The organism is Stutzerimonas stutzeri (assembly GCF_018138085.1).
In the GTDB taxonomy this organism is placed as follows: Bacteria; Pseudomonadota; Gammaproteobacteria; order Pseudomonadales; family Pseudomonadaceae; genus Stutzerimonas; species Stutzerimonas stutzeri_AI.
In genome coordinates, this window is the sequence record NZ_CP073105.1 from 2613178 (window position 1) to 3527682 (window position 914505).

General features: G+C 61.9%; 826 protein-coding genes, 19 tRNA genes, 3 rRNA genes, 4 pseudogenes and 2 riboswitches (2 of these 854 cut by a window edge). Of the genes and pseudogenes, 365 read left to right on the top strand and 487 right to left on the bottom strand.

The window, feature by feature from the left end; translation table 11 throughout:
• On the top strand, positions 1-266 hold the 3' portion of the coding sequence (locus tag KCX70_RS11995) for a MerR family transcriptional regulator (RefSeq protein WP_021209293.1). 130 nt of this gene lie to the left of the window's left edge; the window shows 266 of its 396 coding nt (coding positions 131-396); its start codon lies off the left edge, out of view; it ends in the stop codon at positions 264-266.
• 271 nt (positions 267-537) lie between these two features.
• On the opposite strand, the gene KCX70_RS12000 is transcribed toward KCX70_RS11995, so the two are convergent.
• Positions 538-1611 (bottom strand): M20/M25/M40 family metallo-hydrolase, encoded by a 1074-nt coding sequence (locus KCX70_RS12000; protein WP_212617684.1) that lies wholly within the window; start codon positions 1609-1611, stop codon positions 538-540.
• A gap of 404 nt (positions 1612-2015) precedes the next feature.
• On the opposite strand from KCX70_RS12000, the gene KCX70_RS12005 reads away from it, so the two are divergent.
• From KCX70_RS12005 to KCX70_RS12020, 4 genes are all read left to right on the top strand, one after another.
• The gene (locus KCX70_RS12005) at positions 2016-3101 is read left to right on the top strand and encodes a TRAP transporter substrate-binding protein (RefSeq protein ID WP_212617685.1); all 1086 of its coding nucleotides are present in this window, start codon (positions 2016-2018) and stop codon (positions 3099-3101) included.
• Positions 3102-3281: 180 nt separating this feature from the next.
• Entirely contained in the window at positions 3282-3896 is a 615-nt protein-coding gene (locus KCX70_RS12010; protein WP_249121635.1) for a TRAP transporter small permease subunit, read from the top strand.
• Between the two features lie 16 nt (positions 3897-3912).
• Positions 3913-5280 carry a TRAP transporter large permease gene (locus tag KCX70_RS12015; RefSeq protein ID WP_021209289.1) on the top strand — a complete coding sequence of 456 codons (1368 nt, stop codon included), beginning with the start codon at positions 3913-3915 and terminating at the stop codon, positions 5278-5280.
• A gap of 110 nt (positions 5281-5390) precedes the next feature.
• Positions 5391-6881 carry a sigma-54 interaction domain-containing protein gene (locus tag KCX70_RS12020; protein WP_021209288.1) on the top strand — a complete coding sequence of 497 codons (1491 nt, stop codon included), beginning with the start codon at positions 5391-5393 and terminating at the stop codon, positions 6879-6881.
• 145 nt (positions 6882-7026) lie between these two features.
• Here the strand turns inward: KCX70_RS12020 and KCX70_RS12025 are convergent, their stop codons facing one another.
• Entirely contained in the window at positions 7027-7797 is a 771-nt protein-coding gene (locus tag KCX70_RS12025; protein ID WP_212617686.1) for a 3-hydroxybutyrate dehydrogenase, read from the bottom strand.
• Positions 7798-8478: 681 nt separating this feature from the next.
• Between KCX70_RS12025 and KCX70_RS12030 the strand changes: the two genes are divergently transcribed.
• Both KCX70_RS12030 and KCX70_RS12035 read left to right on the top strand, forming a co-directional pair.
• Positions 8479-8823, top strand: coding sequence for a general stress protein (locus tag KCX70_RS12030; protein WP_102850484.1), 345 nt, complete (start codon positions 8479-8481; stop codon positions 8821-8823).
• A gap of 65 nt (positions 8824-8888) precedes the next feature.
• A complete protein-coding gene (locus tag KCX70_RS12035; RefSeq protein ID WP_212617687.1) occupies positions 8889-9098 on the top strand; it encodes a DUF2795 domain-containing protein in 210 nt (69 codons plus the stop codon).
• 229 nt (positions 9099-9327) lie between these two features.
• Here the strand turns inward: KCX70_RS12035 and pgm are convergent, their stop codons facing one another.
• The 4 genes from pgm to KCX70_RS12055 form a co-directional block, all read right to left on the bottom strand.
• Entirely contained in the window at positions 9328-10992 is a 1665-nt protein-coding gene (gene pgm, locus KCX70_RS12040) for a phosphoglucomutase (alpha-D-glucose-1,6-bisphosphate-dependent) (RefSeq protein WP_212617688.1), read from the bottom strand.
• 409 nt (positions 10993-11401) lie between these two features.
• Positions 11402-12187: an alpha/beta fold hydrolase gene (locus KCX70_RS12045; RefSeq protein ID WP_212620412.1), complete on the bottom strand. Its 786-nt coding sequence runs from the start codon at positions 12185-12187 to the stop codon at positions 11402-11404.
• A 121-nt stretch (positions 12188-12308) separates the two neighbouring features.
• Positions 12309-13937, bottom strand: coding sequence for an AMP-binding protein (locus tag KCX70_RS12050; protein ID WP_212617689.1), 1629 nt, complete (start codon positions 13935-13937; stop codon positions 12309-12311).
• A 233-nt stretch (positions 13938-14170) separates the two neighbouring features.
• Positions 14171-14575, bottom strand: coding sequence for a RidA family protein (locus KCX70_RS12055; protein ID WP_212617690.1), 405 nt, complete (start codon positions 14573-14575; stop codon positions 14171-14173).
• A gap of 143 nt (positions 14576-14718) precedes the next feature.
• Between KCX70_RS12055 and KCX70_RS12060 the strand changes: the two genes are divergently transcribed.
• Complete coding sequence (locus tag KCX70_RS12060) at positions 14719-15645, top strand: LysR family transcriptional regulator (protein WP_212617691.1); 927 nt, start codon at positions 14719-14721, stop codon at positions 15643-15645.
• A 52-nt stretch (positions 15646-15697) separates the two neighbouring features.
• On the opposite strand, the gene KCX70_RS12065 is transcribed toward KCX70_RS12060, so the two are convergent.
• The 3 genes from KCX70_RS12065 to KCX70_RS12075 form a co-directional block, all read right to left on the bottom strand.
• Positions 15698-16297 (bottom strand): LysE family translocator, encoded by a 600-nt coding sequence (locus tag KCX70_RS12065; protein ID WP_212617692.1) that lies wholly within the window; start codon positions 16295-16297, stop codon positions 15698-15700.
• A gap of 103 nt (positions 16298-16400) precedes the next feature.
• The gene (locus tag KCX70_RS12070; RefSeq protein WP_212617693.1) at positions 16401-17246 is read right to left on the bottom strand and encodes an AraC family transcriptional regulator; all 846 of its coding nucleotides are present in this window, start codon (positions 17244-17246) and stop codon (positions 16401-16403) included.
• A 21-nt stretch (positions 17247-17267) separates the two neighbouring features.
• Entirely contained in the window at positions 17268-18212 is a 945-nt protein-coding gene (locus KCX70_RS12075; RefSeq protein WP_212617694.1) for a LysR family transcriptional regulator, read from the bottom strand.
• Between the two features lie 117 nt (positions 18213-18329).
• Between KCX70_RS12075 and KCX70_RS12080 the strand changes: the two genes are divergently transcribed.
• Positions 18330-18755 (top strand): VOC family protein, encoded by a 426-nt coding sequence (locus KCX70_RS12080; RefSeq protein WP_021209276.1) that lies wholly within the window; start codon positions 18330-18332, stop codon positions 18753-18755.
• A gap of 96 nt (positions 18756-18851) precedes the next feature.
• Positions 18852-19766: a DMT family transporter gene (locus tag KCX70_RS12085; protein ID WP_212617695.1), complete on the top strand. Its 915-nt coding sequence runs from the start codon at positions 18852-18854 to the stop codon at positions 19764-19766.
• A gap of 109 nt (positions 19767-19875) precedes the next feature.
• Here the strand turns inward: KCX70_RS12085 and KCX70_RS12090 are convergent, their stop codons facing one another.
• Complete coding sequence (locus KCX70_RS12090; RefSeq protein WP_021209274.1) at positions 19876-20700, bottom strand: AraC family transcriptional regulator; 825 nt, start codon at positions 20698-20700, stop codon at positions 19876-19878.
• Between the two features lie 191 nt (positions 20701-20891).
• Here KCX70_RS12090 and KCX70_RS12095 point away from each other — a divergent pair, with 191 nt between their 5' ends.
• Complete coding sequence (locus KCX70_RS12095) at positions 20892-21686, top strand: alpha/beta fold hydrolase (protein ID WP_021209273.1); 795 nt, start codon at positions 20892-20894, stop codon at positions 21684-21686.
• A 105-nt stretch (positions 21687-21791) separates the two neighbouring features.
• Here KCX70_RS12095 and KCX70_RS12100 read toward each other — a convergent pair whose 3' ends face one another.
• Entirely contained in the window at positions 21792-22685 is an 894-nt protein-coding gene (locus KCX70_RS12100) for a LysR family transcriptional regulator (protein WP_102846219.1), read from the bottom strand.
• 86 nt (positions 22686-22771) lie between these two features.
• Here KCX70_RS12100 and KCX70_RS12105 point away from each other — a divergent pair, with 86 nt between their 5' ends.
• Entirely contained in the window at positions 22772-23554 is a 783-nt protein-coding gene (locus tag KCX70_RS12105) for an NAD(P)H-dependent oxidoreductase (RefSeq protein WP_212617696.1), read from the top strand.
• A gap of 270 nt (positions 23555-23824) precedes the next feature.
• Positions 23825-24241, top strand: coding sequence for a hypothetical protein (locus KCX70_RS12110; protein WP_021209270.1), 417 nt, complete (start codon positions 23825-23827; stop codon positions 24239-24241).
• Here the strand turns inward: KCX70_RS12110 and KCX70_RS12115 are convergent.
• Complete coding sequence (locus KCX70_RS12115; RefSeq protein ID WP_212617697.1) at positions 24238-25878, bottom strand: Na+/H+ antiporter; 1641 nt, start codon at positions 25876-25878, stop codon at positions 24238-24240. The two genes, KCX70_RS12110 and KCX70_RS12115, sit on opposite strands and share 4 nt — an antisense overlap.
• A gap of 521 nt (positions 25879-26399) precedes the next feature.
• On the opposite strand from KCX70_RS12115, the gene KCX70_RS12120 reads away from it, so the two are divergent.
• Both KCX70_RS12120 and KCX70_RS12125 read left to right on the top strand, forming a co-directional pair.
• Complete coding sequence (locus KCX70_RS12120) at positions 26400-28118, top strand: tannase/feruloyl esterase family alpha/beta hydrolase (RefSeq protein WP_212617698.1); 1719 nt, start codon at positions 26400-26402, stop codon at positions 28116-28118.
• A gap of 299 nt (positions 28119-28417) precedes the next feature.
• Positions 28418-29677, top strand: coding sequence for an OprD family porin (locus KCX70_RS12125; RefSeq protein ID WP_212617699.1), 1260 nt, complete (start codon positions 28418-28420; stop codon positions 29675-29677).
• A gap of 66 nt (positions 29678-29743) precedes the next feature.
• Here KCX70_RS12125 and pcaD read toward each other — a convergent pair whose 3' ends face one another.
• The 7 genes from pcaD to KCX70_RS12160 form a co-directional block, all read right to left on the bottom strand.
• The gene (pcaD, locus tag KCX70_RS12130; protein WP_212617700.1) at positions 29744-30556 is read right to left on the bottom strand and encodes a 3-oxoadipate enol-lactonase; all 813 of its coding nucleotides are present in this window, start codon (positions 30554-30556) and stop codon (positions 29744-29746) included.
• A 389-nt stretch (positions 30557-30945) separates the two neighbouring features.
• On the bottom strand, positions 30946-32151 hold the full coding sequence (gene pcaF / locus KCX70_RS12135) for a 3-oxoadipyl-CoA thiolase (RefSeq protein WP_212617701.1): 1206 nt from the start codon (positions 32149-32151) through the stop codon (positions 30946-30948).
• Entirely contained in the window at positions 32148-32942 is a 795-nt protein-coding gene (locus KCX70_RS12140) for a CoA-transferase subunit beta (protein ID WP_212617702.1), read from the bottom strand. The genes pcaF and KCX70_RS12140 overlap by 4 nt, the downstream gene beginning before the upstream one ends.
• Entirely contained in the window at positions 32942-33799 is an 858-nt protein-coding gene (locus KCX70_RS12145) for a CoA transferase subunit A (protein ID WP_212617703.1), read from the bottom strand. The genes KCX70_RS12140 and KCX70_RS12145 overlap by 1 nt, the downstream gene beginning before the upstream one ends.
• 169 nt (positions 33800-33968) lie before the next feature.
• On the bottom strand, positions 33969-34811 hold the full coding sequence (locus KCX70_RS12150; RefSeq protein ID WP_212617704.1) for an IclR family transcriptional regulator domain-containing protein: 843 nt from the start codon (positions 34809-34811) through the stop codon (positions 33969-33971).
• A 294-nt stretch (positions 34812-35105) separates the two neighbouring features.
• Positions 35106-37007, bottom strand: coding sequence for a hybrid sensor histidine kinase/response regulator (locus KCX70_RS12155; RefSeq protein WP_249121636.1), 1902 nt, complete (start codon positions 37005-37007; stop codon positions 35106-35108).
• A gap of 363 nt (positions 37008-37370) precedes the next feature.
• A complete protein-coding gene (locus KCX70_RS12160; RefSeq protein ID WP_212617706.1) occupies positions 37371-38270 on the bottom strand; it encodes a LysR family transcriptional regulator in 900 nt (299 codons plus the stop codon).
• Positions 38271-38419: 149 nt separating this feature from the next.
• On the opposite strand from KCX70_RS12160, the gene KCX70_RS12165 reads away from it, so the two are divergent.
• The 8 genes from KCX70_RS12165 (at position 38420) to KCX70_RS12200 (ending at position 47911) form a co-directional block, all read left to right on the top strand.
• The gene (locus tag KCX70_RS12165; protein ID WP_212617707.1) at positions 38420-39118 is read left to right on the top strand and encodes a CoA transferase subunit A; all 699 of its coding nucleotides are present in this window, start codon (positions 38420-38422) and stop codon (positions 39116-39118) included.
• Positions 39119-39145: 27 nt separating this feature from the next.
• Positions 39146-39805: a CoA transferase subunit B gene (locus tag KCX70_RS12170; protein ID WP_021208854.1), complete on the top strand. Its 660-nt coding sequence runs from the start codon at positions 39146-39148 to the stop codon at positions 39803-39805.
• A gap of 77 nt (positions 39806-39882) precedes the next feature.
• Positions 39883-41064, top strand: a complete 1182-nt coding sequence (locus KCX70_RS12175) for an acetyl-CoA C-acetyltransferase (RefSeq protein ID WP_212617708.1) — start codon at positions 39883-39885, stop codon at positions 41062-41064.
• A gap of 256 nt (positions 41065-41320) precedes the next feature.
• The gene (locus tag KCX70_RS12180) at positions 41321-42661 is read left to right on the top strand and encodes a short-chain fatty acid transporter (protein ID WP_212617709.1); all 1341 of its coding nucleotides are present in this window, start codon (positions 41321-41323) and stop codon (positions 42659-42661) included.
• A 461-nt stretch (positions 42662-43122) separates the two neighbouring features.
• Entirely contained in the window at positions 43123-44661 is a 1539-nt protein-coding gene (locus KCX70_RS12185) for an MBOAT family O-acyltransferase (RefSeq protein ID WP_212617710.1), read from the top strand.
• A gap of 21 nt (positions 44662-44682) precedes the next feature.
• Positions 44683-46602, top strand: coding sequence for an HAD-IIIC family phosphatase (locus KCX70_RS12190; RefSeq protein WP_212617711.1), 1920 nt, complete (start codon positions 44683-44685; stop codon positions 46600-46602).
• Positions 46599-46847 (top strand): acyl carrier protein, encoded by a 249-nt coding sequence (locus KCX70_RS12195; RefSeq protein WP_212617712.1) that lies wholly within the window; start codon positions 46599-46601, stop codon positions 46845-46847. The genes KCX70_RS12190 and KCX70_RS12195 overlap by 4 nt, the downstream gene beginning before the upstream one ends.
• Before the next feature lie 2 nt (positions 46848-46849).
• A complete protein-coding gene (locus KCX70_RS12200; protein WP_249121637.1) occupies positions 46850-47911 on the top strand; it encodes a hypothetical protein in 1062 nt (353 codons plus the stop codon).
• 119 nt (positions 47912-48030) lie between these two features.
• Here the strand turns inward: KCX70_RS12200 and fahA are convergent, their stop codons facing one another.
• Both fahA and hmgA read right to left on the bottom strand, forming a co-directional pair.
• Positions 48031-49338, bottom strand: coding sequence for a fumarylacetoacetase (fahA, locus tag KCX70_RS12205; protein ID WP_212617713.1), 1308 nt, complete (start codon positions 49336-49338; stop codon positions 48031-48033).
• A gap of 1 nt (position 49339) precedes the next feature.
• A complete protein-coding gene (gene hmgA, locus KCX70_RS12210) occupies positions 49340-50644 on the bottom strand; it encodes a homogentisate 1,2-dioxygenase (RefSeq protein WP_212617714.1) in 1305 nt (434 codons plus the stop codon).
• 103 nt (positions 50645-50747) lie between these two features.
• On the opposite strand from hmgA, the gene KCX70_RS12215 reads away from it, so the two are divergent.
• On the top strand, positions 50748-51527 hold the full coding sequence (locus tag KCX70_RS12215) for an IclR family transcriptional regulator (protein ID WP_212617715.1): 780 nt from the start codon (positions 50748-50750) through the stop codon (positions 51525-51527).
• Positions 51528-51907: 380 nt separating this feature from the next.
• Positions 51908-53056, top strand: coding sequence for an HDOD domain-containing protein (locus tag KCX70_RS12220; protein WP_249121638.1), 1149 nt, complete (start codon positions 51908-51910; stop codon positions 53054-53056).
• 40 nt (positions 53057-53096) lie between these two features.
• Here the strand turns inward: KCX70_RS12220 and KCX70_RS12225 are convergent, their stop codons facing one another.
• Positions 53097-55091, bottom strand: a complete 1995-nt coding sequence (locus tag KCX70_RS12225) for a sensor domain-containing diguanylate cyclase (RefSeq protein ID WP_212617717.1) — start codon at positions 55089-55091, stop codon at positions 53097-53099.
• 262 nt (positions 55092-55353) lie between these two features.
• A complete protein-coding gene (locus KCX70_RS12230) occupies positions 55354-57291 on the bottom strand; it encodes a sigma-54-dependent Fis family transcriptional regulator (protein ID WP_212617718.1) in 1938 nt (645 codons plus the stop codon).
• Positions 57292-57685: 394 nt separating this feature from the next.
• Between KCX70_RS12230 and KCX70_RS12235 the strand changes: the two genes are divergently transcribed.
• From KCX70_RS12235 to KCX70_RS12305, 15 genes are all read left to right on the top strand, one after another.
• Positions 57686-58189, top strand: a complete 504-nt coding sequence (locus KCX70_RS12235) for a transcriptional initiation protein Tat (protein WP_212617719.1) — start codon at positions 57686-57688, stop codon at positions 58187-58189.
• A 57-nt stretch (positions 58190-58246) separates the two neighbouring features.
• On the top strand, positions 58247-59824 hold the full coding sequence (locus KCX70_RS12240; RefSeq protein WP_212617720.1) for a GMC family oxidoreductase: 1578 nt from the start codon (positions 58247-58249) through the stop codon (positions 59822-59824).
• A 23-nt stretch (positions 59825-59847) separates the two neighbouring features.
• Positions 59848-60837 (top strand): thiamine pyrophosphate-dependent dehydrogenase E1 component subunit alpha, encoded by a 990-nt coding sequence (locus KCX70_RS12245; RefSeq protein WP_212617721.1) that lies wholly within the window; start codon positions 59848-59850, stop codon positions 60835-60837.
• 456 nt (positions 60838-61293) lie between these two features.
• Positions 61294-62364, top strand: a complete 1071-nt coding sequence (locus KCX70_RS12250; protein ID WP_102851449.1) for a 2,3-butanediol dehydrogenase — start codon at positions 61294-61296, stop codon at positions 62362-62364.
• Positions 62365-62377: 13 nt separating this feature from the next.
• Positions 62378-63400 (top strand): alpha-ketoacid dehydrogenase subunit beta, encoded by a 1023-nt coding sequence (locus KCX70_RS12255; RefSeq protein ID WP_212617722.1) that lies wholly within the window; start codon positions 62378-62380, stop codon positions 63398-63400.
• A gap of 5 nt (positions 63401-63405) precedes the next feature.
• Complete coding sequence (locus KCX70_RS12260; protein WP_212617723.1) at positions 63406-63639, top strand: lipoyl domain-containing protein; 234 nt, start codon at positions 63406-63408, stop codon at positions 63637-63639.
• A 2-nt stretch (positions 63640-63641) separates the two neighbouring features.
• Positions 63642-64343, top strand: coding sequence for a 2-oxo acid dehydrogenase subunit E2 (locus KCX70_RS12265; RefSeq protein WP_212617724.1), 702 nt, complete (start codon positions 63642-63644; stop codon positions 64341-64343).
• Entirely contained in the window at positions 64340-65104 is a 765-nt protein-coding gene (locus KCX70_RS12270) for a lipoate--protein ligase family protein (RefSeq protein ID WP_212617725.1), read from the top strand. Before KCX70_RS12265 ends, KCX70_RS12270 begins: the two co-directional genes overlap by 4 nt.
• A gap of 53 nt (positions 65105-65157) precedes the next feature.
• Positions 65158-65715 carry a VOC family protein gene (locus KCX70_RS12275; protein ID WP_102850442.1) on the top strand — a complete coding sequence of 186 codons (558 nt, stop codon included), beginning with the start codon at positions 65158-65160 and terminating at the stop codon, positions 65713-65715.
• 324 nt (positions 65716-66039) lie between these two features.
• A complete protein-coding gene (locus tag KCX70_RS12280; protein ID WP_212617726.1) occupies positions 66040-68172 on the top strand; it encodes a PQQ-dependent dehydrogenase, methanol/ethanol family in 2133 nt (710 codons plus the stop codon).
• Positions 68173-68453: 281 nt separating this feature from the next.
• Entirely contained in the window at positions 68454-69722 is a 1269-nt protein-coding gene (locus tag KCX70_RS12285) for a carbohydrate porin (protein WP_212617727.1), read from the top strand.
• 876 nt (positions 69723-70598) lie between these two features.
• Positions 70599-71144: a DUF4256 domain-containing protein gene (locus KCX70_RS12290; protein ID WP_212617728.1), complete on the top strand. Its 546-nt coding sequence runs from the start codon at positions 70599-70601 to the stop codon at positions 71142-71144.
• A gap of 224 nt (positions 71145-71368) precedes the next feature.
• On the top strand, positions 71369-72208 hold the full coding sequence (locus KCX70_RS12295; RefSeq protein ID WP_021208876.1) for a bifunctional allantoicase/(S)-ureidoglycine aminohydrolase: 840 nt from the start codon (positions 71369-71371) through the stop codon (positions 72206-72208).
• Between the two features lie 190 nt (positions 72209-72398).
• Positions 72399-74393 carry a methyl-accepting chemotaxis protein gene (locus KCX70_RS12300; protein WP_212617729.1) on the top strand — a complete coding sequence of 665 codons (1995 nt, stop codon included), beginning with the start codon at positions 72399-72401 and terminating at the stop codon, positions 74391-74393.
• A gap of 212 nt (positions 74394-74605) precedes the next feature.
• Entirely contained in the window at positions 74606-75232 is a 627-nt protein-coding gene (locus tag KCX70_RS12305; RefSeq protein WP_212617730.1) for a glutathione S-transferase family protein, read from the top strand.
• Between the two features lie 66 nt (positions 75233-75298).
• Here the strand turns inward: KCX70_RS12305 and fabF (KCX70_RS12310) are convergent, their stop codons facing one another.
• The 3 genes from fabF (KCX70_RS12310) to KCX70_RS12320 all read right to left on the bottom strand — a co-directional run bounded on the left by fabF (KCX70_RS12310) (position 75299) and on the right by KCX70_RS12320 (position 78270).
• Entirely contained in the window at positions 75299-76597 is a 1299-nt protein-coding gene (fabF, locus tag KCX70_RS12310) for a beta-ketoacyl-ACP synthase II (RefSeq protein WP_212617731.1), read from the bottom strand.
• A gap of 132 nt (positions 76598-76729) precedes the next feature.
• Positions 76730-77269, bottom strand: a complete 540-nt coding sequence (locus KCX70_RS12315) for a PaaI family thioesterase (protein WP_102845758.1) — start codon at positions 77267-77269, stop codon at positions 76730-76732.
• A 440-nt stretch (positions 77270-77709) separates the two neighbouring features.
• Positions 77710-78270 (bottom strand): TetR/AcrR family transcriptional regulator, encoded by a 561-nt coding sequence (locus KCX70_RS12320; protein ID WP_212617732.1) that lies wholly within the window; start codon positions 78268-78270, stop codon positions 77710-77712.
• A 235-nt stretch (positions 78271-78505) separates the two neighbouring features.
• Between KCX70_RS12320 and KCX70_RS12325 the strand changes: the two genes are divergently transcribed.
• On the top strand, positions 78506-80374 hold the full coding sequence (locus tag KCX70_RS12325) for a di-heme-cytochrome C peroxidase (RefSeq protein WP_212617733.1): 1869 nt from the start codon (positions 78506-78508) through the stop codon (positions 80372-80374).
• 19 nt (positions 80375-80393) lie between these two features.
• On the top strand, positions 80394-81530 hold the full coding sequence (locus KCX70_RS12330; protein WP_212617734.1) for a catalase family protein: 1137 nt from the start codon (positions 80394-80396) through the stop codon (positions 81528-81530).
• A gap of 70 nt (positions 81531-81600) precedes the next feature.
• Here KCX70_RS12330 and KCX70_RS12335 read toward each other — a convergent pair whose 3' ends face one another.
• From KCX70_RS12335 to KCX70_RS12360, 6 genes are all read right to left on the bottom strand, one after another.
• Complete coding sequence (locus KCX70_RS12335; protein ID WP_212617735.1) at positions 81601-82344, bottom strand: Crp/Fnr family transcriptional regulator; 744 nt, start codon at positions 82342-82344, stop codon at positions 81601-81603.
• A gap of 125 nt (positions 82345-82469) precedes the next feature.
• Entirely contained in the window at positions 82470-82913 is a 444-nt protein-coding gene (locus KCX70_RS12340; RefSeq protein ID WP_212617736.1) for a DUF6306 domain-containing protein, read from the bottom strand.
• 578 nt (positions 82914-83491) lie between these two features.
• The gene (locus KCX70_RS12345; RefSeq protein ID WP_212617737.1) at positions 83492-84532 is read right to left on the bottom strand and encodes a GlxA family transcriptional regulator; all 1041 of its coding nucleotides are present in this window, start codon (positions 84530-84532) and stop codon (positions 83492-83494) included.
• A 699-nt stretch (positions 84533-85231) separates the two neighbouring features.
• Positions 85232-85316: transfer RNA gene (locus tag KCX70_RS12350), tRNA-Leu, on the bottom strand.
• 47 nt (positions 85317-85363) lie between these two features.
• A tRNA-His gene (locus KCX70_RS12355) sits at positions 85364-85439 on the bottom strand.
• A 31-nt stretch (positions 85440-85470) separates the two neighbouring features.
• Positions 85471-85547 (bottom strand) — tRNA-Arg (locus KCX70_RS12360).
• A 271-nt stretch (positions 85548-85818) separates the two neighbouring features.
• On the opposite strand from KCX70_RS12360, the gene folD reads away from it, so the two are divergent.
• Positions 85819-86673, top strand: coding sequence for a bifunctional methylenetetrahydrofolate dehydrogenase/methenyltetrahydrofolate cyclohydrolase FolD (gene folD / locus KCX70_RS12365; protein WP_212617738.1), 855 nt, complete (start codon positions 85819-85821; stop codon positions 86671-86673).
• A 91-nt stretch (positions 86674-86764) separates the two neighbouring features.
• On the opposite strand, the gene KCX70_RS12370 is transcribed toward folD, so the two are convergent.
• The 6 genes from KCX70_RS12370 to KCX70_RS12395 are packed head-to-tail and all read right to left on the bottom strand — an operon-like array spanning position 86765 to position 92694.
• Positions 86765-88504 carry an extracellular solute-binding protein gene (locus tag KCX70_RS12370; protein ID WP_212617739.1) on the bottom strand — a complete coding sequence of 580 codons (1740 nt, stop codon included), beginning with the start codon at positions 88502-88504 and terminating at the stop codon, positions 86765-86767.
• Positions 88505-88547: 43 nt separating this feature from the next.
• A complete protein-coding gene (locus KCX70_RS12375; protein WP_021208890.1) occupies positions 88548-88820 on the bottom strand; it encodes a DUF2160 domain-containing protein in 273 nt (90 codons plus the stop codon).
• A gap of 9 nt (positions 88821-88829) precedes the next feature.
• On the bottom strand, positions 88830-89630 hold the full coding sequence (locus tag KCX70_RS12380) for a carbohydrate ABC transporter permease (protein ID WP_212617740.1): 801 nt from the start codon (positions 89628-89630) through the stop codon (positions 88830-88832).
• Between the two features lie 13 nt (positions 89631-89643).
• Complete coding sequence (locus tag KCX70_RS12385; RefSeq protein ID WP_212617741.1) at positions 89644-90507, bottom strand: carbohydrate ABC transporter permease; 864 nt, start codon at positions 90505-90507, stop codon at positions 89644-89646.
• Positions 90504-91601: an ABC transporter ATP-binding protein gene (locus tag KCX70_RS12390; protein ID WP_021208893.1), complete on the bottom strand. Its 1098-nt coding sequence runs from the start codon at positions 91599-91601 to the stop codon at positions 90504-90506. The genes KCX70_RS12385 and KCX70_RS12390 overlap by 4 nt, the downstream gene beginning before the upstream one ends.
• 10 nt (positions 91602-91611) lie before the next feature.
• The gene (locus KCX70_RS12395) at positions 91612-92694 is read right to left on the bottom strand and encodes an ABC transporter ATP-binding protein (RefSeq protein ID WP_212617742.1); all 1083 of its coding nucleotides are present in this window, start codon (positions 92692-92694) and stop codon (positions 91612-91614) included.
• A gap of 221 nt (positions 92695-92915) precedes the next feature.
• On the opposite strand from KCX70_RS12395, the gene KCX70_RS12400 reads away from it, so the two are divergent.
• The gene (locus tag KCX70_RS12400) at positions 92916-94748 is read left to right on the top strand and encodes a sigma-54-dependent Fis family transcriptional regulator (protein WP_212617743.1); all 1833 of its coding nucleotides are present in this window, start codon (positions 92916-92918) and stop codon (positions 94746-94748) included.
• A 95-nt stretch (positions 94749-94843) separates the two neighbouring features.
• On the opposite strand, the gene cysS is transcribed toward KCX70_RS12400, so the two are convergent.
• Entirely contained in the window at positions 94844-96229 is a 1386-nt protein-coding gene (gene cysS / locus KCX70_RS12405; protein ID WP_102850421.1) for a cysteine--tRNA ligase, read from the bottom strand.
• Positions 96229-97899 carry a glutamine--tRNA ligase/YqeY domain fusion protein gene (locus KCX70_RS12410; RefSeq protein ID WP_212617744.1) on the bottom strand — a complete coding sequence of 557 codons (1671 nt, stop codon included), beginning with the start codon at positions 97897-97899 and terminating at the stop codon, positions 96229-96231. The genes cysS and KCX70_RS12410 overlap by 1 nt, the downstream gene beginning before the upstream one ends.
• A gap of 323 nt (positions 97900-98222) precedes the next feature.
• Here KCX70_RS12410 and KCX70_RS12415 point away from each other — a divergent pair, with 323 nt between their 5' ends.
• Entirely contained in the window at positions 98223-98717 is a 495-nt protein-coding gene (locus KCX70_RS12415; RefSeq protein WP_212617745.1) for a peptidylprolyl isomerase, read from the top strand.
• 5 nt (positions 98718-98722) lie between these two features.
• Entirely contained in the window at positions 98723-99445 is a 723-nt protein-coding gene (gene lpxH, locus KCX70_RS12420; protein ID WP_212617746.1) for a UDP-2,3-diacylglucosamine diphosphatase, read from the top strand.
• A gap of 5 nt (positions 99446-99450) precedes the next feature.
• Here lpxH and KCX70_RS12425 read toward each other — a convergent pair whose 3' ends face one another.
• Entirely contained in the window at positions 99451-100056 is a 606-nt protein-coding gene (locus KCX70_RS12425) for a tRNA-(ms[2]io[6]A)-hydroxylase (RefSeq protein ID WP_212617747.1), read from the bottom strand.
• A gap of 173 nt (positions 100057-100229) precedes the next feature.
• On the opposite strand from KCX70_RS12425, the gene KCX70_RS12430 reads away from it, so the two are divergent.
• Positions 100230-101093 carry a universal stress protein gene (locus KCX70_RS12430; protein WP_212617748.1) on the top strand — a complete coding sequence of 288 codons (864 nt, stop codon included), beginning with the start codon at positions 100230-100232 and terminating at the stop codon, positions 101091-101093.
• A gap of 45 nt (positions 101094-101138) precedes the next feature.
• On the opposite strand, the gene KCX70_RS12435 is transcribed toward KCX70_RS12430, so the two are convergent.
• Complete coding sequence (locus KCX70_RS12435; RefSeq protein WP_031311127.1) at positions 101139-101606, bottom strand: DUF1289 domain-containing protein; 468 nt, start codon at positions 101604-101606, stop codon at positions 101139-101141.
• Between the two features lie 404 nt (positions 101607-102010).
• On the opposite strand from KCX70_RS12435, the gene acnB reads away from it, so the two are divergent.
• Entirely contained in the window at positions 102011-104620 is a 2610-nt protein-coding gene (acnB, locus tag KCX70_RS12440) for a bifunctional aconitate hydratase 2/2-methylisocitrate dehydratase (RefSeq protein ID WP_212617749.1), read from the top strand.
• Positions 104621-104913: 293 nt separating this feature from the next.
• Here the strand turns inward: acnB and KCX70_RS23300 are convergent, their stop codons facing one another.
• The gene (locus KCX70_RS23300; RefSeq protein WP_249121639.1) at positions 104914-105252 is read right to left on the bottom strand and encodes a hypothetical protein; all 339 of its coding nucleotides are present in this window, start codon (positions 105250-105252) and stop codon (positions 104914-104916) included.
• Between the two features lie 569 nt (positions 105253-105821).
• Complete coding sequence (locus KCX70_RS12445) at positions 105822-107030, bottom strand: MFS transporter (RefSeq protein WP_212617750.1); 1209 nt, start codon at positions 107028-107030, stop codon at positions 105822-105824.
• Between the two features lie 96 nt (positions 107031-107126).
• Between KCX70_RS12445 and KCX70_RS12450 the strand changes: the two genes are divergently transcribed.
• Both KCX70_RS12450 and KCX70_RS12455 read left to right on the top strand, forming a co-directional pair.
• Positions 107127-108083, top strand: coding sequence for a LysR family transcriptional regulator (locus tag KCX70_RS12450; RefSeq protein WP_212617751.1), 957 nt, complete (start codon positions 107127-107129; stop codon positions 108081-108083).
• A gap of 458 nt (positions 108084-108541) precedes the next feature.
• A complete protein-coding gene (locus KCX70_RS12455; protein WP_102845748.1) occupies positions 108542-110128 on the top strand; it encodes an ABC-F family ATPase in 1587 nt (528 codons plus the stop codon).
• A gap of 72 nt (positions 110129-110200) precedes the next feature.
• On the opposite strand, the gene KCX70_RS12460 is transcribed toward KCX70_RS12455, so the two are convergent.
• From KCX70_RS12460 to KCX70_RS12470, 3 genes are all read right to left on the bottom strand, one after another.
• On the bottom strand, positions 110201-110854 hold the full coding sequence (locus tag KCX70_RS12460) for a DUF1294 domain-containing protein (RefSeq protein ID WP_249121740.1): 654 nt from the start codon (positions 110852-110854) through the stop codon (positions 110201-110203).
• 115 nt (positions 110855-110969) lie between these two features.
• The gene (locus KCX70_RS12465) at positions 110970-111944 is read right to left on the bottom strand and encodes an alpha/beta fold hydrolase (RefSeq protein ID WP_212617752.1); all 975 of its coding nucleotides are present in this window, start codon (positions 111942-111944) and stop codon (positions 110970-110972) included.
• A 31-nt stretch (positions 111945-111975) separates the two neighbouring features.
• Positions 111976-112806: an undecaprenyl-diphosphate phosphatase gene (locus KCX70_RS12470; protein ID WP_031311128.1), complete on the bottom strand. Its 831-nt coding sequence runs from the start codon at positions 112804-112806 to the stop codon at positions 111976-111978.
• 275 nt (positions 112807-113081) lie between these two features.
• Between KCX70_RS12470 and KCX70_RS12475 the strand changes: the two genes are divergently transcribed.
• From KCX70_RS12475 to KCX70_RS12505, 7 genes are all read left to right on the top strand, one after another.
• Positions 113082-114716: a methyl-accepting chemotaxis protein gene (locus tag KCX70_RS12475; RefSeq protein WP_102845745.1), complete on the top strand. Its 1635-nt coding sequence runs from the start codon at positions 113082-113084 to the stop codon at positions 114714-114716.
• A gap of 368 nt (positions 114717-115084) precedes the next feature.
• The gene (locus KCX70_RS12480; RefSeq protein ID WP_021208911.1) at positions 115085-115354 is read left to right on the top strand and encodes a hypothetical protein; all 270 of its coding nucleotides are present in this window, start codon (positions 115085-115087) and stop codon (positions 115352-115354) included.
• A gap of 144 nt (positions 115355-115498) precedes the next feature.
• Entirely contained in the window at positions 115499-115780 is a 282-nt protein-coding gene (locus tag KCX70_RS12485) for a hypothetical protein (protein WP_021208912.1), read from the top strand.
• Positions 115777-116049 carry a hypothetical protein gene (locus tag KCX70_RS12490; RefSeq protein WP_249121640.1) on the top strand — a complete coding sequence of 91 codons (273 nt, stop codon included), beginning with the start codon at positions 115777-115779 and terminating at the stop codon, positions 116047-116049. Before KCX70_RS12485 ends, KCX70_RS12490 begins: the two co-directional genes overlap by 4 nt.
• A 65-nt stretch (positions 116050-116114) precedes the next feature.
• Positions 116115-116807, top strand: coding sequence for a DUF421 domain-containing protein (locus KCX70_RS12495; RefSeq protein ID WP_212617753.1), 693 nt, complete (start codon positions 116115-116117; stop codon positions 116805-116807).
• Positions 116808-116913: 106 nt separating this feature from the next.
• Positions 116914-117078, top strand: coding sequence for a hypothetical protein (locus KCX70_RS12500; RefSeq protein WP_021208915.1), 165 nt, complete (start codon positions 116914-116916; stop codon positions 117076-117078).
• Positions 117079-117216: 138 nt separating this feature from the next.
• A complete protein-coding gene (locus KCX70_RS12505) occupies positions 117217-118320 on the top strand; it encodes a DNA topoisomerase IB (protein WP_212617754.1) in 1104 nt (367 codons plus the stop codon).
• Between the two features lie 7 nt (positions 118321-118327).
• On the opposite strand, the gene KCX70_RS12510 is transcribed toward KCX70_RS12505, so the two are convergent.
• The 4 genes from KCX70_RS12510 to KCX70_RS12525 all read right to left on the bottom strand — a co-directional run bounded on the left by KCX70_RS12510 (position 118328) and on the right by KCX70_RS12525 (position 123353).
• Positions 118328-119281, bottom strand: a complete 954-nt coding sequence (locus KCX70_RS12510; protein WP_212617755.1) for a sensor domain-containing diguanylate cyclase — start codon at positions 119279-119281, stop codon at positions 118328-118330.
• A gap of 3 nt (positions 119282-119284) precedes the next feature.
• Positions 119285-120268: a response regulator gene (locus KCX70_RS12515; protein WP_212617756.1), complete on the bottom strand. Its 984-nt coding sequence runs from the start codon at positions 120266-120268 to the stop codon at positions 119285-119287.
• Between the two features lie 139 nt (positions 120269-120407).
• Positions 120408-120992 (bottom strand): Fe-S biogenesis protein NfuA, encoded by a 585-nt coding sequence (gene nfuA / locus KCX70_RS12520; RefSeq protein ID WP_021208919.1) that lies wholly within the window; start codon positions 120990-120992, stop codon positions 120408-120410.
• 84 nt (positions 120993-121076) lie between these two features.
• Positions 121077-123353, bottom strand: coding sequence for a fatty acid cis/trans isomerase (locus tag KCX70_RS12525; RefSeq protein WP_212617757.1), 2277 nt, complete (start codon positions 123351-123353; stop codon positions 121077-121079).
• A gap of 190 nt (positions 123354-123543) precedes the next feature.
• Between KCX70_RS12525 and metH the strand changes: the two genes are divergently transcribed.
• Both metH and KCX70_RS12535 read left to right on the top strand, forming a co-directional pair.
• Positions 123544-127236, top strand: coding sequence for a methionine synthase (gene metH / locus KCX70_RS12530; protein ID WP_212617758.1), 3693 nt, complete (start codon positions 123544-123546; stop codon positions 127234-127236).
• Positions 127237-127306: 70 nt separating this feature from the next.
• Positions 127307-127639, top strand: coding sequence for a DUF5629 family protein (locus KCX70_RS12535; protein ID WP_212617759.1), 333 nt, complete (start codon positions 127307-127309; stop codon positions 127637-127639).
• A gap of 116 nt (positions 127640-127755) precedes the next feature.
• Here the strand turns inward: KCX70_RS12535 and KCX70_RS12540 are convergent, their stop codons facing one another.
• The 3 genes from KCX70_RS12540 to KCX70_RS12550 all read right to left on the bottom strand — a co-directional run bounded on the left by KCX70_RS12540 (position 127756) and on the right by KCX70_RS12550 (position 129630).
• A complete protein-coding gene (locus tag KCX70_RS12540) occupies positions 127756-128667 on the bottom strand; it encodes a DMT family transporter (RefSeq protein ID WP_249121641.1) in 912 nt (303 codons plus the stop codon).
• Complete coding sequence (locus KCX70_RS12545) at positions 128660-129175, bottom strand: MarR family winged helix-turn-helix transcriptional regulator (RefSeq protein ID WP_212617760.1); 516 nt, start codon at positions 129173-129175, stop codon at positions 128660-128662. Before KCX70_RS12545 ends, KCX70_RS12540 begins: the two co-directional genes overlap by 8 nt.
• A gap of 152 nt (positions 129176-129327) precedes the next feature.
• Complete coding sequence (locus KCX70_RS12550) at positions 129328-129630, bottom strand: DUF1883 domain-containing protein (RefSeq protein WP_021208925.1); 303 nt, start codon at positions 129628-129630, stop codon at positions 129328-129330.
• Between the two features lie 158 nt (positions 129631-129788).
• Between KCX70_RS12550 and KCX70_RS12555 the strand changes: the two genes are divergently transcribed.
• From KCX70_RS12555 to KCX70_RS12570, 4 genes are all read left to right on the top strand, one after another.
• A complete protein-coding gene (locus KCX70_RS12555) occupies positions 129789-130937 on the top strand; it encodes an MFS transporter (RefSeq protein ID WP_212617761.1) in 1149 nt (382 codons plus the stop codon).
• Positions 130938-131014: 77 nt separating this feature from the next.
• Entirely contained in the window at positions 131015-132061 is a 1047-nt protein-coding gene (locus KCX70_RS12560; RefSeq protein WP_212617762.1) for an RNA methyltransferase, read from the top strand.
• 121 nt (positions 132062-132182) lie between these two features.
• Positions 132183-133526 (top strand): leucine-rich repeat-containing protein kinase family protein, encoded by a 1344-nt coding sequence (locus KCX70_RS12565; RefSeq protein WP_212617763.1) that lies wholly within the window; start codon positions 132183-132185, stop codon positions 133524-133526.
• Positions 133527-133572: 46 nt separating this feature from the next.
• Positions 133573-134022: a hypothetical protein gene (locus KCX70_RS12570; RefSeq protein WP_021208929.1), complete on the top strand. Its 450-nt coding sequence runs from the start codon at positions 133573-133575 to the stop codon at positions 134020-134022.
• A 6-nt stretch (positions 134023-134028) separates the two neighbouring features.
• On the opposite strand, the gene KCX70_RS12575 is transcribed toward KCX70_RS12570, so the two are convergent.
• The 3 genes from KCX70_RS12575 to KCX70_RS12585 are packed head-to-tail and all read right to left on the bottom strand — an operon-like array spanning position 134029 to position 139049.
• Positions 134029-134328 carry a DUF2149 domain-containing protein gene (locus KCX70_RS12575; RefSeq protein ID WP_102850396.1) on the bottom strand — a complete coding sequence of 100 codons (300 nt, stop codon included), beginning with the start codon at positions 134326-134328 and terminating at the stop codon, positions 134029-134031.
• Positions 134306-134773, bottom strand: coding sequence for a MotA/TolQ/ExbB proton channel family protein (locus tag KCX70_RS12580; RefSeq protein ID WP_102850395.1), 468 nt, complete (start codon positions 134771-134773; stop codon positions 134306-134308). The genes KCX70_RS12575 and KCX70_RS12580 overlap by 23 nt, the downstream gene beginning before the upstream one ends.
• On the bottom strand, positions 134766-139049 hold the full coding sequence (locus KCX70_RS12585) for a cobaltochelatase subunit CobN (RefSeq protein WP_249121642.1): 4284 nt from the start codon (positions 139047-139049) through the stop codon (positions 134766-134768). The genes KCX70_RS12580 and KCX70_RS12585 overlap by 8 nt, the downstream gene beginning before the upstream one ends.
• Positions 139050-139140: 91 nt before the next feature.
• Positions 139141-139275, bottom strand: a riboswitch (cobalamin riboswitch).
• A gap of 149 nt (positions 139276-139424) precedes the next feature.
• Here KCX70_RS12585 and KCX70_RS12590 point away from each other — a divergent pair.
• From KCX70_RS12590 to KCX70_RS12600, 3 genes are all read left to right on the top strand, one after another.
• Complete coding sequence (locus KCX70_RS12590; protein ID WP_102850394.1) at positions 139425-139643, top strand: DUF2970 domain-containing protein; 219 nt, start codon at positions 139425-139427, stop codon at positions 139641-139643.
• 379 nt (positions 139644-140022) lie between these two features.
• A complete protein-coding gene (locus KCX70_RS12595) occupies positions 140023-141681 on the top strand; it encodes a nitrite/sulfite reductase (protein WP_102850393.1) in 1659 nt (552 codons plus the stop codon).
• A complete protein-coding gene (locus KCX70_RS12600) occupies positions 141665-142165 on the top strand; it encodes a DUF934 domain-containing protein (RefSeq protein WP_212617764.1) in 501 nt (166 codons plus the stop codon). The genes KCX70_RS12595 and KCX70_RS12600 overlap by 17 nt, the downstream gene beginning before the upstream one ends.
• Positions 142166-142420: 255 nt before the next feature.
• Here the strand turns inward: KCX70_RS12600 and KCX70_RS12605 are convergent, their stop codons facing one another.
• Both KCX70_RS12605 and sohB read right to left on the bottom strand, forming a co-directional pair.
• Positions 142421-143413 carry a YhdH/YhfP family quinone oxidoreductase gene (locus KCX70_RS12605; RefSeq protein WP_212617765.1) on the bottom strand — a complete coding sequence of 331 codons (993 nt, stop codon included), beginning with the start codon at positions 143411-143413 and terminating at the stop codon, positions 142421-142423.
• An 11-nt stretch (positions 143414-143424) separates the two neighbouring features.
• Positions 143425-144450: a protease SohB gene (gene sohB / locus KCX70_RS12610; RefSeq protein ID WP_102850390.1), complete on the bottom strand. Its 1026-nt coding sequence runs from the start codon at positions 144448-144450 to the stop codon at positions 143425-143427.
• Between the two features lie 177 nt (positions 144451-144627).
• On the opposite strand from sohB, the gene KCX70_RS12615 reads away from it, so the two are divergent.
• The 4 genes from KCX70_RS12615 (at position 144628) to KCX70_RS12630 (ending at position 147820) form a co-directional block, all read left to right on the top strand.
• The gene (locus KCX70_RS12615; RefSeq protein WP_102850389.1) at positions 144628-145341 is read left to right on the top strand and encodes a histidine phosphatase family protein; all 714 of its coding nucleotides are present in this window, start codon (positions 144628-144630) and stop codon (positions 145339-145341) included.
• A gap of 60 nt (positions 145342-145401) precedes the next feature.
• The gene (locus KCX70_RS12620) at positions 145402-145716 is read left to right on the top strand and encodes an SCP2 sterol-binding domain-containing protein (RefSeq protein WP_212617766.1); all 315 of its coding nucleotides are present in this window, start codon (positions 145402-145404) and stop codon (positions 145714-145716) included.
• Between the two features lie 242 nt (positions 145717-145958).
• Entirely contained in the window at positions 145959-147026 is a 1068-nt protein-coding gene (locus tag KCX70_RS12625; RefSeq protein WP_102850387.1) for a phosphotransferase family protein, read from the top strand.
• Between the two features lie 26 nt (positions 147027-147052).
• A complete protein-coding gene (locus tag KCX70_RS12630) occupies positions 147053-147820 on the top strand; it encodes an SDR family oxidoreductase (RefSeq protein ID WP_212617767.1) in 768 nt (255 codons plus the stop codon).
• Positions 147821-147891: 71 nt separating this feature from the next.
• Here KCX70_RS12630 and KCX70_RS12635 read toward each other — a convergent pair whose 3' ends face one another.
• Complete coding sequence (locus tag KCX70_RS12635; RefSeq protein ID WP_212617768.1) at positions 147892-148539, bottom strand: hypothetical protein; 648 nt, start codon at positions 148537-148539, stop codon at positions 147892-147894.
• Positions 148540-148737: 198 nt separating this feature from the next.
• Here KCX70_RS12635 and KCX70_RS12640 point away from each other — a divergent pair, with 198 nt between their 5' ends.
• Positions 148738-149520: a TSUP family transporter gene (locus KCX70_RS12640; protein ID WP_102851444.1), complete on the top strand. Its 783-nt coding sequence runs from the start codon at positions 148738-148740 to the stop codon at positions 149518-149520.
• Here the strand turns inward: KCX70_RS12640 and nudC are convergent.
• From nudC to dnaQ, 5 genes are all read right to left on the bottom strand, one after another.
• Complete coding sequence (nudC, locus tag KCX70_RS12645; RefSeq protein WP_102850385.1) at positions 149488-150321, bottom strand: NAD(+) diphosphatase; 834 nt, start codon at positions 150319-150321, stop codon at positions 149488-149490. The two genes, KCX70_RS12640 and nudC, sit on opposite strands and share 33 nt — an antisense overlap.
• A complete protein-coding gene (locus KCX70_RS12650) occupies positions 150321-152003 on the bottom strand; it encodes a ferrous iron transporter B (RefSeq protein ID WP_102850384.1) in 1683 nt (560 codons plus the stop codon). Before KCX70_RS12650 ends, nudC begins: the two co-directional genes overlap by 1 nt.
• Before the next feature lie 40 nt (positions 152004-152043).
• Complete coding sequence (locus KCX70_RS12655) at positions 152044-152856, bottom strand: crotonase/enoyl-CoA hydratase family protein (RefSeq protein WP_212617769.1); 813 nt, start codon at positions 152854-152856, stop codon at positions 152044-152046.
• Between the two features lie 163 nt (positions 152857-153019).
• Positions 153020-155272 (bottom strand): Orn/Lys/Arg decarboxylase N-terminal domain-containing protein, encoded by a 2253-nt coding sequence (locus KCX70_RS12660; protein ID WP_212617770.1) that lies wholly within the window; start codon positions 155270-155272, stop codon positions 153020-153022.
• 98 nt (positions 155273-155370) lie between these two features.
• Positions 155371-156156 (bottom strand): DNA polymerase III subunit epsilon, encoded by a 786-nt coding sequence (dnaQ, locus tag KCX70_RS12665; RefSeq protein WP_212617771.1) that lies wholly within the window; start codon positions 156154-156156, stop codon positions 155371-155373.
• Between the two features lie 119 nt (positions 156157-156275).
• Between dnaQ and KCX70_RS12670 the strand changes: the two genes are divergently transcribed.
• The 14 genes from KCX70_RS12670 to KCX70_RS12735 all read left to right on the top strand — a co-directional run bounded on the left by KCX70_RS12670 (position 156276) and on the right by KCX70_RS12735 (position 173681).
• Positions 156276-157484 (top strand): site-specific integrase, encoded by a 1209-nt coding sequence (locus KCX70_RS12670; protein WP_003300466.1) that lies wholly within the window; start codon positions 156276-156278, stop codon positions 157482-157484.
• Entirely contained in the window at positions 157481-159154 is a 1674-nt protein-coding gene (locus KCX70_RS12675) for a site-specific integrase (RefSeq protein ID WP_141396778.1), read from the top strand. The genes KCX70_RS12670 and KCX70_RS12675 overlap by 4 nt, the downstream gene beginning before the upstream one ends.
• Positions 159151-161214, top strand: a complete 2064-nt coding sequence (locus tag KCX70_RS12680; RefSeq protein ID WP_036998704.1) for an integrase — start codon at positions 159151-159153, stop codon at positions 161212-161214. Before KCX70_RS12675 ends, KCX70_RS12680 begins: the two co-directional genes overlap by 4 nt.
• Positions 161207-161647: a hypothetical protein gene (locus tag KCX70_RS12685; RefSeq protein ID WP_082041292.1), complete on the top strand. Its 441-nt coding sequence runs from the start codon at positions 161207-161209 to the stop codon at positions 161645-161647. Before KCX70_RS12680 ends, KCX70_RS12685 begins: the two co-directional genes overlap by 8 nt.
• Before the next feature lie 284 nt (positions 161648-161931).
• A complete protein-coding gene (locus KCX70_RS12690) occupies positions 161932-162696 on the top strand; it encodes a hypothetical protein (RefSeq protein ID WP_212617772.1) in 765 nt (254 codons plus the stop codon).
• Between the two features lie 23 nt (positions 162697-162719).
• A protein-coding gene (locus tag KCX70_RS12695; protein WP_392602239.1) for an IS3 family transposase occupies positions 162720-163939 on the top strand; the annotation gives its coding sequence in 2 pieces (ribosomal slippage) (positions 162720-163065 and positions 163065-163939; 1221 coding nt in all).
• 200 nt (positions 163940-164139) lie between these two features.
• Positions 164140-165216 (top strand): ABC-three component system protein, encoded by a 1077-nt coding sequence (locus tag KCX70_RS12700; protein ID WP_212617774.1) that lies wholly within the window; start codon positions 164140-164142, stop codon positions 165214-165216.
• A gap of 2 nt (positions 165217-165218) precedes the next feature.
• On the top strand, positions 165219-165812 hold the full coding sequence (locus tag KCX70_RS12705) for an ABC-three component system middle component 1 (protein ID WP_003298911.1): 594 nt from the start codon (positions 165219-165221) through the stop codon (positions 165810-165812).
• Positions 165809-168802: an AAA family ATPase gene (locus KCX70_RS12710; RefSeq protein WP_003298909.1), complete on the top strand. Its 2994-nt coding sequence runs from the start codon at positions 165809-165811 to the stop codon at positions 168800-168802. Before KCX70_RS12705 ends, KCX70_RS12710 begins: the two co-directional genes overlap by 4 nt.
• 428 nt (positions 168803-169230) lie before the next feature.
• Complete coding sequence (phnC, locus tag KCX70_RS12715) at positions 169231-170058, top strand: phosphonate ABC transporter ATP-binding protein (protein ID WP_003117867.1); 828 nt, start codon at positions 169231-169233, stop codon at positions 170056-170058.
• The gene (gene phnD, locus KCX70_RS12720) at positions 170055-170918 is read left to right on the top strand and encodes a phosphate/phosphite/phosphonate ABC transporter substrate-binding protein (RefSeq protein WP_003117866.1); all 864 of its coding nucleotides are present in this window, start codon (positions 170055-170057) and stop codon (positions 170916-170918) included. Before phnC ends, phnD begins: the two co-directional genes overlap by 4 nt.
• An 8-nt stretch (positions 170919-170926) precedes the next feature.
• On the top strand, positions 170927-171754 hold the full coding sequence (gene phnE / locus KCX70_RS12725; RefSeq protein ID WP_003298907.1) for a phosphonate ABC transporter, permease protein PhnE: 828 nt from the start codon (positions 170927-170929) through the stop codon (positions 171752-171754).
• An 8-nt stretch (positions 171755-171762) separates the two neighbouring features.
• Positions 171763-172773 carry a phosphonate dehydrogenase PtxD gene (ptxD, locus tag KCX70_RS12730; protein WP_003152798.1) on the top strand — a complete coding sequence of 337 codons (1011 nt, stop codon included), beginning with the start codon at positions 171763-171765 and terminating at the stop codon, positions 172771-172773.
• A complete protein-coding gene (locus KCX70_RS12735; RefSeq protein WP_003298906.1) occupies positions 172767-173681 on the top strand; it encodes a LysR family transcriptional regulator in 915 nt (304 codons plus the stop codon). Before ptxD ends, KCX70_RS12735 begins: the two co-directional genes overlap by 7 nt.
• On the opposite strand, the gene KCX70_RS12740 is transcribed toward KCX70_RS12735, so the two are convergent.
• Complete coding sequence (locus KCX70_RS12740) at positions 173678-174499, bottom strand: inositol monophosphatase family protein (protein ID WP_312486381.1); 822 nt, start codon at positions 174497-174499, stop codon at positions 173678-173680. The genes KCX70_RS12735 and KCX70_RS12740 overlap by 4 nt on opposite strands.
• A gap of 553 nt (positions 174500-175052) precedes the next feature.
• On the opposite strand from KCX70_RS12740, the gene KCX70_RS12745 reads away from it, so the two are divergent.
• Positions 175053-175343 carry a helix-turn-helix domain-containing protein gene (locus KCX70_RS12745; protein ID WP_036998697.1) on the top strand — a complete coding sequence of 97 codons (291 nt, stop codon included), beginning with the start codon at positions 175053-175055 and terminating at the stop codon, positions 175341-175343.
• A gap of 414 nt (positions 175344-175757) precedes the next feature.
• Here the strand turns inward: KCX70_RS12745 and rnhA are convergent, their stop codons facing one another.
• Both rnhA and KCX70_RS12755 read right to left on the bottom strand, forming a co-directional pair.
• Positions 175758-176210 (bottom strand): ribonuclease HI, encoded by a 453-nt coding sequence (gene rnhA, locus KCX70_RS12750; RefSeq protein WP_021208951.1) that lies wholly within the window; start codon positions 176208-176210, stop codon positions 175758-175760.
• A 17-nt stretch (positions 176211-176227) separates the two neighbouring features.
• Positions 176228-176983, bottom strand: a complete 756-nt coding sequence (locus KCX70_RS12755) for a class I SAM-dependent methyltransferase (RefSeq protein ID WP_212617775.1) — start codon at positions 176981-176983, stop codon at positions 176228-176230.
• Between the two features lie 113 nt (positions 176984-177096).
• Between KCX70_RS12755 and gloB the strand changes: the two genes are divergently transcribed.
• Both gloB and KCX70_RS12765 read left to right on the top strand, forming a co-directional pair.
• Positions 177097-177876, top strand: a complete 780-nt coding sequence (gloB, locus tag KCX70_RS12760; protein WP_212617776.1) for a hydroxyacylglutathione hydrolase — start codon at positions 177097-177099, stop codon at positions 177874-177876.
• A gap of 100 nt (positions 177877-177976) precedes the next feature.
• Positions 177977-179524: a LysM peptidoglycan-binding domain-containing protein gene (locus KCX70_RS12765; protein WP_080656864.1), complete on the top strand. Its 1548-nt coding sequence runs from the start codon at positions 177977-177979 to the stop codon at positions 179522-179524.
• Positions 179525-179534: 10 nt separating this feature from the next.
• On the opposite strand, the gene KCX70_RS12770 is transcribed toward KCX70_RS12765, so the two are convergent.
• Positions 179535-180986 (bottom strand): HDOD domain-containing protein, encoded by a 1452-nt coding sequence (locus KCX70_RS12770; protein ID WP_249121643.1) that lies wholly within the window; start codon positions 180984-180986, stop codon positions 179535-179537.
• A 121-nt stretch (positions 180987-181107) separates the two neighbouring features.
• On the opposite strand from KCX70_RS12770, the gene KCX70_RS12775 reads away from it, so the two are divergent.
• The 6 genes from KCX70_RS12775 to fabI are packed head-to-tail and all read left to right on the top strand — an operon-like array spanning position 181108 to position 189358.
• Positions 181108-182958, top strand: a complete 1851-nt coding sequence (locus KCX70_RS12775; RefSeq protein ID WP_392602247.1) for an extracellular solute-binding protein — start codon at positions 181108-181110, stop codon at positions 182956-182958.
• Positions 182955-184835 (top strand): extracellular solute-binding protein, encoded by a 1881-nt coding sequence (locus KCX70_RS12780; RefSeq protein WP_212617777.1) that lies wholly within the window; start codon positions 182955-182957, stop codon positions 184833-184835. Before KCX70_RS12775 ends, KCX70_RS12780 begins: the two co-directional genes overlap by 4 nt.
• Before the next feature lie 2 nt (positions 184836-184837).
• On the top strand, positions 184838-185914 hold the full coding sequence (locus KCX70_RS12785) for a microcin C ABC transporter permease YejB (protein WP_021208958.1): 1077 nt from the start codon (positions 184838-184840) through the stop codon (positions 185912-185914).
• Position 185915: 1 nt separating this feature from the next.
• Positions 185916-186932, top strand: coding sequence for an ABC transporter permease (locus KCX70_RS12790; RefSeq protein ID WP_021208959.1), 1017 nt, complete (start codon positions 185916-185918; stop codon positions 186930-186932).
• 1 nt (position 186933) lies between these two features.
• On the top strand, positions 186934-188583 hold the full coding sequence (locus KCX70_RS12795) for an ABC transporter ATP-binding protein (protein WP_212617778.1): 1650 nt from the start codon (positions 186934-186936) through the stop codon (positions 188581-188583).
• Positions 188564-189358 carry an enoyl-ACP reductase FabI gene (gene fabI / locus KCX70_RS12800; RefSeq protein WP_212617779.1) on the top strand — a complete coding sequence of 265 codons (795 nt, stop codon included), beginning with the start codon at positions 188564-188566 and terminating at the stop codon, positions 189356-189358. The genes KCX70_RS12795 and fabI overlap by 20 nt, the downstream gene beginning before the upstream one ends.
• 61 nt (positions 189359-189419) lie before the next feature.
• Here fabI and KCX70_RS12805 read toward each other — a convergent pair whose 3' ends face one another.
• The 6 genes from KCX70_RS12805 to tig form a co-directional block, all read right to left on the bottom strand.
• On the bottom strand, positions 189420-191264 hold the full coding sequence (locus KCX70_RS12805) for a SurA N-terminal domain-containing protein (RefSeq protein ID WP_212617780.1): 1845 nt from the start codon (positions 191262-191264) through the stop codon (positions 189420-189422).
• Between the two features lie 208 nt (positions 191265-191472).
• Positions 191473-191745, bottom strand: coding sequence for a nucleoid-associated protein HU-beta (hupB, locus tag KCX70_RS12810; protein WP_003282502.1), 273 nt, complete (start codon positions 191743-191745; stop codon positions 191473-191475).
• A 132-nt stretch (positions 191746-191877) separates the two neighbouring features.
• Entirely contained in the window at positions 191878-194274 is a 2397-nt protein-coding gene (lon, locus tag KCX70_RS12815) for an endopeptidase La (RefSeq protein ID WP_021208963.1), read from the bottom strand.
• A gap of 127 nt (positions 194275-194401) precedes the next feature.
• On the bottom strand, positions 194402-195682 hold the full coding sequence (clpX, locus tag KCX70_RS12820) for an ATP-dependent Clp protease ATP-binding subunit ClpX (RefSeq protein WP_021208964.1): 1281 nt from the start codon (positions 195680-195682) through the stop codon (positions 194402-194404).
• A gap of 117 nt (positions 195683-195799) precedes the next feature.
• On the bottom strand, positions 195800-196438 hold the full coding sequence (clpP, locus tag KCX70_RS12825) for an ATP-dependent Clp endopeptidase proteolytic subunit ClpP (protein ID WP_212617781.1): 639 nt from the start codon (positions 196436-196438) through the stop codon (positions 195800-195802).
• An 87-nt stretch (positions 196439-196525) separates the two neighbouring features.
• Complete coding sequence (gene tig / locus KCX70_RS12830; protein WP_102850374.1) at positions 196526-197836, bottom strand: trigger factor; 1311 nt, start codon at positions 197834-197836, stop codon at positions 196526-196528.
• A gap of 269 nt (positions 197837-198105) precedes the next feature.
• Between tig and KCX70_RS12835 the strand changes: the two genes are divergently transcribed.
• Together KCX70_RS12835 and KCX70_RS12840 are read left to right on the top strand one after the other, a co-directional pair.
• Positions 198106-198504: a DoxX family protein gene (locus KCX70_RS12835; protein WP_102850373.1), complete on the top strand. Its 399-nt coding sequence runs from the start codon at positions 198106-198108 to the stop codon at positions 198502-198504.
• 109 nt (positions 198505-198613) lie between these two features.
• Positions 198614-199015 carry a hypothetical protein gene (locus tag KCX70_RS12840; protein ID WP_102850372.1) on the top strand — a complete coding sequence of 134 codons (402 nt, stop codon included), beginning with the start codon at positions 198614-198616 and terminating at the stop codon, positions 199013-199015.
• Between the two features lie 363 nt (positions 199016-199378).
• On the opposite strand, the gene KCX70_RS12845 is transcribed toward KCX70_RS12840, so the two are convergent.
• Entirely contained in the window at positions 199379-201526 is a 2148-nt protein-coding gene (locus tag KCX70_RS12845; protein ID WP_212617782.1) for an FAD-dependent oxidoreductase, read from the bottom strand.
• A 448-nt stretch (positions 201527-201974) separates the two neighbouring features.
• On the opposite strand from KCX70_RS12845, the gene KCX70_RS12850 reads away from it, so the two are divergent.
• Genes KCX70_RS12850 through KCX70_RS12860 form a run of 3 tightly spaced genes read left to right on the top strand, consistent with a single transcriptional unit; the run spans position 201975 to position 204779 of the window.
• Positions 201975-202973, top strand: coding sequence for a DctP family TRAP transporter solute-binding subunit (locus tag KCX70_RS12850; protein WP_212617783.1), 999 nt, complete (start codon positions 201975-201977; stop codon positions 202971-202973).
• Between the two features lie 44 nt (positions 202974-203017).
• Positions 203018-203494 carry a TRAP transporter small permease gene (locus KCX70_RS12855; RefSeq protein WP_021208972.1) on the top strand — a complete coding sequence of 159 codons (477 nt, stop codon included), beginning with the start codon at positions 203018-203020 and terminating at the stop codon, positions 203492-203494.
• A complete protein-coding gene (locus tag KCX70_RS12860; RefSeq protein WP_102845732.1) occupies positions 203484-204779 on the top strand; it encodes a TRAP transporter large permease in 1296 nt (431 codons plus the stop codon). The genes KCX70_RS12855 and KCX70_RS12860 overlap by 11 nt, the downstream gene beginning before the upstream one ends.
• A gap of 386 nt (positions 204780-205165) precedes the next feature.
• Here KCX70_RS12860 and KCX70_RS12865 read toward each other — a convergent pair whose 3' ends face one another.
• The 6 genes from KCX70_RS12865 to KCX70_RS12890 form a co-directional block, all read right to left on the bottom strand.
• On the bottom strand, positions 205166-206344 hold the full coding sequence (locus tag KCX70_RS12865) for an NAD(P)-dependent oxidoreductase (RefSeq protein WP_102846216.1): 1179 nt from the start codon (positions 206342-206344) through the stop codon (positions 205166-205168).
• A gap of 317 nt (positions 206345-206661) precedes the next feature.
• A complete protein-coding gene (tpx, locus tag KCX70_RS12870) occupies positions 206662-207165 on the bottom strand; it encodes a thiol peroxidase (RefSeq protein WP_102845731.1) in 504 nt (167 codons plus the stop codon).
• A 49-nt stretch (positions 207166-207214) separates the two neighbouring features.
• Entirely contained in the window at positions 207215-208567 is a 1353-nt protein-coding gene (locus KCX70_RS12875) for an alanine/glycine:cation symporter family protein (RefSeq protein WP_102845730.1), read from the bottom strand.
• A gap of 384 nt (positions 208568-208951) precedes the next feature.
• Positions 208952-212599, bottom strand: coding sequence for a translocation/assembly module TamB domain-containing protein (locus KCX70_RS12880; RefSeq protein WP_212620340.1), 3648 nt, complete (start codon positions 212597-212599; stop codon positions 208952-208954).
• Between the two features lie 41 nt (positions 212600-212640).
• Positions 212641-214368, bottom strand: a complete 1728-nt coding sequence (locus KCX70_RS12885; RefSeq protein WP_212617784.1) for an autotransporter assembly complex protein TamA — start codon at positions 214366-214368, stop codon at positions 212641-212643.
• Between the two features lie 145 nt (positions 214369-214513).
• Positions 214514-215152, bottom strand: a complete 639-nt coding sequence (locus tag KCX70_RS12890) for a GNAT family N-acetyltransferase (protein WP_102845727.1) — start codon at positions 215150-215152, stop codon at positions 214514-214516.
• 162 nt (positions 215153-215314) lie between these two features.
• On the opposite strand from KCX70_RS12890, the gene xthA reads away from it, so the two are divergent.
• The 10 genes from xthA to xylB all read left to right on the top strand — a co-directional run bounded on the left by xthA (position 215315) and on the right by xylB (position 227338).
• Complete coding sequence (gene xthA, locus KCX70_RS12895) at positions 215315-216127, top strand: exodeoxyribonuclease III (protein ID WP_212617785.1); 813 nt, start codon at positions 215315-215317, stop codon at positions 216125-216127.
• A 106-nt stretch (positions 216128-216233) separates the two neighbouring features.
• Complete coding sequence (locus tag KCX70_RS12900; RefSeq protein ID WP_212617786.1) at positions 216234-217610, top strand: substrate-binding domain-containing protein; 1377 nt, start codon at positions 216234-216236, stop codon at positions 217608-217610.
• A 96-nt stretch (positions 217611-217706) separates the two neighbouring features.
• Positions 217707-218642 (top strand): carbohydrate kinase family protein, encoded by a 936-nt coding sequence (locus KCX70_RS12905; protein WP_212617787.1) that lies wholly within the window; start codon positions 217707-217709, stop codon positions 218640-218642.
• A gap of 69 nt (positions 218643-218711) precedes the next feature.
• Complete coding sequence (locus KCX70_RS12910) at positions 218712-219617, top strand: AraC family transcriptional regulator (RefSeq protein ID WP_021208984.1); 906 nt, start codon at positions 218712-218714, stop codon at positions 219615-219617.
• A 299-nt stretch (positions 219618-219916) separates the two neighbouring features.
• Positions 219917-221224 carry an ABC transporter substrate-binding protein gene (locus KCX70_RS12915; protein WP_212617788.1) on the top strand — a complete coding sequence of 436 codons (1308 nt, stop codon included), beginning with the start codon at positions 219917-219919 and terminating at the stop codon, positions 221222-221224.
• A gap of 72 nt (positions 221225-221296) precedes the next feature.
• The gene (locus KCX70_RS12920; RefSeq protein WP_021208986.1) at positions 221297-222241 is read left to right on the top strand and encodes a carbohydrate ABC transporter permease; all 945 of its coding nucleotides are present in this window, start codon (positions 221297-221299) and stop codon (positions 222239-222241) included.
• 9 nt (positions 222242-222250) lie between these two features.
• The gene (locus KCX70_RS12925) at positions 222251-223084 is read left to right on the top strand and encodes a carbohydrate ABC transporter permease (protein WP_025242016.1); all 834 of its coding nucleotides are present in this window, start codon (positions 222251-222253) and stop codon (positions 223082-223084) included.
• A gap of 34 nt (positions 223085-223118) precedes the next feature.
• Positions 223119-224222 carry an ABC transporter ATP-binding protein gene (locus tag KCX70_RS12930; protein ID WP_212617789.1) on the top strand — a complete coding sequence of 368 codons (1104 nt, stop codon included), beginning with the start codon at positions 223119-223121 and terminating at the stop codon, positions 224220-224222.
• A gap of 103 nt (positions 224223-224325) precedes the next feature.
• Entirely contained in the window at positions 224326-225804 is a 1479-nt protein-coding gene (locus KCX70_RS12935) for a mannitol dehydrogenase family protein (protein WP_212617790.1), read from the top strand.
• A gap of 10 nt (positions 225805-225814) precedes the next feature.
• Complete coding sequence (gene xylB / locus KCX70_RS12940) at positions 225815-227338, top strand: xylulokinase (RefSeq protein WP_212617791.1); 1524 nt, start codon at positions 225815-225817, stop codon at positions 227336-227338.
• 231 nt (positions 227339-227569) lie between these two features.
• On the opposite strand, the gene KCX70_RS12945 is transcribed toward xylB, so the two are convergent.
• Positions 227570-228796 carry an acyl-CoA dehydrogenase gene (locus KCX70_RS12945; RefSeq protein ID WP_212617792.1) on the bottom strand — a complete coding sequence of 409 codons (1227 nt, stop codon included), beginning with the start codon at positions 228794-228796 and terminating at the stop codon, positions 227570-227572.
• Between the two features lie 145 nt (positions 228797-228941).
• Between KCX70_RS12945 and KCX70_RS12950 the strand changes: the two genes are divergently transcribed.
• Entirely contained in the window at positions 228942-229853 is a 912-nt protein-coding gene (locus tag KCX70_RS12950) for a LysR family transcriptional regulator (RefSeq protein WP_021208992.1), read from the top strand.
• A 49-nt stretch (positions 229854-229902) separates the two neighbouring features.
• Here the strand turns inward: KCX70_RS12950 and KCX70_RS12955 are convergent, their stop codons facing one another.
• From KCX70_RS12955 to KCX70_RS12970, 4 genes are all read right to left on the bottom strand, one after another.
• The gene (locus tag KCX70_RS12955) at positions 229903-230922 is read right to left on the bottom strand and encodes a LacI family DNA-binding transcriptional regulator (RefSeq protein WP_102850335.1); all 1020 of its coding nucleotides are present in this window, start codon (positions 230920-230922) and stop codon (positions 229903-229905) included.
• A 67-nt stretch (positions 230923-230989) separates the two neighbouring features.
• On the bottom strand, positions 230990-232006 hold the full coding sequence (locus KCX70_RS12960) for a TRAP transporter substrate-binding protein (RefSeq protein WP_212617793.1): 1017 nt from the start codon (positions 232004-232006) through the stop codon (positions 230990-230992).
• Positions 232007-232064: 58 nt separating this feature from the next.
• A complete protein-coding gene (locus KCX70_RS12965; protein ID WP_212617794.1) occupies positions 232065-233342 on the bottom strand; it encodes a TRAP transporter large permease in 1278 nt (425 codons plus the stop codon).
• Positions 233343-233386: 44 nt separating this feature from the next.
• Positions 233387-234475 carry a gluconokinase, GntK/IdnK-type gene (locus tag KCX70_RS12970; RefSeq protein ID WP_212620341.1) on the bottom strand — a complete coding sequence of 363 codons (1089 nt, stop codon included), beginning with the start codon at positions 234473-234475 and terminating at the stop codon, positions 233387-233389.
• Positions 234476-234728: 253 nt separating this feature from the next.
• Between KCX70_RS12970 and KCX70_RS12975 the strand changes: the two genes are divergently transcribed.
• Positions 234729-235007 (top strand): peptidylprolyl isomerase, encoded by a 279-nt coding sequence (locus KCX70_RS12975; protein WP_021208997.1) that lies wholly within the window; start codon positions 234729-234731, stop codon positions 235005-235007.
• 6 nt (positions 235008-235013) lie between these two features.
• Here KCX70_RS12975 and zapE read toward each other — a convergent pair whose 3' ends face one another.
• Positions 235014-236138, bottom strand: coding sequence for a cell division protein ZapE (gene zapE / locus KCX70_RS12980; RefSeq protein ID WP_212617795.1), 1125 nt, complete (start codon positions 236136-236138; stop codon positions 235014-235016).
• A 72-nt stretch (positions 236139-236210) separates the two neighbouring features.
• A complete protein-coding gene (locus KCX70_RS12985) occupies positions 236211-237122 on the bottom strand; it encodes a LysR family transcriptional regulator (protein WP_212617796.1) in 912 nt (303 codons plus the stop codon).
• A gap of 124 nt (positions 237123-237246) precedes the next feature.
• On the opposite strand from KCX70_RS12985, the gene KCX70_RS12990 reads away from it, so the two are divergent.
• The 4 genes and pseudogenes from KCX70_RS12990 to KCX70_RS13005 all read left to right on the top strand — a co-directional run bounded on the left by KCX70_RS12990 (position 237247) and on the right by KCX70_RS13005 (position 242114).
• Positions 237247-238491 (top strand): D-amino acid dehydrogenase, encoded by a 1245-nt coding sequence (locus KCX70_RS12990; protein ID WP_212617797.1) that lies wholly within the window; start codon positions 237247-237249, stop codon positions 238489-238491.
• A 26-nt stretch (positions 238492-238517) separates the two neighbouring features.
• Positions 238518-238884: pseudogene (locus KCX70_RS12995) on the top strand (RidA family protein).
• A gap of 80 nt (positions 238885-238964) precedes the next feature.
• Complete coding sequence (locus tag KCX70_RS13000; RefSeq protein WP_212620342.1) at positions 238965-239936, top strand: TAXI family TRAP transporter solute-binding subunit; 972 nt, start codon at positions 238965-238967, stop codon at positions 239934-239936.
• A 213-nt stretch (positions 239937-240149) separates the two neighbouring features.
• The gene (locus KCX70_RS13005) at positions 240150-242114 is read left to right on the top strand and encodes a PhoX family protein (protein ID WP_212617798.1); all 1965 of its coding nucleotides are present in this window, start codon (positions 240150-240152) and stop codon (positions 242112-242114) included.
• A gap of 32 nt (positions 242115-242146) precedes the next feature.
• Here KCX70_RS13005 and KCX70_RS13010 read toward each other — a convergent pair whose 3' ends face one another.
• Both KCX70_RS13010 and KCX70_RS13015 read right to left on the bottom strand, forming a co-directional pair.
• Entirely contained in the window at positions 242147-243205 is a 1059-nt protein-coding gene (locus KCX70_RS13010) for an AI-2E family transporter (protein ID WP_212620343.1), read from the bottom strand.
• Between the two features lie 136 nt (positions 243206-243341).
• Positions 243342-244658 carry a Na+/H+ antiporter family protein gene (locus KCX70_RS13015; RefSeq protein ID WP_212617799.1) on the bottom strand — a complete coding sequence of 439 codons (1317 nt, stop codon included), beginning with the start codon at positions 244656-244658 and terminating at the stop codon, positions 243342-243344.
• A 186-nt stretch (positions 244659-244844) separates the two neighbouring features.
• On the opposite strand from KCX70_RS13015, the gene queD reads away from it, so the two are divergent.
• Complete coding sequence (queD, locus tag KCX70_RS13020; RefSeq protein WP_212617800.1) at positions 244845-245201, top strand: 6-carboxytetrahydropterin synthase QueD; 357 nt, start codon at positions 244845-244847, stop codon at positions 245199-245201.
• Between the two features lie 737 nt (positions 245202-245938).
• Here the strand turns inward: queD and rrf are convergent.
• The 5 genes from rrf to KCX70_RS13045 form a co-directional block, all read right to left on the bottom strand.
• Positions 245939-246054 (bottom strand): 5S ribosomal RNA (gene rrf, locus KCX70_RS13025).
• Between the two features lie 161 nt (positions 246055-246215).
• Positions 246216-249106: ribosomal RNA gene (locus KCX70_RS13030) — 23S ribosomal RNA — on the bottom strand.
• A gap of 250 nt (positions 249107-249356) precedes the next feature.
• A tRNA-Ala gene (locus tag KCX70_RS13035) sits at positions 249357-249432 on the bottom strand.
• Between the two features lie 30 nt (positions 249433-249462).
• Positions 249463-249539, bottom strand: a tRNA-Ile gene (locus KCX70_RS13040).
• Between the two features lie 91 nt (positions 249540-249630).
• Positions 249631-251167 (bottom strand): 16S ribosomal RNA (locus tag KCX70_RS13045).
• Together the 16S, 23S and 5S rRNA genes with 2 tRNA genes alongside form the textbook arrangement of a ribosomal RNA operon.
• A 723-nt stretch (positions 251168-251890) precedes the next feature.
• Here KCX70_RS13045 and KCX70_RS13050 point away from each other — a divergent pair.
• From KCX70_RS13050 to KCX70_RS13070, 5 genes are all read left to right on the top strand, one after another.
• Positions 251891-253219, top strand: a complete 1329-nt coding sequence (locus KCX70_RS13050; protein WP_212617801.1) for a TRZ/ATZ family hydrolase — start codon at positions 251891-251893, stop codon at positions 253217-253219.
• A gap of 153 nt (positions 253220-253372) precedes the next feature.
• Positions 253373-254071, top strand: coding sequence for a bifunctional 2-polyprenyl-6-hydroxyphenol methylase/3-demethylubiquinol 3-O-methyltransferase UbiG (gene ubiG / locus KCX70_RS13055; protein ID WP_212617802.1), 699 nt, complete (start codon positions 253373-253375; stop codon positions 254069-254071).
• Positions 254071-254733 (top strand): N-acetylmuramic acid 6-phosphate phosphatase MupP, encoded by a 663-nt coding sequence (gene mupP / locus KCX70_RS13060; RefSeq protein ID WP_102851993.1) that lies wholly within the window; start codon positions 254071-254073, stop codon positions 254731-254733. The genes ubiG and mupP overlap by 1 nt, the downstream gene beginning before the upstream one ends.
• A gap of 83 nt (positions 254734-254816) precedes the next feature.
• Complete coding sequence (locus KCX70_RS13065; RefSeq protein WP_102851994.1) at positions 254817-255557, top strand: YciK family oxidoreductase; 741 nt, start codon at positions 254817-254819, stop codon at positions 255555-255557.
• Positions 255558-255764: 207 nt separating this feature from the next.
• Positions 255765-256697, top strand: coding sequence for a GGDEF domain-containing protein (locus tag KCX70_RS13070; protein WP_212617803.1), 933 nt, complete (start codon positions 255765-255767; stop codon positions 256695-256697).
• Between the two features lie 76 nt (positions 256698-256773).
• On the opposite strand, the gene rluB is transcribed toward KCX70_RS13070, so the two are convergent.
• The 4 genes from rluB to zwf all read right to left on the bottom strand — a co-directional run bounded on the left by rluB (position 256774) and on the right by zwf (position 260888).
• Positions 256774-257898 carry a 23S rRNA pseudouridine(2605) synthase RluB gene (gene rluB / locus KCX70_RS13075; protein ID WP_212617804.1) on the bottom strand — a complete coding sequence of 375 codons (1125 nt, stop codon included), beginning with the start codon at positions 257896-257898 and terminating at the stop codon, positions 256774-256776.
• A gap of 151 nt (positions 257899-258049) precedes the next feature.
• Positions 258050-258700 carry a bifunctional 4-hydroxy-2-oxoglutarate aldolase/2-dehydro-3-deoxy-phosphogluconate aldolase gene (locus KCX70_RS13080; RefSeq protein ID WP_102851997.1) on the bottom strand — a complete coding sequence of 217 codons (651 nt, stop codon included), beginning with the start codon at positions 258698-258700 and terminating at the stop codon, positions 258050-258052.
• Positions 258701-258718: 18 nt separating this feature from the next.
• Positions 258719-259432, bottom strand: coding sequence for a 6-phosphogluconolactonase (gene pgl / locus KCX70_RS13085; protein WP_212617805.1), 714 nt, complete (start codon positions 259430-259432; stop codon positions 258719-258721).
• A complete protein-coding gene (zwf, locus tag KCX70_RS13090; RefSeq protein WP_212617806.1) occupies positions 259419-260888 on the bottom strand; it encodes a glucose-6-phosphate dehydrogenase in 1470 nt (489 codons plus the stop codon). The genes pgl and zwf overlap by 14 nt, the downstream gene beginning before the upstream one ends.
• Positions 260889-261041: 153 nt before the next feature.
• Here zwf and KCX70_RS13095 point away from each other — a divergent pair, with 153 nt between their 5' ends.
• The gene (locus KCX70_RS13095; RefSeq protein WP_021208669.1) at positions 261042-261905 is read left to right on the top strand and encodes a MurR/RpiR family transcriptional regulator; all 864 of its coding nucleotides are present in this window, start codon (positions 261042-261044) and stop codon (positions 261903-261905) included.
• On the opposite strand, the gene KCX70_RS13100 is transcribed toward KCX70_RS13095, so the two are convergent.
• The 11 genes from KCX70_RS13100 to edd all read right to left on the bottom strand — a co-directional run bounded on the left by KCX70_RS13100 (position 261906) and on the right by edd (position 274491).
• Entirely contained in the window at positions 261906-262097 is a 192-nt protein-coding gene (locus tag KCX70_RS13100) for a DUF1289 domain-containing protein (RefSeq protein ID WP_102852000.1), read from the bottom strand.
• A 95-nt stretch (positions 262098-262192) separates the two neighbouring features.
• Positions 262193-263416 (bottom strand): maltoporin, encoded by a 1224-nt coding sequence (locus tag KCX70_RS13105; protein WP_102852001.1) that lies wholly within the window; start codon positions 263414-263416, stop codon positions 262193-262195.
• Between the two features lie 225 nt (positions 263417-263641).
• Positions 263642-264799 carry an ABC transporter ATP-binding protein gene (locus KCX70_RS13110; protein ID WP_212617807.1) on the bottom strand — a complete coding sequence of 386 codons (1158 nt, stop codon included), beginning with the start codon at positions 264797-264799 and terminating at the stop codon, positions 263642-263644.
• A 9-nt stretch (positions 264800-264808) separates the two neighbouring features.
• Positions 264809-265639 carry a carbohydrate ABC transporter permease gene (locus tag KCX70_RS13115; protein WP_021208665.1) on the bottom strand — a complete coding sequence of 277 codons (831 nt, stop codon included), beginning with the start codon at positions 265637-265639 and terminating at the stop codon, positions 264809-264811.
• Positions 265632-266534, bottom strand: coding sequence for a carbohydrate ABC transporter permease (locus KCX70_RS13120; protein ID WP_392602273.1), 903 nt, complete (start codon positions 266532-266534; stop codon positions 265632-265634). The genes KCX70_RS13115 and KCX70_RS13120 overlap by 8 nt, the downstream gene beginning before the upstream one ends.
• 129 nt (positions 266535-266663) lie before the next feature.
• Positions 266664-267932 carry an ABC transporter substrate-binding protein gene (locus tag KCX70_RS13125; protein WP_102852004.1) on the bottom strand — a complete coding sequence of 423 codons (1269 nt, stop codon included), beginning with the start codon at positions 267930-267932 and terminating at the stop codon, positions 266664-266666.
• Between the two features lie 116 nt (positions 267933-268048).
• Positions 268049-269281, bottom strand: coding sequence for an AGE family epimerase/isomerase (locus tag KCX70_RS13130; protein ID WP_212617809.1), 1233 nt, complete (start codon positions 269279-269281; stop codon positions 268049-268051).
• Between the two features lie 203 nt (positions 269282-269484).
• The gene (locus tag KCX70_RS13135; RefSeq protein ID WP_212617810.1) at positions 269485-270942 is read right to left on the bottom strand and encodes an ATP-binding protein; all 1458 of its coding nucleotides are present in this window, start codon (positions 270940-270942) and stop codon (positions 269485-269487) included.
• Positions 270929-271663, bottom strand: a complete 735-nt coding sequence (locus tag KCX70_RS13140; RefSeq protein ID WP_212617811.1) for a response regulator — start codon at positions 271661-271663, stop codon at positions 270929-270931. Before KCX70_RS13140 ends, KCX70_RS13135 begins: the two co-directional genes overlap by 14 nt.
• Before the next feature lie 30 nt (positions 271664-271693).
• Positions 271694-272665: a glucokinase gene (locus tag KCX70_RS13145; RefSeq protein WP_212617812.1), complete on the bottom strand. Its 972-nt coding sequence runs from the start codon at positions 272663-272665 to the stop codon at positions 271694-271696.
• On the bottom strand, positions 272662-274491 hold the full coding sequence (gene edd, locus KCX70_RS13150; protein WP_212617813.1) for a phosphogluconate dehydratase: 1830 nt from the start codon (positions 274489-274491) through the stop codon (positions 272662-272664). The genes KCX70_RS13145 and edd overlap by 4 nt, the downstream gene beginning before the upstream one ends.
• 123 nt (positions 274492-274614) lie before the next feature.
• On the opposite strand from edd, the gene gap reads away from it, so the two are divergent.
• Together gap and KCX70_RS13160 are read left to right on the top strand one after the other, a co-directional pair.
• A complete protein-coding gene (gene gap, locus KCX70_RS13155) occupies positions 274615-275616 on the top strand; it encodes a type I glyceraldehyde-3-phosphate dehydrogenase (protein ID WP_212617814.1) in 1002 nt (333 codons plus the stop codon).
• A gap of 36 nt (positions 275617-275652) precedes the next feature.
• On the top strand, positions 275653-276129 hold the full coding sequence (locus KCX70_RS13160; protein WP_021208656.1) for a methylglyoxal synthase: 477 nt from the start codon (positions 275653-275655) through the stop codon (positions 276127-276129).
• Here the strand turns inward: KCX70_RS13160 and scpB are convergent.
• The 5 genes from scpB to KCX70_RS13185 form a co-directional block, all read right to left on the bottom strand.
• Positions 276123-276890 carry an SMC-Scp complex subunit ScpB gene (scpB, locus tag KCX70_RS13165; protein WP_212617815.1) on the bottom strand — a complete coding sequence of 256 codons (768 nt, stop codon included), beginning with the start codon at positions 276888-276890 and terminating at the stop codon, positions 276123-276125. The two genes, KCX70_RS13160 and scpB, sit on opposite strands and share 7 nt — an antisense overlap.
• Before the next feature lie 16 nt (positions 276891-276906).
• Positions 276907-277737 (bottom strand): segregation and condensation protein A, encoded by an 831-nt coding sequence (locus tag KCX70_RS13170; protein WP_256437894.1) that lies wholly within the window; start codon positions 277735-277737, stop codon positions 276907-276909.
• Between the two features lie 57 nt (positions 277738-277794).
• Complete coding sequence (locus KCX70_RS13175; protein WP_031311079.1) at positions 277795-278970, bottom strand: tryptophan--tRNA ligase; 1176 nt, start codon at positions 278968-278970, stop codon at positions 277795-277797.
• A gap of 78 nt (positions 278971-279048) precedes the next feature.
• Positions 279049-279672 carry an L-threonylcarbamoyladenylate synthase gene (locus KCX70_RS13180; protein WP_212617816.1) on the bottom strand — a complete coding sequence of 208 codons (624 nt, stop codon included), beginning with the start codon at positions 279670-279672 and terminating at the stop codon, positions 279049-279051.
• A gap of 13 nt (positions 279673-279685) precedes the next feature.
• Positions 279686-280552 carry a PHP domain-containing protein gene (locus tag KCX70_RS13185; protein WP_212617817.1) on the bottom strand — a complete coding sequence of 289 codons (867 nt, stop codon included), beginning with the start codon at positions 280550-280552 and terminating at the stop codon, positions 279686-279688.
• Between the two features lie 178 nt (positions 280553-280730).
• Here KCX70_RS13185 and ispZ point away from each other — a divergent pair, with 178 nt between their 5' ends.
• The 6 genes from ispZ to KCX70_RS13215 all read left to right on the top strand — a co-directional run bounded on the left by ispZ (position 280731) and on the right by KCX70_RS13215 (position 284740).
• Positions 280731-281312 (top strand): septation protein IspZ, encoded by a 582-nt coding sequence (ispZ, locus tag KCX70_RS13190; protein WP_212617818.1) that lies wholly within the window; start codon positions 280731-280733, stop codon positions 281310-281312.
• A gap of 8 nt (positions 281313-281320) precedes the next feature.
• On the top strand, positions 281321-281620 hold the full coding sequence (locus KCX70_RS13195) for a YciI family protein (RefSeq protein ID WP_212617819.1): 300 nt from the start codon (positions 281321-281323) through the stop codon (positions 281618-281620).
• Positions 281621-281686: 66 nt separating this feature from the next.
• On the top strand, positions 281687-282070 hold the full coding sequence (locus KCX70_RS13200) for a hypothetical protein (protein WP_212617820.1): 384 nt from the start codon (positions 281687-281689) through the stop codon (positions 282068-282070).
• 19 nt (positions 282071-282089) lie between these two features.
• A complete protein-coding gene (locus KCX70_RS13205) occupies positions 282090-282767 on the top strand; it encodes a response regulator transcription factor (RefSeq protein WP_102852020.1) in 678 nt (225 codons plus the stop codon).
• A 135-nt stretch (positions 282768-282902) separates the two neighbouring features.
• Positions 282903-283304 (top strand): Spy/CpxP family protein refolding chaperone, encoded by a 402-nt coding sequence (locus tag KCX70_RS13210; protein WP_212620345.1) that lies wholly within the window; start codon positions 282903-282905, stop codon positions 283302-283304.
• A gap of 86 nt (positions 283305-283390) precedes the next feature.
• Positions 283391-284740 (top strand): sensor histidine kinase, encoded by a 1350-nt coding sequence (locus tag KCX70_RS13215; protein ID WP_212617821.1) that lies wholly within the window; start codon positions 283391-283393, stop codon positions 284738-284740.
• A 2-nt stretch (positions 284741-284742) separates the two neighbouring features.
• Here the strand turns inward: KCX70_RS13215 and KCX70_RS13220 are convergent, their stop codons facing one another.
• Together KCX70_RS13220 and KCX70_RS13225 are read right to left on the bottom strand one after the other, a co-directional pair.
• A complete protein-coding gene (locus KCX70_RS13220) occupies positions 284743-285309 on the bottom strand; it encodes a nitroreductase family protein (protein WP_212617822.1) in 567 nt (188 codons plus the stop codon).
• 87 nt (positions 285310-285396) lie between these two features.
• Positions 285397-285768, bottom strand: coding sequence for a YkgJ family cysteine cluster protein (locus KCX70_RS13225; protein WP_021208643.1), 372 nt, complete (start codon positions 285766-285768; stop codon positions 285397-285399).
• A gap of 190 nt (positions 285769-285958) precedes the next feature.
• Here KCX70_RS13225 and KCX70_RS13230 point away from each other — a divergent pair, with 190 nt between their 5' ends.
• Entirely contained in the window at positions 285959-287410 is a 1452-nt protein-coding gene (locus KCX70_RS13230; RefSeq protein WP_212617823.1) for a TrkH family potassium uptake protein, read from the top strand.
• A gap of 6 nt (positions 287411-287416) precedes the next feature.
• Here KCX70_RS13230 and KCX70_RS13235 read toward each other — a convergent pair whose 3' ends face one another.
• Both KCX70_RS13235 and KCX70_RS13240 read right to left on the bottom strand, forming a co-directional pair.
• Positions 287417-287857 (bottom strand): nucleoside deaminase, encoded by a 441-nt coding sequence (locus KCX70_RS13235; protein ID WP_102852025.1) that lies wholly within the window; start codon positions 287855-287857, stop codon positions 287417-287419.
• A gap of 66 nt (positions 287858-287923) precedes the next feature.
• Positions 287924-288844, bottom strand: a complete 921-nt coding sequence (locus tag KCX70_RS13240; RefSeq protein WP_212617824.1) for a DUF808 domain-containing protein — start codon at positions 288842-288844, stop codon at positions 287924-287926.
• A 226-nt stretch (positions 288845-289070) separates the two neighbouring features.
• Here KCX70_RS13240 and KCX70_RS13245 point away from each other — a divergent pair, with 226 nt between their 5' ends.
• The 4 genes from KCX70_RS13245 to KCX70_RS13260 all read left to right on the top strand — a co-directional run bounded on the left by KCX70_RS13245 (position 289071) and on the right by KCX70_RS13260 (position 292841).
• Complete coding sequence (locus KCX70_RS13245; protein WP_031311077.1) at positions 289071-289388, top strand: Mpo1-like protein; 318 nt, start codon at positions 289071-289073, stop codon at positions 289386-289388.
• A 171-nt stretch (positions 289389-289559) separates the two neighbouring features.
• A complete protein-coding gene (locus KCX70_RS13250) occupies positions 289560-290948 on the top strand; it encodes an adenylate/guanylate cyclase domain-containing protein (RefSeq protein ID WP_212617825.1) in 1389 nt (462 codons plus the stop codon).
• A 68-nt stretch (positions 290949-291016) separates the two neighbouring features.
• Positions 291017-291784 (top strand): helix-turn-helix domain-containing protein, encoded by a 768-nt coding sequence (locus KCX70_RS13255; RefSeq protein WP_212617826.1) that lies wholly within the window; start codon positions 291017-291019, stop codon positions 291782-291784.
• Between the two features lie 151 nt (positions 291785-291935).
• Entirely contained in the window at positions 291936-292841 is a 906-nt protein-coding gene (locus tag KCX70_RS13260) for a DMT family transporter (protein ID WP_212617827.1), read from the top strand.
• Positions 292842-292888: 47 nt separating this feature from the next.
• On the opposite strand, the gene KCX70_RS13265 is transcribed toward KCX70_RS13260, so the two are convergent.
• From KCX70_RS13265 to dctP, 4 genes are all read right to left on the bottom strand, one after another.
• Positions 292889-294625 (bottom strand): IlvD/Edd family dehydratase, encoded by a 1737-nt coding sequence (locus tag KCX70_RS13265; RefSeq protein ID WP_212617828.1) that lies wholly within the window; start codon positions 294623-294625, stop codon positions 292889-292891.
• Positions 294626-294688: 63 nt separating this feature from the next.
• Positions 294689-295990 carry a TRAP transporter large permease gene (locus tag KCX70_RS13270; protein ID WP_212617829.1) on the bottom strand — a complete coding sequence of 434 codons (1302 nt, stop codon included), beginning with the start codon at positions 295988-295990 and terminating at the stop codon, positions 294689-294691.
• Positions 295987-296556 (bottom strand): TRAP transporter small permease subunit, encoded by a 570-nt coding sequence (locus KCX70_RS13275; protein WP_249121644.1) that lies wholly within the window; start codon positions 296554-296556, stop codon positions 295987-295989. Before KCX70_RS13275 ends, KCX70_RS13270 begins: the two co-directional genes overlap by 4 nt.
• A gap of 76 nt (positions 296557-296632) precedes the next feature.
• Positions 296633-297652 (bottom strand): TRAP transporter substrate-binding protein DctP, encoded by a 1020-nt coding sequence (gene dctP / locus KCX70_RS13280; RefSeq protein WP_102852031.1) that lies wholly within the window; start codon positions 297650-297652, stop codon positions 296633-296635.
• 151 nt (positions 297653-297803) lie between these two features.
• Here dctP and KCX70_RS13285 point away from each other — a divergent pair, with 151 nt between their 5' ends.
• Positions 297804-298760 (top strand): LysR family transcriptional regulator, encoded by a 957-nt coding sequence (locus KCX70_RS13285; protein WP_212617830.1) that lies wholly within the window; start codon positions 297804-297806, stop codon positions 298758-298760.
• Between the two features lie 134 nt (positions 298761-298894).
• Here KCX70_RS13285 and KCX70_RS13290 read toward each other — a convergent pair whose 3' ends face one another.
• Both KCX70_RS13290 and araD1 read right to left on the bottom strand, forming a co-directional pair.
• Entirely contained in the window at positions 298895-300475 is a 1581-nt protein-coding gene (locus tag KCX70_RS13290; RefSeq protein WP_212617831.1) for an aldehyde dehydrogenase (NADP(+)), read from the bottom strand.
• 140 nt (positions 300476-300615) lie between these two features.
• Positions 300616-301611: an AraD1 family protein gene (araD1, locus tag KCX70_RS13295; RefSeq protein WP_212617832.1), complete on the bottom strand. Its 996-nt coding sequence runs from the start codon at positions 301609-301611 to the stop codon at positions 300616-300618.
• A gap of 120 nt (positions 301612-301731) precedes the next feature.
• On the opposite strand from araD1, the gene KCX70_RS13300 reads away from it, so the two are divergent.
• Positions 301732-302688, top strand: coding sequence for a LysR family transcriptional regulator (locus KCX70_RS13300; protein WP_212617833.1), 957 nt, complete (start codon positions 301732-301734; stop codon positions 302686-302688).
• 48 nt (positions 302689-302736) lie between these two features.
• Here KCX70_RS13300 and KCX70_RS13305 read toward each other — a convergent pair whose 3' ends face one another.
• Positions 302737-303021 (bottom strand): SelT/SelW/SelH family protein, encoded by a 285-nt coding sequence (locus tag KCX70_RS13305; RefSeq protein WP_021208627.1) that lies wholly within the window; start codon positions 303019-303021, stop codon positions 302737-302739.
• 72 nt (positions 303022-303093) lie between these two features.
• On the opposite strand from KCX70_RS13305, the gene KCX70_RS13310 reads away from it, so the two are divergent.
• On the top strand, positions 303094-305274 hold the full coding sequence (locus KCX70_RS13310; RefSeq protein WP_212617834.1) for a patatin-like phospholipase family protein: 2181 nt from the start codon (positions 303094-303096) through the stop codon (positions 305272-305274).
• Between the two features lie 33 nt (positions 305275-305307).
• Here the strand turns inward: KCX70_RS13310 and KCX70_RS13315 are convergent, their stop codons facing one another.
• The 3 genes from KCX70_RS13315 to recQ form a co-directional block, all read right to left on the bottom strand.
• Positions 305308-307254 carry a FimV/HubP family polar landmark protein gene (locus KCX70_RS13315; RefSeq protein WP_212617835.1) on the bottom strand — a complete coding sequence of 649 codons (1947 nt, stop codon included), beginning with the start codon at positions 307252-307254 and terminating at the stop codon, positions 305308-305310.
• A 281-nt stretch (positions 307255-307535) separates the two neighbouring features.
• Entirely contained in the window at positions 307536-307973 is a 438-nt protein-coding gene (locus tag KCX70_RS13320; protein ID WP_021208624.1) for a MarR family transcriptional regulator, read from the bottom strand.
• Between the two features lie 159 nt (positions 307974-308132).
• Positions 308133-310256, bottom strand: a complete 2124-nt coding sequence (gene recQ, locus KCX70_RS13325) for a DNA helicase RecQ (protein WP_212617836.1) — start codon at positions 310254-310256, stop codon at positions 308133-308135.
• A 229-nt stretch (positions 310257-310485) separates the two neighbouring features.
• On the opposite strand from recQ, the gene KCX70_RS13330 reads away from it, so the two are divergent.
• Positions 310486-311073, top strand: coding sequence for a YecA family protein (locus KCX70_RS13330; protein WP_021208622.1), 588 nt, complete (start codon positions 310486-310488; stop codon positions 311071-311073).
• A 15-nt stretch (positions 311074-311088) separates the two neighbouring features.
• Positions 311089-311490 (top strand): YbaN family protein, encoded by a 402-nt coding sequence (locus KCX70_RS13335; RefSeq protein ID WP_021208621.1) that lies wholly within the window; start codon positions 311089-311091, stop codon positions 311488-311490.
• A gap of 14 nt (positions 311491-311504) precedes the next feature.
• Here KCX70_RS13335 and KCX70_RS13340 read toward each other — a convergent pair whose 3' ends face one another.
• Positions 311505-312095 (bottom strand): tRNA-uridine aminocarboxypropyltransferase, encoded by a 591-nt coding sequence (locus tag KCX70_RS13340; RefSeq protein ID WP_212617837.1) that lies wholly within the window; start codon positions 312093-312095, stop codon positions 311505-311507.
• A gap of 97 nt (positions 312096-312192) precedes the next feature.
• Here KCX70_RS13340 and KCX70_RS13345 point away from each other — a divergent pair, with 97 nt between their 5' ends.
• On the top strand, positions 312193-312864 hold the full coding sequence (locus KCX70_RS13345) for a glutathione S-transferase (protein ID WP_212617838.1): 672 nt from the start codon (positions 312193-312195) through the stop codon (positions 312862-312864).
• 20 nt (positions 312865-312884) lie between these two features.
• Here KCX70_RS13345 and KCX70_RS23470 read toward each other — a convergent pair whose 3' ends face one another.
• Positions 312885-313067 carry a PA1414 family protein gene (locus KCX70_RS23470; protein ID WP_392602290.1) on the bottom strand — a complete coding sequence of 61 codons (183 nt, stop codon included), beginning with the start codon at positions 313065-313067 and terminating at the stop codon, positions 312885-312887.
• A gap of 103 nt (positions 313068-313170) precedes the next feature.
• The gene (aceK, locus tag KCX70_RS13350) at positions 313171-314895 is read right to left on the bottom strand and encodes a bifunctional isocitrate dehydrogenase kinase/phosphatase (protein ID WP_212617839.1); all 1725 of its coding nucleotides are present in this window, start codon (positions 314893-314895) and stop codon (positions 313171-313173) included.
• Between the two features lie 157 nt (positions 314896-315052).
• On the opposite strand from aceK, the gene KCX70_RS13355 reads away from it, so the two are divergent.
• Entirely contained in the window at positions 315053-316036 is a 984-nt protein-coding gene (locus KCX70_RS13355; protein ID WP_212617840.1) for a DMT family transporter, read from the top strand.
• Here KCX70_RS13355 and KCX70_RS13360 read toward each other — a convergent pair.
• Positions 315963-316838: a DMT family transporter gene (locus KCX70_RS13360; protein WP_212617841.1), complete on the bottom strand. Its 876-nt coding sequence runs from the start codon at positions 316836-316838 to the stop codon at positions 315963-315965. The two genes, KCX70_RS13355 and KCX70_RS13360, sit on opposite strands and share 74 nt — an antisense overlap.
• Positions 316839-317158: 320 nt before the next feature.
• Complete coding sequence (cysK, locus tag KCX70_RS13365) at positions 317159-318133, bottom strand: cysteine synthase A (RefSeq protein WP_021208615.1); 975 nt, start codon at positions 318131-318133, stop codon at positions 317159-317161.
• A gap of 140 nt (positions 318134-318273) precedes the next feature.
• On the opposite strand from cysK, the gene KCX70_RS13370 reads away from it, so the two are divergent.
• The 4 genes from KCX70_RS13370 to KCX70_RS13385 all read left to right on the top strand — a co-directional run bounded on the left by KCX70_RS13370 (position 318274) and on the right by KCX70_RS13385 (position 322009).
• Entirely contained in the window at positions 318274-319347 is a 1074-nt protein-coding gene (locus KCX70_RS13370) for a DUF748 domain-containing protein (protein WP_021208614.1), read from the top strand.
• Positions 319348-319484: 137 nt separating this feature from the next.
• Positions 319485-320330 (top strand): AAA family ATPase, encoded by an 846-nt coding sequence (locus KCX70_RS13375; RefSeq protein WP_021208613.1) that lies wholly within the window; start codon positions 319485-319487, stop codon positions 320328-320330.
• Between the two features lie 52 nt (positions 320331-320382).
• Positions 320383-320781, top strand: coding sequence for a GFA family protein (locus KCX70_RS13380; protein ID WP_102852046.1), 399 nt, complete (start codon positions 320383-320385; stop codon positions 320779-320781).
• A gap of 49 nt (positions 320782-320830) precedes the next feature.
• Complete coding sequence (locus tag KCX70_RS13385; protein ID WP_021208611.1) at positions 320831-322009, top strand: vWA domain-containing protein; 1179 nt, start codon at positions 320831-320833, stop codon at positions 322007-322009.
• 44 nt (positions 322010-322053) lie between these two features.
• On the opposite strand, the gene KCX70_RS13390 is transcribed toward KCX70_RS13385, so the two are convergent.
• The 3 genes from KCX70_RS13390 to KCX70_RS13400 are packed head-to-tail and all read right to left on the bottom strand — an operon-like array spanning position 322054 to position 323898.
• Positions 322054-322599, bottom strand: coding sequence for a DUF2937 family protein (locus tag KCX70_RS13390; protein WP_212620346.1), 546 nt, complete (start codon positions 322597-322599; stop codon positions 322054-322056).
• The gene (locus KCX70_RS13395; protein WP_212617842.1) at positions 322599-323375 is read right to left on the bottom strand and encodes a class II glutamine amidotransferase; all 777 of its coding nucleotides are present in this window, start codon (positions 323373-323375) and stop codon (positions 322599-322601) included. Before KCX70_RS13395 ends, KCX70_RS13390 begins: the two co-directional genes overlap by 1 nt.
• Before the next feature lie 55 nt (positions 323376-323430).
• A complete protein-coding gene (locus tag KCX70_RS13400) occupies positions 323431-323898 on the bottom strand; it encodes an MFS transporter (RefSeq protein ID WP_212617843.1) in 468 nt (155 codons plus the stop codon).
• Positions 323899-324112: 214 nt separating this feature from the next.
• Here KCX70_RS13400 and KCX70_RS13405 point away from each other — a divergent pair, with 214 nt between their 5' ends.
• A complete protein-coding gene (locus tag KCX70_RS13405) occupies positions 324113-324553 on the top strand; it encodes a universal stress protein (RefSeq protein ID WP_021208607.1) in 441 nt (146 codons plus the stop codon).
• A gap of 30 nt (positions 324554-324583) precedes the next feature.
• On the opposite strand, the gene KCX70_RS13410 is transcribed toward KCX70_RS13405, so the two are convergent.
• Positions 324584-325276, bottom strand: coding sequence for a DUF6901 family protein (locus KCX70_RS13410; protein WP_021208606.1), 693 nt, complete (start codon positions 325274-325276; stop codon positions 324584-324586).
• A gap of 110 nt (positions 325277-325386) precedes the next feature.
• Complete coding sequence (locus tag KCX70_RS13415; protein ID WP_212617844.1) at positions 325387-327288, bottom strand: ATP-binding cassette domain-containing protein; 1902 nt, start codon at positions 327286-327288, stop codon at positions 325387-325389.
• Positions 327289-327549: 261 nt separating this feature from the next.
• Between KCX70_RS13415 and KCX70_RS13420 the strand changes: the two genes are divergently transcribed.
• Positions 327550-329478 (top strand): transglycosylase SLT domain-containing protein, encoded by a 1929-nt coding sequence (locus tag KCX70_RS13420; RefSeq protein ID WP_212617845.1) that lies wholly within the window; start codon positions 327550-327552, stop codon positions 329476-329478.
• Positions 329479-329593: 115 nt separating this feature from the next.
• Here the strand turns inward: KCX70_RS13420 and KCX70_RS13425 are convergent, their stop codons facing one another.
• The 3 genes from KCX70_RS13425 to yegS all read right to left on the bottom strand — a co-directional run bounded on the left by KCX70_RS13425 (position 329594) and on the right by yegS (position 332406).
• The gene (locus KCX70_RS13425) at positions 329594-330397 is read right to left on the bottom strand and encodes an MOSC domain-containing protein (protein WP_212617846.1); all 804 of its coding nucleotides are present in this window, start codon (positions 330395-330397) and stop codon (positions 329594-329596) included.
• A gap of 26 nt (positions 330398-330423) precedes the next feature.
• Positions 330424-331356 (bottom strand): chemotaxis protein CheV, encoded by a 933-nt coding sequence (locus KCX70_RS13430; protein WP_212617847.1) that lies wholly within the window; start codon positions 331354-331356, stop codon positions 330424-330426.
• Between the two features lie 120 nt (positions 331357-331476).
• Positions 331477-332406 (bottom strand): lipid kinase YegS, encoded by a 930-nt coding sequence (gene yegS / locus KCX70_RS13435; protein WP_212617848.1) that lies wholly within the window; start codon positions 332404-332406, stop codon positions 331477-331479.
• A 371-nt stretch (positions 332407-332777) separates the two neighbouring features.
• On the opposite strand from yegS, the gene KCX70_RS13440 reads away from it, so the two are divergent.
• The 10 genes from KCX70_RS13440 (at position 332778) to KCX70_RS13485 (ending at position 345529) form a co-directional block, all read left to right on the top strand.
• Complete coding sequence (locus KCX70_RS13440) at positions 332778-334214, top strand: undecaprenyl-phosphate glucose phosphotransferase (RefSeq protein WP_102852054.1); 1437 nt, start codon at positions 332778-332780, stop codon at positions 334212-334214.
• Positions 334215-334372: 158 nt separating this feature from the next.
• A complete protein-coding gene (locus KCX70_RS13445; RefSeq protein WP_102852055.1) occupies positions 334373-334810 on the top strand; it encodes a low molecular weight protein-tyrosine-phosphatase in 438 nt (145 codons plus the stop codon).
• A 15-nt stretch (positions 334811-334825) separates the two neighbouring features.
• The gene (locus KCX70_RS13450; protein WP_212617849.1) at positions 334826-337036 is read left to right on the top strand and encodes a polysaccharide biosynthesis tyrosine autokinase; all 2211 of its coding nucleotides are present in this window, start codon (positions 334826-334828) and stop codon (positions 337034-337036) included.
• Between the two features lie 180 nt (positions 337037-337216).
• Positions 337217-338290 (top strand): glycoside hydrolase family 5 protein, encoded by a 1074-nt coding sequence (locus KCX70_RS13455; RefSeq protein WP_212617850.1) that lies wholly within the window; start codon positions 337217-337219, stop codon positions 338288-338290.
• Positions 338291-338631: 341 nt separating this feature from the next.
• Complete coding sequence (locus tag KCX70_RS13460) at positions 338632-339888, top strand: hypothetical protein (RefSeq protein WP_212617851.1); 1257 nt, start codon at positions 338632-338634, stop codon at positions 339886-339888.
• Positions 339848-340732 (top strand): glycosyltransferase family 2 protein, encoded by an 885-nt coding sequence (locus tag KCX70_RS13465; protein WP_021208595.1) that lies wholly within the window; start codon positions 339848-339850, stop codon positions 340730-340732. Before KCX70_RS13460 ends, KCX70_RS13465 begins: the two co-directional genes overlap by 41 nt.
• Complete coding sequence (locus tag KCX70_RS13470) at positions 340722-341483, top strand: WecB/TagA/CpsF family glycosyltransferase (RefSeq protein WP_102852060.1); 762 nt, start codon at positions 340722-340724, stop codon at positions 341481-341483. The genes KCX70_RS13465 and KCX70_RS13470 overlap by 11 nt, the downstream gene beginning before the upstream one ends.
• Positions 341484-341636: 153 nt before the next feature.
• Positions 341637-342668: a GDP-mannose 4,6-dehydratase gene (gene gmd, locus KCX70_RS13475; RefSeq protein WP_212617852.1), complete on the top strand. Its 1032-nt coding sequence runs from the start codon at positions 341637-341639 to the stop codon at positions 342666-342668.
• Between the two features lie 278 nt (positions 342669-342946).
• The gene (locus KCX70_RS13480) at positions 342947-343870 is read left to right on the top strand and encodes a GDP-mannose 4,6-dehydratase (protein WP_102847334.1); all 924 of its coding nucleotides are present in this window, start codon (positions 342947-342949) and stop codon (positions 343868-343870) included.
• 570 nt (positions 343871-344440) lie between these two features.
• Entirely contained in the window at positions 344441-345529 is a 1089-nt protein-coding gene (locus KCX70_RS13485; protein WP_021208590.1) for a polysaccharide biosynthesis/export family protein, read from the top strand.
• A 213-nt stretch (positions 345530-345742) separates the two neighbouring features.
• On the opposite strand, the gene KCX70_RS13490 is transcribed toward KCX70_RS13485, so the two are convergent.
• On the bottom strand, positions 345743-345931 hold the full coding sequence (locus KCX70_RS13490) for a hypothetical protein (protein ID WP_212617853.1): 189 nt from the start codon (positions 345929-345931) through the stop codon (positions 345743-345745).
• 269 nt (positions 345932-346200) lie between these two features.
• Here KCX70_RS13490 and KCX70_RS13495 point away from each other — a divergent pair, with 269 nt between their 5' ends.
• The gene (locus KCX70_RS13495) at positions 346201-347244 is read left to right on the top strand and encodes a hypothetical protein (RefSeq protein ID WP_212617854.1); all 1044 of its coding nucleotides are present in this window, start codon (positions 346201-346203) and stop codon (positions 347242-347244) included.
• A 75-nt stretch (positions 347245-347319) separates the two neighbouring features.
• On the opposite strand, the gene KCX70_RS13500 is transcribed toward KCX70_RS13495, so the two are convergent.
• A complete protein-coding gene (locus KCX70_RS13500) occupies positions 347320-347946 on the bottom strand; it encodes a DUF5074 domain-containing protein (RefSeq protein ID WP_212617855.1) in 627 nt (208 codons plus the stop codon).
• 34 nt (positions 347947-347980) lie between these two features.
• Positions 347981-349198 (bottom strand): helix-turn-helix domain-containing protein, encoded by a 1218-nt coding sequence (locus KCX70_RS13505; RefSeq protein ID WP_212617856.1) that lies wholly within the window; start codon positions 349196-349198, stop codon positions 347981-347983.
• A gap of 425 nt (positions 349199-349623) precedes the next feature.
• Between KCX70_RS13505 and dusA the strand changes: the two genes are divergently transcribed.
• On the top strand, positions 349624-350628 hold the full coding sequence (gene dusA / locus KCX70_RS13510; protein WP_102847329.1) for a tRNA dihydrouridine(20/20a) synthase DusA: 1005 nt from the start codon (positions 349624-349626) through the stop codon (positions 350626-350628).
• A 123-nt stretch (positions 350629-350751) separates the two neighbouring features.
• The gene (tal, locus tag KCX70_RS13515) at positions 350752-351672 is read left to right on the top strand and encodes a transaldolase (RefSeq protein ID WP_212617857.1); all 921 of its coding nucleotides are present in this window, start codon (positions 350752-350754) and stop codon (positions 351670-351672) included.
• Between the two features lie 123 nt (positions 351673-351795).
• Here tal and rssC read toward each other — a convergent pair whose 3' ends face one another.
• On the bottom strand, positions 351796-352278 hold the full coding sequence (gene rssC / locus KCX70_RS13520) for an anti-sigma factor antagonist RssC (protein WP_021208583.1): 483 nt from the start codon (positions 352276-352278) through the stop codon (positions 351796-351798).
• On the bottom strand, positions 352275-353459 hold the full coding sequence (gene rssB / locus KCX70_RS13525) for a two-component system response regulator RssB (protein ID WP_021208582.1): 1185 nt from the start codon (positions 353457-353459) through the stop codon (positions 352275-352277). Before rssB ends, rssC begins: the two co-directional genes overlap by 4 nt.
• 203 nt (positions 353460-353662) lie before the next feature.
• Between rssB and KCX70_RS13530 the strand changes: the two genes are divergently transcribed.
• Positions 353663-353962 carry a PilZ domain-containing protein gene (locus KCX70_RS13530; protein WP_102852070.1) on the top strand — a complete coding sequence of 100 codons (300 nt, stop codon included), beginning with the start codon at positions 353663-353665 and terminating at the stop codon, positions 353960-353962.
• Positions 353963-354041: 79 nt separating this feature from the next.
• Here the strand turns inward: KCX70_RS13530 and KCX70_RS13535 are convergent, their stop codons facing one another.
• Positions 354042-354740, bottom strand: a complete 699-nt coding sequence (locus KCX70_RS13535; protein ID WP_021208580.1) for an MlaA family lipoprotein — start codon at positions 354738-354740, stop codon at positions 354042-354044.
• 216 nt (positions 354741-354956) lie between these two features.
• Here KCX70_RS13535 and KCX70_RS13540 point away from each other — a divergent pair, with 216 nt between their 5' ends.
• Complete coding sequence (locus tag KCX70_RS13540; RefSeq protein WP_021208579.1) at positions 354957-355223, top strand: DUF4404 family protein; 267 nt, start codon at positions 354957-354959, stop codon at positions 355221-355223.
• Positions 355224-355307: 84 nt separating this feature from the next.
• On the opposite strand, the gene queF is transcribed toward KCX70_RS13540, so the two are convergent.
• The 3 genes from queF to KCX70_RS13555 all read right to left on the bottom strand — a co-directional run bounded on the left by queF (position 355308) and on the right by KCX70_RS13555 (position 357928).
• Entirely contained in the window at positions 355308-356138 is an 831-nt protein-coding gene (gene queF / locus KCX70_RS13545) for an NADPH-dependent 7-cyano-7-deazaguanine reductase QueF (RefSeq protein WP_212617858.1), read from the bottom strand.
• 81 nt (positions 356139-356219) lie between these two features.
• Complete coding sequence (locus KCX70_RS13550; RefSeq protein WP_021208577.1) at positions 356220-356999, bottom strand: ABC transporter permease; 780 nt, start codon at positions 356997-356999, stop codon at positions 356220-356222.
• Positions 356996-357928: an ABC transporter ATP-binding protein gene (locus KCX70_RS13555; protein WP_212617859.1), complete on the bottom strand. Its 933-nt coding sequence runs from the start codon at positions 357926-357928 to the stop codon at positions 356996-356998. The genes KCX70_RS13550 and KCX70_RS13555 overlap by 4 nt, the downstream gene beginning before the upstream one ends.
• Before the next feature lie 254 nt (positions 357929-358182).
• On the opposite strand from KCX70_RS13555, the gene KCX70_RS13560 reads away from it, so the two are divergent.
• Together KCX70_RS13560 and KCX70_RS13565 are read left to right on the top strand one after the other, a co-directional pair.
• Positions 358183-360630 carry an acyl-CoA dehydrogenase gene (locus tag KCX70_RS13560; protein ID WP_212617860.1) on the top strand — a complete coding sequence of 816 codons (2448 nt, stop codon included), beginning with the start codon at positions 358183-358185 and terminating at the stop codon, positions 360628-360630.
• 348 nt (positions 360631-360978) lie between these two features.
• Positions 360979-361386 carry a PA2817 family protein gene (locus KCX70_RS13565; protein ID WP_021208574.1) on the top strand — a complete coding sequence of 136 codons (408 nt, stop codon included), beginning with the start codon at positions 360979-360981 and terminating at the stop codon, positions 361384-361386.
• A 144-nt stretch (positions 361387-361530) separates the two neighbouring features.
• On the opposite strand, the gene KCX70_RS13570 is transcribed toward KCX70_RS13565, so the two are convergent.
• The 7 genes from KCX70_RS13570 to KCX70_RS13600 form a co-directional block, all read right to left on the bottom strand.
• On the bottom strand, positions 361531-362520 hold the full coding sequence (locus KCX70_RS13570) for a TRAP transporter substrate-binding protein (RefSeq protein WP_212617861.1): 990 nt from the start codon (positions 362518-362520) through the stop codon (positions 361531-361533).
• Positions 362521-362575: 55 nt separating this feature from the next.
• Entirely contained in the window at positions 362576-363403 is an 828-nt protein-coding gene (locus KCX70_RS13575) for an HpcH/HpaI aldolase/citrate lyase family protein (protein WP_212620347.1), read from the bottom strand.
• A gap of 124 nt (positions 363404-363527) precedes the next feature.
• Entirely contained in the window at positions 363528-364733 is a 1206-nt protein-coding gene (locus tag KCX70_RS13580; protein WP_102852076.1) for a CaiB/BaiF CoA transferase family protein, read from the bottom strand.
• A gap of 229 nt (positions 364734-364962) precedes the next feature.
• Entirely contained in the window at positions 364963-366315 is a 1353-nt protein-coding gene (locus tag KCX70_RS13585; protein WP_212617862.1) for an MmgE/PrpD family protein, read from the bottom strand.
• Positions 366312-366704, bottom strand: coding sequence for a VOC family protein (locus KCX70_RS13590; RefSeq protein WP_102852078.1), 393 nt, complete (start codon positions 366702-366704; stop codon positions 366312-366314). The genes KCX70_RS13585 and KCX70_RS13590 overlap by 4 nt, the downstream gene beginning before the upstream one ends.
• Positions 366705-366835: 131 nt before the next feature.
• Positions 366836-367999 carry an acyl-CoA dehydrogenase family protein gene (locus KCX70_RS13595; protein WP_212617863.1) on the bottom strand — a complete coding sequence of 388 codons (1164 nt, stop codon included), beginning with the start codon at positions 367997-367999 and terminating at the stop codon, positions 366836-366838.
• 502 nt (positions 368000-368501) lie between these two features.
• Entirely contained in the window at positions 368502-369326 is an 825-nt protein-coding gene (locus KCX70_RS13600) for an FAS1-like dehydratase domain-containing protein (protein ID WP_212617864.1), read from the bottom strand.
• Between the two features lie 115 nt (positions 369327-369441).
• Here KCX70_RS13600 and KCX70_RS13605 point away from each other — a divergent pair, with 115 nt between their 5' ends.
• Both KCX70_RS13605 and KCX70_RS13610 read left to right on the top strand, forming a co-directional pair.
• Positions 369442-370335 carry a LysR family transcriptional regulator gene (locus KCX70_RS13605; protein WP_102847315.1) on the top strand — a complete coding sequence of 298 codons (894 nt, stop codon included), beginning with the start codon at positions 369442-369444 and terminating at the stop codon, positions 370333-370335.
• A 287-nt stretch (positions 370336-370622) separates the two neighbouring features.
• A complete protein-coding gene (locus KCX70_RS13610; protein WP_212617865.1) occupies positions 370623-371927 on the top strand; it encodes an MFS transporter in 1305 nt (434 codons plus the stop codon).
• 52 nt (positions 371928-371979) lie between these two features.
• On the opposite strand, the gene arfB is transcribed toward KCX70_RS13610, so the two are convergent.
• Entirely contained in the window at positions 371980-372393 is a 414-nt protein-coding gene (arfB, locus tag KCX70_RS13615) for an alternative ribosome rescue aminoacyl-tRNA hydrolase ArfB (RefSeq protein WP_212617866.1), read from the bottom strand.
• A 142-nt stretch (positions 372394-372535) separates the two neighbouring features.
• Between arfB and KCX70_RS13620 the strand changes: the two genes are divergently transcribed.
• The gene (locus KCX70_RS13620; RefSeq protein ID WP_212617867.1) at positions 372536-373576 is read left to right on the top strand and encodes a metal-dependent hydrolase; all 1041 of its coding nucleotides are present in this window, start codon (positions 372536-372538) and stop codon (positions 373574-373576) included.
• On the opposite strand, the gene KCX70_RS13625 is transcribed toward KCX70_RS13620, so the two are convergent.
• The 7 genes from KCX70_RS13625 to KCX70_RS13655 form a co-directional block, all read right to left on the bottom strand.
• Positions 373573-374886 carry an APC family permease gene (locus tag KCX70_RS13625; protein ID WP_102847312.1) on the bottom strand — a complete coding sequence of 438 codons (1314 nt, stop codon included), beginning with the start codon at positions 374884-374886 and terminating at the stop codon, positions 373573-373575. The two genes, KCX70_RS13620 and KCX70_RS13625, sit on opposite strands and share 4 nt — an antisense overlap.
• A 184-nt stretch (positions 374887-375070) precedes the next feature.
• Entirely contained in the window at positions 375071-377017 is a 1947-nt protein-coding gene (locus tag KCX70_RS13630; RefSeq protein ID WP_102847311.1) for a methyl-accepting chemotaxis protein, read from the bottom strand.
• A gap of 132 nt (positions 377018-377149) precedes the next feature.
• Positions 377150-378931, bottom strand: a complete 1782-nt coding sequence (locus KCX70_RS13635; protein WP_212617868.1) for an ABC transporter ATP-binding protein — start codon at positions 378929-378931, stop codon at positions 377150-377152.
• Positions 378924-379556, bottom strand: coding sequence for a DsbA family protein (locus tag KCX70_RS13640; RefSeq protein WP_102852087.1), 633 nt, complete (start codon positions 379554-379556; stop codon positions 378924-378926). Before KCX70_RS13640 ends, KCX70_RS13635 begins: the two co-directional genes overlap by 8 nt.
• Positions 379557-379621: 65 nt before the next feature.
• Positions 379622-380557, bottom strand: coding sequence for a rhodanese-related sulfurtransferase (locus KCX70_RS13645; RefSeq protein ID WP_102852088.1), 936 nt, complete (start codon positions 380555-380557; stop codon positions 379622-379624).
• Positions 380558-380841: 284 nt separating this feature from the next.
• Positions 380842-381141: a BolA family protein gene (locus KCX70_RS13650; protein ID WP_102852089.1), complete on the bottom strand. Its 300-nt coding sequence runs from the start codon at positions 381139-381141 to the stop codon at positions 380842-380844.
• 15 nt (positions 381142-381156) lie between these two features.
• Positions 381157-381624, bottom strand: a complete 468-nt coding sequence (locus tag KCX70_RS13655; RefSeq protein ID WP_238559755.1) for a DUF2059 domain-containing protein — start codon at positions 381622-381624, stop codon at positions 381157-381159.
• A gap of 191 nt (positions 381625-381815) precedes the next feature.
• Here KCX70_RS13655 and KCX70_RS13660 point away from each other — a divergent pair, with 191 nt between their 5' ends.
• Positions 381816-383207: a class II fumarate hydratase gene (locus KCX70_RS13660; RefSeq protein WP_212617869.1), complete on the top strand. Its 1392-nt coding sequence runs from the start codon at positions 381816-381818 to the stop codon at positions 383205-383207.
• A gap of 796 nt (positions 383208-384003) precedes the next feature.
• Here KCX70_RS13660 and KCX70_RS13665 read toward each other — a convergent pair.
• Both KCX70_RS13665 and pap read right to left on the bottom strand, forming a co-directional pair.
• Positions 384004-385188: a thiolase family protein gene (locus tag KCX70_RS13665; protein ID WP_212617870.1), complete on the bottom strand. Its 1185-nt coding sequence runs from the start codon at positions 385186-385188 to the stop codon at positions 384004-384006.
• 145 nt (positions 385189-385333) lie between these two features.
• Positions 385334-386815 carry a polyphosphate:AMP phosphotransferase gene (gene pap, locus KCX70_RS13670; protein ID WP_212617871.1) on the bottom strand — a complete coding sequence of 494 codons (1482 nt, stop codon included), beginning with the start codon at positions 386813-386815 and terminating at the stop codon, positions 385334-385336.
• 185 nt (positions 386816-387000) lie between these two features.
• Here pap and mnmC point away from each other — a divergent pair, with 185 nt between their 5' ends.
• Positions 387001-388974, top strand: coding sequence for a bifunctional tRNA (5-methylaminomethyl-2-thiouridine)(34)-methyltransferase MnmD/FAD-dependent 5-carboxymethylaminomethyl-2-thiouridine(34) oxidoreductase MnmC (gene mnmC / locus KCX70_RS13675; protein WP_212617872.1), 1974 nt, complete (start codon positions 387001-387003; stop codon positions 388972-388974).
• Between the two features lie 46 nt (positions 388975-389020).
• Here the strand turns inward: mnmC and KCX70_RS13680 are convergent, their stop codons facing one another.
• Positions 389021-389260, bottom strand: a complete 240-nt coding sequence (locus tag KCX70_RS13680; protein WP_212617873.1) for a DUF1127 domain-containing protein — start codon at positions 389258-389260, stop codon at positions 389021-389023.
• Positions 389261-389354: 94 nt separating this feature from the next.
• Between KCX70_RS13680 and KCX70_RS13685 the strand changes: the two genes are divergently transcribed.
• Positions 389355-390209, top strand: coding sequence for a LysR substrate-binding domain-containing protein (locus KCX70_RS13685; RefSeq protein ID WP_212617874.1), 855 nt, complete (start codon positions 389355-389357; stop codon positions 390207-390209).
• Between the two features lie 32 nt (positions 390210-390241).
• On the opposite strand, the gene KCX70_RS13690 is transcribed toward KCX70_RS13685, so the two are convergent.
• Positions 390242-390715, bottom strand: coding sequence for a MarR family winged helix-turn-helix transcriptional regulator (locus KCX70_RS13690; RefSeq protein WP_212617875.1), 474 nt, complete (start codon positions 390713-390715; stop codon positions 390242-390244).
• A gap of 219 nt (positions 390716-390934) precedes the next feature.
• Between KCX70_RS13690 and KCX70_RS13695 the strand changes: the two genes are divergently transcribed.
• The 5 genes from KCX70_RS13695 to KCX70_RS13715 all read left to right on the top strand — a co-directional run bounded on the left by KCX70_RS13695 (position 390935) and on the right by KCX70_RS13715 (position 399075).
• The gene (locus KCX70_RS13695) at positions 390935-392707 is read left to right on the top strand and encodes an N-acetylglutaminylglutamine amidotransferase (protein ID WP_212617876.1); all 1773 of its coding nucleotides are present in this window, start codon (positions 390935-390937) and stop codon (positions 392705-392707) included.
• A gap of 90 nt (positions 392708-392797) precedes the next feature.
• Positions 392798-394540 carry an N-acetylglutaminylglutamine synthetase gene (gene ngg / locus KCX70_RS13700; protein WP_212617877.1) on the top strand — a complete coding sequence of 581 codons (1743 nt, stop codon included), beginning with the start codon at positions 392798-392800 and terminating at the stop codon, positions 394538-394540.
• A gap of 112 nt (positions 394541-394652) precedes the next feature.
• A complete protein-coding gene (locus KCX70_RS13705; protein WP_212617878.1) occupies positions 394653-395852 on the top strand; it encodes an osmoprotectant NAGGN system M42 family peptidase in 1200 nt (399 codons plus the stop codon).
• Positions 395853-396072: 220 nt separating this feature from the next.
• Positions 396073-398835: a hybrid sensor histidine kinase/response regulator gene (locus KCX70_RS13710; protein ID WP_212617879.1), complete on the top strand. Its 2763-nt coding sequence runs from the start codon at positions 396073-396075 to the stop codon at positions 398833-398835.
• A gap of 9 nt (positions 398836-398844) precedes the next feature.
• Positions 398845-399075, top strand: a complete 231-nt coding sequence (locus KCX70_RS13715; protein ID WP_212617880.1) for a YheU family protein — start codon at positions 398845-398847, stop codon at positions 399073-399075.
• Positions 399076-399078: 3 nt separating this feature from the next.
• Here the strand turns inward: KCX70_RS13715 and KCX70_RS13720 are convergent, their stop codons facing one another.
• From KCX70_RS13720 to KCX70_RS13740, 5 genes are all read right to left on the bottom strand, one after another.
• Positions 399079-399501: a hypothetical protein gene (locus tag KCX70_RS13720; protein ID WP_212617881.1), complete on the bottom strand. Its 423-nt coding sequence runs from the start codon at positions 399499-399501 to the stop codon at positions 399079-399081.
• 119 nt (positions 399502-399620) lie between these two features.
• Positions 399621-400766 (bottom strand): CynX/NimT family MFS transporter, encoded by a 1146-nt coding sequence (locus KCX70_RS13725; RefSeq protein WP_102852102.1) that lies wholly within the window; start codon positions 400764-400766, stop codon positions 399621-399623.
• 109 nt (positions 400767-400875) lie between these two features.
• A complete protein-coding gene (locus tag KCX70_RS13730) occupies positions 400876-401682 on the bottom strand; it encodes an SDR family oxidoreductase (RefSeq protein ID WP_102852103.1) in 807 nt (268 codons plus the stop codon).
• 186 nt (positions 401683-401868) lie between these two features.
• Positions 401869-403524, bottom strand: a complete 1656-nt coding sequence (locus KCX70_RS13735; RefSeq protein WP_102852104.1) for a cation acetate symporter — start codon at positions 403522-403524, stop codon at positions 401869-401871.
• Positions 403524-403841 (bottom strand): DUF485 domain-containing protein, encoded by a 318-nt coding sequence (locus KCX70_RS13740; protein WP_021208538.1) that lies wholly within the window; start codon positions 403839-403841, stop codon positions 403524-403526. The genes KCX70_RS13735 and KCX70_RS13740 overlap by 1 nt, the downstream gene beginning before the upstream one ends.
• Before the next feature lie 249 nt (positions 403842-404090).
• On the opposite strand from KCX70_RS13740, the gene KCX70_RS13745 reads away from it, so the two are divergent.
• The 4 genes from KCX70_RS13745 to KCX70_RS13760 all read left to right on the top strand — a co-directional run bounded on the left by KCX70_RS13745 (position 404091) and on the right by KCX70_RS13760 (position 407787).
• Positions 404091-404315, top strand: coding sequence for a DUF2061 domain-containing protein (locus KCX70_RS13745; protein ID WP_212617882.1), 225 nt, complete (start codon positions 404091-404093; stop codon positions 404313-404315).
• Positions 404316-404792: 477 nt separating this feature from the next.
• Positions 404793-406085 (top strand): serine/threonine protein kinase, encoded by a 1293-nt coding sequence (locus tag KCX70_RS13750; protein ID WP_212617883.1) that lies wholly within the window; start codon positions 404793-404795, stop codon positions 406083-406085.
• A 7-nt stretch (positions 406086-406092) separates the two neighbouring features.
• Positions 406093-406848 (top strand): MlaA family lipoprotein, encoded by a 756-nt coding sequence (locus KCX70_RS13755; RefSeq protein ID WP_031311069.1) that lies wholly within the window; start codon positions 406093-406095, stop codon positions 406846-406848.
• Between the two features lie 93 nt (positions 406849-406941).
• Entirely contained in the window at positions 406942-407787 is an 846-nt protein-coding gene (locus KCX70_RS13760; RefSeq protein WP_212617884.1) for a pirin family protein, read from the top strand.
• Here the strand turns inward: KCX70_RS13760 and KCX70_RS13765 are convergent.
• On the bottom strand, positions 407777-408727 hold the full coding sequence (locus KCX70_RS13765; protein WP_212617885.1) for a lipid A biosynthesis lauroyl acyltransferase: 951 nt from the start codon (positions 408725-408727) through the stop codon (positions 407777-407779). The genes KCX70_RS13760 and KCX70_RS13765 overlap by 11 nt on opposite strands.
• 160 nt (positions 408728-408887) lie before the next feature.
• Here KCX70_RS13765 and minC point away from each other — a divergent pair, with 160 nt between their 5' ends.
• The 7 genes from minC (at position 408888) to KCX70_RS13800 (ending at position 417395) form a co-directional block, all read left to right on the top strand.
• The gene (minC, locus tag KCX70_RS13770; RefSeq protein ID WP_212617886.1) at positions 408888-409619 is read left to right on the top strand and encodes a septum site-determining protein MinC; all 732 of its coding nucleotides are present in this window, start codon (positions 408888-408890) and stop codon (positions 409617-409619) included.
• Positions 409620-409711: 92 nt separating this feature from the next.
• Positions 409712-410527 (top strand): septum site-determining protein MinD, encoded by an 816-nt coding sequence (gene minD / locus KCX70_RS13775; protein WP_021208531.1) that lies wholly within the window; start codon positions 409712-409714, stop codon positions 410525-410527.
• Positions 410524-410781, top strand: a complete 258-nt coding sequence (gene minE, locus KCX70_RS13780; protein ID WP_019341568.1) for a cell division topological specificity factor MinE — start codon at positions 410524-410526, stop codon at positions 410779-410781. The genes minD and minE overlap by 4 nt, the downstream gene beginning before the upstream one ends.
• 82 nt (positions 410782-410863) lie before the next feature.
• Entirely contained in the window at positions 410864-411499 is a 636-nt protein-coding gene (locus KCX70_RS13785) for an RluA family pseudouridine synthase (RefSeq protein ID WP_212617887.1), read from the top strand.
• 104 nt (positions 411500-411603) lie between these two features.
• On the top strand, positions 411604-412893 hold the full coding sequence (locus tag KCX70_RS13790; RefSeq protein WP_212617888.1) for a M18 family aminopeptidase: 1290 nt from the start codon (positions 411604-411606) through the stop codon (positions 412891-412893).
• A 508-nt stretch (positions 412894-413401) separates the two neighbouring features.
• Positions 413402-415498 (top strand): carboxy terminal-processing peptidase, encoded by a 2097-nt coding sequence (locus KCX70_RS13795; RefSeq protein WP_102852381.1) that lies wholly within the window; start codon positions 413402-413404, stop codon positions 415496-415498.
• Between the two features lie 100 nt (positions 415499-415598).
• Positions 415599-417395: a bifunctional diguanylate cyclase/phosphodiesterase gene (locus tag KCX70_RS13800; protein ID WP_212617889.1), complete on the top strand. Its 1797-nt coding sequence runs from the start codon at positions 415599-415601 to the stop codon at positions 417393-417395.
• Here KCX70_RS13800 and KCX70_RS13805 read toward each other — a convergent pair.
• The 18 genes from KCX70_RS13805 to KCX70_RS13890 all read right to left on the bottom strand — a co-directional run bounded on the left by KCX70_RS13805 (position 417362) and on the right by KCX70_RS13890 (position 433065).
• Complete coding sequence (locus KCX70_RS13805; RefSeq protein ID WP_102852113.1) at positions 417362-417829, bottom strand: tetratricopeptide repeat protein; 468 nt, start codon at positions 417827-417829, stop codon at positions 417362-417364. The genes KCX70_RS13800 and KCX70_RS13805 overlap by 34 nt on opposite strands.
• Positions 417829-418224, bottom strand: a complete 396-nt coding sequence (locus KCX70_RS13810) for a hypothetical protein (protein WP_212617890.1) — start codon at positions 418222-418224, stop codon at positions 417829-417831. The genes KCX70_RS13805 and KCX70_RS13810 overlap by 1 nt, the downstream gene beginning before the upstream one ends.
• Positions 418206-418529: a helix-turn-helix domain-containing protein gene (locus KCX70_RS13815; RefSeq protein WP_021208524.1), complete on the bottom strand. Its 324-nt coding sequence runs from the start codon at positions 418527-418529 to the stop codon at positions 418206-418208. Before KCX70_RS13815 ends, KCX70_RS13810 begins: the two co-directional genes overlap by 19 nt.
• 136 nt (positions 418530-418665) lie before the next feature.
• On the bottom strand, positions 418666-419133 hold the full coding sequence (locus KCX70_RS13820; protein WP_212617891.1) for a YkvA family protein: 468 nt from the start codon (positions 419131-419133) through the stop codon (positions 418666-418668).
• 456 nt (positions 419134-419589) lie between these two features.
• On the bottom strand, positions 419590-419907 hold the full coding sequence (locus tag KCX70_RS13825) for a ComEA family DNA-binding protein (RefSeq protein WP_212617892.1): 318 nt from the start codon (positions 419905-419907) through the stop codon (positions 419590-419592).
• A gap of 131 nt (positions 419908-420038) precedes the next feature.
• Positions 420039-421313 (bottom strand): flagellar hook-associated protein FlgL, encoded by a 1275-nt coding sequence (gene flgL / locus KCX70_RS13830; RefSeq protein WP_102847297.1) that lies wholly within the window; start codon positions 421311-421313, stop codon positions 420039-420041.
• Positions 421314-421324: 11 nt separating this feature from the next.
• Complete coding sequence (gene flgK / locus KCX70_RS13835; RefSeq protein ID WP_212617893.1) at positions 421325-423397, bottom strand: flagellar hook-associated protein FlgK; 2073 nt, start codon at positions 423395-423397, stop codon at positions 421325-421327.
• A gap of 2 nt (positions 423398-423399) precedes the next feature.
• Positions 423400-424581, bottom strand: a complete 1182-nt coding sequence (flgJ, locus tag KCX70_RS13840; RefSeq protein ID WP_212617894.1) for a flagellar assembly peptidoglycan hydrolase FlgJ — start codon at positions 424579-424581, stop codon at positions 423400-423402.
• Between the two features lie 10 nt (positions 424582-424591).
• Positions 424592-425695: a flagellar basal body P-ring protein FlgI gene (locus KCX70_RS13845; protein ID WP_212617895.1), complete on the bottom strand. Its 1104-nt coding sequence runs from the start codon at positions 425693-425695 to the stop codon at positions 424592-424594.
• Positions 425696-425708: 13 nt separating this feature from the next.
• Positions 425709-426404: a flagellar basal body L-ring protein FlgH gene (gene flgH, locus KCX70_RS13850; RefSeq protein WP_021208517.1), complete on the bottom strand. Its 696-nt coding sequence runs from the start codon at positions 426402-426404 to the stop codon at positions 425709-425711.
• Between the two features lie 29 nt (positions 426405-426433).
• Positions 426434-427219, bottom strand: coding sequence for a flagellar basal-body rod protein FlgG (flgG, locus tag KCX70_RS13855; RefSeq protein ID WP_021208516.1), 786 nt, complete (start codon positions 427217-427219; stop codon positions 426434-426436).
• A gap of 46 nt (positions 427220-427265) precedes the next feature.
• Complete coding sequence (gene flgF / locus KCX70_RS13860) at positions 427266-428006, bottom strand: flagellar basal-body rod protein FlgF (protein ID WP_021208515.1); 741 nt, start codon at positions 428004-428006, stop codon at positions 427266-427268.
• A 190-nt stretch (positions 428007-428196) separates the two neighbouring features.
• Positions 428197-429477 carry a flagellar hook protein FlgE gene (gene flgE / locus KCX70_RS13865; protein ID WP_212617896.1) on the bottom strand — a complete coding sequence of 427 codons (1281 nt, stop codon included), beginning with the start codon at positions 429475-429477 and terminating at the stop codon, positions 428197-428199.
• A gap of 32 nt (positions 429478-429509) precedes the next feature.
• A complete protein-coding gene (flgD, locus tag KCX70_RS13870; RefSeq protein ID WP_021208513.1) occupies positions 429510-430190 on the bottom strand; it encodes a flagellar hook assembly protein FlgD in 681 nt (226 codons plus the stop codon).
• Positions 430191-430208: 18 nt separating this feature from the next.
• On the bottom strand, positions 430209-430652 hold the full coding sequence (gene flgC, locus KCX70_RS13875) for a flagellar basal body rod protein FlgC (protein ID WP_021208512.1): 444 nt from the start codon (positions 430650-430652) through the stop codon (positions 430209-430211).
• A gap of 14 nt (positions 430653-430666) precedes the next feature.
• On the bottom strand, positions 430667-431071 hold the full coding sequence (flgB, locus tag KCX70_RS13880; RefSeq protein WP_031311064.1) for a flagellar basal body rod protein FlgB: 405 nt from the start codon (positions 431069-431071) through the stop codon (positions 430667-430669).
• A gap of 199 nt (positions 431072-431270) precedes the next feature.
• A complete protein-coding gene (locus KCX70_RS13885; RefSeq protein WP_031311063.1) occupies positions 431271-432095 on the bottom strand; it encodes a CheR family methyltransferase in 825 nt (274 codons plus the stop codon).
• Positions 432096-432132: 37 nt separating this feature from the next.
• Positions 432133-433065 carry a chemotaxis protein CheV gene (locus KCX70_RS13890; protein ID WP_212617897.1) on the bottom strand — a complete coding sequence of 311 codons (933 nt, stop codon included), beginning with the start codon at positions 433063-433065 and terminating at the stop codon, positions 432133-432135.
• A 78-nt stretch (positions 433066-433143) separates the two neighbouring features.
• Here KCX70_RS13890 and flgA point away from each other — a divergent pair, with 78 nt between their 5' ends.
• From flgA to KCX70_RS13915, 5 genes are all read left to right on the top strand, one after another.
• Complete coding sequence (gene flgA / locus KCX70_RS13895; protein WP_212617898.1) at positions 433144-433896, top strand: flagellar basal body P-ring formation chaperone FlgA; 753 nt, start codon at positions 433144-433146, stop codon at positions 433894-433896.
• A 105-nt stretch (positions 433897-434001) separates the two neighbouring features.
• Complete coding sequence (gene flgM / locus KCX70_RS13900) at positions 434002-434331, top strand: flagellar biosynthesis anti-sigma factor FlgM (protein ID WP_212617899.1); 330 nt, start codon at positions 434002-434004, stop codon at positions 434329-434331.
• A 49-nt stretch (positions 434332-434380) separates the two neighbouring features.
• The gene (locus KCX70_RS13905) at positions 434381-434851 is read left to right on the top strand and encodes a flagella synthesis protein FlgN (RefSeq protein ID WP_212617900.1); all 471 of its coding nucleotides are present in this window, start codon (positions 434381-434383) and stop codon (positions 434849-434851) included.
• A 72-nt stretch (positions 434852-434923) separates the two neighbouring features.
• Complete coding sequence (locus KCX70_RS13910; RefSeq protein ID WP_021208505.1) at positions 434924-435673, top strand: flagellar brake protein; 750 nt, start codon at positions 434924-434926, stop codon at positions 435671-435673.
• A gap of 319 nt (positions 435674-435992) precedes the next feature.
• Entirely contained in the window at positions 435993-437204 is a 1212-nt protein-coding gene (locus KCX70_RS13915) for a site-specific integrase (protein ID WP_212617901.1), read from the top strand.
• Here KCX70_RS13915 and KCX70_RS13920 read toward each other — a convergent pair.
• The gene (locus tag KCX70_RS13920) at positions 437201-437674 is read right to left on the bottom strand and encodes a hypothetical protein (protein ID WP_212617902.1); all 474 of its coding nucleotides are present in this window, start codon (positions 437672-437674) and stop codon (positions 437201-437203) included. The genes KCX70_RS13915 and KCX70_RS13920 overlap by 4 nt on opposite strands.
• A gap of 170 nt (positions 437675-437844) precedes the next feature.
• Between KCX70_RS13920 and KCX70_RS13925 the strand changes: the two genes are divergently transcribed.
• From KCX70_RS13925 to KCX70_RS13990, 14 genes are all read left to right on the top strand, one after another.
• A complete protein-coding gene (locus KCX70_RS13925) occupies positions 437845-438045 on the top strand; it encodes a helix-turn-helix domain-containing protein (protein ID WP_212617903.1) in 201 nt (66 codons plus the stop codon).
• A 148-nt stretch (positions 438046-438193) separates the two neighbouring features.
• Positions 438194-438433, top strand: coding sequence for a hypothetical protein (locus KCX70_RS13930; protein WP_212617904.1), 240 nt, complete (start codon positions 438194-438196; stop codon positions 438431-438433).
• Complete coding sequence (locus KCX70_RS13935; protein ID WP_212617905.1) at positions 438430-438675, top strand: hypothetical protein; 246 nt, start codon at positions 438430-438432, stop codon at positions 438673-438675. Before KCX70_RS13930 ends, KCX70_RS13935 begins: the two co-directional genes overlap by 4 nt.
• An 86-nt stretch (positions 438676-438761) precedes the next feature.
• Positions 438762-439001 (top strand): helix-turn-helix domain-containing protein, encoded by a 240-nt coding sequence (locus KCX70_RS13940; RefSeq protein ID WP_090519064.1) that lies wholly within the window; start codon positions 438762-438764, stop codon positions 438999-439001.
• 54 nt (positions 439002-439055) lie between these two features.
• Positions 439056-439454 carry a MarR family transcriptional regulator gene (locus KCX70_RS13945; protein ID WP_090519065.1) on the top strand — a complete coding sequence of 133 codons (399 nt, stop codon included), beginning with the start codon at positions 439056-439058 and terminating at the stop codon, positions 439452-439454.
• 218 nt (positions 439455-439672) lie between these two features.
• A complete protein-coding gene (locus tag KCX70_RS13950; protein ID WP_212617906.1) occupies positions 439673-439879 on the top strand; it encodes a hypothetical protein in 207 nt (68 codons plus the stop codon).
• Positions 439876-440088: a hypothetical protein gene (locus KCX70_RS13955; protein ID WP_212617907.1), complete on the top strand. Its 213-nt coding sequence runs from the start codon at positions 439876-439878 to the stop codon at positions 440086-440088. The genes KCX70_RS13950 and KCX70_RS13955 overlap by 4 nt, the downstream gene beginning before the upstream one ends.
• Before the next feature lie 875 nt (positions 440089-440963).
• Entirely contained in the window at positions 440964-441143 is a 180-nt protein-coding gene (locus KCX70_RS13960) for a hypothetical protein (RefSeq protein ID WP_212617908.1), read from the top strand.
• Between the two features lie 192 nt (positions 441144-441335).
• The gene (locus KCX70_RS13965) at positions 441336-441566 is read left to right on the top strand and encodes a hypothetical protein (RefSeq protein ID WP_212617909.1); all 231 of its coding nucleotides are present in this window, start codon (positions 441336-441338) and stop codon (positions 441564-441566) included.
• Positions 441563-443290, top strand: a complete 1728-nt coding sequence (locus tag KCX70_RS13970) for a hypothetical protein (RefSeq protein ID WP_212617910.1) — start codon at positions 441563-441565, stop codon at positions 443288-443290. The genes KCX70_RS13965 and KCX70_RS13970 overlap by 4 nt, the downstream gene beginning before the upstream one ends.
• Positions 443290-445839 carry a hypothetical protein gene (locus KCX70_RS13975; protein WP_212617911.1) on the top strand — a complete coding sequence of 850 codons (2550 nt, stop codon included), beginning with the start codon at positions 443290-443292 and terminating at the stop codon, positions 445837-445839. Before KCX70_RS13970 ends, KCX70_RS13975 begins: the two co-directional genes overlap by 1 nt.
• Positions 445840-445850: 11 nt before the next feature.
• Positions 445851-446471, top strand: a complete 621-nt coding sequence (locus KCX70_RS13980; protein ID WP_212617912.1) for a hypothetical protein — start codon at positions 445851-445853, stop codon at positions 446469-446471.
• A 123-nt stretch (positions 446472-446594) separates the two neighbouring features.
• The gene (locus tag KCX70_RS13985; protein WP_212617913.1) at positions 446595-446993 is read left to right on the top strand and encodes a hypothetical protein; all 399 of its coding nucleotides are present in this window, start codon (positions 446595-446597) and stop codon (positions 446991-446993) included.
• Entirely contained in the window at positions 446990-447391 is a 402-nt protein-coding gene (locus KCX70_RS13990; RefSeq protein WP_212617914.1) for a terminase small subunit, read from the top strand. The genes KCX70_RS13985 and KCX70_RS13990 overlap by 4 nt, the downstream gene beginning before the upstream one ends.
• Before the next feature lie 379 nt (positions 447392-447770).
• Here KCX70_RS13990 and KCX70_RS14000 read toward each other — a convergent pair whose 3' ends face one another.
• Positions 447771-448013, bottom strand: a complete 243-nt coding sequence (locus KCX70_RS14000; RefSeq protein ID WP_212617916.1) for a hypothetical protein — start codon at positions 448011-448013, stop codon at positions 447771-447773.
• A 157-nt stretch (positions 448014-448170) separates the two neighbouring features.
• On the opposite strand from KCX70_RS14000, the gene KCX70_RS14005 reads away from it, so the two are divergent.
• A complete protein-coding gene (locus KCX70_RS14005) occupies positions 448171-448788 on the top strand; it encodes a recombinase family protein (protein WP_212617917.1) in 618 nt (205 codons plus the stop codon).
• Between the two features lie 180 nt (positions 448789-448968).
• Here KCX70_RS14005 and KCX70_RS14010 read toward each other — a convergent pair whose 3' ends face one another.
• Both KCX70_RS14010 and KCX70_RS14015 read right to left on the bottom strand, forming a co-directional pair.
• Entirely contained in the window at positions 448969-449214 is a 246-nt protein-coding gene (locus KCX70_RS14010) for a hypothetical protein (RefSeq protein ID WP_212617918.1), read from the bottom strand.
• A 164-nt stretch (positions 449215-449378) separates the two neighbouring features.
• Positions 449379-449455 (bottom strand) — tRNA-Arg (locus KCX70_RS14015).
• Between the two features lie 524 nt (positions 449456-449979).
• Here KCX70_RS14015 and KCX70_RS23475 point away from each other — a divergent pair.
• Positions 449980-450135, top strand: a complete 156-nt coding sequence (locus KCX70_RS23475) for a PA3371 family protein (RefSeq protein WP_336512534.1) — start codon at positions 449980-449982, stop codon at positions 450133-450135.
• Between the two features lie 216 nt (positions 450136-450351).
• Positions 450352-450678, top strand: coding sequence for an Arc family DNA-binding protein (locus tag KCX70_RS14020; RefSeq protein ID WP_021208476.1), 327 nt, complete (start codon positions 450352-450354; stop codon positions 450676-450678).
• A gap of 196 nt (positions 450679-450874) precedes the next feature.
• On the opposite strand, the gene KCX70_RS14025 is transcribed toward KCX70_RS14020, so the two are convergent.
• The 4 genes from KCX70_RS14025 to mgtE form a co-directional block, all read right to left on the bottom strand.
• A complete protein-coding gene (locus tag KCX70_RS14025) occupies positions 450875-452011 on the bottom strand; it encodes a sodium ion-translocating decarboxylase subunit beta (protein WP_212617919.1) in 1137 nt (378 codons plus the stop codon).
• A 10-nt stretch (positions 452012-452021) separates the two neighbouring features.
• Positions 452022-453791: a sodium-extruding oxaloacetate decarboxylase subunit alpha gene (gene oadA / locus KCX70_RS14030; RefSeq protein ID WP_212617920.1), complete on the bottom strand. Its 1770-nt coding sequence runs from the start codon at positions 453789-453791 to the stop codon at positions 452022-452024.
• A gap of 21 nt (positions 453792-453812) precedes the next feature.
• Positions 453813-454064 (bottom strand): OadG family protein, encoded by a 252-nt coding sequence (locus tag KCX70_RS14035; protein ID WP_212617921.1) that lies wholly within the window; start codon positions 454062-454064, stop codon positions 453813-453815.
• 137 nt (positions 454065-454201) lie between these two features.
• The gene (gene mgtE, locus KCX70_RS14040) at positions 454202-455650 is read right to left on the bottom strand and encodes a magnesium transporter (protein WP_021208472.1); all 1449 of its coding nucleotides are present in this window, start codon (positions 455648-455650) and stop codon (positions 454202-454204) included.
• Between the two features lie 313 nt (positions 455651-455963).
• On the opposite strand from mgtE, the gene KCX70_RS14045 reads away from it, so the two are divergent.
• On the top strand, positions 455964-456449 hold the full coding sequence (locus KCX70_RS14045; RefSeq protein ID WP_212617922.1) for a DUF4124 domain-containing protein: 486 nt from the start codon (positions 455964-455966) through the stop codon (positions 456447-456449).
• A 48-nt stretch (positions 456450-456497) separates the two neighbouring features.
• On the opposite strand, the gene KCX70_RS14050 is transcribed toward KCX70_RS14045, so the two are convergent.
• From KCX70_RS14050 to rnd, 11 genes are all read right to left on the bottom strand, one after another.
• Positions 456498-456574 (bottom strand) — tRNA-Arg (locus KCX70_RS14050).
• 70 nt (positions 456575-456644) lie between these two features.
• Positions 456645-456721: transfer RNA gene (locus KCX70_RS14055), tRNA-Arg, on the bottom strand.
• Between the two features lie 108 nt (positions 456722-456829).
• A tRNA-Ser gene (locus KCX70_RS14060) sits at positions 456830-456920 on the bottom strand.
• Positions 456921-456982: 62 nt separating this feature from the next.
• Entirely contained in the window at positions 456983-457168 is a 186-nt protein-coding gene (gene csrA, locus KCX70_RS14065; protein ID WP_003283978.1) for a carbon storage regulator CsrA, read from the bottom strand.
• A 183-nt stretch (positions 457169-457351) separates the two neighbouring features.
• Complete coding sequence (locus KCX70_RS14070; RefSeq protein ID WP_021208470.1) at positions 457352-458587, bottom strand: aspartate kinase; 1236 nt, start codon at positions 458585-458587, stop codon at positions 457352-457354.
• A 150-nt stretch (positions 458588-458737) separates the two neighbouring features.
• Positions 458738-461362, bottom strand: coding sequence for an alanine--tRNA ligase (alaS, locus tag KCX70_RS14075; RefSeq protein WP_212617923.1), 2625 nt, complete (start codon positions 461360-461362; stop codon positions 458738-458740).
• Positions 461363-461541: 179 nt separating this feature from the next.
• Complete coding sequence (ltaE, locus tag KCX70_RS14080; protein ID WP_212617924.1) at positions 461542-462546, bottom strand: low-specificity L-threonine aldolase; 1005 nt, start codon at positions 462544-462546, stop codon at positions 461542-461544.
• A 56-nt stretch (positions 462547-462602) separates the two neighbouring features.
• Positions 462603-463829: a hypothetical protein gene (locus KCX70_RS14085; protein ID WP_212617925.1), complete on the bottom strand. Its 1227-nt coding sequence runs from the start codon at positions 463827-463829 to the stop codon at positions 462603-462605.
• A 52-nt stretch (positions 463830-463881) separates the two neighbouring features.
• A complete protein-coding gene (locus tag KCX70_RS14090) occupies positions 463882-464331 on the bottom strand; it encodes a YcgN family cysteine cluster protein (RefSeq protein WP_102852136.1) in 450 nt (149 codons plus the stop codon).
• A gap of 110 nt (positions 464332-464441) precedes the next feature.
• On the bottom strand, positions 464442-464735 hold the full coding sequence (locus KCX70_RS14095; protein WP_021208465.1) for a YcgL domain-containing protein: 294 nt from the start codon (positions 464733-464735) through the stop codon (positions 464442-464444).
• Complete coding sequence (rnd, locus tag KCX70_RS14100; protein WP_212617926.1) at positions 464732-465856, bottom strand: ribonuclease D; 1125 nt, start codon at positions 465854-465856, stop codon at positions 464732-464734. The genes KCX70_RS14095 and rnd overlap by 4 nt, the downstream gene beginning before the upstream one ends.
• A gap of 149 nt (positions 465857-466005) precedes the next feature.
• Between rnd and KCX70_RS14105 the strand changes: the two genes are divergently transcribed.
• Both KCX70_RS14105 and KCX70_RS14110 read left to right on the top strand, forming a co-directional pair.
• On the top strand, positions 466006-466854 hold the full coding sequence (locus tag KCX70_RS14105) for a sulfurtransferase (RefSeq protein WP_212617927.1): 849 nt from the start codon (positions 466006-466008) through the stop codon (positions 466852-466854).
• 176 nt (positions 466855-467030) lie between these two features.
• The gene (locus KCX70_RS14110; protein ID WP_212617928.1) at positions 467031-468284 is read left to right on the top strand and encodes an OmpP1/FadL family transporter; all 1254 of its coding nucleotides are present in this window, start codon (positions 467031-467033) and stop codon (positions 468282-468284) included.
• Positions 468285-468322: 38 nt separating this feature from the next.
• Here the strand turns inward: KCX70_RS14110 and KCX70_RS14115 are convergent, their stop codons facing one another.
• Positions 468323-468871: a glutathione peroxidase gene (locus KCX70_RS14115; protein ID WP_212617929.1), complete on the bottom strand. Its 549-nt coding sequence runs from the start codon at positions 468869-468871 to the stop codon at positions 468323-468325.
• 240 nt (positions 468872-469111) lie between these two features.
• Here KCX70_RS14115 and KCX70_RS14120 point away from each other — a divergent pair, with 240 nt between their 5' ends.
• From KCX70_RS14120 to modC, 4 genes are read left to right on the top strand one after another with little or no spacing between them, the layout of a single operon-like run.
• Positions 469112-469924, top strand: a complete 813-nt coding sequence (locus KCX70_RS14120; RefSeq protein ID WP_212617930.1) for a TOBE domain-containing protein — start codon at positions 469112-469114, stop codon at positions 469922-469924.
• A gap of 8 nt (positions 469925-469932) precedes the next feature.
• Positions 469933-470685 carry a molybdate ABC transporter substrate-binding protein gene (gene modA, locus KCX70_RS14125; RefSeq protein ID WP_102852141.1) on the top strand — a complete coding sequence of 251 codons (753 nt, stop codon included), beginning with the start codon at positions 469933-469935 and terminating at the stop codon, positions 470683-470685.
• Positions 470685-471365, top strand: coding sequence for a molybdate ABC transporter permease subunit (gene modB, locus KCX70_RS14130; protein ID WP_212620348.1), 681 nt, complete (start codon positions 470685-470687; stop codon positions 471363-471365). The genes modA and modB overlap by 1 nt, the downstream gene beginning before the upstream one ends.
• On the top strand, positions 471362-472453 hold the full coding sequence (gene modC / locus KCX70_RS14135; RefSeq protein ID WP_212617931.1) for a molybdenum ABC transporter ATP-binding protein: 1092 nt from the start codon (positions 471362-471364) through the stop codon (positions 472451-472453). The genes modB and modC overlap by 4 nt, the downstream gene beginning before the upstream one ends.
• Positions 472454-472459: 6 nt before the next feature.
• On the opposite strand, the gene KCX70_RS14140 is transcribed toward modC, so the two are convergent.
• The 12 genes from KCX70_RS14140 to btuB form a co-directional block, all read right to left on the bottom strand.
• Positions 472460-473191 carry an adenosylcobinamide-GDP ribazoletransferase gene (locus tag KCX70_RS14140; RefSeq protein WP_212617932.1) on the bottom strand — a complete coding sequence of 244 codons (732 nt, stop codon included), beginning with the start codon at positions 473189-473191 and terminating at the stop codon, positions 472460-472462.
• Positions 473176-473769 (bottom strand): alpha-ribazole phosphatase family protein, encoded by a 594-nt coding sequence (gene cobC / locus KCX70_RS14145; RefSeq protein WP_212617933.1) that lies wholly within the window; start codon positions 473767-473769, stop codon positions 473176-473178. The genes KCX70_RS14140 and cobC overlap by 16 nt, the downstream gene beginning before the upstream one ends.
• Positions 473753-474817 carry a nicotinate-nucleotide--dimethylbenzimidazole phosphoribosyltransferase gene (gene cobT / locus KCX70_RS14150; protein WP_212617934.1) on the bottom strand — a complete coding sequence of 355 codons (1065 nt, stop codon included), beginning with the start codon at positions 474815-474817 and terminating at the stop codon, positions 473753-473755. Before cobT ends, cobC begins: the two co-directional genes overlap by 17 nt.
• Positions 474814-475335: a bifunctional adenosylcobinamide kinase/adenosylcobinamide-phosphate guanylyltransferase gene (gene cobU, locus KCX70_RS14155; protein WP_212617935.1), complete on the bottom strand. Its 522-nt coding sequence runs from the start codon at positions 475333-475335 to the stop codon at positions 474814-474816. The genes cobT and cobU overlap by 4 nt, the downstream gene beginning before the upstream one ends.
• Positions 475336-475342: 7 nt before the next feature.
• A complete protein-coding gene (locus KCX70_RS14160) occupies positions 475343-476803 on the bottom strand; it encodes a cobyric acid synthase (RefSeq protein ID WP_212617936.1) in 1461 nt (486 codons plus the stop codon).
• Positions 476800-477792, bottom strand: coding sequence for a threonine-phosphate decarboxylase CobD (gene cobD, locus KCX70_RS14165; RefSeq protein ID WP_212617937.1), 993 nt, complete (start codon positions 477790-477792; stop codon positions 476800-476802). Before cobD ends, KCX70_RS14160 begins: the two co-directional genes overlap by 4 nt.
• Positions 477785-478696 (bottom strand): adenosylcobinamide-phosphate synthase CbiB, encoded by a 912-nt coding sequence (gene cbiB, locus KCX70_RS14170; protein WP_212617938.1) that lies wholly within the window; start codon positions 478694-478696, stop codon positions 477785-477787. The genes cobD and cbiB overlap by 8 nt, the downstream gene beginning before the upstream one ends.
• The gene (bluB, locus tag KCX70_RS14175; protein WP_212617939.1) at positions 478693-479343 is read right to left on the bottom strand and encodes a 5,6-dimethylbenzimidazole synthase; all 651 of its coding nucleotides are present in this window, start codon (positions 479341-479343) and stop codon (positions 478693-478695) included. Before bluB ends, cbiB begins: the two co-directional genes overlap by 4 nt.
• Complete coding sequence (locus KCX70_RS14180; protein ID WP_102852151.1) at positions 479340-480635, bottom strand: cobyrinate a,c-diamide synthase; 1296 nt, start codon at positions 480633-480635, stop codon at positions 479340-479342. Before KCX70_RS14180 ends, bluB begins: the two co-directional genes overlap by 4 nt.
• A gap of 142 nt (positions 480636-480777) precedes the next feature.
• Positions 480778-481389 (bottom strand): cob(I)yrinic acid a,c-diamide adenosyltransferase, encoded by a 612-nt coding sequence (gene cobO, locus KCX70_RS14185; protein ID WP_212617940.1) that lies wholly within the window; start codon positions 481387-481389, stop codon positions 480778-480780.
• On the bottom strand, positions 481386-481958 hold the full coding sequence (locus KCX70_RS14190) for a hypothetical protein (protein WP_212617941.1): 573 nt from the start codon (positions 481956-481958) through the stop codon (positions 481386-481388). The genes cobO and KCX70_RS14190 overlap by 4 nt, the downstream gene beginning before the upstream one ends.
• 47 nt (positions 481959-482005) lie before the next feature.
• A complete protein-coding gene (gene btuB / locus KCX70_RS14195; protein WP_102852154.1) occupies positions 482006-483859 on the bottom strand; it encodes a TonB-dependent vitamin B12 receptor in 1854 nt (617 codons plus the stop codon).
• Between the two features lie 111 nt (positions 483860-483970).
• A riboswitch (cobalamin riboswitch) is annotated at positions 483971-484189 on the bottom strand.
• A 164-nt stretch (positions 484190-484353) separates the two neighbouring features.
• On the opposite strand from btuB, the gene KCX70_RS14200 reads away from it, so the two are divergent.
• Complete coding sequence (locus KCX70_RS14200) at positions 484354-485157, top strand: metallophosphoesterase family protein (protein ID WP_102852155.1); 804 nt, start codon at positions 484354-484356, stop codon at positions 485155-485157.
• A gap of 52 nt (positions 485158-485209) precedes the next feature.
• Here the strand turns inward: KCX70_RS14200 and nhaD are convergent, their stop codons facing one another.
• From nhaD to ttcA, 8 genes are all read right to left on the bottom strand, one after another.
• Entirely contained in the window at positions 485210-486475 is a 1266-nt protein-coding gene (gene nhaD, locus KCX70_RS14205) for a sodium:proton antiporter NhaD (protein ID WP_102852156.1), read from the bottom strand.
• Positions 486476-486617: 142 nt separating this feature from the next.
• The gene (locus tag KCX70_RS14210; protein ID WP_021208442.1) at positions 486618-486938 is read right to left on the bottom strand and encodes a hypothetical protein; all 321 of its coding nucleotides are present in this window, start codon (positions 486936-486938) and stop codon (positions 486618-486620) included.
• Between the two features lie 110 nt (positions 486939-487048).
• On the bottom strand, positions 487049-487576 hold the full coding sequence (locus tag KCX70_RS14215; protein ID WP_212617942.1) for a C40 family peptidase: 528 nt from the start codon (positions 487574-487576) through the stop codon (positions 487049-487051).
• 83 nt (positions 487577-487659) lie between these two features.
• A complete protein-coding gene (locus tag KCX70_RS14220) occupies positions 487660-488283 on the bottom strand; it encodes a C40 family peptidase (protein ID WP_392602353.1) in 624 nt (207 codons plus the stop codon).
• Between the two features lie 87 nt (positions 488284-488370).
• Positions 488371-489138, bottom strand: a complete 768-nt coding sequence (locus tag KCX70_RS14225; protein ID WP_212617944.1) for an NAD-dependent protein deacylase — start codon at positions 489136-489138, stop codon at positions 488371-488373.
• A 103-nt stretch (positions 489139-489241) separates the two neighbouring features.
• Positions 489242-489913 (bottom strand): DNA-3-methyladenine glycosylase I, encoded by a 672-nt coding sequence (locus KCX70_RS14230; protein WP_212617945.1) that lies wholly within the window; start codon positions 489911-489913, stop codon positions 489242-489244.
• A gap of 308 nt (positions 489914-490221) precedes the next feature.
• Positions 490222-491301 (bottom strand): 3-deoxy-7-phosphoheptulonate synthase, encoded by a 1080-nt coding sequence (locus KCX70_RS14235; protein ID WP_212617946.1) that lies wholly within the window; start codon positions 491299-491301, stop codon positions 490222-490224.
• A 645-nt stretch (positions 491302-491946) separates the two neighbouring features.
• Positions 491947-492771: a tRNA 2-thiocytidine(32) synthetase TtcA gene (gene ttcA / locus KCX70_RS14240; RefSeq protein WP_021208435.1), complete on the bottom strand. Its 825-nt coding sequence runs from the start codon at positions 492769-492771 to the stop codon at positions 491947-491949.
• 113 nt (positions 492772-492884) lie between these two features.
• Between ttcA and KCX70_RS14245 the strand changes: the two genes are divergently transcribed.
• The 4 genes from KCX70_RS14245 (at position 492885) to KCX70_RS14260 (ending at position 495685) form a co-directional block, all read left to right on the top strand.
• Entirely contained in the window at positions 492885-493511 is a 627-nt protein-coding gene (locus tag KCX70_RS14245) for a DNA-J related domain-containing protein (protein WP_212617947.1), read from the top strand.
• A 138-nt stretch (positions 493512-493649) separates the two neighbouring features.
• Positions 493650-494249 (top strand): Yip1 family protein, encoded by a 600-nt coding sequence (locus KCX70_RS14250; protein WP_021208433.1) that lies wholly within the window; start codon positions 493650-493652, stop codon positions 494247-494249.
• 221 nt (positions 494250-494470) lie between these two features.
• Positions 494471-495136: a Yip1 family protein gene (locus KCX70_RS14255; protein WP_102852162.1), complete on the top strand. Its 666-nt coding sequence runs from the start codon at positions 494471-494473 to the stop codon at positions 495134-495136.
• Between the two features lie 54 nt (positions 495137-495190).
• Positions 495191-495685 (top strand): SprT family zinc-dependent metalloprotease, encoded by a 495-nt coding sequence (locus tag KCX70_RS14260; RefSeq protein WP_021208431.1) that lies wholly within the window; start codon positions 495191-495193, stop codon positions 495683-495685.
• A 10-nt stretch (positions 495686-495695) separates the two neighbouring features.
• Here KCX70_RS14260 and KCX70_RS14265 read toward each other — a convergent pair whose 3' ends face one another.
• Positions 495696-496883: an MFS transporter gene (locus tag KCX70_RS14265; RefSeq protein WP_021208430.1), complete on the bottom strand. Its 1188-nt coding sequence runs from the start codon at positions 496881-496883 to the stop codon at positions 495696-495698.
• Between the two features lie 327 nt (positions 496884-497210).
• On the opposite strand from KCX70_RS14265, the gene KCX70_RS14270 reads away from it, so the two are divergent.
• The 6 genes from KCX70_RS14270 to KCX70_RS14295 all read left to right on the top strand — a co-directional run bounded on the left by KCX70_RS14270 (position 497211) and on the right by KCX70_RS14295 (position 502347).
• Positions 497211-497360: a periplasmic nitrate reductase, NapE protein gene (locus KCX70_RS14270; protein WP_031311054.1), complete on the top strand. Its 150-nt coding sequence runs from the start codon at positions 497211-497213 to the stop codon at positions 497358-497360.
• 75 nt (positions 497361-497435) lie between these two features.
• Positions 497436-497699 carry a chaperone NapD gene (locus KCX70_RS14275; protein WP_021208428.1) on the top strand — a complete coding sequence of 88 codons (264 nt, stop codon included), beginning with the start codon at positions 497436-497438 and terminating at the stop codon, positions 497697-497699.
• On the top strand, positions 497696-500200 hold the full coding sequence (gene napA / locus KCX70_RS14280) for a nitrate reductase catalytic subunit NapA (RefSeq protein ID WP_021208427.1): 2505 nt from the start codon (positions 497696-497698) through the stop codon (positions 500198-500200). The genes KCX70_RS14275 and napA overlap by 4 nt, the downstream gene beginning before the upstream one ends.
• Before the next feature lie 11 nt (positions 500201-500211).
• On the top strand, positions 500212-500694 hold the full coding sequence (locus tag KCX70_RS14285; protein WP_212617948.1) for a nitrate reductase cytochrome c-type subunit: 483 nt from the start codon (positions 500212-500214) through the stop codon (positions 500692-500694).
• A 10-nt stretch (positions 500695-500704) separates the two neighbouring features.
• Positions 500705-501301 carry a cytochrome c3 family protein gene (locus tag KCX70_RS14290; protein WP_212617949.1) on the top strand — a complete coding sequence of 199 codons (597 nt, stop codon included), beginning with the start codon at positions 500705-500707 and terminating at the stop codon, positions 501299-501301.
• A 254-nt stretch (positions 501302-501555) separates the two neighbouring features.
• Complete coding sequence (locus KCX70_RS14295) at positions 501556-502347, top strand: dienelactone hydrolase family protein (RefSeq protein ID WP_102852165.1); 792 nt, start codon at positions 501556-501558, stop codon at positions 502345-502347.
• 82 nt (positions 502348-502429) lie between these two features.
• On the opposite strand, the gene KCX70_RS14300 is transcribed toward KCX70_RS14295, so the two are convergent.
• Positions 502430-502831 (bottom strand): hypothetical protein, encoded by a 402-nt coding sequence (locus KCX70_RS14300; protein ID WP_212617950.1) that lies wholly within the window; start codon positions 502829-502831, stop codon positions 502430-502432.
• A gap of 30 nt (positions 502832-502861) precedes the next feature.
• Between KCX70_RS14300 and KCX70_RS14305 the strand changes: the two genes are divergently transcribed.
• Both KCX70_RS14305 and KCX70_RS14310 read left to right on the top strand, forming a co-directional pair.
• Positions 502862-503299 (top strand): hypothetical protein, encoded by a 438-nt coding sequence (locus KCX70_RS14305; RefSeq protein WP_212617951.1) that lies wholly within the window; start codon positions 502862-502864, stop codon positions 503297-503299.
• Entirely contained in the window at positions 503296-503697 is a 402-nt protein-coding gene (locus KCX70_RS14310) for an META domain-containing protein (protein ID WP_212617952.1), read from the top strand. Before KCX70_RS14305 ends, KCX70_RS14310 begins: the two co-directional genes overlap by 4 nt.
• Positions 503698-504052: 355 nt before the next feature.
• Here the strand turns inward: KCX70_RS14310 and KCX70_RS14315 are convergent, their stop codons facing one another.
• The 17 genes from KCX70_RS14315 to dinB all read right to left on the bottom strand — a co-directional run bounded on the left by KCX70_RS14315 (position 504053) and on the right by dinB (position 522404).
• Positions 504053-507775, bottom strand: a complete 3723-nt coding sequence (locus KCX70_RS14315; protein WP_249121645.1) for a DUF6701 domain-containing protein — start codon at positions 507773-507775, stop codon at positions 504053-504055.
• A gap of 343 nt (positions 507776-508118) precedes the next feature.
• Positions 508119-508535, bottom strand: coding sequence for a hypothetical protein (locus tag KCX70_RS14320; protein WP_212617953.1), 417 nt, complete (start codon positions 508533-508535; stop codon positions 508119-508121).
• Complete coding sequence (locus tag KCX70_RS14325) at positions 508525-509403, bottom strand: PulJ/GspJ family protein (RefSeq protein WP_021208418.1); 879 nt, start codon at positions 509401-509403, stop codon at positions 508525-508527. Before KCX70_RS14325 ends, KCX70_RS14320 begins: the two co-directional genes overlap by 11 nt.
• The gene (locus tag KCX70_RS14330; protein ID WP_021208417.1) at positions 509400-509897 is read right to left on the bottom strand and encodes a prepilin-type N-terminal cleavage/methylation domain-containing protein; all 498 of its coding nucleotides are present in this window, start codon (positions 509895-509897) and stop codon (positions 509400-509402) included. The genes KCX70_RS14325 and KCX70_RS14330 overlap by 4 nt, the downstream gene beginning before the upstream one ends.
• A complete protein-coding gene (locus tag KCX70_RS14335) occupies positions 509894-510340 on the bottom strand; it encodes a pilus assembly FimT family protein (RefSeq protein WP_212617954.1) in 447 nt (148 codons plus the stop codon). Before KCX70_RS14335 ends, KCX70_RS14330 begins: the two co-directional genes overlap by 4 nt.
• 92 nt (positions 510341-510432) lie before the next feature.
• Positions 510433-510912 (bottom strand): pilin, encoded by a 480-nt coding sequence (locus tag KCX70_RS23440; protein ID WP_021208415.1) that lies wholly within the window; start codon positions 510910-510912, stop codon positions 510433-510435.
• Positions 510913-510933: 21 nt separating this feature from the next.
• The gene (locus KCX70_RS14345; protein WP_272876410.1) at positions 510934-511434 is read right to left on the bottom strand and encodes a type II secretion system protein; all 501 of its coding nucleotides are present in this window, start codon (positions 511432-511434) and stop codon (positions 510934-510936) included.
• Positions 511435-511560: 126 nt separating this feature from the next.
• A complete protein-coding gene (locus KCX70_RS14350) occupies positions 511561-512802 on the bottom strand; it encodes a type II secretion system F family protein (protein ID WP_212617956.1) in 1242 nt (413 codons plus the stop codon).
• Positions 512803-512902: 100 nt separating this feature from the next.
• Positions 512903-514627: a GspE/PulE family protein gene (locus KCX70_RS14355; protein WP_212617957.1), complete on the bottom strand. Its 1725-nt coding sequence runs from the start codon at positions 514625-514627 to the stop codon at positions 512903-512905.
• Positions 514624-516021: a tetratricopeptide repeat protein gene (locus KCX70_RS14360; RefSeq protein WP_212617958.1), complete on the bottom strand. Its 1398-nt coding sequence runs from the start codon at positions 516019-516021 to the stop codon at positions 514624-514626. The genes KCX70_RS14355 and KCX70_RS14360 overlap by 4 nt, the downstream gene beginning before the upstream one ends.
• Positions 516018-516944 carry an ExeA family protein gene (locus tag KCX70_RS14365; RefSeq protein WP_212617959.1) on the bottom strand — a complete coding sequence of 309 codons (927 nt, stop codon included), beginning with the start codon at positions 516942-516944 and terminating at the stop codon, positions 516018-516020. Before KCX70_RS14365 ends, KCX70_RS14360 begins: the two co-directional genes overlap by 4 nt.
• A 9-nt stretch (positions 516945-516953) precedes the next feature.
• A complete protein-coding gene (mshL, locus tag KCX70_RS14370) occupies positions 516954-518555 on the bottom strand; it encodes a pilus (MSHA type) biogenesis protein MshL (RefSeq protein WP_212617960.1) in 1602 nt (533 codons plus the stop codon).
• Positions 518552-518884 carry a Type II secretory pathway component gene (locus KCX70_RS14375; protein ID WP_249121646.1) on the bottom strand — a complete coding sequence of 111 codons (333 nt, stop codon included), beginning with the start codon at positions 518882-518884 and terminating at the stop codon, positions 518552-518554. The genes mshL and KCX70_RS14375 overlap by 4 nt, the downstream gene beginning before the upstream one ends.
• Positions 518877-519542, bottom strand: coding sequence for a type II secretion system protein GspM (gene gspM / locus KCX70_RS14380; protein WP_212617961.1), 666 nt, complete (start codon positions 519540-519542; stop codon positions 518877-518879). Before gspM ends, KCX70_RS14375 begins: the two co-directional genes overlap by 8 nt.
• Positions 519535-520140 (bottom strand): PilN domain-containing protein, encoded by a 606-nt coding sequence (locus tag KCX70_RS14385; protein WP_212617962.1) that lies wholly within the window; start codon positions 520138-520140, stop codon positions 519535-519537. The genes gspM and KCX70_RS14385 overlap by 8 nt, the downstream gene beginning before the upstream one ends.
• Entirely contained in the window at positions 520140-521057 is a 918-nt protein-coding gene (gene pilM / locus KCX70_RS14390) for a type IV pilus biogenesis protein PilM (RefSeq protein WP_021208405.1), read from the bottom strand. The genes KCX70_RS14385 and pilM overlap by 1 nt, the downstream gene beginning before the upstream one ends.
• 348 nt (positions 521058-521405) lie before the next feature.
• Positions 521406-522404, bottom strand: a complete 999-nt coding sequence (gene dinB / locus KCX70_RS14395) for a DNA polymerase IV (protein WP_249121647.1) — start codon at positions 522402-522404, stop codon at positions 521406-521408.
• A 394-nt stretch (positions 522405-522798) separates the two neighbouring features.
• Here dinB and KCX70_RS14400 point away from each other — a divergent pair, with 394 nt between their 5' ends.
• Positions 522799-523074, top strand: a complete 276-nt coding sequence (locus KCX70_RS14400; protein WP_102852184.1) for a hypothetical protein — start codon at positions 522799-522801, stop codon at positions 523072-523074.
• A 9-nt stretch (positions 523075-523083) separates the two neighbouring features.
• On the opposite strand, the gene KCX70_RS14405 is transcribed toward KCX70_RS14400, so the two are convergent.
• The 7 genes from KCX70_RS14405 to KCX70_RS14435 all read right to left on the bottom strand — a co-directional run bounded on the left by KCX70_RS14405 (position 523084) and on the right by KCX70_RS14435 (position 526854).
• Positions 523084-523533, bottom strand: a complete 450-nt coding sequence (locus KCX70_RS14405; RefSeq protein WP_102852185.1) for an acyl-CoA thioesterase — start codon at positions 523531-523533, stop codon at positions 523084-523086.
• 228 nt (positions 523534-523761) lie between these two features.
• A tRNA-Glu gene (locus KCX70_RS14410) sits at positions 523762-523837 on the bottom strand.
• A gap of 48 nt (positions 523838-523885) precedes the next feature.
• Positions 523886-523961, bottom strand: a tRNA-Ala gene (locus KCX70_RS14415).
• 50 nt (positions 523962-524011) lie between these two features.
• Positions 524012-524087: transfer RNA gene (locus KCX70_RS14420), tRNA-Glu, on the bottom strand.
• 49 nt (positions 524088-524136) lie between these two features.
• Positions 524137-524212 (bottom strand) — tRNA-Ala (locus KCX70_RS14425).
• Between the two features lie 166 nt (positions 524213-524378).
• On the bottom strand, positions 524379-525860 hold the full coding sequence (gltX, locus tag KCX70_RS14430) for a glutamate--tRNA ligase (protein ID WP_212617964.1): 1482 nt from the start codon (positions 525858-525860) through the stop codon (positions 524379-524381).
• 64 nt (positions 525861-525924) lie between these two features.
• Positions 525925-526854, bottom strand: coding sequence for a LysR family transcriptional regulator (locus KCX70_RS14435; RefSeq protein WP_102852187.1), 930 nt, complete (start codon positions 526852-526854; stop codon positions 525925-525927).
• Between the two features lie 104 nt (positions 526855-526958).
• On the opposite strand from KCX70_RS14435, the gene KCX70_RS14440 reads away from it, so the two are divergent.
• On the top strand, positions 526959-527993 hold the full coding sequence (locus tag KCX70_RS14440; RefSeq protein WP_212617965.1) for an HlyD family secretion protein: 1035 nt from the start codon (positions 526959-526961) through the stop codon (positions 527991-527993).
• Positions 527983-529536 (top strand): MDR family MFS transporter, encoded by a 1554-nt coding sequence (locus KCX70_RS14445; RefSeq protein ID WP_256437903.1) that lies wholly within the window; start codon positions 527983-527985, stop codon positions 529534-529536. Before KCX70_RS14440 ends, KCX70_RS14445 begins: the two co-directional genes overlap by 11 nt.
• A gap of 172 nt (positions 529537-529708) precedes the next feature.
• On the opposite strand, the gene uvrB is transcribed toward KCX70_RS14445, so the two are convergent.
• Positions 529709-531724 (bottom strand): excinuclease ABC subunit UvrB, encoded by a 2016-nt coding sequence (gene uvrB, locus KCX70_RS14450; RefSeq protein WP_021209962.1) that lies wholly within the window; start codon positions 531722-531724, stop codon positions 529709-529711.
• A 307-nt stretch (positions 531725-532031) separates the two neighbouring features.
• Between uvrB and KCX70_RS14455 the strand changes: the two genes are divergently transcribed.
• Together KCX70_RS14455 and KCX70_RS14460 are read left to right on the top strand one after the other, a co-directional pair.
• Positions 532032-533228: an amino acid aminotransferase gene (locus tag KCX70_RS14455; protein ID WP_212617966.1), complete on the top strand. Its 1197-nt coding sequence runs from the start codon at positions 532032-532034 to the stop codon at positions 533226-533228.
• A 51-nt stretch (positions 533229-533279) separates the two neighbouring features.
• Positions 533280-533355, top strand: a tRNA-Asn gene (locus KCX70_RS14460).
• 546 nt (positions 533356-533901) lie between these two features.
• On the opposite strand, the gene KCX70_RS14465 is transcribed toward KCX70_RS14460, so the two are convergent.
• On the bottom strand, positions 533902-534825 hold the full coding sequence (locus KCX70_RS14465; protein ID WP_212617967.1) for a LysR family transcriptional regulator: 924 nt from the start codon (positions 534823-534825) through the stop codon (positions 533902-533904).
• Positions 534826-534890: 65 nt separating this feature from the next.
• Between KCX70_RS14465 and KCX70_RS23315 the strand changes: the two are divergent.
• Positions 534891-535054 (top strand): annotated as a pseudogene (locus KCX70_RS23315) (LysE family translocator); the annotation flags it as partial.
• Positions 535055-535264: 210 nt separating this feature from the next.
• Here the strand turns inward: KCX70_RS23315 and KCX70_RS14475 are convergent.
• The 3 genes from KCX70_RS14475 to KCX70_RS14485 form a co-directional block, all read right to left on the bottom strand.
• Positions 535265-536020 (bottom strand): FKBP-type peptidyl-prolyl cis-trans isomerase, encoded by a 756-nt coding sequence (locus KCX70_RS14475; protein WP_021209264.1) that lies wholly within the window; start codon positions 536018-536020, stop codon positions 535265-535267.
• A 237-nt stretch (positions 536021-536257) separates the two neighbouring features.
• Positions 536258-536334, bottom strand: a tRNA-Asp gene (locus tag KCX70_RS14480).
• 13 nt (positions 536335-536347) lie between these two features.
• Positions 536348-536423 (bottom strand) — tRNA-Val (locus KCX70_RS14485).
• Between the two features lie 214 nt (positions 536424-536637).
• Between KCX70_RS14485 and rdgC the strand changes: the two genes are divergently transcribed.
• The 3 genes from rdgC to sugE all read left to right on the top strand — a co-directional run bounded on the left by rdgC (position 536638) and on the right by sugE (position 539011).
• Entirely contained in the window at positions 536638-537558 is a 921-nt protein-coding gene (gene rdgC / locus KCX70_RS14490; protein ID WP_212617968.1) for a recombination-associated protein RdgC, read from the top strand.
• Positions 537559-537620: 62 nt separating this feature from the next.
• Entirely contained in the window at positions 537621-538565 is a 945-nt protein-coding gene (locus KCX70_RS14495; RefSeq protein ID WP_102852194.1) for a bile acid:sodium symporter family protein, read from the top strand.
• Positions 538566-538696: 131 nt separating this feature from the next.
• Positions 538697-539011 (top strand): quaternary ammonium compound efflux SMR transporter SugE, encoded by a 315-nt coding sequence (gene sugE / locus KCX70_RS14500; RefSeq protein ID WP_212617969.1) that lies wholly within the window; start codon positions 538697-538699, stop codon positions 539009-539011.
• 56 nt (positions 539012-539067) lie between these two features.
• On the opposite strand, the gene malK is transcribed toward sugE, so the two are convergent.
• Both malK and KCX70_RS14510 read right to left on the bottom strand, forming a co-directional pair.
• Positions 539068-540183 carry a maltose/maltodextrin ABC transporter ATP-binding protein MalK gene (gene malK, locus KCX70_RS14505; protein ID WP_212617970.1) on the bottom strand — a complete coding sequence of 372 codons (1116 nt, stop codon included), beginning with the start codon at positions 540181-540183 and terminating at the stop codon, positions 539068-539070.
• Between the two features lie 108 nt (positions 540184-540291).
• A complete protein-coding gene (locus KCX70_RS14510) occupies positions 540292-541911 on the bottom strand; it encodes an alpha-glucosidase family protein (RefSeq protein WP_212617971.1) in 1620 nt (539 codons plus the stop codon).
• Positions 541912-542271: 360 nt separating this feature from the next.
• Here KCX70_RS14510 and KCX70_RS14515 point away from each other — a divergent pair, with 360 nt between their 5' ends.
• A complete protein-coding gene (locus KCX70_RS14515; protein WP_212617972.1) occupies positions 542272-543552 on the top strand; it encodes a hypothetical protein in 1281 nt (426 codons plus the stop codon).
• Positions 543553-543593: 41 nt separating this feature from the next.
• Here KCX70_RS14515 and KCX70_RS14520 read toward each other — a convergent pair whose 3' ends face one another.
• The 5 genes from KCX70_RS14520 to malE (KCX70_RS14540) all read right to left on the bottom strand — a co-directional run bounded on the left by KCX70_RS14520 (position 543594) and on the right by malE (KCX70_RS14540) (position 550751).
• Complete coding sequence (locus tag KCX70_RS14520) at positions 543594-544142, bottom strand: sugar O-acetyltransferase (RefSeq protein WP_212617973.1); 549 nt, start codon at positions 544140-544142, stop codon at positions 543594-543596.
• A gap of 73 nt (positions 544143-544215) precedes the next feature.
• A complete protein-coding gene (gene malT / locus KCX70_RS14525; RefSeq protein WP_212617974.1) occupies positions 544216-546960 on the bottom strand; it encodes an HTH-type transcriptional regulator MalT in 2745 nt (914 codons plus the stop codon).
• A 66-nt stretch (positions 546961-547026) separates the two neighbouring features.
• On the bottom strand, positions 547027-547917 hold the full coding sequence (gene malG / locus KCX70_RS14530; protein WP_102852198.1) for a maltose ABC transporter permease MalG: 891 nt from the start codon (positions 547915-547917) through the stop codon (positions 547027-547029).
• 12 nt (positions 547918-547929) lie between these two features.
• Positions 547930-549492 (bottom strand): maltose ABC transporter permease MalF, encoded by a 1563-nt coding sequence (gene malF / locus KCX70_RS14535; RefSeq protein ID WP_212617975.1) that lies wholly within the window; start codon positions 549490-549492, stop codon positions 547930-547932.
• A 71-nt stretch (positions 549493-549563) separates the two neighbouring features.
• Entirely contained in the window at positions 549564-550751 is a 1188-nt protein-coding gene (gene malE / locus KCX70_RS14540; RefSeq protein WP_212617976.1) for a maltose/maltodextrin ABC transporter substrate-binding protein MalE, read from the bottom strand.
• 250 nt (positions 550752-551001) lie between these two features.
• On the opposite strand from malE (KCX70_RS14540), the gene KCX70_RS14545 reads away from it, so the two are divergent.
• Together KCX70_RS14545 and KCX70_RS14550 are read left to right on the top strand one after the other, a co-directional pair.
• Complete coding sequence (locus KCX70_RS14545) at positions 551002-553086, top strand: alpha-amylase (RefSeq protein WP_212617977.1); 2085 nt, start codon at positions 551002-551004, stop codon at positions 553084-553086.
• A 122-nt stretch (positions 553087-553208) separates the two neighbouring features.
• The gene (locus tag KCX70_RS14550; RefSeq protein ID WP_212617978.1) at positions 553209-554312 is read left to right on the top strand and encodes a hypothetical protein; all 1104 of its coding nucleotides are present in this window, start codon (positions 553209-553211) and stop codon (positions 554310-554312) included.
• 134 nt (positions 554313-554446) lie between these two features.
• Here the strand turns inward: KCX70_RS14550 and KCX70_RS14555 are convergent, their stop codons facing one another.
• Together KCX70_RS14555 and KCX70_RS14560 are read right to left on the bottom strand one after the other, a co-directional pair.
• Positions 554447-556477 (bottom strand): methyl-accepting chemotaxis protein, encoded by a 2031-nt coding sequence (locus KCX70_RS14555; RefSeq protein WP_212617979.1) that lies wholly within the window; start codon positions 556475-556477, stop codon positions 554447-554449.
• A 217-nt stretch (positions 556478-556694) separates the two neighbouring features.
• The gene (locus tag KCX70_RS14560) at positions 556695-558371 is read right to left on the bottom strand and encodes a glucan 1,4-alpha-maltotetraohydrolase domain-containing protein (protein WP_212617980.1); all 1677 of its coding nucleotides are present in this window, start codon (positions 558369-558371) and stop codon (positions 556695-556697) included.
• A 391-nt stretch (positions 558372-558762) separates the two neighbouring features.
• Between KCX70_RS14560 and KCX70_RS14565 the strand changes: the two genes are divergently transcribed.
• The 3 genes from KCX70_RS14565 (at position 558763) to malE (KCX70_RS14575) (ending at position 562452) form a co-directional block, all read left to right on the top strand.
• On the top strand, positions 558763-560052 hold the full coding sequence (locus KCX70_RS14565; RefSeq protein ID WP_212617981.1) for a maltoporin: 1290 nt from the start codon (positions 558763-558765) through the stop codon (positions 560050-560052).
• A 157-nt stretch (positions 560053-560209) separates the two neighbouring features.
• Positions 560210-561133, top strand: a complete 924-nt coding sequence (locus KCX70_RS14570) for a MalM family protein (protein ID WP_102852206.1) — start codon at positions 560210-560212, stop codon at positions 561131-561133.
• 74 nt (positions 561134-561207) lie between these two features.
• The gene (gene malE, locus KCX70_RS14575; RefSeq protein WP_212617982.1) at positions 561208-562452 is read left to right on the top strand and encodes a maltose/maltodextrin ABC transporter substrate-binding protein MalE; all 1245 of its coding nucleotides are present in this window, start codon (positions 561208-561210) and stop codon (positions 562450-562452) included.
• A gap of 35 nt (positions 562453-562487) precedes the next feature.
• On the opposite strand, the gene KCX70_RS14580 is transcribed toward malE (KCX70_RS14575), so the two are convergent.
• The 4 genes from KCX70_RS14580 to KCX70_RS14595 form a co-directional block, all read right to left on the bottom strand.
• Positions 562488-563822 carry an MFS transporter gene (locus KCX70_RS14580; protein WP_212617983.1) on the bottom strand — a complete coding sequence of 445 codons (1335 nt, stop codon included), beginning with the start codon at positions 563820-563822 and terminating at the stop codon, positions 562488-562490.
• Positions 563823-563868: 46 nt separating this feature from the next.
• Entirely contained in the window at positions 563869-564195 is a 327-nt protein-coding gene (locus tag KCX70_RS14585; protein ID WP_021209244.1) for an AzlD domain-containing protein, read from the bottom strand.
• A complete protein-coding gene (locus tag KCX70_RS14590) occupies positions 564195-564908 on the bottom strand; it encodes an AzlC family ABC transporter permease (protein ID WP_212617984.1) in 714 nt (237 codons plus the stop codon). The genes KCX70_RS14585 and KCX70_RS14590 overlap by 1 nt, the downstream gene beginning before the upstream one ends.
• A gap of 308 nt (positions 564909-565216) precedes the next feature.
• Positions 565217-565789 (bottom strand): GNAT family N-acetyltransferase, encoded by a 573-nt coding sequence (locus KCX70_RS14595; protein WP_212617985.1) that lies wholly within the window; start codon positions 565787-565789, stop codon positions 565217-565219.
• Between the two features lie 471 nt (positions 565790-566260).
• On the opposite strand from KCX70_RS14595, the gene KCX70_RS14600 reads away from it, so the two are divergent.
• Positions 566261-569731, top strand: coding sequence for a hybrid sensor histidine kinase/response regulator (locus KCX70_RS14600; protein ID WP_212617986.1), 3471 nt, complete (start codon positions 566261-566263; stop codon positions 569729-569731).
• Between the two features lie 82 nt (positions 569732-569813).
• Entirely contained in the window at positions 569814-571064 is a 1251-nt protein-coding gene (locus KCX70_RS14605; RefSeq protein ID WP_212617987.1) for an MgtC/SapB family protein, read from the top strand.
• Between the two features lie 12 nt (positions 571065-571076).
• Here the strand turns inward: KCX70_RS14605 and rmuC are convergent, their stop codons facing one another.
• Both rmuC and KCX70_RS14615 read right to left on the bottom strand, forming a co-directional pair.
• A complete protein-coding gene (rmuC, locus tag KCX70_RS14610; protein WP_212617988.1) occupies positions 571077-572552 on the bottom strand; it encodes a DNA recombination protein RmuC in 1476 nt (491 codons plus the stop codon).
• 89 nt (positions 572553-572641) lie between these two features.
• The gene (locus KCX70_RS14615; RefSeq protein WP_021209238.1) at positions 572642-573013 is read right to left on the bottom strand and encodes a tetratricopeptide repeat protein; all 372 of its coding nucleotides are present in this window, start codon (positions 573011-573013) and stop codon (positions 572642-572644) included.
• Positions 573014-573568: 555 nt separating this feature from the next.
• Here KCX70_RS14615 and KCX70_RS14620 point away from each other — a divergent pair.
• The 3 genes from KCX70_RS14620 to KCX70_RS14630 are packed head-to-tail and all read left to right on the top strand — an operon-like array spanning position 573569 to position 576718.
• Positions 573569-576157 carry a YdbH domain-containing protein gene (locus KCX70_RS14620; protein WP_212617989.1) on the top strand — a complete coding sequence of 863 codons (2589 nt, stop codon included), beginning with the start codon at positions 573569-573571 and terminating at the stop codon, positions 576155-576157.
• A gap of 16 nt (positions 576158-576173) precedes the next feature.
• Entirely contained in the window at positions 576174-576365 is a 192-nt protein-coding gene (locus tag KCX70_RS14625; protein ID WP_021209236.1) for a YnbE family lipoprotein, read from the top strand.
• Positions 576366-576373: 8 nt separating this feature from the next.
• Positions 576374-576718 carry a YdbL family protein gene (locus tag KCX70_RS14630; protein ID WP_021209235.1) on the top strand — a complete coding sequence of 115 codons (345 nt, stop codon included), beginning with the start codon at positions 576374-576376 and terminating at the stop codon, positions 576716-576718.
• A gap of 42 nt (positions 576719-576760) precedes the next feature.
• On the opposite strand, the gene KCX70_RS14635 is transcribed toward KCX70_RS14630, so the two are convergent.
• The 10 genes from KCX70_RS14635 to KCX70_RS14680 form a co-directional block, all read right to left on the bottom strand.
• Entirely contained in the window at positions 576761-577987 is a 1227-nt protein-coding gene (locus tag KCX70_RS14635) for a c-type cytochrome (RefSeq protein ID WP_212617990.1), read from the bottom strand.
• Positions 577984-579750, bottom strand: a complete 1767-nt coding sequence (locus tag KCX70_RS14640; protein WP_212617991.1) for a GMC family oxidoreductase — start codon at positions 579748-579750, stop codon at positions 577984-577986. The genes KCX70_RS14635 and KCX70_RS14640 overlap by 4 nt, the downstream gene beginning before the upstream one ends.
• Positions 579747-580502: a gluconate 2-dehydrogenase subunit 3 family protein gene (locus tag KCX70_RS14645; protein WP_212617992.1), complete on the bottom strand. Its 756-nt coding sequence runs from the start codon at positions 580500-580502 to the stop codon at positions 579747-579749. Before KCX70_RS14645 ends, KCX70_RS14640 begins: the two co-directional genes overlap by 4 nt.
• Before the next feature lie 193 nt (positions 580503-580695).
• Entirely contained in the window at positions 580696-581682 is a 987-nt protein-coding gene (locus KCX70_RS14650) for a lipid A deacylase LpxR family protein (protein ID WP_207765157.1), read from the bottom strand.
• A 155-nt stretch (positions 581683-581837) separates the two neighbouring features.
• Complete coding sequence (locus tag KCX70_RS14655; protein ID WP_212617993.1) at positions 581838-583799, bottom strand: PhoX family protein; 1962 nt, start codon at positions 583797-583799, stop codon at positions 581838-581840.
• A gap of 34 nt (positions 583800-583833) precedes the next feature.
• Entirely contained in the window at positions 583834-584676 is an 843-nt protein-coding gene (locus KCX70_RS14660) for an energy transducer TonB (RefSeq protein ID WP_212617994.1), read from the bottom strand.
• Positions 584673-585134: a protein TolR gene (tolR, locus tag KCX70_RS14665; RefSeq protein WP_021209228.1), complete on the bottom strand. Its 462-nt coding sequence runs from the start codon at positions 585132-585134 to the stop codon at positions 584673-584675. Before tolR (KCX70_RS14665) ends, KCX70_RS14660 begins: the two co-directional genes overlap by 4 nt.
• A 13-nt stretch (positions 585135-585147) precedes the next feature.
• Positions 585148-585855 carry a protein TolQ gene (gene tolQ / locus KCX70_RS14670; protein ID WP_021209227.1) on the bottom strand — a complete coding sequence of 236 codons (708 nt, stop codon included), beginning with the start codon at positions 585853-585855 and terminating at the stop codon, positions 585148-585150.
• A gap of 100 nt (positions 585856-585955) precedes the next feature.
• Positions 585956-587887, bottom strand: a complete 1932-nt coding sequence (locus KCX70_RS14675) for a phytase (RefSeq protein ID WP_212617995.1) — start codon at positions 587885-587887, stop codon at positions 585956-585958.
• 97 nt (positions 587888-587984) lie between these two features.
• Positions 587985-590465 carry a TonB-dependent receptor gene (locus KCX70_RS14680; RefSeq protein ID WP_212617996.1) on the bottom strand — a complete coding sequence of 827 codons (2481 nt, stop codon included), beginning with the start codon at positions 590463-590465 and terminating at the stop codon, positions 587985-587987.
• Between the two features lie 1025 nt (positions 590466-591490).
• Here KCX70_RS14680 and KCX70_RS14685 point away from each other — a divergent pair.
• Both KCX70_RS14685 and KCX70_RS14690 read left to right on the top strand, forming a co-directional pair.
• Positions 591491-592405 (top strand): GGDEF domain-containing protein, encoded by a 915-nt coding sequence (locus KCX70_RS14685; protein ID WP_212617997.1) that lies wholly within the window; start codon positions 591491-591493, stop codon positions 592403-592405.
• Positions 592406-592414: 9 nt separating this feature from the next.
• Positions 592415-593440 carry an AraC family transcriptional regulator gene (locus KCX70_RS14690; RefSeq protein ID WP_212617998.1) on the top strand — a complete coding sequence of 342 codons (1026 nt, stop codon included), beginning with the start codon at positions 592415-592417 and terminating at the stop codon, positions 593438-593440.
• Between the two features lie 32 nt (positions 593441-593472).
• On the opposite strand, the gene KCX70_RS14695 is transcribed toward KCX70_RS14690, so the two are convergent.
• On the bottom strand, positions 593473-593622 hold the full coding sequence (locus KCX70_RS14695; protein ID WP_180984055.1) for a hypothetical protein: 150 nt from the start codon (positions 593620-593622) through the stop codon (positions 593473-593475).
• A 184-nt stretch (positions 593623-593806) separates the two neighbouring features.
• On the opposite strand from KCX70_RS14695, the gene KCX70_RS14700 reads away from it, so the two are divergent.
• Positions 593807-593971: a hypothetical protein gene (locus KCX70_RS14700; protein WP_021209220.1), complete on the top strand. Its 165-nt coding sequence runs from the start codon at positions 593807-593809 to the stop codon at positions 593969-593971.
• Positions 593972-594070: 99 nt separating this feature from the next.
• Here the strand turns inward: KCX70_RS14700 and KCX70_RS14705 are convergent, their stop codons facing one another.
• Both KCX70_RS14705 and KCX70_RS14710 read right to left on the bottom strand, forming a co-directional pair.
• Positions 594071-595072: a 2-hydroxyacid dehydrogenase gene (locus KCX70_RS14705; RefSeq protein ID WP_212617999.1), complete on the bottom strand. Its 1002-nt coding sequence runs from the start codon at positions 595070-595072 to the stop codon at positions 594071-594073.
• Positions 595073-595283: 211 nt separating this feature from the next.
• A complete protein-coding gene (locus KCX70_RS14710; protein WP_021209218.1) occupies positions 595284-595934 on the bottom strand; it encodes a hypothetical protein in 651 nt (216 codons plus the stop codon).
• 166 nt (positions 595935-596100) lie between these two features.
• Here KCX70_RS14710 and KCX70_RS14715 point away from each other — a divergent pair, with 166 nt between their 5' ends.
• A complete protein-coding gene (locus tag KCX70_RS14715; RefSeq protein WP_212618000.1) occupies positions 596101-596373 on the top strand; it encodes a hypothetical protein in 273 nt (90 codons plus the stop codon).
• A gap of 92 nt (positions 596374-596465) precedes the next feature.
• Here KCX70_RS14715 and ggt read toward each other — a convergent pair whose 3' ends face one another.
• Both ggt and KCX70_RS14725 read right to left on the bottom strand, forming a co-directional pair.
• Positions 596466-598133, bottom strand: a complete 1668-nt coding sequence (gene ggt, locus KCX70_RS14720) for a gamma-glutamyltransferase (RefSeq protein WP_212618001.1) — start codon at positions 598131-598133, stop codon at positions 596466-596468.
• A 240-nt stretch (positions 598134-598373) separates the two neighbouring features.
• Positions 598374-599270: an alpha/beta hydrolase family protein gene (locus KCX70_RS14725; protein ID WP_212618002.1), complete on the bottom strand. Its 897-nt coding sequence runs from the start codon at positions 599268-599270 to the stop codon at positions 598374-598376.
• 543 nt (positions 599271-599813) lie between these two features.
• Here KCX70_RS14725 and KCX70_RS14730 point away from each other — a divergent pair.
• Positions 599814-600647, top strand: a complete 834-nt coding sequence (locus KCX70_RS14730) for a helix-turn-helix domain-containing protein (protein ID WP_212618003.1) — start codon at positions 599814-599816, stop codon at positions 600645-600647.
• A 478-nt stretch (positions 600648-601125) separates the two neighbouring features.
• On the opposite strand, the gene KCX70_RS14735 is transcribed toward KCX70_RS14730, so the two are convergent.
• The 4 genes from KCX70_RS14735 to dapA all read right to left on the bottom strand — a co-directional run bounded on the left by KCX70_RS14735 (position 601126) and on the right by dapA (position 604362).
• Positions 601126-601215, bottom strand: a tRNA-Ser gene (locus KCX70_RS14735).
• A 132-nt stretch (positions 601216-601347) separates the two neighbouring features.
• On the bottom strand, positions 601348-602217 hold the full coding sequence (locus tag KCX70_RS14740; RefSeq protein WP_102847226.1) for a phosphoribosylaminoimidazolesuccinocarboxamide synthase: 870 nt from the start codon (positions 602215-602217) through the stop codon (positions 601348-601350).
• Positions 602218-602343: 126 nt separating this feature from the next.
• Positions 602344-603444, bottom strand: a complete 1101-nt coding sequence (gene bamC, locus KCX70_RS14745) for an outer membrane protein assembly factor BamC (protein ID WP_021209212.1) — start codon at positions 603442-603444, stop codon at positions 602344-602346.
• Positions 603445-603483: 39 nt separating this feature from the next.
• Complete coding sequence (gene dapA, locus KCX70_RS14750; RefSeq protein ID WP_021209211.1) at positions 603484-604362, bottom strand: 4-hydroxy-tetrahydrodipicolinate synthase; 879 nt, start codon at positions 604360-604362, stop codon at positions 603484-603486.
• A gap of 219 nt (positions 604363-604581) precedes the next feature.
• Between dapA and KCX70_RS14755 the strand changes: the two genes are divergently transcribed.
• Together KCX70_RS14755 and KCX70_RS14760 are read left to right on the top strand one after the other, a co-directional pair.
• Complete coding sequence (locus KCX70_RS14755; RefSeq protein ID WP_021209210.1) at positions 604582-605142, top strand: glycine cleavage system protein R; 561 nt, start codon at positions 604582-604584, stop codon at positions 605140-605142.
• 14 nt (positions 605143-605156) lie between these two features.
• Positions 605157-605630, top strand: a complete 474-nt coding sequence (locus tag KCX70_RS14760) for a peroxiredoxin (RefSeq protein ID WP_102852239.1) — start codon at positions 605157-605159, stop codon at positions 605628-605630.
• A gap of 33 nt (positions 605631-605663) precedes the next feature.
• On the opposite strand, the gene KCX70_RS14765 is transcribed toward KCX70_RS14760, so the two are convergent.
• A complete protein-coding gene (locus tag KCX70_RS14765; protein WP_021209208.1) occupies positions 605664-606740 on the bottom strand; it encodes an AI-2E family transporter in 1077 nt (358 codons plus the stop codon).
• A gap of 19 nt (positions 606741-606759) precedes the next feature.
• The gene (locus KCX70_RS14770) at positions 606760-607011 is read right to left on the bottom strand and encodes a sulfurtransferase TusA family protein (RefSeq protein WP_212618004.1); all 252 of its coding nucleotides are present in this window, start codon (positions 607009-607011) and stop codon (positions 606760-606762) included.
• 107 nt (positions 607012-607118) lie between these two features.
• Here KCX70_RS14770 and KCX70_RS14775 point away from each other — a divergent pair, with 107 nt between their 5' ends.
• Positions 607119-608549 carry a M48 family metalloprotease gene (locus KCX70_RS14775; protein WP_102852240.1) on the top strand — a complete coding sequence of 477 codons (1431 nt, stop codon included), beginning with the start codon at positions 607119-607121 and terminating at the stop codon, positions 608547-608549.
• A gap of 49 nt (positions 608550-608598) precedes the next feature.
• Here the strand turns inward: KCX70_RS14775 and nadA are convergent, their stop codons facing one another.
• The 17 genes from nadA to aspS all read right to left on the bottom strand — a co-directional run bounded on the left by nadA (position 608599) and on the right by aspS (position 623646).
• On the bottom strand, positions 608599-609657 hold the full coding sequence (gene nadA, locus KCX70_RS14780) for a quinolinate synthase NadA (RefSeq protein WP_212618005.1): 1059 nt from the start codon (positions 609655-609657) through the stop codon (positions 608599-608601).
• 244 nt (positions 609658-609901) lie between these two features.
• The gene (locus KCX70_RS14785) at positions 609902-611401 is read right to left on the bottom strand and encodes an acetyl-CoA hydrolase/transferase family protein (protein ID WP_021209204.1); all 1500 of its coding nucleotides are present in this window, start codon (positions 611399-611401) and stop codon (positions 609902-609904) included.
• Positions 611402-611599: 198 nt separating this feature from the next.
• A tRNA-Lys gene (locus KCX70_RS14790) sits at positions 611600-611675 on the bottom strand.
• Positions 611676-611733: 58 nt separating this feature from the next.
• Positions 611734-612408, bottom strand: coding sequence for a 7-cyano-7-deazaguanine synthase QueC (gene queC / locus KCX70_RS14795; RefSeq protein WP_102852242.1), 675 nt, complete (start codon positions 612406-612408; stop codon positions 611734-611736).
• Between the two features lie 50 nt (positions 612409-612458).
• On the bottom strand, positions 612459-613106 hold the full coding sequence (gene queE / locus KCX70_RS14800; protein ID WP_102847257.1) for a 7-carboxy-7-deazaguanine synthase QueE: 648 nt from the start codon (positions 613104-613106) through the stop codon (positions 612459-612461).
• A 120-nt stretch (positions 613107-613226) separates the two neighbouring features.
• On the bottom strand, positions 613227-614054 hold the full coding sequence (gene ybgF / locus KCX70_RS14805) for a tol-pal system protein YbgF (protein WP_102852243.1): 828 nt from the start codon (positions 614052-614054) through the stop codon (positions 613227-613229).
• A gap of 6 nt (positions 614055-614060) precedes the next feature.
• The gene (gene pal / locus KCX70_RS14810) at positions 614061-614567 is read right to left on the bottom strand and encodes a peptidoglycan-associated lipoprotein Pal (RefSeq protein ID WP_021209200.1); all 507 of its coding nucleotides are present in this window, start codon (positions 614565-614567) and stop codon (positions 614061-614063) included.
• Between the two features lie 48 nt (positions 614568-614615).
• Positions 614616-615917, bottom strand: coding sequence for a Tol-Pal system beta propeller repeat protein TolB (tolB, locus tag KCX70_RS14815; protein ID WP_102852244.1), 1302 nt, complete (start codon positions 615915-615917; stop codon positions 614616-614618).
• Positions 615914-616969 carry a cell envelope integrity protein TolA gene (gene tolA, locus KCX70_RS14820; protein WP_212618006.1) on the bottom strand — a complete coding sequence of 352 codons (1056 nt, stop codon included), beginning with the start codon at positions 616967-616969 and terminating at the stop codon, positions 615914-615916. Before tolA ends, tolB begins: the two co-directional genes overlap by 4 nt.
• The gene (tolR, locus tag KCX70_RS14825) at positions 616969-617421 is read right to left on the bottom strand and encodes a protein TolR (RefSeq protein ID WP_021209197.1); all 453 of its coding nucleotides are present in this window, start codon (positions 617419-617421) and stop codon (positions 616969-616971) included. Before tolR (KCX70_RS14825) ends, tolA begins: the two co-directional genes overlap by 1 nt.
• Before the next feature lie 11 nt (positions 617422-617432).
• Complete coding sequence (tolQ, locus tag KCX70_RS14830; RefSeq protein WP_021209196.1) at positions 617433-618125, bottom strand: protein TolQ; 693 nt, start codon at positions 618123-618125, stop codon at positions 617433-617435.
• 2 nt (positions 618126-618127) lie between these two features.
• Positions 618128-618571 carry a tol-pal system-associated acyl-CoA thioesterase gene (ybgC, locus tag KCX70_RS14835; protein WP_021209195.1) on the bottom strand — a complete coding sequence of 148 codons (444 nt, stop codon included), beginning with the start codon at positions 618569-618571 and terminating at the stop codon, positions 618128-618130.
• A 50-nt stretch (positions 618572-618621) separates the two neighbouring features.
• A complete protein-coding gene (ruvB, locus tag KCX70_RS14840) occupies positions 618622-619674 on the bottom strand; it encodes a Holliday junction branch migration DNA helicase RuvB (RefSeq protein ID WP_021209194.1) in 1053 nt (350 codons plus the stop codon).
• On the bottom strand, positions 619674-620279 hold the full coding sequence (gene ruvA / locus KCX70_RS14845; protein ID WP_102852248.1) for a Holliday junction branch migration protein RuvA: 606 nt from the start codon (positions 620277-620279) through the stop codon (positions 619674-619676). Before ruvA ends, ruvB begins: the two co-directional genes overlap by 1 nt.
• An 86-nt stretch (positions 620280-620365) precedes the next feature.
• Positions 620366-620890 (bottom strand): crossover junction endodeoxyribonuclease RuvC, encoded by a 525-nt coding sequence (gene ruvC / locus KCX70_RS14850; protein WP_102852249.1) that lies wholly within the window; start codon positions 620888-620890, stop codon positions 620366-620368.
• 154 nt (positions 620891-621044) lie between these two features.
• The gene (locus tag KCX70_RS14855; RefSeq protein WP_212618007.1) at positions 621045-621791 is read right to left on the bottom strand and encodes a YebC/PmpR family DNA-binding transcriptional regulator; all 747 of its coding nucleotides are present in this window, start codon (positions 621789-621791) and stop codon (positions 621045-621047) included.
• Between the two features lie 79 nt (positions 621792-621870).
• Positions 621871-623646: an aspartate--tRNA ligase gene (aspS, locus tag KCX70_RS14860; RefSeq protein WP_102852391.1), complete on the bottom strand. Its 1776-nt coding sequence runs from the start codon at positions 623644-623646 to the stop codon at positions 621871-621873.
• A 370-nt stretch (positions 623647-624016) separates the two neighbouring features.
• On the opposite strand from aspS, the gene KCX70_RS14865 reads away from it, so the two are divergent.
• Entirely contained in the window at positions 624017-624487 is a 471-nt protein-coding gene (locus KCX70_RS14865; protein WP_102847221.1) for a Dps family protein, read from the top strand.
• A 280-nt stretch (positions 624488-624767) separates the two neighbouring features.
• Positions 624768-625406, top strand: a complete 639-nt coding sequence (locus tag KCX70_RS23445) for a cold-shock protein (RefSeq protein WP_212618008.1) — start codon at positions 624768-624770, stop codon at positions 625404-625406.
• A 46-nt stretch (positions 625407-625452) separates the two neighbouring features.
• Here the strand turns inward: KCX70_RS23445 and KCX70_RS14875 are convergent, their stop codons facing one another.
• Both KCX70_RS14875 and KCX70_RS14880 read right to left on the bottom strand, forming a co-directional pair.
• On the bottom strand, positions 625453-625659 hold the full coding sequence (locus tag KCX70_RS14875; RefSeq protein ID WP_021209187.1) for a SlyX family protein: 207 nt from the start codon (positions 625657-625659) through the stop codon (positions 625453-625455).
• Between the two features lie 4 nt (positions 625660-625663).
• The gene (locus tag KCX70_RS14880) at positions 625664-626086 is read right to left on the bottom strand and encodes an HIT family protein (RefSeq protein ID WP_021209186.1); all 423 of its coding nucleotides are present in this window, start codon (positions 626084-626086) and stop codon (positions 625664-625666) included.
• Between the two features lie 457 nt (positions 626087-626543).
• On the opposite strand from KCX70_RS14880, the gene KCX70_RS14885 reads away from it, so the two are divergent.
• The 4 genes from KCX70_RS14885 to KCX70_RS14900 all read left to right on the top strand — a co-directional run bounded on the left by KCX70_RS14885 (position 626544) and on the right by KCX70_RS14900 (position 631211).
• Positions 626544-627800, top strand: coding sequence for an OprD family porin (locus tag KCX70_RS14885; RefSeq protein ID WP_212618009.1), 1257 nt, complete (start codon positions 626544-626546; stop codon positions 627798-627800).
• Positions 627801-627960: 160 nt separating this feature from the next.
• Entirely contained in the window at positions 627961-629676 is a 1716-nt protein-coding gene (locus KCX70_RS14890) for a proline--tRNA ligase (protein ID WP_212618010.1), read from the top strand.
• A gap of 8 nt (positions 629677-629684) precedes the next feature.
• Positions 629685-630629: a hypothetical protein gene (locus tag KCX70_RS14895; RefSeq protein WP_021209183.1), complete on the top strand. Its 945-nt coding sequence runs from the start codon at positions 629685-629687 to the stop codon at positions 630627-630629.
• A 36-nt stretch (positions 630630-630665) separates the two neighbouring features.
• Complete coding sequence (locus tag KCX70_RS14900; RefSeq protein WP_212620352.1) at positions 630666-631211, top strand: lytic transglycosylase domain-containing protein; 546 nt, start codon at positions 630666-630668, stop codon at positions 631209-631211.
• A 20-nt stretch (positions 631212-631231) separates the two neighbouring features.
• On the opposite strand, the gene KCX70_RS14905 is transcribed toward KCX70_RS14900, so the two are convergent.
• On the bottom strand, positions 631232-631693 hold the full coding sequence (locus tag KCX70_RS14905) for a TlpA family protein disulfide reductase (RefSeq protein WP_212618011.1): 462 nt from the start codon (positions 631691-631693) through the stop codon (positions 631232-631234).
• A gap of 32 nt (positions 631694-631725) precedes the next feature.
• Positions 631726-632946: a virulence factor BrkB family protein gene (locus tag KCX70_RS14910; protein WP_212618012.1), complete on the bottom strand. Its 1221-nt coding sequence runs from the start codon at positions 632944-632946 to the stop codon at positions 631726-631728.
• Between the two features lie 160 nt (positions 632947-633106).
• Here KCX70_RS14910 and arsC point away from each other — a divergent pair, with 160 nt between their 5' ends.
• From arsC to KCX70_RS14925, 3 genes are read left to right on the top strand one after another with little or no spacing between them, the layout of a single operon-like run.
• Positions 633107-633460, top strand: coding sequence for an arsenate reductase (glutaredoxin) (arsC, locus tag KCX70_RS14915; protein WP_212618013.1), 354 nt, complete (start codon positions 633107-633109; stop codon positions 633458-633460).
• The gene (gene wrbA / locus KCX70_RS14920; protein WP_212618014.1) at positions 633457-634062 is read left to right on the top strand and encodes an NAD(P)H:quinone oxidoreductase; all 606 of its coding nucleotides are present in this window, start codon (positions 633457-633459) and stop codon (positions 634060-634062) included. Before arsC ends, wrbA (KCX70_RS14920) begins: the two co-directional genes overlap by 4 nt.
• Positions 634055-634465 carry a DUF2069 domain-containing protein gene (locus KCX70_RS14925; RefSeq protein ID WP_021209177.1) on the top strand — a complete coding sequence of 137 codons (411 nt, stop codon included), beginning with the start codon at positions 634055-634057 and terminating at the stop codon, positions 634463-634465. The genes wrbA (KCX70_RS14920) and KCX70_RS14925 overlap by 8 nt, the downstream gene beginning before the upstream one ends.
• A gap of 133 nt (positions 634466-634598) precedes the next feature.
• Here KCX70_RS14925 and hda read toward each other — a convergent pair whose 3' ends face one another.
• The 3 genes from hda to KCX70_RS14940 all read right to left on the bottom strand — a co-directional run bounded on the left by hda (position 634599) and on the right by KCX70_RS14940 (position 637618).
• On the bottom strand, positions 634599-635303 hold the full coding sequence (hda, locus tag KCX70_RS14930) for a DnaA regulatory inactivator Hda (RefSeq protein WP_212618015.1): 705 nt from the start codon (positions 635301-635303) through the stop codon (positions 634599-634601).
• Positions 635300-636388 carry an AI-2E family transporter gene (locus KCX70_RS14935; RefSeq protein ID WP_212618016.1) on the bottom strand — a complete coding sequence of 363 codons (1089 nt, stop codon included), beginning with the start codon at positions 636386-636388 and terminating at the stop codon, positions 635300-635302. Before KCX70_RS14935 ends, hda begins: the two co-directional genes overlap by 4 nt.
• Before the next feature lie 120 nt (positions 636389-636508).
• Entirely contained in the window at positions 636509-637618 is a 1110-nt protein-coding gene (locus tag KCX70_RS14940; protein ID WP_212618017.1) for a DUF2066 domain-containing protein, read from the bottom strand.
• 316 nt (positions 637619-637934) lie between these two features.
• On the opposite strand from KCX70_RS14940, the gene purM reads away from it, so the two are divergent.
• The 5 genes from purM to dapC are packed head-to-tail and all read left to right on the top strand — an operon-like array spanning position 637935 to position 642331.
• The gene (gene purM, locus KCX70_RS14945; RefSeq protein ID WP_102852263.1) at positions 637935-638993 is read left to right on the top strand and encodes a phosphoribosylformylglycinamidine cyclo-ligase; all 1059 of its coding nucleotides are present in this window, start codon (positions 637935-637937) and stop codon (positions 638991-638993) included.
• Positions 638993-639640 (top strand): phosphoribosylglycinamide formyltransferase, encoded by a 648-nt coding sequence (gene purN, locus KCX70_RS14950; protein WP_212618018.1) that lies wholly within the window; start codon positions 638993-638995, stop codon positions 639638-639640. Before purM ends, purN begins: the two co-directional genes overlap by 1 nt.
• Before the next feature lie 8 nt (positions 639641-639648).
• Positions 639649-640359, top strand: a complete 711-nt coding sequence (locus KCX70_RS14955; protein WP_021209171.1) for a DUF3108 domain-containing protein — start codon at positions 639649-639651, stop codon at positions 640357-640359.
• Positions 640360-640416: 57 nt separating this feature from the next.
• Entirely contained in the window at positions 640417-641082 is a 666-nt protein-coding gene (locus KCX70_RS14960) for a COG3650 family protein (protein WP_212618019.1), read from the top strand.
• Between the two features lie 52 nt (positions 641083-641134).
• Positions 641135-642331 carry a succinyldiaminopimelate transaminase gene (dapC, locus tag KCX70_RS14965; protein WP_212618020.1) on the top strand — a complete coding sequence of 399 codons (1197 nt, stop codon included), beginning with the start codon at positions 641135-641137 and terminating at the stop codon, positions 642329-642331.
• A 36-nt stretch (positions 642332-642367) separates the two neighbouring features.
• On the opposite strand, the gene KCX70_RS14970 is transcribed toward dapC, so the two are convergent.
• Both KCX70_RS14970 and KCX70_RS14975 read right to left on the bottom strand, forming a co-directional pair.
• Positions 642368-642511 (bottom strand): hypothetical protein, encoded by a 144-nt coding sequence (locus KCX70_RS14970; RefSeq protein WP_021209168.1) that lies wholly within the window; start codon positions 642509-642511, stop codon positions 642368-642370.
• 11 nt (positions 642512-642522) lie between these two features.
• On the bottom strand, positions 642523-642768 hold the full coding sequence (locus KCX70_RS14975) for a hypothetical protein (protein WP_021209167.1): 246 nt from the start codon (positions 642766-642768) through the stop codon (positions 642523-642525).
• Between the two features lie 130 nt (positions 642769-642898).
• Here KCX70_RS14975 and KCX70_RS14980 point away from each other — a divergent pair, with 130 nt between their 5' ends.
• The 5 genes from KCX70_RS14980 (at position 642899) to KCX70_RS15000 (ending at position 646504) form a co-directional block, all read left to right on the top strand.
• The gene (locus KCX70_RS14980; RefSeq protein ID WP_102852268.1) at positions 642899-643234 is read left to right on the top strand and encodes a thioredoxin family protein; all 336 of its coding nucleotides are present in this window, start codon (positions 642899-642901) and stop codon (positions 643232-643234) included.
• Positions 643235-643331: 97 nt separating this feature from the next.
• Positions 643332-643703 carry an ArsC family reductase gene (locus KCX70_RS14985; RefSeq protein ID WP_021209165.1) on the top strand — a complete coding sequence of 124 codons (372 nt, stop codon included), beginning with the start codon at positions 643332-643334 and terminating at the stop codon, positions 643701-643703.
• Between the two features lie 41 nt (positions 643704-643744).
• On the top strand, positions 643745-644779 hold the full coding sequence (gene dapD / locus KCX70_RS14990) for a 2,3,4,5-tetrahydropyridine-2,6-dicarboxylate N-succinyltransferase (protein WP_102852269.1): 1035 nt from the start codon (positions 643745-643747) through the stop codon (positions 644777-644779).
• A 109-nt stretch (positions 644780-644888) separates the two neighbouring features.
• Positions 644889-646094: an aminotransferase class V-fold PLP-dependent enzyme gene (locus KCX70_RS14995; protein WP_212618021.1), complete on the top strand. Its 1206-nt coding sequence runs from the start codon at positions 644889-644891 to the stop codon at positions 646092-646094.
• Positions 646091-646504 carry a SufE family protein gene (locus tag KCX70_RS15000; RefSeq protein WP_212618022.1) on the top strand — a complete coding sequence of 138 codons (414 nt, stop codon included), beginning with the start codon at positions 646091-646093 and terminating at the stop codon, positions 646502-646504. The genes KCX70_RS14995 and KCX70_RS15000 overlap by 4 nt, the downstream gene beginning before the upstream one ends.
• 10 nt (positions 646505-646514) lie before the next feature.
• Here KCX70_RS15000 and tcdA read toward each other — a convergent pair whose 3' ends face one another.
• The gene (gene tcdA / locus KCX70_RS15005) at positions 646515-647333 is read right to left on the bottom strand and encodes a tRNA cyclic N6-threonylcarbamoyladenosine(37) synthase TcdA (RefSeq protein ID WP_212618023.1); all 819 of its coding nucleotides are present in this window, start codon (positions 647331-647333) and stop codon (positions 646515-646517) included.
• Between the two features lie 186 nt (positions 647334-647519).
• Here tcdA and dapE point away from each other — a divergent pair, with 186 nt between their 5' ends.
• The 3 genes from dapE to KCX70_RS15020 all read left to right on the top strand — a co-directional run bounded on the left by dapE (position 647520) and on the right by KCX70_RS15020 (position 649932).
• Entirely contained in the window at positions 647520-648668 is a 1149-nt protein-coding gene (dapE, locus tag KCX70_RS15010) for a succinyl-diaminopimelate desuccinylase (RefSeq protein WP_212618024.1), read from the top strand.
• Positions 648662-649468 carry a putative RNA methyltransferase gene (locus KCX70_RS15015; protein ID WP_212618025.1) on the top strand — a complete coding sequence of 269 codons (807 nt, stop codon included), beginning with the start codon at positions 648662-648664 and terminating at the stop codon, positions 649466-649468. The genes dapE and KCX70_RS15015 overlap by 7 nt, the downstream gene beginning before the upstream one ends.
• A 92-nt stretch (positions 649469-649560) precedes the next feature.
• On the top strand, positions 649561-649932 hold the full coding sequence (locus KCX70_RS15020) for a hypothetical protein (protein ID WP_021209158.1): 372 nt from the start codon (positions 649561-649563) through the stop codon (positions 649930-649932).
• A 136-nt stretch (positions 649933-650068) separates the two neighbouring features.
• Here KCX70_RS15020 and KCX70_RS15025 read toward each other — a convergent pair whose 3' ends face one another.
• From KCX70_RS15025 to KCX70_RS15035, 3 genes are all read right to left on the bottom strand, one after another.
• Positions 650069-650635: a DUF1285 domain-containing protein gene (locus KCX70_RS15025; protein WP_212618026.1), complete on the bottom strand. Its 567-nt coding sequence runs from the start codon at positions 650633-650635 to the stop codon at positions 650069-650071.
• A gap of 9 nt (positions 650636-650644) precedes the next feature.
• A complete protein-coding gene (locus KCX70_RS15030; protein ID WP_212618027.1) occupies positions 650645-651247 on the bottom strand; it encodes a DUF4823 domain-containing protein in 603 nt (200 codons plus the stop codon).
• Positions 651248-651563: 316 nt separating this feature from the next.
• Positions 651564-652184 (bottom strand): TetR/AcrR family transcriptional regulator, encoded by a 621-nt coding sequence (locus tag KCX70_RS15035; RefSeq protein ID WP_021209155.1) that lies wholly within the window; start codon positions 652182-652184, stop codon positions 651564-651566.
• 72 nt (positions 652185-652256) lie between these two features.
• Here KCX70_RS15035 and KCX70_RS15040 point away from each other — a divergent pair, with 72 nt between their 5' ends.
• On the top strand, positions 652257-653390 hold the full coding sequence (locus tag KCX70_RS15040; protein WP_212618028.1) for an aminotransferase class V-fold PLP-dependent enzyme: 1134 nt from the start codon (positions 652257-652259) through the stop codon (positions 653388-653390).
• 222 nt (positions 653391-653612) lie between these two features.
• On the opposite strand, the gene KCX70_RS15045 is transcribed toward KCX70_RS15040, so the two are convergent.
• From KCX70_RS15045 to KCX70_RS15110, 14 genes are all read right to left on the bottom strand, one after another.
• Positions 653613-655010, bottom strand: coding sequence for an amino acid permease (locus KCX70_RS15045; protein ID WP_212618029.1), 1398 nt, complete (start codon positions 655008-655010; stop codon positions 653613-653615).
• A gap of 179 nt (positions 655011-655189) precedes the next feature.
• Entirely contained in the window at positions 655190-655975 is a 786-nt protein-coding gene (locus KCX70_RS15050) for a TatD family hydrolase (RefSeq protein ID WP_212618030.1), read from the bottom strand.
• 102 nt (positions 655976-656077) lie between these two features.
• A complete protein-coding gene (locus KCX70_RS15055; RefSeq protein ID WP_019342489.1) occupies positions 656078-656434 on the bottom strand; it encodes a PilZ domain-containing protein in 357 nt (118 codons plus the stop codon).
• A 31-nt stretch (positions 656435-656465) separates the two neighbouring features.
• Positions 656466-657455, bottom strand: a complete 990-nt coding sequence (locus KCX70_RS15060; RefSeq protein WP_249121648.1) for a DNA polymerase III subunit delta' — start codon at positions 657453-657455, stop codon at positions 656466-656468.
• Positions 657448-658080, bottom strand: coding sequence for a dTMP kinase (gene tmk / locus KCX70_RS15065; protein WP_212618032.1), 633 nt, complete (start codon positions 658078-658080; stop codon positions 657448-657450). Before tmk ends, KCX70_RS15060 begins: the two co-directional genes overlap by 8 nt.
• Positions 658077-659144 carry an endolytic transglycosylase MltG gene (gene mltG, locus KCX70_RS15070; RefSeq protein WP_212618033.1) on the bottom strand — a complete coding sequence of 356 codons (1068 nt, stop codon included), beginning with the start codon at positions 659142-659144 and terminating at the stop codon, positions 658077-658079. The genes tmk and mltG overlap by 4 nt, the downstream gene beginning before the upstream one ends.
• Complete coding sequence (pabC, locus tag KCX70_RS15075) at positions 659141-659956, bottom strand: aminodeoxychorismate lyase (RefSeq protein ID WP_212620353.1); 816 nt, start codon at positions 659954-659956, stop codon at positions 659141-659143. The genes mltG and pabC overlap by 4 nt, the downstream gene beginning before the upstream one ends.
• A gap of 2 nt (positions 659957-659958) precedes the next feature.
• Complete coding sequence (fabF, locus tag KCX70_RS15080) at positions 659959-661203, bottom strand: beta-ketoacyl-ACP synthase II (RefSeq protein ID WP_212618034.1); 1245 nt, start codon at positions 661201-661203, stop codon at positions 659959-659961.
• Positions 661204-661380: 177 nt separating this feature from the next.
• A complete protein-coding gene (acpP, locus tag KCX70_RS15085; protein WP_003283670.1) occupies positions 661381-661617 on the bottom strand; it encodes an acyl carrier protein in 237 nt (78 codons plus the stop codon).
• A gap of 192 nt (positions 661618-661809) precedes the next feature.
• Positions 661810-662553 carry a 3-oxoacyl-ACP reductase FabG gene (gene fabG, locus KCX70_RS15090; RefSeq protein ID WP_102834806.1) on the bottom strand — a complete coding sequence of 248 codons (744 nt, stop codon included), beginning with the start codon at positions 662551-662553 and terminating at the stop codon, positions 661810-661812.
• 14 nt (positions 662554-662567) lie between these two features.
• A complete protein-coding gene (fabD, locus tag KCX70_RS15095; RefSeq protein ID WP_212618035.1) occupies positions 662568-663506 on the bottom strand; it encodes an ACP S-malonyltransferase in 939 nt (312 codons plus the stop codon).
• Positions 663507-663565: 59 nt separating this feature from the next.
• A complete protein-coding gene (gene plsX / locus KCX70_RS15100; RefSeq protein ID WP_212618036.1) occupies positions 663566-664636 on the bottom strand; it encodes a phosphate acyltransferase PlsX in 1071 nt (356 codons plus the stop codon).
• 3 nt (positions 664637-664639) lie between these two features.
• A complete protein-coding gene (gene rpmF, locus KCX70_RS15105) occupies positions 664640-664822 on the bottom strand; it encodes a 50S ribosomal protein L32 (protein ID WP_019342480.1) in 183 nt (60 codons plus the stop codon).
• Between the two features lie 12 nt (positions 664823-664834).
• The gene (locus KCX70_RS15110) at positions 664835-665362 is read right to left on the bottom strand and encodes a YceD family protein (RefSeq protein ID WP_021206487.1); all 528 of its coding nucleotides are present in this window, start codon (positions 665360-665362) and stop codon (positions 664835-664837) included.
• 104 nt (positions 665363-665466) lie between these two features.
• On the opposite strand from KCX70_RS15110, the gene KCX70_RS15115 reads away from it, so the two are divergent.
• A complete protein-coding gene (locus KCX70_RS15115) occupies positions 665467-666045 on the top strand; it encodes a Maf family protein (protein ID WP_212618037.1) in 579 nt (192 codons plus the stop codon).
• A gap of 13 nt (positions 666046-666058) precedes the next feature.
• Here KCX70_RS15115 and sppA read toward each other — a convergent pair whose 3' ends face one another.
• Genes sppA through rluC form a run of 3 tightly spaced genes read right to left on the bottom strand, consistent with a single transcriptional unit; the run spans position 666059 to position 668664 of the window.
• A complete protein-coding gene (gene sppA, locus KCX70_RS15120; protein WP_212618038.1) occupies positions 666059-667042 on the bottom strand; it encodes a signal peptide peptidase SppA in 984 nt (327 codons plus the stop codon).
• Positions 667032-667718, bottom strand: a complete 687-nt coding sequence (locus KCX70_RS15125) for an HAD-IA family hydrolase (RefSeq protein WP_212618039.1) — start codon at positions 667716-667718, stop codon at positions 667032-667034. The genes sppA and KCX70_RS15125 overlap by 11 nt, the downstream gene beginning before the upstream one ends.
• Complete coding sequence (rluC, locus tag KCX70_RS15130; RefSeq protein WP_021206491.1) at positions 667711-668664, bottom strand: 23S rRNA pseudouridine(955/2504/2580) synthase RluC; 954 nt, start codon at positions 668662-668664, stop codon at positions 667711-667713. The genes KCX70_RS15125 and rluC overlap by 8 nt, the downstream gene beginning before the upstream one ends.
• Positions 668665-669214: 550 nt before the next feature.
• On the opposite strand from rluC, the gene rne reads away from it, so the two are divergent.
• Complete coding sequence (gene rne / locus KCX70_RS15135) at positions 669215-672358, top strand: ribonuclease E (RefSeq protein ID WP_212618040.1); 3144 nt, start codon at positions 669215-669217, stop codon at positions 672356-672358.
• A 501-nt stretch (positions 672359-672859) separates the two neighbouring features.
• On the opposite strand, the gene murB is transcribed toward rne, so the two are convergent.
• The 8 genes from murB to KCX70_RS15175 form a co-directional block, all read right to left on the bottom strand.
• Positions 672860-673879 carry a UDP-N-acetylmuramate dehydrogenase gene (gene murB / locus KCX70_RS15140; protein ID WP_212618041.1) on the bottom strand — a complete coding sequence of 340 codons (1020 nt, stop codon included), beginning with the start codon at positions 673877-673879 and terminating at the stop codon, positions 672860-672862.
• Positions 673876-674340 carry a low molecular weight protein-tyrosine-phosphatase gene (locus KCX70_RS15145; RefSeq protein ID WP_212618042.1) on the bottom strand — a complete coding sequence of 155 codons (465 nt, stop codon included), beginning with the start codon at positions 674338-674340 and terminating at the stop codon, positions 673876-673878. Before KCX70_RS15145 ends, murB begins: the two co-directional genes overlap by 4 nt.
• Positions 674341-674342: 2 nt before the next feature.
• The gene (kdsB, locus tag KCX70_RS15150; protein ID WP_212618043.1) at positions 674343-675107 is read right to left on the bottom strand and encodes a 3-deoxy-manno-octulosonate cytidylyltransferase; all 765 of its coding nucleotides are present in this window, start codon (positions 675105-675107) and stop codon (positions 674343-674345) included.
• Positions 675104-675289 (bottom strand): Trm112 family protein, encoded by a 186-nt coding sequence (locus tag KCX70_RS15155; protein WP_019342470.1) that lies wholly within the window; start codon positions 675287-675289, stop codon positions 675104-675106. Before KCX70_RS15155 ends, kdsB begins: the two co-directional genes overlap by 4 nt.
• Positions 675290-675335: 46 nt before the next feature.
• Positions 675336-676340 carry a tetraacyldisaccharide 4'-kinase gene (gene lpxK, locus KCX70_RS15160; RefSeq protein WP_212618044.1) on the bottom strand — a complete coding sequence of 335 codons (1005 nt, stop codon included), beginning with the start codon at positions 676338-676340 and terminating at the stop codon, positions 675336-675338.
• Positions 676340-676768, bottom strand: coding sequence for an ExbD/TolR family protein (locus KCX70_RS15165; protein WP_021206498.1), 429 nt, complete (start codon positions 676766-676768; stop codon positions 676340-676342). Before KCX70_RS15165 ends, lpxK begins: the two co-directional genes overlap by 1 nt.
• Positions 676765-677397, bottom strand: coding sequence for a MotA/TolQ/ExbB proton channel family protein (locus KCX70_RS15170; protein WP_021206499.1), 633 nt, complete (start codon positions 677395-677397; stop codon positions 676765-676767). Before KCX70_RS15170 ends, KCX70_RS15165 begins: the two co-directional genes overlap by 4 nt.
• Positions 677398-677468: 71 nt before the next feature.
• Positions 677469-679694, bottom strand: a complete 2226-nt coding sequence (locus KCX70_RS15175) for a DNA internalization-related competence protein ComEC/Rec2 (RefSeq protein WP_212618045.1) — start codon at positions 679692-679694, stop codon at positions 677469-677471.
• Positions 679695-679878: 184 nt separating this feature from the next.
• Between KCX70_RS15175 and KCX70_RS15180 the strand changes: the two genes are divergently transcribed.
• The gene (locus KCX70_RS15180; RefSeq protein WP_021206501.1) at positions 679879-680394 is read left to right on the top strand and encodes a DUF2062 domain-containing protein; all 516 of its coding nucleotides are present in this window, start codon (positions 679879-679881) and stop codon (positions 680392-680394) included.
• A gap of 7 nt (positions 680395-680401) precedes the next feature.
• On the opposite strand, the gene KCX70_RS15185 is transcribed toward KCX70_RS15180, so the two are convergent.
• From KCX70_RS15185 to KCX70_RS15195, 3 genes are read right to left on the bottom strand one after another with little or no spacing between them, the layout of a single operon-like run.
• Positions 680402-681649: a lipoprotein-releasing ABC transporter permease subunit gene (locus tag KCX70_RS15185; RefSeq protein WP_212618046.1), complete on the bottom strand. Its 1248-nt coding sequence runs from the start codon at positions 681647-681649 to the stop codon at positions 680402-680404.
• The gene (gene lolD, locus KCX70_RS15190) at positions 681649-682362 is read right to left on the bottom strand and encodes a lipoprotein-releasing ABC transporter ATP-binding protein LolD (RefSeq protein ID WP_392602419.1); all 714 of its coding nucleotides are present in this window, start codon (positions 682360-682362) and stop codon (positions 681649-681651) included. Before lolD ends, KCX70_RS15185 begins: the two co-directional genes overlap by 1 nt.
• Positions 682355-683602 carry a lipoprotein-releasing ABC transporter permease subunit gene (locus tag KCX70_RS15195; protein WP_212618047.1) on the bottom strand — a complete coding sequence of 416 codons (1248 nt, stop codon included), beginning with the start codon at positions 683600-683602 and terminating at the stop codon, positions 682355-682357. Before KCX70_RS15195 ends, lolD begins: the two co-directional genes overlap by 8 nt.
• 100 nt (positions 683603-683702) lie before the next feature.
• Between KCX70_RS15195 and KCX70_RS15200 the strand changes: the two genes are divergently transcribed.
• The 3 genes from KCX70_RS15200 to KCX70_RS15210 are packed head-to-tail and all read left to right on the top strand — an operon-like array spanning position 683703 to position 685301.
• The gene (locus KCX70_RS15200) at positions 683703-684275 is read left to right on the top strand and encodes a PilZ domain-containing protein (RefSeq protein ID WP_031310695.1); all 573 of its coding nucleotides are present in this window, start codon (positions 683703-683705) and stop codon (positions 684273-684275) included.
• A 1-nt stretch (position 684276) separates the two neighbouring features.
• Positions 684277-684582: a hypothetical protein gene (locus KCX70_RS15205; RefSeq protein WP_021206506.1), complete on the top strand. Its 306-nt coding sequence runs from the start codon at positions 684277-684279 to the stop codon at positions 684580-684582.
• Complete coding sequence (locus KCX70_RS15210) at positions 684579-685301, top strand: glycerophosphodiester phosphodiesterase (protein ID WP_021206507.1); 723 nt, start codon at positions 684579-684581, stop codon at positions 685299-685301. The genes KCX70_RS15205 and KCX70_RS15210 overlap by 4 nt, the downstream gene beginning before the upstream one ends.
• A gap of 180 nt (positions 685302-685481) precedes the next feature.
• On the opposite strand, the gene sthA is transcribed toward KCX70_RS15210, so the two are convergent.
• The 10 genes from sthA to KCX70_RS15260 form a co-directional block, all read right to left on the bottom strand.
• Entirely contained in the window at positions 685482-686876 is a 1395-nt protein-coding gene (gene sthA, locus KCX70_RS15215; protein ID WP_021206508.1) for a Si-specific NAD(P)(+) transhydrogenase, read from the bottom strand.
• 180 nt (positions 686877-687056) lie between these two features.
• Positions 687057-687287 carry a (Na+)-NQR maturation NqrM gene (nqrM, locus tag KCX70_RS15220; protein ID WP_021206509.1) on the bottom strand — a complete coding sequence of 77 codons (231 nt, stop codon included), beginning with the start codon at positions 687285-687287 and terminating at the stop codon, positions 687057-687059.
• A complete protein-coding gene (locus KCX70_RS15225; protein WP_212620355.1) occupies positions 687284-688207 on the bottom strand; it encodes an FAD:protein FMN transferase in 924 nt (307 codons plus the stop codon). Before KCX70_RS15225 ends, nqrM begins: the two co-directional genes overlap by 4 nt.
• 103 nt (positions 688208-688310) lie before the next feature.
• On the bottom strand, positions 688311-689537 hold the full coding sequence (gene nqrF, locus KCX70_RS15230; RefSeq protein ID WP_180984057.1) for an NADH:ubiquinone reductase (Na(+)-transporting) subunit F: 1227 nt from the start codon (positions 689535-689537) through the stop codon (positions 688311-688313).
• A gap of 12 nt (positions 689538-689549) precedes the next feature.
• The gene (gene nqrE, locus KCX70_RS15235) at positions 689550-690158 is read right to left on the bottom strand and encodes an NADH:ubiquinone reductase (Na(+)-transporting) subunit E (RefSeq protein ID WP_021206512.1); all 609 of its coding nucleotides are present in this window, start codon (positions 690156-690158) and stop codon (positions 689550-689552) included.
• Positions 690158-690832, bottom strand: a complete 675-nt coding sequence (locus KCX70_RS15240; protein WP_180984051.1) for an NADH:ubiquinone reductase (Na(+)-transporting) subunit D — start codon at positions 690830-690832, stop codon at positions 690158-690160. The genes nqrE and KCX70_RS15240 overlap by 1 nt, the downstream gene beginning before the upstream one ends.
• On the bottom strand, positions 690829-691617 hold the full coding sequence (locus tag KCX70_RS15245) for a Na(+)-translocating NADH-quinone reductase subunit C (protein WP_021206514.1): 789 nt from the start codon (positions 691615-691617) through the stop codon (positions 690829-690831). The genes KCX70_RS15240 and KCX70_RS15245 overlap by 4 nt, the downstream gene beginning before the upstream one ends.
• Complete coding sequence (locus KCX70_RS15250) at positions 691610-692821, bottom strand: NADH:ubiquinone reductase (Na(+)-transporting) subunit B (RefSeq protein WP_212618048.1); 1212 nt, start codon at positions 692819-692821, stop codon at positions 691610-691612. The genes KCX70_RS15245 and KCX70_RS15250 overlap by 8 nt, the downstream gene beginning before the upstream one ends.
• 3 nt (positions 692822-692824) lie before the next feature.
• Positions 692825-694162: a Na(+)-translocating NADH-quinone reductase subunit A gene (locus KCX70_RS15255; RefSeq protein ID WP_212618049.1), complete on the bottom strand. Its 1338-nt coding sequence runs from the start codon at positions 694160-694162 to the stop codon at positions 692825-692827.
• A 313-nt stretch (positions 694163-694475) separates the two neighbouring features.
• Positions 694476-695927 (bottom strand): glyceraldehyde-3-phosphate dehydrogenase, encoded by a 1452-nt coding sequence (locus KCX70_RS15260; protein ID WP_021206517.1) that lies wholly within the window; start codon positions 695925-695927, stop codon positions 694476-694478.
• Between the two features lie 158 nt (positions 695928-696085).
• Here KCX70_RS15260 and mfd point away from each other — a divergent pair, with 158 nt between their 5' ends.
• Genes mfd through KCX70_RS15275 form a run of 3 tightly spaced genes read left to right on the top strand, consistent with a single transcriptional unit; the run spans position 696086 to position 703354 of the window.
• Positions 696086-699526, top strand: a complete 3441-nt coding sequence (gene mfd / locus KCX70_RS15265; protein ID WP_212618050.1) for a transcription-repair coupling factor — start codon at positions 696086-696088, stop codon at positions 699524-699526.
• A 45-nt stretch (positions 699527-699571) separates the two neighbouring features.
• Positions 699572-702856 (top strand): DEAD/DEAH box helicase, encoded by a 3285-nt coding sequence (locus KCX70_RS15270; protein ID WP_212618051.1) that lies wholly within the window; start codon positions 699572-699574, stop codon positions 702854-702856.
• A gap of 12 nt (positions 702857-702868) precedes the next feature.
• The gene (locus KCX70_RS15275) at positions 702869-703354 is read left to right on the top strand and encodes a GNAT family N-acetyltransferase (protein ID WP_212618052.1); all 486 of its coding nucleotides are present in this window, start codon (positions 702869-702871) and stop codon (positions 703352-703354) included.
• Positions 703355-703405: 51 nt separating this feature from the next.
• On the opposite strand, the gene wrbA (KCX70_RS15280) is transcribed toward KCX70_RS15275, so the two are convergent.
• The 5 genes from wrbA (KCX70_RS15280) to KCX70_RS15300 form a co-directional block, all read right to left on the bottom strand.
• Entirely contained in the window at positions 703406-704005 is a 600-nt protein-coding gene (gene wrbA, locus KCX70_RS15280) for an NAD(P)H:quinone oxidoreductase (protein ID WP_212618053.1), read from the bottom strand.
• 52 nt (positions 704006-704057) lie between these two features.
• Positions 704058-704756 carry a pirin family protein gene (locus KCX70_RS15285; RefSeq protein WP_212618054.1) on the bottom strand — a complete coding sequence of 233 codons (699 nt, stop codon included), beginning with the start codon at positions 704754-704756 and terminating at the stop codon, positions 704058-704060.
• Positions 704757-704920: 164 nt separating this feature from the next.
• Positions 704921-705796 (bottom strand): alpha/beta fold hydrolase, encoded by an 876-nt coding sequence (locus KCX70_RS15290; RefSeq protein WP_212618055.1) that lies wholly within the window; start codon positions 705794-705796, stop codon positions 704921-704923.
• Between the two features lie 69 nt (positions 705797-705865).
• Positions 705866-706576 carry an LrgB family protein gene (locus KCX70_RS15295; RefSeq protein WP_021206524.1) on the bottom strand — a complete coding sequence of 237 codons (711 nt, stop codon included), beginning with the start codon at positions 706574-706576 and terminating at the stop codon, positions 705866-705868.
• Positions 706573-706938 carry a CidA/LrgA family protein gene (locus tag KCX70_RS15300; RefSeq protein ID WP_021206525.1) on the bottom strand — a complete coding sequence of 122 codons (366 nt, stop codon included), beginning with the start codon at positions 706936-706938 and terminating at the stop codon, positions 706573-706575. The genes KCX70_RS15295 and KCX70_RS15300 overlap by 4 nt, the downstream gene beginning before the upstream one ends.
• A 384-nt stretch (positions 706939-707322) precedes the next feature.
• Here KCX70_RS15300 and ccoG point away from each other — a divergent pair, with 384 nt between their 5' ends.
• From ccoG to nhaA, 3 genes are all read left to right on the top strand, one after another.
• The gene (gene ccoG, locus KCX70_RS15305) at positions 707323-708738 is read left to right on the top strand and encodes a cytochrome c oxidase accessory protein CcoG (protein WP_212618056.1); all 1416 of its coding nucleotides are present in this window, start codon (positions 707323-707325) and stop codon (positions 708736-708738) included.
• Between the two features lie 60 nt (positions 708739-708798).
• Positions 708799-710208: a GntR family transcriptional regulator MpaR gene (gene mapR / locus KCX70_RS15310; protein WP_212618057.1), complete on the top strand. Its 1410-nt coding sequence runs from the start codon at positions 708799-708801 to the stop codon at positions 710206-710208.
• Positions 710209-710274: 66 nt separating this feature from the next.
• Positions 710275-712302, top strand: coding sequence for a Na+/H+ antiporter NhaA (nhaA, locus tag KCX70_RS15315; RefSeq protein WP_212618058.1), 2028 nt, complete (start codon positions 710275-710277; stop codon positions 712300-712302).
• Positions 712303-712326: 24 nt separating this feature from the next.
• Here the strand turns inward: nhaA and KCX70_RS15320 are convergent, their stop codons facing one another.
• The 5 genes from KCX70_RS15320 to KCX70_RS15340 form a co-directional block, all read right to left on the bottom strand.
• Positions 712327-713106 (bottom strand): PhzF family phenazine biosynthesis protein, encoded by a 780-nt coding sequence (locus KCX70_RS15320; protein WP_212620356.1) that lies wholly within the window; start codon positions 713104-713106, stop codon positions 712327-712329.
• A gap of 121 nt (positions 713107-713227) precedes the next feature.
• A complete protein-coding gene (locus tag KCX70_RS15325; protein ID WP_212618059.1) occupies positions 713228-716353 on the bottom strand; it encodes a transglycosylase domain-containing protein in 3126 nt (1041 codons plus the stop codon).
• Positions 716354-716494: 141 nt separating this feature from the next.
• Complete coding sequence (locus KCX70_RS15330) at positions 716495-717232, bottom strand: Zn-dependent hydrolase (protein WP_212620357.1); 738 nt, start codon at positions 717230-717232, stop codon at positions 716495-716497.
• Between the two features lie 12 nt (positions 717233-717244).
• The gene (locus KCX70_RS15335; RefSeq protein WP_212618060.1) at positions 717245-717592 is read right to left on the bottom strand and encodes a hypothetical protein; all 348 of its coding nucleotides are present in this window, start codon (positions 717590-717592) and stop codon (positions 717245-717247) included.
• 10 nt (positions 717593-717602) lie between these two features.
• Positions 717603-718202 carry a glutathione S-transferase family protein gene (locus KCX70_RS15340; RefSeq protein ID WP_102852314.1) on the bottom strand — a complete coding sequence of 200 codons (600 nt, stop codon included), beginning with the start codon at positions 718200-718202 and terminating at the stop codon, positions 717603-717605.
• A 149-nt stretch (positions 718203-718351) separates the two neighbouring features.
• On the opposite strand from KCX70_RS15340, the gene KCX70_RS15345 reads away from it, so the two are divergent.
• Positions 718352-718912, top strand: a complete 561-nt coding sequence (locus tag KCX70_RS15345; protein WP_212618061.1) for a TetR/AcrR family transcriptional regulator — start codon at positions 718352-718354, stop codon at positions 718910-718912.
• Positions 718913-718931: 19 nt separating this feature from the next.
• Here KCX70_RS15345 and KCX70_RS15350 read toward each other — a convergent pair whose 3' ends face one another.
• Positions 718932-722000, bottom strand: a complete 3069-nt coding sequence (locus tag KCX70_RS15350) for an efflux RND transporter permease subunit (RefSeq protein WP_212618062.1) — start codon at positions 721998-722000, stop codon at positions 718932-718934.
• Between the two features lie 5 nt (positions 722001-722005).
• Complete coding sequence (locus tag KCX70_RS15355; protein ID WP_249121649.1) at positions 722006-723103, bottom strand: efflux RND transporter periplasmic adaptor subunit; 1098 nt, start codon at positions 723101-723103, stop codon at positions 722006-722008.
• A gap of 94 nt (positions 723104-723197) precedes the next feature.
• Between KCX70_RS15355 and KCX70_RS15360 the strand changes: the two genes are divergently transcribed.
• Positions 723198-723851 (top strand): TetR/AcrR family transcriptional regulator, encoded by a 654-nt coding sequence (locus KCX70_RS15360; protein ID WP_212620359.1) that lies wholly within the window; start codon positions 723198-723200, stop codon positions 723849-723851.
• A gap of 55 nt (positions 723852-723906) precedes the next feature.
• Here the strand turns inward: KCX70_RS15360 and KCX70_RS15365 are convergent, their stop codons facing one another.
• Positions 723907-725115: an ammonium transporter gene (locus KCX70_RS15365; RefSeq protein WP_212618063.1), complete on the bottom strand. Its 1209-nt coding sequence runs from the start codon at positions 725113-725115 to the stop codon at positions 723907-723909.
• A 364-nt stretch (positions 725116-725479) separates the two neighbouring features.
• Complete coding sequence (dgt, locus tag KCX70_RS15370) at positions 725480-726976, bottom strand: dGTPase (protein WP_212618064.1); 1497 nt, start codon at positions 726974-726976, stop codon at positions 725480-725482.
• Positions 726977-727098: 122 nt separating this feature from the next.
• On the opposite strand from dgt, the gene KCX70_RS15375 reads away from it, so the two are divergent.
• The 3 genes from KCX70_RS15375 (at position 727099) to KCX70_RS23415 (ending at position 728567) form a co-directional block, all read left to right on the top strand.
• Positions 727099-727287: a hypothetical protein gene (locus KCX70_RS15375; RefSeq protein ID WP_021206540.1), complete on the top strand. Its 189-nt coding sequence runs from the start codon at positions 727099-727101 to the stop codon at positions 727285-727287.
• An 86-nt stretch (positions 727288-727373) separates the two neighbouring features.
• Positions 727374-728066, top strand: coding sequence for an MOSC domain-containing protein (locus KCX70_RS15380; RefSeq protein ID WP_212618065.1), 693 nt, complete (start codon positions 727374-727376; stop codon positions 728064-728066).
• Positions 728067-728435: 369 nt separating this feature from the next.
• Complete coding sequence (locus tag KCX70_RS23415; RefSeq protein ID WP_256066495.1) at positions 728436-728567, top strand: hypothetical protein; 132 nt, start codon at positions 728436-728438, stop codon at positions 728565-728567.
• Between the two features lie 49 nt (positions 728568-728616).
• On the opposite strand, the gene KCX70_RS15385 is transcribed toward KCX70_RS23415, so the two are convergent.
• Positions 728617-729513: an EamA family transporter gene (locus KCX70_RS15385; RefSeq protein WP_212618066.1), complete on the bottom strand. Its 897-nt coding sequence runs from the start codon at positions 729511-729513 to the stop codon at positions 728617-728619.
• 187 nt (positions 729514-729700) lie between these two features.
• Here KCX70_RS15385 and KCX70_RS15390 point away from each other — a divergent pair, with 187 nt between their 5' ends.
• Together KCX70_RS15390 and KCX70_RS15395 are read left to right on the top strand one after the other, a co-directional pair.
• On the top strand, positions 729701-730405 hold the full coding sequence (locus KCX70_RS15390) for a YebC/PmpR family DNA-binding transcriptional regulator (protein ID WP_212618067.1): 705 nt from the start codon (positions 729701-729703) through the stop codon (positions 730403-730405).
• Between the two features lie 42 nt (positions 730406-730447).
• On the top strand, positions 730448-730789 hold the full coding sequence (locus tag KCX70_RS15395; RefSeq protein WP_212618068.1) for a YajD family HNH nuclease: 342 nt from the start codon (positions 730448-730450) through the stop codon (positions 730787-730789).
• Between the two features lie 24 nt (positions 730790-730813).
• Here KCX70_RS15395 and KCX70_RS15400 read toward each other — a convergent pair whose 3' ends face one another.
• A complete protein-coding gene (locus tag KCX70_RS15400; RefSeq protein WP_102852326.1) occupies positions 730814-731245 on the bottom strand; it encodes a universal stress protein in 432 nt (143 codons plus the stop codon).
• A gap of 129 nt (positions 731246-731374) precedes the next feature.
• On the opposite strand from KCX70_RS15400, the gene KCX70_RS15405 reads away from it, so the two are divergent.
• From KCX70_RS15405 to KCX70_RS15415, 3 genes are all read left to right on the top strand, one after another.
• Positions 731375-731809, top strand: a complete 435-nt coding sequence (locus KCX70_RS15405; RefSeq protein ID WP_212618069.1) for a group II truncated hemoglobin — start codon at positions 731375-731377, stop codon at positions 731807-731809.
• 127 nt (positions 731810-731936) lie between these two features.
• Positions 731937-732485, top strand: a complete 549-nt coding sequence (locus tag KCX70_RS15410) for a non-canonical purine NTP pyrophosphatase (RefSeq protein WP_021206548.1) — start codon at positions 731937-731939, stop codon at positions 732483-732485.
• A 12-nt stretch (positions 732486-732497) separates the two neighbouring features.
• Positions 732498-733289 (top strand): SIR2 family protein, encoded by a 792-nt coding sequence (locus KCX70_RS15415; protein WP_102852328.1) that lies wholly within the window; start codon positions 732498-732500, stop codon positions 733287-733289.
• A gap of 111 nt (positions 733290-733400) precedes the next feature.
• Here the strand turns inward: KCX70_RS15415 and KCX70_RS15420 are convergent, their stop codons facing one another.
• Together KCX70_RS15420 and KCX70_RS15425 are read right to left on the bottom strand one after the other, a co-directional pair.
• A complete protein-coding gene (locus KCX70_RS15420; protein ID WP_021206550.1) occupies positions 733401-733916 on the bottom strand; it encodes a hypothetical protein in 516 nt (171 codons plus the stop codon).
• A gap of 235 nt (positions 733917-734151) precedes the next feature.
• Complete coding sequence (locus KCX70_RS15425) at positions 734152-736092, bottom strand: sodium:solute symporter family protein (RefSeq protein ID WP_212618070.1); 1941 nt, start codon at positions 736090-736092, stop codon at positions 734152-734154.
• Positions 736093-736258: 166 nt separating this feature from the next.
• On the opposite strand from KCX70_RS15425, the gene KCX70_RS15430 reads away from it, so the two are divergent.
• A complete protein-coding gene (locus KCX70_RS15430; protein WP_212618071.1) occupies positions 736259-737122 on the top strand; it encodes a GNAT family N-acetyltransferase in 864 nt (287 codons plus the stop codon).
• On the opposite strand, the gene KCX70_RS15435 is transcribed toward KCX70_RS15430, so the two are convergent.
• The 8 genes from KCX70_RS15435 to ispF form a co-directional block, all read right to left on the bottom strand.
• Positions 737119-737265, bottom strand: a complete 147-nt coding sequence (locus tag KCX70_RS15435) for a hypothetical protein (RefSeq protein ID WP_021206553.1) — start codon at positions 737263-737265, stop codon at positions 737119-737121. The two genes, KCX70_RS15430 and KCX70_RS15435, sit on opposite strands and share 4 nt — an antisense overlap.
• A gap of 530 nt (positions 737266-737795) precedes the next feature.
• On the bottom strand, positions 737796-738788 hold the full coding sequence (rpoS, locus tag KCX70_RS15440) for an RNA polymerase sigma factor RpoS (RefSeq protein ID WP_021206554.1): 993 nt from the start codon (positions 738786-738788) through the stop codon (positions 737796-737798).
• Positions 738789-738884: 96 nt separating this feature from the next.
• A complete protein-coding gene (locus KCX70_RS15445; protein ID WP_212620360.1) occupies positions 738885-739712 on the bottom strand; it encodes a peptidoglycan DD-metalloendopeptidase family protein in 828 nt (275 codons plus the stop codon).
• Between the two features lie 47 nt (positions 739713-739759).
• A complete protein-coding gene (locus tag KCX70_RS15450; protein ID WP_102852330.1) occupies positions 739760-740695 on the bottom strand; it encodes a DUF368 domain-containing protein in 936 nt (311 codons plus the stop codon).
• Positions 740696-740712: 17 nt separating this feature from the next.
• Positions 740713-741348 (bottom strand): protein-L-isoaspartate(D-aspartate) O-methyltransferase, encoded by a 636-nt coding sequence (locus KCX70_RS15455; protein WP_031310702.1) that lies wholly within the window; start codon positions 741346-741348, stop codon positions 740713-740715.
• 41 nt (positions 741349-741389) lie between these two features.
• Positions 741390-742139, bottom strand: a complete 750-nt coding sequence (gene surE / locus KCX70_RS15460) for a 5'/3'-nucleotidase SurE (protein WP_212618072.1) — start codon at positions 742137-742139, stop codon at positions 741390-741392.
• Positions 742139-743179 (bottom strand): tRNA pseudouridine(13) synthase TruD, encoded by a 1041-nt coding sequence (gene truD, locus KCX70_RS15465; RefSeq protein WP_212618073.1) that lies wholly within the window; start codon positions 743177-743179, stop codon positions 742139-742141. Before truD ends, surE begins: the two co-directional genes overlap by 1 nt.
• On the bottom strand, positions 743176-743649 hold the full coding sequence (gene ispF / locus KCX70_RS15470) for a 2-C-methyl-D-erythritol 2,4-cyclodiphosphate synthase (protein WP_021206560.1): 474 nt from the start codon (positions 743647-743649) through the stop codon (positions 743176-743178). Before ispF ends, truD begins: the two co-directional genes overlap by 4 nt.
• Before the next feature lie 178 nt (positions 743650-743827).
• On the opposite strand from ispF, the gene KCX70_RS15475 reads away from it, so the two are divergent.
• On the top strand, positions 743828-744130 hold the full coding sequence (locus KCX70_RS15475) for an ArsR/SmtB family transcription factor (RefSeq protein WP_021206562.1): 303 nt from the start codon (positions 743828-743830) through the stop codon (positions 744128-744130).
• A 41-nt stretch (positions 744131-744171) separates the two neighbouring features.
• The gene (locus KCX70_RS15480) at positions 744172-745221 is read left to right on the top strand and encodes an alkene reductase (RefSeq protein WP_212618074.1); all 1050 of its coding nucleotides are present in this window, start codon (positions 744172-744174) and stop codon (positions 745219-745221) included.
• A gap of 102 nt (positions 745222-745323) precedes the next feature.
• On the opposite strand, the gene fghA is transcribed toward KCX70_RS15480, so the two are convergent.
• Entirely contained in the window at positions 745324-746163 is an 840-nt protein-coding gene (gene fghA, locus KCX70_RS15485; protein WP_212618075.1) for an S-formylglutathione hydrolase, read from the bottom strand.
• Between the two features lie 96 nt (positions 746164-746259).
• Entirely contained in the window at positions 746260-747375 is a 1116-nt protein-coding gene (locus tag KCX70_RS15490; protein ID WP_212618076.1) for an S-(hydroxymethyl)glutathione dehydrogenase/class III alcohol dehydrogenase, read from the bottom strand.
• A 138-nt stretch (positions 747376-747513) separates the two neighbouring features.
• Here KCX70_RS15490 and KCX70_RS15495 point away from each other — a divergent pair, with 138 nt between their 5' ends.
• From KCX70_RS15495 to KCX70_RS15505, 3 genes and pseudogenes are all read left to right on the top strand, one after another.
• Positions 747514-748413, top strand: coding sequence for a LysR family transcriptional regulator (locus KCX70_RS15495; RefSeq protein WP_031310703.1), 900 nt, complete (start codon positions 747514-747516; stop codon positions 748411-748413).
• A 132-nt stretch (positions 748414-748545) separates the two neighbouring features.
• A pseudogene (gene hpf, locus KCX70_RS15500) lies at positions 748546-748848 on the top strand (ribosome hibernation-promoting factor, HPF/YfiA family); the annotation flags it as partial.
• Between the two features lie 75 nt (positions 748849-748923).
• Complete coding sequence (locus tag KCX70_RS15505) at positions 748924-750090, top strand: hypothetical protein (RefSeq protein WP_212618077.1); 1167 nt, start codon at positions 748924-748926, stop codon at positions 750088-750090.
• 69 nt (positions 750091-750159) lie between these two features.
• Here the strand turns inward: KCX70_RS15505 and ispD are convergent, their stop codons facing one another.
• The 23 genes from ispD to rpsB all read right to left on the bottom strand — a co-directional run bounded on the left by ispD (position 750160) and on the right by rpsB (position 776230).
• On the bottom strand, positions 750160-750852 hold the full coding sequence (gene ispD, locus KCX70_RS15510) for a 2-C-methyl-D-erythritol 4-phosphate cytidylyltransferase (protein ID WP_212618078.1): 693 nt from the start codon (positions 750850-750852) through the stop codon (positions 750160-750162).
• A 7-nt stretch (positions 750853-750859) separates the two neighbouring features.
• A complete protein-coding gene (gene ftsB, locus KCX70_RS15515; protein WP_031310704.1) occupies positions 750860-751138 on the bottom strand; it encodes a cell division protein FtsB in 279 nt (92 codons plus the stop codon).
• A 171-nt stretch (positions 751139-751309) separates the two neighbouring features.
• A complete protein-coding gene (gene eno, locus KCX70_RS15520; RefSeq protein ID WP_021206571.1) occupies positions 751310-752599 on the bottom strand; it encodes a phosphopyruvate hydratase in 1290 nt (429 codons plus the stop codon).
• Between the two features lie 34 nt (positions 752600-752633).
• Positions 752634-753479, bottom strand: coding sequence for a 3-deoxy-8-phosphooctulonate synthase (kdsA, locus tag KCX70_RS15525; RefSeq protein WP_212618079.1), 846 nt, complete (start codon positions 753477-753479; stop codon positions 752634-752636).
• Positions 753476-755107 (bottom strand): CTP synthase, encoded by a 1632-nt coding sequence (locus KCX70_RS15530; RefSeq protein ID WP_212618080.1) that lies wholly within the window; start codon positions 755105-755107, stop codon positions 753476-753478. The genes kdsA and KCX70_RS15530 overlap by 4 nt, the downstream gene beginning before the upstream one ends.
• 140 nt (positions 755108-755247) lie before the next feature.
• Positions 755248-756567 carry a tRNA lysidine(34) synthetase TilS gene (gene tilS, locus KCX70_RS15535; protein WP_212618081.1) on the bottom strand — a complete coding sequence of 440 codons (1320 nt, stop codon included), beginning with the start codon at positions 756565-756567 and terminating at the stop codon, positions 755248-755250.
• A 181-nt stretch (positions 756568-756748) separates the two neighbouring features.
• Positions 756749-757699 (bottom strand): acetyl-CoA carboxylase carboxyltransferase subunit alpha, encoded by a 951-nt coding sequence (locus tag KCX70_RS15540; protein WP_021206575.1) that lies wholly within the window; start codon positions 757697-757699, stop codon positions 756749-756751.
• 186 nt (positions 757700-757885) lie between these two features.
• Complete coding sequence (dnaE, locus tag KCX70_RS15545) at positions 757886-761407, bottom strand: DNA polymerase III subunit alpha (RefSeq protein WP_212618082.1); 3522 nt, start codon at positions 761405-761407, stop codon at positions 757886-757888.
• Positions 761408-761510: 103 nt separating this feature from the next.
• The gene (gene rnhB / locus KCX70_RS15550) at positions 761511-762152 is read right to left on the bottom strand and encodes a ribonuclease HII (RefSeq protein ID WP_021206577.1); all 642 of its coding nucleotides are present in this window, start codon (positions 762150-762152) and stop codon (positions 761511-761513) included.
• Positions 762152-763285 (bottom strand): lipid-A-disaccharide synthase, encoded by a 1134-nt coding sequence (gene lpxB / locus KCX70_RS15555; RefSeq protein WP_212618083.1) that lies wholly within the window; start codon positions 763283-763285, stop codon positions 762152-762154. Before lpxB ends, rnhB begins: the two co-directional genes overlap by 1 nt.
• Positions 763286-763287: 2 nt before the next feature.
• Positions 763288-764064 carry an acyl-ACP--UDP-N-acetylglucosamine O-acyltransferase gene (gene lpxA / locus KCX70_RS15560; protein ID WP_212618084.1) on the bottom strand — a complete coding sequence of 259 codons (777 nt, stop codon included), beginning with the start codon at positions 764062-764064 and terminating at the stop codon, positions 763288-763290.
• Positions 764061-764501: a 3-hydroxyacyl-ACP dehydratase FabZ gene (fabZ, locus tag KCX70_RS15565; protein WP_021206580.1), complete on the bottom strand. Its 441-nt coding sequence runs from the start codon at positions 764499-764501 to the stop codon at positions 764061-764063. Before fabZ ends, lpxA begins: the two co-directional genes overlap by 4 nt.
• Before the next feature lie 98 nt (positions 764502-764599).
• The gene (gene lpxD / locus KCX70_RS15570) at positions 764600-765661 is read right to left on the bottom strand and encodes a UDP-3-O-(3-hydroxymyristoyl)glucosamine N-acyltransferase (RefSeq protein WP_212618085.1); all 1062 of its coding nucleotides are present in this window, start codon (positions 765659-765661) and stop codon (positions 764600-764602) included.
• A complete protein-coding gene (locus KCX70_RS15575; protein ID WP_031310707.1) occupies positions 765658-766161 on the bottom strand; it encodes an OmpH family outer membrane protein in 504 nt (167 codons plus the stop codon). Before KCX70_RS15575 ends, lpxD begins: the two co-directional genes overlap by 4 nt.
• 47 nt (positions 766162-766208) lie before the next feature.
• A complete protein-coding gene (gene bamA / locus KCX70_RS15580; RefSeq protein ID WP_102847182.1) occupies positions 766209-768572 on the bottom strand; it encodes an outer membrane protein assembly factor BamA in 2364 nt (787 codons plus the stop codon).
• 69 nt (positions 768573-768641) lie between these two features.
• Entirely contained in the window at positions 768642-769994 is a 1353-nt protein-coding gene (rseP, locus tag KCX70_RS15585; protein WP_212618086.1) for an RIP metalloprotease RseP, read from the bottom strand.
• An 88-nt stretch (positions 769995-770082) separates the two neighbouring features.
• Positions 770083-771273: a 1-deoxy-D-xylulose-5-phosphate reductoisomerase gene (ispC, locus tag KCX70_RS15590; RefSeq protein ID WP_021206585.1), complete on the bottom strand. Its 1191-nt coding sequence runs from the start codon at positions 771271-771273 to the stop codon at positions 770083-770085.
• A complete protein-coding gene (locus tag KCX70_RS15595; RefSeq protein WP_021206586.1) occupies positions 771270-772085 on the bottom strand; it encodes a phosphatidate cytidylyltransferase in 816 nt (271 codons plus the stop codon). The genes ispC and KCX70_RS15595 overlap by 4 nt, the downstream gene beginning before the upstream one ends.
• Positions 772079-772840 (bottom strand): polyprenyl diphosphate synthase, encoded by a 762-nt coding sequence (gene uppS, locus KCX70_RS15600; protein WP_021206587.1) that lies wholly within the window; start codon positions 772838-772840, stop codon positions 772079-772081. Before uppS ends, KCX70_RS15595 begins: the two co-directional genes overlap by 7 nt.
• Before the next feature lie 158 nt (positions 772841-772998).
• Entirely contained in the window at positions 772999-773556 is a 558-nt protein-coding gene (frr, locus tag KCX70_RS15605) for a ribosome recycling factor (protein WP_102852347.1), read from the bottom strand.
• Positions 773553-774296, bottom strand: a complete 744-nt coding sequence (pyrH, locus tag KCX70_RS15610; RefSeq protein WP_021206589.1) for a UMP kinase — start codon at positions 774294-774296, stop codon at positions 773553-773555. The genes frr and pyrH overlap by 4 nt, the downstream gene beginning before the upstream one ends.
• A gap of 197 nt (positions 774297-774493) precedes the next feature.
• Positions 774494-775363 carry a translation elongation factor Ts gene (gene tsf, locus KCX70_RS15615; RefSeq protein WP_021206590.1) on the bottom strand — a complete coding sequence of 290 codons (870 nt, stop codon included), beginning with the start codon at positions 775361-775363 and terminating at the stop codon, positions 774494-774496.
• A gap of 126 nt (positions 775364-775489) precedes the next feature.
• Positions 775490-776230: a 30S ribosomal protein S2 gene (rpsB, locus tag KCX70_RS15620; protein ID WP_021206591.1), complete on the bottom strand. Its 741-nt coding sequence runs from the start codon at positions 776228-776230 to the stop codon at positions 775490-775492.
• Between the two features lie 299 nt (positions 776231-776529).
• Here rpsB and map point away from each other — a divergent pair, with 299 nt between their 5' ends.
• Both map and KCX70_RS15630 read left to right on the top strand, forming a co-directional pair.
• The gene (gene map, locus KCX70_RS15625; RefSeq protein WP_021206592.1) at positions 776530-777312 is read left to right on the top strand and encodes a type I methionyl aminopeptidase; all 783 of its coding nucleotides are present in this window, start codon (positions 776530-776532) and stop codon (positions 777310-777312) included.
• A 41-nt stretch (positions 777313-777353) separates the two neighbouring features.
• Positions 777354-780056 (top strand): [protein-PII] uridylyltransferase, encoded by a 2703-nt coding sequence (locus KCX70_RS15630; RefSeq protein WP_212618087.1) that lies wholly within the window; start codon positions 777354-777356, stop codon positions 780054-780056.
• Positions 780057-780073: 17 nt separating this feature from the next.
• Here KCX70_RS15630 and KCX70_RS15635 read toward each other — a convergent pair whose 3' ends face one another.
• From KCX70_RS15635 to KCX70_RS15665, 7 genes are all read right to left on the bottom strand, one after another.
• Positions 780074-780403, bottom strand: coding sequence for a Na+/H+ antiporter subunit G (locus KCX70_RS15635; RefSeq protein WP_021206594.1), 330 nt, complete (start codon positions 780401-780403; stop codon positions 780074-780076).
• Between the two features lie 9 nt (positions 780404-780412).
• Positions 780413-780682 (bottom strand): K+/H+ antiporter subunit F, encoded by a 270-nt coding sequence (locus tag KCX70_RS15640; protein WP_021206595.1) that lies wholly within the window; start codon positions 780680-780682, stop codon positions 780413-780415.
• Entirely contained in the window at positions 780667-781167 is a 501-nt protein-coding gene (locus KCX70_RS15645) for a Na+/H+ antiporter subunit E (RefSeq protein ID WP_021206596.1), read from the bottom strand. Before KCX70_RS15645 ends, KCX70_RS15640 begins: the two co-directional genes overlap by 16 nt.
• Positions 781164-782666, bottom strand: coding sequence for a monovalent cation/H+ antiporter subunit D (locus KCX70_RS15650; RefSeq protein ID WP_212618088.1), 1503 nt, complete (start codon positions 782664-782666; stop codon positions 781164-781166). The genes KCX70_RS15645 and KCX70_RS15650 overlap by 4 nt, the downstream gene beginning before the upstream one ends.
• On the bottom strand, positions 782663-782992 hold the full coding sequence (locus tag KCX70_RS15655) for a Na+/H+ antiporter subunit C (protein WP_021206598.1): 330 nt from the start codon (positions 782990-782992) through the stop codon (positions 782663-782665). Before KCX70_RS15655 ends, KCX70_RS15650 begins: the two co-directional genes overlap by 4 nt.
• Entirely contained in the window at positions 782992-785784 is a 2793-nt protein-coding gene (locus tag KCX70_RS15660) for a monovalent cation/H+ antiporter subunit A (protein ID WP_212618089.1), read from the bottom strand. Before KCX70_RS15660 ends, KCX70_RS15655 begins: the two co-directional genes overlap by 1 nt.
• A 287-nt stretch (positions 785785-786071) precedes the next feature.
• Positions 786072-786533 carry a glycine zipper domain-containing protein gene (locus tag KCX70_RS15665; protein ID WP_021206600.1) on the bottom strand — a complete coding sequence of 154 codons (462 nt, stop codon included), beginning with the start codon at positions 786531-786533 and terminating at the stop codon, positions 786072-786074.
• Between the two features lie 181 nt (positions 786534-786714).
• Between KCX70_RS15665 and KCX70_RS15670 the strand changes: the two genes are divergently transcribed.
• Positions 786715-786951 (top strand): hypothetical protein, encoded by a 237-nt coding sequence (locus KCX70_RS15670; RefSeq protein WP_212618090.1) that lies wholly within the window; start codon positions 786715-786717, stop codon positions 786949-786951.
• Between the two features lie 200 nt (positions 786952-787151).
• On the opposite strand, the gene pdxH is transcribed toward KCX70_RS15670, so the two are convergent.
• The 4 genes from pdxH to dinG all read right to left on the bottom strand — a co-directional run bounded on the left by pdxH (position 787152) and on the right by dinG (position 792103).
• The gene (pdxH, locus tag KCX70_RS15675; RefSeq protein WP_212618091.1) at positions 787152-787799 is read right to left on the bottom strand and encodes a pyridoxamine 5'-phosphate oxidase; all 648 of its coding nucleotides are present in this window, start codon (positions 787797-787799) and stop codon (positions 787152-787154) included.
• Between the two features lie 104 nt (positions 787800-787903).
• Entirely contained in the window at positions 787904-788533 is a 630-nt protein-coding gene (locus tag KCX70_RS15680; RefSeq protein ID WP_021206603.1) for an OmpA family protein, read from the bottom strand.
• Between the two features lie 138 nt (positions 788534-788671).
• Positions 788672-789820, bottom strand: coding sequence for a serine hydrolase domain-containing protein (locus KCX70_RS15685; RefSeq protein ID WP_212618092.1), 1149 nt, complete (start codon positions 789818-789820; stop codon positions 788672-788674).
• Between the two features lie 138 nt (positions 789821-789958).
• The gene (gene dinG, locus KCX70_RS15690; RefSeq protein WP_212618093.1) at positions 789959-792103 is read right to left on the bottom strand and encodes an ATP-dependent DNA helicase DinG; all 2145 of its coding nucleotides are present in this window, start codon (positions 792101-792103) and stop codon (positions 789959-789961) included.
• A gap of 87 nt (positions 792104-792190) precedes the next feature.
• Here dinG and KCX70_RS15695 point away from each other — a divergent pair, with 87 nt between their 5' ends.
• The gene (locus tag KCX70_RS15695; RefSeq protein ID WP_212618094.1) at positions 792191-792655 is read left to right on the top strand and encodes a CopD family protein; all 465 of its coding nucleotides are present in this window, start codon (positions 792191-792193) and stop codon (positions 792653-792655) included.
• Between the two features lie 79 nt (positions 792656-792734).
• Here the strand turns inward: KCX70_RS15695 and KCX70_RS23420 are convergent, their stop codons facing one another.
• Positions 792735-793337 (bottom strand): OmpA family protein, encoded by a 603-nt coding sequence (locus KCX70_RS23420; protein WP_021206607.1) that lies wholly within the window; start codon positions 793335-793337, stop codon positions 792735-792737.
• 205 nt (positions 793338-793542) lie between these two features.
• Between KCX70_RS23420 and KCX70_RS15705 the strand changes: the two genes are divergently transcribed.
• Complete coding sequence (locus tag KCX70_RS15705) at positions 793543-794040, top strand: DUF6231 family protein (RefSeq protein ID WP_021206608.1); 498 nt, start codon at positions 793543-793545, stop codon at positions 794038-794040.
• A gap of 4 nt (positions 794041-794044) precedes the next feature.
• Positions 794045-794533: a YchJ family protein gene (locus KCX70_RS15710; RefSeq protein ID WP_212618095.1), complete on the top strand. Its 489-nt coding sequence runs from the start codon at positions 794045-794047 to the stop codon at positions 794531-794533.
• Between the two features lie 69 nt (positions 794534-794602).
• On the opposite strand, the gene fpr is transcribed toward KCX70_RS15710, so the two are convergent.
• Positions 794603-795379, bottom strand: a complete 777-nt coding sequence (gene fpr / locus KCX70_RS15715) for a ferredoxin-NADP reductase (RefSeq protein WP_021206610.1) — start codon at positions 795377-795379, stop codon at positions 794603-794605.
• A gap of 113 nt (positions 795380-795492) precedes the next feature.
• Here fpr and KCX70_RS15720 point away from each other — a divergent pair, with 113 nt between their 5' ends.
• Positions 795493-796419: a LysR family transcriptional regulator gene (locus KCX70_RS15720; RefSeq protein ID WP_021206611.1), complete on the top strand. Its 927-nt coding sequence runs from the start codon at positions 795493-795495 to the stop codon at positions 796417-796419.
• A 93-nt stretch (positions 796420-796512) separates the two neighbouring features.
• On the opposite strand, the gene erdR is transcribed toward KCX70_RS15720, so the two are convergent.
• A complete protein-coding gene (gene erdR, locus KCX70_RS15725; protein WP_021206612.1) occupies positions 796513-797163 on the bottom strand; it encodes a response regulator transcription factor ErdR in 651 nt (216 codons plus the stop codon).
• Positions 797164-797402: 239 nt separating this feature from the next.
• Here erdR and KCX70_RS15730 point away from each other — a divergent pair, with 239 nt between their 5' ends.
• Positions 797403-798326 (top strand): DMT family transporter, encoded by a 924-nt coding sequence (locus KCX70_RS15730; protein ID WP_021206614.1) that lies wholly within the window; start codon positions 797403-797405, stop codon positions 798324-798326.
• 9 nt (positions 798327-798335) lie between these two features.
• On the opposite strand, the gene KCX70_RS15735 is transcribed toward KCX70_RS15730, so the two are convergent.
• Entirely contained in the window at positions 798336-799055 is a 720-nt protein-coding gene (locus tag KCX70_RS15735; protein WP_021206615.1) for a tRNA-uridine aminocarboxypropyltransferase, read from the bottom strand.
• 117 nt (positions 799056-799172) lie between these two features.
• Between KCX70_RS15735 and KCX70_RS15740 the strand changes: the two genes are divergently transcribed.
• Positions 799173-799565 carry a PA3611 family quorum-sensing-regulated virulence factor gene (locus KCX70_RS15740; protein WP_021206616.1) on the top strand — a complete coding sequence of 131 codons (393 nt, stop codon included), beginning with the start codon at positions 799173-799175 and terminating at the stop codon, positions 799563-799565.
• Between the two features lie 45 nt (positions 799566-799610).
• On the opposite strand, the gene KCX70_RS15745 is transcribed toward KCX70_RS15740, so the two are convergent.
• Positions 799611-802016 (bottom strand): xylulose 5-phosphate 3-epimerase, encoded by a 2406-nt coding sequence (locus tag KCX70_RS15745; RefSeq protein ID WP_212618096.1) that lies wholly within the window; start codon positions 802014-802016, stop codon positions 799611-799613.
• A 128-nt stretch (positions 802017-802144) separates the two neighbouring features.
• Between KCX70_RS15745 and KCX70_RS15750 the strand changes: the two genes are divergently transcribed.
• Together KCX70_RS15750 and KCX70_RS15755 are read left to right on the top strand one after the other, a co-directional pair.
• A complete protein-coding gene (locus KCX70_RS15750; RefSeq protein WP_212618097.1) occupies positions 802145-803545 on the top strand; it encodes an MBL fold metallo-hydrolase RNA specificity domain-containing protein in 1401 nt (466 codons plus the stop codon).
• 233 nt (positions 803546-803778) lie between these two features.
• Positions 803779-804852: an LOG family protein gene (locus KCX70_RS15755; RefSeq protein ID WP_212618098.1), complete on the top strand. Its 1074-nt coding sequence runs from the start codon at positions 803779-803781 to the stop codon at positions 804850-804852.
• 75 nt (positions 804853-804927) lie between these two features.
• On the opposite strand, the gene recX is transcribed toward KCX70_RS15755, so the two are convergent.
• The 4 genes from recX to KCX70_RS15775 form a co-directional block, all read right to left on the bottom strand.
• Complete coding sequence (gene recX / locus KCX70_RS15760; protein WP_212618099.1) at positions 804928-805392, bottom strand: recombination regulator RecX; 465 nt, start codon at positions 805390-805392, stop codon at positions 804928-804930.
• 5 nt (positions 805393-805397) lie between these two features.
• A complete protein-coding gene (recA, locus tag KCX70_RS15765) occupies positions 805398-806441 on the bottom strand; it encodes a recombinase RecA (protein WP_212618100.1) in 1044 nt (347 codons plus the stop codon).
• Between the two features lie 84 nt (positions 806442-806525).
• A complete protein-coding gene (locus KCX70_RS15770; protein WP_212618101.1) occupies positions 806526-807026 on the bottom strand; it encodes a CinA family protein in 501 nt (166 codons plus the stop codon).
• 85 nt (positions 807027-807111) lie between these two features.
• Positions 807112-807537: a potassium channel family protein gene (locus KCX70_RS15775; RefSeq protein WP_212620361.1), complete on the bottom strand. Its 426-nt coding sequence runs from the start codon at positions 807535-807537 to the stop codon at positions 807112-807114.
• Between the two features lie 1422 nt (positions 807538-808959).
• Here KCX70_RS15775 and KCX70_RS15780 point away from each other — a divergent pair.
• Positions 808960-810215 (top strand): annotated as a pseudogene (locus KCX70_RS15780) (YfjI family protein).
• Positions 810216-810454: 239 nt separating this feature from the next.
• Here the strand turns inward: KCX70_RS15780 and KCX70_RS15785 are convergent.
• Positions 810455-811674, bottom strand: a protein-coding gene (locus KCX70_RS15785) for an IS3 family transposase (protein WP_392602239.1) whose coding sequence is annotated in 2 segments (ribosomal slippage) — positions 810455-811329 and positions 811329-811674 — 1221 coding nt in all. Because the reading frame shifts where the segments join, the coding sequence is not laid out codon by codon here.
• 287 nt (positions 811675-811961) lie between these two features.
• Here KCX70_RS15785 and KCX70_RS15790 point away from each other — a divergent pair.
• From KCX70_RS15790 to fdxA, 8 genes are all read left to right on the top strand, one after another.
• Positions 811962-812468 (top strand): RNA 2'-phosphotransferase, encoded by a 507-nt coding sequence (locus KCX70_RS15790; RefSeq protein WP_212618102.1) that lies wholly within the window; start codon positions 811962-811964, stop codon positions 812466-812468.
• A gap of 410 nt (positions 812469-812878) precedes the next feature.
• Positions 812879-813343, top strand: a complete 465-nt coding sequence (locus tag KCX70_RS15795) for a hypothetical protein (RefSeq protein ID WP_008566817.1) — start codon at positions 812879-812881, stop codon at positions 813341-813343.
• Positions 813344-813377: 34 nt separating this feature from the next.
• Positions 813378-813782, top strand: a complete 405-nt coding sequence (locus KCX70_RS15800; protein WP_208217807.1) for a hypothetical protein — start codon at positions 813378-813380, stop codon at positions 813780-813782.
• A gap of 59 nt (positions 813783-813841) precedes the next feature.
• A complete protein-coding gene (locus tag KCX70_RS15805) occupies positions 813842-814027 on the top strand; it encodes a hypothetical protein (protein WP_014819863.1) in 186 nt (61 codons plus the stop codon).
• 563 nt (positions 814028-814590) lie between these two features.
• Positions 814591-814788 carry a hypothetical protein gene (locus tag KCX70_RS15810; RefSeq protein WP_014819862.1) on the top strand — a complete coding sequence of 66 codons (198 nt, stop codon included), beginning with the start codon at positions 814591-814593 and terminating at the stop codon, positions 814786-814788.
• Complete coding sequence (locus KCX70_RS15815) at positions 814755-815996, top strand: site-specific integrase (protein ID WP_212618103.1); 1242 nt, start codon at positions 814755-814757, stop codon at positions 815994-815996. Before KCX70_RS15810 ends, KCX70_RS15815 begins: the two co-directional genes overlap by 34 nt.
• Positions 815997-816046: 50 nt before the next feature.
• On the top strand, positions 816047-818626 hold the full coding sequence (gene mutS, locus KCX70_RS15820; RefSeq protein ID WP_256437904.1) for a DNA mismatch repair protein MutS: 2580 nt from the start codon (positions 816047-816049) through the stop codon (positions 818624-818626).
• Positions 818627-818756: 130 nt separating this feature from the next.
• Positions 818757-819080 (top strand): ferredoxin FdxA, encoded by a 324-nt coding sequence (gene fdxA / locus KCX70_RS15825; RefSeq protein WP_021206625.1) that lies wholly within the window; start codon positions 818757-818759, stop codon positions 819078-819080.
• 59 nt (positions 819081-819139) lie between these two features.
• Here the strand turns inward: fdxA and KCX70_RS15830 are convergent, their stop codons facing one another.
• From KCX70_RS15830 to KCX70_RS15850, 5 genes are all read right to left on the bottom strand, one after another.
• Complete coding sequence (locus tag KCX70_RS15830) at positions 819140-819331, bottom strand: CsbD family protein (RefSeq protein ID WP_102853420.1); 192 nt, start codon at positions 819329-819331, stop codon at positions 819140-819142.
• Positions 819332-819436: 105 nt separating this feature from the next.
• Positions 819437-820429: a lysylphosphatidylglycerol synthase transmembrane domain-containing protein gene (locus tag KCX70_RS15835; RefSeq protein ID WP_212618104.1), complete on the bottom strand. Its 993-nt coding sequence runs from the start codon at positions 820427-820429 to the stop codon at positions 819437-819439.
• Positions 820426-821190: a DUF2334 domain-containing protein gene (locus KCX70_RS15840; RefSeq protein WP_212618105.1), complete on the bottom strand. Its 765-nt coding sequence runs from the start codon at positions 821188-821190 to the stop codon at positions 820426-820428. Before KCX70_RS15840 ends, KCX70_RS15835 begins: the two co-directional genes overlap by 4 nt.
• Positions 821183-822298, bottom strand: coding sequence for a glycosyltransferase family 4 protein (locus KCX70_RS15845; RefSeq protein WP_102853423.1), 1116 nt, complete (start codon positions 822296-822298; stop codon positions 821183-821185). The genes KCX70_RS15840 and KCX70_RS15845 overlap by 8 nt, the downstream gene beginning before the upstream one ends.
• A 183-nt stretch (positions 822299-822481) precedes the next feature.
• The gene (locus tag KCX70_RS15850) at positions 822482-823357 is read right to left on the bottom strand and encodes a YihY/virulence factor BrkB family protein (protein WP_102853424.1); all 876 of its coding nucleotides are present in this window, start codon (positions 823355-823357) and stop codon (positions 822482-822484) included.
• A gap of 364 nt (positions 823358-823721) precedes the next feature.
• Between KCX70_RS15850 and KCX70_RS15855 the strand changes: the two genes are divergently transcribed.
• The 3 genes from KCX70_RS15855 (at position 823722) to KCX70_RS15865 (ending at position 827075) form a co-directional block, all read left to right on the top strand.
• A complete protein-coding gene (locus KCX70_RS15855; RefSeq protein ID WP_102847176.1) occupies positions 823722-824993 on the top strand; it encodes a polysaccharide biosynthesis C-terminal domain-containing protein in 1272 nt (423 codons plus the stop codon).
• A complete protein-coding gene (locus tag KCX70_RS15860) occupies positions 824990-826231 on the top strand; it encodes a polysaccharide pyruvyl transferase family protein (protein ID WP_212618106.1) in 1242 nt (413 codons plus the stop codon). The genes KCX70_RS15855 and KCX70_RS15860 overlap by 4 nt, the downstream gene beginning before the upstream one ends.
• 364 nt (positions 826232-826595) lie before the next feature.
• Positions 826596-827075 (top strand): VOC family protein, encoded by a 480-nt coding sequence (locus tag KCX70_RS15865; RefSeq protein WP_212618107.1) that lies wholly within the window; start codon positions 826596-826598, stop codon positions 827073-827075.
• 138 nt (positions 827076-827213) lie between these two features.
• Here KCX70_RS15865 and KCX70_RS15870 read toward each other — a convergent pair whose 3' ends face one another.
• Positions 827214-827606, bottom strand: a complete 393-nt coding sequence (locus KCX70_RS15870; protein ID WP_021206634.1) for a GFA family protein — start codon at positions 827604-827606, stop codon at positions 827214-827216.
• Positions 827607-827877: 271 nt separating this feature from the next.
• Between KCX70_RS15870 and KCX70_RS15875 the strand changes: the two genes are divergently transcribed.
• A complete protein-coding gene (locus KCX70_RS15875) occupies positions 827878-828048 on the top strand; it encodes a YhfG family protein (protein ID WP_102853428.1) in 171 nt (56 codons plus the stop codon).
• A complete protein-coding gene (locus KCX70_RS15880) occupies positions 828048-828644 on the top strand; it encodes a putative adenosine monophosphate-protein transferase Fic (RefSeq protein WP_212618108.1) in 597 nt (198 codons plus the stop codon). The genes KCX70_RS15875 and KCX70_RS15880 overlap by 1 nt, the downstream gene beginning before the upstream one ends.
• A 77-nt stretch (positions 828645-828721) precedes the next feature.
• On the opposite strand, the gene KCX70_RS15885 is transcribed toward KCX70_RS15880, so the two are convergent.
• From KCX70_RS15885 to KCX70_RS15905, 5 genes are all read right to left on the bottom strand, one after another.
• Positions 828722-828797: transfer RNA gene (locus KCX70_RS15885), tRNA-Thr, on the bottom strand.
• Between the two features lie 79 nt (positions 828798-828876).
• Entirely contained in the window at positions 828877-829683 is an 807-nt protein-coding gene (locus tag KCX70_RS15890; RefSeq protein WP_102853436.1) for a DUF3618 domain-containing protein, read from the bottom strand.
• Positions 829680-830132 carry a phage holin family protein gene (locus tag KCX70_RS15895; protein ID WP_021206637.1) on the bottom strand — a complete coding sequence of 151 codons (453 nt, stop codon included), beginning with the start codon at positions 830130-830132 and terminating at the stop codon, positions 829680-829682. Before KCX70_RS15895 ends, KCX70_RS15890 begins: the two co-directional genes overlap by 4 nt.
• Entirely contained in the window at positions 830129-830998 is an 870-nt protein-coding gene (locus KCX70_RS15900; protein ID WP_212618109.1) for a hypothetical protein, read from the bottom strand. The genes KCX70_RS15895 and KCX70_RS15900 overlap by 4 nt, the downstream gene beginning before the upstream one ends.
• Before the next feature lie 449 nt (positions 830999-831447).
• A complete protein-coding gene (locus KCX70_RS15905) occupies positions 831448-833592 on the bottom strand; it encodes a glycoside hydrolase family 5 protein (protein ID WP_212618110.1) in 2145 nt (714 codons plus the stop codon).
• Positions 833593-834111: 519 nt separating this feature from the next.
• Between KCX70_RS15905 and KCX70_RS15910 the strand changes: the two genes are divergently transcribed.
• The 3 genes from KCX70_RS15910 (at position 834112) to KCX70_RS15920 (ending at position 836403) form a co-directional block, all read left to right on the top strand.
• A complete protein-coding gene (locus tag KCX70_RS15910) occupies positions 834112-834327 on the top strand; it encodes a DUF2945 domain-containing protein (protein WP_102853680.1) in 216 nt (71 codons plus the stop codon).
• On the top strand, positions 834324-834890 hold the full coding sequence (locus KCX70_RS15915; RefSeq protein WP_212618111.1) for a DUF488 family protein: 567 nt from the start codon (positions 834324-834326) through the stop codon (positions 834888-834890). The genes KCX70_RS15910 and KCX70_RS15915 overlap by 4 nt, the downstream gene beginning before the upstream one ends.
• 205 nt (positions 834891-835095) lie before the next feature.
• The gene (locus tag KCX70_RS15920; RefSeq protein WP_212618112.1) at positions 835096-836403 is read left to right on the top strand and encodes a lipopolysaccharide biosynthesis protein; all 1308 of its coding nucleotides are present in this window, start codon (positions 835096-835098) and stop codon (positions 836401-836403) included.
• 63 nt (positions 836404-836466) lie between these two features.
• On the opposite strand, the gene KCX70_RS15925 is transcribed toward KCX70_RS15920, so the two are convergent.
• Entirely contained in the window at positions 836467-837261 is a 795-nt protein-coding gene (locus KCX70_RS15925) for a WecB/TagA/CpsF family glycosyltransferase (protein ID WP_238559711.1), read from the bottom strand.
• Positions 837262-837502: 241 nt separating this feature from the next.
• Here KCX70_RS15925 and KCX70_RS15930 point away from each other — a divergent pair, with 241 nt between their 5' ends.
• Positions 837503-838489 (top strand): glycoside hydrolase family 5 protein, encoded by a 987-nt coding sequence (locus KCX70_RS15930; protein ID WP_249121651.1) that lies wholly within the window; start codon positions 837503-837505, stop codon positions 838487-838489.
• A gap of 27 nt (positions 838490-838516) precedes the next feature.
• On the opposite strand, the gene KCX70_RS15935 is transcribed toward KCX70_RS15930, so the two are convergent.
• The 15 genes from KCX70_RS15935 to KCX70_RS16005 all read right to left on the bottom strand — a co-directional run bounded on the left by KCX70_RS15935 (position 838517) and on the right by KCX70_RS16005 (position 857922).
• Positions 838517-839497 (bottom strand): phosphoribosyltransferase family protein, encoded by a 981-nt coding sequence (locus tag KCX70_RS15935; protein WP_212618114.1) that lies wholly within the window; start codon positions 839495-839497, stop codon positions 838517-838519.
• 59 nt (positions 839498-839556) lie between these two features.
• Entirely contained in the window at positions 839557-840321 is a 765-nt protein-coding gene (locus tag KCX70_RS15940) for a glycosyltransferase (RefSeq protein ID WP_212618115.1), read from the bottom strand.
• Positions 840284-841567, bottom strand: a complete 1284-nt coding sequence (locus KCX70_RS15945; protein ID WP_031310711.1) for a hypothetical protein — start codon at positions 841565-841567, stop codon at positions 840284-840286. The genes KCX70_RS15940 and KCX70_RS15945 overlap by 38 nt, the downstream gene beginning before the upstream one ends.
• 251 nt (positions 841568-841818) lie before the next feature.
• Positions 841819-842787, bottom strand: coding sequence for a GDP-L-fucose synthase (fcl, locus tag KCX70_RS15950; protein ID WP_021206648.1), 969 nt, complete (start codon positions 842785-842787; stop codon positions 841819-841821).
• A 2-nt stretch (positions 842788-842789) separates the two neighbouring features.
• Complete coding sequence (gmd, locus tag KCX70_RS15955) at positions 842790-843914, bottom strand: GDP-mannose 4,6-dehydratase (RefSeq protein WP_212618116.1); 1125 nt, start codon at positions 843912-843914, stop codon at positions 842790-842792.
• Positions 843915-844079: 165 nt separating this feature from the next.
• Positions 844080-845309, bottom strand: a complete 1230-nt coding sequence (locus tag KCX70_RS15960; RefSeq protein ID WP_212618117.1) for a glycosyltransferase family 4 protein — start codon at positions 845307-845309, stop codon at positions 844080-844082.
• Between the two features lies 1 nt (position 845310).
• Positions 845311-846702 (bottom strand): lipopolysaccharide biosynthesis protein, encoded by a 1392-nt coding sequence (locus KCX70_RS15965; protein WP_212618118.1) that lies wholly within the window; start codon positions 846700-846702, stop codon positions 845311-845313.
• Between the two features lie 14 nt (positions 846703-846716).
• Positions 846717-848063: a UDP-glucose dehydrogenase family protein gene (locus tag KCX70_RS15970; protein ID WP_021206652.1), complete on the bottom strand. Its 1347-nt coding sequence runs from the start codon at positions 848061-848063 to the stop codon at positions 846717-846719.
• Positions 848064-848212: 149 nt separating this feature from the next.
• The gene (locus tag KCX70_RS15975; protein WP_212618119.1) at positions 848213-850414 is read right to left on the bottom strand and encodes a GumC family protein; all 2202 of its coding nucleotides are present in this window, start codon (positions 850412-850414) and stop codon (positions 848213-848215) included.
• Positions 850414-850947: a polysaccharide biosynthesis/export family protein gene (locus tag KCX70_RS15980; RefSeq protein ID WP_102847161.1), complete on the bottom strand. Its 534-nt coding sequence runs from the start codon at positions 850945-850947 to the stop codon at positions 850414-850416. Before KCX70_RS15980 ends, KCX70_RS15975 begins: the two co-directional genes overlap by 1 nt.
• Positions 850948-850990: 43 nt before the next feature.
• Positions 850991-852148 carry an outer membrane beta-barrel protein gene (locus KCX70_RS15985; RefSeq protein WP_212618120.1) on the bottom strand — a complete coding sequence of 386 codons (1158 nt, stop codon included), beginning with the start codon at positions 852146-852148 and terminating at the stop codon, positions 850991-850993.
• 298 nt (positions 852149-852446) lie between these two features.
• Positions 852447-852980, bottom strand: a complete 534-nt coding sequence (gene rfaH, locus KCX70_RS15990; RefSeq protein WP_243391860.1) for a transcription/translation regulatory transformer protein RfaH — start codon at positions 852978-852980, stop codon at positions 852447-852449.
• A gap of 308 nt (positions 852981-853288) precedes the next feature.
• Complete coding sequence (locus tag KCX70_RS15995; protein WP_212618121.1) at positions 853289-854125, bottom strand: CvfB family protein; 837 nt, start codon at positions 854123-854125, stop codon at positions 853289-853291.
• Between the two features lie 150 nt (positions 854126-854275).
• Entirely contained in the window at positions 854276-856618 is a 2343-nt protein-coding gene (locus KCX70_RS16000; RefSeq protein ID WP_212618122.1) for a glucose/quinate/shikimate family membrane-bound PQQ-dependent dehydrogenase, read from the bottom strand.
• Between the two features lie 155 nt (positions 856619-856773).
• Complete coding sequence (locus KCX70_RS16005; protein ID WP_212618123.1) at positions 856774-857922, bottom strand: PQQ-dependent sugar dehydrogenase; 1149 nt, start codon at positions 857920-857922, stop codon at positions 856774-856776.
• Positions 857923-858074: 152 nt separating this feature from the next.
• Here KCX70_RS16005 and KCX70_RS16010 point away from each other — a divergent pair, with 152 nt between their 5' ends.
• The 5 genes from KCX70_RS16010 to KCX70_RS16030 all read left to right on the top strand — a co-directional run bounded on the left by KCX70_RS16010 (position 858075) and on the right by KCX70_RS16030 (position 861783).
• Positions 858075-858254, top strand: a complete 180-nt coding sequence (locus KCX70_RS16010) for a hypothetical protein (RefSeq protein WP_025240851.1) — start codon at positions 858075-858077, stop codon at positions 858252-858254.
• A 94-nt stretch (positions 858255-858348) separates the two neighbouring features.
• Entirely contained in the window at positions 858349-859071 is a 723-nt protein-coding gene (locus tag KCX70_RS16015; RefSeq protein WP_212618124.1) for an RNA pseudouridine synthase, read from the top strand.
• Between the two features lie 150 nt (positions 859072-859221).
• Positions 859222-859980, top strand: coding sequence for a substrate-binding periplasmic protein (locus tag KCX70_RS16020; protein WP_212618125.1), 759 nt, complete (start codon positions 859222-859224; stop codon positions 859978-859980).
• A 78-nt stretch (positions 859981-860058) separates the two neighbouring features.
• Positions 860059-860598: a hypothetical protein gene (locus KCX70_RS16025; protein ID WP_212618126.1), complete on the top strand. Its 540-nt coding sequence runs from the start codon at positions 860059-860061 to the stop codon at positions 860596-860598.
• 309 nt (positions 860599-860907) lie between these two features.
• Positions 860908-861783, top strand: a complete 876-nt coding sequence (locus tag KCX70_RS16030) for a DUF6279 family lipoprotein (RefSeq protein ID WP_102847156.1) — start codon at positions 860908-860910, stop codon at positions 861781-861783.
• A gap of 43 nt (positions 861784-861826) precedes the next feature.
• On the opposite strand, the gene KCX70_RS16035 is transcribed toward KCX70_RS16030, so the two are convergent.
• From KCX70_RS16035 to KCX70_RS16050, 4 genes are all read right to left on the bottom strand, one after another.
• Positions 861827-862810 (bottom strand): SDR family oxidoreductase, encoded by a 984-nt coding sequence (locus KCX70_RS16035; RefSeq protein ID WP_212618127.1) that lies wholly within the window; start codon positions 862808-862810, stop codon positions 861827-861829.
• A 98-nt stretch (positions 862811-862908) separates the two neighbouring features.
• Positions 862909-863733, bottom strand: a complete 825-nt coding sequence (locus tag KCX70_RS16040; protein ID WP_212618128.1) for an aldo/keto reductase — start codon at positions 863731-863733, stop codon at positions 862909-862911.
• Complete coding sequence (locus KCX70_RS16045) at positions 863733-864197, bottom strand: VOC family protein (protein WP_021206667.1); 465 nt, start codon at positions 864195-864197, stop codon at positions 863733-863735. Before KCX70_RS16045 ends, KCX70_RS16040 begins: the two co-directional genes overlap by 1 nt.
• A gap of 83 nt (positions 864198-864280) precedes the next feature.
• Positions 864281-864913, bottom strand: a complete 633-nt coding sequence (locus tag KCX70_RS16050; protein ID WP_212620363.1) for a LysE family translocator — start codon at positions 864911-864913, stop codon at positions 864281-864283.
• Between the two features lie 237 nt (positions 864914-865150).
• Here KCX70_RS16050 and KCX70_RS16055 point away from each other — a divergent pair, with 237 nt between their 5' ends.
• The 7 genes from KCX70_RS16055 to KCX70_RS16085 all read left to right on the top strand — a co-directional run bounded on the left by KCX70_RS16055 (position 865151) and on the right by KCX70_RS16085 (position 870503).
• Positions 865151-865801 (top strand): helix-turn-helix transcriptional regulator, encoded by a 651-nt coding sequence (locus tag KCX70_RS16055; protein WP_212618129.1) that lies wholly within the window; start codon positions 865151-865153, stop codon positions 865799-865801.
• Complete coding sequence (gene csgE / locus KCX70_RS16060) at positions 865798-866184, top strand: curli production assembly/transport protein CsgE (RefSeq protein ID WP_021206670.1); 387 nt, start codon at positions 865798-865800, stop codon at positions 866182-866184. Before KCX70_RS16055 ends, csgE begins: the two co-directional genes overlap by 4 nt.
• A complete protein-coding gene (locus KCX70_RS16065) occupies positions 866181-866603 on the top strand; it encodes a curli assembly protein CsgF (protein ID WP_021206671.1) in 423 nt (140 codons plus the stop codon). Before csgE ends, KCX70_RS16065 begins: the two co-directional genes overlap by 4 nt.
• 20 nt (positions 866604-866623) lie before the next feature.
• Positions 866624-867460: a CsgG/HfaB family protein gene (locus KCX70_RS16070; protein WP_102847152.1), complete on the top strand. Its 837-nt coding sequence runs from the start codon at positions 866624-866626 to the stop codon at positions 867458-867460.
• 120 nt (positions 867461-867580) lie between these two features.
• A complete protein-coding gene (locus KCX70_RS16075) occupies positions 867581-868054 on the top strand; it encodes a curli production assembly protein CsgB (RefSeq protein WP_102853461.1) in 474 nt (157 codons plus the stop codon).
• A 52-nt stretch (positions 868055-868106) separates the two neighbouring features.
• Positions 868107-869381 (top strand): hypothetical protein, encoded by a 1275-nt coding sequence (locus KCX70_RS16080; RefSeq protein WP_212618130.1) that lies wholly within the window; start codon positions 868107-868109, stop codon positions 869379-869381.
• 315 nt (positions 869382-869696) lie between these two features.
• A complete protein-coding gene (locus KCX70_RS16085) occupies positions 869697-870503 on the top strand; it encodes an outer membrane protein OmpK (RefSeq protein WP_102853463.1) in 807 nt (268 codons plus the stop codon).
• A 25-nt stretch (positions 870504-870528) separates the two neighbouring features.
• Here KCX70_RS16085 and KCX70_RS16090 read toward each other — a convergent pair whose 3' ends face one another.
• The 3 genes from KCX70_RS16090 to KCX70_RS16100 all read right to left on the bottom strand — a co-directional run bounded on the left by KCX70_RS16090 (position 870529) and on the right by KCX70_RS16100 (position 875966).
• Positions 870529-871476, bottom strand: coding sequence for a class I SAM-dependent methyltransferase (locus tag KCX70_RS16090; RefSeq protein WP_212618131.1), 948 nt, complete (start codon positions 871474-871476; stop codon positions 870529-870531).
• Between the two features lie 235 nt (positions 871477-871711).
• On the bottom strand, positions 871712-873658 hold the full coding sequence (locus tag KCX70_RS16095) for a DNA topoisomerase III (protein ID WP_212620364.1): 1947 nt from the start codon (positions 873656-873658) through the stop codon (positions 871712-871714).
• A 304-nt stretch (positions 873659-873962) separates the two neighbouring features.
• Positions 873963-875966 carry a TonB-dependent receptor family protein gene (locus KCX70_RS16100; protein WP_212618132.1) on the bottom strand — a complete coding sequence of 668 codons (2004 nt, stop codon included), beginning with the start codon at positions 875964-875966 and terminating at the stop codon, positions 873963-873965.
• A gap of 541 nt (positions 875967-876507) precedes the next feature.
• Between KCX70_RS16100 and KCX70_RS16105 the strand changes: the two genes are divergently transcribed.
• Together KCX70_RS16105 and aldA are read left to right on the top strand one after the other, a co-directional pair.
• The gene (locus KCX70_RS16105; RefSeq protein WP_212618133.1) at positions 876508-878664 is read left to right on the top strand and encodes a PQQ-dependent dehydrogenase, methanol/ethanol family; all 2157 of its coding nucleotides are present in this window, start codon (positions 876508-876510) and stop codon (positions 878662-878664) included.
• A gap of 16 nt (positions 878665-878680) precedes the next feature.
• The gene (gene aldA, locus KCX70_RS16110; protein ID WP_212618134.1) at positions 878681-880117 is read left to right on the top strand and encodes an aldehyde dehydrogenase; all 1437 of its coding nucleotides are present in this window, start codon (positions 878681-878683) and stop codon (positions 880115-880117) included.
• Positions 880118-880216: 99 nt separating this feature from the next.
• Here aldA and KCX70_RS16115 read toward each other — a convergent pair whose 3' ends face one another.
• Together KCX70_RS16115 and KCX70_RS16120 are read right to left on the bottom strand one after the other, a co-directional pair.
• Positions 880217-882130: a sigma-54-dependent Fis family transcriptional regulator gene (locus tag KCX70_RS16115; protein WP_212618135.1), complete on the bottom strand. Its 1914-nt coding sequence runs from the start codon at positions 882128-882130 to the stop codon at positions 880217-880219.
• Positions 882131-882902: 772 nt separating this feature from the next.
• Positions 882903-884756 (bottom strand): NACHT domain-containing protein, encoded by a 1854-nt coding sequence (locus KCX70_RS16120; protein ID WP_212618136.1) that lies wholly within the window; start codon positions 884754-884756, stop codon positions 882903-882905.
• A 587-nt stretch (positions 884757-885343) separates the two neighbouring features.
• Between KCX70_RS16120 and KCX70_RS16125 the strand changes: the two genes are divergently transcribed.
• From KCX70_RS16125 to KCX70_RS16135, 3 genes are all read left to right on the top strand, one after another.
• Complete coding sequence (locus tag KCX70_RS16125; RefSeq protein ID WP_212620365.1) at positions 885344-885841, top strand: hypothetical protein; 498 nt, start codon at positions 885344-885346, stop codon at positions 885839-885841.
• Between the two features lie 330 nt (positions 885842-886171).
• Positions 886172-887632 carry an MBL fold metallo-hydrolase RNA specificity domain-containing protein gene (locus KCX70_RS16130; protein ID WP_212618137.1) on the top strand — a complete coding sequence of 487 codons (1461 nt, stop codon included), beginning with the start codon at positions 886172-886174 and terminating at the stop codon, positions 887630-887632.
• A gap of 162 nt (positions 887633-887794) precedes the next feature.
• Complete coding sequence (locus KCX70_RS16135; RefSeq protein ID WP_021207406.1) at positions 887795-888187, top strand: VOC family protein; 393 nt, start codon at positions 887795-887797, stop codon at positions 888185-888187.
• A 157-nt stretch (positions 888188-888344) separates the two neighbouring features.
• Here the strand turns inward: KCX70_RS16135 and KCX70_RS16140 are convergent, their stop codons facing one another.
• A complete protein-coding gene (locus KCX70_RS16140; protein WP_212618138.1) occupies positions 888345-889247 on the bottom strand; it encodes a LysR family transcriptional regulator in 903 nt (300 codons plus the stop codon).
• 226 nt (positions 889248-889473) lie between these two features.
• Between KCX70_RS16140 and KCX70_RS16145 the strand changes: the two genes are divergently transcribed.
• The 3 genes from KCX70_RS16145 to KCX70_RS16155 all read left to right on the top strand — a co-directional run bounded on the left by KCX70_RS16145 (position 889474) and on the right by KCX70_RS16155 (position 892321).
• Positions 889474-890682: an MFS transporter gene (locus KCX70_RS16145; RefSeq protein ID WP_392602481.1), complete on the top strand. Its 1209-nt coding sequence runs from the start codon at positions 889474-889476 to the stop codon at positions 890680-890682.
• 61 nt (positions 890683-890743) lie between these two features.
• Entirely contained in the window at positions 890744-891781 is a 1038-nt protein-coding gene (locus KCX70_RS16150) for an alpha/beta hydrolase (protein ID WP_102847653.1), read from the top strand.
• A 57-nt stretch (positions 891782-891838) separates the two neighbouring features.
• Positions 891839-892321, top strand: coding sequence for a (R)-mandelonitrile lyase (locus KCX70_RS16155; RefSeq protein WP_212618139.1), 483 nt, complete (start codon positions 891839-891841; stop codon positions 892319-892321).
• 51 nt (positions 892322-892372) lie between these two features.
• Here KCX70_RS16155 and KCX70_RS16160 read toward each other — a convergent pair whose 3' ends face one another.
• Positions 892373-893002, bottom strand: a complete 630-nt coding sequence (locus KCX70_RS16160) for a LysE family translocator (RefSeq protein ID WP_212618140.1) — start codon at positions 893000-893002, stop codon at positions 892373-892375.
• An 86-nt stretch (positions 893003-893088) separates the two neighbouring features.
• Entirely contained in the window at positions 893089-896595 is a 3507-nt protein-coding gene (locus KCX70_RS16165) for an AAA domain-containing protein (protein ID WP_212618141.1), read from the bottom strand.
• 273 nt (positions 896596-896868) lie between these two features.
• Here KCX70_RS16165 and KCX70_RS16170 point away from each other — a divergent pair, with 273 nt between their 5' ends.
• Positions 896869-897708 (top strand): isocitrate lyase/PEP mutase family protein, encoded by an 840-nt coding sequence (locus KCX70_RS16170; RefSeq protein ID WP_212618142.1) that lies wholly within the window; start codon positions 896869-896871, stop codon positions 897706-897708.
• Between the two features lie 89 nt (positions 897709-897797).
• Here the strand turns inward: KCX70_RS16170 and KCX70_RS16175 are convergent, their stop codons facing one another.
• The gene (locus KCX70_RS16175) at positions 897798-899105 is read right to left on the bottom strand and encodes an ABC1 kinase family protein (RefSeq protein ID WP_212618143.1); all 1308 of its coding nucleotides are present in this window, start codon (positions 899103-899105) and stop codon (positions 897798-897800) included.
• 383 nt (positions 899106-899488) lie between these two features.
• On the opposite strand from KCX70_RS16175, the gene KCX70_RS16180 reads away from it, so the two are divergent.
• The 3 genes from KCX70_RS16180 (at position 899489) to KCX70_RS16190 (ending at position 904334) form a co-directional block, all read left to right on the top strand.
• On the top strand, positions 899489-901012 hold the full coding sequence (locus KCX70_RS16180) for an ATPase domain-containing protein (RefSeq protein ID WP_249121652.1): 1524 nt from the start codon (positions 899489-899491) through the stop codon (positions 901010-901012).
• Positions 900999-902702, top strand: a complete 1704-nt coding sequence (locus KCX70_RS16185; RefSeq protein WP_212618144.1) for a response regulator — start codon at positions 900999-901001, stop codon at positions 902700-902702. The genes KCX70_RS16180 and KCX70_RS16185 overlap by 14 nt, the downstream gene beginning before the upstream one ends.
• Before the next feature lie 102 nt (positions 902703-902804).
• A complete protein-coding gene (locus tag KCX70_RS16190; RefSeq protein ID WP_392602486.1) occupies positions 902805-904334 on the top strand; it encodes a phosphate ABC transporter substrate-binding protein in 1530 nt (509 codons plus the stop codon).
• 18 nt (positions 904335-904352) lie between these two features.
• On the opposite strand, the gene KCX70_RS16195 is transcribed toward KCX70_RS16190, so the two are convergent.
• Both KCX70_RS16195 and KCX70_RS16200 read right to left on the bottom strand, forming a co-directional pair.
• Positions 904353-905270: an AraC family transcriptional regulator gene (locus KCX70_RS16195; protein WP_212618145.1), complete on the bottom strand. Its 918-nt coding sequence runs from the start codon at positions 905268-905270 to the stop codon at positions 904353-904355.
• Between the two features lie 234 nt (positions 905271-905504).
• Positions 905505-905957, bottom strand: a complete 453-nt coding sequence (locus KCX70_RS16200; RefSeq protein WP_212618146.1) for a PA2169 family four-helix-bundle protein — start codon at positions 905955-905957, stop codon at positions 905505-905507.
• A 215-nt stretch (positions 905958-906172) separates the two neighbouring features.
• On the opposite strand from KCX70_RS16200, the gene KCX70_RS16205 reads away from it, so the two are divergent.
• Genes KCX70_RS16205 through KCX70_RS16220 form a run of 4 tightly spaced genes read left to right on the top strand, consistent with a single transcriptional unit; the run spans position 906173 to position 910582 of the window.
• Positions 906173-906934, top strand: coding sequence for a siderophore ferric iron reductase (locus KCX70_RS16205; protein ID WP_212618147.1), 762 nt, complete (start codon positions 906173-906175; stop codon positions 906932-906934).
• Positions 906928-907695, top strand: coding sequence for an ABC transporter ATP-binding protein (locus tag KCX70_RS16210; protein ID WP_212618148.1), 768 nt, complete (start codon positions 906928-906930; stop codon positions 907693-907695). Before KCX70_RS16205 ends, KCX70_RS16210 begins: the two co-directional genes overlap by 7 nt.
• Positions 907696-907706: 11 nt before the next feature.
• Positions 907707-909698 (top strand): Fe(3+)-hydroxamate ABC transporter permease FhuB, encoded by a 1992-nt coding sequence (gene fhuB / locus KCX70_RS16215; protein WP_249121653.1) that lies wholly within the window; start codon positions 907707-907709, stop codon positions 909696-909698.
• Entirely contained in the window at positions 909695-910582 is an 888-nt protein-coding gene (locus KCX70_RS16220; protein ID WP_212618149.1) for an iron-siderophore ABC transporter substrate-binding protein, read from the top strand. Before fhuB ends, KCX70_RS16220 begins: the two co-directional genes overlap by 4 nt.
• Positions 910583-910683: 101 nt before the next feature.
• Here the strand turns inward: KCX70_RS16220 and KCX70_RS16225 are convergent, their stop codons facing one another.
• From KCX70_RS16225 to KCX70_RS16235, 3 genes are all read right to left on the bottom strand, one after another.
• On the bottom strand, positions 910684-912864 hold the full coding sequence (locus KCX70_RS16225) for a TonB-dependent siderophore receptor (protein ID WP_212618150.1): 2181 nt from the start codon (positions 912862-912864) through the stop codon (positions 910684-910686).
• A 95-nt stretch (positions 912865-912959) separates the two neighbouring features.
• Complete coding sequence (locus tag KCX70_RS16230; RefSeq protein ID WP_212618151.1) at positions 912960-914129, bottom strand: aromatic ring-hydroxylating oxygenase subunit alpha; 1170 nt, start codon at positions 914127-914129, stop codon at positions 912960-912962.
• 128 nt (positions 914130-914257) lie between these two features.
• Positions 914258-914505 carry the end of an IucA/IucC family protein gene (locus KCX70_RS16235; protein WP_212618152.1) on the bottom strand. Its footprint extends 1615 nt past the window's final position, so only the last 248 of its 1863 coding nucleotides appear in the window; its start codon lies off the right edge, out of view; its stop codon occupies positions 914258-914260.

A 914505-nucleotide genomic window follows, 5' to 3' on the forward strand; every position in this document is an offset into this window, starting at 1 on the left:
CCAAGGATCGCGTTGCGCTAAAGCTGATCCTGCGCGGCAAGCGCATCGGCTTTTCCCTCGCCGAGTGCAAAACGCTGATCGAACTCTATGACCCCAAGGCCGGCAACCAGAAGCAGCTGAACATCATGCTCGGCATGATCGCCGAGCGTCGTCAGCAGCTCGAACAGCAACTGCTCGACATCCAGCAGATGCAGTTGGAGCTGGACACCGCCGAGGAACGCTGCCTGACCGCGCTGAAAGCGACCGTGGACAAGGCGGCCAGCTGAAGCCCCGAGCGGCAGCGGCGCAATCCGTCTGCTTTCCGCGGATCGTAAACGCTGGTGGGCTGAAGCGGCACGCCGCCCGGCCCACACAACGAGACGTTTCGGCAGCGCGCACGCGGGACGATCCAGGCCCCAACGGATGTTGGCTGCAAGCACCTTCCGTAGGGCAGGCGTAGCCCACTGCCGGGCCTCTACCAATCCACACAGTCACTGAAGCGAAACGCCGCGTCCCATTCGCTCGCCATGCAGCGGCTAACGATGCCGGTGCTTTCCGTCAGGGCGCACCGATATCCAGCAGGTAGGCCACCAGCGTACGCGTACAGGCCTGCATTGCATCCCGGGTGATCAGCTCGTAGCCATGGGTGTTTTCGGTCGGCATCGCCAGGCATCCGGCACGCGGCGATGCCCCGGAGCCGAGCACTGCGCTTGCATCGGAGGCGAATCCAGGCATGAGCGCGGGTTGCGGTGTATAGCCACAGCGAATGGCAGCCGCCAGCAAATCGTCCGAAATCGCCTTGGTGTACAACCCTTTCTCGTCGCCGGTGAGGATGATCGGATCGGCGCACAGCCGAGTCCCGTACTCCTCGGCGATGGGCCCCACTTCCAACGCGATGCAAACGTCACCCGGCAGGGTTCTCGCCGCGTACTGGGCGCCCGAGTTGGTCTCTTCCTCATTGGTGGTCAGGACGATATACACATCCTGCTTGAGATCGCTTTTGCGCTGAGCGAGCTGTTCGGCCGCGCGCAATGCAGCGACTACCGGCGCACGGTCGTCGAGAAAATGCGCAGCGATGGCATCGTTCACCCGAAACGGCCGTCGCCAGTGCTGGCTCAGCACCACACGCGAGCCGGGCCGAACGCCCATCTCGACCAGCTCAGCCTGGGTGCGACGGGTAATCACATGGACATCGGCCCACTGCACGTTGCCACCGAGAATATGCGCCGACTGGGGCGATTCCGAGGTGCCGTGCATCGTGCCGAACGACAAAACGCCGGGCAGTACATCCGTCTCGCCCATCACATCGACCGGGCACATGCCGAAGTTGACCGGGAATGCCCCACCCAACGCGACCACATGCAGGCGGCCGTCCTCAGCGATGCGCTTCACGACCATGGCGATCTCGTCCTGATGCGCCATGACACGAATGGCACGCGACTGGGCGGTTTCGCGTGACACGCCGGCAGCCCGGATCACCCCCACCAGATTGTCAGCAGCATCCATCCATACCTCATCGCAGCTCGCTTCGAGCTCGCGGCGACACACCGCCCGCACCTCTTCCTCCTGACCGCCTGGCCCACGGGCCAGCAATAGAGATTCGAGCAACGCAAAGTCCGCCTCGATCGACATGCATCCTCCTATTCGGATTGGTATCCCCAGTTCTGACCGCAGCATGAACGGAGCGTGCCACCACCGGCGAAACCACTAAGCAGAGGTGCTCTGGAAAACGATGCCCAGGCTTCGCCCCGCGACGAAGCTGCCCGTATGTCTGGAAATAAGGACACATTTCCATATTTCTGGACGATCACAACCTCGCTCCCTTCATATGTCCATTTTTCTGGATAACCGATCACCTTTCTGCGGCCAAAAAGCCTCTAGAACGGGGCATACAGCAGCTTCACGAACCCAGGCACAAAAACTGCTAGGTAATATCCGCAACGCGCCAGATCACCGGAACGAGAACGCTGCGGCGGCTCGTTCCGCGTCCCGGCTAGACCGGGCTGCATACCAAAACAACAAAAAAGGAATCTGTAATGTCGATCACCAAGAAGCTTTCCCGCCTCGCCTGCGCCATCGGCACCACCGCACTGCTCAGCGCGACACTGGTGAGCGCCAATGCCACCGCCGCCGAAAAGATCCGCTGGCAGGTTCCGCTGGCCTTCCCGTCGCACCTGATCGGCCTGACCACTCCCATCAAGCATCTGTCCGAATCGCTCAAGGCCATTTCCGGCGGCGACATCCAGCTGCGCTACTACGAACCCGGTGAGCTGGTGCCGCCGTTCGAAATCATGGATGCGGTCAGCAACGGCAAGTATCCGGCCGGCTACACCTGGATCGGCTACGACCAGGGCACCATCCCGGCGTTGCCGCTGTACTCGGGCGCACCCTTCAACATGGAGCCGCCGGCGTACCTCGCCTGGTACTACGAGGGCGACGGCAAGAAGCTGCTCGAGGAAATCTACGCCGAACGCAACATCCACCCGATGCTGTGCAGCATCATCGGCCCGGAAGGCGCCGGCTGGTTCGCCAAACCGGTCGAGAAGCTGGAAGACTTCGACGGCCTGCGCATCCGCTTTGCCGGCATTGGCGGCAAGGTGCTGGAAAAGCTCGGCGCTTCGGTCACCATGATTCCGGGCGGCGAGATCTACCAGGCGCTGGAGCGCAAGACCATCGACGCCACCGAGTTCTCCCAGCCGGCGATCGACAAGATGCTGGGCCTGGACCAGATCATCAAGAACTACATCATGCCGGGCTGGCATCAGACGCTGACCACCTCGCACCTGCTGGTCAACAAGGGCGTCTGGGACAAGCTGGAGCCGCAAAGCCGCGCGCTAATCGAGATGGGTTGCGAATCGGCGACGCTCAAAAGCTTCGCCGAAAGCGAGTGGGCGCAGCCGACCGCCTTGCGTGACTACGAGAAGCAGGGCGTGAAGGCGCAGGTTTTGCCGGAGCCGGTGCTGCGTGAACTGGAGCGCGTGACCAACGAAGTGCTGGACGAAATCGCCGCCAAGGATGAGATGTTCAACCGCGTCCTGACCAGCCAGCGCGACTTCATGAAGCATCATTCCATCTGGCACAGCAAAGGCTACCTGCCGCGCGATTTCTACAAGTACGACTGACCGCAGCGTCAAGCCGGTGCCCCTGGGCGGGTCTCCCCCAGGTTCGAATGATCGGACAGGATGCGCAGCGGCGGTTTCGCTGCGCTTGCCCGCCCACACGAGCCCGCCCCGCCTTCCGGAGCACTGGCCGCCCGATCAGGCCGTGCATGTATTTTCCAATTTCGGATCTCCGAGGTGGCCGTGTCCGCTCATCCCGTTTCCCCTAACGAAGCAGTGCCCGCCGCCCAAGCGGATGCACTGCCGCACAATCGATTGTCCTACTGGCTGGACAAGGCCCTGGTCGCGATCGGCGAAGCCAGCGCCTGGATATGGCTGCTGGTACTGGCTGTGGTGTTGACCAACGTGTTCAGCCGCTTCGTGCTGTCGCGCGGCTCCATCGCCCTGGAAGAACTGTCCTGGCACCTGTTCGGCGCCGCCCTGATGCTCGCCCTGGCCTACGCGGTAGTGCGCGACGATCACGTACGCGTCGATGTGCTGCGAGAGAAGTTCAGCCTGCGCAGCCAGGCCGTCATCGAGCTCCTGGCAATCGTCTTCCTGGCCTTGCCAGTGGTGGTGATGATGGTCGATGCGCTGGTGCCCTTCGCCTACCAGGCCTTCATATACGACGAGCGCTCCCAGGCACCCAGTGGCCTGCCGCACCGCTTCATCTTCAAGAGTGTGTTGCCGCTCGGCCTGACGCTGTTGGCGCTGGCCCTGCTCTCACGCGCCAGTCGTTGCAGCACGCTGTTGTTCAATTTTCCGCGGGTCTTCACGGCCCCGACGCATGACCGCGACCGCGGCCATTCGCAGCCCTGATGGAGTAGCCGTAATCATGGGTCTGGAACAAATTCTCGTCATCAGCATGTTCGCCACCTTCATGGGCCTGTTGCTGCTCGGCTTCCCGGTGGCCTGGTCGCTGGCTGGCATCGGACTGCTGTTCGCCGTGTTCGGCCATGTACTGGTCGAATATTTCGACGCCGATCTCTGGTTCACCTGGGACGGCACCATCGGCGTGCTGGATGCGCGCATCTACGGCATCGTCGCCAACGAACTGATGGTCGCGCTGCCGCTGTTCATTTTCATGGGCATCATGCTCGACCGCTCCGGCATCGCCGAGCGGCTGATGCACAGCCTGGTGCGGGTACTTGGTCCGCTGCGCGGCGGCTACGCAGTGACCGTGGTGCTGGTGGGCATCCTGCTCGCGGCTTCCACCGGCATCGTCGGCGCTTCGGTGGCGCTGCTCGGCATGCTCTCCATCGGCCCGATGCTGCAAGCCAAGTACAACAAGAGCCTGGCCGTCGGCACTGCCTGTTCGGTCGGCACCCTGGGCATCCTGATTCCGCCGAGCATCATGCTGGTGTTGATGGCCGACCGCCTGGGTACGTCCGAGGCCTCGGTGGGCAAGCTGTTCATGGGCGCGTTGATCCCCGGCATGTTGCTGGCATTGATGTACATCCTCTACATCGTCGTGGTGTCCTGGCTGAAGAAGGACTTCGCCCCCGCGCCGGCCAACCGCTCGAAGCTCGACGGACGTGCGCTGCTCGATGTGTTCTGGGCCGTGGTGCCGCCCTTCGTACTGATCCTCGCGGTGCTTGGCTCGATCTTCTTCGGCATCGCCACTACTACCGAAGCCTCGGCGGTCGGCGCCGTTGGCGCGGTGATCATGGCCGCCTGCAGCCGCAAGCTGAACCTCGCGGTTCTCAAGGAAGCGCTGTACCAGACCAGCCGCACCTCGGCGTTTATCTTCGGCATCTTCATCGGCGCCACGGTATTCGCCGCCGTGCTGCGCGGCCTGGGTGGTGATGACGTGATCCGTTCGGCGCTGACCGGCCTGCCCTTTGGCCAGACCGGCGTGCTGCTGACCGTGCTGTTCATTACCTTTCTGCTGGGGTTCTTCCTGGACTGGGTGGAGATCACGCTGATCATCCTGCCGCTGGTCGCGCCGGTGCTGTTCTCCATGGGCGTCGATCCGCTGTGGTTCGCGATTCTCTTCGCGCTCTGCCTGCAGACCTCCTTCCTGACCCCGCCGGTGGGCTTCGCGCTGTTCTACATCAAGGGCGTCTGCCCGCCGGAAGTGACCACGCGCGACGTTTACCTGGGCGTGTTGCCCTACATCCTGATTCAACTGCTGGGGCTGGCGCTGGTGTTCTTCTTCGCGCCGCTGGCGACCTGGCTGCCGAATGAGGTGTATGCCCAGTAAAGGCCAGCTTTACAGGCCTATTTCAGCCTTTGCGCGGCGTACCGGCTGCCTTGCTCCGAGCAGCCGGCGCCTCCCATAATCTGGCGATCTCAACATGACTGAGCTTTTCCATGGCAATTGCACGCAACGACCTAGACCATGATGGCTTGGTGATCGGCGTCTCGCCCGAACGTTTTCGCGCCGTGGCGATGCCGCTGCTGTTCGACCATCTCAACGCGCAGTGCGAAGGCACCATCGCGGTCAATCGACAGGCGCGCATCGTCTGGATCAACGACAAGTACGCCGAGAAGATCGGCATCAGCGACCCCCGCGGCGTACTCGGCAAGGAGGTCGAGGAAGTGCTGCCGGCCAGCCGCCTGCGCGAAGTGGTCGACAGCGGCCTGCCGAGCATGCTCGACCTCATGGCGTTCGGCGACGAGCACTTCGTGGTAACGCGTATTCCACTGCGTGACGAAGACGGCACCCTCGTCGGTGCCCTGGGCTTCGTGCTGTTCGACCGTGCGCAGCACCTCAAGCCACTGATGTCCAAGTTCAACATCCTGCAGACCCAGCTGGTCGCCACCCAGAACGAGCTGGCCAAGGCCCGCCGGGCGCGCTACACCATCGCCGGCTTCATCGGCACCAGCCCGGCCGCCAGCGAAGTGAAGCGCCAGGCCCGGCGCGCCGCGCAGCTGGATGCCACGGTGCTGATCCGCGGCGAAACCGGCACCGGCAAGGAGCTGCTGGCCCAGGGCATCCACAACCTGTCACCGCGCGCCAATGGCCCCTTCGTGGCAGTCAACGTGGCGGCGATACCGGAAACCCTGGTCGAAGCCGAGCTCTTCGGCACAGCCCCAGGCGCCTTTACCGGCGCCGATCGCAAGGCGCGCATCGGCAAGTTCGAAGTGGCCAATGGCGGCACCCTGTTCCTCGACGAGATCGGCGACCTACCCCTGGCCTTGCAGGCCAAGCTGTTGCGGGTGTTGCAGGAGCAGGAAATCGAGCCGCTGGGCTCCAACCAGGTCAAACCGCTCAATGTACGGGTCATCGCCGCCACGCATATCGACCTGGAAGCCAAGGTCGCTGCCGGCGAGTTTCGCGACGACCTCTACTACCGGCTCAACGTGCTGGCATTGCAGGTCCCGCCGCTGCGCGAGCGCGCCGCCGACATTCCGGCCGTGATCGAGCACCTGCTCGACGACATCGCCAACCGGTCCGGCCAGGCGCCGATGGAGCTGGCGCCAAGCGCGATTGCATTGCTCTGCAGCCAGCCGTGGCGGGGCAATGTTCGCGAGCTGGGCAACCTGCTTGAACGAGCACAGCTGAGCGCAGATGGAACGCCATTGGAGGCGCGGCATTTCCTGCCACTGCTGGGTACGCAGAACGTCGCCCCACCACAGGCCGCCATCGTGCAACCTGAACCGACCTTCGCGGAGCCCGCAGCGCAAGCCGACGCGCCGTTGCAGCGCTTGGCCGAGAGCATCGCCCAGGCCGAGCGCCGCGCCTTGCAAACCGCCCTGCTCGCTTGCAAAGGCAACCGCCGCCGTGCTGCAACCGAGCTGGGCATCTCCCGCGCCAGTTTGTATTCCAAGCTGCAACTGCACGGGCTGAGCGAGCGATAACGCGCCCGCTGCGAAAGGTCTTGTGGCTCGCGCAGCCGGTGGCAGCGCTCGAGCCTCTCCGTCCGCCTTATCGCTGGCAATTTCAACGCTGCGCCCCGGAGCGAGCCGAAGCGTAACCCCGCTTCGCCCACCCCGCGCTCCGTCGCTACTGCGCCAGCCAGCCGCCGTCGACGTTCCAGGCAACGCCACGGACCTGACGCGCGGCATCGCTGCACAGGAACACCGCCAGTTCGCCCAGCTGTTCCGGCGTGACGAAATCCAGCGACGGTTGCTTTTCCATCAGCAGTTCACGGGTCGCGCGGATCGGGTCGCCGTGAGTCTGGGCCTTGCTGTCGATCTGCTGCTGCACCAGCGGCGTCAGCACCCAGCCGGGACAGAGCGCATTGCAGGTCACACCCGTGGTGGCGGTTTCCAGCGCAACGGTCTTGGTCAGGCCCACCAGGCCATGCTTGGCCGCCACATAGGCGGCTTTCTGCGCCGAGGCCACCAAGCCATGGACCGAGGCGACATTGATGATTCGCCCCCAGTTGCGCTCACGCATCCCGGGCAGGGCCAGGCGCATGGTGTGGAACGCAGAGGAAAGATTGATCGCGATGATGCTGTCCCAGCGCTCGACCGGAAAGGTCTCGATCGGCGCCACGTGCTGGATGCCGGCGTTGTTGACCAACACATCGACCGCGCCGAACTCGCGCTCGGTCTGGCCGACCAGATCGGCGATCTGATCCGCATCGGACACGTCTGCCGGGTGATGCATCACCCGCGTGCCGTGTGCCGAGACGCGCTCGAGCGCGGCGTCCACATCGCCGAATCCATTGAGCATCACATTGGCGCCGGCCTCGGCCAGCTTGCAGGCGATACCCAGGCCGATGCCACTGGTCGAGCCGGTGATCAATGCGGTCTTGCCTTTGAGAATCATGACGGGCTCCGATGGCTACGAAGGGCTACCAGGCCAGCGCTACGAACGGTGCCGGGTTGACCATCAGCATAGCGGCTCGCAGGACCGGTGCCGCGCGGAGCCGCGGCCGGGCTCGACGACGCGAGTATTGGCGTCACGCCATTGGAAGGTGAGTCATTCATGGATATTCCTTATTGTTCTGATCGCGGCACGCACCGCTAGCCCGCTTCGATCCGCGACGGCCAGCAAGCGAGACACTGACAAGCACAGCGAAAGCCGTGCCAGACTGGATCGGGCATTGGTAAATACGCTCTCGCCTGCACAGGGCGCGCCCCGTGTCGCTGCCAGGACAGCATTGGCCAGAGCAATACGCTCTTCGCCATGTCCGCACCTCTGGACATGCTCACCACGCGACACACCTTCACGAACAGCCATGTCCTGCGTGCTGGACAGCGCTGTGCCCCCCTCGGCTTCGGCGACGGGCATCCAAGTATGTTGGGCCAGGGCTTTTTCGTTATCGGCGCCACGGTTAGCGCCGTCCGGTTAGTTGTCGGATCTGAACTACCGCTCATCGTCGATCGATAAGTGGCTAGAACTCTGATGGGCTCTTATTTTCTGAGTAATTAGGCGACGGGCAATGCAGCGGATCGCATTATTTGTCGTCTCGTTAATATCGACTTTCAAGACAGAAGGAGTATCTCCATGGCTGACAAGAAAGAAGGCATGAGCGTTAACGAAGCGGGACGCAAAGGTGGTGAAGCAACCTCTGCAACGCATGACAAAGAGTTCTACCAAGAGATCGGCAGTAAAGGTGGACAGAACAGTGGCGGCAACTTTGCCAACGACCCGGAACGCGCTTCCGAGGCCGGTCGCAAAGGCGGCCAAAATAGCGGCGGCAACTTCGCCAATGACCGCGAACGCGCTTCCGAAGCCGGCCAAAAAGGCGGCCAGAGCAGCGGCGGCAACTTCGCCAACGACCGAGAAAAAGCGTCTGAAGCCGGCCGTAAAGGCGGTGAGCACAGCCACGGCGGTGGCCGTAACAGCTGATCGAGTCTGGTGCAGCAACCAGGGCGAAGGCTGAGCTTTCGCCCTCTCTTTTAGAGGAGGCTCCTATGACACGAGGTGTTGGCGGTGAGTCATCCGCAAACGTCACGACGTTTCTCAAAGGGATCGACTATCCCGCGCGGAAAGAGCAACTGGTCAAGCACGCACAGCAAAATGGCGCCGAATCGTCGGTAATCGATGTGCTGCAAAAAATGACGGATCAGGAATACGACAACATGGCCGATGTTATGAAAGGTTATGGCGAAACACGAAACTAGCCGATTGTGAAGACGCTTCGTTAAATGAAAGCGAGCATGAGTTAATTAGTGTTCGTTTATAAATGCCAAGCCGGAATAACCAGCTTGGCATTTTATCTTTGGCGACTGCTTTAAACGTCCAGCGACCGGTTTTAATCACCACTTACACGGGTTACGCATCTATGTAACCCGTGCGATCAAGAGCGGGCGCCCTTCGCGGTTCGCCCTTGCGCGGCGAACCATGTCGGTACTAGCCGGCGAGTACAGCATCGACCAGCGCTTTGGCCTCGTCCTGAATACGCTGGAGGTGCGCCTCGCCTTCGAAGCTCTCGGCGTAAATCTTGTAGACATCCTCGGTACCGGACGGCCGCGCGGCGAACCAGCCGTTGTCGGTGACCACCTTGAGCCCGCCGATGGCGGCGCCGTTGCCCGGAGCCTCGGTGAGGATCTGAGTGATCCGCTGGCCGGCCAGTTCGCCTGCGGTGACCTGCGAGGCCGAAAGCTTGCCCAGCTTGGCCTTCTGCTCCCGGTTGGCCGGCGCGTCGATGCGCTGATACACCGGAGCGCCGAAGCGGTCGGTCAGCGCCTGATAGCGCTCGCCCGGGTCCTTGCCGGTCACCGCGGTGATCTCAGCGGCGAGCAGGCCGAGGATCAGGCCATCCTTGTCGGTGGACCAGGCGTCGCCCTGCTTGCGCAGGAAAGACGCGCCCGCGGATTCCTCACCGCCAAAGCCCAGGCTGCCGTCCATCAGGCCGTCGACGAACCACTTGAAGCCCACCGGCACCTCCACCACCTTGCGATCGATGCCCTTGGCGACGCGGTCGATCATCGACGAGGACACCAACGTCTTGCCGATGCCCGCCGTGGCGCTCCACTCAGGGCGATGGGTGAACAGGTATTCGATGGCGACGGCCAGGTAATGATTGGGGTTCAGCAGCCCCACCGAACGCGCGACGATGCCGTGCCGGTCATGGTCGGTGTCGCAGGCAAAGGAGACGTCGAAGCGGTCCTTGTTTTCGATCAGGCCGGCCATGGCATGGGGAGAGCTGCAATCCATGCGAATCTTGCCATCCCAGTCCAGGCGCATGAAGCGGAACGTCGGGTCGACGCGGGTGGAGAGGACTTCCAGCGGCAGACGATAGCGCTCAGCGATACGCGTCCAGTAGTGCACGCCAGCGCCGCCCAGTGGATCGACGCCGAACTTCAGCCCGCTGTTGCGGATCGCTTCCAGATCGATCACCTGCTCCAGGCCGCCCACGTAGCTTTCGATGAAATCGAAGCGCTGCGTCGTCGGTGCTTTGAGCGCCTGCGCGTAATCCACCCGTTGCACGCCGATCAGCCCGGCAATTAACAGCGCGTTGGCGCGATCCTGGATCCACTTGGTCACACCGGTATCGGCCGGGCCGCCATTGGTGGGGTTGTATTTAAAGCCGCCGTCGGCGGGCGGGTTGTGCGACGGGGTGATGACGATGCCGTCAGCCAGGCCGCTGCTGCGACCGGCGTTGTACTCGAGGATGGCATTGGAGATGGCCGGCGTCGGCGTGTAGCCGGGCTCGCCATTGGTTTCGCTGCAGCCGGCGTCGATGCGTGTCTCGACGCCGTTGGCCGCCAGTACCTCCAGGGCGGAAACGAACGCCGGTTCGGATAACGCATGGGTGTCCATGCCAACGAAGATCGGACCGTCGATGCTCTGCTCGCGGCGGTAGTCGCAGATCGCCTGCGTGGTCGCCAGGATATGCCACTCGTTGAAGCTGTTTTTCAGCGACGAGCCGCGGTGGCCGGAAGTGCCGAACGCCACTTGCTGCGCCGGATCGGATGGATCGGGGCGTTCGCTGTAATAGCGCGAGATCAACCGCGGAATGTTGGTCAGGGTGTGTTCGTCCGGAAGGCGTCCTGCATGGGAATCGAGACTCATCTGTCGTTCCTTTAAAGGTGAAAACGTGGGTTCTGGCTTAACCGTGGTCGCAGGCAAACGCCGAAGCGGTCGGTCGGCGCCGCGCGTCTAGGCGCTAAGACCACCCATCCTTGGGCTTTGGTTCCCGTGCAAGGCGAATATCGGGGCACAGCGGCGGCGCATCATAGATGCCGCGCCCCAGCCCAGCAAAGCGTCAGGTTGACTCGCGCTTCGAGCAGCTCTGCTGCATCGCGCCGACCACAGGCGTACCGCCGCGGCCGCCCGATTGGCACAGCGTGCACCGACCCGCTTTTTCGCGAGAGGCGCGACCCGCGGCGAAAGCGGGCTTGCGGTCGGCTCGAAAGCAACAGCTCCGCCCCGAGAGCGGGCTTATACAAAAAGCGCAACCCGAGTGGCGCCAGCTGCGGTTTCAGCGATGCACAGCCTGAAGGAAGGTGGCAACAACGTCGATAACGGCATCGGGCTGCTCGCGATGCGGGAGATGGCGGCAGCCGTCGAACAGCACCATCTGCGCGCTGCCTGCGCTAAGTTCGACGATACGCTGCGGGTGCGCGGCGGTGCCGTACTCGTCTTCCCGACCGTGGATGGCCAGCAGCGGGCATTGGATGAGCGGCGCGCTGTCGGCCAGCGTCCAATGCGCATGGGCGTCGGACAGCCAGGTGTCGACCCAGGCCGCGAGCACCCACTCGGCCTTGTCGCCATGGTACGGACGCAACCTGTCCATCTGCCCCGGTTCGGCGAACAGCGCCCGGGCTTCGCGAATGCCCTGCAGCGTGCGGTCTTCGACGAAAGCCATGGCCGACTCGGTGACCAATGCCCGACAACGACCCGGGTAATGCGCCGCCACGCTGGCAGCCATGGCCCCGCCCACGCTGTGGCCGAAGACGATGAAGTCTTCGACGCCCAGGCCCCGGCACACCAGCGGGAAGTATCTTGCGGCTTCATCGCCGATGAACCGCGTCGACCAACCTCCCGGATGCACCGCAGAACGGCCGAAGCCCAGCCGGTCATACGCGATGACGTCGCGCCGGGTGGCAGCCGCGAGCCGCTCGGGGAAGTCGCGCCACAATTCGACGCAGCCGAGCGAGTCATGCAACAGGATGATGGGGACCTGCTCCGCGTTCGCCCGCCAGCGACGCGTGAATACCTCACCGTATTCGGTGGCCAGATAGCGATCTTCGGTTTCGATGTTCACCGGTTGATTCCTTGCTCGGACGCCTGTTGCCAGTCGTCCCGATGCCTGCGTCGACGCGTGATGCACGGGAGTGCGGTGCTCAGGGTCCGACTGCCTGAGTCTGCGCGACCCGAGTCCGATATCAGCCGGGCACCGCCGTTGGCTGGGCGGTCTTTTCCCGGTCGCGCAGCAGGAAGCGCTGGATCTTGCCGCTCGGGGTCTTGGGCAGCTCCGTGACGAATTCGATCTCGCGGGGATAGGCATGCGCCGACAGTCGTTGGCGAACGTGCTGCTGCAACTGCTCGGCCAGCGCCGCGTTAGCAGGGTGACTGGCATGCAGCACCACGAACGCCTTCACCAGCTCGGTGCGCTCCGGGTCCGGTTTGCCGATCACCGCCGCCTCGATCACCGCGGGATGCTCGACCAAGGCACTCTCGACGTCGAAAGGGCCGACACGGTAGCCGGAGGTGGTTATCACGTCGTCGGCGCGGCCGACGAAGCTGATGCTGCCATCGGGATTCAACTCAACGGTATCGCCGCTGAGGTAGTAGTCACCCACGAACGCCTTGGCTTTCGCGCCTACATAGCCGGCGAACCAGAGCAGCGGCGAGCGCTTGCGATCCAGCGCCAGCATGCCGGGCGTGCCGGGCTCCAACTCCCGCTGCTGCTCGTCCAGCACCACGACCCGGTGCCCTGGCATGGCATAGCCGGCAGTGCCGATATTCACCGCATGGCTCAGGGCGTGGTGATTGCACAGCACCATCCCCAGCTCGGTCTGGCCATAGTGATCATGGATGGTGCAGCCAAGGCCGCTCCTGAACCAGCGAATCACTTCCGGCGTGAGAGGCTCACCGGCGCTGCTGACGGCACGCAACTGCCCCTTGAGCTTGCCTTCTACCTCGGCTCGGGCGGCAAGCAGCATGCGGAATGCGGTCGGCGAGCCGGCCATATTGTTGATGCCGTATTCGCTTATCACGCGACAGGTGCTTTCGACCGTGAAGCCGCCTTCGTAGAATAACGTACTGTGGCCCATCGCCAGCGGCCCGGTGACGGCGTAGTACAAGCCATACGCCCAGCCCGGGTCGGCGATGTTCCAGAACTGATCCTCCGGCCGCAGATCGACCGCATCGCGCATATACATGACGAAGGCAACGATGGCCTTGAGCGGTACGTGCAACTGCTTTGCAGGGCCGGTGGTGCCGGAGGTGAACATGGCCAGGAAAGGCGCCTCGCCATCGAGCAGAACCGGCTCGAAATCGGCGGACTGACGATTGAGCTGGGTCCAGAAGTCATCCGTTCCAGCGCCCACGACGAGCCGTCGCGGCGCCGCCTCGATGGCGTCCAGCTTGCTGTCGTTCGCCTCGTCCGTCACGACCATCTTCGCGCCGGACTCCTTGATCCGGTGCTCGACTGCTTTCGGGCCGAATGCAGTGAACAGCGGCTGGTAGATCGCGCCAAGGCGCCAGGTGCCCAGGATGGTGATGAGCAACTCAGGTGTGCGCGGCAGCAGTCCGGCGACGGTATCGCCCGGTTTGATGCCATAGCTGTCGAGAAGATTGGCAAAGCGCGCGGCAGCGGCCTTGAGCTGTGCAAAGGTCCAGTCGGCCCGCTGCCCGTCGCGACCTTCCCAGCGGAGCGCGACCTTATCCGAGGCGGCATGCCGGTCGCAGCACTCGACGCAGGCATTCATCGCCGACAAGTCGCCCGAAAGAATGGCCGACACCGTCTGGTCGTAGTCGAACTCGCTGGCCGCAGTGACGTAATCGCGCATGGCTGGCTCCTGGATTTATTGTTATGAGGTGCCCCGATAGTGGCGTCGCGTGTCATCGGCAACAATGGCAAAAGCCATCAAGCTGGCTGAATGTTTTGGACAACCGGGCGAGCGTGACGGGCGCCAGCGCCGGGCCATATCAGGGCCCGGGCAGCGCCGCCACCAGCCGACGGCCTCGCGCCTTGCTGCAAGGCGTCCGTGTCGGCAGCGCCTGCAGACGGCGCGAGATGGGTTCAGACCTCGGCCTTCTCCGGCAGCTTCGCGATCACCTTGATCTCGAACTGGAAGCCATACAGCCAGGTGACACCGACGGCGGTCAGCGTCGGGTGCGGTGCCTGCCCCCAGTACTCGGGGACGACCTTCCAGACGGTTTCGAACGTCGCCTGCGCATCGACCATGAAGATGCTGACATCCAGCACGTCATCGAAGGTGCAGTCAGCCGCCCGCAAGATGGCGTTCAGGTTGTCGAACGCGCGTCGCACCTGAGCTTCGAGATCGGGCTCAGGCGAACCATCCTCGCGGCTGCCGACCTGCCCCGAAACGAACAGAAGGCCGTTGGAACGGATCGCCGGCGAATAGCGATTGCGCTCGTAGAGCGCCTGGCGGCCAGCTGGAAAAACAACGTCGCGTGGGGTCATTGGATAGCTCCTCTGCTACAGGTCGTCGCCGACCGGTGATTGATGATGAGCCCAATCTAGGTGCGCGGGCCTTGGCGATAAACTGGCGCTTCTACCCATCACTGTTTGTAAAATCCAAACAATCTTTGGGAGAGAGAGCAGAGATGGATCGTTTCGATGCGATGAGGGCGTTCGCCCGGGTGGTCGAGACCGGCAGCTTCACCAAGGCAGCCGAGACGTTGCATATGAGCAAGACCACGGTGACGCAACTGGTGCAGCAACTCGAGGCCCGGTTGCGCGTCAGGTTGCTCAATCGCACCACGCGCAAGGTCAAGGTCACGGCCGACGGCACCGCTTACTACGAACGCGTGCTACGCCTGCTGGCCGATCTGGATGATGCCGAGACCAGCCTGTCCAGCGCGGCGGCATCGCCCAGGGGCCGGCTGCGAGTGGATGTGCCCAGCCCGCTTGCGCGGCTCATTCTGGTGCCAGCGCTGCCGGAGTTCCATGCGCGTTATCCGGACATCCAGCTGGACATGGGCGTGAGCGATCGCACGGTCGACCTGATCGGCGAAAACGTGGATTGTGTCGTACGCGGTGGCGAACTCACCGACCTATCGCTGATGGCCCGGCATGTCGGCGACTTGCGGCTCGGCGTCTACGCCGCGCCGAGCTACCTGGAACGTGCTGGCACCCCTGCCCACCCACGTGACCTGCAGGACACGCATCACCGCATCGTCGGCTTTCTGTGGGAACGTACCGGCAAGACCGTTCCCTATGCCATGCATCGCGAAGACGAGACCCTCAAGGTGATGGGTCGCTACATCCTGTCGGTAGACGACGGCAACGCCTATCTCGCCGCGGGGCTGGCCGGAATGGGCATCCTCTGGCTGCCTGACTACATGGCCAAGGGGCCCCAGGAGCGCGGAGAGCTGCGCCCATTGTTCGAAGACTGGCAACTCGATCCGATGCCGATGTATATCGCGTTTCCTCCAAACCGGCATGTCAGCGCCAAGCTGCGTGTGTTCATCGACTGGATCGCAGAACTGATGGCGCAGCATGCACCCATGGCACAGCGACGCCGCGCCTAGCTTGTCCAGGCGGTTCCAGGGCTGCCTGGCGCCAGGGCAAAAAACGCCAACGTCACGGCAGCAGCGAGGCCACGGCAGACAGCAACAGCAGCGCCGCCAGGCTCCGATTGAAAATCACCCGGCGTGCTCTGGGTGCCAGGAATGCCGCCGCACCTCGCCCGAGCAAAGCCCATGCCGCCAGGCACGGCAGGGAAATGCAAAAGAACACCAGCGATAGTTGCACTACGTCATGCCAGCGCTCGGCGCCGGGACGGGCGAACACGCTGATCACCGCAACGGCCATCATCCAGGCCTTGGGATTGATCAGCTGCAAGCCTGCCGAAGCCAGAAAGCCGAGGCGTGGCCCGATCGGTTGGTCCTGCCGGTGCTCGAGTTCAGGCGTCGAATAGATCTGCCAGGCCAGGTAACTCAGCCACAGGATGCCGCCTCCTTTCATCAGCGTCTGTAGCAGGCTGTGCGTGGCCATGGCATCGCCTACGCCGAGCCCTACCGTCAGCACCATCAGGGCGGCACCGGCACAGCCGCCGAGCACGATCGGCAAGGCGCCGAGCAGCCCGAAGCGCACGCTGTGGCTGAGTACCAGCACGTTGGTCGGCCCCGGCGTGATGGACGCCACGAAGGCGAACAGGGCAAAGGGCAACAGCTCGATCATGTCAGGCACCTCCCTGCGGCTGAAGGGCGCAACGGTGCATCGGAATATGGATCATGGCTCAGGCTCCCGAATCGCTTGAGGAGCCAGTTTGAGGACCGCCCGGTCAGGCGTCTGGAAGATTCGAGCAGCGCGTGCGGTAGTGGGCCGGCGTTAGTCCGTAGGCACGCCGAAACCAGCGGCCGAGGTGGCTTTGGTCGGCAAAGCCAAGTATCGAGGCGACTTCGGCGGGCGCTTGCCCCCGGGCCAGCAGATAGCGCGCCTTGGCCAGGCGCAGTTGGATGAGGTAGGCATGTGGCGCGAGACCGAACGCCGCCTTGAACGCCCGCGACAAGCGAAAGCGACTGACGCCAGATAGCGCGGCAAGCTCGTCCAGCCCGAGGTCCTGATCGAAGTGCGCGTGCAGGTAGTCGCGCGCGCGGATGGCCACGCGTGGCAGGCGTGGATCGTCGTGCCGTTCCTGCCGCCAGCGTAGATGGCCGCTGAGGTTAAGCAGCAGCGTATCCAGCGCGGTCTCGCGCACGATGCGCAGGTCGCGCTGTTCCAGGGCCTGGAAGGCGCCGGCGACAGCGGCCAGCAACTGCGGGCGCTGCGTAAGCGTGGTGGCGAATCCGGGCTCACCGCGGACCAGAGGCGTGTCGTCCAACGTGCGCAGCTCCCGCTCGAACCAGGTGGGCTCCAGATACAGCATCGAATAGGTGAACCCGCCTTGGGCTGGCGCGTCACCGTCGTGGATTTCGCCGGGCTCGAGCAGGAATACCCGCCCCGGCGTGCTCTGGTGCAGCACACCCCGGCAGTTGAACTGCTGGACACCCTGCTCGGTGAAGCCGATCAGGTAGCTGTCATGCCAGTGTGGATCGTACGCATGACCCTCGAAGTGCGCGCGAATGGTCTCGATGCCGGTATCGGCATCCTGGCGAAGGGAAATCCAGCTGCGATCATCGGTGTGCATCGAATGCTCGGGCGTGACGTATCAAGGTGCTAATGGTGAGCCTAGAACGGCTCCCTGCCCGATGTCTGGAACATTCGTGCAGGCGTCGGCCTGCTGTTGCTCGCACAACTCGGTTCTCAGGCACCGTCGGAACACCTGATGCAGCGGTAGTTGCTGCGCACTGTGCCGGCTGACGAGCATCAGCTCGCGGTGAAAGGTCGCCTCGCCGAGCGACAGCACGCGTACCGTCGGCTCGCGCTCCAGCCACAGCCCGGCACGGGGTACCAGCGCCACGCCGAGGCCGCTCTCGACCATTTTGACGATGGCATCGAGCTCGTCGAGCTCCAGCCCCGGACGCGTCTCCAAACGGTGCTTGCGCAGGAAATGGCTGACCTGCCTGCCACCGAACGAGCCGCGGTCGTAACGCACCAGAGGGTGTTCGGCGAGCAACTGGAACGGGTCGTCGCCTTCGACATCGAGGGGCGTGATCAGCACAAAAGGCTCCAGCCGGACCCGCTCGGCGTGCAGCTCCTTGGGCAGCGCGAAGGGTGGGCGAATCATCACCGCGAGATCGATATCGCCGGCATCAACCTGGGACAGCAGGTTCAACGAAACGCCGGGCACCAGCTTGGGTGCGACGCCCGGCGCCTCATGGCGCAACCGCAACAGCACTGGCGGTAGCAGCCCGGTTTGTACGGTGGCGATGGCACCAATGCGCAGTTCGCCGCTGAATTCCGATAGCGACTCTGGCTGTCCCATCAGTGCGAAGGTCTCGAGGATCTGCTCGGCGAGCGGCACGGCACGTATGCCCGCGGCATTGAGATGGGCCGAGCGCCCTGTCCGATCGAACAGGCGCAGGCCCAGCGCTTCCTCCAGGTTCCTGACCTGGGCGCTCACCGCCGACTGCGTCAGTCCGATCTGGTTACCCGCCCCCGCGAAGCTGCCGCAGCGGGCAATGGCCAGAAAGGTTTTGATCTCTCGAATCATGGGTAGCGCTCGTCTGATCGATTTTTTTGAGGCTCGAAACGAAACATATCCGGTGTCGTCCGGTGCGACAACTCGTCCAGAATGGCTGGCTCTGTTCCACTAAAAGAAGGAAGCCCGATGAGTCTCTCCCCTTTCCACCTTGCGATTCCCGTTTACGACTTGCCTGCCGCCCGCCATTTCTATGGCGAGGTATTCGGTCTCGCCGAAGGGCGCTCATCCGAGCATTGGGTCGATTTCGACTTCTACGGTCACCAACTGGTCATTCATGAGCACCCCAAGACGCCGTCGCAAGCGGCCGCGCACACCAATGCGGTGGATGGCCACGACGTTCCGGTCCCCCACTTCGGTATCATCCTGAGCTGGCCGGAATGGGAAGCCTTGGCCGAGCGCCTGCGTTCACTTGGCACGCAGTTCGTCATCGAACCGTACGTGCGTTTCAAGGGCCAGGTCGGCGAGCAGGCCACCATGTTCCTCTTCGATCCCTGCGGTAATGCGCTTGAGTTCAAGGCATTCAAGGACATGGGCCAGCTGTTCGCCAAATGACCACGGAGGTTACCGCGACGATCCTCCGACCGGCACGGCGACGCCGATCCATGGGCGATCGCCAGCCGGTGTCGGCCCCTTGAGCGAGACGATCTGATGGATTCCCGTAAACCCCTGGACGGGATGGCCGTCGGCCTGATGCTGATGCTCTGCCTGATCTGGAGCTTGCAGCAGATCGTCTTGAAAGCGACCGCCACGGATTGCTCGCCCGTGCTGCAGATCGCCCTGCGCTCCGGTATTGCCGCACTGCTCGTCGCGATCCTGATGCTCTGGCGTCACGAGCGGCTCACCGTGGCGCACGGCATGTGGAAGCTGGGATGCCTGGCCGGCCTCTGTTTTGCGCTGGAGTTCCTGCTGGTGGGCGAAGCGGTACGGCACACCTCGGCCGGACATGTCGTGGTGTTCGTCTACACCGCGCCGGTGTTCGCCGCGCTCGGGCTGCACTGGAAGTTGCCGAACGAGCGCCTGGCCCCGCTGCAGTGGATTGGCATAGGCCTGGCGTTTGCTGGCATCGCGGTGGCCTTTCTGCGCGGCGCCGATACCGAAGCCGGGCTATCCGGCGTGCTATGGGGCGATTTCCTCGCCCTGCTTGCCGGCGCGGCGTGGGGCGCGACCACAGTACTGATCCGCGCCACGCGGTTGTCCGCCCTGCCCGCCACCCAGACGCTGCTGTATCAGCTGATGATGGGGTTCGTCTTGCTGCTGCCGATCGCCCTGCTGATAGGCCACACCACCTTCAATCCGACCCCGCTGGTCTGGCTGAGCCTGGGCTTCCAGTCGCTGGTCGTCTCGTTCGCCAGCTTCCTGCTCTGGTTCGCCCTGCTGCGTCGTTACCTCGCCTCGCGCCTGGGTGTGCTGTCGTTTCTCACGCCATTGTTCGCCGTCGCGCTCGGGGCCTGGCTGTTGGCCGAGCCCGTGGAACCGGGCTTTATCGCCGGCGCCATCCTGGCACTGAGCGGCATCGTGCTGGTCAGTGGCTACGGCTGGCTTGCATCGATCATGCGGCGCTAGCCGCAGATCACATGCTCGGTGCACGCACATTGCCCACCGCCGCCGCTGGCAAGCCGCACGCTTGTCGGCGTGCTGGGATAGGCGGCACATGGACGTTACCGGTCGTATATCACGCCGTCAGCGCAGCCTGCCATTCGCGGGGGCTGGCCCCGGTCTTGCGACGGAAGGCACGGGCCAGCGCCGACGGACTCTCGTAGCCGACCTCATCGGCGATTAGCGCAATCGGTCGGCCTTCACGCAAGCGCTTCTGCGCCAGACTGATCCGCCAGCTGGTGAGGTAATCGGCGGGAGTCTGCCCCACCACCGCCCGGAAGCTGGCGGCAAAGCTGGCCCGTGACATGTTCGACTCGGCCGCCAGCTCGGCCACCGACCAGGCGCGCTCGGGTTCGGCATGCATCAGGGTAATCGCTCGCGCCAGGCGCAGATCCGCCAACCCGGCCATCATGCCCGAGCTCATCGTCTGGCTGGCCATCAGGTGGCGCAGCATCTGCACCATCAGCAACTCGAACAGACGGCCCATGACCGCTTCGCGGCCACAGTAGCTGGCGACCGCCTCATCGAAGAGCCAAGTCAGCGCCCCATCGAGGATCGGGGCTTCGGCGACTGGCAGCAACAGCACATCCGGTAACGCTGCGGCCAACGGATTGTTGGTGCCACCGTCGAAACGCAAGGTTGCGCAGACCAGCCGCGCGCCTTCCGCTTCATCGGCAAGCATCCGGTGACGATATGGTCGCGGAAACACCATCACCGTCGGTTCGGTCAGCCGAACCTCGCTGTTGTCCTCCAGCCGCAAGGTCATGCTGCCCTGACGCAATACGTGGATGTAGCCCACCTGGTCGGCGGTCTCGAACGCCGCGACGCCGCAAAGCGCCCCGCTGTGATACAGGCCCGCATGCATGCCGAAGTGACACAGCAGGCTGGATAGACGATCCATGGTTACGCCTCGTTTAGACGATCGGTTGCATATTCTCGACTATTTGGATCCTTAACGATACGTCGACTGCGCATTATGTCCCTGCACCTGATGCACAGCGCTACGAAGCCTGAGCCGATCAGAGAGGTGCCCGGTTCGCCGGTAGCGCCAGCGTCCCCTAATCCGAGCCAACTCACGAAAGGTACAACGTCATGACCACCACCAAAACCCGCAACACTATCGCCGCCACCCTCCTCGCTGTTTCCACACTGGGCAGCGCGACGAGCTTCGCAGCCGAGAAACCGACGGTCATCCTGGTCCACGGCGCCTTTGCCGAATCGGCGAGCTGGAACGGCGTAGCCTCACGGCTGATCGACCAGGGCTACCCGGTGGTCGCCGCCGCAAACCCGCTGCGCGGGGTGGCCAACGATGCCGGATATGTCTCCGACATCATCGAGCACACCGCCGGTCCCATCGTGCTGGTCGGCCACTCCTACGGTGGCAGCGTCATCACCAACGCGGTCAAGGGCAGCAGCAAGGTCAAGGCGCTGGTCTATGTGGCCGCCTTCGCACCCGCGATTGGCGAGAGCGCCGCGGCACTGGCCGGCCAGTTTCCCGGCAGTACGCTCGGCCCGACCCTGGCTGAACCGGTGCAGCTCGGCGACGGCAACCAGGACCTGTATATCCAGCAGGACAAGTTCGCCGAGCAGTTCGCGGCCGATGTCGCGCCGGCCGAAGCGGCGCTCATGGCTGCGACCCAGCGCCCGGTCACGGCGGCCGCGCTGAACGAAGGCAGCCAGCAGAGCGCCTGGGATTATGTGCCTTCCTGGTTCGTCTACGGCACCGCGGACAAGAACATCCCGGAAGCTGCGCTGAAGTTCATGGCCGAGCGCGCGGGTTCGCGCAAGACGCTGACCATCCCCGGCGCTTCCCACGTGGTGATGACCTCGCACCCCGACGAAGTCGCCGCACTGATCGGCGAAGCTGCCGAAGCCACCAATCAATAACCCGCAGGCATCCCGCGCCGGTCGACGAGCTCACCTCGCCGGCCGGCGTTGCCGTGTTACCGGCAAATGAGCCTGCATGGGCGCCTTCACCAAGACCGACCGAACTCACAACGAGCCCGCGATGTGCTCCCTCAGCCATCGATGCGCCGGGTCGCGATGACAGCGTTCATGCCACAGCATTGCCATTTCGTAGCCCGGCACCTCGACCGGCGGCTCGACCATCCGAAGCGCGGCATTGCCCCGTACCAGGCGCCACGGCAACATCGCGACCAGATCAGTGCTTGCCAGAGCAGCCATCACGAACAGGAAATGCGGCACCGACAGCGCCACCCGACGCGACAGCCCGGCGGCCCGCAGCACGCCGTCGGTCACGCCGCTGAAACCACCGCCATCCGGCGACACCACGACATGCGCAAGCTCGCAAAAGCGTGCGATCGACGGCGCCGTTTTCAAGTCCGGATGCCCCGCTCGTCCGGCCAGTACGTAGCGTTCGGCGAACAGCACGCGGCGATGCAATCCCAGTGGTGCGTCATCGCTGGTATGGAAGGCCAAGTCGATGTCGCCCTGCTCCGCCTGCTTGGCAATGCGGGTCGGTGCCATCTCGACGACCGCCAATCGCGCGCCGGGCGCCTGGAGACGAAGGTCCGCCAGTGCCGGCAGCACGATGGTCGACTCGGCGTAATCGGTCGCGGCGACACGCCAGGTATGGGTAGCGTCAGCGGGATCGAAGGCTGCCGAAGGCGACACCACCTGGCGCAGCGCCTCGAGCACCTGACGTAGCGGTTCGCGCAATTCCTGCGCTTTCGCCGTTGGCCGCATGCCGCGCGGACCGGGGAGCAGCAGCGGATCCGCGAAGAAGTCGCGCAGCTTGGCCAGCTGCACGCTTACCGATGGCTGAGCCAGATTCAGGCGCTGCGCGGCACGCGTCACGTTCTGCTCGTCCAGTAGCACATCGAGCGTCAGCAAAAGATTGAGGTCGAGTTTGCGGAGATTGCTCATGACAATACCAGGCATTTCGAGTATTCATTTTTAACATAGCTGAGCAGGTTTCATCCTCTTCCCTCCAACCCAAGGGAGCTCAGCTCATGAACATTCTTATCGTCTATGCCCATCCGGAACCCCGCTCGTTGAACGGCTCGCTGAAGGATTTCTCGGTCCAGCGACTCGAAGCGGCGGGCCATCAGGTTCGGGTATCGGATCTGTACGCAATGCAATGGAAGGCCTCGGTCGATGCCGAGGACGACCTCGACCACCCACCAGGCGCACGCTTCGAACCGTCGCTCAGCTCCAGGCAGGCATTCGAACGCGGCAGGCAGCGAGCGGACATCGCCGACGAGCAGGAGAAATTGCGCTGGGCCGACGCCGTGATTCTGCAATTCCCGCTGTGGTGGTTCTCGATGCCCGCCATTCTTAAAGGCTGGATCGATCGGGTGTACGCGTATGGCTTCGCCTATGGCGTCGGCGAACATTCCGATACGCACTGGGGCGACCGTTACGGTGAAGGCATGCTCGCCGGGAAACGCGCCATGCTGGTCGTAACCACGGGTGGCTGGGACTCGCACTACAGCCCTCGCGGCGTCAACGGACCGATCGAGGACCTGCTGTTCCCGATACAGCACGGCATCCTCTATTACCCGGGCTTCGATGTCCTGCCGCCGTTCGTCATCTATCGAACCAGCCGGATGGACGAGGACCGCTACGCAACCGTCTGCCACCACCTCGGTGAGCGTCTCGATACGCTGTTCAGCACGGCCCCGATCGCCTTCCGCCCGCAGAACGCCGGTGCCTATGCCATTCCTGCGCTCACCCTGCGCGATGAGTTCGCGCCCGGCGAAGCGGGTTTCCAGATACATGTCGCCCGGGAATAGCAGGTCTGGCCGCGCTCCGTCAGGCGACCGCCGGTGCTCATCGACGGCTCGGTCGCCGCATCGCCAAGGGCGCATCGGTCTCAGCGCGTAACGCTGGAACCGTCTCGGACGGGCTAAACAAAAGCGATGCCCTACCGATAACCCGGTATGCCAGGCGAGACTCACGTTGCGGTGCGTCGCGCGGGTATCTGTCAACCGGCTCCCACACCGCCTCGTTCAACGCGGCGGGTGCTGAGGTCGGTATCGCCCACCCGTAAACGGAGCTGCACCGTGCAACTGATCGATAACCGAGCGCTGATCAACGATGCCCTGCGCCAATCTGCCGAGCTAACCGGCGGGCGTTTCGATCATCGCTATTGGTTGAGCAAGGTGACGGACGTGAAGCTGCTGATCATCTCCAAGCCGGAGGTGCTGTTCGACCTGTCGGTCAAGGTCTACATCCCGTTGCCGGCTGGGCAGAAAGCGCCGCTCACCTACGGCGACGGCTGGTTCAACTGGCACTTCCTGGGCAGCAAGAGCGCCGTGGTCACCATCGCCCGGGAAATCCTCACCATCGCCCTGCGCAACCGCAAGGCCAACTCGGCGGTGCTGCAGGCCTGGCTCACGGAGCTGGTGTCGTTCAAGCACAGCGAACACACCATCGCCGTGCTCGAGCCTGAGCCGCAGCAGGACCTGGCCGGCCGCTAGGCCGGCTCGCCCGAACCGAGGGCCGCCTCCTCGTAATCCAGCTCCTGCAGCAGCGTTTGCAACATCTGCTCGTCGATCACGTAGCGTTTGCGCATGCGGTATAGCTCCTTGCGCTGCACCGCGATGGCCTGCATACGAATATCGCGTTCCAGCGCCATCGTTTGACGCGCCTGGTTGGTGCGTTCGTGGTGGTCCATCAACGCCTCGATGTCCTTGCGGTAGGACTCGGTGACCCGCGCGGTCACCTCGCTGCGCAGCAGCATCTGGTCGGGATCTTCGACCGGGTTGGCCTGTTTCCAGTTTTCCAGCCAGCTGACGGCAGCCTGCGCCGCAGTTCGGCGAGCTTTCTTCAGTTCCTCGCGGTGCTGTTCCACGTCGTTGTTGGGCAGCTTCTTGAGGAAATAGGGAATGCCCAGGGCACCGACCAGCAGCGACAGGATGATCACCGCGGCGGCAAGAAAGATCATCAGGTCGCGGCCCGGGAAGGGGGTATCGCCGATCATCAGCGGAATCGACAACACGCCAGCCAGGGTGATGGCCCCACGCACGCCGGCCACCGCGCTCAACGCCGAGAACAGTGGAAGCGGCTTGGGCTGCACCGTCTTGCCGAGCAGACGGAGTACCCGCGCCTCGCTCCAGTGATAAGCGAAGACGAACAGGAAGCGAATCACCAGCAGCAGCGCCATGATGGCCAGCGCACTGAACACCAGCATCGGCATGCTGTAGGTTTCGTGGCCTGCCGCCGCCCAGACGCGCTCGACGATGCGCGGGAACTGCAGCCCGAGCAGCAGGAACACCAGGCCATTGAAGCTGAAATCGAGCATCTCCCAGATGCTGCGATTGAGGATGCGTGTGCTGGTCTTGACCGGCAACATGTCGATCCGGCTCTGGATCATGCCCGCGGCCACCGCCGACAGGATGCCGGACATCCCGGCATGCTCGGCCAGAAAAAACGCCGCGAAAGGCAGCAGCAGAATCATCACGACGTAGGTCGACGGATCGAACAGGTTGCGCGCCGTCATCCATTGCTTGGCCTTGCCGACCGCCCAGCTCAGGCCAGCGCCGATGGCCAGCCCGCCGAGGGCGATGACGAAGAATTCGCCGGTCACGCTGGCCATCGAGAAAGAGCCGGTGATCGCTGCCGCCAATGCGAACTTGAAGGACACCAGGCCAGTGGCGTCATTCATCATCGCCTCGCCTTCCAGCTGATGCGCCATGTGCCGCGGCAACCGGCCCTGGGCGATGGCGATCACCGCCAGGGCGTCAGTGGGCGACAGGATCGCCGCCAGCGCGAAACTCGCCCCGAGCGGAATGGCGGGCAACAGCCAGTGGATGAAGTAACCAACCACCACGAGGATGACCAGCACCAGCAGCAGCGACATCGCGCTCATCTCGGCGCCGTGCTCGGTGAATTCGCGCTTGGGGATTTTCCAGCCGTCGTAGAACAGCAACGGCGGAATGAACAGCAGCATGAAGATTTCAGGTCGCAGCTCGACCCCCATGCCGAACGGCGGAAGCGCCAGCACACTGCCCATGATGATCTGCAAAATGGGTAACGGGAGAGGTACGACGTTGGCCAGAACACGGCTTGCTCCCACTGCGAGTAACAGCAGGAAGATCAGGTAAAGCGTTTCCATGAGGCGGAGGGCTCTTGCTAGATGTGAAGACGGCGCATAGGACCGGAACGCGTGTGACAAAAGTATAGTCAGGCGTTTGGGTATAGCCGGCTCGTTCGTCAGATCCGTTGGAACTAACGCCACGAGGCCGGTTGTCACTGCATGTAGCGTCAGACGTAGCGCGTCCAGCCACCGTCACGCGCTGGCGCTGGTTTTCTGTCGCTTATCGCCGCCGTTTATCGGATGTCCACCCGTGCGGACAATCTGTCCAGTCAGGCAGGCATTTCGGCAGTTCCTGTCAAGTTGCCAGGACATCGTTCTGCCCAGTCAGTTTGCACCGGCACACGGCTCGGAGCGGCTGCCATGCGGTATCGCCGGGGTAGCGCGACCGTTCATCCGGCGTTCGGCTGCCGCCGGGGTGGCTGGCATGGGTTTGGCTGTGGGCCTTCTGGCATCAAGCCCGGCGCTGGGGTTCCCTGCCCGGGTGCGCTCGCCTCGCGGTGTTGGCCGCAGGCAGAACAACAACAAGAAGGAAGCCCTCCATGAATGCACCTCGCATTGCCCGCGCCAAAGGCTCACGGCTGCTGCTGGCCGCCCCGGTCCTGCTTACGGCTGGCCTGGCCGAACCCATTTTCGCCGCCGGTTGCAACGAACTGTCCAGCATCCAAGTGCCAGCGTCCGCTATCGCCTTGCCGAGTACCGGCGCGCGCGTGACCTCGGCCACGCCGGTGCCGGCCGGAGGCACTCCACCGCAGGCCTTCGGCCCCTATTGCGACGTGACCGCAGAGATTACCCCGGTCGATCCGAGCGCGCCGACGATCAGGATGCGCCTTGTATTGCCCGAACGCTGGAACAGCAAAGCGATGATGTACGGCGGCGGTGGCTACAACGGCACCGTGCCCAATGTGGCCGGTAACGTTCCGGCAGGCCCGGTCGACCAGCCCACGCCACTGGGCCGCGGCTACGCGGTATTCGCCAGCGACTCGGGCCATGTCGCCAATCCGCTCAGCCCCGGTGATTTTGCCTGGAACGAGGAGGCGCTCACCAACTACGCGCACGATGCGCTGAAGAAAACCCGTGATACGGCGATCTACCTGATCCAACAGCGCTACGGCCAAGCGCCGTCGCGCAGCTACTTTGCCGGCGGCTCGACCGGCGGACGCGAAGCCCTCGCGGTGGTGCAACAGTGGCCGACGGATTTTCAGGGTGCGATCGCCCTCTATCCTGCCTGGAACGCGGCAGCCCTGGACCTGCAGTTCGGCCGCATCACCCGCGCGCTGGCCGCACCCGGCGCCTTCCCCAGCCTTGAAAAACGCGCGGCATTGTTGGAAGCCGCGATGCAGGCCTGTGACGGGCTCGATGGGGTCCGCGATCGGGTGATCAGCAACCAGGCAGCCTGCAATGCGTGGTTCGATCCAGCGAAAGCCAAGCTCAATGGCCGTCCGCTGCGCTGCCCGGCAGGTGCCGATACCGGCGATTCCTGCCTGTCGGACGCACAGATCCACGCCTTGAAGGTGTTCGATACGCCGATCCGGTTCAGCCAGCCGCTGGCCAGTGGAGAACGCGGTTATCCGGGCTTCAACACCTGGGGCACCGATCTGGGCCGACCCGGCGAGGGGTTGCAACTGATCGTCAACCGGCTGGGCCTCAACACCTTGCAGCCCGACTATCCGATGCCCGTACACGGCACCGGTTTCGCCGAGGGTGCCCCCTACCACTCAGGCTTCTGGGATGAGTGGGTGCGTCACTTCGTGACGCGCAACCTGGCGTTCAACTCACTGACGCTGGGCCCGACCAACCTGGGCCCGTGGCAGGCGCGGGTCGATGCGCTGTCGCTGCGCCAGGACGTCAATCAGACGGATCTTTCGTCATTCGTGGCCAACGGCGGCAAATTGCTGGTCGCCCACGGCACCTCGGATCAGCTGGTGAGTACCCGTGCCAGTGCCGATTACTATCGGCGAGTGCAGCACGACATGGGCAAAGGGCAGACTCGCCAGTTCATGCGCTACTACGAGATTCCCGGCTACGCACATGCCGCCAGTACCGTCTTCAATGCCGCCTGGGATTCGTTGACCGCCCTGGAGAACTGGGTCGAGCGCGGCATTGCGCCCAAGCGGCAAACGGTTACCGACGCCGTCGCGGTACCCGGCCGTACCCGGCCGCTCTGCGAGTACCCGGCCTGGCCGAAATACAAGGGCCACGGCGATGTGAACGCGGCGGCCAGCTTCGTCTGCGTGAAGAGCCAGAAAGGCCGGCACTAGCACCGCCTCGTCGCCGCGTCACGGCCAGCATCAGATGGCGCGGCGGCGGAAGCGGCAACCAAGGGTCCAGCAGGCTGGACAGTCTCCAGCCTGCCTGACCGAGCATGTCCGGCCAGGCAGACAACCCTCCCCTCCACATACGCCGTAAGCGTCCTGCGCTCGCTGCGGCGCAAGCTCTAGCTTGCGGTCTCCCACCCAACGCCAGCCAAAGACGATGCACCGTCCAGCCTGGCACGGCATTCGCTAAATGCTGTTGGGAACCTGGCAACCCCCCTCCAATAACAACAAAAGGAAGCACCATGAAAGACCACCGCAACTTCGTCCGCAGCCTGCTCGGCATCAGTATCGCGTTGAGCATCGCCGGTCCGGCCAGCGCCGCGTTCCTCGACGACAGCAAGGCCAGCGTCGAGCTACGCAACTTCTATATGAACCGTGACTTCCGCGAGAGCGGTGCGAGCCAGTCCAAGGCCGATGAATGGGCCCAGGGCTTCATCATGAAGATCGAGTCGGGCTACACCGACGGCCCGGTCGGTTTCGGCCTCGATGCGGTCGGCCTGTTGGGCGTCAAGCTCGACTCCAGCCCGGACCGTTCCGGCACCGGCATCCTGCAGCGCGACCTGGAAACCAAGCGGGCCCAGGACGACTATGGCTCGGCCGGCCTGACAGCCAAGGCCAAGGTATCCAACACCACGCTGCATATCGGCACGCTGCAACCGATCCTGCCGGTGGTGATGCGCAACGACAGCCGCCTGCTGCCGAACACCTACCGGGGTGCCTGGTTGCAAAGCAAGGAGATTGAAGGGCTAACGCTCGATGCCGGTAAGCTCACCGACATCAGCTACCGGGACTCCTCGGACAGCGAGGAGATGACCGTCTTCACTGGCGGTGCGCGCAACATCGTGCTTGGCAGCACCAAGACCAGCGATGAATTCCTGTTCGCCGGCGGCAAATACCAGTTCAGCCCCGAGCTGACCGCCAGCTACTACTACGGTGGCCTGGACGGCATCTACAAGCAGCACAACACGCAACTGGTGCACGTGCTGCCGCTGGGTGACAACCAGAGCTTCAAGACCGACCTGCGCTATGTGCGCTCCACCGACGATGGCGGCAGCAACGTCGACAACAACGCCTTCGGCGCGCTGTTCACCTACAAGATCGGTGGCCACGGCTTCACCGGCGGCTACCAGAAGATGAGCGGCGACACCGGCTTCGCGTATGTCAGCGGTGGCGACAACATGCTGATCAACCTTTTGCAGATCAATGACTTCGGTAACGAAGATGAGAAGTCATGGCAGGTTCGCTACGACTATGATTTCGCAGCGGTAGGCATTCCCGGGCTGACCCTGATGACCCGCTACGTGTCCGGTGACAACGTCAACCTGGCCGCCGGTGGTGAAGGTGAGGAGTGGGAGCGCGACACCGACATCGCCTATGTCGTGCAGAACGGTCCGCTGAAGAACTTCGGCATGAAGGTGCGCAACGCCACGGTGCGCAGCAACTTCGGCAGCGACCTCAACGAAACCCGCCTGATCCTCAGCTACACCCTGGCGCTCTGGTAAACCCAGGCGCCTGTTTACCGCAACACCTCCTCGTTGATCCTTTTACCGGGCCTGTGGCCCGGTTCTTTATTGGATCGGCGCAGCAGCCGCATCTGCACAGAGAAAATCCAGCACCGGTCGGGTGAAGGCCTCACCCGCCTCGACATTCGACAGATGAGCGGTTTCAAGCTCGATCAGCTGTGCCTCGGTGACCCGCGCCTCGATGAAGCGCCCATGTTCGACCGTCGTGACCGGGTCCCTGCTGCCACAGACGATCAGCGTCGGTACCTTGATCGCCCCCAGCTGATCACGGTAGTCGGCGTCGCGCACGGCCGCGCAGTTGGCGGCGTATCCGGCGGGCGACGTACTGGCGATCATCTGGGTGATGCGATCGACCTCCACCGGATGCTGTCCTGCGAAGCCGGGCGTGAACCAGCGTGCAACAGAGCCGTCACGCATGTCGCGCATGGCCTGTTCACCGCCGCGCAGCACTCCATCGATACGCTCGTTCCAGACATCGTCGGTGCCGATCTTCGCGCCGGTGTTGCAGATCACCAGCCGCGTCAGCCGCTCGCCAGCATTGATGCCCAGCCACTGGCCGACCAAACCGCCCATGGACAGGCCACAGAAGGCGAAACGATCGATCGTCAAGGCATCGACCAGATCGAGCACGTCCCGCCCGAGCTGCTCGATGCTGTACGGGCCGGGCGTGACGGACGAACCGCCGTGCCCGCGGGTGTCATAGCGCAGGACGCGGAAATGCTCGCTGAAGGCCGGCACCTGCGCGTCCCACATATCGAGCGTGGTGCCCAGCGAGTTGGACAGCACCAGAACCGGCGCATCGACCGCGCCATCGAGACGGTAATGCAGTTCGCCATCGGCGAGTGTGACGCTGGGCATTGGAACCTCCTGAATAAAATCGAATGACAGATGCAGATGAGCTGACCAGCTGGTGGGCTGAAGTTCATCCTGCAACGCTGACTGGTCGGTGGGCTGAAGCCCGCCCTTCAGGGCTGGTCGATAAGGGTGGGCTTGAGCCCACCAATGGCGAGCGTTCTCCCCGTTATGCTGGGCTGAAGCGGAGCGCAGCCCGGCCCAATCCTACTGAGTGGCCTGACCCGGCTTCTCTGAAAAGATCGCAGTCAAGACCGCTCCCACACACGAGCGCGCATAGCCTTAAGCGCAGTCACCAACCCCGTGGGAGCGGTCCTGACCGCGAATGGCAGCGGATGGGCTTTTAGCCCACCAGCCCCTGGCGGCGTTCTGCCTCAGCCCACCAAGGCTAGACGTCAGACCCGCTCGACGGCCAACGCCAGCCCCTGCCCCACGCCGACGCACATAGTGGCGAGGCCGAGCTTGCCGCCGGTTTTCTCCAGCGCGTGCACGGTGGTCAGCACCAGCCGCGCACCGCTCATGCCCAGCGGATGGCCGAGCGCAATAGCGCCGCCCTGCGGGTTGACCTTCGGGCTGTCGTCTTCCAAGCCCAGATCACGGGTCACCGCCAGTGCCTGTGCGGCAAAGGCCTCGTTGAGTTCGATCACGTCGAAATCGCTGACGGCCAAATTCAGCCGCTCGCACAACTTGCGCACCGCCGGCACCGGGCCGTAGCCCATCACGCGCGGCGCCACACCGGCGCTGGCCATGCCAAGCACCTTGGCGCGTGCTGTGAGGCCATATTTCTGCACCGCTTCGGCGCTGGCAAGAATCAGCGCAGCCGCACCGTCATTGACGCCCGAGGCATTGCCTGCGGTAACCGTCTTGTCCGGTCCGTTGACCGGCTTGAGTTTGGCCAGCGCTTCGGCGGTGGTATCCGGGCGCGGGTGTTCATCCGTATCGACTACGGTGTCGCCCTTGCGGCCCTTGATCACCACCGGGACGATTTCCTCGGCGAAGAATCCGACGGCCTGGGCCTTGCCCGTGCGTTGCTGGCTACGCAGGGCGAAAGCGTCCTGATCTTCACGGCTGATCTTGTGTTCTTCGGCCACGTTGTCGGCGGTCTGCGGCATGGCATCGACGCCGTACATATCCTTCATTTTCGGGTTGATGAAGCGCCAGCCGATGGTGGTGTCTTCGATCTTCTGCGTGCGACCGAAGGCGGTATCGGCCTTGCCCATTACATAGGGCGCGCGAGTCATCGACTCGACGCCGCCAGCGATGGCCAGCTCCATTTCACCGCAGGCAATGGCACGGAAGGCGCTGCCCACCGCATCCATGCCCGAGGCGCAGAGGCGGTTGAGCGTCACGCCCGGCACGGTTTCCGGCAGCCCGGCCAGTAGCGCGGCCATGCGCGCCACGTTGCGGTTGTCCTCGCCGGCCTGGTTGGCACTGCCCATGAAGACTTCTTCTATGGCCGCCGGATCGAGCCCGGGATTGCGCTCCAGCAGGGCCTTGATCGGCGTGGCTGCCAGGTCATCGGCGCGCACGGCAGCCAGGGCGCCACCGAAGCGGCCGATGGGCGTACGTACGGCGTCGCAGATAAAGACTTCGCGTGTCACTCGTCACCTCCAGATTGTCCGTGGGCGGCGGCGGTGCGGGCCTCGAGGGCGCGCAGAGCCTCCAGTTCGGTCTCGGTGGGCGGTGAGGTTTCGCCGACGTTGTCAGCAAAGCGGATCGCCCAGCCCGTGTTCTCGCTCACTTGCTCGCGGGTCACGCCCGGGTGCAGCGACGTCACCACGAATTCATTGGACCCGGCTTCCGGCTCCATGATGCACAGGTCGGTGATGATGCCCACCGGCCCCTGCCCCGGCAGCCCGAGCTGCTTGCGGTGGTCACCGCCCTTGCCATGGCCGACCGAGGTGATGAACGCCAGCTTGTCGACGAAGGTGCGGTGCGACTGCTTGAGAATGATCAGCACCTCTTTCGCCGACCCGGCAATTTCCGGCGCGCCGCCCGCCCCTGGCAAGCGGACTTTCGGTTGGTGATAGTCGCCGATCACCGTGGTGTTGATGTTGCCGTATTTGTCGACCTGCGCCGCACCGAGAAAGCCGACGTCTATGCGCCCGCCCTGCAACCAGTAGCGGAAGATCTCGGCGGTGGGCACCACGGTGTCGGCAGTTTCGGCCAGCTCGCCATCGCCGATGGACAGCGGCAGTACCGAGGGCTTGGCACCGATGGGGCCGGACTCGTAAATCAGCACCACTTCCGGTGCATGGGTCAGGCGTGCCAGGTTTGCGGCCTTGGACGGCAGGCCGATGCCGACGAAGCAGACGCTGCCATCGCCCAGGCGGCGAGAGGCGGCGACGGTCATCATTTCGCTGGTGCTGTAGTTATTGGCGTGAACACTCATCACTTGGCCTCCTGCTGCGCGGCCAGCTTGGCCTGGAACGCGGAAAAGTCTTCGGTGCCGCGGATGAATTCATCGACCCATGCGTTGAAGGCGTCGCGATCCCGGGCAATCGGATCCCAGCGCTGATAGAAGCGGTTGTCACGCTCGTAATAGCCATGGGCGTAGGATGGATGGGCGCCGCCCGGCACCAGGCAAATCGCGCTCAGCGCCCAGGTCGGCAGCACACAGGCGTTCATCGGTGCCTGCAGGTCATCGACGATCTCTTCGACGGTGACGATGCAGCGCTTGGCGGCCAGTGCGGCCTCCTTCTGCACACCGAGAATCCCGGCGATCAGCACGTTGCCCTTGCGGTCGGCCTTCTGCGCGTGGATCACCGTCACATCGGGGCGCACGCTGGGCACGGCGGCCAACTGCTCACCGTTGAAGGGGCATTCGATGAACTTGATCATCGGGTTGACTTTCGGCAGGTCAGAGCCGAGGTAAGCCCGCAACACGGCGAACGGCAGGCCGGAGGCACCGGCAACGTAGGCGTTGGCCAGGTCGGCGTGGCTGTGTTCCTGGACTTCGAGTGGGTGCGGCCACTGCTTCTCCACCGCGTCGCGCAGACGATGCAGCGAGCCAACGCCCGGATTTCCGCCCCAGGAAAACACCAGCTTCTTCGCGCAACCGGCGCCGATCAGCAAGTCATAGACCAGGTCGGGCGTCATGCGCACCAGGGTCAGGTCCTTCTTGTTCTGACGGATGAGTTCGTGAGCGGCAGCGGTGGGAATCAGGTGGGTAAAGCCTTCAAGGGCGACGGTATCCCCGTCGCTGACGAAGCGATCGATTGCTTCGTTCAGGGGTAGCAGCTGGGCCATGGGTCATGTCTCGTATTGATGTCCTAATCACGAACGAATCCGCGTCTGGGACGAACACTAAACATCGAGTCCGCATGGAACAATCCGATAATCGCATCATCGTGCGGTTATCGAACAACATCTTATGCTCAGGGGCTTCATCGCTGCCGCAGACTTCGCCAGGGGTCGATCAATGGAACAAGCGCGTGCTCAGTTCCTTGCTCGCTTCCAGCAAAACCGGGAGGAAGCGCGTCTCCAGCTCCTGCTTGGACACCCGGCTCGCGTGGGTGCCAACATTGAGTGCCGCGAGCACCTGGCCGGCAGAGTCCTTCAGCGGCACGGCCAGCGAACGCAGGCCGACTTCCAGTTCCTGATCGATGATCACCCAGCCCTGCTGCCGAATGTCCTCGATGGATGCTCGTATGGCCTCCGGCGTGTGCAGCGTGCGGCTGGTCTTGATTTGCAGATTGGCGTGTTCCAGATAGTCCGCCAGCGCCGCATCGTCCAGCGCAGCCAGCAGAATCCGCCCCATGGACGTGCAATAGGCCGGCAGCCGGCTGCCCACGCTGAGATCGACGGAAATCAAGCGCTGCGGCGTGGCCGAACGTGCCACGTAAAGCACTTCGTCGCCCTCCAGGGTCGCCATGGAGCATGCTTCGTGGAGTTGGTCGCTGAGGCGGTCGAGAATCGGCTGTGCAGTGACCGCCAGTGGCGTCGAGGAGAGGTAGGCGTGGCCGAGCGTGAGCACCTTGGGCAGCAGCGAATAGGTGCGGCCGTCGGTGGTGGCGTAGCCGAGTTTGATCAGCGTGTGCAGACAACGGCGCACCGCCGCGCGGGGGATTTCCGTGCGATGGCTGATCTGCGCGATGGTCAGGTGGCGCTTGCGCTCCTGGAACGCATGAATCACCGCCAAGCCTCTCGCCAACGAGGTCATGAAGTTCGGGTCACCGGTCAGCGCTTCGATTCGCTTGGCCGGCGACGCAATGATGGCCGGCGCCATCGGGACACTACGAGAGCGAGATTCGTCGTTCATGGGCGGACTGCCTGGTCGGTAAACGGTGTTCGATTATCGTCCAGCTGACCGGTAATCGCAAAAAGGCGCCTAAGCCGGCCCGTCTGCGCATAAACAGCCGAGTTACAGCAATTGCGGCTGAACAAAGCTGTGCCGATCCGTTTGTTGCAGCACAGCGACACGGCGGCCCGGTGAGTACCGAGCGCCACGACAACCCGCAGGGAGAGGCGGAATCAGCGCACCTGTAGCACTCGCCTTGCACGGGCATGCGGAGCAACCGAGCCGGGCTGATCGGCGCCGGTCGCGAGCTGACGCTCAGGGGTGGTTCACCACGCTGGTGATGCGCTGGGCCAGGGTAGCCTGATCGAACGGCTTGCCGAGCCGGGGAAGCCGTCCGGCCGCGCCGCTCAGCTTGTCGGCGTAGCCGGTGGCCAGGATTACCGGTAACGCCGGATAGCGATGCCGGATGACCTCTGCCAGCTGAGAACCGGTCATATGGGGCATGGCCTGATCGGTCAGCACCAGCTGGACCTTCTGCTGCGCCAGCACGTCCAGCGCCTGCTCCGCCGAGCTGGCCTCGACCACATCGCAGCCGAGGTCCTCGAGCATCGCGGCGATCGTCATCAGCACCAGCGGGTCGTCATCGACCGCCAGCACCTTGAGTGCGACCGGCGCCTGCGGCTCGGGCGCGGGCAGCGGTACAGGTTCGACGGGCTCTGCGGCTTGCGCCGCGATCGGTAGCCATAGCTCGGCGGTCGTCCCCTGCCCCTTCGCGCTCTTGAGCACCAGCCGGCCACCCGACTGCGCGGCGAGGCCATGGATCATCGAGAGCCCCAATCCGGTGCCCTTGCCAACACCCTTGGTGGTGAAGAATGGCTCCATCGCCTGCTCGAGCGTCGCCTCGTCCATGCCTTGGCCATCATCCGTCAGGGCCAGGCGAAGGTAGTCGCCGGGTTCCAAGGGGCCTTCCCTCGACTCGAGCCGGTGTTCACGTGCGGAGATGATGACGCTACCACCGTCCGGCATGGCGTCCCTGGCATTCACCGCCAGATTGAGCAGCGCCATCTCGACCTGGTTGACGTCTGCCAGCACGGGTCTGAGCGACAGCGGGAAGTGGGTCTCGATCTGAATATGGGGCCCGAGCGACTGACGCAGCAAGTCGGCCATCCCGCGCACCAAGGCGGGCACGTCGACCAGTTCGAGATGGAGCTGCTGGCGCCGCGCAAACGCCAGCATGCGCTGGGACAGGGAGATACCGCGTTGCGCGCCGCGGATGGCGTTGTCCAGCAACGGGACGACGGTCGGATCATCCGCAACCCGTCGGCGTACGATCTCCAGCGCACCCAGAACCGCCATGAGCAGGTTGTTGTAATCGTGGGCGATACCGCCGGTAAGCCGGCCGAGGGATTCCATCTTCTGCGATTGGAACAGCGCCTCTCGCGCCTTTTCCAAGGCGCGCTGTGCCTCGACGCTCTCGGTGATATCGCGGGTAACCTTGGCGAAGCCGATCAGCGTGCCCGTATCGCTGCGGATAGGGTCCACCACCACGCTCGCCCAGAAGCGCGAACCGTCCTTGCGCACCCGCCAGCCCTGGCTCTCGAACCGCCCTTCGCGCAGTGCCGTGTCGAGCCCGCGCTGGGGCGCGCCGTCTCGCCGGTCCTCGTCAGTGAAGAAAACCGAATAGTGACGGCCGATGATTTCGTCCGGTAGATAGCCCTTGATGCGCTGCGCGCCCATGTTCCAGTTGGTCACCAAGCCGGTCGGGTCGAGCATGTAGATCGCATAATCGGTGACGCCCTGCACCAGCAAACGAAACTGCTGCTCGCTCTGCTTCAGCGACTCCTCCGCCAGCTTGCGCTCGGTCAGGTCGCGGGTAATCTTGGCGAAGCCGAGCAAGCTGCCATCCGGCGTCCAGATCGGGTCGACCACCACGTGGCACCAGAACCGCGTGCCGTCGTTGCGTACACGCCAGCCCTCCCCCTCGAAGCGCCCTTCGGTGATCGCCGTATCCAGGGTCTTCTGCGGCATCCCTGCAGCACGGTCTTCGTCGGTATAAAAGCGGGAGAAGTGCTGACCCAGGATGTCGGCTTCGGCGTATCCCTTGAAGCGTTTGGCACCGGCATTCCAGCTAGCGACGCGGCCGTCGGCATCAAGCATGTAGATTGCGTAATCGGTGATTGCATCGATCAGCAGGCGATATCGATCTTGCTCGCGCATCGGTGCATCCATAGACGCGGCCTGTTGCATGAATATATCCAGCCGAGTGATTTAGTCGGGATTATGACCAGCAAGGCGCAGAAAAGAAAATCACCGCAGCGCCGTATGTCACAGACCGTTCGATCAATCGGAACGTGCCCTACGAGTTGGCACAAGCCGTCTAGCCCTGTGGCCCGAGAAACCCCAGCAGGGGCTGATTCCGCCGTTGGGGATCGATGAGGAACCCGCTCGGTGTCGGTCGCCGGAGAGCGCCACACGAAGTCCATCATGGCCTTGATCCAAGGCACATATCGGCGACGAGCGGTTGCGACGCGTTGGATCGCGCCCGTGCAAATCGATGACTGAACGAGATCGGTCCGGTCGCTATGTAGCCCTAACCGGATAGCCCGTGGACGCACGCAACGTGTCAGCGATGGCCTGCGCGGCCACCGAAAGTTCGTGTCCGGGTTTGGTAAGAATGCCTACCGGTTTCTCGATCACCGGATCGCCAAGCGCGACACAGCTGGCGCCGAGCTCGAGCATCTGCTCGCGGCACAGCGCCGGCACGGCGCTGACACCCAGGCCGCTGGCGACCATCCGCCCTACCGTCGCCAGCTGATGGCTCTCGAACTGAACCGGCAGTTGGCGGCCGCGCGGTCGCAAGTGGTCCTCGAGCATGACGCGCACGGTCGAGGGGCGCTGGAGGGTGATGAAGGGATGCTCGAGCAAGGCGCTCCAGCTGACCTCAGCCTGGCTCGCCAGGGCCGAACCGGCTGGCACCACCGCGACGAACCGATCGATGTACAGCGGCGTGAAGCTCAGCGGCATGCTGGGTTCGGGCTCGAAGGCGATGCCGATTTCCACCTGCCGGTCACGAACCATTTCCATCACCTGCTCGTTGATCACGTCGTGCACGGTGACGCTGATCGAGGGGTAGCGGTCGCGAAACGTGCGCAGCACGGCCGGCAGCAGGTTACCGGCGAAGGATGGCATCGAGGCCAACGCCACCCGGCCCTGGCGCAAGGTGAAGCGCTGGCGCAGCTCGTCCTCGGCGTTATCCCAATCGGCCAGCAGCCGGCGCGCCAGCGGCAACAGCGCCTCGCCTTCGGGCGTCAGGCTGACGGCCCGCGTTGTGCGGCTGAACAGGCGACCACCCAGCCCGTCCTCCAACGCCTTGATGGTAAGGCTCAGCGCCGATTGGGAGAGGTGCAGCCGTTCGCACGCCTGGGCGAAGCTCAGCGTCTGCGACACTGCGAGAAAGGCGCGAAGTTGTTTGACGGTCATCGGATCGGCTCCGCAAGGGATCGGCGAGGCGCTGCGGCGCTCTTTGTTTCGATTTATCAATCAATATCGCTTAAAAATCAACTTAACAAATCCACGCCACAGAGGAAGACTCGGAATCACTGGTCTCAAACAACAAGAAGGAAGGCTTTATGGCTGGTTTCGACAAGCGCGTGAATTCCTACGCCGAGGCGCTCGACGGGCTGGAGAACGGCATGACCGTCCTGGCCGGCGGCTTCGGGCTGTGCGGCATCCCTGAGAATCTGATCGCCGAGATCAAGCGCAAGGGCACTGGCGATCTCACCGTGGTTTCCAACAACTGCGGCGTCGACGGCTTTGGCCTCGGCGTGCTGCTGGAGGACCGGCAGATCCGCAAGATGATCGCCTCTTACGTGGGCGAAAACGCGCTGTTCGAAAAGCAGCTGCTAGACGGCGAACTGGAAGTCGAGCTGACGCCCCAGGGCACGCTGGCCGAGAAGATGCGCGCCGGCGGTGCCGGGATCCCGGCCTTCTATACCGCCACCGGCTACGGCACGCCGATCGCCGAAGGCAAGGACGTCCGTGAATTCAACGGCCGGCCGCACATCCTCGAGCACGCCATCACCGGCGACTTCGCCATCGTCAAAGGCTGGAAGGCCGACCGCTACGGCAACGTCATCTACCGCCATACCGCGCAGAACTTCAATCCGCTGGCCGCCGCCGCCGCAAAGATCACCGTGGTCGAGGTCGAGGAAATCGTCGAACCCGGCGAGATCGACCCCACCCAGATCCACACACCCGGCATCTACGTTGACCGCATCATCTGCGGCACCTTCGAGAAGCGCATCGAGAAGCGCACCGTCCGCGGCTAATCAAAAAGAATAAGAGAGGAATAGACCATGGCACTTTCTCGCGAACAAATGGCCCAGCGCGTCGCCCGTGAACTGCAGGACGGCTACTACGTGAACCTCGGCATTGGCATCCCGACCCTGGTCGCCAACTACGTGCCCGAGGGCATGGAAGTGATGCTGCAGTCGGAAAACGGCCTGCTCGGCATGGGCGCCTTCCCCACCGAAGAAGAACTCGATGCCGACATGATCAATGCCGGCAAGCAGACCGTCACCGCGCGTGTCGGCGCATCCATTTTCAACTCGGCCGAATCCTTCGCCATGATCCGCGGCGGCCACATCGACCTCACCGTGCTCGGCGCGTTCGAGGTCGACGTACAAGGCAACATCGCCTCCTGGATGATCCCCGGCAAACTGGTCAAAGGCATGGGCGGCGCGATGGACCTGGTCGCCGGCGCGGAGAACATCATCGTGCTGATGACTCACGCATCGAAGGACGGCGAGTCCAAGTTGCTGTCCAAATGCACGCTGCCGCTCACCGGCGCGGGCTGCATCAAGCGCGTACTGACCGACCTGGCCTATCTGGAAATCGAGAACGGCGCCTTCGTTCTCAAGGAGCGCGCACCGGGTGTGAGCGTCGAGGAAATCATCGCCAAGACCGCCGGTGAGCTGGTGGTCCCGGATCACGTACCGGAAATGCAGTTCGCCTAACCTGCGCTGTTCGACGGCCTCGTGATGCGCATGGGCGCACGCGAGGCTTTTCCCGTTTCGGATTGGAGAAATTTGTCATGCAAGACGTCGCCATCGTCGCCGCCACTCGCACGGCCATCGGTGCCTTTCAGGGCAGCCTGGCCAACATCGCCGCGCCGGATCTGGGCGCCGCCGTCATCAAGCGCCTACTCGAGCAGACGGGACTGAACCCTGCCGAAGTGGACGAAGTCATCCTTGGCCAGGTGCTGACCGCCGGCTCCGGACAAAACCCCGCGCGTCAGGCCTCGATCAAGGCCGGCCTGCCGCACGCGGTGCCGTCATTCACGCTGAACAAGGTCTGCGGTTCGGGTCTCAAGGCGCTGCATCTGGCCACCCAGGCGATCCGCTGCGGCGACGCCGAGGTGATCATCGCAGGCGGCCAGGAGAACATGAGCCTGGCGCCCTACGTCCTACCCAAGGCCCGCACCGGCTTGCGCATGGGCCATGCCGAGTTGATCGACTCGATGATCAGCGATGGTCTCTGGGACGCTTTCAATGACTTCCACATGGGCATCACCGCCGAGAACCTGGTCGACAAGTACGGGATCAGCCGCGAAGCGCAGGATGCCTTCGCCGCCTCGTCGCAGCAAAAGGCCGTCGCCGCCATCGAGGCCGGGCGCTTCAAGGACGAGATCACGCCTATCGAGATTCCCCAGCGCAAGGGCGAGCCCCTGCGCTTCGATACCGATGAGCAGCCACGCGCCGGCACTACCGCCGAGGCCTTGGCGAAGCTCAAGCCGGCTTTCAAGAAGGACGGCTCGGTCACCGCCGGCAACGCCTCCAGCCTCAACGATGGCGCGGCGGCGGTGCTGCTGATGAGCACCGACAAGGCCAAGGCCCTCGGCTTGCCGGTGCTAGCAACCATCAAGGCCTACGCCAATGCTGGCGTCGACCCGGCGATCATGGGTATTGCGCCGGTATCGGCGACCCGTCGCTGCCTGGACAAGGCCGGTTGGTCACTGGATGAGCTGGACCTGATCGAAGCCAACGAAGCCTTCGCCGCCCAGGCGTTGTCGGTCGGGCAGGAACTGGGCTGGGATGCAAGCAAGGTCAACGTCAACGGCGGCGCCATCGCATGGGGTCATCCCATCGGCGCATCCGGCTGCCGCGTGCTGGTCACACTGCTACACGAGATGATCCGCCGCGACGCGAAGAAAGGCCTCGCCACGCTGTGCATCGGCGGCGGCCAAGGCGTTGCACTGGCCATCGAACGCGCCTGACACAGGCTTATTCGTCGGCGCAGCAGTTTTATGTAAGAGCAGGTTCTACCTGCGAAAAGGGCCGCAGCACCGGCTGACTACGGGCCGCAGGCAGAGCCTGCTCCTACAGCACAACAGCTTTACGTAGGAGCAGGTTCCACCTGCGAAAAGGGCCACGACCCCGGCTGGCACCAAGGGTCGCAGGCAGAGCCTGCTCCTACAGAAGCCTTTAACAGCGACAACCACTACAAGCAGTAATAAAAACAAGGACCAATCCATGCTCAATGCCATCACTTCAGCGAGTGTGAAGCTCGTACAGCGATACCTGCCCTCACCTTTCGTTTTCGCGATACTGCTCAGCCTTATCGTGCTCGCCGCCAGCATGTTGGTCACCGGCCAGGGTCTACCGGCCATGGCCAAGCACTGGGGTACGGGTTTCTGGAACCTGTTGACCTTCGCCATGCAGATGGCGCTGATTTTGGTGACCGGCCACGCCCTGGCCAGCGCACCGGCCATTCACCGTCTGCTCGCCGGCCTGGCACGGACAGCGCGCACGCCAGGCCGTGCGGTAGTGTTCGTCACGCTGGTCGCTCTTGCCGGGTCCTGGATCAACTGGGGCTTCGGCCTGGTGATCGGCGCGGTATTCGCCCGCGCCCTGGCCCGTGAGGTCAAGGGTGTCGACTATCCACTGCTGGTCGCCGCAGCCTATTCGGGCTTTCTGATATGGCACGGCGGGCTGTCCGGATCGATCCCGTTGTCGTTGGCCACCGGCGGCGCGGATCTGGAGCGCATGACCGGCGGTGTGGTCACCGGCGCCATCGGTGTCGGCGACACCCTGTTCACCCCCATGAACCTGACCATCATCGCCCTGCTGGTCATCGGCCTGCCGATCCTCAACTGGGCGATGCACCCGAAGGATCCCAAGGTCGCCGACCCAACGCTGCTCACCGACCCGGCACATGAGCCGCTGCCTCGCAACACGCTGGCCCAGCGGATGGACGACAGCCGTATTCTCAATCTGATCATCGTCGCGCTCGGCGTGGTGTACTTCGGCTATTACTTCTCCGAGAACGGCTTCGCCCTGACCCTGAACATCGTGATCGGCCTGTTCCTGTTCGTCGGTCTGGCGTTGCACGGCTCGCCCGAACGCTACATGCGCGCGGTGCAGGACGGCATCGGCGGCATCAGCGGTATCGTCATCCAGTTCCCGTTCTATGCCGGGATCATGGGCATGATGGTCGGGGCCAACGCCGACGGTCTGTCGCTCGGCAAGCAGATCACCGACACCTTCATCGCCTGGTCCTCGGCCGATACCTTCCCGGTGCTGGCGTTTCTCAGCGCCGGATTGGTCAACGTCTTCGTGCCGTCCGGCGGCGGTCAGTGGGCAGTGCAAGGCCCGATCATGCTGCCCGCCGGCCAGGCGCTGGGCGTGGCGCCGGCCGTCACGGCCATGGCCATCGCCTGGGGCGACGCCTGGACCAACATGATCCAACCATTCTGGGCGCTGCCCATTCTCGGCATCGTCGGCCTCGGTGCGCGCGACATCATGGGCTACTGCCTGCTGATGCTGGTCTATTCAGGCGTGGTGATTTCCGGCTGCCTGTATTTCTTCGGCTGACCCAAAACGGGCTGGCGCCGCAATGGCCCAGCCCTGGCGCCGCGGTTATCCCCTTCTCCCGGCTAAACGATCCCGCGCCGGAGGTCCTTTTCGGCGTCGGGTCCGTTGCCGAACATGCGGCAAGCCGTCGCGCTGTCGTTCTGCTGGGTCCTTTCGCCGCTCTAGCATGGCGTTTCGCTCGATTTACCCCGCCCCCTATCCGTCCGTCCGGGCGTGTCACGGCCAGATGAGCGGTGCAACCTTTCCTTACAAATCTGCGTCATAGTTCACAGACAGAGCCAAGCATCCGTGCAGTGAAAAGGAATTAGGTCTGCCGCAGCGCCGCGCAACGCGGGCTGCAATTGGAGTGTTTCAGCGAGCGCACCGACAGATCGTCGTCGTCGGGCCGAGTGATTCATCCGTGCAATCGCCGTTCTGTTCCGAAGAGCGGCCGTGGATGTTCAGGGATAAGGGAAAGGACGATGCTCTTCAATTCCGCGGTGTTCATCGCCGGATTCCTTCCGGTGGTTCTTCTGGGTTTCATTCTTCTTGCAGGTACTGGCAGGCAACGTTACGCAGCCATCTGGCTGACCCTGGCGTCGCTGGTGTTCTACGGCTGGTGGAACCCTGCCTACGTACCGCTGCTGGTCGGCAGCATGGTGGTCAACTACCTGATCGGTGGCTACCTGATGCGACGCCCTTCGCGGGCGGCGCTGGTGCTCGGCGTCGCCGCCAACGTGGCCTTACTCGGCTACTACAAATACACCGGTTTTTTGTTAGGCAGCCTCGATGCAGCCTTTGGCCTGGGCTGGTCAGTGGGCGAGATCGTCCTGCCGCTGGCGATTTCGTTCTTCACCTTCCAGCAGATCGCCTATCTTGTGGATGCCCATGACGGTGAGGTAACCGAGCACGACTTCGTCAACTACTGCCTGTTCATCAGCTTCTTCCCGCAACTGATCGCAGGGCCGATCACCCACCACGGCGAGATGCTCAAGCAGTTCAATGACTCGAGCACCTTCCGCCCGCGCATCGACAATATCTCGCTGGGGCTCACGGTATTCCTGCTCGGCCTGTTCAAGAAGGTCATCATCGCCGACCCCTTGGGCGCGAAAACCGCGCCGATCTTCAGCATCGCCAGCGACGGTATCGTTCCGGCGTTCTACGACGCCTGGTTTGGTGCCCTCACCTATACCTTGCAGATCTACTTCGACTTTTCCGGCTACAGCGACATGGCCATCGGCCTCGGCCTGTTGTTCGGCCTGCGGCTGCCGGTCAACTTCAACAGCCCGTTCAAGGCGCACAACCTGATCGACTACTGGTCACGTTGGCACATGACCCTGACGCGCTTTCTCACCGCCTACATCTACAACCCCATCGTCATGCGCATCACGCGCTCGCGCATGGCCGCCGGCAAACCGCTGCCGCGGCGCGGCAAGATGAGCCTGAGCACCTTCGTCGTGCTGGTCGCCTATCCCACGGTGCTGACCATGTTCATCTCCGGCGTCTGGCACGGTGCCGGCTGGCAGTTCGTGGTGTTCGGCCTGCTGCATGGCTTCTATCTGGTGGTGGCCCACGGTTTCCGCGCGTTCAAGGCACGCAAGGGCCTGCCAATGGACAGTGACAAGCCCCTGTATCGCGCCGCCGCCGTCTTGCTGACCTTCCTTTGCGTAGTCGTCGCGATGGTGTTCTTCCGCGCCGACAGCGTTCCGACCGCCCTGGCGATGCTGGCGGGCATGGCCGGCCTGAGCGAGCTGAGCACTGACTTCGACAAGTCAGACTACGTCCCGATAGTGCTGCTTATGGCATTCGTCTGGCTGATGCCCAACGTGCAGCAATGGATGGCGCGGTTTCGCACCTCGCTGGATGCCCAACCGCGCGAGCACTGGCTGCTGCGTTGGTTCCCGTTCGCGATGTGGGCCCCGGCGCCCGCCGTGGGGCTGGCCATCGGCGTGCTGGGCTTCTTTGCATTGGCCGTGGCGTTTTCCGTGGCCCCAACCGAGTTCCTCTACTTCCAGTTTTGATATTCAAGGAGTGCAAGCCTGATGGATCAGCTTCTCTGGCTACCGCAACACTCGGACCTCAGTGCCGCCATCGGCGAGGCCAAGCGCGAAACCGACCCGATCGCACGGCTGGCCCAAGCCACACGACTGGCCGGCTACCGTCGCGACTTCACTCAGACCACACGCCTGGATCGGCTGGCCAGCGAAGGCTTGCAGGCGCTGACCAAGAGCGAGACGCCGACACCGGGGCTGCGTTCGCTGCGCATCGCACTGCTGGCCTCGCACACCGTGGATCACTTGGTGCCGGCCATTCGGGTCGCCGGTTTGCAGCGCCGCCTTGCCATCTCGGTGCATGTTGCGCCGTACGGGATGTATCGTCAGGCACTGCTCATGGAAGACGCCGAGCTGACCCGCTTCGCCCCGCAGTTGATCGTGCTGGCGCTCGACGCTCGCGATGCGCCACTACAGCTTCCCCTCGAAGCCTCGCAGGCGGAGGTCGACGCCGCGGTGACCGGCCGTGTCGACGAGTTACGCCTGCTCTGGCGCCGTGCGCGCGAGCGCTACGCCGCGCAAGTGCTGCAACAAACCATAGTGCCGGCCGATCCGCCGCTCTTCGGCTCGTTCGACGCATTGGTACCGGCCTCGCCCTGTGCCGTGATCGAACGCTTGAACGCCGCGATCCGCACAGCGGCCCGCGAAGACGGCGTACTGCTGATGGATCTGGCGTGGGAGGCGGCACGCGGGAGCTACGGCGATGGTCTCGCCGAACCGGTGCGCTGGCATCAGGCCAAGCAACTGGTCAGTCCCAACCTCGCGCCGCTGTATGGCGACCAGCTGGCTCGCATCGCCGCGGCGAGCGTCGGCCTGTCGCGCAAATGCCTGGTACTGGATCTGGATAACACCCTGTGGGGTGGCGTGATTGGTGACGACGGTGTCGACGGCATTCACCTTGGCCAGGGCTCGCCCAGCGGCGAAGCCTTCCTGGCCTTCCAACGTTACGCTGCCCTGCTTGCACGGCGCGGCATCATCCTGGCGGTGTGCAGCAAGAACGACCTGAGCGTCGCCGAAGCCGCGTTCAACCATCCGGAAATGGCGCTCAAGCGAGGCGACATCGCCGCTTTCGTCGCCAACTGGGCAGACAAGGCCGGAAACCTGCGGCGCATCGCTTCGATGCTGGATATCGGCCTCGACAGCCTGGTGTTCGTCGACGATAACCCGGCCGAGCGCGACATCGTGCGCCGTGAGCTGCCCGAGGTGGCAGTGCCCGAACTGCCAGACGACGTTGCCGACTATCCCGCACGGGTGGCTGCGGCCGGCTACTTCGAAGCCATTTCCTTCACCTCGGACGACGCCACCCGCGGGCGCAACTATGCGTTGAATGCCGAGCGCAAGGCCGCCATGAGCCAGGCGACCGATATGGAAGGCTACCTGCGCGGATTGGAAATGGTGATGACGGCGACCCGGATCGGCGCCGCCGAGCTCACCCGCAGCACCCAGCTGATCAACAAGACCAACCAGTTCAACCTCACCACGCGCCGCTACAGCGAGGCGGAAGTGGAACGTATCGCCAACGACCCCGGCGCGGTGGCGCTGGCCATCCGGCTGGCCGACAAGTTCGGCGACAACGGCTTGATCAGCGTGGTGCTGGCGCGCCCCGACAGCCGTATCGGCGCGGATGAATTGCTGATCGACAGCTGGCTGATGAGCTGCCGGGTGCTCGGCCGGCAAGTCGAAGACGCCGTGCTCGAGGTGCTTGCCAGCGCCGCAGCCGCAGCCGGTTACCGCGCGTTGATCGGCGAGTACCGCCCCACTGAGCGCAACGGCATGGTCGCCGAGCACTATCCGCGGCTCGGGTTCGCCCAGCACCCGCCACTGGCCGATGCGACAAGCGACGCCACCTTCTGGCGCTACGCGCTCGACTGCACCCGCCCCCCCCATCATTTCATCGAGGTATCAGCATGACCGAAGCAGAAGTTCTCAAGACCTTGACCCCGGTTTTTCACGACGTGTTCGATGACGACAGCATCGTCCTGTCACCGGAAATGACCGCCAATGACATCGACGGCTGGGACAGCCAGACCCACGTGATGCTCACCGTAGCGGCGGAACAGCGCTTCGGCATCAAGTTCCGCACGGCCGAGCTGGAGTCGCTGCGCAACGTCGGTCATTTCGCTCAGGTCATCAGCGCCAAACTCGAAGGAAAATAGCCATGGCCCATACCGCTGACTACCCCAAGGACGGCAGCACCCTCGAAAATGGAAAGGCACGCACGGCCAGCGCGCCGGGCCAGGTGCGTCCGCGGTATTTGCTGTCATTGTTTTCCGGCCTGTTCGGGGCCCTGGTGGTGTTCTGCCTGACACTCTTGGTGCTGGACCGAACCGGCAACCTGCCGCCACCAGCGTTCTCGAACATCTCTTGCGCCGACGAGAAGCTCAGCTTCATGCGTGGCAACCCGATCCAATCGCCGAACCTGCTGATAATCGGTTCGTCCGTCGCCTGGCGCCACGTCGACGGCAATGTACTGATGCAGGCCATGCCCGACGTGCGCCCGATGAACGGCGCGTTCTGCGGCCTTTTCGCCAACCAGTCGACCTACGTCGGGCACTGGCTGCTCGATCGCGAGCCCAGCATCCGCAGCGTCGTGATGATTGCCGATCCGCAGGATTTCGCCGGTTGCTGGCGAGTCCCCACCGCCGTGTTCAACCGTGAGCACGTCGATCCGTACGTTTATGAAAACGCATCGCCCTGGGGTCACTACCTGCGCTATTTCTCGCCGAAGTCCTTGCTGCGAAACGCGCTAACGATCAAAGCGCAGCGGGCCGGAGAGATCGAATGGGATCCGCTGGTCTTCAACCGGTTCGGCGACGGCCCGCTGGTTACCGCCAACACCCGCGAACTCCTGTACGGTCGCCCGGAGCCGCTCGATCGCAGCTGCTTCCAGGCGCTGCGGGACATGGGCACACGCCTGCAGAAAGAGGGACGACAGCTGATGGTGGTCTCCACCCCACTGCACCCTAAGTGGAAAGAAAAGTACGACCCGGACGGCACCTTCCTGGCTGACTTCGACCAACGCATTCTGGACGCACTGAGCACCAGCGGCGGCAGCTACTGGAACGCCGACAAGGACTGGAGCACGCCGGAGGCCTCGTTCGTCGACGCGGTTCACATGCGCTGGTCGGCGGCCCAGGAATTTACTGCCGCGCTCGCCAAGCAGATGAGGAGCGCGGCAACCGGTCCTGCGGAGTCGCTGGAAACCGCTGGGGTACCTTGATCGCGAATGCAAAAATCGTTTACGGCTCGACTGGAAGGGGCACTTTTTCGCGGTCAAGACCGCTCCCACAGACGGTGTGCGGCTGCCACCGCGACAGCCGGGCCGTGTCGTCGTCAACCTCAGCGTGAAGCGGGCAACACCCTGCCGCGACACTCGCCAAAGCCGATCGATGCGTAGCCCTCACGCTGACAGCGCGCCTTGAAGATGATCTCGTCGCCGTCTTCGAGGAAGGTCCGGGTTTCGCCACTCGCCAGTTCCAGCGCCTGCTTGCCGCCCGCGGTTATCTCCAGCAGGCTGCCGCAGCTATCGGTGGTCACGCCGGACAGCGTGCCCGAGCCGAACAGGTCGCCCGGTTGCAGACTGCAGCCATTGACGCTGTGGTGAGCGACCATCTGGGCCACGGTCCAATACATGTTGCGCGTGCTGCTCAAGGTAATGCGTTGCGCTGGCAACCCCTTGTCGCGCATCGCCTGGGTCTGTAGCAGCACCTCCAGTTCGATATCCAGCGCGCCCTGCTGCTGATCTCGTTCGTCGAATAGATAAGGCAGCGGTTGCGGGTCGCCTTCGGGACGCGTGGGCTGCGCGCTGCGGAAGGGTTCCAGGGCTTCGGGCGTCACCACCCAGGGCGAAACGCTGGTGGCGAAACTCTTGGAAAGAAACGGTCCCAACGGCTGATATTCCCAGGCCTGCAGATCGCGCGCAGACCAGTCGTTGAGCAGACAGAAACCGGCGACGTGCACGCCCGCCTCGCTGATCGGAATGGCCTCGCCACGGGCATTGCCTTCACCGATCCAGATGCCCAGCTCCAGCTCATGGTCCAGACGCTTGCTCGGACCGAAGCTCGGCTCGGTGGCACCGGGCGGCAGGGTCTGGCCATTGGGTCGTTTGACCGTCGCGCCGGAGACATCGATCGTCGATGCGCGACCGTGGTAGCCGATGGGTACGTACTTGTAGTTCGGCAGCAAGGGATTGTCCGGACGGAACAGTTTGCCGACGTTGTTGGCGTGGTGAATGCCCACATAGAAATCGGTGTAGTCGCCGACTTTGGCCGGCAGGTGCATCCGGCACTGGCTCATCGGCTGCAACAGGGTCTCGCCCATGCCTTGCAGGCGCTCGCGCTGCTCGCTGCTCTCGATGAGCAAGCCTTGCAGGGCCTCGCGCAACGCCTTGCGTGCCGATGCGCCCAGCGCAAAGAACGCGTTGAGGCTGCTGGCACTGGCGGCCTTTGCGGCTTCGGCCGCGCGCCCTTCGAACAGACCGGCCTCGCAGGCCACGCTCAGGTCGAAAATGTAGTCACCGATCGCAACGCCGCCGCGTGGCTGCTCGCCGTCCCGGCTGAAGACCCCCAGCGGCAGGTTGGCAAGGGAGAAATCCGAATGCCCGTTGGCCGATTCGACCCAGCTGCATGGTTGTGTCTGTGCGCTCATGTCAGTTCCCATTCTTGTCGAAAGTCTTGGTCAGGCCCGCCCAGCAGCTGTCGTAGTCATCCTGCAACAGCGGGCTTTCCAGCGCCTGACGTGTTGGCCGAAGCACCTGGCCGGTTTCGAACATGAAAGCCATGGTGTTCTCGATCTTGTGCGGTTTGAGTTCGGCATTGATCGCCTGTTCAGTGGACACGTGATCCGGCCCGTGAGCGCTCATGCAGTTATGCAGCGAGGCGCCACCCGGCGAGAATCCATCGGCCTTGGCGTCGTAGGCGCCGGCGATCAGCCCCATGAATTCGTTCATCAGGTTGCGATGGAACCACGGCGGCCGGAAGGTGTTTTCCGCCACCATCCAGCGCGGCGGGAAGATGACGAAATCGATGTTGGCCATCCCGTGGATGGCACTGGGCGAAGTCAGCACCGTGAAGATGGATGGGTCCGGGTGGTCGAAGCTGACCGTGCCGATGGTGTTGAAACGGCGCAGGTCATATTTGTAGGGCACGTTGTTGCCATGCCAGGCGACCACGTCCAGCGGCGAGTGATCGAGCTCGGTAGCCCAGAGTTCACCGAGAAATTTCTGTACCAGCTGCACCGGTTCGTCGCGTTCCTCGAACTGCGCGACGGGCGCGAGGAAATCCCGCGGATTGGCCAGCCCGTTGCTGCCAATCGGCCCCAGATCCGGCAGCCGCAAGGCGCAACCGTGGTTCTCACAGACGTAGCCACTGGCACTGGCTTCCAGCAGCTCGACGCGGAACTTCATGCCGCGCGGGACTACCGCGATCTCCAGCGGCGCCACGTCCAGCACGCCCAGTTCGGTGACCAGCCTCAGCGTGCCCTGCTGCGGGACGATCAGCAGCTCGCCATCGGCATTGAAGAACACCCGCTCCATCGACTGGTTGGCCGCATAGCGGTAAATGCTCGCGCCCGTCGGCTGGTTCGGTTCGCCGTTTGCGGCGACGCACATAAGGCCGTCGATGAAGTCGGTCGCGCCATCGGGCAGCGGCGCAGGATTCCAACGCAGGCGGTTAGGCGTGACCGCGCCCAGAGCCGCATTCAGCTGGCGTTCCAGTCGCTGGTATTTACCGTGATTGGCCGAAGGACGGATGCGGTACAGCCATGTCCGCCGCGCCTCGCTACGCGGAACGGTAAAAGCGGTACCCGAAAGCAGCTCGGTGTAGAGCCCGTACGGCACCTTCTGTGGCGAGTTCTGCCCTACCGGCAACGCGCCGGGCAACGCCTCGCTGCTGAACTCGTTACCGAAACCGGACTGGTATCGATGAGCCTGTGGGTCTTGTTCTTGGATAGGCATGGCGATCTCTCGATTTGCGTAATCGGTTTACGCAAAAAGTAATTTGAAGTCCTCCCATCGTCAAGCTATAAACAGCGCCTTTATCAGGCAGGCAGTCGAGCTCATGGCAGATAGCAACGCGCAACCAGCGCCACGGCGGCAGAAAGTGCAGGCTGCCGAAGTGGGAACGGACATCCTCACGGCGTTGGCCGAACTGGCGCCGGCGACTTCGCTGTCGCGTCTGGCCGAGCACGTCGGCATGCCGGCCAGCAAGGTTCATCGGTATCTGCAAGCCTTGATGGCGAGCGGTTTTGCCGAACAGGATCCACTGACCAATCATTACGGGCTGGGCCGCGCCGCGTTGTTCGTCGGGCTGGCAGCGCTCGGTCGGCTGGACGTGGTCAAACTGGCCACCCCTCATCTGGTACAACTGCGCGACGAACTCAACGAGACCTGCTTTCTCGCGGTGTGGGGTAACCGGGGCCCAGCGGTGGTGCATGTCGAACAAGCGGTGCGCGCGGTCACCCTCATCACCCAGGTGGGCTCGGTGCTGCCATTGCTCGGGTCGTCCACGGGCCTGGTATTCAACGCCTTCATGCCGAACGCCGAAACCGCCGAGCTGCGCGAAGCGGAAATGAAGCTGCCCTCCGCCCCCTCCTCCGAGGCGCTGCTCGCGACGATGAACGAGCTGCGGCGCACGCATGTCCAGCACGTGCACGGCCTGCTGATGGCCGGCGTCAACGCGCTGTCCGCGCCGCTGTTCAGCCATGGCCAGCGGCTGGCAGGCGTCATCACCGTCGTCGGCGCGGAGCCCGGTTTCGTGGTCGAGCCAGGCGGTCGCGAAGCGCAGCGACTGCTGCAGGTCGCCGGGGAAATCAGCGCTCGGATGGGCGCTGATGTTTAGACGGATCTGGCACAGCGTGATCAAGCAACAGCGTGACGAGCGCGGCGTGTGGCAAGCCTGATTGCCATGGCTGCGCCCGGAGCTGGCCGCCTGCGCCTATGGACTCTGTAGCCGCCTTTTTCCGAACGGCCCGTTGGCGGCTATTTCTTCCCTGGCCTTTTCTCAGCGGTCCTTCATTGATCCGTGCAGGTGCGACAATCTGACCTGACAGTCACATATCGATTGCGTTGCAAAATTGCGGCTGGAATTTTGGAACCCATCGAATGGCCAAGCGCTCGGTCTCGCCACAACAGCCTCACCCTATCAATGGCGGGGATCTCAGACCGGGCTCTGTTTCCTATGTTCTGGTCGCCTACAGCGAACCCTGGCGAGCGGACCAGATGGCCCAGCTGATCGAAAACCTGGCGCCCAGAACCCGGGTCATCCAGGTGCATGACGGCCATTCGGCGCTGACCGCCTGCCGACGGCAAACGCCCGGCCTGTTGATCGCCGACGGCGAACTGGACGAGCTGGATGGGTTCTCGCTACTGGCCCAACTACGCCAAGCCACCTCTACCCGCCTGCTGCCGTGCATATTGATCAGCCAACGGCTGGATGCCCATAGCGTAAGGGCCGCCCGCCCGCTACGGCCCCACGCCTATCTGGGCAAGCCCTGCAACCTCGACGAACTGCAGCGGCGCCTGCTGACACTGTTGCCGCGAGCGACGCGAGGCCTGCATACACAGGCGGATACACCGGGTCCCGACCTGGACGCGTTCCTCGAGCGCATGCGCAACAACAACCGCGGCGCCCCAATGCTCGAAGCGGTCCAGATCGCGATTCAGGAATGCCTGAGTGCCGACGACAGGGATCTGGGCGTTATCGAGGCGCAGCTCTCGAAAGATCAACAGGTCACCGCGCGGCTGATTCAACTCGCTAACAGCGCCGCGCAGCATCAGGCCAGCATCTGCCAGTCGCTGTCCCAGGCATTGCCGAGGCTCGGCCTCAAGCGTGCACTCAATCTGGTCCTGGCCATGGCACTGCAGCACAGCGCCATCCTTGGCGACGAACGTCTGTCGCGCCGGGCCGCCACCATCTGCGCGGAGGCCCAACGCGCGGCGCAGTTAGCCGAGTGGCTCGCGCGCAAGGCCAGGCTCGACGTCGAGCTCTGCTATACCGCAGGGCTGCTGCACAACATTGGAGAGCTTGCGCTGCTACGAACGTTGCAGGATTGGCTCGACAGCGGTGAAGCGCTCGACGAAGAGCGGATCGAGTCGGTGCCCAGCGGGTATGCCGCCGGTTTCGGATCGGCCTTGCGCTCGCGGTGGGCGCTCCCGCTTCAGTTGCGCCAGGCGACCAGCGCCTTCTACGGGCTAGGCGCCGATGTATTCAGCCGCGAAGCGCTGGTGCTGAACCTGGCCGGAACCTTGATGCGCCTGCCGCCGGATCGCACCCCGGATAGCCTGCGTGACGAACGTACCGTGAGGCTGCTTCGGCTGGATGCAGCGATCCTCGACGAAGTCGCTAACGCGGTGCCAGCGGCAGGTTGATACCTCGCGCCAGTCGCGTTGCGCCCAATGCCATGCGTGGTCAGGTACGCGCCTCGACCTGTCCGGCCTGGATGTCGCTTGCAGCGACCACACGATTCCTTCCACGCTGCTTGGCTGCGTACAGCGCCTTGTCGGCCTTGTTGTAAAAGGCAGCAAAGTCTTCGCCGGCTGCAAGCTGCGCGACGCCCAGGCTCGCGGTGATGGTCACCGTGAGCTCTCCCGACGAGACAGCGCCTTGCGCAATGGAATGCCTAAGCCGCTCGGCAATCTCCATCGCGTCCGCTTCGGTTGCGCGTGGCATCAATACCGCGAACTCCTCGCCGCCCAGGCGGGCCAACACGTCGCCGGCACGAAGTGCGCGCTGGCAGGATCGAGCCACCATCCGCAGCGTCTCATCACCCATCGGATGGCCGTAGTGGTCGTTGATGCGCTTGAAGTAATCCAGGTCGATCAGCGCCAGCGACAACGGCTGACCATGGCGAGCCAAGTTGCTGATCTCGACACCAACCGCCTCGGTGAAGAATCCCCGGCTTTTGGCGCCAGTGAGGAAATCGGAGGTGGCCAGCCGCTCGAGCTCGCGTCGCGTCAGGTCTTCGCCGATCATGCTGCCGATCAGCCGTGCCACCAGCCTTATGAGCTCGCCATCCCTGCGGCTCGTGTCGTCCCATGCGGGCGTGTTGAAGACGAAGCCAACCGCACCATGGCGCGACCCGCCGATCACCACCGGAACGGCTGAAACGGCATAGTCCGTGTCATGCATGTACAACTGCGAAATCGACACGAACGAGCGCAACTCCACGGCGGTCGCATCGTGCTGGGCTTCGTGCAGGGCCGCAGCGAACAGCTCGCTCAGTTGGCTCCGGTCCAGCCTGGCGCCTGTGGTCGGCGATGCGCTGCAATGGCTCACGCTCCAGCCGTCGGCCTCCAGGCCGGCATACAGCGCATAGTCAGCCGCCAGATACTCCCGGCTCAAGGTCAAAGCAGCGTCGATTCGCTCGTTGAGCGAAGCCGGTTTCACTGCGATGTCGTTCAGCGTGCGCAGCCCTTGAATAAGCGCCAACAAGCGATTGCGGAAATCGAACTGCAAGGAAATCGATCGAGCCAGCAACCCGGCGCCGAGCATGACCAGGAGCGAGATGCCAGCAGACCATCCCTTATACCGCTCCCAGCGCTGGTGGTGCTCGGCGAAGACATCCTCGACATCGAGGGCGACTACGACTGATTGTGACAGCGCCGCCAGGCGCCGGTAGACGTAGATCTTGGGCCGGCCGTCTATCGGGCTGAGCGCCTGGAAGCTGCCGTTGGGGCGCGAGCCTGGCTGCACGAACGGCAAGCTGGCCGGAAGGGTGACGCCGATCGCGTCCGATTCTGCCACTTGCCCGCTTCCGCGCGCTCTCAGGACGCCATCCGTTCCGACCAGCATGATGGCGCTGTGCTCGCCCAAGTGCACGCCATCGAAAAATCGCGAAAAATAGGCCGGGGCCAGCGATATGACCAGTACCCCGACCAACGTCTGGCCGTCCCTGATAGGTCGCGTGACCTGAATGGTATGCCGCCCGGATACGCGACCGGTCACCGGTTTGCTGATATGCAAGGTGTCCTGTGTCGACGCGCGGTGCACTTTGAAGTGTTCGCGGTCGGACAGATCGATCGCCTCGGTCGTCGGCCCCAGGCTGGAGTATCGCAACAGGCCGTCCGCGCCGATCACAGCGACCTGCATGAGCAGGTCGTTGTAGAACGCACTCTGCAGCGCTCGTACGCGTTCGTCGAAGTGCACTGGGCCCCGCTGCCATTCGGGGCGCAACAGCTTCAACGCCGTATCGGCGTCATGAAATGTACTGGCGGCGTTTTCCTGGAATGCCAGCGCTAGATTCGCCGCTTCGTCCACTGCCTTCTGTTCGATGAAGTCTCGGTTGCGCTGTTGCTCGATCAGAAGAACGGACCAGATCAAAGCCATCAGCACGAACGCGATTCCTGGAATCGTTGCCGGATGGGAAATGATCTTTCCGAGCGAGGGATTCGCAGACAGCGGCATGCTTTCACCGGTTTAGTAGCCTAGTGCCACTAGCATAACGTAGCTGGACAGCCTTCCGAAGCACGATCCTCCATCGCATTAGCGGGTATCACAGCCAAAACGCTATAAGCGCCACGGCCACCGTGCCTCAGGCTGGTATCGCCGCAACACTGGGCACACTTCCGGCTGCTCGCAGAACGGGAGCACCCGGGCGCTCGGGCAGACCAGCGCTACCCTGCGGCAACGCCTTAACAGTTCGGCCGACGCCCGCCGACAACGATGGTCATCTAGGAGGCTCGATACCCAGCACCCGCATGCGGCGATACACCGTGGGGCGGGACACACCGAGTTCCCGTGCAACGGCGCTGACGTTCCAGTGTTCACGACGCAGCAGCTCGCGCAGCGCCAAAGCAGGCTCGGGCTCGGGCACCGCGTCGCCGGCGTCGTCACGGCAGCGCGCCAGAATTCGTGGCAGGCACTCGTCCGGCAGGTCCTGGACGGTGATCTCGTCTTCTTCGCAGGTCGCTAGCGCGTACTGCAGCACATTGCGCAGTTCGCGGATGTTGCCCGGCCAGGGGTAGGCCAGCAGCGCACTCATCGCATCACCGCGCAGATGAGGGTTGCCCGGGCGCCCTTCGGCCAGCTCGGCGAACACGCGATCGATCAGGAATGCCTTGTCCGCCCGCTCACGCAACGGCGGCAGCTTCAGCGACGCGCCGTTCAGGCGGTAGAACAGGTCCTCGCGAAACGCCCCGCTCTCGACCATCTGCCGCAGGTCGCGGTGGCTGGCGGCGACCACTCGGATATCCACTTTCACCGGCTTTTCAGCACCGAGCGGCATCACTTCCTGCTCGGCCAGCACGCGCAGCAATCGGGTCTGCAAATGCAGCGGCATGTCGCCGATTTCGTCGAGGAACAGCGTGCCGCCGTCGGCCTGCTGGATCAGCCCGCGCATGCCCTTGCTGCGCGCCCCGGTAAAGGTGCCGGGGGCGTAGCCGAACAGCTCGCTTTCGATCAGCGATTCGGGCATCGCGCCACAGTTGATCGCGACGAAGGGCTTGCTGCGTCGGCAGCCGCTTTCATGCAGCGCCTTGGCCAGGCGTTCCTTGCCGGTGCCGGTTTCGCCATTGAGCAGCACGTTCAGCGGTTCGCTGCACAGGCGTTTGGCGCGGGCAAGCATCTTGCGCATGACCGGGTCGTCGTCGGCCAGGGCATCGAGCGCGGAATGCCCGCCGGGCATGCTGCGCTCGGTCGGCTCTGAAATCTGGCGACGCGGCTCCATCAAGGCAGCGAAGAACAGCTGGTGGCGGTGGGTACGGAAGGCACGGACCTGGTCATGGCTGGCGTAGGGAATGCTCAGCACATCGTTCAGCTCGCAGTCGAACAGCTGATCGATCCGCGCCTGCGCCAGCGTGCCGAAGGGCCCCTGCGTCATCAGCCCGTGCTCGGCCAGCAGGCCGCGCGCGGCGGTGTTGCCGGCCAGCAGCTCGCCGTTGTCGCCCAACGCCAGCAGGTAACGGCGGTTGATCAGGACGAACTCGCGCGAACCGTCGAAGCCAAGAATCGGCCGGTCGCGGTAAACGCGCATGAAGTAGGCATCCTCGATCATCCGTGCGTACTGCTTGACCAGTTGCAGGGCGAAGGTCTGCGAGTCCTTCGTCGGCGGCGAATGCAGCGCTGAAATGTCGAGCACGGCCAGCAATTGCCCCTGCGGGTTGAACATGGGGACTGCGGTGCAGGTGAGATTGGTGTGCCAGACGCTGAAATGATCGTGCTGGTGACAGGTCAGCGCCTGCTGTTCCTTGATGCAGGTGCCCACCGCGCAGGTGCCGGCATGGTCTTCGCCCCAGTCCGAGCCGAGGAACAGGCCGGTCTTGCGATGGGCCTTTTCATCCGCCGGGTCGCCGAGAAACTGTACGGCGATGCCGCGGTTGTCGGTCAGCAGGATCACGTAGCCCAGCTCGGCGATCTGCCGGTAGAGCTGCTCGACGCCGGCACGGGCGACGTTGATCAGCTCGTCGGCCTGATCCTGATGCTCGCGCAGCACTTGCCGCGGAACGAAGCGCGCCTCGGCGGGACGCGCCGGGTCCAGTCCATAGTCATGTACACAGCGGCGCCACGAGCGGGCGATGATCGGGTCGCGATCACCCGGCAAGTGCGGCGCATTGGCCAAGGAAAGCACCGCGTCGATATGACTTACGGGACCGGACAGCATGTTCATGCACTCTCCTCGAAGCACTGGCATCGGCTCGATGCCAGTGCTTCCGGCATAACGTTTTATTGTTGTTCAACGATGTTCAGGATAAACCATTGAGAGGGTCTGGCCAGCCTAAACTTTGGATGCATGGCTTGGCGCTATTCGTAGCTTATTCAGGGTGTAAAGAGCTTTACAACGCTTTACAGGTGTAACGCCGAAACAGCGTTACAGGATGGTTACAGCAGGGTGATTCTTAAATCAGATTTTCTTTTGAATCATTAAGTTAGGCATATAAAACGGAACATTAAAAAGTTGGCATGACAACTGCTCGATTTGTTTTGCGGAACAACTCTCGCATAACAAGATCACCGCAGCCTGATTGACCTCAGAACTGCTGGTAATAATCAGGAGTCATGTCATGCATAATTCCCTGGGCAAGCGCGACACGCTTAACAGGCGGCGCTTTCTTTCCCTCTCTGGCCAGTCCCTGGCCGTCATGGGCCTGGCTCAGCTCATCCCGGTAAACCTGCTTGCCGAGGAAAAGCTGCCGGACCTTCCCGAAGGCCTGTTGCGCATGGGCCGGGACATCTTCCCGCACGACTTCATCAGCGACCGTCACTACATAGAACCGCTGCTCGGACTGGTGGACGAACAACCAGACCTGGTCGCCAGCGGCCTGAGCCAACTGCAAACGCGTGCAAGTCAGGCGCACGAGGCGCGCTTCGAGCAGCTTGCCGAGGCCGATCGGGTCGTTCTGCTGACCGAAATCGAAACCACCCCCTTCTTCAAGGCCGTGCGCAGCAGCCTGATGTTCGGCCTGTACGACAACAAGACCCTGTTCCCGCTGTTCGGCTACGAGGGCTCGTCCTGGGAGAAAGGTGGCTACGTCAATCGCGGCTTCGACGATATCGACTGGCTCTGAACGACACCCCCTTCCCGCCGAGCGGGACCACAACAAAAACAAGATGAGGAATACCCCATGGCAACTTTCGCTCAGGACGACGATGGCGTCGTGGTGATCATCGGCTCCGGCGCAGGCGGCGGCACGATGGCCAACGCCCTGGCCAAACAGAAGATACGCAGCGTCGTGCTCGAAGCCGGCAAGCGCTTCAGCCTGGAAGATATCGAGAACGACGAGTGGGCGATGTTCAAGAAGATCTCCTGGCTCGACAAACGCATCGCCGCAGGCGGCTGGCACCTGGCCGAGAACAACCCCAACCTGCCCGCCTGGATCGTCAAGGCGGTCGGCGGCAGCACGGTGCACTGGGCCGGCATCGCCCTGCGCTTCCGTGACTTCGAATTCAAGATGCAGAGCATCAATGGCGACATCGCCGGCGCCAACCTGCTCGACTGGCCGGTGACGCTGGAAGAGATGGCGCCCTGGTACGAGAAGGCCGAGAAACACATGGGCGTGACCGGGCCGAGCACCGGCATGGCCTACCACCCGTGGCACAACTCCTTCAAGGTGCTGGCCACCGGCGCCGAGCGCGTCGGCTACAAGGAGATTCTCTCCGGGCCGATGGCGATCAACACCGAGCCCTACGACGACCGCGCCGCCTGCCAGCAGATCGGCTTCTGCATGCAGGGCTGCAAGATGGGCGCGAAGTGGTCGACGCTCTACACCGACATCCCACGCGCCGAGGCCAGTGGCTATTGCGAGGTGCGCCCGCAGTCGATGGTGCTGCGCATCGAGCACGACGCCAAGGGCAAGGTGAACGCCGTGGTATACGCCGACGCCGACGGCAACATCCAGCGGCAGAAGGCCCGGGTGGTCTGCGTGGCAGGCAACTCCATCGAATCGCCGCGGCTGTTGCTCAACTCCGCATCCTCCATGTTCCCCGACGGGCTGGCCAATTCCTCCGGCCAGGTCGGGCGCAACTACATGACCCACACCACCGCCGGCATCTTCGCGGTTATGCCCAAGCCGGTGCACATGTACCGCGGCACCACCTGTGCCGGGGTGATCTCCGACGAGTCCTACAACGACCCTTCGCGTGGCTTCGTCGGCGGTTATCGCCTGGAGATTCTCGCCCTCGGCCTGCCGTTCCTCTCGGCCTTCCTCGACCCGACGCCCAAGGGCTGGGGCAAGCAGTTCGCCTCGCGAATGGAGAACTACGACCGCATGTCCGGCGTCTGGCTGTGCGGCGAGGATCTGCCGCTGGAGAGCAACCGCATCACGCTGCACGGCAGTGAAAAGGACCAGTACGGCCTGCCGATTCCGGTGGTGACCAAGAGCGATCACCCGATGGATGCCGCCATGCGCAAGCACGGCGTCGCCGCCACCGCGAAGTGCTACGAGGCCGCCGGTGCCACCGATGTCATCGAGCTGCCGCCCTACCCGGCCAGCCACAACATGGGCACCAACCGCATGAGCGCCAAGGCCCGTGACGGGGTGGTGAACAAGTGGGGCCAGAGCCATGACATCCCCAACCTGTTCATCTCCGACGGCAGCCAGTTCACCACCAGCGGCGGCCAGAACCCCACCCTCACCATCGTCGCGTTGGCCCTGCGCCAGGCCGAGCAGATCGGCCGTCTGCTCAACGAACGCGCGATCTGACCACTACTTCAAGGGAGTCGACCATGACCCAGCCCAACCAGTCGCAGCGCCTGTGGATGTACGAGCAGATGCTGACCAGCCGCTACATGGAGGAATCCATCGAGCGCATCTACATGGAAGGCAAGACGCCGGTGTTCAACATGGCCAAGGGGCCGATCCCCGGCGAAATGCACCTTTCCAACGGCCAGGAGCCCTGTGCCGTGGGTGTCTGTGCGCACCTGAACGCCGAGGACATCGTCACCGCCACCCACCGCCCGCACCACATCGCCGTGGCCAAGGGCGTGGACCTCAACGAGATGATGGCCGAGATCTTCGGCAAGGCCAGCGGCCTGTCCGGCGGACGTGGCGGGCACATGCACCTGTTCGACGGCCGGGTGAATTTCTCCTGCTCGGGAATCATCGCCGAGGGCATGGGCCCGGCGGTCGGCGCAGCGCTGTCGCGGCAGATGCAGGGCAAGCCCGGCGTGGCCGTCTCCTTTATTGGCGAGGGCGCAGCCAACCAGGGCGCCTTCCACGAAACGCTGAACCTCGCGGCACTGTGGAAGCTGCCGGTGGTGTTCGTCATCGAGGACAACGCCTGGGGCATCTCGGTGGCCAAGGCCAGCGCCACCTGCATCAAGCAGCACCATGTTCGCGCGGCGGCCTACGGCATGCCCGGTGTATTCGTCGAGAACAACGACCCGGACGGCGTGTTCCGAGCCGCCGCCGAAGCCATCGAGCGCGCCCGTGCAGGCGGCGGCCCGACCCTGATCGAAATCGAGACTTACCGCCTGGCCGGCCACTTCATGGGCGACGGCGAAACCTACCGCCCCGAGGGCGAGAAGGACGGCCTGATGAAAAAGGACCCGATCCCCGGCTACCGCCAGCGCCTGATCGACGAAGGGGTGATGAGCGAGGCGCAGGCCGAAGACATCGCCGCCCGCGCGCGCGGGCGCATCGACGAGGCCATCGCCTTCGCCCGGGAAAGTCCCTATCCGCGCCCCGAAGAGGCGATGGAAAAGGTGTTCGTGTAAGGCCCATGAACCGTAGGAGTGGGCGTGCTCGCCAGGCACCGGAGCAACCGTTTCGCGATCGAGATCGCTCCCACAAAAAGCGGCACGCGGCAAACCGAGACACGTAGGAGCGGGGTTGCTCACGAACGGGCATCGGAGCCACCGCTTCGCGATCGAGATCGCTCCCACAAAAAGCGGCACGCGGCAAGCCGAAACCTGTAGGAGCGGGCTTGTTCGCGAACGGGCATCGGAGCCACCGCTTCGCGATCGAGATCGCTCCCACAAAAAGCGGCACGCGGCAAACCGAGACACGTAGGAGCGGGCTTGCTCGCGAATGGACACCCGAGCCACCGATTCGCGGCCAGGGTCGCTCCTACAAAGGCGGCACGCGGCAAACCGAAACCTGTAGGCGCGAGCTCGCTCGCGAACAAAGTCAGCCAGAACAACAAGAGGAACGCCATGAATAGCCAAGCCACCATGACCGCCGCCGTCTGGCACGGTCGCAAGGACATCCGCCTGGAGCAAGTCGCGCTACCGGGTTCGCCGCAACCGGGCTGGGTGCAGATCCGCGTGCACTGGTGCGGCATCTGCGGTTCCGACCTGCACGAATACCTCGCAGGCCCGGTGTTCATCCCGGTGGACGCGCCGCACCCGCTCACCGGCATCAAGGGTCAATGCATCCTCGGCCACGAGTTCTGCGGCGAGATCGTCGCCACCGGTGAAGGCGTCGAGGGCTACGCGCCGGGCGACAAAGTCGCCGCCGATGCCTGCCAGCATTGCGGCCAGTGCCGCTTCTGCAAGACCGGCCAGTACAACCTCTGCGAACAGCTGGCCTTCACCGGGTTGATGAACAACGGCGCCTTCGCCGAATTCGTCAACGTGCCGGCCGAATTGCTCTATCGCCTGCCCGAAGGTTTTCCGCTGGAAGCCGGCGCGTTGATCGAGCCATTGGCGGTCGGCATGCATGCGGTGAAGAAGGCCGGCAGCCTGCTCGGCGAAACCGTGGTGGTGGTCGGCGCCGGCACCATCGGCCTGTGCACCATCATGTGCGCCAAGGCCGCGGGCGCCGGTCAGGTCATCGCCCTGGAAATGTCCGCCGCGCGCAAGGCCAAGGCGCTGGAAGTCGGTGCAAACCGGGTCATCGACCCCAGCGAGTGCGACGCCATCGCCGAGATCAAGGCGCTCACGGGCGGCTACGGAGCCGGCGTCTCCTTCGAATGCATCGGCCACAAATCCACCGCGAAACTGGCCATCGACGTGATCCGCAAGGCCGGTCGCTGCGTGATGGTCGGCATCTTCGAGGAACCCTCGGAATTCAACTTCTTCGAGATCGTCGCCACCGAGAAACAGGTGATCGGCTCGCTCGCCTACGCCGGCGAATTCGCCGATGTCATCGCCCTGATCACCGACGGCCGCATGGACGTCACCCCGCTGATCACCGGGCGCATCGGCCTGGACAACATCCTCGAACAGGGCTTCGAGGAGCTGGCCAACCACAAGGACCGCAACGTCAAGATCATCGTCAGCCCCAGCGCGCTGGCCGGCTGAAAAGGAGAACCTCATGACCACTGCCACAACTGAGAAAAAACTCACCGTCGCCCGCGCCATGGCCGCTGCCGTGGCGCAGGAGATGCGCCTGGACCCGAAGGTGTTCGTGATGGGCGAGGACATCGGCCAGCTCGGCGGCGTGTTCGGCAATACACGCGGGCTGTACGAGGAGTTCGGCAAGGAACGCATTCGCGACACGCCGATCTCCGAGACCGCTTTCATCGGCGCCGCCGTAGGCGCTGCCTCGGACGGCATGCGGCCGATCGTCGAGCTGATGTTCGTCGACTTCTTCGGCGTCTGCATGGACGCCATCTACAACCTGATGGCGAAGAACACCTACTTCTCCGGCGGCAAGGTGCCGGTGCCGATGGTGTTGATGGCCTCCACCGGCGCCGGCTACTCGGACGCTGGGCAACACTCGCAATGCCTCTACGGCACCTTCGCCCACCTGCCGGGCATGAAGGTGGTGGTGCCGAGCAACGCCTACGACGCCAAGGGTCTGATGACCGCGGCGATTCGCGACGACAACCCGGTGGTCTACCTCTTCCACAAGGCGCTGCAGGGCATGGGCTGGTTGGGCACCGAGAAAGGCGCCACGGTGCCGGTGCCCGACGAGCCCTACATCGTCGAGATCGGCAAGGCCAAGACCGTCCGCGAAGGCCGCGACGTCAGCCTGGTCAGCCTTGGTGCCGGGGTGCATCACGCCCTGCGCGCGGCTGCTCAGCTGGAGAAGGACGGTGTCAGCGCCGAGGTCATAGATCTGCGCAGCCTGGTGCCGCTGGACCGCGGGCACGTCATCGCCTCGGTGAAAAAAACCGGCCGGTTGATCGTCATCGACGAGGACTATCACAGCTTCGGCGTCAGCGGCGAGATCATCGCCAGCGTCGTCGAGCACGATATCGGCATGCTCAAGGCACGCCCGCAGCGGGTGGCCTTCCCCGACATCCCCATCCCCTTCACCCCGGTCATGGAGCAATGGGCCCTGCCCAACGCCGACAAGATCGTGGCCGCTTATCACGCCATGCATAAGGAATGACATTTATGAGTACCCCCATCGTGATTGCAGACGACCTCTGGGAAGGCGACGCCGAAGCGGTGATCACCTCCTGGCTGGTCAGCGACGGTGCCGAAGTGGCCGCTGGTGACCTGGTCGCCGAGGTCATGTCGGAAAAGGCCCAGTTCGAGATCGAAGCGCCGACCGCCGGCGTGCTGAAGATCCTCGAGGAAGAAGACGCGGTGATCGCCAAGGGTGCGGTCATCGGCCAGGTGGAATAGCCATGACTCAACTGGAGAATCTGCCCGAGCGCGCCCCCGAACGGGTGCCGCTCAAGGGCATGCGCAAGATGATCGCGGCGAAGATGCACGAAAGCCTGCAGACCACCGCGCAGCTGACCCACCACAGCGAATGCCGGCTGGATGCGCTGAAAACCCGTCGGACCGAACTGAAAGCCGAGGGCAGCGCGGTCTCCGTGCAGGACCTGTTGCTGCTCAAGGTGATCGAAACCCTGCAGGCCTATCCCGGCCTCAATGCCACGCTGGAAGACGAGGTGATCCACCAGCATGCAGCGGTGCATCTGGGCCTGGCCATTCCGCTGCCGGGCGATCTGCTGGTCGCTCCGGCGCTGTTCAACGCCGAGCAGCTGGATGGCGAAGCCCTGTGTCAGGCGCGCAAGGCGCTGGTGGACAAGGCGCAGGCCGGCAAGCTGTCGGTCAAGGAGCTGACCGGCGCCACCTTTACCGTCTCCAATCTGGGGTTGTCGCGGGTGCATCACTTCACGCCGATCCTCAACCCGCCACAGGTGGCGATTCTGGGCGTTGGCGGCATTCAGCGGAGGCTGGAGCTCGGGCCGAGCGGCGAGCTGGTGGAAGTCGAGTGGATGGGCCTGTCACTGACCTTCGATCACCGCGCGGTCAACGGATCGCCGGCAGCTGAGTTTCTCGATGATCTCTGCCGGCGCATCGAGGAGCACGCCGCATGAACGGCATCGCCCGGTTCAGCGTGGGCGCCGGACTGAATGCCGAGCGGGCCTTGCTGCAGCGCGTCTGCGATGGCCTGTTCGACTGCCAGCTGCTGCTCTGGCGGCCGACCGGCCAGGCATTGGTGATGCCCGGCAGCTTCGAACGCCGGCCCGGTTTCGCCCTGGCCAGCCAACGCTGCGCGGCGCAGGGCTGGCCGATCCTGTTGCGCGACACCGGCGGCGAGCCGGTGCCGCAATCATCGGCGGTGCTCAACGTTGCACTGGCCTATGCCCTGCCGGCCGGTGACGAAGCCGGCAAGCGCATCGACGTCGCCTATGAGCGGCTGCTCGAACCGCTGGCGCTTTGGCTGGCGGAGAACGGTCTCAAGGCCGGAGTGGGCGCGGTGCCCGGCGCGTTCTGCGACGGTCGCTTCAACCTCACCCTGGAATCTCGCAAGCTGGCCGGTACCGCCCAGCGCTGGCGACGCAGCCGTGATGGCCGCTCGGTGGTGCTGGCTCACGCGGCGCTGCTGGTCGAGGACTGGCGCGAAGCCATGGCCGATGTGGTGAACCGCTTCTACCACGCCTGCGCCAGCGACCTGCGCTGCCAGGCCGAAAGTCACTTGGCGCTTGGCGAGCGGCTGGCCGATCCCTGGGCAACCGCGGCATCGCTGCCCGAGAGCTACCAGCGCGTCCTCGCCTGGCAGGGCCTGGAACTCGGCGCCCGCACCACCTATCCGCCCGAAGGCCTCGCCGCCGGACGGCACTCCCCCTTGCTTTGAATAACAACAACACAGCAGGCCATCCGGCCCCGCCATGCATCGGAGGAAACACCATGAACCATCCCACCCCCACTGCGCCCAAAGGCAGCCTGCCCGGCCAGCGCGGCATCCAACACTTCGGCCTGACCGTGCCGAACCTCGAGGAAGCGGTGAGCTTCTTCTGCGAGGTGCTGGGCTGCGAGCCGTTCTTCGAGCTCGGCACCTTCGCCTTCGACGACGACTGGATGCACGAGCACCTCAACGTCCATCCGCGTGCAGTGATCAGGAATTTCCAGATGCTGCGCTGCGGCAACGGCACCAACCTGGAGGTTTTCGAGTATTCGGCGCCCGACCAGGCCGGCTCACCACCGAAAAACAGCGACATCGGCGGCCATCACTTGGCGTTCTACGTCGACGACATGGAGGCGGCGGTGGCCTTCCTGCGCGAACGCGGCATCCGTGTGCTCGGCGAGCCCTCGACGTTTACCGAAGGGCCGGGCAAGGGCCTGACCTGGGTCTATTTCCTCGCGCCCTGGGGGCTGCAACTGGAGCTGGTCAGCTTCCCCGAGGGAATGGCCTACGAACAAGGCCGCGAACGCCTGCTCTGGGACCCGCGCTCCCCGGCACGCTGAACCGAGCGCATACAGCCCTGGTACGCACGGGCGTTGGCGCCGAGCGTCACTGCAGCAGGGTCGCAACGCCACCAAAGCCACCAAAGCCACCAAAGCCACCAAAACCGGCAACAAAAGCGCAACGAAGCCGGACCTGTAGTTATAAACGTTTAAATAACAATCCTGAAAAGCAGTGATATACGCGCACATCATGTTGCTCGCTACTAAAGGGCGCAACAGCGAAAGTCGTTTACAAATAAAAAAATATCAGAAGAGCTTTACCAGTGAATGCTCGCTTGAGGCATGCCTGAAGCGAGAACAAACCCTAAACAGGAAATAATAAAAATGAACTTAAAACAGTCAAACCTAAGGGTTCAAATGATCATGGCGGCCTCGCTTTTTGCGATTACGCCACTGCACGCATCAGACAGAGCCATTACGGATAAGGAATTGTCTGATGAATCCAATACTGCTGATTGGCTGGCTTACGGGCGAACACATTCCGAACAGCGATTCAGCCCTCTCAAAGACATCAATGTAGACAACGTCAGCGGGCTGAAGCCTGAATGGTACGCGCCGCTGCCGGACCGATCCGATATCGTCGGAACGCCTTTGGTGGTCGATGGCGTCATGTACTACGTCGGTGAAATGAACAGGACACGTGCGTTCGATGCACGCACTGGCAAGATGCTTTGGGAATACGATCCGCAAGTTTCCAAAGAGATCATCGACAACAACATGAAGAAAGTGTTCTGGAAGCATAACCGCGGCCTTTCGACCTATGGTGACAAGCTATTCATCGCCACCTGGGACGGCCGTCTGATTGCGATTACCAGGAAAGACGGCAAGGAAGTCTGGCAAACCCGAACCTTTGACCATGACCAGCCGTTGAACATTACCGGCCATCCCAAGGCCTTCGATGGCAAGGTATTTGTCGGTAATGGTGGAACAGAACTTGGCCCGATGCGCGGTTATGTGACCGCTTATGATGCCGAAACGGGCAAACAGATTTGGCGTTTCTATATCGTTCCTGGCAATCCTGCCGATGGATTCGAGGATGCAGCTCAGGAAATGGCTGCTAAAACCTGGAGCGGCCGGTGGTGGGAGAACGGCGGTGGCGGTAACGCCTGGCATGGCTGGACTTACGACGAGAAATACAACCAGCTCATTTTTGGTACAGGCAATGGTGGGCCGTGGAATATCAAGGTTCGTAGCCCGGGGGGCGGCGATAACTTGTTCCTGTGCTCTCTCGTAGCGGTAGATGCGGATACAGGCGAATACAAATGGCACGTCCAAACTGCGCCCGGTGACACATGGGACTACAACTCGAACATGGACATCGTGTTGGCCGATCTGAAAATCGATGGCAAGGATGTCGATGCTCTATTGCATGCGCCAAAAAACGGCTTCTTCTATACGATCGACCGCTCGAACGGCAAGGTACTGTCTGCTGAGAAATTCGCCGATGCCAACTGGTCACCCAGGTACGACCTGAAAGAGCAACGCCATATTGTCGCTAAGGACGCCAGATATCCTGATGGCGAGAAGAATATCTACCCTTCGGCATTCGGCGCTCACTCGTGGCACGCGATGTCTTATAACCCCGAGCTGAATCTTGCCTTTATCCCCACCAACCATCTGGGCAATACCTTCAAGGACGATGGCAAGAACACGAAGCCTGGCCACAAGATGGCGAGCCACAAACTCTATCTGGGCCTGACCGGTTGGGAGCTGACCAAAGACCCGCATGAATCTCGCGGTTCTTTGCAGGCCTGGGACCCGGTCAAGAACAAGCGTGTGTGGCAAGTGAACCAGAAGAGCCCATGGGGTGGCGGAACCCTGACCACAGCCGGCAACCTGGTTTTCCAGGGCCAGCCTGACGGCCTGTTCAAAGCCTACGATGCGCGCACCGGCGACGAACTTTGGTCTTATGACGTAGGCCTTGGCATCTCCGCGCCACCGATTACCTACAAACTGGATGGCAAGCAGATGGTTTCCCTTCTGGTGGGACCTGGTGGTGCATTGGCCTCCAACTTTGGCGGCTCCGGTGAACTGGGTTTTGAAAGCCATGGCTGGAAATATGGCGTGCATGAGCGCCGCATCATGACGTTTTCGCTAGATGGAAAAGCGGTTGTTCCAGAACAACCTGCGCCGCAGCTTGCCAGGCCAATTATCGATGCGAAGTTCGAGGTCGATGCCAAAAAAGCAGAGGCCGGCGCAGGTGTTTTCGCAGAGAACCTCTGCGTTGGCTGTCATGGCGCCGGAGCTGTTGCGGGTATGAAAGCACCCGATCTGCGGGAGTCGCCGATACCGCTCAAAGGCAACGAAAAAGCGTTCGAGAGTGTTGTGCGCGGTGGCGCGTTGCTTGCCAATGGCATGCCGAAATTCCCGGATTTGACAGATGCAGAGCTGGAAAACATTCGTCATTTCATTCGTAGGCAAGCACACGATGGTGTGAAGTCTGGCGGAGGACACTAGCCATCATTTAAACGCCAAACCAATCGCTTGATCCGGTAACACCGACAAGAGTTTGAGTTTGGATAGAAGCCTGGATCCAAGTGATAGAACGAGCATGCAACCGCCACTTCAATCGCGAAGATTCGGGCTTTGATCTGGACACACCGATATCGCAGTGCCCCTTACCTAGCCACAGGTAATGAGTAACGAGCACAAGCGCACGCGGATACCGTTTATGCCATAGGCCTTCCAACTAACGATATTCGCTGCACCCGCACCGTCACATTCGAAGGATCAGAACAATGACAACAAGCCTGCGCTTCGGCAGCGGCGTTCTCGCCGCCTGCCTGTTCACTTCTGCCCACGCGGCCGAGTATTCACCCGATCAGTTCCTCTTCGGCGACTGGAACGGCAGCCGCACCCGCCTGCACGAGTCCGGCGTCGATCTGCAGATCACCTACGTCAACGAACTGGCCTGGAATACCCAGGGCGGCGATGACCACACCGGCACCTACGCCGATCAACTGATGTTCGACGCCGCACTGGACCTGGACAAACTGCTGGGCTGGTCCGGCGCCGGTTTCCGCTTCAGCGTGGTCAACCGCAACGGCGAGAACCTCAACGCCGAGGCGGACCTCGGCGTGCTGCTGCAGCCGCAGGAAATCTACGGCTATGGCAGTACCACCCGGCTGGTGCAGTTCTATTACGAGCAGGCGCTGCTCGATGACCGCCTGCTGCTCAAGCTCGGTCGCCTGCCCATGAGCGGCGAGATCTATCCCTTCGACTGTCCGTTCCAGAACCTCGGCTTCTGCGGCACGGTGCCCGGCTACATCACGCCGAACTGGTACACCTGGCCGATCAGCCAATGGGGCGCCACCGCGCGTTACCAGCTGGACGAAGAGTGGTCGCTGCAGACTGCGCTTTATCAGGTCAACCCACGTTTCACCCAGCGCGAGCAGGGCCTGAATTTTGGCAGCCCGTCGGGCACCACCGGCTACCACGCGGTAGCCGAACTGGGCTGGACGCCAACCTTCTCCGGCCAACCTGGCGCCTATCGCCTGGGCCTCTGGCGCAACACCGGCGATTTCGAAGACGTCTACCGTGACGCGGCCGGTCGGCCGATGGCGCTTTCCGGCGCGCCAGCCGCCGAACATGACAAGGCTACTGGCGGCTACCTGATGGCCGAGCAGCAAATCTGGCAGAGCGCTGCGCTGCCGGCGCGGCGGCTGAAACTGTTCGCCAACCTGATCCAGTCCGACCCGGACGTGACCTATATCGAGCGCATCTGGCAGGTTGGCGGCATCCTCTCCGCCCCATTCGCCTCGCGCCCGAATGACGAGATCGGGCTTGGTCTAGGCCGCCTGGAAATCAACGACGACGCCCGCAAGCATCTGCGCGAACAGGGCGAGCCGGTGCCGGATGTGGAATACCCAGCCGAACTCTACTACCGCGTCGCCTTGGCTCCAGCCGTCTCGCTGACGCCGAACCTCCAGTATTTCCGTCGGCCAGGCGGTTTCGACGGTGCACAGGACGTGGTGGCCATAGGGCTGAAGACGGTGATCAGCTTCTGACAGTGCTGCTGCCGTTATCCAAACAGAGGGTGTAACAGAGGGGTAGGTATTGCTGATTCACGTGGGGGCCGCTGATCGTGGACAACGCTTGGGCGGCTCCCGGTGCCCTGCCAGGAAGTGACCGCAAAGTTCTAGTTGGCAGGGCCGGAATATCGGCGTCCCAACGGCCTCCCCCGCCCTAGCCCAGATCGCTGGACAGCGCTCCCTTTGCTTTGGGCCCGCCCACCTGCGAACAAGGCCGCGAGCGCCTGCTCTAGGACCCTAGCTCCCCGGCACGCTGAGCCGCGCGTATGCAGCCCTGGGGCTGCAGCCGGAAGCGGCGCAACAGAGCCGGCCGACGCCATTACTGTTGCGCATACGAGCTGAAACGACAGGAAAAGCCGGGGCCGGCTGAGCGATTTTCGAGCAGTCTGAACGCAGCCCCGATGCTAGCGACGTTGAGCGAACCTTCTACGGCGATATCCACTTGGTTATCCACAGTTTCTGTGGATTAAGCCTCGCCGTTCTAGATCCGACGGAGCCAAACCGAACGCCAACCTGAACGGAGCGAAGCGCGCCCCGGCAGTATTGCCGCAGTAGAGCGGCGCGCTGTCCCGATCCGGCAACGCATCGCTGCAGCGCCGCAACAGAAGCCGGATCTCGGCCTTCAAGAATTAATCCCCCACTTAGCCGCAACGGCGCGGCGATCTTCTTCCGTCCTGCCTGCACCATCGAGCACTAACACGGCGGGCAACCTTCACGGTCTGCATCCATCCGGATCAGCAGCTACGCTAACGGTCGTTCGCCGCAACGCTGGACGACACGTCAGGCTGTCGGCAGCACCTATCCGCGCCGAACCACACATGGCCCAGCAACCCTCGACAACGGCTGCGAATCATGAAGAAAACCGAACGAGAAGCCCTGCTTCGCCTATTGAAGGATCGCTTCGAGCAAAACGCTCATCGCCACGAAGGTATCGAATGGGGCGATGTCCTTGCGAGGCTGGAAAGCAACGCCAATGCCCTGCGCTCCCTGCTGGCAATGGAAAACAGCGGAGGCGAACCCGACGTGATAGCGCACGACAAGCAGACGGGGCAGTTCACCTTCTGCGATTGCTCCAGCGAGAGCCCGTCTGGTCGCCGAAGCCTCTGCTATGACGACCCGGCCCTGAACGCCAGAAAGGAGAACAAGCCACTGGCCAGTGCAATTGAACGAGCCCATGAGATGGGTATCGAGCTGTTGACCGAACAGCAGTACCGGGCGCTGCAGACACTCGGCGAATTCGATAGCAAAACGTCCAGCTGGGTCAGCACGCCGTCCGATGTCCGTTCGCTGGGTGGGGCACTGTTCTGCGATCGGCGCTACGGCAAGGTGTTCCTGTATCACAACGGTGCGCAGTCCTACTACGCCGCCAGAGGGTTTCGCGGGTTGCTCTACGTATGAACATCGACCCGCTCGGCCTTGGAAATAGCCCGTAAGGATCAGGAAAGCTCGCGAAAATTTGCGCGGTCGAAAGCGTTCGACGCCAGGCTTAGCGCGGGTTTGGAGTGAAAGCAGATTTATTGTATACAGTTTCGATAAAAACATGTTCAATATGTATACAAAATCTGCTCCTTCCCCAGCCTGCGGCCTCGCCAGCAGGTTCCAACAACCATGACGGGAGTTTTATGGCAAACACCAAATACTATGCCCCCACTGGCGGGCACCCAGCGCAGACCGAACTGCTGACCGATCGCGCGATGTTCACCGAGGCTTACGCGATCATTCCGAAGGGCGTGATGCGTGACATCGTCACGAGCCATCTGCCGTTCTGGGACAACATGCGCATGTGGGTGCTTTCCCGTCCTCTGTCCGGCTTTGCCGAGACCTTCTCCCAGTACATCGTCGAACTGGCGGAAGGCGGTGGCAGCGACCGCCCTGAGCAGGACCCGAATGCCGAAGGCGTGCTGTTCGTGGTCGATGGCGAATTCACGCTGACACTCGAAGGCACCACGCATGCGATGCGTCCTGGCAGCTATGCGTACATTCCGCCGGCAGCCACCTGGACACTGCGCAACTCCAACGCCGCTCCGGCACGCTTCCACTGGGTGCGCAAGTACTACCAGGCGGTCGATGGCCTGGCGCGTCCCGAAGCCTTCGTCACCAACGAGCAAGACATCGAGCCGATACCGATGCCGGGTACGGACGGCAAGTGGGTCACGACCCGTTTCGTCGACATGAGCGACATGCGTCACGACATGCATGTGAATATCGTGACCTTCGAGCCCGGTGCGGTCATCCCCTTCGCCGAAACCCACGTCATGGAGCACGGCCTGTATGTCCTCGAGGGCAAGGCGGTCTACCGTCTGAACCAGGACTGGGTCGAGGTGGAAGCCGGCGACTACATGTGGCTGCGCGCGTTCTGCCCACAGGCCTGCTACTCGGGCGGCCCGGGCAAGTTCCGCTACCTGCTGTACAAGGATGTGAACCGTCATATGGATCTGGGCAAGTACAACCACCGCGGCTGACCGTTAGCCCAGCGCTGTCCAAACGCCCTCCTCGCCCATGGCCAGGAGGGCGTTTTCGTTTCCCTTGCCCTGCCAGTAGCGGCGCAGCGTTCAAACCGTTAGTCAGCCGGGCCTCAAGCTGGCCGGCAAGTAGCCGATAGACCGCCGTTCGCCAAGCCCGTTGGGCCGGCTGTTTACAGGTTCAGGACAGATGTCAGCATTCAGCACCATCAAGGCCCGTTACACCCTCACCTTCATCTGCTTCGTTCTGCTGGTGATGCTCCTCACCATGCTTGGGATAAAGCGATTCATCACCCCGCAGCTCATTGCCGCCGGTGAAACCATCGTCTTGTCCGAGGTCGCCGAGATTGGTGAACACATCGGCGTAGAGCTTGCGCGGGTCGAAGCCCAGGCACGGAGCATTACCCAGACCGTACCCATGCTGGAAAGCGACGAGATCGATCGGGTTCTGCCCGGTCTGGTCGATCAGTACGGCGACGCGAAAGTCTTTGGCGGCGGAATCTGGCCGCTGCCCAATTTGCGTACCCCGGGGCGTGCCAAACACAGCACCTTCTACCACCGGGATTCGGCAGGAAAGCTGATCGTCAACACTCACTGGAACTCGGCTGAATCGAAGAATTATTTCGAGGAACCCTGGCATCGCGGCGGCATGCAGGCGCCTCGTGGCAAGTGCGTCTGGGCCGCGGCGTACAAGGACGACGCCAGCGCCGAGCCGCGCACCAACTGCGCCATGACCATCTACAAGGACGGCTCGGCCTGGGGTGTCTCGACGATCGATCTGACCCTTGGCTTCTTCAACCGTCTGGTCGCCGATAAGCAGAAGGAGATCAACGGCGAAGTGATGATCGTCGAAGCGGATGGCAAGATCCTCAGCAACCAGCCACAACTGAGCGCAGACATGGTACTGCGTAACGTGTCGGAGCTGGCCAGCCAGTCGCCTTTCATCGCCACCGTGCAGAAGGCCCTGGCCGATATGCCGCAGCAACTGCATCGCGCGTCCTACAGCAGGGACGGCGAAGACTTCAGCTTCTTTCTGACCCCCATCGAAGGAACCCCCTGGTGGCTCGCCGCGGCGCTGCCGACCGCCCAGCTCGAGGCCCGCAGCGATGCCATGCTCAAGACGCTCGCCTCGCTGCAGATCCCCATGGTCATGATCCTGCTGGCGTTGATGATCGTCGCCCTTAACCAGCTGATGAAACGGCTTGGGGTGCTGCGATCGAATATCGATGCCCTGTCGGCGGGTGACGCCGATCTGACCAAGCGAATCGACATCAAGGGCGAAGACGAGGTCGATCAGGTTGGTCGCTCGGTGAACGGATTCATCGGCTATCTGCAGGCGATGATGATCGATGTAAGCGATGCCACTACCCAGATCCATGCCGAAATCGGTCAGCTCAAGCAGCTCTCGCGCACGACCAACGAGGCCCTGGCCAGGCACGCATCGGAAACGGATCAGGCGGTCACCGCGATCAACGAGATGAGTTCGACCGCAGAGTCCGTTGCGCAGAGTGCCAGCGATACCGCGTCCTTCACGCAAACCGCCAACCACAACGCCGTCTCCTCGAAGCGGGTCGTTGACGATGCCTCCAACAGCGTGCGCGCCCTGGTCAGCGAAGTTGAAAGCGCGACCGCCAAGGTGCAGGCAATGGAAGCCGATGCCCAACGGATCAACGACGTGCTCGGCGTCATTGGTGATATCGCCGGCCAAACCAACCTGCTGGCGCTGAACGCCGCCATCGAAGCCGCTCGCGCCGGTGAGCAAGGACGCGGCTTTGCGGTGGTCGCCGACGAAGTCAGGGCGCTCGCGGCTCGTACGCAGCAGAGCACGTCCGAGATCAACGAGACGCTGCAGCGCCTGCAGCAGGCCGTCGGTTCGGCGGTCCAGGCCATGGAGCAAACCAAGGTCAGCTGCCAGACTACCGCAGACAAGACCGCCCAGGTCACCGTCGGCCTGGATGAAATGGCGGGCTCGGTCGTTCACATCAATGACCTGAGCACCCAGATCGCCACCGCAGCGGAAGAACAAAGCGCCGTCGCCGAGGAGATCAACCGCAACATGGTCGCTGTCCGACATGTCGTCGACGAGCTGGTTGAAAGCGGTGTAAGCGTGGACCGCAGCACCGAGTCGCTGCTCGACAGCAACAGGCGCCTGTCGGCTGTCGTCAGCCGCTTCAAGGTTCGCTGATATCGGCAGATGTTGCTGGAAAACCCACGCCAGGCGGCGTTGAAAACAGCGAGCGAACGGCAACAGACGAAAACAGGCTCGGATGCGGAACGGTCTCGCATCCGAGCCTGTTTTTAACGCTCTTTTTATATTTATAGGGTGTCGATTCGGCACGCTCCCGCTCGACTAATTAGGCATCCAAGCGAAATTGCCTGAAATCACGGGAGCCGAAAATGTTGAAACTGTACGGAACGCCGCCAACCCGCGCTCTGCGCGTCATCTGGTTGCTCAACGAACTGGGGCTGGAATACGAGATGGTTCCGGTGGACCTTCTGAGAGGCGAGCAACGGAAACTCGACTTTCTCACCCTCAACCCCGCCGCCAAGGTGCCGGTTCTGGTCGATGGCGACCTCGTCATAACCGAATCGGCCGCCATTCAGCTCTACCTCGCGGAGAAAAACCCCGAGGCGGGCTACATTCCGGCGACGGTGGAAGACCGATCCCAGATGTATCGCTGGATCTTCTTTCTGGTCACCGAGATTGAGCAGCCGCTCTGGCGCATAGCGCGGCATACGTTCATCTATCCGGAAAATCAGCGACTACCGCAGGATATCGATCTGGCGCGCCAGGAAGGCATCGAGATGGTGGCAGTGCTGGAACGACACATGAAGGACCGTGAGTTCCTGGTGGGCGACCGGCTCAGCGTGGCCGACTTCACTGCGGCGTATACGCTGGACTGGGCAAACGAAGAGCAGATGCTCGAAAACGCGCCGAGGTTGAAAGCCTACCTGGAGTCGCTATACGCCCGCCCCAAGGCTCCTCCAACCATTGCCCGGGTGCTTGCAACAACCGACAACTAGCCGTGGTCGGCCGTCGACGTGAGCGGAGCCTGCTCTACAGGCCCCGCCGCAACGTACAGCCGGCGCTCAGACGGTGCGCAAGCTTGGCTGCCAGCGACGGAACAGCACGCTGGCATTGACGCCGCCGAATCCGAACCCATTGGACAGCGCATACTCGATCGGCATCTTCCTTGCGTTCAAGCCAACCAGATCGAGTCCGTCGGCCGCCTCGTCGGGATCGGTCAGGTTCAACGTGGGCGGGACGATCTGATCACGAAGCGCGAGCACGGTGAAGATGGCTTCGATGCCACCGGCGGCGCCCAGCAGATGCCCGGTGCTGGACTTGGTCGAAGTGATCGCCACGCCCGACCCCGTTCCGAAGGCGGCTCGAATGGCGGCCAACTCGCCTCGGTCACCGACCTGGGTGGACGTCGCATGCGCGTTGATGTGATCAACCTGGCCCGGCGCCACCCCGGCCTGTTGCAACGCCAGTTCCATCGCCCGACGCGCTCCGCTGCCATCGGCCGGACCGGCCGTCAGGTGGTAGGCGTCTGCACTGGTGCCGTAGCCGACCAGCTCGGCCAGAGGCTGGGCGCCGCGCGCCAGGGCATGCTCCAGAGATTCGATCACCAGCAGACCGGCACCTTCGGCCATGACAAAGCCTTCGCGGTTGCGATCGAAGGGCCGAGATGCTTCCTGCGGACGGTCATTGAATCCGGTCGACAAGGCCCGCGCCGCCGCGAAACTGCCGAGGGTGACGCGATGGATCGCGGCCTCGGTCCCGCCGCAAACGGCAATATCCGCCTCGCCGCTGCGGATCAGACGCGCGGCGTCCCCGATCGCTTGCACACCGGCGGCGCAGGCGGTGACCGGCGCGCCGAGCGGCCCTCTGAAGCCGTGCTGGATCGAGACATGCCCGGCCGCCATGTTGGCCAGGAAGGACGGCACGGTGAATGGCGACAGCCGACGTGGCCCGCGGTGGTCGGTGGTGCGCACGGCCTCGGTGATCGCATCGAACCCACCGACGCCCGAGGCAATCAGGGTGGCGGTTCGCTGCCGGGCGGTTTCGTCGGTGGGTTGCCAGCTCGCCTGGGTAAGAGCTTCCCTGGCGGCGATGAGCGCGAATTCGATGAAGCGATCCATCTTCTTGCGATCCTTGGCCGGGATATACCGATCGGGGTCGTAGCCGGCCTCGCGGTCCTCGGCAACGCTCGGCACGCGCCCCGCTATGGCGCAACCGGTCCCCTCCGCCACGTCCTCAGGCAACGTGCGAATGCCCGATTGCCCCGCCAGCAGCCGCGACCAGACGATCTCTGCGCCACAGCCCAGAGGCCCGACGATCCCAACGCCCGTTACGACGATACGAACTGCATTTTGCTTGGTCATGTCATTCCTTACTTCAAAGGCCGGCGGCGCACGACAGCGTCGATTGCTATCCGACATAGCCGTGGCGATTGGCGTCGATCGCTTGCGATGTCAATGGAATCGATCACTGCCGACAGCGACGCGGGGGTGGCCTCACGCGCTCGGCGTGAGGATCAGGCAACTGGTCGAGCCGATGGCATAGAGGCGGTCTTCCACATCGTAAAGACGCCCTTCGGCCACAGCGGTGGAGCGACCGACATGTATCACCCGGCCCTCGGCACGTACCGGTCCGACGCCGGCGCGCAGTGCACGTACGTAGGTGATGCGCAGATCCGTCGTCGTGTATCCCTGCCCTGTCTCCAGCCGGGTGTGCACGGCGCAGCCCATGCAGGAGTCCAGCAAGGTGGCCGCGTAGCCACCGTGCACAGTTCCCAGCGGGTTGTAGTGGCGCTCGCTCGGCGTGCCCTGGAAGACGAAATAGCCTGGTGCCCAGTCCACCGGCACGAAGCCCATCAGCTCTCCGATTGGCGGACGAGGCAACTCGCCCCGGCCAATCGCATCGAAGAATTCTTGCGGAGACATGGCCGTAGCCGTGGCGAGCGGCACGCTACCGACCGGCCCCAGCCGGGCTCGCATGGCTTCTTCGGCATTCAGCCATTCGGCCAAACGGCTTTCTCGTTCTGCATGGTTCATGGGCCTTCCTCGGCGATTCGACGTTTGCACGCGCATTGAATGATGCACAACATATAAACCATATGACGGCCATCATGTAAAGCGTGAACAGGCTGCCAGGCGTTGCGCCACATGCTGACGGTGTCGCTCAGGCGGTCGTCGCTTGTTGACCAACGACCGCACAGGACGAGGCGGCTACCTTGGCCGTTTGGTCGCGACTGGGGCATTCCGGATCGAGCAGCCAGTTCCAACGTTGCGGGGCGAGGTCTGCGGTGCGCGGGTTTCGCTGGTCAGCTTGCGCCGGCATTTTTCAACGTCGCCGATGGACATCCCATGTAGGGGTTTAGCCTGTCAGGCGCACAGCCGGGACCTGCGTTGCGCGATTGATTCGCATGGGGTTGGTGTGGATCCACTCCCCATTCGTGCACGCGACGACCAGCGTCGCCTTGCATGGCCAGGAATCAGGCGGTTTCGCCCTTTGCACGCCGTAGCAAGCTGGCGCGGGTTTCATCGAGCAGCCGATCGGCCAGATGCGGATCCGTCACGCTACGCGAAAGCATCAACGCGCCAACCATCGCGCTGAGCGCCATTGCCGCGTCCTGGCTGTCGTCCAGATGCGCGCCCAGCTGGGCCAGCCGTTTGCATACCAGGTCGTCGGTGACTGCGCTGGCTTGGCCGCGCTGACCCAGTTCGGCGGACACGGTGGGCAACGGGCAACCCTTTGCCGGATCGGCACGATGACTCTTGGACAGATACAGCGCAATGAACGAGGCCAAGGGATGGTCCCCTGACAGGCTGTCGGCCGTGACCTCATCGAGCTCGCTCAAGCAGTGACGCAGCGCCTCCTCGACCAGTTCGTCCTTGGATTTGAAATGCGCATAAAACCCACCGTGCGTCAGGTCCAGCGCGTTCATCAATGCCTGCAGTCCGGTCGCGCTGACGCCATCGCGGCGAAAACGCCGTGCGGCCTCTTCGACGATGCGTTGGCGAGTCTTGGCCTTGTGATCTTCGGAATACCGCATGGACGCCTCCACCATTCATATGCTGCCCGTCATGCTACGCAATTAGCGACCGCATCAGGGGAAACTTTCTGCATATCACGGTAACTGGACGCGGCGTTGCACGTTCGAGGCGCTGGCAGAAAGACGTTTCAGGCATGTGGCGGGTGTGGCGGGTGACAGACGTCACAACATCATATTGCCATTAGCCACGGAGCCTGCCATAAAGCAGCACTTCAAACGTTACAAGGACGTACCGATGCGATTGCTGCGACGTGCTCTGTTCGGGCTGTTGTCGATAGCCGTGCTTGTTGCCGGCGTAGGGCTGTATTTCGTGGCCTATCCGAACCTGCCGGATTACGAGCCTCCCTCAGAGCTGGTCTATCTTGATCAGTGGAGCGAGGCCGATCGCCAGACGTTCTATTTCACGCCACAGGGCACTCAGGTCAAGGGGCTCGAGTACGACTGGTTCAGGGCGCTGGAGCTGCCATTCAGCCGCGACAAGTTCGCGGCCCCGGAATACCTCGCACGCTTTGGTTTCCTGGTCGATCCGAAGCAACGACCCACACCCGCGAACCCCGCCAACCTGCCCGTCGGCTTTGCCCGCCACGAAGATGACGAGACCGGGCGCGCCTACCTGGACGTGACGTGCGCCGCCTGCCATACCGGCGAGCTGCGCTACGAAGGGCGCGCCATCCGCATCGATGGGGGCGCCGCGATGCATTCGCTGGCCTCCACCGTGCCAACGTTCCGCGGCGGCGCCTTCGGGCAGGCGCTCGGCATGAGCATGGCATTTACCTACTACAACCCGATCAAGTTCCGGCGCTTCGCAAACGAGGTGGTGGGTGACGACGAACGCAACCGTCATCAGCTGCGCCGCGATTTCAAACAGGTGCTCGATCGGCTGCTCGGCACGGCGCTCAATGATTGGCACCGCGACCTCTACCCCACCGAGGAGGGTTTCGGTCGAACCGACGCCTTCGGGCGTATCGCCAACACCGCGTTCGGCGATGCCATCGACCCGTCCAACTACCGCATCGCCAACGCGCCGGTGAGCTATCCGCAGCTGTGGGACATCTGGAAGTTCGACTGGGTACAGTGGAACGGCTCGGCTATGCAGCCGATGGCCCGCAACATCGGCGAGGCGCTGGGCGTCGGGGCGCGGCTGCAGCTCCTTCGCGAGAACGGCCAACCAGTTCCAGAAGCTGAGCGCTATGCATCCGGCGTTCGCGTCCGCGACCTTCACACCCTGGAGACCACCCTCACGCGCCTCGCCCCGCCGCGTTGGCCGGAGGAGATACTGGGCAAGATCGATCTGCAGCAGGCCAGCCTGGGGCGCGCGCTCTACCGGCAGAATTGCGCATCGTGCCATGACGCCAGGCCCAAGCCGGTCGACCAGCGCTTCGCGCCAGATCGCGACCCGGAATGGCGCATGCGGGTGATCCCCACCGCGATCGTCGGAACGGACCCAACCGCGGCCGACAACATTGCCGATCACCGTTTCGATCTCGCACGGCTCGGCTGGACGCAAGACGAGCTGGAGCGGCTGGATGTCCGTCTCTACGGCGAGCCGACCGGCACGCTGGATCTCGGTAGCATCTCCAGTGCAAAGGGCCTGGCGTACATCACCGCTTATGTCGAACGTCGGGCTTACCAGGATGCGGGCATAACGCCTCAGGACCGGGCTGAGTTCGACGGCTATGCGCTGCCGATCGGTGTGCAGGAGTTACGCGGATACAAGGCACGGCCACTCGACGGCATCTGGGCAACGCCACCCTTCTTGCATAACGGCTCGGTACCGACGCTTTTCCAGCTGTTGTCGCCGTTGGCGGAACGCCAGAAGCGCTTCTGGGTGGGCAATCGTGAATACGATCCACGGCAGGTCGGCATCCGCACCGAGCGGTTCGATGGCGGTTTCCTGCTCGATACGACGATCACCGGCAACGCCAACCGCGGACATGAGTTCCGCGCCGGTTGCCGGGGCGGCGGTGTCATCGGCCGAGCGCTGTCACCCGAAGAGCGTTGGGCACTGGTGGAATACTTGAAGGTGCTTGGCGACCCGCGGTTCGAGCCCCGCTTGACGGACACTGCGCTCCGCCCCCGCCTCGCCCCGCCAACCTGCAACTGACGCTGCAAAGGATATGCGTATGCTCACAAAACTCTGGCTGTTGTTGGGACGTCTGCTCGGCCGCCTGCTCCTTGTTCTGGCCACGCTCGGCCTGGCGAGTTGGGCAATCAGCGCGCTGGTGTATCACTTCAAGCACCGCGGACCGGTTTCGGCCGAAGAGCTGATCGCCCCGACCGAGGCCGCCGACACCCAGGCAATCATTGACAATGCGATCGCGGTCGTCGCGCAGCACAGCGAGAACACACGCGTGCTGCGCGATGCCCACGCCAAGGCGCATGGCTGCGTCAGGGCGCAAGTCAGGGTCCGAGACGACCTGGACGTCGCGCTTCGACAGGGCGTATTCGCCGAGGCCGGTCGAACCTGGCAAGCCTGGATACGCCTTTCGAATGGCAATGCCTATCCCCAGTTCGACCGCATCAAGGATGCGCGAGGCATGGCCATCAAACTCCTCGACGTACCCGGTGACAATCTCACGCTCGACCCACGTCATGCCCACGAGCAGGACTTCGTGATGTTCAACCATCCGGTTTTCTTCGTTCGTGACGTGGCCGAGTACCGCACCAATTTCGCCGCCCAAGCCGAAGGCAAGCGGCTACTGGCCTTCTTCCCGAGCCTCGATCCGCGCAGCTGGGAAGTGCGCCACCTGTTCATTGCCCTGCAGACGCTCGCCCCGGCCCCTGAAAGCCCGGTGGCAACGACCTACAGTTCGGTGGCGCCATATAAATTCGGCCCGCACAACGTGAAGTACCGAGTGGTACCTGCGCCCAGCCAGTGTCCGGACTACCAGTTGCCCGAGCAGAACCGCGAACTGCCCAACTTCCTGCGCAGCGCGCTCTATCGGCAGTTGTCGCTGGACCGCGCGCCGGCCTGCTTTCAGCTTCAGGTCCAAAGGCAGAACACGGCGCACTACATGCCCATCGAAGACACCAGCATCGAGTGGGACGAAGCCATCGCGCCATTCGAAGCGGTTGCGGATATCCGTGTGCCAGCCCAGGACTTCGATAGCCCCGAACAGAACCTCGCATGCGACAACCTGTCGTTCAACCCGTGGCACGCCGTGCCGGACCATCGCCCGATCGGCGGAATAAATCGCCTGCGCCGGGCCGTCTACGAGGCCATCAGCGCCTATCGGCATGAGCGCAACGAAGCACACTGACGGCCGCCAGTGTCGCCAAAAGACGGTTACCGACTACCCGTCCGCGAAGACGGGTAGCCGGTACACCAGGTCAGCCGTTCGCGGCGATCCGACAGCTTCCGGCTCCGGAATCTCCCAAGCATGACACTTCAGACAACGCCCGCCCGGCAAGGGGCTCGCCATCATCGAGCGTCCGCTTGAAAAGGCTTTCTTCAGCAATGAGGTACAGTCGCTCCGGCGCGTGAACGATCATTTCCCGCCCGCGCACCTCGAGAATCCCTTCAGACCGAAAGCCCGAGAAGACTCGCGAGACGGACTCGATCGCCAAACCCAGGTGATTGGCCAGCTCCCACCGAGCCATGGGCAACCGTATGCGCGTCGCGGAGAGGCTTCGGCCAGCCAGCTGCGCCATGTGATGGACGATGAACCGGGCAACGCGAATCCGAGAGCGAGGGGCCGCCAACCGCAGCCGCGCTTGCCGGTTATAGCGCAGCTCCTTGCTGAGGAGCTGCAACAGAAAGCGGTTCAGCGCCGGGCTGCTGGCACTCACTTGCTTCAACGCATCGACGGAAATATCGCAGACGACCGTCGTCTGCATGGCCGTCAGGGTGTTGCTGTAGGTGTCGTCGCATAGGGCTGCCACCCCGGCGAAATCGCCTGCCAGCGCGAAGCCGACGATGCGCTCATCACCCTCATCATCCGTTCGGGAACTCCGAACCGAGCCGGTCCGGATCATGTAAAGCGAGCTGGCTGCCTGACCGGCCCTGAACAGGACATCGCCCTTGTTCAAAACGGGACCCTGCGTTATCAGCCGACCCAGGGTCATGAGGTCCATACGACTCAGTACGGCAGGCAAGCACTGGTTGGCTTTTACGCAGTGCAGGCATTGAGGAACCGCCTGGGATTTAATCAACGTTTGTCATTCCAAACTTCTTCCAGTCAGTGCGGGTGGCGATCCGTTCACTCGCTAGCGCAACGACTCGCGTTTGCGGCGTAATCGTCGCTGTTGATTTCGTGGGTACTCAGGACCGCCTCCAACTGCTGGCGAATCTCGGGGTGGCTGACCGATGCGAGTAACGCTTCGAGCTTTCGAATCACCCAACGTTGTCCGCGGTCGATCAATGCGAGACGGTCGTCGAGGTTCGCTATCGCCATGCATTTCTCATAGAACGCGCCTCGCTCCTGTCCCGGCTGGACACCGAGTAGAGTCAGGCATTCGCGCAACCGCTTGCAGCTATCGGCCTCACCCTGGCGAACCTTTTCCAGCATGCTGCGCTGCAGGTCCGTTTGCGCCTCGGCGAGGCTGGCCGTAGCGACCTGGACCCCTGCCCGCTCCGCGCTGAGCAGCTCGCCCAGCGCCTCGATCAGTTCACGACGCTCTGTTGTCACGCACTCCTCAGCCATCGCAGTCTCCTCCTCTGGTCGGAATCACTGTCGTTCGCACACACGAGCGCCACTGGAAGGCGCGGCATTGCGTGCCGGCATCCTATGGCGTCGTTGCGCTTACCGAAAATGAAATCTGATGGTTATTGAGTGCAGTTTTTTTGCACTGAGCCGGGGCCGAGGAGGAAGCCGTGAATGTAACGGCTTTGAGTAGCGCGGAGCAGAGACACACCGATAGCCTGACAAAGCACCCAGACACCCAAAAAGCTCGCGGTCAAGACCGCTCCTACCATGCACCACGCAACCGTGGGAGCAGCCTCGACCGCGAAGGCTTCCCGACAGCTAGGTCATCCGACCTAGATGCTGCCTGGTTTCTCTGTGGGAGCCCCGACCCGGGGCGAAGCTTTTAGCCCGTAGGCAAGGCAGCCCTGCGGGCTGCATTCGCCGCGGGACGAGCCTCCCACAAGAGCGGACCACTTTGTTATCACCTAGAAGACCTGAGAGGCACGCAGACACCAAAAAGCTCGCGGTCAAGACCGCTCCTACCGTACATCACGCAACCGTGGGAGCGGTCTCGACCGCGAAGGCTTTCAGCTTCTTTACCGCGAGGCCCCCTGCGCACCAGCTCGGAAGCGCCCTGGAGCCACATCGAAGAACTCGCGAAAGCAGCGACGGAAATGCGAGCTGCTGACGAAGCCGCTGGCGACGGCGATGTCGGTGAGAGACTTGTTTGTCTGCTGCAATAGCTGGCGCGCCCGGGTCAGGCGCAGCTCCAGGTAATAGCGCGAGGGCGTGGCATTGACGTGGCGGAAGAACAGGCGCTCGAGCTGGCGCCGGGAGATTTTTACGCAGGCGGCAATCTCGTTCACGGTCAGTGGCTCTTCAATATTGTTGTGCATCAACTCCAACGCTAGCTTGAGATGCTGTGGCAGGGTCGGGTTGTAGTCCACCGCAACCACCGATACGTCCATTACCTCCTTCATCTTGTCGCAGCTGAGCACCTCGTCGACCGCATTGACCAGGCTCTCGCCACAGTCGCGCTTGAGCACCTCGAGCATCATTCCCAGAGAACTGTTGGCGCCAGCACAGCCGATCCGCTCGCGATCCAGTACATAAGCGCGGTTGGACAGTCGCACCTTGGGAAACAGCTCGGCCATCATTGCCCGACCGTCCGGGTGGAAAGCGCAGTCGTAACCGTTCAACAAACCCGCTTCGGCGAGGAAATAAGCGCCGTTCCAGAGGCCACCGAGATTGGCTCCAGCCGCATCGGCCGAACGCAGCTTGCTCCTGAGCAGCGGATCGGCCTGCAGGCGTACGCGAAAACCGCCACAGACCACGATCAGTTGCTGCTCCTTCTCCTTCAGCTCTGCGAGACGGCAGTCGGCCGAAATTGCGATGCCCAGGTCGCTGACGACCACATCTTCGGCGCCACCGACGACCAAGACGTCATACAGCGGCTCCGCACTCATCAGATTGGCCGTAATCAGAGCATCCACAGCGCCCGTAAAGGCCATCATCGAGAAGTTCTCGCGCAGCACGAAAGCGACCCGACGCAGCGGCGTCATGCCCCCGCCACGTGACACCCTGTCGAGGTGCGCAAGGTTTTTGTTTTTCAGCACACTTTCGAACGAAGATCTCATCTGACGACTCTCAAGCGGCAAGCGTATGTCGACTGTCTGAACGCCACGGCAGCCTCTCCCCGTAGCGACGGAAGCCACCTGGCGGTCCAGCAGCACGTCACAGCCGAGCCCGACGGCCCCGAAGCGGCCCCGACCAGCTGCAACCTTAACCGTGTCCAACAGACGGACCTGTCTTATCAGCGACATCCAGTTAACAGCTGGGTCCGTAGTTGATCGAGCAGACGCGACGCCGAGGCTTGTCAGTCCGCCATCTCGGATAGCCCGCGAAACCTCGAACTATCCGCTCAGGGAGTCATGCCGCCCTCAGACACGGACCATCGATGCCCGCCGCTTCAGCAGAGCTTCGAAACCGTCCAGTGCAGCAGCCGATGGGATGTTCACATGAGCCTTGTCGTCAATCGAAAGGCAGCTCGTAATGCTGGCACGCCGTTACGTGATGGGACCGGCAAACATACTGAAGCGTGTCTCCGGCCTGCGAAGGATCGACGGCGACGGGATAGGTAGCCGTTCGCCGCAAACATTACGGTACAGCCCGGGGCGGACCGGTACGGCAGCGGCTGGATCAGCAACTAATCGCCAGACACAAAAAAGCCCCTGTTACGGGGCATCCATGGGAACGCACTGGGAACAAACACGCGCTCTTTTGCGCTGCCTCAGATACGCGAAAGCCCCGAATTACGGGGCTTTCAGCGCTTTAGATGGTGCGGACGGAGAGACTCGAACTCTCACACCTTGCGGCGCCAGAACCTAAATCTGGTGTGTCTACCAATTTCACCACGTCCGCAAAACTTCTAAACGAAAACGCCAGGCAGCGCCTGGCGTTTCGGAATATGGGGTGGACGATGGGGTTCGAACCCACGACCGCAGGAGCCACAATCCTGTGCTCTACCAACTGAGCTACGCCCACCATATTGCCTTGCTTGTGCCAGAGCCCGAAATGGCGCACCCGGCAGGACTCGAACCTGCGACCATCCGCTTAGAAGGCGGATGCTCTATCCAGCTGAGCTACGGGCGCTTTTAGCTGCATTCCCATCTGAGCGCAGACTTCAAGCTTCAGCTAATGAGGATCTAACCCCTCAAAAGCCGTCTTACCCAGCAGCAAGCTGTGCTCGACAAGCGGGGCGAATCTTAATGGTCTGCCTACACCTCGTCAACAGCAAAATCGAAAAAAAATCAGTCTGGTAAAGGGGTTACGGGAACCGATCTCCGCTTCGCCTTTGCCGGAAGTTATCGTCGTGCGAGAATGCGCGTCCTTTTTCAGTCCTTCTCGATGGTTATCACGCGTCATGACCGCACAACTGATCGATGGTAAACAGATCGCTGCTTCTATCCGCCAGCAGATTGCCGGCCGAGTAGCCGAGCGGCGTCAGCAAGGTCTCCGGGTACCGGGGCTGGCAGTGATCCTGGTGGGCACCGATCCAGCCTCCCAGGTGTATGTCGCTCACAAGCGCAAGGACTGCGAAGAAGTGGGCTTCAAGTCCACGGCCCATGATCTGCCGGCCACGACCAGCCAGGAAGACCTGCTGGCCCTCATCGATCAGCTCAACGAAGACCCACTCATCGACGGCATCCTCGTGCAGCTACCGCTGCCCAAGCACCTGGATGCGTCCCAGTTGCTCGAGCGCATCCGGCCGGACAAGGACGTGGATGGTTTCCACCCGTACAACATCGGCCGCCTCGCGCAGCGCATGCCGCTGCTGCGCCCCTGCACGCCGAAGGGCATCATGGCCCTCCTGGAAAGCACCGGGATCGATCTGCACGGCCTCAATGCCGTGGTGGTCGGGGCGTCCAATATCGTAGGCCGCCCCATGGCACTGGAGTTGCTGCTGGCCGGCTGCACGACCACCGTGACCCACCGCTTCACCCATGATCTGGCTGACCATGTGAAGCGCGCCGACCTGATCGTGGTCGCTACGGGCATCACCGGTCTCGTCAAAGGCGACTGGATCAAGGAAGGCGCGATCGTGATCGACGTGGGCATCAACCGTCAGGCCGATGGCAAGCTGGCCGGAGACGTGGAGTTCGATATCGCCGTGCGGCGCGCCGGCTGGATTACCCCTGTTCCGGGTGGCGTCGGCCCGATGACGCGCGCCTGCCTGCTGGAGAACACCCTGCACGCTGCCGAACATCTGCACGGCTAAGGGCAAGCGTCCGCCTGCAAAAACACCTGGAAGTAAAACGGCACCCTTGGGGTGCCGTTTTGTTTCCAGCGTATGACCGTTCTGCGCTGGCCTAGCGGGCCTGCTCCCACGATTTGATCAGCTCGTCGTAACTGACGGTCTGGCCCTGCGGTTTTTCGTTCTCCAGTTTGGGTTTCGGTGAGCCCGGCTGGTCCAGCCAGTACTGCGGATCACGCGGCTCGTTCATCTTGGGTCCGCACTTGGATTGCACCTTGGCCCGCTCCAGCCGCGCCATCATGGTGTCCTGGGCTTCGGCAAGGCCGTCGAGGGCTTCCTGGGGCGTCTTGTCACCGCTCGCCGCTTCGGCGATGTACTGCCACCAGAGCTGCGCCAGGCGTGGATAGTCCGGCACGTTGGTGCCGGTGGGCGTCCACTGCACCCGCGCAGGGCTGCGATAGAACTCGACCAGGCCACCGAGCTTCGGCGCCGCATCGGTCATGGCCTGCGAGTTGATGTCGGACTCGCGAATCGGGGTCAGACCGACCAGGGTCTTCTTCAGCGACACGGTTTTCGACACGGTGAACTGCGCATACAGCCAGGCGGCCAGCCGGCGCTTTTCCGGTGTCGAGTTGAGGAAGGTCCAGGAACCGGTGTCCTGATAGCCGAGCTTCATGCCCTCCTCCCAGTACGGCCCCTTGGGCGACGGTGCCATCCGCCACTTCGGTGTGCCGTCCTCGTTGACCACTGGCAAGCCCGGCTTGGTCATGTCGGCGGTGAAGGCGGTGTACCAGAAGATCTGCTGGGCGATATTGCCCTGCGCCGGAACCGGACCGGCCTCGGAGAAGGTCATGCCTTGGGCTTCTGGCGGTGCGTACTGACGCATCCAGTCGACGTACTTCTGCGTGGCGTAGACCGCGGCCGGACCGTTCGTAGCCCCGCCACGCGCCACGCTCGAGCCCACCGGATGGCAATCTTCGACGCGGATACCCCACTCGTCGACCGGCAACCCGTTGGGCAGCCCCTTGTCACCCGCGCCCGCCATGGAGAACCAGGCATCAGTGAAGCGCCAGCCCAGGGAAGGGTCCTTCTTGCCGTAGTCCATGTGGCCATACACACGCTGCCCGTCGATCTCCTTCACATACTTGGTAAAGAATTCGGCGATGTCCTCATAGGCGGACCAGTTCACCGGTACCCCGAGCTCATAGCCATAGCGTTCCTTGAACTGCTTTTTCAGGTCGGGACGCTCGAACCAGTCGGCACGGAACCAGTACAGGTTGGCGAACTGCTGGTCGGGTAGTTGGTAAAGCTTGCCGTCCGGGCCGGTGGTAAAGGAAATACCGATGAAATCGTCCAGGTCGAGCGTCGGCAAGGTGACGTCCTTGCCCTCGTTCTTGATCATGTCGCTGATGGCCACGGCTTTGCCATAACGGAAGTGCGTGCCGATCAGGTCGGAGTCGTTGATGTAGCCGTCGTAGATGTTCTTGCCCGACTGCATCTGGGTCTGCAGCTTCTCGACGACGTCGCCCTCCTGCATCAGATCGTGGCGCAGTTTGATACCGGTGATCTCACTGAAGGCGCGCGCCAGGGTCTTGGATTCGTATTCGTGCGTGGTGATGGTTTCCGAGGCGACGTTGATTTCCATGCCGCGGAAGGGCTCGGCCGCCTTGATGAACCAGCGCAACTCCTCCATCTGTTGTTCGGGCGTAAGCGTGGACGGGTTGAACTCCGACTCGACCCATTTCTTCGCTGCGTCCTCGTAGGCGTCTGCCCACGCCGTTCCTGCCATGCCAGACAACGTCAGCAGGGCCGTAAGCGCCATGCCATGTCGGGTGTTGTTTTTATTGTTGAACATACACACCTCCTTCGGATTTTTCGGAGAGAAGAACCGCACCGGCTCAACCCCAGCGCATCACTGCAAACAACCAGACGACAGATAGCACCGTCGCTATCCAGATGCTCCAGTCGGTCAGCCCTATTAGCAAAAGATGCCAATAGGCGCTGCCCAGAAGTCCAATGAACAATCGGTCGCCGCGCGTGGTGACGATGGGCAGAAAGCCCTTGCGTGGCACGCAGGGGCGCCGCAGCTCCCAGGCGCTCATCAGCGCCAGCATCGCGCCAATGCCGGAGAAGAACACCGCGGTAAAGGTGGTCCAGGCCATCCAGCTCATGTGCTGCTCCTATACCCGGCCGAGGGCAAAGCCCTTGGCGACGTGATTGCGGACGAACCAGATCACCAGCATGCCCGGCAGGATGGTCAGGACGCCGGCGGCGGCCAGCACGCCCCAGTCGATGCCCGACGCCGATACCGTCCGCGTCATCACCGAAACGATGGGTTTGGCATCCACCGAGGTCAGGGTGCGCGCCAGCAGCAACTCGACCCAAGAAAACATGAAGCAGAAGAAAGCCGTGACCCCAATGCCCGAGCGGATCAATGGAATGAAGATCTTCACGAAGAATTTCGGAAAGCTGTAACCATCGATGTAGGCGGTTTCGTCGATCTCTTTCGGCACCCCCGACATGAAGCCTTCGAGAATCCACACCGCCAGCGGCACGTTGAACAGGCAGTGCGCCAGCGCCACGGCGATGTGCGTATCGAACAGCCCGATCGAGGAATAGAGCTGGAAGAAGGGCAACAGAAACACCGCCGGAGGCGCCATGCGGTTGGTCAGCAACCAGAAGAACAGATGCTTGTCGCCGAGAAAGCGAAAGCGGGAAAAGGCATAGGCCGCCGGCAACGCTACCGTCAGCGAAATGATCGTGTTCAGGCAGACGTAATACAGCGAATTGATGTAGCCGCTGTACCAGCTGCGGTCGGTGAAGATCAGCCGGTAGTTATCCAGCGTCAGGTCCCGTGGCCAAAGGGTCAGCCCGCCGAGGATCTCGGTATTGCTCTTGAACGACATGTTGACGAGCCAGTAGATCGGCACCATCAAGAAAGAGATGTAGAGGATCAGAACGAGACGTTTGCGCAGGTTCATCGACGAGCCCTCCTCATTTCTGGTCGCCGTGAGTCATGGCGGTGTAGAACAGCCAGGACACCAGCAGAATGATCAGGAAATAGATCAGCGAGAACGCCGCCGCCGGACCGAGATCGAACTGCCCGACGGCCATTTTCGTCAGCGTCTGGCTGAGAAAGGTGGTGGCATTGCCGGGGCCGCCACCGGTCAGTACGAACGGCTCGGTGTAAATCATGAAGCTGTCCATGAAGCGCAGCATCACGGCGATCAGCAGCACACTCTTGAGCTTTGGCAGCTGGATGTAGCGGAACACCGCCCAGGTCGAAGCCCGGTCGATTCGAGCTGCCTGGTAGTAAGCGTCCGGGATGGCCCGTAGCCCCGAATAGCAGAGCAGCGCGACCAGCGAGGTCCAATGCCAGACGTCCATCACCAGCACCGTCACCCAGGCGTCACGGGTATTGGAGGCATAGTTGTAGTCGATGCCCAGCTCACGGAGGCTGTACCCCAGCAGACCGATGTCGGCGCGACCGAAAATCTGCCAGATCGTCCCGACCACGTTCCACGGGATCAACAGGGGGATCGCCATCACGATCAGGCACAGCGATGCCCAGCGCCCGCGGGTCGGCATGGTCAGCGCCACGGCGATGCCCAGCGGAATCTCGATCAGCAGCACGCAGCCGGAGAAGATGAATTGCCGCAACAAGGAGTCGTGCAGGCGTGGATCGTGGAGGATCTGGCGATACCAGTCCGCACCGACGAAGAACCGGGTCGAGGAGTCGAAGATATCATGAACCGAATAGTTCACCACGGTCATCATCGGCAGAATGGCGCTGAAGGCGACCAGCAGAAACACCGGCAACACCAGCCACCAGGCACGGTTGTCCTGAACCTTGGTCATGCGTCGCCCTCCACCAGCCGGTCGTCTGCATAGAGCATCAACCACTGCGCCGGAAAGCCCACCCACGCCTGCCCCCTTGGCACCGCCTGGTCTTCCGGCAGGCGGGCCTTGATCACATGCCCCTCCAGGCGCAGCGTCAGTATCTTGTAGGTGCCCAGGTCTTCCATTCGCACCACCTCCGCGGGCATGCCACCGGCAGCCGATTCGGCACTGATCTGAACGAACTCGGGACGGATGCCGATCTGCAGGCGGCTGCCTTCCAGCGCGGGCAGCTGGGCGACCAGCGTGTCCGCAAGCGGCAGATGGAGATCACCAAATCCGACCCCGCCCGCCTCGGCACGTACGTCGATCAGGTTCATGCCCGGACTGCCGACGAAAAAGCCGACGAAGGTGTGCTGCGGCCGCTCGAACAGCTCGCGCGGTGTGCCGAACTGGACGATCTGCCCGCCATGCATCACGGCGATCTTGTCGGCGAAGGTCGAGGCTTCCAGCTGGTCATGGGTCACGTAGATCATCGTGATGTTGAACTGCTCATGAATCTGCTTGAGCTTGCGTCGCAGCTTCCATTTCAGGTGCGGGTCGATCACCGTCAGCGGCTCATCGAAAAGGATCGCCGATACGTCGTCCCGGACCAGGCCGCGGCCCATCGATACCTTCTGCTTTTCATCGGCGGTCAGGTTGCGCGCCTTGCGCGAAAGCAGCGGGTGCAGATCGAGCACCTCGGCGATCTCGTGCACCTTGCTGGTGACCCGCGCCTCGGCAACACCCTGATTGCGCAACGGAAAGGCCAGGTTGTCGAATACGGTCATGGTGTCGTAGACGACCGGAAACTGGAAAACCTGGGCGATGTTGCGCTGTTCGGGTGTCATCCGGTTCACCTCGCGCGCATCGAACAGTACCTTCCCTTCTGACGGGCTGAGCAGCCCGGAAATGATATTGAGCAGGGTCGACTTGCCGCAGCCGGAAGGGCCCAACAGCGCATAGGCGCCGCCCTGCTCCCAGACATGATCCATTTCCCGGATGGCATAGTCCGCGGCGCCGCGCGGCTGCGCGCTGTAGCTGTGGGCAAGGTTCTGCAAACGGATTTCCGCCATGACACTCTCCTCAGGCACGCCGGGCCGGTGCCTGGGCCAACTGGCCGGAGGCGTCGAAAACGAACAATTTGTGCGTCGGGATGTACACCCGGATCGGTGAGTCCACCGGGTAGTCGTGTACGCCTTGAAGGTGCAACACGAGGCTGAAATGCTCGTTGCGCACGTGGAGGAACGTCTCCGAACCGCTGATCTCGGCGATCTCGACCAAACCGGACACTTCCAGATCATCATCGTTGGAGGGCACCAGCCCGATATGGCTGGGCCGCACGCCGAATCGGTATTCACCCTCGTTCAGCGTGCGCAGGTCAGCGTTGAGCGGAAAGTGCATGCAGTCCTGAAAGCTGACCTCGTTAGCAGCAATCCGACCCGGCAGCAGATTGATCGGCGGCTCGGAAAACAGCTCGGCACTTAGCATCTGGCTTGGGCGGTGATAAACCTCGGATGTCGGCCCGCTCTGTATCACGCGGCCTTCATGCAGCACTGTCGCCGTTCCGCCGAGCGCCAGCGCCTCGTTGGGCTCGGTGGTGGCGTAGACGGCGATGCTGCGGCGAGTCCTGAATAGCTCGCGCATTTCCTGCCGGAGCTCTTCACGCAGCTTGTAATCGAGGTTGACCAGCGGCTCGTCGAACAACACCAGGTCCGCGTCTTTGACCAGCGCCCGCGCCATCGCCGTTCGTTGCTGTTGGCCACCGGATAACTCCAGCGGGTAACGCTTGAGAAACCCTTCGATGTGCAGCATTTCGGCAGTCTCGCCGACCTTGCGCTCGATCTCGGCCTTGCTCATGCCGGCCTGACGCAACGGCGAGGCAATGTTCTCGAACACGCTCAGCGTGGGGTAGTTGATGAACTGCTGGTAGACCATCGAGACGTTGCGCTTTCGCACCGGGACGCCCGTCACGTCGGCACCGTTCATCAGCACGCGCCCTGCGCTGGGCTTGTCGAGCCCCGCCATGAGCCGCATCAGCGACGTCTTGCCCGAGAGGGTGCGCCCGATCAGCACGTTGAACGAGCCCGGCTCGAACACCAGGCTGGCGTTATCGATATGCCGTTGGCCATCGACCGTCTTGGTGACCTGTTCCAGGATCAGGGACATGCCGCCTTCCTCTATTTGTTATGGAGGTAAGCAGAGCGATATCCGTGCCAGCCCTGCGCGAGCGCTCTGGCGTGCGGCCTGAGCGGCAGACCGATGTTGCCAAGTGTTCAAAATGAACAATTCTGAACATTGACAGTGAACAAAAATGAACAAGACTGTTCATGGCGCCGTACGTGACAGCGATCCATAACAACAAGAAGATGCAGCGACAGAGAGGCAACATGGCCGACCCAGCTCCGTCCACCTCACATCAGGCCTTGGTAGAGGATTCCTGGAGCCGATGCGAACGCTACGGGCTAAATCCGCACTGCGTTCCGAGTTTCGGCGAACCCACCGAGCAGGAGATCAACGCCCTGCTCGATCGTCAGCGCAGCCTGGTGCAGACCACCCAGCGCGAAGTGCTGCCGCATTACGAAAATATCCTTTCGAATTCGAGCTGCTTGATCCTGCTGGCCGACAACACCGGTCAGCTGCTCGAGTCGTGGGGCGATAGGCGTTTCGTCGAGCCCACGCATAAACGAGGGTTTCTGCCCGGCGCCAGCTGGATGGAGCGCGACACCGGCACCAATGCGATCGGCACCGCGCTGGCCAGTGGGCAGGCGGTGCACATACAGCGTGACGAGCACTTTCTGATGGCCAATCGTTACCTGTCTGGCGCGGCTTCGCCGATCTTCGACGCACAACGCCAGCTGATAGCCGTACTCGACGTATCCAGCGACAGTTACCTTCCGCCTTCGCACACGCTCGGCATGGTCAAGATGATGAGCCAGTCGGTGGAAAACCGGCTCATCCTCAACCTCTTCCATGACGACTATTTCCAGCTCACCTTCAATACCGGCCAGGACAACCTCGACAGTCAATGGGCCGGCCTGTTGGTGTTCGACGAGTCGGGCCTGATCGTATCGGCCAACCGGCGTGCCGACAGCCTGCTGGGTATGTCCATGACGCGCTCACGCATCGACAGCCTGTTCGACGTGCCGTTGCTGCAATTGCTCAACCAGCCGGAAGACCAGCCCATGCGCCTGCTGGCCCTGGGGCGCCATCGTTTCCACGGCAACATCCGGCGCCCGCAGAAGCCGCGCATCCAGCCGCGGGATTTTCGCCCCCCTAAAGAGCAGCCTGTTGGCCTGGCCGGTATCGAGCAAGGCGATCCAAAGGTGCGCAAAGTGTTCCGCCAAGCCCAACTCATGCTCGAGAAAGACATCCCGATTCTGGTCCACGGTGAGACCGGCGTCGGCAAGGAGGTGATGGTCAAGGCACTGCACGCGGCCAGCTCGCGCGGCAAGGCGCCGTTGATCGCCGTAAACTGCGCGGCGATCCCCAGCGAACTGATCGAATCCGAACTGTTCGGTTACGAGAAAGGCGCTTTCACTGGCGCCCATCAGAAAGGCAGCCTGGGGCTGATCCGCAAGGCGGACGGCGGCGTGCTGTTTCTCGACGAGATCGGCGATATGCCACTTAGTCTGCAGGCACGCCTGTTGCGTGTGCTGCAGGACCGTAGCGTCCAGCCGCTCGGTGGCGGCGAGCCGTTTCCAGTCGATTTCCGACTGATCTGCGCGACGAACCGATCGCTCCGCCAGGAAGTCGAGAACGGGCGTTTCCGCCAGGATCTGTTCTACCGCGTCAGCGGGCTCAACGTCGAGCTGCCGCCGCTACGGGCCCGCCACGATAAACAAGCGCTGTTTGCGCGAATCTGGGAGCAATATAGAGAACCCCAGCAACGGGCCGGATTGAGTGCCGAAGTGCAGCGCCTGTTCGATCGCCACCCTTGGCCTGGAAATATTCGCCAGTTGAGCAGTGTCATTCAGGTCGCGTTGGCCCTGGCCGGTGATCAGCCGATCCACCCCGAGCACTTGCCTGACGATTTCTTCGAAGATCTGGAACGCGCTCCGGCCTCATCGCCGCGCTTAGTGCAAACCGGCCCCTCACCGAGCGACGATCTGGCCAGCCATTACCACGCCTGCCGCGGAAACATTTCGCACCTGGCCCGCAACCTGGGGATGAGCCGCAACACCCTGTACAAGCGGCTACGCGAGCAAGGACTGAAGGTATAACGACTGAGCCGAGCTCTCTTAGCCATACAGCGCTTGTTCAGTTGCCGACAAACGAAAAAGGCCGCACGCAGCGGCCTTCGTTTTCACGACAGCTGTCAGTCAGCCAGCCGCCAGGTAGTCCCACCCTTGCCATCTTCCAGGACAACGCCCAACGCGGTGAGTTGATCGCGGATACGGTCGGACTCGGCCCAGTTCTTCTCGACCCGAGCCTGCAGACGAGCCGCGATCAGCGCTTCCACCTGAGCCGCATCTACCTTGCCTTCGGCACCGGCCTGCAGGAAGTCGTCCGGTTCAAGTTGCAGCACGCCCAGCGGTTCGGCCAGCGCCTTGAGACGCGCAGCCAGGCCAGCCGCAGCTTGCGGATCGGAGGCGCGCAGCCGGTTGACCTCGCGGGCCAATTCAAAGAGCACAGCGCAGGCTTCCGGGGTATTGAAGTCGTCGTCCATCGCCGCCGAGAAACGCTCGATGAAGGCCTCACCGCCCGCCGGCGTCGCGTCGGGCATACCGCGCAAGGACTGGTAGAAGCGCTCGAGCGCGCCTTTGGCTTCTTTCAGGCTGTCTTCGGAATAGTTGATCGGACTGCGGTAGTGGCTCGACACCAACAGGTAGCGCACCACTTCCGGCTGGTATTTCTCCAGCACCTCGCGAATGGTGAAGAAGTTGCCCAGCGACTTGGACATTTTCTCGCCATCGACACGGACCGCTCCGGCGTGCATCCAGGCATTGGCGTATTGCTTGCCGGTCGCCGCTTCACTCTGCGCGATCTCGTTTTCATGGTGCGGGAACACCAGATCGGGGCCGCCGCCGTGGATATCGAAGGTCTCGCCCAGGCAGCAGGTGGACATGACCGAGCACTCGATGTGCCAACCCGGACGCCCCGCTCCCCACGGCGACTCCCAGCTCGGCTCGCCCGGCTTGGCGGCTTTCCAGAGCACGAAATCTAGCGGATCTTCCTTGGCCTCGTCGACTTCGATGCGAGCGCCGATTTTCAGATCCTCAATCTTGCGTCGCGACAGCTTGCCGTAGCCGACGAACTTGCCGACCCGGTAATAGACATCGCCGTTACCCGGCGCGTAGGCGAAGCCCTTGTCGATCAAGGTCTGGATCATGCTGTGCATGCCGGCGATATGGTCGGTCGCCCGCGGTTCGAGATCCGGGCGGAGCACATTCAGCCGCGCTTCGTCTTCATGCATCGCAGCGATCATCCGCCCAGTCAACGCCTCGAAGCTCTCGCCGTTTTCCTGGGCACGGCGAATGATCTTGTCGTCGATATCAGTGATGTTGCGCACGTAGGTCAGCTCGTAACCACGTTGGCGCAACCAGCGCGAAACCACGTCGAACGCCACCATGACGCGCGCGTGACCGATATGGCAGAAGTCATAGACGGTCATGCCGCACACGTACATGCGCACCTGGTTGTCGATCAGCGGCTTGAGGGGCTCCTTGGCCTTGGTCAGGGTGTTGTAGATCGACAGCGCCATCACTGGCCTCCCCAGGAATCACGCAGGGTGACGGTGCGGTTGAATACCAATGCGTCCGCGCGACTGTCCTTGCGATCCACGCAGAAGTAGCCCTCGCGCTCGAACTGGAAGCGATCTTCCGCTTCGGCCGAGGCCAGCGACGGCTCGGCGCGGCAGCCCTTGAGCACCACCAGCGACTCGGGGTTGATGTTGTCGAGGAAGCTGCCGCCGTCTTCATCTTTCTCGGGATTGGCCGAGCGGAACAGACGATCGTACAGACGCACTTCGCATTCGACGCTCTCGGCCGCCGGTACCCAGTGAATCACGCCCTTGACCTTGCGGCCTTCCGGGTTCTTGCCCAGCGTGTTTTCGTCGTAGGAGCAACGCAGCTCGACGATATTGCCCTGCGCGTCCTTTACCGCTTCGTCGGCGCGGATCACGTAGCTGCCGCGCAGGCGCACTTCACCGCCTGGGATCAGGCGCTTGAAACCGGCTGGAGGGACTTCTTCGAAATCGCTGGCGTCGATGTAGAGCTCGCGCGAGAACGGCAATTGGCGCACACCCATGTCCTGCTTGGGGTGGCAAGGCAGCTCGAGGTTCTCGACTTGGCCTTCGGGATAATTGGTGATGACGACTTTCAGCGGCTTGAGCACGCACATGGCCCGCGGCGCGTTGGCGTCCAGGTCTTCGCGAATCGCGAATTCGAGCATGCCGATATCGACCACGCCGCCCGCGCGGTTCACGCCGATCATGTCGCAGAAGGTACGGATCGACGCCGGGGTATAACCGCGTCGGCGATAGCCGCTGAGGGTCGACATGCGCGGGTCGTCCCAACCGCTTACGTGCTTTTCGTCGACCAGCTGCTTGAGCTTGCGCTTGCTGGTGATGGTGTAGTTCAGGTTGAGGCGGGCGAACTCGTACTGGCGCGGGCGCGCCGGAACCGGCAGGTTTTCCAGGAACCAGTCGTAGAGCGGACGGTGATCCTCGAATTCCAGCGTGCAGATCGAATGCGTGATGCCTTCGATGGCATCCGACTGACCGTGAGTGAAGTCATAACTCGGGTAGATGCACCAGTCATTGCCGGTCTGGTGATGATGCGCATGGCGGATCCGGTAAAGGATCGGGTCACGCATGTTCATGTTTGGCGAGGCCATGTCGATCTTCGCGCGCAGTGCCTTGGCCCCATCCGGGAACTCACCGGCCTTCATCCGCGCGAACAGATCCAGGTTCTCCTCCACCGAGCGATCACGGAACGGGCTGTTCTTGCCCGGCTCGGTCAGGCTGCCACGGTACTCCCGCGCTTGGTCGGGCGTCAGGTCGCAGACGTAGGCCTTGCCTGCCTTGATCAGCTCGATGGCCCATGCGTGCAGCTGGGCGAAATAGTTGGACGCGTAACGCTCCTCGCCCGCCCACTGGAAGCCGAGCCACAGCACGTCGCTCTTGATCGCGTCGATGTACTCCTGATCCTCCTTGGCCGGATTGGTGTCATCGAAACGCAGGTTGCACTCGCCGCCGAACTCCTTGGCCAGGCCGAAATTCAGGCAGATCGACTTGGCGTGGCCAATGTGCAGGTAGCCGTTGGGCTCGGGCGGAAAGCGCGTGACGATCTTGGCATGCTTGCCCGACTCCAGGTCGGCCTGGACGATGGGACGGAGAAAATTAGTGGCTGCGGTAGTCTCAGGCTTGCTCATGATGTCCTTAACGATCTGCGAGTGTGCGGCTCAGCGCTTGAAAGTAACGGGCGATGCCAGACAGGGCGAGATCAGCCGAACGCGGGATGTACGAGATGTACAAGGGCATTGAGGGCCGATTTCATTGCGGCATGGCCGAGCGTACTCGTTTGTAAACACCCTTTCAGGGTAGGCCGACCAAATCAAAGCGCCTATCATAGCGGACCCGTCAACCCCCTGACAGAGCAAAGCGCGCAGCCGCGCGACAGCGACAACACGCTCGCCAGGCGCCGGTCGTACCGTCGCGGCACGAATTCTCCCGCTGCTAATTAAGGAAGGCTCCCATGATCAAGCTACACACCAACCACGGCGTCATTACCGTCAAGCTGTTCGAGGACAAGGCCCCGGAAACCACCGCGAACTTTAAGGAATACGTGAAGAGCGGCCACTATGACGGCACCATTTTCCACCGTGTGATCAGCAACTTCATGATCCAGGGCGGCGGCTTCGAGCCGGGCATGAAGCAGAAAAGCACCCGCACCCCCATCAAGAACGAGGCCAACAACGGCCTTTCGAACAAGACCGGCACCCTTGCGATGGCGCGCACCATGGAGCCGCACTCGGCGTCCGCGCAGTTCTTCATCAACGTCAAGGACAACGATTTCCTCGACCACACCGCGCCAACCGTGCAGGGCTGGGGCTATGCCGTGTTCGGCGAAGTAGTCGAGGGCATGGACGTGGTCGAAAAGATCAAGGGCGTGCCGACCACCATGAAGTCGGGACACCAGGACGTGCCGGTGGAAGACGTGGTGATCGAGAAGGCCGAGATCGTCGAGTAAGCGCATTGATCCTGCTGATATCGGACTTGCACCTCGAAGAACGACGCCCGGACCTTACCCGGGCGTTTCTTCATTTCCTCGAGACCCGCGCCGCCAAGGCCGAAGCGCTTTACATCCTCGGTGACTTCTTCGAAGTCTGGGTTGGCGATGACGGCATGACGCCCTTTCAGCACGAAATCGCCCACGCCCTGAAAGCGCTGAGCCTGAGCGGAACCCGGCTTTACCTGATGCACGGCAACCGTGATTTCATGATCGGCAAGGCGTTCTGTCGCGAGGCGGGGTGCACCCTACTGGATGATCCATATGTCGCCCAGCTCGGCGGTGAGCGGGTGTTGCTCACCCATGGCGACAGCCTGTGTACCCGTGACGAGGGCTACATGCGTCTACGCCGCTGGCTGCGTAACCCAGTCAGCCTGTTCATCCTGCATCACCTTCCGCTTGCCAAACGCCAGCAGCTAGCTCAGAAGTTGCGATCGAGCAGCAAGCAGCAAACCCGCATGAAAGCCAGCGACATCGTCGACGTAACGCCCGACGAAGTGGTCCGGATCATGCGACGCCACAACGTACGCACGCTGATTCACGGCCACACCCACCGCCCCGCCATACACACGCTGGACGTGGACGGGCAGCCGGCCAGGCGCATCGTCCTCGGCGACTGGGATCGCCAGGGCTGGGCTTTGCAGGTCGATGAATCAGGCTTCGACCAGGCGCCCTTCGAGCTGAGCTGAGCAGGTCAGGCGGCGCTGGGCACACCGCTGTGGAAGCGAAACTCATCGTCAGGGCTTTCGATCAGCTCGCGCTCGCGCTCGCGCACCCTCACGATGGTCGCGTCGATATCGGCCGCCTCACCATAGAGATACGCCAGCTTCAGATAATCCTGAAAATGCCGCGCCTCGGATTTCAGCAAGCCGTGATAGAACTTGCCCAGCTCTTCATCCAGATGCGGCACCAGCATCGCGAAGCGCTCGCAGGATCGCGCCTCGATAAAGGCCCCGATGACCAGGGTATCGGTGAGCCGATAGGGTTCATGGTTGCGGACCAGCTCCCGCAACCCGGCAGCGTAGCGGGATGAGCCGATGTTACGCAGCGCGATGTCGCGCTTACGGATAATCGACAGCACCTGTTCGAAATGGCGGAGCTCTTCCCGGGCCAGCCGCGACATCTTGTTCTGCAGGTCGGGTTTGTCGACATAGCGGAACATCAGCTGAAAGGCCGCACCGGCCGCCTTCTTTTCGCAGTTGCCATGGTCGATGAGCATCACGTCCTGATTGCGCAGCGCGACGTCGACCCAGCTGGACGGTGTGGCGCAGCCGAGGAATTCATTCAATTCGGGGAGCATGAGTACGGGTATTCATAAGGGAAATGGACACGACAGCCAGCGCAATGGCGACCGCACGCCGCGCATTATACGAGTCCGGCAGCGTACGGCCAGCGGAGGTTGATATGGATCACTGGCCGCGGCGACGGCCTTGTCTATAGTGAACTCAACCGATACTGGAACCGGAGCCGATCATGCAAGCCTTACGCTGTATTCTCGTGGTAATCGACCCGAACCTGCCGGAAAACCTGGCACTGAAACGTGCACGATTGATATCCAGCGTCAGCCAGTCCCGGCTCCATCTGCTGGTCTGTGACACGCGGCAGGATCACAGCCACTACCTGGATCGCTTACGCTCGGAACTCGAAGAGCAAGGCCACGTCGTCACGACCCGCCAGGACTGGCACGAGAACCTGCACCAGACCATCATCGCCGCCCAACAAGCCGAAGGCTGCGGCCTGGTGATCAAGCAGCATGTCGCCGACAACCCGCTCAAGCGAGCCCTGCTGACACCGGATGACTGGAAGCTGTTGCGCTACTGTCCGTGCCCGGTGTTGATGGTCAAGACCGAGGCGCCGTGGACGGGCGGAAAGATCCTGGCCGCGGTCGACGTAGGGAATGCCGACATGGAGCACCGGACGCTTCACTCGAGCATCATCAACCATGGCCATGAGATTGCATCGCTCGCTGAAGGCACCCTGCATGTCATCAGCGCCCACCCTTCGGCGATGCTCTCGGCGGCAGACCCTGCATTTCAACTCAAGGACACCATCGAGCAACGCTATCGGAACGCCTGCAAGCAGTTTCAGGTCGAGTACGACATCCCCGACGGGCAGCTGCATATCGAAGAAGGTCCGGCTGATGCCCTGATACCGCGGGTCTGCCATCAATTGCAGGCTGTCGTAACGGTGATCGGTACGGTCGCCCGCACCGGTTTTTCCGGCGCACTGATGGGCAACACCGCCGAGGTGGTTCTGGACGCGCTGGAAAGCGATGTCCTGGTGCTCAAGCCTGACGACGTCATCGACCACCTGGAGGATCTCGTCGCGCGCCGCTAGTCAGGATCAGGAACGGACGATCCGCCTCACCGGGAGAGGCGGATCCTACCCCGCCGTGTCGTCGAGGAACTGCGGCGCGATATAGCGGTGATAATGCGCCTCGGACAGGATGAAGAATTCCCGATCGATCGCATCACGGAGCTCGGGTAAAGACCATTCGCGAAATTCCGGCAACAGGGCGACACCGTACGCCTCGAGTTGCTGGATCACTCGCGCGCCTCGCGCGATCAGCTGATAGGCCCAGCAATACGGCGATTGCTCGGCAACGAAGCGGATCTGCCGGCTTTCCAGCTGTCGGCGAAGCAATGGCGCATCGAATACTTCCAGCTTCGCCGCCATCACCTGCGCGAGCAGCACTTCCAGGCGATGCCAGACCGAGCGCTTGCCCTCCTCGCTGTAACCGTTCCAGTTCACCACTTCGTGATGAAACCGTTTGCAGCCGCGGCAAACCACATCGCCGTAGACGGTCGAACAAAGGCCTACGCAGGGAGTTTTGATTCGCTGATTTGACATGACGGGAGATGAATCGAAGAACAGCGCAGCATCTTAGACTTTTGTCCAAGCCGGGTCACGGATCAATCCGGATCGAACCGCCCGAAGGGCCGCAAACGCCCATACTCAGCGGGATCCTGCCGCCCGAGCGCGCAGGGGTTTGTAGAGGTCGCTTTCGGACTGCCGTGGCGCTTCACTTAACTTTACGGGTCCGTTCCAGTAGAATCGGCCCGCCGTTTTAGGCGCCACAATCCGCAAGAAGCTGTTTTCAAAGCGTCACGAGCACAGTTAACCGGCTACCTACCGGGTGCGCAGATCCCTCTAACCTGCGCACCCGGCACCTCAACCCGGCGTAAAACTTTGAAAACAGCTTCCGGATGCGCGTCCCGAGACACCCAAGGGACCAATGATGAGGGTATAAAACTGTGCTTGAAGCCTATCGCAAACACGTAGAAGAGCGTGCCGCCCAGGGCGTCGTGCCCCAGCCGCTGAACGCCGAGCAGACCGCGGGCCTGGTCGAACTTCTGAAGAATCCGCCAGTTGGCGAAGAACAATTTCTCCTCGATCTGATCACTAACCGCGTTCCGGCGGGCGTGGACGAAGCTGCCTATGTCAAGGCTGGCTTCCTCGCTGCCGTCGCCAAGGGTGAAACCTCCTCCCCGCTGATCAGCAAGCAGCACGCCGTTGAGCTGCTGGGCACCATGCAGGGCGGTTACAACATCGTCACGCTGGTCGAGCTGCTGGACGACCCGGAACTGTCCGATACCACGGCGCAGCAACTGAAGCACACCCTGCTGATGTTCGACGCCTTCCACGACGTCGCGGAAAAAGCCAAGGCTGGCAATGCCAACGCCAAGGCCGTCCTGCAATCCTGGGCCGAAGGCGAGTGGTTCAAGAATCGCGCCCCGGTCGCCGAAAAAATCACCCTGACCGTCTTCAAGGTCACCGGTGAAACCAACACCGACGACCTGTCCCCGGCACCTGACGCCTGGTCGCGCCCGGACATCCCGCTGCATGCCCTGGCCATGCTGAAAATGGCCCGTGACGGCATCAACCCCGACGTTCCCGGTTCGGTTGGTCCGCTCAAGCAGATGGAAGAGCTGAAGACCAAGGGCTTCCCGGTCGCCTACGTCGGTGACGTGGTCGGTACCGGTTCTTCGCGCAAGTCCGCCACCAACTCGGTGCTGTGGTTCTTTGGCGACGACATCCCGAACGTACCGAACAAGCGCGCCGGCGGTTTCTGCTTCGGCACCAAAATCGCGCCGATCTTCTACAACACCATGGAAGACGCTGGCGCTCTGCCGATCGAATTCGACTGCTCGGATCTGGCCATGGGCGACGTCATCGACGTCTACCCCTACAAGGGTGAAGTCCGCCGCCACGGCAGCGACGAGCTGGTTACCACCTTCCAGCTGAAAACCGACGTCCTGCTCGACGAAGTTCGCGCTGGCGGCCGTATTCCGCTGATCATCGGCCGCGGCCTGACCGAAAAGGCGCGTGCCGAGCTGGGCATGGGCCCGTCCGATCTGTTCAAGAAGCCGGAAGCGCCGGCCGAGAGCAACAAGGGCTACACCCTTGCGCAGAAGATGGTCGGTCGCGCCTGCGGGCTGCCGGAAGGCAAAGGCGTCCGTCCGGGCACCTATTGCGAGCCGAAGATGACCACCGTCGGTTCTCAGGACACCACTGGCCCGATGACCCGCGACGAGCTGAAGGACCTGGCTTGCCTGGGCTTCTCCGCCGATCTGGTCATGCAGTCGTTCTGCCACACCGCGGCCTATCCGAAGCCGATCGACGTCACCACGCACCACACGCTGCCAGACTTCATCATGACCCGCGGCGGTGTTTCGCTGCGTCCGGGTGACGGCATCATCCACAGCTGGCTGAACCGCATGCTGCTGCCGGACACGGTCGGTACCGGCGGTGACTCGCACACCCGCTTCCCGATGGGCATCTCCTTCCCGGCCGGCTCGGGTCTGGTCGCCTTCGCCGCAGCCACCGGCGTCATGCCGCTGGATATGCCGGAGTCGGTCCTGGTTCGCTTCAAGGGCAAGATGCAGCCTGGCATCACCCTGCGCGACCTGGTGCATGCGATCCCCTACTACGCGATCCAGAAAGGCCTGCTCACCGTCGAGAAGAAGGGCAAGAAGAACATCTTCTCCGGCCGCATTCTCGAGATCGAAGGCCTGAACGAGCTGACCGTCGAGCAGGCTTTCGAGCTGTCCGATGCTTCTGCCGAGCGTTCCGCTGCCGGTTGCACCATCAAGCTGCCGGAAGCGGCCATCGCCGAATACCTGCAGTCGAACATCACCCTGCTGCGCTGGATGATCAGCGAAGGCTACGGCGATGCGCGCACCCTCGAGCGCCGCGCTCAAGCGATGGAAGCCTGGCTGGCCGATCCGAAGCTGCTGGCTGCCGATGCCGACGCCGAGTACGCCGAAGTCATCGAGATCGACCTGTCCGAAGTCACCGAGCCGGTACTCTGCGCGCCGAACGATCCGGACGACGCTCGCCTGCTGTCCAGTGTCCAGGGGGAGAAGATCGACGAGGTCTTCATCGGCTCGTGCATGACCAACATTGGCCACTTCCGCGCCGCCGGCAAGCTGTTGGACAAGGTCGAAGGCTCGCTGCCGACCCGCCTGTGGCTGTCGCCGCCGACCAAGATGGACCAGCATCAGCTGACCGAGGAAGGCTACTACGGCATCTACGGCCGCGCCGGTGCACGCCTGGAAATGCCGGGTTGCTCGCTGTGCATGGGTAACCAGGCACGCGTTGAAACCGGCTCGACAGTGGTCTCCACTTCGACCCGTAACTTCCCCAACCGCCTGGGCGATGCGACCAACGTGTACCTGGCCTCTGCCGAACTGGCAGCGGTTGCCTCGATTCTCGGCCGCCTGCCGACCGTCGAGGAGTACATGGTCTACGCCGCTCAGATCGACACCATGGCGGCGGACGTCTACCGCTACCTGAGCTTCGATCAGATCGCCGAGTTCCGCGAGTCTGCGGCCAAGGCGAAGATCGATGTGGTTGCGGTCTGATGTACTGAGCCTGCACACCCGCCTCACAGACGGCTAACCCCGTCTGATGGGTGAAGCAAGTGAAAAAACGCCCCGACTGGTTCGGGGCGTTTTCTTTTCTGCTTCAGGTGGTGTGAATAGACTCACTGCCGAGGCCACCAGGGCCAGCGGAGGCCATCCGCTTGCTTTCCGGCCTGAACGTCAGTTGCTTACGCCACTGCGTCAAAGCCTTCCTGGGGGACGCTTGGCATTGGCCGGTACGACGAACGCGTCACCATGGGGCGCGTTCGCCGCGGCGCGGCCCCATGGGCGGGCTAGATGAATGCCTGCCGAGCACATCCTCGCGGAAGCCGGTTCCGCCCCGGCAACTGTTCCAGGCGCTGCCGCCATTCCAATCGAGCTGACCCTCTACTGGATGGTTCGGCGGTTTGCGCGGGGGCTACCACCCCACTCTTCGCTAACTTTGCAGCCGCTGCAGCCGCTCTCAGCTCCGCAAGGGTCGGTGTCTTGCGTACCGGCTCCTCGACCTTCCTCTCAACGGAGCGGAGGCAGAGCTTGCACGATACCTGGGCAGCATCTTCGGAGCTGTTCAGACTCGAGCCTACGCGCCCACACGCGATATTCCCTTGGGCCACGGAGTAATGAATGACCAACGTGTTGTCTCCTCAAATTTCGGGGCGCGGGATTCTACATGGTTGGAGGTATGGATGGTGCAGGCGAGCTCATCAGGTAGCGAAGGCCGGAGACGCGAGACTTCAGTGAATCCCAAAGCACTCCGCCCAACCGCAAGGGAGGCGTGACATACCACAAATCACAAGGAAGGTAGCGGCAAATATGCCTTAAGAAATGGTTGACAAGACATTCTTATGCACATTGCTTCGCGCCAGACGTCAGCTTTCTTCGGCCCCTTTTAGCTCCATCAGCGCATAAGGCTAATACATTGATTGATAAGGGATTTTCGAACTGGGCAAAAACTCGACGATCTGTTGCAGAGGCCCGTCTGGTAAGCGCTCGGAGCGATCATCCAGATTATGTACACATGTTTATCCACAGCTTTTGTGGATAACGGACGGGCCACCGCGACGGCATTTATGCTCAAAGCCGGAATCACCAATGCCGGCGGCTTAGCAGGGAAGCCCACAAACTCGTATGGAGAAAAAGACATAAGGCGGAGCGATCACGCTCCGCCTCGATAGCTAGGCGTCAACCCTCATGACGGCGATCATGACCTCGCAGGCATCATTCGAACCCCCAGCGCACCGATAGACGCCACGGTTGCCAGCACGACTACTCCACTCCAGCCCCATTGGCCAAGCGCCAAGCTTCCTAACCCTGCCCCAGTCGCCATGCCGATAAACACACCGGTAAACAGAAGCGCGTTCAGGCGGCTGCGGGCCGGTGGGTCGATGCCATAGACAATCGCCTGGTGCGCAACCAGTGTTGCCTGGATGCCGAAGTCGAACCCGATCGCGGCAACCGCAATCAGCCCCAACTGCACTTCGAGCGGCACCAGGCCAACCAGGCCCAGCGCGGCAAAGGATGCGGCGGCCAATGACGCGCCCAGGCAGGTGACCCGCTCCGGACCGCTGCGATCAGCCAGTCGACCAGCCATAGGCGCCGCCAGTGCTCCCGCGGCCCCTGCGAGCCCAAACGCACCGGCCGCCGCACTGCCCAGTCCGAATTGGGTGTGCAGCATTACGGCAAGCGTCGACCAAAAGGCACTGAACGCGACAGATAGAAGCCCCTGCGAAACTGCAGCGCGACGCAACGCCGGATACTGCGCCCAGAGCTTCACCATCGACCCGATCAACTCGCGATACCCCAAGGATGTCGTGGGTGAAAACCGTGGCAGTCCGCGCCAGACGCTAGCGCCGACCAGCGCAACCGATATGGCGGCCGTGCCATAGACGACGCGCCAACCGAACTGCTCGGCGATCAGCCCGCTCAAGACCCGGGACAAAAGAATGCCAAGCAGAAGGCCGGTCATGACTGTCCCCACAGCCGTCCCACGTTGCGTCTCCGGCGCCAGTGTCGCAGCAGCCGGTACGATGTCCTGAGCCATCGTGGCCGCGACACCGATCGCAAGGCTGGCGGCGAGCAAGGTGCCAATGCCGGGAGCGATACTGCTGAGCAACAGAGCGAGCGTGAGCACGAGCGCCTTCGCCAAGATGATCCGCCGGCGATCGTAGCGGTCCCCAAGCGGGGCCAGTAGCAGAATTCCCAAGGCGTAGCCGAGCTGGGTCAGCATGGGGATCATGCCAACCGTTCGTTCATCGGCATGAACATCTTGCGCCAGCACACCCAGAATCGGCTGGCCGTAATACAGGGTCGCAACGCTGAGCCCAGCAGCCGTGGCCAACAACAGCACGAGGCCGCTCGAAAGTGCGACCTCGCCCCTTTCGAATGCCGATGTTTTTTGTGCGCAGGTCATAGCAATGGCTCCAGTCGGTTACGGTGGAGTCATTCTGTCCTTGCATAGCAGCGGCTTGTAGTGGGCTTAAACGTAGATTCGTAATACGCTTAACGCATGAACGAACTCATAGCCCCCGGGCTCGATCGCATCGAATTACTGCGAACCTTCGTGCGCATCATCGATGCCGGCAGCCTTTCGGCCGCCGCCGTACAGCTGAATACGAGCCAACCGACGGTCAGTCGCCGGCTGAAGGCACTGGAGCGCTCGCTAGGGCTGCAGTTACTCAACCGCTCGACGCATCGAATGCAGCTCACCGGTGACGGCGAGCGCTGCTACGCCTACGCCAGGGACGTATTGCACAGCTGGGCGGAAATGGAAGCCGAACTACTGGGCGCTCGTGATGACCCGCGCGGCAAGCTATGCGTCCAGGTGCCGCATGCCTTTGGCCAGCACCAGCTGATTTCGCCACTTGGCGAATACCTGCGGCAATATCCGAATGTGAGTGTCGAGTGGGTGCTGCATGACCGCAGGCCCGATTTCACCGCCGAGGGCATCGACTGTGCGATCCAGGTCGGTGTCGTCGAGGATCCTTCGGTAGTCGCCATCCGCCTCGGCGAGATACCCAGGATTGTCGTCGCGGCGCCAGAGCTGCTAGGCAGTGGAGCTGCGCCCGCATCGACCGAGGACCTGCAGCGCCTGCCCTGGCTGGCGCTACGGACCTACTACACCGACGAAGTCGTGCTGACCTGCCTGGCCGATCGGCGCAATCATCGCTTCTCGATTCGGCCACGTATGAGTACCGATAGCCTATATGCCCTGCGTAGCGCAGCATTGGCCGGACTTGGGGCTTGCGTCAGCTCGGCCTGGGTGATTGCACGGGACATCGCCGAAGGTCGCTTGATCCAGCTGATGCCGCAATGGCAGGCAGCACCGCTCCCCGTCTACCTGATCTATCCGCACGCACGCAGCTATCCGGCCAAGCTACGCCTGTTTTCCGAGCTGATCCGCAAGCGCATGCCGAACCTTGTCGGCCTGACCAACGGAGAGTCTGGGGGCGAGGACCGCAGATGAAGCCATACAAGAGCCCAACCAGGCTCACCCAGCCGACGACTCAAGAAACGCACGAGGCCATTTGGCTCTCGCGCACGGAAGGCCACGGCACCCTGACGGCAGTGTGCAATAGCCGGCGCTGGCAGATCGCATCAGCGCTGTATCGCCAGACTGAACGAGGCCGGCCATCTTCACTCGGCAAACCGGCGATCAAGACCATCGGTAGCGTCCATCGATTAAGTCACTAGGGATTCGCCACCATCCTCCGTACAATGCGCGCCTCACATACGCAACCACATGCCTGATAGAGGCATACCTCGCGTTTATCGCCAAACAGCTCGGCTGTCGTAACGACTTCTCCCGTCCCGGTATGCACGCCATCCTGACGGCGGAGGCGATCGAGGTGAGAACGCTACGTATGGGCCCCTGACGGGACCAAACGCACAATCCCCACTCTGAAACCCGCGAGAATACTGGCTTTGATTTCCACCGCTAACATCACCATGCAGTTCGGCGCCAAGCCGCTGTTCGAAAACGTTTCCGTCAAATTCGGCAACGGCAATCGCTACGGCCTGATCGGTGCCAACGGCTGTGGCAAGTCGACCTTCATGAAAATTCTCGGCGGTGATCTGGAACCGTCGGCCGGTCAGGTCATGCTCGAGCCCAACGTGCGCCTGGGCAAGCTGCGTCAGGATCAGTTCGCCTACGAAGACTTCAACGTCATCGACACGGTGATCATGGGCCACGAAGAGCTGTGGAAGGTCAAGGCCGAGCGTGAGCGCATCTACTCATTGCCGGAAATGAGCGAAGAAGACGGCATGGCCGTGGCGGAGCTGGAAACCGAATTCGCCGAGATGGACGGCTACACCGCGGAATCCCGTGCCGGTGAGCTGCTGCTCGGTTTGGGCATTCCGCTGGACCAGCATTTCGGACCGATGAGCGAAGTGGCACCGGGCTGGAAGCTGCGCGTGCTATTGGCACAGGCACTGTTTTCCGATCCGGAAGTGCTCTTGCTCGACGAGCCGACCAACCACCTGGATATCAACACCATCCGCTGGCTGGAAAATATCCTCACGGCGCGCAACAGCACCATGATCATCATCTCCCACGACCGGCACTTCCTGAACAGCGTCTGCACGCATATGGCAGACCTGGATTATGGCGAGCTACGCCTGTTCCCCGGCAACTACGACGAATACATGACCGCGGCGACGCAGTCCCGCGAGCAGCTGCTGGCCGACAACGCCAAGAAGAAGGCGCAGATCGCCGAGCTGCAGACCTTCGTCAGCCGCTTTTCGGCCAACGCCTCGAAGGCCAAGCAGGCGACCTCCCGCGCCAAGCAGATCGACAAGATTCAGCTGGCCGAGGTCAAGCCATCCAGCCGCGTCAGCCCGTTCATCCGCTTCGAGCAGACCAAGAAGCTGCACCGTCAGGCGGTAACAGTGGAGAACGTCGCCAAAGGCTTCGACGGCAAGACCCTGTTCAAGAACTTCAGCTTTACCGTAGAGGCCGGCGAGCGCGTCGCCATCATCGGGCCCAACGGCATCGGTAAAACCACCCTGCTGCGCACCCTGGTCGGCGAGATGCAGCCCGACGCCGGCTCGGTGAAATGGACCGAGAGTGCCGAGCTCGGCTACTACGCTCAGGACCATGCCGACGACTTCGAAGACGACGTCACCCTGTTCGACTGGATGAGCCAGTGGACCCAGGGAGGCGAGCAGATCGTACGCGGCACGCTCGGCCGCATGCTGTTTTCCAACGACGAGATCCTGAAGTCGGTCCGCGTGATTTCCGGTGGCGAGCAAGGCCGCATGCTGTTCGGCAAGCTGATCCTGAAAAAGCCCAACGTGCTGGTGATGGATGAACCGACCAACCACCTGGACATGGAGTCGATCGAAGCGCTGAATCTGGCGCTGGAGAACTATCCGGGCACGCTGATCTTCGTCAGCCATGACCGCGAGTTCGTCGGCTCGCTGGCGACCCGCATCATCGAGCTGTCCGACTCGGGTGTCACCGACTTCAGCGGCACCTATGACGACTACCTGCGCAGCCTGGGCGTGATCTGACCCTGTCGGCAAAAAAAACGCCCCGCTCGATCGGGGCGTTTTGGTATCTGGCGTTAGCGGTTTTCGTTTGGCTCAAAGTTGCAGCAGCAACTGCCGCAGGCGCTGGAAGTACAGATAATCCAGCCAGACCACCTGATGCAGCATGACGATCAGCCAGAACACAAGCTGAAACGACAGCTTGCGCGTCTTGTGCCGCAATAGCTGCTGGGCGATCAAGGCGCCGGGCCAGCCGCCGAGCAGCTCGAGCAGATGCAGGCGTGCCTCCGGCGTGCGCCAGCCATTGCGTAGCGCGCGGCGCTTGTCATGCAGGTACGCAGCGAAGGCCAGCACGCTGGCCAGCAGGTAAGCGAGCAGCAGCCAGTGGCTCCCCTGCTCGGCCAGGCGCGCCAAGCCCGCCGCCGGCAGCAGGCAGAGCAGGAAGAACCCCAGGGCCTTCGCCGACAGCCGTCGCGTCGGCCTGTTCGGCCGGGACCGCTTGCGCGCGTGAACCTTGGCAACTGGCGCGGGTTTGGCCGCAGCCGTTTGTGTTCCAGCTTTGGGCTTGCGTCGTATCGCGGGCTCGTCGAGCGACAAACCTTCAGCCAGACGGATGTGTGTAGCACGCAAGCGCCCTTTCTCGTCTGGCTCGCTGAGATACATCACCTGATCGCCCGCTACCGGTCGGCGCGCTCCGCGCATCGCCGAGATATGCGCGAAGACGTCACCGCCGCCGCGCTCCGGCCGGATGAAGCCGAAGCCCTTCTAATCATCCCAGCTGTTCAGCTGCCCGCTTAGTTCCATGTGACTGGTCCGGGGAAATCCGGCGATTCTAATGGCTAATTTCGCTGCGACGAAGCCTGGCTCAATGGCACGGCCTGTAGCGTCTCTCAAGAAAATGCAGCAGATGTCCGCTGACCTGCTCCGAATGCTCTCCCTGCAGCCAATGGCCGCAGTCAGCGATCAGATGTTGCTCGAGGTCTGGTACCCATGCGGGCATCTTCTGCAGGGTATGCGCTTCGAGCGTGCCGACTGGATCCTTGTCACCCAGCAGGAAAAGTGCCGGTTGCTCGACCTTGCGCTCGGCCAGCGGTTCGGTGCGCGCCCAGTTGCGTTCGAAGTTACGGTACCAGTTCAGCGCACCGCGAAAGCCGCGTCCTTCGAATGTCTCGACATAGACTGCAAACGCTTGCGGGCCGCACCAGGACGGCGGCGCGCCGGGATCCTGCATGCCCTCGTAAAGCGTGCTGCCGGCCGGCTTGTCCTGAAGAAAGAAGTCCTTGGGTACAGCGGCCGAGCTGTTGTGCATCATCATCCGCAAGGTTCGCGCGATATCCTGATCCAGCTCCGCCTCGGCGACGCCAGGTTGCTGGAAATAGAGGATGTAATTGAAGCGATCGGCGAACTGGCTGCGAATGATCTCGCTGGCAGGTCGCTTGGGCCGCCCGCCGTAGGGAACGGCCATGGCAACCACCGCTTTGACGCGATCTGGTTCGAGCAGCGCCAGGTGCCAGGCAACGGGAGCGCCCCAGTCGTGCCCCACCACGGCAACCGAGCGCTGGCCCAGACTGTCCATCGCGCCCTGGATATCACCGCAGAGGGTTATCAGGTCGTAGCTGGCCACATCCTCCGGAGCGCTACTCCGGCCGTAACCACGCATCTCCGGGATCATCACCCGATACCCGGCTTGCGCCAACGCCTGGATCTGATGGCGCCAGGAATACCAGCACTCTGGGAAGCCATGCAGCAACCAGACAACCGGCCCGTATGCAGGACCGGCGCAGTAGAGACTGAGGGTGATGCCGTTGACCGCTAACAGTTGATGCTCGACTGGGTGCACGTGGCCTCCTCGGCTGGCTGCGCTCGGCAGGTCAGCCCGCCGCCGTGCTCCAGTCGATCAGGCTGAACTGCCAGGTAGCCAGGATGATGATGCCGAAGATGATCCGGTACCAGGCAAATGCCGCATAGCTATGGTTGCCTATAAATTTCAGCAAGGCTCGCACGGCCAACATGGCGAAGATGAACGAGGTAACGAAACCGATCGCGAACACCGGGAGATCAGCTGGCTGGAAAAGATCCCGATACTTGTAGCCCGAATACACAGCCGCTCCGACCATGGTCGGCATGGCCAGGAAGAAGGAAAACTCCGTCGCGGCCTTGCGCGATAGGCCGAACAACAAGCCGCCGATGATGGTCGCCCCCGAGCGCGAGGTGCCCGGAATCAATGCCAGGCATTGCGCGCAGCCGACCTTCAGAGCCTGGCTCCAGTGCATGTCGTCGACCGTCTCGGCTTGGACCCGGTGCTGGCGCTTCTCCGCCCAGAGCATAACCACGCCACCAATCACCAGCGCCGTTGCCACCGTGATGGGATTGAACAGGTACTCATGGATGAGATCGGCAAAAGCGACCCCCAGGATCACGGCCGGAAAGAATGCGACGAGCAGATTGCCGGTGAACTTCTGCGCTGGTTTCTTTGTTGGCAGCCCCACCACGACATCGATGATTTTGCTCCGGTATTCCCACACCACCGCGAGTATCGCGCCGAGCTGAATGATGATGTTGAAGGCCTGTGCCCGGTCCCCGCCGAACCCGATCAGGTCTGCCACGATGATCTGGTGTCCGGTGCTGGAAATCGGCAAAAACTCGGTGATGCCCTCTACCACGCCGAGAAGCAACGCCTGAAAGGCAATCCAAAGATCCATCTTGTCCCCAATGGCGGTGGCTTCACCGCAGCTGATGTACAACGAAGGTATATGTCAGATAGCCATCTGAGCGCTGTTCTGACTCGATTGTGCCAAGTAAATTCACTGAGCCGATGCGCTCGCGCCTCATCTTTTCCAGACTCGTGCCGACACGCTAACCAATGGGCATGACAAACGATCCCGCCACAGCCTCCTCCCGGCAGACCGTATCGCCGCGCTCCAACCGACATTCGAATAATAAAGAAGAATCCGCCTTAACAGGAGCTTACAAGCCAATGACTCTGCTAAGAAACCTCCCGATCAGCAAGCGCCTCTGGCTCATACCGCTAGTGGCTGTCGCGATGCTGTTCATCCTTGGCTTGTTGATGATCCAGCAGGTACGGACCGACCTGTACAAGAGCAAGCAGGTCATGACGCGCAACATCGTCGAGACGGCCAACGGCATTCTCGATTATTACCAGCAGCGCGAAGCAAGCGGCGCCCTGACCACCGCCGAGGCACAAAAGGCCGCGATGGATCAGATCCGTCTGCTGCGCTACGGACAGAACGACTACTTCTGGATCAACGACATGACCCCGGTCATGCTCATGCACCCGATGAAGCCCGAGCTCGAGGGCAAGAATCTCTCGGCCGTGAAGGACCCCAACGGGAAGGAACTGTTCAACGAGATGGTCAAGGTCGCTCGGGCACAAGGGGCCGGCCTCGTCGATTACCAGTGGGCGAAGCCCGGTGCAGAGGATCCGGTCCCTAAGATCTCCTATATCGAACTGTTCAAGCCGTGGGGCTGGATCATCGGCTCCGGCATCTACGTCGACGATGTGGAAGCGGAGTTCCAGCGCTACGTGGTGCGCTTCTCGATCATCGGGCTGGCCATCGCCACGCTGATGGCATTGCTGGTCGCGATCTTGATCCGCAGCATTACCCAACCACTGCAACACTCGATGCAGGCAATGGCCAATATTGCCAGTGGCGAAGCCGATCTGACGCACAGCCTCGACGTATCCGGTAACGATGAACTGACGACCCTGAGCCGCGACTTCAACACCTTCACCCACAAGTTGCGCACGGTCATCGCCCAGCTGTTCGACACGTCCAGCTCCCTGGCCCAGTCGTCCAACGCGCTCGGCGGTCTGGCTGGCGAGGCGCATCAGCACAGCCAGCAGCAATCGCAACAGATGGAGCAGGTGGCAACTGCAGTGAACGAAGTGACCTATGCCGTTCAAGAGGTAGCCAAAAACGCCGAACAGGCGTCGAATGAGGTCATGGACGCCGAGAAGCAGGCGGGACAAGGGCAACGTAATATTGAGGCCAGCCTGCAACAGATCGACCGGCTGTCGGCCACCATCAATGAGGCCGTTGGAGTCATCCAGTCGCTCGCCGGCGAAACCACGCAAATCGGCTCGGTGCTGGAAGTCATCGGGTCGATAGCCGATCAGACCAACCTCCTCGCGCTGAACGCAGCGATCGAGGCAGCGCGAGCCGGCGAACAAGGCCGCGGCTTCGCCGTCGTCGCCGACGAGGTGCGCCTGCTGGCGCAGCGGACCCAGACGTCGACCGCGGAAATCCATACGATGATCGACCGTCTGCAGAAGAACTCGGGCGACGCCGTAAGCGTCATCACTCGCAGCAGCCAGGCCTCCCAGGCTACGGTGGAACAGGCAAGCCAGGCCGGTGAAAGCCTGGGCCAGATCGCCCAGGCACTGCGTAACCTGTCCGGGCTCAACGCCTCGATAGCCAGCGCCACGCTGCAACAGACTCACGTCGTCGAAGACATCAATCAGAACGTCACGCAAGCGGCAGGCCTGGCCCACCAGAGCACCATGGCGGCAGAGCAATCGAGTGCCGCCGGGCGCCAACTCGGTGACCTGGCCGAGCAGTTGAACCGGCTGCTCAAACAATTCAAGGTCTGAAACCGGCGGTCGTTTGTATACATAGAGGCCAGGCTCGGAACGGAGCCTGGCCGCCCCGCTGGGATATACAGTTGCGGCTTTTCGCCACATCCTTAGCTAGCCGGGAAGGCAGCCCGGCGTTGCCCGGCGAAGTCTGTCCCGCCACAGAAACGCCCTATTACGCGGCTTGTGGCCGTTTCCTAAGGCCTCTCGAGCCATCCAAGCGCCGTCATACTTTCGGCTAATTGCAAAAAAGTCGACCAATCGCGAAACAACGGTGTGACTTATCAGTCCTCTGTGTACATCAATGGATATGTAAGGCCAACGCCGGCAGCCTGGCGGCAGGCTCAAATCCGATTTTTGGTTTACCACACAGAGAGACATGCCCGATGAACAGCCCGCTTCGTTTCAACGACGCCCTTCTTATCACTGACCGTGCGTTCAAGCCGTTCCAGTGCGTCGCTTGGACGCTGCTGGAAGGCAACGGCGATCTCAGCATTACAGTCGTTGACAGCAGCGAATCCCGCCCTGTCGGCCATTGCAAACTATCCAGCAGCGTTTACACCGACCCGGTCAAACTCGGTGAAACGCTGGAACAGGCACGCGCCGACCTGAGCCGCCAGGGTGCTCACCTCGCCCCTTGGCATATGCCCGAATAACAGTCGTCTCCAACAAAAAGCCCGGCTGCGCAAGCGCCGGGCTTTTTGCTGCCCCACATCTTTGCACCTCCCGGTCGCACCGGCTGACTGATCCATTCGCTTGTTTCACGGTCTGAGCAATAAGTGAAACAAGAGGAGCAAGCCATGAAAGGTGCACAGGCCTATGTCAATGATCAATGGCACAGCAGCGGCTTGGCCGACCTGCCGGAGGGTCCGGAAGGCCATTGCGTCACACTGAAATTCATCGTTCCCCGCGACGCCCAAACCACCGGGCTGATCGTGCATATCCGCGACGTAGCGCAACAGCGCCTGTGCGAGTTTTACGGCAGCCGCCAGGTAACGCCCAGGCCAGTGGAAGGCTCGGTCGTCGGCGACGGCAGCGGTGACGGCATCAACCTGACATTCGACGTAGCACCCGCTGAATGAGCGACCCAGCCGGAGCGAAGAGCATGTGTGCGCAACGTATTGAAATCGATGAAGCCATGCGCATCAGTGAAATGGCCTTTCTGCCCTGCCACGCGACCACCAGCGCGGACAGCAATGACGCCAGCTTCTCGCTTCGGGTGTTCGATGACGCTGGTGAGGAGCGCCTGTCGATCCCCCATATCGCCCGCACGCAATACAGCGATCCCCCCACCTCGCCGGCCTGCTCGAAGGCGCACGGCTGCAGCTCAGCAAGGACGGAGTGGCGCTGAGCGCTTGGTCACTGCCCCTACAACCTGGCATCGACACCTGACCGGACGCAACTGCTGGAGAACGAATGACGCCTCTGGATTGGCAGCGAATGCTGCTCGACAAGTTCCCTCCCCTGTTCATCGTCGAAGTGGGGCTACGTGCCCTCTTCGCCTATGTCGCGGTGTTCATGTTTCTGAAGATCAGCGGGCGCCGGGGGATTCGGCAGTTGTCCCTGTTCGAGCTGGTCGTGATCCTCACGCTCGGCTCGGCTGCCGGGGACGTGTCGTTCTACGAAGATGTGCCCCTGATCCCGATCGCCACCGTTTTCGCCACGTTACTGTTGCTCTACAGATTCACGGTGTGGCTGATGACGAAAAGCGAGCGGTTTTCCCGCTGGATGGAAGGCGTGCCGGTAACGATCATCAAGGACGGCCTGTATGAGCTGCACAGCCTGCAGCGGCTGAACATCTCGTCCGAGGAGTTCTTCATGGAGCTGCGGCAACAAGGCGTCGAACATCTTGGCCAAGTCCGACTGGGCATTCTCGAGACCGACGGCAACGTCAGCCTGTTCTTCCACGATGCCGCGTCGGTGCGGCCGGGGCTGCCGGTGCTACCTGAAGCCTACAGGCCGAACTACTGCCAGATACCGTCCAGCGGGCTCTACGCCTGCACGCGCTGCGGATTTCCCGAGGTCATCGAGACGCAGCAAACAGCCGTTTGCCCTCGTTGCGAGAATGCGCAATGGACGCTCGCGCTGACCAACCCACGTGGGCAGTGAACTCAGGTCGCGAACCCCCTTCGCTTGCGCCGGTCACTTATAGGGACGGGCCCGCGCTGCAAGTCTGCGTGGTCACCCATACCTACCGCGACCTAGGAGCGTTCACATGATAGGCGACTATTCCTCGATAAATGATCATCTGGAAACTGCACGCAAGCTGGCGGACAGCGCCGAGACGAAGGCGGATCCGGCCATTTACCGCGAAGCGATCGACGAGCTGGTCGCCGCGATACGGTTGCTGATGCGCAACAGCCAGGAGAGCGAAGACTGACGGCGACCTGTTAACCGCACCAGCACACTGCTGTGCGTGACGAGACAATGCCCGGCAGCGCGGTCGCGCACTGATCGCTCCGCCGGGATCCTGAGTGAAGAAGCCCGAACCTTGACCTCGGCGCACGAGGAGTTTGCCATGCTAGTCGATCAAGACGGTGCAGCTCCGCTGCCGTTGGCCGAAGGGACTCGTCCGGTCCCAGCGGACGAGCAACCCGACACGGGTACGGCCCTCTGCCCGCAGCTTCCAACCGACCTGCATTACGTCGATGATCGCAGCCCGGGTATTACGCGCCGCGTAGAAAACGGCAAGTTCGTCTACTTTTTGCCGTCCGGAAAGCGCATCCGGGACGCCGCTGAGATTTCGCGCATCAACAAGCTGGCCATACCGCCAGCCTACACCGAAGTATGGATATGCCCTGACCCTCGGGGCCATATGCAAGCCACCGGACGGGACGCACGTGGCCGAAAGCAATATCGTTACCACCCACGCTGGCGGGAGATCCGCGACAGCGACAAGTACGAGCGCATCCTGGCCTTCGGCGCCGCCTTGCCGCGCCTGCGCGAACGGCTGGAACAGCATCTCGCCCTGCGCGGAATGCCTCGGGAAAAGGTCATGGCCCTGGTGGTGCAACTGCTCGAAACCACTCTGATCCGCGTCGGTAATTCGCGTTACGCCCGCGAGAACCGCTCCTACGGACTGACCACGTTACGAACTCGCCATGTGGCGGTGCGCGGAGCTGCCATTCGCTTCCAGTTCCGTGGCAAAAGCGGCGTGGAGCATCAGGTCACGCTGAGAAATCAACGCCTGGCGCGCATTCTGCGTCGTTGCATGGAGTTGCCTGGACAGCACCTGTTCCAGTACCTGGACGAAGCAGGAGAACGCCACCCGGTAAGCTCCAGCGACGTCAATCAGTTCATCCAGCAGATGACTGGCGGGGATTTCACCGCCAAGGACTATCGCACCTGGGCAGGCAGCGCGTTGGCGTTGGATTCGCTGCGCAAACGCGAATGGCAACCTGAAGCGGTCGCTCGCCGCCATCTTGTCGAGACGGTCAAGGAGGTCTCCCGACAGCTAGGCAATACGCCGGCCGTATGTCGCCAGTGCTACATCCATCCGGACGTGCTGGAGGCCTTTGCCGGTGGCGAGCTGGCACGCTTGCCCAGGGCGAGAAAGCGCAAATGGCTCAGCAGTGAAGAAGTTACGCTGTTGAAATTCCTCACCGAGCGCCAGCCAAGCTGAGCCAACGCTATCGATAGAGCGAGACCTGGTTGCGACCACCCGCCTTCGAGCTGTACAGCGCGCTGTCGGCGCGTTCGATCAGCTGTGCATAGCCGCTGGTGGGCTGGCTAAGGTCGGCGATACCCAGGCTGACGGTGAAGTGAATGCGGTGATTTTCGTAAACGACCTCGTGCGCCTCGACGGCCTGGCGAAACCGTTCGGCAAATGTCAGCGCGCCGTCGCTATCCGTATCGGGCAGAAGGACTACGAATTCCTCGCCACCGTAGCGACCCGCGATGTCGGCATCGCGCATGCATTGGCGAACGAGTTCGGCAGTCTGCTGTATTACGGCGTCGCCCGCCTGATGGCCGTAGCTGTCGTTGATCTTCTTGAAGTGATCTATATCGAACATGACCAGTGCGGCATTGCGGTCGTATCGCCGATGCCTGGCATACTCCTGGCGCAGCATCTCTTCCCAGTGGCCACGATTGAACAGGCCGGTCAAACGGTCGGTGCTGGACAGCCGTTGCAGTTCCCGATTCGCCGCCTGTAGCTGGCGACGGTTGGTGGCCACATCGGTTACGTCATAAATGATCAAGCAAATCTGCTCGATGCGCCCGCTGAGCCCCTTCAGCGGCATCAGGGTGGTGTTCTGGTACATGAAGTCTTCCAGCCCGGTGATCGGCTGGTAGTTCTTGAATCGCAGCAGATAGGGCCTCTGCTCCCAGATAGTGAACGAAGGGGTGCCGAGCGTCGCAACGTTCTCCACCTTGCGCCTGAACCACGACTCGTCCACCTCGGGGAACAGCTGGAAGAACGATTGGCCTCGCACGTCGCCGGGCGGCTGGCCTGAGCGGTTCTCCATGAAGGTGTTCCAGACCTCGATGCGGTACTGACGATCCAGCACCACGACCCCGACGTCGATGCTCTGGACGATGGTCAGCAACCAATGAAGCTCGCTCAGATTGACAGATTCGGACATGGCTCAGCTCATCAGGTGGGCGAGTTTGCGAGTCAGCAGTTCAACCGAGTCTTCGGTGAACAACAGCAGAAGGTCGAAGTGAACATCATGCCCTTCCAGGCTGTAGCTGATTTCAACCGCCAGGGTATTTTTCCAGCGCTGGCTGTTGAGGCGGATCAGCTCGTCGATCGAGGCGTGCTGGCCAAGAACCTGCGGGTGCCCTTGTGAAAACACCACATCGATCTGATCGGCGATGCCGCTGAGACAGGCACTGATCAGCAGGCTCGACAGATCGAGCAGCATCTCCAGCTCCAGGTAGTCGTCGGCGCGCATCAGACGCGCCATGTCGGCCACTTCCGAGTCATGAAAGATGAGCAATGCCTCACCGGCGATGCCTCCGCCGATGTAACCCTGGCAAACCGCGGTCAGCTTGTCTCCCTGGGCCGCATCTGCGAGCGCCATGTGCAGCTCGCCGACCTCCAGGATATTCACGTTGGGTATGGGCAGTTGCACGAATACCCCGAGCACCCTTGCGAGCAGCGCTGCGGCGCGCCCCATCGCAACGTTGACTACCTCGCGAAACGCATCGCGAAAGACGATCGGACCAGCCTTCCGTTCGCCTAGAACCGGCAACCCATCGCCTACCAGCCCGGCGCCGGCCAGGGTCTGCTGCAGGTGCGCCGGATCGGCGGGCTTGCGAATGAATGCCAGCGCACCCAGATCCAATACGCGCCGAACGGCCTCCTCCTGAATGTCGGCCGATATCACGATGACCTTGCAATCAAGATGCTCGTCGCGCAGGGCGGCCAGCACCTGATAACCGTCCAGGTCGGGCATGGTCAGGTCGAGCAACAGCACGTCGATGCCGCCTTCGCGAATGCGGTCGAGCGCCTCCGCGCCGCTCGACGCCTGGCTGATGTCCAGCGGCCAGGCAGCCGGCAGGGCGCGCAGCAACTGCTTGCGCGCCAGGCTCGAATCATCACAGATCAACAGAGATACGGCAGACATGCGGCGCTCGCTCACTTAGTCAGGCCTCGGAAACCCGGGCAGCTTATCTCAGCGAACGGGCGCCGTAATGGGGCGCTGGAACAATAGTGGCACTTTGCCCCTGAAGATGGCGTAAACAGCACACGCCGATAGCGATGACCTAGTAGTAGGCGTTGTCCCGGTTGGTGTGGTCGGTGACGTCCCGCACGCCCTTGAGCTCGGGGATTCGCTCCAGCAAGGTCTTCTCGATGCCTTCCTTGAGCGTAACGTCGGCCTGACCGCAGCCCTGGCAGCCGCCGCCGAACTGCAGAACCGCAACGCCTTCGTCGACTACGTCGATCAGGGTGACCTGGCCGCCATGACTGGCCAGACCCGGATTGATCTCGGTCTGCAGGTAATAGTTGATGCGCTCGTTCAGCGGGCTGTCTTCGTTGACCATGGGCACCTTGGCGTTGGGTGCCTTGATGGTCAGTTGGCCGCCCATGCGATCGGTCGCATAGTCCACCAGCGCATCTTCGAGGAAGGGTTCGCTAACGCCGTCGATCCAGGCGGTGAAGCGCTTCAGCGCAACAGGCACATCGTCGGGCTTTTCCTCACCAGGCTTGCAATAGGCGATACAGGTTTCTGCGTAGGGTGTACCAGGCTGAGTGATGAAGACCCGAATGCCGATGCCCGTCGTATTCTGCTTTTCGAGCAGATCGGCAAGGTAATCATGTGCAGCTTCAGTAATGGTAATGGCGCTCATGGGAACTCCTCTCAGATATGCTCGAAGTGTACGCCAAGGAATGCTCCGGATAAAGTCCTAGCGTTTTAGTAGGAATTGATCGATTCAAAGGTTCTGGTATCGGTTCATGTCCAGCACGCCCGCCTCGACAGGATCGGTTTCGTGGAGATAGCGAGCCAGATCGTTGAAGTACTGCCAGAACGCAGGATGGCTACGCCGGATCCCCCAGCGATCGACTATATGCTCAAACGCCTGCTGATCCTTTGCTTGCTCCAGCGCCGCGACGAACTCCGGAACCTGTGAGGCCTGTAGGTTGAAGAGGAAGTTCGGGTAGCTGCTCAGGATGCCGGGATAGACGGTCAGGGTGTCGAGCCGGGGCTGGTAGCGATGCTCCTCGCCGAACATGAACGCCACGTTGCTGTGCGCGCGGTTTCGCAGAAGGCTGTACAGCTCCCGCTGCCCTTGACCGAACTCGATGCGTAGCAGCGTCGCCTCGGGCAACTGATCGATGACCGGCAGGCCGGCGGCAATGCGGTTGGAGAGCCGGCTCAAGGCTTGCTCGGCGGCCTGTAACGGAGCGGGCGCCTTGCTGCGGTAGCAATGGCCCGAGGTGCATCGATTCATCGGATCGGCCGCTGCATCGATGGCCGCGTGACGCTCCAGGAGCTGTGCCACGAAGCGCTCCTTGGGCTTGGGCGTCTCCAGCGCCAGCGCTGACGGCGTCTCGTTGTCGATATTCGTATAAGCCAACCAGAGCTTGAGCTTGCCGCTGTTCTCGTACCAGTCGTCGAGTATCGTTTGCCGCGATCCGGCCGGTAGCAGGCGAAGGAAGTTGAGCTCCGCGCCGTTGCGGATCAAGTCGAAGTACAGGCGGGTCTGCCCCTGATGCGAGACGTTGCCGAACACGTCGAAATTCACCACCAGCTGGTAATAGGTTCGCTCGAGCAGCGGATAGTCCATCCACCAGAGGGTTTGCGGCACCTCACCAATGAGCCCTTTGCGAACCGAAGCACTGTCGTGCTGGCGAAAGACCGTCAGCAGTGCGTTGTCGTTGCCACTCCAGATGTCCTCCCACTGCGCAGGGCTTCGCGCATAGGCGTCGCCCCGCAGTTTTTCATACTGGTTGCGCTTGCTTTGGTAGCGGTGCCAGAACCCCAGCAACTCACCGATATCATCGGCTTGCCCTGGCATCGCCAGCAGAGGTGTCGCACGCTGGCGATAACGGGCGTCGGTCAGGTAGCGATCGTGCCGAGGATCCTGGAAGAGCACCCAGAAGTTGTCGCGGATGACGTCGGTGGCGATCTGCCCACGGCACACTGGCCCACGGATGAAGGTGCGTACGAAGTATTCGGCATTGTCCAGCATAAAGCGGTAGCGCGCCTCGGCCGGTATCGCCTGGAACGTCTCGAACGGATTGGCACGATGCTGGACGCCATATCCGGGCAGCTTGTCGAGCGACCAGTCGCCGGCGAGCAACAACTGATGAACCCGCGCCAGCTTCGCTGGATTCAGCGGATAGGTGATGTGCGTCTTGTGCACGATGACGCCCTTGATGGGCATCAGGCGATAGTAGAAAGCCGTCCCCGGATCCTGATTCGGTGAACGGGTGGCGATGACATCGACCGGCAGACCACTGGGTGTACGCGACCTTACCAGCTGGAAGAAATGGCCCGTCTTGCCAGCGTCGAAATACAGATGCGCGATGAACAGATGCTCGTAAAGCCAACGGCTGACCAATGCCTGCCGCTTGCCCTCCGCATTGAGCATTCGCTCCCAGCTGGCTACCTGCGCGGCCTCGCTGGACGATGGCACGTAGGCGCGCTCATCGACCGGTGCACCTTGCGCCAACCACCGCTGCAGCTTGTCATATTCGCCATCCGTCAAGCCGCTGACCGCGAAAGGCATGCCGGCGTGGCCATGATTGCCGGCATAAGCGGAAAACTCACCAGGCAGCGGGCAGCTGTTGTCGCGGCCGATACCGATGTCCAGGTCCGCCGGCAGCTTGGCATTGGCCGGCAACGGCTGGCTGCGGCCAAGCTCCAGCATGCGTGCCATCAGCGCCGCCTGGCCCGCCTGCGGCTCGAGCACCGAATAGAATCCGCGACGACGCCAGTCCGCCTCGGCATGCGCATCGAGATAAAGCCGGCTTGGCGGCTGCGCCTTGGTCCGGGTGCCATCGTAGACCGGCAGCTTGCTTGCGCCACGCGACGCGCCCTCGCCGCTGCCCAGATTGAGCTGGCACGGCGAATCGTAGCAGGCATGGCAGGCGACGCACTTGGCGGTGAAGATCGGCTGGATATCGTTCTGGTAGCTGAGCGATTGCGCCCAGCCGGGGCCAACCAGCGCGAACGCAAGCGCTGCAAGCAGTGCACGACAGGCCATGGTCCCGCTCCTGAAAAATGAGCCGGACATAGTAGCCAAGCTGCCGATCTAGAGCGAACCCGATGGTACGGTCCGGGCCTGCGTTCGGCTTGCACAACATGAGCGCTGTTCATGAAAAGCTGCCAGTGATCAAAATGCGTGCAGCTTTGATATCATTGCCGGTCCTCGCAACCAGCTTCAGGTAGTCCCCATGCTCGACCGCAACGCCCGTCTCCAGGCACTCCAGCAGGCGCTCAAGGAGCGCATCCTGATACTCGACGGCGGCATGGGTACGATGATCCAGAGCTACAAGCTGGAAGAGTCCGACTACCGCGGCGAGCGCTTCGCCGACTGGCCGCAGGATCTCAAGGGCAACAACGATCTGTTGATCCTTACCCGACCGGACGCCATCAGCGCTATCGAAAAGGCCTATTTCGACGCGGGCGCCGACATCGTCGAGACCAATACCTTCAATGCCACCCGCGTGTCCCAGGCCGACTACGGCATGGAAGAGCTGGTCTACGAGCTGAACGTCGAAGGCGCCCGCCTCGCCCGCCAGGCGGCGGATGCCAAGACCGCCGAGACACCCGATCGCCCGCGCTTCGTTGCCGGCGTGCTCGGCCCAACCAGCCGGACCTGCTCGCTGTCACCGAACGTGAACAACCCCGGCTACCGCAACGTCACCTTCGACGAGCTGGTGGAAAACTACACCGAAGCCACCCGCGGCCTGATCGAAGGCGGCTCGGATCTGATCCTGATCGAGACCATCTTCGACACGCTCAATGCCAAAGCGGCGATCTTCGCCGTGCAGCAGGTGTTCGAGGAGATCGGCTTCGAATTGCCGATCATGATCTCTGGCACCATCACCGATGCCTCCGGCCGTACCTTGTCCGGCCAGACCACCGAAGCCTTCTGGAACTCCGTACGCCACGCCAAGCCCATCTCCGTCGGCCTCAACTGCGCCCTGGGCGCGAAAGAGCTGCGGCCCTATCTGGAAGAACTGTCGAACAAGGCCGAAACCCATGTCTCGGCGCACCCCAACGCCGGCCTGCCCAACGCCTTCGGTGAATACGACGAGAGCCCGGCCGAGATGGCCCGGGTGGTTGAGGAGTTCGCCGCCAGTGGCTTCCTCAACATCGTCGGCGGCTGCTGCGGTACGACGCCTGCGCATATCGAAGCGATCGCCAATGCCGTTGCGAAGTACGCCCCACGCGTCATTCCGGACATTCCCAAGGCGTGCCGTCTGTCGGGCCTCGAACCATTCACCATTGATCGCAGCTCGCTGTTCGTCAACGTCGGTGAGCGGACCAACATCACCGGCTCGGCGAAATTCGCCCGTCTGATCCGCGAAGAGAATTACACCGAGGCCCTGGAAGTCGCTCTGCAACAGGTGGAAGCCGGCGCGCAGGTGATCGACATCAACATGGACGAGGGCATGTTGGATTCGAAGAAGGCCATGGTGACCTTCCTCAATCTGATCGCCGGCGAACCGGACATCTCTCGCGTGCCGATCATGATCGACTCCTCCAAGTGGGAGGTGATCGAAGCGGGCCTCAAGTGCATCCAGGGCAAGGGCATCGTCAACTCGATTTCCATGAAGGAAGGCGTCGAGGCCTTCAAGCATCATGCGCGTCTGTGCAAGCGCTACGGCGCCGCCGTGGTGGTCATGGCCTTCGACGAGGCCGGCCAGGCGGATACTGCCGAGCGCAAGCGCGAAATCTGCCAGCGCTCCTATGACATCCTGGTCGATGAGGTGGGCTTCCCGCCGGAAGACATCATCTTCGACCCGAACATTTTCGCGATCGCGACCGGCATTGAAGAGCACAACAACTATGCCGTGGACTTCATCGAAGCCGGCGCCTACATCCGCGACAACCTGCCCTACGCCCTGACCTCGGGCGGCGTGTCCAACGTGTCGTTCTCGTTCCGCGGCAACAACCCGGTACGCGAGGCGATCCACTCGGTCTTCCTCTACTACGCCATCCAGAACGGCCTGACCATGGGCATCGTCAACGCCGGCCAGCTGGAGATCTACGACGAGATCCCGAAGAAGCTGCGCGACGCGGTCGAGGACGTGGTACTCAACCGCACGCCCAACGGCACCGAGGCGCTGCTGGCCATCGCCGACGAGTACAAGGGCGACGGCAGCGTCAAGGAAGCGGAAACCGAGGAATGGCGCGGTTATACCGTCGAGAAGCGGCTGGAACACGCGCTGGTCAAAGGCATCACCACACACATCGTTCAGGACACCGAAGAGTTCCGCCTGCAATGCACGCGCCCCATCGAGGTCATCGAAGGCCCGCTGATGGCCGGCATGAACGTGGTCGGCGACCTGTTCGGCTCGGGCAAGATGTTCTTGCCGCAAGTGGTCAAGTCGGCACGTGTGATGAAGCAGGCCGTGGCGCACCTGATCCCTTTCATCGAAGCCGAGAAAGGCGACAAGCCGGAAGCCAAGGGCAAGATCCTCATGGCTACGGTCAAGGGCGACGTGCATGACATCGGCAAGAACATCGTCGGCGTGGTGCTCGGTTGTAACGGCTACGACGTGGTGGACATGGGCGTCATGGTGCCGGCTGAAAAGATCCTGCAGACCGCGATCGCCGAGAAATGCGACATCATCGGCCTCTCCGGCCTGATCACGCCGTCACTCGACGAGATGGTGCATGTCGCCCGCGAGATGCAACGCCAGGACTTCCACCTGCCGCTGATGATCGGCGGCGCGACCACCTCCAAGGCGCACACGGCGGTGAAGATCGACCCGCATTACAAGAACGATGCGGTGGTCTATGTGACCGACGCCTCGCGCGCAGTCGGCGTGGCCACGACCCTGCTGTCCAAGGAACTCAAGCCGGTTTTTGCTCAGAAGACCCGCGAAGAGTACGCGATGATCCGCGAGCGCACGGCTAACCGCAGCGCCCGCACCGAGCGTCTCACCTACGAAGAAGCCATCGCCGTCAAACCCAAATTCGACTGGTCCGAGTATTCGCCGGTCAAACCGACCTTTACCGGCCGCAAGGTGCTGGAAGACATCGACCTGCGCACGCTGGTCGACTACATCGACTGGACACCGTTTTTCATCGCCTGGGATCTGGCCGGCAAGTACCCGCGCATTCTCGAGGATGAGGTCGTTGGCGAAGCCGCTACCGCGCTGTTCAAAGATGCCCAGGCGATGCTCACCAAGCTGGTCGACGAAAAGCTGATCAAGGCCCGGGCGGTCTTCGGCTTCTGGCCCGCCAACCAGGTGGACGAAGACGATCTGGAAGTTTACGGCGATGACGGCAGGCCGCTGGCCAAGCTTCATCACCTGCGCCAGCAGACGGTGAAGACCGACGGCAAGCCGAACTTCTCCCTGGCCGACTTCGTCGCACCGAAAAGCACTGGCGTCACCGACTATGTAGGCGGCTTCATCACCACGGCCGGTATCGGCGCCGAAGAAGTGGCCAAGGCTTATCAGGACGCTGGTGACGACTACAACTCGATCATGGTCAAGGCTCTCGCCGACCGCCTGGCCGAGGCCTGCGCCGAGTGGCTGCACCAGCAGGTGCGCAAGCAATGGTGGGGCTATGACCCGGAAGAACAACTGAGCAACGAGGAGCTGATCAAGGAGCAGTACAAGGGCATCCGCCCTGCTCCAGGCTATCCGGCCTGCCCGGATCACACCGAGAAAGCCACGCTGTTCGAACTGCTCGATGCCGACGGTGCCAGCCAGGTCACCCTGACCGAACACTTCGCCATGTTGCCCACCGCTGCCGTCAGCGGCTGGTACTTCGCCCATCCGAAGGCGCAGTACTTCGCGGTCGGCAAAATCGACAAGGACCAGGCCGAGAGCTACAGCAAACGCAAGGGGCAGGATCTTGCCGTGACCGAGCGCTGGCTGATGCCCAACCTCGGTTACGACAACTGAGCAAGCTGGCCGGGCAGCAGCTGCTGCCCGGTCAACTTCGCTCCAACCCAATCACTACACGAAGCCTGCGATGCCTACCGAAACCCGCTATCTGCTCGATGAACTGCAAACCGCCGATATGCTCGAGGTCGACGGTCTGCATGCCTGGCAATTCAACCTCAACGACGAGCTGCTCGACCGCGCCGAGGCCGCCGCGATCGCTGGCGAACCCTTCGCCAGCGACGACATCGTGGTCCGCATCGAGTCGATCGATGGCCGCGAGCGACGGCAGTGGGCGTTCAGCTACAACCATGTGATGGAGGCCAACTGGTGCGAAGACGATCAGTACTGGCTCATTGGCGATGCAGCGCAGACGCATGTGCGATGCCTCGGTGCCATCACTGCCAGCGCTGACGACGAATAGATCACCGCAACTGAAGTCGAGTGGGCACCCTTACAGACTCGATATCAGGTTGCCAGAGCGAATAGCGGCGACAAGGCACGTGCGCCAGCCTGGCCGGCGCAGCGCAACCGCCCGCATCACTCATGGTTCGCGCCACGCCGTAGCAGCAGTGCGATGGCCAGCACTACCAACAAGCTACCCGGCAACCAATGCCAGCCGATCCGTTGGGGTTGGCTGATGAACAGCAGCAGCATCGATACGAACGGAACCAGATAGCTGTACGCGGTCACCGCCCCCGGGGTCAGGACCGCCGTGGCCCGCTGCTGCAGGAAGAAGGTCATGCCGCTGGAGAACACCCCCAGATAGATCACCAACGCGATATCACGCAGGTCCATCCGCGCCAGTGCCGTCGGTTGTTCCCAGACGAGCCCGAGCGCGCCGATCAGCATGGCCCCCATCAGCAGGCTCCAGAACGTGCGCAAGCCGGCCTGTGGCGCCAGTACGCCGCGCTGCAGGCCCCACTTGCTCAGCACCGGGTATATCGCCGAGGCGATACAGCCGAAGAAGAATGCCAGCTCGCCAAAACCGAATTTCAGCTGCGCAAGGTCGCCATTGCTTTCGGCCACCGCCAGCCCCAGCGCACCCAACGCCCCCAGCGCCAGAATCGCCAGCAGCCGGCCCGCAGGTTGTTCGACACCCAGGCCGCGGCCGATGCAGTAAGCCAGCAGCGGCACACTGACGAACAGGGTGGCCATCGACAGGGCGCTGACACGGTGCGCGGCCCAGAACATGGTGCCGAAGAAGCCGGCCAGGCTCAGGCCCATCAGCGCGTAGAGGAGCAGCCCCGGCAGGCTTGGCCAACGTTCGTCCTGGCGCAGCAGCAGAGGCAACAATGCCAGGGCTGCAATGCTGAAACGGATGGAGGTCAGCAGCAACGGCGGCAAGCCTTCGCTCATCAGCCCCACCGCGGGAAAGGAAAGGCCAACGAACAGCGCCCAGAGCAGCATGCCCAGGTGCGCACGGGTGGTGCCACGCTTCGCTTCAGTCATCGCCCTGCTCCTCCAGTGCCCGCAGCAGGATGCGCAGCCCGCTTACCAAGACCTGCCGCTGCTCCTTATCGAGCGGTGCCTGAATGTCATGCAACGTCGCCAAGTACTCATCGAGACAGCCGAGCAATACGGTTTGCCCTTGATCGGTAAGGCGTATCAACAGGCTGCGGCGATCTTCCGGATTGGGAACGCGCTGGATCAGTCCGGCCATCTCCAGTCGATCGAGCCGATTGGTCATGGCTCCTGAACTGAGCACGGCGGCGTGTCGTAAAGCGTTCGGTGTAAGCCCTTGAGGTTGACCGCTGCGATAGAGCGTCGCGAGCAGATCGAACTCGCCGTCATGCAGCCCGTGCTTGCGAAATACATCAGCGATGCGTCGGTTAAGGTATTTGGACAACCGATACACGCGCGTAAAGATCGCCATCGGCGATGCGTCGCCTTCAGGACGGACGTTTTGCCACTGAGCGAGCACGCCATCGACGTGATCGCCACCTTTGGGCTTACGCATAGATATCTCCACAAAAAGAATCTTTACGTGAAGCTAATTAAACGGAGAACCAAAGGCAAGCGATAACCTTGCAGGCGGTGAATCGAGCGACGAGTGACGTTCGGCCGCCTAAACCGGGCGGCAGCCGAGGCTGCGCAGCCGGATCGGCAGGGTTACTTCAGCTCGGACGGCGAATTGCGGACGATCTTGATCGAATGCGTGAGCGTCGGCTTACGAGTGACGCTGATAGCCTTGCGCGTCACCGTGTCGATGGTGATGTTCCAGAAACCGGTGTTGGGCACCTTGATCTTCGCGGGAAACTTGTCGAAGGCGCCGCCGTGATAGGTATGCCGGCCGCCGTTCTTGAAGCTGCGGAAGTTCTTGTCGTTCATCAAGCGGATATTGCAGGGCTGCGAACAGTCGATGATCACGAAGTCGTCTTCGTTGAGATGTTCGCGCTGGTGAATGAACTTCATGTACCGCTCCGGACCGCGTTTCTGGCAAAGCCGAAGATTACCATGCGCGTGGTCGCCTCTGCGCAAGCCGAGCCCGCTGTAATTTGACACAATGGCGCCGCCTGACCGGCTCTGGCGCTGGTGCCGGCCTCACTTATGCTGATCAAGGATTCCCGCGAATGTCGGCGGCGCCCCTTAGCGTTGATGCCACATCGCCCGCTGCGCGCCGCGCCGCTCGGGTCGGTTTCTTCATGGCCGGTTTCGGCCTGTCCGTCTGGGCGCCACTGGTGCCCTATGTGCGCGAGCGCATCGAGATGAGCGATGCCCTGTTCGGCACGCTGCTTTTGTTCATCGGTATCGGCTCGCTGACCTGGATGCCGTTGTCCGGGTTGTTGGTGAGCCGCCGAGGCATCCGCCCAGTGGTGCTGTCGAGCGTGGCGCTACTGCTTTTCGCGCTGGCCGCAATGGCGCTGACCGAATCGATCTGGTTCCTTGCCTTCGCGCTGTTCTGCTTCGGCGGCAGCCTCGGAGTTATCGACGTGGTGCTCAATATTCAGGGCGTGCTGATCGAGCGCGGCACCGGCAAGCGGCACATGTCCAACTTTCACGGCATGTTCAGCCTGGGATCGATCTGCGGTGCGCTGGCGCTCACCGGCGCGTTGACCCTGGGACTCGCACCGGCAACCGGCACGCTGTTGATGATCGCCGCAATCGCGCTGGCCAACCTCGCCGTGGCATCTGGATTTCTACGGGACAGGGCACCGGGCGGCGGGGTCGCCCTCGTCCGCCCCACGGGCATGGTGTTGCTGGTGGGCGCCCTGTGCTTCGTCGTCTATCTGGCCGAGGGCGCAGTGTTGGACTGGAGTGCCCTGTACCTCACCGAGCACAAGGCATTGGAAACCGCCAAGGGCGGACTGGGTTACGCAAGCTTCGCACTGATGGTAACCATCGGCCGCTTCGCCGGCGCGCCGGTGGTAAGCAGCTTGGGAACCGCGCGGGTTATCGGCTTCGGCGGCCTGCTGGCAGGGGTCGGTATCGGCCTGACCATCCTGACCGAGCATTGGGGGTTCGCCCTCCTCGGCTACGGCTTGTGCGGCCTGGGCTGCGCTAACGTCTCGCCGGTATTGATTTCGTCCTTGAGCCGGCAGCATGACATGCCGGTGCATCAGGCCATCACCGCGGCGACCACCATCGGTTTTGCCGGTGTGCTTGCCGGCCCGGCCGTGATTGGCGTGATCGCTCACTATGGTTCGCTGACGCTCGCTTTTGGCCTACTCGCATTGCTGTTGTTCGGGCTCGTCCTGGGCAGCCGCCGCTTCAAGGAATGAATATCACCGAGGCGGCGCCTGGCAATCTTCACCTCGCTACAGACCAGGCCTCGGCCTTTGGCTAGAATGCGCGCCCTATGCGTATCCAAGACCTTCATCAGCAGCTCACCGAGATCGGCGCCAAGCCCATTCATATCGGCCGGGTGACGCGCGCCTGGCTCAAGGGCCAGGCGCTGGATGCCGGAACACGCCATCAGAAAACCGAAGACTTCCTGCCGCTGTCGGTGCGCAACGGCCTGCCCGCGGTCAGCGACGCCCTGGATGGACTGGTCCGGCTTCGCTCGGAACATCCGGGCGCCGATGGCTCAGCCCGCTTGCTGGTGGAGCTGGCGGACGGGCAGATGGTCGAGAGCGTGCTGCTGCCACGCGATGGGCTGTGCGTGTCGAGCCAGGTGGGCTGTGCAGTGGGCTGCGTATTCTGCATGACCGGCAAGAGTGGTTTGCTGCGCCAGCTCGGCAGCGCCGAGATCGTCGCCCAGGTTGCCCTGGCCCGGCGCTTCCGTCCGGTGAAAAAGGTGGTGTTCATGGGCATGGGCGAGCCCGCGCACAACCTGGACAACGTGCTCGACGCAATCAATCTGCTGGGCACTGACGGCGGCATAGGCCACAAGAACCTGGTGTTCTCCACCGTTGGCGATCCACGCGTGTTCGAGCGTTTGCCGCGGCAGAAAATCAGACCCGCACTGGCGCTGTCGCTGCACACGACCGATGCAGCGCTGCGGCGCGAACTGCTGCCGCGGGCACCGGTGCTCGACCCCGCCGAGCTGGTCGAGTTGGGCGAAGCCTATGCGCGGCTGGTCGACTATCCGATCCAGTATCAGTGGACGTTGCTCAAAGGCATCAACGACAGCCAGGACGAGATGGACGGCATCATTCGCCTGCTCAAGGGCAAGTTCGCGATCATGAACGTCATTCCCTACAACAGCCTCGACGATGACGAATTCCAGCGCCCCGAGGCCGAGCGGATTCGCCAGATCATGCGGTACCTGCACGACAACGGCGTGCTGACCAAAGTGCGCAATTCTGCCGGACAGGACATCGACGGCGGTTGTGGGCAATTGCGTGCCCGCGCCGAACGCATCGTGCGCGACCACCGCCAACCCGCGCAGACCTCCAGCCCATAGCCGTTGCGCTGAACAAGTAGCGCATGCCGTTGTCCTAGCGCGACTGAGTCGAACCTGCCCTCCCCCCCCCCCCGACGACGGCGATCGCGCAATCACGCCCGCATCGGGCTACGAGAACAGCATGCACACACTGGAACAATTAAAGCGCGGCGAGCTGACCGGCATCACCCGTCTCGACCTGTCCGAAGGACTCGAGACATTCCCAGCGGAAATCTTCGAACTGGCCGATAGCCTGGAAGTGCTGAATCTGTCCGGCAACAGACTGACCAGCCTTCCAGAGGACCTTCCGCGCCTGCATAAACTGCGCATCCTGTTCTGCTCCGACAACGCCTTCACCTCGGTGCCCGCCGTGATCGGCCGCTGCGCCCAGCTGGAAATGGTCGGTTTCAAGGCGAACCGCATCCGCACCCTGCCGGCCGAAGCGCTCCCACCCCTGCTGCGCTGGTTGATCCTCACCGACAACCAGCTCGAAGCGCTGCCCTCCCAGATCGGCCGCTGCCACCGTTTGCAGAAACTGATGCTGGCCGGTAACCGGCTGCGTGAACTCCCCGCATCGCTTGCCGACTGCCAGCACCTGGAATTGCTGCGAATCGCCGCCAACCAACTCTCCGCCCTTCCCGCCTGGTTGCTCCAGATGCCCCGACTGAGCTGGCTGGCGTTCGCCGGCAATCCGTTCAGCGACAGAATGGAGGCCGAGATTCTGGCCCAGCATCCGTTGCCGCCCATCGACCGGGCGCAGGTCGCTTTCGAAGGTGTGCTTGGGCAGGGTGCGTCCGGAATAATCCATCGTGCCGAATGGCAGCGGCCGGGCAGCAGCGGACAAGTCATGGCGGCGAAGCTGTTCAAAGGCAAGCTGACCAGCGACGGCCTGCCCCATAGCGAGATGGCCGCGAGCATCGCAGCCGGCACGCACGCCAATCTGATCCCGGTTGCCGGGCCACTGGCCGAGCAGACCGGAGCCCTTCCCGGGCTGCTGATGGCGTTGATCGACCCGTCCTTCCAGGTCCTCGCCGGTCCGCCATCGCTGTCTAGTTGTACCCGCGATTGCTATCCGGAGAATTGCCGGTTCAGCCCTGCGCAGGTGCTCCGTATCGCAGCTAGCGTCGGCGCTGTGGTCGCCCACCTGCATGCGCGAGGCATCCTCCACGGCGATCTCTACGCACACAATCTGCTGGTCGATCCGCACGGCCAGACCCTGCTCAGTGATTTCGGCGCGGCATCGTTCTTCGACCCGCACGGCGCGCAGGCGCCCGCCTTGCAGAGGCTCGAAGCACGTGCGTTCGGGTGTCTGCTCGAAGAGCTGTTGGCGCACTGTGCAAGCGCCGGTGAAGATCCGACGCTGCTGCGCCTCGGCGAGCTGAAGCGTCGCTGCCTTCTCGACGCTGTGCATAAAAGGCCGGATTTCGCTCAGCTGAGCGGGGCGCTCGAAACAATTTGCGCCGGACGGACCGATCCGGCCGATTAGTTGCATGAGGGAGTCGTCCTTTCCCGTTCTGACGGCTTCCTGACGCATGTCTCACTTCGAACCACGCGATACCGACACACACGCCCAGTCGTCCGCCGCCAACGCTGCGCTGGAGCACGACCCTTTCATCGTCGGCCTCAAGCAACGATTGCCCGAACACCTGCGTGAAAGCTTTACCGAACAGCAGTTGGAAGGTTTGCGCAGCGCCTTCGCCACGCGCTCCTGGGGCCGCCACAAGCTCGACTGGCGCGGCACCTTCAGCCTGTGGAGCAACCAGTACTATTTCGTGCTGGTTGGCGGGCGCAACAAACGCAACCTGTCACGCGCGCAACGCAACCTGTCCCTGGCCGCAAAAGCGGGCGCAATCACCTTGTTCCTGTTCTTCTCCGTGCTGGTCGGTCTGGTGGTGCTCTATCTGATCAAGTCGGCGCTCGGGATCAACCTGTTGCCGAATTATTCGCTGGGGTTGTGGGACTGGTTCAGGGGCGCACGCTGATCGGCGTCAGTCGCCGATCAGGATGAGTTTGCCGGTCGCTGGATCGCGGTAGACCTGTCCGACACTTTCCAGGCCTTTGCCGGAGTTGCCCTCCAGGCTATCCGGCAGCCGCGGCAGCTCGCGCCCGCGCTCGACCGTCACGGGTTGCCTGGCGGCATCGAGCCGTTCGAGGAGATCGGTCTGGGCGACCAACGCAGCGATGAGGCCACAGGCGAATACCAGCACCACATCGACCATGTTGGCCAGAGGCCCCAGCGGATCGTCGTCGCCGGCCGCAAATCGGCTAGATCGCCACCGTCGACTCATTGTCGCGCTCCTCCGCTTCGACCTCATCCAGTAACTCGTCGTACCAACGCCGCCGCAAACGGCCGAGCGCAAAGCCGCCCACGCCGATCAGCAGCCCGAGCACGGTGGTATCGAAGGCGACCCGCATCGCCACGCTGAGTATCTGCACATTGCCGTCACCCAGCGCAGCCAGGCCCGGACCGAGGGGAATCAACGTGCCCATCAGCCCGAGCATCGGCCCGACGCGGGCAACCAGATCGGCGCGATCAAGGCGCCGCCTGGCACGTCGCTCGATTTCGCCCGCCGCCAACGTGCGCCAGCGCCGAAGCCCACCCAGTCGCTCTCCAGCCGCGACGCCTACGTCGCAGATCACCACGGCCATGAGCCCGAACAGCGCCCAGGTCACCGGTTGCAACAGCCAACCAACCAGCAGATGCAGCCAGCCGAACAATCGATCGTCAAGCATGTTCACCTCCGTTCCCGATCGGCGCCCCGCGACCGCGCCAGACGCCGATGCCGAGCAGCGCCAGAAGCATCAGCGCGGCCAGCCAGAGATACTGGCTGGCACTTGCGTCCCCCTCCGTGGACGCTTCTGCCTGGTCGACGGCCTGCTCGGCTACTTCGGGCTGAATTTCACTGATCGCGCTCGGCGCCGTCGTGTGTTGTTGCGGTTCGCGCCGGGCCGCCTCCAGGCGTGCCTGCAACGCTTCGCGAGCAGTGGGGGTCAGCTGTGGCAACAGCCACTCGATCATCGGATGATCCGGTCGGGTATGGCCACTGCCGGGCAGCCCGTTCGCGGCCACCAGCGTGGCGAACGCTTCACCGAGCTCCCGTCGAGTCTGCTCGTCGGCCTGCCAGAAACCTTTGTGGATGGCGACCAGCATGATCGCCAGCATATTGGTCTTCACATGCACATTGGCGCCCTGTTCGAGAAACGAATCGATCCCCAGTTCGTAGCGATCGTCGAGGTAGACCGCCTTGACCTCCTCCCATGCGCCGTCCTGGATGATGTCGGGGTTGGTCACCTGCCAGCCCCATAGGTACTCCAGAAACTCGCTGCCCATCGTGCGTGCACCAGCGTAATCGTGCTGCATCAAGGCTTTGATCCACGCGGGATTGAGGAAACGCCCGCGTAGCTCGGCCAGTAACGCCTGCTGCAGCGGCTCCAGGCGCACCTGGGTCGGATCGTTGTGCCAGCTGACGAAATTCGCCGGTGCCTGGCCGGACAGATGCTCGACCGCCATGCTCAGACCGCCGAGGTAATCGAACGCATCGTTATTGTCCATCAGCCCGTAGAGGTTGCTGGAACGACCGAGATAGGTGCGACTGACCCGCTTCAGGCCGTCCTCGAACACCGCCTGAACTGGCTCACCGTTGTGCTGCGTACCGTAGGCATGGCCCATCCGGTTTATGTAGCTGCGCGCCAGCTCGCCACGATCCTGCCAACTGCCGGAGCGCTCAACCAATGTGTTGATGCCAGCGCCGTACGCGCCCGGTGCCACGCCAAACAGGCGCAGTGCCGACAGGCTTCCGGCTTGCGCATCCGCGACGCCACCATCCAGTCGCCGCGCCGTATCCTTCACCCAACTGGCGGCGACCCGATTCTGCGAGAGCGGCTCGTCGCCACCGGTCGCCAGCGCACCGATCGGCTGCAGCGCAGCATCCAGGGCGAGACGCAGGGCGGGAAAATCCCTGCGAATGGTGTTGCTGGCGCCATCGAGCGCCAGCAGCACACCACGCTCGAGCAGTGCGAGCTGATCGGCATACAAATCCCGAAACAGGCCGGAGGTGGTGAACATCAGGTCGCGCCGCTCGCCGCCCTTCGCGATCGGTACCCGCTTCAGCCCTTCGACGATTCCGCGACTATTCCACACCGGCTCGACGCCGAGCAGATCGAGGCCGAACGCGACCATGGCGCCTTCGTCCCGTACGGTGTCCGAGGCCCAGAGGATGACCGCTTCGCGACCGCCCTCCGGCATGGGTCGCTGACGAGCGCGGTCGGCCAGTTCGCGGCCTATGCCCCAACCGATGCGACTCGGCAACAGGCTGCTGTCCAGCGCATGAAAGTTGCGACCTGTCGGCAACGCCTCGGGCGTACGGATCGGATCGTTGCCCTTGCCCGGCGCGACGAAGCCTCCATCGAGCGCGTGTACCAGCGCCTGCATTTCCGCAGCCGGAGAATCGACCAGTGCCTGGCGATACTCGGCCTGCCCTGCGCCCATCGACGCCATCAAGGTATCGACCGCCTCGTCGGACCAAGGCTTGCCGAACACATGCAGCCCGAGCGGCATGAAGCGCTCCTGAATGTTGGTCAGGTAATGGCCAACTTCGTGAACCAGCAGGTCATCGTCGACCTGCTCGAAATCGATGCCGCGGGCAGCAAGCGGCTCGGCCATGGAATCGCGCAGCTCGGGCTCCAGCCCGGACTGGCTCACCAGCCGCTTGATCTCGGCGATGGTGGCGCGCCGGGCCGGCCCTTCGGCGCTGCCGGTCCCAGTCTCGAAACTCTCGATCAGCTGACGCAGCTTGAGCAGATCGTCGTACAGCGGCGTCGCTACCAGGGGCGGGGTCAGGTGGTCGATCATCACCGCGAGCCCCCGGCGCTTGGCCTGGATACCCTCGCCCACCCCATCGACGATATAGGGATAGATGCTCGGCAAATCGGCGACGATCTGCATCGGATAGTCTTCGGTACTCAGCCCGGCACGACGCCGCGGCAGGAATTCGTAGGTGGAATGCCGCCCCAGATGCACCAGCGCATCGGCCTTGAAGCCATCCCGCAGCCAGTGATAGAAGCCCAGGTACTGGTGCGGTGGCGGGAAGACCAGATTCGCGTGGAGCAATTCCTCGTCGACCTCCCAGCCACGCGGCGGCTGCGGACCGATAAAGACATTGCCCAGGCGCAGGCCGGGAAAGATCATCCGTTCCCCTTGCACCATTACCTGGCCCGGCCCCTCACCCCAACCTCGCAGCCCCTCGATGCCAGTGGCCGCCAGCGCCTCGATCAGCTCATCCGCTTCGCCCCAGGAGACTAACCCGGGCTGCTCCAGCGCTCGACCATAGATGCCTTCGAGTTGCTCGAGCAGCCCCAAAGCGCGCTCCCTCGCCGGATGCTGGACACCATCGAGCAGGTGATGCAATTCACTGGCGCCATCTTGCAGGGTCTGCCGAGCGATCTTCAGCTGGGAGGCCTGCAAAGCCCGGCGCATCTGGGCATTCCAGTAGCCGAGCGGGCCGTGCACCATTTCGGCCTGCAAGGCTGGCGGCAAGGTACGAAACCAGCGCAGGTAGTCGTACCGGTCGAGCCCGGGCACCTTGGCCGCCATTTCGGCCAGGGCATCTCCCTGTTCGGGGAGGTTCACACCCTGCTCTTGCAGCCTGTTCAGCAGCGCCTCGGAAGATGCCGGTAGCTCACCTGTTTCGTAGCCTTCCGCCTTGAGACGCCGCAGGATGGCGAGCAGCGACTGCGGCACGTCCAGATTGTCGGCACCTATGTTGTGCCGCCCGGGCGGGTGGTTGTAATAGATGATGGCGACCCGCTTGTTCTGGTTGCCCTTGCGCTGCAACCGATGCCAGCGATGGATTCGCGTGGCGATCGCCTCGACACGGGACGGTAACGGCCGGCTGAAGCCGAAACGAATACCGGAGTTGGGGTCGAGCTGAGCCGATTCCCAGGCAGCCAGGACCATCGGCTGGCTGCTGCCCTGCAACTCCGGCATGGCGAGCTGGTAGTGGACCTTGTCACGCCCAATGCCGTCACTGGAAAGCTGCCAGGCGTTCTCGTCACGGTCATCCAGGCGCAAGGCCTTGATCACCGGCACATCGAGGCGCTCGAGTATCTCGGTTGCCTGTTGCCGCCCTTCACCACCACCGAGCACGAAATCCTGCAACACGACCACAGCCGTCAGGGGCGGATGCGCTCCGCTTTCAAGCCAGCTGAGCGCTTGCAAGGTGCCATCGCCCCACCCAGCGAGCAGGCTGACGCAGGCGATGTCCCGCTGCTGCAGCGTCTGGCACAGCGCGTTGTTGAGATCGGCGTCGCCGCGGCGATCGGCGCGGCCATGATCGATCACCGCGACCATGCTGTCGCCGCGCCAGACGAGCTCGGACGCATCGAGCGTGCGTCCGTCCTGGAAGAAGCGCAGCGCCGGACGCGGCTCGGCAGGCATGATCCGCCTTGAACCGTCGCTATCAGACAACCAGCTCAGCAGGCGCGCAATGTTTTCGCTCCCACCTGCAATCCAGTAACTGCGCGCCTCGATCCACCCGGCCTGATCCGGATTGGCATCGCCAAGCTCGCGGACCCAGCCGGCCAGATCCTCGCCGGGCTTCTCTGCGCCGAGATGCACTGCCTGGTCCCGATCGCGGAACACCCGCTTGCCATCGATACGGCTCATCGCAACCAGCGCCTGATCGCTGTGCATGATGTAGCGATCGCCGGAGCTGTGCTTCTCGATCAGTGGTCGCAGCCGCTCCACCTCCGGTCCGAAGACACCGACAGCCAGCAACGTGACTCCACCCTGTAGCCAATCGGCCACGCGGGCGTCGTCCATCTCGCTCAACTGTTCCGGGGTGCGCGCATCGATGATGTCGTCCGGTTGGCGCTGTTTGAACAGGACCACCGCCGAGGCGAATTCAGCCGCGCTGTATTGGGAGATGATCGCCTTGACCTGCCCGGCCAGGGCGCAGGGCGCGAGCAGCAGCGAAAGCGCCAAGCCAGCCCAGCGGAAAACGATAGACATGCCCACTCCGTCTCGAGACGCGCGGGCGGCAGAACGACCGCACGACCCGAGACGGGCGCAAGGCATTCTGAGGATGTCGCCCACCGCGACAATTCCTGGGGAGTACGGGCTGGTATCGGGCTTGGTCGAAGGTTCGACCCTACCGTTGCGGGGGCAGCATCAGCTTGGCACTGATTTCCCATTTAACCCGAACCTTGATCCGGGCACCGCGCACTCCATGAGATCAGCCGCTTGGCGACCGAAGGCGCGAACCTTACGCGGCGCACCCGGCAAGATCAAGCGACGAACCACGGCCCCGGGCACTTCCGGGTTTCGATGCGACGGGGTACGTGAAGATGGCTAGACTTCGGGTGAGTCAGCCATACCGGGGCAACCATGAACGACGAAAAGCAACCCAAACCACTTACGTTTCGGCAAATGCTGCAAAGCGTCCTGGCCGGCGCGCTCGGGGTGCAGAGCGGGAAGAACCGAGAACGGGATTTCAGTCAGGGCAAACCCAGCCATTTCATTGTGTTGGGTGTCGGCTTCACTGCGGCGTTCGTGCTGGTCATTCTCGGCGTGGTCAAGTTGGTGCTGTATCTGGCCGGGCTGTGACAACCCGGCATCGATCGGTCGCCGCTATTGGTGACTGACCCAGAACACGGCGGTGGCAACCGCCAGCAGAATCAGGACAAAGATGGCGGCGGCATCCGCCCTGCTGTCATTTCCACCGCGATGGGAATGCTCGGACATGGCTGCTCTCCTTGTTTATAGAAGTAATCGACGCTCAGGTTGCTTGCAGTTAAGACCATGCCGGCGAGGCGCTCAAGAACAAGGCTTTCAAATGCCCAAAACGCAGCGTTTCGTTCTAAACATATTCCCAAACATCACTTTTACGCATAAACGCTAACTGGTATCGTGCCGGCCTTCCCTAAAACGGGTGCGCGGCCGTGCGCGCGGAAAGCTGTAGACAGCCTGAATAACAGGACACCTCATGTACGTATACGACCAGTACGACCAGCACATCATCGAGGATCGCGTGCGTCAGTTCCGTGATCAGATTCGCCGCTACCTGGCTGGTGAGCTGACCGACGCGGAACTGCTGCCCCTTCGCCTGCAGAATGGCCTGTACATCCAGCGCTACGCGCCGATGCTGCGCATCGCCGTGCCTTACGGGCTTTTGTCGTCTACTCAGATTCGCAAGCTGGCGGAAATCACTCGCAAGTACGACAAGGGCTATGCCCACATCAGTACTCGGACCAACGTGCAACTCAACTGGCCCGAACTGGAGGACGTTCCTGACATCCTCGCCGAGCTGGCGACCGTACAGATGCACGCCATCCAGACAAGCGGCAACTGCATTCGCAACACCACCACCGACCAGTTCGCCGGTGTGGCCAAGGATGAACTGATCGACCCTCGGCCCTGGTGCGAGATCATTCGTCAATGGTCGACCTTCCATCCCGAGTTCGCCTTCCTGCCACGCAAGTTCAAGATTGCGGTAAACGGCGCCGCGAGCGACCGGGCCGCCATCGAAGTGCACGACATCGGCCTCGAGGCGGTGAAGAACGACGCAGGCGAGCTGGGCTTTCGCGTGTCGGTGGGCGGCGGCCTGGGGCGCACGCCCATCGTCGGCAGCTTCATCAATGAATTCCTGCCCTGGCAGCACCTGCTGACCTACCTCGACGCCATCCTGCGTGTTTACAACCGCTATGGCCGTCGCGACAACAAGTTCAAGGCCCGGATCAAGATCCTGGTCAAAGCGCTTACGCCGGAAGTGTTCGCCGAGCGCGTCGAAGCCGAGTGGGCGCACCTGAAGGATGGCCCGAACACCCTGACCGAAGCCGAAGTCGAGCGCATCGGCAAGTTTTTCATCGACCCCGACTACAGGACCCTGGAAGACCAGACCGAGGCGCTCGCCGCGCTCGACGCGGAGCACCCCGGCTTCGCCCGGTGGCGCGAGCGCAACGTGGTGGCGCACAAAAAACCGGGTTATGCCGCCGTAACGCTGTCATTGAAAAGCACCGGCGTGGCTCCAGGCGATGTCACCGACAAGCAGCTCGACACCATCGCCGATCTGGCGGATCGCTACAGCTTTGGCGAAGTGCGCAATTCCCACGAGCAGAACATGATTCTTGCGGATGTCGAACAGTCACGTCTGTTCGAGCTATGGAACGAGCTTCGCGAGCTCGGCGTTGCAACCCCGAACATCGGTCTTCTGACCGACATCATCTGCTGCCCCGGTGGCGACTTCTGCTCGCTGGCCAATGCCAAGTCGATCCCGATCGCCGAAGCCATTCAGCGCCGCTTCGATGACATGGACTATCTGTTCGACATTGGCGACATCGACCTGAACATCTCCGGCTGCATGAATGCGTGCGGCCATCACCATGTGGGCCACATCGGCATCCTCGGCGTGGACAAGAAAGGCGCCGAGTTCTACCAGGTGTCGCTCGGTGGCAGCTCCGGCCGTAATGCCAGCCTCGGCCAGATACTCGGCCCGTCCTTCGCACAGGACGTAATGCCGGATGTGATCGAAAAGATCATTGGCGTCTACGTGGAGCAACGTACCGAAGATGAACAGTTTCTCGACACTTTCCGCCGTATCGGTATCGACCCCTTCAAGGAGCGCGTCTATGCAGCGAATCATTAAGGACGGGCAGGTCATCGACGAGACCTGGCACCTGCTGCCCAAAGATGTGTCCCTGGATAGCCTGTCCAATTGCGACGACCTGATCGTACCGTTTCAGTTGTGGCTCGATCACGCTCACGCATTGAAGGCGCGTGACGGTGGCTTGGGCATCTGGCTGGACGCCGACGAAGCGGTCGAAGAAATTGCCGATGACCTTGAGCATTTTCAGGTGATCGCGCTCAATTTCCCAACCTTTACCGATGGTCGCCATTACTCCAGCGCACGCTTGCTACGCGAACGCTATGCCTACAAGGGAGAAATCCGGGCGATCGGCGATGTGCTGCGTGATCAGCTGTTCTACATGCGGCGTTGCGGTTTCGATGCCTTCGCCATCCGCCCTGACCGCGACCCCTATGATGCGCTGCAAAGCCTGGAAGACTTCAGCGTCACCTACCAGGCCGCCGTTGACCAGCCGCTACCGCTGTTCCGCCGGCGACTAGGCTGAGCCACGCTGTAATGCAAAACCCGCCACTCGGCGGGTTTTGCGTCATGAATACATCCAGAAATTCGGATGCTCTATCGGGGCGACCTGGCCCTGCTGTTGCCGGCCAAAGATGACCTTGATTTTCTCTGCCAGTGCTTTCATACGGACCCCGCTGCGTTGAAGTGAGCGTTAGCTTCTTTCAGCGGCGCAGCGGAATGAAATGGGCGTTGCCTATGGCTTCTATAGCGCGCTGACCAGAGGCTGCCCCTGGCAGCGTCAGTCGAGCCGAACCAACATCCGCCCCGCTTGCTGTCCGTTCAGCATTTGCGCTATGGCTGCAGGCAGCTCTGCCAAGGTGATTTCTTTCACCAGAGCGTCCAGGTTCGGCAGCTTCCATTGCACTGACAAGCGATCCCACATCGAGGCCTTGACCACCAGCGGGATCTCCACCGAGTCGACGCCAAGCAGGTTTACCCCTCGCAGGATGAAGGGCAGTACGCTGGCCTGGAAATTCGTGCCGGCAGTCAGACCGCAACATGCGACGCTCGCGCCGCGCTGCAGTGATTTGACGACATTGAACAGGATATCGCCACCGACCGTATCGACGGCGCCCGCCCATTGTTCTCGCAGCAGGGGCTTCTCGGTACCGGCCTGGAGGGCGCTGCGCTCCAGAACCTGCTTGGCGCCGAGCCCGGTAAGGAAATCAGCGTGGTCCGGTTTGCCGGTGACCGCTGCGACGTGGTAACCGAGACTGGCCAACAAAGCGACCGCAATGCTGCCGACGCCGCCTGTCGCGCCAGTAACCAGCACCGGTGCGTCGGTCGCTTCGAGGCCAGCCTGCTCAAGTTTGTCCACACAGAGCGCAGCGGTCAGTCCGGCCGTCCCCAACGCCATGGCTTCGCGCAGGGAGAGCCCGGCGGGACGCTTGATCACCCAGGCTGCCGGCACGCGGATGTACTGGCCAAAACCACCCGCCGTGTTCATACCCAGGTCATAGCCGGTAACGATGACCTCGTCACCTGCAAAGAACTCCGAGACGCTCGACTCGGTAACGACGCCGGCCGCATCAATGCCTGGTGTGTGCGGGAAATTGCGCGTCACACCACGGTTGCCACTGGCCGAAAGAGCATCCTTGTAATTCAGCGAAGAATAGCTGACACGAATCAGCACCTCGCCGGCCGGCAGCTCGTCGATGTTGCGCTCGACGACCTGCGTCTCGAATCGGCCACTCGCGTTTTCACGCGCCTGCAGCGCCAGAAAGCTTCCCATCGGTACCTCCGTCATTGCCAGAATCGCTGTTCGTTGAGCCGCGCCCAACCTTTCATCACGCTCTGCTCCAGAGCGACGCTGGCCGCCATGCCAAAGCGCTCCGGAAGACTCTTCTTCTCGGCGTAATGCAGCTGGTAAAGGTCCGCATCATGGGCTCGTGAAGCCAGATACTCATCGCTGGTTTTCAGCTCGTCGACCAACTGCTTGCCCAACGCGGCGATGCCCAGCCAGACCTCACCCGTTGCAACGTCGTCAATGGCGACCTGTTGCCGATAGCGCGCAACGAAGTTCTTGAACAGCTCGTGTGTGGTCTCCAGATCGTCCTGGAATTTCTCCCGGCCTTTTTCGGTGTTCTCGCCAAAGACCGTCAGGGTGCGCTTGTATTCGCCAGCGGTCAGCACCTCGACATCGACGTCGTGCTTTTTAAGCAGACGATGGACGTTGGGCAATTGGGCAACGACGCCGATCGAACCGAGAATGGCGAAGGGCGCACTGAGAATCTTCTGGCCGATGCAGGCCATCATGTATCCGCCGCTCGCCGCAACCTTGTCCACGCAGACGGTCAGAGGCACCCCGGCATCGCGGATGCGCACCAGCTGCGATGCCGCAAGCCCGTAACCATGAACCATGCCACCACCGCTCTCCAGGCGCAGCACAACCTCGTCCTGGGGCGTAGCCATGGTCAGCACCGCAGTGATCTCGTGGCGCAGGCTATCCACTGCGGACGCTTTGATGTCACCGTCGAAATCGAGCACGAAAACCCGCGGACGGGTTTCGGGATTCTTCTTCGCCAGCTTGGCCGCCTTGGCCTCGCGTTTGCGCTGTTGCTTGAGCTGCTCCTTGTCGATCATGGTTTGTTCGAGACGCTCACGCATCGACTTATAGAAATCGTTGAGTTTGTGAACTTCCAGATGGCCACCCGCTTGCTTGGTTCGCCCACGCCGCAGCGACGCAAGCGCTATCAGCACCACCAGCACGGCGGCCACCAGCGTCACGGTTTTAGCCAGAAAGCTTGCATAGTCAGCAAGAAACTCCACAGGTCCCCCTTGAATCGATAGCCGCCAGTAGAACCGTTCCGATTGGCGTAAGCGCTCAAGCATACCGACTGCGCGACAATTTGAGCAGCGCGAGCCAATTCAAACAAACGTATGATTTATCGTTGACACCCCAGGGCGATCCCCCTACCCTCGCGAAAAATAGGTCCGGAGCGAAGCATGGGCAGCATCTACCTGATCAGACATGGTCAGGCGTCATTCGGCGCAGAAAATTATGATGTCCTGTCACCGCTTGGCATTCAGCAGGCTAGCGCCTTGGGCGAGTACTTGGATCGCCTGGGCATTCGCTTCGACCGCTGCATCAGCGGAGACCTCAATCGGCAGCGGGACACGGCAAGCGCGACGTTGCAACGCATGGGCGCAGGCCCGCAACTACCACAACCAGCCATAGAGACCGACCCCGCCTTCAATGAATTTCATGCCGACGAAGTGATTCGCGCGCACATGGACGATTTGCTGGCCGTCGAGCCCGAGGCCATGCAGATCCTCGCCAACGCAGCCAGTCACCGCGCCGAATTCCAACGTTTGTTCCAATACGTGATCTACCGCTGGGCGTCCGGCGAGCATGAGAAGCACGGCCTGGAGAGCTGGCAGAGCTTCGTGGACCGCGTCCAGGCCGGCTTGCAGCGGGTGCTCGCCCAAGCAGGCAAAAAGGACCATATCGCCATTTTCACCTCTGGCGGGACCATTACCGCACTGCTTCAATTGATCATCGGCGTACCGCCTATCAAGGCGTTCGAGCTGAACTGGCAGATCGTCAATACCTCACTCAGCCGCTTGAAATTCCGCGATCAGGACGTGGCCCTCGCCTCGTTCAATAGTCATGTACACCTGGAACTGTTGAAGAATCCGGAGCTCGTCACCTATCGATAGGCTCCAGCCAACTGCGGCCGCGGGCTGCACGTCTTTCCACGAGAACAAAGGGACATACCGATGAGCAATGTCGACGATACCATTCAGGGCATGAAGGCCAAGTTCAACCCCAGGGCAGCGGCCGGCCTGGACCTGGTTTTCCAGTTCAACATCACCGATGCCGAAAACTACTACCTGGTCGTGAAGGACGGCACCTGCGATTTCCATAAAGGCGAATCGGCTGACGCGAACGTTACGCTGATTATGGACAGCGAAACCATGCAGGGCGTCATTAGCGGTGAAACTGACGGAATGCAGGCGTTTATGGCCGGCAAGCTGCGCGCCGAAGGCGACATGATGCTCGCACTGAAGCTCAGCGAGCTGTTTCCGGCCTGACCGCGGATATGCAACGAAAAAAACCGAAGTCTCGCGACTTCGGTTTTTTTATGCGCTTTTTTAACGAACTTGGCGCATCAAGCACCCTGATTACACGGCAACACCCAGGCCAATAACGACCGACTTTGCTTGGTCATGGTCGCCGCCGCCTTTAGATTACGAGCGCCGGATGGTCAGTCGTCGTCTTGGGCTCGGGCTGCCAAGACCTGCTTACCAGGCATCGATCAAAAGAAGGGACAAGCATGGCGCTAACAGATCAGACCAGCCGCATACGCGAGGGTGAAGAGCTGCCCACCGATATCATCGACCAATACCTCAAAGCCCACATCCCGGGCCTTGAGGGCAAGCCGATCATTTCGCAATTTCCGGGCGGGGCATCCAACCTGACCTATCTGCTCGAATACCCGAAGCAGGAGTTCGTGCTACGCCGCCCGCCGTTCGGACACAAAGCCAAGTCTGCGCATGACATGGGCCGGGAATACCGGATTCTCAATCAGCTCAACGCAGGTTTCCCCTACTGCCCGAAGGCGTATGTGCATTGCACTGACGAAACGCTCATCGGCGCCGAGTTTTATGTCATGGAGCGCGTCAACGGCATCATTCTGCGTGAAGACATGCCGTCCGAGCTTGGATTCACAGCGGAGCAAACCACGGCGCTGTGCAAGAGCTTCATCGACAAGTTCGTCGACCTGCATAATGTGGACTACAACGCCTGCGGCCTTGGTGACCTGGGCAAGCCGGAGGGATACGTGCAGCGGCAGATCAGCGGCTGGATCGACCGCTACGAGCGGGCCATCACGGCCGATGCGCCCGGTTGGGAGCCGGTAAAGAGCTGGTTGCGCGACAAGATGCCGGCCGATCACTCCAAGCCCGGCATCGTCCACAACGACTACCGCTTCGACAATGTCATCCTCAGCCCGAGCAACCCGATGGAAATCATCGGTGTGCTGGATTGGGAGATGACCACCATAGGCGACCCGCTGATGGATCTGGGCAATACGCTCGCCTATTGGATCGAAGCGACCGATCCGCCGCCGATGCAGTTGATCCGCAAGCAGCCGAGCAATGCCCCCGGCATGCTGACGCGCCAGGAGTTCGTCGACTATTACGCCGAGCGCGCCGGTATTCGAATCGACAACTTCGACTTCTACTACACCTATGGCCTGTTCCGTCTGGCCGCCATCGTCCAGCAGATCTACTACCGCTATTTCCACGGCCAAACCCAGGACAAGCGATTCTCCAAGTTCGTGCAAATGAACGCCCTGCTCGAGCAAGCGAGCCTGCAGGTCATCAACAAATCGAAGCTGTAACACAGCTCACCTAGAGGGAACCCGTCATGAGCAAAACCACCCTGTTCGATCTCGATGGCAAGATCGCCTTCGTCTCCGGCGCCAGCCGCGGTATCGGTGAGGCCATTGCAAAACTCCTGGCCCAGCAAGGCGCGCACGTCATTGTTTCCAGCCGCAAGATCGAAGGCTGCCAGGCTGTCGCGGATGCGATAACCGCCGCTGGGGGCAAAGCAACCGCGGTCGCCTGCCACATCGGAGAGCTGGAGCAGATCCAGGCCGTATTCGCTCAGATTCGCGACCAATTCGGTCGGCTGGACATTCTGGTCAACAACGCCGCGACCAATCCACAGTTCTGCCATATTCTCGACACAGACGTTTCGGCGTTCCAAAAGACCGTCGATGTGAACATCCGCGGCTATTTCTTCATGTCCGTCGAGGCTGGCAAGCTGATGCGTGAGCATGGCGGCGGCAGCATCATCAACGTGGCCTCCATCAACGGCGTGACACCTGGCAACTTCCAGGGCATCTACTCGGTCACCAAGGCTGCCGTGATCAACATGACCAAGGCCTTCGCCAAGGAATGCGCACCGCAAGGAATCCGCTGCAACGCGTTGTTGCCGGGCTTGACCGATACCAAGTTTGCTTCGGCACTGGTCAAGAACGACTCGATCCGTGAGGAAGCGCTGCGCCATATCCCGCTAAAACGCGTTGCCGACCCCAGCGAAATGGCCGGCGCCGTGCTGTATCTGGCCAGCGACGCATCGAGCTACACCACCGGCTTGTCCGTCAACGTGGACGGCGGCTATCTTGCCTGATCGAACATCGCGCTAAGAAAAAAGGGAACCCGAGGGTTCCCTTTTTTCGTCAAGCGTACAAAAACCTGGGGCTACCAGTCCTTCATCGCCCGTTCGGCAGCGTCGTTTGCCGGTTTTGCCAACAGCCCCGTCGGCGCCATCTCGACGGTATAACTGGCACCGTCGGCGATGGGTAGATAACTCACTCGCCGGGGCTGCGCCTCGAGTAACAACGACCCACATTGGCAACCTTGCAACCATGCCCAGAAGTCTACCCCGGCCTGGCTATGTCCCAACGCCACGCTTGGGCGGTGAGCCCGATCTTCCTGCTCGACGGCAAGGTAGCGCCCAGAGAGCCTTTCCAGCCGGTAACCGGGCTTCAGCCCAATGAGCGACGCAAGACCTTTCCAGTGGAGCGCGCGCACGTCCAATTGCCAGAGATCGCCTTCCAGCACGACATAGCGGATGCGGCTGCCCTCCTCGACTTTCACCTGATAACGCTGCTGCCCGTCGGCCTGAAAGGAGAGCGACACCAAAGGGGCACCTTGTACCAGCGGCTGATAAGTCGTGACGTCCCAGGCGATCAATCCGATCAGCCCTGCGATTACTAGCACGGACATACCCAGGGTTCCGCGCAACCAGCCCAACAGCCAGTGGCCGCCAGTCAGCACCCGCGCGGCGATTAGAGCGATGAGCAGCGCCGACGACGCGACAACCACCGCGAGTCCCATATATTGCATCGATGGCCTTCCACAGATTCGACGGGGCATTATCGATACGGGCTTCCGAGCCAGCCAGCATCGGAGAGGAACACTGGGGACGAGTCGACATTCTGCGACCGTTCGCCCACTTGGACAGGATGTTGTAGCCAACCATTGGCGCCTTGCCTGGCAACCGGCATCATGCTCCGCCTGCCCTACGTTACCAAGAGCGACAATATGCCGATGCTTGAATTCGCCGTGGATCCGCTGGTTCTGGTCGCCCTAATGATGGTCGCTTTTCTTGCTGGCTTCATCGACGCGGTTGCTGGCGGAGGCGGCCTCCTGACGCTGCCGGCGCTGCTTACCGCAGGGCTGCCGCCACATCTGGTTCTCGGCACCAATAAGCTGTGCGCGACCTTCGGTTCGGCCACCGCGAGTTATACCTTCTATCGCAGGAAACTGTTCGAGCCACGGCAATGGCGGTTTGCATTGCTGGCTACTGCGATCGGCGCAGCGCTAGGCGCAGGGCTGGCCCACCTGATCCCGGCACACTGGCTCAATCAAATGCTGCCAGTGGTGGTGTTCGCCTGTGGCTTGTACCTGTTGTTTGGGCGCGCACCCACGGCGCCACGAGTCGATCAGGCGCCCATTTCACGATATCGGCAGTGGCCACAAGGGTTGACGCTGGGATTCTACGACGGCGTAGCCGGTCCCGGTACCGGTGCGTTCTGGACGGTCAGCACAATGCTCCTGTATCCGCTGGATCTGCTCAAAGCCAGCGGCGTCGCGCGCAGCATGAACTTCGTCAGCAACGGTGTCGCACTCGCCGTGTTCATCATCAGCGGGCAGGTCGCCTGGTCGCTGGGGATCGGGATGGGGATCGCCTTGATGATCGGCGCCTATCTCGGCGCTCGCACCGCCATAACGGGAGGCTCGAAGTTCATCCGTCCGATCTTCATCTCCATCGTGCTGGCGCTAAGCGTGCGCTTAGCCTGGCAGCACTGGTTCGGGGCGGCCTAAACGCCGAGCCACATAGAGGTCGATCAGGTAACGGGCGATGGATTTCGGCGCCGGCAACGGGGGCAGGTCGTGTATCGAGAACCAACCGGCGTCCTCGATTTCTTCTGGCTGCATGACGATCTCCCCGGAGGCGTATTCGGCATGGAAGCCCAGCATCAGGGAATGTGGAAACGGCCAGCCCTGACTACAGATGTAGCGAGGATCGCGAATCGCAACACCAACTTCCTCATGCACCTCGCGCCGGACGCATTGCTCGACCGATTCACCGGGCTCCACGAATCCGGCCAAGGTGCTGTACACCCCGGCAGCGAACCGAGGAGAGCGGGCCAGGAGCAGCTCGTCTTCTCGCGTCACCAGGACGATCATGCTGGGGGAAATGCGGGGGTATTGGTGAATGCCACAGCGCTCGCACTGCATCGCCCTTTCGCGCGGGTGCTGGCGCATCGGGCCGCCACAGCTGCCACAGAAGCGATGATGGCTCGCCCAGGTGCCTATCTGGGCCGCGAAGCCGAGCATGCGGAACCGATCGGTGTCGTCATCCTGAAGCATGAATTGGCGCAGCCCCTGCCAGGTCGCGCCAGGCACCTCGACCGGATGCGCCAGCTCCAGCAGATACACCGAATCGCCTTCGAAGTAGCCCAGACCCTGCTCGCTGAGCAACGGCAATTCGAGGCGCTTGAGCCAGTCCCTGGGAAACAGCACGCCGTTGGCATCGAACAGAAAGCCGTGCTCACAGTGCACGACGGCCCAGCCGCCGATATCGGACGGATCGAGCAGTGCCGGCTGCCAACGCAGGCTCATCAGGCTGCCACCGGCAAGCCCAGCGCACGGACGCTCTCGGTCGCGAGATCCAGCACGCTTACGCGGGAAGCGTCACGACGCAGTATCGCGCCGCCGTCGAGGTAATATTCGAGGCTGGTCAAGGCATCGGCCAGGGTTTCGAGCATTTGTTCAGGGGGCATCTGCACGCCTTCCAGCATTTGCTTCTGGATGAAGTCGGCACAGGCGCCGATCAGTTCGGCAGCCCGGTCCTGCTCGAGGAAACGCAGCCCGCCACGCACCGCCATCAGGCTGAAAGGCACGTTCGCCAGGTGCAGCTTCTCTCCGTTGGACTCCAGATAAGCCGTGATCGCGCGCTTTGCCAGCGCGAGCCCCGCCGTGGCTTCGCCGATGACGACGATGCACGCCTCGGTGAGCTGATGGTTGGCGAATGCTTCGGCTTCGTGGCCTGGCTGCACGCTCTGCGGCCGTACATCTCGGCGCTCGCCCCGCTCCAGGCTTGCGACCATGCTCTCTACGTAGAGGACCGCGTCAGCCAACTTCAGCAGCGCTTGCGAATCCGGCAGCTGCTCGGCGCTCCAGCCTGAGACCACCGGAAGCTGCGCATGCAAGGCGCTGGACGCCGAAGAGAGCCCCACCATACCGAGGGTCTTCGCCAGCTTACCGACCAAGCTGTGCAGATGCGCGTAGGACTCGGCCGGCGCGGTCTGCCGTTCGATCAGATCCAAGAGGTCCTTGAGACTCGCCAGCTCTTCCCGGATAGCGGATGACAGCGAGCGCATCACCGCCTGCCCGGGGCCGGCGAGACGCTGGGATTCGTCCTCTAGCAAATGGTCGGTAAAGGGCAGCGATCCAAGCGAGAAGGTTTCCCGAACCTGGGTCGCCAGCGGCCCACTGCTTTCGGCCAATGCCACAAGGTACAGGAGCTCCTTGAGCAGCACACGCGGCGGTTCGTAGGCATCGCTGCTGCTGAGCTGACGCAGCTCGCGATCGAGACGGGAGAACAACTGCTTGCGTGACTGACGCGGCAACAGCTGGCCATCGAGCTGAGCCTCCAACGCGGCGCTACCCAGCCAGCACAGGCGGCCGCCGGGCGTGTTCGCGAACAGGAGATCCAGACGGCTGAGCGCTCGAGCCATGAGCTTGAGACTCGCCGAGGTTTTGTCTTCACGAATGAAACCGAGCAGCCCGACCTGATACATCTGACGCAATCGTCGCGCTTCGGTCCCAAGCGCTGCAGGCTCTCTGGCCGCCGCGGCCACTGGCGGCCGAGCGTGATCGAGGCGGACGCTGAAGAAAAAGCTCTCCGGCAACGGCGCCTGTCCGTTGGCCAGCCGCAGGGCATTGATGGGTGGCAGGAGCAGTTCGGGCATCTCCTGCCGGCTGGCATCGACGCTTTCCAGATAGCGTCCGAGCACATAAAGCGCGTTGCTCAGCGCCGCCAACTGAGTGTCCCGCTCCTCGCCGGCACCGACCGGGATGTCGGTCGCCAGCTGCAGAATCTCCTGCGCAAGCAACTCGCCGCCGGTCAACTCGATGAGCTTGAGCGTACCGCGCACCTGCTTCAGGTTCTCGACAGCCTGCTGTAACAGACTGCCGTTGCTCCGATCGATGATGAAGTGCTCGAGGCTCTGCTCGGCTTCTTCCATGGTAGCGAATAGCTCATCGCGGACCAGGCTGAGTGAAGTAGCTCCGGTAACCATGGCTAGCGCGCCTCCCGCGCAACGTTAGAGTAATGACGCATCAGTCGGCGAAGTCCGGTTTCTGTTTGCTCATGTGGGCAGCCATGGCGACCTTGAGGTCCGCGGACTGAAGCATCGCCGCGTTCCAGGTGGCAATGTATTCGAGGCCATCGTCGACCCGGTGGTCTCGCATGTAGCGAATCATCTCTTTGGTGCCGCGTATGGCTACTGGCGATTTGGCCGCGATATCGGCGGCCAAGGCACCGACCGCGCTCATCAGGGCCGGCAGGTCTTCGTATGCACGATTGACCAGCCCTATGGACTGCGCCTCCTGTCCCTCGACGGTGCGCCCGGTATAGGCGAGCTCGCGCATCATTCCGTCACCGATAATCCGCGGCAGCCGCTGCAGCGTACCGACATCGGCGGCCATGCCCATGTCGATTTCCTTGATGGAGAATTGCGCGTCGAACGTGCTGTAGCGCATATCGCAGGCTGCGATCAGATCGATCGCACCGCCAATGCAATAGCCCTGGATCGCAGCGATCACGGGCTTGCGGCAGTTATCCACCGCATTGAACGATGCTTGCAGCTTGAGAATCTGTCGGCGCAGGCGCTCGGCGTTACGACCGACGTCGCTGCCCATCTGACTGGCCGCCTGCGCCAACAACTGGAGATCGATGCCAGCCGAAAAATGCCTGCCTTCGCCGGACAGGATCACCACCCGAACCTCGTCCGTATCGTCGATCCATTGAAAGATATCGACTATTTCACTCCAGAACGCGGCGTTCATGGCGTTGACCTTGTCAGGCCGGTTGATCGCTACATGGGCGATCTTGTCCTTCAACTCCACACGGAAGGCTTGGTATTCAGTCACGCTATCATCCTCGACAGCCGAGGCACCTCAGTGCCTGAAAACAGTTAAACAGCTCCGCGGCAGGGACTGCTCTCAACCGAGCAACTATAACAACAGCCGAGTGAAAGTCGATGCGGGACGTTGTGATGCAGCCCACGCCTTGCACATCCTTGGCAGAGGACGGTCACATCTCGAGTATGCAGTCGACGGTATAGCGCGTGCCGTCCGGATGATCTTCGCGCTGCAGCCCGTGCACGTCGGCATCGAAGCCAGGGAAACGCTCGGCGAAACGCTGGGCGAAATCCAGATAGTCGAGGATCGATCGCGTCTCGGCGGTGAAGCGCTCCCCCGGCATGATCAGCGGAATGCCTGGCGGGTATGGCACCAGCATGACGGCGGCGATACGGCCCTCGAGGGCATCGATGGGCACTGCTTCGACCTCACCTCGAACCAGCTTGTCGTAGGCATCCGCCGGCTTCATCGCCAGTAGCGGCAACGCGGTATACATGCGTCGCATGGCCTTCGCCGTGGCGTTCTCGCGGTAGCAGTCGTGCAGCGAATCACACAGATCCCGCAGCCCCATGCCAACGTACTGACTGCCTCCGGCCTGCATGATGCTCGGCAGGGCATCGCAGAGCGAAAGGTTGTTGTCGTAATGACGCTTGAACTCCAGCAGTTCCGTCAGCAGCGTGCTCCATTTGCCCTTGGTGATGCCCATCGAGAACAGCACCAGGATCGAATAAAGCCCGGTCTTTTCCACCACCAAGCCCCGCTCCCACAGGAATTTGCTGACTACTGCAGCAGGGATGCCCCGCTCGCTCAACTTGCCGCCAGCCGTGAGTCCGGGCGTGACCAGGGTGACCTTGATCGGATCGAGCAGCACATAATCGTTCGCGACTTCGCCGAAGCCATGCCAATCGGCTTCCGGCTCGAGCAGCCAATCGGTCGTGACCAGCTCATCCGCGCCGTCCACCGCATGCGGCTGCCAAATGCTGAACCACCAGTCATCAGCCGCCAGATGTTGCCGAAGATTGGCCAGCGCACGGCGAAAGCTCAGCGCTTCGTCGAAGGTCTCCTGGATCAGCGATCGCCCGGCGGGACCTTCCATCATCGCCGAGGCGACATCGAGCGATGCGAGAATCCCGTACTGCGGGGACGTCGAGATATGCATCATGAAGGCTTCGTTGAAGCGATCACGATCCAGTTGCCGCTGCTGACTGTCGAGTACGTGGATCATCGATGCCTGACTGAAGGCCGCAAGTACCTTGTGCGTCGAATGGGTGGTGAATACCAGAGGCCCCTGTTCGCGCGTATCCATGCCATAGCGCCCGTCATAGAACTCATGAAACGCGGCGTATGCGTACCATGCCTCGTCGAAGTGCAGCACATCGACGCTGTTGCCCAGTGTCCGCTTGATCAGGTTGGCGTTATAGCAGAGGCCGTCATAGGTGGAGTTGGTGACGACAGCCAGCTTGACCCGCGGCAATCGTCCGCGCGCCAGCGGATTCGCGTCGATCTTGGCCTGGATCGACTCGGGAGAAAACTCTTCGAGTGGGATCGGCCCGATGATCCCCAGTTCATTGCGTGACGGGGTGAGGTAGAGCGGTATCGCCCCGGTCATGATGATCGAATGCAATATCGACTTGTGGCAGTTGCGGTCTACCAGCACCAGATCGTCCCGCGCCACCATCGAATGCCAGACGATCTTGTTCGCCGTCGAGGTGCCATTGATCACGAAGAACGTGTGGTCCGCACCGAAGTTGCGCGCCGCACGCGCCTCGGCTGCCGCCAGCGGGCCGGTATGATCGAGTAGCGAGCCGAGCTCAGGTACCGAGACCGACAGATCGGAACGCAGCGTGTTTTCGCCGAAAAACTGATGAAAGGCTTGCCCGACCGGGCTTTTACGAAAGGCGACACCGCCACCGTGGCCTGGCGTATGCCAGGAATAGTTGGAGTCACCGGTGTGCTGCACCAGCGCGCGGAAAAACGGCGGCAGCAAGCCGTCCAGATAGGCGCGCGCAGCCCGCGCCACTTGCCGCGCAAGAAAGGGAACGGTGTCTTCGAACAGATAGAGCAAACCGCGCAGCTCGTTCAGATCCGCCATCGCCTCGGCGGGCGCGTTCTCGATGGTGATCTGCTCACCCAGGGCAAAGATCGGTAACTGGGGCGCGCGACGTCGAGCGACACGAATCAGGCCGACGACGTCCTGCAGCAGCCGCTGATTTTCCCCGGCCCCCTCGGCCGCGACCAGAATGCAGGCCAACCCATGATGCGTGGACGCGACGATGCGGCCTTCGGCAGCGCTGCCGGTCGGGAGGATATGAAAGCCGTCCCGTTCGAGCTCCGCAGCGATTTCACGGACTCGCTCGCCAGCGACGGTATCGGCCTTGATGTCGCGGTGAACGATGAGGATGGGAAACTTGAGGTCTTTGTACATGGGCGGTTCCTGGAGGCATTCCCCTCCAGCGTAGAAGCTCCGCCCCCAAGCTCCAAGCGCGAAATGCGCGCGTCGGCGAGATTATCGCCAGCAGCCGGTCAAGCCGGCAGGGCTTGAGCCTCGATATCGGCCGGCTGCTCCAACTGTACCCAGAGCGGAGCCGCACCCGCGGCCTTCTCGATAGCCTGCATGCGCGCCGCGTGCGCAGCAAGCTCTTCGGCATCGGCACGAATGACCAGGGTGCTGGGACGGTCAGCCGGCAACCGGCGGATCGGCGTGGCCTGCTGGCGACCACCATTCTCGGAGTCGGCCCCCTCACCGGCCAGGGACAGATTGGTCTGCCCGCCGGTCATGGTCAGGTAGACATCAGCGAGGATCTCGGCGTCGAGCAGAGCGCCGTGCAGATCGCGGCCCGAGTTGTCCACGCCGTAACGCTTGCACAGCGCGTCGAGGCTGTTGCGCTGACCAGGATGGCGCTCGCGCGCCATCAACAGGGTATCGAGGATGCTGCAATGCTCGCTCAGCTCGGCCCGATCCTGCTGGCCGAGCAAGGCAAATTCATTATTGATGAAGCCAACGTCGAACGCCGCGTTATGGATGATCAGCTGCGCGCCCTTGATGAATTCGAAGAACTCGTCGGCGACGTCCTTGAATCGCGGCTTGTCGGTCAGAAATTCGTTGGTGATGCCGTGAACGGCGATGGCGCCCTCGTCGACTTCTCGATCCGGCTGCAGATAGACGTGATAGTGCCGACCGGTCAGGCGTCGCCCGATGACTTCGACACAGCCGATCTCGATGATCCGGTGGCCATCGGTCACCGGCATGCCAGTGGTTTCGGTATCCAGCACTACCACCCTGTCAGTATTCGATTTGTAAATCGTCATAGCGCACTTGCCCCAAAGTAGTCACAAACACTGGCATCCAGCTCAAAATTGCTCGCGATGCCCAACGCAAAGATGTAAACCAAAAATCGTCTTCCACTCAACTGCGCAAAAATGTAAACATGCCCTACACAATCAAAACCTTCATGACAAGGTCCGGCGAGCGGTTTTCCCAGCTTTACGACACAGAGACGCCAGGCCTCCCTTTATTCTACCCGACAGCCTTTGTCGCTCGCTTCCTCCGCTCAGCCACTCACGAGACGCAGAAAGTCTATCTGGCCGTGATCAAGCGCATCTGCGAATGGGAATTTACCAAACAGGTGGACCTCGCCAACTGTTTCCATAGAAGTAAGTTTCTCACCTGTGCCCAGATTGATGACCTTGCTAACCATCTAAGAGCCAGCAAGCTCGGAGGAAAAGGCGAAGTCATCGGAAGCCCGAAGTACAACACCTATGTCGCCTATGCAACAGAGTATCTTCGCTGGCTTGCCCAAGAGGTTATTACGGACTGGAACACAGTAAACGTAAGAGCATCAATCGAAGCTCAAAGCGATATGCTCTTAAAAAAGAAAATCCGAAAAAGCGGTTCAAAATCCTCGCAAAACCGTCGTGTAGTTACCAAAAGCCTGACCACTGCCTCCAGCGGCAAATTATTGAGCCTGTTCGAGCAACCATTCGAAGGCATAACGCGCACTCAAGATCTAGGATCCAGGATACGGAATATCGTAATGCTCCGTATTCTCTACGAAACTGGCATGCGCGTCGGCGAGCTACTAGGCCTCAAGCTAAAAAACTTTAGCAATGCAACTGGCGAGGATAGTGCCACCTTAGAGATCACCCGCAATCACCATGATGAATTCGATTCAAGACTGAACCAGCCAGTTGCTAAAACACTCGGCCGTACGCTTCCAATATCGGAAAGCCTCGAGGCACAACTTGATGAATACTGCAACAACTGGCGAGCTGAAGTCGAAGGTGTCGGTTTCTCTGACGAAGACTTCATTTTTGTAATCCATCGAGCCGGGCGAACCCTAGGCCAAGCACTCCCTAAAAGTTCTTTCGACTCCGGACTTTCTAACCTCAAAAAATCCTTTCCGGCACTAACACCGATTCACCCGCACCTTTTACGCCACGATTGGAACTATCGATTCTCAATGAAAGTAGATGCGATCGGCATGTCATTTGAAGAAGAACGACAATTAAGAGAGTATTTAATGGGCTGGGCCCCCGGCTCAGCCATGTCAAACCGCTACAACTATCGACATGTGCAAGAAAAATCGCTCGAAGTCGGCTTATCCATTGCATCTGACTCAGCGAGGGGCCTACAGTGAATAGCACGCCAACACATGCAAACATCTCAACAGAGCTTGACATCGATCTACAACGCACGGATCGCCCTGAGCCTCATGGAGATTTGTTTTATTGGGATAATGACACTTTAGTTAGAACAGGTCAAAAACGGATCGACATGACCCATGGCCTGTCGCGATTACTCTCATCAATCAAGACCTCCTTCAAACTTCACCTAATCTCCTTCAGCAAACAGGGAACTTATTCAGCCACCTCCTGCACGACTTTCTTCATGAACTTCAGGGCAGCATTGAACTCCAACCCTCCTGAAGAATTCAACGCAGGCTGGATAGCGCATTCCATTGCCAGACCGGGATTCCATGGCGCGAAAAGAGTCGCCATCGAATTTTTCCTGCACTGGAAGGAGCGTTACGATTCAGCCATTAAGATAGACGCATTGCACTTGCTGCAAGAAACAGCTGCTCGCCCTAACGGCCCACGTAACGTGCTCTCAGACGACCCTGAGAAGAGCTGGCTAACCGAGGATGAATACGAGTCCTTGTTGATGTCCACTTGGAACAACTACGACACAGGAGTCTCTGACACCCAAGTAACACTAATTAAAATCTTGTCTATGCAATACGCGCGAAGGCCAAATCAAATCGCGCTACTAAAAGCTGGCGATATAAGGGGCTTTGATGAATCAAAAGAAATCGGACTAACGGGCCGAATCATCGATTTCCCAGGAATCAAAGACCAAGCAGCCGAGACTGGCTTTCGAGACAGCAAATTCGAACCACACCCACTGGCAGATCACGTATGGGGGCTTTGCCAAATTCAGCGCCAAGAAGTCAGAGAACTTTATGAGCATACTCTCGGCCTCTCTCTCACGGACGACCAACTAAATCTACTACCTTTCTTCTGCAGTGAAGAACGCATTAAAGAAGCCCGCAGCCTGATTGAAACCCACCTCAAACTAGAGCTTCTTGACAGCCTAGACTCTCCTCATTTCCATCTTGAACGGCATTCAATTACTGAGATATTAAGATGGAAGAGAAACACCCCGTCCTGCGCATATGGCGCAGCTAAGGGTCAGTACTCTAAATGCCCGAAGGCACCAATCAGCCCCCGCACCAGTCGGGTAATGATTATTAATGCGACCCGAATGCGTCATACACGAGCACGTCAACTTGCGCGAAAGGGCGTACCAAAAAATTTGCTTTCGCACTGGCTGGGCCACACAACAGAAAGAGCACTCGAAGCCTATTATAACGACCCAGCGGAACAGGCCCGTGTCATAGACGAGGCCATGGGTCCGGCCTTGGCACCGCTAGCAATGGCTTTTGCTGGAGCTTTGATCGATTCAGATGAGCAGGCCACAAGAGCCACCGATCCGACTAGCAAACTCGAGTTCTCACGCCCTGGAGAGCTACTTAGCGTCGGACGCTGTGGCAAGCACAGCTTCTGCGCTACGACCTCGGTTCCTATACCCTGCTACCGCTGCAAGCATTTCGAACCTCTCGTACATGCGCCACACCATGAAGTACTAGATGCTCTGCTACAGAGGCAGTCTGAGGAGAATCAAGCGTTAAGAATTGGCGGGCAGCGAAATCTACTTATTCCCATTGATCTCTCTGCCGACATTCTTGCAGTAAAAAATTGCATTACCCGCTGCAACAACCGAATTGTCGAACTGGGGCTAACTCAATGACCCAGATTATCCAATTTATTCCAAAGCACGAAATATCAGCCAATCAGAACCTAGACGACTTCATCAATTTTGCTCATAACGAATTAACGCTTTGGTCCGACCTGCGCGGCTTTACTTGGACAGCTGATAGGTGGCAAACAACGCACACGGGCATCCGTTTTATAAACTTTGAAAATAAAGACCTACCACCCAAGTCCCGAAGCCAGCCAATCCATTTGATGCATCCATCCTTTATCGAATTCGCCAAGGCATTTCTCCGATACAAACACACCCTGCACCCAACCAAGGGAATAAGCAGAGACATCGCTGCATTACGACTGATCGAATTTTCGTTGCGCCAAAACATGGCAACACCCGACATCACTAAATTTGACCAGCGGCATTGGGAAATAATCGTCTGCACTTTGGAGTCAAGCACTATACGGCAATCGCTCTGCAACATAGTGCTTTCCATTCTAAAATCGTTATCAGATCTCTTCATAATACAGGTCGACCCGCGTTTTTGGAGGCACCCTTACCTAGGTGCGCGCAGTTACGATTACTTAAATGGTTCTCAAGCACCTGCTGAAGTAAAGGCTCAGAAAGCTCCTGATCAGGATGCGCTACTTGCGATTGCAGAGGTATTCTCACGTGGCGCCTATGAAGTGCAGATTGATAATGACGTTATGGTCACTTGCATTACCGCTTTACTACTAAGTGCACCCATGCGTATAGGTGAGACCCTGCGCTTTCGCATTGATTGCTTGCGAGACGATCACGACAAAAACGGGGAGATTCAATACTATTTAGTCTACTGGGTCCCAAAGACCAAAGAGTTTGCACGCAAACCAATTCCGAAAACACTAATAAATATCACTACAGACGCAATAAATCGGCTAGTAAAAATCACTGACGAAGGCCGCTCCTTGGCCCGTTACATGGAAACCAACCCATCGAGATTCTACCGCCACGCCAATTGCCCTAATGTTCAAGACAACGAGCCACTCTCGGTAAAGCAAGTAATGCAGGCTCTAGGTTTTACCGATCGAACCTGCTGCCAATCCCTTATCCATAGACTAACCGGTAGTTGGTCATTGTCCGGATTTACTCTAGACTCGCTTTGGAAACTTATACTAATAGAGCACAAAGCCACCAACCCATATTTCCCCTACCAGGAGCCACACCAGGGATCTACCAATCCTCCATTGAAAATGTCTGAGTCACTGCTATGCCTTCGTCGCAACCAATTGCGCTTGCGGAGCACTGCAAGTCCCGTTCTGTTAGCGCCATTTGATCCTAGTTTTTATGGGAAGCGCCTGGACACTGGAAACGCCGCGGCCGAGTCCATTAACTTTTTCGCCTATCACGGATACAAGGCATTTAAGTTAAAGTCACACAGCATTCGCCACCTAATTAATAGACTCGCTCGCAGCAGCGGCATTTCATTGGATCTGATCACGGAGTGGAGCAGTCGCGCCACCAGTCGGCAGACGCGCACATATTTGAATGATGACCCGCTCACGTTCGTCGCCAAAGGAGCAGACATACTAGGTACGGTCCAGAAAAATGAGCCACTTCAACCGGTTACTGAAGAACATGCAGAAAAATATGGCCATGGTCCATTCCATCGCAGCCGCTACGGTATTTGTCGTCGTAGCTGGCGAGCTGGCCCTTGCAACAAATTCGCAGACTGTCTTAATTGCTCTGAGCTATTGATGTGTAAAGGAGATAGGCTGGCCACTGATACGATTCAACATGATCTAGATAGCCTTAGACAGACGTACGATGCCGCACAGCAGGCGATATCAGATGGAGAAAGGTCGGCGTCGCGCTGGACGCTTGTTACGGCCGCACAAATTAAGCAAATCACTAATTTGCTTTCAATTTTGAATGATATATCGATCCCGGATGGGAGTCCCATCGAAATAGAGGGCAGGGACTTCAGCCATGAACAGACAATTGTTTCCGAAAAAGCCGAAGCAGCCGCGATCAGGCTGCCTGACAAACAAATGCTTGGAATAACTTATGGCGATGACCTTCTAGCTTGCCTAGAACTTCTCCGGAGCACCGACAATGCCTAAGATCATCTCTGACAAGAATGAAAGGCAGATCGCGCAACTTGTTAGAAACTGGCCGACTGATCATTCACTGAACTGGAACAGCATCTGCCTTGGTGCTCAAGAAATTTTAGGCTGGGGAGCCCCACCAACTCGTCAAGCACTCAATAAAAAACTGCTGATTAAAAGCGCCTACAAAGCAAAGAAAGGTCAACTCAAGTCCGTCGAAACAAAACTCGATGGGATGTCGAAACCAAGAAGCACACTAGATGCGATGAAAAAAATTTCCCGACTTCAAGCTGAGAATGACGCTCTGAAGGCACAACTTTCCACAATGGCTGAACTCGCCAACCGACTTATCTATAACGCATCTATAGCAGGACTTTCACGAGAGAGACTCATGACCCCGCTCCCTACAGTCCATGAGCCAAAGAAAAAGCTCAAGCCCAGAAAATAGCCTGCATGCCTCACCAGTCCGACCAGCCAAGCTAGTTCTTGACTGCTCGCAATTGGCCGATAGCTGCGTGTCACTAGCGTCCGCCACCGGCCAAAAGCAGCCTGTCGTAACAAGCCTGAACCAGCAGCTTTCTTACAGACTGCTCGCCGGCTGGACTCTAAAGCCAGCTGCCACTGAATACGGGGAGACGGCGGGAGCCCTGTTTCTTCGGCCAAACCGTCTCGCTAGTATGTGGACACCTGCCACTGGTGCCTTGGGTGCCGAAATGTTTGAAGGGATTCAGAATGATCCGAAGGTTCCGGCTTGAGCAAAAAGGCCGCTACGAGAAGCTGGTAATAGCTCAACGTTTGTCGGACATGGTGGACAACTACCTGGATGGGCGCCCTGCACCGTTGCTGATCGGTGCCGAACAAGGTGGTATCGGCGAATGGGATGACGTGGTCATCTACCATGCGGATGAGCATTATGAGCACTTCCAGATCAAGCGGCAGACGACCCCCTTCAGCGATAAGCACATCGATAAAGCCGACTACATAAAGTCCTATAAACCCAAGGCCGGCAACAAGGCAGCAGCAAGTGCAACGCCAGTTGTCCCGTCCGATAGCGCCATCGACTCTGAGCTCGATAAGGCCATGAAGAGCTTGTCTGCCTGGAGTCTCACACCCCAGTCCAAGCAGCCGCCAGTCCGCGCTTTTTCACTCATCCTGCTCGGCCTGGAAGTTGTCATCAAGGGCAAGCCAAGTGACTCCATCACCGCCAATCACCTGCACGAGTTTTGTCGACTCTGCAAGCAGGACGGTCTTGATCTGGCTGCCCTATCTAGCCGCCCCGATACCCCAACGCAAAACGTCTATAAATGGTTGACGACCTGGTGTGGCTTTACCGACTGGGATCATGTTCGACAAACCATGCGGACACTTACGATCCATGCCGTAGGGAGCGAAGAGAACCTTGAAGAGCGTGCGTGCGAGTCGTTAGGACGGCACTTTAATGATTCGCGGGTGAACGAGCCCCCTGAAAGACAGGACACCGTTTCCCCCTTACGATAAGGGATAGGCAAACGGTTATGTTTATGACTAATAGCAACGATAAGAGTGGGGAGCTTTTGGGTCGGGAGCGGCGGCGCCGCTGGAGCCCTGAGCAAAAGCTGACCATGGTTCGAGAGAGCCTTGAGCCCGGGCAGAGCGTTTCGTTGGTGGCTCGGCGTAACGGCATCAATGCCAACCAACTATTCCTGTGGCGCAAGCTTTACCAAGACGGCAGTTTGTCGGCGGTCAGTGCTGGCGAAGCCGTGGTACCTGCCTCCGAGCTGAGCGATGCGCTCAAGCAGATCCGTGAACTGCAACGGATGCTGGGCAAGAAAACGATGGAAGCAGAAATCCTCAAAGAGGCCGTGGAGATCGCCCGGTCGCGAAAATGGATTGCGCACTCACCCTTGTTGCCGGGGGACGACCAGTGAAGCTGGTCAGCGAATGTCTCGGTGTGGCGCGCTCGCAATTAACGGTTCGAATCAAGCAATCGGCATCCCCCAAAGTACGGCGGAGCAGGCCTGTGAACGATGCTGATCTGGTAGTTGAAATCCAGCAACAGGTCAGCGAACTTCCCAGCTACGGCTACCGCCGCGTCTGGGGATTGCTGCGTCGCGCCCGTGAAACCCAGTCGCTACCGGCGATCAATGTGAAGCGGGTTTACCGGGTCATGCGTGATCACAACTTGCTGCTTGAGCGCCGCATCAAACAGCCCGGTGTGCCGCGTCGGCACGAAGGCCGTATTGCGGTGGAAGCCAGCGATACGCGTTGGTGCTCGGACGGCTTTGAGTTCCGTTGCGAGGACGGCGCCAAACTGAGCGTGACCTTCGCCCTGGATTGCTGTGATCGCGAAGCCATCGGCTGGGTCGCGAGCCCGACCGGGTACAGCGGCGATGATATCCGCGATTTGATGCTGGAAAGCGTGGAGAAGCGCTTTGGTGATCAACTGCCCGCCACGCCGGTGCAATGGCTAAGCGACAACGGCTCGGCGTACACCGCCGAACAGACACGCCTGTTTGCTCGACAGATCGGCTTGCAGCCGGTGACCACCCCAGTTCGCAGCCCGCAAAGCAACGGCATGGCTGAGAGCTTCGTGAAGACGATCAAGCGTGACTACGTGGCGCACATGCCCAAACCGGATCGAGAAACGGCGCTGCGCAACCTGGCAATTGCCTTCGAGCATTACAACGAGCAGCATCCGCACAGCGCTTTGAAATACCGCTCGCCGAGGGAGTTCAGGCGCTTGGCAGCAGCATCAATTTAACGGGGAGTTGGTGTCCGGTTTTGTAGGGGCAAGTCCAGCGGGCAACCCTTGAGAAGCTAGTGGGGTACATTTCTACAAGTACCACGGATGTTAACGCCATCAGCTGTCATGCGATGGCTAACCATCTCAAAGACGCACGCCGGTCAGATGCTGTGACTTGGACGCAATACCTCATGAGGCCGCAGGCTGGATCCAGTTGGATGGTCGCCGGTACCCACAGCTTGAATGGTACGACGAGCTTGCCAGCGGCCCATGCTGCCACGGAAGTTGTCGGTCACCACTGGACAGCGGGCGGTAACAACAGAAGGCTGCGGTTGCACGCTACCTATTGCCCGCCTACGCCAAATACCGTGGCCCTCCACTCGGCCATCCTTCGGCTGGCCCTGCACTTGAAGAGCGGGAGCCATTGCCTGCTTCTGGGTGAGCCGCTTTGGCGCCAAGGCGCTGGGAACGAGTTGGGTAGAACGCTTGGGATCAGCGAGAGTGATCTTGATGAGCTTCCTTGGATAGACAATTCAGAGGCGCTGTCCTGCGCGTCGGGTCGCGAAATCTCGTCGATCCTGGAGGCGCGAGATGAATCTTCAGCACTTCACCGGGCAATGAACAATCTTGTGTGGGAGCAGCTACAAGCCCGCATCACGGCCAGGTTGAACTCGGTATCCGACATGCCATTACTGGCAGCATTGGAACCGAAGTGGCGCTCTTGGGCCGCTGAGCTAACAGCCGACGCCGCTGCGCGTGAGTCACTGTTAGAACAACTCATGTACCCCAAAACAGAAGGCTTAGACGGGAAACACGCGCTGCGCGTCGGGCCTCGTACTGCAGACCTGCTGGAAACCGCCATTCTGATGCTGCTTCTGGTTTGCGTCGCAATCGGTAACGACGATGGCAATTGGCGCGAAATCCCTGACGTTGGGGATGTTCTCAGCATTGCATTGCAGAACTGGTCAGGCGCTTCAGGCGATCACAGTGGCGCCAGGCCTGTTGCCGATGACCTGATGGCCATTTTGGGGCCTTCGCCAGCGTCGGTAGTCATTCTCGCGGGAGTCGAAGGGTCTCCCACGAGCCTACTCGAGTCCGGTATGGCTGATGATTTTGAGACCAGTAACAGCATGGCGGCTGAGCGCCAGCCCAGATTGCTGGTGACACGATTTGGGGTGCTCAAGCACTTGCGTAACGGGACACTCGCCCAGCTAAAGCAGCAATTCCAACGTCATTGGGATGCTTGGCGCGACGCGCGTGAAGCAGCAATCGAAGCTTATAGGGAAGGACACTAATCATGCTGACACTGCAGGAAGTGGCTGGCGCAATCATTCAGCGTGTAGAGGGTCGGTATGACGTGTGTCCCCGGGACGTAACGGAGCTAATGCTGCCTGAGGTCGACTACGACTCGCATGTTCTTCGACTCAAGCGCTCCCACATCGAACGGGCGGGCTGGCGGACGGTTCTGCTCATCGAGCTTCCACTGACGGCCCTTCAGGCAGCCAACCAGTGGGCAGCCGATGTCCGGGATGTGCTGCCCGAACCTGAGACTGCAGACCTCTATATGTTTCTGATGATCAGCGGTATCGCCAAGGATGACGCTGCACGGATTGAGACGGATGACAGATTTTGCCGCAAGGTTGTTGTGCGCGAATCTGAAGCAGCTGGTGATTTTCTTAACCGGACATTCTTGGCGGCCTTGGATCCCGCTGGCGATGTCGAGACGCTGAGCGATCCATTGGTGTCGGCGCTGAACACGCTGTCCAATGCATACCCTTGGTCTGCTCCACACATCGCTGCTTGGAAAACGCAGTTTCTGACCAACCAAAACGGAGCGGATGTGGTGCGTGTTCTTACCGACTCGCTGGGTGAAAGCGAGGTTCAGTCGTGAGCAAGTTGAATTCAATCACCCTGTCGAACCTGCGCAAATTCGGGTCGGAAGTCACCATCGAGCTGAGTCCCGGAGCGACTATTTTGCTCGCGCCCAATGGTACTGGCAAAACAACGGTATTTGAGGCGATCGAGTTTGGCCTAACCGGGAAAATCGCGCGTCTCCGTGACGACCTTGCCCACATCATTCGTGATGATCAGGCGGCAGCGACAGTCAGTCTGAGTTTTTCTGAGTTAACTGCGACATCACGCGTGACTGCAGCGGGCGAGGTCAGCCGGGACGGAGACTTGAGCAGCGTCTTCCCTAATGTGTCTGCAAATGACATCCCATTCTTGCTGCGTCTAACTCACCTCTTGGATCAGAGGGAGAACGGGTGGATCGTTAATGCAGAAGAAAAGGAAGCCGGAACCCAGTTGGCGAAGCTGCCGATTGGTCGCGACGGTTCTAAAGCTCGCGCCAACCTCGCTGCCGTTCGACGGTCGCTGACGGAGCAAAAAGCCCGTGCGGAAGAAGTGTTGATTGGGCATGAGACTGATTTGAGCGAGTGGACTCGCCTACTTCAGGAGCGTGACATAGCTGCTGCCGGTGCAGTAGGTGCATTACGACCGCTCGATCGAATTGCCGACGCTCTCTCTGACGCTGCAAACCAGACGCAAAGCCTGAGCCAGATTCCACCTGGCTTATTGACCGGGCCTGCAAGCCAGGAGGGGCTGACGATTGCACACTCCGCACTGACCGAGATCTTGCAAGGGAAGGTCGAACGGACTCGGGCGCATATTTCAAGCCTTGCCTTGGTAAACGATCTTGTTGAAAGCTTTGTTGCGGCGCAGGAGCAGCTCGAAAAGCTCAATGAAGACCTCGCGGCAGCTAGTCAGACACTCGATAAACACGCGAACACGAGGGCTGACGGCAATGCCGCCTTGCAGGAGCATCAGGCCAGTATCCACTCTGCACAGCAAGAACTTACCAGCATCGGGCAGCAACTTGAGCGTCTGATTGGAGAAACCACTGCAAAACAGGAGATCGCTCACCGAAATGACGCGTTGACGTCAGCGATTGCTGCCCTACGCGAGGCTGAAGAAAATTCTCGTGTACTTCGCGAGCAGCATGAGCGCAACCAACGGGTTCGCAACCAGCATGCTCAGATTGACGCCCAGCTTCATGGCATCAACCAGACTGAGCAGCGCTTGGAGGCGAGCCGTCTAATGCTTGCCGACTGGCAGGCCACTGAGCAGCAAATCAGCGAGGTTGTTCAGCAAATCACGGATCTCGGAGTGCTCATCGATAAACAGAGCATCGATCGGGATGCCGAACGTTCCTCGTATGAGACGTGTAAAGCTGCGGAGGCCACTGCCCGATCATTTTATGAGATGCTCAGTTCTTCCGCCGACGCAATCCGTCAGGCCGTTGCATCCATAGCGCAACATCTTCCCGCTGACCAAGATCAATGCCCGCTTTGCCTGGAGCCGCATGGTGCAACCAAGCTTCAGTCCCGTGTGGCTCAAGCCCTTGAAGCGATCAATCCGAGTTTGACTGCAGCTGAGCAGCGATTGCGAGCTGCTGTGGAAGCGTTGACGGCCAGTGAGGTCGCGGTTGAGAAAGCGCAGCAAGCACTAGACTTCAGCCGAATGGAGCTGGGTGCTTTGGAGTCCAGCCGCCAGGATCTGGGAAGACGAGTTGCGCAGTTTCGTACCGATCCGATTTTGGCTAGTGACTCGCTCCCATTGGCAAGGGAGTCGCTCAGGCAGCAACTCGATAGTATTGCTCCTGCCAAAAAGCGTTTGACTGATCAGCGAGCGGCTTTGGACGCTCTCCCTTCCCCTGAAGCCTTTGAACAAACCGAGGGGGCCTTCAACTCGGCACAGCAGATGCTCGACTTGGCCCGAGTTCAACAGAGCGAAGCGTCTACGCGGCTGGATCAAGCAGTTGCCGCACTGGCCGCGCTCACCTCTGGAGAACCGCTGGCTCGTACGCTTGAGCAACTCACTGCAGAAAAAGCGCAGCTGGAACAGCAGATCAGCGATCTGAACGGGAAGGTTGAGACTGTGCAATCCGCCCTAGACACCCAGCAGCATCAGTTGGTTGAGTCATTAACCGCAGTCAAGGAGATCGAGGAAGAAATCCGAAGGGTTCAAACGCTCCTTCTTCAAATCCGCGCGAGCTGGCAAGAGCAGGATTTGACCGGCGACCCACTTGCGGAAGCTGCGCAGGCCCGTGAAGCGACACTGCGCGCTACGTTGACCCTCCTGGAGGGGTATGTTTCAGCACTCGAAGGCATTGGGGTGGAGATCTCTGCTTGGGCCAAGCTGAACGATTCACAACTGGCTCAGCGGTTGATTGATGCTCAGCGTCTTGACCGATCAGAAGAGGCCTTCGAAGCGTACCTCAATGACAGCATCAACGCGGCACGCTCCAGCTTCTTGCAGTTGTCCTTGATCTCGGACGCGATGGATTTGCTGGACGGCTCACTCAAGAAAGAAATTGAGAATGTTCAGAAGCATGTCGGCAAGGTGGTACCCCGCTGGCAGGCGCTGCTAAAGCGTGTCGTGCGAGAGTCCAGGTTCCACGAGGCAAGCCTGAAATTCTTCAACTCGTATAACAAGGATCGTGCCGGCGTTTCTGTACCGCTTGGCAATAAAGCGGTACCGGTACCTGATATCGCGAGTGAGGCACAGTTGACGGATCTTCAACTGACCTTCCTGCTCTCAATGGCGATGAGTCATCAGTGGTCTCCTTGGAAAGCACTGTTATTGGATGACCCGACTCAGCATCACGACCTGGTACATGCCTCTGCGGTTTTCGATTTGCTGCGTGACTACATCGTTGATCATGGTTTCCAGGTCGTTATCGCTACCCATGATGCTCTGCAGGCTCGTTACTTCATGCGCAAGCTGCAAAACGACGGAATTGAGGCCAAGATCTGGACGCTCGTGCCGACTGAAGATGGCGTCACTGCGCAAGCAGGGAGCTGGAAACAGCGCATTCAATAATGCAGATATCTTTCCGGGCCTTGATTTAAATGTAAGCTGGGCGCAAGCCAAGTCCTCACGGAGGTTGGCTTTCGCGCAGCGGTAGGTACGCATCTATAGATCCGCCATCTTGGGGCCGAAACAGCTCTTGGGGTATGACTGCTTCTGGCCGCTAGTGTGCGCTCTCTTGCTTGGATGGCATTACGTTCTGGCCCAACGTTACTGTAGCGAATCCGCAGCAGTATCAATCAAAGCCTCCTGTATCCCGCGTGAAGAAAGACGCTACGTTGCGCCCGTTCTTCCACGGCTTCGCTTGCCGCCCCGCTACGGCAGATTCGAAGCATTCATCGAAATGTCATCATTTAGAAGCAGTGCGTTAACAAGGAATTTCTACCCTTTGCATCGCGAACCGCAATTGTGCGGCCAGCAATATTGCGAAAGGTGATCAAATGACGCCCCATCCGATACAGGACGCCGTGCTGCGGGTCGACCGGTTGAGCGTCGTCTACCCAGGCGGCGTGACAGCCCTACGCGATACCTCGATTGCATTTCGGCGTGGTGAGTTCACCGTGCTGCTTGGTCTCTCGGGCGCAGGCAAGTCGACCTTGCTCCGTAGCCTCAATCGACTCGTCACGCCCACTCGCGGCAGTGTCACCAGCGAGCTCGGTGAGCTCGGCAGCGGCTCGGCCTTGCGTCAGCATCGTCGGCGTACCGCCATGATCTTTCAGCACCACCAGCTAATCGAACGTCAAAGTGCACTGGCTAATGTGCTTACCGGTCGGCTGGCCTTTCACAACACGCTCCGCTCGCTGTTTCCTCTGCCGCGTGCCGATCAGGAGATTGCGCTCAGTTGCCTCGCTCGGGTCGGTCTGGCAGACAAGGCGCTAAGCCGGGTGGACAAACTGTCCGGTGGCCAGCAGCAGCGGGTAGGCATCGCGCGTGCGCTAGCGCAACAGCCCGCGATCATTCTTGCCGATGAGCCGGTAGCCAGTCTCGACCCGGCCACTTCGGTCCGTGTTCTCGGACTGCTGCGCGACATCTGCAAGGAAGACGGCATCACCGCCATCGTTTCGCTGCATCAACTCGAATATGCCCGCCGCTTCGCCGATCGCGTCGTCGGGCTGGCCGATTCTCAGATCGTTTTCGATGCCGCGCCCTCGGAACTCACCGATGCGCAGCTTGAGCGCATCTATGCAGGCCGCTCTACGACTCAGCCAGCAACTGCTCCGGCTGAAACCCCTGTCATGCTCGCACCTTCACTGGAGATGTCCCGATGAAACGCTTATCCGCTCTCTTATTGACCTGTTTGCTGTCCGCTGTTTCAAGTCTGTCCGCCGTAGCGGCCGATGCCGATCCGGATGTGCTAAAGGTTGCGCTGCTGCCGGACGAAAACGCCTCGGAGTTGATCAAGCGAAACCAGCCGCTGAAGGATTATCTGGAAGAGCATCTGGACAAGAAGGTGCAGCTGATCGTAACCACCGACTATTCCTCGATGATTGAGGCGATGCGCTTTGGCCGTATCGACCTGGCGTATTTCGGTCCGCTGTCCTACGTCATGGCCAAAAGCAAAAGCGACATCGAGCCCTTCGCTGCCATGGTCATCGACGGCAAGCCGACCTATCGCTCAGTGATTATCGCCAATGTGGCGTCAGGCGTGAATGAGTATGCCGACCTTAAGGGCAAGAAGATGGCCTATGGTGACCGGGCATCGACGTCCAGCCATCTGATTCCCAAAACCGTGCTTCTTGAGACGGCCGAGCTGACGGGTGGGCAGGACTACGAACAACATTTTGTGGGCACGCATGACGCCGTTGCCGTCAACGTGGCGAACGGAAACGCCGATGCGGGTGGGCTGTCGGAGGTAATTTTCAATCAAGTAGCCGAACGTGGCCTAATCGATCCGAGCAAGGTGAAAGTACTTGGTTACAGCGGCGAATATCCCCAATACCCCTGGGCGATGCGCTCGAACCTGAGCCCCGAGCTGAAAACCAAGGTGCGGGATGTATTCGTCGGTATCGACGATCCCGAAGTGCTGCGCAACTTCAAAGCCGAGGCCTTCGCGCCAATCACCGACGCCGACTACGATGTGATTCGCAACATGGGATCGCTGCTCGGCCTCGACTTCGCCACGATGTGAGCACCGATATGTCTACTCATCATGACGTGCAGGCGCTGCCTGCAGAGCAACGCGAGCACATCCTTCGAGGCTTCGGCCTCGGTTGGTGGCGCCAGCTGGGGCAGGTGGCAATTGTACTCGGAGTGGTGCTGTTGGCCTGCTGGTACGTGGGGCTGCTCGATGCCACCACGCTGCTGAACGGGCTGCCCTCCATCGCGACCCTGGCAGGCGAGGCCATGCCGCCAGACTTTTCGGGCTATCGAAGCTGGATTCGCCCGTTGATCGACACGCTGGCGATGAGCATCGCCGGCACGGCCATCGCAGTGGTGTTCTCGCTGGTGGTGGCCTTCGTTGCAGCGCGCAATACGGCGCCGCACCCCCTTGTGTTCGGTGTTGCCCGGGTGCTGCTCAATGCCCTGCGGTCGGTGCCGGAGCTGATCATGGGCATCATCTTCGTTGCAGCCGTAGGGTTCGGCGCCTTGCCGGGCGTGCTTGCCCTGGGTCTGCATTCGATCGGCATGGTCGGCAAGTTCTTCGCCGAGGCCATCGAGCACGTCGACGAAGCGCCGGTGGAAGCCGCTCGGGCGGCGGGGGCTACGCCGATGCAAGTGCTGCTGCACGCGGTTTTGCCACAGGTGACTCCGCAGTTCGCCGACGTGGCGATCTACCGCTGGGAATACAACTTTCGCGCCTCCACCGTGATGGGCATGGTTGGCGCCGGCGGTATCGGCTTCGAACTCATGGGCTCGCTGCGCATCATGCAGTACCAGGAGGTTGCAGCAATCCTGCTGGTCATCCTGGCCATGGTCACGCTAGTAGACGCCTTCAGTGGCGTGCTGCGCAAACGTTTCAAATAGGACAAACCATGCTGCCGAAACTCGTTATAACTCACCGAGTACACGATGAGATCCTGCAACTGCTGGCGCCACATTGCGAGCTGATGACCAACCAGAGCGACAGCACGCTGACGCGCGAGGAAATTCTGCGCCGCTGCCGCGATGCTCAGGCGATGATGGCGTTCATGCCCGATCGGGTCGATGCAGAATTTCTCCAAGCCTGCCCCGAGCTGCGTGTGGTCGGCTGCGCGCTCAAGGGCTTCGACAATTTCGATGTGGACGCCTGTACTGCCCGCGGGGTCTGGTTGACCTTCGTGCCTGATCTGTTGACGGTCCCGACTGCCGAGCTGGCGATCGGACTGGCGGTGGGGCTGGGGCGGCATCTGCGCGCAGCAGATGCGTTCGTCCGCTCTGGCGAGTTCCAGGGCTGGCAACCACAGTTCTACGGCACGGGGCTGGATAACGCGACGGTCGGCATCCTTGGCATGGGCGCCATCGGACAGGCCATGGCTGAGCGCTTGCAGGGATGGGGCGCGACCCTGCAGTACCACGAGGCGAAGGCTCTGGATACACAAACCGAGCAACGGCTCGGCCTGCGCCAGGTGGCGTGCAGCGAACTCTTCGCCAGCTCGGACTTCATCCTGCTGGCGCTTCCCTTGAATGCCGATACTGAGCATCTGGTCAACGCCGAGCTGCTTGCCCTCGTACGGCCGGGCGCTCTGCTTGTAAACCCCTGTCGTGGTTCGGTAGTGGATGAAGCCGCCGTGCTCGCGGCGCTTGAGCGAGGCCAGCTCGGCGGGTATGCGGCGGATGTATTCGAAATGGAAGACTGGGCTCGCGCGGACCGGCCGCGGCTGATCGATCCTGCGCTGCTCGCGCATCCGAATACGCTCTTCACTCCGCACATAGGGTCGGCAGTGCGCGCGGTGCGCCTGGAGATTGAACGTTGTGCAGCGCAGAGCATCATCCAGGCGTTGGCAGGTGCGCGCCCAATCAACGCTGCGAACCGTCTGCCCCAGGCCGAGCCTGCCGCATGTTGAATCCGGTCTGGCTGAAGAGCCTGGTAGCGATCGTTCAAACAGGCAGTTTTCAGAGCGCGGCGAGGGCGTTGGGGCTGGCCCAGCCGACGGTGTCGCAGCACTTGCAGAAGCTTGAAGAGCAGGTCGGCGTAACGCTGGTGCAGCGCAGTCGTAGAGGCTGCCAGCCTACCACACGTGCGCTGGCCTTCATGCCGCATGCGACCGCCTTGCTCGACATGCACGCCCGGGCGCTAGAAGCCCTGCATGGAAATAGTGAGCGCGTCGGGGCCAGCTCCAACATCGGCACCTACCTTCTCCAGCCATTCGTGCGCAGCTATCTGACGACCGCAAATGAGAGGGGCGAGGTGGATCTGCGCATCGCCGCCAACCCGGATGTGGCCGACCAGCTACTGGCGGGCCAGCTCGACGCCGCGATCATGGAATGGTGGCTACCTCACCCCGACTTCGAACACCGCCTCTGGCGGGTCGAGCCGCTGGTACTTATCGTCAGCCCCGACCATCCGCTGGCTGAAGCAGGGTGCATAGAACGCGATCGTCTGGTGGACCTGCCGATGCTGGGAGGTGAACCGGGTAGCGGTACCGGACGGCTTCTGACCGAATACTTTGGCGAGCTGGGCGTGCCTCGCAGCGGTATGCAGCTAGGCAGCACCGAGGCAGTCAAACAAGCAGTCAGGGCGGGACTCGGCGTGTCGTTGGTGATGGCTTCCGCAGTACAAGACGAAGTTCGCAGTGGCGCGCTGGTAGCTCTTCCCATCCCGGGGCTTGAAAAGCGTCTCCAACTGATCTGGCGCAAACCGCCCGGAAATCTGCACCCGCCGGGATTTGTGCGGCACTTATTGGCCGATAGCTACAACTCGCTAGAAGCTGTTATCAGCTACGCGCCCGCGATGCCTAATCTCACCGTCTAAGCGAAAACCTGACTCCAATCTCTATCTACTAGGACAGTGCATGCCTGCGGCGCTCCACCGAAACATCGACTCGAAACCTTTGAGAGCTTCGCAACAGAGTCATAGGTAATAGGTTCGCCAGATTGATTGATCAGGACGCCGCCAGCTCCCCGCAGAATTGCGTGTCCAGCCACCACATCATGAGCAGATACAGGAACAACTGAGACTGCCGCAACACCATCTCCAACGGCGACCGTAGCCAGTCGGTAGGCAATACTAGGCATCGGTAAGCACACAGAAGGAGCGCAAAGCGCTGCGTTGACCTCTGGCCTCGCCAAAGCTCCCGTACTTACCAGCACGTTGCTGTCCGCTCCTAGCTGGAGTGTACTAATCGAGCTTTTCAAAATCTGTCCATTTCTACTGATGCCGGCCAGCCCCTCGCACCAAGCGATACAGTCTGGTCCTCTCCCGTTCGTGACCGGCGCATGAACCACGCCGAGGACAGGCTCTGCCCCCCTCAATAGGCCGACAGAGAGCGCTGTCCCTCTGAAGCCCCGAAGGAAATCCCGGGTGCCGTCGTTAGGATCAACTACCCAACAATACTCAGCACCAGTCAATGTTGAGCCCGTTTCCTCCCCCCAAAAATCGCAGTCCAGAGCAGCCAGAAGCTCTTCTCTCAGCAGGGCTTCAATCTCTACGTCGACCTCCGCCTTGTCCCCATATCCACGTGGACCCGATGCAAGCTCACATTCCGCTGCTAACAACTCTCCGGCGCCGAGAACAATCCGAATCGTGCAGTTCAAGAGATCAGTCAGAATCATGACGGGACCCTGTGTCATGCCTAAGCATGGGCTGCTTCAAGATTCAGCGACCGCGCTAGGCGCTGCCGAACAATATATTCTCGCCTTAGTTCCCCCTACCGCCCCTTCGTGGCGACTCTCCACGTAACACCTCCCCGTGCCGGTTTTGAACTCATAGCCAAACACCTGCTTTGCTTGATCGTGAACTTTCACCAGCTCGGTTAGCGGCTCCATGCTCCAGCTGTCCGTCCCGTTCAAGCGCGCAGGTACAACCAATGCGACCGACGCAATCTGCAGATCTGGAGACTGCTCCCCAAGAAGTGACTCAAAAGCATCCTCGTTCGGGATCAAGAGCATCGTGTCCCAGGACACACCATCGCTGGCTTCGCGAACCGTCACGTAGAACCATGGACGATGCTGCCTGTGCTCCACGTATTGCCACATTTGATAGTGGTCCCCAAATAGAGGCTCGAACGGGATTTCAGCATGCCTATAGGTAGTAAACATCTGTGGATACTCGAAATTAAGCTATATATAGCATAGCCGAATTATCACCAAGAAGGCTTCATCGTTCCCTTTGCGAGAGTGCAAAGTGGAACTGAACAAAGCACTTGGATTGGTAATGAAAGACATTCGGCAATCGCGCGGGCTGCCACAGGAGGGCCTTGGCCCAAGCCAGAGCTATATCAGTGCGCTTGAGCGAGGGAAGTGGAAAGCATCACTAGATAAGGTGGAGCAAATCGCAGGAATTTTGACCCTTCATCCCGCAACACTCCTTCTTCTCGCCTACCTGAGAAAGGACCCCTCGCTTGATGCGCAGGCGTTACTTTCGCAGATCCAAGCTGAGTTAGATGTCCATCAAAGCAACCTTGGTGCACGTTGAATTAAAACCCAAGGCAGGATCTAAAACCGCCGCAGTCAGATCGACACAGGTAGAAAACTGAAAACCCCAGCCTGAGACCGTCCCTGTAAGACCTCAAACCTAGGCCCAGGTGAGCCTCAGGCGCAAAAAGCATTGAGGCTTTTACCTTGCCTATGCATCATGACCTAATGGCGATGAGTATCTGAAACACTGGGGGTCGCCCCCCAAATCCAAAATGTAAACGATGGGCCCAATTAGAGGCGCACGGTTTACATTTTCCCCTGCCAGCTCTTAACGAAAGAAACTGATCCACCAAAACACCAGCCTTAAACCCGCATTTTTAGAGGAGTAGAGATCAAAAGAGGGGGCTCAGCGCACGTTTACAGTGATGCGCACTGGGTGGAACAGCACTACGCTACGCATATTTCATATCACTCAAGCGGTTTGTCGTTTGGCCTGTACTACGCCGCGATTGGCCAGGATATCGGCGCGTTCGTTTCCGGGATGCCCGGTATGGCCACGCACCCACTGCCAGCTCACCTGATGGCGATTGACCTGCTCGTCGAGCTGGCGCCACAGGTCAGCGTTCTTCACCGGCTGCTTGGCGGCTGTCTTCCAGCCGCGCTTCTTCCAGTTGGGCATCCAGTCGTTGATGCCCTGCATGACGTACTGGGAGTCGGTGACCAGCCTGACCTGGCAGGGCCTCTTCAATTCTTCCAATGCGCGGATCGCCGCCATCAGCTCCATCCGGTTGTTGGTCGTCTCAGCTTCGCCGCCCCACAGCTCGCGCTCCACGCCCTTGTAGACCAGAAGCGCACCCCAGCCGCCGGGGCCGGGATTGCCCTTGCAGGCACCATCGGTATAGATCTCGACTGTTTCATCACTCATGAACGATTATCTGCCTGCTACTGTTCGGCATCGCGGCGACTGACCTTGGCTACCGGCATCGGCAGCAGTTGCCCCATGCGTTCACGGCGGCTTTGCCTCAGCGGGCGCAGGCCTACCATCAACTTTCGCGCCACCAGCAGATAGAAACCACCGGTCGGGAGTTTCATCTGCTCGCCAGCGATTTCCAGCGGCGACAATCGCGCCTGCCACTGGCCCGAAGAAAGCGGCGGACAATAGCACCCGAACCGGCGTTTCTCCAGTGCGAATCCGAGCAGGTTCAACCAATCCCCCACACGTGTGGGACGAATGCACCGTGCGTGGCGCAACGCTCTTCGGGAGAGCAAGCGTGATGCTCCCCAGACGCTCCAGGGATTGACTCCGACAATCAGCAGATGCCCGCCCGGCCTGACGCTACGGGCTGCTTCGCGCAACAGGGCGTGAGGCGAGAGGCTGAAATCGAGGCCATGCTGAACCACCACGACGTCGGCGGCGTGTTCGCCAATCGGCCATGACTGCTCCTCACACACGATCTCGACACCAGCGAGCGGTGGCCCCAACCGCACACTGCGCTTGATTTTCTGCGGCTCGATCGCGGCATTAGCGAAAGGGCCGTAATGCACCAGATAACTGCCGAAACAACGCGACAACTCCTGGCCGATCACGCGTCGCTCCTGATCGAGCAATTGTTGGCCGGCCGGACTATCGAACCAGGCACTGGTTTCGTTCATCAGCGTCAGCCAACGTTCATCCGGCTTGGTACAAGATCCACTCATGGCTAGCCTCCGCTCATCGGTTCGCCGCTCCGACAGAAGCCATCGGCCGGTTCAACTTTAACCATCCTGGCTGCTAGGATGCGCTTTTACAGTTGACTTGGCGACCGGTGCCCATGTTGAAGATAGACGCTCTCCCCGCCTTTACCGACAACTACATATGGCTGCTCCAGGACCCTGAACAGCGCACTTGCGTGGCTGTGGATCCGGGCGATGCGGGCCCGGTTCAGGCATGGCTGGATGCCCACCGCGATTGGCGCCTGACCGACATCCTGATTACCCATCACCACCATGATCACGTCGGCGGCGTGCTGCAACTCAAGGAACGGCACGGCGCCAAGGTCCATGGCCCAGCTGAGGAAACCATCCCGGGCAGGGACAACGCGCTGACCGACGGCCAGAGCATCGAGGTGCTCGGCCACCGGTTCGAGGTGATCGAAGTGCCCGGGCACACCAGCGGCCACATCGCCTACTACCACGACGATCCTAAAGAGCCGCTACTCTTGAGCGGCGACACGCTGTTCGCAGCCGGTTGCGGGCGTCTCTTCGAAGGGACCGCCACGCAGATGTTCAGCTCACTGCAGCGGTTGGCAGCCTTGCCGGCGAATACACGCATCTATTGCACGCACGAATACACACTGAGCAACCTGCGCTTTGCCCAGGCGGTGGAGCCGGACAATCCGGAGATCGGCGAACGCCTCGAACAGGTCATCCGCCTGCGTGACGCGAAGCGCATTACCCTGCCTTCCGAGCTGCGCATCGAGCACGCCACCAACCCCTTCTTGCGTAGCGCTGAAGGCGCGGTAGCGGCAGCGGCCAGCCGCCATGCAGGGCGCCAGCTCGACACGCCCGAAAACGTGTTCGCGGCACTGCGCGCATGGAAAGACAGCTTCTGACGAAGGTCGACCCGTCTTCAAAAACCGCAGCGCCGGGTTGACCCACCAGAACGGCATTCCTACACTCCCTCGAATTTTGCGCCAGGGACCCCTTCAGCCAATGCCGTCTGACTCCTCGAACTGCCCTCATCCGGACGCCTTGGCAGCCTCCGGCCGGGCCCTGGCGCTGGCGATCTGTCTCGCCATCACGGGCTGCCAAAGCACCGCTCCGCGCACACCGGCAGGCAGCGAGGCCAAGGCGCCTGCGGTGCTGCCACAAGAAACCCTGTGGCTCACTGAGAAAGACCCGATCAGCCCGGTCTATTCCGATGTCTGGGATCGCATCAGGCACGGTTTTCAGCTTCAGGAATATCTCGACAGCAACCCTCGCATCGAACAACAGCGGCTGCTCTTCTCCAGCCGGCCCAAATCGATAGAAATCGCCAGCGAGCGGGGCAGCCCCTATATCCACTACATCGTCGAGCAACTGGAAGAGCGCAACATGCCGCTCGAGCTGGCGCTGCTCCCGATCATCGAAAGCGCCTACAACCCCTTTGCCTATTCGCCAGCCCAAGCCGTCGGGCTATGGCAGTTCATACCCTCGACCGGGCGGCATTTCAATCTGCAACAGACCAGTTGGTACGATGGCAGACGCGACATCACCGCCTCCACCACCGCTGCGTTGCGCTACCTGAGCTATCTGCATGGTCTGTTCAACGATGACTGGCTGTTGGCCCTGGCGGCCTACAACGCTGGCGAAGGGACCGTCAGCCGGGCCATCGAGCGCAATCAGCGACTAGGCCTGCCCACCGACTACTGGAACCTGTCCCTGCCCAGCGAGACGCGTGACTACGTGCCCAAGCTGCTCGCGCTTTCGCAGATGGTGCAGAATCCCGAAGCCTATGGTCTCGCACTGGACCCTATCGCCAACGAGCCCTACTTCGAAGTCGTAGCGCTCAAGCAGCGGATGGATCTGGCCCGAGCCGCGCAGATGGCCGATCTCGATGAGGACGAGATGTACCAGCTGAACCCGGCATTCACTCGCCGCGTCACGCTGGACGGCCCGCAGCATCTGCTGGTACCGAGCGCCAAAGCCGAGATGTTCGCGGCCAACCTGGCCCTGATGAAACCGCAGGATCTGGTCGATTGGCAGCAATACAAGGTCCGCCCAGGCGATACCCTTGGCGTGATCGCCAACAGGCACGGGCTTTCGGTCAACATCATCCGGGACATCAATCGCCTTCGAAGCGACCAGTTGCAGATCGGGCAGGTGCTTAGCATTCCGCACTCGGCGGGTTCGAATCCTTCACGCGAGCTGCTGCATGCGGTTGCCAGAAGTCAGCCGGCACCCCGCAGCTACCGAGTGCGTCCGGGTGACAGTCTCTGGGATATCGCCAAGGCACAGAAGGTATCCGTCCGCGACCTGCAACGCTGGAACAACCTGTCCGGCAGTTCCTTGAAGGTGGGCCAGGCGCTGTTTCTGCAAAGCGCCGGCAGCAATCGACAAGCCAAACCGGCACCGACCTATTACAAGGTCAAGAAAGGTGATTCGCTGTACCAGATCGCCAGACGCTTCAACGTCCAGATTCACAACCTGAAGACCTGGAACCCTCGCGACAGCGCGATGCTCAAGCCCGGCCAAACCCTCACGCTATACATCGCCCGCTGAAGCGGCTCGCTCAATCGCGCCGGCCGCTTGCGAGGGTATCGAGGCAGCGCCCCGCCAGCTGGGTAAAGCGCTGAAAAGCGACGAACTGCTCGTGTTTCAGCGCCCGCCCAGATATGCGGTTGTCGGCATACAGCACGCCGATCTCCCGTGTCCCGGCCATCAGTGGCGCGATGAAAAACATGCCTTTGCCCAACTGCTGGCGAAGCGGCAGTGTCATCAGTTCGTCGAGGTTATAGCTCGCCGGAACGCCCATCCACAGCGCCTGCCGTTGGCGCAGTACATAGCTGAATATATGTGCCTGGCCGTTTGGATCGACCGGCAGAACGAAGTTCTCCAGCCAGGGTTCGGTCTGCTCGCCGGCGACACGTTTAGCGCGAAATGAACGCTGCTGATCTGCAAGCACGGTCAGCATGACGCGCTCGAGACCAGCCCCCTGATGGAGGCCTTTGAGCATTGCGTCGAGAATCAGGCCGACTTCGCCACGGCTGACGGCCATCATGCCGAGGTCCTGCATCGCCTGCTGCATCACTAGCAGATCGGGCCGCAGCTGCGTCGCCTGACGCTGCGCCTGTTGCAACTCGACCTGTTCGGGGTCGGTTGACGGAATGAGCTTGCCAAGCCGGCTGGCACCGAACGTCGTCGCCACGTTGACCGCTTCGTCCGCACTGGCCAGAACCTGCTGCATGGCGTCGGTTTCGGAGATACCGCTGAACTCGGCCAACTCCTTGACCAAGCCCTCCATCTGCGCACAACCCCACCCATCGAGCGCCGCAGCGCCGATGCGCACACCGAGATTGACAGCGCGTACGGCAGGATCGCGCAGATTGCTCGAGCCGTGAGCGAAACTCGCGAGCTCGCCGATATTCCAGCTCTTGATCAAACCGAGATTGAGTTGGCGGAAACTGGTGCCGAGCACGTCCTCCACCGCCTTGTCATGATCGGCACCGCTTGCCGCCAGCGCCTCGCCCAGTTCATCGGCCTGCTCGCCGCCACAACCCCAGAAGGCGAGTTCACCCACCTCGTGAAGCAGCGCCGCGATGAAGACTTCCTCTTCGTGTCGAGTCAGTACATAGCCGGCGATGTTGCGCGCCTGCACTGCCGCATGGAACGAGCGCGCCAGCAGCTCCTGCAGCTGTTGACGCGGCGCCCGATCGAGCAGCCCATCGATCAGACTGACCGACAAGCTGATCAGGCGCACATTATCGAAGCCGATCATGACGATGGCGCGGGAAATGGTCTTGATGGTTTCCTGCGATGGGTTGTAATAGCTGCTGTTGCCGACCCGAAGCACCTTGGAGGTCAACGCGGCGTCGCGCAGCAGAACATCGGCCAACTGTTGAACGGACGCATGTTCCTGCTCCGTAAGACGTTGCAAGTCCTGTACGACGGCTGCCAGCGCTGGCAACTCGGATTGGTTCAGGCGGTCAATCCACGCCTGCAGGCCGTAGCAACGATCACTCAAATTCTGCGACCTCAGACGATGGTCAAGCGGCGGAATGGAAAGGCAGTTTGCCTCAGATAGCCGGCCTTTTTCCAGCGGATACAAGCTGTTACTGTACCCCGCCGAGAAGACCTAAAGCGCCATGGATTGGATTCACAATTTGCTGCGACCCATCCTGACAGTGTTGACCTGCCTGAGCTTGAGCGCTCCGTCTTTCGCGACCATCAGCGAGAGCCACGGTTATGCGCAGTTCGGCGCCCTCAAGTATGCGCAGGATTTCACCCACTTCGACTGGGTGAATCCCGATGCGCCCAAGGGTGGTCGCGTGCAATTAATGGCCTCCGGAACATTCGACACGCTCAACCCCTACACTTTCAAGGGCACCAGCCCGACAGCGACCCCGGGGTTTCTGCAGTACGGAATCAGTGAGCTTAACGAGCCGCTGATGGTCGGCACCGGCGTCTACGACCCGTCAGGCGACGAACCGGCTTCGGCCTACGGCCTCATTGCCGAGAGCATCGAATACAACGAAGACCAGAGTTGGGTCGTGTTCAACCTGCGCGATTCGGCTCGCTTCCACGATGGCCATCCAATCACCGCCTATGACGTGGCCTTCTCATACCGTCTGCTGGTCAAAGAGGGCCACCCACGCTACCGCACCGATCTGAAAGGCGTCGAGCGGGTCGACATCCTCAACCGCCACCGGATTCGTTTCGTCTTCGACAAACCCGGCCAGCCACTGCTGATCATGCGCCTGGGTGAACTGCCGGTCCTGCCACAACACTACTGGAAAGACCGCGATTTTCGTGCGACGACCTTCGAGCCGCCACTTGGCAGCGGTCCGTACCGCATCAGCGAGGTTCAACCGGGCCGCCGGCTGACCTTCGAGCGGGTCAAGAACTGGTGGGGGGCGGATCTCGCGGTCAACCGGGGCAAGTACAACTTCAATCGTGTCGAGGTCGAGTTCTACCGCGACACGACCGTTGCCTTCGAAGCCTTCAAGGTGGGCGAGTTCGATTTTTACATAGAGCACCAGGCGAAGAACTGGGCCAACGGCTATCAATTCCCCGCAGTGCTGCGCGGCGATGTGATCCGTGCCGAAATACCCCACCAGATTCCCACCCAGACGCAGGCGCTATTCATGAACACACGGCGCCCGAGCTTCGCCGACAAGCGTGTTCGTCAGGCGCTGGGGATGCTGTTCGATTTCCAATGGACCAACCGCGCGCTGTTCTACGGCGCCTATCAGCGCAGCGAAAGCTACTACCCCAACAGCGATTTCGCCGCTACAGGCACGCCCGAAGGAGGCGAGTGGCTGCTGCTATCGCCGTTTCGCGAGCAATTGCCGGCTGAGCTGTTCAGTGAGCCGTTCCAGCTACCGAAGACGAATGGACGCGGCATCCCGCGCCGCACCTTGCGTAAGGCGCTGGAACTGTTCGAGCAAGCCGGTTGGAAGCTGAAGTCGGACGGCCTTCGCGACAAAACCGGCCGGCCCTTTCAGTTCGAGATTCTGCTGGTCAATCCAGGTCTCGAGCGCATCCTGCAACCCTATGCGGAGAGTCTCGCCCGGGTGGGCATTCAGGCCCGTCTGCGCACCGTCGACGGCGCCCAGTACAAGCAACGCCTCGATCGGTACGATTACGACATGATCCTGACCACGCTGTCCCAGAGCCTGAGCCCGGGCTTGGAGCAATGGCTGTACTTCCATTCAAGCCAGGTCAGCACCAAAGGCGGCCGCAACTACGCAGGCATCGCCAATCCGATCGTCGACCAGTTGCTGGAAAAACTGCTTGCTGCCAGCACACGCGAAGAGCAGATTGCCGCAGCACGCGCCATCGACCGCGTATTGCTCTGGAACCACTACACCATTCCCAACTGGTACATCGGTTACCACCGCCTGGCATATCGCAATCGGTTCGCCCACTTGACGACCCCGCCTTATACGTTGGGGTTGCGCGCCTGGTGGTTGAAGGATTTGGAGAAAACTCAATGACAGTACCCGCACGACTGCCGCTCCTGCACGCCGCTGCCTTCGTCGTCCTGCTTGTCTCGGGCACGGTCCATGCAGCGGCGCAACACGCACTGACGCTGTACGACGAGAAACCCAAGTACCCCGCGGACTTCACCCATTTCGACTATGCCAATCCGGATGCCCCGAAGGGCGGAACCTTGCGTGAGGCCGGCTTCGGCAGCTTCGATTCGCTCAATCCGTTCATCAACAAAGGTGTCGCTGCTGACGATGTCGGCCTCATCTATGACACGTTGACGGCCCAGAGCCTCGACGAGCCCTTCACGGTTTACGGCCTGCTGGCCGAACGCATCGAGAAGGGACCCAACAATCAGTGGGTTCGCTTCTACCTGCGCCCCGAGGCGCGCTTTCACGATGGCGAACCGGTCAAAGCCGAAGATGTCGTCTTCACCTTCGAAACCTTGCTGGCGAAGGGCGCCCCGCACTATCGGGGCTACTACGCCGATGTGGAAAAGGCCGTCATCGAGGGGCCCCGCCAGGTGCGCTTCGACTTCAAGCACGCCGGCAACCGGGAGCTGCCGCTGATTCTGGGTCAGCTCCCGGTACTGCCAAAGCACTGGTGGGCCGACCGCGATTTCGGCGCGGGCAGCATGGAGCCTCCGCTGGGCAGCGGCCCGTATCGCATCGAGCGGGTCGAGCCCGGCCGCACGATCCAATATGCCCGAGTCGAGGATTACTGGGGTAAGGACCTTCCGGTCAACCGGGGCTTCTATAATTTCAACCGCATACGCTTCGACTACTACCGTGACAACAACGTGGCACTGCAGGCGTTCAAGGCGGGGCAGTTCGACTACTGGCTGGAAACCAGCGCGAAGAACTGGGCCAGCGCCTACGACGTCGATGCGGTCAAGGACGGACGCATCATCAAGGAGGAAATCCCCAACCTGAATCCGCAAGGCATGCAGGGGTTCGTCTTCAATACCCGCAAGAAGCACTTGCAGGATCCCAGGGTGCGCGAAGCCCTGGCACTGCTGTTCGATTTCGAATGGACCAATCGCCAGCTGTTCAATGGCGCCTACACCCGTACCGTCAGTTACTTCGACAATTCCGAACTGGCCGCCTCCGGCCTGCCAAGCGAGGGCGAACTGAAGCTGCTCGAACCACTGCGTGGTCAGATCCCCGACGAAGTGTTCGAAAAGCCATTCAAGCTGCCCCACACCAACGCCGACGGCAAGATTCGCGAGCAGCAGCGCAGAGCGTATGAACTGCTCACCGAAGCAGGGTGGAAAATCGAGAACGATCGCATGGTCGACGCCAACGGCAAGCCGGTGAAGTTCGAGTTTCTCCTCGTCCAGGCCGATTTCGAGCGCGTGCTGCTGCCGTACAAGCGCAACCTTGCCGGCCTGGGCATCGATCTGGAAATCCGCCGAGTCGACGTCTCGCAGTACATCAACCGGCTTCGCTCGCGCGACTACGACATGATCGTCAGCGGGTTCGGCCAGTCCAATTCGCCGGGCAACGAGCAGCGCGAGTACTGGCACTCAGCGAGCGCCGATAACCCCGGAAGTCGGAATTTCATCGGCCTCAAGGACCCCGCCATCGATACGCTGGTGGAAAAGCTCATCGCTGCCGATTCGCGCGAAGAGCTGATCACCCGCACCCGCGCTCTGGACAGGGTGCTGCTCTGGGGCCATTACGTCATCCCGAACTGGCACATCAAGACCTGGCGTGTTGCGTACTGGAATCACCTGGCGCATCCGCAGACCACCCCCGCGTACGATATCGGCCTCATGACCTGGTGGAAGAAGCCCGATGTGAAAAGGCCGGCTCCAGCGCCAGCTGCCGATGAGCCAGACGCACCTGCCGCCCTCGAGAGCGGTACTTCGGAGGCGCAGCGCTAAATATGCTCGCTTATATTTTCCGCCGCCTGCTGCTGATCATCCCGACACTGTTCGGCATCCTGCTGATCAACTTCATCATCATCCAGGCTGCGCCTGGCGGGCCGGTCGAGCAGGCAATCGCCAAGCTTGAAGGTTTCGACGGCGGAGCCACCAGCCGCATCGCCGGCGGCGGCTCGGAAGTCGCCACCGGCAGCAATAGCTACCGAGGCGCGCAAGGCCTCGACCCGGACCTGATCGCCGAAATCGAACGGCTGTACGGCTTTGACAAGCCGGCACCCGAGCGCTTCTGGATCATGCTCAGCAACTACCTGCGCCTGGATTTCGGCGAGAGCTTCTTCCGCGATGCCTCGGTCACCGACCTCATCATGGAAAAGATGCCGGTATCCATCTCGCTGGGATTGTGGAGCACGCTGATCATGTACCTGGCCTCGATTCCGCTGGGCATCGCTAAGGCCAACCGCCATGGCAGCGCGTTCGACGTCTGGACCAGTTCGGCCATCATCGTCGGCTATGCGATACCGGCGTTTCTCTTCGCCATCCTGCTTATCGTGCTGTTCGCCGGCGGCAGCTACTGGAACTGGTTCCCCCTGCGCGGGCTGACCTCCGCAAACTTCGACGAGCTGACGCTGGGCGGGAAGATAATCGATTATTTCTGGCATCTGGCATTACCGATCACCGCACTGGTGATCGGTAACTTCGCCACCCTGACACTGTTGACGAAGAACAGTTTTCTCGACGAGATCAGCAAGCAGTACGTGATCACGGCGCGCGCAAAAGGGTTGAGCAAGAATCGTGTGCTCTACGGCCACGTGTTTCGTAACGCCATGCTGATCATCATCGCCGGCTTTCCGTCGGCATTCATCGGGATGTTCTTTACCGGCTCGCTGGTCATTGAGGTGATCTTCTCGCTGGACGGCCTCGGCTTGCTCAGCTTCGAGGCAGCCGTCAACCGTGATTATCCGGTCGTGTTCGGCACCCTCTTCCTGTTCACGCTGCTTGGCCTGGTGGTCAAGCTGATCGGCGACCTGACCTATACCCTCGTCGATCCGCGCATCGACTTCGAAAGCAGGGAGGCCTGAGATGCTGTCGCCGCTGAATCAGCGCCGCTTCGCCCTTTTCAAGGCCCACAAGCGCGGCTGGTGGTCGCTGTGGATCTTCCTTACGTTATTCATCCTCAGCCTGGGCGCGGAGCTGATCGCGAACGACAAGCCAATCGTGGTGCGCTTCGATGGGGGTTGGTACTTCCCTGTGTTCAAGCGCTATCCAGAGACCGTGTTCGGCGGCGAGTTCCCGCTCCAGGCAGACTACAAGGGCCCCTATATCCAGGAGCTGATCAAAAAGAAGGACGGCTGGATGATCTGGCCGCCGATCCCCTTTCATCATTCGAGCATCAATTACGACCTGCAGGTGCCGGCGCCCGCTCCACCGTCCTTGACCAACTGGCTGGGCACCGATGATCAGGGGCGGGATGTACTCGCGCGAATCATTTACGGATTTCGCATCTCCGTACTGTTCGCGCTGACGCTCACCCTGATCAGTTCCGTTATCGGCGTCATTGCCGGTGCGCTACAGGGTTTCTACGGCGGCTGGGTCGACCTCGTGGGTCAGCGGGTGCTGGAGATCTGGTCGGGGCTACCCGTGCTCTACCTGCTCATCATTCTCGCCAGCTTCGTTCAGCCCAACTTCTGGTGGTTGCTCGGCATCATGCTGCTGTTTTCCTGGATGAGCCTTGTCGATGTGGTGCGCGCCGAGTTTCTGCGCGGTCGCAACCTCGAGTACGTACGTGCAGCGCGCGCGCTGGGCATGCGCAACGGCGCGATCATGTTCCGTCATATTCTGCCCAACGCGATGGTTTCGACCATGACCTTCATACCGTTCATCCTCACCGGGGCGATCGGTACGCTGACCGCACTGGATTTTCTGGGGTTCGGTTTGCCGCCCGGCGCGCCCTCGCTGGGTGAGTTGGTGGCGCAAGGCAAGTCGAACCTGCAGGCACCATGGCTGGGCATCAGCGCCTTTATGGTTCTGGCCCTCATGCTGACTCTGCTGGTGTTCATCGGCGAGGCTGCTCGCGATGCCTTCGACCCAAGGAAATAGCATGGCTGAGAACCTGATAGAAGTGCGCGATCTGGCCGTCGAGTTCGTTAACGGCGGGCAGGCCAAGCGAGTCGTCGAGGGGGTGAGCTTCGATATTCGCAAAGGCGAGACCCTGGCACTGGTCGGGGAAAGCGGCTCCGGCAAATCGGTCACGGCTCACTCGATCCTGCGCCTACTGCCCTACCCGCTCGCGCAAAATCCGGCTGGAGAAATCATCTACGCCGGCAAGGACCTGCTCAAGGCGTCCGAGAAGCGCATGCGCAGCATACGGGGCGACCGGATCGCGATGGTGTTCCAGGAGCCCATGACTTCGCTAAACCCGCTGCATACGATCGGCAAGCAGATCAACGAAGTGCTGCAGATCCACAAGGGGCTCAACGGCAAAGCGGCCACAGCACGCACGCTGGAGTTGCTCGAACTGGTCGGAATACCCGAGCCCGCCAAGCGCATTCGCGCCTATCCCCATGAACTCTCGGGCGGCCAGCGCCAGCGCGTGGTGATCGCCATGGCGCTGGCCAACGAACCGGAACTGCTCATCGCCGACGAGCCGACCACCGCGCTCGACGTCACGGTACAGCTGAAAATCCTGGAGCTGCTCAAAGAGTTACAGGCACGCCTGGGTATGGCCCTGCTGCTGATCAGCCACGACCTGAACCTCGTTCGCCGAATTGCGCATCATGTATGTGTCATGCAGAGCGGTCGCGTCGTCGAACAAGCACCTTGCAAGGAGTTGTTCCGAGCACCGCAGCATCCGTACACCCGGGAGCTGCTCGCAGCCGAACCTGACGGTCGGCCGGTAGCGGCGGAGCCAGCGTCGCCAACGCTGCTCGAAGTGAAGGATCTGCGAGTCTGGTTTCCGATCAAGAAAGGGCTGTTCAGGCATACCGTCGATCACATCAAAGCGGTTGATGGCGTTACCTTCGAACTACCGAAAGGTCAGACGCTGGGCATAGTCGGCGAAAGCGGATCGGGTAAATCGACACTGGGGTTGGCGATTCTGCGGCTGTTATCGAGCAGTGGCGAGATTCGCTTTCGTGACCAGGCCTTGGAGAACATGTCGCAACGGGCGGTACGTCCGCTACGACGCCAGATGCAGGTGGTCTTCCAAGACCCCTTTGGCAGCCTCAGCCCCAGGATGTCGATCGGTCAGATCGTCGGCGAGGGGCTAAGCATCCATGGGATGGGTACGGCCGAAGAGCAAGCGCAGGCCATCATCGATGCGCTGGTCGAGGTAGGGCTCGACCCTGAAAGCCGCCACCGTTACCCGCACGAGTTTTCCGGTGGGCAACGCCAACGGATTGCAATCGCCAGAGCGCTGGCTCTCAAGCCGGACCTGATCCTGCTTGATGAACCAACCTCGGCACTGGATCGAACCGTACAGCGGCAAGTGGTGGAGCTACTACGCTCGCTACAGGCCAAGTACAACCTGACCTACCTGTTCATCAGCCATGACCTGGCGGTGGTGCGGGCACTGAGCCACCAGATGATGGTGATCAAGCAAGGCAAGGTCGTTGAACAAGGGTTGGCAGAGACCATCTTTGCCGCCCCGCAACATCCGTACACACAGCAGTTGCTGGAATCGGCCTTTATGGTCCCGGCGACTGATGAACAACCAGAAGAGGGACAAGCACATGGGTTTTCTTACCGGTAAGCGCGTATTGATCGTCGGCGTCGCCAGCAAACTGTCGATCGCCTCCGGCATCGCCGCGGCCATGCACCGTGAGGGCGCCGAACTGGCTTTCACCTATCAGAACGAGAAGCTCAAGGGCCGCGTTGAAGAGTTCGCGGCAAGTTGGGGCTCGGGCCCTGAGCTGTGCTTTCCGTGCGACGTAGCCAGCGACGACGAAATTGGCAAGGTCTTCGAAGAGCTGGGCAAGAAATGGGACGGCCTGGACGGTATCGTCCACTCGGTGGGATTCGCCCCGGGCGACCAGCTGGACGGCGACTTCACAGACGTCACTACGCGTGAAGGCTTCCGTATCGCCCATGACATCAGTGCCTACAGCCTGGTTGCGCTGGCGAAGGCCGGCCGGCCGATGATGAAAGGCCGTAACGGCAGCATCCTGACGCTTTCCTATCTCGGTGCCGAGCGCACCATGCCGAACTACAACGTGATGGGCATGGCCAAAGCCAGCCTCGAGGCCGGCGTTCGCTACCTCGCAGTCAGCCTTGGCCCAGAAGGCACGCGTGTCAACGCGGTATCCGCCGGCCCTATCCGCACCCTGGCGGCGTCTGGAATCAAGAGCTTCCGCAAAATGCTGGCGGCCAACGAGAAGCAGACCCCGCTGCGCCGCAATGTCACCATCGAAGAAGTCGGCAATGCCGGCGCGTTTCTCTGCTCCGACCTGGCATCAGGTATCAGCGGTGAGATTCTTTATGTCGACGGCGGCTTCAACACCACCGCCATGGGCGCGATGGAAGACTGATCCGGCAGTAATAAAAAACCCGCATCGAGATGCGGGTTTTTTTGTGCCAGCTATCGGCTAATCAATACGTTTCGATCTTCGCCTCGGCGTGCAGCATCTCCCTGTAGGCGGCAAAGTCCTGCTGACCACTGCGCGACGCCAGGAACCGACGGTAGTTCTGCTTATCTTCAGCCGAGAGTTCGGTTGTGGGCTCACTAACCCCACTCAGGCGAATCACTACGTAGTCACCATCAGCGAGACGGACACTGCCGTATGTGGGCTTGTCGTTCGAAGTCGGCTTCGGCATCCGAAACACTTGCTGCAGCACTACGGGCTCGACACCTTCCTGATTGCGCGAAGCGGCTTCGACCGACTGCCATTGCTTATCGACCTGCCCGCCATCGCGGAGCGTACTGATCAGCTGCTCCCCCGCTTCTTTCGCCTGATCAGCGGCTTTGCTGCGCTGCAACTGAGCGACGATGTCGCTTTTCACCGCATCGAAGGCCAGCACTTCGGGCTGAAGATGTTCCTTTGCTCGCACCACGACGACCGTATCAGGGTCCAGCTCGATGACACTGCTATTGGCACCATCGATCAGCACTTCATCGCTAAACGCGGCCTGGATGACCTGCCTATTGGCCGCAACGCCTGCACCACCCTCCCGACCGAAAGGCTCGCTGGTCTGAACGGTCAGACCCAGCTCCTGGGCCGGCTGGGCAAGGTCGGATGATTCGAACGCAGTGTCCTCCAGCTGTTTGCTCGCCTCGACAAAGCGCTGTTCCACCTGCTGCGCCTTGAGCTCACGCACCAGCTCGGGCTTCATGCTCTCAAGCGACGGGACCTCGGGCGATTGCACGTCCAACAGTTTGATGAGGTGCCAGCCAAACTCGGACCGTACCGGTGCTGATACCTGGCCTTTGTCGAGCGCATACAAGGCCTTTTCGAACGCGGGGTCATAGACACCTGGCCCGGCAAATCCGAGATCGCCTCCTTCATTGGCCGAGCCCGGATCCTCGGAGACTTCCTTGGCCAGCGCTGCGAAATCCTCGCCCGCAGCCAATCGCTTGGCGACCTGCTCGATTTTTGCCTTGGCGTCGGCGTCGCTGGCCTCGATCAGAATATGCGCGGCACGGCGCTGCTCTGCCAGGTTGGCGATGCGCTGCTTGTAGAGGTCCTGGATCGCCTCATCCGACACCTCGACCTGATCGAAGAACGACTCCTTGTTCAGCTCGACGTACTCGAGAACAACCTGCTCCGGTGAGCGAAAACGATCGGTGTTCTGCTCGTAGAATTCGCGCGCCTCGTCATCGCTTACCTCGACAGCGGTCGTGTTCGCAGGCACGGTTATCGTCGCGAAGTCGCGGGTTTGCTGTTCCAGACGAGCGAACGCCTCGATCTGCTTATCGGTGACGAAACCAGAACCGGAAATGCCCGCACGCAGCTGCCCAATCAGCATCTCCTGCTTTAGCAACTGACGAAACTGGAGCCTGGTGTAACCCATCTGCTGGATGACCTGATCGAACCGTGCCGCATTGAACGTGCCGTCTACGGTGAATTCCGGCGTCTGCAGAATCAGTTGATCAAGCGCCGCTTCAGAGAACGCGAAATCGGCATCTCGTGCGCCCTGCAACAACAATGTGCGGTCGATCAGTGCGCGCAGGGATGACTCACGCACCAGCTTGTCGTCCAGCAGCGAGGGGTCGAAGTCACCGCCCAGCTGCTGAGCCAACTGCCGACGTTGCATGTTCATTGCCTGGTTGAGCTCGTTCAGCGAGATGTCCTCGCCATTGACCTCGGCCGCGTTTCGACTGTTGCTCGCCGCGTTGAAGATGGCATCGAAGCCTGTCAACGCCAGCAGCATGACGATGATGCCGATGATGGTTTTGGCAATCCAGCCTTGTGAATTGTCCCTGATGTTCTGAAGCATGCGTCCCCCAGGAGTCAGCTGCGCAATGATCACTGCAGCACGGGTGGAAACCGGATAAAAGAAAGGCGCATCCAGGGATGCGCCTTCTCGGAGCTTTTGGAGCGGTCGGGCCTTATCCCCCAAGCCCTAACGCGACAGGTAGTCCTGTTCGAACACCCGCTCCAAGCCAGGGCCAGCGCTAACTGACAACTGGCCGGATCGAAAACGCTTAGTTAACAGCGTCTTTCAGAGCCTTGCCAGCTTTGAAACCCGGGATCTTGGCCGCAGCGATGTTGATCGGCTTGCCAGTCTGCGGGTTACGGCCGGTGCGAGCAGCGCGTTCCTTGACAGCGAAAGTACCGAAACCAACCAGCACCACGGAATCACCAGCCTTCAGAGCGCCAGTGACGGATTCGATCACTGCATCCAGCGCGCGGCCAGCAACAGCTTTCGGGATATCAGCAGATGCAGCGATGGCATCGATCAGTTCCGACTTGTTCACTCTAAGTCCCCTTATTTCTGTTGAGTCGTACTTTAATTTTTGGGTGTAAGCAAAGCGGTGCTGAAATAGCAGCAACACAGAGGGCCGGCTTATAGCAAGCCCATCGAAAATGTGTCAACAAAGCCTTTCAGACTAATGCGTGCTGATTCGCTCCTTGGAATCAGTCTCGCGCTTGTCGTCCTTTGCAACAATATCGGGAGCCGCATCGGGCAAGGGCTCCGGCGCGTATTGCAGCGCAATTTGGAGGACTTCGTCAATCCACTTCACCGGTTTAATCTGCAGGTCCTGCTTAATATTCTCAGGAATCTCCTTCAGATCACGTTGGTTTTCTTCGGGAATGATCACCGTCTTGATCCCCCCGCGATGCGCCGCCAGTAACTTCTCTTTCAGGCCGCCAATGGCCAATACCTGACCACGCAGGGTTATCTCCCCGGTCATCGCCACCTCGGCGCGCACCGGAATTTGCGTCAGCGCCGAGACGAGCGCCGTACACATCCCAATGCCCGCGCTCGGGCCGTCCTTGGGTGTCGCACCCTCCGGCACGTGAATGTGGATGTCCTGCCTCTCGTGGAAGTCCACCGGGACACCCAGACTCTTGGCACGGCTACGGACGACCGTAAGCGCAGCAGTGATCGACTCACCCATCACATCGCCCAACGAACCGGTCTTGGTCAGGCGTCCTTTGCCGGGAACCACTGCCGCCTCGATGGTCAGGAGTTCGCCACCAACCTGGGTCCAGGCCAAACCGGTTACCTGGCCCACCTGGTCCTGTTGTTCCGCCAGCCCGTAGCGGAACTTGCGTACGCCCAGGAAGTGCTCGAGCGAATCGGCGGTGACCTTCACCTCGAAGCTCTTTTCCGCGGCATGCTCCTTGACCACTTTCCGGCAAACCTTCGCGATCTGCCGTTCCAGGCTGCGAACGCCCGCTTCACGGGTGTAGTAACGGATGATGTCGCGGATCGCTTCTTCGTCGAACAGCAGCTCGGTCTTTTTGAGTCCGTTGGCCTTGATCTGCTTGGGCACCAGGTAGCGAATCGCAATGTTGATCTTCTCGTCCTCGGTGTAGCCGGGCAGACGGATGATCTCCATGCGGTCGAGCAACGGGGCCGGGATGTTCATCGAGTTGGCAGTACAGAGGAACATCACGTCCGACAGGTCATAGTCGACTTCGAGGTAATGGTCGTTGAAATTGTGGTTCTGCTCGGGATCGAGCACTTCCAGCAATGCCGACGCCGGATCGCCACGCATGTCATTGCCCATCTTGTCGATCTCGTCGAGCAGGAACAATGGGTTACGCACGCCCACCTTGCTCATCTTCTGGATCAAACGACCCGGCATCGAGCCGATGTAGGTGCGTCGATGGCCGCGAATCTCGGCTTCGTCCCGCACGCCACCCAGCGCCATCCGAACGAACTTGCGGTTGGTCGAGCGCGCGATGGATTCCGCCAGCGACGTTTTGCCCACACCCGGCGGGCCAACCAGGCACAAGACCGGGCCCTTGAGCTTCTTCACGCGTTTCTGGACCGCGAGATATTCCAGGATGCGGTCTTTCACTTCGTCCAGGCCGTAGTGATCGGCGTCTAGCACCTCTTCAGCCTTGGCCAGGTCCAGGCGCACCTTGCTGGCGGCCTTCCAGGGCACATTTACCAGCCAATCGATATAAGTCCGCACGACGGTAGCTTCTGCCGACATCGGTGACATCTGCTTGAGCTTGTTCAGCTCGGCTGTCGCTTTGGCGTGCGCATCCTTGCTCAAGCCGGCGTTCTCGATGCGCTTTTTCAGCTCATCGACTTCGTTGTGGCCTTCGTCGATATCGCCGAGCTCTTTCTGGATGGCCTTCATCTGCTCATTCAGATAGTACTCACGCTGGCTGCGCTCCATCTGCTTCTTCACGCGGCCACGAATGCGCTTTTCCACCTGCAGTAGATCGATTTCGGCGTCCAGCAAGGCGAGCACGTGTTCGACCCGAGCGGGCAAGTCAATGATCTCGAGGATTGCCTGCTTCTGTTCGATCTTGAGCGCCATATGCGCAGCCATGGTATCCACCAGGCGCGCAGGCTCATCGATGCTTGCAAGCGACGAGAGCACTTCGGAAGGGACCTTCTTGCCCAGCTGGACATATTGCTCGAACTGGCTCAGCAAGCTCCGGGTCAGGACCTCCGACTCGCGCTCCTCGATGTCTGACTCCTCGATCAGCGAGACTTGCGCACGGCAATGGTCCTCCACCTCGAAGAAGTGATCGATGATGCCCCGCTGCTCGCCCTCAACGAGCACCTTGACGGTGCCATCCGGCAATTTGAGCAACTGCAGCACGGTCGCGACCGTTCCAACACGATACAAGGCCTCTTCAGACGGATCGTCGTCAGCCGGGTTCTTCTGGGCCAGGAGCAGTATCTGCTTGTCACCAGCCATGGCCGATTCAAGGGCCTCGATGGACTTCTCACGGCCAACGAACAGCGGAATTACCATGTGCGGGTAAACCACGACATCGCGCAGCGGCAAAAGGGGCAATTCGATGGTTGTCTTCATAAATTCAGCTCTACGACGGCCATACGGCGGTAAACGGGAAACACCCTGGCAATCAAGATGGGGGCACGCAACGTAAAAAACAAGGATTCAGCGGAAAAGCAAAGGGGCCCGGAGGCCCCTTGTTCTTTTACGCGTCTGGCGCAGCCTTCGCAGGCGGCTCGCTATTTTCGTATATCAGCAGCGGCTGAGACGTTCCTTCGATAACGCTCTCATCGATGACCACCTTGCTGACATCCTTCTGGGAAGGGATCTCATACATGGTATCCAACAGAACACCCTCGAGGATCGAACGCAGGCCACGCGCGCCGGTCTTGCGCTCCAGTGCACGAGTGGCCACTGCTTTCAGTGCATCGGTACGGAACTCCAGATCCACACCTTCCAGCTCGAACAGCTTGGCATACTGCTTGGTCAGCGCGTTCTTCGGCTCCGTCAGAATCTGGATCAACGCAGCCTCGTCCAGCTCGTCCAGCGTGGCGATGACTGGCAATCGCCCGACGAACTCCGGAATCAGACCGAACTTGACCAGGTCGTCCGGCTCGACTGCACGGAGCGACTCACCAATCTTCTTGCCGGGATCCTGACTCCGGACCTCGGCATTGAAGCCGATACCGCCCTTGGCCGAGCGCCCCTGTATCACCTTCTCAAGACCGGCAAACGCACCGCCGCAGATGAACAGGATATTTCGCGTGTCGACCTGCAGGAATTCCTGCTGAGGATGCTTTCGCCCACCCTGCGGGGGCACCGAAGCAACCGTACCTTCGATGAGCTTGAGCAGTGCCTGCTGCACGCCCTCCCCCGATACGTCTCGGGTGATCGATGGGTTATCGGACTTGCGCGAAATCTTGTCGATCTCGTCGATGTAGACGATACCCATCTGGGCCTTTTCGACATCGTAATCGCACTTCTGCAACAGCTTCTGGATGATGTTCTCGACATCTTCGCCTACGTAACCAGCTTCGGTAAGCGTGGTCGCGTCTGCGATGGTGAAGGGCACGTTCAGCAACCGGGCCAATGTCTCGGCCAGCAACGTCTTACCCGAGCCCGTCGGCCCGATAAGTAGAATGTTGCTCTTGCCCAGTTCGACTTCTTCCTTCTTGTCGCGCTGATTGAGCCGCTTGTAGTGGTTGTATACAGCCACGGCCAGGATTTTCTTGGCACGTTCCTGACCAATGACGTACTGGTCGAGGATGCCGCTGATTTCCTTGGGCGCAGGCAGCTTTTGCGCGCTGCTCTCGGCCTGGGCTTCCTGCACCTCCTCGCGGATGATGTCATTGCACAGGTCGACGCACTCGTCGCAGATAAATACCGAGGGTCCGGCAATCAACTTGCGTACTTCATGCTGGCTTTTGCCGCAAAAAGAGCAATAGAGCAGTTTGCCGGAGTCCTCGCCGTTGCGGGTGTCAGTCATTCGATCGATCCAATCGGGAAGGCTTGAAATACAAGATGAAGGCAAATGCGGGCATTTTCAAGGGCACGCGACGGCGCACATGACGGACGCCCGCTAACGTTGACCTCCTGGACCGTATCAGACCGGCTGTTGACGCTTCTCATGAACAGCGTCGACGACTCCATACTCCAGCGCGCGGCTAGCGCTCATGAAGTAGTCGCGGTTGGTGTCACGCTCGATCGTCGCCAGATCCTGACCGGTGTGATGCGCCAGCAGCTGATTCAACCGCTCGCGAATGTAGAGGATCTCGCGCGCATGGATGTCGATGTCCGACGCCTGACCCTGGAAACCACCGAGTGGCTGGTGAATCATCACCCGGGCGTTCGGCAGGCAGAAACGCTTGCCCTTGGCGCCGCCCGCGAGCAGGAACGCACCCATGCTGCAGGCCTGGCCGATACACGTCGTCGAAACGTCGGCCTTGATGAACTGCATGGTGTCGTAAATGGCCATGCCCGCGGTGACGGAGCCGCCCGGGGAATTGATATACAGGTGAATATCCTTCTCCGGGTTTTCCGCCTCGAGAAACAGCATTTGAGCGACGATCAGGTTGGCCATGTAGTCTTCAACCTGGCCCACCATGAAGATCACCCGCTCTTTCAGAAGACGGGAATAGATGTCGTACGCGCGCTCGCCACGAGCAGATTGCTCGATGACCATGGGCACCAGCCCACCAGCCGCCTGGATGTCTGGTGCTTGCATAAACGGATTGCCGGACATTTCCAACGAAACTCCCTAGTCATGCCGCAAAGACATAAGCCAGCGCGAGGCTGGCTTATGAGTATGCATATAAACGGTTGAAGAGACTCAGGCAGCTTGCGGAGCTTCCGCAGGCTTCACTGCTTCTTCGTAGGAGACCGATTTGTCGGTCACTTTAGCCTGCTGCAGGACAGTATCTACAACTTGTTCTTCGAGCACAACAGAACGGACTTCGTTCAATTGCTCGTCGTTCTTGTAGTACCAGGATACGACCTGCTCCGGCTCCTGATAGGCGGAAGCCATTTCCTCGATCAGCTCGCGCACACGCGCGTCGTCAGGCTTGAGCTCGTACTGCTTGACCACTTCAGCAACGATCAGACCCAACACGACGCGGCGCTTGGCCTGCTCTTCGAACAGCTCAGCGGGCAGTTGGTCGGGCTTGATATTGCCGCCGAACTGCTGAACCGCCTGAACACGCAAGCGATTCACCTCGTTGTCGATCAGCGCCTTCGGCACTTCGATCGGATTCGAGCTGACCAGACCTTCCATGACCTGATTCTTCACCTTGGTCTTGATGGCTTGGCGCAGCTCGCGCTCCATGTTCTTCTTGACCTCAGCCCGGAACCCTTCCAAGCCACCTTCCTGCACGCCGAACTGCGCGAAGAATTCTTCGTTGAGCTCAGGCAGCTGGGGGGCTTCGACGCTATTGACCGTCACGGTGAACTCGGCCGTTTTACCCGCCAGGTCGAGATTCTGATAGTCCTCGGGGAACGTCGGGGTGATCACCCGCTCTTCACCCGCCTTGGCACCAACGAGTGCGGACTCGAAACCTGGAATCATGCGACCGGAGCCAAGCACCAGTTGAGTCCCTTTGGCCGAGCCACCAGCAAAGGCTTCGCCGTCGATCTTGCCGACGAAATCGATGTTCAGCTGGTCGCCGTCTTCAGCCGCACGCTCGGCCTTCTCGAAGCGGGTGTTCTGCTTACGCAGGATGTCGAGCATGTTGTCGACGTCAGCATCCTTGACTTCCGCCTGCAGACGCTCGACTACGATACCCTCGAAGCCTGCAACCTTGAACTCGGGAAATACTTCGAAGGTCGCGACGTACTCGAGATCCTTGCCCTTCTCGAACACCTTCGGCTCGACGGCCGGTGCGCCGGCAGGGTTCAGCTTTTCAGCCACCACGGCCTCATAGAAGGTGGCCTGGATCAGATCACCCAGCGCTTCCTGACGTGCGGCCGCCTCGTAACGCTGGCGAATGACGCTCATCGGCACTTTGCCGGGACGGAAACCTGGGATCTTTGCACGGCTGGCGGTCTGTTGCAGACGCTTGTTGACTTCGGTCTCGATGCGCTCGACCGGCACGCCAATGGTCATGCGGCGCTCAAGAGCGGAGGTGCTTTCAACAGAAACTTGCATGGATTTTCCTCGTTGCACAGACATAAGCCGGCGTTCCGGCCCCAGAATGGGCAAGCATTCTAGTGGCTCGTCTCATAGAAGTCACCCCGCGCGTATGCGCGCTTGCCCACTGAAACCTGCTCCGACTTCCGGCCGCTTCGACCGCAGCGACATCAACGTGAAAGCATCACTGCGAACATCATCGATACACATGCAACGGCGGGTTCGCTGGTCTATGTTATAGAAGCGCTGATGCCAGAGCCCCTGGTGCCTTAGAGGAAGCGGCAATCATGACTGACGACATTGGAAAATTGGTACTGAGGTTATCGGTGGGAGTGCTGATCCTCCTACACGGCATATCCAAGCTGCTCAACGGCGTAGATGGCATAGCCGGCATGCTGAGCGGCCATGGTCTACCGACGTTTCTGGCCTACGGCGCATACCTGGGTGAAGTCGTTGGGCCCGTCTTGGTCATCCTTGGCCTGTTCACGCGCGTCGGCGCCGTACTCATGATTGGCAACATGCTCTTTGCCTTCGGCCTCGCCCACATGCAGCAGATCTTCTCTCTAAGCCAGACGGGCGGCTGGGCTCTTGAGTTGCAGGGAATGTTCCTCTTCGGCTCGATCGCCATTGCCCTGCTCGGGGCTGGCAGGCACAGCGTCGGCGGGCTTCATGGCCGATATAACTGAAGCATCATAGAGCGCCACCAGACGCGGGCTCGCCCGCGCCTCGGCAGCCGCGGCGATGCCCACTCGATGCAGTGGGCAATGCCTTGCGGCGTTGGCTAATATCAGTGACATGACAGCTACGGTTCCGATTCGTCAGCCTTGCCCGCCAGCCGCATGCATTTGTGGGCGCGAGCAATTGTTGCAGACTCCGAGCACCGATCTGCGCATTCTTCGCCTGACCCGACACGAGGAAAGCCGCCTGCTGGAGCGCTTGGAAAGCCTGACAAGCCTGGAAGATCTGGAGCATATGCAACAACGAATGTACCAGCAGCTAGGCATTCGTCTGCACATTGCGCCGGGTTTCAACGAAGTGCGCAGCATGCGAGGTATCCGCATCGAGCTGGACGACCTGCCAGGACTCTGCCGCAAGACCCGCCAGTCGATACCTGCCGCGATCAGGCGCGCATTGGAGAGGCGCCCAGAGATCGCCTATCGCCTGCTGGATGCACACGACCTGTTGCGCGACGCCTAAGCCCAGCCAGCACATGCTGGCTCTCATATAGGTTCGATATCGCTCCTAGCCGCCCGGGTAGCAGCATGCACGTGGCCGTCACCGTCGTAACGTTCGCCATAGACACACCAGTAGGCACGAACATTGGCGCGTTAACTCGCTTTATTGCTTCGCTTTGGCCCGGTCCACGTTTCAGCTTGGCGGTACGCTGGAACGGCGTTCGGTTTCCTGCTGACCGCCGCGATCATGGTCTCATTTGGTCAGATCAACATCCTCTGGTTCGACCTGTTGGGGCTGTTTGCCATCGGTGTGCAATACCGGCTGAGCCGCTGGCATCGCGGAAAATCTGGAACGCCTACAAGCCTTCAATACAGGACTCAGCGTTCAGCTCCGCTGACCCCCAAGTCGCCAGCGGTGCAACCGCTCTGCCCAACCGATGGCGCGTGCCGGCCTGCGCTGCTGCCGCCAGGCAACGGCAACTACTCGACTGGCTTCTCCCAGGGTCGCCCCGAGCTGTACGGTGTTGGCGAGCTTGTTCAGCCCAAGCTTGTGCTTCATCGCCAGGACGAAGCCGGCAAGCGTCTCGCTGGCCTGATCGCCAACGATGGTGACCCCGAGGATGCGGTCCTTGCCACGCTCGGTGAGCACCTTGACGAAGCCGTCATCGGCACCCTCGGCGACCGCCCCGGCTATGGCACCGAGGCTCAGGCGAGTCACCTCGAATTCCACTCCCAGCGCCTGTGCCTTGGCCTCGGTAAGCCCGACCGAGGCCACCTCGGGCGAGGTGAACACGGCGTGGGGTATGGCCCGCTCGCTGACCACGAACCGTTTGAAGCTTCCGAACAGTGTATTGAACGCCGCGTACCAGCCCTGGTGCTCGGCCACGTGCGGGGCGCCATATGGCCCGGCCACGCTACCCACTGCATAAATGTTGGGGAACCGGGTCGCCAGATACTCATCGACTTCAAGACTGCCATCGTCTGCGCAACACAGCCCCAGCGTTTCCGTGCCCAGCCCATCGATATCGGCGCGCTCTCCAAGCGCCAGCAAGACGCGGTCGAACGGCAGCATCTCCTCTTCCTCGTCGTCGACAGCGCAGACCAACCGATGCTCGCCATCGACCTCCTCGACACGCAGCGGCGACAGGCCAAGCCGTATTTGGACGCCGTCGGCAGCCAGCGCGGTCGTGATCGCCCGGGCCGCCTCCGCATCTTCTTCTTTGAGCAACCCCTCACGCTCACAGACCAGCGTGACCTGACAACCCAGCCGCTGGAACGCCTGAGCGAACTCGCAGGCGCCTGCACCTGCGCCGAGTATCAGCAGCCGCTCGGGGCGCTTCCGCAGGCTCCAGAGGTTATCGCAGGTCAACGGCTCGGCCGCCTCAAGACCAGGGATCGGCGGAATCCATGGCCGGCTACCGGTGGCGATGACGATGGCACGAGTGGCCAGGGTGCGACCGTTCACCTCGACTTCCCAAGGGGATTTCAGCCGTCCTTCGCCCATGATCACCTCGACCCCGAGGTCGGCGTAGTGTTCGGGCGAAGCATCTTCCACCGCTTTGTCGACGAGTCGCTTCACCTGCGTCATCACCCCGGCGAAATCAACTTCATTCGCCGACTGGCTGGCCGTACGCGGATCGTGACGCAGCGCGTGCACCCGTCCTGCAGAACTGCTCAGGGCCCTGGCCGGGACGCTGCCTTCATGCACGGCCACCCCGCCGAGACGCTGCCGTTCGATCAGGCTCACCCGCGCCTTCAATGACGCAGCGATCCGTGCGGTCGCCAAGCCGCCGGTGCCGCCGCCGATAACCACCAGATTGCGTTCGAAGCGCTTGGGCTTGCGCCAGCCCCGGTAGGCCTTGCGAGCCTTGTATAGCGTCAGCAACCGGGTAGCCAGGATAGGAAACACCGCCAGCAGCACCAGCGTGCCAATCATGCTCGGTGAAAGAATGCCGGACAGCGATTTCAGGCGGACCAACTGCTGCCCAGCATTCACATAGATGGCATGCCCCGGCAGCATGCCCAGCTGAGTGGTCCACCAGAAGGTCCACATACTCACCCGAGTCAGGCCCAGCGCCGGGTTCAGCAGCACGAAGGGCACCAGCGGAATCAGCCTCAGCGAGACCAGGTAGAAGGTGCCGTCGCGCGCCAACCCCTTGTTAATGCCGGTTATCTGCTTGCCGAAGCGCTTCTGCACCCAATCGCGCAGCATGAAGCGGCTGATCAGCATGGCGATCACGGCACCGACGTTCGATGCGATCGAGACCAGCAGCGTGCCTTCCAATAGTCCGAACAGGGCGCCAGCCAACAGCGTCAGCACCACGGTACCGGGGAAAGACAGCGCAGTGAGCGCGGCATAGCCGAAAAAGAACACCCCACGCGCCCACCAGGGATGAGCCTGCACCTGTCCATGCAAAGCGCCGCTATGCGCCTTGATCGACTCGAGCGTCAGGTACTCGCCAAGATCGAAGATGAAGAAGCAGGCGACCGCTGCGATCAGCAGAGCCAGAATGATGAGTCGGCTGGCCTTCATTCGCGCGCAGGCCTCTTCGGCTCAGACACAAACTGTGGCAAGACGCGGTGAAATTTGAGGTTACAGCGGTAGGCATGCATCAATGAAGCGCTCTCGTGCGGCTCAACCCTTGGAGCCTGCAAGCGCGCGGTCGTTCCGAAGCGGCTCGTTCAAGCTGCGGCGCCCGGGAGAAAACGTCATCCATTGCGACATAGCGCTCACTGACACCTTCTGCGATAGTTGTCCGACCAGTCGCATTGCGGCTGGCACACCCTTGCCCACAAGGCATTCGGTGCTCATGACGCGATATGCGCTTCGCTGCCAGTACCTGGGCAGTCTGCCGCGTCCTGTTTTCGCGCTACCCGCGCGTCCCAATGGCCAATCCGCCATTGCCGAGCCCGCCGCTGTTCGCCAGCGCCCGGCCGTTCGCCGATAAAAACCAAAAGACCGATCCGAACAAGGACGCCCCATGAAACTGACCCGTTGCTTCACCGCGCTGGCCGTCGCTGCCACATTGTCTGCGAGCTTCTCTGCCGCTGCTCGCGAGTATTCCGTCTCCACCGTGCTCTCCGACGCCTTCCCCTGGGGCCAGGCCGCGCAAAAATGGGCCGATCTGGTCGAGGAGCGCTCCAAGGGGGAAATCACCCTGCGGGTTTACCCCAATGCCCAGCTGGTCGCCGGCGATCAGACGAAAGAATTCTCGGCCATGCGCTCGGGCCTGATCGACATGGCGGTCGGCTCGACCATCAACTGGTCGCCGCAAGTGCCGGAGCTGAACCTGTTCTCGCTGCCTTTCCTGATGACCGACAATGCCGACCTCGACGCCATCACCCAGGGCGAGGCCGGCAAGCAGGCATTCGATGCGATCGAAAAGCGTGGCATCGTCCCGCTGGCCTGGGGCGAGAACGGCTTCCGCGAGTTGTCCAACTCCGTCAAACCGATACGAACCCCTGCGGACCTGGCGGGCCTGAAGATCCGGGTGGTCGGCTCGCCGTTGTTCCAGGACACCTTCACCGCGCTGGGCGCCAACCCCACACAGATGAGCTGGGCCGATGCCAAGCCGGCTCTCACCACCGGCGCCGTCGATGGCCAAGAGAATCCGCTGTCGGTATTTGACGTCGCGCGGGTCGACCAAGTCGGCCAAAAGCACCTGACGCTCTGGCATTACATGGCCGATCCACTGATCTTCGCGGTGAACCAGCGCGTCTGGAAGCAGCTGCCGGAAGCTGACCGCGAGCTGCTCCGTCAGGCGGCCATCGATGCCGGCAAGTGGGAAATCGAACTGTCGCGCAGCGGTGAAGCCAAGCGTCTGGACGACATTCGCGCACGCGGCGTGGACGTGGTCGAACTGACCGCTGAAGAGCATGAAGCCTTCGTCGAAGCGACCCGCAGCGTGCACCAGAACTGGACGCCGAAGATCGGCGCAAAACTGGTCGACGCCGCTCGCACCGCCATTACCGCCGAGTAAACCGTTCTGCCCGGCGGCGCCACGCCGCCGGTTTCGAGGAAACCATGAACAATCGACAGGACGCGCGCCTTGAGCGCGTGCTGGCCACGCTGGCGCTGGTGATCATCAGCCTGATCAGCTTGGCCAACGTTGTGGTCCGCTATTTCACCGACGCCTCCTTTGCCTTTACCGAAGAGTTTTCCGTCTTCCTTCTGGTCATCCTGACCTTCGCCGGTGCAAGCGTCGCCATCCGCAGTAACCGCCACATTCGCATCGGCCTGATCGAGCGGCTTTTCCCCCAACTGCGCACTCCGCTGATCGTCGTGCAGTGGATCGCCAGCATGCTGGTCCTCGGGTTGGTGATCTGGTTCGGCGGGCAGTTCGCGCTGGAAGAGTACCAATGGGATTCGGAGTCGCCGGGCCTGGGCCTGCCGAACTGGTGGTACGTGATCTGGCTGCCGCTGCTGGGGTTGGCGATGGCTGTGCGGCTGAGCCAGATGACCCTCGACCGCCTGAACGGGAGACTGCCTGATGAGCCCTGATGCATGGATGCTCGCCAGCTTTTTGCTCATGCTCCTGATCGGCGTGCCGGTCGCTTTTTCTCTGGCATTGTCCGGCGCCATCGGCATCCTGGCCGGGCTGTCACCGGACATGCTGGCAACGCTCGGCACCAACACCTATAACGGTGTCGCCAAATACCCGCTGATCGCGATCCCGCTGTTCATCCTGACCGGTCTGGTATTCGAGAAATCCGGCGTGGCTTTGCGCCTGGTGCGCTTCGCGCAGGCATTGATCGGCCCGCGCCACGGCGGCCTGGCTATGGTCGCGATACTGGTTTGCCTGATCATGGGTGGAATGAGCGGGTCAGGCCCGGCAGACGCTGCCGCGGTAGCCATGGTAATGCTGCCGAGCATGACCCGAGCCGGCTACCCGAAGCCATTCTCGGCCACGCTGATCGCCGCTTCTGCGTCCACGGCGATCCTGATTCCGCCTTCGATCGCGTTGATCCTTTACTCGATCGTCGTGCCGGGTGTAGACCTGCGTGCACTGTTCGCAGCCGGACTGTTTCCCGGGATCATCGCCGGCCTGGTCTTGCTGCTGCCGGCCTGGCTGCTGTCGCGCCGTAATGGCTGGGAAGATCCGGAACACACCGAGCGCCCGCCGCTGGCCGAAAGCTTCCGCCAGGCGCTGCCGGCGTTGTTCGCGCCAGTACTGATCCTCGGCGGTCTTCGCAGCGGCCTTTTCACGCCGACCGAAGCGGCCGTCGCCGGCGTTACCTATGGTGTGCTGGTCGGCCTGTTCGTCACCCGCGAACTGGACTGGCGTAACCTGTGGCGCCTCTGCGGCGAGGCGGCCGTTATCTCCGGGGTCGTTATGCTGATCATCGCCTTGGCGGGCATCTTCGCCTGGGCCGGCACGATGCTCGGCACCTTCCGCCATCTCGCCGAATGGCTGATCTCGCTCTCGGACAACGGCGCGGTGTTGCTGCTATTGGTGATGGTCGCCGTACTGTTGGCAGGCATGCTGCTGGATGCGATATCGATCTATCTGATCCTCATGCCGATACTGATTCCAGTCATGCAGCACTTTGGCTGGAATCCGGTGTGGTTCGGCATCCTGCTGGCGATGAACATCGCCATCGGGCAGTTCACTCCGCCGGTGGCGATTAACCTGATGGTCACTGCCGAAGTGGCGCGCATACGCCTGGAGCAGACGGTTGGCTGGGCGTTGCTTTTCGTGCTGGTGATGGGCAGTGCGCTGGTGTTGGTGGCGATCTTCCCTGAAATCGCGCTGTGGCTACCGAGAGTGTTGGGGTATGCGGTCTAGGGTGTATCCCAGGTCGCAGCACTAGGGGCTGCAGAAGCCGATGCCGCAAGGCGAGCTGCCTTTTGAAGTCATTGAAGCGCCAGCAAGGCACTGGCAAGACCTGCAACAGGGTGTTGCCGCTGACGCTCTTCAACAGCAGCCTTCAACAGCCCGGTGAGCAGCGGCTCTCACGAGCCAAACCGGGCCAGATACAGAAGCGTGGCCGGCGATCCCGCCATGCATAGCCGGCCGGCAAAGGGGGTAGCTGAAGGGTGCAGCCCAAGCTGGAAGCCAGAGCGCAGCCCTGCGGTCTGCATTCGCCGCGGGGCGCGCCTCCCACCCGTTTGATGGTCTGGTGATCCGTCGAGCGCCGGAACGGCACCGCATTCCAGCACTCGACAGCGGTCTCAACTGCCCAGCGCGACCATTCCGACAGGCCCAATGCTACTCGGCGCGACTGTCCGAGCTGCGGCAGCGGCGCGCTCTGCACGCTGCTGCATGACGATATCCAGGGCACGGCTCGGCAGGATGTCGATGTCGTCGAAGGTGATCAGCTGACCCGGCTCGACGGCGCGTTTGAGCGCTGTCTTTCGCAACAGGCCGATCGGCACATGATCCGGATTCTGGTCGAGCCTGAGTGCTTCACCGCGGAACTGGAACCCGCCGATGCCACGCTCGATCAGTTCGCCAGGACGCATGGCCCGCTTGGCCACGGCGCCGACGCCCAGTGTCGGTGCCGTCGAGTTGTTCAACAACACGCCACCGCCATTGAGCACACGCCTTACGGTCTTGCCGACTTCCAGCGAGCACAGGTGGAACGGGCGAACCAGGGTGTAGTAAGGGCCTGGGCCGAGCTTGAAGTACTCGATTGCGGCCTGCTGATTTTCGTCATGTCGGCAGACGAGAAACACGCCTCCCGCCGGATAGCCAGATGGAATGACGTAATCGACGAAGGGTTGCCCGAGACGCTCGGCCATCAGGCCCAGCAGATTGCCGGTTTCGGTCAGGTTGGTCGAGGCCAGGCCTTCCAGGCCCTGCCGGGTAATGGTTGCACCGAGGCCATTGCCGACGATCACCTGTTCGATCTGCACCTTGGTGCCGTCGGTGAACGAGGTGGTCTGATCGATGCTGATGCCCTGACGCTTCGACCAGTAGGCCATGTCTTCCAGCGTCGGATCGTGATTCAGATAGCCCTTCATGTTGCCGTAGACCAGCGGCTTGAAGCCCATCATCAAGGCTTCTTCGTGCAGCGCCGCCAGCGAGCCTGGCTGGTCACCCTCAGCCTCGGTGAGAAAGCCTTTGCCGGCGAGATAGGAGCCGGTGGTGACTTGCAGCTCCGCATTGACGGTAACGACCGGCAGACCGGCTTCGAAAGCGCGCTCGATGACCTCCGTTCCGTGGAAAACATCACCACTGCATTCGACGATCAGATCGGCGTTGTCGATCATCTGGTCGATGGAGTTCGTGAGACGGTCGGCCAGCGGGAAATCGCTGAAGGAATTCAGCGGGCGGCGGGTCAATACGCGGGTAATTTCCAGATCCTGGTAATGCTGCTTGATCAGCCGGATGAAACAATGGGCGATCATTCCTGTGCCGGATACACCGATCTTCTTGATGTGTGAGGTAGACATAAGCGAATCCATTCAATGGGCAACGAAAGCTCAGACCGCAGCGGCAGGAAAAGATTTTGTAGCAATAAAAATAATCTGGCCTAAAGCCATCGCCTGCCCCAGCTGCGCTCATGGAGCGGTGGACAGTTCCAAGCTAAGCGTTAAGAGCGCGATCCAGCCAATTGATTAATGGCTGCAAGAAAGGAGACGAAAGTTGATTTTTTGTCGCCAGAGCCAAGACGTAAAGGAGGCGGCATTGCACCGCCCCCTATCATGTGTGGTAGCCGTCAGCTTCAGCCCTTCAACGCCGCGATGGCGGCGTCATAGTTAGGCTCTGTGCCGATTTCCGCCACCAGCTCGCTATGCAGCACTTGGTCCTGCTCGTCCAGCACGATCACCGCGCGAGCCGCCACGCCAGCCAGTGGTCCCGTCGCGATGAGCACGCCGTAGTCTTCGAGAAACTCCCGGCCACGCATGGTCGACAGGTTAACGACGTTGTCCAACCCTTCCGCGCCGCAGAAGCGCTTCTGCGCAAACGGCAGATCGGCAGAGATGCAAAGGACGACCGTGTTAGCCAGATCGTTGGCCTGGGCGTTGAATTTGCGCACCGAAGTGGCGCAGGTCGGGGTATCGATGCTCGGGAAAACGTTCAATACCTTGCGTTTGCCAGCGAAGCTGCCCAGCGTGACATCGGCCAGATCTCCGCCAACCAGACTGAACGGCTTGGCCTTCTGTCCCGCCTGCGGGAACGTACCGGCAACCTGGATCGGATTGCCTTTGAGGGTTACTTCAGTCATATCAACTCCTAAGGTCGAGGGCCGCAAACGCATCTGCGGCCCGGATTGATCACGCCGCTTGATTGCGAGCGAAATACTCCTTGGTCAGCTTGGCTACGACCGGGCTCAGCAACAGCAGCGACACCAGGTTCGGGATCGCCATCAGGCCGTTGAGCGTATCGGCCAGCAGCCAGGCGAAGTCCAGCTGAGCAATGGCGCCGAACGGTACGGCCAGAACCCAGATCACCCGGAACGGCCAAATGGCTTTGGTTCCGACCATGAACTCCCAGCATTTCTCACCGAAATAGCTCCAGCCGAGGATGGTGGTGAACGCGAAGACCACCAGGGCGATCGTCAGCAGTGCGCCGCCAATACCCGGCATGGCCGATTCGAAAGCGGCAGCCGATAGCGCCGCGCCACTCTCGCCGCCAGTCCAGACGCCTGAACAGATGATGGCCAGACCGGTGATCGAGCAGATGATGATGGTGTCGATGAACGTGCCCATCATGCCGATCAAGCCGGAGCGAACCGAGCTCTGGGTAGTGCCGGCTGCCTGAGCGATACCGGCGGTTCCAAGGCCGGCCTCGTTGGAAAAGATGCCGCGCGCCACACCGAAGCGAATCGCCGCCATCACTGCCGCACCGGCAAAACCACCCGTGGCGGCGATAGGAGTGAAGGCGTGGGTGAAGATCAGCTCAAACGCATGCGGAATCTCAGCGGCATGCACCACCAGTACAACGATGCCAGCGATGACGTAGGCAACGCACATGAACGGAACCAACGCGGCGGCAACGGCGCCGATGCGCTTGATGCCGCCGAGGATCACCAGGCCGACGAACAGCATGGTGACCAGGCCGGTGACCCAAAGCGGCACGGAGAACGTGGCCTCGAGCGCCAGCGCCATGCTGTTGACCTGCACCATGTTGCCGATACCGAACCCGGCCAGGCCTCCGAAGATGGCGAAGGCGCCACCGAGCCATACCCAGCGCTTGCCCAGACCGTTCTTGATGGCGTACATCGGCCCGCCGACATGCTCGCCACGGTCATCCTTCTCGCGGTAATGCACCGCCAGGACCACTTCGCAATATTTCGTCGCCATGCCCACCAGCGCAGTGCACCACATCCAGAACAGCGCGCCAGGGCCGCCGAGGAAGATCGCCGTGGCCACACCGGCGATGTTGCCGGTACCGACCGTCGCGGCCAGGCAGGTCATCAGCGCCTGGAACGGACTGATCTCGCCCGTTTCTTCGTCGCCTTTCGTGCGTCCGCGCCAGATCAGTGCGAAGCCGGTGCCGATACGCGCCAGCGGCATGAACTTGAGCATCGCCATCAGGAAGAGACCGGTGCCCAGAATCAGCACCAGCATAGGAGGGCCCCAGACGAGACCGTTAACGCTATTGACCAGGTTTTGCAGGAATTCCATTCAAGGCACCCTTATTAATTATGTTAGACATCCTTGCCCGAGCGGCTCGCACCGAGCGGCATAGAGTGCGACGTACACGTCGTCCTCCAACCGTTACGAAGCGACTCGGTAGTGCCCCCACCTCATGTGTTGGGTACTACCGGTAACCTGCAAAACTCATGCTAGAGCCTTGCGTCAGCCGCCATGCAAGATGCGACCGAGCGATCCTACCACCACTGCAAGCGCTTCGCGCGGCACCGTTTACAGCGACCTTCGCCACGTTCTTTACGGGACTGCGCCTGATGCTGGATTGCCGGTTACGTAAGCTCAGTCAGCGTAGCCCAGCGGCGCCGCATCGCCAGCCGATCGATGCGGTTTTCGATCGTACCGGCGGGCTGCGCCGTATCAGAAGTTGCGCCGGTAGAAGATGTCCAGGGAACTGGCGAGGCCGCTGGCGGCCTCGAGGAAGATGCGCTTGGTCAATTGATAGCGCAGGGCGATCGTATTGGCCGACTCGAATACCCCGACGCCGTAGCGAAGGGTCAATTTATCGGTCAGTCGGCCACTGGCGACCACACTGGTATCCGTACCGCTCCCTTCGGTGTCGAGCTGGAAGTCCTGGATGCCCAGCCGCTGAGCGACATTGCCGGTGAACGACGAGCTACCGGCGAGCCCGAGGCCCAGGGCCGCTTGCGCCAGCAGGTTGTTATCGCCGGTTTCGGCACCCAGCGGCCGACCAAGCACCAGGTAGGACAACGCCTGTTCCTGACTCATCGCCGGCTCGGCGAACACGTCCACCCGGGGCTGTTCGGCGCTGCCGGTGATGCGAAGCCCGGCAATCACGTTGTCCGACTCGATCCGGCGTATGGCTTCGATATTCAGGAACGGCTGCGACAGCAAACCGGTGAACAGCAACTGCGCACGGCGAATCGTCAGGCGCTGGCCGTAGGCCCTATAGCGCCCGTTGTTCAGATTGAGCTCGCCACGGGTGTCCAGGTTGTCACCGATGTGCAGATGGCCGGCCAGATCGGCGGTGAGGCCGAAGCCAGAGAATCGCAGTCGGTCCTGGCCCACCTCCACATCGATGTCCATGCGAATGGCCAGCGGCGTCTCAGCTTGTTCGGCTTCTTCTCCGACGATCTGCGCATCTTCGGAAACCCGGACGGTCGAGGGCGGCAATTCACGCACAGTGATCTTCCCGCGCGGTACGCGCACCTTGCCGCTTACCGCCAGTTGCTGGTCGGCCAGCTCGATTCGCAAGTCCGGCTCGATTTCCAGTTCGGCGTAGGGTTCGACGATCACCGGCAGTCGGCTGCCGCTCACCCGCAGGTCCAGCTCCAGCGCATCTCGCCAATCCAGCGTGCCGACGATCGTCCCCTGGCCCTGCTCGCCACTGCGCCAGTCGCCATCGACGCGTACACGCTCGCCTTCGATGGATGCGCGCAGCTGAAGCTGCTCGAAGCTGACGGGCAACTGACTGCCCGCAATTTCAGCGTCGCTCAGTCGCAACTCACCATTGACTTGCGGCTGACTCAAGGTACCGGACAGCTCACCGCTGCCATTGAGCTGCCCACTCAGACGATCTACCTGAGGAATGAAGGGCCTGGCCACCGCAAGGTCGAGACGACTCAAACGGAAATTGCCGGAGATCGCCTTCGCCTCGGACCGTGGATCGACCTGCAGACGCAGGTCCAGCTCACCCAGCTCGCCGCCTTCGAAGCGCACACGGCTGTCGACCCGCTGGGGCGTCAGTTCGCTGTCCAGCGCAAGGGTCTGGTAAGGAAAGGCCAGCCACTGGTCCCCGTCGCGCATGCGCAGCGTACCCGGCCCAGCATCGATATGAACGCGCCCATTGGGGCCGGCACTTGGCAAGTCGAGGGACACATCAGCGTTGACCTCGCCCTGCCAGACCAAGGTGTCAGGCAAATAAGCGGAGAGCGATTGCAACGGAAAGTCGCGCAGCTTGTAGCGCAGCTGCGGGTCTGGAAGCAGCCGCTGGGTTTCGGCACAAAGCGAGGCAGGTCCGGAAGTCCAGCAGTGCGCGCCAAAGGTGAGGCGACCGCTGGCTAGCCGCTCCAGGGTCGCCGGCTGCCGAAGCGCCCATTGCTGCCCCTTGGCGTCCAACTCGGCACGCGACAAACGGCCTCGCCAATCGTCGCCACGTAATCCCCCCTCCAGCGCCAGGGACAGCTGCAACAGCGGGCCGCGTAGGTACAGCTCGGTCTGATGGGCCTGTCGGGTACCCGCTGCACTGACCTGCAATCGGCCCAGGTCGGTATCGCCGGCTTGCAGGCCCTCGGCCGACAGGCGCAGCTGGCCGCGTTCGTCGCCTGCCAGGCTGGCCGCCAGCTGCAACTGGCTCACCCCATTGTCCTGAAAGGCGATCTTGCTGCCTTCCAGCGCCAAATTGCCTTTGGGAGCCTGGGGCGTGCCGGCCAGATCGAGATGACCGGCCAATTGCCCGCGTAGATCAGGCCAGAGCTGTCCGAGCCTGGTCAGATCCAGTTCGAGGTTAGCCTGCAGCGTTTCGGCCCAGCGTCCGTGCCCCTGGATCCGGTTGTCGCCCAGGCGCAGGTCGAGACGCGGAACGTCCCAGACCGCGCCCTGCCCGCTTGCCTCCAATTGCAAATTCAACGGTTGCTGGCGCAGCCGGCCATCGAGGTCCAGTTGCGCCTGCGCCTCCAGTTGCTGCCCGCGCAGGGCGCCGCGGCTGTCTAGCGTCCCGCCGAGCTGCCCAGGAAGTTCGGCGACCCAATAGGAGGGATCGAGTTCGCTCAGCGTAAGCCGAGTGTTCCAGTCGATGCCCTCGACGAAGCCGACGCTGAGGCTGCCACTGGCCTTGCCCTGCCCGGTGCGCAATTCCAACTGGGGCAGATGGACCTCCTCGAGGTTGCCGCTCACCGGGCTCTGCAGGCTGAAGGCACCCGAGGGACCGGTCAGTGCCGCGTCGAAGTTGCCCAGATAGCGTCCGTCGTCGTACTGAATCTGCGCGTTCAGGCTGTGCAACGTCACGGGTGGTTCGTCCACCTCGGGATACAGCCGGCGCCAGGGGAAATCGCGCCACGCCAATTGCGCTTCGCCCGTCACCCCATCCTGCCAGCTGGCCTGTCCGCTGATGTCGATCCGCTGATCGGATCCAGCGTCCAGTCGTAACGCATCGACCTGCGCCCGTTGCGCGTCGATCAGAGCGTTCAAGACGAGACCGACCGCACCGCCCTGGCCCTGAAGACGGCCCTCGCCGACCATCCGGTAGCCGCGGTCGAGGTCGCCTTCGGCCGTCAGCTCCAGTGTCTCGAGCCGCAGCGCGTCGGGCAAAGCTGCGGTTGCCTTGAAGCCCTCGACCACGAGCCCCAGTTTCGCCGGCAACGACGGCTCCAAGGGGCGTATCCGACCACCGAGCTTGGCGTCCAGGTAGCCCTGGCTCTCGATGTTCAGCATCAAGTGCTCTTGCAGCTCGCCGTCAACTTCGATCTTCAGCGCCCAAGGTTGCCCATCTGGCGAGCGCAAGGCCGCAGTGCCGCCCAGCCTCAACGGCCAGTCCCCATCGGGTTGTAGCTGTCCGCCGAGGTCCAGGATCAGGTCTTCGCGCCGCAGTTCCAGCGCATCGATGTCTAGCCCCTGCCGCTGCCAGTTCGCGCGCAGCTGTAAGCCCTGGAGTTGTTCGACCCCATTCAGTCGGAGGTTGCCGATCTGGACGCGCTCGACACGCAGCTCCAGCGGCAACTTGAGCTCGGGCAGGCTGAACGGCTCGTTCGGCTTGTCGTCCTCGGCCGTCGAGGGAAACGTCAGATCGACATCGCCCGTCACCAGCTCGTCGACGCAAAGCGCCATGCGCAGCAGGCATAGCGGCGACCAGGCCATGCGCGGCGACTGTATCTCGACACGGCTACCGTTCTGCTCCCACACCAGTCGCTGCGCCTGCCACTCACCGCCGAGACGCCCACGGAACTCCTCGACTTGCACGCCTGGCGCCTTGGCCAGTACCCAGCGACTGCCGGCAGTAGTACCCAGCAGCGCACCTACCGACAGAGCGATCAGCAGCACCAGCAGCATCAGGCCCGAGCATGCCCAGCCCAGGATTTTCAGGGTTTGCCTCAAAGCTCTGGCCCCATGGAGAAGTGCAGCCGCACACCGCCCTCGTCATCCAGCGGATGCGCCAGGTCGATCCGGATCGGGCCGACCGGTGAAACCCAGCGAACGCCCAGCCCGACGCTGCTCTTCAGCGAGGGCAGCTCCAGCGAGTTGAACGCATTGCCCTGGTCGATGAAGGATGCGACGCGCCACTTGTCCGTCAGCGCGTATTGATACTCGGCACTGACCGCCAATTGATAGCGTCCGCCCACCTTGTCGCCATCCGAATTGGTGGGCGACAGGCTCTGATAGTCGTAGCCACGAACGCTCTGATCACCACCGGCGAAATAGCGCAACGACGGCGGCACATTGGTGTATTCGTTGGTCCAGTTGCCGCCGACCTGCACTCGTCCAAGGAAACGGTGACGCCCGGCGAGGGTGATCAGGCCCTTGATCGTCGTGTTCGCGTGGATCAGATCGGCGTCCGACAGCAGGCCCTCCTTGGCCGCGGCCAGCTCGAACTCGAGGCGATAGCCACGGCTGGGATCGATACGGTTGTCGCTACGCAGATAGCTGTAGGCGACGCCAGGCATCAGCAAGGTGCTGACGCCCGAGTCATCACCCAACTGGTACTGTTCGTGCCGCCATTTCAGCGCCCAGACCCGCTGCCAGCCGCTGGGCAACTTGCGGTGCCATTCGGGGCCGACCGTCAGCAGCCGGCTTTCACTGTCACTGTCGGCCAATTGCTCGAATTGATAGCCGCCGGCATAGCGCAGCTTATCGGTCAGAGGCGGGTCCAGCGGCACGTCGTACCAAAGCCCGATGTTCTGGCGCGGCGCCGACAGCTCGGTTTCGAGCCCGTAGCTGTGGCCTTTTGCGTTGACCCAGTGACGCAGGAAGTCGAAGCGCATGCGCGGCCCCACATCCGTGGAAAAGCCCAGTCCGAGACCCAGTGTCCGCGGTTCACGGGTGGTCAGCTGTACCGCCACGGGAATGCGCTGCTGCTGGGCATTCGCCGGATTGGCGTCGACCCGAACCCCTTCGAAATAGCCACTCGACTGCATCGCCTGGGTCAGCTCCGCGACCAGTTCGGAATCGTAGGGCGTGCCGGCGTCGAACGGCACCATGCGGGCCAGCAGATCGGGATCGAAGGGTGAATCCCCTTCGAAACGCACATCGCCGAGGGCATATCGCGGGCCACTGACGAACACCAGCTCGACGTCGGCCGCGTTCACCGCGGGATCAATGGCAAGCCGTTGGCGTTCGAAGCGTCCGTCAAAAAAGCCATAGCGTGACGCCTGATTGAGAATCTGCTGCTTCACCTCTTCGTAGCGACCATGGTTGAGCACGTCGCCGCTATTGAGCACCTTGCGCGGCACGCGAAAGCGGCTCAGCTCGGCGGCTGGCCCTTCTACACGCAGCGTGATGTCGCGCAGCCGAACCGGTTCGCCCGGCTGGATGCGCAGGGTCAAGCGCGGATTCTCGCCGCCGGAGACTTCGCTGTCGAACTGGCCGTGGTAATAACCCAGCGCCTGAAGCGCCTTCTCTGCTTGCTGCTGGGCAATGCGGCTGTAACGCAACAGCTCCTGCTCGTCGCGATCACCGAGGCTGCCGATATAGTTCTCGACGTTTTCCCGCAGAGCACGTTGGGACGGTTCGATAATCACCTCGAGTTCCGCCGAGCAGACCGCCATGGAGGCGAACAGGCTGGCGCCGAGGAGAAGGATTCGACGAATAAAGGGTAAGCGCATGGCGGGCGATGCTAGCACGACGCGCACCGGCGCTCGGGCTGGCTGCGCCGCGTGCGGTTCGTTGGAAGCGGCATCAGGCAGTACATGAAAGGAACTTCGTCGGGCATCCACCGATTGGACTGCGAGGCCTCGGCAAAATTCGGCTTTAGCCGCCGCTGGCCTCGACTCGGCGCGGCGCCGGATGGAAGAACACATGCTCGACTACCGGTCCGATCGCCACCTGCCCGATGTCCTCGTAGCCCTGACGCTCGTAAAAATTCAGATAGCGAGCGTTACCCGTGTCGATCACCAGCCCTTGCGATGCCGTGTCCGCCGCGCACCAGTTGTGCAGCGCCTCGAGCAGTTGCTCACCATAATGCTGGCCTTGAAACTGCGGGTGGACACCCATCAGCGGCAGCACATGAAACGCGCCCGGCGGCAAGCAACCGAGCACCGCGGCGTGGTAGTCGAGATAGCGTCGGGTGCAGCGAAAGCCGGCGGTCAACAACATGCGCATCCGCCAGGCCCAGCTCTCGGTGACGTCCAGCCGCCGCTGCGGCGGGGCGATCAGGGCGACGGCGATCAGCCGATCATCGAGCAGCAAGCCCAGGGCGGGCTGGTCCTGCAACAGGTGCTGATTGACCAGCTCACGTACGGTCGCCCGCACGCGCTGGTCGTAGCCGGGTCGATCGGCTTCGAATAGATAGGCAAAGGTGGGCTCGTGTCGATAAGCGTTGTACAGCAGTGAGCGGGCTTCCCTGGCGTAACCACTGTCCAGCAGTCGTACTTCAGCAGGCATCGGCATGACGGTTCTCTTCTGGTCGTTCTGTCGTAAGCGCTGATTTCACGTTAGCACCCGCCATGCACTTGCGCCGCCTCGAGCGCGGACAGGCCGGCCATGCCAACACGATTCGCCCCGGTTCGTGCGAAACGACTAAAATCCCGTCTTTTTAAAGGGTCCGCAGCCATGAAAATCGTTTCCTTCAACATCAATGGATTACGAGCAAGACCCCACCAACTGGCGGCACTGATCGAAAAGCATCAGCCCGACGTCATCGGTCTGCAGGAAACCAAGGTCGCTGACGAGCAGTTCCCGCAAGCCGAGATCGAAGCATTGGGCTATCACGTCCACTTCCACGGCCAGAAGGGTCATTACGGCGTCGCGCTGCTGTCACGGCAGGCGCCGCTGGAGATCCACAAGGGCTTCCCAGGCGACGGCGAGGAATCGCAGAAACGCTTCATCTGGGGCCGGTTCGCCGACGGCAATGGCGAGCCGGTCACCGTGATGAACGGCTACTTCCCGCAAGGTGAAAGCCGCGCGCATCCCACCAAGTTTCCTGCCAAGACCAAGTTCTACGCCGATCTCCAGGCGCTGCTCGAAGAGCGCTTCACGCCTGAAGACTCCGTTGCGGTGATGGGCGACTTCAACATTTCCCCCGAAGATTGCGACATCGGCATCGGCGAAGTGAACGCCAAGCGCTGGCTACGCACGGGCAAGTGCAGCTTTCTGCCGGAGGAGCGCGAGTGGCTGGCGCGCTTGAAGAACTGGGGCCTGCAGGACAGCTTTCGCACACTCAACCCGGAAGTGATCGATCGCTTCAGCTGGTTCGACTACCGCAGCCGCGGCTTCGAGGATGATCCGCGTCGGGGGCTGCGCATCGATCTGATCCTGACCACCGCCGGCCTGCATCAGCGAGTCACCGACTGCGGTGTCGACTACGACATCCGCAGCATGGAAAAACCTTCGGACCACTGTCCGGTCTGGATCGCACTCAGCTGACCGCGCCCCTGGCGGCGCCCGCTCTGGAATCAGGCACAGCGCTGTCACGGGACGGTAATCAAAGCGTCTTAATCTCTCCGCTTCTTTTGAAAGGGAGAGTCGCTACATGGCCTGTACCGCGTCCGTACGCACCCTGGGAAAACGGGCGCTGCGCCTGGCATTGCTCAGCCTGATCGTTAGCGCAGCGATCATCAATGGCGCCGTGACAGTGCTCGCCGCCGACGGCGATGACGAAGCCGTGTTGCGGATACAGGGATCGAACACCGTAGGGGCAAAACTGGCGCCAACGCTGATTGCCGGCCTGTTCGAAGCGCAGGGCATGGGTTCCGTACGCGTTACCCCGGCCGGGCGCGAGAACGAACAGCGCGTCAGCGCCGTCGACAGTTCCGGCCGGACGATCCACGCACTGGTCGCAGCCCACGGGACGGGCACCGGCTTCTCCGGACTTAAAGACGGTTCCGCCGACCTGGCAGCCGCCTCCCGCCCGATCAAGGACAGCGAACGCCAAAGCCTTGCCAAACTCGGCGACCTGCGTAGCGCACAGGCTGAACAAGTCATCGCGATCGACGGCCTGGCGATCATCGTCAATCCAAGTAATGCTATCGCCTCGCTCAGCGTCGAGCAGGTTGCGCGCTTGTTCGCCGGCGAATTAAAGAACTGGAAGGAGCTGGGCGGCCAGGACCTCGCGGTCGAGTTGCACGCCCGCGATGACCAATCCGGCACCTACGATACATTCAAGGAATTGGTCCTCGGCCGACAGAACAAGACGCTGGCCGAAAACGCGGCACGTTACGAATCCAACGACCAGCTATCGAAGATGGTCAGCAGCCGCCCTGGCGCGATCGGTTTCGTCGGCCTCGCCTCGGTGGGCAGCTCTAAAGCCCTGGCGATAGCCGATGGCGACTCGCAGCCGATGCCACCCTCAACTGCACTGGTCGCGACCGAGGACTACCCATTGTCCCGGCGCCTGTTCTTCTACGCCAACCCAGGCCACCAATCGGACTGGACCCGCGCCTATCTCGATTTCGTGCACAGCCCGGCCGGGCAAGCCATCGTGGCGCAATCCGGTTACGTCGCGCAGGCCATCAACGCCATCAAGCTTCCGCCACAGCCCGGCATGCCGCCGCTCTACCAGGCCCTGTCCAGTCAGGCGCAGCGGCTGACGGTCAACTTCCGCTTCGACGAAGGCAGCGCTCAGCTGGACAACAAAGCCCAGCGTGACGTCGGACGCCTGATCGACTATCTGAAGCGCACGAACAAAACCATGGACTCCGCGGTACTGGTAGGTTTCGGCGACGCTAAAGGCGACACGGCGCGCACCGAGCTGCTGTCGAAACTACGTGCCATGGCGGTGCGGCGGGAGCTGTCGCGTGGCGGCATTCTCGTCAGGGATATCAACGGATTGGGCGACCAGCTGCCGGTGGCGTCCAACAGCGAAGCCGGACGCATCAAGAACAGGCGCGTCGAGGTCTGGGTGTATTGAAGCCGCAAAATCGTATCAGCCGCTTGCCTGCCTCGTACTATTCCCGGCCCCCGGGTCGCGACTAAGCTCTGAGAAATAATCAGCGCGGGAACGACTATGTATCTGGTATGTGGCGAAGCCCTGTTCGACGTGTTCATGGCGCCTGCCGGCACCGCTCACAATCGCCTGACGCTCGACGCGATCGCAGGCGGCTCGCCGTTCAACGTCTCAGTCGGGCTGGCCAGGCTGGGGACGCCCTGCGCGTTGTTCACCGGTATCTCCAGCGACCCCATGGGTCAGCAGTTGCGCCAGGTGCTCAGCAAGGAAGGAGTCGAGGGGCGCTATCTGGTGCCCTTCGATGCGCCGACCACGCTGGCCATGGTCGCGCTGGGCGACAATGGCGTGCCGAGCTACAGCTTTCGCGGTGAAAGTTGCGCCGATCGGCTACCGCGTGACGAGCATCTCGGCGTGCTTGGCGACGAGGTTCGCGGCATTCATCTGGGCTCCTATTCACTGGTCACCACGCCGATCGCCGATACGCTGTTAGCGCTGGTACGCCGCGAAAGCGGGCGTCGGCTGATTTCCCTGGACCCGAATATCCGCCTTAACGTCGAGCCAGATGTGCTGCGCTGGCGCGAGCGGATCGAAGCCTTCGCCGAGCGGGCTCACCTGATCAAGGTCAGCGACGAAGACCTTGCACTGCTCTACCCCGGCGAAACCCCTGAGAACGTGGCGCGACGCTGGCTGCAGGGCGGCAGCGAGCTGGTACTGCTGACGCGCGGGGGGGCCGGAGCGCAGCTGTTCAGCCGGCAGCACGGCGAGCTGAACGAAGCGGCGCGGGCCGTCACCCTGTGCGATACCGTGGGCGCCGGCGACTCCTTTCAGGCCGCCCTCCTCAGCTATCTGCATGAACACCGGCTGGATTCGCCGATTGCGCTGGCAGGCATTACCCGCGAGCAGTCGCAGGCGCTGCTGGCATTCGCGGTCGAGGCCGCGGCGCTCACCTGCTCCCGTCGCGGTCCGGACCTGCCCCACCGATACGAATTTGCCTAACCGGTTGGCGGCAACGGCGCGAACGTCTATAACCCCAAGGGGACAACAACAAGGACGCCGGAACCGAGCATGAAAGCGCTGAAGATCACCGATCCATCCTATGAACTGATGGACGACCATCACGGCAATTCACTGATCTACCGGGAGCACGGCTTCCCCTGTCCGCTGGTGCGCTGGCACAACCATAAGGAGTACGAGCTCCACCTGATCGTCGCCAGCTCGGGAAAGGTCTTCGTCGGCGATTACGTCGGCAACTTCAGCCCGGACAGCCTGTTCCTCACCGGCCCGCATCTGCCGCACAACTGGATCAGCCAGGTCGGGGAAGGCGAAGTGGTGGCCAAGCGCGACATGCTGGTCAACTTCACCGACGAACTGTTCGAGGCGGGCCACAACGTCTTCTCGGAACTTCGCAGCTTCGCGCCAATGCTCGAGCGCTCCCGCTACGGGATCGAGTTTCGTTGCCCGCACACCATCGCCCAGGCGAGACAGCTCATGCAGCAGATCGCCGACAGCCGCGGCGCTACCCGCCTCGGCTACTTCCTGATCATGCTCGAGCTGCTGGCACGCTGTGACGACTATCACCTGCTCTCGGGTGCGACCTCGGCGCAGCTGAGCGACGAGCATCACGCCGATCGCACCAACATGGCAGTCAACTACATCTTCGACAATTACATGCGCGAATTGCCGCTTGAAGAGGTGGCCAGCCACCTGGGCATGAAACCCACCTATTTCTCACGCTTCTTCAAACGGGCAACGGGCCGTTGCTACGTCGAGTTCGTCAACAGCCTGCGCATCAGCAAGTCTTGCGAGCTGCTGCTGGACCCGGAAAAGCCGGTGACCGATATCTGCTTCGAATCGGGTTTCAACAACCTGTCCAATTTCAACCGCCGCTTCCAGCAGCTCAAAGGCATGACGCCTTCGTGCTACCGTCGCCTGGTCGAACAACGACTGACCGAGCAGAACCTGGCCAGCTGATACGCTTCCGGCCGCTGCCCTGGACCATCCAGGCCTCCCCTATCCGATCATCCGAGCGTTATGGAGCGCGGATAAGCCCCATGCTTGAGCGCCCGGCACGGATAGAGCGCGCATCGGGCCTGGTACAGCGCGCATGCGGGCACAGTGCAAAAATGTATCGAATAGAGTGCAGTCAGGGCTTTGTCGCCTTGCTGCCGCCGGCGTTGTAATGCCTGCGAGCCGCTCGTAGCGAAGTACGCGGGCAACAACAAAAACAATAAGCGACTTCCACCGCTCTGCCGTGGAAGAGGAGTTCAGGAATGAAGATTTCACACTTGCTGCTCGGCACCGCCTGCATGGCCTCGCTCGGCGTGACCCAGGCTGCCGAAACCCTGACGGTCGCGACGGTCAACAACGCGGACATGATCCGCATGCAGCGCCTGTCCAAGACCTTCGAAGAGAAGCACCCCGACATCAAACTCAACTGGGTGGTGCTGGAAGAAAACGTCCTGCGCCAGCGCCTGACTACCGATATCGCTACCCAGGGCGGCCAGTTCGACGTACTGACCATCGGCATGTACGAAGCCTCTCTCTGGGGCGCCAAGGGCTGGCTCGCGCCGATGACCGATCTGCCCGCCAGCTACGACCTCGACGATGTCTTCCCCTCGGTGCGTGAAGGGCTGTCGGTCGATAGCACCCTGTACGCGCTGCCGTTCTACGCCGAAAGCTCGATGACCTACTACCGCACCGACCTGTTCGAACAGGCGGGCCTGGAGATGCCCGAGCATCCCACCTGGACGCAGATGGCGGAGTTCGCCGAAAAGCTGCACAAGCCGGGGGATGAGCAGTACGGCATCTGCCTGCGTGGCAAGGCCGGCTGGGGCGAGAACATGGCGCTGGTGACCACCGTCGCCAACGCCTTCGGCGCGCGCTGGTTCGACGAGAAGTGGCAGCCGGAATTCACCGGACCGGAATGGACCCAGGCGGCGAAGTTCTACGTCGATACGCTGAGCAAGTACGGCCCGCCCGGGGCGTCGAGCAACGGCTTCAACGAGAACCTGGCCCTGTTCAACAGCGGCAAATGCGCCATGTGGGTCGACGCGACGGTGGCAGGCTCCTTCGTCACCGACGAATCGCAGAGCAAGGTCGCGGACAAGGTGGGCTTTACCTTCGCCCCGCACGAAACGACCGACAAGGGATCAGCATGGCTGTACTCCTGGGCGCTGGCGATTCCCACCAGTTCGCAGCAGAAGGACGCGGCCAAGACATTCGCCGCCTGGGCCACCTCGAAAGACTACGCCGAGCTCGTCGCCAAGACCGACGGCGTCGCCAATGTACCGCCGGGCACCCGCGAGTCCACCTACAGCGAGGAATACATGGCGGCCGCACCGTTCGCCAAGATCACCCTGGAGTCGTTGAAGCAGGCTGACCCAGCCGATCCGTCGGCCAAGCCCGTGCCCTACGTCGGCATCCAGCTGGTCACCATTCCGGAGTTCCAGGCGATCGGCACCCAGGTCGGCAAGATGTTCGCCGCCGCGCTTACCGGGCAGATGCCGGTCGAACAGATGCTGACGGCTGTGCAGCAATCGACCACCCGCGAAATGAAACGCGCCGGCTACCCCAAGTAGGCCATGCCAAGGCATCCCACCGGACAGGGCTCGCCCGAGCCCTCATGGTCTTCCTTCACCCGGAGCACGTCCATGGCTACCCCTTCGACAGCCTTGCCCAAGGCCTCCCTTTCCGATACGGCAAGCGAATCGGACGCGCGCCAGCCGCGCCGGTTCGGACCCAGCTGGTTCCTCGTCAGCCCGTCCGTTGCGCTGTTGCTGCTGTGGATGCTGGTGCCGCTGGCGATGACCGTCTATTTCTCGGTGATTCGCTACAACCTGCTCTACCCCGGCGAGAACGACTTCGTCGGGCTGGAGAATTTTCACTACTTCCTGACCGACGCCGGCTTCATGCCCGGCATGATCAACACCTTGATCCTGGTCGGCAGCGTGCTGCTGATCAGCGTCGTGCTCGGCGTACTGATCTCCGCATTGCTGGAGGCGGCCGACTTCGCCGGCCGCGGCATCGTCCGGGTCATGCTGATTTCGCCGTTCTTCATCATGCCGACCGTCAGCGCCCTGGTCTGGAAGAACCTGATCTACCACCCGGTGTCGGGCATCCTCGCCGCGGTCTGGAAGTTCTTCGGTGCGCAGCCGGTGGACTGGCTGGCACAGCACCCGCTGGCCTCGATCGTGATCATCGTGTCCTGGCAATGGCTGCCTTTCGCCATCCTGATCCTGATGACCGCCATGCAGTCGCTCGACCAGGAACAGAAGGAGGCTGCCCGCCTCGACGGCGCCGGCCCGATCGCGATCTTCTGGCACCTGACGCTGCCGCACCTGGCGCGCCCCATCGCCGTGGTGGTGATGATCGAGACGATCTTCCTGCTGTCGGTCTTCGCTGAAATCTTCACCACCACCAGCGGTGGTCCCGGCTACGCCTCGACCAACCTTGCCTACCTGATCTACAACCAGGCGCTGCTGCAGTTCGACGTCGGCATGGCCTCGGCCGGCGGTCTGATCGCGGTGGTGATCGCCAACATCGCGGCGATCATCCTGGTGCGGATGCTCGGCAAGAATCTCACCGAAAAATACTGAGGGCAGACGATGCTGACGCTCAAACAAAGTCGCCGCCTCAATACCCTGGTGGTCGGGCTATTCGCCTGGGCCGTGGCGCTGCTGCTGTTCTTCCCGATCTTCTGGATGATTCTCACCAGCTTCAAGACCGAGATCGACGCATTCGCCACACCGCCGCAGTTCATCTTCACGCCGACGCTGGAGAACTACCTGCACATCCAGGACCGCAGCGGCTACTTCAAGTACGCCTGGAACTCGGTGACCATCTCCTTCGGCGCCACCGCACTGGGCATGCTGATCGCCATCCCCGCCGCCTACTCGATGGCCTTCTACGAGACCAAGCGGACCAAGGGCACGCTGCTGTGGATGCTTTCGACCAAGATGCTGCCGCCGGTGGGCGTGCTGGTGCCGATCTATCTGCTGGCCAAGCAGTTCGGCCTGCTCGACAGCCGCACGGTGCTGATCGTTATCTACACGCTGATCAACCTGCCGATCCTGGTCTGGATGATCTACACCTATTTCAAGGACATCCCCCGCGACATCCTCGAGGCGGCGCGAATGGACGGCGCCACGCTGATGCAGGAAATGGTTCGCGTGCTGCTGCCGATCAGCAAGGGCGGCCTCGCCTCGACCATGCTGCTGTCGTTGATCCTGTGCTGGAACGAGGCCTTCTGGTCGTTGAACCTGACCTCGTCCAATGCTGCGCCATTGACTGCGCTGATCGCCTCCTACTCCAGTCCCGAAGGCCTGTTCTGGGCCAAGCTTTCGGCTGTCTCCACCCTCGCCTGCGCACCCATCCTGATATTCGGCTGGATCAGCCAGAAACAGCTGGTCCGCGGCCTGTCGTTCGGCGCCGTGAAATAGCGCGCCGAACCGAAGAACAACAGAGGATTCGAACATGGCAGACCTGAAAATCCACAACCTGAAGAAAGGCTTCGACGGCAACGAGATCATCAAGGGCATCGACCTGGATATCCGCGACCGTGAATTCGTCGTCTTCGTCGGCCCATCCGGCTGCGGCAAGTCCACCCTGCTGCGGCTGATCGCCGGGCTGGAAGAAGTCAGCAGTGGCACCATCGAGCTCGACGGCCGGGACATCACCGATCTCAGCCCGGCCAAGCGTGACCTGGCGATGGTGTTCCAGACCTACGCGCTGTATCCGCACATGACGGTGCGCAAGAACATGTCCTTCGCCCTCGACCTGGCCGGTGCCGACAAGCAGGAAGTGGCGCGCAAGATCGAAGCCGCAGCGCGCACCCTGGAGCTGGAGCCGCTGCTCGAACGCAAGCCGCGCCAGCTCTCCGGCGGCCAGCGCCAGCGCGTCGCCATCGGCCGCGCCATCGTGCGTAACCCCAAGGTGTTCCTGTTCGACGAGCCGCTGTCGAACCTCGATGCCGCGCTGCGCGTGCAGATGCGCCTGGAGCTGTCGCGCCTGCATCAGGAACTGCAGGCCACGATGATCTACGTGACCCACGATCAGGTCGAAGCCATGACCCTGGCCGACAAGGTGGTGGTGCTCAACGGCGGTCGTATCGAACAGGTCGGTTCGCCCATGGAGCTTTACCACCATCCGGCCAACCTGTTCGTCGCCGGTTTTCTCGGCACGCCGAAGATGGGTTTCCTCCGCGGACGGATCAGCCGAGCCGAAGCTGCCGGCGTGGAGGTCGAACTGGAAGCCGGCTGCCGCCTGTTTCTCCCGCTTGGCGGTGGATCATTGGCAGTGGGCGACCCGGTTACGCTGGGCGTTCGTCCGGAGCACCTCAACCGCGGCAGCGCGGGCAATTGCCAGTTGACCGTCAAGGCCGACGTCAGCGAGCGACTGGGCAGCGACACCTATTGCCACGTGATTACCCAGACCGGCGAGCCGCTGACGATGCGCATCCGCGGCGATTTCACGCCGCGTTATGGCGAGCCGTTGACCCTGGATCTGGATGCCAGCCACTGCCACCTGTTCGACAGCAACGGGCTGGCGGTCGGCCAACCGCTGCAGCAGGTCGCCTGACAGCCAAACCGCTTCAGGAACAACCCGCCCGCCGACGTATCGCTGCCATCACGACAGCGATTACGCCGCCGGCTTTCCCTTCACACGCCCAGCGAGGCCTGACATGAAGCTGAAACAACAGAACCTGCCGCAGCTGCCGGACCAAATCGCCCGCCCGGCCTACAACCTCGAGGCGGTCACGGCGGGCATTGCACACATCGGCGTCGGCGGTTTTCATCGCGCCCATCAGGCCGCCTACATCGATGCGCTGATGAACACTGGCGAAGGCCTGGACTGGGGCATCTGCGGGATCGGCACGCGTACCGACGAGCTGGGCATGCGTGATGCCCTGGCCTCGCAGGATTTCCTCTACACCCTGGTCGAACTCGACGATCGCCCGGATACCGAAGTGCGCGTAATCGGCAGCATCCGCGACATGCTGCTGGTCGGCGAGGACGGCTCCGAGGCAGTGGCCGCCCGGCTGGCCGACCCCGCCATTCGCATCGTGTCGCTGACCATCACCGAAGGCGGCTACTGCATGGACGACAGCACCGGCCAGTTCAACGCTGCGCTGCCCCACATCCAGCATGACCTGGAAAACCCATGCGCTCCGATCAGCGTGTTCGGCCTCATCTGCGCGGCGCTCGCCAAACGTCGTGGTCAAGGCACGCCCCCTTTCACCGTCATGTCCTGCGATAACCTGCCGCACAACGGCGACGTCACCCGCAAGGCAATGCTGGCCTTCGCCAGCCTGGTCGATCCCGAGCTGGCTGGCTGGATCGACAGCAACGTCAGCTTTCCCAATGCCATGGTCGACCGGATTACCCCGATGACCAGCGCCGCGCACCGCAAGAACCTCAGGCAGCAGCACGGTATCGACGACGCCTGGCCAGTGGTCTGCGAGCCCTTCGTGCAATGGGTGCTGGAGGACAAGTTCGTCGCTGGTCGGCCTGCCTGGGACAAGGTCGGCGTGCAGTTCACCGACGACGTCGCGCCCTACGAAGAGATGAAGATCAAGCTCCTCAACGGCAGTCACCTGGCGCTGACCTATCTCGGATTCCTTCGCGGCTACCGCTTCGTGCACGAGACCATGGCCGATCCGCTGTTCGTCGAGTACATCCGCCGCTACATGGACGATGACGTCACGCCGCAGTTGGCGCCGGTGCCGGGCATTGACCTGACCGAGTACAAGCAGACGCTGATCGAGCGGCTCTCCAACTGCGCCATTGCCGACCAGCTCGAGCGGGTCTGCTCGGACGGCTCGTCGAAGTTTCCCAAGTTCACAGTGCCGACCATCAATCGCCTGATCGCCGATAACGCCGAGCTGGACCGGGCGGCGCTGGTCGTCGCGGCGTGGGCGCTGTATTTGCGCGGCGTCGACGAAAACGGCAACCGCTACCGGATTCCCGATCCACGGGCCGAGTTCTGCCAGGCGCTGGTCGAGGAAGACGAAGGACTCGCCGAGCGATTGCTGGGTCGTGAAGAAATCTTCGGCAGCCAGATTCCACGCTCGCCCGCGTTCCGCGATGCGTTCGAGCGCAACCTGCTGAGGCTGCGCACGCTGGGTGTCAGCGGGACACTCGATCTGTTACTGACGCGCTGAGGGCAGCTCCATGTATCTCGGTATCGACTGCGGGACCCAGGGCACCAAGGCACTGCTGCTCGATGCGGACAGCGGGCGTGTCCTGGGCCAGGGTTCGGCCAGTCACGAGCTGATCAGCGGGCCGAACGGGCGTCGCGAACAGGACACCGAGCAATGGACTTCAGCGTTCGAAAAGGCCACCGCCGCGGCTCTGGCCGAAGCGGGCGTGGACGGGAGCCAAGTGCTCGGCATCGGGGTCTCCGGCCAGCAGCATGGCTTGGTCACGCTCGATGCTGAAGGCCAGGTGCTGCGGCCGGCCAAGCTCTGGTGCGACACCGAATCAGCGAACGAAAACCAACGCCTGCTCGATTGGCTGGGCGGCGAACGGGGTTCGCTCGATCGTCTCGGTGTGGTCATCGCGCCGGGCTATACCGTTTCCAAGCTGCTCTGGATGAAAGAACAGCATCCGCAGTTGTTCGAGCGCATCGCTCATATCCTGCTGCCTCACGATTATCTCAACTACTGGCTCACGGGCCGATGCTGTAGCGAATACGGCGATGCGTCCGGAACCGGCTATTTCAACGTGCGCACCCGGGAATGGGACTGCGCAATCCTGCGCCATATCGATCCAGGCGGTCGCCTTGAAGTGGCATTGCCGGAGCTGATCGAGTCGGACCAGCCCGTTGGCCGGCTGCGCCCAGCGCTGGCGAAGCGCCTGGGTTTGAATCCGCAAGCCATCGTATCGAGCGGTGGAGGCGACAACATGATGGGCGCGATAGGCACCGGCAACATCCGCCCGGGCGCTATCACCATGAGCCTGGGGACATCCGGCACGCTCTACGCCTATGCAGACCAGCCGCGTATCAGCGCGCAGCCCTCCGTCGCCACCTTCTGTTCATCCAGCGGCGGCTGGCTGCCGCTGATCTGCACCATGAACCTGACCAACGCAAACGGCGCCATCCGGGACCTGTTGCAGCTTGATCTCGAGGCCTTCAGTGCGCTGGCGGCCGAGGCGCCGATCGGCGCTGCAGGCGTGACCATGCTGCCGTTTCTCAACGGTGAACGCGTGCCCGCCCAGCCCCAGGCAACAGCCAGCCTGCACGGCCTGACCGCGGACAACCTCACCCGCGCCAATCTGTGTCGCGCGGTGATCGAGGGCGTGACCTTCGGCCTGCGCTACGGGCTGGATCTGCTACGTGACAGCGGGATTCACAGCCAGCGTATCCAACTGGTCGGAGGCGGCGCGAAGAGCCCGATGTGGCGGCAGATGGTCGCCGACATGATGGCAGCCCCGGTGGTCTGCACCCGCCACAGCGAAGCCGCCGCGCTGGGTGGGGCGATCCAGGCCGCCTGGTGCCATGCGCGACAGACCGATCCTGAAGCCAGCCTCGAAGTCCTGTGCGAGCGCTGCGTCAGTGTTGACGAGGCGACTGCTGTCGAGCCGTCAGCCAATGCGGTCAATGCCTATGAGCTGGCCTACCGGCGTTACCGAGAGCTGATTGCGGCCACCTACGGTCAGCGAACCCCACCGGATCTGAGCACAGTGGCGCCATAAGCGCGCCGGGAGCGGGGGCAGGTGCGGCGGTACGACCGTAGCTGCAGCCCGTTCGCGAGCAGAGCTCGCTCCTACCAAAAGCGGGCCGCCGTGGCAGCAAGCTTGTTCTCGAACGACCTCCCGGTAAGCCGCACTGATAACAGCGCATAAAAAAGCAAAGCCACTCGCGTGGCTTTGCTTTTATTTGCTCGGTACGACTGCTTGCTCCTGCTGCTCGGAGCTACCGGCGCTTTATCGGCTACGCAGCATCTCACGGGGGAAGTACTTGCCCAGCTCGTGCTTGGCGATCGACGCGCGGTGCACCTCATCCGGGCCGTCGGCCAGGCGCAGGGTGCGCTGCATCGCCCACCAATGAGCCAGCGGGAAGTCTTCGGAAACCCCGGCGCCGCCGTGGATCTGGATGGCACGGTCGATCACTTTCAGCGCGACGTTCGGCGCCACGACCTTGATCTGCGCAATCTCGCTCGCGGCAATCTTGTTGCCCACCGTGTCCATCATGTACGCGGCATTGAGCGTCAACAGGCGCGCCATGTTGATCTCGATCCGGCACTCGGCGATGTGATCGAGGTTGGCACCCAGTCGCGCCAGCGGCTTGCCGAACGCGGTGCGGTTCACCGAGCGCTCGCACATAAGCTTCAACGCCCGCTCCGCGACACCGACCGAACGCATGCAATGGTGAATACGACCTGGGCCGAGGCGACCCTGGGCGATTTCGAAACCGCGGCCCTCACCGAGCAGCACGTTCTCGTACGGCACCCGCACGTTCTCCAGCAGCACTTCGGCGTGACCGTGCGGCGCGTCGTCATAGCCGAACACCGGTAGCGGACGCAGCACCTTGAGACCCGGCGCATCCATCGGCACGAGAATCATCGAATGCTGCTGGTGGCGCGGCGCGTCCGGGTTGGTCAGGCCCATGAAGATCATCACCTTGCAACGCGGATCGCAGGCACCTGAGGTCCACCACTTGCGACCGTTGATGACCCACTCGTCCCCCTCACGTACCGCGCGCGCTTCCATGTTGGTCGCATCCGACGACGCCACACCCGGCTCGGTCATGCCGAAGGCCGAACGGATCTCGCCACGCAGCAAAGGTTCGAGCCATTGTCTTTTCTGCTCTTCACTGCCATAGCGCACCAGCACTTCCATGTTGCCTGTGTCCGGCGCCGAGCAGTTGAAGGCCTCCGGGCCGAGGCCCGAGCTGCCCATGATCTCGGCCAGCGGCGCGTACTCGGTGTTGGTCAGGCCGGCACCCAGTTCGGAATCCGGCAGAAAGAGGTTCCACAACCCTTCGGCCTTCGCCTTGGCCTTCAGCTCTTCGACAATCGCGGTCGGCTGCCAGCGGTCGCCTTCGCTTACCTGTTGGTAGAACACTTTCTCGGCGGGATAGACATGTGCATCCATGAACGCCTGAACGCGCTCACGCAACTCTTGAACCTTGGGGGAATAGGCGAAATCCATGGCGACAGACCTTCTGCAGGTAACGTTTTGTAGTTTTAGATGCTAGAGGAGGCCCAACGATTTATCTAAGCTATTTTCCTCGTGTATAAACATTCATCACCGATATATGATCGGCGAATTCCGATACACGCCGGAGAGCACAACAATGAACCTGAACAAGGTCGATCTGAATCTTTTCATCGTCTTCGATGCCATCTACACCGAAGCCAACCTGACCCGTGCCGGACAGATCGTCGGCATAACCCAGCCGGCCGTTTCCAACGCATTGGCGCGGCTGCGCGAGACGTTCAACGACCCGCTTTTCGTGCGTACCGCGCAAGGCATGGTGCCGACACCGATGGCGCAGAACATCATCGGGCCGGTGCGCAATGCGCTGCAGCTACTGCGGGTTTCGGTGCAGGAAAGCCGCACCTTCAACCCGCTGCAAGCGAACAAGACCTTCCGCATCAGCATGACCGACCTCACCGAGGCCGTGGTGTTGCCACCGCTGTTCCAGCGGCTGCGCCGGCTGGCACCGAATGTGAAGATCGAAAGCATGCTGGCCAAGCGTCGCGAAACCACCAAGGAGCTGGCTGCCGGCCGCCTGGATTTTGCCATGGACGCGCCGCTCAATACCGATCCGCAGGTGCGCCACGTCAAGCTATTGGAAGACCGCTACGTCTGCGCCATGCGCCGCGGTCACCCGTTGGCGAAGGACAAGCTCAGCGTCGAGGAGTACCTGTCGCTGTCGCATATCCATATCTCCAGCCGGCGCAGCGGCCTGGGCATGGTCGACCTGGCGCTGGGCAAGATGGGCCAGCAGCGCAAGATCGCCCTGCGCTCGCAGCACTACATGATGGCCACCCAGGTGATTCAGCAGACCGACATGGCAGTCACCGTGCCGGAGCGTTTCGCCCGGCGCCACGACCTGCACCAGATTCCGCTGCCGGTGGACATCCCACCGCTGGAAACGCACATCTATTGGCACGAAAGCACCGATCAGGACCCAGCCAACCGCTGGATGCGCGAGCAAATGATCGAAATCGCCCAGCAGGTGACGGCGCAACAGGCAGACTGACTACCGCGCGTATGTGAATGGCGGCACGTGCAATGCGTGCCTTGCCGGGTCAGGCGCTGTCGCGCATCACCACTTCGAACCCCACGTCGATGCGCCTTTGTGGCGGTGTTTCTCCGCGCATCAAGCCGAGCAGCATCTTCCCGGCCAGCATGCCTATTTCGCCGCGGATCGTGCGGACCGTGGTCAGCGCCGGATTCATCCAGGCCGCCGCCGGCAGATCATTGAAGCCAGCGATGGCCAAGCGCTGCGGCACGGCGAGTTGCAACTGCCGCGCGCGAAACAGCGCACCCAACGCCAGGTCGTCGTTATTGAAGAACACGGCGTCGATTTGTGGCTGCTGCGCCAGCAATCGATCGAGCAGTTCAGCCCCCAGGCCAATGGACGAAACCTGCGGAGTCAGAAGCTCCAGTGCCGCGTCGTAACGCGACGCCTCGCGCATGACGCTTCGGTAGCCCTCAGCGCGCTGCAAGGTGCGCGGGTCGAGCTGAGCGGCAGCAAAAGCTATGTTGCGATAGCCCCGCTCGAGCAGCTTGCGGGTCATCGCCGCGCCGGCATCGTATTGGGAGAAACCGACGCAATACTCCTCGTCGGTATCGCTCAACTCCATCAAGGTCACGATGGGGCTGGAATAGCTGCCCAGCAATTCGCGCGCGGCATCGCTGCGCTCGAAACCGGTCACCAGCAGGCCCGCCGGCTGATGTGCCAGATAGGCGCGCAACAGCCGTTCGTCCTCGTCAGGATGGTAGTGACTGACGCCTATCATCAGTTCGTAACCGGCTGGCATCAGCACTCGCTGAATCGCCTCGACGGTGTCGACAAAGACCGCGTTCGACAGCGACGGGATAATGACCGCGACCAGATTCGATCGCGCACTCGCCAGGTTGCGTGCGGCGGTGTGTGGCACGTAGCCCAACGCTTTGACCGCTGCCATTACACGCTCACGCAGCGCATCGGAGACCCGTTCGGGTTGCGACAAGGCACGCGAGGCAGACATCAACGAACAACCGGCACTGCGAGCGACGTCGGACAACGTGGCCCGCTCCAGTGAACGGCGACGACGAGAACTCATAGCAGGTTCCAGCGGTGAGGGGCGGAGATTCTACAACGGGACGGCGCCCCCGAAGGGGCGCGCCAGGTTACTTGGGAGCCTTCTCGATCTCGGCCTGCACTTCGTTGAACAGCGGCTCGCCGACCGTGTCGACAACGGTCTGGATCGCCGGCTTTGCCTGCTCACGCATGCGCTGGATCTGTTCCGGGCTGACCTTGTTGACCTGCATGCCGTGCTCCTTGATCTTCGCCAGGGCTTCGCGGGCTTCGGCACGGGTATCTTCACGTTCGGAATCGCGAGCCTTCTTCGCCGCATCCATGATGATGTCCTGCTCGGTCTTCGACAGGCCGTCCCACCAGCGCTTGGACGCGGTGACAATCCAGGGGCTGTAGACGTGATTGGTGACGCTGAGGTACTTCTGCACCTCGTAGAACTTGGACGACAGGATGGTGTTGTAGGGGTTTTCCTGGCCATCCACGGCCTTGGTCTCCAGCGCGGTGAACAGCTCGGAGAACGGCAGCGGCACCGCGTTGGCACCCATCTGCTTGAAGGTATCGATGAACACCGGGTTAGGCATAACGCGCAGCTTGATGCCGTTGAAATCTTCCATCGTCTCGACCGGACGCACGTTGTTGGTCAAGTTGCGGAAGCCGTTTTCCCAGTAGACCAGGCCGACGAGACCCTTGCTCTCCAGGGCATCCATGACCTTCTGCCCCACCGGACCGTCGAGCACGTAGTCGGCCTGCTTTTCGCTCTCGAACAGGAACGGCGTATCCCAGACGGCCATCTCCTTGGCGACACCCACAAGGGTCGCCGTCGAGCCGACCATCATTTCCTGGGCGCCGCCCATCAGTGCGTTCTGCATCTGATCATCGGATCCCAGGCTGGCGGAGCCGAAGGTGCGGACCTTGAGCTTGCCGTCGGAGGCTTTCTTGATCTCCTCGGCCAGCACCTTAGCCGCACGGCCCTGGTTGCTGTCTTCATTGAGGCCGTAGCCGAAGCGAATCATGCGCGGACGAATGTCGTCTGCCGCCTGTGCGGTTACCGCGGTGATGGCGCTGGTCAGGGTGGTGGCGGCGAGGGCCGTGATGAAGAAACGTTTCATGCTGACGTACCTTTTGTTGTTGTGGAGGGTTGGGTGAAGCGATTGTTGTTCTGGCCGATCACCGCAGCCACTGCAGCGGCACGGTGATGATCGACGGCACTGCGATCAGCAGCAGCACGATGACCAGATAAATGGCGAAGAACGGCGTGACACCACGCACCAGTGTTTCCATGCGCAACCGCCCTATCCCACCGACGACGTTGAGCACCGTGCCGACTGGCGGAGTGATCAGGCCGATCGAGCCGATCAGCACGAACATCACGCCGAAGTACACCGGGTTGATGCCCGCCTTGACCGCGATGGGCGCCAGTACCGGCCCCAGGATCAGGATGGTCGGCGTCAGGTCGAGGACCATACCGATGGCGATCATCAGCACCATGATGGCGAACATCAGCAGCTTCGGATCTTCAGCCAGCGGCCCGAGCATCGCCGCGATCTCGTCAGGAAGCTGGGCCAGGGTGATCATGTAGGCCGATACGATGGCGGCGGCACAGAGGAACATCACCGAAGCCGTGGTGCGGCTGGCGCGGGTCAGGACTTCGATGACACCGCTCCAGCTCAGCTCGCGGTAAAGCAGCGTCGACACCAGCAACGCGTAGACCGCCGCCACCACCGCCGCCTCGGTGGGCGTGAACAGGCCGAAGCGCAAACCGCCGACAATGATCACCGGCAGCATCAGCGCCGCGGCACCATCGACCAGGGCCTTGCGGCGTTCGGCCCCGCTGGCCTTCGCCTGCGGTGGTTCTTCGATCTTTCGGGCGATCAGGGTCCAGGCCACGACGAGCCCGGCGCCCATGATCAGGCCCGGCACCATCCCGGCGAGGAACAGCTGGCTGATCGAGGTATTGGTGACCACGCCGTAGATCACGAACGGCATCGACGGCGGAATGATCGGTGCAATGATGCCACCGGCCGCCACCAGCCCCGAGGACGGGCTCAGCGGGTAGCCGCGTTCGCGCATCATCGGCAGCAGCAGGGTCGCCAGTGCGGCGGTGTCGGCCAGCGCCGAGCCGGACATGCTTGCCAGCAGCACGGATGCCGCGATCGCCACGTAGCCGAGACCACCGCGCTTGTGGCCGAAATAGGCCTGCGCCATGTTGATGATGCGCCGGGAAATACCACCGGCATTCATCAGTTCGCCAGCGAGGATGAAGAACGGCACGGCCAGCAGCGGAAAGCTATCGGCCCCGGCTTGCAGGTTCTGGGCGAGCAGTTGCACGTCCCAGAAATCCAGATACCACATCAGCACCGCGCCGGTGAGGATCAGCGCGAAGGCGATCGGCATGCCGAAGGCCATGAAGCCAAACAGTGACGAGAGAAAGACGACGACAGTCATGTACGGACCTCGGGTGGGCGTCAGCCCTTGTTGTTATCGAGAAATCAATCGGCCGTTACATTGGCTTCGGCGATATGTTCGGGCGGCTGTCGACGCCAGACGTTGATCAGTTGCACCAAGGCCAGCACCGTCAACGCGACCATGCTGGCAGCAACCGGAAGCATGGCCACCGCCAATGGATAACCGACCACTGGACTGGTGATGCTCCAGCCGAACTGCATCTGATGCCAGCCGCCCAGCGCTGCGAGGCCGCTGGCGACGGCGACCATGATCCAGCTGATGGAATCCACCACGCGGCGGAACAACCGGGGGAAACGATCGCGAATCATGCTGAAGGCCATCAGCTCGCCGCGGCGCATGCTGGAGGCGACCCCGACGAACACCAGCCAGACGAAGGCCAACCGCGACAGTTCTTCGGCGCCGGTCCAGCCGGTACCGAAGGCGTAGCGCAGTACCACGCTGCTGAACACCACGACGACCATGAACGCCAGCAATGCCGCCATCAGCCAATCGGTAATGCGATCGAAGCCCTGCGCGACTCGTCCGTTGTAGATCGGCGAACCGGTCAGCTCGGCACCGCGCGTGCTCGACGTGTTAGCGCTATCAGGCGGAGCGGCGGAAAAACCTTCTTGCTCGCCGATCTCCAGCCCCGGGTCGCGTTGCATCCAGTCGACGATTTCCTCGAGCACCCGCTCACGCGGCTGGCTGGCATCGACGACCAACACGCCCGGCTCGCCTTCGGGGGATTCGAGCGTGGCGAACTGGCTGTCCACTAGCGAAATAGGCATGAAATGCCCGGCTCGGCCGCCGACACGCTGGACTGCGGTGTCGTAGTCAATGGCCAGATGGGCAAAACGCAGACCGGGAACGGCATGACGCAGCAGGTCGCGATAGCGGCACTTGAGGGCCGAACAGGCGAGCACGAAGCCAACGCCGTCATCGATGGCGCGCTGCATCTCGGCGATCAGCCTCTGCAACCACTCGACGCGATCGGCATCAGACAGCGGCGTGCCGGCACGCATGCGCGCAACGTTTTCTTCAGGATGGAAATGATCGGCTTCGATATGCCGGAAACCCAGGGCATCGGCAACGGCGTGACTGGTGTCGGTCTTACCCGAACCGCTGACGCCCATGACCACCAATGCTCGGTGGGCAGCGGGAAAATCACTATTGGAGTGGCGATCCACTATTGGCTCTCCAGCAGCATCGAGGTGCTGCGTTATGATTGTTGGGCCAAATGGTAGCGCTAACATGCCAACACATAAACCCAACATAATGACCGTTCGTCGGGCCGAATCGCGGATGAGCGGTCAATAGTTACGAGATGCCGCTTCGATTTGCCCACCGCGCTGACTACAATCCCCGCCACAGACGAGGAGTATCACGATGGCAAAAGCCATGGCCCGCCATATCTTGGTGAAGACCGAAGCCGAAGCGGTCCAGTTGAAAAAACGCATCGCCAACGGCGAGGCCTTCGATGTGCTCGCCCGCAAACATTCGACCTGCCCGTCCGGCAAGAAAGGTGGCGACCTCGGCGAAGTGCGCCCCGGACAGATGGTCCGCAGCATCGATCAGGTGATTTTCAAGAAGCCGTTGCGCGACGTTCACGGACCGATCAAGAGCCAGTTCGGCTACCACCTGGTGCAGGTCTTCTACCGCGACTGACCGCCGTCAGATCACCGCGCCAAATCGTTGCAGCTGCATCTCGCGCAGCCGGCTCAACGTCCGGCGAAACGGGAACGCCAGGTAACCTTGCGTATAAAGCCCTTCCAGCGCCACCTGGGCCTCGAGGTACAGAGGGACGCCACGGTCGTAGCACTCGTCCACGAGCGCGATGAAGCGCCTGACCGCATCGTCGCGCCGCGCCAGCTGTGGCAGGTCCCGGTCCCCCGCCTCCACCCTCGCTGCAGCGTCTTCCGTACCGCGCGCGATGCGTCCTTCACGCGGCTCCCCGCCCAGCATCGGTACCTCACTGAGCAGAATCGCCGAGAAGCGATCGCACAGCGCGATGAAGTCCAGCGCCGAAAACGGTTGCTCGCACAGATCGGCGAAGCGACACCACAGAACCGAGTCACTGCAACCCACCGCCTGCAGTGCGCGCCGACCGATACTCACCGGAGCGGCACTGGCATGCTGGCCGTCGGTCAATGCCTGGAAAACGGCTTGCAGTGCACCACCGCGGCCCGGCTCAGCTACCCAGTAACGCTGCAACGCAGCACCCGGGCGCAACCGATGGTCCTCTCCACCGTCCACATCGAGCACTTCCATGTTCTGCTCGATGGCGGCGATGGCGGGCAGAAAACGCTCACAGTTGAAGCCGTCCGCGTAGAGCTGGTCGGGCGGCTGATTGGACGTGGCGACGATAACCACTCCATGGTCGAACATCACCCGGAACAGGCGCCCCAGGATGATGGCGTCACCGATATCACCTACGAATAGCTCATCGAAGCAGAGCACCCTGACCTGTTCACTGAGCTCCCGGGCCAGCGCTTGCAGCGGGTCGGCCGTGCCGTTGAGCTGGAACAGACGAACATGCACCCAACGCATGAAGTGATGGAAATGCTGTCGGCGTGAAGGGATCCGCAGGCTGCGGTGGAAGATGTCCATCAACCAGGTCTTACCGCGGCCAACCGGGCCCCACAGATAGATACCACGCGGGGCGATGGCCGCGTCGTCGTGCAGCGCCTGGTAACAAGCCTGCAACCGCTCGACCGCCCGCTGTTGGGCTGCATCGCTGACGAAGCCACGAAGTTCGACGGCCTGCTGATACAGGGCAAGCGGTGTGGTGTGTTCCATGAAGCCCGAACCCGGTTGATATCCGACGATGGTAACGCAGCCGGACCGCGAGACCGGTACCGGACGATTCGTTCAGCTGCCGGGTGGCGAATACATCAATTTTTCCGCCTGTTGGCGCACTTGCTCAAGCAGTTCCAGTTGCGCCGCAGGTGCCGCCTCCTGGGCCCGTACCAGCGCATACAGCGGTACCGGCACCTGAGGCTCCAAAGGGCGCGCCTGAATCGACTGCCCGCCACCGTGCAGTGCCGTGAGCGGATCGACCAATGCCAGTCCCTGCCCGGCCTCGACCAGGCTTCGTGCCAGCTGGTAGGTCTGCACCCAGGTATCGATACGGGGAGGCGAAGCGAGTGCCTCGAGATGCCCCCGCAACAAGCCGCCGAGCGCATCGCGGGTATCCAGGCCGATCAACGGCGCATCGGCCAGTTGCTCCAGTCGAAATGGTTGCGCTAGCGCCTCCTCCGGCCACCAGCCCGCTGGCGCGATCACCATCATCCGCCCCTGCGCGAGGGTCTGGCTACTGAGGCCGGGATGTTCCACCGCCTGCAGCGTCAGGCCGAGATCCGCCGCGCGCAGCAGCAGCGCGTCGACGATCTCCGTCGTGTGCTGAGTCGCCAGATGGCATCGCGTCCCGGCAAAACGCTTTCGCCAGCATCGCAGCGCCTCGGGCACCAACGCCTGCGCCAGTGCCGGCGTACAGATCAACCGTAGCGCGCGCTCTTCGCCACGCCCCAGGTTGTCCGCCAAGCGCCGAAGGCTCTGCAGATCCGCGGCGATGCGTTCGGTTTCTTGCTGCAGGATGCGCGCTTCGGCGGTCGGCTGTAGCTTGCCTCGCACGCGGCTGAACAGCGCGAATCCGAGTTGCTGTTCCGCATGCTTGAGAATCTTGCTCGCCGCCGGCTGCGAGATGTGCAGCAGCTGCGCCGCCGCCGTCAGGCTGCCGGTCTGCAAGATGGCCTGAAACAGTTCGATGTGGCGAAGACGCATGAGCATGCTCCAGAGCTGACGTGTCCGGAGCATAACCGTGGGTTATAGGTCGCCTCCATCCTTTCATTGGCCGGGCGCGCCGGCCGTGCTTAGGCTTCGGTCATCGATTTGTTGGAGTGGCACGATGCGAATAGCGGTAATCGGCGGTGGCGTCATCGGCTTGAGCACAGCCTATGCCCTGGTGCGGCGAGGCCATCAGGTGGACCTGATCGAAAAGCGCAACCAGGTTGCCCTGGAGACCAGCTTCGCCAACGGTGGTCAACTCAGCTACCGCTACGTGTCACCGCTTGCCGATGCGGGCGTTCCCCTGCAGGCGCTTGGCTGGCTACTGCGTGGAGACGATGCCCCTCTACGTTTTCGCCCAAGAATGAGCCGGCAGCAATGGCGCTGGTGCCTGCGTTTTCTGCTCGCCTGCCGACGCTCCGTCAACCGACGCAACGCCGCACATCTGCTGCGCCTCGCACTGCACAGCCAGCAGGCATTGCGCAGCTGGAGAGAAGAGGACGGTCTCGGTGACTTCGACTGGCGCGCCAATGGCAAGCTGGTGATCTATCGCGACCGAGCCAGCTTCGAAAAGGCGGCTGGCGGCCTCGACGCTAATGCAGGGCAACTCCTGCTCGACGCTCAGCAATGCGGCGAGATCGAACCCGCCCTGCGGCCGCTGGTGGCTGAACTGCAGGGCGGCATCTATTCGCCAGGCGACGAGGTCGCCGATTGCCAACTGTTTTGTCGGCGGCTGCTGAAGCGGCTGGAAGCATCGTCGGGGTTCCGGCTGCATTGTGGCCAGGCGGTCAGCGCGTTCCATACCCAGGCTGGGCGTATCCGCTCGCTTGGCCTCGAGAACGGGGCGCTCGAAGTGGATCACGTGGTAGTGGCGGCCGGCGCCGCCAGTGTCGCATTGCTGAAGCCGTTGGGTATCGAATTGCCGATCTATCCACTCAAAGGCTATAGCTTGACGCTGCCGCTGCGCCACCAGACCGGCGTGCCTGAAACCAACGTGACCGACTACGACAATAAGGTGGTCTATGCGCGGCTCGGCGAGCAATTACGCGTCGCGGCAATGGTGGACATCGGTGGCTGGGACGCCACCGTCGATAGAGGCCGGATCGCCATGCTGCAACGCCTTGCCAGCGAAACCTTCCCCGACGCCGGCGACTATCGCAACGCCACGCAATGGGCTGGCCTGCGGCCTGCGACTCCGGAGGGCACGCCGCTGCTCGGCGCCTCTCCGTTTGCCAATCTCTGGCTCAATGTGGGCCATGGCAGTCTCGGCTTCACCCTGGCCTGCGGGAGCGCCGACGTGCTCTGCGATCTGATCGACGATCAGCGCCCTGCCGTTACGCTGGACGGCCTCACCCTCACTGCCTGATCGAGTCAACCAAGAGGAGCTTTAACATGACGATTCAACGCATCGACACCACGGAACGAGTCCGCCGCCGTTAGTTTCGCCAATCTGATCTTCCTCGCCGGGCAAGTACCTGACGATCGTAGCGAAGATGCTGCCGGCCAGACTCGCCAGGTATTGGCCAAGATCGACCGTTTGCTGGCCTCGGCCGGATCCGATCGGTCACGAATACTCAGCGCACAGATCTGGCTGAAAGACATAGACGCCGACTTCGCCGCGATGAACGCCGTCTGGTGCGAATGGTTGCCAGCCGGTTGCGCGCCGGCTCGAGCGACCGTCGAAGCGCGACTCGCCTCGCCAAACGTACTGGTGGAGATCATGGTGATCGCCGCCGGTGCCATGCCGAACCCGTCCTGATCGAGCGTACCGACACGGGGCAGCCGCCCGCGCAGACGAATAGACAACTCATTCGAACAACAACAAAAGAGGGACTCATGATGAAGCAGAAAATCCGTATCGGCTTGCTGAGCTGTGCCCTGGCAGGCTCGCTGTACGCTGCCACTGGCGTCGCCCAGGAGCGTTTCGTCACTATCGGCACCGGTGGCCAGACTGGCGTCTACTACACGGCCGGTCAGTCGGTCTGCCGTTTTCTCAATCGCGCCGAGGTGCAGCCGGCCATCAAATGCAATGCGCCGTCCACGGCCGGTAGCGTGACCAATATCGTGGCGCTGGAGAGCGGTGAATACGAGTTCGGCTTCATTCAGTCCGATCACCAGCACAAAGCCCTCAATGGCCTCGCTCCGTTCGACAAGAAGGGTCCGCTCGAGGACCTTCGTGCAGTATTTTCATTGCAGACCGAAATTCTCACGGTGGTCGCGCGAAGCGACAGCGGCATCGAGTCGTTCGATGATCTCAAGGGCAAACGGGTAAACATTGGCGTGCCGGGTTCGGGTAGCCGCGACACCTTCGACGAAGTGATGAAAGCCAAAGGCTGGAGCAACGCCGACTTCGCCCTGGCCGGCGAGCTAAAGCCCGCAGAGATGGCCTCGGCACTGGGCGATAACAACCTCGACGCCATCACTTACGTGGTCGGCCACCCCAGTGGGGCGATCCAGGAGGCGCTCACCAATGTCGATGCGAAGCTCATTCCCGTCTCCGGGCCGGAAATCGACGCGTTCTTGCAGCACGCCGACTATTACACCGCAGCGCAGATACCGGCGGGGCTGTACCCGGGCGTCAATACCGCGGTGCCTTCGATTGGCGGCAAGGCCGTGCTGGCCACGACCTCGGAAACCGACCCCGAAATCGTCTATCAGCTGGTCAAGGCTGTCTTTGACAACCTCGAGCGTTTCAAGCGACTGCACCCGGCCTTTGCCGACCTGGAAGCCAAAGACATGATTCGGGTCGGCCTGACCGCGCCGTTGCATGAAGGGGCCGAGCGCTTCTATAAGGAAAAAGGGTGGCTCTGAGCGAAACTCGCTACCCGGTCGGGATCGCCTAATGGGAATGTAGGCAGGACGGCCGCGGCTTCGCCTACCGGCCTGCGGTGCCAAACGGGCCGTCTACAAAGTTCGTTTGGCGCCCTCGCTGACCGCCTGTCGGCCGCCATTTTTCCTGTCACTAAGCTGTCGCAAGCCCGGCCTAGCGTCACAGTTCCGTCGATTATCCTATGGAGCTGCGTCGTGACTGACGATAACAACATACTGTTTGGCAATGGCGATGAACTGCCGAGCAACCGTTCAGCCAACCCTCACATTCAAGACGTCATCAATCTGGGGCGACGCAAGATTCTGGCCGGCGGCGCTGCGCTGGGTGCGCTCGCCTTCCTCGGCGGCGTACCGGCTCTGGCTGACCAAGCCAAGCCGGCGTTCAAGCGCCGCGATCGCCTGCCGTTCGATGCTGTGGGCATAAACAGAGCCGACACGGTTACGGTCCCGGCAGGCTATACCGCGACGGCCTTTATTCCCTGGGGCACGCCTATTTGCGGCAGCTACCCAGGCTATCTGGAAGATGCCAGCAACAGCGCGCAAGACCAGGCGCAACAGACCGGCATGCACCATGACGGTATGCACTTCTTCCCAATGGACGCGAAGTTCAGAGCTCGCAAGAGCGATCACGGCCTTCTCGCTGTAAACCACGAATATATCGATGCCCCGCTACTTCATCGAAACGGCCCTACGGTCGTCAACGGCAAGCGGGTCAACGCTGATGAGGTGCGAAAGGAAATCAACGCTCACGGCGTATCGATCGTGGAAGTCCGCCGCAGCGTTCGCGGCGAATGGACCATGTTGCCTTCGGCCCAGAATCGACGCATCACTGGCGCCACACCGATGCGAATCGAGGGGCCAGCTCGCGGTCACGACCTGATGAAAACCCGCTATAGCCCGAGCGGTACATCGACCCGCGGGACGCTGAATAACTGCTCCAACGGCTATACTCCCTGGGGCACCTATCTGACATGCGAGGAAAACTGGGCAGGCTATTTTGCGAGCCGCGATGCGGAACTTCCACGACACTTGCAGCGTTACGGCATTCGCTCCGCCAGCCGCTACGGCTGGGAAACCATTCCAGGCGACGAATTTCAGCGTTTCGATGCGACAGTATCGTCTGAGGATCCACGCGCCGATTATCGCAACGAACCCAACACATTCGGCTGGATCGTCGAGATCGATCCGTTCGACCCCGACTCCACTCCGGTTAAACACACCGCCCTCGGTCGCTTTGCCCACGAAGGGCTGGTGTTTGCCCCGACCCGTTCGGGTGCGCCTGTCGTCTGCTATTCCGGTGATGATTCGCAGAACGAGTACATCTATAAGTACGTCAGCCGCGACAAGTACCGACCACAGCACAGCGACAGTCGCCTGCTCGATGAAGGCACCCTGTACGTCGCGCGCTTCAACCCGGACGGCAGCGGCGACTGGTTACCACTGGACATCGAGGATGCTGGATTCCAGCAGGCCTGCATCACAGCAGGTGTCAATTTCGCCGATCAGGGCGACGTCCTGATCAACACTCGCCTCGCTGCGGATACCGTCGGCGCGACCCGCATGGACCGCCCTGAATGGGGCGCGGTGCATCCCAACACCGGTGATGTGTATTTCACCCTGACGAACAACAGTGCCCGGCAGGAAGCCGACGCCGCCAATCCTCGTGCCCCTAACCCCTACGGCCACATCATCCGGTGGCGCGAGCTGTCATCGAACCACTCCGGCACGCAATTTCAATGGGATCTATACCTACTCGCCGGCCCGCAGAACGATAGCCGCGATCCGTTGGGCAAGCCGTTGAGTGACGAGAATATTCTGGCCAGCCCCGACGGGCTCTGGTTCGACGACGAGGGTCGCCTCTGGATACAGACCGACATGAGTGGCACCCAACTGGAGAAAGGTCCCTTCGGCAACAACCAGATGCTGGTCTCGGATCCACAGACCGGCGAAACCAAGCGATTCCTGGTAGGCCCGGTAGGCGCTGAGGTAACAGGTATTACGGCAACGCCGGATTTCCGGACGCTGTTCGTCAACATCCAGCATCCCGGAGAAGGCTCCAGCTCGACCGAATACACCAGCACATGGCCGGACGGAGGTAACCGCAGACCGCGCTCGGCCACGGTAGTGATCAGCCGAGATGACGGCGGACGCGTGCTCTAGCCTGAGAGCAGGTGCGTCCATATCGGACGCACCTAGCGAGGGGCTCGACCATCGGCGGACGTAAACAGGCCCCATGCGGACATGAACAATGCGGCGATCAGCGGCCCGATCACGAAACCATTCAAGCCGAACAGTGCAAGCCCTCCCAGCGTTGAGATGAGCACCAGGTAGTCCGGCATCTTGGTGTCCTTTCCAACTAGAATGGGACGCAGGATGTTATCGACAAGGCCGATTACCAACACCCCGTAAAGCGTGAGAACCACGCCCTGAACAATCATCCCCTTCATAAGGAAATAGATGGCCACCGGCGTCCATATCAATCCCGCACCCACGGCGGGAAGCAAGGACAGAAAGGCCATGAGCACACCCCATAGCAATGCGCCCGGAATTGACAGGATGGCGAAGATGACGCCACCGAGGAAACCTTGAGTGGCGGCCACGACGATGTTGCCCTTGACCGTCGCCCTGACCACCCGGGTGAATTTACTGAAAAGCCTGCGTTTCTGGTTGTCGTTCAAGGGCAGCGCTCGTCGGACTTGCGAGACAAGTTCGCGTCCATCCCGAATCAGAAAGAACAACAGATAGAGCATCACGAAAAAGCTGACCAGGAACTGGAAGGTTCCCTGCCCGAAACTGAAGGCCTTGGTGGCAAGGAACTGACTTCCTTCCAAAGCGCCACTGGCCAAGCGCTCACGCATCTGCTCGACATCACCAAGCCCAAACCGATGCAGTTGCGACTCCAGCGACACGGGCAATAACTGTTTTGCGCTGCCGACAAGGCTGCCTACGTCGAGCTCACCGCTTTCAATCTGTTTATAAAGCTCCGTTCCCTCCTGAACCAGCAGGCCGGTTATCAGAATGACCGGCAGCACTGCGACGATCAAACAAACCAACAGGGTGAGCAGTGCGGTGAGGTTTCGCCTGTTGCCGAGCGACTGGTAAAGACGCCGCTGCAGCGGCGCGAAAATGATCGCAAGAATAACGGCCCAGAACACTGCCCCATAGAAAGGAAGCAGTATCCAGCCGAAGGCAATCGTCACGACAAGTAGCAGAGCGAGAAATACTTTCTGCTCTAGAGTCGAATTCACAATCATCATCCTATCGCTGCGGTTGTATCTATTAGTCAGCGATCGCGGCGAGGAGTGCTAATTGATGAGGTTCGGGGGGCGATGAAGCGTCGCCATAGCGACGACGCCATCAAGCCACGGCGGGGCAGATCCTAGCCGGTCATAGGGTCATCGCGGCAATCCAACCGAACGCCAGCAGTGGCAAGTTGTAGTGCACGAAAGTCGGCACCACCGTATCCCAGATGTGATTATGCTGGCCGTCCGCATTCAATCCGGCAGTTGGACCCAGGGTGGAATCCGAGGCCGGAGAGCCGGCGTCTCCCAAGGCTCCCGCCGTGCCTACCAGGCTGACGATGGCCAACGGGCTGAAGCCTAGTTGCAGCCCTAGCGGCACGAAGATCGCGGCGATGATCGGTACTGTAGAGAAGGACGAACCAATACCGATGGTGACCAGCAGCCCCACCAGCAACATCATCAAGGCGCCGATGGCCTTGCTGTTTCCGATCCACTCTGCAGACGCATCGACGAGAGTTTTCACGTCGCCGGTTTCGCGCATGACTTCTGCAAACCCAGCGGCGGCGATCATGATAAAACCGATCATCGCCATCATCTTCATGCCTTCGGTAAATAGATCATCGGCCTCCTTCCAACGCACGACACCCGAGACGGAAAATATGACGAAACCTATCAGCGCACCGATGATCATCGAATCCAGCCAAAGCTGTACGACAAACGCGGCGGCAACGGCCAAAGCGGCAACCAGCAGAGTAAGGGGACTGTAGCTGACGCTAACCACTTGCGATTGGTCGACCTTGGTCAGGTCGTACACGCGCGGCTTGCGGTAGCTGAACATGGCGATCAGGAGACCAACCGCCATACCGAGCGCCGGAATCAACATGGCTTGGCTTACGTTGATCCCGGAGACATCGACGCCGCTTTTGGCAACATTCGCGAGCAGAATTTCTTTCAGAAATATCCCGCCGAAACCTACAGGCAGGAACATGTAGGGCGTAACCAATCCAAATGCCAATACACAGGCAATCAGGCGTCTGTCTATCTGCAGCTTGCTCAGTACATAGAGCAACGGCGGAACCAGCAACGGTATAAAGGCAATGTGAATCGGCAGGATATTCTGTGACGACACAGCGACCGCCAGTAGCAGTCCGATCATCAGCCACTTAACCGCTCCCGCCTTTTGCGACTCCTGCTTGCCCACCATGACCAACGCCCGGTCGGCCAAGGCATGGGCCAGGCCACTCTTCCCGATCGCAACGGCGAACGCGCCGAGCAATGCGTACGAAAGCGCTACTGTCGCGCCCCCACCCAGCCCCTTGTTGAATGCAGCCAAGCTGCCCTCGAGCCCTAACCCACCCAAGACTCCGCCGGCAATGGCCCCGGCAATCAACGCGACGACAACGTGAACTCGGCACAGACTTAGAATCAGCATGATGCTGACAGCCGCCACTACTGCATTCATTACAACCCCCAAAAGTGGCAAGTGCCAATTAAAAGCCGGGTACTTTGCCCCATGCCCGAAGGGCTGTCAAAAGACGACGCGCTATCAAAGCGGTCCGGTCATTACGCATCGCGACAGTCGCTCAGTTGCGACAGCTCACTTGCAAAGCCAGTAAACTCGGCTGATAAAATCAGCGGGGTAAGTCACATGGAAATATTCAAGGAATTTACGTTCGAGTCCGCGCACCGCCTGCCGCACGTACCCGAAGGTCATAAATGCGGGCGCCTACACGGTCACTCGTTTCGAATAGCGATTTATCTGCAAGGAGAAGCGGATCCACACACAGGCTGGATCCGGGACTTCGGAGAAATAAAACAGGCCTTCAAGCCGATCTATGAAAGGCTCGATCATAATTACCTAAATGATCTACCCGGCCTTGAGAACCCCACCAGTGAGAACTTGGCAAAATGGATCTGGCATGAGCTGAAGCCGCTTTTACCTGAGCTATCGAGAATCCGTCTCCACGAAACCTGCACAAGTGGCTGCGAATACCGGGGCGACTAACAGGCATCAAGGTGCTACGCCGTCATCGTTCTGCCTGCGCGGCGCGTTTCGCTCATTGCTCAAACTTGCCGTCAAGATAAGCTCGTCACTCTAACCGATCCTGGGCCAAGCATTGGCTCGCTAGCACATACCCAGAATGGGTCTTGTTGGATTAGTTGGGGCCGTAGCCAGCCCTCACCGAAATCCGGACACTCCTTGCAGTATGCAATGAGAGTCTCGAAGCGAGGCATCGGCTATCAAGCGTTGGGGCACATCCATGGAGACATCAAGGCGCTATGGCAAAAGGTCAAACCGACCCGACCGATCACGCTCTCAGTAAGGCGGCCTCAGATTGCCAGTGGTAGCTGGCTTGATTCGCGAATATTGGTTGTTCGGTCCGGTTGGTGTGTCTATTAGAACGGCGATACCTGCTTCTGCGACGAATATATTTCGGTAGCTTGGCTCAAACGCTCGGAACAGGCTGCTGGTGTATCCGGATGCCATCGCGGGTGCGCTTTTGAAGCGCGACTCGAAGGCTGCCCAGCAGGTTGTGCCCGAGGCGCCGATGACGATGCCCTCTGAGCGCCCCGCCGTCATGTTGGTGGGTGGACGGGTGTAGCGATGTAGCGAGTTCCGTTAGAGCCGTTCCACCGAGCCGCAGGCATGAGCGCACAAGCACCGCCCAGTGCCTGCCGCTTTTTCATCGCCCAAAGACAAACCCCCGACCTTCTTTCGAGGGTCGGGGGTTTGGTGTAGAAGCTTGACGATGACCTACTCTCACATGGGGAGACCCCACACTACCATCGGCGATGCGTCGTTTCACTTCTGAGTTCGGGATGGGATCAGGTGGTTCCAACGCTCTATGGTCGTCAAGCAATTCGGTTGGGGAGTCGGTGTTGAGTCGCTTCCCCTAATTGGGTATGTGAAGTATTGCGGTGTTGCGTATTAGGTTCGCTTTGCGAGCGATGCGTCTTTTCGGTTTGTTTGTCGACTTCAACCGTCTCACACGCAAACATCAAATTGTTTGGGTGTTATATGGTCAAGCCTCACGGGCAATTAGTATGGGTTAGCTCAACGCCTCACAGCGCTTACACACCCCACCTATCAACGTCGTAGTCTTCGACGGCCCTTCAGGGAGCTCAAGGCTCCAGTGAGATCTCATCTTGAGGCAAGTTTCCCGCTTAGATGCTTTCAGCGGTTATCTCTTCCGAACATAGCTACCCGGCAATGCCACTGGCGTGACAACCGGAACACCAGAGGTTCGTCCACTCCGGTCCTCTCGTACTAGGAGCAGCCCCTCTCAAATCTCAAACGTCCACGGCAGATAGGGACCGAACTGTCTCACGACGTTCTAAACCCAGCTCGCGTACCACTTTAAATGGCGAACAGCCATACCCTTGGGACCGGCTTCAGCCCCAGGATGTGATGAGCCGACATCGAGGTGCCAAACACCGCCGTCGATATGAACTCTTGGGCGGTATCAGCCTGTTATCCCCGGAGTACCTTTTATCCGTTGAGCGATGGCCCTTCCATACAGAACCACCGGATCACTAAGACCTACTTTCGTACCTGCTCGACGTGTCTGTCTCGCAGTCAAGCGCGCTTTTGCCTTTATACTCTACGACCGATTTCCGACCGGTCTGAGCGCACCTTCGTACTCCTCCGTTACTCTTTAGGAGGAGACCGCCCCAGTCAAACTACCCACCATACACTGTCCTCGATCCGGATAACGGACCAGAGTTAGAACCTCAAAGTTGCCAGGGTGGTATTTCAAGGATGGCTCCACGCGAACTGGCGTCCACGCTTCAAAGCCTCCCACCTATCCTACACAAGCAAATTCAAAGTCCAGTGCAAAGCTATAGTAAAGGTTCACGGGGTCTTTCCGTCTAGCCGCGGATACACTGCATCTTCACAGCGATTTCAATTTCACTGAGTCTCGGGTGGAGACAGCGCCGCCATCGTTACGCCATTCGTGCAGGTCGGAACTTACCCGACAAGGAATTTCGCTACCTTAGGACCGTTATAGTTACGGCCGCCGTTTACCGGGGCTTCGATCAAGAGCTTCGCTTGCGCTAACCCCATCAATTAACCTTCCGGCACCGGGCAGGCGTCACACCCTATACGTCCACTTTCGTGTTTGCAGAGTGCTGTGTTTTTAATAAACAGTCGCAGCGGCCTGGTATCTTCGACCGGCATGAGCTTACGGGGTAAACCCTTCACCCTCACCGGCGCACCTTCTCCCGAAGTTACGGTGCCATTTTGCCTAGTTCCTTCACCCGAGTTCTCTCAAGCGCCTTGGTATTCTCTACCCAACCACCTGTGTCGGTTTGGGGTACGGTTCCTAGTTACCTGAAGCTTAGAGGCTTTTCCTGGAAGCATGGCATCAACCACTTCTCCTTCTAAAAGAAGGATCGTCATCAGTTCTCGGCATTAAGACCCCGGATTTACCTAAGATCTCTGCCTACCACCTTAAACTTGGACAACCAACGCCAAGCTGGCCTAGCCTTCTCCGTCCCCCCATCGCAGTAACTAGAAGTACGGGAATATTAACCCGTTTCCCATCGACTACGCTCTTCAGCCTCGCCTTAGGGACCGACTCACCCTGCGTCGATTAACGTTGCGCAGGAACCCTTGGTCTTTCGGCGTGCGAGTTTTTCACTCGCATTGTCGTTACTCATGTCAGCATTCGCACTTCTGATACCTCCAGCAAGCTTCTCAACTCACCTTCACAGGCTTACAGAACGCTCCTCTACCGCTCATCTTGCGATGAACCCGTAGCTTCGGTACCTGGTTTGAGCCCCGTTACATCTTCCGCGCAGGCCGACTCGACTAGTGAGCTATTACGCTTTCTTTAAAGGATGGCTGCTTCTAAGCCAACCTCCTAGCTGTCTAAGCCTTCCCACATCGTTTCCCACTTAACCAGGATTTTGGGACCTTAGCTGACGGTCTGGGTTGTTTCCCTTTTCACGACGGACGTTAGCACCCGCCGTGTGTCTCCCGTGCTGACACTTGCTGGTATTCGGAGTTTGCATCGGTTTGGTAAGTCGGGATGACCCCCTAGCCGAAACAGTGCTCTACCCCCAGCAGTGATACACGAGGCGCTACCTAAATAGCTTTCGAGGAGAACCAGCTATCTCCGAGCTTGATTAGCCTTTCACTCCGATCCACAGGTCATCCGCTAACTTTTCAACGGTAGTCGGTTCGGTCCTCCAGTTAGTGTTACCCAACCTTCAACCTGCCCATGGATAGATCGCCCGGTTTCGGGTCTATTCCCAGCGACTAGACGCCCTATTAAGACTCGCTTTCGCTACGCCTCCCCTATTCGGTTAAGCTCGCCACTGAAAATAAGTCGCTGACCCATTATACAAAAGGTACGCAGTCACCTAACAAAGTAGGCTCCCACTGCTTGTACGCATACGGTTTCAGGTTCTATTTCACTCCCCTCTCCGGGGTTCTTTTCGCCTTTCCCTCACGGTACTGGTTCACTATCGGTCAGTCAGTAGTATTTAGCCTTGGAGGATGGTCCCCCCATATTCAGACAAAGTTTCTCGTGCTCCGTCCTACTCGATTTCACTTCTAAGATCCTTTCGCGTACAGGGCTATCACCCACTATGGCCGCACTTTCCAGAGCGTTCCGCTAAAATCAAAGAAGCTTAAGGGCTAGTCCCCGTTCGCTCGCCACTACTAAGGGAATCTCGGTTGATTTCTTTTCCTCAGGGTACTTAGATGTTTCAGTTCCCCTGGTTCGCCTCACACACCTATGTATTCAATGTGTGATAACCATCTTATGATGGCTGGGTTCCCCCATTCAGACACCTCCGGATCACAGTCTGTTTGCCGACTCCCCGAAGCTTTTCGCAGGCTACCACGTCTTTCATCGCCTCTGACTGCCAAGGCATCCACCGTATGCGCTTCTTCACTTGACCATATAACCCCAAGCAATCTGGTTACTGTCTATAACGTGAAGACGACATTCGCCGAAAATCCGCATTGTGCTCTCTCGAGCATCTCGCAAATTTTACCTTGACTCGAATAATCATCAGTGAAAATGATTACCCAAATCTACTTCTATCACATACCCAAATTTTTAAAGAACAGTTACTGGCGCAAAGACCAGAAATCAATACACTCGCTAGAGTCTATTCATTTCTGTGCTTTCAGCGATTATCGAGTTAATGGTGGAGCCAAGCGGGATCGAACCGCTGACCTCCTGCGTGCAAAGCAGGCGCTCTCCCAGCTGAGCTATGGCCCCATCTACAGATCGGCCACATCCCATGACAATTGGTGGGTCTGGGCAGATTCGAACTGCCGACCTCACCCTTATCAGGGGTGCGCTCTAACCAACTGAGCTACAGACCCAATCGTCTCTCTCGGGTCGAAACCCAATCGCTTTTCGCTAGTGAATCAAGCAATTCGTGTGGGAACTTATGAAGAAGCTGAAGTCTTCGATTAAGGAGGTGATCCAGCCGCAGGTTCCCCTACGGCTACCTTGTTACGACTTCACCCCAGTCATGAATCACTCCGTGGTAACCGTCCCCCCGAAGGTTAGACTAGCTACTTCTGGAGCAACCCACTCCCATGGTGTGACGGGCGGTGTGTACAAGGCCCGGGAACGTATTCACCGTGACATTCTGATTCACGATTACTAGCGATTCCGACTTCACGCAGTCGAGTTGCAGACTGCGATCCGGACTACGATCGGTTTTACGGGATTAGCTCCACCTCGCGGCTTGGCAACCCTTTGTACCGACCATTGTAGCACGTGTGTAGCCCAGGCCGTAAGGGCCATGATGACTTGACGTCATCCCCACCTTCCTCCGGTTTGTCACCGGCAGTCTCCTTAGAGTGCCCACCATGACGTGCTGGTAACTAAGGACAAGGGTTGCGCTCGTTACGGGACTTAACCCAACATCTCACGACACGAGCTGACGACAGCCATGCAGCACCTGTGTCAGAGTTCCCGAAGGCACCAATCCATCTCTGGAAAGTTCTCTGCATGTCAAGGCCTGGTAAGGTTCTTCGCGTTGCTTCGAATTAAACCACATGCTCCACCGCTTGTGCGGGCCCCCGTCAATTCATTTGAGTTTTAACCTTGCGGCCGTACTCCCCAGGCGGTCGACTTAATGCGTTAGCTGCGCCACTAAGATCTCAAGGATCCCAACGGCTAGTCGACATCGTTTACGGCGTGGACTACCAGGGTATCTAATCCTGTTTGCTCCCCACGCTTTCGCACCTCAGTGTCAGTATTAGCCCAGGTGGTCGCCTTCGCCACTGGTGTTCCTTCCTATATCTACGCATTTCACCGCTACACAGGAAATTCCACCACCCTCTGCCATACTCTAGCTTGCCAGTTTTGGATGCAGTTCCCAGGTTGAGCCCGGGGCTTTCACATCCAACTTAACAAACCACCTACGCGCGCTTTACGCCCAGTAATTCCGATTAACGCTTGCACCCTTCGTATTACCGCGGCTGCTGGCACGAAGTTAGCCGGTGCTTATTCTGTCGGTAACGTCAAAACAGCAAGGTATTAACTTACTGCCCTTCCTCCCAACTTAAAGTGCTTTACAATCCGAAGACCTTCTTCACACACGCGGCATGGCTGGATCAGGCTTTCGCCCATTGTCCAATATTCCCCACTGCTGCCTCCCGTAGGAGTCTGGACCGTGTCTCAGTTCCAGTGTGACTGATCATCCTCTCAGACCAGTTACGGATCGTCGCCTTGGTGAGCCATTACCTCACCAACTAGCTAATCCGACCTAGGCTCATCTGATAGCGCAAGGCCCGAAGGTCCCCTGCTTTCTCCCGTAGGACGTATGCGGTATTAGCGTTCCTTTCGAAACGTTGTCCCCCACTACCAGGCAGATTCCTAGGCATTACTCACCCGTCCGCCGCTGAATCATGGAGCAAGCTCCACTCATCCGCTCGACTTGCATGTGTTAGGCCTGCCGCCAGCGTTCAATCTGAGCCATGATCAAACTCTTCAGTTCAATACTGCTTGGGTTTTGAGAAAACCCTAAACTTGGCTCAGCAATCGCAATCTCATCTCCTAAAAGATGAGCACTCAATGATTTCTCGTTGAGTATTTGTGATGCTGATAATCTTGCTGACTACCAGTCTTACCTCACAAGCACCCACACGAATTGCTTGATTCAGTTGTTAAAGAGCGTTTCGATCAAGTCTTTCGTCTCAACCGAGGCCGCGCATTCTACAGCAGCCTTGCTTCTCGTCAAGCTGTTTTTGAAGAAGTTTTTCTTTCTTCTCAACCGCTTGCGCTTCCGATCAACCTAGCGTCTCTCGTCAGCGGGAGGCGAATCATACAGCGTTCAAAACCGCTGTCAACCACCCCTTTTACCGCCTCCGATCAACCCGACCGAAGCTGCCAACAGCGCTCAACCACCGCCCTGTCAGCCCGGCGCATTCTACTCGAATTTGCCGTCCGTGCAAGCCCTTATTTTCGCTAACTTCTTGATTTACAAGAGGTTTCGCCTAAGGCCTGCGCCGGAGAAGGTGCGCATTATAGGGGCTATGATTATCACGTCAACGGTTGTTTTGCCGTTATTCGGAAAAAAACGCTGGCAGCATTGATCCGCTATTAAGGAGCCGGAAGGAGCCGGCCAATTGGGCATACGCGCTCGGGTGAGTACGGGGTTCCTTCAAAGGAGCTGCGACAGGCTTTACACTGGCCCCCTCCTTTGTCTGCGATGACCTACATGTCCACCAACGCCGATCCGCTCGATCTACTATTGCTTCCTACCTGGCTCGTTCCGGTCGAGCCGGCTGGTGTCGTCCTGCAAAATCACGGGCTTGGGATCCGTAATGGCCGCATTGCACTCATAGCCCCGCGCGAGGATGCGATCCAACACGCCGCCCGGGAAACCCGGGATCTCAGCGGAATGCTGCTCGCTCCGGGATTGGTCAACGCCCACGGCCACGCTGCCATGACACTGTTCCGTGGCTTGGCTGACGATCTGCCATTGATGACCTGGCTTCGCGAACACATTTGGCCTGCGGAGAGCCGGTGGGTTGATGAGGCTTTCGTACGGGCCGGAAGCGAGTTGGCAATCGCTGAGCAATTACAAAGCGGGATTACCTGCTTTTCCGACATGTACTTTTTCCCCGATGTAATGAGCGAGCTGGTTCATAAGCATGGAGTCCGGGCTCAGATTACGATCCCGGTACTCGACTTCCCTATCCCCGGCGCGCGCAATGCCGACGAAGCACTTCGCAAAGGCGTCGCCCTGTTCGACGACCTGAAGCATCATCCGCGCGTGAGTATCGCCTTCGGCCCTCACGCGCCCTACTCCGTGGCGGACGACAAGCTGGAAAGCATTCGTACTCTCGTCGCGGAGATGGATATCGGCATCCATATGCATGTCCATGAAACCGAGCACGAGGTAGAGGAAGCGCTGGATAAGCATGGTGAACGGCCGCTGGCGCGCCTAGCCCGCTTGCAGCTGCTAGGCCCGCGCTTCCAGGCGGTCCATATGACACAGGTGAACGACGATGACATCGCACTGCTCGTCGAACACAACTGCAGCGTGATTCATTGCCCTGAGTCCAACCTCAAACTGGCCAGCGGCTTCTGCCCGGTCGAACGCCTGTGGGAGGCCGGCGTCAACGTTGCACTGGGCACCGATGGAGCCGCTAGCAATAACGACCTGGATTTACTAGGCGAAACCCGCACAGCCGCTCTGCTTGCTAAAGCTGTCGCGAGATCGGCCACAGCGCTCGATGCTCATCGGGCGCTACGCATGGCCACGCTCAATGGTGCACGCGCGCTCGGACTCGATGACCACACCGGGTCGCTGGAGATTGGCAAATTCGCCGACCTGGTGGCGTTCGATCTGTCGCGCCTTGCGCAACAGCCCGTTTACGATCCGGTTTCCCAGCTTATTTATTCCAGCGGTCGTGACTGTGTCCGTCATGTCTGGGTAGGCGGCAAGCAGCTACTCGATGAAGGACGATTGGTCCGCATGGATGAGGAGCAAATCATTGCCGTCGCCAGGGAATGGGGAGAGAAGATCGGCTCTAAGCACTAGGGATGTCCCAGCGGCCAACCATGCACTTGGGTGCTCCGCGGCAAACTGACCTATGCAAAGCACTTTACCGAAAGCCCTTTGCCTGACAGAAGCTGGCACCATGAACACTTTGCGGCTCAAGCTTCTCCTTCAAGCTTTCAAACGGAACAGATCATGAGCAACGTCGACCACGCCGAAATCGCCAAATTCGAAGCGCTCGCCCACCGCTGGTGGGACCGCGAAAGCGAATTCAAACCGCTGCACGAAATCAACCCGCTCCGGGTCAACTGGATTGACGACCACGTGTCGCTGGCCGGCAAGAAGGTTCTGGATGTCGGGTGCGGCGGCGGCATCCTCAGTGAGGCCATGGCCCAGCGCGGCGCTACCGTAACCGGCATTGACATGGGCGAAGCCCCACTGTCCGTCGCCAGGCTGCACTTGTTGGAGTCAGGCCTGGAGATCGATTATCGACAAATCACCGCCGAGGCGCTGGCCGAGGAATCGCAGGCGCAATTCGATGTCGTGACATGTCTGGAGATGCTTGAACACGTACCCGATCCGGCATCGGTAATACGTGCATGCCATGCTCTGGTAAAGCCTGGGGGACAGGTGTTCTTCTCGACGATCAACCGCAATCCAAAAGCCTATGCGCTTGCAATCATTGGTGCGGAGTACATGTTGCAGCTGCTACCACGCGGCACCCACGACTACCGTAAGTTCATCCGGCCCTCAGAGCTGGGTGCTTGGAGCCGTCAGGCCGGACTTGCAGTCAACGACATCATCGGGCTGACCTATAACCCGCTGACAAAGCACTACAAGCTGTCTCCGGACGTCGACGTGAACTACATGATTCAAACGCGTCGGGAGGCCTAATGCGTCTGCAGGCCGTGTTTTTCGACATGGACGGTACATTGCTCGATACCGCTCCTGACTTCATCGCAGTCGCTCAGGCCATGCGCGTGGCACGAGGCCTTGATCGCGTGGCAGACCAGCAGATTCGCGATGTCGTGTCTGGCGGGGCCCGGGCAATGGTACTCAGTGCGTTCGACGTCGACCCGCTATCCGACGAGTTCGAAGTACTTCGGCTCGAGTTTCTGGAGCGCTATCAAGCCCATTGCGCCGTGGAAAGCAGGCTATACGATGGCATGCCTGAATTACTGGACGAGATCGAAAGAGCCAGTTTGATCTGGGGAGTAGTCACCAACAAACCTGTTCGCTTCGCCGAGCCAATCATGCAGCAGCTGGGCCTGGCGTCGCGCTCTGCCGTGCTGGTCTGCCCGGATCATGTAAGCAAGAGCAAACCCGATCCGGAGCCAATGCTGCTCGCGTGCAGCCAGTTGGACCTCGATCCATCGACCGTACTCTTCGTTGGTGATGATCTGCGCGATATCGAATCGGGGCGCGCCGCCGGTAGCCGCACGGCGGCGGTACGCTATGGATATATTCATCCCGATGACGATCCGGACACCTGGGGTGCGGACATCGTCGTCGATCATCCGCTCGAGTTGCGTGGCCTGTTGAACGGCGCCACCTGAACGCGCCGATAACCCTTTCCTCAGCTTTTATCCGCTGACAATCATGGTGGGTGGTTACCCACGCTTTGCATATGAGGCTTCAGATGTTCGAATACTCAGCCCGTCCCGACCTGCTTAAGGGTCGAATCATCATGGTCACTGGCGCAGGCCGTGGGATCGGCGAAGCCGCGGCCAAAGCCTACGCTTCACACGGTGCAACCGTACTGCTGTTGGGCAAGAACGAGGAAAACCTCAACAGGGTATACGACGACATCGAAGCCGCCGGCGGGCCGCAACCAGCGGTCATCCCGCTTAATCTCGAGACAGCCCTGCCGCACCAGTACGACGAGCTTGCAGCCACAGTCGAGCGTGAGTTCGGGCGGCTGGATGGGCTTCTGCACAACGCAGGCATCGTAGGCCCGCGTACACCGATCGAGCAGCTGTCCGGCGACAACTTCATGCGCGTCATGCAGGTGAACGTCAATGCCACCTTTATGCTCACCAGCACACTGCTCCCCTTGCTCAAATTGTCGGACGACGCCTCGGTGGTCTTCACTTCGAGCAGCGTCGGCCGGAAGGGACGTGCCTATTGGGGCGGCTACGCCGTATCGAAGTTCGCGGTCGAGGGGCTGATGCAGGTTTTGGCCGATGAGCTTGACGGGACCAGTTCGGTACGCAGCAACAGTATCAACCCGGGTGCGACCCGCACCGATATGCGTGCAAAGGCATATCCCGGAGAGAACCCGGCGGTGAACCCGCTGCCAGCGGACATCATGCCGGTCTACCTCTATCTCATGGGCCCGGACAGCGCCAGAGTGAATGGACAGGCACTGAACGCCCAGTGAGTGCGCAACGGTCAAAGCGCCTGTTTACTGGCGCTTTGACGCGACGAACATATCAGTTTGATATCAAAACGCCGTTTCGCTGGCGACTGCTCTCGATAGCGAGTCTCAAAATTCGCTATCTCACTGATTAGCAAAGAAATTCTGATTTGGCACAAAAATAGCTACTAAGCCTCTATCAGCGCAAATTGCGTATTGAGGTTTCGTCCTATGCTGCCAGATAAACAGAACAGCGCCACCGTCGATATCGGAGCCGCCCGTGCGCGGCGCCTTGACATCAGTCCCGGTGGCACCGCGCCGACACGACCGCTAAGTCTTTTCGAGCGGGCGCGCAATCTGTCGTTACGCCTGCAGACCAGCTTGGAAATCGACCGCCTGCTGCTGTTCTTTCTCGAAGAGGCTAGCGACCTGCTTCCACTGCACGCGCTTTCGTATCGGCACGCGGGCACCGATTTCGATGTCCGCATCGGAGAAGCCGAGGGGCACGACATGCAGTTTGCGCTCGCTCAGCAAGCAGAGAGCCTCGGCGAACTCCGCTTGTTCAGCCATGGGCGCTTATCCGACCTGGCGCTTGAACAGCTCGAAGACCTGCTGAGTTGTCTGCTGTTCCCGTTACGCAACGCGCTTCTCTACCGGCGAGCTGTTCAGGCATCGCTGAAGGACTCGCTCACCGGGGCTGGAAATCGTATTGCGCTGGAGCAAAGCCTGAGCCGCGAGACTGAGCTTGCCTGGCGTCACGGGCAGCTCCTGTCGGTCATCATGCTGGATATGGATCACTTCAAGCGTCTCAATGACACCTATGGACATCAAGCGGGGGACGCCGCGCTGAAAGCGACCGCCCTGTTGCTCAAAGAACAGTTGCGCAACATTGACATGGTGTTCAGGTTCGGCGGCGAGGAGTTTGCGCTGGTGCTATCCAACACCGGGCACGAAGCGGCAGCCGTCGTAGCCGAGCGCATCAGAGCGGCCATCGAGAACCTGTACTTTCTCGTTGGAGAACGGACCGTGCATCTGTCGGCCAGCCTCGGCTACGCCACCTATCAGCCAGGGGAATCACCGGAAGAACTGCTGCAACGGGCCGACCAGGCGCTTTACCAAGCCAAGCGTGACGGCCGAAACAGGCTGTGCGCCGCGCCAATGTGAGCCGCACGGCACTGACCGGCACAAAAAAGGGCGAGCCATGATGGTCTCGCCCTTTCTCACTCTACACGGCAACCTTTTACCTGGACCGATCACCAGGACCGGGACGCGGCCCTTCGGAGGTCCGCGGACCGCTACGCTTGGCCGGAGACGGCTTGCCACGATTGCGGCCAACGGCGCTGGGCCGCTCCGCAACAGGCGTACCGCGTCCCGGCTTGCCGCGCTGCTCGTCAGCTTCACGTGGCTTGCGTGTCGGCTGGTTCTCGCGAGAGCGGCGGCCCTTGTCACCATCGTTTGGTGCGTCCGCCTCATGAGCCGAACGCAATACCCGAGGACGACGCTCGCCGCGCCCAACAGGCTTGGCGACCTTGCGCTGCATACGATCGAGCTTTTCCTTGGTTTTCGACTTCATCCCCGGCAGAGCAACCGGCTTGAGGCCGACCTCCTCGCTGAGAATATCGACCTCGCTCTGGGACATCTCGCGCCAGCGCCCCATCGGCAAATCGGACGTCATGAACACCGGCCCGAACCGGACACGCTTCAGACGGCTGACGACGAGCCCCTGCGATTCCCACAACCGACGCACTTCACGGTTGCGACCTTCCATCACCACGCAGTGATACCAGTGATTGAAGCCTTCGCCGCCGGGCGCCTGCTGGATGTCGGTAAACCGTGCCGGTCCATCTTCGAGCATGACGCCTGTCTTCAAGCGTTCGATCATCTCGTCGTCGACCTCGCCCCTTACCCGAACCGCGTATTCACGGTCCATCTCGTAAGAGGGATGCATCAGGCGGTTGGCCAGCTCACCATCGGTGGTGAACAGCAGCAAACCAGTGGTGTTGATATCGAGTCGACCGATATTAATCCAGCGGCCCTCTTTCGGACGGGGCAAGCGGTCGAATACCGTCGGACGGCCCTCTGGGTCGTCACGGGTGCAGATTTCGCCATCCGGCTTGTTGTAGATCAGAACGCGGCGGACCACCTCAGTGGCTTCTTCACGCTTGAGCAAACGCCCATCGACAGCAATCGCATCGTGCGAGTCGACGCGCTGACCAAGTGTGGCCAAGGCGCCGTTGACCTTGACTCGTCCGGCGGAGATCCAGTTCTCCACGTCACGCCGCGAGGCCAGGCCAAGGCGGGCCAGGACTTTCTGCAGCTTCTCGCCGTGGGCAATATGAGGAGTCGTTTCTTCGTGTTCGGTCATCTAGGCACCTCCCGGTGTGGCAGTTCCGATAGAAAGGCCGCGCACTATACGCGTCGCGGTTGCTCTACGCACTAGGGCCTGCACGCAATTCGCAACTGGCGGCGAACCACGGCAGGCCCCATGACGTTAGCAGCCCATCGGCCGATAAGCTTTACCGCTTGTCCAGCGCGGCAAGCGCCTCGGCCGTGGCCTGCTGAATGCTGCTCCAATCGCCGTTCTTGAGCGCGGTCCCATCGATCATCCAGGTGCCACCGACGCACATAACGTTGGGGAGCGCCAGATACTGGGACGCGTTGCCCGCGTTAACGCCACCGGTCGGGCAAAACCGCACATCGCCAAAGGGGCCTCCGAGCGCCTTGATCGCGGCGACGCCACCACACACCTCAGCGGGGAACAGCTTGAATCGGCGATAGCCCAGCGCATAGCCACGCATGATGTCGGACGCATTGCTGATACCGGCCAACAACGGCACAGCGCTGTTGACGCCGGCCTGCAGCAGCTCATCCGTGCAGCCTGGCGAGACGATGAACTGCGCACCTGCAGCTTCGACTTCGTCCATCATGCGCTTATCGAGCACCGTCCCGGCGCCGATGCAAAGCTCGGGCCGCTCCTGACGCAAGCGGCGGATCGCGGTGAGACCGTGCGCCGAGCGCAAGGTGATCTCCAGCGCTGTCAGCCCGCCTGCGGCAAGCGCATCGGCCAACGGCAGGATTTGCTCCTCACTGCCGATGGTGATGACGGGAAGGATGCGGGCTTCGGTACAGATCTTTTCGATCAGTGCGTTCTTCTGGTCCATGGTCATGGGTAAATTCCTCGGGCCTCACGGGCACCAATAAATCTCTAGTGGGGAATGCAGGAATGCACGGATAGGCATCTGCAAGGCTTCGAGCTGCATGGCTTGACGCAGGGTCTCCAGCTTGGCCTGCCCCTGGATGGCAAGGCACTGCACCCTGGCCGAGGCCAGCAATGGATAGGTCATACTGATGCGTTGTGTCGGAGCTGTCGGCGCCACCATCGGCAGGCAGAGCGCCGCCTCTTGGCTGTCGAGCCCTCGCGCCAGCAACGGGCTATCAGGGAACAATGAAGCGGTATGACCATCGTTGCCCATGCCCAGTACCAGCACATCGATGGGCCGACTGAGGCCTTCCATCCGCCGGCTTGCACCTTGCGCCGCCTGCTCCAGGGTATCGGCGGGCTGGTAAAGGCCAAGCAGCTCGGCCTTGGCCGCTGCGTTCTGCAGTAAATGGCGGCGCACCAGCCGTTCGTTACTGTCAGCATCTTCGACGGCGACCCAACGCTCGTCAGCGAGGCTGACCTGCACCTTTGCCCAGTCCAGCTTGCGCGTCGACAGCGCCTCGAAAAAGGCGATTGGGCTGCGCCCTCCAGACACCACCAGGCTCGCACGGCCCTGAGCGCTCACGGCCTGGCTGAGTGCTTCGGCAACCCGATCAGCCAAGGACCGAGCCAACTGATCGGAATCAGCGAGCTCATGCGTTACCACCCCCAAGGGCAGTTCGATTTCAGAGATCGCCATACCAGGACCTCCCATCACGTGTGATCAGCGCAATGGACGCCACCGGCCCCCAGGATCCCGCTGGATAGGGTTTCGGCGCGTCGCCAAGGCGCGACCAACCATCGATGAGCTGGTCGCACCATTTCCAGGCGTACTCGATCTCATCCTTGCGCACGAACAGATTCTGATTGCCCTGCATCACTTCCAACAGCAGACGCTCGTAGGCGTCTGGAATACGCGAGCTTTTATAGGTTTCGGAAAAATTCAGCTGCAGCGGACCACTGCGAAGGTGCATTCCCTTGTCGAGGCCCTGCTCCTTGGTCATCACTTGCAACGAAATGCCCTCGTCCGGCTGCAAGCGAATGATCAGCCGGTTGCTGATAAGCGAGCGCTGCTCAGGGGCAAAGATGTAGAACGGCGGTTCTTTGAAATGGATGACGATCTGCGAAACCTTTTCGGCCATGCGCTTGCCGGTACGCAGGTAAAACGGCACGCCCGACCAGCGCCAGTTGCAGATGTCGGCGCGCAGCGCGACGAATGTCTCGGTGCTGCTCTCGGCATTGGAGTTCTCTTCCTCGAGATAGCCGGGTACGGCTTTGCCCCCCACCGAACCGCCCACGTACTGGCCGCGTACCACCTGTTTGCCGAGACGCTCCGGTGTGATCGGCGCCAGCGCCTTGAGAACCTTGACCTTTTCATCGCGAATGCTGTCGGCAGTGAGGTCGCTGGGCGGGTCCATCGCGATCAGGCACAACAGCTGCAGCAGATGGTTCTGGATCATGTCGCGCAACTGACCGGCTTGATCGAAATACCCCCAGCGGCCCTCGATACCCACGGTTTCGGCGACTGTGATCTCGACGTGCGAGATGTGATGCTGATTCCATTGCGTCTCGAACAGGCTATTGGCGAAGCGCAGTGCGATCAGGTTCTGCACTGTCTCCTTGCCCAGGTAGTGGTCGATACGGTAGATCCGGCTTTCCGGGAAATACTGCGCGACGGCGTCGTTGACCACTCGCGAAGACTCGAGGTCATGCCCGATAGGCTTCTCGAGCACCACGCGGGTTTGCTCGGCCAGCCCGGCCGCGGCGAGATGCTCGCAGATCGAACCGTAAACCGACGCAGGCGTGGCAAAATACGCAATCAGCGGCGTGTCGGAGGAAACCTGCTCCGCCAGGGCTACGTAGTCCTGGGCGTTGCGGAAGTCCATGGTGAGGTATTTCAGCCTCGCCTCGAACCGTGCCAGCACCGTCTCGTCCAGCTGGGCGGCCGGTATGTAGCGGCGCAATGCCTGATCTATCCGCTCCAGATGAGCCGAGGGCTCTCCTTTATCCCGCGAAAGGGCCAGGATGCAGGTGTCGCTGTGAAGGAGCCCCGCCCGATCCAGCTGGTAAAGTGCGGGAAACAATTTGCGCAGCGCCAGATCGCCCAGGGCGCCGAACAAAGCAAAGGTGGTCGCGTCAACGGTAATAGCAGGCATGTTTTTTATACTAACCAAATTAGGCTGTACGACAGATAGGTTTGCGCAGTTTAAGCTCTTAATGTTGTTATTAAAACAACATAAGGCCTATTTTTTCGCGCTTCTGACTCGTTTCACAGCCGTCCTGGGCTTGAGCCTCCTGAAAGAAGAGACATGGATCGCATGAAAAATCTCTTGGAACAGATAAAAAATCGGCTCGATGAGCTGAACAAAGCGGAAAGAAAGGTCGCCGAAGTGATCTTGAGTGATCCTCAACAGGCCACCCGCTACAGCATTGCCGCCCTGGCTCAAGCCGCGAAGGTCAGCGAGCCAACTGTCAATCGGTTCTGCCGCTCATTCGGCGCGGCCGGCTATCCGGTGCTGAAGATTCAACTAGCGCAAAGCCTGGCCAGCGGCGCGGCTTACGTCAGCAGAGCCGTCGAAGCAGACGACAGCCCCGAGGCCTACACCCGGAAGATCTTCGGCAGCGCCATCGCTTCGCTCGATAGCGCCTGCCAAGCCATCGATCCGCAGGTGATCAGCCATGCCGTTGACCTGATGATCCAAGCTCGCCAAATCCACTTCTTCGGCCTTGGCGCCTCTGCGTCGGTTGCATTGGATGCCCAGCACAAATTTTTCCGCTTCAATCTGCCGGTGACCGCTCATAGCGACGTGCTCATGCAGCGGATGCTGGCATCGGTGGCCCATACGGGTGATCTGTTCGTGATCATTTCCTATACGGGACGCACGCGTGAGCTGGTCGAAGCAGCTGTGATGGCACGCGACAACGGAGCTTCGGTACTGGGCCTGACCGCCGCTGACTCGCCACTGGCCAAGGTCTGTACGCTGAGCCTGGACATACCGCTACCGGAAGACACCGACATCTATATGCCGATGACATCACGGATCATCCAGCTCACCGTGCTCGACGCGCTGGCGGCCGGTGTAACGCTGCGGCGCGGCATCGACTTCCAGCCGCATCTGCGCAAGATCAAGGAGAGCCTGATGGCCACCCGTTATCCAGCGGAAGAGAGTTGATCACTTCTTTTTCTTTCTGGCTTTGCGCAAGGCGTGCAGTCGCTCGGCGGCCAGTGCGTTGACCGCCTTACGCTCCTTGTTCTTCATGCCCTTCCAGGCCTTCATCTCCTCCCGGCTGCGTCCGCAGCCGATGCAGATGTCGTCTTGGAGCTTGCAGATGCTGACGCACGGGTTCTTCGCCTTTTCGCCCAAAACCACCTCCGATTCCACTTGAGGACCCTACCGCCTTGGCTAAGTAGAGGCCCTCTTCGCCTGGAGGTTCTAACGGAATCGGACTATCGCTTCGATCAATCCCACCAGTACTCGACCTGCACGCCGAAATTCGAGCCGTGCTGGTCGCCGCCAAAGGCTCCGGTGTCGGACAGCGCACTACCGGCCGCCATCAGGTTGGCCGCTTCCTGCGCCGCTTCGTTCCATTGCGCGTAGGTGTAATACAGACGAATCTCCGGGCGAGCCCAGAACTCTGGCCCAGCAGGCGACCAGGTGGGCGCCACGGTGAACTTGGTCAGCTTGCGGGTACCTTCCGGCGCGTCGATCTGGTCATGCCCAAGCTCTGCGACCAGCTTGAATTGATCGGTCAAGGCGTAGACCGGACGCACACCAACAGAGATCCAGTCCTGATCGCCGCCGTTTTGACGCTTGTCCTTCTGGTACACCGCCTGGAACTGACCGCCGAAACGCGGGGTTACCTGCCAATCGAAGTATTCGACCGCTCGCCAGCTCTTGTCACTGCTGCCCAAGGTCACGTCACCGGTATAGCCGAGACCGGTGCCCGGCCCCTCGCCGTATTGGAGCGCAAAGGTGTTGCTACCGCCGAGGAAACCAACCTGCTTGTGCTGGACGGTAACGGCCCAACCGCTATTGGCATCGTCACGATCCGGCTCGTCGATGTAACTGACACCGAACTCGAGCTCGCCACCGGGATTGCTGTCGAAGCCCCCGACGTTGAAATCGTGACGGTTGATGTAGTTTTCCTGGAAGACGTTGTCCTTGCGTGAAAATGCGTAGCTGTACTTCAGCCCACCGATTTCCATGTCCTCGATACCGGCGCCGGTCGCACTCTGGTTCCAATAGTAGAAGTCCGAGATGTGGATGTCATTTCGCTTGTAGAAACGCCGGCCGGCCCATAGCGAACCACCGTTGAGCGCCGGCACCTTGCTCCATTCGGCGTAGGCCTGAACCATGCGGGCCCAACCATGATCGCCGGTGAACTTGGGCGTGTGATCGTACTGGTTGTAGAGCGCCGCCATACCTTCCAGGCTCACCACCGATCCGTCATCCAGCGTAAGCAGATCCTGACGCAGCCCCAGCTCCGCATACTGCTCGCACTCGTTGCCGAGGCGAAATTTGGAGGGGGCTCCCGGAAGCTGGAAGCAGGCTTGCGACGCGCTACTGCTCGATTCGCCGATCCCGCTGCGCACGTAACCATTGAAATCCAGCGCGTGAACCGTAAACGGCATAGCCAGGCTCGCCAGCGAAATCGCGAAGCCCAGGCGTGTAGTTTTTTTCATATTCGCTCCAATTAGCTCTTATTGTTGTTACTGCCTTTGGATCGAGCCGAAAAGGCTCTCCTTACGATCCACAACCAGCATCCTGCTCGCTGCGGTTCGACTTGTTGCACCCAGCGGCGTTCGCCGGTGGGTGCCTAACCTGACTTACAAATACCATTCAGAACGGGCGGGCGCCGGTACGCAGAGACTCTGCTACCGCGCGTTTTTTCCACTCACGATCGCCACTCAGCGGGCAACGAGCCGGGTAACGGTCCCGTCATGCCCTGACGAACTGGTATCGGACATCAAACCCAAGCGCTCGCCGGTCTGTGCATCGAACAGCAGCACCTTTCCCGGCTCGAACTGCAGCGTGAGTGTTTCACCAGGATTGGGTGCGGCATCCGGTGCCAGACGGCAACACACCTTGGTCTGATTGAGCGTGACGAAGACCATGGTGTCCGGGCCGGTTGGCTCGACGACCTGCACCTCGGCGCGCAGCGAAGGGAGCTCACTGGCAGCGCCGACGCAAATTTGCTCCGGCCGGATTCCCAGGATCACGTCGCGCCCCTCCAATGACTCGCCAGGTGCCGCATTGACCGGCAACTCGCAGCGGTCCTGGCCGCTTTCCAGCAGCGCGGACCAGCCGCCTCCACGCTTACTCAGACGCAGCGGAATGAAGTTCATCGGCGGCGACCCGATGAAGCTCGCGACAAACAGGTTGGCCGGATCGTTGTAGATCTCCTTCGGCGTACCGAACTGCTGGACGATGCCATCCTTCATCACCGCGACCTTGTCGCCGAGTGTCATCGCCTCGATCTGGTCGTGGGTGACATATACCGTGGTGGTCTTCAGTCGCTGATGCATCAGTTTGATCTCGGTGCGCATCTCCACCCGCAGCTTGGCGTCGAGGTTCGATAACGGCTCATCGAACAGATAGATCTTGGGCCGCCGCGCCAGCGCACGCCCCATCGCCACGCGCTGCTGTTGACCACCCGACAGCTGCGACGGCTTGCGCCCCAGCAGATGCTCGATCTGCAGCAGCTGCGCGACGCGAGCCACTTCTTCCTGGATCTTGGCCGCCGGCACCTTGCGCATCTTCAGGCCGAAGGCGATGTTTTCCTGAACCGTCATGGTCGGGTACAGCGCGTAGGACTGGAACACCATCGCGATGTCACGATCCTTTGGGCTGGCGGTACTGATGTCCGCCCCGTCTACACGGATTTCCCCGCCGGTGATGTCTTCGAGCCCGGCGATGCAGTTCATCAAGGTCGACTTTCCGCAGCCGGAGGGGCCGACCAGGATCAGGAATTCGCCGTCGTCGATCTTCAGGTCGATGTCTTTCAAGGTGTCATTGGAGCTACCCGGATAGCTCTTGCGGACGTTGCAAAGTTCAAGTGCAGCCATGTCGTTCTCCTAACCCTTGACCGCGCCGGCCGTGAGCCCACGCAGGAAATACTTGCCGGCGAGGATGTACACCACCAGCGTTGGCAGCCCGGCGATCATCGCCGCGGCCATATCGACGTTGTATTCCTTGGCGCCCGTGCTGGTGTTGACCAGGTTGTTCAGCGCCACCGTGATCGGCTGCGAGTCGCCGCTGGCGAATACCACCCCGAAGAGGAAGTCGTTCCAGATCTGGGTGAACTGCCATATCAGGCAAACCATGATGATCGGCGTCGACATGGGCAGCAGAATCCGCCCGAAGATGGTGAAGAAGCCGGCACCGTCCAGGCGTGCGGCTCGCACCAGGGCATCCGGCACGCTCACGTAGAAGTTGCGGAAAAACAGCGTAGTGAAGGCGATGCCATAGACAACGTGCACCAGCACCAGTCCGGCCGTGGTGTTGGCCAGACCGAACTTGCCCAGGGTGAACGAAGCTGGAAGCAGCACGGTTTGGAATGGCAGAAAGCAACCGAACAGCAGCAACCCGAAGAACAGCTGCGAGCCGCGGAAGCGCCACATCGACAGGACGTAGCCGTTCAAGGCGCCGAGCGCCGTCGAAATCAGCACGGCCGGTACGGCGATCTTCACCGAGTTCCAGAAATAGCCGTCGACTACGGCCCACGCCTTGACCCAGCCGATCACGGTGAACACGTCCGGCCAGGAAAGCAGGTTGCCCGTGCGGATGTCATCGGGCGTCTTGAAGCTGGTCAGCAACATCACCACCAGCGGCACCAGGTACAAGGCCGCCGCCAACAGTAGCGTGGCGTGGATAGCGAGCCGACTCAGATTGAGTGATTTAGTCATAGCGCTTACCCCGCAGTTCCGAGTAGAGGTACGGCACCAGAATTGTCAGGATCGCGGCCAGCATCATCATCGCACTGGCCGAACCGATGCCCATCTGGCCGCGACTGAAGGTGAAGTTGTACATGAACATCGCTGGTAGGTCGGAAGCGTAACCGGGCCCTCCCGCTGTCATCGCGGCTACCAGGTCAAAGCTCTTGATAGCGATGTGCGCAAGGATCATGAGTGCGCTGAAGAACACCGGCCGAAGGCTCGGCAGCACAATGCGCAAATAGATGGCCGGCAGGCTTGCCCCGTCGATCTGCGCAGCCCGCACGATGGACTGATCGACGCTGCGCAGACCGGCGAGAAAGAGCGCCATGACGAAGCCGGAAGCCTGCCATACGGCCGCGATCACCAGGCAGTAGACGACACGGTCCGGGTCGACCAGCCAGTCGAAGCGAAAACCTTCCCAGCCCCAGTCACGCAGCATCTTGTCGATGCCAAGGCCCGGGTTGAGCAACCATTGCCAGGCCGTCCCGGTGACAATCATCGACAAGGCCATCGGATACAGGTAGATGGTTCGGATGAAGCCTTCCCGGCGGATGCGCTGGTCCAGCAGCACGGCAAGAAATACGCCGATCACCAGGCTGACGCCGATGAACAGCCCGCCGAACACCGCGAGGTTCTGGCTCGCGACCCACCAGCGGTCGTTCTCCATCAGGCGGACGTATTGCTGTAGACCCACCCATTTGTAGCTGGGCATGAAGCTGGAGTTGGTAAACGACAGCACCAACGTCCAGAGGATGTAACCGTAAAAGCCAACCAGGACCATCAGCATGGTCGGCGCCAGGACCAGCTTGGGTAGCCAGCGCTGCAGCGCGTCCAGGGGTGAGGCCATGGTCTTGGTGATTGCCATCGTGACACTCATTCGGGCGTTACCAGGTGAAGGTGAAATCCAGGCCGAACGCTCCCTCCGGCAGGACCGCAGCCCTGCCGAGAGGCGTTTTGACTATATGGAGCGGGCCGCGCGTCGGCCCGGGTCAGCCTACTGTGCGGACTTGATCGCCGCGTAGAGCTGCGCGCCGGCTTTGCTCGGGTCGGCGTTCTTTTCGCTCATGAAGTTGGACACCACATCGAAGATGGCGCCTTGCACCGCGAGGTTCGTGGCCATGCTGTGCGCCATGCTCGGCTCCAGGTTGCCGTTCTTGTCGGCTTCCTTGAAGTCATCCATGGAGGCCTGGGCGCAGCTGTCGAATTCGCTCATGTCCAGATCGGAACGTACCGGAATCGACCCCTTGTTCTTGTTGAATACGTACTGGAACTTGGGCTCCAGCGCGATCCTGGCCAAGGCGTGCTGCGCGGCGATGTCGCCTTCGTCCTTGAGCTTGAACATGGCGATGGAATCGATGTTGTAGGTGTAGCTGCCAGCGGTGCCGGGCATGGGGACGCACTGGTAGTCCTTGCCGGCCACCTTGTCGGAAGCCGTCCATTCGCTTTTCGCCCAGTCACCCATGATCTGCATCCCGGCCTTGCCGTCGATCACCATCGCAGTGGCGAGGTTCCAGTCGCGACCGGCACGGTTGTCGTCCATGTAGGTGGAGAGTTTTTTCAGGGCGGCGAATACTTCGGTCATTTGCGGGCTGGTCAGGGTCGCCTTGTCATGTTCGACGAACGCCTTGTGAAAGCCATCCGGCCCCATGATGCCCAGCACCAGGCCTTCGAAGACGGTGCTGTCCTGCCATGGCTGACCGCCATGCGCGATAGGAACGAAGCCGGCCGCTTTGAGCTTGTCGCCAGCGGCGTAGAGCTCTTCGAGCGTAGTGGGCGCCTTCTCGATACCGGCCTTCTCGAATACCTTCGGATTGATCCACAACCAGTTGACGCGATGGATATTCACCGGCACCGCCACGTAGTGGCCGTCGTACTTCATGGTGTCGGAGACGGTCTTCGACAGCAGCTGGTCCCAGTTATTGGCCTCGGCCACCTCGTCGAGCGGGCTCAGCAGGTCGAGAGCGCCCCACTCCTGCAGATCAGGCCCCTTGATCTGCGCGGCGCCCGGCGGGTTGCCCGATACAACGCGGGTCTTCAGTACGGTCATGGCCGCCGAACCTGCGCCGCCGGCGACGGCGCCATCCTTCCAGGTGTAGCCGGCCTCGTTGACCAGATCGCGCAAGACGTTTACCGCGGCGGCTTCTCCGCCGGAGGTCCACCAGTGGACAACTTCCACGGTGCCCTTCGAATCAGCGGCCATCGCGGAAACAGGAAGCAACGAAGCAAGAGAAATGACAGTGGCGAGGCGAGTAATCGCGTTCATTTAAATACCTTTTCTTGTTTTTATGCATGCAAGCCCAATGCTTGCGCTGCGTTGGATTCTAGGCCGGGCGAAAACCCCCGGAGGTAACGAAGGGATGCGTGTATGTCACAGCGCTGTTACACAGAAACCAGTGCGGTTGCCATACTCGGAGCCAGCGGCAGGCGCGGCAACAGCACGGCTTGGTAAGCGTGATAGAGATCCGCCTTGCCCGGCCAGATGCTGCCCGCCGGCTGGTTGTCACTATCGAGTTCGTGGTGCCAGCTACCATTTTGCAAATCGATGAAGTGGCTCGCGCAGAACTCCCAGAAGCAGCGATACCAGTCTTCGTAAACCTGCTCTCCGGTTCGCCAGAGCAGCGCTGCGGCTGCGGCGCTGGCTTCGGCGTGTACCCAGTGCAAGCGCGCAGGGACCACCGGTCGGCTCGCCCAGTCGAGGGTATAAACCAGCCCAGGCGTGCCGTCCACACACCAGGCATCACGACAGGCACGGGCGAAGAGTTCGCGGGCGTTGTCCAGTAGCCATCGCGGCGCATCGAGCCCGGCGCGCAGCAAGGCCGCTTCCAGGTGCAGGAGCAGCCGCGCCCACTCGAAACTGTGGCCCGGCGTGCTGCCATAGGGACGGAACGGGTCGGCGCGGTTGTCGTCGTTGTAATCCGGCAACGCTTGCCAGGAGCGATCGAAATGCTCGACCACCACATGCCCACGCGTCGCCGCATGACCTTGAATCACGCGTTCGGCGATGCGCAGGGCGCGTTGCAGCCATACCGTGGATCCGGTGGCATCGGCCAGGGCGAGAAACGCCTCGGTGGCGTGCATGTTGCTGTTGGCACCCCGGTACGCTTCCTCCTGCTGCCAGTCCCGGCTGAAACTTTCGCGCAAAGCGCCCTCTTCCTCGCTCCAGAAATACTTCTCGAGGATCGTTATCGCCTCTTCCAGCAAGGCCGAGGCTGCAGGCCGTCCGGCAACCTTTGCGGAGCTGCCTGCCAAGGCGACGAAGGCATGCAAGTAGGCGGATTTGTCGCCGGTGCGCGTGGCATCGGCGAACCAGCCGCCGAACTCGGCATCGCGCAAGGCGCCTTGCAGCGCCGCTACGCCGTGATCGACCAGCTCGGCGTAGCCGGGGATACCCTGGATGACCGCCAGGGCAAAGCAATGGGTCATACGTGTGGTATGGATCAGTTCGGCGCGCGCGCCATGCGGAAGTCTTCCGTCTGCATCGAGCGCCGCGAATCCGTCATCGACTCGCGAGGCTCGGGCGAACGGTAGCAGGCGCATCCCTTCACCAACCAACCAAGCCAGGTGAGTGGTTTTTTGCAGCCAGCTGCCAAGGGGTAACTCAGGTGATCTCATTATTCTTATTCCCAAGTACGGGTATTCGTCGCCATCCAACACCGCCATGGCGCAAGGCAACGTCGCGGTTGTGACGACACCCATGAAGAAATGTTCGTGTAGAGATGATGTCGCTGATAGAAACCAGCATTGGCCGAGTCTAGCGGGCGCCCGGCCGCCGTCAGGTAACGAAAGCGTCGCCCTTCGTCACGAGTCAGTGACATTCACTCGGGCGTTCTGGGCAACCGCAACGTCACTCGCAGCCCGCCTTGCGGGAGATTGCACAGGCTGATCTCGCCGCCATGGCTGTGGGCGATATTGCGCGCGATACCAAGGCCGAGACCGTAGCCCGGTTGCTTGGCGGCCAGGCGGAAGTTCGGCTCGAACACCTGCTTCAGCCAAGCCTCCGGGACGCCCGGCCCCTCGTCATCGACGTGCAAGGCGAACGCCTCAGCATCGTCTTCGATGAACAAGTGCGCCCGCTCGCCATATTTCAACGCGTTGTCCAGTAGATTTCCGATGCAGCGTTTGAGCGCCAGTGGCTTGCCGGCGTAGGGTGCGAGCGCCCTGCCCTGAACCGTTACGCGACCGTTCCCCGCAGGCGCTAGGTACGGCTCGGTGACGCAATCGAGCAGAAGATTGAGATCCAGCGGCTCGATGTTTTCGTGAATGTCGGTGTCCTTGACGCACTGCAGCGCACCCTTGACCAACAACTCCAACTCATCGAGATCGCGGCTGAACTTGCGCTGCAGGGTTTCATCCTCGAGCAGCTCGACCCGCAACCGCAGCCGCGTGATCGGCGTACGCAAATCATGGGAGATGGCGCTGAACAACTGGCTACGTTCGGTCAGGTAGCGGCCGATGCGCTCACGCATGCTGTTGAACGCCCGGCTGACCTCAGCCACCTCGCTGCCGCCCGCCTCAGGCAACAGCACCGCCTCGCTGCCTAGCGACATCTCGCGTGCCGCCTGCGCCAGCTGTTTGAGTGGACGGCTCTGCCAGTGCACGAGGATGCCGATGAACAGCAACAGGAAACTGGTGGTGAGGAAGATGAACCAGAGCTGCTGAACCGGAATGCTGTCGCTTTCCAGACTGACGTATGGGGCGGGCATCAGCGAAGCAAGGTAAAGCCATTCGCCGGGCGCGATCTGAATTTGCGTCACCAGCACGGGCGGATTCAGTGGCTCCAGGCTCAACGCGTAATGCGCCCAGGAGCGCGGCAGCTCGTCGAGTTTCAGCCCGCCGTTGAAGATGCGCAGGTCGTCCGGGCTGACGAAGCTGACCGACATGTCGACCGCGTTGCCAAGCCGCTCACGCAGCACCTCGTCGACCTCGGCCAGCACCGCCTGCTTGCGCTCGGTCGGCGGCAAGATCTGCATTTCCAGCGGTTTGTCGTTCAACGATACGAAGAAGCGCGTACCGCCCATGCTGCGCAGTTGGTCGAGCACCAGTGGACGATAGCCGAGCGGCAAGGATCGGAAATAGCTGACGCTCGCAGCCATCGAGTGCGCCAGGCTGCGGGCGCTGGTCAGCAGACCTTCCATCTGGCTGGCTCGCAGTTGCGAGACCCAGATAAAGCTCGATAACGCCTGCGCCAACAGCACCACCAGCAAGGTCAGAAAGAGCATCCGACCGAGCAGCGAGCGCGGTACCGGCAACCAGCGACGCTTAGCCGAACGCATCGTGATGCGGCACGACCTGCGCGGCGAGCAGGTATCCGCTGCCGCGCACGGTACGAATCAGACGTGGGCACTTGCCGGTATCGCGCAGCCGCTGACGCAGACGGCTGACCGCCATATCGACGATACGCTCGAGCGGCATTACCTCTCGGCCGCGCGTGGCATTGGCGATGGTGTCGCGGTCGAGAATCTGCTGCGGATGATCGAGAAACAGCTTCAGCAGCGCAAAGTCCGCACCGGACAGCAATACCTCCTCGCCGTCCTGATGAAACAGCCGATGGCTGACCATGTCCAGCCGCCACTCGTCGAACGCCAGCACGTCACTGGTACGCTCCTGGCTGAAATTGGCTCGACGGAGCAATGCCTTGATTCTGGCCAGCAGCTCGCGTGGGCTGAAGGGCTTGCCGAGATAATCGTCGGCACCCAGTTCGAGGCCAATGACCCGGTCGGCCTCGTCCGAACTGGCCGTCAGCATGATGATCGGCATCTGCGCCAGACGCTGATGCCCGCGCACCCAACGACAAAGGCTGAAACCGTCTTCGTCGGGCAGCATCACGTCGAGGATCACCAGGTCGGCCGGATCGCTGGTCATCGCCTGTCGAAACAGCGCGCCATCGGCCACGGTGCGCACCTGAAAGCCGGAACGGCTGAGATACGCCTCCAATAGTTCGCGTATATCCTGGTCATCGTCGACCAGCAGAATCGATCGTCCAGCCTGGTTCACCTGGCATCCTTTCTCTTGTTATTGAGCGGGTCAACGTCCGCCAGACGCACCCTCCAGCAACTGCTGCAGTGCCACGCCCGCGCCTTCCAGTCCGGGGTAATCCGCTGTCACGACCCAGACAGGAATGTCATCAAAGTAGCGGCTCATGCAGCCCTTGTCGCGGAAACTTTGGCGGAAGCCGCTACGCAGGAAAAACTCGACGAAGCGCGGCACGATACCGCCAGCGATGTAGACCCCACCGCGTGCGCCCGTGGTCAGGACGTTGTCACCCGCGATTCGGCCCAGCCAGACGCAGAACTGCTCCAGCACCGCGACGGCGTAGCCATCACCAGCCAACGCGGCGGCGGTCACTTCGGCCGGCGTGGTGAATCGTGGCGGCTCGCCGTCGACAGCGCAACTGGTTCGATAGAGTTCGAGCAAACCGGCACCGCTGAGGATCGCTTCAGCATTCACGTGCCCGAACTTTTCGTGCAGGCGAGCCCACAACGCCGCCTCCCTGGCCGTGCCGATCGGCAGGCAGACATGCCCACCCTCTCCAGGCAACGCGCGCCACGCGCCACCGTCCAGCGGCAGCAGCGTGGCGACACCAAGGCCGGTGCCCGGCCCGATCACCAGGCGAGCCCGGCCCACTTCCGATTGACCGGGGCACGCTTCGATCAGCTCGCCCTCACGCAGGCGCGTCATGCCCAACGCCATCGCGGTGAAGTCGTTGATCAGCAGCAGATCGCTGAGCCCGAGCTCCTGACAGAAGACCTTGCGGTTCAGCCGCCAGTGATTGTTGGTGAACGCGAAGTCATCGCCCGACACCGGGCCGGCACAGGCCAGACACACCGCCTGCAACGCCTCGACGCTCTGCCCGACGCCTTGTAGATAGGCACGTATGGCATCTTCCGGGCGCGGATAGTCGATCGTCGGCAATACCCGCACCGACTCGATCTGCTGGTCGCGCCACAATGCGAAACGTGCATTGGTACCGCCGATATCACCTACCAGCGCCGTCACTTGAGCGCCTCCAACTCCTCGGTGAACACGCTCGCGCCTTTCTCGGCCGGGCTGAACGCCGCACGAAGAAAGCCGAACAGCTCACGGCCGCAGCCGATGCCCAGGTCGCTCGGTGCCTTCACAGCTTCACGGCTATCGAATTCGGCCTGGTCGACCAGCACGCGCAGCTCGCCCGTCTCGCCATCGACGCGGATGATATCGCCGTCGCGCACCCGACACAGCGGACCGCCATCGAGCGCCTCGGGACTGACGTGAATAGCGGCCGGCACCTTGCCCGACGCGCCGGACATGCGCCCGTCGGTGACTAGCGCGACCTTGTAGCCGCGGTCCTGCAACACGCCGAGGAATGGCGTCAGCTTGTGCAACTCGGGCATGCCGTTGGCCTTCGGTCCCTGGAAGCGCACCACAGCGATGAAATCCTTCTCCAGCTCGCCGTTCTTGAACGCCTGCGCCAACTCGCTCTGGTCGCTGAATACCCGCGCTGGCGCCTCGACCACGCGGTGCTCCGGCGCAACCGCGGAGATCTTGGTGACGCCACGACCGAGGTTGCCTTCCAGCACGCGCAAGCCGCCTTCCGGCGAGAACGGCCGTTCGGCCGGACGCAGAATCGCTTCGTCGAGACTGGCCTGTGGGCCCTCGCGCCAGACCAGCCGACCATCCTCAAGAAAAGGCTCCTGGGTGTATTGCTTGAGGCCCTGCCCCATGACGGTGTAGACGTCTTCGTGCAACAGCCCGGCGTCCAGCAGCGTGCGTACCATGAACGGCACGCCACCGCAGGCATGGAAGTGATTCACGTCCGCCTGACCGTTCGGATAGACCTTCGCCAGTGTCGGCGTCACCGCGGAAATGTCGGCCATGTCCTGCCAGGTCAGCTGGATGCCCGCCGCCTGCGCGAATGCCGGAATGTGCAAGGTGTGGTTGGTTGAGCCACCGGTCGCATTCAGCGCCACCACCGAATTGATGATCGCCTTCTCGTCGACGATCTTGCACAGCGGCAGATAGTTGCCCGACTGCGACGTCAGGCGAGCGACTTGGCGGGCCGCCTCGCGGGTCAGTTCGTCACGCAGCGGTGTATAGGGGTTGACGAAGGACGAGCCCGGCAAATGCAGCCCCATGATTTCCATCACCACCTGGTTGGTATTGGCGGTGCCGTAGAAGGTGCAGGTACCTGGGCTGTGATAGGACAGCATCTCAGACTCCAGCAGCTCCTCGCGGCTGGCCTTGCCTTCGGCGTAACGCTGCCTGACTTCAGCCTTCTGCTTGTTCGGGATGCCAGAAGGCATCGGCCCGCCTGGGACGAACACGGCCGGCAGATGGCCGAAGCGCAAGGCGCCGATCATCAGGCCGGGGATGATCTTGTCGCAGATCCCCAGATACAGGGCCGCATCGAACATGTTGTGCGACAGGGCGATCGCGGTCGCCATGGCGATCACCTCGCGGCTGGCCAGGCTCATTTCCATGCCCGCCTCACCTTGTGTCACGCCATCGCACATGGCCGGCACACCGCCGGCGAACTGGCCGATCGAGCCGACGTCGCGAAGCGCCTGCTTGATGATTTCCGGGAAATGCTCGTACGGCTGATGCGCCGACAGCATGTCGTTGTACGCCGAGACGATGGCAACGTTGGCTTCGTTCATCAGGCGCAACTTCTGCTTGTCGCCGGCTGAGGCGCATCCCGCCACCCCATGTGCGAAGTTGGCGCATTGCAGTTTGCCGCGCTGAGGCCCGTCGCTCGCTGCGCCGGCCATCTGGGCGAGATAGCGCTGCCGCGACGGACGGCTGCGCTCGATCAAACGTTCGGTAACTTCTTGAATCCGCGGGTGCATGCCATCACTCCTGCTCGTGAATCTGTAGTTTTACCAACAAAAGAACATGTATTCGGGCTTGATTTCTATTTTGACAGGAATAATCTTGTAATTCCTACAACAAATTCCATCCAGGGACCCAATATGACTATTCGCATCGCCATCAACGGCTTCGGCCGTATCGGACGCAACGTTCTGCGCGCCCTGTACAGCCAGAATTACCGCGAGCATCTCCAGGTCGTGGCGATCAACGATCTGGGCAGCTCGGCGATGAATGCCCACCTCTTGCAGTACGACAGCGTCCATGGCCATTTCGACGCAAAGATCGAGGTCGGGGACGATCGACTGACAGTCAATGGCGACTCGATCGCAGTGACGGCGATCCGCAACCCGGCGGAGCTGCCCTGGCGCCAGCATCAGGTCGACGTGGTCTTCGAGTGTACCGGTCTCTTCACCTCGCGCGAGAAAGCCAGCGCTCACCTGGAAGCCGGCGCCGCCAAGGTCATCATTTCCGCTCCGGCCTCGGGCGCCGATGCCACCATCGTCTACGGCGTCAACCATGACATTCTGCGTCAGTCCCACCAGATCATCTCCAACGCCTCGTGCACCACGAACTGCCTGGCCCCGGTGGCCCAGGTCCTGTCGCGCGAGTACGGCATCGCCCATGGCCTGATGACCACCATCCACGCCTACACCAACGACCAGAACCTGTCCGACGTCTACCACAGCGACCCCTACCGGGCTCGCTCGGCTACCCAGTCGATGATCCCGACCAAGACCGGTGCCGCCGAAGCGGTCGGGCTGGTTCTGCCAGAGCTGGCGGGCAAGTTGACTGGCATGGCCGTTCGGGTGCCGGTGATCAATGTCTCGCTGGTCGACCTGACCCTGGAGCTGAATCGCGAAACCACAGCCGAGGAGGTCAACGCGTTGATGCTCGAAGCCAGCCAGCGCTCGCCGATTCTGGCGTGCAACTCGCTGCCCCTGGTGTCCTGCGACTTCAACCACAACCCGATGTCGTCGATTTTCGACACCAACCACACTAAGGTTAGCGGACGGTTGCTGAAAGTGATGGCCTGGTATGACAACGAGTGGGGCTTCTCCAACCGCATGCTGGACACCTGCCGAGCCCTGCACGAAGCACCATAACCAGGCTTGGCGCCTCCCCGCACAGCAAGGAAGATCATGAACCGCATCGATTTCGTCACCGCTACACTGCCGGCGCGCAAGCGCATCGCGCTGGTCGCCCATGATCACTGCAAGGAACGCCTGCTGGAATGGGCGGATCGGCAGAAGGACAAGCTGCTGAACCATGAGCTGCTTGCCACTGGCACCACTGGCGTACTGCTCGAGCGCCGCCTGGGGCTTGCAGTGGAATGCATGATCAGTGGTCCGCTGGGCGGGGATCAGCAAATCGGTGCGCGCATCGCCGAGCGGCGCATCGACATGCTGGTGTTTTTCTGGGATCCCTTCGAACCACAGCCGCACGACCCGGACGTCAAAGCGCTACTGCGGGTCGCCGCGGTGTGGAACATTCCCCTGGCAGCCAACGAGAGCAGCGCTGACTACCTGCTTTCGAGCCCACTGCTCGATGAAGCTCACACGTTGAGCATTCCGGACTACACCCGCTACCTGGCAGGCCGTCAGGCGCCGGATCAGTAATCGCGCCGTTCGCCGTCTGCGCTACGCAGGCCTCCACCCTCAACTTCGTCGCGCAAGTCGTCGAAGTCGGTCTTGAGGCCGGTTTCCATGCTGTCGAGCTCCGCTAGAAGGCTCCGGAAACTGGTTTGCTCACGCGGCGCCTCTGCTTCCAGCTCGGCGTCTGCGCGGGCCTGCAACGCGGCCGGCACCGGCGCGTCCTCGACGTCGACCGGCAACGGCTCGGGCTCCATCTCCCGCAGCACGGCCAGCGGCGGCAACTCATCCAGGCTTTTCAGGTTGAAGTGATCGAGAAATTGCCGGGTAGTGGCGAACATCGCCGGCCGCCCAGGCACATCGCGATGACCGACGACCCGGACCCACTCGCGCTCAAGCAGCGTCTTGACGATCTGGCTGTTGACCGCCACACCGCGAATCTCCTCGATTTCGCCGCGGGTAATCGGCTGTCGGTAGGCGATCAGCACCAGCGTTTCCAGCAGCGCGCGGGAATAGCGCTGCGGCCGCTCTTCCCAGAGCCGCCCGACCCAGGGCGAAAAGCGCTCGCGTACCTGCAGACGGTAGCCACTGGCAACCTGCTTGAGCTCGAATGCGCGCCCTTCGCAGCTCTTTTCGAGGACTTCCAGCGCCTTACGCAACAGCGCCGGTGCCGGGCGCTCGGCCTCGTCGAACAATTCGGCCATTCGCTCCATCGACATCGGCTTGCCCGAAGCCAGCAGGAGCGCCTCGAGCAAGGAGGCGAGATCTTTGGGATCGGAGAGATTCAACCCTGATTACCTGCACTCATACGACCCCCTCTTCCGCCCGAGCGCGCACGTGAATCGGCGCAAAAGGCTCGTTCTGCACCAGTTCGACCAGCGACTCCTTGATCAACTCCAGTACCGCCATGAAGGTCACCACAACGCCGAGCCTGCCCTCCTCGACCGTGAACAGCGTGGCGAAGGCAACGAAGGCCCCGCCTTTCAACCGTTCCAGCACTTCGCTCATCCGCTCGCGAGTCGACAGCGTTTCCCGCGTCACCTGGTGGCTTTCGAACAGATCGGCACGGCGCAGCACCTCAGCCATGGACATCAGCAACTCCTCGATACTCACTTCCGGCAGCAACTTGCGTGCCCGTGCATCCGGCGCATCGATTCTCGGAACGTGCAGGTCGCGGCCGACCCGCGGCAACTGGTCGAGATCTTCCGAGGCCGCCTTGAAGCGCTCGTACTCCTGCAACCGGCGTATCAGTTCGGCGCGAGGGTCGAGCTCATCCTCTTCCACCTCGGCCGAACGCGGCAGCAACATGCGCGACTTGATCTCGGCCAGCATCGCGGCCATCACCAGGTATTCAGCTGCCAGCTCAAGCCGTACGGCCTTCATCAGCTCGACGTAGCCCATGTACTGGCGAGTAATTTCGGCGACGGGTATATCGAGGATGTCGATGTTCTGCTTGCGGATCAGGTACAGCAGCAAATCCAACGGCCCCTCGAATGCCTCCAGGAACACTTCCAGGGCGTCCGGCGGGATGTAGAGATCCTGAGGCAGGTTGTTGAACGCTTCGCCGTAGACCAGCGCCAGCCGCAGCTGCTCGCCAGGCGGACCGTTTACCGCCTCGGTCTGGGGTTGCTGCATGCTCTCTCCAAGTAACGTACGGGATTCGAATGGAGTTCGGCGGACCGTCGGCGCGCGCTAGCGATAGCTCAGGCCCATGGCCTGGCGCACCACGACCAGGGTTTCGCGGGCCTCATCGCGCGCCTGCTCGGCACCCTCGGCCAGGATGCTACGCACCAGGTCCGGATTCTGTTCGTAATCGGCCGCGCGTTCCTGAAGCGGTGCCAACTCCAGCTTGATCGCCTCGATCAGCGGCGCCTTGCATTCCAGGCAACCGATACCGGCAGTGCGGCAGCCCTGTTCAGCCCACTGACAGACCTCATCACCTGAATGCGCGAGATGCATCTGCCAAGCCGGGCAACGTGTCGGCTCGCCGGGATCATGACGGTGGACACGTGCCGGATCGGTCGGCATGCGCTTGATCTTTTCCTCGATGTCCGCAGGCGTGTCGCGCAGGAAAATCGAATTGCTGGCGGATTTGGCCATCTTGCCGCCATCCAGACCGGACACCTTGGGTGAATCGCTTAGCAGAGCCTGCGGCTCGGGAAGCAGTAGTCTGCCGCCCCCTTCCAGATAGCCGAACAAGCGCTCCTGATCGCCGAGCGTGATGGTCTGCTGGTCCTTGAGCAGGGCTCGCGCCGTATTCAGCGCCTCGAGATCACCCTGCTCCTGGTAGCTTTTGCGCAGGCTGGCGTAGAGCTTGGAGCTCTTCCTGCCGAGCTTGCGGATCGCCGCTTCGGCCTTCGCCTCGAAATCCTCCTCGCTCCCATAAAGGTGGTTGAAGCGCCGCGCCACGTCGCGCGCGAACTCGATATGGGGCAACTGGTCAGCGCCGACCGGCACCACCCCGGCGCGATAGGCCAGAATATCGGCGGCCTGGAGCAACGGATAGCCGAGGAAGCCGTATGTGCCGAGGTCCTTGTGCTGCGAATCGAGCTGCAGCTCTTTATAGGAGGGCACGCGCTCGAGCCAGGCCAGTGGGCAGACCATCGACAGCAACAGATGCAGCTCGGCATGCTCCGGGACCTGGGACTGGATGAACAAGGTAGCCGAGCTGGGACTGACGCCCGCCGCCAGCCAGTCGATTGCCATGTCCTGGACGTTGCGCGCTATGTCAGGGCCCGCCGCTTGATCGGTGGTCAGCGCGTGCCAGTCGACGATGCAGAAGAAGCACTGATACTCGTGCTGCAATCTGATCCAGTTCTTCAGTACGCCGTGATAGTGCCCGAGGTGAAGGCGGCCGTTGGGCCGCATGCCGGAGACCACACGTCGCTGCGAATCCATGGAGCTCAAAAGGGTTTCCTTTGTTGGTTCTTGACAGGGTGAGCCCGGTCAGCCCGCGAACGCCGCCGGATCACCGCAGCCGACCCGCACGATCTCCGGCTCGCCATCCACCAGGCTGATAACCGTGGACGCTTCGACGCCACCGTAACCGCCGTCAATGATCAGGTCCACCTGATGTTCCAGTGTCTGGCGGATCTCGTAGGGATCGCTCATGGGCTCGGACTCGCCCGGCAGGATCAGGCTCACGCTCATCAAGGGCTCGCCCAATTCGGCCAGCAGCGCCTGAGCGATGGGTTGCGCCGGCACCCGCAGGCCGATGGTACGGCGTTTGGGATGCAACAGCATGCGTGGAACCTCGCGAGTCGCATTGAGGATGATGGTGTAGGGCCCCGGCAGGTTCGTCTTGAGTAGACGGAACGCAGCGGTGTCCACCTTGGCGAACAGGCCGAGCTGCGACAGGTCGCGGCAGGCCAGCGTGAAGTTGTGCTTGTCATCCAGCTGACGCAGGCGGCGGATCCGCTCGATACCCGACTTGTTGCCCATCGAGCAGCCGATCGCGTAGGAGGAGTCGGTGGGATAGACCACCACGCCACCGTCGCGAATGATCTCCACGGCCTGCTTGATCAGCCTGGCCTGGGGGTTGTCGGGGTGAATCTGGAAGAACTGGCTCATGGAAACTCCCTGCTCAGCGGGCAACAGACTCGCATGGTTCATGATCGAAATGCCTCCACACAGGCTGCAGATCTTCTGGCAAGCTCCGGTACATTCCCAGTTCAGACCAGTCGCCTGGTGCATGAAAATCGCTTCCGACACTGGCCATCAAACCGAACTCACGGGTCAGAATCGACAGACCGCCAACCTGATCCAGCGGCTGCATACCGTTGACCACTTCCAATGCATGGCCGCCCGCCTCGGCGAATTCGGTGACCAGACGGCGCCGTTTGCTGCGCGTGAGGTCATATTGCCAAGGGTGCGCCAGGCTAACCCAGGCACCGGCGCTGCGCAGGGTCGTCACGGTCTGCGCGAGACTCGGCCAGTGCTGCTTCACGTCCCCGAGCTTGCCCGAGCCGAGCCACTTGCGAAACGCTTCGGCACGGTCACGGACATGCCCTGCACGCACTAGGAACTCGGCGAAATGTGGCCGCGCCGGGGCATTGCCGCTGTCGCCCAGTTCCTGCTGGACGCCCCGAGCACCTTCCAGTGCGCCCGGCATCCCCTTTGCTGCCAGCCGCTGGGCGATCAACTCCGCACGCAGCCAGCGGCCGTCGTGCAGCGCCTCGATGGCAGCCTGCAAAGGCGCAGCATCCTGGCGGAAGGCGTACCCCAGTATGTGCACGGTGGCGCCGCTCCAGACGCAGGACAGCTCGATACCGTTGATCAGCCGGATTCCCAGCGAGTCGGCTTTGGCACGCGCCGCATCAAGGCCTTCCAGTGTGTCGTGGTCGGTCAGCGCGAGCATCTCGATGCCCCGTGCATGTGCCCGCTCGACCAGCGCCTCGGGTGCTAGCACACCATCCGAGGCGGTACTGTGGCAATGCAGATCAACAATCATTCCGACCTATTCTCCAGGAGGTTGGCGACTTACGTTTCTGACCGTCAGGGCCAGCACTCGTGCCGTCATCCGCCTCGTCAAAGCTTGAGCCACGTCCCCGAATTGACCGGCGTATGGCATTCTGCCAAGGACGCGGTTTGGTATTATGCCGGCCACTAACCGCTTCTGGCTCTCTCTCGTGAAACAAATAATCGATTTCATCCCGCTGTTGCTGTTCTTCATAACCTACAAGCTCGAGCCCAGAACCTTCGAAGTGGCCGACCTGAGCCTCACCGTCGGAGGTATTTTCAATGCCACGGCCGTGCTCATCGTCAGTTCGGTCATCGTCTACGCAGGGTTGTTCATTCACCAGCGCCGCCTGGAAAAAGGCCAATGGTTGACGCTGGGCGCCTGCCTGCTGTTTGGCGGACTGACGCTGGCGCTGCACAGCGAGACCATCCTCAAGTGGAAGGCACCGGTCCTGAACTGGCTGTTTGCGCTGGCCTTCATCGGTAGCCATTTCATTGGCGATAAGCCGTTGATCCAACGCATGATCGGCCATGCCGTGCAGTTGAAGCCGGCGCAATGGGCGCAACTGAACGTGGCCTGGATCCTGTTCTTTCTCGTCTGCGGTTTCGCCAACCTGTTCGTGGCCTTCGTCTACCCGTCCATCTGGGTCGACTTCAAGGTCTTCGGCAGCCTCGGGCTGACCCTGCTTTTCATGGCGGGCCAGGCGATCTACCTGGTGCGCCACGTGCGCCCCGCACCCGAACAACCCTAGGAGGCAACATGCTCTACGCCATCATCGCTACCGACGTACCCGGCTCGCTGCAAAGCCGCCTGGCCGCCCGCCCGGCTCACCTGGCGCGTCTCGAACAGTTGAAGAACGAGGGCCGCATGGTTCTGGCCGGCCCGCATCCGGCGATCGACAGCAATGACCCGGGAGAGGCCGGTTTTACCGGAAGCCTGGTAGTCGCTGAGTTCGACTCCCTGCAGGCCGCCGAAGCCTGGGCCGCGGCCGATCCTTACAAGGCCGCCGGCGTCTACGGAGAGGTCGTGGTCAAACCGTTCAAGCAAGTCTTCCCCTGAATCGATCGCCCACGCCACAGATGGTCAGGCCGCGATTCTGCGGCCGTTGAGGAAAAAGGAGTTCCGATGCGCCAAGGTTCGCTGCCCCTGATGCTTGTTCTGAGTCTTGCCATGGCTTCGGCACAAGCTGACGAAGATACGACCGCCCCAACCCTCGAACAGCAGGGTGAACTGACGCAAAGCCTGCCCGACAACGAGGTGCAACGCGAATCGCTGAGCGCCGGCCTCGATACGGCGATCGCCGACGCCGAACGGGCTCAGCTGTCGCATCTGCGCCAGGAGAACCATCGGCTGCGTATGCAGCTGCAACAAGGGCAACCGAAGCTACAGCCGCCCCTGCTGAACGACCAGCAACAGTGGTTTGCCGTTGGTGGCGGCGTCGGGGTGCTGGGTTTTCTGCTCGGCGTGCTGACCACCCGGGGGCGCCGGCGCCGGCAATGGCTGAATTGAAGCGAGTACGAGCAAGAGCATGAGCGAACTGCTACTGATCGACGACGATGAAGAACTCTGCGAACTGTTGGTCAGCTGGCTGGCCCAGGAAGGGTTCGTCGCCCACGCCTGTCATGACGGGCAGAGCGCACGCGCTGCGCTGGCCGAGCATCAACCGGCGGCGGTGGTCCTCGATGTGATGCTGCCCGACGGCAGTGGCCTCGAACTGCTCAAGCAACTGCGTAGCGAACATCCCGACCTGCCGGTATTGATGCTCTCAGGCCGCGGTGAGCCGCTGGACCGCATTCTTGGCCTGGAGCTCGGCGCCGATGATTATCTGGCCAAGCCATGCGACCCCCGCGAGCTCACCGCGCGGCTACGCGCAGTGCTGCGGCGCAGCCAACCTGCGAGCGCGCCGACCCAGCTGGAGCTGGGCGACCTTTGCTACAGCCCGGCCCGAGGCGTTGCCAATGTCGGCGAGCACGAAGTGACCCTGACCTTGTCCGAGGGGCGTATCCTCGAGGCGCTGCTCAGCCAGCCCGGTGAGCCGCTCGACAAGCAAGCCCTGGCGCAGCTCGCCCTGGGACGCAAACTGACCTTGTACGACCGCAGCCTGGACATGCACGTCAGCAACCTGCGCCGCAAGCTCGGGCCGCATCCCGACGGGCGTCCACGCATAGTCGCACTGCGCAGCCGCGGCTACCTCTACGCTTCCTGAACGGCTTTACCCAGCCTTTACCCTGAGCTGACCGCGCTTGACCTTGCGCGCCATAGACTGCGCTCATCCGGTCGAAGCCAGAACCTGTCTACAGGCCCCTCTGGCGATCGGTTTCCATCTACAGGAGAAACCATGATGCGCAAGACACTGATCGCCCTGCTATTCGCCTCTACCCTCCCCGCCGTTGCCATGGCCATGCCCGAAGACGGCCAACACCACCGTAGAGAACACACGCCGTTCGAGCAGCTCGACCTGACCAAGGAGCAGCAAAGCCAGATGCGCAAGCTGATGGGCGAGCAGATGCAGACCCACCGCGAGATCACCCAGCGCTACCTCGACAAGCTGCCCAAAGCCGAGCGCAAGGAGATGCAGGACGAACTGGCCAGCAGCCAGGCAAAGACGCACAAGCAGATGCGTGACCTGCTCAAGCCTGAACAGCAGAAGCAATTCGACGAGATGCACAAGAAGATGGAAGCCAAGCGAGCCGAACGTGCCGAGTTCAAGCAATGGAAAGCCGAGCGCGATCAGAAGAGCTGACGCTTCCGAACCTGACCTGAACCAACCCGCCCGACCCGCTCTGCCTCGCGCAGCGCAGCTCGGGCTTTGCCGTGGAGATATGACCGGTGCGATCACTGTTCTGGCGCATTCTTGCGACCTTCTGGCTTGCCATCGCACTGGCAGCGGGCCTCGCCGTGCTGTTGGGACACGCACTGAACCAGGACAGCTGGATCATCAACCGCCACCCCGGGGTGAGGAATCTCGCCGAAATCTGGACCAGCGTTTACGAGCGCCAGGGCCCGATCGCCGCGCAATTCCTCCTCGAGCAGCACCGTCGCCGCTTCCACATTGACGTGCAGGTGCTGGCCGAGAATGGCCAGCCCGCCATTCGCGGCACCTTTCCAGCTCGCGCCGCCGCGTTCGAGGCACGCCAGGAGAACCGTGACGGCGGCCTGCCCTGGCGCCGGCTGACCACCGACTACACCAGCCCGCTCTCGGGCGAGACCTACCTGTTCATCTACCGGATCCCCAACTCCGAACTGCAAGCGTGGCATCGCGGCAGCCTGTTCTGGCCATTGAGCGCGATCGCCATCGCCCTGGTCGTACTGACCGGCTTCAGTCTGCTGCTCACCTTGTCCATCACCCGCCCGCTCGATCGCCTGCGCGGCGCCGTCCACGACCTGGGTCAGACCACCTATCAACAGAATTCCCTGGCCCGCTTGGCGAACCGGCGTGACGAACTCGGTGTGCTGGCCAAGGACTTCAACCGCATGGGGGCGCGACTGCAAAGCTTGATCAACAGCCAGAGACAGCTATTACGCGACGTATCCCACGAACTGCGTTCGCCACTGGCGCGTTTACGTATTGCCCTTGCGCTTGCCGAGCGGGCAACACCAGCGGAGCGTGAAGTCATCTGGCCGCGCCTGGCCAAGGAGTGCGATCGGCTGGAAGCCTTGATCAGCGAGATTCTGCAGCTCGCACGCCTGGATGCTGACCCAGGCGCTGCCTCGAATGTCGATCTGCCAGCAATGTTCGAGCAGTTGGCGGAGAATGCGCGAATCGTCGCGCCAGCCCAGCGCATCGAAACCAGAATGGACGCCGATATCGCAGTGCGCGGCTGGCCGGACATGCTCGAGCGGGCACTGGATAATTTGCTGCGCAATGGGCTGCGCTTCAATCCCGAAGGCGAACCGATCGAGCTGGGCGCCAGAAAGGATGGCGACTGGTTGCTCCTGAGCATCCGCGATCACGGGCCGGGCGTCGACGACGCTCATCTCGCGCGGCTGAGCGAACCCTTCTTCCGTGCTCCCGGGCAGACCACGGCCGGCCACGGGTTAGGTCTGGCGATCGCCCGTCGCGCCGCCGAGCGACACGGCGGCGAGTTGCTGTTGAGCAATCATCCGCGCGGCGGCTTCGTCGCCAGTTTGAAACTGCCACTGAGCCCGAACCGTACAGCCCCTGCTCGCCTGGATTGACGCTACTGCGTGCCGTCCCACGAGGCGACGAACGAGCGCGGATCCAGCTCTGGCGGCGTACGAAGGTCACCCTCAGGGGTGCCAAGATAGATGAATCCCAACACCTGCTCATCCTCGGCCAGGCCCAACTGCTCGGCCACGTGCCGGTCATAGGCATATTCGCCGGTTCGCCAGACAGCGCCGAGCCCCTGTGCATGTGCGGCCAGCAATATACCGTGCGCCGCACAGGCAACCGCGAGCACCTGTTCGGACGCCGGGATCTTCGGATGCGGCAGTACCCGGGCGATGACGATCAGTACCATCGGCGCGCGCAGCGGCATCTTGCGCGGCTTGCGCAGAGCCTCTTCGGTCGCATCCGGCTCGCGTAAGCGAAGCGCATCGGCAAACAGCTCTCCCAGTCGCGTCCGCGCCTCGCCCTGGACCGTCAGGAAACGCCAGGGTCGAAGCTGGCCGTGATCCGGGGCGCGCAACGCGGCGCGAAGCAGTACATCCAGCTGGGCAGCGGTCGGTGCCGGATCCACGAGCCGCGTTACGGAAACACGGTTTAGCAACAGTTCGAGAGCATCCATCTGAAACCTCCAAAAACGAATCCGACATTCTAGGGTGTCGGCACGTTCGTGTGGCAATCGATGGCACCAAGCACGTACCGCTGGAGGTCAGGCCACCCGGTCGGGTGAAAGCTGTGGCTCCAGTGGCGGCGTCAACGGAGGCAAGCCATGGGCAGCACGGGCGGCATCGCAATGCGCGTTGTGCTGACCATCGGCCCAGGACGCTTCGAACTCGCGGCAGGTGCTCGACCGCTGTTCATACATCGTGCAGCGCACCCCGCAACCGACGTCGCCCATGAGCCCAACACAACGTGCCGGCTTGGACTCGGTCCCCAGCATCGCGACATGGAACGGGCTGACCTGGACGGTGGCGGCATCCGGAACGGTACCGCCGGACGAGGCGCATTCGCCCCAGAAGAAAGACACACGAAAGTACGCGCAGCAAGCGCCGCACGTGAGGCAGGGATTGTCGATCGACATGGAAGGATGAATACCGAGAAACCGGCAAAGGGCCGGCACCGGGCGGCTATTTTATTCATCGCCACGAACTTGGGAAGAGCCTCACCTGCCCCGTCGCAAAAGATTTTTCGCCAGGCCGATCGCCGGTTTACTGCCGCGGTGACAGGGGTAGAATGACCGCCTCATTTTTCGAGCCGAGCATCAATCAAAAATGGCCTTGCCGACGCTGCGCATTATCGGTTTCATTCTCGGCATCTTCCTGATCACCCTCGCTGTCAGCATGGTCATTCCGATGATCACGCTGTTCGCCTTCGATCGCACCGACGATCTCCAGGCCTTTCTCTGGGCCAGCCTGATCACCTTCAGCTCCGGCATCGCACTGGTAGCTCCGGGCCGCCCCGAACTGGCTCAATTGCGTCCGCGCGACATGTATTTCCTGACGACGGTCAGTTGGCTGGTGGTGTGCTGCTTCGCTGCGCTGCCGATGATGCTGATCCACCACATCAGCTACACGAATGCCTTCTTCGAGACCATGTCGGGGATCACCACCACCGGATCGACCGTACTTTCCGGCCTGGACACCGCGTCGCCGGGGCTGCTGATGTGGCGATCGATGCTTCAATGGCTGGGCGGGATCGGCTTTATCGGCATGGCCGTTGCGATCCTGCCGTTGTTGCGCATCGGCGGGATGCGCCTGTTCCAGACCGAGTCGTCGGACTGGTCGCAAAAGGCAATGCCCCGCTCGCACGTGATGGCCAAGTCGATCCTGTTCGTCTATCTCGCACTCACCTTGCTCTGTGGCATCTGCTACTGGCTCAGCGGCATGACCCCGTTCGAGGCGATCAACCATGCCATGACCACCATCTCCACCGGCGGTTACTCCACCTCGGACAGCTCCATGGGCAAGTTCTCGCCCGCCGCGCATTGGACCGCGGTCGTCTTCATGTTGCTGGGCGGCTTGCCTTTCATCCTGATGGTCTCGACGGTGCGGGGAAACCGCTACGCCCTGATCCACGATCAACAGGTGCAAGGCTTTGTCGCGATGCTGTTCGCGATGTGCATCGCGTTCGCCATCTGGCTGACGCTCAATTCCGACTACGACTTCCTCGACGCGCTTCGTATCGTGTCGCTGAACGTCGTCTCGGTGGTCACGACGACCGGCTTCGCGCTGGGTGACTACACCCAGTGGGGGGAATTCGCGGTACTGGCGTTTTTCTACCTGACCTTCATCGGTGGCTGCTCCGGCTCGACGTCCGGCGGCCTGAAGATTTTCCGTTTCCAGGTGGCCTATTCCTTACTGCGTGCCAACCTGGCGCAACTGGTCCACCCCCGGGCGGTGATCAAGCAGCAATACAATCGCCACCCGCTCGACGAAGAAATCGTCCGGTCGATCCTGACCTTCTCGTTCTTTTTCACCATCACCATCGGCGCGCTGGCCCTGGCGCTCGCGCTCTTGGGTCTGGACATGCTGACGGCCTTGACCGCGGCGGCAACTGCCGTCTGCAACGTCGGTCCGGGCCTGGGACCCATCATCGGTCCGGCGGGTAATTTCTCGACCCTGCCGGATTCCGCAAAGTGGCTGCTGTCGCTCGGCATGCTGCTCGGTCGCCTGGAAATCATCACCGTGCTGGTCATGCTGACGCCCTCGTTCTGGCGTCACTGAGCGGCGTTACAACTCACCGATGTCTTCGTTCCACAGCTCAGGGCGCTGGGCGATGAAGCCGCGCATCATCTCGATGCAGGTCGCGTCCTGCAGCACGTCGATCTCGACACCACGATCGCGTAGCAGTCGCTCCTCGCCCATGAAGGTCTGGTTTTCGCCAATCACGACCTTGGGGATTCCGTACAGCAGGATGGCGCCGCTGCACATCGAACAGGGCGACAGCGTGGTGTAGAGCACCGAGTCGGCATAGACGCTCGCCGGTTGCCGGCCGGCGTTCTCGAAGGCATCCATTTCCCCGTGCAGCACGGCGCTGCCTTGTTGCACCCGCCGATTATGTCCTCGGCCGATGATTTGCCCTCGATGAACGATGACCGAGCCGATGGGTATCCCACCCTCAGCCAACCCCTTCTTCGCCTCATCGAGCGCCGCCTGCATGAATGCGTCCACTGTCTGCCTCCTGTGATAAGCCTGCGAGTGTTCTGGGCCGATCGGCCATTGTTGGGGGCTAAGCGATCAGCCCTTGCGCTTGATCAGCCGACCACCAAGCGTAACGGCGGCGAAGACCAAGCCACCGGCGAGGATGCCGAAAGCCGCGTCGAGCACCGTCGGAGTCAGCCCGGCAAGCACCGAGCCGAAATACGGCAGCGCTACCGTGTGCTCGGCGCTGCTCTCGATCCACTCGTGCACGGTCTTGAAGCCATGGGTGAGGATGCCGCCGCCGACCATGAACATGGCAGCGGTGCCCACCACTGACAAGGATTTCATCAGCCAAGGGGCGACTGCGAGAATTGCGCGTCCGATCCGCTGCGCTGCGCCGTTCGCGCTTTTGCTCAGCGCCAGCCCGGCATCGTCCAACTTGACGATACCGGCCACCACGCCATACACGCCGATCGTCATGATGATGGCGATGCCAGCGAGAACCAGCACCTGCTCGGCGAACGATGCCGTGGCCACCGTACCGAGCGTAATGGCGATGATTTCAGCCGACAGAATGAAATCGGTGCGCACCGCACCGCTGATCTTGTCCCGTTCGAAGGCAACCATATCGACGCTCGGATCGGACAGCGCATCGATCTGCCGAGCATGAGCGTCATCATCGGCATGCAGAAAGCGGTGTGCCAGCTTCTCGAAACCCTCGAAACAGAGAAAGGCGCCCCCAAGCATCAGCAGCGGCGTGACTGCCCAGGGAATGAACGCGCTGATCAACAGCGCGGCCGGCACCAGAATCAGTTTGTTACGTAGCGAGCCCTTGGCAACCGCCCAGACGACAGGCAGCTCTCGGTCGGCCTTTACCCCGGTAACCTGTTGCGCGTTAAGCGCCAGATCGTCTCCGAGCACACCTGCGGTTTTCTTCGCAGCGACTTTGGTCATGACGGAGACGTCATCCAGAACGGTGGCGATGTCGTCGATCAAGGCAAGCAAGCTACTGGCCAAAGGTTGGTCGTCCTAGTGATAGAGAGAAGGCAAAGCGGCAGGAGCATGCCACCGTTTCGAGCGGATGAACATTAAGGCGCCGGGCGGTGGTACAAGTTCCGCCATGTCGGCGCGGGCCCGACCGCCGCAGTCGCGACGAGGCGTCGAGCGATGATCCGGCAGACGGCGTGGCCAGGAGCCATCGATGAATCTAGACTGCGATGTCAACGACAACAAGAGGTGCAACATGAGCACGCATGCCGCCGAACGCTTTACGAGATTCGCCGATTTCTACCCGTTCTACCTGGCCGAACACAGCAACCCCGTCTGCCGTCGCCTGCATTACGCCGGTAGCCTGCTGGTGCTGGGCATACTGGCCTATGCATTGGTCAGCCAGCAATGGCTCTGGCTGCTGGCTATGCCCCTGGCCGGCTACGGGTTCGCCTGGATCGGGCATTTCATCTTCGAAAAGAACCGACCGGCGACATTCCAGTATCCGCTGTACAGCTTCCTGGGTGACTGGGTAATGCTCAAGGATATGCTGACCGGAAAGATCCGTTTCTAACCGCCGAGCTGGTCGTACAACCGATTTACCGCGCCTCGTCACGGATTGAGATGGGTGGTTTGGCGCATCGGCGGTGACTTGGTTATGATCACCGATCAGCACCGCACGACGCACATTCGACTCGAACATCGCATGCTAGAGCGGTTGAATCTTTCAGGGACAGTAACCACCATGCCAACCGTGACCGGTGAACGGCGAAACGGCCTCGCGACTCGCCCGCTGCGCGAGTACTACGCCCGGGTTTTAGCCTATCTGAGCTGTGCCGCCACACTTGCCGCCGGTGTTTATACCCAGCAATTCGCACTCGATCTGTTATGGATGGTGCCCTACACCCTGCTATATCCGCATTTCGCCTATCACCTGAGCTACCGCTTCAAGCGCGAGCACCCTGAACGCACCTCGCAAACCCTGCTGTCTCTCGACGCCCTGAACGCGGGTGCCGGCATCGTGCTGCTCGGCTGCAGCCTGGTGCCCAGCCTGATGTTCCTGCTGACCCTGGGTTTCAGCGCGCTGGTCATCGGCAGTTTGCGCCATCTATTGCTGACGGCCCTGCTGGTGGCCGGCGGCATGGGGCTGGCCAGCCTGCTGGTACCGCTGCGCCTGGACCTGGCAACGCCTCCGCTGGTGGCGGCTGTCAGCATCCTGTTCACCACCCTGTACGTCTGCATCACCGCCTACTACGTGCACCAGCAAGGTGAACGACTGGCGCAAGCACGCCGCGAAGTCGAGGCCGAGCAGGCCAAAGCAGCACGTTTGGCCCGCAACCTCGCCAAGTACCTCTCGCCTCAGGTGTGGGAATCCATTTTCTCCGGCAAGCGCAGCGTCCGCCTGGAAACCCAGCGCAAGAAGCTCACCGTGTTCTTCTCCGACATCAAAGGCTTCACCGAACTCTCCGAAGAGCTGGAAGCCGAAGCCCTGACCGATCTGCTCAACAACTACCTCAACGAGATGTCGAAGATCACCCTCAAATACGGCGGCACCATCGACAAGTTCGTGGGCGACTGTGTGATGGTGTTCTTCGGCGACCCCACCAGCCAGGGCGCGAAAAAGGATGCGGTGGCTGCGGTATCGATGGCCATCGCCATGCGCAAGCACATGAAAGTCCTGCGCCAGCAATGGCGCGCCCAGGGCATCACCAAACCGATGGAAATCCGCATGGGGATCAACACCGGCTACTGCACCGTCGGCAATTTCGGTGCCGATACCCGCATGGACTACACCATCATCGGTCGCGAAGTGAACCTGGCCAGCCGCCTGGAGAGCTCCGCCGAAGCCGGCGAGATCCTGATCTCTCACGAAACCTATTCGCTGGTCAAAGACGTGATCATGTGCCGCGACAATGGCCAGATTACGGTCAAGGGGTTCTCGCGTCCCGTACAGATCTATCAGGTGGTGGATTTCCGCCGCGATCTCGGCGCTACCAGCAGCTTCGTCGAGCATGAGCTGCCGGGGTTTTCGATGTACCTGGACACCAACGGGGTGCAGAACTTCGACAAGGAACGCGTGATCCAGGCCCTCAATCAGGCCGCCGACAAGCTGCGCGACAAGGTCATCATGTGATACCGGCGCCGCCGCGCAGCCGATCCAACCGCAGCCGGCCACGCCATCCGCATGCAGTCGAGGTCACCATGTCGCCCATTCTGTCCCTGCGTCATTACAACCACGACCAGATCATCCACAGTCACCATCACACGCAGCTGGTGTTCGGTTTGCGCGGGCGTCTGGACTTCGAGATCGAGGGCCAGGGCAGCCGTATCCAGCAGCAGTTCCTCGCCGTCGTGCCCAGCGAGGCGCGCCACGCCTGTGGCAGCCCTGACGGGAGCATGTGCCTGGTGCTGGACATTCCGGACGGCGACTGGCTGCAGCAACGCCTCGGCCATCACAGCGACTCCGCCCGGCGCTTGCTGGAGCAAAGCGCAGCGCTGCACCTGAACCCGATGCAAAGCCAACTGGTTGGCTGGCTCGCAGCCAGCCCGGTCAACGACCCGATCATCAGCGAGCAAGGCGCAACCCTGCTCTTGGCCAGCCTCGCCAACGGTTGCGAGCCGGCAGGCTGGCAACGCCCACTGCCGCTGGCCTCGCTTCGCGACCACATCGACCGACATCTGGCCCATCCGCTCGAGGTCAGGGACCTGGCACGACTGGCCGGCCTTTCCGTGGCGCGTTTCCACGCGCGCTTCGCCAGTGAAACCGGGCAAACGCCACAGGAATTCGTTCGGCTGCGCCGCCTGCATCAAGGCCGGGCGCTGCTATTGAGCACGCGGCTGACGGTCGGCGAGATCGCCGCGCGCGTCGGCTATGCCTCGCAAAGTGCCTTTACCGCCGCACTCGCCCGCGAATACGGAACCACGCCCCGCGTGATCCGGCGCGAGGCGCACGACAAACTGCGAGAGTGAAGCGACAGACCGATCGTCTCCCGCGCCGTAGCATAAGCACTCACTGTTATTCACGATGCCACGAGGCATCCCACCGTGAGGCGCATATGTTTCGTATCGATCTATCGGCCGTCCTTACCCGACGTTGCCGACCCGCGCTGGACGTCAGACCATGACCCATCGCAACGCCCTGCTGGCGATTCACTTCGGTGCGCTGATGTTCGGGTTGTCCGGGATATTCGGCAAACTGGCGGCAAGCACACCCCTGATCATCACCTTCGGCCGAGCCGGCTTTGCCGTCGTGGCGCTGGTACTGGCCAGCCAGCTGCTTCGCAGCAACAGCGCCCGCGCAAGCTCTCGCCAGCGGGTCGGCCTGTTGCTCGGCGGGGTTCTCCTGGGCGGGCACTGGCTGACCTTCTTCCTGGCGGTAAAGGTCGGCGGGGTCGGCATCGCCACGCTGGGCTTCGCCAGTTTCCCGGCCTTCACGGTATTGCTTGAAGGGCTGCTGTTCCGCGAGCGCACCCGACCGATCGAGTTCGCCATGGTAGGGCTGGTATGCGCAGGCCTGCTGTTGGTAACGCCACACTTCGATCTCGCCAGCGAAAGCACCGTTGGGCTGCTCTACGGCATCCTCTCGGGCCTGACGTTCGCCCTGCTCTCTCTGCTCAACCGAGCCGTCACCCGCGGTGTCGATCCAGTCCAGGCCGCACTTTGGCAAAACGGCACCATCCTGTTGTGCCTGGTGCCCTTCACCTGGACCGCGCTACCGGCAGTGCCGGCACTGGATTGGCTATGGTTGGCATTGCTTGGTGTGTTCTGCACGGGGCTGGCGCACAGCCTGTTTGTGGCGAGCCTCAAAGTACTGAAGGCTCGGACCACCGCGGTTATTTTCGCCCTCGAGCCGGTCTACGGGATCGCCTTTGCGTGGTGGTTGTTCAACGAACAGCCCACCCTGCGCATGCTGCTCGGCGGCACCCTGATCATCCTGGCGACGGTAATTACCAGCTGCCTCAAGGCCCCCGCTACGCCAGCAGTTGCTACCCCACTCGCGGAGCGGCCCGCAGCGCCCCGCTCGTAGAGTCCGCCGATGATGTCGGCGCCTGATTACCCAACGGCGAAGGCCCGTTAGTGGGAATGGCGCGGAACCTCGGCGCCACGGCAACCGACGAGGAAGTCGAAGTCGCAGCCCTCGTCGGCCTGCATCACATGCTCCACGAACAGCCGCCGATAACCACCGTCCCACAGCAGGCCCTGCGGCGCTTGCCACGCCGCCAGCCGTTCCTCCAGCTCGGCATCCGAGACATCCAGATGCAGACGGCCCTCGTAACAGTCCAGCTCGATGAAATCACCGTTGCGCACCACCGCCAGCGGTCCACCCGCTGCGGCTTCCGGCGCGACATGCAAGACCACGGTGCCGTAAGCGGTACCGCTCATACGGGCGTCGGAGATCCGCACCATGTCGGTGATTCCCTTGGCCAATACCTTCGGCGGCAGGCCCATGTTGCCGACCTCGGCCATACCGGGATAACCCTTGGGTCCGCAGTTTTTCATGACTAGGATGCAGGTTTCGTCGACGTCCAGGTCGGGGTCGGCAATGCGCGCCTTGTAGTCGTCGAAGTCCTCGAACACCACCGCGCGACCGCGATGCTTCATCAGCTCCGGCGTTGCCGCCGAGGGTTTCAACACCGCACCGCTGGGCGCGAGATTGCCGCGCAATACGCAGATGCCGCCGTCCTTGCGTAGCGGATTGTCCAGCGCGCGAATGACCTCGTCCTCGCCGTAGATCGGGGCTTGAACGCAGTTGTCCCAGAGTGATTTGCCATTGACGGTCAGCGCATCGGGATTGGGCAACAGCTGATGTTCACCCAGCCGGCGGATCACCGCCGGCAATCCACCGGCGTAGTAGAACTCTTCCATCAGGAAGCGCCCGGAAGGCTGCAGGTCGACGATGGTGGGCATGCCGCGGCCGATACGAGTCCAGTCATCCAGATCCAGTTCGACCCCAATCCGCCCGGCGATCGCCTTGAGGTGGATCACCGCATTGGTCGAACCACCGATGGCGGCGTTGACGCGGATGGCGTTTTCGAAGGCTTGCTTGGTCAGCACCTTGGACAGCCGCAGGTCCTCCTCGACCATCTCGACGATGCGCATGCCGGACAGGTGCGCCAGCACGTAGCGCCGTGAGTCCACGGCCGGAATCGCCGCGTTGTGAGGCAATGAAGTGCCCAGCGCTTCGGCCATACAGGCCATGGTCGAGGCGGTGCCCATGGTGTTGCAGGTGCCCGCCGAACGCGACATGCCGGCCTCGGCAGAGAGAAACTCATTGAGGTCGATCTGCCCGGCCTTGTACTGCTCGTGCATCTGCCAAACGATGGTCCCGGCACCGATGTCACGCCCCTTGTGCTTGCCGTTGAGCATCGGCCCTCCGGTGACGACGATGGCCGGCACGTCGCAGCTGGCCGCGCCCATCAGCAGCGCCGGGGTGGTTTTGTCACAGCCGACCAGCAGCACGACGGCATCCACCGGGTTACCGCGAATCGACTCTTCCACATCCATGCTGGCCAGGTTGCGGGTCAGCATGGCGGTGGGTCGCAGGTTCGATTCACCATTGGAGAACACCGGGAATTCGACCGGAAAGCCGCCCGCCTCCAGCACACCTTTCTTCACGTGCTCGGCGATCTTGCGGAAGTGCGCGTTGCACGGCGTCAGCTCCGACCAGGTGTTGCAGATGCCGATGATCGGCTTGCCCTGGAATTCGTGATCCGGGATGCCCTGGTTCTTCATCCAGCTGCGGTACATGAAGCCGTTCTTGTCAGTGGTACCAAACCATTGAGCGGAGCGCAGGGGGCGTTTATCAGTCATTGCGATACACCTGTTTTCGTCGGCCAGCCCACCGGGCCCGCCAGGTTTAACGTTCGGGTTGGGTTACAACAGCCAGGTCGAGATGGCCGGGAAGTAGAGCAACAGGCCGAGCACCGCTATCTGGATGACGATGAAGGGCACCATCGAGCGGAAGATGTCGGTCAGGGTGATATCGGGCGGCGCCACACTCTTGAGATAGAAGGCAGCAGGGCCGAATGGGGGTGATATGTAAGACACCTGCATGCTCACCGCGAAGAGGATGCCGAACCACACCGGGTCGTAGCCGAGCGCGACGACGATGGGCACGAAAATCGGCAGGCAGAGCATGGCGATGCCGATCCAGTCGAGGAACATGCCCAGCAGCAGGAAGATCAGCATCATCACCAGCACGATGACGAAGGGCGCGACGTCCAAACCGGTGATTGCCGCCGAGACGAAGCGGTTGCCGCCCATCAGGTTGTAAACCCCCACCAGACAGGCCGCGCCGATACCGATCCAGACGATCATCCCGCAGGTTTCCAGGGTCTGGGTCAGGCTCTCCTGAAGCAGCTTGAGGCTGAATTCGCCGCGCACCAGTACCGCCAGCAGCACGCCCAGCGCGCCCATGGCGGCCGCCTCGGTGACCGAAGCGATACCGCCGTAGATGCTGCCGAGTACCAGGCCGGCGATGGCGATCGGAAAGAACATGCCCTTGAACGCCTCGCCGAGCGTCAATCGCGGCACGCTGGCATCCTTCTCCTGATGCGCACCGCCCATGTGCGGATAACGCATGCACATCACCACCACGTAGAGCATGTAGCTGCCCATCAGCAGCGCTGCAGGAACGATCGCTGCCTTGAACAGGTCGGCAATGGAGACGCTGGCGATCAGGCCATAGATGATCAGCACGATCGAGGGCGGCACCATGGTGCCCAATGAACCACCCGCACAGACCACGCCGATGGCGATGCGCTTGTCGTAGCCCAGGCGCAGCATCTGCGGCAGCGCCAGCACACCGAGCAGGACGATTTCGCCGCCGATGATTCCGGAGATGGCAGCGAGAAAGAACGCCACGACGATGGTCTGTACCGCCACCCCGCCCGGCAGCCGGCCGGCGAAGAAGCGCATGGAATTGAACAGATCCCGCGCCAGCCCCGATCGGTCCAGCAAGCCCGCCATGAAGACGAACATCGGCACGGCCACCAGCGAATATTCGGTAATGAAGCCGAACATGCGACTGGCCACCAGCGGCACGGCCACCGGGCCGAACCAGCCAAAGGTGAAGCCTGCGGCGACCAGGCCGGTGACGAACGCCAACGGTAGCCCCAGCACCAGCAACGCGAAGATCGCGAAAATCATCAGGTAGGTTGCGATCTCGATGCTCATTTCGTGGCATCCGTATCAAGACGCGCGCGTCGGTGAGTCGCGATCCGCACCACTTGCTGCACGCACATCAGCGCGATGGAGACCAGGATGACGATCTTGGTGAATGCCGGAAGCGGCTGGTTCCAGGACGATCCCGAGGTTTCCAGGCGCCAGCTGCCATCGGGCGCATGAGTCGCGTTGTAGGCCAGCACCCAGGCGGCATAACCGATCGCCAGACAGAACAGGATGCCCAGCACCAGGTTCAGCAGCTCCAGCCAGCTCCGCTTACGCGGTGAAAGGCGGTCGAGCAGGATGCGAATCTGGATGTGCCGGTTGGTCGCCAGCGCATAGGGCCCACCCAGCGCGAAGATGGCAGCCACCAGGAAGGTCGTGGTTTCGTGCGCCCACTCGGTGGGTGAGTTGAAGCCGTAGCGCATGATGACTTCGAACACACTGACCAGCATGGCGAGAAATACCAGCCAGGCGATTATCTGACCGGCTCGACGAATGCCGCGGTCAAGCAGCCCATGCCCCGGTTCGGGCGCGCAGACATCCAGATGATCGGAGGAAGGTTGAGGTTTTTTCACGGCAGAGCTCCTCGGACTATCCGGCCGTAGCCGGAAAGCCGTTGGTCATCGAAGAAGGGGTGTCGCGAATGGCGACCTAGAGCATTCCCTTGTCTTGCAGATAGGTCTGGATCGAATCCACCGCCTCCTTGGCCTGGGGACTGCGATCACGCCAGCGCGACCACTCGTCCCGGGCGGACTGACGGAACTTCTTCAGCTCGCCCTCGGAAAGCGAAGTCAGAGTCACGTCGCCCTTCTGCTTGGCCAGCGCCACCTGCTCCTCGTCTTTCTTCTGCAGATCGCTGACCAGTTGCTCGGTGAAGGCATCGACCGAGTCTTCGAGAATCTTCTGCTGCTCAGGCGACAGCTCGTCCCACAGCGCCTTGTTGACCGAAATGTCCTTCATCGGCATCGAGTGGAAGCCGGGATACACGGCGAACGGCGCGTACTTGTGATAGCCCTGTTGGTAGTTGGTGGAGAACACCGTGTAATCGGCCGCGTCGATCACACCTTTTTCCAGCCCGGTGTACACCTCGGAAGTCGGCAGATTCACCGGTGCCGCACCGACCAGCTTGAAGATGTTGGAGACCATGCCTTCCGGCGCGCGCACCTTCAGCCCCTTGAGGTCATCGAGGCTCTCGATCTTGCGCTTGCTGATCAGCGACTCGGCGCCTACGGCACCGGCGCGAATGAGGTGAACGTTGTAGGGCTCGACCAGGCGGTTGTAGCCCGCCTCCCCGCCCGCATTGCGCATGTAGTCGAGGAACGGCGCCGGGCCGCTCCAGGCGCCCACCATGTTGCCGTACACCGCGAACGCCGGATTCTTGCCTGAAAAATAGCCTGGGTCGGTGATATGGCCCTGGATGATGCCGGCGCCGACCGCATCCAGCGTCTCGTTGTTACCGACGATGGTGCCGGTGGGCAGAACTTCGATGTTGATCTCACCGCCGGTTTTTTCGCCAACGCTCTTGGCCCATTGCTGGGCGATGCGGTACTCATCGTCGCCCGCGTTGACGTTGATCTGGAACTTCCAGTCCTGAGCAGCGGCGACACTGCCGGAGGTAAGGATCAGGCTCGCCGCAAGGACAAGACCGGCACGGGGAATACTCGGTTGCATGGTTGCCTCTCCACTTATTGTTATTCGGCATCTCGGCCGCGGTGACAGTGCTTCTTGTTGCCTGTCCCGCTGTTGAAAAGATTAAAGAGCGCAGCCATCATCAACAAATACAAAATCTCGCCGCACCTATACGCAAACGGATATACCCAACATGAAGCCGATCAACAGCAACTGGTTCGTTCGGGCTCGTCTGAAGAACCGCCACATCCCTTTGCTGGTGGCGCTAGGCGACACCGGCAACCTCAATCGCGCCGCCGAAGGGCTGGGGATCTCCCAGCCGGCCATTTCTAAGCTGTTGAAGGAGCTGGAAGACGGGCTTGGCGTCGCGCTTTTCGAGCGACATGCCAGAGGCGTGGTCCCGACGCTGTACGGCGAGACCATGATTCGCCACGCCAGACGCCTGCAGAACACCCTGGACAACGTCTACAGCGAAGTCGACGCGCTGCGCCAAGGGCAGCAGGGTCACGTCCGGATCGGCACCATCCTCACGCCCTGTGCTGAGTTGTTGCCGGAGGTGGTGGGCCGCGCCAAGCAGCGCTTCCCGAGCCTGGAACTGAGCATCCGGACTGGCTCGAGCCGTGATCTGATGGCGATCCTCGACGATGGCGAACTGGACTTTCTGGTCGCACGCTTCTTTGCCGGGAGCCAGCAGCATGATTTGCGTTTCGAACCGCTGGCCAAGGAACCCCTGCGGATCTGTGCGAGGGCAGGACTGATCCAGGGGCCGATGTCCCGCGCCGAGCTGAACGCCGCCGACTGGGTACTGCCGCCGGCCGGCAGCGTGTTGCGTCAGGAATTCGATGGCTTGTTCCAGCGTGTCGGCATGCGCCCGCCAACCAAGGTGGTCAACGCCGAAAACCTGCTGATGGTCACCACCCTGGTGGAGAAGAACGACATGCTGACCGTGCTGCCGCGCGATGTGCTGGCGCACTATGCACGTTATGGCATGCTCGCCGAGATCGAAGTCGACTCCAGCATCGACATTGACCTGAATCAGGGTTTGATGGATTTCGGCATCATCACCAAGGACCAGCGGCTGCTTTCCCCCGCCGCACGCAACGTGCTGGAGCTGTTACGGGATGTCGCCCAGCGGACGGCGCTGACATAACGCCAACCGAGATCTGCCAAACGCCGTCTCGAACTCAAGCCGCCGGGCAACTCGCGGAATGCCATCTGGAGTGCATTGACAGGCCACTCCAGATGGTCGTTCGGCTGATGCGGCACACCAGCCATCAGGTCGAGCTAGATCGCGCTCCGCGTCACTTCGCCATCCACGAGGCGGTTGATACCCAGCGGATTGGCATTTTTCAGCGCCTCGGGTAGCAGTGCTTCGGGGAAGTTCTGATAGCAGACAGGCCGCAGGAAGCGGTCGATCGCCAGGGTTCCCACCGAAGTGCCGCGCGCATCGGAAGTCGCCGGGTACGGTCCGCCGTGAACCATCGAGTCGCAGACCTCTACGCCGGTCGGGTAGCCGTTGAGCAGCAAGCGCCCGGCCTTTTGTTCCAGGACCGCGGTGAGATCGGCGAAGTCGCTCAAGTCCGCTTCGTCTGCGATCAAGGTCGCAGTGAGCTGGCCGCGCAAGCCATGCAATGCACGAATCAACTCCGCCTTGTCGGCGACTTCCACTACCACCGTGGTGGGCCCGAAGACCTCCTCCTGCAGCAGTTCGTCTCCGTCAATCAGCAACTGCGCGTCGGCCTTGAACAACTGCGGCCGCGCCTGGTTGCCCTCCTGCGTGGCGCCGGCCAGGTGGATGATGCCCGGGTGCGCCTGCAGATGTTCCAGGCCCTTGGAGTAGCTGGTCAGCGTACCGGCATTGAGCATGGTCTGCGCGGGCTGCTCGGACATGAAGCCGGTGAGCTGTTCGAGGAACGACGAAAACTCCGGCGAGCGAATGCCGATTACCATGCCGGGATTGGTGCAGAACTGGCCGCAGCCCATCACCACGGACGCGGTCAGCTCGTTGGCAATGGCATCGCCGCGGGCCTTCAACGCCTGCGGCAAGACCAGCACCGGATTGATGCTGGACATCTCGGCGAACACCGGGATCGGCTGCGGACGTGCGTCTGCCATGTCGCACAGCGCACGGCCACCGCGCAACGAGCCGGTGAAACCGACCGCCTGGATCGCCGGGTGCTTGACCAGCCACTCACCGACACCGCCACCGTAAACCATGTTGAACACGCCCTTGGGCATGCCGGTTTTCTCGGCAGCACGCAGGATCGTGTCGGCAACCCGTTCGGCAGTGGCCATGTGGCCGCTGTGGGCCTTGAACACGACCGGGCAACCGGCGGCCAATGCCGAAGCGGTATCACCACCGGCCGTGGAAAACGCCAAGGGGAAATTGCTGGCACCGAATACAGCGACCGGACCGAGCCCCATGCGGCACTGACGCAGATCGGGACGCGGCAACGGTTTGCGCTCCGGCAGCGCGCGATCGATACGCGCCCCGTAGAAATCACCACGGCGCAGCACCTTGGCGAACAGTCGCATCTGCCCGCTGGTACGCCCGCGCTCACCCTGGATGCGCCCGGCCGGCAGCGCGGTTTCCTGACAGACCAGCGCTACGAAGTCGTCGCCCAGCGCGTCTAGCTCGTCAGCGATGGCATCGAGAAATACGGCGCGCCGTTCAGCCGGCAAGGCACGGTAACTTGGGTAGGCGGCGGCAGCGGCTTCGGCGGCAGCATTCACCTCGTCTTGCGTCGCCTGTACGAATTCGAACGGCAGCGCTTCGCCGCTGGTGGCATCGTGACTTTTCAGCTTTTGGGTGCCGGCAGCACTGCGATCACCCGCTATGTAGTTGTGGCCGAGAATGGCGGACATGGAAATATCTCCTCTACCTGTTGTTCAGGGGCTCCGCATGACGTGCGGAGGATGGCCGACGGCCCGCGGCGAACAGGATCGGCCTCGACGGCTCGGTCAGCGGTTCGCCACGTATGACAGCTCAGGTGCTCGGCTCCGGTTCAGAGCGCCTTGACCCCGCCGGCCTTGATACCGCCCCGGCGGATGGCGATGCCATTGCGCAGGGGCGCACCGAAGGCATCGAGGCTGATCTCGAACTGGTCGCCCGGTTGCGTCTTGATACCGTCCGCGAATGACAGTGTGGCCGTGCCGAAGAAATGCACATGAACATCACCGGGACGCAGGAACTGAGCGTACTTGAAGTGATGGTATTCGAGATTCTCCAGGCTGTGGCACATGTTCTCTTCGCCTGACAGAAACTCCTTTTCCCACAACAACTCGCCGGCCCGGTGGATACGACTGACGCCCGCCAGGTTCGCTGGCAGCTCGCCAATCCGCAGCTCGGGTCCGAACGAGCAGAATCTGAGTTTGGAGTGGGCCAGGTACAGGTAGTTCTTGCGTTCGGTCACATGGTCGGAGAATTCGTTGCCGAGGGCGAAACCGAGCCGGTATGGCTGGCCATCATCGCCAATCACGTAAAGACCGGTCAGCTCGGGCTCTTCGCCGAAGTCCTCGGCAAAATCGGGTGCTGGAAAATCCGCACCCGGACGAACCACGATGCTGCCATCTCCCTTGTAGAACCACTCGGGCTGCGCCCCTACGGTCCCCGGCTGCGGCTTTCCGCCCTGCATGCCCCAGCGGAACATTTGCATCGTATCGGTGACCTTTTCCTCCGCCTGCTCGACCTGCTGATGCATCTTGTCGCGGGTCGAAGCGCTGCCCAGATGAGTCAGGCCGGTACCACTGACCAGGCAATGCGCGGGGTCCTCATGGTCCAGCGGAGGCAGCACGCGGCCGCTGTCCAGTAACTGGCGATACGAGGGACCGGCATCGCAGCCCTGAGCGTCGACCTGTGCGACCAGGCTGTTGCCGTTACGTATCGCAGCCAGCGCCAGCTCGCGTGTACTGCGCGCTCCACGCACCACGTCGAGACGCTCACCATCGACTACACCGACCTGACGCTGGCCCTGTTCGTTCTCGAATTGAATCAACCGCATGAGGCTTCCTCTTCTTATAAGGGCCCGCAACCGCAGGCATCTGCTGCAGCCACTTTAAAAAGCACGGTAGGTGGTGCCTAATGAAAGCTTCTGATTGAGTGATAACTTCCAGTCATCCCCATGATCGCTGCCCTGCCCTCCATCGTCTCCCGCCTGCGGCTCAAGCAGCTGCGTCTTCTCATCGCGCTCGACGAACAGGGCTCGCTGCACCGTGCAGCCGAGCAGGTGTCGATCAGCCAACCCGGTGCGACCAAGGCGTTGCATGAAATCGAAACGACCTTTGCCGCCGAGCTGTTCACCCGCAGCAGCCAAGGGTTGCAGCCCAACGATCTGGGGCGTTGCGTCATCCGTTATGCGCGGCTGATCCAGAGCGACCTGGCGCACTTGCGCGAAGAAATGGTCGGCATCCTTCAGGGGCATGGCGGCCGCCTCTCGGTGGGCGTGATCATGGGTGCCGTTCCACTACTGATGCGTGCGCTGGGCCGGCTGCGGCGCAAGCAGCCGGAGCTGTCGGTGGAGATCGTCGAAGACACCAGCGCCCGCCTGCTTGCGATGATCGATGAGGGCCGGTTGGACCTGGCGATCTGCCGGAGCAGCGTCAGCCGGCGCCCGGACGCTTATGACTGCCTGACCCTGCACGAAGAGCAATTGGCGGTCGCTGCGCATCCAGACCATCCGCTGGCCGATTCGCCGAAGCTGTCCCTGGAGGATCTGAGCGGTTATCGCTGGGTCATTTATCCGGCGAACATGCCGATGCGCCAACTGCTGGAGCGCGAATTCAGCCAAGCGAGCCTTGAGTTCCCCCGCTACCCGGTCGAAACCGCCTCCACCTTCACCACGCTCAGCCTGTTGCAGGAGGACCCGGAGCTGGTCGCGGTAATGCCGCTATCGGTCGCCCGCTTCAGCGAGCGCTTCGGCATGATCCGCAGGCTGCCGCTCGAGCTGCAATCGCGCAGCGAACCCTACGGCGTGATAGCCCGGCATGGCAGCAGCCTGTCTCCCGCAGCGCGGCTGTTGCTCGAAGAATTGCAAAGCGAAAGCGACGCGGCCGCGACTGCCGAGCCACGCATAGGCTGAAGCGATTCAAGGTCCGACAGCTGATGACCGGTCGTAGCCTCTGAGCCGTCAGCGCTTGTCGTTATGCCCGAGGTCCCGCTGCGGATCGATCTCGTCGCGAACCCGCTGCTTCAGTTCCTTGGCTTCGGGAAATCCGCCGTCGCGCTTGCGCTCCCAAATCTGCTTGCCGTTGCAATCGATGTGAAAGGTGCCGCCACTGGCCGGCACCAGCGAGACCTTGCCCAGGTCCTCGCCGAACGTCGACAGCAGCTCCTGTGCCAGCCAGGCCGCGCGAAGCAGCCACTGGCATTGGGTGCAGTAGGTGATCACGATCTCGGGCTTGGTATCGGGCATGACGGAGCGCTCCGGGGCTGGCGGGACGCCTATAATAGCCGCCATTTCGCAGTCGTCCCGCCGGTGTTGCCCATGTCCCGTCTATTGTTGCTGCTGATCCTCCTGATGCCGCTACCAGGGTTTGCCGATTCCCAGCCCACCACCGGGCTGGTTCTTTCTGGCGGCGCCGCACGCGGGCTCGCACATATTGGTGTCCTGAAGGCTCTGGAAGAGCACGGCGTGCGCATCGACGCGATTGCCGGCACCAGCATGGGTGCGGTGATCGGCGGGCTCTACGCGGCCGGCTACAGCGTCGAAGAACTGGAACAGCTGGCCGGCAGCCTGGACTGGCAGCAGGTGTTGTCCGACGATCCAGCGCGCCAGGACGTGCCCTTTCGCCGCAAGCAGGACGACCGCGACTTCCTGGTCAAGCGCAAGCTTAGTTTCCGCGACGATGGCAGCCTCGGGCTCCCCCTAGGCGTGATCCAGGGGCAGAACCTGGCGCTGCTGCTCGAGCGCTTGCTGGTACATGCCAGCGATACACGCGATTTCGACCAATTGCCGATTCCGTTTCGCGCGGTCGCGACCGATATCGCCAACGATCAGAAGGTCGTGTTCCGCAGTGGTCACCTGCCCCAGGCCATTCGCGCCAGCATGTCCATCCCAGCAGTATTCGCGCCCGTGGAGGTCAACGGTCGGCTGCTCGTCGACGGCGGCATGGTGGACAACATTCCCATGGATGTCGCGCGTGAGATGGGCGTCGACCGGCTGATCGTGGTGGATATCGGCACACCGCTTCTACCTCGCGAACAGCTGCTGACGGTGGTCGACGTGCTCAACCAGTCGATCACCATGATGACCCGACGCAACTCCGAGGCGCAGTTGGAGACGTTGCGCGCCGAAGACCTGTTGGTACAGCCGATGCTGGCCGGCTTCGGTGCGACCGACTTCGGCCGGGCGGAGCAACTGATCGACGCCGGGTATCGGGCCGCCAACGCGCTGGAAGGCCGGCTGCAGGCCATGCGCCAGGAAAGCGGCGGCAACCTTGCGCTCAGTCTCGCCCGCTCGGCCGAACCCCGCTCGCCGCTGATCAGCGCGGTACGCATCGAGAACAACTCGAAGGTCGGCGACGCGGTGATCCGCCGGTACATACGTCAGCAGGTAGGCGAGCGCCTGGATCTGCAGGGGCTGCAGAAAGACATGGGCACGCTGTACGGGCTGGATTACTTCGAACAGGTCGAATACCGCGTCGTACATGGCAAGCAGGGCAATACGCTGGTCATTACCACCCGGGAGAAGCGCTCAGGCACGGACTATTTGCGCCTGGGCATCAATCTCTCCGACGATTTCCGCGGCAGCAGTGCGTTCAATATCGGCGCCAGCTTTCGCAAGAACGGTATCAACGAGCTCGGCGCCGAATGGTTGACCCGGCTGCAGCTGGGCGATCACCAGGAGCTTTTCAGCGAGTTCTATCAACCGCTGGACGCCGGTTCGCGTTGGTTCGTTGCGCCCAACCTGTTTGCCGAAGCACAGAACGTCGAGGCGATCATCGACAACGACCCCATCGCCGACTATCGCTTGCAGCGTTATGGCTACGGATTGGACCTGGGTCGGCAGATCGCCAACAACGGCGAGTTCCGCTTTGGCATCGGCCAGGCCTGGGGCGAGGCGGACGTACGGGTGGGTGACCAGGCGCTGCCGGACTATTCCTTCAAGGAAGGCTATTACCAGCTTCGCTATTCATTCGACACCGTGGACAACGTCGACTTCCCCCGCGAGGGCGAGGACATCGGCATCACCTTGCGCCAGTACGACCCGAGCCTGGGCTCCGATGCACGTTATCGCCAATGGGAACTGCGGCTGGACAAGGCCGTCAGCTTCGGCCTCGATTCGCTGGTATTCGGCGCTCGCTACGGTCGCACGCTCGACGATGCCGACATCGTGACCTCGAGCTTCCTGCTCGGTGGCGCACGGCAGTTATCGGGATTCCGCCAGGATGCCCTGTCCGGTCAGAACGTCAGCCTGGGCCGCTTGATCTACTTCCGCCGGCTGACACCACGCTCGTTCCTGCCGCTGGACTTTCCGCTCTACGTGGGCGCTTCACTGGAACGCGGGCGCGTCTGGAACAACGACAACGCGTTCGACAGTGGCTATATCAATGCCGGTAGCGTCTTCATCGGATACGAGACGCCGCTCGGCCCGCTCAACTTCAGTTACGGGCTGAACGACGAAGCCGAGCGGGCGCTGTACATGAATCTGGGGCGCAGCTTCTGATCCGGCGCTCCATTCATCGCGGGGTTGCCGGGCTCAGGCGATCCTGGCGAGCAGCTCGTTTACCTGCCGGCGCTGCTGCTCGTCGCCTTCGGTGGCGAGGCTCTCGAGAATCACGCAAGCGGTGTCCATGTCACCCTGCTTGATGTAGGCGACGGCCTGGTTGAGGCGAACCAGATGCTCCGGGTTAGGCTCCAGCTGGCGCAGCTCCTCGGCCGACGGCATCGAGTCGAAGCTCTGCGCACCTTCGAGCAGGCTGGGCAGCTCGCCGATGGTGAGCATCTCCTCATCGAAGTCATCCAGCCACGGCTGCGAGTCGGCGAACGTGGCTTCAGACGCAGCCTCGACCGACGCGACCACCGGATCGCTCGGTAGCACCGCCGAGGCTTGCTCCAACACGAAGGTAACGTCCGGATCCAGCATAGGCTCAGCAATCGGTGCAATCGGTGCAATCGGTGAAACCGCCGCTGCCAGCGCCGGGTGCAGTGCCAGTAGCTGATCCAGCTGTAGGCGACTGCCGCCGGTTTTCAGATAGTCCGCCGCGGACGCAACGTATCCGTCGACGTCGCCTGTTTCGGCCAATAGCCCGAGATGGCGCAAGCGATAGTCGAGCCGCTCGGGAGCCCGCTCGATACCGCGCAGCAATACGTCGATGGCCTCGTCACGACGACCGTAGGAAAGGTAGATGTCGGCCGCCTCGAGCGCATCGGTTTCACTCACCGAGGCCTGTGCAGGCTGGCGCGGCATCTCCACCGGCGCTGTCGTACTCATGGGCCTGGCGCCCACCGGCTTGGTCCCCGCGGGCGGCATTACGACGTCAACAGACTCGGCTTCCGGCTTGTTACGGCGACCAAGCCACAGACCGGCAAGCAACAGGGCAATCAAGATCCCGCCTCCTGGCAGCGCCCAGTCTTGCCACTTGAACGATACAGGGGCCGGAGTATTTGGCTCGACGACCGGCTGAATGCGCTCTGCTTCGGCCGGCGCCGGCTGTTCGCTCGGCTGTGCCGTGACCACCTGCGAGCGCTCCCGCTCGGCCAGTTGCGCGCTGACCGTGTTCAGCTCCAGACGCATATCGCTCAACAGTTGCTTGAGCTGCTGGTTCTCCTCGCGGCTGGCTGCCAGCTCTTCGGAAAACTGACGACGCAGGGCTGCCAGTTCATCTTCTGCGGGCTTGGGCTCGGGAATCGACGGGCTTCGATCGATCGGCTCGACAGCCGCCTGCAACTGGCCTGCATCAGCCAAGTCAGGCGCGGCTTCGACAACCATTGGTGCCGCTCGCTCGGCGGCATCCGGCAGTAGCAGGTTCGCATCCGACTTGAGCCGCGCGGCGTCGCCACCGAGGAAAGCTTCTGGATTCAACGCCTGGATGTCACGCATGAACTGGGCGCGTGAAGCCCTCGTGCTGCCTGCATAGCGTCCCGCAATGGTCCACAGACTCTCGCCGCTGGCCACTTGGTGGCGCTTGCCTTGCGCGGCCTGCGGCAGCTCGGCGGGCGGCACGAAGCGCGCAGGCTCGGCAGGTACAGGCGATACGACGGCTGCGGGAATCGCGTCGGCCAGGTTGCGGGCTGGCTCAGGCATGCTCGGTAACGGATCCAGCAGGACGGTGTACTCACGCAACAGACGGCTCTTGGCGCGAGTGATCTCCACCAGGAAATTCAAGTAGGGCTCACGGACCGGCTTGTTCGAGACGACGCGAATGCGACTGCGGCTGCCGTCAATGACCGGTGTGAAGCTCAGGTCCTGCAGAAAGACCGGCCGCTCGATACCTACCCGGGCGAAATCGCTGCTCGACGCCAACACGACGCGGATCTCGTCGCTGGACAGGTTGCCCACATCCAGCAGATCGATTTCAGCGGCCAGCGGCTGGTTCAGAGCGGAGTGAAGCGTGATGTCCCCCATTCCCAACGCGGACGCCATGCCCGAATAGATCAGCGAACTGGATGCCACTGTTAACAAGACTCGACGACCTAGTGCCATGGCGATCTCCACAAGTGGCACGCGGCGCTTTGGTCGCCCGCCCACTGTTCGATGACTGAACTGTGACGCGGTTATCGACGGGAACGGGAAAAGATTGATGCTATTCGTCGGCTATGCGCGTAAAGGCATTGTGCCATCAATCGCAAATACAAGCCTAGCGTCAAAAGACGAACGACATGCCGCCGATTGCGCCGGAAACCAGACGGTTGCGTACCGAAGCCCGACTGCCTCGACGCCCTTGCCGACCGAGCCGATAGGTGTCGTAACGGTGGGCGCGGCAGTTAGCCTTTGACGCGGCCGAGATTGGCCAGGATACGTTCGTGCACCTGTTGGCACATCCGCAGGTCGTCATCGTCGATGCCTTCGAACAGCTCCTCACGCACTTGCGTTGATATCGCCTCGATCCGCTGAATCAGCGGACGCGCTGGCGCACCCAAGGTGATGAGCTTGGCCCGGCGATCGCCAGGCGCCGGCTGGCGATGCACCAGGCCTTGTGCTTCGAGACTGTCCAGCAGTCGCGCCAGGGTAGGCCCCTCCACCGCTACGCTCTGAGCAAGCTCACGCTGGCTGGGGTCGTGATCGAAACGGGCGAGGTGCAGAAGTACCAGCCACCGTGCCTGGGAAAGGCCAAGGTCAGCCAGCCGCCGATCCAGCTCGGCGCGCCAGCCACGCGACAATTGCGCCAGCTGCATGGCGAATCGGTGTTGCTCGGGGTACATGGAATGACGATTCCGAAAAACTAATAATTAGCGAGCTAATCACAGCTCCGGAACCCTGGCAAGGCTACCTTCGCCCGGGTACGTTACGCTGTGTTGCAGGACGCCGGGCTAGACAGGGCGGCGAACAAGCCAAGCGGCATTGCGTCGCACTGCCAGGCCTCATAACTCGAACTCGGCCTGAAGCGACGCGCGTACGCAGAACAACACGGCTTCAGGAACCCGGCCGGCAAAATGCTCGGCAACGGCCGCCACAGGGGGCAGCTCCCCTTCACCGTCGAGAAAGGCTTCCTGAATTTCTTCCAGCAAGGCCTCGGGTAGATCCAGTGCCTGCTCCAGGCTGAGCTGCTGCTGACCGATGGCTTCGGCAAGCATGGCGTAAACGTTCTTTTCACTGCAGTCGAGCTGGCGAGCGATCTGCACGGGCGTCATGCCGGCACGGGCCAGCGTAATCAGTTCATGGCGGATATCTGCCGGCGATTGGGGAGCGCTTGCCGTGCCTTGCAGCACTTCCAGGAAGGCCTGGCCGTAGCGTTCCAGCTTGCGCGCACCAACGCCGCTGATGCGCGCCATGTCGCTGAGCGATCCCGGCTGGCTGCGAAGCATTTCCAGAAGCGTCGCGTCGGGGAAAATCACATATGGCGGGACCCCGTGCTCTTCGGCCAGCTTGCGGCGCAGGGTGCGCAACGCCTCCCAGGTTTCGCGCTCCTCGCTACGCACCAGCTGGCTCGCAGCACTGGCCGACGACTTCGGTGCCTTCACCGCCAATTCGCGACGCAGCTCCAGGGTCACCTCACCGCGTAACAGGGCGCGACAGGTATCGCTGAGGCGCAGCCCGCCGAATCCCTCCAGATCTACATCAGCCAGCCCGCGCGCGACCAATTGACGGAACAGCGAGCGCCATTCCCCTTCCGAGAGCGCCTTGCCGATTCCGAATACCGACAGGTGCTGATGTCCGAGGCTACGGATCTTCTCGTTGTCGCGTCCAAGCAGGATGTCGACCAGATGGCCCACACCGTAGCGTTGGCCGCTGCGGTAGATGGCCGACAACGCTTGCCTCGCCGGCTCGGTGGCGTCCCAGGTCTGCACGCCGTCGACACAGTTGTCGCAATGCCCGCAGGGCTCGGGCATCTGCTCGTCGAAATAGGCCAGGAGCACCTGACGGCGACAGCGGGTTTCTTCGCATAGCGAGAGCATGGCGTCGAGCTTGTGCTGCTCGATGCGCTTGTGCCGCTCGTCACCTTCGGAGTTATTGAGCATCTGCTTGAGGAAAATCACATCCTGCAAGCCGTACGCCATCCAGGCGTCGGCGGGCAGCCCATCCCGACCCGCGCGGCCGGTCTCCTGGTAGTAGGCTTCCAGCGATTTGGGCAAATCCAGATGGGCGACGAAGCGCACGTTCGGCTTGTCGATCCCCATGCCGAAAGCGATGGTCGCCACCATGATCAGGCCTTCCTCGTTGAGGAAGCGTTTCTGATGAAAAGCCCGTAGATCGTTCGGCAACCCGGCATGGTAAGGCAGCGCCGGAAACCCCTGCTCAGTAAGGAAGGCGGCGATGTCATCGACCTTCTTGCGCGACATGCAGTAGATGATGCCGGCATCGCCACGGCGCTCGGCCAGGAACCCCATCAACTGCTTGCGTGGCTGCTCCTTCGGTACTATGCGATAGAAGATGTTCGGTCGATCGAAACTGGAAAGGAAACGCTCGGCCTTCTCCAGATGCAGGCGCTGGACGATTTCTTCACGCGTCCGCTTGTCCGCGGTGGCGGTCAGCGCGATGCGTGGGACGCTGGGGAAAAATTCGGCAAGCTGCCCGAGCTGGAGGTATTCAGGACGGAAATCGTGGCCCCACTGCGAGACGCAATGAGCCTCGTCGATGGCGAACAGGCCGATCTCCAGGCGCTGCAAGAACGCCAGCATACGCGGCTGAACCAGCCGTTCGGGCGCGAGATAGAGCATCTTGATTTCGTTGCGCCGCAGGCGATCGGCGATGTCGCGCTGCTGGTCGGCCGTCAGGGTCGAGTTGAGCGCCGCCGCTGCAACTCCCAGCTCTTCGAGCGTGGCCACCTGATCGTCCATCAGCGCGATCAACGGCGACACAACCACCGCCAGGCCGCCGCGCAGCAATGCAGGCACCTGGTAGCAGAGCGACTTGCCACCGCCGGTCGGCATCAACACCAGCGCGTCGTCACCGTTGGCCACGCGCTGGATAATCGCACCCTGATTGCCACGAAACGCGTCGTAGCCGAAAACGTCTTTTAGAATGCGCTGTGCCTGGTCGAGCATGCCGGCCTCCGAAACAAGACGCGCGAGTATACGCCACACCGGCGCACCGTTCAGAGCCAACAGCGCCCATGGCGATAACCGGCCGCTGGTGGAACTCCTTGGCGATTCTTCCATCTGTCTGTGACGAGGGGCTGAAAGCCGGCGCGACCGCAGCGTTACCACGGCGCGGTAGCCGGGGGCTGGTAGCTCGTCTAGAATCACTGCTGTCCTCTATCCAAGGTAGTCATCGATGTCATTCGCCGAGCAACTCGCCCGCCTGCAAGTGTTTCTGGATGCAGATGATCTGCACGAAGAGGCGCTCGATTACATCGCCGCGCACGGCTACCTCACCGCACTGTGCATCTGTTCGGAGCCGGTCCCCGAGCGTGAGTGGATCGACGCGCTGTTCGCCGAACCGCCGAAATACGCAGACGACACCGAGCGCGAAGCCATCGAAGCGACGCTGGTCCAGCTCAAGGCGCATATCGCCCGACAGTTGGCCAGCGATGAAGACATGGAACTGCCATGCGAGCTGGAAATGGGCGACGAGCCCGACGAATCCGACCTGCGTGGCTGGTGCATCGGCTTCATGGAAGGCGTGTTCATGCGCGAGGAGGTCTGGTTCGAAGATTCGGAAGAAGAAGTAAGCGAGCTGCTGCTTCCGATCATGGTCGGCTCGGGGCTGTTCGACGAGCAACCGGAATTCAGCGACATCGCCGCGGACCGGGATCTGGTCGAGGAAATGGTCGCGCAGATCCCCGAGATACTCACCGCGCTGTACCTGATCTGCCATGCTCCCGAAGAGAAGCCGGCACTTCTCAAGCCGCGCAAGCACTGACCCCGGACTACCGCCGTGGCCCACCGCGATATTCCGATGTATCGCAACCCGGTGGTACGTTACCTGCTGCTGGGGACGGGCTGGTTAAGCGTTGCGCTCGGGGTGGTCGGCATCTTCCTGCCGGTCCTGCCCACCACTCCCTTCCTGCTGCTTGCCGCCGCGTGCTTTGTCCGTAGTTCACGGCGCTTCTATGACTGGCTGGTTATGCACCCCAGGCTCGGCCCCTGGTTCCGGGACTATCTGGAAGGCAACGGAGTGCCGCTGAAAGGAAAGGTCTACTCGATCATAGCCATGTGGCTGAGCATCGCGCTGTCCTGCTGGCTGGTACCCATGCCTTGGGCGCGGGCCGGCATGCTCACCAGCGCTACGCTGGTGACGATCTATATCCTCCGGCTGAAAACGCTTCCACCGCGTTAGGCGACTCCCAGCCGTCATCTCGTACCAGCGTGATTACGCTGGAACACTTCAGCCCCCATCGCGGCAATCTGCGCCTCGATCATCGCGTCGAAAGGTTTCAACAACGCATCGAAACGATGGTCGCCCTCAAGCAGGTTCAACGCCGTCACTATCGCTTCGAGTGTGGACAAAGCACCAGGCATCGGCACCTTGCGCAGCCGATAGCGCGACACCAGCCCTTCCGGCAAGGTCGCACGCGGCAGGCTGGCCAGGCCCGGATTGAGATGCAGCAATTTGCGAGCCTTGCGCCAGGTGCCATCCGGAACGATCAATCGCAACGGCCCTGACGCCTGCGCCAGATCACAGACGCCTATGGCCCGCTCCCCCGGAAATAGCAGATAGTTCTCGACACCATCATCGGCCGGCAGGTCTTCGAACCGCTCTCCGATGCGCAGTTCGGCATTGGTCAGGCCGAGCGCGGCCAGACGCGCCGTGTTCAACGCATGCCCGGATTCGCTCGGATGCTGAAGGATCAACACGGCGGTGTCGTTGGTGATGGACGGAATCAAAGCGCACAAGCAATGACTCGACGGCCGCTGACAACGGGGACATTGCGAGCGCGACATGGATACTCCCGGACAAGAACGGCAAGTCTGCCACATCCGGCGCAAACGTAACGGTGAGCTAAGCTGATCGCGACGCTCACAACGAGAGGCTGCAACGATGCTCACCCTGCACCATCTGGACCATTCCCGCTCGCAGCGCGTGCTCTGGCTACTGGAGGAGCTTGACCTGCCATATGAAATCAAGCTCTACACCCGAGATCGGCAAACCATGCTGGGCCCGGCTGAACTCAAGAAGGTACACCCGCTCGGCAAGTCCCCCGTGATCACCGATGGTGAGCTGACGCTGGCGGAGTCGGCGGCGATTCTCGAGTACCTGCTCGACCGCTACGGTAGCGGCCGACTGGCCCCGCCTGCGGGATCGTCTGAATATCTTCGCTTTCGCTATTGGATGCATTACGCCGAAGGCTCGGCGATGCCCCCGTTGTTGCTCAAGCTGGTTTTCGACCGCGTCGCCAACGGGCCGATGCCGTTCTTTGTACGGCCGGTCGCCAGGGCGATTGCCAACGGCGCCAACAAAGCGTTCATAGGCCCTCAGCTGAAGCTCCATCTGGACTATATGGAGAGCGAACTGGGGAAATCGCTCTGGTTCGCCGGAGACGAATTCAGCGCCGCCGACATCCAGATGAGTTTTCCGCTGGAAGCCGCCCAATCACGCGCGGGACTGGACGCCAGCCGGCCGCGTCTGAGCGCGTTCCTCCAACGGATACGAGAGCGCCACGCCTATCAGCAGGCCATAGCGCGTGGCGGCCCGGTGATGCCTGGGCGATGAATGTCGCCCGTGATAGCCGATCAGCGTCTCCGAGATGCTGAATCGTCTCGCTCGGCGCGGACCCGGATCGGCTGCAACCGAGGCGATTCGATGAAGCCAAGCGCCACTGCCAGCTGCCAGCACACATTACTGAGCCATGCTTTCATGATGAACCCTCCTGCTTGATTACGGGTCGGTGGAGCCATGGGCTTCGCGCTCAGCATAACCCAAGAAATGCCGCCTCGCCTGCGCCAGATGTTGCAGATTATTCGGCCCCGTGCGCGTCATTCGGCTCTATAAAATGCGACCCGGACAATGTACAAGCGTTCATCGTCCGGGCTCTGGCTTGCGCCGGTAGGGGAAAACGTCGATCACCTTACCGTCGCCTATCGCTTGCTGCAGGCCCTTCCAGTAGTTGGCGTCATAGAGTTCGCCGTGCAGCTTGGCGAACAGCCGTCGCTGCTGCAGATCTGCGAACAGGAAACGCGGAAATTCTTCAGGGAACACGTCGTTCGGGCCGACCGAATACCACGGCTCGGACGCCATTTCGTCTTCGGGATAACGCGCCTCTGGGATATACCGGAAGTTCACTTCGGTTAGGAAGCAAATCTCGTCATAGTCATAGAACACTACTCGGCCATGACGTGTCACACCGAAATTCTTCAGCAGCATATCGCCGGGAAAAATATTGGCCGCCGCGAGTTGCTTGATCGCCAGGCCATAATCCTCCAGCGCATCCTTGACCTGCTGCTCGCTGGCATTTTCCACATAGATGTTCAACGGCGTCATCCGGCGTTCGGTCCAGCAGTGACGAACCAGCACCGTATCGCCCTGCACCTCGACCGTCGACGGAGCAACCTCCAGCAGCTCTGCAAGGCACTCGGGTTCAAACTTGGCCTTGGGGAAGCGGAAATCGGCGAATTCCTGGGTGTCGGCCATTCGCCCTACCCGATCGACACTCTTGACCAACCGGTACTTCTCGATGACCGTCGCACGGCTGACATTCTTGGCGTGGGAGAAGCGATCCTTGATGATCTTGAATACGGTGTTGAACCCAGGCAGCGTGAAGACACTCATCACCATGCCGCGCACACCCGGCGCCATGACGAAGCGGTCATCAGTGGTGGCCAGATGGTTGATCAGCGCGCGGTAGAACTCCGATTTGCCATGCTTGTAAAAGCCGATCGAGGTGTAGAGTTCGGCAATGTGCTTACCCGGCATGATGCGCTTGAGGAAGCTGATGAAATCCGCAGGAATCGGCACCTCGACCATGAAGTACGAGCGCGTGAACGAGAAAATGATCGAGACTTCCGCCTCGTCAGTGATCAGTGCATCGGCGACGATGCCTTTACCCTCCTGGTGCAACAGCGGTACCACCAGCGGCCATTGCTCGTCGCGAGTGAAGATCCTGCCGACCAGATAGGCACCTTTGTTGCGGTAGAGCACGGAGCAGAACAGCTCCACCGTCAACTCTGGGTCCTTGCACACCCAATCGGGCAAAGCCATTTGCAGCTGAGTCTCGAGCCGCCGCAGGTCGCCGCTGCGGTCCGCATAAGGCACAGCGAAGGCGAAGTCGGTGAGGATCTGCGCAAGCATGCCGTGCAGATCGCCGCCGGGCCGGTAGCGGCGAATCTGGGCCATCCGCTCGTGAGCACGATTCGACGGACGGGTCGTGTGGATGAACATGGTACCGTCGCTGATACAGTCGTGGCTGAACAGCGTGCAAAAGATGGAGTTGTACCAGGTCTCGGATAGCTCATCATCGAAGCGTGGGTTGATCTGTTCGATGTACGCCTTTTTCACAAGCGGCCAGCGATCCACGTCGAGCAGGACGTCGGCTTCGAATATCGAACGCAGGTTGGCCGCCGTTTCCGCGACCTTCTGCTCGTACAGGTTGATCCGGGCCGCCGAGGCTCGTTGCGCGTCCTGCCACTGCGCCTGCTCGAAGCGAGCCCGTGCGCCTTCGGTGATCAATCGGAACTGCTCTCGATAGTCATCGAAGCCCAGCAGAATCTGTCGGGCGATCTCGGCGTCAGGTGATACACGGCCCATTGAATTGGTCTCGGCAACGGCGGAAGTCTCGAGCTTAGCCAGAGGCGGAACCCAAGGAAAGCATCCCGACGGCATGAGACCCGGTTTGAAAGCGTGAATCGGCTTGCCAGGCGACTGGCGCTCGCCAACACTCCTTCGTCTATCACTGGAGCCTCCCATGCGCCCTCTCGATCTCGTTCGTCTGCTTGGTCTCGCCGCCATCTGGGGCGCCAGTTTTCTATTCATGCGAATCATCGCGCCGGAGCTGGGAACCTTCCCGACCGCGTTCTTACGGGTGTCGTTCGCGTGTGTCGGCCTGTTGGCCATCCTGGCGGCGATGCGGATCCGCTGGGACTTCCGCGGGAAACTGAAGTTGTGCCTGATTCTGGGCATGATCAATTCGGGCATTCCGTTCGCACTCTACGCGCTGGCGGCCCAGTACCTGCCGACCGGCTACTCCGCCATTTTCAACGCGACCACGCCCATGATGGGGGTCATCATCGGAGCGTTGTTCTTTGCCGAAACACTTACAGCGGCGAAGCTGACCGGGGTGCTGTTTGGCCTGAGCGGCGTGGCCCTGCTGACCCGCACCGGCCCCGTCGCCTTCGACGCTCATCTGTTGATAGGCGCCCTCGCCTGCCTGGGCGCAACCGCATGCTACGGATTCGGCGGCTTCCTGACCCGCCGCTGGATCAATCAACACGGCGGGCTCAGCAGCGAGCTGGTCGCATTCGGCAGCCAGGCGGGCGCCGTCCTGTGCCTGTTGCCCCTGTTCGCCTTTTCCGTGCTGACCGCGCCGCCCGCCTCCTGGGGTGCCGGTTCCGTCTGGCTCAGCCTTGCCGGGCTCGGCATCGTTTGCACGGCCTTCGCCTACATTCTGTATTTTCGCCTGCTGGCGGACATCGGCCCGGTCCGAACCCTCACGGTGACCTTTATCATTCCGCCATTCGGTGTGCTGTGGGGGGTTATGTTTCTCGGCGAGCGACTGGACTGGGCCTACGCTTACGGCGGCGCATTGATTGCCGTAGCGCTCTGGCTCGTGTTGAAGCAGACGCCAGCCACAGTGGCGGCGCCTGCTGCCGAAGCGGCTAGTAACGCTCCGGTACCGGCCGGAACACCAGCACGAGCCCCATCACAATCAGCGCCATGCCAACCAGACTAAGCGCTGCCAGGCGATTGCCGAATACTAGATAATCCATCACGGCGGTTACCGCAGGCACCAGATAGAACAGGCTGGTCACGTTGACCAGATTGCCATTGGCGATCAGCCGGTACAGCAGCAGCGTGGCTGCAACCGAGATCACTAACCCCATCCAGAGCACCGACAGCCAGAAGCCCGGCTCAAGCGTCAGGTCCAACGGCTGCGTTGTCGCGACGAACGAACAAAGCGCCAGGCCGGCAAGGTACTGCAGAGGCATGGCGCGCAGTGGATCGCCCTGAACATGTTTTTGCAGCATGGAGCCAAGGGTGATACTCGACAGCGCCAGCAAGGCGCAGCCCACACCCGCCCCGGATAACCCACCCACACCTATGCTCTGGTAGACCACCAGCACTAGCCCGGCCAGACCGAGCAACAGACCGAACAGCCGCAGTGGACGCAAGGCCTTCCGTTCCAGCAACACCGCCGTGAGGATCGGCTGGACACCGAGCACGGTTGCCATGACCCCCGGCGTCACCTGTAGATCCAGGGCCAGCAGATAAAATATCTGATAGCTACCCAGCAACACCAAGCCGGTTACTACCGCCAGCCAGCGCGCCGCCCACCTGTCGGGCGGCGACAACGCCGCCCACTTCGTCACGGCCAGCACCGCCAGCAATGCGATTAGGAAGCGCACCAAGAGAAAGGCAAACGGCGATGCATATGCCAGGCCCAACTTGGATACGATTGCGCCGCTGCTCCACAGCAACACGAACAGAGCAGTGGTCGCGTGCGCGACCGCTGCGGTACGAGAAAAGAACATCATCCTGCCACCTTCGAATAGGGCATACGAAACTGCGCCAGCGAATGGCAGACGCAGTGACCGGGAGGCCGGCGAACCGGCGTGACTCAGGCCAGCGCGGGTGGCGGTGGCGGAGCCCGGAAAACGCCCGGTGGTGGGCTCGCAGGATGACAGAGCGGAGCATTCGGCATGAGCACAGGCAGGATGGAGCCGTCCGGAATTGGACAGGCCTGATCGATGGCGCTGCTGCAAGAGACGTGGCTCATACCGATCTCGAAGCGGTGGGAAGACTGACTATAGGTGTACCGCGCCGATTCGCCAAGGCAGCGTCGGCGCGGTGGGGATCACTGCTGCAATTCCTGCTCACCGAACAGGTCGGCAAACAACATGGTGGACAGATAGCGTTCACCGGAGTCGGGCAGGATCACCACGATGTTCTTGCCCTGCATTTCGGGGCGCTCGGCCAAGCGCACGGCGGCCGCCATCGCGGCGCCGCAGGAGATGCCGCAAAGGATGCCTTCCTCTCGCATCAAGCGCAGCGCCATGGCTTTGGCCTCTTCATCGCTGACCTGCTCAACCTGGTCGACCATGGCGAGATCGAGATTCTTCGGCACGAACCCCGCCCCGATACCCTGGATCTTGTGCGGGCTGGGCTTGACCTCCTCACCGGCGAGGGTCTGGGTGATTACCGGTGAGCTGGTCGGTTCGACCGCCACACTGAGGAGCTTCTTGCCCTTGGTGTTCTTGATATAACGCGACACACCGGTGATGGTCCCGCCCGTGCCGACGCCCGATACAAGCACATCGATGTTGCCTTCGGTGTCGTTCCAGATTTCCGGGCCGGTAGTCTTCTCATGAATCGCCGGGTTTGACGGATTCTCGAACTGCTGTGGCAAATAGTATTGCTCGGGGTTCGACGCGGCGATTTCCGAGGCCTTCTCGATCGCGCCCTTCATGCCCTTGGCCGGCTCGGTGAGTACCAGCTCGGCCCCAAGCGCCTTGAGTACCTTGCGTCGCTCCAGACTCATCGAGGCAGGCATCGTCAGCATAAGTTTGTAGCCACGCGCCGCCGCGACGAAAGCCAGGCCGATGCCGGTATTCCCAGACGTCGGCTCGACGATGGTCATGCCAGGCTTGAGACGGCCGCTTTCTTCCGCGTCCCAGATCATCGCGGCCCCGATCCGGCATTTGACCGAGTGAGCCGGGTTACGGCCCTCGATCTTGGCCATGATGCTGACGCCCTTGGGCCCCAGCCGATTGATCATCACCAACGGAGTGTTCCCGATGGCCTGCGCATTGTCAGCAAAGATGCGGCTCATGACAGTGTCCCTGCAAATGAAAATCTGGACTGATCAGCCTATGCGCTGTCTCCTGGCTCGTCCAGCCGAACTCACCGACGCATGCCAGGGTCCACCCACAGGTAAGCCCTTCAGATACTCCAGACCAGACCGGGCACATCATGAAAAAACGCTACCAACTGCCGTTGTGGATACTGCTGTCGATCGCCCTGCTCCTGCTGATCGCTCACCTGGCTTTGCCGTACTTGGTACTTAACTACCTGAACGACAAGATGGCGGACATGGGCGAGTATCGCGGCCATGTCGACGACGTGGACCTGGCGTGGTGGCGAGGAGCCTATCGGGCAGATGGCGTCCTCATCGAGAAGAAGAACGAGCGGGTTCAGGCACCACTTTTCACCGCACCGACGATCGACATCGGCGTGAGCTGGCGGGCGCTGTGGGAGGATCACGCGCTGGTCGGAGAGGTGCAGCTGGAGCACCCGCAACTGAATTTCGTCGATGGCCAAGGGGCCGACGACTCGCAGACCGGCGAAGGCGTCGACTGGCGCGAGCGGCTGGAAGACCTGGTGCCGTTCACCCTTAACGAATTGCGCGTAACCGATGGCCAGCTGTCATTTCGTAACTTCGAAGCCGACCCACAGGTGCACATCTACGCCAATGCGATCAATGCAAGCCTCTACAACCTGACCAATACCGCCGGTGGGCAGGGTCGCGTCGCGACGTTCGAAGGCACGGCCAAATTCCTCAATCACGCGCCGATGGAAGCCACCGCCCGCTTCGACCCGTACACCGATTGGGAGGACTTCAAGGTGAACCTGCGCGTGACCGACGTGGACCTGACCAAGCTGAACGATTTCAGCAATGCCTACGGAAACTTCGATTTTGCCGGAGGTACCGGCGACCTGGTTATGGAGGTCGAAGCCAACGACAGCCAACTGTCCGGCTATATCAAACCCTTGCTTCACAACGTCGACGTGTTCAATTTCGAGCAGGATGTCGAAAACGAGGACAAAGGCTTCTTTCGCGGCATCTGGGAAGCGGTGGTCGGCGGCAGCGAAGAAGTCTTGCAGAACCAGAGCAAGGACCAGTTCGCGACGCGGGTCGAGCTCTCTGGAAGCACCAAGAATACCGAGGTCAGCCCGTTCCAGGCCTTTATCGCGATCCTGCGCAACGCCTTCGTGGAGGCATTCTCCACCCGTTTCGAACGGTCGTTGGGAGAGGAAGATGAGTAAGACATGGGAGACAGCTCGCGCCCATTCAGTGACTGAATGATCCACTCGCGTTCACAGTCCATGTCCCATCCCTTATAGTCATTTGCCTAACCAGACATGACGCGCCTGCGTGCCAGGCCCAATCCAAGGAAATCCCGATGAAGTTCGAAGGTACCCAGTCCTACGTCGCCACTGACGACCTGAAGCTCGCCGTCAACGCGGCCATCACGCTGGAGCGCCCGCTACTGGTCAAGGGCGAGCCGGGCACAGGCAAGACCATGCTCGCCGAGCAGCTGGCCGAATCCTTCGGAGCGAAACTGATCACCTGGCACATCAAGTCCACCACCAAGGCGCATCAGGGCCTGTACGAGTACGACGCGGTAAGTCGCCTGCGTGATTCGCAGCTCGATTCGGACCGTGTGCACGACGTGCGCAACTACATCAAGAAGGGCAAGCTGTGGGAAGCCTTCGAGTCCGAACAGCGGGTCATCCTGCTGATCGATGAAATCGACAAGGCCGACATCGAGTTCCCCAACGACCTGCTGCAAGAACTCGACAAGATGGAGTTCTATGTCTACGAGACCAACGAAACCATCAAGGCCAAGCAGCGGCCGATCATCATCATCACCTCGAACAACGAGAAGGAGCTGCCCGATGCCTTCCTGCGTCGCTGCTTCTTCCACTACATCGCGTTTCCCGATCGCGAGACGCTGCAGAAGATCGTCGATGTTCACTATCCGAACATCAAAAAGGACCTGGTCGCCGAAGCGCTCGATGTGTTTTTTGACGTGCGCAAGGTCCCTGGCCTGAAGAAGAAGCCGTCCACCAGCGAGCTCGTCGACTGGCTGAAGCTGTTGATGGCCGACAACATTGGCGAAGCGGTGCTGCGCGAGCGTGATCCGACCCGCGCCATTCCGCCACTGGCCGGTGCACTGGTGAAGAACGAGCAGGATGTACAGTTGCTTGAGCGTCTGGCGTTCATGAGTCGTCGCGCCAGTCGTTGACGTCGGCGGCTCCCCACGGGGCCGACCACCTCACATGACCTGGAGAAAAGCCATGCAAACGCATACTGGTAGTTGCCTCTGTGGCGTCGTGCGCTATCGCATCGACGCACCGATCAACGAGCTGACCCATTGCCACTGCAAGATGTGTCGCAAGGCGCACGGCGCGGCGTTCGCCAGCTACGCGAGCGTCCCCCTGGAAGCCTTTCACTTTCTTTCGGGCAAGGACCAGCTTGGCGTCTTCCACTCCTCCGAGCATGTGACGCGCACGTTCTGCATTCGCTGCGGCGCAAACCTGCAATTCGTCGACAATCGCGAGCACGAGTTGGGCGTGGCTGCCGGCACGCTCGACTCGCCGCTGCCGGTCCCGCCACAGGAGCACATCTTCGTAGGCTCCAAAGCGGACTGGTACGAGATCCGCGACGGGCTTCCGACGCACGACGAAGATCGCTGACCATTCATATAAACAGGTGCCGCCACGACGGCACTACCGAGGTTCTGCCATGCTGCTTGGCCTGTTCAACGAAATGCGCGCTGCCAAGGTTCCGGTGTCCGTGCGCGAACTGCTCGACCTGATCAACGCGTTGAAACACAACGTCGTGTTCGCCGATATGGACGAGTTCTACTACCTGTCCCGGGCCATTCTGGTGAAGGACGAGCGGCATTTCGACAAGTTCGACCGCGCCTTCGGGGTCTACTTCAAGGGCCTGGAGAACCTCGACCAGCATATCGAGGCGCTGATACCCGAAGAGTGGCTGCGCAAGGAGTTCGAGCGCTCACTGAGCGACGAGGAACGGGCCAAGATCGAGTCGCTTGGCGGACTGGACAAGCTGATCGAGGAATTCAAAAAGCGCCTCGAAGAACAGAAGGAAAAGCACGCCGGCGGCAACAAGTGGATCGGCACCGGCGGCACCAGCCCCTTCGGCTCGGGAGGCTACAACCCCGAGGGGATTCGCATCGGTGATGCCGGCAAGCGCCAGGGCAAGGCGGTGAAGGTCTGGGATCAACGCGAGTACAAGAATCTGGATGATCAGGTCGAGCTGGGCACGCGCAACATCAAGGTAGCCTTGCGTCGGCTGCGCAAGTTCGCCCGCCAAGGCGCTCAAGACGAACTGGATCTGGACGGGACCATCGATCACACCGCGCGCGACGGTGGTTTGCTGAACATACAAATGCGCCCTGAACGGCGCAACGCGGTAAAGCTGCTGATCCTGTTCGATATCGGCGGTTCGATGGACGCCCATGTGAAGGTGTGCGAAGAGCTGTTCTCCGCCTGCAAGACCGAGTTCAAGCATCTGGAATATTTCTACTTCCACAACTTCATTTACGAATCGGTCTGGAAGAACAACTTCCGTCGCACGTCCGAACGCACCTCGACGCTCGACCTGCTGCACAAGTACGGCGCGGACTACAAGGTGGTGTTCGTGGGCGACGCAGCCATGGCGCCTTACGAAGTGACCCAGCCCGGCGGCAGCGTCGAACACTGGAACGAGGAAGCAGGTTACGTCTGGATGCAGCGCTTCATGGAAAAGTACAAGAAGCTCATCTGGATCAACCCGTATCCCAAGGACACCTGGGGTTACACCACCTCGACCGGCATCATCCGCGAGCTGGTGGAGGACCGGATGTACCCGCTGACGCTGAGCGGCCTGGAAGAAGGGATGAAGTTCCTGGCGAAGTAGCCGCGCGAAACGGTCGCTCGAAGGGCAACAACCGGAGGTCCTTACTAGGTACCACCCGGACGGCCTGGACGAGCGACGCGGCGGGTTCCGCGTGTGCGGCGATGAGGGAACAGCAACCTTCGCATTAGCAGGTAAAGACATTCGACGATCCACGCCAGCAGCAATGCGCAGCCGATGCCCCAGGCGATCGCTTCAGGTGCCAGCAAGACCTGGAAGCGATAGCTGCTCCAGACCTGCTGCCTGAGATCGCGATCCGCCCCTACCAATACATGCCAGGCCTGCGCGTACCAGGGCCCCTGCATGATCCGCCACTCGCGTTCAAGCAAGCGCACGCGCCCGACCAGGGCGGAGACGCTGCGCGCATCGCTTTGTATGACGGGATCGTCGCTCGCCCGATAGTGCTCGACCAACGCGTTCAGATCGCCTTCGAAAAAGCGCCCGGCGGTTTCCTGAAAACCTTCCAGGCCTTGCTGTGCCTCGAGCCGACGCGCTTCGACGTGGCGTTCGTACGCCTCGATGAAGCCTGGGACCTGAACCCCGATCAGCAGACCAAGTGCAAACAGGGTCAACCGCAAATAGCTGCGCAGCATCATTCGGTCCGCCCGCGCGCGACGCATTCGCCCAGCCGCCAGAGCGTCCACTCGCCCGCCTGATGAACGTTCCATTGCTCGTTGTCGGTCAAAGGCTCGGTGGCCACCACGGTAACGACATCGTCCGGGGTCGTCTCGGAGGTGAAATCCACCGCCAGTTCGGCGTCCTTCAACTGCGCAGGGCCGAAAGGCGCGCGGCGCGTGATGTGCGCCAGCTTGGTCGAGCAGAAACTGAACAACCACTCGCCGTTGCTCAGCAAGCAATTGAATACGCCTTTGCCTCGATAACCAGCGCAGGCCTCGAGCAGATGCGGCAACAGGTCTTCGGCGGCAACGCGATCGGGGAAATCACTCCGCACCCGGTTGAGCAGGTCGCAGAAAGCCGCTTCGCTATCGGTGTCGCCAACCGGCCGGTAAAACCCAGGCGGAGTTTGGAAATCAGCGAGCTGGCCGTTGTGTGCGAAGCACCAGTGTTGTCCCCACAGCTCACGCACGAAGGGATGGGTATTCACCAACGAAACCTTGCCGACATTGGCATGCCGGATATGGCCGATCACCACCTCGCTCTTGATCAGGTAGTGCTGCACCATCTTGGCCACCTCGGACTCGCAGCTGGCCACCGGATCCTGGAACAAGCGCAAACCGCGTCCTTCGTAGAAGGCGATACCCCAACCGTCTTTATGTGGGCCGGTGCGCCCGCCACGCTGCATCAAGCCGGTGAAGCTGAAATGAATGTCGGTCGGTACGTTGGCGCTCATGCCGAGCAGTTCACACATGCGTGGTCTCCCGTTACGTCTCGTTCACGCCTGATGCAGGATCCATCCAGCAAGCTCAGAGTCGAGGCTCGGTCCGCGCCTGATAGCGGCCAGCCGGGCGGTAATCGTCGTCCTCGTCTTCTTCGAGCCGCTCACGCAAGGTTCGTGAATCCTCATGGCCTTCGGTCGCCACGTGGCGCTGCTTGAGCCGGCGCTCGACCGGCCAGCGCAACGCGACGAATACCGCGTACAGGCCGAAGGCGATCAGCCCGTAGAGCGCCAGGTCGGCGACGGCACGCCAAGCGTTGTTGCCGACTTTGAACAAGGTATCGAGCGCCGTGATTGCCACTGCAGGTGCGAACAGCTCTCGCGTTGGATCGACGATGGTTGGCGTCAATAGCAGCACGGCGACGATCAATCGCAACGGCTCACGCAGCCAGCGCCACAAAGGCCGGGTAACGCGGAACCACACCAGCAGGCAGCCCAGCGCAGCAATCCCGTAGATCGTCCAGGCGAGAAGGTAATCATTGGCGAATAGGAACATAAGGGTCTCTTGTATAGCGCACGGGCGGTTACCAATCTTCGATGGCGCGCATGATAGCAGTCGCAAGCCTGCCGACCGCCGCTTCGCGACGCAATGACACGCTGGTCATCACGCGGGTAACGCCGTATAACGCTGCAAAACAAAAAAGGCTGGAAAGCCCCCACAGCGTGCCAAGAAGCCATACTTGTCACATGGATACAGCAGGAGAGCCATCATGACCTATCAACATATTCTGGTCGCTGTCGATTTTGCCGATGAGTGTCATCCGGTCGTCGCGCGAGCCCAGGCACTGGCGACCGCAACAGGCGCGAAGCTGGCGCTGGTACACGTCATCGAGCCAATGGCCATGGCCTTCGGCGGTGACGTTCCGATGGACCTGTCGATGCTTCAACAGCAGCAATTCGACCAGGCCCGCGAACGCATGAACGGCTTCGCCGACCGTTACCCCAGCCTGACCGCGGAACAGCGTCACCTGGCCTACGGCCAACCCCGCCAGGAAGTTCATCGCCTGGCCAAGGAGCAGGGCTGCGACCTGGTGGTAGTTGGCAGTCACGGCCGTCACGGCCTAGCGCTGCTGCTCGGCTCTACCGCCAACGACATTCTCCATGGCGCGCCCTGCGATGTGCTCGCCGTGCGCCTGAAAAAACCCGAATAACTCTCTAGCCGAGCGCCTGAGCCCAAGGGCTCAGGCCAGCTCTGCGCCCTCGCCCGCGCTCATCACTAACGGCCGGATTTTCCTCAGCTGGGTTTCCAGCGAGTACGTCAGGCTCGACGCCATGGAAAAAAAGGTCAGGAACGCCTTCAGGTTGGAATCGCCGTGGCAGGTGTCGTGGATACGCTGCCAGAACGCCTGGTTGACCAGCTGTAACTGCTGAAATGAGCGCACCAGCCCACGTAATTCCCAATCGGCATGACGGCCTTCGCGCAGGTTGAAGTACTGCCGGGCCAGATACAGCGAGACCGCACGCAGCACGAATTCCTGATTGCTTGCAAACGGCAGATGCTGGTGTGCCATCGGCTTGAGTTTGCCCAGCACCGGACAGGCGCTGGTGGCCATGATCACACCAAGCAGCGCCCTCAGCCCCTCCTCCAACCCAACCAGCTTGTTGTATTCACGTTCCGGCGTGCGCACCCGTACGTGCGCCTTCTTCACCGCAGGTAACCCCTGAAAATCCTCGATGACCTGATGCAGATCGACCGCAGCGGGACAATGGCTGAACTGATCCCGGCTCAGCGGGCAATTGTTGCACTGCTGATGATCCAGACGCGTCCACTTCGGTGCCTGCGCGGCGGCACCGTGATCGTAGGCGCGATCCAACTCGATCCGGTAGCTGAACTCATGCTCGTCGTCCAGGACGATGCGGTAATCGATTGCCATCTATGGTCCGTCCAGTGCTGACAGATAGTGTTGGATTGAATGACGACTCAGGCCCGCCAACGACGGTACGGGCCAGACAATCTTACGGTTGCAGGGCAGCCTTACTCGGCTCAGTCCTCCAGTTCCGCCCAGCGCTCCAGTAGTTCGTCGAGTTCTTTTTGCAATGCCTCGAGGCGAGCTATCGTTTCGCCAGTATGCTCCGCAGTCTGCTGATAGAACGTCGGCTGCGCAATTTCGGCCTGCAATGCGGCGATGTTTTTTTCGACTGCGTCTATTTTTCCAGGCAGGGCCTCCAGTTCGCGCTGGACCTTGTAGCTGAGTTTCTTCTTTGCCGGAGCGGCTTCGGCGACCGGCGCCGCCGGTTTGCTCGCCGGGGCTTCGGTCTTGCTTTCCTTCGTCTCGGCTACACCGAGCAGCCTGGGCGAACCACCCTGGCGGAGCCAGTCCTGATAGCCGCCGACATACTCACGCACCACCCCGTTCCCCTCGAACACCAGCGTGCTGGTGACCACATTGTCGAGGAAGGCACGATCGTGGCTGACCATCAGTACCGTACCTTGGAAACCGAGCAAAACCTCTTCCAGCAATTCGAGCGTTTCCACGTCCAGATCGTTGGTCGGCTCGTCGAGAACCAGCAGGTTGGCCGGTTTGCTGAACAGCTTGGCGAGCAAGAGGCGTGCCCGCTCACCGCCCGACAGCGCCTTGACCGGCGTGCGCGCACGCTGCGGGCTGAACAGGAAATCTCCCAGGTAGCTAAGGACATGGCGATTCTGGCCGTCGATGGTGATGAAGTCGCGGCCCTCCGCGACGTTATCAATCACCGTCTTCTCCAGCTCGAGCTGGTGACGCAGCTGGTCGAAATACGCCACTTCCAGACGGGTCCCGGCTTCGACCTTGCCGCTCGAAGGCTGCAGGTCGCCCAGCAGCAACTTGAGCAAGGTCGTTTTGCCGGTGCCATTGGCGCCCAGCAGGCCGATCCGATCACCGCGCTGCAGGACCATGGAGAAGTCGCGGATCAGTGGCTCACCACCAGAATGGGCGAAGGTGGCATGCTCGACCACGATGACCTGCTTGCCGGATTTTTCCGCCGCATCGATCTGAATGTTGGCCTTGCCCTGATGCTCGCGACGCTCACTGCGCTCGGCGCGCAGCGCCTTGAGCGCACGCACACGGCCTTCGTTCCGGGTCCGGCGCGCCTTGATACCTTGCCGAATCCAGACTTCTTCCTGAGCGAGCTTCTTGTCGAACAGTGCATTGGCAGTCTCTTCGGCCGCCAGTTGCTGCTCCTTGTGCACCAGGAAACTGGCGTAATCGCCGTTCCAGTCGATCATGTGCCCGCGGTCCAGCTCGAGAATTCGGGTCGCCAGGTTCTGCAGGAATGCACGGTCGTGGGTGATGAACAGCACCGCGCCATTGAAGCCCGTCAGCGCCTCTTCCAGCCAGGCGATGGCCCCGATGTCCAGGTGGTTGGTCGGCTCGTCGAGCAGCAGCAGATCCGGTTCCGAGACCAGCGCCTGGGCCAGCAGCACGCGTCGACGCCAACCGCCGGACAGTTCAGCCAGGGTTTTATCCGCCGGAAGCTGCAGGCGACTCAGCGTGCTGTCGACCAGCTGCTGCAGGCGCCAACCATCCTTCGCTTCGAGCTCCTGCTGGACATGCATCAGCTTGTCCAGATCGGCCTCGTTCTGGATGTTCTGGCTGAGATGGTGGTAATCCGCCAACAGCTGACCGACTCCGGCCAGGCCCTCGGCAACCACGTCGAATACGGTGCGCTCGTCAGCCAGCGGCAACTCCTGCGGCAACTCACCGATCTTCAGGCCTGGTGCGCGCCAGATCTCACCGTCGTCCGGCAACTGGCTGCCCTTGACCAGGCTCAGCATGCTGGACTTGCCGGTCCCGTTTCGGCCGATGATGCACACCCGCTCTCCCCGCGCAATCTGCCAGGACACACCATCGAGCAATGGGTTGTTGCCATAGGCGAGGGACACATTGGTCAACTTGAGCAGGGTCATGACGATCTCCGAAAAACAGGGCGCGCAGTCTAGCAGAATGCGTCCCACAGCCGATCGCCGACGAGCGCCTTAAGCCGGCCTTCGGCGCGCCACCATGGTCGCCGCATCGGCATATCCCAGCGCGGTCTCAGCGGCCCGTTAGCGCGTTCGTCGGAACCCGCCACTTTGTTTGTTTCAAGCGCTTAATCCTCGTTTAACTGCTCCACTCGGCAAGATAAGCTAGTGGCCAGCAATCCCATGCCCCCCGTCTTCGGAAGTCTCATGCGCGGTCGACTCTCCAGTATCTGTTTCTGTCTTCTTTCCATCATTTTCACCATCGACACCACTCAAGCGGCCACCCTGCAACAGCAGCGACAGCTTTACGACGAAGCCAAGCGGGCGCTGGACAAGGGCGATAGCGGCCCCTACCGGCGCTATGCAGCGCAATTGCGCGACTATCCGCTGGAGCCCTACCTCGCGTACGACGAACTGACGGCGCGCTTGAAGACCGCCAGCAATGCGGAGGTCGAGAAGTTCCTGACCGAGCACGGCGACCTGCCCCAGGCCAACTGGATGAAGCTGCGCTGGCTGCGCTTATTGGCGGCACGTGGCGATTGGAAGCCTTTCGTAGCGCACTACGACCCCAAGATGAACTTCACCGAGCTCGATTGCCTGTTCGGCCAGTACCAGCTCGCCAGTGGCCAGACGAAACAAGCGTACGAGACCGCCGAGCGGCTCTGGCTGGTCGGCAAGTCGCAACACAACGCCTGCGATGCGCTGTTCGATCGCTGGGAAGCCGCCGGGCAGCTCACCGAGCCGCTGCGCTGGCAACGTACCAAGCTGGCCGTCGAAGCTGGAAATTATGGCCTCGCCAGTTTCCTGGCCAAAAGCTTGCCGACGCTAAGAGCGCAAGGCGAGTTGATGATCGACGTGGCGCAAAAACCACAGATGCTCATGCAGCCGGATCGCTTCGCACCCGCATCCCAGACGATGGGCGATATCGTCTCGATCGGGCTGCGCCGTCTGGCGCGCACCGATCCGGAAAAAGCACTTGGATTGCTCGACAGCTACGCCAAGCGCCTGTCGTTTTCGACCGATGAGAAAGTGGCCATCGCTCGCCAGATCGGTCTTACCCTGGCCAGGCGCTTCGATGCGCGGGCACTGACGGTCATGGCGAACTACGACCCCGAACTGCGTGACGATACCGTCAGCGAATGGCGCGCACGCCTGTTGCTGCGCCTGGGGCGCTGGGATGATGCCCACGCGCTGACCCAACGGTTTCCCGAAACGCTTGCCAGCACCAGTCGCTGGCGTTACTGGAACGCGCGCAGCCTGGAGCTGGCCAAGCCCAACGACAAGCAAGCCGCCCAGCTCTATCGACCGGTTGCCGACGAACGCGACTTCTACGGCTTCCTCTCGGCCGACCGTATCCAGGCGCCTTACAAGCTCAACCATCAGCCACTCGCGCTGGATCCGAAGGTGGTGCAGAAAGTCCGCAACACCGCAGGCATCCGACGCGCCATGGAATTTCATGCCCGCGGCCAGATCGTTGATGGTCGTCGCGAGTGGTATTACGTGAGCCGCCTGTTCAGCCGTGACGAGCTGGTTGCCCAGGCGCGGCTGGCCTATGAGATGGAGTGGTATTTTCCTGCCATCAGGACCATCAGCCAGGCGAAATACTGGGACGACCTGGATATCCGCTTCCCCATGGCCTACCGCAACAGCATGGTAAGTGCAGCCAAAGCCCGCGAAATCCACCCGAGCTGGGTGTTCGCCATCACACGGCAGGAGAGCGCGTTCATGGCCGACGCCCGCTCGCAGGTCGGCGCCACGGGATTGATGCAGCTGATGCCGGCGACCGCGAAGGAAACGGCGCGACGTTTCGGCATACCGCTACAGTCGCCCCAGCAGGTGCTCAACCCCAACGTCAACATCCAGCTGGGCGCGGCCTACCTGAGCCAGATCTACAGCCAGTTCAAAGGCAACCGGGTGCTCGCGTCCGCAGCCTACAACGCCGGCCCCGGTCGAGTGCGTCAATGGTTGAAGAACGCCGAGCACCTGCCCTTCGACGTCTGGGTCGAGAACATCCCGTTCGATGAAACCCGCCAGTACGTACAGAACGTGTTGACCTACTCGGTAATCTACGGCCAGAAGCTCAATGCGCCGCAACCGCTGGTGGAATGGCACGAGCGCTATTTCGACGGTCAGTAGAACACCGCGGCGCAAGCGTCGGGAGACGGCAATCCGATCGGCTCGGATTGCCGGGTGCACCGCCTTCGATGGAGCGAGGCGAGCCGACGTGCTATTGCGCCATTCCGCCGAAGCGCTAGTCGAGCACTTCGACCGACATGCCCACACTCAGCGCACCGCTGCCTTCGGCAATGAGGTTCTGGCCAAAGAATACGCCGCCGTCACCCTTGCGATAGCTCAGCAGGGTCGTCAGCGGCTCGCGGTTGGGGCTCTGCTCGCCAGTCAACGGATCGATGGTCGGGATGATGCACCGTGAACACGGCTTGACCACACGAAACGTCATTTCGCCGATGCGAATGCGCCGCCAATGGTCTTCGGCGTAGGGGGCCGAACCAGCGATCACCAGGTTCGGTCGGAACCGGCGCGTATCGAGCAGCTGTCCCACACGCGCGGAAAGATCGTCGAGCGAGCGCTGGCCGATGAGCAGAAACGGAAAGCCGTCGCTGAACGCCGTCCGCTCACCGGGCCGAGCATAGTCCTGATCGATCTGGATGCCCTGCGTCGCAGGAAGATGCACCAGCCGGCAGGGTCGATCGAGCAGCCGCGACAGCCATGCGGCCGCGGCGTCACCCGCGTCGGGCGCCTGCAGGCTTTCGCGCCAGATCAGCACGCCAAGCGCCGCGCCTTGCGCGTCGGGTACCGGCACCGGCAACGGTTCCATGCCCGGCGCGCTCAATTCCAGCGCCGAGTCGCCTCGCCATCGCGCGTGTAACAGCGCCATCCGGGGCAGTACACGCTGCGTCAGGAACTTCCCGGTCGCGGCATCGACCACCATCCAGCGGCGGTCGCCGACCAAACCCAGTGCATCGCACCGGGCCTCCGTAAGCTCTTCAGCGGAACCGGACTTGAGCGGGAAGCGGTACAGCGAAGACAGGTGCATACGGAGGTCTCGATCGGCTGGTGGGGTCAGTGAGGTTCGTCCAGCATCAAGCGTTCCCGGACGACGTCCACCAGTTTCTCCGGCTGGAATTTGGAAAGGAAGTTGTCGCAGCCGACTTTTTTCACCATCGCCAGGTTGAAACTGCCGGAAAGCGAGGTATGCAGCACCACATACAGGTCTTTTAGACGCGGATCGTTGCGGATTTCCGTGGTGAGGCGATAGCCGTCCATCTCCGGCATCTCGGCATCGGTGAATACCATCAGCAGTCGATCGGTCAGTGTTTCTCCGGCATCGGCCCAGGCCTTGAGCTTGTTCAACCCCTTAACGCCGTCGCTGGCCGAATGAACGGTGATGCCGAGCTGGCTCAAGGTTTCGCGCAGCTGCGCCAGGGCCACCGTCGAATCGTCGACGCAGAGCACCTCGCGCCCCCGTGCGCGCTCGAGCACCGGGTCGGTCAGGCGCTCCGGCGCGATGCTGGTGTCATACGGAACGATCTCGGCCAGCACCTTCTCAACATCGATGACTTCGACGAGCGCGTCGTCGACCTTGGTGATCGCGGTGAGATAGTGCTGGCGTCCGGCCGTCGACGGCGGTGGCAATACCTCCTCCCAATTGAGGTTGAGGATGCGGTCCACGCCGCCGACCAGGAACGCCTGAATCGAGCGGTTGTACTCGGTCACGATGATGGTGCTGCGTTCATCCGGCACCAGCGGCCGCAGCCCGATGGCGCGTGACAGGTCGATCACCGGCAGCGTCTGGCCACGTAGATTGACGACCCCGCAGACCGACCCATGGCGGTGTGGCATCAGCGTCATCTTCGGCAGTTGCACCACTTCCTGCACTTTGAACACGTTGATGGCGAACTGCTGACGGCCCGAAAGCCTGAACATGAGGATTTCAAGTCGATTCTGCCCCACCAACCGGGTGCGTTGATCGACTGATTCGAGAATGCCGGCCATAGCGGGCTCCTTGTGAATAAGGGAACTAGGACGCTATCGGCCGTGGACGTCCGCGCTTGATCGGTCGTGGAAAGTATTTATCGGCAACCGACGTGCGCCCGGCGAACCGAGCGCAGGCGGTCAGGCGGTCTGCTGTTGATCACGCAGCAAGGGTTCGTCCCGTAGCAACGGACTATCGTCAGGCAGATGCAGCCGCAACGCGCGGCGCTTCACTGAAAAACGCATGCGCTTGGCCGCGTAGGGCTCGCCATCGAGATTGATGCCGATCTCGTCCGGCCCATCGACCTCGAGCCACGGCACCCGCGCCTTTACCGAAACGGTGTCGATGCCCAGCAGTCCGCCGCTCAGCAGCGTGCCCAGGGTCCCGACCGCGTCAGCCGGAGCCGGGACGATGCAGATGTCGAGCAGGCCATCATCGATCGACGCTTGCGGGCAAAGCTGCTGCCCGCCACCGGATTGGCGCCCGTTGCCGATCCCGAGTGCGAGAAATTCCCCCTCCCAGGCGAAGTCAGGCGCAACGAACCGCCCCCAGGCCGCGCGCAACTCGTTGAAACGCGACAGTCCGGTCAGCAGATAGGCACTGCCGCCGAGCACTCGCTTCAACTCCTCGGAGGTGGTGGCCGTCACCTTCGAGCCGAAGCCACCGGTCGCCATGTTGAGGAAGGGCTGGCCATTCATTTCGCCGACATCGACCGGTACCGGATCGCGACTGAGCAACGTCAGCGCATCGAACGGTGCCAGAGGAATGTCCGCTGCGTGGGCGAAGTCATTGGCGGTACCCAACGGCAACACCGCCATGCTCGCATCGGACCCACTGGCCAGTAGCGCCTGCGCCATCTCCCGCACGGTGCCGTCGCCCCCGCCGGCGACCAGCGTGCGGTAGCCGGCATCGAGCGCCTCCAGCACCAGCCGCTCGGTATCGCCCGCCTCCCAGGTGACCCGCACAGCCAGTTCGTTCCCGAGTTGGCGCCATTCGTTGACCGCGGCCCGCAACTCCTCGTTGAGCGCTTGTTTCCCGTGAAGCACGAGCAACGCCTTGGATCTGTTCATGCCAATCGCTTCCATTTCAATGTCCGCAGATAGGACCCGTCGCAGCCCTGTAAAGTTGTGAGCAGGTGAGCGGTTATGGGGCTTAAGCCGACCACAGGCCGAGCTGACCATCGGTCAGAATCGAGCGGAACAAAAACCCATCGACCGGCCTTCCTGCGCAGTTTTCCTTTTTAATTTCAGTCAGTTGCATCGCTCATTTAATTCTTCCTATCGACAAGCGACTTTGTGCCCCGTGGGTGAACTCATTTCCAGGAAGGCGGTCGGAGCAGTTGTCCAGGTGAAGGTTGCGATAGCGGCCTGCCATCAGAACCGCGGATCGCGGCGATCAAATCGAGTATTGAGCTAGCAATAGCCGTAGGAAGGAGCCTTGTATGCGCTTACAGTCCGTTGGAACCCTTGAGTACGCCCACCCCAGTTTCGTTGATTACTTCCTAGCCAGTATTCGCCTGATCCACGGTCTTACCTCCGTGCTGCCCGGCGTCCTGTTGCTGCTGTTCCTGCCGCTCGAATTACCGGTGGGTGGCGGGACCTTCAGCACCTTCCTGATGTTCTTCGGCGTGATCAGCGTGGTCATCTTCCAATCGGTCGGCATCTACAGCGAAGAGGTGTTCAGCACACTGCTGCGCTTCCGCACGATGCTGGTCGCCTGGGCCGCGGCGTTCAGCCTGCTGATCTTCATGCACCAGGGACTGGGCATGTTCAACTATCTCGAAGCCAAGCACCTGACCTTCTGGTTCATCACCAGCGGCGTACTGTTCGGCGCCGAGCGCCTGATGATGCTCGCGCTGTTCCGTCGTCTGATGGCCAAAGGCGTCTACCTGCAGAACGCGGTCATTCTGGGCGGCACCGACAACGGTGTGCGCGTAGCCGAATATCTGGCCCATCATCGCGACATCCGCACCGGCGTTCTCGGCTTCATCGACGACCGCCTGGAGCGCTTGCCCAAGACCCTTGCCGACCTGCCGCTGCTGGGTAACACGCGCGATCTGGAACAGATGATCCGCGAGGAAAAGGTGACCCAGGTGCTCGTTGCTCTGCCCTGGTTCGCCGACAGCCGAATCGGCCAGGTCATCAGCGAACTGCGCAAACTGCCGGTCAACGTGCTGCTGGTTCCCGACATGGTCGCGTTTCGCCATGCCAACAAGCGCATCACCGAGGTTGGTGGCCTGCCGACACTGATCGCATCCGACCTGCCGCTGCGTGGCTGGTCGCCGATGTTCAAGCGCATCGAAGACATCGTCCTGTCGAGCCTGGCCCTGCTCGCCGCGGCACCCGTGATGCTGCTGCTGGCGCTGGCGATCAAGCTGGACTCACCTGGCCCCGTGCTGTTCAAGCAAAAGCGCTACGGCTACAACAACCGTCTGATCGAGGTGTTCAAGTTCCGCTCCATGTACCACGAGCGCAGCGATGCCAATGCCGATCGCCAGACCACCCGTGACGATGACCGCATCACTCGGGTCGGCCGGTTCATCCGCAAGACCAGCCTCGACGAACTGCCCCAGCTGCTGAACGTCTTCCTCGGCAGCATGTCGATGGTCGGCCCGCGTCCCCATGCGACCGCAACCAAAGCGGCCGGCGTACTGTTCGAAGACGCCGTGTCGGAATACTCCGCGCGCCACCGTGTCAAGCCTGGCATTACCGGCTGGGCACAAATCAACGGCTACCGCGGCGAGACCGACACCCTCGAAAAGATCGAGAAGCGCGTCGAGTTCGACCTGGATTACATCGAACGCTGGTCGGTCTGGTTCGACATCTACATTCTCGCGCGCACCATTCCCGCGCTGCTGTTCAACAAGGACGTTTACTGACTGCTGTTTGCACGACGGCGACCTACGGGCGACATGCCCTCTACACGCGCGAGCACAGCAGGACGATTGAACTAATGACGCGAGCGAATATCAGATTTGCGTTCCGTGACACGCGCGCCCAACCGCCCGTGAATTCAGGGCTCAGAGGCTAGGCGAGAATGTTTCAGAACATATTGATTGTCTGTGTCGGCAACATCTGCAGAAGCCCGGCGGCCGAAGCACTGTTGCTGGACAGACTCCAGGGAAAAGGGCTGACGATCAGCTCGGCAGGTATAGGCGCACTGGTAGGCAACCCGATGGACAAAACCGCACATGAAGTGCTGACCGAGCACGGGCTGGAACACCGAGCCCACCGTGCTCGACAGGTCGACAGCGAAATGCTGCACCGGGCGGACCTGATCCTGACCATGGAGCAGAGCCACATCCAGCATCTCCGCCAGATGGCCCCCGAGGTCCATGGCAAGACCTTTCTGATAGGCAAGTGGTTGGACGACATTCAGATTCCCGACCCCTTTCGTCAATCCAAACCCGCTTTCGAACACGTTCACAGCCTTCTGACGCAGTCCGTCGAAAGCTGGCTTCCTTACCTGAAATAAGAAGAAGGAACTTCAATGACCACCATGCCACGCCCCATATATGAAACCAAAGAGGACAAGGACATCGATCTTGCCCACCTCTTTGATACGTTCATCAACAACCGAACCCTGATCCTGACCATTACAGGCTTCTTCGCTGCCCTGGGCGTCGCCTATGCGTTGCTGGCGACACCGGTCTACCTGGCTGGCGCGATGATCCAGATCGAGCCCAAAAACGGGCTGCCCAGCCTGACCGACGTGGTGAACACTACCCCGGCGGTTTCCCCGGCGCAGACCGAGATCGCGCTGCTCAAGTCGCGCTCCGTCGTCGGCGGTACGGTCGAGGCGTTGAACCTGGACATTCTCATTGAGCCACACCACTTCCCCCTGATCGGTGGCTTCATCTATCGCCAGTTCGAACCATCCGAAGAAGGCGAGCTGGGCTGGTATCCGGAAGGGTTCGAATCCTACGCCTGGGGTGGTGAATCCTTGCGCGTGACGCACCTGATCGTCCCGGACCAGATGCACGGCGAAGAACTGACACTCGAGGCGGCGGAAAACAACGGCTTCATCCTCCGTGACCCTGATGGCGAAGTGGTTGCCCAGGGCGTGGTAGGCGAGCCGGTCGAAACGCCGGATTACGCCATTACCGTCAGCGAACTCAACGCTCGACCAGGCACCACGTTCACGGTCATCAAGAACCGCACCTACGCGACCACCGAGGATTACCGCAATCGCCTGTCGGCTGGTGAGCTCGGCAAGCAATCCGGCATCATCACCGTGACGCTCGAAGGCACCGATCCGGACAAGGCCATCGAGGTGCTCGAGGAAGTCGCGCGACGGTACGTCGAGCAGAACGTTGCACGCAACGCGGCCGAAGCGACACAGAGCCTGGAATTCCTGAGTGAGCAGGTACCGGAAGTCCGCAAGAAGCTCGATGCAGCCCAAACGGCACTGAACAAATACCAGACCGGCAATCGTTCGGTGGATATCTCGGCCGAAACCCAGTCAGTACTCGATCGTATCGTCGACCTGGAGAAGCAGATCTCCGAGCAGAACCTCAAGCGCACCGAGATGGAACGCCGCTTCACCCGTCAGCACCCGAATTTCCAGGCGCTGATGAATCAGATCAACCAGCTGAAGAGCCAAAAGGCCGAATTGGAGAAGCAGATCGGCACGCTGCCCTCGACCCAGCAGGAACTGCTGCGTCTGACCCGTGATGTCGAGGTGTCGTCCGAAACCTATGCGATGCTGCTGAACAAGACCCAGGAACTGGACATCATCCGGGCCGGCACCGTGGGCAACGTCCGTATCGTCGACCATGCCGATGCCGACATCGACGACCCGGTCAAGCCGAACAAGCCCCTGATCGTCATCGCCGCTACGCTGCTCGGCATCATCCTGGCCACGGTCTTCGTCTATGTTCGCGAAGCGCTCAAGCGTGGCGTGGAAAACCCAGAGGAAATCGAGCGCTCCGGCATCCCCGTGTACGCCGCTATTCCGTTCAGCGAAAAGCAGGGCGCGCTGGAAAAACGCCTGGCCAACTACAAGCGCGACAAGAGCAGTGCCTCTTACCTGCTGACCATCAACGACCCAGCCGATCTCGCGACCGAAGCCATGCGCAGCCTGCGCACCAGCCTGCACTTCGCGATGATCGAGGCCAAGAACAACATTCTGATGATCACCGGCCCCAGCCCGGGCGTAGGCAAGTCCTTCGTTACCAGCAACCTGGCCGCGGTGATCGCGCAGTCAGGCAAAAAAGTGCTGCTAGTCGACGCTGATATGCGCAAGGGGTACCTGCATAAGGTCATGCGCTGCCAAGGCGAAAAAGGCCTTTCGGACATCCTCTCCGGCCGCATCACCCTGTTCGATGCCATCCAGAAGACCCAGCTCAACAACCTCCACGTGATCGCCCACGGTCAGTTGCCGCCGAACCCGTCGGAACTGTTGATGCACGAGAACTTCTCTCGCTTCGTCAAGGAAATCAGCGGCATGTACGACATGGTGATCTTCGATACACCGCCGATCCTCGCGGTGACCGATGCTGCGCTGGTCGGCAGCCAGGCCGGCACCACCTTGATGGTGACCCGCTACGGCCTGAATGGTGTCAAGGAGATCGAATTCGCCAAGCGCCGTCTCGAACAGAACGGACTGCTGGTCAAGGGCGTGATTTTCAACGCCGTGGTGCGCAAGGCTTCGACCTACAGCGAATACGGTTACTACCAGTACGACTATCAGAGCAAATAAGCGCCCTAGCGCAGCTTCCCGACATGCGCGGCATGTCGGGAAGACTCATAACGCTCGCATTTTCCGTGATTGACGATCGCTCGTCCATGCCGGGCGGGTGGGTAGTTTGCACCCGTTATATAGCGCCCCATCGAGCCACAGCTTTACGCAAGTCGCTCGCTGGGCATCAAGGTAAACACTATGGCACGTCGCATTATTTTGCCTCTGTCCGAAACGATACGGTTGCTGGCCGGCGTGGCGTTGGCCAGCTGCGCTGTGCTGGCGCAGGCGCAGGCGCAGGCGCAGCCCAGCGAGAAGGGCAGTGGTATCGACCTGATCGGCATCAACATGTCGGGCGCCAACTTCGCGCCCCATATAACGCCTGGCAAAGTCGGCACCAACTATTTCTATCCGGATGAAACGTACTTCAAGTACTACGCGGAAAAGAACATTCGCCTGATCCGCTTTCCCTTCATCTGGGAAAGACTGCAACACGACCTGGACAAAGGGCTCAACTTCGATCAGATCCGGCTGCTAGAACGCACGCTCGACTTCGCCGCCAAGCACGGGCAGAAAGTCATTCTCGACATGCACAACTATGCCCGATACAAGGGCGAGCTGATCGGTTCGGGCAGCGTGCCTTACGAAGCCTACGCCAACGTCTGGCGCAAGCTCGCGGAGCAGTTCAAGGATCACCCCGCTCTGCTGGGTTACGACATCATGAACGAGCCCCACTCCACCAAAGGACTATGGCCCGCAGCGGCCCAGGCAGCGGTGGACGCGATCCGTCAGGTCGACATGGACACGCTGATCTTCGTCGAGGGTGACCGCTGGTCCAGTACCTTCCACTGGCGCAAGGTCAATGAAGATTTCCTGCTTGATGATCCAGCGGACAAGCTCGTCTACGAGGGCCATCTGTATCTGGACAGGGATTTCTCCGGACGTTACGCCGCCGACGAATCCGTCGACCCGATGCTGGGGGTGGAACGTGCCAGACCTTTCGTCGAGTGGCTGCAAGAGCACAATCTGAAAGGCTTTCTCGGCGAGTATGGCGTTCCGGCCCAATCCGAGACGATGTTGGTGGCGATGGACAACCTGCTCGGCTATCTCAATCAGCACTGTATTCCCAGCGCCTACTGGGCTGGCGGACCGGGCTGGGGCAAGTACGTCCTGGCCATTGAACCCATCGACGGCCAGGACCGGCCCCAGATGGAAGTGCTGCAACGGCACATCGCCAACAGTTGCACCGAGTACGGGCCGTCGCCACGCCCCTGATCCGCCTGTCGCTCGGTGCAAGCCAAGCGGCAGCTCCGGAAAACGGTGTGAAGCCCGTCTGAATTTTTTGGCAATTGCACGAGCAACACGCAACCCAGCTATTAAGCCGTTGTCCAACGCTTCGACCAAGCATCGGCGGGTTTAATACGAGCGGAACTCGAGTGACCCGACGGTATCGAAAGCGTTCGCTTACCACCGCGGCGCCCGGAGTTCGGTCCACTACCGGGTAGCAGAACATAGCGTAGCGGCGCTTCGATGGAACCGGCATGGCAATGTGGAATGGCTTGAGTTTGTTGCGGCGCAGTTGATCAGGAATGGAAAGGCACCTAAGGACTCAGGGGATGACAAACATCAGCTCGAAAATTTTGTATTTGCCGTTAACCGTGCTGGCGCTCGTGTTGCATTTCTCCGTGTTCGGGGACAGCACGCACAACCCGGTCGGGTTCAAGTACCTCAACGAAGCCTATCTGGCGGTCTGCCTGGGCGGGGCGCTGCTCCTGGTGCTCGCCGCAGCCGAAGACGCCGCCAGGGAATACCGCGTATTGATGTACTACGCGCTGTACAGCTTCGTCGTCTTTACCGTGCTGCCAGCGATATTCGCCTTCTACACCTATGGCCAGCCGATCGCCTACGGCCTGATCGAAGAACGGCGCATTCTGTTCGCATTCGGTTTCGTCCCGCTCCTGCTGCTCGCCAAGAACCTGACTACGCGCCAGTTCGAGCATTCGCTCCTGTACGCCGCGTTGTTCGCTGCGTTCCTGTCCTGGTGCTTCAAGTTCGGCATGCTGCCTGATCTACGTACGGAACAAACCGCCTGGGACCGTCCGGACCGTTCCTCCATCGGCCCGTTCCTGATCTGCTTCGCCTATTTCTATTGCATCCAGATCTGGGCGAAAGGCAAATCACCGATCAGCGGAGAAAAAAGGCACCGCAACCTCTATCTGGTCGTGGCGGCGATACTGCTGCTCACGCTGGTTTTCGCCACGCAGACCCGCCAGCTCATCGTGCTCTGCCTCGCCTTTTCGCTGTTCTGCCTACGGGCGAAAGCGATCGTCTGGGCGGCTTCATTGTGCGTACTTTTGTCGCCCTTCTTTTTCTACCCGGAACTGCTCCAGACGCTGGGCCTGAATATCGAGTTCTACGAGAACAGCCTCGAAGGCGATGTGGATGACGGCGTGCGGCGGTACACCATCGCTGCGATCTTCAGGCATCTGGATCTGGTCAACTGGTTGCCCAGCGGTTCGTTGTCGCTGATGTGGCAAGACGGTTTCATCCCCTACTTCGGCGAACACTTCTTCCTGTCGGACGTTGGCCTCATTGGCACCATGTTCCGCTTCGGATTCCTGACCTTTTTCGTGGTGCCCATGTCGCTGTTCGTCTACCAGCGCATCGCCCGCAATATCAACCCGGATATGGGCTTCAACTACGCCGTCATGCTGGCGCTGTTCGTTATCTGGCCGCTCAGTGGCCTCTTTGAATATGCGCAGCCGATCATAGTGATGCTTTTCGTTATACAAGCCCTCCGCGCACGCCATCTCCGCAGCAAGGAACGAGTACATGAACGTCGCACTTATTCTCAACTACAAAGCTGCTACTGAAACTATCAGCTGCGCAGAGAGCCTGCTCGATCATTGTCCGACGATCGACCATATCGTCATCGTCGACAACGATTCCCAGGACGGCTCTGATCGCGCCTTGCAGCAATGGCTCGATGAAAAGCCTTCCGCCAAGGTCACGCTGCTTTGCAATCCGGAAAACAATGGCTATGCGGGCGGTAATAACTACGGCTTGCGCTGGGCAATGGAAAATCTCCATCCCGAATATTTCTGGGTAGTCAATAACGATACCTATGTCGACAGCGATGCCTTCTCGCCATTGCTCGAAGCGTTGAAGCGTGATGATCGGCAATTTGTCGGCTCGCTGGTATTGAGTGCCGATACCGGGCGCCTGGAATGTTACGGCGGAGGCAAGCTGTACCCGATTCTGGGCAAGGCCCGCCTGCTGGGAAAAAACCAGAGCATCGATGCGTTACAGCAGCAAGTGCCCCAACATGACCCGGATTACATCATGGGCTGCAGCCTTGCCTTTTCAGCCGCGCTGACCAAGGAAATCGGTCTGATGGATGAAAGTTACTTCATGTATTTCGAAGAAGTGGATTGGCAATATCGCGCCCGGCGTTTCGGTGTATCCATCAAGGTAATACCCGAAAGTCGCCTGTTTCATTATGGCTCGCTTAGCCTCGGTAATCGCTCGGCCTTTTATCATTACTATCGCAACCGCGCAGCAACTCGCTTCAACAAGCGATTCTACGGACCGGTTTTCGCTCTTGTTTCCGCATTCCTGCTTTCGGCCGTTACAACGATCAAGGAATTCAGAAATCCCGCCCTCGCCTGGTCGGGTATCAAGGGCGCCTTCAAGGGAGTAGCAATGAGTGTCAAATGATACCAGTGCGTTCGGAATAGACTTTTATTCCGGCAATAAAAAGACGTTATTGAGCTGCATCCGCGAAGGCGTAAAACAACCCTTTTCGTTTGTAGTAACGCCGAATGTCGACCACCTCGTTCAACTCGAGCACGACGAAGCGCTGCGCGATGCCTATGCCAAGGCGCGCTGGAGGCTGTGTGACAGCCGCATTCTGCTGTCGCTCCTCAGCCGGCTGGGCGTGCATCTGGACGAAGCCATCCCCGGCAGCGACCTGACGCTGGACCTGCTCAACTGGGCCAACGAAGCGCACCTGCGTGTGGTTCTGATCGGGTCGCTGGAAAGCGAAGCGGACAAATTACGGGCGCTCTACCCCGGTATCGATCTGTATCACTACAACCCGCCGATGGGCTTTATCAAGAAGCCCGAAGAAGTGCAGCGCTGCCTGCAGTTCGTACGCGAAAACCCGTCGGAACTGGTTCTGTATGCAGTGGGAACGCCTCGCGGGGAAATACTCGCCGCGGCGACCCAATCGCATGAACGCACGGGAATGGGCTTCAGCATCGGCGCGTCGATTTCCTTCGCAACCGGCACCATCAAGCGGGCCCCGAAGTGGATGCGTGAATACAAGCTCGAATGGCTGCACCGCATGTGCATGGAGCCCCGCCGGCTGGCCAAGCGGTATTGGATCGACGCGCTTTACATAGTGCCCGCCTTTTTGCGGGAGAAGAGCGCCAGGCAGAAACCCAGTCCGGCCAAGCAGGAATCCTGATCGGCCAGAGTGACCGTCATCCGAACATGCCGAACACGGCCGTTCAATGACACGACTCGACTTATGAATGGTGCTTCGCTGTATCCAGAGCCCTGTGCCAGGCGGAGCGAAGCACCAGCAACTTGAAAAACCTAACCTTGAACAGGGAAGAGAATGAAAGCGATCATCACGGGTATTACAGGGCAAGACGGCGCCTATCTGGCCGAGCTACTGCTGGAAAAGGGCTACACCGTATATGGCACGTTTCGTCGTACCAGCTCGGTAAACTTCTGGCGAATCGAAGAATTGGGCATCGACAAGCATCCCAACCTGCATCTCGTCGAATATGACCTGACCGACCTGTCCTCCAGCATTCGGCTGCTGGAAAGCTCGGGCGCCACCGAGGTCTACAACCTCGCCGCGCAAAGCTTCGTTGGCGTCTCCTTCGAGCAGCCACTGACCACGTTGGATATCACGGGCGCAGGCGCAGTGAACCTGCTGGAAGCCATTCGCATCGTCAACCCGAAGATCCGCTACTACCAAGCGTCCACCTCGGAGATGTTCGGTAAGGTCCAGGCCATCCCACAAATCGAAACGACCCCCTTCTATCCTCGCAGCCCCTACGGCGTCGCCAAGCTCTATGCGCACTGGATGACGATCAACTACCGGGAGTCCTACGACATCTTCGGTTGCAGCGGCATCCTCTTCAACCACGAGTCCCCGCTGCGTGGACGCGAATTCGTGACCCGCAAGATCACCGACTCGGTGGCCAAGATCAAGCTGGGCCAACTGGACGTGCTGGAACTGGGCAACATCGACGCGAAGCGTGACTGGGGCTTTGCCAAGGAATATGTCGAGGGCATGTGGCGCATGCTGCAAGCCGATGAGCCCGACGTCTTCGTACTGGCGACCAACCGCACCGAAACCGTACGCGACTTTGTCACCCTGGCCTTCAAGGCGGTCGATACCGAGCTGCAGTGGGAAGGCACTGGCGAGCAGGAACAGGCGATCGACGCTGCCACCGGCAAGGTCGTCATGCGGGTCAATCCCAAGTTCTATCGCCCTGCCGAGGTCGACCTGCTCATCGGTGATCCGCAGAAGGCCAAGGACGTACTGGGCTGGGAGCCGAAGACTTCGCTGGAGCAGCTATGCCGGATGATGGTCGACGCTGACCTGCGTCGCAATCAACAGGGCTTCTCCTTCTGACGGCTTCGGCCTGACGATCGAGGCGCCGCACCAGGAGACGGACTGCAGGGTTCCGCACCCCTTCGTCGCGCGCACAGGACAAGCGGTCCTGTGCGTGCCTCTCCCGGTACTGCCGCGCTCTGGACGCGGCTGCGGCGACCAGAGCCCGCGAATGAGGATGCGATGCGGACGCTAGGCTCGAAGTTTGTCGGATAGCCGTAACCGGGACGCAACATCCCATGCCTATATCTGGGATGGAGCGCTCCGCTGAAATTGGAATTCATCCTATCGGGAAAATCATGCGCAAAGTGCTGATTACCGGCGTCACCGGATTTACCGGCCGCTATATGGCAGAAGAACTCGCAGCCCACGGCTACGAAGTTCACGGCCTCAGCTATCGTCGCCCCGTAGACGAGCTGCCTTCGGCGGTTTCGGCCATTCACTGTTGTGCGCTGAACGATGCCGAAACGCTGCGAACCCTCCTGTTGGAAATCCGCCCCACCTATGTGGTGCACCTGGCTGCGGTGTCGTTCGTCGCGCATACCGATGCGGATGCCATCTACAACGCCAATCTGCTCGGTACGCGTCATTTGCTCGAAGCGCTCCGGGTCACCGCCACGGGTGTCGAGGGCGTTCTGCTGGCGAGCAGCGCGAATGTCTACGGCAATGCGACCGAAGGGGTACTGGACGAGTCATCGCCCTTTGCTCCGGCCAATGACTACGCGGTGAGCAAGGCAGCCATGGAGTTTTTGGCGAGACTGTACGTCGGCAGGCTGCCACTGATCATTACGCGCCCGTTCAACTACACCGGTGTCGGGCAGGCCGAACAGTTTCTGATCCCCAAGATCGTCGCGCATACCCGCCGTCGTGCCGATGTCATCGAGCTGGGCAACCTGGATATCGCGCGCGATTTCTGCGACGTCCGGCAGGTCGTCCAGGCGTATCGACGATTGCTCGAAACGCCCGCTGCGGTTGGCGAAACCGTCAATATCTGTTCGGGCTCGGCGTACACCCTCGAATACGTACTGCAGCAGGCCGCAGCCATTTCCGACCATCGCATGGAAGTCCGGGTCAATCCGGCGTTCGTGCGCAGTGCAGACGTAAAGAACCTGTTTGGTTGTCGCACCAAGCTGGATTCGCTCATTGGCGACCTTCCGCAGATCGAACTGAAGGAAACGTTGCGCTGGATGATTGAATACCGCGCTCCAGCTGACCGGCTCTGATAACCGTCATCCGGTCATGGCGACCTGACCGGCCCGGCTTTGCCCAGGCAGCATCCGTAGCCGGCCCCCGACCGTCATGGCGTCGCCGATCACGTTCTACACCGCTACCCATGCATCTCCCACAGCTCATGTGAGCAAGCGTGTGGCAGCCGAATTGCGCATCGAATCGGCCAGCTAGCGCGCTAGACAGCCCGAGCTGAGCTATCGACCAACCTGCGGCCGAGACCGGCGTCATTTATGTGCACTGCCTTGAACCCCAGTGAAACGGAGCGGTCTATGGCTACTGTGAGCAGCAAGGCGCCCGTTCCGAATGCTGCCAAAGGCGAGGACGGGTTGAGCTAACCGAACCATCACTCACACGGAACGGTCCTCGAATCCACGTCGGAGACGTACTGCTTCCGGGGCTTTGCGGTAGCGACAACAGGAACGGCCGATTGGATCGTCTTCAGGCATTTCGAACTGGTCACCCATCAGGTGCCGCGGACGAATCAACCAGCTCGACCTTCAGTTAAAAGTGAATCCCGCCGTTTCACTTCGTAAAAACAACTATTCCGTCAAGGATGAAGAACCATGAAACCAATATTTGCTCTCGCTTTCTCTTCCGTTCTGGCGCTCCAGGGATGTGTGTTTTCGCCCGGTCAGTACCTTGACCCGGATGAGTTCAAGGACGGCGCGAAATCGCAGGACGGTAATGTACAGTTGATCCGCATCACGCCCGATATCCTCAAAGGCGAACTGTCTTCCGACCGGGGCACCTCCAGCAAACAGGAGCTGCTCGACTTCAAACCCGAAGCCTACCGCATCGGCCCAAATGACCTGCTCTACATCACCGTCTGGGATCACCCCGAGCTGACCGCGCCGTCCGGCCCACAACAGCAGCTGGACGCCAACGGCCGCCTGGTCCGCCCGGATGGCACCCTGTTCTATCCTTACATCGGCAATATCGAAGCAGCCGGCCGCACCATCGAAGAGCTGCGCTCCCAGATCGCGCGTCGCCTGGCCAACTACATCGATAGCCCACAAGTCGACGTAGCCCTGCTGCGCTATGGCAGCCAGCGCGTCGTGCTGTCGGGTGCGTTCAACACCGCCGGCGAGGTGCCTGTCACCACCTCTCCGATGACCCTGGTCCAGGCCATTGGCCAGGCGGGCGTCGATACCGCTACGGCTGACCTCTCCGGCCTGATCCTCAAGCGCGACGGCCGCGAGTACATGCTCAATCTTGACGACCTGAACCGTCCGGATTCCTGGCTGAACGACGTGTACCTGAAGGATGGCGACAAGCTTCACCTGCCCTACAACGACCAGAAGAAGATCTACGTACTGGGTGAGGTTACTCAACCGCAAGCGGTCAACTTCAAGGCTTCGAGCTACAACCTGATGGACGCGATCGGCACCGCTGGCGGCATTCGCCAGGATACTGCCGACGGCGAAGCGGTCTACGTGATCCGCGGAGCTGAAAATATCGCCACCGAGCCGGCCAAGGTCTTCCAGCTGAACGCCGCTTCGCCGACCGCCTTTGCACTGGCCAAGAGCTTCCCGCTCCAGCCGCAGGACGTGGTCTTCGTCGGGCCAGCAGGCATCACTCGCTGGAACCGCTTCATCAGCCAACTGCTGCCGTCGGCTACCGTTGTCGGCACCGGTGCCGCGTTCAACCGCTGATCGGGTAACGCCGTTCAGGTCGATGTTGGCCTGGCAACAGAACCGCAGCCATCCCTCGGACGGCTGCGGTTTTTCGTTTCAGCTCAGCTGACGGCAGCGGCCCCGCGAAAGACAACCTGCAGCTGGCCCCCGCTGTCCACCGAGCTAACGTTTCGTCGCCAGGCGAGAGCGTGATGCCCGAACGCCTGGCGTAACGAACACCGATTGCCCCGCCTACTCCGTCGGGATGCTCGGATCATCCTCGAACATATCGATGTCTTCATCGCTGAGCCCTGCATCCTCGGGGTCCGACATCGGCGTGTCGTTTATGCTCGCGCCATCGGGATCCCCCGGGAGCGGCGTATCCGCTTCGGAGTCGTTTGCGGCCAATACTGCAGCGCCCATCATCATTTCGACTTGCATGCATCACCTCGCAGCGAGGCCCCCAATGGCCCCTGCAGATATCGAGCGTTGATGAAAGCGATTGGTGCGCACCAGTGGTCGGAGCAGCGAAGCTGCCCGGGCAGCAAGCCCAACGCTAAGCTCGAGCCTCAGAGCGCTCCGGTACTAATCCCGTACTTGTGGCCATTTGATCCCTTCGATCTATACCGAGGCCGGGGCAACTCAACAACAATCTCATTGCTTCGCTTCTTGGTGTACGGAGCCCTATCCACTGAGAATGGGAGATTCCAATGTCCAAGCTGACTCCTCTCGCTGCCGCACTCCTGTTGATGACAAGCGGCACCCTCATGGCCAATGAGCAACTCGCAGAGATTGAACAGATCGGCACCGATAACATCGCGCAGCAGACACAAAGCGGCACGATGCAGCGATCCTTCATTCGCCAGAACGGTACGGCCAACGATGCGCTGACCGACCAATCAGGCGATGCGGGCAAAGGAAGCCAGGCCAGCATCGAGCAGACCGGCACATACAACGCCGCCGAGGTCTATCAGGTCCATGCAAGCTCCTCCGGCCTTGCCAGCGCGGAAATCTCGCAGTCCGGCGATTCTAATAGCGCCTACATCGAGCAGCTGCAGTACCTGGGCGATCTTGTCGCAACGGCAAGCGTTCGCCAGGAGGGCAGCGGCAACCAGCTCGAAGCCCGGCAGACATGGGTGAACAACCAGCTGGACGTGGTTTCCCTAGGTCAGGACAACACCGTGCATGTCGACCAGACCGGCTTCAGCATGGCGGACATCCAGCAGACCGGCGCGCAGAACCTGGTGCAGCTGCAGCAGCTGAGCGCGGGCATCGGCGGCGGGACTGCTACGGTCGAACAGGACGGTGTGGCCAATCAGGCCAACATCTATCAGACATCGGGACGCTACCCAGCCGGCGATGTGATGCTGCAACAGTCCGGCACCGCCAACCTCGCACAGATCAACACCAGCGATGGCCACAGCTTGCTGAACTATGCCCAGCGGGGCGCGGGCAACGAGCTGACCGCCCATTTCAGTGGGCATGGCTCGCGGATCGACGGTTATTCGGAGGGTAACGATAACCAGGTAGCGGTATCGCAGGTCGGTGACGACAACAGTCTGGACATCGCGCAGATCGGCTCGGACAACCTGATCGACGCCTATCAGGGTTTTCATAACCACGAGGCGCTGATCAGCCAGTCCGGTGACGGCAACCAGGCGATCCTGCGACAGGAGACGCTGACGTATCAGGGTGCTTCGGCCAGCATCGTCCAGAACGGCAGTGGCAACCTGGCCAGCGTCGTCCAGCAATGATGACAACCCCGAGGGCATGAGCGAGCTGGAAAGCCCGGCGCTGGGCTTTCCAGCAGTTAACGCGGATCATCGAAGCTAGCGCGGACGCTGCACCGCTCTCAGCTTCCCGCTGCCACCACCGCCGCAGAAGAACCCGCCATTACCGTCGTATTCGAGGCCCGATACACCGATGTCCGGGGGCATTTCCACGGTGCTCAGCACTTCCCCGGTTGCCGGATCGATATGCCTCAGTTCGCTCTCGCCCTCTTCCCAGACGCCATGCCAGAGGTCGCCCTCCGCCCAGGTGACGCCGGTGACGAAACGGTTGGACTCGATGGTGCGCTGCACCGCACCTGTTTGCGGGTCCAGTTGATAGATTTTTCGGCCGCGATACTGCCCTACCCACAGCGATCCTTCAGCCCAAGCGAGACCCGACGCGTCGTCAGGCGCCGGAATCGAGGCGAGCACGGCCCCGGTGTCCAGGTCGATCTTCTGAATGCGGTCGCCGGAGATCTGAAACAGGTGCTGGCCATCGAAGGCCGTTCCGGCATCCGCGCGGGTGTCGAACGAACGCAGGGTCTGACCACTCGCCGGGTCGAGCGCGTGCAGTTTGTCGCCACTGGCAAACCAGACGTGGCGCCCGTCGTAACTGACGCCGTGTACGCTGTCGACGCCGGCGAAAGGACCATATTCGCGAGTGATTTGAGCTGTTGATCGATTCATTGCGCTTCCTCCTTGGTAGGTGGAGAAATCCTACTCACATCAGCGTCGCCCCAGGGAGTAACAAGATCGTCGCGAAACCTGGCATTGGTGGCGCCATCCAGCGACGCGACCTGCCGGTGCCGATTGACTCCACCTTGCCCGTGCTCGCCAGCGTGTCCAACGAGCGTTGCACCGAACGCTGACTGATACCGAGTGCGAAAGCCAGGCCGGAACTCGACCAGCAATGGCCATCCGCGAGACATGCCAGCAGCGCCGCATGTCGCCCTTCGACGGGACGGGCCAGTACGAGAACGTCGCTTGCATCGAACGGCACCAGCCGGAAGCCTCGCTTGGTTGCTGTCACACTGACCAGCGTTCCCAGCAGCGCCCGAAGGCGACCCATTTCCACGCGCAGCCGGGCCCGGTGTGATTCGTCGGCAGTCCGGGAACGAAACGCCTGTGCGATAAGCGTGTGCCGCGATACGTCGTCCGGCCACGCTTCGGCGAGCGCTCGCGCCAAGGCAAACAACACCGGGCGCTTGGCCAGGGACACGCAGTTACCGGCCTGGGACACGACATGACGGCACCCATCCACGACGACCGATCCAGAGGCCAGAATGCGTTGCACGTCATCCAGCAGCACCAGCCGTTCGCAGGCAGCGCTGATCAGCCGCGCCGCGGGCATGTCCAGAATAGCGGACGCGCGTTGCAGTTCCGCATCCAGCGCCGCAATACCTGAGCGCTTCGCAGCATGCGCTGCCCGGGCCAAGGCCTGGCGCGCCGTTCGAGCCTGATAATCACGAAGTGCCATGCCCGCGATGATCAGCTCGTAGATCGCCTTCGACGCCGGGCCCAGCCCAGCGGGGTCCAGCTCACGAAGCGCCCGCTCTGCCTCCTCGATGCGGCCGATCAGCAGCCAGCGACGCAGTTCCAGTAGTCGCGCGTAGGTGGCGTTGGCCTGATCGCCATGCGCCTTGAGCGTTACCCTCGCGTCGGCGAGCGAGCGTTCCGGCCAGCCAAGGTCGCGCGATGCCAGCGCCACCTCGGCTTCGGCGACGACGCACCGAGCGTGCGGCACCGGTTCGTCCGTTCCAAAGGCATTCGCGGCGGTTCTGAACAGCGCTTTCGCGCGCACGAATTCGCCTAGTTGGGCCATGGCGATGCCGCGAAGCGCGAGAGCCGCTGCGTCGTCGCGCAGGGCGATCCGTTTAAGCGCGCCGAGCGGATCACCTACGGCAAGCGCGGCCGCCGCAGCCTGGGCGGAGGCGTCCATCGCTATCCGAACACCACTCTGGTCGGGACCCGGTCCGATGTTTCGCTGCCCTACGCGCATTTCCCAGCCAACCTCCATAGAGCAGGTGTGCGGCAAGCATCCGCCCCGCCCGGTGAGCATCACGCAGCCTCAACCTCGGCCTGGCCGCTCGCTCTCTGCACCATAGCTGAACCTCGAGACGCTGTCTGAAACCCGAGCAAGCCAACATCAATACCCGTCAGCATCCTGATTCCAAGGCGGCTGCTAGCCGCACAACAGCGAGGCACGGTAGCCACCACCCGCGCAGGTTTGGCTCTCTGATAAACTTGCTCACCATTTTCCTGGATTCGAATCCAGGATTAACCAGCGTCCACCCGCCTTCTCGTTGCGCGGTGGACCTGCCGCGCTGCAACGCCGGGTAAATTCGAATCCCACCGGAATACCGCATGAATCTCAGCTCCAAGCCAGCCACCGCCAACCCGTCACTGTCCCGCCGTTTTTCCGTGGCGCCGATGATGGATTGGACTGATCGGCATTGCAGGTTCTTTCTGCGTCAGCTGTCCCGGCACGCCCTGCTCTACACCGAAATGGTGACCACCGGCGCGCTGATCAATGGCGATGCCGAGCGCTTCCTGCGTCACGATGAGGTGGAATATCCCCTGGCGCTGCAGCTTGGTGGAAGTGTCCCTGCCGACCTCGCTGCCTGCGCGCGAATGGCCGAAGCGGCGGGATACGACGAAGTCAACCTTAACGTGGGCTGCCCCAGCGATCGCGTGCAGAACAACCTGATCGGCGCCTGCCTGATGGGCCACCCGGCGCTGGTAGCCGATTGCGTCAAGGCGATGCGCGATGCGGTCGGAGTCGAGGTGACGGTCAAGCACCGGATCGGTATCAACGGGCGCGACAGCTACGCCGAGCTCTGCGATTTCGTCGGTCAGGTACGTGAAGCCGGTTGCCGGAGCTTTACCGTGCACGCCCGGATCGCCATCCTCGAAGGGCTGTCTCCGAAGGAGAACCGCGAGGTGCCGCCGCTGCGCTATGACGTCGCCGCCCGGCTCAAGGAAGACTTTCCGGACCTGGAAATCATCCTCAACGGTGGCATCAAGACGCTGGAAGAGTGCGAAACGCATCTGCAGCGCTTCGATGGCGTGATGCTCGGCCGAGAGGCGTATCACAATCCTTATCTGCTCGCGCAGGTGGACGCCAGGCTGTTCGGGAGCCGCGAGCCGATCATCGGTCGTGCCGAGGCGCTGAGACGGATGCGACCCTATATCCAACGACACCTGGACGCGGGCGGGGCCATGCATCACGTCACCCGTCACGTGCTAGGGCTTGGCCAGGGTTTCCCGGGGGCTCGACGCTTCCGCCAACTGCTCTCGGTCGACATACACAAGAGCAAGGAGCCTTTGGCGCTGCTGGATCAAGCGACCAGCCTGCTCGAAGGGCATTGAATCATTGACCAAGGAACACCCGGGATCATTTTCAATCCAAGTCCTGTCCGCCCGCCTCTGCGCCCGTTGAGTGGCTCGGGGACCTCGGGTAAGGTCAGGTCAACTCAGAGGATAGAGCGCCCCATGACATCCAAACTGGAACAACTCAAGCAGTTCACCACCGTGGTCGCCGATACCGGAGACCTCGATGCCATCGCCCGTCTGCAGCCGGTAGACGCGACCACCAACCCCTCCCTGCTGCTCAAGGCGGCTGCCCTGCCCCGTTACGCGGAGCACCTGCAGGCAGCGATGTCCCGCTGCGCCGGCGACATCGGGCTGGGCTGCGATCTGTTTGCCGTGGCGGTAGGGCAGGAAGTGCTCAAACTCATCCCCGGGCGCATCTCCACCGAGGTCGACGCAAGACTCTCCTTCGATACCGAGGCGATGATTCGGCGCGGCGAACGCCTGATCGGGCTGTATGAGGAAGCGGGCGTCTCGCGGGATCGCGTACTGATCAAGCTGGCCGCTACCTGGGAAGGCATCCGTGCCGCCGAGCAATTGGAGAAATTAGGCATCCAGACCAACCTGACCCTGTTGTTCTGCTTTACCCAAGCAGCGGCGTGCGCCGATGCCGGCGTGTTCCTCATCTCGCCGTTCGTTGGGCGCATCTACGACTGGTACAAGAAGCACGAAGGCCGCGACTATGTTGGCGATGAAGATCCAGGCGTGCAGTCGGTCAGCCGCATCTATGACTACTACAAGGCCCATGGTTATCAGACCGTCGTGATGGGCGCGAGCTTCCGCAATACCGGACAGATCGAAGCGCTGGCAGGCTGCGACCGCCTCACTATCAGCCCGGAGTTGCTGAGCCAGCTGGCCCAGACGGAAGGGCCGCTCGAGCGCAAGCTGTCGCCTGGGCGCGCGTCCGAGCCACGGGTTACGCTGGACGAGAACGCCTTCCGCTGGGGATTGAACGAGGACCCGATGGCAACCGAGAAGCTGGCCGAAGGCATCCGTCAGTTCGCCCGCGATCAGGAAAAGCTTGAAGCGCTGCTAGCGTCCTGAGTCGAGCGAATGCATCTTGCGGTCGGGCGCAGCGGTAACGCAGCCCGACGGCAAATGCGCAGCAAAATGAACAAAAATTGAACAGACGATCGCTGGCTCACGACACCTTTTGCCACGCCTGATTCAGGATCGCTCCAGAGCGGTCACGAGGTCACGAAAGGCCTCGCGGTTGGAGTCATTGAGGCTCATCAGAATACGGTGAGCCTCGAGCACCTTGGTCTTGACGACGTCTTCGGACTGATCTTGGCTGGGCAAATCGGCCAGTTGCTCGGGCGATGGCAACGGCTGATCGACGATATTGAACACCTGATCGAAACCCATCGACTGCAGCAGCCGGGTGATATCGGCGTGGGTGGTCACCAGGGTGGGCAGCATGCCGATCTTCTGCCGGGACAGAATGGACAATTTGGCAAGCAGCCCCAGCGTCGTGCTGTCGATGCTTCGGCTTTCGGTAAGATCGATCACAATCGCCGAGAAATTCAGTGATGAAAAAATTTTCTCGATGGTTGCATCAAGCGCCGAGCATAGCGTCAGTCGAATCTCGCCGACAAATTTCAGGATGAAGGTGCCATCCTGCTCGGCGAACTGGATTTTGCCAGTGCTCATGCAAGGTTCCTGCTCAATACCAGCAACGCGATGTCATCGGGCATATCCTCCAGATCGGCCAGGCCGAGCACTCGCTGCAATCCTTCCAGCGTACCGCCAGCTTCGCAAATCAGCCCAGGCAGACCTGCTTCTTTATCTTTGAGGGTTTCTCCCGGCAAAAGGTCCAAAATGCCATCGGAAAGCAGGGTCAGGCTGAACGAGTCCGGCAGCTCGATCTCGTAATTATCGTAGGTGGCTTCGACGAACAGGCCAACCGGCAGCCCACGCCCCTCCAGATATCTGGCCGCACCGCCGGTATAGAGCACTGGCATCGGGAGATGCCCGCCAATGCTGTAATGCAGGATATTGCGCTCTTGATCGATGACCCCGCCCAGCATGGTTACGTGCTTGCCCAGCTTGCAGTTGATCAGCCCGCGGTTGATGTGGTCGAGCACCTCGGACGGTTTGAACGCTCGCAGCGCCCCTCCCCGCCGGGACTCATACAGCAAGCGCGTGGTCATGAACTTCAACAGAACGGTGACGAACGCCGAGGAAGCGCCATGCCCGGATACGTCGGCCAGATAAAAGCCGATGCGATGCTCGTCTACCCGAAAGTAATCGACGAAATCGCCGGAGAGGTAAAGCGACGGGATGATCTGATGGGCGAACTGAAAATCATCGAGGCCGCACGGTGTAACCGGCAACATGTTCATCTGCACTTGCCGGCCGGCGTCCTGGTCTTCCTGCAATAGATGCAGGCTGGCCTGGAGATCACGATTCGCCGTTTCCAGCTGTTCGCGATAGCGCCGGTTTTCCAGACGCAACCGTGAGCGGTCGAGCGCTCGACGGACCGAATGTTCGAGCACCGCCAGGTCTTCGAGCGGCTTGATCAGGTAGTCAGCCGCCCCCAGACGCAACGCCTCGACCGCATCGCTCATCACGCCAGCGCCAGAAACGACGATAACCGGAAGATCGACCTGGCGTTCGCTGATCAGGCGAATCAACTCCAGTCCGTCCATCTGCGGCATGCGCAGATCGCAGATCACCAGATCTGGATGTTCGGCATCGAACAGTTCCATGCCTCGCGGCCCGTTAGGCGCCTGCAGCACCTTGAAACCACTGTCATCCAGATAGGCGGCCAGACTGGCTCGTACCACATCGTCGTCATCAATGATCAGCAGCGTCGCGCTTGGGTTGTGCATGTTCCTACCAGGCGGTATCGCCAGGACGTTGGCGAAAGCATCAGCCCCGCGCAAGCGCTGGGCAAGGGATCTTTTCAAGGCGCAGACGGTACTCCCATACGTTCGGCGTTTCAAGCCAGGCGCCGCCGCTCCGGCTGTGCTTTACAGACCGAATTGGCGGGCGCTATAAGAACGAACGCAACCAGAACTCAAAGGACGAAAAAATGACCCTGAGCGATCGGGACTACAGCGAGAAACGCGATTTCATTCGCATGCAGATCGAGACCGCGATCACCCTGACACAGGGCAGCCAGCGCCATGAGGGCGTATGCCTGGATCTTTCCAGTACCGGCATGCAGGTCCTCGCCGCCACCAACCTGCAGATGGGCGACAAGGTGAGCGTGCATATCCCCTCGGAACACAGCGAACTCAAAGGATTGGACGCCGAAACCGAGGTGGTCCGGGTCGGTACGCATGAAGATGGCCGGCAGAGCCTGGGACTGGCCATCCTTTCGATGAACTAAGCCACGTGCGTCGCCTTTGGCGAGGTATGTCGTGCCCTTTTCGCCTCGAGGGGCTGACAACCGGCCGAGGCGACAACGATCAGAAGTCGTCTTCGACCTGGCCATCCTGGGTACGGAACTCGCGGTTTTGCAGATAGGCGTTACGAACGAAGATGTACTTGTCCCCCGTGATCATTTTCTCGGCCGAAAGCAGGCCGGCGCGCAAGTCCACCACATTGATCGCTCGGGTCACGTTTCGAGTAGGAACGTGGTCCATGTAGGGATACGGCTGCAGGAACGCATCGGGTACGCGCCCGGCGGCGTCACGCACGGTGCTCGGCCCCAGAAGCGGCAGTACCACATAGGGCCCGCTACCCAAGCCCCACGCACCTAGCGTCTGGCCGAAATCCTCATCGTTCTTCTGCAGCCCCATGCGGGTCGCGACGTCGAAGAAGCCCAGCACGCCGAACGTGCTGTTGAACAGGATCCGGCTGGTGTCGATACCAGCGTCGCGGACCTTGCCTTGCAGCAAGTCGTTGGTGAGCACCACCACGTCGCCCAGGTTGCTGAACACGTTGCCGATGCCATCTTCGAGGAAATCCGGCGTGACCTTCTGATAGCCCTGCGCCAATGGCTTGAGCGAGTAGGTATCGACCGTATCGTTGAAACGGAAGATCGTACGGTTCACCCCTTCCCAGGGATCCTCTTCAGCGGCCTGCAGGGATGCGCCGAACACAGCCAGCGCGCCCACCAGGACGACTTTGAAATATCCGACCCAATCCTTGCCGATCATATGCATCGCGGCCTTCCCCTCGTTCCGAAATGGTGGCATCTGCCTACAAAGCGCTGAAGTATAAATCTAATCCGCACCGTTCCGGCAGCCGACAGACACGCGGGCGACGAACTTCGCCGACGTCCGCTTCTCAAAGCTGGGACAAGCCCAGCCCGCTGGTTTAACCTTGCTCATATCGAGCGCTGGCGAACTCGCCGCCCGAAAAATATCGAGGGAAGCAACATGCCGGAACATGATCTGCAGTCGCAGCTTGCCGAGCTGCGTAGTCAGCTGGCCCAGGACGCACCGCTGTCGGAAGAAGAGCGCGCGTCGCTGCAAGCGATAGCCCATGACATCGAGCTTCGCCTGGCCAACGAGGGTATGGTGGAGCAGAACGATTCGCTGGTCGACGGCGTCAATCTGGCAGTCGAGCGGTTCGAGGTCAGCCATCCGAACACTGCGATGACACTGCGCAACATCATGCAGACGCTGGCGAACATGGGCATATAAAAAGAAGCCGAGAGAAGCGTAGGAGGCTGGACGGGAAGCGGCACGAACCAGCCGTGCCCATCCTGCCCCCTCGGTTGCGGTCGCTTACTGCCTTACGAGACGCCCATTGCCCAGCCCCCGCGTCTCGGTGCTGCGGTACGGGTTGATATCCAGCCCGCCGCGACGCACATAGCGCGCGTGAACGCTTAGCCACTCCGGGTGCAGCACGCGCTGCAGGTCGAGGAAGATTCGCTCGACGCACTGCTCATGAAAGTCTGCGTGCTGGCGGAAGCTCACCAGATAGGCCAACAGGCTGCCATGATCCAGCGCCGCGCCACGATAGCCGATGGCGACCGTGCCCCAGTCCGGCTGACCGGTGACGGGGCAATTGGATTTCAGCAGGTGGCTGTGAATCCACTCTTCCGCCTGACGCTCAGGATCACAGCTCAACAGCTGCGGCCGTGGTGAATCGTAGTGCTGGATGCTGACGTCCAGTTCGTCGATGCACTGCCCCGCCGGCACGACAACCCCCTCCTGCGCCACTTCCTCCAGCGTCCGCAGGCGCACGCCGACCGGCTTGCCCGCTGCGGCCGACAGATCCCGCGCCATCACCTCTGCCAGCGCCTCGCGGCTATCAAATACCGACTGGTTCAGCGAATTGAGATAGAGCTTGAATGACTTGGACTCGATGATGTTCGGCGAGTCCGCCGGAATACTGAACTCACCAATCGCGACGACAGGTTTGCCGGACGGCAGCAGCCAGGACAGCTCGTAACAGTTCCAGATATCGACGCCGCGATAGGGCAAGGTGTCGGCGCTCAGCCCGAGTTCGGCCCATTTCGGCGCCCGAGGGATCGGGAAGAGCTGCTCAGGGCTGTAGGTCGCGACATAGGCGCTGGATTTGCCCAGCGGAGAGAGTTCGGCGGGGTGTTGCATGGCGGGAACCTGTACGAAAAATGACCGCAAGTGTATCGGTTCCCGCCACGTTTATCATCGCCATTGCCCGTTGCGGGCGGATTACTGACGCATTCCGCGGCCGCTGGTGAGGAGCCTGATGCATAACAGGTACATCAGCACGGCGGCGACCGCCATGAAGCTGATCGCGACTCCGATGCGGATGTCCGACACGCCGAGAATGCCGTAACGAAAGGCATTGACCATGTGCAGGATGGGGTTGGCGAGCGACAGTGTCTGCCAGAACGGCGACAACAGATTGATCGAGTAGAACACCCCACCCAGATAGGTCAGCGGCGTCAATACGAAGGTTGGGATGATGGATATGTCATCGAAGTTGCGCGCATAGACTGCGTTGATGAAGCCGCCCAGGGCGAAAATCGTCGAGGTCAGGGTAATCACCAGCAAGGTGACGCCCAAGTGATGCACCTGCAGATCGGTAAAGAACATCGACAACAGCGTGACGATCAGCGCCACGGCTAGACCACGTGTGATGCCGCCTAGCGAAAAACCGATAAGGATCACATGCGGAGACACCGGCGACACCAGCAGCTCCTCGATGGAACGCTGGAACTTGCTGCTGAAAAAGCTGGAAACCACGTTGCTGTAGGAGTTGGTGATCACCGACATCATGATCAGCCCCGGCACGATGTACTCCATATAGGTGAAACCACCCATCTCACCGATTCGCGAGCCGATCAGGTTTCCGAAGATCACGAAGTACAGCACCATCGTGATCGCCGGAGGCAGCAGAGTCTGGGGCCAGATCCGCGTATAGCGGCGTATTTCGCGATGGACGATGGTTTGCAGCGCCACCAGATTGGGCCGGAATTCAGCGTTCATTTGGCCCCCTTGGGTAGATTGTTTTCGACCATCGAAACGAACAGCTCCTCGAGCCGGTTGGTCTTGTTGCGCAGGCTCAACACCTCGATGCCCTGCGCCGACAGCATACGAAACAGGTCCGTGATGCCCTGGCTCTTGTCGACCTGCACCTCCAGCGTGTGATGGTCGACCAGCCTCGCCGGATAGGGGCCGAGGTCCGGCGGCACCAGTTGCGACTCTTTCAGATCAAGCAGGAAGGTCTCGACGTGAAGCTGCTTGAGCAGCTCGCGCATGCTGGTGTTCTTGACGATCTGCCCGTGGTCGATGATTCCGATGTTGCGGCACAGCTGCTCGGCCTCTTCCAGGTAGTGGGTGGTGAGAATGATGGTGATGCCTTCACGATTCAGTCCCGTGAGAAACGACCACATCGAGCGGCGCAACTCGATATCGACGCCTGCGGTCGGCTCATCGAGGATCAGCAGTCGCGGACGGTGAATCAGTGCCCGGGCGATCATCAGTCGGCGCTTCATGCCACCGGACAGCATGCGCGAAGACACATCGCGTTTGTCCCACAGCCCGAGCTGGTTGAGGTACTGCTCAGCACGCTCCTTGGCGATCTTCGCCGGGATGCCGTAGTAGCCCGCCTGGGTTACCAGGATGTCGAACGCCTTCTCGAACTGGTTGAAGTTGAATTCCTGCGGCACCACGCCCAGGCATCGCTTGAGTCCGCCGGGGTCACGGTCCAGGTCGTGCCCGAACACATTCACCGTGCCGCCCGTCTTGTTCACCAGCGTGGAGAGGATGCCGATGGTCGTCGATTTGCCCGCACCGTTGGGGCCCAGCAAGGCGAAGAAATCGCCTTCGGCCACGTCAAGGTCGATACCCTTGAGCGCCTCGAAGCCGTTTCCGTAAATTTTCGTCAACTGCCGAATGGATAGAGCAGTACTCATAAGGAATGCACACAACGCAGAGAGGTTCAGAGTAGATAAGGGCGACACCGCGCAATTGCAACACGCGTGGCGCCAATGCGGTAAATGCCTGGCCGGGATAGCGTAACGCGCAACGGCGTTTCGGTCATTCGGGAAACTCGCAAGCGTATCGCCAGTCACTATCGAGTACCCATCGCGTCGACCTGTCCCTTCACCCCAGCCATCCCAAGCGCCTATGCTCATCACGACGCCAAACGCCTAACAAGGAAAATCCCATGACCCTGCTCTGGTTGCTTGTCTTACTGCTCGGCATCGCCGTGATCGCTCACTTACGTGTATCGCCGGTACCGGCGCTGGCGATCGTTGCGGCGTACTTGCTGCTGATGGGAGCAGCCGACGAAACCCCAACTCTGCTCATGCTGATTCTCTGGTTGGTGCTGATCGCGGTGGCGGTTCCGCTGCTGGTCAGTGATCTGCGCATCAAATACTTCAGCGGGCCGATGTTCGACTGGTTCAAGAAGGTACTGCCGCCGATTTCCGACACTGAACGCGATGCCATCGACGCCGGCACCGTCTGGTGGGACGGCGAGCTATTCAGTGGCCGGCCGAACTGGGACACCCTGCTCGGCTACCCCAGGGCGACGCTGACCGAGGAAGAGCAGGCCTTCATCGACGGGCCCACCGAGGCACTGTGCGCCATGGTCAACGACTGGGAGGTCGGCCAGCGCCTGGATCTGCCGCAGGAGGCATGGGACTACATCAAGGCCGAAGGCTTCTTCGCCCTGATCATTCCCAAGGAATACGGCGGCAAGGGTTTCTCGGCCTACGCGCATTCACAGATCGTTATGAAACTGGCGACCCGCAGCGGTGACCTGGCCAGCACCGTCATGGTGCCCAACTCGCTCGGCCCGGCCGAACTGCTGATGCACTACGGCACCGACGAGCAACGCAACCACTACCTGCCGCGTCTGGCCAACGGCACGGACATCCCCTGTTTCGCCCTGACCGGCCCCTATGCCGGCTCCGATGCCGGCGCGATGAACGACAGCGGCGTGATCTGCCGCGGCCAGTGGCAGGGCGAGGAAGTGCTCGGCCTGCGCCTTAACTGGGAAAAGCGCTACATCACCCTCGGCCCGGTCGCCACACTGCTCGGCGTCGCCTTCAAGACCTATGACCCCGAGCATCTGCTGGGTGACGAGGAGGAACTGGGCATCAGCCTGGCACTGATCCCGACCGATACCGCGGGCGTCGAGATCGGCCGCCGTCACCTTCCCCTGGGCGCGGCCTTCATGAACGGACCGAACTGGGGCAAGGATGTCTTCGTGCCGCTGGAGGCCATCATCGGTGGCCGCGACATGATCGGCAAAGGCTGGATGATGCTGATGAACTGCCTCTCGGTAGGTCGTTCCATCTCGCTGCCGGCCACCGGCGTCAGTGCCGCGAAGGCCTGCAGCTACGTGTCCGGCCGCTACGCGCAGATCCGCGAGCAATTCAACGTACCGCTAGCAGCCTTCGAGGGCATCCAGGAGCCGTTGGCGCGGATCGGTGGCAATGCCTGGCTGATGGACAGCGCGCGAATCCTCACCGCCAACGCCGTCGACCTCGGCGAAAAACCCTCGGTGCTGTCAGCGATCCTCAAATACCACCTGACCGAGCGCGGCCGCGCATGCGTCACCGACGCCATGGACATCCACGGTGGCAAGGGCATCATCATGGGCCCGAACAATTACCTGGGCCGGCTGTGGCTGTCGGCGCCGATCTCGATCACCGTCGAAGGCGCCAACATCCTTTCGCGCAACCTGATGATCTTCGGCCAGGGTGCGATCCGCTGCCATCCCTTCGTCCTGCGCGAGATGGAGCTGGTGCATGAGCCCGACCGTGACGAAGCGGTGAAGAAGTTCGACAAGCTGCTCATGCAGCACATCGGCTTCGCCGTCAGCAACACGGCCAGCACCCTGGTGCTGGGGCTGACCTTCGGCCTGTTCGGCAAGGCACCGGGCACCGACCTGACCCGCCCCTACTTCCGCGCGCTGGATCGGATTGCCGCCGCATTTGCGATGCTGGCCGACCTGTCGATGATGCTGTTGGGCGGGGAGCTCAAACGCCGCGAACGTCTGTCGGCGCGGCTGGGCGACGTGCTCAGTCACCTTTACCTGGCGTCCGCCGCGCTCAAGCGCTATCACGACCTTGGCCACCCGACCGAACAGGCGCCGTTGTTGCGCTGGGCATTGGAAGACTGCCTGTGCAAGGCCGAGCGCGCGCTGGCCGACACGCTGAGCAACTTCCCCAATCGGCTGCTTGGCGGAGGGTTGCAGCTGTTGGTGTTTCCGTTCGGAGCGCGTCACAAGGGGCCGTCCGACGAGCTGGACGCTGAAGTGGCGGCGATCCTTGGTCGTCCGGAAGGCGACCCGGCGCTGGAGCAGGTACTCGAAGGCGTGTACCGCCCGGACGATGCTGACGAGGCTTTCGGTGCGCTGCGCGATGCCTTCGATGCGCTGGCTGCCGCCCAACCGCTGCAGAAGAAGCTGCATAAGGCACTCAAGAGCGGCGAATTCAAGCCCGCCGCGCACGAGGATCCGATCAGCGCCGCCCTCGCGGCCGGTGTACTGAACGCCTCGGAGGCCGAGCAACTCACCGCGGCCGAAGCTGCTCGGCGCAAGGTCATCAGCGTCGACGATTTCGACAAGGCGCAACTTGAGCTGAGCGAGGGGAAAATCCGTTGAATCGCTGAAACCGATTTGCGAGCAATCGCCTCCCTCAAGCGAACCGTGCACAGCGCCTTTGGCTTTGTGGGAGGCGCGCCCCGCGGCGAACAACGCCGGCTCGGTGCCCAAAAGCTTCGGCCTGGGTCGGCCCCCTACAAGCGGACCGTGTGCAGCGTACCTTGTGGGAGGCACGCCCTCCGGCGAACAAACCCGCCGTAACCAGCAACCTAGAGCCTGCCTCAGCCTACCGTCCGGCGATCGTCTTGGCCGAATACCGAACCCAGGGCGGCCCACCGAGTCAACAGCACACGCCCCAATTAACCCCGGCGCCCGTATAATCGCGCGCCCAATCGACACAGGTGAACCATGGCCAATCCTTATCACGACCACAATCTGGCTCTTCTGGCCCATCTGCGCGGCATCCTGCTGGCGATGGGCGAAACCGAGCAGGTTTCGGAAGAAAGCCATGCGCTGTTCCTCGAACGCTTCGACGAACTGATCATGAATCTCAAGAACGTGCCGGAAGAGCGGCACATGGGCCAGGACATGATCTGCCAGGTCTTCCATCGCTACCCGCAGATCGCCCATCTGGTGCCACGCGACCTGCTCTGGTACTTCGGCGGCGACTGCCTGCATTTCATGCCGGATGAAGAAATCGAGATCTTCCAGCGCTTGGAAGAACGTCGCTACGAGGCCGAGGAAAACGACGAGCCGTTCGACTGGAACATGGAACGGCAACTGATGAGCATGCCGGACGAAGGCCCGCGCCACTGAGCATCATCAGCCCTTGCGGATGTTAGCGGCGGACTGCGGTCCGCCGTCTGCGTTAAGCGGGCCTCACGCCCGCCGCTTGTTCAGGAAGCCCAGCGGCCGAAGCGGCGCCGCTGAGCTGCCAAGCCAACGGCTCGGCACGTTCGATCAGGGTTGGTTCGCCGCCTCGGCAGCCTTGATCAGGTCGGCGCCGATTTCACCTTCGAACTTTTTCCACACCGGCCGCATCGCTTCGCGCCATTCGCCGCGTTGCTCGGGAGTCAGCCGGATGATCTCGGTCTTGCCCGACTCGGCGATGGTGCGCTTGGCCTTTTGGTTGAGCTCATCAGCCTGACGGTTCACCTCGACCGACACTTCCTGCATGACCTGCTCCAGTTCGCTGCGCACATCCGCCGGCAGGCCCTGCCAGAACTGGGTGTTGGTAATGACCATGTAGTCGATCAGGCCGTGGTCGGATTCGGTGATGTACTTCTGCACCTCATGCACTTTCTGGCTCTCGTAGTTCGACCAGGTGTTTTCGGTGCCGTTGACAACGCCGGTCTGCAGCCCCTGGTACACCTCGGCAAAACTCATCTTGCGCGGATTGGCACGCACCGCCTTGAACTGCTCCTCCAGCACCTGCGAAGCCTGTACCCGGAATTTCAGCCCGCGCGCATCTTTCGGCTCGCGCAGCGGCTTGTTGGCCGACATCTGCTTGGTGCCGTTGTGCCAGTAGGCCAGGCCGGTGATGTTCTTGTCTTCCATGGCCGTCAGCAGTGCCTTGCCCTGCGGGCTGCTCTGGAAACGGTCGGCAGCGGCCAGGTCGTCGAACAGAAATGGCAGGTCGAAGATCTGGATCGACTTATCGTACTGCTCGAACTTGGCCAGCGAAGGCGCCAGCAGCTGTACATCTCCGATCAGTAGCGCCTCCATTTCCTTGCCGTCGCCGAACAGCGAAGAGTTGGGATAGACCTCGACCGTCACCTTGCCGGGCAGGCGCTCTTCGGCGAGCTTCTTGAATAGTAATGCGCCCTGCCCTTTGGGCGTGTTATCCGCGACCACATGGGAGAACTTGATGACGATGGGCTCGGCATGCGCCAGAGCTGCGATGGAAAAAGAAAGCGCGCAGGCGAGCGCCTTGAGCGTGTTACTCAGCATGGAAGTACCCTCTTGTTTTTGTCGGTTGGTACGTTTCGCGGGCACCGCGTCGCGGTCAGGGGACCGTTTGCCCGGCACGTTGCAACAGGCGACGGGCACGGCCGATGACCGGTGCATCGATCATCTGCCCGTCGACCACGAAGACACCCTCGCCAGAGGCACCGGCCGCGAGGACGCGTTGCGCCCAGGCCAGTTCGTCTGCGTTGGGCATCAACGTCTCGTGCACCACAGCCACCTGGCTGGGGTGAATGCACAGCAAGCCGCCGAAGCCCATATCGCGGGCGTCGGCAGCGAATCGAGCGAGTCCGTCGAGATTGCGGATATCTGGGAATACGCTGTCGAGTGGCGGCGCCAGATTGGCCAGCCGGCTGTGCAGCAGCAGCGCATAGCGCGCCTGGTCGAGGACACGCTCGGCCGCAGACGTGCCACTGGCCAGCCCGAGGGCCAGCCCGAGGTCCAGGGCGCCGAAGGAGAGCCGTTCGACGCCGCTGGCCGCCGCGATCTCAGGCAGCGCGGCGAGCCCCCTGGCACTTTCGATGATGGGCCAGACCGGTTTACCGCACTCCGCCGCCGTCGCCACCTGGGCGGCACACTCGACTTTGGGCAGCAACACCCCGATCACACCGGATCGTGCCGCACAGAGCTGCAGGTCTTCGGCCTGCTGAGGGTGGCCGGCTGCGTTGATGCGCACCAGCACCCGAGCTTGGGCGTCGCTGGCGAGAAAGCTATCGAGCGCTTCGCGCGCCTGCGCCTTGAGGGGCTCGGCAACGGCATCTTCCAGGTCGACGATGACCACATCGGCACCGCTCGACAGTGCCTTGGGAATCCGCTCGGGGCGGGTCGCAGGTACGAACAATGCGCTACGGATGATGCTCGGGTTCATGGTGGTCCCCTCGATCTGCTGGGTCATCTGGATGCCGCTGCTGTATGCGCGAGGCTGCTCGCGAACCCGCTGTTGCGCCCTGATCGCGGGTTCGCCAGCACGCCGATGCAACCCACGGCCATGTTCACACCGCACCCTGTTCGTGCAGGCGCCGAATATCGCCCTGTGCGTAGCCCAGCTCCCCGAGCAAGGCATCGGTGTGCTGGCCCAGCGCCGGAATCGGGTCCATTCGCGGGCTGAACGCGCTGTTGCGCCCCGGTGGCAGCAATGCCGGTAGCTCGCCGGCCGGGCTGCCGACCTCACTCCAGCGCTGGCGTGCCTTGAGCTGCGGATGAGCCCAGACCCCGGCCATGTCGTTGACGTGGGCGTTGGCAATCGGCGCGGCATCCAGGCGCGTAATCACCTCATCGGCACTCAACTTGCCGAACGCCTCGACGATGATCGCGCGCAACGCCTGGCGATTATCCGAACGCAGCGAGTTGCTGGAGAAACGCTCATCGCTGGCCAGCTTGGGCTGGAGCAAGACCTTTTCGCAGAACAGCAGCCACTCGCGCTCGTTCTGCAGGCCGAGCATCACGGTGCCGCCGTCACCGGTCGGGAACGGCCCGTACGGGTAGATGGTGGCGTGCGCGGCGCCGGCACGCGGGGGCGGCGGCGCACCTTCGTAGGCGTAATACAGCGGGTAGCCCATCCATTCGACCAGGCTCTCCAGCATGGTCACGTCTACCCGGCTACCCTCGCCGGTCTTGTCGCGCAGCATCAGCGCCGAGAGCACACCGGTGTAGGCGTACATGCCGGCGGCGATATCGGCGATGGAGCAGCCCGCCTTGGCCATCTCGTCTTCACCCGGCCCGCCAGTAACGGAGAGAAAGCCTCCCTCGCTCTGGATCAAGAGGTCATAGGCCTTCTTCTGCTCGTAAGGGCCGCCCTCGCCGTAACCCGAGATATCGCAGACGATCAACCGCGGGAAGCGCTCGTGCAGCGCCTCGAATGACAGCCCCATGCGCGCAGCGGCGCCCGGTGCGAGGTTCTGCACCAGCACGTCGGCCCCGGCCAACAGCCGCTCGAGGACCTGGCTGGCGCCTTCCTGTTTCACATCCAGGGTCAGGCTTTCCTTCGAGCGATTGGTCCAGACGAAATGCGACGCCAGCCCATCGACCCGCTCGTCATAGCCACGGGCGAAATCGCCGGTGCCGGGGCGCTCGACCTTGATCACCCGGGCACCAAGATCAGCCAACTGGCGCGTGCAGAACGGCGCGGCGATGGCATGCTCTAGGCTGATCACGGTGATGCCATCGAGCGGGCGGGGTTTGGCTTGGCTCTTGTTCATGTTCGGTTCCTGCAAATTCGGCGTAGGGTGGAAAACGGCAGCGCCTTTTCCACGCGTCTGTTCAAGCTCATGCGACGTTGGCGCCCTGTTGGTGGATGAGGCTTCGCCGCCATCCACCCTACGAGTCTGTGTATGTTCACGTCCGGTTGCGGGCGGTTTGTGGGAACGGTCTTGACCGCGAAACCGATCGCGGTCGAGACCGCTCCCACCAGAGCCACCCGCCCGATAGTTACCGCAGAACCTCGAGGTCCGTGATATCCCTCAGCCGCCAGACCGTCTCGATCAGCGCGGCCGCCTGCTCATCGCCCCGCGCGCCGGAGAACTGCACCAGGCGACGGAACTTGTCTTCCAGTTCTGCACGGTTGAGGGTATTGCCCGGGTCACCCTTGGGTTCGTCGATGGCACCCCGCAGCGCGCGACCGTCCGTGGTGGTCACCTCGACACGGCCAAGCCAGCGCGAGGGATAGGCGGCGTCCACCTCGGGATCGAGGGTCATCGAGACCTTCTCGCGAAACTCCCCGACGCGCGGGTCGCTGAGCGCGTGGCTGTGGAATTCAGTCAGCCCGGCCTTGCCATACAGGGCGATCAGCCCAAGCACCGTGCCCATGGAGAACTTCGCCTGATGCACCGTCTGTGGCACCGTCACGCGGCCGAGCACGTCGATCGCGCCTTGGTGAACATGGGTGGTTACGCAGGTAATGTCCTCGGCGCGCAGCCCTTCGCGTTGCATCAGATCAAGCAAGGCGTCGGCAGCCGGGTGGGTATGGCGGCAGGAGGCGTGGAACTTGAACGACGTCTCCGCCAACGCCCAGCGGCTGCCAAGGCGATCCGACAATTTGCTCGGATCGGCATCGCTGGACATGCCGGCGGCCATGCCCTGCTCGCCTTCGAGAATGTTCTGCGCACCGGTCAGGCCTTCAGCCGTCAGGTAGGCCGCGAGCAGTCCATCGGCGGCCGCCTTGGCGGTGTGCAGTTGCTTGGAGTCGGCGGCGTCACGGAGAAACTCCCAGAGGCCGGCGGCCTGGGTGCCGGCACTGCCGAGCAGATGAGTGAACTGGGACTGGTTGAAGCCCATCAGCTTGCCCACCGCGACCGCCGCTGCCAGCGTGCCCACGGTCGCGGTGGTGTGGAAGATGCGGTAGTGCGAGCGGCCAAGGAACTCGCCGATGCGGATGCCCGCCTCGTACCCGGCCACCGAGGCCACCAATAGCTCGCGGCCGGACTTGCCAAGGTCCTGCGCCGCCGCCAGTGCGGCGGGGAACACCACCGTGGCCGGGTGCAGCACCGAGCTGTTGTGCAGATCGTCCTGCTCCACCAGATGCGAGCTGGCGGCATTCACCAGCGCGGCGAAAAAGGCGCTGCTGCCCTTGCCATTGATCAGGATGCGCGCCGGGCCGTCGGCCGGCCCCATCTTCGTGGCGTAACGCTCGAACAGCGGGATCGGATGCGCTCCGGCGCTAGCCAGGGTCGAGCCGAGCCAGTCGAGAAAGAGGTCTTCGGTGCGGGCGAGCACCGGCTCGGGGATCTGCTCATAGTGCAGACCGGCGAGAAATTCAGTCAACGCCTGGGTGTGCTGGCTCATGCGCCGGGCTCCATCAGATTCGACAGTTCGATAAGGTTGAGATCGGGATCGCGCAGGTACACCGAGCGGATCGGGCCGGTCGCGCCAGTACGTTTGACCGGACCTTCGACAATGGCCACGCGGTGCGCCTCGAGATGAGCGATCACCTCGTCCAGTGGCGTGGCGACGATAAAGCACAGGTCTGCCGAGCCTGGCGTAGGCCGTTCGGCCTTTGGCTCGAACTCGCGCCCGGCCTGGTGCAGGTTGATCTTCTGGTTGCCGAAGGCGAGCGCCTTGCGGGCTTCCCCGAAGGTAACCAGCTGCATGCCGAGTACGCGGGTGTAGAAGTCCAGCGTCGCGTCGACGTCGGCGACGGTGAGGACCAGGTGGTCGAGGTGGTCAATCTGCATGGCTGCCTCCTGATTCGATGCGTCGGCGTGGATTCGCTTCGCAACATCCGCCCTACAACCCAATGCCGCTGCGACACCGAGCGGTCCTTGCGCAGCTTCTTCGCGGTCAAGACCGCTCCCACGGCACCGGGTTAGAAACTGCGCGGCAACTCGAGCAGATGCTCGGCCACATATGACAGGATCAGGTTGGTGGAGATGGGCGCGACCTGGTACAGCCGTGTCTCCCGGAATTTGCGTTCGACGTCGTATTCGTTGGCAAAACCGAAACCGCCGTGGGTCTGCAGGCAGGCGTTGGCCGCCTCCCAACTGGCCTTCGCTGCCAGGTACTTGGCCATGTTGGCCGCCGCGCCGGCGTTGCGGCCGCTGTCGTACTCCTCGCAGGCCCGCCAGCGCATCAGGTCGGCCGCTTCGATCTCGATATGCGCTTCGGCAATGGGGAACTGCACGCCCTGGTTCTGCCCGATCGGCCGGCCGAACACGACGCGATCACGGGCGTAGGCGGCCGACTTCTCGACGAACCAGCGACCATCGCCGATGCACTCGGCAGCGATCAGGGTGCGCTCGGCATTCAAGCCGTCGAGGATGTAACGAAAGCCCTTGCCCTCTTCGCCGATCAGGCTGCTCGCCGGAAGTTCGAGATTGTCGAAGAACAGCTCGTTGGTCTCGTGGTTGACCATGTTGGCGATCGGCTGGACAGTCAGGCCGTTGCCGATGGCCTCACGCAGGTCGACCAGGAAAATTGACATCCCATCCGATTTTTTCTTTACCTCGGCCAGCGGCGTGGTGCGGGCGAGCAGAATCATCAGGTCCGAATGCAGGATGCGCGAGATCCATACCTTTTGCCCGTTGATCACGTATTTGTCGCCCCGGCGAACGGCGGTGGTCTTGATCTTGGTGGTGTCGGTGCCGGTGGTCGGCTCGGTGACGCCCATGGACTGAAGGCGCAGCTCGCCGCTGGCCAGTTTCGGCAGGTAGTAGCGCTTCTGCTCCTCGCTGCCGTTACGCAACAGTGTGAACATGTTGTACATCTGCCCGTGCACGGTGCCGGAGTTGCCGCCGCAACGGTTCACCTCTTCGAGGATGATCGAAGCCTCGGCGAGGCCCAGGCCAGAACCGCCATATTCTTCGGGGATCATTGCCGACAGCCAGCCGGCCTCGGTCAGTGCCTTGACGAAGGCTTCGGGGAAGCCCTTTTCCTCGTCGAGCTTGCGCCAGTATTCGGCAGGAAATCCGGCGCAGAGACCGCGCACGCCTTCGCGGATAGCGGTGTATTCGTCGTTCAGGTACGGATTCATCTCGGTTCCTCGAAAGCTGGCGGTGCTGTGTTGCCTTTATTGGTTGAGCGGTGTGGGCTTTGGCCAGCCAATCAGCTTGGCCTCCTCCCCCTCACCCCAACCCTCTCCCTCAGGGAGAGGGGGCTGGTTTTGTGTTTCGCCTGACAGCTGTGTTGCGTTTACAGGTGTGTTGGGGGTGGATCGGGCCATGCCGATCAGCTTGCCCCTTCCCCCTCACCCCAACCCTCTCCCTGAGGGAGAGGGGGCTGGTTTTGTGTTTCGCCTGACAGCTGTGTTGCGTTTACAGGTATGTTCGGGTGGTTCGGGCCATGCCGATCAGCTTGCCCCTTCCCCCACCCAGCCCTCTTCCCAGAGGGGCGAGGGAGCTATCAGGTGTATGTCGGAAGTCATGCCCTGGCAGACGGCATCGCATGTACGCCGATCTGGAAACCGGACACCGACCAGTCCCCTCGCCCCCTTGGGGAGAGGGTTAGGGTGAGGGGGCGGAGTCCCGCCATACACCTCACTCGAATTCCACCTCCGCCTTCTGTGCCAGGCCGTTGTGGTCACCCGCCCAGAGTTCGGCCCTGCCAGGAGCGACGAGGCGGCCGCCGAGTTCGAACGGTTGCGGGACCACGAGCGGCCGCAGGCCGCGGTAGGCGAAGCGACGCGGGCGGGCCTCGGGGTTGGCGCGGCAAAACGCGCGCAGGTTGAGCGTGGCGATCAGCGGACCGTGGACCACCAGCCCGGCATAGCCCTCGGCCTCGGTAACATAGGGCCAGTCGTAGTGGATGCGATGGCCATTGAAGGTAACGGCCGAATAGCGAAACAGCAGGGTCGGCGTCGGCGTCACCGCTTCGCGCCAATGGCCAGCGATCATCGGCTCGCCGCTGCTGGCCTTCGGCGGGTTCGGCTCGCGGTAGACGATGTCCTGCTCTTCACGAATCGCCAGGCGGCCATCCTGCCGGTACTCGTGCTGGACCGTGACGAATAGCAGCGCGCCGGTGCGGCCCTGCTTTTCCTCGATGTGCGTGATGGTCGACACCCGGGTCGCTTCGGCCCCGGCAATCAGCGGCTCGATGAATTCGATTCGGCCGCCGGCCCACATGCGGTTGCGGTTGTCGGCCGGCGGCAGGAAGCCGCCGCGTGCCGGATGGCCGTCCTCGCCCAGCGCGCTTTCGGGCATCGGCTCCTGGAAAAAACACCACTGCCACAGCGGCGGCAAGGGTTCGCCATGAGCCGGGGTGGGCTCGTCGAGCGTCGCGGCGATCCGCATCAGCAGGTTGCGACTGAGCTGGTCGTGGACTTCTTCGGCGCGGCCCATCCAGGCGGTTACATCGGTCGTCATCGCGGGCTCCGGCTTGAACGTTCGGTCTAGCATGCGATGTCGCAGCGCGTTCGGGAATTTGCATTTACCGAGACCAGCGTTCGGTTATCCTGAACGCATTTGCCGGACCGCCTGCATGCACTTTGATCTTTCCGACCTACGCCTGTTCATCCATATCGCCGAATCGCCCAGCCTGACCCAGGGCGCACGCCGCGCGCACCTGTCGCCGGCGGCGGCCAGCGCCCGGGTCAAGGCGCTCGAAGGACAGCTCGGCAGCCGTTTGCTCTATCGCGACAGCCGCGGCGTGGCGCTGACACCGGCCGGGGAGAAACTGCTGCAGCATGCGCGGCTGATCATGCGCCAGGTGGACTATCTCAAGGGCGAATTCACCGAATACAGCACCGACTCGACCGGGCATATCCGCATCTTCGCTAATACCACCGCGGTCACCGAATTCCTTCCAGAAGTGCTGGCCGGGTTCCTCGCGCAGCGGCCAGGAGTCACAGTGGATCTGCAGGAGCGTTTGAGCCGGGACATCGTGCGCGGCGTACTCGACGGCAGTACCGACATGGGCATCATCGCCGGGCCGGTGCAAGCCGAGGGGCTGCAGGCGCTTCATTTCAGCACCGACCGCTTGCTGCTGGCCGTCCCCCTCGGTCACCCGCTGGCAACACAGCCACGCGTTACCCTGCGCCAGACGCTGAGCTATCAACACATCGGCCTGCACGAAGGCAGCACCCTGCTCAGCTTTCTTCGCGACCAGGTCGAGAAGTTCGGCGGTACCCTGTCGCTGCGGATTCAGCTCTCCAGCTTCGAAGCCGTATGCCGGATGATCGAAGCGGGTGTCGGGATCGGTATCATTCCCGAGTCCGCCGCGCGCCGGCACAGCCGTACCATGCAACTGGCGCTGGTGGCGCTGGATGAACCCTGGGCCGTTCGCGAACGCAGCATTCTGGTGCGTGAGCTCGATGCCCTGCCGGGCAGCGTTCGGGCCTTGATCGCCACCTTGCGGCCAGGACAAAGCGGCTAATCTGGGCCAAGCTTGCAGAGTCGGCTGGGCGTGGTCGACCGACTCCGCTACGCGGCGTTGACCGAAAGTAGCCGTCAGGCTGCAAACGCAATGATGTTCGAAGCCTGCGCCAGGAAATACGCTTCGTTTTGAATCCTCGGCGAAAAGTGCTGCCCAAGCTGCATGCACCGAGGCGCACCCCATGGGCTCGGCCTCGGGCTTCCTTACACTTGACTGTGATCACGGTGGAGCGCTCCTGAACGGCGCACTCTGCCAAAAATGGACTTACTTGCTTAAGGTTGTTTGCCATGACGTCCTTACTAGCCCCGATCAGTTCGCTGCTGGCCGGTGTCGCCTTTCTTCTGCTCGGCCACGGACTGCTGAACACGCTGCTGACGCTGCGTGGCGTCGCCGAGGGGTATTCGACCGGCCTGATCGGCCTGCTGATGTCGGGCTACTTCGCCGGCTTCCTCATCGGCACCTGGCTGGCGCCGTCGCTGATACGTCGCATCGGCCATATCCGCACCTTCGCCTTCTACGCAGCGCTGGCTTCGATCGCCGTGCTGCTGCACGTGATCATCGTCAATCCGTGGGTGTGGCTGGTACTGCGACTGATGTACGGCGTGGCGCTGGTCACGCTGTACATGGTCATCGAGAGCTGGCTCAACGCCCAGGTCAGCGGTGAAAAACGCGGCCAGGTGTTCGCGCTGTACATGGCAGTCAACCTTGGCTCGCTGGCGGCGGCCCAGCAACTGCTGAGCCTCGACAGCCCGATGAATTTCACGCTGTTCGCCTTGGCGGCGATCCTCATCTGCGCAGCACTGATGCCGATTACCCTGACACGCCAGGCACAGCCGGCCCAGCCCGACATGCCCGCCACGGACCTGCTGCAGCTGGCCCGAATCGCGCCTTTGCCGCTAATGGCCGCTGGTATCTCGGGCCTTACGCTTGGTGGCTTCTGGGGTCTGGCGCCGGTCTACGCCTCGCAGAGCGGCTTCGATGCGTCCGGCGTTGGTCTGCTGATGAGCGTGACCATCCTCGGCGGTGCCGTGCTGCAGTGGCCGATCGGGCTGTTTTCCGACAAGCACGACCGTCGCAAGGTGCTGCTCTGTGTCGTGGCCATCGCCGCGGTGCTCGGCGGGCTGATCACCCCGCTGACGTCCGGGCCTTTGCTGTTGGGGATGATGTTCCTCTGGGGCGGCCTGGCGTTTTCGATCTACTCGATCGCCGTCGCGCAAATGGTCGACCAACTGCACCCGGACGAGATTCTATCCGGCTCCAGCGGTCTGCTCCTGGCCAACGGCTTCGGCGCCGCCTTCGGCCCGGTGGTAGCCGGGGGATTGATGAGCTTCTTCGGTCCGAAGGCGCTGCCGCTGTTCTTCGCCGTCACCCTTGCATTCCTGGCGATCTATTCGTTCTACCGTTCGCGTCGGGTCATCGACCTGATGACCGAGCCGCACGGGCATTTCACGCCCATCCTGCGCACCAGCCACACCGTGCTGGAGCTGATGCCCGATACCCCGGAAGGCGAGGTCAAGGCGAGCGAAACCAGCGATTCGCTGGACGGCGATGCGCTCGATGACATCGTCGAACCGCGTACCGGCACCGGCTAAGGCAGAGCGCCTCGCCCGGCCGCCGGGCGCTGGCGGGCTTTTGCCGGCCAGGCTAGAAGTCCACCTTGCCGCGCCCGGCCTTGATAGCGCCGCGCTTTGACTTTCCTTCCAGACGCCGTTTCTTCGAGCCTAGTGTGGGGCGTGTCGGGCGGCGTGCCTTTTCCACATTGGCAACGCTGCGGATCAGCTCGGCCAGGCGCTCCAGGGCATCTGCGCGGTTCTGCTCCTGGGTGCGGTACTGCTGGGCCTTGATGACGATCACCCCATCCCCGGTGATCCGGCTGTCGCGCAGTGCCAACAGACGTTCCTTGTAAAACGCCGGCAATGACGACGCGTTGATATCGAAGCGCAGGTGCAGCGCGCTGGACACCTTGTTGACGTTCTGCCCGCCGGCGCCCTGCGCGCGGATCGCGGTCAACTCGATCTCGTTGTCGGGGAGCTGGACACTGTTGGATATCTCGAGCATCGGCCCTTCTGCGTCAGGAATGAGCGGTCATTGTCCACGAGGCGAGCAGCGCGGACACGTTTTTATATGATTTCGAGCCACAGCAGGCCGGTCGGTTCGGCTAACTTGGCGCACTGGCCAACCGGCATAGATGGAAGCCCTTATGGATTCGATCACCCAGGCGCTGCTCGGCGCCACGGTTCAGGCGTCCCTGCTGGGCCGCTGGCAAGGACGCAGGGCGCTGTTGTATGGCGCCGTACTCGGCACCCTGCCCGACCTCGACGTGGTCATCGACTACGGCGATGCCGTGGCAGAGATGACCTATCACCGTGGCTTCAGCCATTCGCTGTTTACGCTCAGCCTGCTGGCGGTGCTGCTGACCTGGCTGGTTCGACGCTTACGCCCCGATCCCGGCTACAGCGGCCGGCGGCTGCTCCTGACCCTCTGGCTGGTGCTGATCACCCATGTGCTGCTCGACGCCTTCACCAGCTATGGCACGCAACTGCTTTGGCCGCTCGCGACCCCTCCGGTGGCCTGGTCCAGTGTGTTCATCATCGACCCGCTCTACAGCTTGCCGCTGCTGCTGGCAGTCCTGGCCGGCGCCGTCTTCGGGCTGAAAGGACGCCGTCCACGCTGGGCGCCGATTGCGCTGACACTGTCTTCGCTGTACCTGGCATTCACCCTGGCCGGCAAACAGATGGCAGAGCATCGTGTGGACGCCGCGATGGCCGCAGCGGGTGTCCACCCCAGCCAGGTCTTCAGTACGCCGACGCCGTTCAACAGCCTGCTGTGGCGAGTGATCGCCCTCGACGGTGATCACTACTACGAGGCGCTGGTGAGCTGGTTCGATGCCGATCCGCCCGAGCTGGTGCGCCTGCCTCGTCACCCGTCGCTGGCCGGGGCGCTAAGGAACTCGCCGCAGCACGCGCGGTTGCGCTGGTTCACCGGCGGCATGCTGCGTTACGACGAGGTCGACCGGCACCTGCTGATGACCGACCTGCGGCTTGGCATGACGGGCTACCATCCCTTCCGCTTCGCCCTGGCAGAGCGAGACGGCGGCGAGTGGCGGTTGATACCGGCAGTCGAGCGCTGGCCGGCCGAGCGCGGCGACATGGGCAAGCTCGAGCAGCTCTGGCGGCGCATCTGGACGCAGCAACGGCCAATCCCGCTGGCGCAATGGGCGTCCGAATTGCAGAGCCGCTAGCGGCGACGATGCTGCCAGCGGCCCAGACCGTAGAGCATCGCTCCCAAGCCCATCAGCAAAGCCGCTCGCAACCAGGTGCCGGCGCTCTGCTGGGAGAGCAGGACCAGGCAAGAGCCGATGGCCAGGTACGGCAGGATCGTCGGGGTGCGAAAGTGTGGCGCGGCCACTTTGTCCTTGCGCAGCACCAGTACCGCCACGTTGGTGCTCATGAACACGAAGAGCAGCAACAGCACTACGGTTTCGGCGAGCGCACGCAGCGTACCGGTGACGGTAAGCGCCATCGCCAGCAAGGTGGTCACGATGATCGCCAGCCAAGGCGTGCGCCGCTCCGGCAATACCCGCGTCAGCGCCGAGGGCAGCAACCCCTCGTCGGCCATGCCATAAGCCAGGCGGCTGGACATGATCATCGTCAGCAGCGCCCCGTTGGCGACGGCCACCAATGCCACCGCAGCGAACAGCCAGTCCGGCACCGCGTAGCCGGTCGCGCGTACCACGTCCAGCAGCGGAGCAGACGATTCGCTAAGCGCAGCCGGAGTGAGCACCGCGGTTGCGGCCATGCCCACCCCCACGTAGACCAGTCCCGCCGTCAGCAGGGCACCGAACAGCGCGCGCGGGTAATTGCGCCGAACGTCCTTGACCTCTTCGGCCACGTTGGCCGATACCTCGAAGCCGACGAAGGAGTAGAACGCGATCAGTGCCGCGCCCAGCACAGCGATGGCTGGCGATACGCCGGGCGCGAATGCCAGGACCCGAGCGGGTTCGCCCTGTCCGCTCAGCAGATAACGGGCCGCCAGCACCACGACGAACAGCAGGCCGGACACCTCGATCACGGTCATCACCGTATTGGCACCGAGCGACTCCTTGATCCCGCGGGCGTTGAGCAGCGCAACCACGCAGAGAAACACCAGCGCGGTCGGCACCGCCGGGGTATCGATGAATGCGCTCAGGTAGTCGCCGGCGAAAGCCAGGGACAGCCCGGCTGCACTGGTCACACCTGCCGCGAGCATGCAGAAGCCGACCAGGAAGGACAGCAACGGCTTGCCGAACGCACGTTCGGCGAAAACCGCCGCGCCACCCGCTCGGGGATACTTGGTGACAAGTTCGGCATAGGACGCCGCGGTCAGCATCGCGAACCCCAGCGCGACCAACAGCGGCACCCAGACTGCGCCACCCGCCTCGCCGGCGATCTTGCCAACCAGGGCATAGACGCCCGCGCCCAGCACGTCGCCAAGGATGAACAGAAACAGCGCGGGCCCGCCGATGGCCTGACGCAGGCGTGATTCGCCCGCTGCGAACACGGTGGTTTTCATGGATGGGCGCCCCCACGGCGGGGGCGCTTGGCAACGAGCGATGAGGCTTTCAATCGAGCATCTCCAGAACAGGCGACCGCAGCCGCTTCTCTGTTCTAGATTGCCGGTATATCGCTGGAGTTCAGCGCCAGAAACGACAAAGCCCCGGCCAGGCCGGGGCTTGTCTGTACCAGCAAGCTGGAACTCAGGTGCGGAAACGCGCCACCAGCCCCTGCAGCTCGATGCCCAGACGCGCCAGTTCGGCACTGGCACTGGCGGTCTGCTCGCTGCCGCTGGCACTCTGCTCGCCGATGTCGCGCACACGGGTCACGCTCTCGGAGATGTTCTCGGCCACCGCGCTCTGCTCCTCGGATGCGGCGGCAATCTGCTGATTCATCTGCTCGATGGTCGAGACCGACTCGGTAATGCGTCCGAGCGCTATCCCCGCCTCGCTGGCCAGTTCGACAGTACGTTGAGTCAGGTCGCGGCTGGTCTGCATCTGCTCGACCGCCTTCTGCGCCACTTGCTGCAGATTGCCGATCAGGCTTTCGATTTCTTCCGTCGAATCATGCGTGCGGCGAGCTAGCGCGCGGACTTCGTCGGCGACCACGGCGAAGCCGCGGCCTTGCTCTCCGGCGCGTGCAGCTTCGATCGCAGCATTGAGCGCCAGCAGGTTGGTCTGTTCGGCTACGGCACGAATCACCTCCAGCACGCTGCCGATACGACCGCTCTCGGCGTTCAGCTCTTCGATCGCCTGGGCCGAATGCTCGACCTCGCCGGAGAGGTTGCCGATCTGGCCAATGGCTTCCTGAACCACCAGGTCGCCTTGGCGCGCCTGTTGATCAGCCTGACGAGCAGCGAGCGACGCTTGCTCGGCGTTTTGCGCCACTTCCTGCACGGTCGCGGCCATCTGGTGCATCGCGGTAGCGACCTGATCGGTTTCCTCCCGCTGTTTCTGCACGCCAATGCTGGTTTGTGCCGTCACCGCAGAGAGTTGCTCGGCCGCAGCGGCTATCTGGCCGACACCGCCGCCAATACGCCCGATTAGGCCGCGCAGGCTTTCGGTCATGGCGTACATGGCCTGCTGCAACTGGCCGAGCTCATCACGCCGGGTCACGGTTTCCGATTGGCTCAGATCACCATCGGCAACCCGCTGTGCCAGTTGTACCGTGTAGCGCAGCGGCCCGACAATCATGCGCGAGATGACAGTCGCGGCCGCGAGACCGATCACCACCGCCAGCACGGTAATGATCCCCAGCAGCATATAGGCGCTGCTGCGTTGGGTTTCCATTGCTGCGGTCGCATCGGCCATCATCTTGCCTGCCGCATCGACGACGCTTTGCGCCTGGCCAACCATCTCCTGTTCCAGTGCAACACGGGCCCCGCGATTGCTGCGGAACTCGTTGAATGCCCGCTGGTAACTGGCGAGCGCGGCAAGAGCGCCATCCATGGTCGCCTTTTGCTCATCGTCGAGCCAGGTTTTCAGGCTGGTGCCGATGGTGGTCACGTCTTCGAAGGACTCGTTCCACGAATCCACCGCGGCCTGGGCGTTGTTGTTGATGAAGATGTTTTCGAAGGTGCGCAGATCGAGAATCTTTTTCGTCAGGCCTGACGCGGATTCGGCAATGGTCAGCGGATCGCTGCCCCTCAGGTGATCGCCCTGCAGGCGCAGTACCCGCACGGCGTCGTACATGTCCAGCTCGATGTATTCGAACTCCTCGCGACTCTTCTGCGCCGTGTCGTCCATGCGTGCGCGAAGTGCCTGGCCACGATTGATCAGCACGCCGTACTCATCGAACTGTTTGGCATAAACGGCGGCGCTGCCGCGAATCTGCTGCACCGCTTCCTGCTGCTGTTCAGAGAGGCCGTCCAACGCGTCCAGCTCGCGATTCAGCCGCTCGAGCGTGCTGCGCAAGGCCTCAGCGGACGCCTCGTTTCGGGTCAGCGCGTAGTCGCGCTCCTGGCCCCGCGCCTCGAGAATCGCGGCATTGACTCGCGATAGCTGGTTCACCTGATACGAACGATCGAGGATCGAATCGACCGTGTAAAAGCCGGTTCCGGCGACACCCAGCGTCAACAGCAGGACGAGGGCAAAGCCAAGCAGCAACTTCTTGCCCATGGACAGGTTGGCGAATATATCGAGGGGCTGCATCAGAAAATCCTTAAAAAGTATGCGCGCTCATGAAGTCGGCCGCTTGCGGCAAAAGTTGAATGCCAAAGCAGCGCAATTTAATCAGGACTTAATGTCAATTAGCCACCTTCCAGCCCACATTGAAGCGCGCCTTCAATGCTGTTGAAGATGCCCGTAGAGCTTGGCGTAGAGCCCGCCATCAGCGATGAGCTGTTGGTGGCCGCCCTGTTCGGCGATGCGCCCGCCGTCGAAAACCAGCACGCGGTCGGCCTGTTTCACGGCGGATAGACGGTGGGCGATGATCAGCGTCGTTCGCCCTTGCAGGAAGCGGTTCAAGCCCTGGTGCAGCGCGTATTCGGTGGCAGCATCCAGGGCCGAGGTCGCCTCGTCGAGAATCACCACCTTGGGCTCGGCCAGCACCATGCGCGCCACCGCCAGGCGTTGTCGCTGCCCACCGGACAGGCGAACGCCAGAACGGCCGACGATACTGTCGAGCCCCGCCGGCAGCTGGCGGATGGTCTCAGCCAGCTGGGCGATCTCCAGCGCATGCCAGCACGCGGCATCGTCGCGCTCGCGCCCCATCAGCAGGTTGGCGCGCACCGTATCGTTGAACAGCGCGGGATGCTGCAATACCACGGCAACGTTATCGCGGACGGTTGGCAAGCCGATGTCACGCATGTCGATTCCGGCAAAGCGTATGTGTCCAGCCTGAGGCTGATACAGGCCCAGCAGCAATTGCACCAGGGTGCTCTTGCCACCACCGCTGGCGCCGACGATAGCGACCTTCTCCCCCGCTGCGATGGTCAGGTCCAGCCCTTCCAGCACCGGTTCGTCCTGATAGGCGAAACGCAGCCCCTGGACCTCGATGTCGACGGTTTCGTGCCCAGCGAAAGGGTCCTGGCCGCCGGCGTGCTGCGGCTCGTCCGCGCGTGCGAGCAACTGGTTGATGCGGCTGAGCGCACCACCCGCGGCGTAGAAGGCGTACTGCAGATTGAGCAACTGCTCCACCGGACCGATCATGAACCATAGGTAGCTGAACACTGCCAGCATCTGCCCGATCGACAGGTCCGAGAACAGCACGGTGAGCATCGCCGCGGCGCGGAAGATGTCGATGCCGAACTGGAACAGCAGACCACTGGCACGGTTGGAGGCGTCGGTTTTCCATTGCGAGGCAACGGCGTAGTCACGCACTTCGCGCGCACGCAGCCCGAGGCGCCCGAGAAAAAAGCCTTGGCGATTTCCCGCACGCACTTCCTGAATGGCGTCCAGAGTTTCGGTGAGCGCCTGGGTGAACAGCGAGGTACTGTCGTTTTCCAGCTTCTTCAGGTGCTTGACGCGTTTACCCAGTTGCACCGTGGCGTAGATCACCAGCGGATTGAACAGCAGGATCAGCAGCGCCAGTTGCCAATGCATCCACAGCAGAATCGCCGCCGTGCCAGCGATCGAGAGTACAGCGACCAGCAGCCGGCTAAGGGTCTCGCCGATGAATTTGTCGATGGTTTCGAGATCGGTGACCAGATGCGCGGCCACTGTCCCGCCGCCCAGGCTCTCGTATTCACTCAGGGCGATGCGCTTGAGCCGCTCGATCAGGCGGATACGGATGCGGTAGACCAGATCCTTGGACAACTGGGCGAACAGACGCGCCTGCAGCACATTGAAAACCAGCGCACAGGCGCGCAGCAGCAAGGTCGCGCAGAGCATCAGGCCGATGTAGCCGGCCGCCGTTTGCCAGCCAATGGGCAGAACAGTGTCCATCACCCGTAATGCGGTATCGCCCTGCCCCAGCAACACTTCATCGACCAGCAACGGCAGCAGCAACGGAATCGGCACGCTGCACAGCGTCGCCAGAACCGCGACCAGATTGGCGAGGATCAGCGCCTTGCGATGGTGCAACGCGAGGCGGCGAATCTCCGCCCAACTGAGCCGGTCAGGCATGGGCATTGTGTTCCAGCCACCGCTCCAACAGAGGCGACAGTGACTCGAGCGGTTGATATCCGTTGGTGACCAAGGCCAGCTGACCGTCGTGCTCGGCCAGCAAGGTTGGGAAGCCGGCGATCCCCAGATTGCGCGCCCAGTCGAAATCCGCTGCGGTGGCATCGCGCACGGCCTGCGAATCGAAGCGGTCGGCGAATTCGATGCGCGGAATGCCCGCCAGCTCGGCGAGCCTCACCAGCTCCGGTGCGAGCGTGACGTCGCACCCTTCGACATAGAACGCCCGCTGGATCAGACCGGCAAGGTCCCAGGCCGACTTCGGATCGAGGCTACGCGCCGCCACCAGCGCCCGGCACGCCGGCTCGGTGTCATAGACCAGGCCTTCCGGCAGACCCGCCTCGAAATTGAACGGCTGGCCGCTCGCCTCGTGCACGGCGTGCCAGTAGGAGTGGGTGCGTTCGCGTGCTGCCGCATCCATCGCGGTGCGCTCCTGGCGCAGCCCGCCGACCACCAGATCGGCCCCGACACCCTTGTTGCGCGCCTGCTCGATCAACGCCTGCACCACCGGCGCGAAGCCCCAGCACCAGGAACACATCGGGTCCATCACATAGATCAGTCGGCTACGCATCGAAGGCTCCGGTTCTGTCGTGTGGAGCGCGAACTGCGCGCCATCATCTGGCCAAGCGGCGTCGCTTACGCACCCTGCTTGCGGTAGTTGTAGCCGATGGGGTGCGGCTGGTTACGCTTGAGCGCCAATTCGATCTGCTTTTGCCGCTCACGCGCACTGTGGCGGGTCTTCTCGCTGAGGTTGTCCCAGCAATGCGGGCAGCTGATGCCTGGAGCGTAGTGCTCCGACTGGCGATCCTCCAGCGAGATCGGTGTGCGGCAGGCATGGCACTGGTCGAAGTCGCCCTCGGTCAGGTCATGTCGCACGGTCACGCGGTTGTCGAAGACGAAGCAGTCACCGCGCCAACGGGTCTCTTCCTGCGGCACTTCTTCGAGGTATTTGAGGATGCCGCCCTTGAGGTGATAGACCTCCTCGAAGCCCTCGCCGAGCATGTAGCTGGAGGCCTTTTCGCAGCGAATGCCGCCGGTGCAGAACATCGCGACCTTCTTGTGCTTGGCCGGGTCGTAATGCGCCTTGATGTAGTCGGGGAATTCACGGAAGGATTTGGTCTGCGGATCGATCGCGCCTTCGAAGGTGCCGATGGCCACTTCATAGTCGTTACGGGTGTCGATCAGCAGCACCTCGGGGTCGGCGATCAGCGCATTCCAGTCCTTCGGCTCGACATAGGTGCCAACCCGCTGGTTGGGGTCCACGCCCTCCACGCCCAAGGTGACGATTTCCTTCTTCAGCTTGACCTTGGTGCGGTAGAAGGGTTGCTCGTCGCAATAGGATTCCTTGTGGTCGATGTCAGCCAGGCGCACATCGGTGCGAAACCAGGCGAGCAAGGCATCGATGCCTTCGCGGCTGCCGGAAACCGTGCCGTTGATGCCTTCTTCGGCGAGCAGCAAAGTCCCCTTGATGCCATTGGCATTGAGGGTTTCGAGCAGGGGCTCACGCAAGGCGACGTAGTCCGGCAGGGAGACGAACTTGTACAGCGCCGCGACGACGATGTTCTGGGTCATGCGGGTATATCCCTCCAGTGGTCACCCAACAGGCCGTTGAAAAACTACCTGCGTTGGCAATCCAGCGTTGAAAAGCCCCTCGGAATGCTCATTTACACCTGTAAACTCCGCGTCCTCGGGCCTTTTCGCCTCGTCTTGCCTGCCTCGCCTACGTTTTTCAACGGCCTGTCGAAGGGCGGACCGGGAATGCGAAAACGACAACGCCGGCGTGAGCCGGCGCGGCGCGCATTCTATCAACAAACGAGTGGCATGCTTCAAGCGTCAGCCAGGCGGTTCGCTCGGCCTTATTTGTGACCACCGGCGCAGACCGGCGAATCCGGCGCGGCGCCCTGCTTCGTCCACTCCTCGGGGGTGTAGGTGTGTAGCGCGAGCGCATGGATCTGCGGCATCAGATCGGCCATGGCGGCGTACACCTTCTGGTGCCGCTTGACCGCGTTGAGACCGTCAAACTGCTCACTGACGATCACCGCCTTGTAGTGGGTTTCCTGGCCGCGGCTGTGCATGTGGCTTTCATCCAGCACCTGCAGATGCACGGGCTGCAGCGCGGCCTGCAGGGTGTTTTCGATCGAGAATAGTTTGGACATGGCGGGCAGGCTCTCTCAAGGCTTCTTCTGAGTGTCGAGTTCGGCTGTCATCTCAGCCAGTAGTTTGTTCACCTGAGGCACGGCGCTTTCCAGCTTGGCCTGGGTCACTTGAGCCGAGCGGGCGTTGAGCTGTGGCAGCTGCTTGAGCATCTTCTGGCCCAGTTCGGATTCGTAGAACTCGTTCAGTCGAGTGAGCTCCGGCTCGCTGAACGTATCGGTGTACAGCGCTACCAGATCGGGCTTGACCCGCTCCCAGCCGATCGCTTTGTCGAGTGCGGCATCGGCCTTCGATTGGTAACGCTCCAGCAGGGCCCGCTTGCTCTCCGGCGCCTGGGTCTGTTCGAAGCGCTCGGCAAACATGTGCTGTACCTGGGCGTACACCGGTACGGAGAGGCGATCGGCGTTGACCAGCTCCAGAAAGCGCTCGGCCTGGGCCGCGTGGCTGGCGCTGTCGGCGCTCGCCTGGCCCGCAAGCAGCGCCATCGAAAGGACGCTGCACAGACCGACGGTACGAAAAATATGCATGGGGTAATCCTTGCCGAACGATGATGGGTCTCAGTGGACACATTCTGCGCGCGGAGTTCCAATCGCTCAAGGAACAGCCCGCCTGGCTGATTGAACCAGTGCCTTCGGCAGGCGACCTAACAGGAAGACCCAAATCGATGGAGCATGGTATGACCCGCACCGAAACCGACAGCCTTGGCCCAGTTGAAGTACCGGAACAGGCTTACTGGGGCGCGCAGACCCAGCGCTCGTTGAGCAACTTCGCCATTGGCGAGCAGCGTATGCCACTGGCCGTGTGCCACGCCCTGGCGCTGATCAAGAAGGCGGCGGCGCGGGTCAACGACCGCATCGGTGACCTGCCGCCAGACATCGCGCGGCTGATCGAACAGGCCGCCGACGAAGTACTTCACGGCCAGCATGACGATCAGTTTCCGTTGGTGGTCTGGCAGACCGGTAGCGGCACCCAGACCAACATGAACGTCAACGAAGTGATCGCTGGCCGCGCCAACGAGCTGGCCGGCGGCACCCGTGGCGGCAAGAGCCCGGTGCACCCCAACGACCATGTCAATCGTGCGCAGAGCTCCAACGACTGCTTCCCGACGGCCATGCATATCGCCATCGCGCGCGCCGTTCATCACGACCTGTTGCCGGCTATCGCCGAGCTTTCCGGCGGCATCGCCGAGCAGGCCGCCCGCCACGGCCAGTTGGTCAAGACCGGGCGCACCCACATGATGGACGCGACGCCGGTCACCTTCGGCCAGGAGCTGTCGGCGTTCGTCGCGCAGCTCGACATCGCCGAACAGGCGATTCGCCACGCGCTGCCCGCGGTATTCGAACTGGCCCAGGGCGGCACCGCGGTCGGCACCGGGCTCAACGCACCGCACGGGTTCGCCGAGGCGATCGCTGCCGAACTGGCGGCCCTGTCCGGCCTCCCCTTCGTCACGGCGCCGAACAAGTTCGCCGCGCTGTCCGGGCATGAACCGCTGGTAGCGCTTTCCGGCGCGCTGAAAACACTGGCGACCGCGCTGATGAAGATCGCCAACGACTTGCGCCTGCTGGGCTCCGGGCCGCGCGGCGGCCTCGCCGAGGTGCGCTTGCCGGCCAACGAACCGGGCAGCTCGATCATGCCGGGCAAGGTCAATCCGACCCAGTGCGAGGCGCTGTCCATGCTCGCCTGCCAGGTGATGGGCAACGACGTCACCGTCGGCTTCGCAGCGAGTCAGGGGCACCTGCAGCTCAACGTGTTCAAACCGGTGATCGTGCACAACATGCTGGAGTCGATTCGTCTGCTGGCCGATGGCTGCCGTAACTTCAATACGCACTGCATCGTGGGGCTGGAGCCGGACGCCGCACGGATGGCCGAGCACCTGGAGCGCGGATTGATGCTGGTGACTGCGCTGAACCCGCATATCGGCTACGACAAGGCGGCGGAAATCGCCAAGAAGGCCTACGGCGAAGGCACCACCTTGCGCGAAGCCGCGCTGGAACTTGGTTATCTGGCAGATGAAGAATTCGATCAGTGGGTCAGGCCTGAAACCATGCTGGAGTCCAGCCGCAGCTGATTGCCCAAGAGATGCGCGTGGGAGCGGTCTTGACCGCGAATGGTATTGCACCAGAGCCCGTTTGTTCGCGGTCGAAACCGCTCCCACGAGCCGATCCACGCACGGGCAACGACGTGCTGCCCGTCTGCCACGCCATTACGGTGGACTGAAGCCCCACCTTTGTGTGAGCCGGACTTCGGGCCAGAGGCAACCTGTTAGACAACGGCAGACGTAAGCGTGGGAGCGGTCTTGACCGCGAATGGATTGCAGCAGAGCCCGGTTTGTTCGCGGTCGAGACCGCTCCCACGAGCCGATTCACGCACGGGCAACGACGTGCTGCCCGTCTGCCACGCCATTACGGTGGACTGAAGCCCACCTTTGTGTGAGCTGGACTTCAGGCCAGAGGCAACCGTCAGACAACGGCAGAGGTACGCGTGGGAGCGGTCTTGACCGCGAATGGATTGCAGCAGAGCCCGGTTTGTTCGCGGTCGAGACCTCTCCCACGAACCGATTCACGCACGAGCAACGACGTGCTGCCCTTCTAGCCACGCCATTACGGTGGATTGAAGCCCACCTTTGTGTGAGCTGGACTTCAGGCCAGAGGAAACCTGTCAGACATCGGCAGAGGTGCGCGTGGGAGCGGTCTTGACCGCGAATGGGATTGCACCAGAGCCTGTTCGTTCGCGGTCGAGACCGCTCCCACGAGCCGATTCACGCAGCGCAGGCGTAGGACCGATGCGCCTCGCCGAGATGCTTCAGCCCGCCGCTGCGAGAAGGGTTGAACTGACGCCTTCAACCCCCGGCTCGCCTCCCGCCGTCAACGCACCGCTTCGAACAGGCCCGAAGCGCCCATACCGCCGCCGACGCACATGGTCACCACGCCGTAACGCAGGTTGCGGCGTTGCAGCTCGCGGATCAGGTGCCCAGCGGTACGCGAACCGGTCATGCCGAACGGGTGGCCGATGGAGATCGAGCCGCCGTTGACGTTGAACTTCTCGTTGTCGATTTCCAGCGTGTCGCGGCAGTACAGGCACTGCGAGGCGAAGGCTTCGTTGAGTTCCCAGAGGTCGATACCGCTGACTTGCAGGCCGCGCGCCTTGAGCAGACGCGGTACCGAGAAGACCGGGCCGATGCCCATTTCTTCCGGTTCGCAGCCGGCCACGGTGAAGCCACGGAAGAACGCGCGGGGCTTGAGGCCGAGTTCGAGCGCCTTTTCCAGGCTCATCACCAGGGTCATCGAGGCGCCGTCGGAGAGCTGCGAGGCGTTACCAGCGGTGACCGAGCCGTCTTCAGCGAATACGGGCTTGAGCCCCGACAGGCTTTCCAGCGTGGTATCCGGGCGGTTGCAGTCGTCGCGATCGACCACACCTTCGTGTTCGGTACGCTCGCCGGTGTTCTTGTCTTCGGTGTAGTAGCGGACGTTCATCGGCACGATTTCGTCCTGGAACAACCCTTCGGCCTGGGCACGCGCGGTGCGCTGCTGGCTCTGCAGTGAATAAATGTCCTGCTGCTCGCGGGTCACGTTGTAGCGGCGTGCCACCAGCTCGGCGGTCTGCCCCATGGTGTGATAGATGCCCGGCACCCGCTCCTGGATGATCGGGTTGTACAGGTTGTCGGTGTTCTTGCTCTTGGCCGTCAGAGTGATGGATTCGACTCCGCCGGCGACGATGACGTCGCTGCAGCCGGAGGCGATCTGGTTGGCCGCGATGGCGATCGCTTGCAGACCCGAGGAGCAGAAGCGATTGAGCGTCATGCCCGCGCATTGAGTGCCCAGGTTCGACAGCACCGCTACGTTGCGGCCGATGTTGTAGCCCTGTGCGCCCTCGTTCGAACCGGCGCCTACGATGCAGTCCTCGACCAGCTTGGGGTCCAGGCTGTTGCGCGACAACAGCGCATTGACGCAATGGGCCGCCATGTCATCGGGCCGGGTCATGTTGAACTTGCCGCGGAAGGACTTGGCCAGGCCGGTCCGTACGCTGTCGACGATCACTACTTCACGCATGGCATACCTCGAATGGTTGGGCGGGTCGCGACGACGGCGGCCGGCCTGTTGACGATGGCCCGAGCATAGTTCCAGCCATTTACCGAAGGCGACGACCATTCAGCGGGGATATGGTCGACCATCGTGCGTCCCGCTCGCCGCTCGCTCAGCCGATTGCGTCTTCCAGCGCCTGGTTGAGGGTGCGCAACACTTTCACCCGGGCGAATCGCTTGTCGTTGGCCTCCACCAGTGTCCAGGGCGCGATCTCGGTGCTGGTCCGGTCGACCATGTCCGCCACCGCATTCCCGTAGTCATCCCATTTATCGCGATTGCGCCAATCCTCTTCGGTGATCTTGAAGCGCTTGTGCGGCGTATCCTCCCGCTCCTTGAACCGTTCGAGCTGGGTGTCCTTGTCGATCGACAGCCAGAACTTGACCACCACCACGCCCGCATCCACCAACTGCTCTTCGAACTCGTTTATCTCGGTGTAGGCGCGCAGCCATTCGTCCGGCGTACAGAAACCCTCGACCCGCTCGACCAGCACCCGGCCGTACCAGGAGCGGTCGAAGATGGTGAACTGGCCACGTGCAGGCACGTTGCGCCAGAAGCGCCAGAGCCAGGGCTGCGCGCGTTCATCCTCGCTCGGCGCGGCGATCTGCACGATCCGATACAAACGAGGGTCCAGCGCACCGGTAACCCGTCGTATCGCGCTGCCCTTACCGGCCGCGTCATGGCCCTCGAACAGCGCCAGTACGCCGCGCTTGCGTAGCCGCGGGTCGCGCAGCAGCTGCGACAGCCGCGCCTGTTCCTCCGCCAGTTGCGCCTTGTAGTCGTCCTTGTCGAGCTTCTGCTCCAGGTCGAGGCTGCTGAGCAGGCTCAACCGATCGGCACTCAGCTCGACGGGGGCCGTGTGCGGCTGGGAAGGCTGGCTATCGACCGCATCGAGTGCGGCATTCAACCCTTCGAGCAACAAGCGGCCGGCCGTGAGGCTGCGGTAACGCTCGTCGTAACCCTCGATCACGTACCAAGGCGCGAAATCGCGGCTGCTGCGGCGCAGAATGAGCTCGCCATATCGGACGAACTTGTCATAGGTCTTCGATTGCTGCCAATCCAGCGGACTGATGCGCCAACTGTGCAGCGGGTCGTCCTTGAGCGACTCGAGACGCGCGAGCATGCGGTCCTTGGACAGGTGGAACCAGAACTTGAATATGAGCATGCCTTCGGCGCAAAGCATTCGCTCGAAGCGCTGCGACCGGTCGATCGCCAGCTCCAGTTCGGTTTTCTTGATCCGGCCATGCACGCGATCTTCGAGCATCTTGCTGTACCAGTTGCCGAAGAAGATGCCGGTCTGCCCCTTGGGTGGCAGGCGCCGCCAGTAACGCCAGGCCGGTGGATGCGCGAGTTCTTCGTCGGTCGGCACGTCAAAACTGTCGACACGGATCAGACGCGGGTCCATCCATTCGTTCAGCAGCTTGATCGTCTCGCCCTTGCCCGCACCCTCGATGCCATTGATCAGAATGAGGACAGGGAAACGGGCCTGCTCGCGCAGACGGTACTGCGCTGCCAACAGCGCCTCGCGAAGCACGGGTACGGCTTCGTTGTAGGTTTGCTTGTCGATGGTATGGCCGATTTCCGCGGATTCGAACATGGCGTACTCCAGAACGTGGCTTCGCTTAACCCTAGCAGGCGGCAGGCCACAGGCGTGAACGGCAGCCAAGCGATGCAGGTCGTTGCCCGCGATTCAGGCAGGCCGAACTGATGCGACAAAGCGCACCCGCAGCTGGTTTCCCGCGGCTGCTAGAATCGCCGCCTTCTAGCGTCAGGATGCCTTCCATGCCCATCCACCCCACCCACGGTGTTCAGCCTGCCGAACTCGACTGGGACGCCAATGGCCAGCCCCAGTCCCGCCAGTACGGCGACGTCTATTTCTCTCGCGTCTCGGGCATGGCCGAAACCGAACACGTCTTCCTACGGCCGAACGGCCTGGCGGAGCGTTTCGCCGCGCTGCAAGCCGGCGAGCGCCTAATCATTGGCGAGACGGGATTCGGTACCGGGCTGAATTTTCTCTGCGCTTGGGCGCTGTTCGAACGCAGTGCCCGCGCTGATGCGCAACTGCATTTCGTCAGCGTCGAGAAGCACCCGCTATCGCGAGCCGATCTCACGCGTGCGCTCGCGCTGTGGCCGGACCTGCAAACGTATGCCGAGCAGTTGCTCGAACAGTACGTTGCGGTGAACCCCGGATTCCAGCAGCTGCGTTTCGGCCGCGTGGTGCTGACGTTGCTGGTGGGCGATGCGCTGGACTGCCTGAGCACGCTCGATGCGCAAGTCGACGCCTGGTTTCTGGACGGTTTCGCACCGGCGAAGAATCCGGAGATGTGGCAGCCGGAGCTCTTCGAACAATTGGCACGCCTGTCCAGGCCCGGCACCACTCTCGCCACCTTCACCAGCGCCGGAAGCGTACGCCGGGCGCTGCTGGCGGCGGGCTTCGAGGTCAAGCGCATCCCGGGCTTCGGCCAGAAATGGGAGAGCCTCTGCGGCCAGCTCATCACCTCTGTGAAACCGGCTTGCGCCCCCTGGTTCGCTCGCCCGCATTTGAAGCCCGCGCAACGCAAAGCCCTGGTGATCGGCGCGGGCCTGGCCGGTTGTGCCAGTGCGGCGAGCCTGGCTTCGCGCGGCTGGCAGGTGACGCTCCTCGAACGGCATGACGACATCGCCCAGGAAGGGTCCGGCAACCCGCAAGGCGTGCTCTATCTGAAACTGTCGGCGCACGGGACCGCACTCTCCCAATTGGTGGTCAGCAGCTTCGGCTACACCCGCCGGCTGCTGCGACATCTGCAACGCGGCAAGGACTGGGACGCCTGCGGCGTGTTGCAGCTCGCCTTCGACGAGAAGGAAGCGGCACGACACACGGCGCTCGCCGAGGCCTTCGCACCCAACCTGTTGCGCGCCGTAACGCAAGCCGAGGCCGAACAGCTGGCTGGCGTCGCGTTGCATCACGGTGGCCTGTACTACCCTGACGCCGGTTGGGCCCACCCACCGGCGCTGTGTCGCTGGTTGATCGCGCACCCGGCCATCGAACTGCGCCGTCAACGGCAACCCGTCGAGCTGCGCCGCGTCGATGGCGGCTGGCAGGCGTTGCAGGGAGGCCAAGTGGTCGCCGAAGCGCCAGTAGTGGTCCTCGCCGGTGCAGCCGACGCTGCCCGTTTCGATCAGAGTGGCTGGCTGCCGCTCAAGCGCATCCGCGGCCAGATCACCGGCCTGCAGGCCACCGAGCGAAGCGCCGCGCTGCGCACCGTGCTTTGCGCCAAAGGCTATGTCGCGCCTTCGCGCGACGGCCTGCATACCCTGGGCGCGAGCTTCAATTTCGCCGAGATCGATCCCGCGCCGAGCGACGCGGAGCATCGCTCGAACCTGGACATGCTCAAGGAAATATCAGCCGATCTGTTCGAGCGCTTGCACGCCGTCGAACAGCCACTCGATGGCCTGCACGGGCGCGTGGCGTTTCGCTGCACCAGCCCCGACTACCTGCCGATCGTCGGTCCGCTGGCCGATCCCGCCGCCTTCGCCGATGCCTACGCGGTGCTCGGCAAGGATGCCCGGCAAGTGCCCGACGTCCCCTGTACCTGGCTGGATGGGTTGTACGTCAACACCGCTCACGGATCGCGCGGGCTGATCACCGCTCCGCTGTCAGGCGAACTGCTGGCTGCCTGGCTCGATGACGAGCCGCTGCCCGTGCCGCGCCCGATTGCCGAGGCCTGCCACCCGAGTCGTTTTCTGCTGCGCAAACTCGTCCGCCGAACCGATTGAATCGCAGGGCGATCGACCTGGCGCGCGCCGGCCATGTCGACAGCCTTTAGCCACGCCGGTACGGCTCGTCCCAGAATGGCCGATTGGCTTCGGTGTCGATATCGGCGCGGCTCAGCCCGAGGTCCTTGAGCATTTCGTCGCTAAGCGCGGCGAGTTGCTGCCGCTGCCGGTACAGCGCATGCCAACGGCTTACTCGCTGCCAAGACGCGCGCAACAGCGCGGTAAGCGATGTGCTGCGGTTGGCAGACAGATGACCAGTCCTAACAAACTCAACATGACTTTTCATGATGCACCTCCGGGTGGGATGGCATCAGTGTCCGGCCAGCGTTATGATCAATCCAACGAATGCTAATGATGGCATCCATCTCGGAGATTGATGAATGGCCAACTACCCCAGTATCGACGCCGAGCTGTTGCGCAGTTTCGTTGCCATCGCTGATCACGGCGGCTTCACCCGCGCGGCCGACGCTGTCAATCGCACCCAGTCTGCGATCAGCATGCAGATGAAACGGCTCGAGGAGGATGTGCTGCAGCGCGCCCTGTTCGAGCGCGAGGGCCGGCAGGTTCGGCTGACTGCCGAGGGTCAGGTGCTGCTCGGCTACGCCCGGCGAATCCTCAAGTTGCATGGCGAGGTATTGACCACCTTCCGCGAACCACACATGGTCGGCTCCGTGCGCATCGGCACGCCGGACGATTATGTAATGCGCTTTCTGCCCGGCATCCTTTCGCGCTTCGCTCAAGCGTACCCGCTGGTGCAGGTGGAACTGCACTGCGAGCCTTCGTTCCAGTTGCTGCAACGGCGCGATCTGGACCTGAGCATCGTCACCCGTGAGCCGGGTGCGGAGATCGGCCAGTTGCTGCGGCGCGAACGTGTGGTCTGGGCCGAAGCTGCCGGCTTCAACGCCCATGAGCAGCGGCCGATTCCCCTGGCGGTGTTCAATAGCGAATGCTTCTGCCGTGCCTGGGCCTGCAACGCCCTGGACAGTCTGGGCACGCCTTTCCGGATCGCCTACACCAGCCCTAGCCTGTCGGCGTTGATGGCGGTGGTCGGTGCCGGTCTGGCCGTCACCGCCCAGATGCAGAGCCTGCTGCCGCCGGACATGCGCCAACTGGGGCCGGCCGAAGGGTTTCCCGAACTTCCGGTAAGCAGCATCGTGCTGTTGCGCAACGATCGCAGCCAGTCGCAGGTCAGCGAAACGCTGGCCGAACACATCGTCGAGGGGTTCCGCCTGTAGTTGCCACGCGGCGGATAAGCCGAACTACCGGCCTAATCGATCGGACCACAAAGCGAGGCCGCGCGCAGCAGTGCGGCGGCGATGCCGTGCTGCTCCCAATCGGGCAGCGCGGTGAAGCGCTCGACGAACTCCGGCGGCAGCAGCGAGGGTGCCTGCTTTTGCAACGCCCTGCCCTCGGGCGTCAGCAGCAACCATTGCCGACGTCGATCCTGATCGTCCCGCTGGCGCAGCAACAGACCTCGCTCGGCAAGCCGGTCGAGCTGCCCCGATAGGGTCGCGGCGGTCAGGCTGACACGCTTGCTCAGCGCACTGGCGGTCAGTTGCCCTTCTTTCTCCACCACCTGCAGGATCATCAACTGCACCGGGCTCAGCCCACCGTAGCGGGCCAGCCGCTTGGCGTGGACTTCGGCATCCTGCTGCAGGCGCCGAAGGGCCTGGAACAAGGACAGCTCCAGCGCCGAGGCGGCCAATCGATTAGTTTCATCCAAAATTGTTTTGTCAGTCATAAGCCACAATTTGCCAGCAATCACGGTTTGACATGAAAGCATTTGTTTGTTTCTCTGTAAAACCCGACTGACCTGGCAGGACGCGATGCGACCGGCGCCGGAAGGCCTCGACCTGCAGCTTGAGCAGCGGCCCAGAGCGGTGCGCGCCGGTCTGAAAAGCTGAACTTCGCGATCCGCGCGTCAGTCACACTCCCCAACGGCTAAACCGGTAAGGATCCTATGTGTGGCATAGCTGGCGAACTTCGCTTCGATAATCAACCGGCCGATCTGGCCGCCGTTGAACGCATCACCCAACACCTCATCTCCCGCGGTCCCGACGCTTGTGGTTTCAACAGTCAGGGGCCCGTCGCTCTGGGCCATCGACGCCTGAAGATCATGGATCTGTGCGAGGCCTCCGGCCAGCCGATGATCGATTCGGCGCTGGGTCTGTCGATGGTCTTCAACGGCGCCATCTACAACTATCCGGAACTGCGCGCGGAACTCGAAGCCCTGGGCTACAGCTTCTTCTCCGAAGGCGACACCGAGGTGCTGCTGAAAGGTTTCCACGCCTGGGGCGAGGCATTGTTGCCACGACTCAACGGCATGTTCGCCTTCGCCATCTGGCAGCGCGATACGCAGGAATTGTTCATCGCCCGGGACCGCCTCGGCATCAAGCCCTTGTACCTGTCCAAGACCGGTGACCGCCTGCGTTTCGCCTCGGCCCTGCCCGCCTTGCTCAAGGGCGGCGACATCGCCGGTGTGCTGAACCCGGTGGCGCTGAACCACTACATGAGCTTCCATGCGGTGGTGCCGGCACCGGACACCCTGATCGCCGGCATCGAAAAGCTACCGCCGGGAACCTTCATGCGCGTCGACGCCACGGGCAAATCCAGCCAGCAGCGCTGGTGGACGCTCGAATTCGGCGCCAGGGAAGACGAGCAAAACTACAGCTTCGAGGATTGGCAGGAGCGCACGCTGGCGACCCTTCGCCAGTCGGTTGCGATGCGTCAACGTGCGGCTGTCGACGTCGGCGTGCTGCTGTCCGGCGGCGTCGACTCCAGCCTGCTGGTCGGCCTGCTTCGCGAAGCGGGCGCGGCGGACAACCTGCTGACCTTCTCTATCGGTTTCGAGGATGCCGGCGGTGAGCGCGGCGATGAGTTCAAGTATTCCGACCTCATCGCCGAGCACTACCAGACGCGCCACCACCAGTTGCGCATCCAGGAGAAGGAGATTCTGGAGCGGCTCCCTGCAGCCTTCCAGGCAATGAGCGAGCCGATGGTCAGCCACGACTGCATCGCCTTCTACCTGCTGTCGCGTGAAGTCTCCAAACATTGCAAGGTGGTCCAGAGCGGCCAGGGCGCGGACGAGCTGTTCGCCGGCTATCACTGGTATCCGCAGGTCGACGGAGCACAGGACCCTGCCGCGGCCTATCTGGCGGCGTTCCGTGATCGCAGCTACGAGGAATATGCCGAGACCATGCAGCAGCAATGGGTCAAGGGCGATTTCTCCGGCGACTTCGTACGGCAGCACTTCGCGCAGCCAGGCGCCGAGGCGGCGGTCGACAAGGCACTCAGGATCGATAGCACCGTGATGCTCGTTGACGACCCGGTCAAACGCGTCGACAACATGACCATGGCCTGGGGGCTGGAGGCACGAGTGCCGTTCCTCGACCACAACGTGGCGGAGCTGTCGGCGCGCATTCCGGCCAAGTACAAGCTGCCCAATGGCGGCAAATACGTCCTCAAGGAGGCCGCCCGCAAGGTGATCCCGGCAGCGGTGATCGATCGGCCAAAAGGCTATTTCCCCGTGCCCGGCCTCAAGCATTTGCAGGGCGAGACCCTCAATTGGGTGCGCGAACTGCTGACCGACCCGAGCCAGGATCGAGGCCTCTACAACCCGGCCATGCTGGAAAAACTGCTCAGCGATCCGGAGGGCCAACTGACGCCGCTGCGTGGTTCGAAACTGTGGCAACTGGCGGCAGTCAACCTATGGTTGAGCGAGCAAGGCCTATGAGCATTCGATCGTGACAGTGCCTGTTCCATCGCGGGCGCGTGCGTTCCGTCTGTTCGCCGCGCCGACATGACCAGTTCCAAGGAAAACTCCATGCAGAAGTCTCAAGCTTACGGACAGCGATTGTTGCGCGGCCAGACACCTACCTACGAGCGGCTGCAGGCACGCCTCGCCGAAGATGGCAAGGAAGAGCCGCAGGGCCCGGTGACGCTGCATTGCGGCTGGGGCCGCATCCTGATCGGTCACACCTACTCCGACCCCGCGGACCTCGCCGCCGACCTGCTTCACGAGCAAGCCGGCGAGCGGGATATCGCGCTCTACGTCGCCGCCCCGCACCAGGTGCTCGCCTACGCCCCGCAGCAGTTGTTCCTCGATCCGTCGGACACCATGCGCATCTGGTTCACCGACTACCGCCCGGCACGCCGGAGCTTTCGCGGCTTCGGTATTCGTCGCGCGCAAAGCGAAGCCGACTGGAAGGCTATCAACTGCCTGTATCAATCGCGCGGCATGTTGCCGGTCAACCCTGAGCTGTGCACGCCGCGGGAAAAAGGCGGGCCGGTTTACTGGCTGGCCGAGGACGACGATTCCGGGCAGATCATCGGCAGCGTCATGGGCATCAATCACCACAGAGCCTTCAATGACCCGGAAAACGGCTCCAGCCTGTGGTGCCTGGCGGTCGCGCCGAGCTGTACCCGCCCGGGCGTCGGCGAGGCGCTGGTCCGCCATCTGATCGAGCAGTACATGGGCCGCGGGCTGGCTTATCTTGACCTGTCGGTACTGCACGATAACAAGCAGGCCAAGGCGCTCTACGCCAAGCTGGGCTTTCGCGATCTGCAGACCTTCACGGTCAAGCGCAAGAACACCATCAACCAGTCACTGTTTCTCGGCCCGGGGCCGGAAGCCGAGCTGAACCCCTACGCCAGGATCATCGTCGACGAAGCGCGGCGGCGCGGCATCGAGATCAGCATCGACGATGCCGAGGCCGGTCTGTTTACCCTTACCCATGGCGGCCGCAAGGTGCGCTGCCGGGAGTCGCTGTCGGACCTGACGTCCGCCGTGAGCATGACGCTGTGCCAGGACAAGAGCCTGACCCACCGCACGCTTGCACGGGCCGGGCTGAAGCTGCCGGCGCAGCGGCTGGCCGGCTCGCCCGAAGACAATGCAGCCTTTCTGCAGGAACACGGCAGCCTGGTGGTCAAGCCGGTCGATGGTGAACAGGGCCATGGCGTATCGGTGGATCTGCGCAGCCCAGAGGCCTTGGAAGAAGCCGTCGTCCAGGCACGTCAGTTCGACCAACGCGTGCTGCTCGAAAGCTACCATCCGGGGCTCGATCTGCGCATCGTGGTGATCGGTTACGAGGTCGTGGCCGCGGCCATCCGCCGACCGGCCGAGGTGGTCGGTGACGGCAGCCACAGCATTCGGCAGCTGATCGAAACCCAGAGCCGTCGCCGCCAGGCCGCCACCGGCGGCGAGAGCCGAATCCCGCTGGACAGGGAAACCCAGCGCTGCATCGAGGATGCCGGCTTCGATTACGACACGGTACTGCCACGAGGGGAGCATCTGGCGGTCCGCCGCACGGCGAACCTGCATACGGGCGGGATGCTCGGCGACGTCACCGACAGCCTGCATCCGGAACTTGTCGACGCCGCCATTCGAGCCGCTCGCGCACTGGAAATACCGGTGGTGGGACTGGACCTGCTGGTGCCGGGGGCGGACCAGCCGGACTACGTGTTCATCGAAGCCAACGAGCGCGTGGGCCTCGCCAACCATCATCCACAGCCGACAGCGGAGCGGTTCATCGACCTGCTGTTCCCGCTCAGCCACAACAGCCACTAGCTGGCGCTGTCACGAAGGTGGCCATCGTCACCTTCGGACAGGCTTACCGCGGCATCGCTCGCATTCATTCATCGCATGGCGGCAGCCATCCACGTGCCCCTAAGGAATGATCATGACTGCAAAGCTACCTGAACCTGATCTCAACTATCTGCAACGCGTGTTGCTGGAAACCCTGGCGATTCCCAGCCCCACGGGCTTCACCGACACCATCGTGCGTTACGTGGCCGAGCGCCTCAGCGAACTGGGCATCCCTTTCGAGCTGACTCGCCGCGGCACCATCCGCGCCACGCTGAAGGGGCGCCAGGACAGCCCGGATCGCGCCATCGCCGCGCATCTGGACACCATCGGTGCCAGCGTCCGTGAAATCCATGAAACCGGCCGGCTGGGCCTGTCGCCCGTTGGCTGCTGGTCGAGCCGCTTTGCCGAAGGCAGCCGCGTCAGCGTGTTCACCGATCACGGTGTGATACGCGGCAGCGTCCTGCCGCTGCTCGCCTCGGGGCATGCCTTCAACACGGCGGTCGACGAGATGCCGATCAGCTGGGACCACGTCGAGCTGCGCCTGGATGCCCATACCACCTGCCGCGCCGACAGCATTGCATTAGGCATCCACGTCGGCGACTTCGTCGCCTTCGATCCGATGCCGGAATTCACCGACAGCGGCCATATCAGCGCCCGCCACCTGGACGACAAGGCCGGCGTAGCTGCGCTGCTGACCGCCTTGAAAGCGGTGGTGGAAAGCGGCCTCGAATTGCCGATCGACTGCCATCCGCTGTTCACCATCACCGAAGAAACCGGCTCGGGTGCAGCGGGCGCGCTGCCATGGGATGTCAGCGAGTTCGTCGGCATCGACATCGCGCCAAGTGCCAAGGGCCAGGAATCCAACGAGCATGCCGTCACCGTCGCGATGCAGGACTCTGGCGGGCCGTATGATTTCCACCTCTCCCGTCACCTGCTCAAACTGGCGGAAAACCATGACATTCCGGTGCGCCGGGACCTGTTCCGCTACTACCACAGCGATGCCCAGTCGGCGATCGCCGCCGGGCACGATATCCGTACCGCACTACTGGCGTTCGGCTGCGATGCGACCCACGGCTACGAGCGAACCCATATAGACAGCCTCGCGGCCATGAGCCGCCTGGTCAGCGAGTACCTGCTCAGCCCGCCGGTCTTCGCCAGCGATGCACACACAGGGCAGGGATCGCTGGAAAGCTTCAGCCATCAACTCGAGCACGAAACCCAGATGGAGAACGACACGCGCGTACCGCCAGTCGATTCGATAATCGACAGACGCTCCGACGACACAGCCGATTGAATTTCGGGTTTCATGATCTGCCGCCAACTTGAGGCATTTGCCGATTGCGAGGCGGCCTTGATCCGGGCAAAGTCGCAAGTCACTGAAATATATGAATTGCCTGGTTAAACTGGGCATTCGGCGAAGCTGGCTTGCCATTCGCGTCACTGAAACTGTGCATCCAGGGGGCTGACGGCATTGCCTGGCCCCCGGGACGTTGCGCACGACTCCGGGTCTCAACATGCTGCCGCGCCTTTGCCTGGCCCTCTTGCTTTGTTGTGTAGCTGGTCCGCTCTGGGCATTCACCCCAGTACCGGTGACTACGCATGATTTTCGCCAGTCCCTCGGCAGCTGGACCTATTTCCTCCGGGATCCGGCCGCTGAGCTGAACGCTGAAGAAGTGCTTGCCCTGCCGGAAAAGACCTTCGAACCGGTCATCGCCAAGCACGCCAACAAGGGCAAGAACGACGATGTCTGGTGGTTCCGGGTCGAGCTGGACAACCAGCTGAGCGACCCGGTTGGCGGTTTCGTCGAGATCAACTATCCGTTGCTCGACCACATCGAGCTGTACGTGCGTCGCCCGGACGGCAGCGTCAGCCGGCAACAGTCCGGCGACGAACGTCCATTCAAAGAGCGCTCGGTCAAGGTCAGCAACTTCTGGTTTCCGGTCGACCTAGAGCCCGGCGTCTCGACGCTGTTGCTGCGGGTACAAAGCACCAGCACGCTGTATGTACCACTGTACTTCGGCACCTATGGGTCAAGCGCCGCCGCGGTCGAGGACACGATGGGCTTTGCCGGCGCCTTCTACGGCGTGCTGTTCGCGATGTTCTGCTACAACTTCTTCCTGTTCCTCTCGCTGCGCGAACCGGCCTATTTCTGGTACCTGATCTATAACCTCAACGTCGGGCTGTTCGCGCTCAGCTTCGACGGGCGACTGGTCAAATGGCTGAACGATGATGGAGGTGTCGTTGCCCTGGGCATCTATGCGCTGATGCTCAGTCACTGCCTGATCTCCATCCAGTTCAGCCGGCATTTTCTGCATACCCGCGAGCACTTTCCACGGCTCGATTTCGCATTGCGCGTGGCGTTCCTGGTCTCGTTCGCGGCGCTGTTGTCCGGGCTGGTCCTCGACCTGCAGGCCTGGAGCGTCCTGGCCAGCGTCATGGTCATCATCTCGTCCATCGGCCTGTTGCTGACCGGCGCATTCGTCTGGCGCCGCGGGGTGCGTTACGGTCTGTACTACACCCTCGCCTGGGGCGTGTTGCTGGTGACCTTCGCCATCGTCACGGCGGGCTCGCTGGGCTTCAACCTGCTCGGTCTCTACGGCTCCTCGATCGTCAAGGTCGGTATCGCCTTCGAATTGATCACGCTGTCCATCGGCCTTGCCGACCGGATCAACCTGCTCAAGGAAGAAGGGTTTCGCTCGCGACAGGCCGCCGCCCGCGCGGAGAGCGAAAACCAGGCCAAAAGCCGCTTTCTGGCAAAAATGAGTCATGAAATCCGAACGCCGCTCAACGGTGTTCTCGGCATGCTGCAGCTGTTGCGCGAAACGCCGCTGGATCGCAACCAGCGCTTCTATCTCGACACCATTTCCAGCTCCAGTGCCTCGTTGATGTCGGTGATCAACGACATTCTCGACTACGCACGCATCGGCGCTGGAAAACTCGTTCTGGAAGACATCGAATACGATCTCGAGGCGCTGCTTTCGGAAACCGTCAGCCTGTTCACCGCCCAAGCGCTGGAAAAGCAGCTGCGCTTGCACGTCAGCCTCGCACCCGGCGTGCCGCGACGGGTACGGGGCGATCCCACCCGGCTCAAGCAGATCCTGCTGAACCTGATCAGCAACGCATTGAAATTCACCGAGCATGGCTACGTCATGCTCGAAGTCACCAGTCAGGGCCAAGCGGATGCTCGAACGCTGGAGTTCTCGGTGACCGACAGCGGCATCGGCATGCGTCCCGAAGTCCTCGCTCAGCTGTTCGTGTCCTTCTCTCAGGGCGACTCCAGCACCACGCGCCGGTATGGCGGTAGTGGGTTGGGGCTGGTCATCAGCAAGGAGCTGGTGGAAATGATGGGCGGCCAGATCGTCGTGCAAAGCGCACCAGGGCAAGGTAGCCGCTTCAGTTTCGCCACACCGCTGCATGAAGCGGGGGGCAACCATGATCCGCTCGCCGCGCTGCTGGAAAGACGCACGGCGGTGATCGCCTCCCAGGATCTGCGCGCCCTCGATGCCATGGCTGGCCTGTTGATGCGCTGGGGAATGCGCGTGGTGCGCTGTGAGGAGCCGCAACGGCTGCCTCGCTATCTGGATGACCACAGCGCCCCACCGTTATTGGTGATCATGGCGCCGTGGCCCGGACAACCCGAAGATTGGCTGGCATCGCTGCGCAACCAGCTCGAGCCGAATCAGCGTGTCTTGCTCCTCTACCCACCGCAGAGCGGGCACGCTATCGCTGAAACCGATCTGCGACTGGTCCAGTTGCCCTTACCGCTTCTGCTCGCCCCGCTGCGCGATGCCCTGCATCGGCTCTATCAGCCGATGAACAGGACGCTACCCGACGCTTCGGCACCCGAGTCCGGCGCTGCGACGTCGCGTTCACGCATCCTCATCGCTGAAGACAATCCCGTCAGCCAGATGGTGGTTTCCAGCCTGCTGCGCAAACGAGGCTACGAGGTAACAATCGCGGAGAATGGCCGTCGCGCCGTGGCGGCCTACCGTGAAAATCCCTCGGCCATACAGGCGATCCTGATGGATTGCGAAATGCCGGAAGTGAACGGCTTCGAGGCGAGCCGTCAAATTCGCTGCCTGGAAGCCGAACGCGGGCTGGCACCGGTGCCGATCATCGCGCTGACGGCGCACGTGCTCGATGGCCATCGCCAACAGGGCAGCGACGCGGGAATGAATGACTTCATTGGCAAGCCGCTGGACACCGAGCAGCTGTATGCTTGCCTGGATCGTCACCTGCACGCGACGACGGTCGTCGAACCTGACCAGCCCACCTGACTCGAAACCATGCTCATCCCCTACGACCAGCTAGAACCCGACACGCTCACGCGCCTCATCGAGGATTTCGTCACCCGCGACGGCACCGACAACGGCGACGAGACGCCCTTGCAGACCCGCGTCGAACGGGTGCGTCAGGCATTGAGCAAAGGTACCGCGGTGATCGTCTTCGATGCCGACCATCAGCAATGCCAGCTGGCGCTCAGGCGCGACGTGCCGAAGGAATGGCTGGAGGATTGAGGCTTACCCCAGCACGCCGCCGTCTCGTTCCCAGGCGCAACGCATGCGCAGATCGCGCTGATGCGGGCTGTGCGAGCCGCTGTCGGTCTCCCAGCGAAAGGTATGCGTCCCGCTGAGTTCGGTTTCCAGATGCACCACCGCGCTGGTCCAGTAGAGCTCGCTGAGCAGCGCCTCGAAGTTGCGTACCCACAAGGCCCATTCATATTCGATCGCCCGGTAGCTGGCGCCGAAGTGGATCACCTGGGTCTGGTAGAGGCCATCCCCGGAACAGCAGGAAAACATCTTGCGGCCAATGAACGGCCAGCCCTCGCCTTGCGGCAAGTTGTCCAAAGCACGGCGATTGAGTTCGCGACGCCGCCGACCCTCTTCAGCGTCGGCCGATGGCCAGTCACGGATGCTGCCATAGACGATGGATTCCGGCTCCACGCGAACACTCCACTCGAAAGGCCGACATGTTCAACCAAAACCGGTTGGCGTTCCAGCCTCCCGGTGGGCACGGCGCGACTGCGTGGGATGCAAAGTGATGCCGGTCACGGTGATGCTGTTCAGGTCCCGGTCGCAGCCGCCGGATCACGCCGTGGCGCCAGCCGCAGGGCGAGGACCGTCATGACCGCCGCCATGCTCGCCAGGACCAGAAACGGCCAGCGGTAGTCTCCCGCGATATCGCGCCCGAGCCCAGTCAGCACCGGTGAGAAGCACGCCAGGCAATAGCCGGTACAGAGCATCATCGCCGTCAGCCGGCTGACCGCCAGCGGTGTACTGGCCTCGTACATGGGCAGCACCAGCGACATCGAGAAGGTGCCGTTGAGCGCGATACCCAGCACCATGCAGACCACCAGCGGCTGCACCTGGGGAACCCAGGCGATAATCAGCAGACTGGCTGTCGCCAGCACGCCACAGGCAGCCATCAGCAGGTGTCGCTTCCCGAAGCGCTGCGCCAGCCAGGGCATGGCGAAGGCACTCGGCAAACCGATCAACATGAAGCCACTGAAGAAGGTGTTGCTTTGCAACAGGCTGAAGCCGGCTTCGTGATAACGCGCTACCAGCCAGGTCGCCAGCGCATAGAACAATCCCGCCTGCAGGGCGAAGTAGATGCTCACCAGCCAGGCGCGCGGCTCGCGCCATGGCAAACCAGCCCGCCGCTCGACAGCGGCCTCCGGCTGGTTCGGCAATCGCCACCAGAGCATTACCGCCAGGATCGCCGGGATCGACCAGATTGCCAGTCCCATGGTCCAGCGCTCTCCCAGCAGCTGCGTCGCGGGCGCCGTCAATACCACGCCGATGGTGCCGCCAACAGCCATACTCAACGAGTAGAAGGCGGCGGTCTTGCCAATGCGGTCGAGGAAATAGCGCTTGATGAAGCCCGACAACAACGGCCCGGCCACGGCGATGCCGGCGCCGACCATCGCCGCCGTGCCGATCAGGATCACGGGATTGTCGCCGAGCAGCCTCAACATCAGCGCCAGCCCGATAAGTCCCAGGCAGAGACTGATGGTCCGCTCCAACCCGAACCGCACGGCCAGCCGCGGTGCCAGCGGTGCCAGCAAACCCATCAGCAGCACCGGCAGCGCCGTGGTCAGGCTGACCAGGCTTCGGCTGAGATTCAGCTCATGCGCGATGCGTTCGATCAATGGGGCGAAGGAGGTGATTCCGGGGCGAAGATTGATGGCCGCGAGCACCAGAGCCAGCATGAGCAGCCAGCGAGATGGGTTTTTCACAGTGAATCCATGGGTCGGTCTGAGGTGAACAGGTAACCCTACTCCCGGCCCAGGATCACGGCAAGCAAAACGGACCTATTGGTCAGCTTTTGCTCTTGTTGCGCTTCTTCTCCGCCAGCACCGCCATCTCGTCGTAGATGGCCTGCGGGTTCTGCTGCTTGATCTTCCAGGCTGCGCGCCCTTCGTCATGCGGCAGGATCATGAAGACGCCTTCGGCAACCTGCCGATAGATGTAGTCGGCGATATCCGCCGCGGTGATCGGCGAAGCTTCCAACAGCTTGCTGATCTGCGCCTTCATGTTCGGTGTCGGTCCGCGGTAGGAATCCATCAGGTTCGTCTGAAAGAACGATGGGCAGACCACGTGGACACCCACCTCCTGCTGCTTCAGTTCGACCAGCAGGCTTTCCGACAGCGCGACAACACCCGCCTTGGCGACGTTGTAGTTGCTCATGCCCGGCGCCTGCATCAACGCAGCCATGGAGGCGATGTTGATGATCTTGCCGCGGCTTTTCTGGAGTAATGGCAGGAATGCCTTGCAGCCCTTGACCACGCCCATCAGGTTGATTGCGATCTGCCAGTCCCAATCCTCCAGCGAGAGCTCTTCGAAGAAGCCACCGGACGCAACACCGGCGTTGTTGACCACTACGTCGATCCCGCCGAGTTTGCTTTCGCAAGCCTGCGCCAGACCTGTCAGCTGGCTGTAGTCACGCACGTCACAGCGCTGGGTGAAGCCATCACCGCCGGCTTCGCGGACCATTTTCAGGGTTTCCGCAAGGCCGGCCTCATTGACATCCGAGAGCGCCAACTGCCAACCCTCTCGCGCCCAACGCAGCGCGATCTCGCGACCGAGACCGGATCCAGCGCCAGTGACCATCATGCGATTTTGCATCGTGTGCTGCCTTCTTGTTCGTTGAGTTGCAACGAGTCTAGCGAATGCCGCCGTGTGCTCCGGCCTCTATCGAAATGCTGAATGACAGGCATATCTCGGGCCCGATTGACGGTGTCCGAATGGCTTTATCGACGTAAAAAAGAAAGGGCAGCCAACTGGCTGCCCTTCCCTTTCGCGGTTCCGTTATCAGTGGGCGACCGCACCACTGGAACCCAGTCCGGTCTGCGAGCGGACGAACTGCGAGAAGAAGCGCTCGCGTTCGAGAGCTGCCGATTTCGACTTGTCGGTGACCGAGAAGAACCAGATCCCCGCGAACGCCACGACCATCGAGAACAGCGCCGGGTACTTGTAGGGGAAGATCGCCTCGGCGTAGCCGAACACATCGACCCATACGGTCGGGCTGATGATGGTCAGGACCAGCGCGGTGGCCAGGCCCAGGGCACCGCCGATCAGCGCGCCGCGTGTGCTCAGCCCCTTCCAGTACATCGAGAGGAACAGCACCGGGAAATTGCAGCTGGCGGCGATCGAGAAGGCCAGACCGACCATGAAGGCGATGTTCTGCTTCTCGAAGATGATGCCCAGCAGGATCGCCACTACACCTAGCGTCAGCGTGGTGATCTTGGTGACCCGCATCTCTTCCTCTTCCTTGGCCTTGCCTTTCTTGATCACGCAGGCGTACAGGTCGTGAGACACCGCCGAGGCGCCGGCCAGCGTCAGGCCAGCGACCACCGCCAGAATGGTGGCGAAGGCGACCGCGGAAATGAAGCCGAGGAACAGGTTGCCACCGACCGCGTTGGCCAGGTGGATCGCGACCATATTGGTGCCGCCGATGACGGCGCCTGCGGCGTCCTTGAACTGCGCGTTGGTGCTTACCAACAGGATCGCGCCGAAGCCGATGATGAAGGTCAGGATGTAGAAGTAACCGATGAAGCCGGTGGCGTAGAACACGCTCTTGCGCGCTTCCTTGGCGTCAGCAACGGTGAAGAAGCGCATCAGGATGTGCGGCAGGCCAGCGGTACCGAACATCAGCGCCAGGCCCAGAGAAATCGCCGAAACAGGGTCGGAGACCAGCCCGCCGGGGCTCATGATGGCCGAACCCTTCTCGTGGATCTTGACCGCTTCGGCGAACAGGCTGCCGAAGTCGAAGTTGACCGCCTTCATCACCATGATCGCCATGAAGCTCGCGCCCGACAGCAGCAGGACTGCCTTGATGATTTGCACCCAGGTTGTTGCCAGCATGCCGCCGAACAGCACGTACATGACCATCAGGACGCCGACGAGGACCACCGCGACGTAGTAATCCAGGCCGAACAGCAGCTGGATCAGTTTGCCGGCACCGACCATCTGCGCGATCAGATAGAAAGCCACGACGATCAGCGAACCGAACGCCGACAGAATGCGGATCTGGGTCTGACCCAGGCGGTAGGACGCCACGTCGGAAAAGGTGAACTTGCCAAGGTTGCGCAGGCGTTCAGCCATCAGGAACAGGATGACCGGCCAGCCGACCAGGAAGCCGATCGAGTAGATCAGGCCGTCATAGCCGCTGGTGTATACCAGCGCGGAAATACCCAGGAAAGACGCGGCGGACATGAAGTCGCCGGCAATCGCCAGGCCGTTCTGAAAGCCGGTGATGCTACCCCCGGCAGTGTAGTAGTCGGAGGTCGAGGTGTTGCGCTTGGCCGCCCACTTGGTGATGCCCATGGTGAAGCCGATGAACGCCACGAACATGGCGATGGCGGTGTAGTTGATCGCCTGTTTCTGGACGTCGCCGGTCAGCGCATCGGCCAGGAGCAAGGGAGAGACAACCGTCAGCGCCACTGCCGTCAATAAACGCAGAATCATTATTGCTGAGCCTCGTTGAGGATTTCCTGATTGAGGCGATCGAATTCGCCGTTGGCGCGCTGCACATAGACGCCGGTCAGAATGAACGCCATGAAGATCACACCGACGCCCACCGGGATACCCCAGGTGGTGACCGTATCGGCCGCCAGCGGAATGCCGAGGATCTTGGGATCGAACGCGATCAGCAGAATGAACGCGAGATAGGCACCCAGCATGACGGCCGACAGCAGCCATGCGAAGCGACCACGTTTGGCAACCAGCTCCTGGAAGCGAGGGTTTGCATAGATTTGCCGGTAAACATCTTCATTGTTTTGCATTGAGGGTCTCCACGGTCTCGCCCCTGATCAGAGCAGGTGGCTACTTTAGGGCCCGGCAGGCCGAACACCACTCGACCATGGTCTTGTTTTTATTTACCGGAGCCACCGTTTTAGACGCCTCGGATAGTCGAGATCGGGCAATAGACCAAGCCTATGTGGCGGATCAAGCACAGCGATTGTCCTCCGCGCCACGGCGGCGCGAGACTGACGCCAACAGAGAATAATTCTTGACCGCATACGGAGACCGCCATGCTCAAGACCGTGACCTTTACCTTGATGCACTTCGGCATCGCCTTCTCGGTGACCTATGCCCTGACCGGCAGCGCTGCCGCGGGCGGTCTTGTGGCGGCCATCGAGCCGCTGTGCAACTCTGTGGGCTTCTACCTGCACGAGCGAGTCTGGCAACGCCTGGAAAAACGCCAGCGCAGGGGCCACGAGATCCCGTCTCACGCATGGTTGCACCACCACGCCTGAGCTTGATCCGGAACGATTCGCAACGGTGGCGCCGCCCTTGAGCGCATCCATCCAGGCTTGCGGAGAGGCGGGACCGGGGCCCGTCGAGCGCGGCCGGATACCTGCCCGTCGCAAATTCCGACGCAACCAGACGGCTGAAGCGCGGTCTATGAAGGTGCGCTGAGCTTGGCTCGGTCGCTCGACCGCAAGCCACAGCGCACGCAGGAAGGCAGAAACGCTCACCCTGGAGGAGCAATGCGCAGTACCAGCACCAGCCGAACGCCAGCCGCAGCACAGGCGCACCGTCACGCCCATGCCGCGCCCCGCAGCGCATACCGCTCACCCGGTTCGCAGCGGTGCCTGGCACAACCCGGATCCAGCGACAGCCCTAGCCGTTTGGCCAGGCGGCAGGTTCGTGCCCTCTGCCAGCATCAATGGCTACACGCCCCGCACATACGGCTCGCCGATCTCCATGCCTGCCCCAGGAGCACCCTCTAGATGCGAATGCTGCTGTGCCTGACAGCACTGCTGACGCTGATCGTAACGCCCGCCCACGCGGCCGATATCAGCGTCGAGCAGTACGGCTATCCACTGAGTAACCCGTTCGAGGCGACGATTGCCACGACGCCTGCCGAGTTGCGCGCCGAAGTGCCCAGCGACGAGGACATCGACCAGGCCGACTACAGTTTGCGGCTGCGCCCGGAGCGCGAATTCATCCTGCCCGAGAACTTCTGGGCGGTTAAGCGCCTGACCTACCGCCTGGCCAAGCAACCTGGCCCGGCCCCGCTGATGTTCATCATCTCCGGCACCGGCGCCAGCTATTCGGCGGAAAAGACCGAATCGCTCAAGCGACTGTTCTACGGCGCTGGCTACCACGTGGTCCAGCTGTCTTCTCCGACCAGCTTCGATTTCATCGCGGCGGCCTCGCGCTACGCCACGCCGGGCTACAGCCCGGACGACGCCAAGGACCTCTACCGCGTGATGCAAGCGGTTCGCGCCCAACAGCACGACTTGCCCGTGACCGAATTCAATCTGATCGGTTACAGCCTGGGTGCACTCGATGCTGCCTTCGTCAGCAAGCTGGACGAGACGCGGCAGAGCTTCAACTTCAAGCGGGTTCTGATGATCAACCCGCCGGTCAACCTCTACACTTCGATCAAAAACCTCGACAAACTGGTGCAGACGCGAGTCGAAGCGATCGACAGCACAACCACTTTCTACGAAGTCATTTTCGAAAAACTGACCCGCTACTATCGCCAGAAAGGTGCGATCAACCTGGACGAGGCGATGCTCTTCGACTTCCAGCGGTCTGCCTTGCGGTTGACTGACGAGCAGATGGCGATGCTTATCGGTTCGGTGTTCCGTTTCTCGGCGGCCGATATCGTCTTCACCTCGGACCTGATCAACCGTCGCGGCTTGATCGTCCCGCCGAATTACCCGATCGACGAAGGCACAAGCCTCGAACCCTTCTTTCGCCGTTCGCTGCTCTGCGATTTCGATTGCTACATCACCGAACAGCTGATTCCCATGTGGCGTGCGCAGCAGGATGGCGGCAGCCTGGCGCAACTGGTTCAACAGGTCAGCCTCTACGCGCTGGAGGACTATCTCCAGAGCAGCCCGAAGATCGCCGTTATGCACAATGCCGACGACATCATTCTTGGGCCTGGTGACCTGGGTTTCCTGCGCCGCACTTTCGGCGATCGCATGACCCTCTACCCCCGCGGTGGCCATTGCGGCAACCTCAATTACCGGGTCAACGCCCGAGACATGCTGGAGTTCTTCCGTGGCTAGACGTCATCTGCTTGCGCTGCTAATGCTCATCAGCGGCGTGGCCAGCGCTCAGACGCCTCCCGCCGATGAGGATGGTTTCACGCAGCCGCTACGCAACCTCGAGTTCAACCCCGGCCTGGACCAGCGTGAATTCGAGCGCGCCACCTTCGACGCGCTGGACATCTATGATCCCTGGGAGTCGCTAAATAGGCGCATGTACTACTTCAACTACCGCCTGGATCAGTGGGTAATGCTGCCGGCGGTGCGCGGCTACCGCTACGTTACGCCGAGCTTCGTGCGCACCGGGGTCAGCAACTTCTTCAACAACCTGGGCGAAATTCCCACGCTGTTCAATAGCGTCGCCCAGTTGAAGGGCAAGCGCGCCATGACCACCACTGCACGACTGCTGTTCAACACCATCCTTGGCGTCGGCGGCGTATGGGATCCGGCCACGCGAATGGGCCTGCCTCGCTACAAGGAGGATTTCGGCCAGACCCTGGGCTTCTACGGCGTGCCCCATGGCCCCTATCTGATCCTGCCGGCACTCGGCCCGTCCAATCTGCGCGATGCAACCGGTCAGGTTGCCGACTTCGGGGTGGAACGCCAGGTCGACTATTTCAGCTATGCCGAAGCCAGCGGCGGTGAGTTTGGCCTTACCGCGTTGCGCCTAATCGACCTTCGCTATACCACGCCGTTACGCTACGGCCAGCTCAACTCGCCGTTCGAATATGAAAAGGTGCGCTACGTCTACACCCGTGCCCGGGAGCTGCAAATCGATGAGTGATCGATCCGTTCGATAGGAATGTTAGAGATTTCCCATCCATGCATCGAGGCGCTGCCGGTAGTCTTCTTCCGATCAGCGACTCGGAGCATTGCCATGACCCTGCGACAGATTCAGCACATCAGCACCGGCCGCGCCACCTCGGACGGTGCCGGCGTACGCCTGACCCGGCTTTTCGGTGGCGCTACACCGGAGCGGTTCGATCCCTTCCTGATGCTGGACGAGTTTGGCTCGACCCAACCGGACGAGTACATCGCAGGCTTCCCAGCGCACCCGCACCGCGGTTTCGAGACGATCACCTACATGCTCGAAGGCCGCATGCGCCATGAGGACCACCTGGGTAACGTTGGCTTGCTCGAGAGTGGCGCCGTGCAATGGATGACAGCTGCGCGTGGCGTCATCCATAGTGAAATGCCCGAACAGCAGCAAGGCGCGATGCGTGGTTTTCAGCTGTGGCTGAACCTTCCGGCCAAGCTCAAGATGAGCGACCCGGACTATCGGGACTACGCAGCCGAGGAGATCCCCCGAGCGACACTGCCCAATGGCATCGAGGCGGTCGTCATTGCGGGGCGACTGACCGCCGACGGCGTCGACCTGCCAGGGGCGGTGCAACGAGCCGAGACAGAGCCACAGCTGTTCGATCTGCACCTTCCCGGCGGCTGCCACCTCGAGCCGCAGCTGGCCGACGGACACCGGCTGATGCTCTACGTCTACGAAGGCGAGATAAGCGTTTCCGGCAAAACCCTGCACCGACACCAGCTCGCCGTGCTGTCCGAACGGGGTCAGCTGCGCCTGGAGGCGCAGGCCGATGCCCGCGTGCTACTGCTGGCCGGTCGCCCGCTCGGTGAGCCAATCGTTCAGTACGGCCCGTTCGTCATGAACAGCCGGGAAGAGATCGAGCAGGCGCTGCGCGACTTCCGTGACGGCGCCCTCACGGACTGACCGGTTTCTTCGGCAGCTTGCGGTACAGGTTCGGCTCGCCTTCCGGCCGCGTCTTGAAGCGGCGATGAGCCCACAAGTACTGCTCCGGGTGCTGCCGGACCGCCTCTTCTACCCAATCATTGATGCGCCGACAGTCGGCTTCTTCGCTCTCGCCGGGGAAATCCGCCAACGGCGGATGAATGACCAGCCGATAGCCGCTGCCATCGTCCAGGCGCTCCTGGGTATAGGGGATCACCCGCGCCTTGCCCAAGCGCGCGAACTTGGTGGTCGCCGTGACGGTTGCCGCGTTGATACCGAACCAGGGCACGAACAGGCTCTGCTTGCGGCCATAATCCTGATCCGGGGCATACCAGATCGCTCGCCCGGCACGCAGCACCTTGAGCATGGCCCGGACGTCCTCACGCTCGATGGCGGTGGCGTCGAGGTTGTGCCGCTCGCGACCGCGACGCTGAACGAAGTCGAATACCGGGTTCTTGTGCTCGCGGTACATGCCATCGATGGTATGACGCTGGCTCAGCAGCGCCGCACCGATTTCCAGCGTGGTGAAGTGCAGCGCCATGAGGATCACGCCCTGCCCTTCGGCCTGCGCCTGCTGCAGATGTTCCAGCCCCTCGATGTGCGCCAGGCGCTGCAGTCGAGCCCTGGGCCACCACCAGCTCATCGCCATCTCGAAAAAAGCGATGCCGGACGAGGCGAAGTTCTCCCGAAGCAGTCGCTCACGCGCCTTTTCGTTCAGCTCGGGGAAACACAACTGCAGGTTGCGCCGCGCGATGTGCCGCCTCGATCGTGCCAAACGGTACATCAGCGCCCCCAACCCGCGCCCGAGCAGCAGCAGAACGCGATACGGCAGCTGGATGACCAGCCACAGCAAACCCAGGCCGAGCCAGAGCAGCCAGAAACGCGGATGAAGAAAGGACGCACGAAAACGAGGACGATCCATTGAAAAGCCCGAACCGATAAAAGCGCGCATTCTAGCGACAAATCGCCCAGCGATGCGGCCGCGTCTCGATACACGGCAGCCATGCGCTTGGCCAGGCGAGACTTGCAGCCAACGGTTTGCCCCGCTATAAGTCCTCGCCATTTACCCTAGCAGGCAGACCATGAGCCAAGCCGATCCTCTCGACCAATCCCCCGTGTTCCAGCTCAAGGGCAGCATGCTCGCCATCACCGTGCTGGAGCTGGCACAGAACGACCTGGAACGTCTCGATCGACAGCTGGCCGTCAAGGTCGAGCAAGCACCGGATTTCTTCAACAACACGCCACTCGTTCTGGCATTGGACAAACTGCCCGCCGACAGCGATCTGGACCTGCCAGCCCTCATTGCGCTTTGCCGCAAGCATGGCCTGCGTACCCTGGCTCTGCGCGCCGGCGACCCTCAGATCATCGAAGCCGCCGGCGTTCTGGATCTACCGGTGCTGCCGCCGTCTAGCGCCAAGGAGCGCAAGCTGGACCTCGCCAGCAAGGCACCAGCCGAACCGGCCAAACCCGCCGAACCGCTCTACCGCCCCACCCGCGTCGTCACCACTCCGATCCGCGGTGGCCAGCAGGTTTACGCCAAGGACGGAGACCTTATCGTGCTGGCGGCGGTCAGCCCGGGAGCGGAACTTCTCGCCGATGGGAACATCCATGTCTACGGTCCGCTGCGGGGACGTGCCCTTGCCGGGATAAAGGGTGACACCAACGCACGCATCTTCTGTCAGCAGCTCGCTGCCGAAATGGTCTCCATCGCCGGCCGTTACAAGGTCGCCGAAGATCTGCGTCGCGACCCGCTATGGACCGAAGCCGTACAACTGAAGCTATCCGGCGACGTGTTGAACATCACCCGCCTTTAACGGATACTGCCGCGAATTTTCAAGCACCAAAACGGGCCTCCCAATGCCGAACCGGCGGAGGGTCCCGCCTTCCATATTTAGGGTGAATCACCTTGGCCAAGATCCTCGTAGTCACTTCCGGCAAGGGTGGCGTCGGTAAAACCACTACCAGCGCCGCCATCGGTACCGGCCTCGCTCTGCGCGGCCACAAGACCGTCATCGTCGACTTCGACGTTGGTCTGCGCAACCTCGACCTGATCATGGGCTGCGAGCGTCGCGTGGTGTATGACTTCGTCAACGTCATCCAGGGCGACGCTACCCTTACCCAGGCCCTGATCAAGGACAAGCGCCTCGAGAATCTCTACGTGCTCGCTGCGAGCCAGACCCGTGACAAGGACGCGCTGACCCTCGAAGGCGTCGGCAAGGTCATCGACGAACTGGCCAAGACCTTCGAGTTCGTAATTTGCGACTCCCCGGCCGGCATCGAAAAGGGCGCGCACCTGGCCATGTACTTCGCCGACGAGGCGATCGTCGTGACCAATCCCGAAGTGTCTTCGGTTCGCGATTCCGACCGCATGCTGGGCCTGCTGGCCAGCAAGTCCCGCCGGGCCGAAAACGGTGAAGACCCGATCAAGGAACACCTGCTGCTTACCCGCTACAACCCCGAGCGCGTCGTCAAAGGCGAGATGCTGGGTGTCGAAGACGTCGAAGAGATCCTGTCTATCCGCCTGCTGGGTGTGATTCCGGAGTCTCAGGCGGTCCTGAAGGCCTCCAACCAGGGCGTGCCGGTCATTCTCGATGACCAGAGCGACGCCGGTCAGGCGTACAGCGACGCGGTCGATCGGCTGCTGGGCAAGGAAGTGAATCATCGCTTCCTCGACGTGAAAAAGCAGGGCTTCCTGCAACGACTGTTCGGAGGCCGCGAATGAACCTTCTCGACTTCTTTCGTGAGCGCAAGAAGAAGGAAACGCCAGCCAACATCGCCAAGGAACGTCTGCAGATCATCGTTGCTCACGAGCGCGGCCAGCGGACTCAGCCGGACTACCTGCCTGCTCTGCAAAAGGAGCTGGTCGAGGTGATCCGCAAGTATGTGAACATCGACAGCGATCAGGTTCAGGTCGCCCTGGAAGACCAGGGTAGCTGCTCGATCCTCGAGCTGAACATCACCCTGCCGGATCGTTGAACGACCGGGCAGCGGCCCGCTCGCCTCGCTCGGCACAATCATCGGCGACTTCGGTCGCCGATTGCGTTTGCGGAATCCCAAGATGCCTCTGAGCAACATCCAGATCGTCCACCAGGACGCCGCCCTGCTGGTAATCGATAAACCCACCCTGCTGCTATCGGTGCCCGGTCGCGCCGATGACAACAAGGATTGCCTGGTCACCCGGCTGCAGGAAAACGGCTACCCCGAGGCGCGTATCGTTCATCGCCTGGACTGGGAGACTTCCGGCCTCATCGTGCTCGCACGCGACGCCGATAGTCACCGCGAACTGTCACGGCAGTTCCATGATCGTGAAACCGAAAAGGCCTATACCGCGTTGTGCTGGGGCGAACCCGAGCAAGACAGCGGCAGCATCGATCTGCCGTTGCGTTACGACCCACCGACCAAGCCGCGGCACGTCGTCGATCACGAGCAAGGCAAACACGCCCTGACCTACTGGCGGGTGATCGAGCGTTGCGGTCACTACAGCCGCGTCGAACTGACCCCTATCACCGGGCGCTCGCATCAGTTGCGCGTACACATGCTGTCGATCGGCCATCCGCTGCTTGGCGATCGGCTCTATGCGCATGAACAGGCACTAGACGCACATGACCGTCTCTGCCTGCACGCCAGCATGCTGGCCCTGACCCACCCGCACAGCGGCGAGCGCCTGCGCTTCGAGTGTCCGGCACCGTTCTGATGCGAGATTTTCTTGAAGCAACGCGGGGAGCCCCTGAGCACCCAAGCCTGCAGCCGCAACGGCCAATGGGATAGACTTTCAAGCCTTGCAGTCAGGAGCTCGTCATGCGCGAAGAACTCAACCAGGGTTTGATCGATTACCTCAAGGCCTCCCCAACGCCGTTTCATGCTACCCGCAGCCTCGCACGGAGCCTTCAAGCCGCTGGCTACGAAGCCTTGGACGAGAGCGCGACGTGGCATACCGAGCCCGGCGGCCGCTACTACGTGACCCGTAACGACTCCGCGATCGTGGCGTTCCAGCTCGGCAACAAATCGGTCATCGAGCACGGCATGCGCATGGTCGGCGCCCATACCGACAGTCCCTGCCTGCGGGTCAAGCCGCAACCCGAACTGCAACGCCAGGGCTTCTGGCAACTGGGTGTCGAGGTCTATGGCGGTGCACTGCTGGCGCCCTGGTTCGATCGAGACCTCTCCCTGGCCGGGCGCGTGACCTATAGCCGTGACGGCCGTATCGAAAGCCAACTGATCGATTTCAAGCTGCCGATCGCGGTCGTCCCGAGCCTAGCCATCCACCTGAACCGGGAGGCCAATCAGGGCTGGGCAATCAACCCACAGAACGAGCTGCCGCCGATCCTGGCACAGGTTGCCAGCGAAGACCGGCCAGACTTCCGTGCCTTGCTCGCCGACCAGCTCAGCCGCGAACACGGGCTGGTGGCCGATGTGGTTCTGGACTTCGAGCTGAGCTTCTACGACACCCAGAGTGCGGCGGTCATCGGCCTGAACGGGGACTTTATCGCCGGCGCGCGCCTGGACAATCTGCTGTCGTGCTACGCCGGATTGCAGGCCCTGTTGCGGGCCGGCCCGCAGGAAACCTGCGTACTGGTCTGCACCGATCATGAAGAAGTCGGCTCGATGTCCATGTGTGGCGCCGACGGGCCTTTCCTCGAACAGGTGTTGCGCCGCGTACTGCCCGAGGGCGAGGCGTTCCAGCGCAGCATCAATCGCTCGCTGCTGATATCGGCGGACAACGCGCACGCGGTTCACCCCAACTACGCCGACAAGCATGACGGCAATCACGGGCCCAAGCTCAACGCCGGCCCGGTCATCAAGGTCAACAGCAACCAGCGCTATGCCACCAGCAGCGAAACCGCGGGGTTCTTCCGCCATCTGTGCCTGGAGAACGAGGTATCGGTGCAAAGCTTCGTTACCCGCAGCGACATGGGCTGCGGCTCGACGATCGGCCCCATCACGGCCAGCCAGCTCGGCGTGCGCACCGTCGACATCGGCCTTCCGACTTTTGGGATGCATTCGATCCGCGAACTGGCCGGCAGCCAGGACCTCACGCATCTGGTCAAGGTGCTTGGCGCCTTCTATTCGAGCGCCGAGCTGCCCTGAAGCACTGGAGGCCGCCCGCATTCGTTTGCGGGCAGGCCCGGTACCCCCTTGATCAGCGAACCGACGCCTGCCGTGCGATACCCTTGCGCCGAGCCCAGCGGCTATAAAGCCTGGGCTACACGCAGCGACAACGGCATATCGCGACCATGATCGCAGCAGCGCAGAGGCATCGAGGTCGCAACAAGCAATCCGTTGATGCCTTGCAATGCCTCAAGGCAGCCTCCATAGTGGTTCCACCTGCGCCCGCTCAACCGGTACCCGCTGCAGTGCAGGCCGTCGATAAATTTCTGCTCCAGGCCACATCGCGATACTCGTCCACACGTACCGCTTGCCGATTCGGTAAGGTGTGCTGCGGGGCTCGCCCTGCCGCCCTGGCGCGAAATGTGTCGCGGCATGCAAGCCGCAAGCTACCGCCGGGGCGTTATTTTTCCGCCGGGCAGCCCCGTCCCGACACCTGATTTGATGGCCTACTATGCGTTACTACCCAGCCTCGCGCCGCCCCTCCGACATGAAACGATCATTGACCGCGGGCGTCGTTGCCCTGCTGCTAGGCCTGCAGGCGGCTATCGCCACGGCCAAGCCTGCCGATGGACACGACTGGGACTACCTGCAGCCCGATCGTGACCAGGTGATTGCCAGCCTAAACGTGGTCGAATTGCTCAAGCGTCACCACTACAACAAGCCGCCGCTCAATGATGCTCGCTCGGCCAAGATCTTCGACAGCTACATCAAGATGCTCGACCCGTCGCGCAGCTACTTCACCGCCGGCGATCTGGCCGAGTTCGAAGCCTGGCGCAACGAGTTCGATGACTTCCTGAAAAATGGCAATCTCGAGCCAGGCTTCGCGATCTACAAGGTCCATCTGGAGCGGTTGCAGAGCAGGCTCCAATATGCGCTGAGCCTGCTGGAAAAAGGCGTGGACAGTTTCGATTTCACGCTCGACGAAGAGCTGCTGGTCGACCGGGAGAACGCCGCGTGGCCGAAGAATGAGCAGGAGCTCGATGATCTCTGGCGCAAGCGCGTCAAGGATGAAGTGCTGCGATTGAAAATCGCGGGCAAGGAGCCGAAGGCCATCCAAGAGCTGCTTACCAAGCGCTACAAGAACCAGCTGTCACGGCTTGAGCAAACCCGCGGAGAGGACGTCTTCCAGACGTACATCAACGCATTCGCCCAGTCCTACGACCCACACACCCAGTACCTGTCGCCCGACAACGCGGAGAACTTCGATATCAACATGAGCCTTTCCCTGGAGGGGATCGGTGCCGTCCTGCAGAGCGACAACGAATACGTGAAGGTGGTACGCCTGGTGCCCGCAGGCCCGGCCGAGAAAAGCAAACAGATCGCTCCCGCCGACAAGATCGTCGGCGTAGGCCAGGACGACGACGAAATGGTCGACGTCATTGGCTGGCGGCTCGACGAGGTAGTCAAGCTTATCCGCGGGCCTAAAGGATCGGTCGTTCGCCTCGAGGTCATCCCTGCCAGCAACGCACCCAACGATCAAAGCAGCAAGGTGGTGGCCATCACTCGCGAGGCCGTGAAGCTCGAAGAACAGGCGGCCAAGAAGTCGATACTCAACCTCGAACAGGACGGCCACAGCTATAAGCTTGGCGTTATCGAGGTGCCGGCGTTCTATCTCGACTTCAAGGCCCTGCGCGCGGGTGACAAGGAATACAAAAGCACCACCCGGGACGTCAAGAAACTGCTGACGGAGCTGAAGCAGGAGAAGGTCGACGGGGTTGTTATCGACCTGCGTAACAATGGCGGTGGTTCGCTTCAGGAAGCCACCGAGCTGACCGGACTTTTCATAGACCAGGGCCCGACGGTTCTGGTGCGCAATAGCGACGGCCGCGTCGACGTGCTTGCCGACGAGCATCAGGGCGCGTTTTACAAGGGCCCGCTGACGGTGCTGGTCAACCGCCTGTCCGCATCGGCCTCCGAAATCTTCGCAGGCGCCATGCAGGATTATCATCGCGCGCTGATCGTCGGCGGCCAGACCTTCGGCAAAGGCACCGTACAGACCGTGCAACCGCTCAACCATGGTGAACTCAAACTCACCCTGGCGAAGTTTTATCGAGTCTCTGGGCAGAGCACACAGCATCAGGGTGTGATTCCGGACGTTTCCTACCCCGCTGAAGTGGATACCAAGGAAATCGGCGAGAGTGCGCTACCCGAAGCGATGCCTTGGGACAGCATTCGCGCCGCCATCAACCCAGGCGCGAACCCGTTCAAGCCTTTCCTGGCAGAGCTCAAGGCCCGTCACGAAGCACGAACCGATCAGAACCCTGATTTCGTCTTTACCCGCGACCGCCTCGCATTGACCCAGGAACTCACCCACGAGACGACCATCAGCCTCAACGAAGAGAAGCGTCGTGCCCAGCAGGAGCGTATCGAAAAGCGCCAACTGGAACTGGAGAACACGCTGCGCAAGGCCAAGGGCGAAGAGCCGCTGGCCAAATTGGAACGCGATGACGAAACGACTCCGCATCTCGAAGACGAGAAGCTCAAACCCGAGGATGACGCCTATCTCGCCGAAAGCGGTCGAATCTTGCTCGACTACTTGGGACTACAAAAGGCCGTGGCGAAAAACCAGTCCGCGAGTCAGTAGATCCCGCATGTCATCAAAGTGACATCATTGCGTCGTGAAATACGAAGGGCCGCCGTTTTGTGCGGCCCTTCGCACATTCCACGGCCATCACGGGATCAACATGACCGTCACCGAGCAGTTGAGCACGCTGGATAACATCCTCGCTCACGGCGACATCACCAGCCTCTTCCAACCGATCGTATCGCTTTCACAGCGACGTGTTCTCGGCTACGAAGCGCTGACACGCGGCCCTTCCAACACCGCGCTGCACTCCCCCATCAACCTACTCGCGGCTGCCCGGCATGCAGGTCGGCTCAATGAGCTGGAGATGACCTGTCGCGAAAACGCCTGCCACCGCTATAGCCAGCAGCAGTTGCAGGGAAAGCTGTTCCTCAACGTATCGCCGGAAACCTTGCTCGATGCCACCCACAGACCGGGATATACCCTGGAATTGCTGCGCAAGTACCGTATCCCGGCGGACAGGGTGGTCATCGAACTGACGGAGCAAACGCCGACCGACGACTTCGAGTTGCTCGATGCTGCGTTGCGTCATTACCGAGACATGGGCTTCTCGATCGCACTCGACGATCTCGGCGCCGGCTACTCGGGTTTGCGCATGTGGTCCGAGTTGCGCCCCGATTACGTCAAGATCGACCGCTACTTCATCGATGGCATTCACCGGGATGCGGTCAAGCGTGAGTTCGTCGAATCGATCATGAAGATTGCGAGGGCTTCGCGGGCGCAGGTCATCGCCGAAGGTATCGAGCTGAGCGAGGAGCTCAGGGTGCTCTCCGAGATGGGCATAGATATGGTTCAGGGATATTTGCTCGGCCGTCCGGAAGAAGACCCCAGCCCCGAGGCCGCTGTGATTCTGCCAAGCCATGGCAATCGCAACGACGCATCGCTGGAGGAGCAGGCGGACCTGTCGGCATTGGTATTGAAACAGTCCGCAGTCGCCGTCTCGCGCCCGACCGGAGACGTTCTGGAGTTGTTCCGTCTGCAGGCGAATCTGAATTCTGTCGCAGTGCTCGATGCAAACGACACACCGGTGGGCATCGTTCATCGAAGCCTGTTGTCCGACGCCTTGCTCAAACCCTTCGCAACCGACTTGCTGGCGCGAAAACCCATCAGCAGGCTGATGAGCGAAGACTTCCTGGCGGTCGAGCTGGGCCAGTCGCTGCAACAGGTCAGCCGTCTTCTGACCAGCCGAGCCCGGCAACGAATCGATGAAGATTTCATTATCACCGTCAATGGCCGCTACCACGGTTTGGGGCGGGTAATCGACGTACTCAAGCTGATCACGGAAATGAAGATCCAACAGGCACGCCACGCCAATCCGCTGACTCTGCTACCGGGAAACGTACCGATCCAACAATGCCTCTCCCGCCTGTTACGACAGGGCCAGGAGGCTGTGATCTGCTACGTCGATATCGACCATTTCAAACCGTTCAACGACCTTTACGGCTATGCCAAGGGCGATGAGATTCTGTTATGTCTGGCGCATTGCCTCGATCAGCAGGTCGACCCGAGCTGCGACCTCGTTGGTCACATCGGCGGTGATGATTTTTTGCTGGTCATGAAGTCCACAGAATGGTCGACGAGAATCAGCGAGCTATTCGTCGCATTCGAGCAGCGCTGCCGGTCGTTCTACCGAAATGACCATCTTGCAGAGGGTTGCTTCGTTGCCGAAGGCCGCCAAGGCGGCCAGCAGCGCTACCCTCTGCTCTCGCTCTCGGTGGGCGCAGTCCATCTAAAGCCTGGCTCCAATGCTCAGCTCGACGCGTCAGGCCTGGCCGGACTTGCCTCGCAGGCCAAGCGCCGCGCCAAGCAGGAGGCCGGGTACAGTCTCTATACGATCGAAGCGGAGCAATCTTCGGCCGGGCTTCAGAGTCCCGCTCTGTCCGCGCTGGCCTTGTAATACTCGGCTTGCTGGCGATCCGGAGGCAGGCCATGGCCGCCGGCAGCATAAAGCTGAGCCAGACGGGTTGCCGCTAGCGGATGCCCAGCGTCGGCGGCGATCTTCCACCACCGCGCCGCCTGAATACCATCCGGCCCGTGCGTCGCATCCTCGCTGAGACTGATGACGCCCATTTGATAGGCGGCCTTGGCATCGCCACGCTCGGCCGCCAGGCCTAGCAGGCGAATACCCTCCCGCCTGGCGCCGTAGCCTTGGCCGCGGAAAAGCAGAATGTGGCCGTAGAAGCTCTGGGCCTTGGGATCACCGATAGCCGCCATGCGGGCGAACTGACCCTCCATCCAGCGCCATAGCTTCGGCTGTTGTACAGCCCGCCGGACCCCCAACAGCTTGCGCGCGACCCCATAACCAACCCGCGCTCGTACCTTGAGCAACATTAAGGCGCCTCCGGATAATCGAACTCAAAAACCCGAGCGACTTCGCCAGCATGCCAGGAGGCAGCAGCGGTACCGTCCGCCGGACCGGAGAACCGTCCAAGCCGAGCAGCACATTCGAAGAACCCGGTGCGTGGTAATCGGCTGGCGCCCTGACTGATCACCAAAGCGCTGCGCAGTGGCCGATCGGCACGTGCGTCCAGTGCGGCCAAATGTTCCAAGGCGGCAGTCAGGGTCTGCATCGCTGGCGGTGGCAACTGCAACCGCTCGACCAACGCGCGGTACGTCACCAGATGCCGTTGGCGCCGAGCATCGTTCAATTCATCCAGCAGCGCCTGCCAGTGCGGGCGACTGATACGAATCGACGAAGCAGTACCTTTCAAATCTCCTGCGCCCATCCATCGATCTCCATCGCACGCGCCAGCGACCGGCGTATCGCCTCACCCGGGTCTCGGTCACCGCTTTCGATAAGGTCCAGATAGGAAGGGCTGATACCCACCGCGCGTGCTAATGCGTCCAGCGCCATGCCTCGGGCCTCTCGCATCGCACGCAGCTCGCTGAATCTGGGTAAAGCGGCCGAGGCCTCCGGTGCTGTCGTCGCTGCCGGACCTTGCCCGCACGCGCTCAGCAGCGCCTGATACTCATCCCAAGGCAGCACGGCATATTCTGGTACGCCGTCACGCATGATGACCTGGACACTCATCCGCTACCCCGCTCGCTCGTTGTTCCGTAAAAGCGGATCTTAACAGTCCGAAAGCAGTTTTTTAGCGTAAGCGCCCGCACTTAAGAGTGAATCCGGCGCGATTCGCCAACCGTTCCAAAGGATTAATCCGGTAATCCTAGGTAGGACTGTGCCGTGCTGGACTGACATCGTCCGCCATGGGCTCATCAGCGGAGGGTAATCGAGCAATGCCCGCCTGCACATCAGCCGTTTGGCTGTCCCGCCAGGCCTGGAATGCCTGCAGTTCACCGGACCACTTGCGCATGACCCAGCCCAGCACGGCCAGATCGTCAACGAAACCGAGGCCGGGAATCCAGTCGGGAATGGCGTCCATTGGCGACAGGAAGTACAACAGTCCAGCCACCGCGGCGACCAAGGCCGGTTTGCTGATGGCTCGGTACTCGCCCCGCCACCAGGCCACACACAGCGCTTGCAGAACGCCTAGATCTTCCCGCAGGCCTTTGAGCAGCCCGCCACGAGCGGAGCGCTTGCGAGCGACCGCCAGGAGCACCACAGGTAACCTTCCCTTGGCGAGCACCCGCTGCGCCATAGGAAGGTATTTGAAGAACGTCCAAGGAGCTTTCATCGAATATCCTCCAAAAGCCGCGTGACATAAGCGCTTGACGCTTATCCACAGAAGCTGTGGATAACCTTGTGAACAGATTCTGGATGACTGCTCCAAACGCCCGGCCGGCGCGGCCTACAAACAGATCGATGGGTTTTTGCTCAGCGCAAATAAACCCTTTCAAATCAGCAACTTAGCTATAAGCAGAAATCACCTGAAGGTTGAACGCCGAATCGTTCGGTTACGCTTTTTAGAATGTGCATAACCGTAACATGTCAACGCTTTTTTAAGGCAATTTCGGCTTTAAAAGGGCTAGACAAAGCCGGCTGCTGGTTCTAATAAGGACAACAGCCAGCCACCGGCCGTTCAGCCGATAACCCAAGCTGCAAGCCTGGCATGCCTTGGCCCGTCAGGCTTTCGAGCAGAGATAAAAAAGCCGGTCGAGCGACCGGCTTCCTGGAGCTTGATTCGGCTGGCTTAGTTCAAGCTCAGTTTCGCGCGGTTCTTTTCCAGAGTCGCCGCACCGATGCCTTTGACTTCCAGCAGATCGTCAACCGAGCTGAACGGGCCATGCGCCTCACGGTACGCGACGATAGCCTTAGCCTTCGCTGCGCCTATGCCTTTCAACTCGCGAGTCAGGGTTTCCGCATCGGCCGTGTTGAGATTGATTACCGTCGATTGAGCTACAGCAGCTTTGGCTGATTCAACGGGCTCGGTTTTTTTCGCCGCGAAGCTGCCTACCGAAACGCTTGTGAGCAGTGCGAAGAGTGTTGCGCAGAGAACAGACTTGATCATTTTCACATCCCTTTGAGTGTCGGATAAGCGACGCGGTACTCCATGCGCCGCGAGAACACACTTTAAGGCACGAAGACCACGAGTCAAATCCGAACCACCATTCTGTGACCCACGCCGCGTCACGCCGAGAATCAGCGCATAACGTTGAAAAGACTCAAGCCAGCGATCTTCACGTAACTTTGTTGGGCTGCTTCGAGCACGACGGTCTGCATGGATAGCCGAGACAAGGCTTCGGCGTAGTCGAGCTCGCGCAGCTCGGCCTGAACCCCCTTGTTGACCAGCGTGACGTCCTCGTTATCGGTCTGGGTGCTCTCGATCACGTTCAGCCGCGCACCGATGTTCCCCCGAGCCTGATCGACGCTGACCATGCCGTGGTCGAGGTTGGTCAGGGCGACAGCGACCGCGTCGCGGACGCCGGCGTTGTCGGTCGTTGGACCTTCCAGAGACTTGCGCAGGTTGGCGATGGTGTCGAGGATGCCCTGTTTCTGCTGTATTTCGCCGGATGCCGAGAGTTTCGGAGTGATATTTACCACTTCACCGCCGACTGCCGCCCCGTCCAGCTGTAGCGTCACACCTCGAAACACCAAGGCATCGCTTCTGGTGGGATTGTCGTCCATTTTCAGGCCAGCGCCGTCCGCTAGCGGCGTGGCTGCGGGCACACCGCTATTGTCCAGCTCATAGATGTCGTAGGTGCCATCCGCGTTGAATTGGAGCTGAACGCCATTGGCAGGAAAACCATTTGCGCCGGAAAAGGCGACTTCATCGCTAACGAGTGGTGCTGAAACAGCAAGCGTCGAACCTGCCGGAAACGCAGCGACGGGCTGGCGTTCCAACCTCCCTGCGTCGGTGATGCCCTCGAAAATGGATTTGCCGTTATCGCTGATCGGAATGCTGAGGGAGCTCGCGATCTGCAGTTTCCTCTGCCCCTCGTCGCCCTGGTAGCTGTAGCTACCATCCGCTGCCCGGACAAAGGGTTGCGTTTTGCCCTGGAAACCCGCGAAGAGGTACTCGCCACGTGCATTGCGGGTGTTCATCAGCGAAAGCAGCTCGTCCTCACGCTCGCCAAGCTCAGCCGCGATGGCCTTGCGGTCCTGCGGGTCGAGCGCACCGTTGCCGGCATTGACCGCCAGCTCTCGCACACGTTGTAGGACGGTATTCACCGAGTTCAGGGTGACCTCTTCCTGTGTCAGGCTATTTTTCGCAGCGGTCAGGTTCGAGTCGTACTGGGTCAAGACGTTCTGCTGCTGCTCCAATTGCAGTAGCCGCACCGATGCGACCGGATCGTCGGCCGGCGTAAGGATGCGATTGCCCGTGCTGATCTGCTCCTGGGTACGCGTGGCATTGGAGTAGTTGCGCTGGATGCCGGTCACGCCGTTATTGAATGCTTGCAAGGTCGAGATGCGCATGGCCGGGCCAATTACCTGAAGGTGCTGATCAATGTATCGAACATGGAGCGTGCAACTTGAATGATCTGAGCCGAAGCGTTGTAGTACTGCTCGAACTTGATCAAATTCGCCGCTTCCTCATCGAGGTTCACCGCCGAGAGCGAGTCCCGGTTGTCGGTGGCCTGCTTGAGGATGGCACTCGTCGCATCGCTGTCCATCCGCGCCTGGGCCGTCAATGTACCAACCCGCTCGACTAGCTCGCCGTAGCCATCGGTGAAGCTGAACCCGGTACCCGCAACGGCGGAGTCCACGCCGACGGTCTGTTTCGTCTGTAGATCTACGAGCTTCAATGCATTGCGGTTGTCGGAGACGCCGCCCTGATTGAAGGTCAACGAAAAACTGTCGCTGGCCTTGGGCCGTCCGCTAGCGCTGAAATCGAACTGGTAAGTGGCCCCAGACGCGGCCGTATAAGCCAACCGAACGGCATTGCTCGTACCGCTCTGGAGCGTCGGCGCCTGAGGATTGCCACTGCCGTCGACCAACGGATCGCCATTTGCATCCACATACGCCCATCCACTGGGTAGGGAGGCCGCATCAGTCAGCGAGTAGCTGCCATCGGCGTTGACGGTAGTGGTGAGGCTCAACCCGCTGCCGAAGGCGGCCTTGAGTTCATCGAGGTCAATCGGCGACGGCGCCGAGACCATGTCTGGCTGACTGATGGCACCGGTGCCAGCGTTCTGCAGGTTGTTGCGCGCACTTGCAACCGCGGCGAAGGCGAGCTGGTCAGCCTGATCAAGGGTTACCTTGATATCAGCCGCGCCACGACGAGTCGGCTGCAGGGTGAACTTGTCGCCGGCAGCAGGTAGCGGACTGCCCAGCACGATCTGGAACCCCTGATCACGCCCTTGATTATCGGTGATGGTCAACGGACCACTGGGCGCGCCGGACACGTTCATCACCTGGCTGTCGCTGAGCCGACGGATCTTGTAATCGACCCCATCGTATTCCATGAGGTAGTCGCTGGTGGTCAGCGCGCTGGTGTTGGTGACGTTCAGAAGCGGCTGTGCATTGGAGCTATTGCCCGCGAACGCAGTGACCCTGAGTTTCGCCAGTGCTGGGGTGTTGTAGTCACCGAACAGTGCCTTGCCGACCTGCCCCTTCAGATCCAGCCCCTGCCCCAACTGGGTGTTGACCTGATCGCTTACCGACAGCGCAAGGCGGCCCAGCGAGTTCATCGTCGAATCCAGCACTTCGCTGCGATAGCGGATCAACCCGCCCAGCTCACCGCCGGTGATCTGCGAAGTAATGCCCTGCCGCGAGCTGCCACTGACAAACTGGATCTCATGGCGATTGGGATCGCCTTGTCCGGGAACGACTTCCAGACGACTGACGGTGCTACCCACCACCAGCGGCTGTCCGGTACCCACCGAGATATTGAAACTGTTGTCGTCTTGCGGCGTTACAGTGACGCCGATATAGGTCGACAGCTGACGCACCGCTTCATCGCGCGCATCCAGAAGGTCGTTGGGCTGCTGACCGTTGGCCGACGCCGTGGCGATGGCGTTGTTGAGGCTACCGATGCTGCCCGCAAGGCGGTTGATCTGGTCGGTCACCGCTGCCATCTGCTTGTTGGTGAAATTGTTCTGCTCGCTCAGCCGATCCGCCACCGTGTTGAAGCGACGGGCGAGCCCTTCGGCTTCGGCCAGCACCAACTGACGCGCCGGGATATTGGCTGGATCTTCCGCAGCCGTCTGCATCGCGGAAAAGAATTTCTGCAAAGACGGCGTGATGCCGGTCGTGCTGCCCGCCAGCAGGGAGTCGAGCTGGTCGATCTGGCTTTTATAGGCCTGCACATCACTGCTCAGGGACGTGCTGCTACGCAGCTGGCTGGTCAGGAACTCGCTATAGCTGCGACGGATTTCTACCAGCGTCGTGCCCGAGCCGACATAGCCGGCACCGCTGAACTGCGGAACACGGGTCGCCTGAGAGGCATCCTGCCGGCTGAAGCCCGGCGTGTTGACGTTGCTGATGTTGTGACCGGTAATGGACAGCTGGCTCTTGCTGGCGCTCAGACCGGACAGGCCAATATTCAGTAAGTCAGCCATGATTAACCCCTAGTCCGCATGGCAGGCGCCGTACCGGCATCAGCAATAGTCTGATAGGCCTGCACCTTGCGGGCGATCTGATTGATTTTGCGCGCATACTGCGGATCGGTCGCATAACCGGCCCGCTGCAGCTCATTGACGAAGCGCTCGGAGTTGCCTGATGCGCTGGCAACCTGGATCGCGGGCTTGTAGCGCTCGTTGTTTTCCAGCATCTGCACGTAGTCATTGAAGCTGTGCTCGAACGAGTCATAAGCCCGGAATCCGGCGACCTGCTTGGTCGCCTTGCCATCGACATACTCGGTCGTGGTGACCTTCGCCGATGCGCCGTCCCAACCCGTGGCCTTGATACCGAACAGGTTATGGCTGTTGGTACCGTCCTTCTGCTTGATGATCGACTTGCCCCAGCCGGTCTCGAGCGCAGCTTGCGCGACGAGGAAGCGCGGCTCGACGCCAAGACGCTTGGCCGCCTTTTCCGCCATTGGCAGCATGGTTGCGATGAACTCGGCCGGTGAGCTGAAACGCGTCTTGCCGGGCGCGCTCGCGTCAACGCCGTTGATCGTCAGAGGCGCATCCTTGGGCGCAGCGAAGGTGGTCGCCGGTTTCCAGTCGAGATTGACCAGCGGTTGCGCCTCGCCCTTCAGGTTGATCTGCTCCACCGGAGCTGACGGCTCGCTTTGCACATGCGTGCGCTCGGCAAGCCGCCCCGGCAAGGCCAGGCGGCGCTGGTTGAGCAACTGAACATCGTTGCGGGCAGGGTCGACGGACGCAATCTTGGCGTTGGGATTAGCCGACCACTTCGAGCCCTCGGTCTGTGCGACCTGCGCAAACGGATTAGGCTTTTCGCTGGGCTTCTGCTGCTTGGCCAGCTGGCGAACCAGGACATCGGCAAGCCCGATCCCACCGCCTTCCTTGGACAAGGTGACGGAGAGCTGCTGGTCGTGCATGTCCTGGTACTGCTTGCTGGCCTGGCTGTTGAACGGATTGTCCTGGGACATGACTTCGGTCGCCGAGCGCATCGACTTGAGCATCTCGTTCATGAACAGGGACTCGAATTCCTGCGCAACTTTGCGCACGTTTTCTTCGCTGTCGCGGTCCTTGCCCACTTTGAGCTGATTCAACCGATTCAGGTCGGAGTAGCTGCCACTATCAGGCGTCTGCCGACTCACACCAAGACGATTTTCCATGTCTTCTTCCTCAGATCACGATCAGGTCTGCTTGCAGCGCACCGGCCTGTTTGAGCGCTTCGAGGATGGCCATCAGATCGCTGGGCGCAGCCCCGACCTGATTCACGGCCCGTACGATTTCATCAAGCGTGGTTCCCGGCCCGAACTTGAACATGGGCTTGGCTTCCTGTTCCGCCTTGACCTTGGAATTGGGCGCGACCACCGTCTGCCCGTCCGATAGAGGGTTCGGCTGGCTCACCTGCGGATCTTCGGAAATGGTTACGGTCAGGCTGCCATGCGTCACGGCCGCCGGTTGAACACGAACGTTCTGGCCGATAACGATGGTGCCGGTACGCGAGTTGATGATCACCTTGGCCACCGCCTGACCAACGTCGACCTCGAGATTCTCCAAAATCGACAGGTAGTCCACGCGCTGGCTCGGATCCAGCGGTGCGGTGATGCTGATCGAACCACCATCCAGCGCCTGGGCCACGCCGGGGCCAAGCAGCTCGTTGATGTGGTCGACAATGTTCTTGGCCGTGGTGAAATCCGGACGGTTGAGGTTCATCGTCAGGGTGTTGCCCTGGTTGAAGGCGCTCGGCACCGGCCGCTCGACGGTCGCACCACCGGGAATACGGCCGGCCGAGGGAATATTGACGGTGATGCGCGAACCGTCGGCACCGCCGGCATCGAAGCCGCCGACGACGAGGTTGCCCTGAGCGATGGCATACACGTTGCCGTCGATCCCCTTGAGCGGCGCCATCAGCAGGCTGCCGCCACGCAGGCTCTTGGCGTTACCGATCGACGACACCGTGATGTCGATCGTCTGGCCCGGCTTGGCGAACGGCGGAAGCTCGGCATGGATCGACACCGCCGCAACGTTCTTCAGCTGGACGTTGCCGCCGGCCGGAACCTTGATGCCGAACTGCGCCATCATGTTGTTGAAGGTCTGCACGGTAAACGGCGTCTGCGTGGTCTGGTCGCCGCTGCCATTGAGGCCGACCACCAGGCCGTAACCAATCAGCTGGTTGCTGCGCACCCCCTGAATGGTCGCGATGTCCTTGAGCCGCTCGGCGTGTGCGGGGATGGCCGCTACGCACAGCAAGGCAAGCAGGATCGAGCTGAACAGTTTCATTGCCTGTACCTGCTTAGAAAGGCCACAACGGGCTGACGAAGAAGCGATCCAGCCAACCCGGCTGGCTGGCATCGGCGAACGCGCCGGTGCCGGAATAGGTGATGCGCGCATCAGCGATACGGGTCGACGGCACGGTGTTGTCGGTCGCGATATCGTCCGAGCGCACCAGGCCGGCGATGCGCACCAGCTCGTCGCCGGTGTTGAGCGTCATCCACTTCTCGCCGCGGATCGCCAGGATGCCGTTGGGCAGCACGTCGGAGACGGTCACAGTGATGGAGCCGGACAAACTGTTGCTCTGCCCTGCCTGACCGGAGCCGGAGGTGTCACGCGCCGCTTCATATTCGGCACCCAGGCTCATGTTGTTGCCGGTCAGCGGGTTGGCCATCGAAACGGCGCCTCCGAACAGTGAGCCAAGGCCGATGTTGGCCTTGCTGTCCTTGGAAATCTTCGAATTCGAGTTCTTGCTTGCCTGCGTCTTCTCGTTGAGGGTGACGGTGATGATGTCGCCGACCCGATACGCCTTGCGATCGTCGTACAGATTGGTTTCGAAGCCAGCCTGGTAAATCGCTCCGTTGTTCTGCGCAGCCGGCAGCGGCGTGCGCGGCAGAACCGGCGCGTAATAGGGATCGTTGGGCTTCGGAGCAGGTGCCATACAACCGGACAGGATCACGGCGGGCATCAGCGGAAGGACAGACAACAAGCGGCGCATATTCACCTCAATCCAGCGGCTGACAGCTATTACAGCTGCTGGGTAACGAAAGACAGCATCTGGTCGGCCGTGGAGATGACTTTCGAGTTCATCTCGTAGGCGCGCTGCGTGGTGATCATGTTCACCAGCTCCTCGACGACGCTGACGTTTGAGTTTTCCAGTGTGTTCTGCAGCACGGTACCCAGTCCGTTGAGGCCTGGCGTGCTGACCTGCGGCGCGCCGCTGGCAGCGGTTTCCAGGAACAGGTTGCTGCCCATTGCCTGCAGGCCGGCCGGGTTGACGAAGTCCGCGGTCTGGATGTTGCCGATGATCTGCGGCGCCGGGTTGCCCAGGGTGGTGACGGACACGGTGCCATCCTCGCCCACGGTGAAGGTCTGGGTCTCAGGCGGCACGACGATGGCCGGTTCCAGGGCGTAGCCGTTGGAGGTCACGATCTGGCCGTCAGCGTTCAGGTGAAAGCTGCCGTCGCGTGAGTAGGAGACGGTGCCGTCCGGCAGCAGGACCTGGAAGAAGCCGCGCCCATTGATCGCCATGTCGAGCGGCTGCTCGGTGGTCTGCAGGCTACCGGCGGTGAACTGTTTCTGCGTACCGACGATGCGTACACCCGTACCCAATTGCAGGCCGGACGGCAGTTCGCTGTCCTGGCTGGATTGGCCGCCCGGCTGGCGGCGGATCTGGTAGAGCAGATCCTGAAACTCGGCCCGGTCTTTCTTGAAGCCCGTAGTGGATACGTTGGCCAGGTTGTTCGAAATGGTGGTCAGGTTCATGTCCTGCGCGGACAGACCTGTCTTGCTTACCCACAGTGCTGGAAGCATGTCGTTCTCCTATGGCGCCGGAATCTGGGCGCGCCGCCTAGTTTGATTAGCTGATCTGCAAGACTCGGGCCGCAGCGGCACCATCTTCTTCCGCGGTGCGCATCATCTTCACGTGAAGCTCGAATTGGCGGGACAGTGCCAGCATCGAGGTCATCTCCGCGACAGCATTGACGTTGCTCGCCTCGAGGAAGCCGGACGTCACGCGCACCGCGGCATCCGCCTCGACGGGCTTGCCGTCTTTCATCCGGATCAGACCGTCGGTGCCCTTCTGCAGCTGTTTGGGGTCCGGGTTCACCAGCTTCAGGCGATCCACCGTCACCACGACGTTCGGATCTTCACCCAGCGCGCGGATGCTGATCGACCCATCGGCACCGATCTCGACCTTCTCTTCCGGCGGCACGGCAATCGGCCCGGCGTTGCCGAGTACCGGCAAACCATCGCCGGTTCTGAGCATGCCGAGCGTATCGATGTTCAGGCTGCCCGTACGGGCATAGGCTTCGCTGCCATCAGGGGCCTGCACGGCGATCCAGCCATCACCCTCGACGGCGACGTCCAGGTCCCGCCCGGTTTCCTGTAGGGTCCCGGAGCTAAAGTCGGTACCGGGGCGCTCGCTCATGGCATACACACGCGCCGGAAAGCTGTCGCCGAAGACCTGCATCGAGCGCGCCTGCTCAAAGTCGCGACGGAAGCCCGTAGTCGAGATGTTCGCCAGGTTGTTGGCATGTGCCTGCTGGGCACGAGAGTTTTGGCTCGCCCCCGTCATTGCCACATAGAGCATCTTGTCCATGGAACCTCCGTAACACACAAATTGACGCAAACTGGATCGTTACGGATCAATTCAGCAAGACGCATGCCAAGGAAAAAGAGAGAAGATAAGTCTTTGATTAATTGATGATTTATTCAAATAAAAAAAGCCCCGAAGGGCCTGCAAAACCCGAGGCGGCAATTTCCCGCCGCCTCGCTGCGACTGACGTCGTTTACCGCAGGTTGATGATCGTCTGGGTAATGGCACTCTCGGTTTCGATGGTCTTGGCGTTCGCCTGGTAGTTGCGCTGCGCCACGATGAGGTTCACCAGCTGATCGGAAAGCTCGACGTTAGAGTCTTCAAGCGCTCCGGCCTGCAGCGAACCCAGGGTACCGCTGCCAGGCGGGTTGCGCACTGGCTCGCCCGATTCGAACGACTGGACCCACTGCGTCTTGCCGACCGGCGTCAGGCCCTGGACGTTGGCGAAGTTGGCCAGAATGATCTGCCCCTGCACCTTGGACTGGCCGTTGGTGTACCGAGCGAAGATCTCACCTGATTCGCTGATCTCAAGACCGGCGAGTTCTCCAGTGGTGTAACCGTCCTGAGCGACGCTGTTAACAGCAAAGGCGCTGGCGTATTGGGTGGAGCCGCGGATGTCTAGCGAGACGTCCAACCCGGCGGCGGGCGCAGCGTTGTTCAACGACCAGCTACCATCGGTGTTGTGGACGGCAGGCTGCCAGCCAGCGATCGCCGTGCTACCGCTCGCAGGCGTCAGCAAACTACCAGACGGACTGAACTCGAGCGTGGTCGTGTTAGGTGCCGTGCTATTGACCGGATCAGACGGGTTACGTCCGTCGATAAGCACGTTCATCTGCCAGGTGTTGGCCGTGCCGCTCTTGACGAAATATTGCGTCATGACGTGGGCGTTACCTTGCTCGTCATAGATATTGGTCGAGGTCGACGAGTTGTAACTCAATGGATCAGCCGGATCGAACGGCGTATTGATCGGCTGGGTATTGGTCGAATTGAGGTTGAAGCCCTGCGTGACCTTGGTCGTGGCCTTGGGTTCCTGGCTGGCGGTCTGGATCTTCAGATCGCTGACCTGCCCCGTCTGGATATTGCCGTTGGCGTCGACCGAATAGCCCTGCAGGTGATAACCGAAGTTGTCGACCAGATTGCCTTGCTTGTCGGTACCGAAATAACCCGCACGGGTGTAGCTCAGCGCGCCGTTGTTGCTGACCTGGAAAAAGCCGTTGCCGTTGATCGCCAAATCCAGCGCGTTCTGCGTGTAGTTGATGTTGCCCTGGTTGAACTGCTGCGACACGTTCGCCAGCAGCACGCCACTTCCCTGCGGGTTCTTGCCGGTGCCGAGCACGGATGAGGCGTACACGTCGGCAAACTCTGCCCGTGATTGCTTGAACCCTGCCGTTCCGGCGTTGGCAATGTTGTTACCCGTGACGTTGAGGTCTTTGCTGGCGGCACGCATGCCGCTGAGGCCGATATTGAACGACATGAATTGCTCCTGTTACCGGATCTGACCGGCGGTTACTGACCGATGACCTGGACTTGCGACAGCGCGATGCTGCCGACCCCGGCCAGGTTGAGCATCAGCTCACCGCCGTTCTGCCCGAGAGTGACGCTGTCTACGTTGGCGGGCAGCAGGGTGTATAGGCCCTTGGTCTCGCCTTGGTAGGTGGCTTGTGCTTCAAACTTGTACGTCCCAGGCGGCAAGGTCTTGCCGCTCGAGTCCTTGCCGTCCCACATGAAGGAGACGTTGCCGGCCTCCTGCTGACCCATGTTGATCCGGTTGACGACGGTGCCGGCGCTGTCATAGACGTTGACCGAGACGTTGCTGCTGGAAGTGGGCAAAACCAGGCTGGCCTTGAAGGTCTCACTGGTATCCACAACCGCCTTGTCGCTCGGCACGATGACCTTGCGACCCACCAGGGAAGACGCCTGCAGGGCCTGGGACGACTGATACCCGGACAGCATCGTCTCCATGCTCGAATTCAACTTCTCTACGCCTTCGACGGTGCTGAACTGCGCCAGCTGAGCGATGAACTCACCGTTTTCCTGTGGCTCGAGCGGGTTCTGGTTGTTCAGCTGGGTGACCAGCAATTCGAGAAACTCGTTCTTGCCCAGATCCTTGCTCTTCGCTTCGCGATCCTTGATCTGGTACTGGTCGAGTACCGAACCGGTACCGCCGACGCTGCCTGTCGTGCTCATGGCTATCTCTCGTTAGGGTTACTGACCGAGGGTCAGAACTTTCTGCAGCATGGTCTTGGCTGTGTTCATCAGCTCAGCGTTGGTCTGAAACGAACGGCTGGCGGAAATCATGTCGGCCATCTCTTCCACGACATTGACGTTCGGGTAATAGACGTAGCCTTCGGCGTTCGCCGCGGGATGATTCGGCTCGTAACGCGCCTGCAGCTCGCTCTGATCCTCGACTACGCCCAGCACCTGAACGCCGACGCCCGCCTGGCCCTGCTCGGCGAACAGCGACTGATCAGGTTGCCCATTGGCCTGCTGCAGCATGGTCGCGAACACGGGATGACGGGCACGATAGGTCTGGTCGACGCTGGACGACACCGTCTCGGCGTTGGCGATGTTGCTGGATATGGTGTTCAGACGAGTGCTCTGCGCGCTCATGCCGCTGCCGGCGATGTTGAATACGTTTCCAAGGGACATAGTGGTCGCTCCTGTTAATCGCCACGCAGGGCGCCCATCAGGCCCCTGAACTTACTGTTGAGCAAGGTGAAGCTTGCCTGGAAATCAATGGCATTCTCGGCGTAGGCGGCTTGCTCGACCTGCGCGTCGACCGTGTTCTGATCCAGCGATGCATGTGCAGGCGTACGAAAGCGCAACCCAGGATCGGCAATCTCCATCCCTTCGGCAGCGATGTGCTTGCTACTGGTTAGCGCCACACCGAATTCGCCGCGGTTCTTGCTGCTCTGGGCGGCAAGCACGGAACTGAAATCGAGGTCACGCGCTTTGTAGTTGGGCGTGTCGGCGTTAGCGATGTTGTTGGCCAGCACTTCGGCGCGCTGGGCGCGAAAACCGAGAGCTTTCTCGTGGATACCGAGCGCTTTGTCGAAACTGATGCTCATGATCTGGACCTCTGCCGGATACAAGTCTGCTTGGCAAAGCATGAGCAAACACCGTGCCATTTAGGCAAAGCGCTGATATATAGGCATTTTTACTGATCAGAACGATCGGGAGGCGTCAAAAGCGGCAATGCTTTTCCTTTTGCCTTGCCGCTCTGGACCGGTCACCGACAGAATTCTGCCGCGCCGGGCTTGGAGCTGGTCACTTCGCTTTGTAGATAATGCCCGGGCTGCATTGCACCATCTGATAGAGCTCAGGAAGGCCGTTCAGCGCCTCCGATGCGCCGAGAAACAGATACCCCCCGGGCTTCAGCGTGGCGTGAATACGCTTGAGGATGTCCTTCTTTACGTCCGCGGAAAAATAGATCAGCACGTTCCGGCAGAACACCACGTCGAACTTGCCCAGCACGGCGTAGCTATCTAGCAAGTTCTGTACGCGAAACTCGACACGACTACGGATGCCCGGCTTGACCACCCAACGCCCGGGCGTCTTGGCATCGAAATAGCGCTGCAGGCGATCGCTCGACAGCCCGCGCGCGATCGCCAGGCTGTCGTACTCGGCCGCCTTGCTCGCCGCCAGCATCGCGCCGGACAGCTCAGTGGCGACAATCTGAACAGCCGGCTTTGGCTGGCTGGGACTGTTTCGCTCGTACTCGTCGATCGTCATCGACAGCGAATAAGGCTCCTGCCCCGAAGAGCAGGCCGCCGACCAGATACGCAGTCGCTGCCCGACCGCTGACTTGAGCAACTCCGGCAGGACCCGGTTCTTCATCACCTCGAACGGATAGGTATCACGAAACCAGAGCGTTTCGTTGGTCGTCATCGCATCGACGACCTGCTCCCTGAGGCCGCTGCGAGGCTGTGCCTGAATCTTTCTGACCAGGTCGCCCAGGGTCTTGAGCCCCTGCTGCTCCATCAACTTGTTCAGCCTGCTCGACACGAGATATTGCTTGTTGTTGCCCAGCAAGATGCCGCAGGTTTTCTCGAGGAACACTCGGAACTGATCGAAATCCGGATCGCCTGACACTAATAATGCCCACCAGTCGTATTGAGAGGACAAGGCCTCATTTTTTATCCGTTGTCCGGATTCGCTCTATCACGCGGTTGGCCAGATCGTCGGCCTGAAACTTTGCAAGAAAATCGTTTGCACCGACACGCTTGACCATGCTCTGGTTGAACACGCCGGAGAGAGAAGTATGCAGCAGAATGTGCATGTCACGCATGACGGGATCCTGACGCACTTCGGTCGTTAATGTATAGCCATCCATTTCCGGCATCTCAATGTCGGAAATCATCATGACGAATTCCTTGGATGGGGTCTTACCTTCCGCCACCAGCCCGCGCAGGTAATTCAGCGCCTGGCGCCCGTCGTTCTGGGCGACCACTTCGATCCCCAGGTTCTGTAGACAACGAATAATCTGCTTTCGCGCAACGGACGAGTCGTCGACGATCAGTACGCGACTGGTGGAGGCCTTGCTGCTGGTCTCTTCATCGGCGATACCGACCGAGAGCTGCTCGGATACAGGCGCGACCTCGGCAAGTACCTTCTCGACGTCGATGATCTCCACCATCTGTCCGTCGACGTGAGTCACGGCAGTCAGGTAGTGATCATGCCCGACGCCCTTGGGCGGCGGCAGAATGGCCTCCCAGTTCATATTGACGATCCGCTCCACCGACCGTACGAGAAACCCGAGGACCTTGGTGTTGTACTCCACGATGATGGCGAAGCTGTTCGGCAGGTCGCCGAGCGCTTGTTTGCCCGTGGCGAGCGAAAGATCCAGGATCGAAAGCGTGTTGCCGCGGATATTCGCAACACCACGAACCACCGGACTGGACCGAGGCATGACGGTCAGTCGGGGGCACTGCAGCACCTCCTTGACCTTGAATACGTTGATGCCGTAGAGCTGCTTCCCGTCCAACCGGAACAACAGCAGTTCCAAACGATTCTGTCCCACCAGCTGTGTGCGCTGGTTAACCGAATCCAATATACCGGCCATGCCAGTTTCCTCTCGCTTGCGAAATGGTAGTCGATCATGAAACCGGCCTGACGGCACGCGCCTTGCTTGGGCCATGACATGAGCAAACAAATGACTTATTTCCGGCATCCCTGCAAGGCGATCTGCCATGCGATCCTTTTACCGGCCTTGTGTGGGCTGAGCCCGTTTGCTGACTCGGCAGGCGTGACACGACCTGAACAGCTTATCGACGCGACCCGCGACTTTCTTGAGCACGAGGTGGATGACTATTTGCAGCGTAGCCAAATCGAGGCCCGCTACGAAATCGAGGTCAACCGGCTCGATCCCCGCCTGCGTCTGGCGTCCTGTGACGAGCCGCTTTCGGCCAAGCTGGAAAGCCCGGCGCAGCCAGTCGGTCGCGCAACCATCCGGGTCAGTTGCGAAGGGTCCTCGCCCTGGTCCGTTTTCGTACCTGCACAGATTCATTTGTTCCGCGAGGTCATCGTCGCCCGGCGCCCACTGGCTCGCGAGAGCGTCATCGAACAGGCCGATGTCACCCTTGCAGAACGCGATGTGGGCTTGCTGAACCAAGGCTATATGACCGCGTACGACCAAGTGCTCGGCAACAAAGTGACTCGCAGCGCCCTACCCGACCAGGTGTTGCCACCGACATACATCTCCGCGGCCGAAGTGGTACGCAAAGGGGATCAAGTCGTAATCAGCGCGAAAAATTCCACGATAAATGTGAGAATGCCGGGTGAAGCCTTGTCCGATGGCGCACTCGGCAGCCAGATCCGGGTCAAAAACCAACGATCCGGGCGGACGATCAAGGCCCGGGTCATGGGGCCCGGCCAGGTGGAAGTCGCGATGTAAGCGCATGGAACGCGACGACGCAGCCATCGGCCGAAAAAAAGCTAAAGTTTTCTATGGATTTGCCGAAAAGCAGGCAAGCGTCCTGACTTATTCGAGGTTTCGATCATGGCTATCGATTTCAATCGGCCCAACAGCGCCGTCAATTCACCCAGTAATGGGCGCAGCAGCAGCGTCCAGAACACCGAACGCCCGACCGCTCAACAAGCGCCCGCGGACACAACGAAGAGCACCAGCAGCGAAGCGGTAGCTGGCGAAAGCGTCCAGCTCAGCCCGCAGGCGCAGCGCTTGCAGCAAACGGCACAGCAGCTGAGCCGTGAACCCGCGGTCGACCAAGAGCGCGTGGCGCAGATCAAACAGGCCATTGCTGACGGCAGCTACCAAGTAGACAGCCAGCGCGTGGCGTCCAAGCTACTCGCTTTTGAAAACCAACGCTGATTCTCTGCCAACGGGTGTGTAGCCAGGCGTCGGCGCGTTAGAGGCCACTATGCAAGATACTGAAGTGCTTCAGCAGCTCACTGACGATATCGGCATTGCCGGGAAGCTTCTTGAGCTCACCAATGCCGAATACCAGGCGCTCGCTGAGCGTAATCTCGCCGGGCTTGAACAACTGCTCACTCAGAAACAGACGCTGCTAGCGTTGCTGGGCCAGCATGGCACTCTGCGCAGCCAGACACTTGCCAATGCTCAGTTGAGTGCCGACCGGAATGGTTTGGCGGTATTTGCCGCGCGCTCATCGCAAGGCGAACAAATTCTTGCCCAATCAGATAAGCTAGACGAACTCCTCGAGGCCTGCCGAAGCGCCAACGAGCGTAACGGAAAGCTCATTCGCGCCAATCAGAGCGCCGTCGGAAGCATGTTGCGCGTTCTGCAGGGAAGCAATCAGACTCCCGATCTCTACGACCGCAGAGGCGCGGCCGCCAGAACCGCCAGCCACCGCCCACTCAGCCAGGCCTGAAGCATACGCGGCCAGCAACATCAAAATGCTATCATGCGGCTGACGTCGTTATATGCCGGAGAGCAGAGATAAGTGTCCAGTCGCTTTGCTGAAGATGAAGGCCCGCAGCCTCCCCAGACCTTGAAGACCGCAGCGGAAGTCCTGGCGAACCTGCGCGTTCTGCTGGATAACCACATTCCGCTCATGGTGCGCTTTACCGAGCGCAACCAGCGATACCAAACCTACCTGGTCGAGATAAACCGCGAGAAAGGCTGGATCGCGCTAGACGAACTCATCCCCACCGACGGTGAGCGATTCATGGCGTCCGGCGAATCCTTTCAGATCGAAGGCTATTACGAAGGCGTGCGCATCGCCTGGAAGAACAGCCACCCCGTGCACCTGGGCGAGCTGGACGATGCGCGCTGCTATTGGACCCCGCTGCCCGACCAGATCCTCTACCATCAGCGCCGCAACGCTTATCGCGCCCAGCTGATCGGCCAGACTGTCGCCGTCGAACTCGGCGGGAAGACAATCAGGCAGCCCCTTGAGGGTAAAGTGCTGGATATGTCCGCTACCGGTTGCAAGCTCAGCTTTCAAGGCGACGTACAGAGCGGCCTGCAAGCAGGCCGAGTCTACGAACAGCTATCGGCGAAACTGCCGTTCGGCACCATCACAACCGCAGCCGAACTGCGGCACGTTATCTTCGACGAAAAGCTCGACACGACATTCTGCGGTATGCGGTTTCACCGCATCAGCGGACTGACGCAGCGACAGATCGAACGATTCGTTTATCAGCTGCAGCGTGAAGCACGACGAGACCAGGCAAGCGATCGCTTCAGCTGACTCGCATCGCAATGGCAAGCGGGACCATTGCGCCTCTCCCTCACGCACGGCCAAGACAAACAGCACTCGCCAAAACGCGAAAACACTTTTGGACGTTCGTCTGACCGTGCGCCAGCAGTAGGTTCGACTGGCCTTGCAGAGAAAAAAACTGGCGTCCCAGGCGAGGTTCGAACTCACAACCTTCCCCTTAGGAGGGGCAACCAAGCCCCTTGCAGATCAAGCACTTACCTTGTAAATCAAGCAGTTAGCGTCCCGTTGCATCCGGTAAACCAGCCCCGTATAGTCGCTTTTGCACCCACACTGCACCCATGGGGACACCGTGCGAGAGAAGCTGACGGCGCGCCGACTGAACAGCCTGGAAGTTACCGGCAAGGAATACGAAGTCCACGATACCACTGTGCCCGGCCTGTTCGTGCGCGTGACTGCCGCAGGTGCAAAGTCCTATGTCGTGACCTGGGCGCGTGGCCGCAAGAAGACGTTGGGCCGTGTCGGCATCCTGACGCTCGCTCAGGCTCAGGAAGAAGCCCTGCTGTACCTCAACGAAGCCCGCAAGCACGGCGAGCCGCTGGCAGTCACGCAAGGCCGCCGCGGTGCTGGCACCCCTACCCTGCGCAGCTTCATCGATGACCACTATATGCCGTGGTTCAAGGCCCACCACAAAGGCCACGAGAAGACACTGCACACGCTCGACACCAGCTTCGAGCCGATCATGCACAGCCGCCTCGATGAAATCACCGGCCGCGATCTGGAGCAGATCCGCACCGCCTGGCTCAACGGCGGCAACAAGCCGTCCACCGCGAACCGCAAGATCGGCAGCATCAGCGGAGTATTTAGCCGAGCAGTGGAATGGGCCTACCTGCCCGCCTCGCCCCTGGAGAAGGTCAAGCAACTGAAGGTCGATTCGATCGGCCGCATCCGCTACCTGTCGAAAGACGAAGCCAAAGCCCTTAGGGACGCGCTGGACGCACGCGAGGAGCGAATCAGGGCAGAGCGTGACAGTGCGAACGAATGGCGCACCAAGCGCAACCGGGAGCCGCTGCCAGACCTTCGCGCCCTCGCCTTCGCTGACCATCTGAAGCCGATGGTTCTGCTATCGCTCAACACGGGTATGCGCCGGGGCGAACTGTTCGGCCTGCGCTGGCATCACGCCAATCTGCAAGCCAAAACCCTAACGGCAGCCGGTGAAGGTGCCAAGACCAGCGAGACGCGGCATATCCCACTCAATGCCGAGGCATTGGCCACGCTGCAAGGATGGAAGGACCAGGCAAGCGGCACCGGCTATATCTTCCCAGGCGAAGACGACAAGCCCATGACGGACGTGAAAACAGCCTGGCTGGAGCTGCTGAAGAATGCGGGAATTGCCGGCTTCCGCTGGCACGATATGCGTCACGACTTCGCGTCACGGCTGGTGATGGCTGGCGTGCCGCTCAACACGGTTCGCGATCTGCTGGGGCACGCTGATATCAAGATGACGCTCCGCTATGCCCACCTTGCGCCGGACAGCAAGGCGGCAGCGGTAGAGCTGATCTAAAACGGAATCGTGTCGAAATCGACAATAACTGGGCTATTTTTGTGCTCTTGGACGTGTTTTAAAAGCGCATCCCAATGAGTGCGTATAGCTTCAAAATTTACCCAGCACTCATATACATCTTCACCATTCGGAAAATGTCGCCAGAACTCTAGGCTGGACTTGATCGTTTCCCACACCCTAAGTTCGTCATAGGTCAGTGTCTCAGGCATATAGATCGCCTGTTTGACAAATCTCGTTGACTCGTCAGTCGACCACACCTTGGCAATCACTTCATCAAATGTCTCGTCTGGCGCTCGGAATTGCTGCTGGGCAATGGCATTTGAGATCGCCCATTCAATCACAGCAGTCAATGATCGCTTTTGCATTCGCCCCATAAGATCAAGCGCGAACTTGATCTTCGGATCGATCCGTATCCCTACGGAAACCGTCGTGCTTGTCTCGCCTTTTCTCTTCGTCGTCTTGGTAGCCATCCGGGCGCCTGCCTTCCTAATCTGCTTTCGATGCCTACAGCTTGACCTACGAGCAAACTAGCGTCAATCCGGTTGAGTGCGTGTTTGTTTAGCAATTGCTTGCACTAAGCGAATTGAGCTGTTTATGATGGCAATCACTGGCACCAAATCTAAGCCAGATGGAGAAGACCATGTCCCAACTCGCAACGCTGCAACCCCTCGCTGTTGGCCCTGAAGAGGCCGCCCGCGCATCCGGCACCACCCGTTCCGCTGTTTACGAAGCCATTGCCCGCGGCGATCTCGTGTCGTTCAAGGCTGGCAAGCGCCGCCTGATCCTCGTCGAAGAACTGCGCGCCTGGCTGAATCGGATGGCGAAGGAGAACGGCCGGTGAGCGGCCATTTGGAGGCCCTGGAGCGGGCCTTCCATCTAATCGACCGGAGCGGCAAAGTCATTGGGTGGCTGGCACTGCCTACCAATACCCGACTGATTGATCTCGAACACCTGCGCCACCTTGGCGCCTCTCGACTGGAGCTAGCGAAATGAATACCGCAACGACTGAAACAGTGGACGCGATCGACGCTTACGACCTGGCGACCTATGCGCGCGAACACGGCAAGTGGCTGGCCGCGCTAATGCGCTCAATCACGCTGGACAAAAAGCACAACGAAGGGCGCAACGTTGCCGAGCTCGGCGGCTTGGGGCAGTTCTTGGCAGACGATCTGAGCAACTACATGGATTGCGAAGCAGAGCGCATCAAGCGCGTGGAGGGGCTGCAATGAGCCGCATCACTGATCGCGAGGCGTTCGAGATGATCCAGCGCAACGCCGCGGCGCTGACGAACGCCGGCAAAGGGTTGGAAGGTATCGGCCGGCTATTGGGCGCCGATGAATCTGAGCATCACCTAAGCGACGACGACCGGAGCAGCCTTGCGTATGCGGTGGCCGCCCTGGGCTCGATGATCTACGCGGCCGCCAACGAAGCATGGGGCTACGCCGCACCGGACAGGGACGAATGGACATGAGAAAGGAAGCAGAGAGGAAACCCGAAGCGGTGCTGCAACACCGCCAGGGGCAAACACATTGGACTGCACCAAGTGAGGACTGAACTATGCCATCACACTCCGCAACCGAGCAAGACCGGCGCCTTCTGGAAGCACTGAGAATTCATCCAGTGACGACCATCGAAGCAGCCAACGATCTGGATATTGTCCATCCGCCGAGCACGGTTCGCCGCCTTCGTCGACGGGGCTTCGATATCCGCACGCAATGGGCCTACCAGGCCACTGAGGCAGGACGGCCACCGCACCGCGTGGGTCAATACGTCCTGATGCAAGAAACAGCGGCCTAGCGGCCATAACGCTGGCGGGGCGCCCTGCCCTGCCGGCTCTAGCACGGGTTCGTTATGGCCAAGAAAAAGCCAAGAGTTAATTGGGGGCCGATGGGCGCGCTATCGCTGCCCAAAGCGCTAATGGCTCAAGCCGATTTCCGCGACCTTTCACCGTCTGCCCTGAAGGTACTCATGGTGCTCGGCTATCAGTACAACGGGCGCAATAACGGCGATCTGGCAGCTACTCACACGATGATGGAGAGCTGGGGCGGGATGGCAAAAGCTACGCTTGCCGGCGCGCTGAAGGAGCTTCAGGAGCGCAACCTGATCACGCGCACTCGGCAGCACAACCGGAGCAGAGACGGAGCGCGCCCGACCCTATTCGCTTTGTCGTGGGAAGGCATCGACGAATGCCCTGGAAAGGATCTTGAGGTGCCCCCCTCACCGGTGCCGAGACGAAAACTGGCCGTGTAATTCGTTTTTTCTAGTTCAATTTTTAGCCCTGACTAGTTCAAAAATTGAACCGCTGTTTTCCTGTTTCGTCCGGTTGTTTTTTCGATGCGCCGTTAGTAGTTCAAAAACTGAACCGTAATCGCACTTTTTGGTGGTTTTGTAGGTTCAAAAACTGAACACCCTTATACATATACCACCCTATACCCAGCTTTCAGCGGGGATTGGGGCGAGGAATCAGAATGACCAACATCGTACCAATCGACCCCGACACCGGGATCATCACCGACCAGGGCGCGCACATCGACGCATTCGGCCAGGCGATGCTGCTCGGCATCTTCTCCGACCTTTGCCAGCTCCGTGGCGGCGAGATGGTCCAGAACCGGGCCATCGCCCTGGATGGGATCGCGAAGCGCCTAGGCAAACTGCTGGAGCGCTACGAACCATGAAGCCGGGAGAGCGCTCACTGTTCGCCAAGATCGCGCCAATGGTCGCCCACTGTGACGGAGCGGTCGCCGCGCTGGAGTTGTACCAGGCCGACGCCGACCGGGGCGAGCTGGATACCAAGATGCTGTCGGGATTCCTGCAGGGCCTGTTCGCTGCAGGCGTGCTCAGCGACGAGGATCTTGCGACACTCGACACCAGGCGCATTCATTGACCCACCAAGCGAAGCCCCTTAGAGGCCGGGCCGCGTGGATTCTTTACTACGAAAGGTTCGTAGTATTCGCCGTCCAGCTCGTCGCAGCACCTCTCTCTCGCCAGCCCAGCCACCGAGCGGGGTTTTAATGCGCTCAGAACTGAGCACGTTTCGTGCACCAAGCGTTCAGCGGTCGTTCAACACCTGTTCAACGTCCGTTGAAAACCAACCCTAACCGGCTGGGTTATCGCTGGGTTTCCAGAGTGGCGAAAGCACCACACTGGAGCCACCCCGCCACTGTGTAGGAATCGACACACTGGACGGCGAGACAGACCAACCTGTCCGACTCGGACCGGATCGGCGGTTTCCCACGATCAAGACCGGGGGTTTCCCGCTATCAAGGCAGAGGGTATTCCCCAGAACTGGGGATATCTCACCGAGACCAAACCGTCTCAGTGAGACCAAAACGCCTCACTCGCCCCGACGGCGCTCTGCTGTATCACTTTGGATCGCCCACATTCGCTGGCACGTTTCCAGTCTCCCGCCCCTTCGCTACCCCCCGCCGTTTCACCTTCCCTTTCGTATCAGCTCAAGCACACCTAAAAACTACTGGATGAATACACACTAAAAGCTTGCCATCTGCTCAAATCGGCATATCATGTCAATTATGACGACGTGTCGTCTTTGATTACATAGCAGGGGCAGGAAATGGCATTCACAGAATCTCAGCAGCCGACCAAGCGCCGCGGACGTGCCAAGGACGTGACGAAGCGAGAGGTAGAGGCCGCCCGTAATCGCCTACGCGATGCAGCCGCGGCAGGGGATCTCCAAGCCTGCGCCGCACTGATAGCCTTAGCGGAACGACTCCCCTGCCAGCCCCTTCAGGCCGGCAACGCATGACCCCTGAAGAGTTCAAGGAACTGCGCCGCCAGGATGCACGCCAGGCCATACAGACGATGGGCCTGAAGATGACGACCAAGCCGAACGGGCTGATCCACATTCACGGTCGCGGGTTGGATATCACTGTTCGGGATCTAGCCTCGCTGCAGGAATCCGATTTCAGAGAGGCGTGGTGATGCATCCCGTCCAGCTCGAAACCGGCCCTCGCCTGTACCGCGCCGCCCTAGGCCTCCCCGAGAAATTCCATGTCCGTCTGAAACAGCAGGGCCGCACGTTGGTGGTTCTGCAGGGCGACACCGAGCAAGAAGCACACGAACGCGCTCAGCGGCTCGCTGACGCCCTTTTCAGCAATCAAGGAGGGTGGACCATTGAGCCAGCCTGACCTGCGCGTGGTGCAAAGCACTGCCGATTATGCGAACGGACCAGACGGCACCGATCTGGAGACAGCTCTGGAGCTGATGGCAGAGGAATACGCCCTGCTTGAGCGTGACGCCGAAAGCCTCGGCATCGATATGGACGAGATCGATCAGGAGTTGGCCGAGATCACTGCGAACGCGGACGCCTTGCTGGCCGGGATCGCTGGGCTGGTGACCGAATGACGCTCTATACCGACGGGCTGATTATTCGCCGAGATCGCAACATCCTGGACGACGTGGTAACGGGCCAGTTCGATGCCGCCGAGGCCGCTGCAGTCGAAAGCTTTGTTCGCTCTCCGATCCCATCCGCCTATCGGAACAACGAGCTAACCAACGCCGAGAAAGGGCCAGTCGAGATGCAGGCCTACCCGGCGTATGGCATCCCGGAGCGCCGCGCTGAGCCTGAAACGCCGCTACTGACCGCCGAGCAGGCCCGCGCACGCATCAAGGAAGAGGGGCTCGACCTGATCGTCGAGGATTCCGGCATTCGCGCCGGCGCGCTGGATATCCTGATCGAGCGCAAGCGGGCCGAGAATCAGCGCAAATTCATCCTGGACAACGCCCCCGCCTCGACCATCCCCATTCAGCTGCTGGCCGGCTTCGCAGCCTCTGCCATTGATCCGGTCAACATCGCCGCCGCCTTCGTGCCGGTAATCGGTCCGACCCGTTACGCCGCGATGCTGGCCAAGACAGGCAGCACCGCAGGCCGATTCGGAGTTCGTGCTGGCGTGGGTGCGCTGGAGGGCGCAGTGGGTACCGCTCTGGTCGAACCGATCGTGCTCAATGCTGCGAAGCGCGAGCAGGCCGACTACGACCTGGCCGACAGCCTGCTAAACGTGACATTCGGCACCGTGCTAGGCGGTGGCCTGCACAGTGTCGGCGGATATGTCTCTGACGCCATCAAGGCGCGCACGCTTGCGACGATTGACGCCGAGGCGCCCCGATCTATTGCCACGCCAACCGAACGCAGCACAGCGACGCTCCCGCAAGCCCTGGGGCGTATCAGTGATGACTCGATGGAAGGTCTGCGCCTTTCCCTGGCTCGGGGCATTGAGGCGGACCGTTCGACCCTGGCTGCAGCCGCTTCCCGCCAAGCCGCTGATGAGCTGACCCCGATCATTCGCGCCGACTTGGAGAGCTCGACAGCCGGCCGACAGCCGAACGTGCGCGACCTGAAGGCAGAGCGGGAGACTGTCCAAGTCGCTCTCGAACGGATCGATGAGAGCTTCAAGGTTCGCGCCAAAGAGTTTCAAGCCACCCTCCCCCGTAAACAGGCCGAACGCGCCGCACGCGAGGCGATAGAGGGCGAGCGGCAGCAACTGACGGCTAGGCGTGGAGAGATCGATTCCAAGCTGGAACTGAACCGGCAGGCAGAGCAAGCCGGCGCCGATCTGGCCAGCATCCGTCGCGGCGAGATTCCAGACAGTTACCGGGCTCGCGTTGCCGAACGCGCCGACGAAATCGCCCGAGGCTTCGACCTGAAAGACACCGCCCGGGCAAAGGCCGAGGCCGCCCCCTGGCAGGTTCGGGAGAACGCCCTGCGCGCCGCCGTGGCTCAGTCCGTCACCGGCCGACCAGTGAGCATCGAGGCCGTTTTCGATCTGGCCGACCCAGTGAAGCGACCCGCCGCCCTGGAGCAGATCAAGCAACCCGCAACCCGTAGCGCCGACCCTGCCGCCGGGCGTGCAAGCCGCGCCGCCGATGACGCGCTGAAGACCAAAGACATTGCCGACCCGGCCACGCTCGACAAGCTGCTGGCCGATGAACTGGCCCTGACCGACGAGATGGTCCGCCAGGCCGGCATCAACCCCGCATCGATCTACCGGGAGGCCGACGAACTGTTGGCCGACGCTGAAACCTATGCCGCCGCCTACCGGGCAGCCGCACTCTGTCAGTTGAGGAACTAATGGCCGCATTAGACTGCATCGACACTATCCAGGCTGCCGCCAAGGCTGCTGGGCGCGAGCTGAATGAACAGGAGATGGTCGAGCTAGTCGATGGCCTGCAGCAGCGAATCAAGGCCCTGCGCGCTGCCGATGAGATGCTGGGCGCCGAAGATGCCGCCCTGAAGGCTGCCGACGACCTGTCCGCCGAATCACTGCAGGCTGCGAAGCTGGAGAAGCGCAACGCAGCCATCAACGCACGGCGCCGCCTGGAGGCTATCGGCTACATCCGTAGCACCTGGTCAGACCGTCCTGACCTTGGCCTGGAATCCTTCCTGGTTGGAACAAACGTAGCCCGGGCCGGGGCGCGCCGCTCAGTCGCTGCCGAACAGAAACAGCTCTCGAACGCCTATATCGCGGGCTTCTTGAACGACATGGAACAGGCCGACCTGCTGCCGTTCCTGACCCGCGGCGACAATGACTCCGAGATAACCGACGCTCTCTGGCGTATCGGTACGGATCGCCCGCTCGATGGCCTTGGCCGGGAGTCGGTTGAGATCGCCCGCATCATGCAGAAGTACCAGGCCGCCGCTCGGTCGGATGCCAACCGGGCCGGCGCCGAGATCCGCGACTTGCCGGGCTACATCGTTCGCCAGTCGCATGACCCGTACAAACTGGAGCGCGCTGGGTTCAGCCAATGGCGCGACGAGATCAGCGATTTACTCGACGAGCGCACCTTCGAGGGCGTGACCGACCGCAGCGAGTTCCTGTTGGCCGCGTACAACGGCCTTGTCTCTGGCGTCCACCTGAAGGCATCCACGCCCGAGGCCTCTGGCTTCAAAGGCCCGCGCAACCTGGCCAAAAAGGTCAGCGCCGAGCGTGTGCTGCACTTCAAGGACGGTCTGTCCTGGCACCAATACAACAAGGCCTACGGCACTGGCTCGCTGCGTGAGGCATTCCTGGGAGGCCTGGACCGGGCAGGCCAGAACACCGGACTGATGCGCCGCCTGGGCACCAATCCCGAAAGCAACTGGGAAGCGATCCTCGACGAGCTGCAGCGCGATCTGATGGACAAGCCGGTGGAAATGCGCCGCTTCCAAACTGACCGCCGCGGCTGGCTGAAGACCCGTTTCGCGGAAGTGGACGGGACCGCCCGCCTGGCAGTGAACCAGCAGGCCGCCAGAGTCGCCTCGAACATCCGTGCTTTGCAGTCCATGGCCAAGCTGGGCGGCGCTGTTATCTCGGCCGTGACTGACCTTCCCGTCGCCGCCAGTGAGATGCGCTATCAGGGAAAGGGGATGCTCTCCTCGATGGGCACCCTGATCGGTGGAATGGTAAAGGGGCGCAAGCCAGCCGAGCAGCGCGAGATCCTGTCCAGCTTGGGCGTGTTCTTCGATAACGTCCGCGGCGACGTGGTTTCCAAATTCAGCGCCGATGATTCCCTGGGCGGCAAGATGAGCGGGCTGCAGCAGAAATTCTTCAAGCTGAACGGCCTCACCTGGTGGACCGACACGATGCGCAGCACCGCCGCGCTGATGATGAGCCATCACCTTGCCTATAACCGCGCGATGAACTGGGACCAGATGAACCCGGATCTTCGCCGAACCCTTGAGCTGTTCGACTTCGACGCGGGGCGCTGGGATCTGGTGCGCGGCACAGGTGCCAAGCTGGCCGATGGCCGCGAGTACATGACCACTCAGGGGCTCGACGATATCCCCGAGGCCGACCTGGCCGCCTACCTCACCAGCAAGGGCCGCACAGCCAACACCGCCGCAGTAGCAGAGCTGCGTGAAGAGCTAGGCGCCCAACTGCGCAGCTACATTACCGACCGGGCCAGCTATGCGGTCATCGAGCCGGATGCCAGGACGCGCGCGATCATGCGTCGCGGCACCCAGCCAGGCACTGTCGCCGGTGAGCTGCTGCGCTTTGTAGGTCAGTTCAAGGCCTTCCCGGTGGCCATCCTGCAGAAGTCATTCGGGCGTGAGCTGTACGGCCGCGGGTATACGCCGAGCGCCTATGCCGAGGGCGCCGGTCGGGAGCTGATCCAGGCGCTGCGCAACGGCAACGGCGAGAAGCTGGGCATCGCTCAGTTGCTGATCTGGACCACCCTTTTCGGGTACGGCGCCATGACCGCTAAGGATCTCCTGAAAGGCCGCGAGCCCCGCCCAGCTGATGACGCGAAGACCTGGGTAGCGGCAATGCTCCAAGGCGGCGCCCTCGGCATCTATGGCGACTTCATCTTCGGCGAGGCCAACCGCTTCGGTGGCGGCCTGATCGGCTCCCTGGCAGGCCCGACAGCGGGCGCCGTCGAAGGGCTTGCCGACGTGCTCTACCGCGTCCGCGATGGCGACGACGCAGCCGCTGCAGCCGTCCGGTTCGGCATTCAGCAGACCCCGTTCCTCAACCTGTTCTACACCCGCGCCGCGCTCGATTACCTGGTTCTGTACAGCGTGCAAGAAGCGCTGAACCCCGGATCGCTGCGCCGGATGGAACGCCGCATCGAGAAGGAAAACGGCCAGAGCTACCTGCTGGCTCCCTCCCAAACACACCTCGACCCGTTCGGGCTTGAGTAAGAGGCATACCAATGGATTACGAAAGCATCGCCAACGCCTTCTATGGCACCCCCATTACACCGCCAGAAGCGCCCGACTCGCTGCTGGGAACCGGTAAAACCCCCGAGCCCGTCAGCCGAGCGTCGGAAGCCCCCATTGAGGAGTTGTCCTGGACTGAGAGTGCCGCCGAAGCCTTCTACGGTATGAGCGAGAACCAGGTTCCGGCCGATCAGCACTATCCCGAGCTGTCCGACTTCTACGAAAGCATGGAGCGCGAAGACCGGATCAACGGCGAGGAAGTGGACGGCGAAGCATTCCACGCCAGCAGCACTGCCCTGCAGCAGTTCGCAGCCGAGGCAGGCTTCGGACGTGACCACATGCGAGCACTGATGACCGCCGCCAAGGACGCCATCTCCAACCCGATTACCTCCTACCAGAGCCTGCAGGCCAGGAACGAGCACTGCCTCTCTACCCTGCGCGCTACCTGGGGCAGCGAGTTCGACCGGAACCTGGCATACGCCAAGGCCGAAGCCGCCCGCCTCTCCCGGTCCGTACCCAACGCCGGCCAAGTGCTCGACATGGGCGCCGGATCTGACCCCGCCCTCGTGAAGCTGCTGGCCGAAGCCGGCCGCACTCGGGCACGCCGCAAATAACCCCCACACCGAAAAGGAACAAACCATGACCGCCACCAGGACGAGCTGACCGCGCTTGATGCCGCCTGCCGCGCCCTGGATCGACGCAAGCACGACCAGCGTATCAACGAGCGCGTTGCCGTCGTGAAGGCTGCAGAGCAGGCAATCCCCGGTTCCTGCCGATCGCTGCAGGCCGCATGGGCGAAGCTGGAGTCGGCTTTTGCCGAGGTGGGTGCCGCCTGGGCTGACGTGAAGGAAGTAGCACAAGCCACGAATGCCCACGCCCGAGCGTGCCAGCAGCCAGGCGTGATGCCGGATCGCATCGAGACACGCAACGATATTCCGCTCGACCTCTTGAGCAGCCTGGCCGGGAAGCTGCTCTTTATCGCCAGCAAGGACGAGATCCAGCCGAACGGCGTGCGTTATGGGAACAGTCCCGTAGTTACTGAAGAGGTACGCGAGCGGCTCAACACCAATCTGGAGAACGTCCAGCGTAATGCCGTCATGCATTCGGCGCGGTCACTAAAGGCGATTCGAGGATGACACCCAAACAAGAGGCCTTCTGTCTGGCCTACATCGAGACAGGCAACGCGAGCGAGGCCTATCGACGGGCCTACAACGCGGAGAATATGAAGCCGGAGACGGTGAACCGGAAGGCTAAGGATCTCCTCGATAACGGCAAGATCACGGCAAGGCTCGCAGAACTGCGCGAGCCCATCCTGGAGCGGCACGGCGACACCGTAGACAGCCTGCTGGAAGAGCTGGAGGCGGCCAGGGCGCGGGCATTGGCAGTTGACCGACCATCTGCCGCGGTATCGGCCACGATGGGCAAAGCGCGCCTCCTGGGGCTCGACCGTCAGCAACTGGAGGTGACGGTGGATTTCAAGGCCGGCTTGGCTGACAAGCTGAAGGCCGCACGGGAGCGAGCCGGCCGGGTTTAGGTGGGCAAAACTGGATTAGTCGGCGAGTGCCAGGGCCAAAACCCCGACAGCCTGCGCGCCTTTCATTGGTTGGGCGGTGGCAGGCATACCCAACACCAGCGGAGAGAATCAGTGTCGATTGCTTACGGACGTCCAGCGCAAGAATCTGTCCCGTTTCCTAGAGAACTCGCTGTCTTGATCGTGAAGAAAGCGTGTCGAATGGCAGAGAAGTTCGAAAACGAGTGCATCGACACAATGCAGCGTGATGCCCGACGCGCCCTGCAGCGTGGCACCGATCCCGCCGCCATCGTTCGCCAGCTCGGCCTCTGATAAACAATCATCGGAAATCAAACGGTACGCAAAGCTGGTGCGCAACTAGGTACGCAAGGAAACGCTGTGTTTACGCCTTGCTGCTTCGGCGGTAGACCCACCCCAGAAACAGGTCATGCAGCGCGCCGATCGCCAGGAAGTAAAAGAACCCCACCGCGTACAGTCCGGCATCGATCCACCAGCGGAGGTCACGGCTGCTGATCTCCCCGACAAGGATATGGATCACGTACAGGAGCAAGGCCCCGGCCAGCCAGGTAGTGATAGCCAGCGTCCATGCTTTCTTGTTTAGCGCCTCGTCGAAATCGTTGCTCACTGCTCCCTCCTTGGTGATTCGCCATCCTGTTACCTTTAAGCATAGCTGAGCTAATACGGGCAAATACGAGCAAAAAGGGCTTTATTTCCTTTTGTGGTACGTCTAAAGTGCAACGCTATTAAGTGAGCACCTTAAATGCAACACAGGGAGATTAGCCATGTTCGTTCGCGCCTACCTTCGCGCCTCCACTAGTGAGCAGGACGCCAGCCGCGCCCGTGACGCTCTGGAGCAATTTGCCGCCAACCATGGCCAGCACATCGCGTGCGAGTACCTGGAGAACGAGAGCGGCGCCAAGGCCGATCGCCCCGAGCTGCTGCGCCTGCTGAAGGACGCCAAGAAAGGCGATGTGCTCCTGGTCGAATCGATCGATCGCCTATCCCGCCTGCCAGCCGAGGACTGGCAGAAGCTGAAGACCGCTATCGACTCCAAGGGGCTGCGCATCGTCGCGCTCGATCTGCCGACCAGCCACCAGGGCATTGCCGACACGAAGGGCGACGAGTTCACCGGCCGGATGCTGGCCGCTATCAACTCAATGTTGGTGGACATGATGGCCGCCATCGCCCGCAAGGATTACGAGCAGCGCCGGGAGCGCCAGGCGCAGGGCATCGAGAAGGCAAAAGCCGAAGGCCGCTACAAGGGCCGCCCGGTTGACGAGGATCTACACAAGCGCGTCCGTGAACTGCTGGCCGCTGGCCTTGGCATTCGAGCCACCGCACGGCACGCCGGATGCTCGACTACTACCGTGCTCAAGATTCGCGACCAGACGGCCGGCTGAAGATGTCGACAGATAATATATCTGAGTACAAATCGCTTACAGGCCCCGCTAGCTCTACGTTTCGTTTCCAGCCGCTGAATCCGTCCCACAATCTGTCCCACAGTTGAGCGCGGGGTTATCTCACTTCCGCCACCGGCTGAAGCCTCCAATCCGCGACCAGGCGTCATGAGGACGGCCTACTTATTTCGTGGCCAGCCACCACACCAATGAGCAAAAGGCCCCAAGCAGAGTTCCAGTGATGAGAGTGCTTTGAATCAGCGCTCGGAGAGTCGTCCAGCCAATTGAGGCATAGAAGTCGTCCACTGCTTCGGAGCCCATCCCTCTCGCAAGCAATTCATCCACCACAGCACGGGCGCGCTGCGATAAAAAGAAGAACGCCACTATCAGCGCGATCAGATAGCAACCGCCGAAGATCCACAAGTACATGATTTCGCCTCCCTGCGCATAGACTGGCCAGATACTATCAGGCTGCAGCGCAGGGCTGCACTAGAGCAACATTCGACGATGCCAAGCGGTGCAAGTCGCACCCACATTGCACCCATGAAGGGGAATCGGTGCAGACTCTAAATCGCTGGAAACCGCATAGAATATGGCGTCCCAGGCGAGGTTCGAACTCACAACCTTCCCCTTAGGAGGGGGATGCTCTATCCAATTGAGCTACTGGGACAAATCAGGCGGCAGCATGTTAACGAGGCTTGGCCTGTTTGTCATGCCGCTTCGGTCTGTGGAACTGCACATCCAGACCACACCGCCCGCAAGAGCCTTTGCATTTTGCACGACGCCTAAATAGGCCATCAGGCAAAGCGCACGAACGCTCCGCATCTGCACGATCTAACCAATTGATTTTTAAGGATTTTTAACCAATAAAAAACTGGCATGAGGAATGCTTAAATCTCCCGACAACCATGCGAAGGAGACGCTCATGCTACGCCCAGCCTACCTGTTCAGCACCGTGGCCCTCGCCGCAATAGCCTCACAGCTGCCGGACGACATGATTGCTACAACCTCCCCTGCTGCGCTGTCAGCGCCTTCCCAACAGGTCGTGGTTCAACCCCTGCAGGTTCGAGCGCAGACCATCAGTGGCGAAGTAAGCAGACCAGCACAATCCAAACGCTGGGTATTTTGACACCGAGCGTAGTAACCGTACTTTCTAGCGGAGGAAACATGTCTATCTATGGTTACCTGTTCGTAATGCTGAGCGCAGTCTGCGGCGTTCTGAGTTTCGGGGCGAATCTGACGGAAACATGGGAAGCGGCCGCTAAGTGCGGAACAGCGCTATTCGGGATTCTTTTCCTGGTCTCGCTGGTGCTGGGTCGGCGGATAAAATTCGACCCCATCCTTCGCTGAGCGCGATTTTTCAGGTGAAGATCGGCGGCAGTTCACAGTAAAGGCTATTTGCCACCACGCAATGCTTTACTCGGTCTTTTATCGCCGTATAATTGGCGCCATTAAGCCGTCCGGTATCTTTTTCACAGGTCGTGGAACAGCATGTGCTGTTTGGTGTCTGACCGGTGACTAGAACGGCAATAAGCCACCATCGCCCACCTGACTAACCGGTTTAATATGCGCCCTATGAAGCAGGCAGTTTACTCCAGCCGCACGGCTGACAAATTCGTGGTTCGGCTACCAGACGGAATGCGTGAGCGTATCGCCGAGGTCGCGCGCAATCATCATCGCAGCATGAACTCTGAAATCATTGCTCGTCTGGAGCAGAGCCTGCTTCAGGAAGGTGCGCTCGATGACGATTCGACCATGCGCCTGGATAGCCCGGAACTGACGCTACATGAGCGTGAATTGCTGCAGCGCTTCCGTCAGCTTGCGCACCGCCAGCAGAATGCGCTGATCGCGCTGATCGCGCAGGATACCGAAGCGGCAAAAGAAGAAGACTGACACCTCTTGAGCGCTTGCAGACAGGACCAACGCCTCGACCTAGTCGGGGCGTTCGTCGTTAACCGGGCTGCGTGAACACGCCTGCAAAGAACTAGCGCTCCTAGGCGCTCAGGCAAGGCAACCCTCACCGCCGCGACTACGATGCCTGCGCCTCCTTGGCACAGGCGTGCACCCTTCGGCTGGTTCCGCAACGCGCTTAGCCAACGAAACTCAGCAATATCCCGGCAGCGACCGCTGAGCCGATCACCCCGGCCACGTTCGGCCCCATGGCGTGCATGAGCAGGAAATTATGCGGATTCGCCTCTAAACCAACCTTGTTCGAAACGCGAGCTGCCATGGGCACGGCCGATACGCCCGCCGATCCAATCAAGGGATTGATCTTGTTCGAGCTGAACATGTTCATCACCTTCGCCATGAGCACACCTGCGGCTGTACCGCAGCAGAAGGCGACCATGCCCAACAGAAGAATACCCAGCGTCTTCAGCTGCAGAAAAGCCTCGGCCGATAGCTTCGAGCCAACGGTAAGGCCCAGCGCGATAGTGACGATATTGATCAGTGCATTGCGCGAGGTGTCGGCCAGACGATCTACCACACCACACTCACGCAGTAGGTTGCCGAAGGCAAACATGCCAACCAGGGGCGCCGCATCCGGCAGTAGCATGCCGATCATCAGAGCGAGCATGAGCGGGAATACGATTTTTTCCGCTTGGCTCACATGGCGCAGCTGAGTCATGACGATGGCGCGTTCTTCTTTGGTCGTCAGGGCACGCATGATCGGCGGCTGAATCAGCGGCACCAGCGCCATGTACGAGTACGCTGCCACGGCGATAGGACCGAGCAGATGCGGCGCAAGCTTTGCGGTCACGAAGATGGACGTCGGGCCGTCGGCACCACCGATGATTGCGATCGAAGCCGCCTCGCGCAACGTGAATTCCATTCCAGGAATCCCCATCGCGGCCAGCCCCAAGGCTCCGAGCAAGGTGGCGAAAATACCGAATTGCGCCGCAGCACCGAGCAACAACGTCTTCGGGTTGGCCAGCATCGGACCGAAATCCGTCATGGCGCCCACGCCCATGAAAATCAGCAGCGGGAACACGCTGGTTGGCAAGCCGACTTCGTAGAACAGGTGCAGGATGCCAGCCCCCTCCGCCATGTTGGCTACGGGAATGTTGGCCAGCAGACCACCGAACCCGATCGGGATCAGCAGCAAGGGTTCGAACCCTTTGCGAATGGCCAGGAAGATGAGCGCCAGACACACCACGATCATGAACAACTGACCGAGCTCGAGATGATACAAACCCGTGCTCTGCCAGAGCTTGAGCAACTTATCCATGCCGCTCTCCTTAAGCGATGGTCAGCAGGCTGTCGCCCACCGACACCGCATCACCGACCTTGACACCTACCGCCGATACGGTGCCTGCCTTAAATGCACGGATTTCGGTTTCCATCTTCATCGCTTCGAGAATGATCACCAGATCACCCTCCTGCACGAGCTGACCGGGCTGCACGAGCACTTTGAAGATGTTGCCCGCCAGCGGCGCCGGTTGTGACTCGCCCGTACCGGCGGCCGGCGTGGCAACCGCATCCGACGCAGCGCCGACCGGCTTGAGTCCTTCTATATCCCCACCCTCGTTGACCTGCACGACGAACGACTTGCCGTTGACTTCGACGGTGTAGACCTCGGCAGCACCGGGCTCGCGGGGCGCCGGCGCATTACCGCTCGGGACCGGCTCGAAGGCATCGGGATTACCGCGGTTCTCCAGAAACTTGAGTCCAATCTGGGGAAACAGGGCGTAGGTCAGGACATCATCGATCTCGTCCTGGGCCAGCTTGATATTTTTCTCCTGTGCCAGCCCTTTCAGCTCGACCGTCAGCTTGTCCATCTCCGGCTGCAGGAGATCGGCGGGGCGACAGGTGATGACGCTGGCACCATCGAGCACGCGCTGCTGGAGCTCAACGTTGAAGGGTGCGGGCGCGGAGCCATACTCACCCTTGAGAATGCCGGCGGTTTCCTTGGTGATCGATTTGTACCGCTCCCCGGTAAGGACGTTGATCACCGCTTGAGTACCGACAATCTGCGAGGTCGGGGTTACCAGCGGGATGAAGCCAAGGTCTTCTCGGACGCGAGGGATTTCGGCCAGTACCTGATCGAACTTGTCGAGGGCGCCCTGCTCCTTTAGCTGGGCTTCCATATTGGTCAGCATGCCGCCTGGCACCTGCGCCACCAGAATGCGCGAATCGACCCCCTTCAGTGTCCCTTCGAACTTCGCGTATTTCTTGCGCACCTCGCGGAAATACGCTGCGACTTCTTCCAGCAGCTCTAAATCGAGTCCGGTGTCGCGCTCTGTGCCTTGGAAAATCGCCACTACCGATTCGGTCGGCGAGTGACCATAGGTCATCGACAGCGACGAAATGGCGGTGTCGACATTATCGATGCCCGCCTCGACCGCCTTGAGAATGGCTGCTGTGGAAAGGCCCGCCGTGGCATGACACTGCATGTGGACGGGGATCGACAGGCTCGCTTTAAGACGTGAGACCAGCTCGTACGCCCGATAAGGCGTCAGGATGCCGGCCATGTCCTTGATCGCCACCGAGTCGGCACCCATGTCTTCGATCTGCTTGGCCAGATCGACCCACATATCCAGGCTATGTACGGGGCTCGTCGTGTAGGAGATGGTGCCCTGGGCATGCTTGCCCTGGCGTTTGACGGCACGCAGCGCGGTTTCCAAGTTGCGCGGATCGTTCATCGCATCGAACACCCGGAACACATCAACTCCGTTGATGGCGGCGCGCTCGACGAACTTCTCGACCACGTCATCGGCATAGTGCCGGTAGCCCAACAGGTTCTGGCCGCGCAGCAACATTTGCTGGCGGGTATTGGGCATCGCTTTCTTCAGTTCGCGGATGCGCTCCCATGGGTCTTCACCAAGATAGCGAATGCACGCATCGAAGGTCGCGCCACCCCAGGATTCGACCGACCAGAAGCCTACCCGATCGAGTTTTCCGGCGATCGGCAACATGTCCTCGAGACGGACACGGGTAGCAAGAATGGATTGATGCGCATCACGAAGCACCACATCGGTAATGCCGAGCGGCTGTTTTGCTGAAGTCATGAGGAGGAACTCCCTGTTCTATCAACCGCGACGCGCGCGGTGCTGATGAATTGCAGCCTGAATGGCTGCGAATAGGTCGGCATCCATGTCAGCCGTGGCGGTGGCAGTGGCAGGCTTTACGGGGGCAGGCGGCGTCGGTTCGCTGTCGAAGCGGCCGATCAAAAAGGACATCAGGCGAATGCAAACAATCAACAAAACGAGGAAGACGAAGACGGAACCTAGGCCGAACAGCATAAGTTCGACGCCTTCGAGCAGAAGTTCGCTGGGTGTCATCGCAATTCCTTTTTCTTTTAGCAGCTCGGGCCGCCTGTTATTTGCACCGGTTCAGGGCTTCGCCAGAGCGAAACTCGCGAACAGTAGCCCGAATGCGCGGCGCAAGGCAAACGCCAAGCAGCCGCAGCCTGAGGGGCTCAGAGCAGGAAAAGCGTCGCCAATCCCAGGAAAATGAAGAATCCTCCACTGTCGGTCACGGCCGTGATCATGACGCTGGAACCCAGCGCAGGATCCCGCCCCATTCGCGCCAGCGTCACCGGGATCAACACGCCCATCAGGGCCGCCAGCAGCAGGTTCAGCGTCATCGCAGCGGTCATCACGACGCCTAACGACCAGCTGCCATACAGCCAGTACACCACGATGCCGATCACGCCTCCCCATATCAGGCCATTGAGCATGCCGACACCCGCCTCCTTGCGTAGCAGACGGGAACTGTTGCCGGTGCCCAGCTGGTCCAGCGCCATCGCCCGAACAATCATGGTGATGGTCTGGTTACCCGAATTACCGCCGATACCCGCGACAATCGGCATCAACGCAGCCAGCGCCACCAGCTTCTCGATCGAGCCGTCGAACAAACCAATCACTCGGGAGGCGATAAAAGCCGTGACGAGGTTGACGGCCAGCCAGGCCCAACGGTTGCGCAGCGACTTCCAGACCGACGCGAAGATATCTTCTTCCTCGCGCAAACCAGCCATGTTGAGTACTTCGCTCTCGCTTTCCTCGCGGATCAGGTCGACCATCTCATCGATGGTCAGTCGCCCGATGAGCTTGCCGCTTTTATCCACCACCGGAGTCGAAACCAGGTCGTAGCGCTCGAACGCCTGCGCCGCCTCGTAGGCGTCCTCGTCCGGATGGAAGGTGACAGGGTCGCTCGCCATCACCTCGGAGACATGCCGTTCCGGATCGTTGACCAGCAAGCGCTTGATCGGCAGTACGCCCTTGAGCACGCCGTCGTAGTCGACCACAAACAGCTTGTCGGTATGCCCCGGTAACTCTTTCAGGCGCCGCAGGTAGCGCAACACAACCTCGAGACTCACATCCTCGCGAATCGTGACCATCTCGAAATCCATCAGCGCGCCGACCTGATCCTCCTCGTACGACAGCGCCGAGCGAACACGCTCACGCTGCTGCGCATCGAGGGTCTCCATCAGTTCGTGAACGACGTCGCGGGGAAGCTCGGCAGCAAGATCAGCGAGCTCGTCGGCATCCATTTCCTTGGCGGCGGCAAGCAGCTCGTGATCGTCCATATCGGCGATCAAGGTTTCGCGAACAGCGTCGGAGACTTCCAGCAGAATGTCGCCGTCGCGGTCTGACTTGACCAACTGCCAGACCGTCAGGCGATCGTCGAGAGGCAAGGCTTCGAGGATATGAGCGATATCCGCGGGGTGCAGCGCCTCGAGCTTGCGCTGCAATTCGACAAGGTTCTGGCGATGCACCAGATTGTCGATTATTTCCTGCTGCTGGCCTTCCTGCGCTTGCCGATGCGCCAGATCCTCCACGAGCCTGTGGCGCTGAAGCAAATCTACGACTTGCGCCAGACGCTCCTGGAGACTTTCCTGCGGCTTCTTTGCTTCTACTTCAGTCATGGCGCACTCCACCCCAGCGGTCGGCGCGCGCCAGGGGATCAATCATTCGATACGTGATTGGCAAACGAAAGTTTTGTTCGACTACTGGGCAAATCCATGAAAGGGATCCACAAGCCCTGAGGGCGGGTCACGCGATAATACCACCGCAGCCGCTGAGCCAACCCATGAAATGCAGCTAATACAACCGCTTGCGCCACTGCCACGTTGAGACTGCGGCTTACATTGTCGACGCATTCACGTTACGAGAAGACACGACTGCGGGCTAAGAAAATCTTGGCTAGGCTGCTTCGACCATTCGTCAAGGAGGACGACCATGAACAAGCTACTCATTGCGAGCGGCTGCGCCCTGCTGCTCACCGCTACTCCGACATTCGCCGCAAGCGTCTATCGCTGCACTGACGAAGCCGGCAACGTCACCTTCACCCGCCAGGGCTGTCCGCCAGATCACACAGCGCTTAACCAGGACGTGACGAATCCAACGCCGAGCTCCAACCGCGTAATTCCTCTGGCCAAGCCAAGGGAACGAGGCACACGCAAGAGCGCGGCTACAGAGCTCACTGTTGTAGGGATGCAAGACGATGGCTGCGGCAACCACCTCACCGGCAGCGCCAAACGCAATGCCATGGTGCGACAGCAGATCCGCCCAGGAATGACCCGCGCCGATATCGAAAGCACTTTTGGAACGCCCGATGCCGTCACCAGCCGCAACGGACAGGTGCAGTATCGCTACAGCACCGACAAGGGCAGGACGCGAACCATCAGCTTCGATGAGCACGGTTGCGTTCGCGGGAAGCGCTGAATCGATGAACGAAAAAAGGGCCTGCATCGCTGCAGGCCCTTTTTGGTTTGGCGCACTCAGGAGGATTCGAACCTCCGACCGCTCGGTTCGTAGCCGAGTACTCTATCCAGCTGAGCTATGAGTGCATATGGCGCTTGATAAACCAGATCACCGCTGGTTACAACCACGAATCACCTTTCGACGACTCGCTTAAAATGGCGCACTCAGGAGGATTCGAACCTCCGACCGCTCGGTTCGTAGCCGAGTACTCTATCCAGCTGAGCTATGAGTGCACTGAGGGTGCGCATTATAAGTTTGTGAATTTGCCGGTCAAGCTCTTTAATTCAGTGAATCTCACAAACCAAAGCGCTGAAACCAACCACAACCTTAACTATGCAAAATGGCGGAGAGGGGGGGATTCGAACCCCCGACACCCTTTTGAGATGTACTCCCTTAGCAGGGGAGCGCCTTCGGCCACTCGGCCACCTCTCCGCAACACGGGGCGCATGATACCCATCTTCGCCCCGCTTGCAAAGCCAAAAATCACATAAATATTAATGGCTTGGTTCTTGATCTTTTTCTTTCTGGATCCGTTGATAGATCTCCTCACGATGCACAGCTACCTCTTTGGGAGCATTCACCCCAATGCGCACTTGATTTCCTTTGACACCCAGCACGGTGACAGTCACATCGTCACCCACCATCAGGGTCTCTCCGACCCGGCGAGTCAGAATCAGCATTCCTTTCTCCTTAAAAACGGATTCATTTCAGTAAACAGTCTGCAAAGATAAAAACGGATAATGCTCCGTGAAACATCGGCCCTAGAGCCTTTCACCAGCTATTGACCAGTAAGAACGACTCTAAAGTTCCTTTTTCTTACATCTAAAACGACGGAAGGCGCGAATAGCTCGCAAATCCGCTGATCACTCGCCCTTGCCGGCGGGAGCATCCAGCTCAAAAGCCGTATGCAGAGCCCTTACCGCCAGTTCCAGGTACTTCTCCTCGATCACCACCGAAACCTTGATTTCGGAAGTGGAAATCATCTGAATATTGATGTTTTCCTTCGCCAGCGCCTCGAACATCCGACTGGCGACACCGGCATGCGAGCGCATGCCAACGCCAACTATAGACACCTTGGCGATGTCCACATCACCGATGACTTCCCTGGCTCCCATGTCGCGGGCGATGCCCTCCAGAACCTGCAACGCGTTATGGTAGTCGTTTCGGTGGACAGTGAAGGTGAAATCCGTGGTGTTATCGTGCGCAACGTTCTGCACGATCATATCGACCTCGACATTCGCCGCACTGATCGGGCCGAGAATCTTGAAGGCCACCCCGGGCGTATCCGGCACACCACGAATGGTCAGCTTGGCTTCGTCACGATTGAAAGCGATGCCGGAAATGATGGGCTGTTCCATGGATTCCTCTTCATCAAGGGTAATGAGGGTTCCAGGACCCTCTTGAAAACTGTGCAGCACGCGCAAAGGCACGCTGTATTTGCCGGCGAACTCGACGGCACGAATCTGCAGCACCTTGGAGCCGAGACTCGCCATCTCGAGCATTTCCTCGAAGGTGATCTTGTCCAGCCGCTGAGCCTTGGCCACCACCCGAGGATCGGTCGTGTACACGCCGTCGACGTCGGTATAAATCTGGCACTCATCGGCCTTCAGCGCAGCGGCTAGCGCCACGCCCGTGGTGTCCGAGCCGCCACGACCGAGCGTGGTGATGTTGCCGGCCGCATCCACGCCCTGGAAACCCGCGACCACGACCACGCGGCCAGCCTTGAGCTCCTTGTGGATCTGCTGCGAATCGATCTGGAGGATGCGCGCCTTGGTGTGAGCACTGTCGGTGAGAATGCGAACCTGACTGCCGGTATAAGACACCGCCGGCACGCCGATCTTGGTGAGCGCCATCGCCAGCAGCGCGATGGTGACCTGCTCGCCGGTCGAAACCATCACATCCAACTCACGCGCCAGCGGCTGCTCGCTGATCTGCTTGGCCAGGTCGATGAGTCGATTGGTTTCACCGCTCATGGCCGAAACCACGACGACGATGTCATCGCCCTTGTCCCGGAATTTCTTGACCTTCGCCGCCACCTGCTCGATGCGCTCGACGGAGCCCACCGAGGTACCTCCAAACTTCTGTACGATCAAAGCCATCTCATAGCCGCCTAAGCCCGTCACGGGCGCTCATTAAACAAACAACCCAAGCACCATGCCTGGACCGAGCAAGCGAACCGCCCGGCCCGTGGTGCCTCATCGATACGCCTGCCACCCGGGGAGAAGACTGAGCGGCCTGTCGCCGTCTCGTTACGCGCGCTGCTCGACGAACGCCGCAACAAGGGCCAGCGCCTCGTCAAGCCGCCCGACGTCGGTGCCGCCGCCCTGGGCCATGTCCGGACGACCGCCGCCTTTGCCGCCCACCGCCGCAGCCGCTTGTTTCATCAGATCACCGGCCTTGAAACGTGCGCTGATATCCTGTGTCACGCCGGATACCAGCACGACCTTTTCATCCAGCACACCGCCGAGCAGGATCACCCCGCTGCCGAGCTTGTTCTTCAACTGATCGACCAGTGCAAGCAACGCCTTGCCATCCAGCCCGTCCACACGAGCCGACAGCGTGTTCACGCCCTTCACCTCGACAGCGGAGCCGGCCAGATCGTTGCCGGCAGCGCTGGCCGCCTTGGCCTTGAGCTGTTCGAGTTCCTTTTCCAGCTGGCGATTGCGCTCCAGCACCGCTCCCAGCTTGTCCAACAGGTTGTCACGACTGCCCTTGACCAGAGCAGCCGCTTCCTTCAGCTGATTCTCGGCGTTGTTCAGATAGGCCAACGCCTGCTCGCCGGTAACCGCCTCGATACGCCGTACGCCCGCCGCCACGCCACCTTCGCTGACGATCTTGAACAGACCGATATCACCGGTCCGATTGACGTGGGTCCCGCCGCAGAGCTCGACCGAGAAGCCGTCGCCCATGGTCAGCACGCGCACCCGCTCACCGTACTTCTCGCCGAACAGGGCCATCGCGCCCTTGCTCTTGGCCGTTTCGATGTCGGTTTCCTCGATACCCACCGCCGAGTTGCGGCGTATCTCGGCGTTGACCTTGTCCTCCAGCGCTTTCAGCTGCTCGGGCTTGATCGCCTCGAAATGACTGAAATCGAAACGCAGTCGCTGACTATCGACCAGCGAGCCTTTCTGAGCGACATGCTCGCCGAGGATCTGCCGTAGAGCCGCGTGCAGCAGGTGCGTCGCGGAGTGGTTCAGCGCCGTCGCCTGACGAACCGACGCATCGACGATCGCTTCGACGGCTGTGCCGACTTCCAGATTGCCGCTATCGAGGATGCCGTGATGCAGAAACGCGCCACCGGCCTTGCTGGTGTCACGAACATCGAAGCGCAGGCCTTCGGCGGACAGGTAGCCGCAATCGCCGATCTGCCCGCCGGATTCGGCATAGAACGGCGTCTCGTCGAGCACGACTACGCCTTCCTCGCCGGCGGACAGGTTCTGCACTGCCATGCCTTCCTTGAACAGCGCCAGCACCTTGCCGCGCCCGGAAGTCCCGAGGTAGCCGGTAAAGCGTGTGTCACCCTCTACTTTGACCAGGCTGTTGTAGTCCATGCCGAAGGCACTGGCCGAGCGGGCCCGCTCACGCTGAGCCTCCATCTCACGCTCGAAGCCCTCTTCATCCAGGGTCAGTTCGCGCTCGCGAGCGATGTCACCCGTGAGATCGACGGGAAACCCGTAGGTGTCGTACAGCTTGAAGATCACCTCGCCAGGAATGACGCTGCCGCTCAATTCGGCCAGGTCCTGCTCGAGGATTTTCAGTCCCTGCTCGAGGGTCTTGGCGAACTGCTCTTCCTCGGTCTTCAGCACACGCTCGATATGCGCCTGCTGGGTACGCAATTCAGGGAAGGCATCACCCATCTCGGCCACCAGGGCGGCTACGATCCGATGGAAGAAACTGCCCTTCGCGCCCAGTTTGTTACCGTGCCGGCAGGCACGGCGAACGATGCGGCGCAGCACGTAGCCACGCCCTTCGTTCGAGGGCGTCACGCCATCGGCAATCAGGAAACCGCAGGAGCGGATGTGGTCGGCAACGACCTTGAGCGAGGCCTGGCCGTCGTTGCTGCAGCCGATTGCCTGCGCCGATGCATTGAGCAGGCTCTGGAACAGATCGATCTCGTAGTTCGAATTCACATGTTGCAGTACCGCACTGATGCGCTCCAGACCCATGCCGGTATCCACGCTCGGCGCAGGCAGCGGATGCATCACGCCGTCCGCGGTGCGGTTGAACTGCATGAAGACGTTGTTCCAGATTTCGATATAGCGATCACCATCTTCCTCTGGCGAACCGGGCGGGCCGCCCCAGATGTGCTCGCCGTGGTCGAAGAAAATCTCGGTGCAGGGGCCGCAGGGACCGGTGTCACCCATCGCCCAGAAATTATCCGAGGCATAGGGCGCGCCCTTGTTGTCGCCGATGCGCACCATGCGTTCGGCGGGCACACCGACTTCCTTGGTCCAGATGTCGTAGGCCTCGTCATCACTGGCGTAGACGGTGACCCAAAGCTTCTCCTTGGGCAGGTTCAGCCACTTCTCGGAAGTCAGGAACTCCCAGGCGTAGCTGATCGCGTCACGCTTGAAATAGTCGCCGAAACTGAAATTGCCGAGCATCTCGAAGAAGGTATGGTGCCGCGCCGTGTAGCCGACGTTCTCCAGGTCATTGTGCTTGCCACCGGCACGCACGCACTTCTGGCTGGTGGCGGCGCGGGTGTAGGCGCGCTTTTCCAGGCCCAGGAAGCAGTCCTTGAACTGGTTCATGCCGGCGTTGGTGAACAACAGCGTCGGGTCGTTCGCCGGGATCAGCGAACTGGAGGCCACACGCGTGTGGCCCTTCTCTTCGAAGAAGCGGAGGAAGGCTTCACGGATTTCTGCGCTTTTCATAGATTTTCTTCCAGAAGACAGCGGCCGAGCGGCTGCAAAGCGGCACGGCAGGACGCACCGGGCGCCGGTTCGCAGCTATCCAAACGGATAGCCGGCAAAGGGCCGCATTATATCGGCCCTGCGCCGCGCGCATAGTGGATAAATAAGATTGAATCAAGCTATTCGACAGCGATTCGAACCTATGTCCTGGCGAAGGCCGCGAAGCGCTCCAGGATCGGCTCGACATGCTCGGGCAGCACGTCCAGATGGGTCACGATTCTCAACCGTGGCGCGGCGGTGAGCAGAATACCGCGCTCGGCGCAGAACGCCTTCAGCGAGGCCGCGCGGTCACCGATCTGCACGTAGACCATGTTCGTCTGCACGGGCTCGACCACATACCCCAGCGCCTCCAGCCCTTCAGCGATCGCACGGGCGCGTTGGTGATCTTCCGCCAACCGCGCCACGTGGTGTTCCAGCGCGTATAGCCCGGCCGCCGCCAGCACGCCGGCCTGGCGCATGCCACCGCCGACCATCTTGCGCAGCCGCCGCGCTCGATCGATGAATGACGAGTCACCGCAAAGGACCGACCCAACGGGCGCACCCAGCCCTTTGGACAGACATACCGATACCGAATCGAAGTGACGGCCGATGGCCTCTGCGCTACACCCCAGCTTCACCGCGGCATTGAACAGGCGCGCACCGTCGAGATGCAGCGCCAGGCCGCGCTCACGGGTGAACGCCCGGGCCCTCGCCAGGTAGTCGAGCGGCAGGACCTTTCCCTGCATGGTGTTTTCCAGCGCCAGCAAGCGTGTGCGGGCGAAATGGAAGTCGTCCGGCTTGATCGCTGCGGCAACGCGCTCCAGATCGAGCGAGCCGTCAGCCTCCATTTCTACCGGCTGCGGTTGGATCGAGCCCAATATGGCACCGCCACCGCCTTCGTACTTGTAGATGTGCGCCAGCTGGCCAGCGATGTATTCGTCGCCGCGCGCGCAATGCGCCATCAGCGCCAGCAGATTGCTCATGGTGCCGCTGGGCACGAACAATCCGGCCTGCAATCCCAGCCGTGCAGCCACCGCCTGCTCCAGCTGGCGGACCGTCGGGTCTTCACCGTAGACATCGTCACCGGTAGGCGCACTCAGCATCGCGTCGCGCATGCCGGCGGTGGGCTGGGTGACCGTATCGCTACGAAGGTCGATGAGCGTCATGAAGACTCCTTGCTTGGGGCGGCTTACGCAACGCGCATCGGCGCCAATAACGGCATCTAGCGCAGCAGGCGGGTATCCAGCACTTTCGACCCACCGCCCAGCAAGGTCTCGCTGATGTCGATGAAGTCTTTCGTTGTCACCTTGTCCAGGCGCATCAGGCCGCGCGCCACGTCATCCAGCGAATGACGACTCTTGCTGCGCTGGCGGATCTCACGGTCGAGTTCCTGCAGCAACAGCACCGCCCTGGCCGTGACGGGCCCGCTGGAATGCTCTGTGCGCAGGCTGTCGACCTTGCGGCTCCATTTGGTCAGATGCTCGCGAACCCGTTGATAGCGATCCTCGCTCATGCCGCCGGCACGACGCATGAGCTCGATGGCGTAGTACTCGGCCAAGCCTTCGCTGATCCAGTCGCTGCGATCGGCGTCGCTGATTCGGCTGAACACATGAACCAATTCATGGACCAGCGAGCTGGTGCCATTCTCGCTGACCAAAGGACGGTCGGCATGCATGAAGAACGAGTTCGGGCCGGACAGGCCGCCTCGCCACATTGGATCGCCCGCACCGACAACCAGCAGCTTCTTGGGGTCGCGCGGAAACACGTTCTGCACTTCAGGCCAGACAAAGGTCAGTAACGTGAGAATGTCCATTCGCCGCAGCCCTTCGCCTACCGGCCCTGCGACGGTCACATCCGTCTCGCCCAGCTTGGCCCGACGGCTGCCAAGACTGCCGGCCAGAATCCAGCCGGTCGGACGATCGAAGAGGCGTTCGGGGTTATCGATGCGAAAGCGGTTCTTACCGATACGTGGCCAGCCCGTCTCGACCCCTTTCCAGCCCGCCGGTAGCTCGACGCTGAGTCGCGAAACCAGCTTGACGCCATCGTGCTGGTCCAGACGACCGCTGGGCACCAGATCGTCGCCACGAAGCAAAGCCCATTGATCCGTCATGCGGGCATCGAAACGGCCGCTCTTGCGTTGATGACTGACCTTCACCTTGTAGCTCAGCCGGGCTTTGCCCGCAGCCGGCCGCCAGATACCGCGCCCCCCCTGCTCCTGCCAAGCGCCTTCTGCGTCCGTTTGGAAGTCGCTGTACAGGCCCTCATCGCCCAGATTGAAGTCCAGATAGCGGACGGCGCTGCCGTCCTCGAGCAGCAGTTCGACTTCGGCGAGATCCCGCTCGGGCACGAATCTGATTACGAAATCCAGATCGACTCGCTTGGCAGCCTGGACGGGCGCGACGAACAGCAGCAACAGAACGGCAAGCAGCGGTAACTGACGGAGGGACATCGAGCGGCTCCAGATGGGCTTCAGTGCTAAGACGACAGGGCCAAAGGTTGATTCAACCGGCCCGGAAAATCAGATGGTCTTCCCAGTCTTCATCGGGAACGCTTCCCTCGGCGAGCATCCGGCCGGACTGCGAAATGCGTTCGGCATGCACCGCATCCGGATCACCGCAGACCAGATGGTGCCAGAGGGGCAAGTCCCGGCCTTCGGCCACGAGTCGATAGGCACAGGTACTCGGCAGCCATTTGAACTGCGCGGCGTCGGCCGGGGTGAGCTGAACGCAGTCGGGCACGCTCGCCTTGCGGTTCGGATAGTCGCTGCAACGGCAGCTGTGCAGATCGAGCAGCTTGCAGGCGATACGGGTGTAATAGACGCTGCCGTCCTCTTCGTCCTCGAGTTTTTGCAGGCAGCACAACCCGCAGCCATCGCAGAGCGACTCCCACTCGGCTGAGTCCAACTCGGCGAGGGACTTGCGTTTCCAGAAGGGTTCGACTTTTGCCGCCATGAAAAGGGTATCTCGAGAAAATGGCGAGTCTAGCCATTGCCATGCGAGCGGCCAAGCACGGCGGCACTCTACATGGCGTGGCGGGCTCTCAGGCGACCAATGTCGCCGACTCAGACCGGGTCGTTGCGCCGCAGCAACTCTTCGGGCAGATGCTCGATATAGTCGTCCTCTGGGGGCGGCATCTGCAGGTGATAGCCCTGTTTCTCCAGATTGTCGAGCACGACCGCGATGTCCTCGCGCGCCAACTTGCGCTCGGGCGTGAGGACCATGTCGAAGGCATGCACCGGGGGGCCGAAGACGGCGAGCAACGCTTCGGGCACACGCGCCAACGCCTCGCTCCGCTCGACGTACAGATACATCTCGTTCTTGCGCGGGCTTCTATAGATGGAGCAGATGCGTTTCATGATTTCGCTTCCAGAACCTGTAGCAGGGCTTGCCCCATTCGTTCGCGGCGCCAACCGCGCAGCGAGTCGGGCAGCGTATAAGGGCCATCGGGGTAACCACTTTTAAGCAGGGCTTCCAGCACCTTCTTGCGCACCATCAGTTCCGGTGCGATGTCCAGCGCCTGCGCCTCGCGCTGACCGACCGCACGCAGCTTCTTCAACAGTCCCGACGCTTCGAGCGGCAAGGGCTCCGGCAGCGGTTCAGGCCACTCCTGCTCAGGCGTGGAAGCCGCGCTACGGATCAGCTCCAGCAAGGTTTCGCCATCCTGCCGCACGGTACGGGGATGCATGTCGTCGATGCGCGCCAAACCGACCAGGTCGGTCGGCTGGGTGCGTGCCAGCGGCCATAGACTGTGTTCGCGCAATACCCGATTACGGGGCTGATTGCGTGCTCTGGCCTCGCGCTCGCGCCAAGCTGTCAGAGCGCGCAACACGGCCAGCTGCCGTGGCTTCAATCGCCAGGCCTGCTTGACCTCCCGATAGGCCTCGTCGGGATCGGTTTCACGCTGGAGATTCGCGACCAGCTCGGCACCATCCTCCAGTACCCAGGCGCGTTTTTCGTCGGACAGCTTCGGCAGCAGCGCCGCGTAGAGCTCGGCCAGATGCTGAGCATCCTCGGCCGCGTAGCGCTCCTGCATGTCACTCAGCGGACGCTGGAGCCAGTCAGAACGCGTTTCCCCCTTGGGCAGCTCGATGTTCAAGACGGCTTGCACCAGACGCGAATAGCCCATCGAAAAACCGATATTCAGGTAACCGGCGGCGAGCTGGGTATCGAACAAGGGCACCGGCAGACTGCCGGTCAGGCGCCAGAGCACCTCCAGATCCTCGCTACAGGCATGCAGAACCTTCACCACCTTCTGGTCTTCCAGCAAGCCGGCGAATCCACTCCAGTCGGTGATCAGCAATGGGTCGATCAGATAGGCGCAACGACCGTCACCGACCTGCAACAGGGCGGCGATCGGGTAGAAGGTGTCGACCCGCATGAACTCCGTGTCCACCGCCACGTATGGCAACTGGCGCCACTCGGCACAAAGGCGGGCCAGATGCGCATCATCCAGCACCCATTGAGTTTCGATGGCCACTAGGCCCTCCTTGTTGTTCGGCGGTACGACCGGCGTGCGGGCGAATAGGCGCGCAGTATATATCGCGCCTCGCCATTCGCAGCGCATTCATCGGCAGCGTCAACGACGCGTGATACCGTTGCGGCATCCAATCCGAACGGAGCCTTGCCATGGCGCTTGCTCAATTGATCGATACCACTCGACTAAACGCGCAACTCGCGCACCCGAACCTGTGCATCATCGACTGCCGATTCGCCCTCGATGCCCCCCAGTACGGAAAGCGCAGCTATGAGCAGGCACACATCCCCGGGGCGGTCTATCTGGACCTGGAAGCGGATTTGTCAGGACCGGTCATCCCCGGCCAGACCGGCCGGCATCCATTGCCGCAGCCAGAACAGCTGGTCCAGCGCCTGCGCGCCGCAGGCCTGAACAACGATAGCGAAGTGGTGCTTTACGATGACGGTCCCGGCGCCTTCGCGGCCAGGGCCTGGTGGTTGCTGGCCTGGCTCGGCAAACGCAGCGGGGTGTACCTGCTGGACGGCGGCCTCAAGGCCTGGTGTGCCGCCGGGGGCCCCATGAGCAGCGAACCGGCGGTCGTCGCGCCCGGGACCTTCGAAGGCACGCCAGACAACAGCCTGTTGATCGATGCACGACAGCTACTGGCGGACCTGCAACAGCCCGGCCTGACGCTGCTCGATGCCCGCGCCCTGCCCCGTTTCCTTGGCGAGCAGGAGCCCATCGATCCGGTTGCCGGCCACATCCCCGGCGCCCAGTGCGTGCCCTTCAACGGCAACCTGGGCGAAGACGGCCGCTTCCTTTCTCCGCAAGCCCTTGAAGAACGTTTCAGGCCGCTCGTTGCGACCGCCTCAACCGAACGGCTGGTGGCCTACTGCGGGTCCGGCGTGACCGCCTGCCACAATCTTTTCGCACTTTGCCTGGCAGGCCATCCGCTGGCGGAACTGTACGCCGGCTCGTGGAGCGAATGGATCACCGATCCCCAGCGACCCGTAGAGCGATGACGGATCCGCACGAACCTGTCCATACGGTCACAAAATGCCTAATCGGTTTTTTGCTGAATTTCAGCAAGCTTTCGCCGCCGATCGTCGTCCTTTTACGAAAAACTGCACTCTTCTCGTTGCAGCGAATCGAACATTGTTGATAGGGTCCGAGCCGCTTTTTCCCCTGGAGTACAACAATGAAAACAACATGGTTGAAGACCGCGATCGCGGTAGCCGTAGGTGCGCTTTCCACTCAGGCCATGGCTGCCGGCTTCGCACTGAACGAACAAAGCATCAGCGGTATGGGCACCTCCTTCGCAGGCCGCTCCTCTTCTGCCGATGATGCTTCGACCGTTTTCGGCAACCCTGCAGGCATGTCGCGCCTGACGCGTGAGCAAGTCACCTTCGGCGTCGCCGCCATCAATGCCAAGACTGACATCAAGGACGCCAGCGGTGCGCCAGGCAGCAACGACGGCGACATGGTGCCTGCGATCGGCGTCCCGATGGGCTATTGGGTTAAACCGCTGGACGAGAAAGTCACCTTCGGCCTCGGCGTCTATGCGCCCTTCGGTCTGGTGACCGACTATGAGAGTGGCTTCCAGGGTCGCTACGAAGGCGACTACAGCGAGGTGCGCGTGGTCACCATCCAGCCAACCGTGAGCTACCGTTTCAATGACCAGCTGACCGTTGGCCTGGGCGCCACGATCAACCGCATCGACGGCCAGCTGGAAAGCGCCGTGCCGTCACGCGTCGGCGCACCCGACAGCCGCGTCAAGATCAAAGGCGACGATGTTGCAGCTGGCTTCAACATCGGTGTGCTGTATGAGTTCAGCCCGTCCACTCGCATGGGCCTGACCTACCACTCAAAAGTCGAGTACGAGCTGGAAGGCGATACGAAGATCAGCGGCAACGACCCGGTTTACGGCGCGATCGGTGCCTATGGCAAATATGACGCCAGCCTTGACCTGACCACACCGGAAATGGCTGACCTGTCGATCACCCACGAACTGAACGACCAGTGGACTCTCTATGCCGGGGCCAGCTACACCCGCTGGAGCCGTCTGGAGTCGATCGTCGTACAGAACGAGGGCGTGACCCCAGGCCCGGCTTCGGCCAACTTCGGCACCATCTCCGAAGAGCAGGACTGGCATGACACCTGGTCCTACGCATTGGGCGCGGCCTACAAGCTGAACAAGGAATGGACCCTGCGCACCGGTGTGGCCATGGATCAGAGCCCGACCAATAACGTCCACCGTTCGCCGCGCATCCCGACCGGCGACCGCACGGCTGTGAGCTTTGGCGTGGCCTGGAACCCCTCGGACGACGTCACGGTCGATCTCGCCTACTCCTACCTCTGGGAAGAAGACGCCAAGATTCGCCAGGACAGCTACAACGCCACCTACGAAAACAGCGCGCATGGCTTCGGCGCTGGCTTGACCTACCGCTTCTGATGCACCCCGCCCCGACCGTTCGGTCGGGGCACCCTACCCTACTGACCCAAGGCTTTCTGCACGGCCTCTAGCAACTCGGGATCGTCAGGCTTCACCTTGCTGGAAAAATAATCGACTACCTGGCCGTTACGATCGACTACGTACTTGTAGAAATTCCAGCGCGGCGCCCCGCCTGCCTGCTCGGCCAGTTCCCTGAACAACGGCGTCGCATCGCTACCGCGGACGGGCTGCGTCTGGGTCATGGGAAAGGTGACGCCATAATCCACATAGCAAACCTTAGCCGTCTCGGCTTCATCATCCGACTCCTGGAAGAAATCATCTGACGGCACGCCGAGCACGACCAGCCCCTCGTCCTTGTAGCGCTGATAGAGAGCCTCCAACCCCTTGAATTGCGGTGCGAAGCCGCAAAAGCTCGCCGTGTTGACCACCACCAGCGCCTTGCCCTTGAAGGCTTCGCACAGGTCGATGGTGTCTTTCGAGCGCAGCTTTGGCAGCTCATGCTGCAGCAGCGCTGGACACTCTTGCGCATGCACCGGACCGGTCAGCGTGGCGAGCACCAGCGAGGCGGCAATCAGATAACGCTTCATATGAATGCTCCGAGAGAGGTTGGAGCCACGCTACTCCCGAGCCGGCAAACCGGCAACGTCGGATCGCTGATGAAGTAGAGGACTGGTTTTTTGCCGAGCTTGGGACAGCTGCCGACTCGCTGACCAGGCGGTGACCTTCGCGGTCAAGACCGCTCCCACTGGTGAGCACCGAAGCGGTTTTCGCTATATACAAAACTATACAGCGCTTGCAGAATGGCCTTCCCGATCTGGAGCTAGATCATGAGCGATCCAAATCCCCTCGGCCCGCTGCACATCGACGGCCAACTCTGGTTCAACCGTGGCGAGAAAGGCTATCTCGGTGGCAAGCGCATCGAACTGCTGGAGCAGATCGATGCGACCGGCTCCATCAGCCGAGCGGCCAAGGCCATCGGCTTGAGCTACAAGGCCGCGTGGGATGCCCTGGATGCGATGAACAACCTGTCGGAGCGCCCCTTGGTGGTACGCGCCGCTGGCGGTGCCAAGGGCGGCGGTACGCAGCTGACGGATTTCGGCCGCGAGATGCTCCATGTCTGGCGCCGTATGCAGCATGAATACGAACGCTTTCTTGCCCAGGTGGCGCAGGGCATCGACGGGTTCGACGACTTCGACAAGTTACTCCGGGCCATTGCCATGAAAACCAGCGCACGCAATCAATTCCGCGGCCGAATCGCGCAGGTCACCAGGGGCGCAGTCAATGGCAGCGTCAGCCTCGATATCGGTGAGGGCGTAACGATCACCGCCACGCTGACCAACGACGCCATCGACGAACTGCAACTGGCGCCCGGCAGCACCGCCATGGCGCTGATCAAGGCCAGCTTCGTGCTGCTGTCGCCCGATCCAACCGTGAAGATCAGCGCGCGCAATCGGCTGAGCGGCACCATCAGCAGCCTGACACCCGGTGCGGTGAATTGTGAGGTCAAGCTGCTGCTACCGGGCAACCGCACCCTGGGCGCCATCATCACCAACGAAAGCGCCGAGGAGCTGGGATTGACGCTTGGAATGCCTTGCACGGCGCTGATCAAAGCGTCGCACGTCATCATCGCTGTGGACTGAGGAGAATTATGAATACCCTTCGCATGATTGCCACGCTGCTGACCGCCGCACTGCTCCCCCTTGCCGGCGATGCGGCCGAAGTGCAGGTTGCCGTCGCCTCGAACTTCACCAAACCGATGCAGGACATTGCCGAACGCTTCGAGCGGGACACCGGGCACAAGGCGGCGCTCGCGTTTGGCTCGACGGGCAAGCTGTACGCACAGATCCGCAACGGCGCGCCGTTCGACGTGCTGCTGGCGGCGGACGACGCGGTGCCGGCCAAACTGGAGCGTGAAGGCCTGGGCGTGAGCGGCAGCCGCTTTCCGTACGCCATCGGCACCCTGGTGCTGTGGTCGGCCCGCCCGGGTTATGTCGAGGATCAGAACGCCCTCGCCAACCAGCCATATCGACACCTTGCCGTCGCCAACCCGAAAACGGCCCCCTACGGCGCGGCGGCCATGGCGACACTGGAAAAGCTCGGCCTGACCGAGTCGGCCCGGGGTCGACTGGTCCAGGGTGAAAACATCGCCCAGACGCATCAGTTCGTGGCCAGCGGTAATGCCGAACTCGGCTTCGTCGCGCTTTCCCAGGTAGTGGAAAACGGTGCAATAGGCCAGGGCTCGGGCTGGATAGTCCCGTCGACCTACCATCCACCTATCCGACAGGACGCCCTTTTGTTGCTCCAGGGTCGCGACAACCCAGCCGCGCAGGCGCTGCTCGACTACCTCAAGAGTGACAAGGCAGGCGAGGTAATCAAAGCGTACGGCTACAGCCTGAAATGATGCCGTTGGACGATATCGGCCTGGCTGCGGTTGTGCTCACGCTCAAGCTCGCAGGCGTCACGACGTTGCTGTTGCTGCTGATCGGCACCCCCATAGCCTGGTGGCTGGCGCGGACGCGCTCTCGGCTCAAGGGGCCGATCAGCGCAGTGGTGGCGTTACCGCTGGTGCTGCCGCCCACCGTGCTGGGCTTTTACCTGCTGGTCGCCATGGGCCCCAACGGACCGATTGGCCAACTCACCCAGAGTCTGGGGTTGGGCACGCTGCCGTTCACCTTCGCCGGGCTCGTCGTGGCTTCGGTGTTCTATTCCATGCCGTTCGTGGTGCAGCCGTTGCACAACGCCTTCGAAGCCATCGGTGAAGCGCCGCTGGAAGCCGCTGCGACATTGCGAGCCGGCCCACTGGACACCTTCTTCACGGTCGTATTGCCTCTTGCAAGACCTGGCTTCGTCACGGCCAGCATCCTGGGCTTTGCCCATACCGTTGGAGAATTCGGCGTGGTGCTGATGATCGGCGGCAACATCCCGGAGAAAACGCGTGTGCTGTCGGTGCAAATCTACGACCACGTCGAGGCCATGGAATACGCACAGGCACACTGGCTGGCCGGAGGCATGCTGGTGTTCTCCTTCGTAGTGCTGCTGGCGCTGTATGGAAGCCGATCTTCGCAGGGGTTACGCAGATGAGCGACAAACCAGGCGGCATTCATGCACAACTTCGAATGTCGCATCCCGGCTTTCAGCTGGACGTGGAATTGACGCTGCCCGGCCGCGGTATCTCTGCCCTTTTCGGCCCTTCCGGCTCAGGAAAAACCAGCTGCCTGCGTAGCCTGGCAGGCCTGGAACACAAAACCGCAGGGCGGGTTGAAGTCAACGGCGAATGCTGGCAGGACTCGGCTAGCGGCCGCTTCGTACCGCCACATCGACGCCCGATCGGCTATGTATTCCAGGACGCCAACCTGTTCGCTCATCTGTCGGTGAAGGGCAACCTGGAATACGGCATGAAGCGTGTCGCGCAGGGTCGGCGCCGTGTGGTCTGGGGGCAGGCGATCGAACTGCTCGGCATCGGCCATTTGCTCGGGCGCAGCCCCGACCGGCTGTCCGGCGGAGAGCGACAACGGGCAGCGATCGCCCGCGCCTTGCTGACCAGCCCCGAACTGTTATTGCTGGACGAGCCACTGGCGGCCCTGGACTTCAAGCGCAAGCAGGAGATTCTGCCCTACCTGGAGCGCCTGCATGGCGAACTGGACATCCCGGTCATTTATGTCAGCCACGCGGCGGATGAAGTGGCGCGGCTAGCCGATTATCTGGTGCTGCTCGACGAAGGGCGGGTGGTCGCTCAGGGGCGTTTACAGGAAACCTTGGCGCGCCTCGATCTGCCCACCGCATTCGGTGAAGATGCCGGCGTGGTGATCGACTCGGTGATTGCCGGACATGATCCGAGTTACCACCTGACGCGCCTGGCGTTCCCCGGCGGTGAAGTCCTGGTGGCCAGGCGTGACGAAGCGATCGGCCGGCCGCTACGCTTTCGGGTGCATGCGCGCGACGTCAGCCTGGCGCTGGAAAAAGCCGAGGGTACCAGCATCAGCAACCTGCTGCCCGCGTGCGTCGAGCAAGTCGTGGCGGCGGACACACCGGCCCATGTACTGGTGCGATTGAATGCCCAGGGCACGCCACTGCTGGCACGCATTACGCGCCGTTCGGCCGATCAGCTGGCCGTGCAGCCGGGCAAAATCCTGTGGGCGCAGATCAAGGCCGTCGCTCTGCTCGGCTAGGACGATTCAAAGTCCGAGCGCCAATACAACCAGCACAGCGCACTCCACCAGCTCCAGCAGTGCACCCGCGGTATCACCGGTGGTACCGCCGATGCGTCGACACATCGCCCGTCGCGACAACCAGCCGACGCCGACGGTCGCAGCGAGTGCCAGCCAGCCGCTCGAGCCCAAGGCCAGGCAGACAAGGACGACACCGCCGAGCACGATACGACTCGTATTGCGTGGCATCTGCTCGGCCAACACCTGACCGAGCCCGCCCGGCCGAACGTATGGCGTCGTCAGAAACAGGCCCAGCAAGGCACTGCGGCCAAGCAGGGGAGCCAGCAACAGCGCCAATCGCTGATCGGCGGCCAGCAGTGTCCAGAGCGCGACGAACTTGAGCAACAGCAGCAGTACCAGTACCACCACGGCGATCGGACCGCTGCGCGGATCCTTCATGATCGTCAGGGTGCGCTCACGGTCGCCGAAGCCGCCGAGCCAGGCATCGGCACTGTCGGCGAGGCCATCCAGGTGCAACCCGCCGGTCAACGCGACCCAGCCCGTCAGCAGCAGTGCCGCCAGCAACGGTGCCGAGGCGTTTTCCAAGACGGTGCCTAGGAGCCAGAGCATCGCTCCCAGCAACAGGCCCACCAATGGGTAATACAGCAGCGAACGGCCTACCGCCTGCGGCTCGGGCATGCGGTCAAGGCGCACCGGCAGGCTGGTCAGAAATTGCAGCGCGATCAGGAACGGCTGCATGCTTCCTCCATCCAGAGCGTGGCGTCGCGGAAGCCGACCTTCAAGCCGAACAAGTCGCCATGCCGCACCTCGACCTGCAGCAGCCGCTCGCGTGGCAATCCGCGCGCCTCGGCCAGCAGCAACCGCATCACTCCGCCGTGAGTCACCAGCAACACCCGCTCGCCTGCACAACGGTCGGTGAGACGCTCGAGAGCGGTCAGGACGCGCGCTTCGAACGCCACCAGCGGCTCGCCTCCCGGCGGCGTGAAACCATAGGGATCGTTCCAGAACCGGCCCAGCTCGACGCTCTGATCGACCATCAGCTCGGCTGCCGTTCGCCCTTCCCAGTCGCCGAAGTCCAGCTCGCGAAAGCCGGGCTCTATTTCCAGTTCGAGCTTCTGACGCTCGGCCAGCTCGCGCGCGAACCGTGCACAGCGAACGAGTGGCGAGCTGACGATTCGCTGCCATGGACCGCCGTTCGAGACGGCCTGGCGTAGTTGCTGCCAACCCGTAGTGGTCAGCTCATCATCGAGACGACCACGAAAGCCGCCGCCCGCGACGGTCTCGCCGTGACGCAACAGATCAAGCCGCAGGTTCATGGTCACGCCCGCTGACCGCCGCCTCGGCAAAAGTCGCCATGCCGCCGTGCAGCTCGCAGGCCAGCCGCAGCAGCGGCACCGCCAGCGCTGCGCCGCTGCCCTCTCCCAGCCGCAGACCAAGGTCGAGCAAGGGCTGCGCGTCGAGCGCATCGAGCACGGCCAGATGTCCAGGCTCGGCCGAGCGATGGGCGAACAGCAGCCAATCCCGGCAGGCGGGGTTCAGCCGTACCGCGCACAACGCGGCGACACTGCAAATGAAGCCATCCACCAACGCCACAATGCCGTGTTGGGCGCAGGTCAGATAGGCACCCGTGAGCGCCGCAAGCTCGAAGCCGCCCACGCGCTGCATCCACTCCAGCGCGCCATGATCGCCGGCATGCAATGCCAGCGCGCGTTCGATCACCTCGCGCTTGCGCGCCACGCCGGCCTCGTCCAGACCCGTTCCAGGACCCGCGAGCCGGCGAGGTTCGCAGGCCAGCAACGCGCAGGCCAGCGTCGCGGCCGTGGTCGTGTTGCCGATGCCCATCTCGCCACCGATGAACAGGGCGGACTGCTCGTCGTGCGCACGCAACACACTGTCGCACCCAGCCCGCATGGCCTGCTGGCAGGTATCGGCGCTCATCGCCGGGCCTTCGGCGAAATTCGCGGTACCCGCGCCTAACGCCAGATGCCGCACACCGGACAACGGTCCGATCGGTATCGCCGTGCCAAGATCGACCACTTCAAGCCTGGCGCCCAACTGACGGGCCAGCACGCTTATTGCCGCGCCGCCGTTGACGAAGTTGCCCAGCATTTGTCCGGTTACCGACTGTGGAAACGCGGAGACACCTTCTGCGACGACACCATGATCGCCGGCAAAAACCGTGATCCAGACCGGATCCACGCTCGGCCGCGCCTGGCCACGCAGGGCCGCCAGATGCGGGACCAACGCGTCAAGGCGCCCCAATGCGCCGCCCGGCTTGGTCAACTGAGCGTCGCGCTCGGATGCAGCCAGGCGCGCCGGTTCATCCAGCGCGCGGCAAGGCTCCAACCACCACTGTTCGATCAAAGCGGTTCTCCCTTCAACGTCATCGGCAAGCCCGCCACGGTAAACACCACGCGCCCGCAACGCTCGGCCAGGGCCTGATGCAGCCAGCCCGCCTCGTCGACATAACGCCGGCTCAGCTCACCCAGCGGAACCACGCCCAGCCCGGTTTCGTTGCTGACCAGCAGTACCCTGCCTGGCAACGCAGCCACGCAGTCGAGCAGCGCATCCCGCTCGGCAGCCAGGCGCGTCGTATCGTCCAGCATCAACAGGTTGGTCAACCACAGGGTCAGGCAGTCCACCAGCAGGCAGCGCTCAGGGCTGGCGTGTTCACGCAGCACCGCGGCCAGGGCCAGCGGCTCCTCGACCAGCGTCCAGCCAGCCGGCCGACGCGCCCGGTGCTGCGCGATACGAGCGCTCATTTCACCGTCCAGCGGCTGGCTGGTGGCGATGTAGGTGACCGGCAGGCCGCTTTCGCCTGCCAGCCGCTCGGCCAGTCGGCTCTTGCCGGAGCGGGCGCCGCCGAGAATCAGTTCGATCATGCCGTGGTCACTCCGGGTCAAGGCCGCACAGGCTTTTCAGCCGTGCGGTGTCCACATGCGCCTCGACCATGTCGGCCAGACGCTCGATGTCGCGCTCACGCAGTGCGTGGTAGTCGACCCGCTGCGCCTCATTCAGCCCGGCCCAGCCAAGCAGCGCCTGGCAGGCTTCGGGGGTTTCGAACAATCCATGAAGGTAGGTGCCGAGAACCTGCCCATCGGCGCTGACCGCCCCGTCCATTCGCCCGTCTTCCAGCCGAACGGCGGCGAGTTCCAACGCCGGGCCTTGGCTGATGCCGGCATGGATTTCGTAGCCCTCGATCGGGGCATCACCAAGCAGAAGATGGCCACGGACGTTGCGCAATTGCTTCTGCGCGGCCAGTTCGGTGGTCAGCGTCAGCAGGCCCAACCCTTCGCTCTGTCCCGCCTCACCTTCAATCCCCAGCGGGTCGGCAATCCGCTCGCCGAGCATCTGCAAACCGCCGCAGATGCCGAGCACTTTTCCGCCGTAGCGCAGGTGACGGTGGATGGCCGCATCCCAGCCGTTTTCGCGCAGCCAGGCGAGGTCGGCACGAACGCTTTTCGAGCCAGGCAGGATGATCAGGTCGGCACCCGGGATCGCCTGCCCCGGCCCCACAAACCGCAAATCCACCTGCGGATGCAGGCGCAACGGGTCGAAATCGGTGTGATTGCTGATGCGCGGCAGCGCCGGCACCACGACCCTGAGGGTGTGTGCGGCCTTGGCGGATTGACGCAGGTCGATTGCGTCCTCGGCTTCCAGATGGAAGTCCATAAGATAGGGCAGCACGCCGAGCACCGGCTTGCCGGTGCGTCGTTCGAGCCAGTCCAGGCCGGGCTGCAGCAGCGCGATGTCGCCGCGAAACCGGTTGATCACGAAGCCCTTGACCCGCGCCTGCTCGCTGGCACTGAGCAGCTCCAGCGTGCCGACCAGATGGGCGAAGACACCACCCTTGTCGATATCGGCGATCAGGATAACCGGGCAGTCCACCGCTTCGGCAAAGCCCATGTTGGCGATGTCGTTGGCACGCAGATTGATCTCGGCGGGCGACCCGGCGCCCTCGACCATCACCACCCGATACGCCTCACTCAGGCGGCGATGGGAGGCCAGCACCGCTTCCATCGCCACGCGCTTGTAGTCGTGGTAGGCCACCGCGTCCATGTTGCTTACCGCATGGCCATGGATGATGACCTGCGCGCCGACGTCACTGTTGGGCTTGAGCAGGATCGGATTCATGTCGGTATGTGGTGCCAGCCCGGCCGCCTCAGCCTGCACCGCCTGGGCACGGCCGATCTCGCCGCCGTCTGCCGTTACCGCACTGTTGAGCGCCATGTTCTGCGGTTTGAACGGAGCCACCGTCACCTGCTGCCGACGCAGCCAGCGGCACAGCGCCGTGACCAGGGTGCTCTTGCCGGCATCCGATGTTGTTCCCTGCACCATCAGCGTGCTCATTGGTCGGCCTCCCGATACTCTGCGAGCGCGTCCGCCAGGCGTGACCAGCCCGCCTCGTCTGGCGGAAGGCCGAAACGCAGGCTGGGTGGATATTGGAAGCGTCGCAGCAGGATGCCTCGGCGGGCGAACGACTCGTATAGCCGCTCGGAATCATCGCTGACGACCCACTGAAACAGACCACAGCCGCCGACTGGCGCCAGCCCGTTCGCGGTCAACAGGTGCGCCAGGCGTTGGGTGTCGGCCAGGAGCCGCTCGCGCTGCCGGCGCTGGCCGGCGTGATCGGCCAGCAGTGAGGCGCCGACGTACCGAGTCGGTCCGGCGATCGGCCAAGGGCCGAGCTCCTTGCTCAGCGCCGCCAACAGCTCGGGCTCGGCGAGCACGAAGCCGAGCCGCGCGCCGGCCATGGCGAAGAACTTGCCGAACGAGCGCAACACGATCAGCCCTGGCAGGTGCGCATGCGCCGCCAGACTGCATTCGGGCGAGAGATCGATGAAGGCTTCGTCGACCACCAGCCAGCCGCCACGCGCCGCCAAGCACGCATGCCAGGCCAACAGTTGCTCGGCGGCTAGAAAACGCCCGGTGGGATTGTTCGGATTGACCACCACCAGCACGTCGAGGCCATCCAGCGCACGTGGCACGCTGCCTTCGCTGAATTCGCTGAGCCGATGACCTTCGCGGCGCCAGGCCTCTGCGTGCTCGGCATAGCAGGGCGAAACGATGCCGACCTGCGAGGTGCGTCTCAGCCTGGGAAGCAGCTGGATAGCCGCCTGCGACCCGGGCACCGGCAGCAGTGAGGAGACGCCGTAATAATCGCGCGCGACGGCCTCCAGCTCGTCATCGGCATCCGGCAGACGGTTCCATGCATCGTCTGGAATCGCCGGCAGGTCGAACCCGTATGGCGCGATACCGGTCGACAGGTCGAGCCAGCGTGCCAGGGGTATGTCGAAGGCCTGCGCGGCCGCCCGTAATCGTCCGCCGTGCTCAAGCATCCAGCCAGCCTCCCAGCAGCAACGCCAGCAACCAGAGGCCGACACCCGCCCAGACCATGTCCAGCGCGCGCTCGATATCACGCGCAGTCGGGGCCTCGCCCTCCCCCAGCGGCGGCCGCTCGTGCAGCTCACCGTGATAGATCGCCGGGCCGCCCAACGACAGGCCCAGCGCCCCCGCCCCGGCCGCCATCACCGGCCCGGCATTGGGGCTGTCCCACTGCGGGGCCTGGCGTCGCCAACAAGCCCAGGCCCGACGCGTCTGGCCTAGCACCGCGTAGGTCAAGGCAACGAGCCGGGCGGGAAGGTAATTGAGCAGGTCGTCGATTCGCGCCGCGGCCCAACCGAAGCGCTCGAAGCGTGGATTGCGATAGCCCCACATCGCATCCAGGGTATTGCTCAGGCGGTACAGCACCACGCCAGGCGCACCGGCGATGGCGAACCAGAACAGCGCAGCGAATACCGCATCGCTGCCGTTCTCCAGAGCCGATTCGGTCGCCGCGCGTGCCACCCCCTGCTCGTCAAGCGAGCCGGTATCCCGGCTGACGATGAAACCGACCCGTCGGCGCGCCTCGGCCAGATCGCCCTGACGCAGGGCGAGCGCTACCGGAACCAGGTGCTCGCCAAGGCTGCGCAGCCCCAGTGCGATGTACAGCAGCAGGACCTCGACGACCCAGCCCACCCCGGGCAGCAGGCTCAGCAACCAGGCAAGCGCCGTCAGCGGTAGCACCGCCAGGCACCAGGCCGTGACGCCGTGGCTGCGCCAGCCACGGCCATCGGGACCATTGAAATGCGCTTCGAGGCGGTCCGCCAATTGACCGAACAGTACCAGCGGATGACCGCGACGCGGCTCGCCAAGCACGACGTCCAGCCCGACCCCGGCCAGGCAGCTCAACGCCACGCTCATTCGCCTGCTCCCCAGCCGTTATGGAACAGCAGCTCGTGCAGCGGTCGGGGCTGAGTCCAGCCCGTCAGCGCCAGCATCGGTGCCGGGTAGAACTCGGCAACCGGTCCCAGACAGACCACCGCGACCGGCTGGGCGCCCTCGGGCATTTCCAGAAGTGCGGCCAATGCCTGCGGATCGAACAGCGACACCCAGCCCATGCCCAGCCCTTCCGCACGGGCTGCAAGCCAGAGGTTCTGAATGGCGCAGGCGGCAGAAGCCAGGTCCATTTCGGGCATGGTGCGGCGACCGAAGACGTGGCCTTCGCGCCCATCCATCAAGGCCACCACGAGCAATCCGGCGCACTCACGGATCCCTTCCACCTTCAACTGCATGAATTCGCTGCCCCGCTCGCCCAGCTCTCCGGCGGTGCGCTGGCGCTCCTCGTCCACCTGCTCGGCTATCGCCTCGCGCAAGTCGCTCCGGGTGATACGGATGAACCGCCACGGCTGCATCAGCCCGACGCTCGGCGCCATGTGCGCAGCTTCGAGCAGCCGCCCGAGCAGCGCCGGCTCGATCTCTCCGGCCACGAAGTGACGCATGTCGCGCCGTTCGGCGATTGCCCGGTAGACGCCGGCGCGCTCGGCCGCGGAGAAGGCGTGCTCGCTCATGGCCGAAACAGCGCAGCGGCTGCCTCCGGCGCCGAGGGTAGATAAAGGTGGATATAGCTGGCGGTCAACCGGCCCTGCCGATACACCGGCTCGGCGGTGCGCTTGTAATTGGGGCATTGACCATGCGCCAGCGGCTGCAGCGTCGTTTCGAGCGACGAGTGATGATAGGTGTGCCCGCGCAGACGCCCCTCCGGCAGCTCAACCTCCTGCAACGCCAGCGCCGTGAGGCGTGGCTGCAGCCTGGCCTCGCCTGGCAGCACACCGAGCATCGCTTCGCGAGCGCCGGCCTTGTCGGTGAGGCTGTCGAGCAGATAGAGCATGCCGCCGCACTCGGCGAGGATCGGCTTACCGGCCGCATGATGTGCACGAATGGCATCGCCGATCGGCAGGTTGCGGCTGAGCGCCTGCATGTGCAGCTCCGGGTAACCGCCAGGCAGATACAGGCTGTCTACCGACGGTAGCCGCGCATAGCGCAGCGGCGAAAAGAACAGCAACTCGGCGCCAAGCGCGCGCAGCAGATCGAGATTGGCCTGGTAGATGAAGGCGAACGCCGGGTCGCGCGCCACTCCGATACGCACACCTTGCAACAGGGGCGGCAGCTCGACGGGGTCAGCCGGCACGAAGCGAACCGGGGCCGGGAGCTCACAATCGGCACTGGCTTGCAGCGCATCGGCCACCGCGTCGAGACGGTCGTCCAGATCGGCCAGCTCCTGCGCCTGCACCAATCCCAGGTGACGACTCGGCAGATTGGCCGCCTCGCTACGCGGCAGTGCGCCGAACCAGCCAATGTGCGGCGGCAGGCAGTCGCGCAGAATCTCGCCGTGGCGGCTGCTGCCCACCCGGTTGGCAAGCACGCCCGCGAACGGCAGATCCGCTTGGTAGCTCGCCAGGCCGTGGGCCAACGCGCCGAATGTCTGAGCCATGGCCGATCCGTCCACCACCGAGAGGATCGGGATGCCGAACTTCCGAGCCAGATCGGCAGCCGACGGCACTCCGTCGAACAGGCCCATCACGCCTTCGATCAGGATGAGATCGGCCTCGCCGGCGGCCTCCCATAGCAATTGCCGGCTCTGCGCCTCGCCGACCATCCATAGGTCGAGCTGATAGACCGGATGACCACTGGCCCGGGCGAGCACCATGGGATCGAGGAAGTCGGGGCCGCATTTGAATACCCGCACCCGCTTGCCCTGACGACTGTGCAAGCGTGCCAGCCCCGCCGTAACGGTTGTCTTGCCCTGGCCGGATGCGGGCGCGGCGATCAACAGTGCCGGGCACTGGCGCGGCGCGTTCACCGTGCTGCCCCGCTTTCGGCGTAGACCGATTCAGGTACCAGAGGGGCGGCACCGTAGGGTGGATGACGCTCTACCCATCCACCGCCGGCAATGGTGGATGAACAAAGCGTCATCCACCCTACGCAGCTCCAGATCGCCGGCATCAGAACTCCACCCCTTTCTGCGCCTTTACCCCGGCCTTGAACGCATGTTTGACCAGGCTCATTTCGGTGACGGTATCGGCCGCCTCGATCAGCTTCGGCGGCGCGCCTCGCCCGGTGACCACCACATGCTGCAGCATCGGTCGCGATTCGATATCGGCGAGCACGGGATCGAGATCGAGATAGCCGTACTTCAACGCGATGTTCAGCTCGTCGAGCACCACTAGTCCGATCTCCGGATCGGCGAGCAATTCGGCCGCTACCGCCCAGGCCTCGCGCGCCTTGGCGATGTCGCGCTGGCGATCCTGGGTTTCCCAGGTAAACCCCTCACCCATCACGTGATAGCGCACCTCGTTGGAGAAGCGACGGAAGAAATTCTCCTCGCCGGTGCTGGCCGCTCCCTTGATGAACTGCACCACGCCGACCTTCATCCCATGACCGAGCGCTCGCGCGACCATGCCGAACGCCGAGCTGCTCTTGCCTTTGCCATTACCGGTGTGCACCAGCAACAGGCCATATTCGTCCTGCGCCTCGGCAATCTTCTCGTCGATGACCGCCTTCTTACGCTGCATCCGCGCCTTGTGGCGTGCGTCGCGCTCGCCGGACTCAGTCATGCCCGGGCCTCCTCTTCACGCTTGGCACTCCAGGCGCGCAGGCCGACAAACAGCACCGCGGCGGTACCGACATACAGCGCCAGGTTCGCCAGGTAACGTGGGTAATAGTGGCCAACCCGCTCGGCCAGCAGCGCCAGGCTCGGCTCCGGATAACGACCGGAGAAATAGAGGAAGCCGCCGCCTGAGAACAGATAGCAAACGAAGGCACTCACCATCACGCACAACGCCAGCCGGGCGAGGCTGCTGGGCTGGTCGCGGTGCCAGCCAGCGTAGAGCCGACCGCCCAGCCACAACGAACCGTACGCCGGAACCAACGCCCAGTAGGCTGGCGACATGCACCAGTCGCTCACCCCCGCCCATTGAATCGCGGCGAAGTCCAGCAACGAAGCCTCGAGAAACAGCACTGCAAAGATCCACTTCGGCCTCAGCAGCACGCCCGCGAGGAAAAACACCGCCCAGGACGCGCTCGGCAGGTTGACGCTGGCGAAGTGCTGACCGCGAGTCATCGCCATCAGTGCAATCAGGGCGATTCCGGCCAGCAGTTGGTGTCGCGGGGCAAGCTTGATCATTGCAAGTCTCCTTCGATAGGCGCGGGCGAGATGCCCGCGCCTCGGGCTCAAAGCGCCTGGTAGCGCACGGTGAGATAGGCCGCCTGGCCCGGTTGGTTGTAACCACGCGCGGTCTCGTAATCGGCATCCAGCAGGTTGGCGACACGAGCCTGCAGTCGCCACTCGGGGCTCATACGGTATTCACCACGCAGATCCAATGTGGCGTAGCCGGCCAGTTCGTTCTGGTTAGCCAGATCGTCATAGCGTTGCCCCTCGGCATGCAGGCTGGCGCCGACGCTGAACGCGCCGAGGCGGCGATCGACGTCGAAGTTGAACAACTGCTTGGCGCGGCGTGTCAGCTCGTTGCCACGGTTGGCTCCAGCGGAGCGATTTTCCGGTTCCAGCAGGCTGTAATTGGCGCTCCAGTCCCAGCCCATCAACTGACTTCCAACGACCAGCTCGACGCCACGAATGCGCGCCTCCTGCACGTTCGCCGGTCCGAAAATGCTCGCGTCGTAGGCGATCAGGTCATCGATCACCGTGCGATAGGCGTTGACGGCCCAGTGCCCCCAGCCGTGCTGTCCCGCAAGGCCAATCTCGAGGCTGCGAGACGTCTCCGCCTCGAGGTTCGGATTGCCGTAGTCGGGGTAGTACAGCTCGTTGAACGTGGGGGCTTTGAAGGCACTGCCGTAGCTGATGGAGCCGCGCAGCCAGTCGGTGAAGCCATAGCCGTAGCCGACGTTGCCGGTGTCATGCTGACCGAACTGCTCGTTATCGTCGTGGCGCAGCGAAACCTGCCAGTCGTGACGCCCGGCCTGCCCCAGGTACTGAGCGAAGTAGCCGTCGTTATCACGCGAGTCCTCGGCGTACGTCGCGGTACTGTCGACTTCGTCGTGCTGGTGATCGACGCCCAGCGTCAGGGTGTGGCCGGCCGCCAGCTCTATATCGTTCTGCCAGCTGAGGCTGTCGCGTCGGCTGTCGAAGCGTGAGTAAAAGCGCCCATCCTGGTACGCATCGGAATCGTCTTCGCTGCGCCCGGCCTGCAGGGTTACGGCCCAACGCTCGAGGGGACTGAAGCGCGCACGGGTACCGAACACGCGCGACTCGCCGTCGGCATTGGCGCCGAAACCCGCTGTACGCTTGCTGTTGACGCTGTCGTAATCGTTATGGGATTTGGCGCGCAGGACATTGGCGTCCAGTTCCAGGCCGTTGTCGAAGCGATACCCCGCGCTCAAGGTGGCGGAGAGGTTGCGATAGCCGTCGGCGTCGCTTTCGTAGCCGCTCGTCTGTACCGACTTGGCGTTGATGCCGTCCGTATCGGAACCGCTGGCGCCCAGGCTGTACCAGCCGCGACCATCGCCGCCGGACACGCCGATGCTGCCGCTGTAGCTGTCGTGGGTACCGTAGCCCGCCGAGAAGAATGGCTTGGCGCCCTCCCCTTGCCCCTTGCGCGTGAATATCTGGATCACGCCACCGATGGCTTCCGAGCCGTACAGGCTGGAGCGCGGCCCGCGCACCACTTCGATACGCTCGATCAGCTCCAGCGGAAGGTCTTGCAGCGCTGCCCCACCGCCGGTCACCGAGCCGATCTTGACGCCATCGACGAGCACCAGCACATGGTCGGACTCGCTACCACGCATGAACAGAGAGGTGTTCTTGCCTGGCCCACCGGAGTTGGTCAAGGAGACGCCCGGCACCTGCTTGAGCAGTTCGGGCAGCGATGCGGCCTGGCTCCGTTCGATCCGCTCGCGGTCAAGGACGGTCACGGCCGCAAGGCTTTGTTCAACCGTCTGCGCGGTACGCGTCGCGGTAACGATTTGCTGCTGGAGCGCCAGCGGTGCGGCAGCCAACGGGCCGCCAAACAGGGGAAAACTGCCAAGCAACACACAGGTCGCTGGCTTGAAACGAGGCTTGCCAATCAAGGTTCAGGTCTCCGTCGTGCCCGCCGCACGACAACAGTCGATAAGGGCAGACGGAGAATGCGAAGGGAGTGCAGGTGCAGGCAGCCGCACCCCGATCAGCGCCCGCCGCACTGCCGTGGAATGCGACAGGCCGGTCTCCGGGCTTGCGAGCGGACGCGTTGCAGCGTCCCGAAACCGCGCCTTCCCATGCCTGTTGGCACAGTGGCTGTGAGCGGTTTCTTGTCTCGCCTACCGTTGCGGGGGCAGCGCCGGAGTCTTCGAAGGAATGGACCGGCTTCCCTGTTTCACCTCTGGCGTTTAGCCAGCGGTACCTGAAGCAGCGCGGAGGGTAGTCGAAGGCTCTGCACAGCGCAACCTCGGGCATCGGCCACCTGCCGGAGGTAACGCTCGATTGCCACTGGCTGGCATTTTGCCGGAACCGTCAGGCGCTTCTGGCCTTCGAATGCAACAATGCCCTCATCCCGTTCCAGCCTCGACGAGAAGACGCCCGCCCCATGACGACCATCGTGCAGATATCCGACACCCACTTCGGCACTGAGCAGGCAGCCGTAGTGCAAGCCATGGAAGATCACGTGCGGGAACACAAGGCCGATCTACTGATTTTTTCCGGCGATATCACCCAGCGGGCCAGGGCCACGCAATTCGCCGCCGCGCACGCGTTCGTCCAGCGGCTGCACGACCACGGCATCGGCAACACCCTGGTGATCCCGGGCAATCACGACATCCCGCTGTATAACGTCTTCGCCCGTTTCCTGATGCCCTACCGAAACTACCGCCGGCATTTCGGGAACGACCTGGAACCGACTTATGAGAACGATGAAGCGCTGATCATCGGTCTCAACACCACCCATCCACGGCGGCACAAAGACGGGTTGGTCACCGAGGAGCAGGTAGCGGCTGTGACGCAGCGCCTGAAGCGGACCGATCCGCGCAAGTTGCGCATCGTGGTAGCGCATCAGCCGTTCGGTGCGATGGTTTTGAGCGATTTGAGCAACCTGCAGCACAACGCCGACGACGCGCTGCATCGATGGGCCGATGAGGGACTTGATCTGGTGATGGGTGGGCACATTCACCTGCCCTATGTGCTGCCGTTATCCAGGCAGTATCCCGGGCTGTCGCGCGAGATATGGATGGTGCAGGCCGGCACCACGCTGTCGTCGAGGGTTCGCGGCACTTCGCCAAACTCGTTCAATCGCCTGAAGCTGCACGCAGGCGATGACAAGACGGCCTGCGTCGAGCGGTGGGACCTGCTGGACGGCGAGTTCGTCCTCGGCTCGCACTTCAATCTGCACTGGTAAGCGCCGCAGCCCACCCCAACGATCAATGGGCCGCGGCGCCTTCCCGCGAGGCTCAGCCGAACATGTCGGCGACCGCCAGGCCGGTCAGGTAGACACCGGCGAAGCCGAGATTGAACGCGATGAACAGGTACAGGCTGTACTTCATGTAACTACCGAAGGTCAGTCCCGGCACCTTGCTCATGGCCACGATACCTGCGGCGGAGCCGATCACCAGCAACGAGCCGCCAACCCCGACCGAATAGGTCAACACCATCCATTCGGCGATACCCATTGCAAGCCCGGACTTGAGCAATGCGGCCGTCAGCGGCACGTTGTCTATCATCGAGGACAGAATGCCCATCAGATAGTTGGCCAGCACTGCCGGTACCTGATCGTAGATGCGCACCAGCCCGTCGAGCACGTGGATTTCCTTGAGCATACCGACCAACAGGAGAATACCCAGGAAGAACAGCAGGGTTTCGAACTCGACCTGACGCACGTATTCCAAGATCGGATCGGTCTCGATGTCGTCACTGAAGAAGCGCGCCACCAGAAACATGACCGAGAGTCCCGTGAGGAAGGTCAGCACCGGAGGGATCTGGAAGAAGAAGTTGCCGGCGATGGTGCACAGGATGGTGCCCAGAAAGATCAGCGCGATGGCGATGTCGACCCGACGGACATCGGTGCGATGGCTCTGCACCAGCACCTGCCCGCTCATGCCCAACGAAAGCATGGCGGCCAGCAGCATGACCGCCAGAAACGCCGGCAGCGCCAGCAGCAGCAATTGCAGAATCTTGACCTTGCCCGCAAGAAAGATCATCAGCGTTGTGACGTCGCCGGTGATCAGCGCCACCCCACCCGAGTTCACCGCGAAGACCACCAGGGCGGCGTACTTGATGGTCTTTTCGGCGCTGAGCTTGAGCGAAAGAATCAGCGTGATCGAGACCAGGGTCGCGGTGATGTTGTCCGCCAGCGAGGAGAACACGAAGCAGAATGCCGCGGTCAGGAACAGCAGCGCTCGCTCACTGATCCGTTTGGGCAGTACCAGGTAGATCAGGTTTTCGATCATCCCCTTCTTGTTCAGGTACGCCACAAATGTCATGGCCGCGACCAGGAAAATCCAGAGCCCGGCGATTTCCGCAATGTTCTCGTTGAGGCTCGTCAGCACCTGCTCACGCTCGGCGCCGGCAGGAGAAAAGACGAACAACAATATCCACGCCAGGGTGCCGAAAAACAGCGTGACCTTGGCTTTGTTCACATGGGTTATTTCTTCGAGGACGACACCGAGCAGAGCGGCCACGGCGAAGCCGATCAGCACGTACTGAAGTATTTCAGGCATGGGACACCAGATGCATAAGAGGGAACGGTTCGTGCGCGGTTAGCGCACCCGAGAAGTTGGGGCGGCGATCATAGCCAAAGTGCGACAAAACGACACCTGACGGATGTCAAACTCGGTGTATTTCCAGACATGCCATCTCGAATCAATGGCGCGGCACGAACCCCGCAGGCTTGCTGGACAGCCACTCGACGAAGGTGCGCAGGCGCGGGTCGCTCAGCAGGGCATCGCGACTGTTGTAATGGAGCGCCAGTTCCTTCTCGCTGAACAGGCGGTGGATCTGGTTATGACAGGGCCGGCAAACCCACAAGGTGGCAGTGATGCGCGCCTCACGTCCGAAGCGCTTGCGCACGTAGGTCTTGCCATGCAGGGCTTTGGGGATCAGGTGATGGCGAGTCAGCGGTGCCTGACGGAGGCAGAGCTCGCAGGCTTCAGGCTGATCGGGAAGTCGCATGATCGGCGCCATTGAACGAGCCTCGAGTCGCAGTGCCAAACGCAACCGCCGCCAAGGCTTGCCAGCCCCATTGGCCGCGACGAACCCCGTTCCGGGCCCGCATCCCGACCGAGCACGGGCCGCTACGGGTTGCGAGCGAGGCGCTCGCTGTCGAGAACGCGCTTGGCACTGAGGTAGTTTTTCTGCCAGTAACGGTTGGAAAGACTGTCCAGGCGGACGGTTCCGCCGGTCGATGGCGCATGGACGAAACGCCCTTCGCCCACATAGATGCCCGCATGGCTGACACGGCGCCCACCACTGGTGGCGAAGAACACCAGATCCCCTGCTTTCAGCGCATCGCGCTTGACCGCCTGAGCGTGCATGGCGTTCATCTCACGCGTGGTCCGTGGTAGCGCGACGCCGGCCGCTCCTCGGTAGACATAACCGATCAAACCACTGCAATCGAAGCCGCCGTCAGGCGTATTGCCGCCATAGCGATAAGGCGTGCCGACCAACCCCAAGGCGGTGAACAGCACTTCTTCGGCGGTTCCGGGATATTGCTGCGTCGGCTGGGGTGCGATGACCGTCGGCTCGACCGGCGTCCGACTGGAACAGGCGGATACCAGGAAGGCAGCCACCAAGACGGTCAGAAATCGGGCCAGAAGAAGCATGACAGAGCGGTCCAGGCAAATGAGCCATCACTCTGCCGGCATGCGTTTGCGGATGCAAGCCCGGCGCACCGCTCTTTCAGCGATCAGTGATGAGTGGGAACCGCGTTGGAATCGTGCGCCAGCGCCAGAACGCGCTTGGCCTGCATGAAGCTGCTGCGCCAGTACTTGTCGTCCAGGCTATCGACGCGCACGCCTCCGCTGCGGCGGCTGGCCGAGTGGATGAACTGATCGTTGCCGATGTAGATACCGGCGTGGCTGACCCGGCCGCGGCCGCGATTGTTGAAGAACACCACATCGCCTGGCTCGAGATCGCTGCGCGCGACTTTCGGTGCATCAAGATTGATCATTTCGCGAGTCGAGCGCGGCAGGTCGATTCCAGCTTCCTTGCGGAACAGGAAGCCCACGAAACCGCTACAGTCGAAGCCCGTCTTGGTCGAGCTGCCGCCGTAGCGATACGGCGTTCCGACCAGCTTGAAGCCGAGTTCCAGCACGCTGTCGGCCAGCGCTGGGAGTTCGTAGCTTTGTTCGTCGGCGAGCTCACGCAGCTGTTGTTCGGTCGGCTCGTCCGAATCGGCTTGCGCGTCCGCGCTGGCTTCCGTCAGCTCAGCGGGGAATCTGAAAGCGAAGCCCTCCGGGACGATGGGAGCTTCGCTCTGCTCTGGCTGACTGGCACAAGCCGCCAGCAACAAAACGAGCGATACAGGCAAAAGTGATGAGAGGCTTCTTCGCATAACACGGGACGTCTGGAAATCGAAGTGGCGGAACTATGCCTGCTGTCGTATCGATGAGCAAATTCAATCGCGAAAAATGTGACGAATGAGGTGTGGCAAAACGTCCGCGGCAGCCGCGGCTATATGTACATCGACCAAAAGCGACAACTCGCTGGCGCTCGGGTCGATCTGAGCCGTAAAACCGCCGCTGTTTCGCACATGCAGCAAGGGCTCGACGATATAGGCAAAACTGGCGGACGTGCCGACCGCAACCACCGCATCGAAACCTGTCTGCAGCTCGCTCTGCAAACGCCTCAACGCCAGCGCCGGCAGCATTTCCTCGAACAGCACGACGGGCGGTCGAAGCACGCCGCTGCATAGCGAGCACTGTGGTGGGAGCGACCTCGACAGGTGCTCCGCCAGCTCGGCACTTTCCTCTCCGCAGCTCATGCAGAACAGAGGTGCAAGCGTGCCGTGGATCTCGATCAGTCGTTGCGGCGGGCTTCCGGCCGCGCGGTGATAGCCGTCAACGTTCTGGGTCAGCACCCAGCAGCCAGGCTTTCTATTCTGCAACTCGGCAATCGCCAGGTGACCGGCATTTGGCTTTCCTGCCAGGCAGGCGCGACCGATCTCGGCGAGGTATTTCCAGCACAAGCCCGGGTTGAGCTCGAGCATGGGCCCGGACAGCGCTGCCTCGATTGGCAAGCCGTCTTCCGTGTGCCCGTTGTAGAGCCCACCGACGCCTCGATAGGTGGGCAGCCCGGAGTCGGCGGAAAGCCCGGCACCGGTAATGAAAAGGATGCGCTCGGCCTGTCGTAGCGCTTCGGCGGCTCGCTGCTCCGCGTCGCTCATCTTTGCATCTCCCGTCTCGGCATATTTCCCGCGCAGCTGGCGTGAAGCGACAGCTCCCTGGCTGGAGCTGGGCGATCAAGGCCTCGAGTCGCACGCGGCCGCCTCAATGGTTGACCGTGAACGCCAGCATGGCCGACAGCTGGCACATCGGACGGCCGCTCTCGCTATGCCACTGGTTGAATACGGCTTGCACTGCAGCCTGATCACGCTGGCTGCTGGGCACCTTGTCGACCACCTTCTGCGCCTTGAGGGCGGCGACGACATCGTTGCTCGGGATAAACGTATCCTTGCCGGCCATGCGCAGCAAACGCGGCGCCGAGAGGCCACCGAGCTGGCTACCTCGCTTGGCGAGATAGCGCCACAGGCCGACGATGTCCGTCACCGGCCATTCGGCGATGAGGTTGCCGAAGCTGCCATGCTCCTTCGCCACGTCGAGGACGAACTGCGCGTTGCGCGGCACGCTCTTGAGCTTGCCCAGGTGACGGATGATGCGCGCGTCCTGCATCAACCGCTCGATGTGCTCGCCACCCATGAGCACCAGTTTCTCCGGATCGAAGCGGAAAAACACCTCCTCGAAGGCCGGCCATTTGGCGTCCACCAGGCTGTGCTTGAGCCCAGCCCGGAAGATTCGAAGGCTGATCAGCGAGAGGTAGCGATCGTCCGACACGCTGCGCAATTCAGCGGCACTGCGCGGTTGCGGCAGGCGTGCTTCGAGCGCGGCGGCCGAGCCGAAACGGTTGAGACAGTATTCGTGCAGCCATTTGTAGTCGTGCATGTGGGTATCCGGTGGCGACGGCAGCGGCACAGGGTGCCGGTGACGAGCCGGCCTCGCAAGTCCGCCGCCATGGGAGCGGCTCCGTCTGAGCAGCAGCGGCTGGAGGAGTTGGCATAGGCCGGTCCCGGCGAAATGCGTACCGGCAAGCCCGCTCCAGCAGATGAAATGGCGCCGGCTGGTGGCACCCCATGGCACGCGCCGCATTTGTCCGACACCAACGCAGACGGTGGACAAGCTTCGCGTTGTCCACGCTACGAGCAGGACGTTATTCGCGTGCCTGCCCGCCTCCACGCTGCGGCGACCTCCGGTCAGTCGCGCAACTGCTGCGCCGCCTTGCGCAGCATGTGCTCCGTCGCCGCCCAGCCCAGGCAGCCATCGGTGATCGATACGCCATAGCGCAATTCAGCGGCGAGCGGCTGGCAGCCGTCGAACAGGTGGCTCTCCAGCATGACGCCACGCAGGCTCATGTCACCAGCCAGGCGCTGTTCGATGACCGATTGGAGCACCGCGGGCTGGCGCAGCGGGTTCTTGCCGCTGTTGGCATGGCTGCAATCGACCATGATGCGCGAGGCGATGCCCTGCTTCTCCAATGTGCGACGAGCAGCAGCGACACTGGCCGCGTCGTAGTTGGGTACGCCGTGGCCGCCGCGCAGCACCAGATGGGTGTCCGGATTGCCGCGCGTCTGCAGAAGTGCCGGATGGCCGAGATCGTCGATGCCGAAGTGCTGGTGCGGATGTTCCGCTGAACGCATGGCATCGCAGGCGACACCCAGGCCACCGTCGGTGCCGTTCTTGAAGCCCACCGGCAGATCCAGCCCGCTGACCAGCTCACGATGTATCTGCGATTCGCTGGTGCGCGCACCGATCGCCGCCCAGCCGAGCAGATCGTCGAAGTACCCGGTCGCAAGCGGCTGCAGCAGTTCGGTGGCGATCGGCAGGCCGGCCTGGAGAATGTCCAGCATCAGGCGGCGCGACAGGTGCAGCCCCTCGGCCATGTTGCCGCTGCCGTCCAGGTGCGGGTCGTACATCAGCCCTTTCCAGCCGACCGTGGTTCGCGGTTTTTCCACGTAGGCACGCATCACCAGCAGCAGCTGATCGCTGACTTCGGGCGCAAGTGTGGCCAAACGTTCGGCGTACTCGAGCGCGGCGGCAGGATCGTGCAGGGAACAGGGCCCGATGACGACGAGAAGGCGTGGATCGCGTCCGTCGAGCACAGCGCGGATGGCGTTGCGGTCGTCATGGATACGTGCGGCAAGCGCGTCACTCAAGGGCAGACGTTGCCGCAATACGGCGGGGCTGGGCAGCGGCTGCGCGCTGCGGCGGGTGGAAATGGTTTCGGCGGAAAAGGCCGGGGGGTGGTTGGCAATGGCGGTGGCGGATGCATTCATGATCTGGCGGTTCCTTCTGCCGGCGCGGGTGGTCCGCGGCGGCGCTAGTCGGGTGTTCGTTCGCGTGATGTCCGTTTGGCGTCGAAGCGGCTAAATCGCCAGTCATAGCGGTAATAACGGTCGGTGCGGTAGGTGGTCATGGCGTATTCCTCGTTGCGTTGGGCCAATGAATGGCCAAAAAAACAAAACCCCCGGTCGGGTGGCCGACCGGGGGTTCGAAAACTGCTCTGGTGGCGACCCTGCTTGCTAGGGCGCCTGTGGGGTATCAGGCGCGCCTGTGGCTAAACCAATACCCAAAGTAATAACCAGCGGTCGCAACCTGCTGCACACCCGCAATCGCGGCGCGAGTGGCACCGGCGTTTGCGTGAGAGAGGAAGGCGAGGCTGGGGGACATCGTGAGCTCCTGAATGGCGATTACCTTACTGCGGCAAGCACCAGGCGGCAAGCTCAAGGGCCATGCGGTGAGCTGAAGCGGCTCGTGGGAGCGGTCTCGACCGCTAATAAACCGGGCTCCGGTACAAACCCATTCGCGGTCAAGACCGCTCCCACCTGCGGTTCTGCCCTTGGCGGACCAGCTAGGCTCAATCGTGGGCTTCAGCCCGCCAACCCGGCTCAGCGGACCAGCCGCTACGTCAGCGCTGCGCCTTACAACGCCATTACATCGAGAAAACGAGGCGTGGCGCTGTCGTCGATGCGCAGACTGGTGAAGTCGAACAGATTGCGGTCGGCCAGCTGCGACGGCACCACGTTCTGCAGGGCGCGGAACATGATCTCGACGCGGCCCGGCGATTTGCGCTCCCATTCCTGCAGCATTTCCTTGACCACCTGTCGCTGCAGGTTCTCCTGCGAGCCGCAGAGGTTGCACGGGATGATCGGAAACTCCTTCATCTGCGAATAGGCTTCGATATCCGCCTCGCTGCAGTAGGCCAGCGGCCGGATCACCACGTTGCGGCCATCATCGGACAACAGCTTGGGCGGCATCGCCTTGAGCGTGCCGCCGTAGAACATGTTGAGAAAGAAGGTCTCGAGGATGTCGTCGCGATGATGACCCAGCGCCATCTTCGTCGCACCGATCTCGTCGGCGAAGGTATAGAGCGTGCCACGGCGCAGGCGCGAGCACAGCGAGCAGGTCGTCTTGCCTTCGGGGATCTTCTCCTTGACCACCGAATAGGTGTCCTTTTCGACGATGTGGTACTCGACGCCGATCGATTCGAGGTAGGCCGGCAACACATGCTCGGGGAACCCCGGCTGCTTCTGGTCCATGTTGACCGCGACGATCTCGAACTTGATGGGCGCGACCTTCTGCAGATACAGCAGCACATCGAGCATGGTGTAGCTGTCCTTGCCGCCAGACAGGCAGACCATGACCTTGTCGCCGTCCTCGATCATGTTGAAATCGGTGACTGCCTCGCCGGCAAGGCGGCGCAGGCGCTTCTGCAGTTTGTTCTGGTTGACCGAAAGGTTGCCCATGTCTGGTGTCCGGGTGAGATGCGAAAGGCGCGCATTTTACGCGCAAAGCACGTCGCGCCCCACCCCATCGATCCGGCTCTTTGCACTGCTGGCCCTGTGCTAGGCTAGCCGCCATGAACGAAGACCTCGAACCGCAGATGGACCTGGCCGAGCAGATATTCGTATTGCTGCGAGAACAGCCGGAGGGCTGCAGCGAATACCAGCTGATCCAGCAGCTCAAGGCCCGTCACAGCACTCACATCCCCAACCTGCCATTACTCGACAAGCTGGTGCTGTATCGCACCCATTTTCTGGTGTTCAACGCACTCTACGGTCTGCGCGATCAGCTCTGGGGCGAGGCCAGCCACAGCCTGCAGATTTCTCCTCTGTGCGTACGGCTGCAGCCCTACGTGCCCGGTGCCGCCGGCATCGTCGAAAATGATCCGCTGCGCGACTATTACCTGAACATGAGCAACCTGCGCGACACCGACGAAGCGGAGGTGGAACGCCTGCTGGCCAGTTTCTGGTCGAGGATGCGCGGCGACGACCCGGAGACGAGCGGCGGCTGGGACCCTGAGCAAAAGCGCGCGGCCCTCGAGTTGTTCGAGCTGGATAAGGAGGCCGCGTCACTGAGCCTGCACACCATCAAACGCCGTTATCGCCAGCTGGTCAGCATCCACCACCCTGATCGGGGTGGCAGCACCGCTCGGCTGCAGTCAATCAATCTGGCGATGGAAATACTGCAACGCTATTACCGCTAGCACGATAGCTTCCAAACGCTCTAACCAACGCCGGTGCGCCGTATCGCCGAGTTCCTATACTGCGACTTAAGGTCGCACGCCCGTCCAACTGACGGCACGCCAGGCGAAGCGACCCTCCAAAACTGAGGAGACGCTGGCATGATCAATCACGTTTGGGGACTCTTTGCTCACCCTGGCCAGGAATGGCAGGAAATCACCGGAGAAGAACGCAAGGTCGGCCATCTGCACCTCGGAGAGGTGATGGTACTGGCGGCAATACCGGCCATATCGGCATTCATCGGCACCACCCAGGTCGGTTGGAGCATCGGTGGTGGCGAAGCGGTGAAACTCACCGAAGGCAGCGCGATGCAACTCACCCTGCTGTCTTACCTCGCGATGCTCGCGGGCGTCGGGGTCATGGGAGCCTTCATTCACTGGATGTCGCGTACCTACGATGCCAGCCCCACCCTGGTGCAATGCATCGTTTTCGCGGCCTATACGGCTACGCCGCTGTTCGTTGGTGGTCTGGCTGCGCTCTATCCACACATCTGGCTGGGCATGATCGTCGGTACGGCAGCGATCTGTTACACCACCTATCTGCTCTATGTCGGCCTGCCGACGTTCATGAACATCCCATCCGACGAGGGCTTCCTGTTCTCCAGCTCGATACTGGCGGTCGGCCTGGTCGTGCTGGTCGCCATCCTCGCGCTGTCGGTGATCATGTGGGGCATGGGGGTCGGCCCGATCTACGTTCGCTGAACCTGCCCTCCTCTTCATCCCGCCGGCGTGATAGCTCACGCCGGTTTTTTTTTGCCAACGGCATCGTCATTTGGCGTATCGCCACTTCGCCGTCCGCAACCTGACAAGGCATGGGCGTAGCGTCACGCCCGCCAACCAACGGTTATGGATTTGAATCCCTGTCGAGCGTGAGCGTCTATATCAGCAACAACAGCGCTCAAGCATCGGCATCAGGAGGCTCCATGACCCCAGAATTCATCAGCTTGTTCACCCGGCCGGACCGCGCCTGGGAAACCATTCGCCAGAAGGAGGACGCCCACAGCCTGCACTACCTGATGCACCTGCTGTTACTGGCGCTGATTCCCAGCGTATGCCTGTTCATCGGAGTCACCTTTGTGGGTTGGAGCCTGGTGGATGCGGAGCGGGTCAGGCTCGACTTCGCCAGCGCCTTCCAGCTGTGCCTGCTGCTGTACGTCACCATCGTCATCGGCACGGTGATCATGGGCTTCTTCGTACGCTGGATGGCGCGCGCCTTTGAAGTACGGCCGAATCTGAATCAGTGCATCGGTTTCATCGCATACGTGATCACACCGTTTCTGGTCGCCGGCGTAACCGGCCTGTACCCGAATCGCTGGTTCGCGGCCATTGTCCTGCTGATCGCCGGCATCTACTCCACCTACCTGCTGTTCACTGGCCTGCCGGCCTTCATGCGCCAGCGCAACTCGCAGAGCTTTCTCTATGCCAGTTCGATCTGGGGTGTCGCCCTACTGGTACTGGTTACGGTGCTGGTCAGCATGATTCTGTTCTGGACGCTTTCGCTCGAACCCAACTACGAGCGGACCGTGCAGCAGAATCAGAGCTATGGGACGCAGGACGAACGTCCGCAGGAGGAGCCCGGCGGTCTCTGAACGGTTGCCAGCCTGGCGTGTTGGGGCATAATTCCGGGCTTCTTCGGAGGCCCTATGCCCGAACAGCTTCATGCCCGTGTCGAGGCCTGCTATCAACAGGCCGAGACCTTCTTCAACCGGCGCTTCGAACGCCCGCAGGTCAGCTTCAAGCTACGCGGGCAGAAAGCCGGCGTCGCACACCTCAACTCCAATCTGTTGCGGTTCAACCCGCAGCTGTACCGAGAAAACCGCGAGCACTTCCTCAAGCAGACCGTAGCGCACGAAGTCGCTCATCTGATCGCGCATCAGATGTTCGGCGGTCGGATCCGGCCCCATGGCGAGGAATGGCAGTTGATCATGCGCGGCGTCTACGAGCTCGTGCCGGATCGCTGCCATACCTATGAGGTCAGCCGCCGCCCGGTCAGTCGCTACATCTACCGCTGCGCCTGTAGCGGTCAGGATTTCCCCTTCACTTCGCAGCGGCATGCGCTGGTTCGTAAAGGGCGTCGTTATTTCTGCCGTAGCTGCCGCGCCACGCTGGTATTCAGCGGCGAGCAACGGCTCGAATAATCGGCCGAATCTATAGAGATCTGGCCCGCCAGGCGGCGAGCACGAACAGCGCTGCGAGTACGGCCATCAGCGGCAGCCAGCCGGCATGTTCCCAGACATAGCCCGCGGCATATCCCACCACGCTCGACCCCAGGTAGTAGGCGCACAGATACAGCGCTGAAGCCTGCGCCTTGGCCCCCGAAGCATGAATGCCGACCTGCCCGCTGGCGACCGCATGCGCGGCGAAGAATCCCAGCGTAAACAGCGCCAGACCGATGACGATAGCCACCAGCCAGGGCGTGGAACACAACCCCACCCCTAACAGCATGAGTCCGACACCCGCCTGGAGAACGGTCCGCGCCCCGAACCGCGGCACCAGTCGCCCAGCCCAACCGGCGCTGAAAATGCCTGCCAGGTAGACGACGAACAGCAAGCCGATCACCGTCGAGGAAAGGCCGAACGGCGCACCTGCCAGGCGGAAGCCTATGTAGTTGAACAAGGCAACGAAGCCACCCATCAGCAGGAACGCCTGCAAGAACAGCGTGCGTAAAACGGGATCGCTCAAATGCCGGGCGAAGTTGGCCAGCAGACCTTGCAGCGACAAGGGTTGCGCCTTGAAATGCCGTGACGCCGGCAGCAGCCAGACGAACAGGCCCAGCGCGACCATCCCGAGAACGGCGATCGCGCCCAGCGCGAACTGCCAGCCGCCGATGTCGCTCAGCAACCCAGACAACAAGCGCCCCAACAGCCCACCGAGCGCCGTCCCGCCGATATACAAGCCCATCGCCGCCGGCAGCGATTCAGGGTCGAACTCCTCGCCGACATAGGCCATCGCCAATGCCGGCAGCCCGCTGAGTGCGAGCCCCAGCAGGGCCCGCAGCAGGAGTAACAGCGTCCAGGATTCCACCGCTGCACAGGCCAGACCAAGCAGGCAAGCCAACCCCAGAGCGAGCCCCATGACCGGCTTGCGCCCCCAACTTTCCGCCAGGCCGCCAGACACCAACAGGCACACCGCAAGGGACAACGTGGTCAGCGACAAGGCCAGACTGCTGTTAGCCGCCGACACGGAGAAATGCGAGGCCAGAAGCGGCAACAACGGCTGCACGCAGTAAAGGATGGCGAAGGTGGCGAAACCGGCACAGAACAATGCCAGCGTCGCACGACGGTAGGCGGACGTTCCGCGCTTGAGATGAGTGCCATCGAACGAGTCAGTCGACATGCGTTTACCCCAAAGCCCGTACCTATCGTACGGAGCACAAAAAGCCGCGCAGCCTAGCACAACACGACGTGCCCGGACGCTCGCTGGCAAGCGGCCCGCCACCGAGACCGCCACACCCGGGCCGGAAATGGCAGCTGAGAACGACCACCTGGCGGATTGATCACCGAATCCGCCGTATTGCTTGAGCCAGATCAATGGAAATGCACGATTTGCTTATAACCTTAAGTTTAGTAGACGAATGACTTTGATTAAGCCGTCTGTGCTTCCTAGACTTTCGGCAACAGTCGGAGAGACAAGGTGAACGCAGTGCCCGATGACACCGACCACATGCCAGGCAAGCCCGAAGAAACGAGGCTGTTCGTTTTTCTGCTGGTCTTCCTGTTCCCCATTCTGAGCGTCGCGATAGTGGCCGGCTATGGCTTCATCGTGTGGTTCAGCCAGCTGCTGTTTTTCGGCCCGCCAGGCCCGCCAAGCTGATACCAGGCTTTTACACCCGATCAAACACCCCCCTTAGCTTGCCTTCCTTAATGCAGGCGGAGCCTTACTAAAAAAATGAACCACGACGCTCTGCATATCGCCAGCTTGCTTGTGCATTGCCGCCCTGAGCTGCTGGACGCCGTGAAACGCAACCTGGTGCTGCTCCCTGGAACCGAACTGCATCAGGAAAGCCCAGCGGGCAAGCTGGTGGTCGTCCTGGAAGCCGAACACGAGAGCCTTATCCTCGACACCATTCGCGACATCCAACAACTGCCCGGCGTGCTTAACGCTGCCCTGATTTACCACGAACTCCTCTCACCCGAAGGAGAGCCTGAATGAGCCTCACACGACGTCAATTTGCCAAGGCCAACGCCGCGGCCATCGCAGCCAGTGTGGCGGGTCTGCCGATCGCCACCAGCGCCAGTAACCTGGTCACCGATCCGGAAGCGACCGCGCTCAAGTGGAACAAGGCGCCCTGCCGGTTCTGTGGCACCGGCTGTGGCGTCATGGTCGCCACGGCCGGCGATCGTGTCGTGGCCACGCACGGCGACGTGAAAGCCGAGGTGAATCGCGGCATCAACTGCGTCAAGGGTTACTTTCTCTCGAAGATCATGTACGGCACCGATCGCCTGACGCAGCCACTGCTGCGCATGAAGGACGGGCGGTACGACAAGCAGGGCGAGTTCCAGCCAGTGAGCTGGGACCAGGCGTTCGACATCATGGAGGAGAAATACAAGGCCGCCCTGAAAGAAAGCGGCCCGAGTGCAGTCGGCATGTTCGGCTCCGGCCAATGGACCGTCTGGGAAGGCTACGCGGCCAACAAGCTGATGAAGGCGGGCTTTCGCTCCAACAACCTCGACCCCAATGCCCGCCACTGCATGGCTTCTGCCGCGGTCGGCTTCATGCGCACCTTCGGCATGGACGAACCCATGGGCTGCTACGACGATATCGAAGCGGCCGATGCCTTCGTACTCTGGGGTTCGAACATGGCTGAAATGCATCCGGTCCTGTGGACCCGGGTGACCGACCGCCGCCTGAGCGCGCCGCATGTCAAGGTCGCGGTCATGTCGACCTTCGAACACCGCAGCTTCGACCTGGCCGACATCCCGATGGTCTTCAACCCGCAAACCGACCTGGTGATTCTCAACTACATCGCCAACCACATCATTCAGAGCGGCGCGGTCAACCAGGACTTCGTCAAGAACCACACCAAGTTCGCCAAGGGTGCGACCAACATCGGCTACGGCCTGCGCCCCACCGACCCGCGTGAATTGAAGGCGGAAAACGCAGCCGTTGCCGGCAGCTGGACCGATATCAGCTTCGAGGACTACGCCGAATTCCTCAAGCCTTACACGTTGGAACACGCAGCTCACGAGTCAGGCGTGCCGGCTGAGCGCCTGAAGGCGCTGGCCGAACTCTATGCCGACCCCAAGACCAAGGTGATGTCGTTCTGGACCATGGGCTTCAACCAGCACACCCGCGGTGTCTGGGCGAACAACATGATCTACAACATCCACCTGCTCACCGGAAAAATCAGCGAACCCGGCAATAGCCCGTTCTCGCTGACCGGCCAGCCGTCGGCGTGCGGCACCGCGCGCGAAGTCGGAACCTTCTCTCACCGTTTACCAGCGGACATGGTCGTCACCAATCCGAAGCACCGCGCCGTGGCCGAGAAGATCTGGAAACTGCCCGAAGGCACCATTCAGGAAAAGCCCGGCTTCCATGCCGTCCAGCAGAGCCGTGAGCTGAAGGACGGCAACCTCAAGGTCTACTGGACCCAGGTGACCAACAACATGCAGGCCGGCCCCAACATCATGCAGGAAGTGCTGCCGGGCTGGCGCAACCCCGAGACCTTCGTCATCGTTTCCGACGTCTATCCCACCGTCTCCGCGCAGGCCGCCGACCTGATCCTGCCGGCGGCCATGTGGGTGGAGAAGGAAGGTGCTTACGGCAATGCCGAACGTCGCACCCACGTGTGGCATCAGCTGGTTTCGCCGCCCGGCGAGGCACGCTCGGACCTGTGGCAGCTGATGGAGTTTTCCAAGCGCTTCACCACCGATGAGGTGTGGCCCGCCGATCTGCTGGCCAAGGCGCCGGAGCTCAAGGGCAAGACGCTGTTCGAAGTCCTGTTCAAGAACGGTCAGGTCGACCGCTTCCCCACATCTGATATCGAAGAGGGTTACCGCAACCAGGAATCCGAGGAATACGGATTCTACGTGCAGAAGGGACTGTTCGAGGAATACGCCCAGTTCGGCCGCGGCCATGGTCACGACCTGGCGGACTTCGACCGCTATCACCAGGAACGCGGCCTGCGTTGGCCGGTGGTGGATGGCAAGGAAACCCGCTGGCGCTACCGCGAGGGCTATGACCCTTATGTCGCCAAGGGCGCCGGCGTCGAGTTCTATGGTTACCCGGACAAGAAGGCAATCATCTTTGCGCTGCCGTACGAAGTGCCGGCTGAGGTACCGGACGAGGAGTACCCCTTCTGGCTCAGCACCGGGCGTGTATTGGAGCATTGGCACACCGGCAGCATGACGCAGCGCGTCGACGAGCTGTACCAGGCGGTCCCCGATGCGCTTGTGTACATGCACCCCGACGACGCGCGTGATCTCAAAGCGCGCCGCGGCAGCGTGGTGAAAGTGATCAGCCGCCGCGGCGAAATGCAGGCGCGCATCGAAACCCGCGGTCGCAACAAGCCACCGAAGGGCCTGATCTTCGTGCCCTTCTTCGACGCCAACAAGCTGATCAACAAGGTCACCCTCGACGCTACCGACCCGATCTCCAAGCAAACCGACTACAAGAAGTGCGCCGTGAAGATCGAAGTGGTCAGCATCGCCTGAGGAGAGTCGCCATGAAATTTCGCTTACTGCCTTTGACCCTCCTCGCGGTATTTGGCCTGGCGGTTGCCGCCGGGCCCGATTACCCATTGGATGCCCCGGCCCCGGACGGTCGTCGCCCGGGCGGCACCCTGACTCAGGAGTTCACCCCACCGCCGCTCAAGGACGAAGAAAACAAGGACCTGCGACGCGAGCGCAACTACCCGGAGCAACCGCCCACCATTCCGCACACGATTCGCGGCTATCAGATCGACCGGAACAGCAACAAGTGCCTGTCCTGCCACAGCCGCGCCAACAGCGCGCGTACCCAGGCGCCGATGATCAGCATCACGCATTTTTCCGACCGTGATGGCCAGACGCTCGGTACCGTCGCCCCTCGCCGCTATTTCTGCACGCAATGCCATGTCGTGCAGCAGGACGTGAAGCCACTGGTGAAGAACGACTTCAAGAATATCGACAAGCTGCTCTATCACGAAAACAAGCAGAACGATCAGTGAGGACGCCCGGATGAAGTCGATACTGTCGTTTCTCAAGCGATACTGGACGGTACTACGCCGTCCCAGCGTGCACTACAGCCTGGGCGCCCTGGCACTCGGCGGGTTCGTTGCCGGCATCATTTTCTGGGGCGGATTCAACACTGCCCTGGAAGCGACCAACACCGAAACCTTCTGTATTTCCTGCCACGAAATGCGCGACAACGTGTACATGGAGATCAAGGACACCATCCATTACAGCAACCGCTCGGGGGTGCGGGCAACCTGTCCGGACTGTCACGTTCCGCACAAATGGACCGACAAGATCGCACGCAAGATGCAGGCATCGAAGGAGGTCTGGGGCAAGATCTTCGGCACCATCAACACGCGCGAGAAGTTCCTCGGCATGCGTCGCGAAATGGCCGAGCGCGAATGGCGTCGCTTGAAGTCCAACGATTCGCTCGAATGCCGCAACTGCCACAACTTCGACTACATGGACTTCACCAAACAGTCCCAGCGTGCGTCGAAGTTTCACTCCACCGCCCTGGCCAACGGCGAAGCCACGTGCATCGATTGCCATAAGGGCATCGCCCACCGCCTGCCGGACATGCACGGCGTGCCCGGCTGGTAATGGCGCAACCGGTCCGGTCGCGATGACCGGGCCGGATGCCATGACCGAAACCACTTTCGATCCCAGGGAGCGACGGCAGCCTTGTCAGCGCATCGTGACGCTCTTCCATCGCGACCGATGCTTACCGCGCCGCAAGGTCAGCCGCCAGAGAAACCGGCACGGTGAACCCTGCCCCGCCGTCACTGCCGGTTGCGCGCGGGCCGAACTCCGGCTATTTATCGAAGCACCTCGATAGCGTCGACAAGGAAACCACCATGCGTTACTACCTGCTCGGTACATTGATGGCCATGAGCGCCGTCGCCCATGCTGAAGTCCAGACCCGCGAAATCCCCTATACCGCCGCCGATGGCACCGAGATGATCGGCTACTACGCCTACGATGATGCGATCGAAGGCAAGCGCCCCGGCGTGGTAGTCGTCCATGAGTGGTGGGGCCTCAACGACTACGCCAAGAGCCGCGCTCGTGACCTTGCCGAACTGGGCTACAGCGCACTGGCCATCGATATGTACGGCGAGGGCAAACATACCGAGCATCCCAAGGACGCCATGAGCTTCATGAAGGCCGCGCTGTCCGATGCCGAGGCCGCCAAGGGCCGTTTCAATGCCGGGCTGGACCTGCTCAAGCAGCAAGCGCAGACCGATACCGAGAAACTTGCCGCGGTTGGCTACTGCTTCGGCGGCAAGGTCGTGCTGGACATGGCGCGCCAAGGCGCCCCGCTCGACGGTGTCGTCAGCTTCCATGGCGCACTGGCCACCCAAACCCGCGCCACCCCCGGCAGCGTAAAGGCACGCGTGCTGGTCGAACATGGCGCCGCCGACAGCATGGTCAGCGCTGACGACGTCGCGGCGCTGAGCGCCGAAATGGTCAAGGCCGGCGCCGACTACCGGCTCGTCTCCCTGCCCGGCGCCAAGCACGGCTTCACCAACCCCGGCGCCGACAAATTCCAGAAACAAGGCGTCGACGTGGCGTACAACCAGACCGCCGACGAACGCTCCTGGCAGGATATGCAGCGCTTTCTAGACGAGACCTTCGAGTCGGGGCAATAACGCAACCGCAGCCTCGTTTTCTGCCTGAGTTTTTTTGGCTTCAGGCTTCAGGCTTCAGGCTTCAGGCTTCAGGCTTCAGGCTTCAGGTTTGGCTCTGCATTCGGCTTCGGCTTCGGTTTTGCCTTTGGCTTTGGCTTTGACGAAGATCGCCGTCATGCACAACGCCGACGACGACGTCTTTGCCATTGTCTTTATCTTTGTCTTTGGCTTTGGCTTTGGCTTTGGCTTTGGCTTTGGCTTTGGCTTTGGCTTTGGCTGACTTTGACTTTGTCTTTCCTTCGGCTTCGACTTTGGCTTCGATCACCCACTCGCCCGAGATCAGCTCGGACTGCCCCCTCTCCCCTCTGGGGAGAGGGCTGGGGTGAGGGGGCAGAGTTCGCCACGCCGCCATCCCTTCAGTCCCCATCGCCTTATCCAATACCGCTACGCTCGCACCCAGCACTGCCACCACGCCCGACCGTGCTAGCATGGTCACCCAGCGCAACTCCCTCTCCAAACCAATCGATCGCGAGTCATGGCCGAACACGATTTCCGCTACACCCTGCTCAATCCCGGACACACCCTCACCGAATGTCGCGCCCTGGCACCGGGCCGTTACCAGGTCACCGGCAACGGCGGCAACGTCCGCTCCGGCGACGTCCTGATCGTCACGCTCAAGGGCAGCCGCGAGCTCTCCCAGCGCCTGACCGTCGACAAGGTCCGCCACCTGATCAATCCGCCCGGTCAATGGATGGCTGTAGCGACTGGCCCCGTATTCCGCGAACTGTCGATCCTCAACTGGCAGGTCGATTGCGACGGCTGCGGCAAACAACTGGACTTCGAGTTCGCGGTGGATGCCGCCAAGGGCGAAGCCGCCCGCGCCCCGGCCGCCGAAGCACGGATCGCCGAACTGGGCTGGAGGAACAATGCCGGCCGTCACCTGTGCCCTGCATGCCAGAGGGAGCAAGCATGAAAGCCCTCTTGATGGTCGGTTTGGCCGCGGTGTCCGTTACGGGTTGCTCGGTCGAGCCACTGACGCTGCAGAACGACGTCACCTACATCGCCGAGTGGATCGGCGACGAACCCGTGGTCGGACGTAATCCGGTCTCGCTGACCTTCAGCGAAGACCGCGCGTACGGCAACGCCGGCTGCAATCACTGGTTCGCCAGCTACCGGCTCGACGGCCAAAAGCTGCGCTTTAGCGAAATCGGAAGCACGCGCAAGATGTGCGCCGAGCACATCATGAAGCAGGAACAGCACTTCCTCGAACTGCTCTCGCAGATCGAGCGCTGGGATGTCTCCAAGATCGACCAACTACGCTTCTGGCCCACCCAGGGTGCTCCACTGCGCGTCTGGCCCGAACAGAACTGATTGCGCCAAAGCGGGGCACCGTCTGCGCACGAAGCACCTTCCACAGGCGCGCACGCCCCGTTTCGAGCTCGACGCCGCCCGGGGCGCCCTTCATGTTGCGCTATTCCTCGGGCAGCCGAACCTGAAGCCTGCCACCGAACCCCGCCCGAACCGTGGCTTTCAGCCGCCCTATCCTGCCGGAGCGGCGCTCAGATAGGCCGAAGCGACGCGGATTCGGACAATCTCCAGAAATTGGCACGACCGATGCAATAGCTCAGTCATAACCAGTTTCGGGGGCCCTGGTACAGGCAGGCCAGGGATTCCCCTCTTTTACAGCAGAATGACAAGGGGGCCGCTCAGTGAGCGGCCCCTCTGTTTATCGATAAATCTCTCGGCGAAAGATCAGCGGTCGGGCACCAGCGTAGCCGCCAAAGCTAGCGGTCGCGCTGGGGTTTGTCGCGCCGTTACCCAACCAGTCGAAGTAAAGCCAGCCGGGCACCTGCGGAGTCACTTGCAGCGTGCCGACATTGCCGGTGCCTGGCGCGCTCAGGGTCAGGAATCTCACGCCTTGCGAGGCTGCTCCAATCGTGACGCTGGTCTTGCCAGCCGTCAGTCTGCCGGTTGGATTGTCCAGTGTCGCCTCGCTGACCGCAGTGCAATTCACATCGGCCAGCGCGGTATCGGTGACGAAAGCCGTTCCGCTCCAACGTTCCAAGTAAAGCGGCAGGTTTAGCGGGCTAACCTCTGGCCCGGACGCCCCTGTCAACCGGTAACGGCCCAGAACCACCGATGCGCCACTCATGGGAAACGCGTAGTCGATCGGCGTATTGGTTGCCGTGGCGCTGGCGACGAAGATCCCATCCGAATCCACAAGCTTGGCGCGTGGCGTGAACACAGAAAGGGTTGCGTCGAATTGGCGATCATCGGGTCCCGGACTGGCGGCCCGCAGATAACGCAGCCCCAGATCGTCAGGGGCCAGAAAGGTTTTCGCCCCGTCACCCACAACGTCGGAGACGCTACCGAAAGCCGAACCGCTCGCTTCCAGCCTAGCCGCCACGCAATTGGCCTTGTTGGCCTCCGATGAGCAATCGAGCGATGCCGGCTGCCCAGCCCCTGGCTTGCGAGCATCCAACGCCACGCGGCCGGTATTTGAAAAATACGTGGGCGCCCAGCTGCTTGCGAAACGCCAGAACATATCGCGGTCGTAATTGGTAGTCACCATGCCACTACGATTCATGCCGCTAATCGTCAGGCTAGGCTTTGCGGTAATCCTCAACGGTTGGGCCTGGTAGGTAATGCCATTGCTGCAAACATTACCCAGGCTGCCACTTCCCGCCGCAGCCAGATAAGCGGGCGTTACTCGACCAACATTGGCCGAAAGGCCTCCAGCCACTGTTTCGTTATCGAGGTAACCACCCGCTGGCGGGGTAACCTTCATGCGGAATACCCCAACCTCGGAAAACTTCACCTGTTGCACCACCTCGGCGCTGGCAGCGCTGTATCCGGACGCACCCGGCAAGTGGTCATAAGTTGTCCGTCCGTCGAGGCTGGTATTGCTGGATAACAGGCTAAGCGTACCCGCCGCACCGCCGGATGGCTGGACCAGCTCCGAGATGATCGCGAGATTGCTGTGCCGAAAGTTGGGCGTGGTTGGGTTGCCGACACACAAGTCACTGTCGCCGCTGTCCGACTCCCAACCCACCGGCCGAAAGCGCACCGGGAAGCCATCGCCCGCCGCGATGAAAGCCGGGCACGTTGCATCACCCGCCGCACAGGTCGTCGTCGTGGCGTCGCTCCAGGCCGCGGGTTTGACACAAAACCCGACCGGCTTGACCACGAACTGCCTCGCGCCGGACATGATCAAATCGGCATCCTTATTGGCCGCGCTACCGGTATAGCGCACATTAAGCTCCAACTTACCGGCGTCGTTGTAACGGACATTGATGGGCGCCTGCGCATTGTCGTTGAACTTCAGGCGCATCGTGGTAGGGGCGCTCGCATTCGAGGACACAGGGGTGCCGTTGACCTCCAGAGACCGACCGGCGCCGGTATTGGGCTCGATGTAGGTCGACCATACCGTCAGATCACGGTCGACCTTTTGGAACGCCGGCACACAGCGTTGCGTAGTCTGGTCCTTACGGACGGCGTTGATCATCACTTCGCCAGAGAGCTTGTTGGATAGCTGCGTGGGGATATCGAACACGAAGCCCGAATCGACGAACTCGACGGCACAATTGACGCTCAGGCTCCCGGAGCCGATTTTGCATTTGGTTTCGGTATACGGCTTGGCGGCTGGCGTTGAAGCGCCTACCCCCAGCGTCACGGTGCCACTGGTCGTACGCGCCAGCGAAAACGCCCCTGTGCCACCTGTGAAGGTCTGGGTATCACTGCTGACTACGCCCTTGTTTGCTGCGGTTAACGTGGCCGTGGCGGTCACAGGCTCGGTGTACAACGAGCACGCGGCATCCAGGCAAGCCTTGACCGTGACCGGCATCGGTGAACAAGTCAGTCCCGTCTGTGGAGCGAAGATCTCGAAATGATCAATTTGCGCGCCCACCGCATTCATTTTGTTGGCGCAAACCTGGAGGTCATCCAGCTCGTGAATATTGACGTTGCCGCCCGTAGAGCCAGTAAAGCTGAGCATGAAGTCTTTCGGCACGGCGCCTTGACCGCTGTTGGTGCGCACGTCGTAGGGCGCAATCAAGGTGGTGTAATTGTTGCCGGTGCCGCCTGTGTCACGCTCAACCTTGACCAGCGTCTTGCCAGGCGTACGCGAATCGACGGTGATGCGATAGAGATGTCCGGGGCTCGGTGTGCTGGTGGCCGAGCCATTGTCGATGCCCGTCGCTAGGCTTCCGGTGCCGGTCAGATAGGCGTATTCGCTGCTACCGGAACCTCGAATGGCTACTGCATCGCTGCGCGAGCCCACCCCACCCACACGCCCTTCCGTGGGATTGGAATAGTTGCCGAACTCGTCGAGGCCGATGCCCAGCCAGCCGCCGGCGAAACCGGGTATGCCGGTTTTTTGCGCATACCCCAAGGAGCCGCCGAACGCACCGGGCTGCGGCGTCACACTCGCGTCCGACAGGATCAATGCCATGCCGTCGGCGCCACGGCTGCTCTTGCTCGAGTAACCGAAGTACTTGAATGTCACGGTGATGAGGTTGTTGGCGGCCGGAAACGTTCGTTGCACGGTGGCAGCGGTCGATGCATCGCCCGTGTCATCGGTCATCCGCAGGCGACCATTGACGATCCTCGGCGTCCCAAAGGTTCCACTGCGCGAGGTGACGACCCAGTCATTGCCCAGCACTGAGCGAGCGAAGGTGTCAGCAGAGGTCGTCAGGCAGCTCGGCGTGATGGCACCGTCGCAAAGGTCGGTCGGAGTCGTTGCCGTTGGGGTGCAAACGCCATAGACATGGCTGCTTCCGGTACCCGTGATGGTCGTATTACCCCAGGTTGCCGCCGTCACGTTGCCATTTACAACGCTGTCGTCGAGCCGGACCTCGTTGGTGGTGCTCATGTTTCCCGTCAGGGTGGTGCGGCTCAGAACGATATTGTTGCTCGTCGCCGTCACGTTACCCGTCACGTTGGTACCGGTCAGAGTGATCTGGCAGCAGTTGCTGCTGATCGCACCGGTCACAGATCCGCCAGTAACCGTGACAGCACCCGACGTGGCAGCCAGGCCTCCACCGAATACCGCCGCGTTACCGACAATCGTCTGGCCCGTAACGCTGCCCCCGACGCGTCCACCCTCTACCAAGATAGTGCCGTAGCTATTGCTGACACTGCCCGCGATCACCGTGCCGCTGGTCGCCGTGACATCGCCGCCATTTACCAGGTTGGCTTCAAGCGTGCTTGCCGATAGCAGACTCGTTCCGGTAACCGTCAGGTTGCTTTTGAAAGTCGTGCCACTTGCGGTGAGGTTGTTGTTGACCCGGGCAGTCCCGCTGATTGACGTGTCCGTCAGGCTCGTAGCGCCACTGCTTAACAGCGTGCCGGTAACCGCGGTTCGGACAAGGGTCACCCCGCCGCTGCCGGCCTCGACCGCCCCGTTCACGGTCGTGGTGGTGAGAGATATCGCGCCACTGGTCGAAGTCATCGACCCGTAGACCGTATTGGTCCCCGTAGCGGTCAGCGGACTGTATCCAGAGTTGAGCGAGACGGACCTGCTTGACGTGCCGATCACGTTGCCGCGTAGAGCGAATCCGCCGCTCGCGGAAACGTTTACATCGCCAAGTGGCCAATCGGCGGTAAGCGTGTCACCGCTACCCAGCGACACGGACCCTGAGCAATAAAAAGTCCCGCTATCGTAAGACCAATTACCGGTACAGGGTGCGTTGGTGCCGTATCCGAAATACCAATAAAAGGAATAGTTCGCCGCAGATGCCAATCCAGGCGACATGCACAGCAACAACAGCAAGCTGCGTATGACTGCTGAAGTCTTAGTTCCCACTGGCTTCGACCCTCGCGTGCAATCGCCTGTAGGCATAATCCGGACGAGTCGCAGGCGTCGGCGCGTTTTGCGCAACGGCGTCGACACTGAACATCGTCACCGTCTTGCCGTTCTCGCGAGCCGGATAGACAGTCGCTACGCAACTGACCGACACGCCGGAAAATTCGGCCAGCGTGCCGTCCAACGCAAGACTGCCAGAGCCCGCACACGCGCCGTCCTTCACAGCACGCCGGATGCCCCATTCAAGACCGGCCCTCGCCGCCTGGTAGGCGCGGGCCTGCTGCAGTGACAAACTCAAGGACCCGCCGGTATTGATCGACAGGCGCGCCATGCCAATCACCGCCAGCGCAACGACGATCATCACGAACATGGCCGCCACCAACGAAAACCCGCGTTCACGGCGCATTGTCGACTTTCACCTGTTGTTGAAGGGTGATGGATTCGCCCTCACGCGTGAGTGTCAGGCTCAGCGTCACCAATCCCGGTCGCTGTGGCGTGCCTGGCTGGTAGTTGATCTGGCAGCCGGTCACGTAGGGCGCCACCCGCACGGCATCCGCCGGCAACGTACTCGGTGCGGTCGCCGTCAGGGTCGTGCGGGTATAGCGCGCCAACTGTCCACCTTCGGCAGCCGGTTCACAGCGATAGCCGATGACCTGGTCAGCCAGATAGAACCGCCGCTGCGGTGAGGGATACGCAAAGGTGAATCCTGCGGCCGACAGGCCATTCAGGCTTACCTGTGTTTCGCGACTGGTGGCGTTGGCTGCAGCAGTGAAGGAAGCGCCAGTGGGTGTGATCACCCCCGGGTTGGCATAGGCCCACACATTGGCCCCGGCCGAAGGGTTGCCACCGCTACTGGCGCCCAGGTTGTAGACCACCAGCCAACGGGCGCCGCTGACATCGAAGTTCGGATCCAGCACCTGAAAACCATCACAACGGCCATTGGCCGTCTCGCACCCACTCAACTCGGCGGAAAAGCGCAGGCTATCGCTCCCGGCCCGGTTGGAGACATACCGGCCGGCATTGAGGATATTGAGCATTTCCAGCGTGCGGCCGTCGGCCGACTGACGTACCGAGTTGGGTACCGCCAGGCGGATATCGCGCGCCGCTCGGTTGAGAGCCAGAGACGCCAGTTCTACCAGCTCGCCGCGTCGGCTCTGGTCGACATACGCATCCAGCGGTCGCTTGAGCACCACCGTGATCATCACCAGGACGATGGCGCTGAGCGCAATCACGATGACCAGCTCGACGAGGGTGAAACCACGCGTTGGCTTCATGGGCAACGCTCCACGCCGCTAGCGTCGATTTCGCCATAGCAGGTCCGCATGCCGGCGAGTTTCAGCGCCTGGCCGGACGGATCGATAACGGTCACCTCGACGCGACGGGCCAGTACTCCATTCCAGTCAGCCAGATTGGCAACAGCGACCCGTACCCGATACTCCGACAAGCCGGTGATGGCGTTGCCCGCCGCATCGCGCGCGCCCTGATCATCCAAATCAGCGTAATCACAGAGGTCGTCGAACCGTGCACGTGGCAGGCCAACTGTCGCCGCACAGCTTCCGGTATTGAAGCTGCTCGGGTCGAGGTAGGGCTGCGTGAGGATTTCTTCGAGGTAGCCTTCGGCAATCGTCAGGCTCTGTTGGCGCAACATGGGGTCAGCAGAGCGGCCAACCATGGATGCCATCGCCGAATAAAGCGCAGCTGCGGCAATCCCGATGATCATGATGCTGATCACCAGCTCGATCAGCGTCATACCCTGCTGGCGCTTCATTGCACCAGCCCGGTTTCGGCGGTCACACTGAAAGTGAATGCACCGATGGTGGCGCTCGCCGCGCTGGAGGGGCGCCCCAGCGAGTCGAACACCACGGGGAAATTGGTGGCCGATACCGAGACGCCTGCGGGCAAATCGGTATTGGCAAAGGGTATCTGGCCGTCCGGCCCCTGCACCTCAGCGCTATAAGCGCCGGAGGTACAGTTCGCGGCACGGCGCAGCTGGTAGCCACCCGCGCCCAGGCTGATCTGCGTCAGGCAGCCGCTGGCCAAGGCTAGCTTCTGCGCGTAACGCACGGCCGAGACCGTCTCTTCGAAAAACAGGCGCTCATCGAACACCCGCCGGTCAAAGAATCGCGGCCCCACCACAGCGGCGAGGATGCCGATGATGACCAGGGTCAGCACCAGCTCGACGAGGGTGAAGCCGGATTGGCCACAGTGCATACCTATTTTTTTATGCATTTATCGACGGACTACGCTGAGCGGACCACGCACATAAAAAGGCCTTAGCCAATCACCAGCGGCCTACTAGCGGATCAATTACATCTGGCCTTGGTCACATTCGACGTGTTGATGGCTGGAGCGGCATCAACTGCCGCCGTGGTGCCGGCAGCAGCGGTGTAGTTGGTTGTGTAAGTAAAAGAACAACTGCTGTTTGCATTCGAGGTCACGGTTAGAACGTTGCCAGTTGCTGTGACGGTATAGTCAGCGCCGCTCGTTTCAAGTTGAGCAGCCTCGCCGATGCCCTCGTTGGTGGCTGCAGGATATGTCCCAATCATTGCGATAGATTTTCCTTCCAAGGTGATAGTGTTACCGGTCGGCTTGGTCACCAGCGCTTGGGCATGCGCAATAGCTGACGCCGACTTCACCGAACCAGCGATGCCCTGCATAGCAGCCACCCGAGCATCAGTACCAAAATCCGCAAATCGCGGCAGCGCAAACGCCGCCAAAATCCCCAGTATCACAATCACCATAATCAGCTCGATCATGGTGAAACCGCTTTGTTGCTTCTTCATGGTGTTGCTCCCGTTGTGTAATCAGTTGAAGGTGACGAAAACTTCGCCGGTATTGGCGTTGTACTCGATGATGTCGTCAGCCCCATCGAGCGTGTAGGCGTACAGGCAGCGGGTGCCGTTGGCCGTGGCGGTGAAGGCCGCCTGGTTCCCGTTGACCGTGGGCGCCGATGCTTGCAGCAGGTTGCCCCATAGCCGCCGGCATTCGTCGGCGGTCATGGCCGTATTGATCCCCGGCGTTCCACTGCGCTCGGTGCCTACCGGCCAACCGGCCGCGTTGACGTCGAGCGTTCCGTTGCCATAGCCCGCCACGTTGATCTGGCAGTTGCCGGCGACGCAAAGGTTGGTGCCGCCATTGCGATTGAGCTCGTATTGCCCGCGCAGGAGCGACACCGCCGAGGTAAACGCCCCGCCAGCGCTGCGCACCGCGGCACGGTGAGCGTCTTTGGCCGAATCGATGAAGTGCGGAAGCGCTACTGCGGCCAGGATGCCGAGGATCGCGATCACCACAACCAACTCGATCATCGTGAAACCTGTTTGCGGTTTGTTCATGCGTTGCCGGTTTTCTGTCATGAGCCTTTCCAATTTCCGTTCAGTAGCAATTGCCATGCTGGTTTCGTCGGCTGCCGACAGACGGCCGCCGGTACGCCGTCACCCTCTTCCCTGCGCCGCTGCGCCCAGTTCCCACATCGGCAGGAACACACCGAGCGCCAGCACCAGCACCATCACGCCCATGCAGACGATAAGGATCGGCTCGATGGCGTCGGCCAGTTGCTTGAGGTCGTAGTCGACTTCCTGTTCGTAGAAATCGGCGACTTCGATAAACAGGTCGTCGAGGGCGCCGGTTTCTTCGCCGACGGCCATCATCTGCAGCACCAGCGGGGTGAACAGGCCGCTGTTGTACGCCGAGCGTGTCAAGGCTTCGCCACGTTCGACGCTTTCGCGAATGCCGAGAATGGCTTGGCCGATATGCCGGTTGCCGACGCTGGCGCTGTTGATCGACAGGGTCTGCAACAACGGCACGCCGGCGCGGTACATCATCGCGAAGGTGCGGGTGAAGCGCGCCAGGGCGATGCGTTCGAAGATGCCGCCGACAATGGGCAGGCGCAGTTTGATGCGATCCCAGTGCAGTCGGCCCGGATCGGTCTCGATCCATTTGAAGAAGGCGTAGAGCCCACCGACAATGCCGAACAGAAGCAGCCACCACCAGTCGCGCATGAAGTTGGAGGTGCCGATCAGCACCCGCGTCGCCCAGGGCAGCTGCGCGTGGAATTGCGCGAATACCTTGGCGAAAGCCGGAATCACCAGCAGGTTGATCACCGCCAGGGCGACCCCCATCGCGACCATGACGAAGATCGGGTAGCGGGTGGCCTGCTTGATGCGCTTGCGGGTTTCGCGCTCGAGCTCCAGATAGGCCGCCAGCTGCTTGAACGCCTGATCGAGCTGGCCGGTGTTCTCACCGACGCTGACCATGCTGACGAACAGGTTGTTGAATACTCTCGGGTGCGCATTGAGGGCCACGGCCATGGATTGGCCGCTTTCCAGGCTGGCGCGCACGTCCTGCAGGATCTGTCGGAAGAACAGGTTTCGATTGGATTCGGCCAAGCCGCCGATGGCGCGGATGATCGGCACGCCGGCCTTGCTCAGGCTGTACATCTGCCGGCTGAAGATGATCAGCTCGTCCAGATCGACCCGCTTGCGACGCAGCTTGTCGCGCAGCAGCGCCAGCGCATCGCCGCTACCGACGGCCCCAGCATCGCTGGCATCGATGGTCAACGGCGTGATCTGCCGGGACAGCAACTCGCCGGCAACGGAATCCGCGTTGGCACCGTCGAGTTCGCCGCTGACCTTGGCGCCCTGCGCGTTGCGGCCGGTGTAACGGAAGCTAGCCATCAGACTGCTGCTCCGCTTAGAGGTACCTGCGCAACGTGCTCGATGCATGCAAGCAAGCTGCCCCCTACAGAAGCGGTACCGCGCGGCATCGGCACGACGTTCACGCCATCACCTCATCGTCCGCCAGGGTCGCGCAGACCTTGAGCACTTCGTCCACGCTGGTAACGCCGGCGATCGCGTAGTCCATGGCGCACTCGGCCAGCGGACGATAATGCGGCTGCTGGCGTGCAGCTTCGGCGAAGCCCTGCGGATCACCGCGACGCAGTGCGGCAACCATGGCTTCATCGAGCTCGAGCAGTTCGTAGACACCGATCCGTCCGCTGTAACCACTGTTATGGCACTGGTGGCAGCCGCTTCCTCGATAGAAGCGTTTGCCCGCCAGGGAGCTGCTATGGAGCGCCTCCAGCCACGCCAGCTGTCGCGGATCGGGCTGGTGTTCTTCCTGGCAATTTTCGCAAACACGGCGGATCAAGCGCTGAGCCAGGACAGCATTGAGCGCAGTGGCGACCAGGAACGGCTCGACGCCCATGTCGATCAAGCGCATGGCAGATGTCAGCGCGTCGTTGGTGTGCAAGGTAGACAGGACGAGGTGGCCGGTAAGCGCGGCACGCAGGCCGATCTCGGCGGTCTCCTGGTCACGGATTTCTCCGACCAGCACGATGTCCGGGTCCTGACGCAGCGCGGCGCGCAGAACGCGAGCAAAGGTCAACTCGATCTTGGCGTTGACCTGCACCTGGTTGATCCGCGGCAGGCGGTATTCGACCGGGTCTTCCACGGTGATGATCTTCTTCTCTGGGCTGTTCAGCTCGGAAAGGCCCGCGTAGAGCGTCGTAGTCTTGCCCGAGCCGGTCGGGCCGGTGACCAGCACCATGCCGTGCGGCCGTTGCAGCAGGCGCCGAAAACGCTCCAGCATGGCCGGCGGCATGCCCGTGCCGTCGAGCTGGAACATCGCGCCGCTCTGGTCAAGCAGACGCATGACCACCGATTCGCCGAACTGTACCGGCATGGTCGAGACCCGCACGTCGAGGTTGCGGTTCTTCACCCGGATATTGAAGCGACCGTCCTGGGGCAGGCGTTTTTCGGATATATCCAGACCCGACATGATCTTCAGGCGCATAACCAATGCGGAAGCCACGCGGTGCTCTTTCATCACCTGCTCGTTGAGCACGCCGTCGATACGTTGGCGGATGCGCACCACGCCTTCGTCGGGCTCGATGTGGATGTCCGAGGCCTTCATTTGTACGGCGTCCTCGAACAGCGTTTGCAGCAGGCGCACCACTGGCGCGTCGCTGTTGCTCTCGGCTCCCAGGCGCGACAGGTCGAAGTCGCTCTCCTGCAGCTCGCCTTCCAGTTCGCCGGCCAGCGAGGCGATCTCGCTGGTGCGCCGATAAAGCTGATCGAGCGCGCCGAGCAATTCGTTTTCGCGCACCACCGCGGGGAATACCCGCTTGCCGAGCAGGCGCTCCATCTCGTCCTGGGCGAACAGGTCGAGCGGGTCGGTCATGCCGACCAGCAGACCATCGGCCTGGCGTGACAGCACCAGGACCCGGAAGCGCCGCGCCACCGCCTCGGGCAGGCTCTGCGTCAGCTGGTTGTCGAATTTGTAGTGCTTGAGTTCGACGAAGGGAATCTGCAGCTGCTCGGAAAGCGCCCGCAGCAAGCGCCCTTCGTCGATGAAGCCGAGATCCAGCACGGTACGTCCGAGCTTGGAGCCAGTGCGTTTCTGATCCTGCAAGGCAAGTTGTAGCTGGGCTTCGCTGATCAGTCCGGCCTGGACCAATAGGTCACCGAGACGAATCTTGCGCTGGCGAAGATCCTGAGTCATTGCGTCCCTCCCAAGGAACCGGCGCGTTCGCTGGCGAACTGACGCGCGCTGCCATCCAGGCCCTGCCCTTGCAGGGCCTGGCGATAATGCTGGCCGGCCTGCGCCGGCTGATCGAGTTGCTCCAGCGCGATGGCCAGGCCGAGCTGCCAGGCGCCCTGATCCGGTCGCACGGCAACCAGTTGCCGATAGGTCGCGGCACTGGACGACCAATCGCCGACCTGCTGATAGAGCGCAGCAAGCAACGCGTGATAGCTGACGTTGCGGCGCAGGTCCGGTGCGCTCTGCTGTAACGTGGCGATGGCGGCCGCTGGATCGCCTACCTGCAACTGGCCACGTGCGAGCAGTTCACGAAGCTCCGCATCGAACGGCCGCGCTTGCAATTGAGCCGGCAGCCACCTCAGCAGCGCAGCCGTGTCGCCAGCCGCCAGGTAGGCCCGGGCCAGCCATCGGATGACCTCCGGGTTGTCCGGCTGGGCGAGCTGCAATGCTTGCAGTTGCTCGATGGCCCGCAGGTGATCGCCTCGCGCCAGCGCCTGGCGCGCCTCGACCAGCGCATCGGCCTTGTGCGCGCCGATGGACAATGTTTTGGGACCAATAGGCGCCGATGGCTCGGCGCTCGGAGCCGGCCGAGCGCTGGGCTTCTGCGCGATAGGCGCCGGCTCACGGGGCGCTTCCGTCGCAGCGACCTCCCGGGTGACCCAGTCCGGCAGCTGCGCTTCGTCCGGCTCGGCCGGTTCAGCTACCGGCATCGATACGTTCTGCGCTTCGGCGTCATTGGCGTCACCCAGCGGCACATCCAGCCACAGCTGCGACCGGTCGCCAGCCGACTCGAGACGATCGGCCACACTCAGGCGATCGCCGAAACCGACCAGTAGCACCTGAACGTCGTTGCCCTGCGCCTCGACCCGCCAGGACAAGGTCTGCCCATCCTTTTCAATGCGGCCGGAGCGAGCCTCGCCCGTGTACCGAACGTCTTCGAGCCTGAAACTGACCGAACCGCTCGTGTCGGTTCGCTCGTAGCTGACGGAGTGATCGAGCAACAGCTGGAGCACGAAACGTCGCCCATCGTTTTGCGGCAACACCTCCAGCAAACGCGTCGATGAAATAGCCACGGGCACCGGTGCGACCGGCTCGGCTGGAACCGGCGCGACGGGAGCGGGCGTGACCGTGGCGGACTCTGCGGTCCAACGCAGGCGATCGCCAAGCAGCCACAGGGCAGCGACCGCCAGCACGATCGCGGCGATGACCGCCCCGCCCCGCCACAACCGCTTGAGCCGCCCACGGCGTGCGGCGCCGCGTTCATCCACGGCATGAAGGGCGCCCAGCTGCTGCCGTTCGGCAGGCGCCGCTCGACGCGCGTCGAGATCACGCAGCATGTCGTTGACCAGGCTCATGGCAGCACCTCGACCAATTGATCCAGCCAGGGCCAGAGGCCGGCGATCAACGCCAGACAACCCACAGCCAAGGTCCAGCCGAAGCGAGACGAAGCCTGTCGCCAGAAGGGCCGTGCCCCTTCGGTGTCATCCAGCGCCCGACGCACATGCCGCGCCGACACCTGGCGGGCGCCTTCTCCAAACGCCACCATCAGGCATTTGTTGGACAGGATGTTGATCAACCGTGGAATACCGCCGCTGCCACGGACCAATAAGCGGACCGCGGCGGCCTGGAACAGCGGCTCGCCTCGATAACCCGCCACCGCGAGGCGCTCCTGCAGGTAGCGCGTGGTGTCTTTGACGTCCAGCGGGCGCAGGTTGTAGGAGAACGTGATGCGCTGACGCAGCTGGCGAAAGTCCTCGCGCGCCAGCGTCTCGTCCAGTTCCGGCTGGCCGAACAGCACCACTTGCAGCAGCTTGTTGTGTTCGGTTTCGAGGTTGGTCAGCAGGCGCAACGCTTCCAGCGTCGAGGTAGGCAGTGCCTGAGCTTCGTCGATCAGCAGAACCGTGCTTTTGCCCAGCCCGGCCAGGTCGATGAGGCGGCTGTGAAGGGCGGCGAGCAAGGCGTGATTGTCCAGGCTTTCAACCTCGGCAATGTGCAGCTCGTGCGCCAGCGCCTGACGCAGCGTCATCGGCGTCAGTGTGGGATTGGGCAGCCAGGCGACCTGATAGCGGGCGCCGTCCAGCTCGTTCAACAACGCACGGCAGAGCAACGTCTTGCCCGTGCCGACCTCGCCGGTAACCTTGATGAAACCCTCGCCCTCGGCCAGCGCCACACGCAGCAGGTTAAGGCATGCCTGATAGGGGGCCAGCTGGACCATGAAGCCGGTATTTGGCGTCAGTGCGAATGGCTTTTCGCGCAAGCCGAAGAATGCTTCGTACATTGCCAGCGCTTACCTGATCGACCGGAACGATTCGGCGGACTTGCGCAGATCGTCCAGCCAGGCCTGGTCATCGACCACCTGCGGCCGCATGAGGATCACCAACTCGGTCTGCTGCAGTGCCTTGCGCTGCTGCTGGAACAACCCGCCCACCACCGGCAGTTTGGAGGCCCAGGGAATGTTCGCGTCGGTGTTGGTGTTGCGATTCTCCAGCAGCCCGCCAATGACAACCACCTGGCCGCTGCGGGCACGCACGATGGAGTCGGATTGTCGGGTCGTCGAGAGCGCCAGGGGCAAGTTGAAGACGTTGTCCGAACCGCCCAGCTGGATGCTCTTGTTCTGATCCTGCACGCGGCTCACGGTGGGACGCACGTGCAGCGTGACCTGACCGTTCTCATCGATCTGCGGGGTGACATCCAGCGAGATGCCGGAGAAGAACGGCGTCAGCGTGATGTCCAGATCCGGCGCGGTGGTGCCGCCAGCCAGGGAAGTGGTGGTAGTCGACACATCGGTGACGAAGAACTCGTCCGTGCCCACCTTGATCACCGCCTTCTGATTGTTCAGCGTGGAGACCCGCGGGCTGGAGAGCACGCGCACGTCGCCCTGGGTCTCCAGCAATTGCAGCACGCCGCTGAAGTCGCCCACCTGCACGGCCGCGCTGAACACGCCGCCCAAGTTGTTCGGCCCGCTCAAGGTATCGCCCTGCACGCCCAGGCTGAACTGCGCATTGCCCATGCTGCCCAGTTGCGCCCAGTTGATGCCGGACTGGAAGCCGTCGGACAGATTCACTTCGAGGATCTTGGTTTCCAGAATGACCTGGCGTTGCAGGTTGCGCTGCGCCTGGGCAAGGAAGCGCTCCACCGCTTGCTGGTCGCTGCTCGGCGCCCGCACCACGAGCAATCCGGCCTGCGGATTGACCACTACCTGATTGCCCTGCTCGTCGCCGATCATCATCTCGACCACGCCGCGTACCTCGCTCCACAGGTCGACGTTGCTGGTGGTCATCAACTGGCTCGCATTCACCGTCGCGGAGGTGCTGCTGGTCGTGGTGCCGGCCGCGCCAACACCGGTGTTTTCACTGTTGGTGACCTGGCCGGAGCTGACGCGGGTATCGGTGGTGCCCTGACGCTGGACGTTCAGGTAGTTCAGGTCATAGGTGCGGGTAATCGCCTGGTTCGGCTGAATCTGATAGCCGTAGGCGGTGCGGCGGTAATCATAGCCATAGCTGTCGCGCACGGCCGCGAGCGCTTCCTCGAGCGTGACGTTGCGCAGGCTGAACGTCACGTTCCCTGTCACGCCGGGATGCACCAGGATGTTCTCTCCGGCGCTGTCCATCAGACTGAGAAAGAACTCCCGCGCCGGCATGTCACTGACGGCCACATCGAACCGCGGTCCGGTAATGGGCTGGCTGTCCGCGGCGGGCAGCGGCGGAATAAGACCGGCCTGTATCGAGGGTGGCGGCGCAACCTTCTGCTGATTCTGCTCCAGGCTTTCCTGGAACAGGCGGTTGCTTTGCTCATACAGGCGCTTGTCGCCATCCTCGAAAGTCTGGCAGGCAGGCAGCAGGCAGAACAGGCTCAACGCGCCGAGGCGGAGCATCAAGGTCGGCATCATGGCAGGGTACGGCTCGTTTGGATGATTGGAGCGCTCAGGCGCAGTTCTTGTTGCCGGCCCTGGCGTTCGATGACAACGGAATGCCTGCGCACCGCCAGGACGCGCATGTCGCCCAGGCGCTCGCCGACCTTCAGGTTCTGCCCGTTTATCACGGCGCTGGCGCGCTCGGGGCCGCGCAGGATGGCCTGCAGGTGCAGGTCCACTGGCGCTTGCGTCACGGCGTCGCTGACAACGCGCCCGGCGGGTGGTTGAGTGGGATCCACGGCGAAAACCGGCGCGGTGAGGAGCAATGCAACCAGGCCGATCGTGCTGACTTCAAACTTAAACACCCACCCACCCCGCGTCGCGACTCAACGTATGCAGATCGAGAATGACGCGGGCCCGACCGGCACCGCCCTCACCCACCTGATAATCCAGCGCATCCCAATGCAGGCGCCAACCGCTGGACTGGATCGCTTTGAGGTAGGCCAGCAGGTCGAAATAACCGCCTTCCAGGGTCAGGCGCAGACCGTGGCGATAGAACACCACGGGCGTCGGCTTCCCCTCGGCCGGTTCAGCTGGCATCGCCGCTGGCACAGCCAACGGGGCACTGGAACTCTCCAGGGAAACCAGCTTCAGCTTCGTCTGGTTCCGCAGCAGGTCTTGCAGCAAGGCTTTCATGTTCGCCGGCGATACCAGCGTGCTGGTCTCCAGGTCGATGCGCCGAAGCAGCTCATCGTGGCCTGCCTGCGCTGTCGCCAATGCCTGCCGATAGCTCAGGTTGGGGTCGGCGGCAAGCTTGGCCTGGATCTCCAGCAAACTGTTCTCGGCCTCCAGTTGGCGCGCATGGGCGAGCTGCTGTCGGCTGGCCTCGGCAGCGACACGCAGGCCCAGCGGCTCGGCAACCAGTAGCAGGTAAAGCATGATCAGCAGCGCCAGCCCGACGCCATAGGCCAGCCATTGCTCGCGTGGCGCCAGGGTCCGCCAATGCTGGATGAGCTTATTCATCGCCCCGCTCCGCCAATGCTTGCGAGGCCAACCGGAACCGCAGCAGATCCTGTTCGTCACGCTGTAAATCGAAGTGAGCGAAATCACGCCCGCTAAACGCACTGCTCTGTCCCAGGCTGCGCAGATATAGCGGGAGCAGTTCCTGGTCCTGCGTCAAACCCTGCAGGGCCAACTCATCCCCGCCGGCCTGCAGCTGAATGCTCGTCAACCAGAGCCCGTGCGGCGGATGCCGGTCGGCCAACCCTTGCAACAACGACACGAAGCCGGAGCTGCGCTGAGCGTCGAGTGTTTTCAGGTAATCGGCCAGGCGCTGCAGCTCGCGATTCTCCGCTTCGCGCTCGGCCAACTGGCGTGGCAACTCGGGATCGAGCACTGGCTCTTGAAAGCCTGTCTTGACCACGTCGAGCTTGGCCACGGCCTCGACGGCCTGTCGCTCGGCAATCGCCGCGGCCTGGCTGGCCGAACGCAGCTGCCAGCCCTGCCAGCCGCCATGGCTGATCAGCAGGACCACAAGCAGGGCAATGCCCAGGCGCATCTGGCGTGGCCTCGGGCCGCCGCCACGACGGCGCTCGCGTTGATAGAGATTGATGTTCTGCATCAGATTTGTTCCTGACGCAGGGCGGCGCCAACGGCACCGATACAGAACGCCTGGCTCGGCTCGGGAAGATCGCTCGCCGGTTGCCCGGGGAACAGGTCACGCAGGTCCAGGCGCTGCAGATTGACGGCCAGGCCGCTGGCAAGCGCCTGGTGGGTCCGCTCACCGTCCTGTTTCATCGGCAGAAGCAACAGCCGGCTGATATAGCCTTTTCCCAGCTGGCTCTCGTAGTAATCGAGCGAGCGCTGGATTTCCAGCGTCGCCCCGGACAGGTCGTGCTCGGCGCGCGCCAGTCCGTGCTCGATACGCCGCGCCATGTACAGGTCGGCCCCGTTCTGGACGATGATCAAGCCTTCGCTGGTACGCAGGCGCAGCAACGCCAGGTTGGTCGCCCCAGCGCCGGCCAGCAGGCCCAGATTGCGCAAGGCCATTTCGGTGATGTCGATGCTTGCCAGCCGCAATCCCGCGTGTTGCACCAACGCGCGGTACTCCTTCATTCGCGCCTTGGTCAGTACCACGCAATAGACCATGCGGGTGCGCCCGCGGTACGCATCATCGGGCAGCGCGAAGCAATCGATGACCACGTCTTCAAGCGACTCGCCGATCAAATCCTTGACGCGCCAGCGCATCGCGTCGCGCAGCTCTTCGGCCGGAACGTCCGCTGCTTCCAGCAAGAACATCTGATAAGCGGACGGATGCAGCAGAAAATTGACGGGCAGACCGCCCAGGCCGTGATCGGCAACCGTCTGCTTGAGCCGCTCGGCCTGTGCCGCAGGTTCACATTCGAAATAGTCGCAACGCCGTAGCGTTGGCGTCTCGCCATTGCGTTGCACGTGCGCGAGCGAAATGCCTTGCGGTCCGGTTTCGAGACCAAGCAGGCTGCCTGTCGCAGCTTCTCGGCGTTTGAAAAACAACCCCATCGGGATATGAACTCCTGGTACGACTCGGTGGTTCACAGGCGCTTTTTATTGGCGATCCCGAACCTCTGGCGAAAAATATCAAATTGCCATTACTGCGACGCGACTCTAGCAAAACGAATCGGCAGGTCCAAATGCGACACGCTTCGCTGCCTGCAACCGATACGCGTCAAATTACCGCGACCACTTATTTATCGGCCGGTCTGGAAGCGAGCTACAAACCGCTCGTCGAGACTGACCATGGCAAAGGCGTCTGGAATATGGCGGCCTGTGCTCTTGTCGACACATCGAGCAACAGGCGTACCACAAAGGCGGGCTAGCGCGTTTTGCGCAGATAATGGCGACCAGCGGTCAGAACAGCCGGAGCTGCTCGAAACCGGCGCGCAGATCGATCAGGCGGACCCCGACGCCGATCAGCCGCACGGGGCGTTTGCCGCGGGCGAAAGCGCCTGCGAGCAGGTCGGCATAGTCTTCGAGTTCCAGGCCGGCGCCGGCCTGCTCGAGGGTGGTCTGGGTGAAATCGTGGAACTTGAGTTTGACGAAGGGCTTGCCGGGGCGGTAACCGCTGTCGAGTCGCGCCATACGCCCGGCCAGTTGCTCGAGCAGCTCAGGCAGGCGCTCGAGGCAAGCGGCGAGATCAGGCAGGTCGCGGTCATAGGTATTCTCGACACTGACCGACTGGCGCCGACTCTCGACCTGTACCGCACGCTCATCGATGCCGTGCGCCAGGCCCCACAGCCGTTCGCCAAAGGAGCCGAAATCCCTCACCAGATCCAGCCGCCGCCAGCTGCGCAGGTCCGCACAGCTGTGTATGCCCATGCGCTTGAGCTTCTCGGCCGTAACCCGCCCCACTCCGTGCAGCTTGGTTACCGGCAACGCCTGGACGAATTCATCGACCTGATCCGGGGTGATCACGAACAGACCATCGGGCTTGTTCCAGTCGCTGGCGATCTTGGCGAGAAACTTGTTCGGCGCCACGCCCGCCGAGACCGTGATACGCAACTGTTGCCAGACACGCCGCCGGATATCTTGCGCGATGCGAGTGGCGCTACCGGCGAAGTGCTCACAACCGCTGACATCGAGAAAGGCTTCATCGAGCGAGAGAGGCTCGATCAGGTCGGTGTAGGTGCGAAAGATGCCATGGATCTCCCGCGACGCTTCCTTGTAGGCATCCATGCGCGGCCGCAGGATCAGCAGGTCCGGGCAGAGCTTCAGCGCATGACCGGACGCCATGGCCGAACGCACGCCGTAGGCGCGTGCTTCGTAATTGCAGGTCGCGATCACGCCGCGACGATCGGCCAGGCCCCCGACAGCGATCGGCCGGTTCGCCAGACTGGGGTCATCGCGCATCTCGATCGCCGCGTAGAAGCAGTCGCAATCGACGTGAATGATCTTTCGGGTCGCGTTAACGGTGCTGCACTCGTGTTTGGTGCCGGGAAGCGCCGCGCGGAGCGGCGCTGGCTCGGAGCGCATTATTGCCGATATTCAGCGCGCCGAGCCAACGACCAGATGATCAGCACCGGCCGGGTTTCTCGATAGTGCGGAGCGAGCGCCTAAGGCGCCGACAGACGGGGCGAAGGAGCCTGGAACCCGTCGAGCCAGGCGCTAGAGCGGTTGCTCTGGGCGTCACGCGAGGGTACGAAACGCCAGGCAGGGAGGTCACGGCGCCTGGTCCGAACCAATATCCGCAGGCCTCAGTCGGAATTAATGAACCGAAGACTTCTTATCGACGCCGGAGACCACTATGAAACTACCCACTACCGCTATTGCAACCCTTACCCTGCTGTTCGCTAGCGCCACCATGGCCAATCAGGACGATATGCAACACCAAACCCATGGCGCCGCCGGCGATACCCAGGGCAGCGCGATGCAGGAGAACCATCAACGCGCCAACACGGCCAATGTCGACGCCAACGGCAAGAGCATGGATCGCAAGATGGAAAAGGAAGTGCAGGACGACTGGCGTGAAGATGCCAAGGAACGCCGTGACGCCGATGTCAGCAAACCGGAACAGCGCTGAGGCGAGCCGCTACAGCTCGAGGGGGTAAGGCTGCACCAATGCCTTGCCGTACCCCTCGACGAATTCCGCTGGCATTCGCTTGGGCTTGCCTGAAGACAGCTGAATGCAGACGAAGGTGGTCTGAGCGCGCAGCAGCGTGGTGTTGTCGATGGGCCTGATGAGCTGGAAATCGCGGCGCATCTTCAGGCGCTGATCGGAATCGACGATCCAGGTCGCCAGTTGCAGGCGATCGCCCTGATAGGCTGCCGCCAGGTAATCGATTTCATGCCTGAGCACGGCCATGGCACGGTCCAGCCGACGATAGTCCTCCAGGCCCAGCCCCAGGCTTTGCGAATGCTGCCAGGCACATCGCTCCAACCAGGATACGTACACCGCGTTGTTGGCGTGGCCCAGCTCATCGATATGCTCGGCCTCGACAGTGAAATCGATGATGAACGCGTCGGTCCGGTCCCAGATCATGCCTATCCTCGCTGTGCAGTGCGTCTTCAGGTTGCGGTCTATTGGAAGCCAGATGCCGATGGATGTCACGTCCGTGACGATCATCTATGACGAAGCATTCAGCACTGCGCATCGTTTCAGCCTGATGAACACAATTGCCAGCGCTGACAATCGATGAAATCGCGCCCAAAACAAAAAGGGCCATTTCGTGAGAAATGACCCTTTGATGCCCAAAACGGGCAAAAAAAATGGCGTCCCCTAGGGGACTCGAACCCCTGTTACCGCCGTGAAAGGGCGGTGTCCTAGGCCACTAGACGAAGGGGACGAAACCTTCGATGAACAGATCGTCGAACCGCTACGACCTGTCGTGGATTGGTGGAGCTAGACGGGATCGAACCGTCGACCTCTTGCATGCCATGCAAGCGCTCTCCCAGCTGAGCTATAGCCCCGGATTTAACGTCTCCCGACTCGCGCCGCTTTCGCGTCGCGATCTGAATAATGGCGTCCCCTAGGGGACTCGAACCCCTGTTACCGCCGTGAAAGGGCGGTGTCCTAGGCCACTAGACGAAGGGGACGCAAAGCCCTTCAAAGGCAACCGGCGTTAACCGGTGTGGCAATCGAGATTGGTGGAGCTAGACGGGATCGAACCGTCGACCTCTTGCATGCCATGCAAGCGCTCTCCCAGCTGAGCTATAGCCCCATCTCGAGGACGGGGCGCATATTAGGTGCGGCCCTGCGGGGTGTCAACGATATTTTTACCTGAGCCCAAAGATTTTTCGGCAGCAGAACAAATACTTACCGGTGACGAGCGGTACAGGACGACCCGCGCGCGGCGGCGCCAGGCGCACGCCGCCTTGTCGCTCGGGTCATGCCATGGCGGCGAAAAGCTTTTCCCACTCCTTCACTTCTTTCTTCGACGCCCCGCCCAACAGCTCCAGCGCCTGACGCAGTCGGAAGCGCGTGAGGTCCGGGCCGATGATTTCCATGGCGTCGAGCACTGATACCGAGCTGGCCTGGCCAGTGATCGAGGCGAACATCAACGGCATGACATCACGCAGTTTAAGTTCGAGATGCGCAGCGACCGCATTAATGCAGTCGGTGACGCGCTCCTTGTCCCACTGGCGCAGCGCTTCGAGTTTCCACAGGGTCAGCTGCAGCACCTGGCGAACCTGCGTGGCGTCGAGCTTCTTGTGCTCGAACAGCGCGGGATCGAGGTTCAACGCTCCGGAGAAGAAGAAACTAGCCAGCGGCGCGATCTGACTGAAGGTCTCCACGCGCTGCTGCACATGCGGGGCGATCTGCATCATGTAGTCTGGGTTGAGCGCCCACTTTTGCACTGCGGCGGCGAACTGCTCGACCGACAGCTCGCGCAACCACTGTCCATTGAGCCAGGACAGCTTTTCGATATCGAAGATCGGCCCGCCCAGCGATACGCGACTGATGTCGAAGTGCTCGATCATTTCCGCCAAGGTGAACTTCTCGCGCTCGTCCGGCATCGACCAGCCCATTCGGCCGAGGTAGTTGAGCATCGCTTCAGGCATGAAGCCCATGCGCTCGTAGAACGTCACTGAGGTCGGGTTCTTGCGTTTGGACAGCTTGCTCTTGTCCGGATTGCGCAGCAGCGGCATGTAGCACAGTTGCGGCTGCTCCCAGCCGAAGTATTCGTAGAGCTTGATCAGCTTCGGCGCCGATGGCAGCCATTCCTCGCCACGCAGGACATGGGTGATGCCCATCAGGTGATCGTCGACGACGTTCGCCAGGAAATAGGTGGGCAGGCCATCGGCCTTCATCAACACCTGCATGTCCATGCGATCCCAGCCGATCTCGACCGTACCGCGCAGCATGTCGTTGACCTGGCAGACGCCCTCGCTCGGCACCTTCATGCGAACCACATGCGACTCGCCCGCCGCGATGCGCTGCTGAGCGGTTTCGGCGGGAATATGCATGCAATGGCCGTCGTAACGCGGCGTTTCCTTGTTGGCCATCTGCTCGGCCCGCACCTGATCGAGGCGCTCGGCGCTGCAGAAACAGGGGAACGCATGCCCCTTGGCGACCAGTTCGTCCGAATACTTCTTGTAGATCTCGCCGCGCTCGCTCTGCCGATAAGGGCCGTGCGGCCCGCCCACGTCCGGGCCCTCGTCCCACTCGATGCCCAACCAGCGCAGCGCATCATAGATCTGCTGCTCGGACTCGCGCGTGGAGCGCAGCTGGTCGGTGTCCTCGATACGGAGGATGAACTGGCCGCCGTGCTGGCGCGCGAAGCAGAGGTTGAACAGCGCGATGTAAGCAGTGCCGACGTGAGGGTCGCCGGTGGGGGATGGTGCGATGCGGGTGCGAACGGTGGTCATGATGTTCTCGGATCAGTGCACGGAAAGACACGGCAGCCGACGATAGCCGGCTCGGTCGGCTGAGTCAGCGCGTGTAAAGGCGCGATGTTAACAGGCGCGCCTCCACCGGCTCCACCAGGCGTCCATCGGTAACCGGTAGCGATTGCATCAGGAAGTCGAGGAAGGCTTTGACTTTCATCGCCTGGAAACGCCGGGAGGGATATACCGCATACACTTCGCCGGTCGGCAGCTCGACGTCCGGCAGAAGCTCGATCAGATGGCCGTCACGCACCTCCTGGTCGGTAATCATGGTCGGCAACGCAGCGATACCCGCCCCTGCCAGCGCAGCTTCACGGGCAAAGGTGATGTTGTTGCAGGTCAGCACGCGACGACAACTGACGTTCTGCTCCAGGATCGGCCAGTAGCGGACAGGATCGCGTGACAGGCTGATCGCACGATGGCGCGCGAGATCCTCCACCTGCATCGGCACGCCATGTTGCGCCAGGTAGGCGGGACTCGCGCAAAGCCGCCGGCGGGTTTCGAACAACTTGCGCGCGATCAACGTGGAGTCTTGCGGCTGGCCAACCAGGATGACGATGTCGATCCCCTCCTCCACCGGATCGACAGGCCGCGCGGCTAACTCCACCTCGGCATTGATATCCGGATACTGGCGCATGAATTCGCCCAGAACCCGCCCCAGCACCCACTGACCGAACTCGATCGGAGCGGTGATCCGCAGCAACCCGGCCGGCGCCTGCTGCAGTTGCATGACCGCCTGCTCGGCTTCGGCGAAGTCGAGCATGATCTGCCGGCAACTTCCGTAGTAGGCCTGCCCCACCTCAGTCAACCGCAACCTGCGCGTGGTGCGGTTGATCAAGCGGACGCCGAGGCGCTCCTCGAGCTGGACGATCCGCCGGCTGACCGTGGATTTCTGCATCCCCAGGCTCAGCGCCGCCTGGGTAAAGCTGTGGCACTCGACCACACGGGTGAAGATCAGCGCGTCGTCCAGCCCCATTGATTGTTCCTTATGTGCAACAAAGTTTAGCGATTGTAACGACTTATTACGCAACAGGAACACTGGTAGATTGACCGGCTCACTTTCCGGTCACGAGCGACGACATGCCCACCAAGCTGCAACGCCGACTGTTCGTCTTCATCGCCCTGCTGCTGCTCGTCGCAGGCGCCTTTTTCGCCCACTGGTACTTCGTCGGGCGCTACTACGAACACACCGACAACGCCTATGTGCAGGGCGAGATCACACGCATCTCCAGCCAACTCGCCGCGCGCATCGAGCAGGTCCACGTGCAGGACAACCAGCATGTCCAACCAGGCGACCTGCTGGTAACCCTGGAACCGGGCGATTTTCGCCTCGCCGTTGAGCAGGCCCGGGCAAACCTGGCGATTCGCGAAGCCGAACTCGCCCAGGCTCGAAGCCGCCTCGCGCAACAATCCAGCCTGATCGCCGCCAGCCAGGCGTCGCTCGGGGCGGCGCAGGCGAATCTCGAGCGCAGTCAGGTCGATCTGTCTCGGGTCGAGGCACTACGCAAACCCGGTTTCGTCTCCGAGGAGCGAGTCACTACCCTGTCCGCCGACGCCCGAGTCGCCCGCTCGCAGCGGCAGAAAGCCGAAGCCGACCTGGCCGCCCAGCGCCAGCAGATCGATGCCCTGGAGGCGGACGTTAAACGTCTGCAGGCGCAAATCGAAAGCGCCCGTGCCGAGATCGCACAGGCCGAGCTGAATCTCGGCCGCAGCGAAATCCGCTCTCCCATCAGCGGCATCGTCGGGCAGCGCTCGGCGCGCAGCGGCCAGTACGTGTCCGTCGGCGCCTACCTGATGTCGATCGTTCCCGACGAGGAAATCTGGGTTCAGGCCAACTTCAAGGAAACCCAGATCGGACGCATGCGCGAAGGCCAGAGCGCCGAACTGACCTTCGACACCTATCCCGACACGCCGATTGAAGGCCGCGTCGAAAGCTTGTTCCCCGCCTCCGGCGCCCAGTTCAGCCTGTTGCCGCCGGACAATGCCACCGGCAACTTCACTAAGGTGGTCCAGCGCATTCCGGTCAAGCTGACCTTTGCCAGCGACAACCCGCTCAAGGGCAGCATCCGCCCTGGCATGTCGGTGGATGTGAAGATCGACATCCGTGGCCGCTGATGCGCTGATCCGCCCGGTTGGCGAACCCAGCCGGCGCGACTGGATCGCGGTGATGAGCGCCATGCTCGGCGCCTTCATGGCGGTGCTGGATATCCAGATCACCAACTCGTCACTGAAAGACATCCAGGGCGCGCTCTCCGCCACGCTGGAGGAAGGCTCCTGGATTTCCACTTCCTACCTGGTCGCGGAAATCATCATGATCCCGCTGACCGCCTGGCTGGTGCAGCTGCTCTCGGCGCGGCGACTCGCCGTCTGGGTATCGGTCGGGTTCCTCTTCTCTTCCCTGCTCTGCTCCTTCGCCTGGAACCTCGAAAGCATGATCGTGTTCCGTGCGATGCAGGGCTTTACCGGCGGTGCGCTGATTCCGCTGGCCTTCACCCTCACGCTGATCAAGCTGCCCGAGCACCATCGTGCCAAGGGCATGGCGCTGTTCGCCATCACCGCGACCTTCGCGCCCTCGATCGGCCCGACTCTCGGCGGTTGGCTCACTGAGAGCTGGGGCTGGGAATACATCTTCTACATCAACATCCCGCCCGGCCTGCTGATGATCGCCGGCCTGCTGTACGGCCTGGAAAAGAAGCCGCCGCACTGGGAATTGCTGAAAAGCACCGATTACGCCGGCATCGTCACGTTGGCCATGGGCCTCGGCTGCCTGCAGGTGTTTCTCGAGGAAGGTCATCGCAAGGATTGGCTGGAATCGACACTGATCGTCCAACTGGGCTCGGTGGCACTGGTCAGCCTGATCCTCTTCGTGATCCTGCAGCTGTCCCGACCCAATCCGCTGATCAACCTGGGCATCCTGCGCGAGCGCAACTTCGGTCTCACCAGCATCGCCAGCCTGGGTATGGGGCTCGGCCTCTACGGGTCCATCTACCTGCTGCCGCTGTACCTGGCGCAGATCCAGAACTACAACGCGCTGCAGATTGGCCAGGTGATCATGTGGATGGGCATTCCGCAGCTCTTCCTGATCCCGCTGGTGCCCAAACTGATGAAAATCATCCCGCCGAAACTGCTCTGTGCGGCGGGATTCGCGCTGTTCGGCCTGTCCAGCTTCGCTTCCGGCGCGCTCAATCCGGACTTCGCCGCCGATCAATTCCACCCGATCCAGATCATCCGCGCGCTCGGCCAGCCCCTGATCATGGTGACCGTCTCGCTGATCGCCACCGCCTATACCCAGCCGCAGGACGCCGGCTCGGCCTCGAGCCTGTTCAACATCCTGCGCAACCTCGGCGGCGCGATTGGCATCGCCCTGCTCGCGACTCTGCTCGACAGTCGCGCCAAGATTTATTTCGATTATCTGCGCGAGTCGGTGGTGCCGAGCAACCCGGCGGTGGCCGAGCGCCTCGCATCCCTGACACAGCAGCTGGGCAGCGAGCAAGCGGCGCTGGGAAAGCTCAGCGAGATCACGCACCAGCAAGCCATGATCATGGCCTACAACGATGCGTTCCATTTCGTCGGCATCGCGTTGGCGATCAGCATGGTCGCCGTGCTGCTCACCCGGCCTCTACCACAGAATGTACAAGCCGGCGCCGGAGGGCATTGAGGCGCAGGAAGAGCCGCTCCCAGCACACGCCCCACCACTGCACGGAGCCCACCGCTCTTGTAGGAGCAGGTTCTACCTGCGACCCCACGCCAGCAGCGAGCCCAATCGCAGGCAGAGCCTGCTCCTACATAGAAGCGCGTGCCTGCGATCGCTCCTCTCGCGCCGATATTCCTTACACCTGCAGCAACCGCTCGCGCAGCTTGTGGATTTCGTCGCGTGTCTGCGCGGCGGCCTCGAACTCCAGGTCGCGTGCATACGCCAGCATCTTCTCCTCCAGCTGGCGAATCCGCTTGGTGATCTCGCTTGGCGACCGTAGCTCGTTCTCGTAGCGAGCGGCCTCCTCCGCGGCCTTCGCCTCGCCGCGGCGCTTTTTGCTGCGCGACCCTGGCACGGTTGCGCCCTCGAGAATGTCTTTCACATCCTTGAACACACCCTTAGGTACGATGCCGTTGGCTTCGTTGAAGGCGATCTGCTTGTTGCGTCGACGCTCGGTCTCGCCGATGGCTCGTTCCATGGAGCCGGTCATGTTGTCGGCATAGAGAATCGCTCGGCCGTTGAGGTTACGTGCCGCGCGGCCGATGGTCTGGATCAGCGAGCGCTCGGAGCGCAGGAAACCTTCCTTGTCCGCGTCGAGAATGGCTACCAGCGACACCTCCGGCATATCCAGGCCCTCGCGCAGCAGGTTGATACCCACCAGCACGTCGAACACGCCCAGGCGCAGGTCGCGGATGATCTCAACGCGCTCCACCGTGTCGATATCCGAATGCAGATAACGCACCCGGACACCGTGGTCGCCCAGGTAATCGGTCAGATCCTCGGCCATCCGCTTGGTCAGCGTGGTGACCAGCACCCGCTCTTCCTTGGCCACGCACTTGTTGATTTCCGAGAGCAGATCGTCGACCTGGGTCAGCGCCGGCCGAATCTCCACTTGCGGGTCGACCAGGCCGGTGGGCCTGACCACCTGCTCGATCACACGCCCCGAATGCTCGGCCTCGTATGGCCCGGGGGTCGCCGAGACGAAGATCGTCTGCGGACTGATCGCCTCCCACTCATCGAAACGCATAGGTCGGTTGTCCAGCGCCGACGGCAGACGGAAGCCGTATTCGACCAGGGTTTCCTTGCGCGAGCGGTCGCCCTTATACATGGCACCGACCTGCGGCACGCTGACATGGGACTCGTCGATCACCAGCAGCGCATCAGCCGGCAGATAGTCATAGAGCGTCGGCGGCGCCTCGCCCGACGCGCGGCCGGACAGGTAGCGCGAGTAGTTCTCGATGCCGTTGCAGTAGCCCAGCTCCATGATCATTTCCAGATCGAAGCGGGTGCGCTGCTCGAGTCGCTGCGCCTCCACCAGCTTGTTGTTGCTACGCAGGTAGTCGAGGCGGTCCTTGAGCTCCGCCTTGATGTTCTCGATGGCGTCGAGCAGGGTTTCGCGCGGCGTCACGTAATGGCTCTTGGGATAAAAGGTAAAGCGCGGCAGCTTGCGGATAACCTCGCCCGTCAGCGGATCGAAGGCAGACAGACTTTCCACCTCGTCGTCGAAAAGCTCGATGCGGATGGCTTCCAGATCGGATTCGGCCGGGAAGACATCGATGACGTCGCCGCGCACCCGGAACGTCGCACGGGCGAAGTCCATGTCGTTGCGGGTGTACTGCAGGCCCGTGAGACGGCGCAGCAACTCGCGCTGATCGAGACGGTCGCCGCGATCCACATGCAGGACCATCTTCAGGTACGACTGAGGATCACCCAGGCCGTAGATGCAGGAAACGGTGGTGACGATGATCGCGTCCGGTCGCTCCAGCAACGCCTTGGTCGCCGACAACCGCATCTGCTCGATGTGATCATTGATCGAGGCATCCTTCTCGATGAAGGTATCCGACGAGGGTACATAGGCTTCCGGCTGGTAGTAGTCGTAATAGGAAACGAAGTACTCCACCGCATTGTTCGGAAAGAACGCCTTGAACTCGCCGTACAGCTGCGCGGCCAGCGTCTTGTTCGGCGCCAGCACCAGGGTCGGCCGCTGCACATGAGCAATGACATTGGCGATGCTGAAGGTCTTGCCCGAGCCCGTCACCCCCAGCAAGGTCTGATGCGACAGGCCCGCCTCGATGCCTTCGATCATCTGCCGGATCGCTTCAGGCTGGTCCCCGGCGGGCTTGAAGCGCGTGACCAATTCGAACTTCGACATATCGACCTCTTCAGATAGCGTAACGACCCGAAAGCCGAACGGTGGTGCCGCTCCGTCGCAGGCAAGGCGAACGGCAGACGTGGCCTTTCAATGCGGACGCCCGCGGCGATATCAAGTGCCCGGCCGCACAGACAGACGAAGCGAGGCAAGATAGAGGCCAGGCGAGCGTGAATCGGATAGAAAAAACCGCCCTAGCATATCGCGACGCGAGGGTAGGCCCGCTATACTCTTGCCCCGTTTGCGCACCGCCCTCAGCGCGAAGCGAGGGTGCTGCATCAGCCACCTCCTCTCTTCGAGCTTCCCCACCATGAGTTTGTTCTCCGCTGTCGAAATGGCGCCGCGCGATCCGATCCTCGGCCTCAATGAAGCCTTCAATGCCGACACGCGGCAGAACAAGGTCAACCTGGGGGTAGGCGTCTACTACAACGAAGAAGGTCGAATTCCGCTGCTGCGTGCCGTCGCCGCCGCCGAGATGGCGCGCCTGGAGCTCAACGCCCCTCGTGGCTATCTGCCAATCGAAGGCATCGCCAGCTACGACATGGCCGTGCAAGGCCTGCTGTTCGGTGCCGACTCGGCGCTGATCGCCGACGGTCGAGTGGTGACCACACAGGCCCTGGGCGGCACCGGCGCGCTGAAGATCGGCGCGGATTTCCTCAAGCGCATGCTGCCCAACGCAGTCGTGGCGATCACTGATCCGAGCTGGGAAAACCATCGCGCATTGTTCGAATCCGCCGGTTTCCCCGTGCAGAACTACAGCTACTACGACGCCGCCAGTCACGGGATTGACCGTGCCGGCATGCTCGAAGATCTGAAAAACCTCCCGCCCCGCTCTATCGTCGTGCTGCACGCCTGCTGCCACAACCCGACCGGCGTAGACCTGCAACCGGAAGACTGGAAACAGATCGTCGACGTACTGCGCGCCAACGACCACGTGCCGTTCATCGATATTGCCTACCAGGGCTTCGGCGACAGCATCGAGGAAGACGCCGCTGCCGTGCGCCTGTTCGCCGAGTCGGGCATGAGCTTCTTCGTTTCCAGCTCGTTCTCCAAGTCGTTCTCACTCTACGGCGAACGCGTTGGTGCACTTTCGATGGTGACCCAGAGCCGCGACGAGTCAGCGCGCGTGCTGTCGCAAATCAAGCGCGTGATCCGCACCAACTATTCCAACCCACCGACTCACGGCGCCACCGTAGTATCGGCCGTGCTGAACAGCCCGGAACTTCGTGCCATGTGGGAAACCGAACTGGCCGAGATGCGTACCCGCATCCGGGACATGCGCCTGAGCATGGTTCGCCAACTGACTGAGAAAGGCGCCAAACAGGACTTCGGATTCGTTGCCAAACAACGCGGCATGTTCTCCTATTCCGGCCTCACTGCAGCCCAGGTGGAACGTCTGCGGGTCGAATTCGGCGTCTATGCGATCGGCACCGGACGCATCTGCGCCGCGGCGCTGAACCACAGCAATCTGGACCACGTGACCGACGCCATCGTGCAGGTCCTCTGATCCCTGAGGGGTTGACTTCTCCTTAGTTAACAGTAGGATACGCACCGCTGTTCCGCGATAGCTCAGTCGGTAGAGCAAATGACTGTTAATCATTGGGTCCCTGGTTCGAGTCCAGGTCGCGGAGCCAACTTCAAAGCCTCAGGTGAAAACCTGGGGCTTTTTTGTGGCCGCCGGACTCTCACCAGGGACTCTGTCCCAGGTTATTCGCTTCGCTCACCCCTTCGGGGCCGCGCTGAAGCGCGTTCTGCTGCGCAGTCGAGTCCAGGTCGCGGAGCCAACTTCAAAGCCTCAGGTGAAAACCTGGGGCTTTTTTGTGGCCGCCGGACTCCCACCAGGGACTCTGTCCCAGGTGATTCGCTTCGCTCACCCCTTCGGGGCCGCGCTGAAGCGCGTTCTGCTGCGCAGTCGAGCCCAGGTCGCGGAGTCAAATTCAAAGCCTCGGTACATACCGGGGCTTTTTTTTGTGGCCGCCGGACTCTCACCAGGGACTGTCCCAGGTGATTCGCTTCGTTCCCCTCGGGATGTTTTCTATCTTCCCGCTTCGGCAGAACTCGGAGCTCGCTCCGACGTAGGATGGGTGCAACCCATCGCCATTGATGCGCTGCCCATCCTACGACTCAGCAATGCCCCAGGCGTAGGTTGGAAAACTGATTCAGGACGAGGCGACAGCTTCTCAGGCTATCTCGCGCAGCCAAGTCAATAGATCGGCCTGCGGACTGCAGGGCTGCAAGGGTTGCGACGACAACAGGCAGTAGCGCGAGCCATCTTCGACAAAGCCCAAGGGCGCAACCAGCACGCCGCTGTCCAAATCGTCGCGCACCAGGTGCCATGGGCCAATAGCCACGCCCAGGCCGGCCACCGCCGCCTGCAGACTGAAGTAAAAATGATCGAAGGCCTGCCCCGGCGAGCTGGGAGCACACCGACCTGTTGCCAAGGCCCAGTCCTGCCAGGCGGTCGGCCGTGTCTGGGAGTGAAGGCAAGACGCACCAACCTGCAACGCAGCGCCATCGTGCTCCGCGCTAATCCAGGCCGCCGCCTTGTCCGGACGACAGACCGGGCCGACCCGCTCCACGAACAAGGACTCGACATGGTAGCTATCAGGCCACCGGAAATCGTCACGACGGATTGCCAGGTCGATGCCGTCCGCGAAGGAGAACGGCCCGCCACCGGCAACCAGATGCACCTCGACTCCTGGGTGCCTGGTCTGGAAAGCGGGCCAGCGAGGGATCAGCCAGCGCATCAGCAGCGTGGGTTCGCACGACACCACCAAGCGCCGCGCCTGCCGAGCACTGGCGCGCAGCTCGCCGACGGCCTGCCGCATCAGGCCGAAGCCCCCGCTCACCGCCCGCGCCAGGGTGCGCCCAGCCTCGCTCAGAAACACGCGACGACCACGCCGCTCGAACAGCGCAACATCCAGTTCATCTTCGAGCAGACGCACAGCGCGACTGATCGCGCCGTGGGTCAGATGCAACTCGTCGGCCGCGCGACTGAAATTTTCCAGCCGAGCCGCGGCTTCGAAGCACCGCAGCGCCAGCAACGACGGCAGGCGCTGATTGACGGCTAGTGAGCCTGACTCACTATGACTGTCAGAAAACATCGTTAATTCATCCAGAGACACTTGGTCTAGCATCCTATTTTTGCTGCGCGTCGACAGGATACGTCATGACCGAACTGATAGCCGTAGTCACATTTACCTTGCTGGCGGTGATCAGCCCGGGGCCGGACTTTGCGATGGTCACACGCAACAGCCTGACACTGTCGCGCCGGGCCGGGCCGGGGTGCTGACAGCCTTGGGTATCGGTCTGGGCGTACTGGTCTCAGCCGGCGCCGTGCGCGAGCGCCTCCTGGCCGTGCGCCATTGGATAGACCGCTTGTTCGGCGGCCTGCTGGTCGGATTCGGGGTATTGCTGGCGGCCGCTCGCGGGGCGCACTGACCGCCCACGCCGCCCATGATGACAGCGGCGCCACCGGACCAGGCTGGCGGTCAGAAACAAAAACGCCCCGCATGAGCGGGGCGTTTCGATACCACCGAGCAGTTACTGCTTGGCAGCTTCTTCAGCGGCTTCAGGCTCGGCCTCAGCAGCAGGAGCGGCTGCGTTTTCGTCACCCTTGATGCCCAGCAGTTCCAGATCGAAAACCAGAACCGAGTTGGCAGGGATCAGCGGGCTCGGGCTCTGCTCGCCATAGGCCAGCTCGCTCGGGATGTACAGCTTGTACTTTTCACCGACATGCATCAGCTGCAAGCCTTCGACCCAACCAGGAATCACGCCGCCGACCGGCAGATCGATCGGGGTGCCGCGCTTGATCGAGCTGTCGAAGACGGTGCCATCGGTCAGGCTGCCTTCGTAATGGACAGTCACGACATCATCCGGACCCGGCTGAGGACCATCAGCTTTCTTGACCACCTCATACTGGAGGCCGGACTCGGTGGTCTTCACGCCTTCGCGCTTGGCGTTTTCTTCGAGGAATTTCTTGCCGGCCGCAACGGCCTCTTTGTTCATTTCAGCCATGCGCTCTTCGGCGCGCTTCTGCAAATAGCTGAACGCCTCCATCAATTGCTCGTCGGTCAGCTTCTGCTCTTTCTTGCCGATCGCATCATCGATGCCCTGCGCAACAGCGTTCGAATCGAGATCGGCCATGCCTTCCTGCGCCAGACTCTTGCCCATGTTCAGGCCGATGCCATAAGAGGCTTTCTGTGCCGGGGTTTCCAGCTTGGCGCTGGTTTCCGAATCACAGCCCGCCAGAACCAGGCCAACCAGGGCAATCGCCGACGCCAAACGATGATGTCTCATTCTGTTTCCTTTAATTACGCGTAAGAGGTGCAGCAAAAACAATGACCGGAGCTTAACAGCCACCTCATGCAGTGACTACCGAGCACGCCGCGGTAATAGGTAAAGACAGTGCAAAGTCCAGAAGTGCCGCACGAAACGCAGAAAGCCGCCAACCCAAAACATCGGGCAAAAAAAAAGCGACCCTAAGGTCGCTTTCTTCGTGCTATCAAGGCGTTCAGTGGTCCTTGATGGCTAATATGGCGCAGCGGACGGGACTCGAACCCGCGACCCCCGGCGTGACAGGCCGGTATTCTAACCGACTGAACTACCGCTGCGCTAAACCTCGAGTGGTGGGTGATGACGGGATCGAACCGCCGACCCTCTGCTTGTAAGGCAGATGCTCTCCCAGCTGAGCTAATCACCCGTTTGCTCTCGAAGTGGGGCGCATTCTAGAGACGGATCTGAACCTTGGCAACCCCCTTTTGAAAAAAAAATTGAAGAACTTACAAAGACTTAGGAAACCCCTCTGTTTAAGGGTCGTTTTTGTGGTTTCCATCGGCATTGCCCCTGCGCAGGGTTGGCCTGCGTTCGCCAGAGGGGAATAATGCGCGCTTTGCTTTTACCGGAGTTTCCATCGCATGTGGTTTCGCAATCTGCTCGTCTACCGTCTCACTCAAAACGTCCCTTTTGATGTCGAGACACTTGAAACCGCATTGGCCGCCAAGCCCGCCCGCCCCTGCGCCAGCCAGGAACTGAGCACCTACGGTTTCGTCGCGCCCTTTGGCAAGGGCGAAGACGCACCTCTGGTACATGCCAGCCAAGGCTTTCTCTTGATCTCAACGCGCAAGGAAGAGCGCATCCTGCCAGGCAGCGTGGTCAAGGACGCGCTGAAGGAAAAGGTCGACGAGATCGAAAACGAGCAGATGCGCAAGGTCTACAAAAAGGAACGCGACCAGCTCAAGGACGACATCATCCAGGCCTTCCTGCCGCGCGCCTTCATTCGCAAGTCCGGGACCTTCGCCGCCATCGCGCCTGAGCACGGCCTGATTCTGGTGGACTCTTCCAGCCCCAAGCGCGCCGAAGACCTGCTCTCCACACTGCGCGAAGCCATCGGCTCGCTGCCGGTTCGCCCGCTGACGGTCAAGATAGCGCCTTCGGCCACCATGACCGACTGGGTCAAGACGCAGAAAGCCGCGGACAATTTCTTCGTGCTCGACGAGTGCGAATTGCGCGATACCCATGAAGACGGCGGCGTGGTGCGCTGCAAGCGCCAGGATCTGACCAGCGACGAGATCCAGCAGCATCTGGAAGTCGGCAAGCAGGTCACTCAACTGTCGCTGGGCTGGCAGGACAAGCTGTCCTTCGTCCTCGACGACAAACTGGTGATCAAGCGCCTGCGCTTCGAGGAGCTGCTGCAGGACCAGGCCGAACAGGACGGTGGCGACGACGACCTCGGCCAGCAGGACGCCAGCTTCCTGCTGATGATGCTGACCTTCAAGGAGTTCCTGCCCGCGCTGTTCGAAGCCCTGGGTGGTGAGGAGATCCCGCAGGGCATCTAAACTGCCCTGGCCGTCAGCCCCGGCTGGCGGCCCACTCCCCCATAACTACAAGGTAAAGCCCGATGCGTGCTCTCGCCGCCCTAAGCCGCTTTGTCGGCAACACCTTCGCCCTCTGGGTCCTGCTGTTCGCCGTCCTCGCTTTCTTCCAACCCAGCTGGTTTCTGCCTGCCACCGCCTGGATCGTCCCCTTGCTCGGCCTGATCATGTTCGGCATGGGCCTGACACTGAAAGCGGCGGATTTCGCTGAAGTCGCGCGCCGGCCGCTGTGGGTGGCATTGGGTGTCGGGGCGCAGTTTCTGATCATGCCCGCCCTCGCCTGGCTGCTCTGCCAACTGCTGGGCTTGCCCGCGGAGATCGCGGTGGGTGTGATCCTGGTGGGCTGCTGCCCGGGCGGTACCGCGTCGAACGTGATCGCCTGGTTCTCGCGGGGTGACGTCGCGCTCTCGGTAGCGATCACCGCCGTCACCACCCTGCTCGCCCCGCTGGTCACGCCCGCGTTGATCTGGCTGCTGGCTTCGGCCTGGCTACCGGTCAATTTCGGCGCGCTGTTCATGTCCATCGTGCAGATCGTGCTGCTGCCGATCGCCCTCGGCCTGATCGCGCGCCGCCTGCTGGGCAATCGGGTGCATCAGGTGGTCGATATCCTGCCGCTGGTTTCGGTGGTAAGCATCGTGATCATCGTTGCGGCCGTGGTTGCCGCCAGCCAGGCGAAAATTGCCGAGTCGGGCTTGTTGATCATGGCCGTGGTGATACTGCACAACAGCCTGGGGCTCGGCATCGGCTATCTGGTCGGGCGCTTGTTCGGCCTGCCGCTGGCGCAGCGCAAAACACTGTCGATCGAAGTCGGCATGCAGAACTCGGGGCTCGGAGCGGCCCTGGCCAGTGCGCATTTCTCGCCTTTGGCAGCGGTGCCCAGCGCATTGTTCAGCGTCTGGCACAACCTCTCCGGTGCGCTGCTGGCGACGGTCTATCGGCGAATGAATGACAAAGGTCACGACGCGTCCTGACAGACTCGTGCCGGTCCGGGTCAGTTGCCCGGACCTTCTTGCTGTGACAATAGCGCGTGCCGAGGACGACCTCGGCTTGCTCGCAACTACCGGGGACGGCCCCACCCAGTCACTGTCCTTGTGGAGGTGCTATGTCCTGGATCATCCTGTTTATCGCCGGTCTGTTCGAAGTCGGCTGGGCCGTTGGTTTGAAGTACACGGAAGGTTTCACCCGCCCGCTGCCCACCTTGCTCACCGTTGCGTCCATGTTGGCCAGCCTGGCGTTGCTGGGCATTGCCATGAAAGAGCTGCCGCTGGGCACTGCCTACGCCGTCTGGACGGGCATCGGAGCAGTCGGGACGGTGGTCGTCGGCATCCTGCTGTTCGGCGAATCGGCAGCGCTGTTGCGCCTGGCCAGCGTAATGCTGATCTGCATCGGCCTGGTCGGGCTGAAACTCAGCCACTGAGAAGCCATTGAAGCGCCGTCACGGCAGCCGGCGAACCCCGGCTGCCGCAGGCTGAGTCAAGCGTGGAGCGCGGGCTCGCGATAGTGCCGCGCACAGGCCTCACCATCGGCGCGGAACAGATGGCACTTGTTGGCTTGCACGCCGGTCGCGAAGACCTGTCCAACCGCAACCCGGCGATTGCCATCGCTGGCGACCGCCACCATCGAGTCGACGCCTTCCAGGTTCAGGTGCAACAGGTTGTGATCGCCAAGCCGCTCGGCCACGGCAATCTCGCCGTTGAAGACGAAATCCGCCTGCTCGGCATCGACGAAGTGCTCAGGGCGAACGCCCAAGATCAGCGCGTCGCCTGGATTGACCTTTCGGCCATCGACCGCCACCCGCATGGCGCTGCCGCCGGGCATCTCGACCTCAACCGAGTCTGCATCGGCGCGCAGGGCTCGAACTGGCAGGAAATTCATCTGAGGTGAGCCGATGAAACCCGCGACGAACTGGTTATGCGGGTAGTGGTACAGCTCCAGCGGCGGGCCAACCTGCGCAATGCGGCCAGCGTTGAGCACCACGATCTTGTCGGCCAGAGTCATGGCCTCGACCTGGTCGTGGGTGACATAGATCATCGTTGCCTTGAGGCGCTGGTGCAGGCGCGAGATTTCGATACGCATCTGCACGCGGAGGAAGGCGTCCAGATTGGACAACGGCTCGTCGAACAGGAACACCTTGGGTTCGCGAACCATGGTGCGCCCGATCGCGACGCGCTGGCGCTGGCCGCCGGACAGGTCCTTGGGCTTGCGCTCGAGCAAGTGGTCGAGCTGAAGAATTTTGGCAACCGACTCGACACGGCGATTGATTTCGGCCTTGTTGACCTTTGCCAGCTTGAGGCCGAATGCCATGTTTTCCGCGACGTTCATGTGCGGATACAGCGCATACGATTGAAAGACCATCCCCACCGAGCGATCCATCGGCGGCAGCTCGTTGACCCGCTCGCCGTCGATCTGCAGCTCCCCGTCGGTGATGTCTTCGAGACCGGCAATCAGTCGCAGCAACGTCGACTTGCCGCATCCCGACGGCCCGACGAACACGACGAATTCGCCGTCGGCGATATCCAGGTCGATGCCACGCGTGATTGGAACCTCGTCATAGCTCTTGCAAATATTTCGCAGGGTTACACTGGCCATTATTGTTGTTCTCCTTCAAAAACAGCCGCCGTGACGGGTCACGGCGAGCATAGCGAGCGGCGGCGGGCCGGTCGAGACGAAGCATCTGCTTCGCCTCGAGCCCTGGACTTAGCCGAGCCGGCGGGCGAAGCCGAAGCCATGCGCCGGCAGGTGCACGCCTTGACTATCGAATACCGCCGTAGCCGATGGCACATCGAGCCCTTCGACCGGTGCGGACAGGTCATAGTGCCGAGCGCTGTCGCTCATATTGAACAGACATACCCAGACTTCGTCGTCCAACCGACGCTCGTACACCAGCAGGGCTTCGTCGTGGTAGACGGTGCGCATGCTGCCTTCGACCAGAAGGCGCTGATCCTGGCGCCAGGCGAGGAAGCGGCGATAGATGTTGAGCATGGAGTTCGGGTCCGGCTCCTGCGCGGCCACCGAGAGCGGCAGATGCTTGTCGGCCAGCGGCAACCAGGGCTGCTCGCGACTGAAGCCACCATGCGGGCCCTGGTCGTGCCAGGGCATCGGCGTACGGCAACCATCGCGGCCTTTGAATTCCGGCCAGAACCGGATGCCGTAGGGGTCGACCAGTTGCTCGAACTGCAGCTCGGCCTCGTCCAGGCCCAGCTCCTCGCCCTGATAGAGGCAGACACTGCCGCGCATGCTCAGCAACATCGCCATGAACATCCGACCGCGGGCGTGATCCGGCTGGTTGGCCAGCGCCCAGCGGCTCATCACCCGCACCACGTCGTGGTTGCCGATCGACCAGCAGGGCCAGCCATCGACCAGCTCGCGCTCGACGCAGTCGATGGTGTGACGCAGGAAGCTCGGGCTGCACTGCTCGGTCAGCAGGTCGAAGGAGTACGCCATGTGCAGGGTGTCGCTGCCGCCTGTGTAAGCGGCCATGGTCCTCAGCGAATGATCGCAACCGATCTCGGCCACGGTCGCGCTGCCCGGATAGCGCTCGAGCAACTGCCGGATACGCCGCAGGAAGCCGATGTTCTCCGGCTGAGTCTTGTCGTAGACGTGCTGCTGGAAGGCATAGGGGTTTTCGGCGCGTACACCGATGCTACCTTCACGAATCTCATGGTTCGGCGGGTTGTCGCGCAACTCACGATCATGAAAGTAGAAATTCGCCGCATCCAGGCGGAAACCGTCGACGCCCAGCTTCAACCAGAACTCCATGTCGTCAAGCAGCTGCTGCTGGACTTCTTCGCAATGGAAGTTCAGATCCGGCTGGCTGGAGAGGAAGTTGTGCAGGTAATACTGCTTGCGACGGCTGTCCCAGGTCCAGGCGGGCCCGCCGAACACTGAGAGCCAGTTATTGGGCACGGTGCCGTCCTCCTTCGGATCGGCCCAGACGTACCAGTCCGCCTTTGGATTGTCGCGGCTGGAGCGGCTTTCCTTGAACCAGGCGTGCTGATCCGAGGAATGGTTGAGCACCTGATCGATGAGGATACGAATGCCGCGCGCATGGGCCACATCGATGACCTGCTTGAAGTCTTCCAGCGTGCCGAACAGCGGATCGACGCCACGGTAATCGGACACGTCGTAGCCGAAGTCTTTCATCGGCGAGGTGAAGAACGGCGATAGCCAGATAGCGTCGACGTTGAGGCTGGCGATGTAGTCGATCTTCTCGACCACACCGAGCAGATCGCCAACCCCATCGCCGTTGCTATCGAAAAAGCTGCGCGGGTAAACCTGATAAATGACGCCGCCGCGCCACCAGTCGTTGCGATTCATACAACCAACCTTCGATGTTTGGGGGAACACGCCGCCACTCTAGGTGCGGCAACCCGCCGCAACATCCTCCCGCCAACTTATTACCGAGGCGTATGGCGCGGGCGTAGAGACAGGGCCGACGGGGGGCGTAGAGCCAACTGCCCGGGCTGGCCCGGCGCCGCCGAATCGCGTCTGGCTTCGCCCATGCAGCTCGCCATAAAACCGTCAACCTAAAAACGAATCGACACTTATTTGTCACGAGCAGCTTTTAGGATCGATGCAGTTCCGGGACTGACCCTGCAGTAGCAGCCGCGCCAGCCATCCCTCGCGCCGCTGCACCAGCCAGGAGCGACACGCATCCACACATCCATGGAGAGAACAATGTTCAAGTGCAAGCCCCTCGCCGCTGCCATCATCGCGATCCTCGCCAGCCAGGCCTACGCCGACGACAACAGTGCAGAACAGAGCCAGTCCGGTGCCGACAACATTGTGGAAGTCACGCAGACCGGAGGCCAGGACAACCTGTCCTACCAATCGCAGATCGGTGCCAGCAACGATGGCATGGTCACCCAGAATCAGGCGACTCTGTCGGATGCCGTCCAGACCCAGACCGGCAACCTGAACCGCGCCGACATCGTGCAGGACTCGACCGAGCAGAGCGAAGCGATCCAGCTGCAGCAAGGCGACAGCCACGACGCCAGCATCGTCCAGAACGGCTCGTTCGGCGCCAGCGCCCGTCAGTATCAGGACGGCAGCTACAACACCGCGATCACCGAGCAGACCGCCGCTGATATGAGCACTGCGGTGACGGAGCAAGATGGCAGCGACAACTACGCCGAAACCATCCAGAGCAACACCGAGTCGAGCGTCTCCGAGCAGCGCCAGACCGGCGCTGAAAACATCTCGCTGGTCTGGCAGGACGGCGGTGCCCGCAACGAGGCCGGCGTCGACCAGCAGGGCAACCTCAACGATGCGAGCGTCTACCAGACCAACGCCTTCGACTCGCGCGCCAAGATCGAGCAGCAGGGTGATTCGCAGGTCGCCTCGGTGATGCAGCAGGGTTCTGACCACACCGCCAGCATTCAGTCGACGGGCCTGATGAACGAAGCCTATATCGATCAGACCGGCAGCCTGCAGAGCGCGTCGATCTATCAGGACGGCACGTCCAACAGCGCCGATATCTTCCAGGCCGGTGAAAGCAACACGGCCAGCACCAAGCAGACCGGCAACAACCACTACCTCACCATCGACCAGCTGGACGGCAACTTCCAGACCGCCTCGCTACAGCAGAACGGCGAGTACAACGAAGCCTACGTCGCCCAGACAGGCACGGATCACCTGATCGACTTCGCCCAGGACGGCGCCGACAACCTGCTCACCGTCGAGCAGCGCGGCAACGGCAACGAGCTGACCGGCACCAGCTATGGCGACAACAACCGTGTGGACGTTATGCAGGATGGTGACCTCAACGTGGCCGACATCCAGCAGATCTACGGCTCCGATAACGAAGTCAGCCTGGCGCAGACTGGCGAGGGTCATTTGGCGCAGGTGATCCAGGGCGGCACTGCCAACCAGGCGATGCTCGATCAAAGCGGCATGGGCAACTCGGCCATGGTGTCGCAGATGGGCTCGGGCAACATCGCGATCGTCACCCAGCAATAAAGCCGTACCGGCGGCCAGCCGTGTGGATGGCCGCCCTCCTGCTAACGCATGCGCGCCGGATTGCCCATCACGGTTGCGCCCGCCGCGACGTCTCGCGTCACTACACTGCCCGCACCGACCACCGCGCCATCGCCGATGGTCACGCCCGGCAGGATGATCGAGCCACCGCCGATCCATACATGCTCGCCGATCATCACCGGCCGGCCGAATTCCAGGCCGCTACGGCGCTCCTCGACACCGCGCGGATGATCCGCCGCGTAGATCTGCACCGCGGGACCGATCTGCGTCCCGGCACCGATGCGCACCTCGGCCACGTCAAGAATCACGCAATTGAAGTTGAAGAACACCTCATCGCCCAGATGGATGTTGTAGCCGTAATCGCAGTGAAAAGGCGGCCGCACCACCGCGCCGTCGCCGACGCTTCCCAGCAGTTCCTTCAGCAAGGCGCGACGGACCGCTGGCGTCTCGCCGAGCGCAGCGTTGTAGCGCACCATCCAGGCCTTGGCAGTGGCCTGATCGGCCTGTAGCTCGGCGTCGCCCGGACGATAGAGTTCGCCGGCGAGCATCTTCTGTTTTTCGGTCATCGTCATCTTCAGCTCTCGCTAAGCTTGATCGGCACGTGCACCGGGCCGGTCGGGTACGCACTGAATGGCTCTATACCGGTCACTCACCCTGGATCTTGCTCAGCAGGCTGCGCGCCAGCTGCACCGCCTCGTTGCGATGGGTGATGTTGAGCTTCTGATACAGGCTGCGGATGTGTGTCTTGATGGTGGTCGGTGCGACGTTGAGGTGCTCGGCAATCTGCTCGTTCGACTGCCCTGCGTGGATCAGGCTGAGCACCTGCCATTCGCGCCGGGTCAAGGGTGAGTGCCGGATCAGCTCGGGCACGTCGGGGCGGTTGATGATGTCCTGGATCACCGCCTCGTCGAGGGTGATGCGGATCGCCCGGCTGAAGTCGCGTTGCTGCTGCGCCAGCTGAATCAACCGATCGGCTCGCTGGGCCTCGAGCTCACCGAGCGTGCGCTCGTGCTGCAACGCCTTGAGCATGACGATGATCAGCTTGCCGATGCGTAGAAAGCTGCCGATGGCGCCCGTGCTGGTGGCCAGCGTCAGTGCTTGTTGCAGGTGATCGAGCGCCTGCTGTCGTTCCTCGCGCTGCCAATGCAGCTGCGCCAGGAGGATATGGTTGCGGTTCAGGTCCATGACCAGGCCGTGCTGTTCGGCATCACCCTGCAACTGGCGCAGGATGGGCAGCGCCTTCTCCGGCTGCTTCAGCGACAGGTAGGCACGCGCGTGGTTGCGGCCGTTGTACTGGGCGAAGTGATTGAGCCCCCGCTCGAGTGCGGGCGCGGTAAGCAGCCACTGCTGGATCGCTGCCTTGTCCTGAGTCGAATCCCAGTAGCTGAGCATCACCGCATGGGCATTGGCGAGCCAGTCAACGTGGTAATTGTCGCCTGCCAGCATGCTCTGCATCTTGCCGACGTATTCGGCGCAGGCATTCTGCTGGCCGCGTGCGTGGGCGACGCCTGCCAGCAAGGCATAACACTGCAGCAACCACCGGTCACCAACGTCCTCAAGGATCTGGATGCCCTGCAGCGCGCACTGCTCGGCGGCGTCGAGATGGTGCCATTCGAGCAGGACCTGGCCGCGCACGCGGTAGATGAATTCCATGATCGGCGTAGCCCGCAGCTCGGCCTGTTCGACGTACTGAATCGCCCGTTCCTGCAACGAGTACGCTTTTTGCAGAAAGCCTTGGGCGATGGCGATCTCCGAGAGCTGGCCGAGGTTCCACACCACCAGGTGCGAGGCTCGAATTTCCCGTGCGCGGCGTTCGGCCTCCTGATATTGCTGTTGCGCCTGGGGCAGCAACCCCTGTACGAAATGCGCCTCGGCCAGGCCCGATAGCGCGGCGACCTTCGAGGTCCGCATGATCAGCGGTTCGCGTGCCAGCGCCTCGCGAGCCAGCGCCATGGCCTGCTGCTCGTCCCCCTGATTCATCGCCACCTGCGCGCGCACGGCGTTGAATTCGCCGACGATACGCGCCCAGTCCTCTTCCGAGCAGCTGTGCTGCAGGGCCTGCTCTCCGGCCTTGAACCAGCGCTCGACCTGATCGAACTGGTAGGAATTCTGCGACACCCACGCCTGCAGCAGTGTGAACAACGGCGACCCGGCGATGACCGCCTCGGGCAGCGTTTCCAGACATTGTTGCAACAGCCCCAGCCGTCCCTGACGGTAGAACTGCCGACCGAACCGCTCCAGCACCTCGCCGACCCGCGTCGGGCAGCGCGCCTGCACCGAGTGGCGTGCTGCTTCCTCCGGCATGCTCTCGGCCATCAGCGCCTCGGCCGCACGCAAATGAAGTTCAGGCACACGCTGCGGCTGATGGGTGTGCAGTTCGCCCTGCAGGAAGATGCCGAACAGCGGATGGTAGGCGTACCACTGACGCAGACTGTCGAGGGGCTGCACGAACAAGCCGTTCCGTTCGAGCTGCTCGAGCATGTCGCGGGAATTGCTGCCCTGGGTCAGGTGATTGGCCAGGGCGGCATTGAAGCGCTCCAGCAGACAGGTCGTCTGGAGGAACTCGACCGTCGCCGACCCCAGCGAGCTCATCACCTGTTCGCGCATGTAGTCGCGGACGAAGGGATGGCCGAGTTGCAGGCTTTCCAGAAACAGGTCCATGCCGCGGCTGGTCTGCACTTCCTGCAGCGCCAGCGGCAACGCACAGGGCCAGCCACCGATGCGGCGGTTGAGTCGCTCCACCTGCTCGCGGTTGATGGCCACCGGCAAGCCTTCCTTGAGCAAGGCTTCGACCTCGTCGGTTTCGAAAGCCAGATGCGCCGCGTCCACGGTCAGCAGTTGATGCTTGACGCGCAGTTCGGCCACGCCCAGCTCAGGCAGGCCGCGGCTACACACCAGAAGGGTCAGCCAGGACGGCATGTTGCGCAGGAAGAATCGCAACACCGCGATGACCTCGGGGTTGGCCAGCGTCTCGAAGTCATCGAGCACCAGCAGCAGCGGTTCGTTATCGACCGGCAGCTCCGCCAGCAGATGCGTGATCAGGACATCGAAGGCCTCGCTGCCCTGCTCCGCGAGCAGCAGGCTGCGCGGGCAACCCTGCTCCAGCTGCGCATCGAGCACATGCAGCAGGTAGCGAGCCAGCTGCCGTGGATCGTTATCCGCCGGGTGCAACTGCAGCCAGGCCACCTGCCCCGGAAATGCGCGTGCCCATTGGCAAGCCAGCGTGGTCTTGCCGAAGCCGCTCGGCGCATGCAGTACCGCCAGCCGCACATCCCCGAGTCGCTGCAGCCACTCATCCAGTCGAGGGCGCGAAAGCAGCCCCTTGGGCATCGGCGGCATGCTCAGCTTCGCCGGGATCAGCGGCAAAGGCTCAGGTATTGCGGCATTCATGGTCATCTCCCGTGCTTCGTTCCCTGGTCGGGTCGCGCGGTCCATCGACGTTGCGACTGGGCGAGCCTAGCCCTTCACCCCGCCAGCGGTCAGCCCGCCAACGATCCAGCGCTGACAATACAGGAACACCACTGTGATCGGCAGGCCAGACAGCACGGCGGCAGCGGCGAAGTCGCCCCACAGGTAGTTCTGCGGATACAGGTATTGCTGGGCACCGACGGCCAACGTCAGCTTGTCGACATCCATCAGCAGCACCGAGGCGATCGGGTATTCGGTCACACTGGTGATGAAGGCGAGGATGAATACCACCGCGAGAATCGGCACGCTCATCGGCAGCAGGATGTGAAAGAACGCCTGCCAGGTCGTGGCGCCGTCGACGATGGCCGCCTCCTCCAGCGAACCGTCGATACTTTCGAAATAGCCCTTGATCGTCCAGATATGCAACGCCATGCCACCCAGCGAAGCGACGATCACCGCGCCGTGGGTATTCACCCCGAGCCAGGCGATGTGCTGACCGAGCTGGTCGAACAGGGCATAGATGGCGACCAGTGACAGAACGGGCGGGAACATCTGGAATATCAGCATGCCCTTGAGGATCGGCGCCTTGCCACGGAAGCGCATGCGCGCGAATGCATAGGCGCTGGTGGTCGAGAGCATCAGGATCAGCACCGAGCTGATCAGCGCGATCTTCAACGAGTTCCACAGCCACAGCAGCACCGGGAACGGCGGGTTGGTCACCGTGCCGTCGGCGTGGGTGTAGGGGATGCCCAGCGCCAGCGACCAATGCTCGAGCGTCGGATGGTCGGGAAACAGGCTGCCGGTGGCGAAGTTGCCTTCACGAAACGAGATGGATACCACCATCAGCAACGGGAACACGATCAGTGCGATGAAGACGAGCAGCGAAGCGTGCGCCAGCCAGAGGCGATATTTGACGGATTTAGCTTGAACGATGGCCATGTCCGGTTTTCCTCACACTTTCACTTTCGAGAGTTTCAGGTTCAGCCAGGCCATGGCACCGACCAGCAGGAAGATCAGCGTGGAGATGGCGGCCGCGAGGGCGAAGTTCTGTCCAGAATCCTGGAAAGCGATGCGGTAGGTGTAGCTGACCAGCAAATCGGTGGTGCCGGCCGGCGTCGTCGCACCGATGATGTCGGGCCCGCCGCGTGTCAGCAGGGTAATCAGTACGAAGTTGTTGAAGTTGAACGCGAAGCTTGCGATCAGCAACGGGGCCAGCGGCTTGATCAGCAGCGGCAAGGTGATCTTCAGCAGGTTGTCCAGGGGCGTCGCGCCGTCCATCGCCGAGGCCTCGTAGAGATCGCGCGGGATGGCCTGCAGCAAACCCATGCTCAGCAGCAGCATATACGGATAACCGAGCCAGGTATTGACGACCAGAATCATGCTGCGTGCCAGCGTGGGATCGCTGAACCAGTCCGGGCGGATTCCGAACAGCGTGTCGAGCAGCAGGTTGATCTCGCCGAAGTTCTGGTTGAACAGCCCACGGAAGACCAGGATCGAGATGAATGCCGGCACGGCGTAAGGCAGGATCAGCATTACCCGATAGAACGGCTTTCCACGCACCATGTCCCACTGCAGCAGGCTCGCCAGCACCAGGCCGACGGCCAGCGTGAAGAGTACCGTCAGGGCGGCGAAGGCCACCGTCCAGATGAATATCTGCACGAAGGGTTCACGAATGCTCGGATCCGTCAGCACCTTGGTGAAGTTGGCGAAACCGGTGAATACCGCGAAACCAGGCGCCAGCGCCTTGCCGTCGCTGTCGACGTAGAAGCCCGTTTCCAGGTTCGGCGTCAGGTGTTCGCCGGTCTTGTTGTTGATCAGCACGCCGTCGTCGGCCTGCCGGTAGAGCGGCTGCACAGCGGCCACTTCGCGCAGGCCATACAGACGCAGCAGGCTGCCGTCCGGACCGCGCATGACCCACTGTTGCAATTGATCGCGGCGCTGGATGACGTCGCGCAACGGCAAGGCCTTGCCCAGGTCGGCGACGTCCTCGGCCGGCTGCATCGCCAGGGGCTCTTCGGCTTTCGGCTCGCCCGTCAGCGGATCACTGACGAACACGCCCTGCTCGCCCTTGTCGACGCGCAGACGGTCGCCCTCGGGGCTGGCGTGCAGGCTGAACCGGTAGCGCTCCCCGGCCAGGTAGGTCTGATTGAGGTGATACTGCTTGACCTGTTCCTGGCTCAGCAGGTTGCTGCCGCTGTAATTGGTGAAGCCGATCCCGACCGTGTACAGCAGCGGAAAGATGACGAACACCAGCATCCCCGCCACCGCTGGATAGATGTAGCGATGGGCGTAGGTGCGCCGGCTGATGAATACGTAACTGGCGATTCCCGTCACGACCAGGCCGAGTATGGCGAACGCCAGTTGCCGCTGGGCATAGAGCGCCACGACCAGATACAGCGAGAGCGCGTTGAAGGTAAGCCAGACCAACCAGCGCAACCCGGATTTCAACGAGGGATGAAGCGTCCTTGTATGGTTTGTCATGGCAGGGCTGGGCAACTCGGCAAGGGCATTCACGACGGGGAACCTTTCTAACCTGGAGAGTAGATCGCCGGTCGCGATACCGCGACCGGTGATCGGCGACGATTTCAGCGGGTGATGCGCTTGGCGGCATCATCCAGGGCGGCGTCGACTGTCTGCCGGCCCGAGGTGATGTTGGTCAGCGCGGCCGCCATGGACGACCAGAACATCCCCATCTCCGGTACGTTCGGCATGGGTTCGCCCATCTGCGCGTTCTCGAAGGTAGCCTTGATGTGCGGGTTGCTCGACAGCTCCTCCATGTACGCCTTGTTCGCCACGGCACCCAGCGGGACATCGGCGTTGACCGTCTTCAGGCCCTCGACGTCCAGCAGGTAGTTTTCCAGGAACTCGACGGCCAGGTCCTTGTTCGGGCTGGCTGCGTTGAGGGTCGCCGCGGTGACGCCCACGAAGGGTTTGCCGGGTTCGCCATTGATCGACGGAATCGGCGCCACACCGAAGTCGATGCCGCTCTTCTCGATGTTGCTCCAGGCCCAGGGCCCGCTGATGATCATCGCCGAGTCGCCCTTGTTGAAGGCGGCTTCGGCGACGCTGTAGTCGGCCCCTTTGGGCATGACGCCCTTCTCGATCAGATCGGCGAGGACCTTGCCGCCCTGCTTGGCGCCGGCGTTGTTGACGCCGGTCGACTTGACGTCGAGGCCAGCGTCGGTCTTCTCGAACACATAGCCACCGTTGGCTGCCAGCAGCGGCCAGGTGAAATAGGTGTTGTTGTAGTCCCAGAGGATGGCGCGCTTGCCGTTGGCGGCGAGTTTTTCATTGAGCGCGAAGACTTCGTCGAAGCTCTTCGGCGGCGTGTTGACCAGCGCCTTGTTGTAGATCAGGCCGATGGTTTCCACCGAAATCGGGTAGCCCCACAGCTTGTTGCCGTAGCTCACCGCGTCCCAGGCGAAATCAGCTACTTCGCCCTTGGTCTCTGCGCTTGGTGTGATCGGGGTGATCAGTCCGCTCTTGGCCCACTCGCCGATGCGGTCATGGGCCCAGATGAAGATGTCGGGACCGTTGCCGGTCGCGGCGGCCTGCTGGAACTTGTCGGTGGCACTGTCCGGATGTGCCACTTCGACCGGGATGCCCGTTTCGGCGGTGAATTTCTGGCCGACCTTTTCCAGGCCCTTGTAGCCTTTGTCACCGTTGATCCAGATAACCAGCTTGCCTTCTTCGATCGCTGCCATTACCGGCATCGGAAGACTGAAGGTCGCAGCCAGACCCATCGCGGCCATACCCAACAGCGTTTTGTTCATATTGCTTTTCCTCGTGGCTTCTTATTGTTGATCCCACACGCTGCAGCCCTTGGGCATTCGCAGTTCCCGCATCTTCGACCAGTGATCGGGGGTGCACATCCTCCCCCGCTTGAGCAGGGAGGGCGTAGCCACAGGGCGTAGATCACGCAGGGGATGAGAAAAAATTCCGCCTGCAAAAACGGCGTTACGCCTGCACTTGGCCGGCAGTCGGATGTTAAATGTCGCGAAAACAACAAAACGGACCGATACCATGCACCGCCGGACGCCCGCTTGTCACCTGCTGGCTTTTGCCTTCGCCCTACCCACTCAGCTGGCCTTGGCCGAGCCTTCGATCACGGCACGCATCGCTGACCAACCCATCGATCTTCGCTGGCACGAGATGCAGCCGGAGCGCTACAGCACCGAGTTGACACTGCCTGCCGGCAGGCTCGAACTGGGTACCGCCGGCGCCGCACGGTCGCAGCCGCTGGCGGCATACCGCAAGCAGACGCTGGAGAAAGACACTGCGTTGCGCTTCGACGTTCCCGCACCTGGCCGCTATCGCCTGATCGTCGATACCGGCGAGGACGCCAGCCTGCGCCTGCTGCCCATAAAGGAAGCCGAACCCGCCAAGCCAGGGATCACGTGCCCGGTGTGGCGCGGTGAGCCGGTGAGCGTCAAGGTCGATGGCGTTTTCGCCGAAGGCGAGCGCGTGCGCGACGCCTATAGCGGCCAGACCACGACGGTGCATGACGGCCGGGTCACCCTGACCCCGGCTGCGGGCAGCGATGGTCTGCTGCTGCTCGAAGCCGTCGATACACCCGCCGACATGCCCTACGACTGGCGCAACGCGACCGTCTACTTCGTCATCACCGACCGTTTCGCCAATGGCGACCCGTCCAACGACCGCAGCTACGGCCGTCAGCCCGACGGCGAACAGGAGATCGGCACCTTCCATGGCGGCGACCTGAAGGGACTGACCGGCAAACTCGATTACCTCGCCGAGCTCGGCATCAGCGCCGTCTGGATCACCGCACCCTACGAGCAGATCCATGGCTGGGTCGGTGGCGGCGACAAGGGCGACTTCCGCCATTACGGCTACCACGGCTACTACGCGCTCGACTACACCGAGCTGGACGCCAACATGGGCAGCGAGGCCGATCTGCGCGAATTGATGGCCGAGGCGCATGCGCGCGGCATCCGCGTACTGTTCGACGTGGTGATGAATCACCCCGGCTACTCGACGCTGGCCGACATGCAGACGTTCGGCTTCGGCGGGCTGCGCGAAGGCATGGCGCAATACCTGCCCGCGCAGTGGACTGCTTGGCAGCCCGAGCCCCACGAAAACCTCCACGCCTACCACAATCTGGTCGATTACCAGCACCCGGACTGGGTCAAGTGGTGGGGCAAGGACTGGGTGCGCGCCGGGCTTGGCGACTATGATCAGCCGCCGAGCGCCCTGGTCGATCCGGTCAAGGGCTCGCTGAGCTTCCTGCCCGACTTCAAGACCGAACGCGACGAGCCGGTCGGCCTGCCGGTCTTCCTGCAGCACAAGCAACCCACCGGCGCGGTGGCGCGCGAGGGCTATCGGGTCCGCGATTACCTGATCGAGTGGCTGACCGACTGGGTGCGTGAATACGGCGTCGACGGCTTTCGCGCCGATACCGTGATGCATGTCGAACCCACTGCCTGGGGCGAGCTGCGCAAAGCCGCGGACCGTGCCCGTGCAGAGTGGTCCGCCGCACACCCAGACGACCGCTTCGCCGGCTCGCCGTTCTGGATGGTCGGCGAAGTGTTCGGCCACGGCCCCGAGCCCAGCACTTATCAGGACAACGGCTTCGACGCGCTGATCAACTTCGCCTTCCAGACCGACGCGGCGCCCGGGGCCAGCGAATGCCTGGCCAAGGCCGAGCCGACCTACGCGGACTATGCCCGCCTGCTGGCCGAGCATCCCGGCCACAACTTCATGAGCTACGCCTCGTCCCACGATACCGCCCTGTTCTCCCAGCAGACCGGCAAGGATCTGGCGCTGCAGCGCGGAATGGCCAATGCGCTGTTGCTGGCGCCGGGCGCGGCGCAGATCTTCTACGGCGATGAAAGTGCCCGCCTGTTCGGCCCGACCGGCTCCGACCCGTTTCAGGGCACCCGATCGGACATGAACTGGGCACAGCAGGCGCAGCCGGACACCGCGGCACTGCTCGATCACTGGCGGACGCTGGGCCAGTTCCGTGCACGCCACCCGGCCATCGGCGCCGGACGCCACGCGAAGCTGTCGACGCGGCCCTACGCCTTCTCGCGGGTACTCGGAGACGATCGCGTGGTGGTCGTACAGGCCGGCGCGTCCGTCAATCGCTGAGCCGGGCAAGGCCGGCGGCCCGGGCAGCTGGGCCGCCTGGCTGGCCGCGAAGCGATACGCGGCCACACCTCCCGACACAATTCCCGAACCCGCGTTACCCATCGACTGGAGAAGCAGCCGCCATGCACGCAACCCTTAACCCCCGCCAACAGGCCCAGCTTGCATTCGTCAGCAGTGGTGCGGAGCTCGAAGTCGGCCATCCGGACGACTGCCCGCTGCCCCTCGCCACATTGGCGACGACCGACGGCAGCGAAGCCTATGTAAGCCAGGTACTGTCCGGCGGGCTTACCGCGCACGTCTACCGGATCGAAGCGCAGGGGCGCAGCTGGACGCTCAAGCGCGCCCGGGAGCGCTGCCTGGTGCAGAATGCCGACGGCCAGACGTCCTTCCTCAATGAAGTGCAGCGGCGCGCCGATCTGCGCGCCCTCAAGGCACGCCCGGAACTGGCCGATCGGCTCGAGGGCATCGTCGACACCCGCTATGCAAGCTTCAGACACGGCGTGCTGCTGTCGCCCTGGATCGAGGGCAAGGTGGTCAGCGACTGGAACGAAGCGCGCCTGACGGACCTGTTCGATACCGTCATCACGCTCGCCTCCTATGGCCTGTTCGAGTGGGACCTGTGCCCCGGCAACGTGCTCGACGATGGCCGGATCCGCCTGTTCGATTTCGGCTACCTGTACCGCTTCGATCCCTTGCGCGAGTTCAACAGCGACGGCCTCGCGGGGCCGGGCTTCCATCCGGTCGAGCGCTTCGAAACGCGGCAGTTCTTCGCCTGGTTGCTGAGCCAGGAGCGGCTGGGCAGCGATCGCGCCCTGGCCGCGTTCCGCCTGGAAAAGGCCATCGCCCTGGAGCGTTACCAGGGTTGGCGCAGCGAGCTGGAGCAGCGGGGCGCGACCTCAGCCGTGCTCGACAGGCTGACCGCCGTCATCGGGCGCTGGCAAACGGCATTGTCCGGCTCGGCTGAAGCGCTGTACCTGTGCGAGGCATGGCGCTCGCATCGCCTCGACCTGGCCGACGATCTCGACGGCCAGACCTGCACGCCGCTGACCTTGCAACGGCTCGCCTGGCTGCGCGACATGGCCGAGACCCGCTATGGCGATCTCCATCGCTGCGGTGCCCTCGCCGGCGAACAGAGTGGCGGCCGCGCAGCCTTGCTGGACCAGTTGCAGCGAGCCGAAGCACAGGCGATCGGCTGGCAGGTGCCTGGCGCCACGCCACAGCCCTGAACGACCGAGTCGCTCGGCACGCCGAGCGACTCGGCTTCGGCAGCGCCGGATCGACCCAGGTGATCGCGCGTGGCCGAAGCGCATCGGTGCATCCGCCCGCGCCCGGCCCGAGTGCCCTCGGCCAAGGCCTCCGATCAGGTGTAATAGCGCGCGCACAACGCCTGCTGTTCGGCTGACATCCGCGCCTGCCGGTCGCTGCTTTCGCTGATCGCCACCACGCTGCCCATGTTCTGCTCGGCGGCCGAGTCGATCGCATGCATGCCCCGCGACACTTCCTCGGCGGCAAGGCGCTGTTGACCGGTCGCCGAGTCGATTTCCCGCGACATGGTCGCGATGTGTTCGACCTGACGGCGGATGTCCTGCATCAGCTGATCGGCCATGCCGACCTGATCGAGGTTGGCCTGCATCTGCGCGCGACTTTTCTCCACCGATTGCACCGCCGAGGCGATGCCCTGCGCCAGGCGCTCGATGCGTTGCTGGATCTCTCCGGTCGACTTCGCCGTGCGCTGGGCCAGCCCGCGCACCTCGTCGGCGACCACGGCGAAGCCGCGCCCCTGCTCGCCCGCACGCGCCGCCTCGATGGCCGCGTTGAGCGCGAGCAGATTGGTCTGGTCGGCGATGCCGCGGATGACCACCAGGATTTCACCGATCTGCTCGCTGAGCACCTCGACGTTGGCGATCTCGTCCACGCTCGCCTCCAGCTGACGCGCCAGGGTGGCGGTGCTCTCGCGGGTGTCGCTCATCAGCTCGCTACCCTGACGGGCCAGGGTCTCGACGCTGCCGACCCGTTCAGCCGTCTCTCCGGCATGGCGGGCGACCTCGCCGAAGCTGGTCTCCAGTTCGGTCAGGCTGGCGACCAGCGCACCGATGCTGCTGCGCTGCTGCTCGAGGCCGGCGCGCGCCTGGTTGCAGGCGTCGGCGTTGCGGCGCGCGATCTCGTCCTGCTCATCGGCGTTGCGCCCGAGCTGTGCCAGCGCGTCACGCATGTTGGCGGCGACCCGATTGACGTGCTCGCTGACGCGTCCGAACTCGTCGGCCTTGCGATAGCCGCACTGATCGCGCAGATCGCCGGCGGCCAGGTGCTGCAGGGTCCCGGTGACAGCGCCGAGCGCAACGCGCATGGTGCGGCTCAGCCACAACCCCATGAACAGCGCGACCCCGATCGACAGCCCGGCCATCCAGAGCAGCCGGATCACGCCAAGCCGGTAGGTGTCCTGGGCCCGGGCGAGCTGCTCGTCGCTGGCCTGCTGGGCACTGGCGATGAGCGTGCCGATGTCGTCGCGGGCCTGGCGCTGCAGGCCGCTGAGCTGGTCCTTCTGCTCACGGTTGGCCTGCTTGTCGCGAAGCCAGCCGTAGTACTGCCCGACGGCGCCTTGGCCGGCGACGTCCAGCTGCCGCTCGATGGCCTCGAATGGCGGACGGAAGCTGTGCCCGTAGTCGGTGCGGCTGTCCTGGTGCGGCGCCAGGTCCAGCAGCACATTCTCGAGTTTCTTCCTCAAATCTGGCAGGCGTTCGGCCACCTTCGTTGCGGCTTCGTCGAGCTTGCCGGTCGAGGCGCTGCCGATCGCGTCGAACATCGTCGCTTCGACCTGCTCGAACGGGATGATGAACTGCTTGATCGAGTAGGCCGCCAGGTCGTCATGGGTGACGAATTGCGCCTGCAACAGGTCCTGCTTGAGGCGCGAGAACTGCAACTGCAGATCACGCAGGGCGACGGCGTTGTGGCCGACGCGCTGGAGCAGGCCGCGATGCGCGTCGATCAGTGCGAGGCTGCGACGGTCGAGCTCGGGCAACAACTCGCTCAAGCGCTGCTTGGCTTCGGTGTGACCCGGTGTCAGGCGATCGAGCTCGGCGAGTTTCTCGACCGCCCGCTGGTGCAGTTCCTGGTGCCGTTCGACAAACGCATCGAGCTGCTCCGGCCGATCCTCGGCGAGCGCATCGGAGAGGTTCTGCGTCAGACTCTGCAAGGTGCTGAAAAAGCTTTCGCTGATCAGCAGGCGTGAGGCCGTGGTGGAGATCTGTCCGGCGTTGTCCTGCAAGCGGCCGATCGCCACCAGGCTGGTACCGGCCACCAGCATGAGCAACGCGACGAGCGCGGCGATCAGCAGATAAAGGCGCGGCAGGAAGCCGAGCCGAAAGAGGGAAAAACGCGGATGGACGGACATGACAGCTCCTGGCGCGACAGCGAACGCGACGACTTGTTGTTGTCACGCCAGAATCGTCCGGGCCGGGATTACACACATCCTCCCCCTGTCGCACTCCCCAGGAGGAGTACCCAGGCGTAGAAAAGCGCCCAGGGCGTAGACGTGTGCGCTCGGACCGACCCTTGCGGTCGATCCGGCCAGCCGCCGGGTCGCGCCGGCCAGAGCCGGCGCGCGTCGCTTAGAAGGAACCGCTGGTACTGGCGCCCGCGGCACTGGTGAGGCGGTTGTTGCCGCCTGGCTGCCAGGTCTTGACCTGACTCGGATTGGCTTCGCTGCGCACGATGCACTTCCACTCCACCGCCTGCTGCGCCGGCAGGCTGATGCTGCCCTTCCAGGTCGGGTAGCTGCTGACATCGGTGAGGCGGACCGCGTTGGCCGGGTTCCAGCTGCCGAGTTGCGTCAGATTGCCGACCGCATAGACGCTGTCGCCCCACTGGGTTACACCGTTGTCGCAACGGAAATTGACGCTGACCAGGCCGCCGTCGCCGCCATCATCGCCGCCGTTTTCGCCGCTGCCGCCGGTGGTCCAGATCCGAATCTGGCCGTTGTCCTGACTCAATGCCTGATTGAAGCTGGCACTGCTGACCTGGCCCGGGTTGTCCAGGTTCGAACCCAGGGCGATCACCAACGTCTGCGCCGTGCCCTGCACCGTAGCGACCAGCCCCGAGTAGCCGCTGTGGAACTCGATGGCCGAGTCCGCCCGGATGCCCGCGGCGCGGCGGATCTGGATCAGCTGGCGGATCAGCGGACCCTGCCCCCAGTCGTACATGTGCGACCAGTAGACCACCGGCGTGCCAGGGCTGGAGAGGATATAGGCATAGGCCTGGCGGACCAGATCGTCACGCAGCGCCCAGTGATGCTGGCCACCGTTCTGCCCCGGCGAATAGCCGGTGTCGTGGTTGTCGATGAAGGTCACCGCCACTTCGCGCCAGCGCGGGTCGGGATTGCCGTTGAGGCCGTTCTTCCAGTCGGCGATCGAGCCATTCTGCATCCGCTCCTTGAGGGCGAAGTCGAAGACCGGGCATTTGGCCCGGTCGGACCAATCCTTGATCACCTGCTGCCAGCTGGCCGTGTTGCGCCAGTCCCAGCTCGGATATTCGCCGGGCGATTTCCACAGTTCGCCCACGCAGAATGCGTTGTCATGGGCCGCGCTCATCCAGCTGTCGACCCGCTCCCCGGCGTAACCGCGGACGAAGTCGAAGCGAAAGCCGCCAGCGCCGTAGTTGCCGCGCAGGTTCGCGAACTCGTCGCGGAACATGCCAAACACCTGGGGGTTGGCGGTGTTGAGGTCCGCATCGCCGCCCATGAAGCGATCACCGTCATCGCAGTCGTTGGCATAGTTGCCCGGGTCGCTGCAGTCGTGCCGCCAGAAGCCCTGGCCAGCCGGCAGGTTGATTTCCTTGTCGGGATAGCCGCGGTTCATGTGGTTGGGCACCACGTCGTAAAGCACCTTTACCTTCGCGGCGTTCAACGCGGCAGCCGCCTGCTTGAGCTGGCCATCGCTGCCGTAGCGACCGTTCTTGTTGAAGTCGTGCCAGAAGTAACCTTCGCCGCCGCCGGAGTTGGCACCGTCGCTCCAGCTTGAGAAGTCGCGCCAGGGCACCGGCATCCAGATGGCGCTGAAGCCGTCGGCGGCGATGGTCGGCGCCATCTCGCGCAGCCTGTCGTACCAGGCATTGGGCGCCTCGCGCACGGTGTTCCAGTGAAAACCCTGCAGAATGATTTCGTCGCCACCGTGGTAACGCACGCCGGCCGGGCTCTTGCCCGTCAGGTCGGCGGCATGGGCCGTACCCAGGGTCAGCAACAGGGAAGACGCCGCCAAGGCGAGGCGGGTCGTAGATAAGGCATGTCTCATCGAAGTAGCTCCACTCTTGTATTTGTTGTGAGCACCCGACAACGGCCACCGGCTTCCCGGACGGCCGGGCGCAGTCGGTGAAACCACATCACCGACCCGCCCAGCCTGCCCCGCAGCCCCACCCGGCCATACCTCCCCAAGCGGTTTATTCGAGGCTTAGTGGCCAGGCGTACTACGCGCCGCCATCAGCGGCGCCAGCCTCCTCCCCCACTACGCCCCGCCGCTCCGCCTGAAAAAAAACACCCCGGGAGGATGTTGCGATTTTCATCGAACCGCACGCTTTCACCGCCGTCAGCCCAAACCGGTTTCACCCGGAGCGATCAGTTGGCGCCAAGGCTGGCAAAGCACGCCGGTCACACTTGACCAACAAAAAGAACAAAGGACTTTCGCGATGACTCCGCAACAATCCGTGCGTTTTTTTAAGCCCACCCTGCTCTGCACCGCCCTGCTGGCGGCCATGCCTTCGCACGCGGTGGATTTCCATGGCTATATGCGTTCCGGCGTCGGTGCGACCGCAGGAGGTGGCGATCAGGCCTGTTTCCAGGCCGCCGGCGCACCGGCCAAGTACCGCCTGGGCAACGAATGCGAAACCTACGCTGAAATCGGCCTCGGCCAGGAAGTCTGGAAGGAAGGCGAACAAAGCTTCTACGTCGACAGCATGATCGCCTATAAATCGGGCCAGGCTAACGACTGGGAAGCGACCCGCACCGACACCAATGGCGGTGCCAACAACCCCTACGACGAAGGCGGCGACGTCGCCATCCGTCAGTTCAACGTGGTGGGCAAGAACCTGATCGCGAGCCTGCCGGGCGCCGACATCTGGGCGGGCAAGCGTTACTACAAGCGCCACGACGTGCACATCAACGATTACTACTACTGGGACGTCTCCGGCCCCGGCGCCGGTATCGAAGACATCGACCTGGGCTTCGGCAAAGCCAGCATTGCCTGGATCCGCAACACCGATGGCGAGTGGACCTACCAGGGCTCCGGTACGGGCACCAACATCGCCAACGACACCCTGGACTTCCGTGTTGCCGAGATCGACGTCAACCCCAACGGCAAGCTGGAAATCGGCTACGACTATGGCAAGGCCAACCTGACCGACCTGCAGGAGCGCGACGACGGCTACCAGGACCAGAAGGGTCACCTGGTCACCCTCGAGCACACCCAGGGCAACTGGTTCGGCGGCTACAACAAGCTCGCCCTGCAGTACGGCACCGACGGCATCATCGGCAGCGGTGGCCACAACACTACCGGCAACAGCGATGGCGACATGTTCCGCCTGGTCAACCAGGGCGTGGTCGGGCTGACCGACAACGTCGAAATGATGTACGTGCAGATCTACGAAGACAAAGACTTCGACAACGACTCCGGCCAGAAATGGCTCTCCTTCGGCGTGCGCCCGGTCTACAAGTGGAACGAGACCATGAGCACCGCGCTGGAATTCGGCTACGACCGTGTCGACCCGCAGGCCGACGGCGAGCGCAGCCGCGATCTGAAGAAACTCACCCTGGCCCAGCAATGGTCCGCTGGTCGCAGCTTCTGGGCACGTCCGCAGATCCGCGTGTTCGCCACCTACGCCAAGTGGGACGGTGGTCGCTACCAGGCGGCCAGCGAGTCCATCGACGCCGGTGACGACGACGGTCTGACCTTCGGCGTACAGGCCGAGGCCTGGTGGTAAGCGCCTGACGGTCGGGCGACGTGCAACGGTTCCTCTCCTCCCGTTGCGCCCGCCCGATCGCGCTGCATCTCTTTTTTCGCTCCCACCGTTCCGGCGGTGCTTTTACCCCGACCATGGCTGGTCGGGGTCTTTTCGATTGGCGACTGGAGTGTTGATCATGAAAACGCTGCGATATTCCCTGCTTGGCCTGGCCGTGCTGCTGGCAGCCGGTTGTGGCAACGAACCGCTTCGGCGTGTGGATGCGCTGGCGCAGACCCCGGCGCCCCTGGACATGCCGATACACAGCGCGCGCCAGGCGCTGGCTAGCGCCCCGATCTGCTGCGATGCGATCGATGCGTTCCCCTTTCAACCGTTGCCGGCCAACTTCTCCGGTAACGTGACCCTGGATTCCTCTGCCCCGGCCTACGACTTCAAGACCGGCAAGAGCTTCTTCCGCGCCTTCGCCCTGCCGCGTGACAGCAAATCCTTCGAGATTCGCCTGTACAGCCAGGCGGGCGACACCGTACTGGCGCCCAGCGTCATGCTGCTCGACAGCCGCTTGCGCATGACGCGCCTGCTCGATGCCGACGACTTCACCTATGTCCCGGCCGAGGGAATGAAGGGCGACAGCCTCGACGCGCGCCTGCGGGTCGACCGGCTCTATCTGGACAACCCCGGCAACGAACAATACCTGGTGATCTTCGCCTCGGAGCGCGACAGCAACGGCAAGACCACGCTGCAGCACCCGGCCAAGGCCTACGCCAAGGCGTTAGGCAACGAGCCGCCGAGCATCCCCGATCCGGTGGCACAGCATTCGCCGGTTGGCGTGATCAAGATGGTACTGATCGAAGACCGCGTCGCCGGCCAGCAGGCCAACACCTACGTGCCCGCCTACAGCATCGGCGGCGAAATGGGCAATCAGCTGCCCTCGACCCCTGCCCCCGCTGTACTGCCGGAAACCCAGGCCTACTACCGCCAGGGCATCGATGCGGCACTGGCCAGCAAGGATCTGGAACGCGCGCTACGCCTGGCTGACGAGGCGGCCCGCATCGGCGACAGCGAGGCCCGCGCCTATCTGCTGGAGCGCATCCAGATCAAATAGGTGGTTGATTCGCAGGACCCTCCACCCGGTTCCGGACAGGGCCGGGTGCGTCGCTACCGAGCAAGGAGCTGCACATGATCAGGTTGCGCCACACCGCATGGCTTTTGATGCTTGCCTGTCTATCCACCACCGCACCGGCCTTCGAACGCGGCAAGTTGCTGGTCTGGGTCAATCAGGACAAGGGTTACAACGGCGTCGCCAAGGTTGGCGAGCGTTTTCGGACGGAAACGGGCATCGAGGTCGAAGTGGCCACGCCGCAGGACCTCGCGGCGCGCTTCGACCGTCTCGCCGGGACCAGCAAGGGTCCCGATATCGTCATCTTCGCCCATGATCGCTTCGGCTCCTGGCTCGACGCCGGCCACCTCGCCGCGCTGCAGCCGAGCCCCGCAGCCCTGCAGCGCACGCCGGGGTTCACCTGGGAAGCGGTCAGCGTCGGCAATCGCATCTACGGTTATCCGCTATCCACCGAAGTGGTCAGCCTGATCTACAACCCAGACCTGATCGAGTCGGCGCCGCGCACCTGGCGCGAGGTGGTCGAGCTGGACCGCCGCCTTCGCCAACAGGGTAAGCGCGCCATCGCCTGGGACTACGCCAACCTCTATTTCTCCTGGCCCGTGATCGCCGGCAGCGGAGGCTACAGCGTCCGCAAGCGCGACGGACTGTACGACCTGGGCGACCTGGGCATCGGCAATCCGGGCGCGGTCGCCGGCTTCGAGCAACTGCGCCAGTTGCTCGACCTCGGCGTACTCGAGCCGGAAGATAGCTACGACAGCATGATGAAGGCGTTCAAAGCCGGCGAACTGGCGATGATGGTCAATGGCCCCTGGGTCTGGAACGAACTGCGCACCGCGGGCATGCGCATCGGCATCGATGATGTTCCGGGGATCGACGCCGACCGGCGCGGCAAGCCCTTCGTCGGCATCATCGCGGCGGCGGTCAATGCGCACAGTCCCAACCAGACCCAGGCGCAGCGCTTTCTCGAGGACTACCTGACCACCGCCGATGGGCTACGCGCCATCGACGCGGACAAGCCGCTAGGCGCGGCCGCCAACCTCGAATTGCTGGAAACGCTGCAGCAGGACCCGCTGATCGCCCATACCTACCAGTCGGCGGCCAGCGGCGAGATCATGCCGGACATCCCCGAGATGAAGCGCTTCTGGAGCCTGTTCCAGACGCGCCTGCAACCTATGCTCAGGGGTGAGTTGAACATTCCGGCAACGCTCGAACAGATCAGTACCCGCCTGAAGCGCCACGGAGACATGCAGATGGTGCGTCGACGCTTCTACCCCGTCGCCAGCGCGGCCGGGGACGAGCGCTAGCCAGGCGCTCGCCGCTACCGAAGTGCCGCTGACGGTCAACCCGCCGGCGGCAGCGGCCGGCGCAACAGCCAGTAGCGCAAGCGCAGCGCGAACTCCGGCACCGAATAGCATATCCAGCCGATCACCAGCACGTTCATTAGCGCCACAGCTAGAAACAGCTGCGGGATCGTCAGCCCGGCGACCGTGAGCAACACGATGGAAAAAATCGCCGAGACCACCATGAAAAAGGCGTTGAGAATGTTGTTCGCGGCCACCACCCGAGAGCGCTCCTCGAGGGCCGTGCGGGACTGGATCAAGGCGTACAGCGGCACGATGTAGAGCCCACCGAAGGTGCCCAGCCCGAGGATATCGATCAGCACCCACCAGGCGTGCGGCTCGGCCAGCAACATCGACCAGTCCCGGGCCACCTCTGCGGCCGGCACACCACCGGCATGCCACCAGAGCAGCACGCCGAACAGCGTCAAACCGCTCGAACCCAGTGGCACCAGGCCCAGCTCCACGCGATGCCGGGACAACCGCTCGCAGAGCATCGAGCCCAGCGCGATACCGATCGAGAACACGGCCAGGATGAGCGTCACCACTCCCTCGTCGCCCTGCAGCCAATCACGGGCGAACGCCGGAATCTGAGTCAGGTACACCGCGCCGAGAAACCAGAACCAGGAATTGCCGATCATCGCGCGGGAAACGGCGCGCTGCTGCCCCAATCCCAACCGCATGATCTGCAGCGACTGGCGCAACAGGTTCCAGTCCAGCCGCAGGCTCGGCAATGCCGCCGCCGACAGCGGAATCGCCCGGCTGGCGAGAAAGCCCACCGTCGCCAGCCCCACCACCGCCACTGACACCCACAGGGCGTAGTCGAGATAGCCCATCAGGACGCCCGCCGCGATGGTGCCGCCGAGAATCGCCAGGAAGGTTCCCATCTCGACCAGCGCATTGCCGCCGACCAGCTCATCGGGCCGCAACTGCTGCGGCAGGATCGAGTATTTCACCGGCCCGAACAGCGCGGATTGCGTGCCCATGCAGAACAGTACGACGAGCAGCAGCGGCAGGTTGCCCAGCCACATACCCAGCGCACCGACAAGCATGATGAGGATCTCGGCGAACTTGATACGGCGGATCAACCAGGCCTTTTCGTACTTCTCGCCGCACTGGCCGCCCAGTGCGGAGAACAGGAAGAACGGCAGGATGAACAGCAACGCGCAGAGGTTCACCAGCAGGCTGACATCGGCGGTGGTGCCCAGCTTGAAGAGGATCGCCAGCACCAGCGCCTGCTTGAACACGTTGTCGTTGAAGGCACCGAGCAACTGCGTCAGGAAGAACGGCAGGAAGCGTCGCGTGCCGAGCAGGCCGAACTGCGAATGCGGGGTCATTGCGGGTCTCCGCGTTGATCATCCGAAACAGGGTTTACCGGTGGGTTCATAGCGGCAATTGCCCAAACGCCCAGCGCATGACGAAGAAGCTCAGCAGCCCGCCGGCAATGGTCGCCAACAGGTTGCGAGTCAGCGCCGCCACCAGGATCGACAGCAGACCGGCCAGCAGATAGGCATTGTGCCAGTCGAGCGCCCACTCGCCCTCGGGCCGGAGCATGCCGGGCACCACGATGGCGGTCAGCACGGCGACTGGCACGTAATGCAGGCCCTGCTCCACCACGCGCGGAAAGCGCAGGTCGGGCCAGGCGAAAAAGCTGTAGCGCGTCATGAAGGTGATCGCCAGCATCCCGATGATCAGCAGCCAGGTCTGCATCAGTGCACCTCTCCCTGTAGTTGACGTTCGGCTCGTCGCTCGAGCCAGACACCGACGACGATGCCCGCCAGCGCCGCGGCGATCAGGCCGAGCTTGTACGGCAGGTCCCAGGTCATTAGCGCCACGGCCGCGGCTACCAGCGCCGACGCCACCTGCGGGCAGGTGCGCATCATCGGCACGGCGATACCGATGAAGGTCGCGATCATGGCGAAATCCAGGCCCCAGCTGGCCACGTCCGGCACCGCCTGGCCGAAGGCGATCCCGGCCAGCGTCGCCAGCTGCCAGGAGAGGTACATGGTCAACGCCGCGCCGAAGAAGAACCAGTGCTTGTACCGCGCGCCATCGTCCCGCGCGTAGCGGTGCTGAATGACGGCGAAGGCCTCGTCGGTCAGCCAGAACGCCAGCGGCACGCGCCAGCGCCCGGGCAGGTGGCGCACGAAGGGCTGCATGGCCGCGCTGTAGAGCGCGTGTCGCAGGTTCACCACGAAGGTCGTCAGCAGCACCACGGCAGCCCCTACGCCTCCGGTAATGAGTGTGACGGCGATGAATTGCGCAGAGCCGGCGAACACCAGCGCCGACATGCCAATGGTCTGCCAGGGCGACAGACCAGCCCCGATGGCCAGCGTGCCGAAAATGATGCCGAACGGGATCGCGCCGACGATCAGCGGAAGAATATCGCGACAGCCATGCAAGAATTCCTGCAAGCGGGACATCAAGGCTCCTTAGGTATGCACCGCAGCCGGTGAAGCGCTACACGCCGCTGACGAGGTGTAGAGCAAGACGAGGACGGGCTGGGCGCCGCGGCGCGGCCTGCCCGTGAAAACCGCCAACATTACCCTAAGCGGTGGCTCGCCGGCGACGGCCGTTGCCCTCGACACCGTTCGCGCGTTCATGCCTCGTGCCGGCCGGTTGCCGCGCGCAGAGCCGCGGATTCGCGATCAGGCAGACGCTTGGAGCTGCACGGCCGAATGGCCGACTGCAACCAAGATGCACAACCCGGTCACGAACCGGCCGAAGCCGCCTACTGATCATGGCCCCGCGCGCCCAGCGCATCCCTGACGGCAGGCCATTCAACATCGGTGATGCTGTAGACCACCGTATCGTCCAGCCGCCCGTCGGCCAGACGACGGTGATTACGCAGCACGCCCTCGCGCTGGGCACCGAGCTTTTCGATGGCCCGTTGCGATCGCAGGTTGCTGGCTGCGGTTTTCAGTTGCAGCCGCACCAGCTGCCACTCCTCGAAGGCATGCCGGAGCAACAGCTGCTTGATTGAGGTGTTCAGACCGCTGCCATGCTCGGCCTGGTCCAGCCAGGTCCAGCCGAGTTCGGCGGCCGGCAACGCGGGGTCGAAGTCGGCGAACCGGGTGGTGCCGACGATTCGATCGGCCATGCGCAGGGTAAACACCACCGCCCGGCCCTCGCGTTGCTCGGCGAGCGCCAGGCGATACCAGTCAGGGCGCAGGGGGCCATTGAGATAGATGAGCTGGTCCCGGTTGCGCTCGGCCAGCGCCACCAGGGCCGGAATGTCCGCGTCGACAAGCGGCTCCAGGCGCAAGGCGCCCCTCTGCAAGGTGACCGGGCGCGGCGTGAACATCGCAAGCTCTCCTGAATCGACGGAACGAGACCCTGTGTGATCCTTGCGCAAGCGGGAAGTGCCCCGTCGCCCTCCCCTGGGCCGTCAGCGGCTACAGCGCAGTGCGATGTCGCAAGGGTACTCGCGGGTTGCCGCATGCCGAACCACCCCGCCCGGCACGGCGCTATCACCGCTGCGCTGCGACGAACAGGCTCATGCGACGATGGTCGCAGCCGCAACACGCTTGGCGCTTTTACTGCGAAACTTTGCATACTCATCTACTGCTGAGCGGCAGCCACCGATTTCCGTAATCTGCCGAGCCCGGGTAGCCGCCCGAGGGATACCGGCATCAACAACCGCAGCGGCAGATTCGGCCGGCGTGAGCGCCGTGATCGCCCTGCTATACCGGCCCCGGCGTCGCCTGGCTCGATCGACGCGAAGTCGCGGCGGGATCGGTGTCAGCCGCTTTTTCACCTGTCATCTGGAGTATGCATGTCGTTGTCCGGTGGGCTGATCGCGCTGGTCGCCTTCACATATATGGCCGTGTTGTTCGCCATCGCCTTCTATGGCGATCGCAACAGCGCGCCGATGTCGCCACGTGTGCGTGCCTGGGTCTACAGCTTGTCGCTGGCGGTCTACTGCACCAGCTGGACCTTCTTCGGCGCGGTCGGCCAGGCGGCCGAGCAACTGTGGTCATTCCTGCCGATCTACCTCGGACCGATCCTGCTGATGCTCCTGGCGCCTCAGGTGATCCAGAAGACGATCATGATCAGCAAGCAGGAGAACATCACTTCGATCGCCGACTTCATCGCCGCGCGCTATGGCAAGTCGCAGTTGCTGGCCGTGGTCATCACCCTGATCTGCCTGGTCGGGGTGCTGCCTTACATCGCCTTGCAGCTCAAGGGCATCGTGCTCGGCGTGAACCTGCTGATCGGCAACCACAGCGAGGCCGCCGCCGGGTCCGGCACCCAGGACACCGCGCTGATCGTATCGGTGGTGCTGGCCCTGTTCACCGTGCTGTTCGGCACCCGCAACCTGGACGTGACCGAGCACCACCGCGGCATGGTGCTGGCGATCGCTTTCGAGTCGCTGGTCAAGCTGTTCGCCTTCATCGCGGTGGGCGTCTTCGTCTCGTTTGGTCTGTACGACGGCTTCGGCGATCTGTTCAACCAGGCGTATGCGTCATCGGCGTTGACCGGTTACTGGGAAGAAACGGTGAACTGGCCATCGATGCTGGTGCAAACCACCGTGGCGCTGATGGCGATCGTCTGTTTGCCGCGGCAGTTCCACGTGACCGTAGTGGAAAACATCGAGCCGCGGGACTTCCGCCTGGCGCGCTGGGTATTCCCGCTGTACCTGGTGCTGGCCGTGGTGTTCGTCATTCCGATCGCCCTGGCCGGGCAGATGCTTCTGCCAAGCGGCGTCAGCTCCGATTCCTTCGTGATCAGCCTGCCCCTGGCCGAAGCTCACCCGGCGCTGGCGATGCTGGCGTTCATCGGCGGCGCCTCGGCGGCCACCGGCATGGTCATCGTCGCCAGCGTGGCCCTGTCGACCATGGTCTCCAACGACATCCTGCTGCCCTGGCTGCTGCGCCGCAAGGAGGCCGAGCAGCCGTTCGAGGTGTTCCGTCACTGGATGCTCTCGGTGCGCCGCATCAGCATCGTCGCGATCCTGCTGCTGGCCTACGTCAGCTACCGGCTGCTCGGTTCCAGTGCCAGCCTGGCCACCATCGGCCAGATCGCCTTTGCCGCGCTCACTCAGGTGGCGCCGGCCATGGTCGGCGCGCTGTACTGGAAGCAGGCGAACCGACGCGGCGTTTTCGCCGGCCTCACCGCCGGTGCACTGATCTGGGTGTACACCCTGGTGTTGCCGCTGCTCGGCTGGCCGCTGGAGATGTTCCCCGGCCTGCAATGGATGTACACCACCGAGCTGCCGTTCAACACCAGCGCGCTGACCCTGGGCGTTACGCTGTCGCTGGTCGGTAATGCCACGCTGTTCTTCTGGGTCTCGATCCTCTCGCAGACTCGTGTCGCCGAGCACTGGCAGGCCAGCCGTTTCATCGGCCAGGAAATACACGCCACCCCCAACGCTCGCCGGCTGCTGGCCGTGCAGGTCGAGGATCTGCTCTCGCTGGCCTCGCGTTTCGTCGGTGCCGAGCGCGCGGAGCTCAGCTTTCAGCGTTTCGCCCGCCGTCACGGCCATGATTATTCGCCCAAGCAGCAGGCCGATGGTCAATGGATCGCCCATACCGAGCGGCTGCTCGCCGGTGTCCTGGGGGCATCCTCGACACGCGCCGTGGTGAAGGCCGCGCTGGAAGGCCGCGACATGCAGGTCGACGACGTGGTGCGCATCGTCGGCGAAGCCTCCGAAGTGCTGCAGTTCAACCGTGCCCTGCTGCAGGGGGCGATCGAAAACATCACCCAGGGCATCAGCGTGGTCGACCAGTCGCTGCGACTGGTGGCCTGGAACCACCGCTATCTGGATCTGTTCGAGTACCCGGACGGCCTGGTTTACATCGGCTGCCCGATCGCCGACATCATCCGCTACAACGCCGAGCGTGGCCTGTGTGGGCCCGGCGACCCGGACACCCACGTGGCCAAGCGACTCTACTGGATGCGCCAGGGCCGCGCGCACACGTCCGAGCGCACCTTCCCCAATGGTCGCGTGGTCGAGTTGATCGGCAATCCGATGCCGGGCGGTGGCTTCGTCATGAGTTTCAGTGACATCACCGCCTTCCGCGAAGCCGAGCGCGCGCTCAAGGACGCCAACGAAGGCCTGGAGCAGCGCGTCAGCGAACGAACCCTGGAACTGTCCGAGCTGAACAAGGCGCTGACCGCGGCCAAGAGCACTGCCGAGGCAGCCAACCAGTCGAAGACGCGCTTCCTGGCAGCGGTCAGCCATGACCTGATGCAACCGTTGAACGCCGCGCGATTGTTCTCCGCCGCGCTGTCGCATCAACACGATGCATTACCCGCCGAAGCCCGTGATCTGGTCCGCCATCTGGACAGTTCGCTCCGTTCGGCCGAGGACCTGATCTCCGACCTGCTGGACATCTCGCGCCTGGAGAATGGCCGTATCACCCCGGAGCGCAATCCGTTCCCGCTGGCGACGCTGTTCGACACGCTGACCACTGAATTCAGCATGCTGGCGGTCGAACAGGGCGTCGACTTCAAGGTGCATGGCAGCCGGTTGCGCGTCGACAGCGACATCCGCCTGTTGCGCCGCGTGCTGCAGAACTTCTTGACCAATGCCTTCCGCTACGCCAAGGGCCGCGTAGTGCTCGGCGTGCGGCGCCAGGGAGCGTGCCTGCGGCTCGAAGTCTGGGACCGCGGCCCCGGCATCGCCCAAGACAAGCTGCGGGTGATCTTCGAGGAGTTCAAACGCCTGGATAGCCATCAGACCCGCGCCGAAAAGGGCCTGGGACTCGGCCTGGCGATCGCCGATGGTTTCTGCCAGGTACTCGACCATCCGCTCTCGGTGCGCTCCTGGCCTGGCAAGGGCAGCGTGTTCAGCGTCACGGTACCGATTGCCAGCAACCTCGTCCGGCAGGCCAAGCCCAACGGCAGCGGCGACACGCCACAAACCGCGCTGACCGGCATCCAGGTGCTGTGCATCGACAACGAGGACAGCATCCTCGTCGGCATGCACAGCTTGTTGTCGCGCTGGGGCTGCCAGGTCTGGACCGCCAGTAACCGAGCGCAATGCGAGGCGTTGCTCAAGGAAGACGTGCGGCCGCAGCTGGTGCTGGTGGATTATCACCTGGACCACGGCGAGACCGGCTCGGAGCTGATGGCCTGGTTGCGCACGCGCCTCGGCGAACCGATCCCCGGCGTGGTGATCAGCGCCGATGGCCGCCCGGAGCTGATTGCAGCGATCCATGCCACTGGCCTGGATTACCTCGCCAAGCCGGTCAAGCCCGCCGCGCTGCGTGCGCTGATGAGCCGCCATGTGCCGCTGCACTGACGCCACCTTGCGCCACGGCAAGTGTCGGTTGCAGCGCGACGGCTAGACTGACGCTATCCCTGGCCGCCGACGTGTTGCGCATATGTCCTACGAGTTGTCGTTGAACCTGGCCACCGCCCTCGGCGTCGGCCTGCTGATCGGTACGGAGCGCAGCTGGAGCGGTCGCGGCAATACCGACGGCATGGAGGAACTGGCGGGCATTCGCACATTCGGCCTCTGCGGGCTGCTCGGTGGGCTCGCGGCACTGAGCGCCGGTCATTTTGGCGCACTCGCCTGGATTGCCGTGTTCGTCGTGCTGGCCCTGCTGACCATCGCTGGCTACTTGATCGAATCCCGTTCCAACGCCGATTACGGCATGACCACCGAAGTGGCGCTGCTGCTGACGTTCTTGCTCGGCAGTCTGGCCGTCGTCGAAAGCCGTTTGCTGGCCGCATCCCTTGCCGTTGTGGTGGCCTTGCTGTTGAGCCTGAAAGCGCGCCTGCACGGGGCGTTGCGCAAGCTCAGCGAGGCCGAACTGAGCGGCGCGCTGAAGCTGCTGTTCATCTCCGTGGTCCTGCTACCGGCGCTGCCCAACGAAGGCTACGGCCCCTGGCAGGCCTTCAATCCCTATACCACCTGGTGGATGGTGGTGCTGATCGCCGGCATAGGCTTCGCCGCCTACGTCGCCATCCGTCTGTTGGGGACCCGTCACGGACTGCTGGTCACCGCCCTGCTCGGCGGCATCGTCTCCTCGACTGCGATGACCATCACCCTCGCCCGCCTGGACGCCGAAAAGCTTCGCCCGGCCCTCGCGGCTGGCCTGCTGGCTACCTCCGCGTTGATGTTTCCGCGAGTGCTTCTTGAAGTGGGACTGATCAACCGCGAGCTGCTGCCGTCGCTGCTGGCGCCCATGCTGACAGCCGGCTCGATCTATGCCGGCGGCGCCTTCTTCTACTACCTGCGCGCGGCGCAACAGCCGGAGAACGCGGCCGAACCTCCATTGAAGAATCCATTCGAGTTGGGCCCGGCGCTGCGCTTCGGCGGCCTGCTGGTGGTCATTCTGTTTGTTGTCGAGGGCGCGCGGCGGCTGTTGGGCGATACCGGTATCTATCTGGTCTCGCTGCTGTCGGGCCTGACCGACGTGGATGCCATTACCCTGTCGCTGTCCAACAGCGCGCGAACCGACCTGAGCGAGCTGGTTGCGGTTCGCGGCATCTTTCTCGCCGCCTTCAGCAACAGCCTGGTCAAGGCCGGGCTGATCCTGCTCATCGGCGGACGCGCCTTGGCGACGCTGACCTTGCCGTTCATGTTCGGCGGCCTGCTCGCCGGGCTCGCGGTGCTGTGGCTGCTGTGAGCCGGCCGGTGCTCAGTCTTCGGCTTCCTCGAGGGGCGTTTCAGCGCCGGCGCGCTCCAGCCAGTCGACCGGCAGACGCTTGCTGGCCCGCGCACCCAGCAGCTTCAGCTGCTCGGCACGGCCGACCAGATTGCCGCGCCCGTCGGTGAGCTTGTTGCGCGCACCGATATAGGCCTTGTCCAGTTGCTGCAGGCGATTGCCGATCTCGTCCAGATCCTGGATGAAAGCAGCGAACTTGTCGTACAGCGCCCCGGCGCGCTCGGCAATCTCGCGGGCGTTCTGGCTCTGGCGTTCCTGGCGCCAGAGACTGTCGATCACCCGCAGCGTGGCGAGCAGGGTGGTCGGGCTGACGATCACGATGTGCTTGCTGTAGGCCTCCTGGAACAATTCCGGATCGCCCTGCAGGGCGGCGGCGAAGGCGGCCTCGATCGGCACGAACAACAGGACGAAATCTAGGCTCTGCAAGCCTTCCAGGCGCTGGTAGTCCTTGAGCGACAAGCCTTTGAGATGGTTGCGCAAGGACAGCACGTGCTGCTTGAGCGCCAGCGCCCGGCTGGCCTCATCTTCCGCGCAGGTCAGCGCCTGATAGGCCGTGAGGCTGACCTTGGCATCGACCACCACCTGTTTGTCGCCGGGCAGCTGGATCAACACGTCGGGCTGGAAGCGCTCGCCGTCGGCGCTCTTCAGGCTGACCTGGGTGTGGTATTCGCGGCCTTTTTCCAGCCCGGCATGCTCGAGTACCCGCTCCAGCACCAGCTCGCCCCAGTTGCCCTGGGTCTTCTGGCCCTGCAGCGCACGGGTCAGATTGGTCGCCTCGTCGCCCAGCCGCTGATTGAGCTGCTGCAGCCGCTCCAACTCCCTGGCCAGCGAAAAACGCTCGCGGGCCTCGTGCTGATAGCTCTCCTCGACGCGCTTTTCGAACGCCTGAATGCGCTCCTTCAAGGGATCGAGCAGCTGCCCGAGGCGTTCCTGGCTGGCGTCGGCGAACCGCTGCTCGCGCTCTTCGAAGATCTTGCCGGCCAGCTCGGCGAACTGCGCTCGCAGTTCGTCACGGGCGCGCTGGAGGTCTTCCAGGCGCTGCTCGTGGGTTTTCTGCTGTTCGTTGAGTTCGGCACTGACGGCGGCATGGGAGGCGCTCAGCGCGCGCAGCTCGGCTTGCTGCGCGTCGCGCTCGGCCTGGAGGTCATCGAGGAGTTCGCGGGTTTCCAGCCGCTGGGTCTGCAACCATTCGGTCTCGCGGCGCAGCACCGCCGCCTCGGCCTGCAGCGCAGCACGCGAGGCCTGCAGCTCGGCGTGCTCCAGGCGACTGGTCTCCAGCTGAGCGCCGAGGCCTTCCTGAGCGAGCATCGCCTGGCTCAGGCGCTCGTCGAGCAGCGACAACTCGGCCTGTTGCCGGGACAGGCGCCCCTGCATCACAGCGGCCACCGCGGCCAGCAGCATGCAGAGCGCACCAAGCCCGGCTGATAGATAGAGGGGATCGAGGGGCATGGGTTACTCCGGCTGAATTGCCGGGCAGTATAGCCAGCGGACGCGTACCGGTCAGGCCGGACGCTCTGTCACGGCCATTCCAGGCAGGATCAGCGTAGGGTGGAAACCCGACGTTTGCCTGGCAGCCCCTGCAGTACGCGCCTTGCCTCGGCAGAGCCCTGGGCCGCAGCCTGCTCCAGCCAGTGCCGTGCCTTGGTCAGTTCGCGGTACTGGGGCTGGCAATAAAGCTGACCGAGTTCCAGTTGCGCCTGGCAGTCACCCGCACGGGCCGCTTGACGCAGCAGCTCGAAACCGATGCGCCGATCGCGCTGGCTGTCGCAGTCGGTGCACAGCAGCCGGCCGAGGCGGCTCTGCGCTTCCACCACACCTTCGCGAGCCGGCTGCTTGAGCATCCGTCCGGCGATTCGTTTGACACTCTTGGTCTGTCCTAGACGCTGGCTGTCCAGCAGCCACAACGCCATGCGCAGAGGCAGGCGCGGAGTAGAAGTGCTATCGACGGAAGTCGATGCGAGAGGACGCGTTCTCATGATCACCGAGAGCTTCGGGGGACAAGGGCGCGCACTCTACTCCTTTTTTCACAGAGTTAAAGTCTTGAAAAATTCAAAAAAAAGCGAACTGACTCACACAAATATTTAATCCACAGAACCTGTGGATAAGTCGGTGGAAAACAGGGTTACAAATTTCCCCAGCGCCTATCACTACTGGCTTTCCGTTAAACTGGCGGTTTTTTCACCAAAGAAAAATTTCTTTATTTTTCAGTGAGTTATTATCGATCTATGGCGCAAGAGGCTTTGTGTCTGTTTGTCAGAAGCGCTTGACAAGGCGCTCCGACGAATGTGTACAAGTCTGGCGCGGGGATTGCGCAAAGGCCGCAAACGCCAGTGTTCAAGCGGTTTGGGAGACTCTCGCGGGAACCTTTTGCGTGACCGTTGGTCGCTGCTGTCCGACATGGTCTCGGGGTTCGCCAATGGCCATCGGCGGCTTATGCTGCAACCCCGGACAAGACGGAACCCACCATGACCCGGCTGCGGCAAACCCTGCTGTTTACAGCGCTTGGCGTGCTTCTGACGTGCCTGCTGCTCGCGTTCTACGCAGCCCTTCGCTGGGATGCCTTCAAGGACGAACAGGGTATCGTCGCGTTCGATATCGATGGCCTGCATTTATCGACGGACGGCATCGCGCTGCGACAATTTGTCCTGAAGCAGGAACGCGCCGACGGCGAACGCCTAGCACTGGTCGTCGATGACCTCAGGCTGCGCCTCGACAGCTGGTGGCACCCCCTGCCGCTGGGCGCCGTGCGGGTGGCACGGGCAAGCGTCGAATGGCAGCCGGCGAACCAGACCGGACCGGCAGATGGCGGCACACCGAGCCTGCCCGACCGACAGCAATTGCAACGCTGGGCGGGCTGGATCCCCCGCGACGGCCGTATCGACAGTCTGACTCTCGACCTGCCCTGCGCCAGCGGCAGGTGCAGCGAAACGGGCCAGGTCAGTTGGCAGCACGGTGGCGAAGCGATCTTTCCGGCCGAACTGCACCTCGATCTGCTGCATGGCGAGCATCGCTTGCAACTGGCCGCCGACGTGCACGAGCAAGGCGCAGACACCCATATCGACCTGCACGTGCTGCTCGACGGAGAACCGCGCCTGAGCGTGCTGAACCAGTTCACGCCTGGCACCGGGCTGACGCGCTGGCGCGGCGCGCTGAGCCTCAGCGAACTGCCCGAAGCACCCTGGCTGCTGGACTGGCTGGCCGATTGGTTGGCCTACACCCCACCGGCACTGCCCGAGTTGCCCGAACAGATGCGCATCGGCGGAGGCTGGACCCTGGATATCGACACGGCGGCGTTTCTTGACGATTTCAGCGTGCAAGAGGGCGAGTTGCGAATCTCGGCAAACCTGCCCGCGCCCTGGCCGGTGGTGGGTATCGGCCAGGTGCAGGGTCGATTGGACCTCGGCGCGCGCATCGAGACTGGCATATGGATCCCCACGGAACTGGCGGCTGATCTGAGCCTGCGTCCAAGCGCCGTACGGGTCGCGGACCTCCCGGAGCCACTGCGGCCCAGCGCCGTCAGCCTGAAAATCGCTCCTGTCACAGCGGACGGCGCCTCGCCAGCGTTGCCGCTGACCCTGCAACTCGAGGCCAGCGGGCCCTCGCCGTTCTCGCTGAACAGCCGCGTCCTGGTCGAAACCAGCGCTCCCTACCTGACCACATTCAGCGATACCCGGCTGAACCTGCACAGCCCGACGCTCAGCGGGCCGGGGTTTTCCATGCAGGGCCTCGAAGCGAAGCTGCGCCTTGACGGAACGCTGTCTCAGCAGGCCGCAGCCATCCGGTTCGACAAGGGCTCACGGATCACGGCCGACGGCATGACCGTCGCGGCCGAGGCGACGGCCAGCGAGCTGCAGGCGGAGCTGGCCGGGACGGCAATGGAGTTGAGTTTTGCTGACGGCCGGCTCGAGCACTTCGCCGCCAAGGGCAAGCCCACGCTGACGATCGCTGAACTGAAGCATCCGGCGTTGCGCCCGCAAGCCTGGCGCTGGAGCGGCACCTTCGCGGCGCAGCCATCACGCGTGGTGCTCGACGGCCCGCTGAGCAACGATGCCGGGCTGACCCTGCCTATGGCGCTGAACTACGACCTCGCCACTGGCACGGCCCGCCTCGATGCCGCCCTTCCCGAGCTGTTCCTGCGCGCCGGCAACCCGCTGGCGGCGACACTTGCCGACTGGCCTCGCGTGCTGGAACTGAACAACGGCCGGCTGCAGGGCAAGGCGCACATCGAGGTCCCGGCCAGCGGGCCGCTCGCCGCGTCGGCGTCGCTTACCGCCAAAGGTGTCGGCGGCATCTACGATCGCACCGAACTGAGCGGGCTGGACGCCACCTTGTCGCTCATCCTGCAGCGTGATCAATTGCGGCTCGACGTCAAGGAACTGACCGTGCGGGAGGTCAATCCAGGTTTTACCTTCGGCCCGCTGCACGTGATTGGCGAATACGTCGGCCCGCTGGATGAGCTGGCCCGGGGTCGGTTGGCCTGGCGCGAGGCCGAGGTGCGCCTGCTGGGCGGGCGGCTCTGGCTGGACCCCGGCGCCGTCGATCTGGCTGCCGCGTCGCAACGGTTGGACGCGCACCTGCGTGGCCTGCAGCTGCCCTTGCTGCTCGAGGCCTACCCGACCGAGGGGCTGTCCGGAACCGGGGTGATCGACGGTGAATTGCAGCTCCAGCGCAGTGACGCCGGTATCAGTATCGAAAAGGGTTCGCTCAAGGCACGTGAGCCGGGAGGCGCGTTGCAGTTCCGCTCGGCAAAGATCCAGGCATTGGGCCAGGCCAACCCGGCCATGCGTCTGGTGACCGAAGCCCTGGACGACTTCCACTACGCGCTGCTCGCAAGTGACGTGCACTACTCGGCCGATGGCAAGCTCGACCTGGGCCTGCGGCTGCAAGGTCGCAACCCGGCACTGGAAGGCGGCCGGCCGATCAACTTTTCGATCAATCTGCAAGAAGACATTCCAGCCCTGCTGACCAGCCTGCAGTTATCCGACCGCGTCAGCGAAACCATTCAGCGACGCGTGCAGGAACGGCTCAGATCAGGCACTGTAACCGGACCGTGAACAGGAGAATCCCGCCATGCGGTTGCGCCATTCAATCTGCCTCCTGGCGCTGGCTCTGCTAGCCAGCGCTTGCACCCCTCGAGTGGAACTGGCCGTGCCCAACGAGCCGATCAATATCAACCTCAACGTCAAGATCGAGCACGAGATCTACATCAAGGTCGACAAGCAGCTCGATTCCATCATCAACGAAGACAGCGGACTCTTCTGAGGACTCTCATGAAAAGCTATCTGAAACTCGGCACCCTGCTCATGGCGCTGTGCCTGGCCCTGCCGGCCGCGGCCATGTCGCTCAACGAAGCCATGGCCGCGCTTGGCCAGGCCAAAGCCAGCGGCCAGCTCGGCGAGAAGCCCGACGGCTACCTGGGCGTGGTACAGGGCGGCGGTCAGGCCGAAGAGATCGCCAGCCAGATCAACCAGGCCCGGCGGGCTGAATACCATCGCCTGGCGCAGAAGAACGGCATCAGCGTCAGCGACGTCGAAGCCATCGCCGGCAAGAAAGCCATCGAAAAGACCCCGTCCGGCCAGGTCATCCAGCTGAACGGTACCTGGGTCAAGAAGTAAGCAAGCACAGCGGGGTGCGCGCGCACCCCGCCTCTGCTCCCTCTAGGGCGTCAGCTCCTCCCGCAAGGCCTTGACGTCGTCCGCCGAAACAGGCGCCGCGGCGTTGCCCCAACTGTTGCGCACGTAGGTCAGCACATCGGCGATGTGCTGATCGGACATGTTCCAGGCGAACGATGGCATGGCCGGCGCCGTCGGTGCCGCGTCGGTCCCCACCGCGCGGCTACCGGCCAACACCACCCTGATGAGCGACGTCGCATCACGACTGTTGACCAGCGGCGCCTGCGCCAGCCTGGGGAACAGATTGGTGATGCCTTCTCCGTCCGGCGTATGGCAGGCCGAGCATTGATCCTCGTAGATCAGCGCCCCAGTGCGCATACGGGCATCGTCTGCCGGGCGCGGCTCGGGCGCACTCTGCTCGTCGTCACCAAGGCTCTTGAGGTAGGTCGCAACGGCCGCCAGGTCCTCGTCCTTCCAATGCTGGGTGGAGTGTTCCACCGCTTCGGCCATCGGTCCGGACGCCATGTCGAAGCGGTTGGCGCCGGTCTTGAGATAGCGAACGATTTCCGCCTCGCTCCAGCGGCCGATACCGGTATGGCTGTTGGCGGTGATATCCGGTGCCATCCAGCTCTGCAGGTTGCTGCCGGCGAGGAACTCGTCGTCCTTGTCGCCGCCGATCAGGTTCTTCGGCGTGTGGCAGCTGCCGCAGTGCCCCAGCCCCTGCACCAAGTACGCGCCTCGGTTCCACTCAGCCGACCGCTCCGGGTCCGGCTGGTATTCGCCCTCCTCGAAGACCAGCCAGTTCCATGCGATCAGGCTGGTGCGGATGTTGAACGGGAACGGCAGCTGGTTGGTCTCGACCTCGTGCCGGACAGGGTCCAGGGAGTTGAGGTACGCCCAGAGCGCGCGATTATCCTCACGCGTCACCTTGGTGTAGGCGGTATAGGGCATCGCCGCGTAGAGCCGCTTGCCGCCGCGGGCGTGGCCGTTGGACATGGTGTTCTGGAAATCCTCGAACGACCAGCGACCGATGCCGGTGTCCGCATCCGGGGTGATGTTGGCGCCCAGTACCGTGCCGAATGGCGTATCGATCGCCACGCCTCCGGCAAAGGCCGGCTCGCCGGGCAGCGTGTGGCAGGCCGTGCAGTCGCCGAGCACCGCCAGGTAACGACCACGTGCCACCAGGTCGTAGGAGTCACTGCCATCGGCAGCCTGCGCCAAGCCGGCGGCGAGGCCGAGCATCCCGACGCATAGAGCGGGAAGAGTCTTCATATGGCGATCATCTCCCCGGGGTTTTTCAGATAGAGCCGGCGAATGGCGTCGGCCGCCTTGAAGGCCAGCGCGCCCACCGTCCCGGTCGGGTTGTAGCCGGGGTTCTGCGGGAAGGCACTGGCACCCACGACGAACAGGTTCGGCACGTCCCAGACCTGCAGATGCTTGTTGACCGAACTGGTGGACGGATCGGCACCCATCACGAAGCCGCCGACCACATGCGAAGACTGATACGGCCCGCTGTTCCAGTGCCCGTCCTGGTAGGTCTTGACGATGTGCCGAGGATTCATCGGCGCGGCGATCTCGGCCAGCTTGTCGATGGAAAAGCGCGACATCTTGCGATCGTTCTCGGAGAAATCGAAGGTGATGCGCAGCAGCGGCCGGCCGTGCGGGTCGGTATAGGTCGGATCGAGCGACAGGTAGTTGGTACGGGTGGTGTAGCTGCTCGCCTCGCAACCGATGGACATGGTGCTGAGGTAGTTATCCACCGTGGCCTGCTTCCATTTCGAGCCCCAGCGCGGAGTGCCCGGAGGCACCGGTCGCGTACCGATCGGCGAAGCGCCGACTGGCGTCACCCGGATGCTGCCGCCGCCAAGGAACCCCAGCCCCGAGTGGTCGAAATTGTCGTTATTGAACTCGTCGATGCCCATGCCCACCGCACCGGCGCCGATGAAGGGATTGAAGTTCTTGTCGTCGAAAAACAGCTGCACGCTGTTGGCGGTCTGGTAGGCGTAGTTGCGCCCGGTGGTACCGGTATTGCTCACCGGATCGTAGGGCTTGCCGACGCCGGACAGCAGCATCAGCCGAACATTCTCGAAGGTGAAGGCACTGACCACCACCAGCTCCGCCGGTTGCTCGTACTGGTTGCCCGAGGTATCGGCATAGACCACACCGGTTGCGCGCTTGCCGGTCGAATCCAGCGTCACGCGCAGCACTTCGGCGTGGGTCACCGCGGTGAAGTTGGGCTTGCGCATCAGCGCCGGCAGCACATTGACGATGGCGCTGGCCTTGGAATAGTTGGCGCAACCGAAGTTGGTACAGAAGCCGCAGAAGGTGCAGGGTCCCATGGTGACCCCGAGCGGGTTGGTGTAGGCCTGGGATGCCAGCGAGGATGGCACCGGAAACGGTTGGTAGCCCAGTTCGCGCACGGTCTCGGCGAACAGCGTCGGGCCATAGGGCTGCGCCAGCGGTGGCGTCGGGTATTCGATCGAGCGACTGCCCTCGAAGGGATTGCCGCCCGGCTGGATTTCGCCGTTGAGATTGCCGGCCTTGCCCGAGGTACCGGCCAGACGCTCGAAGGCGGTGTAATGCGGCTCCATCTCGGCCCAGTCGGTGCCCCAGTCCTGCAGCACCAGCTCATCCGGGATGGCATCGGCACCATAGCGTTCGGTCAGGTGACTCTTGAGGCGGAATTCCTCGGGCTGGAAGCGAAACGTGATGCCGGCCCAGTGGTTGCCCGCCCCGCCGACGCCGTTACCCGGGTGGAACGAACCCCACTCGCGCATCGGCAGCGCCGTTTGCGACGGGGTGTTGCGCACCGTCACGGCATTCTGCATGGGCCGCAGCATCAGTTCCTGACGGCGCAAGTAACGTAGCTCGTCGGTCACCGAGGCGATGTTGAAATCCCGCGCGGTGTCGCGCCAGGGGCCGCGCTCCAGGGCAATGACGTCGAGCCCTTCGTCGGCCAGTTCGTTGGCGATGATCGACCCCACCCAGCCCAGCCCGATCACTACCACGTCTGTTGCAGGAAGCTTCTTTATCATTTCGACTCCCTCGCGTTCCAGGATTCCCCGCCGACGATCGACAGCGGCACCAGGTCCAGCTTCTGGTTATGCAATTCGATGTAGCGCCGGTAGTCGTAGCGCGCGCCAGGAAAGCCGATCATCTTCCAGGACACCATGTCGCGGTTGCCGCCATAGATCGGGTCGCCGAAAAAGCCTTCCATCGTGTTGCCCAGCACCTGCTCGAAGAACAGCTTTGAATCCATCCCATCGAGGTCGATGCCGCCCTTTTCGAGTTCGGCGAGCAGCGCGTCCTGCTGTTCGGCGTTCAGGCCGCTAAAGGACTGCTGATGGCGCGACTGGCAGAGTTTTTCCAGCCCCACCAGCCCGTGGCGGATGCGCTCGCGCGGGGTGAACGGAGACTGATCGCCCTGCTCCGGCGTGCCCTGGCGAAACGGGCCCTGCATGTACCAACGGCTGGCCTCGCCGTAGCTACTGGCGAGCTGGCGATCCATGAACACCACACAGCCCGCCTCGCTGCCGCTGATGCTGAGGTCGTCGGCGGGAATCAGGCGGTCGACGATAGCCGTCACTTCGCGCACCTCGGGCTCGGTGAAAAACCGCCACCCCGGCGAGTCGTAATGCATGGGGCCGTTGTGATCGAAGGGTTGCCAGGGCGGGATACCGGTCAGGGTGGTCGCCTTGGCGGTTGCCGCGACGCCTGCGGCAAGGCCGGTCATAGAGGAGAAGATCAGCTGACGACGCGTCAGGCCACGGGCAGGGTTGTCATTCATGTGGGCTCCCTTGAGGTGATGTACAGACCGAACTGGCCATGCACTCAATCCCGGCGGGGCGAACGGGCAAGCGGAGCACCGCAAATCCCGTTCGTTTCGCCTGGGTATTCAAAGGGACCGTCGAAGGAAACATTTTGTTTCATCCGCGCCCGCAGGCAGATGCTCTAAATCGCGGGTCCTGCTCGACGGTGCGTCAAAACCAGGTCGACACCGTCAGCGAGCCGAACTGGTCGTGCTTGTCCTGACCGTTGAATTCACGGGTGCGCCAGACGCTGGCAAACGCCACTTGCCAACTGTTCCAGGTCAGTGCGATACCCGCCTTGGCGTCGCCGACCCACTCGTTCGGGTCCACCGAATGGCTGCTCTTGAAGGTATTGCCCTCGAGCAGCATGTTCTGCGCCATGTAGCGCCCTTCGACATTGGCGAACAGGTTCCAGGCGAACCCGCCGCCCTGGTCGAAAAACATGCTGCCGCTCTGCGCAGGCGCCACCGCGGGAATACTGAAACTGCGCGCCAGGCCCTGGCCGATGCGCAGCCCCAGCCCGGCAGAACCGTAGGTATAGAGATTGCCCAGCGAAAAGCCGGCGCTCGGCCCGTACTCGAACTCCAGGCCGGCAAAACGCTGCTGCAACCACCAGCGATGCTGGTACGCGAGGTTGACGAACGGCTCGTTGCGCAGCTGGTTGTCCCAACCGCGCGGCTCGTCACTGTTGGTGGCTTCATGGACCCGGCGCTGGATTTTCTTGCCACCCGCGGCGGGCCCGACGATCCCTACATCCAGATGCAAACCGCTGGCACCGCGCCAGCCCTCGTGCTGGTGATCGGAAAAGATCGACAGCCCGGCGAACAGCAGCCCGGCATAGGGGCGATCGTCTTCGATCAGCTCGGCCCGCTCGATGTCGTTCGGCGTATATATCTGATGACCCAGCCGGTAAGCGACATTGTCCACCTCGTCGGCGCTCCAGCCCGGCAGCACATCGGCAAAGCGGCGCGACCAGTGATCGGCATCGGGCTTGAATGAGCGCATCAGTTCGAAGCCATTGGTGTAATGGCCATCGCTGCCGGTAGAGATGATGTCGTTTTCGATTTTCAGGGAATACAGGTCAGCTTGGCTGACTGCCGGAACACAAGCGACGAGTACGGCGAGGGAAACGCGAGCATGCACGCGCGAGATTGCCATGGCCCAGCTCCTTGGTTACATGCAATAGGAAATGTATGCATGTTTTAGAGCGCAGCGCGCGGCCAAACGTTCACAGTCTCGCTGCAGCTACAGACCAAGGTGTCAGCGGGCCGGCCCCGATATGGAGCCTAGCCCACCGAATCGACCGCTGCCGCTCAGGTGCCGATCACGCCACCGTCGTCCTTGGTGATCAGGATCGTGGAAGCGCGCGGGCGCGTCTTGCCGTCACTGGCCGGGAAGCTCAGCTCCGGGTGCTGCACGTTGATCCACATGGCGCGGTAGTCCGGACTCCAGGTGATGCCGGTGATTTCGCAGCCGCGCGGGCCGACCAGAAAGCGCCTGACCTCGCGTGTGCGCGGGTCGGCACAGAGCAGCTGGTTGGTGCCCATGGCCTGCATCGCGGCCTCTTCGTCGCCGTAGTCAGTCTCGATCCACAAGCGGCCGGCTTCGTCGAACGCCAAGCCATCCGGCGAGGAAAAGATATCGCCATTGATGGTGCCGGTTAGGTTGGCCGGCACCGGCTGGCCGCTGGCGTCCTTGGCGCCGGGCCGCTCGCCGGCCAGCAGGAAGATCTCCCAGGTGAAGGCCGTGGCGGTCGGGTCGGCGCCCTCCTCGTTCCAGCGCAGGATCTGCCCGTGCAGGTTGTTAGGCCGTGGGTTGGCCTTGTCGGTCGGCTGCTTCACGCCGCGGCCGTCATTGTTGGTGAGGGTCACGTAGACCTCACGGCTGCGCGGATGCACCGCGACCCACTCCGGGCGGTCCATCGGCGTCGCACCCGCCTGGTCGGCAGCGGCCCGTGCGTTGAGCAGCACCTCGGCCTGATCGGCAAAGCCATTCTCGACGGTTAGCCCGTTCTGGCCGTGCACCAGCGCCAGCCATTCACCGCTGCCGTCGGCATTGAAGCGCGCCACGTACAGCGTGCCGCTGTCGAGCAGCTGACGGTTGGCCTGGTCGGCACCCGGCACGTAACGGCCGGCGGGGACGAACTTGTAGACGTATTCGCCCTTGGTGTCGTCGCCGGAATAGAACGCCATGCGGCCGTCCTCGCCCAGCGACAGCATCGAACATTCGCGGCAATAGCGACCGAAAGCGGTGCGCTTGACCGGTTTGCTCTGCGGGTCGAACGGGTCGACCTCGACCACCCAACCGAAGCGGTTCGGCTCGTTCACGAAGCCGCCGTGGGGTTGCGACGAATCCGGCGTGGCGTTGAAGCGCGGGTCGGCCGTTTCCCAACCGTAGAGTTTGCTCAGGCCTTCGCCGGCAATGCCGTAGCGCTTGTGCGATACGCGCTTGGCCAGGTCGGCCGCGTCGTGGTTGACGAAGTAGTTGTGCCAGTTCTCTTCACACATGAGGTAGGTGCCCCAGGGGGTGAAGCCGCTGGAACAGTTGTTGACCGTACCGATGATCTCGCGCCCGCTCGGGTCCGCGACGGTCTTCAGCGCATCGTTGCCGGCCAGCGGGCCGCCGACCGCCATGGGCGTCAGCGTGGAGAGGCGGCGGTTGTAGCGCGACGGCATGACCCGCTGCCATTGGCCCTGCGCATCCTTTTTCACCTCGATGATGCTCAGGCCGTGGGCCGCCTGCTCCTTGCGCACTTCACCCAGCGGGCGCTTGCCGTCGGTGAACGTCATGCCGTTGGGGTGCAGCGGTGGGTTGACGTACTCGTGGTTGATCACCAGCAGGCCGTGGCTGTCAGGCGCGTCGGGGAACGGGAAGAAGTGCATGCCGTCGTGGTTGTCGCCGGCCTGTTTGAGTTGCGCCTGCCAATCGTCGCTGGCGTCCGGGTTCCATTCTGGCGCGTCGGCCAGCACGGCATCGCCCCAGGAGAAGAAGGTTCGCGCGCGGTAGCCGGGCGCGACCTGCACGCTGTCGAATCCGGGTTCGAGCTGGATGGGAATCCCGGTGAAACCGATCAGCGAATCCGATTGCCCGGCGCTGCGGCAGGCGCCCAGGCTGCCGCCGAGAAAGCCCAGCGCGGCAAGACCCATGCCGCCCTTGAGCAGGTTGCGTCGGCTGCGATCGACCAGCTGCCCGAGCGAAGTATTCGAACTCGGGTTGATGGCCTGATCGTCGAGGGCTGAAAGGTTGGCGTGAAAGCTCTGGAAGTCTTGTTTCATCGATGGCTCGTCTGGCAAATGGATCTGCTGCGCATCACTGGATGCGGTAATGAAAGGTGTTCTTCACTTCGGGAACGGTCACGGCGCGACCGTCGACGATGCGGGGCTGATAGCGAAAGCTTTTGGCGGCAGTCAGCGATGGCCGGATGAACAGCGGATGGCAATCATCCAGCGCCTTCGGATTCTCGATCCGCCCCTGTGGGTTGACCGAGTAACTCACGGTGCAGGCGCCTTCGATGCCCTTGTCCAGCGCACGCTGCGGATAGTCCGGCGCGTCCTTGGCGATCGGCAGGTACTGGCGGCTGGCAGCCGCGGCGGCTTCGGCCTGTCGCGCCCGTTCGGCGGCGGCCGCTTCGGCCTGCGCAGCCTGTTCACGCTGGCGTGCCTCACGGGCCAGTTGTTCGCGGCGCTCGGCTTCGAGCCGTTCCTGCCGCTCACGCTCGCGCCTCTGCTCGCGTTGGCGTTCGCGCTGCTGTTCGCGTAGACGTTGCTGCTCCAGGCGCTCCGCTTCCTCGCGTTTCTTCTCCTCGGCCCGCTTGAAGGCCAGCTCGGCCTGTTCGAGCCGATGCTGTTCGATTCGCGGATCCACCTGCGGTTCCTCAAGGACCGGCTCGACAGCCGCCTCGACTGGCTCGGGCACAGGCTCGGGCTCGGCGGGCGCCTCGACCACCGGCTGTGGCGCCGGCAGGCTGACCAGCTGGGTCTTGAGCACTTGCGTGGGGCTGGGTGCGGTCAGCTCCGGTGTCCAGCCGTGCAGCAGCAGGCCGAACACCGCGGCATGCAGCGCGACCGTCACCGTCACGGCGCTGGCATGGCTGCGCCATTGCGGCCGGGCCATGGGGAAGCTGTTGGGCAGTGGCATGCTCAAACTGCTCATGGCGCGGGCTGCCCGGGCGGCGCCTCGGTGATCAGGCCGAGATTGACCACCCCGCCGCGCTGCAATTCAGCGATGCCGGCCACCACGCGGCCATAGTCAGCGGCATCGTCGGCGCGCACGTAGACCTGGGTGTCGCCGCGTTCGGCGATGATCGCCGCGACCTTCTCGCGCATCTCCTCGAGGTCGATGGCGCTGTCGGTCTGGTCCTCGGCGTTCAGCTCGTTGCCCAGGTTCCAGTAGAAGCCGCCATCGGCCTTGACCGAGAGCGTGAGAATCTGCCGCTCGTTCTCGGTGGGCATAGCCTCGGCGGCCACCTTGGGCAGTTCGATCTTCACGCCCTGCACCAGCATCGGCGCGGTGACCATGAAGATCACCAGCAGCACCAGCATCACGTCGATGTAGGGCACCACGTTCATTTCGGCCTTGGGACCATGTTTGCGCTGCGGTTTGACCAGCATGGCGAGGCTCCTGTCAGGCGGCTGCGGCGATGCTGGGCGAACCGGCATGCAGGCGGCGATGCAAGCGCGCCTGCAGTTCGTTGGCGAAGCTGTAGTAGCGCGCGCCGAGCGTCTGGCCACGGGCGGAGAACCGGTTGTAGGCCATCACCGCCGGGATCGCCGCGAACAGGCCGATGGCCGTGGCGATCAGCGCTTCGGCGATCCCCGGCGCGACGGTCGACAGCGTCGCCTGCTGCACCATGGACAGGCCGAGGAAGGAATTCATGATTCCCCAGACGGTGCCGAACAGGCCGATATAGGGGCTGACCGAACCGACCGTGGCAAGAAATTGCAGACCGCTTTCGAGTTGCTCTTCCTGCTCGGCGATGGCCACGTACAGGCTGCGCTCGACACCTTCGATCACCGCATCCGGGGCGATGCCGGGCTGGCGCTGGAGCTGGCTGAATTCCTGGAAACCGGCGAGGAAGATGCGCTGCAAAGCGGCTTCGCGGGGAAGCGACTGCTCGTTGCCCTCGCGATAGAGCTGGGTCAGTTCGCCGCCACTGCGAAAGCGCTGCAGAAAACTTTTCAACAGCCGTTCGCTGCGGCGCAGCGCGGCACCGCGCTGGATGATCAGGTACCAGCTGGCGAGGGACGCCAGCACCAGCGTCGTCATCACCAGTTGCACGACCAGGCTGGCTTCACTGACCAAACCCCAGACCGACATATGTTCACTTTGCATCTGTGTTCCTCCGGCCGTCCCATGCAACGGCGCTCATTGGATTGCATTGGGGTTACGCTTCGATGACAGCGCAGCGCAACCCCGGTTGGTTCACGCCGGCTCAGTCCAGCCCCAGCGCTTCTGCGACCGCCGCCCAGGGCACGTACTTGTAGTTCTGCGCACCTTCGGGCATGCGCTTGCGGCCGTCCTGCACCACCAGCATGCCGCGGTTCCAGAGGCCGCCGAGGTTGGCCGAGGTGACTTCCAGGCCATCGGTCTCCGAAGCGCCGTCGATGCCCCGCTCGGCATTCAGGCCAACCCGGAAGGCACCGCGCACGTCGTAGGGCGCCTGCGCATCGAGCACCAGATAGCTGTCGTTGCCCTGGCTGGAAATCACCAGGTAATCGGCGTTCTTACCCTGGTACAGCGCCAGGCCTTCGATGTCGTCATGCAGGGGGCCGCCGACGCCGATGACCTTTTCCAGCGTCGTCGCCGCATCGCTGCGCAGATCCAGCGTCCATACCGCCGCATCTTCCTCGCCGACAAACAGCCGCTGGTTGCGGTCATCAGCGACGCAGCCTTCAGGCTGGCTGCTCAATTTGAACTCGCGCACCTGCTCGCCACGCGGCGAACCGCTCGCACCATCGAGGCGGTACTGCTGGAAGGTGCCGTCCTTGTCATTGGCGATGGCATGAATGGCGCCCTGGCGGTCCTTGAACAGACACAGTCCGTAGATTTCATTGAACGGCGTTGCGATCTCGCCGATGCCGCTGACCTGGCCGCTGCGCGGGTCGATGGCGAACAGGTGCAGGCTGTTGTGATCGCGATTGCTCGCCACGGCCAGATCGACCCGCTTGCCGCCGAGGGCGAAGCCGGAGCGCACGTCGACGTTGTTCAGACGCCCCACCGGCAGGTACTGCAGTTGCTTGCCCGTCAGGTCGTAAACAGCCAGCCCGCCCTTCTTGTCGGTGCCCAGGACACGGCTGCGTGCAGGGTCGGCCGGGTTGACCCAGATCGCCGGATCGTCCGCCGCATCGCCCAGGTGCGGCACCGGATCGGTCTGCACCATCGCAGGCAGCATCGGAATCACCGGCGTTGCGGCCGGCGCCTGGGGCTGCCAGTCCAGCTGCGCGCGATGCATGCCACGCTCATCAGTCAGCAACAGATCGAGGCCGGCCGGCGTGACGCGGGCACTGACCTGCTCCGGTTCGTCGAAGCCATCCAGTGCGATCACCTCATGGCTGCGCCAGTCATCGCCGTCACGCTGATACAGGTGCAGCGCACCCGCTTCCGGGTCCAGCGCCAGTAACCCGCCCGGCACCAGAGCCATCCCGGCAGCGGCTTCGGCGATACCGCCGAACGGCTGCACGATGTCCACCGGATGGCGCAGCAACGGCGCTTCGGCGTCTGCGGGGTAACGCCAGAGGCCGACGTTTTCTTCGTTCACGACCAGCTCGTCGGTCTGATCATCCACCTGGCAGTAGCTGCTCTCCGGTGGCAGGCTCAGACCACGCACGCGCTGTGGCGCAGCCAGCAGCTTCTGCCCCGCCGCTACCAGCCATTGCTCGCCAATGCCTTGCGCACCGACCAGAAACACGTAGCCGTTGCGCGCGGCGTCGCGGTACAGACACAGCCCTTCGATGGCGAAGTTTGTCTTCGGGACATACAGCGGCTGGCTCCAGCGTTGCTGGCGGTCCAGCCCGAGCAGCACGGCCTGCTGACGCTTGCGGTCCAGAGTGGCGATCAGCAATCCCTGCTCGCTGGCGCGGTGATCCAGCCCGTCGAAGCGACCTTGGAAACTGCTGAGTACCGCGCCCTTTGCATCCAGCATCTGCAAGCCACGCGAATCCGGGCGCACAAGCAGCTGCGAGGCGCCCGGCCAGAATCCGTCATTGCCGATCAGCTGGGCGCTTTCGGCTTCCAGCGGGGCGGCGCTCGTCATGCTCAGGGTCGCTGCGGTCTGCTCCGCAGGCGGCTGGGCAGTTCCGGACTGACAGCCTGCCAACGCAACGCAGAGGCTCAGCCACAAAGGTTTGTACGAAATTACGTCCATGGTTTTTCCAATCAGCAGCCGCTGACCGACACCGTTCCGAAGGGGAACGGAACGGCATCGGGGCGGCGTAAGGGTCGAAGTCGATAAAGGCGCCAGGTCAGAAATGCGTCAGGGTCAGGCCGAGCTTGTAGGTCGGGCCGTACTCTTCGTACTGGGCGTTGTAGTGGCTGCGCCCGGTGTAGACAAAGTAGGACTCGTCAGTGAGGTTCAGCGCCTCGAGCGTCACCTGCAGGTTCGGCGTGATGAAGTAGCCCGCCTTGAAGTCCAGGAACAGCTGCTCGTCGGCGTACAGGTCGTGGGCTTCGTCGTCGATGCCAGCGACTTCGGCCAGGTATTCGGACTTGTAGTTGGCCGCCAGACGCATGTTGAAGACGTCGTTCTCCCAGCCGACCATCAGGTTGCCGACGGTATCGGAGTGGTTCGGCAGGTCGATGCTGCGGCTGCTGCCCTGCCCTTCGATGTCCGCGTCGGACTTGCTGAAGGTGGCGTTGGCGCCCAACAGCACGCCGTTCCAGGGCGCCGGCAACCAGTCGAGCTTCTGCGAATAGGACAGCTCGAGGCCGTAGAGCTTGGCGCTGCTGCCGTTCTCGAAGCTCAACGCTTCGTCATAGGCCGCCCACTCGCCCGTGCCGGCGAGGTCGGTGTTGTAGATGAAGTTGTCGATGTCCTTGTAGAACAGGTACGCCGCCACGGCGCCGGCACGGCCCATGTAATGCTCGATGCCGAGGTCGTAGTTCACCGACTCGAGCGGCTTGAGGTCGGGGTTGCCGAACTCCGCTTCGTCGCCGTCGATGACGAAACCGGGCGCCAGCTGCTCGAACGTCGGGCGTACCACGGTGTTGGTCCACGCAGCCCGGATGAAGGTATCGGACGTCAGCTCATAACGGGCGTGCAACCCCGGCAGCCAGTGGTCATAGCGGTTGTTGCTGGAAACGGATTCGAATTCGCCGTCCCGAACGCCGGTACCCTTGGCGTTGAGTTCGGTGCCTTCGTAACGCAGGCCGGCGATGATGCGCCACTTGTCCACATCCACAGTGTTCATGAAGTAGGCGGCGTTGATGTCCTCGCTCATATCAAAGTCACCGATGCGCGACTCTTCTTCGTCGCGAAATTCGCTCGCGTCCTGGCCACCGATCAGACCTTCAAGGGCGCCAGCACTGATGCCCGGGCCAAAGCGGCCGAGGCCGTAGTCGACAGTGCCGTGCCGGAAGTCGGCCAGGGTCAGATCATCGAAATCATCGTAGGCCCAGACATCGACGTCGTTGGTCTTGTCGCGCCGGCTGAGCTTGCCGCCGAACTTGAATTGAGAGGCGTAGCCCTGGATGTCGTAGTCGCGGGCCAGGTCCAGACGGATGTTCTTTTCCTTGTCGCGGGCATCGCTCTCTTCCCACTCCACCTCGTCCAGCTCGAAGCTGGCGGGATCGTAAAAGGACGGATCGGCCGTCAGCCGCGGTTTGGTCGTACTGGAAAAACCGACATCGGCGAAGTCGCCTTCGAAGGTGGCGCTGGAAATGCCGCCCGGGTTGCGCTCACGCGCCTCGCTGTAGCCGACCTGCCCGCTGAGCGTCCACATCCCCATCATCCGCTCGCCGCCGAAGACGTAGGACTGAATGGTCTGGGTTTCCTCGCGCGACTTCAGCTCGCGCCAGCCCTCGGCATCGCCCAGCTCGCCGGCCAGCTGCGCGTCTTCGAACTCGACGCCGGCCGCATTGCGGGTTTCGGTGTCCTTGAAGCGGCTGTAGAGGGTGCGCAGGTAGTAGCCGCTGACGTCATCGGGCTGGTAGTCGAAGTTGAGGCCGAACCCGGCGCGCTCACGGGTGATCTCGTAGTCGCGCTGCTCGAACTCCTCCAGCCGGGCGCCGTCCTCGAAATCCCACTTGCCGCCGGTTTCGACGTTGTCGGAGCCGAAGTCGCGTTCCTGCCAGCTCAGGGCGGCGGCGACACCGAAGTTGTCCACGCCATCACCGAGACTGAAGCGGTTGCTGACCGCACCGGAGAACTTCGGGCTGGTCTTGCCGACGTTCTCGTCGTAGCTGCCTTCGGTGCTGAGGCTGTAGAACAGGCCGTCGTGGTCGAAGGCGGACAGGCTCTCTACCTCGATGGTGCCGCCGAGGGAGTTGGCGTCCATGTCCGGGGTCAGCGTCTTGACCACTGAGAGCGACTGCACCAGTTCGGAGGGCAGCACGTCCAGCGCCACGGCGCGACGGCCGCTTTCCGGCGAGGGCACCAGGGTGCCGTTGATGGTGACGCTGTTCAGGTCCGGCGCGATGCCGCGCACGCTGACGAAGCGGCCCTCACCCTGGTCGCGTTCGACCGAGAGCCCCGGGATGCGCTGCAAGGCCTCGGCGGCGTTGTCGTCCGGTAGCTGGCCGATGCCGTCGGCGTGGACCACGCTCTTTACGCTGTCGGAGTTGCGTTGTTCCTTCAATGCCTCGTCGATGCTGGCGGCCTGGCCGATCACTTCGACGTGTTCCAGGACAAGCGGCTCCTCGGCCCAGGCCGAACCGGCGCTGACGGCCAGGGCCAGCAGGCTGATGCGGAATCCTGCATGACGGATGCCGCTGCGGTATGTGCTCATGAACAATCCCCCGAACGCTGATTACCGGGTCCATCCCGGAACTGGAGCGGACGGTAGGGTCGGGATATGGCGGTTCTGTGACACAGGGCGGTGCAGGGGCGCCAGCGAGCGCTGATTAGGGTGGTTTTTGGGGGGAGTTGAGCTGATATGACCTGGTTTGGTGGCCGCTGGGTGGGGTCTATGTGAGGTAGCGGTTCGTGCCGCTGCTCGTTTTCGCGCGGTTCTGGACGCTGGTTTCGCCCTGCTGGGCGACTCACTTTTTCCAGACGCGGAAAAAGTAAGCAAAAACGCTTGCCCCTGCATCCGGCCCTGCGCTTCGCTTCGGGTTCGTTCGCTCCATCGTTGCTTCAGGGGTCGGCTTACAAGGGCCATCCCTGGCCCTTTAAGCCTCTCGCCGCATCCATGCGGCTCAACCCCTTACGCAACGATTCCGCTCACCCTTCTGATGGGGCCTTCGGTGTCGTCTGTTGGTCTGTTGGTCTGGAGAGATCAAAAGCCTCGGCATTATTGGGTGGGTTTCACAACGTAGGATGGGCGAAGCCCATCGCAAAAGCTTGATGGGTTGCACCCATCCTACGAGACGCGGGTTGCTTTGCTTCTTTACTGACAAGCGAACCATCAGACACAGCCGGACGCCCCATCAGGAGGCCGAATGGAATCGCTGCGTAGAGGGGCGAGCGGCATGGATGCCGCAAGAGCCGTGAAGGGCCATGGATGGCCCTTGCGCGGCGACCCTCGGAGCAGCGATGGAATGAGGGAAGTCGAGCGCAGCGAGACCCGGATGCAGGGGCAAGACCTTTTGGTTCCTTTTGGGGCGACTGCCAAAAGGGACTCGCCCAGCAGGGCGAAACCAAGCTCTCAGCCCACTCACCAATAAGCCTAACGCTGAACCTAAGCAGCGCCGCCTTTGAATCTATCCCTAAAAAACCCTGAGCCAATTCAACCCCCACCTCAGTCATCCAACCGTCACATTCATCTGTTTCCGTGCCCTCACACACTGGCGCGCGCCTCGCCACGGAGACCCGATGAAATCCCTGCTCAAGCTCCACACCCTCACCCTGCTCGGCCTCGCCTTCGTCGCCAACCTCGGCCTGCAGGTCTACCTGGCCACCGGCCAGATCAAGCCCTGGGCCGAGATCAACTGGACGGATGTCGCCGGCGAAGGCGGCTCAGCCGTGCTCGCGCTGGCCTGGCTGATCATGCTGCTGCACAGCCGCCCGGCCGGTCGGGTGACCCGGCTACTCGCGCTGGGGCTGGCGTGCGTGTTCTTTTCCTGGTGGATGGACACGCTGGACGAATTCATCAAGCTGCCGGAACTGGCGATCTGGGACAACTGGCTGGAGACCGCACCGATGCCCGTCGGCCTGGTGCTGTTGACCCTCGGCATCTACCACCTCAATCAGGAGCAACGCGCCATCAGCCAGCAGATGAGCAAACGTGAGAAAGGCTTTCGCGAGCACCGCCTGTTCGACAAGCTCACCCCCTTGGGCGCCGCCGAATACCTGCGCCAGCAGGTGCAGCAGGCGCTCGGTCACGCCCAGGCGGAACAGCAACCGCTATCGCTGGTGGTCGTGGACCTGGATGATTTCAGCGCCATCAACCAGCGCTACGGCCAGGCCGAGGGTGACGCCATCTTGCAGGCCATGGCGCAACTGCTGCTACTCAACCTGCGCCGTCAGGACCTGCTCTGCCGTCTGGCCGGGGATCGCTTCGTCGCGGTATTGCCCAACACCGGCGAGACCCAGGCCCGCTTGATTGCGGCCGAATTGCAGCACGCCGTGGCCAGCCTGGCGCACAAGACAGCGCAGCACGGCGAACGGGTCCAACTGCGGGCCAGCACCGGCACCGTGATGGCCTTCGACGAGGATGCCGAGCAGTTGCTCAAGCGCCTCAACCTGAACCTGGCCAAGACCAAGCAGCAGCTGCCGCGCTGCGCCTGAGGAACGGCCATGACTACAGGCTACGATTGCGACACGCGCTTCATCCCCGCACACCATCAGCCAGCCGTGCTGATCGACCTGGCGCTGTCACGCGGGATCGACAGCCACCAGCTGCTGCGTAGCAGCGGGCTGTTCTATGAAGACGTCGTCAGCGGGCAGGCGCGGATCAGCCCCCTTCAATTTCTGACCCTGATTGGAAACGCGCAACGCTTGCTCGGCGCCGAAGACAGCAGCTTCCTGTTCGGCCAGCGTTTGCTGCCCGGCCACTACGGCGAGGCCAGCCACGCACTGACCCACGCCTGCACGCTGCATCAGGCGCTGGAACAGCTGCAGCAATTTCGCGCCCTGCTCAGCCCGCTACTGACGCCCCGCCTGCTGCTCGACGGGCAGCAGGCATACCTGTACTGGACCGACAGCTGTGGCGCAGGCGACCAGCAGCGCTTTCTCACCGAGGCCAGCCTGACCGCCGTGGTCGCGATGAGCAGACGGCTATCCGGCGAGCGACTGCCGTGGCGCTTTTACCTTGCCTATCCGCAACCGCGATATGTCGAGCAATATTGGGTGCATCTGGGCGAGCAGCTGACCTTCGCCAGTCAGATGACCATGATGAGTCTGCCGCTGGAATATCTGCACAAGCCTTGGCCCGGCGCTTCCGCTATCGCCGGACAGGTTGCGCAGCAGGCGAGTTGCGCACAGCTGGAAAGCCTTGGCTGGCCTGGCAGCTTTATCGATCAGCTGTACGACCATCTGTACGCGAATATTCGGGAGCCACTGAACCTGGAACGTGTCGCCAGTGCCTTCGAGATGAGCCCCGCGTCGCTCAAGCGCAAGCTGCACAAACACGGCACCGGCTTCCAGGACCAGCTCGATCAGGTCCGCAAGCATGTGGCGCTGTATCTCTACCAGATGAAGGGCTACAGCAACGAGGAGGTCGCCGGCTACCTACGCTTCAACGACACCACCAATTTCCGCCGCTCGTTCAAGCGCTGGACGGGCCTCGCGCCGAGCGCCCTGCGCCAGTTGCTCGACAGCTGACGCAGGCTGGAGCTGGACGTCGCCGAGGCGGGCTACTGCACGGTCCGCCTGGCCGGAACAGGCGCGGCTTCGCGCGTGGTCGGTCGATCGCTCAGGGTGGAGAACGCTTGGCGCAGCAGCAAAGCGGCAACACCGGCCAGGGCCAGAAATGCGATGAGCACCGGTATGGCATGTTCGTTCATTGCGCTGATTCCACTGATGAGAAGGCTTTGCCGTGATGGCCTTCTGATACTAGCACTATGCAGAGCGCAGCAATAGCGCACCGGCACCGTCCGATGGACCGTAACGCGAGCGGATGCGAGACAAATCGCCTCGTGGCGGGTCTTACCCAACAACCGACCGACTCAGCCACTCGTGGGAGGCCCTATGCAGCGGGACTACACCAGGCAATACCACCATTTGCGCACACACATTGATCGCATGCTCGGCAACGGCGCGGTGATCGAGGAACGGAGACCGCTCACCATCCGCCGCGGTGATCAGCTGTTCCGCGTTGCGTGCGGAATGCTGATCGCCGAGCTGGCCCGCTGAAACACGGCTCGAGAAAACCGCTGGCCCGGGCTCCGCAGACAGGGAATGCCCTAACCGCCGCCCGGACGACCCGTAGCGTCCCGATCGAGCGGGCGCGGCTCATGCCAGCCGGTCGGCTGAAATCCGATGCAGGGTTCCGCTGCCCTGCTCGAACGCGCTGATGTTGGCCAGTGTGGTTTCCGCGATATGGCTCATCGCCTCGCGGGTGAAGAACGCCTGGTGGCCGGTAATCAACACGTTGGGAAAGGTCGTCAGGCGCATGAACAGATCGTCAGCGATCACGCGCTGCGACAGGTCCTGAAAGAACAGCTGCTCTTCCTCCTCGTAGACGTCCAGCCCCAGCCGGCCGATCTTCCCGTGTTTCAGCGCGTCGATGACCGCCCTGGTGTCGACCACCCGCCCACGTCCCGTATTGATCAGCACGACACCATCCTTCATCCGCGCAATGGCCTGCGCGTCGATCAAATGATGGGTTTGCGGGGTCAGCGGGCAGTGCAGCGAGATGATGTCCGCTTCGGCCAGCAGCTTTTCCAGTGGCACGTAATGCACGAACGCCTTGGCATTCGGGTCGGGCGCAGGATCGCTGGCCAGCACCCTGCAACCGAAGCCGTGCATGATGTCGGCGAAAATCAGCCCGATCTTCCCGATGCCGACCACACCGACGGTCTTGCCGTACAGATCGAACCCAAGCAGCCCGTCGAGCGAGAAGTTGCCCTCACGCACCCGGTTGTAGGCGCGATAGGTCATGCGGTTGAGGCTCAGCAGCAGGGCCACCGCATGCTCCGCCACGGCATGCGGCGAATAAGCCGGGACCCTCGCCACGGTGATGCCGAGCCGTTCGGCTTCGGCCAGGTCGACGTTGTTGAAACCGGCGCAGCGCAACGCGATCAGCTCGGTGCCGCCGTTGTGCAGCTGCCGCAGCACCTCCTGATCGAGCCGGTCATTGACGAACGCGCAGACACCCCTGAAGCCAGCGGCCAGCGCTGCGGTTTCCGCCGTCAGCGGTGGTTCGAAGTAGACCAGCTCGTGCCGAGAAGCCTCATTTGCCTGATCGAGAAAAAGGCGATCGTAGGCTTTGCTGCTGAATACCGCGACGCGCATGGCCACCTCCTGCGAAAAGGTCTTCGGGCGGCGCTGGCTGGCCGCATCATTGCTCGTGCTGGCTCCGCAAACGCTGGCACGGCCGGAACATCAGGTCAGTCCGTCGAAGGACAGCGCTGAATTGGCCTCGTGCTGACGCTACGGACAACCGGTCGAGACCCAGAGCCGCCCTGCAACCAACGCAGCAGGATCGCCGCACGGCTGCGGTCATTCACCCCAGCGACTCCTTCAACCACTGCCGTACCCGGCGACGCTCACGGCGCGACAGCAACTGTTTAGTGAACGGGCTTTCGGGAATCAGGGCGCACGCTGGCCCACCGTTGTCGCCCAGCTGAAACCGGCGCAGAACACCGATCGGGTGGCGCTCCGGGCCGTAGAACGCAACCGCGCGAATCTCCAACGTGTGGAACGTCCAGTCGCCAGCAGGCTTGTGGCCATGCAGTTCGATGCCGTGCTGCTCGGCGATGCGCCGCAACATGCCCTGGAAAGTGCCGATGTGGATGAAGTCACCGCTGCGCAACGGGCCCTGGTGCGTCGTCTGGTAGATCGGCAGATCAGGCGAATCGCCGTCTTCATCGTCGATGCTTTGCCGGATGTCGGTCACGTCAAGCTCCAGCGGGCCTTTGGATGTTTCGACACAGACCATCAGCTGGTTGATGAACATGGGCTCGGCGCTCATGTTGGAAATCAGACAGAGCGAACTCAGTCCCCTGCCGGCGCCACGATTGATGATCAGGCTCGGCTTGCGCTGACGACGGAAGTTGAGCAGCAGCAGCTGCGCATAGAACACCCAGACCAGCAAAGTGCTGGCGGAAATGATCAGTGAGATCAGCTGGTGGTTGTCTTTCAGCCATTCGATCATCGGTAGCCTCGATGCGTTGTGAACTGCTCAGACAGCACGAACCCCAGCCAGTGCCAGCCCTCACGACGATCGCAGACCATCGCCGCGAGCCGGGCGGCTGGTACGAACAATCCACCGGGGTGGCAGGTCCGAAGCTCAAAGCAGGTTCCGCCCCGGAGGACCATCGATGAAGACCGCATTCCTGAGCATTGCACTGATCGCAGCATTGGCGGCAACCAGCGCCGTCGCCAACCCGGACGCCGCCAGCGATCGGCAGGCCCCCGATCAGGCTCAGCAAGACCGCAACGGTGACGCTTCGGCGCATGGCTATCAGAATCCGACCGGCCCCGATCCCGACCCGCGCATGACTGACCAGGTCGGCGAAGACACCTTGGACCAGGACGACGAGCACTCCACGCCGACAACGCAGGACGAGCGGCTCGAGGCGAAACAGCACTAGCCTGGGTGTCAGCGATCCACCGGCCGCCCATCACCGGCTGCCTTCATCGGAAGCGATCCGATTGGCCGCACGCGGCGGCCAATCGGTGACGTTCATGGTTTGACGACGAGGCCAACGCCGCGGCCGCGCGGATCCGATGCAGTCTGCAGCGCCTGCCCGTCCACGCGTATGGCCTGGATGTCGCCCATCGACCAACCCTGATCCTCAAGAACATACCCCATGGCTTTCAGCTCATCGGCAACTTCGCCTGTCAGCGGCGCATAGGCGTCGTAGTAAATGGTGTCCTTGGGCAGCAGCTGGTGATGAACGCGTTGCGCCGACACGGCCTCCTTCAACGGGAGCTTGAAGTCGTAGACGTTGTTCAGCACCTGGAAGATGGAAGTGAATATCCGTGAGCCACCCGGCGTGCCGAGGACCAGACTGACCTGTCCATCCTGAACGACGATGCTCGGGCTCATCGAGGACAGCATGCGTTTGCCTGGCTCGATGGCGTTGGCGTCACTGCCCACCACACCAAACGCGTTGGCTACACCCGGTTTGGCACTGAAATCATCCATCTCGTCGTTAAGCAGGAAACCCGCCCCCTGGACCACCACGCCGCTGCCGTAGTCCCAGTTGAGCGTGTAGGTGTTGCTGACAGCATTGCCTTCGGCATCGACGATGGAGAAATGTGTGGTCTGCCGTGGTTCCAGTCCGGGCCGTACCTGCTCGGTGGGCGAGATTGCCGTCGGGTTGATCTCGCGGGCTCGACGCGCCAGATAATCCGGCGAGGTCAGGTGGGCGACCGGCACATCGGAGAAGTCCGGGTCGCCGAGGTAATCGGCGCGGTCGGCAAATACCCGCTTCTCGATTTCAGCAAGTAGATGAATGTAGCGCGCCGAGTTCAACTCGACGCCCTTGAAGTCGGCGGCGCGCTGCTCCTTGATACCGATCAGCTGGGCCAGCGCAATGCCGCCGGAGCTGGGTAATGGCGCGGTGTAGAGGCTTTTGCCGCGCCAGTCGATGCGCATTGGCTCGCGCCACTGGGTGCGGTAGTCGGCCAAGTCGTCCTTGGTGATCAGCCCACCGTCACGCTGCATTTGTGCGACCAGCAGGTCGGCCGTCTTGCCTTTGTAGAAATCGTCCGCGCCCTGATCGGCGATGCGCTCCAGCGTCTTGGCCAATTCCGGCTGTTGGAAATTGATCCCCGGACGCATGTCGCCGAAGTACGCCTCGAAGTTGGTCGTACCGTTGAACAGCCCGATGGCATCCTCGCGGTATTGGAATTGCTGATCGGCCACTTCGAAGCCTTCTCGCGCGTAGCCGATCGCCGGCGTGATCAGTTCACTCCAAGGCAGCGTGCCGAAGCGTCGGTGGGCGTCCCATAGGCCCAACACCGTGCCGGGAACGCCAGCCGCCTTGGCGCCGACCAGACTCAGGTTCTCGATGACCTCACCCTTGTCGTCGAGGTACATACGCTTGCTGGCTGCTTTGGGGGCCACCTCCCGGTAGTCGAGAAAGTAGGGTTTGCCGTCCATGTAGAGCGTCATGAACCCACCGCCACCGATGTTTCCGGCTTCCGGATAGGTGACCGCCAGCGTGAACGCGGTTGCCACGGCCGCGTCCACCGCATTGCCGCCGGCGCTGAGCACACCGGCCGCGACCTTGGCGCTATAGGCGTCCGGCGCTGCCACTGCAGCACCTTCGAGTTTGGCGCCGAGGGCGGCGTGGCTGTTGACGACAAGCAAAACGGTCAAGACGACGAAGAGAGGTGAACGCATGCTGCTCGATCCTTCTTGTTGATTTTTCTAGCCGGGCGACGGGAGGCGTACGCGTACGGTGAACAATCAACAAGATAGACGAGTATCGAGGCGAACCCGGGGCCGGCCGTGATCGCCGACGGGTGGCAAGCGCACCTGGCGAACCAGCGAGACGCACCATTGGCCGCTCGGCATCCGACGCAAAGCGCTCGCCCCAAGTCAGAGGCGAGCTGGACCATCCATCTGTCCAAACGCGCCGGGTCAGTAGTCGCAGTTTTCGCGGTATTCGGAAATCGCGAGGTTCGCTTCGTGGTTCGGGCCGCAGAGGAATGGGTCGTAGCGCCGATCGAAATCGATGAAGCGCTTCATCCAGGAAATGCCATACATCCCGAGCAGGTCTTCATTGGGGTAGCCGGAGTTGGCGCAGAAATGCGAGCCGCCGTAGATCTCAAGAAAGGCTTTCGGGGTTGTATTAGGGATCCGGTTATAGAACGGCGAGGCATGCGCCGCCACCGGCGCCACTACATCGGCCCCGCACGCCAGGATCATCGTCGGCGTCTTGATGGTGCTGAAACTGTTGAGCCCAGCGTAGTACGGCGCCTGCGGGATGATCGCATTCAGCGAGCGTTCGGTCGCGAGCTTGAGCGAGCCACCTCCGCCCATCGACCAGCCGATGACGCCCAGGCGCGCGCTGTCGATCTTGCCGGCAATCGGACTGGAGCGACTGTTGCTCTGTTCGATGAGGTAGTCCAGCGCTCGGCTGAGCTGAGTGGCGCGGCTATCGGGCTGGTCGTAGATGGTGTTGGTATTCATGGTCATGACCACGAAACCATGGGACGCCAGACGCGGCCCCCACCATTCGATACTGTTCTCGTACGACAGATACCCCGGAATCACGGCGATGGCGCCCATCCTTCCGCTGGCATTGGTGGGGTAATGCACGGTGCTGTTGCCGAAGCCTTTGAGATAGCCGGACACCGAGAATTTGGCGACGCTAAACGGCCCGGATCGGCTCTTGAGCGAAGCAACAGTCGGATTAGGCCCGCGTGCGCAATCGGTGCAAGGTGCGGACGGGCCCGGGGCGGATAACGCGTAGGCGCTTGCCAATAGCGAAGTGATCAGCAGCGCAGTTCTCACCATCGATGTTTTGATCTTCATTGAGTTCGCCTCTTGTTATTGTTTTTTACTAGTTCCCCTTACCAGCTCGCAGGCAAACGGCAAGCCTGCCGGAACAAAAACTAACAAGAGCGGCAAGAAGACAACAATCTGCGAACACGCTCAATTCGTACAAGCACTCACTTCCGAACCCGCCGCCTAGCTATCTACGACCAATGGGCTGCGCAACTACCGGCAGCAAAAAAAGTTCCGTAAAAACAGACCGGGTGTTAGCACGCTCCATAGGTGATTAGGTCGAAGCCACCGGCCTTTGCGCCAGCATTCATGGGCTTCGGCACAAGACACGTGCAGCGCCGAGCCAGGCGAAAGACCGTCACAATCAGGGATATGAATAAGTTTTGATAACTTTTCGCTCATCCATAAGCCTGGAGCGATCACAGTCTCACCCGCTTACCGTGCCGCACTTTGACAGCCCTGTAGCGGTCACTATACTCAGTCGCAGTTTCTCCCAGTTAAGTTAATCGAATTATATTAAGGTGATTTAACGTAATTCACCCCTTCACTAAAAATAATAAGTAACGAACCATGAGCCATTCGGGTTCCAACCAAGATCGAGGGCCTGCGCTGGTCTATGTTTCAAGCAGGCGCTATATCTACCTCGGGCGCACCCAGTTGCGCATCAGGGATTTGCATTCGGCCGCTTCGTCATTATTGGTTTGTCTTGAAGGGTCTGTGAGATTTCAGGTACCGGGCGACGACCACTGGACAAGGGCCAAGAGCATTCTCATTCCGGCGGGTACCCGGATCAGCATAGAGAACCAGGGAGGCGTGATATCGGCCTGTTACCTGGACGCAACGAAGCCGGACTTTCAGGTGTTGAGGCGCCGAATGGCATCGATCATGTCAGGGGTTTACTACAACCTCGTGGGCGAGAACCTTTTCGCGGAAAATCTCGTTCGGCTGCGCCATGACGCGCCGGATTTCGCCGAGGCCCAGCGTCGCATGGAGGCGCTGATCCATGACAGTTCAAACGCCAGCATGGCAACCACCGATCCTCGGATCACCTACGTAATCGAGCGGCTCAGGGATACCGCCTCACTGAATATTTCGGTCAGCGCGCTGGCAAGCGAGGTCGGCCTGTCGGAATCGGGTTTGATACGGCTGTTCAGCCTGCACGTCGGAACGCCACTGCGCAGGCATCGCCTGTGGTACAGGCTGATCGAGTTCGTCACGTTGACGCTGTCTGGTGTGCCCACCGCCTCGGCAATCAAGCAGGCGGGCTTTACCGACGCCTCGCATCTGTCTCGGTGCTATAGCGGTTTCTTCGGAGTCAACCTGTCCTATGCCTTCTCGAAAAGCGTCAACGCCAGATATATCGTCGAAAAGCCCCTCGCACGGCTGCGCCATCCCTCCCGTTAGAAAGACTCTCGCGCACCTGGCGCTGCCCCTTTTTTGCCCGGTTGACGGCCGACGTATCGCTTATGCGTACAGTCGAAGCTAGCCACTCTCGCGCTCGATGCAGCAGCCGATGATCTGCTTGCACGTCAGAAAACGTAACGAGTCTGACGCCGCTGCCACGGGCGAGCGACAGGAAGCGGTGCATCACCGACCATGCGTTGGGGGTGTGCAGTGATAGGAGCCTGGACTGGCGGAGCGACAAAATCCGAATGGCTCTCGTTAGCCGTAGCGCTGACGGTCAGGCCGAATATGACAAAAGCAGATTTGATATTTGGCATCTGAAATCCTTTTCAGAAAGCTGAGAACAAGCCTGCAAGCAGGTATGAAGACGCCGAGGCACTTCTTATCCCGGATGCAGCTCACCCTCACGAAGGAATGGGTAGCAGAACCAGAAAACAAAAAGCCCCGTAATTCATTCATTACAGGGCTTTTTTAATAGTGGCGGAGAGATAGGGATTTGAACCCTAGGTACCCGCGAGGGTACAACGGATTTCGAATCCGTCCCGTTCGGCCACTCCGGCATCTCTCCAGCGGCGCGCATCATAGCAGTTCGCGAACGATTGTCGAACCCCACAGGGCTCTTTTTTCTCGTTATTCAGCGTGTTGCGTTGGTCTGAGCAAATCTGCTTGGTCAGCCTACGGCTGCAGTGAGCGGATTGGCTCAAGCGGTCAGGCGCGTCAGGGCCTCGCGATATTTGTCGGCGGTCTTCTGTGCGACATCGGCAGGTACCGGTGGCGCGGGCGGCTCCTTGTTCCAGCCGGTGGATTCAAGCCAGTCACGAACGAACTGCTTGTCGAAGCTCGGTGGGTTGGTGCCCTCCTGATAGCTGTCAGCGGGCCAGAAGCGGCTGGAGTCAGGCGTCAGCACTTCGTCCATGAGGGTCAGGCGGCCTTCTTCGTCGAGGCCGAATTCGAACTTGGTGTCGGCGATGATGATGCCGCGGGTTGCTGCGTATTCCACCGCGGCGGTATACAGCGCTATCGAGGTATCACGCACCTGAGCGGCCAGCGCCTTACCGATGATGGACTCGCATTGTTCGAAAGTGATGTTCTCGTCGTGGTCGCCCACGGCGGCCTTGGTCGAGGGGGTGAAAATGGGTTGCGGCAGCTTAGCCGCTTCCTTCAAGCCCGCCGGCAGAGGAATACCGCAGACGGTCCCGGCCTTCTGATATTCCTTCCACCCGGAGCCGACGATATAGCCACGTACGATGGCTTCCACCGCCACGGGCTTGAGGCGCTTGGCCACCACCGCACGGCCTTCTACCAACGGCAACTCGCCAGCCGGGACCACATCCTCGACCTTGTCGCCGGTGAAGTGGTTGGGAATAAGATGGCCGAGTTTGTCGAACCAGAAATTGGAAATGGCGGTGAGGATCTTGCCCTTCTCCGGGATCGGCTCGGCGAGGATGACGTCGAACGCCGAGAGGCGATCGGTGGCGACCATGAGCATGCGCTTGTCGTCGATTTCGTACAGATCACGAACCTTGCCGGAGTAGATCTTCTTGAGGCTGAGGGCATTGGGGGTGGTCATGGCACTTCTCGCGGTTTGCCGAACCATCGCCGCGTTGCGCACGTGGCGATCGGATCTGTCATCAAACGAAACAGGCGAAACCTGTAGGTTTCGCCTGGATGGGTTGGGGCGGATCGATGCGAAGGATCAGTCCAGGTTGTCTTTGAGCATAGTCAGCACGCGCCGCGCTACGTCGGCGGGTGCAACGGTATCCAGATCCTTGTCGAGGGCTACCTGTACATTGGCGCCGACATCGGTGACGCGGACTTGATAGCGCTCGGCGCGAGCCTCGATTTCCTCGCGATCCGGAGTCGAGCCGAACAGCCTGGAGAAGAAGCCTGGCTTCTCGTCCGGCTTCGCCGCCCCTTCCGACAGGTTGATGTAGTAAACACCCAGGGTGCGATCGAGGTCTTCGACAAGAATGTCGCTGGCAGCCAGGGCTCGGCCAACGCTCGACCAGGCGCGGTTGAAGTCGGTATCGAGCTGCAACACGGGCGAACCGCTGCCGGCTTCGCTGAGCGTCACACGGCTGGGCGCATCAAAGTCACGCTCGGCGAGCAGCGAGGTCGAGCTGCCTTGGGCCGCACTGCTGTTCAGGCCCGCCTGCAATTCGTCGAGCAAGACGCGATCAAGTTCGGCGTTAGCCGGCTCGTCGGGCCAGGCGACATCGGCACTGCTGCCCGCAGGACGCTGAACGCTCAGTACGTAGATTTCGCTGGTGTCACGCTGCACCCCGGGTTCGATGCGAACACGAACACGGGTTTCGCCTGTGCCCAGCCCAAGGTTGCGCACCAATGCCGGAGCCAATTGGTCGCGCGTCTGCCAGGCGGTGACGAACTCCCCCGTTTGTGAGCGCTCTTCGGCGATCTGGAAGCCGTTGTCGGTGAAGAACTGGCGCGTCGCGGTCCAGACCTGGGAAGGAGCACGCATGGCCACGAGCCAGCGGGCATCTTCAGATGTCTGCAGGCTGAAATCGCTGCTCTCTTCGGCGACGACCAAGCGCTGCGGACGCGGCACCTCGTATTCACCGCTCGCACGGGTGTCGGCTACCTGTTGAGGAATAGGCAGCAGCGGTTCGATCGGTCGCAACCTGACGTCGGCCGGCGCTTGCATCGGCGGGACCTGGCGTGCCTGAAGATAGTCGCTACCACGGTCGCGGAAATATCCGTCTTCGCCCCAAATCCAGCCACAACCGCTGGTTCCAGAGATGATCAGGGCTAGGGTCGAGAGGCCGGCCAGTCGCTTCATGCATGTTCCTTCATTGTCAAATCGGTAAGCGGAGCTCGCTCAGGCCAGCACACCGGACTGGCGCATTGCGGCGCGGAGCGGCTCCTGGCAACGCTGGCTTAGCCAGGTCAGGGGCAGACGGATGCCGTCTTGCATCAGCCCCATCTCGTGTAGCGCCCACTTCACCGGGATCGGATTGGCTTCCAGGAACAGGGTCTGGTGCAGCGGCATCAGCAATGCATTGATGGCTCGGGCTTTTTCCGCATCACCGGCAATGGCAGCCGCGCAGAGCTCACTCATTGCCCGCGGGGCGACGTTGGCGGTGACCGAAATGTTGCCCTTACCGCCCATCAGCATCAGCTCCACGGCGGTGGCGTCGTCGCCCGAATAGACGAGGAAATCCTTGCTGACACGATCGAGCACTTCCCGGCCGCGCTTGAGGTCGCCGGTCGCTTCCTTGACGCCGATGATGTTCGGCACCGTGGACAGCCGCTCGATGGTCTCCGGCAGCATGTCACAGGCGGTGCGGCCCGGTACGTTGTAGAGGATCTGCGGAATCGCTACGGCTTCGGCAATGTGGCGGAAGTGCAGGTACAGGCCTTCCTGGGTCGGCTTGTTGTAATAAGGGGTGACCAGCAGGCACGCGTCGGCACCGGCCGACTTGGCGTTTTCGGTCAGTTCGACCGCTTCCCGCGTCGAGTTCGCACCGGTGCCGGCAATGACCGGGATACGACCGTTGACCTGATCGACCACCCGGCGGATCACTTCGATGTGCTCGGGAACCTCGAGGGTCGCCGATTCGCCAGTGGTGCCGACCGCAACGATTGCATTGGTACCTTCCTGGAGATGGAAGTCCACGAGTTTGCTCAGGCTATCCCAGTCAAGACCGCCCTGCGCGTCCATGGGAGTGACCAACGCCACCATACTGCCCGCAATCATGCAACCACTCCTGCCGGAAAAAGAGAGGCGTAATGGTACAAGGCTCCCGTGCGCTTTGCGAGTGGGCTGGATACAACCTGACGTCGGAACGACTGCGCGGCGACGGCGCGCTTCGCACGGTGATATCCGGTCGCGCATTCCCTCGGGCGATGCTTTTCGCTACCCTTAGCCGTTTTCGGCCTGGCTGGCCGACCCGATTCATCACCGCCAGGAACCTGCATGTCCACCCCCCCAGTACCCCGAGAACAGTTTCTCGTCATCAGCGCCATGGGCCGCAGCCCGATGGCGCTCACCAACGTGCTTTGCCGAGCCAGCAACGAGAATCGCTGCGCCGTGGTCAGTACCCGCCTGACCCGACATGGCGAATACTGCGCGCTGGTCCTGGAGATCACCGGAACCTGGGACGCCCTCGCTCGCATGGAGACAGCGCTCCCCGGCCTGGCAAAGAAGCACGAGTTCACCACCAACGTGGTGCGCAGCGAAGCGCTGGAGACTCGGCCGCAGGCACTACCCTACGTGGCCTATGTCAGCTCGGTGTATCGCCCGGACATTCTCAACGAGTTGTGCCAGTTCTTCCTCGATCATCGCGTCGAGCTCGAAAGCCTTACCTGCGACACCTACCAGGCACCGCAGACCGGCGGCACCATGCTCAATGCGACCCTCACTGTGACGCTGCCGGCCGGCACGCAGATCAGTTGGTTGCGCGATCAGTTCCTCGATTTTGCCGACGCCCTGAACCTGGACGCCCTCATAGAACCCTGGCGCCCACAAAACCCGTAATGAAGGATGTCCCTATGCCCGTGCAGATCGACCACCCCGTTCCGCCATTTCAGGCCCAGGCCACCAGCGATACCCAGGTCAGCCTCGATACGCTGAAAGGCAAGCAGGTCGTGCTGTACTTCTACCCGAAGGACAATACGCCGGGCTGCACTACCGAGGGCCAGGGTTTTCGCGATCTGCACGATGCCTTCAGCGAGGCCAACACGCTGGTCTTCGGCGTGTCTCGCGATAGCCTGAAAACACACGAGAACTTCAAGGCCAAGCAGACGTTTCCCTTCGAGCTCATCTGCGACAAGGACGAGCAGCTCTGCAAGCTGTTCGACGTGATCAAGCTGAAAAAGCTGTATGGCAAGGAATACCTGGGTGTGGACCGCAGCACCTTCCTGATCGACCGCGACGGCGTGCTTCGCCAGCAATGGCGAGGGGTGAAGGTTCCCGGCCATGTCGAGGCCGTTTTGCAGGCCGCCCAGGCACTGCACAGCCAATAAACGAAAGGCCAGCGGATGCTGGCCTTTCTCTTTCTAGACGTGCTCCACCACCGGGACGGTAGGTGCCCTGCGGGGCCAGGCATACAGCACCGCCTTGAACAAGGTGGCCAGGGGAATCGCAAAGAACACCCCCCAAAAGCCCCAAAGCCCGCCAAACAGCAGAACCGAGCAGATGATGGCTACCGGGTGCAGATTGACCGCTTCGGAAAACAGCAAGGGCACCAGCACGTTACCGTCCAACGCCTGAACGATGGCGTAGGCCACCATCAGATAGATGAACTGGTCACCCAAGCCCCACTGGAACAATCCGATCAGGGCGATGGGAATGGTCACCACCGTGGCACCGATATAGGGCACCACCACGGAAACGCCCACCAGCAGCGCCAACAAGGCGGCGTAGTTCAGCTCCAGCGCGGCGAACACCGCATAGGACACCACCCCGCAGATCAGGATTTCGATCGCCTTGCCTCGAATGTAGTTGGCAATCTGCACGTTCATTTCCTGCGAAACCTGGGTAATCAGCGCTCGCTCGCGCGGCAGATAGCCGCTCAGCCAGTCGCTGATCTGCTGGCGATCCTTGAGAAAGAAGAACACCAGAATCGGCACCAGGATCAGGTAGATCATCAGGCTCAGCAGCAGCGGCAGGCTGGACAGCGATGATGTCAGCACCAACTGACCATAGCGCCCCACCTCCCCGCGCATGAAATCGATACCGCGCAGCACTTGCTCTTCGGTCAGCAACTGCGGATAGCGCTCGGGCAAGAGCAGCAACAGCGACTGCCATTCGACCAGCATCCGCGGCAGCTCGTTGAACAGCGTCAGCACTTGCTGCCAGAGCAGCGGCACGAGAAACAGGATGCACACCGACAGCGCTCCGACGAACATCAGAAACACCAGCCAGACCGCCACCAGGTGAGGAATTCGGACGCGCTCGAGGGCGCCGACCAACCCCTGCATCAGAAACGCCAGCACCAGGCCAGCGAGCACCGGGGCGAGCATGTCGCCCAGGGTCAACACCACAGCGAATGCGGTGACCAACAATACAGCCAGAACCACCGCCTCTTCGTCAGAGAAATAGCGATGTATCCAACCGCGCAGAACATTCAGCATGTGCGCTTCCTTAGCGGCCTCAGGCCTTTCGCAACCAGTAACGATAAAGGCCTTCGTCCGCCTCTTCACGCAACAACGTGTGGCCGGCCAACTTGGCGAAGCTGCGGAAATCGCGCTGCGACCCCGGATCGGTCGCCGTGACCATCAGCACCTGCCCTCTGGCGAGCCGGTTGAGTTCGAGCTTGGCCTTCAGCAGAGGCATCGGACATGCCAGCCCGACGGCATCGAGCTCGGCATCGCAGGCGGTGTCGTGCACTGGCTGTTGAGTCATGAGTCATCTCCTAGAAAGAAGCGCAGGATACCGACCTGCGCCCACCGCTGGCCAGTTACCCAGGCACAAGGCTACAGTAACGCTCCCGCTTCAATGAGCCAGTCTGGATGAAACTGCTGCGCCCTACTCTGCTGACGCTGGCATGCCTGATCGGGCAGCCGGTCATGGCCAACGACCTTCCCTCACTCGGCGACTCCAGCTCGGGCATCGTGTCACCGGAGCAAGAGCACCAGCTCGGCCGCGCCTGGCTCAGCCTGCTCCGTGCCCAGGTTCCGCAGCTGTCAGATCCCCAGCTCAAGGACTTCGTCGAACGCAGCGTCTACAAGCTGGCCGAAAGCAGCCAGTTGCAGGATCGCCGCCTGGAATTCGTGCTCCTCGATAGCCCGCAGCTGAACGCGTTCGCCGCTCCGGGCGGCATCATCGGCGTCAACGGCGGGCTGTTCCTTCATGCCCAGACTGAGGCCGAATACGCCTCGGTTCTGGCCCATGAACTTGCGCACTTGTCCCAACGCCACTTTGCCCGGGGACTGGAAGAACAGAAGCGCATGCAGCTGCCGCTGATGGCGGCCATGCTTGCCGGCGTCGTCGCGGCCGCGGCCGGAGCCGGCGATGCCGGTATCGCGGCGATCGTCTCCACCCAGGCTGCGGCGATCCAGGCGCAACGCCGCTTCTCCCGGCAGAACGAGCAAGAGGCCGATCGCATCGGCATCGTCAATCTCGAGCGAGCCGGCTACGATCCACGCGCCATGCCTGAGATGTTCGGTCGCCTGATGCGCCAGTATCGCTATGATCAGAAGCCGCCCGAGTTCCTGCTGACTCACCCGGTGACCGAGTCGCGTATCGCCGATACGAAGAACCGTGCCGAGCAATATCCTGCCGGCGGCGTCGAGGACAGTTTGCGCTATCAGCTGATGCGCGCGCGGGTCGATCTGAAGTTCGAAAGCACACCCGGCGTCAGCGCCAAGCGCTTCCGGGCCATGCTCAGCGAGGACCCGAATCTGGACGCCGCGCGCTATGGCTTGGCCCTGGCGCAAATCAAGAGCGGCCAGCTCGATGAAGCAGCCGGCAACCTGCAACCGCTGCTGAGCAAAGAGCCGGACGACGCGACCTACAACCTCGCGCAGATCGAACTGGATATCACCGCCAACCGTCTTGGCGCAGCCCGGGCGCGTACCCAGACGCTGCTAAAGCTCTATCCAGGCAGTTATCCGGTGCGCCAGGCGGATATCGACCTGCTGATCAAGGAAAACAAGCTGCAGGAGGCCGAGCAAGCGCTCGATGCCCTGGTCGATGTACGCCGCAAGGATCCGGACATCTGGTACCAGGTTTCGGAAATTCGCGGGCTCACCGGCAACATCATTGGCCTGCATCAGGCCCGAGCCGAGTACTTCGCCCTGGTGGGTGATTATGACCAGGCAATCGAGCAACTCGACTTCGCCAAGCGTCGCTCGAACAACTTCCAGACAGCGGCGCGCATAGACACGCGGCAAAAAGCGCTGATCGAAGAGAAGCGCATGGTCGAAGAAATGCTCCACTGAGCTGATGCGCAACGTGCCGGTCGCACGTCGCGCATCCTTGAAGCGAACGTCAGGCGTTGCCGGCCTGACGGATGCGCGCGGCCTGCGTGAAGTCCAGCATCCGCTTCAACGGTTTGATCGCGCGCGGCACCAGCGCCGGATCGACGAATATCTCGTTACGGCCGAGACGCAAGCAATCCAGCGTGCGCTCCAGCGTGTTCATCGCCATCCACGGGCAGTGAGCGCAGCTGCGGCAGGCCGCGCCATTGCCCGCGGTCGGGGCCTCGACGAACTGCTTGTCCGGGCAAAGCTGCTGCATCTTGTAGAAGATGCCGCGGTCGGTGGCAACGATGAAGGTGGGATGGGGCAGCGTCTGCGCCGCCTTGATCAATTGACTGGTGGAGCCCACGGCGTCCGCCAGGGCAATGACCGACTCAGGCGACTCGGGATGGACCAGAATGGCCGCATCCGGATAGAGCACCTTCATATCTTCCAACTGCTTCGCCTTGAACTCTTCGTGGACGATGCAGGCGCCATCCCACAGCAGCATGTCGGCGCCGGTCTCACGCTGCACATAGCTACCGAGATGCTTGTCGGGCGCCCAGATAATCTTCTCGCCGTTATCCATCAGGCTTTCGACGATCTCCAGCGCACAGCTCGAGGTCACCACCCAGTCCGCCCTCGCTTTTACCGCCGCGGAGGTGTTGGCGTAGACGACCACGGTGCGTTCCGGATGCTGGTCGCAAAAGGCCGAGAATTCCTCGACCGGGCAACCGAGATCCAGCGAGCACGTGGCATCCAGCGTAGGCATCAGCACACGCTTCTCCGGATTGAGGATCTTCGCCGTTTCACCCATGAACTTGACGCCGGCGACCACGACCGTCTGCGCCTCGTGCTCGTTGCCGAACCGCGCCATCTCCAGCGAATCGGAAACGCAGCCACCGGTTTCTTCAGCAAGTGCCTGGATCACCGGATCGGTGTAGTAGTGCGCCACCAGAACCGCATTCTGCCGTTTCAGCTCAACGGCAATATCGCGGCGCAGCTGCGCCTCCTGCTCGGGCGTCAACGGCTTGGGCTGCTTGGCCGCCAGGTGGGCCTGCACCAAAATACGTTCGGGGATCTGCGTCATGTTCGCGGTCCTGCAAAGCACGTTATTGCATGAAGCGCCGGGCAACAGCCGGTCAACCGGATCGGCTCGAACGAGGCGAAAGGGAGAGGCAGTACGATATGCAGATTCCGCCTTCCTGCCCGCTCAAGGGGGCAAGAATACTAGCCGAAGCCGCTGCAAAAGGGAAAGCGAGGGGCAACCAGGCAACACCGTTTAGCGCCGCCCAAATGTAAACCGCCGGCATCAGCCGGCGGTTCTGTTCATATCACCGCTCAGATTTGAGCATGTGGCCACGTTCTTCCAGGTTGATATGCCATTGCATGGCTTCACGCAGCATGTGCGGTGTTTGACCACCACGGTCACAGGCGCCCTCGAAGTACTGATTCAATGCTTCGCGGTAGGACGGATGCACGCAGTTATCGATGATCACCCTTGCCCGCTCACGTGGAGCCAACCCACGCAGATCGGCCAGGCCTTGCTCCGTGACCAGGATTTCCACGTCGTGCTCGGTATGATCGACGTGTGCAACCATCGGCACGACGCTCGAAATGTTGCCGCCCTTGGCAATCGATTTGGTCACGAAGATGGCCATGTTGGCGTTACGCGCGAAGTCGCCCGAACCACCGATGCCATTCATCATCTTGGTGCCACCGACGTGCGTCGAGTTGACGTTGCCGTAGATATCGAACTCCAGCGCGGTATTGATACCAACGATACCGAGGCGTCGTACCAGCTCCGGATGGTTGGAGATTTCCTGAGGACGCAGCACCAGCTTGTCCTTGTACTTCTCCAGGTTTCCGAACACGCGGTCGTTGCAACGCTCGGACAGCGTGATGGAACAGCCAGAGGCGAACTTCATCTTGCCGGCGTCGATCAGTTCAAAGGTGCAGTCCTGCAGCACTTCGGAATACATCACCAAGTCTTCGAACGGCGAATCGATCAGCCCGCACACCACGGCGTTGGCAATATTGCCGATACCGACCTGCATTGGGCCGAGGTTCTTCGGCAGGCGACCTTCGGCCACCTCTTTCTTGAAGAACTCGACCAGGTGATTGGCGATGGCCTGGGTTTCTTCGTCCGGCGGCGTGACGGTGGAATAGGAGTCCGGCTGTTCGGTGATGACGATCGCCGCGATCTTGGCCGGGTCGACCGGGATGGCCGGCGTGCCGATACGATCGTCTACCTTGGTCAGCGGGATGGGTCCGCGATTCGGGCGCTCGCCGGGGAAGTAGATGTCGTGCAGGCCTTCGAGGTTGAGGTTGTGGGCCAGATTCAGCTCGACAATGATCTTGTCGGCGAATACCGCCAGGTTGGCAGAGTTGCCCACCGATGTCGTCGGAACGATATGGCCCTGCTCGGTAATGCTCACCGCCTCGACAATGGTCACGTCCGGGCGCTTGATCTGGTTGTTACGCATCTGCTCGACGGTGTGCGACAGGTGCTGGTCGATGAACATGACCTCGCCCTGGTTAATTGCCTTGCGCAGCGTGGCGTCCGCCTGAAACGGCCCGCGACGTGCCAGCAGACCCGCTGCCGCCATCTTTCCGTCGAGATCGTTACCGAGGCTGGCACCGGTAATCAGGCTGATTTTCAGCTTCTCGTCTTTCGCACGATCGATCAGGGCCAAAGGCACCGCTTTCGCCTCACCCGCACGGGTAAAGCCGCTCATGCCGACGGTCATGCCGTCGTGAATAAGAGTAGCCGCCTCATGGGCGCTCATGACCTTGCTCTGCAGGGAGGACAAGCGGATGCGATCGGAATACATTTGAGCCTCAAACCAACGGACAATCGGGAGGTCGCAGTCTATTACGTTTGATCTCGCCTCGTTCCCAGACCAAGGTCGTAGTGAAAAACGGCGGTTATAGCTATCCGATATAGGCGATTTCGCATCTCATTTTTTGCAGGCATAAAAAAAGCCGGAATTCATCGAATTCCGGCTTTTTCGCTCCCTAACGGGAGAATTTGGTGGGTCGTGTAGGATTCGAACCTACGACCAATTGGTTAAAAGCCAACTGCTCTACCAACTGAGCTAACGACCCGTTGCGGTGCGCATGATACTGATTTGATTAGTTAAATCAACGTTTATGGTGAAAAAAGTTAACTGTAGCGCGTAGGGTCTACGATGCCGGCCTCTGCAAAGCCTGCAGCACGCAGACGACAGCTATCGCACTTGCCGCAGGCGCGACCGTCATGATCGGCCTGATAACAAGAGACGGTCATGGCGTAATCGACACCCAAACGAATACCGGTCTGGATGATCTGCGCCTTGCTCAGGTTCTGCAGCGGCGCACGAATAGTGAAGCCCTGCCCTTCCACACCAGCTTTCGTAGCCAGATTGGCCATCCGCTCGAAAGCCTCGACGAATGCCGGTCGGCAATCTGGGTAACCGGAATAGTCGATCGCATTGACGCCGATGAAGATATCCCGCGCCCCGAGCACCTCGGCCCAGCCTAGTGCCAACGAGAGGAAAAGGCTGTTGCGCGCCGGCACATAAGTCACCGGAATGCCCTCTTCCTGGGCTTCCGGCACGGCGATGCTCTGGTCGGTCAGCGCCGAGCCGCCAATGCCATTCAGATTGATCCCGATCACCTTGTGCTCGACTGCCTCCAACTGCGCAGCAACGCGCTCAGCCGCCTGCAATTCCGCGCGATGACGCTGGCCGTAATCGAAGCTCATGGTGTAGCAGGCATAGCCTTGTGCCTTGGCGATCGCGACCACGGTTGCGGAGTCGAGCCCGCCAGAGAGAAGAATCACCGCTTTGCTGTTTGTCATTGTCGTTACCTGTCGAAAATCCGGGCTTCTACGAGATGACTCGATGAAACTCAGTGGCCGGGCGCGTCGTTCCACAGCAGCTTGTGCAACTGAAGCTGCAACCGCACCGGAAGATTGTCCGCGACGATCCACTCGGCCAGTGCGCGCGCGTCGACCTGACCGTGACTGGGGGAAAACAACACCTCACCGACGCGCTCATCCAGCCGATATTCGATGAGTTTGGATACGGACCAGTCGTAGTCTTCGCGCGAGCAAATGACGAATTTCACCTGATCGTTGAGGGTCAGCTGAGCGATGTTTTCATATCGATTGCGACCCACCTCGGCAGAGCCTGGCGTCTTGAGATCGACGACCCGACTCACCCGCCGATCGGTTTCGGAAATATCAAGCGCACCGCTGGTTTCCAGCGAGACGTCGTAACCGCGATCACAGAGTTGACGCAATAGCGCAACGCAGTTCGGCTGCGCCAATGGCTCTCCGCCAGTGACACATACATAGCGAGGCTTGTAGGAGGCGACCCGTTCCAGTATCCGGTCGAGCGACATGCTCTCGCCGCCGCTGAAAGCGTAGGCTGTGTCGCAATATTGACAACGCAGGGGGCAGCCGGTCAGGCGGACGAACACCGTGGGCAAGCCACTGGTTCGCGTCTCCCCCTGCAACGAGAAGAAAATCTCGGTGATTCGCAGGGTTTCTTGCATAAAGGCCACGGGCGTGACGGCTAAACAGGCCATCCGCCTCCGTTGCGTAAAAGGGGCTGAGAGTCTAACGAAAAACCCGCCGTTAGGGCGGGTTTTGTTGGTCTGCGCCGGCTTATCGGCCTATCGACTGAGTTGACGCTGGGCCAGCTGGGCGGCAGAACTGTTCGGGTAGTCCGCAATGACCTGGCGGAGAATGCCGTTGGCCTTGTCCCGATTGCCCAGGCGAATCTCGACATCCGCCAGCTTGTAAAGCGAATCCGGCACCTTGTTGTGTTGCGGATACGCCTGAGAAACACGCGCGAATGCTTGTCCCGCGCCTTGCAGATCGCCCTTGGCGAGATTCACCTCACCCAGCCAATACTGCGCATTGCCCGCATAGGGGCTATTGGGATATTTACGCAAGAAGGCGGAAAAAGCCTGGCTGGCCTTATCGAAATCCTTCGCCTTGATCAGATCAAACGCAGCGTCGTAATAGAGCTTCTCCTTTTCAGGATCGGCTGACTGACTATTCGCCGCGCCTTGCGCTGGCGCACCCACAGGCGCCTGTACGGGACCACTGGCGTCGATTGCACCCGTGGCCGAAGAATCCTGGCTAACCGATCTGCCCGAAGAGGCAGCGGATAAGCGACTGTCCAAATCCTGGTAACGCTCCAGCCCTTCCTGTTTCAGACGCTGGATCTCGTTCTGTTGCACTTCGAGCATGCCGCGCAGTTGAGCGATTTCTTCCTGCATCTGCTGCAACTGAACGAAGAGCATACCCTGCGCCGAAGACGGAGCCGATGCTCCGCCTCCGACATAGGCACCGCCAGTTTCCGCACCGGAAGGGTAATTCGTCTCAGGCGCGCCACCTTGGGCTTGCGAGTCGTAATCCACTACCGGGACCTGGGCCGCCGCAAAAAGCGGCAGGCCAAGCGCAATAAGCGTCAGAGCGTAACGGTGCTTGAGCATGGCTTATTACTTACGCAGCTCAACGCGGCGGTTCTGGGCCCAGGACTGCTCGTCGTTACCCATGGCAACCGGACGCTCTTCGCCGTAGGAAACCAGTTCCAGCTGAGCAGGGGAAACGCCCTGCAGAACCAGGTAGCGCTGAACGGCTTTGGCACGACGCTCGCCAAGAGCCATGTTGTATTCGCGGGTACCGCGCTCGTCGGTGTGACCTTCCAGAACGACACGATTGCCGGCGGACTTCAGGTCCTTGGCGTGAACGTCCAGAGCGCGCATGGCTTCCGGTTTCAGGTCGGAGCTGTCGTACTCGAAGTAGAAGGTGGTGATGGCGCGCAGGGCAGCTTCTTCGCCGCTCATGCTGCCGTCGACAGCACCGCTGTCAGCACCGTAACCAGCGTTCGGATCGATGGCGGACGAACCTTCGCCCGAATCATCGCCGCCTTTGGACGAACAACCAACAGCGACGGCCATAGCCAGCGCCAGCGCAGCGAACTTACCGAATTTCAGCATTTCCATGTGTAACAACCCCAGGTGTGTTTTTGGTTAGTAAAGCGTTGTACCGCATCAGTTCAGGTAAGGGGACCACGATGGCTCACGGACTTCGCCTTGAGCAGTAGGAAGCGGGAGCCTAACTCGACCATTGATGGATACGAGCATCAAGACTCCCCGGCCCTGCTGGCGGGTCGCGTAGATTAGCATGGTGCCATTAGGCGCAACAGTGGGCGACTCATCTAAACTGGTTTCAGAGAGCAACCGCAAATTGCCGCGCTGCAGGTCCTGTGCCGCCACCTTGAAGTTGGTGTAGCCGTCCTGACGATGAATCATTACCAAGGTCTTCTCGTCCGCGGAGAGCTTTGGGTTGGCATTGTAATTACCAACGAAAGTCACCCGCTCGGCATTGTTGCTGCCCAGACGTTGCTTGTAGATCTGCGGCTTGCCAGCGCGATCGGACGTGAAGTAAATGGTTTGACCGTCGGCGCCCCAGAAAGGCTCCGTATCGATCGCATAGTGATTGGTAAGCCGCTGCAGCTGCCGCGACCCCAGGTCCATGACATAGATCTCCGGGTTGCCATCCTTCGACAACACGAACGCCAGGCGATTGCCGTCCGGCGAGAACGCTGGCGCGCCGTTGAGCCCTTCGAAATTGGTGATCTGCTCGCGACGGCCGGTATCGATGTGCTGCATGAAGATACGCGGGCGCTTCTGCTCGAACGAGACATAGGCGATGCGACGTCCGTCCGGCGAATAACGCGGCGAAAGAATGGGTTCGCGCGACTGCAACAGGGTGACCGCACGCGCACCGTCATAGTCCGAGCGCTGCAAGGTGTAGCGCGTATTCGCCCCGCCAAGACGCTCGACCGTGACGTAAAGCAGTCGGGTAGAGAACGCCCCCTTGATGCCGGTCAGCTTCTCGAACGCCTGGTCGGCGGCGAAATGCGCCATGTCTCGCAACTGGTCCTGGCCGCCGCCCACGGTACCGGTCATGACCTGTTGCTCGGTGGCGACGTTGAACACTTCGTAGCGGATCTGCAGCTTGCCGGCGGACGGCGTGATGTCACCGACCATGACGTACTGCGCACCCAGCGCCTTCCAGTCGCGGAAAATGATTTCGCTGCCGCGGCTGGGCATGCTGATCATGTTCTGCTTCGGTATGGGTTGAAAGATACCGGTGTTACGCATGTCGTTGCCGATGATCTCGGCCATGTCGTCCGGCAGCACCGTTCCGCCCTGCCAACCGAACGGCACCACGGCGATAGGAATCGCACGATCGGCACCGCTGGTAACGACGATGTTCTTCTCCTGGGCCATTGCAGTGCCCAGCACGAACAGGAGAAGGACAGTGAAACCTCGAAGGTAATTGATCACAACGCTAGATCCTCAGGCGTAAATGTCATCTTGAACGAGCGGTACGGCTGAAAATCCTGAGCAGAGAGGCCCTGCATCTCGGTCAGCCGACCGATATTCTTAACTGCTGCAACCGCCGAATTGTCGAATGGCGCATCGCCGCTTGAACGTGAAACAGTGACGGAGGTGATAGTGCCATCCGGCAACATGTTGACCTGCAGCGTAACCGACATGTTGTTGCGCGCCGAGGGCGGTCGACTCCAACCTTCCGCGGCACGCAGGCGAATCAGATCATCGAAATTGCCGGCCACCTGATCACCCTGGGTATCGGCCATCGCCTGCTGCCGCTCGGTGCTATCGGACAACAGCTCGGCAAGCGCTTGAGCCTTCTTGTCCTCGGCAGCCTTACGCGCGGCCTCGGCCGCAGCCTTCTTCTTCGCCTCCTCGGCGGACTTTTTCTTCGCAGCTTCGGCAGCCGCCTTCTTCTTGGCTTCCTCAGCCGCTTTTTTCTTGGCTTCCTCAGCCGCTTTTTTCTTGGCTTGCTCGGCGGCCGCTTTTTTCTTCGCTTCCTCGGCAGCCTTTTTCTTCTCCGCCTCTTCGGCCGCTTTTTTCTTCGCCGCTTCGTCAGCAGCTTTCTTTTTGGCGATATCGGCCTGTTTTTTCTGTTCGGCCTGTTTAGCCTCTTCGGCCTTCTTCACCTCGGCGGCCTTCTTGGCAGCCTCAGCCTTCGCTGCCTCGGCCTTTCGAGCCTCATCAGCCTTTTTTTGTTCCGCAGCTTTAGCGGCAGCCTGTTTTTGCTGCTCGACCTTGCGCTGCTCCATCTGCTCGGTTTCGTACTGTTTGGCAGCCGTCTTCTGCGCCTCGCCGGCAATCTTCTGGTTGGTCTGCGTCTTGGCCTGGCTTTGCGACTTGAGCTGGTACAAGGTCGCCTGAACGATCGGTTTGGAAGGCGGCAGCTCAGGCGTCATGGCGAAGCTGACGAAGAGCATTCCGAAAATGATGACGTGCAGCCCAACCGCCAGAATGGTGGGCCAGTAAAGACTTTCCGAGCGCGAACGTTCCGGATGTGGCATCACGGCGCCTCGGTTATCAGGCCGACATTGCCTACGCCTGCTTCCTGCAGCCCACCCATGGCAGCCATCACCGAACCATAGTCCACCGCCTTGTCGCCGCGCACGAATACCTGCACCTGCTTACCCTGGCTGCGGTTCTGGTTCATGATCGCGGTCACCGCCTTGGTCATCTCGCCGAGGGTCAGCGCCTTGTCCTGAACGGTTTCCGTGTCGACCTCGGTGCCCATGTTCCAGTAATAGCTTTTGTCGGCCTTGATCGAGATGGTCAAGACGCGCGCATCGTTGTCCTGAGGCAGGACCTCGCTGCTGACTTTCGGCAGATCGACCTTGACGCCCTGATTGAGCATCGGCGCGGTCACCATGAAAATGACCAGCAGCACCAGCATCACGTCGATGTACGGAACCACGTTCATTTCGGCGACAGGTTTGCGTCTGTTGCGAATTCTAGCCATGGCCTGCGGCCTCAATCTTCAGTGGTGTGAACTTTACGATGCAGAATCGCCTGGAACTCGTCGGCAAAGGTGTAATAGCGGCCGATGAGCATCTCACCACGCGCCGAGAAGCGGTTGTAAGCGATGACTGCCGGGATCGCGGCGAACAGGCCGATGGCAGTAGCGATCAGCGCTTCGGCGATGCCGGGCGCCACGGTCGCCAGGGTCGCCTGCTGGACCTGCGCCAGTCCGCGAAACGAGTTCATGATTCCCCAAACGGTACCGAACAGGCCGATATAAGGGCTGGTTGAACCAACTGTCGCGAGAAACGGCAGGCTCTGATCGAGCTTCTCTTCTTCTCGCGAAATAGCCACTCGCATGGCACGGTTGACGCCATCCATCACCGCGTCCGGGTCCACTCCCGGCTGTTGGCGCAGACGGGAGAATTCCTTGAAGCCGGCACGAAAGATCTGCTCGACGCCAGAGTCGGGATCAGGATTGCTGCCGGCTTGCCGATAGAGCTTGGACAGATCGATTCCCGACCAGAAGCGTTCCTCGAATGCATCCAGGGACCGCTTGGCGGCACGAAGCATGCTGCCGCGCTGGAAAATCAGGATCCATGACATCACCGAGGCGCCTACCAGGATCAACATCACCAACTGAACCACAAAGCTGGCGTTGCTGATCAGGCTCCACATGGACATATGATCGACGTTGGCTTCCACGCTTACTCTCCTGCTGGGGGTAGGCCCGACCCGGCGAAAGCTGCTCGCAGCCCTTCGGGAATGGAACGGGGTTTCAAACTCTCGGTGCGCACGCAGGCCACCACGAACTGCCCTTCGCAGAGCAGCAGATCATCCTTCGCTCGCCGTACCTGCTGCTTGAACCGCAGGCTTGCGCGCTTCATCTCTATCACTTCAGCCGACACCAGCAACTCATCGTCCAACCTGGCGGGCGCGTGGTATCGCGCCTCGCTGGAATGCACGACGAAAAGCAGGTCTTCACCCACCAGCTGCGACTGGGCGAAACCCAGGCTGCGCAACCGCTCGGTACGGGCCCGCTCCATGAACTTGAGATAATTGACGTAATAAACGATACCGCCCGCGTCGGTGTCCTCGTAATAGACACGACACCGATGGAGGAACGGTTGAGCATGTGATTCCGCGCGCATACTAGTGCCAGGCCCTGCAAATGCCAATCGGGTGTGACAAAGATTTTTTCTCACTCGGTATCGCCGCTGAAAAGGTCTGCGATCGGCGAGTCAGCCATGCGTTTCGGCAGGTTCAAACCGAAGTGCAGATAGGCGTGGCGGGTGACGACACGTCCGCGCGGAGTGCGCATGATGTAGCCCTGCTGAATGAGATAAGGCTCGAGCACATCTTCGATGGTATGCCGCTCCTCGCTGATCGCAGCGGCGAGGCTGTCGATACCTACCGGCCCACCGTCGAACTTTTCGATGAGCGTCAGCAGCAGGCGGCGATCCTGATGATCCAGGCCGCGCTCGTCGACATCGAGCATGTTCAGCGCCATGTCGGCGGTGCCACGCGAGATCTCGCCATTGCCGCGCACCTCGGCGAAGTCGCGCACCCGGCGCAACAGACGATTGGCGATACGCGGCGTCCCCCGTGCACGTCGCGCGATCTCGACAGCACCGTCGGCTTCTATGGGCAGACCAAGGATGCCCGCCGACCGGGCGACGATGGTCGCCAGGTCGGCGGTGGAATAGAACTCGAGACGTTGCACGATCCCGAAGCGATCACGCAGCGGATTGGTCAGCATACCGGCCCGCGTGGTGGCGCCGACCAATGTAAACGGCGGCAGGTCGAGCTTGATCGAACGCGCAGCGGGCCCCTCGCCAATCATGATGTCGAGCTGGAAGTCCTCCATTGCCGGATACAGCACTTCTTCGACGATGGGCGACAGCCGGTGAATCTCGTCTACAAAGAGGACGTCACCTTCTTCCAGGTTAGTCAACAATGCGGCGAGATCACCCGGACGCTCAAGCACCGGACCGGACGTGCTCTTGATCGATACGCCCATTTCCTGCGCGATGATATTGGCCAGCGTGGTCTTGCCGAGCCCTGGCGGACCGAAAATCAGCGTGTGATCCAGCGCTTCCTTGCGCGCCCGGGCGGCACGAATGAAGAGATCCATCTGCTCGCGCACGACTGGCTGCCCGATGTAATCGGCCAGGCTCAGCGGGCGGATGGCGCGGTCGAACTGCTCCTCGCGGTCACGACCGGTAGCGGTAATCAGACGATCTGCTTCGATCACTAGACCATTCCCTTGAGTGCACGGCGGATCAGGTCTTCACTGCTCAAATCGTCTTCCTGTACGGCGGATACGGCACGGCTGGCCTCTTGCGGCTTGAAGCCCAGCGAGATCAGGGCGCTGACGGCATCGCTCTCGGCGCTTGAGACTGCCACAGCGCCCCTGGGTTCCACCACCAGGGTGGCGATGGACGGCATATTCTCCCAGGCTTTGAAGCGGTCCTTGAGTTCGACCAGCAAACGCTCGGCGGTCTTCTTGCCCACGCCGGGAATCTTGACCAGCACGGAGGTATCCTGCGCTTGAACACAGCGCACAAGTTCGTCGACCTCAAGCCCCGACATCAGCGCCAGCGCCAGCTTGGGGCCCACTCCGTTGAGGCGGATCAGCTCGCGAAACAGTTCGCGATCGCGCTTCTCGGCGAAGCCATACAACAGGTGCGCATCCTCACGCACCACCAGGTGGGTGTGCAGCGTCAGCGTCTCGCCTGTGGCGGGCAGACGATACAGCGTGGTCATGGGCACCTCGACTTCGTAGCCGACGCCGTTCACGTCCAGTATCAGGTGCGGCGGCTGCTTTTCAGCCAGGATCCCGCGCAAACGTCCTATCACTGTGATGCATCCTCTTTCGGCCAGCAGCAAGAGGCAGACCGGTAAGTTATTTCCGAGCCCAGCATGCAAGAGTCAGGGCAAGAGCGTTACAGGCGCAGGCGCCCGCCGCGCCGCTTGGCGCCGGAAAGACCATGCGGAATCAGGCTCTGCCGATGATGGGCATGACACAAGGCGATAGCCAGGGCATCCGATGCGTCGATCTGAGGCTTCTGCACCAGTTTCAGCAAATGCATGACCATCATCTGCACCTGCTGCTTGTCGGCCCCGCCGGTCCCGGCAATCGCCTGCTTGACCTGAGTGGCCGTGTATTCAGCAATCTCCAGCCCCTGCTCTACGGCGGCCACGATCGCGGCACCCCGCGCCTGCCCCAGTTTGAGAGCGGAATCGGCATTGCGCGCCATGAACACCTGCTCGATGCCCATGGTCACGGGACCGTGCAGGCGAATCACCTCGCTGACGCCCACGAACACGGCCTGCAAGCGAGCGGCCAGCTCGCCACTGCCAGTACGGATACAGCCCGAGGCCACATATTCGCAGTTGCGACCGTTATCCCTGACCACGCCGTAGCCGGTAATCCGTGAGCCGGGGTCGATTCCGAGAATAAGCGTCATGCCGTCGCCATACTGTCTATTTATCCAGCCGCCAGTATAAGGAGCTCGACGCATGGCGGCCAGCGGGATAACGAGGCGCGAACATCTGTCGAAAACAGGCCAACAAAAAGCCGGAAGCACCGAGGTCGCTTCCGGCCTTTGGCAGCACCATGGATCAGTCCAACTGTTCCATGATCTCGTCAGGAATGTCCGCGTTGTGGTAGACGTTCTGCACGTCGTCCAGATCTTCCAGCGCATCAATCAAGCGCAGTACCTTCTGGGCGGTTTCCAGGTCGGAGAGCGGCGCTGATATCGAAGGGATCATGGCGATATCCGCCTCTTCGGCCTTGAAACCGGCCGCGCTCAGCGCCTCGTTGACTGCATGAAATTCGGTGAAGCTGGTGGAAACCAGCGCCGAGCCGTCCTCGCCCATTTCCACGTCGTCGGCACCCGCTTCGAGCGCCGCTTCCATCAGAGCGTCCTCGTCCACGCCGGCCGCGAAGCTGATTTGGCCCTTGCGGTCGAACATGTAGGCCACGGAGCCATCGGTACCCAGATTGCCGCCGTGCTTGCTGAAGGCATGACGCACTTCCGCCGCGGTGCGGTTGCGGTTGTCGGTCATGGCTTCGACGATGATGGCGACACCGCTCGGCGCATAACCTTCGTAGGTCAGCTCGACGACGTTGTCGGCCTCGTTGTTGCCCGCACCGCGAGCGATGGCGCGATCGATCACATCGCGCGACATGTTGGCCACCAGCGCCTTGTCCACCGCCAGGCGCAGGCGCGGGTTATCGGCAGGGATCGCCCCGCTCTTCGCCGCAACGGTCAGCTCACGGATGAGCTTGGTGAATATCTTGCCGCGCTTGGCGTCCTGGCGCCCCTTGCGGTGCTTGATGTTGGCCCATTTGGAATGACCAGCCATAACTGCCTCCCTTTCTGATCAACTCTTTCATCTTGCTGAAAACCAAGAGCCCAGGTTTCCCTGGGCTCCGGTGACGCCGTCATTCGGCTTTAGGCTGCTCGCGCAGGCGAATGTGCAACTCACGCAACGCCTTGGCATCAACCGCACCAGGGGCTTGGGTCATCACGTCCGCAGCGCTCTGGGTTTTCGGGAAAGCAATGACTTCGCGAATCGACTGCGCGCCAGTCATCAGCATCACCAGGCGATCGAGACCGAACGCCAGGCCGCCATGCGGTGGCGCACCGTACTTGAGCGCATCGAGCAGGAAGCCGAATTTCTCGTCCTGCTCGGCCTCGTCGATCCCCAGGATGCGGAATACAGTCTGCTGCATCTCCTTGCGATGGATACGGATGGAGCCGCCACCCAGCTCGGTGCCGTTGAGCACCATGTCGTAGGCACGCGACAGCGCGCCGGCCGGATTGGCCTCGAGCTCCTGCGGCGTGCACTTGGGTGCCGTAAACGGATGATGCAGGGCGCTCAGCGAGCCGTCGTCGTTCTCCTCGAACATCGGGAAATCGACGACCCACATCGGTGCCCATTCGCAGGTCAGCAACTTGAGGTCGTGACCGAGCTTGATACGCAGCGCACCCAGGGCCTCGGAGACGATCTTGGCCTTGTCCGCGCCGAAGAACACGATGTCACCATCGACCGCACCGACGCGATCGAGGATCACGTTCAGCTTGTCTTCCGGGATGTTCTTGACGATCGGCGACTGCAGCCCCTCGACGCCCTTGGCGCGCTCGTTGACCTTGATATAGGCCAGGCCCTTGGCGCCGTAGATGCCGACAAACTTGGTGTAGTCGTCGATCTGCTTGCGCGGCATGCTCGCCCCGCCCGGCACACGCAGCGCGGCGACACGACACTTGGGATCGTTGGCCGGCCCGCTGAATACCTTGAATTCAACCTGCTGCAGTTGATCGGCGACGTCGACCAGCTCCAGCGGAATGCGCAGGTCCGGCTTGTCGGAGCCGTAACGACGCATGGCCTCTTCGAACGGCATGTGCGGGAACTCGCCGAACTCGACGCCCAGCACTTCCTTGAACAGCTTGCGAACCATCCCCTCGGTGATGCCGATGATGTCGGACTCGTCGAGGAAGCTGGTCTCGATGTCGATCTGGGTGAATTCCGGCTGGCGGTCTGCGCGCAGATCCTCGTCACGGAAGCACTTGGCGATCTGATAGTAGCGGTCGAAGCCGGCCACCATCAGCAACTGCTTGAACAGCTGCGGCGACTGGGGCAACGAGAAGAAGTTACCGGGATGGGTGCGGCTGGGCACCAGGTAGTCACGTGCGCCCTCAGGCGTCGGACGGCCGAGGATGGGCGTTTCCACATCCAGGAAGCCATTTTCATCGAGGTAGCGACGGATGCTGGTGGTGATGCTCGAACGCAGCTTGAGCTTCTCCGCCATTTCCGGGCGACGCAGATCGATGAAGCGATAGCGCAGGCGGGTCTCCTCGCCAACATCGCTGTACTCGTTGAGCGGGAACGGCGGGGTTTCCGCCTCGTTCAGCACTTCGAGCTCGTATCCCAGCACCTCGATGGCGCCGGATGCCATGTTCGGATTGACCGCCCCAGCCGGGCGCAGGCGCACCTTGCCGGTAATCTTGACGACGTATTCGCTGCGCACCTTGTCCGCGGCGGCAAAGGTCTCGGCGCGATCGGGATCGAACACGACCTGAGCCAGGCCTTCACGGTCACGCACGTCGAGGAAGATGACCCCGCCGTGGTCACGGCGGCGATGAACCCAGCCGCAAAGTGTGATTTCCTGGCCGTCCAGGCTTTCATTCAACTGGCCGCAATAATGGCTGCGCATCATGGTGAGGTTCGCTTCTCGCATCTTGAATTCGTTGGGTCGCTCGACTCGCGACTGGGCAGACGGCGGCTTCTTGGCCCCGCCTGGGTGTTACTCGTCGGCATCTACGGCAGAGGCCGGCGCCATAGCGCCACGCTTCGCGTACGGCACACATGAGCCGTCCGACACAAGCGCGGGATTATATCCGCATAATCGAATCAACGCAGCCGACACCGATAGCCCTGAGCAATCGAGACGATAGCCAACGTCATTGAACCGAGCCCCATCGAAAGCTTCCAATCAGCACATCACCGCGGGCGACAGTGCGTCGCTCACAACGAGTAACCGTTTTCTGGCATAACTATCAGCGAACTCATCAAAACGGGAGAGCAACATGGAAATTGATATCGGTATTGCCGAACAGGATCGCGCCGCCATCGCGGACGGTTTGTCCCGCTTGCTGGCCGACACCTACACGCTGTACCTCAAGACCCACAACTTCCACTGGAACGTGACGGGCCCGATGTTCAACACCCTGCATACCATGTTCGAGACTCAGTACACCGAACTGGCGGTCGCCGTGGACGATATTGCCGAGCGCATCCGCGCACTGGGCTTCCCCGCTCCAGGGACCTACGCAGCCTACGCCAAGCTGTCGTCGATCAAGGAGCAGGAGGGCATCCCATCCGCAGAGGAAATGATCAAGCTGCTGGTGGAAGGACAGGAAGCGGTCGTGCGAACCGCTCGCGGCATCTTCCCGCTGCTGGAAAAGGTCAGCGACGAACCCACCGCAGACCTTCTGACCCAGCGCATGCAGATCCACGAGAAAACCGCCTGGATGCTGCGCAGCCTGCTGGCTGCCTGAGGCGGATCCAGTTCTCCAGAGGGGTGGCCGCGGAAGCGACCACCCCCGCGAACGCTTCTAACGACATAGAACCCTATCGTCAGCGTCGCCGCCGCCTTCCCTCCTCTCCCCGTGGGAGCCTGACGCGCCATCCATTTGAGCAGCGCCTTCCTTTACTGTTAAATACGCGCGCGCCGCAGGCTGGACACATTAATAGAGCGATCGATTCCCCCACGCTCAGCTTCCACTCGTCCAACGCCTGGCGCTTTCTGTCGTGCTTTTTAACTGCGAGTCATAAACAATGCTCAAGATCATCCATGTATTAACGGGCGTCGCTGCCCTGGTATTGTCATTCCTGCCCAGCCTGACCGGCGCGTTACCACTTCTGGTGCAACCAGAAGCGCTGGCCCTGTTGTTTCTGGGGCTATTGAACGTACAGTTTGCCTCGTTTGGCCCCTTGCATATGCATGACCGGGGCCGCCCCGTCCTTCTCGGCGCATCGGTGCTGTTGGTTGTTGCGGTTGCAGTCCAGGCCGCCGTACTGCTGATCCCGGTTACCGCCATTGCCGGTCAGCCCGCAACGCTTGCCAGCCTCATGCTCGCCTTCGTGGCGGTGCTGCTGCAACTGGCGACAGCGCCAGCGAAAAGCCTACCGTCCAGCGATCGCAGCCGCCCCTCGAGCAGTCGCAAGGCCCAATCCCGAAATGCGCCAGCGCCAGCTGCCGGCCGTGAAACCGGCACGGTCAAGTGGTTCAACACCTCGAAGGGGTTCGGCTTCATTTCGCGAGACAGCGGTGACGACGTCTTCGTCCACTTCCGCGCAATTCGCGGCGAAGGCCACCGGGTACTTGTCGAAGGTCAACGCGTCGAATTCACCATCATGATGCGCGACAAAGGGCTGCAGGCCGAGGACGTGGTCCCCAGCCAGTCGACCATCTGATACTTGGCGCCAGATTCAACGCTGGCGCACCACCTCCGTCGCGGCATCAATAGTGCGGCGGAGGCGCTTCGTCCCCTTCTCCGTCCATTCTGCTTTGCATATCTTCTTGCCGCCTGGCGAGCAAAGCCAGTTGCGCCTGCAGGCGCTCGACGGTCCGCTGCTGCGCAACCAATACGTCGTTCAGTGTCTGAATCGTATCGTCTTGAAAGGCCAGGCGCGCTTCCAGATCGATGATGCGTTGCTCCAGCTCCATTACGTCACTCCGCAAAACGAAAGTTGTCTGTAAGCACCAGCTTGAGCTTCTGCCTGATCGCAGCCACCTGAGTCTCGCTATAAGGATTGGCTGCGTGCTTTCCCCAGACGGGCGCCGGCCAAGCCGCATCGTCCCGTCGCCGCGCGATGACATGTACATGCAACTGCGCCACCACGTTACCCAGGGTAGCGACATTCATCTTGTCTGCGCCGAACGTGTCTTTCAGTGTCTCGGCCAACGCCGTCGCCTCTCGCCACAGCATCTGCTGATCCGCCGAATCCAGCTGAAACAGCTCGCTGACCTCCTCGCGGCGTGGCACAAGGATGAACCAGGGGTAGTTGGCATCGTTCATCAGCAGCAGCCGACACAACGGAAAGTCGCCCATGTTGAGCGTGTCCTGCTCCAATCGCGAGTCGAGAACGAACATAACGGCACTCCAAGTCTTGATGAAGGACAGGCCAGCCGAAGCCACGCCTGATCGTTAGCGCAAGAATACTCCAACGCCTGATGCCCTTCAGCGCCCGCAATGCACCAAGCTTGAGCAACAAAAAGCTGCAAGGCCCCGGATTAGAGCCTGCCGTCCTGAGCCGAGGCCCGAACACAGGCGACAAACGCGATTTTTGCGTTTGCGCACGCTTATTGCAGTGAGTCAAAAAGCACCAGCGGAAGGGGGAGAAAAACTGAAATAGCTGCGTTAAGCTTGCCCGCGCTAGTTTCCCCAGCTACACAGTAATTCTCGGAACGTTAATTCCAGGGCTTGCTGCAGGTTTCGAACAACTGGGCAAACAAGGACTGAAATTGAGCTTGTATACCGAAAATAAAGATGCCTCTTTCCGGCGCACGCAGGAAAGCAAGCACCAATTTGAACCAAAGGAGCAATCACGATGAAAGTGATGAAGTGGAGCGTAATCGCCATGGCCGTTGCGGCCGGTACGTCGCAAATGGCATTGGCGTCCAGCCAGTCCGAATCGGAAGGCTTTGTCGAAGGCAGCAGCCTGACCATCCTGAACCGTAACCTGTACATGAACCGCGATTTCCGTGGCGATGCTTCCCAAAGCTATCGCGAAGCATGGGGCCATGGTTTCATCGGCACCTTCGAGTCCGGCTTCACCCAAGGCACCGTCGGCGTCGGCGTCGACGCAATTGGTCTGCTGGGCGTTAAACTTGACAGCGGCGAAGGTCGTGCTTGGCCGGACATTTTCCCGAAGGACAGCGAAGGCAAGCCGCAAGATGACTATTCCTCGGCCGGCGTAGCAGTCAAATTCCGCGTTTCAGATACCGTACTGAAGTACGGCACTCAGTTCGTGGCCCTGCCGGTCTTCTCCACCGACGACGCTCGCCTGCTGCCAGAAACTGCACGTGGCGGCCTGATCACCAGCAGCGAGATCGATGGGCTTGAATTGAACGTCGGTCGCTTCACTGCGCTGAGTGATAAATCCGAAAGCGACCATGACTCCGTTGGCCTTAAAGAGATCAACCTCGTCGGCGGCACCTATGCGCTCAGCGACAGCCTGAGCACCTCGCTGTACTACTCGGACGTAAAGGACGCGTTCGAGAAGATCTACGGCAACGTTAATTACAACATGGCGCTCGCCGCAGACCAGTCGCTGGCTTTTGACTTCAATATCTACCAGACCGACTACGAGTCAGAATTCACTAACACTGGCAGCGACGAAGACAACACAATCTGGAGCCTGGCAGCCACCTACGGCGTTGGCGCTCATAAATTCACTGTCGCGTATCAGAAGTCGCATGGTGGCTACGACACCAATGGCTATGTCTACGGCATAGACGGTGGCGGCACTATTTGGCTAAGCAACTCAGTCCAGTACTCCGACTTCTATTACGAAGACGAGCAATCCTGGCAGGTCCGCTATGACCTCGACATGGCCGCCTACGGCGTTTCGGGCCTGAGCTTCATGACCCGCTATGTAGATGGCAGCAACATCAACATGGGCGCTGGCAACTCGGACGCGGAAGAACGCGAATGGGATATGGAAGCCAAGTACGTGTTCCAGGAAGGTCCTGCCAAGGATCTGTCTCTGCGTGTTCGCCAGGCGTTCTATAACGCCACCAATGGTCTGGATAATGACCTGAGCGATACCCGTCTGATCGTCGAGTACCCGCTGAGCATCCTGTAACCCAGGCTTATTAGCTTTAGCTCGAGCAACACGATAAGCCCGGCCCACGCCGGGCTTATTCGTTGTGGCTAACGACCAGCCGATCGATTCTGTACGCCATCGTGGCGCCGCCGTACAATGCCGAGTCATTTTTCCGCTCTGCAAGGACACAACGGCCCACATGCGCACCAGTCAGTTCCTGCTCTCGACCCTCAAAGAAACCCCTTCCGATGCCGTGGTCATCAGCCACCAATTGATGCTGCGTGCCGGAATGATTCGCAAGCTGGCTTCCGGCCTCTATACCTGGATGCCGATGGGGCTGCGTGCACTGCGCAAGGCTGAAGCGATCGTGCGCGACGAGATGAACAAGGCCGGCGCGCTGGAAGTCCTGATGCCGGCCATCCAGCCTGCCGAGTTGTGGCAGGAATCCGGTCGCTGGGTCCAGTACGGTCCTGAATTGCTCCGACTGAAAGACCGGCATGATCGCGAGTTCTGCGTCGGCCCGACCCATGAGGAAGTCATCACGGATCTGGCTCGCAACGAGCTCAACAGCTACAAGCAGTTGCCGATCAATTTCTACCAGATCCAGACGAAATTCCGCGATGAGATTCGGCCCCGCTTCGGCCTGATGCGCGGGCGCGAATTCGTGATGAAGGACGCCTACTCTTTCCATGCCGATCAGGCTTCGCTGCAGGAAACCTATGACCGCATGCATCAGGCGTACTGCAACATCTTCACCCGCCTGGGGCTGAACTTCCGCCCCGTACAGGCCGATACCGGTTCGATCGGCGGCACCGGCTCACATGAGTTCCACGTATTGGCCGACTCTGGCGAAGACGATATCGCCTTCAGCGACAGCTCCGACTATGCGGCCAACATCGAAAAGGCCGAAGCCATCCCGCGTGAGGCTGAGCGTGGCGCACCCAAGGAAGAGTTGCGTCTGGTCGATACACCGAATTGCAAGACGATCGCGGCGCTGGTCGAGCAGTTCCAACTGCCTATCGAAAAGACCATCAAGACGCTGGTCGTGCGCGGCGCTGAGAAAGGCCAGTTGGTCGCGCTGATCGTTCGTGGCGATCACGAGCTGAACGAGATCAAGGCGGCGAACCTGCCACAGGTCGAAAGCCCGCTGGTGTTCGCAACCGAGCCCGAAATCCGTGCCGCGATGGGCGCAGGCCCTGGCTCCCTCGGCCCGCTGAATCTGCCGGTCAGCTGCGTCGTCGATCGCTCGGTCGCGCTGATGAGTGACTTCGCCGCTGGCGCGAACCAAGAAGACAAGCACTATTTCGGCGTCAACTGGGAGCGCGACCTGCCGTTGCCGGAAGTGGCCGATCTGCGCAACGTGGTCGCTGGCGACCCGAGCCCCGACGGCAATGGCACGCTGGTTATCAAGCGCGGCATCGAGGTTGGCCACATCTTCCAGCTGGGGACCAAATACAGCGAGGCGATGAACTGCTCCGTCATGGGCGAGAACGGCAAGCCAGTCATCCTGACTATGGGCTGCTACGGTATTGGCGTCTCTCGAGTCGTTGCCGCAGCCATCGAGCAGAACTATGACGAGCGAGGCATCCTCTGGCCCGAGGCCCTGGCGCCTTTCCAGATCGCCCTGGTACCGATGAAGTACGAAAACCAGGCAGTGCGCGAAGCAACCGACAAGCTATACGCGGAGCTGACGGCTGCTGGCTACGAGGTGCTGCTCGACGACCGTGACAAAAAGACCAGTCCCGGCGTCAAATTCGCTGACATGGAGTTGGTGGGCATTCCGCATCGCATCGTCATAGGCGACCGCGGACTCGCCGACGGCACACTGGAATACAAGCATCGCCGTGATGCCGAAAGCCAGGCCGTACCGGCCGCTGACATCCTCGACTTCATCAATTCGCGCACCAGTCGCTAACGGAAATCATGCTCAACCGAAGTGCTTCAATCTGCGCCACGCTTTGCGTGGCGCTTTTTATGGGTGGTTGTGCCAACCAATTGCCCCAACGCAGCGAGCACGAGGCTCGCACCGAGCGCAAGCTGCTTGACCACAGCCTGCGTATCGAGCTGGGCGAGCCGCTGCTGGAGCTGCCTCAGCGTCGAATCCGAGTGCTCGACCAGAAGACCTTCGAAGTCACCGACTTCGAAGTAACCCGTCGCTATGACCGGTATACGCCGTATCAACCGTGGCGAGAGCTGTACGAAATTCCGCTGGGTGCTGTCGCGGTGGTCGCCGGCATAGGTGCCAACGTGCTCAACGTCGTGATGCTCGGCCATCTGCCGGAAAGCGCCACGCGCGACTGGATCAGCTATGGCTTTGCCGGTCTCAACCCCTTCGTCAATGTCGAATCCAATGGCCGCTCGCAACAGAATCTCGCCAGCCTCGACGAGCAGCGTCGCGACGCCCGACTCGAGTATTCCAGCTTGCCCTGGGCCGAGCGGCCCGTGCAGGTCGTAGCGGGCAGCGAAACCCACGAGCTGACTACCGATCGCAATGGCGTGCTGCGGCTGAACCTACTCGACGGCCCGTTCGCCGACCAGGACATCAGTCAGGTCGGCAAGCTCCAGCTGCAGGTCGAGGATCCACAGGACGCGACCCGTGCTGACGCAACCTTGCTGGTCAGCCGCAGCCTGCGCGGCAAACTGGTCGAGGCCCACGACCTCATCTTCAACGATCTGGAAGGCGATGATGTCGAGCAGTGGGTGCATCGAGTCAAGCGCCTGTCGGAACTCGGACTTGAGGAAGAGGCCAGTGAGCTCGAGCAGAGCCTGATCGAATTGACCCGCAACGATCCCGATCTGCAGCAGCAGTTCCTTCACAGCCTGATGCAGGACGCCGGTCGTCAGGTCAGCGATCCGGGCGAAGACTGAGGCCGCTCCGTGAAGTCTTTCCGGTGGCTGTTGCTGATGACGCTGGTAACGGCGTGGCCGGTGGTTGCAACCGTTCGCCAAGCGCCGGAACTGGAGCTTCGCGAGCTGATGCAGCGGACCGTGGCGGAAGCCGAAAGCTTTCAGGATCGATTCGACGCCGAGGTCTGGTTGCTGGACATGTCGACACGCCTCAAACGCTATGTCGCTGATCCACAGGAGCGCCTGACGTTACTGCGCCTGGTGCATCAGGAGGCCAGCAAGGCTGGATTGAAGCCGGACATGGTGCTGGCTCTGATCCACGCCGAAAGCCGGTTCGATCGCTTCGCCATCTCCAGCGTCGGCGCGCAAGGGATGATGCAGGTGATGCCGTTCTGGAAGGCCGAGCTGGGCCGCCCGCAGGACAATCTCACCGACAACGCCACCAACCTTCGCTACGGCTGCACCATCCTCAGCTATTACCTGAAAAAGGAGAACGGCGATATCAACCGTGCCCTTGCGCGCTACAACGGCAGCCTCGGCAAGCCTCAGTACCCGGCGAAGGTCATCGGGTTCTGGCAGGACTTCTGGTACGTGAAACCCTGAAAGTTACGCGGCGCTTTCCCCTAGCGCTGCTGCCTCAACGTGTCCAGCCGAGCGAGCAGTCCTTCCTTCGTCTGCTCGCCAACCAGATGCTCGCGCACCACACCGGCGGTGTCCACGATATAGGTCACCGGCAACACCGCACTACGTGGCAAATCCAGGCGGTCGGCCGGATCGACACTGAGCACGCGGAAGGCAATTCCCAGGTCGTCGGCCGCTGCGGCCAACTCGTCACCCTGCAAGCCGTCGAAGTTCACCCCAAGCACCGTAACGTCATCCCCGGCGCTGTCCAGCGCGTTCAGCTCGGGAACCTCGGTCCGGCAGGGACCGCACCACTCCGCCCAATAGTTGATGACCAGCCACTGACCCTCGAGCTGTTGCGCCGTGACAGCCGAGCCGTGCTGATCGACGCCCCAATCTTTCCCGCAGCCGGCCAATGCCAGACAGATGAGCACACCGAACAAACCTGCGGATCGCTTGATCATTTTCGTTTCCTTGCTACGTAGCGGTGCCGTGATCATACCCGTCGCGCCTGCAGCCAGTCGGCAACGCTGCCTCCGAAGAGGCTGGCCTGCTCCTTATGAAGCAGTTCCAGGGTCTGGCGCAGCGTCGGGTACCAGGGCTCGTTGAGATGATCCGGTAGCGCCTGCCTACCCGAGAGAGGCCAGGGATTGCAGCGCAACAGCTGATCGAAGCTGTAATGATTGAGGTCGCGGCAGAGCACCCACCCGGACGACCCGGTGCGGCATACCAGCTGTTCGCGCTCGAAGAATTCGAAAATTTCATCCCATTCGTCCTCCGGCAACTGCCAGCCGTTTCGATGCGCGTCGCGCAAACGCACCTCGCGGCCGGCCTGCTGGCTCTCGTAAAGCACGCGTAACAGCCCGAGCATGACCAGCAGACGTGGCACCGAGCGCTGGCGCCATTGCTGCGAAGACGACAAGCCGCACACCAGCTCCGCGCCGAACAGCACGATCATCCAGGAAAGATAAACCCACAGCAGAAACAGCGGCACCGCTGCGAAGGCGCCGTAGATCAGTTGATAGCTGGGAAAATAGCTGACGTACAAGCCGAACAACTGCTTTGCCGCCTCGAACAGTACGGCCGTAAACGCCCCTCCGACCACGGCGTGCCGCAGCGGCACCCGGGTGTTCGGCACAGCCGCGTAGATCAAGGTGAAGGCCGCGATGCTCAGCACCAGCGGCATCGCCTTGAGAATGGTGCGCGCGCCGACGACGGCGTGCGGCCCGGAGATCAGCGACAGCGAGGTGATGTAGGTGCTCATGGCGAATCCCGCGCCCAGCAACAACGGCCCCAGGCTCAGGATGGCCCAGTACAGCAGAAAGCTGGAAATACCACGACGGGGTTGGCGCACGCGCCAGATGACATTGAAGGCCTTTTCGATGGTGAGCAGCATCATCAGCGCGGTTGCCATCAGAAAGCCCACGCCGAACCAGGTGAGCTGCCTGGCCTGATCGGTGAAGGCAACCAGATACTCCTGAATGGTTGCGCCGGTGGATGGAATGAAATTGTTGAAGATGTAGAACTGTATCTGCTCGCCGACGCCCTGGAACGCGGGGATAGCCGAGAGCATCGCGAAGGTCACCGTCATCATCGGCACCACCGCGAACAACGTCGTATAGGTCAGGGCTGCAGCGCTGTGAGCCCCACGGTCGGCCAGAAAACGCTGCACTAGAAAGCGGACAAACTCGACGAAATCCTTGATCCGTTGCTGCATCCCATCCCCTCGGTGCCTGCGACAATTGCCCACCCACACTTGCGGGCTTGTGACAGAGCGAAAGCCTACCTGTGCAGACAGCCGCCTGCGAGCAGCGTTTCAAGCCTTGCCGCTTTGAAGGTTAGAATGACGGCCTACCCTGGCGTGAAGCAAACCACAAATGACCGAACTGACTCTCTATCACAATCCACGCTGCTCGAAGTCACGTGGCGCGTTGGAATTGCTCGCACAGCGCGGCCTGACGCCCAAGGTGATCAATTACCTGGAAACGCCCCCGTCCGCTGAAGAACTTCAGCAGATCATTGCCCGCCTGGGCATTCCGGCGCGGCAACTGCTGCGCAGTGGCGAGGAAGAATACAAGACCCTTGGCCTGGCAGACCCGAGCCTCAGCGACCACCAGCTCATCGAGGCGATGGTCGCGCATCCCAAACTGATCGAGCGGCCGATCCTGGTCGCAGGCGAAGCCGCAGTGATTGGCCGTCCACCCGAGAAGGTGCTGGAGATCCTGCCATGAGCGCGCCCTATATCCTCGTGCTGTACTACAGCCGCCACGGTGCCACCGCCGAGATGGCGCGGCAGATTGCCCGAGGTATCGAGCAGACCGGCCTCGAAGCGCGGCTACGCACCGTGCCCGCGGTATCGACCGAGTGCGAAGCAGTAGCGGCTAGCATCCCCGAGCAAGGTGCGGTCTACGCGACGCTGGATGACTTGAAGAATTGCGCCGGGCTGGCACTCGGCAGCCCGACCCGGTTCGGCAACATGGCGGCGCCCCTGAAGTATTTCCTCGACGGCACCAGTGGGCTCTGGCTGACCGGCGAACTGGTGGGCAAACCTGCCGGGGTCTTTACCTCAACGTCCAGCCTGCATGGTGGACAGGAGTCGACATTGCTGTCGATGCTTCTCCCATTGCTGCACCACGGCATGCTGGTGCTCGGCCTGCCCTACAGCGAGAATGCCTTGCTCGAGACTCGCGGCGGCGGCACGCCTTACGGCCCGAGCCATCACGCAGGCGCAGACGGCAAGCGTCTGCTGGACGAACACGAAATTGCCCTTTGCCGTGCCTTGGGTCAGCGCATCGCGGACACCGCCAAGCGCCTGGAGAATGTCCGTGGCTAGAAAACCCAAACCGCTTCCAACACTGGAATGGCTGACACCGCGGGTCAAACTTGCCCGTGCGATCAGCCTGGCCAGCTTCATCGGTCTCGCTGTACTGCTGGTCGTCTGGAACCTCGTGTTCGCCGATCTGCACGGGGCACGCATCTGGGTCGTGGTCGGCATTCAGCTGATTCCGCTCCTGCTGGTCGCCCCGGGCATGGTCTCCGGCAGCCCACGGGCGCACGCCTGGACCTGTTTCATCGTCAACCTGTACTTCATTCAGGGCGTACTGGCCGCCATCGACCCGGCCCGGATGCTCTACGGCTGGCTGGAGGCGATCATCAGCCTGACCCTGTTCATTGGCGCCCTGCTTTACACCCGCTGGGCTTACCAGTACGAACGCAAGGCAGCAGGGGAAAACTGAGTCGCGTGCCGGAGCAGGACTACAACTCCTGCTCTGGTGCCAGCCGGGCTTATTGGCGTAAAGAGGCCTCGCGCACCGGCGCTGGCCCGAACTTCAAGACGGAACGCGCACAGCCATCACGGCCTGGGCGCTGCTACCAACCGAGCGTTTCCTTGAGAAACGGAATAGTGAGCTTGCGCTGCGCCTGCAGTGAAGCCTGATCGAGCCGGTCGAGCAGTTCGAACAAGGCACTCATGTCTCGAGCGCCGCGGGTGAGAATGAAGCGCCCGACATCATCGGGCAAGTTCAGCCCACGCCGCGAGGCACGTAGCTGCAGCGCGCGCAGCTTGTCCTCGTCGGACAGCTCCTGCAGCTGAAACACCAGCGAAAGGCTCAAGCGGGACTTGAGGTCCGGCAGCTGTATCGCGATCTCTCGCGGCGAAGCATCGGCGGCGAGCAACAGACGCCGTCCGCTGTCGCGCAATCGATTGAACAGATGGAACAGCGCCTCTTCCCAGACGGGATCGCCCGCGACCGCCTCCAGGTCATCCAGGCAGACCAGCTCGCTCTGCTCCAGATTGTCCAGCAACGCCGGCCCGTACTCGGCAACCTCGGCCAGCGGCAGGTAAACGGCAAGCTCGCCGCGCTGCTCAACCCGCAGGCACGCGGCCTGTAGCAGGTGGCTGCGCCCCACCCCGGCATTGCCCCAGAGATAGATCAGCTCGTCAGACCAGCCGGCCTCGGGCGAGCAGACACGCTCGACGTAGCCCAGCGCAGCGGCATTGGCGCCCGGATAGAAGTTGGCGAAGGTGGCATCGTCGCGAAGGCGGATGCCCAAAGGCAGCTGAATGGGTTTCATGGTTGGCGGGGCGGATCGACCGGAGGCTCTGCGTAAAGGTCCGAGAGTTTATAGAGATCATGCACGTGGCGCAGCAGAACCATGATCACCGCGGCCACCGGCAGCGCCAACAGTACGCCAGTGAAGCCGAACAGCTGCCCGCCCGCCAGCACGGCGAAGATCACGGCAACCGGATGCAGACCGATCCGGTCTCCCACCAGCAACGGCGTCAGCAGCATACCTTCGAGCATCTGCCCGACCGTGAACACCGCGGCCACGCCCAGCAGCGGATACGGCTCCAGACCGAACTGGAACAGTACGGCGACCACCGCCGCGCCTATACCGACCACGAATCCCATGTACGGCACGATGCTGGCAAGCCCAGCCAGCACGCCGATCAGCAGCCCAAGCTCGACGCCGACCAGCATGAGCCCGGCAGAATAGACCACGGCCAGCGCCAGCATCACCAACAGCTGTCCGCGGAGAAACGCGCCAATGACCTCGTGACACTCGCGCATCAAAGCCATCACCGTCTCCTCCCGGCGCCGCGGCAACAGCGCCCGCAACTTGGCCATGATCAGATCCCAATCGCGCAGCAAGTAGAAGCACACAACCGGTACCAGAAAGAGATTCGCTAACCATGCCAGCAGCGCAATACCCGAGGCGGTAGCCTGGCTGAGAATGATCGCGACCACGTCCTTGGTGCTGCCTATATTCGCGGAAAACGCACTCTTGAGCTGATCGAAACGCCAGAAGTCCTCCTCCAGACCAAACTGCATCTGCACCCAGGGCAGCGCGGTAGCCTGAAGCCAATCGAGCCCCAGCGGTGCCAGCTGATAAAGATGCATCAACTGCTTGCCCAGCATCGGCACCAATACCAGCAGCATCAACAGACAAAGCAGCAGGAACAGCGCAAACACCAGGATCACGCCCCAGGTGCGCGAGAGCTTCCAGCGCTCCAGCCTGTCGACCAGCGGATCACCCAGGTAGGCCAGCAGAATCCCCACCAGAAAGGGTGAGAGGATCGGCGACAGCTGGTAAACCAGCCAGCCGAGCAGCAAGAGCGCCGCCAGCCAAAGCCAGCGGCTGGTGGGGGTGATGGTCATGGTCAGTACGCCTTGTTCCGTTGATCGAGGCCGAAGGGGCTCGGCAGACGAGAGAGAAGAAGCAGGTGCCGCCCGGACTCGGCACCTGTCCGCTGGCCGCCTGAAGCAGCCGGGTTTCTCTTACCAGCGAAAACGCAGCACCTCGCCTTGGTCTTCCGGCGGCGATGGTAGCTCGGCGGGCCGCCCCGGTTCTTCGACGGGCGTCTCGGCATCGATCGGCTGGGCGCCGTTATCAGCCGCGGCACCAACCGGCGGCACCTCGGTTTCAGTCGGGCGCTCATCGACCTCGTCAGCTGGCACTTCCTGCAGACGTGCCAAGGCGAGTTGTGCCCGAAGTTGCTCGGGGCTGGCATTGAGGCGATACACCAGGCGATCGCTATCGACCCGCTGCAAGCGGGCGTTGAACGGCTCGAGCAGGCGATCCAGCTCGGCAAAACGCTCGACATCGGCGCCCAGCACTTCGAGCGTGATTTCCGAGACCGCTCCCGGGGCGACACGGTATTGCGGTGCCAGGAAAGTACTGACGGCCAGCAATATCTCATCGGCCACGGCGGCGCGCGTGCCACCGCTCGCCTTGCCCTGGGTCTGCTTGTCGCCAAGCCAGAAATGCCAGTTCGCCTGCCAGCTGTCGTCGGAGTGCTTTGCCAGCACGGCGAGCAGGCCATCGGCATCGTAGCGCTCGGAAACGTCGCGAAGCGCCCGAGGCTCGTCTGCCGCAACCGCTTCAGCAGTGGCGGCGATCTGCTCGCCAAGATCGGCCAGCGGCAAACGCAGCGGCAAACCACGATGCTGTGCGGCCGCCTGCAGCTCGGATGCGCCGTCCTGCGCATCACCGATCAGCTGCGAACCATCACTCGACTCCGTCAACCACCAGGTCAGAACGCTGGGACGATCGCCCCCCCACAACGACAACCCGGCGCTGCGCAGCGCGCGCTCGGTGGTGGTCGGGTCGAAGCTCACCACCACCGCACCGTCCTCGTAGGCATATCGGCTGATCAGTTGCTGTGGGTCCTTGCGTAGCTGCGCAACGGCAGCCTGATCCGTCTTGGGATCGCCGGTCAGACGCAACACCAAGGTATCGAACGCCTTGCGCAACGCCTCTTCGCGCTCCGCGGGCTGTTGGCTGGCAACCGGCTCACGCACTTTGTACAGGTCGCTGACAGGTGCCGCCAGGCTGTGAGCGGAAACCATGGCACAGCACAAAGCTATAACGCGGGGGATAAGGGGCATGCGGATACTCGCTGGCTGGCCAGTCATGGGAAGCCTACCGGTCGCTCGGCGGCGGCCGGATGCGGCAACGTGAACACGCGTTATACCTTAAACAGGCGCTTGAATCGGGGCAACCGCCGCACTTGCGCGTCACAGGCTCGACTCGACTCGCCGCTTTAGCCCACGGCAGCCGGATCGGGCGTGCGGGATGGTCGCTATGCGGCAAGCCTGATAAAATCGCGCGCTTTCCGCTGACCGGTCCGGCGCCCTCGCCATGTCGAGACAGCTGCCTCGTCCCACCGGTCGCCCCGCACTCTCCTCACAGGTCCGGATCTCTATGAGCAAGCAACCCTCCATCAGCTACAAGGACGCCGGTGTCGACATCGATGCAGGCGAAGCGCTGGTCGAACGCATCAAGGGCGTAGCCAAGCGCACTGCGCGTCCTGAAGTCATGGGCGGGCTGGGCGGCTTCGGCGCGCTCTGCGAAATCCCGGCGGGCTACAAACAGCCCGTGCTGGTATCCGGCACCGACGGCGTGGGCACCAAGCTGCGCCTGGCGCTGAACCTGAACAAGCATGACAGCATTGGCCAGGATCTGGTGGCCATGTGCGTCAACGACCTGGTGGTCTGCGGCGCCGAGCCGCTGTTCTTCCTCGACTACTACGCGACCGGCAAGCTCAATGTCGACATCGCCGCCACCGTGGTCACCGGCATCGGTGCCGGCTGCGAACTGGCAGGCTGCTCGCTGGTGGGCGGCGAGACGGCAGAGATGCCTGGCATGTACGAAGGGGAAGACTACGACCTGGCGGGCTTCTGTGTCGGCGTGGTGGAAAAGAGCGAGATCATCGACGGGACAACCGTGACCGCGGGCGATGCCCTGATCGCACTGCCCTCCTCCGGACCGCATTCCAACGGCTATTCGCTGATCCGCAAGATCATCGAAGTCGCCGGGGCTGACATCGAGAACACCCAGCTCGACGGCAAGCCGCTCACCGAACTGCTGATGGCGCCGACCCGCATCTACGTCAAGCCGCTGCTCAAGCTGATCAAGGACACCGGCGCGGTGAAGGCCATGGCACACATCACCGGTGGCGGCCTGCTGGACAACATTCCGCGGGTACTACCCGAGGGCAGCCAGGCGGTCATCGACGTCGCCAGCTGGCAGCGTCCGGCGGTCTTCGACTGGCTGCAGGAGCAAGGCAATGTCGAAGAGCACGAGATGCACCGTGTGCTGAACTGCGGCGTGGGCATGGTCATCTGCGTGGCCCAGGACCAGGTCGACACCGTGCTCGACAATCTGCGTGACGCCGGTGAACAACCATGGGTGATCGGTCAGATCGCGGCGGCCGGCGAAGCTGCCGAGCGCGTCGTTCTGAACAACCTGAAAAGTCACTGATGAGCGCGACCTGCAACATCGTTGTGCTCATATCGGGATCGGGCAGCAACCTGCAGGCCCTGATCGACAGCCTCGACGCCGACAACCCGGCACGCATCTGCGCGGTTGTTTCCAATCGTGCAGAAGCCTTCGGACTGCAACGCGCGCAGGCTGCGGGCATTGCCACGCACTTGGTACGGCACAAGGACTACGCCGACCGGGAAGCCTTCGATGCGGCGTTGATGGATATCATCGACACGCATCAGCCAAATCTGGTGGTGCTGGCGGGGTTCATGCGTATCCTCACCCCCGGCTTCGTGCGCCACTTCCAGGGCCGGTTGCTCAACATACACCCGTCGCTGTTGCCGAAATACAAAGGTCTGGATACCCATCGCCGGGCGCTGGATGCTGGCGATTGCGAGCATGGCTGCAGCGTCCATTTCGTCACCGAGGAACTCGATGGTGGCCCCGTGGCCATTCAGGCTGCGTTTACCGTCGAGCCCGGCGACAGCATCGACAAACTCACCGAGCGGGTGCATGCGGCCGAGCATGTCATCTATCCTCTGGCCGTTCGCTGGTTCGCCGAGGGCCGCTTGCGCCTCGCCGAACAAGGCGCGATGCTGGACGAAACCCTGCTGCCGGCTACCGGCCATCTGTTACGAATCTAGGAGATATTATGCGTCGCGCCTTGCTGCTCGCTCTCGCCGTACTGGCTCTGCCGGTCCAGGCTCTAGAGCTCAAGCCCTTCTCCGCCAGCTACACCGCCGACTGGAAACAGGTGCCGGTCAGTGGCACCGCCCAGCGCAGCCTGGAAAAGCTCGACGGTGATACCTGGCAGCTGGATTTCGAAGCCTCCATGTTGGTGGCCAGCTTCAACGAGCGCAGCACCTTCAAGGTCGAAGGCGATACCTTCATTCCGCAGAAGTATCGGCTCAAGCGCAGCGGGCTCGGCAAAGGCAAGGTCATCAAGCACGACTTCGACTGGGCCGCGAAGCAGGTCGTCGGAGAAGACCGTGGTGATCCCATCAAGCTGCCGCTCAACCGCGGCCTGCTGGACAAATCCACCTACCAGATCGCCCTTCAGCAGGCCGTAGCGGCCGGCGAGAAGAGCATGAGCTATCAGGTCGTCGACGGGGATGAAATCGAAACCTACGATTTCCGTGTCCTCGGCGAAGAGAAGGTCAGTACCAAAGCCGGGCAGGTGGATGCGATCAAGGTCGAACGCGTGCGTGACCCGACCCAGAGCAAGCGTCAGACGATTCTCTGGTTCGCCACCGACTGGGATTACCTGCTGGTCCGCCTGCATCAGGTGGAAAAGGACGGCAAGGAATACCAGATCATGCTTGATGAAGGCACCGTCGGCGGCAAAGCCGTGAAAGGTGACTGATTTCACCTGCGCCAGCTCGCTGGCGCAGCTTCACTCGCTGCAATACCGAGCCCATCGATGACTTGCTACCGCGCCCTGATGTTCGCCCTGCTGCCGGTTTTCGCAGGCTGCCAATCCATGCCCTGGAACCATCAACCGCCCGGGCAACCGATCGAACGGCTACAGGGTGAGGTCACGCGTAGCGAGGGCAAGCTCTTGCTGCGCACCTGCCAGGGCGAGCGACAGGTAGAGCTACTCGACTCGCAAGCGACGGGTTTCGGTGACGATGCACAAGCGCTGTGGGCTGACGGCAGCGCGCCCTTATTCGCCGACGTCCGTGGCCGACTGGTCTCACGAGCCAACGGCAACGCACAGCTGCAATTGACCCAGATCTACCGCCTCGAGGGCGATGGCCACGGCTGCAACGCCCGCGAGTTCGACCAGCTCACCCTCCGTGCTGGCGGCCACGAGCCGGGCTGGAGTATGCGGATCACGAATCAAGGCATGCTGCTCCAACGCCCGGATCAGCCCCCCTTGGCCCTTCCCTTTCTGGAAGAACAGTTGCCGGGCGGGCAAACCAGCTTTAGCAGCGAGGCGAACAACCAGCGCCTCGATCTATGGGTAGCTCCGCAACGCTGCGTCGACAGCGCCACCGGCGCGGTCACCCACCTGACAGCCGAGCTGCGCCTGGACGACCAGACCCTGCGCGGCTGCGCCTATTACGGTGGTGCACGTAGCGAATGAATCTGTCGAAGCGTGAATCAGCACGCTTCCCGAAGTCTCGAAGACCACGACCATGAATGATGACCTTTCCCTCCTGCAGCCCTATCCATTCGAGAAGCTGCGCACCTTGCTCGCTGGCGCCCAGCCGCCGGTCGAGAAGCGCCCGATAGCCTTGTCGATCGGGGAGCCGAAGCACCCTTCCCCCGATTTCGTCGCCCAGGCGCTGGCCGCCAATCTCGATCAACTGGCGGTTTACCCTTCCACGCTCGGCATACCGGCGCTGCGCGAATCGATCGCCCGCTGGGCCGAGAAGCGCTTCGGCGTCGCACCTGGCGGCATCGACCCGGCCCGCCATGTGCTGCCGGTCAACGGCACCCGTGAAGCCCTGTTCGCATTCACCCAGGCCGTAGTCAACCGCGGCACCGATGCGCTGGTGGTCAGCCCGAATCCTTTCTATCAGATATACGAAGGCGCCACGCTGCTGGCCGGTGCCACGCCGCACTACCTGCCCTGCACAGCCGAGAACGGTTTCAACCCCGATTTCGATGCGGTCTCGGCCAGCACATGGCAACGCACTCAAATCCTTTTCCTTTGCTCGCCCGGCAACCCGACCGGTGCGCTGGTGCCCCTCGACACACTGAAGAAACTGATCGCCCTGGCCGACCAGCATGATTTCGTCATCGCTGCGGACGAGTGCTATAGCGAGCTGTATTTCGATGAGGAGCAACCGCCGGCGGGACTACTCACCGCCTGCGCCGCACTTGGGCGCGATGATTTCAAGCGCTGTGTGGTCTTCCACAGCCTCTCCAAGCGCTCCAACCTGCCTGGGTTGCGCTCCGGATTCGTCGCTGGCGATGCCGAGATCCTCAAGGCGTTCCTGCTCTACCGCACCTACCACGGCTGCGCCATGCCGGTGCAGACACAGTTGGCCAGCATCGCCGCCTGGAGCGATGAAGAGCACGTCCAGGCCAACCGACAGCTCTACCGCGAGAAATTCGACGCCGTGCTGGACATCCTTACCCCGGTAATGGACGTGCAGCGCCCCGATGGCGGCTTCTATCTCTGGCCAAAAACGCCTGTCGACGACCAGCAATTCACCCGCGAGCTGTTCGCCCGTGAGCACGTTACCGTGGTGCCGGGTTCTTACCTGTCGCGCGAGGTACACGGCGTCAGCCCTGGAGCAGGGCGGGTGCGCATGGCGCTGGTCGCGCCGCTGGCCGATTGCGTCGAGGCCGCTGAGCGCATTCGCGCCTTCATTGCCACGCTATGACGAACAAGCCGGACGTCGAAACGTCCGGCTTGCGCTTCAGGCGACGCCCGGCGGGATCATGTCCTTGCCGTAGTCGCGCAGCTTCTCGAGGTTTTCCGGTTTCATGTGTTCCGGAATGTCCGTGGCGTTTTCATCACGCTCGTCACGCTCATCGATATCAGGCTTTTCGGGCTCGTTCATGGCGTCCTCCGTCAGATTGCGTTCTCTTCCCAGATTAGCTCACCGTCTTCACTGATCTCCCGGACCTTGGTCAGGGCCGCCTCGGCAGCGACATCGGCTTCGGACGCGAGATCATACCGTCGGCCATTGGCGACCTTGAATACGTGGGCATTTTCGTCGCTATCACGCCGCTTGACCGCGATCACCGCCTCGAATCCCTCATCGGCGGGAACGGCCGACGAAATGGCCTCATGGTTTTCGAAATGCTTGCGTGCCATACATGACCTCATCGTTGCGATTGTGAACAATGGACAACGTTCGGAGCGAAAAAGGTCGACCGCCGTACTGCCACTGAACCGAGCACCGTCGCAGTGACTCCATCTTTCAACAGTCGACGAGACCCTGACCATGGCCATGAACGAGACCTATACCGCCAGCGCACCTTCACGAGAAGAAATCGACGCCCTCGACGGCTTCACCCTTATCGAATTCGGTACCGACTGGTGCGGTCACTGTCGCGCCGCGCAGGCGCCATTGGCCAGTGTTCTGGCCGGCAAGCAGCTGCGTCATCTGAAGATCGAGGATGGCCCGGGACGTCCACTCGGGCGCTCATTCCGCGTCAAACTCTGGCCGACCCTGATCCTGATGCGTAACGGCGAAGAACTGGGCCGCGTGGTCCGCCCGACCAGCGCCCAGCCGATCGAGGCGCTGCTGCGTAACATCGAGGGCGCGACAAGCGGCTGACCCTCACCAGGACACAGCCCCCTCTGGCAAGCGGCAGGCTTCGCCTCATCGTGGCATAATCCGCGGTCCAGTTTGGCCGGAGAAAGCGGAGCCTGTTATGCCTGAACGAAACAACGGACTGTGCCTGTATGGCATCAAGGCGTGCGACACGATGAAAAAGGCCCGTACCTGGCTCGACCAGCAGGGGCTGAGCTATACCTTTCACGACTACAAGAGCGCTGGTATCGACCGCGCCCACCTCCAAGCCTGGTGCGAAGAGCATGGCTGGCAGACCGTACTCAACCGTGCCGGCACCACCTTCCGCAAACTGGACGATGCGCAGAAAGCCGATCTTGACCAAGCCAAGGCCATCGAATTGATGCTGGCCCAGCCGTCGATGATCAAGCGTCCGGTCCTCGACCTCGGCGACAAGACGCTGATCGGTTTCAAGCCGGATACCTACGCTGCCGAGCTGGCAGTCAAGAACTGAACTCGCACTCGAGACGAGTGCGATCGATTAAGGACTCCCCTATGAGCAACTCCCTCTTCAGCCTGGCGTTCGGCGTCGGCACCCAGAACCGTCAGGGCACCTGGCTGGAAGTCTTCTACGCGCAGCCGTTGCTGCGCCCGGCCGGTGAGCTGGTCGATGCCATCGCACCGCTGCTCGGCTATCAAGGCGGCAACCAGGCGATCTCCATCAGCACCACCCAGGCCGCGCAGCTGGCCGATGCGCTGAAGTCGATCGACGCCACCCAGCACGCGCTACTCACGCGCCTGGCCGAAAGCCAGCGCCCTCTGGTGGTGACCCTGCTGGCCGAAGATGCCGCGCTGACCTCAACGCCCGAGGCCTACCTCAAGCTGCACCTGATCTCCCATCGCCTGGTCAAGCCGCATGGCCTGAACCTGACCGGCATCTTCCCGCTGCTGCCCAACGTAGCCTGGACCAACCAGGGCGCGGTGGACCTGGCCGAACTGGCCGAACGCCAGCTTGAGGCACGCCTGAAGGGTTACCTGCTGGAAGTCGTCTCGGTCGACAAATTCCCGAAAATGACCGACTACGTGGTCCCGGCCGGCGTCCGTATCGCCGACAGCGCCCGGATCCGCCTCGGTGCCTACGTCGGCGAAGGCACTACCGTGATGCATGAAGGCTTCATCAACTTCAATGCCGGCACCGAAGGTCCGGGCATGATCGAAGGCCGCGTTTCGGCAGGTGTATTCGTCGGCAAGGGCTCGGATCTGGGCGGCGGTTGCTCGACCATGGGCACCCTGTCCGGCGGCGGCAACATCGTCATTTCCGTGGGCGAAGGTTGCCTGATCGGCGCCAACGCCGGCATCGGCATTCCGCTGGGTGACCGCAACACCGTCGAGTCAGGCCTGTACATCACCGCAGGTACCAAGGTGAACCTGCTCGACGAACAAGGCGAACTGGTCAAGGTGGTCAAGGCCCGTGAACTGGCCGGCCAGACCGACCTGCTGTTCCGCCGCAATTCGCTGACCGGCGCGGTCGAATGCAAAACGCACAAGTCCGCGATCGAGCTGAACGAAGCACTGCACGCGCACAACTAAGCTGAAACCGATCGAAGCGCTGGAGGCCCAAGGCTGACCAAGGAGCGACCCATGGCCGCTCCGCCACCAGCCTCAGCCGCTTCGGGCACAGAGCCATAGGACGAAAACGATGTCGCTTGTATCCCCCTGGCGTGCCGACTTCCCTGCCCTGGCCATCCTCGAGGCCCAAGGCCAGACCTATCTCGACAGTGCCGCCACTGCACAGAAACCGCAGGCCCTGATCGATGCACTCACCGGTTATTACACCTGCGGCACCGCCAACGTACATCGCGCCCAGCACCAGCCAGCCGAACGTACGACGCGGGCATTCGAGGACGCGCGCGTCAAGGTGGCCAAATGGCTGAACGCCTCCTGCCCGACCGAGATCGTCTTTACCCGCGGCGCCACCGAGGCGCTCAATCTGCTCGCCTACGGGTTGGAACACCTGATCGAGGCCGATGACGAAATCGTCGTCAGTGCGCTGGAGCATCACGCCAATCTGCTGCCCTGGCAGCAACTGGCCAAGCGTCGTGGCGCCAGATTGATCGTGCTGCCGCTGGATGCCCGTGGCCGCATCGATATGGACGCCGCAAAGCAGCTCATCGGCTCGCGCACCCGGCTGTTGGCCGTCAGCCAGTTGTCGAACGTGATCGGCAGCTGGCAGCCGCTGCCCGATCTGCTCCCGCTGGCCAAGGCGCAAGGCGCCATGACCGTGGTCGATGGCGCGCAGGGCGTGGTCCATGGTCGGCACGATATGCAGGCGCTGGTCTGTGACTTCTACGTGCTGTCGAGCCACAAGCTCTACGGCCCGGAAGGCGTCGGTGCGCTTTACGGTCGCGGTGAGTCACTGCTCAAGCTCAAGCACTGGCAATTCGGTGGCGAGATGGTCCGCATCGCCGATTACCAGCACGCCGAATTTCATGCAGCCCCGCTGGGGTTCGAAGCCGGCACGCCGGCCATCGGCAGCGTGATCGGCCTCGGCGCGACCCTGGATTACCTGTCGAAACTCGACGCCACCGCGGTCGCCGGCCACGAACAGGCGCTGCACCAGGGACTGCTTGCCGGGCTGGCAATACGCGACGGCATCGAGCTGCTCGGCGAGCCGCAAGTCGCCCTGGTCAGTTTCACCGTCGCAGGCGTCCATCACGGCGATCTGGCCCATTTGCTCACCGACCAGGGTATCGCCGTGCGCAGTGGCACTCATTGCGCGCAGCCGCTGTTGAAGTCGCTGGGGATCGAAGGCGCGACCCGGGTCTCGCTCGGGTTGTACAACGATGGGGACGACCTGGGGCGGTTCTTCGGCGCGCTGGACCGGGCACTGGACATGCTGCGATGAGCGATCTCCCCAAAGCGGCCAAAGAAGCGCTGCAGACCTTTCAACAGGCGGCTGGCTGGGAGCAACGCGCCCGACTGCTGATGCAATTGGGTGACCGCCTCCAGCCGCTCGCCGACGCCGAGCGCAGCGACGCCAATCTCGTGGCAGGCTGCGACAGCAAGGTCTGGCTGGTGGGAGAACGGCGCGACGGCCACTGGCATTTCCGCGGCACCAGCGAAGCGCGCCTGCTGCGCGGCCTGCTCGCCGTCCTCCTGGCCCGGGTCGATGGCCTGGAGGCGTGTGAACTGCAACGCATCGACGTGTCGGAGTGGTTCAGCCAGCTGGAGCTATCCCGTCAGCTCAGCCCATCCCGAGCCAACGGAATGAACGCCGTGCTGGGGCGGATGCGCGCGCTGGCGTCGGCAGGCTGAGCAACCCCACTCAACCGATGGCTGGCCCAGGCGTCCGCTCAGCGGGCCGCCGCGCGCCCGCCACCAGCTTGTCTACCGCGCGTGCTGCCGCCACCAGACCAAAGCTGGCGGTGACCATCATCGCGGCACCGAAACCGCCGGCACAGTCGAGTTTTACGCCTTCACCGACGAAACTCTTGCTTTGGCAGACGCCACCGTCCGGCTTGGGATAGCGCAGCTGCTCCGTGGAAAACACGCAGGGCACGCTGTAAGTGCGCCCGGGCGTGCGCGAGAAGTTGTATTCGCGCCGCAGCAGCGAGCGCACCTTGGCTGCGAGCGGATCGTTGAAGGTCTTGTTCAGATCGGTGACCTGGATCTGCGTCGGATCCACCTGACCGCCCGCGCCGCCGGTCGCGATGATCTGGATCTTGCGCCGTTTGCACCAGGCGATCAGCGCAGCCTTGGCCGGTACACTGTCGATGCAGTCGATGACGCAGTCGAGCTGCTCGGTGATGTATTCGGCCATCGTTTCTCGCGTCACGAAATCGGCCACCGCGTGCACCACGCACGCCGGGTTGATCGCCTTGATCCGCGCAGCCATCTCGTCGACCTTGGGCTTGCCGACAGCGCCTTCCAGCGCATGCACCTGGCGATTGGTATTGGTGACGCAGACGTCATCCAGATCGAACAGACTGATTTCACCCACGCCACTGCGCGCCAGCGCCTCGACCGCCCACGAGCCGACCCCGCCGATGCCGACGACCGCCACATGGGCTCTGGCCAGGCGCTCGAGCCCCTCGGAGCCGTACAGACGGGCAATGCCGCCGAAACGTTGATCATCGATTGCCATAAGCCCCCCAGGAATATCGGCCGATTATAGAGCGCTGCCCTGCCCGCTCCCAGCCAGGCCCGGATTTGTGGCCAGCCGGCAACGGCGTTCGATGACTACAGTTGGACATGGCAGCCGTTTTCGCGCCGCCCAGTCCGCCAATTTAATTTAATATGGCGCCCTTTCCTTCGCCCGCCCGGAGCCGTGATGAGTACCGCCGCCCTCTCTGCCACCCTCGAACTCGCCTGCGAGCTGATCAACCGGCCTTCGGTCACGCCGCTGGACGAGGGTTGCCAGCGGCTGATGAGCGAGCGTCTGGCCGCCTGCGGCTTCGCCATCGAGCCGATGCACATCGAGGACGTCGAGAACTTCTGGGCGATCCGTGGCAACGAAGGCCCGGTGCTGTGCTTTGCCGGCCATACCGATGTGGTGCCCACCGGCCCGCTGCAAGCCTGGCACAACCCGCCGTTCGCCGCGCGAGTCGACGAGAACGGCATCCTCCACGGCCGTGGCGCAGCGGACATGAAGGGCAGTCTGGCGTCGATGATCATTGCTGTGGAGCGCTTTACCGCAGACCATCCGGCGCACAAGGGCCAGATCGCCTTTCTGATTACCAGCGATGAAGAAGGCCCGGCACACCACGGCACCAAGGCGGTAGTCGAACGTCTGCGCGAGCGCGGGCAGCGGCTGGACTGGTGCATCGTCGGCGAGCCGTCGAGCACCAGTCAGGTCGGCGACGTGGTCAAGAACGGCCGTCGCGGCTCGCTCGGCGGCACGCTGACGGTACGCGGCCAGCAAGGCCACGTGGCCTATCCGCACCTGGCGAAGAACCCGATTCACCTCGCCGCTCCAGCGCTGGCCGAACTGGCCGCCGAACACTGGGACGATGGCAATCCGTTCTTCCCACCGACCAGCTTCCAGATCTCCAACCTGAACTCCGGCACCGGCGCGACCAACGTCATTCCCGGCACGCTGGAGGCGGTATTCAACTTCCGCTTTTCCACCGAATCCACCGTCGAAGCCTTGCAGCAGCGCACCGCAGCCATTCTCGACAAGCATGGCCTGGACTGGAGCGTCGACTGGGCACTGTCGGGCCTGCCCTTCCTCACCGAACCCGGCGAGCTGCTCGACGGCGTGGCTGCAGCGATTCGTAGCGTCACCGGCCGTGAAACCACCCCTTCGACAAGCGGCGGCACGTCCGACGGGCGTTTCATTGCCACGCTGGGTACCCAGGTGGTCGAACTGGGCCCGGTCAATGCGACGATCCATCAGGTCGACGAACATATCCTCGCCAGCGATCTCGACCTGCTGACCGAGATCTACTACCAGACGCTGGTCAACCTACTCGCATGCTGATCTGCCCGCTCTGCCAGGCCGCGCTCATCGCAGTCGACAATGGCGTCGCCTGCCCGGCCAATCATCGCTTCGATCGGGCCCGCCAGGGTTATCTGAACCTGCTGCCCGTGCAGCACAAGAACAGTCGCGATCCCGGTGACAACCAAGCCATGGTCGAGGCCCGCCGGCGCTTCCTCGACGGCGGGCACTATGCGCCGCTGGCCGCACGACTGGCGCAGCTGGCAGGCGAGCGTTCGCCGAGGCGCTGGTTGGACATCGGTTGTGGCGAGGGTTATTACACCGCCCAGATCGCCCAGGCCCTGCCGGACGCCGATGGCTATGCGCTGGATATTTCCCGCGAGGCGATCAAACGCGCCTGCAAGCGCGCGCCGCAGCTGGAGTGGCTGGTGGCGAGCATGGCACGTGTGCCGTTGGCCGACGGCAGCTGCGATCTGCTGGCCAGCGTATTCAGTCCGCTGGACTGGAACGAAGCCCACCGCCTGCTCGCGCCCGGCGGAGGCCTCCTGCGCATGGGGCCGACTCGCGAGCATCTGTGGGAACTGCGCGGTCTGCTGTATGACGAGATACGCGATTACGACGACGAAAAACACCTCTCGCTGATCCCAGACGGCATGCACCTGGCCAACAGCGAGACGCTCTCCTACGAGCTATTGCTCGATGACCCGCAGGCCCGGGCCGATCTGCTGGCGATGACTCCGCATGGCTGGCGCGCCAGCGCCGAACGGCGCGCCAAAGTGATCGACACATCGCTGAAGGTTCGGGTTGCGATACGCTACGACTGGATCGAGCGAGACCGCTAGTACATTCAAGACAAGACGCTCCTGAAGCGGGCAGCTGCTACCTTGCTCCCACCCGCCAAAGGCTCGCAACCTCACAGACAGGGCCACCGCTCATGCGTCAACCGGACATCGAGATTTACCTCAGGGACGCCAGCCAGGATGCCGTAACCCAATGGCTCGCCCGGTCGGTCGGGCCCTGCACCCCCTGGCAGCCCAAGGGCCATACCTTCAAATGCAAGGCCGGCGACATTCCGGTGACCTGGCTGCCCAAGGCCGTCGGCAAGTGGCACAGCCTGCTGTTGGAAAGCGACTCAACGCCCTGGGAAGACGACGTCGCCTGCGCCCGTGCCGCCTATCAGGCATTGGGTGTGGAGATCCGTTGCGCGCCAGGTGGCTGGCAGGAGGAGGAATCGGTCGAGGACGCCGATCGCTGGATCAGCATCAGCGAGCGTGGCGAAGCGGAAATCCTCTGGCGTACCGATTGAGCGACGCCGGCGTCGGTAGTTCAGCTTCCGCGCCGGCAGGCTTTCGCCCTCTCCCCTTTAGCGAGGGGGCCGTGATGAGGGGGCGTCGTGAGTTATGGGGCATGCATTCCCGGCAGCACACCACGCTCCGTTCGAGTTATTCAGCGCGCCCGATCGGAAAGAAGTGGCCATGGCTCCAAACACCCAGCCAATTGCCACCCTCGATGTCATGCGGCACCGCCAACTCGACGAGCTGGTAGAACACGTTGCGGTGAATCAGCGCTTCCAGGTTCGCTCGTACGAGCACATACGGTGCCGGTTCCTGGGTTCGCGCATCGATCTCGACCCGTATCGGACGGTCAGCTCCGGCTTCGGTTTCGTTGCCGACATTGGTAACGAAGCGCAACACCTGCGCCTCCCCCGCCCCTTCGACCACTAGCTCGACGGCTACGAAAGGCGCGTCGTCCACGGTAATGCCCACCTTTTCCACCGGGGTTACCAGAAAATAATCATCCCCGTCCCGCCGAATTACGGTGGAAAACAGCCTGACCATGGCCGGACGCCCGATCGGTGTCCCCATGTAGTACCAGCGACCATCACGCGCGATCCGCATGTCGAGATCGCCGCAAAAAGGCGGGTTCCACAAGTGCACCGGCGGCAAGCCCTTGCTTCCCGACTGGGCAATCTGATCGAGCAGGTTTGCGGCTTTTCCAGCATCGCTCATGTGCGCTCCTTAACGGCTGAGGCCTGTCAGGCGCCGGGCGTAGTCGCGCAAGGGCGGTCCCAACAAGACCTGTGGCGTCGCATCGTAAATGTTCAGCAATCCACCACGGCTGCGGATTCGTGCCGTATCGACCAGGTAATGGTTTCCGGTCTCGATCAACATCAGCTGGATCACCCCCGTATCGACACCCAGGCGATCCAGCGCGCGCTGGTCATTGAGTTCATCGAAGCTGCCGATACGATCGTCCGCTGCGGCAAATCGCGTGTACAACAAGTAATGGGCACCGGCTGCCCGCGCTTGGTTCAACGCCTCTTCCAGCCCGGCCGGCTCCGCAGCGCGTCTGACCAGCGGAAAGTACTCGACAAAGCCCTTGAAGGCCTCTTCGGCGACGACGTTCGGCCGAGGGTAGGCATTGCCGGGCGGGACGAAGTGTCCTTGCGCGATGTAGATGAACGAGTCGGGCTGCAGACGCCAGGAGGCCGACCGCACCGTTTCACTGTGATCGAGGACGCCCGCGTCGCTGAGCTGATAGCGCGCACCATCGGCCAGATCACTGACGCTCATGCAGCCGCTCAGGGCGAGCAACGCCACGATAAGGCAAACCACTTTCATCTTTCGCTCCTGCCGCTGACTGAAAACCGACGTATCTGGCGAAGCAATGCAGTAACCACGCCAGCTCTGCATATCCGGGCCCATTGGTTCGACGCAGGCAGGTGAGCGGCTGGGACTGGCCGCCTGAAAGGGCTGTTCGGCCCGAATGCGCAGCCTATTCGCTGCTCGGAGCAGTGCCGTCTGACGCGGCGCTCGCTATCGGGCATCGTCGCCAGCCCGGAGGACGCGTTGCTCGAGTCGAAGCGTCTTTGACGCATAGACACTCGCCGTAAGCGACCCTGTAGGCCAGGCGGCGCGCTGGTCCGGCGATAGCAGGCTAGTCGCGCTTGCGCTTGTTGCCCATGCGCACGCCGATATCCATAAGGAACTGGAAGAACCCTTCCTGATCTTCCAGGACGTTGCTCCAGAACGGCGAGTGATACAGCGCCACGGCGCCGTGAACCAGCGCCCAGGCCGCGCAGTAATGGAAGTATGGCGGCACGTCTTCCAGCTTGCCTTCTTCGATACGCCCCTTGATCAGTTGCGTGAGGTGTTCGAAATTCGACGCGCGGATGCGATGCAGCTCCTCCACCATGTCTGGCACCTGGTTGCCCTTGACCACCTTTTCCTCGAGGCGGTCGAACAAGCGGTAGCGCTGAGGGTCCCGCATACGGAACTCGAAGTAGGCGCGCGACAGCGCTTCCTTATCCTGGTCGAGGCTGGGCGAATGCAGCAGCTCGTTAAGATCGCGCTCGTAATCGAGCATCAGCCGCAGATAGATTTCGGCCTTGGACTTGAAGTGCTTGTAGATGGTGCCTTTGCCGATGCCGACCCGGTCGGCGATCATCTCGACGGTGACGCTGTCCTCTCCTTGTTCGAGGAACAGCTGAAGCGCGGTGTCGAGAATTTCTTGTTCACGACGGCGGAATTCACGGACCTTCCGAGGTTCATTTTGCATAGGAGGCTGCGGCTTGGAAATTGAAGCAGATGATTATGCCTATCTAGTCAGAAAATGCACGGAACATCGCCCATGAGTTCACTGAATGACGAATTTCCTCATATCGAAGGGTTGCGATACCTGAATCACGCCGCCGTCGCGCCTTGGCCTCGCCGAGCGACCGAAGCCGTGTCCGCCTTCGCCCAGCAGAACATGACGCTCGGTGCGCGGGACTATCCGCAATGGCTCACCGTGGAAAACCGGCTGCGTGTTCGCCTGGCCCGGCTGTTGAACGCGCCCACCTCAGCCGACATCGCGCTGGTGAAGAACACCTCCGAGGCACTCTCGTTCGTGGCCTTCGGCCTGGACTGGAATGCCGGCGACCAGATCATCATCAGCGATGAGGAATTCCCCTCCAATCGAGTCGTCTGGGAGGCGCTTCGGCCTCAAGGCGTGGAGGTGATTCAGGTCAGCCTCAAGGGCGACGATCCGGAAGCGGCACTGCTCGCAGCCTGCGGTCCCAAGGTGCGTCTGATGGCGATCAGTGCCGTCCAGTACGCCAGCGGGCTGCGCCTGGATCTGACCAGGCTGGGCGAAGGCTGCGAACGGCATGGCGTGCTGCTTTGCATCGACGCGATCCAGCAGCTCGGCGCGCTGCCGTTCGACGTACAGCAGTACCGGTGCGCCTTCGCCATGGCGGACGGACACAAGTGGCTCCTCGGGCCCGAAGGCCTGGGTGTGTTCTACTGCCGCGCCGACCTGCGCGAGCACCTGCAACTCCATGAGTACGGCTGGCATATGCTCGAACATGCCGGCGACTATGACCGCGTCGATTGGCAGCCCGCGCATAGTGCGCGCCGGTTCGAATGCGGCAGCCCCAATATGCTCGGCGCAATGGCGCTGGAGGCAAGCCTGTCGCTGTTGGAGGACGTCGGTATGCCCAGGGTGGGTCTGGCGCTGGCCGAGCGCATCGACCATCTCCACCGGGAGCTATCAGCCATGCCGGGAGTCGAGACCCTGAGCCCGGGCGACCCGATGAGGCGCGCCGGTATCGTCACGTTCAGGCTGGAGGGCTGCGATAATCCGGCGCTATACCAGCAGCTCAAGGCGGAGCAGATCGTCTGCGCACTGCGCGGCGGAGGCGTACGGTTGTCGCCGCACTTCTATACGCGCTCAGAGGTGGTCGAACAGACCCTGGCGGTCATCCGCAACCTGCGCGCAACCTAGGCGATCAAGGTGCGCACAACTATTCCAAATCCGTTTTAAAAAGGCGCTGAATCAGCCGGCAGGATCGACGATCCAGGCCAATACTTCAGTCACTGGCCGCGCAATCCCCCCACTGCTCGGCCAGCTGAGGGAACGAGGACGTGACCTCATTACTCCTAATGGTCTTGGCCCGGCTCCTCGCGACGCCGGGTTTTTTTTGCGCAATAAACCGGGCAGCAGCGCTCAGCCGAGCGCAGGCTGTCGCCGCGATTGCCGGAGCCGGAAGCAGCCCCAGATGAACAAAGCCCATAACGGTATGGCGATGATCGAGGTACGCAACCCGGGCATGGACAGCATGATCGCAGCAATCAGCGCGACGAACGCCAGGCAGAGGTAGTTGCTGAACGGATACCAGAACGCCTTGAACGAGGGATCGACACCCTGACCAATCATCGCCTTGCGGAACTTCAAGTGGGCCAGGCTGATCATCGCCCAGTTGATCAGCAGTGCCGCGACCACCAACGACATCAGTAACTCGAGGGCGGTCTCCGGCAGCGCATAGTTCACCAGGACGCAGAGCATGGTCACAAGTGCCGAGAAGGCGATAGCCAGCACCGGAACGCCGCGACGGTTAACCACCAGCAAGACTTTCGGCGCATCGCCCTGCTCGGCCAGGCCGTACAGCATTCGGCTATTGCAGTAGACGCCACTATTGTAAACCGAGAGCGCCGCAGTCAGCACCACGAAATTCAAAATGTGCGCCGCGGTATCACTGCCGATCAGTGAAAAGATCTGTACGAAGGGGCTGCCGCTATAGGGGTCACCGGCCGAGCCGAGCGTCTGCAGCAAGGTGTCCCAGGGATACAAAGCCAGCAGTACGCTCAGCGCACCGATGTAAAAGATCAGAATGCGGTAGACCACCTGGTTGATGGCCTTGGGGATGACTGTCCTGGGTTCCGAGGCCTCGGCGGCGGTGATACCCACCAACTCCAGCCCGCCGAACGAGAACATGATGATGGCCAACGCCATGATCATCCCGCTGACTCCGTTGGGAAAGAAGCCACCGTGACTCCAGAGATTGCTGAAGCTGGCCTGCTCGCCGCCTTTACCGCTCAGCAACAGATACAGGCCTAGCGCGATCATGCCGATGATGGCGCCGACTTTGATGATCGCGAACCAGAACTCGGTTTCGCCGAACGCTTTGACGTTGACCAGGTTGATGAGGTTGATCATCACGAAAAAGACGGCAGCAGTTGCCCAGGTCGGGACTTCTGGCCACCAGAACTGCACGTACTTGCCCACGGCGGTCAGCTCGGCCATACCCACCAGCACATAAAGCACCCAGTAGTTCCACCCGGAAAGGAAACCCGCATAAGGCGCCCAATACTTATGCGCGAAATGGCTGAAAGAGCCGGCCACGGGCTCCTCGACGATCATCTCGCCCAACTGCCGCATGATCAGGAACGCGATCATTCCGCCGATGGCATAGCCGAGGATCATCGACGGGCCGGCACTGCGCAGCACACCGGCCGAGCCGAGAAACAGCCCCGTACCGATGGCGCCGCCTAGTGCGATCAGCTGTATGTGTCGGTTTTTCAGGCCGCGTTGCAGCGTCCCGGTATGCAGCGTCTCGTTGGGCATGCGTCACCTTGATAGGTCTGTGACGGGGAAACGACTCGGCCTAAGCGATGCGATCAGCAGCCGAGCGGAACCATCGTGTCCGCATACCATCGTCTCGGCATGCGCACCGAAGCGGCGCGGATTGTACACGGCATCGGCGCACTAAGCTTTGCGCGCAGCCAATGTCGACGATGGCGCGCTCAGCGTGCCACTCCGGCCAGTGGAAAGAGCCGCTTGAAGTTGGCGGTGGTCTGCTCGGCCAAGACCTGATAGTCAACGCCGCGCAACTGGGCCAGGAACACCGCGACTTCGTGCACGTACTGCGGCAGGTTGGGCTTGCCGCGGTAGGGTACCGGTGCGAGATAAGGCGAATCCGTTTCGACCAGCAACCGGTCCGCCGGCACTCGACGCGCCACGTCTCGAAGCGCCTCGGCATTGCGGAACGTGACGATACCGGAGAGGGAAATGTAAAAGCCGAGATCAAGCGCGGCCTTGGCCATGTCCCAGTCTTCGGTGAAGCAGTGCAACACGCCAGCCTGCGGCAGAGCCGCTTCGCGAAGCAGGTGGAGGGTGTCGGTGCGGGCCGCGCGGGTATGCACGATGACGGGCTTGCCGGTGATGCGCGCCGCTTCCAGGTGCAGCCGGAACGAGGCCTGCTGCAGCGCGGCGGATTCAGGCTCGTAGTGATAATCCAGGCCCGTCTCGCCGATGGCCACCACCTTGGGATGAGCCAGTTCGGTCAACAGCCAGTCCAGCGCCGGCTCGGCGCCCGGCTCGAGATCCAGCGGATGCACGCCCACCGAACAGTCGACATCGACATACTGCTCGGCCAGCCTCTTTACCGTGGCGGCGTTGTCGGCGCTAACGCCTATGCAGAGAAAATGTCCGACACCGGCGGCGCGCGCCGCATCCAGGGCAGCGTCCAGCGAGCCGCCGTGCGCGGTCAGGTCGAGGCGGTCGAGATGGCAATGGGAGTCGATCAACATAAGGGATTTTCGAACTTCAGATGACAAGCCGCGGGCTCAAAGCCAGTACGCCGCTCAAAAGCTTTTTCGCTTTTACCTGCAGCCCTGACCTGGCGCCCCGCGTTACATGGTGTGTGTGGGGCGATCGGACTTCATCGCGCCGGCCAGGTAGGTCTCGATCTTGTTGCGGGCGGTCGAGTCACCTTCGTTGAACTGCACACCAACCCCGGCAGCCCGGTTTCCCTGTGCACCCTTTGGGGTAATCCAGACGACCTTGCCGGCCACCGGGATCTTCTCCGGCTCATCCATCAGGCTCAGCAGCATGAAGACTTCATCGCCGAGCTTGTAGCTCTTGTTGGTGGGAATGAACAATCCACCGTGCTTGATGAATGGCATGAACGCCGCATAGAGCACCGACTTGTCCTTGATCGTCAGAGACAGGATGCCGTTACGCGGACCGAGATTTGCAGGCAGGCTCATGCGGTATTCCTAACAACAGTTGCGATGGATTCTAGCCCGGCCCGGGAAGGCTTGCCCACTGCACCAGAAGCGCTTCGAGAAGCAAGACACGGTTGAGGTTGGTTTTTCCCAGCACTTTCTGTCGATGACTCAGCAACCACTCCTGCAGCGCGAGCAGCGCGCTGAGCGAACTCTTCTGCGCCAGGTATTGGATGACCTTCTGCATATCGGCCAAGCCAAGCCCTTCTTCATCGCCGGTCATCCGGTAACGCAAAACCAGATGCGCCCACTCGCAGAACCAATCGAGGATCAAGATCAACGACAACGAGTTCCAGGCTTCCGCCAGCTGGCTGGGAGATTGCTGGCGTTTGAGCAGCTTCTTTACACCGTCGACCACCTGCACTCGCGCTTCCAGCACACCCTGTCCATGCAGCTGGAGGGCAGCCAAGGGTGAACTGGCCGCCAGGCTCAGCAGTTCTTCACGCCGCTCTGCCGACAGCTCCGGTAGCCTTGCGGCAAGCCAGTCCAGGCTCTGCTGGCGATCAGGCAAAGGGCAACGCTGTTGCACGCAGCGGCTTTTGATCGTCGGCAACAAACGACTCGGCTGATGACTGATCAACAGCAGCACGGTATCGCCCGCAGGTTCTTCCAGGCTCTTGAGCAAGGCGTTGGCCGCGTTCAGATTCATCGCCTCCGCAGGCTCCAACAACACCACCTTGCGCCCGCCGAGCTGAGCGGTCTGGCTGACGAAACCGACCAACTGGCGGACCTGGTCGACGCGGATGGCTTTATCCACCTCTTCCGGCTCGAGAATGTAATGATCCGGATGCGTATGGGCGGCCAGCAACAGGCAACCCTTGCAACGTCCACAGGCTCCGCTCGGCATCGGCTGCTGGCACAGCAGCAGCGCCATCAACCGCTCGGCCAACGCGCGCTTGCCGATACCCGACGGCCCATGCAGCAGATAGGCATGCGCATGCTGTCGCCGCCCCGCCAGCAACTGCCAGAGGTCGGCCTGCCATGGAAGAATGCCGTCAGCCAATGGCGCTCTCCAGTATTTCCGGCAAGAGCCCATCCAGATCAGCCTGAACGGAAGTCAGCGGTTGCCCCGCGTCGATGACCCGATAGCGCTGTGGCTTCTGGCGGGCACGTTCGAGATAGGCATTGCGAACCGCCTCGAAGAATCCCAACCCCTCCTGCTCGAACCGATCGAGACGACCGCGCGCAGCGGCACGGCTGAGCCCGATCGCCACCGGCAGATCGAAAATCAGGGTCAAATCCGGACGCATCTCGCCCTGCACGAACTGCTCGAGCTGCTCGATGCGCGGGAAGGCGAGCCCGCGCCCTCCGCCCTGATACGCATAAGTGGCGTCGGTGAAGCGATCGCAAAGCACCACGGCGCCACGCGCCAGTGCAGGGCAGATCACCTGGGCCAGATGCTGGGCGCGCGCGGCGAACACCAGCAGCAGCTCCGTATCGCTGTTCATGGGCTCGTCCGCGGGCGTCAACAGCAGCTCGCGAATTCGCTCGGCCAAGGGTGTTCCGCCCGGCTCGCGGGTGAGTACGACATCCAGGCCGTGCTCGCGAAGCCGTTGGGCGAGGTATTCGCGATTGGTGCTTTTCCCCGCCCCCTCGGGCCCTTCCAGGGTAATAAAGAGTCCTGTCACTGGATGTTCTCGATTGGTGCCGGAGCTTGTCGGGGCGGTGGGCTGGAACGGTAATCGGCGCGGCGTTTGAGCTGGTATTCCCGCACCGCACGATTGTGCTCGCTCAGCGAGTCACTGAATACATGACTGCCGTCGCCACGCGCGACGAAGTAGAGGCTCTGCCCCTCGGCAGGGTGCAACGCGGCGTGGATGGCTTCGCGCCCGACCATGGCGATTGGCGTCGGCGGCAGCCCTGTGTTGGTGTAGGTGTTATATGGCGTCGGCCTGCGCAGGTCGTTGCGGGTAATCCGGCCCTGATAGCGCTCGCCCATGCCATAGATAACCGTGGGGTCAGTTTGCAGCAACATGCCGCGCTGCAGACGCCGGACGAACACGCCGGCGATTTCGCCGCGCTCCGCTGGTACCCCGGTCTCCTTCTCGATGATCGACGCCATGATCAACGCCTGATAAGGATCCGTGTACGGCAGCCCTTCGCTGCGGGTCTGCCACTCTTCATCCAGTACGGCTTCCAAACGCGAGAATGCTCGCTGCAGCAGCTCGGTATCGGCCACGCCACGGGTGAAGCTGTATGTATCTGGGAAGAAACGCCCCTCGGGGTGCACACCGGAATGGCCGAGTCGCGCCATCACTTCATCATCCGAGACGCCGTCGAGGGTCTGCTGGATCGTAGGCAGCGCTTCCAGTGCAGCGCGTACCTGACGGAAATTCCACCCTTCTACGATCGTCAGGGTGTGCTGGACGACCTCCCCGCGCTGCCAAAGGCCGATCAGGTCGCGAGCGGTCATGTCAGGTCGCAGCTGGTATTCGCCGCTGTGCAAGGTCTGTCCGGAAAGCCTCAAGCGCCAATGCAACCGCAACCAGAACGAGCCGCTCAAGGTGCCCTCTCGTTCCAGTCGCTGGAACACGCCGCTGGGTGTGTCGCCCGACTGCACTTCCAGCGTCCGCTGCTCTGCGACCTGTAACGGCTGCTCCAGCGCGGCGTAGACCTTCCAGGCGATCACACCGAGCGCCAGCGCGGCTAGCAGCGCGGCGCCCAGTAGCGCAAAAGACAGTTTTCGAATCACGTATTACTCGATAGATCGGTCAGCAGGTGCTGAAGTTTACGTGTGAGCGGCCCCACCGGCCAGACGCCAGCCTCCAATTGCCGCACGGGCCAGATGCCATACAGGCTGTTGCAGACGAAGACCTCGTCGGCGGCAAGCAGACGCTCTCGCGGGATGTCCACGACCTGGGCGTCGATGCCTGCCTCGCGCGCACGTGAGAGGATTTCTTCGCGCATCACACCGGCGACACCACAACGCTCGAGCGCCGGGGTGAACAACCGATTGGACTCGACGATGAAGATGTTGCTGAACACGCCTTCGATGACGCGCCCCGAGGTGTCGCACATCAAGCCCTCGGCAAACAGCGGATCTTGCCACTCGCTACGAGCCAGCACCTGTTCCAGGCGGTTGAGATGCTTGAGCCCGGCCAGGGCCGGCTGCTCGGCCAGACGCGTCGCACAGGGATACAGGCGAATGCCGTGCTGGAAATGTTCGGCAGGGTAATCCGGCAGCGGCGCCCCCAGGAGAATGACGCGTGGCCGGCAGTCGGATGGTGGGCCGTAGCCTCGTCGCCCATCGCCGCGGGTCAGCATCAACTTGGTCACGCCCGTTTCCAGCGCCGCGCTGAACGCGATGACCTGCTGTCGCACGGCCAGCAGGTCGCAGGTGATAGCAAGACGATGACAGCCACGTTCGAGACGATCGAGATGGCGATCCAGCAGCTCAGGCTCGCCGCGGATGACCTTGATGGTCTCGAAGAGACCATCACCATATGCCAGCCCGCGATCATGGACAGGCAACCCATCGGCGGGCTGCCCATCCACCCAGCTCAGTGTCACTCCGCGAACCGGCGTAAAACCAGCGAACCGTTGGTGCCACCGAAACCAAAGGAGTTGGAGATGGCAACGTCGATGGCCCGCGGTTTCGCCTCGTGCGGGACGAAGTCCAGATCACAGCCCTCATCCGGCTCATCGAGGTTGATGGTCGGAGGTGCGACCTGATCGCGGATGGCGAGCACACTGAAGATCGCCTCGACAGCACCTGCAGCGCCGAGCAAATGGCCGACCATCGACTTCGTCGAGCTCACGGAAAGCTCGTAGGCATGGTCACCGAATACGGTTTTTATCGCCGCGGCCTCGGCCTTGTCGCCGGCAGGCGTCGAGGTGCCATGCGCGTTGATGTAACCGACCTGGGACGCATCGATCTTCGCGTCCCGTATCGCGTTGCGAATGCAACGAGCCGCACCGGCACCGTCGTCAGGTGGCGAAGTCATGTGGAAGGCATCGGCACTCATGCCGAAGCCGATCAGCTCGGCATAAATCCTGGCCCCACGTGCCTTGGCATGCTCGAGCTCTTCCAACACCAGCGCGCCGGCGCCATCGGACAGTACGAAGCCATCGCGCCCTTTGTCCCACGGACGGCTTGCCGCCGTTGGGTCCTCGTTGCGCGTGGACAGCGCGCGCGCCGCGGCAAACCCACCGATGCCAAGGCCGCTGGCTGCCATTTCCGAGCCTCCTGCCACCATCACATCCGCCTCGCCGTAAGCAATGTTACGGGCGGCCATGCCAATGCAATGGGTGCCGGTGGTGCAGGCCGTAGCGATGGCGTAGTTCGGCCCTTGCAGGCCCAGGTGAATCGACAGGAAGCCGGACACCATATTGATGATCGAACCGGGTACGAAAAACGGCGAGATACGGCGCGGCCCCTGCTCGATCAGTGCCTTGCAGCTGTTTTCGATATTGGTGAGGCCGCCGATACCCGACCCCATCGCAACGCCGATGCGCTCGCGATTGGCGTCGGTGATTTCCAGTCCGGAATCGCGCACCGCCTGGAAGCTGGCAGCCAGGCCGTATTGGATGAACAAATCGAGCTTGCGAGCCTCTTTAGCGGGCAGGTATTGCTCGACGTCGAAATTCTTGATCGATCCGCCAAAGCGAGTGGAATAGGCGGAGAGGTCCATGTGTTCTATCAGGCCGATGCCACTGCGGCCGGCGAGAATACCCTGCCAGCTGCTTGGCACATCGTTACCCAGCGGCGATAGCATGCCCATCCCGGTGATTACGACGCGTCTACGCGACACAGCAATTCTCCTTAACATTGATTCGGCCCACCCTTGCTCAAGCATACGCAACGGGCAAGGACCAGCCATCACAGACATCGCGCGAAGACGCACGACCAGCTGGAAACACTAACAAACAAAAGCCGCACTGCCTGTTCAGAGGCAGTGCGGCTTACTGGTTCGAAGCGGGATTACAACTTACTGCGCGTGCGCGTTGATGTAATCGATAGCTTCTTGAACAGTGGTGATCTTCTCGGCTTGCTCGTCCGGGATTTCGGTCTCGAATTCCTCTTCCAGAGCCATCACCAGCTCAACGGTGTCAAGGGAGTCGGCACCCAGGTCTTCGACGAAGGAAGCGCTGTTGGTAACTTCCTCTTCTTTGACGCCAAGTTGCTCGGCAACGATTTTCTTGACGCGTTCTTCGATGGTGCTCATACCTTGTTTTCACTCCTATGGAAAAATCAGGCAGCTGGTCTGCGCGGTAGTGTATAGAAAGCGTTTTCCGCATTTCAAGCTGAAAGCAGGCAAGCATGAACCTGCTTTCAACCATCTGTCTATAAACAGACCGCAGTTTTATAACGAAAACTAATCAGCCGTTATGACTGCATATATGCGTTGGGCGTCACATTAGCTCATGTACATGCCGCCGTTCACCGGAACCGTAGCCCCGGTAACATAGGCAGCGCCGTCAGAAGCCAGGAAAGCGACGACCTTGGCAATTTCTTCCGCTTGCCCGAGACGACCCAGCGGGATCTGTCCCAGCAATGCGTCACGCTGAGCTTCGGGAAGCTCACGCGTCATATCCGTATCGATGAAGCCCGGTGCCACGGAATTGACCGTGATGCCGCGCGAACCGACTTCGCGGGCCAGCGCACGGCTGAAACCTTCGAGTCCGGCTTTGGCTGCGGCGTAGTTTACCTGCCCTGCGTTGCCCATGGCACCTACCACGGAACCGATGCTGATAATTCGCCCCCAGCGCGCCTTGGTCATGCCACGCAGAACACCTTTGGTCAGACGGTACAGGCTGCTGAGATTGGTATTGATCACGTCATGCCATTCATCGTCTTTCATCCGCAGCATCAGGTTGTCGCGTGTGATGCCTGCGTTGTTGACCAGGATAGCCGGCTGCCCGAGGTGCTGCTGGATGTGTTCCAGCGTGGTGGCGACGGATTCGTCACTGGTGACGTCCAAAACCAGGCCCGCACCCTCGATACCATTCTCCTTGAGCGTCTCGGCGATGCGCTCGGCGCCTGAAGAAGACGTCGCCGTGCCGATCACGATGGCGCCCTGACGACCCAGCTCCAGCGCGATAGCCTGGCCGATGCCACGACTGGCACCCGTTACCAGGGCGACCTTGCCTTGCAGATTCATAGATGTCTCCTTGTTCAGACCAGCGCGCCACGTGTGGCGGCAAACGCTTCGGGGGTATCCAGATTGTAGGTGTTGATGCCTTTTACGCAGCGCTTGTTGAGACCGGAAAGCACCTTGCCCGGGCCGCATTCGACCAGATCGGTCACGCCACGCTCGCTCAGCGCGACAATGGTCTCGACCCAGCGAACCGGACTGTAAAGCTGAGCCAGCAGGTCACGCTTGAGAGTATCCAGGTCCGAGACCATCGCCGCGCTGACGTTCTGCACCAATGGGATTTCAGGCGCCTGCCAATCGATGCGTGTAATTGCATCGGCAAAGCGCTCGGCTGCCGGACGCATCAGGTCGCAATGCGACGGCACACTGACCGGCAATGGCATTGCACGCTTGGCACCCTTGGCTTTGCACGCCTCGATAGCGCGCTCGACCGCTGCAGCGCTTCCGGCAATCACGACCTGACCAGGCGCGTTGAAGTTGACCGCACTGACGACCTCGCCTTGCGCCGCTTCGCTACAGGCCGCCAGGACGTCGGCGTCTTCGAGCCCCAGAATCGCTGCCATGCCACCGGTACCCGCTGGAACCGCTTGCTGCATGAGCTGCCCGCGCAACTCCACCAGCGACACGGCGTCGGCAAATGGCAGGCTGCCCGCGGCGACCAACGCGGAGTATTCGCCCAAGCTATGCCCGGCGACGAAGGCCGGCTTCGCGCCGCCTTCGGCCAGCCACAGGCGCCACAGCGCAATCGAAGCGACAAGGATCGCCGGCTGGGTCTTGTCAGTCTGATTCAGCTGAGCCTCCGGGCCCTGCTGACAAAGCGCCCAAAGGTCATAACCCAGCGCCGTCGATGCTTCAGCGAAGGTATCGGTGATCAGCGACTGCTGCGCGCCGTGCTCGGCGAGCATGCCAAGGGACTGGGAACCCTGCCCTGGAAAGACGAATGCAAGTGATGCGGACATGAAACGGCTCTCTTGTGGTTGTTCGTCAAAAGAATACGCCACCAGGCGCACCGAATTTGTCAGTTGGATGGCTGACCACCGGCGGCGGTCACATCGCCGGCGTCGTTCACTGACCGATTGGTCACGAGCAGGTGCTCCAGGCGGCTATGCAATTGTTCCGGCAGGTTGTGCCGGACGTCCTCAGCGGCCCGCAGGATCGCCGAACGAAAACCTTCCGCGCCGGCACTGCCGTGGCTCTTCACAACGATACCCTGAAGGCCGAGAAAGCTGGCGCCATTGTATTGAGCCGGTCGCAGATCGGCGCGCAGCTGGCGCAGCAATGGCAATGCGACCGCGCCGACCAGACGCGACATCAACGAACGACGAAAAAGCGCTTCGACACGCGAAGCGACCATGTACGCCAGGCCCTCGCTGGACTTGAGCAGGACATTGCCGACAAAACCATCGCAGACCGCCACGTCCGTTTCGCCACGAAACAGCCCGTCGCCCTCGATGAAGCCTTGATAATTGATGCCGCTCGCTTGCTGCAGCAGAGCAGCTGCCGCCTTGACTTGCTGGTTGCCCTTGATGTCCTCGGTACCGACGTTCAACAACGACACCCGCGGCTGCTCGATACCGAAGCTCTGCGCCGCCACGGACCCCATCACGGCAAACTGGTAGAGCTGCTCGGCCGTACAGTCGACATTGGCACCCAGGTCAAGCAGCAGGCAAGCGCCCTCCAGCGTAGGGATCGCGGTCGCCATGGCTGGCCGGTCGACGCCTGGCAGGGTCTTCAACACGTGCCGGGCAAGCGCCATCAAGGCCCCGGTGTTGCCGGCACTGACACAGGCCTGGGCGCGCCCGTCACGCACGCACTCCAACGCCACGCGCATCGAGGAGCGCGGCTTGCTGCGCAAGGCCTGGGTAGGCTTTTCGTCCATGCCGATTACCTCATCGGCATCGACGATCGTCAGGCGCGCGCGATCCACGCCCGGATGCTGAGCGATGATGTGTTCAAGTATGGAGGATTGGCCAACCAGGGCCAGATGCAGCGAGGGGGACTCAGCCAGACAGAGAAGGCTGGCCGGAACAATGCAGTGGGGACCGAAGTCCCCACCCATTGCATCGATCGCTATGATCGGAGCAGACAAGGTTTACTCGTCAGCGCCCTTGTCGATCACTTTACGACCACGGTAGAAACCTTCCGGGGAAACGTGGTGGCGCAGGTGAACTTCACCGGTGCTCTTTTCCACAGACAGGGCGTTCGGCTCGAGCGCATCGTGCGAACGACGCATGTCACGGGCGGAACGGGATTTTTTGTTCTGCTGAACAGCCATTGGGATCAACTCCTAAACGTTTGGGTCACGCTTTAACTGAGCCAGTACGCTGAACGGGTTGGACCGCGATACCTCGTCCTCATTCGGCTCGGGCTCATCAGGCCCAGCCGGCGGCTGGCAAACTTCTTGGTCATGGAGTGGAACAATCGGAAGAGCGAGCAGAAGCTCCTCTTCAACCAGCGCCAGCAGATCCAGAGGATCCTCTCCCACTTCCAGCACGTCATAGCCCTTGGGCAGGTGCTGACTGCTCGAACCTTCATTCACTACGGCATAAACGCACTCGCTGTGAATCGGCAGAACAACCGGCTCCAGACAACGCTGGCAAATCATGGTGACCTCAACATCCAGCGCACTGTGAATAGTCACTGTGCGCTGCTCGTCGCGCCCGAATTCTAGACTGGCGCGCACCACACCCTTATCGTCCTCTAGAGGATCGACGAGCCGCTTCAGCCCTGACAGGGGCAGCTCACCCTCAAGGGTGGCCGCTCGGTCGGCGAGCTTGCGCGGATCAACGTGCGGAGGTATTGGTCCTTTCAACATAAGCGCGGCATTCTAGGGATGCGCCCCTCGACTGTCAAAGGAATTCAGACGCACAATTGCCCTCCGCCGACCATCGATCGGACACCTATATAAAAGGAAGGAAAATGCGCTGTCTTCTGCTGGCATCGAGCTCACCCTATCGACGTGAACTGCTGTCGCGCCTGCAAGTCGCGTTCGAATGGGCCAGTCCCGACATAGACGAGACAGCGCATCCTGGCGAGCAACCGGAACAACTGGTACGTCGCCTCGCCCTCGAAAAGGCCCAGGCATTGGCCAGATGCTACCCCGTTCATCTGATCATCGGTTCGGACCAGGTTGCCATTTCCGAGCACGGCATCGTCGGCAAACCTCACACGTTCGAGCGAGCGAAGCAGCAACTACAAAGCAGTAGCGGAAAAAGCGTCAGCTTCCTGACCGGACTGGCGCTACTGGATAGCCGGACCGGCCACGCCCAGGTCGACTGCGTCAGCTTCACCGTGCACTTCCGGTCACTCGACGAGCACCAGATCGAACGTTACCTGAAAGCCGAACAGCCCTACGATTGCGCGGGCAGCTTCAAGGCGGAAGGGCTGGGCATCAGTCTGTTCAGAGCCACCGAAGGGACCGACGCCACCAGCCTGATTGGATTGCCGCTCATCCGGCTGGTCGAAATGCTCAACCACGCCGGCATCGAAGTCCCTTGAAAACGACCCCGAGCTAGCGCAGCTGTGGCCCTTGCAACCCCATCAAGAGGCCCAACTTAGAGCCGATACTGGCGCCCAGCTTCTTGGTGAAACGATCCAGAGCGGAGTCCTTTACCGTGAAGTCCACCAGCTGCTCCTCGCCAATCACGTCACGCGCGACCGACCCGGTATTGCCCAGACCGTCGACAAGACCGAGCTCGAGGGCCTGCTCGCCGGACCAGATAAGCCCTGAGAACAACTCCGGATGTCCCGCCACCTGAAGCCGGTCGCCGCGACCCTGTTTGACACTTTCGATGAACTGCCGGTGCGTGGTAGCCAGCACCTCTCGCCAGAATTTCGTCTCCTCCGGCTTTTCCGGCTGAAACGGATCCAGGAATGCCTTATGTTCGCCCGAGGTATAAACCCGCCGCTCCACACCCAGCTTGTCCATGGTCTCGACGAAGCCGAAGGTTGCCGCCGTGACCCCTATCGAACCAACCAGGCTCGACTTGTCGGCATAGATTTCGTCCGCGGCGCTGGCGATGTAGTAAGCGCCGGACGCACCCAGGTCGGTGATAACCGCATAGACCTTGATGCCGGGATATTCCCCTCGCAGCCGACGAATCTCGTCATAGATATAACCCGACTGAACCGGACTGCCGCCCGGGCTGTTGATTCGCAATACCACACCCTTGGTGTTGGAGTCCTCGAACGCGGACCGCAGCGCCCCAACGATATTGTCCGCACTCGCAGGCTCCTCGTCGGCGATCATCCCGCGAACATTGATCACCGCGGTGTGGCTGCCGCTTGCGGCCTTGCCGTCACCCATGTGCAACAGTGGCGAGAACATCAGCAGCGCACCAAAGAGATAAACGAACGTCAGCAGCTTGAAGAATATCCCCCAGCGCCGGGCTCGCCGCTGCTCCTGCACGCCGGCTAGCAAGGTCTTTTCCAGCAGCCTCCAGCTGTTGCGATCCTCCTTGGTATCATTCACGGGCGCTTTCCATTCATCCGACATACGCAACCTCGACAGCTGATTCAGCAGAACGCAGCCAGTCGCTGAGTTCCGAAAAATGTTTAATGGTTAGGCACGGCGAGCACGCCCGCAAGACATCGAGTGGCTGCGCACCGTAGGAGACCGCGACACTGTCGACGCCGGCTCTGCGAGCCATTTCGAGATCGAACACCGAATCGCCGATCATCAGCGCCCGCTCAGGCGGCACGCCGCAGTGCGAGAGAATCTCGTGAAGCATCAGCGGATCGGGCTTGCTTGCTGTTTCGTCGGCGCAGCGGGTCACATCGAAGAAATCATCCCATCCCTGGCCCGCAAGCACCCGGTCCAGCCCACGCCGCCCCTTACCGGTTGCCACGGCGAGCAGATGGCCCCGATCACGAAAATCCTGCAGAGCAGAGACCACGCCCGGATAGGGCATTGACGGCTCCACCTCGAGCGAGAGGTAGTGGTCGGCATAGGCACGACGAAACGCCTCGGCCGTTCGACTATCAGTGACGTGGGGATACAGCGCAGCGATCGCTTCAGGCAGACCGAGCCCAATGATTCCCTTGATGGCATTCTCATCGAGGGCCGGCAGACCACAACTGGCAGCGGCAGCCGAAATGGATTCGACGATACGGCCAATCGAGTCCACCAGGGTCCCGTCCCAGTCGAAGATCAGCAGTTCGTATCTATTCACCCAGCCTCTCCAGCGTCCGCGCCCAGATATCATCGACCGGCGCTTCCAGGCTCAGTTCGCCTCCATCCGGCAAAGGCACTTTCAGCGCATAGGCATGCAGGAACAGCCGCTTACCACCCAGGTCCCGAATGACGCCAGTGAACTCTTCATCACCATATTTACTGTCGCCCGCGATGCTATGACCGGCGTGACGGGCGTGCACGCGAATCTGGTGAGTGCGACCTGTTACCGGCTTGGCCTCGACCAGGGTGGCGAAATCCCCGAAACGACGCAGGACACGAAAGAGCGTCAGCGCCTCCTTGCCATCGTCCGTAACCTCGACCATCCGCTCGCCTGAACGCAGCGTGTTCTTCAACAGCGGGGCACTCACCTGCTTCTTGCCGGTATCCCAGCGACCACGCACAAGCGCCATGTAGCGCTTGTCAACGCCGTCGCCGCGCAACGCCTGATGCAGATGGCGCAGCATGCTGCGCTTCTTGGCGATCATCAGCAGCCCGGAGGTATCCCGATCCAGGCGATGCACCAGCTCGAGCTCCTTCGCATCGGGGCGCAACTGACGCAGCGCCTCGATGACACCAAAGCTGAGCCCACTGCCGCCATGCACAGCGATTCCCGCCGGCTTGTTGAGCACGATAAGCGCCTTGTCTTCGTAGACGATGGCCGCCTCGAGGCGCTCGAGGAGGCCTTGCGCCAGCGGTACCGCCTCGTCCCGCTCGGGCAGCCGAAGCGGCGGCACACGCACGACGTCGCCGGCCTGGAGCTTGTACTCCGGCTTGATCCGCCCCTTGTTCACCCGCACTTCTCCCTTTCGCAGGATGCGGTAGATCAGGGTTTTGGGCACACCTTTGAGCTGAGTTCGAAGAAAATTGTCGATACGCTGGCCGGCAAGCTCCGGCGAGACTTCGAGCAGTTGCACGCCGGAAGTCTGGGAAGGGGTATTGGTCATCCGCGGATGATATCAATTTTCCCTGATTTGAAGCACTTAAACATTACTGTTATAGTCCAGACGCCGCCAAAAGTGGCCAGGTCGAGGAATGACAGCGAAACCGCCCTTCCCGACCCAGCAATGTTCGAGGACGTGAGGCCGTCCGACGGTGCTTTTCTCCAGTAGCAGAAGCACCGAAACAAGCCTTGAAGACATGATGCGTGCCCCCGCTGGGGAATCGCGATAATCGATAACCCGCTCCCGGATTCTGCGAGCGGCACCCGATTTTCAAAGTATGAGTGTTGGGTGGAGATGTACAGCCATCGGAGTGCGTAGCAAAGGCTTTCATAGACGCTTCATTCCGTCCGCTACCGATTGCTGATTCCTCCTCCCGAACCATTGCTTCTGTTCCGACAGCAAGCAGGAGACGTCGTCGCGACGCCGGCCCAACTGGCCTCACATCGCTGGACACTGGAGTGCCTTACAATCATTCCTGACTCACCTGACACCGACCGCGAGAGTCGTGTGTGCCGAACGCCGTTTCCGCTGCCCTGGAAACCGACGGTACTACATGAAAAGAATGCTAATTAACGCAACTCAACCCGAAGAGTTGCGTGTCGCACTGGTAGACGGCCAGCGCCTATTCGATCTCGACATCGAATCCGGTGCCCGCGAACAGAAAAAAGCCAACATCTACAAAGGCAAGATCACCCGCGTCGAACCCAGCCTCGAAGCCGCCTTCGTGGACTTCGGTGCCGACCGCCACGGCTTCCTCCCCCTCAAGGAAATTTCCCGCGAATACTTCAGGAAGGCTCCCGAAGGCCGCGTGAACATCAAGGACGTCCTGAGCGAAGGCCAGGAAGTCATCGTCCAGGTCGAAAAAGAAGAGCGCGGCAACAAGGGCGCCGCCCTGACCACCTTCATCAGTCTGGCCGGCCGCTATCTGGTATTGATGCCGAACAACCCGCGTGCAGGCGGCATTTCGCGCCGGATCGAGGGTGAAGAACGCAACGAGCTTCGCGAAGCCCTGAACGGCCTTAACGTCCCGGCTGACATGGGGCTCATCGTTCGCACCGCCGGCCTCGGTCGCTCCAGCGAAGAGATGCAGTGGGACCTCGACTATCTGCTGCAACTCTGGGCCGCAGTAAAAGAAGCGTCCCAGGGTCGGCCCGCCCCCTTCCTGATCTACCAGGAATCGAACGTTATCATCCGCGCCATCCGCGACTACCTGCGCCAGGACATCGGCGAGGTACTGATCGACAGCGTCGAAGCCCAGGACGAAGCGCTTTCCTTCATCCAGCAGGTCATGCCGCAGTACGCCAGCAAGATCAAGCTGTACGAAGACAGCGTGCCGCTGTTCAACCGTTTCCAGATCGAGAGCCAGATCGAAACCGCCTTCCAGCGTGAAGTGAAGCTGCCGTCCGGCGGCTCGATCGTCATCGACCCCACCGAAGCCTTGGTGTCTATCGACATCAACTCGGCGCGCGCCACCAAAGGCGGCGACATCGAAGAAACCGCACTGCAGACCAACCTGGAAGCGGCCGAGGAAATTGCCCGGCAGCTGCGCTTGCGTGACATCGGCGGCCTGATCGTCATCGACTTCATCGACATGACCCCGGCGAAAAACCAGCGCGCCGTGGAAGAAAAGGTCCGCGAAGCCCTCGAGGCCGACCGCGCCCGTATCCAAGTGGGCCGCATCTCGCGATTCGGCCTGTTGGAAATGTCCCGTCAGCGTCTGCGCCCGTCGCTCGGCGAGACCAGCGGTATCGTCTGCCCACGCTGTAATGGCCAGGGGATCATCCGTGACGTCGAGTCGCTGTCGCTGGCTATCCTGCGCCTGATCGAGGAAGAAGCCCTCAAGGATCGCACCGCTGAAGTGCGGGCGCGCGTGCCTTTCCAGGTCGCCGCGTTCCTTCTGAACGAAAAACGCAACGCCATCACCAAGATCGAGCTGCGCACCCGTGCACGCATCTTCATCCTGCCGGACGATCACCTCGAGACGCCGCACTTCGAAGTGCAGCGCTTGCGTGACGATAGCCCAGAAATCATCGCCGGCCAGGCCAGCTACGAGATGAGCCAGACCGAAGCCGAGGAAGCTCAGCCGGTCAGCTCGACGCGTACCCTGGTTCGCCAGGAGGCTGCGGTCAAAACCGCGCCGCAACGTACTGCGCCCGCCCCCGTTCCTACTGCAGAGCCGACAGAGACGGCCACGCCTAGCGTTCAGGAGCCGAGCCTGTTCAAGGGGCTGGTCAAGTCGCTGGTCGGTCTCTTTGCTGGCAAGCCGCAAGCCCCAGCCGTCGAGGTCGAGAAGAAGCCCGCCGGCGGCAGCCGTCCGCAGCGCAACGACGAGCGTCGCAGTGGTCGCCAGCAGAACCGCCGACGCGATACTCGCAGCAACCGCGACGAAGAGCGCAAGCCACGCGAAGAGCGCGCGCCCCGTGAAGAGCGCCCGGCTCGCGAAGAGCGCCAGCCGCGCCCACCGCGCGAGGAACGCAAACCACGCGAGGCCCGCGAACCCCGCGAACCCCGCGAGCCGGTCGAAGTGAATGACAGCCCGTCGCAGCCGCAACCACGCCGCGAGCGCACTCCACGTGAGGATCGCCAGCCGCGCGAAGAGCGCAAACGCGAACTGCGCGCACCGCTGGATGAACCCAATCAGAATGCCCCCGTCGCAGCGGCCAGCGAGGAAGCCAGCGAACGCAAACCACGTCCACCTCGCGAAGAGCGCAAGCCTCGCGAGCCACGCGCTGAGCAGGTTACCGAAGCTGACGAACTGCAGCAGAACGACGCCACCGAAGCCACACAGGACGAACAAGACTCGACCGAAGGCAGCGATCGTCCACGTCGCCGCTCCCGTGGCCAGCGCCGTCGCAGCAACCGCCGCGACCGTCAGCGCGATGCCAACGGCAACGAGATTGGTACTGAAGGCGAAACTGGATCGGTCGAAGCCGAAGAAAGCAATGCACCGGTGAAATCCGAGCAGGTTGCCATTGCCGCAACCGCCGCCGCCCTTGCGGCAAACACGGCGAACACCGAGGCCGCAGACGTGACGCCTGAAAGTCAGGCGAAGTCGGAAGCGCCCGCGCCAATCGAAGCCGCCGACGAGCCCGTCACGGTTACCGAGGCGGTGAGCGAAGCAGCCGCTGAGCCAGTGATCGAAACTCCGGCTGCGACGATCGAACCCGCACCGGCCGAGCCTGCGCCTGAGCCCGTCAGCCAGCCAGAACCGGTTAGCGAAAGCAATGCTGAAGAGGCACCTGCCACGCCAGCCATTGCGCAATCCGCTCCGGCTCCGGTTCCGGCCGAGGCTGCAGCGCCGGCTCAAACCGCGTCCGGTCGTGCGCCGAATGATCCTCGCGAGGTGCGCCGTCGCCGCCTCGAGCAGGAGCGTCTGGCCAAGGAGGCTGCCGAGGCTGAAGCCAAAGCCGAAAAAACCGAGGAGCTGGCCAGCCCCGAAGTCGTGGTCAGTGAGCCGATCGCCGAGATCGCTACCGTACAGCCGGAGCAGGCGAAGGGTGAGGAGCGCGAAGTAGCTGTTGAAGCTGCCCCGCAGTCTGAGCCGGCGCCGGCCGAAGCGCATGCGGAACCAGCAGCAGAACCGGTGACGGCACAAACCGTACAGCCGGTAGCGGAGCCGCTCGAGCCCGCCACTGAGAAGCCTGAGGAAGCGACGGCCAATCCCGAGCGGGACGACACCGACAAGCGCCAACACTGACAGTTGCGCACCAAAAAAGGGATGCTTCGGCATCCCTTTTTTATTGCCCCTGTCCCGTCCTGGGTAACGTTTACACCTTTCGCCCGAGAATCGGGAGGTCTCGCTGGAGCAAGGCGTTTAGCGTACGCAGCGTGATTGATCGCTAGCTTTAATTGGCTGGCTGTCGTCGATCAGGTCGAAAAAGGCTAGCTAACCTACAAGCAGGGGGCACTTCCGGTAGGACAGCCGGGGCGGGTCTATGGTGTCCCGCCCCGAACAAGGTGCACACCTTCCGCCGCCCCTCAGCACGTAATGGATGCGGTAAAAGGCGCAGACAGCGCGAACACACGATGAATACAGAAATCGGTCATCGCCCAGTTCGAAAACGTGAGCCAGGCGCCGTCCTGAACAGGCCACGCTGGAGCGGGCGCAGCCGGCACAGAGCAGTCGTCGCATTCGACCAGACGTGAGCGACGCCCATAATTTTCGCCCAGTTGAACGATACGGACAACCGGCCCGGGGCTAGATGATGTTCGGCTCGATCTCGAGCTGCACGCCAAACTGCTCGGCGACATCTGCCTGGATGTCTTCGGCGAGCTGCAGGATCTGCCGACCGGTGGCCTGGCCGTAGTTGACGAGCACCAGCGCCTGTAGCCGATGCACACCCACATCGCCACGACGGTAACCCTTCCAGCCCGCCCGCTCGATCAGCCAGCCGGCGGCGAGCTTGACCTGCCCGTCATCTTGCGCAAATGCCACTAGATCCGCGAAGCGTTGCCTCAAGCCATCGGCCAGGGCTGCCGAGACCAGGGGGTTTTTGAAAAAGCTACCGGCATTGCCCAGCTGTCGAGGATCGGGGAGTTTTTCGCTGCGTATGGCACAGACGGCGCGACTCACGTCCATCGGCGTGGGTGATTGGATGGCATGCTGAACAAGCCACTGACGAAGTGGCCCGTATTCGAGCTTGAGGTTCACGGTGCGTTGCAGGGCGAAGCGAACCCGCAGAATGATGTAGCGCCCGGCCTGCCGCTTGAACAGACTGTCCCGGTATCCAAACTGGCATGCCTGCAGATCGAACTCCACGAGCCGCCCTGTTTGCCGGTCCAGCGCAGTCAGCCCGGCAAAAACGTCTTTTATTTCGACACCGTATGCACCAACGTTCTGGATTGGCGCGGCGCCTACGGTCCCCGGAATCAGACTCAGGTTTTCCAACCCGCACAGCCCCAGCCCCAGACTGTGCAATACGAACGGATGCCAGGGCTCACCGGCCTCCGCTTCGATGACGACACGCTCACCGTCATCCTCGATCACACGAATGCCTCGGCTGGCCATGCGCAGCACCAACGCATTCACATTCGCCGTGAGCACCAGATTGCTGCCACCGCCGAGTATCAACAGCGGCACACCGATACGCTGCGCCTGGGCTAGCGCTTCGCCGATCTGCTGATCGTCATGCGCCTCGGCGAAATAGACACTACTGGCCTCGACGCCGAAGGTGTTGAATTTCCGGAGCGAGCGGTTCTGCTCGATGATCAGACTCACAGGCGCTTCCTGAGCTCGTCGAGCAAAGCCATCGACGCATGCTCCACCAGATCGAGCACATGCTCGAAGCCCTCGTCCCCACAATAGTAAGGATCAGGTACCGTTCCCTTTCCCAGGCGGTATCGGCGCAGAAAAAGATCAAGTTCAGCGCATGAGTCCGACGGGCACAGCGCCTGCAAACGCTCCAGGTTGTCGTGATCCATCGCGAGGATGAGATCGAAGCGCTTGAAGTCGTCGACAACCACTTGGCGCGCCCTAAGCTCACTGAGATCGTAACCTCGCTGGGCAGCTGCCTGGCATGCGCGCGCATCCGCCTGCTTGCCGACATGCCAGCCACCGGTTCCGGCTGAGTCGATGGTGATACGACTATCCAGCCCGGCATCCTGCACGCACTTGCGAAACACAGCCTCGGCGGTCGGCGAACGGCATATGTTGCCCATGCAGACGAATAGAATCCTCACGCTCAGGCTCCGAGCAACTTGCGGACGCGCTCGAGATCCTCGGCGGTATCGACTCCGGCGGGCGGCGCCTCGACTGCCTCGGCAACGTGTATGCGCTTGCCGTGCCAGAGCGCCCGCAACTGCTCGAGGCACTCGGTGTTTTCCAGCCAGCAGGGGCCCCAGGACACGAAGTCGGCAAGAAACCCCGCCCGGTAGGCATAAATGCCGATATGCCGACGGTATGGAACGCCTGATGGCAGCACGTCACGACCAAGCGAGAACTCATCCCGCGCCCAGGGTAGCGGCGCCCGGCTGAACGTTAGCGCCAAGCCATTGATATCGCTCAGCACCTTCACCACGTTCGGATTGAATAGCGCCCGGGGATCGTCGATCGGTTCGGCGAGCGTGGCGATTGCCGCCTCTGGGTGGGCCGCCAGATTGCGCGCCACCTGATCGATCACCGCAGGCGGGATCAACGGCTCGTCGCCTTGCACGTTGACCACTATCGCGTCCGCCGCCAATCCCAGCTTGGCCGCCACTTCAGCGAGCCGATCGGTGCCAGAATTATGTTCAACGCAGGTCAGCACCACCTGCGCGCCGAAGCCCTCGCATGCGTCCAGAATGCGCCTGTCGTCGGTGGCAATTACGACGCGTTGAGCACCGCTTCGACTGGCCTGCTCCCAGACGTGGCGAATCATCGGCTTACCGGCGATGTCCTGCAGAGGCTTGCCCGGAAGGCGGCTGGACGCATAACGCGCCGGGATCACGACGGTATAGGCGCTAGTCATTTGTCCAGACGCTCGTCCACATCAAGGGTACGGGCTTCGCTCTCGAGCATCACCGGAATACCGTCTCGCACCGGAAAGGCCATGCCGTCGGCCTTGCAGATCAGTTCGGACTTATCATCGGTCAGCTTCAGCGGGCCCTTGCACAGCGGGCAGGCGAGAATATCGAGCAGTTTGGTATCCATGCGCGGTCCTTGGATGCAGCCGACCGCACATGGCAGATCGAGCGGCTTAGGGGTGTTGGGGCAGCAATCGGTCCAGCTGGGTATCGAACCAGGTCACGAACGCCGCTGACGGCTCGGCCTGCACCTGCAGATAGCACCAGCCCGGCAGCGCGAATGCCCGGCATTTGACCGCATCCTTCTCGGTCATCACCAGCGGTAGCTCGGGGCGGAAGCTCAGTTGCTCGAGGCTATAGCGGGCATGATCGGCGAAGGGGTGCGGAATCGGCCGCCAGTGTAGCGCCTCGAGCGTAGTGAAGAAACGCTGTGGATTGCCGATCCCGGCAACCGCATGCACCTGTTGGCCCGGGGGGAAATGGTCGAGCGGCCAGCATTGCCGGCTTGCGAGTTCTATCAACCCGGACGGCCGCAGGGCGAAGGCAAAGCCGGAGGGACTGTCGGCCTGCGCGCCATTGAATAACACCGCATCGACCGATTCGAGCCGTTCGGGCGGCTCACGCAATGGGCCGGCGGGCAAGCAGCGCCGATTACCCAGGCCGCGCACCGCATCGACGAGCACCAATTCCAGATCACGCGCCAACCGGTAATGCTGCAGCCCGTCGTCGGACAGGACCAAGTCAACTGACTCTTGGGCCAGCAACTCGCGAACAGCACGGGCACGGTCCGGATCGATCATGACCGGCGCACCGGTGCGCTGCGCGATCAATAAGGGTTCATCGCCCGCCTCGGCTGCCGAGTCTTCCGCCCGGACTCGCCATGGATAGGATGCGGGCGAGGCACCGTACCCACGGCTGACCACACCGACCTTCACGCCACGTCGGCGGCAGTGTTCGATGAGCCAAAGGATCAACGGCGTTTTGCCGGTCCCGCCAACCGTAATGTTGCCTACCACTACGACCGGCACTGGCGCCCGATAACAATCGGCCGCGCCATCCAGGAACCGCTTGCGTCTGGCGCTGACTACCCGCCTGTAGAGCGCCTCGAGCGGGGCAAGCAATGCCAGAGCCGGATGCCCCTCGTACCAGGCGCGCTGCAAACGATCGGCAAAAGACATCAGGGCTCCGGCTGGGCCTCGACGGTGGTGATTCGCAGATGGGCGAAGCCAAGCTTTCCGGCTGCATCCATCGCGGTGATGACGGCCTGATGCGGTGTCTTGCCATCGGCGCTGATGATCATCGGCAGACTGGTGTCTCCGCCCGACTCCTTCGCCAGCGCGCCCATGAGTGTGTTCAGATCGTGCTTGATCAACGTCTTGCCATTGAGTGAATAGCTGCCGTCTACATCGATGACCACTTCGAGCTGTTTCTTTTGCGCCTCTTCCGGCGGCGTGCCGCTGGCAGCCTCGGGCAGATCCACCTTGAGCTGCGTTTCGCGGGTAAAGGTGGTCGTGACCACGAAGAACAGCAGCAGGATGAAGACGACGTCGATCAGCGGGGCCAGTCCGATGTCGACGTTTTCCCGCGCCTTGCGACGAAACTTCACGCCTTGTCCTCGCCCAGATCGACGTCACGGTCGCCTTGCACGACTTCCACCAGCTTGATCGCTTCCTGCTCCATCCCGACCACCAGTTCCTCTACGCGACGTAGCAGGAAGCGATGGAAGAACAGGGCCGGAATGCCGACCATCAGGCCCGCCGCCGTAGTGATAAGCGCCTTGGATATACCCGAAGCGAGCATCGGGGCGTTGGCCATACCCGAGCCCATGAAGGCACCGAATATCTCGATCATGCCAAGCACCGTACCGAGCAGCCCCAGCAAGGGCGCGATGCCGGCAATGGTGCCCAGGGCATTGAGGTACCGCTCGAGATCATGAACGACGCGCGCCGCGGCCTCCTCGATGCACTCCTTCATGATCTCCCGACCATGCTTGGAGTTGGCCAGGCCCGCTGCGAGAATCTCGCCCAAGGGTGAGTCCGCACGCAGCTCCTTGAGCTTCTGGTTGCTGAGCTTCTTGTCCTTGATCCATTTCCACACCTGGCCGAGCAGATGCGAAGGGGTCACACGACTAGGTCGCAACGTCCATAGGCGCTCGGCGATGATTCCGGCGGCAGCGACGGAACACAGAATGATCGGCAGCATAATCCAGCCACCTGCTTTAACCAGCTCCCACACGACGTGAATCCCCCTCGAAAAAGTGGCGTCACTCTAGCATAGGGTCGTCAGGCCGCCGACGGCCCCGGTTCTCATTTTTCCCGCCAGAACCGACGTTCGGCGCGCAATCCGCGCGGCGACTCGAAACGTCCGAGACGGATCTGCAGCGCACCCTGCTCGGCCGTATCGTAAAGCTGCGCGCCGGATGCCTCGATCCGCCGCACGACGTCCGGGTGTGGGTGTCCGAAGGCATTGTGCAGACTGCGCGAGACGAGCGCCCCCTCCGCACCTGCAGCCTCGATGAAGGCTTCGGAGGAGGAACTGTGACTGCCATGATGCGGCAGCAGCAACCAGCGCACCTTGAGCGGCATACCGCTTGCCAGCAGCGCCTGCTCGGCAGGCACGTCGATGTCGCCGGTTAGCAGCAGGCGTTCGCCGTTGGCCTCGACCATCAGCACGCAGGACGACTGGTTTCCATTGCGAGCCTGCGACCAGCGCCAGAGCGTGAAGCCGACATGGTCCCATTCCCAGTGCAGCCCTGACGGACAGGCCTCGGCGCCCAGCGACGCGGGCAGTCGCTCCGGTTCGCCACTGAGCACCCGTGCGACCGGCATTTGTCGCAGGATCGCTGCAGCGCCGCCCGCATGATCGCTATCGGCATGACTGAGCACCATCAGATCGAGATCCGCAGCGCCCAGCGTGCGCAGCGAAGGCGAAACCACTCGCTCACCGATATCGAAGTCGCCGTAGCGCGGCCCGGCGTCGTACAGCAAAGCATGCTCATGCGTGCGAACCAGCACCGCGAGTCCCTGCCCGACATCGAGGATCCAGACGTCTGCCTGTCCGTGGGCCGGCTTGTTGATCGGGGGAAACAACAGCGGTGCGAGCAGTACCAACCCCAGCGCCCGCAAGGGCAGGCCGGCTGGAGCCAGGATCAGCAGCGTTCCGAGCGTGACCAGCGACCAGGCCCACAGCGGCAAGGAAGCCGGTAGCCAGGCCGCTTGCCAGCCGGCGAGCCAACGCAGCGCATCGAATAGATAAACCAGCAGTCCGCCCGCCAGCCAGAGCAGCGCCTCGCCGACACCTGGCAGCCACAACAAGGCGGTGCCCATCAACGACAGCGGCACGATCAGCACACTGACCAGAGGCACCGCGAACAGATTGGCGACCGGGCCGCTCAAGCTCACCGGCAAGCCCAGAATCAGCAGGAACGGCAATAGCCCAATCGCCATGCCCCACTGCGCGCGCCCCAACGTCTGCCAACCACCCCAACGGCCCAGCCGCCCGCGGAAGATATAGGCAAGCAGCGCCACCGCCAGAAAGGACAGCCAGAATCCCGATCGCAGAACGACCAGCGGATCGAACAGCAACACGCCATCCAGCGCAATCAGCAACGGCAAGCAAACGCCAAGATGCCTGAATCGCAAGCGCCATAGCAGTACCAGCGCGACCATGATCAGCGCTCGCTGAACCGGAACGTCGAAGCCTGCCAGCCAGCCGTATACGAGCGCACCAGCCAACGCCGCGCCACAGGCACAGGGCAGCCAGGCGATGCGTTGTGGCCAGAAGCCCCACCGAGCCAACAGCGCAACCAGGCCGTAGAGCAAGCCCGCCAGCATCCCCACATGCTGCCCCGAGATCACCATCAGGTGGACGGTTCCGGTGTCTTGAAGGATGCGCCAGTCCGCCGTCGACAGGCCACTGTCGTCGCCGACCACCAGCGCGGCGATCGCGCCTGAACGGCCCTGGGCATCGACGGCCAACAGGCGTTGGCGCAGCTGATCGCGCGCCCCCTGCCCGCCCACCGCCAACCCGGTGCGCTCGCCCGCCTTGACGGTCCCGCTGGCACCGATTCGGCGCGCCAGGAGCCAGGCTTCGTAGTCGAATGGCTGCGGGTTGACCAACCCTCGTGGCCTCTTCAGCTTGGCCGCGAGACGCCAGCGCTCTCCCGCCTGCATGGCCGGCCCGCCGTACCACGCCAGGCGCATCCGTGAAGGCAGGCCCTCATGTCGCGACGAAATATCGGTCAGCTCGAAGCGCACGACCCCGCCGCGAACATCCGGCAGACCGGTCACCCGACCTTCAAGCCAGAACGTGCGGCCGTCGAGCGCCGTTGGCAGGCGATCGCTCAATGCCCAATGGGCGCTCAGACAGGCCCAACCAAGCCCGCACAGGAAACAACCGATCACGCGCCAGCGGGACGGCAGCAACAGCAACCCGGCCAGGATGACTAGCGGGAGCGCAGACGGGGGTGGAAGTTGCGGTAGAAAACGCAGCAGTATGAGGCCCGCTGCCAGCGCCAGCATCGCTGCACGCATGAGTACTCCTGGATTCCATTCCAGCGACCGGTGCCTGCGGGATTTCCCGGCTGCCCGATCACCATCGTCATGCCGACGTCCTGCCGGCGCCCGCACAGTGTAGAATCCGCGTCACAATCTTCTCTCAGCGCCGGGTCTCGTTTCAGGCATAATCCGGCGCGGTTCAGCCCGCCAGAGAATCTTCATGCCGCGTCGTTTTTTCAAACGCTACATGCCGCACCCCGATCGCATCAAGACGCACAAGTCTCTACGATTTCTCGGCACGCTTACACATGATCCCAACCTGTTGCACCTCAATCGCCACTCGGTGTCCCGGGCGATGGCCATCGGCCTGTTCTGGGCGATGATCCCGATGCCCATGCAGATGCTGGCAGCGGCGCTCTGCGCGGTACCGGCCCGGGCCAACCTGCCGATTGCCGTGGGACTGGTCTGGCTGACCAATCCACTGACGATGCCGCCGGTCTTCTACTGCAACTACAAGATCGGCGCATGGCTGATGGACACCCCAGTCTCGCCGATGCCAATGGAGCTCAGCCTGGCCTGGGTTCGCAAGATGCTCGATAGCCATTGGCAGCCGCTGTTCCTGGGCTCTTTCGTCGTCGCCGTGGTGGCCGCCCTGCTCGGCTATGTGGGCACTCAGCTGTACTGGCGCTGGTGGGTCGGCCGCAGTTGGCGCAAGCGCCAGCTAAATCGGCGCTAGGTGTGCCTCACTCGTAACGCAGCGCCTCGGCGGGCTGGGTTTGCGCTGCCCGCCATGCGGGATAGACGGTCGCCAGGAAGCTGAGAAGCAATGCCGCCATAGTTACCAGCAGCACGTCCTCGAGCCGCAGCTCCGACGGCAGCGTATTGATGAAGTAAACATCCGAACTGAAGATGTGCTGCCCGGTCACCCGCTCCAGCCAGGCGACCAGCGCACTGACGTTCAACGCCCCGAGCACACCCAGAACCGTGCCGATGAGGGTCCCGGTCAAACCGATAATGCTGCCCTGCACCATGAAGATCGTCATGATCTGCCGTGGCGTCGCTCCGAGCGTTCGCAGGATTGCAATATCGGCCCGCTTGTCGGCGACGACCATGATCAGGGTGGCGATGATATTGAATGCGGCCACCGCCACGATCAGCAGGAGCAGTACCCCGATCATGGTTTTTTCCATCTTCATGGCGCTGAACAGGCTGCCCTGGGTACGCGACCAGTCTTCGCCCTGGTAGCCCTCACCGAGCTCGCCGAGCAGCTCGGCGGTAACCTGCGGGGCCGCGTACAGGTCGGTCAGCTTGAGTCTGACCCCCTCGACCTGCTCCGGCTGCCAGCGCAGCATCCGAGCGGCATCGCTGCGGTGAATCATGGCCAGGCTACCGTCCAGTTCGGCTCCAACCTTGAACACGCCGACCACATTCAAGCGCTGCATCCGCGGTGTAACGCCGCCAGGCGCATCGCTGAGCTCCGGCACGATGAGGGTGAGCCTGTCGCCCAGCTTCAAGCCGAATCGCCGCGCCGTCATCAATCCGAGGATGACGCCCGACTCACCCGGTTTCAGGTCATCGAGCCGACCGGCGATCATCTTTGACCCCAGTATCGAGACGCCGCCCTCGGCCTGCGGATCGATACCTTTGACTTCGATCGGCTGCATCGCGCCTTTATAGGACAGCATGCCTTCTAGCTGAGTGATTGGCGCGGCCCCGATGACCATTGGATTCGCCCGAACACGCTCGGCCAGGGACTGCCAGTCGTCCACGGGTTGTCCGTCACCGGCGATGACCGCATGGGGCACCATGCCCAGCACGCGATTGCTCATCTCGCGCTGGAAGCCGTTCATGACCGAGAGCACGATAATCATCGCCAGCACGCCCAGCGACAAGCCGATCATCGAGGTCAGTGAAATGAACGAAATGAAATGATTACGGCGCTTGGCCCGCGTATAGCGACTGCCAATGAAAATGCTAAGCGGCCTGAACATTACCCAGCCACCAACCGGCCGTCTTCCAGGCGCAGGATATGGTCCATCTGTCCGGCCAATTGCGGATCATGCGTGACGACCAGAAAGGCCGTGCGCAAGGAACTGCTCAATTCCAGCATGAGATCCTGAATCCCCTGCGCCGTATGGTGATCAAGGTTACCGGTGGGTTCATCCAGCAAGACCAGCGCCGGGCTGTTGGCCAGCGCGCGGGCGATCGCCACTCGCTGACGCTCACCGCCGGATAGCTCCGACGGCTTATGCGCCAACCGATGGCCAAGCCCCACACGCTGCAACAGCTCGGTAGCCCGGGCCCGCGCGTCCGGAATCGACGTCTTGCCGATCAGCAATGGCATGCATACGTTTTCCAGCGCGGTGAACTCGGGCAGCAGATGGTGAAACTGGTAGACGAAGCCCAGCGCGCGATTGCGCAACAGTCCACGGTCCTTCTCGCTGAGAGCGGAGAGCTCCTCACCGGCCAGCCAGACACTACCTTCACTCGGCGTATCGAGGCCGCCAAGCAGGTTCAGCAAGGTACTTTTGCCCGAACCGGAGCTGCCCACGATGGCCACCCGCTGCCCCGGGAACAGCTCCAACTGAAGACCGGAAAGCACGTTGACCGACTCGGGCCCCTGCTCATAGCGCTTGCCCAGGTTGCGGCAACTGAGTACCGCACCTTCCTTCCGAGATTCTTGATGCATGACCAGCTCACTCATATCGTAGCGCCTCGGCGGGCTGTGTACGGGCCGCACGCCAGGCCGGGTACAGGGTGGCGAAAAAACTCAGGACGAGCGCCGCGGCGCAGACCTGAATCACGTCAGCGGCCATCAGACGAGACGGTAGGTAATCGATGAAGTAGACGTCCGCATTGAGAAACTTGTGCCCGATGAGATGCTCCAGTGCGGCAATCCAGCTGCTGACGTTGAGCGCTGCGAAGATACCCAGCAGTGCACCAACCAGGGTACCGACGACGCCGATCACCGTACCCTGGACCATGAAGATCGCCATGATCTGTCCGGGCGTCGCCCCCAGGGTCCGCAGGATGGCGATGTCGCCCCGCTTGTCGGTGACCACCATGACCAGGGTGGAAATGATATTGAAGGCCGCCACCGCGACGATCAGCAGCAGCAACAGGCCGATCATGGCCTTTTCCATGCGTATCGCCTGATAGAGATTGCCGTGGGTGCGCGTCCAGTCACGTGAGTAGAAGTCGTCGCCCAACTGGCCCGCCAGTTGCCATGCCGTGCGCGGCGCCTGGAACAGATCCTCGAAGCGCAGCCGCAGCCCCTGCACCTGATCCGGCTTCCATCGATGCAGACGTGCCAGATCGGAGATATTGGCCATCGCCACGTAGCCGTCTATTTCGCCGGCGCCGACATGGAAGATGCCGCGCACAGTGAAGCGCTTCATGCGGGGAAAAACACCTGCCGGCGTGACCGTCACTTCCGGAGCGACGAAAGTGATCTTGTCGCCGACGCCAACGCCAAGCTTGTCGGCAGCCTTGTCGCCGATGACTATGCCGAACTCGCCGGCGGCCAACTCATCCAGCCCCCCTTCGCGAAAGAACTGCCCGATGATGGATACCTTCGGCTCGACTTGCGGGTCCACCGCATTGATCAATGTCTTGGTGACCTTCCCGCGATGCGTCAGCAGACCCTGCATCTGAATGAACGGCGCCACCGCCGAAACCTGCGGATGCTGCATCAGTCGATTTCCGAGGGTCTGCCAATCGTCGATCGGCGTCGGGCGTTCGATGGTGGCGTGCGGGACCATGCCGAGCACGCGCGTGCGCATCTCGTGATCGAAACCATTCATGACCGACAGTACGACGATCATCACCAGCACGCCCAGCGCCAGCCCGATCATCGAGGTGAAGGAAATGAAGGAAACGAAGAGGCTGCGACGTCTGGCGCGTGTGTAGCGCGCCCCGATATACACGGACAGCGGTCTGAACATAAATCGATGGGTTCGCTTTCGCTGGCGGGAAATAACAAGCTGAATGACGATACCAAACGGCCTGATACACTCAAGCCATCACTGCAGCCCAGGGATCGACATGCCCACTGAAGACACCGAAGATCGCCGCGAATACTATCGTATCGAGGACGTGATCGCACTGGAAATCCTGCCGCTGGAACACCTCGAAACAGTCCCCGATGGCGGCGCGAACCAGTTGTTCAGTCTGCTTGGCGAGCTGCATCAGCTCGATTTCGAGTCACAGCACCTGTTGCGGCAGATTGCCGAACGCAACCGTACGCTGGCCAGTTACCTCAAGGTACAGAACAAGCGTATCGATCTGATTGCCCAAGTGCTCGCGCGGGATCTACTCAAAGACATCGGGCCGGTGCGCGAAGTGGTGCTGTCCGAAGGTGGGATCAGCTTCGTCAACGATGCGCCACTCGAAGAAGGCTCGACCTGGACGCTGAAACTGGCGCTGATGCCGCAATGCCTGGGGCTGCTGCTAGCCGCCCGCGTCGCCAGCTGCCAAGCCTTGGATGACGGACGCTTCGCCATCGGGACGTCGTTCGAAGCGTTGACTGATGCACAACGACAGCTGCTCGCTCGGCATATCCTGCAGAAACAGGCGACGGAACGACGCCTGGCTCGTGAAAGTCTGCAGGAACTCTGACATGCACCGATTATTGATTCCGCTTCTGGCCGTTGCCTTTTGTGTCCCGGCCGTTGCCGAGACGATCCGCATCCCCGTGGGTCAGCAAGGCCAGTCCCAACTGACGCTGCCCGGACGCGGCGACTCGAAGGGTACGGTCCTCGAACACTTTGGCCTTGCCGACGAGGAACATCCCGCCGTCGGAGTCCCGCCCATTACACGCTGGGACTACCGCTATTTTTCGGTGTACTTCGAGAACGACCGGGTGATCGACAGCGTGATGCACCATCAAAGCACCCCATCCCTACAGCGAGATATCGAACCGTGACCTTGATCTACGGCCACCGCGGCGCAAAGGGCGAAGCGCCGGAAAACACCCTCGCCAGCTTCCAGCAATGCCTGGCCCATGGCGTGCGTCGCTGCGAGCTGGATTTGCACCTTTCCCGCGACGGCGAGTTGATGGTCATCCATGACCCAACCTTGAAGCGCACCACCGGGCGACGTGGCAAGGTCGTGGAGCACGACGCCGAGGAGCTGGTTCATTACGATGCGCGCAGCGGCGGGCCCGGCTGGAAACAACCGTGCCCGATACCCAGGCTGGCGGAGCTGTTCGAGAAGTGCGACTTCGAGCACTGGCAGCTCGAGGTGAAAAGCGCCTCGCGCGTACGTGCGGCACGCTCGGTTCTGGCCATCAAGGAACTGGCCGAACGTTACGGGTTGCTCGATCGAATCACAGTCACCTCAGGGTCGCGCGAAGTGCTGAGGGCACTGAAAAGGCTGACGCCGGAGCTGTCATCAGGGCTTGTAGCCGAATACGCCTGGCTTGATCCATTGAAGGTCGCCAATCAGTACGGCTGCGAACTTCTCGCACTGAAGTGGACGCTCTGTACCCCCGAGCGCATCGCCAAGGCACGCGCGCAGGGTTTGCACGTTTCCGTGTGGACCGTGAACGAGCCAGCGCTTATGCGCCGGCTCGCGGACTTCGGCGTGGACAGCCTGATCACCGACTTCCCCGGCCTGGCAGTGGAAACGCTGGCCAAGCGGTAGGCTGAACGGCTCGGTCTTTGCCAAGGCGTTCCTGCGATTCGGAACGGCAACTTACGCTACCGTTTCGTCCAGCCCTGAAGCCTTCAGCGCTCCTATCGGCTTTTCAAAAGCTTTCCCGATTCGGCCAGCGCCAATCCTGGCTATCCTCTCCGACCGGCTCAGGCCACCGGTCGGAGCCGCTCAAAAAAGCCGGTTTAGCCCGTCGAACGCGGCGACGCGATAGGCCTCGGCCATGGTCGGATAGTTGAACGTGGTATTGACGAAATACTTCAACGTATTCGCCTCACCCGGCTGATTCATGATCGCCTGGCCGATATGCACGATCTCCGATGCCTGATAGCCAAAGCAATGAACGCCGAGCACCGCCAACGTCTCGCGATGGAAAAGTATCTTCAGCATCCCTACCGGCTCGGCGGAAATCTGCGCACGCGCCATTCCCTTGAAGAATGCCTTGCCAACCTCGTACGGAATCTTCGCCTCGGTGAGCTCACGCTCGTTCTTGCCGATCGAACTAATCTCCGGGATGGTGTAGATGCCGGTCGGGACGTCGTCGACGAAACGCCAGCTGTTGTTGTCGACGATGCTGCCTGCCGCTGAACGCCCCTGATCGTAGGCCGCGCTGGCCAGGGACGGCCAGCCGATCACATCGCCTGCCGCATAGATGTTGCCGACATCCGTGCGGTAGTGTTCGTCGACTTTGATCTGCCCACGGCTGTTCACCTTGAGGCCGATGTTTTCCAGCGCAAGCTTGTCGGTATTGCCGGTTCGCCCGTTGCACCAGAGGAAGGCATCTGCCTTGATCTTCTTTCCGGACTTGAGATGGAGAATCACGCCGTTGTCGACGCCCTCGACGCGCTCGTACTCTTCCTTATGGCGAATCAGCACATTGTTGTTGCGCAGGTGATAGCTGAGCGCATCGGAGATTTCGTCATCGAGGAAGCTGAGCAACTGGTCGCGGTTATCGATCAGATCGACCAGCACGCCCAGGCCACTGAAAATCGACGCATACTCCGAGCCGATCACCCCGGCGCCGTAGATGATCAGGCGGCGCGGCGTATGGCTCAGCGTGAGAATGGTATCGCTGTCGTAGATGCGCGGGTGCGAGAAGTCGACGTCCGCGGGACGATACGGGCGCGAGCCGGTCGCGATGATGAATTGATTGGCCACCAGCGTTTCGACCATGCCGTTGGCGCTGACCACTTCGACCGTCTGCTCATCGGCAAAGCTCGCGGTGCCGAAAAAGATGTCGATGCGGTTGCGTGCGTAGTAGCCCGTACGGGAGGTGACCTGCTTGGCGATCACGCTCTCGGCACTTTTCAGCACGTCGGGAAAAGAGAACCAGCGAGGTTCGCCGATCTGGCGGAACAACGGGTTGGTGTTGTACTGCATGATCTGCCGTACCGAATGGCGCAGCGCCTTGGAAGGAATGGTTCCCAGATGGGTGGAGTTGCCGCCGACGTGTGGCCTGCTATCGACCACGGCGACCTTGCGTCCCGCCTTGACCGCATTCATCGCCGCGCCTTCGCCGGCTGGGCCCGAGCCCAAAACCACTACATCGTAATTGTAGACAGCCATATTCACCCCTGAACACGCGGCAGGCCAACCTGCCGCTGTTAACGAATTACGCTGGCCAGGAAAAAACCGTCAGGCGTACCCGGACGGTCCCGGCCACAGGTGCCGAGCAGCGTCGGCACGTCCTACATGCAAGGCCCGGCACCGGTGCGCTAGCGCCCCTGGCCGGGTTGAAGCCACTTATCAGCGTCTGGTCGCGTCGTAGGCGAGATCTGCTTTTGAATTCTGGCTTTCCTGCGCATTCACCTCCTCGCATTTCTCGCGGCTACCGCCGCAGATCGAGCACTCCTTCTCGATGCCGAGATTGGCGATCCCTCCGCATGAGCCGGCGATGGGCTTGCGACCCATGATCACACCGATCGACATACCCAACACGACCAGTACCATCACCAGAAAAACGATCAACCAGGTCATTGCTCTGCTCCCGCACCGAACAGCTCATCAAAAGCTTCGGTGCTCTTGCTTACGAATTCCTGCCCTTCGCGTACCACGAAGAACGCTGCGATCCTGTGCTCTGTCGCGTAGGCCAGTCCACGCTCCGGACCGAGCACCATAAGCACGGTAGACAACCCGTCCGCGCGGAGTGTCGACGGATCGACAACCGTCACGGCGGCGAGATGATGCTCGATAGGCGCTCCGGTGGTCGGATCCAGCGTGTGCGAGTAGCGCTTACCGTCACGCTCGAAGTAGTTTCGATAGTCCCCGGAAGTAGAAACGCCCAGTCCATCGAGTTCGATGACCCGCTGGACGACTCGCTCATTGTCCCGCGGCGCTTCGATCGCAATGCGCCACGGTGACTCATCCGGCTTGCGACCCTGGGCTTTCAGCTCACCCGTGATTTCCACCAGAAAGCTGCTGACGCCTGACGCTTCGAGCCTTGCCGTCACCTGATCGACAGCATAACCAGCTGCGATGCTGTTGAAATCGACTTGAACGTTCCGGTCCTTGCAGAGCTGCTCGCCCTCCAACCGCAAGTGATGCTGGCCGACATCCTGCCGTGCCGTCGCGATTTCCTCGGCCGAAGGCACCCGCTCGCCCTGCCCGCGGGGCCCGAAGCCCCACAGGTTGAGCAGCGGCTCGATGGTCAGATCCAGCGCACCGCCGCTTTCGTCAGACAGTTTCCTGCCTGCTTCGAGTAGGGCTCGCACCCCGTCAGGCATGGCCATGCAGCGCCCGGCCGGCAGCTCGTTGAACACTTCTATGTCGGAATCGGCACGGTAGGTCGAGGCCTGCTTATCGATGTCGGCGAGTATCGCCTCGGTCTGCTGCCTCAGTTGCTCTTTGTCCGGCGTGCCGGCGCTCGCCACGTACTTCACCGTATAGGTGCTGCCCATGGTTGGCCCGCTGAAGCTTTCTACCTTGTCCTGAAACAGACAGCCCGTCAGCGCCGTCGCCAGGGCGACGACGATGACGGGCCGAAATGACGCTCGAATCATGCTAGCCGCCGAAGTCGTCGAGCAGGATGTTCTCCGGTTCAACGCCCAGGTCGGTCAGCATCTTGATTACCGAGGCGTTCATCATCGGCGGACCGCACATGTAGAACTCGCAGTCTTCGGGAGCTGGATGGTCCTTCAGGTAGTTCTCGTAGAGTACGTTGTGGATGAACCCCGTCGGCCCCTGCCAGTTGTCCTCCGGTTGCGGATCGGACAACGCCAGATGCCACTCGAAGTTCTCGTTCTCGGCTTGCAGCTGGTCATATTCCTCGACGTAGAACGCCTCGCGCATGGAACGCGCGCCGTACCAGAAGCTCATCTTGCGCTTGGATTTCAGGCGCTTGAGCTGGTCGAAAATGTGCGAGCGCATCGGTGCCATGCCGGCACCACCACCGATGAAGACCATTTCCGCGTCGGTATCCTTGGCAAAGAATTCACCGAAGGGACCGTAGACGGTGACCTTGTCGCCCGGCTTGAGGCTGAACACCCAGGAGGACATCTTGCCTGGCGGCAGATCGTCCTTGCCTGGCGGCGGCGAGGCGATACGGATGTTGAACTTCACCAGACCGACCTCTTCCGGGTAGTTCGCCATCGAGTAGGCACGGATGACCGTCTCGTCGACCTTGGACACGTACTTCCATTGGTTGAACTTGTCCCAGTCGCCGCGATACTCCTCCTGAATATCGAAGTCCTTGTAGCGAACCTCGTGCGGTGGACATTCGAGCTGGACATAACCGCCCGCGCGGAAGTCGACGTTCTCGCCTTCCGGCAGCTTTAAGGTCAGTTCCTTGATGAAGGTCGCCACGTTCGGGTTGGAGAGCACGGTGCACTCCCACTTCTTCACGCCGAACACTTCCTCGGGTACCTCGATCTTCATATCCGCCTTGACCGGTGTCTGGCAGGACAGACGCCAGCCCTCGCCAGCCTCACGACGGGTGAAGTGTGACTCTTCGGTGGGCAGCATCTCGCCGCCACCGCTTTCGACGACGCACTTGCACTGGGCGCAGGTGCCGCCACCACCGCAGGCGGACGATAGGAAGATATTGTTCGCGGCCAAGGTCTGCAGCAACTTGCCGCCAGCCGGAACGGTGATGGTGCGTTCGCCGTTGATTTCGATACTCACGTCACCGCTAGACACCAGCTTGGCGCGCGCCGCGAGGATGATCACCACCAGCGCGAGCACGATGGCGGTGAACATGCCAATGGCAAGGAAAATTTCGTAACTCATCAGTTCATCCCGTCCTTACAGCTGTACGCCAGAGAATGACATGAAGCCTAGCGACATCAGGCCGATGGTGATGAAGGTGATGCCCAGTCCCTGCAGACCCTCCGGTACATCGCTGTACTTGAGCTTTTCGCGGATACCGGCCAGCAGCATGATCGCCAACGCCCAGGACGCACCGGAGCCAAAGCCATACACGGTACTTTCCGCCAGGTTGTAGTCCCGCTCGACCATGAACAGTGTGCCGCCCATGATGGCGCAGTTCACGGTGATCAACGGCAGGAAGACGCCCAGTGCGTTGTAAAGGCTGGGTACGTACTTATCCAGGAGCATTTCGAGGATCTGAACAATTGCCGCGATCACGCCGATGTAGCTGAGCAGGCCCAGGAAGCTGAGATCCACTTCCGGCAACCCCGCCCAGGACAGCGCTCCGGCCTTGAGCAGATAGGTGTAGATCAGGTTGTTGGCCGGGACCGTGATGGCCTGAACCACGATAACCGCGATACCCAGGCCAATCGCGGTTTCCACTTTCTTGGAAATCGCGATGAAGGTGCACATGCCGAGGAAGAAGGCCAGCGCCATGTTCTCGATGAACACGGCACGGACGAACAGGCTGATGTAATGCTCCATTAGTAAGCCTCCTTGCTCGAGACTTGCGGCGCCATCTTGAACGACGGCTTCTCGACCTGCTCGCGCTTCCAGCTACGAATGCCCCAGATGATCAGGCCGATGAGGAAGAACGCCGACGGCGGCAGCAGCAACAGGCCGTTTGGCTGGTACCAACCGCCATCGTTGACCACCGGAAGGATGGTGTAACCCATCAGCTTGCCGGCGCCGAACAGTTCGCGAACGATGCCCAGCACGATCAGCATCGCGCTGTAGCCGAGTCCGTTACCGAGGCCGTCGAAAAACGACAGCATGGGCGGATTCTGCATGGCGAACGCTTCAGCACGCCCCATCACGATGCAGTTGGTGATGATCAGACCGACGAATACCGACAGCTGCTTGGACAGCGAGAAGGCGTAGGCCTTGAGGACCTGATCGACCACGATTACCAGCGAGGCAATGATCACCATCTGCACGATCATGCGAATCGAGCCTGGAATCTGGCTGCGAATCATCGAGATGAACAGGTTGGAAAACGCCACCACCAGCGTCAGCGCGACGGACATCACCAGGGCGGTCTTGAGGTTGGAGGTAACCGCCAGCGCCGAACAGATTCCGAGAATCTGCAGACCGATGGGGTTGTTGTTGAAGACCGGATTGAACAGGACTTCTTTGATAGTAGGTTGCGACATGGTCAAGCCTCCCCAGCGCGCAGGTTAGCGATAAATGGACCGAATCCGTTCTCGCCCAGCCAGAAGTGCAGCAGGTTGTTCACACCGTTACTGGTCAGCGTCGCACCGGCCAGCGCGTCAACTTGGTGGTCGGCTTTCGGGCTCTGCGGATCGACGCCGCCCTTGACCACCTGGATGGCCAGTTTGCCGTTCTCGGTGAACAGCTCCTTACCCTGCCACTGGCTGCGCCACTTGGGATTATCCACTTCGCCGCCGAGACCGGGGGTCTCGCCATGCTGGTAGAAACCCAGCCCTTCGACCGTGTTGAGATCTCCCTTGACGGCCATGAAGCCATAGAGGGTCGACCACAGCCCATAGCCACGCACCGGCATGATCAGCGTCTCGAGCTCGCCGTTTTCCTCGACGGTATAGACGACGCTGTAGCGCTCGCGGCGCTTGATCGAGGCGATGTCTTCATCGCCTGGCAGCGCTTGCGACAGCTGCGGATCCTTGGCGGCAACCAGCGGGTCGAAGGTGTTCGGATCGAACTCGTCGCTGTATTTGCCGGTTTCCAGATCGACCAGCTTGGCAACGATCCGCTCCTTATAGAGCGCCTTTACCTGCTTGGCAGACATACCCGCCTCGCCCAACCCGGCGATCGCCAGGATGCTGCGCTGCTTGTCCAGCTGACGGTTTTCCAGTTGTGTCGGGCGTAGCGCAACCGCTGCGCCCGAAACGAACACCGAGCAGACCAGGCAGACCAGCAAGGCCACGACCAGTGTGCGAACGGTGGATTCTTTTTGACTAGACATTACGTGCCAGCCTCCGCTTGATATTGGCCTGAATGACAAAGTGGTCAATCAACGGTGCGCACAGGTTGGCGAATAGAATGGCCAACATCATGCCCTCCGGAAACGCCGGGTTCACCACCCGGATCAGTACCACCATCACGCCTATCAAAATGCCGAACGCCCACTTACCCGTGTTCGTCATGGACGCCGACACCGGATCGGTCGCCATGAAGATCAGGCCAAAGGCGAAACCGCCGACGACCATGTGCCAGTACCACGGCATGGCGAACATGGCGTTGGAATCCGAGCCGATCAGGTTGAACAGCGAGCTCAGCGCGATCATGCCGAGCATCACGCCCGAAACGATGCGCCAGGACGCGATCTTGGTCATCAGCAATACGGCGCCGCCGATGAAGATCGCCAGCGCACTGGTTTCCCCGATCGAGCCGTGAATGGTGCCGAGGAAGGCATCCATCCAGGTGATGCCGCTGGCGATCACGTTCTCCATCCCGCCGGCGAAGCTGAGGCTGAGCGCGGTCGCGCCGGCAAAACCGTCGACTGCCGTCCACACTGCATCACCGGACATCTGCGCCGGGTAGGCGAAGAACAGGAACGCACGGCCGGTCAATGCCGGATTAAGGAAGTTCTTGCCAGTGCCGCCGAAGATTTCCTTGCCGATCACGATACCGAAGCTGATACCCAGCGCGACCTGCCACAGCGGAATGCTTGGCGGCAGCGTAAGGGCGAACAGTACGGACGTGACGAAGAACCCTTCGTTGACCTCATGCTTGCGGATGGAGGCGAACAGCACTTCCCAGAAACCGCCGACGATGAAGGTCACCGCGTAGACCGGGATGAAGTACGCCGCGCCCTGGATGAAGTTGTCCCACAAGCTGTTCGGATCGAAGCCTGCGAGTGCGCTGATCAGCGCCATGCGCCAGCCTTCCTGCGCCGCCAGCAGATCCGGGTTCTGTGCATAGATCAGGTTGGCTTGGTAGCCGGTGTTCCACATGCCGAAGAACATTGCCGGGAAGGTGCACAGCCAGACCGTGATCATCATCCGCTTGAGGTCGATGCCGTCGCGGACGTGCGCGGTGGTCTTGGTCACACTGCCGGGACGATAGAGGAAGGTGTCCGCGGCTTCGTAGAGTGCATACCACTTCTCGTACTTGCCGCCCTTCTCGAAATTGTGCTCGATCTTGTCGAGGAATTCGCGAATGCCCATTCCTTACCCCTCCTTCTCGATGCGAGTCAGGTTGTCCCGCAGGATCGGGCCGTATTCGTACTTGCCGGCGCACACATAGGTGCACAGGGCCAAATCTTCTTCATCCAGCTCCAGGCAGCCGAGCTTCTGCGCGACTTCGGTGTCACCGACGATGAGCGAACGCAGCAACTGAGTCGGCAGCACGTCCAACGGCATGACCTCCTCGTAGTTGCCGACCGGAACCATGGCCCGTGGGCTGCCATTGGTGGACGTCGAGAAGGCGAACTTCTTGTCGCCCATCAGCTTGGAGATATAGATGTTGAGAATCGAATGCTTGTCGCTGCCGGCGCGCAGGTAATGCAGCATTTCACGTTCCTTGCCCTCACGCAGGCAGGAAACCTGCTGGTGATAACGACCGAGGTAGGCGAACGCACCGTGCGCCGTACGACCTCCGAGCACCGAGCCGGAGACGACGCGATTCGCGCCGGGCTGCAGCTCGCCAGCCGTCAGTTCATCAAGGCAGGCACCCAGGCGCGTACGGACCAGACGTGGCTTTTCGACCACGGGACCGGCGAGCGAAACCACCCGCTCGACCGACAGTCGGCCGGTGGTGAACAACGCACCGATTGCGATCACATCCTGGTAGCCGATCGTCCAGACGCTCTTGGTGGCGCTGACCGGATCGAGGAAATGGATGTGCGTACCGGCAAGACCAGCCGGGTGTGGTCCGGCGAAACTTTCGACCGTCATCTTGGCAAGCTGTCCGCCTGGCAGCGAAGCACCCTCAGCCTTGCACAGGAACAGCTTGCCGAGATTACCGAGCACTTGCAGGCCCGCTTCGAATTCAGCGGCACGCTCGCCGATGATGATGGCGGGATCGGCAGCCAGCGGGTGCGTATCGATCGCCGTGACGAAGATGGAGCTGGGTGCAGCATCGATAGCCGGAACCTTGCTGTACGGACGCGTACGCAACGCGGTCCAAAGACCGGACTGTTGCAGGTTCTCACGAACCTGGGCGTCACCGAGCCCTTCGAGCTGGCCCGCGCTGTACTGGTTGAACGTGACCTCGTCCGTCCCATCCAGGTCGATGACCACCGACTGCAGAACGCGTTTTTCACCACGATGGACCGCGCTGACGACACCAGCACCAGGCGCCGTGAAAACAACACCCGGGGTCTTCTTGTCCGAGAACAGCACCTGTCCCAGCTTGACCCGATCACCGACTTGCACTTCCATGGTCGGCTTCATGCCAGGGTAATCAAACCCTACGACGGCGACGCTTCGCACGGGCCTTCCAGCCTCGATACGCTGCGCCGGCGCACCTGCAATGGGCAAATCAAGCCCACGTTTTATATTGATCATCGGTTCGCTAACCACTGATTTAGAAGACTTTTTTACGGGCCGCCCGGCATGGCTAAAGTCGAATTGCACAGCGCGCGCCGATACGTTATCAGCGCGACGCTATGCCGCGGGCCCAGGTAGAAATCCGCCCGATTATAGAGGTCGTACCCCGTGACTGACCACCCAAGGTCTTTCAATTTTTTGACTGTGGACAAGCGTCGTCGAGCGGCCAACTATTGACGGGACTTGAAAAAAGTAGCGGCCAGCCGGGCCGAATCGCGCCATGAATGCAAAACGGGAGCCGAAGCTCCCGTTCTTTTTACAGCCCGTCGCGTTAGCGCGGGAAGGCCGGCGGATTGACTCCAGCCATGTCTTCCATCACGCGAACGACCTGGCAGCTATAGCCGAATTCGTTGTCGTACCAGACGTACAGAACAACACGGTTGTCGCTGCAGATCGTCGCTTCGGCGTCGACCACACCGGCATGGCGGGAGCCAACGAAATCACTGGAAACAACTTCCTGCGAATTGACGTAGTCGATCTGCTTCTGCAGATCCGAGTGCATGGCCATCTGGCGCAGGTACTCGTTGATCTCTTCGCGGGTGGTGGCCTTTTCCAGGTTCAGGTTCAGGATCGCCATGGATACGTTGGGCGTCGGGACGCGGATGGCGTTTCCGGTCAGCTTGCCCTTGAGTACCGGCAGCGCCTTGGCTGCGGCGGTCGCCGCACCCGTCTCGGTGATGACCATGTTCAGCGCCGCGCTACGACCACGACGACTGCCTTTATGGAAGTTGTCGATCAGGTTCTGGTCGTTGGTATACGAGTGCACGGTCTCGACGTGACCGTTGACGATGCCGTATTGGTCGTTGACCGCTTTGAGCACCGGAACGATAGCGTTGGTGGTGCAGGAGGCTGCGGAGACGATCTTGTCATCGGCGGTGATGTCACCATGGTTGATGCCATGCACGATGTTCTTCAGCTCGCCCTTGCCCGGCGCCGTCAGTACCACGCGGGCAACGCCCGGGCACTTGAGGTGCTGGCCGAGCCCCTCGGCGTCGCGCCATTTGCCGGTGTTGTCGACCAGCAACGCGTTTTCGATCCCGTACTGGGTGTAATCCACCGAAGACGGGTCGTTGGAGTAGATCACCTGGATCAGGTTGCCATTGGCGGTAATGGTGTTGTTCTCGGCATCGATATGAATGGTGCCTTCGAACGGACCGTGTACCGAGTCGCGACGCAGCAGACTGGCACGCTTGACCAGGTCGTTGTCGGCACCCTTGCGCACGACGATCGCGCGCAGACGCAGGCCATCGCCACCGCCGGTCTTTTCGATCAGGATACGTGCCAGCAAACGGCCGATGCGACCGAAGCCGTAGAGCACCACGTCAGTGCCCTTGTGCACGCCGGTGGTGTTGCGCTTGCCAGCGACTTCAGCCAGCTCGTCACGGACGAACTGGTCGAGACTGCGACCGTTGCCCTCGGCCTTGAACTTAGCCACGACCTTGCCCAGGTCGACAGACGCTGCGCCCAGGTTCATGTCGGCCATGGTCGTCAGGATCTGATGCGTTTCGTTGACGCAGAGTTCGGCTTCGTCAGCCTGGCGGTGACGCGCGAATCGATGCGCCTTGAGCAGTGCGATGACCGAGCGATTGATCAGACCGCGGCCATAGATGGAAGTCACCACGTTGTTGTTACGATACAGCTGACCAATCAGCGGAATCATCGCTTCGGCGAGGGCTTCTCGATCAATCCATTCACCAAGACACTGGTCGGGCTTCTGAGTCACGGGCAGTTCCTTCCAACATGTAGGGGCTGATAAAAAGGGCTACATTATGCCGGCGCACCCTAGCGCCGGCAATCTGTGCAGCGGAAACACTGACAGCGCGCCGCGCGGATAGTTACAATCCGGGCGGTCCATTTTTTCGACCGGAGCCACGCCCACTCGTGTCCGTATTGCGCCTTCCGCCCATGCCTGCCGCCAGCGGCAAGCAAACCTGGGGCAACCTTCCTGGAGCCGCGCTGAGCCTGGCCATTGCCGAAGCGGCCAGCAACGCAGAGCGATTCACCCTTCTTCTCACGGCCGACAGCCAGAGCGCCGAGCGCTTGCAGGACGAGCTCGCTTTTTTCGCGCCTGGACTGCCGGTGCTGCACTTCCCGGACTGGGAAACACTGCCCTACGACGTCTTTTCGCCGCACCAGGACATCATTTCGCAACGGATCGCGGCGCTGTACCGCCTGCCAGAGCTGACCCACGGCGTGCTGGTAGTCCCCATCACCACGGCGCTACATAGGCTGGCGCCGAAACGCTTTTTGCTCGGTTCCAGCCTTGTTCTGGATATCGGCCAGAAGCTCGACGTGGAACAGATGCGTTCGCGCCTGGAGGCGGCCGGCTATCGCTGCGTCGATACCGTTTACGAGCATGGCGAATTTGCCGTGCGCGGCGCGCTGATCGACCTGTTTCCGATGGGCAGCGTCCTGCCCTACCGCATCGACCTGTTCGATGACGAGATCGAAACGCTGCGAACCTTCGATCCGGAGAACCAGCGCTCAATCGATAAGGTCGAGTCGATCCGCCTGTTGCCGGCACGTGAATTTCCCGTCCGGAAAGAGTCGGTAACTGGCTTCCGAGCGCGGTTCCGTGAGCGCTTCGACGTCGACTTCCGCCGTTGCCCGATCTATCAGGACCTTTCCACCGGCATTACGCCGGCCGGCATCGAGTACTACCTGCCGCTGTTCTTCGACGAGACCTCGACGCTGTTCGACTATCTGCCGGAAGACACCCAGGTCTTCTCCCTGCCCGGCATCGAGCAGGCTGCCGAGCACTTCTGGAAGGATGTGCGCAGCCGTTACGAGGATCGCCGTGTCGACCCCGAGCGGCCGCTGCTGCCGCCGGCCGAGCTGTTCATCCCGGTCGAGGATTGCTTCGCCCACCTGAAATCCTGGCCACGCGTCGTGGTCAGCCAGGACGATGTCGAAACCGGCATCGGCCGCGAGCGCTTTCCGGCCAGCCGCTTTCCGGAACTGGCCATAGATGCCAAGGCCAGCGAACCGCTGGGCGCGCTGCGGCGCTTCCTTGATGAATTTCCCGGCCGAGTGCTGTTCACCGCCGAATCGGCGGGCCGTCGCGAAGTGTTGCTGGAATTGCTGGCGCGTTTGAAGTTGCGCCCCCAGGAAGTGGGCGGTTGGCCGGAATTCGTCGACAGCAAGGAACGACTGGCAATCACCATCGCGCCGCTGGACGACGGGCTGCTGCTGCAGGACGTGGCGCTGATCGCCGAGAGTCCGCTGTTCGGCCAGCGGATCATGCAGCGTCGGCGGCGCGAAAAAGGCCGTGATGCCGGCGAGAACGTCATCAAGAACCTCACCGAGCTGCGCGAAGGCGCCCCGGTGGTGCATATCGATCACGGTGTCGGCCGCTATCAGGGCCTGGTCACGCTGGAAATTGAAGGCCAGGCCGCCGAGTTCCTGATGTTGCAATACGCAGAGGAAGCCAAGCTCTACGTACCGGTTTCCAGCCTGCATCTCATTGCCCGTTACACCGGCAGCGACGATGCCCTGGCCCCGCTTCACCGCCTGGGCTCGGAAACCTGGCAGAAGGCCAAGCGCAAGGCCGCCGAGCAGGTCCGCGACGTGGCTGCCGAGCTGCTGGACATCTATGCCCGCCGCGCCGCGCGTGAAGGCCACGCCTTCGCCGATCCGCAGGTCGATTACGAAACCTTCAGCGCTGGCTTTCCGTTCGAGGAAACGCCGGACCAGCAGGCAGCCATCGAGGCCGTGCGCAGCGACATGCTCGCGGCCAAGCCGATGGATCGCCTGATCTGCGGTGACGTCGGCTTCGGCAAGACCGAAGTGGCCATGCGCGCCGCCTTCATCGCGGTGCACAGCGGCAAGCAGGTCGCGGTGTTGGTGCCGACCACCTTGCTCGCCCAGCAGCACTACAACAGCTTCCGCGACCGCTTCGCCGACTGGCCGGTGCGTGTCGAGGTGATGAGCCGCTTCAAGTCGGCCAAGGAAATCCAGGCGGCGGTGCAGGAACTGGCCGAAGGCAAGGTGGATATCCTCATCGGCACCCACAAGCTGCTGCAGGACGACGTCAAGTTCACCAACCTGGGGCTGGTGATCATCGACGAGGAGCACCGCTTCGGCGTGCGCCAGAAGGAGCAGCTCAAGGCACTGCGCAGCGAGGTGGATATCCTCACCCTCACCGCCACGCCGATTCCGCGGACGCTGAACATGGCGGTCGCCGGCATGCGCGACCTGTCCATCATCGCCACGCCGCCGGCGCGCCGGTTGTCGGTGCGTACCTTCGTGATGGAGCAACAGGACGCGGTAATAAAAGAGGCGCTGCTGCGCGAGCTGCTGCGCGGCGGCCAGGTCTACTACTTGCACAACGACGTCAAGACCATCGAGAAATGCGCCGCCGACATCGCCGCGCTGGTGCCAGAGGCCCGCATCGGCGTCGGCCACGGACAGATGCGCGAGCGCGAACTCGAACAGGTGATGGGCGACTTCTACCACAAGCGATTCAACGTGCTGATCGCCTCGACCATCATCGAGACCGGCATCGACGTGCCGAGCGCCAACACCATCATCATCGAGCGTGCCGACAAGTTCGGCCTGGCCCAGTTGCATCAGCTGCGCGGCCGGGTCGGGCGCAGTCACCACCAGGCCTATGCCTACCTGCTGACGCCGCCGCGCAAGGCCATGACCGACGACGCACAGAAGCGCCTGGAAGCCATCGCCAACGCGCAGGATCTGGGCGCGGGCTTCGTCCTGGCCACCCACGACCTGGAAATCCGCGGCGCGGGCGAACTGCTGGGCGACGGCCAGAGCGGCCAGATCCAGGCGGTCGGCTTCACCCTGTACATGGAAATGCTCGAGCGTGCGGTCAAGTCGATCCAGAAGGGCGAACAACCGAACCTCGACCAGCCGCTGGGCGGCGGACCGGAGATCAACCTGCGCCTGCCGGCGCTGATCCCCGAGGACTACCTGCCGGACGTACATGCGCGGTTGATCCTTTACAAGCGCATCGCCAACGCCACCGACGAGGACGGCCTCAAGGAGCTGCAGGTCGAGATGATCGACCGCTTCGGCCTGCTGCCTGAGCCGACCAAGAACCTGGTCCGCCTGACGCTGCTGAAACTGCACGCCGAGAAGCTAGGCATCACCAAGATCGACGCTGGCCCGCAGGGCGGCCGCATCGAGTTCGCCGCCGATACCAGCGTCGATCCGATGGTGCTGATCAAGCTGATCCAGAGCCAGCCCAAACGCTACAAGTTCGAAGGCGCGACGGTGTTCAAATTCCAGGTACCGATGGAACGACCGGAGGAGCGCTTCAACACGCTCGAGGCGTTGCTGGAACGCCTGTCAGCGGACAAGGGCTGAGCATGCCGAGGTTGCACATGATGTCCACCCGAATTGCCGCGAACGATGCCCGGTAGCTTTCTCGCCTCGTTGCCGACGGGCTGGTCGCTGCTGTTTTCGGACAACGCAATGATGCGCGGCGAGCAGTACGCCGACGAACAGCGCATCAGGATCCTCAGGGAGGACAGCCACTTCGTCGAATCGACCTGCAACGGCTCCAGAGGCAGCCTGTATCGGCAATCGCTGCAGCTGTCGCGCGACAGCAGGCTCAGCTGCGTATGCAGCTGCCCGGTGGGGCTGAACTGCAAGCATTGCGCAGCCCTCATCTTCACGCTGCAAAGCCAGGCCAGACAGCGGCCGGCGGACGAAGCCGTGCCAGACGACGGGGGATTTCCGGGCACGCTGGAACGCTGGCTGTCGCAACTGCCCAACGCGCTGGGCGGCGACTCGCAAGCAGGCCCGGGCTGGTGTCTTCACTACCTGCTGACCCCAGACACCCATGTCGAAACCTTCAAGGTGCGCCTGCGCAAGGATGGCAGCCCGGGCGAGCGGCAGCCCTTTTACGGCATGCGTGAGGCGAGCTTTCGGCAACCGAGCTTCATGACCCCGCTGGATCTGCGCATCGCGGCCCTGGTGTCGCTGATCCGCGTATCCGGTAGCGGCTTCATGCTCGACGGTGAGAATGGCGGCGAGACGCTGCGCCTCATCCTCGAAACCGGCCGCGCCTATCTCGATTGGGATAAACCGGCTCTGCAGCCTGGTCGGTCGCGGCAGGCACGCTTCCACTGGGCGCAACGCCCTGACGGCGCTTACCAGCCCGAACTGGTCATGAGCGACGAACAAGCCAAGCGACTGGAGGCCATCGATCCGCTGTATTACCTCGACAGGGAGCGAAACGAAGTCGGGTTGCTGGACCACGGCCTGCCGGCGCCACTGGCCCGGCACCTGCTCGAAGCGCCCCCGGTGCCGTCCGCGCAGGCAGCACTGTTCAGCCTGACGCTGAACGAGATCGCGCCACAGTTGCCGGCACCGGCCAAGGCGGTGGAAGAGCGGACCGATGACGTCGCGCCCGTCCCGCGTCTGACGCTGGGCAGCCATCACGCCGTCAACTACCAACCGAGCAGCGGCCGCATGGTGGGCGAGCACCAGCACCGTGCCGGCCTGAGTTTCGTCTATGGCGCGACGGCGCTACACGGCAAGGCCAAGCCCGGCCAGCGCGTACGCCACGTCGAGAACGGTCGGGTGATGAGCATTCTTCGCCAGCCTGACGCCGAGCAGGCGCTGCGCCAACAGATGACGGCACTCGGGTTCCGGCCGGCGCTGCGCCAAAGCCAGGCGCTGCCCAAGGACTCGGCGGAAATGTTCGAACTGCCCAGCGAGGCGGCCTGGCTGCAATTCGCCCAGACGCAGCTGCCGGCATTACGCGACCAGGGCTGGCAGATACAGATGCAGCCGGGCTTCGCCTACGATCTGACGCCGGTGGATGCCTGGTACGTGGACGTCGACGAGGCGCCCGAGCACAGCTGGTTCGATCTGGAGCTGGGCATCATCGTCGACGGCGAACGGATCAGCCTGCTGCCGGTTTTGCTCGGCCTGATCCGCCGCAGCCCGGCGCTGCTATCGCCCCAGGCGCTGGCGCAGCGCGACGACGACGAAACCCTGCGCGTCCAGCTCGACAAGCGTCGCGACAATGACGAGCTGCCGCTGCAAGTCCTGCTGCCCTTCGGACGCCTGAAACCCATCCTCGCCACCCTCTCGGAACTCTATCTGCGCGAGCAGCCAGCTGGCGAGCCGCTGCGCCTGGGACACGCCGATGCGGCGCGGCTGGCGCAGCTCGATGCCCTCGAAATGCAGTGGCATGGTGGCGAACACCTGCGCGAATTCGCCCAGCGTCTGTGCGACTATCGCCAGCAGTCCGTCGCGCTGCCGAGCAGCCTCGACGCCCAATTGCGCCCCTATCAGGTGGACGGTTTGCGCTGGATGCAGACACTGCGCGCGCTCGGCATCGGCGGCGTGCTGGGCGACGACATGGGGTTGGGCAAGACGCTGCAGACCCTCGCCCACCTGCTGCTGGAAAAGGAATCGGGACGCATGGATCGCCCCTCTCTGGTGGTCATGCCGACCAGCCTGATTCCCAACTGGCAGGACGAAGCCGCGCGCTTCGCCCCCGGATTGAAGATCGCCACCCTGCACGGCACGGCGCGCCAGCAGTATTTCGAGCGCCTCGGCGAATTCGACGTGCTGCTGACCACCTATGCGCTGCTGCCCCGCGACATCGAGCGGCTCGCGGACACGCCGCTGCACGTGCTTGTTCTCGACGAAGCGCAGAACATCAAGAACGCCAGCAGCAAGGCCGCTCAGGCGGCTGGACGGCTGAACGCCCGCCAGCGCCTATGCCTGACCGGTACGCCACTGGAAAACCACCTGGGTGAGCTCTGGTCACTGTTCAATTTCCTTATCCCCGGCTGGCTGGGCGACGCCAAACGCTTCACCCGCGAATACCGGACTCCGATCGAGAAGAACGGCGACACCGACCGCCTGCAACACCTCATCGCGCGCATCAAGCCGTTCCTGCTCAGACGGCGAAAGGAACAGGTAGCCAGCGAGCTGCCGGCCAAGACCGAAATACTCCATTGGGTCGAGCTGAGCCCGGCCCAGCGTGATTTCTACGAGACCGTACGGCTTGCCATGGACAGCCGGGTTCGCGCGGAAATCGACAGCAAGGGCCTGGCGCGCAGCCAGATCGTCATCCTCGACGCGCTGCTCAAGTTGCGGCAGGTCTGTTGCGACCTGCGCCTGGTCAAGGGTGACCTGGCCAAACCCGCTCGGGGCAGCACCTCGGGCAAGCTCGAAAGCCTGATGCAGATGCTTACCGAGCAGCTTGCCGAAGGCCGTCGCATCCTGCTGTTCTCCCAGTTCACCTCGATGCTGGCGCTGATCGAAGAGGAACTTCGCACCCGCGCCATCGACTACGTGCAGATTACCGGCGACACCCAGGACCGGCGGACCCCGGTCCGGCGCTTTCAGAATGGCGACGTGTCGCTGTTCCTGATCAGTCTCAAGGCCGGCGGCACCGGCCTGAACCTGACAGCCGCCGATACCGTGATCCACTACGATCCCTGGTGGAACCCGGCGGCGGAAAACCAGGCGACCGACCGCGCCCATCGCATCGGCCAGGACAAGCCGGTGTTCGTCTACAAGCTGATCGCGCGCGACACGGTCGAGGAGAAGATTCAACAGCTGCAACGACGCAAGGCGGACCTGGCGGCGGGCATCCTGGATGCCGGAAACACCGCCAACTGGCAACTGGATCCCGCCGACATCGAAGCGCTCTTCGCCCCGCTGCCATAGGAAGTCGCCGACATGCGCAGACTCGCTACGCCCGCCGACTTCGACCGCGTCTACGACATCTACATGCATGACGAAGTGGTGCCCTATCTCGGCTTCGATCCCATGCCGCGCGAAGCCTTCGGCCGGGTCTTCGATCCCTTGTTCGACAGCGGATGCTTCTACGTCTACGAGCTCGAGCATCGGGTGCAGGGTTTCTACAAGGCGCAACGGCACATCGGCCGCGCCGCGCATGTCGCTTATATCGGCACCCTGGCCGTGGCGCCAGAGGTCAAGGGACGCGGCGTGGCCAGGGCGATGTTCGAGGATGCCATCGCCCGGTTACGTCGCGCTGGCATTCGCAGAGTCGAATTGACGGTCGAAGCGGATAACCTACGCGCCATCGCGTTCTATCAACGCTTCGGTTTCAGCCACGAAGGCACCCAGCGTGCCGCGTACAAGCGCGCCGACGACGACCGCTACGTGGACGAACTCATGTACGGATTGCTGCTGAACGACTGAGGCGGATGGCGCGCAGCGCCCGGTATCGACCGCGGGCGCTGCGTCGTACGATCAGCCCTTGAGCTTGACCGTGGTCTGGGCCACCAGCTCGCCCTGATAGCGGGCAATGGTCAGCTCCTTGTTCGATGGCTGACGCGAGCCGTCACCACCGGCGATGGTCGAGGCGCCGTACGGCGTACCGCCATTGACCTCGGAGATATCGAAGAACTCGCCGATGCCATAACCGGTAGGCACGATGATCATTCCGTGATGCGCCAGTGTGGTCCAGGTCGAGGTGATGGTCATCTCCTGGCCGCCACCGGTACCCGTGGAGGTGAACACGCTGGCGACCTTGCCGTGCAGTGCGCCTTTGGCCCAGAGCCCGCCGGTCTGGTCGAGGAAGTTGCGCATCTGTCCGGACATGTTGCCGAAGCGAGTCGGCGTGCCGAAGATGATCGCATCGTAATCGGCCAGCTCCGCAGGGCTGGCGACCGGCGCCGGTTGATCGACCTTGCCGCCGGCGTTCTTGAACGCCTCCTGCGGCATGGTTTCCGGCACTCGCTTGACCGTGACTTCAGCGCCGTCGACTCGACGTGCGCCTTCGGCTACCGCGTTGGCCATGGTTTCGATGTGGCCATACATCGAGTGATACAGCACGAGAATCTTCGCCATCTCTGTTGCCTCCTGGTTGGATTGTGTTCCGGTTGATTCGTCAGCGGTTGGCTTAATGAACGTCCACCAACACGATTTCACTGTCTTCAAGCGCCTTGATGCGTAGCCTCGTCTCATCACGCACGGCCACCCCATCCCCGGCGCTGGCGGTTTGTCCGTCGATGTCGATACGGCCGCTTGCGGCCACCAGATAGACCTTGCGGTCCGGCGCGATCACGTATTCGGCAACCTGCCCGGCAGAAAGTGTCGCCGCGGCCAGACGCGCATCGGCGCGGATCGGCAAAGCGTCGCCATCCTCAGCCATGCCGCTGGCAAGGGTGACAAAGCGGCCGGCCCGCTCGCCAACCGGGAATGGACGCGTGCCCCAGGCCGGCGGCAGGCCGGACTGGTCCGGGTAGATCCAGATCTGGAAGAGTTCGGTGGTCTCGTCCTCCAGGTTGTACTCACTGTGCGCGATGCCGGTGCCGGCACTCATGACCTGCACGTCACCGGCCTCGGTCCGGCCACGGTTGCCAAGGCTGTCCTCATGGGTGATCGCGCCTTTACGCACATAGGTGATGATTTCCATGTCGCGATGAGGATGCGTGGGGAACCCCGACTGCGGCGCGATGCTGTCATCGTTCCAGACGCGCAGATGCCCCCAGTGCATGCGTGCGGGGTCGTGGTAGTCGGCGAAGGAAAAGTGATGCCGCGTATCCAGCCAACCATGCTGGCCACCGCCGAGCTCGGCGCGGGGACGAATATCGATCATGAGAAATCTCCAAGAAGAAGCCGATCTGGCGCCAGGCGCGCCGAGCGATGAAGTGGGGTCATCTTCTATTGGATCGGCCCGTCCATGGTTGGATATTTCCGCACCAACCAATCGTAAATTTCGATATTTACGCCACCCGCTACCCAGCCATGCGAACCGTCTGGTCAGGCCAGAAATGCCAGCACTTCATCGAGCAGCAGTTCGGGCACTTCCTCCGGCAGATAATGGCCGGCCGGCAGCGCCCTGCCCTGCACCGTTGACGCAACACGACGCCATTCCGCCAGCGGATCGAAGCAACGCTCAATGACACCGTTGGCGCCCCAGAGCACGAGCAGCGGTGCTTCGATCATCCGCCCGGCCGCACGGTCTTGGCGATCATGCTCGAGATCGATGCCGGCGCTGGCCCGGTAGTCTTCGCAAAAGGCGTGGATGGTGCCGGGCAGCTTCATGCAACGCAGGTACTCGGCGAACGCGGCCTCGCTGAACGGGTGCACATGATCGGCGCGGGTGGCCACGGCGGTGCGCAAGATCAGCTCGGGATCGGCCTGCAGCAGTGTCTCCGGCAGCGGCGCCGGACGGATCAGGAAGAACCAGTGCCAGTAGGCGCGGGCAAAGGCCTCGTCCGTCTGGCTGTACATGGTGAGGGTCGGCGCGATATCGAGCAGGATCAGCCGACGCACCGCCTCGGGGTGGTCCATCGCCAACCGGTGGCTGACCCGCGCGCCCCGGTCGTGGGCAAGGATATCGAAGCGTTCGAAACCCAACGCCCGCATCAGCTCGACCTGGTCACGCGCCATCTCGCGCTTGCTGTAGGCAACGTGGTTCTCGCCGCCTGGCGGCTTGCTGCTGTCGCCGTAGCCGCGCAGGTCGGTGGCGATCACCGTGAAGCGCTCGGCCAGCGGGCCGGCAATCCTGTGCCAGATCACATGGGTCTGCGGATAGCCGTGCAACAGGAGCAGGGGCGGACCGGAGCCGCCCTTGCGATAGTTGATCCGCACACCGTTGACTTCGCATTCGCCGCGCTGGAATTGCTCGAACATCGGACCCCTCCTGGAAGATGAGTCCTAAGCCTAGGCGCAGATTCGCCGAGCGCAACGAACGCTGCTTGATCAGCCCAGGGCCAGCGGCAAAAACAGCGCGATCAGGATGCCCAGCAGGCTCATGCCCAGTGCGGCAAAAGCGCCGCACTCGTCGCCCTCCTCCAGCGCCCGCGCGGTGCCGATGGCGTGGGCGTTGATGCCATAGCTCAAGCCTCGCGCGGCCGGATGTTCGACCCCCGCCCAGCCCAGCAGCAAGGGCCCGAGCGCGGTGCCGATCACACCGGTGAGCATGACGAACACCGCCGCCAGCGATGCCAGGCCGCCCAGCTGTTCGGCCACCAGCATGGCGATTGGCATGGTTGCCGCCTTGGGCGACAGGCTCATCAGCACCGTCAGATCCGCGCCCAACGCATGGGCGATCACCAGGGTCAGGGAGACGCCAAGCAGGCCGCCGCTGACCAGCGTGACGAGGATCGGCCAGAACAGCTGCCGGATGCGCCGAATATGGCGGTACAAAGGCACCGCCAGCGCCACGGTCGCCGGCCCGACCAGCACCGCGATCATCGACGCGTCGGCGCGGTAGCTCGCGTAGTCGATACCGCACAAGTAAAGCGTGCCGACCACCAGCAGCATGCCGACCATGACCGGTTGCAGCACAAGCCAGCCGCTGCGTCGATAAAGTGCCAGCGCCAGCTGGAAGGCGATCAGCGTCAGCGCCACGGAAAACAGCGGGTGGTCCAGTGTCATGGCCCAGACGCTACGCCAGTCGACAGCGCTCATGCTCGCTCCTCGCGCCGGCGATCCATGCGCTTGATCAGCACCTGCATCAACCAACCGCAGAACGGCACCGTCACCATCAGCGACAGGACCAGCCCGGCCGCAATCGCCGGCAGGTTTGCCAGCAAGGCCTCGCTGCTGGTCATGATCCCCGCCGCCGGCACGATCAACAGCAGCGGCAGGTACTGAAACAGCAGCGCAGCGGTTTTTTCCAGCGGTTCGGGAACGCCGCGACGCAGCAATAACACTCCGAAAAGCAGAACCAGGCCGATGATGGGCCCAGGCAGCGCCGGCACCAGCGAGAGATGAACCACGCTGCCAAGCAGCTGCAGCACGACCAGCCAGGTCAGGCCTTTGAGAATCATGGGAAGTCCTATTACGGCAGAACGGAACGGGCAATGATGCAGGGAATGGTCGCCGACAGCACGCATCGTCGGCCCCGACGGACTATCACCTGCCTCGCGCCCTTCGAAACAGGTGCAGATGGGCGTTAAAAAAACGCATCAGCTGGTCGCACTGCTGTGGCCTGGCGTCGCACACGGAAAGCCCCGTGCATGCCGTCCGCCCTCCGGCGAACCCGACACAACCCAACGGCGCTGCGGCGCACGGCTTGACCCGTCGTTCAGGCGCGGCTCCCGGCGAGGCCGCGAAGCATCTGATCCGTATTTTTCCGCGTTAGCTGAGTCTGTTATGCAACACAACCGGATCAGATCATCGGCGCCGCCTGTTCAGCCTGATAGGGGCACACCATGACCGAACGCATTCCTGCCGCGATCATCGACACGGTCGACCCGCGCAAACCGCTCCGCCTGACGCCCGCGCTGGCGGGCGGGCCCATCCACACGCGCAGCTTCCCCGGCTTCTTCCGCAATCTGCGCCTGGTCGGTGCGGGCTTTCTTTTCCTGCTCTACTTCGGCACCCAGTGGCTGAACTGGGAAGGTCGCCAGGCGGTGCTCTGGGATCTGGGCAGACAGCAATTCCACATCTTCGGCGCCACGTTCTGGCCGCAGGACTTCATCCTCCTGTCGGCATTGCTGATCATCGCGGCGTTCGGACTGTTCTTCATTACCGTCCTGGCCGGCCGGGTCTGGTGCGGCTATGCCTGTCCGCAAAGCACCTGGACCTGGGTGTTCATGTGGGCCGAGAAGGTCACCGAGGGTGACCGTAACCAGCGTATCAAGCTGGACGCGGCCGGCTGGTCGCTGAACAAGCTGCTGCGTCGCGGTGCCAAGCACGGCCTCTGGTTAGCCGTGAGCCTGGCGACGGCGATCGCCTTCGTCGGCTACTTCACCCCGGTGCGCACACTCGTCAGCGAGCTGTTCAGCCTGCAATTGGGGATGACCACCGCCTTCTGGCTGTTCTTCTTCACGGCGGCGACCTACATCAACGCCGGCTGGCTGCGCGAGCAGGTCTGCGTGCACATGTGCCCGTACTCACGGTTCCAGAGCGTGATGTTCGATGCCGACACCATGACGGTCGCCTACGATGCCGCGCGGGGCGAACAGCGCGGTGCCCGCCGCAAGGACAGCGATCCAAAGGCCCAGGGTCTGGGCGACTGCATCGACTGCACCCTGTGCGTGCAGGTCTGCCCCACCGGTATCGACATCCGCGACGGCCTGCAGCTGGACTGCATCAGTTGCGGCGCCTGCATCGATGCCTGCGACAGCGTGATGGACAAAATGGGCTACGCCCGCGGGTTGGTCCGCTACAGCTCCGAACGTGCGCTCGAAGGCGGACAGACGCGGCTGCTGCGACCGCGCCTTGTCGGCTACGCGACCGCACTGGTGGTGATGATCGGCGCATTCATCTGGGCATTGCACGCGCGACCGCTGCTCTCGCTTGACGTGACCCGGGATCGGACGCTCTATCGCGAAAACATGCAGGGCCAGATCGAGAACATGTACAGCCTCAAGCTGATCAACAAGACCCAGCAACGGCACAGCTATCGGATCGCGTTGCAAAGCGGGCCATTCGAGCTGCAGGGGCCCGGCGAAGTCAGCCTGGCGCCCGGAGAGATTGTCGATCTGCCGGTCAGCGTGGCGCTGGTCAATGATAGCGAAAGCGGCCGATCACAGCGTGCGTTGCACTTCGTTGCCCTTGAAGCGGGCAACCCGGCGAGTTCGGTCAGTGCACAAAGCACCTTCATCGCACCCCGGGTTCGGTAGCATGGGCCAATCAACCATCGCCATGGCCGGCCAGCAGCGCCGTAGGGTCCACCCGCTACGATGAAACGCTACGAGAGATTTGCCGAAGAGATCGCCGAGCTGATCCGCAGTGGTCTGCTGGCGCCGGGCGAACGTGTGCCTTCGGTGCGCCACGCCAGCCGCACCTACGGCATCAGCCCCGCCACCGTGTTTCAGGCGTATTACCAGCTGGAGGATCGCGGCCTGATCCAGGCGCGAGCGCGCTCGGGCTATTTCGTCCGCGAACACGCCAAGCGTCCGCTGCCCGAGCCGGAAATCAGCCCGCGCCTGAGCGAGACTACGGACGTGGCCGTCAGCGAACTGGTGTTCTCGGTACTGGCCTCGCTGCGCGACCCGGATACCGTGCCCTTCGGCTCGGCCTTTCCCAGTCCGGACCTGTTTCCCCTGCAGCGCCTGGCGCGCTCGATGGCGCAAACCGTGCGCGACATGCAGGCGAGCGATGTGGTCGCCGACATGACCAGCGGCAACCCGGCGCTATGCAGGCAAATCGCCCTGCGCTACATGCTCGGTGGTGTGATGCTGCCAATGGAGGAGCTGGTGATTACCACCGGCGCCATGGAGGCGCTGAACCTGTGCCTGCAGGTCGTCACCGAGCCCGGCGATCTGGTGGCCATCGAAGCGCCCGCCTTCTACGCCACGCTGCAGGTGCTCGAAAGGCTAAAGCTCAAAGCCGTCGAAATCCCGGTGCATCCGCGCGACGGCATCGACCTGGGCAGTCTGGCCAGCAGCCTGGCCAACCTGCCGATCAAGGCCTGCTGGTTCATGAGCAGCCTGCAGAATCCGCTCGGCGCAAGCATGACCGAAGCCAGCAAGCAGGCCCTTTACGACCTGCTGCGACACCACCAGGTGCCGCTGATCGAAGACGACGTCTACGCCGAGCTCTACTTCACCCGCGAGCCGCCCAAACCGGTCAAAAGCTACGACCGCGACGGGCTGGTGATGCACTGCGGCTCGTTCTCCAAGAGCCTGGCGCCGGGCTACCGGATCGGCTGGGTAGCCGGGGGGCGCTATTCCGAGCGCATCAGCCGGCTCAAGCTGATGACCACTTTATCTCCTTCGCTACCGGCCCAGGCCGCCATTGCCGACTACCTGCAAAACGGCGGCTACGACCGACATCTGCGCAAACTGCGCCATGCCCTGGAGCGTCAACAGAGCGAAATGCTCGCCGCTGCCGCCCGGCACTTTCCGGCGAGCACTCGGGTGACCCGCCCCAACGGGGGCTATTTCCTGTGGTTCGAATTCCCCGAGCAAGTGGACTCGCTCAAGCTGCTGCAACTGGCCCTCGCCCAGGGCATCAGCCTCGCACCCGGGCCGATCTTCTCGGCAACGCGGCGCTTCGGAAACTGCGCGCGGCTTAACCACGGCTATCCGTGGAACGCGCGCAGCGAAGCAGCGATGGCTTTGCTTGGCCGGATGCTCCGCTCCTTCTGAGACATTCACCGCCCAGGGACACGGCGACTGGAACGCGCGGCGCCAACTGACGGTCAGCATTTAGCAATGGCTCGCTGGCCGCGTCCGGCCCGGTTGCGCGTGCCCTGCCGATCAACCGTCCAGGAGGCCCCGGATGCCCAGGCACACACCCAACGTTCAGACGCCTACCGTATCGCCCATCTACCGCCAGCCGATGCTCCACCCATGGCGGTGAGCGGCGAGACGCTGCAGCCGCCGGTCGATCTGCAGCGTGACCACATCGACGGGCCACCCGACGCCAGCGTGACGCTGCTCGAGTACGGCGACTACCAGTGCCGCTACTGCCGTCGCGCCCATGAAGGCATCCGGCGCATGCGCGACGAGCGCCTCGGCAGCCAGATGCGCTACGTGTTTCGTCACTTCCCCAACGACAAACTGCACCCCGACGCCCGGCTCGCGGCCCAGGCCGCCGAGGCGGCGGCGCTGCAGGGCGCGTTCTGGCCCATGCACAACTACCTGTTCGAACACCAGGACCGGCTCGACCGGGCGGGACTGCTGGAAGCCGTCGAGGCGCTGGGGCTCGCCCGCGACCGGTTCGAGCGTGACCTCGACAGCCAGAGCGTTAGCGATCGCGTAGACGCCGACATCAAGGCCGCTCAGGACAGCGCCGCTGATGCGACCCCGACCTTCTACGTCAATGGCCGCCGCTACGACGGGCCCTGGGATAACGATTCGGTGATGGAAGCGGTAGAGCGCCCGCTGGGGCTCAAGCTGCATCTACTGGCGCGCGCCTTTGCCGGGCTGTCGATTTCCACCGGGCTGATGATGCTGGTCGCAGTCGTCGTGGCGATGCTCTGGGCCAATGTCTTCGGCGGCTACGAGGCCTTCTGGTCGACCGAACTGGGCATCAACCTGGGCGAGCGACGCTTCGCCCTGAGCCTGCATGAGTGGATCAACGACGGTCTGATCGTGATTTTCTTTTTCGTGGTCGGCCTGGAGATCAAGCGCGAGGTGCTGTTCGGCGACCTGGCCGACCCACGGCGGGCCGCCCTGCCCGTGGCCGCGGCCATCGGCGGCATGGCCGTGCCGGCGGCGATCTATTTCGCGCTCAATTCGTCAGGTTCGGCCAGCAGCGGCTGGGGCGTGCCGGTGGCGACCGACACGGCGTTCGCACTGGCGCTGCTTACAATGCTCGGCCGCAAGGCGCCTATCGCCCTCACCGTGTTCGTCGCCGCGCTGGCCATTGCCGATGACGTTGGCGCCATCCTTGTGCTCGCGCTGTTCTATACCGAGCACATCTCTCCGCCTGCCCTGGCTGCGGCGGCCGCGCTGTTCGCGCTGCTGGTGATCTTCAACCGCGTGCGCATCTATCGCCCGTTGCCCTACGCGCTGGTGGGCGTGGCGATGTGGGTGGCCATTCTGGTGTCCGGCCTGCATACGACTACTGCCGGTGTGTTGCTCGCTCTGGCGATCCCGTCCCGGCCATCGCCGAGTACCTCAGGGCTGTTCGGTCAGACCGTCAGTGCCTTCTCCAACCTGGAGGCTCCGGCCAGCGGCAACGAAGCAAGAAACCAGCACTACGAGCGCACCGTCAGCACACTGGAAACCGTCCTCGAACGCCTGCTCTCGCCGGCGCAGCGGCTCGAGCGCGGGATGCAGCCCTGGAGCTCGTACCTGATCCTGCCACTGTTCGCACTGGCCAATGCCGGCGTCGAACTGACGGGCGAAGCGCTGCGCGTCTACCACCCGCTGGGGCTCGGCATCATCCTCGGGCTGGTGGTGGGCAAGCCGCTGGGCATCACCCTGGGCGCCTGGCTGGCGACAAAGGTGAAACTCGCCAGCCCACCGAAAGGCTTCAGCTGGCGTCAGCTGGCCGGCGGTTCGGCCCTGTGCGGGATCGGTTTCACCATGTCGATCTTCGTCGCCACCGCAGCCTTCAATGACGAAGGCGATCTGGCCCTGGCCAAGGCCAGTGCCATCGTGGCTTCTGTACTGGCAGGCTGCATCGGCTGGTTCATGCTGCGTAGCGCGCCGGCAGCGGGCGTTGCGGAACGGGACGACGAGGATGGCGACGGGCGTACGCCGCACGATGAGCGCGGCGAGGCGCAGGCATAGGCCGCCGGTGACAATGGGTCGGTGCTAGCAGTCGATCGTGCCCCGCAGATAGCGCACCGCATGGCCGGAGACGTACACGCGCGTACCTTCGATACGGCAGTAAAGCTCGCCGCTGCGGCGCGAGGCCTGCAGCGCGACCAGCGACGTCCGCCCCAGGCGCTCGGCCCAGTACGGCGCGAGTCCGGCGTGAATGGAGCCGGTCACCGGATCCTCGTCGCCGCCGTTGGCTGGCCAGAAGTAGCGCGAGACGAAGTCATGCTGGCGGCCCGGCGCGGTGACCACCACGTCCAGCGGCGCGAGCGTCTTGAACAGCGCCAGGTCGGGCGTCAGCGAGCGGACCTGCGCTTCATCCTCGAACACGGCAAACCAGGCCTGGGGGCTCCTCAGCACCTGATACGGCTCAGCGCCCAGGCCTTCCAGCAACGCGGCCGGCGGGCTGTCGACGGGCTCAGGGGCTCGATTGGGGAAGTCCATTTCCAGACGGCCATCATCGAGCTGCACGACTGGAATATCCCCTACTGCCGCGGCTCGAAAGGTCAGCGGCGCAGTGGCCAGCCCCTGTTCGAGCAATACGAAGGCGCTCGCCAGGGTCGCATGACCGCAGAAGTCGATTTCGGTCAGCGGTGAAAACCAGCGGATACGAAAAACGCCGTCCGGCTCACGAAGCACGAAGGCAGTTTCCGAGAGGTTGTTCTCCATGGCGATCGCCTGCATCTGCGCATCGCTCAGCCAGTGCTCGAGCGGCACTACCGCGGCGGAATTGCCCTGGAATCGCTCACGGGTGAACGCATCGATCTGATAGATAGCCAGCTGCATGCCGCACCGCCTCGCGTTCATGGCGCCTGTTGTCGGCGCACGGAGCGAGCAGTTTCGCTGAGCGCCAGGCAGTCGGCAACTGCCTGGCCTGTTGCAGTAACGGGCGCCTTCAGCGCTTGGAGGCGGCGCTCGCGGTCAATCTCGGCTGGTTAGGCTCCGTACCCGGCTGGCACAGCGTCTGCGCACCACTCAATAGATAAGGCTGCAGTATCGGCGCCATGCCCTTGAGTACCTGCACCGGCAGCGCCGAAGTGAAGCGGAAGCTGTCGGCCCCCTGCCCCGGCACATAAGCGGTCAGGGTGCCGAAGTGGTTCGGCCCGAGGTAGAAGACGAACGTGGCGGTCCGGTTCAGCGCCAGCGAGCTGATCAGCCGCCCCCCGGCGCCCACGGTCTGGATACGGTTGTCGCCGGTTCCGGTCTTGCCGCCGACCTTCAGCGGCTCGCCGCTGGCCTGCAGGAAGCTGCCGTTCAGACGACGCGCCGTACCGCCTTCCACTACCGTGGCCAGCGCCTCGCGCAACGCGGCGGCCACCTCCGGATGCAGCACCCGAACACCGGCGTCAGGCCGGATCCCCAAGCGCGTCTCATAGGGTGTGGCATTGGCGAAATGCAGGCTGTCGATGCGCACGCTGGGCAGGCGAATACCATCATTGACGATGATGCCCATCAGTTCTGCCAAGGCCGCAGGACGATCTCCCGAACTGCCCAACGCGGTGGCCAGCGACGGCACCAGGTGATCGAAGGGATAACCCAGGCGCTGCCATCGTCTATGAATATCGGTGAAGGCCTCGACTTCGAGCATGATGCGAATACGGCTGTCGCGGGCACTCTTGTACCGGCTGCGGAACAGCCAGCCGTAAACTTCCTGGCGTTCGGCGGTGCTCGCGTCGATCACCTCGGAGATACCGGCGTCCGGGTGCTTGATCAGATAGCCCAGCAGCCAGAGATCCAGCGGGTGAACGCGGGCGATGTAGCCCTGGTCGGGCAGACTGTAGCTGCCCGGCGAGTAGCGCGTGTAGAGCGCGTCGAGGTCCTTTTCGCTGAGATCGCTGCCGGTCAGGCGCGTGGTCAGAAAGCGGTCGAACGTGGCGCGATCGGCCTCCGGCACCAAATAGCGATGCACGGCGGCCAACCGCCGCGGCGTCGGTCGCATGCCGTCCAGCAACGCTTCGATACGTTCATCGGCACTCTTGCCGCGGTATTTCTTCCAGAACCGCTGAATGAACACCGATCCTTCGCGATCGGCAAACCGCCGCAGGTATTCGCGGCGCTCGGGGTTGTCATCGCTTTTCAGCAACTCGGCGCCGTTGGAGGTCTGGTAGGTGCTGTAACTCACCAGGTCGCGCATCAGCCTCACGAACGGCAGGTTGATCGACTCCTGCAAGGCCTCGCGCATGGTCGGCAGGCGGCCATCGTCCTGATGGCGAAAATTGCCGAAATGGTGCATGCCGGCACCCGTGAAGAAGCGCTCGTTGGGGTTCGCCGAATAGCGCCGTTCCAACGCCGCGTCGAGCATGTCCGGAAGATTGCGATCGTCATGCTGGATCAGGTAGCCCAACGCCCAGCGCGTCAGCGGGTCGACCGCCTCGGCCTTGCGCAGCGTGGCGACATCGCTCTGCGCGTAGCGATCGTGCAGTTCGGCGATGATCTCCAGATAGGTGGTCAGCACGCGCAGTTTGGCGGTGGAGCCCAGCTCCAGCTTGCTGCCTTCGTTGATATCGAAGGGCTGGTTGGTGTTGTCGGTCTGTACCCGCACGCGGAACCCCTGCTCGCCACGCTCGAACAGCGTGAAGCTGTAGCGCACGTCGCCAGTGCGCTCGGGCGACAGCATGCGCTCGCCGAACAACCCGACCTGGCCGGCAAAGTCCGGCTCAGCCAGACGATGCAGGTACTCGGTGACCTGGGATTGCAGCTCGCCATGTAACGGCGTGGTGGCCGCCAGATCGAGCCGGTCGAGCTGGTACAACGAGACGCCGAGCAAACTGCTCAGACGCATGCGCGCCGCGGTGATGCCCTTGCTCGACGGCACCTCACGAATCCCCGGCTCGCTGCGCAGATCGCGGAATGTCACCTTCTGTTGCAGTGCCGCGTTGCGCAGCCGCGTGCCGATCACACCACCGTTGGCCAGCAGGCGGATATGGCTGTCGGTCAACTCGGCCATGTCGGCGCGCCCCGCGCCCAGGTAGTAGGACGGCCGACGTTGGGCGATCAGCAGCGAAAGTACCTGGCGCAACGCCAGCCCCTGCGCCTCGTACGGGACGTCGGCGTTGCGCCGGGTGTCGAGCGCGCGGTTGACCTCGGCGAAGTCGGCGCCGAACCACAGGCGCAGGCCGTCGGCGATTCCGTGCACTTCGCCATGGCCGTACGCAGCCGACAGCGGCACGCTGTTGAGGTAGTCCCGCACGATCCGCTTGCGCGTTGTCAGTGTCTGGCGGCCCTCACGATAAGTACGCACGCTCGCTGACACCATCTGCCGGATCTTCTCTTCGGCACTTCCCGTGCGGCCCTCTGGAGAGTGCCGGTACTTCTCCACCTGAGTCGCCAGCGTGCTGCCGCCGGCAGCCTGCACCGGTAGCCCCAGCTGTTTCTCCACCTGGCTGATCGCGGCCATGGTGAAACGCGGCCAATCCACCGCCGGGTTGGCGCCGGGGCGGTCGGCGTTGAGCAAGCCGCGGTCTTCGATGAACAGCAGGCTCATCGCGATGATCGGCGGAACGTCATCGAACGACTCGTAGTACTGGTGCGGATAACTGTTGGCGTATAGCGGTTCCCCACGGCAATCGTCGATGGTCAGGCCGGCCTGGGACTTCTCCGGGTAGGGCACGAAAAAGCCGTGGCTGACGTAACGCTGCAGCGCCGGTGAGAATCGTACTTGCTGCTGGATATCGAACCCACGCTCGGTCAGCCGCTCGATGAAGGTCGGCAAGGCGGCGTAGCCCAGTCGGCGGTCGAAGGGCCCGGCTTCGGGGAACTGAATGCTGCTACTGGCACCGGTCTCGAGCTGGAAATCGAGCTTCTGCGCGTAGCGGCTCAGCCATAGCGCCTGCAGCTTGGAGGTGTGCATCTCATGCCAGGCGGCATAACCACCGCCGGCCAGTAGAGAAACACTCAGCAACACGCCCATGCGGCGCGCCAGACGGCTACCGTGTGTGGGTGGTCTACCGGGTTTGCTGGAGGGGGACACGCGTTTGCTGTCACCCGCCCGGGATGAATCGGTCTGCCATACTGCGCCCATCTTTTCTGGCCTGGCTTCCTTGGGAAATCACAGGCTTAAGCTTAGCGGGTGGCACTTCGTTAAGCCTGCCCGAACGGACGAACGGAGAGGCTCGATACGCCGTTCGGCAGCGCCCTGCCAAATGCGCCGCGACCGTCTAGCTCACTCGATCCAGCGCGGGTAGAAGCCGAGCCGTGACTGCAGTCGACTGTCCTGCATTTGCAGCACGTCGACCGGCAGCGGCGGTGGGTTTCGTGCGGCATCCGCGGCGTCCCCTCGGAAGAAGAAACGGCGTCCATCGTCCAGCCTCAGAAACAACCCCAGCGCACCGTGCCCCGGCAGTTTTACCATCACCATCCGGCCGTCGCCAAACAGGTCAAGGCTCTCCTCGAAACCGTAAAACGGGCGGCGTTCGAAGCGCAGCGGTTGCCATTTGACGCCATGGGCGAACTGCACCGGCAGGACAGCCGGCGGCTTAGCCGTATTGGCGTAGTCAATGCTCTCCTGGCTGGCCAGTACCGGCAGATCGGCAAAATCCACCAATCCGGAGGCATACTCCCAACGGGCACACCCCAGCACTACTCGGTCGATGCCCAGGTCATCGCTCAGTTGATCGCGCGCCGGCCGCACGGCTGTGTAGCGCTTCGTTCGCCAGGGGATTTCGCTATCCAGCTGCGCATCGATCCGGCGCCCCAGCCCGGTACCGAACAGCAGCCGGCTGCCTCGGTGCTCGATCAGCACCGCGATATGGTTGACCGTGGGCGGCTCGACCCAGTCTCCATCGCGCCAAGCGAACTCGCCGCTGGATTCGGTCTGTCCCGTACGAACCAGACTGAAACGCAGCTCCGCCGCCTGCGCGCTTGCCACCAGCATACTGAGCAACAACCCGATCAAACTCATGCGACGCATGATTCACACTCCTGTTCCAGGCTGGAACGGTGACGGAGTCGTACCCGAAGTAGCGTATTGCTCCGGCCCGATCAGCTCGTCCGGCGCCTTTTGAAGCAGGTCACCGCTGGCGAAACCAGCGAACAGCAGCCCGCAGCGGGCTTCACGGACCGGGCTGCCGAACATCGATGCATGCCGCTGCCCCTCACCGTCCGCCACAGCGACCAGCAATGCCGGCAACGGTGCAAAAGCCTCGCAATGTTGCTCGGGCATGAACGCGCGGATCATGTGAGTGCCGATCTGCTTCGCCGTGCCGCGGGCGCCGGCGCGGCTTTGAAGGCACTGCTCGCCGGCATGCAAGGGGCTGCTCATGGGTGGCCTCCTATTCCAGGCCAGGCATGGCGAGGTAACCGGGCAGTTCGCGGATGCGCGAGCACCACGCGCGTACAGCTGGGTACCGTGCCAGGTCGATACCGCCTTCGCCGGCCAATCCCGCGTAGGGGTACACCGCGATGTCGGCAATCGTCGGAGTGGACGTTCCGGCCAGCCAGGTGTGTTCGGCCAGGCGCTGCTCGAGCAATTGCATCGCGGCCAGCGCTCGGCTCGATGTCAGCGCTTCGTCGATCGGCCGGCCGAACAAGCGCGCTACGCGCGCCGTGGCCGGACCATGATGCATTTCGTTGGCGGCGAAGCTCAGCCAGCCAACCACACTCGCCTGGGTGATGGCATCGAGCGGAAACCAGGCCTCATCGGCGTAGCGCCGCGCCAGGTAGACGAGGATGGCTTGCGAGTCCGCCACCCGGATATCTCCATCCTCCAGGACCGGCACTTGTCCGCGCGGGTTGAGGCTGAGAAACGGCGGCTGCTTGTGCTCGCCTTTCAGCAGATCTACCGGGACCAGTTCGACCGGCTGGCCGATCAGGCCGAGAAACAGGCGCGCCTTGTAGCAGTTGCCGGAAAGGGTCAGGTCGTAGAGTTTCATCGTGTCGCTCCGTGAAAGATGGGTGGGTGTACCGAGGCACGCCTAGATAATAGACAGACCTGTCTGTACACTTCAAGCACCACTTTCGCCGAGACGCGATTGGAGGGAACGAAATCGCTCCCGCATAATGGCCGTCGAAGGAGAACTACATGGCTACGAACAAGCGCGACCTGCTACTCGGGACTGCCGAGCGGCTGTTCTACACAGAGGGCTACCACGCCACTGGCATCGATCGGATTCTCAGCGAATCCGGCGTGGCCAAGATGACGCTGTACAAGCACTTCAAATCGAAGGAAGAGCTGATTCTCGCCGTGCTGGATGCCCGTCAACAGCCGATGCTGGCAAAATTGCGCGCAGCGCGCGAAAAGCTGCCGCCCCGCAAGGCATTGCTGGGGATCTTCGACGGCTTGAACGAGATGATTCACAGCCCGAACGCGTTCTGCGGTTGCCTGTTCATCAATGCCGCGGCCGAATACCATGACCGCGACCATCCGATCCATCAGCGCTCGGCCGCGTACAAGGAGCAATTCCAGACGCATCTACGCGAGCTGCTGGAAGCGCTCGATGTAGCGCAGCCGGAGCAGCTGGCACGGCAGCTGCAATTTCTCATCGAGGGCGCGCTGAGCATGGCGCACATCGAAGGGCCTGGCGATCAGGCGTTGCTGGCCAAAGCGGCAGCCGAGCAATTGTTACAAGCCGCCGGCGTCTAGGCGCCGGCGGCATACCACGTCAGCGCGCTTCCTTGACCCGGAACCAGGCGGCATAGAGCGCCGGCAGGAACAGCAGCGTAAGCGCCGTGGCAACTATCAGCCCACCCATGATGGCCACCGCCATCGGCCCGAAGAAGACGCTGCGCGACAGCGGAATCATCGCCAGCACCGAAGCCAGGGCCGTGAGCACGATGGGCCGGAAACGGCGGACCGTGGCGTCGATGATGGCATTGAAGCGATCCTGTCCGGCAGCGATATCCTGCTCGATCTGATCCACCAGAATCACCGAATTTCGCATGATCATCCCGGACAACGCGATGGTGCCGAGCATGGCGACGAAACCGAACGGCTTGCCGAGCAACAGCAGGAACAGCGCAACGCCGATCAGCCCCAGCGGAGCGGTGAGAAAAACCATCGCCGAACGTGAGAAGCTCTTGAGCTGAAGCATCAGCAAGCTGACCACGACGATGACGAATAGCGGCATGCCGGCGTTCACCGAGGCCTGGCCGCGGCTGGAGTCTTCGACCGTTCCCCCCACTTCCAGCAGATAGCCACCGGGCAGCGCGCTGCGGATATCCGCAAGCGTCGGCTCGATCTGCTTCACCAGCGAGGCGGGTTGTTCATCGCCATATATATCGGCCCGCACGGTCACCGTCGGCAGGCGATTGCGGTGCCAGATCACACCTTCCTCGAAGCCATACTCGAGGGTGGCGACCTGAGACAGCGGCACGCTGCGCCCGCTGGCCGTAGGAATCGCCAGACTCGGCAACATCGACAGCGTCTCACGTTCACGCGAGGTGCCGCGCAGCAGGATCTCGATCAGCTCATTGTCCTCACGGAACTGACCGGCGGTGACCCCGGTAAAGGTGCGCCTGAGGAAGTTGGACAGCTCCACCGTGCTCACACCCAGCGCCCGTGCACGGTCCTGGTCCACATTCAGCCAGACGACCTTGCTCGGCTCCTGCCAGTCCAGGTGCACGTTGGCCACGTACGGGTTTTCGCGCACCTTTGCCGCGACCTCACGGGCCAGCTTGCGCACGATATCGATGTGCTCGCCCGTTACCCGGAACTGCACCGGATAACCCACCGGCGGTCCGTTTTCGAGCCGGCTGACGCGGCCTCGCAGCGTCGGGAAATCCTCTCGCAACCGCTCGATCAACCAGCTACGCAGCGCTTCGCGCTGCTCGATACTGTCAGCCAGTACCACGATCTGGGCAAAGCTGGTGGCCGGCAACTGCTGATCCAGTGGCAGGTAGAAGCGTGGCGAGCCACTGCCAACGTAGGCGACGTAGTTGTCGATGCCCGCGCGCGCCTTGAGCATGTCTTCGAGGCGGTGCACCTCGGCTTCGGTGGCCTTGAGCGACGCACCCTCCGTCAGTTTCAGGTCCACCATCAGCTCAAGGCGGCCGGAGGCCGGAAAGAACTGCTGCGGAACAATGCGGAACAGCCCGACCGCGCCGACGAACGCCAGCAACGTCAGCACGATCACCGTCTTGCGTCGGCGTACGCACCAGCGAATCACGCGCCGAACCCGCTGATAGAAAGGCGTCGAGTAAGGATCGTGGCCCTGCTCGTTGCCGCCATGTTTCAGCGCATGGCGCTTGGCAAGATCCGGCAGCAACTTCTCGCCCAGCAGCGGGACGAACATCACCGCCGCGATCCACGAGGCGATCAGGGCAATGGTCACTACCTGAAAGATCGAGCGCGTGTATTCGCCGGTACTCGACTGCGCGGTCGCGATCGGCAGAAACCCGGCCGCGGTAATCAGGGTGCCGGTGAGCATCGGGAACGCCGTACTGGTCCAGGCATAGCTGGCCGCCTTGAGCCGGTCGAAGCCTTGCTCCATCTTGATCGCCATCATCTCCACCGCGATGATCGCGTCGTCCACCATCAGCCCGAGCGCCAGCACCAGCGCGCCCAGCGAGATTTTGTGCAGGCCGATATCGAGGTAATGCATGGTCGCGAAGGTCATCGCCAGCACCAGCGGAATCGACAGCGCGACAACCAGGCCGGTACGCACGCCGAGCGAGAAGAAGCTCACCAGCAACACGATCGCCAACGCCTCGACCAGCACCCGCACGAACTCACCGACGCTGGTCTTCACAGCGGCCGGCTGGTCGGAAACCTTGCGCAGCTCCATGCCGGCCGGCAACTCCTGTTGCAGCCGGGAGAACTCGCTTTGCAGCGACTCTCCCAGCATCAGGATGTCGCCCCCGGCCTTCATCGACACGGCCAGCCCAATCGCCGGTTCGCCCATGAAGCGCATGCGCGGCGCCGGTGGATCGTTGAAGCCGCGATAGACTTCCGCCACGTCGCCGATGCGGAACGTGCTGCCGGCCACCCGAATCGGGAAATCGCGGATTTCCTTGACCGTCTCGAAGCTGCCGGTCACCCGCAGCCGAACGCGATCGCTTGGCGTTTCCACGAAACCGGCGGACATGACGGCGTTCTGCGCCTCCAGCGCCTGCCGAACCGCTTCCAGCGGCAGGCCCAGCCCCGCCAGCTTGACGTTGGAAAGCTCGATCCAGATCTTTTCGTCCTGCAGGCCTATCAGCTCGACCTTGCCGACATTCTTCACCCGCTGCAGTTGCAGCTGAATACGGTCGGCGTAGTCCTTGAGTATCGCGTAGTCGAAGCCCTGGCCGGTCAGCGCGTAGATATTGCCGAAGGTAGTGCCGAATTCGTCGTTGAAGAACGGGCCCTGAATGTCCGCAGGCAAGGTATGACGGATGTCGCCGATCTTCTTGCGGATCTGATACCAGAGGTCGGGTATCTGCTCCGAATGCAGCGAGTCGCGTGCCATGAAGGTCACGTTGGACTCGCCTGGCCGCGAGAAGGAAACGATGCGCTCGTACTCGCCGGTTTCCATCAGTTTCTTCTCGATGCGCTCGGTGACCTGCCGGGAAACTTCCTCGGCCGTGGCGCCGGGCCACTGGGTCTGGATCACCATGGCCTTGAACGTGAACGGCGGGTCCTCGCTCTGGCCGAGCTTGCTGTACGACAGCGCGCCAACGACAGCCATCAGTAGCATCAGGTAGAGGACGATCTGCCGGTTGCCCAGCGCCCAGGCGGAGAGATTGAAGCGCATAGCGATTACTCCTGCGCCGCCAGGACGACCGGACGGTTGTCTCGATCGATGGCCCTCACCGGTTGGTTTTCGTGAAGCATCTGCACGCCGGCCAGCACTACCCAGTCATCGGCCTGCAAGCCGCTGAGAATGGGCACCCAGGTTTCACCGAAAGGCCCAGTCTCGACATTGACCCGCTCCAGTGTAGCGTCCGGCTTCACCCGCCAGACGAAGGCCTCGCCGCGCTCGGCGGTCACCGCCGAAAGCGGCACGGCCAACGGCACCTCGCCGTTGCGACGAATCGACACCAAGGCGCTCTGCCCCAGTTCTGCGGGCACTTGCGCGTCATCGAAGGCGACACGTGCCGAGTAGGTACGCGATTGCTGGTCAGCTGCCGGCGACAACTCGCGAATCTGCCCTGGGTACTGCTTGCCCGGCTGCGACCAGATTTCCACCGATACCTTCTGACCCACCGAGTGACGATCCAGCGCCTGCTCCGGCAGGTTGATCGCCACCTCACGCTCGCCGTCAGCCGCCAGCACAAATGCCGTTTGCCCGGCGGCGACGACCTGGCCGACCTCGATCCGACGCTGAGCGATGACGCCATCGCTGGGCGCCCGAAGAACGGCGTAGTCGACCTGATTGCGCGCCACATCGAACTCGGAGCGTGCCTGTTGCAAGCGCGCCTGGGCGGAGCGGTAGGCGTTTTCTGACGCATCGAACTGCGACCGGCTGACCAGTTGCCGGTCCATCAGCGTCTTGTAGCGCTGATGTTCGGCACGGGCGACGCGCAGATTGGCCTCGGCGGCGGCAACCTGGGCGCGGATGCCTTCGAGTCGTAGCCGCACGTCCTGCGGATCGAGCCGTGCAAGCGGTTGGTCCTTGCGCACGCGATCACCGGTTTCGACCAGCCGCTCGGCAACCTTGCCTGCGATCCGGAAGGCCAGCTCGGGCTCGTAGCGAGCGTGCACCTCGCCCGGATAGCTTTCGAAGGCCTCGCCTGCCGGTTGGGGCTGAACCACCATTACCGGACGCGTCGAGAGTTGCTCAGGTTCGCTATCGCCACAACCGGCTAGCAGGGCGAAACCAATGGCACCGAGGAAGGGCAAGGCACGTCGGATCACGTCGGATCTCTCTCTGTCATACGTGGGTTCTAATACTTATACTGCGCGGTATAGTAAAAATACCGAACTCACCAGTCTAGTATTAAAAGCGCACATGACAGCCATCCCCACCGTACCCTCTGGTCCGGGCCGCCCGAAGGACCCCGCAAAGCGCGAGGCGATCCTGGCGGCCGCACAGATCCTGTTCCTCAGCAACGGCTACGAAGGCAGCAGCATGGACGCCATCGCCGCGCAAGCCGGCGTCTCCAAACTCACCTTGTACAGCCACTTCAAGGACAAGGAGGCGCTCTTTGGCGAGGCAGTGAAAAGCACCTGCGAAACACGCCTGCCTCGCAAGCTGTTCGTGATCGAGGATGGCAGCGCGATCAGCGAGGTGCTGTTGAATATCGGTCAAGCCTTCCAGGCGCTGGTCAACAGCCCGGAGTCCGTTGGGCTGCATCGCGTCATGGTGGCTATGGCAACGCAGAATCCGGCATTGTCACGGATGTTTTTCGAGGCCGGCCCGCAGCGCTTGCTGCTGGACCTGGAACGTCTACTGATCCAGGCCAACCAGCGCGGCATGCTGCGCGCAAACGAGCCAATGCGTGCAGCAGAGCATTTCTGTTCGCTGATCAAGGGTGCTGCGCATTTTCGTTTGCTGATCGGATGTGCGGAGCCGCCAAGCTCCGAGGAGGCGGACCGCCATGTGAAGGACTGCATCGACCTGTTTATGCGCGCCTACGGCCCTGGCAAAACCACTGCGACCTGAAGATAGCTGACGACGCCCGCCGCTGGCCTCACGACGCGCGTCTGCAGCAAGTGGTTCAGTCGTTGCTCAGCGCACCGATCCGGTGGATGGAGAGATCCGCCCCGTTGAACTCATCTTCCTGGCTCAGCCGGATGCCTACGCTCCCCTTGAGCAGGCCGTAAACCAGCAATCCTCCCGCCAGGGCAATGAGCACGCCAAGCGCCGAGCCAACCAGCTGGCTGAACAGGCTGACGCCGCCAAGACCGCCCGCTGCCTGCTGACCGAAGATGCCACAAGCCAGGCCGCCCCAGACACCACAGAGGCCGTGCAATGGCCACACCCCGAGCACATCGTCGATCTTCCACTTGTTCTGCGCCGCGGTGAAAGTCCAGACAAACAGGGCGCCAGCCATCACGCCGGTCACCAGAGCACCAACCGGATGCATCACGTCGGAGCCGGCACACACCGCCACCAACCCCGCCAACGGTCCGTTGTGCAGAAAGCCCGGATCGTTGCGCCCGACGACCCAGGCCGCGGCCGTACCGCCCACCATGGCCATCAGGGAGTTGATCGCCACCAGCCCGCTGACGCCCTCGAGCGTCTGGGCGCTCATGACGTTGAAGCCGAACCAGCCGACGATCAGGATCCACGACCCCAACGCCAGAAACGGAATGTTCGAAGGCGCGAATGCCACCACCCTTCCGTCGCGGTAGCGGCCGTTGCGCCGCCCCAGCAGCGTGACCGCGCCAAGCGCCAGCCACCCACCCATGCCATGCACCACCACCGATCCGGCGAAGTCATGGAACAGGGCACCGAAACGTGTTTGCAGCCAGGCTTGCAGACCGAAATTGCCGTTCCACATCAGGCCTTCGAAGAACGGATAAACGAAGGCAACGATCAGCAGCGTCGCGCACAGCTGAGGGCCGAAACGCGCGCGCTCGGCGATCCCTCCCGAGATGATTGCGGGTATCGCCGCGGCAAAGGTCAGCAAAAAGAAGAATTTCACCAGCGAGTAGCCGTTCTCGACGACCAACTGGTCGGCCGGATGCATGAAGGTCACCCCGTAGGCGACCCAGTAGCCGATGAAAAAGTACGCCAGTGTCGACACGGCGAAGTCAGCAATGATCTTCGACAGCGCGTTGACCTGGTTCTTCAGGCGTACCGTACCGACTTCGAGAAAGGCGAACCCCGCGTGCATCGCCAGCACCATCACCGCGCCCATCAGGAGGAACAGCGTGTTGGCACCATGCACCAATACTTCTACCGCACTACTCGGATTTTCCATTGACTGCTTTCCTGCCGAGTGAAACGCACCAAAACGGCCAGCCTCACCAGATACGCGCACCATGATGTGTCACGACCCGGCTCGAGGTTCGCCACCGTTCAACGCGGGTGGTAGTGCAAGCTCGTCGCCCGTATCTGCGATTGCCTTCTGTTTCATTGGCTTAGCGCAACCACCCAGCGGTACCTATGCCCAGCCGACGCCCTATTCGAGGGCAAGGCCAGCACCAGCGCACCAGACGGCTGCAAGGTTTGTACCAGCGAAACGGCATCCGTGAGCCAAGTTGGCGCAGGCAGCGCCGAGGGTGCGCAGTGGCCAATGGGCGCTGCCACGCGAGAACGAGAGGCCGAGCTAGGCCGAACGGGGGCTACAGGGCGGAAAGGATGCGGTACTCGTCCTGCGCCAGTTGATCGGTCATGCTGCTGACGAAGTCGAGCAGCAACCGGCAGCGGTAATAGAACTCCCAAAGCGGCCAGTCGGGTGCGTCTTCGGCATGCGCTTTCATCGCCTCGTCGTAGGCCTTGATCAACTGGCTGGGTAACCGCCGGGCCAGCATCTGCAGGTAGGGTTCGCTGCGACACCTGCCCTCGGTCAGCGCCTGGAAAGTGGCCGGGGCCACACGCAGCAAGGGTGCATAGGCATCGAGCAGGCCCTTGAGAATGCGATAACCCTGCAACTGCAGCGTCTCCACCTCGCGATGGCAGAAGACCCGATCCATCGCAACGTCCTTGAACGTCTGGACGATGGCATTGCACAGGCTTGCATCTTCGAGCAACGCCCGATCCAGGGTGCCGTGGTACACCGCCTCGATGTTCTCGATGAACTGCTGGGCCGCGTGCTGCACCAGTGGGTGGACCAGGTTCACCCGCAGCCAGATGAAGAACTCGCCGACCTTGTTGATCGGCTCCTTCTGCGCACGCGATTCGGCATAGGCCACCATGCTGCGGAAGCTGCGACCGGTAGCCGCGATCGGCTCCTCCGGCGAGCCATGCTCGGCGAACTTGGCCAGCAGCAGTTGCGACAGTTGCTCGATGGTGAAGATGCCCTTCTCTACCGAATCCTCGATGTCGGCCAGACAATAGGCGATGTCATCTGCTGCTTCCATGATGTAGGCGACCGGATGACGGGTGCCGGGCTGCAGGTCCAGCGCGGCTCGCAGATCGTTGATGAAAGGCTCCTCAGACAGATAGAAACCCGGCTTCTTATACAGATAAGCACCCGGCGTCCCCTTGACGGGCTTTGCCGCATAGGCCGCACGGACATACTTGAGCAGGCCGGCCGTCTGGGTATAGGTCAGGTTCAGTCGCAACAGGCTGACCACCAGCCGAATCGCCTGGGCATTGCCTTCGAACTGCTTGAGATCGGCGAGCATGCGCTGGCGTAGCGCCGCATCGCCCTGCCCAACCGGTACGGCAACCTCGAACAACGACTCCAGGTTGTCGCCGAACCATTCCCCAATGGCGAATTCACCAAAATGGCCGAATGGCGGGTTGCCGATGTCGTGCATCAAGCAGGTCATTTCCACCAGGCTTTCCAGCGCGCCCTCCAGCCCGTCGAGCCCGAATTCGCTGGCCCTGGCGCCGAGCTGCTTGTACAGCGTGCGGACGATGAAGCGCCCGGTTTGCTGCACCTCCAGAGAATGCGTCAGGCGGCTACGAACCGCGGCATTGCGCTCCAGCGGGAACACCTGCGTCTTCTGTTGCAAGCGACGCACCGCGGCCGAGTTGATAATGCGGCCGCGATCGCTTTCGAATTGATCGATGACCAGCGCCAGGTCACCCTCGGATGCCTTCGACCCCGGCTCCGCACGACCATGGCGCCGCTGGCGGGAAATCTTGTCCTTGAAATTGACTGGCCGGGGCATGTAACGCTCTCGCTGGTGAAAGTACCGCGAGCCTAGCGCGGCCCGCCGGCTTTACCAAGACCGCAGGACGCACGTCGAGCCCGGTCGTTTAGAATTCTCGACCCAGCCACGAGCGAAGCCATATGAACCGGACAGAATTTCACCAGAGACATGCCGAACGAGCGACTGCCGATGCGCAGCGCTTGCTTGCACAACGGCCGGCACTGGGATCGCGCTGGCTGGACTGGGTGGCCGCCGAGCTTTATCGACTCAGCCCGCCGGAATACGCCGCGATGGTTCGCCGCGAGTTGGCCCGCCTCAACGAAGATTGACCGCTCGGCACGTCTCGGCAGTCGAACGCCGGCGTGCCGACGCAGGTCATCGAGCCGATTTGTCCGGCCCATGGGGAGCGCAGCAGATGCATGAAGAAACGAACAGGCAATGGCCGGTTGAGGGGCCTTTTCTGCGCGAGCAACTGTCACGCCTGCCCGGCACAGAGAAATCCACCGGCATCGACAAGCGGCTGGCGCAGCGGCCTGTCTGGCTCGATAAAGAAGGTCTGCGCGGTGACCGGGTGGCGGATCGACGCTTTCATGGCGGGCCGGATCGCAGCCTCTGCCACTACCCGGCTGAACACTACAGGCATTGGCGCAGCCTCTATCCGCACCTGCAGATCGGCCCCGGCGCGCTCGGCGAGAACCTCTCAACCGAAGGTCTTCGCGAGCATCAGGTGTGTATCGGCGACCGCTTTCGCTGGGGCGAAGCATTGATCGAGGTGAGCCAGCCGCGTTCGCCATGCATCAATCTCGATCGTCGCCATGATGCCCGCGGTCTGGCACGTCAGCTGGCCAGGAGCGGCAGGACCGGCTGGCTTTACCGCACCCTGGAACCCGGCGAGGTCGCCATCGCTGCCCCGCTCTGCCTGGTCGACCGTCCACATCCGTCCGTCAGCGTCGCGCATGTCTGGCGCAGCTTCATCGACGAAACGACTGCCGACAGCGGGCTGGCCCAGCTCGTCGAGCTCGAGCCGCTGGCGCTGGAATATCGCAAACGCTTCCGCCAGCGCCTGGACTCGAGGCGCCGTCAGCTGGATCAGCAATCATTGTTCTGACCGGTATCGCGCCAGATGGCAGTGCCAGTGCGCGGAGGCAATTGAGTTCGGCCGTCGAAGCAGCCGATAGCAGCGTGATCAATGCGCGCAAGGTTACCGAGCGGTCAGCCGGAGCCGCCCATAAAAACGCAACCGGCAGCGCCGAGTTGGCTTGCCTGGGTAATGAGCCGCGCGTGCTGATCAGGCGCATTACCGGGGGCGCCGCGCCGCAAAAGCGTCGCTATCCAACCCTGCCAATGAGGCGTAGTCTCGACTCATCGCAATCCCGATCATCCAGACTCCGATCATCCACGCTCAGCGAGGTACCGCAGCCACACAGCAGACCACCGCAGGGAGGCACAACTCAGCCACTCACCGCGAGGCGTCATCATGAGCAAGAGTATGGATACAAAGAAGAACGTGAAAAAGAAGCCGCTGAAGACCGCACAGGAAAAGCGTGCGGCCAAACGGGATAAAGCCAACGGAACGACCTCTCTGCTGGGCACCCACGCTGCTCGCTGAGTCTGTCGTGAATCGCCAATGCCCCGCCCCGTGCGGGGCGTTTTTGCCGTCACGCCGGTGAGCCACCGAATGCTGTACGCAAGCGACCGGCCAGCCAGCCCCCGCCCACGTTGACGATCAGTCCCAGCATCACCAGCAGCGCCCCGATGGCCTGCAACAGGCCCAGATGCTCGTCCAGCAACAACGCAGCCGAGGTCAGCCCGACAACCGGCACCAGCAGCGAGAACGGCGCCACGGTATTGGCTGGGTAGCGCGACAGCAGTCGGCTCCACAATCCGTAGCCAAGGATGGTCGCCCCGAACGCCAGGTACACCAGCACCAAGATCGAGTTCAGACCAATTCCCTGTAGCGCACTTGCGATCAGCTGCGGCCCTTCCAGCAGCCAGGACAGAACGAAGAACGGAATCGGCGGAATCAGGCTGCCCCACACAACCAGCCCAACCAGATTCACCTTGCCGACCTTGCGCGTGACAATGTTGCCCAGCGCCCACATCGACGCCGCGCAAATGGTCAGCACGAAGCCGGCCAGCGTCATGCTGCGATCGCCCTGCAGACCAATCAGCAACAGTCCGCCGGCTGCAATCAACAGTCCGATCAGATTGGTCGCCCGCAATCGCTCACCGAGCAGCAGCGCTGCGAAGAACAGGGTGAAAAACGCCTGGGATTGCAGCACCAGCGAAGCCAGCCCGGCCGGCATGCCGGCCTTCATCGCGGAGAACAGGAACGCGAACTGCCCCAGCGAGATGGTCGTGCCATAGGCCAGCAACCAGCGCAGCGGCAGTTGCGGGCGCTTGATGAAGAAAATGGCGGGAAACGCCGCAAGCAGGAAGCGCAGGCAGCCCAGCAGCATGGGCGGGATATCGTCCAGCCCCACCTTGATGACGACGAAGTTCATGCCCCAGACAATGATCACGACCAAGGCCAGCAACAGGTCCTTTGGCGACATGGCTGTTTCTCCGCAGGCAAAGAAGCCATTAAAGCCCGCACCCGGCGTTGCCGCACACATACAGCGAGCGGGCAAATAGGCCATACAGTCGACCACTCGCTCAGGCCGTGCCTGTAGCAGCAGCAACGGCTAGAATCGACATCCAACGGTGGACACACCCAATCCCGCATCCGACACGAGAGTAACCATGGGCGCACAGTGGAAAGCGAAACATAAGGAAGCGGCTGCCAACGCGAAGGGACGCACCTTCGGCAAGCTGTCGAAGGAAATCATGATCGCCGCTCGCAGTGGCGCCGACCCGGACATGAACCCTCGCCTGCGGCTGGTGGTTGAACAGGCCAAGAAGGCCTCGATGCCTCGCGAGACCCTGGAGCGCGCCATCAAGAAAGGCGCCGGTCTGCTGGGTGAGAGCGTCAACTACGAGCGCACCACCTACGAGGGTTTCGCGCCGCACCAGGTGCCGCTGATCGTCGAGTGCCTGACCGATAACGTCAACCGCACCGTGGCAGAGATACGGATGCTGTTCCGCAAGGGCCAGCTCGGCGCATCCGGCTCGGTGGCCTGGGACTTCGATCACTGTGGCCTGATCGAAGCGTCGCCAACCGCCGCTGATGCCGACCCCGAACTGGCCGCTATCGAAGCCGGCGCACAGGACTTCGAGCCGGCCGAGGACGGCGCGACACTGTTCATCAGTGACGTGACGGACCTGGACACGGTCTGCCGTGCCCTGCCTGAACAGGGGTTTGCCGTGCAGTCGGCGCAACTGGGCTATCGTCCGAAGAACCCGGTCACCACCCTGACCGAGGCGCAACTCGAGGAAGTCGAGGCGTTTCTTGCAGCTATCGACGCCCACGACGACGTGCAGAATGTCTATGTCGGCCTGGCTGGCTGACAGTCCAACTGTCGCGTAAGCGAGTCAGAACGAGGCAAGCCGATGAGCAACAAACCGAACACGCCCTACGCCCAGCGCGAGCAGGGCTATCGCGAAAAGGCGTTGAAGATGTACCCCTGGGTCTGCGGGCGCTGTGCCCGGGAGTTCTCGGGCAAGCGGTTGAGCGAGCTGACGGTCCATCACAAGGACCACAACCACGATAACAACCCGGAAGACGGCTCCAATTGGGAGCTGCTGTGCCTGTATTGCCACGATAACGAACACGCGCGCTATACCGACAACCAGTACTATGCCGAAGCCAAGCCTGGCAGCGATCTGGGTCCCAAAGAAACCTTCAAGGCCTTCGCCAACCTGAGTGACCTGCTCAAGGGCAAGCAGGACTGACCCAGGCCGGCGAGGCGGTACCGGTTACTTCACCAGCAGTACCGGTACCGAGACCTCGTGCACGACACGGTTGGCGACCGACCCCATCAGCATGCCGCTAAAACTGCCCATGCCGCGGGTGCCCATTACCACGGTGTCGCAACCCAGGCGCTGAACCGCATCGTTCACCTGCTGGGCCACGTTGCCCAGGATGGCGTGGGTCTCGTGCGCAATGCCGGCCGTCTGCAACGCCGTAGCGGCTTCTGCCAGGGTGCGTTTGGATTTTTCGAGAAAGCTCCTGTTCAGTTCCTCGACCGTGTCCGAGGTGACGAATTCGCCATAGAGTACGGGCTCTTGCTGCACATTGAGCACGTGCACCTGAGGCGGTTTCGGCGCTTCGGCGGCAAAATCGATGATGTACTGAAGGGCTCGTTTGGCGTTGTCCGAACCGTCATAAGCTAGAAGAATATTGCGCATTGCGGGCCTCCATCGACTGTTGAATACAGCATAGACCAACGCCCTTCCAAGCCGGTGTGCCAGGATCCGTTCTATTGCCCTGGATCAATTCCGCGCCACGGCTATTTCACTGCGAACCAAGGCACAGCCATGCAACCATTGCACCCAGTTCCGTTCGGCGTCGGTGACGCTTCCTATCAGGCCGCCGGCGGTGAAGCCGGCATCGAGCGGCTGGTTGCCGACTTCTATCGAATCATGGACGAGACCGAAAGCGCCGCCTGTGTGCGGCGCCTCTACCCGGCGCAGCTGGATGAACCCCGTGCGCGGCTGGCGGCATTTCTCTGTGGCTGGCTAGGCGGGCCGCGTCGTTACGCAGAACGGTACGGCAGCATCAGCATCCCGCAGTTCCATACCCGCTGGACGATCGCAGAAGCCGAGCGCGACGCCTGGCTCGAGTGCATGGCTCGCGCCATCGACCGGCAACCTTACACACCAGCGTTCGCCAGCTACCTGCTGACGCAGCTGCGGGTGCCGGCAGAGCGCATCATCCAGGCGGGCCGATCGGGCTGCCCGGTGTCTCGCTGATCCCCCTGCGATCGTGACCTGAACGCAATAGTCGAACCCTGAGCCGGCCGCTGCGTCATACCCAGTGCAGGGTCACGATGCGTGCCCTGCGCTAATCGGATGTCGAACAGCGCCGCCAGGTAATGACATGAAGATCCGCTTCGCTTCGGTCAACGAACACAAGATCCGCGATGCCGCTGAATTTCTCGGACACAGCGGTATCGAGATCATCCCGTTTCCGGTGCGGATCGTCGAAACGCAAACCGAAGATCTCGGCCAACTGATCCACGACAAGCTTCTCGATGCCTTCAAGCTGATCGGCAAGCCGGTATTCGTCGAGCACTCCGGTCTGTTCATCAACAGCCTGAACGGCTTTCCCGGTGGGCTCACGCAGACGTTCTGGGATCGGCTGCATGCGGTGCGTTTCTCCGAACTGATCGGCAACCTGGACGATCCCTCAGCGGTGGCACGCACGCTGATCGGGTACTGCGACGGACGCAAGCGGCACGTGTTCAAGGGCGAAGTGACCGGCAGGATTTCCCGCGAGCCGGCAGGTAACGAGGGCTTCGAATGGGACAACGTCTTCATACCGGACGGCTACGCCTGCACCTTCGCCCAGTTGGGCGGCGTGCATAACGACCTGTCCATGCGCCGACGAGCGCTGGAAGCATTCGTCGCTCATCTGCGTGCGGTCTGAGAGAGGTACTCGATGCAGAAGCTCCTGGAGGCGTACCGGCACAACCGCCTGATACTTTTTGTTGGCTCAGGCGTATCGGCCAATATCGGGCTGCCACCCTGGCGCAACCTGATCGATGAAATCGCCCTGCAGCTCGATTACGATCCCGACGTCTTCGACACCTACGGAAACTTCCTTTCGCTCGCCGAGTACTACCGCATCAAAAAAGGCAATATCGGTCCCCTGCGCAGCTGGATGGATCGCGAGTGGCACAAGAACATCGAAATCCGCGACTCGGAGATCCACCGGCTGATTGTGCAGGGCCGATTCCCGGCCATTTACACAACCAACTACGACCGCTGGTTGGAAAATGCCCATGACGCTCACGGCGTCAGCTATATCAAGATCGCCAATGCCGGCGATCTGGTAAAGGCGCGCGACGGGGTCAGACAGATCGTCAAGTTCCATGGCGACTTCGACGACGACGCATCGATCGTGCTGGATGAAACAAGCTATTACGAGCGGCTGCAGTTCGAAACGCCGCTCGATATCAAATTGCGTGCCGACACCCTGAGCAAGGCCGTTCTGTTTATCGGCTATAGCCTCTCCGATACCAACATCCGATTGCTGTTCTACAAACTCTCGAAGATGTGGAACGAACACGAGACCTTAGGTGTTCGGCCAATATCCTACGTGTTTTCGCACAAACCAAACCCTGTGCAGGAAGAGATTCTCAGCCAATGGGGAATACGAATGATCACATCCGAAGATGACGAACCGGGACTTGCTTTGCAGAACTTTCTGAAAGAGCTGGTGGAAGGCTGAGCGCCAGCCGACCACGGCGCGATGCAAAACAAACGAAACGACATAGGAACTAAAGAAGAGCGCAACAGGCGGGAAGTGCGACGCCGCTCAAGGCATCGCACTCGTTGCGTCTCAATAATTGTAGCCAATACCCACGCTATAGAAGAACGCACCGTCATCGTAGCGATCCCGAGCATCGCTCCCGCTCTTGAACAGGAACTGATATTCAGCCATCGCCGTAATGAAGGTTTTGTCCTGAACCCAGTACTTGATACCCAGCTCAGGCCCGCCCATGAACGTCTCGTCCACCTCTTCACCGTACAGTCCACCAAGGCTCACGCCCACGAACGGACGAGCCTTGCCACTGCCGAAGTGATAGTCGTAGAACACTCGGGTGGAGCCATCGAACTGGACGCTCTCCCCCTCCGAATCCCGTGCGTTGACGGTTTGCCGAACGCCCCACATGGAAGATTCGTCCAGATAAGTACCCCAACTACCTTGTACGGAGAACACTGTATCGTCGAAGTTCTTGTCGCTGCTGCCCGCGCCACTCAATGTAACTTCGCGATCGCCCGCCACCGGAGCGGCAACTGCGAAGGCGGGAAGCATGGCGGCAACCAGGAGGGAAGTTTTGAAAAGTCGGTTCATGACAACACCTCTTGTTCTTACTATGGCGAAATACGCATCGACGCTCCACGCGCTGCGTATTACTAGTGACATGAGCGAATCCCGGCTGTTCACTTTATTTTAAGTACATCATCCAAGTAGCTGGTTTTAAATAACTTTTTAATTTGTTAACCGTTTCGTTAGTTAACTCACTTCGATCTTTAAACTTACGCCAATGCAACTAACGAAACGGCGATAAAAGGTACGGAACATTCGATCAGGCGGGGTCGGTTTGGCTGGCCGTCACTTCTTCAGGCAAGCATTCATCTTCCGGATCCGTATCGAAGTCTCGCCCCATGACGATGCGCAACCAGACCGGTATGAGCACAAGCCCGACGCCAAGGCATAGCCAGCTGATCAGCGCGCTTCCATCCGGCGGTGGGAACATCAAGCGGCCCACACCCACCAGCAACGAGAACAGCGAAACAGCCGTGACCGTCACTGCAAACAGACGTTTGCCCAACGCTCTGATCGACACGCTCGCACTGACCCCATTGAGCATCGCGGCATGCCGCCAGAAACCGAAGGGACGCACCCGATGGTAGAAACGCTTGAGCGTCGCATCGTCCGTCGCAGGCGTTATGAAGGTGACCAGGATGGCGGCGGTCGTGGTGGTCAACGCCATGATGCCCAGGCGTATCCACTCCTGCTCGGGATCGGTGCCCAGGTAATAGAGCAGCAATGGCGCCGTGATCAGCGAGACGGCCATCGCGGTCAGCTCCGAATACAGATTGATCCGCTCCCAGAGCCATCGCAGCACCAGCACCGACCCCATGCCCGCGCCGAACAGCAAGGAAATGAACCACGCCGTCTGAATCGATCCCAGGTTGGCCATGATGATCATCGCAATCACCAGTATGAGCACGTTGGACAGGCGCGCCACGACCACCAGCTCGCGATCTCTTGGCTTGCGCTTGAGCACGTGCGGCGCGAACACGCCGCCATACACGTCGTTGCTCCAGTAGGACGCGCCCCAATTTAAATGCGTATCGACCGTCGAGGCCAGCGCCGCGAGCAAGCCGACCAGCATCAGGCCGCGGACACCCGGCGGTAGCAGGTCCTCGATCCCCTGGACGAACAACGCCTCGCGCCCCGCCGCGAAGCCATCGCCGGCCATTTCGGCGGGTGTGAACGGATAGAGCACCAGCAGCCCGACGGCAATCGCCATCCAGAACAGGCTACGCAGGAAAATCTGCAGCCAGGTGAACACCAGCCCCGCGATACGGGCGTCCCGGTCGGTCGGACAGGCCATGCTTCGCTGCGCCAGATAACCGGTGCCGTCGGAGTTCATTTGAAAGAACCACTGCAACCCGACAATCACCAGAAATGGCATCAACGCCTCGCCGGCATTGGACGGCGGAGCGAACGACAGCATCTTGCCGGCCTGGTCGGCGCCATAGAGATCGACGATGCGATCCGTCAAGCCTCCCAGGCCGCCGGCGGCATCGACGACGAACCAGGCGTAAAGCAAGGTTCCGATCATCGCTAGGCTGAACTGCACGACGTCCGTCTGCACCACGGCACGAAGCCCGCCGGTGATCGAGTACATGGCGGTAAACGCGAGTATGAGCAGGATCGATATGAGGTTGTTGGCGCTCATCATCGCCGGATCCAGCCCGGTGATGCTTTCGCCCAGCTGGATGCCGCTGCTGCTGATGAACGCAACGATGGGATCGTACAGCCCCGCCGGCAGCCAGAGATGCCACGGCAAAAACACCTCGGCAATACGAATGGCTGCCACCAGCACCATGGCCAGCACCACGCAATTGATCACCGTCCCGTAGTAGATGGCCTTCAGCAAGCGCAGAGGCGTAACGCCTTTGCCGCTGTAGCGCACGCGCGTCAACTCGGCATCGGTCAGCACCCCGGCTCGGCGCCAGCCTGCGGCGAAGACGAACGCCATTAGCAGAAATGCAAGCCCGTAGATCCAGAGTCGCCACAACGCAAAAATGCCGGCGGTGGCCACCAGGCCGGTCACCAGAAGCGGGGTGTCGGCGGCGAACTGGGTAGCGCCCATAGAGAAGCCGGCCTTCCAACCCTTTATGGTTCTGCCGGCGAGAAAGTATTCGTCGAGACTCTGAGAGGCCTTGCCGCGTGCGCGCAGGCCAGAGCCGAGACCGTACAGGATGAATGCGGCCACGATCAGTAGATCCAACATATTGTTATGTCCTTTGTTGGAGGGGCTGTTGTGTTTAAGAACCTGCGCAACGACGAAAAATTGCAGTCGTCGGATAAACGGATCGTGGGCGCAGTCGGGGTCGCGGCGAGACCTGCCGGGCCGGCCTGTTCAGCCAAATCGGTTACCATGTCCAGCGCCTTTGGGGATGCCCATGTTCGACTACCCAATGCGTCAGTTGCCGACTGAATGCAGCCTGTTGCTCAAGAAGTTCTATCGCGCCCATCGCAGCCACATGCGCGTGCCGGCCAACGCGCGCTGCTGGGTCGCCGAGCACTCCGGGATCGTTGCAGGGTTGTGCTTGACGCCCGTGGAGCACGGGCATTGGCTGACGGGCTTGCTGGTGGCACCGAAGCAGCGCAACCAGGGGCTGGCGCAGCGGCTGGTGAAGCGCGCGCTGGCCAGCTGCGATGGACCTGTCTGGCTGTTCTGTGAGCCAAAGCTGAGCGGGTTCTATACGCAGCTGGGCTTTCATGAGCCGGCGCGACTGCCCGAATCACTCGCCTGCCGCCTGCAGCGCTACAACCGAAACAAGACGCTCCTGGCGTTATGTCACGATAACGAGAGACCCCGTATGTTCACTCCCATTCTGAAAATTGCTGCAGCTTGCCTGTTCGATGAGAGCGGCCGATTGCTGGTCGTACGTAAGCGTGGCAGCCACATCTTCATGCTGCCGGGCGGCAAGACCGAATCGAACGAGACACCGCTGCAGACACTTTGCCGTGAGCTCGAAGAGGAGATCGGCCTGAGCATCGAGGAATCACGACTGCAGCCCCTGGGGCATTTTCAGGCACGCGCGGCCAACGAGCCCGACCATTGGGTAGAGGCCGAAGTGTTTGTTGGGTACCTGAGAGATGAAGTAGCGCCGCAAGCAGAAATCGAGGCGCTGGACTGGGTGGAGTTGCATCGATCCCCGAGCATCCAGCTCGCGCCGCTGCTGCGCGAGCGGATAATCCCCGCACTGCTCCTGCGCTCTTCGGCGGAAGGTGCCGCGATCACGCCCCCAAGTTAGGGAGAAATGGGATCGCTTGCTGGAAAAGTCTCTTCCAATGCTTCGTCCAGCTGGTCTTCGTCGGCTTCGTCCGGACTCCGCTTGATTTGCTCGTCTTGGTCTTCGGCCGGATGACCCGGTTCACTCGGCGCTGTGCCGTTCATGGTGAATTCCTCTGAATGGATATCAGAGCGTTAGGCCACCTGGCGGAGCAGTCGTTCGGGCATTCCGTCGCAACAGTAAATCGAAGGCAAAAAAAAGGGGCGGGGTTAACCCCGCCCGCCTCCTTCCCTACTTCCCTTTATTTCCTACTCATCGTCCTGATGAACCGCATCCAGCGGTGGATCCTGACCGATATCCTTTTCGGCTGTGCTTGTCCCTGAGCACGGAGCCGATATTAAGGCTTTGGACCACCACGGCAACTCGAAAAAATCCGTAATGGCCATTGGCTTATCTTTTTGCTATTTGTAAATCTGCTTCTTTTTCAACGAGTTATGGACAGAAAATTTTTGCAAAGACGTCATCGTCAGCTTTTTTTCAGGCTTTGCTTACACCTCGTGTAAGTAAATGCTCACACGCTGGCGAGCTTTCCTGGAAAACCGTCGCGACGGGGGTTAACCCGTATGCCGACGGCATCGGCACGCAGTGCCCTGAGAGGCGGCCCCATACCTCGACAGGTAAAGGGCCGTCGTTCTTAGCGGAAAAGGGATTCGCTGGACAGGCCGTTACGCTCGAGAATCTCACGCAACCGCTTGAGCGCCTCCACCTGTATCTGCCGAACCCGCTCGCGAGTCAAACCTATCTCCTGGCCGACTTCTTCCAGCGTGCAACTCTCATGGCCGCGCAAACCGAAACGCCGGATGACCACTTCGCGCTGCTTTTCGGTCAGGTCGGACAGCCATTGGTCGATGCTTTCGGAGAGATCGTCATCGAGCAGCAGATCGCAAGGGTCGCTGGGCCGGTCATCGGTCAGGGTGTCGAGCAGGGTCTTGTCCGTGTCCGGGCCGAGCGAAACATCCACAGAGGTCACTCGCTCGTTCAGCCCCAGCATCCGCTTGACTTCGGCAACGGGCTTTTCGAGCAGATTGGCGATTTCTTCCGGGCTAGGCTCATGATCCAGCTTCTGGGTCAGCTCACGTGCGGCACGCAGATAGACGTTGAGCTCCTTGACCACGTGAATCGGCAGGCGAATGGTGCGCGTCTGATTCATGATCGCGCGCTCGATGGTCTGCCGGATCCACCAGGTTGCATAAGTGGAAAAGCGGAAGCCACGCTCCGGGTCGAATTTCTCGACGGCGCGAATCAGACCGAGATTGCCTTCCTCGACCAGGTCGAGCAGGGACAGGCCGCGATTGACGTAGCGTCGAGCGATCTTGACCACCAGCCGCAAGTTGCTTTCGATCATCCGCTTGCGCCCCGCAGGGTCACCCTTCTGCGCAAGACGCGCGAAGTGCACTTCCTGTTCAGGGGTCAGCAGAGGCGAAAAACCAATCTCGTTGAGGTAAAGCTGAGTAGCGTCGAGCGCGCGCGTGTAGTCGATGAATTTGTGTTGCGTTGCGGTCTTTGACTTGGTGCCAACCGAACCGGCACGGGAGATCTCGGTGATCGGATCTGCGTCCGCGGACGGTTCCATGAGTAGAACGGCATCGTCTACGTCAAACTCCGGCACTTCTTTTTTGAGAGCCATTATTGTTTTCCTGTTCTGAGTTCGACAACAGGCTCAGGCGGCGCACTCCCTGGCATCGCTCAAGCCCATCCTAGTGCCGGAACAGGTTGGCTCAGATCATCGCTTTGGCAGGTATTGCAGCGGGTCCACGGGTTTGCCTTGGCGGCGAATCTCGAAGTGCAGCTTCACCCGGTCGGTTCCAGTCGATCCCATCTCGGCAATGGTCTGCCCAGCTTTGACTTGTTGCCCCTCCTGCACCAGCAGCCTGCGGTTGTGGCCGTAGGCACTTACATAGGTATCGCTGTGCTTGATGATCACAAGTTCGCCGTAACCCCGTAAACCACTGCCGGCGTACACAACAGCCCCATCAGAAGCAGCTAAAACAGGCTGTCCTAATTCCCCGGCGATATCAATGCCTTTATTCAAACTACCGTTTGAGGAGAATCGGCCGATTACGGTGCCGCCTGTTGGCCAGGCCCAACCGCTTGCGGAGCGAGCCACTGGCTGGACCTTGGCGCTCGCTACAGGCGGCTTTGCGGCCGGTTCGCTGGGCTTCGTCAAAGGCGGAGGTATCGGCACCGGATTGGTCACCACCGGCGGCCTGGCATCAGGTGCTGGTGTGGCCGGCGGAGTGGCCGGACGAGCGGTCACGGCACGGGGCGCCTTGCCGCTGAAACGAATCGTCTGCCCCGGATAGATAACATGCGGCGGCGGGATGTTGTTGACCCTGGCCAGGTCGCGCCAGTCCCAGCCAAAGCGAAAGGCGATCGACCAGAGCGTATCGCCACGGCGAACGACGTAGTGGCCGCTGTTCACCCGGTCACGGCTATTGCGGTCGACCACACTGACGCCGCCGGACGGCGAGCTGGCGCAACCTGCCAGCAATGTCCCCGCCAGCATGGCGATAAGCGCGCACCGGACTGACGAACTGCGTATCCACCGCATGCTGCCTATGAGCTTCAATGCCCGCTCCCTATGATCGACAAGTCGGTTCAGACGCTTTGCGCAACTGGCTGGCCGCGCCCGGCGAACCACTCGAGCCCAAGCACCAACGCTACACCGGCGACGGCCAGCAGGATGGCCAACATGAGCTGTGGATCCTGTCCGGTCAGATCGCCATAAGTGCCCGGCAACAGATTCTGCTCCAGCAGCGGCACGCGCAGGCCATGCGAGTCGGTGCGCCAGGTCAACGTCTCTTTCCATGGCCAGACCTTGTTCAGCGAACCCAGCATCAATCCGGTGAGCAACGCCAGGGTCAGGTCGCGCCAGCGGTGCAACACCCAGCCGAGCAGCCGCGCGAAGCTCAGCAGACCAATCAGGCAGCCCGCCGCGAAGGTCAACATGATCGCCATATCCAGCGCCTTCACAGCGCCGAGAATGACAGGGTACAACCCGAGCAACACCAGAATGAAGCTGCCGGAAATACCCGGCAGAATCATTGCGCAAATGGCAATCGCGCCGGCGAAGAATATGCTGATCCCGCTTGTTCCCCACTGCACTGGCGAGGCAACGGTGATCCAGTAGGCGAAGCCAATACCCAAGCAGAGGCTTAGCAAGCGAGACAGACTGCGGCGCTGAATTTCCTTGCCGACCAAATGCACCGACACCAGGATCAGGCCGAAGAAGAACGACCACACCGGAATCGGATGATGTTCGAGCAGATAGGTGATCAGCTTCGCCAAGCTGAACACACTCGTCAGGATGCCGGCGAACAGAACCAGCAGAAAGGTTGCGTTGGCGGTACGCCAGGCCTCGGCGACGCGCCCCTTGAGCAAAGGCGCAACGGCATTCGGCACAGAAGCGATGGAACCCAGCAGCTCGTCGTAGATACCGGTAATGAACGCAACGGTGCCACCTGAAACGCCCGGCACGACATCCGCCGCGCCCATGGCCATGCCCTTGGCGTACAACAACAACGCGTTTTTCATGCTTCCTTCCGCTGAGATCAAACTACAGGTCCATTGAGCAGCGGCACGAAGCGCACGGTGTCCAGCAGGTGGCGGGAAAAACCGTCTTCCTCTCGAATGATCAGCATCAGTTGCTGGACTTCACCAACCCCCACCGGAATCACCAGCCGCCCACCGGGAGCCAGTTGATCGAGCAGGGCCTGTGGCACGTCGGCTGCCGCCGCGGTAACGATGATGCCATTGTAGGGAGCCAATGCAGGCCACCCTTCCCAGCCATCACCCCAGCGAAAGACCACATTGCGCAACTTGAGTTCGACCAGGCGCTCTTTCGCCTTGTCCTGCAATGCCTGAATCCGCTCTACCGAGAAAACCCGCTCGACCAGTTGCGCCAGCACCGCAGTCTGATAACCGGAGCCGGTGCCGATTTCCAGCACCTTGTCCAGCGGACCGTCGGCGAGCAGCAATTCACTCATGCGCGCGACCATGAACGGTTGCGAGATGGTCTGGTTATGACCGATCGGCAGCGCGGTGTCTTCGTAGGCCCGATGGGACAGGGCCTCATCGACGAACAGATGGCGTGGGGTGCGTCGGATGACCTCGAGCACTCGCGGGTCCGAGAGGCCTTCCTCGTAGAGTCGCTGAATCAAACGATCACGGGTCCGCTGCGAGGTCATGCCGGTGCCATGCCGCAGCAGATCGTCTTGTCCGCGATGATTCACAGCACATCCTCCAACCAGTGATCGAGCCCCTTGAATGCTTCGTGGAACGTCCGATCGAGTTGCAGCGGGGTGATCGACACATAACCCTGCATCACGGCATGAAAATCGGTTCCCGGCCCGCCGTCCTCGACGTCGCCGGCGACCGAGATCCAGTAGCCGTCCTTGCCGCGCGGGTTGGCCTGCTTCACCGGCGGCTTGGCATGCCGGCGGTGGCCGAGACGGGTCAGCTGGATGCCGCGAATGTGGTCGAGAGGCAGGTTGGGGACGTTCACGCTGAGGACGGTTCGCGGCGGCAGATCAAGCGTCTGCTGTCGCTCGACGAGCTTGCGTGCGATATAGGCTGCCGTCGGCAGGTTGTCGGTCAGACGCGACACCAGCGAGAACGCGAACGCCGGCTTGCCGGTGAAGCGACCCTCGATGGCAGCGGCCACCGTGCCGGAATAGAGCACGTCGTCACCCAGGTTCGCGCCCAGGTTGATCCCTGACACCACCATATCCGGTGTCTCTTCGAGCAGGCCGTTGATGCCCAGGTGGACGCAATCGGTCGGTGTACCGTTCACGCCGATGAAACCGTTCGGCATGGTGGTGGGATGCAGCGGGCGATCCAGGGTCAGCGCACTGCTGGCGCCGCTCATGTCCTGAATGGGGGCAACTACCTTGCACTCGGCATAATCCGCCAGCGCGTCATAAAGCGCGGCGAGCCCAGGTGCATACACCCCGTCGTCGTTGGCGATCAGAATACGCATCAGATGTCCGTCTGCCCTGCCAGGCTGACCAGTTCACGTACCACAGCGGTGGCAAAGCACCCGGTCGGCAGGACGAATTCAAGTTGCAGAATGTCAGGCTCGGGATAATGCCACGACAAGCCGCCAATGGGGAGGCGAAGAACGCGCCGTTCATGCTTCATTCCGGCTTCTGCGAGCCACTTGGCGATTGACGGCTCGGCAGCACCGACGGCGGCCTCCAGCGCCTGGACACCAGCCGTTGCCGGCGACTCGCCAGCGCCCCACAGCGGACCGGTAGGATGCAGGTCAAGCACGGCCAGGCGAGGATCGTTGCACTCGGCCTCGCCGGCGGGAAAAAAGCTGCGGCTATCGGTAAATGCCAGCAGGTCGCCGACACAGGCGCGGTTCCAGCTGCCGGCGGCCACCCGCTCGGCCAGTACCCGATTGAACAGATAGCTGCGCCCGGCCGACAGCAGCCGCGAGCGTAGATTGCGTTGCACCGGCAGTTCCTGGCGCTCGGCATATTCACGGGCGCCATGGACGTTGCCACCTTCGAAGCCGAATCGTTGCAAGCCGAAATAATTGGGCACGCCGTGGCGCTTGATCCGTTCGAGGCGAGTGTCGAGCTCGGCGCGATCGGCCTGCAATTCGGTCAGACGCAAGGTGAAGCCGTTCGCCGAATGTGCACCTCGTTGAAGCTTGCGCTGGTGGCGTCCGGCCTTGAGAATCTTCAGCGTGTCGTCTTCGGCCCTGGCCAGATCGGGATCGGCCTTGCCGGGCAGATGCAGGCTGAACCACTGACGGGTCAGCGCCTGCCGATCCTTCAATCCGGCATAGCTGATGTTGCGAGCCGGTATTCCGGCGGCCCGAGCCAAACGTCGAGCGGCCTCCTCGGTGTTGAGATTGCGCTTCTCGACCCACAACCAGAGGTGCTCGCCGGTACCCGACAGCGGGATATTCAGCACTTCGTCGACCTGAAAGTCTTCGGCGACCGCCTTGAGCACGGCCGACCCACAGGCGCCTCCATGCGCCCGCGGGCCGAGCAGCTGGTCTTCGGTCATGCGCTGACCAGCAACGCGACGGCATGCACGGCGATGCCTTCTTCGCGCCCGGTGAAGCCGAGCTTCTCGGTGGTGGTTGCCTTGACGTTGACCTGATCCAGTTCGATGCGCAGATCTTCTGCGATCAGGCCGCGCATCGACTCGATATGCGGCGCCATCTTTGGCGCCTGCGCGACGATGGTGGCGTCTACATTGGCGACCTTCCACCCCTTGGCCTGGACCTGCTCGAGCACATGGCGCAGCAGCACACGGCTGTCGGCGCCCTTGAATGCCGGGTCGGTGTCGGGGAAGTGCTTGCCGATGTCGCCCAGCGCAGCGGCGCCGAGCAGCGCGTCGCTCAGCGCATGCAACAGCACGTCACCGTCCGAGTGCGCCAGCAGGCCGAATCTGTGAGGGATCCGAACGCCGCCGAGAGTGACGAAATCGCCTTCGCCGAAGCGATGTACGTCATAGCCGTGACCGATACGCATAGTTGACCACCCAGAAGAATTCAGCCGGGGATTCTACAGGACCCGGCCGGCGGTTGAAGTCATCGCCTGCCCGCCCGGATCGACACGAGCGATAAGCACCATCAACCGGATCGATTCGGTATCGTTTTTTAACGATATATAGTTCGCCCCATCGCGATACACCGAACCGGACCACGACATGCCCGACGACCTCGATGACATCACCAAGGCGATCGCCCACCCCCTCCGGCGGGAAATCCTGCACTGGCTGAAAGAGCCGGAACGCTACTTTCCCGAGCAGCATCACTCGCTGGAGAACGGTGTCTGTGCCGGGCAGATCGACCAACGCGCCGGGCTGTCGCAATCCACCGTCTCGGCCCATCTGGCCACCTTGCAACGCGCCGGACTAATTACCAACCGCAAGGTGGGCCAATGGCATTTCTTCAAACGCAATGAACCGGCCATCGCGGCCTTTCTGGCTCGCCTCGCCGAGCAACTCTGAATGTTCACCGCCCCCGAACCTGAAACAGGAGCAGCATCGCTATGCCCACACTTTTCGATCCGATCAAGATCGGCGACCTGGAATTGGCCAATCGCGTCATCATGGCTCCGCTGACCCGCTGCCGCGCCGAGCCTGGCCGCGTACCCGGCGAGCTGATTGCCGAATACTACGGCCAGCGCGCCGAAGCTGGCCTGATCATCAGCGAAGCCACGTCGGTTACCCCGATGGGCGTCGGCTACCCCGACACACCCGGCATCTGGTCTGCCGAGCAGGTTCAGGGCTGGAAGAAGGTCACCGATGCCGTGCATGCCAAGGGCGGCAAGATCGTGTTGCAGCTGTGGCATGTCGGCCGGATATCCGACCCGATCTACCTCGACGGCCAACTACCGGTCGCTCCGAGCGCGATCAAGCCGGCTGGCCACGTCAGCCTGGTACGGCCGATGAAGGGCTACGAAACACCCCGTGCACTGGCAACCGATGAAATCGCCGGCATCGTCGAGGCGTACCGCAAGGGCGCCGAAAACGCCCGCGAAGCCGGCTTCGACGGCGTCGAAATACACGGTGCCAACGGCTACCTGCTCGACCAGTTCCTGCAGGACAGCACCAACCAGCGCACCGATCAGTACGGCGGTTCCCTGGAAAATCGTGCTCGGCTACTGCTGGAAGTGACGGATGCCGCAGTTGGCGTCTGGGGTCCTGGCCGGGTCGGCGTTCATCTGGCGCCGCGGGCCGATGCCCACGACATGGGTGATTCCAACCGCGCCGAAACCTTCGGCTATGTCGCTCGCGAGCTGGGCAAGCGCGGCATCGCCTTCATCTGTACCCGCGAAAAGGCCGGTGAGGACAGCCTGGGCCCACAGCTGAAGGAAATCTTCGGCGGCGTCTACATCGCCAACGAACGCTTCACCAAAGAACAGGCCAATGCCTGGCTGGACGAAGGCAAGGCAGACGCCGTCGCCTTTGGCATTCCCTATATCGCCAACCCGGATCTGGTTCAGCGTCTACGCCAGGATGCCCCGCTCAACGAACCGCGCCCCGAGCTGTTCTACGCACAGGGCGCCGAGGGCTACACCGATTATCCGTCGCTCTAGCTCCTTGCGATGGAAAGGCCCGACCGGGTAACCGGCCGGGCCTTTTTTTTAGGCTCAGAAGTGGCTTGGCAATGCGTGGATGAGGCTTCGCCGTCATCCACCCTACGCCTTCAACGCCTGTGCGTGATGGCGCAGGTGATCATCGATGAAGCTGGCGATAAAGTAGTAACTGTGATCGTAGCCAGGCTGGATGCGTAGCGTCAGCGGATGCTCGGCAGCCTTGGCGGCCGCCTCGAGCGCCTCGGGCTTGAGCTGGCTGGTCATGAAGTCATCGCGGTCGCCCTGATCGACCAGTATCGGCAGTTTCTCCTGCGCCTTGGCGACAAGCGCGCAGGCGTCCCACTCGCGCCAGCGCGAACGATCGCTGCCGAGGTAGCCGCTGAACGCCTTTTCGCCCCATGGGCAATCGGCCGGATTGGTGATCGGCGCGAATGCAGATAGCGACTGGTAACGGCCTGGATTTTTCAGGGCGCAGACCAGCGCGCCGTGGCCCCCCATGGAGTGGCCGCTGATGCCGCGCTTGTCCGACACCGGAAACTTCGCTTCGATCAGCGCAGGCAGCTCGTCGACCACATAGTCGTACATGCGGTAGTGCTGCGCCCAAGGTGCTTCGGTGGCGTTGAGATAGAAGCCGGCCCCAAGCCCGAAGTCATAAGCCGCGTTCGGGTCATCGGGCACGCCAGCGCCACGCGGACTGGTATCCGGCGCGACGATGATCAAGCCAAGCTCAGCCGCCAAACGATGCGCACCCGCCTTCTGCATGAAGTTTTCGTCGGTACAGGTCAGGCCGGACAGCCAGTAGAGCACGGGCAGTTTCTCGCCCTGCTCGGCCTGGGGTGGCAGATATACCGCGAAGATCATGTCGCAATTCAAACTGGTCGAACGGTGCCGATAGCGCTTGTGCCAGCCGCCGAAGCTTTTCTGGCAGGAAATGTTTTCCATAAAGACCCCGAAAAAGCCGAGAAGAGCGCCGGAGGCTGGAGGCCGGACGATTCGCTTCTTCGTTCAGCCTCCAGCCTTCAGCGCTCCTATCGGCTATTAAAAATGAATAACGGTGCGAATGCTCTTGCCTTCGTGCATAAGGTCGAAGGCCTTGTTGATCTCATCCAGCCCCATGTTGTGAGTGATGAAGGTGTCCAGCGGGATCTCGCCCTTCTGCGATTTTTCGACGTAGCCCGGCAGTTCGCTGCGGCCCTTGACGCCGCCGAAGGCGCTGCCGCGCCAGACGCGGCCGGTCACCAGCTGGAACGGACGGGTGCTGATCTCGGCGCCGGCCGGCGCCACGCCGATGATGGTCGACTCGCCCCAGCCCTTGTGGCAGCACTCCAAGGCCGCGCGCATCAGTTGCACGTTGCCGATGCACTCGAAGCTGTAGTCGACGCCGCCATCGGTCATCTCGACGATCACTTCCTGAATCGGCTTGTCGTGGTCCTTCGGGTTGACGAAGTCGGTGATGCCCAGCTCACGCGCCACGGCTTCCTTGGCAGGGTTGATGTCGATGCCGATGATGCGCGAAGCCTTGGCCATCTTGGCGCCGATGATCGCCGCCAGGCCGATGCCACCGAGTCCGAAGATGGCTACCGTAGCGCCCTCTTCCACCTTGGCGGTATTGAGCACCGCACCGATACCGGTGGTGACACCGCAGCCCAGCAGGCAAACCTTGTCCAGCGGCGCTTCCTTCGGAATCACTGCTACGGAAACCTCCGGCAGCACGGTGTACTCGGAAAAGGTCGAACAGCCCATGTAGTGGTACACCGGTTGCCCCTGGTAGGAGAAGCGGCTGGTACCGTCCGGCATCAGGCCTTTGCCCTGGGTTGCGCGGACCGAGCTGCACAGGTTGGTCTTGTTGGATTTGCAGAATTTGCACTGACCGCATTCGGCGGTGTAGAGCGGGATCACATGATCGCCGACAGTCACCGAAGTCACGCCTTCGCCCACGGCCTCGACGATACCGCCACCCTCGTGCCCGAGAATGCAGGGGAACACGCCTTCCGAATCCTGTCCGGACAGGGTATAGGCGTCGGTATGGCAGACACCTGAAGCGACGATTCGTACCAGTACCTCGCCTGCCTTGGGCGGCTCGACGTCCACTTCGACGATCTGCAAAGGTTGATTTGGGGCAAAGGCAACTGCCGCACGGGACTTGATGGTCATGAACGCTTACTCGCGAGTGGATAAAGTGCAAGCAGTGTAGTTTGCCCTGCCTGAAGGGTTAATACGGCATTTATGGAAACATTGTTGCCACACAGGGATAATCCCGAACATACACCCTTCCGATATGAGGAGTCGATGGTGAATCGCTGGGAAGGCCTCGACGAATTCGTCGCGGTGGCCGAATGCGGTAGCTTCATGCGAGCTGCAGAGCAGTTGAGGGTTTCTTCCTCGCATATCAGCCGACAAGTCGCCCGTCTCGAGGAGCGCCTGCAGGCGCGCCTGCTCTACCGCACCACGCGGCGGGTCTCGCTGACCGAAGCCGGCCACACCTTTCTGAGCCGCTGCCAAAGGCTGATCGAGGAGCGCGACGAGGCCTTTCATGCGGTCAGCGATCTGCACGCGGCGCCTACCGGCCTGCTGCGCATGACGGCGGCGGTCGCATATGGCGAACGCTTCATCGTCCCGCTGGTAAACGACTTCATGGCTCAGCATCCACAGCTGCGGGTCGAAATCGAGTTGTCGAACCGCACCCTGGATCTGGTTCAGGAGGGTTACGATCTGGCCATACGCCTGGGTCGGCTCAGCGAATCGCGGCTGGTTGCGACGCGTATCGCGCCACGTGCCATGTATCTGTGCGCGGCGCCGGCCTATCTGGAACGCTACGGACGACCGCACACCCTGTCGGAACTGGCGCGGCACAACTGCCTGGTCGGCACGGCCGATACCTGGATGCTTCAGGTGGACGGACGTGAACACCCGTTCAGACCGACCGGAAACTGGCGCTGCAACAGCGGCCAGGCGGTTCTCGATGCGGCGCTCAGGGGCTTCGGCCTTTGCCAGCTGCCTGACTATTACGTTCAGGAACCGCTACGTCGTGGCGAACTGGTTGCCTTGCTGGAAGCCAACCAGCCGCCTAACACGGCCGTCTGGGCCGTTTACCCACAGCGCCGATACCCCTTGCCGAAGGTCCGCCTGCTGGTCCACGCCCTCAAGGAAGGTCTGGCCAAGCGTCCGGAGTACCGCAGCCAACGCGACTGAGTTGCGACTGCACCGCATGTCCGACGCCAGTGGCCAGGCGGAACCCGGCTTAACCCACCACGTCTGAAGTTGTGAAGCCGGCGCCTCCGGCCCCCTGCTTGAGCGAGCCGGCGATTCGATCAGGAGGACAACATGCAGATTCTGGTGAACAGCAATCACAGCGTCAACGTGACCAGCAGCCTCGAGGAACAGGTCAAGGCGGCAGTGGAAAGCGAGCTGGAGCGTTTCGATGATCAGCTGACCCGAGTCGAAGTTCATCTCAACGATGAGAACAGCGGAAAGAGCGGCCCCCAGGATAAGCGCTGCCAGATGGAAGCCCGGGTGAAAGGCCACGAGCCCATCTCAACCAGCCACAAGGCGGACTCGCTGACACTTGCCATCGATGGCGCCGCGGAAAAACTCCATCACGCGCTGGCCCATGCGCTGGACAAACTCAACCATCACTGAACCAACCTGAACCAGACCGTCATCTCATCAGGGAACGAACCATCTGACTACGAGAGGCCGTGTATGAACAGATTGCTCGATCGTGAAACCCTTTCCCAATTGCTGGCCAAACGCCAAGGGCCCTGCCTTTCGCTTTATCAACCTACTCACCGCAGCTTTCCGGAGCGCCAGCAGGATCCGATCCGCTTCAAGCATCTGGTGCGCCAGCTGGAAGACTCGCTCAAGCAGCAAGGTCGCGCCGACCAGGCCAAGACGCTACTCAAGCGATTCCATGCACTGATCGACGACGTCGATTTCTGGAACGCCAACCGTGATGGGCTCGCCGTGTTCGGTGCCGCCGATTATTTCGAGGTATTCCGCCTGCAGCGCAGCGTGCCGGAACTCGCGGTCGCCAACGATCGCATGCACCTCAAGCCGTTGCTTCGTATCGCCCAGTCTGCCGATCGTTATCAGATTCTTGCGATCACCCTCGACTCGGTCCGCCTGTTCGAAGGCAATCGTGACGGCATCGACGAGGTCCCGCTCGCCGACGGCGTACCGAAGACGATTGAAGAAGCGTTGGGTCGTGAACTGACCGAGAAAGGCCAGACGGGCTTCCCCCAAGGCTTTGGCCGGGCCAGTGAGCGTGGCGACCCGATGCAGATGGAAAGCGGCGGTGCCGGCCGGCAGGACGAGATTGACCGTGATCGCGAGCGCTTCTTCCGCGAAGTGGACCGGGCGATCCTGGAGCACCACAGCCGCAAGTCCCGGTTGCCGCTCATCCTTGCAGCGCTCCCGGAACACCAGTCCCATTTCCGCAAACTCAGCCACAACGAGTTTCTGCTTCCAGAGGGAATCGAGAGTGACGCATCGCTGTTGAGCCATGACGACCTGCGCGCGAAGAGCTGGATGGTGATGCAACCACGCTACATCCAACGCCTCGAGGGCTTCCTTAACCAGTACGGGGAATCGCATGGGCAAGGCTTGGCAACCGACCAACTCGAGCAGATAGGCCAGGCCACAATCGAAGGACGTGTCGCGACCTTGTTGGTGGAAGCCGAACGGCAGATTCCGGGCGTTGCGGACAAGGAACGGGGCAAGGCGTTGGCCGTCGACGACGATTCGGCCACCACGCCGGACCTGCTCGATGAACTGACCATCTGGACGCTGGAGCAAGGCGGCGAGGTAATTTCGGTACCCACCGAACGCATGCCGACTCAAAGCGGCGCGGCCGCCATCTACCGCTACTAGCCAGACCGGCGCACGCCAGGAGGGTTGACTCTCTCCTGGCTCACCGCCACAGCGGAGCGTTATCTGGCATCAGAGCCGCCAGCGCTGTTCCAGCCACTGCAAATCTTCCGGCCGCGTTACCTTGAGGTTGTCAGCGCGTCCCTCGACAAGCTTCGGCGAATGCCCCGCCCACTCCAGCGCCGAAGCTTCGTCGGTAATCGCAACGCCAGCGGCCAACGCTTCGGCCAGCGTCTCGCATAAGGTACCGAGCCGGAACATCTGCGGTGTGAACGCCTGCCATATCACGCTGCGATCGACCGTCTCCTGAACACGCCCGTCAGGGCCAGCCCGCTTGAGCGTATCGCGAGCAGGCACAGCGAGCAGCCCGCCCACCGGATCATCCGCGAGTTCGGCCAGCAGCCTGTCCAGGTCCTCCCGCGCCAGGTTGGGCCGCGCCGCGTCATGCACCAGCACCCAATCCTCCGTCTGTGCACCCAGCTCGAACAGCCGGCGCAGCCCGGCGAGCACAGAATCGGCGCGCTCGCCTCCTCCATCAGCCCGCTGCACGCGCGGGTCGTTGGCAACGGAAAGATTCGGCCAGTACGGATCATCAGCGGCCAGGCTGACGACCAGACCCTGGAGCCGGGGATGGTCGAGGAAACGGCCTAGGGTATGTTCGATGATCGTCATACCAGCCAGTGGCAGGTACTGTTTTGGTCGATCGGCGCGCATGCGACTACCCACCCCGGCGGCGGGAATGACGACCCAGAAAGACGGAAGCATGGTCAGATCACTCGGCGAGCTGGTAGAGGGTCTCGCCCTCCTTGACCATGCCAAGCTCATGACGGGCACGCTCCTCTACGGTCTCCATGCCCCGCTTGAGCTCCTTGACCTCGGCCTCGAGGATGCGGTTTCGCTCGAGCAAGCGCTGGTTCTCGCCCTGCTGTTCAGCAATCTGTTTGTTCAGCCCGCTGACCTGGGCCAGGCTCCCCTCGCCCACCCAAAGGCGATACTGCAAGCCACCCAACAACAGGAGCAAGACGACGAACAACCAGTAGGGACTGCGCATGGAGGACATGGAACGAATTCGATTGGTTTCGGCTAACGATGTATAGGCAGCGGACAGAATCATGCTCGGCCTTCCTTGGCTAATGCGCCTTTGTACGGCGGACCTTAGCAGTGCTGACCGCCGACCACAAAAAAGGGCGACTAACGCCGCCCCTTTCTAGCACGCCCGGTATCAACCACGAAACTCGGCACGGCCCTTGTAGGGCGCTTTTCCGCCGAGCTGCTCTTCGATACGCAGCAGCTGGTTGTACTTGGAGACGCGGTCCGAACGGCACAGCGAGCCGGTCTTGATCTGGCCTGCAGCCGTACCAACGGCCAGGTCGGCAATGGTGTGATCCTCGGTCTCGCCGGAGCGGTGGGAAATCACAGCCGTGTAGCCAGCCGCCTTGGCCATCTGGATGGCTTCCAAGGTCTCGGTCAGCGAGCCGATCTGATTGAACTTGATCAGGATCGAGTTGGCGATGCCCTTATCGATGCCTTCCTTGAGGATCTTGGTGTTGGTCACGAACAGATCGTCGCCGACCAGCTGAACCTTGCTGCCGATCTTGTCGGTCAGGACCTTCCAGCCAGCCCAGTCGGACTCGTCCATGCCGTCTTCGATAGAGATGATCGGGTAGCGCTCCGACAGGCCCGCCAGGTAGTCGGCAAAGCCGGTCGCGTCGAAAGCCTTGCCTTCACCGGCCAGGTCGTACTTGCCGTTCTCGAAGAACTCGCTGGAGGCGCAATCGAGCGCCAGCGTGACATCGTCACCCAGCTTGTAGCCGGCGTTGGCAACCGCTTCAGCGATAGCAGCCAGTGCGTCTTCGTTGGACGCCAGGTTCGGCGCGAAACCGCCTTCGTCACCCACGGAGGTGCTCAGGCCACGAGCCTTCAGCACGGCCTTGAGATGATGGAAGATCTCGGCGCCCATGCGCAGCGCATCGGCGAAGGTCTTGGCACCGACCGGCTGCACCATGAATTCCTGGATGTCGACGTTATTGTCGGCATGCTCGCCGCCGTTGATGATGTTCATCATCGGCACCGGCATGGAGTACTGGCCGGGCGTACCGTTGAGGTTGGCGATGTGCGCGTACAGCGGCAGATCCTGATCCTGCGCAGCGGCCTTGGCGTTAGCCAGCGACACCGCGAGAATGGCGTTGGCGCCCAGCGAAGCCTTGTTCTCGGTACCGTCGAGTTCGATCATGGCGCGGTCGAGCGCCTTCTGGTCCAGCGGATCCTTGCCCAGCAGCAGATCACGGATCGGGCCATTGATGTTGCTGACAGCTTTCAGCACACCTTTGCCCATGTAACGGCTCTTGTCGCCATCGCGCAGTTCCAGCGCCTCACGAGAACCGGTGGACGCACCGGACGGCGCGCAAGCGCTGCCGACGATACCGTTATCCAGGATAACGTCCGCTTCCACGGTGGGGTTGCCACGGGAGTCGAGAACCTCACGCCCTTTGATGTCGACGATCTTTGCCATTTTTTATTAACACTCCGTAGATAGCTTCAAGGCTTCAAGCAGTTTCGATTGGCGAAAAATTCTTGATCAGGTCATCCAGCTGCTTGAGCTGGTTGAGGAACGGTTCGAGCTTGTCCAGCCGCAAGGCACAGGGTCCGTCGCACTTGGCATTTTCCGGATCCGGGTGCGCCTCCAGAAACAGCCCGGCGAGCCCTTGGCTGAGGCCGGCCTTGGCAAGATCCGTAACCTGAGCACGACGACCACCTGCCGAGTCGGCGCGGCCGCCGGGCATTTGCAGCGCGTGTGTGACATCGAAAATCACCGGATATTCCATCCGCTTCATGATGTCGAAGCCGAGCATGTCGACGACCAGGTTGTTGTAGCCGAACGACGAGCCACGTTCGCAGAGGATCAGCTGGTCGTTGCCCGCCTCCTCGAACTTGGTGAGGATGTGCTTCATTTCCTGCGGCGCAAGGAACTGGGCTTTCTTGATGTTGATGACCGCACCGGTCTTGGCCATGGCCACTACCAGATCGGTCTGGCGCGACAGAAAGGCCGGCAGCTGGATGATGTCGCAGACCTCGGCAACCGGCTGCGCCTGGTGCGGCTCGTGTACGTCGGTGATCACCGGCACGCCGAAGGTCTTCTTCACCTCCTCGAAGATGCGCATCCCTTCTTCCAGGCCCGGGCCGCGGAACGAGTGGATCGAGGAGCGATTGGCCTTGTCGAAGCTGGCCTTGAAGATGTAGGGGATACCGAGCTTCCCGGTGACCTTGACGTAGGTTTCGCAGATCTGCAGCGCGAGGTCGCGGGACTCGAGTACGTTCATGCCGCCGAACAGCACGAATGGCTTGTCGTTGGCGATCTCGATGTTGCCGACGCGGATGGTTTTCTGACTCATGCCTTGCCCGCCTTGTGATCCAGCGCTGCCTTGACGAAACCGCTGAACAGCGGATGCCCGTCACGCGGCGTGGAGGTGAATTCGGGGTGGAACTGGCACGCCACGAACCACGGATGATCAGGCGCCTCGACCACTTCGACCAGTGCGCCGTCACCGGAGCGTCCAGTAATCTTCAAACCGGCGGCCTGCAGCTGCGGCAGGAGGTTGTTGTTGACCTCGTAGCGATGACGGTGGCGCTCGACGATGCGTTCCTTGCCATAGCAGGCATACACGTTGGAGCCTGCTTCAAGACCGCATTCCTGTGCGCCCAGGCGCATGGTGCCACCCAGATCGGATGCATCGGTGCGGGTTTCCACAGTGCCTGCCGCGTCCGCCCACTCGGTGATAAGACCGACGACCGGGTGGCCGCTGTCCTTGTCGAACTCGGTGGAGTTGGCATCTGCCCAGCCCAGCACGTCACGGGCGAATTCGATTACTGCCACCTGCATGCCGAGGCAAATGCCCAGGTAAGGAATCTTGTTCTCGCGCGCGTATTTGACGGTGGCTATCTTGCCTTCCACACCGCGCAGGCCGAAACCACCCGGAACCAGAATCGCGTCCATACCTTCCAGCAGGCCGGTACCCTGGTTCTCGATGTCTTCAGAGTCGATGTAACGCAGGTTCACCTTGGTGCGGCTCTGGATGCCAGCGTGGCTCATGGCCTCGATCAGTGATTTGTACGCATCCAAGAGTTCCATGTACTTGCCGACCATGGCGATAGTGACTTCTTTCTCAGGATTCAGCTTGGCATCGACCACGCGGTCCCATTCAGAGAGATCAGCGCCGCCGCATTCCAAGCCGAAGCGCTCGACAACGAAGTCATCCAGACCCTGCGCGTGCAACACACCGGGAATCTTGTAGATGGTGTCCACGTCTTCCAGACTGATCACCGCGCGCTCTTCGACGTTGGTGAACAGCGCGATCTTGCGGCGCGAGGACACATCGATCGGATGGTCGGAACGGCACACCAGCACATCCGGCTGCAGGCCGATGGAGCGTAGCTCCTTGACCGAGTGCTGGGTCGGCTTGGTCTTGGTCTCACCGGCAGTGGCGATGTAGGGAACCAGCGTCAGGTGCATCAGCATGGCGCGCTTGGCGCCGACTTCGACGCGCAGTTGGCGAATCGCCTCGAGGAAGGGCTGCGATTCGATGTCGCCGACGGTTCCGCCGACTTCTACCAGCGCGACGTCGGCATCACCGGCGCCCTTGATAATGCGGCGCTTGATCTCGTCGGTAATGTGCGGAATGACCTGGATGGTCGCACCCAGGTAGTCGCCGCGACGCTCGCGACGCAGCACGTCTTCGTAGACACGGCCGGTGGTGAAGTTGTTGGCCTTGCTCATCGTCGTGCGAATGAATCGCTCGTAATGCCCCAGGTCCAGGTCGGTCTCGGCGCCGTCGTGGGTGACGAACACCTCACCGTGCTGGAACGGGCTCATGGTGCCCGGATCGACGTTGATGTAAGGGTCCAGCTTGAGCATCGTGACCTTCAGGCCCCGCGCCTCCAGGATGGCCGCCAAGGATGCCGAGGCGATGCCTTTCCCCAATGAAGAAACAACACCACCCGTGACGAAGATGTAGCGCGTCATGAAAAACCCTAGAAGTCTGCGTTAAGCGGTCAGCGCCGCCGGGGAAAAGCGAAGGTGCCACTGCGCCAGAGGCGGCAATAGCGGAACTGCCACGGTTTTCGAAGAAAGCCGCAGAAGCTGTATTGGGACGGGAGCGTAGTCTACTCGAAAGACCCCATCAGCTCAAACCTGGCGTCGGTCGGCGGCGTCCAGACCAGCGACAGTGGCTCGACGTCCACCTGCGGCAGATTCGCCACCGCAACGAGCTCGTTCCCCCGGTAGAGCAACGGCAGGCGTGAGCGAACGAAACCCGGCACCCCGGCCTCGTTGAACAATCGTTTGAGGTCACGTCGGCCGCGCCCGGGCACGTTCAGCGACTCGCCGCCCTGGCGATACCGCACCTGTAGCGAGCGCTCGCTGCCTTGACCTGACAGTCGCACGCTGCCATTACCGGGCAGCTGTAGCGCACTATCGGGCTGCGGCCAGTCGACCGGCTCGCTCGGCGCCACCAGCCAGGACCCGGAAAGCCACCAGATGCGCCCATCCCCTCGATGCAGCTCGCCTGCCGCCAAACGCCAGATCGGTGCGGCATCGACAGCGGCGTCGCGCAACGCATCCCAACCCGCCCAATGATCGCTATCGGGCAGCGTCGTCCGCGTCACTAGCCAATGCCGCAGCGCATTGCGCTGGCGAGCGGGGCTGAGCCGCGTCAACGCCGCCAGGCAAAGGCTCGGCACCGTCAACCATGAATGACGACCACCCAGCCGAGCCTGCTGCAGATCGATCTCGGCCAGGTCGTCCAGCAAGTACTGCGCTTCGGCCAGATGCGCGGCAGCACGCGCCATGCTGACCGACGCGCCCGGCCAGCGCTGCTGCAAGAGCGGCACGACCTGATGTCGAAGGTAGTTGCGCGTATGATCGGTGCATTGATTGCTCGGATCTTCGATCCAGACCAACCCGTGCGCTTGTGCATAGGCGTAGAGCTCTGCGCGGTCGGCGCCCAGCAATGGCCGAACCAGCCAGCCGCCACCCAGCTTTCGTGCGGTGGGCATGCCGGCCAGCCCGCGCACCCCTGCGCCGCGCAGCAGACGAAAGAGCATGGTTTCAGCCTGATCGTCTCGATGCTGGGCGGTGAACAGCACCTCCGCAGCGCCCAAATGCTCGCCGAATGCAGTGTAGCGCGCCTCCCGAGCGGCACGCTCAAGACTCGGGCCGCGCTCAACCCGAACGCGCACCACCTGTAACTCCATGCCCAGCGCGTCGCAGACGGACCGACAATGCGCAGGCCAGCCATCGGCCGCGGACTGCAGACCGTGGTGAACATGGATCGCGCTTACTGCCGGCAACCGCTCACGAGCCGACAAGCGCGCTAGTAGATGCAGCAGGACGGTCGAGTCGAGCCCCCCGGAAAACGCCACGCGCCAACGCGGCGCCTCGCGCCAGGGTTGCAGGGCATCAAGCAGACGGGACTCAAGAGACATGGGTAGCAGTTCTGCCACGGGAATACGGGAATACGGGAATACGGGCGCCAGCATAAATCGAAAAAACCGTGCGTTAGCCCACCAATTGCAAGCGAGCCGCACAACGCGTGCGGCTCGCGCTTTTGTCTCAGGCATAAAAAACGGCGGGAGAGCCCGCCGTTCTTCGCAGCCCGACGCCAGGTCAGGCGATACCGTAGCTCATCAGACGCTCATAGCGACGGGTAAGCAAGGCTTCGGTGTCGAGCCCCTTGAGCATGTCGAGCTGAGCGGTCAGCTCCTCGCGCAAGGAAGCAGCGGTCGACGCAGGATTGCGATGAGCGCCGCCCAAAGGCTCGGAAATCACCTTATCGACGATACCCAAATCCTTCAGGCGCTCGGCGGTGACGCCCATGGCCTCGGCCGCTTCCGGCGCCTTGTCCGCGGTACGCCAGAGAATCGAGGCGCAGCCTTCGGGCGAGATCACCGCATAGGTGGAATACTGCAGCATGTTCAGCTGATCGCAGACACCGATGGCCAGCGCACCGCCCGAACCACCTTCACCGATCACGGTGGCGATGATTGGCGTCTTCAGACGCGCCATCACGCGCAGGTTCCAGGCGATCGCCTCGCTCTGGTTGCGCTCCTCGGCGTCGATCCCCGGGTAGGCACCCGGCGTGTCGATAAAGGTCAGGATCGGCATCTTGAAGCGCTCGGCCATTTCCATCAGGCGACACGCCTTGCGATAGCCTTCCGGACGCGGCATGCCGAAGTTGCGGCGCACCTTTTCACGGACCTCACGCCCCTTTTGATGACCGATCACCATGACCGGCTCGCCATTCAGGCGAGCCGTGCCGCCTACGATAGCGGCGTCATCGGAGAAGTGGCGGTCACCATGCAGTTCTTCGAACTCGGTGAAGAGATGACTGATGTAATCCAGCGTGTAGGGGCGCTGTGGGTGGCGGGCCAGGCGAGCGATCTGCCAGCTGGTGAGATTGCCGAAGATGCTCTCGGTGAGCGACTCGCTCTTGTCTTGCAGGCGGGCAATTTCGTCGCCGATGTTCAGCGAGTTGTCATTACCAACCAGGCGCAATTCTTCGATCTTGGCTTGAAGGTCGGCGATCGGCTGTTCGAAATCGAGAAAATTCGGGTTCATAGGCATCCGTCATGCGTCGACGGCCAGGAGGCCGGGAGGCTGTTCCGTTTTTTGCGCCCTACCTTACGGGACGGACGCATTCAGGTCGAACAAAATGTTCGCAATCATGACCCGATCAACGATCGGGCCGGTCGGGAGGCACTCGACCTGCGAGCCAGCATCGGCGCGCAGTTCCGCTACGTCCCGCTATCGGTATTGCAGAAAGACGTTGTCGCGACCGAACTGGTCACGCAATGCCTGAATCAAGTTGTCGGCCGGATCGATCCGCCAGCTTTCGCCAAACTGCAGCAAGGCCCGCGCATCGTTGCTGGTGTACTCCAATGTGATCGGGCAGGCGCCGCGGTGGCGTCCGCAGACATCGGCCAACCAGCGCACCCGATCCCCTTTCAGTGCATCGCCGGCAACCTTCACTCTCAGGCTCTCGGCCAGCCCGGTGCGCGCCTCTTCCAGGCTCATCACCCGCTTGGCCCGCAGGCGCAGGCCACCGGAAAAATCGTCATTGCTGACTTCGCCCTCCACCACGACCAGCGCGTCGGTCTGCAGCAACGCCTGCGCGCTGTTGAAGGCTTCGGCGAAGAGTGACGCTTCGATTCGCCCGGACCGGTCATCCAGGGTAATGAAGCCCATCTTGTCACCCTTCTTGTTCTTCATCACGCGCAGGTTGACGATCAGCCCGGCAATGGTCTGCTCGCCCCGCGCCGGACGCAGATCGATGATCCGCTGGCGGGCGAAGCGGCGGACTTCCCCTTCGTATTCATCGATGGGATGACCGGTCAGGTAGAGGCCGAGGGTGTCCTTCTCGCCCTTGAGGCGTTCTTTCAGGGACAACTCGCGAGCCTTGCGATGATTGGCGTATACGTCGGCCTCCGGCTCGGCGAACAGCCCGCCGAACAGGTCCATGTGACCGCTGTCGAGACTGCGCGCTGTCTGTTCGGCCGCTTGAATGGCTTCTTCCATGGCCGAGAGCAACACCGCACGGTTGCGATCGATGTTCGCCTGATAGGCCTTGGGTTCATCGGAGAAATACGGACCGAGACGATCCAGTGCACCGCCGCGGATCAGCGCTTCCAGCGTGCGCTTGTTGATTCGCTTGAGATCGACGCGGCTGCAGAAGTCGAACAGGTCCTTGAACGGCCCGCCCTCGTTGCGGCACTCACAAATGGCCTCGACCGGCCCTTCGCCGACCCCCTTGATCGCACCCAGGCCGTAAATAATCCGGCCGTCCTCGCTGACCGTGAACTTGAATTCGGAATTGTTCACATCCGGCGCATCGATGCGCAGCTTCATGCTGCGGCACTCTTCGATCAGCGTGACCACCTTGTCGGTGTTGTGCATATCGGCCGACAACACGGCAGCCATGAACGGCGACGGGTGATGCGCCTTGAGCCACGCGGTCTGATACGAGACCAGGCCATAGGCGGCCGAGTGCGATTTGTTGAAACCGTAGCCAGCGAATTTTTCCACCAGATCGAAGATGTTGCCGGCCAGGTCGGCATCGATGCCGTTCTTGGCGCAGCCCTCGATGAAGCCACCGCGTTGCTTGGCCATTTCCTCGGGCTTCTTCTTGCCCATGGCGCGGCGCAGCATGTCCGCCTGGCCGAGGGTGTAACCGCCCATGACCTGGGCGATCTGCATCACCTGCTCCTGGTACAGGATGATGCCGTAGGTGGGCGCCAGCACCGGCTTGAGGCCTTCGTACTGGTAGTCCGAATGCGGGTAGGAGATCTCCGCACGTCCGTGCTTACGGTTGATGAAGTCGTCCACCATGCCCGACTGCAAAGGGCCGGGGCGGAACAGCGCAACGAGTGCGATGAGGTCTTCCAGGCAGTCCGGCTTGAGCTTCTTGATCAGCTCCTTCATGCCGCGCGATTCAAGCTGGAATACCGCGGTCGTCTCGGCTTTTTGCAGCAACGAGTAGGTCGGCTTGTCATCCAGCGGGATGAAGTCGATGTTGACCGGCTCGAGTCCCTTGCGCGCCTGCTCGCGGTTGATCGTCTCCAGCGCCCATTTGATGATGGTCAGGGTGCGCAGGCCGAGGAAGTCGAACTTGACCAGACCGGCCTGCTCGACGTCGTCCTTGTCGAACTGGGTCACCAGGCTGCCGCCTTCGTCGTCACAGGCGATCGGCGCGAAATCGGTCAGTTTGGTCGGCGCGATGACCACGCCACCGGCGTGCTTGCCGGTGCCGCGGGTGATGCCTTCGAGCTTGAGCGCCATGTCCCAGATTTCCCGCGCGTCTTCATCGACGGCGAGGAAATCCCGGAGTGGCTCTTCCATCTCGTAGGCTTTCTCGAGGGTCATGCCGACTTCGAAGGGAATCATCTTCGACAGACGATCGGCCAGACCGTAGGACTTGCCCTGCACCCGCGCCACGTCGCGCACTACCGCCTTGGCCGCCATGGTGCCGAAGGTGATGATCTGGCTGACCGCGTTGCGGCCGTACTTCTCGGCCACGTAATCGATCACGCGGTCGCGGCCGTCCATGCAGAAGTCGACGTCGAAGTCGGGCATGGAAACGCGCTCGGGGTTGAGGAAGCGCTCGAACAGCAGGTCATAGGCCAGCGGATCGAGATCGGTGATCTTCTGCACATAGGCCACCAGCGAGCCGGCACCCGAGCCCCGTCCAGGCCCCACCGGCACGCCGTTGTTCTTGGCCCACTGGATGAAGTCCATAACGATCAGGAAGTAACCCGGGAAGCCCATCTGGATGATGATGTCCAGTTCGAAATTCAGCCGGTCGATATAGACCTGCTTCTTCGCTTCGTAATCCGGCGTGTCCTTGGGCAGCAGCACTTCGAGGCGCTCCTCGAGACCGTCGAACGAGACCTTGCGGAAGTACTCGTCCATGGTCATGCCGGCCGGCACGGGGAAATCCGGCAGGAAGTAGGTGCCAAGCTGCACCTCGATGTTGCAGCGTCGAGCGATCTCGACGGTGTTCTCCAGCGCCTCGGGCAGGTCGCTGAACAGCTCCCACATTTCCTCCGGCGACTTCAGGTATTGTTGGTCCGAATAGTTACGCGGCCGCCGTGAGTCATCGAGGGTCCGGCTTTCTCCGATGCAGACGCGCGTTTCGTGGGCCTCGAAATCTTCTTGCTTGAGGAAGCGCACGTCGTTGGTCGCGACCAGCGGTGCATTGCAACGCTGCGCCAGCGCAACGGCAGCATGCAGATGCTCTTCGTCATTGACCCGGCTGGTACGTTGCACTTCGAGGTAGAAGCGCTGCGGGAACGCTGCCTGCCATTCGGCCAGCAGCGCCTCGGCCAACGCCTCCTCGCCGTCGAGCAGCGCATGGCCGATCTCCCCTTCCTTGGCGCCAGACAGTGCGATCAGCCCTTCGGCAGCGGTCTTGACCCAGTCTCGCTCAATGATGATCTGATCGTTGCGCTGCCCCTCGGTCCAGCCGCGCGAAACCAGCTCGGTGAGATTTCGGTAGCCCTTGCCGTTCATGGCCAGCAGCGTCATCCGGCTGAGTGGGCCATCCTCTTCGCGACTGGCCAGCCAGATGTCGGCGCCGCAGATCGGCTTGATTCCGGCGCCCTGAGCGGCTTTGTAGAACTTGACCAGCGAGCACATGTTGCTCTGATCCGTAACGGCCACCGCTGGCATCCCCGCCCCCGCAACCGACTTGACCAGGGGTTTGACGCGCACCAACCCGTCGACCAGGGAATACTCGGTATGCAGGCGAAGATGGACGAATGAAACAGGCATGAGCGGACCTTGGACTGGCGAAACGACAAGCCGGAAATTGTACCGGAAAGCCTGGGTGATTTAGACGGCTGGCAATGGGTTACCTTGCCAGCGAAGGGTCAGTTCAGACGGACAGCGCAACCGTGGCGCTGTTGGAATCGGCAAGACCGACCGACTCAAGCAGGTTACGAACCGGGGCGAACGAGCGTCGGTGAATGATGGTCGGGCCCAAGCGCTGCAACGCCTCCAGGTGATGCGGCGTCGGGTAGCCCTTGTGGGCCGCGAGCCCGTAACCGGGATAACACAGGTCAAGCGCGCACATTTCCCGGTCACGGCTGACCTTGGCCAGAATAGAGGCGGCTGCGATGGCCGGCACCTGCCCATCACCCTGGATTACCGGCGCGCTGGGCACAGCGAGCTGGGGACAGCGATTGCCGTCTATCAGGGCCAACCGCGGCGTTACACTCAAGCCTTCGACCGCGCGCTGCATCGCCAGCATGGTGGCGTGGAGGATGTTCAGTTGGTCGATTTCATGCACCTCGGCGCGGGCAATGCACCAGGCCAGCGCCTTCTCGCATATCTCGTCGAACAGGACTTCACGCCGTGCCTCGGTGAGCTTCTTCGAATCGTTGAGCCCTTCGATGGGGCGCCGCGGATCGAGAATTACCGCGGCTGTCACGACGGGACCGCACAGCGGGCCACGGCCGACCTCGTCGACACCGGCGACCAGCTCTTCGACCAGATTGAAATCGAGCCCCATCTGCATCAGTTCGCCCCGACCAATTCGAGCACCGCGCTGGCGGCCTGACTCGATGCATCACAACGCAGGGTTCGATGGATGGCATCAAACCCCTCGGTCTGTACGTCACCATTATCCAGCAGAGGCGACAGCAATCGAGCCATCGCGTCCGGCGTTGCCGCATCCTGCAGAAGCTCCGGCACCAGAAGGCGCTGAGCGAGCAGATTGGGCAGCGCCACATACGGACTTCTCACCATGCGCTTGAGAATACGGAAGGTCAGCGGCGCGACGCTATAGGCCACCACCATCGGACGCTTGTACAGCAAGGCCTCGAGCGTCGCGGTACCGGAGGCGATCAATACGGCGTTGCACGCAGCCAGCGCTGCATGGGATTGGCCGTCGAGCAAGGTCAACGGAAGATCGCGACCCGCCAGTATCTGCTCCAGTTGCGCACGACGTTCGGGACTGGCGCATGGCACCACGAAGCGGATACCGGGGCGCATGGAACGCAGCCGTTCGGCCGCCGCCAGGAAGAGCGGGCCAAGGCGCCCCACCTCGCCACCACGGCTACCGGGCATCAACGCGACGACCAGCCCGTCCTGCGGCAGTTGCAGCTCGGCACGCGCCGCGGCCCTATCGGGTATCAGCGGAATGGCGTCGGCCAGCGGATGCCCAACGAAACGCACCGCCACCTGGTGGGCATCGTAGAACTTCGCTTCGAAGGGAAACAGCGTGAGCATCAGGTCGCAGGCATCGCGGATCTTCAACACCCGGTTCTGTCGCCAGGCCCATACCGAAGGGCTGACATAATGCACGGTCTTGATGCCGTTGCGCCTCAGCTTGAGCGCCAGGTCAAGATTGAAGTCCGGCGCATCGATACCGATGAAGACATCGGGACGCACATCGAGAAAAGTCTTGAACAGCCGTTTGCGGCGCGCCAGCAATTCAGGCAAACGGCCGAGCACCTCGACCAGCCCCATCACCGCCAGCCGCTCGAGTGGAAAATAGGATCGCAGTCCTTGCGCTTCCATGCGAGGCCCACCGATGCCGATGAATCGGACGTCAGGGTGGCGCGCCTTGAGCGCTTGCATCAAGCCCGCCCCAAGGATATCGCCGGATGCCTCGCCGGCCACCAGCGCGACTGTCAGTGGCCTGGACATGGTCAGCGCGTAATCCCGCGACTGGACGCCTGCACCGAATCCCGGAACAACGCGACCTCGGGGAACGCCTGAGCATCGGCAGCCAGCGCCGCCAGCGCGGCCTCGACGGTCAGCCCCTTGCGATACACGATCTTGTAGGCGTTGCGCAGTGCCAGAATGGCTTCATCACTGAAACCGCGACGACGCATGCCTTCGAAGTTCATGCTGCGTGCTTCGGCCGGGTTGCCGAATACGGTGACAAAGGCCGGAACATCCTTGCCGATCGCGGTGCCCATCCCCGAAAAGCTGTACGCACCGATGTGGCAGTACTGATGCACCAGCGTGTAACCGGACAGAATCGCCCAGTCGCCAACGTGCACATGTCCAGCCAGCGCGGTGTTGTTCACCAGAATGCAGTGATTGGCGATCACGCTGTCATGGCCGATATGGGCATAGGCCATGATCAGGTTATGGTCACCGATGGTGGTTTCGCTGCGATCCTGCACGGTCCCGCGATGGATGGTCACGCCTTCGCGGATCACATTGTGATCGCCGATCACCAGGCGGGTTGGTTCGCCCTTGTATTTCAGATCGGGCGTATCTTCCCCCACCGAGGAAAACTGGAAGATCCGATTATGCCGACCGATGCGGGTCGGTCCTTTGATGATCACGTGAGGCGCGATCACCGTACCCTCGCCTATCTCGACATCCGGGCCGATGATCGACCAAGGGCCAACCTGGACGTCATCCGCCAGTCGGGCCGCAGGATCGACGATGGCGCGAGGGTCGATCAAACTCATATCTTCTGTTCCGCACAAATGATTTCAGCCGAGCATACTGGCTTGCCGTCGACACTGGCACGGCAGTCGAACTTCCAGATGCCCCGCTTGGCGCTGATGAACGACGCCTCGAGAATCAGCTGATCGCCCGGCACGACGGGCTGGCGGAAGCGCAACTTGTCCGAACCGACGAAGTAGTAGAGCGTGCCGTCAGCCGGTTTGACCCCCATCATCTTGAAGCCAAGCAGGCCTGCCGCTTGCGCCATCGCCTCGATGATCAGCACGCCAGGCATGATCGGGTGCTGAGGAAAATGCCCATTGAAGAACGGCTCATTGATCGTGACGTTCTTGAAGGCGCGAACACGCTTGGCTTCCGTATCCAACTCCACCACCCTATCGACTAGCAGGAAGGGATAGCGGTGGGGAAGGTATTCGCGAATTTCGTTGATATCCATCATATGGAGAAAAAGCCCGTTAGGATTGTGGGAGCCAGCACGGCAAGCAGTCGTACAACCCGCTAGCGAAAGCCTCTAGCAGGGGCCATCAGACGACAGGGTCAGGCATCAGAAGACGTATCCCCGCCCGGGGTCACGCTAGCCAGACGTTTTTCCACTTGCTGCAGGCGACGAGCCATGTCATCGAGATGACGAATCCGAGCGGCACTCTTGCGCCACTCCGCCGCTGGCTGCATGGCCGTTCCCGAGGAATAGCTCCCGGGTTCGGTGATCGACCGGGTGACCATGGTCATGCCAGTGATGAACACGTTGTCACAGACCTCGATATGCCCAACGAGCCCAACGCCCCCCGCAATCATGCAATTGCGGCCAATCTTGGTACTGCCGGATATCCCCGTACAGCCAGCCATCGCCGTGTTGTCACCGATCTGGACGTTGTGAGCGATCATGATCTGATTATCCAGCTTGACGCCATTACCGATCACCGTGTCCGAGATCGCACCACGATCGATGGTGGTGTTGGCGCCGATCTCGACATCGTCTCCGATGCGCACGCCACCGAGCTGAGCGATCTTCTCCCAACTGCCCTGCTCATTGGCGAAACCGAATCCCTCACCGCCGATTACCGCACCTGGCTGAATGACCACTCGCTCGCCGATGATCACGTCATGGCAGAGCGTCACCCGAGCGGCCAGCCGGCCACCCGCGCCAATACGGCTACGCGCCCCCACTACCGATTGAGCACCGATTTCGACCCCCGGACCGATCCAGGCGTCCGCCTCGATCACTACCTGGGCACCGATGCGCGCTGAAGGATCGATTTCAGCTCGAGGATCGATAATGGCGCTGGGGTGGATGCCCATGCCCGTGACTGGCCGCGTTTCGAACAGATGCGAGAGACGCGCGTAAGCCAGATACGGATTCGGGACCACGAGCGCAGCGCCCGCATAGCCCTCGGCATCCTTCGCTGTGAGCAACACAGCACCGGCCTTGGTCGTGGCGAGATACTTCCGATATTGAGCGTTGGCCAGGAAGCTCAGTTGTTCAGAGCCGGCATCCTGCAACGTTGCCAGCCCCGACACCTGCAGCGAGGCATCGCCTCGCAGTTCGGCTCCGAGCCGCTCGGCCAGGGCGCCGAGCGTATAAATGACTCCGCTCATCAACGCAGCTGGTTCATGCGCTCGATGACTTGGCGGGTAATGTCATATTGCGGTTTGACATCCACCACTGCGCCGCGCTCGAGCACCAGGTCGTAATCACCTTTCTTGATGACTTCTTCCACCGACTTGTCCAGCTTGGGTTTGAGCTGCTTGAGCATGTCGCGATCGGCTGCGGCCTTGGACTCGTTGAGCTCCTTGGAAAGGAACTGGAAATCCCGTGCCTTCTGCTTGAATTCCAGCTCGAGACGCTCACGCTCGGCCTGTTGCATCTTGTCGCCGTCCTTGCCCAGGCGGTCCTGGATGCGCTTGGCATCGCTTTCCAGGCCTTTGAGCTTCTCAAGCTGCGGGCCGAATTTCTTCTCGGCATCCACCGAGTAACGCTTGGCTGCGTCCGACTCGAGCAAAGCCATCTGGTAATTCATCACCGCAATCTTCATTTCAGCGAACGCGGGGGTTGCCACTAGAGCTGCGGCAACGACAAGCAATTGGGTCAACTTACGCACGGTATACACCACTCTTCAGGAATGCGCTGGAGCGTCGCTCCAGGGGATTAAAAGGTTTGGCCCAGCGAGAACTGGAAGACCTGGGTATCGGCGTCATCCGGCTTCACCACCGGCATCGCCAGGCTGAAACTCAAGGGCCCCATCGCAGTGATCCAGGTCAGGCCGACGCCAACCGAGCTGGCCATGTCGCCAAAATCGATATCGCTGCACTTGGTGGAGCCCGACGGGCAATTGGTATCGTAGACGTTACCGACATCCCAGAACACCGAGGTACGCAAAGAACGCTGATCCTTGACGAAAGGCATCGGGAATAGCAGTTCCATCCCGCCCTGGATCAATACGTTACCACCGTAGGGCAGCGCGTCCTGATCCGGATCGGCAATAGTTCCCTCGTTTCCGGTCACGTCCTCGCCACGGCTCGGCGTACTGCGTGGACCAAGGCTGCTGTCTTTGAAGCCACGAACCGAGTTGAAGCCACCGGCATAGTAGTGCTCGTAGAATGGCAAGCGCGACGTTGAGCCATAGGCATCACCGTAGCCCAGCTGAGTGTGCAGGCGCATGGTGTAGGTCTTGCTGACTGGCACGAATAGCTGGGCATTGTAGTCGAGCTTGTAGAACGACAGATCGCTACCCGGAATGGTGGTTTCCAGCGAGAGGCTCTGGGAATGACCGCGGGTGGCCAGCACGCCTCGGTTGAGCGTCGATTCGGACCAACCCACCGACGCCTTGAAGTTGAGGTAGCTGTCGCCCTCCTCCTTCATGAAGTCGAAGATCTCATCCACCGTGTAACGGCCACTGTCGATGGTGTCCTGTTGGGCCGACAGACCGAACGACAGACGCGATGTCTCGCTGATCGGATAGCCGATATTGACGCCCGCACCCAGACTGTCGACCGAGTAGCTGGAAACATCGTAATCGAGCTCGTCGTAGTCAGTGGTCCGGTAGAAGGCGTTGTAGCCGAGGCTGACGCCATCTTCGGTCCAGTAGGGGTCGACGAAGCCGAAGTTGTAGCGCGACTGGTATTCGCTGCGGGTCAAACCTACGCTGACGCGGTTGCCGGTACCCAGGAAGTTGTTCTGGCTGATCGAGCCGCCAAGGATGAGACCAGCGTTTTGCGCGAAGCCGATGCTGGCCATGATCGAACCGGACGGCTGCTCTTCGACGCTATAGTTCACGTCGATCTGGTCATCGGTGCCAGGCACCTGAGGCGTTTCGACGTTCACTTCCTTGAAGAAGCCCAGGCGCTCGAGGCGGGTCTTGGACTGGTCGATCAGATAGGTCGAGGCCCAGCCGCCTTCCATCTGACGCATCTCGCGACGCAGCACCTCGTCTTCGGTCTTGGTGTTACCCCGGAAGTTAATCCGGTTGACATAGGCACGCTTGCCCGGATCGACCACGAAGGTGATCGCAACGGTATGGTCCTCGTCGTTGGTTTCCGGCACACCGTTTACGTTGGCGAAGGTGTAGCCCTCGTTGCCCAGCCGGCGAGTGATCAGCTCGGACGTGGTGGTCATCACCTTGCGTGAGAACACCTGCCCCTCTTTCGCCAGCAACAAGGTCTGCAGTTCTTCCTGCGGCACCTTGAGATCGCCGCTCAGCTTGACGTCGCTGACGGTGTAGCGATCGCCTTCGGCAATGTTGACCGTGATATAGACGTCTTTCTTGTCCGGCGTGATGGATACCTGGGTCGAGGTGATATCCATGTTGATGTAGCCACGGTCCAAGTAATAGGAACGCAGACGCTCGAGGTCGCCGGAGAGCTTCTCCCGCGCATACTTGTCGTCGTTGCGGAAGAACGACAGCCAGTTGCTGGTCTTGAGCTCGAACAGATCGGTCAGGTCTTCCTCGGGGAAGACCGAGTTACCGACCACGTTGATGTGCTTGATAGAGGCTACCGAGCCTTCATTGATATTGATCTTCAGCGCTACGCGATTTCTTGGCTGTGGCACGACCTCGGTTTCAATCGTCGCCGAATAACGACCTTGGGCGACGTACTGACGTTGCAGCTCGTTACGCACCCCTTCAAGGGTGGCACGCTGGAAAATCTCGCCTTCGGCAAGGCCGGACTGCTGCAGACCGGAGAGCAGATCCTCGGTTTTGATGGCCTTGTTGCCTTCGATCTCGATACCGGAAATAGACGGACGCTCGACCACGTTGATCACCAGCACGTCGCCTTCACGACCGAGCTGGATGTCTTCGAAGAAACCGGTGCGGAACAGTGCGCGGGTAGCGTCGACCAGGCGACTGTCATCGGCTGCCTGGCCAACGTTCAGTGGCAACGCGCCAAAGACGCTACCGGCAGAAACGCGCTGAAGGCCATTGACGCGTATATCGGAGATGGTGAAGGACTCGGCGTGAACTTCGGCAATCATCAGTGCGGAGATAACCGCAGGTAGCAGCAGACGTTTCATGAAGTCCTTTCTTTTCAAACCTGATCATTGAACCTGCGCTTGGCGCGGCGACATCAAGGTATATGGCAGTTAAAGGCGGCCAAGGTCGTTGACCAGCGCAAGCAGCATCACCCCAACAACCAGGCTGATACCGATCTGTACTCCCCAGCCCTGGACCCTGTCCGACAACGGACGTCCACGAACCCACTCGACCAGATAGAAGAGTAGATGCCCACCATCCAGGACAGGGATAGGCAATAGATTGAGTATTCCAAGGCTAATGCTCAGGTAGGCGAGGAAGTTGAGAAAGTCGCCCGCGCCGGACTGTGCAGAAGCGCCCGCCACTTTAGCAATGGTTATCGGGCCGCTCAAGTTTTTTACCGAGAGCTCACCGAAGAGCATTTTCCTCATGGAATCGAGCGTCAGCACGCTCATCGTCCAGGTTCGGCGGACCGCTTCGCCGACCGCCCCGACCGGCCCGAAATTGACGTTGCGCAGCATCTCTTGCGGCCATTCCCCACCGGCAACCCCGGCGCCCAGGTAGCCGCGGCGCGCCTGGCCTTCACCCCGCTCGGCCAAAGTCAGAGGAAGGTCGATGAGCTGGCCGTCGCGCTCGACCTGCAGACGAACGGCCTGACCACCAAGCGGCCTGACGCGATCGATGACGTCCTGCCATTCTGTCAGCGGCTCGCCATCGAGACTGACCAGGCGATCACCCAGGCTCACACCAGCCGCCTGAGCGGGGCCGTCCGGGTCCAGTTGGGCAACGACCGGAGCGATTTGCGGACGCCAGGGCCTGATGCCCAGCGAGCCGATCGGATCCGGCTCCTCGACACCCTTCAACCAGTCGCTCAGCTCCAGATGGATCCGTTGCGTCTGATCTCCTTCCGCGCGGCGCACCTGCATTTCCAGCGAGCCGCTCTCGCCGAGACGCCTGATCAGTTGAAGATTGACATCCGCCCAGCCAGTTGTCGGCTTGCCGTTGATCTCTACGATCTCCTGGCCGGCCATCAGTCCGGCTCGCTCGGCCAGACTCCCCGGCTCGACAGCGCCGACCACCGGGCGCACCTGCTCGGTGCCGAGCATCGCCAGAACCCAGAAGAACACCAGCGCCAGCAGGAAATTGGCCAGCGGGCCCGCGGATACGATGGCGAAACGCTGCTTCACGGTCTTGCGATTGAACGCCTGGCCCAACAGCGCCGGCGACACCTCAGCCTCGCGCTCATCGAGCATCTTCACGTAGCCGCCGAGAGGAATAGCTGCCAGGACGAACTCGGTACCCTGACGGTCGTGCCAGCGAAACAGCGGTCGGCCGAACCCTACCGAGAACCGCAGGACTTTCACGCCGCAGCGACGTGCGACCCAGAAATGCCCATACTCGTGAAAGGTAACCAGCACCCCCAGCGCCACGAGGGTGCCGATGATCATGTACAGCGCGCCCATAATTTCCTCTGCCTCGAAAGGCTTATTTAGCAGCCACCGGACCCGGCGGCTTCTTCGCCACGCACGACCTGCTGAACGCTAGGCTGCATTAGCGATCACGGTCTTGCAACCAACGCGCAGCCGCTGTTCGAGCCCGTGCATCGGCCGAGAGCACGTCTGCGAGACAGCGAGCCGGCACCGACGCTTCCAGCGCGAGAACGTCCTCGATGATACTCGCGATTTCGGTGAAGCGAATGCGACCGCTGAGGAACGCGTCAACCGCCACTTCGTTCGCGGCATTGAGCATCGCCGGTGCCGTGCCACCTTCCTGAGCAGCTTGTCGGGCAATGCGCAAACACGGAAATCTCTTCTCGTCGGGCGCTTCGAAGTCCAGCCGCCCGGTCTTCAGCAAATCGAGCGCCGATACGCCAGAGTCGATTCGCTCCGGCCAGGCCAATGCATGGGCGATCGGGGTGCGCATGTCGGGGTTGCCCAACTGGGCCAGGACCGAGCCATCGACATAGTCGACCATCGAATGGATGACGCTTTGTGGATGGATGACCACCTCGACCTGTTCTGGGCGCGCATCGAACAACCAGCACGCCTCGATCAGCTCGAGCCCCTTGTTCATCATGCTGGCTGAATCCACCGATATCTTGCGCCCCATGGACCAATTCGGGTGAGCACAGGCCTGGTCAGCCGTAACGGCGGCCAGTTGATCCAAGGGGAGCTGGCGGAAAGGTCCACCGGATGCAGTGAGCAGAATTCGCCTTACGCCGATGCCGCTAAGCCCCTGCGAATAGTTGGTGGGCAAGCACTGAAATATCGCGTTGTGCTCACTGTCGATCGGCAACAGCACCGCCTCGCTGTCGCGTAGCGCCTGCATGAACAAAGCGCCGGACATGACCAGCGCCTCTTTGTTCGCCAGCAACACTCGCTTGCTCGCCTGAACGGCAGCCAGCGTCGGTCGCAGACCCGCGGCACCAACGATCGCCGCCATGACCACATCGGCCTCGGGGTGCGCCGCAACCTCGCTCAACCCGCCCTCACCCACCAACACACGAGTCTTGATTGAGTCGCTATCGAGCCGGCGCTGCAGCTCGCGCGCCTTGTCAGTGTCACCCACCACGGCATAGCGGGGACGATGCCGGCAGCACAACTGGTGCAGCTCCGCGACCCGACTGAACGCCGTGAGTGCAAATGCCTGGTACCGATCAGGATGACGCGCAATGACGTCCAAGGTGCTCAGTCCGATCGATCCCGTCGCACCGAGGACCGTCACTTGCAAAGGGCCGCTCACCAGGCACCCCAACCAGCCAGCCACAACAGAACAGTGAACACCGGCACCGCCGCGGTCAGACTGTCGATGCGATCCATCACGCCGCCATGGCCCGGAAGCAGCTGGCTGCTGTCCTTGATGCCCGAGCTGCGCTTGAACATGCTTTCAGTCAAATCACCCACGACCGAGATCACCACGACCAGCGCCGCGCCGAGCAGGGCCAACGCCAGCTCCCGCGGCGACCAGACTTGATACAAACCGACACACAGCGTGATCAACAAGCTGGTGATCAGGCCGCCAATCAGGCCTTCCCAGCTTTTGCCCGGACTGACCTGCGGCGCCAGCTTGCGGCGTCCGAAGGTTTTACCGGAAAAATAGGCGCCAATGTCGGCGGCCCAAACCAGCACCATGACCGCGACGATCAACCAGTTGCCTTGCGGCCATTGCTTGAGCACCACCAACGCCTGCCATGCCGGCAACAGAATCAACGCACCGATCACCAGGCTGCCTAGCGATCCACCCCAATAGCGCTGGCTGTCTGGATAACCGAGCACCAACGCCGTCGCGGCCAGCCACCAGATCACGCTTAGCGGAAGCAACCAGGCGGTAAGCCCCGGCAACCGATACAGCACCAGCACCAACAAGGCGATCAGCAACGCATAGCCGACTCGCGCAACCTGATTGGCAAACCCCGCCAGACGCGCCCATTCCCAAGCCCCGAGAACCACAACGAGGCCAATGAACACTGCGAACGCGGGCCCCTCGAGAAGAAAGAAGCCGATCAGCGCAATCGGCAGTAGCACTGCCGCGGTGATGATGCGTTGTTTCAACATTCTGCTCGGACCTCCGTCTCGACCTGATCGCCGGTCTTGCCGAAACGCCGTTGCCGCTTGGCGAAATCCGCCAGCGCGGTGCGCATGGCATCGTGCTTGAAATCCGGCCAGAACAGGTCGGAGAAATACAGCTCGGCGTAGGCCAGCTGCCATAACAGAAAATTGCTGATGCGACGCTCGCCGCCGGTACGAATGCAAAGATCCGGCACCGGCATGTCGCCTGTCGCCAGATAGCTCTGGAAAAGAGCCGGCGAAACCTTGTCCGGATCCAGCAGGCCCGCCTGTGCCTCACGCGCCATGCGCTGTGCGGCCTGGAGGATGTCCCACTGGCCGCCGTAGTTCGCCGCCACCTGAAGCACGAAGCGGCCCCGGCCGGCAGTCATCTCTTCGGCTTCGAGCATCGCCGCCTGCAACTCTGGATGAAAGCGGGAGCGGTCGCCGATGATCCGCAGGCTGATGCCGTTCTCGTTGAGCTTGCGCGCTTCCCGACGCAGCGCCGTCAGGAACAGCTCCATCAGCGCCCCGACCTCGTCGGCCGGCCGCTGCCAGTTCTCGCTGGAGAAGGCAAACAGCGTCAGCACCTCGACGCCGGCCTCGGCGCAGACTTCAATGACCGCGCGTACCGCGTCGACGCCAGCCTTGTGACCCGCGACGCCCGGCAAAAGGCGCCGCTTTGCCCAACGATTGTTGCCATCCATGATAACTGCGACATGACGGGGTACATTCCGCCCGGCAGTCCGCCTGACCTTTTCCATGAAACGACTCTACCTGCGCTCAATCACGCTGCGAACAATGGGAGAAACAGCCAATGGCAGTTTCCGGGGATACGGCTGCATAACCCCTTGCGCCCCGACCCCAGCAGGATCGGAGCGCTCCGACGCGAGCAGTACGGACGAGGTCCAGTACAGCAACGTCAAACAGCCATCAGGTCTGTTTCCTTGCCTTCAAGCGCCTTGTCGATTTCCGCAACGTACTTGTCGGTCAGCTTTTGAACGTCATCCTGAGCGCGACGTTCCTCGTCTTCACTGATTTCCTTCTCTTTGACCAGATCCTTGAGCTGGGCGAGCGCATCACGGCGAATGTTGCGTACAGCAACCCGTGCGTTCTCGGCCTCACCACGCGCCTGCTTGGTATAGCCCTTGCGCGTCTCCTCGGTCAGCGCCGGCATCGGGACGCGGATGGTGGTGCCAGCGGTAGCCGGGTTCAGCCCGAGGTCGGACGTCATGATGGCTTTTTCCACGGCCTGGATCATGCCTTTGTCGAAGACGGTCAGTGCGAGGGTACGCGAGTCTTCGGCGACCACGTTGGCAATCTGACGCAACGGCGTATCGCTACCGTAGTAAGACACCATCACGCCGTCGAGGATGCTCGGGTGGGCGCGGCCGGTACGAATCTTGGCGAAGGCATGTCCCAGGGATTCCAGGGTTTTCTTCATGCGCTCCTGGGCGTCTTGCTTAATCTCGTTGATCATTGGGTCAGTTCCTCGATCAGGGTTCCTTCAGCGCCGCCGAGCACGATGTTGAGCAGGGCGCCGGGCTTGTTCATATTGAACACCCGCAGCGGCATGTTGTGGTCGCGGCACAGGCAAATGGCTGTCAGATCCATGACGCCCAGCTTGCGATCCAGCACGTCATCATAGGTCAGCTGCTCGAATTTCTCGGCATTCGGATCCTTGAAAGGATCGGCCGTGTAGACGCCATCGACCTTGGTGGCCTTGAGCACGACATCGGCATGGATCTCGATGGCACGCAAGCAAGCAGCCGAGTCGGTGGTGAAGAACGGATTACCGGTACCGGCCGAGAAGATCACGACCTCCCCGCTCTTGAGATGACGCATCGCTTTGCGACGATCGTAATGATCCGTCACCCCAACCATGGAAATCGCCGACATTACCAACGCGGGAATATTGGATCGCTCCAGGGCGTCACGCATGGCCAGCGAGTTCATCACCGTGGCCAGCATACCCATATGATCACCAGTGACGCGATCCATGCCGGCAGCGGAAAGCGCTGCACCGCGGAACAGGTTGCCACCGCCGATGACCAGGCCAACCTCGACGCCGATCCCGACCAGTTGCCCGACCTCCAGGGCCATGCGATCGAGCACCTTGGGATCAATGCCGAAGTCTTCCGACCCCATCAAGGCTTCGCCGCTTAATTTAAGCAGAATGCGTTTATAGCGAGGATTGCGTGCACTCATCTGCTGAGCCATTGGCGTTGTTTCTCCTGCGGCGTTTGTATGGCCAGATTGGCGTTACGGCCAGAAAATAATCTGCGCTATGACAGCGCAATCACGATTTGGTGCCAAGCGGCGACTATAAGCGTGGCGAAAAAACTTTTCCGCCCACCAATCCGACGAAGAGGCCGCGCGCGTGAGCGGGCAGCCTCTTCGAGGACAGCGCAAGCGTATTACTGCTTGGTAGCGGCGACCTGTGCAGCTACTTCGGCAGCGAAGTCGACCTCGGCGCGCTCGATGCCTTCGCCTACTTCGTAACGAACGAAGGAAACGATTTCGGCACCGGCCTTCTTCGCCAGTTCGCCAACCTTGACATCCGGATCCTTGACGAACGGCTGCTCGACCAGGCTGGCCTCAGCCAGGAACTTGCTGATACGACCAGCAACCATCTTCTCGACGATCTCGGCAGGCTTGCCCTTGATCTTGTCTTCGTTCAGCGCCATGAAGATTTCCTTCTCCTTGGCCACCGCTTCCTCGGACACTTGCGATGGGTCGAGGAACTGCGGGTTGCTGGCGGCGACGTGCATGGCGATTTCCTTCGCCAGCTCGACATTGCCACCCTTCAGGGCAACCAGCACACCGATGCGATGGCCATGCAGATAGGAACCGATCAGGTCACCTTCAACCGCAGTCAGGCGGCGGATGTTGACGTTTTCGCCACACTTGGCCACCAGGGCTTCACGATCGCTTTCCTGCGCCGCGATCAGCGGAGCGGCATCGGTCATGTTCTCGGCAAAGGCTTTTTCCACGCTGCTGCTGACGAAATTCTTGAAGTCGTCCTGCAGGGCCAGGAAGTCGGTCTGCGAGTTGACTTCGATAATCACGGCACGCTTGTTGTCGTCGGCAACCTTGACGGCGATCGAACCTTCAGCGGCGATGTTACCGGCCTTCTTCGCAGCCTTGATCGCACCAGCGGCGCGCATGTCATCAATGGCTTTTTCGATATCACCACCGGCAGCGGTGAGTGCTTTTTTGCAATCCATCATGCCTTGGCCAGTACGCTCGCGCAGTTCTTTAACCAGGGCTGCAGTAATCTCTGCCATGTTCGCAAATCCTCTCGATTCGATTTTCGATCATCGTCCAGCAATCGGACGATCAATTCGGAAGTGGCAAAAAGGGGGCATAGCCCCCTCCTTGTTCAACGGGTATCAGCTAGGCGACTGTTGCGCTCAGCCTTGGGCCGCCTCAGGAGCTGCTTCTTCGACGAACTCGTCATTTCCACCAGCGGTGTTCTGACGGCCGCGAACCACGGCATCAGCCATGGAGCCCAGGTATAGTTGCACGGCGCGGATGGCATCATCGTTACCGGGGATGATGTAGTCGACGCCTTCCGGGCTGCTGTTTGTATCGACAACGCCGATAACCGGGATGCCCAGCTTGTTAGCTTCGGAAATCGCGATGCGCTCGTGATCGACGTCGATCACGAACATGGCGTCCGGCAGGCCGCCCATATCCTTGATACCACCCAGGCTGCGCTCGAGCTTCTCGAGGTCGCGGGTACGCATCAGGGCTTCTTTCTTGGTCAGCTTCTCGAAGGTGCCGTCCTGGGACTGGACTTCCAGGTCGCGCAGACGCTTGATCGAGGCACGGATGGTCTTGTAGTTGGTCAGCATGCCGCCCAACCAGCGATGATCGACGTACGGAGAACCGCAGCGAGCGGCTTCTTCACGGACGATCTTGCCAGCGGAACGCTTGGTGCCGACGAACAGAATCTTGTTCTTGCCAGCTGCCAGCTTCTCAACGAAACGCAGGGCGTCGTTGAACATCGGCAGGGTTTTTTCGAGGTTGATGATGTGAATCTTGTTACGCGCGCCAAAGATGTATTTATCCATCTTCGGGTTCCAGTAACGGGTCTGGTGGCCGAAGTGCACACCGGCCTTCAGCATATCGCGCATAGTGACTTGAGACATGGGACTTCCTCAGAATAAGTCGGGTTAGGCCTCCACGCGTCCCGATATCCAACTCTTTCGAGCACCCAGGATACCGTGTCGACACGTGTGTGGGGTCAGGCTCGGCGGGCAGTCCCGCAGAGCGGCGCGTTTTATAGCATAAAGACGAGCAGGAGGCCAGGCAGATTTCAAACAGCCCTGCGCACTGCCCTTCCCGTTCAGCCTTCAGTCTCCAGCGCCTTTATCGGCTCTCGGCCCATTTGGTTTATCATTTGCGCCTTCGTTTTTCCGCCTGCGCCTCTTGGCGCCAAGAGGGTTGCATGACCGTTTCAATCAAGACACCTGAAGATATCGAGAAAATGCGCATCGCCGGTCGCCTCGCCGCAGAGGTGCTCGAAATGATCGGTGAGCACGTCAAGCCGGGCGTCACCACCGACGAGCTCGACCGTCTCTGCCATGATCACATCGTCAACGTTCAGCAGGCCATTCCCGCCCCGCTCAACTACAAGGGCTTCCCGAAGTCGATCTGCACCTCGATCAACCATGTGGTGTGCCACGGCATACCCAACGACAAGCCGTTGAAGGATGGCGATATCCTCAATATCGACATCACCGTCATCAAGGACGGCTATCACGGCGATACCAGCAAGATGTTCATGGTCGGCAAGACCCCGGAATGGGCCGAGCGCCTGTGCAAGGTCACCCAGGAATGCCTATATAAAGGAATCGAGATAGTTCGCCCTGGCGCCCGTCTTGGCGATATCGGCGAAGTCATCCAGAAGCACGCCGAGAAGAACGGTTTCTCGGTCGTTCGCGAATACTGCGGTCACGGCATCGGCAAGGTCTTCCACGAGGAGCCCCAGGTACTTCACTACGGGCGCGCCGGCACCGGTCTCGAACTGAAGGAAGGCATGACCTTCACCATCGAACCGATGATCAACCAGGGTCGTTCGGAGACACGCCTGCTCGGCGACGGCTGGACTGCGATCACCAAGGACCGCAAGCTGTCGGCGCAGTGGGAGCACACCATTCTCGTTACCGCTGACGGCTACGAGATCTTTACCCTGCGCAGCGATGACACCATCGCCCGCACGTCGCCATGATCGCGGCTTAACCTAACGATGCTCTGACGGAGGGCGACGGCATGCCTCAGGTTGATCCCGAATTGTTCGACGGCAGCCAGTTCCAGGCTGAGCTGGCACTCAAGGCCAGCCCCATCGCCGCCTTCAAGAAAGTCATTCGCAAGGCCCGGGAAGTTCTCGACGCCCGCTTCGTGGCGGGCCGTGACATCCGCCGCCTGATCGAAGATCGCGCCTGGTTCATCGATCAGATCTTGCGGGCCGCCTGGGGACGCTTCGACTGGGACAGCGGCGCCGAGATCGCACTGGTCGCCGTAGGCGGTTATGGTCGTGGCGAGCTGCACCCCTATTCAGATATCGACCTGCTGATCCTGCTCGATGACAGCGATCACGAGAAATTCCGCAACTCGATCGAAGGGTTCCTGACCCTGCTGTGGGATATTGGCCTGGAGGTCGGCCAGAGCGTGCGCTCTGTCCAGGAATGCGCCGAGGAAGCCCGTGCCGACCTGACCGTCATTACCAACCTGATGGAAAGCCGCACCATTGCCGGCCCCGAGCATCTGCGACAAAAGATGCTGAAGGTCACCAGCCCATCGGAAATGTGGCCCAGCAAGGAGTTCTTTCTCGCCAAGCGCAACGAGCAGGCGGCGCGCCATTCCAAATACAACAACACCGAATACAACCTGGAGCCGAACGTCAAAGGCTCTCCCGGCGGCCTGCGTGATATCCAGACGATCCTCTGGATCGCGCGACGCCAGTTCGGCAGCCTGAACCTCGGTGCGATCGTTGACCAGGGCTTTCTGACCGAGGGCGAGTATTCGTTGCTGGTTTCCAGCCAGGAGTTCATCTGGCGCGTGCGCTACGGCCTGCACATGCTCGCGGGGCGCGCCGAAGATCGCTTGCTGTTCGATCATCAACGCAGCCTGGCTGCGTTGCTAGGCTACGAGGACAGCGACGCCAAGCTGGCGATCGAACGCTTCATGCAGAAGTACTACCGCGTGGTCATGAGCATTTCGGAGCTCAGCGATCTGGTGGGCCAGCACTTCGCGGAAGTCATTCTCTGGGAAGGCGACAGCGGCAAGGCCGAGCCGCTCAATAGTCGCTTTCTGGTACGCGACGGTTATCTCGAGGTCGCTAACGACACGGTATTCAAGCGCAGGCCTTTCGCGATCCTGGAGATTTTCGTGTTGCTCGCGCAGCACCCGGAAATCAAAGGTGTTCGAGCGGAGACGATTCGCCTGCTGCGCGATCATCGCTATCTGATCGATGATGATTTTCGAGGCGATATTCGCAATACCAGCCTGTTCGTCGAGCTGTTCAAGTGCAAGGAAGGTATTCACCGCAACCTTCGGCGAATGAACCGCTACGGAATCCTAGGGCGCTATCTGCCGGAATTCGGCCATATCGTTGGGCAGATGCAGCACGACCTCTTCCATATCTACACGGTCGATGCCCACACCCTGAACGTCATCAAATACCTGCGCAAGCTGAGCAAGCCCGGGGTGGCAGAGAAATACCCGCTGGCCAGCAAGCTGGTGGAGCGCCTGCCCAAACCCGAACTTATCTACATTGCCGGGCTGTATCACGACATCGCCAAAGGCCGCGGCGGTGATCATTCCGAGTTGGGCGCGGTGGATGCCCAGGCATTCTGCACGCGTCACAAGCTCCCGGCATGGGATACGCGATTGGTGGTCTGGCTGGTAGAAAACCATCTGGTGATGTCCACCACCGCGCAGCGCAAGGACCTGTCCGATCCGCAGGTGATCAACGATTTCGCCCAGCAGGTCGGCGACGAGACCCATCTGGATTATCTCTACGTGCTGACGGTCGCCGACATCAACGCGACCAACCCCACGCTGTGGAACTCGTGGCGGGCCAGCCTGCTACGCCAACTCTACACCGAGACCAAACGGGCCCTGCGCCGCGGCCTGGAAAACCCGCTGGACCGCGAGGAGCAGATACGCCAGACCCAACGTGCCGCGCTCGACAACCTGGTGCGCAACGGCACCGACCCCGACGACGCGGAACAGCTCTGGTCCCAGCTGGGTGACGATTACTTCATGCGCCACAGCTCCACCGACGTCGCCTGGCACACCGAGGCCATCATCGAGCATCCGAGCGATGGCGGTCCGCTGGTCCTGATCAAGGAGACCACGCAACGCGAGTTCGAAGGCGGCACGCAGATCTTCATCTATGCACCCGACCAGCACGATTTCTTCGCGGTCACGGTCGCTGCGATGGACCAGCTCAACCTGAACATCCACGACGCCCGCATCATCACGTCCAGCAGCCAGTTCACCCTCGACACCTACATCGTCCTGGACGCCGACGGTACGCCGATCGGCAACGACCCCGAACGCACCGAGGAAATTCGCCAGGGATTGATCGATGCCCTGCGCAACCCGGAAGACTACCTGACCATCATCCAGAAGCGCGTGCCGCGGCAGCTCAAGCATTTCGCCTTCCCGCCGCAGGTCACCATCCACAACGACACACAGCGACCGCAGACGATCATCGAAGTGGTGGCGCCCGACCGTCCCGGACTCCTGGCGCGTATCGGCCAGCTATTCCTCGACTTCGATCTCTCGGTACAGAACGCCAAGATCGCGACACTGGGGGAGCGTGTCGAGGACGTGTTCTTCGTGACCAATGCAGATAATCAGCCGCTGTCGGACCCGCAACTGTGCATGCGACTGCAGCAGGCGATGATCAAGCAGCTCTCGCAGGAAAACGAGCATCAGCCCTCCCCCAGCAGTTTCGTTATCTGAAGACGCGTCGAGGCAGATCAATCCCAGGGTTTGCCGCGGGTCCGCTCGGTATACGGCAGCCTCTGCTGCATCGCCGCCTTGGCCAGGACGTGGGCGCTCACCGGAGCGGTCAGAAACAGGAACAGGGTGATCAGCACTTCATGCACGCTCAGCCCTTCGCCCTGGCTGCCGAAGAAGATCATCGAACCCAACACGATGCCACCCACGCCCATGGTGCTGGCCTTCGTCGGGCCGTGAAGCCGGGTAAAAAAATCGGGCAGACGGTACAGGCCGATCGCCCCGACCAACGCGAACACACTGCCGACGACGAGAAAGACGCTGACCAGCAACTCGATCCAGAATGACATCTTCAGCCCTCAGTCAATGATTTCGCCGTGCAACAGGTGCTTGCCCACCGCAACGGTACCGACGAAACCCATTACGGCGATGAGCAACGCCGCCTCGAAGAACAGATCGGACGCCAGCCAGATACCGAACAGGACGATCAACGCCAGCGCATTGATGTACAGCGTGTCCAGCGCCAGTACCCGGTCGGGCATGTCCGGGCCGCGGACCAGTCGAATCACGTTCAGGACAGCGCCCAACCCGACCAGTGCCATGCACAGCGGAATCACGTACGTGAGCATTGGAACATCTCCAGCAAGGGCTTTTCGTAGCGGTTCTTCACCTCGGCGACCAGCGCTTCGGCGTCGGGCGCATCGAGCGCGTGAATCAACAGCACCCGATGATCCGACCGCAACGAAGCCGATACCGTACCAGGGGTAAGCGAGATGATGCTCGTCAGCACGGCGAGAACGAAGGGGTGTTCGATGTCCATCGGAACCTCGACAAATGCCGGTTGCAGGCGACTGGTCGGCCCCAGCACCAGCTTGGCCACGTGAAGATTGGCAACGCCGATGTCGTAGAACACCTTCAGGCTGAACAGGCAGAGCTTCAGCGGACGGCGAACCTTCGGCAGGTCGATCAGGAACCCCTGCACCAGTAGCGGGATCGCCAAACCAAGCACCAGGCCAAGCAGAACCTGGCCAACGCTCAGCGTGTTGTTGAGCATCAGCCAGAGCAGCGTCAGCAGCAGGGTCAGGCCCGGATTGGGTAATACACGAGCGATCATTGGTCGTGCCCTCGAACGATTTCCAGGTAGGGCCCAAGATCGAACAGCTGCGCGGCGACTGCCTGCATGTACGCCTGGATCGGTTGCGCCGCGACGACCAGCACCACACTGCCGAGCAACAGCCCGAATGCCGCCGATACGCGAACATTGTCGGCCGCCCGACCAACGCTGACCGCCGCGCTCGGACGCCAGAAAACCATGCTACCGGCGCGCCCCAGGGCGATCAGCATTCCCAGCCCGCCGACGAGAATCACTGGCCAGAGCAGCGCCGCATCGATAGTCGGAGGGACCGCTCGCAACAACATGACCTTACCCAGGAAGCCGGAAAACGGTGGCAGCCCGGCGATGGAAATAGCGCCGGCGAAAAACAGCGTACCGAGCAGCAAAGGCTGCTTTAGCGCCGGCGCCGAAATCAGTTCGCTGGCCGTATCGCCACGCTGTCGGGCGATAACGTCAGCCAGGAGAAACAGCCCACCGGAGACCAGGGTGCTGTGCAGCAGATAATAAAGCGCCGCTGCCAACCCCGCCTCCGTACCGAGCGCAACGCCCGCCAGCAAAGTGCCGACCGAGACCACCACCAGGTAGGACAGCAGGATCTGCAGGTTGCGCGCCGCCAGCGCCCCCAACACGCCGCCCGCCAACGTCAGCATCGACAGCGGCCACAGCCAGTCGAGCGCCATGTTGCTCAGCGCTCCGGCCTGGCTGCCGAAGATGAGGACGAAGACGCGGATGATGGCGTACAGCCCGATCTTGGTCATGATCGCGAACAGCGCTGCGACAGGCGCCGTCGCCGAGGCGTAGGCGCGCGGCAACCAGAAATACAACGGCAGAATGGCTGCCTTCAACGCGAACACCACCAGCAGAAGAAAGCCCGCCGCCGCCAGTAACGGAGCATCGGCCGGGTCGGCGGCACTGACGCGCACCGCCAGGTCGGCCATGTTCAGGGTCCCGGTCAGGCCGTACAGCATGCTGGCGCCAATCAGGAACAACGACGAGCCCAGCAGATTCAGCACCACATAATGAACGCCCGCACGAACACGCTTGGCGCCGTGTCCGTGGAGCAGCAATGCATACGAGGCAATCAGCAGGATTTCGAAGAACACGAACAGGTTGAACAGGTCGCCAGTCAGGAAGGCGCCATTGATACCCGCCAGCTGGAACTGGAACAGCGCATGGAAATTCGGGCCGCGCTCGTCATCGCCGCGTACCGCATAGAGCACCGCAAAGCCCGCGAGCACCGCGGTGACGACGAGCATCAAGGCGCTGAGCCGATCAAGCATCAGCATGATGCCGAATGGCGGCCGCCAGTCGCCCAACCGATACACCGTCAGCACACCGGAATCCGCCTGCGTTAGCAGCACGAGGGTCAGCGGGATCAGCAGCCAGGTTGCAATCAGCGACAAGCCGCGCTTGACCTGCATGCTCTGCCGGTGCGCCAGCAGCAACACGCACCCCATCAACAACGGCAGCAGCAGCGGAAGGATCAACGCATGATTCATTCGCGCGGCTCCCGACCGTCAACGTGGTCGGTACGCAATTCGCCCAGACCACGCAGCGAGAGCACCACCACGAACGCCGTCATGGCGAAGCCGATGACGATGGCGGTCAGCACCAGCGCCTGCGGCAGCGGATCACTGTACTCGGCGCTTTGCCCGATAATGGCCGGGATACCCGAGGCAAGGCGACCCATGGCAAAAATGAACAGATTGACCGCGTAGGAAATCAGGGTCAGCCCCATGACCACCGGAAACAACCGGGCGCGAAGAAGCAGGTAGACACCGCTGGCCATCATCACTCCGAGCGTTATCGCGAACACCGCCTCCATCAAAGCACCTCCTTGCACGACTCGTCCTGGCTGACATGCGCCAGGTTGGAAAGGATCAGCAACGTCGCACCGACTACCGTCAGGTAAACGCCCAGATCGAAGATCATCGCCGTTGCCAGCTCGAACTCGCCGATCAGCGGAAGATGGAAATGGCCGAACGCGGACGTCAGGAATGGCCGGCCGAACAGCCAGCTGCCGAGCCCGGTCAGTCCAGCGATCAGCACGCCAAGGCCCGCCACGCTGTGATAGCTGAACGGTTGCCGCTGCTGCGCCCAGACCACGCCATGGGAGATGTACTGAAGGATCAACGCAACGGCTGTGATAAGACCGGCGATAAAGCCGCCTCCGGGCAGGTTGTGCCCGCGCAGGAAGATGAAAACGGACACCAGCAACGCCATCGGCAACAGCACCCGGGAAAGCGTATCGAGCACCATAGGATGACGGTCGGTTGACCATAGACGCCCACCGTAGTCGCGAACCGGATGCGGCAGGCGCAGCCCGTTTAGTAGGCCATAGATGCCCACGGCGGCAATGGCCAGCACCGAAATCTCACCGAGCGTATCGAATCCGCGGAAGTCCACCAGGATGACGTTGACCACGTTGCTGCCGCCGCCACCCGACAGGCTGTTTTCCAGGAAGTAGCTGGCAATGCTGTCGTACGGGCGCGTCAGGACGGCGTAGGCGAGCAGCGCGACCATGGTGCCGAACGTGCCCGCGAGTATCAGGTCACGAAAACTGCGCAAGCTGCTCGACTCGACCGGTGTGCGATCAGGCATGAAGAACAATGCCAGGATCAGCAGGATGATGGTCACCACCTCGACCGAAATCTGGGTCAGCGCCAGGTCCGGTGCGGAATAACGCGCGAACACCAGGGAGACCAGCAGGCCGACCACGCTGAGCACCATCAATGCCGTGAGCCGGCGGCGATGGAACAGCACGGTCATCACCGAAGCCAGCACCAGTATGACCAGCCCGAGCACGGTAAAGCCGTCCAGCGGCGTCATCGCCACCGAGCCTCTCAGGGAACGCAACGGCGTCAATGCATAGACGACCACCAGCAACGAGCTGAGCAGAACGAGCGCCAGATAGCGCTGCAACGAGCCGCTCTCCATCCGTTCAGTCACCCAGCGCGCGGTGGCGGCGATATCGTTGACCACGCGCGCATAGACCTGCAGGGAATCGACGCGCGGCAATCCGTCGTACCAGCGGAACGCCCACTTGCGCATCAGATAGATCAGCAAGCCGCCGCCAAGGGCTACGAAACTCATGGTCAAAGGCAGATTGACGCCGTGCCAGATCGCCAGGCTGTATTCAGGCACATCACCACCCAGGCTGCCGGCCACCGCCGCGGCCAGCAACGGCGCCACCGTGTAGGCCGGCAACATGCCGACCAGCAGGCAGAGCAGCACCAGGATCTCGACGGGAATCTTCATGTACCGGGCGGGTTCGTGCGGCGGGTACTTGGGCAGGTCGATGGGCTCGCCATTGAAGAAGACGTCATGCACGAAACGCAGCGAGTAGGCGACCGAGAAGGCACTGGCCAGGGTAGCCAGAGCGGGAATCGTCCAGTAGAAGCTACCCAGCAGGTGCTGATCCAACGTCTCGGCAAAGAACATTTCCTTGCTCAGGAAACCATTGAGCAACGGCACCCCGGCCATCGCCAGCGACGCCACCATCGCCAGCGCCGCCGTGTGAGGCATGTATTTCAGCATCCCGTTGATGCGGCGCATGTCGCGCGTTCCGGTCTCGTGATCGATGATGCCGGCGGCCATGAACAGTGACGCCTTGAACGTGGCGTGGTTGATGATGTGGAAGATCGCCGCCACCGGTCCCAGCCGCGAATCGAGCCCGAACAACAGCGTGATCAAGCCGAGGTGGCTGATGGTCGAGTACGCCAGCAGCCCCTTGAGATCGTGCTGAAAGAGCGCCAGCACGGCTCCGATCAACAGCGTCGCCAGGCCCGTCAAGCTGACCAGATAGAACCACCACTCCGAGTCGGATAGCGCAGGATACAGGCGGGCCAGGAGGAATACGCCGGCCTTGACCATGGTTGCCGAATGCAGAAACGCCGATACCGGGGTCGGTGCGGCCATGGCCTGGGGCAGCCAGAAGTGAAAGGGAAACTGCGCCGATTTGGTGAAAACCCCTAGCAGGATCAGGATCAGCGTCAGCGGATACAGGGCATTTGCGCGTATCAGGTCGCCAGAGACGAGCACGGTGCTCAGCTCGAAACTGCCCACGATATGGCCCACCAGCAGGATTCCTGCGAGCAAGGCGAGCCCTCCCCCACCCGTCACGGTGAGCGCCATCCGGGCGCCTTGGCGTGCATCGGAGCGATGATGCCAGAAGCCGATCAAGAGGAACGAGGAGAGGCTGGTCAGCTCCCAGAACATCAACATCAACAGCAGGTTTTCGGCCAGCACGACGCCCAGCATGGCGCCCATGAACAGCAGAAAGAAGCTGAAGAAGCGACCCATTGGCTCGCTTTTAGACAGGTAGTAGCGCGCGTAGAGGATGACCAGCAGGCCGATGCCCAGGATCAACAAGGCAAACAGGAAGCCCAGTCCATCCAACCTGAGACTGAGATTCAAGCCCAGCTCCGGAAGCCAGGGCACGGTCACTATCTGCGTCTCGCCACCAAACACTGCCGCACGCTTGGACAACAGCAGTACCAAAGCCAACAACGGCGCCATGCCAGCACCGAATGCGCAGGCAGACCTGCCGAAACGCTCGAGCAGCAGCGGCAGGCAAATGCCAAGAAATGGCAAAGCGATGATCAGCGCAAGCGCCATGAAAAAACCCCTTGAGCCGCGCGCGCACGCGGCAGTTATCCGTTACGGCCAGCCGAGCCCAAGCCCCGCGCCTGCGGTGTGCGCCGATTATCCATACCGATTACAACAACGTCATGAGTTGATGTATTTCGAAAAACGAAAAGGCGCGGCCGAACGACCGTAACACGGTATTCGAGCCACGCCATTTCAATACGCGGCAAGCATGAATCGCCCGCCAACGACCCCTCTCGTTTCCATCAGCGGGGGCGGTTTGCTGCTGCGCTCACCGGCCCGCCGAGCGAACGGGCTCAGGGAGCGATACGACTGGTGCCATTGACGGTCATGATGCGCACGCGCTGGCCCACACGAAACACCTGATTCGGCTCGACTTCCTGGACATAGGCACGCATGTTGCCATCATCCTCGCGCACGGTGATCTCGACGCCCTGCGCGCGGGTGATACCCTCTTCCGCCGCCGCGCCGAGCATGCCACCCGCCACTGCGCCGATCACGGCTGCGACCGCACTACCACGACCGCCACCGACGCCGCTGCCGGCAATACCGCCGACGACCGCACCGGCGCCGCTACCGATTGGCGTCTTGGTACCCTCGAGCTTCACCGGACGCAGTGATTCGATGGTTCCATAGCGAACGGTCTGCACCGTACGCGCCTCGTCCCGGGAATAGGAATCTCCGGTAAGGTTCGATGTACAACCGCCGATGGCCAGCGCGATCGCCGTGAAGGACGCAATGAAAATGGAGTTACGCATAGATGTATTCTCCTGGGAAAAGATGTTCGTCCCAACCGGATCAAGCAGACGCCGTGGCGAAATGACGCTTGGCAAAGGCGTCGTCCTGACTCAGCATGCCTGCAATTAGGACCCCACTTTACCCGAGGCGATCCCGCCTCGCATGCACATCGCTTAGCCGGGCCGCTTCACGAGCATATCCATGGATTACTTCATCATCACGGTGGTCACGCTAGCCGGACTGATCTTCCACGCCTGGCTGTTCGTTCGCTTCCGGCGCTGGGCTGATAGGGATCTGGCGTTATCGCTAGCTGGAGACGACCCGCAGAAGCGCGAATGGGCATTGCAGCGGCTGGCTGCCGCAAAACAGGCGCGGGTCAAGAGGAAGGACTTGCAGCCCTGGCTCGAACGCGAGCTGGAGCGCTACCACGAGCGCTGACGCGGAGCGGGCCGGCGCGCGGTTGCGGGTCGCAAGCAGAGCTTGCTCCTACAGAGAATGGTGTTCGTCTTCGCATGGATCAGGACGTGCTGGTTCTTCTGTAGGAGCGGCCTCTGGCCGCGACCGAGGCCTTCGCGTGGCTGCGGGTCGCAAGCAGATTTCGACCCTGGAGACAGCACCGTGGTGGTGCCGTCTGCGACTCAGGGTGCCAGGCGCTCTCGCTGCCAGGTACCCGCAACATGGCGATAGTTCAGGCGGTCATGCAAACGGCTGGGGCGCCCCTGCCAGAACTCGATTCGCTCAGGCAGCAATCGGTAGCCCCCCCAATGCGGCGGGCAATGCGGCGCTTGATCAAGAAAGCGCTGTTCGGTTTCGGCAAGAAGCCGCTCCAGTTCCGCGCGGTCGCTAATCACTCGGCTCTGGGGCGAAGCCCAAGCCCCCAGACGGCTACCCAGCGGGCGCACCTGATAATAGGCGTCAGACTCCTCGGCACTGACCTTTTCCACCCGTCCCTCGATTCGCACTTGGCGCTCCAGGCTCGGCCAGAAGAAGGTCATCGCCGCGAACGGACGAGCTGCCAGTTGCTCGGCCTTGGCACTGTCATAGTTACTGAAGAAAGTGAAACCGCGTTTATCCAGCACCTTGAGCAACAGCACGCGGCAATGGGGGCGCCCATCGGCATCGACCGTCGCCAGGGTCATTGCGTTCGGCTCGACGGGTAGCTGTTCTGTCTTCACTGCATCTTCGAACCATTGCCGGAAGAGTGCGAATGGCTCGTCCGGCGCGTTGGCTTCACTGAGGCCCTCGCGGGTATAGTCGCGGCGCATATCGGCCAGGGTCTGGGTCATCACAGCGATTCCTGTAAAGAGTCGAAGCCAGAGCTTACTTGTTTGCGCGCAGATCTCTCTTGACTCAACGCAAAGCGCACCGGGGAGATGCGCTCGGCGAGGCTCTATTTACTCTTGGCGACTTCTACCGTAGCCACCTGGGTAGGTGTGGCAGGTGTCTCGCTGTACTGGGCAATCAACGCCAACAGCGTCGCCTGAGGGGCCAGCATCATCTCCACGCGACGGTTCAGTGCGCGCCCTTCTTCGTTTTCGTTCGAGGCGCGGGGCATATCCGAACCCAGGCCACGAATGCGCAACCGGTCGTGCTTCAGACCGCTGAGACGGAAGATCGCCGCAACGGCGCCGGCACGCTTGCGGCTGATGTCACGATTGATATCAGCCGAACCAGTGCTGTCAGCATGCCCCAGCACGACGACAGCCGTTTTATCGTCACCTTCCACCAGCTTCGCCACACGGCTAATGGGGCCAAGCGTGACGGGCAACAGCATGCCAGGACGGTCGGGATTGAAAGATGAATCGACGGGAGCCGTGACGATCAGCACACCGTCGCGGCGCTCGACCTCGAAGCGGCTGTCTTTCAATGCCTCGCGCAAACGCGGCTCGTAATCATCCAGCCAGGCCCGGTCCAGCACCGGCTCCGGGACTGCGGCGACTTCGACCGGCTTTTCGCCCTTGGAGCTGCAACCAGCCATAACGATGCAAAGAATGAGAGAGGCGCTTTTCAGCCAGTTCATGAGCCACGATTCCGTAGGTGATTTTTTGCGAATACAAGCTGCGTAAGGTGAGCACGCAGCTTAAGCAAGGATTTGTCTCAAATTGTGGACGCAGGTCCTTGTTCTGAAAAGCCCACCCGGGAAGAACAGACGAGCGGTTCAGTCCAGGCAGGCTTTGACGCTCCTGGCCAGCGCTTGCGCGCGTGGGTCCATGAGTACGTACGGCCCGAGCGTATTGGTGACGTACCCGAACGCGACATCATAATGCGGATCGGCAAAGCCGATACAGCCCCCAGCGCCAGGATGCCCGAAAGCGCCCGGCCCCATCGAGAAGGTCGCGTTTTCGACGTCCGGTTGATCCAGCCAGCAACCGAGGGCGAAACGGGTGCGGCTCAGCAAAGTGCGGTCTTCACCGATGCAATGCTCACGCGTCATCTCGGCCGATAGCTCGTCTTCGAGCAGTTCGCCGCGCAGCAGCCCGTCATAGAATCCGGCCAGCGCGCGCGCGTTGCCGTGTCCGTTGGCGGCGGGTTGAGCCATCCGGCGCCACTCCGGCTTGTTGGCGCTGTTCATGATCGATGGCGGATTGGTGAAAGCGAGTGCGGTAAGCGACTGCGGATCGCCGGTCAGGGCCTTGAACACGCGCTGGGCGGCGGCATCGCCGAAGTTGTTCTTCTGTCGGGTCAGGTAACCGACACGATCGAATTCAGCCTCGGCCAGACCGATATGGAAATCCAGACCCAGGGGCCGAGCGGTGCGTGCGACGATCGCTTCACCCGGCTCGCGGCCGTCGGCGCGGCGAATCAGCTCTCCGAGCAGCCAGCCGTAGGTAATCGCAGCGTAACCATGACCGTCGCCTGGGGTCCACCATGGGCTTTCGGCCGCCAGCGCTGCCGTCATCGTATCCCAGTCATATAACGCCTCAGGCGGGAGCGGCTGACGAATGGCCGGCAAACCGGCCCGATGGCAGAGTAGCTGCCGTAACGTGATGGCCTGCTTGCCGTTGGCGGCAAATTCAGGCCACACCCGCGCAACGGGTTCGTCCAGTTGCAGCTTGCCCTCGGCCACCAGTTGCAGGGCAGCGACGGCGGTGAAGGTCTTGGTGCAGGAAAACAGATTGACCAGGGTGTCCTCTTGCCATGGCTGCTCGCCGGCGTTGTCCGCCACACCAGCCCAGAGGTCGACCACCGTTTCGCCTCCGACCTTGACGCAAACAGCAGCCCCGCGCTGCTGGGTATGTTCGAACAGGTCGCTGAAGGTCTCTTTGACCGCTTCGAAACGAAGATCGAAATATCCATGGATCTGCACGCTTGCTACCCCCGCAATATAGGTTCGGCCTATTGTTTCAGCCGCACCGAAGCATGGAAACAGACTTGTCGGCCATTACCGAAGCCATTAACCATTTGAATGGCCAGACATGCTGCCCGCGTCGGACCGAATGGCACGCTAGCCAACCTCGCGCCGGAACGGAGGCAACGCGTTGAGAATCGCCTTGCCATAACGCTGAGTAACCACTCGCCGGTCGAGCAAGGTGATGGTGCCGCGGTCCTCCTCGGTACGCAGCAACCGCCCGCAGGCCTGCACCAGCCGCAATGACGCATCCGGCACGGCGATCTCCATGAAGGGATTGCCACCGCGCGCTTCGATCCACTCGGCCAGCGCCGCCTCGACCGGATCGTCGGGTACCGCAAAGGGAATCTTGGCGATCACCACGTGCTCGCAATACGCCCCAGGAAGATCAACCCCCTCAGCGAAGCTGGCAAGCCCGAACAACACGCTCTTCTCGCCGTCATCCACACGCGCCTTGTGCTTGTTCAGCGTCTCCTGCTTGGACAGATTGCCCTGAATCAACACCCGCCGGCGCCAGTCACGCTCCAGACCGTCGAATACGTCCTGCATCTGTTTGCGCGATGAAAACAGCACGAGCGTGCCACGCGAAGCCTCAACCAGCGCAGGCAGGTCACGCACGATGGCTGCGGTATGCCCCGCCGCATCTCGCGGGTCAGCCTTGAGATCAGGCACGCGCAGCACACCGGCGTCAGCATGATGAAAGGGGCTGGGGACTACCGCGGTCACCGCGCAGCGCGGCAGGCCGGCGCGCATGCGATACCGGTCGAAGCTGTTGAGCGCGGTCAGCGTCGCGGAGGTGACCAGCGCGCCATAGCAGACATTCCACAGATTGCGCCGTAACGTCTCGGCCGCCAGGATCGGACTCGCATTGACCTCGATGTCGAACAGCGCTCCGCCCTCGGCCAGAGTCAGCCAGCGCGCCATCGGCGGACTGTCTTCCGGGTCGTCGGCGGTGAAGGCCGTCCACAATTCACAGTTGCCCTGCGCCCGGGTCAGCAGACTGCCGAACAGCGGATACCATTCCTCGGCCTGATGACTGGCGATACCAACGCCCGCCTCGCCATCCATCGCCTCTTTCAGCAGCTCGGTCAGCCGTGTGAACAGGTCGTTGAGCTTGGCGAAGCCCTTCTTCAGCTCGACGCCCAGCTCGACCAGATGTTCGGGCACCACGCCACCGACAAAACGGTGCCGAGGTCGCTCGCGGCCCTCCATGTCTTCCCCGGCCTTGAAATCGGCCAGCTGCTCGCAGGCGCTGAACATGAATTGCTGCTGACTGCGCAGGTCGCGGGCGATTTCCGGGACCGCCTCGATCAGCCGGCCGAGATCGCCCGGTAGTGGGTGCTGGGCGAGCAGCTTGGTCAGGTTCTTTTCGACTTGGGCAAGCCAGTCGGCAGTCGAGCGCAACCGTGTGAAGTGCGCGAAGTGGCCGATGGCCTTGTCCGGCAAATGATGCCCCTCGTCGAACACATAGAGGGTATCGCGCGGATCGGGCAGCACCGCCCCGCCGCCCAGCGCCAGATCGGCCAACACCATGTCGTGGTTGGTCACGATAACATCGACTTTCGTCATGCCCTCGCGGGCCTTGTAGAAGGCGCACTGCTGGAAATTCGGGCAATGCCGGCCCGTGCACTGACTGTGATCGGTGGTCAGGCGCGCCCAGTCCGGGTCGGCCAGCTCCTCCGGCCAACTGTCGCGATCGCCGTCCCAACGATTACCGGCAAGCTTTTCGATCATGCTGCCGAACAACTTCTCGCTGCGTTCATCCACGTCGATGCGGAAGCCTTCTTCCTCGAACAGCTGGGCGGTGGCGCTCTGAGCCTGACCTTCCTGAAGCAGGACATCGAGCTTGGACAGGCACAGGTAGCGACCGCGACCCTTGGCCAGGGCGAAGGAAAAGTTCAGGCCGCTGTTGCGCATCAGATCAGGCAGATCCTTGTGCACGATCTGCTCTTGCAGCGCGACGGTGGCCGTCGCGATCACCAGGCGCTTGCCCGCCGCCTTGGCCGTGGGAATGGCCGCCAGGCTGTAGGCGACCGTCTTGCCGGTACCGGTGCCGGCCTCGACCGCGACCACTGCCGGCTCCCCGTCCCGGCGACCTTCGTCGTCAGCCTTGATCGCGCCCAGCACCTTGGCCACTTCGGCGATCATCAGACGCTGGCCATAGCGGGGCTTCAGGCCTTTGGCTTCGAGAAATCGAGAGTAGGCGCCCTGGATCTGGGACTTGAGTTCGGTGCTGAGCATGGGCGCGGAAGCTGTATATATTTTCAGTATTTCGAGTGGGTGGCTATGATAGCGCGCGTTCGCCCAATCGCCACCGGAGATTTGCCCATGACCGCTTTCGCTCTGCCCTATTCGCTCCACGTACTGGCCGCCATGATCTGGGTCGGGGGCATGTTCTTCGCCTGGATGGTGCTGCGGCCCGCCGCCGTCTCCGAGCTGCAGGCACCCGAACGGCTGAAACTATGGGCCGAGGTGTTTCGCCGTTTCTTCAAATGGGTCTGGGTCACGCTACTGGTCTTACCGATCAGCGGAGTCGGCATGTGGCACATGCGCTTCGACGGACTGGATGCGGCGCCCCGCTACGTGCACATCATGGCCGGCCTGTTTCTGGCGATGCTGGCGTTGTTTCTGCGCATTCAATTGCTCCAGCTGCCCGAGCTGAAGCGCGCCATCGCGGCGCAGGACTGGCCTGAAGGCGGAGCGGCACTCGGAAAGATTCGCCGGTTGGTGGGCATCAACCTGCTGCTAGGCCTGGCCGTCATCGCGCTGGCCTCCGCCAGACCGATGCTCTGAGCAACCGAGGCAAGCAGGCTCGCCCCACTGAATGGAAAAAGCCGGGCTAGGCCCGGCTTCCATTCGCGTCAGCGACGATTCAAGGGCGAGCTTCAACCTCAGCTTCTACGCGACGGTTGATGGCGCGGCCTTCGGCAGTCGAGTTGTCGGCGACCGGACGGGATTCACCATAGCCAACCGAGTCGACACGGTTTGGCTCCAGACCGAACTGATTGACCAGCACGTCACGCACGGCATTGGCGCGGCGCTCGGACAGACGCTGGTTATAAGCATCGGTACCCACCGAGTCGGTGTGGCCTTCAACGACTGTCGTGGTTTGGTTGTATTGCTTCATGAAATCGGCCAGGTCCTTGATGTCGGCCATGCTGTCCTGCTTCACCTGCGCGCGATCGAAATCGAACTTGACGTCCAGCTCGACCCGAACAGGTTCGGCCATCGGCTCCGGTTCCGGCTCGGCGGTCGGCACGGGTTCGACCGTTTCCACCACTGCGACCGTTTCCTGCTCAGTACCGTTGGCCCAGCAATAAGCCGCGGCCATACCACCACCGATCAACGCACCGTATCCGGCATAGGTGCTGCTCTCTATGGCGCCCAGCGCCGCACCGGTGACACCACCGGCGGCCGCACAGGTGGGCCAATCCTGCTTTTGCACCCCTGCACAGCCAGCCAGGACGGTGGTCATTACAATCACGGGTACTGCTGTCCGTAAGCTACTCATTGGTTGAACCTCCTAATGTGGGATTGGCCAGAGCGCCATGCGGACGGCATTAGCGACTCCAGTTGTAACGAGACTAGGACGGCACGCGCCGCCGCGCTAGTCTTTAGGCTTCGACTGATGCGCAAGTTGCTGTTCTGCGACCCGCACTGCCTACCTCGAGGATCCCGGCTTGGCTGCATCCCGCTCCGCCCAAACCCCACAGCAAGCGCTAGCCGCCTTGCTCGAACACGATGCCCCCGCGCGCCTGTTGCATGTAGGTTCCGGCGACATGCCCGCAGTACAGGCTTTCAGCCGTAGCCATGAAAACTGCCACGTCGAACGCGCACCGACCGGGCCGCTGTCCGCAGACCTGGCTGGGCGTCGGTACGACCTGGCCCTCATCGCCGATTGCCTGGAGCACATGCCGAAACGTGAAGGACTGCAATTGCTCGGCGGCATACGCAATCTCAATGCCAGCCGTATCGCGGTGCTGGTCGATCTGGCGGCATGCGACTGGCAAGCCACCGACTTCTTCGCGCTAGCACTGCAGATCAGCGCTCGCTTCGAGCGTGACGAACAGACCTTGACCCTCTTCACCTACGACCTGCTCGCCTACAAGCAGGTTCCGGATTGGCTGAACGCGAAATACTGGGCCAATCCACAAATGTTCGGCAAATACTGGTGGTGAACCCATGACATCGCAGGAACCAGGACACGATACAAGTTGCCCTTGCGGCAGTGGCGACTCACTGGGCGAGTGCTGCGGTCGCTACCACGAAGGGCATCCGGCGCCGAGCGCGGAACGGTTGATGCGGTCACGCTACAGTGCCTACGTACTCGGCCTTATCGACTACCTCAAAGCCACCACTTTGCCCGTCCAGCAAGCATCGTTGGACTTGCAATCAATGCAAGAGTGGAGCGCCACCAGCGTCTGGCTGGGCCTCGAAGTCGAGGACAGTCAGTTACTCGGCGGCCAACCGGAGCATGCGCGGGTCAGCTTTACCGCGCGCTGGCACGATGGGAATGGAGAGCACGTACAGCACGAGCGGTCGGCCTTCGTGCAACACGACGGGAAATGGTACTTCATCGATCCGACCGTACCCTTGAAGTCCGGCCGTAATGATCCCTGCCCCTGCGGGAGCGGACAGAAATTCAAGAAGTGTTGCGCCGCTTACCTGTGACGCCGACACCGAACGAAAAAAAGGCCGCACAAGCGCATCGCGCTGGCCGGCCTTTCACATTCGCGGGGGTTATTTCTCGACGAATGCGCGCTCGATCAGATAGTGGCCAGGGTCGCCCATACGCGGCGAAGCCTTGAGACCGAAGCTGTCCAGCACTTCACTGGTCTCGGCCAGCATGCTCGGGCTGCCGCAGATCATCGCACGGTCGTCTTCGGGATTGATCGGCGGGAGGCCGATATCGCTGAACAGCTTGCCGCTGCGCATCAGGTCGGTCAGGCGGCCCTGGTTTTCGAAGGGCTCGCGGGTTACCGTCGGATAGTAGATCAGCTTTTCCTTCAGGGCCTCGCCGAAGAACTCGTTCTGTGGCAGATGCCCGGTGATGAATTCCCGGTAAGCCACCTCGTTGACGTAGCGCACACCATGGACCAGAACGACCTTGTCGAACCGCTCGTAGGTTTCCGGGTCCTGGATCACGCTCATGAACGGCGCCAGCCCGGTCCCGGTGCTGAGCAGATACAGATGCTTGCCCGGCAACAGGTCGCCCAAAACCAGCGTGCCGGTCGGCTTGCGGCTGATCATCAGCGAGTCGCCTTCCTTGAGGTGCTGCAAACGCGACGTCAGCGGACCATCGGGCACCTTGATGCTGAAGAACTCCAAATGCTCTTCATAGTTGGGGCTGGCAATGCTGTACGCACGCATCAGTGGCCGACCTTCGACTTCCAGGCCAATCATCACGAATTGGCCATTCTCAAAGCGCAGGCCCGGATTACGGGTGGTTTTGAAGCTGAACAGCGTGTCGTTCCAATGATGAACACTGAGGACTCGCTCGACGTTCAGGTTGCTCATTTAGGAAATTCCCCTTCTCGCGCGCATCGGCGCTGAACATTTGCGACAGTTTAACGGCCTCGTTAATATTCGCTAAACGAATATTAACGATATAGCTTATCGGTCATATAGATATGCATTTTACGCTGCGTCAGCTTCAAGTGTTCGTCTCCGTTGCCCGCCAGGAAAGCGTTTCCCGCGCGGCCCAGAGCCTGGCGCTATCTCAATCGGCGACCAGCACGTCGCTGGCCGAACTGGAGCGCCAGTCTGGTTGCCAGTTGTTCGACCGCGCCGGCAAACGTCTCTGGTTAAACGCCCTGGGCCGCCAGTTGCTACCGCAAGCGGTCAGCCTGCTCGACCAGGCCAAGGCCATAGAAGACCTGCTTGCCGGCAAGACCGGATTCGGCTCACTCAGCGTCGGCGCGACATTGACGGTCGGTAATTATCTGGCGACGCTGCTGATTGGCAGCTTCATGCAACGCCATCCCGACTGCCGGGTGAAGCTGCATGTGCAAAACACTGCGCATATTGTCCAGCAGATCGCGCAACACGAACTTGATCTAGGTCTGATCGAAGGCGACTGTCAGCACCCCGACATCGAGGTGTCGCCTTGGGTCGAGGATGAATTGGTGGTGTTTTGCGCGCCGCAGCATGCCTTGGCGCAGCGCGGTCAGGTGAGCCTGGATGAACTCTCGCGAGAAGCCTGGATACTCCGGGAGCAGGGCTCGGGGACACGCCTGACGTTCGACCACGCCATGCGCCACCATCCCGCCAAGCTCAACATCCGGCTCGAGCTGGAGCATACCGAGGCCATCAAACGAGCCGTTGAATCAGGCCTGGGGATCGGTTGCATCTCTCGCCTGGCCCTGCGCGATGCCTTCCGACGGGGCAGCCTGGTTGCGGTGGAAACCCCTGAACTGGATCTGACCCGGCAGTTTTATTTCATCTGGCACTCGCTGAAATACCAGACAGCGGCAATGCGTGAGTTCATCGAGCAATGCCGGGCGCTGACCGCCGGGGTGCGCCGCAGCGACGAGATCGTGCTGCCCACCATCGCCTAATGCGCGCGAACTCACAGATTGGCAAATGGATAGGCTATCGGGGCAGGAGCAACTGCAAGCCCATCGACGTGCGGCAGCATATGACGCCCGGCATCAACTGCTAGGAATCGACTCCATCTGCTGGAGCAGTAATGCGGCCTGGGTCCGGGTGCGAACGCCCAGCTTGCGGAAGATCGCGGTCACGTGCGCCTTGATGGTCGCCTCGGAAACGTTCAGCTCGTAGGCAATCTGTTTGTTCAGCAGGCCATCGCAGACCATCGTCAAGACCCGGAACTGTTGTGGCGTAAGGCTGGCAAGCCCTTCACTGGCAGCCTTGGCTTCGGGGCTGACGTGCGCAACGTCCTGAACATTGCTCGGCCACCAGACGTCACCATCGAGGACGACGCGCACGGCCTGCTGAATGATTTCCAGCGAGCTGGACTTGGGAATGAAACCACTGGCACCGAATTCCCGGGAGCGCGCCACGACCGCAGCATCTTCCTGAGCGGAAATCATCACTACCGGCAACTGCGGATACTGACCGCGCAGCAAAACCAGTCCTGAAAATCCATAGGCGCCTGGCATGTTCAAATCCAGGAGCACCAGATCCCATGCCGAGGTCCGGGTCAGCTGGGCTTCCAATTCAGCGATGCTTGCCGCCTCGGACAACCTCACGTCGTCGCCCAAGCCAAGCGTCAGCGCTTGCTGAAGGGCGCTGCGAAACAGAGGATGATCATCGGCGATGAGGATTTCGTAAGCAGCCATGGCAGACCTATAGTTTTTTTATTGGCGCTTTCACCGGACCGGCGCCGGAGGGTCGGCAGCGGGCCGGCATGGACCCGGATTTGCTCGGGGATTGACCGGCGTGATGATATCGCGCCACCACCGGAAATTCGATCACCGCCGAACATTTAATCCGTCCAGCGGGCGCACACTGGCTTGAAGCAGTGGCCAAGCGCATCGGTTTGAGGCAAAGTTCGAGGCTTTCCCTGACGAGCTAGAACATGCGTAACCAAGCCCTTCGCGCCGATTTTCTGATGCTCATAACGGCCATGATCTGGGGCAGCGCTTTCGTCGCGCAGCGGGTCGGGATGGATAACATCGGTCCGCTGCTGTTCACCGGCCTGCGCTTCGCATTGGGCGCCATCGTTCTGCTGCCCCTATTGATCTATCAGGGTCGTGGTGCGGCCCGGCACGAACCCTTCCTACAGCGAGGCTTGCTGCTCGGCGGCATCTGCATGGGGCTGGCGCTGACGCTGGGCATCAATCTGCAGCAAGTTGGGCTGCTGTTCACCAGTGTCACCAATTCCGGATTCATCACCGGTCTGTACGTGATCGTGGTGCCGCTGCTGGGGCTGATCATCGGCCAGAAGACCGGCCTGGGTACCTGGCTGGGCGCAATCCTGGCGGTGGCCGGCATGGCGATGCTCAGCATCGACGAGAACTTTCAGGTCGCCTCCGGTGATTGGATCCAGCTAGCCGGTGCGTTCGTGTGGGGCGTGCACGTATTGCTGGTGAGTTTCTTCGTCAGTCGGCACGACGCCATTCGCCTGGCTTTCCTGCAATTCACCACCTGCGCGGTTGTCAGCCTGGCGCTGGGCGCCGTTTTCGAAGAGACCACCCTGGACAATATCCGCCTGGCAGCGCCGGCCCTGATTTATGGCGGCATGTTCGCCGTGGGCGTGGGCTACACGCTGCAGGTCGTGGCCCAGAAGCATGCCATTGCCTCGCACGCGGCCATCATCCTCTCGCTCGAGGCGGTGTTCGCCGCCATCGCCGGCGCATTGTTTCTGGATGAGAACCTCAGCCTGCGCGGATACGCCGGCTGCGCGCTGATGTTCACCGGCATGCTCGCCGCACAGCTCTGGCCGCGCAAAGCCTCGCCAGTCCCGATCGACACCGAGATTCCACAAACCGCTCGGCATTGACCCCTCGGCCTACGAAGGCCGACGTAACGCCTCCAGGGAGAGGTGGGTCGCATCGGTCAGATCAGGGCTACGGTGCTGCTTGGCCGCCAGATAATGATCGGTGAACGCGTCGAGCCATGTGTCCAGCGCCTCGGCGGCCGGCCCATCACCGGCCAACGCCAGGCACAACGCGGCCACTTCAGCCGTGCACAGGTGCTCGCTGCGGGTCGAACGGCGCAGGCGATACCGCGACAGCACGTCGGCCTGCAGGCTGAGCACCGGCAGGCGGTTCAGATAGGGACTCTTGCGAAACATCTTTCGCGCTTCGGTCCAGGTCGCATCCAGCAGGATGAACAGTGGCCGCTTGCCGGCTACGACCTGCACATCGCTGACCACTCGCTCGGGTTCGGCATATTCGCCCGGAAACACCACCACCGGCTGATACCGGGGGTCGGCAAGCAACTCCAGCAGTGCCGGCTCCACGCCTGTCCGCCGCCAGGTAAACGCATGGGTATCGGCGACGACGTCTGCAATCAGCCAACCGGTGTTGCTCGGCTTCAGTGGCTCGATGTCGTGCATGATCAGGCAGACCGCGCTGTCTGCCGCCACCTGTGGGAGCCAATCACAAAGGCAGTGGCTGCGAGGAACACGACAACGTCCACAACGGGTCGTGCGCGATCCTCTCGCGATAAAGGGCTTGGCACTGCGGGCCAGGCGCTCCTCGCGTAAACGGGCTACGGCATGGGGCATGGGAATGCATCGATGAATACGGGCGGATCAGCAGTCTATCAGGCCGCGTGCCATCGAGCCCCGCTGAACCGTACCGACGGGCACCGGTCGAACGACGGCAGTCACCAGGAGATCACCATGCACCGTCTTACTACACTTTTCACGCTCTGCCTCGCCCTGCCGTTTGCTCATGCCGCTTCGGCGCAGGATTCGACACTCGGCCCTCTGCTGGAGAAGGTTGCCCGCGAAAGTAGCGTAGGCACGCCGCGCGCGATCAATTCCGATCTCCTCGACGAAGGTTACAGCGTCGATGGCAACGAGCTGGTCAACCACCTGAGCGTCCAGCCCCGCCATGCCGCGCAGATGCGCGACAACCCTAAGCAGGTCCGCACGCAGCTGGCCGCAAGCGTCTGCAACAACGACGGTCTGCGCCAGCTCATGAGCCAGGGGGCGGTGCTGCGCTTCGAATTCAGCGAATACCAGAGTAAAAAGCCGATCACCACCGAACGGTACCGCGCCAGCGATTGCTGAAACCCGTCAAACAGGGCAGCGTCTTGCTGCCCTTGATAACCGGGCCTAGCGCAAGACGCGCGGATCACCCTTGCCGGCCACCGCGGCGGCTTCGTCCGGTTTGAGCAGCGCCGTGCGCGGCACGTCGAGCAAGCGAGCACAGGCCGCCAACACATTCGCCCAGGATGCCCGATTGGCGAATTGCATGCCCTCCACGTCCAGCGTACCGCCGCGATTGCGGTAGCCCAGTACCGAATTGCGCCGTGCGTCCGGCAGGATGGGCCAGAGATGCCCGCGCGCGACCTCGGGCCGCATGTGAGTGAGCAGCACGCGCAACTCCATCCGTTCCGGGAACAGCCGCTCGGCCACGCCATCCGCCGCGAGCGCATCGATCTCCCAGCGGTCACGCGGTGCCCGGAAACGCCCAGGTTCTTGCAGATACACCAGCCGATAGGCCAGGCCCGCCTCCTTCAAGCGCACCGCGGCGCGCTGCATTTCGGTCAGCTGATAGCTGCCGTTGGCAATCAGCAGAACGGCGTCGTTACCCGGGCTTTCCTCGACAACGATGGCGCCATCCCGGGCCAATTGCTCAGCCTGGTCCTGGCTGAATATCGCGGGTCGCTCACGCTTGGGCATGACCATGCACGCCAGGCTGCCGCGGGCACTGTAGATCGAAGGCAGCAGCGCCAACGCGCTGTTATGGTCGGCCGGAAACAGCACTCTGACCATGTCGCTCATTTCGCCCAGCAGTGCTTCGCAAAAGGTGGTGTCCTGGTGCGACTGCTGGTTCTTGCCGTTCTCCCAGGTGTGCGAAGTGGCGATGAGGGGCCAGCCGAGCCAGCCGGCCGGGCGCCCGACTTCTTTCTGTTGGCGAGCGAAGATCAGCGTCTGACGTACGGCGCCTAGCATCTTCACGCAGAAGGCTTCGTAGCTGGCGACCAGATTCAGTCCGGCCTGATTGGCCAGGCATGCCGAGACCACTGCCTCTTCGTTCAGCGCCGTGATGATCTTGCCATCCACCGCCTCGAGCTCGCTCTCCGGCTCGACCACACGGTGCTTGAGCGCGGCGAGCACGCCACCAAGGCGGTTGCTCGCCAGCTCGTCGGGATTACCAACCCGAGGGCGCAGGGCCGGGTTGGCGAGGGTCAGCTCGGTGAAAAATTCGTCCACCGCGGCCATCGGTGAGCAGGCCTCGTCCTGATACCGGAGCGGCGGCATCTCCGGCGCTGCGGGACGTCTCGAAGCCAGTGGATTGTCTCGCTCCGCCGAACGTCCGTGACGGGACTGTCGCATCAGCGCGCGAGCCGCTTCGAGCGCCTCCTGGGGCACGAATAGAGCGCCAGCATGGGCGTTGAACAATTCACGCGAGGCCTCATCGAACCGCGGATTGCCGGGCAACGGCAAGTTGTGTGCGGCATTGCTGCCCGCGCCGTAGAAACCGAATCCCTTGACCGTCTCGGCAATGGCATAGGGAATCGGCAGCGGGTAGCTGAGGATACCGCGCTGTTTTTCCTCGATGCGGCGGTCGTAGCGCTGTACCATTTCCCACAGCACACAAACGAAGGCCGCCGGATCCCGGCCGTCGAAGGTGATCGGATCGAAGCCGCAGCGGCTCAGATGCTGGCGAAACCCCTCGAGCCCTTCATGGGTGCCGAGTTGAGTCCGCTGCTCGATGCGCCGGCCATTGGCGATCATCACCGGCAGCGCCACCCCGCAATCCTCGGCGCGCCACCAGCGCGGCATCCAGTCACTGCCCCGCTGCTCTTCGGCGGCGCCGTCGGACAGGAAGGCCACCAGCGTCTCGCCCGGCAACGGCAAATGGGCATACTGCAATTCCGCAAAGCCGAGATAGCCGCCTTCGGCCATGCCGCCGCCGGTGTGTGCGTTGACGTGGCTGCCCAGTGGCGCGGACGGACTTCCATCGGGGGCTTGGTGATAGCCATAGAAATCTTCCAGCAGTCGATTGATTCCCACCTCGCCGCCACCGTAAACCTGCGCCTGCTCGACTGACTGGTTGTCGGTGAGCAGGTTCAACGCTTCGATCGCCGCAACGCAATGACCTTGCCCCATCAGCCACCCACGCGTGCTGCCCGTCAACGCATTCAGCGCGAGATAGCCGGCATAGGCCGGGACCATGTTCAGCGAGCCTCCGGTATGCCCCTCGGGAGTCAGCTTGAAGTCGTCGGCAGCAAGCGCCGAACCATCGAGCCGAGCCCGACGCGCATACGTCATGTGCACCACCAGCCAGAGCCCCGCCGAACCCAGCCGATCGATGGCCTGCAAGAGGCGATAGACACTGGCCAGGTCCGGTTGCAGCTGCGCCTGCACCAGCTGATGCGCCAGGCGAAATACCGCGGCCTGCGTTTCCGGTGCGTGGACGAACGGGCCATAGCCGGTCCGCCAACGGGCGAATTCGGGTTGCGTCTCGGCGTGATTGTCCAGTTCGGCAAGACTGGGCAGTAGCTGGGTCATGGAGCGCTCCGGTGAGTGGCGAATGGCATTAGTCTAGACAGCGCCGGAGAAGCTATCGCTGATATGCATCAAGATGCACAGACGAGTGCCCGTGCATGCTGGACTCATCCGTACAGAAGGAACTCCTCATGGCTTTGCTCAGTTTTCTCGGTGCAATTCAACAGGTCACCGGCTCGTGCTATTTGCTCGAAACCCATGACGGGGTACGTGTGCTGCTCGACTGCGGCATGTATCAGGGGCGGCGCGCAGAGGAAGAGAGCAATCGGGCAGGCTTCAGCTTCGACCCGAAAAACCTCGACGCGGTGATACTGTCCCATGCGCATATCGACCACAGCGGCTTATTGCCCAAGCTGGTGGCGGCAGGCTTCACCGGGCCGATCCACGCCACCGAAGCGACCTGCAAACTGGTCGAACTGATGCTGCTCGACTCGGCCAACATCCAGGAAAAGGACGCCGAGTGGGAGAACAAATGGCGCGCGCGCCTGGGCAAGCCGGCGATCAAACCGCTCTATACCCGAGTCGACACCGAGCGCATGCTGGGCCAGCGCCAGGCGCATGCCTATGGTGAAGCCTTCGAAGCCGCACCAGGCATCACCGTGACCTTCTTCGATGCCGGGCATATCCTCGGCTCGGCCATCGTCCAGCTGGACGTCGAAGACTTCGGACGCAAGCGCCGCCTGGTGTTCTCCGGCGACCTCGGCAACAGCTGTTCCCCGCTAATGCATCAACCCACCCCGCTGAGCGAAGCCGACGTGGTCTTGATGGAATCGACCTACGGCGATCGGGATCACCGCGATCACCAGGCCACGATTGAAGAGCTGGCCGAGATCCTTCAGCAGGCGCATCGTGACGGTGGCAACGTGCTGATGCCGTCGTTTGCGGTGGGCCGCACCCAGGACCTGATCTACTATCTCGGCCTTCTCTACCAGCAGGGACGTGTTCCCCAGCAGATGGTGTTCCTCGACAGCCCGATGGCCATCGGCGCCAACGCCATCTACTCGTTGTTTCATCAGCAGCTGGACCTTCCGCCAGGATTGGCCGAAAGCGGCGGCAAAAAAAGCATAGAGCAATGGCTGCCGATCTTTCGCAGCACACCGACGCCCGAAGAGTCGATGGCGATCAATCGTTTCAAGAGCGGCGCCATCATCATCGCCGGCAGCGGAATGTGTACAGGCGGCCGCATACTGCATCACTTCAAGCACAACCTCTGGCGCAAGGAATGCCACTTGATCATTCCGGGCTTCCAGGCTAGCGGCACACTGGGCCGGGCGATCGTCGATGGCGCGACCACGGTCAAGCTGATGCACCAGCGAATTGCCGTTAATGCGCAGGTGCATACGCTGGGTGGTTTCTCGGCACATGCGGGGCAATCACAGCTGCTCGAATGGGTAAGCCACTTCCAATCCCGTCCCGAGCTCTTCCTCGTGCACGGCGAGCTGGAAAAGATGCAGGCGCTGCAGCAGGCATTGAATGACCGCCTCGATTGGAAGGCCAACATCCCGGAACCTGGCGACCGCATCGCCCTCTGATGACCGGGAAAAACGTTGCAATGCCAAGCGACCTTGAAAACGCCTGTCGACGGACTTGAAGTACGCTTGCCGCGCACCGCCGTCTCGGTGGTACGCGGCTGCTACGCTCAAAGCAGGTCTCGCGGAGTTTCCAGTCGACCTTGAACGCCGCCTACGAATACCCGCAATCCTGAGACGGCACCTCATAGCGGCCAACAAGCGGTACCGCATCCAAAAGCAAAGGGGGACGTTGTATGCCGTTCGATCCGGACGACTACCTATCGCGGCACTTCAGTACCAGCGGTACGGAGCTTTCGAAGAAACTCGATGAGTTAGTGGCACTGGTCGTTCCGCCCGCCAGTCAGAATCTGCCGCTCTACCGTGAGATGCTGGTGACCGTCATGCGCATGGCCCAGGCGGATCGAAACCGCTGGGATGCCAAGATACTGCTACAGACCATGCGTGAGATGGAGCACGCCTTCAGTCGACTCGACCAATTCAAACGCCGCCGCAAGGTGACTGTGTTCGGTTCGGCACGTACGCCGATCGAACACCCACTCTACGGCCTGGCGCGCGAACTCGGGGAAACGCTGGCTCGCTACGACCTGATGGTCATCACCGGTGCCGGAGGCGGCATCATGGCGGCCGCGCATGAAGGCGCCGGCACCGACAACAGCATCGGACTGAACATCACCCTGCCCTTCGAGCAGCATGCCAATTCGACGGTCGATGGCACCGATCACCTGCTGTCGTTTCACTTCTTCTTCGTGCGCAAACTGTTCTTCATCAAGGAAGCCGACGCTCTGGTGCTATGCCCTGGAGGGTTTGGCACGCTGGATGAAACGCTGGAAGTGCTGACACTCATACAGACCGGCAAAAGCCCGCTGGTACCGGTCGTATTGCTGGACGAACCCAACGGCTCGTTCTGGGCGGATGCACTGAGCTTCATGCGCCGCCAACTCGAAGGCAATCGCTATATCCTGCCCACCGACATGCGCCTGATGCGCTTGGTCGACAACGCCGAAGATGCCGCGGCAGAGATCAGCAGGTTCTACAGCAACTTCCATTCGAGCCGCTGGATGAAAGACCGCTTCATCATGCGCATGAACCATACGCTGACCAGCGCTGCGCTGGAGGCGTTGAACGACGCATTCGCGGATCTATGCCTGAAAGGCCGTTTCGAGCAGCAAGCCTGCTGCGAAACGGAGCGGGACGAACCGGAGCTGCAACAGCTGCCGCGGCTGAGCTTTGTGTTCAATGGGCGCGATCATGGTCGGCTGCGCGAACTCACCGACTTCATCAATGATCCCGAACATTGGGTGCGCTAGCGGAGCGGAACGTTGACGCGAACCGAACGCATGGTCGGCCCCGAAAGCGTTGAAGCTGGGTTGGCAAACGACCCGTCAATCGACCGAGCCGCCTCGCAGCAACCGGCCGATCATGTCCAGGGGATAACCGCGATAACTGAGGAAGCGAGCCTGCCGGGCCTTTTCCCGCTGGTCGTTCGGCAGCTCGCCGGCAAACTTGCGCTTCCAGACATCATGCAGCTGCAGGCCCCAGTCGAAGCCACTATCACGCAGTGCCTGTTCGATATCGTCACGGGCCAAACCGCGCTGGGACAGCTCCTCGCGAATGCGCAAGGGGCCGTATCCCGCGTTGGCGCGCATGCGCACAAAGCTCTCCAGATAGCGTGATTCGCTGAGAAGCCCTTCCTCGGCCAGCCGATCCAGCACGGGATCGATGAGCTCCGAGGAAGCACCGCGCGACCGCAACTTGCGACTCAACTCGATGCGACCATGCTCGCGACGAGCCAGCAGGTCCATGGCTGCCCGCCGCACCGCGGCGGGGCTATCGAGCACGACCGGCATATAGGTTAGAGATCGGCTTCGGCCAGATCTTGAGCAACCGGGTTGGCCTTGGTGTTCGCCGACACCACCAGCAGCTTGTCCCGAATCTGCTGCTCGATTTCACGACCGATTTCCGGGTTCTCTTCCAGGAACTTGGCCGCATTGGCCTTGCCCTGACCGATCTTGTTGCCTTTGTAGGCGTACCAGGCGCCAGACTTCTCCACCAGGCCCTGTTGCACGCCAAGGTCGATGACCTCACCGTTGCGGTAGATGCCCTTGCCGTAGAGGATCTGGAACTCGGCCTGACGGAACGGTGGCGCCACCTTGTTCTTGACGACCTTGACCCGCGTTTCGCTACCGACCACCTCGTCGCCTTCCTTCACCGCACCGGTACGACGAATGTCGAGACGAACCGAGGCGTAGAACTTGAGCGCGTTACCGCCAGTAGTCGTTTCCGGGCTGCCGAACATCACGCCAATCTTCATGCGGATCTGGTTGATGAAAATCACCAGGCAGTTGGCGTTCTTGATGTTACCGGTGATCTTGCGCAACGCCTGGGACATCAGACGAGCCTGCAGGCCAACATGGGTATCGCCCATCTCGCCTTCGATTTCCGCTTTCGGCACCAGTGCCGCTACGGAGTCAACGATGATCACGTCGACTGCATTGGAGCGCACCAGCATGTCGGTGATTTCCAGTGCCTGCTCGCCGGTATCCGGCTGCGACACCAGCAGATCGTCGACATTGACGCCCAGCTTGCCGGCGTAATCGGGATCCAACGCATGCTCGGCATCGACGAAGGCACAGGTAGCGCCAGCCTTTTGCGCCTCGGCAATCACCGACAGCGTCATGGTCGTCTTACCGGACGATTCCGGACCGTAGATCTCGACGATTCGGCCCTTAGGCAGACCGCCGATGCCGAGCGCGATATCCAGGCCCAGCGAGCCGGTGGAAATGGAGGGAATCGCCTGGCGATCGTGATCGCCCATGCGCATGACCGCGCCCTTACCGAACTGCTTTTCGATCTGGCCCAAGGCGGCAGCCAAGGCGCGCTTCTTGTTCTCGTCCATTACAATCCTCACTTGATCAAGAGGGCCAGAGGCCACGACAACTGTATAAGTAGACAGTATTAGAGCATAGGCAAAAAAAACCGCCTAGCCCTGAAATGGATTTTCTCCCTCCGCAAGCTGGATCAATCCGACGAGCGCCGCTTCCACGCTCTGCTCGCGTACGGCCTGGCGATCCCCCTCGAACAGGAAGCGCCGGGTTGCGAGCCGATCTCCATCTGCCCACGCCAGCCATACGGTGCCAACCGGCTTGTCCGACGAACCGCCTCCCGGCCCGGCAATGCCGCTGACGGCAACGGCGTAACGCGCGCCGCTGCAATGCTGCGCGCCTCGGACCATGGCTTCGACCACTTCGCGACTGACGGCACCCACCTCGTCAAACAACTCGGCCGGCACACCCAGAAGATGGGTTTTCTGGGTATTGGAATAGGTCACAAAGCCTGCCTCGAACCAGGCAGAGCTGCCGGCAACACGGGTGATTGCCTCGGCGATGCCGCCGCCGGTGCAGGACTCGGCCGTCGTAACCTGGGCAGCCCGCGCGTTCAGCATGGCGCCCAGGCGCGCCGCCAGATCGGTCAGGGATGGCATGAATAGAAGCTCCGAATGAACCAGTCGAACGGATACCTTAACAGGCCCGCCGGATGCTGCCTCCGCCGCAACGTGCGTTGACCGCTCATCTGCTGTTCCAGTGCCGCTGCATGTCGAGAAACAGGAACGAGGCGCTCCAGGTGATCAGCACCAGCCCCGTCAGCGCCTCGATCCCGGTGAGGTAGCGGATCGGACCGTGCGGCTGGATGTCGCCGAAGCCGAGCGTCGTGAAGGTCGTGAAGGAAAAATAGACGCAATCCGTCAGGCCACCGGAGAACTCGCCGGAAAGCGTCCCCCAGCCCGGCAGGTGGTGCATGACGAAATAGGCGAAGGCGAATATCCACACCTCGACCGCGTGCGCCGTCAGCGCGCCACAGACGCCGAAGACAACGCCAACCCGGTGATTGAGCAGTGACTTTTCCCGACTGATCGACAGCCGCGACAGGAACTCGTAGTGGACGATCACCGCCGTTATCACGATGAACACGTTGACCAGCGTGACCATGAGCAGATTCGGCAGCGCTTGCATCGGTTCTGTCATTGGCTCGCCCCCATTGAAAACTGCCAGGCGCAACCGCTAGCCGTCTTGGAAGCCGCCGAGTCAGCGCCAGGCAAACCAAAAAGTACGCCCCCGATACCTCGCCAGCCCATGCTAACCTTGCCGGTTTGATTCAGCCGGCACAACCAGGGTCGTCCGCCATGACCGCAACGTTGCCGGGGCACGCGTAGAGCGCGCGACCATTCCTGCATTCATCTTCAAGTATCGAGCTATATGTCGTCACAAGACCTGTCCCATCACACGCCCATGATGGGCGGTGACTCTTGATAAATCGGCCCTAAGCCGCGTAGATAGCGGGCTTCAGTGCATATTGTGTAGCTAGCGTGCGGCCTGCATTTAGCATTGGATGGCATGGAATGGCGCTGCGATTGCCCCATTTTTGCCCCAAGCCCCCGCCGCAAATGTCGAACAAAAACGTCCGGTTTAGGTTTGAACAGGCCTATGGTCTGCATTCGCCGCAAGGGCTCGGCTCGAACGAAAGCAGCATATATCCATGGAAGCACCGCCTTCGGGGCGAAGCTATTGGCATACCCGCAGGCGGCTGTTCAGTCCTACCCAAATTGAGCTGACGAACCTTGATCGCTTCGGTATCCCGTCAAGCCCAGGGAGTGGGTACCGCTGCGTTTGATTGACGAGCTGTAGAGCGTATTCGCGACGGCTCAATCGCAGGTGTGATGTACGGACCTGCTGTCCGCACGGCAGATGGGGAAGTAGACGCCTCTTTTGATGCGAGTCACTTCGCGTCCTGCTGCCCTCTGCAAACGGGTCAAGTTCCTGAGCGACCGCCATCTGCGCTTGCCCCTATCCAACCTGAGCGACAGCGTGACGACAACTCGCTACTAGCATTTTTTGCTTACCAGAATGTTGTCACTTTAGAGCACAAATCGCTGATAAAAAACGTCATCGTGGTTTCACCTAACCCATGGGCCGAAACCATTTGTTTACTAGAGAAGCGGGCGAGATTTTGCGCTGCAGCGAGAGCACCCTGTTGCGGAGGCGCAAAGCAGTCCGCCGCTTTCCACAGCCTTTCCGGGCGGGGCAGCACTTGTTGTGGACTTCGGAGCAGTTAGTGCGAGGAATGCTGCTTCTGAAATAGCTCAGTTTATCGCCGCAGTTCTAGCTGCGGCGGTACCGGCCACATTTTCCTTAACCTAAAAAAATTCACATGCTTAGCACGCTACGCATGGAGGAACCCACATGCCTCAAAAAGTCAGCTTCGATATGCCGCGGCCCTTACTGCCACGCTTGGAAGCCTGCGCCCCATACCCAGTAGACGCTCTAGGCGAGGTTCTGGGGGGCGCCGCTAACGCCATCATCTCGGCCGTACAGGTACCTGATGCCCTGGCGGCACAGTCCGTCCTAGCAGCCGCTGCTATGGCAGCTCAACCCCACGCAAACGTGGTACGTGGTGGGCAAGAGATCCCACTGAGTATTTTCTGCCTGTCGGTAGGCGAGTCGGGAGACCGAAAAAGCAGTGCAGACCGGATCGCCCTAAGCGCTCATCACTCTCACCAAAACCGGCTGGTCTCAGAGTTTGCACGGACAGTGAAGGAGCATCGCGACGCCACCGACGTTTTTCAGCGTTGCCGAGCAGCTGTTCTCGGCAGGCGAGGAGAACCCGACACACTATTGGCAGAACTGGCAAAACTGAAGGAGCCCAAAAACCCTCCTTCCCCGTTTATCCTGTGTGTGTGGAGCCCACCCTTGAGGGTCTGCATAAAAGCTTTTTGCATGGCCACCCGTCGCAAGGATTTTTCAGCGATGAGGGTGGCCAGTTTCTGGGTGGGCACTCATTCAGGCCCGAGAACATGCTCAAAACCGTATCCGGACTCTCCAGAATGTGGGATGGCGAACCCATCACCCGCACCCGCGCCAAAGAGGGAGAAAATGCGTCCCGCAGCGGCTGCCGGCTGAGTGCCCATCTGTTGATCCAGCCAGCCGTCGCTCAGGAAGTACTGACCAGTCGGGTCTTGCTGGGGCAAGGTTTTTTGGCTCGTTTTCTGGTCGCCTGGCCGGAGTCGCTATCAGGACACCGGCTGTACCGCGACGCTGACCCGACGAAAGACCCTCGGCTAATATGCTATTGGCAGCGCATGAATGATCTGCTGACGCTTGCTTGCCCATTAAATGCTACGGGCGATTTGGCTCCACCGCCCTTGCACCTGGAGCGGGAGGCGTTATCGGCTTGGATCAAGATGCATGATGAAGTCGAGGTGTCGTTGGGCCGTGGTGGTGATCTACTAGAGATCAAGCCCACCGCTGCCAAAGCCGCGGAAAACGCGCTCCGAATCGCTGGGGTCTTCGCGATTACTGAGGGCTCCTCCTCCATCACTCGCCCCCTAGTCGAACGTGCAGCCATGCTCATGAGGTGGTATCTGGAAGAGGCGTTGCGTGTGCTCCACCCGATCAAGATCGATACGCATCTAATCGAAGCGCAAAAGCTTTTCGAATGGCTCTGCGCTAGGGATTGGCAGCAGTTTTACGGACGTGACTTACAGCGCCTGGCCCCTCGTTTTGCCCGTAAGAGCGCAGCCTACCGCAACCAATTACTGAGAGTACTCGTGGAACATCGAATGTTAACTGCTACCGGAAACACCCTCTGCATCAATCCGCTGGCGTCACCCCGATAGTAAAGTGGAGCATTGGTATAGGCGAAGAAGCGGCGACAGGCTGGGCCTGTCGCCGCTTCTTCGCCATCCAGTCACCATTGGTAGCTGGGCCAACACGTGGTTTGTCGCGGCTGTCGCCGTTGTCGCCGCCCTCAAGAGAGCAGCTGCGGATTGAATTGCTGTGATCAGAATCTAAAGCCCAAAGAGTTAGGTTCTGGTTGAGTGGACTTGCCCCTACAAAACCGGACACCAACTCCCCGTTAAATTGATGCTGCTGCCAAGCGCCTGAACTCCCTCGGCGAGCGGTATTTCAAAGCGCTGTGCGGATGCTGCTCGTTGTAATGCTCGAAGGCAATTGCCAGGTTGCGCAGCGCCGTTTCTCGATCCGGTTTGGGCATGTGCGCCACGTAGTCACGCTTGATCGTCTTCACGAAGCTCTCAGCCATGCCGTTGCTTTGCGGGCTGCGAACTGGGGTGGTCACCGGCTGCAAGCCGATCTGTCGAGCAAACAGGCGTGTCTGTTCGGCGGTGTACGCCGAGCCGTTGTCGCTTAGCCATTGCACCGGCGTGGCGGGCAGTTGATCACCAAAGCGCTTCTCCACGCTTTCCAGCATCAAATCGCGGATATCATCGCCGCTGTACCCGGTCGGGCTCGCGACCCAGCCGATGGCTTCGCGATCACAGCAATCCAGGGCGAAGGTCACGCTCAGTTTGGCGCCGTCCTCGCAACGGAACTCAAAGCCGTCCGAGCACCAACGCGTATCGCTGGCTTCCACCGCAATACGGCCTTCGTGCCGACGCGGCACACCGGGCTGTTTGATGCGGCGCTCAAGCAGCAAGTTGTGATCACGCATGACCCGGTAAACCCGCTTCACATTGATCGCCGGTAGCGACTGGGTTTCACGGGCGCGACGCAGCAATCCCCAGACGCGGCGGTAGCCGTAGCTGGGAAGTTCGCTGACCTGTTGCTGGATTTCAACTACCAGATCAGCATCGTTCACAGGCCTGCTCCGCCGTACTTTGGGGGATGCCGATTGCTTGATTCGAACCGTTAATTGCGAGCGCGCCACACCGAGACATTCGCTGACCAGCTTCACTGGTCGTCCCCCGGCAACAAGGGTGAGTGCGCAATCCATTTTCGCGACCGGGCGATCTCCACGGCCTCTTTGAGGATTTCTGCTTCCATCGTTTTCTTGCCCAGCATCCGTTGCAGTTCACGGATCTGCTTGAGCGCATCGCTCAGCTCGGAGGCAGGTACCACGGCTTCGCCAGCACTGACCGCCGACAAACTGCCGTCTTGGTAAAGCTTGCGCCACAGGAATAGTTGGTTGGCATTGATGCCGTTACGCCGAGCCACCAACGAAACGCTCTGCCCGGGCTCAAGGCTCTCTCGAACCATGGTCAGCTTTTGCTCAGGGCTCCAGCGGCGCCGCCGCTCCCGACCCAAAAGCTCCCCACTCTTATCGTTGCTATTAGTCATAAACATAACCGTTTGCCTATCCCTTATCGTAAGGGGGAAACGGTGTCCTGTCTTTCAGGGGGCTCGTTCAGTTTGCTCTCACTCGCGCCTTGCGCCTAGGGACTGAAAGAGACGCTGGAAAGCATTTGCGGCGTCACGCGCGCGAACTCTGTGTACTGCTCACAGAATTCGGTGATGACGCGACCCAGAGCTTGGCGCGAGAGCTAGTTCAAGCACTCTCGCGAATCGAGCAAGCGAGCACAGAAGACTCCGTACCTAGCCATGACCATCGACGGCTAAGCAAGGCAATGGCATATCAGCTTCGCCATGACGGACCGAACAATGGGGTTGCTATAGATAAAGGAGGATTTGCCTCGATGGATGATTTAGCGCTCGCTCTTAAAGTAGATTCGAGCCACCTGCTGGCTGTGGCCGAGCATCCAGGCGAGCCAAGGTTCGAGGTCCGAGGTGGTCATATCAGAGCTCTTTATGGGCACTCGCTAGATGTCCTCATCGAAGCAGGCATCAACGTTGGAACTCCAACTGCTCTATATCATGGTTCCAGCTGGTCTGCGCTAGACGCGATCATCAAAGATGGCGTGATCCCTATGCAGCGCCGGATGGTGCATTTGACTAATATCGCTGCGGAAGCTATGGCCGTGGGCGCACGGAAGGGGGATCCAATAGTCCTTTCTATTGATCAGCTCCACGATGAGGAGCCTGTAGCGGAAGGCATCTGGGTTTCACCACGTATCCTTCCGAGTCGCCTCTCAATCGTGAATCCTTTCGTTGACGAGGGAGGTACAGTTCGGTGAGTAACAGCATCCTTTCTAGCGGGCGAGGTATTCAACCTCAACTTCCTTCTCAACTTTAGTGGTCAACTAAACCCGGCCGCAGCGCCTTGCGTTCTTCAGGCCAAGCTTTTTACCGTCTAAGGCGTACCCACTGGTGTGAGACAGGGACTAAAAATGGTCAGAACTAGGTGTTCTGACCATGCTTCGATTCCGTAAATGATCAATGACCGCTATTGGCCGCTTGCTGACTTTCGCGTGCAGTCAGTTGGGCTAGCATTGCCTTAGGTGATGTCGCACAACGTGGTGGGCGCCCGGAATCTGCTCATGATGCCGCTGGTTCAGGCAGGGTGCGAACATGAAACCGAGCACATCAAGTTGGGTTTTCATAGAGTCGGGAGACGTTGAAGGCACCTACATTCAAGGAGCCCGTCATGAAGCTGGTCCAGAACCTCGCCCAACTGCTCTCACTCTTTCTCAAATCCGCCAACTCGGCGTACACCACCATCATCTATCCCAGCCAGGGAAAAGCGGTCTTGGTGCATGACGGCCTCGGCATTCGTCATGAGCGCCCGTGGTATCGGATCGATTCTCTGATCGATGAGAACATGAACACGAGCATGGCCTTCGACAGCATTCTGCACGAGCACACTGGTAGGGCTGATTCATTCGATCCGGTCCACCCCATCCAGACAGAGGAAATTTCCTCGATTTTCTCTTCCCACTTCGAGCCCATGGCAACCTCCTGGGTCAATCCGGCCAACGGCATGCCTATGCTCGACAGCTGTTTTGATGTCATGGGGAACGCGTTCGGCACGGACATGCTGAGCGACAGCCTTTCGTTTGATCACGGCATCAGCTGTTTCGAAAGCAGCTTTTCCTCTTTCGGTTTCGACTAAACGCAGACGCCACAGCACTTGGAGGAAATTGATTATGTCGCCATTTGCGCTGGTAGTTAGCCTCATCCTCGCATTCGCCATAGGCATCTCCTGGCTGGCCCTGGCGGTAGATGCCCGCATTGCGCGCGGCCGGTTGATTCGGCAGATACCCTTACCGCTGGACTATTCAGGCTCTGGTCGTCGCCGATCACGGCTCGGGCTCCGGCCAGTGATGGCAGTGTCAGGCTGCTTGCTCGTGCTGCTTTCCAGCATCGAGGCAGCCGTTCTCGGCCGACTCGCCACCATGCAGCCGGCTGAAGCGGCGGCGGTATTCATCGCTTATCCGCTGTTGAAAAACCTCTGGGGCCAGGTCATGGGCGCCGGACCAATCGTCTGCGTCGTCCTGGCCGTACCCGGAACGTACTGCATCAGCGTCGGCCTCGGCAGCGATAGAGGTTGATGTCACCGTTGCCGTGTTGCCTCCACTGCGGCAACGGCAACGGACCAACAGGAATAACCATGGATACAAAAACCTACACGATCCTCTTTTTCATCGGCCTGACGCTGGCGGTGATTGCGGTTGCCACGGTGATTGGCCTGGTAGTGGCGCAGAGTGCGGACGGCAAGGGTGCAAGAAAGCGTTCTGATGGCGCGCCTGCGGATGGCCGGCGCTGTGCCCAGGACGATGATCCAAATCGACGTTGAAGCGCCGAGGTCCGGCATCCAATCGTCCGGCATGTTAGTGGTGGTAAATCGCTCACTACGCGTAACGGCCGGAAGGAGATGGAAATCCGCGTCGTGTCTGGCTTCCATCCAATTCCGCAGTCTAATTCGACCAGATTTTGGTAAGCAAAGATCTTGGTCTAGCAGAGCTTCCGCAGAACTTGGGTTTGTTGGTTTATGGGGGACGATGAGGAGAACGATAACCGAGGCGGCCCCAAATCTTAATGCTGACCAGAATCTGGTCAGATAGCGCCCCAAAATGTGCTTGCGGTGCTATCTAATGGGTGTCGGGTATGAGCAGGAGGACAAGTCATGCCGACACCAAACTCAAGCACTCGAACACCTATAGAAGCCCTGTTGATGGTGCGGTATAGCACCCCCGCTCTCGCATTTCTCCAGATGTACAGCGGGCCCCATGCGTATACAGAACGCACGGGGGAACTGCCGTCGCGCCATCTCAAGGCGTTGCACCGCAAGCACCTCATCAGCGTCTGCTCTCTCCGCCGGCGAGCTATGCCCCAGACCAAGCGCGAGGCGCAGCTCACATGATCGCGCCTCGTTGGGTACTTATCCCTAAAGCCGCCGACCTGTTCGGCTACAGCCGGACGGCCATCGAACACAAAGTTAAAAACGGAACGTGGGCGCAGGGTCGCATCTGGCGTAAGGCACAGGACGGACGGATCTTTATCAACATTGAGGAAGTGAACCAGTGGGTCGAGAGCGCGCCGCAGGATGCGGTCTAGAAGCCGAGCTGGCCAGGCACTCTGGCATCGAGATCCACGGCAGCAGCATCCGTATCGTGTTTATGTGGCGCAAACGCCGCTATCGGGAGACGCTCGGCCTCCCGGTGACCAAGGCGAACATCAAGCACGCCGCCCAGCTCCGGGCGGCGGTGCTTCATGACATCAAGATGGGCAAGTTCGACTATGCCGAGCACTTCCCGGACAGCAAGCAGGCAGGAAACTACAGCAACACCCGCGACGAGCGGCTGCATGCGCTGTTGGCTAGGTATAAGCCCCTTAAGGCGGTCGACATCACCAAGGAAACCGAGAGCCGATACGGAATCGCGCTCGACATCTGCACTGACATGCTAGGTCGAGACCGTCTTGGCAGCGTCCTGCTGCCCGAAGACATTCAGAAGCTGCGTGTGAGTCTGATCGAGACGCGCGCCACCTCGACGGTGAATCATTACCTCGCCACGCTCGCAGGATTTCTTGGATGGTGTGAGGCCAACGGCTATTGCCGTTCTGGCCTAGCCAATGCCTGCACGCGCTTTGAGATGACCGAGCGTGACCCAGACCCGCTTACCAAAGCCGAGCTGGACGCCCTCCTGACCAAAGGTTGCTTGCACCCAATGGATCGAGCTGCGGTGACACTGGCCGTTTACACCGGCCTGCGCCCTGGAGAACTCGGCGCATTAGCCAGGGAAGACATCGACCTGATCAAAGGCCAGATCCATGTAAACCGAGCCATTACAAGCAGGGGCACGTTCAAGCTGCCTAAGACCGGCAAGAAACGCGTCGTACTGTTATTTCCGCCAGCACTGGACGCGTGTAAGGAACTGCTGGCTATCGAGCACGGCATCGAGCCACGGACCATCACTGTGCAACTCACCCGCCACGAATCGATACGGGAAACCGTCACGCCGCTGATTTCTCCCGTTGTGCAGGCACGCAAGAAGAACGTAAACCCTTGGTTCATTCCGACGTCTTGGAACTCGAAGTGGGCCAACATCCAGCGCCGCGCCAAAATCCGCCCACGCCGCCCCTACCAGACCCGCCACACCTACGCCTGCTGGTGCCTGGTAGCGCGTGGTAACCTTGCGTTCATCGCCAAGCAGATGGGGCACAAAGACTTCACGATGCTGGTCCAGGTGTACGCCAAATGGATGGACGACGAGTCCCCCAGCGAGCTGCAACACATCTGGGCAGGCATGCAAAAAGCAGCGTGACATGCCCCAAATTTGCCCCACAATTTTCGCCGCACCGCTCTAAGTCATTGATGAATAAAGAAATATTCGATCTTTCTAAGCATACGCCCATGATGCAGCAATATTGGAAGCTCAAGCGTGAGCATCCGGACCAGCTGATGTTCTACCGCATGGGCGACTTCTACGAGCTGTTCTACGAGGACGCCAGGAAGGCAGCCAAGCTGCTGGACATTACCCTGACTGCCCGCGGCCAGTCCGGCGGCAATGCGATCCCGATGGCGGGTATCCCCTTTCACTCCGCCGAGGGCTACCTGAGCCGGCTGGTCAAGCTCGGCGAGTCGGTGGTGATCTGCGAGCAGATCGGCGACCCGGCCACCAGCAAGGGGCCGGTGGAGCGGCAGGTGGTGCGGATCATCACGCCTGGCACCGTCAGTGATGAAGCCCTGCTCGACGAGCATCGCGACAACCTGCTGGCCGCCGTGGTCGGTGACGAGAAACTCTTCGGCTTGTCGATGCTGGACATCACCAGCGGCCGTTTCAGCGTGCAGGAATTCGGCGGCTGGGAAACCCTGCTGGCCGAGGTGGAACGCCTGAACCCTGCCGAGCTGATGATTCCCGACGATTGGCCGGCGAATCTCCCGCTGGAAAAGCGCCGTGGTGTGCGTCGCCGTGCGCCCTGGGACTTCGACCGCGACAGCGCCTTCAAAGGCCTGTGCCAGCAGTTCGGCACTCAGGACCTGAAAGGCTTCGGTTGCGAAAAGCTGACCCTGGCCATCGGCGCCGCCGGTTGCCTGCTGACCTACGCCAAGGAAACCCAACGCACCGCGCTGCATCATTTGCGCAGCCTGCGCCACGAGCGCCTTGATGACACCGTAATCCTCGACGGCGCAACGCGACGCAACCTGGAGCTGGACATCAATCTCGGCGGCGGGCGCGACAACACACTGCAATCGGTGGTCGACCGCTGCCAGACCGCCATGGGCAGCCGGTTGCTCAGCCGCTGGCTCAACCGCCCGCTGCGTGATCGCGGTGTGCTCGAAGCCCGTCAGGATTCGATCACCTGCCTGCTCGAACACTATCGCTTCGAGCAGATTCAACCCCAGCTCAAGGAAATCGGCGACCTTGAGCGCGTCCTGGCGCGGATCGGCCTGCGTAACGCCCGCCCACGCGACCTGGCGCGGCTGCGCGATGCACTCGCCGCCCTGCCGCAACTGCAAGGCGCCATGCAAGAACTGGTAGCGCCGCATCTCACCGGGCTTGCTGCCACCATCAGCACCTACCCGGAGCTCGCGGCGCTGCTGGCAAAAGCCATCATTGACAATCCGCCAGCGGTCATCCGCGAGGGCGGCGTGCTGAAGACCGGTTACGACGCCGAGCTCGACGAGCTGCAATCGCTTTCGGAAAACGCCGGCCAGTACCTGATGGACCTGGAAACCCGTGAAAAGGCCCGCACCGGACTGGCCAACCTCAAAGTCGGCTACAACCGCGTACACGGCTATTTCATCGAACTGCCGAGCAAGCAAGCCGAGTCGGCTCCGGCCGATTACATCCGCCGCCAGACGCTCAAGGGCGCCGAGCGCTTCATCACGCCCGAGCTCAAAGAGTTCGAAGACAAGGCGTTGTCGGCCAAGAGCCGTGCCCTGGCGCGCGAGAAACAGCTCTACGACGAGTTACTCGAGCGACTCATCGACCACCTGGCGCCGCTGCAGGACAGCGCGGCGGCACTGGCCGAGCTGGACGTGCTGAGCAACTTGGCCGAACGCGCACTGACCCTGGATCTCAACCGCCCACGCTTCGTCGAGCATCCCTGCCTGCAGATCGAGCAAGGCCGTCACCCGGTCGTCGAACAGGTCCTGCAGACGCCCTTCGTCGCCAATGACCTCAACCTCGATGACGAGACGCGGATGCTGGTCATTACCGGACCGAACATGGGCGGTAAATCGACCTACATGCGTCAGACGGCGCTGATCGTGTTGCTGGCGCAGATCGGCAGCTTCGTGCCGGCCAAGGCGTGTGAACTGTCGCTGGTCGACCGCATCTTCACCCGTATCGGCTCCTCCGATGACCTGGCCGGCGGCCGCTCCACCTTCATGGTCGAGATGAGCGAGACCGCCAATATCCTGCACAACGCCAGCGATCGCAGCCTGGTACTGATGGACGAAGTCGGTCGCGGCACCAGCACCTTCGACGGGCTCTCGCTGGCCTGGGCAGCCGCCGAGCACCTGGCCCATCTGCGGGCCTTCACCCTGTTCGCCACCCATTACTTCGAACTGACCGTGCTGCCGGAAAGCGAGCCGGTAGTGGCCAACGTGCACCTGTCTGCCACCGAGCACAACGAGCGCATCGTTTTCCTGCACCACGTGCTGCCGGGACCGGCAAGCCAGAGCTACGGCCTGGCAGTGGCGCAACTGGCCGGTGTGCCCGGCGAAGTGATCCAGCGCGCACGCGACCATCTGTCGCGCCTGGAAACTACCAGCCTGCCGCACGAAACGCCGAGAATGCCCGCGGGTCAGCCGGCTCCGCCGATGCAGAACGACCTGTTCGCCAGCCTGCCGCACCCGGTCATCGAAGAATTGGGACGTATCAATCCCGACAATATGACTCCGCGCCAGGCGCTGGACCTGCTATACAACTTGAAAACGCGCGTCTGACGGCTAGAAAAAGCTGCTAGAATCGCGCGCATTTTTTGGATACATGCGGCATTTGCCTGGTGCCGCCGTAGCCTGCCGAACGGGGGCGTCATTGCAACGCCACCTGACACGCCCGAGGAGATAGCTAGAAATGACCTTCGTCGTCACCGACAACTGCATCAAGTGCAAATACACCGACTGCGTGGAAGTCTGCCCGGTGGACTGCTTCTACGAAGGCCCGAATTTTCTGGTCATTCACCCGGACGAATGCATCGACTGTGCGCTCTGCGAGCCTGAGTGCCCGGCGCAGGCCATCTTCTCCGAGGACGAGGTTCCGGATGATCAGCAGGAGTTCATCGAGCTGAACGCCGATCTCGCGGAAGTCTGGCCGAACATCACCGAGAAGAAGGATGCGCTGCCGGACGCCGAGGAATGGGACGGTGTGAAGGACAAGCTGCAGCATCTGGAGCGCTGATTCCGTTCAGCCCGCAAAACAAAAATGCCCGCATATGCGGGCATTTTTTTTAGCCTGAATCAGGCGCGATCGATGCCCTTCTTCAGGGTGTCCTTGGCCTCGCCCTTGACCTGCTGGGCGTCGCCTTTGATTTCCTGGCGCTGGCCCTCACTCTTCATACGCTCGTTGTCGGTTGCCTCACCGAGACCCTGCTTCGCTTTGCCGGCCGCTTCATTGAGGTTGCCTTTCATTTTGTCTTCGGTACTGCTCATGGCATCTTCCTCTTGCTTGATGGGTTACTGCAGTGGACTGGGCCGCTTGCCAGATAGTTTCGCTTTTCCGAGCAACGGTACCGCCGCAGACCTCACGCCATGGCTTCAGCCACTGCGCGCCTTCACCAGACGGTTGAAAAGGGGGCGGCCCGCCAGATGCAGGAATACCGGGGCACCGGCAATCAAATAGAAGTAATAGGTCACGAAACGCCAGATCAGGATGGCGGCAGCGGCGGTCGACTTGCCCACCAACGGCGTGAGCAATGCCGCCGATGCCAGTTCAGCGCTGCCGGCGCCGCCGGGCAACAGACTCAATTGCCCGGCAGTCAAAGCCAGCAGCTGAACGATAAAGGTCCAGGCCCAGGCCAGCTGACTGTCCAGCCCTTGCAGGGTGAGATACAACACGCTGTAACGCAGCAGCCAGTGCAAGGTGGTCAAAATGAACACCCCGAGCAAGACGGCCCGCGGCAGGCGAAAACACTCCAGCAGCGCATTGCGAAAGCTCAGCACTTTGCGTGCCCAGTAGCGCTTGCGAGCAGCCTTCATGCCCAACCGACCGACCAGCCAGCCGTTGAGCCTGAACACCTGTCGATGGAAACGCCCGAGCAGCGCCAATAGCACCATCAGACCGATCAACAACGCCGCGCTGAAACCCAGCAGGCTGGCGATATAGGTGTTCAGCGAGTGGGTCACCGCGTAAATCAGTACGCCCACCAGCGCACAGGCGAAGAACAGCAGATCGGTGAGCTGTTCGACGGCATAGGTGGCCGTGCCCCTGGCCGGCGCCACGCCCTGGCGCAGCAGCAAGGCCATCATGGTCAGCGGCCCACCGGCGCCACCCGGTGTGGCGCAGATGGCGAACTCGGTGGCGACGACCACCCCAAGAGCCCGGCGCTGCCCTAGTCGCCGCCTGCCTATCAGGAGGCGCAGGCGGCATGCGTTGAGGTTCCAGCCGAGCAGGACCATGCCGATCATGCCGAGCAGCAACCAGGGCGGGAAATGTACCAACCGCTCGAACAGCCCGCTGCCGCCCAGCAACAGCGGAATCAGCGCGGCAACCAGCAACGCCCCCAGCAGCAACCACCAGCGGCGACTCATGCCACCGCGCTCGAGGTCAACGAGTAGCGACTCAGCCAATCGATCTTGGTTACCGGCTGCCTCCCGTCGTCCAGCAGCCGCGTCAACAGGTCCAGCCAATAGCGACGCGAAAACTCGTGGCGCATATCCACCGGATGCAGGCCCAGGCGCAGCACCGACGCGTGTCGATGTCGATCGAGCATCCGCTCGCTGACCAAGCGCGAGACACCACGACGCCAGGCGCTACGCGCGCTCCAGACCAGCCCCGGCGCATCGATGGCGGTGTAATCGGGCAGCAGGTAGAGATGCCCAGGATCGCTGGTATAGGTCAGGCCGGTTTTCGCCAGCGCCCGCCTCGCCCCGGGGCCCAGCAACCATGCCGGCGCGACGAAGCCATGCAGTGGCCATTGCAGCCGGGCGAACAGGTCGATTCCCTGCCGCAGACGCACCGATGCCTCGGCCTCATCCAGCGGATAGAACTCCCCTTCATGGGTAAAGACGCGGCGCATGAACCAGTCGCGGGGCGAGCGTGGTGCCGGCGCGTCGTCGGCGTGAAGGTAGCCATGCAGGACCAGCTCGTCGCCGCGTGACAGCCGACCGTCGAGCATCCGGCAGAATCCCGGATGCGCTTCGAGGCGGTTGCGTTGGTGAAAATCCGGCACTACCAGCCAGGAGATTGGAACGTTGCCCAGGGCATCGACCGCCCGAACGAACGGCTCGTAGTCCACCCAGGTTTCAGGGGCGACGTCGTGCAACACCAGCATCAGACTGCGTTCAGCCATGCACGGCGACCGGTAGATCAGCCGTGCCCAGCACGGCGTGATAATGCGCGAGCAGACCTGCAACCACAGCATCCCAGGCGTGATGGGCCTCGACGTGCTGACGGGCCTGAGCGCCCAGCAGCCGAGGGTCGTCTTCGAACAGTTCGCGCACCGTCTGCGCCATCGACTGCGCGTCCAGCGGCCGACACAGCCGGCCGGTATGGAACGGCACCAGCTCCGGCAAAGCCCCGGCCCGCGCGGCGATCACCGGGATGCCGCTGGCCATCGCCTCCAGCGCGACCAAACCGAAGGTTTCCTGGTTACCGGCATGCAGCAGTACATCGCAGCTGGCCATGTAGCGCGCCACATCGGCGGCGGGACAGAAGCGGTCGATCACCGAAACGTTTTCCGGCACCCGATGGGGCATGCTCGACCCCACCAGCAGCAGGTGATACGGCTTGCCGAGCAACCGTGCGGTGTCCAGCAAGACATCGATGTTCTTTTCCCTCGAGCCGCGCCCGGCGAAGATCAACAGGCGCGTGTCGTCTTCCAACCCCAGCGTGCGGCGCATTTCCGGGTCACGCCGATCCGGGCGGAAGGTCTCGAGATCGACACCCAGCGGTTGCACGTAGACGTTGCCGACCCCCAGCGCCTTTAGCTTTTCCGCCATGACCCAGCTTGGCGCCAAGACCCGATCGAAACTGCTGTACAAGCGCGACACGTAGCCGTTCATGTTGGTGCCGAGCCAGCCGCCGATGCGATTGCTGACCAGTAAAGGCAGGTCCGAGTGATAGAAGCCGATCACCGGAACATCGAGACGCCGCCCGGCATCCAGCGCCGCCCAGGCGGTCATGTACGGATCGCCGACCTCGATGACGTCAGGGCGTAGCGCACGCAGCTGGTTGCGCCAAGGTGCCCGCCGTACCGGGAAACGATAACCCTTGCCGAAAGGCAAGGCAGGCGCGGGGATCTGATAGATGCCGGCGTGATGGCTATAGCTATCGCCCGGAACCAGGATGCTGTGGCGAACCCCCGAATACAGTTGCAGGCGGCGATGCTTGGCCTCGAGATAGGTACGCACCCCACCACTGGCAGGTGCGTAGAACATGGTCATGTCGGCGATGTGCAAGATGAAGCGTCTCCGTGAGGTCTCGATGCGCAACCTTCGGATGGCGAAACAGACAATGGTCGGTCCACAGCCTCATCAAGCCAAAGCCTGATCCGAAAGATTCCGCAATGAAATCAATGGACCACCGGGCTAGACGGTTGTTCGCAAGCGTCTCGGCTTATCGATCGTTCACGCTCGGCTCGCTCATTGCTCGATACGCTTGTCGCCTTCGTTCTTACCCTGCGCCGATGCGTGTTCGATGACCGCGTTCATCTCGGCGCCGAACAGCAGCACGGCAGCGGATATATAGAAGTAAAGCAGCAACACGATGACGGCACCGATACTGCCGTAGGTGGCGTCGTAGTTGCCGAAGTTCTGCACGTAGACGCCGAAGGCGACCGAGGCCGCTATCCAGACGATCACCGAGAGCACCGACCCGGGCGTGATGAAGCGAAACTCCTGCTCGACATCCGGCGTGACGTAGTACAGCAAGGCCACCACCAGCATCATCAGGATCACGACCACCGGCCAACGCAACCACGTCCACAACACCACGACGATCTCTTTCAACCCCACCTGGGCGGCGAGCCATTCCATCACCTGCGGCCCGATCACCATCAAACCGGCCGTTGCGAGCAGGATCAGCGCCATGCCGATGGTGTACACGATCGCCAGCAGCATGAGCTTCCAGGTCGGCCGCCCCTCCTGGACGTCGTATGCCTTGTTCATGGCGTTCATCAACGAGCGCACACCGATCGAAGCGGACCAGAGCGCAACGAGGATGCCCACCGATAACAAACCACTCTTCTGCGTCTGCATCTGGTCGATCACCGGATTGACCAGATCCAGCGCATCGGGTGGCAACACGAGCGAAACCTGTTCGCGTAGCCAGTCGAAAAAGTTCTGCAGATCCAGCATGCCCAGCATGGCGATGAGGAATAGCAGAAAAGGAAACAGCGAAAAGATCGCTCGATAGGCCAGTGCCGACGCATAGGTCGCCATGTCGTCATTGCTGAATTCCTTGAAGGTGCGTTTCAACAACTCGAAACCGCCGATGCCGCGCGTTTCCAGCAATGCCATTACCTCACCCCCACCCTAAAGAAAGAACCATTCAAAAAATGGGACGACCCGGCCCTGCAAGAGTTCGCCGGCACCCTCTCAGCGGTCGCCAGACACTGCATGCAAGCCGACCGGGAGCGTCCGCGCACGACGCCGCCCGCTCTCGCACATGGAGACTCGGCAGGGGCCGCGATCCGGCTCGCCAAGGAACTTTCCGCCGTGTCGACGCTCTTGATGGAGTCCCAGTTCAGCCATCCGCTGACTGCAGGCGAAGCCGCGTAGCACGACCTGCGGGTTTGCTTCAAGCCGCGACTCGCCCCGGCAGTTGCCGCCCGAATATGCCAGACATGGTTAACGTCGTTATTTACGGCCGCAGGAGCATCGAATGAAATCGGCATGTGCAACGGACGCCGTCCAACCTGGAATGAAAGCCGACCTCATCAAATATGCCCGGCTGATCCTCACCAAGGGCAGCGGGGCTGCCGCTACGCTGGGTCTGAACATCCTACTGGCACGACTGCTGGTACCCGAGCTCGCGGGTACGGTGTTCTTTTGCGTCGCGCTGGGTATTTTTCTGTCGCTGGTGGCACGCCTGGGTCTCGACATTGCGTGCTTGAAGAACATTTCGTCCTTGAGCGAAGGCCAGCAGCGGCGATACTTCCACCGCGCACTCGGCCTCGCCGCACTGATGAACGTTCCGGCCTTTCTGATTGGCCTGGTGGTGGTGTATTTCTCGGAAACCACCCAGGCCTATTTTGCCCATGCCAGCGTTCTCTTCGCCGTCACCGCGCTTGGCGTTTCATTGCTCAGCATCGCCAGCGAAACCCTCAAGGCCAAGCATAGGACCAGCGAAGGCCTGTTCTGGCAGACCGCCTTCCAACCTACCCTGACACTGCTGCTGGTGTCGGTGACCGGTCATGATCTGGGCACCGTGGCGGCCTGCTTCGCCATCAGCTACGCATTGGCGATCGCAGGCTCCATATGGCGCGCCAGCGCCAGCCTGCCGACAGGGGACTCGGCACCGGGCATGGGCTGGCGCGAGATGCTTATTCTGTGCGTGCCACTGATGCTCATCGCGGTGATGAACAGCATCATCGAGTTGTCCGACACGCTGCTGCTCGGTGTTTTGCGCTCGGCGAGCGAAGTCAGCGTCTACTACGTCGCGGCAAAGATCGCCGCCCTCTCGACGACGCTGCTGTTCATCATCAACGGCACCATCGGCCCGCACATATCAAAATGCTGGGCGCAGCGCGACCATGCCGGGGCCTTCGCCATGGTGCGCAAGTACTCGCGGTTCATGCTGGCCCTCGCGCTGGTCATCCTGCTCGCCATCGTCCTGCTGCGAGAGTACATCCTTGCGGTGTTCGGCCCCGAGTACCGCGAACAGGGCGTGTTTCCGCTGCTGGTGCTCGCGCTGGGCTATTTCTTCGTGCTGGCGGCAGGCCCACTGGGCATCTTCATGACCATGACCGGCAATCACCGCCGTTATCTGCACAACAACATCGCCGCCTGCGTGATCAACCTCGTGCTGAACCTCATCCTCATCCCGCGCTATGGCGTCAACGGCGCCTGCTTCGCCACCGCCGTGGCGCTGACCGTGAAGAACACCCTGCTCTATGTGCAATTCAAACAAATCGAAAGGAGTCCGACGCCATGACTGACCGGGTTAACGTAATCGCTTACGGAGCCTATGACCGGCACAACTATGGCGACCTGCTCTTTGCCATTGTCCTCAAGCGTTATCTCGAAGCCAATGGCCGCTTTAAGGTCCTGGTTGCGGCCACCAAGAAATCCGATCTTTCCCGCTACGGCGCACTGCCTACCGTCCCGCTGAAAAAAGCGCTGGACGCTACGCGTCAGCAACCGAAAACGATGCTTATCGTGGCCGGCGGCGAATGCCTGACGGCGCAGTGGGAAAGCATCATCGGCTATCTGGCGCCCCAGGCGATCTACTACCCGATCAAGGCGAGCCCCTACCTGATCGGCCACAAGGCGTTCATTCGCCTGAGCCGCCTGTTCACCTCGATTCCCTCGGATATTCCGCTGGTGCTGGGCGAACGCGACCTGCCCGGCTACAAGGTGATGTACAACAGCGTGGGTGGCAACGAGATCAGCCGCAAGAAACCGCTCATTCACGAGGCGATCAAACGCAACCTCGAAGACTGCACCTACGTCTCGGTGCGCGATCGCGAAACCTCCGCAGAGTTGGACAAGCTCGGGATCAAACACAATCTGGTGCCCGACAGCGCCATCCTGATCTCGGACATCTTCGTGCAGCCGACGGCGCCGGCCGAACCCGGGCATATCGTGTTCCACATTTCGGACCACCACGCCAAGCGGCGCATCGAGGCGATCGCACAGCAGCTGACCGAGCTGAACGTCACGACCGGCCTGAAGATCGCACTGCTGACCATCGGCAAGGCGCCCGGGCATTCCGACGACGGCCCGCTGGACAAACTGCACAGCCTGCTGGGTGATGAGCGCGCCTATCGCGTCGATAGCGGCAATATCGACGACATCATCCGCTGCATCGCCACCAGCAAGCTTTACTGTGGCACCAGCCTGCACGGTGCCATTACCGCCCTGGCCTATGCCGTGCCGCAAATCGCCCTGCTGCCTCAGCGCGTGATCAAGCTTTCGAGCTTCCTCGAAACCTGGGTGCCGAAGCAGTCGTGCGGGTTCGCCGAAGTACCGCAGATCAGCCAGATCGGCGCCAACCTGATCAAGGCTTTCGGCGACACGCAACGAGCCGAACTGCGCGCCGTGGTCGAGGCGATGAAGAGCCGCGTGCGCACCAACCTTGACCACATGGTCGAACTCTACGATCAGGCACCGGCCCGCGACGAATCGCCTGACCGGGGCAACAAGGCGCGCGCAGCCGTGGCCGCGAACTGACCGTAGCGCCAGCCGCATCATGGCGCCTAGGACCGGCGGGCTCCTGCCGCCGCGTCCGCCCGCAACGGCGGACGGCATGGCAAGCGGGTCGGCGAGCACCGGCTGACCGGTCCAAAGGCCGCCACCTCCTTCTGCAACCCTGCGAAAGGACCGTGGCGGGCTTGCTTACACGCCGCCGTTGGCGTGGTGTCGCCAGCCGCGCACATAGCGCCGATATGGGTCTACGCTTGCTTGATGCAAGACGACCATCAACTGGCGATAGGCGCGAAACTGCCGAGCCGAGTAGAGATCGCCGCCGATAGCCTCGACGCGCTCACCTCGACGAGGTGCCCCGGCCGTCCGCCCCGCCCTGCGGAGGAGCCCTATGAACAGCAAAAACACCATCTGCCTCTGGTACGACGGCACCGCCCTGGATGCCGCTACGTTCTATGCCGCCACCTTTCCGAACAGTGCGGTCGGCCCCGTCATGCATGCGCCGGGCGACTACCCGTCCGGCCAGGAAGGCGATGTCCTGACCGTCGAGTTCACCGTAGCGGGCATCCCCTGCCTGGGTCTGAATGGCGGCCCCGCGTTCAAGCACAGCGAAGCATTTTCGTTCCAGATCGCGACCAACGACCAAGCCGAAACAGACCGCCTATGGAATGCCATCGTCGACAATGGCGGCGAAGAAAGCGCCTGCGGCTGGTGCAAGGACAAATGGGGGCTGTCCTGGCAAATCACGCCACGCATTCTGACCGCCGCAATGACCGGCCCCGACCGGGCAGCCGCCAAGCGTGCCTTCGACGCGATGATGGGCATGAAGAAGATCGATATCACAGCCATCGAGGCAGCGCTGGCGTCCTAGCAGACACTATTTTGTTGAATGCCGGGGCGTTGCGCATCGCCCCGGCTACAAGGCCCGGCGGCCTCGGCCGACTGCGCCGCATCGTGAACGATGCGACTCGCACATCCTTGCCTGCGGCGCCGAGCTTTCCAACACTCGCTACTCCTCGAAACGATCGGTGCCTTCCCGATCACCCCGGTAGCACTTGGCGACCGGAAACGCCGGCAACCAGGACTCGCGACGAACGACCCAGCTTTCATAGGTTGGCATCAACTGGTCCGGGGCATCCAGCGCCCCCAGGTGAACCTCGACCTCATCTCCGCTACGCGCGTAAACCGACGAGCCACACCGCGGGCAAAAGAATCGACCGGCGTACTCGCTCGCCTCACCCTCGATTGTCACCGCATCCTGCGCGAACACCGCAGCCGCATAGAACAGCGCGCCATGATGCTTGCGGCAGTCAAGACAGTGACAAAGCCCGACACGGTACGGGCGCCCTGTCGCCACAAGCCGAACACCGCCGCAAAGGCAACCACCTGTAAATGAATCCACGGGCTTTCCTCCTCGAGTAAAGGATCAAGGTTGACCAGCCGGAAGATCGACACGCATCACCAGCGCATCATTGCCATGCCCGCGCGGATCGGCTGCCAGCTTACGTACAGGGAGTAAAGGTTACGGGCCCCTTATTGCAAACGACGTGGTAAAGACTCGGCAATCTCAGCAACGAGATTGCTGGCCGGTCATTCAGCCCAGACGGGCCTGCAAGACGCTTCGAATTAGGTTCCGCTATAATGACCAGCACGTTGCGAACGAGGTTTTATCCATGTCCAATCTGACATTGGAAGATAAGAAGGCTTACTACGCTAAGGTCCGCCAATCGAACTATGCCGCTAGCCTGCGCCTGGAAGGCTTCGAGACCACACCAGCTGACGCTAAGCGCAAACTCCCAACTCGCGAAGCTGCCCTGAGAGCCATACGCGCTCGGCAGGCCTGATGCTCGATAAGTACGGCGTTGGTCAGGATCCTCTCTGCTACCCGGGCACCACGGTTCTACGCAACCGCTTCGACCTGACCGATGACCAAGCGCTTCACGATGCTGAGCGCACCCTCTCCGAAATCGCTGCGTCCGCTATCGATTTCGATCTTCCGCCTTACGACCTTCCGTATCTACAGCGTATCCATCGCACCTTGTTCGTAGACATCTACGAATGGGCCGGAGAGCTTCGGACAGTCGATATATCCAAAGGCAATACTCACTTTTGCAACGTGACTCGAATCGAGGCCGAGTCTGCGAAGCTTTTCAGGCGATTGGCTGAAGCCAACTGGTATGAGGGCATGACACGGCAGCAACTTACTTGTGCCGTCGCCGAGCTTTATGGCGATCTGAACATGATCCATCCTTTCCGTGAGGGGAACGGACGGGCGCAGCGGATCCTGTTCGACCACATCATCATCAATGCTGGCCACGAAATAAGCTGGTGGGAAGTCGAAGAGAGCGAGTGGATCCAGGCCAACGTTGACGCGGTCGTCTGCGACTATCAACTCATGACCGAGATTTTCCAGCGCTGTATCGGCCAGGCCATCAGATAGCGAGACCCGAACGGGACACTTGCGCGAAACCACCCCAAACGAAAAAGGGCTAGCCGAAGCTAACCCTTTGATTTCATTGGTGCCGGTGAGAGGAGTCGAACCCCCGACCTTCGCATTACGAATGCGCTGCTCTACCTACTGAGCTACACCGGCATCGAGCGGCGCATTATCTGATTTCGCCGATGCAGACTCAAGGCCCGCATCGGCTAAATGACGCTGCCGTCGTCAGCCGCTACAGCCCGGCGGTGGAGCCTGCCGTGGAGCTGTTGCCACTGGTTGTGGAGCGACTTGCGTCATGGTTGCTGCTCTGCTTGACCTGCTCAGCCATCTCCTGGCCTTTGGCGGACACCTTCTGGTAGCCCTCCTCAGCCTTGTGACGCAGCCGATCGGTCATGCGGTCGCTGACTTCCCCCAGCGCTTCGTCCTCACGGCGCGTCGGTGGCACCGCTGCCGCCAGCAGGGCACCAAGCGCGATGCCGATCGCACCGAGCGCCAAGGGTTGCTCCTGCAGCAGATGGTTGAAACCACCACGGGCACGGTCGGCGCCGCCGCGCAGGCGTTCGGATGCCTGGCGCCTGGAGTCGCTAGCCCGGCTGCGCGCATTGCCGAGCGACTCGGAAACGCTATGGCCCATCTGGCTGGCTTTCTCTTTGATATCGGCACCCTGTTGCTTGATACCCGAAGTTTTCGCGGAAAGCTTCTCACCCATCGACGGACCGGATGAGCTGGTTCCGTAGCCGGTCGTGCTGACATTCGAATGCGGCTGGCGGTTTTGCCCGGCCATCATCCAGAGCAGGCCGATGGAGGTCAGCACCGTCGGTACCGGATTGGCCTTCACCGTGTTGCTCAGGTTGGAGAAGAACTCGCCGCCTCCACCTTTCACGTAGCCCAGTGCCGTATCGATGAGCTCGCCTGGAGACAGCTTGTTTTCCAGTGCGTGGACAATGTTGCCGATCTCGGCACGCTGCTGGTCGATCTCCCGCTCCAACTCGGCGGGGTCCTTCTGTGCTTCGGCATCTATCTGATTACGAGTGCTCATGATGTGTGCCCCCTGACAGCTTCTTTATCCTTGTTGACCGAGTGGATGGTGCGCTCGGGCTTGAATGACGACGCCTCGAACTTCTTCTTGCCGGCGGACACCATGATCAGCCCGATCACCACCACGACACCGCCAACGATCAGCGCCGCAAGCCATGGCTCCATGACCTTGCTCAGGCCGTAGACGGCGGACATCAACAGAACGATGAAGCCTCCGAGCAGCACGGCTCCGCCGGTGGCGACGCTGGCGGCGCCTGCCTTGGTCGCGCGGAGGGATTCGTTCAGCTCAGCTTTGGCCAGCGCCAGTTCCTTGGTTATCAAGGACGGCACTTCGTGGGTCAGCTGCCGCAGCAGGCCACCTACCGAGGTGTCATTTTCGCTGCGCATGCCCGGTTCGGGTGTGCTGACCGTACTGGTGGTCGTCGTTGTTGTCTTACGTGCTTCGCTCATGGGTATAGCCCTCCGTCAGTACCTTTACCGTCTCGACTGGAATTGGCGCCTAGTCCGGTCCCTGAAGTGGAGCCCAGGCCAGTATTGCTGCTCGCACTGCCGACACCCGTAGAACCCATCCCCAGCCCTGCTCCGGTGTCCGCGGGCGTGGTAGTTGTGCTGGAGGTCGTGGAGCGGGAAGTACCGGCTACGGACGAGGTGCCCGCATTGCTGATGCTGCCAACTGTTCCTGGCTCGTCCGTGCGGAGGCGATCGTTGAGTGTCTTCTGATCGGATGACTGCTGCCCATCGTGGGAAGAACCACTGCGACCGCTGGAGGCTGAAAATGCGTTGTCCGAGGAGCCATAGTCACCCTGGCTGGCTCGCTTTCCGGAGGCGCGGGCGAATCTAGTCAGCCCGAAGCCCAGAGCGACGCTGCCGGCGATGAACAAACCCGGATTGTTGCGCGCCAGGCGATTCACGTCCTGGAAGAGTTCGTCCACGCTTTTGCCGCGCAGGTCATCGGAAAGCCTGACCATGCTCTCGGCCATGCTCGACACATAGTTGGAAAGCCCCAGGCGATCCTGCTCTTGCAACTCATCGGCCGCAGCCTTGGCGCTCTGGGCGACCTTCTCGAGCTCATCGGCAGCCGTCTCGCGGTAGCCTTCAAGCTGGCTCTTGCCTTGGGTTTTCACCTCGTCGGCAGCTTGCCTGGCCTTCGCCTTGGCATCCTCGGTGACGTGCCCAGAGGTCGAACCGGATGTCGACTGGCCTGTGCTCGATGTTGAGGTTGAGGTTGAGGTTGAGGTTGAGGTGTTGGTGGCGGAGTTGGGGCCGGTCTTGGGTTGGCCACCGTAACCGGTGATTTCTTCGTCGGGTGTCGTCATTTGGTTTCACCTTTGTATGGCTTGGCCGTAAGACCACGGTCCGTAGGAACACAGTCGCAGTAGTGACGGCGAGCTGCGTATTTAAGTGCGCACATATAAGGTGACCGGGCCCCAATTTTCGAGTTCCATTATTTCGAACCGCTCGAAGAGGCCGGGAATTTGACGAGACTTGAAACTTATGGTGATTCTTTTAATCATCGGCCTGATGGCAAGTTGACTACCGAACCGCTACGAGCCGCGTATCTCCTGCCTTTAAGCGAAGCGCCAGTATTAACAAGCGAAACGGCAATAGTCTCGAAATACTGGCTCGCATTAATCAAGGTCAACTTCGAGAATCGACAGCGAGCGAAACCGCAACCGACGAGTTGCACTGTTTGTTAGCGACGGCATCGTTCTTGGACGCAAAAAAAACGGGCCCGAAGGCCCGTTTCTTTTTACGCCGGTCGCCGTTACAGCGGACCGATGGTGGAGCAGGTTTTCTTTGCCGAAGCATATTTTTGCAGCGGTGCCAGCTGAGGACGGTACTTACCGCTCGAGACGTCCAGCGCCATGATGTTCTCACCCCAGCGAGGACCGGCAGCCCAGTAGGTGCTCGGGATGCAGTTCTCGGCAAGGTACGCCAGCAGTTTGTCGGTAGCGACTACAGCAGACGGAGAGAAGTCCGGAATGCCGTGCTCGCCCAGGTAACCGCGCAGCTTGTTGGCTTTCAGCCACTCGACCCACGGCTTGACCCGCTCGACACCCAGGTTCGGCGCAAAGGTTTCCGCGGTGTTGCGATAGGTGCCCGAGTAATCGCTATCCAGGTACTGGTGCGCTTCGTAGACCAGGTTGTTCTTCGGATCGCGCATCCACGGATCGTTGATCAGCTGGGTGTTGTACTTCTGCCAATGGAAGGCGCTCGAGTAGCGGTCACCGGCGATCATGATCCACTTGGTCGGATCGACCGTACGGATCGCCTGCCCGGCTGCCTGCGCAGTCTGTGGCCAAAGGTTGTTACCGGTGTTGTACGGCTCGTTCATCAGACCGTAGCCATACAGTGCCGGATGCTTGGAAACCTGCAGGGCGATCTTGCGCCAGGTTTCAGCGAACTGCGCCCGCGGTACTTCCGGCGAATTGATTACCTTGCCGTAGTAGCGGTAGTAGTTGTGCATATCAAGGATGACCTTGATGCCGTACTTCTGAGCGTAATCCAGGGACTGCTTGATGCGCGCCAGTTCGGCGGCGTCCAGCTCGGTACCCAGCTTGGGCTGGATTCGTTCCCAGAGGAAGCCCAGGCGCACCAGCTTGAAACCAAGACCGGCGTGACGCTTGTAGTAGGACTCGTCGGCGAAGGTGTAGCCCTTGTTGTAGATGCCCGGAACATTCGCCGGGTCGAACACGCCCGAGCCGAAGTTCACGCCGACCAGATCGATCCCGCTGCCATCACTGACGACCGGAGTCGTGGGTGCCGGAGCAGGTGCCGGGGTTGGGGCCGGGGCCGGTGCAGGTGTCGAAGTAACAGGAGCCGTCGGCGCGGTCGTGCCTCCGGTGCTGGACACCACGCTGATGGTCTTCGGATAACCAACAGCGCTGGCGGACAGCGTTGAGCCGCTCAGCATGACGGAAAGATGATCGCCCACGTCATAGACGGCGGCGACCTGGCGTACCTGGCCGTCGGCCAGTTTCACCGAAGCGCCTTTAACGAACGAGGCCTTGTTGGCTGTGGTGTCGGGAATCGAAAAGCCAGCAGCCTTGCGGTAGATGCCGTTTTCCCAATCCGAGTTGGTGAAGCTGTTCAACCCGGCGCTGTACGTCATGCCGGACGCAGGGGCAGTCGGCGCGGGGGCTGGTGCCGGAGCGGGTGCCGGCTGGGTTACGGCCGGCAAAGTGGTACCGGTTGTGGATGCCACGCTGACAGCCTTCGGATAACCGACGACGCTGCCAGACAGCGCGGAGCCGCCCATCATGATCGAGAGGTTGGCACCCGTGTCGTAGACAGCGGTGATCTTGCGCACCTGGCCGTCCGCCAGCTTCGCCGACGCACCGACAACGAACGCAGCCTTGTTGGCGGCAGTATCCGGGATCGAAAAACCGGGCGACCGACGATAGATCCCGCGATCCCAATCCGTATTGCTGAAATTGTTTACCGCGACCGAGAGCGTGCCGCTCGGGGCAGTCACTGCCGGAGCCGGAGCCTTTGCAGCAGGCGCTTCTACGGAGGCGACCACAGTGCTGACGGTACGCGGTGCACCGACCTTGGCGCCGTCGAGCAAGCCACCGTCTACATAGAGGCTGATGTTGTTACCGACGACGTAGACCTTGGTGATCTTGCGAACCTGGCCATCGGCAAACTTGATCTGGACGCCCGGCTTGAATGCGGCAATCGCGGCGGAGCTTGCCGGGACGGAAAGAGCGGCGGTCCGGCGCCAGACACCGTTGAGGAAGTCGGAGCTGGTAAAGCTATTGATCTTGGAAGTGAAAGCGGCCGTGGACGAGGCACTTACCGTGATGCCAGCAGTCGCTTCGCCAGTGAAAACAACTGCACCGAACAGGGCGGCAAGGGCGATGGAACGAGCAAGTGCGCGAGGGGCACCCGTCAATACGTTGATAGACATTCAGTCTCTCCGGAACTTAATACTTCAAAAGGCCGAAACCTTTAAAAAAGTGGCGGGAGTTTTAATTAAGTCGTGCAGGCGCTTACTGGAGCAGAGGCATCACTTCGCGCAACCGGACGAACCGCGTTACAACGAACGCCGGATCACCAGTGGGGGGGAACCGGCAATCCGTTGCGTGGCGCCTTTATAATAGCTTTCAAAAACGATTCAAAATTTTTTTGACGGGTTTAGATCGCCAACTCTCCGTCACATTTTTGACCGGCCATTAATCCGCTATTAGAAGGTGTCTTTTTGCTATCAGCCATAATAGCCGTCCAGCCCCTTTAGCCCGTTTCGTTAATAGGCTGTCGGCGTCATTTTTTTGAATTAACCAGGTCACAGAACCTGAATTCTGCTATGGATCCAGCCGACGAACGGTCAGAGTAAGGCAGCCCTGTTTCCGGTCGGCTTATAAGAGAGGAAGCGGTGTTTCCGCCCGCGTTATTCCTCGTCAGCCCACCGGCACATAAGGAACCGCTCATGACGCAGCAGAAATTCAAGGTTGGCGACCACGTCCGCTGGAACTCGGAGGCAGGCCATGTGACGGGGCGCATCGTCAAAGTGCATACCCAGGACACCGACTACAAAGGTCACAAGCGGCGTGCCAGTCCGGATGAACCGCAATACGAGATCGAGAGCGACAAGACGGACCACGTGGCTATGCACAAGGGCAGTGCGCTGAGCAGGATCGAATGATTGCCGCCGCGCCACGACAGATCTGGACGATTGGCCATTCCACCCGCGCCCCCGAAGCCTTCGTCGCGTTACTCGAGCACTACGGCATCGAGGCCATCGCGGATGTCCGCCGCTTCCCGGGTTCGAGGCGCTTGCCGCAATTCGCATCGACGAATCTCGAAGCCACGCTCCGCGAACAGGGGATTGCCTATCAGTGGATCGAGCAACTGGGCGGCAGACGTCGGGCCTCACCCGGGCCGAGTTCGAGCGCGTGGCGCAACGCATCCTTTCGGGGCTATGCCGAGCATGTGCGGACTGAAGAATTCGCCACCGGGCTGGAGCAGCTGCTGCGCCTGGCCGCCGAGCGACGTACCGCGATGATGTGCGCCGAAGTGCTCTGGTGGCGCTGCCATCGCTCCATCGTGTCAGATGTGCTGAAGTTGCGGGGAATAGAGGTGCTGCATATTCAGGACGAACAGCGCCTGACGGTTCATCCTTTTACGTCGCCGGCGCGACTCGACGATGGCGAGCTCACCTACGCAGAAACCGCCGGCGTGCCACTGAAAACGCCTGAAGGTCGATAACGCCGCGTGCAGTGATACATGGCGCACGCATCCGGTCTGGTAGCGCCCCGCTCCAGCATGCAGAACTTTCTCGTGTTTATGGCTTCCTATGAGCCAATCTCAGCCAAGCCGCACTCGAGGGAAACAATAGAGCCAGGCGGCTGGCCGACACCGCTGCAGACAGTGTCACGCTTGTACGCAGTCGATCATCAGGGAGGAGAGCTCGATGTCAGGCCTCTATCGAACAGGCAAGCGTACTCTGGCCAGGCAGTGGCTCGCGGGAGGCGCGTCGTCCAAGGTGTTCAAGGGCATGGCAACCCTGGCGGTCGGCAACGGGCTGGCCAGGATCGTTGGACTGGCCAGCATCCCGATTCTCACGCGGATCTACGCCCCGGAGCATTTCGGGGTGCTCTCGATATTCACCGCCCTGCTACTGATCCTCACACCGCTGCTGACGCTACGCTACGAACTAGCTGTACCGCTACCGCGCAATGACGGCGTCGCCATGACGTTGATGGCCATTTCGGCCTGCATGGTCGTTGTGATGACCCTGGCGCTTACAGGCCTGCTCGGGCTCGCAGGCCCGGCCATGCTGAAACTGGTATCAGCCGAGGCGCTGATACCCTACGCCTGGATTCTGGTCGCCGCGCTGTTCAGCGCCGGGCTGTATGAGGTGCTCCTGATCTGGGCGGTAAGGCGCCGCGCCTACCCTGCAATCGCACGCACTCAGCTCCAGCAGAGCGCCGTCGGTTCGATTGCAAAGATTGCGCTGGGATTAGTTGGACTGAAGCCGCTCGGGCTTCTGGCAGGCCAGGCGTTAGGCGCCGGCGCGGGGACGATGTCGCTGATTCGACTGTTCGGAGAGGACGTGAGGCGTTATTGGCGCCATGTCACGCCAAAACGGGCATGGTGCCTGCTGGCGTACTACCGGAGTTTCCCGATCTATCGGCTACCGTCACAGTTGCTGCAGATCTTCTCCAGCCAGGCGCCGTTGCTACTGACAGCCGCGCTTTACGATGCCCAGACCACGGGGCAACTTGGGCTGGCGATGATGACCTTGGCCTTGCCGATGAATCTTCTAGGCCACTCGACAAGCAAGGCGTACTACGCCGAAATAGCCTCCATCGGACGCAAACGGCCGGACGCCATCCGCCGCGTCACCTACTCGGTCATCAAGCGGCTGTTGCTGTTGGCTCTGGCGCCGACGCTACTGCTGCTGGTCTTCGGCGCCCCGCTGTTCGCACGGGTATTCGGGCCCCAGTGGACCCTCGCGGGCGAGCTGGCCTCGATACTGGCGCTCTACCTGCTGTTTCAGTTCATGCATGCTCCGGCATCCCACTTGCTCTCGGTGTTCGAGGGCCAGCGGCTGCATCTGATGCTGAACGTTCAGCGCACCACACTGACGCTCGCCGGCTTCGCGGCCGGCTATTTGTTCGATCTGCCGGTCACTACGGTGATGCTGCTTTATGCGATCGCCCTGTCAGCCCACTACCTGTTCAGTCTGGTCGTGACATTGCGAGTGATTCCACGCTAGGCAAGGCTACCGCTGTCTCGATCCGCCAGCCGCCCTTCCCTGGCCAGCCTGCTCGGGTGACCGTCAGGGTTCGCGCTTGAGCGCGTTCCAGCCGCCTACGCGACGTGCGCCTGAAAAAACGTTGCGCGAGAGGTAAAAAAAGAACAATGGGATGCCCACCGCGTAGCGCTTGAACAAGCGGCGCGGCTCGATGAGCATGCGGAACGCCCATTCCAAACCGAACCGGCGGAACAGCATCGGCGCACGCGGAAAGCGCTGGGCAGAAAAATCCAGGATCGCCCCACCACAGATCAGCAGCGCACGGGTATTCATCGCCTTCTGCAAATGCAGCGCGACATGCTCCTGCTTGGGCATGCCCATCGCCAGAACGACGATCGGAAAGCGCCCCGGCACATGGTGCTGGCGGTAGAACTCGAGGTATTCCTCGGCCCGCTTGAATCCATCGATAGCATGGAAGCTGCGATCCCCGAACAACTTGCGCGCGCCATCGCTCAGCCAGGGCTCGCGTGTGCCCATGGCGAACAATTCATAGCGATCCTCGGAATCGCCGACCAGATCCTCGATCAGTTCCGGAATGAAGTCGGAGCCGTTCAGGTTGGCTTTCGGATCGCGCCCATTGAACAGACAGGCGATCTTTATGCCGATGCCGTCGCGCAACAGGTAGTTGACCTGCATGAAACTGTCCAGCACCGATGTATGGCGCTGCGCGATGTTGTACCCGTGCTGGTTGAGAAAGCCCAGAATGGTAGGCGACTCACGCTTCTTCAGCTCGGAAATAAAAGGGCCGGTATCCGTCTCATCCAGTAGTTTCAGCTTCCCTATCAAAGGATCCATCCTTTTGGTGACGGGATTTTTCATAAGTAGCTTCTCTGTCTGTAAAACAAAAATGTGTATGTCGTGACCTTCGGCGCAGCACGCCTATTGCCGTGCCATCACCGTGTGGAAGATTTGCCTGAAAAACTGAACAATGCCGGCCCGTGCCGGACAAACGAAGCAGCCGCCTTCGCGGCATCTTCCACTTGGAATTTGAGGTAGTCAGATGTTAAGGACACGTAGCGCTTCGAAACGATCAAAAGGAATACTCCTCGGACTCGCGCTTGTGCTCGGGAGTGCCGCCAGCGAAGCAGAAAATATAGACCTGATCGGCCTGAACATCGGCGGAGCGGCGTTTTCTGGCAATGTGATACCAGGAAAATATAAAACAAATTATTTCTTCCCGGCACCCGGCTATCTGGAGCAATGGAAAGCCAAGGGCATCAAGACCATTCGCTTCCCTATCATGTGGGAACGTCTTCAACATGAACTTAACGGTGAACTTGATGATGATTATGCACAACTGATCGAGCAGACATTCGAGCAGGCCGCCGATAATGACATAGGTGTCATCCTCGATATACACAACTATGCCCGCTATCAAAAAAAGCTCATCGGAACCGATGCCGTACCGATATCGGCCTATGAAGATTTGCTCGAACGCATCGCCAAGCGCTGGAAGGACCAGCCCGGACTCTACGCTTACGACATCATGAACGAACCGCACGGCGCCGATGAATATTGGCCGGCCGCAGCCCAGGCCGGTATCGATGCCATCCGAAGACACGACAAGGAGCGCCCTTTGTTCATTGAAGGCAACTTCTGGTCCAGCAGTTATCGCTGGCCTAAATTCAATGATCCGCTGCTGCAATTGAAAGACCCCTCCGACAAGTTGATATTTTCCGCCCACCTCTACCTGGACAAACACGGTAGCGGACAATACAAGGAGCCGCTGGAGGATGACTTCGACACCATGCTGGGTGTCGAACGCGTCAAACCTTTTGTCGACTGGTTGATCAAGCACGGCAGACAAGGCCATATCGGGGAGTTCGGTATTCCTTCCGATGATTCACGTTTGCTCGAAGCGATGGATAATCTGCTGGCTTACCTGCAACAGCACTGCATTCCCATGACCTATTGGGCAGCGGGTTCGTCCTGGGGCAAGTACAAGCTATCGGTCGAACCGCAGGATGGCCGCGACCGCCCACAATGGGCGGTTCTGGACAAGTACATCGGCCAGGGCGATTGCAGCCGCATCGGGCCGATCCAGTGAGCGTCGGCCCGGTGCCGCGTCGAGCCTTCAGCCTTTCGAGGTGGGCGCCACCGGCGCCCATCTGCTCAGCACCGACCTGACCTTGCCGGCTAGCCTGGTCTTCAGGCTATAACTCTTGCGCAGCGCGTTGGCCTTGAGGTTATAAACCTGACCAGGCACGTACATCTCGTTGGTCTCGATGCAGTACACCGGCTTGCCGCTGAGTTTCATGATTTCAACCGCCTGCCTGACCTCGCTTTCGACGAACAGGCGCGCCAGCGGTTGCTTGGCATAGACCTCCGCTTTGAACTTGTGATGGATGTTCAGCCGACGACGCTCTTCAGCCGTGGGCAGATCGAGCATGTGCAGCGTTCCGTACTGCACGCCGTTGCGCGCCAACCACTCCTCCGTTTCGGCGCGATATTTCTCGAGCCGACTGGTTACCAGGTGCGCGACCTTGACAGAGGGCACGAACAGGGAACGCGTGCCTTTGAGAAAGGCCCGGTAGTTCGGCCCGTCGTCATTCTCCTCGTGGGTCGGGTCAACGCAGAGCACACCGTCGATATCCAGGCACGCCTGGGCCAGGAAGGGGTGGTGCATGATGTTCCATTCGAATACCCGCGGTTGCTCGACGAGCTCGAGGTGCACGTCCACGAGATGCCGATTGTGCCGTTCGGCAAACGCCGCCAAGGTCACGACGCTGCCGGCGTAGGTTGCGCGGACCTGTTCCAGTGCGACTTGCATCGACTTGCCCGAGGAGATGCTGTCGTCCACCAACAGAACCTTCTTGGCGTCCCATGGCTTGACTAGCTCGGCGAGCTTGTAGGTGCGGGTATTGCCTTTTTTCAGTTCGTCGTTGCGCAAAAACGAATAGAGATCCGTCAGTGGCAGGTTCTGCTTCAATGCAATGATGCTGGCGACCAGCATCCCGCTGCGCGGAATACCGATCACCAACTCGATATCGTCTGGAATCTGGCTGGCGCACTCGGTGCTGAGCCGCGACAAGTCATTCAGGCTTCGGTAATTCATCGAACACTCCTGCGCCCTGTTCTGGGCTCACCTGGAAAGCGAGCCGTCCTATCTATCCTTTAACGCCCCAGGGACGCGCGTAGTTGCTTGGTATGTGTATGCACGTAGTGCAATACATAAAGGGCGAACGCGTTGGGTTTCGAAAAATTCAGAAAACGCGTTCTGATATCCATATCTTCACGAATCGCCTCGAAGCGTCTCTTATGCGAGACACCACTGGTATCGAAGATACAAAGTGGGAAAGACAGCTGCATGACATCACGCTGCAGATCCAGGCCCTGCAGAAATTCGAGCAACAAGCAGTAATCGGCGGACAGTTTGTAGTCGAGCCGGAACTTGAACTGACGCAACCGCTCATTCTCGAAATACATCGTCTGGTGGCTGGCAGGCAAACCCAATGGCGCACGCTCGATTGGCCGTGCACTGGTGCGTTTCAAAACCCCACCGGCTTCCTGACGAAAGAAGTCGCCATAAATGAATTGCGGTTTGGTCGTCGCCTTCGACAGTTCATCGTTGATCCGCTCTAATACCGTCGGGTCAGCGAGCGAATCGCCACTATTGAGAAACAAGGTATAACCAGGCGTTTCAACTGCGCGCCGGCGACCTTTATCCATCGCGTCATAAATGCCCTTGTCCGGCTCGATGGTTATTTCGGCCTGACTGTCATCCAGACTGTTAAGCCACTCGCCACTGCCATCTTTGGATGCACCGTCGATCACGATCCAGCGAAAGTTACGGTAGGTCTGGTCGGTAAGGCTCCGATAGGTTTCCTTCAGGCCAGCCAGATTATTCCAGTTTATAGTTACGATACTGAAACGGACCATAATTCACCTGTTCGAGATTGGCTGTAAGAGGAGTATTCGCCGTCTGCAGCTTGGCGTAATAAAGAAAAAACGCCGCGGCCATGCCATATACATCGCCGGAAAACGTGAGCGCATTTGAAAGCGCGATGTTCAGCATGCTGACCACGAACGACAGTTGAAGCGCGGCCAGAAGACTGCCCTTGCTCGTACACTGGCGCATTATCCAGATGAAGCCGCCGTAGAAAATCAGCGCAACGATCGGGGTCAGGAATCCATAGCGATAATAGACACCGAATATGCCGACATCGGCGAGGTAGAAGTGCGAGTTATATATCCGTGAAAACCCACCATTCCATTGCAGCGACAGCGCGCCCATACCGATGTAATCGTTCGCGCCGATCGCATCCATGATAATCGCGACGGTCGTGTCACGCACTCCCGGCGCGGACGTCGCGTCGAACAGCAGCGCATCGAATCGAGCGTACTGCTCCTGATAGAACTCCGGCACCAGCAAGTAGGACACCACCAGGATCGCGAGCCCCAGCACGCTCATCTTCATCAGCGAGTCGATACGCTTGCGGAAGATCCACACCCCCGCCAACGCCCAGACAAGCATCGTCTGCCGGGTCTGCATGACCAGCCAGAGGTAGGCGACAAAGTAGAGCAGGATCAACAGCCTGCCGAGCGTCACCCGCTCCTTCATGCTGTACATCACCATGAAGGCCGCTACCGTGACGAACGGCGAGCCGATACGGAAGCGGTTCGGGCGCAGCAGGTCCTCGTATTGCGTCCAGTCGTCGACCGTGAAGGAAGCCACCTTGTTCTGCGGAATGATCCCCAGGTAATAAGCGAAGCCCAGGGTGGCGCAGAACAGCGCGACGTAAAGAAAGTACTTGCCCAGCTCTTCCTGGGTGGGCGCCGCCTTCAGCAGCAGGAACAGCGTGGGGAAGAACACCAGGTACTGGAAGAACCGCCGCTCCTCGAGCAACCCGTAGGCCAGCGGCTGGCCGAAATTCAGGTTGGCCAGCACGGCGGAAATCAGCGGCAGCAAGCAGCCCATGAAAATGATCCACAGGCTGGTCTTGGACTGATATACCCACTTCCATGCTACGAACAGGCAGGCCGTGGCCGCGATTACGATCAGCAGGAACAGCTCCTGGAAGTACGGAATCCCCGCCCGCTTGTCGTCCGTCAGGAAGAAGCAGGTGGAGTTCAGCAACAGCAGCATGAACAGCAGATTCTTGTACGCCAGAACTTTCCTTAACAAGCGCTTTCCCCATTCTCCAGGTGTGACGTGGCGAACACTGAACCGAGCCGACGCGATTTGAGCGCCGCGGCGGAGGTGGTTCGCCGCGGCCAGGCGTCATGTGCCATGGATGGACAACAACCGCGCCAAAAAAGTCCGCAGCTCTGGGCCTTATGTGGCCGCGGGCCATTCAGCCCGCGTCGTTGGTCCGGCCTGGCCCGCTATACGACACGCGTCCTTGCGCGATCGCGCGGCGGTGCACGTCGGGCAGATCAGTGCCGGGCCAGGTGCTGGTTCTCGACGAACCAGCGATAAGCGTCGCGCAGGCCGTCTTCCAGGCTGATGCTCGACTGCCAGCCGAGCGCCTTGAGGCGCGAAACGTCCATCAGCTTGCGCGGTGTGCCGTCCGGCTTGCTGCTATCGAAAATCAGCTCGCCCTGGTATTCGGTCACCCGGGCGATGGTTTCGGCCAGCTCACGGATGCTGCAGTCCACACCGGTTCCCACGTTGATGTGCGACAGCATGGGCTGGGTATGAGCCTGATAGACCTCGTCGTCCAGCTCCATGACATGCACGCAGGCCGCGGCCATGTCGTCCACGTGCAGGAATTCGCGCTGCGGCTTGCCGCTGCCCCAGATCACCACCTGGTTGTCGCCACGCTGGGTCGCTTCGTGGAAGCGCTTGAGCAAGGCCGGCACCACGTGACTGTTTTCAGGATGGAAGTTGTCGTTGGGGCCATAGAGGTTGGTCGGCATCACGCTACGGTAGTCGCGGCCATACTGGCGGTTGTAGCTCTCGCACAGTTTGATGCCCGCGATCTTGGCAACCGCGTAGGGCTCGTTGGTCGGCTCCAGAACGCCGGTAACCAGCGCCTCTTCCTTCATCGGTTGTTCGGCGAACTTCGGATAGATGCACGACGAGCCGAGGAACAGCAGCTTCTGCACGTCGTTGCAGTGCGCCGCGTGGATGATGTTCGCTTCGACCATCAGGTTCTGATAGATGAACTCGGCCGGATAGGTGTTGTTGGCGTGGATTCCGCCAACCTTGGCCGAGGCCATGTAGACCTGATCGATCCGGTTCTCCGCGAAGAACGCGTTCACCGCGGCCTGGTCGACCAGGTCCAGCTCTTCACGCCCGCGGGTGATCAGATTGGTGTAGCCCAACGCCTGCAGGCGACGGACGATTGCCGAACCCACCATGCCACGATGTCCCGCGACAAAAATACGTGCGTCACGATTCATATTCAGTTCTCCACACTCACTGGAATATCAAAGCCGTGCTCTTTCAGCAGGGCGTGGCGCTGGGCGACCTTGAGATCCTCACGGACCATCTCGGCGCACATTTCCTGCACCGTGATCTCCGGAGTCCAGCCCAGCCGTTCTTTGGCCCGGGTCGGATCGCCAAGCAAGGTTTCGACTTCCGCCGGCCGGAAGTAGCGCGGGTCGATGCGGACGATCACATCGCCGACGTTGAGCGCCGGCGCCTTGTCCCCTTCGACGCTGACGACAATGGCGCGTTCATCCACCCCGCTCCCTTCGAAGCGCAACTGGACGCCCAGCTCGGCGGCCGACCACTTGATGAACTCACGCACCGAGTACTGCACGCCGGTGGCGATGACGAAATCCTCGGCCTGCTCCTGCTGCAGCATCATCCATTGCATGCGCACGTAGTCCTTGGCGTGTCCCCAGTCGCGCAGTGCATCGAGGTTGCCCATGTGCAGGCACTTCTCCAGGCCCTGGGCGATGTTCGCCAGGCCTCGGGTGATCTTGCGGGTCACGAAGGTCTCGCCGCGGCGTGGCGATTCGTGGTTGAACAGAATCCCATTGCAGGCATACATGCCGTAGGACTCGCGATAGTTGACGGTGATCCAATAGGCGTAGAGCTTGGCCACCGCATAGGGCGAGCGCGGGTAGAAGGGCGTGGTTTCCTTCTGTGGAATTTCCTGCACCAGGCCGTAGAGCTCGGATGTCGAGGCCTGATAAAAGCGCGTCTTTTTCTCCAGGCCCAACAGACGGATGGCCTCCAGGATACGCAGCGTGCCCATGCCGTCGACATCGGCGGTGTACTCGGGTGCCTCGAAGCTCACCGCGACATGGGATTGCGCGCCGAGGTTGTAAACCTCGTCGGGCTGCACTTCCTGGATGATGCGGGTCAGGTTGGACGAGTCCGTCAGGTCGCCGTAATGCAGCACGAAGTTCTGATGTTCGACGTGAGGGTCCTGATAGATGTGATCGACCCGCTGCGTATTGAACAACGAGGCGCGGCGCTTGATGCCATGCACCTCATAGCCCTTTTCCAGCAGAAACTCGGCGAGGTAGGAACCGTCCTGGCCCGTAATTCCGGTGATCAGCGCGCGTTTCTTTTCCATTTCAGAGTACCTGTAAGTTCCAGATGACAAGAGGTGGTGATGCGGGACGACCGGCGGGCGCAAGCGCCATCAGGCGCCGGACACCCCGCGGTCGGTTCGATCGATTGTTGGCAGTGGACGTTAACGAAGCATGACCGCCCCGCCCGGCACGGACGTACGGACGGCTCATGCGAGCATTTCCTCGTACAGCGCCTGGTATTGGCGAGCGATGACCGGGCTGTCGAAGGTGCTGGTTATTTTGTCCCGCGCATTGCGCGCGAGCGTCGAATAGTCGGCCTCGCCGGTAATCCACTCGACGCCCTCGGCGAGGCCTCGGGCTTCGAACGGCGCGGCCTTATAGCCGTCGTGCAGATGGGTGACGATGTCCTTGGGACCGGTCGCATCGAAGCACACCACCGGCGTGCCGCAGCCCATGGCTTCGGCCAGGGTCTTGCCGAAGGCTTCCATCAGGCTCGGCGCGATGAACACGTCGGCCGCCGAATACAGCAGGCGCAGCGAGATGCTGTCGTGCAGATAGCCGAACGAGGTGTAGTCGAAGCCCAGGCCATCGGCGATGGACTGGTCCAGCTTGCCGAAGAAACACAGGTGGTACTTGGCCGGGTCGAGGTGCTCGAGCATCTCGAGGTACTTGCCGAAGCCCTTGTAGGTGTCCTTGGCGCTGGTGCAGCCGGTGAGGATGATCTGCTTCTCGGTGTTCAAGCCGAGCAGTTGTCGCGCCAGTGATTTGTCCAGCGGGAAGAACTCGCTGGCGTCGACGTTGTTGTGAATGGTGCGCACGTCGAAATCACGGAACAGCAGGCTCTGCCTGGCCTGCTCGGAGACCCAGTCGCTGATGCCGATCATCTTCATCGACTTGGGCAGGTACTTGCGCTTGCGGTTGAGCACGAAGCGCGACAGGTCCCGATCGGAGGAGCTGCCGAGCTGCTCGCAGCTCCCGCAGCCGGTGGTGAATTTTTCACAGCCCATGGCGTAATGGCAGCCGCCCGTCATCGGCCACATGTCGCGCATGGTCCAGACCACCGGCTTATGCAGCTTGGCCAGATGCTTCATGTCGACGAAGCCGCCATTGACCCAGTGCAGGTGGACCACATCGGCCTCGCGGCATTCGGCGCTGTCGGTAAAGTCCGCGCCCATGACGCCGGCGCTGAACATGCCCGATGGGCGCCCACGGTACAGGCTGGCGAACGCCTGGTCGGCCTGGCTGCGGGCGATGCTGATGATCTTGTCTTTCTTGCTGCGGCTGACCGAGACCACCGAGGTGTCGCCATGGGTAACCTGGCTATTGGTGTAAACGAGCGAGTCGACACCCAGCGAGCGCAAGCCCTGGTGCAGCCAGTAGGCACCGCGTGCGGCGCCACCGGTCAATTCGCCCGCGACCAAATGTAAAACCTTCATATCAATCAACACTCTCTTGCGGGTGCGGGGTCTCGCGGCGCAGCGCCGCGTACCACCTGCGCGACGCGATCAACACGATCACCATCAACGAGGAATAAATGACGATGCTGGCGACGGCGAACGCCTGCACCGTGGCCAGCGCGTTGCCGATCAGCAACGCACCGCCGAACAGCGACAGCACACGCAGACTGGTGCTGAACATCTCGAACAGCAGGAAGCGGCCTTGCAGTGAAAGCGCCGGCACCGCCACCACACAGGGGCGCGAGACGAAGATCACGTACTCGGCCAACGCCAGCCAACGGGCATACTCGCCGGCCACGTGCCACTGCTCACCGAACACCAGGGCGAACAACCAGGGCCCGATCACCGCGACCAGCGTGAACGGCACCAGACCGACCAGGCCCAGCGCGGCGGTGGCTTTGAGCAGCATCGCCGCAACCGGCTCGCGGTCGTGGATGGCGCGGCTGATGCGCGGGTAATAGACATCGGCGACCGATTTGCCGATAAGGTTGGTCGGCATCGTCAGCGCCTGCTTGCACAGGGCGAAGAAGCCGGCAGCAGCCGGGCCGAAATAGGCGGCCAGTACCAGCGTCGGCAAATGCTGGGACACCGCGTTTATCAGCATGACCGGCGCGCGAAACTTGGGGAAATCACTGTGCTGACGCGCCAGCTCGAGCATGCCGGGGCTGTCCTGCTCGGCGTCGCCGTGGTGATTGTCCGTGTGCGGTTTGGCCCGCAGCATGGCCAACCCCAGCATCGCCGCGTGCAAGGCCTGCTGCAGCGCCGTGGTACAGACCAACACCAGCGCAGAGGATTGCAGCAGGCCGGCGACGGTTCGGATCGAGTTGAACAGCAGCGAATGGCCGACCGCCACGCTGGCGGTGATGCGGAAACGCTGGGTACGGAACAGCCATTGCTGGCAGATTTCCAGCGCCGCCCCGCAGAACATGACGAACGGGATAAGCATCAGGTAAGGCTGAATGATGCTGATGTCGGCCACCGCCGCCAGCCGCTCACCGAACAGCTGCAGCGCGAGGGCAACCAGCGTCGCCAGCACCAGTGCCGTCACTAGCGCCAGCCGCACCAACCCACGCGCATCACCATCGCGCTTGGGCAGCACGATGGCGATGGGGTAGGTCAGCGCGGCGACCGGAATCAACATCATGGTCACACTGAGAAAAGTCCCCAGCACACCATAGGCTTCCGGCCCGTAGATACGGGTGATCACCGGCATGAAGGCCAGGGTGATCGCCTGTGCACCCGCGGTGCCGGAAACCACCGTGACGATGTTACGCAGCAGCTTGCTGCGCAGGCTGCCGTGCCACAGCGCGTTCAGGCGCTCGCGCAACGGAGAGGCGCCGCGCTGCATGCTGGACTGATCGATGGCGCTCACTCGCCGTTCCTCGCTCAGGCCTGGACCGGCTGACGGCCGACGCCGTAGTAGCTGAAGCCTTCACGCTTGACCTGCTCGCGGTCGTACTGGTTACGTCCGTCGATGATCAGCGGAATGTTCAGCAGCCGCTTGAGCGCACGGAAATCCGGGCGCCGGAACGGCTTCCATTCAGTGACCAGGCACAGCGCATCGGCATCGATCGCGGCCTCGTACTGACCTTCTACGATCTGCAGACGACCGTCGGCGAACCAGGCTTCCGGGAACTCCCGGCGAGCGGTCTCGCGAGCGACCGGGTCGAACGCACGCACCTTGGCGCCGGCGTTGATCAGGCTATTGATCAGCACCACACTCGGCGCCTCACGCATGTCGTCGGTGCCGGGCTTGAACGCCAACCCCCAGACCGCGAACGTACGGCCTTCGAGATCGCCATTGAAATGAGCGGAAATCTTGTTGAACAACGAATGCTTTTGCTGATCGTTGCGGGCCTCGACCGCCTGCAGCAGCTTGGGCTCGAAATCGTTCTGGTGGGCGATGTTGATCAGCGCCTTGACGTCTTTCGGGAAGCAGGAGCCGCCGTAACCACAGCCGGCATAGATGAAGTGGTAGCCGATGCGCTCGTCCGAACCGATGCCCAGGCGCACATTTTCCACGTCCACCTCGAGCCGCTCGCAGAGGCTGGCGATCTCGTTCATGAAGGAGATTTTCGTCGCCAGCATGGCGTTGGCCGCGTACTTGGTCATTTCCGCGTCGCGGATGCCCATGAACATGGTCCGTGGGCGGTTGCGAATGAACGGCGCGTACAGTGCGCTCATCACCTGGCGGGCGTGCTCGTTGTCGGCACCGATGACGATCCGGTCGGGGTGCATGAAATCATCCACCGCGGCCCCTTCCTTGAGGAACTCCGGGTTCGATACCACGGAGAATTCGATGTCGACGCCGCGCGCTTCGAGACGCTCGTTTATCGCGGCGCGCACCAGGTCCGCCGTGCCAACCGGTACGGTCGACTTGTTCACCACGATGGCCGGCGCGTTCAGCATGTCGCCTATCTGCCGAGCCACTTCCAGGACGTAGCGAAGGTCGGCCGAGCCGTCTTCGCCTGGCGGTGTGCCGACGGCAATGAAGAACACCTCGGACTGCTCTACCGCTTCGCTCAGCGAAGTCGTGAAATGCAGACGCCCGGCGCTATGGTTCTCCGTGACGATCTCTTCGAGACCCGGCTCGTAAATAGGCAGAATGCCCTGCTTGAGATTATCGATCTTGGACTTGTCGACATCGACGCAGTAGACCGTGTTGCCCATTTCCGCGATGCAGGCACCGGTAACCAGACCGACGTAGCCGCTTCCGACGACGGTGATGTTCATAGCAGGATCCTCGATTTAGACATTGATGCGGGCGTGCCTCGGCGCGACCCTTGCGGAGGCCGTTGGCGGTATTACTTGCTGGGCAGTAGTCAATCCGGGCCGGCAACCGCGTTGGCGGCGCCCAGCCCGGCAGGGACAGTGCAACCGGATCAGACCGTTTGCTGCTCGCTGTACCCGTAGTGGTCGTAGTAGCCACGGAACTGACCGTTCTTCTTGGCCTTCTCGATGTCGACGTGGTTGAGCACCACCCCGATGACCGGCGCGTTGCTGTTCTGCAACTGGCTGACCCCTTTCTGAACGTGCGGAATCAGGGTGCTGTCGGACTTGACCACGTAGATAACCGCATCGGCGAGCGTCGAGAGCACGGCCGCATCGCTGACCGCCTGGCTCGGTGGCGAGTCGATGATGATGCGGTCATAACGGCCCTTGACCACCTCGAGCAGCTTGGCGAAGCGCGGCGAAGACAACAGTTCCAGCGGGTTGGAAGGCACCGCACCGGCGGCGATCATGTCGACGTTGCCGACGCTGTGGATGCACTCTTCTAGCTTGGCGTTGCCACCGATGAGATTGACCAATCCAGGCGTGCCCGACTTGAAATCGAACGCTTTGTCCAGCGTCGCACGGCGCAGGTCGGCGTCGATCAGCAGGACGCGATGCAGCTGCCCCATGGCGAACGCCAGGTTGGCCGACACCGCACTCTTGCCCTCGTCCGGCGCCGTGGAGGTCACCACCAGCACCTGGCGTGGCTGGTTGGCCTCGCTCAGCAGCAGATTGGTTCGGATGGTCCGCACGGCTTCGCAGAAACGCTTGTCGCTGCTGCGCTCGAACAGATGGCTGACTTCCTTGCGCAGCTTGCGCGGTACTTGCGGAACGATGCCCATGACCGGCAAGCCAAGCTTGTTCTCGACCTCCTCCGAGCTCTTGAAGGTGTTATCGAGAATCTCGCGGATGATCGCCTGGGCGACGCCCAGTACCAGCGCCAGGAACAGTGCCACCACCAGAATCAGCTTCTTGTTGGGCGCGCTGGGCTCGGTCGGCGGAATGGCCGCATCGACCACGCGAGCATTGGTGGAGCTCAGATCGGAGGTCGCGGTGGTCTCCTGCAGGCGAGTCATGAAGGTGTCGTACAGGGCGCGGTCGCTTTCGACCTGACGCTGCAGGTCACGCACCTTGAACTCCTTGCGGGAGATGTCCTGGATGCGGCTCTTGTTCTCGTCGAACGAGGACCGCAGCGAGTTCTCATTGGCCACGGCCAGTTGATAGTTGCGCTCGATGCTCGCGACCACCTGCTCGACTTGCTGCTTGAGGCTGGCGGTGGCGGCATTCAGGTCGGAACGCGCCGACACCATCGCCGGGTGGCGATCGCCATAGCGACGCGACAGGTCTTCCACCCGCGAACGGGCATGCGCCTGGTCAGCCTTGAACTGCTGGATCAGCGGGTGACCCAGCACCGCCGGCACGCTGGCGAGACGCTGCCAGCCCTGATCACGCATCGATTGGACCTGACGGTACTGGCTCTCGGCCTCGGCACGCTGACGACGGGCATCGATCATCCGGTCGCCGGTCAGCGACAGCTCGCTGGCGCTGATGGTGCCGACCCCGTTCAGATCGACCAGCCCTTCGGCGTCCAGGTAAGCCTGGAGCTTGTCCTCGGAATCCTGCAGGTTCTGGCGCAGCGACACCAGGCGGTCGTTCATCCAGCTGGCGGCAGTCATCGACATGTCGACCTTGGCTTCCAGCTGCGCTTCGATATAAGCCTGCGCCAACTGGTTGGTCGCTTGCGCAGCGGTCATGCGATCGGCCATGGCGATCGACAGATAGACCAGCTGGCTCTTGCCCTCGACCCACACCGAAGTGCGCTCCATCAGCGACTGGGTGGCGAAGTCGAGGATTTCCGCTTCGGTGGGCGGCGTAGGCTCTTCGCCGGTCAGCGAATCGATGATGCCGCCGATATCCAGCAAGGGGCCTGGCTGCTGGCGCAGGTCGAATTCGGGATGCTTGGTCAGATCCAGATCGCGCACCACTCGCTCGGCCACGCCGCGGCTCTGCATCAGGCTGAGCTGGGTTTGCAGGTATTCACTGAGCTCCACCGGGGTATCCGCCGCGGGTTGGAACGACAGCACGGGCGTGCCCTTGGTCTCGATCAGCACCGAAGCCACGGCCTTGTAGATTGGCGTCATCCGCGCCAGCAGGAAGACTGTCAGCAGCGCAACGACACCGACCAACAGGACAATGCCCCACTTGCGCGACCAGATGGCATGCCAGATTTTCTTCAAGTCTATGAAGTCGCTATCGGTAGCGGGCCCTACGGGCCGCTGCCATGGTCGATCCGGGCGAACTGGGCTGTTCATCAGAAGAATCCTTCGTCGATATTGATCGTGTCGCCGGGGCGAACCTGGGTATCCATGGTGGCCTTCTCTTCGGCGCGGCTACCTTCGGACCCCCGCACGATGGTCATGCGTTTGGTCGAGGCGCGTTCGGTCAGGCCACCCGCCAAGGCGATCGCACGATCCAGTGTGAGACCGGGCTGGTAGGGATAGCCGCCGGGGAGCTTGACCTCGCCGGAAATGTAGAACTCGCGGTAGTTGACCACCGATACCGAAACGCGCGGATCGATCAGGTAGCCGTCCTTGAGCTTCTCGACCAGGACATTGCGCACCTCGCCGGGGGTCTTGCCGTTGGCATCGACCTCGCCGATGAAGGGGAACGTGAAGGTGCCCGCATCGGTCAGGCGTACCTCTTCGAACGAAAGGTCGGGCTCGCCGTGAACGCTGATGCGGATCACGTCGCCCGAGCCCAGCTTGTACTGCGCGGCGCTGGCAGTCGCACTCAAAGCCAGCAGCAATAACACGGACAGAAATTTGAAGATGTTCGGGATGCGCATGTTCGGCTCCTCCTTAGGCACTGGTTAACGTCCTACCCGGGCCTCAAAGGCTCAGGTCGAAACTCAGCAGGTAAACGTTTCGGTCATAGGTTTCCGAACGCAGGTTGGAATCGTTCTCCGTCCTGAGATACGACAGGGTCACGTCGACCCAGCGATCCGGCGACCAGGTCACGCCGGCGCCGTACGACGTCCGGTCGTCGTTACGGCCAATGCCTTCGTAATCGCGATCGGAGAAGCGATACTTCAGCTCGGTCGCGATGCGCGAGGTCCACTCGTGCTCCCAGGTGGCCAACGTGGTCCAGTCGTTGATGGTGCTGGCGCCGTCGTCACCTTCGTCGAAGGCCCGTCGCGAGGTCAGGTTGAACACCGAATAGGTGCGCGGCTTCCAGGTGACGCCGACCTCCCACATCGGGCTGGTGAAGTCTTCGCGCTGGTCGCTGTCGAAATCCTTGCGCTCGGCGCCGAGCTTGAAGCTGCCGGACGTCTTCCCGGTGGCGTCCCAGGTGGCGCCACCCAGCAGCGCCAGGTTGGTGCTGTCACGCAGGGCGCTGCTGAGTTTGTAGTCATGATCGGTGTGGCGAACCTCGACGAGCGAGCGCGTCTTGGCGCCCAGGCGATGGAACCAGATGGAGTTGAACATCAGGCTGTCGCGCTCTTCGGAGGCGTTGATGTTGCCGCTGTTGTGGTAGCGCAGCTGTTCGTAATTGGTGCCGAACTCCAGCTGGTTGCGCGCGCTCTGGGCGCCAAAACGGTACGCGGCGCGGGCGATCGCCCGGCTGTACTTATCGTTCTCGGTGGCGTCTTCGGTGTCGGCCGTCTCTTCCACACGGTGGTAGGCCAGCCCCCAGCTGAGACGGTGGCGCGAGGTGAACTCGATGACGCTTCTCAGGTTGAGATGGTGATCGGTATTGCTCGCTTCGGAATCGGAATGAAAGATATCGCTGTTCAAGGAGTATTCGAGCTCGTACTCGCTGTTGCGATTGCCCGTCCCCAACAGGAAGGTCGGATTGATTCCGGTGACCCAGGAGGCCTGCTCGTTGTCCGCCAGCCCGCGATAGTTGTCGTCATAGCTTTCGCGTACGACCAGGGTCGGGGTGAACTCGAAACCGCCAAGGCGTATGTTCTGTGGCTCGTTCACTGCCCAGCTATCGGTAGCGACAAGACACAGTAGCGATACACCTGGAAGTGTGATGTTCCTCATATGGAATCCCTTCTCGGAGATGGATTTTCATTCATGCCTCGACTCCAGCCGCGACGCAGGGGCTCTTGTGAGCAGGCATAGACACGCAACAGACCGCAAATATCCCTGACAGTTGCAGAATCGATGAGCGGTGCCTCCCGGCGCTGCCGGTGAGCGCCGCCGCAAGCGGTCTGCCACCGCATCTCGGGCACGCTACCGCCCCAAAGCACGAAGCCCTGTAGCGGATTGCGGACAAAGCCGCAGCTCGCTTCGGCCGACCGTTCGGCACGGCTGGCCAAGCAAGGTGTCATTCGGGGTTTTAACGAAGCCGCAACGTCGCGGCCTGCCGAACCGGCTCGATACTCGCCAGCCCGACCTGAATCTGGTGCTGCCGGTTGAGCACATTGAGCAGCAACATCACCCGCTCTTGCCCATCCATGGCGAGAAAGATCGCCTCCATCTCCGTGCACGCCCCGACCCGGACCTGCACCCGATCCCCGCGAACCAGCACGGGAGCGGGCCGAGCCGTTGCGCAGCGCTGGCGAAGCTGATCGATGATCGTCTCCTGCACGCGACACGGCTGACCGCAGAACCCGACGACACGATTGACACCGCGCGTCGAACGCAACGACAGCCAGCTGTCCTGCGCCCCCATGCGAACGAACACATAGCCGGGAAACAACGGTTGCGACTGCTCGCGCACCTTGCCGGCACACAGGCTCTGCATCATCACGGTCGGGGCGAAGCATTCGAAGCCCTGCCTCGACAGGTGCTCCTGAGCGCGCCCGTCCTGACGCGGCTTGCACTGCAGCAGATACCAGGCCTCAGTCGGCAAATCGGTGTGCCTATCCACAGCGTCTCCGCGAGTACTCAAGCAATCGGTGAAGGTCGAGCAGGCCTGGAGCACCAGGCGCCTTCACTGGACAGGCCCGATCCAGAGCAGTTCCGCCCTGTTACACGCAGCAACACACTTGGAAGGACGACCGGTCACGTCGGCAGGCAATCGATGATGACGGGACGTTTTGCTGGCGAACCAGGCGTCGGGGCGCCTGGGCTCGGCGAAGGTGCCGAATTTGGCAAAGCGAGCCCTGGCATCGTGACGGGCGGGCTCGCGGGGAATTACAGCGTAGCGGGGATAAGGGAATCGCGCAGCGGGGAGGGTCAGGCGCGCTCGATACGATCAGGGTGGATCACGATGCGCCCCTGCTTGTAGAGGCCACCGATGGCTTTCTTGAAGTTGCCCTTGCTGACGCCGAACAACCGCGCAATCTCATCGGCAGCGCTTTTGTCACTGACCGCAAGAGTGCCCTGGTTCTCCTCCAGCTTCTGCAGGATCAGCGCCTGCAAGGCGTCGCCCGCCTCGCTGCCAACCGGCTGCAGGCTCAGGCTGATCTTGCCGTCGGCGCGCACTTCCTTGATATAGCCCTTTTCCCGCATGCCGCCGCGCAGGAACTTGAAGGCCTCGTTCTTGTGGATCAACCCCCAGTGCCGGCCGTTGATGATCGCCTTGTGCCCGAGGTCGGTGGGCTCGACCACCAACAGGTCGACGGCTTCACCAACCTTGTAGCGCGCAGGTGTCTTGTCCAGGTAACGATCCAGCCGCGCCGTGGCGGTGATGCGACGGGTGTGCTTGTCGAGATAGACGTGCACGACGCAATAGTCGCCTTCGTTCAGCTGGCGCCTCTCCTCTGAGTGCGGCAACAGCAGGTCCTTGGGCAAGCCCCAGTCGAGGAAGATCCCGACCCGGTTGATCTCGACCACCTTGAGGCTGGCGAACTCACCCACCTGCACCTTGGGCTTCTCGGTGGTCGCGATGAGCTTGTCTTCGCTATCGAGATAGACGAATACGTTGAGCCAGTCGTCGACCTCGGTGGGAACGTTCTTGGGTATGTAACGGTTGGGCAGAAGGATCTCGCCGTCCGGTCCGCCGTCCAGGTACAGGCCGAAACCGGTGTGCTTGACGATCTGCATGCTGTTGAAGCGCCCGATTGCGGCCATTGCAAGATTCCTGAGGTTCGAAGGCAGCGATTCTAACAGGCCCGCCCGGCACGGCGGGTTGCGATGAACGAGCGGACCGCCCGAAGACACAGCCGGGTATGGCGAGGCCCGTCGATCCGGCCCCGCCCTGCCCCACACCCGGAGCCACACCTATCGCGGCAAGGCATAGGCGATCACCGAGTCTCCCGCGCGGGTGCCGAGGGAGCCGTGGCCACCGGCAACAACTACCACCATCTGCCGTCCGGAACGGCTGAGGTAGGTCATCGGAGTGGACTGGCCCCCGGCCGGCAGCCGCCACTTGGCCAGTTCCCGGCCCGTGCTGCTGTCATAGGCGCGCAGGTAGTTGTCCAGCGTGCCGCTGAGGAACGCTACGCCGCCAGCCGTGAGCATCGGTCCGCCGAGACTCGGCACGCCCATCTTGAAGGGCAACGGGACCGGTGCACGGTCGCGCACGGTGCCGTTCTTGCGCAGCCAGTGGGTCTTGCCGGTACGCAAATCCGCCCCGGCGACGTATCCCCACGGCGGCGCGGTACACGGCAGGCCGATCGGCGAGACGAAGGGCTTGAGCTCGACCGCGAACGGCGCGCCGAAATTCTCGTTGAGGTGTGGCGCCTTGTCCGAGACGTAGGTTTTCTGGTCGTCTTCCCGGGGAATCAGGGTCGAGGTGAACGGCAGGTAAGCCGGCGTACTGAACACCACCTGCCGGACCGGATCTACCGCCACGCCACCCCAGTTGAACACGCCGAAATTGCCCGGATACACCAGGGTGCCCTGGGTCGAGGGCGGTGTGTAGCGACCTTCGTAGCGCAGCGAATGGAACTGAACATGGCAAAGCATCTGATCGATGAAGGTGGCGCCCCAGAGGTCCTTGCCCTCAAGCATCGGAGGCGCGTAGCTCAGCGCCGAGACCGGCTGGGTAGGCGCGGCCCGGTCACCTTCGGCGGCACCCTGCGGGGCCGGCACCTCACGAACCGGCAGGATCGGCTCCCCCGTACGACGGTCGAGCACATAGATGTCACCCTGCTTGGTCGGCGCGACCAGCGCAGGGACCGGGCCGGATTCAGTGTCGATGTCGACCAGACTCGGCTGTGCCGGCACGTCCATGTCCCATAAATCGTGGTGCACGGTCTGAAATACCCAGCGCAGCTGGCCGCTGTCCAGGTCGAGCGCGACGATGGAAGACGAGAAGCGCTCGGTGTTTTCCCCACGTTCGCCGCCCCATTGATCCGGCACCTGATTACCCAGCGGCACATAGACCAGGCCCAGCGCCTCGTCGGCACTGGCGATGCTCCAGCTGTTGGGCGTGCTCTGACTGTACGTCTGCCCCTCGGCAATCGGCTCGGTCTGCTCGGGATTACCCGGATCCCAGTTCCAGCGCAGCTCGCCGCTGATGGCGTCGTAGGCGCGAATCACGCCCGACGGCTCGGTAGTCGAGACGTTGTCGTTGACCGCCCCACCGATGATGACCAGCCCATTGGCGACCACCGGCGGCGAGGTGGAATAGTAAAAGCCCTCCTTCACGTTCGGCATGTTGGCCCACAAATCCACCTCGCCATTACGGCCGAATTTAGGACAGACCTGACCTGTTTTAGGGTCGAGGGCGATCAGCCGGGCGTCGGCGGTCGGCATGAACAGGCGCTGCGGGCAAGCCTGGCTGTCGGCAGGCGCCTCACTGGCGTGGTAGGACAGGCCGCGGCAAGTCAGATGCTGACGATTGGCGGAGTCCGGGACCTTCGGATCGAAACGCCACCGCTCTTCCCCCGTATCGGCATCCAGGGCGATGACCAGATTGTGCGGGGTACAGATGTAGAGGCTGTCATCGACCTTCAGCGGCGTCACTTCGTAGGTCGTTTCATCCGGATCGCCCGGCCGACGCTGATCGCCGGTGTGGTAGTGCCAGACCTGCTCCAGGCCATCGACATTGGCAGGCGTAAGCTGCGCCAGTGGTGAGTACCGCGTGCCGGCCTGGGTACGACCGTAGGCATGCCATTCGCCTTCCGGCACCTGCCCGGCTGGACTCGCCGACGCCACGGGCGCTGCCGCCAGAGGCTGGGGCAACATGCCCTTGATGTCATGGCTGTCGGTCGAAATCGCCTGCACCGCCGTTGCGCCCCAGAGCGCGACCGCCAGCATCAGCACGAGGGCGCCGCCGCCCCAGGCGCGCGCACCGAAATGTTGCCAGCCCAGCCGCTGCGCAATCCAGGGCGTCAGGAACCACAACCCCAGCGGTGCGATGATGCTGCCGCGGGGTGCCAGCTGCCACCAATCGAAGCCGACCTCGTAGAGGGCCCACCCCAGCGCGGCGAGCATCACCAACGCGTAGACCCACAGGGCCGCGCGGCGTCGGGCCAGCAGCAAGCCGCCGGTTAGCAGAAAACCCACCGCCAGCAACGCGAAGTACCAGGTACCGCCAAGCGCGATGATTTTCCAACCGCCAACGGCGAGCGCGAGCCCCAGGATGATGCAGAAAATTGCGCTGATGACGACCGCCACACGCCCTCCTTTCGTGTACTCAGGTTACGAAGATGAAAAACGGCCTCTCCACCGGTCATCGTCGGCAAGCGCTGGGACAAATCAGGGCGCCCGCATTGCAGTGGACCGTTGGTCGGCCGGAACGCTCCCCAATTGCTCGAAATTGGTGCGCCGGCTTAAGGCGCCTCAAGCCCGACGCGCAACAGTTTGCCGCTCGGCGAATCGGTCAACAGATAGAGATAGCCATCCGGCCCCTGACGGACATCGCGGATGCGCTCGCCCAGTGATTTCAGCAAGCGTTCTTCATGAGCGATGCGATCGCCGTCGAGCTGCAGGCGGATGAGTGATTGGTCCACCAATGCCCCGATAAAAAGGTTGTGTTGCCATGCCGGGAAACGATCCGCGTCGTAGAAGGCCATACCGCTGATGGCCGGAGATCGCTCCCAGACGTAATGCGGCGGCTCGGTGCCCTCGGCTGATTTCCCCTTGGCTTCCGGTATCGGTCGCCCGCTGTAGTCGATGCCATGGGTCGCCAATGGCCAGCCATAATTGCGCCCCGGCTGCGGGATGTTGACTTCGTCACCGCCGCGCGGGCCGTGTTCATGCGTCCAGAGGCGGCCGCTCCAGGGATTGAAGGCCGCGCCCTGCTGATTGCGATGACCATAGGACCAGATCTCCGGGCGCGCTTCTGCCGTCCCGACGAAGGGATTGTCGTCGGGCACCCGACCGTCCGGGTAGATCCGCACCACCTTTCCCTGCAGCTTGCCCAGATCCTGCGCAGTGGGCCGCTGGTTGTTCTCGCCCAGCGCGATGAACAGATGGCCTTCACCGTCGAAAGCCAGCCGAGAACCGAAGTGAACGCCGGTGGACAGCTTCGGTTGTTGCCGGAAGATCACCCTGAAATCCTCGAGCCCCGAGTTGTCGTCCGTCAGCCGACCACGCCCCACGGCGGTGCCAGCCTTGCCGCCCTCGCCTGCCTCGGCATAGCTGAGGTAGACCAGGCGGTCCTGCTGGAAGTCGGGCGACAGGCGCACGTCCAACAAACCGCCCTGGCCGCGCGCATAAACCTCTGGAATGCCATCGAGCGGCTTGGACAAGCGCCCCTGACTGTCGACGATACGCAGCCGCCCCGGCCGTTCGGTGACCAGCATTCCGGCCTGCTCGGGCAGAAACGCCAGGGCCCATGGGTGTTCCAGCCCCTCGGCAACGGTTGCCACCGTGACGCGACCTTGCTCGCTGTCGAACGACTCGGGGGCCGCGAGGGCTTGAGCGGAACAAGCCAGAACCACGCTGTAAATGAACGCGCGATGGGCATTGCGCAACATGGGAAGTCCTCCAGAGCGTAAGCATGAGCCTTTAGCAAAGACCATGACGGCGGGTAAACGCTTCGGAAAAAGTCGTGTCATCGAATAATCGAACAAAAATTAGCCAGATCTGTATAATGTCCGGTTCGACTGACCAAAGGAACCAGATGACGATGGCCTCCAAGACCACCTCCGCCAAACGCAAACCCGAACCCGCCAGCGAAACCAGCCAGTCGCTGGCCGCGCAGATGGCCGCCTTTCTCAAGGCCGGCGGCGAAGTTCAGAAGATTCCCAACGGCGTCAGCGGCCAGACCCAGGGTCCATCGCGCCAGATCACCATCAGCAAGAAGTAACCCGCAACAGCCTGACCGACGCGCGAGCTTCCACTGCCCTGTGCCGTAGCGCAGTGGCTCGCCAGGTTTCCCGCCGATACACCCCGAGCCCAACATGACCGACCCGATACGCTTGTCCAAATGCCTTGCCGAGCAGCTTGGCTGTTCCCGACGCGAGGCCGAGCTCTATATCGAAGGCGGCTGGGTCAAGGTCGACGGCAAGGTGATCGAAGCACCATTTTTCAAGATCGGCAGCCAGCAGATCGAATTGCTGCCCGGCGCCACCGCTACCGAAGTGCCACCTGTCACGCTGCTGCTGCACAAACCCGCCGGCCAGCCCACCGCAACGGACCCGGCCGACGCGCAGCGACAACTATCCAGCGCCGAACACTGGGCCGGCGACGGCGCACGCATCGCACCGCGCGCGCGACATCTTGCCCGCCAGACCGCCCTTTTGCCGCTGGAGCCGGACGTCAGCGGCCTGGTGCTGTTCAGTCAGCAGCGCGAAGTGATCCGTAAACTGGCCGACCCGCGTGGCAAGCTCGAGCAGGAGTACGTCGTCGAAGTGGCCGGCGAGCCAGAGGAAGGCGGCCTGGCACTGCTGGCCAAAGGCATTGGCCATAGAGGCAAGATCCTGCCCAAGGCCAAGGCCAGCTGGCAGAGCGAAACCCGTTTGCGCATCGTCCTCCATGCACCACGTCCCGGCGATCTGCGCCAACTCTGCGAGGCCATCGGCCTGCAGATGCTCAGCTGCAAGCGCATCCGTATCGGTCGCCTGTCAATGGCCAAGCTGCCAGTCGGCGAGTGGCGCTTCCTCGGCGAACACGAACGTTTCTAGACGGCTACATAGCGAACCATGACGCCGACGGCTCGCGCCGTCCGGCCGCTCGGCTACGCTGATGAGCTTGAAACGGACCCGAGCCATTTGCGGTCTGCATATCAAATGCCCTATCGGCCGGCTGCTTCGCCACCACCGCAAAGGTTCGCCATGCACAGACTCGTTCTGCTTTTATATGCACTGCTCCCGCTGTATTGCGGCGCGCAGCAGCGAGTCGAAGTATGGTCCTATCATCTCTCGCCACCTTTCATGCTCGATGACCAGCAGGGTTTGTCGCATGCGTTCGTCGACATGCTCAACAAGGACCCAGGCAACCACGATCGCTTTCGCTTCGAGCTGGTAGAGCTGCCGCGCAAGCGGGTGGATGAGCGCCTTGCCCAAAGAAGGCCTGGCGTTCTGCTCTGGGCCACGCCGAGCTTCTTCAACCCCAAGCAGACCGCCCACGGCAAATGGTCGCAGCCGCTGCTGATCGATCAGCAGGATTTCGTCTCGCTACCCGACGCGCCGTTCGATTACGAGGGGCCCGAGTCGCTTCACGGGCTGGTGCTGGGCGGTGTGCTCGGCCATCGATACCGTGCACTTGAAGCGGACATCGCCAGTGGCAAGATCGTCCGCCAGGATGTCCGGACCGACGCGCAGAACATCGAGAAACTGCTGTCGGGCCGCATCAATACCCTGCTGATTCCACGCTCCACATTCCTCTACTATCGCAAGGAGCAACGTCTGCGAGACCTGTATATCTCGACGACGCCGCTGTACCAGTTCGCGCGGCACCTGTTGATCAACGGACCGCTCGACGAAGCCGTTGTCCACTACCTGGAAGAATTCCTTCGCGCCTTGCCAGACAATCCCGAATGGCAGATTCTGCTGTTCAAGTACGGACTCAACCCCATCGCCAACGAGCGCTGAGAAGCTGAACAGAAACGCGACATGCCGGTCAGAACAACGCGCTGACACCTCTAACAACAGCAAGAGAACCAAGCCGTAATGAAGAATCTTTGGGTAATCGGATTGCTCATGCTCCTGGGAGGCTGCGCCTCTCAGCCGTGTGACCAGTCGCGTAGCGACAGCTCGTGCCGCGCAGAGCGGCTGCTCTATCAGAACGATCTGTTACAAGCGAAGATTCTTATCGCCATTGGCGATGAAGAGGGTTACGAGCTTGCCGATGCCTTGCTCAAGCGCAGCGCTCGCCTCGATGAACGTGGCGAGATCGAGTTCTATCAAGCGCTGCTGTTGATCCGCCAGGGCCCGCAACCCGAACAGGTGCTGCAGCTGCTGGAGAAGGCTCGAGCCAAGGGACATCCGCACGCCGTGGCGCTGCTGTACAAGATCTACCAGGAACCCTATCTGCTGGATGAGCGCGATGCCGCCAAGGCAGAGCTGTACCGCCAGGCCTATGCCGAGCTGGACGTCGCGCAGAGTGGCTATCCGTCCTTCGAAAAGGCGCTGGAGCTGGTCTCCCAGCTCGTCGAGCCGCCACCACCGCTGCCCGAACGGGTCGACCCCTGCGCCAATCGGTGTCTTTGACCCGCTGGCCACAGGTCAGTCGTCTAGGTCTTCGCCTGCGCGCGTTCGAGCGGCGCAGGCCGTCATATCTGTCAAAGGGCCCGACCAGCTAACCCGGTATTTCTCCCGCGAGCTGCTGCCGTTCGGTCCCCGCACGGGAGACCGACGACGCTTGCCGCCCTGCTCCACCAGTCTTGCCCATAGGGACAGGCCAGCCGGGACCGCCGCCGAAACAAGCCGTTGCGGTGTGTTCCGAACCGTCGTCGCGCCTGCTGTTCTACTGAACAGGCGGTATTTTTTCGTTGAGTAACCAGAGACATGAGGGCTTCGATGCGGACGCGTCAGGTACTGGGCTGCAAGGCATTGCTGGTACTGCTGGCGCTCACCCTGGTCGTGGCCGGTTGCAGCCGGATGAACCTGGCCTATCGCAACCTGCACCTGCTGATTCCATGGTCGCTGGCTGACTACCTGGACCTGGATCGCGACCAGCAACGGCGTTTTCGTGCGCAATTGCGCGAGCACCTGGACTGGCATTGCCGTACCCAACTGCCCGGCTACCTCGTCGACATCGAACAGCTGCAGACGCAGGTCCGCCGAGGAGCCCTCGACGAACGCACGCTGCGCGCCGATTACGAGAAGGCACGCCGAGCCATTCACGCGATCGCCACGGAAATAACCCCAACGCTTACGCAGCTATTGGCCGGCCTCGACGAGACGCAGGTCCGCGAACTCGACGAAGCCCTGGAAGAGGATCGTCGCGAAAATCGGGACGAATACCTGAAGCCACCGCTTGATCAGCAGATCCGCGAGCGAGCGGAACGCATGAGCGAGCGGGTCGAGCAATGGCTTGGCAGTGTCAGCCCGGCACAACGGCAGCGCATCCTGACATGGTCCCATGCACTCGGAGCGCAAAACCGACCCTGGCTGGAAAACCGCGCCCACTGGCAGCAGCGGTTGAGTGAGGCCTTGGCCGATCGTCACGGAGCCGGCTTCGAGCAGCGCATCACGCAGTTATTGCAGGCCCCGGAGACGCTCTGGAGCGCCGACTACCGTGCCGCCTTCGGCCGTGCCGAGCAGTTGACCCTCGACCTTGTGCGCGAGCTTTACAAGCTGTCCGATGCAGGCCAGCGGCAGCACTTCGTGGGCCAGCTGGAAGACCTGCGCAAGGACCTGGGCTCGCTGGAATGCCTGCCGGAGCCCAACTGATCCCTGCGCGTACTGAGGTGCGCACCAAAGCCAGTTAGTGCGACTAGCGGCGGCGACGCAACAACAGCAAACCGGCGCCGATCAGCCCCACCGCGATGCCGCCTGCTACCAGCAGATTTTCCTGACGCGAATTGTCGGATCGCCAGCCGCCATCGATTCGACGCTGGCCCAGTGCCGGATGAAAGAGGTTGCCTGACGAAGGCGCCACGCGATCGGCCCGACGCAGCGCAGCACCGGTAATCAGCCCCGACAACTTATCGAAGCCAGGCGTGATGAAATGCGCGAAGCGCAGCAGGGTCGCCATCACGCCGACCGAGGTGGTATGGCGTGGGTGCAACGCCAGGCTGACCATCGCTTCGGCCACCTGGCGCGGATCACAGAGCGGTGGCGGCGGTTGCAGGGAGCGGCCCGCATAGTTGCCACCATCGCGAAAACCGGGAGTGTCTACGACCGAGGGATACACATCGCACACGTGGATGCCGGGCCATTGCACCAGCTCCCCGCGCAGTGCATGGGAAAAACCGCGCAGCCCAAACTTGCTGGCCGAGTAGGCGACGGCGTACGGCTGCGGCACCCAGCTGCCGACCGACAAGGTGTTGATCAGCACACCGCTGTTCTGCTGTTTGAAATAGGGCAGCACCACATGCGCGCCGCGTAGATAGCCGATCAGATCGGTTTGCACCACTTGCTCGTGGGCGTCTAGCGGCGTTTCGTCAAACGCGCCAACCGCGCCGACGCCGGCATTGTTGACCCAGACGTCGATACGCCCCTGCCCGAAGTCGGCGGCGGCGCTGGCCAGCCGCTCAACCGAGTCGCTGAGGGTCATGTCGGTGACCACCACCAGCGTCTCGCCGCCGCAGGCCCGGCACTGCGCGGCGACCTCTTGCAAGGCCTCGTCGTCGCGTGCAGCCAGCACCACACGGGCCCGCTGACGCGCAAAGGCCTGCGCCGCCGCGCGGCCAATGCCGCTGGATGCACCGGTGATGACCACCACCGCGCCGTCGAGCGTGGTTCCAGAACTAGACATGCTCATTCCCTCCTGCTGACCGTCGTCCATAGCTGACAGTCAGGACGAGGCAAACATTCCCTAATGCATGGCTTGGCGCGTATCAGAAGCGGTCCGGCTCAGACCATCTGCAGCGGTTGCCGACGAGCCGGCGGCGGGAAGGCACCGTCGAGCGTGCTCAGGTCCTCGGCTGACAGCGTCAACTCGGCCGCAGAGGCATTGGCGCGCAGGTGCGTAGCGCTGGCGGATTTGGGTATCACCAGCACCCCGGGCTGACGCAGCGCCCAGGCCAGCGCGACCTGAGCGGGTTGGGCCCCGTGCCGGCGCGCGACATCGACAAGCGCCGGGTGGCGCAGCAGATCACCACCCTGCCCCAACGGGCAATAGGCCATGACCGGCATGCCCTGCGCCTGGCACCAGGGCAAGAGGTCGAACTCGATCCCCCGTTCGGCAGGGTTGTAGAGCACCTGATTGGTCGCGCAGGCCGGCGTGCCCAGCTCGTGCATGTCGTCAAGATCGAAATTCGACACACCCCAGCGACGGATCTTGCCTTGGGCCTTGAGCCGCTCGAAGGCCTCGACCGTTTCAGCCAGCGGGTACTGGCCACGCCAGTGCAGCAGATACAGATCTATGCAGTCGACGCCCAGCCGCCGCAGGCTGCGCTCGCAGGCCTGTGGTACGCCCTGGCGGCTGGCATTGTGCGGATAGACCTTGCTGACCAGAAAGACCCGCTCGCGCCGGTTGCGAATGGCCTCACCGACCACCTCTTCAGCACCGCCTTCGGCATACATTTCCGCGGTGTCGATCAGGGTCATGCCAAGCTCGATGCCCTGCCGAAGCGCGGCCACCTCGTTGCTGCGTTCGGCAGGGTTCTCGCCCATGTGCCAGGTGCCCTGCCCGATCACGGAAAGGGCCGTACCGTCGGCCAACGTCAAGGTTCGCATCAATCCTCTCCTCGTGGCGCGTTCTGCTCTGCAACCGACTCGGCCCAGGGATCGTAGGTACCGAAGTTCCACAGGTGCCCTTCGAGGTCGCGGCAGCTGAAGCCGCGACCACCGTAGTCTTCATCCTTCAACTCGATGACGACCTCAGCGCCCGCGGCCTTGGCCTTGGTGTAAAGGGCATCGGCACTGTTGACGATGACGTAGATGCTCTGGGTGGATACACCACCCACCTCGTCCGGCTGCCTGACCTGGCGACCGTAGGGCGAGTCGCTCACCGGCCCCAGCATCAGCATGCCGCTGCCGAAGCGCAGCTGGGCATGGATGATGCCGGCCTGCGGGTCCTCGACCACGCTTTGCCGCTCGAAATCGAACACCCGGCACAACCAGTCCAGCGCCGCGGGCACGTCGCGATAACGGAGACAGGGGATCAGGTTCGAGGTGGTGTTCTTGCTATACAGGGACATAAATGCTCCTTCCGATTGCCACGGCGTCACCAGCGAACGCCCACATAGCATGTGGACCGACACCGGGCGCGACGTTCCCTCCGCTAGACGCGTTCGGCCAGCCCGAGGCGGATGCCCAGCCCGATCAGCATCGAGCCGAGCACACGATCGAGCCATTGGCTGAGACGCCGATTGCCACGCAACGCCGAGGTCGCTCGGGCTGCCAGCAGCACCAGGCTGCACTCCACGACGATAGCCACCAACACCACCAGCACGCCGAGCCCCAGCAGTTGCAGGGCTACCGGACCCTGATCGGGGCGTACGAACTGCGGCAGAAATGCCATGAAAAAGATCGCCGCCTTCGGGTTGAGGATGTCCACCAGGATGCCCTGGCGATAAGCCTGCCAGGCGCTGGCTCGCGGTACTGGCTTCACGCTGAGCTGGGTACCGCCGGCCGAACGCAACGCCTGGACACCGAGATAAAGCAGGTACACCGCGCCGACATACTTGACCACTGCGAAGGCCAGCGCCGAAGTCGCCAGAATCGCCGAAAGCCCCAGCGCGGCGGCCGCCACGTGCACGAGCGCGCCGCTGCAAACACCGCACGCCGAGGCCACACCGACACGTCGCCCGCCGCTCAGGGTACGCGACAGAACGAACAGCAGATCCGGCCCCGGCGACAGATTAAGCGCCAGGGCAGCCAGGAAGAAAACCAACCAGAACGCCGGATCCGACATCTCGCCCTCGCTCGCCACGACGAAAAAAGACACTGACTTTAGTCCAGCGCGACAACCGTTGCCAGTTCCGCTCAATCCCCGCAGCGATGCATTTCGTCGGATAATTGGCACAAGCACATGCGCTCGACTTTTTATTGTCACCACACTGAACTACCTTTTGCACTGCAGTGTCAAAGCGCCAGTGCCGACCAGGAATTCGGGCGCTTACTCAATCGTCACCTAGCAAAGGATATGCATATGAACGATGAAGCCTCCGTGGCGCTCGTCGCCTCTTCTACTCGCCTCGTCCTGCTGTCGAACAGCGAATCGCCGGACGGCGCGCTCCAACCGTTGCTCATGAGCTGCTCACCGTATCGCCTGACCCGCAGCAATACGCTTCGCCCCGGGCTGAGCGACGCGGACCTGACCCTGGTCGATGTCGGCAGCTTTACGGACGCCGAATGCCTGCGCCTGCTTCGCCAGCTGCGCGATACCCCGACCGCTCTGATCAACGTGCACGTCGAACAGGCGCCGCGGTTGCTGGAGCTGCATCCCTGGCTCAAGGGCGTGTTCTACCCGAGCACCAGCCGCACCAATTTCAGCCGCGGCATCGATGTGATCCTCGATGGCGGCGACTGGCTGCCTCGTGCCCTGATGGAAAAACTGCTTGGCCGCTATCGGCAGCTGACGCACGCCTCGCGCGCCATCGACGACCTGTCGGTTCGCGAAAAGCAAATCCTCGCGCTCGCCGGCAAAGGCCTGTCGAACTCGGAAATAGCCGACCGCCTGCACCTGAGCACGCACACGATCAAGAGCCACATCCACAATGCGCTGAGCAAACTGGGCGCATCCAACCGAGCGCAAGGCGCCTCGCTGCTGATGGGGCATGTGAGCGAGGCCGGCATATGAAAGCCGCCTGCCTGAGTCTGATGTTGCTTGTCGGCATTCAGCAGGCGTATGCCGACGAGGCCGAACTCAAGGGCTTCATCACCAACAACACGATTTCGCGATCCGGCCAGGAGTTCTATCGCAAGTTCTGCGAACGCCTGAACGACACCAGCAAGCTGGACTTCAACCTGGCCGTCAAGGAACGGCCCTCGGCCCGCTGGGGCATCCTGGTCTGGGTTGAACACAACGACCAGCCGCTCTATCGCCGCTTCCTCCAACCAAACGTCAGCGACATGGAGCAGACCGCCTATGACGCAGCCGACTTTGTGGTGGAAGAGCTTAATCGCAGGAAAGTCGAAGCATTGTTCGAAGACACCATTGACCTCGCAAAGGATGAGTTATGAACCGGCCACAACAAAAAACAACCGGCATGCTCCTGGCCGGATTACTGCTCAGCGCAGGCGCCAGCGCCACCGAACTGGTCTATACCCCGGTCAATCCATCGTTCGGCGGCAGCCCGCTGAACGGTGCCTGGCTGCTGGGCAATGCCCAGGCTCAGAACAACAAAAAGGATCCGGATGCGATCGATCGCTCCTCGCTGGCCGGCACCTCGGCACTCGACCGGTTCACCAGCCAGCTCGAGTCGCGTCTGCTCGCCGATCTGTTGAACAAGATGGACGATCCCAACGGGGGCTCGCTGATCACCGATGACTTCATCGTCAATGTCGTCAACCTCGACGGCAACCTGACGGTGGAGATCACCGACCGCCTCACCGGGGAAGTCTCGGAGATCATCGTCAACGGCTACGGCGCCATCAACTAACTGCAAGGAGAGCAAAGGCCATGAGAAGCCTATTCGTTGCCATCGGGATGATGGCCGTTCTGCAGGGCTGCGCCGTACGCGAGCCCATGTCGGCGGACCAGGAAACCCCAACCCTCACGCCCCGTGCCTCGACTTACCAGGATCTGCTCGAGCTGCCTCGCCCTCGCGGGCCTCTGGTGGCTGCCGTCTACGGCTTTCGTGATCAGACAGGACAGTACAAGCCGAGCCCGGCCAGCTCCTTCTCCACCGCCGTTACCCAGGGCGCGGCGAGCATGCTGGTCGACGCCATGCAGGCCAGTGGCTGGTTCATCGTGCTGGAGCGCGAAGGCCTGCAGAACGTGCTGACCGAGCGCAAGATCATCCGCGCCTCGCAAGCCAAGCCGGACGTCGCGCCTAACATCCAGTCGGAGCTGCCTTCGTTGCTGGCGGCCAACATCATCATGGAGGGCGCCATCGTCGCCTACGAAACCAACGTGCGTAGCGGTGGGCAGGGCGCGCGCTATCTGGGCATCGGGGTCTCGCAGGAATATCGGGTCGATCAGGTTACGGTCAACCTGCGCGCCATCGACGTGCGCAGCGGCCAGGTGCTGTCCAATGTGATGACGACCAAGACCATCTATTCCATCGGGCGCAGCGCGAACGTCTACAAATTCATCGAATTCAAGGAACTGCTCGAAGCCGAAGCGGGCTACACCACCAACGAGCCGGCGCAGCTCTGCGTGCTCTCGGCGATCGAGGCGGCCGTCGCTCATCTGATCGCACAAGGGGTCGACCGGCGTCTGTGGCAGACCGCGGACAACACACCGGCAGTGCAGCAAGAACTGGCGAAGTACCTCGCAACACCGAACAAGCTGTAGCGTTTTCGCTGGCGAACCGGCCAGCCGATAAACAAGCGCAACGATTTCAGCCGTTCGATGGATTTGCCCAATCGCGGTTTAGGACAGGATGACCTACCGCGATTCAATCAGGGATGACCGATGGACCAGGTGCAATGGATTGCCCGCAAAGCGCTGTTGCCGTTGCTCGCAGCGCTGACCTCCCCCCTTCTCCAAGCCGCAGGCCTCCAGGGTTCGCTGGACCTCGCCCCCAGCGAGCTCGCAGCCGCCCCGCTTCCCCCAGGCACCCTGCCCCAGTCGGCGGCCAGCCTCACCGCAGCCAACCTCGCACTCATCGCCCAGGTCGGTGACAGCCTGATCGCGACCCTCGTTCAGGACGGCTACGCGCAGGAAGCCTTGATCCTGCAGAGCGGTTATGGGCACGAAGCGGCCATCGAGCAACACGGCATCTACAACCAGGGATCGATCATTCAAAGCGGTGCCGACAACCAGGCCCGTATCGAACAGTTCGGCGCAGCCAACAGCGCGCTGATCGAACAGACCGGCACCGGACATCGCAGTCGCGTCACGCAGCATGGCCAGGGTCTGGATCTAGTGGTACGTCAGTACCGCTAACGCAAAGCACCACCAGGAAGTACCGCTGAAAACATTCCATGGAGAGACAATAATGTTCAAGATCAAACCCCTTGTAGCTGCCCTTCTGACCATCGCTGCCGCCCAGGCATTCGCCGCGGACAATCGATCCGAACAACGCCAGAACGGCATCGACAACCTGGCGCAGGTCGAGCAGCACGCCGGCAGCGCGAACATGGCCACGCAACTCCAGAGCGGCTGGGGTAACGACGCGATGGTCGTGCAGAGCGGCTCGCACGCTTCGTCTACCCTGCAGACCCAGATCGCCAACTTCCATCAAGCGAACATCAACCAGACGTTGGCCGTCCACAGCAGCGTCGAGCAGTGGCAGAACGGCAAGGGCAACGACGCCGTCGCCAACCAGACCGCCACCTGGGGCAGCCGCATCGAACAGCGCCAGCACGGCTATGCCAACACGGCGGACTCCGCTCAGACCGGCACCCACGACACCACCACCGTGACGCGGCAGCAGGGCAATAACAACGTTGCTTCCAGCTACCAGGCCGCCACCCATGGCAGCCAAGCGGCCCTGTACCAGGCCGGCAACTTCAACGATGCCAACGTCGGTCAAACGGCAAGCATCAACGATCGGGCGTTGATCGACCAGCAGGGCAACGACAACGCTGCAACCGTCGGACAGAACTGGAGCATAGGTTCGGTCGCGGAAGTCGAGCAGGTCGGCAATCGCAATGATGCCTCCGTGCACCAGACCGGCACGCGTCAAGAGGCCTATACCTACTCGAGCGGCGACGACAACAACCTGAACGTCGACCAGCGCGGCGGTTACCAGAACGCCTTCGTGTATCAAGCGGGTAACGAGAACGATGCCGACGTCGCCCAGCGGGGCAGCGGCAACACCGCCAACACCGATCAGAACGGTTTCGCCAATACCGCGGCAATCGATCAGGACGGTCGCAACCAGCTGGCCACCGTCGGCCAGGCTGGCACCTACAACGACGCCATGGTCGACCAGCAGGGCAAAGGCAACGAGCTGAACTTCAATCAGTCGGGCGCTCTGAACCGCCTGGCCGCCGTTCAGGAAGGCGAAGGCAACCGGATTACCGGTTCGAGCAACATCGCCGGCAACGACGTCGACATCGCCCAGGACGGCGATTTCAACTTGGCCAACGTCAACCAGTTCGGCACCAGCCAGGCCGCGACCGTGTCCCAGTACGGCGAGAGCCACCTGGCCACGGTCTTGCAGAACGGCAGCGGCAACGAGGCGTTGGTGGCCCAGAGCGGCATGGGCAACAACGCATTGATCAGCCAGGCAGGCTTCAACAACATGGCGGTGGTCAACCAACACTGACGCCGCACCAACCAGAGCGGCCGGCCCCTGTGCCGGCCGTTTCTTTTTCCGCGCGGCACCGGCTGCGGACGCAAGGGGCGATGCGACCCGACGCCCTCATACAGACCGCGGCGACGGCCAGCGCTGCCAAACCCAGCCCCACCGTCGCCGGCGTTCATTTATAAGCTGCTCCCTCGATAAAACGATGAAAATCAAAGCGTTTTATGGTATCTCCGCTGCGTCTGAGCGCTGTCGCGCGGCGCTGTGCGGCGCGTGAAGCCCGCACGCTCGGGCCATTCATACAAGCAGTGCCAACTGCACCCAAGGAGTACACCGATGAAACGCAGCCTCAGCACCGCCCTTCTCGCGGCGGGATTGGCTTCTGCCGGCCAGGTCATGGCCGACCCCATGCTTTGGCAGGACAACAGCCTGACCTATCTGTACGGGAAGAACTTCGCCGTCGACTCGGGCGAGGACGGCCGCGAGGCTTCCATTCAGCAGACCATCACCTTCGAACACGCCAGCGGCTGGACCTGGGGCGACATGTTCCTGTTCGTCGATCACAAGTGGTTCAACGGGCATTCCGGCAAGGATGGACGCACCTACTACGGTGAGTTCAGCCCGCGCCTCTCGCTGAGCAAGACCACCGGCCGGGACTTCAGCTTCGGTCCGGTCACCGATGTTCTGCTCTCGGCGACCTACGAGCGCGGCGAAGGCCGCAACCGCAACTACCTGCTCGGCCCCGCCGTCGATCTCGCGGTCCCGGGCTTCGATCGCCTGTCGATCAACACCTATTACCGCAAACCCGACGGCATCACCGGCCAGGCCAGCGGGCAATGGCAGATCACCCCGACCTGGGCCATGACCGTTCCGGTGGGCAAATCCGACATCCTCTTCGATGGCTTCATCGACTGGGTCGTCAACGACGCCGGCTCCCGCTCGAAGGGCGACTTCGTGGCGAAGAACCTGCACATCAACCCACAGGTCAAGTACGACCTGGGCAAGGCACTGGCGCGCACGCCCGGCAAACTTTACGTCGGTATCGAGTATGACTATTGGTCTGACAAGTACGGCATCGAGGACAGCCATGCCTTCAACACCGACAACAATGTGACCAACTTCATCGTCAAGGCGCATTTCTGACCGCGCGGCGATAGCGCCAGCATGGCTACAGCGGGTCGAGGCGTCTGAACACCAGCGCCTTGAGCCCGCTGTCCTCGCTGATGTCGGGAAACTCCGGCGGGTTTTCCAGGCGCTGCTGGAATACCAAGGCTGGCGCTTCGGCCGCCATGCTCTGGATGAGGAAGTCCGGGCCGGTATCCGGATCGTTGATGCAGGCCAGCACCGTGCCGCTCTCAGTGAGCAGCTCCGGCAGGCGTCGCAGAATCTTCTGATAATCGCGGCTCAGCGCGAAGCTGCCCTTCTGAAAGGAAGGCGGGTCGATGATCACAAGATCATAGGGCCCGGTCTTCTTTACCTTGCCCCAGGACTTGAACAGCTCGTGGCCCAGAAAGCTGACCCGTCCGAGGTCATGGTCGTTGAGCCGATGGTTATCCCGCCCCCGGCTCAGCGCTGCGCGGGCCATGTCCAGGTTGACCACGTGCTCGGCGCCTCCGGCGATGGCCGCTACCGAGAATCCGCAGGTGTAGGCGAACAGGTTGAGCACGCGCTTGCCACGCGCCTGCTCCTGCACCCAGCGCCGGCCGTAGCGCATGTCGAGAAACAACCCGTTGTTTTGCTTGATGCCCAGGTCGAGCTTGTAACGCAGCCCGTTTTCACTAATCAGCCACTCCTCGATCGGCTCGCCGAGCAGCTGCTGCATATGGCTGTCGGGCAGGTAGCGGTGTTGCAGCAACAAGGTATGAGCGCCGCTCGATTGCCAGGCTGGCGTCTCGGTCAGCGCTCCGAGCATCCGGATCAACGCGTCCAGTTCGGCGGCGGCCGGTTCACGAAACAGTGAAACCAGTACCACGCCTTGCAACCAGTCCACCGTGACGTGCTCGAGCCCGGCCCAGCAGCGCCCGCGGCCATGGAACATCCGGCGGGTTTCGTCCGGTACCTGGCTCAGAGCTTGGCTGAGGTGCTGTTGCAGTGTCGCGAGGGCATCAGGCTGCATATTCAATCGTCTCGAGAAAGGCGCGCGCATTCTAAACGCGAACCGGCACGCCTGCAGGGCCGCTCCTGGATCGAGCCGTGTCGGGCACCCTGCGTGTGCCGCCCGAGACGCCAACGAAGCGCGCGGTTTAGGCTGCCTGGCCGGCGCGAACGACGCACCCGCCGAGCCTTCGAGAACAGTCTGGGGAGCGCGTGTTACTACCTGCTGCAAGCCGGGTTCGTCGGCTAACAGGCCGTCACGCCGGGCTGGGTGACTTAGCAGCGCGGCGCGCCTTGGGAGCGGCTTTGCGTGTGGTGCCCTTGCGCTTTTTCCACGGCGCACGGCGGCCGGCTGGAGCAGCGGGCCCACTGATGGTCAGGCGTACGCCCTTGCAGCGCTCGACCTGCTTGCTCATCCATGCCGATTGTTTGCTGACGAATTCCTCCAGGCTCATTTCCCCGCTCTGCACCATGTCCAGCGCCTGCTCCCAGATCGCCGTGGTGCCGGGGTCGGCGATGGCCCGCGGCACCGCATCGATCAGGCTGAAGGCCGCCGGTGTCGCCGCCAAGGCCTTGCCCTGCTTGGTCAGATAGCCGCGGTCGAGCAGCCCCTGGATGATCCCCGCGCGCGTCGCCTCGGTGCCGATGCCGGTGGTGTCCTTGAGCTTCTGTTTCAGCTTGGGATCGTCCACCAGCTTGGCGACGTTCTTCATCGCCTTGATCAGGTCGCCTTCGGTGAACGGTTTGGGTGGCTGCGTCCAGAGGTCCTTGAAGGTCAGGTCGCGAACCGGGCAGGTTTGCCCTTCACGCAGCGCCGGCAGCGTCTGCGGCATTGGCGCTTCACGGCCGCGACTGGCCGCCAGCGCCTCGGGCAAGGCGCGTTTCCAACCCGGTTCGACGATCTGTTTACCGACCGCCCGCAACGCCTGGCCGGCGCAGTCGAGATCGGCCTGGGTCCGGTCGTACTCATGCGCGGGCAGAAACTGCGCCAGGTAGCGGGCGCGGATCAGCGCATAGACCGCCCGCGGTTTGCCGCTCAGGCGCTCGAAGGCGCGAGCCGCTGCCGTCGGGATGATGCCGTGGTGAGCGCCTACCTTGGCATCGTTCCAGGCGCGCGACTTGCGCCGGGGCTCGAGGTGCGGCGCGAGTTCACCGAGGGACGGATCGGCCTGCGCCAGCGCGGCCAGAATGCCCGGCGCCTCGCCGTGCTGGCTCACCGGCAGGTAGCCGCAATCGCTGCGCGGATAGGTGATCAGCTTGTGGGTTTCGTATAGGGACTGAGCAATATCCAGGGTTTCCTGAGCGCCCAGGCCGAGCTTCTTCGAGCAGATCTCCTGCAGGGTGCCAAGATCGAACGGCAACGGCGCGGCTTCACGCACGCGCTCGGTCTTGAGCCGTTGAATCTGCGCCTCGCCGGCCGCCCGCATGGCCTCGGCGGCTCGCTGCGCCAGCGCCTGGTCGAGGCAACGCCCCTGATCGTCGCAGTGCTCATCCGGTGCGCGCCACTGCGCGGTGAACGGCATGTCGCCGTCGCCCAGCAGCTGTACCTCGATGGCCCAGAACGGCTGCGGTACGAAGTCGGCGATGCTGCGATCACGGTCGACCACCAGGCGCAGCGTTGGCGTCTGCACCCGACCCACCGGCAACACGCCCTGATAACCGGACTGCCGGCCGAGCAGCGTGAACAATCTGCTCATATTCATGCCGATCAGCCAGTCGGCACGTGAGCGCCCCAGCGCCGATTGATACAGATTGAACGTTTCGGCCCCCGCGCGTAGTGCACCGAGCGCCTTGCGAATCGAGGCATCATCCAGCGCCGACAGCCACAGCCGCTGGATCGGCCCCCGATAGCGACAATGCTCGACCAGCTCGCGAGCGATCATCTCGCCCTCGCGGTCGGCATCGGTGGCGATTACCAGCTCCTGCGCCTCACCCAGCAGCCGCTTGACCGCCTTGTACTGGCTCGCCGTCTTGGGCTTGACCAGCATCTTCCAGCGTTCGGGGACGATGGGCAGATCGCCCAGCACCCAGCGCTTGTAGCGCGCGTCGTAACTGTCCGGCGGCGCGGTTTCCAGCAGGTGGCCGATGCACCAGGTCACGGTGACACCAGCCCCCACCCAGCACCCCTCGCCCCGCCGCGTAGCACCGAGCACCTGGGCGATGTCCTTGGCCTGGGAAGGTTTTTCGCAGAGAAACAGCCGCATCAGGTCATCACCCGTTCGCTTCGCAATGGCCGATAGCATGCGCAGCGCAGGGGCAGCAGGCAAGGTTTATCTGTATGGATATACAGATACTACTTAAACGGGTGGGACGAAGGCGGCGGGCCAGCTTCGCCTGTCGGTCAGCAGCAGAACCTAGCCTGAGCTGCACGGTTCTGATGTCTGCCTGGCCCGCGCCGCTCAGCCGCTGCGGATAGACACAACCGAGGGGGGTGCAGCTGGAGCGCCAGAGATGCTTCCGTTGCAACGGCCGCGTGCGCCCCACGCAGCGCATCGCAGAAACCGCACATCAATCAAACGTCACCTTCGCCCCCGCATAGATCGTCCGCCCTGGCGCGGGCTCGTAGTAGCGGCCGGAGCTAGCGTTGATGCGCAGGTTGTCGTAGTAGTCGCGCTCCAGCAGGTTGTCGATGCCGACGTAGGGCTCCCACCGCTGATCGCCCAACACCAGCCGCCAGCCCAGGCGGGCATTGGTTACCGCGTAGCCGGGTACGCGGTCGAGGTTGGCGTTGTCTGCGTACTGCTGGTCATAGGCGTTGACGTTCACCCGTGCATACCAGTCGTCGCGGTCATAGCTGACCTCGGCGAACAGACTTTGCCTCGGAATACCTGGGATGCGGTTGCCATCGAAGTCCTCGAACTGGTCGTAACGGTAGCGGTTGTAGCTCCAGGCCCCAGTCAGTCGCCAGAAGCGCCCCACTAGCCAGTCCCCGCTGAGCTCGACACCGTCGCGACTGGAGTGGCCCGCGTTGGTATAGAAGATTCGTCCGTCGCCTTCCGGGATCAGCTCGTCCTCGATGCGCATGCTGTAGAGCACCGCTTCGTAGCGCAATCCCGGGTACTCGCCCTTCAAGCCAATCTCGCGATTGACCGACTGCGCCGGACCGAGCGAGGGATTGAAGCCGCCCCCGTCTGGGTTGGCCATTTCGTTGATTGTCGGCGTCTCGAACGAGGTTGCGTAACGCATGTACGCCACATGATGGGCGTCCAGTTGCCGGCTCAGCCCCAGGCTGTAGTTCCAGTCCTCCAGGTTGCGTTCGCCCGAGGCATCATCAGCGTCGCTCAGGTAACGGTCCTTGGCTTCGAGCCGCACGCTGTCATAGCGCACGCCAGCGGTGAGCAGCCAGGCATCGCCGAGGCTCAGCTGGTCCTCGATGAACACGCCCCGGCTGTCCGCCGTTTCGCGCTGGCGCTGCGTCAGGGCGCCGGTGATGCCGCCCGGCAGGTTGTCGTTCCGCGAGCGTTCATCGCGCTGGCTCTCCAGGTCCATTCCGACCGTCAACTGATGCGGCAGGCCCGCCAGTTCACGGTGAAAGGTGCGCTGCGCGCCCACCCCGGCGAACCAGCGGTCGTAGGCGGTCTGGCCATCGCCCTCCAGCGGCAGACGGTTGCTGAACTCACGCTGGCCGTAATAGCTGCGCAACTGGTACGTATCGTCGCCGGCGGCCTGCCCATCCCAGACCAGCGAAAGGCGTTGTTGCTCGACGGTCTCGTCTGAATCGAACTGAAGGCTCTGTGGCCGCGCCTGGGAACGATCGGCCCGGACCTGATCCAGCGTCAGGCCACCGGGGTCTTCGGCTCGGTTGTAGATCGCATGCAGGGTGAGCCCGAGCGTGCCGCCCTCCCCGTGCCAACGCAGCTTGCCGGTGAGGTGGTTGGTTTCGGCAGTCCCGTGGCTGCGGTAGCCGTCGAGCTGCGTTGCGTTGACCGCGAGCAAGGCGCCCAGCGACCCGGCGCTGCCGCTGGTTTCCGCGCGCATGCGCCGGTAGCCCAGTTCGCCACCGGTCACCTCGACCTGAGTGCGCGGCGTGTCGCCTGGTTGTCGCGTCTCGATCGCCAGGACGCCCCCTGCGGCATTGCCGTAAATGGTCGACGAGGGGCCGCGAATCACCTCGATGCGCTCCACCAGCGAGGTATCCAGCCCGTCCATTTCGGTCTGCCCATCGGGCATCGTCAAGGGCACACCATCGACCAGCACCCGCACACCACGAACGCCAAAACTGGACCGGGACCCGAAACCACGAATCGACAAGCGCATGCCTTGCGCCAGGTTGTAGCGGCTCTGCGAAAGCGCGCCCGGAACAGGCCCGAGCAAGCTGTCGAGGGTGAGCAGCTGCTCACCCGGCCGGTCCTGCGCCGACACGGCGGACACCGCCATCGGCAAGGTAAACCAGTCGGATTCCGCCCGGGGCGAACTCACCCACAGAGGGTCGAGCGTGAGCGGTTCGCTCGTCTGTGCGAGCAAGGGTCCGGTTGCCAACGAGAGCGATCCGGCAAGAAAAAGTCGATACATGGTTGAGCCTTGTTGTTGTGGAGTGACGTTACTTCCGCCAACCGCTGCTGCCGGGCAAGCCGCTCGAGAGCGCTGACCGAGAGGAAGCGATTAGGCAGCCTTGGCGCAGGCCGAACCGGAGCGGTTTTTAAAACTACAGAACGGATCTGGTGCGGAAAACCTGCATAAGCCTGCTCGTCATCAACGCAACGCACATGCCAAGCGAGCCTTGAGACATCACCGATCGCCGTTTGGGTCCGAAATAATCCGCCGGCCGCCAGTTCTGCTGCCTTGGCAGGCCGTTCTGCATCGCCGTCTCTAAATCCTGCCTGCTATCGCCAGGCCTGCTGGCACCGCTTCCCTGTCGCAGCGACGCGACAGCTGTCGCAGCCGTGCAACGGTCCGGCTGCGACAGGCCGCTTCAGCCGCGGCGACACGTGACCGCCCGAGGCCGCGCCATACCAGGCTTTGCAGCCAAATCGGAACGGCTGGCACAGCGGTTGCTCTCCCAGAAAGACCTGCCCCACGGGGCGGCCAGACCAATAACAAGAGAGAGCACGCTATGAATCAATTCGATCCCTGTTCGGGCCGACGGCCCGCCGCCCTGCTTGGCGCCAGCCTTGCTGCCCTACTGTCCCTGCCGTTGCACGCCGCTGAAGTCGATGGCAAGCGCATCGCCAATGCCGACGCCGAACCCGGCAACTGGATGAGCCACGGCCGCGACTACGGCGAGCAGCGCTTCAGTCCACTGAAGAAGATCACCGACGCCAACGTCGACGAACTCGGGCTGGCCTGGAGCTACAAGCTCGACATCGACCGCGGCGTCGAAGCCACGCCCATCGTGGTCGATGGCGTCATGTACACCACCGGGCCGTTCTCCATCGTCTACGCGCTGGACGCACGCACCGGCAAGGAAATATGGAAGTACGACCCCAAGTCCGACCGTTCCCGCGCGGGTGAGGCCTGCTGCGATGCGATCAACCGCGGCGTTGCCGTGTGGAAGGGCAAGGTCTACGTCGGTGTGCTCGATGGCCGCCTCGAAGCCATCGACGCCAAGACCGGCGAGCGCGTCTGGTCGGTGGATACCCGCTACGACAAGGAACGCAGCTACTCCATCACCGGTGCACCACGGGTCGTGAGCGGCAAGGTGGTGATCGGCAACGGCGGTGCCGAATTCGGCGTGCGCGGCTATGTCACCGCCTACGATGCCGAAACCGGTGATCAGGCCTGGCGCTTCTTCACCGTGCCGGGTGATCCGGACAAGCCTGCCGAAGGCAAGGGCATGGAGATCGCTAAGAAGACCTGGCACGGCCGCGCCTTCGTCGAACAGGGCGGCGGCGGTACTGCCTGGGACTCCTTCGCCTACGACCCGGAGCTGAACCTGCTCTACATCGGCGTCGGCAACGGCTCGCTGTGGGACCCGACCTGGCGCAGCGAGGGCAAGGGCGACAACCTGTTCCTGTCCTCCATCGTCGCGGTCAACGCCGACACCGGCGAGTACGTCTGGCACTACCAGACCACGCCGGGCGATGCCTGGGACTACACCGCCACCCAGCACATGATCCTGGCTGACTTGGAGATCAAGGGCAAACAGCACAAGGTGCTGATGCAGGCGCCGAAGAACGGCTTCTTCTACGTCATCGACCGCGCCACCGGCGAGCTGCTCTCGGCCGAGAACATCGTGCCGATCAACTGGGCCAAGGGCGTCGATCTGAAGACCGGCCGCCCCATCGTCGACGACGAGGCGGCTGCCTACTGGAAGGGCGAGAAGAAGGCCAAGCTGGTCCAGCCTGGCTTCTGGGGCGCGCATGACTGGCACCCGATGTCCTACAACCCGAACACCGGGCTGGTCTACATCCCGGCGCACATCATGTCGGCCTGGTACGAGCACGTGCCGGATGCGCCCGCTCGCAACAAGTTCAAGAGCATGTACCAGCTGGGCCTGAAGACCGGAATGATGCCCGAGGACCCGGAAGGCCTCGGCAAGTACGCCGACACCTGGTCCGGCAAGCTGATCGCCTGGGATCCGGTCAAGCAGCAGCAGGCGTGGGAAGTACCCTACGTCACCATCTTCAACGGCGGCACCTTGAGCACCGCCGGCAATCTGGTGTTCGAAGGCAGCGCCGACGGCCGCGTCATCGCCTATGCCGCCGACACTGGCAAGAAGCTCTGGGAGCAGCCGGCCGCCAGCGGCGTGATGGCCGCGCCCATCACCTACAGCGTGGACGGCGAGCAGTACGTTACCTTCATGGCGGGCTGGGGCGGTGCCTTCTCCACCTTTGCCGGCGCCCTGTCGCTGCGCGCCGGCGTACAGCCCTACGCCCAAGTGCTCACCTACAAGCTCGGCGGCACGGCCGAATTGCAGGAACCGGCCCCGCGTGAAGATGCACCCAAGCCACCACCATTGACTGCCGATGCCGCCACCGTCGAAGCGGGCGCCAAGCTCTACGACGGCTACTGCTCGCAGTGCCACGGCATCCACGCGGTCAGCGGCGGCGTGTTGCCGGACCTGCGCATGCTCACCCCGGAAAAGCATAAGCAGTTCCTCGGCATCCTCCACGGCGCGCGCATTCCGGATGGCATGCCGTCGTTCGCAGAGGCCTTCGACATGGAGCAGATGGGCCAAATCCATCAATACCTGATCAAGCGTGCCCACGACCGTCTGGAACACGGCCCGGACGACCTGCCACAGCCGACCCAGAAAACGGCCAGCAACTGACCCTCAGGAGATCGATATGACTGACGCAACCACCTACCAGAACTACATCGACGGCGCCTTCGTCGCCTGCGACAACCTCATCGAGGTGCGCAACCCGGCCACCGGCGCGGTGCTTTCCCGCGTGCCCGAATCCGACGCAGCCACCGCCGAACGCGCCATCGCGGCCGCCCGCGCTGCGCAGAAAGGCTGGAGCCTGAAGCCCGCCGTCGAGCGCGCCGGGCACCTGCGCGCTATCGCCAGCAAGATCCGCCAGAACGCCGAGCTCCTGGCCCGCGTCATCACCGAGGAAGGCGGCAAGATCCAGAGCCTGGCGCTGGTGGAAGTCAACTTCACCGCCGATTACCTCGACTACATGGCCGAGTGGGCGCGGCGCATCGAGGGCGAGATCATCACCAGTGACCGTCCGGGCGAAAACATCTTCCTGTTCCGCAAGCCGCTGGGTGTGGTCGCGGGGATCCTGCCGTGGAACTTCCCCTTCTTCCTGATCGCCCGGAAGATGGCGCCAGCACTGGTGACCGGCAACACCATCGTCATCAAGCCCAGCGAGGAGACGCCGAACAACTGCTTCGAGTTCGCAAAACTGGTAGCCGAGACCGACCTGCCCAAGGGCGTGTTCAACGTGGTCTGCGGCAGCGGAGCGGGCGTCGGCAGCGCGCTGACCACCAGCGACAAGATCGACATGATCAGCTTTACCGGCAGCGTCGGCACCGGGCAGCGGATCATGGCCGCCGCGGCGCAGAACGTTACCAAGCTCAACCTGGAACTTGGCGGCAAGGCCCCGGCCATCGTCATGAACGACGCGGACCTGGACCTCGCCGTCTCCGCCATCCGCGCGTCTCGGATCATCAACACCGGGCAGGTCTGCAACTGCGCCGAACGCGTCTATGTGCAGCGCGGCGTCGCGGAGCAGTTCATCGAACGCATCGCCGGCGCCCTGGCCGAAACGCGCTATGGCGACCCGATCGCCCAGGCGGATGTGGAGATGGGCCCGCTGATCAACGAGGCCGGGCTGCGCAAGGTCGAACAGATGGTGCGCACCGCGCAGAGCCAGGGCGCGCAGCTCGTTACAGGAGGCGCCGTCGCGGATCTGGGCAAAGGCTTCCACTACCAGCCGACACTGCTCGCCAACTGTTCGCACGACATGGAAATCATGCGCAAGGAAGTCTTCGGCCCGGTGCTGCCGGTGCAGATCATCGACGACCTGGACGAAGCCATCGCCCTGGCCAACGACTGCGAATACGGCCTGACCTCCTCGATCTATACACGCGATCTCTCGACTGCGATGAAGGCGGCCGCTGGCCTGGACTTCGGCGAGACCTACATCAACCGCGAGAACTTCGAGGCGATGCAGGGCTACCACGCCGGGGTGCGCAAGTCCGGCATCGGCGGTGCGGACGGCAAGCACGGGCTGTACGAGTACACCCATACTCATGCGGTGTACGTGCAGAGCTGAGTGACTTGAGGTGACCAAGAACCCCGCCCCGGCGGGGTTCTTGTTATTCAGCCAAGCGAACGTCCAGCCCACCGAAAACTTCGAGTCGTCTGCCAATCATCACTTGCGCAGCGCGGCTAGTCCGTAACGATGCAGCTTGCGATATAAGGTGGCGCGGTTGATGCCGAGGGAACGAGCGGCCGACGTGACGTTGCCGCCATGCTGCTCCAGTGTCGCTTGCAAATGGGCCGCTTCGGCAGCGTCTCGGGTGGTCCCCAGCGATTGCGCCACTGACCGGCGTTCCGCAGGCACGGCCATGACCTCCGGCGGCAGGCAATCGAGACCGATCACCCCATCGTCAGCCAGCGCGACGGCACAGCGCAGCACGTTGATCAGCTGGCGCACGTTGCCGGGCCAACCATAAGCGACCAGGCGCTCCATCGCCTCGGCAGTCAGCTCGACAGGCTCATCCCCGGCCTCACGTTGCAGAACGCGACGGATAAGCCCCACGCGATCCGCCCGGTCGCGCAAGGCGGGCAGCCTGACCGTCAAGCCATTGAGCCGGTAATACAGGTCTTCACGAAACTGGCCCGCAGCCACCATCGCCGGCAGGTCGCGGTGCGTCGCGCACACCAGCTGCACATTCAGCGACACCGGCGTTGCGGCGCCCAGCGGCACCAGCTCCCGCTCGGCCAGCACACGCAACAACCGCGTCTGCAGGTGCGCCGGCATATCGCCGATCTCGTCGAGAAACAGCGTCCCGCCGTTGGCCTGTTCCAGCTTGCCCTTCATCCCCTGACGGCTGGCGCCGGTAAAGGTCCCGGCGCGATAGCCGAACAGCTCGCTCTCGATCAGCGACTCCGGAATCGCCGCGCAATTGAGCGCAACGAAGGGCCCCTTGGCGCGCACGCTGGCCTGATGGATCGCCCGCGCAAAGGCTTCCTTGCCGGTGCCCGTCTCGCCCGTCAGCAACAGCGAAATATCGCGATCGAGCACACGCCGCAGCTTCTGGACCGAGCGTTGCAGGTCTGAGTCTTCCCCGGCCAACTGCTCAAGCGTCGGCTCTGCCGGAACGACCCTCAAGCCGCGCTCGTTCCGGGCGCGCGGCGGGGCGGCAGCCGGCATACGCAGCGTGACCTCCAGCGCCGGTCCACCGGCCAGCCGTAACGATGCGCTGCGCTGGCCACCCTGGGTCAGGGTTATCAGCTCATCCAGTGACATCGACAGGACGTCCTGAACCGCCTCCCCCAGCAGCGCGCTTCCGCGGCCGGCGGCCAGAAAAGCCGCGCGATTGGCACCGAGGATCCGGCCCGCCACATCGAGCGCCAGCAACCGCTCGTTGCCCAGGTCACCGGCATCGCCGCCCAGGGTCAGCATGGCGCAACTGGCATAGCGCTGGCGGAAGCTGGCGTTTTCGATGAGCCGTGCATACAGGCTTACCAGCTGAAGCGTCAGATATTGCGCCTGCTTCGGCCCGCCACTGTTGAGGCACGAGGCATTGAGACACCCCAGCAACGCCCCCTGGGGATCGAACAGCGGCGCCACCGAGCAACTCAACATGGCGTTGCTGCTGAGAAAGTGCTCGTCCCGGTGGATGATCAGCGGCTGGCCCGCGGCCAACCCCGTACCGATGCCGTTGGTCCCCACCAGCGACTCGTCCCAGCAACTGCCGACCACCAGCCCCGAGTCCGCGTAGGGACTGTGCTGCCCGGGCAACCGCGCATCGAGCGTGATACCGCGGCGATCACTGAGCAGCACCGCAAACCCCGCAGGGTTCAGACGCCGCGACAACCCTTCCACGCCCTGGCTCGCAATGGCCAGAAAGTCATGATGCTCCTCTTGATGCAGACGGATCTCGTGATGCTCGAGCTGAACATGGGCGGCAGCTTGAGCCGGATCGAGCCCATGCTCGTGGACGCTGCGGTACCAGGATTCGGCAATCAACCGATCCGGGTTAGATCCTCGCCCGGCGAAGTGCGTGGCAACGAATGCAGAGAGATCGGTTGGAAGCTCTGATGGCGGACGCGCGATCATGCGGGACTCCAAACAAGGCGCCGAGTCGGGCCATGCATAATTGTTCGTATCGGCCGTGGAAACAGCCAAGACCAAGCCTAGCACGGCCACTCCAGACCGGGCTGACCGCTTGCCGAGTTGGGGTATTCAAGGGGACAAGCCCGTTGGTTGGGCTTTGCGGCGCTGGGTAGTTTGCATGTTGTTTCGCTGGGAAAGGGCAGCTATCGGCCAAAAGCTGCCGGACATAACTTGTTACTTCCTTACAGAACACCATCGGAAATCGAATCAATGACTGGAGAAGGCACTATCGTGGCGGATTTAAAGATGCTCAAAGGGAGGAATTTGATAGTCAAGATGCACTTATCAAAGAGCTTCGCAACGCGAGCTTGCAATGAATCGCCCCTAGTTTCGTAGAAGCCTCCAAGCTCCAATGGAGGCCTGCTAGACTACTTCTAAAAAGTCCTCCTTGCCCGCTTTCGGCCAATAACTTCCGTTGTTATCAATTTTTCTTGCCTGAGGCGACTTCCGGTGGAAGGAGCTGCATATGCTTCAGAGCGAATTAACTGCTCAATTAAGATCAGCTTGCTATAGCGGGATTCCCCCTGAGGACGAGCGATATCTCAGATACCTAAAGGAAAAATTGAAATTTACACCTGAGTATCGACAGGTCAAGCTTCCATCTGAAGCGTAGAAGTATCTCTAAACCAGTGCCGCTTTCCCAACCTATTGGCACTGTTCGAGGCTTTCCCGCTACCTGATGATGGGGACAGCGACCTGGGTACCCCACATACACTCAGCCTTCTAAACCAAAGTCCAAATATCCCTGCCTTGTAACTTGAGCAACTCTATTATTGACATGTTCAATAGCCAAATTATACTCCCGCCGATACAACACACCAAGTGACAACATCAAGCTATTTTCAATGTCAGCTGCTGTAATTTCAAGAAATGGACATATTGCCTTCAAATCCATCTCATAAAGACCATCACCCAAATCTTTAGATTGAGCAGAAATGGCTTTCATGGTCAGAACTGACGGGTACTTCCCCTGCAAAAACTCACTAGCAGTTAAAAACAATTTATGTAAGAATGTATTCTTCACAACAGAACTAACTTTCGCAGGAAACATTTCCGCAGATATCGTTGCACCACCCCGCTTATCAAAGCCCTCCTCATAATTAACAATATAAACTATCGAAGCAGCATACTCATCAATCAAATCTTGACCAACTACAAACTCATCACCAATCACCTTCATATCCAGGCCCAGCATCTTACTTACCGCAGGAGCGATATAGAACGCCAGATAGTCAAAAGAATCAATTTCTTTCATGAATAACAAGGTATTCGAGAAAACGCTATAAAAACCCAACTCCTCCGCACACTTTCTATAGAATCCTTTTTTCTTCTCAGTATCTAGGCCGGCAGCCAAAAAAGAAGCACAGTAGAATTCCTGGATAGACTTATGAATAAACTTATACTCGTCATAACCATCTTTGATTAATAGGTTGGTTATTTGTATCAACTCTGTAGCGATAACGTCAGCAGAGGATGGCTCTTTACTCAAATAACTGAGCGTATCGGATATCAAACCTGCCAACTCTGAAAAACTAAAGCTAGCAAGGGACTTTCTTTGAGAGATAAAACAAAAATAATCAAACACATTGCGATATATACTTCTATCATCATTCCAGTATCGCGAACGAGAAACGCCACCCTTTAAATTGTCGTGCTTTAAAAAGACCGTGTCGAATATATTTTTATAAAACTGAGATAACGATTCGGGAATCGATATCCCCAGATTGTAGCTTGTGCAAAAAAGAACAACCAGAATAGGAGACCTTAAAACACTATCACTATCTTTATGAAATTCACTTCGCTCTAAAGCGCTGCATAACTCTTCCGCCTTATCCTGATCATTGCAAGTCTTGTGAATGATCGATTGTATTTGCCTTTCTTTTAAAAACTCAACTCTATAGACATCCACACCTACCAATGCATCAAGCTCAGTATCAGGACGAGTTGTACAGATAATATTGCAATTATACTTTCTTACGAGCTTGTCAAGCTCTGCATATAATGCAGCTTTATGATCAGAGGGGCACTCATCAAAAGCATCAAGGAAAAGCCTTACATTGCTATCGTTGAATATTTTCTTTAGCCCACCAGGGCTAAACTCAATCCCTTGACTGGATAGATTCCTTGAGATCGCAACCTCTATCTCTCCACCGTTATAATTCTTCAACTCATAAAAAAAGGGAAGCCTGCTGATTTTTGCTATATTATTAGACAGCAACTTCCTCAAAATGGTCGACTTACCCTGACCAGCAAGACCGACGATTAGAGACGCTCGACTTGAATTATCAAGCGTAGTCCCATTTTCAACTTCAATTCTAGAGTGACCCGAAAGCTCCAGCGGCACATAAATCTCATCCACATGAACCGAATTGTCCGGAGATACAATCGTTTTTATTAATAAATTCCCAGAGCAGAGCTTAAGATACTTATCCTTAAACCCAGAGAATGACGACAACTTGTACTTCGTCACCAAAGAATCAAATACATCCGACACAATTGTACTTTCAATAATTTTCTTTGGTGCGCCCGATGCATTTACCACTGACAAACCTACAGCTACAGGCTCCATTAATCTCAATTCCTTTTTAATTTAGATACAAAGAAGGCGAATGGAATTAACACCCTCCGAAAACCCAATTCGTTCAATAACTTTTATCGGTCAGACCGCTGCCGCTTTACTCACATCCTTATGCAATGACAATTAATGGCTGAATGCTACCAACCCTACTGAATCTTGTCTTTCTCAATCCAGTCCTGACCACCTCCCCCCTCCATCCCTGCTTAACTGCACCAAGCGCCATAACGGGTACTGCGATGAGGTACCCAATACCTTTGTACAGCGGGTCGGCACCCATGCTGGCGTAAAGGGGAACGGAAGTGATCAGCAGGATCGAACAGGCGAGATCATCTCTACGGCTGACTGTCATTCCTAACCTCGCTTTCAGCTCCGTGCGTGATAGCGTAGATGACGGGAATGTTATTGCTCCGTGGGTCCGCTTGGGGTGGGTAGCTGCCTATCACGACAGGCTGCTATTGGCCGATAACTGACGCTCCACTCCTCCCCTAACCCGACGAACCTGCCCCAGACTGACTACAATTCGCGTCCAATGACTCTGGGCCATGAAGATGGCTGTATCGAACGAGGAACTCACCGCGATGGCGTCCCCGAACAAACAGCAAAAGCGCGCCCAGCGGGCTAAGGTCAAGGCCAAGCAGAACCGTTCGGGTAAGGCCAAGGCCAATGTCCTGCATCCGTTGCTGGCCAATCCGCTGATCGATGAGCCGTTCGACGATGTCGAGATTGACCTGAGCACCTTCGACTTCAAGGACATTGAAGAGAACGGTTTCGACCCGGCGCACTTTGACGATCTGTTCCAGGCGATGAGAGCCGCTGAAGGCATCAGTCTGCTGGCGATGTGCTTGGTGTTCCTGCAATACCCGGTGCTGGAGCTGGTGGTCGCAGAGGAAGCGGAAGAACCTGCCGTCGACTTCATGATGGGCTTGCTGATCGTCTATCGCGGGTTGTTTCACGGCGAAGACGAAGACACGGCATTGAGTTGGGTCGGCAGCGAAACCTTCCAGAGCGCCTACAACGAAGCGTCAGTGAGCTTGCAGAAGAAGCACGCTCGCCGTACTTCGGCAAAACCCGGCTAGCCGCACTCGCCGCCCCTCTACCCCACCGTTCCCCGACGCCGGCATAGCCTTTACCGAGCTTGGGCCGGTGATCGATGCGATTCACACCGGCCTTCGTCCTGATCGTCTTTGCAATGTTGCCGATGCAGCGTTAGGCACCGGCAAGATCACGGCGGGGCTGTGCATGGAGCACAGCCAACCGCATCCATCAGAACCCGTACCGCTCGGCGCCTGCCGGAAACTCTTCAACCCCGCCGTCGGCCCAATACCTCATTAGCGAAAGCGGCACCTGCCACTTTCTTCCCCTGCCCCAATTCGTTTTCGGGGCATACCGCTGGTGAAGGAAGCCTGATGAAGTATCCGAAACTCATCCATCACGGCGCGCGTGAAGGCGTCACCGGGTCGTGCCATCAGTTCTGGATGGATGACAGTTCCAGCGTATTGATCGATTGCGGGCAGTTTCAGGGGCAGGACGCGGGGCCGGACGACGATGAGCTGGCTCTGGATTTCTCCATCGAGGGCATCAAGGCATTGATCGTGACCCACGTGCATATCGATCACGTGGGGCGGATTCCGAACCTGCTGGCGGCGGGGTTCAGCGGGCCGATCCTGTGCAGCGAGCCGTCGGCCCGGTTGTTGCCGATCGTGCTGGAGGACGCCTTTCGCCTGTCCATCAGCCGCGATCAGGATCAATTGGAGCGTTACCTCAAGGTGGTCGAGCAGCGCATCATCGCCCTGCCCTACGGCCATTGGTTCACGCTGAACGAGACGGAGAGCGGTAGCTGTCAGGTGCGCTTGCAGCCGGCCGGGCATGTGCTGGGTTCGGCTTATGTCGAGCTGGAGCTGCGCGCCGTCGATGGCGATGTCGATGCCGAGCGGGTGGTGTTCAGCGGCGATCTGGGCGCTCCGCATTCACCGCTGCTACCTGATCTGGTGCCGCCCGAGCGCGCGGACCTGCTGATCCTGGAAAGCACCTACGGCGACCGTCGCCACGAAGACCGCGCGCACCGCCGCGAGCGGCTGCAGGCAGCCATCGAGCGGGCGCTGGTCGACGAGGGCACGGTGCTGATTCCGTCGTTCAGCATTGGCCGCACCCAGGAGCTGCTGTACGAGCTGGAGGAGATCCTCCATGAGCGAAGCGAGTCGGCGCCAGCCAGCGACACGCCCAACGCATCCGCACGGCAGGCGAAGGAAGGCGACCCGGATATCGACTGGCCGCATATCCCGATCATCCTCGACTCGCCTCTGGCCAGCCGCTTCACCAGCACCTACAAGGAGCTGCAGGCGTTCTGGGACGAAGACGCGCGCGAGCGCCTGGGCGAAGGCCGCAAGCCGCTCTCCTTCAAGCAGCTCATCACCGTCGACAGCCATGACGAGCACATGCGCATTGTCGAACACCTTACCCAGACCGCGCGCCCCGCGATTGTCATCGCGGGCAACGGCATGTGTTCGGGCGGGCGCATCGTCAACTACCTGAAGGCGATGCTGGGCGACCCGCGCCACAACGTGGTGTTCATCGGCTATCAGGGCAAGGGCACGCCGGGGCGGGATATCCAGACGCACGGGCCGGACGGCGGTTTCGTCGATCTGGACGGGCAGCGCATCGACATCAGCGCCGGGATCGACAGCGTCGGTGGCTATTCCGCCCACGCTGACCAGGCGGACCTGGTCGGCTTCGTCACCCGGATGAAGCAATGGCCGAAGCAAATCCGCCTCATCCACGGCGAAGACCCGGCCAAGCAACAATTGGCTGAAGTGCTGCGGGCGCGCTACCGGGACGCCGGAAAGGCCGGAGATATCAGCATTCCCTGATGACGACCCAAGGCCCGCCCATCGATCGCGGGCGCGCGCACGAAGCGATGCGGGACGGCGCTGAACGACCCGCTCGCGGGCCGCTACGGCGTCGCGCCTGCGCTGCGTGCCGGTGCTAGAGTGCGTGCTCCATCAGCGCACAATCCCCCTAGCGAGGCCTCCATGCTCAACCATGTAATGGTCGGTTCGAATGATCTTGAACGGTCGAAGCGGTTCTACGACGCCGTGCTCGGCCTGCTCGGCGCAGGCGAGCCGATCCGCAACACGGGCCCCACCGGGCACACCCGCCTCTTCTACCGGCACGACGGCAGCCTCTTCGGCGTCACCGAGCCCATCAACGGCGAACCGGCAACGGTCGCCAATGGCGGCACGATTGGCTTCAAATGCAACTCGCCCGAGCAGGTCCAGGCATTTCACGACGTCGCGGTCGCCCATGGCGGCACCACCTGCGAGGATCCACCGGGCCTGCGCGAAAGCAGCCTCGGCGCGATGCACCTGGGCTACGTCCGCGACCCGGACGGCAACAAGCTGTGCGCGATCTACCGCGCGCCATAACCGCCCACTGAGCGCCGCACACCCAAGTGCGGCACTGCCCTGACCGTCGATGCGCCGCCCGCTGCGGCGCATCAGGCCTCATGAGACCGCGTCGCAGCTCCCATCTGATCGAAGTCCTCGTACCGAATTCGCCATGCAGGGCGGCGTGGTCTCGCCCTTACCGCTTCCGGGGCGGGAGACGCAGCGCATCGAGCACCAGCCTGAACGCCGGCGAGGGCTGCTTGCGGCTGGGGTAGTACAGGTAGTAGCCATCGAACGGCTCGCACCAATCATCCAGCACCCGCACCAGCCGGCCTTCTTCGAGGTGCGGGGCGAATTCGTCTTCCGGCAGGAAGGCAATGCCCAGGCCCTCGAGGGCGGCGAGCACGATGTGCGGCGTGCTGTTGAGCACCACCTGGCCCTCGACGCGGACGTTCAGTGCCTGCTCGCCTTTCTCGAATTCCCAGACGTACAGCCCGCCATGGGTCGGGAAACGCAGGTTGATGCAGCGGTGCGCGGTCAGCTCCTGCGGCGTACTCGGCCTGGAATGCTCTGCAAAATAAGCCGGCGATGCCACGGCGGCCATCCGCAGCGGCGGGCCGATGGGCATGGCGATCATGTCCTTGTCGATGGTGTCGCCCAGGCGCACGCCCGCATCGAAGCGGTCGGCGACGATGTCGCGAAAACCGTAGTTGACGTCGAACTCGACGTTGATATCGGGGAAGGCCTTGAGCAGCGGCGTGAGCTTGGGCAGCAACAGGGTCCGCAACACATGGTCGCCGCAGGTGATCCGCACCGTGCCGGCCGGTTTCTCGCGCAGGTCGGTCAACACGTCCAGCTCGGCCTCGATCTCATCGAAGCGATGACCGATGGCCCGCAACAGCCGTTCACCGGCCGGCGTCGGCGAGACACTGCGTGTGGTGCGGGTGAGCAGGCGAATGTCCAGGCGCTTCTCCAGCCCGCTGACCGCCTGGCTCAGCGCTGACTGCGAGACGCCCAGCTGCGCCGCGGCACGGGTGAAGCTGCCTTCACGCGCGACGGTGACGAACGAGAGGAGATCGTTGAGATTGCGTCTGACCATGGGCCTAGGGTCTGTTGATGTTTCGTCTAGCTTGGCACAAATGACTGATTAGCGGCGCTTATAGCGGTTTTAAGCATTCATTAGCTAATCAGGATAGCCCTATCCCGAGACAATGCTCGGCAGAGACGTCGCGTTGCCGCCGGCTCGCAATCCATTTTGCGAGGAAGCAGCCGCCGCGTCAGCCAGGCACTGCGGCCCTTGCCGCCACCGAGGGGTATCGCCACCCATGACCAGCTGCATAACCGACGCAACATCCGACGCCCGCGAGACCGCACGGCAGCCTGCGCATTGGGGCGGCGTGTTCGCCATGTCGATGTGCGTCTTCGCGCTGATCGCCTCGGAGTTCATGCCCGTCAGCCTGCTCACCCCCATCGCCGCCGATCTCGGAGTCAGCGAGGGAATGGCTGGCCAGGGCATCGCAATTTCCGGGGCGTTCGCGGTAGTGACCAGCCTGTTCATCTCGGCACTCGCCGGACGCATGAACCGCAAGGTGCTGCTATTGGTGCTGACCGGCATCATGGGGCTGTCCGGCGCGGTCGTCGCCCTCGCGCCAAACTACGCGACCTACATGGTGGGCCGCGCGCTGATCGGCGTGGTGGTCGGCGGCTTCTGGTCGATGTCCGCGGCGACGGCCATGCGCCTGGTGCCGCCGGATCAAGTCCCGCGCGCGCTGGCGGTGTTCAACGGCGGCAATGCGTTGGCGACCGTGATTGCCGCCCCGCTGGGCAGCTACCTGGGCTCGGTCATTGGCTGGCGTGGCGCCTTCCTGTGCCTGGTGCCGGTGGCCCTCGCCGCGCTGGTCTGGCAGTGGATCAGCCTGCCGTCCATGCCCTCGGATTCGCATAAAGCCCGGCCGTTACAGGCCTTCAAGCTGCTCCGGCACCCGGTGGTGACCCTGGGCATGCTGGCCGTCGGCGTGTTCTTCATGGGCCAGTTCACGCTGTTCACCTATCTGCGCCCCTTCCTCGAGACGGTGACGCTGGTCGATGTCGCCATGCTGTCGCTGGTGCTGCTGGTGATCGGGGTGATGGGCTTTATCGGCACGCTGCTGATCAGCGCGGTGCTCAGGCGTGGCCTGTATCCGACGCTGATCGGCATCCCGATGCTCATGGCGGCGATTGCGCTGCTGCTGACGCTGTTCGGACACACGATGGCCGTTGTGGTCGTGCTGCTCGGCATCTGGGGCCTCATCGCCACCGCCGCCCCGGTGGGCTGGTGGAGCTGGATACCAGCGACCTTTCCGCAACACGCCGAGGCCGGCGGCGGGCTGATGGTGGCGGTCATTCAACTGTCGATCGCCATGGGCTCCACGCTGGGCGGTGTGCTGTTCGACGCCAGCGGCTACCGCGCGACCTTTTTCGCCAGTGCGGCGCTGCTGCTGGGCGCAGCCTGCCTCACCTTCGCGACGTCACGTACGCAGGCCGACGGCTCATGAGGCGTCGGCGCAACCAACCCCGGCCAAGCGGCCGCCACTCACTGAATGAAAGGACGGGACGATGAAAGAACTGCTATTGGCGGTAGGTCTCATGACCAGCGCCTACACCTTCAACGCGATGGGGCAGGACATGTCCGACGGTGCCGACAACTTCTACAAGAGCGAAAGCCTGACCCAGGAGAAAGTCCGGTTCGACAACCAGTACAGGATGAAAGTCGGGGGCAACCTGTTCATGCCCAGCAACGCCGACCGCAACACCCGCTACCCGGCGATCATCGTCGGCCACCCCATGGGCGCGGTGAAGGAACAAAGTTCGAATCTCTACGCGCAGAAGCTCGCCGAGCAAGGCTTTATCACGCTCGCCATCGACCAGTCATTCTGGGGCGAAAGCGAAGGCCAGCCGCGCAACGCAGTGGCGCCGGACATCTATGCCGAAGCCTTCAGCGCCGCGGTGGACTACCTCGGTACGCAGCCCTTCGTGGACCGCGAGCGGATCGGCGTGCTGGGCATCTGCGGCAGCGGCAGCTTCGTCATCAGCGCGGCCAAGATCGACCCGCGCATGAAGGCCATCGCGACCGTCAGCATGTACGACATGGGCGCGGCCAACCGCGACGCCCTGAACAAGTCGCAGACGCCCGAGCAGCGCAAACAGATCCTCGCCGAGGCGGCCGAGCAACGCTACGTCGAATTCACCGGCGGCGAGACCCGCTACACCAGCGGCACGGTGCATCAGCTGGACGCCGACACCCATCCGATCCAGCGCGAGTTCTACGACTTCTACCGCACGCCACGCGGCGAGTTCACCCCGGCCAGCTCAACGCCCGAGCTGACCACGCACCCGACGCTGACCAGCAACGTGAAGTTCATGAACTTCTACCCGTTCAACGACATCGAGACGATTTCGCCGCGCCCGATGCTGTTCATTTCCGGCGACGAGGCGCATTCGAGGGAATTCAGCGAAGCGGCCTATCGCCTGGCCGGCGAGCCGAAGGAACTGGTGTGGGTCAAGGGCGCTGGGCACGTCGATCTCTACGACCGCGTCGACCTGATCCCCTTCGACAAGCTGGCGACTTTCTTCAAGCACAACCTGGGCGAGTGATCGAGAAAACTGCTCGGCCAAGGCCGTGACATCAGCCCATCCGATACGGAGAGACCTATGCGCAAGCCACTGATAACCCTGTTGACCTCAGTCCTGGTGCCGATAGTGTTCGCCGCCGAAAGCAACACCGAAGACCAACGCATCGCCGTCGCCGGCAGCCAGGCATCCATCGCCGGCCCGGAAGCGTGGTTCACCGGCCATGCGCGCATCGACCCACTCTACGGCGCGAACGAACATATGAACGCCTCCGGCGCCTACGTGACCTTCGAGCCCGGCGCACGCTCGGCCTGGCACACCCATCCCAAGGGCCAATATCTGGTGGTCACCGCTGGCGTGGGACGCACCCAGCAATGGGGCAAGCCCATCCAGGAGATCAAGCCGGGCGACGTGGTCTGGTGCCCACCGGGCGTCAAGCATTGGCATGGCGCCGCGCCGAACACCGCCATGACTCACATTGCCGTCACCGCGGTCGATGAAAAGGGCCAGAACGTCGAGTGGCTCGAAAAGGTCAGCGACGCGCAATACCAGGGCTCCCGGTAAAGCGCATTCGGGCAAGGCTCGGTGGCGTCACGTCGCAAGCCTCCTGCTTCGCTACGGCGCGCTGGAGGTCGCCAGCCGCACGCCGAACGCAACCAGCACACCACCGGTTACCCGATCCAGCGCCCGGGTCAACGCTGGGCGCCGCAACAGCTTCCCGAGGGGAACGGTCGCGGCGATGAGCACGGCGAACCAGGCCAGCGTCAGCAACACGTGCAGGCAGGCCAGGAAGAACGAGTAGCCCGCCACGTCGGCGCCGAGCGGGACGAACTGCGGCAGGAAAGTCACGTAGAACACGCCGATTTTCGGATTGAGCAGGTTGGTCAGCAGCCCGCGCCAGAAGGCCTGGCCGTGCCCACCAGACATCCCCTTGCCCGTCCCCGTATCGAACGAGGCGCGGGGCCGGAACAGCAGCCGCGAGCCCAGCCAGATCAGGTAGGCGGCGCCGGCGAACTTGACCACCGTATAGGCCAGCTCGGAGGCCTGCAGCAGCGCACCCAGCCCGAGCGACACCGCCACCCCCCAGGCCAGGCAGCCGAGGCAAATACCCGCCCCGGCCAGCACCGCCTGACGCCGCCCTTCCAGCGTCGCCGTGCGCAACACGATGGCCGTATCGACGCCCGGCGTCACGGTGAGAAGCGAAGCGGCTGCGATAAAGGCGAGCAAGAGCGGAAGGTCGATCATGAGTCAGTCATCCAGATTGTCGAAGGCAAGGGACCAATCATCTGCAGGGAACCCGGCGGCTCGGTGATCCATCCGAGTGGCGGCTGTCAGATATCGCCACGGCGAATCACCCGTTGCGTCAGGCTGGTGCGGTTGACTGCCAGTTCACCACTGACATCCGCGCCACGATAGACCATGGATGTTTCGTGGTGCACATAGTCGCCGTGACGCTGCGCGCTCAGCCAGTTGAACGAGCCTACACACAACAGCTCGTCGTCGGCCATGAGGATCTTGCTGTGCACTTTATGGACGATGCGCACCTCGACACTGCGAGCCCTGAGCGCGGCGATCGCATCCCGGAACTCAGCGATGCGTTGCGGATCACCTTTAGGCTGGGTGCGCTTGATGTCGGTATTGAAGCGTAGGTCGGTATACACGGTGACCTGAACGCCGCGCTGCACCGCGTGGCCCATCAGGTCCAGCGCACCACTTTGCTGCATCCATCGTTCGACCACCCAGGGCGTCACGATCTGTACCTGATGACGAGCCGTTTCCAGCGTCTGCTTCAAAAAGCCGTCGTGCTCCGCAACGTCATGCAGGTGGATCAGACCGGTACGGGGCGTCTGCAGGTCCTGCCTGGGCTGCTGCTCGAAGATCAGCTCGCTCGCTGAATCGGCGAACAGAAACTGAGCCAGCAGCCCACGCGGTTTGCCGCCCGGTTGCTGACTGAACAAATCCATGTCGCCGAACACCAGAAAGCTGTCCTTGGCGCGCGATACCGCCACGTTGAGCATGCTGTCCTTGCGGTCGATGAATTGGCCGTCGGCATGCTTGGAATAGACGGCGGAAAAGATCACCACCGGCCGCTCGGCCCCCTGGAAGGAATGAACGGTACCCACCGTCATTTCTCCATCACCCTTTCCGGTGCTGATGCCCAACGCCGCACACGCCTGGGTGATCGCCTGCGTCTGCGCACCGAATGGCGTGATCACGCCAACGATTTCCCACAGTTCCTTTCCATAGCGTTGTCTCAGATCGGCTTCGTTCGCCTTGAGCCACGCGGCGATCGTCTGCGCCTCCAGCAGGTTATGGCGACTGCCGCCGTGGCTTTGCTGGCAGATGCCGTCGATGTGCAGATAGCCAAGCCCAGGCAGGCCGCCTTCCGGTTTCGGGCCCCGGCGCGGTTGCAGCTTGCCCTTGTAGCAAAGGGCGTTGCAGTACTCGATGATCGGGTCGTAACAGCGGCGGTGCTCGTACAGATACATGCCCCGCGCAAGATCGGGATCGTAGTGATAGCGGCTGGTCGCCTGGGCGATCGCCATGACGCTGCCATTGGCGGCACTGCGCCCGCCCTCGCAGAACGCGGCGTAATCGTCGTCCACATTGTCGCGCCCCAGCAAACCCGCGCTGATGAGGTTGCCGATATCGACCGCTGTCGGGATCGACCAGATCGGCTCGATCTGCTGGGTATCGCCGATCACCAACGCCTGCCGGGCAAGCGCGAACGAGGGCGCAGCCACCTCGGGCAGGACCTGCCCGGCCTCATCGACGATCAGCAGATCGATGAAGTCGAGCGCGTAGGCGTCGACGAAGCCGTTGCCATCATGCCGTTTGCAGCGCAACTCCTTCGGCAGCATGAAGAACGTGGCAACCAGGCAGGGTGTGAGCTTCATCCAGCGGCGCCAGTTCTGCTCCAGGGTCTTGCGACCGGTCTTGCTGCGGCTTTTGATAATTTCGGGCAGGTTTTCGGCGACCTCCATCAGCCAGCGCCCTTCCCAGTAATGGGTGGTCAGCAGGAATATTTCGAAGCGCAGGGTCGTGTCCGCCCAGCTGTCGCAATCGTAGAGGGTGATTTCAGCGGCGGTCTTGTCCACGGGGGTCGGCAATACAGCTATCGCGCTCTGCCAGTTAGCCAGCTGGCGCTGTTCAGCCAGCTGCAGTTGCTGCGCCTGCTGCAATTGCGCTTCGGCCGTTTTCTGCGCCTTGCTGGCTTGCGCCATAGCGGCGGTCAGCCTCGCCTCGATTTCTCCCACGCTGGCAGCACTCTGCAGATCGGACGCGGTTTCGTCGAACTGCAGTTTCGCCAGACGCAGCCGTTTGCCGGCAACCGGGCCAAACCAGCCGAACAAGGTGTAGAGCAGCGGCTCATGGGCGAGGTAATGCTTGAAACGCGTCAGCATCGCCTGGGCATCAGCCAACTGCTCGGCACAGCTGCGCTGCCGTGCGTCGAGCTGCGCGATAGCTGCCTTGGGGTCTTCACCCAGCAACGTCCGAATCGCATCGCGCGCCTCGACCAACCTGGCCCAGGCCTGTTCGATACTCGCGAGCTGTTGCTGGCGGCCGCGGATCGCATCGCGCAGGCGCTCGACCGTGTCCGCAACGCCTGGGCTCTGCATATCCGGGAAGGCATCGGCGGAGTGCGCGAGATAAGCCTGCTGCGCCTTGTCCAGGTAGTCCTGCGACTCGAGCCCGGTGAAAAAGCTCCGGGTCTGGTAGGTGCGGGACATTTCCGCTTCCGCCGACGCCTTGGGAAAGTACGCGCCAAAGCTTTTGATATCCGGCAACCAACGGCCTGCGAACGGACCGCTGCCTGCAGAGAAATCCTTGCCGAACGCAGTGATGATGTTGGTCACGGCTTGATTGTTGGTGGAGCTGGCCACGATGACCGGCGGCTCTCCACCCGCCAACGCGGCCTTGGCCCAAAGCGACGCGACGACCGAAAGCAGTAGCGTGGTCTTGCCGGTACCGGGCGGCCCGTTGACGGCGAGGATATCGCCGGATCGCCCATTCAGCAGATGGGTCAAACTGTCCCGCTGGGCAGGCGCCAGAGCGTATTCGTCGCCCGCGTGAGCGAGTCGCTCGGCAAACAGCCCATTGGCCACGAGGCACGGTTCGTCGGGGCTGCGCTCGCGCTGGGCGAAGCGCTCGAACAGCGGCACCGCTGGCCTGGTATCACGCAGATGGTCGTAGAGCGCAACGATATTGCGGCTGAAGCCCTCGACCTTCTCCTCCTTGAACAGGTAGCCGAAGTCAGCCAACTCGAAGCCGTCCGCCTTGCCGTCCCATCCGCCGCTGACTTCGCGGAACATCTTCATGCAGAACTGCAGATATTCGCGCCAGTTGGCCTGATGCTGATCGTCGCTCAGGGCTTCGGCATCTACAGGCGGGTCGAACCGTTTGCCATCGTCGGCGGACAGAAACGCATCCAGATCGACCTGCGCGCCAATGGCGAAGTTGTCTCGGTCCAGCGGTTCGAGAATGTCGCGCGGCATCATGGTTTGCGCGCTCGGATGCAGCCGACCATCTCGACTGACCGAGACCTGGCAGATCACTGGCGTGATGATCGCCGGTAGCCCGTTGCGAACCCGGCCATGCTCGCGGCGGGCCCGGAAAACCCACGGGCGCAGGGTGATGTCGACAAACGGGGTGTCGTCGGGCTCGCTCGCGAACAGCTGATTGACCAGCCCTTCGGGCAGGCAACCCGAGGCGAGGGATTCGGCCGGCAGGGCGAGGAGTTTTTCAGCCTGGCTGAGGGACAGGGCACCGTTGCCGTTTTCGGCATCAGCCAGCGAGTTTCGCCAGTAGTTGGCAAGTTTGAACGCGTAATCATTCATCGTCGACGTCAACGCACCTCTGATGCAGCGGGACAGAAAGGTTTAAAAGGCGGTTCGAGCGTAGCGGCTCGCGCACGCGATGGCCAATCGGAAGGGCGAAGTAACCGCTCTAGCATAAGGGTTGGAGCATTCCGTCGTGGCGGACACGATCGGCACAGGATCGGCTATCTCGGACATATCCGGGATCCTGAGCCGCAGCCGGTCAGCGACGAGGCCGCACGGCTCCCGCTGTTGGGCTATAAAGAGTGCGGCAGCCACGCCGGAGGAGACGCCATGACCCGACCTACCGTGAGCGAAAAACGCGCGACGTTTCGCGAGATGCACCGTGCGGGGTGCTTTCTGCTGCCCAATCCCTGGGACGCCGCCGGCGCCCGTCTGCTCGAGCAGCTCGGCTACCGGGCCCTGGCGACCACCAGCTCGGGCTATGCCTGGTCGCAAGGGCTGGCGGACGGCCAACTGTCACGCGCCGATACCCTGGCGCACCTGCGTTATATGGCGGCCATCAGCGATTTGCCGATCAACGCGGACTTCGAGAGCGGTTTCGGGCGTACCCCGGAAGAGGTTTTCGAAAGCGTCAGCCTGGCGGTGGACACCGGCGTGGCGGGCCTGTCCGTCGAGGATTCGACCGGCGACCCTGACCAACCCGTGCGCGACAAGGCGCAAGCCGTGGAGCGCTTGCAAGCGGCGCGCGCCGCCATCGACGCTCTCGGCGGCGACACCCTGCTGGTGGCGCGCGCGGAAAATCACTTCATGGGGCGTAACGACTTCGACGATACCGTCGAACGCCTGCTCGCCTATTCGCAGGCCGGCGCGGACTGCTTGTACGCGCCAGGCCTCAGGACCCGGGAGGAGATCCAGACGGTGGTCAGCGCCGTCGCGCCCAAGCCGGTGAACGTGCTGATCGGCTGGAGCAGCGAGCTGACGGTCGAGGCGCTGGCCGAGCTAGGCGTGCGTCGTATCAGCGTCGGCGGGGCCTTGGCCCGCGCCGCCTGGGGCGGCTTCATGAGCGCAGCGCGGACGATGATCGAGCAAGGTCGTTTCGATGGCTTGCGCGATGCGCTATCGGGTGCGGAACTCGATGAACGGCTGCGCTCGAACAGGTCCGGTAACTGAAACCGCGGCAGTACCCGCAATCACTACCGGCACGTCCCCGCGTCACCCAGGGCAATGTCGATCACCTACGGTACAAATTCAGGACAGGCTTAGGGGCTACGGGGGTCGGTTTCACTACGCCAGCGCTCGATATGCCCGGCGAGCAGATCGGCAATGGGCAGGCACGCGCCGAGCCGGTAGAGGTTCCAGTAATGCCCTTCCAGCGTACGGTTGACCAGTAGCGTGCCGGAGGCTGGCTGCAGACTGCCGAGCGCGGACATCACCAGCGGAAACAGCTCGACCAGTTGCTGGTGCAGCGATGCGCCGCGGAAGTCCCACTGGGCACCGGGCTGGAGCAGGGGGTGCAGCAGCTGGTGGATACGACGGTACAGCCCATGCGGCGGCACGCTGCCGGGCTGGCGTCCGCCGAGCGCCTGGAAGCCCGCCTCCAGCGCCTCGCTGGAGGGGCCGCGCAGCGCATCGAAGAGCTGCACGTAGGCCCGCAACAAGGGCGTCGACAGTGGCACGACGGCGCCGAAGTCATAGACCACCAGCTCCCCCGCCTCACGCCAGGCGAGGTTGCCCGGGTGCGGGTCGGCATGCAGCAGCCCCATCCCGAAGGCCTGTTCGGCCAGCCACCGACAGAGGGTTTCGGCGAGCTGCTGGCGCGTGTCGGCGGTGGCCAGGTCGACCTCGTTCATCGACCGTCCCGGCAGTTCCTGCTGCACCAGCACCCCCGGACGGCACAGCTCCGTCGCGACAAATGGAATGTCCACGCCCGGCCACTCGGCGAAATGCGCACCGAAGCGCTCGGCGCTGCGCCGTTCGGCGTCGTAATCGAGTTCCTGCTCGATGGCGTGTTGCAGTTCGCGGTAGACCGACTCGAGTCGCGCCGCCGGCGTGCCGAACAGGCGTCCGAGGGGCATCAGGCGCCGCAGCTGGCGCAGGTCGGCGTCGCAGATCGCACGGATGCCGGGATACTGGATCTTCATGATCAGCGCCCGCCCCTGCCGGTCGCGGGCGCGGTGGACCTGGCCCAGCGACGCGGCCGCCGCGGGCCGGTGCTCGATGGATTCGAACAGCTGATCGAGCTGGCCGTCGTAGAGCCGTTGCAGATGCGCTTCCAGCGAGGCGAACGGCAGCGACGGGACCTGATTCTGCAGACGGGCCAGCGCCGCGTTGATCGGCGGCGGCAAAACGTCCTGCCACTGCGACGCCTGCTGGCCGAGCTTGAGTACCGGACCTTTCATCTGCCCCAGGGTGTCGCCCAGCAGCGCACCGACCGGTGCCCAGTCGACACGCGAGGCGCCGGGGGTGATGCGCTGCACCAGCAGATTGCCGGCGATGCGCGCACCCGTGCCGCCCAGATGCAGAAAGCGCCCCAACGCCGAGGCCGACGGTCGTGAGAATCGAGACATGCAGATTACCCGCAGTGGCCAAGCGTCGATCATGGGCCAGCAGGCCTGACTATCCAAGCGCCAGCGAATTGCAAGCTGTTGCAACCGGGAGGGCGTCTATTCGACAAGGCCTCGCGATCACGCACCTTAAATAGCTGTCATATTGCTAGCATGCGGAACGGCACGGCAGTTGCCGAGTCCGATGTCAGGCTACGCCCCTGGATCGGGCGCCTGCCGACCGCAACACTGGGCCTCGGCGCTGCTTATGGCGATCCGCCAAGGGTTCTTGCCCGAGCGCCTAACCGGCCTTTACGGGCGTGTCCCGACTGCGGCGCACCCACGCCCGACGTCGCGGAACAGAGATACGCTGCCTGCCCCGGCAGACGCGGCGTAAGGAGTACTGGATGAACGATTTCGATGAGAGCCGTATGGCGGCGGGCGAGGAAGATCGGCGCATTTCCACCGGCAGCGAAGGCCTCGACGACATCCTCGGCGGCGGCCTGGATCCCAATCGGATGTATCTCTACGAGGGCAGCCCCGGTTCGGGCAAGACCACCATCGCCTTGCAGTTTCTCCTCGAGGGCGTGCGCCATGGCGAGCGGGTGCTCTACGTGACGCTGTCGGAGACCAAGCGCGAACTGGAACTGGTCGCCAAGCGCCACGGCTGGACGCTCGAGGGCATCGATGTTTTCGAACTGGTGACGCCCGAGAACACGCTCGATCCCGAGCTCGAACTGACCGTGCTGCATCCGGCGGAAATGGAGCTGAGCGAAACGACCAAACAGGTCTTCGACCGTGTCAGCGAGACCAATCCGACCCGGGTCATCTTCGACAGCCTGTCGGAGATGCGTCTGCTGGCACAGAGTCCGCTGCGTTATCGCCGACAGGTACTGGCGATCAAGCACTTTTTCACCACCCGTCGCTGCACGGTGATCCTGCTCGACGACCAGACGTCCGAAAGCGGTGATCTTCAGCTTCACTCCATTTCCCACGGCGTGGTGAAGCTCGAGCAGCTGGCCATCGACTATGGCGCTGAGCGCCGCCGTCTGCGCGTCATCAAGATGCGCGGCATCCAGTTCCGCGGCGGTTATCACGACTTCACGATCAAAAAAGGCGGGCTGGCGATCTACCCGCGCCTGATTGCCGCTGAGCACCACTCCCCGTTCGTCGGCGAACTCACTTCCAGCGGCAACGACAAGCTGGACCAGATGCTGGGCGGCGGACTGGAACGCGGCACCAATGCGCTGTTCATCGGAGCGGCCGGCGTCGGTAAGTCCTCGCTTGCCCTGGCCTACGCCGATGCGGCCTGCAGACGCGGCGAACAGGCGGCGTTCTTCATCTTCGACGAAGGCATCGGTACGCTGCTGGCGCGCGGCCGGGCGCTCGGGTTGGATCTGCAACCCTGGATCGACAACGGCCTGCTGCATCTGCAACAGGTCGATCCCGCCGAGCTGTCGCCCGGTGAGTTCACCGCCGCGGTGCGCCATAGCGTCGAGGTGAAGAAGGCGCAGCTGGTGGTGATGGACAGCCTCAACGGGTATCTGAACGCCATGCCGGACGGCCGCTTCCTGATCCTGCAGATGCATGAGCTGCTGAGCTATCTCGGCCAGAAAGGCGTGATCAGCGTGATGGTGCTGGCTCAGCATGGCCTGGTTGGCCCGATGGATACGCCTATCGATATCAGCTACCTCAGTGATGCGGTTATCATGCTGCGCTATTTCGAACACGCCGGTGTGGTGCGACGTGCGCTGTCGGTGGTCAAGAAGCGCAGCGGACGTCACGAAGACACCATAAGGGAGTTTCGCCTGGGTGCCTCCGGCATCAAGGTCGGACCGCCGCTCACGCACTTCACCGGTATATTCTCGGGCACGCCGCACTACACCGGCGATGCGACTCCTCTCATGAAAGACGAGCATGACGACGCCTAAGCGAGACAGCCCTTTAGTAGTCGTCTTCGCCCCCATCGGCCGGGATGGCCCTGCCGCGGCCGATGTGTTGCGCCGCAGCGGCATGCAGGCCGAGGTGTGTCACAGCCTGGCTGAAGTGCTGGAGCGCGCCGAACGCGATGCCGATGCGGTGTTCATCGCCGAAGAGGCCCTGTTCGGGCAGGATCTCCAGGACCTCGGCAACTGGGTCGACCAGCAGCCGGCCTGGTCCGATTTTCCGTTCGTGGTGCTGACCAGCAAGCATCGACAGCCGGCGGTCAGCGCGTGGCGTCAACGCATGGTCGCGATCCTGCGCAACGTTTCGCTGCTGGAACGCCCGGTACAGAGCATCACCCTGTCCAGCGCGCTGCTGGCTGCCGTTCGCGGGCGTCTTCGGCAATACGAAGTGCGCGCCTTGATCGAGGCCCGCGAACAGGCTTCGCACGAGCTCGAAGCCCTCGTGGTCGAGCGCACCCGCGCGCTGGAGCAGGCCAACCTGGAACTGCGCACCCAGATGGACGAGCGTGCGCATATCGAAGAAACCCTGCGGCAGACGCAAAAAATCGAAGCCATCGGCCAGCTCACCGGCGGCATCGCCCATGATTTCAACAACCTGCTCATGGTCATCTCCGGCGGGCTCGACATGCTCGACCGCCGCGCCGATCCGGAACGGCGCAAGCGCCTGATGGACGGCATGCGCCAGGCGGCCCAACGAGGCTCGGCCCTGACCCGTCAGTTGCTGGCCTTTTCCCGCCGCCAGTCCCTGGCACCCGAGCCGGTGGACCTGGCCCAGCGCATCAGCCAGATGCGCGAACTGCTAGACCGCAGCCTGCGCGGTGACGTGCATGTGAAACAGGAGTTCGCGCCGGATCTGTGGCCGGTCGAGGTCGATCCGGGCGAGCTGGAGCTGGTGATCCTCAACCTGGCGGTCAATGCCCGCGACGCCATGCCCGAGGGTGGCTCTATCCTGCTGCAGGCCCGGAATGCACCGAACGAGCAGGTGCTGGGCCGGCGTGGCGACTTCGTCCGGCTCGCGGTGATCGACACCGGCACCGGCATCCCGGTGGAGGTTCGCAACCGGGTCTTCGACCCCTTCTTCACTACCAAGGAAATCGGCAAGGGTTCCGGGCTCGGACTTGCCCAGGTCTATGGGTTCGCCCGGCAGTCCGGCGGTTCGGTGTGGATCGACACCGACTGCGTTCAGGGCACCAGCGTGGTGATGCTGCTGCCGCGCGCCACCAGCATGCCGAGCCGGGCCAAGGAGCAGGCGCAGGTCGACGAGGCCGTCGACGTGTCGGCCGGCAACGTGCTGCTGGTCGATGACGACGTCGAAGTGGCGGCGCTGGTGGGCGAAATGCTCGAGCACCTCGGCTATCAGGTAACCCATGCCGCTAGCGCCGCCGCCGCGCTGGGTGCGCTGGCCAACGGTCGCAGTGTCGACATCGTGTTTTCCGACGTGATGATGCCCGGCGGCATGAATGGCCTGGAACTGGCGCGTGAAATCCGCGCCCGGCGGTTCGACGTGCCGGTGCTGCTGACCAGTGGCTACGCCGACGCGGTCAAGCATTCCGCCGAAGCCGAAGGCGTGCAGATCCTGGCCAAGCCCTATCGGCTGGAAGAACTCGCCGCTGCACTCATGGCCGCGCTGGAACGCGTCCAGGCCGCCCCAGCTTCCGAGCGCATTCAGGGCTAGCCGAACTAAGCGAGACTCCGACCGTCGAAACGGCAGCCTTGACGCCCACGCGCCGATCCCGGGCCGCTTGGCGTTCGTCCGCAGCCATCGAAAGGTCCCGCCATGCCCTGTTCCCCCCGCCCCTGCCATTACGCGCCGCTGCCCGTCTCCTGCGCCATGCTCTTGGCCAGTCTGCTGCTGAGCGGCGGCCCGCTGCTGACTCAGACGAACGAACAGGCCCTTGCCGATCGCGATGCGCAGAACAAGCGCTGGAGCCAGGAGATGGCGCGCAAACCGATGGGCCATCCGCCGCCGGTCGATGCCAGGTACAACCACATCATTACCTTTGGCCAATCCCTCGCTTCGGCCGCCGAAGGCTGGCCCGCGCTCTCCAAGCAACCGCGTTACGACAACCTGATGCTGGGCGACTCGGTGCGCTCGGCGACCTTCAGCGGCGCGCGCTTCATCCCGGTCGGTGAAGCGGCGTTCAAACCACTGCGAGCGGTCGTCCAGCTCAAGCGTGAGCCGAAGGTCATTCTTGATAGCCAGGCGGTGGCGGCGCTGGAGGAGCACGCCCAGGAAGAAGGTGAATCGGTGGAAGTCGGCGCGCTGAACATGGCTCGGCACCTGTATCTGGCGAGCAAAGGCATCAAGGCCGACCCCGAGCACCTGTTCCTTGCCAGCAACGCTGCCACGTCCGGCCGTTCCATTGCGCAATTGTCCAAGGTCGGCGGCACCCATGAGTATCGCCGGGCCCTGCAGGCGGTCGACCAGGCCAAGCAGGTCGCGGACGCAGCGAATGCCAGTTACCGCATCAGCGCCTTCTTCTGGCTGCAGGGCGAATACGACTATGCGCAGGTTCAGGGCGGGATCAACGACAAGGCCTATTACAAGCAGCGCCTGCGCCAACTGCGCAACGACCTGACGGCCGACACCGCGCAGGCCATCGCCGGGCAGCCAGACGCGCCGGCGTTCATTACCTACCAGACCGATGCCAAGTCATCGGTGGTCGATGGCAGCCTCGACATCGGCATGGCGCAGTGGGAACTCGCCCGGGAAGAGCCCAGCTGGTACCTCGCCGGCCCGGTCTACCCCTACGTGGACAAGGGAACGCACCTGTCCGCCAATGGCTATCGCTGGTTCGGCCAGATGCTCGGCAAGGTCTATCACCAGGTGGTGGTCGAGCGCCGCAACTGGCAGCCGCTGTCGCCGCTCGGCGCCTCGGTCGAAGGTCGGGAGGTGTTCATCGACTTCCACGTGCCCTCCCCGCCCCTGGCCTTCGACCAGCCCTACCTGGGTTACCAGCAGCGAATGATCGAAAACCGCGGCTTCACGTTGAGCGATGCGCAGGGTGAGGTGCCGATCGAAGCGGTCGATCTGGTCGCCGACACCGTGGTGCGCCTGACCGCTGGACGCGAGCTGGTCGGCACTCCGCGCATCCGCTATGCCAGCCACGCCGTGGGCGGTGCGGGCGAGTTGCGCGACAGCGACCCGACCCGGGCCGACGCCCGCTATGAATACCTGCCGGCTGAAGGCATGCCGGACGAGGCGAATATCGCTGCGCTGGTCGACGCCCCCTACCCGCTACACAACTGGAGCATCTCCTTCGAGATCCAGGCGCGCCGGGACGACACCGACCAGGCCCCGCACTGACCGATCGGGTGCAGCGCTTCAGGCGATACTGCGCAGGCGCGCCCGATCCTTCACCGGCGAGGCGCCGAATAGCCGGCTGTATTCGCGACTGAACTGCGAAGGACTCTCGTAGCCGACCCGATAGCCGACCACCGACACGTCCAGCCCCTCGGCCAACAGCAGACGCCGGGCCTCTTGCAGGCGGAGCTGCTTCTGGTACTGCAGCGGACTCATGGCGGTCAGCGCCTTGAAGCGGTGGTGCAGGCTCGAGCTGCTGAGGTTGACACGCCGGGCCAGTTCATCGATGCGCAGCGGCTCAACGTAGTTGCGGTTGAGCCATTCGATGGCGTCGTTGACCCGGTGCGACTGGCTGCCCTGCAGCGCGACGGCCTGCAGGTGCCGGCCCTGGGGACCACGCAGCAGGCGGTAAAAGATCTCGCGCAGGACCAGCGGTGCCAGCACGGGAATGTCCTTCGGGCTGCCGAGCAACCGGACCAGGCGCACGGTGGCCTCGAGCAACGGCGCGTCGATGCGGTCGACGTACATACCGCGGCCGTCCGGCTCGACGCCCGAGGCGAGTGGCTCTGTTTCGTTGAGCAGGCCGCTGATCAGGGTCGGATCGATGTCCAGGCGGATGCAGATATAGGGCTCTTCCGGGCACGCCCGCACCACGCAACCTGCCACCGGCAGGGTTACCGACACCACCAGATAATGCAGCGGATCGTACGTATACAGTTCGTCCGCCAGACGTACTTCCTTGCCACCCTGAACGATGATGCATAGCGCCGGCTTGTGTACGCCGTAGGTCATGTCGCCGGGGCGCTCGCAGCGGATCAGGTAGAGCGGATCGATGGCGGTCGGGTGCATGCCGTCACCCTCGACGAAGCGCTCGACCAGCTGTGCCAGCTCGGCGCGCTGGGCGCTGGTGTCGTCATGGGGGGATACGAAGGAATTCATGGAACTAGCCTTCCTGAGTAGCGAAGGCGGAAAGCTTAGCAGCTCGGTGAGCGTTAGCAGTTAATCCAGGCGTACGCCCGTCGTGCCATCTCGGCTCGCCCGGCCATCGCAGATCAGGCCGTTCGCGAGCGAACCAGGCAGATTACCGCCGCCATCAGGGTTACCGCCCGCCAATCGCGCGGGCTGCAGACAACAACGCCGGCACGGGGCCGGCGCTGTCTGACTGCCTTGCGATCAGCTGCGGGCGCGTTCGGCGTCGCGCAGGGCCTTGACCTGGTCGTGGTTGCGCTGCACGCCTTGCAGCTGGCGTTCGACCACCGCACGGACCTCCGGCGGCAATTCCTTCTCCAGCGCCTTGCGATAGCTCTTCAACGCCACGTCTTCGCCACGCTCGCACTCGTTGAGAATGGCCTCGTCATTTTTGCCGGTAATGCTCGTCTTCAGGTCGACCCAGCGCCGGTGCATGTCGCCGGCCATGCTGGTCCCGGTCTCCGGATCGCCACCCAACGTACGGACCAACTCCTGCAGTTCGGTCGCGGCCGTGGCGCAGTCCTGGGCACGCTGGGTCATGGTGGTCTTCAGTTGCGGGCTTTTCAGATCTTCGGCGCATTCGCGGAAGCCCTTCTCGCCGTCCTTGCAGGTTTCGATCAGATCGTTGAGTACGGAAACGGTGTCTTCGGTATCCATGCAACAGTCCTCCTCGGAGATTGATAACGGCCGGGAAAGCCACGGCCAACCTGTTCAGTCGACTGCGCCGTTTCGATAAAGGTTCAGGTCGGCAGCCCGACGGAGCGCACGCTCGCGAGACCAAATACCGCATTATCCAAGCGAACGCAGATTTGAATAATTCTCAATAACAGCCGTACACTGGTCGCATCTGTAACCGCGGACCGGCTCGTTCTATGTCCCAGGATCACCAGGATCACCAGGATCTCCTTCGACTGCTGCACCTCGCGGCCCGGGCATTGCCAGGATTGGCCGGCGAGATCGGAACTGCCGAAGATCACCAGCTGATCTGCGGCAGTCCCGGCAATGCAGCACGCGTTTCGGCGCTGCACTGCTACTGGCAGCAGTCGCACCCCGAAGCGGGCCCGCACTACTGGTCCGCGCGCAGCTGGTCGCTGCTGATCTGGCAGCCCATCTACCTCAGCCTGCTGGCCGTCCATCTCGGCGGACGCGCGCCCTGCCTCGCCCAGATGGGGCAGTCGGTCATGGCCGGCTCGGTACATGGCTTTCGTCTGCCGCCGCACTGTCCGTACGGGGGCGATCAGTCTGCGTTGATCGCCTGCGCCAGCGCGCAGCTCCAGGCCTTCGTCGACACCCAGCTGGAGGAATTCAACGCGGTCGCCGCCATCTACCCGAAAATGGCGCGGCTGCTGGTAGCCGATTGCGTGCGCGCCGCGCTGTTGCTGGCGCAACGGCACGCGCCGGTCGGCGATGACGCCTTGCTGGAAGCCGAGCGGCACTGGCTCGACGCCCTGGCATTGCCTGGCGGCGGCGCGCTGGTGCCGCTGGAACTGGAGGATGGCCTGCACTGCCTGGGAATGGGGCGCAAGGTCTGTTGTCAGCATTTCCGCCGCGTCGATGGCGAGCTGTGCGCCAGCTGTCCGAAGCTTGGCAAGGACGAGCGGCTGCAACGCCTGCGCGAGGCCGCGTCGTGCTGAGCCTGGTGGACATCGAGGTGCGCCGCGATGAACGCACGGTGCTGGCGGTCGACAGGCTCGAGCTGGGTGCCGGAAGCTTCACCGCGATCCTCGGCCATAACGGCTCGGGCAAATCCACCCTGATGAACCTGATCGCCCGGCAGTTCGCCCCGGACCGCGGCGCCATCCTGCTCGACGGCAAGCCGCTGGCGAGCTACCGGCAGCGTGCCTTTGCCCGCAAGGTCGCCTTTCTGCCGCAACACCTGCCGGACGTCGCCGGGCTCAAGGTGCGCGAGCTGGTTCGTCTCGGCCGGTTTCCCTGGCGCGGTCTGCTGGCGCCCTGGCAGGCCGAAGATGAACGGGCCATCGACCGTGCACTCGAGCAGACCGATATCGCCGGCTACGCCGAGCACCTGGCCGACAGCCTTTCCGGCGGCGAGCGCCAGCGCGCCTGGATCGCCATGCTGTTGGCCCAGCAAGCGCCTTTGCTGCTGCTCGACGAACCCACCTCGGCGCTCGATCTCGCGCACCAATACCAGCTGATGAATCTGCTGCACGCGCTGAATCGCGACACCGGCCGGGCCATCGTGGCGATCCTGCACGACGTTAACCTGGCCGCACGCTTTGCCGATCGCATCGTTGCGCTCAAGCGCGGGCGTCTGTTCTTCGACGGAACGCCCGAGCAGCTATTGTCCCCGGAGCGCCTCAGCGCGCTGTATGACGTCGGCATCCATCTGATCGAACAGCCGGGGCAGGCGCGCCGGATCGCCGTGGTGAGCTAGTGCAGGCGGTGATGACCGACAGGCTGATGCCGTCTGCCGCGATATCGGGGCGCTACCTCGCCACGCTCACCGGCCTGGCTCTGCTCGCCGTGCTGCACCTGAACCTGGGCATGACGCACTGGTCACCGGCGCAATGGTCGCTCCGGCCACCGGCTGCGGGCAGCTTCGATGCGCTGGAGTTCGGCCTGTCGGTATTGCCCCGTCTGGCCATGGCCGTGCTCGTCGGCGCCGCGCTCGGGCTGTCCGGCAGCGTGATGCAACAGCTGACGCAGAACCGCCTCGCCTCGCCCATGACCCTGGGTGCCGCATCCGGCGCCTGGCTCGGTTTGACGGTCATGGCCCTGCTCTGGCCGGCACTCGCCGCGACCCACGGCCACTGGGCGGCACTCGGCGGCGCGCTTGCCGCGGTCGCGTTGGCGCTGCTGGTTGCCGGTCGTCAGGGCGCGGCGGGGTTGCCGGTGATCCTTGCGGGCATGGCGCTCAACCTGCTGCTCGGCGCCATCGCGACCGCGATCCTGCTGGTGCACAACCAGCAGAGCCGCGGGTTGTTCATCTGGGGCGCCGGCGACCTGGGGCAGATCGATTGGCATTGGGTGCACTGGCTGTGGCCGAAACTGCTGATCGGGCTGCTGGTGGTGGCGCTCGCCCCACGCCCGCTGGCGCTCCTGCAACTGGGCGCCACCGGCGCCAGGGCGCGCGGCCTGTCGCTCTGGCCGGTGATGCTGGGGCTGTTTCTGGCCAGCCTGTGGCTCACCTCGGCGGCCATCACGGCCGTCGGGCTGATCGGCTTCATCGGTTTGATCACGCCTAACCTGGCGCGCCTGTTCGGGGCTCGCGCCTCACGGGACGAGTTGCTCTACAGCGCGTTGCTGGGCGCCGTGCTGCTGCTCGGTGCGGATACCCTGACGCTGGCGCTGAACCGCTGGTTCTCCGAGCTGATTCCCAGCGGGGCGACCGCTGCATTGATCGGCGCGCCGGCCCTGCTCTGGCTGTCGCGCCGGCAGTTGGCAGCCGAGGATCGGCAAAGCCTGGCACTGCCGCCGGGCGCCAGCGTGCTGGACCGGCAGCGATTGGCCCGCCTTTTGCTGGCCGGCGGCGCGGTCGCACTCGCCACGCTACTCGTTGCACGCGGGCCGTCCGGCTGGACGTTCGGCTGGCCGACCGAGGCGCTCTGGACGCTGCGCTGGCCTCGGCTGCTGACTGCAATCGCGGCGGGCTGCGGCTTGGCGGTGGCCGGGATGATGCTGCAACGCCTGTTGCGCAACCCGCTGGCCAGCCCCGACATTCTCGGACTGACGGCCGGGGCGACGCTGGCCGTGGTGCTGGCGGTGATGCTGCTCGGCGCCGGCTCGATGCAGCTGATCGCCCCGATTGCCGCCTTTGCCGGCAGCCTCATGGTGCTCGGCCTGTTGCTGCTGTTCGGTCACCGCCATCAGTACTCGCCGGGCATCATGGTGCTGGTCGGCGTGTCGCTCGCCGCACTGCTCAACACCGCCCTGCAGATCGGCCTGACGCGTGGTCAGGCCGATGCGCTGGCCTTGCTCGGCTGGCTCGCCGGCTCGACCTATCGAGTCGAAGCACGCGAGGCGATCACCTTGAGCGTTGCCGTGGCGGTGCTCATCGTCATCAGTCTCGCCTTGCAGCGAGCGCTGACGTTGATCTCTATCGGCAACGGCGTGGCGCTCAGCCGTGGGCTCGATGTGCCCCGCGCGCGCCTGGCGCTCCTGCTGCTGGTGTCGCTGCTCTGCGCGGTGGTGACCAGCCTGCTCGGGCCGGTCGCCTTTCTTGGGCTGCTGGCACCGCACATGGCCGCGCTGCTCGGCGCGCGCCGGGCCTTGCCGCAACTGCTGCTCGCGGCGCTGCTCGGCGGCTGGCTGATGCTGCTGTCGGACTGGATCGGCCGCTCGCTGCTGTTCCCGCTGGAAGTGCCGGTCGGGCTGGTGGCGTCGATCCTCTGCGGGCTGTACTTCCTTTACCTGCTGATCCGGCAGCGAGGCCGATGAGGTACTTGCCGCGCCTCATCGCGCTGTTCGGCCTGTTGCTTGCATTGTTAAGTCGTGGGGCTCACGCCGGTGAAGAGCCGCGGGTCGCGGCGCTGAGCTGGGAGCCGGTCGAGCATTTGTTGATGCTGGGCGTCGAGCCGGTGGCGGTCGCCGATGCGGATGACTACCGCGCCTGGGTGGTGCGGCCGACGTTGCCGGACTCGGTGACCCGGGTCGGTACGCGCACCGAGCCGAACCTGGAGCTGCTGGCCCAGCTGGACCTCGACCTGATCGTGATCACCCCGCTGCTCGAAGATATGCGCGACAAGCTCGAGCGCATCGCGCCGGTGGTCTCCTACGGCGACTTCACCCAGGCGCGGGACAACTACCGGATGCAGCGCGAGAACTACCTGGCGCTGGCCGAGCGCATCGGCCGCCTCGACCGGGCCCGGGAGACGCTGGCTGCCATGGACGCACGGCTGAATACGTTGCGCGAACGGCTGCACGCCCACTTCGGCGAGACGCTACCTGCGGTCGCGGTGGTGCGTTTTTCCACGCCGACCGCGGTGCTCGTCTACGGACCGAACTCGATGCCCGCGCATGCGTTGAGCCTGCTCGGGCTGGGCAGCGCCTATGACACGCCGGTCAGCCGCTGGGGCAACCTGCAACTGCCGGTGACGGTGCTCAGCGAGATCGACCGGGGCGTGGTGCTGCACATCGAACCCTTCCCCGCCGCCGACCGCTTGTTCAGCAGCCGTCTGTGGCAGGGCATGCCGTTCGTCAGGGCGGGGCGCTTCGCCGGCATGCGCGCCGCCTGGACCCACGGTGGCGTGTTCTGCGTGCAGTTTCTCGCTGAAGCCATCACCGAAGCGCTGCTGGCGATCCCGGCTACGGCTGAGCCGTGAAGCGGCAAAAAAAAGCTGCAGGCTGCAGGCAAAAGCAAAAGCCGGGGCAGTCCAACCGCCTTTGCCTGCCGCCTGAAGTCTGAAGCCTGCCGCCGTTGACGTCAGTACGCCCAACTCAGCGTGACGGTCGCATTGCGCGGCGCCGCGTAGTAGCTCTGCTCCCAATAGAGGCTGGTCAGGTACTTCTCGTCGAACAGGTTGTTGACGTTGAGCGCCACGTTGAAGTGTTCGTCGATGTCATAGCTGGCCATCGCATTGACCACCGCGTAGCTGTCCTGCCGCGTGACGATGGTCTCGCCGCTTGCCGTGGCGCCCTGCTCGCGAGAGATGTCGTCCTGCCAGACCATGCTGCCGCCGACCTTGAGGCCGCGCACCTGCGGCACCTTGTATGTCGTACCCAGATACAGGTAGTTGCGCGGCACATAGGTGCGCACCGTGCGGCCTTCCTTGTCCTGCAGGGAAAACAGGTGGGTCAGTCCGGCGCTGGCCTCCCAGTTGTCGGTGATCTGGCCGGCGATGGTCAGCTCGTAGCCCTTGGAGATGGCGTCCACGGTGTTGTAGTAGGAAACCCCCGCGCCGCTGTCGAAACCGCCGTATTCCGGCGTGTTTTCCTGCTCGGTGCGGAACATTCCGGCGCTGGCATTCAGGCGGCCGCCGAACCATTCACCCTTGATCCCGCCCTCGACGCTGTCGCCCTCGATGGGCTCGAGCAGTTGCAGCGAGGCGCCGAGCAGATGCTGCGGGCTGAATATCTTGGTGTAGCTGGCGTAGGCGGCGTAATGCTCGCCGAAATCGTAGGTGGCGCCGGCATAGGGCGTGGTCTTGGATTCGGCGTAACTGTGCTCGTCGCCTACCTGATAGCCGCTGCTGTCCAGGCGGGTGTGGTTGGCTCCGAGGATCAGCTTGAGCCGGTCGGTCACGCTGAAGTGGCCGGCGGTATAAACGCTGCGACGGTAGACGGTGTAGTCCGCGCCGCTGGTCAGGCCGTTGTCGAAGTCCGGCCGCGGGTAATCGCCGTCGAAGCCGGCCGGCAAGGGCACGTTGAAGGCGTCGTCATAGGATGACCAGCGCGTGGTCGAGCGCGACCAGTTTGCCCCCATCATGGCTTCGTGCGTCCGGCCGAACAGCTCGAACGGACCCTTGAGGTAGGCATCGCCCAGCAGTTGCCGCTCGATACGGTCGTACTTGGAGGCATAGGTGGACAGCCCCTCGCCGGTGTCCGCATCCGGCACGCCGTAGGCGAGGAACTGCTCGGCGTCTGAGCCGATCTCGCGGTAACTCAGCGACACGCGCGACTGCCAGCCGCCGCCCCATTGCGTGGTCAGCTCGGCGAAGGTCTGCTTGTCCTCGGTGTCCCAGTAGGTCCAGTCCGGCGCGAAGCTCTTCGAGCGGCTGTAGTCGATCGGGTTGCCCTCGCTGTCGTACACCGACAGGGCGCCCCACATGATGCCGTTGGGCCGGTTGCGCTGCTCCGAGTAGCCGAACAGCGCGGTGTTGCGGTCGCCCAGGTCCGCCTCCAGCATCGCCGAGAACAGCGTCTTTTCAAGCGAGTAGCGATCCAGATAGGAATCACCATCCTGCTGCACGGCCAACACGCGGCCGCGGACGTGGCCCGCGTCGTCCAGCGGGCCGGAGACGTCGAGCTCGCCGCGCGCCGTGTCCCAGGAGCCGTAGCTCAGCGAGGCCCCGGCCTGGAAATCGCGCGTCGGGCGCTTGCGCACGAAGTTGACGGTGGCCGCCGGGTTGCCCGGGTTGGCAGTCAGGCCGTTGGCGCCCTTGAGCACCTCGATGTGGTCATAGAGGAAGGTGTCGATGTCGCCCATCTGCTCTTCGGAGCTGAACGGCAAGCCGAGGCCGTCGACCTGGAAGTTCGACACGTCGAAGCCACGGACCGAGTAGTAGGTGCGATCGGTCTCGACCCGCTGCACGTTGACGCCGGCGGCCTGTAGCGCGCCGGTGGCGTTGGTCAGGTCGAAGTCGTCGAGTTGCTGGCGGGTCAGGGTAACGGCTGTCTGCGGTGTTTCCCGCGGCGCCAGGTCGAGGCGCGTAGCCGTGGTGGTCGAGCCGATGGTGTAGGAGTCGCTGCGTTCGGTGATGCTCGGCGCGGCTTCGCGCTCGGCGGTCACGTCCATCGATTCGAGCTTCAGCGGGTCGTCGGCCTGCTGTGCCAGGGCGATCGGCGAGGCGAGCAGCAATGCGATTGGCGCCAGCCGGCAGGCCAGGGCCAGCGGACGAACGGGCCAGCCGGTACGTGGCGATGGCATGGGGATTACTTCGGTCATGGTGTCTACTTTCTTGTCGGTTGTCGTTCGGGTGCTTGCGGAGAAGAGGTCGAGTCAGCTCATGGAGTCCGTTCCTGTGCAGGTGATGTTTGGTTTCATGCCGGGTGCAGCGACTGCTGCATGACGCCGCGATACCACTGGTGGAAGTGCTGCATGCCCTCCTCCAGCGGCACCTGATAGGGCCCGCTGTCCTCCTCGCCGCGGCGGTACAGCGCGCGACGCCCGGCGTCGGTGCGCTCGGCGATCTCGTCGTCCTCGAAGGCGGTCTCCAGATAGGCCGCGCGATGGGCCTCGCACAGCTCGGGGTGGCGATCACGCAGCTCGGCCGGGTAATAGAACTCGACGACGTTCAGCGTCTCGTGCACCCCTTGCGGGTACACCGTCGAGAGCACCAGCGCGTGGGGGAACACTTCGATCATGTGCGTCGGGTAGTAGCTGGCCCAGATGGCGCCGAACGCCGGCGAGCGACCGCCTTCGTGGGCCAGCAGCCCTTCGTGCCAGGCGCGATAGGCCTCGGTACCGGCGCGGGCGAGGTTCTGGCTGACCGCGATGCGCTGCAGGCTGTACCAGTCGCCGTACTCCCAGCTGAGCCCGCCGCTGTGCACGTAACGGCGCAGGCCGGGGTGGAAGGAGGCGATGTGGTAGTCGTCGTTGTAGATCTCGATGAAGGTTTTCCAGTTGCACCGGCACGGGTGCACCTCGACGTGATCGAGCGCGTAGCCGCTGAAATCCATCTCGGGGCGGTCGAACAGCGGGCCGATATCCCCTGCCGGATCGCGCTCGCCCTCGAACAGGAAGCCGCCGACGTTGAACAGCGGGTAGCGCGGCAGGTTGCGGCAGGGGCGCTCGGGGAATTTCGGCGCGCCGACGATCAGCCCCTGGCTGTCGTAGCTCCAGGCGTGGAGCGGGCAGAGGATGCGCCCGCCGGTGCCGCGCAGGTTGCCGCGGCGAATCGCGCAGGGGTCGCTGTCCGGGCTGTGGTCGCCGAGCATCAACGCCTGGCGATGCCGGCAGACGTTGGACAGCAGTTCGATGCCCTGCTCGCTGCGCACCAGGATGCGGCTGTGCTCGTCCTGCGGCAGCGCGTACCAGTCGCCTGGCTGCGGCACCATCATTTCATGGCCGACGTAGCGGGCGCTGTGACGGAAGATCAGCGCCTGCTCGCGCTCGTAAACAGCCGGGTCGCAGTAATCACGTATCGCCAGCTGCGGCTCGTGCCTGGCTGGACGGCTGATGGCGCCGGCCAGCCGATTCGGATTGAACATGCAAGCTCCTTGGCGCGGTCGACCGCGCCGCTCCACTTCACTGCCACTTTTCGAGGCATGCGAAACCCTGATCCCGGCATCGCGGCCGGGGACGAATGGCCCCGAATCGGGGCCAGTGGCGCGTGGGGCTAAACGGTCAGCGCCGCCGTGCTTTCGGCGCCGCGCCGCTGCCGCCCGGGGCCGAACGGCGCCACCGGGTTGTCCAGTGGCTCGGCCATGATCAGGCTGCCGGCCGGGTTGGCCAGGTCGACCATCTGCAGGTTGTTCTTCAGTTGCAGGCGGTTGAGGCACGAATGCAGAAAGGTCGGCGCGAAGAAGTCGTAGCGGGCGAAGCGGTCGGCCAGCCCGGGATGGGCGCGCTGGTAGTCGAGGACCG

Excerpts from the sequence above, each read along its gene's own strand:
- KCX70_RS12000 (WP_212617684.1), bottom strand. The coding sequence starts at position 1,611 with ATGTCGATCGAGGCGGACTTTGCGTTGCTCGAATCTCTATTGCTGGCC.
- KCX70_RS12005 (WP_212617685.1), top strand. The coding sequence starts at position 2,016 with ATGTCGATCACCAAGAAGCTTTCCCGCCTCGCCTGCGCCATCGGCACC.
- KCX70_RS12015 (WP_021209289.1), top strand. The coding sequence starts at position 3,913 with ATGGGTCTGGAACAAATTCTCGTCATCAGCATGTTCGCCACCTTCATG.
- KCX70_RS12020 (WP_021209288.1), top strand. The coding sequence starts at position 5,391 with ATGGCAATTGCACGCAACGACCTAGACCATGATGGCTTGGTGATCGGC.
- KCX70_RS12025 (WP_212617686.1), bottom strand. The coding sequence starts at position 7,797 with ATGATTCTCAAAGGCAAGACCGCATTGATCACCGGCTCGACCAGTGGC.
- KCX70_RS12030 (WP_102850484.1), top strand. The coding sequence starts at position 8,479 with ATGGCTGACAAGAAAGAAGGCATGAGCGTTAACGAAGCGGGACGCAAA.
- KCX70_RS12035 (WP_212617687.1), top strand. The coding sequence starts at position 8,889 with ATGACACGAGGTGTTGGCGGTGAGTCATCCGCAAACGTCACGACGTTT.
- pgm (WP_212617688.1), bottom strand. The coding sequence starts at position 10,992 with ATGAGTCTCGATTCCCATGCAGGACGCCTTCCGGACGAACACACCCTG.
- KCX70_RS12050 (WP_212617689.1), bottom strand. The coding sequence starts at position 13,937 with ATGCGCGATTACGTCACTGCGGCCAGCGAGTTCGACTACGACCAGACG.
- KCX70_RS12055 (WP_212617690.1), bottom strand. The coding sequence starts at position 14,575 with ATGACCCCACGCGACGTTGTTTTTCCAGCTGGCCGCCAGGCGCTCTAC.
- KCX70_RS12060 (WP_212617691.1), top strand. The coding sequence starts at position 14,719 with ATGGATCGTTTCGATGCGATGAGGGCGTTCGCCCGGGTGGTCGAGACC.
- KCX70_RS12065 (WP_212617692.1), bottom strand. The coding sequence starts at position 16,297 with ATGATCGAGCTGTTGCCCTTTGCCCTGTTCGCCTTCGTGGCGTCCATC.
- KCX70_RS12070 (WP_212617693.1), bottom strand. The coding sequence starts at position 17,246 with ATGCACACCGATGATCGCAGCTGGATTTCCCTTCGCCAGGATGCCGAT.
- KCX70_RS12075 (WP_212617694.1), bottom strand. The coding sequence starts at position 18,212 with ATGATTCGAGAGATCAAAACCTTTCTGGCCATTGCCCGCTGCGGCAGC.
- KCX70_RS12080 (WP_021209276.1), top strand. The coding sequence starts at position 18,330 with ATGAGTCTCTCCCCTTTCCACCTTGCGATTCCCGTTTACGACTTGCCT.
- KCX70_RS12085 (WP_212617695.1), top strand. The coding sequence starts at position 18,852 with ATGGATTCCCGTAAACCCCTGGACGGGATGGCCGTCGGCCTGATGCTG.
- KCX70_RS12090 (WP_021209274.1), bottom strand. The coding sequence starts at position 20,700 with ATGGATCGTCTATCCAGCCTGCTGTGTCACTTCGGCATGCATGCGGGC.
- KCX70_RS12095 (WP_021209273.1), top strand. The coding sequence starts at position 20,892 with ATGACCACCACCAAAACCCGCAACACTATCGCCGCCACCCTCCTCGCT.
- KCX70_RS12100 (WP_102846219.1), bottom strand. The coding sequence starts at position 22,685 with ATGAGCAATCTCCGCAAACTCGACCTCAATCTTTTGCTGACGCTCGAT.
- KCX70_RS12105 (WP_212617696.1), top strand. The coding sequence starts at position 22,772 with ATGAACATTCTTATCGTCTATGCCCATCCGGAACCCCGCTCGTTGAAC.
- KCX70_RS12115 (WP_212617697.1), bottom strand. The coding sequence starts at position 25,878 with ATGGAAACGCTTTACCTGATCTTCCTGCTGTTACTCGCAGTGGGAGCA.
- KCX70_RS12120 (WP_212617698.1), top strand. The coding sequence starts at position 26,400 with ATGAATGCACCTCGCATTGCCCGCGCCAAAGGCTCACGGCTGCTGCTG.
- KCX70_RS12125 (WP_212617699.1), top strand. The coding sequence starts at position 28,418 with ATGAAAGACCACCGCAACTTCGTCCGCAGCCTGCTCGGCATCAGTATC.
- pcaD (WP_212617700.1), bottom strand. The coding sequence starts at position 30,556 with ATGCCCAGCGTCACACTCGCCGATGGCGAACTGCATTACCGTCTCGAT.
- KCX70_RS12140 (WP_212617702.1), bottom strand. The coding sequence starts at position 32,942 with ATGAGTGTTCACGCCAATAACTACAGCACCAGCGAAATGATGACCGTC.
- KCX70_RS12145 (WP_212617703.1), bottom strand. The coding sequence starts at position 33,799 with ATGGCCCAGCTGCTACCCCTGAACGAAGCAATCGATCGCTTCGTCAGC.
- KCX70_RS12150 (WP_212617704.1), bottom strand. The coding sequence starts at position 34,811 with ATGAACGACGAATCTCGCTCTCGTAGTGTCCCGATGGCGCCGGCCATC.
- KCX70_RS12155 (WP_249121636.1), bottom strand. The coding sequence starts at position 37,007 with ATGCGCGAGCAAGATCGATATCGCCTGCTGATCGATGCAATCACCGAT.
- KCX70_RS12160 (WP_212617706.1), bottom strand. The coding sequence starts at position 38,270 with ATGACCGTCAAACAACTTCGCGCCTTTCTCGCAGTGTCGCAGACGCTG.
- KCX70_RS12165 (WP_212617707.1), top strand. The coding sequence starts at position 38,420 with ATGGCTGGTTTCGACAAGCGCGTGAATTCCTACGCCGAGGCGCTCGAC.
- KCX70_RS12170 (WP_021208854.1), top strand. The coding sequence starts at position 39,146 with ATGGCACTTTCTCGCGAACAAATGGCCCAGCGCGTCGCCCGTGAACTG.
- KCX70_RS12175 (WP_212617708.1), top strand. The coding sequence starts at position 39,883 with ATGCAAGACGTCGCCATCGTCGCCGCCACTCGCACGGCCATCGGTGCC.
- KCX70_RS12180 (WP_212617709.1), top strand. The coding sequence starts at position 41,321 with ATGCTCAATGCCATCACTTCAGCGAGTGTGAAGCTCGTACAGCGATAC.
- KCX70_RS12185 (WP_212617710.1), top strand. The coding sequence starts at position 43,123 with ATGCTCTTCAATTCCGCGGTGTTCATCGCCGGATTCCTTCCGGTGGTT.
- KCX70_RS12190 (WP_212617711.1), top strand. The coding sequence starts at position 44,683 with ATGGATCAGCTTCTCTGGCTACCGCAACACTCGGACCTCAGTGCCGCC.
- KCX70_RS12195 (WP_212617712.1), top strand. The coding sequence starts at position 46,599 with ATGACCGAAGCAGAAGTTCTCAAGACCTTGACCCCGGTTTTTCACGAC.
- KCX70_RS12200 (WP_249121637.1), top strand. The coding sequence starts at position 46,850 with ATGGCCCATACCGCTGACTACCCCAAGGACGGCAGCACCCTCGAAAAT.
- fahA (WP_212617713.1), bottom strand. The coding sequence starts at position 49,338 with ATGAGCGCACAGACACAACCATGCAGCTGGGTCGAATCGGCCAACGGG.
- hmgA (WP_212617714.1), bottom strand. The coding sequence starts at position 50,644 with ATGCCTATCCAAGAACAAGACCCACAGGCTCATCGATACCAGTCCGGT.
- KCX70_RS12215 (WP_212617715.1), top strand. The coding sequence starts at position 50,748 with ATGGCAGATAGCAACGCGCAACCAGCGCCACGGCGGCAGAAAGTGCAG.
- KCX70_RS12220 (WP_249121638.1), top strand. The coding sequence starts at position 51,908 with ATGGCCCAGCTGATCGAAAACCTGGCGCCCAGAACCCGGGTCATCCAG.
- KCX70_RS12225 (WP_212617717.1), bottom strand. The coding sequence starts at position 55,091 with ATGCCGCTGTCTGCGAATCCCTCGCTCGGAAAGATCATTTCCCATCCG.
- KCX70_RS12230 (WP_212617718.1), bottom strand. The coding sequence starts at position 57,291 with ATGAACATGCTGTCCGGTCCCGTAAGTCATATCGACGCGGTGCTTTCC.
- KCX70_RS12235 (WP_212617719.1), top strand. The coding sequence starts at position 57,686 with ATGCATAATTCCCTGGGCAAGCGCGACACGCTTAACAGGCGGCGCTTT.
- KCX70_RS12240 (WP_212617720.1), top strand. The coding sequence starts at position 58,247 with ATGGCAACTTTCGCTCAGGACGACGATGGCGTCGTGGTGATCATCGGC.
- KCX70_RS12245 (WP_212617721.1), top strand. The coding sequence starts at position 59,848 with ATGACCCAGCCCAACCAGTCGCAGCGCCTGTGGATGTACGAGCAGATG.
- KCX70_RS12250 (WP_102851449.1), top strand. The coding sequence starts at position 61,294 with ATGACCGCCGCCGTCTGGCACGGTCGCAAGGACATCCGCCTGGAGCAA.
- KCX70_RS12255 (WP_212617722.1), top strand. The coding sequence starts at position 62,378 with ATGACCACTGCCACAACTGAGAAAAAACTCACCGTCGCCCGCGCCATG.
- KCX70_RS12260 (WP_212617723.1), top strand. The coding sequence starts at position 63,406 with ATGAGTACCCCCATCGTGATTGCAGACGACCTCTGGGAAGGCGACGCC.
- KCX70_RS12265 (WP_212617724.1), top strand. The coding sequence starts at position 63,642 with ATGACTCAACTGGAGAATCTGCCCGAGCGCGCCCCCGAACGGGTGCCG.
- KCX70_RS12270 (WP_212617725.1), top strand. The coding sequence starts at position 64,340 with ATGAACGGCATCGCCCGGTTCAGCGTGGGCGCCGGACTGAATGCCGAG.
- KCX70_RS12275 (WP_102850442.1), top strand. The coding sequence starts at position 65,158 with ATGAACCATCCCACCCCCACTGCGCCCAAAGGCAGCCTGCCCGGCCAG.
- KCX70_RS12280 (WP_212617726.1), top strand. The coding sequence starts at position 66,040 with ATGAACTTAAAACAGTCAAACCTAAGGGTTCAAATGATCATGGCGGCC.
- KCX70_RS12285 (WP_212617727.1), top strand. The coding sequence starts at position 68,454 with ATGACAACAAGCCTGCGCTTCGGCAGCGGCGTTCTCGCCGCCTGCCTG.
- KCX70_RS12290 (WP_212617728.1), top strand. The coding sequence starts at position 70,599 with ATGAAGAAAACCGAACGAGAAGCCCTGCTTCGCCTATTGAAGGATCGC.
- KCX70_RS12295 (WP_021208876.1), top strand. The coding sequence starts at position 71,369 with ATGGCAAACACCAAATACTATGCCCCCACTGGCGGGCACCCAGCGCAG.
- KCX70_RS12300 (WP_212617729.1), top strand. The coding sequence starts at position 72,399 with ATGTCAGCATTCAGCACCATCAAGGCCCGTTACACCCTCACCTTCATC.
- KCX70_RS12305 (WP_212617730.1), top strand. The coding sequence starts at position 74,606 with ATGTTGAAACTGTACGGAACGCCGCCAACCCGCGCTCTGCGCGTCATC.
- fabF (WP_212617731.1), bottom strand. The coding sequence starts at position 76,597 with ATGACCAAGCAAAATGCAGTTCGTATCGTCGTAACGGGCGTTGGGATC.
- KCX70_RS12315 (WP_102845758.1), bottom strand. The coding sequence starts at position 77,269 with ATGAACCATGCAGAACGAGAAAGCCGTTTGGCCGAATGGCTGAATGCC.
- KCX70_RS12320 (WP_212617732.1), bottom strand. The coding sequence starts at position 78,270 with ATGCGGTATTCCGAAGATCACAAGGCCAAGACTCGCCAACGCATCGTC.
- KCX70_RS12325 (WP_212617733.1), top strand. The coding sequence starts at position 78,506 with ATGCGATTGCTGCGACGTGCTCTGTTCGGGCTGTTGTCGATAGCCGTG.
- KCX70_RS12330 (WP_212617734.1), top strand. The coding sequence starts at position 80,394 with ATGCTCACAAAACTCTGGCTGTTGTTGGGACGTCTGCTCGGCCGCCTG.
- KCX70_RS12335 (WP_212617735.1), bottom strand. The coding sequence starts at position 82,344 with ATGGACCTCATGACCCTGGGTCGGCTGATAACGCAGGGTCCCGTTTTG.
- KCX70_RS12340 (WP_212617736.1), bottom strand. The coding sequence starts at position 82,913 with ATGGCTGAGGAGTGCGTGACAACAGAGCGTCGTGAACTGATCGAGGCG.
- KCX70_RS12345 (WP_212617737.1), bottom strand. The coding sequence starts at position 84,532 with ATGAGATCTTCGTTCGAAAGTGTGCTGAAAAACAAAAACCTTGCGCAC.
- folD (WP_212617738.1), top strand. The coding sequence starts at position 85,819 with ATGACCGCACAACTGATCGATGGTAAACAGATCGCTGCTTCTATCCGC.
- KCX70_RS12370 (WP_212617739.1), bottom strand. The coding sequence starts at position 88,504 with ATGTTCAACAATAAAAACAACACCCGACATGGCATGGCGCTTACGGCC.
- KCX70_RS12375 (WP_021208890.1), bottom strand. The coding sequence starts at position 88,820 with ATGAGCTGGATGGCCTGGACCACCTTTACCGCGGTGTTCTTCTCCGGC.
- KCX70_RS12380 (WP_212617740.1), bottom strand. The coding sequence starts at position 89,630 with ATGAACCTGCGCAAACGTCTCGTTCTGATCCTCTACATCTCTTTCTTG.
- KCX70_RS12385 (WP_212617741.1), bottom strand. The coding sequence starts at position 90,507 with ATGACCAAGGTTCAGGACAACCGTGCCTGGTGGCTGGTGTTGCCGGTG.
- KCX70_RS12390 (WP_021208893.1), bottom strand. The coding sequence starts at position 91,601 with ATGGCGGAAATCCGTTTGCAGAACCTTGCCCACAGCTACAGCGCGCAG.
- KCX70_RS12395 (WP_212617742.1), bottom strand. The coding sequence starts at position 92,694 with ATGTCCCTGATCCTGGAACAGGTCACCAAGACGGTCGATGGCCAACGG.
- KCX70_RS12400 (WP_212617743.1), top strand. The coding sequence starts at position 92,916 with ATGGCCGACCCAGCTCCGTCCACCTCACATCAGGCCTTGGTAGAGGAT.
- cysS (WP_102850421.1), bottom strand. The coding sequence starts at position 96,229 with ATGGCGCTGTCGATCTACAACACCCTGACCAAGGCCAAGGAGCCCCTC.
- KCX70_RS12410 (WP_212617744.1), bottom strand. The coding sequence starts at position 97,899 with ATGAGCAAGCCTGAGACTACCGCAGCCACTAATTTTCTCCGTCCCATC.
- KCX70_RS12415 (WP_212617745.1), top strand. The coding sequence starts at position 98,223 with ATGATCAAGCTACACACCAACCACGGCGTCATTACCGTCAAGCTGTTC.
- KCX70_RS12425 (WP_212617747.1), bottom strand. The coding sequence starts at position 100,056 with ATGCTCCCCGAATTGAATGAATTCCTCGGCTGCGCCACACCGTCCAGC.
- KCX70_RS12430 (WP_212617748.1), top strand. The coding sequence starts at position 100,230 with ATGCAAGCCTTACGCTGTATTCTCGTGGTAATCGACCCGAACCTGCCG.
- KCX70_RS12435 (WP_031311127.1), bottom strand. The coding sequence starts at position 101,606 with ATGTCAAATCAGCGAATCAAAACTCCCTGCGTAGGCCTTTGTTCGACC.
- KCX70_RS12445 (WP_212617750.1), bottom strand. The coding sequence starts at position 107,030 with ATGACCTGCGCACAAAAAACATCGGCATTCGAAAGGGGCGAGGTCGCA.
- KCX70_RS12450 (WP_212617751.1), top strand. The coding sequence starts at position 107,127 with ATGAACGAACTCATAGCCCCCGGGCTCGATCGCATCGAATTACTGCGA.
- KCX70_RS12470 (WP_031311128.1), bottom strand. The coding sequence starts at position 112,806 with ATGGATCTTTGGATTGCCTTTCAGGCGTTGCTTCTCGGCGTGGTAGAG.
- KCX70_RS12475 (WP_102845745.1), top strand. The coding sequence starts at position 113,082 with ATGACTCTGCTAAGAAACCTCCCGATCAGCAAGCGCCTCTGGCTCATA.
- KCX70_RS12480 (WP_021208911.1), top strand. The coding sequence starts at position 115,085 with ATGAACAGCCCGCTTCGTTTCAACGACGCCCTTCTTATCACTGACCGT.
- KCX70_RS12485 (WP_021208912.1), top strand. The coding sequence starts at position 115,499 with ATGAAAGGTGCACAGGCCTATGTCAATGATCAATGGCACAGCAGCGGC.
- KCX70_RS12490 (WP_249121640.1), top strand. The coding sequence starts at position 115,777 with ATGAGCGACCCAGCCGGAGCGAAGAGCATGTGTGCGCAACGTATTGAA.
- KCX70_RS12495 (WP_212617753.1), top strand. The coding sequence starts at position 116,115 with ATGACGCCTCTGGATTGGCAGCGAATGCTGCTCGACAAGTTCCCTCCC.
- KCX70_RS12500 (WP_021208915.1), top strand. The coding sequence starts at position 116,914 with ATGATAGGCGACTATTCCTCGATAAATGATCATCTGGAAACTGCACGC.
- KCX70_RS12505 (WP_212617754.1), top strand. The coding sequence starts at position 117,217 with ATGCTAGTCGATCAAGACGGTGCAGCTCCGCTGCCGTTGGCCGAAGGG.
- KCX70_RS12510 (WP_212617755.1), bottom strand. The coding sequence starts at position 119,281 with ATGTCCGAATCTGTCAATCTGAGCGAGCTTCATTGGTTGCTGACCATC.
- KCX70_RS12515 (WP_212617756.1), bottom strand. The coding sequence starts at position 120,268 with ATGTCTGCCGTATCTCTGTTGATCTGTGATGATTCGAGCCTGGCGCGC.
- nfuA (WP_021208919.1), bottom strand. The coding sequence starts at position 120,992 with ATGAGCGCCATTACCATTACTGAAGCTGCACATGATTACCTTGCCGAT.
- KCX70_RS12525 (WP_212617757.1), bottom strand. The coding sequence starts at position 123,353 with ATGGCCTGTCGTGCACTGCTTGCAGCGCTTGCGTTCGCGCTGGTTGGC.
- metH (WP_212617758.1), top strand. The coding sequence starts at position 123,544 with ATGCTCGACCGCAACGCCCGTCTCCAGGCACTCCAGCAGGCGCTCAAG.
- KCX70_RS12535 (WP_212617759.1), top strand. The coding sequence starts at position 127,307 with ATGCCTACCGAAACCCGCTATCTGCTCGATGAACTGCAAACCGCCGAT.
- KCX70_RS12540 (WP_249121641.1), bottom strand. The coding sequence starts at position 128,667 with ATGACTGAAGCGAAGCGTGGCACCACCCGTGCGCACCTGGGCATGCTG.
- KCX70_RS12545 (WP_212617760.1), bottom strand. The coding sequence starts at position 129,175 with ATGCGTAAGCCCAAAGGTGGCGATCACGTCGATGGCGTGCTCGCTCAG.
- KCX70_RS12550 (WP_021208925.1), bottom strand. The coding sequence starts at position 129,630 with ATGAAGTTCATTCACCAGCGCGAACATCTCAACGAAGACGACTTCGTG.
- KCX70_RS12555 (WP_212617761.1), top strand. The coding sequence starts at position 129,789 with ATGTCGGCGGCGCCCCTTAGCGTTGATGCCACATCGCCCGCTGCGCGC.
- KCX70_RS12560 (WP_212617762.1), top strand. The coding sequence starts at position 131,015 with ATGCGTATCCAAGACCTTCATCAGCAGCTCACCGAGATCGGCGCCAAG.
- KCX70_RS12565 (WP_212617763.1), top strand. The coding sequence starts at position 132,183 with ATGCACACACTGGAACAATTAAAGCGCGGCGAGCTGACCGGCATCACC.
- KCX70_RS12570 (WP_021208929.1), top strand. The coding sequence starts at position 133,573 with ATGTCTCACTTCGAACCACGCGATACCGACACACACGCCCAGTCGTCC.
- KCX70_RS12575 (WP_102850396.1), bottom strand. The coding sequence starts at position 134,328 with ATGAGTCGACGGTGGCGATCTAGCCGATTTGCGGCCGGCGACGACGAT.
- KCX70_RS12580 (WP_102850395.1), bottom strand. The coding sequence starts at position 134,773 with ATGCTTGACGATCGATTGTTCGGCTGGCTGCATCTGCTGGTTGGTTGG.
- KCX70_RS12585 (WP_249121642.1), bottom strand. The coding sequence starts at position 139,049 with ATGTCTATCGTTTTCCGCTGGGCTGGCTTGGCGCTTTCGCTGCTGCTC.
- KCX70_RS12590 (WP_102850394.1), top strand. The coding sequence starts at position 139,425 with ATGAACGACGAAAAGCAACCCAAACCACTTACGTTTCGGCAAATGCTG.
- KCX70_RS12595 (WP_102850393.1), top strand. The coding sequence starts at position 140,023 with ATGTACGTATACGACCAGTACGACCAGCACATCATCGAGGATCGCGTG.
- KCX70_RS12600 (WP_212617764.1), top strand. The coding sequence starts at position 141,665 with ATGCAGCGAATCATTAAGGACGGGCAGGTCATCGACGAGACCTGGCAC.
- KCX70_RS12605 (WP_212617765.1), bottom strand. The coding sequence starts at position 143,413 with ATGGGAAGCTTTCTGGCGCTGCAGGCGCGTGAAAACGCGAGTGGCCGA.
- KCX70_RS12615 (WP_102850389.1), top strand. The coding sequence starts at position 144,628 with ATGGGCAGCATCTACCTGATCAGACATGGTCAGGCGTCATTCGGCGCA.
- KCX70_RS12620 (WP_212617766.1), top strand. The coding sequence starts at position 145,402 with ATGAGCAATGTCGACGATACCATTCAGGGCATGAAGGCCAAGTTCAAC.
- KCX70_RS12625 (WP_102850387.1), top strand. The coding sequence starts at position 145,959 with ATGGCGCTAACAGATCAGACCAGCCGCATACGCGAGGGTGAAGAGCTG.
- KCX70_RS12630 (WP_212617767.1), top strand. The coding sequence starts at position 147,053 with ATGAGCAAAACCACCCTGTTCGATCTCGATGGCAAGATCGCCTTCGTC.
- KCX70_RS12635 (WP_212617768.1), bottom strand. The coding sequence starts at position 148,539 with ATGCAATATATGGGACTCGCGGTGGTTGTCGCGTCGTCGGCGCTGCTC.
- KCX70_RS12640 (WP_102851444.1), top strand. The coding sequence starts at position 148,738 with ATGCCGATGCTTGAATTCGCCGTGGATCCGCTGGTTCTGGTCGCCCTA.
- nudC (WP_102850385.1), bottom strand. The coding sequence starts at position 150,321 with ATGAGCCTGCGTTGGCAGCCGGCACTGCTCGATCCGTCCGATATCGGC.
- KCX70_RS12650 (WP_102850384.1), bottom strand. The coding sequence starts at position 152,003 with ATGGTTACCGGAGCTACTTCACTCAGCCTGGTCCGCGATGAGCTATTC.
- KCX70_RS12660 (WP_212617770.1), bottom strand. The coding sequence starts at position 155,272 with ATGTACAAAGACCTCAAGTTTCCCATCCTCATCGTTCACCGCGACATC.
- dnaQ (WP_212617771.1), bottom strand. The coding sequence starts at position 156,156 with ATGACGATTTACAAATCGAATACTGACAGGGTGGTAGTGCTGGATACC.
- KCX70_RS12670 (WP_003300466.1), top strand. The coding sequence starts at position 156,276 with ATGCCCTACACAATCAAAACCTTCATGACAAGGTCCGGCGAGCGGTTT.
- KCX70_RS12680 (WP_036998704.1), top strand. The coding sequence starts at position 159,151 with ATGACCCAGATTATCCAATTTATTCCAAAGCACGAAATATCAGCCAAT.
- KCX70_RS12685 (WP_082041292.1), top strand. The coding sequence starts at position 161,207 with ATGCCTAAGATCATCTCTGACAAGAATGAAAGGCAGATCGCGCAACTT.
- KCX70_RS12690 (WP_212617772.1), top strand. The coding sequence starts at position 161,932 with ATGATCCGAAGGTTCCGGCTTGAGCAAAAAGGCCGCTACGAGAAGCTG.
- KCX70_RS12700 (WP_212617774.1), top strand. The coding sequence starts at position 164,140 with ATGGTCGCCGGTACCCACAGCTTGAATGGTACGACGAGCTTGCCAGCG.
- KCX70_RS12705 (WP_003298911.1), top strand. The coding sequence starts at position 165,219 with ATGCTGACACTGCAGGAAGTGGCTGGCGCAATCATTCAGCGTGTAGAG.
- phnC (WP_003117867.1), top strand. The coding sequence starts at position 169,231 with ATGACGCCCCATCCGATACAGGACGCCGTGCTGCGGGTCGACCGGTTG.
- phnD (WP_003117866.1), top strand. The coding sequence starts at position 170,055 with ATGAAACGCTTATCCGCTCTCTTATTGACCTGTTTGCTGTCCGCTGTT.
- phnE (WP_003298907.1), top strand. The coding sequence starts at position 170,927 with ATGTCTACTCATCATGACGTGCAGGCGCTGCCTGCAGAGCAACGCGAG.
- ptxD (WP_003152798.1), top strand. The coding sequence starts at position 171,763 with ATGCTGCCGAAACTCGTTATAACTCACCGAGTACACGATGAGATCCTG.
- KCX70_RS12735 (WP_003298906.1), top strand. The coding sequence starts at position 172,767 with ATGTTGAATCCGGTCTGGCTGAAGAGCCTGGTAGCGATCGTTCAAACA.
- KCX70_RS12740 (WP_312486381.1), bottom strand. The coding sequence starts at position 174,499 with ATGACACAGGGTCCCGTCATGATTCTGACTGATCTCTTGAACTGCACG.
- rnhA (WP_021208951.1), bottom strand. The coding sequence starts at position 176,210 with ATGAGTGATGAAACAGTCGAGATCTATACCGATGGTGCCTGCAAGGGC.
- KCX70_RS12755 (WP_212617775.1), bottom strand. The coding sequence starts at position 176,983 with ATGAGTGGATCTTGTACCAAGCCGGATGAACGTTGGCTGACGCTGATG.
- gloB (WP_212617776.1), top strand. The coding sequence starts at position 177,097 with ATGTTGAAGATAGACGCTCTCCCCGCCTTTACCGACAACTACATATGG.
- KCX70_RS12765 (WP_080656864.1), top strand. The coding sequence starts at position 177,977 with ATGCCGTCTGACTCCTCGAACTGCCCTCATCCGGACGCCTTGGCAGCC.
- KCX70_RS12775 (WP_392602247.1), top strand. The coding sequence starts at position 181,108 with ATGGATTGGATTCACAATTTGCTGCGACCCATCCTGACAGTGTTGACC.
- KCX70_RS12780 (WP_212617777.1), top strand. The coding sequence starts at position 182,955 with ATGACAGTACCCGCACGACTGCCGCTCCTGCACGCCGCTGCCTTCGTC.
- KCX70_RS12785 (WP_021208958.1), top strand. The coding sequence starts at position 184,838 with ATGCTCGCTTATATTTTCCGCCGCCTGCTGCTGATCATCCCGACACTG.
- KCX70_RS12790 (WP_021208959.1), top strand. The coding sequence starts at position 185,916 with ATGCTGTCGCCGCTGAATCAGCGCCGCTTCGCCCTTTTCAAGGCCCAC.
- KCX70_RS12795 (WP_212617778.1), top strand. The coding sequence starts at position 186,934 with ATGGCTGAGAACCTGATAGAAGTGCGCGATCTGGCCGTCGAGTTCGTT.
- fabI (WP_212617779.1), top strand. The coding sequence starts at position 188,564 with ATGGGTTTTCTTACCGGTAAGCGCGTATTGATCGTCGGCGTCGCCAGC.
- KCX70_RS12805 (WP_212617780.1), bottom strand. The coding sequence starts at position 191,264 with ATGCTTCAGAACATCAGGGACAATTCACAAGGCTGGATTGCCAAAACC.
- lon (WP_021208963.1), bottom strand. The coding sequence starts at position 194,274 with ATGAAGACAACCATCGAATTGCCCCTTTTGCCGCTGCGCGATGTCGTG.
- clpX (WP_021208964.1), bottom strand. The coding sequence starts at position 195,682 with ATGACTGACACCCGCAACGGCGAGGACTCCGGCAAACTGCTCTATTGC.
- clpP (WP_212617781.1), bottom strand. The coding sequence starts at position 196,438 with ATGTCCGGCAATCCGTTTATGCAAGCACCAGACATCCAGGCGGCTGGT.
- tig (WP_102850374.1), bottom strand. The coding sequence starts at position 197,836 with ATGCAAGTTTCTGTTGAAAGCACCTCCGCTCTTGAGCGCCGCATGACC.
- KCX70_RS12835 (WP_102850373.1), top strand. The coding sequence starts at position 198,106 with ATGACTGACGACATTGGAAAATTGGTACTGAGGTTATCGGTGGGAGTG.
- KCX70_RS12840 (WP_102850372.1), top strand. The coding sequence starts at position 198,614 with ATGACAGCTACGGTTCCGATTCGTCAGCCTTGCCCGCCAGCCGCATGC.
- KCX70_RS12845 (WP_212617782.1), bottom strand. The coding sequence starts at position 201,526 with ATGAAGGCCAGCCGACTCATCATTCTGGCTCTGCTGATCGCAGCGGTC.
- KCX70_RS12850 (WP_212617783.1), top strand. The coding sequence starts at position 201,975 with ATGAAACTGACCCGTTGCTTCACCGCGCTGGCCGTCGCTGCCACATTG.
- KCX70_RS12855 (WP_021208972.1), top strand. The coding sequence starts at position 203,018 with ATGAACAATCGACAGGACGCGCGCCTTGAGCGCGTGCTGGCCACGCTG.
- KCX70_RS12860 (WP_102845732.1), top strand. The coding sequence starts at position 203,484 with ATGAGCCCTGATGCATGGATGCTCGCCAGCTTTTTGCTCATGCTCCTG.
- KCX70_RS12865 (WP_102846216.1), bottom strand. The coding sequence starts at position 206,344 with ATGATCGCCCATTGTTTCATCCGGCTGATCAAGCAGCATTACCAGGAT.
- tpx (WP_102845731.1), bottom strand. The coding sequence starts at position 207,165 with ATGACTGAAGTAACCCTCAAAGGCAATCCGATCCAGGTTGCCGGTACG.
- KCX70_RS12875 (WP_102845730.1), bottom strand. The coding sequence starts at position 208,567 with ATGGAATTCCTGCAAAACCTGGTCAATAGCGTTAACGGTCTCGTCTGG.
- KCX70_RS12880 (WP_212620340.1), bottom strand. The coding sequence starts at position 212,599 with ATGCTGCTGGTGCTGCTGATCGCTCTGTCGGTAGGTGCGCTGCTGGGT.
- KCX70_RS12885 (WP_212617784.1), bottom strand. The coding sequence starts at position 214,368 with ATGCGCTTACCCTTTATTCGTCGAATCCTTCTCCTCGGCGCCAGCCTG.
- KCX70_RS12890 (WP_102845727.1), bottom strand. The coding sequence starts at position 215,152 with ATGCCGATGCCTGCTGAAGTACGACTGCTGGACAGTGGTTACGCCAGG.
- xthA (WP_212617785.1), top strand. The coding sequence starts at position 215,315 with ATGAAAATCGTTTCCTTCAACATCAATGGATTACGAGCAAGACCCCAC.
- KCX70_RS12900 (WP_212617786.1), top strand. The coding sequence starts at position 216,234 with ATGGCCTGTACCGCGTCCGTACGCACCCTGGGAAAACGGGCGCTGCGC.
- KCX70_RS12905 (WP_212617787.1), top strand. The coding sequence starts at position 217,707 with ATGTATCTGGTATGTGGCGAAGCCCTGTTCGACGTGTTCATGGCGCCT.
- KCX70_RS12910 (WP_021208984.1), top strand. The coding sequence starts at position 218,712 with ATGAAAGCGCTGAAGATCACCGATCCATCCTATGAACTGATGGACGAC.
- KCX70_RS12915 (WP_212617788.1), top strand. The coding sequence starts at position 219,917 with ATGAAGATTTCACACTTGCTGCTCGGCACCGCCTGCATGGCCTCGCTC.
- KCX70_RS12920 (WP_021208986.1), top strand. The coding sequence starts at position 221,297 with ATGGCTACCCCTTCGACAGCCTTGCCCAAGGCCTCCCTTTCCGATACG.
- KCX70_RS12925 (WP_025242016.1), top strand. The coding sequence starts at position 222,251 with ATGCTGACGCTCAAACAAAGTCGCCGCCTCAATACCCTGGTGGTCGGG.
- KCX70_RS12930 (WP_212617789.1), top strand. The coding sequence starts at position 223,119 with ATGGCAGACCTGAAAATCCACAACCTGAAGAAAGGCTTCGACGGCAAC.
- KCX70_RS12935 (WP_212617790.1), top strand. The coding sequence starts at position 224,326 with ATGAAGCTGAAACAACAGAACCTGCCGCAGCTGCCGGACCAAATCGCC.
- xylB (WP_212617791.1), top strand. The coding sequence starts at position 225,815 with ATGTATCTCGGTATCGACTGCGGGACCCAGGGCACCAAGGCACTGCTG.
- KCX70_RS12945 (WP_212617792.1), bottom strand. The coding sequence starts at position 228,796 with ATGGATTTCGCCTATTCCCCCAAGGTTCAAGAGTTGCGTGAGCGCGTT.
- KCX70_RS12950 (WP_021208992.1), top strand. The coding sequence starts at position 228,942 with ATGAACCTGAACAAGGTCGATCTGAATCTTTTCATCGTCTTCGATGCC.
- KCX70_RS12955 (WP_102850335.1), bottom strand. The coding sequence starts at position 230,922 with ATGAGTTCTCGTCGTCGCCGTTCACTGGAGCGGGCCACGTTGTCCGAC.
- KCX70_RS12960 (WP_212617793.1), bottom strand. The coding sequence starts at position 232,006 with ATGAAACGTTTCTTCATCACGGCCCTCGCCGCCACCACCCTGACCAGC.
- KCX70_RS12965 (WP_212617794.1), bottom strand. The coding sequence starts at position 233,342 with ATGACTGTCGTCGTCTTTCTCTCGTCACTGTTTGGCTTCATGGCCTTC.
- KCX70_RS12970 (WP_212620341.1), bottom strand. The coding sequence starts at position 234,475 with ATGGGCGTCAGCGGTTCGGGTAAGACCGACACCAGTCACGCCGTTGCC.
- KCX70_RS12975 (WP_021208997.1), top strand. The coding sequence starts at position 234,729 with ATGGCAAAAGCCATGGCCCGCCATATCTTGGTGAAGACCGAAGCCGAA.
- zapE (WP_212617795.1), bottom strand. The coding sequence starts at position 236,138 with ATGGAACACACCACACCGCTTGCCCTGTATCAGCAGGCCGTCGAACTT.
- KCX70_RS12985 (WP_212617796.1), bottom strand. The coding sequence starts at position 237,122 with ATGCGTCTTCGCCACATCGAACTGTTTCAGGCCATCTTGCAGACCGGC.
- KCX70_RS12990 (WP_212617797.1), top strand. The coding sequence starts at position 237,247 with ATGCGAATAGCGGTAATCGGCGGTGGCGTCATCGGCTTGAGCACAGCC.
- KCX70_RS13000 (WP_212620342.1), top strand. The coding sequence starts at position 238,965 with ATGAAGCAGAAAATCCGTATCGGCTTGCTGAGCTGTGCCCTGGCAGGC.
- KCX70_RS13015 (WP_212617799.1), bottom strand. The coding sequence starts at position 244,658 with ATGAATGCAGTAGTGGCGGCTGTCAGCATCATGCTGATTCTAAGTCTG.
- queD (WP_212617800.1), top strand. The coding sequence starts at position 244,845 with ATGGAAATATTCAAGGAATTTACGTTCGAGTCCGCGCACCGCCTGCCG.
- KCX70_RS13050 (WP_212617801.1), top strand. The coding sequence starts at position 251,891 with ATGTCCACCAACGCCGATCCGCTCGATCTACTATTGCTTCCTACCTGG.
- ubiG (WP_212617802.1), top strand. The coding sequence starts at position 253,373 with ATGAGCAACGTCGACCACGCCGAAATCGCCAAATTCGAAGCGCTCGCC.
- mupP (WP_102851993.1), top strand. The coding sequence starts at position 254,071 with ATGCGTCTGCAGGCCGTGTTTTTCGACATGGACGGTACATTGCTCGAT.
- KCX70_RS13065 (WP_102851994.1), top strand. The coding sequence starts at position 254,817 with ATGTTCGAATACTCAGCCCGTCCCGACCTGCTTAAGGGTCGAATCATC.
- KCX70_RS13070 (WP_212617803.1), top strand. The coding sequence starts at position 255,765 with ATGCTGCCAGATAAACAGAACAGCGCCACCGTCGATATCGGAGCCGCC.
- rluB (WP_212617804.1), bottom strand. The coding sequence starts at position 257,898 with ATGACCGAACACGAAGAAACGACTCCTCATATTGCCCACGGCGAGAAG.
- KCX70_RS13080 (WP_102851997.1), bottom strand. The coding sequence starts at position 258,700 with ATGACCATGGACCAGAAGAACGCACTGATCGAAAAGATCTGTACCGAA.
- pgl (WP_212617805.1), bottom strand. The coding sequence starts at position 259,432 with ATGGCGATCTCTGAAATCGAACTGCCCTTGGGGGTGGTAACGCATGAG.
- zwf (WP_212617806.1), bottom strand. The coding sequence starts at position 260,888 with ATGCCTGCTATTACCGTTGACGCGACCACCTTTGCTTTGTTCGGCGCC.
- KCX70_RS13095 (WP_021208669.1), top strand. The coding sequence starts at position 261,042 with ATGGATCGCATGAAAAATCTCTTGGAACAGATAAAAAATCGGCTCGAT.
- KCX70_RS13105 (WP_102852001.1), bottom strand. The coding sequence starts at position 263,416 with ATGAAAAAAACTACACGCCTGGGCTTCGCGATTTCGCTGGCGAGCCTG.
- KCX70_RS13110 (WP_212617807.1), bottom strand. The coding sequence starts at position 264,799 with ATGGCTGCACTTGAACTTTGCAACGTCCGCAAGAGCTATCCGGGTAGC.
- KCX70_RS13115 (WP_021208665.1), bottom strand. The coding sequence starts at position 265,639 with ATGACTAAATCACTCAATCTGAGTCGGCTCGCTATCCACGCCACGCTA.
- KCX70_RS13120 (WP_392602273.1), bottom strand. The coding sequence starts at position 266,534 with ATGGCAATCACCAAGACCATGGCCTCACCCCTGGACGCGCTGCAGCGC.
- KCX70_RS13125 (WP_102852004.1), bottom strand. The coding sequence starts at position 267,932 with ATGAACGCGATTACTCGCCTCGCCACTGTCATTTCTCTTGCTTCGTTG.
- KCX70_RS13130 (WP_212617809.1), bottom strand. The coding sequence starts at position 269,281 with ATGAGATCACCTGAGTTACCCCTTGGCAGCTGGCTGCAAAAAACCACT.
- KCX70_RS13135 (WP_212617810.1), bottom strand. The coding sequence starts at position 270,942 with ATGCGTTCGGCTAAGCGTCGCTGGTTGCCGGTACCGCGCTCGCTGCTC.
- edd (WP_212617813.1), bottom strand. The coding sequence starts at position 274,491 with ATGCACCCGCGGATTCAAGAAGTTACCGAACGTTTGATCGAGCGCAGC.
- gap (WP_212617814.1), top strand. The coding sequence starts at position 274,615 with ATGACTATTCGCATCGCCATCAACGGCTTCGGCCGTATCGGACGCAAC.
- KCX70_RS13160 (WP_021208656.1), top strand. The coding sequence starts at position 275,653 with ATGAACCGCATCGATTTCGTCACCGCTACACTGCCGGCGCGCAAGCGC.
- KCX70_RS13170 (WP_256437894.1), bottom strand. The coding sequence starts at position 277,737 with ATGCAGCAACCCCAGACCGAGGCGGTAAACGGTCCGCCTGGCGAGCAG.
- KCX70_RS13175 (WP_031311079.1), bottom strand. The coding sequence starts at position 278,970 with ATGCGGCCCAACGGCCGCCTTCACCTCGGGCACTATCACGGCGTACTG.
- KCX70_RS13180 (WP_212617816.1), bottom strand. The coding sequence starts at position 279,672 with ATGAGCCAGTTCTTCCAGATTCACCCCGACAACCCCCAGGCCAGGCTG.
- KCX70_RS13185 (WP_212617817.1), bottom strand. The coding sequence starts at position 280,552 with ATGATTGTTGATCTGCATTGCCACAGTACCGCCTCGGATGGTGTGCTA.
- KCX70_RS13195 (WP_212617819.1), top strand. The coding sequence starts at position 281,321 with ATGCTCTACGCCATCATCGCTACCGACGTACCCGGCTCGCTGCAAAGC.
- KCX70_RS13200 (WP_212617820.1), top strand. The coding sequence starts at position 281,687 with ATGCGCCAAGGTTCGCTGCCCCTGATGCTTGTTCTGAGTCTTGCCATG.
- KCX70_RS13205 (WP_102852020.1), top strand. The coding sequence starts at position 282,090 with ATGAGCGAACTGCTACTGATCGACGACGATGAAGAACTCTGCGAACTG.
- KCX70_RS13210 (WP_212620345.1), top strand. The coding sequence starts at position 282,903 with ATGCGCAAGACACTGATCGCCCTGCTATTCGCCTCTACCCTCCCCGCC.
- KCX70_RS13220 (WP_212617822.1), bottom strand. The coding sequence starts at position 285,309 with ATGGATGCTCTCGAACTGTTGCTAAACCGTGTTTCCGTAACGCGGCTC.
- KCX70_RS13225 (WP_021208643.1), bottom strand. The coding sequence starts at position 285,768 with ATGTCGATCGACAATCCCTGCCTCACGTGCGGCGCTTGCTGCGCGTAC.
- KCX70_RS13230 (WP_212617823.1), top strand. The coding sequence starts at position 285,959 with ATGGCCTTGCCGACGCTGCGCATTATCGGTTTCATTCTCGGCATCTTC.
- KCX70_RS13245 (WP_031311077.1), top strand. The coding sequence starts at position 289,071 with ATGAGCACGCATGCCGCCGAACGCTTTACGAGATTCGCCGATTTCTAC.
- KCX70_RS13250 (WP_212617825.1), top strand. The coding sequence starts at position 289,560 with ATGCCAACCGTGACCGGTGAACGGCGAAACGGCCTCGCGACTCGCCCG.
- KCX70_RS13255 (WP_212617826.1), top strand. The coding sequence starts at position 291,017 with ATGTCGCCCATTCTGTCCCTGCGTCATTACAACCACGACCAGATCATC.
- KCX70_RS13260 (WP_212617827.1), top strand. The coding sequence starts at position 291,936 with ATGACCCATCGCAACGCCCTGCTGGCGATTCACTTCGGTGCGCTGATG.
- KCX70_RS13265 (WP_212617828.1), bottom strand. The coding sequence starts at position 294,625 with ATGACTGATAAACGCCCCCTGCGCTCCGCTCAATGGTTTGGTACCACT.
- KCX70_RS13270 (WP_212617829.1), bottom strand. The coding sequence starts at position 295,990 with ATGAGCATCGAGATCGCAACCTACCTGATGATTTTCGCGATCTTCGCG.
- dctP (WP_102852031.1), bottom strand. The coding sequence starts at position 297,652 with ATGCAACCGAGTATTCCCCGTGCCGGTCTTGTCCTTGCGGCGAGCCTG.
- KCX70_RS13285 (WP_212617830.1), top strand. The coding sequence starts at position 297,804 with ATGAAGCCGATCAACAGCAACTGGTTCGTTCGGGCTCGTCTGAAGAAC.
- KCX70_RS13290 (WP_212617831.1), bottom strand. The coding sequence starts at position 300,475 with ATGTCCGCCATTCTCGGCCACAACTACATAGCGGGTGATCGCAGTGCT.
- araD1 (WP_212617832.1), bottom strand. The coding sequence starts at position 301,611 with ATGCGGTTGATTCAATTCGAGAACGAACAGGGCCAGCGTCAGGTCGGT.
- KCX70_RS13300 (WP_212617833.1), top strand. The coding sequence starts at position 301,732 with ATGATCGCTGCCCTGCCCTCCATCGTCTCCCGCCTGCGGCTCAAGCAG.
- KCX70_RS13305 (WP_021208627.1), bottom strand. The coding sequence starts at position 303,021 with ATGCCCGATACCAAGCCCGAGATCGTGATCACCTACTGCACCCAATGC.
- KCX70_RS13310 (WP_212617834.1), top strand. The coding sequence starts at position 303,094 with ATGTCCCGTCTATTGTTGCTGCTGATCCTCCTGATGCCGCTACCAGGG.
- KCX70_RS13315 (WP_212617835.1), bottom strand. The coding sequence starts at position 307,254 with ATGGCACTAGGTCGTCGAGTCTTGTTAACAGTGGCATCCAGTTCGCTG.
- KCX70_RS13320 (WP_021208624.1), bottom strand. The coding sequence starts at position 307,973 with ATGTACCCCGAGCAACACCGATTCGCCATGCAGCTGGCGCAATTGTCG.
- recQ (WP_212617836.1), bottom strand. The coding sequence starts at position 310,256 with ATGCTCGACCAGGCACAGCGCATTCTAAAAGACGTTTTCGGCTACGAC.
- KCX70_RS13330 (WP_021208622.1), top strand. The coding sequence starts at position 310,486 with ATGTCATTCGCCGAGCAACTCGCCCGCCTGCAAGTGTTTCTGGATGCA.
- KCX70_RS13340 (WP_212617837.1), bottom strand. The coding sequence starts at position 312,095 with ATGTCGCGCTCGCAATGTCCCCGTTGTCAGCGGCCGTCGAGTCATTGC.
- KCX70_RS13345 (WP_212617838.1), top strand. The coding sequence starts at position 312,193 with ATGCTCACCCTGCACCATCTGGACCATTCCCGCTCGCAGCGCGTGCTC.
- KCX70_RS23470 (WP_392602290.1), bottom strand. The coding sequence starts at position 313,067 with ATGCTGAGCGCGAAGCCCATGGCTCCACCGACCCGTAATCAAGCAGGA.
- aceK (WP_212617839.1), bottom strand. The coding sequence starts at position 314,895 with ATGGGCCGTGTATCACCTGACGCCGAGATCGCCCGACAGATTCTGCTG.
- KCX70_RS13355 (WP_212617840.1), top strand. The coding sequence starts at position 315,053 with ATGCGCCCTCTCGATCTCGTTCGTCTGCTTGGTCTCGCCGCCATCTGG.
- KCX70_RS13360 (WP_212617841.1), bottom strand. The coding sequence starts at position 316,838 with ATGATGTTCTTTTCTCGTACCGCAGCGGTCGCGCACGCGACCACTGCT.
- cysK (WP_021208615.1), bottom strand. The coding sequence starts at position 318,133 with ATGAGCCGCATCTTTGCTGACAATGCGCAGGCCATCGGGAACACTCCG.
- KCX70_RS13370 (WP_021208614.1), top strand. The coding sequence starts at position 318,274 with ATGAAAAAACGCTACCAACTGCCGTTGTGGATACTGCTGTCGATCGCC.
- KCX70_RS13375 (WP_021208613.1), top strand. The coding sequence starts at position 319,485 with ATGAAGTTCGAAGGTACCCAGTCCTACGTCGCCACTGACGACCTGAAG.
- KCX70_RS13380 (WP_102852046.1), top strand. The coding sequence starts at position 320,383 with ATGCAAACGCATACTGGTAGTTGCCTCTGTGGCGTCGTGCGCTATCGC.
- KCX70_RS13385 (WP_021208611.1), top strand. The coding sequence starts at position 320,831 with ATGCTGCTTGGCCTGTTCAACGAAATGCGCGCTGCCAAGGTTCCGGTG.
- KCX70_RS13390 (WP_212620346.1), bottom strand. The coding sequence starts at position 322,599 with ATGCTGCGCAGCTATTTGCGGTTGACCCTGTTTGCACTTGGTCTGCTG.
- KCX70_RS13395 (WP_212617842.1), bottom strand. The coding sequence starts at position 323,375 with ATGTGTGAACTGCTCGGCATGAGCGCCAACGTACCGACCGACATTCAT.
- KCX70_RS13400 (WP_212617843.1), bottom strand. The coding sequence starts at position 323,898 with ATGTTCCTATTCGCCAATGATTACCTTCTCGCCTGGACGATCTACGGG.
- KCX70_RS13405 (WP_021208607.1), top strand. The coding sequence starts at position 324,113 with ATGACCTATCAACATATTCTGGTCGCTGTCGATTTTGCCGATGAGTGT.
- KCX70_RS13410 (WP_021208606.1), bottom strand. The coding sequence starts at position 325,276 with ATGGCAATCGATTACCGCATCGTCCTGGACGACGAGCATGAGTTCAGC.
- KCX70_RS13415 (WP_212617844.1), bottom strand. The coding sequence starts at position 327,288 with ATGACCCTGCTCAAGTTGACCAATGTGTCCCTCGCCTATGGCAACAAC.
- KCX70_RS13420 (WP_212617845.1), top strand. The coding sequence starts at position 327,550 with ATGCGCGGTCGACTCTCCAGTATCTGTTTCTGTCTTCTTTCCATCATT.
- KCX70_RS13425 (WP_212617846.1), bottom strand. The coding sequence starts at position 330,397 with ATGCACCTGTCTTCGCTGTACCGCTTCCCGCTCAAGTCCGGTTCCGCT.
- KCX70_RS13430 (WP_212617847.1), bottom strand. The coding sequence starts at position 331,356 with ATGGCCGGCATTCTCGAATCAGTCGATCAACGCACCCGGTTGGTGGGG.
- yegS (WP_212617848.1), bottom strand. The coding sequence starts at position 332,406 with ATGAACAGATCCAAGGCGTTGCTCGTGCTTCACGGGAAACAAGCGCTC.
- KCX70_RS13440 (WP_102852054.1), top strand. The coding sequence starts at position 332,778 with ATGCGCTTACAGTCCGTTGGAACCCTTGAGTACGCCCACCCCAGTTTC.
- KCX70_RS13445 (WP_102852055.1), top strand. The coding sequence starts at position 334,373 with ATGTTTCAGAACATATTGATTGTCTGTGTCGGCAACATCTGCAGAAGC.
- KCX70_RS13450 (WP_212617849.1), top strand. The coding sequence starts at position 334,826 with ATGACCACCATGCCACGCCCCATATATGAAACCAAAGAGGACAAGGAC.
- KCX70_RS13455 (WP_212617850.1), top strand. The coding sequence starts at position 337,217 with ATGGCACGTCGCATTATTTTGCCTCTGTCCGAAACGATACGGTTGCTG.
- KCX70_RS13460 (WP_212617851.1), top strand. The coding sequence starts at position 338,632 with ATGACAAACATCAGCTCGAAAATTTTGTATTTGCCGTTAACCGTGCTG.
- KCX70_RS13465 (WP_021208595.1), top strand. The coding sequence starts at position 339,848 with ATGAACGTCGCACTTATTCTCAACTACAAAGCTGCTACTGAAACTATC.
- gmd (WP_212617852.1), top strand. The coding sequence starts at position 341,637 with ATGAAAGCGATCATCACGGGTATTACAGGGCAAGACGGCGCCTATCTG.
- KCX70_RS13480 (WP_102847334.1), top strand. The coding sequence starts at position 342,947 with ATGCGCAAAGTGCTGATTACCGGCGTCACCGGATTTACCGGCCGCTAT.
- KCX70_RS13485 (WP_021208590.1), top strand. The coding sequence starts at position 344,441 with ATGAAACCAATATTTGCTCTCGCTTTCTCTTCCGTTCTGGCGCTCCAG.
- KCX70_RS13490 (WP_212617853.1), bottom strand. The coding sequence starts at position 345,931 with ATGCAAGTCGAAATGATGATGGGCGCTGCAGTATTGGCCGCAAACGAC.
- KCX70_RS13495 (WP_212617854.1), top strand. The coding sequence starts at position 346,201 with ATGTCCAAGCTGACTCCTCTCGCTGCCGCACTCCTGTTGATGACAAGC.
- KCX70_RS13500 (WP_212617855.1), bottom strand. The coding sequence starts at position 347,946 with ATGAATCGATCAACAGCTCAAATCACTCGCGAATATGGTCCTTTCGCC.
- KCX70_RS13505 (WP_212617856.1), bottom strand. The coding sequence starts at position 349,198 with ATGGACGCCTCCGCCCAGGCTGCGGCGGCCGCGCTTGCCGTAGGTGAT.
- dusA (WP_102847329.1), top strand. The coding sequence starts at position 349,624 with ATGAATCTCAGCTCCAAGCCAGCCACCGCCAACCCGTCACTGTCCCGC.
- tal (WP_212617857.1), top strand. The coding sequence starts at position 350,752 with ATGACATCCAAACTGGAACAACTCAAGCAGTTCACCACCGTGGTCGCC.
- rssC (WP_021208583.1), bottom strand. The coding sequence starts at position 352,278 with ATGAGCACTGGCAAAATCCAGTTCGCCGAGCAGGATGGCACCTTCATC.
- rssB (WP_021208582.1), bottom strand. The coding sequence starts at position 353,459 with ATGCACAACCCAAGCGCGACGCTGCTGATCATTGATGACGACGATGTG.
- KCX70_RS13530 (WP_102852070.1), top strand. The coding sequence starts at position 353,663 with ATGACCCTGAGCGATCGGGACTACAGCGAGAAACGCGATTTCATTCGC.
- KCX70_RS13535 (WP_021208580.1), bottom strand. The coding sequence starts at position 354,740 with ATGCATATGATCGGCAAGGATTGGGTCGGATATTTCAAAGTCGTCCTG.
- KCX70_RS13540 (WP_021208579.1), top strand. The coding sequence starts at position 354,957 with ATGCCGGAACATGATCTGCAGTCGCAGCTTGCCGAGCTGCGTAGTCAG.
- queF (WP_212617858.1), bottom strand. The coding sequence starts at position 356,138 with ATGCAACACCCCGCCGAACTCTCTCCGCTGGGCAAATCCAGCGCCTAT.
- KCX70_RS13550 (WP_021208577.1), bottom strand. The coding sequence starts at position 356,999 with ATGAACGCTGAATTCCGGCCCAATCTGGTGGCGCTGCAAACCATCGTC.
- KCX70_RS13555 (WP_212617859.1), bottom strand. The coding sequence starts at position 357,928 with ATGAGTACTGCTCTATCCATTCGGCAGTTGACGAAAATTTACGGAAAC.
- KCX70_RS13560 (WP_212617860.1), top strand. The coding sequence starts at position 358,183 with ATGACCCTGCTCTGGTTGCTTGTCTTACTGCTCGGCATCGCCGTGATC.
- KCX70_RS13565 (WP_021208574.1), top strand. The coding sequence starts at position 360,979 with ATGGCCAATCCTTATCACGACCACAATCTGGCTCTTCTGGCCCATCTG.
- KCX70_RS13570 (WP_212617861.1), bottom strand. The coding sequence starts at position 362,520 with ATGCTGAGTAACACGCTCAAGGCGCTCGCCTGCGCGCTTTCTTTTTCC.
- KCX70_RS13575 (WP_212620347.1), bottom strand. The coding sequence starts at position 363,403 with ATGAACCCGAGCATCATCCGTAGCGCATTGTTCGTACCTGCGACCCGC.
- KCX70_RS13580 (WP_102852076.1), bottom strand. The coding sequence starts at position 364,733 with ATGAACAAGAGCCAAGCCAAACCCCGCCCGCTCGATGGCATCACCGTG.
- KCX70_RS13585 (WP_212617862.1), bottom strand. The coding sequence starts at position 366,315 with ATGAGCCAGCACACCCAGGCGTTGACTGAATTTCTCGCCGGTCTGCAC.
- KCX70_RS13590 (WP_102852078.1), bottom strand. The coding sequence starts at position 366,704 with ATGCAGATTGACCACCTCGACCACCTGGTCCTCACCGTCGCCGACGTC.
- KCX70_RS13595 (WP_212617863.1), bottom strand. The coding sequence starts at position 367,999 with ATGAATCCGTACCTGAACGACGAATACACCGCTATCCGCGAAGGCGTG.
- KCX70_RS13600 (WP_212617864.1), bottom strand. The coding sequence starts at position 369,326 with ATGACGACCGATGTAACCGCCTGGATGGGCCGCGCCGAAGAAGTCCAC.
- KCX70_RS13605 (WP_102847315.1), top strand. The coding sequence starts at position 369,442 with ATGCACTTTGATCTTTCCGACCTACGCCTGTTCATCCATATCGCCGAA.
- KCX70_RS13610 (WP_212617865.1), top strand. The coding sequence starts at position 370,623 with ATGACGTCCTTACTAGCCCCGATCAGTTCGCTGCTGGCCGGTGTCGCC.
- arfB (WP_212617866.1), bottom strand. The coding sequence starts at position 372,393 with ATGCTCGAGATATCCAACAGTGTCCAGCTCCCCGACAACGAGATCGAG.
- KCX70_RS13620 (WP_212617867.1), top strand. The coding sequence starts at position 372,536 with ATGGATTCGATCACCCAGGCGCTGCTCGGCGCCACGGTTCAGGCGTCC.
- KCX70_RS13625 (WP_102847312.1), bottom strand. The coding sequence starts at position 374,886 with ATGAAAACCACCGTGTTCGCAGCGGGCGAATCACGCCTGCGTCAGGCC.
- KCX70_RS13630 (WP_102847311.1), bottom strand. The coding sequence starts at position 377,017 with ATGCAGCCCCTCGATATATTCGCCAACCTGTCCATGGGCAAGAAGTTG.
- KCX70_RS13635 (WP_212617868.1), bottom strand. The coding sequence starts at position 378,931 with ATGCCTGACCGGCTCAGTTGGGCGGAGATTCGCCGCCTCGCGTTGCAC.
- KCX70_RS13640 (WP_102852087.1), bottom strand. The coding sequence starts at position 379,556 with ATGCGTAGCCGACTGATCTATGTGATGGACCCGATGTGTTCCTGGTGC.
- KCX70_RS13645 (WP_102852088.1), bottom strand. The coding sequence starts at position 380,557 with ATGACCCAGAACATCGTCGTCGCGGCGCTGTACAAGTTCGTCTCCCTG.
- KCX70_RS13650 (WP_102852089.1), bottom strand. The coding sequence starts at position 381,141 with ATGTCCAAACTATTCTCGATCGAAAACACCCTGCAGGCCGCGCTGCAG.
- KCX70_RS13655 (WP_238559755.1), bottom strand. The coding sequence starts at position 381,624 with ATGGCGCTGCTTGCGGGCCAGGCGAGCGCCGACAGCGCCAGCCACGCG.
- KCX70_RS13660 (WP_212617869.1), top strand. The coding sequence starts at position 381,816 with ATGACCCGCACCGAAACCGACAGCCTTGGCCCAGTTGAAGTACCGGAA.
- KCX70_RS13665 (WP_212617870.1), bottom strand. The coding sequence starts at position 385,188 with ATGCGTGAAGTAGTGATCGTCGACAGCGTACGGACCGGCCTGGCCAAG.
- pap (WP_212617871.1), bottom strand. The coding sequence starts at position 386,815 with ATGTTCGAATCCGCGGAAATCGGCCATACCATCGACAAGCAAACCTAC.
- mnmC (WP_212617872.1), top strand. The coding sequence starts at position 387,001 with ATGCCCATCCACCCCACCCACGGTGTTCAGCCTGCCGAACTCGACTGG.
- KCX70_RS13680 (WP_212617873.1), bottom strand. The coding sequence starts at position 389,260 with ATGAAAAGTCATGTTGAGTTTGTTAGGACTGGTCATCTGTCTGCCAAC.
- KCX70_RS13685 (WP_212617874.1), top strand. The coding sequence starts at position 389,355 with ATGGCCAACTACCCCAGTATCGACGCCGAGCTGTTGCGCAGTTTCGTT.
- KCX70_RS13690 (WP_212617875.1), bottom strand. The coding sequence starts at position 390,715 with ATGACTGACAAAACAATTTTGGATGAAACTAATCGATTGGCCGCCTCG.
- KCX70_RS13695 (WP_212617876.1), top strand. The coding sequence starts at position 390,935 with ATGTGTGGCATAGCTGGCGAACTTCGCTTCGATAATCAACCGGCCGAT.
- ngg (WP_212617877.1), top strand. The coding sequence starts at position 392,798 with ATGCAGAAGTCTCAAGCTTACGGACAGCGATTGTTGCGCGGCCAGACA.
- KCX70_RS13705 (WP_212617878.1), top strand. The coding sequence starts at position 394,653 with ATGACTGCAAAGCTACCTGAACCTGATCTCAACTATCTGCAACGCGTG.
- KCX70_RS13710 (WP_212617879.1), top strand. The coding sequence starts at position 396,073 with ATGCTGCCGCGCCTTTGCCTGGCCCTCTTGCTTTGTTGTGTAGCTGGT.
- KCX70_RS13715 (WP_212617880.1), top strand. The coding sequence starts at position 398,845 with ATGCTCATCCCCTACGACCAGCTAGAACCCGACACGCTCACGCGCCTC.
- KCX70_RS13725 (WP_102852102.1), bottom strand. The coding sequence starts at position 400,766 with ATGCTGGCTCTGGTGCTCGCGGCCATCAATCTTCGCCCCGGAATCACC.
- KCX70_RS13730 (WP_102852103.1), bottom strand. The coding sequence starts at position 401,682 with ATGCAAAATCGCATGATGGTCACTGGCGCTGGATCCGGTCTCGGTCGC.
- KCX70_RS13735 (WP_102852104.1), bottom strand. The coding sequence starts at position 403,524 with ATGATTCTGCGTTTATTGACGGCAGTGGCGCTGACGGTTGTCTCTCCC.
- KCX70_RS13740 (WP_021208538.1), bottom strand. The coding sequence starts at position 403,841 with ATGCAAAACAATGAAGATGTTTACCGGCAAATCTATGCAAACCCTCGC.
- KCX70_RS13745 (WP_212617882.1), top strand. The coding sequence starts at position 404,091 with ATGCTCAAGACCGTGACCTTTACCTTGATGCACTTCGGCATCGCCTTC.
- KCX70_RS13750 (WP_212617883.1), top strand. The coding sequence starts at position 404,793 with ATGCGAATGCTGCTGTGCCTGACAGCACTGCTGACGCTGATCGTAACG.
- KCX70_RS13760 (WP_212617884.1), top strand. The coding sequence starts at position 406,942 with ATGACCCTGCGACAGATTCAGCACATCAGCACCGGCCGCGCCACCTCG.
- KCX70_RS13765 (WP_212617885.1), bottom strand. The coding sequence starts at position 408,727 with ATGGATCGTCCTCGTTTTCGTGCGTCCTTTCTTCATCCGCGTTTCTGG.
- minC (WP_212617886.1), top strand. The coding sequence starts at position 408,888 with ATGAGCCAAGCCGATCCTCTCGACCAATCCCCCGTGTTCCAGCTCAAG.
- minE (WP_019341568.1), top strand. The coding sequence starts at position 410,524 with ATGAACCTTCTCGACTTCTTTCGTGAGCGCAAGAAGAAGGAAACGCCA.
- KCX70_RS13785 (WP_212617887.1), top strand. The coding sequence starts at position 410,864 with ATGCCTCTGAGCAACATCCAGATCGTCCACCAGGACGCCGCCCTGCTG.
- KCX70_RS13790 (WP_212617888.1), top strand. The coding sequence starts at position 411,604 with ATGCGCGAAGAACTCAACCAGGGTTTGATCGATTACCTCAAGGCCTCC.
- KCX70_RS13795 (WP_102852381.1), top strand. The coding sequence starts at position 413,402 with ATGAAACGATCATTGACCGCGGGCGTCGTTGCCCTGCTGCTAGGCCTG.
- KCX70_RS13800 (WP_212617889.1), top strand. The coding sequence starts at position 415,599 with ATGACCGTCACCGAGCAGTTGAGCACGCTGGATAACATCCTCGCTCAC.
- KCX70_RS13805 (WP_102852113.1), bottom strand. The coding sequence starts at position 417,829 with ATGTTGCTCAAGGTACGAGCGCGGGTTGGTTATGGGGTCGCGCGCAAG.
- KCX70_RS13810 (WP_212617890.1), bottom strand. The coding sequence starts at position 418,224 with ATGGGCGCAGGAGATTTGAAAGGTACTGCTTCGTCGATTCGTATCAGT.
- KCX70_RS13815 (WP_021208524.1), bottom strand. The coding sequence starts at position 418,529 with ATGAGTGTCCAGGTCATCATGCGTGACGGCGTACCAGAATATGCCGTG.
- KCX70_RS13820 (WP_212617891.1), bottom strand. The coding sequence starts at position 419,133 with ATGAAAGCTCCTTGGACGTTCTTCAAATACCTTCCTATGGCGCAGCGG.
- KCX70_RS13825 (WP_212617892.1), bottom strand. The coding sequence starts at position 419,907 with ATGATCAAGTCTGTTCTCTGCGCAACACTCTTCGCACTGCTCACAAGC.
- flgL (WP_102847297.1), bottom strand. The coding sequence starts at position 421,313 with ATGCGCATCTCGACCTTGCAAGCATTCAATAACGGCGTGACCGGCATC.
- flgK (WP_212617893.1), bottom strand. The coding sequence starts at position 423,397 with ATGGCTGACTTACTGAATATTGGCCTGTCCGGTCTGAGCGCCAGCAAG.
- flgJ (WP_212617894.1), bottom strand. The coding sequence starts at position 424,581 with ATGGAAAATCGTCTTGGTGTGAGTCGGCAGACGCCTGATAGTGGCAGC.
- KCX70_RS13845 (WP_212617895.1), bottom strand. The coding sequence starts at position 425,695 with ATGAAACTGTTCAGCTCGATCCTGCTTGCCTTGCTGTGCGTAGCGGCC.
- flgH (WP_021208517.1), bottom strand. The coding sequence starts at position 426,404 with ATGCGCCGCTTGTTGTCTGTCCTTCCGCTGATGCCCGCCGTGATCCTG.
- flgG (WP_021208516.1), bottom strand. The coding sequence starts at position 427,219 with ATGCTTCCAGCACTGTGGGTAAGCAAGACAGGTCTGTCCGCGCAGGAC.
- flgF (WP_021208515.1), bottom strand. The coding sequence starts at position 428,006 with ATGGACAAGATGCTCTATGTGGCAATGACGGGGGCGAGCCAAAACTCT.
- flgE (WP_212617896.1), bottom strand. The coding sequence starts at position 429,477 with ATGTCGTTCAATATCGGCCTCAGCGGCATGCGTGCCGCCAGCAAAGAC.
- flgD (WP_021208513.1), bottom strand. The coding sequence starts at position 430,190 with ATGAGCACGACAGGCAGCGTCGGCGGTACCGGTTCGGTACTCGACCAG.
- flgC (WP_021208512.1), bottom strand. The coding sequence starts at position 430,652 with ATGTCCCTTGGAAACGTATTCAACATCGCCGGCAGCGGCATGAGCGCG.
- flgB (WP_031311064.1), bottom strand. The coding sequence starts at position 431,071 with ATGAGCATCAGTTTCGACAAAGCGCTCGGTATCCACGAGAAAGCTCTC.
- KCX70_RS13890 (WP_212617897.1), bottom strand. The coding sequence starts at position 433,065 with ATGGCCGGTATATTGGATTCGGTTAACCAGCGCACACAGCTGGTGGGA.
- flgA (WP_212617898.1), top strand. The coding sequence starts at position 433,144 with ATGAGCAAACAAATGACTTATTTCCGGCATCCCTGCAAGGCGATCTGC.
- flgM (WP_212617899.1), top strand. The coding sequence starts at position 434,002 with ATGGCTATCGATTTCAATCGGCCCAACAGCGCCGTCAATTCACCCAGT.
- KCX70_RS13905 (WP_212617900.1), top strand. The coding sequence starts at position 434,381 with ATGCAAGATACTGAAGTGCTTCAGCAGCTCACTGACGATATCGGCATT.
- KCX70_RS13920 (WP_212617902.1), bottom strand. The coding sequence starts at position 437,674 with ATGGCTACCAAGACGACGAAGAGAAAAGGCGAGACAAGCACGACGGTT.
- KCX70_RS13925 (WP_212617903.1), top strand. The coding sequence starts at position 437,845 with ATGTCCCAACTCGCAACGCTGCAACCCCTCGCTGTTGGCCCTGAAGAG.
- KCX70_RS13930 (WP_212617904.1), top strand. The coding sequence starts at position 438,194 with ATGAATACCGCAACGACTGAAACAGTGGACGCGATCGACGCTTACGAC.
- KCX70_RS13935 (WP_212617905.1), top strand. The coding sequence starts at position 438,430 with ATGAGCCGCATCACTGATCGCGAGGCGTTCGAGATGATCCAGCGCAAC.
- KCX70_RS13940 (WP_090519064.1), top strand. The coding sequence starts at position 438,762 with ATGCCATCACACTCCGCAACCGAGCAAGACCGGCGCCTTCTGGAAGCA.
- KCX70_RS13945 (WP_090519065.1), top strand. The coding sequence starts at position 439,056 with ATGGCCAAGAAAAAGCCAAGAGTTAATTGGGGGCCGATGGGCGCGCTA.
- KCX70_RS13950 (WP_212617906.1), top strand. The coding sequence starts at position 439,673 with ATGACCAACATCGTACCAATCGACCCCGACACCGGGATCATCACCGAC.
- KCX70_RS13955 (WP_212617907.1), top strand. The coding sequence starts at position 439,876 with ATGAAGCCGGGAGAGCGCTCACTGTTCGCCAAGATCGCGCCAATGGTC.
- KCX70_RS13960 (WP_212617908.1), top strand. The coding sequence starts at position 440,964 with ATGACCCCTGAAGAGTTCAAGGAACTGCGCCGCCAGGATGCACGCCAG.
- KCX70_RS13970 (WP_212617910.1), top strand. The coding sequence starts at position 441,563 with ATGACGCTCTATACCGACGGGCTGATTATTCGCCGAGATCGCAACATC.
- KCX70_RS13975 (WP_212617911.1), top strand. The coding sequence starts at position 443,290 with ATGGCCGCATTAGACTGCATCGACACTATCCAGGCTGCCGCCAAGGCT.
- KCX70_RS13980 (WP_212617912.1), top strand. The coding sequence starts at position 445,851 with ATGGATTACGAAAGCATCGCCAACGCCTTCTATGGCACCCCCATTACA.
- KCX70_RS13990 (WP_212617914.1), top strand. The coding sequence starts at position 446,990 with ATGACACCCAAACAAGAGGCCTTCTGTCTGGCCTACATCGAGACAGGC.
- KCX70_RS14005 (WP_212617917.1), top strand. The coding sequence starts at position 448,171 with ATGTTCGTTCGCGCCTACCTTCGCGCCTCCACTAGTGAGCAGGACGCC.
- KCX70_RS14010 (WP_212617918.1), bottom strand. The coding sequence starts at position 449,214 with ATGTACTTGTGGATCTTCGGCGGTTGCTATCTGATCGCGCTGATAGTG.
- KCX70_RS23475 (WP_336512534.1), top strand. The coding sequence starts at position 449,980 with ATGCTGAGCGCAGTCTGCGGCGTTCTGAGTTTCGGGGCGAATCTGACG.
- KCX70_RS14020 (WP_021208476.1), top strand. The coding sequence starts at position 450,352 with ATGCGCCCTATGAAGCAGGCAGTTTACTCCAGCCGCACGGCTGACAAA.
- KCX70_RS14025 (WP_212617919.1), bottom strand. The coding sequence starts at position 452,011 with ATGGATAAGTTGCTCAAGCTCTGGCAGAGCACGGGTTTGTATCATCTC.
- oadA (WP_212617920.1), bottom strand. The coding sequence starts at position 453,791 with ATGACTTCAGCAAAACAGCCGCTCGGCATTACCGATGTGGTGCTTCGT.
- KCX70_RS14035 (WP_212617921.1), bottom strand. The coding sequence starts at position 454,064 with ATGACACCCAGCGAACTTCTGCTCGAAGGCGTCGAACTTATGCTGTTC.
- mgtE (WP_021208472.1), bottom strand. The coding sequence starts at position 455,650 with ATGACTGAAGTAGAAGCAAAGAAGCCGCAGGAAAGTCTCCAGGAGCGT.
- KCX70_RS14045 (WP_212617922.1), top strand. The coding sequence starts at position 455,964 with ATGAACAAGCTACTCATTGCGAGCGGCTGCGCCCTGCTGCTCACCGCT.
- csrA (WP_003283978.1), bottom strand. The coding sequence starts at position 457,168 with ATGCTGATTCTGACTCGCCGGGTCGGAGAGACCCTGATGGTGGGTGAC.
- KCX70_RS14070 (WP_021208470.1), bottom strand. The coding sequence starts at position 458,587 with ATGGCTTTGATCGTACAGAAGTTTGGAGGTACCTCGGTGGGCTCCGTC.
- alaS (WP_212617923.1), bottom strand. The coding sequence starts at position 461,362 with ATGAAAAGCGCAGAAATCCGTGAAGCCTTCCTCCGCTTCTTCGAAGAG.
- ltaE (WP_212617924.1), bottom strand. The coding sequence starts at position 462,546 with ATGACGCTCATCGACCTTCGTAGCGATACGGTCACCCAGCCCACCGCC.
- KCX70_RS14085 (WP_212617925.1), bottom strand. The coding sequence starts at position 463,829 with ATGTCCCTCCGTCAGTTACCGCTGCTTGCCGTTCTGTTGCTGCTGTTC.
- KCX70_RS14090 (WP_102852136.1), bottom strand. The coding sequence starts at position 464,331 with ATGGCGGCAAAAGTCGAACCCTTCTGGAAACGCAAGTCCCTCGCCGAG.
- KCX70_RS14095 (WP_021208465.1), bottom strand. The coding sequence starts at position 464,735 with ATGAAACGCATCTGCTCCATCTATAGAAGCCCGCGCAAGAACGAGATG.
- KCX70_RS14105 (WP_212617927.1), top strand. The coding sequence starts at position 466,006 with ATGGCGCTTGCTCAATTGATCGATACCACTCGACTAAACGCGCAACTC.
- KCX70_RS14110 (WP_212617928.1), top strand. The coding sequence starts at position 467,031 with ATGAAAACAACATGGTTGAAGACCGCGATCGCGGTAGCCGTAGGTGCG.
- KCX70_RS14115 (WP_212617929.1), bottom strand. The coding sequence starts at position 468,871 with ATGAAGCGTTATCTGATTGCCGCCTCGCTGGTGCTCGCCACGCTGACC.
- KCX70_RS14120 (WP_212617930.1), top strand. The coding sequence starts at position 469,112 with ATGAGCGATCCAAATCCCCTCGGCCCGCTGCACATCGACGGCCAACTC.
- modA (WP_102852141.1), top strand. The coding sequence starts at position 469,933 with ATGAATACCCTTCGCATGATTGCCACGCTGCTGACCGCCGCACTGCTC.
- modB (WP_212620348.1), top strand. The coding sequence starts at position 470,685 with ATGCCGTTGGACGATATCGGCCTGGCTGCGGTTGTGCTCACGCTCAAG.
- modC (WP_212617931.1), top strand. The coding sequence starts at position 471,362 with ATGAGCGACAAACCAGGCGGCATTCATGCACAACTTCGAATGTCGCAT.
- KCX70_RS14140 (WP_212617932.1), bottom strand. The coding sequence starts at position 473,191 with ATGCAGCCGTTCCTGATCGCGCTGCAATTTCTGACCAGCCTGCCGGTG.
- cobC (WP_212617933.1), bottom strand. The coding sequence starts at position 473,769 with ATGAACCTGCGGCTTGATCTGTTGCGTCACGGCGAGACCGTCGCGGGC.
- cobU (WP_212617935.1), bottom strand. The coding sequence starts at position 475,335 with ATGATCGAACTGATTCTCGGCGGCGCCCGCTCCGGCAAGAGCCGACTG.
- KCX70_RS14160 (WP_212617936.1), bottom strand. The coding sequence starts at position 476,803 with ATGAGCACGCTGATGGTGCAGGGAACAACATCGGATGCCGGCAAGAGC.
- cobD (WP_212617937.1), bottom strand. The coding sequence starts at position 477,792 with ATGCTTGAGCACGGCGGACGATTACGGGCGGCCGCGCAGGCCTTCGAC.
- cbiB (WP_212617938.1), bottom strand. The coding sequence starts at position 478,696 with ATGAGCGTGGCGTTGAGCTGCCTGGCCGGGGTCGGGCTGGACGTCGTG.
- bluB (WP_212617939.1), bottom strand. The coding sequence starts at position 479,343 with ATGAGCGAGCACGCCTTCTCCGCGGCCGAGCGCGCCGGCGTCTACCGG.
- cobO (WP_212617940.1), bottom strand. The coding sequence starts at position 481,389 with ATGACTGAGTCCGGCGAGCGCGACGCACGCCACAAGGCGCGGATGCAG.
- KCX70_RS14190 (WP_212617941.1), bottom strand. The coding sequence starts at position 481,958 with ATGATCAAGCTTGCCCCGCGACACCAACTGCTGGCCGGAATCGCCCTG.
- KCX70_RS14200 (WP_102852155.1), top strand. The coding sequence starts at position 484,354 with ATGACGACCATCGTGCAGATATCCGACACCCACTTCGGCACTGAGCAG.
- nhaD (WP_102852156.1), bottom strand. The coding sequence starts at position 486,475 with ATGCCTGAAATACTTCAGTACGTGCTGATCGGCTTCGCCGTGGCCGCT.
- KCX70_RS14210 (WP_021208442.1), bottom strand. The coding sequence starts at position 486,938 with ATGGCGCCGATCATGCGACTTCCCGATCAGCCTGAAGCCTGCGAGCTC.
- KCX70_RS14215 (WP_212617942.1), bottom strand. The coding sequence starts at position 487,576 with ATGCTTCTTCTGGCCCGATTTCTGACCGTCTTGGTGGCTGCCTTCCTG.
- KCX70_RS14225 (WP_212617944.1), bottom strand. The coding sequence starts at position 489,138 with ATGAGCGACGCGGAGCAGCGAGCCGCCGAAGCGCTACGACAGGCCGAG.
- KCX70_RS14230 (WP_212617945.1), bottom strand. The coding sequence starts at position 489,913 with ATGCACGACTACAAATGGCTGCACGAATACTGTCTCAACCGTTTCGGC.
- KCX70_RS14235 (WP_212617946.1), bottom strand. The coding sequence starts at position 491,301 with ATGAATGCATCCGCCACCGCCATTGCCAACCACCCCCCGGCCTTTTCC.
- ttcA (WP_021208435.1), bottom strand. The coding sequence starts at position 492,771 with ATGGGCAACCTTTCGGTCAACCAGAACAAACTGCAGAAGCGCCTGCGC.
- KCX70_RS14245 (WP_212617947.1), top strand. The coding sequence starts at position 492,885 with ATGAACGAAGACCTCGAACCGCAGATGGACCTGGCCGAGCAGATATTC.
- KCX70_RS14250 (WP_021208433.1), top strand. The coding sequence starts at position 493,650 with ATGATCAATCACGTTTGGGGACTCTTTGCTCACCCTGGCCAGGAATGG.
- KCX70_RS14255 (WP_102852162.1), top strand. The coding sequence starts at position 494,471 with ATGACCCCAGAATTCATCAGCTTGTTCACCCGGCCGGACCGCGCCTGG.
- KCX70_RS14260 (WP_021208431.1), top strand. The coding sequence starts at position 495,191 with ATGCCCGAACAGCTTCATGCCCGTGTCGAGGCCTGCTATCAACAGGCC.
- KCX70_RS14265 (WP_021208430.1), bottom strand. The coding sequence starts at position 496,883 with ATGTCGACTGACTCGTTCGATGGCACTCATCTCAAGCGCGGAACGTCC.
- KCX70_RS14270 (WP_031311054.1), top strand. The coding sequence starts at position 497,211 with ATGCCAGGCAAGCCCGAAGAAACGAGGCTGTTCGTTTTTCTGCTGGTC.
- KCX70_RS14275 (WP_021208428.1), top strand. The coding sequence starts at position 497,436 with ATGAACCACGACGCTCTGCATATCGCCAGCTTGCTTGTGCATTGCCGC.
- napA (WP_021208427.1), top strand. The coding sequence starts at position 497,696 with ATGAGCCTCACACGACGTCAATTTGCCAAGGCCAACGCCGCGGCCATC.
- KCX70_RS14285 (WP_212617948.1), top strand. The coding sequence starts at position 500,212 with ATGAAATTTCGCTTACTGCCTTTGACCCTCCTCGCGGTATTTGGCCTG.
- KCX70_RS14290 (WP_212617949.1), top strand. The coding sequence starts at position 500,705 with ATGAAGTCGATACTGTCGTTTCTCAAGCGATACTGGACGGTACTACGC.
- KCX70_RS14295 (WP_102852165.1), top strand. The coding sequence starts at position 501,556 with ATGCGTTACTACCTGCTCGGTACATTGATGGCCATGAGCGCCGTCGCC.
- KCX70_RS14305 (WP_212617951.1), top strand. The coding sequence starts at position 502,862 with ATGGCCGAACACGATTTCCGCTACACCCTGCTCAATCCCGGACACACC.
- KCX70_RS14310 (WP_212617952.1), top strand. The coding sequence starts at position 503,296 with ATGAAAGCCCTCTTGATGGTCGGTTTGGCCGCGGTGTCCGTTACGGGT.
- KCX70_RS14315 (WP_249121645.1), bottom strand. The coding sequence starts at position 507,775 with ATGACTTCGACCAGTGGCGCGATATCTCTCACCACCACGACCGTGAAC.
- KCX70_RS14320 (WP_212617953.1), bottom strand. The coding sequence starts at position 508,535 with ATGCGCCGTGAACGCGGGTTTTCGTTGGTGGCGGCCATGTTCGTGATG.
- KCX70_RS14325 (WP_021208418.1), bottom strand. The coding sequence starts at position 509,403 with ATGAAGCCAACGCGTGGTTTCACCCTCGTCGAGCTGGTCATCGTGATT.
- KCX70_RS14330 (WP_021208417.1), bottom strand. The coding sequence starts at position 509,897 with ATGAAGCGCCAGCAGGGTATGACGCTGATCGAGCTGGTGATCAGCATC.
- KCX70_RS14335 (WP_212617954.1), bottom strand. The coding sequence starts at position 510,340 with ATGCACTGTGGCCAATCCGGCTTCACCCTCGTCGAGCTGGTGCTGACC.
- KCX70_RS23440 (WP_021208415.1), bottom strand. The coding sequence starts at position 510,912 with ATGAAGAAGCAACAAAGCGGTTTCACCATGATCGAGCTGATTATGGTG.
- KCX70_RS14345 (WP_272876410.1), bottom strand. The coding sequence starts at position 511,434 with ATGATCGAGTTGGTTGTGGTGATCGCGATCCTCGGCATCCTGGCCGCA.
- KCX70_RS14350 (WP_212617956.1), bottom strand. The coding sequence starts at position 512,802 with ATGGCTAGCTTCCGTTACACCGGCCGCAACGCGCAGGGCGCCAAGGTC.
- KCX70_RS14355 (WP_212617957.1), bottom strand. The coding sequence starts at position 514,627 with ATGACTCAGGATCTTCGCCAGCGCAAGATTCGTCTCGGTGACCTATTG.
- KCX70_RS14360 (WP_212617958.1), bottom strand. The coding sequence starts at position 516,021 with ATGAGCCTGGTCAACGACATGCTGCGTGATCTCGACGCGCGTCGAGCG.
- KCX70_RS14365 (WP_212617959.1), bottom strand. The coding sequence starts at position 516,944 with ATGTACGAAGCATTCTTCGGCTTGCGCGAAAAGCCATTCGCACTGACG.
- mshL (WP_212617960.1), bottom strand. The coding sequence starts at position 518,555 with ATGATGCCGACCTTGATGCTCCGCCTCGGCGCGTTGAGCCTGTTCTGC.
- gspM (WP_212617961.1), bottom strand. The coding sequence starts at position 519,542 with ATGAATAAGCTCATCCAGCATTGGCGGACCCTGGCGCCACGCGAGCAA.
- KCX70_RS14385 (WP_212617962.1), bottom strand. The coding sequence starts at position 520,140 with ATGCAGAACATCAATCTCTATCAACGCGAGCGCCGTCGTGGCGGCGGC.
- pilM (WP_021208405.1), bottom strand. The coding sequence starts at position 521,057 with ATGGGGTTGTTTTTCAAACGCCGAGAAGCTGCGACAGGCAGCCTGCTT.
- dinB (WP_249121647.1), bottom strand. The coding sequence starts at position 522,404 with ATGCGCGATGACCCCAGTCTGGCGAACCGGCCGATCGCTGTCGGGGGC.
- KCX70_RS14400 (WP_102852184.1), top strand. The coding sequence starts at position 522,799 with ATGAAACTACCCACTACCGCTATTGCAACCCTTACCCTGCTGTTCGCT.
- KCX70_RS14405 (WP_102852185.1), bottom strand. The coding sequence starts at position 523,533 with ATGATCTGGGACCGGACCGACGCGTTCATCATCGATTTCACTGTCGAG.
- gltX (WP_212617964.1), bottom strand. The coding sequence starts at position 525,860 with ATGACCACCGTTCGCACCCGCATCGCACCATCCCCCACCGGCGACCCT.
- KCX70_RS14435 (WP_102852187.1), bottom strand. The coding sequence starts at position 526,854 with ATGGGGCTGGACGACGCGCTGATCTTCACCCGTGTGGTCGAGTGCCAC.
- KCX70_RS14440 (WP_212617965.1), top strand. The coding sequence starts at position 526,959 with ATGCCCACCAAGCTGCAACGCCGACTGTTCGTCTTCATCGCCCTGCTG.
- uvrB (WP_021209962.1), bottom strand. The coding sequence starts at position 531,724 with ATGTCGAAGTTCGAATTGGTCACGCGCTTCAAGCCCGCCGGGGACCAG.
- KCX70_RS14455 (WP_212617966.1), top strand. The coding sequence starts at position 532,032 with ATGAGTTTGTTCTCCGCTGTCGAAATGGCGCCGCGCGATCCGATCCTC.
- KCX70_RS14465 (WP_212617967.1), bottom strand. The coding sequence starts at position 534,825 with ATGTTTTCTGACAGTCATAGTGAGTCAGGCTCACTAGCCGTCAATCAG.
- KCX70_RS14475 (WP_021209264.1), bottom strand. The coding sequence starts at position 536,020 with ATGAGACATCATCGTTTGGCGTCGGCGATTGCCCTGGTTGGCCTGGTT.
- rdgC (WP_212617968.1), top strand. The coding sequence starts at position 536,638 with ATGTGGTTTCGCAATCTGCTCGTCTACCGTCTCACTCAAAACGTCCCT.
- KCX70_RS14495 (WP_102852194.1), top strand. The coding sequence starts at position 537,621 with ATGCGTGCTCTCGCCGCCCTAAGCCGCTTTGTCGGCAACACCTTCGCC.
- sugE (WP_212617969.1), top strand. The coding sequence starts at position 538,697 with ATGTCCTGGATCATCCTGTTTATCGCCGGTCTGTTCGAAGTCGGCTGG.
- malK (WP_212617970.1), bottom strand. The coding sequence starts at position 540,183 with ATGGCCAGTGTAACCCTGCGAAATATTTGCAAGAGCTATGACGAGGTT.
- KCX70_RS14510 (WP_212617971.1), bottom strand. The coding sequence starts at position 541,911 with ATGAATCGCAACGACTGGTGGCGCGGCGGCGTCATTTATCAGGTTTAC.
- KCX70_RS14515 (WP_212617972.1), top strand. The coding sequence starts at position 542,272 with ATGTTCAAGTGCAAGCCCCTCGCCGCTGCCATCATCGCGATCCTCGCC.
- KCX70_RS14520 (WP_212617973.1), bottom strand. The coding sequence starts at position 544,142 with ATGACGATGACCGAAAAACAGAAGATGCTCGCCGGCGAACTCTATCGT.
- malT (WP_212617974.1), bottom strand. The coding sequence starts at position 546,960 with ATGAATGCCGCAATACCTGAGCCTTTGCCGCTGATCCCGGCGAAGCTG.
- malG (WP_102852198.1), bottom strand. The coding sequence starts at position 547,917 with ATGGCCATCGTTCAAGCTAAATCCGTCAAATATCGCCTCTGGCTGGCG.
- malE (WP_212617976.1), bottom strand. The coding sequence starts at position 550,751 with ATGAACAAAACGCTGTTGGGTATGGCCGCGATGGGTCTGGCTGCGACC.
- KCX70_RS14545 (WP_212617977.1), top strand. The coding sequence starts at position 551,002 with ATGCACCGCCGGACGCCCGCTTGTCACCTGCTGGCTTTTGCCTTCGCC.
- KCX70_RS14550 (WP_212617978.1), top strand. The coding sequence starts at position 553,209 with ATGCACGCAACCCTTAACCCCCGCCAACAGGCCCAGCTTGCATTCGTC.
- KCX70_RS14555 (WP_212617979.1), bottom strand. The coding sequence starts at position 556,477 with ATGTCCGTCCATCCGCGTTTTTCCCTCTTTCGGCTCGGCTTCCTGCCG.
- KCX70_RS14560 (WP_212617980.1), bottom strand. The coding sequence starts at position 558,371 with ATGAGACATGCCTTATCTACGACCCGCCTCGCCTTGGCGGCGTCTTCC.
- KCX70_RS14565 (WP_212617981.1), top strand. The coding sequence starts at position 558,763 with ATGACTCCGCAACAATCCGTGCGTTTTTTTAAGCCCACCCTGCTCTGC.
- KCX70_RS14570 (WP_102852206.1), top strand. The coding sequence starts at position 560,210 with ATGAAAACGCTGCGATATTCCCTGCTTGGCCTGGCCGTGCTGCTGGCA.
- malE (WP_212617982.1), top strand. The coding sequence starts at position 561,208 with ATGATCAGGTTGCGCCACACCGCATGGCTTTTGATGCTTGCCTGTCTA.
- KCX70_RS14580 (WP_212617983.1), bottom strand. The coding sequence starts at position 563,822 with ATGACCCCGCATTCGCAGTTCGGCCTGCTCGGCACGCGACGCTTCCTG.
- KCX70_RS14585 (WP_021209244.1), bottom strand. The coding sequence starts at position 564,195 with ATGCAGACCTGGCTGCTGATCATCGGGATGCTGGCGATCACCTTCATG.
- KCX70_RS14590 (WP_212617984.1), bottom strand. The coding sequence starts at position 564,908 with ATGTCCCGCTTGCAGGAATTCTTGCATGGCTGTCGCGATATTCTTCCG.
- KCX70_RS14595 (WP_212617985.1), bottom strand. The coding sequence starts at position 565,789 with ATGTTCACGCCGCGCCCGGTCACCTTGCAGAGGGGCGCCTTGCGCCTG.
- KCX70_RS14600 (WP_212617986.1), top strand. The coding sequence starts at position 566,261 with ATGTCGTTGTCCGGTGGGCTGATCGCGCTGGTCGCCTTCACATATATG.
- KCX70_RS14605 (WP_212617987.1), top strand. The coding sequence starts at position 569,814 with ATGTCCTACGAGTTGTCGTTGAACCTGGCCACCGCCCTCGGCGTCGGC.
- rmuC (WP_212617988.1), bottom strand. The coding sequence starts at position 572,552 with ATGCCCCTCGATCCCCTCTATCTATCAGCCGGGCTTGGTGCGCTCTGC.
- KCX70_RS14615 (WP_021209238.1), bottom strand. The coding sequence starts at position 573,013 with ATGGCGTTGTGGCTGCTGGACAGCCAGCGTCTAGGACAGACCAAGAGT.
- KCX70_RS14620 (WP_212617989.1), top strand. The coding sequence starts at position 573,569 with ATGACCCGGCTGCGGCAAACCCTGCTGTTTACAGCGCTTGGCGTGCTT.
- KCX70_RS14625 (WP_021209236.1), top strand. The coding sequence starts at position 576,174 with ATGCGGTTGCGCCATTCAATCTGCCTCCTGGCGCTGGCTCTGCTAGCC.
- KCX70_RS14630 (WP_021209235.1), top strand. The coding sequence starts at position 576,374 with ATGAAAAGCTATCTGAAACTCGGCACCCTGCTCATGGCGCTGTGCCTG.
- KCX70_RS14635 (WP_212617990.1), bottom strand. The coding sequence starts at position 577,987 with ATGAAGACTCTTCCCGCTCTATGCGTCGGGATGCTCGGCCTCGCCGCC.
- KCX70_RS14640 (WP_212617991.1), bottom strand. The coding sequence starts at position 579,750 with ATGATAAAGAAGCTTCCTGCAACAGACGTGGTAGTGATCGGGCTGGGC.
- KCX70_RS14645 (WP_212617992.1), bottom strand. The coding sequence starts at position 580,502 with ATGAATGACAACCCTGCCCGTGGCCTGACGCGTCGTCAGCTGATCTTC.
- KCX70_RS14650 (WP_207765157.1), bottom strand. The coding sequence starts at position 581,682 with ATGGCAATCTCGCGCGTGCATGCTCGCGTTTCCCTCGCCGTACTCGTC.
- KCX70_RS14655 (WP_212617993.1), bottom strand. The coding sequence starts at position 583,799 with ATGAAACAAGACTTCCAGAGCTTTCACGCCAACCTTTCAGCCCTCGAC.
- KCX70_RS14660 (WP_212617994.1), bottom strand. The coding sequence starts at position 584,676 with ATGAGCAGTTTGAGCATGCCACTGCCCAACAGCTTCCCCATGGCCCGG.
- tolR (WP_021209228.1), bottom strand. The coding sequence starts at position 585,134 with ATGCTGGTCAAACCGCAGCGCAAACATGGTCCCAAGGCCGAAATGAAC.
- tolQ (WP_021209227.1), bottom strand. The coding sequence starts at position 585,855 with ATGCAAAGTGAACATATGTCGGTCTGGGGTTTGGTCAGTGAAGCCAGC.
- KCX70_RS14675 (WP_212617995.1), bottom strand. The coding sequence starts at position 587,887 with ATGGACGTAATTTCGTACAAACCTTTGTGGCTGAGCCTCTGCGTTGCG.
- KCX70_RS14680 (WP_212617996.1), bottom strand. The coding sequence starts at position 590,465 with ATGAGCACATACCGCAGCGGCATCCGTCATGCAGGATTCCGCATCAGC.
- KCX70_RS14685 (WP_212617997.1), top strand. The coding sequence starts at position 591,491 with ATGAAATCCCTGCTCAAGCTCCACACCCTCACCCTGCTCGGCCTCGCC.
- KCX70_RS14690 (WP_212617998.1), top strand. The coding sequence starts at position 592,415 with ATGACTACAGGCTACGATTGCGACACGCGCTTCATCCCCGCACACCAT.
- KCX70_RS14695 (WP_180984055.1), bottom strand. The coding sequence starts at position 593,622 with ATGAACGAACATGCCATACCGGTGCTCATCGCATTTCTGGCCCTGGCC.
- KCX70_RS14700 (WP_021209220.1), top strand. The coding sequence starts at position 593,807 with ATGCAGCGGGACTACACCAGGCAATACCACCATTTGCGCACACACATT.
- KCX70_RS14705 (WP_212617999.1), bottom strand. The coding sequence starts at position 595,072 with ATGCGCGTCGCGGTATTCAGCAGCAAAGCCTACGATCGCCTTTTTCTC.
- KCX70_RS14710 (WP_021209218.1), bottom strand. The coding sequence starts at position 595,934 with ATGATCGAATGGCTGAAAGACAACCACCAGCTGATCTCACTGATCATT.
- KCX70_RS14715 (WP_212618000.1), top strand. The coding sequence starts at position 596,101 with ATGAAGACCGCATTCCTGAGCATTGCACTGATCGCAGCATTGGCGGCA.
- ggt (WP_212618001.1), bottom strand. The coding sequence starts at position 598,133 with ATGCGTTCACCTCTCTTCGTCGTCTTGACCGTTTTGCTTGTCGTCAAC.
- KCX70_RS14725 (WP_212618002.1), bottom strand. The coding sequence starts at position 599,270 with ATGAAGATCAAAACATCGATGGTGAGAACTGCGCTGCTGATCACTTCG.
- KCX70_RS14730 (WP_212618003.1), top strand. The coding sequence starts at position 599,814 with ATGAGCCATTCGGGTTCCAACCAAGATCGAGGGCCTGCGCTGGTCTAT.
- KCX70_RS14740 (WP_102847226.1), bottom strand. The coding sequence starts at position 602,217 with ATGACCACCCCCAATGCCCTCAGCCTCAAGAAGATCTACTCCGGCAAG.
- bamC (WP_021209212.1), bottom strand. The coding sequence starts at position 603,444 with ATGAAGCGACTGGCCGGCCTCTCGACCCTAGCCCTGATCATCTCTGGA.
- dapA (WP_021209211.1), bottom strand. The coding sequence starts at position 604,362 with ATGATTGCGGGCAGTATGGTGGCGTTGGTCACTCCCATGGACGCGCAG.
- KCX70_RS14755 (WP_021209210.1), top strand. The coding sequence starts at position 604,582 with ATGTCCACCCCCCCAGTACCCCGAGAACAGTTTCTCGTCATCAGCGCC.
- KCX70_RS14760 (WP_102852239.1), top strand. The coding sequence starts at position 605,157 with ATGCCCGTGCAGATCGACCACCCCGTTCCGCCATTTCAGGCCCAGGCC.
- KCX70_RS14765 (WP_021209208.1), bottom strand. The coding sequence starts at position 606,740 with ATGCTGAATGTTCTGCGCGGTTGGATACATCGCTATTTCTCTGACGAA.
- KCX70_RS14770 (WP_212618004.1), bottom strand. The coding sequence starts at position 607,011 with ATGACTCAACAGCCAGTGCACGACACCGCCTGCGATGCCGAGCTCGAT.
- KCX70_RS14775 (WP_102852240.1), top strand. The coding sequence starts at position 607,119 with ATGAAACTGCTGCGCCCTACTCTGCTGACGCTGGCATGCCTGATCGGG.
- nadA (WP_212618005.1), bottom strand. The coding sequence starts at position 609,657 with ATGACGCAGATCCCCGAACGTATTTTGGTGCAGGCCCACCTGGCGGCC.
- KCX70_RS14785 (WP_021209204.1), bottom strand. The coding sequence starts at position 611,401 with ATGTATTCCGATCGCATCCGCTTGTCCTCCCTGCAGAGCAAGGTCATG.
- queC (WP_102852242.1), bottom strand. The coding sequence starts at position 612,408 with ATGACAAACAGCAAAGCGGTGATTCTTCTCTCTGGCGGGCTCGACTCC.
- queE (WP_102847257.1), bottom strand. The coding sequence starts at position 613,106 with ATGCAAGAAACCCTGCGAATCACCGAGATTTTCTTCTCGTTGCAGGGG.
- ybgF (WP_102852243.1), bottom strand. The coding sequence starts at position 614,054 with ATGCTCAAGCACCGTTACGCTCTGACGCTTATTGCGCTTGGCCTGCCG.
- pal (WP_021209200.1), bottom strand. The coding sequence starts at position 614,567 with ATGGAAATGCTGAAATTCGGTAAGTTCGCTGCGCTGGCGCTGGCTATG.
- tolA (WP_212618006.1), bottom strand. The coding sequence starts at position 616,969 with ATGCCACATCCGGAACGTTCGCGCTCGGAAAGTCTTTACTGGCCCACC.
- tolR (WP_021209197.1), bottom strand. The coding sequence starts at position 617,421 with ATGGCTAGAATTCGCAACAGACGCAAACCTGTCGCCGAAATGAACGTG.
- ybgC (WP_021209195.1), bottom strand. The coding sequence starts at position 618,571 with ATGCGCGCGGAATCACATGCTCAACCGTTCCTCCATCGGTGTCGTGTC.
- ruvC (WP_102852249.1), bottom strand. The coding sequence starts at position 620,890 with ATGACGCTTATTCTCGGAATCGACCCCGGCTCACGGATTACCGGCTAC.
- KCX70_RS14855 (WP_212618007.1), bottom strand. The coding sequence starts at position 621,791 with ATGGCTGGTCATTCCAAATGGGCCAACATCAAGCACCGCAAGGGGCGC.
- aspS (WP_102852391.1), bottom strand. The coding sequence starts at position 623,646 with ATGATGCGCAGCCATTATTGCGGCCAGTTGAATGAAAGCCTGGACGGC.
- KCX70_RS14865 (WP_102847221.1), top strand. The coding sequence starts at position 624,017 with ATGGAAATTGATATCGGTATTGCCGAACAGGATCGCGCCGCCATCGCG.
- KCX70_RS23445 (WP_212618008.1), top strand. The coding sequence starts at position 624,768 with ATGCTCAAGATCATCCATGTATTAACGGGCGTCGCTGCCCTGGTATTG.
- KCX70_RS14875 (WP_021209187.1), bottom strand. The coding sequence starts at position 625,659 with ATGGAGCTGGAGCAACGCATCATCGATCTGGAAGCGCGCCTGGCCTTT.
- KCX70_RS14880 (WP_021209186.1), bottom strand. The coding sequence starts at position 626,086 with ATGTTCGTTCTCGACTCGCGATTGGAGCAGGACACGCTCAACATGGGC.
- KCX70_RS14885 (WP_212618009.1), top strand. The coding sequence starts at position 626,544 with ATGAAAGTGATGAAGTGGAGCGTAATCGCCATGGCCGTTGCGGCCGGT.
- KCX70_RS14890 (WP_212618010.1), top strand. The coding sequence starts at position 627,961 with ATGCGCACCAGTCAGTTCCTGCTCTCGACCCTCAAAGAAACCCCTTCC.
- KCX70_RS14895 (WP_021209183.1), top strand. The coding sequence starts at position 629,685 with ATGCTCAACCGAAGTGCTTCAATCTGCGCCACGCTTTGCGTGGCGCTT.
- KCX70_RS14900 (WP_212620352.1), top strand. The coding sequence starts at position 630,666 with ATGACGCTGGTAACGGCGTGGCCGGTGGTTGCAACCGTTCGCCAAGCG.
- KCX70_RS14905 (WP_212618011.1), bottom strand. The coding sequence starts at position 631,693 with ATGATCAAGCGATCCGCAGGTTTGTTCGGTGTGCTCATCTGTCTGGCA.
- KCX70_RS14910 (WP_212618012.1), bottom strand. The coding sequence starts at position 632,946 with ATGCAGCAACGGATCAAGGATTTCGTCGAGTTTGTCCGCTTTCTAGTG.
- arsC (WP_212618013.1), top strand. The coding sequence starts at position 633,107 with ATGACCGAACTGACTCTCTATCACAATCCACGCTGCTCGAAGTCACGT.
- wrbA (WP_212618014.1), top strand. The coding sequence starts at position 633,457 with ATGAGCGCGCCCTATATCCTCGTGCTGTACTACAGCCGCCACGGTGCC.
- hda (WP_212618015.1), bottom strand. The coding sequence starts at position 635,303 with ATGAAACCCATTCAGCTGCCTTTGGGCATCCGCCTTCGCGACGATGCC.
- KCX70_RS14935 (WP_212618016.1), bottom strand. The coding sequence starts at position 636,388 with ATGACCATCACCCCCACCAGCCGCTGGCTTTGGCTGGCGGCGCTCTTG.
- KCX70_RS14940 (WP_212618017.1), bottom strand. The coding sequence starts at position 637,618 with ATGCCCCTTATCCCCCGCGTTATAGCTTTGTGCTGTGCCATGGTTTCC.
- purM (WP_102852263.1), top strand. The coding sequence starts at position 637,935 with ATGAGCAAGCAACCCTCCATCAGCTACAAGGACGCCGGTGTCGACATC.
- purN (WP_212618018.1), top strand. The coding sequence starts at position 638,993 with ATGAGCGCGACCTGCAACATCGTTGTGCTCATATCGGGATCGGGCAGC.
- KCX70_RS14955 (WP_021209171.1), top strand. The coding sequence starts at position 639,649 with ATGCGTCGCGCCTTGCTGCTCGCTCTCGCCGTACTGGCTCTGCCGGTC.
- KCX70_RS14960 (WP_212618019.1), top strand. The coding sequence starts at position 640,417 with ATGACTTGCTACCGCGCCCTGATGTTCGCCCTGCTGCCGGTTTTCGCA.
- dapC (WP_212618020.1), top strand. The coding sequence starts at position 641,135 with ATGAATGATGACCTTTCCCTCCTGCAGCCCTATCCATTCGAGAAGCTG.
- KCX70_RS14970 (WP_021209168.1), bottom strand. The coding sequence starts at position 642,511 with ATGAACGAGCCCGAAAAGCCTGATATCGATGAGCGTGACGAGCGTGAT.
- KCX70_RS14975 (WP_021209167.1), bottom strand. The coding sequence starts at position 642,768 with ATGGCACGCAAGCATTTCGAAAACCATGAGGCCATTTCGTCGGCCGTT.
- KCX70_RS14980 (WP_102852268.1), top strand. The coding sequence starts at position 642,899 with ATGGCCATGAACGAGACCTATACCGCCAGCGCACCTTCACGAGAAGAA.
- KCX70_RS14985 (WP_021209165.1), top strand. The coding sequence starts at position 643,332 with ATGCCTGAACGAAACAACGGACTGTGCCTGTATGGCATCAAGGCGTGC.
- dapD (WP_102852269.1), top strand. The coding sequence starts at position 643,745 with ATGAGCAACTCCCTCTTCAGCCTGGCGTTCGGCGTCGGCACCCAGAAC.
- KCX70_RS14995 (WP_212618021.1), top strand. The coding sequence starts at position 644,889 with ATGTCGCTTGTATCCCCCTGGCGTGCCGACTTCCCTGCCCTGGCCATC.
- KCX70_RS15000 (WP_212618022.1), top strand. The coding sequence starts at position 646,091 with ATGAGCGATCTCCCCAAAGCGGCCAAAGAAGCGCTGCAGACCTTTCAA.
- tcdA (WP_212618023.1), bottom strand. The coding sequence starts at position 647,333 with ATGGCAATCGATGATCAACGTTTCGGCGGCATTGCCCGTCTGTACGGC.
- dapE (WP_212618024.1), top strand. The coding sequence starts at position 647,520 with ATGAGTACCGCCGCCCTCTCTGCCACCCTCGAACTCGCCTGCGAGCTG.
- KCX70_RS15015 (WP_212618025.1), top strand. The coding sequence starts at position 648,662 with ATGCTGATCTGCCCGCTCTGCCAGGCCGCGCTCATCGCAGTCGACAAT.
- KCX70_RS15020 (WP_021209158.1), top strand. The coding sequence starts at position 649,561 with ATGCGTCAACCGGACATCGAGATTTACCTCAGGGACGCCAGCCAGGAT.
- KCX70_RS15025 (WP_212618026.1), bottom strand. The coding sequence starts at position 650,635 with ATGAGCGATGCTGGAAAAGCCGCAAACCTGCTCGATCAGATTGCCCAG.
- KCX70_RS15030 (WP_212618027.1), bottom strand. The coding sequence starts at position 651,247 with ATGAAAGTGGTTTGCCTTATCGTGGCGTTGCTCGCCCTGAGCGGCTGC.
- KCX70_RS15035 (WP_021209155.1), bottom strand. The coding sequence starts at position 652,184 with ATGCAAAATGAACCTCGGAAGGTCCGTGAATTCCGCCGTCGTGAACAA.
- KCX70_RS15040 (WP_212618028.1), top strand. The coding sequence starts at position 652,257 with ATGAGTTCACTGAATGACGAATTTCCTCATATCGAAGGGTTGCGATAC.
- KCX70_RS15045 (WP_212618029.1), bottom strand. The coding sequence starts at position 655,010 with ATGCCCAACGAGACGCTGCATACCGGGACGCTGCAACGCGGCCTGAAA.
- KCX70_RS15050 (WP_212618030.1), bottom strand. The coding sequence starts at position 655,975 with ATGTTGATCGACTCCCATTGCCATCTCGACCGCCTCGACCTGACCGCG.
- KCX70_RS15055 (WP_019342489.1), bottom strand. The coding sequence starts at position 656,434 with ATGAGCCTGCCTGCAAATCTCGGTCCGCGTAACGGCATCCTGTCTCTG.
- acpP (WP_003283670.1), bottom strand. The coding sequence starts at position 661,617 with ATGAGCACCATCGAAGAACGCGTCAAGAAAATCGTTGCCGAGCAACTT.
- fabG (WP_102834806.1), bottom strand. The coding sequence starts at position 662,553 with ATGAATCTGCAAGGCAAGGTCGCCCTGGTAACGGGTGCCAGTCGTGGC.
- fabD (WP_212618035.1), bottom strand. The coding sequence starts at position 663,506 with ATGTCCGCATCACTTGCATTCGTCTTTCCAGGGCAGGGTTCCCAGTCC.
- rpmF (WP_019342480.1), bottom strand. The coding sequence starts at position 664,822 with ATGGCTGTTCAGCAGAACAAAAAATCCCGTTCCGCCCGTGACATGCGT.
- KCX70_RS15110 (WP_021206487.1), bottom strand. The coding sequence starts at position 665,362 with ATGTTGAAAGGACCAATACCTCCGCACGTTGATCCGCGCAAGCTCGCC.
- KCX70_RS15115 (WP_212618037.1), top strand. The coding sequence starts at position 665,467 with ATGCGCTGTCTTCTGCTGGCATCGAGCTCACCCTATCGACGTGAACTG.
- sppA (WP_212618038.1), bottom strand. The coding sequence starts at position 667,042 with ATGTCGGATGAATGGAAAGCGCCCGTGAATGATACCAAGGAGGATCGC.
- rluC (WP_021206491.1), bottom strand. The coding sequence starts at position 668,664 with ATGACCAATACCCCTTCCCAGACTTCCGGCGTGCAACTGCTCGAAGTC.
- rne (WP_212618040.1), top strand. The coding sequence starts at position 669,215 with ATGAAAAGAATGCTAATTAACGCAACTCAACCCGAAGAGTTGCGTGTC.
- kdsB (WP_212618043.1), bottom strand. The coding sequence starts at position 675,107 with ATGACTAGCGCCTATACCGTCGTGATCCCGGCGCGTTATGCGTCCAGC.
- KCX70_RS15155 (WP_019342470.1), bottom strand. The coding sequence starts at position 675,289 with ATGGATACCAAACTGCTCGATATTCTCGCCTGCCCGCTGTGCAAGGGC.
- lpxK (WP_212618044.1), bottom strand. The coding sequence starts at position 676,340 with ATGTCTTTTGCCGATCGTTTGCAGCGCGCCTGGTACGAGGGGCATCCG.
- KCX70_RS15175 (WP_212618045.1), bottom strand. The coding sequence starts at position 679,694 with ATGCGTGCAGCGATGCTGGCGCTGGCAGCGGGCCTCATACTGCTGCGT.
- KCX70_RS15180 (WP_021206501.1), top strand. The coding sequence starts at position 679,879 with ATGCCGCGTCGTTTTTTCAAACGCTACATGCCGCACCCCGATCGCATC.
- KCX70_RS15185 (WP_212618046.1), bottom strand. The coding sequence starts at position 681,649 with ATGTTCAGGCCGCTTAGCATTTTCATTGGCAGTCGCTATACGCGGGCC.
- lolD (WP_392602419.1), bottom strand. The coding sequence starts at position 682,362 with ATGAGTGAGCTGGTCATGCATCAAGAATCTCGGAAGGAAGGTGCGGTA.
- KCX70_RS15195 (WP_212618047.1), bottom strand. The coding sequence starts at position 683,602 with ATGTTCAGACCGCTGTCCGTGTATATCGGGGCGCGCTACACACGCGCC.
- KCX70_RS15200 (WP_031310695.1), top strand. The coding sequence starts at position 683,703 with ATGCCCACTGAAGACACCGAAGATCGCCGCGAATACTATCGTATCGAG.
- KCX70_RS15205 (WP_021206506.1), top strand. The coding sequence starts at position 684,277 with ATGCACCGATTATTGATTCCGCTTCTGGCCGTTGCCTTTTGTGTCCCG.
- sthA (WP_021206508.1), bottom strand. The coding sequence starts at position 686,876 with ATGGCTGTCTACAATTACGATGTAGTGGTTTTGGGCTCGGGCCCAGCC.
- nqrM (WP_021206509.1), bottom strand. The coding sequence starts at position 687,287 with ATGACCTGGTTGATCGTTTTTCTGGTGATGGTACTGGTCGTGTTGGGT.
- KCX70_RS15225 (WP_212620355.1), bottom strand. The coding sequence starts at position 688,207 with ATGGGCAGCACCTATACGGTGAAGTACGTGGCGAGCGCCGGCACGCCG.
- nqrE (WP_021206512.1), bottom strand. The coding sequence starts at position 690,158 with ATGGAGCATTACATCAGCCTGTTCGTCCGTGCCGTGTTCATCGAGAAC.
- KCX70_RS15245 (WP_021206514.1), bottom strand. The coding sequence starts at position 691,617 with ATGTCTAGTCAAAAAGAATCCACCGTTCGCACACTGGTCGTGGCCTTG.
- KCX70_RS15250 (WP_212618048.1), bottom strand. The coding sequence starts at position 692,821 with ATGGGCATTCGCGAATTCCTCGACAAGATCGAGCACAATTTCGAGAAG.
- KCX70_RS15255 (WP_212618049.1), bottom strand. The coding sequence starts at position 694,162 with ATGATCAATATAAAACGTGGGCTTGATTTGCCCATTGCAGGTGCGCCG.
- KCX70_RS15270 (WP_212618051.1), top strand. The coding sequence starts at position 699,572 with ATGCCCGGTAGCTTTCTCGCCTCGTTGCCGACGGGCTGGTCGCTGCTG.
- KCX70_RS15275 (WP_212618052.1), top strand. The coding sequence starts at position 702,869 with ATGCGCAGACTCGCTACGCCCGCCGACTTCGACCGCGTCTACGACATC.
- wrbA (WP_212618053.1), bottom strand. The coding sequence starts at position 704,005 with ATGGCGAAGATTCTCGTGCTGTATCACTCGATGTATGGCCACATCGAA.
- KCX70_RS15285 (WP_212618054.1), bottom strand. The coding sequence starts at position 704,756 with ATGATCGATATTCGTCCCCGCGCCGAGCTCGGCGGTGGCCAGCATGGT.
- KCX70_RS15290 (WP_212618055.1), bottom strand. The coding sequence starts at position 705,796 with ATGTTCGAGCAATTCCAGCGCGGCGAATGCGAAGTCAACGGTGTGCGG.
- KCX70_RS15295 (WP_021206524.1), bottom strand. The coding sequence starts at position 706,576 with ATGAGCGCTGTCGACTGGCGTAGCGTCTGGGCCATGACACTGGACCAC.
- KCX70_RS15300 (WP_021206525.1), bottom strand. The coding sequence starts at position 706,938 with ATGATTCTCAAAGGCCTGACCTGGCTGGTCGTGCTGCAGCTGCTTGGC.
- ccoG (WP_212618056.1), top strand. The coding sequence starts at position 707,323 with ATGACCGAACGCATTCCTGCCGCGATCATCGACACGGTCGACCCGCGC.
- mapR (WP_212618057.1), top strand. The coding sequence starts at position 708,799 with ATGAAACGCTACGAGAGATTTGCCGAAGAGATCGCCGAGCTGATCCGC.
- nhaA (WP_212618058.1), top strand. The coding sequence starts at position 710,275 with ATGGCTCGCTGGCCGCGTCCGGCCCGGTTGCGCGTGCCCTGCCGATCA.
- KCX70_RS15325 (WP_212618059.1), bottom strand. The coding sequence starts at position 716,353 with ATGGGCGCAGTATGGCAGACCGATTCATCCCGGGCGGGTGACAGCAAA.
- KCX70_RS15330 (WP_212620357.1), bottom strand. The coding sequence starts at position 717,232 with ATGAGTTTGATCGGGTTGTTGCTCAGTATGCTGGTGGCAAGCGCGCAG.
- KCX70_RS15335 (WP_212618060.1), bottom strand. The coding sequence starts at position 717,592 with ATGAGCAGCCCCTTGCATGCCGGCGAGCAGTGCCTTCAAAGCCGCGCC.
- KCX70_RS15340 (WP_102852314.1), bottom strand. The coding sequence starts at position 718,202 with ATGAAACTCTACGACCTGACCCTTTCCGGCAACTGCTACAAGGCGCGC.
- KCX70_RS15345 (WP_212618061.1), top strand. The coding sequence starts at position 718,352 with ATGGCTACGAACAAGCGCGACCTGCTACTCGGGACTGCCGAGCGGCTG.
- KCX70_RS15350 (WP_212618062.1), bottom strand. The coding sequence starts at position 722,000 with ATGCGCTTCAATCTCTCCGCCTGGGCGCTGGGCAACCGGCAGATCGTC.
- KCX70_RS15360 (WP_212620359.1), top strand. The coding sequence starts at position 723,198 with ATGACAGCCATCCCCACCGTACCCTCTGGTCCGGGCCGCCCGAAGGAC.
- KCX70_RS15365 (WP_212618063.1), bottom strand. The coding sequence starts at position 725,115 with ATGGAAAATCCGAGTAGTGCGGTAGAAGTATTGGTGCATGGTGCCAAC.
- dgt (WP_212618064.1), bottom strand. The coding sequence starts at position 726,976 with ATGCCCCGGCCAGTCAATTTCAAGGACAAGATTTCCCGCCAGCGGCGC.
- KCX70_RS15375 (WP_021206540.1), top strand. The coding sequence starts at position 727,099 with ATGAACCGGACAGAATTTCACCAGAGACATGCCGAACGAGCGACTGCC.
- KCX70_RS15380 (WP_212618065.1), top strand. The coding sequence starts at position 727,374 with ATGCATGAAGAAACGAACAGGCAATGGCCGGTTGAGGGGCCTTTTCTG.
- KCX70_RS23415 (WP_256066495.1), top strand. The coding sequence starts at position 728,436 with ATGAGCAAGAGTATGGATACAAAGAAGAACGTGAAAAAGAAGCCGCTG.
- KCX70_RS15385 (WP_212618066.1), bottom strand. The coding sequence starts at position 729,513 with ATGTCGCCAAAGGACCTGTTGCTGGCCTTGGTCGTGATCATTGTCTGG.
- KCX70_RS15390 (WP_212618067.1), top strand. The coding sequence starts at position 729,701 with ATGGGCGCACAGTGGAAAGCGAAACATAAGGAAGCGGCTGCCAACGCG.
- KCX70_RS15395 (WP_212618068.1), top strand. The coding sequence starts at position 730,448 with ATGAGCAACAAACCGAACACGCCCTACGCCCAGCGCGAGCAGGGCTAT.
- KCX70_RS15400 (WP_102852326.1), bottom strand. The coding sequence starts at position 731,245 with ATGCGCAATATTCTTCTAGCTTATGACGGTTCGGACAACGCCAAACGA.
- KCX70_RS15405 (WP_212618069.1), top strand. The coding sequence starts at position 731,375 with ATGCAACCATTGCACCCAGTTCCGTTCGGCGTCGGTGACGCTTCCTAT.
- KCX70_RS15410 (WP_021206548.1), top strand. The coding sequence starts at position 731,937 with ATGAAGATCCGCTTCGCTTCGGTCAACGAACACAAGATCCGCGATGCC.
- KCX70_RS15415 (WP_102852328.1), top strand. The coding sequence starts at position 732,498 with ATGCAGAAGCTCCTGGAGGCGTACCGGCACAACCGCCTGATACTTTTT.
- KCX70_RS15420 (WP_021206550.1), bottom strand. The coding sequence starts at position 733,916 with ATGAACCGACTTTTCAAAACTTCCCTCCTGGTTGCCGCCATGCTTCCC.
- KCX70_RS15425 (WP_212618070.1), bottom strand. The coding sequence starts at position 736,092 with ATGTTGGATCTACTGATCGTGGCCGCATTCATCCTGTACGGTCTCGGC.
- KCX70_RS15430 (WP_212618071.1), top strand. The coding sequence starts at position 736,259 with ATGCCCATGTTCGACTACCCAATGCGTCAGTTGCCGACTGAATGCAGC.
- KCX70_RS15435 (WP_021206553.1), bottom strand. The coding sequence starts at position 737,265 with ATGAACGGCACAGCGCCGAGTGAACCGGGTCATCCGGCCGAAGACCAA.
- rpoS (WP_021206554.1), bottom strand. The coding sequence starts at position 738,788 with ATGGCTCTCAAAAAAGAAGTGCCGGAGTTTGACGTAGACGATGCCGTT.
- KCX70_RS15445 (WP_212620360.1), bottom strand. The coding sequence starts at position 739,712 with ATGCGGTGGATACGCAGTTCGTCAGTCCGGTGCGCGCTTATCGCCATG.
- KCX70_RS15450 (WP_102852330.1), bottom strand. The coding sequence starts at position 740,695 with ATGAAAAACGCGTTGTTGTTGTACGCCAAGGGCATGGCCATGGGCGCG.
- KCX70_RS15455 (WP_031310702.1), bottom strand. The coding sequence starts at position 741,348 with ATGACCTCGCAGCGGACCCGTGATCGTTTGATTCAGCGACTCTACGAG.
- surE (WP_212618072.1), bottom strand. The coding sequence starts at position 742,139 with ATGCGTATTCTGATCGCCAACGACGACGGGGTGTATGCACCTGGGCTC.
- truD (WP_212618073.1), bottom strand. The coding sequence starts at position 743,179 with ATGACCGAAGACCAGCTGCTCGGCCCGCGGGCGCATGGAGGCGCCTGT.
- ispF (WP_021206560.1), bottom strand. The coding sequence starts at position 743,649 with ATGCGTATCGGTCACGGCTATGACGTACATCGCTTCGGCGAAGGCGAT.
- KCX70_RS15475 (WP_021206562.1), top strand. The coding sequence starts at position 743,828 with ATGCCCGACGACCTCGATGACATCACCAAGGCGATCGCCCACCCCCTC.
- KCX70_RS15480 (WP_212618074.1), top strand. The coding sequence starts at position 744,172 with ATGCCCACACTTTTCGATCCGATCAAGATCGGCGACCTGGAATTGGCC.
- fghA (WP_212618075.1), bottom strand. The coding sequence starts at position 746,163 with ATGGAAAACATTTCCTGCCAGAAAAGCTTCGGCGGCTGGCACAAGCGC.
- KCX70_RS15490 (WP_212618076.1), bottom strand. The coding sequence starts at position 747,375 with ATGACCATCAAGTCCCGTGCGGCAGTTGCCTTTGCCCCAAATCAACCT.
- KCX70_RS15505 (WP_212618077.1), top strand. The coding sequence starts at position 748,924 with ATGAACAGATTGCTCGATCGTGAAACCCTTTCCCAATTGCTGGCCAAA.
- ispD (WP_212618078.1), bottom strand. The coding sequence starts at position 750,852 with ATGCTTCCGTCTTTCTGGGTCGTCATTCCCGCCGCCGGGGTGGGTAGT.
- ftsB (WP_031310704.1), bottom strand. The coding sequence starts at position 751,138 with ATGCGCAGTCCCTACTGGTTGTTCGTCGTCTTGCTCCTGTTGTTGGGT.
- eno (WP_021206571.1), bottom strand. The coding sequence starts at position 752,599 with ATGGCAAAGATCGTCGACATCAAAGGGCGTGAGGTTCTCGACTCCCGT.
- kdsA (WP_212618079.1), bottom strand. The coding sequence starts at position 753,479 with ATGAGTCAGAAAACCATCCGCGTCGGCAACATCGAGATCGCCAACGAC.
- KCX70_RS15530 (WP_212618080.1), bottom strand. The coding sequence starts at position 755,107 with ATGACGCGCTACATCTTCGTCACGGGTGGTGTTGTTTCTTCATTGGGG.
- tilS (WP_212618081.1), bottom strand. The coding sequence starts at position 756,567 with ATGTCTCTTGAGTCCCGTCTGCTTGATGCCCTGCAACCCTGGCGCGAG.
- KCX70_RS15540 (WP_021206575.1), bottom strand. The coding sequence starts at position 757,699 with ATGAACCCGAATTTTCTCGATTTCGAACAGCCGATCGCCGACCTTCAA.
- dnaE (WP_212618082.1), bottom strand. The coding sequence starts at position 761,407 with ATGCCTGTTTCATTCGTCCATCTTCGCCTGCATACCGAGTATTCCCTG.
- rnhB (WP_021206577.1), bottom strand. The coding sequence starts at position 762,152 with ATGCAGATGGGGCTCGATTTCAATCTGGTCGAAGAGCTGGTCGCCGGT.
- lpxB (WP_212618083.1), bottom strand. The coding sequence starts at position 763,285 with ATGTCCAGGCCACTGACAGTCGCGCTGGTGGCCGGCGAGGCATCCGGC.
- lpxA (WP_212618084.1), bottom strand. The coding sequence starts at position 764,064 with ATGAGTTTGATCGACCCTCGCGCCATCGTCGATCCTGCGGCCCGACTG.
- fabZ (WP_021206580.1), bottom strand. The coding sequence starts at position 764,501 with ATGATGGATATCAACGAAATTCGCGAATACCTTCCCCACCGCTATCCC.
- bamA (WP_102847182.1), bottom strand. The coding sequence starts at position 768,572 with ATGAAACGTCTGCTGCTACCTGCGGTTATCTCCGCACTGATGATTGCC.
- rseP (WP_212618086.1), bottom strand. The coding sequence starts at position 769,994 with ATGGGCGCGCTGTACATGATCATCGGCACCCTCGTGGCGCTGGGGGTG.
- KCX70_RS15595 (WP_021206586.1), bottom strand. The coding sequence starts at position 772,085 with ATGTTGAAACAACGCATCATCACCGCGGCAGTGCTACTGCCGATTGCG.
- uppS (WP_021206587.1), bottom strand. The coding sequence starts at position 772,840 with ATGGAAAAGGTCAGGCGGACTGCCGGGCGGAATGTACCCCGTCATGTC.
- frr (WP_102852347.1), bottom strand. The coding sequence starts at position 773,556 with ATGATCAACGAGATTAAGCAAGACGCCCAGGAGCGCATGAAGAAAACC.
- pyrH (WP_021206589.1), bottom strand. The coding sequence starts at position 774,296 with ATGGCTCAGCAGATGAGTGCACGCAATCCTCGCTATAAACGCATTCTG.
- tsf (WP_021206590.1), bottom strand. The coding sequence starts at position 775,363 with ATGGCAGAGATTACTGCAGCCCTGGTTAAAGAACTGCGCGAGCGTACT.
- rpsB (WP_021206591.1), bottom strand. The coding sequence starts at position 776,230 with ATGTCTCAAGTCACTATGCGCGATATGCTGAAGGCCGGTGTGCACTTC.
- map (WP_021206592.1), top strand. The coding sequence starts at position 776,530 with ATGACCGTTTCAATCAAGACACCTGAAGATATCGAGAAAATGCGCATC.
- KCX70_RS15630 (WP_212618087.1), top strand. The coding sequence starts at position 777,354 with ATGCCTCAGGTTGATCCCGAATTGTTCGACGGCAGCCAGTTCCAGGCT.
- KCX70_RS15635 (WP_021206594.1), bottom strand. The coding sequence starts at position 780,403 with ATGTCATTCTGGATCGAGTTGCTGGTCAGCGTCTTTCTCGTCGTCGGC.
- KCX70_RS15640 (WP_021206595.1), bottom strand. The coding sequence starts at position 780,682 with ATGCTCACGTACGTGATTCCGCTGTGCATGGCACTGGTCGGGTTGGGC.
- KCX70_RS15645 (WP_021206596.1), bottom strand. The coding sequence starts at position 781,167 with ATGATCGCTCGTGTATTACCCAATCCGGGCCTGACCCTGCTGCTGACG.
- KCX70_RS15650 (WP_212618088.1), bottom strand. The coding sequence starts at position 782,666 with ATGAATCATGCGTTGATCCTTCCGCTGCTGCTGCCGTTGTTGATGGGG.
- KCX70_RS15655 (WP_021206598.1), bottom strand. The coding sequence starts at position 782,992 with ATGGAGGCGGTGTTCGCGATAACGCTCGGAGTGATGATGGCCAGCGGT.
- KCX70_RS15660 (WP_212618089.1), bottom strand. The coding sequence starts at position 785,784 with ATGGCGCTTGCGCTGATCATCGCTTTGCCATTTCTTGGCATTTGCCTG.
- KCX70_RS15665 (WP_021206600.1), bottom strand. The coding sequence starts at position 786,533 with ATGCGTAACTCCATTTTCATTGCGTCCTTCACGGCGATCGCGCTGGCC.
- KCX70_RS15670 (WP_212618090.1), top strand. The coding sequence starts at position 786,715 with ATGGATTACTTCATCATCACGGTGGTCACGCTAGCCGGACTGATCTTC.
- pdxH (WP_212618091.1), bottom strand. The coding sequence starts at position 787,799 with ATGACCCAGACCCTGGCCGATATGCGCCGCGACTATACCCGCGAGGGC.
- KCX70_RS15680 (WP_021206603.1), bottom strand. The coding sequence starts at position 788,533 with ATGAACTGGCTGAAAAGCGCCTCTCTCATTCTTTGCATCGTTATGGCT.
- dinG (WP_212618093.1), bottom strand. The coding sequence starts at position 792,103 with ATGCTCAGCACCGAACTCAAGTCCCAGATCCAGGGCGCCTACTCTCGA.
- KCX70_RS15695 (WP_212618094.1), top strand. The coding sequence starts at position 792,191 with ATGACCGCTTTCGCTCTGCCCTATTCGCTCCACGTACTGGCCGCCATG.
- KCX70_RS23420 (WP_021206607.1), bottom strand. The coding sequence starts at position 793,337 with ATGACCACCGTCCTGGCTGGCTGTGCAGGGGTGCAAAAGCAGGATTGG.
- KCX70_RS15710 (WP_212618095.1), top strand. The coding sequence starts at position 794,045 with ATGACATCGCAGGAACCAGGACACGATACAAGTTGCCCTTGCGGCAGT.
- fpr (WP_021206610.1), bottom strand. The coding sequence starts at position 795,379 with ATGAGCAACCTGAACGTCGAGCGAGTCCTCAGTGTTCATCATTGGAAC.
- KCX70_RS15720 (WP_021206611.1), top strand. The coding sequence starts at position 795,493 with ATGCATTTTACGCTGCGTCAGCTTCAAGTGTTCGTCTCCGTTGCCCGC.
- erdR (WP_021206612.1), bottom strand. The coding sequence starts at position 797,163 with ATGGCTGCTTACGAAATCCTCATCGCCGATGATCATCCTCTGTTTCGC.
- KCX70_RS15730 (WP_021206614.1), top strand. The coding sequence starts at position 797,403 with ATGCGTAACCAAGCCCTTCGCGCCGATTTTCTGATGCTCATAACGGCC.
- KCX70_RS15735 (WP_021206615.1), bottom strand. The coding sequence starts at position 799,055 with ATGCCCCATGCCGTAGCCCGTTTACGCGAGGAGCGCCTGGCCCGCAGT.
- KCX70_RS15740 (WP_021206616.1), top strand. The coding sequence starts at position 799,173 with ATGCACCGTCTTACTACACTTTTCACGCTCTGCCTCGCCCTGCCGTTT.
- KCX70_RS15745 (WP_212618096.1), bottom strand. The coding sequence starts at position 802,016 with ATGACCCAGCTACTGCCCAGTCTTGCCGAACTGGACAATCACGCCGAG.
- KCX70_RS15750 (WP_212618097.1), top strand. The coding sequence starts at position 802,145 with ATGGCTTTGCTCAGTTTTCTCGGTGCAATTCAACAGGTCACCGGCTCG.
- KCX70_RS15755 (WP_212618098.1), top strand. The coding sequence starts at position 803,779 with ATGCCGTTCGATCCGGACGACTACCTATCGCGGCACTTCAGTACCAGC.
- recX (WP_212618099.1), bottom strand. The coding sequence starts at position 805,392 with ATGCCGGTCGTGCTCGATAGCCCCGCCGCGGTGCGGCGGGCAGCCATG.
- recA (WP_212618100.1), bottom strand. The coding sequence starts at position 806,441 with ATGGACGAGAACAAGAAGCGCGCCTTGGCTGCCGCCTTGGGCCAGATC.
- KCX70_RS15770 (WP_212618101.1), bottom strand. The coding sequence starts at position 807,026 with ATGCCATCCCTGACCGATCTGGCGGCGCGCCTGGGCGCCATGCTGAAC.
- KCX70_RS15790 (WP_212618102.1), top strand. The coding sequence starts at position 811,962 with ATGGCATATCAGCTTCGCCATGACGGACCGAACAATGGGGTTGCTATA.
- KCX70_RS15795 (WP_008566817.1), top strand. The coding sequence starts at position 812,879 with ATGAAGCTGGTCCAGAACCTCGCCCAACTGCTCTCACTCTTTCTCAAA.
- KCX70_RS15800 (WP_208217807.1), top strand. The coding sequence starts at position 813,378 with ATGTCGCCATTTGCGCTGGTAGTTAGCCTCATCCTCGCATTCGCCATA.
- KCX70_RS15805 (WP_014819863.1), top strand. The coding sequence starts at position 813,842 with ATGGATACAAAAACCTACACGATCCTCTTTTTCATCGGCCTGACGCTG.
- KCX70_RS15810 (WP_014819862.1), top strand. The coding sequence starts at position 814,591 with ATGATCGCGCCTCGTTGGGTACTTATCCCTAAAGCCGCCGACCTGTTC.
- mutS (WP_256437904.1), top strand. The coding sequence starts at position 816,047 with ATGAATAAAGAAATATTCGATCTTTCTAAGCATACGCCCATGATGCAG.
- fdxA (WP_021206625.1), top strand. The coding sequence starts at position 818,757 with ATGACCTTCGTCGTCACCGACAACTGCATCAAGTGCAAATACACCGAC.
- KCX70_RS15830 (WP_102853420.1), bottom strand. The coding sequence starts at position 819,331 with ATGAGCAGTACCGAAGACAAAATGAAAGGCAACCTCAATGAAGCGGCC.
- KCX70_RS15835 (WP_212618104.1), bottom strand. The coding sequence starts at position 820,429 with ATGAGTCGCCGCTGGTGGTTGCTGCTGGGGGCGTTGCTGGTTGCCGCG.
- KCX70_RS15840 (WP_212618105.1), bottom strand. The coding sequence starts at position 821,190 with ATGGCTGAACGCAGTCTGATGCTGGTGTTGCACGACGTCGCCCCTGAA.
- KCX70_RS15850 (WP_102853424.1), bottom strand. The coding sequence starts at position 823,357 with ATGGCATTGCTGGAAACGCGCGGCATCGGCGGTTTCGAGTTGTTGAAA.
- KCX70_RS15855 (WP_102847176.1), top strand. The coding sequence starts at position 823,722 with ATGAAATCGGCATGTGCAACGGACGCCGTCCAACCTGGAATGAAAGCC.
- KCX70_RS15860 (WP_212618106.1), top strand. The coding sequence starts at position 824,990 with ATGACTGACCGGGTTAACGTAATCGCTTACGGAGCCTATGACCGGCAC.
- KCX70_RS15865 (WP_212618107.1), top strand. The coding sequence starts at position 826,596 with ATGAACAGCAAAAACACCATCTGCCTCTGGTACGACGGCACCGCCCTG.
- KCX70_RS15875 (WP_102853428.1), top strand. The coding sequence starts at position 827,878 with ATGTCCAATCTGACATTGGAAGATAAGAAGGCTTACTACGCTAAGGTC.
- KCX70_RS15880 (WP_212618108.1), top strand. The coding sequence starts at position 828,048 with ATGCTCGATAAGTACGGCGTTGGTCAGGATCCTCTCTGCTACCCGGGC.
- KCX70_RS15890 (WP_102853436.1), bottom strand. The coding sequence starts at position 829,683 with ATGAGCACTCGTAATCAGATAGATGCCGAAGCACAGAAGGACCCCGCC.
- KCX70_RS15895 (WP_021206637.1), bottom strand. The coding sequence starts at position 830,132 with ATGAGCGAAGCACGTAAGACAACAACGACGACCACCAGTACGGTCAGC.
- KCX70_RS15900 (WP_212618109.1), bottom strand. The coding sequence starts at position 830,998 with ATGACGACACCCGACGAAGAAATCACCGGTTACGGTGGCCAACCCAAG.
- KCX70_RS15905 (WP_212618110.1), bottom strand. The coding sequence starts at position 833,592 with ATGTCTATCAACGTATTGACGGGTGCCCCTCGCGCACTTGCTCGTTCC.
- KCX70_RS15910 (WP_102853680.1), top strand. The coding sequence starts at position 834,112 with ATGACGCAGCAGAAATTCAAGGTTGGCGACCACGTCCGCTGGAACTCG.
- KCX70_RS15915 (WP_212618111.1), top strand. The coding sequence starts at position 834,324 with ATGATTGCCGCCGCGCCACGACAGATCTGGACGATTGGCCATTCCACC.
- KCX70_RS15920 (WP_212618112.1), top strand. The coding sequence starts at position 835,096 with ATGTCAGGCCTCTATCGAACAGGCAAGCGTACTCTGGCCAGGCAGTGG.
- KCX70_RS15925 (WP_238559711.1), bottom strand. The coding sequence starts at position 837,261 with ATGAAAAATCCCGTCACCAAAAGGATGGATCCTTTGATAGGGAAGCTG.
- KCX70_RS15935 (WP_212618114.1), bottom strand. The coding sequence starts at position 839,497 with ATGAATTACCGAAGCCTGAATGACTTGTCGCGGCTCAGCACCGAGTGC.
- KCX70_RS15940 (WP_212618115.1), bottom strand. The coding sequence starts at position 840,321 with ATGGTCCGTTTCAGTATCGTAACTATAAACTGGAATAATCTGGCTGGC.
- fcl (WP_021206648.1), bottom strand. The coding sequence starts at position 842,787 with ATGAATCGTGACGCACGTATTTTTGTCGCGGGACATCGTGGCATGGTG.
- gmd (WP_212618116.1), bottom strand. The coding sequence starts at position 843,914 with ATGGAAAAGAAACGCGCGCTGATCACCGGAATTACGGGCCAGGACGGT.
- KCX70_RS15960 (WP_212618117.1), bottom strand. The coding sequence starts at position 845,309 with ATGAAGGTTTTACATTTGGTCGCGGGCGAATTGACCGGTGGCGCCGCA.
- KCX70_RS15970 (WP_021206652.1), bottom strand. The coding sequence starts at position 848,063 with ATGAACATCACCGTCGTCGGAAGCGGCTACGTCGGTCTGGTTACCGGT.
- KCX70_RS15975 (WP_212618119.1), bottom strand. The coding sequence starts at position 850,414 with ATGAACAGCCCAGTTCGCCCGGATCGACCATGGCAGCGGCCCGTAGGG.
- KCX70_RS15980 (WP_102847161.1), bottom strand. The coding sequence starts at position 850,947 with ATGCGCATCCCGAACATCTTCAAATTTCTGTCCGTGTTATTGCTGCTG.
- KCX70_RS15985 (WP_212618120.1), bottom strand. The coding sequence starts at position 852,148 with ATGAGGAACATCACACTTCCAGGTGTATCGCTACTGTGTCTTGTCGCT.
- KCX70_RS15995 (WP_212618121.1), bottom strand. The coding sequence starts at position 854,125 with ATGGCCGCAATCGGGCGCTTCAACAGCATGCAGATCGTCAAGCACACC.
- KCX70_RS16005 (WP_212618123.1), bottom strand. The coding sequence starts at position 857,922 with ATGTTGCGCAATGCCCATCGCGCGTTCATTTACAGCGTGGTTCTGGCT.
- KCX70_RS16010 (WP_025240851.1), top strand. The coding sequence starts at position 858,075 with ATGGCCTCCAAGACCACCTCCGCCAAACGCAAACCCGAACCCGCCAGC.
- KCX70_RS16015 (WP_212618124.1), top strand. The coding sequence starts at position 858,349 with ATGACCGACCCGATACGCTTGTCCAAATGCCTTGCCGAGCAGCTTGGC.
- KCX70_RS16020 (WP_212618125.1), top strand. The coding sequence starts at position 859,222 with ATGCACAGACTCGTTCTGCTTTTATATGCACTGCTCCCGCTGTATTGC.
- KCX70_RS16025 (WP_212618126.1), top strand. The coding sequence starts at position 860,059 with ATGAAGAATCTTTGGGTAATCGGATTGCTCATGCTCCTGGGAGGCTGC.
- KCX70_RS16030 (WP_102847156.1), top strand. The coding sequence starts at position 860,908 with ATGCGGACGCGTCAGGTACTGGGCTGCAAGGCATTGCTGGTACTGCTG.
- KCX70_RS16035 (WP_212618127.1), bottom strand. The coding sequence starts at position 862,810 with ATGTCTAGTTCTGGAACCACGCTCGACGGCGCGGTGGTGGTCATCACC.
- KCX70_RS16040 (WP_212618128.1), bottom strand. The coding sequence starts at position 863,733 with ATGCGAACCTTGACGTTGGCCGACGGTACGGCCCTTTCCGTGATCGGG.
- KCX70_RS16045 (WP_021206667.1), bottom strand. The coding sequence starts at position 864,197 with ATGTCCCTGTATAGCAAGAACACCACCTCGAACCTGATCCCCTGTCTC.
- KCX70_RS16050 (WP_212620363.1), bottom strand. The coding sequence starts at position 864,913 with ATGTCGGATCCGGCGTTCTGGTTGGTTTTCTTCCTGGCTGCCCTGGCG.
- KCX70_RS16055 (WP_212618129.1), top strand. The coding sequence starts at position 865,151 with ATGAACGATGAAGCCTCCGTGGCGCTCGTCGCCTCTTCTACTCGCCTC.
- csgE (WP_021206670.1), top strand. The coding sequence starts at position 865,798 with ATGAAAGCCGCCTGCCTGAGTCTGATGTTGCTTGTCGGCATTCAGCAG.
- KCX70_RS16065 (WP_021206671.1), top strand. The coding sequence starts at position 866,181 with ATGAACCGGCCACAACAAAAAACAACCGGCATGCTCCTGGCCGGATTA.
- KCX70_RS16070 (WP_102847152.1), top strand. The coding sequence starts at position 866,624 with ATGAGAAGCCTATTCGTTGCCATCGGGATGATGGCCGTTCTGCAGGGC.
- KCX70_RS16075 (WP_102853461.1), top strand. The coding sequence starts at position 867,581 with ATGGACCAGGTGCAATGGATTGCCCGCAAAGCGCTGTTGCCGTTGCTC.
- KCX70_RS16080 (WP_212618130.1), top strand. The coding sequence starts at position 868,107 with ATGTTCAAGATCAAACCCCTTGTAGCTGCCCTTCTGACCATCGCTGCC.
- KCX70_RS16085 (WP_102853463.1), top strand. The coding sequence starts at position 869,697 with ATGAAACGCAGCCTCAGCACCGCCCTTCTCGCGGCGGGATTGGCTTCT.
- KCX70_RS16090 (WP_212618131.1), bottom strand. The coding sequence starts at position 871,476 with ATGCAGCCTGATGCCCTCGCGACACTGCAACAGCACCTCAGCCAAGCT.
- KCX70_RS16095 (WP_212620364.1), bottom strand. The coding sequence starts at position 873,658 with ATGCGGCTGTTTCTCTGCGAAAAACCTTCCCAGGCCAAGGACATCGCC.
- KCX70_RS16100 (WP_212618132.1), bottom strand. The coding sequence starts at position 875,966 with ATGTATCGACTTTTTCTTGCCGGATCGCTCTCGTTGGCAACCGGACCC.
- KCX70_RS16105 (WP_212618133.1), top strand. The coding sequence starts at position 876,508 with ATGAATCAATTCGATCCCTGTTCGGGCCGACGGCCCGCCGCCCTGCTT.
- aldA (WP_212618134.1), top strand. The coding sequence starts at position 878,681 with ATGACTGACGCAACCACCTACCAGAACTACATCGACGGCGCCTTCGTC.
- KCX70_RS16115 (WP_212618135.1), bottom strand. The coding sequence starts at position 882,130 with ATGATCGCGCGTCCGCCATCAGAGCTTCCAACCGATCTCTCTGCATTC.
- KCX70_RS16120 (WP_212618136.1), bottom strand. The coding sequence starts at position 884,756 with ATGGAGCCTGTAGCTGTAGGTTTGTCAGTGGTAAATGCATCGGGCGCA.
- KCX70_RS16125 (WP_212620365.1), top strand. The coding sequence starts at position 885,344 with ATGGCGTCCCCGAACAAACAGCAAAAGCGCGCCCAGCGGGCTAAGGTC.
- KCX70_RS16130 (WP_212618137.1), top strand. The coding sequence starts at position 886,172 with ATGAAGTATCCGAAACTCATCCATCACGGCGCGCGTGAAGGCGTCACC.
- KCX70_RS16135 (WP_021207406.1), top strand. The coding sequence starts at position 887,795 with ATGCTCAACCATGTAATGGTCGGTTCGAATGATCTTGAACGGTCGAAG.
- KCX70_RS16140 (WP_212618138.1), bottom strand. The coding sequence starts at position 889,247 with ATGGTCAGACGCAATCTCAACGATCTCCTCTCGTTCGTCACCGTCGCG.
- KCX70_RS16145 (WP_392602481.1), top strand. The coding sequence starts at position 889,474 with ATGACCAGCTGCATAACCGACGCAACATCCGACGCCCGCGAGACCGCA.
- KCX70_RS16150 (WP_102847653.1), top strand. The coding sequence starts at position 890,744 with ATGAAAGAACTGCTATTGGCGGTAGGTCTCATGACCAGCGCCTACACC.
- KCX70_RS16155 (WP_212618139.1), top strand. The coding sequence starts at position 891,839 with ATGCGCAAGCCACTGATAACCCTGTTGACCTCAGTCCTGGTGCCGATA.
- KCX70_RS16160 (WP_212618140.1), bottom strand. The coding sequence starts at position 893,002 with ATGATCGACCTTCCGCTCTTGCTCGCCTTTATCGCAGCCGCTTCGCTT.
- KCX70_RS16165 (WP_212618141.1), bottom strand. The coding sequence starts at position 896,595 with ATGAATGATTACGCGTTCAAACTTGCCAACTACTGGCGAAACTCGCTG.
- KCX70_RS16170 (WP_212618142.1), top strand. The coding sequence starts at position 896,869 with ATGACCCGACCTACCGTGAGCGAAAAACGCGCGACGTTTCGCGAGATG.
- KCX70_RS16175 (WP_212618143.1), bottom strand. The coding sequence starts at position 899,105 with ATGTCTCGATTCTCACGACCGTCGGCCTCGGCGTTGGGGCGCTTTCTG.
- KCX70_RS16180 (WP_249121652.1), top strand. The coding sequence starts at position 899,489 with ATGAACGATTTCGATGAGAGCCGTATGGCGGCGGGCGAGGAAGATCGG.
- KCX70_RS16185 (WP_212618144.1), top strand. The coding sequence starts at position 900,999 with ATGACGACGCCTAAGCGAGACAGCCCTTTAGTAGTCGTCTTCGCCCCC.
- KCX70_RS16190 (WP_392602486.1), top strand. The coding sequence starts at position 902,805 with ATGCCCTGTTCCCCCCGCCCCTGCCATTACGCGCCGCTGCCCGTCTCC.
- KCX70_RS16195 (WP_212618145.1), bottom strand. The coding sequence starts at position 905,270 with ATGAATTCCTTCGTATCCCCCCATGACGACACCAGCGCCCAGCGCGCC.
- KCX70_RS16200 (WP_212618146.1), bottom strand. The coding sequence starts at position 905,957 with ATGGATACCGAAGACACCGTTTCCGTACTCAACGATCTGATCGAAACC.
- KCX70_RS16205 (WP_212618147.1), top strand. The coding sequence starts at position 906,173 with ATGTCCCAGGATCACCAGGATCACCAGGATCTCCTTCGACTGCTGCAC.
- fhuB (WP_249121653.1), top strand. The coding sequence starts at position 907,707 with ATGACCGACAGGCTGATGCCGTCTGCCGCGATATCGGGGCGCTACCTC.
- KCX70_RS16220 (WP_212618149.1), top strand. The coding sequence starts at position 909,695 with ATGAGGTACTTGCCGCGCCTCATCGCGCTGTTCGGCCTGTTGCTTGCA.
- KCX70_RS16225 (WP_212618150.1), bottom strand. The coding sequence starts at position 912,864 with ATGACCGAAGTAATCCCCATGCCATCGCCACGTACCGGCTGGCCCGTT.
- KCX70_RS16230 (WP_212618151.1), bottom strand. The coding sequence starts at position 914,129 with ATGTTCAATCCGAATCGGCTGGCCGGCGCCATCAGCCGTCCAGCCAGG.